The sequence below is a fragment of the Sodalis sp. RH19 genome, assembly GCF_047324215.1.
GTDB lineage: Bacteria > Pseudomonadota > Gammaproteobacteria > Enterobacterales > Enterobacteriaceae > Acerihabitans.
Genome location: NZ_CP178734.1, coordinates 2,531,128 through 3,453,873, shown reverse-complemented (window position 1 = coordinate 3,453,873; position 922,746 = coordinate 2,531,128). Strand labels below are relative to the sequence as shown.

Annotated in this window: 812 protein-coding genes, 22 tRNA genes, 3 rRNA genes, 5 other RNA genes, 17 pseudogenes, 2 riboswitches and 1 other annotated feature (2 of these 862 cut by a window edge); of the genes and pseudogenes, 478 read left to right on the top strand and 381 right to left on the bottom strand. The window is 57.3% G+C overall.

Going from position 1 to position 922,746, the window contains the following annotated elements:
• Positions 1–243, bottom strand: the 5' end (the start) of a protein-coding gene (gene thpR, locus ACL2XF_RS15690; protein WP_413722154.1) for an RNA 2',3'-cyclic phosphodiesterase. It extends 285 nt beyond the left edge of the window; 243 of the gene's 528 nt are visible here — the first part of the coding sequence; the start codon lies at positions 241–243; its stop codon lies beyond the left edge, outside the window.
• Positions 244–368: 125 nt separating this feature from the next.
• Here thpR and hrpB point away from each other — a divergent pair, with 125 nt between their 5' ends.
• From hrpB to fhuB, 5 genes and pseudogenes are all read left to right on the top strand, one after another.
• Positions 369–2,834 (top strand): ATP-dependent helicase HrpB, encoded by a 2,466-nt coding sequence (gene hrpB, locus ACL2XF_RS15685; protein WP_413727139.1) that lies wholly within the window; start codon positions 369–371, stop codon positions 2,832–2,834.
• Between the two features lie 83 nt (positions 2,835–2,917).
• A pseudogene (mrcB, locus tag ACL2XF_RS15680) lies at positions 2,918–5,468 on the top strand (bifunctional glycosyl transferase/transpeptidase).
• 186 nt (positions 5,469–5,654) lie between these two features.
• Entirely contained in the window at positions 5,655–6,473 is an 819-nt protein-coding gene (gene fhuC / locus ACL2XF_RS15675) for a Fe3+-hydroxamate ABC transporter ATP-binding protein FhuC (protein WP_413727138.1), read from the top strand.
• Positions 6,473–7,477, top strand: a complete 1,005-nt coding sequence (gene fhuD, locus ACL2XF_RS15670; protein WP_413727137.1) for a Fe(3+)-hydroxamate ABC transporter substrate-binding protein FhuD — start codon at positions 6,473–6,475, stop codon at positions 7,475–7,477. Before fhuC ends, fhuD begins: the two co-directional genes overlap by 1 nt.
• 4 nt (positions 7,478–7,481) lie before the next feature.
• Positions 7,482–9,470, top strand: coding sequence for a Fe(3+)-hydroxamate ABC transporter permease FhuB (gene fhuB, locus ACL2XF_RS15665; protein ID WP_413727136.1), 1,989 nt, complete (start codon positions 7,482–7,484; stop codon positions 9,468–9,470).
• An 11-nt stretch (positions 9,471–9,481) separates the two neighbouring features.
• On the opposite strand, the gene hemL is transcribed toward fhuB, so the two are convergent.
• The gene (hemL, locus tag ACL2XF_RS15660; RefSeq protein WP_413722160.1) at positions 9,482–10,762 is read right to left on the bottom strand and encodes a glutamate-1-semialdehyde 2,1-aminomutase; all 1,281 of its coding nucleotides are present in this window, start codon (positions 10,760–10,762) and stop codon (positions 9,482–9,484) included.
• Between the two features lie 214 nt (positions 10,763–10,976).
• Here hemL and clcA point away from each other — a divergent pair, with 214 nt between their 5' ends.
• Positions 10,977–12,401: a H(+)/Cl(-) exchange transporter ClcA gene (gene clcA, locus ACL2XF_RS15655; protein ID WP_413727135.1), complete on the top strand. Its 1,425-nt coding sequence runs from the start codon at positions 10,977–10,979 to the stop codon at positions 12,399–12,401.
• A gap of 107 nt (positions 12,402–12,508) precedes the next feature.
• A complete protein-coding gene (gene erpA, locus ACL2XF_RS15650; protein WP_162363924.1) occupies positions 12,509–12,853 on the top strand; it encodes an iron-sulfur cluster insertion protein ErpA in 345 nt (114 codons plus the stop codon).
• 89 nt (positions 12,854–12,942) lie between these two features.
• Here erpA and ACL2XF_RS15645 read toward each other — a convergent pair whose 3' ends face one another.
• The 3 genes from ACL2XF_RS15645 to mtnN are packed head-to-tail and all read right to left on the bottom strand — an operon-like array spanning position 12,943 to position 15,247.
• Positions 12,943–13,560 (bottom strand): TRIC cation channel family protein, encoded by a 618-nt coding sequence (locus ACL2XF_RS15645; RefSeq protein ID WP_410016372.1) that lies wholly within the window; start codon positions 13,558–13,560, stop codon positions 12,943–12,945.
• Positions 13,560–14,543, bottom strand: coding sequence for a vitamin B12 ABC transporter substrate-binding protein BtuF (gene btuF / locus ACL2XF_RS15640; RefSeq protein ID WP_413727134.1), 984 nt, complete (start codon positions 14,541–14,543; stop codon positions 13,560–13,562). Before btuF ends, ACL2XF_RS15645 begins: the two co-directional genes overlap by 1 nt.
• Positions 14,543–15,247, bottom strand: a complete 705-nt coding sequence (mtnN, locus tag ACL2XF_RS15635; protein ID WP_410016370.1) for a 5'-methylthioadenosine/S-adenosylhomocysteine nucleosidase — start codon at positions 15,245–15,247, stop codon at positions 14,543–14,545. Before mtnN ends, btuF begins: the two co-directional genes overlap by 1 nt.
• A gap of 173 nt (positions 15,248–15,420) precedes the next feature.
• Here mtnN and dgt point away from each other — a divergent pair, with 173 nt between their 5' ends.
• From dgt to ACL2XF_RS15620, 3 genes are all read left to right on the top strand, one after another.
• Positions 15,421–16,935, top strand: coding sequence for a dGTPase (gene dgt / locus ACL2XF_RS15630; protein ID WP_413723547.1), 1,515 nt, complete (start codon positions 15,421–15,423; stop codon positions 16,933–16,935).
• A 157-nt stretch (positions 16,936–17,092) separates the two neighbouring features.
• Positions 17,093–18,538, top strand: coding sequence for a serine endoprotease DegP (degP, locus tag ACL2XF_RS15625; RefSeq protein WP_413727133.1), 1,446 nt, complete (start codon positions 17,093–17,095; stop codon positions 18,536–18,538).
• A 183-nt stretch (positions 18,539–18,721) separates the two neighbouring features.
• Positions 18,722–19,879: a CdaR family transcriptional regulator gene (locus tag ACL2XF_RS15620; RefSeq protein WP_410016368.1), complete on the top strand. Its 1,158-nt coding sequence runs from the start codon at positions 18,722–18,724 to the stop codon at positions 19,877–19,879.
• 69 nt (positions 19,880–19,948) lie between these two features.
• Here ACL2XF_RS15620 and ACL2XF_RS15615 read toward each other — a convergent pair whose 3' ends face one another.
• Together ACL2XF_RS15615 and ACL2XF_RS15610 are read right to left on the bottom strand one after the other, a co-directional pair.
• Positions 19,949–21,295 carry an enolase C-terminal domain-like protein gene (locus ACL2XF_RS15615; protein WP_413727132.1) on the bottom strand — a complete coding sequence of 449 codons (1,347 nt, stop codon included), beginning with the start codon at positions 21,293–21,295 and terminating at the stop codon, positions 19,949–19,951.
• A 42-nt stretch (positions 21,296–21,337) separates the two neighbouring features.
• Positions 21,338–22,675: an MFS transporter gene (locus tag ACL2XF_RS15610; protein ID WP_413727131.1), complete on the bottom strand. Its 1,338-nt coding sequence runs from the start codon at positions 22,673–22,675 to the stop codon at positions 21,338–21,340.
• Positions 22,676–23,233: 558 nt separating this feature from the next.
• Between ACL2XF_RS15610 and gudD the strand changes: the two genes are divergently transcribed.
• Complete coding sequence (gene gudD, locus ACL2XF_RS15605; protein WP_410016365.1) at positions 23,234–24,559, top strand: glucarate dehydratase; 1,326 nt, start codon at positions 23,234–23,236, stop codon at positions 24,557–24,559.
• A gap of 156 nt (positions 24,560–24,715) precedes the next feature.
• Here the strand turns inward: gudD and garD are convergent, their stop codons facing one another.
• Entirely contained in the window at positions 24,716–26,290 is a 1,575-nt protein-coding gene (gene garD / locus ACL2XF_RS15600; protein ID WP_413727130.1) for a galactarate dehydratase, read from the bottom strand.
• 487 nt (positions 26,291–26,777) lie between these two features.
• Between garD and ACL2XF_RS15595 the strand changes: the two genes are divergently transcribed.
• The 4 genes from ACL2XF_RS15595 (at position 26,778) to ACL2XF_RS15580 (ending at position 31,115) form a co-directional block, all read left to right on the top strand.
• Positions 26,778–28,109, top strand: a complete 1,332-nt coding sequence (locus ACL2XF_RS15595; protein WP_413727129.1) for an MFS transporter — start codon at positions 26,778–26,780, stop codon at positions 28,107–28,109.
• A gap of 60 nt (positions 28,110–28,169) precedes the next feature.
• Positions 28,170–28,940, top strand: coding sequence for a 2-dehydro-3-deoxyglucarate aldolase (gene garL, locus ACL2XF_RS15590; protein WP_410016362.1), 771 nt, complete (start codon positions 28,170–28,172; stop codon positions 28,938–28,940).
• Positions 28,941–28,995: 55 nt separating this feature from the next.
• Entirely contained in the window at positions 28,996–29,889 is an 894-nt protein-coding gene (gene garR, locus ACL2XF_RS15585; protein WP_410016615.1) for a 2-hydroxy-3-oxopropionate reductase, read from the top strand.
• An 83-nt stretch (positions 29,890–29,972) separates the two neighbouring features.
• Entirely contained in the window at positions 29,973–31,115 is a 1,143-nt protein-coding gene (locus ACL2XF_RS15580; protein ID WP_410016361.1) for a glycerate kinase, read from the top strand.
• 91 nt (positions 31,116–31,206) lie between these two features.
• On the opposite strand, the gene barA is transcribed toward ACL2XF_RS15580, so the two are convergent.
• Positions 31,207–33,954 (bottom strand): two-component sensor histidine kinase BarA, encoded by a 2,748-nt coding sequence (barA, locus tag ACL2XF_RS15575; RefSeq protein ID WP_413727128.1) that lies wholly within the window; start codon positions 33,952–33,954, stop codon positions 31,207–31,209.
• 59 nt (positions 33,955–34,013) lie between these two features.
• On the opposite strand from barA, the gene rlmD reads away from it, so the two are divergent.
• From rlmD to eno, 5 genes are all read left to right on the top strand, one after another.
• Positions 34,014–35,348 (top strand): 23S rRNA (uracil(1939)-C(5))-methyltransferase RlmD, encoded by a 1,335-nt coding sequence (gene rlmD, locus ACL2XF_RS15570; protein WP_413727127.1) that lies wholly within the window; start codon positions 34,014–34,016, stop codon positions 35,346–35,348.
• A 9-nt stretch (positions 35,349–35,357) separates the two neighbouring features.
• Entirely contained in the window at positions 35,358–37,592 is a 2,235-nt protein-coding gene (gene relA / locus ACL2XF_RS15565; protein ID WP_410016358.1) for a GTP diphosphokinase, read from the top strand.
• Between the two features lies 1 nt (position 37,593).
• On the top strand, positions 37,594–38,412 hold the full coding sequence (gene mazG, locus ACL2XF_RS15560) for a nucleoside triphosphate pyrophosphohydrolase (protein WP_413727126.1): 819 nt from the start codon (positions 37,594–37,596) through the stop codon (positions 38,410–38,412).
• Positions 38,413–38,633: 221 nt separating this feature from the next.
• Positions 38,634–40,271, top strand: a complete 1,638-nt coding sequence (gene pyrG, locus ACL2XF_RS15555) for a glutamine hydrolyzing CTP synthase (RefSeq protein WP_410016356.1) — start codon at positions 38,634–38,636, stop codon at positions 40,269–40,271.
• 86 nt (positions 40,272–40,357) lie between these two features.
• Entirely contained in the window at positions 40,358–41,659 is a 1,302-nt protein-coding gene (gene eno, locus ACL2XF_RS15550; RefSeq protein WP_410016355.1) for a phosphopyruvate hydratase, read from the top strand.
• Between the two features lie 132 nt (positions 41,660–41,791).
• On the opposite strand, the gene ACL2XF_RS15545 is transcribed toward eno, so the two are convergent.
• The 5 genes from ACL2XF_RS15545 to ACL2XF_RS15525 all read right to left on the bottom strand — a co-directional run bounded on the left by ACL2XF_RS15545 (position 41,792) and on the right by ACL2XF_RS15525 (position 46,654).
• Positions 41,792–42,586: a lytic polysaccharide monooxygenase gene (locus ACL2XF_RS15545; protein ID WP_413727125.1), complete on the bottom strand. Its 795-nt coding sequence runs from the start codon at positions 42,584–42,586 to the stop codon at positions 41,792–41,794.
• A 191-nt stretch (positions 42,587–42,777) separates the two neighbouring features.
• Entirely contained in the window at positions 42,778–43,593 is an 816-nt protein-coding gene (locus ACL2XF_RS15540) for a lytic polysaccharide monooxygenase (protein WP_413727124.1), read from the bottom strand.
• Between the two features lie 205 nt (positions 43,594–43,798).
• Positions 43,799–44,524 (bottom strand): lytic polysaccharide monooxygenase auxiliary activity family 9 protein, encoded by a 726-nt coding sequence (locus ACL2XF_RS15535; protein ID WP_413727123.1) that lies wholly within the window; start codon positions 44,522–44,524, stop codon positions 43,799–43,801.
• A 53-nt stretch (positions 44,525–44,577) separates the two neighbouring features.
• Complete coding sequence (locus ACL2XF_RS15530; RefSeq protein WP_413727122.1) at positions 44,578–45,366, bottom strand: lytic polysaccharide monooxygenase auxiliary activity family 9 protein; 789 nt, start codon at positions 45,364–45,366, stop codon at positions 44,578–44,580.
• A gap of 433 nt (positions 45,367–45,799) precedes the next feature.
• Positions 45,800–46,654 carry a lytic polysaccharide monooxygenase auxiliary activity family 9 protein gene (locus ACL2XF_RS15525; protein WP_410016350.1) on the bottom strand — a complete coding sequence of 285 codons (855 nt, stop codon included), beginning with the start codon at positions 46,652–46,654 and terminating at the stop codon, positions 45,800–45,802.
• 262 nt (positions 46,655–46,916) lie between these two features.
• On the opposite strand from ACL2XF_RS15525, the gene queE reads away from it, so the two are divergent.
• Positions 46,917–47,588 carry a 7-carboxy-7-deazaguanine synthase QueE gene (gene queE, locus ACL2XF_RS15520; protein ID WP_410016349.1) on the top strand — a complete coding sequence of 224 codons (672 nt, stop codon included), beginning with the start codon at positions 46,917–46,919 and terminating at the stop codon, positions 47,586–47,588.
• 100 nt (positions 47,589–47,688) lie between these two features.
• Here the strand turns inward: queE and queD are convergent, their stop codons facing one another.
• Positions 47,689–48,057, bottom strand: coding sequence for a 6-carboxytetrahydropterin synthase QueD (gene queD / locus ACL2XF_RS15515; RefSeq protein ID WP_410016614.1), 369 nt, complete (start codon positions 48,055–48,057; stop codon positions 47,689–47,691).
• A gap of 108 nt (positions 48,058–48,165) precedes the next feature.
• Here queD and ACL2XF_RS15510 point away from each other — a divergent pair, with 108 nt between their 5' ends.
• The 4 genes from ACL2XF_RS15510 (at position 48,166) to ACL2XF_RS15495 (ending at position 53,474) form a co-directional block, all read left to right on the top strand.
• Positions 48,166–49,062: a hypothetical protein gene (locus ACL2XF_RS15510; protein WP_413727121.1), complete on the top strand. Its 897-nt coding sequence runs from the start codon at positions 48,166–48,168 to the stop codon at positions 49,060–49,062.
• A gap of 156 nt (positions 49,063–49,218) precedes the next feature.
• Positions 49,219–51,024, top strand: coding sequence for an NADPH-dependent assimilatory sulfite reductase flavoprotein subunit (cysJ, locus tag ACL2XF_RS15505; RefSeq protein WP_413727120.1), 1,806 nt, complete (start codon positions 49,219–49,221; stop codon positions 51,022–51,024).
• The gene (gene cysI / locus ACL2XF_RS15500; protein ID WP_410016346.1) at positions 51,024–52,724 is read left to right on the top strand and encodes an assimilatory sulfite reductase (NADPH) hemoprotein subunit; all 1,701 of its coding nucleotides are present in this window, start codon (positions 51,024–51,026) and stop codon (positions 52,722–52,724) included. The genes cysJ and cysI overlap by 1 nt, the downstream gene beginning before the upstream one ends.
• Positions 52,725–52,739: 15 nt before the next feature.
• A complete protein-coding gene (locus tag ACL2XF_RS15495) occupies positions 52,740–53,474 on the top strand; it encodes a phosphoadenylyl-sulfate reductase (protein ID WP_410016345.1) in 735 nt (244 codons plus the stop codon).
• Between the two features lie 60 nt (positions 53,475–53,534).
• Here ACL2XF_RS15495 and agaR read toward each other — a convergent pair whose 3' ends face one another.
• On the bottom strand, positions 53,535–54,332 hold the full coding sequence (gene agaR / locus ACL2XF_RS15490) for a transcriptional repressor AgaR (protein ID WP_410016344.1): 798 nt from the start codon (positions 54,330–54,332) through the stop codon (positions 53,535–53,537).
• A 383-nt stretch (positions 54,333–54,715) separates the two neighbouring features.
• Between agaR and kbaZ the strand changes: the two genes are divergently transcribed.
• From kbaZ to ACL2XF_RS15465, 5 genes are all read left to right on the top strand, one after another.
• The gene (gene kbaZ / locus ACL2XF_RS15485) at positions 54,716–56,002 is read left to right on the top strand and encodes a tagatose-bisphosphate aldolase subunit KbaZ (RefSeq protein WP_413727119.1); all 1,287 of its coding nucleotides are present in this window, start codon (positions 54,716–54,718) and stop codon (positions 56,000–56,002) included.
• Between the two features lie 16 nt (positions 56,003–56,018).
• Positions 56,019–57,176, top strand: coding sequence for an SIS domain-containing protein (locus tag ACL2XF_RS15480; RefSeq protein ID WP_410016342.1), 1,158 nt, complete (start codon positions 56,019–56,021; stop codon positions 57,174–57,176).
• Positions 57,177–57,247: 71 nt separating this feature from the next.
• Positions 57,248–58,120, top strand: a complete 873-nt coding sequence (locus ACL2XF_RS15475; protein ID WP_410016341.1) for a tagatose bisphosphate family class II aldolase — start codon at positions 57,248–57,250, stop codon at positions 58,118–58,120.
• Complete coding sequence (locus ACL2XF_RS15470) at positions 58,117–59,085, top strand: N-acetylglucosamine kinase (RefSeq protein ID WP_410016340.1); 969 nt, start codon at positions 58,117–58,119, stop codon at positions 59,083–59,085. The genes ACL2XF_RS15475 and ACL2XF_RS15470 overlap by 4 nt, the downstream gene beginning before the upstream one ends.
• A 1-nt stretch (position 59,086) precedes the next feature.
• Positions 59,087–59,992, top strand: coding sequence for a DMT family transporter (locus tag ACL2XF_RS15465; RefSeq protein WP_410016339.1), 906 nt, complete (start codon positions 59,087–59,089; stop codon positions 59,990–59,992).
• Positions 59,993–60,298: 306 nt separating this feature from the next.
• On the opposite strand, the gene ACL2XF_RS15460 is transcribed toward ACL2XF_RS15465, so the two are convergent.
• Positions 60,299–61,324: an aminopeptidase gene (locus ACL2XF_RS15460; protein WP_410016338.1), complete on the bottom strand. Its 1,026-nt coding sequence runs from the start codon at positions 61,322–61,324 to the stop codon at positions 60,299–60,301.
• 271 nt (positions 61,325–61,595) lie between these two features.
• Between ACL2XF_RS15460 and cysG the strand changes: the two genes are divergently transcribed.
• From cysG to rpoS, 13 genes are all read left to right on the top strand, one after another.
• Positions 61,596–63,011 carry a siroheme synthase CysG gene (gene cysG / locus ACL2XF_RS15455; protein WP_413727118.1) on the top strand — a complete coding sequence of 472 codons (1,416 nt, stop codon included), beginning with the start codon at positions 61,596–61,598 and terminating at the stop codon, positions 63,009–63,011.
• A gap of 10 nt (positions 63,012–63,021) precedes the next feature.
• Positions 63,022–63,930 (top strand): sulfate adenylyltransferase subunit CysD, encoded by a 909-nt coding sequence (cysD, locus tag ACL2XF_RS15450; protein WP_410016336.1) that lies wholly within the window; start codon positions 63,022–63,024, stop codon positions 63,928–63,930.
• Positions 63,931–63,942: 12 nt separating this feature from the next.
• Positions 63,943–65,370 carry a sulfate adenylyltransferase subunit CysN gene (gene cysN, locus ACL2XF_RS15445; protein WP_413727117.1) on the top strand — a complete coding sequence of 476 codons (1,428 nt, stop codon included), beginning with the start codon at positions 63,943–63,945 and terminating at the stop codon, positions 65,368–65,370.
• A 2-nt stretch (positions 65,371–65,372) separates the two neighbouring features.
• Positions 65,373–66,002 (top strand): adenylyl-sulfate kinase, encoded by a 630-nt coding sequence (cysC, locus tag ACL2XF_RS15440; protein WP_410016334.1) that lies wholly within the window; start codon positions 65,373–65,375, stop codon positions 66,000–66,002.
• Positions 66,003–66,093: 91 nt separating this feature from the next.
• On the top strand, positions 66,094–66,411 hold the full coding sequence (locus tag ACL2XF_RS15435) for a DUF3561 family protein (protein WP_413728820.1): 318 nt from the start codon (positions 66,094–66,096) through the stop codon (positions 66,409–66,411).
• Between the two features lie 159 nt (positions 66,412–66,570).
• Positions 66,571–66,888, top strand: a complete 318-nt coding sequence (gene ftsB, locus ACL2XF_RS15430; protein ID WP_331122399.1) for a cell division protein FtsB — start codon at positions 66,571–66,573, stop codon at positions 66,886–66,888.
• The gene (gene ispD, locus ACL2XF_RS15425; protein WP_410016333.1) at positions 66,888–67,613 is read left to right on the top strand and encodes a 2-C-methyl-D-erythritol 4-phosphate cytidylyltransferase; all 726 of its coding nucleotides are present in this window, start codon (positions 66,888–66,890) and stop codon (positions 67,611–67,613) included. The genes ftsB and ispD overlap by 1 nt, the downstream gene beginning before the upstream one ends.
• 30 nt (positions 67,614–67,643) lie before the next feature.
• Positions 67,644–68,120: a 2-C-methyl-D-erythritol 2,4-cyclodiphosphate synthase gene (gene ispF / locus ACL2XF_RS15420; protein ID WP_410016612.1), complete on the top strand. Its 477-nt coding sequence runs from the start codon at positions 67,644–67,646 to the stop codon at positions 68,118–68,120.
• Complete coding sequence (gene truD / locus ACL2XF_RS15415; protein ID WP_413727116.1) at positions 68,117–69,166, top strand: tRNA pseudouridine(13) synthase TruD; 1,050 nt, start codon at positions 68,117–68,119, stop codon at positions 69,164–69,166. The genes ispF and truD overlap by 4 nt, the downstream gene beginning before the upstream one ends.
• 205 nt (positions 69,167–69,371) lie before the next feature.
• Positions 69,372–70,142, top strand: a complete 771-nt coding sequence (gene surE / locus ACL2XF_RS15410) for a 5'/3'-nucleotidase SurE (protein WP_410016331.1) — start codon at positions 69,372–69,374, stop codon at positions 70,140–70,142.
• Positions 70,136–70,762, top strand: a complete 627-nt coding sequence (locus ACL2XF_RS15405; RefSeq protein ID WP_410016330.1) for a protein-L-isoaspartate(D-aspartate) O-methyltransferase — start codon at positions 70,136–70,138, stop codon at positions 70,760–70,762. The genes surE and ACL2XF_RS15405 overlap by 7 nt, the downstream gene beginning before the upstream one ends.
• A 165-nt stretch (positions 70,763–70,927) precedes the next feature.
• On the top strand, positions 70,928–72,190 hold the full coding sequence (gene nlpD, locus ACL2XF_RS15400) for a murein hydrolase activator NlpD (RefSeq protein WP_413727115.1): 1,263 nt from the start codon (positions 70,928–70,930) through the stop codon (positions 72,188–72,190).
• A gap of 54 nt (positions 72,191–72,244) precedes the next feature.
• Complete coding sequence (rpoS, locus tag ACL2XF_RS15395) at positions 72,245–73,234, top strand: RNA polymerase sigma factor RpoS (protein WP_410016329.1); 990 nt, start codon at positions 72,245–72,247, stop codon at positions 73,232–73,234.
• A gap of 83 nt (positions 73,235–73,317) precedes the next feature.
• Here the strand turns inward: rpoS and mutS are convergent, their stop codons facing one another.
• Together mutS and ACL2XF_RS15385 are read right to left on the bottom strand one after the other, a co-directional pair.
• Complete coding sequence (mutS, locus tag ACL2XF_RS15390) at positions 73,318–75,882, bottom strand: DNA mismatch repair protein MutS (protein ID WP_413727114.1); 2,565 nt, start codon at positions 75,880–75,882, stop codon at positions 73,318–73,320.
• 360 nt (positions 75,883–76,242) lie between these two features.
• Entirely contained in the window at positions 76,243–76,695 is a 453-nt protein-coding gene (locus ACL2XF_RS15385) for a MarR family winged helix-turn-helix transcriptional regulator (protein ID WP_413727113.1), read from the bottom strand.
• A 183-nt stretch (positions 76,696–76,878) separates the two neighbouring features.
• On the opposite strand from ACL2XF_RS15385, the gene ACL2XF_RS15380 reads away from it, so the two are divergent.
• The 4 genes from ACL2XF_RS15380 (at position 76,879) to ACL2XF_RS15365 (ending at position 81,969) form a co-directional block, all read left to right on the top strand.
• Positions 76,879–77,637 carry an alpha/beta hydrolase gene (locus ACL2XF_RS15380; protein WP_410016326.1) on the top strand — a complete coding sequence of 253 codons (759 nt, stop codon included), beginning with the start codon at positions 76,879–76,881 and terminating at the stop codon, positions 77,635–77,637.
• A 230-nt stretch (positions 77,638–77,867) separates the two neighbouring features.
• On the top strand, positions 77,868–78,209 hold the full coding sequence (locus ACL2XF_RS15375; RefSeq protein ID WP_410016325.1) for a zinc ribbon domain-containing protein YjdM: 342 nt from the start codon (positions 77,868–77,870) through the stop codon (positions 78,207–78,209).
• Between the two features lie 550 nt (positions 78,210–78,759).
• Complete coding sequence (locus ACL2XF_RS15370) at positions 78,760–80,136, top strand: hypothetical protein (protein WP_410016324.1); 1,377 nt, start codon at positions 78,760–78,762, stop codon at positions 80,134–80,136.
• An 819-nt stretch (positions 80,137–80,955) separates the two neighbouring features.
• Complete coding sequence (locus ACL2XF_RS15365) at positions 80,956–81,969, top strand: hypothetical protein (protein ID WP_410016323.1); 1,014 nt, start codon at positions 80,956–80,958, stop codon at positions 81,967–81,969.
• A 70-nt stretch (positions 81,970–82,039) separates the two neighbouring features.
• Here ACL2XF_RS15365 and ACL2XF_RS15360 read toward each other — a convergent pair whose 3' ends face one another.
• On the bottom strand, positions 82,040–82,699 hold the full coding sequence (locus ACL2XF_RS15360) for an amino acid ABC transporter permease (protein WP_410016322.1): 660 nt from the start codon (positions 82,697–82,699) through the stop codon (positions 82,040–82,042).
• 26 nt (positions 82,700–82,725) lie between these two features.
• Positions 82,726–83,496, bottom strand: a complete 771-nt coding sequence (locus tag ACL2XF_RS15355; protein ID WP_410016321.1) for an amino acid ABC transporter substrate-binding protein — start codon at positions 83,494–83,496, stop codon at positions 82,726–82,728.
• A 288-nt stretch (positions 83,497–83,784) separates the two neighbouring features.
• Between ACL2XF_RS15355 and pncC the strand changes: the two genes are divergently transcribed.
• From pncC to luxS, 12 genes are all read left to right on the top strand, one after another.
• Positions 83,785–84,273, top strand: a complete 489-nt coding sequence (pncC, locus tag ACL2XF_RS15350; RefSeq protein WP_413727112.1) for a nicotinamide-nucleotide amidase — start codon at positions 83,785–83,787, stop codon at positions 84,271–84,273.
• Positions 84,274–84,382: 109 nt separating this feature from the next.
• A complete protein-coding gene (gene recA / locus ACL2XF_RS15345; protein ID WP_410016319.1) occupies positions 84,383–85,453 on the top strand; it encodes a recombinase RecA in 1,071 nt (356 codons plus the stop codon).
• Positions 85,454–85,504: 51 nt separating this feature from the next.
• Complete coding sequence (locus ACL2XF_RS15340; protein WP_410016318.1) at positions 85,505–85,996, top strand: regulatory protein RecX; 492 nt, start codon at positions 85,505–85,507, stop codon at positions 85,994–85,996.
• 142 nt (positions 85,997–86,138) lie between these two features.
• Positions 86,139–88,766, top strand: a complete 2,628-nt coding sequence (gene alaS, locus ACL2XF_RS15335; protein ID WP_413727111.1) for an alanine--tRNA ligase — start codon at positions 86,139–86,141, stop codon at positions 88,764–88,766.
• A gap of 250 nt (positions 88,767–89,016) precedes the next feature.
• The gene (csrA, locus tag ACL2XF_RS15330) at positions 89,017–89,202 is read left to right on the top strand and encodes a carbon storage regulator CsrA (protein WP_132926210.1); all 186 of its coding nucleotides are present in this window, start codon (positions 89,017–89,019) and stop codon (positions 89,200–89,202) included.
• Between the two features lie 275 nt (positions 89,203–89,477).
• Positions 89,478–89,570, top strand: a tRNA-Ser gene (locus ACL2XF_RS15325).
• A gap of 12 nt (positions 89,571–89,582) precedes the next feature.
• Positions 89,583–89,659 (top strand) — tRNA-Arg (locus tag ACL2XF_RS15320).
• A 49-nt stretch (positions 89,660–89,708) separates the two neighbouring features.
• Positions 89,709–89,785: transfer RNA gene (locus ACL2XF_RS15315), tRNA-Arg, on the top strand.
• Between the two features lie 42 nt (positions 89,786–89,827).
• Positions 89,828–89,904: transfer RNA gene (locus tag ACL2XF_RS15310), tRNA-Arg, on the top strand.
• A gap of 248 nt (positions 89,905–90,152) precedes the next feature.
• On the top strand, positions 90,153–90,719 hold the full coding sequence (gene yqaB, locus ACL2XF_RS15305) for a fructose-1-phosphate/6-phosphogluconate phosphatase (RefSeq protein ID WP_410016316.1): 567 nt from the start codon (positions 90,153–90,155) through the stop codon (positions 90,717–90,719).
• 299 nt (positions 90,720–91,018) lie between these two features.
• A complete protein-coding gene (gene gshA / locus ACL2XF_RS15300) occupies positions 91,019–92,581 on the top strand; it encodes a glutamate--cysteine ligase (RefSeq protein ID WP_410016315.1) in 1,563 nt (520 codons plus the stop codon).
• A 159-nt stretch (positions 92,582–92,740) separates the two neighbouring features.
• Positions 92,741–93,256, top strand: coding sequence for an S-ribosylhomocysteine lyase (gene luxS / locus ACL2XF_RS15295; RefSeq protein WP_410016314.1), 516 nt, complete (start codon positions 92,741–92,743; stop codon positions 93,254–93,256).
• A 94-nt stretch (positions 93,257–93,350) separates the two neighbouring features.
• Here luxS and ACL2XF_RS15290 read toward each other — a convergent pair whose 3' ends face one another.
• Positions 93,351–94,640: an HlyC/CorC family transporter gene (locus tag ACL2XF_RS15290; RefSeq protein ID WP_410016313.1), complete on the bottom strand. Its 1,290-nt coding sequence runs from the start codon at positions 94,638–94,640 to the stop codon at positions 93,351–93,353.
• Positions 94,641–94,711: 71 nt separating this feature from the next.
• Positions 94,712–95,503, bottom strand: a complete 792-nt coding sequence (locus ACL2XF_RS15285; RefSeq protein ID WP_410016312.1) for an inner membrane protein YpjD — start codon at positions 95,501–95,503, stop codon at positions 94,712–94,714.
• A gap of 166 nt (positions 95,504–95,669) precedes the next feature.
• Here ACL2XF_RS15285 and ffh point away from each other — a divergent pair, with 166 nt between their 5' ends.
• From ffh to tyrA, 7 genes are all read left to right on the top strand, one after another.
• Complete coding sequence (gene ffh, locus ACL2XF_RS15280) at positions 95,670–97,031, top strand: signal recognition particle protein (protein WP_410016311.1); 1,362 nt, start codon at positions 95,670–95,672, stop codon at positions 97,029–97,031.
• 124 nt (positions 97,032–97,155) lie between these two features.
• Positions 97,156–97,404, top strand: coding sequence for a 30S ribosomal protein S16 (gene rpsP, locus ACL2XF_RS15275; protein WP_162363866.1), 249 nt, complete (start codon positions 97,156–97,158; stop codon positions 97,402–97,404).
• An 18-nt stretch (positions 97,405–97,422) separates the two neighbouring features.
• A complete protein-coding gene (rimM, locus tag ACL2XF_RS15270) occupies positions 97,423–97,971 on the top strand; it encodes a ribosome maturation factor RimM (RefSeq protein WP_410016310.1) in 549 nt (182 codons plus the stop codon).
• A 40-nt stretch (positions 97,972–98,011) separates the two neighbouring features.
• Positions 98,012–98,764 carry a tRNA (guanosine(37)-N1)-methyltransferase TrmD gene (gene trmD / locus ACL2XF_RS15265; protein WP_410016309.1) on the top strand — a complete coding sequence of 251 codons (753 nt, stop codon included), beginning with the start codon at positions 98,012–98,014 and terminating at the stop codon, positions 98,762–98,764.
• A 66-nt stretch (positions 98,765–98,830) separates the two neighbouring features.
• The gene (rplS, locus tag ACL2XF_RS15260) at positions 98,831–99,181 is read left to right on the top strand and encodes a 50S ribosomal protein L19 (RefSeq protein WP_331123114.1); all 351 of its coding nucleotides are present in this window, start codon (positions 98,831–98,833) and stop codon (positions 99,179–99,181) included.
• A gap of 690 nt (positions 99,182–99,871) precedes the next feature.
• A complete protein-coding gene (locus tag ACL2XF_RS15255) occupies positions 99,872–100,948 on the top strand; it encodes a 3-deoxy-7-phosphoheptulonate synthase (protein WP_410016308.1) in 1,077 nt (358 codons plus the stop codon).
• Positions 100,949–100,954: 6 nt separating this feature from the next.
• Positions 100,955–102,076, top strand: a complete 1,122-nt coding sequence (gene tyrA, locus ACL2XF_RS15250; RefSeq protein ID WP_410016307.1) for a bifunctional chorismate mutase/prephenate dehydrogenase — start codon at positions 100,955–100,957, stop codon at positions 102,074–102,076.
• Between the two features lie 67 nt (positions 102,077–102,143).
• Here tyrA and pheA read toward each other — a convergent pair whose 3' ends face one another.
• The 4 genes from pheA to bamD form a co-directional block, all read right to left on the bottom strand.
• Complete coding sequence (gene pheA / locus ACL2XF_RS15245; protein WP_413722188.1) at positions 102,144–103,301, bottom strand: bifunctional chorismate mutase/prephenate dehydratase; 1,158 nt, start codon at positions 103,299–103,301, stop codon at positions 102,144–102,146.
• Positions 103,302–103,326: 25 nt separating this feature from the next.
• Positions 103,327–103,452, bottom strand: a sequence feature (Phe leader region).
• Positions 103,404–103,451 carry a hypothetical protein gene (locus tag ACL2XF_RS15240; protein ID WP_218586196.1) on the bottom strand — a complete coding sequence of 16 codons (48 nt, stop codon included), beginning with the start codon at positions 103,449–103,451 and terminating at the stop codon, positions 103,404–103,406. (Overlaps the previous feature by 48 nt.)
• 154 nt (positions 103,453–103,606) lie before the next feature.
• On the bottom strand, positions 103,607–103,942 hold the full coding sequence (gene raiA / locus ACL2XF_RS15235; protein ID WP_410016305.1) for a ribosome-associated translation inhibitor RaiA: 336 nt from the start codon (positions 103,940–103,942) through the stop codon (positions 103,607–103,609).
• Positions 103,943–104,255: 313 nt separating this feature from the next.
• Positions 104,256–104,987 (bottom strand): outer membrane protein assembly factor BamD, encoded by a 732-nt coding sequence (bamD, locus tag ACL2XF_RS15230; RefSeq protein ID WP_413727110.1) that lies wholly within the window; start codon positions 104,985–104,987, stop codon positions 104,256–104,258.
• A 130-nt stretch (positions 104,988–105,117) separates the two neighbouring features.
• On the opposite strand from bamD, the gene rluD reads away from it, so the two are divergent.
• The 9 genes from rluD (at position 105,118) to ACL2XF_RS15185 (ending at position 117,197) form a co-directional block, all read left to right on the top strand.
• Entirely contained in the window at positions 105,118–106,092 is a 975-nt protein-coding gene (rluD, locus tag ACL2XF_RS15225) for a 23S rRNA pseudouridine(1911/1915/1917) synthase RluD (RefSeq protein WP_410016303.1), read from the top strand.
• Between the two features lie 2 nt (positions 106,093–106,094).
• On the top strand, positions 106,095–106,826 hold the full coding sequence (yfiH, locus tag ACL2XF_RS15220; protein WP_413722189.1) for a purine nucleoside phosphorylase YfiH: 732 nt from the start codon (positions 106,095–106,097) through the stop codon (positions 106,824–106,826).
• A gap of 129 nt (positions 106,827–106,955) precedes the next feature.
• Positions 106,956–109,529, top strand: a complete 2,574-nt coding sequence (gene clpB / locus ACL2XF_RS15215; protein WP_410016301.1) for an ATP-dependent chaperone ClpB — start codon at positions 106,956–106,958, stop codon at positions 109,527–109,529.
• Between the two features lie 554 nt (positions 109,530–110,083).
• Positions 110,084–111,626 (top strand): 16S ribosomal RNA (locus ACL2XF_RS15210).
• A gap of 177 nt (positions 111,627–111,803) precedes the next feature.
• Positions 111,804–111,879 (top strand) — tRNA-Glu (locus ACL2XF_RS15205).
• Between the two features lie 399 nt (positions 111,880–112,278).
• A 23S ribosomal RNA gene (locus tag ACL2XF_RS15200) occupies positions 112,279–115,192 on the top strand.
• Positions 115,193–115,318: 126 nt separating this feature from the next.
• Positions 115,319–115,434: ribosomal RNA gene (gene rrf / locus ACL2XF_RS15195) — 5S ribosomal RNA — on the top strand.
• The 16S, 23S and 5S rRNA genes sit together here with 2 tRNA genes alongside, the layout of an rRNA operon.
• A gap of 435 nt (positions 115,435–115,869) precedes the next feature.
• Positions 115,870–115,946, top strand: a tRNA-Asp gene (locus ACL2XF_RS15190).
• Between the two features lie 405 nt (positions 115,947–116,351).
• Positions 116,352–117,197 carry an endonuclease/exonuclease/phosphatase family protein gene (locus ACL2XF_RS15185; RefSeq protein WP_410016300.1) on the top strand — a complete coding sequence of 282 codons (846 nt, stop codon included), beginning with the start codon at positions 116,352–116,354 and terminating at the stop codon, positions 117,195–117,197.
• Positions 117,198–117,268: 71 nt separating this feature from the next.
• On the opposite strand, the gene mltD is transcribed toward ACL2XF_RS15185, so the two are convergent.
• Complete coding sequence (mltD, locus tag ACL2XF_RS15180) at positions 117,269–118,672, bottom strand: murein transglycosylase D (protein ID WP_410016299.1); 1,404 nt, start codon at positions 118,670–118,672, stop codon at positions 117,269–117,271.
• 71 nt (positions 118,673–118,743) lie between these two features.
• Positions 118,744–119,496, bottom strand: coding sequence for a hydroxyacylglutathione hydrolase (gene gloB, locus ACL2XF_RS15175; RefSeq protein WP_413722191.1), 753 nt, complete (start codon positions 119,494–119,496; stop codon positions 118,744–118,746).
• Between the two features lie 49 nt (positions 119,497–119,545).
• On the opposite strand from gloB, the gene ACL2XF_RS15170 reads away from it, so the two are divergent.
• Positions 119,546–120,256, top strand: coding sequence for a class I SAM-dependent methyltransferase (locus tag ACL2XF_RS15170; RefSeq protein ID WP_413727109.1), 711 nt, complete (start codon positions 119,546–119,548; stop codon positions 120,254–120,256).
• Between the two features lie 8 nt (positions 120,257–120,264).
• Here the strand turns inward: ACL2XF_RS15170 and rnhA are convergent.
• A pseudogene (gene rnhA, locus ACL2XF_RS15165) lies at positions 120,265–120,833 on the bottom strand (ribonuclease HI).
• On the opposite strand from rnhA, the gene dnaQ reads away from it, so the two are divergent.
• Together dnaQ and ACL2XF_RS15155 are read left to right on the top strand one after the other, a co-directional pair.
• Entirely contained in the window at positions 120,778–121,545 is a 768-nt protein-coding gene (gene dnaQ, locus ACL2XF_RS15160; RefSeq protein ID WP_413727108.1) for a DNA polymerase III subunit epsilon, read from the top strand. The pseudogene rnhA and the gene dnaQ overlap by 56 nt on opposite strands.
• 135 nt (positions 121,546–121,680) lie before the next feature.
• A tRNA-Asp gene (locus tag ACL2XF_RS15155) sits at positions 121,681–121,757 on the top strand.
• A gap of 155 nt (positions 121,758–121,912) precedes the next feature.
• Here ACL2XF_RS15155 and ACL2XF_RS15150 read toward each other — a convergent pair.
• On the bottom strand, positions 121,913–122,296 hold the full coding sequence (locus tag ACL2XF_RS15150) for a tautomerase family protein (RefSeq protein ID WP_410016295.1): 384 nt from the start codon (positions 122,294–122,296) through the stop codon (positions 121,913–121,915).
• A gap of 238 nt (positions 122,297–122,534) precedes the next feature.
• Between ACL2XF_RS15150 and puuE the strand changes: the two genes are divergently transcribed.
• Positions 122,535–123,521, top strand: a complete 987-nt coding sequence (gene puuE, locus ACL2XF_RS15145) for an allantoinase PuuE (RefSeq protein WP_413727107.1) — start codon at positions 122,535–122,537, stop codon at positions 123,519–123,521.
• A gap of 48 nt (positions 123,522–123,569) precedes the next feature.
• Here the strand turns inward: puuE and hpxZ are convergent, their stop codons facing one another.
• Positions 123,570–123,953: an oxalurate catabolism protein HpxZ gene (gene hpxZ / locus ACL2XF_RS15140; RefSeq protein ID WP_413727106.1), complete on the bottom strand. Its 384-nt coding sequence runs from the start codon at positions 123,951–123,953 to the stop codon at positions 123,570–123,572.
• Between the two features lie 593 nt (positions 123,954–124,546).
• Here hpxZ and uraD point away from each other — a divergent pair.
• Together uraD and uraH are read left to right on the top strand one after the other, a co-directional pair.
• Positions 124,547–125,047, top strand: a complete 501-nt coding sequence (gene uraD / locus ACL2XF_RS15135) for a 2-oxo-4-hydroxy-4-carboxy-5-ureidoimidazoline decarboxylase (protein WP_413727105.1) — start codon at positions 124,547–124,549, stop codon at positions 125,045–125,047.
• A complete protein-coding gene (gene uraH, locus ACL2XF_RS15130; RefSeq protein WP_413722194.1) occupies positions 125,047–125,388 on the top strand; it encodes a hydroxyisourate hydrolase in 342 nt (113 codons plus the stop codon). The genes uraD and uraH overlap by 1 nt, the downstream gene beginning before the upstream one ends.
• On the opposite strand, the gene ACL2XF_RS15125 is transcribed toward uraH, so the two are convergent.
• Together ACL2XF_RS15125 and ACL2XF_RS15120 are read right to left on the bottom strand one after the other, a co-directional pair.
• Positions 125,385–126,185, bottom strand: coding sequence for an amidohydrolase (locus tag ACL2XF_RS15125; protein WP_413727104.1), 801 nt, complete (start codon positions 126,183–126,185; stop codon positions 125,385–125,387). The two genes, uraH and ACL2XF_RS15125, sit on opposite strands and share 4 nt — an antisense overlap.
• On the bottom strand, positions 126,173–127,330 hold the full coding sequence (locus ACL2XF_RS15120) for a pyridoxal phosphate-dependent aminotransferase (RefSeq protein ID WP_413727103.1): 1,158 nt from the start codon (positions 127,328–127,330) through the stop codon (positions 126,173–126,175). Before ACL2XF_RS15120 ends, ACL2XF_RS15125 begins: the two co-directional genes overlap by 13 nt.
• Before the next feature lie 294 nt (positions 127,331–127,624).
• Here ACL2XF_RS15120 and ACL2XF_RS15115 point away from each other — a divergent pair, with 294 nt between their 5' ends.
• The 3 genes from ACL2XF_RS15115 to ACL2XF_RS15105 all read left to right on the top strand — a co-directional run bounded on the left by ACL2XF_RS15115 (position 127,625) and on the right by ACL2XF_RS15105 (position 129,825).
• Positions 127,625–128,209 (top strand): YceI family protein, encoded by a 585-nt coding sequence (locus tag ACL2XF_RS15115; protein WP_410016288.1) that lies wholly within the window; start codon positions 127,625–127,627, stop codon positions 128,207–128,209.
• 226 nt (positions 128,210–128,435) lie between these two features.
• The gene (gene lpcA / locus ACL2XF_RS15110) at positions 128,436–129,020 is read left to right on the top strand and encodes a D-sedoheptulose 7-phosphate isomerase (protein WP_413722197.1); all 585 of its coding nucleotides are present in this window, start codon (positions 128,436–128,438) and stop codon (positions 129,018–129,020) included.
• A 37-nt stretch (positions 129,021–129,057) separates the two neighbouring features.
• Positions 129,058–129,825 carry a class II glutamine amidotransferase gene (locus tag ACL2XF_RS15105; RefSeq protein ID WP_410016286.1) on the top strand — a complete coding sequence of 256 codons (768 nt, stop codon included), beginning with the start codon at positions 129,058–129,060 and terminating at the stop codon, positions 129,823–129,825.
• Here ACL2XF_RS15105 and dpaA read toward each other — a convergent pair.
• Positions 129,796–130,533: a peptidoglycan meso-diaminopimelic acid protein amidase gene (dpaA, locus tag ACL2XF_RS15100; RefSeq protein ID WP_410016285.1), complete on the bottom strand. Its 738-nt coding sequence runs from the start codon at positions 130,531–130,533 to the stop codon at positions 129,796–129,798. The genes ACL2XF_RS15105 and dpaA overlap by 30 nt on opposite strands.
• A 185-nt stretch (positions 130,534–130,718) precedes the next feature.
• On the opposite strand from dpaA, the gene dinB reads away from it, so the two are divergent.
• A complete protein-coding gene (gene dinB, locus ACL2XF_RS15095) occupies positions 130,719–131,804 on the top strand; it encodes a DNA polymerase IV (protein WP_413722198.1) in 1,086 nt (361 codons plus the stop codon).
• Positions 131,805–131,823: 19 nt separating this feature from the next.
• On the opposite strand, the gene pepD is transcribed toward dinB, so the two are convergent.
• A complete protein-coding gene (gene pepD, locus ACL2XF_RS15090; RefSeq protein WP_410016283.1) occupies positions 131,824–133,284 on the bottom strand; it encodes a beta-Ala-His dipeptidase in 1,461 nt (486 codons plus the stop codon).
• A 233-nt stretch (positions 133,285–133,517) separates the two neighbouring features.
• Here pepD and gpt point away from each other — a divergent pair, with 233 nt between their 5' ends.
• The 5 genes from gpt to proA all read left to right on the top strand — a co-directional run bounded on the left by gpt (position 133,518) and on the right by proA (position 138,363).
• Positions 133,518–133,976 (top strand): xanthine phosphoribosyltransferase, encoded by a 459-nt coding sequence (gpt, locus tag ACL2XF_RS15085; RefSeq protein ID WP_162367625.1) that lies wholly within the window; start codon positions 133,518–133,520, stop codon positions 133,974–133,976.
• Positions 133,977–134,158: 182 nt separating this feature from the next.
• Complete coding sequence (gene frsA, locus ACL2XF_RS15080) at positions 134,159–135,406, top strand: esterase FrsA (protein ID WP_413722199.1); 1,248 nt, start codon at positions 134,159–134,161, stop codon at positions 135,404–135,406.
• 75 nt (positions 135,407–135,481) lie between these two features.
• A complete protein-coding gene (gene crl / locus ACL2XF_RS15075; protein ID WP_410016281.1) occupies positions 135,482–135,883 on the top strand; it encodes a sigma factor-binding protein Crl in 402 nt (133 codons plus the stop codon).
• A gap of 113 nt (positions 135,884–135,996) precedes the next feature.
• Positions 135,997–137,100: a glutamate 5-kinase gene (gene proB / locus ACL2XF_RS15070; RefSeq protein WP_410016280.1), complete on the top strand. Its 1,104-nt coding sequence runs from the start codon at positions 135,997–135,999 to the stop codon at positions 137,098–137,100.
• A gap of 9 nt (positions 137,101–137,109) precedes the next feature.
• On the top strand, positions 137,110–138,363 hold the full coding sequence (proA, locus tag ACL2XF_RS15065) for a glutamate-5-semialdehyde dehydrogenase (RefSeq protein WP_413727102.1): 1,254 nt from the start codon (positions 137,110–137,112) through the stop codon (positions 138,361–138,363).
• Positions 138,364–138,613: 250 nt separating this feature from the next.
• On the opposite strand, the gene ACL2XF_RS15060 is transcribed toward proA, so the two are convergent.
• A complete protein-coding gene (locus ACL2XF_RS15060) occupies positions 138,614–139,036 on the bottom strand; it encodes a VOC family protein (protein WP_413727101.1) in 423 nt (140 codons plus the stop codon).
• A gap of 255 nt (positions 139,037–139,291) precedes the next feature.
• Between ACL2XF_RS15060 and ACL2XF_RS15055 the strand changes: the two genes are divergently transcribed.
• Both ACL2XF_RS15055 and ACL2XF_RS15050 read left to right on the top strand, forming a co-directional pair.
• A tRNA-Thr gene (locus ACL2XF_RS15055) sits at positions 139,292–139,367 on the top strand.
• A gap of 654 nt (positions 139,368–140,021) precedes the next feature.
• Entirely contained in the window at positions 140,022–141,683 is a 1,662-nt protein-coding gene (locus ACL2XF_RS15050; RefSeq protein WP_413727100.1) for a methyl-accepting chemotaxis protein, read from the top strand.
• 123 nt (positions 141,684–141,806) lie between these two features.
• Here the strand turns inward: ACL2XF_RS15050 and ACL2XF_RS15045 are convergent, their stop codons facing one another.
• Together ACL2XF_RS15045 and ACL2XF_RS15040 are read right to left on the bottom strand one after the other, a co-directional pair.
• Positions 141,807–143,252, bottom strand: a complete 1,446-nt coding sequence (locus ACL2XF_RS15045) for a DASS family sodium-coupled anion symporter (protein WP_413722204.1) — start codon at positions 143,250–143,252, stop codon at positions 141,807–141,809.
• A 119-nt stretch (positions 143,253–143,371) separates the two neighbouring features.
• Complete coding sequence (locus ACL2XF_RS15040) at positions 143,372–144,316, bottom strand: 2-hydroxyacid dehydrogenase (RefSeq protein ID WP_410016274.1); 945 nt, start codon at positions 144,314–144,316, stop codon at positions 143,372–143,374.
• A 1,093-nt stretch (positions 144,317–145,409) separates the two neighbouring features.
• Here ACL2XF_RS15040 and ACL2XF_RS15035 point away from each other — a divergent pair.
• From ACL2XF_RS15035 to ACL2XF_RS15025, 3 genes are all read left to right on the top strand, one after another.
• Positions 145,410–145,883, top strand: coding sequence for a YhcH/YjgK/YiaL family protein (locus tag ACL2XF_RS15035; protein WP_413727099.1), 474 nt, complete (start codon positions 145,410–145,412; stop codon positions 145,881–145,883).
• Between the two features lie 30 nt (positions 145,884–145,913).
• Positions 145,914–146,690, top strand: coding sequence for an SDR family oxidoreductase (locus ACL2XF_RS15030; RefSeq protein ID WP_410016272.1), 777 nt, complete (start codon positions 145,914–145,916; stop codon positions 146,688–146,690).
• Positions 146,691–147,065: 375 nt separating this feature from the next.
• Positions 147,066–148,187, top strand: coding sequence for a JmjC domain-containing protein (locus ACL2XF_RS15025; RefSeq protein ID WP_413727098.1), 1,122 nt, complete (start codon positions 147,066–147,068; stop codon positions 148,185–148,187).
• Between the two features lie 199 nt (positions 148,188–148,386).
• Here ACL2XF_RS15025 and ACL2XF_RS15020 read toward each other — a convergent pair whose 3' ends face one another.
• On the bottom strand, positions 148,387–148,680 hold the full coding sequence (locus tag ACL2XF_RS15020) for a CsbD family protein (protein ID WP_410016270.1): 294 nt from the start codon (positions 148,678–148,680) through the stop codon (positions 148,387–148,389).
• Between the two features lie 900 nt (positions 148,681–149,580).
• Between ACL2XF_RS15020 and ACL2XF_RS15015 the strand changes: the two genes are divergently transcribed.
• Together ACL2XF_RS15015 and ACL2XF_RS15010 are read left to right on the top strand one after the other, a co-directional pair.
• On the top strand, positions 149,581–153,408 hold the full coding sequence (locus tag ACL2XF_RS15015; protein WP_413727097.1) for an NAD(P)-binding protein: 3,828 nt from the start codon (positions 149,581–149,583) through the stop codon (positions 153,406–153,408).
• A 118-nt stretch (positions 153,409–153,526) separates the two neighbouring features.
• Positions 153,527–154,159 (top strand): aspartate/glutamate racemase family protein, encoded by a 633-nt coding sequence (locus tag ACL2XF_RS15010; protein WP_413727096.1) that lies wholly within the window; start codon positions 153,527–153,529, stop codon positions 154,157–154,159.
• Between the two features lie 124 nt (positions 154,160–154,283).
• Here the strand turns inward: ACL2XF_RS15010 and ACL2XF_RS15005 are convergent, their stop codons facing one another.
• The 5 genes from ACL2XF_RS15005 to ACL2XF_RS14985 all read right to left on the bottom strand — a co-directional run bounded on the left by ACL2XF_RS15005 (position 154,284) and on the right by ACL2XF_RS14985 (position 160,190).
• Positions 154,284–155,300 carry an ABC transporter permease gene (locus ACL2XF_RS15005; protein WP_413727095.1) on the bottom strand — a complete coding sequence of 339 codons (1,017 nt, stop codon included), beginning with the start codon at positions 155,298–155,300 and terminating at the stop codon, positions 154,284–154,286.
• On the bottom strand, positions 155,293–156,849 hold the full coding sequence (locus ACL2XF_RS15000) for a sugar ABC transporter ATP-binding protein (RefSeq protein ID WP_413722212.1): 1,557 nt from the start codon (positions 156,847–156,849) through the stop codon (positions 155,293–155,295). The genes ACL2XF_RS15005 and ACL2XF_RS15000 overlap by 8 nt, the downstream gene beginning before the upstream one ends.
• 182 nt (positions 156,850–157,031) lie before the next feature.
• On the bottom strand, positions 157,032–157,994 hold the full coding sequence (locus ACL2XF_RS14995; RefSeq protein WP_410016265.1) for a sugar ABC transporter substrate-binding protein: 963 nt from the start codon (positions 157,992–157,994) through the stop codon (positions 157,032–157,034).
• 153 nt (positions 157,995–158,147) lie between these two features.
• Complete coding sequence (locus ACL2XF_RS14990) at positions 158,148–159,353, bottom strand: PfkB family carbohydrate kinase (protein WP_413722214.1); 1,206 nt, start codon at positions 159,351–159,353, stop codon at positions 158,148–158,150.
• A gap of 360 nt (positions 159,354–159,713) precedes the next feature.
• Positions 159,714–160,190 carry a carboxymuconolactone decarboxylase family protein gene (locus ACL2XF_RS14985; RefSeq protein WP_410016263.1) on the bottom strand — a complete coding sequence of 159 codons (477 nt, stop codon included), beginning with the start codon at positions 160,188–160,190 and terminating at the stop codon, positions 159,714–159,716.
• Positions 160,191–160,324: 134 nt separating this feature from the next.
• Between ACL2XF_RS14985 and ACL2XF_RS14980 the strand changes: the two genes are divergently transcribed.
• A complete protein-coding gene (locus ACL2XF_RS14980; protein ID WP_413727094.1) occupies positions 160,325–161,224 on the top strand; it encodes a LysR family transcriptional regulator in 900 nt (299 codons plus the stop codon).
• 42 nt (positions 161,225–161,266) lie between these two features.
• Here ACL2XF_RS14980 and ACL2XF_RS14975 read toward each other — a convergent pair whose 3' ends face one another.
• Complete coding sequence (locus tag ACL2XF_RS14975) at positions 161,267–161,755, bottom strand: RrF2 family transcriptional regulator (protein WP_410016261.1); 489 nt, start codon at positions 161,753–161,755, stop codon at positions 161,267–161,269.
• Positions 161,756–161,908: 153 nt separating this feature from the next.
• On the opposite strand from ACL2XF_RS14975, the gene ACL2XF_RS14970 reads away from it, so the two are divergent.
• Entirely contained in the window at positions 161,909–162,406 is a 498-nt protein-coding gene (locus tag ACL2XF_RS14970; protein ID WP_410016260.1) for a cupin domain-containing protein, read from the top strand.
• A gap of 129 nt (positions 162,407–162,535) precedes the next feature.
• Here ACL2XF_RS14970 and ACL2XF_RS14965 read toward each other — a convergent pair whose 3' ends face one another.
• Positions 162,536–163,504 carry an alpha/beta hydrolase gene (locus ACL2XF_RS14965; RefSeq protein ID WP_413727093.1) on the bottom strand — a complete coding sequence of 323 codons (969 nt, stop codon included), beginning with the start codon at positions 163,502–163,504 and terminating at the stop codon, positions 162,536–162,538.
• An 87-nt stretch (positions 163,505–163,591) separates the two neighbouring features.
• Positions 163,592–163,750: pseudogene (locus tag ACL2XF_RS14960) on the bottom strand (GMC oxidoreductase); the annotation flags it as partial.
• Positions 163,751–164,101: 351 nt separating this feature from the next.
• On the opposite strand from ACL2XF_RS14960, the gene ACL2XF_RS14955 reads away from it, so the two are divergent.
• The 8 genes from ACL2XF_RS14955 (at position 164,102) to ACL2XF_RS14920 (ending at position 173,807) form a co-directional block, all read left to right on the top strand.
• The gene (locus ACL2XF_RS14955; protein ID WP_413722218.1) at positions 164,102–165,235 is read left to right on the top strand and encodes a transporter substrate-binding protein; all 1,134 of its coding nucleotides are present in this window, start codon (positions 164,102–164,104) and stop codon (positions 165,233–165,235) included.
• Positions 165,232–165,825, top strand: coding sequence for an ANTAR domain-containing response regulator (locus ACL2XF_RS14950; protein WP_413727092.1), 594 nt, complete (start codon positions 165,232–165,234; stop codon positions 165,823–165,825). The genes ACL2XF_RS14955 and ACL2XF_RS14950 overlap by 4 nt, the downstream gene beginning before the upstream one ends.
• Positions 165,826–165,827: 2 nt before the next feature.
• Positions 165,828–166,670, top strand: coding sequence for an ABC transporter permease (locus tag ACL2XF_RS14945; RefSeq protein ID WP_413727091.1), 843 nt, complete (start codon positions 165,828–165,830; stop codon positions 166,668–166,670).
• Positions 166,670–167,605, top strand: a complete 936-nt coding sequence (locus ACL2XF_RS14940) for an ABC transporter permease (protein ID WP_413727090.1) — start codon at positions 166,670–166,672, stop codon at positions 167,603–167,605. Before ACL2XF_RS14945 ends, ACL2XF_RS14940 begins: the two co-directional genes overlap by 1 nt.
• Positions 167,602–169,209, top strand: coding sequence for an ABC transporter substrate-binding protein (locus tag ACL2XF_RS14935; RefSeq protein WP_413722222.1), 1,608 nt, complete (start codon positions 167,602–167,604; stop codon positions 169,207–169,209). The genes ACL2XF_RS14940 and ACL2XF_RS14935 overlap by 4 nt, the downstream gene beginning before the upstream one ends.
• Before the next feature lie 53 nt (positions 169,210–169,262).
• A complete protein-coding gene (locus ACL2XF_RS14930; RefSeq protein WP_413727089.1) occupies positions 169,263–170,210 on the top strand; it encodes an acetamidase/formamidase family protein in 948 nt (315 codons plus the stop codon).
• A gap of 10 nt (positions 170,211–170,220) precedes the next feature.
• Entirely contained in the window at positions 170,221–171,939 is a 1,719-nt protein-coding gene (locus ACL2XF_RS14925; RefSeq protein ID WP_413727088.1) for an ABC transporter ATP-binding protein, read from the top strand.
• Between the two features lie 146 nt (positions 171,940–172,085).
• Positions 172,086–173,807: a lysophospholipid acyltransferase family protein gene (locus tag ACL2XF_RS14920; RefSeq protein WP_413727087.1), complete on the top strand. Its 1,722-nt coding sequence runs from the start codon at positions 172,086–172,088 to the stop codon at positions 173,805–173,807.
• Here ACL2XF_RS14920 and ACL2XF_RS14915 read toward each other — a convergent pair.
• Complete coding sequence (locus ACL2XF_RS14915; protein ID WP_413727086.1) at positions 173,804–174,886, bottom strand: MBL fold metallo-hydrolase; 1,083 nt, start codon at positions 174,884–174,886, stop codon at positions 173,804–173,806. The two genes, ACL2XF_RS14920 and ACL2XF_RS14915, sit on opposite strands and share 4 nt — an antisense overlap.
• Before the next feature lie 220 nt (positions 174,887–175,106).
• Here ACL2XF_RS14915 and ACL2XF_RS14910 point away from each other — a divergent pair, with 220 nt between their 5' ends.
• Together ACL2XF_RS14910 and ACL2XF_RS14905 are read left to right on the top strand one after the other, a co-directional pair.
• Complete coding sequence (locus tag ACL2XF_RS14910) at positions 175,107–175,682, top strand: TetR/AcrR family transcriptional regulator (RefSeq protein WP_413722227.1); 576 nt, start codon at positions 175,107–175,109, stop codon at positions 175,680–175,682.
• 635 nt (positions 175,683–176,317) lie between these two features.
• On the top strand, positions 176,318–177,082 hold the full coding sequence (locus ACL2XF_RS14905; RefSeq protein WP_413727085.1) for an SDR family NAD(P)-dependent oxidoreductase: 765 nt from the start codon (positions 176,318–176,320) through the stop codon (positions 177,080–177,082).
• 96 nt (positions 177,083–177,178) lie between these two features.
• Here the strand turns inward: ACL2XF_RS14905 and ACL2XF_RS14900 are convergent, their stop codons facing one another.
• Positions 177,179–177,835, bottom strand: coding sequence for a LexA family protein (locus ACL2XF_RS14900; protein ID WP_410016252.1), 657 nt, complete (start codon positions 177,833–177,835; stop codon positions 177,179–177,181).
• A 212-nt stretch (positions 177,836–178,047) separates the two neighbouring features.
• Here ACL2XF_RS14900 and ACL2XF_RS14895 point away from each other — a divergent pair, with 212 nt between their 5' ends.
• Together ACL2XF_RS14895 and ACL2XF_RS14890 are read left to right on the top strand one after the other, a co-directional pair.
• Entirely contained in the window at positions 178,048–178,272 is a 225-nt protein-coding gene (locus tag ACL2XF_RS14895; RefSeq protein ID WP_410016251.1) for a PerC family transcriptional regulator, read from the top strand.
• 63 nt (positions 178,273–178,335) lie between these two features.
• Positions 178,336–178,566, top strand: coding sequence for a phage holin (locus tag ACL2XF_RS14890; protein ID WP_410016250.1), 231 nt, complete (start codon positions 178,336–178,338; stop codon positions 178,564–178,566).
• Positions 178,567–178,723: 157 nt separating this feature from the next.
• Here the strand turns inward: ACL2XF_RS14890 and ACL2XF_RS14885 are convergent, their stop codons facing one another.
• Entirely contained in the window at positions 178,724–178,966 is a 243-nt protein-coding gene (locus tag ACL2XF_RS14885) for a DinI-like family protein (RefSeq protein WP_413727084.1), read from the bottom strand.
• A 251-nt stretch (positions 178,967–179,217) separates the two neighbouring features.
• On the opposite strand from ACL2XF_RS14885, the gene ACL2XF_RS14880 reads away from it, so the two are divergent.
• A complete protein-coding gene (locus ACL2XF_RS14880) occupies positions 179,218–180,069 on the top strand; it encodes a hypothetical protein (protein WP_413727083.1) in 852 nt (283 codons plus the stop codon).
• A gap of 217 nt (positions 180,070–180,286) precedes the next feature.
• Positions 180,287–181,108 (top strand): alpha/beta fold hydrolase, encoded by an 822-nt coding sequence (locus ACL2XF_RS14875; RefSeq protein WP_410016247.1) that lies wholly within the window; start codon positions 180,287–180,289, stop codon positions 181,106–181,108.
• A gap of 63 nt (positions 181,109–181,171) precedes the next feature.
• On the opposite strand, the gene azuC is transcribed toward ACL2XF_RS14875, so the two are convergent.
• From azuC to ACL2XF_RS14840, 7 genes are all read right to left on the bottom strand, one after another.
• Complete coding sequence (gene azuC, locus ACL2XF_RS14870; RefSeq protein WP_162367771.1) at positions 181,172–181,255, bottom strand: stress response protein AzuC; 84 nt, start codon at positions 181,253–181,255, stop codon at positions 181,172–181,174.
• 173 nt (positions 181,256–181,428) lie between these two features.
• Entirely contained in the window at positions 181,429–181,830 is a 402-nt protein-coding gene (locus ACL2XF_RS14865) for an acyl-CoA thioesterase (protein WP_410016246.1), read from the bottom strand.
• A gap of 100 nt (positions 181,831–181,930) precedes the next feature.
• Positions 181,931–182,725, bottom strand: coding sequence for an SDR family NAD(P)-dependent oxidoreductase (locus tag ACL2XF_RS14860; RefSeq protein WP_410016245.1), 795 nt, complete (start codon positions 182,723–182,725; stop codon positions 181,931–181,933).
• A gap of 244 nt (positions 182,726–182,969) precedes the next feature.
• The gene (locus ACL2XF_RS14855; RefSeq protein ID WP_410016244.1) at positions 182,970–183,857 is read right to left on the bottom strand and encodes a LysR family transcriptional regulator; all 888 of its coding nucleotides are present in this window, start codon (positions 183,855–183,857) and stop codon (positions 182,970–182,972) included.
• Between the two features lie 126 nt (positions 183,858–183,983).
• The gene (locus ACL2XF_RS14850; RefSeq protein WP_410016243.1) at positions 183,984–184,466 is read right to left on the bottom strand and encodes a hypothetical protein; all 483 of its coding nucleotides are present in this window, start codon (positions 184,464–184,466) and stop codon (positions 183,984–183,986) included.
• 21 nt (positions 184,467–184,487) lie between these two features.
• Positions 184,488–185,321 (bottom strand): hypothetical protein, encoded by an 834-nt coding sequence (locus ACL2XF_RS14845; RefSeq protein ID WP_413722232.1) that lies wholly within the window; start codon positions 185,319–185,321, stop codon positions 184,488–184,490.
• Between the two features lie 179 nt (positions 185,322–185,500).
• Complete coding sequence (locus ACL2XF_RS14840; RefSeq protein WP_413727082.1) at positions 185,501–186,421, bottom strand: hypothetical protein; 921 nt, start codon at positions 186,419–186,421, stop codon at positions 185,501–185,503.
• A gap of 358 nt (positions 186,422–186,779) precedes the next feature.
• Here ACL2XF_RS14840 and ACL2XF_RS14835 point away from each other — a divergent pair, with 358 nt between their 5' ends.
• The 3 genes from ACL2XF_RS14835 to fusA all read left to right on the top strand — a co-directional run bounded on the left by ACL2XF_RS14835 (position 186,780) and on the right by fusA (position 191,468).
• Positions 186,780–187,853, top strand: coding sequence for a fatty acid desaturase (locus ACL2XF_RS14835; protein WP_413727081.1), 1,074 nt, complete (start codon positions 186,780–186,782; stop codon positions 187,851–187,853).
• A 554-nt stretch (positions 187,854–188,407) separates the two neighbouring features.
• Positions 188,408–189,106 carry an extensin family protein gene (locus tag ACL2XF_RS14830; RefSeq protein ID WP_410016239.1) on the top strand — a complete coding sequence of 233 codons (699 nt, stop codon included), beginning with the start codon at positions 188,408–188,410 and terminating at the stop codon, positions 189,104–189,106.
• 262 nt (positions 189,107–189,368) lie between these two features.
• Positions 189,369–191,468, top strand: coding sequence for an elongation factor G (fusA, locus tag ACL2XF_RS14825; RefSeq protein WP_410016238.1), 2,100 nt, complete (start codon positions 189,369–189,371; stop codon positions 191,466–191,468).
• A gap of 800 nt (positions 191,469–192,268) precedes the next feature.
• Here the strand turns inward: fusA and ACL2XF_RS14820 are convergent.
• A complete protein-coding gene (locus tag ACL2XF_RS14820; RefSeq protein ID WP_413727079.1) occupies positions 192,269–194,167 on the bottom strand; it encodes an autotransporter outer membrane beta-barrel domain-containing protein in 1,899 nt (632 codons plus the stop codon).
• Positions 194,168–194,465: 298 nt separating this feature from the next.
• Between ACL2XF_RS14820 and ACL2XF_RS14815 the strand changes: the two genes are divergently transcribed.
• Entirely contained in the window at positions 194,466–194,867 is a 402-nt protein-coding gene (locus ACL2XF_RS14815) for a hypothetical protein (protein WP_413722236.1), read from the top strand.
• A gap of 536 nt (positions 194,868–195,403) precedes the next feature.
• On the opposite strand, the gene ACL2XF_RS14810 is transcribed toward ACL2XF_RS14815, so the two are convergent.
• Positions 195,404–196,228: a DUF2076 domain-containing protein gene (locus tag ACL2XF_RS14810; protein ID WP_410016235.1), complete on the bottom strand. Its 825-nt coding sequence runs from the start codon at positions 196,226–196,228 to the stop codon at positions 195,404–195,406.
• A 303-nt stretch (positions 196,229–196,531) separates the two neighbouring features.
• On the opposite strand from ACL2XF_RS14810, the gene ACL2XF_RS14805 reads away from it, so the two are divergent.
• The 7 genes from ACL2XF_RS14805 (at position 196,532) to ppnP (ending at position 202,377) form a co-directional block, all read left to right on the top strand.
• Positions 196,532–197,209 carry an epoxyqueuosine reductase QueH gene (locus ACL2XF_RS14805; protein ID WP_413722237.1) on the top strand — a complete coding sequence of 226 codons (678 nt, stop codon included), beginning with the start codon at positions 196,532–196,534 and terminating at the stop codon, positions 197,207–197,209.
• A 352-nt stretch (positions 197,210–197,561) separates the two neighbouring features.
• On the top strand, positions 197,562–198,770 hold the full coding sequence (locus ACL2XF_RS14800) for an OFA family MFS transporter (RefSeq protein ID WP_410016233.1): 1,209 nt from the start codon (positions 197,562–197,564) through the stop codon (positions 198,768–198,770).
• Between the two features lie 222 nt (positions 198,771–198,992).
• Positions 198,993–199,130, top strand: coding sequence for a hypothetical protein (locus tag ACL2XF_RS14795; protein ID WP_413727078.1), 138 nt, complete (start codon positions 198,993–198,995; stop codon positions 199,128–199,130).
• 123 nt (positions 199,131–199,253) lie between these two features.
• A complete protein-coding gene (locus ACL2XF_RS14790; protein WP_410016231.1) occupies positions 199,254–200,795 on the top strand; it encodes an FAD-dependent oxidoreductase in 1,542 nt (513 codons plus the stop codon).
• 287 nt (positions 200,796–201,082) lie between these two features.
• On the top strand, positions 201,083–201,607 hold the full coding sequence (aroL, locus tag ACL2XF_RS14785) for a shikimate kinase AroL (RefSeq protein WP_410016230.1): 525 nt from the start codon (positions 201,083–201,085) through the stop codon (positions 201,605–201,607).
• Between the two features lie 71 nt (positions 201,608–201,678).
• Positions 201,679–201,870 carry a hypothetical protein gene (locus ACL2XF_RS14780; protein WP_413722238.1) on the top strand — a complete coding sequence of 64 codons (192 nt, stop codon included), beginning with the start codon at positions 201,679–201,681 and terminating at the stop codon, positions 201,868–201,870.
• Between the two features lie 216 nt (positions 201,871–202,086).
• Positions 202,087–202,377 carry a pyrimidine/purine nucleoside phosphorylase gene (gene ppnP, locus ACL2XF_RS14775; RefSeq protein WP_410016228.1) on the top strand — a complete coding sequence of 97 codons (291 nt, stop codon included), beginning with the start codon at positions 202,087–202,089 and terminating at the stop codon, positions 202,375–202,377.
• 280 nt (positions 202,378–202,657) lie between these two features.
• Here ppnP and rdgC read toward each other — a convergent pair whose 3' ends face one another.
• Positions 202,658–203,569 (bottom strand): recombination-associated protein RdgC, encoded by a 912-nt coding sequence (rdgC, locus tag ACL2XF_RS14770; protein ID WP_413722239.1) that lies wholly within the window; start codon positions 203,567–203,569, stop codon positions 202,658–202,660.
• A 113-nt stretch (positions 203,570–203,682) separates the two neighbouring features.
• Positions 203,683–204,573: a LysR substrate-binding domain-containing protein gene (locus tag ACL2XF_RS14765; RefSeq protein ID WP_413727077.1), complete on the bottom strand. Its 891-nt coding sequence runs from the start codon at positions 204,571–204,573 to the stop codon at positions 203,683–203,685.
• A 111-nt stretch (positions 204,574–204,684) separates the two neighbouring features.
• Between ACL2XF_RS14765 and ACL2XF_RS14760 the strand changes: the two genes are divergently transcribed.
• Complete coding sequence (locus ACL2XF_RS14760; RefSeq protein ID WP_413727076.1) at positions 204,685–205,767, top strand: SDR family oxidoreductase; 1,083 nt, start codon at positions 204,685–204,687, stop codon at positions 205,765–205,767.
• Here ACL2XF_RS14760 and ACL2XF_RS14755 read toward each other — a convergent pair.
• Both ACL2XF_RS14755 and sbcD read right to left on the bottom strand, forming a co-directional pair.
• Entirely contained in the window at positions 205,727–209,401 is a 3,675-nt protein-coding gene (locus ACL2XF_RS14755) for an AAA family ATPase (protein ID WP_410016224.1), read from the bottom strand. The genes ACL2XF_RS14760 and ACL2XF_RS14755 overlap by 41 nt on opposite strands.
• Positions 209,398–210,711 carry an exonuclease subunit SbcD gene (gene sbcD / locus ACL2XF_RS14750; protein ID WP_410016223.1) on the bottom strand — a complete coding sequence of 438 codons (1,314 nt, stop codon included), beginning with the start codon at positions 210,709–210,711 and terminating at the stop codon, positions 209,398–209,400. Before sbcD ends, ACL2XF_RS14755 begins: the two co-directional genes overlap by 4 nt.
• Before the next feature lie 211 nt (positions 210,712–210,922).
• Here sbcD and phoB point away from each other — a divergent pair, with 211 nt between their 5' ends.
• The 6 genes from phoB (at position 210,923) to proY (ending at position 218,465) form a co-directional block, all read left to right on the top strand.
• Positions 210,923–211,612, top strand: a complete 690-nt coding sequence (phoB, locus tag ACL2XF_RS14745) for a phosphate response regulator transcription factor PhoB (RefSeq protein WP_162367673.1) — start codon at positions 210,923–210,925, stop codon at positions 211,610–211,612.
• A gap of 24 nt (positions 211,613–211,636) precedes the next feature.
• Entirely contained in the window at positions 211,637–212,974 is a 1,338-nt protein-coding gene (gene phoR, locus ACL2XF_RS14740; protein ID WP_410016222.1) for a phosphate regulon sensor histidine kinase PhoR, read from the top strand.
• Entirely contained in the window at positions 212,971–213,909 is a 939-nt protein-coding gene (locus ACL2XF_RS14735) for a PstS family phosphate ABC transporter substrate-binding protein (protein WP_413722244.1), read from the top strand. Before phoR ends, ACL2XF_RS14735 begins: the two co-directional genes overlap by 4 nt.
• Before the next feature lie 250 nt (positions 213,910–214,159).
• Positions 214,160–215,263, top strand: coding sequence for a cobalamin-independent methionine synthase II family protein (locus ACL2XF_RS14730; RefSeq protein ID WP_413727075.1), 1,104 nt, complete (start codon positions 214,160–214,162; stop codon positions 215,261–215,263).
• Positions 215,264–215,694: 431 nt separating this feature from the next.
• Entirely contained in the window at positions 215,695–217,014 is a 1,320-nt protein-coding gene (gene brnQ, locus ACL2XF_RS14725; RefSeq protein WP_410016219.1) for a branched-chain amino acid transport system II carrier protein, read from the top strand.
• Between the two features lie 71 nt (positions 217,015–217,085).
• Positions 217,086–218,465: a proline-specific permease ProY gene (proY, locus tag ACL2XF_RS14720; RefSeq protein ID WP_410016218.1), complete on the top strand. Its 1,380-nt coding sequence runs from the start codon at positions 217,086–217,088 to the stop codon at positions 218,463–218,465.
• A 1,117-nt stretch (positions 218,466–219,582) separates the two neighbouring features.
• Here the strand turns inward: proY and ACL2XF_RS14715 are convergent.
• Both ACL2XF_RS14715 and ACL2XF_RS14710 read right to left on the bottom strand, forming a co-directional pair.
• Entirely contained in the window at positions 219,583–220,185 is a 603-nt protein-coding gene (locus tag ACL2XF_RS14715; RefSeq protein ID WP_331122721.1) for a peroxiredoxin C, read from the bottom strand.
• A 213-nt stretch (positions 220,186–220,398) separates the two neighbouring features.
• Positions 220,399–220,986, bottom strand: a complete 588-nt coding sequence (locus ACL2XF_RS14710) for an ACP phosphodiesterase (protein ID WP_410016217.1) — start codon at positions 220,984–220,986, stop codon at positions 220,399–220,401.
• Positions 220,987–221,090: 104 nt separating this feature from the next.
• On the opposite strand from ACL2XF_RS14710, the gene queA reads away from it, so the two are divergent.
• The 5 genes from queA to secF all read left to right on the top strand — a co-directional run bounded on the left by queA (position 221,091) and on the right by secF (position 226,596).
• Positions 221,091–222,164 carry a tRNA preQ1(34) S-adenosylmethionine ribosyltransferase-isomerase QueA gene (queA, locus tag ACL2XF_RS14705; protein WP_410016216.1) on the top strand — a complete coding sequence of 358 codons (1,074 nt, stop codon included), beginning with the start codon at positions 221,091–221,093 and terminating at the stop codon, positions 222,162–222,164.
• A gap of 97 nt (positions 222,165–222,261) precedes the next feature.
• Positions 222,262–223,410: a tRNA guanosine(34) transglycosylase Tgt gene (gene tgt, locus ACL2XF_RS14700; RefSeq protein WP_410016215.1), complete on the top strand. Its 1,149-nt coding sequence runs from the start codon at positions 222,262–222,264 to the stop codon at positions 223,408–223,410.
• Positions 223,411–223,743 carry a preprotein translocase subunit YajC gene (yajC, locus tag ACL2XF_RS14695; RefSeq protein WP_162367683.1) on the top strand — a complete coding sequence of 111 codons (333 nt, stop codon included), beginning with the start codon at positions 223,411–223,413 and terminating at the stop codon, positions 223,741–223,743. It begins immediately after the preceding gene.
• 27 nt (positions 223,744–223,770) lie between these two features.
• A complete protein-coding gene (gene secD, locus ACL2XF_RS14690; protein ID WP_410016214.1) occupies positions 223,771–225,618 on the top strand; it encodes a protein translocase subunit SecD in 1,848 nt (615 codons plus the stop codon).
• 9 nt (positions 225,619–225,627) lie between these two features.
• On the top strand, positions 225,628–226,596 hold the full coding sequence (gene secF, locus ACL2XF_RS14685) for a protein translocase subunit SecF (protein ID WP_410016213.1): 969 nt from the start codon (positions 225,628–225,630) through the stop codon (positions 226,594–226,596).
• Between the two features lie 79 nt (positions 226,597–226,675).
• Here secF and ACL2XF_RS14680 read toward each other — a convergent pair whose 3' ends face one another.
• On the bottom strand, positions 226,676–227,266 hold the full coding sequence (locus tag ACL2XF_RS14680) for a DUF3251 domain-containing protein (RefSeq protein WP_410016212.1): 591 nt from the start codon (positions 227,264–227,266) through the stop codon (positions 226,676–226,678).
• A gap of 176 nt (positions 227,267–227,442) precedes the next feature.
• Between ACL2XF_RS14680 and nrdR the strand changes: the two genes are divergently transcribed.
• The 6 genes from nrdR to pgpA all read left to right on the top strand — a co-directional run bounded on the left by nrdR (position 227,443) and on the right by pgpA (position 231,585).
• Positions 227,443–227,892, top strand: a complete 450-nt coding sequence (gene nrdR / locus ACL2XF_RS14675) for a transcriptional regulator NrdR (RefSeq protein WP_410016211.1) — start codon at positions 227,443–227,445, stop codon at positions 227,890–227,892.
• Positions 227,893–227,902: 10 nt separating this feature from the next.
• The gene (gene ribD, locus ACL2XF_RS14670; RefSeq protein WP_410016210.1) at positions 227,903–229,036 is read left to right on the top strand and encodes a bifunctional diaminohydroxyphosphoribosylaminopyrimidine deaminase/5-amino-6-(5-phosphoribosylamino)uracil reductase RibD; all 1,134 of its coding nucleotides are present in this window, start codon (positions 227,903–227,905) and stop codon (positions 229,034–229,036) included.
• Positions 229,037–229,120: 84 nt separating this feature from the next.
• A complete protein-coding gene (gene ribE / locus ACL2XF_RS14665; RefSeq protein WP_410016209.1) occupies positions 229,121–229,591 on the top strand; it encodes a 6,7-dimethyl-8-ribityllumazine synthase in 471 nt (156 codons plus the stop codon).
• 15 nt (positions 229,592–229,606) lie between these two features.
• Complete coding sequence (gene nusB / locus ACL2XF_RS14660; protein WP_162367690.1) at positions 229,607–230,026, top strand: transcription antitermination factor NusB; 420 nt, start codon at positions 229,607–229,609, stop codon at positions 230,024–230,026.
• 71 nt (positions 230,027–230,097) lie between these two features.
• Positions 230,098–231,075 (top strand): thiamine-phosphate kinase, encoded by a 978-nt coding sequence (gene thiL, locus ACL2XF_RS14655; protein ID WP_413727074.1) that lies wholly within the window; start codon positions 230,098–230,100, stop codon positions 231,073–231,075.
• Positions 231,076–231,090: 15 nt separating this feature from the next.
• Positions 231,091–231,585: a phosphatidylglycerophosphatase A gene (gene pgpA / locus ACL2XF_RS14650; protein WP_410016608.1), complete on the top strand. Its 495-nt coding sequence runs from the start codon at positions 231,091–231,093 to the stop codon at positions 231,583–231,585.
• Positions 231,586–231,730: 145 nt separating this feature from the next.
• Here pgpA and ACL2XF_RS14645 read toward each other — a convergent pair whose 3' ends face one another.
• Entirely contained in the window at positions 231,731–232,705 is a 975-nt protein-coding gene (locus ACL2XF_RS14645) for an aldo/keto reductase (protein WP_410016207.1), read from the bottom strand.
• A gap of 216 nt (positions 232,706–232,921) precedes the next feature.
• On the opposite strand from ACL2XF_RS14645, the gene ACL2XF_RS14640 reads away from it, so the two are divergent.
• Entirely contained in the window at positions 232,922–234,178 is a 1,257-nt protein-coding gene (locus tag ACL2XF_RS14640; RefSeq protein WP_413722251.1) for a dicarboxylate/amino acid:cation symporter, read from the top strand.
• A gap of 1,011 nt (positions 234,179–235,189) precedes the next feature.
• Here the strand turns inward: ACL2XF_RS14640 and dxs are convergent.
• From dxs to xseB, 3 genes are read right to left on the bottom strand one after another with little or no spacing between them, the layout of a single operon-like run.
• Positions 235,190–237,052, bottom strand: coding sequence for a 1-deoxy-D-xylulose-5-phosphate synthase (gene dxs / locus ACL2XF_RS14635; RefSeq protein WP_410016205.1), 1,863 nt, complete (start codon positions 237,050–237,052; stop codon positions 235,190–235,192).
• 38 nt (positions 237,053–237,090) lie between these two features.
• Complete coding sequence (ispA, locus tag ACL2XF_RS14630; RefSeq protein ID WP_410016204.1) at positions 237,091–237,987, bottom strand: (2E,6E)-farnesyl diphosphate synthase; 897 nt, start codon at positions 237,985–237,987, stop codon at positions 237,091–237,093.
• Between the two features lie 3 nt (positions 237,988–237,990).
• Positions 237,991–238,233: an exodeoxyribonuclease VII small subunit gene (xseB, locus tag ACL2XF_RS14625; RefSeq protein WP_410016203.1), complete on the bottom strand. Its 243-nt coding sequence runs from the start codon at positions 238,231–238,233 to the stop codon at positions 237,991–237,993.
• 229 nt (positions 238,234–238,462) lie between these two features.
• On the opposite strand from xseB, the gene thiI reads away from it, so the two are divergent.
• Positions 238,463–239,911 (top strand): tRNA uracil 4-sulfurtransferase ThiI, encoded by a 1,449-nt coding sequence (gene thiI / locus ACL2XF_RS14620; RefSeq protein WP_410016202.1) that lies wholly within the window; start codon positions 238,463–238,465, stop codon positions 239,909–239,911.
• A gap of 85 nt (positions 239,912–239,996) precedes the next feature.
• Here the strand turns inward: thiI and yajL are convergent, their stop codons facing one another.
• Positions 239,997–240,590, bottom strand: a complete 594-nt coding sequence (yajL, locus tag ACL2XF_RS14615; protein ID WP_410016201.1) for a protein deglycase YajL — start codon at positions 240,588–240,590, stop codon at positions 239,997–239,999.
• Positions 240,550–241,467: a 2-dehydropantoate 2-reductase gene (panE, locus tag ACL2XF_RS14610; protein WP_410016200.1), complete on the bottom strand. Its 918-nt coding sequence runs from the start codon at positions 241,465–241,467 to the stop codon at positions 240,550–240,552. The genes yajL and panE overlap by 41 nt, the downstream gene beginning before the upstream one ends.
• Positions 241,468–241,663: 196 nt before the next feature.
• Between panE and ACL2XF_RS14605 the strand changes: the two genes are divergently transcribed.
• Together ACL2XF_RS14605 and ACL2XF_RS14600 are read left to right on the top strand one after the other, a co-directional pair.
• Positions 241,664–242,155 carry a YajQ family cyclic di-GMP-binding protein gene (locus ACL2XF_RS14605; RefSeq protein WP_331122703.1) on the top strand — a complete coding sequence of 164 codons (492 nt, stop codon included), beginning with the start codon at positions 241,664–241,666 and terminating at the stop codon, positions 242,153–242,155.
• Between the two features lie 598 nt (positions 242,156–242,753).
• Positions 242,754–247,799, top strand: a complete 5,046-nt coding sequence (locus ACL2XF_RS14600; protein WP_410016199.1) for an RHS repeat-associated core domain-containing protein — start codon at positions 242,754–242,756, stop codon at positions 247,797–247,799.
• 86 nt (positions 247,800–247,885) lie between these two features.
• Here the strand turns inward: ACL2XF_RS14600 and ACL2XF_RS14595 are convergent, their stop codons facing one another.
• The 8 genes from ACL2XF_RS14595 to ACL2XF_RS14560 form a co-directional block, all read right to left on the bottom strand.
• Complete coding sequence (locus tag ACL2XF_RS14595) at positions 247,886–249,250, bottom strand: MFS transporter (RefSeq protein ID WP_410016198.1); 1,365 nt, start codon at positions 249,248–249,250, stop codon at positions 247,886–247,888.
• Positions 249,251–249,412: 162 nt separating this feature from the next.
• On the bottom strand, positions 249,413–250,303 hold the full coding sequence (cyoE, locus tag ACL2XF_RS14590; RefSeq protein ID WP_410016197.1) for a heme o synthase: 891 nt from the start codon (positions 250,301–250,303) through the stop codon (positions 249,413–249,415).
• A gap of 15 nt (positions 250,304–250,318) precedes the next feature.
• The gene (locus ACL2XF_RS14585; RefSeq protein WP_413727073.1) at positions 250,319–250,654 is read right to left on the bottom strand and encodes a cytochrome o ubiquinol oxidase subunit IV; all 336 of its coding nucleotides are present in this window, start codon (positions 250,652–250,654) and stop codon (positions 250,319–250,321) included.
• Entirely contained in the window at positions 250,654–251,274 is a 621-nt protein-coding gene (locus ACL2XF_RS14580; protein ID WP_410016195.1) for a cytochrome o ubiquinol oxidase subunit III, read from the bottom strand. The genes ACL2XF_RS14585 and ACL2XF_RS14580 overlap by 1 nt, the downstream gene beginning before the upstream one ends.
• Positions 251,264–253,258 carry a cytochrome o ubiquinol oxidase subunit I gene (gene cyoB, locus ACL2XF_RS14575; RefSeq protein ID WP_410016194.1) on the bottom strand — a complete coding sequence of 665 codons (1,995 nt, stop codon included), beginning with the start codon at positions 253,256–253,258 and terminating at the stop codon, positions 251,264–251,266. Before cyoB ends, ACL2XF_RS14580 begins: the two co-directional genes overlap by 11 nt.
• A 5-nt stretch (positions 253,259–253,263) precedes the next feature.
• Positions 253,264–254,196 (bottom strand): cytochrome o ubiquinol oxidase subunit II, encoded by a 933-nt coding sequence (gene cyoA / locus ACL2XF_RS14570; protein WP_410016192.1) that lies wholly within the window; start codon positions 254,194–254,196, stop codon positions 253,264–253,266.
• A gap of 449 nt (positions 254,197–254,645) precedes the next feature.
• Positions 254,646–256,133 carry a muropeptide MFS transporter AmpG gene (ampG, locus tag ACL2XF_RS14565; protein WP_410016191.1) on the bottom strand — a complete coding sequence of 496 codons (1,488 nt, stop codon included), beginning with the start codon at positions 256,131–256,133 and terminating at the stop codon, positions 254,646–254,648.
• Positions 256,134–256,210: 77 nt separating this feature from the next.
• Positions 256,211–256,789 (bottom strand): lipoprotein, encoded by a 579-nt coding sequence (locus ACL2XF_RS14560; protein WP_410016190.1) that lies wholly within the window; start codon positions 256,787–256,789, stop codon positions 256,211–256,213.
• A gap of 309 nt (positions 256,790–257,098) precedes the next feature.
• On the opposite strand from ACL2XF_RS14560, the gene bolA reads away from it, so the two are divergent.
• The 9 genes from bolA to ACL2XF_RS14515 all read left to right on the top strand — a co-directional run bounded on the left by bolA (position 257,099) and on the right by ACL2XF_RS14515 (position 268,538).
• Positions 257,099–257,413: a transcriptional regulator BolA gene (gene bolA, locus ACL2XF_RS14555; RefSeq protein WP_413727072.1), complete on the top strand. Its 315-nt coding sequence runs from the start codon at positions 257,099–257,101 to the stop codon at positions 257,411–257,413.
• Positions 257,414–258,316: 903 nt separating this feature from the next.
• Positions 258,317–259,621, top strand: a complete 1,305-nt coding sequence (gene tig, locus ACL2XF_RS14550) for a trigger factor (RefSeq protein ID WP_410016188.1) — start codon at positions 258,317–258,319, stop codon at positions 259,619–259,621.
• A gap of 412 nt (positions 259,622–260,033) precedes the next feature.
• Positions 260,034–260,666, top strand: a complete 633-nt coding sequence (clpP, locus tag ACL2XF_RS14545; RefSeq protein ID WP_410016187.1) for an ATP-dependent Clp endopeptidase proteolytic subunit ClpP — start codon at positions 260,034–260,036, stop codon at positions 260,664–260,666.
• A gap of 141 nt (positions 260,667–260,807) precedes the next feature.
• Positions 260,808–262,082 (top strand): ATP-dependent protease ATP-binding subunit ClpX, encoded by a 1,275-nt coding sequence (gene clpX, locus ACL2XF_RS14540; protein WP_410016186.1) that lies wholly within the window; start codon positions 260,808–260,810, stop codon positions 262,080–262,082.
• A gap of 198 nt (positions 262,083–262,280) precedes the next feature.
• Complete coding sequence (lon, locus tag ACL2XF_RS14535; protein WP_410016185.1) at positions 262,281–264,641, top strand: endopeptidase La; 2,361 nt, start codon at positions 262,281–262,283, stop codon at positions 264,639–264,641.
• A 212-nt stretch (positions 264,642–264,853) separates the two neighbouring features.
• Positions 264,854–265,126 carry a nucleoid-associated protein HU-beta gene (gene hupB / locus ACL2XF_RS14530; protein WP_162367713.1) on the top strand — a complete coding sequence of 91 codons (273 nt, stop codon included), beginning with the start codon at positions 264,854–264,856 and terminating at the stop codon, positions 265,124–265,126.
• Positions 265,127–265,369: 243 nt separating this feature from the next.
• Positions 265,370–267,250, top strand: a complete 1,881-nt coding sequence (gene ppiD / locus ACL2XF_RS14525; RefSeq protein WP_410016184.1) for a peptidylprolyl isomerase — start codon at positions 265,370–265,372, stop codon at positions 267,248–267,250.
• A 196-nt stretch (positions 267,251–267,446) separates the two neighbouring features.
• Positions 267,447–268,037 carry a ComEA family DNA-binding protein gene (locus tag ACL2XF_RS14520; protein WP_410016183.1) on the top strand — a complete coding sequence of 197 codons (591 nt, stop codon included), beginning with the start codon at positions 267,447–267,449 and terminating at the stop codon, positions 268,035–268,037.
• Positions 268,038–268,208: 171 nt separating this feature from the next.
• Entirely contained in the window at positions 268,209–268,538 is a 330-nt protein-coding gene (locus tag ACL2XF_RS14515) for an Arc family DNA-binding protein (RefSeq protein WP_410016182.1), read from the top strand.
• Between the two features lie 194 nt (positions 268,539–268,732).
• On the opposite strand, the gene queC is transcribed toward ACL2XF_RS14515, so the two are convergent.
• On the bottom strand, positions 268,733–269,434 hold the full coding sequence (gene queC, locus ACL2XF_RS14510; protein ID WP_410016181.1) for a 7-cyano-7-deazaguanine synthase QueC: 702 nt from the start codon (positions 269,432–269,434) through the stop codon (positions 268,733–268,735).
• A gap of 72 nt (positions 269,435–269,506) precedes the next feature.
• Positions 269,507–270,547: a PLP-dependent cysteine synthase family protein gene (locus tag ACL2XF_RS14505; RefSeq protein ID WP_410016180.1), complete on the bottom strand. Its 1,041-nt coding sequence runs from the start codon at positions 270,545–270,547 to the stop codon at positions 269,507–269,509.
• 118 nt (positions 270,548–270,665) lie between these two features.
• Here ACL2XF_RS14505 and ACL2XF_RS14500 point away from each other — a divergent pair, with 118 nt between their 5' ends.
• From ACL2XF_RS14500 to amtB, 5 genes are all read left to right on the top strand, one after another.
• A complete protein-coding gene (locus ACL2XF_RS14500; protein ID WP_410016179.1) occupies positions 270,666–271,121 on the top strand; it encodes an Lrp/AsnC family transcriptional regulator in 456 nt (151 codons plus the stop codon).
• Positions 271,122–271,172: 51 nt separating this feature from the next.
• The gene (locus tag ACL2XF_RS14495) at positions 271,173–272,942 is read left to right on the top strand and encodes a SmdA family multidrug ABC transporter permease/ATP-binding protein (RefSeq protein WP_413722262.1); all 1,770 of its coding nucleotides are present in this window, start codon (positions 271,173–271,175) and stop codon (positions 272,940–272,942) included.
• Positions 272,935–274,716 (top strand): SmdB family multidrug efflux ABC transporter permease/ATP-binding protein, encoded by a 1,782-nt coding sequence (locus ACL2XF_RS14490; protein ID WP_413727071.1) that lies wholly within the window; start codon positions 272,935–272,937, stop codon positions 274,714–274,716. The genes ACL2XF_RS14495 and ACL2XF_RS14490 overlap by 8 nt, the downstream gene beginning before the upstream one ends.
• A gap of 320 nt (positions 274,717–275,036) precedes the next feature.
• Positions 275,037–275,375, top strand: coding sequence for a P-II family nitrogen regulator (gene glnK, locus ACL2XF_RS14485; RefSeq protein WP_009639071.1), 339 nt, complete (start codon positions 275,037–275,039; stop codon positions 275,373–275,375).
• A gap of 41 nt (positions 275,376–275,416) precedes the next feature.
• Positions 275,417–276,703, top strand: coding sequence for an ammonium transporter AmtB (amtB, locus tag ACL2XF_RS14480; RefSeq protein WP_410016176.1), 1,287 nt, complete (start codon positions 275,417–275,419; stop codon positions 276,701–276,703).
• Positions 276,704–276,809: 106 nt separating this feature from the next.
• On the opposite strand, the gene tesB is transcribed toward amtB, so the two are convergent.
• Positions 276,810–277,673 (bottom strand): acyl-CoA thioesterase II, encoded by an 864-nt coding sequence (gene tesB, locus ACL2XF_RS14475; protein WP_410016175.1) that lies wholly within the window; start codon positions 277,671–277,673, stop codon positions 276,810–276,812.
• A 267-nt stretch (positions 277,674–277,940) separates the two neighbouring features.
• On the opposite strand from tesB, the gene ACL2XF_RS14470 reads away from it, so the two are divergent.
• Positions 277,941–278,501 carry a YbaY family lipoprotein gene (locus ACL2XF_RS14470; RefSeq protein WP_410016174.1) on the top strand — a complete coding sequence of 187 codons (561 nt, stop codon included), beginning with the start codon at positions 277,941–277,943 and terminating at the stop codon, positions 278,499–278,501.
• A 268-nt stretch (positions 278,502–278,769) separates the two neighbouring features.
• On the opposite strand, the gene ACL2XF_RS14465 is transcribed toward ACL2XF_RS14470, so the two are convergent.
• Positions 278,770–279,084, bottom strand: a complete 315-nt coding sequence (locus tag ACL2XF_RS14465) for an MGMT family protein (protein WP_410016173.1) — start codon at positions 279,082–279,084, stop codon at positions 278,770–278,772.
• A gap of 203 nt (positions 279,085–279,287) precedes the next feature.
• On the opposite strand from ACL2XF_RS14465, the gene ffs reads away from it, so the two are divergent.
• An RNA gene (ffs, locus tag ACL2XF_RS14460) (signal recognition particle sRNA small type) lies at positions 279,288–279,384 on the top strand.
• A gap of 468 nt (positions 279,385–279,852) precedes the next feature.
• Here the strand turns inward: ffs and ACL2XF_RS14455 are convergent.
• Complete coding sequence (locus ACL2XF_RS14455) at positions 279,853–280,056, bottom strand: HHA domain-containing protein (RefSeq protein ID WP_162367725.1); 204 nt, start codon at positions 280,054–280,056, stop codon at positions 279,853–279,855.
• 46 nt (positions 280,057–280,102) lie between these two features.
• Positions 280,103–280,462 (bottom strand): Hha toxicity modulator TomB, encoded by a 360-nt coding sequence (gene tomB / locus ACL2XF_RS14450; protein WP_162367726.1) that lies wholly within the window; start codon positions 280,460–280,462, stop codon positions 280,103–280,105.
• A gap of 619 nt (positions 280,463–281,081) precedes the next feature.
• Between tomB and ACL2XF_RS14445 the strand changes: the two genes are divergently transcribed.
• Positions 281,082–281,798, top strand: coding sequence for a metal ABC transporter ATP-binding protein (locus ACL2XF_RS14445; RefSeq protein ID WP_413727070.1), 717 nt, complete (start codon positions 281,082–281,084; stop codon positions 281,796–281,798).
• Positions 281,792–282,679, top strand: a complete 888-nt coding sequence (locus tag ACL2XF_RS14440) for a metal ABC transporter permease (protein WP_413728819.1) — start codon at positions 281,792–281,794, stop codon at positions 282,677–282,679. The genes ACL2XF_RS14445 and ACL2XF_RS14440 overlap by 7 nt, the downstream gene beginning before the upstream one ends.
• An 86-nt stretch (positions 282,680–282,765) precedes the next feature.
• Here the strand turns inward: ACL2XF_RS14440 and ykgO are convergent, their stop codons facing one another.
• The 4 genes from ykgO to ACL2XF_RS14420 all read right to left on the bottom strand — a co-directional run bounded on the left by ykgO (position 282,766) and on the right by ACL2XF_RS14420 (position 287,731).
• Positions 282,766–282,906 carry a type B 50S ribosomal protein L36 gene (gene ykgO, locus ACL2XF_RS14435; protein WP_410016171.1) on the bottom strand — a complete coding sequence of 47 codons (141 nt, stop codon included), beginning with the start codon at positions 282,904–282,906 and terminating at the stop codon, positions 282,766–282,768.
• 26 nt (positions 282,907–282,932) lie between these two features.
• Positions 282,933–283,184, bottom strand: coding sequence for a type B 50S ribosomal protein L31 (locus tag ACL2XF_RS14430; protein ID WP_410016170.1), 252 nt, complete (start codon positions 283,182–283,184; stop codon positions 282,933–282,935).
• A gap of 170 nt (positions 283,185–283,354) precedes the next feature.
• Positions 283,355–286,525, bottom strand: coding sequence for an efflux RND transporter permease subunit (locus tag ACL2XF_RS14425; RefSeq protein ID WP_410016169.1), 3,171 nt, complete (start codon positions 286,523–286,525; stop codon positions 283,355–283,357).
• Positions 286,526–286,543: 18 nt separating this feature from the next.
• Positions 286,544–287,731 carry an efflux RND transporter periplasmic adaptor subunit gene (locus ACL2XF_RS14420; protein ID WP_410016168.1) on the bottom strand — a complete coding sequence of 396 codons (1,188 nt, stop codon included), beginning with the start codon at positions 287,729–287,731 and terminating at the stop codon, positions 286,544–286,546.
• Between the two features lie 144 nt (positions 287,732–287,875).
• On the opposite strand from ACL2XF_RS14420, the gene acrR reads away from it, so the two are divergent.
• A complete protein-coding gene (acrR, locus tag ACL2XF_RS14415) occupies positions 287,876–288,529 on the top strand; it encodes a multidrug efflux transporter transcriptional repressor AcrR (protein WP_410016167.1) in 654 nt (217 codons plus the stop codon).
• Between the two features lie 19 nt (positions 288,530–288,548).
• Here acrR and ACL2XF_RS14410 read toward each other — a convergent pair whose 3' ends face one another.
• Together ACL2XF_RS14410 and priC are read right to left on the bottom strand one after the other, a co-directional pair.
• Positions 288,549–288,701 carry a DUF2496 domain-containing protein gene (locus ACL2XF_RS14410; protein WP_410016166.1) on the bottom strand — a complete coding sequence of 51 codons (153 nt, stop codon included), beginning with the start codon at positions 288,699–288,701 and terminating at the stop codon, positions 288,549–288,551.
• Between the two features lie 106 nt (positions 288,702–288,807).
• Complete coding sequence (gene priC / locus ACL2XF_RS14405) at positions 288,808–289,350, bottom strand: primosomal replication protein PriC (protein WP_410016165.1); 543 nt, start codon at positions 289,348–289,350, stop codon at positions 288,808–288,810.
• A 380-nt stretch (positions 289,351–289,730) separates the two neighbouring features.
• Between priC and apt the strand changes: the two genes are divergently transcribed.
• The 7 genes from apt (at position 289,731) to hemH (ending at position 298,675) form a co-directional block, all read left to right on the top strand.
• The gene (gene apt / locus ACL2XF_RS14400) at positions 289,731–290,282 is read left to right on the top strand and encodes an adenine phosphoribosyltransferase (protein WP_410016164.1); all 552 of its coding nucleotides are present in this window, start codon (positions 289,731–289,733) and stop codon (positions 290,280–290,282) included.
• A gap of 74 nt (positions 290,283–290,356) precedes the next feature.
• Complete coding sequence (gene dnaX, locus ACL2XF_RS14395; protein WP_413727069.1) at positions 290,357–292,762, top strand: DNA polymerase III subunit gamma/tau; 2,406 nt, start codon at positions 290,357–290,359, stop codon at positions 292,760–292,762.
• Positions 292,763–292,823: 61 nt separating this feature from the next.
• The gene (locus tag ACL2XF_RS14390; protein ID WP_410016162.1) at positions 292,824–293,153 is read left to right on the top strand and encodes a YbaB/EbfC family nucleoid-associated protein; all 330 of its coding nucleotides are present in this window, start codon (positions 292,824–292,826) and stop codon (positions 293,151–293,153) included.
• Positions 293,153–293,758: a recombination mediator RecR gene (gene recR / locus ACL2XF_RS14385; RefSeq protein WP_410016161.1), complete on the top strand. Its 606-nt coding sequence runs from the start codon at positions 293,153–293,155 to the stop codon at positions 293,756–293,758. Before ACL2XF_RS14390 ends, recR begins: the two co-directional genes overlap by 1 nt.
• Before the next feature lie 144 nt (positions 293,759–293,902).
• Positions 293,903–295,831 (top strand): molecular chaperone HtpG, encoded by a 1,929-nt coding sequence (gene htpG, locus ACL2XF_RS14380; protein WP_413727068.1) that lies wholly within the window; start codon positions 293,903–293,905, stop codon positions 295,829–295,831.
• A 993-nt stretch (positions 295,832–296,824) separates the two neighbouring features.
• Entirely contained in the window at positions 296,825–297,469 is a 645-nt protein-coding gene (gene adk / locus ACL2XF_RS14375) for an adenylate kinase (RefSeq protein WP_410016159.1), read from the top strand.
• Between the two features lie 240 nt (positions 297,470–297,709).
• Positions 297,710–298,675: a ferrochelatase gene (gene hemH / locus ACL2XF_RS14370; protein ID WP_410016158.1), complete on the top strand. Its 966-nt coding sequence runs from the start codon at positions 297,710–297,712 to the stop codon at positions 298,673–298,675.
• 3 nt (positions 298,676–298,678) lie between these two features.
• On the opposite strand, the gene ybaL is transcribed toward hemH, so the two are convergent.
• From ybaL to copA, 5 genes and pseudogenes are all read right to left on the bottom strand, one after another.
• Positions 298,679–300,349 (bottom strand): YbaL family putative K(+) efflux transporter, encoded by a 1,671-nt coding sequence (gene ybaL, locus ACL2XF_RS14365; protein WP_413722268.1) that lies wholly within the window; start codon positions 300,347–300,349, stop codon positions 298,679–298,681.
• Between the two features lie 224 nt (positions 300,350–300,573).
• Positions 300,574–301,719 (bottom strand): annotated as a pseudogene (locus ACL2XF_RS14360) (MFS transporter); the annotation flags it as partial.
• A 53-nt stretch (positions 301,720–301,772) separates the two neighbouring features.
• Positions 301,773–302,279 carry a Cys-tRNA(Pro)/Cys-tRNA(Cys) deacylase YbaK gene (ybaK, locus tag ACL2XF_RS14355; protein WP_410016156.1) on the bottom strand — a complete coding sequence of 169 codons (507 nt, stop codon included), beginning with the start codon at positions 302,277–302,279 and terminating at the stop codon, positions 301,773–301,775.
• A gap of 97 nt (positions 302,280–302,376) precedes the next feature.
• Complete coding sequence (locus ACL2XF_RS14350; protein WP_410016155.1) at positions 302,377–303,177, bottom strand: TraB/GumN family protein; 801 nt, start codon at positions 303,175–303,177, stop codon at positions 302,377–302,379.
• 61 nt (positions 303,178–303,238) lie between these two features.
• Entirely contained in the window at positions 303,239–305,959 is a 2,721-nt protein-coding gene (gene copA / locus ACL2XF_RS14345) for a copper-exporting P-type ATPase CopA (protein WP_410016154.1), read from the bottom strand.
• Between the two features lie 135 nt (positions 305,960–306,094).
• Here copA and cueR point away from each other — a divergent pair, with 135 nt between their 5' ends.
• The gene (cueR, locus tag ACL2XF_RS14340) at positions 306,095–306,508 is read left to right on the top strand and encodes a Cu(I)-responsive transcriptional regulator (protein WP_410016153.1); all 414 of its coding nucleotides are present in this window, start codon (positions 306,095–306,097) and stop codon (positions 306,506–306,508) included.
• Positions 306,509–306,545: 37 nt separating this feature from the next.
• On the opposite strand, the gene ACL2XF_RS14335 is transcribed toward cueR, so the two are convergent.
• The 5 genes from ACL2XF_RS14335 to tesA all read right to left on the bottom strand — a co-directional run bounded on the left by ACL2XF_RS14335 (position 306,546) and on the right by tesA (position 310,518).
• Positions 306,546–307,004, bottom strand: coding sequence for an NfeD family protein (locus ACL2XF_RS14335; protein WP_410016152.1), 459 nt, complete (start codon positions 307,002–307,004; stop codon positions 306,546–306,548).
• A 2-nt stretch (positions 307,005–307,006) separates the two neighbouring features.
• A complete protein-coding gene (locus tag ACL2XF_RS14330; protein ID WP_413728818.1) occupies positions 307,007–307,921 on the bottom strand; it encodes an SPFH domain-containing protein in 915 nt (304 codons plus the stop codon).
• Between the two features lie 246 nt (positions 307,922–308,167).
• On the bottom strand, positions 308,168–309,025 hold the full coding sequence (locus ACL2XF_RS14325) for a tetratricopeptide repeat protein (RefSeq protein ID WP_410016151.1): 858 nt from the start codon (positions 309,023–309,025) through the stop codon (positions 308,168–308,170).
• 49 nt (positions 309,026–309,074) lie between these two features.
• On the bottom strand, positions 309,075–309,851 hold the full coding sequence (locus ACL2XF_RS14320; protein WP_410016605.1) for an SDR family oxidoreductase: 777 nt from the start codon (positions 309,849–309,851) through the stop codon (positions 309,075–309,077).
• Between the two features lie 4 nt (positions 309,852–309,855).
• Positions 309,856–310,518 (bottom strand): multifunctional acyl-CoA thioesterase I/protease I/lysophospholipase L1, encoded by a 663-nt coding sequence (gene tesA, locus ACL2XF_RS14315; protein ID WP_410016150.1) that lies wholly within the window; start codon positions 310,516–310,518, stop codon positions 309,856–309,858.
• On the opposite strand from tesA, the gene ybbA reads away from it, so the two are divergent.
• The 3 genes from ybbA (at position 310,486) to ACL2XF_RS14300 (ending at position 316,101) form a co-directional block, all read left to right on the top strand.
• Positions 310,486–311,172, top strand: coding sequence for a putative ABC transporter ATP-binding protein YbbA (ybbA, locus tag ACL2XF_RS14310; protein WP_410016149.1), 687 nt, complete (start codon positions 310,486–310,488; stop codon positions 311,170–311,172). The genes tesA and ybbA overlap by 33 nt on opposite strands.
• Positions 311,169–313,601 (top strand): putative ABC transporter permease subunit YbbP, encoded by a 2,433-nt coding sequence (gene ybbP / locus ACL2XF_RS14305; protein ID WP_410016148.1) that lies wholly within the window; start codon positions 311,169–311,171, stop codon positions 313,599–313,601. The genes ybbA and ybbP overlap by 4 nt, the downstream gene beginning before the upstream one ends.
• Before the next feature lie 268 nt (positions 313,602–313,869).
• On the top strand, positions 313,870–316,101 hold the full coding sequence (locus ACL2XF_RS14300; RefSeq protein ID WP_410016147.1) for an NADP-dependent isocitrate dehydrogenase: 2,232 nt from the start codon (positions 313,870–313,872) through the stop codon (positions 316,099–316,101).
• 203 nt (positions 316,102–316,304) lie between these two features.
• Here ACL2XF_RS14300 and purK read toward each other — a convergent pair whose 3' ends face one another.
• The 4 genes from purK to ppiB form a co-directional block, all read right to left on the bottom strand.
• The gene (gene purK / locus ACL2XF_RS14295; RefSeq protein WP_410016146.1) at positions 316,305–317,381 is read right to left on the bottom strand and encodes a 5-(carboxyamino)imidazole ribonucleotide synthase; all 1,077 of its coding nucleotides are present in this window, start codon (positions 317,379–317,381) and stop codon (positions 316,305–316,307) included.
• On the bottom strand, positions 317,378–317,887 hold the full coding sequence (gene purE, locus ACL2XF_RS14290) for a 5-(carboxyamino)imidazole ribonucleotide mutase (protein WP_410016145.1): 510 nt from the start codon (positions 317,885–317,887) through the stop codon (positions 317,378–317,380). The genes purK and purE overlap by 4 nt, the downstream gene beginning before the upstream one ends.
• A gap of 158 nt (positions 317,888–318,045) precedes the next feature.
• Positions 318,046–318,771 carry a UDP-2,3-diacylglucosamine diphosphatase gene (locus tag ACL2XF_RS14285; RefSeq protein ID WP_413727067.1) on the bottom strand — a complete coding sequence of 242 codons (726 nt, stop codon included), beginning with the start codon at positions 318,769–318,771 and terminating at the stop codon, positions 318,046–318,048.
• A gap of 9 nt (positions 318,772–318,780) precedes the next feature.
• Positions 318,781–319,275: a peptidylprolyl isomerase B gene (ppiB, locus tag ACL2XF_RS14280; protein ID WP_410016143.1), complete on the bottom strand. Its 495-nt coding sequence runs from the start codon at positions 319,273–319,275 to the stop codon at positions 318,781–318,783.
• Between the two features lie 290 nt (positions 319,276–319,565).
• On the opposite strand from ppiB, the gene cysS reads away from it, so the two are divergent.
• Complete coding sequence (cysS, locus tag ACL2XF_RS14275; RefSeq protein WP_413727066.1) at positions 319,566–320,951, top strand: cysteine--tRNA ligase; 1,386 nt, start codon at positions 319,566–319,568, stop codon at positions 320,949–320,951.
• Positions 320,952–321,125: 174 nt separating this feature from the next.
• On the opposite strand, the gene ybcJ is transcribed toward cysS, so the two are convergent.
• Both ybcJ and folD read right to left on the bottom strand, forming a co-directional pair.
• Positions 321,126–321,338 carry a ribosome-associated protein YbcJ gene (gene ybcJ / locus ACL2XF_RS14270; protein WP_410016141.1) on the bottom strand — a complete coding sequence of 71 codons (213 nt, stop codon included), beginning with the start codon at positions 321,336–321,338 and terminating at the stop codon, positions 321,126–321,128.
• Between the two features lie 12 nt (positions 321,339–321,350).
• Complete coding sequence (folD, locus tag ACL2XF_RS14265) at positions 321,351–322,214, bottom strand: bifunctional methylenetetrahydrofolate dehydrogenase/methenyltetrahydrofolate cyclohydrolase FolD (RefSeq protein WP_410016140.1); 864 nt, start codon at positions 322,212–322,214, stop codon at positions 321,351–321,353.
• A gap of 185 nt (positions 322,215–322,399) precedes the next feature.
• Between folD and ACL2XF_RS14260 the strand changes: the two genes are divergently transcribed.
• The 3 genes from ACL2XF_RS14260 to ACL2XF_RS14250 all read left to right on the top strand — a co-directional run bounded on the left by ACL2XF_RS14260 (position 322,400) and on the right by ACL2XF_RS14250 (position 324,955).
• A tRNA-Arg gene (locus ACL2XF_RS14260) sits at positions 322,400–322,476 on the top strand.
• Positions 322,477–323,106: 630 nt separating this feature from the next.
• A complete protein-coding gene (locus tag ACL2XF_RS14255; protein WP_413722275.1) occupies positions 323,107–323,628 on the top strand; it encodes a hypothetical protein in 522 nt (173 codons plus the stop codon).
• Positions 323,629–324,376: 748 nt separating this feature from the next.
• Complete coding sequence (locus tag ACL2XF_RS14250; RefSeq protein ID WP_413722276.1) at positions 324,377–324,955, top strand: hypothetical protein; 579 nt, start codon at positions 324,377–324,379, stop codon at positions 324,953–324,955.
• A gap of 23 nt (positions 324,956–324,978) precedes the next feature.
• Here ACL2XF_RS14250 and ACL2XF_RS14245 read toward each other — a convergent pair whose 3' ends face one another.
• From ACL2XF_RS14245 to ACL2XF_RS14230, 4 genes are all read right to left on the bottom strand, one after another.
• Positions 324,979–328,071 (bottom strand): efflux RND transporter permease subunit, encoded by a 3,093-nt coding sequence (locus tag ACL2XF_RS14245; RefSeq protein WP_413727065.1) that lies wholly within the window; start codon positions 328,069–328,071, stop codon positions 324,979–324,981.
• Positions 328,072–328,081: 10 nt separating this feature from the next.
• The gene (locus tag ACL2XF_RS14240) at positions 328,082–329,158 is read right to left on the bottom strand and encodes an efflux RND transporter periplasmic adaptor subunit (protein ID WP_413723406.1); all 1,077 of its coding nucleotides are present in this window, start codon (positions 329,156–329,158) and stop codon (positions 328,082–328,084) included.
• A 261-nt stretch (positions 329,159–329,419) separates the two neighbouring features.
• Positions 329,420–330,853: an alpha/beta hydrolase gene (locus tag ACL2XF_RS14235; RefSeq protein WP_413728817.1), complete on the bottom strand. Its 1,434-nt coding sequence runs from the start codon at positions 330,851–330,853 to the stop codon at positions 329,420–329,422.
• A gap of 80 nt (positions 330,854–330,933) precedes the next feature.
• Positions 330,934–331,401, bottom strand: a complete 468-nt coding sequence (locus ACL2XF_RS14230) for a glycine zipper 2TM domain-containing protein (protein ID WP_413727064.1) — start codon at positions 331,399–331,401, stop codon at positions 330,934–330,936.
• A gap of 495 nt (positions 331,402–331,896) precedes the next feature.
• Here ACL2XF_RS14230 and ACL2XF_RS14225 point away from each other — a divergent pair, with 495 nt between their 5' ends.
• A complete protein-coding gene (locus tag ACL2XF_RS14225; RefSeq protein WP_413727063.1) occupies positions 331,897–332,526 on the top strand; it encodes a TetR/AcrR family transcriptional regulator in 630 nt (209 codons plus the stop codon).
• Positions 332,527–333,307: 781 nt separating this feature from the next.
• Here the strand turns inward: ACL2XF_RS14225 and ACL2XF_RS14220 are convergent.
• Positions 333,308–334,057: an SDR family oxidoreductase gene (locus ACL2XF_RS14220; RefSeq protein ID WP_413722279.1), complete on the bottom strand. Its 750-nt coding sequence runs from the start codon at positions 334,055–334,057 to the stop codon at positions 333,308–333,310.
• Positions 334,058–334,339: 282 nt separating this feature from the next.
• Positions 334,340–334,924: a trypsin-like peptidase domain-containing protein gene (locus ACL2XF_RS14215; protein WP_413722280.1), complete on the bottom strand. Its 585-nt coding sequence runs from the start codon at positions 334,922–334,924 to the stop codon at positions 334,340–334,342.
• 736 nt (positions 334,925–335,660) lie between these two features.
• On the opposite strand from ACL2XF_RS14215, the gene ACL2XF_RS14210 reads away from it, so the two are divergent.
• From ACL2XF_RS14210 to ACL2XF_RS14195, 4 genes are all read left to right on the top strand, one after another.
• The gene (locus ACL2XF_RS14210) at positions 335,661–336,455 is read left to right on the top strand and encodes an N-acetylmuramoyl-L-alanine amidase (RefSeq protein ID WP_413728816.1); all 795 of its coding nucleotides are present in this window, start codon (positions 335,661–335,663) and stop codon (positions 336,453–336,455) included.
• 228 nt (positions 336,456–336,683) lie between these two features.
• On the top strand, positions 336,684–336,983 hold the full coding sequence (locus ACL2XF_RS14205) for a hypothetical protein (RefSeq protein ID WP_410016119.1): 300 nt from the start codon (positions 336,684–336,686) through the stop codon (positions 336,981–336,983).
• 497 nt (positions 336,984–337,480) lie between these two features.
• Positions 337,481–337,693, top strand: a complete 213-nt coding sequence (gene cspA / locus ACL2XF_RS14200) for an RNA chaperone/antiterminator CspA (protein WP_131864725.1) — start codon at positions 337,481–337,483, stop codon at positions 337,691–337,693.
• Positions 337,694–337,866: 173 nt separating this feature from the next.
• A complete protein-coding gene (locus tag ACL2XF_RS14195) occupies positions 337,867–338,355 on the top strand; it encodes a hypothetical protein (protein WP_410016118.1) in 489 nt (162 codons plus the stop codon).
• A 166-nt stretch (positions 338,356–338,521) separates the two neighbouring features.
• Here the strand turns inward: ACL2XF_RS14195 and ACL2XF_RS14190 are convergent, their stop codons facing one another.
• Positions 338,522–339,427 carry an NADP-dependent oxidoreductase gene (locus tag ACL2XF_RS14190; RefSeq protein WP_413727062.1) on the bottom strand — a complete coding sequence of 302 codons (906 nt, stop codon included), beginning with the start codon at positions 339,425–339,427 and terminating at the stop codon, positions 338,522–338,524.
• A gap of 412 nt (positions 339,428–339,839) precedes the next feature.
• On the opposite strand from ACL2XF_RS14190, the gene hpxO reads away from it, so the two are divergent.
• Positions 339,840–340,994: an FAD-dependent urate hydroxylase HpxO gene (gene hpxO, locus ACL2XF_RS14185; protein WP_413722282.1), complete on the top strand. Its 1,155-nt coding sequence runs from the start codon at positions 339,840–339,842 to the stop codon at positions 340,992–340,994.
• A 436-nt stretch (positions 340,995–341,430) separates the two neighbouring features.
• The gene (gene lpxP, locus ACL2XF_RS14180) at positions 341,431–342,354 is read left to right on the top strand and encodes a kdo(2)-lipid IV(A) palmitoleoyltransferase (RefSeq protein WP_410016115.1); all 924 of its coding nucleotides are present in this window, start codon (positions 341,431–341,433) and stop codon (positions 342,352–342,354) included.
• Positions 342,355–342,605: 251 nt separating this feature from the next.
• Here the strand turns inward: lpxP and ACL2XF_RS14175 are convergent, their stop codons facing one another.
• Positions 342,606–342,734 carry a hypothetical protein gene (locus ACL2XF_RS14175; protein ID WP_413727061.1) on the bottom strand — a complete coding sequence of 43 codons (129 nt, stop codon included), beginning with the start codon at positions 342,732–342,734 and terminating at the stop codon, positions 342,606–342,608.
• A 253-nt stretch (positions 342,735–342,987) separates the two neighbouring features.
• Here ACL2XF_RS14175 and ACL2XF_RS14170 point away from each other — a divergent pair, with 253 nt between their 5' ends.
• Positions 342,988–343,755 (top strand): YdiY family protein, encoded by a 768-nt coding sequence (locus tag ACL2XF_RS14170; RefSeq protein ID WP_410016114.1) that lies wholly within the window; start codon positions 342,988–342,990, stop codon positions 343,753–343,755.
• A 141-nt stretch (positions 343,756–343,896) separates the two neighbouring features.
• Positions 343,897–344,106 carry a transcription antiterminator/RNA stability regulator CspE gene (gene cspE / locus ACL2XF_RS14165; protein ID WP_331118480.1) on the top strand — a complete coding sequence of 70 codons (210 nt, stop codon included), beginning with the start codon at positions 343,897–343,899 and terminating at the stop codon, positions 344,104–344,106.
• A 702-nt stretch (positions 344,107–344,808) separates the two neighbouring features.
• Here cspE and crcB read toward each other — a convergent pair.
• Together crcB and ACL2XF_RS14155 are read right to left on the bottom strand one after the other, a co-directional pair.
• Entirely contained in the window at positions 344,809–345,201 is a 393-nt protein-coding gene (gene crcB / locus ACL2XF_RS14160) for a fluoride efflux transporter CrcB (protein WP_410016113.1), read from the bottom strand.
• A gap of 78 nt (positions 345,202–345,279) precedes the next feature.
• Positions 345,280–345,343: riboswitch (Fluoride riboswitch) on the bottom strand.
• Between the two features lie 16 nt (positions 345,344–345,359).
• The gene (locus tag ACL2XF_RS14155; protein WP_413727060.1) at positions 345,360–346,712 is read right to left on the bottom strand and encodes an aminotransferase class I/II-fold pyridoxal phosphate-dependent enzyme; all 1,353 of its coding nucleotides are present in this window, start codon (positions 346,710–346,712) and stop codon (positions 345,360–345,362) included.
• A gap of 143 nt (positions 346,713–346,855) precedes the next feature.
• Here ACL2XF_RS14155 and ACL2XF_RS14150 point away from each other — a divergent pair, with 143 nt between their 5' ends.
• The 6 genes from ACL2XF_RS14150 (at position 346,856) to tatE (ending at position 351,632) form a co-directional block, all read left to right on the top strand.
• Complete coding sequence (locus ACL2XF_RS14150) at positions 346,856–347,812, top strand: nitrate ABC transporter substrate-binding protein (protein WP_413727059.1); 957 nt, start codon at positions 346,856–346,858, stop codon at positions 347,810–347,812.
• 18 nt (positions 347,813–347,830) lie between these two features.
• Entirely contained in the window at positions 347,831–348,625 is a 795-nt protein-coding gene (locus tag ACL2XF_RS14145) for a deaminated glutathione amidase (protein WP_410016110.1), read from the top strand.
• 57 nt (positions 348,626–348,682) lie between these two features.
• On the top strand, positions 348,683–349,570 hold the full coding sequence (locus ACL2XF_RS14140; protein WP_410016601.1) for an ABC transporter substrate-binding protein: 888 nt from the start codon (positions 348,683–348,685) through the stop codon (positions 349,568–349,570).
• Positions 349,567–350,505 (top strand): amino acid ABC transporter permease, encoded by a 939-nt coding sequence (locus ACL2XF_RS14135; protein ID WP_410016109.1) that lies wholly within the window; start codon positions 349,567–349,569, stop codon positions 350,503–350,505. Before ACL2XF_RS14140 ends, ACL2XF_RS14135 begins: the two co-directional genes overlap by 4 nt.
• Entirely contained in the window at positions 350,505–351,281 is a 777-nt protein-coding gene (locus ACL2XF_RS14130) for an amino acid ABC transporter ATP-binding protein (RefSeq protein ID WP_410016108.1), read from the top strand. The genes ACL2XF_RS14135 and ACL2XF_RS14130 overlap by 1 nt, the downstream gene beginning before the upstream one ends.
• A gap of 144 nt (positions 351,282–351,425) precedes the next feature.
• The gene (gene tatE, locus ACL2XF_RS14125; RefSeq protein ID WP_410016107.1) at positions 351,426–351,632 is read left to right on the top strand and encodes a twin-arginine translocase subunit TatE; all 207 of its coding nucleotides are present in this window, start codon (positions 351,426–351,428) and stop codon (positions 351,630–351,632) included.
• Between the two features lie 80 nt (positions 351,633–351,712).
• Here the strand turns inward: tatE and lipA are convergent, their stop codons facing one another.
• The 13 genes from lipA to leuS all read right to left on the bottom strand — a co-directional run bounded on the left by lipA (position 351,713) and on the right by leuS (position 365,585).
• Positions 351,713–352,678 (bottom strand): lipoyl synthase, encoded by a 966-nt coding sequence (lipA, locus tag ACL2XF_RS14120; protein WP_410016106.1) that lies wholly within the window; start codon positions 352,676–352,678, stop codon positions 351,713–351,715.
• A gap of 136 nt (positions 352,679–352,814) precedes the next feature.
• Positions 352,815–353,498, bottom strand: coding sequence for a lipoyl(octanoyl) transferase LipB (lipB, locus tag ACL2XF_RS14115; RefSeq protein ID WP_410016105.1), 684 nt, complete (start codon positions 353,496–353,498; stop codon positions 352,815–352,817).
• A gap of 14 nt (positions 353,499–353,512) precedes the next feature.
• Positions 353,513–353,776 carry a DUF493 family protein YbeD gene (gene ybeD / locus ACL2XF_RS14110; protein WP_410016104.1) on the bottom strand — a complete coding sequence of 88 codons (264 nt, stop codon included), beginning with the start codon at positions 353,774–353,776 and terminating at the stop codon, positions 353,513–353,515.
• Between the two features lie 227 nt (positions 353,777–354,003).
• Positions 354,004–355,215: a D-alanyl-D-alanine carboxypeptidase DacA gene (dacA, locus tag ACL2XF_RS14105; RefSeq protein WP_410016103.1), complete on the bottom strand. Its 1,212-nt coding sequence runs from the start codon at positions 355,213–355,215 to the stop codon at positions 354,004–354,006.
• 136 nt (positions 355,216–355,351) lie between these two features.
• Positions 355,352–356,569 carry an endolytic peptidoglycan transglycosylase RlpA gene (gene rlpA, locus ACL2XF_RS14100; RefSeq protein WP_410016102.1) on the bottom strand — a complete coding sequence of 406 codons (1,218 nt, stop codon included), beginning with the start codon at positions 356,567–356,569 and terminating at the stop codon, positions 355,352–355,354.
• A 9-nt stretch (positions 356,570–356,578) separates the two neighbouring features.
• Positions 356,579–357,691 (bottom strand): peptidoglycan glycosyltransferase MrdB, encoded by a 1,113-nt coding sequence (gene mrdB / locus ACL2XF_RS14095; RefSeq protein WP_410016101.1) that lies wholly within the window; start codon positions 357,689–357,691, stop codon positions 356,579–356,581.
• Positions 357,692–357,693: 2 nt separating this feature from the next.
• The gene (gene mrdA, locus ACL2XF_RS14090) at positions 357,694–359,598 is read right to left on the bottom strand and encodes a peptidoglycan DD-transpeptidase MrdA (protein ID WP_410016100.1); all 1,905 of its coding nucleotides are present in this window, start codon (positions 359,596–359,598) and stop codon (positions 357,694–357,696) included.
• 37 nt (positions 359,599–359,635) lie between these two features.
• Positions 359,636–360,106 (bottom strand): 23S rRNA (pseudouridine(1915)-N(3))-methyltransferase RlmH, encoded by a 471-nt coding sequence (gene rlmH / locus ACL2XF_RS14085; RefSeq protein ID WP_410016099.1) that lies wholly within the window; start codon positions 360,104–360,106, stop codon positions 359,636–359,638.
• A 3-nt stretch (positions 360,107–360,109) separates the two neighbouring features.
• Positions 360,110–360,427 carry a ribosome silencing factor gene (rsfS, locus tag ACL2XF_RS14080; RefSeq protein WP_410016098.1) on the bottom strand — a complete coding sequence of 106 codons (318 nt, stop codon included), beginning with the start codon at positions 360,425–360,427 and terminating at the stop codon, positions 360,110–360,112.
• A 197-nt stretch (positions 360,428–360,624) separates the two neighbouring features.
• Positions 360,625–361,314, bottom strand: a complete 690-nt coding sequence (gene nadD / locus ACL2XF_RS14075) for a nicotinate-nucleotide adenylyltransferase (RefSeq protein WP_410016097.1) — start codon at positions 361,312–361,314, stop codon at positions 360,625–360,627.
• Positions 361,307–362,338, bottom strand: coding sequence for a DNA polymerase III subunit delta (gene holA / locus ACL2XF_RS14070; RefSeq protein ID WP_410016096.1), 1,032 nt, complete (start codon positions 362,336–362,338; stop codon positions 361,307–361,309). Before holA ends, nadD begins: the two co-directional genes overlap by 8 nt.
• Complete coding sequence (lptE, locus tag ACL2XF_RS14065) at positions 362,335–362,988, bottom strand: LPS assembly lipoprotein LptE (protein ID WP_413722292.1); 654 nt, start codon at positions 362,986–362,988, stop codon at positions 362,335–362,337. The genes holA and lptE overlap by 4 nt, the downstream gene beginning before the upstream one ends.
• 14 nt (positions 362,989–363,002) lie before the next feature.
• Positions 363,003–365,585, bottom strand: coding sequence for a leucine--tRNA ligase (gene leuS / locus ACL2XF_RS14060; RefSeq protein WP_410016094.1), 2,583 nt, complete (start codon positions 365,583–365,585; stop codon positions 363,003–363,005).
• Positions 365,586–365,876: 291 nt separating this feature from the next.
• Here leuS and ACL2XF_RS14055 point away from each other — a divergent pair, with 291 nt between their 5' ends.
• The gene (locus tag ACL2XF_RS14055; RefSeq protein WP_413727058.1) at positions 365,877–366,356 is read left to right on the top strand and encodes a zinc ribbon-containing protein; all 480 of its coding nucleotides are present in this window, start codon (positions 365,877–365,879) and stop codon (positions 366,354–366,356) included.
• Between the two features lie 44 nt (positions 366,357–366,400).
• Here the strand turns inward: ACL2XF_RS14055 and ACL2XF_RS14050 are convergent, their stop codons facing one another.
• From ACL2XF_RS14050 to miaB, 10 genes are all read right to left on the bottom strand, one after another.
• Positions 366,401–367,126, bottom strand: coding sequence for an amino acid ABC transporter ATP-binding protein (locus ACL2XF_RS14050; RefSeq protein WP_410016092.1), 726 nt, complete (start codon positions 367,124–367,126; stop codon positions 366,401–366,403).
• Complete coding sequence (gene gltK / locus ACL2XF_RS14045; protein ID WP_410016600.1) at positions 367,126–367,800, bottom strand: glutamate/aspartate ABC transporter permease GltK; 675 nt, start codon at positions 367,798–367,800, stop codon at positions 367,126–367,128. The genes ACL2XF_RS14050 and gltK overlap by 1 nt, the downstream gene beginning before the upstream one ends.
• The gene (locus ACL2XF_RS14040; protein ID WP_410016091.1) at positions 367,800–368,540 is read right to left on the bottom strand and encodes an amino acid ABC transporter permease; all 741 of its coding nucleotides are present in this window, start codon (positions 368,538–368,540) and stop codon (positions 367,800–367,802) included. The genes gltK and ACL2XF_RS14040 overlap by 1 nt, the downstream gene beginning before the upstream one ends.
• A 151-nt stretch (positions 368,541–368,691) precedes the next feature.
• The gene (locus tag ACL2XF_RS14035; RefSeq protein ID WP_410016090.1) at positions 368,692–369,588 is read right to left on the bottom strand and encodes an amino acid ABC transporter substrate-binding protein; all 897 of its coding nucleotides are present in this window, start codon (positions 369,586–369,588) and stop codon (positions 368,692–368,694) included.
• A gap of 354 nt (positions 369,589–369,942) precedes the next feature.
• Complete coding sequence (locus tag ACL2XF_RS14030) at positions 369,943–370,533, bottom strand: MSMEG_1061 family FMN-dependent PPOX-type flavoprotein (RefSeq protein ID WP_410016089.1); 591 nt, start codon at positions 370,531–370,533, stop codon at positions 369,943–369,945.
• Between the two features lie 1,474 nt (positions 370,534–372,007).
• Positions 372,008–373,537, bottom strand: coding sequence for an apolipoprotein N-acyltransferase (lnt, locus tag ACL2XF_RS14025; protein ID WP_410016088.1), 1,530 nt, complete (start codon positions 373,535–373,537; stop codon positions 372,008–372,010).
• A gap of 7 nt (positions 373,538–373,544) precedes the next feature.
• Positions 373,545–374,423: a CNNM family magnesium/cobalt transport protein CorC gene (gene corC / locus ACL2XF_RS14020; protein WP_410016087.1), complete on the bottom strand. Its 879-nt coding sequence runs from the start codon at positions 374,421–374,423 to the stop codon at positions 373,545–373,547.
• A 76-nt stretch (positions 374,424–374,499) separates the two neighbouring features.
• Positions 374,500–374,970: an rRNA maturation RNase YbeY gene (ybeY, locus tag ACL2XF_RS14015; RefSeq protein WP_410016086.1), complete on the bottom strand. Its 471-nt coding sequence runs from the start codon at positions 374,968–374,970 to the stop codon at positions 374,500–374,502.
• Positions 374,967–376,055: a PhoH family protein gene (locus tag ACL2XF_RS14010; RefSeq protein ID WP_413727057.1), complete on the bottom strand. Its 1,089-nt coding sequence runs from the start codon at positions 376,053–376,055 to the stop codon at positions 374,967–374,969. The genes ybeY and ACL2XF_RS14010 overlap by 4 nt, the downstream gene beginning before the upstream one ends.
• A 199-nt stretch (positions 376,056–376,254) precedes the next feature.
• On the bottom strand, positions 376,255–377,679 hold the full coding sequence (miaB, locus tag ACL2XF_RS14005; protein ID WP_410016084.1) for a tRNA (N6-isopentenyl adenosine(37)-C2)-methylthiotransferase MiaB: 1,425 nt from the start codon (positions 377,677–377,679) through the stop codon (positions 376,255–376,257).
• A gap of 182 nt (positions 377,680–377,861) precedes the next feature.
• Here miaB and ubiF point away from each other — a divergent pair, with 182 nt between their 5' ends.
• From ubiF to ACL2XF_RS13990, 3 genes are all read left to right on the top strand, one after another.
• Complete coding sequence (gene ubiF / locus ACL2XF_RS14000) at positions 377,862–379,043, top strand: 3-demethoxyubiquinol 3-hydroxylase (protein ID WP_410016083.1); 1,182 nt, start codon at positions 377,862–377,864, stop codon at positions 379,041–379,043.
• Between the two features lie 145 nt (positions 379,044–379,188).
• Positions 379,189–379,416 carry a hypothetical protein gene (locus ACL2XF_RS13995; protein ID WP_410016082.1) on the top strand — a complete coding sequence of 76 codons (228 nt, stop codon included), beginning with the start codon at positions 379,189–379,191 and terminating at the stop codon, positions 379,414–379,416.
• Positions 379,417–379,456: 40 nt separating this feature from the next.
• On the top strand, positions 379,457–379,777 hold the full coding sequence (locus tag ACL2XF_RS13990; protein WP_410016081.1) for a hypothetical protein: 321 nt from the start codon (positions 379,457–379,459) through the stop codon (positions 379,775–379,777).
• Positions 379,778–380,001: 224 nt separating this feature from the next.
• On the opposite strand, the gene ACL2XF_RS13985 is transcribed toward ACL2XF_RS13990, so the two are convergent.
• The 11 genes from ACL2XF_RS13985 to nagB form a co-directional block, all read right to left on the bottom strand.
• Positions 380,002–380,565: a PH domain-containing protein gene (locus ACL2XF_RS13985; RefSeq protein ID WP_410016080.1), complete on the bottom strand. Its 564-nt coding sequence runs from the start codon at positions 380,563–380,565 to the stop codon at positions 380,002–380,004.
• Between the two features lie 400 nt (positions 380,566–380,965).
• Positions 380,966–381,039: transfer RNA gene (locus tag ACL2XF_RS13980), tRNA-Gln, on the bottom strand.
• Positions 381,040–381,045: 6 nt separating this feature from the next.
• A tRNA-Met gene (locus ACL2XF_RS13975) sits at positions 381,046–381,122 on the bottom strand.
• A gap of 60 nt (positions 381,123–381,182) precedes the next feature.
• A tRNA-Gln gene (locus tag ACL2XF_RS13970) sits at positions 381,183–381,257 on the bottom strand.
• A gap of 57 nt (positions 381,258–381,314) precedes the next feature.
• Positions 381,315–381,389 (bottom strand) — tRNA-Gln (locus ACL2XF_RS13965).
• A gap of 21 nt (positions 381,390–381,410) precedes the next feature.
• Positions 381,411–381,495 (bottom strand) — tRNA-Leu (locus ACL2XF_RS13960).
• Between the two features lie 6 nt (positions 381,496–381,501).
• Positions 381,502–381,578 (bottom strand) — tRNA-Met (locus ACL2XF_RS13955).
• A gap of 962 nt (positions 381,579–382,540) precedes the next feature.
• Positions 382,541–384,202 (bottom strand): asparagine synthase B, encoded by a 1,662-nt coding sequence (gene asnB, locus ACL2XF_RS13950; RefSeq protein ID WP_410016079.1) that lies wholly within the window; start codon positions 384,200–384,202, stop codon positions 382,541–382,543.
• 220 nt (positions 384,203–384,422) lie between these two features.
• Complete coding sequence (gene nagC, locus ACL2XF_RS13945) at positions 384,423–385,646, bottom strand: DNA-binding transcriptional regulator NagC (protein ID WP_410016078.1); 1,224 nt, start codon at positions 385,644–385,646, stop codon at positions 384,423–384,425.
• 18 nt (positions 385,647–385,664) lie between these two features.
• The gene (gene nagA, locus ACL2XF_RS13940; RefSeq protein ID WP_413722298.1) at positions 385,665–386,813 is read right to left on the bottom strand and encodes an N-acetylglucosamine-6-phosphate deacetylase; all 1,149 of its coding nucleotides are present in this window, start codon (positions 386,811–386,813) and stop codon (positions 385,665–385,667) included.
• Positions 386,814–386,833: 20 nt separating this feature from the next.
• Entirely contained in the window at positions 386,834–387,643 is an 810-nt protein-coding gene (gene nagB / locus ACL2XF_RS13935; RefSeq protein WP_413722299.1) for a glucosamine-6-phosphate deaminase, read from the bottom strand.
• Between the two features lie 344 nt (positions 387,644–387,987).
• Here nagB and nagE point away from each other — a divergent pair, with 344 nt between their 5' ends.
• Together nagE and glnS are read left to right on the top strand one after the other, a co-directional pair.
• Positions 387,988–390,030, top strand: coding sequence for an N-acetylglucosamine-specific PTS transporter subunit IIBC (gene nagE / locus ACL2XF_RS13930; protein WP_413727056.1), 2,043 nt, complete (start codon positions 387,988–387,990; stop codon positions 390,028–390,030).
• Positions 390,031–390,313: 283 nt separating this feature from the next.
• Positions 390,314–391,981, top strand: a complete 1,668-nt coding sequence (gene glnS / locus ACL2XF_RS13925; protein ID WP_410016074.1) for a glutamine--tRNA ligase — start codon at positions 390,314–390,316, stop codon at positions 391,979–391,981.
• A 51-nt stretch (positions 391,982–392,032) separates the two neighbouring features.
• Here glnS and alsK read toward each other — a convergent pair.
• From alsK to ACL2XF_RS13875, 10 genes and pseudogenes are all read right to left on the bottom strand, one after another.
• Positions 392,033–392,957: pseudogene (gene alsK / locus ACL2XF_RS13920) on the bottom strand (allose kinase).
• 1 nt (position 392,958) lies between these two features.
• Positions 392,959–393,636, bottom strand: a complete 678-nt coding sequence (gene alsE / locus ACL2XF_RS13915) for a D-allulose 6-phosphate 3-epimerase (RefSeq protein ID WP_410016072.1) — start codon at positions 393,634–393,636, stop codon at positions 392,959–392,961.
• 9 nt (positions 393,637–393,645) lie between these two features.
• Positions 393,646–394,593: a D-allose ABC transporter permease gene (gene alsC, locus ACL2XF_RS13910; RefSeq protein ID WP_410016071.1), complete on the bottom strand. Its 948-nt coding sequence runs from the start codon at positions 394,591–394,593 to the stop codon at positions 393,646–393,648.
• Between the two features lie 11 nt (positions 394,594–394,604).
• Positions 394,605–396,143 carry a D-allose ABC transporter ATP-binding protein AlsA gene (gene alsA, locus ACL2XF_RS13905; protein WP_413727055.1) on the bottom strand — a complete coding sequence of 513 codons (1,539 nt, stop codon included), beginning with the start codon at positions 396,141–396,143 and terminating at the stop codon, positions 394,605–394,607.
• 57 nt (positions 396,144–396,200) lie between these two features.
• Complete coding sequence (gene alsB / locus ACL2XF_RS13900) at positions 396,201–397,136, bottom strand: D-allose transporter substrate-binding protein (protein WP_410016069.1); 936 nt, start codon at positions 397,134–397,136, stop codon at positions 396,201–396,203.
• Between the two features lie 21 nt (positions 397,137–397,157).
• Positions 397,158–398,045, bottom strand: a complete 888-nt coding sequence (gene alsR / locus ACL2XF_RS13895; RefSeq protein ID WP_410016068.1) for a transcriptional repressor AlsR — start codon at positions 398,043–398,045, stop codon at positions 397,158–397,160.
• Positions 398,046–398,607: 562 nt separating this feature from the next.
• The gene (gene fur / locus ACL2XF_RS13890) at positions 398,608–399,078 is read right to left on the bottom strand and encodes a ferric iron uptake transcriptional regulator (RefSeq protein WP_410016067.1); all 471 of its coding nucleotides are present in this window, start codon (positions 399,076–399,078) and stop codon (positions 398,608–398,610) included.
• 355 nt (positions 399,079–399,433) lie between these two features.
• Entirely contained in the window at positions 399,434–399,949 is a 516-nt protein-coding gene (fldA, locus tag ACL2XF_RS13885; protein ID WP_410016066.1) for a flavodoxin FldA, read from the bottom strand.
• Between the two features lie 178 nt (positions 399,950–400,127).
• Positions 400,128–400,427, bottom strand: a complete 300-nt coding sequence (gene ybfE, locus ACL2XF_RS13880; protein ID WP_410016065.1) for a LexA regulated protein — start codon at positions 400,425–400,427, stop codon at positions 400,128–400,130.
• A 207-nt stretch (positions 400,428–400,634) separates the two neighbouring features.
• Complete coding sequence (locus ACL2XF_RS13875) at positions 400,635–401,399, bottom strand: alpha/beta fold hydrolase (RefSeq protein ID WP_413727054.1); 765 nt, start codon at positions 401,397–401,399, stop codon at positions 400,635–400,637.
• 203 nt (positions 401,400–401,602) lie between these two features.
• Here ACL2XF_RS13875 and seqA point away from each other — a divergent pair, with 203 nt between their 5' ends.
• The 4 genes from seqA to ACL2XF_RS13855 all read left to right on the top strand — a co-directional run bounded on the left by seqA (position 401,603) and on the right by ACL2XF_RS13855 (position 404,929).
• Complete coding sequence (seqA, locus tag ACL2XF_RS13870; RefSeq protein WP_413727053.1) at positions 401,603–402,136, top strand: replication initiation negative regulator SeqA; 534 nt, start codon at positions 401,603–401,605, stop codon at positions 402,134–402,136.
• 27 nt (positions 402,137–402,163) lie between these two features.
• On the top strand, positions 402,164–403,807 hold the full coding sequence (gene pgm / locus ACL2XF_RS13865) for a phosphoglucomutase (alpha-D-glucose-1,6-bisphosphate-dependent) (RefSeq protein ID WP_410016062.1): 1,644 nt from the start codon (positions 402,164–402,166) through the stop codon (positions 403,805–403,807).
• A gap of 230 nt (positions 403,808–404,037) precedes the next feature.
• On the top strand, positions 404,038–404,637 hold the full coding sequence (locus ACL2XF_RS13860) for a PadR family transcriptional regulator (RefSeq protein ID WP_410016061.1): 600 nt from the start codon (positions 404,038–404,040) through the stop codon (positions 404,635–404,637).
• The gene (locus ACL2XF_RS13855; RefSeq protein WP_413727052.1) at positions 404,624–404,929 is read left to right on the top strand and encodes a DUF3861 domain-containing protein; all 306 of its coding nucleotides are present in this window, start codon (positions 404,624–404,626) and stop codon (positions 404,927–404,929) included. The genes ACL2XF_RS13860 and ACL2XF_RS13855 overlap by 14 nt, the downstream gene beginning before the upstream one ends.
• 20 nt (positions 404,930–404,949) lie before the next feature.
• On the opposite strand, the gene kdpE is transcribed toward ACL2XF_RS13855, so the two are convergent.
• Positions 404,950–405,630, bottom strand: coding sequence for a two-component system response regulator KdpE (gene kdpE / locus ACL2XF_RS13850; protein WP_410016599.1), 681 nt, complete (start codon positions 405,628–405,630; stop codon positions 404,950–404,952).
• A 361-nt stretch (positions 405,631–405,991) separates the two neighbouring features.
• On the opposite strand from kdpE, the gene ACL2XF_RS13845 reads away from it, so the two are divergent.
• The 9 genes from ACL2XF_RS13845 to pcp all read left to right on the top strand — a co-directional run bounded on the left by ACL2XF_RS13845 (position 405,992) and on the right by pcp (position 414,374).
• The gene (locus ACL2XF_RS13845; protein WP_410016059.1) at positions 405,992–406,945 is read left to right on the top strand and encodes a YbgA family protein; all 954 of its coding nucleotides are present in this window, start codon (positions 405,992–405,994) and stop codon (positions 406,943–406,945) included.
• A gap of 30 nt (positions 406,946–406,975) precedes the next feature.
• A complete protein-coding gene (gene phrB, locus ACL2XF_RS13840; protein ID WP_413727051.1) occupies positions 406,976–408,421 on the top strand; it encodes a deoxyribodipyrimidine photo-lyase in 1,446 nt (481 codons plus the stop codon).
• 35 nt (positions 408,422–408,456) lie between these two features.
• Positions 408,457–409,200: a type 2 GTP cyclohydrolase I gene (locus ACL2XF_RS13835; protein ID WP_410016057.1), complete on the top strand. Its 744-nt coding sequence runs from the start codon at positions 408,457–408,459 to the stop codon at positions 409,198–409,200.
• 137 nt (positions 409,201–409,337) lie between these two features.
• Complete coding sequence (gene pxpB / locus ACL2XF_RS13830; RefSeq protein WP_413727050.1) at positions 409,338–409,994, top strand: 5-oxoprolinase subunit PxpB; 657 nt, start codon at positions 409,338–409,340, stop codon at positions 409,992–409,994.
• Positions 409,988–410,971 (top strand): 5-oxoprolinase subunit PxpC, encoded by a 984-nt coding sequence (gene pxpC, locus ACL2XF_RS13825; protein ID WP_413727049.1) that lies wholly within the window; start codon positions 409,988–409,990, stop codon positions 410,969–410,971. The genes pxpB and pxpC overlap by 7 nt, the downstream gene beginning before the upstream one ends.
• The gene (gene pxpA / locus ACL2XF_RS13820; RefSeq protein ID WP_410016054.1) at positions 410,971–411,702 is read left to right on the top strand and encodes a 5-oxoprolinase subunit PxpA; all 732 of its coding nucleotides are present in this window, start codon (positions 410,971–410,973) and stop codon (positions 411,700–411,702) included. Before pxpC ends, pxpA begins: the two co-directional genes overlap by 1 nt.
• A 174-nt stretch (positions 411,703–411,876) precedes the next feature.
• Entirely contained in the window at positions 411,877–412,608 is a 732-nt protein-coding gene (locus ACL2XF_RS13815; RefSeq protein ID WP_413727048.1) for a DUF969 domain-containing protein, read from the top strand.
• Entirely contained in the window at positions 412,605–413,618 is a 1,014-nt protein-coding gene (locus ACL2XF_RS13810; RefSeq protein WP_413727047.1) for a DUF979 domain-containing protein, read from the top strand. Before ACL2XF_RS13815 ends, ACL2XF_RS13810 begins: the two co-directional genes overlap by 4 nt.
• Positions 413,619–413,726: 108 nt before the next feature.
• Complete coding sequence (gene pcp, locus ACL2XF_RS13805) at positions 413,727–414,374, top strand: pyroglutamyl-peptidase I (protein WP_413727046.1); 648 nt, start codon at positions 413,727–413,729, stop codon at positions 414,372–414,374.
• 684 nt (positions 414,375–415,058) lie between these two features.
• On the opposite strand, the gene ACL2XF_RS13800 is transcribed toward pcp, so the two are convergent.
• Positions 415,059–416,339 (bottom strand): citrate synthase, encoded by a 1,281-nt coding sequence (locus ACL2XF_RS13800; protein WP_410016050.1) that lies wholly within the window; start codon positions 416,337–416,339, stop codon positions 415,059–415,061.
• 636 nt (positions 416,340–416,975) lie between these two features.
• On the opposite strand from ACL2XF_RS13800, the gene sdhC reads away from it, so the two are divergent.
• From sdhC to nadA, 27 genes and pseudogenes are all read left to right on the top strand, one after another.
• Positions 416,976–417,365, top strand: coding sequence for a succinate dehydrogenase cytochrome b556 subunit (sdhC, locus tag ACL2XF_RS13795; RefSeq protein WP_413722312.1), 390 nt, complete (start codon positions 416,976–416,978; stop codon positions 417,363–417,365).
• The gene (gene sdhD, locus ACL2XF_RS13790) at positions 417,359–417,706 is read left to right on the top strand and encodes a succinate dehydrogenase membrane anchor subunit (RefSeq protein ID WP_410016048.1); all 348 of its coding nucleotides are present in this window, start codon (positions 417,359–417,361) and stop codon (positions 417,704–417,706) included. Before sdhC ends, sdhD begins: the two co-directional genes overlap by 7 nt.
• Positions 417,707–419,473: a succinate dehydrogenase flavoprotein subunit gene (gene sdhA, locus ACL2XF_RS13785; RefSeq protein ID WP_413722313.1), complete on the top strand. Its 1,767-nt coding sequence runs from the start codon at positions 417,707–417,709 to the stop codon at positions 419,471–419,473. It begins immediately after the preceding gene.
• An 18-nt stretch (positions 419,474–419,491) separates the two neighbouring features.
• Complete coding sequence (locus ACL2XF_RS13780; protein ID WP_410016046.1) at positions 419,492–420,208, top strand: succinate dehydrogenase iron-sulfur subunit; 717 nt, start codon at positions 419,492–419,494, stop codon at positions 420,206–420,208.
• 68 nt (positions 420,209–420,276) lie between these two features.
• Positions 420,277–423,084 (top strand): 2-oxoglutarate dehydrogenase E1 component, encoded by a 2,808-nt coding sequence (sucA, locus tag ACL2XF_RS13775; RefSeq protein ID WP_410016045.1) that lies wholly within the window; start codon positions 420,277–420,279, stop codon positions 423,082–423,084.
• Positions 423,085–423,099: 15 nt separating this feature from the next.
• A complete protein-coding gene (odhB, locus tag ACL2XF_RS13770) occupies positions 423,100–424,335 on the top strand; it encodes a 2-oxoglutarate dehydrogenase complex dihydrolipoyllysine-residue succinyltransferase (protein WP_413722314.1) in 1,236 nt (411 codons plus the stop codon).
• 150 nt (positions 424,336–424,485) lie between these two features.
• Entirely contained in the window at positions 424,486–425,652 is a 1,167-nt protein-coding gene (gene sucC / locus ACL2XF_RS13765) for an ADP-forming succinate--CoA ligase subunit beta (protein ID WP_410016043.1), read from the top strand.
• Entirely contained in the window at positions 425,652–426,521 is an 870-nt protein-coding gene (sucD, locus tag ACL2XF_RS13760; RefSeq protein ID WP_410016042.1) for a succinate--CoA ligase subunit alpha, read from the top strand. Before sucC ends, sucD begins: the two co-directional genes overlap by 1 nt.
• A gap of 1,059 nt (positions 426,522–427,580) precedes the next feature.
• Positions 427,581–428,150, top strand: a complete 570-nt coding sequence (locus ACL2XF_RS13755; protein WP_413727045.1) for a TetR/AcrR family transcriptional regulator — start codon at positions 427,581–427,583, stop codon at positions 428,148–428,150.
• Positions 428,151–428,895: 745 nt separating this feature from the next.
• The gene (cydA, locus tag ACL2XF_RS13750; RefSeq protein ID WP_413727044.1) at positions 428,896–430,464 is read left to right on the top strand and encodes a cytochrome ubiquinol oxidase subunit I; all 1,569 of its coding nucleotides are present in this window, start codon (positions 428,896–428,898) and stop codon (positions 430,462–430,464) included.
• 14 nt (positions 430,465–430,478) lie between these two features.
• Positions 430,479–431,618 (top strand): cytochrome d ubiquinol oxidase subunit II, encoded by a 1,140-nt coding sequence (gene cydB / locus ACL2XF_RS13745; protein ID WP_413722318.1) that lies wholly within the window; start codon positions 430,479–430,481, stop codon positions 431,616–431,618.
• Between the two features lie 15 nt (positions 431,619–431,633).
• A pseudogene (cydX, locus tag ACL2XF_RS13740) lies at positions 431,634–431,732 on the top strand (cytochrome bd-I oxidase subunit CydX); the annotation flags it as partial.
• A 44-nt stretch (positions 431,733–431,776) separates the two neighbouring features.
• Positions 431,777–432,070, top strand: a complete 294-nt coding sequence (gene ybgE / locus ACL2XF_RS13735) for a cyd operon protein YbgE (protein ID WP_410016598.1) — start codon at positions 431,777–431,779, stop codon at positions 432,068–432,070.
• A 306-nt stretch (positions 432,071–432,376) separates the two neighbouring features.
• Complete coding sequence (gene ybgC, locus ACL2XF_RS13730) at positions 432,377–432,781, top strand: tol-pal system-associated acyl-CoA thioesterase (protein WP_410016038.1); 405 nt, start codon at positions 432,377–432,379, stop codon at positions 432,779–432,781.
• The gene (tolQ, locus tag ACL2XF_RS13725; RefSeq protein ID WP_331121173.1) at positions 432,778–433,467 is read left to right on the top strand and encodes a Tol-Pal system protein TolQ; all 690 of its coding nucleotides are present in this window, start codon (positions 432,778–432,780) and stop codon (positions 433,465–433,467) included. The genes ybgC and tolQ overlap by 4 nt, the downstream gene beginning before the upstream one ends.
• Before the next feature lie 14 nt (positions 433,468–433,481).
• A complete protein-coding gene (tolR, locus tag ACL2XF_RS13720; RefSeq protein WP_410016037.1) occupies positions 433,482–433,904 on the top strand; it encodes a colicin uptake protein TolR in 423 nt (140 codons plus the stop codon).
• 54 nt (positions 433,905–433,958) lie between these two features.
• Positions 433,959–435,305, top strand: a complete 1,347-nt coding sequence (gene tolA, locus ACL2XF_RS13715) for a cell envelope integrity protein TolA (protein WP_410016036.1) — start codon at positions 433,959–433,961, stop codon at positions 435,303–435,305.
• A 141-nt stretch (positions 435,306–435,446) separates the two neighbouring features.
• Complete coding sequence (tolB, locus tag ACL2XF_RS13710; RefSeq protein WP_413727043.1) at positions 435,447–436,739, top strand: Tol-Pal system beta propeller repeat protein TolB; 1,293 nt, start codon at positions 435,447–435,449, stop codon at positions 436,737–436,739.
• 43 nt (positions 436,740–436,782) lie between these two features.
• On the top strand, positions 436,783–437,298 hold the full coding sequence (gene pal, locus ACL2XF_RS13705) for a peptidoglycan-associated lipoprotein Pal (protein WP_410016034.1): 516 nt from the start codon (positions 436,783–436,785) through the stop codon (positions 437,296–437,298).
• A gap of 9 nt (positions 437,299–437,307) precedes the next feature.
• Complete coding sequence (gene cpoB / locus ACL2XF_RS13700; protein WP_413722320.1) at positions 437,308–438,120, top strand: cell division protein CpoB; 813 nt, start codon at positions 437,308–437,310, stop codon at positions 438,118–438,120.
• 178 nt (positions 438,121–438,298) lie between these two features.
• A tRNA-Lys gene (locus tag ACL2XF_RS13695) sits at positions 438,299–438,374 on the top strand.
• A 44-nt stretch (positions 438,375–438,418) separates the two neighbouring features.
• Positions 438,419–438,551, top strand: a non-coding RNA gene (locus tag ACL2XF_RS13690) — RtT sRNA.
• A gap of 33 nt (positions 438,552–438,584) precedes the next feature.
• Positions 438,585–438,660, top strand: a tRNA-Lys gene (locus tag ACL2XF_RS13685).
• A 43-nt stretch (positions 438,661–438,703) separates the two neighbouring features.
• Positions 438,704–438,830: non-coding RNA, RtT sRNA (locus tag ACL2XF_RS13680), on the top strand.
• Between the two features lie 44 nt (positions 438,831–438,874).
• Positions 438,875–439,001: non-coding RNA, RtT sRNA (locus ACL2XF_RS13675), on the top strand.
• Positions 439,002–439,045: 44 nt separating this feature from the next.
• A non-coding RNA gene (locus ACL2XF_RS13670) (RtT sRNA) lies at positions 439,046–439,172 on the top strand.
• A gap of 378 nt (positions 439,173–439,550) precedes the next feature.
• Positions 439,551–440,612, top strand: a complete 1,062-nt coding sequence (gene nadA / locus ACL2XF_RS13665; protein WP_413727042.1) for a quinolinate synthase NadA — start codon at positions 439,551–439,553, stop codon at positions 440,610–440,612.
• Here the strand turns inward: nadA and zitB are convergent.
• Complete coding sequence (gene zitB / locus ACL2XF_RS13660) at positions 440,609–441,568, bottom strand: CDF family zinc transporter ZitB (protein WP_413722322.1); 960 nt, start codon at positions 441,566–441,568, stop codon at positions 440,609–440,611. The genes nadA and zitB overlap by 4 nt on opposite strands.
• Before the next feature lie 286 nt (positions 441,569–441,854).
• Positions 441,855–442,232, bottom strand: a complete 378-nt coding sequence (locus ACL2XF_RS13655) for a protein YbgS (protein ID WP_410016030.1) — start codon at positions 442,230–442,232, stop codon at positions 441,855–441,857.
• 324 nt (positions 442,233–442,556) lie between these two features.
• On the opposite strand from ACL2XF_RS13655, the gene aroG reads away from it, so the two are divergent.
• On the top strand, positions 442,557–443,639 hold the full coding sequence (gene aroG / locus ACL2XF_RS13650) for a 3-deoxy-7-phosphoheptulonate synthase AroG (protein WP_413722323.1): 1,083 nt from the start codon (positions 442,557–442,559) through the stop codon (positions 443,637–443,639).
• A 90-nt stretch (positions 443,640–443,729) separates the two neighbouring features.
• On the opposite strand, the gene gpmA is transcribed toward aroG, so the two are convergent.
• The 7 genes from gpmA to modE all read right to left on the bottom strand — a co-directional run bounded on the left by gpmA (position 443,730) and on the right by modE (position 451,480).
• Entirely contained in the window at positions 443,730–444,482 is a 753-nt protein-coding gene (gene gpmA / locus ACL2XF_RS13645; RefSeq protein WP_413727041.1) for a 2,3-diphosphoglycerate-dependent phosphoglycerate mutase, read from the bottom strand.
• Between the two features lie 121 nt (positions 444,483–444,603).
• A complete protein-coding gene (gene galM, locus ACL2XF_RS13640; RefSeq protein WP_410016027.1) occupies positions 444,604–445,650 on the bottom strand; it encodes a galactose-1-epimerase in 1,047 nt (348 codons plus the stop codon).
• Positions 445,644–446,792, bottom strand: a complete 1,149-nt coding sequence (galK, locus tag ACL2XF_RS13635) for a galactokinase (RefSeq protein ID WP_410016026.1) — start codon at positions 446,790–446,792, stop codon at positions 445,644–445,646. The genes galM and galK overlap by 7 nt, the downstream gene beginning before the upstream one ends.
• The gene (galT, locus tag ACL2XF_RS13630) at positions 446,789–447,841 is read right to left on the bottom strand and encodes a galactose-1-phosphate uridylyltransferase (RefSeq protein WP_410016025.1); all 1,053 of its coding nucleotides are present in this window, start codon (positions 447,839–447,841) and stop codon (positions 446,789–446,791) included. The genes galK and galT overlap by 4 nt, the downstream gene beginning before the upstream one ends.
• Before the next feature lie 15 nt (positions 447,842–447,856).
• Positions 447,857–448,873 carry a UDP-glucose 4-epimerase GalE gene (galE, locus tag ACL2XF_RS13625; protein ID WP_413722324.1) on the bottom strand — a complete coding sequence of 339 codons (1,017 nt, stop codon included), beginning with the start codon at positions 448,871–448,873 and terminating at the stop codon, positions 447,857–447,859.
• Between the two features lie 266 nt (positions 448,874–449,139).
• A complete protein-coding gene (gene modF / locus ACL2XF_RS13620; RefSeq protein WP_413727040.1) occupies positions 449,140–450,612 on the bottom strand; it encodes a molybdate ABC transporter ATP-binding protein ModF in 1,473 nt (490 codons plus the stop codon).
• 76 nt (positions 450,613–450,688) lie between these two features.
• The gene (gene modE, locus ACL2XF_RS13615) at positions 450,689–451,480 is read right to left on the bottom strand and encodes a molybdenum-dependent transcriptional regulator (protein WP_410016022.1); all 792 of its coding nucleotides are present in this window, start codon (positions 451,478–451,480) and stop codon (positions 450,689–450,691) included.
• 221 nt (positions 451,481–451,701) lie between these two features.
• Here modE and ACL2XF_RS13610 point away from each other — a divergent pair, with 221 nt between their 5' ends.
• Positions 451,702–451,881: an AcrZ family multidrug efflux pump-associated protein gene (locus tag ACL2XF_RS13610; protein ID WP_410016021.1), complete on the top strand. Its 180-nt coding sequence runs from the start codon at positions 451,702–451,704 to the stop codon at positions 451,879–451,881.
• Between the two features lie 31 nt (positions 451,882–451,912).
• Here the strand turns inward: ACL2XF_RS13610 and ACL2XF_RS13605 are convergent, their stop codons facing one another.
• Positions 451,913–452,263, bottom strand: a complete 351-nt coding sequence (locus tag ACL2XF_RS13605) for a hypothetical protein (RefSeq protein WP_413727039.1) — start codon at positions 452,261–452,263, stop codon at positions 451,913–451,915.
• 301 nt (positions 452,264–452,564) lie between these two features.
• Here ACL2XF_RS13605 and ACL2XF_RS13600 point away from each other — a divergent pair, with 301 nt between their 5' ends.
• The 5 genes from ACL2XF_RS13600 to modC all read left to right on the top strand — a co-directional run bounded on the left by ACL2XF_RS13600 (position 452,565) and on the right by modC (position 456,946).
• Positions 452,565–452,906: a hypothetical protein gene (locus ACL2XF_RS13600; protein ID WP_413727038.1), complete on the top strand. Its 342-nt coding sequence runs from the start codon at positions 452,565–452,567 to the stop codon at positions 452,904–452,906.
• A 241-nt stretch (positions 452,907–453,147) separates the two neighbouring features.
• The gene (ddlA, locus tag ACL2XF_RS13595) at positions 453,148–454,257 is read left to right on the top strand and encodes a D-alanine--D-alanine ligase (RefSeq protein WP_413727037.1); all 1,110 of its coding nucleotides are present in this window, start codon (positions 453,148–453,150) and stop codon (positions 454,255–454,257) included.
• A gap of 147 nt (positions 454,258–454,404) precedes the next feature.
• A complete protein-coding gene (modA, locus tag ACL2XF_RS13590) occupies positions 454,405–455,199 on the top strand; it encodes a molybdate ABC transporter substrate-binding protein (protein ID WP_413727036.1) in 795 nt (264 codons plus the stop codon).
• Positions 455,199–455,888: a molybdate ABC transporter permease subunit gene (gene modB / locus ACL2XF_RS13585; protein ID WP_413727035.1), complete on the top strand. Its 690-nt coding sequence runs from the start codon at positions 455,199–455,201 to the stop codon at positions 455,886–455,888. The genes modA and modB overlap by 1 nt, the downstream gene beginning before the upstream one ends.
• On the top strand, positions 455,888–456,946 hold the full coding sequence (gene modC / locus ACL2XF_RS13580) for a molybdenum ABC transporter ATP-binding protein ModC (protein WP_410016015.1): 1,059 nt from the start codon (positions 455,888–455,890) through the stop codon (positions 456,944–456,946). The genes modB and modC overlap by 1 nt, the downstream gene beginning before the upstream one ends.
• A 96-nt stretch (positions 456,947–457,042) precedes the next feature.
• Here modC and ACL2XF_RS13575 read toward each other — a convergent pair whose 3' ends face one another.
• Positions 457,043–457,864, bottom strand: coding sequence for a pyridoxal phosphatase (locus tag ACL2XF_RS13575; RefSeq protein WP_413722330.1), 822 nt, complete (start codon positions 457,862–457,864; stop codon positions 457,043–457,045).
• Between the two features lie 177 nt (positions 457,865–458,041).
• On the opposite strand from ACL2XF_RS13575, the gene pgl reads away from it, so the two are divergent.
• Positions 458,042–459,037, top strand: coding sequence for a 6-phosphogluconolactonase (pgl, locus tag ACL2XF_RS13570; protein ID WP_410016013.1), 996 nt, complete (start codon positions 458,042–458,044; stop codon positions 459,035–459,037).
• Positions 459,038–459,233: 196 nt separating this feature from the next.
• Here pgl and ACL2XF_RS13565 read toward each other — a convergent pair whose 3' ends face one another.
• From ACL2XF_RS13565 to bioA, 4 genes are all read right to left on the bottom strand, one after another.
• Entirely contained in the window at positions 459,234–459,716 is a 483-nt protein-coding gene (locus tag ACL2XF_RS13565) for a kinase inhibitor (protein WP_410016012.1), read from the bottom strand.
• Between the two features lie 12 nt (positions 459,717–459,728).
• The gene (locus ACL2XF_RS13560; protein ID WP_410016011.1) at positions 459,729–460,409 is read right to left on the bottom strand and encodes a type 1 glutamine amidotransferase domain-containing protein; all 681 of its coding nucleotides are present in this window, start codon (positions 460,407–460,409) and stop codon (positions 459,729–459,731) included.
• A 55-nt stretch (positions 460,410–460,464) separates the two neighbouring features.
• Positions 460,465–461,508 (bottom strand): NADP-dependent oxidoreductase, encoded by a 1,044-nt coding sequence (locus tag ACL2XF_RS13555; RefSeq protein ID WP_410016010.1) that lies wholly within the window; start codon positions 461,506–461,508, stop codon positions 460,465–460,467.
• A 102-nt stretch (positions 461,509–461,610) separates the two neighbouring features.
• Positions 461,611–462,897: an adenosylmethionine--8-amino-7-oxononanoate transaminase gene (bioA, locus tag ACL2XF_RS13550; protein ID WP_410016009.1), complete on the bottom strand. Its 1,287-nt coding sequence runs from the start codon at positions 462,895–462,897 to the stop codon at positions 461,611–461,613.
• Between the two features lie 103 nt (positions 462,898–463,000).
• On the opposite strand from bioA, the gene bioB reads away from it, so the two are divergent.
• From bioB to bioD, 4 genes are read left to right on the top strand one after another with little or no spacing between them, the layout of a single operon-like run.
• Entirely contained in the window at positions 463,001–464,038 is a 1,038-nt protein-coding gene (bioB, locus tag ACL2XF_RS13545) for a biotin synthase BioB (RefSeq protein WP_410016008.1), read from the top strand.
• On the top strand, positions 464,038–465,195 hold the full coding sequence (bioF, locus tag ACL2XF_RS13540; RefSeq protein ID WP_410016007.1) for an 8-amino-7-oxononanoate synthase: 1,158 nt from the start codon (positions 464,038–464,040) through the stop codon (positions 465,193–465,195). Before bioB ends, bioF begins: the two co-directional genes overlap by 1 nt.
• The gene (bioC, locus tag ACL2XF_RS13535; RefSeq protein WP_410016006.1) at positions 465,176–465,934 is read left to right on the top strand and encodes a malonyl-ACP O-methyltransferase BioC; all 759 of its coding nucleotides are present in this window, start codon (positions 465,176–465,178) and stop codon (positions 465,932–465,934) included. Before bioF ends, bioC begins: the two co-directional genes overlap by 20 nt.
• A 5-nt stretch (positions 465,935–465,939) precedes the next feature.
• On the top strand, positions 465,940–466,677 hold the full coding sequence (gene bioD, locus ACL2XF_RS13530) for a dethiobiotin synthase (RefSeq protein WP_410016005.1): 738 nt from the start codon (positions 465,940–465,942) through the stop codon (positions 466,675–466,677).
• Between the two features lie 114 nt (positions 466,678–466,791).
• On the opposite strand, the gene ACL2XF_RS13525 is transcribed toward bioD, so the two are convergent.
• Positions 466,792–467,502 (bottom strand): ATP-binding cassette domain-containing protein, encoded by a 711-nt coding sequence (locus tag ACL2XF_RS13525; RefSeq protein ID WP_410016004.1) that lies wholly within the window; start codon positions 467,500–467,502, stop codon positions 466,792–466,794.
• An 894-nt stretch (positions 467,503–468,396) separates the two neighbouring features.
• On the opposite strand from ACL2XF_RS13525, the gene uvrB reads away from it, so the two are divergent.
• Positions 468,397–470,406: an excinuclease ABC subunit UvrB gene (gene uvrB / locus ACL2XF_RS13520; protein WP_410016003.1), complete on the top strand. Its 2,010-nt coding sequence runs from the start codon at positions 468,397–468,399 to the stop codon at positions 470,404–470,406.
• A 14-nt stretch (positions 470,407–470,420) separates the two neighbouring features.
• Here the strand turns inward: uvrB and yvcK are convergent, their stop codons facing one another.
• Positions 470,421–471,332 carry a uridine diphosphate-N-acetylglucosamine-binding protein YvcK gene (gene yvcK, locus ACL2XF_RS13515; protein ID WP_413727034.1) on the bottom strand — a complete coding sequence of 304 codons (912 nt, stop codon included), beginning with the start codon at positions 471,330–471,332 and terminating at the stop codon, positions 470,421–470,423.
• A gap of 331 nt (positions 471,333–471,663) precedes the next feature.
• Positions 471,664–471,804, top strand: a riboswitch (molybdenum cofactor riboswitch).
• Here yvcK and moaA point away from each other — a divergent pair.
• The 16 genes from moaA (at position 471,796) to ACL2XF_RS13435 (ending at position 488,559) form a co-directional block, all read left to right on the top strand.
• Positions 471,796–472,782, top strand: a complete 987-nt coding sequence (moaA, locus tag ACL2XF_RS13510; protein WP_413727033.1) for a GTP 3',8-cyclase MoaA — start codon at positions 471,796–471,798, stop codon at positions 472,780–472,782. (Overlaps the previous riboswitch by 9 nt.)
• A gap of 8 nt (positions 472,783–472,790) precedes the next feature.
• A complete protein-coding gene (moaC, locus tag ACL2XF_RS13505; protein ID WP_410016000.1) occupies positions 472,791–473,273 on the top strand; it encodes a cyclic pyranopterin monophosphate synthase MoaC in 483 nt (160 codons plus the stop codon).
• Positions 473,270–473,515, top strand: a complete 246-nt coding sequence (moaD, locus tag ACL2XF_RS13500; RefSeq protein ID WP_410015999.1) for a molybdopterin synthase sulfur carrier subunit — start codon at positions 473,270–473,272, stop codon at positions 473,513–473,515. Before moaC ends, moaD begins: the two co-directional genes overlap by 4 nt.
• Positions 473,516–473,530: 15 nt before the next feature.
• The gene (moaE, locus tag ACL2XF_RS13495) at positions 473,531–473,992 is read left to right on the top strand and encodes a molybdopterin synthase catalytic subunit MoaE (RefSeq protein ID WP_410016597.1); all 462 of its coding nucleotides are present in this window, start codon (positions 473,531–473,533) and stop codon (positions 473,990–473,992) included.
• 125 nt (positions 473,993–474,117) lie between these two features.
• A complete protein-coding gene (locus ACL2XF_RS13490; RefSeq protein WP_413727032.1) occupies positions 474,118–474,828 on the top strand; it encodes a Bax inhibitor-1 family protein in 711 nt (236 codons plus the stop codon).
• A gap of 353 nt (positions 474,829–475,181) precedes the next feature.
• Positions 475,182–476,171, top strand: coding sequence for a D-cysteine desulfhydrase (locus tag ACL2XF_RS13485; RefSeq protein WP_413727031.1), 990 nt, complete (start codon positions 475,182–475,184; stop codon positions 476,169–476,171).
• Positions 476,172–476,301: 130 nt separating this feature from the next.
• Positions 476,302–477,057, top strand: coding sequence for an L-cystine ABC transporter ATP-binding protein TcyN (gene tcyN / locus ACL2XF_RS13480; protein WP_410015996.1), 756 nt, complete (start codon positions 476,302–476,304; stop codon positions 477,055–477,057).
• A 237-nt stretch (positions 477,058–477,294) separates the two neighbouring features.
• Positions 477,295–478,719, top strand: coding sequence for an ATP-dependent RNA helicase RhlE (gene rhlE / locus ACL2XF_RS13475; protein WP_413722339.1), 1,425 nt, complete (start codon positions 477,295–477,297; stop codon positions 478,717–478,719).
• Positions 478,720–478,978: 259 nt separating this feature from the next.
• Positions 478,979–479,935 (top strand): tRNA dihydrouridine(16) synthase DusC, encoded by a 957-nt coding sequence (gene dusC, locus ACL2XF_RS13470; protein ID WP_413722340.1) that lies wholly within the window; start codon positions 478,979–478,981, stop codon positions 479,933–479,935.
• A 230-nt stretch (positions 479,936–480,165) separates the two neighbouring features.
• Positions 480,166–482,592 (top strand): membrane-bound PQQ-dependent dehydrogenase, glucose/quinate/shikimate family, encoded by a 2,427-nt coding sequence (locus tag ACL2XF_RS13465; RefSeq protein WP_413727030.1) that lies wholly within the window; start codon positions 480,166–480,168, stop codon positions 482,590–482,592.
• A gap of 235 nt (positions 482,593–482,827) precedes the next feature.
• A complete protein-coding gene (locus ACL2XF_RS13460) occupies positions 482,828–483,493 on the top strand; it encodes a DUF1345 domain-containing protein (protein WP_413722342.1) in 666 nt (221 codons plus the stop codon).
• A 160-nt stretch (positions 483,494–483,653) separates the two neighbouring features.
• The gene (locus tag ACL2XF_RS13455; protein ID WP_413722343.1) at positions 483,654–484,526 is read left to right on the top strand and encodes a carbohydrate ABC transporter permease; all 873 of its coding nucleotides are present in this window, start codon (positions 483,654–483,656) and stop codon (positions 484,524–484,526) included.
• Positions 484,516–485,346 carry a carbohydrate ABC transporter permease gene (locus tag ACL2XF_RS13450; RefSeq protein WP_410015991.1) on the top strand — a complete coding sequence of 277 codons (831 nt, stop codon included), beginning with the start codon at positions 484,516–484,518 and terminating at the stop codon, positions 485,344–485,346. The genes ACL2XF_RS13455 and ACL2XF_RS13450 overlap by 11 nt, the downstream gene beginning before the upstream one ends.
• Positions 485,347–485,356: 10 nt before the next feature.
• Positions 485,357–486,181, top strand: coding sequence for a phosphodiesterase (locus ACL2XF_RS13445; protein ID WP_413727029.1), 825 nt, complete (start codon positions 485,357–485,359; stop codon positions 486,179–486,181).
• The gene (locus ACL2XF_RS13440) at positions 486,181–487,248 is read left to right on the top strand and encodes an ABC transporter ATP-binding protein (protein ID WP_413727028.1); all 1,068 of its coding nucleotides are present in this window, start codon (positions 486,181–486,183) and stop codon (positions 487,246–487,248) included. The genes ACL2XF_RS13445 and ACL2XF_RS13440 overlap by 1 nt, the downstream gene beginning before the upstream one ends.
• Positions 487,249–488,559 (top strand): ABC transporter substrate-binding protein, encoded by a 1,311-nt coding sequence (locus ACL2XF_RS13435; RefSeq protein WP_410015988.1) that lies wholly within the window; start codon positions 487,249–487,251, stop codon positions 488,557–488,559.
• A gap of 26 nt (positions 488,560–488,585) precedes the next feature.
• On the opposite strand, the gene ACL2XF_RS13430 is transcribed toward ACL2XF_RS13435, so the two are convergent.
• Complete coding sequence (locus ACL2XF_RS13430; RefSeq protein ID WP_410015987.1) at positions 488,586–489,209, bottom strand: glutathione S-transferase family protein; 624 nt, start codon at positions 489,207–489,209, stop codon at positions 488,586–488,588.
• A gap of 167 nt (positions 489,210–489,376) precedes the next feature.
• Here ACL2XF_RS13430 and ACL2XF_RS13425 point away from each other — a divergent pair, with 167 nt between their 5' ends.
• Both ACL2XF_RS13425 and ACL2XF_RS13420 read left to right on the top strand, forming a co-directional pair.
• The gene (locus ACL2XF_RS13425) at positions 489,377–489,934 is read left to right on the top strand and encodes an isochorismatase family protein (protein WP_413727027.1); all 558 of its coding nucleotides are present in this window, start codon (positions 489,377–489,379) and stop codon (positions 489,932–489,934) included.
• Positions 489,935–489,994: 60 nt separating this feature from the next.
• Positions 489,995–490,696, top strand: coding sequence for a DJ-1/PfpI family protein (locus tag ACL2XF_RS13420; RefSeq protein ID WP_410016596.1), 702 nt, complete (start codon positions 489,995–489,997; stop codon positions 490,694–490,696).
• 67 nt (positions 490,697–490,763) lie between these two features.
• On the opposite strand, the gene ACL2XF_RS13415 is transcribed toward ACL2XF_RS13420, so the two are convergent.
• From ACL2XF_RS13415 to ACL2XF_RS13390, 6 genes are all read right to left on the bottom strand, one after another.
• Positions 490,764–491,339 carry a TetR/AcrR family transcriptional regulator gene (locus ACL2XF_RS13415; RefSeq protein ID WP_410015985.1) on the bottom strand — a complete coding sequence of 192 codons (576 nt, stop codon included), beginning with the start codon at positions 491,337–491,339 and terminating at the stop codon, positions 490,764–490,766.
• The gene (locus tag ACL2XF_RS13410; protein WP_413727026.1) at positions 491,340–491,801 is read right to left on the bottom strand and encodes a DUF1348 family protein; all 462 of its coding nucleotides are present in this window, start codon (positions 491,799–491,801) and stop codon (positions 491,340–491,342) included.
• A 132-nt stretch (positions 491,802–491,933) separates the two neighbouring features.
• Positions 491,934–492,221 carry a YjcB family protein gene (locus tag ACL2XF_RS13405; RefSeq protein WP_413727025.1) on the bottom strand — a complete coding sequence of 96 codons (288 nt, stop codon included), beginning with the start codon at positions 492,219–492,221 and terminating at the stop codon, positions 491,934–491,936.
• 110 nt (positions 492,222–492,331) lie between these two features.
• Positions 492,332–493,933, bottom strand: coding sequence for an efflux transporter outer membrane subunit (locus ACL2XF_RS13400; protein WP_413727024.1), 1,602 nt, complete (start codon positions 493,931–493,933; stop codon positions 492,332–492,334).
• 1 nt (position 493,934) lies between these two features.
• Positions 493,935–495,503: a DHA2 family efflux MFS transporter permease subunit gene (locus tag ACL2XF_RS13395; RefSeq protein ID WP_413727023.1), complete on the bottom strand. Its 1,569-nt coding sequence runs from the start codon at positions 495,501–495,503 to the stop codon at positions 493,935–493,937.
• Positions 495,500–496,786 carry an HlyD family secretion protein gene (locus ACL2XF_RS13390; RefSeq protein ID WP_413727022.1) on the bottom strand — a complete coding sequence of 429 codons (1,287 nt, stop codon included), beginning with the start codon at positions 496,784–496,786 and terminating at the stop codon, positions 495,500–495,502. Before ACL2XF_RS13390 ends, ACL2XF_RS13395 begins: the two co-directional genes overlap by 4 nt.
• Before the next feature lie 791 nt (positions 496,787–497,577).
• On the opposite strand from ACL2XF_RS13390, the gene ACL2XF_RS13385 reads away from it, so the two are divergent.
• The 7 genes and pseudogenes from ACL2XF_RS13385 to pbpG all read left to right on the top strand — a co-directional run.
• Complete coding sequence (locus ACL2XF_RS13385) at positions 497,578–498,729, top strand: helix-turn-helix domain-containing protein (RefSeq protein WP_413727021.1); 1,152 nt, start codon at positions 497,578–497,580, stop codon at positions 498,727–498,729.
• Between the two features lie 307 nt (positions 498,730–499,036).
• Positions 499,037–499,546: a spore coat U domain-containing protein gene (locus ACL2XF_RS13380; protein ID WP_410015978.1), complete on the top strand. Its 510-nt coding sequence runs from the start codon at positions 499,037–499,039 to the stop codon at positions 499,544–499,546.
• Between the two features lie 16 nt (positions 499,547–499,562).
• Complete coding sequence (locus ACL2XF_RS13375; protein ID WP_410015977.1) at positions 499,563–500,288, top strand: molecular chaperone; 726 nt, start codon at positions 499,563–499,565, stop codon at positions 500,286–500,288.
• On the top strand, positions 500,261–502,639 hold the full coding sequence (locus tag ACL2XF_RS13370; RefSeq protein WP_413727020.1) for a fimbria/pilus outer membrane usher protein: 2,379 nt from the start codon (positions 500,261–500,263) through the stop codon (positions 502,637–502,639). The genes ACL2XF_RS13375 and ACL2XF_RS13370 overlap by 28 nt, the downstream gene beginning before the upstream one ends.
• A gap of 2 nt (positions 502,640–502,641) precedes the next feature.
• On the top strand, positions 502,642–503,109 hold the full coding sequence (locus ACL2XF_RS13365; RefSeq protein ID WP_410015975.1) for a spore coat protein U domain-containing protein: 468 nt from the start codon (positions 502,642–502,644) through the stop codon (positions 503,107–503,109).
• Between the two features lie 71 nt (positions 503,110–503,180).
• On the top strand, positions 503,181–504,380 hold the full coding sequence (locus tag ACL2XF_RS13360) for a multidrug effflux MFS transporter (protein ID WP_410015974.1): 1,200 nt from the start codon (positions 503,181–503,183) through the stop codon (positions 504,378–504,380).
• A gap of 390 nt (positions 504,381–504,770) precedes the next feature.
• Positions 504,771–505,583 (top strand): annotated as a pseudogene (pbpG, locus tag ACL2XF_RS13355) (D-alanyl-D-alanine endopeptidase); the annotation flags it as partial.
• 371 nt (positions 505,584–505,954) lie between these two features.
• On the opposite strand, the gene ACL2XF_RS13350 reads toward pbpG, so the two are convergent.
• The 4 genes from ACL2XF_RS13350 to dld all read right to left on the bottom strand — a co-directional run bounded on the left by ACL2XF_RS13350 (position 505,955) and on the right by dld (position 510,153).
• Positions 505,955–506,644, bottom strand: a complete 690-nt coding sequence (locus tag ACL2XF_RS13350) for a glutathione S-transferase family protein (protein ID WP_413727019.1) — start codon at positions 506,642–506,644, stop codon at positions 505,955–505,957.
• Between the two features lie 76 nt (positions 506,645–506,720).
• Entirely contained in the window at positions 506,721–507,197 is a 477-nt protein-coding gene (locus tag ACL2XF_RS13345; protein ID WP_413722351.1) for a GNAT family N-acetyltransferase, read from the bottom strand.
• Positions 507,197–508,183, bottom strand: coding sequence for a Gfo/Idh/MocA family protein (locus tag ACL2XF_RS13340; protein ID WP_410015971.1), 987 nt, complete (start codon positions 508,181–508,183; stop codon positions 507,197–507,199). Before ACL2XF_RS13340 ends, ACL2XF_RS13345 begins: the two co-directional genes overlap by 1 nt.
• Before the next feature lie 236 nt (positions 508,184–508,419).
• Entirely contained in the window at positions 508,420–510,153 is a 1,734-nt protein-coding gene (dld, locus tag ACL2XF_RS13335) for a D-lactate dehydrogenase (RefSeq protein ID WP_413727018.1), read from the bottom strand.
• A gap of 361 nt (positions 510,154–510,514) precedes the next feature.
• Between dld and bglX the strand changes: the two genes are divergently transcribed.
• The 6 genes from bglX to ACL2XF_RS13305 all read left to right on the top strand — a co-directional run bounded on the left by bglX (position 510,515) and on the right by ACL2XF_RS13305 (position 517,460).
• The gene (gene bglX / locus ACL2XF_RS13330; protein WP_413727017.1) at positions 510,515–512,806 is read left to right on the top strand and encodes a beta-glucosidase BglX; all 2,292 of its coding nucleotides are present in this window, start codon (positions 510,515–510,517) and stop codon (positions 512,804–512,806) included.
• 152 nt (positions 512,807–512,958) lie between these two features.
• Positions 512,959–513,501, top strand: coding sequence for an isopentenyl-diphosphate Delta-isomerase (idi, locus tag ACL2XF_RS13325; protein WP_413727016.1), 543 nt, complete (start codon positions 512,959–512,961; stop codon positions 513,499–513,501).
• Positions 513,502–513,677: 176 nt separating this feature from the next.
• The gene (locus ACL2XF_RS13320) at positions 513,678–514,610 is read left to right on the top strand and encodes an ABC transporter substrate-binding protein (protein ID WP_410015967.1); all 933 of its coding nucleotides are present in this window, start codon (positions 513,678–513,680) and stop codon (positions 514,608–514,610) included.
• Between the two features lie 30 nt (positions 514,611–514,640).
• The gene (locus tag ACL2XF_RS13315) at positions 514,641–515,792 is read left to right on the top strand and encodes an ABC transporter permease (RefSeq protein ID WP_410015966.1); all 1,152 of its coding nucleotides are present in this window, start codon (positions 514,641–514,643) and stop codon (positions 515,790–515,792) included.
• The gene (locus tag ACL2XF_RS13310; protein ID WP_410015965.1) at positions 515,789–516,727 is read left to right on the top strand and encodes an ABC transporter ATP-binding protein; all 939 of its coding nucleotides are present in this window, start codon (positions 515,789–515,791) and stop codon (positions 516,725–516,727) included. Before ACL2XF_RS13315 ends, ACL2XF_RS13310 begins: the two co-directional genes overlap by 4 nt.
• Before the next feature lies 1 nt (position 516,728).
• Positions 516,729–517,460 (top strand): ABC transporter permease, encoded by a 732-nt coding sequence (locus ACL2XF_RS13305; protein WP_410015964.1) that lies wholly within the window; start codon positions 516,729–516,731, stop codon positions 517,458–517,460.
• A gap of 17 nt (positions 517,461–517,477) precedes the next feature.
• On the opposite strand, the gene ACL2XF_RS13300 is transcribed toward ACL2XF_RS13305, so the two are convergent.
• Entirely contained in the window at positions 517,478–517,582 is a 105-nt protein-coding gene (locus tag ACL2XF_RS13300) for a hypothetical protein (protein WP_410015963.1), read from the bottom strand.
• A gap of 248 nt (positions 517,583–517,830) precedes the next feature.
• On the opposite strand from ACL2XF_RS13300, the pseudogene dinG reads away from it, so the two are divergent.
• Positions 517,831–519,927 (top strand): annotated as a pseudogene (gene dinG / locus ACL2XF_RS13295) (ATP-dependent DNA helicase DinG); the annotation flags it as partial.
• Positions 519,928–520,004: 77 nt separating this feature from the next.
• On the opposite strand, the gene ACL2XF_RS13290 reads toward dinG, so the two are convergent.
• Entirely contained in the window at positions 520,005–520,442 is a 438-nt protein-coding gene (locus ACL2XF_RS13290) for a hypothetical protein (protein ID WP_413727015.1), read from the bottom strand.
• Positions 520,443–521,293: 851 nt separating this feature from the next.
• Between ACL2XF_RS13290 and ybiB the strand changes: the two genes are divergently transcribed.
• Together ybiB and ACL2XF_RS13280 are read left to right on the top strand one after the other, a co-directional pair.
• A complete protein-coding gene (gene ybiB / locus ACL2XF_RS13285) occupies positions 521,294–522,274 on the top strand; it encodes a DNA-binding protein YbiB (RefSeq protein WP_413727014.1) in 981 nt (326 codons plus the stop codon).
• Between the two features lie 85 nt (positions 522,275–522,359).
• Entirely contained in the window at positions 522,360–524,213 is a 1,854-nt protein-coding gene (locus ACL2XF_RS13280; RefSeq protein ID WP_410015960.1) for a M3 family metallopeptidase, read from the top strand.
• Positions 524,214–524,234: 21 nt separating this feature from the next.
• On the opposite strand, the gene ACL2XF_RS13275 is transcribed toward ACL2XF_RS13280, so the two are convergent.
• The 4 genes from ACL2XF_RS13275 to dps form a co-directional block, all read right to left on the bottom strand.
• On the bottom strand, positions 524,235–524,456 hold the full coding sequence (locus ACL2XF_RS13275; protein ID WP_410015959.1) for a hypothetical protein: 222 nt from the start codon (positions 524,454–524,456) through the stop codon (positions 524,235–524,237).
• Positions 524,457–524,607: 151 nt separating this feature from the next.
• Entirely contained in the window at positions 524,608–525,249 is a 642-nt protein-coding gene (locus ACL2XF_RS13270) for a flavin reductase family protein (RefSeq protein ID WP_410015958.1), read from the bottom strand.
• Positions 525,250–525,408: 159 nt separating this feature from the next.
• Complete coding sequence (locus ACL2XF_RS13265) at positions 525,409–525,675, bottom strand: DksA/TraR family C4-type zinc finger protein (RefSeq protein WP_410015957.1); 267 nt, start codon at positions 525,673–525,675, stop codon at positions 525,409–525,411.
• 130 nt (positions 525,676–525,805) lie between these two features.
• Complete coding sequence (gene dps / locus ACL2XF_RS13260) at positions 525,806–526,312, bottom strand: DNA starvation/stationary phase protection protein Dps (protein WP_410016595.1); 507 nt, start codon at positions 526,310–526,312, stop codon at positions 525,806–525,808.
• A 685-nt stretch (positions 526,313–526,997) separates the two neighbouring features.
• Between dps and ompX the strand changes: the two genes are divergently transcribed.
• Positions 526,998–527,516, top strand: a complete 519-nt coding sequence (gene ompX, locus ACL2XF_RS13255; RefSeq protein WP_410015956.1) for an outer membrane protein OmpX — start codon at positions 526,998–527,000, stop codon at positions 527,514–527,516.
• Positions 527,517–528,232: 716 nt separating this feature from the next.
• Positions 528,233–529,828: an ABC-F family ATPase gene (locus tag ACL2XF_RS13250; RefSeq protein ID WP_410015955.1), complete on the top strand. Its 1,596-nt coding sequence runs from the start codon at positions 528,233–528,235 to the stop codon at positions 529,826–529,828.
• A 123-nt stretch (positions 529,829–529,951) separates the two neighbouring features.
• On the opposite strand, the gene moeB is transcribed toward ACL2XF_RS13250, so the two are convergent.
• On the bottom strand, positions 529,952–530,716 hold the full coding sequence (moeB, locus tag ACL2XF_RS13245) for a molybdopterin-synthase adenylyltransferase MoeB (protein WP_410015954.1): 765 nt from the start codon (positions 530,714–530,716) through the stop codon (positions 529,952–529,954).
• A 9-nt stretch (positions 530,717–530,725) separates the two neighbouring features.
• A complete protein-coding gene (moeA, locus tag ACL2XF_RS13240) occupies positions 530,726–531,961 on the bottom strand; it encodes a molybdopterin molybdotransferase MoeA (protein ID WP_413727013.1) in 1,236 nt (411 codons plus the stop codon).
• Between the two features lie 366 nt (positions 531,962–532,327).
• Between moeA and ACL2XF_RS13235 the strand changes: the two genes are divergently transcribed.
• The 5 genes from ACL2XF_RS13235 to gsiD are packed head-to-tail and all read left to right on the top strand — an operon-like array spanning position 532,328 to position 538,645.
• Positions 532,328–533,281: an isoaspartyl peptidase/L-asparaginase family protein gene (locus ACL2XF_RS13235; RefSeq protein WP_413727012.1), complete on the top strand. Its 954-nt coding sequence runs from the start codon at positions 532,328–532,330 to the stop codon at positions 533,279–533,281.
• Positions 533,282–533,292: 11 nt separating this feature from the next.
• The gene (locus tag ACL2XF_RS13230; protein ID WP_413727011.1) at positions 533,293–535,230 is read left to right on the top strand and encodes a dipeptide ABC transporter ATP-binding protein; all 1,938 of its coding nucleotides are present in this window, start codon (positions 533,293–533,295) and stop codon (positions 535,228–535,230) included.
• A gap of 28 nt (positions 535,231–535,258) precedes the next feature.
• Entirely contained in the window at positions 535,259–536,800 is a 1,542-nt protein-coding gene (gsiB, locus tag ACL2XF_RS13225) for a glutathione ABC transporter substrate-binding protein GsiB (protein ID WP_413727010.1), read from the top strand.
• A gap of 9 nt (positions 536,801–536,809) precedes the next feature.
• On the top strand, positions 536,810–537,730 hold the full coding sequence (gene gsiC, locus ACL2XF_RS13220) for a glutathione ABC transporter permease GsiC (protein WP_410015949.1): 921 nt from the start codon (positions 536,810–536,812) through the stop codon (positions 537,728–537,730).
• Between the two features lie 9 nt (positions 537,731–537,739).
• Positions 537,740–538,645, top strand: a complete 906-nt coding sequence (gene gsiD, locus ACL2XF_RS13215; RefSeq protein ID WP_410015948.1) for a glutathione ABC transporter permease GsiD — start codon at positions 537,740–537,742, stop codon at positions 538,643–538,645.
• Positions 538,646–539,415: 770 nt separating this feature from the next.
• Here the strand turns inward: gsiD and ACL2XF_RS13210 are convergent.
• On the bottom strand, positions 539,416–540,243 hold the full coding sequence (locus ACL2XF_RS13210) for a 5'-nucleotidase, lipoprotein e(P4) family (RefSeq protein ID WP_413727009.1): 828 nt from the start codon (positions 540,241–540,243) through the stop codon (positions 539,416–539,418).
• Positions 540,244–540,529: 286 nt separating this feature from the next.
• On the opposite strand from ACL2XF_RS13210, the gene ACL2XF_RS13205 reads away from it, so the two are divergent.
• Positions 540,530–541,639 carry a PQQ-dependent sugar dehydrogenase gene (locus tag ACL2XF_RS13205; protein WP_413727008.1) on the top strand — a complete coding sequence of 370 codons (1,110 nt, stop codon included), beginning with the start codon at positions 540,530–540,532 and terminating at the stop codon, positions 541,637–541,639.
• Between the two features lie 133 nt (positions 541,640–541,772).
• Here the strand turns inward: ACL2XF_RS13205 and ACL2XF_RS13200 are convergent, their stop codons facing one another.
• The gene (locus ACL2XF_RS13200) at positions 541,773–542,399 is read right to left on the bottom strand and encodes a glutathione S-transferase family protein (RefSeq protein ID WP_413727007.1); all 627 of its coding nucleotides are present in this window, start codon (positions 542,397–542,399) and stop codon (positions 541,773–541,775) included.
• A gap of 368 nt (positions 542,400–542,767) precedes the next feature.
• Here ACL2XF_RS13200 and ACL2XF_RS13195 point away from each other — a divergent pair, with 368 nt between their 5' ends.
• From ACL2XF_RS13195 to ACL2XF_RS13180, 4 genes are all read left to right on the top strand, one after another.
• The gene (locus tag ACL2XF_RS13195) at positions 542,768–543,610 is read left to right on the top strand and encodes a MetQ/NlpA family ABC transporter substrate-binding protein (RefSeq protein WP_410015944.1); all 843 of its coding nucleotides are present in this window, start codon (positions 542,768–542,770) and stop codon (positions 543,608–543,610) included.
• Between the two features lie 72 nt (positions 543,611–543,682).
• Entirely contained in the window at positions 543,683–544,699 is a 1,017-nt protein-coding gene (locus ACL2XF_RS13190; protein ID WP_410015943.1) for a methionine ABC transporter ATP-binding protein, read from the top strand.
• Positions 544,692–545,351 carry a methionine ABC transporter permease gene (locus ACL2XF_RS13185; RefSeq protein ID WP_410015942.1) on the top strand — a complete coding sequence of 220 codons (660 nt, stop codon included), beginning with the start codon at positions 544,692–544,694 and terminating at the stop codon, positions 545,349–545,351. Before ACL2XF_RS13190 ends, ACL2XF_RS13185 begins: the two co-directional genes overlap by 8 nt.
• 280 nt (positions 545,352–545,631) lie before the next feature.
• On the top strand, positions 545,632–546,831 hold the full coding sequence (locus ACL2XF_RS13180; protein ID WP_410015941.1) for a serine hydrolase: 1,200 nt from the start codon (positions 545,632–545,634) through the stop codon (positions 546,829–546,831).
• A gap of 54 nt (positions 546,832–546,885) precedes the next feature.
• Here the strand turns inward: ACL2XF_RS13180 and ACL2XF_RS13175 are convergent, their stop codons facing one another.
• Together ACL2XF_RS13175 and ACL2XF_RS13170 are read right to left on the bottom strand one after the other, a co-directional pair.
• The gene (locus tag ACL2XF_RS13175; RefSeq protein ID WP_410015940.1) at positions 546,886–548,178 is read right to left on the bottom strand and encodes a serine/threonine transporter; all 1,293 of its coding nucleotides are present in this window, start codon (positions 548,176–548,178) and stop codon (positions 546,886–546,888) included.
• Positions 548,179–549,407: 1,229 nt separating this feature from the next.
• Complete coding sequence (locus ACL2XF_RS13170) at positions 549,408–549,629, bottom strand: hypothetical protein (protein WP_413727006.1); 222 nt, start codon at positions 549,627–549,629, stop codon at positions 549,408–549,410.
• Between the two features lie 61 nt (positions 549,630–549,690).
• Between ACL2XF_RS13170 and ybjM the strand changes: the two genes are divergently transcribed.
• On the top strand, positions 549,691–550,059 hold the full coding sequence (gene ybjM / locus ACL2XF_RS13165; protein ID WP_410015938.1) for an inner membrane protein YbjM: 369 nt from the start codon (positions 549,691–549,693) through the stop codon (positions 550,057–550,059).
• A 72-nt stretch (positions 550,060–550,131) separates the two neighbouring features.
• Here the strand turns inward: ybjM and ACL2XF_RS13160 are convergent, their stop codons facing one another.
• Positions 550,132–550,398 carry a GrxA family glutaredoxin gene (locus ACL2XF_RS13160; protein WP_410015937.1) on the bottom strand — a complete coding sequence of 89 codons (267 nt, stop codon included), beginning with the start codon at positions 550,396–550,398 and terminating at the stop codon, positions 550,132–550,134.
• 244 nt (positions 550,399–550,642) lie between these two features.
• Here ACL2XF_RS13160 and rimK point away from each other — a divergent pair, with 244 nt between their 5' ends.
• From rimK to rlmC, 8 genes are all read left to right on the top strand, one after another.
• Positions 550,643–551,545, top strand: a complete 903-nt coding sequence (gene rimK, locus ACL2XF_RS13155; RefSeq protein ID WP_410015936.1) for a 30S ribosomal protein S6--L-glutamate ligase — start codon at positions 550,643–550,645, stop codon at positions 551,543–551,545.
• A 269-nt stretch (positions 551,546–551,814) separates the two neighbouring features.
• The gene (locus ACL2XF_RS13150; RefSeq protein ID WP_410015935.1) at positions 551,815–552,294 is read left to right on the top strand and encodes a YbjN domain-containing protein; all 480 of its coding nucleotides are present in this window, start codon (positions 551,815–551,817) and stop codon (positions 552,292–552,294) included.
• Between the two features lie 376 nt (positions 552,295–552,670).
• Positions 552,671–553,783, top strand: coding sequence for a spermidine/putrescine ABC transporter substrate-binding protein PotF (gene potF, locus ACL2XF_RS13145; protein WP_410015934.1), 1,113 nt, complete (start codon positions 552,671–552,673; stop codon positions 553,781–553,783).
• Between the two features lie 124 nt (positions 553,784–553,907).
• On the top strand, positions 553,908–555,041 hold the full coding sequence (gene potG, locus ACL2XF_RS13140; RefSeq protein ID WP_410016594.1) for a putrescine ABC transporter ATP-binding subunit PotG: 1,134 nt from the start codon (positions 553,908–553,910) through the stop codon (positions 555,039–555,041).
• A 14-nt stretch (positions 555,042–555,055) separates the two neighbouring features.
• Entirely contained in the window at positions 555,056–556,018 is a 963-nt protein-coding gene (gene potH, locus ACL2XF_RS13135; RefSeq protein ID WP_413727005.1) for a putrescine ABC transporter permease PotH, read from the top strand.
• The gene (potI, locus tag ACL2XF_RS13130) at positions 556,015–556,860 is read left to right on the top strand and encodes a putrescine ABC transporter permease PotI (RefSeq protein WP_410015932.1); all 846 of its coding nucleotides are present in this window, start codon (positions 556,015–556,017) and stop codon (positions 556,858–556,860) included. The genes potH and potI overlap by 4 nt, the downstream gene beginning before the upstream one ends.
• A gap of 71 nt (positions 556,861–556,931) precedes the next feature.
• Entirely contained in the window at positions 556,932–557,456 is a 525-nt protein-coding gene (locus tag ACL2XF_RS13125; protein WP_413722372.1) for a YbjO family protein, read from the top strand.
• A 55-nt stretch (positions 557,457–557,511) separates the two neighbouring features.
• The gene (gene rlmC / locus ACL2XF_RS13120) at positions 557,512–558,663 is read left to right on the top strand and encodes a 23S rRNA (uracil(747)-C(5))-methyltransferase RlmC (RefSeq protein WP_413727004.1); all 1,152 of its coding nucleotides are present in this window, start codon (positions 557,512–557,514) and stop codon (positions 558,661–558,663) included.
• Here rlmC and artM read toward each other — a convergent pair.
• The 5 genes and pseudogenes from artM to ACL2XF_RS13095 all read right to left on the bottom strand — a co-directional run bounded on the left by artM (position 558,640) and on the right by ACL2XF_RS13095 (position 562,286).
• A complete protein-coding gene (gene artM, locus ACL2XF_RS13115; protein WP_410015929.1) occupies positions 558,640–559,308 on the bottom strand; it encodes an arginine ABC transporter permease ArtM in 669 nt (222 codons plus the stop codon). The genes rlmC and artM overlap by 24 nt on opposite strands.
• Positions 559,308–560,024 (bottom strand): arginine ABC transporter permease ArtQ, encoded by a 717-nt coding sequence (gene artQ, locus ACL2XF_RS13110; RefSeq protein WP_410015928.1) that lies wholly within the window; start codon positions 560,022–560,024, stop codon positions 559,308–559,310. The genes artM and artQ overlap by 1 nt, the downstream gene beginning before the upstream one ends.
• Before the next feature lie 9 nt (positions 560,025–560,033).
• The gene (artJ, locus tag ACL2XF_RS13105; RefSeq protein WP_410015927.1) at positions 560,034–560,765 is read right to left on the bottom strand and encodes an arginine ABC transporter substrate-binding protein; all 732 of its coding nucleotides are present in this window, start codon (positions 560,763–560,765) and stop codon (positions 560,034–560,036) included.
• A gap of 16 nt (positions 560,766–560,781) precedes the next feature.
• Positions 560,782–561,509 (bottom strand): annotated as a pseudogene (gene artP / locus ACL2XF_RS13100) (arginine ABC transporter ATP-binding protein ArtP).
• Between the two features lie 228 nt (positions 561,510–561,737).
• Positions 561,738–562,286, bottom strand: coding sequence for a lipoprotein (locus ACL2XF_RS13095; protein ID WP_410015925.1), 549 nt, complete (start codon positions 562,284–562,286; stop codon positions 561,738–561,740).
• A gap of 666 nt (positions 562,287–562,952) precedes the next feature.
• Here ACL2XF_RS13095 and ACL2XF_RS13090 point away from each other — a divergent pair.
• Complete coding sequence (locus ACL2XF_RS13090) at positions 562,953–563,795, top strand: N-acetylmuramoyl-L-alanine amidase (RefSeq protein ID WP_413728815.1); 843 nt, start codon at positions 562,953–562,955, stop codon at positions 563,793–563,795.
• Here the strand turns inward: ACL2XF_RS13090 and ltaE are convergent.
• The 5 genes from ltaE to cspD form a co-directional block, all read right to left on the bottom strand.
• A complete protein-coding gene (ltaE, locus tag ACL2XF_RS13085; protein WP_410015924.1) occupies positions 563,757–564,809 on the bottom strand; it encodes a low-specificity L-threonine aldolase in 1,053 nt (350 codons plus the stop codon). The genes ACL2XF_RS13090 and ltaE overlap by 39 nt on opposite strands.
• A 101-nt stretch (positions 564,810–564,910) precedes the next feature.
• The gene (poxB, locus tag ACL2XF_RS13080) at positions 564,911–566,632 is read right to left on the bottom strand and encodes a ubiquinone-dependent pyruvate dehydrogenase (RefSeq protein ID WP_410015923.1); all 1,722 of its coding nucleotides are present in this window, start codon (positions 566,630–566,632) and stop codon (positions 564,911–564,913) included.
• A 97-nt stretch (positions 566,633–566,729) separates the two neighbouring features.
• Positions 566,730–567,629 carry a lysine exporter LysO family protein gene (locus tag ACL2XF_RS13075; RefSeq protein WP_410015922.1) on the bottom strand — a complete coding sequence of 300 codons (900 nt, stop codon included), beginning with the start codon at positions 567,627–567,629 and terminating at the stop codon, positions 566,730–566,732.
• Between the two features lie 153 nt (positions 567,630–567,782).
• Complete coding sequence (locus ACL2XF_RS13070; RefSeq protein WP_413727003.1) at positions 567,783–568,733, bottom strand: VirK/YbjX family protein; 951 nt, start codon at positions 568,731–568,733, stop codon at positions 567,783–567,785.
• A 353-nt stretch (positions 568,734–569,086) separates the two neighbouring features.
• A complete protein-coding gene (cspD, locus tag ACL2XF_RS13065) occupies positions 569,087–569,308 on the bottom strand; it encodes a cold shock-like protein CspD (RefSeq protein WP_132922666.1) in 222 nt (73 codons plus the stop codon).
• Positions 569,309–569,675: 367 nt separating this feature from the next.
• Here cspD and clpS point away from each other — a divergent pair, with 367 nt between their 5' ends.
• Together clpS and clpA are read left to right on the top strand one after the other, a co-directional pair.
• Positions 569,676–569,996 carry an ATP-dependent Clp protease adapter ClpS gene (gene clpS, locus ACL2XF_RS13060; RefSeq protein ID WP_331122169.1) on the top strand — a complete coding sequence of 107 codons (321 nt, stop codon included), beginning with the start codon at positions 569,676–569,678 and terminating at the stop codon, positions 569,994–569,996.
• Between the two features lie 27 nt (positions 569,997–570,023).
• Positions 570,024–572,297 carry an ATP-dependent Clp protease ATP-binding subunit ClpA gene (gene clpA, locus ACL2XF_RS13055; RefSeq protein WP_410015920.1) on the top strand — a complete coding sequence of 758 codons (2,274 nt, stop codon included), beginning with the start codon at positions 570,024–570,026 and terminating at the stop codon, positions 572,295–572,297.
• A 205-nt stretch (positions 572,298–572,502) separates the two neighbouring features.
• Here the strand turns inward: clpA and infA are convergent, their stop codons facing one another.
• From infA to trxB, 5 genes are all read right to left on the bottom strand, one after another.
• Entirely contained in the window at positions 572,503–572,721 is a 219-nt protein-coding gene (gene infA / locus ACL2XF_RS13050; protein ID WP_002211347.1) for a translation initiation factor IF-1, read from the bottom strand.
• A 92-nt stretch (positions 572,722–572,813) separates the two neighbouring features.
• Positions 572,814–573,542, bottom strand: coding sequence for a leucyl/phenylalanyl-tRNA--protein transferase (gene aat / locus ACL2XF_RS13045; RefSeq protein ID WP_410015919.1), 729 nt, complete (start codon positions 573,540–573,542; stop codon positions 572,814–572,816).
• Between the two features lie 44 nt (positions 573,543–573,586).
• Complete coding sequence (cydC, locus tag ACL2XF_RS13040; RefSeq protein WP_413722378.1) at positions 573,587–575,314, bottom strand: heme ABC transporter ATP-binding protein/permease CydC; 1,728 nt, start codon at positions 575,312–575,314, stop codon at positions 573,587–573,589.
• A gap of 2 nt (positions 575,315–575,316) precedes the next feature.
• On the bottom strand, positions 575,317–577,080 hold the full coding sequence (gene cydD, locus ACL2XF_RS13035) for a heme ABC transporter permease/ATP-binding protein CydD (protein ID WP_413727002.1): 1,764 nt from the start codon (positions 577,078–577,080) through the stop codon (positions 575,317–575,319).
• Positions 577,081–577,611: 531 nt separating this feature from the next.
• Positions 577,612–578,580, bottom strand: coding sequence for a thioredoxin-disulfide reductase (gene trxB, locus ACL2XF_RS13030; protein WP_413727001.1), 969 nt, complete (start codon positions 578,578–578,580; stop codon positions 577,612–577,614).
• Positions 578,581–579,012: 432 nt separating this feature from the next.
• On the opposite strand from trxB, the gene lrp reads away from it, so the two are divergent.
• From lrp to ACL2XF_RS13000, 6 genes are all read left to right on the top strand, one after another.
• Complete coding sequence (gene lrp / locus ACL2XF_RS13025) at positions 579,013–579,507, top strand: leucine-responsive transcriptional regulator Lrp (protein ID WP_005287608.1); 495 nt, start codon at positions 579,013–579,015, stop codon at positions 579,505–579,507.
• A 144-nt stretch (positions 579,508–579,651) separates the two neighbouring features.
• Positions 579,652–583,122 (top strand): DNA translocase FtsK 4TM domain-containing protein, encoded by a 3,471-nt coding sequence (locus tag ACL2XF_RS13020; RefSeq protein ID WP_413727000.1) that lies wholly within the window; start codon positions 579,652–579,654, stop codon positions 583,120–583,122.
• Between the two features lie 210 nt (positions 583,123–583,332).
• Positions 583,333–583,944, top strand: coding sequence for an outer membrane lipoprotein chaperone LolA (gene lolA / locus ACL2XF_RS13015; RefSeq protein ID WP_410015914.1), 612 nt, complete (start codon positions 583,333–583,335; stop codon positions 583,942–583,944).
• A 7-nt stretch (positions 583,945–583,951) separates the two neighbouring features.
• Positions 583,952–585,295 carry a replication-associated recombination protein A gene (locus ACL2XF_RS13010; RefSeq protein WP_413728745.1) on the top strand — a complete coding sequence of 448 codons (1,344 nt, stop codon included), beginning with the start codon at positions 583,952–583,954 and terminating at the stop codon, positions 585,293–585,295.
• A gap of 109 nt (positions 585,296–585,404) precedes the next feature.
• On the top strand, positions 585,405–586,697 hold the full coding sequence (serS, locus tag ACL2XF_RS13005; protein ID WP_410015912.1) for a serine--tRNA ligase: 1,293 nt from the start codon (positions 585,405–585,407) through the stop codon (positions 586,695–586,697).
• A gap of 431 nt (positions 586,698–587,128) precedes the next feature.
• On the top strand, positions 587,129–588,274 hold the full coding sequence (locus ACL2XF_RS13000; RefSeq protein WP_410015911.1) for an MFS transporter: 1,146 nt from the start codon (positions 587,129–587,131) through the stop codon (positions 588,272–588,274).
• A 1,337-nt stretch (positions 588,275–589,611) separates the two neighbouring features.
• Here ACL2XF_RS13000 and ACL2XF_RS12995 read toward each other — a convergent pair.
• From ACL2XF_RS12995 to ycaO, 7 genes are all read right to left on the bottom strand, one after another.
• On the bottom strand, positions 589,612–591,357 hold the full coding sequence (locus ACL2XF_RS12995) for an ABC transporter ATP-binding protein/permease (protein ID WP_413722382.1): 1,746 nt from the start codon (positions 591,355–591,357) through the stop codon (positions 589,612–589,614).
• A 314-nt stretch (positions 591,358–591,671) separates the two neighbouring features.
• Entirely contained in the window at positions 591,672–592,469 is a 798-nt protein-coding gene (pflA, locus tag ACL2XF_RS12990) for a pyruvate formate lyase 1-activating protein (protein WP_413728744.1), read from the bottom strand.
• A gap of 690 nt (positions 592,470–593,159) precedes the next feature.
• A complete protein-coding gene (locus tag ACL2XF_RS12985; RefSeq protein WP_413728743.1) occupies positions 593,160–593,435 on the bottom strand; it encodes a bacteriocin immunity protein in 276 nt (91 codons plus the stop codon).
• A 1-nt stretch (position 593,436) separates the two neighbouring features.
• Positions 593,437–595,629, bottom strand: a complete 2,193-nt coding sequence (locus ACL2XF_RS12980; RefSeq protein ID WP_413728742.1) for an S-type pyocin domain-containing protein — start codon at positions 595,627–595,629, stop codon at positions 593,437–593,439.
• Between the two features lie 1,126 nt (positions 595,630–596,755).
• A complete protein-coding gene (pflB, locus tag ACL2XF_RS12975) occupies positions 596,756–599,038 on the bottom strand; it encodes a formate C-acetyltransferase (RefSeq protein ID WP_413722383.1) in 2,283 nt (760 codons plus the stop codon).
• A gap of 62 nt (positions 599,039–599,100) precedes the next feature.
• On the bottom strand, positions 599,101–599,958 hold the full coding sequence (gene focA, locus ACL2XF_RS12970; protein ID WP_410015906.1) for a formate transporter FocA: 858 nt from the start codon (positions 599,956–599,958) through the stop codon (positions 599,101–599,103).
• A gap of 528 nt (positions 599,959–600,486) precedes the next feature.
• Complete coding sequence (ycaO, locus tag ACL2XF_RS12965; protein ID WP_413728741.1) at positions 600,487–602,250, bottom strand: 30S ribosomal protein S12 methylthiotransferase accessory factor YcaO; 1,764 nt, start codon at positions 602,248–602,250, stop codon at positions 600,487–600,489.
• 247 nt (positions 602,251–602,497) lie between these two features.
• Between ycaO and serC the strand changes: the two genes are divergently transcribed.
• From serC to ACL2XF_RS12910, 11 genes are all read left to right on the top strand, one after another.
• Complete coding sequence (serC, locus tag ACL2XF_RS12960; protein WP_413728740.1) at positions 602,498–603,583, top strand: 3-phosphoserine/phosphohydroxythreonine transaminase; 1,086 nt, start codon at positions 602,498–602,500, stop codon at positions 603,581–603,583.
• A gap of 243 nt (positions 603,584–603,826) precedes the next feature.
• Positions 603,827–605,116, top strand: a complete 1,290-nt coding sequence (gene aroA, locus ACL2XF_RS12955) for a 3-phosphoshikimate 1-carboxyvinyltransferase (RefSeq protein ID WP_413728739.1) — start codon at positions 603,827–603,829, stop codon at positions 605,114–605,116.
• 182 nt (positions 605,117–605,298) lie between these two features.
• The gene (cmk, locus tag ACL2XF_RS12950) at positions 605,299–605,982 is read left to right on the top strand and encodes a (d)CMP kinase (RefSeq protein WP_410015902.1); all 684 of its coding nucleotides are present in this window, start codon (positions 605,299–605,301) and stop codon (positions 605,980–605,982) included.
• Positions 605,983–606,093: 111 nt separating this feature from the next.
• Complete coding sequence (gene rpsA / locus ACL2XF_RS12945) at positions 606,094–607,776, top strand: 30S ribosomal protein S1 (protein ID WP_410015901.1); 1,683 nt, start codon at positions 606,094–606,096, stop codon at positions 607,774–607,776.
• Between the two features lie 93 nt (positions 607,777–607,869).
• Complete coding sequence (gene ihfB / locus ACL2XF_RS12940; protein ID WP_331120830.1) at positions 607,870–608,157, top strand: integration host factor subunit beta; 288 nt, start codon at positions 607,870–607,872, stop codon at positions 608,155–608,157.
• A 297-nt stretch (positions 608,158–608,454) separates the two neighbouring features.
• A complete protein-coding gene (locus ACL2XF_RS12935) occupies positions 608,455–610,728 on the top strand; it encodes a ComEC family protein (RefSeq protein ID WP_413728814.1) in 2,274 nt (757 codons plus the stop codon).
• Positions 610,729–610,765: 37 nt separating this feature from the next.
• Positions 610,766–612,517, top strand: a complete 1,752-nt coding sequence (gene msbA / locus ACL2XF_RS12930; RefSeq protein WP_410015900.1) for a lipid A ABC transporter ATP-binding protein/permease MsbA — start codon at positions 610,766–610,768, stop codon at positions 612,515–612,517.
• Positions 612,510–613,505: a tetraacyldisaccharide 4'-kinase gene (lpxK, locus tag ACL2XF_RS12925; protein WP_413728738.1), complete on the top strand. Its 996-nt coding sequence runs from the start codon at positions 612,510–612,512 to the stop codon at positions 613,503–613,505. The genes msbA and lpxK overlap by 8 nt, the downstream gene beginning before the upstream one ends.
• Positions 613,506–613,893: 388 nt before the next feature.
• Positions 613,894–614,076, top strand: a complete 183-nt coding sequence (locus ACL2XF_RS12920; RefSeq protein WP_162365646.1) for a Trm112 family protein — start codon at positions 613,894–613,896, stop codon at positions 614,074–614,076.
• Positions 614,073–614,828, top strand: a complete 756-nt coding sequence (gene kdsB / locus ACL2XF_RS12915) for a 3-deoxy-manno-octulosonate cytidylyltransferase (RefSeq protein WP_410015898.1) — start codon at positions 614,073–614,075, stop codon at positions 614,826–614,828. Before ACL2XF_RS12920 ends, kdsB begins: the two co-directional genes overlap by 4 nt.
• A gap of 109 nt (positions 614,829–614,937) precedes the next feature.
• Positions 614,938–615,831 (top strand): YcbJ family phosphotransferase, encoded by an 894-nt coding sequence (locus ACL2XF_RS12910; protein WP_413728737.1) that lies wholly within the window; start codon positions 614,938–614,940, stop codon positions 615,829–615,831.
• A 65-nt stretch (positions 615,832–615,896) separates the two neighbouring features.
• Here ACL2XF_RS12910 and elyC read toward each other — a convergent pair whose 3' ends face one another.
• Entirely contained in the window at positions 615,897–616,676 is a 780-nt protein-coding gene (gene elyC / locus ACL2XF_RS12905; protein WP_410015896.1) for an envelope biogenesis factor ElyC, read from the bottom strand.
• Positions 616,677–616,829: 153 nt separating this feature from the next.
• On the opposite strand from elyC, the gene cmoM reads away from it, so the two are divergent.
• From cmoM to ACL2XF_RS12870, 7 genes are all read left to right on the top strand, one after another.
• Positions 616,830–617,615, top strand: a complete 786-nt coding sequence (gene cmoM / locus ACL2XF_RS12900) for a tRNA uridine 5-oxyacetic acid(34) methyltransferase CmoM (protein WP_410015895.1) — start codon at positions 616,830–616,832, stop codon at positions 617,613–617,615.
• The gene (gene mukF / locus ACL2XF_RS12895; protein WP_413728736.1) at positions 617,612–618,934 is read left to right on the top strand and encodes a chromosome partition protein MukF; all 1,323 of its coding nucleotides are present in this window, start codon (positions 617,612–617,614) and stop codon (positions 618,932–618,934) included. The genes cmoM and mukF overlap by 4 nt, the downstream gene beginning before the upstream one ends.
• Positions 618,915–619,646 (top strand): chromosome partition protein MukE, encoded by a 732-nt coding sequence (mukE, locus tag ACL2XF_RS12890; protein ID WP_410015893.1) that lies wholly within the window; start codon positions 618,915–618,917, stop codon positions 619,644–619,646. The genes mukF and mukE overlap by 20 nt, the downstream gene beginning before the upstream one ends.
• Positions 619,643–624,097 (top strand): chromosome partition protein MukB, encoded by a 4,455-nt coding sequence (gene mukB / locus ACL2XF_RS12885; protein ID WP_413728734.1) that lies wholly within the window; start codon positions 619,643–619,645, stop codon positions 624,095–624,097. The genes mukE and mukB overlap by 4 nt, the downstream gene beginning before the upstream one ends.
• A 422-nt stretch (positions 624,098–624,519) precedes the next feature.
• Positions 624,520–626,316: a L,D-transpeptidase gene (gene ldtD, locus ACL2XF_RS12880; protein WP_413728733.1), complete on the top strand. Its 1,797-nt coding sequence runs from the start codon at positions 624,520–624,522 to the stop codon at positions 626,314–626,316.
• Positions 626,317–626,498: 182 nt separating this feature from the next.
• The gene (locus ACL2XF_RS12875; RefSeq protein WP_410015890.1) at positions 626,499–627,047 is read left to right on the top strand and encodes a DUF882 domain-containing protein; all 549 of its coding nucleotides are present in this window, start codon (positions 626,499–626,501) and stop codon (positions 627,045–627,047) included.
• Positions 627,048–627,108: 61 nt separating this feature from the next.
• Positions 627,109–627,738, top strand: coding sequence for an MBL fold metallo-hydrolase (locus ACL2XF_RS12870; protein WP_413728813.1), 630 nt, complete (start codon positions 627,109–627,111; stop codon positions 627,736–627,738).
• A gap of 229 nt (positions 627,739–627,967) precedes the next feature.
• On the opposite strand, the gene ACL2XF_RS12865 is transcribed toward ACL2XF_RS12870, so the two are convergent.
• Positions 627,968–629,158, bottom strand: coding sequence for an amino acid aminotransferase (locus ACL2XF_RS12865; protein WP_413728732.1), 1,191 nt, complete (start codon positions 629,156–629,158; stop codon positions 627,968–627,970).
• A 39-nt stretch (positions 629,159–629,197) separates the two neighbouring features.
• Between ACL2XF_RS12865 and ACL2XF_RS12860 the strand changes: the two genes are divergently transcribed.
• Positions 629,198–629,368: a hypothetical protein gene (locus ACL2XF_RS12860; protein ID WP_413728731.1), complete on the top strand. Its 171-nt coding sequence runs from the start codon at positions 629,198–629,200 to the stop codon at positions 629,366–629,368.
• Between the two features lie 26 nt (positions 629,369–629,394).
• Here the strand turns inward: ACL2XF_RS12860 and ompF are convergent, their stop codons facing one another.
• The 3 genes from ompF to pncB all read right to left on the bottom strand — a co-directional run bounded on the left by ompF (position 629,395) and on the right by pncB (position 633,628).
• Positions 629,395–630,510: a porin OmpF gene (gene ompF, locus ACL2XF_RS12855; protein ID WP_413722395.1), complete on the bottom strand. Its 1,116-nt coding sequence runs from the start codon at positions 630,508–630,510 to the stop codon at positions 629,395–629,397.
• A gap of 300 nt (positions 630,511–630,810) precedes the next feature.
• Complete coding sequence (gene asnS / locus ACL2XF_RS12850; RefSeq protein ID WP_413722396.1) at positions 630,811–632,211, bottom strand: asparagine--tRNA ligase; 1,401 nt, start codon at positions 632,209–632,211, stop codon at positions 630,811–630,813.
• Positions 632,212–632,422: 211 nt separating this feature from the next.
• Complete coding sequence (gene pncB, locus ACL2XF_RS12845; RefSeq protein WP_413728730.1) at positions 632,423–633,628, bottom strand: nicotinate phosphoribosyltransferase; 1,206 nt, start codon at positions 633,626–633,628, stop codon at positions 632,423–632,425.
• Between the two features lie 304 nt (positions 633,629–633,932).
• Between pncB and pepN the strand changes: the two genes are divergently transcribed.
• The 3 genes from pepN to ACL2XF_RS12830 all read left to right on the top strand — a co-directional run bounded on the left by pepN (position 633,933) and on the right by ACL2XF_RS12830 (position 638,439).
• Positions 633,933–636,545, top strand: coding sequence for an aminopeptidase N (gene pepN / locus ACL2XF_RS12840; protein WP_410015884.1), 2,613 nt, complete (start codon positions 633,933–633,935; stop codon positions 636,543–636,545).
• A gap of 171 nt (positions 636,546–636,716) precedes the next feature.
• Positions 636,717–637,727, top strand: a complete 1,011-nt coding sequence (gene pyrD / locus ACL2XF_RS12835; protein ID WP_410015883.1) for a quinone-dependent dihydroorotate dehydrogenase — start codon at positions 636,717–636,719, stop codon at positions 637,725–637,727.
• A gap of 163 nt (positions 637,728–637,890) precedes the next feature.
• Positions 637,891–638,439: a cell division protein ZapC gene (locus ACL2XF_RS12830; RefSeq protein ID WP_413728729.1), complete on the top strand. Its 549-nt coding sequence runs from the start codon at positions 637,891–637,893 to the stop codon at positions 638,437–638,439.
• 41 nt (positions 638,440–638,480) lie between these two features.
• Here ACL2XF_RS12830 and ACL2XF_RS12825 read toward each other — a convergent pair whose 3' ends face one another.
• Entirely contained in the window at positions 638,481–639,584 is a 1,104-nt protein-coding gene (locus ACL2XF_RS12825; RefSeq protein WP_413728728.1) for a YcbX family protein, read from the bottom strand.
• Positions 639,585–639,686: 102 nt separating this feature from the next.
• Between ACL2XF_RS12825 and rlmKL the strand changes: the two genes are divergently transcribed.
• The 6 genes from rlmKL (at position 639,687) to rmf (ending at position 647,704) form a co-directional block, all read left to right on the top strand.
• Positions 639,687–641,804 carry a bifunctional 23S rRNA (guanine(2069)-N(7))-methyltransferase RlmK/23S rRNA (guanine(2445)-N(2))-methyltransferase RlmL gene (gene rlmKL / locus ACL2XF_RS12820; RefSeq protein WP_413728812.1) on the top strand — a complete coding sequence of 706 codons (2,118 nt, stop codon included), beginning with the start codon at positions 639,687–639,689 and terminating at the stop codon, positions 641,802–641,804.
• Between the two features lie 5 nt (positions 641,805–641,809).
• A complete protein-coding gene (locus ACL2XF_RS12815) occupies positions 641,810–643,729 on the top strand; it encodes an ABC transporter ATP-binding protein (RefSeq protein WP_413728727.1) in 1,920 nt (639 codons plus the stop codon).
• A 73-nt stretch (positions 643,730–643,802) separates the two neighbouring features.
• Entirely contained in the window at positions 643,803–645,074 is a 1,272-nt protein-coding gene (gene pqiA / locus ACL2XF_RS12810; protein ID WP_410015879.1) for a membrane integrity-associated transporter subunit PqiA, read from the top strand.
• A complete protein-coding gene (gene pqiB, locus ACL2XF_RS12805) occupies positions 645,061–646,701 on the top strand; it encodes an intermembrane transport protein PqiB (RefSeq protein WP_413728726.1) in 1,641 nt (546 codons plus the stop codon). Before pqiA ends, pqiB begins: the two co-directional genes overlap by 14 nt.
• Positions 646,701–647,270, top strand: coding sequence for a membrane integrity-associated transporter subunit PqiC (pqiC, locus tag ACL2XF_RS12800; RefSeq protein ID WP_410016589.1), 570 nt, complete (start codon positions 646,701–646,703; stop codon positions 647,268–647,270). The genes pqiB and pqiC overlap by 1 nt, the downstream gene beginning before the upstream one ends.
• 266 nt (positions 647,271–647,536) lie before the next feature.
• Positions 647,537–647,704: a ribosome modulation factor gene (rmf, locus tag ACL2XF_RS12795; protein WP_162364658.1), complete on the top strand. Its 168-nt coding sequence runs from the start codon at positions 647,537–647,539 to the stop codon at positions 647,702–647,704.
• A gap of 58 nt (positions 647,705–647,762) precedes the next feature.
• Here the strand turns inward: rmf and fabA are convergent, their stop codons facing one another.
• Together fabA and ACL2XF_RS12785 are read right to left on the bottom strand one after the other, a co-directional pair.
• Positions 647,763–648,281: a bifunctional 3-hydroxydecanoyl-ACP dehydratase/trans-2-decenoyl-ACP isomerase gene (gene fabA / locus ACL2XF_RS12790; RefSeq protein ID WP_410015877.1), complete on the bottom strand. Its 519-nt coding sequence runs from the start codon at positions 648,279–648,281 to the stop codon at positions 647,763–647,765.
• 64 nt (positions 648,282–648,345) lie between these two features.
• A complete protein-coding gene (locus tag ACL2XF_RS12785) occupies positions 648,346–650,097 on the bottom strand; it encodes an AAA family ATPase (RefSeq protein ID WP_413722402.1) in 1,752 nt (583 codons plus the stop codon).
• Positions 650,098–650,306: 209 nt separating this feature from the next.
• On the opposite strand from ACL2XF_RS12785, the gene matP reads away from it, so the two are divergent.
• Positions 650,307–650,762, top strand: coding sequence for a macrodomain Ter protein MatP (gene matP / locus ACL2XF_RS12780; RefSeq protein ID WP_410015875.1), 456 nt, complete (start codon positions 650,307–650,309; stop codon positions 650,760–650,762).
• A gap of 70 nt (positions 650,763–650,832) precedes the next feature.
• Here matP and ompA read toward each other — a convergent pair whose 3' ends face one another.
• Positions 650,833–651,915: a porin OmpA gene (ompA, locus tag ACL2XF_RS12775; protein ID WP_410016588.1), complete on the bottom strand. Its 1,083-nt coding sequence runs from the start codon at positions 651,913–651,915 to the stop codon at positions 650,833–650,835.
• Between the two features lie 351 nt (positions 651,916–652,266).
• Positions 652,267–652,773, bottom strand: coding sequence for an SOS-induced cell division inhibitor SulA (gene sulA / locus ACL2XF_RS12770; RefSeq protein ID WP_410015874.1), 507 nt, complete (start codon positions 652,771–652,773; stop codon positions 652,267–652,269).
• Positions 652,774–652,982: 209 nt separating this feature from the next.
• Between sulA and ACL2XF_RS12765 the strand changes: the two genes are divergently transcribed.
• Positions 652,983–653,588 carry a TfoX/Sxy family DNA transformation protein gene (locus tag ACL2XF_RS12765; protein WP_410015873.1) on the top strand — a complete coding sequence of 202 codons (606 nt, stop codon included), beginning with the start codon at positions 652,983–652,985 and terminating at the stop codon, positions 653,586–653,588.
• A gap of 43 nt (positions 653,589–653,631) precedes the next feature.
• Here the strand turns inward: ACL2XF_RS12765 and yccS are convergent, their stop codons facing one another.
• Positions 653,632–655,749, bottom strand: coding sequence for a YccS family putative transporter (gene yccS / locus ACL2XF_RS12760; protein WP_410015872.1), 2,118 nt, complete (start codon positions 655,747–655,749; stop codon positions 653,632–653,634).
• A gap of 32 nt (positions 655,750–655,781) precedes the next feature.
• Positions 655,782–656,228 carry a YccF domain-containing protein gene (locus ACL2XF_RS12755; protein ID WP_410015871.1) on the bottom strand — a complete coding sequence of 149 codons (447 nt, stop codon included), beginning with the start codon at positions 656,226–656,228 and terminating at the stop codon, positions 655,782–655,784.
• Between the two features lie 157 nt (positions 656,229–656,385).
• Between ACL2XF_RS12755 and helD the strand changes: the two genes are divergently transcribed.
• A complete protein-coding gene (gene helD / locus ACL2XF_RS12750) occupies positions 656,386–658,440 on the top strand; it encodes a DNA helicase IV (RefSeq protein ID WP_413728725.1) in 2,055 nt (684 codons plus the stop codon).
• Positions 658,441–658,487: 47 nt separating this feature from the next.
• On the opposite strand, the gene ACL2XF_RS12745 is transcribed toward helD, so the two are convergent.
• Both ACL2XF_RS12745 and ACL2XF_RS12740 read right to left on the bottom strand, forming a co-directional pair.
• The gene (locus ACL2XF_RS12745; protein WP_410015869.1) at positions 658,488–658,946 is read right to left on the bottom strand and encodes a methylglyoxal synthase; all 459 of its coding nucleotides are present in this window, start codon (positions 658,944–658,946) and stop codon (positions 658,488–658,490) included.
• Between the two features lie 179 nt (positions 658,947–659,125).
• The gene (locus ACL2XF_RS12740; RefSeq protein ID WP_413728724.1) at positions 659,126–659,608 is read right to left on the bottom strand and encodes a DUF2057 family protein; all 483 of its coding nucleotides are present in this window, start codon (positions 659,606–659,608) and stop codon (positions 659,126–659,128) included.
• Between the two features lie 177 nt (positions 659,609–659,785).
• Here ACL2XF_RS12740 and ACL2XF_RS12735 point away from each other — a divergent pair, with 177 nt between their 5' ends.
• The gene (locus ACL2XF_RS12735; RefSeq protein WP_410015867.1) at positions 659,786–660,199 is read left to right on the top strand and encodes a CoA-binding protein; all 414 of its coding nucleotides are present in this window, start codon (positions 659,786–659,788) and stop codon (positions 660,197–660,199) included.
• 111 nt (positions 660,200–660,310) lie between these two features.
• Here ACL2XF_RS12735 and hspQ read toward each other — a convergent pair whose 3' ends face one another.
• Together hspQ and rlmI are read right to left on the bottom strand one after the other, a co-directional pair.
• Positions 660,311–660,628, bottom strand: a complete 318-nt coding sequence (hspQ, locus tag ACL2XF_RS12730; RefSeq protein WP_413728723.1) for a heat shock protein HspQ — start codon at positions 660,626–660,628, stop codon at positions 660,311–660,313.
• 160 nt (positions 660,629–660,788) lie between these two features.
• Complete coding sequence (gene rlmI / locus ACL2XF_RS12725; RefSeq protein ID WP_413728811.1) at positions 660,789–661,979, bottom strand: 23S rRNA (cytosine(1962)-C(5))-methyltransferase RlmI; 1,191 nt, start codon at positions 661,977–661,979, stop codon at positions 660,789–660,791.
• A gap of 89 nt (positions 661,980–662,068) precedes the next feature.
• On the opposite strand from rlmI, the gene yccX reads away from it, so the two are divergent.
• On the top strand, positions 662,069–662,347 hold the full coding sequence (gene yccX / locus ACL2XF_RS12720) for an acylphosphatase (protein ID WP_410016586.1): 279 nt from the start codon (positions 662,069–662,071) through the stop codon (positions 662,345–662,347).
• Between the two features lies 1 nt (position 662,348).
• On the opposite strand, the gene ACL2XF_RS12715 is transcribed toward yccX, so the two are convergent.
• Together ACL2XF_RS12715 and yccA are read right to left on the bottom strand one after the other, a co-directional pair.
• Positions 662,349–662,675, bottom strand: coding sequence for a TusE/DsrC/DsvC family sulfur relay protein (locus tag ACL2XF_RS12715; protein WP_410015866.1), 327 nt, complete (start codon positions 662,673–662,675; stop codon positions 662,349–662,351).
• A 111-nt stretch (positions 662,676–662,786) separates the two neighbouring features.
• On the bottom strand, positions 662,787–663,446 hold the full coding sequence (gene yccA, locus ACL2XF_RS12710) for an FtsH protease modulator YccA (protein ID WP_410015865.1): 660 nt from the start codon (positions 663,444–663,446) through the stop codon (positions 662,787–662,789).
• A gap of 242 nt (positions 663,447–663,688) precedes the next feature.
• On the opposite strand from yccA, the gene ACL2XF_RS12705 reads away from it, so the two are divergent.
• The 4 genes from ACL2XF_RS12705 to ACL2XF_RS12690 all read left to right on the top strand — a co-directional run bounded on the left by ACL2XF_RS12705 (position 663,689) and on the right by ACL2XF_RS12690 (position 666,165).
• Positions 663,689–663,776, top strand: a tRNA-Ser gene (locus ACL2XF_RS12705).
• Positions 663,777–664,143: 367 nt separating this feature from the next.
• Positions 664,144–665,067, top strand: a complete 924-nt coding sequence (nac, locus tag ACL2XF_RS12700; protein WP_410015864.1) for a nitrogen assimilation transcriptional regulator NAC — start codon at positions 664,144–664,146, stop codon at positions 665,065–665,067.
• Between the two features lie 224 nt (positions 665,068–665,291).
• Positions 665,292–665,558 (top strand): sigma-S stabilization anti-adapter protein IraP, encoded by a 267-nt coding sequence (locus ACL2XF_RS12695; protein WP_410015863.1) that lies wholly within the window; start codon positions 665,292–665,294, stop codon positions 665,556–665,558.
• Positions 665,559–665,871: 313 nt separating this feature from the next.
• The gene (locus ACL2XF_RS12690) at positions 665,872–666,165 is read left to right on the top strand and encodes a hypothetical protein (RefSeq protein WP_410015862.1); all 294 of its coding nucleotides are present in this window, start codon (positions 665,872–665,874) and stop codon (positions 666,163–666,165) included.
• A gap of 225 nt (positions 666,166–666,390) precedes the next feature.
• On the opposite strand, the gene ACL2XF_RS12685 is transcribed toward ACL2XF_RS12690, so the two are convergent.
• The 3 genes from ACL2XF_RS12685 to wrbA form a co-directional block, all read right to left on the bottom strand.
• On the bottom strand, positions 666,391–666,594 hold the full coding sequence (locus tag ACL2XF_RS12685; protein ID WP_410015861.1) for an HHA domain-containing protein: 204 nt from the start codon (positions 666,592–666,594) through the stop codon (positions 666,391–666,393).
• Positions 666,595–667,281: 687 nt separating this feature from the next.
• Positions 667,282–667,491 carry a YccJ family protein gene (locus tag ACL2XF_RS12680; protein WP_410015860.1) on the bottom strand — a complete coding sequence of 70 codons (210 nt, stop codon included), beginning with the start codon at positions 667,489–667,491 and terminating at the stop codon, positions 667,282–667,284.
• 176 nt (positions 667,492–667,667) lie between these two features.
• On the bottom strand, positions 667,668–668,267 hold the full coding sequence (gene wrbA, locus ACL2XF_RS12675) for an NAD(P)H:quinone oxidoreductase (RefSeq protein ID WP_410015859.1): 600 nt from the start codon (positions 668,265–668,267) through the stop codon (positions 667,668–667,670).
• Positions 668,268–668,769: 502 nt separating this feature from the next.
• Here wrbA and ACL2XF_RS12670 point away from each other — a divergent pair.
• Complete coding sequence (locus ACL2XF_RS12670; protein ID WP_410015858.1) at positions 668,770–668,943, top strand: general stress protein; 174 nt, start codon at positions 668,770–668,772, stop codon at positions 668,941–668,943.
• Between the two features lie 155 nt (positions 668,944–669,098).
• Here ACL2XF_RS12670 and ACL2XF_RS12665 read toward each other — a convergent pair whose 3' ends face one another.
• Positions 669,099–669,356, bottom strand: a complete 258-nt coding sequence (locus ACL2XF_RS12665; protein WP_410016585.1) for a DUF1883 domain-containing protein — start codon at positions 669,354–669,356, stop codon at positions 669,099–669,101.
• Between the two features lie 672 nt (positions 669,357–670,028).
• Here ACL2XF_RS12665 and ACL2XF_RS12660 point away from each other — a divergent pair.
• Positions 670,029–670,748, top strand: a complete 720-nt coding sequence (locus ACL2XF_RS12660) for a helix-turn-helix transcriptional regulator (protein WP_410015857.1) — start codon at positions 670,029–670,031, stop codon at positions 670,746–670,748.
• A 167-nt stretch (positions 670,749–670,915) separates the two neighbouring features.
• Positions 670,916–670,991, top strand: a tRNA-Lys gene (locus ACL2XF_RS12655).
• Positions 670,992–671,608: 617 nt separating this feature from the next.
• On the opposite strand, the gene ACL2XF_RS12650 is transcribed toward ACL2XF_RS12655, so the two are convergent.
• Both ACL2XF_RS12650 and ACL2XF_RS12645 read right to left on the bottom strand, forming a co-directional pair.
• Entirely contained in the window at positions 671,609–671,779 is a 171-nt protein-coding gene (locus ACL2XF_RS12650; protein WP_410015856.1) for a KGG domain-containing protein, read from the bottom strand.
• Positions 671,780–672,383: 604 nt separating this feature from the next.
• Complete coding sequence (locus tag ACL2XF_RS12645; RefSeq protein WP_410015855.1) at positions 672,384–672,566, bottom strand: hypothetical protein; 183 nt, start codon at positions 672,564–672,566, stop codon at positions 672,384–672,386.
• 447 nt (positions 672,567–673,013) lie between these two features.
• Here ACL2XF_RS12645 and ACL2XF_RS12640 point away from each other — a divergent pair, with 447 nt between their 5' ends.
• On the top strand, positions 673,014–674,045 hold the full coding sequence (locus ACL2XF_RS12640) for a helix-turn-helix domain-containing protein (RefSeq protein ID WP_410015854.1): 1,032 nt from the start codon (positions 673,014–673,016) through the stop codon (positions 674,043–674,045).
• Between the two features lie 340 nt (positions 674,046–674,385).
• Here ACL2XF_RS12640 and ACL2XF_RS12635 read toward each other — a convergent pair whose 3' ends face one another.
• A complete protein-coding gene (locus tag ACL2XF_RS12635) occupies positions 674,386–674,730 on the bottom strand; it encodes a GlpM family protein (RefSeq protein ID WP_410015853.1) in 345 nt (114 codons plus the stop codon).
• Between the two features lie 127 nt (positions 674,731–674,857).
• Positions 674,858–675,082, bottom strand: coding sequence for a DUF2594 family protein (locus ACL2XF_RS12630; RefSeq protein ID WP_410015852.1), 225 nt, complete (start codon positions 675,080–675,082; stop codon positions 674,858–674,860).
• Positions 675,083–675,734: 652 nt separating this feature from the next.
• Between ACL2XF_RS12630 and uvrY the strand changes: the two genes are divergently transcribed.
• From uvrY to umuC, 8 genes are all read left to right on the top strand, one after another.
• Positions 675,735–676,391, top strand: a complete 657-nt coding sequence (gene uvrY / locus ACL2XF_RS12625) for a UvrY/SirA/GacA family response regulator transcription factor (protein ID WP_410015851.1) — start codon at positions 675,735–675,737, stop codon at positions 676,389–676,391.
• Positions 676,384–678,216, top strand: a complete 1,833-nt coding sequence (uvrC, locus tag ACL2XF_RS12620; RefSeq protein WP_410015850.1) for an excinuclease ABC subunit UvrC — start codon at positions 676,384–676,386, stop codon at positions 678,214–678,216. Before uvrY ends, uvrC begins: the two co-directional genes overlap by 8 nt.
• Before the next feature lie 57 nt (positions 678,217–678,273).
• Positions 678,274–678,822 carry a CDP-diacylglycerol--glycerol-3-phosphate 3-phosphatidyltransferase gene (pgsA, locus tag ACL2XF_RS12615; RefSeq protein WP_410015849.1) on the top strand — a complete coding sequence of 183 codons (549 nt, stop codon included), beginning with the start codon at positions 678,274–678,276 and terminating at the stop codon, positions 678,820–678,822.
• A 158-nt stretch (positions 678,823–678,980) separates the two neighbouring features.
• A tRNA-Gly gene (locus tag ACL2XF_RS12610) sits at positions 678,981–679,055 on the top strand.
• 34 nt (positions 679,056–679,089) lie between these two features.
• Positions 679,090–679,163: transfer RNA gene (locus tag ACL2XF_RS12605), tRNA-Cys, on the top strand.
• 17 nt (positions 679,164–679,180) lie between these two features.
• Positions 679,181–679,267 (top strand) — tRNA-Leu (locus ACL2XF_RS12600).
• A 653-nt stretch (positions 679,268–679,920) separates the two neighbouring features.
• A complete protein-coding gene (gene umuD, locus ACL2XF_RS12595; RefSeq protein WP_413728722.1) occupies positions 679,921–680,340 on the top strand; it encodes a translesion error-prone DNA polymerase V autoproteolytic subunit in 420 nt (139 codons plus the stop codon).
• Between the two features lie 2 nt (positions 680,341–680,342).
• Positions 680,343–681,611: a translesion error-prone DNA polymerase V subunit UmuC gene (gene umuC, locus ACL2XF_RS12590; protein ID WP_413728721.1), complete on the top strand. Its 1,269-nt coding sequence runs from the start codon at positions 680,343–680,345 to the stop codon at positions 681,609–681,611.
• A 16-nt stretch (positions 681,612–681,627) separates the two neighbouring features.
• Here umuC and ACL2XF_RS12585 read toward each other — a convergent pair whose 3' ends face one another.
• The 9 genes from ACL2XF_RS12585 to ACL2XF_RS12545 all read right to left on the bottom strand — a co-directional run bounded on the left by ACL2XF_RS12585 (position 681,628) and on the right by ACL2XF_RS12545 (position 689,021).
• Complete coding sequence (locus tag ACL2XF_RS12585) at positions 681,628–682,335, bottom strand: SOS response-associated peptidase family protein (RefSeq protein WP_413728720.1); 708 nt, start codon at positions 682,333–682,335, stop codon at positions 681,628–681,630.
• Between the two features lie 91 nt (positions 682,336–682,426).
• Entirely contained in the window at positions 682,427–682,645 is a 219-nt protein-coding gene (locus ACL2XF_RS12580; RefSeq protein ID WP_413728719.1) for an ogr/Delta-like zinc finger family protein, read from the bottom strand.
• Between the two features lie 70 nt (positions 682,646–682,715).
• Positions 682,716–683,882 (bottom strand): phage late control D family protein, encoded by a 1,167-nt coding sequence (locus ACL2XF_RS12575; RefSeq protein WP_413728718.1) that lies wholly within the window; start codon positions 683,880–683,882, stop codon positions 682,716–682,718.
• Positions 683,879–684,361, bottom strand: coding sequence for a phage tail protein (locus tag ACL2XF_RS12570; RefSeq protein WP_413728717.1), 483 nt, complete (start codon positions 684,359–684,361; stop codon positions 683,879–683,881). The genes ACL2XF_RS12575 and ACL2XF_RS12570 overlap by 4 nt, the downstream gene beginning before the upstream one ends.
• A gap of 14 nt (positions 684,362–684,375) precedes the next feature.
• Entirely contained in the window at positions 684,376–686,850 is a 2,475-nt protein-coding gene (locus ACL2XF_RS12565) for a phage tail tape measure protein (protein WP_413728716.1), read from the bottom strand.
• The gene (locus ACL2XF_RS12560) at positions 686,843–686,962 is read right to left on the bottom strand and encodes a GpE family phage tail protein (protein ID WP_413728715.1); all 120 of its coding nucleotides are present in this window, start codon (positions 686,960–686,962) and stop codon (positions 686,843–686,845) included. The genes ACL2XF_RS12565 and ACL2XF_RS12560 overlap by 8 nt, the downstream gene beginning before the upstream one ends.
• A gap of 14 nt (positions 686,963–686,976) precedes the next feature.
• Positions 686,977–687,264 (bottom strand): phage tail assembly protein, encoded by a 288-nt coding sequence (locus ACL2XF_RS12555; protein WP_413728714.1) that lies wholly within the window; start codon positions 687,262–687,264, stop codon positions 686,977–686,979.
• Positions 687,265–687,326: 62 nt separating this feature from the next.
• Positions 687,327–687,842 (bottom strand): phage major tail tube protein, encoded by a 516-nt coding sequence (locus tag ACL2XF_RS12550; RefSeq protein ID WP_413728713.1) that lies wholly within the window; start codon positions 687,840–687,842, stop codon positions 687,327–687,329.
• A gap of 9 nt (positions 687,843–687,851) precedes the next feature.
• A complete protein-coding gene (locus ACL2XF_RS12545; RefSeq protein ID WP_413728712.1) occupies positions 687,852–689,021 on the bottom strand; it encodes a phage tail sheath protein in 1,170 nt (389 codons plus the stop codon).
• 186 nt (positions 689,022–689,207) lie between these two features.
• On the opposite strand from ACL2XF_RS12545, the gene ACL2XF_RS12540 reads away from it, so the two are divergent.
• On the top strand, positions 689,208–689,939 hold the full coding sequence (locus ACL2XF_RS12540) for a hypothetical protein (protein ID WP_413728711.1): 732 nt from the start codon (positions 689,208–689,210) through the stop codon (positions 689,937–689,939).
• 123 nt (positions 689,940–690,062) lie between these two features.
• Here the strand turns inward: ACL2XF_RS12540 and ACL2XF_RS12535 are convergent, their stop codons facing one another.
• The gene (locus ACL2XF_RS12535) at positions 690,063–690,800 is read right to left on the bottom strand and encodes a DNA-methyltransferase (RefSeq protein ID WP_413728710.1); all 738 of its coding nucleotides are present in this window, start codon (positions 690,798–690,800) and stop codon (positions 690,063–690,065) included.
• Positions 690,801–691,034: 234 nt separating this feature from the next.
• Here ACL2XF_RS12535 and ACL2XF_RS12530 point away from each other — a divergent pair, with 234 nt between their 5' ends.
• Positions 691,035–691,430 carry a S24 family peptidase gene (locus tag ACL2XF_RS12530; RefSeq protein ID WP_413728709.1) on the top strand — a complete coding sequence of 132 codons (396 nt, stop codon included), beginning with the start codon at positions 691,035–691,037 and terminating at the stop codon, positions 691,428–691,430.
• Between the two features lie 52 nt (positions 691,431–691,482).
• Here the strand turns inward: ACL2XF_RS12530 and ACL2XF_RS12525 are convergent, their stop codons facing one another.
• The 18 genes and pseudogenes from ACL2XF_RS12525 to ACL2XF_RS12440 all read right to left on the bottom strand — a co-directional run bounded on the left by ACL2XF_RS12525 (position 691,483) and on the right by ACL2XF_RS12440 (position 702,972).
• A complete protein-coding gene (locus ACL2XF_RS12525) occupies positions 691,483–692,172 on the bottom strand; it encodes a tail fiber assembly protein (RefSeq protein ID WP_413728708.1) in 690 nt (229 codons plus the stop codon).
• Positions 692,172–693,314: a phage tail protein gene (locus ACL2XF_RS12520; protein WP_413728707.1), complete on the bottom strand. Its 1,143-nt coding sequence runs from the start codon at positions 693,312–693,314 to the stop codon at positions 692,172–692,174. Before ACL2XF_RS12520 ends, ACL2XF_RS12525 begins: the two co-directional genes overlap by 1 nt.
• A complete protein-coding gene (locus tag ACL2XF_RS12515; RefSeq protein WP_413728706.1) occupies positions 693,311–693,919 on the bottom strand; it encodes a phage tail protein I in 609 nt (202 codons plus the stop codon). Before ACL2XF_RS12515 ends, ACL2XF_RS12520 begins: the two co-directional genes overlap by 4 nt.
• A pseudogene (locus tag ACL2XF_RS12510) lies at positions 693,912–694,821 on the bottom strand (baseplate assembly protein). Before ACL2XF_RS12510 ends, ACL2XF_RS12515 begins: the two are co-directional and overlap by 8 nt.
• Positions 694,822–694,825: 4 nt before the next feature.
• Positions 694,826–695,176 carry a GPW/gp25 family protein gene (locus ACL2XF_RS12505; protein WP_413728705.1) on the bottom strand — a complete coding sequence of 117 codons (351 nt, stop codon included), beginning with the start codon at positions 695,174–695,176 and terminating at the stop codon, positions 694,826–694,828.
• Positions 695,173–695,814: a phage baseplate assembly protein V gene (locus tag ACL2XF_RS12500; protein ID WP_413728704.1), complete on the bottom strand. Its 642-nt coding sequence runs from the start codon at positions 695,812–695,814 to the stop codon at positions 695,173–695,175. The genes ACL2XF_RS12505 and ACL2XF_RS12500 overlap by 4 nt, the downstream gene beginning before the upstream one ends.
• Before the next feature lie 72 nt (positions 695,815–695,886).
• Entirely contained in the window at positions 695,887–697,224 is a 1,338-nt protein-coding gene (locus ACL2XF_RS12495; protein ID WP_413728703.1) for a P-loop NTPase fold protein, read from the bottom strand.
• 85 nt (positions 697,225–697,309) lie between these two features.
• Positions 697,310–697,768 carry a phage virion morphogenesis protein gene (locus ACL2XF_RS12490; RefSeq protein WP_413728702.1) on the bottom strand — a complete coding sequence of 153 codons (459 nt, stop codon included), beginning with the start codon at positions 697,766–697,768 and terminating at the stop codon, positions 697,310–697,312.
• Positions 697,761–698,228, bottom strand: a complete 468-nt coding sequence (locus tag ACL2XF_RS12485) for a phage tail protein (RefSeq protein ID WP_413728701.1) — start codon at positions 698,226–698,228, stop codon at positions 697,761–697,763. Before ACL2XF_RS12485 ends, ACL2XF_RS12490 begins: the two co-directional genes overlap by 8 nt.
• The gene (lysC, locus tag ACL2XF_RS12480; protein ID WP_413728700.1) at positions 698,215–698,481 is read right to left on the bottom strand and encodes an Rz1-like lysis system protein LysC; all 267 of its coding nucleotides are present in this window, start codon (positions 698,479–698,481) and stop codon (positions 698,215–698,217) included. Before lysC ends, ACL2XF_RS12485 begins: the two co-directional genes overlap by 14 nt.
• Positions 698,402–698,740 (bottom strand): annotated as a pseudogene (locus tag ACL2XF_RS12475) (LysB family phage lysis regulatory protein); the annotation flags it as partial. The gene lysC and the pseudogene ACL2XF_RS12475, both read right to left, overlap by 80 nt.
• 11 nt (positions 698,741–698,751) lie before the next feature.
• Entirely contained in the window at positions 698,752–699,267 is a 516-nt protein-coding gene (locus tag ACL2XF_RS12470) for a lysozyme (protein WP_413728699.1), read from the bottom strand.
• Positions 699,248–699,457: an HP1 family phage holin gene (locus ACL2XF_RS12465; protein WP_413728698.1), complete on the bottom strand. Its 210-nt coding sequence runs from the start codon at positions 699,455–699,457 to the stop codon at positions 699,248–699,250. Before ACL2XF_RS12465 ends, ACL2XF_RS12470 begins: the two co-directional genes overlap by 20 nt.
• Positions 699,458–699,459: 2 nt before the next feature.
• Positions 699,460–699,663, bottom strand: a complete 204-nt coding sequence (locus tag ACL2XF_RS12460) for a tail protein X (RefSeq protein ID WP_413728697.1) — start codon at positions 699,661–699,663, stop codon at positions 699,460–699,462.
• On the bottom strand, positions 699,663–700,136 hold the full coding sequence (locus tag ACL2XF_RS12455; protein ID WP_413728810.1) for a head completion/stabilization protein: 474 nt from the start codon (positions 700,134–700,136) through the stop codon (positions 699,663–699,665). Before ACL2XF_RS12455 ends, ACL2XF_RS12460 begins: the two co-directional genes overlap by 1 nt.
• A gap of 120 nt (positions 700,137–700,256) precedes the next feature.
• Positions 700,257–700,925, bottom strand: a complete 669-nt coding sequence (gpM, locus tag ACL2XF_RS12450) for a phage terminase small subunit (protein WP_413728696.1) — start codon at positions 700,923–700,925, stop codon at positions 700,257–700,259.
• A 3-nt stretch (positions 700,926–700,928) separates the two neighbouring features.
• Positions 700,929–702,089, bottom strand: coding sequence for a phage major capsid protein, P2 family (locus tag ACL2XF_RS12445; protein ID WP_413728695.1), 1,161 nt, complete (start codon positions 702,087–702,089; stop codon positions 700,929–700,931).
• Positions 702,090–702,114: 25 nt separating this feature from the next.
• Positions 702,115–702,972: a GPO family capsid scaffolding protein gene (locus ACL2XF_RS12440; RefSeq protein WP_413728694.1), complete on the bottom strand. Its 858-nt coding sequence runs from the start codon at positions 702,970–702,972 to the stop codon at positions 702,115–702,117.
• A gap of 141 nt (positions 702,973–703,113) precedes the next feature.
• Between ACL2XF_RS12440 and ACL2XF_RS12435 the strand changes: the two genes are divergently transcribed.
• Positions 703,114–704,877, top strand: coding sequence for a terminase ATPase subunit family protein (locus ACL2XF_RS12435; protein WP_413728693.1), 1,764 nt, complete (start codon positions 703,114–703,116; stop codon positions 704,875–704,877).
• The gene (locus ACL2XF_RS12430) at positions 704,877–705,923 is read left to right on the top strand and encodes a phage portal protein (RefSeq protein WP_413728692.1); all 1,047 of its coding nucleotides are present in this window, start codon (positions 704,877–704,879) and stop codon (positions 705,921–705,923) included. Before ACL2XF_RS12435 ends, ACL2XF_RS12430 begins: the two co-directional genes overlap by 1 nt.
• A gap of 49 nt (positions 705,924–705,972) precedes the next feature.
• Here the strand turns inward: ACL2XF_RS12430 and ACL2XF_RS12425 are convergent, their stop codons facing one another.
• Complete coding sequence (locus ACL2XF_RS12425; RefSeq protein WP_413728691.1) at positions 705,973–706,779, bottom strand: hypothetical protein; 807 nt, start codon at positions 706,777–706,779, stop codon at positions 705,973–705,975.
• 826 nt (positions 706,780–707,605) lie between these two features.
• On the opposite strand from ACL2XF_RS12425, the gene ACL2XF_RS12420 reads away from it, so the two are divergent.
• Positions 707,606–707,797 carry a hypothetical protein gene (locus tag ACL2XF_RS12420; protein ID WP_413728690.1) on the top strand — a complete coding sequence of 64 codons (192 nt, stop codon included), beginning with the start codon at positions 707,606–707,608 and terminating at the stop codon, positions 707,795–707,797.
• On the opposite strand, the gene ACL2XF_RS12415 is transcribed toward ACL2XF_RS12420, so the two are convergent.
• The 5 genes from ACL2XF_RS12415 to ACL2XF_RS12395 all read right to left on the bottom strand — a co-directional run bounded on the left by ACL2XF_RS12415 (position 707,794) and on the right by ACL2XF_RS12395 (position 711,833).
• A complete protein-coding gene (locus tag ACL2XF_RS12415) occupies positions 707,794–707,985 on the bottom strand; it encodes a hypothetical protein (RefSeq protein WP_413728689.1) in 192 nt (63 codons plus the stop codon). The genes ACL2XF_RS12420 and ACL2XF_RS12415 overlap by 4 nt on opposite strands.
• Before the next feature lie 159 nt (positions 707,986–708,144).
• Positions 708,145–710,190 carry a replication endonuclease gene (locus ACL2XF_RS12410; RefSeq protein ID WP_413728688.1) on the bottom strand — a complete coding sequence of 682 codons (2,046 nt, stop codon included), beginning with the start codon at positions 710,188–710,190 and terminating at the stop codon, positions 708,145–708,147.
• Between the two features lie 564 nt (positions 710,191–710,754).
• Positions 710,755–711,045 carry a DUF5347 family protein gene (locus tag ACL2XF_RS12405; protein ID WP_413728687.1) on the bottom strand — a complete coding sequence of 97 codons (291 nt, stop codon included), beginning with the start codon at positions 711,043–711,045 and terminating at the stop codon, positions 710,755–710,757.
• Positions 711,046–711,127: 82 nt separating this feature from the next.
• Positions 711,128–711,583, bottom strand: a complete 456-nt coding sequence (locus ACL2XF_RS12400; protein ID WP_413728686.1) for a phage regulatory CII family protein — start codon at positions 711,581–711,583, stop codon at positions 711,128–711,130.
• Positions 711,584–711,626: 43 nt separating this feature from the next.
• Positions 711,627–711,833: a DNA-binding protein gene (locus ACL2XF_RS12395; RefSeq protein ID WP_413728685.1), complete on the bottom strand. Its 207-nt coding sequence runs from the start codon at positions 711,831–711,833 to the stop codon at positions 711,627–711,629.
• Between the two features lie 115 nt (positions 711,834–711,948).
• Here ACL2XF_RS12395 and ACL2XF_RS12390 point away from each other — a divergent pair, with 115 nt between their 5' ends.
• The 3 genes from ACL2XF_RS12390 (at position 711,949) to ACL2XF_RS12380 (ending at position 714,985) form a co-directional block, all read left to right on the top strand.
• The gene (locus ACL2XF_RS12390; protein ID WP_413728684.1) at positions 711,949–712,527 is read left to right on the top strand and encodes a phage repressor protein CI; all 579 of its coding nucleotides are present in this window, start codon (positions 711,949–711,951) and stop codon (positions 712,525–712,527) included.
• Between the two features lie 104 nt (positions 712,528–712,631).
• Positions 712,632–713,666, top strand: a complete 1,035-nt coding sequence (locus ACL2XF_RS12385; RefSeq protein ID WP_413728683.1) for a tyrosine-type recombinase/integrase — start codon at positions 712,632–712,634, stop codon at positions 713,664–713,666.
• 8 nt (positions 713,667–713,674) lie between these two features.
• Positions 713,675–714,985: a deoxyguanosinetriphosphate triphosphohydrolase gene (locus ACL2XF_RS12380; RefSeq protein ID WP_413728682.1), complete on the top strand. Its 1,311-nt coding sequence runs from the start codon at positions 713,675–713,677 to the stop codon at positions 714,983–714,985.
• Between the two features lie 541 nt (positions 714,986–715,526).
• Here ACL2XF_RS12380 and ACL2XF_RS12375 read toward each other — a convergent pair.
• From ACL2XF_RS12375 to ACL2XF_RS12355, 5 genes are all read right to left on the bottom strand, one after another.
• Positions 715,527–715,811 carry a HigA family addiction module antitoxin gene (locus ACL2XF_RS12375; RefSeq protein ID WP_413728681.1) on the bottom strand — a complete coding sequence of 95 codons (285 nt, stop codon included), beginning with the start codon at positions 715,809–715,811 and terminating at the stop codon, positions 715,527–715,529.
• Complete coding sequence (locus ACL2XF_RS12370; protein WP_413728680.1) at positions 715,811–716,089, bottom strand: type II toxin-antitoxin system RelE/ParE family toxin; 279 nt, start codon at positions 716,087–716,089, stop codon at positions 715,811–715,813. The genes ACL2XF_RS12375 and ACL2XF_RS12370 overlap by 1 nt, the downstream gene beginning before the upstream one ends.
• Positions 716,090–716,492: 403 nt before the next feature.
• The gene (locus ACL2XF_RS12365; protein WP_413722407.1) at positions 716,493–717,509 is read right to left on the bottom strand and encodes a tyrosine-type recombinase/integrase; all 1,017 of its coding nucleotides are present in this window, start codon (positions 717,507–717,509) and stop codon (positions 716,493–716,495) included.
• Positions 717,509–717,736 (bottom strand): DUF4224 domain-containing protein, encoded by a 228-nt coding sequence (locus ACL2XF_RS12360; protein ID WP_413728679.1) that lies wholly within the window; start codon positions 717,734–717,736, stop codon positions 717,509–717,511. Before ACL2XF_RS12360 ends, ACL2XF_RS12365 begins: the two co-directional genes overlap by 1 nt.
• 322 nt (positions 717,737–718,058) lie before the next feature.
• Entirely contained in the window at positions 718,059–718,517 is a 459-nt protein-coding gene (locus ACL2XF_RS12355; protein ID WP_413722409.1) for a siphovirus Gp157 family protein, read from the bottom strand.
• Positions 718,518–718,566: 49 nt separating this feature from the next.
• Between ACL2XF_RS12355 and ACL2XF_RS12350 the strand changes: the two genes are divergently transcribed.
• The 3 genes and pseudogenes from ACL2XF_RS12350 to ACL2XF_RS12340 all read left to right on the top strand — a co-directional run.
• The gene (locus ACL2XF_RS12350; protein WP_413722410.1) at positions 718,567–718,944 is read left to right on the top strand and encodes a hypothetical protein; all 378 of its coding nucleotides are present in this window, start codon (positions 718,567–718,569) and stop codon (positions 718,942–718,944) included.
• A gap of 9 nt (positions 718,945–718,953) precedes the next feature.
• Positions 718,954–719,064: pseudogene (locus tag ACL2XF_RS12345) on the top strand (DnaB-like helicase C-terminal domain-containing protein); the annotation flags it as partial.
• 80 nt (positions 719,065–719,144) lie between these two features.
• A pseudogene (locus tag ACL2XF_RS12340) lies at positions 719,145–719,531 on the top strand (site-specific DNA-methyltransferase); the annotation flags it as partial.
• Here the strand turns inward: ACL2XF_RS12340 and ACL2XF_RS12335 are convergent.
• Together ACL2XF_RS12335 and ACL2XF_RS12330 are read right to left on the bottom strand one after the other, a co-directional pair.
• Positions 719,528–719,887, bottom strand: a complete 360-nt coding sequence (locus ACL2XF_RS12335; protein WP_413722411.1) for a helix-turn-helix domain-containing protein — start codon at positions 719,885–719,887, stop codon at positions 719,528–719,530. The pseudogene ACL2XF_RS12340 and the gene ACL2XF_RS12335 sit on opposite strands and share 4 nt — an antisense overlap.
• 56 nt (positions 719,888–719,943) lie before the next feature.
• Positions 719,944–720,204, bottom strand: a complete 261-nt coding sequence (locus ACL2XF_RS12330) for a type II toxin-antitoxin system RelE family toxin (protein ID WP_410015826.1) — start codon at positions 720,202–720,204, stop codon at positions 719,944–719,946.
• A gap of 161 nt (positions 720,205–720,365) precedes the next feature.
• Between ACL2XF_RS12330 and ACL2XF_RS12325 the strand changes: the two genes are divergently transcribed.
• The 8 genes and pseudogenes from ACL2XF_RS12325 to ACL2XF_RS12290 all read left to right on the top strand — a co-directional run bounded on the left by ACL2XF_RS12325 (position 720,366) and on the right by ACL2XF_RS12290 (position 724,383).
• On the top strand, positions 720,366–720,764 hold the full coding sequence (locus ACL2XF_RS12325; RefSeq protein ID WP_413722412.1) for a putative holin: 399 nt from the start codon (positions 720,366–720,368) through the stop codon (positions 720,762–720,764).
• Positions 720,757–721,062, top strand: a complete 306-nt coding sequence (locus ACL2XF_RS12320) for a phage holin family protein (RefSeq protein ID WP_413722413.1) — start codon at positions 720,757–720,759, stop codon at positions 721,060–721,062. Before ACL2XF_RS12325 ends, ACL2XF_RS12320 begins: the two co-directional genes overlap by 8 nt.
• Positions 721,063–721,064: 2 nt before the next feature.
• Positions 721,065–721,680, top strand: a pseudogene (locus ACL2XF_RS12315) (glycoside hydrolase family 19 protein).
• Positions 721,677–722,237: a hypothetical protein gene (locus ACL2XF_RS12310; protein WP_413728678.1), complete on the top strand. Its 561-nt coding sequence runs from the start codon at positions 721,677–721,679 to the stop codon at positions 722,235–722,237. The pseudogene ACL2XF_RS12315 and the gene ACL2XF_RS12310 overlap by 4 nt, the downstream one beginning before the upstream one ends.
• A gap of 115 nt (positions 722,238–722,352) precedes the next feature.
• Complete coding sequence (locus ACL2XF_RS12305; RefSeq protein ID WP_413722415.1) at positions 722,353–722,667, top strand: baseplate J/gp47 family protein; 315 nt, start codon at positions 722,353–722,355, stop codon at positions 722,665–722,667.
• The gene (locus ACL2XF_RS12300) at positions 722,664–723,260 is read left to right on the top strand and encodes a YmfQ family protein (RefSeq protein ID WP_413728677.1); all 597 of its coding nucleotides are present in this window, start codon (positions 722,664–722,666) and stop codon (positions 723,258–723,260) included. Before ACL2XF_RS12305 ends, ACL2XF_RS12300 begins: the two co-directional genes overlap by 4 nt.
• Positions 723,261–723,309: 49 nt before the next feature.
• Positions 723,310–723,516, top strand: a pseudogene (locus ACL2XF_RS12295) (hypothetical protein); the annotation flags it as partial.
• Positions 723,517–724,167: 651 nt separating this feature from the next.
• On the top strand, positions 724,168–724,383 hold the full coding sequence (locus tag ACL2XF_RS12290) for a hypothetical protein (RefSeq protein ID WP_413722417.1): 216 nt from the start codon (positions 724,168–724,170) through the stop codon (positions 724,381–724,383).
• 28 nt (positions 724,384–724,411) lie between these two features.
• Here ACL2XF_RS12290 and ACL2XF_RS12285 read toward each other — a convergent pair whose 3' ends face one another.
• The 7 genes from ACL2XF_RS12285 to ACL2XF_RS12255 all read right to left on the bottom strand — a co-directional run bounded on the left by ACL2XF_RS12285 (position 724,412) and on the right by ACL2XF_RS12255 (position 728,824).
• Complete coding sequence (locus tag ACL2XF_RS12285; protein ID WP_413722418.1) at positions 724,412–725,479, bottom strand: acyltransferase family protein; 1,068 nt, start codon at positions 725,477–725,479, stop codon at positions 724,412–724,414.
• A gap of 621 nt (positions 725,480–726,100) precedes the next feature.
• Positions 726,101–726,385, bottom strand: coding sequence for a HigA family addiction module antitoxin (locus tag ACL2XF_RS12280; RefSeq protein WP_162364622.1), 285 nt, complete (start codon positions 726,383–726,385; stop codon positions 726,101–726,103).
• Positions 726,385–726,663: a type II toxin-antitoxin system RelE/ParE family toxin gene (locus ACL2XF_RS12275; RefSeq protein ID WP_410015796.1), complete on the bottom strand. Its 279-nt coding sequence runs from the start codon at positions 726,661–726,663 to the stop codon at positions 726,385–726,387. The genes ACL2XF_RS12280 and ACL2XF_RS12275 overlap by 1 nt, the downstream gene beginning before the upstream one ends.
• A gap of 496 nt (positions 726,664–727,159) precedes the next feature.
• A complete protein-coding gene (locus ACL2XF_RS12270; protein WP_410015795.1) occupies positions 727,160–727,573 on the bottom strand; it encodes a DUF2442 domain-containing protein in 414 nt (137 codons plus the stop codon).
• Positions 727,563–727,766 (bottom strand): DUF4160 domain-containing protein, encoded by a 204-nt coding sequence (locus ACL2XF_RS12265; RefSeq protein WP_410015794.1) that lies wholly within the window; start codon positions 727,764–727,766, stop codon positions 727,563–727,565. Before ACL2XF_RS12265 ends, ACL2XF_RS12270 begins: the two co-directional genes overlap by 11 nt.
• 546 nt (positions 727,767–728,312) lie before the next feature.
• Positions 728,313–728,444: a hypothetical protein gene (locus ACL2XF_RS12260; RefSeq protein WP_410015786.1), complete on the bottom strand. Its 132-nt coding sequence runs from the start codon at positions 728,442–728,444 to the stop codon at positions 728,313–728,315.
• 80 nt (positions 728,445–728,524) lie between these two features.
• A complete protein-coding gene (locus tag ACL2XF_RS12255; RefSeq protein WP_413728676.1) occupies positions 728,525–728,824 on the bottom strand; it encodes an I78 family peptidase inhibitor in 300 nt (99 codons plus the stop codon).
• Between the two features lie 212 nt (positions 728,825–729,036).
• On the opposite strand from ACL2XF_RS12255, the gene ACL2XF_RS12250 reads away from it, so the two are divergent.
• On the top strand, positions 729,037–729,243 hold the full coding sequence (locus ACL2XF_RS12250) for a YgdI/YgdR family lipoprotein (RefSeq protein WP_413728809.1): 207 nt from the start codon (positions 729,037–729,039) through the stop codon (positions 729,241–729,243).
• A 1,542-nt stretch (positions 729,244–730,785) separates the two neighbouring features.
• Positions 730,786–730,938: a hypothetical protein gene (locus tag ACL2XF_RS12245; protein WP_413728675.1), complete on the top strand. Its 153-nt coding sequence runs from the start codon at positions 730,786–730,788 to the stop codon at positions 730,936–730,938.
• Positions 730,939–731,512: 574 nt separating this feature from the next.
• On the opposite strand, the gene ACL2XF_RS12240 is transcribed toward ACL2XF_RS12245, so the two are convergent.
• Together ACL2XF_RS12240 and ACL2XF_RS12235 are read right to left on the bottom strand one after the other, a co-directional pair.
• On the bottom strand, positions 731,513–732,253 hold the full coding sequence (locus ACL2XF_RS12240) for a carbonic anhydrase (protein WP_410015783.1): 741 nt from the start codon (positions 732,251–732,253) through the stop codon (positions 731,513–731,515).
• Between the two features lie 663 nt (positions 732,254–732,916).
• On the bottom strand, positions 732,917–734,083 hold the full coding sequence (locus ACL2XF_RS12235; protein ID WP_410015782.1) for a L,D-transpeptidase family protein: 1,167 nt from the start codon (positions 734,081–734,083) through the stop codon (positions 732,917–732,919).
• Between the two features lie 232 nt (positions 734,084–734,315).
• Here ACL2XF_RS12235 and ACL2XF_RS12230 point away from each other — a divergent pair, with 232 nt between their 5' ends.
• Together ACL2XF_RS12230 and ACL2XF_RS12225 are read left to right on the top strand one after the other, a co-directional pair.
• Positions 734,316–734,642: a hypothetical protein gene (locus ACL2XF_RS12230; RefSeq protein ID WP_410015781.1), complete on the top strand. Its 327-nt coding sequence runs from the start codon at positions 734,316–734,318 to the stop codon at positions 734,640–734,642.
• Positions 734,643–734,912: 270 nt separating this feature from the next.
• On the top strand, positions 734,913–735,608 hold the full coding sequence (locus ACL2XF_RS12225) for a phosphohydrolase (RefSeq protein WP_410015780.1): 696 nt from the start codon (positions 734,913–734,915) through the stop codon (positions 735,606–735,608).
• Between the two features lie 59 nt (positions 735,609–735,667).
• On the opposite strand, the gene ACL2XF_RS12220 is transcribed toward ACL2XF_RS12225, so the two are convergent.
• Positions 735,668–736,126 carry a tail fiber assembly protein gene (locus ACL2XF_RS12220; RefSeq protein ID WP_410015779.1) on the bottom strand — a complete coding sequence of 153 codons (459 nt, stop codon included), beginning with the start codon at positions 736,124–736,126 and terminating at the stop codon, positions 735,668–735,670.
• Positions 736,127–736,495: 369 nt separating this feature from the next.
• On the opposite strand from ACL2XF_RS12220, the gene ACL2XF_RS12215 reads away from it, so the two are divergent.
• From ACL2XF_RS12215 to ACL2XF_RS12205, 3 genes are all read left to right on the top strand, one after another.
• Positions 736,496–736,678, top strand: coding sequence for a DUF2158 domain-containing protein (locus ACL2XF_RS12215; RefSeq protein WP_410015778.1), 183 nt, complete (start codon positions 736,496–736,498; stop codon positions 736,676–736,678).
• Positions 736,679–736,850: 172 nt separating this feature from the next.
• On the top strand, positions 736,851–736,991 hold the full coding sequence (locus ACL2XF_RS12210) for a hypothetical protein (protein WP_410015777.1): 141 nt from the start codon (positions 736,851–736,853) through the stop codon (positions 736,989–736,991).
• Positions 736,992–737,020: 29 nt separating this feature from the next.
• On the top strand, positions 737,021–737,203 hold the full coding sequence (locus tag ACL2XF_RS12205; RefSeq protein WP_410015776.1) for a hypothetical protein: 183 nt from the start codon (positions 737,021–737,023) through the stop codon (positions 737,201–737,203).
• Between the two features lie 93 nt (positions 737,204–737,296).
• On the opposite strand, the gene ACL2XF_RS12200 is transcribed toward ACL2XF_RS12205, so the two are convergent.
• A complete protein-coding gene (locus ACL2XF_RS12200; protein WP_410015775.1) occupies positions 737,297–738,487 on the bottom strand; it encodes a beta-glucosidase in 1,191 nt (396 codons plus the stop codon).
• A gap of 253 nt (positions 738,488–738,740) precedes the next feature.
• Between ACL2XF_RS12200 and ACL2XF_RS12195 the strand changes: the two genes are divergently transcribed.
• From ACL2XF_RS12195 to ACL2XF_RS12175, 5 genes are all read left to right on the top strand, one after another.
• Positions 738,741–740,177: a phospholipase D family protein gene (locus tag ACL2XF_RS12195; protein ID WP_410015774.1), complete on the top strand. Its 1,437-nt coding sequence runs from the start codon at positions 738,741–738,743 to the stop codon at positions 740,175–740,177.
• 424 nt (positions 740,178–740,601) lie between these two features.
• Complete coding sequence (locus ACL2XF_RS12190) at positions 740,602–742,170, top strand: glucan biosynthesis protein G (RefSeq protein WP_410015773.1); 1,569 nt, start codon at positions 740,602–740,604, stop codon at positions 742,168–742,170.
• Positions 742,163–744,682, top strand: a complete 2,520-nt coding sequence (gene mdoH, locus ACL2XF_RS12185; RefSeq protein ID WP_410015772.1) for a glucans biosynthesis glucosyltransferase MdoH — start codon at positions 742,163–742,165, stop codon at positions 744,680–744,682. The genes ACL2XF_RS12190 and mdoH overlap by 8 nt, the downstream gene beginning before the upstream one ends.
• A 189-nt stretch (positions 744,683–744,871) precedes the next feature.
• Positions 744,872–745,504, top strand: coding sequence for a hypothetical protein (locus ACL2XF_RS12180; protein WP_410015771.1), 633 nt, complete (start codon positions 744,872–744,874; stop codon positions 745,502–745,504).
• A gap of 43 nt (positions 745,505–745,547) precedes the next feature.
• Entirely contained in the window at positions 745,548–745,778 is a 231-nt protein-coding gene (locus tag ACL2XF_RS12175; protein ID WP_410015770.1) for a YceK/YidQ family lipoprotein, read from the top strand.
• A gap of 45 nt (positions 745,779–745,823) precedes the next feature.
• Here ACL2XF_RS12175 and ACL2XF_RS12170 read toward each other — a convergent pair whose 3' ends face one another.
• Positions 745,824–746,204 (bottom strand): MysB family protein, encoded by a 381-nt coding sequence (locus ACL2XF_RS12170; protein WP_410015769.1) that lies wholly within the window; start codon positions 746,202–746,204, stop codon positions 745,824–745,826.
• Positions 746,205–746,512: 308 nt separating this feature from the next.
• On the opposite strand from ACL2XF_RS12170, the gene ACL2XF_RS12165 reads away from it, so the two are divergent.
• A complete protein-coding gene (locus ACL2XF_RS12165; RefSeq protein WP_413728674.1) occupies positions 746,513–746,920 on the top strand; it encodes a hypothetical protein in 408 nt (135 codons plus the stop codon).
• A 9-nt stretch (positions 746,921–746,929) separates the two neighbouring features.
• Here the strand turns inward: ACL2XF_RS12165 and mdtG are convergent, their stop codons facing one another.
• The 3 genes from mdtG to ACL2XF_RS12150 form a co-directional block, all read right to left on the bottom strand.
• Entirely contained in the window at positions 746,930–748,156 is a 1,227-nt protein-coding gene (mdtG, locus tag ACL2XF_RS12160) for a multidrug efflux MFS transporter MdtG (RefSeq protein ID WP_410015767.1), read from the bottom strand.
• A gap of 230 nt (positions 748,157–748,386) precedes the next feature.
• Entirely contained in the window at positions 748,387–749,307 is a 921-nt protein-coding gene (locus ACL2XF_RS12155) for a Kdo(2)-lipid IV(A) acyltransferase (RefSeq protein ID WP_410015766.1), read from the bottom strand.
• Between the two features lie 179 nt (positions 749,308–749,486).
• The gene (locus ACL2XF_RS12150) at positions 749,487–750,584 is read right to left on the bottom strand and encodes an NADH:flavin oxidoreductase/NADH oxidase (protein WP_413728673.1); all 1,098 of its coding nucleotides are present in this window, start codon (positions 750,582–750,584) and stop codon (positions 749,487–749,489) included.
• Between the two features lie 163 nt (positions 750,585–750,747).
• Between ACL2XF_RS12150 and ACL2XF_RS12145 the strand changes: the two genes are divergently transcribed.
• The gene (locus ACL2XF_RS12145) at positions 750,748–751,812 is read left to right on the top strand and encodes a rhodanese-related sulfurtransferase (RefSeq protein ID WP_410015764.1); all 1,065 of its coding nucleotides are present in this window, start codon (positions 750,748–750,750) and stop codon (positions 751,810–751,812) included.
• Between the two features lie 49 nt (positions 751,813–751,861).
• Here ACL2XF_RS12145 and solA read toward each other — a convergent pair whose 3' ends face one another.
• The 6 genes from solA to rne all read right to left on the bottom strand — a co-directional run bounded on the left by solA (position 751,862) and on the right by rne (position 759,309).
• The gene (solA, locus tag ACL2XF_RS12140; protein WP_410016582.1) at positions 751,862–752,980 is read right to left on the bottom strand and encodes an N-methyl-L-tryptophan oxidase; all 1,119 of its coding nucleotides are present in this window, start codon (positions 752,978–752,980) and stop codon (positions 751,862–751,864) included.
• A gap of 160 nt (positions 752,981–753,140) precedes the next feature.
• Positions 753,141–753,395, bottom strand: a complete 255-nt coding sequence (bssS, locus tag ACL2XF_RS12135) for a biofilm formation regulator BssS (RefSeq protein WP_410015763.1) — start codon at positions 753,393–753,395, stop codon at positions 753,141–753,143.
• 223 nt (positions 753,396–753,618) lie between these two features.
• A complete protein-coding gene (locus ACL2XF_RS12130) occupies positions 753,619–753,888 on the bottom strand; it encodes a hypothetical protein (RefSeq protein WP_410015762.1) in 270 nt (89 codons plus the stop codon).
• 179 nt (positions 753,889–754,067) lie between these two features.
• The gene (gene dinI, locus ACL2XF_RS12125; protein ID WP_410016581.1) at positions 754,068–754,307 is read right to left on the bottom strand and encodes a DNA damage-inducible protein I; all 240 of its coding nucleotides are present in this window, start codon (positions 754,305–754,307) and stop codon (positions 754,068–754,070) included.
• 123 nt (positions 754,308–754,430) lie between these two features.
• Positions 754,431–755,477: a dihydroorotase gene (gene pyrC / locus ACL2XF_RS12120; protein WP_413728672.1), complete on the bottom strand. Its 1,047-nt coding sequence runs from the start codon at positions 755,475–755,477 to the stop codon at positions 754,431–754,433.
• A 130-nt stretch (positions 755,478–755,607) separates the two neighbouring features.
• A complete protein-coding gene (gene rne / locus ACL2XF_RS12115) occupies positions 755,608–759,309 on the bottom strand; it encodes a ribonuclease E (protein WP_413728671.1) in 3,702 nt (1,233 codons plus the stop codon).
• A gap of 563 nt (positions 759,310–759,872) precedes the next feature.
• Between rne and rluC the strand changes: the two genes are divergently transcribed.
• Positions 759,873–760,829, top strand: coding sequence for a 23S rRNA pseudouridine(955/2504/2580) synthase RluC (rluC, locus tag ACL2XF_RS12110; protein WP_410015759.1), 957 nt, complete (start codon positions 759,873–759,875; stop codon positions 760,827–760,829).
• A 55-nt stretch (positions 760,830–760,884) separates the two neighbouring features.
• Here the strand turns inward: rluC and ACL2XF_RS12105 are convergent, their stop codons facing one another.
• On the bottom strand, positions 760,885–761,490 hold the full coding sequence (locus tag ACL2XF_RS12105; RefSeq protein WP_413728670.1) for a Maf family protein: 606 nt from the start codon (positions 761,488–761,490) through the stop codon (positions 760,885–760,887).
• Positions 761,491–761,629: 139 nt separating this feature from the next.
• Between ACL2XF_RS12105 and yceD the strand changes: the two genes are divergently transcribed.
• The 22 genes from yceD to ACL2XF_RS11995 all read left to right on the top strand — a co-directional run bounded on the left by yceD (position 761,630) and on the right by ACL2XF_RS11995 (position 780,472).
• Positions 761,630–762,151 (top strand): 23S rRNA accumulation protein YceD, encoded by a 522-nt coding sequence (gene yceD / locus ACL2XF_RS12100; RefSeq protein WP_331122489.1) that lies wholly within the window; start codon positions 761,630–761,632, stop codon positions 762,149–762,151.
• Between the two features lie 17 nt (positions 762,152–762,168).
• Entirely contained in the window at positions 762,169–762,339 is a 171-nt protein-coding gene (gene rpmF, locus ACL2XF_RS12095; RefSeq protein ID WP_162364591.1) for a 50S ribosomal protein L32, read from the top strand.
• Between the two features lie 15 nt (positions 762,340–762,354).
• Positions 762,355–763,389 (top strand): phosphate acyltransferase PlsX, encoded by a 1,035-nt coding sequence (gene plsX, locus ACL2XF_RS12090; RefSeq protein WP_410015757.1) that lies wholly within the window; start codon positions 762,355–762,357, stop codon positions 763,387–763,389.
• A 6-nt stretch (positions 763,390–763,395) separates the two neighbouring features.
• On the top strand, positions 763,396–764,349 hold the full coding sequence (locus ACL2XF_RS12085; protein ID WP_410015756.1) for a beta-ketoacyl-ACP synthase III: 954 nt from the start codon (positions 763,396–763,398) through the stop codon (positions 764,347–764,349).
• Between the two features lie 21 nt (positions 764,350–764,370).
• Complete coding sequence (gene fabD / locus ACL2XF_RS12080) at positions 764,371–765,300, top strand: ACP S-malonyltransferase (protein ID WP_410015755.1); 930 nt, start codon at positions 764,371–764,373, stop codon at positions 765,298–765,300.
• A gap of 14 nt (positions 765,301–765,314) precedes the next feature.
• On the top strand, positions 765,315–766,049 hold the full coding sequence (fabG, locus tag ACL2XF_RS12075; RefSeq protein WP_413728669.1) for a 3-oxoacyl-ACP reductase FabG: 735 nt from the start codon (positions 765,315–765,317) through the stop codon (positions 766,047–766,049).
• Positions 766,050–766,203: 154 nt separating this feature from the next.
• Positions 766,204–766,440, top strand: coding sequence for an acyl carrier protein (gene acpP, locus ACL2XF_RS12070; protein WP_011410921.1), 237 nt, complete (start codon positions 766,204–766,206; stop codon positions 766,438–766,440).
• A gap of 81 nt (positions 766,441–766,521) precedes the next feature.
• On the top strand, positions 766,522–767,763 hold the full coding sequence (fabF, locus tag ACL2XF_RS12065) for a beta-ketoacyl-ACP synthase II (RefSeq protein ID WP_410015753.1): 1,242 nt from the start codon (positions 766,522–766,524) through the stop codon (positions 767,761–767,763).
• A gap of 81 nt (positions 767,764–767,844) precedes the next feature.
• The gene (pabC, locus tag ACL2XF_RS12060) at positions 767,845–768,645 is read left to right on the top strand and encodes an aminodeoxychorismate lyase (protein WP_413728668.1); all 801 of its coding nucleotides are present in this window, start codon (positions 767,845–767,847) and stop codon (positions 768,643–768,645) included.
• A gap of 12 nt (positions 768,646–768,657) precedes the next feature.
• Positions 768,658–769,674, top strand: coding sequence for an endolytic transglycosylase MltG (mltG, locus tag ACL2XF_RS12055; RefSeq protein WP_413728667.1), 1,017 nt, complete (start codon positions 768,658–768,660; stop codon positions 769,672–769,674).
• A complete protein-coding gene (gene tmk / locus ACL2XF_RS12050; protein ID WP_410015750.1) occupies positions 769,664–770,305 on the top strand; it encodes a dTMP kinase in 642 nt (213 codons plus the stop codon). Before mltG ends, tmk begins: the two co-directional genes overlap by 11 nt.
• Positions 770,302–771,306: a DNA polymerase III subunit delta' gene (gene holB, locus ACL2XF_RS12045; protein ID WP_410015749.1), complete on the top strand. Its 1,005-nt coding sequence runs from the start codon at positions 770,302–770,304 to the stop codon at positions 771,304–771,306. The genes tmk and holB overlap by 4 nt, the downstream gene beginning before the upstream one ends.
• 12 nt (positions 771,307–771,318) lie before the next feature.
• A complete protein-coding gene (locus ACL2XF_RS12040) occupies positions 771,319–772,116 on the top strand; it encodes a metal-dependent hydrolase (RefSeq protein ID WP_413722432.1) in 798 nt (265 codons plus the stop codon).
• Positions 772,117–772,400: 284 nt separating this feature from the next.
• Entirely contained in the window at positions 772,401–773,840 is a 1,440-nt protein-coding gene (ptsG, locus tag ACL2XF_RS12035; protein ID WP_410015747.1) for a PTS glucose transporter subunit IIBC, read from the top strand.
• A 208-nt stretch (positions 773,841–774,048) separates the two neighbouring features.
• Positions 774,049–774,399, top strand: a complete 351-nt coding sequence (gene hinT, locus ACL2XF_RS12030; RefSeq protein WP_410015746.1) for a purine nucleoside phosphoramidase — start codon at positions 774,049–774,051, stop codon at positions 774,397–774,399.
• Between the two features lie 43 nt (positions 774,400–774,442).
• Entirely contained in the window at positions 774,443–774,820 is a 378-nt protein-coding gene (locus ACL2XF_RS12025) for a YcfL family protein (protein WP_410015745.1), read from the top strand.
• Between the two features lie 21 nt (positions 774,821–774,841).
• On the top strand, positions 774,842–775,429 hold the full coding sequence (gene lpoB, locus ACL2XF_RS12020) for a penicillin-binding protein activator LpoB (RefSeq protein ID WP_410016580.1): 588 nt from the start codon (positions 774,842–774,844) through the stop codon (positions 775,427–775,429).
• The gene (locus ACL2XF_RS12015) at positions 775,416–776,279 is read left to right on the top strand and encodes a phosphotransferase (RefSeq protein WP_413722433.1); all 864 of its coding nucleotides are present in this window, start codon (positions 775,416–775,418) and stop codon (positions 776,277–776,279) included. Before lpoB ends, ACL2XF_RS12015 begins: the two co-directional genes overlap by 14 nt.
• A gap of 11 nt (positions 776,280–776,290) precedes the next feature.
• Positions 776,291–777,334 (top strand): beta-N-acetylhexosaminidase, encoded by a 1,044-nt coding sequence (gene nagZ, locus ACL2XF_RS12010; protein WP_410015743.1) that lies wholly within the window; start codon positions 776,291–776,293, stop codon positions 777,332–777,334.
• Positions 777,335–777,372: 38 nt separating this feature from the next.
• On the top strand, positions 777,373–777,915 hold the full coding sequence (gene ycfP / locus ACL2XF_RS12005; RefSeq protein WP_410015742.1) for an alpha/beta hydrolase YcfP: 543 nt from the start codon (positions 777,373–777,375) through the stop codon (positions 777,913–777,915).
• A 225-nt stretch (positions 777,916–778,140) separates the two neighbouring features.
• Positions 778,141–779,448: an NAD(P)/FAD-dependent oxidoreductase gene (locus ACL2XF_RS12000; protein ID WP_410015741.1), complete on the top strand. Its 1,308-nt coding sequence runs from the start codon at positions 778,141–778,143 to the stop codon at positions 779,446–779,448.
• 484 nt (positions 779,449–779,932) lie between these two features.
• Entirely contained in the window at positions 779,933–780,472 is a 540-nt protein-coding gene (locus ACL2XF_RS11995; RefSeq protein ID WP_410015740.1) for a glycine zipper 2TM domain-containing protein, read from the top strand.
• A gap of 88 nt (positions 780,473–780,560) precedes the next feature.
• Here the strand turns inward: ACL2XF_RS11995 and mfd are convergent, their stop codons facing one another.
• Positions 780,561–784,010, bottom strand: a complete 3,450-nt coding sequence (gene mfd, locus ACL2XF_RS11990) for a transcription-repair coupling factor (protein ID WP_413728666.1) — start codon at positions 784,008–784,010, stop codon at positions 780,561–780,563.
• Between the two features lie 210 nt (positions 784,011–784,220).
• Here mfd and lolC point away from each other — a divergent pair, with 210 nt between their 5' ends.
• From lolC to pepT, 6 genes are all read left to right on the top strand, one after another.
• Positions 784,221–785,423 (top strand): lipoprotein-releasing ABC transporter permease subunit LolC, encoded by a 1,203-nt coding sequence (gene lolC, locus ACL2XF_RS11985; protein WP_410015738.1) that lies wholly within the window; start codon positions 784,221–784,223, stop codon positions 785,421–785,423.
• Positions 785,416–786,123 carry a lipoprotein-releasing ABC transporter ATP-binding protein LolD gene (gene lolD / locus ACL2XF_RS11980; RefSeq protein WP_410015737.1) on the top strand — a complete coding sequence of 236 codons (708 nt, stop codon included), beginning with the start codon at positions 785,416–785,418 and terminating at the stop codon, positions 786,121–786,123. The genes lolC and lolD overlap by 8 nt, the downstream gene beginning before the upstream one ends.
• Positions 786,120–787,367 (top strand): lipoprotein-releasing ABC transporter permease subunit LolE, encoded by a 1,248-nt coding sequence (gene lolE / locus ACL2XF_RS11975; protein WP_410015736.1) that lies wholly within the window; start codon positions 786,120–786,122, stop codon positions 787,365–787,367. Before lolD ends, lolE begins: the two co-directional genes overlap by 4 nt.
• 44 nt (positions 787,368–787,411) lie before the next feature.
• Positions 787,412–788,242, top strand: a complete 831-nt coding sequence (gene cobB, locus ACL2XF_RS11970; RefSeq protein ID WP_410015735.1) for a Sir2 family NAD+-dependent deacetylase — start codon at positions 787,412–787,414, stop codon at positions 788,240–788,242.
• Between the two features lie 607 nt (positions 788,243–788,849).
• On the top strand, positions 788,850–789,275 hold the full coding sequence (locus ACL2XF_RS11965; RefSeq protein ID WP_410015734.1) for a hypothetical protein: 426 nt from the start codon (positions 788,850–788,852) through the stop codon (positions 789,273–789,275).
• 1,015 nt (positions 789,276–790,290) lie between these two features.
• A complete protein-coding gene (pepT, locus tag ACL2XF_RS11960) occupies positions 790,291–791,538 on the top strand; it encodes a peptidase T (RefSeq protein WP_410015733.1) in 1,248 nt (415 codons plus the stop codon).
• A gap of 93 nt (positions 791,539–791,631) precedes the next feature.
• Here the strand turns inward: pepT and ACL2XF_RS11955 are convergent, their stop codons facing one another.
• From ACL2XF_RS11955 to ACL2XF_RS11915, 9 genes are all read right to left on the bottom strand, one after another.
• Complete coding sequence (locus ACL2XF_RS11955; RefSeq protein ID WP_410015732.1) at positions 791,632–792,753, bottom strand: JmjC domain-containing protein; 1,122 nt, start codon at positions 792,751–792,753, stop codon at positions 791,632–791,634.
• 147 nt (positions 792,754–792,900) lie between these two features.
• Positions 792,901–794,367 (bottom strand): two-component system sensor histidine kinase PhoQ, encoded by a 1,467-nt coding sequence (phoQ, locus tag ACL2XF_RS11950; protein WP_410015731.1) that lies wholly within the window; start codon positions 794,365–794,367, stop codon positions 792,901–792,903.
• 5 nt (positions 794,368–794,372) lie between these two features.
• The gene (gene phoP, locus ACL2XF_RS11945; RefSeq protein WP_162364562.1) at positions 794,373–795,044 is read right to left on the bottom strand and encodes a two-component system response regulator PhoP; all 672 of its coding nucleotides are present in this window, start codon (positions 795,042–795,044) and stop codon (positions 794,373–794,375) included.
• Between the two features lie 178 nt (positions 795,045–795,222).
• A complete protein-coding gene (gene purB, locus ACL2XF_RS11940; protein WP_413722438.1) occupies positions 795,223–796,593 on the bottom strand; it encodes an adenylosuccinate lyase in 1,371 nt (456 codons plus the stop codon).
• A 25-nt stretch (positions 796,594–796,618) separates the two neighbouring features.
• A complete protein-coding gene (gene hflD / locus ACL2XF_RS11935) occupies positions 796,619–797,245 on the bottom strand; it encodes a high frequency lysogenization protein HflD (protein ID WP_410015729.1) in 627 nt (208 codons plus the stop codon).
• A gap of 152 nt (positions 797,246–797,397) precedes the next feature.
• Positions 797,398–798,507, bottom strand: a complete 1,110-nt coding sequence (gene mnmA, locus ACL2XF_RS11930) for a tRNA 2-thiouridine(34) synthase MnmA (protein WP_410015728.1) — start codon at positions 798,505–798,507, stop codon at positions 797,398–797,400.
• 121 nt (positions 798,508–798,628) lie between these two features.
• A complete protein-coding gene (locus ACL2XF_RS11925) occupies positions 798,629–799,081 on the bottom strand; it encodes an NUDIX domain-containing protein (protein WP_410015727.1) in 453 nt (150 codons plus the stop codon).
• 65 nt (positions 799,082–799,146) lie between these two features.
• Positions 799,147–799,749 carry a 23S rRNA pseudouridine(2457) synthase RluE gene (gene rluE / locus ACL2XF_RS11920; protein ID WP_410016579.1) on the bottom strand — a complete coding sequence of 201 codons (603 nt, stop codon included), beginning with the start codon at positions 799,747–799,749 and terminating at the stop codon, positions 799,147–799,149.
• 84 nt (positions 799,750–799,833) lie between these two features.
• Positions 799,834–800,493 (bottom strand): MgtC/SapB family protein, encoded by a 660-nt coding sequence (locus ACL2XF_RS11915; protein WP_410015726.1) that lies wholly within the window; start codon positions 800,491–800,493, stop codon positions 799,834–799,836.
• Between the two features lie 581 nt (positions 800,494–801,074).
• Here ACL2XF_RS11915 and ACL2XF_RS11910 point away from each other — a divergent pair.
• Positions 801,075–801,344: a DUF1471 domain-containing protein gene (locus tag ACL2XF_RS11910; protein ID WP_410015725.1), complete on the top strand. Its 270-nt coding sequence runs from the start codon at positions 801,075–801,077 to the stop codon at positions 801,342–801,344.
• Positions 801,345–801,478: 134 nt separating this feature from the next.
• Here ACL2XF_RS11910 and ACL2XF_RS11905 read toward each other — a convergent pair whose 3' ends face one another.
• Together ACL2XF_RS11905 and ACL2XF_RS11900 are read right to left on the bottom strand one after the other, a co-directional pair.
• Positions 801,479–802,600, bottom strand: coding sequence for a mechanosensitive ion channel family protein (locus tag ACL2XF_RS11905; RefSeq protein WP_410015724.1), 1,122 nt, complete (start codon positions 802,598–802,600; stop codon positions 801,479–801,481).
• Between the two features lie 109 nt (positions 802,601–802,709).
• A complete protein-coding gene (locus ACL2XF_RS11900; RefSeq protein WP_410015723.1) occupies positions 802,710–803,159 on the bottom strand; it encodes a DUF4385 domain-containing protein in 450 nt (149 codons plus the stop codon).
• 183 nt (positions 803,160–803,342) lie between these two features.
• Between ACL2XF_RS11900 and ACL2XF_RS11895 the strand changes: the two genes are divergently transcribed.
• From ACL2XF_RS11895 to ACL2XF_RS11885, 3 genes are all read left to right on the top strand, one after another.
• Positions 803,343–804,134: an SDR family oxidoreductase gene (locus ACL2XF_RS11895; RefSeq protein WP_413728665.1), complete on the top strand. Its 792-nt coding sequence runs from the start codon at positions 803,343–803,345 to the stop codon at positions 804,132–804,134.
• Between the two features lie 139 nt (positions 804,135–804,273).
• Entirely contained in the window at positions 804,274–805,239 is a 966-nt protein-coding gene (locus ACL2XF_RS11890; RefSeq protein WP_413728664.1) for a 2-hydroxyacid dehydrogenase, read from the top strand.
• A gap of 51 nt (positions 805,240–805,290) precedes the next feature.
• Positions 805,291–805,836 carry a GNAT family N-acetyltransferase gene (locus ACL2XF_RS11885; protein ID WP_410015720.1) on the top strand — a complete coding sequence of 182 codons (546 nt, stop codon included), beginning with the start codon at positions 805,291–805,293 and terminating at the stop codon, positions 805,834–805,836.
• 9 nt (positions 805,837–805,845) lie between these two features.
• Here the strand turns inward: ACL2XF_RS11885 and ACL2XF_RS11880 are convergent, their stop codons facing one another.
• The 6 genes from ACL2XF_RS11880 to ACL2XF_RS11855 form a co-directional block, all read right to left on the bottom strand.
• The gene (locus tag ACL2XF_RS11880) at positions 805,846–807,150 is read right to left on the bottom strand and encodes an alpha/beta fold hydrolase (protein WP_413728663.1); all 1,305 of its coding nucleotides are present in this window, start codon (positions 807,148–807,150) and stop codon (positions 805,846–805,848) included.
• Between the two features lie 48 nt (positions 807,151–807,198).
• Entirely contained in the window at positions 807,199–808,479 is a 1,281-nt protein-coding gene (locus ACL2XF_RS11875) for an FAD-dependent oxidoreductase (protein WP_413728662.1), read from the bottom strand.
• Positions 808,480–808,580: 101 nt separating this feature from the next.
• Positions 808,581–809,663, bottom strand: coding sequence for a toxin glutamine deamidase domain-containing protein (locus ACL2XF_RS11870; protein WP_413728661.1), 1,083 nt, complete (start codon positions 809,661–809,663; stop codon positions 808,581–808,583).
• A 230-nt stretch (positions 809,664–809,893) separates the two neighbouring features.
• The gene (argG, locus tag ACL2XF_RS11865) at positions 809,894–811,231 is read right to left on the bottom strand and encodes an argininosuccinate synthase (protein WP_410015716.1); all 1,338 of its coding nucleotides are present in this window, start codon (positions 811,229–811,231) and stop codon (positions 809,894–809,896) included.
• 689 nt (positions 811,232–811,920) lie between these two features.
• Positions 811,921–813,702: a sensor histidine kinase gene (locus ACL2XF_RS11860; RefSeq protein WP_413728660.1), complete on the bottom strand. Its 1,782-nt coding sequence runs from the start codon at positions 813,700–813,702 to the stop codon at positions 811,921–811,923.
• On the bottom strand, positions 813,702–814,352 hold the full coding sequence (locus ACL2XF_RS11855) for a response regulator (RefSeq protein WP_410015714.1): 651 nt from the start codon (positions 814,350–814,352) through the stop codon (positions 813,702–813,704). Before ACL2XF_RS11855 ends, ACL2XF_RS11860 begins: the two co-directional genes overlap by 1 nt.
• Before the next feature lie 669 nt (positions 814,353–815,021).
• Between ACL2XF_RS11855 and ACL2XF_RS11850 the strand changes: the two genes are divergently transcribed.
• The 8 genes from ACL2XF_RS11850 (at position 815,022) to ACL2XF_RS11815 (ending at position 820,700) form a co-directional block, all read left to right on the top strand.
• Positions 815,022–815,570, top strand: coding sequence for a PTS glucitol/sorbitol transporter subunit IIC (locus tag ACL2XF_RS11850; RefSeq protein ID WP_410015713.1), 549 nt, complete (start codon positions 815,022–815,024; stop codon positions 815,568–815,570).
• Positions 815,571–815,585: 15 nt separating this feature from the next.
• A complete protein-coding gene (locus ACL2XF_RS11845; RefSeq protein ID WP_413722448.1) occupies positions 815,586–816,611 on the top strand; it encodes a PTS glucitol/sorbitol transporter subunit IIB in 1,026 nt (341 codons plus the stop codon).
• A gap of 23 nt (positions 816,612–816,634) precedes the next feature.
• A complete protein-coding gene (gene srlB / locus ACL2XF_RS11840; protein ID WP_410015711.1) occupies positions 816,635–816,997 on the top strand; it encodes a PTS glucitol/sorbitol transporter subunit IIA in 363 nt (120 codons plus the stop codon).
• Between the two features lie 25 nt (positions 816,998–817,022).
• Complete coding sequence (srlD, locus tag ACL2XF_RS11835; protein WP_413728659.1) at positions 817,023–817,802, top strand: sorbitol-6-phosphate dehydrogenase; 780 nt, start codon at positions 817,023–817,025, stop codon at positions 817,800–817,802.
• A gap of 60 nt (positions 817,803–817,862) precedes the next feature.
• A complete protein-coding gene (gutM, locus tag ACL2XF_RS11830) occupies positions 817,863–818,222 on the top strand; it encodes a transcriptional regulator GutM (RefSeq protein WP_410015709.1) in 360 nt (119 codons plus the stop codon).
• Between the two features lie 99 nt (positions 818,223–818,321).
• On the top strand, positions 818,322–819,095 hold the full coding sequence (gene srlR, locus ACL2XF_RS11825) for a glucitol operon DNA-binding transcriptional repressor SrlR (RefSeq protein ID WP_410015708.1): 774 nt from the start codon (positions 818,322–818,324) through the stop codon (positions 819,093–819,095).
• Positions 819,088–820,053 carry an arabinose-5-phosphate isomerase GutQ gene (gutQ, locus tag ACL2XF_RS11820; RefSeq protein WP_413722452.1) on the top strand — a complete coding sequence of 322 codons (966 nt, stop codon included), beginning with the start codon at positions 819,088–819,090 and terminating at the stop codon, positions 820,051–820,053. The genes srlR and gutQ overlap by 8 nt, the downstream gene beginning before the upstream one ends.
• A gap of 224 nt (positions 820,054–820,277) precedes the next feature.
• On the top strand, positions 820,278–820,700 hold the full coding sequence (locus ACL2XF_RS11815) for a DoxX family protein (protein ID WP_413722453.1): 423 nt from the start codon (positions 820,278–820,280) through the stop codon (positions 820,698–820,700).
• A 43-nt stretch (positions 820,701–820,743) separates the two neighbouring features.
• On the opposite strand, the gene ACL2XF_RS11810 is transcribed toward ACL2XF_RS11815, so the two are convergent.
• The 8 genes from ACL2XF_RS11810 to ACL2XF_RS11775 form a co-directional block, all read right to left on the bottom strand.
• Positions 820,744–822,033: an arsenic transporter gene (locus tag ACL2XF_RS11810; RefSeq protein WP_410015706.1), complete on the bottom strand. Its 1,290-nt coding sequence runs from the start codon at positions 822,031–822,033 to the stop codon at positions 820,744–820,746.
• Between the two features lie 134 nt (positions 822,034–822,167).
• Positions 822,168–823,394 carry an MFS transporter gene (locus tag ACL2XF_RS11805; protein WP_410015705.1) on the bottom strand — a complete coding sequence of 409 codons (1,227 nt, stop codon included), beginning with the start codon at positions 823,392–823,394 and terminating at the stop codon, positions 822,168–822,170.
• A 59-nt stretch (positions 823,395–823,453) separates the two neighbouring features.
• Positions 823,454–824,431, bottom strand: a complete 978-nt coding sequence (locus ACL2XF_RS11800; protein ID WP_410015704.1) for an ABC transporter ATP-binding protein — start codon at positions 824,429–824,431, stop codon at positions 823,454–823,456.
• A complete protein-coding gene (locus tag ACL2XF_RS11795) occupies positions 824,428–825,465 on the bottom strand; it encodes an ABC transporter ATP-binding protein (RefSeq protein WP_413728658.1) in 1,038 nt (345 codons plus the stop codon). Before ACL2XF_RS11795 ends, ACL2XF_RS11800 begins: the two co-directional genes overlap by 4 nt.
• Positions 825,466–825,469: 4 nt before the next feature.
• On the bottom strand, positions 825,470–826,324 hold the full coding sequence (locus tag ACL2XF_RS11790) for an ABC transporter permease (RefSeq protein WP_410015702.1): 855 nt from the start codon (positions 826,322–826,324) through the stop codon (positions 825,470–825,472).
• A 66-nt stretch (positions 826,325–826,390) separates the two neighbouring features.
• A complete protein-coding gene (locus ACL2XF_RS11785) occupies positions 826,391–827,338 on the bottom strand; it encodes an ABC transporter permease (RefSeq protein ID WP_413728657.1) in 948 nt (315 codons plus the stop codon).
• 65 nt (positions 827,339–827,403) lie between these two features.
• Positions 827,404–828,969: an ABC transporter substrate-binding protein gene (locus ACL2XF_RS11780; RefSeq protein WP_410015700.1), complete on the bottom strand. Its 1,566-nt coding sequence runs from the start codon at positions 828,967–828,969 to the stop codon at positions 827,404–827,406.
• Positions 828,966–830,156 (bottom strand): M20 family metallopeptidase, encoded by a 1,191-nt coding sequence (locus ACL2XF_RS11775; RefSeq protein WP_413728656.1) that lies wholly within the window; start codon positions 830,154–830,156, stop codon positions 828,966–828,968. The genes ACL2XF_RS11780 and ACL2XF_RS11775 overlap by 4 nt, the downstream gene beginning before the upstream one ends.
• A 528-nt stretch (positions 830,157–830,684) precedes the next feature.
• Here ACL2XF_RS11775 and ACL2XF_RS11770 point away from each other — a divergent pair.
• The 3 genes from ACL2XF_RS11770 to ACL2XF_RS11760 are packed head-to-tail and all read left to right on the top strand — an operon-like array spanning position 830,685 to position 833,211.
• Entirely contained in the window at positions 830,685–831,653 is a 969-nt protein-coding gene (locus tag ACL2XF_RS11770; protein WP_413728808.1) for a glycine betaine ABC transporter substrate-binding protein, read from the top strand.
• An 8-nt stretch (positions 831,654–831,661) separates the two neighbouring features.
• A complete protein-coding gene (locus ACL2XF_RS11765) occupies positions 831,662–832,435 on the top strand; it encodes an ABC transporter permease (protein WP_410015698.1) in 774 nt (257 codons plus the stop codon).
• Positions 832,432–833,211 carry an ABC transporter ATP-binding protein gene (locus ACL2XF_RS11760; RefSeq protein WP_413728655.1) on the top strand — a complete coding sequence of 260 codons (780 nt, stop codon included), beginning with the start codon at positions 832,432–832,434 and terminating at the stop codon, positions 833,209–833,211. Before ACL2XF_RS11765 ends, ACL2XF_RS11760 begins: the two co-directional genes overlap by 4 nt.
• Positions 833,212–833,297: 86 nt before the next feature.
• Here the strand turns inward: ACL2XF_RS11760 and ACL2XF_RS11755 are convergent, their stop codons facing one another.
• The 6 genes from ACL2XF_RS11755 to ACL2XF_RS11730 form a co-directional block, all read right to left on the bottom strand.
• The gene (locus ACL2XF_RS11755) at positions 833,298–833,987 is read right to left on the bottom strand and encodes an amino acid ABC transporter permease (protein WP_410015696.1); all 690 of its coding nucleotides are present in this window, start codon (positions 833,985–833,987) and stop codon (positions 833,298–833,300) included.
• Positions 833,977–834,786 (bottom strand): amino acid ABC transporter permease, encoded by an 810-nt coding sequence (locus ACL2XF_RS11750; RefSeq protein ID WP_413722460.1) that lies wholly within the window; start codon positions 834,784–834,786, stop codon positions 833,977–833,979. Before ACL2XF_RS11750 ends, ACL2XF_RS11755 begins: the two co-directional genes overlap by 11 nt.
• Positions 834,786–835,616 (bottom strand): amino acid ABC transporter ATP-binding protein, encoded by an 831-nt coding sequence (locus ACL2XF_RS11745; protein ID WP_413722461.1) that lies wholly within the window; start codon positions 835,614–835,616, stop codon positions 834,786–834,788. Before ACL2XF_RS11745 ends, ACL2XF_RS11750 begins: the two co-directional genes overlap by 1 nt.
• A gap of 13 nt (positions 835,617–835,629) precedes the next feature.
• On the bottom strand, positions 835,630–836,460 hold the full coding sequence (locus ACL2XF_RS11740) for an ABC transporter substrate-binding protein (protein ID WP_413728654.1): 831 nt from the start codon (positions 836,458–836,460) through the stop codon (positions 835,630–835,632).
• A gap of 428 nt (positions 836,461–836,888) precedes the next feature.
• On the bottom strand, positions 836,889–838,766 hold the full coding sequence (opgB, locus tag ACL2XF_RS11735) for a phosphatidylglycerol--membrane-oligosaccharide glycerophosphotransferase (RefSeq protein ID WP_413722463.1): 1,878 nt from the start codon (positions 838,764–838,766) through the stop codon (positions 836,889–836,891).
• A gap of 377 nt (positions 838,767–839,143) precedes the next feature.
• Positions 839,144–839,581, bottom strand: coding sequence for a nuclear transport factor 2 family protein (locus ACL2XF_RS11730; protein ID WP_413722464.1), 438 nt, complete (start codon positions 839,579–839,581; stop codon positions 839,144–839,146).
• Positions 839,582–840,106: 525 nt separating this feature from the next.
• Between ACL2XF_RS11730 and ACL2XF_RS11725 the strand changes: the two are divergent.
• A pseudogene (locus tag ACL2XF_RS11725) lies at positions 840,107–840,352 on the top strand (helix-turn-helix transcriptional regulator); the annotation flags it as partial.
• A gap of 310 nt (positions 840,353–840,662) precedes the next feature.
• Positions 840,663–842,807 carry a TonB-dependent siderophore receptor gene (locus ACL2XF_RS11720; RefSeq protein WP_413728653.1) on the top strand — a complete coding sequence of 715 codons (2,145 nt, stop codon included), beginning with the start codon at positions 840,663–840,665 and terminating at the stop codon, positions 842,805–842,807.
• A 121-nt stretch (positions 842,808–842,928) separates the two neighbouring features.
• Here the strand turns inward: ACL2XF_RS11720 and ACL2XF_RS11715 are convergent, their stop codons facing one another.
• Both ACL2XF_RS11715 and ACL2XF_RS11710 read right to left on the bottom strand, forming a co-directional pair.
• A complete protein-coding gene (locus ACL2XF_RS11715; RefSeq protein WP_410015689.1) occupies positions 842,929–844,263 on the bottom strand; it encodes an MFS transporter in 1,335 nt (444 codons plus the stop codon).
• Positions 844,264–844,970: 707 nt separating this feature from the next.
• On the bottom strand, positions 844,971–846,377 hold the full coding sequence (locus ACL2XF_RS11710; protein WP_410015688.1) for an NAD-dependent succinate-semialdehyde dehydrogenase: 1,407 nt from the start codon (positions 846,375–846,377) through the stop codon (positions 844,971–844,973).
• A 277-nt stretch (positions 846,378–846,654) separates the two neighbouring features.
• On the opposite strand from ACL2XF_RS11710, the gene ACL2XF_RS11705 reads away from it, so the two are divergent.
• The 6 genes from ACL2XF_RS11705 (at position 846,655) to ACL2XF_RS11680 (ending at position 855,358) form a co-directional block, all read left to right on the top strand.
• Positions 846,655–846,930, top strand: coding sequence for a metal/formaldehyde-sensitive transcriptional repressor (locus ACL2XF_RS11705; RefSeq protein ID WP_410015687.1), 276 nt, complete (start codon positions 846,655–846,657; stop codon positions 846,928–846,930).
• Positions 846,931–846,985: 55 nt separating this feature from the next.
• Positions 846,986–848,095, top strand: coding sequence for an S-(hydroxymethyl)glutathione dehydrogenase/class III alcohol dehydrogenase (locus ACL2XF_RS11700; RefSeq protein WP_413728652.1), 1,110 nt, complete (start codon positions 846,986–846,988; stop codon positions 848,093–848,095).
• A 1,819-nt stretch (positions 848,096–849,914) separates the two neighbouring features.
• Positions 849,915–852,059, top strand: coding sequence for a methylmalonyl-CoA mutase (gene scpA, locus ACL2XF_RS11695; RefSeq protein WP_410015685.1), 2,145 nt, complete (start codon positions 849,915–849,917; stop codon positions 852,057–852,059).
• A complete protein-coding gene (meaB, locus tag ACL2XF_RS11690; protein ID WP_410016577.1) occupies positions 852,052–853,047 on the top strand; it encodes a methylmalonyl Co-A mutase-associated GTPase MeaB in 996 nt (331 codons plus the stop codon). The genes scpA and meaB overlap by 8 nt, the downstream gene beginning before the upstream one ends.
• Positions 853,048–853,059: 12 nt before the next feature.
• Positions 853,060–853,845: a methylmalonyl-CoA decarboxylase gene (gene scpB, locus ACL2XF_RS11685; protein ID WP_410015684.1), complete on the top strand. Its 786-nt coding sequence runs from the start codon at positions 853,060–853,062 to the stop codon at positions 853,843–853,845.
• 34 nt (positions 853,846–853,879) lie between these two features.
• Positions 853,880–855,358: a succinate CoA transferase gene (locus ACL2XF_RS11680; protein WP_413728651.1), complete on the top strand. Its 1,479-nt coding sequence runs from the start codon at positions 853,880–853,882 to the stop codon at positions 855,356–855,358.
• Here ACL2XF_RS11680 and srsR read toward each other — a convergent pair.
• Positions 855,350–856,270 carry a LysR family transcriptional regulator SrsR gene (srsR, locus tag ACL2XF_RS11675; protein ID WP_413722469.1) on the bottom strand — a complete coding sequence of 307 codons (921 nt, stop codon included), beginning with the start codon at positions 856,268–856,270 and terminating at the stop codon, positions 855,350–855,352. The genes ACL2XF_RS11680 and srsR overlap by 9 nt on opposite strands.
• A gap of 208 nt (positions 856,271–856,478) precedes the next feature.
• A complete protein-coding gene (locus ACL2XF_RS11670; RefSeq protein WP_410015681.1) occupies positions 856,479–857,663 on the bottom strand; it encodes a sugar transporter in 1,185 nt (394 codons plus the stop codon).
• A gap of 259 nt (positions 857,664–857,922) precedes the next feature.
• Between ACL2XF_RS11670 and ACL2XF_RS11665 the strand changes: the two genes are divergently transcribed.
• The 5 genes from ACL2XF_RS11665 to ACL2XF_RS11645 all read left to right on the top strand — a co-directional run bounded on the left by ACL2XF_RS11665 (position 857,923) and on the right by ACL2XF_RS11645 (position 862,095).
• A complete protein-coding gene (locus ACL2XF_RS11665; RefSeq protein WP_410015680.1) occupies positions 857,923–858,780 on the top strand; it encodes a transporter substrate-binding domain-containing protein in 858 nt (285 codons plus the stop codon).
• A 13-nt stretch (positions 858,781–858,793) separates the two neighbouring features.
• The gene (locus ACL2XF_RS11660; RefSeq protein WP_413728650.1) at positions 858,794–859,462 is read left to right on the top strand and encodes an amino acid ABC transporter permease; all 669 of its coding nucleotides are present in this window, start codon (positions 858,794–858,796) and stop codon (positions 859,460–859,462) included.
• The gene (locus ACL2XF_RS11655; protein WP_413728649.1) at positions 859,459–860,127 is read left to right on the top strand and encodes an amino acid ABC transporter permease; all 669 of its coding nucleotides are present in this window, start codon (positions 859,459–859,461) and stop codon (positions 860,125–860,127) included. Before ACL2XF_RS11660 ends, ACL2XF_RS11655 begins: the two co-directional genes overlap by 4 nt.
• Positions 860,105–860,932: an amino acid ABC transporter ATP-binding protein gene (locus tag ACL2XF_RS11650; protein WP_410015677.1), complete on the top strand. Its 828-nt coding sequence runs from the start codon at positions 860,105–860,107 to the stop codon at positions 860,930–860,932. The genes ACL2XF_RS11655 and ACL2XF_RS11650 overlap by 23 nt, the downstream gene beginning before the upstream one ends.
• Positions 860,933–861,084: 152 nt before the next feature.
• On the top strand, positions 861,085–862,095 hold the full coding sequence (locus ACL2XF_RS11645) for an ROK family protein (RefSeq protein ID WP_413722473.1): 1,011 nt from the start codon (positions 861,085–861,087) through the stop codon (positions 862,093–862,095).
• Here ACL2XF_RS11645 and ACL2XF_RS11640 read toward each other — a convergent pair.
• From ACL2XF_RS11640 to ACL2XF_RS11610, 7 genes are all read right to left on the bottom strand, one after another.
• Entirely contained in the window at positions 862,062–862,910 is an 849-nt protein-coding gene (locus ACL2XF_RS11640; RefSeq protein WP_413728648.1) for a glycosyltransferase family 8 protein, read from the bottom strand. The two genes, ACL2XF_RS11645 and ACL2XF_RS11640, sit on opposite strands and share 34 nt — an antisense overlap.
• Positions 862,911–862,937: 27 nt before the next feature.
• Entirely contained in the window at positions 862,938–864,326 is a 1,389-nt protein-coding gene (locus ACL2XF_RS11635; RefSeq protein WP_413728647.1) for a D-arabinono-1,4-lactone oxidase, read from the bottom strand.
• Between the two features lie 75 nt (positions 864,327–864,401).
• Positions 864,402–866,582 (bottom strand): ATP-dependent helicase, encoded by a 2,181-nt coding sequence (locus tag ACL2XF_RS11630; protein WP_413728646.1) that lies wholly within the window; start codon positions 866,580–866,582, stop codon positions 864,402–864,404.
• Positions 866,566–867,843, bottom strand: a complete 1,278-nt coding sequence (locus ACL2XF_RS11625) for a citrate synthase (RefSeq protein ID WP_410015672.1) — start codon at positions 867,841–867,843, stop codon at positions 866,566–866,568. The genes ACL2XF_RS11630 and ACL2XF_RS11625 overlap by 17 nt, the downstream gene beginning before the upstream one ends.
• Before the next feature lie 227 nt (positions 867,844–868,070).
• Complete coding sequence (locus ACL2XF_RS11620) at positions 868,071–869,612, bottom strand: YfcC family protein (protein WP_413728645.1); 1,542 nt, start codon at positions 869,610–869,612, stop codon at positions 868,071–868,073.
• A gap of 106 nt (positions 869,613–869,718) precedes the next feature.
• Complete coding sequence (locus ACL2XF_RS11615; protein WP_413728644.1) at positions 869,719–870,618, bottom strand: N-acetylglucosamine kinase; 900 nt, start codon at positions 870,616–870,618, stop codon at positions 869,719–869,721.
• The gene (locus ACL2XF_RS11610) at positions 870,615–871,661 is read right to left on the bottom strand and encodes an SIS domain-containing protein (RefSeq protein WP_413728643.1); all 1,047 of its coding nucleotides are present in this window, start codon (positions 871,659–871,661) and stop codon (positions 870,615–870,617) included. The genes ACL2XF_RS11615 and ACL2XF_RS11610 overlap by 4 nt, the downstream gene beginning before the upstream one ends.
• A 292-nt stretch (positions 871,662–871,953) precedes the next feature.
• Here ACL2XF_RS11610 and ACL2XF_RS11605 point away from each other — a divergent pair, with 292 nt between their 5' ends.
• A complete protein-coding gene (locus tag ACL2XF_RS11605) occupies positions 871,954–873,726 on the top strand; it encodes an ROK family protein (RefSeq protein ID WP_413728807.1) in 1,773 nt (590 codons plus the stop codon).
• A 103-nt stretch (positions 873,727–873,829) separates the two neighbouring features.
• On the opposite strand, the gene ACL2XF_RS11600 is transcribed toward ACL2XF_RS11605, so the two are convergent.
• From ACL2XF_RS11600 to fdnG, 5 genes are all read right to left on the bottom strand, one after another.
• A complete protein-coding gene (locus ACL2XF_RS11600) occupies positions 873,830–875,878 on the bottom strand; it encodes an NAD(+) synthase (RefSeq protein ID WP_413728642.1) in 2,049 nt (682 codons plus the stop codon).
• Between the two features lie 199 nt (positions 875,879–876,077).
• Positions 876,078–876,992, bottom strand: a complete 915-nt coding sequence (fdhE, locus tag ACL2XF_RS11595) for a formate dehydrogenase accessory protein FdhE (RefSeq protein WP_413728641.1) — start codon at positions 876,990–876,992, stop codon at positions 876,078–876,080.
• Complete coding sequence (fdoI, locus tag ACL2XF_RS11590) at positions 876,992–877,645, bottom strand: formate dehydrogenase cytochrome b556 subunit (protein WP_413722478.1); 654 nt, start codon at positions 877,643–877,645, stop codon at positions 876,992–876,994. The genes fdhE and fdoI overlap by 1 nt, the downstream gene beginning before the upstream one ends.
• A complete protein-coding gene (gene fdxH / locus ACL2XF_RS11585; protein ID WP_410015668.1) occupies positions 877,642–878,553 on the bottom strand; it encodes a formate dehydrogenase subunit beta in 912 nt (303 codons plus the stop codon). Before fdxH ends, fdoI begins: the two co-directional genes overlap by 4 nt.
• 10 nt (positions 878,554–878,563) lie before the next feature.
• A complete protein-coding gene (gene fdnG / locus ACL2XF_RS11580) occupies positions 878,564–881,611 on the bottom strand; it encodes a formate dehydrogenase-N subunit alpha (protein ID WP_413728640.1) in 3,048 nt (1,015 codons plus the stop codon).
• A 327-nt stretch (positions 881,612–881,938) separates the two neighbouring features.
• On the opposite strand from fdnG, the gene ACL2XF_RS11575 reads away from it, so the two are divergent.
• Positions 881,939–882,817 (top strand): NAD(P)-dependent oxidoreductase, encoded by an 879-nt coding sequence (locus ACL2XF_RS11575; protein WP_413728639.1) that lies wholly within the window; start codon positions 881,939–881,941, stop codon positions 882,815–882,817.
• A gap of 62 nt (positions 882,818–882,879) precedes the next feature.
• Here ACL2XF_RS11575 and ACL2XF_RS11570 read toward each other — a convergent pair whose 3' ends face one another.
• Positions 882,880–884,124 carry an MFS transporter gene (locus ACL2XF_RS11570; RefSeq protein WP_413728638.1) on the bottom strand — a complete coding sequence of 415 codons (1,245 nt, stop codon included), beginning with the start codon at positions 884,122–884,124 and terminating at the stop codon, positions 882,880–882,882.
• A gap of 160 nt (positions 884,125–884,284) precedes the next feature.
• On the opposite strand from ACL2XF_RS11570, the gene ACL2XF_RS11565 reads away from it, so the two are divergent.
• The 9 genes from ACL2XF_RS11565 (at position 884,285) to ACL2XF_RS11525 (ending at position 894,322) form a co-directional block, all read left to right on the top strand.
• Positions 884,285–884,857 (top strand): TetR/AcrR family transcriptional regulator, encoded by a 573-nt coding sequence (locus ACL2XF_RS11565; RefSeq protein ID WP_410015664.1) that lies wholly within the window; start codon positions 884,285–884,287, stop codon positions 884,855–884,857.
• Between the two features lie 169 nt (positions 884,858–885,026).
• Positions 885,027–887,177, top strand: a complete 2,151-nt coding sequence (locus tag ACL2XF_RS11560) for a carbon starvation CstA family protein (protein WP_410015663.1) — start codon at positions 885,027–885,029, stop codon at positions 887,175–887,177.
• A 68-nt stretch (positions 887,178–887,245) separates the two neighbouring features.
• Positions 887,246–887,449 carry a YbdD/YjiX family protein gene (locus ACL2XF_RS11555; protein WP_331120216.1) on the top strand — a complete coding sequence of 68 codons (204 nt, stop codon included), beginning with the start codon at positions 887,246–887,248 and terminating at the stop codon, positions 887,447–887,449.
• 17 nt (positions 887,450–887,466) lie between these two features.
• The gene (yjiA, locus tag ACL2XF_RS11550; protein WP_410015662.1) at positions 887,467–888,426 is read left to right on the top strand and encodes a GTPase; all 960 of its coding nucleotides are present in this window, start codon (positions 887,467–887,469) and stop codon (positions 888,424–888,426) included.
• A 329-nt stretch (positions 888,427–888,755) separates the two neighbouring features.
• A complete protein-coding gene (gene otnK / locus ACL2XF_RS11545; RefSeq protein ID WP_413728637.1) occupies positions 888,756–890,015 on the top strand; it encodes a 3-oxo-tetronate kinase in 1,260 nt (419 codons plus the stop codon).
• The gene (locus ACL2XF_RS11540) at positions 890,012–890,650 is read left to right on the top strand and encodes an aldolase (RefSeq protein WP_410015660.1); all 639 of its coding nucleotides are present in this window, start codon (positions 890,012–890,014) and stop codon (positions 890,648–890,650) included. The genes otnK and ACL2XF_RS11540 overlap by 4 nt, the downstream gene beginning before the upstream one ends.
• Positions 890,651–890,664: 14 nt before the next feature.
• Complete coding sequence (locus tag ACL2XF_RS11535) at positions 890,665–891,435, top strand: DeoR/GlpR family DNA-binding transcription regulator (RefSeq protein WP_410015659.1); 771 nt, start codon at positions 890,665–890,667, stop codon at positions 891,433–891,435.
• A 128-nt stretch (positions 891,436–891,563) separates the two neighbouring features.
• Positions 891,564–892,919, top strand: coding sequence for a gluconate:H+ symporter (locus tag ACL2XF_RS11530; protein ID WP_413722485.1), 1,356 nt, complete (start codon positions 891,564–891,566; stop codon positions 892,917–892,919).
• A gap of 32 nt (positions 892,920–892,951) precedes the next feature.
• Positions 892,952–894,322: a hypothetical protein gene (locus ACL2XF_RS11525; protein ID WP_413722486.1), complete on the top strand. Its 1,371-nt coding sequence runs from the start codon at positions 892,952–892,954 to the stop codon at positions 894,320–894,322.
• A 79-nt stretch (positions 894,323–894,401) separates the two neighbouring features.
• On the opposite strand, the gene ACL2XF_RS11520 is transcribed toward ACL2XF_RS11525, so the two are convergent.
• Complete coding sequence (locus tag ACL2XF_RS11520) at positions 894,402–894,968, bottom strand: flavin reductase family protein (RefSeq protein WP_413728636.1); 567 nt, start codon at positions 894,966–894,968, stop codon at positions 894,402–894,404.
• Between the two features lie 161 nt (positions 894,969–895,129).
• Here ACL2XF_RS11520 and ACL2XF_RS11515 point away from each other — a divergent pair, with 161 nt between their 5' ends.
• The 5 genes from ACL2XF_RS11515 to ACL2XF_RS11495 all read left to right on the top strand — a co-directional run bounded on the left by ACL2XF_RS11515 (position 895,130) and on the right by ACL2XF_RS11495 (position 901,660).
• Positions 895,130–895,561, top strand: a complete 432-nt coding sequence (locus tag ACL2XF_RS11515) for an Rrf2 family transcriptional regulator (protein WP_410015655.1) — start codon at positions 895,130–895,132, stop codon at positions 895,559–895,561.
• 195 nt (positions 895,562–895,756) lie between these two features.
• Positions 895,757–897,409, top strand: coding sequence for a hydroxylamine reductase (hcp, locus tag ACL2XF_RS11510; protein WP_413728635.1), 1,653 nt, complete (start codon positions 895,757–895,759; stop codon positions 897,407–897,409).
• 23 nt (positions 897,410–897,432) lie between these two features.
• Complete coding sequence (gene hcr, locus ACL2XF_RS11505) at positions 897,433–898,422, top strand: NADH oxidoreductase (RefSeq protein ID WP_413728634.1); 990 nt, start codon at positions 897,433–897,435, stop codon at positions 898,420–898,422.
• Between the two features lie 1,684 nt (positions 898,423–900,106).
• Positions 900,107–900,973: a carbohydrate kinase family protein gene (locus ACL2XF_RS11500; RefSeq protein WP_410015652.1), complete on the top strand. Its 867-nt coding sequence runs from the start codon at positions 900,107–900,109 to the stop codon at positions 900,971–900,973.
• Between the two features lie 150 nt (positions 900,974–901,123).
• Positions 901,124–901,660, top strand: coding sequence for a macro domain-containing protein (locus ACL2XF_RS11495; protein ID WP_410015651.1), 537 nt, complete (start codon positions 901,124–901,126; stop codon positions 901,658–901,660).
• Positions 901,661–901,777: 117 nt separating this feature from the next.
• Here the strand turns inward: ACL2XF_RS11495 and yiaK are convergent, their stop codons facing one another.
• Positions 901,778–902,794, bottom strand: a complete 1,017-nt coding sequence (gene yiaK / locus ACL2XF_RS11490; protein WP_413722491.1) for a 3-dehydro-L-gulonate 2-dehydrogenase — start codon at positions 902,792–902,794, stop codon at positions 901,778–901,780.
• A gap of 310 nt (positions 902,795–903,104) precedes the next feature.
• The gene (locus tag ACL2XF_RS11485) at positions 903,105–904,205 is read right to left on the bottom strand and encodes an NAD(P)/FAD-dependent oxidoreductase (protein ID WP_413728633.1); all 1,101 of its coding nucleotides are present in this window, start codon (positions 904,203–904,205) and stop codon (positions 903,105–903,107) included.
• A 337-nt stretch (positions 904,206–904,542) separates the two neighbouring features.
• Here ACL2XF_RS11485 and rpiB point away from each other — a divergent pair, with 337 nt between their 5' ends.
• Both rpiB and ACL2XF_RS11475 read left to right on the top strand, forming a co-directional pair.
• Positions 904,543–905,016: a ribose 5-phosphate isomerase B gene (gene rpiB / locus ACL2XF_RS11480; RefSeq protein WP_410015648.1), complete on the top strand. Its 474-nt coding sequence runs from the start codon at positions 904,543–904,545 to the stop codon at positions 905,014–905,016.
• 83 nt (positions 905,017–905,099) lie between these two features.
• Entirely contained in the window at positions 905,100–906,896 is a 1,797-nt protein-coding gene (locus ACL2XF_RS11475; protein ID WP_413728806.1) for a thiamine pyrophosphate-requiring protein, read from the top strand.
• 60 nt (positions 906,897–906,956) lie between these two features.
• Here the strand turns inward: ACL2XF_RS11475 and ACL2XF_RS11470 are convergent, their stop codons facing one another.
• Positions 906,957–907,448 (bottom strand): DUF1456 family protein, encoded by a 492-nt coding sequence (locus tag ACL2XF_RS11470; RefSeq protein ID WP_410015647.1) that lies wholly within the window; start codon positions 907,446–907,448, stop codon positions 906,957–906,959.
• A 186-nt stretch (positions 907,449–907,634) separates the two neighbouring features.
• Complete coding sequence (locus tag ACL2XF_RS11465; RefSeq protein WP_410015646.1) at positions 907,635–909,098, bottom strand: AMP nucleosidase; 1,464 nt, start codon at positions 909,096–909,098, stop codon at positions 907,635–907,637.
• 211 nt (positions 909,099–909,309) lie between these two features.
• Between ACL2XF_RS11465 and mltB the strand changes: the two genes are divergently transcribed.
• Positions 909,310–910,416 carry a lytic murein transglycosylase B gene (gene mltB, locus ACL2XF_RS11460; RefSeq protein ID WP_413722493.1) on the top strand — a complete coding sequence of 369 codons (1,107 nt, stop codon included), beginning with the start codon at positions 909,310–909,312 and terminating at the stop codon, positions 910,414–910,416.
• A 24-nt stretch (positions 910,417–910,440) separates the two neighbouring features.
• Here mltB and ACL2XF_RS11455 read toward each other — a convergent pair whose 3' ends face one another.
• The gene (locus tag ACL2XF_RS11455; protein WP_413728632.1) at positions 910,441–911,274 is read right to left on the bottom strand and encodes an oxidoreductase; all 834 of its coding nucleotides are present in this window, start codon (positions 911,272–911,274) and stop codon (positions 910,441–910,443) included.
• A gap of 216 nt (positions 911,275–911,490) precedes the next feature.
• Between ACL2XF_RS11455 and ACL2XF_RS11450 the strand changes: the two genes are divergently transcribed.
• Positions 911,491–912,447: an AraC family transcriptional regulator gene (locus ACL2XF_RS11450; protein WP_413728631.1), complete on the top strand. Its 957-nt coding sequence runs from the start codon at positions 911,491–911,493 to the stop codon at positions 912,445–912,447.
• A gap of 49 nt (positions 912,448–912,496) precedes the next feature.
• Here the strand turns inward: ACL2XF_RS11450 and ACL2XF_RS11445 are convergent, their stop codons facing one another.
• The 9 genes from ACL2XF_RS11445 to ACL2XF_RS11405 all read right to left on the bottom strand — a co-directional run bounded on the left by ACL2XF_RS11445 (position 912,497) and on the right by ACL2XF_RS11405 (position 921,913).
• Entirely contained in the window at positions 912,497–914,230 is a 1,734-nt protein-coding gene (locus ACL2XF_RS11445) for a nitrilase-related carbon-nitrogen hydrolase (protein WP_413728630.1), read from the bottom strand.
• Between the two features lie 45 nt (positions 914,231–914,275).
• On the bottom strand, positions 914,276–914,911 hold the full coding sequence (locus tag ACL2XF_RS11440; RefSeq protein ID WP_410015641.1) for an ANTAR domain-containing response regulator: 636 nt from the start codon (positions 914,909–914,911) through the stop codon (positions 914,276–914,278).
• Entirely contained in the window at positions 914,901–916,067 is a 1,167-nt protein-coding gene (locus tag ACL2XF_RS11435) for a transporter substrate-binding domain-containing protein (RefSeq protein ID WP_410015640.1), read from the bottom strand. The genes ACL2XF_RS11440 and ACL2XF_RS11435 overlap by 11 nt, the downstream gene beginning before the upstream one ends.
• Before the next feature lie 88 nt (positions 916,068–916,155).
• Positions 916,156–917,142: an acetamidase/formamidase family protein gene (locus ACL2XF_RS11430; RefSeq protein WP_410015639.1), complete on the bottom strand. Its 987-nt coding sequence runs from the start codon at positions 917,140–917,142 to the stop codon at positions 916,156–916,158.
• A 49-nt stretch (positions 917,143–917,191) separates the two neighbouring features.
• Entirely contained in the window at positions 917,192–917,911 is a 720-nt protein-coding gene (locus ACL2XF_RS11425) for an ABC transporter ATP-binding protein (protein ID WP_410015638.1), read from the bottom strand.
• On the bottom strand, positions 917,908–918,657 hold the full coding sequence (locus ACL2XF_RS11420; protein ID WP_410016575.1) for an ABC transporter ATP-binding protein: 750 nt from the start codon (positions 918,655–918,657) through the stop codon (positions 917,908–917,910). Before ACL2XF_RS11420 ends, ACL2XF_RS11425 begins: the two co-directional genes overlap by 4 nt.
• A complete protein-coding gene (locus ACL2XF_RS11415) occupies positions 918,647–919,642 on the bottom strand; it encodes an ABC transporter permease subunit (RefSeq protein ID WP_410016574.1) in 996 nt (331 codons plus the stop codon). The genes ACL2XF_RS11420 and ACL2XF_RS11415 overlap by 11 nt, the downstream gene beginning before the upstream one ends.
• A gap of 78 nt (positions 919,643–919,720) precedes the next feature.
• On the bottom strand, positions 919,721–920,590 hold the full coding sequence (locus tag ACL2XF_RS11410; protein ID WP_410015637.1) for an ABC transporter permease subunit: 870 nt from the start codon (positions 920,588–920,590) through the stop codon (positions 919,721–919,723).
• A 78-nt stretch (positions 920,591–920,668) separates the two neighbouring features.
• Positions 920,669–921,913 (bottom strand): urea ABC transporter substrate-binding protein, encoded by a 1,245-nt coding sequence (locus ACL2XF_RS11405; protein ID WP_410015636.1) that lies wholly within the window; start codon positions 921,911–921,913, stop codon positions 920,669–920,671.
• A gap of 575 nt (positions 921,914–922,488) precedes the next feature.
• On the opposite strand from ACL2XF_RS11405, the pseudogene pqqU reads away from it, so the two are divergent.
• A pseudogene (pqqU, locus tag ACL2XF_RS11400) lies at positions 922,489–922,746 on the top strand (TonB-dependent receptor PqqU); it runs 1,888 nt beyond the window's last position.

The window sequence follows — 922,746 nt, the reverse complement described above, 5'->3', positions numbered from 1 at the left end:
ATGTCCGCAATCGTCCAGGGTCAGGGTAAAGGGCTTTTGTTGCAATCTCATGGCGGCGGCGCGCAGGGCCTGTTCTTTGCCGGCGCCCACGTCGCCCAGGAACGCCAGGGTGATATGCAGGTTGGCCGCCGCCACCGGCCTGCCGGCCTCATAGGGAAAACGGGCGGCGCGCCAGTCGATAACCGCCTGGCGGACGCTATCGGGCAGGGCAATGGCAAAAAACAGGCGACGGGTGGAGGTCATGGCGGTCCCGGCTGGTGTCGTGGATGATTGACCGTTTCCCCTGGCCGGCCTCGGTCGCCGATACCAGGGAAACGCGGCGAAGATTCTGTTCTTCAATCAAGCGATGCTACAATGCCCGGCCCAGAATGTTAATCTTTAACGGAGATGTCGTGACGTTATTACCGGTCGCCGCCGTAGTCGATGAGTTGCTGCAAGCGTTGCAAGGCGCCGCGCAGGTTCTGCTGCACGCGCCCACCGGCGCCGGCAAATCCACCTGGCTGCCGCTGGAAATCCTGCGGCGCGCCGGCCTGCCGGGGCGTATCCTGATGCTGGAGCCCCGGCGGCTGGCCGCCAAAAACGTGGCGCTGCGCCTGGCCGAACAACTGGGCGAAACGCCCGGCCAGACCGTCGGCTACCGCATGCGCGCCGAAAGCCGCGTGGGGCCGCATACCCGGCTGGAGGTGGTGACCGAAGGCATCCTGACGCGCATGTTGCAGCAGGATCCGGAGCTGTCCGGCGTCGCCCTGGTTATCCTGGATGAATTCCATGAACGCAGCCTGCAGGCCGATCTGGCGCTGGCGCTGCTGCTGGATGTGCAGCAGGGACTGCGCGCCGATCTGCGGCTGCTTATCATGTCCGCCACCCTGGATGACCGGCGCCTGCTGGCGCTTCTGCCCGCCGCGCCGGTTATCCGTTCCGTCGGCCGCAGTTTTCCGGTGGAGCGGGTTTTTCATCCGCTGCCCTCACAGTCCATCCCCGTCCAGGCGATTGCCGCGGCGGTCAGCGAGATGCTGTCATCCCATACCGGCTCGCTGCTGTTGTTTTTACCCGGCGTGGGGGAGATCAACCGCGTGCAGGCTTTGCTGTCTCCCCGGATCGGGGCGGAGGTCGATCTTTGCCCGCTGTATGGCGCCCTGACCCTGGACGAACAGCAGCGGGCCATCCGGCCGGCCCCGGCGGGGCGGCGCAAGGTGGTGCTGGCCACCAATATCGCCGAGACCAGCCTGACGATCGAGGGCATTCGCCTGGTGGTGGACAGCGGGCTGGAGCGGGTAAGCGAATTCGATGCCAGGAACGGGCTCAGCCGCCTGGTCACCCAGCGCGTCAGCCAGGCGTCCATGGTGCAGCGCGCCGGCCGTGCCGGCCGCCTGTCCCCCGGCGTGTGCTGGCACCTCTTTAGTCAATCGCAGGCGGAACGCGCGCCGGAACACGGCCGGCCGGAAATCCTGCAAAGCGATCTCAGCGGTTTTTATCTCGAATTACTGCAATGGGGCTGTACCGACCTGCTGACGCTCTGCTGGCTCGACCTGCCGCCGGAACCCAGCCTGGCCGCGGCCCGCCGCACCCTGCGCCAGCTGGATGCCGTCGATGGGGCGGAACGCCTGACGTCCCTGGGGCGCAAAATGGCGCAAGCAGGCTGCGAACCGCGCCTGGCGGCCATGCTGTGCCATGCGCGCGACGATGACGATAGCCTGGCGACGGCCGCGCTGCTGGCGGCCATTATCGAGGAACCGCCGCGCGCGGGGTCGCCCGATATGCGCGATGCGCTCGCGCGCCCGCAGTCCCACTGGCTGCGACGCGCCAGGCAACTGGCCAAACGGCTGTCGCCCCGCTGGGGCCGGCCGGACGCGGCGCTGGCGCCCGCGCTGCTGGCCTGGGGATTTCGCGATCGCATCGCCCGCCGGCGCGACGCCACCGGCCGGTATCAACTGGCCAACGGCCTGGGGGCGGCGCTGGCTCCCGACGAGGCGCTGTCGGCGATTGAATGGCTGATCGTGCCGGGGCTGATGCAACTGGGGCAAAATGCCGACGCGGCCATCCGGCTGGCGCTGCCGGTGGATATCGCCGCGCTGGTGGCCGCCCGTCCCGACTGGCTGACGGTCACCACCGCCATGCGCTGGGATGAGGAAAAGGGCAGCCTGCGCGTGCTCAGGCGTGAACAGCTCGGACAATTGATGTTACGCGAGCAGCCGCAGGCCAGGCCTTCCGGCGAGGTGATGCAGCAGGCGCTGCTCAACTGGATTGGCGAGCAGGGCCTGTCGGTGCTCAACTGGGACGGCCCGGCGCAGCAGCTGCGCCAGCGCCTGCTGTGCGCCCGCGACTGGTTGCCGGAGGCGGACTGGCCTGTGGTGGACGACGACGCGCTGCTGGCGGCCCTGCCGCTATGGCTGCAGCCGTCCCTGCAGGGCGTGCATGACGTGCGCGCCCTGCGCCAGGTGAATCTCGGCGAGGCGTTATTGCGCCTGCTGGACTGGCGATTGCGTCAACGACTGGATACTGCGCTGCCCAGCCACTACACTGTGCCCACCGGCAGCCGGCTGCCGGTGCGTTACCAGCACGGCGAGCCGCCGGTGCTGGCCGTAAGGATGCAGGAAATGTTCGGCGAGCAGGCCAGTCCGCTGCTGGCCGAAGGCCGCGTGGCGCTGGTGCTGGAGTTGTTATCGCCCGCCGGGCATCCGTTGCAGATTACCCGCGATCTGGCGGCGTTCTGGCAGGGGGCCTACCGCGAGGTGCAAAAAGAAATGAAGGGGCGTTACCCCAAGCATGTCTGGCCGGATAATCCGGCCATTGCGGTACCCACCCGGCGCACCAAAAAGTATCAGCAGGGTTGATTTCAGAGGTTTCCTCTTCCGGATAAGATGGTGGAGGAACAGAGTAGGCGGGGAATCCGTCGGAAGTATGGAGAATCATAACGATGTCTGGGGATGATCGCGAACCTATTGGACGTCATGGAAGACCGTCCGGCCGTAAAGTGACAAATAAACCGCCAGTGCGACGTCACCGGGACGACGACTACGAAGAAAATGACGATGCTCAGGACGACTATGACGATCAAGAGGAATACGTAATGCCGCCGCGCAAGCCGCCGGCGAAAGGCAAAGCGCGCCCGCCGCGCAAAAGCGGCAAGCGGCGCCTGCTGGGATTGCTTATCAAGATTTTCCTGGTGGTGGTGATTTTACTGGTGATCTACGGCGTCTACCTGGATGCGCAGATCCGCAGCCGCATCGACGGCAAGGTCTGGCAACTGCCGGCGGCGGTCTATGGCCGCATGGTGAACCTGGAGCCGGGCATGCCCTACAGCAAAAGCGAGATGGTCAACCTGCTGGAAGGGATGCAGTACCGCCAGGTGACCCGCATAACCCGCCCGGGCGAATTCAGCGTGCGCGCCAACAGCATCGATATGCTGCGCCGTCCCTTTGATTTCCCCGACAGCAAGGAAGGGCAGATCCATGCGGTGCTGACGTTTGATCGCGATCATCTGCTGCAAATTCAAAACCAGGATACGCAGCGGAACTTCGGCTTTTTCCGCCTCGATCCGCGCCTGATCACCATGCTGCAATCGCCCAACGGCGAGCAGCGGTTGTTTGTGCCCCGCGCCGGATTCCCCGATCTGCTGGTGGATACCCTGATAGCCACCGAAGATCGTCATTTTTACCAGCATGACGGCATCAGCATCAGCTCCATCGGCCGCGCCTTCCTGGCGAATATTACCGCCGGGCGCGCGGTGCAGGGGGGCAGTACGCTGACCCAGCAGTTGGTCAAGAATTTGTTCCTGACCAATGAGCGTTCCCTGTGGCGCAAGATCAACGAAGCCTATATGGCCGTGATCCTCGATTACCGCTATAGCAAGGATCGCATCCTTGAGCTGTATCTGAACGAAGTCTACCTCGGCCAGAGCGGCAGCGAACAGATCCGCGGATTCCCGTTGGCAAGCCTCTATTATTTCGGCCGGCCGGTGGATGAACTCAGCCTGGATCAGCAGGCCATGCTGGTGGGCATGGTCAAGGGCGCATCGCTGTACAATCCCTGGCGTAATCCGCAAATGGCGCTGGAGCGGCGTAACCTGGTGCTGAAGCTGTTGCAAAACCAGCAGGTTATCGACGAGGATTTGTATAATATGCTGAGCGCGCGTCCGCTGGGGGTGCAGCCGCGCGGCGGGGTGATTACGCCGCAGCCGGCCTTTATGCAAATGGTGCGTCAGGAGTCTGCAGGCGAAGCTGGGCGACAAGATTAACGATTTGTCCGGCGTGAAAATATTCACCACCCTGGATCCGATTTCGCAGGACGCGGCGGAAAGAGCTGTGGAGGCCGGTGTGCCGGCCCTGCGCGCCGGGCGCGGCGTCAGCGACCTTGAGAGCGCTATGGTGGTGGTGGACCGCTTTAGCGGCGAAGTGCGCGCCATGGTCGGCGGTTCCCAGCCGCAATTCGCCGGATTTAACCGCGCCATGCAGGCACGGCGTCCGGTAGGGTCGCTGGCAAAACCGGCCACCTACCTGACCGCGCTGAGCCAGCCGGATAAGTACCGCCTGAACACCTGGATCGCCGATGAGCCCATTTCACTCAAGCAGCCGAACGGGCAGCTGTGGGCGCCGAAAAACTACGATCGCCAGTTTCGCGGCAAGGTGATGCTGGTCGATGCGCTGGCCAATTCGCTTAACGTGCCGACGGTCAACCTGGGGCTGGCGGTGGGCCTGCCGGATATCGTCGCCACCCTGCAAAAACTGGGCATCCCGAAAGAGGTGATTAACCCGGTGCCGGCCATGCTGCTGGGGGCCATCAGCCTCACGCCGATGGAAGTGGCGCAGGAATACCAGACCATTGCCAGCGGCGGCAATCGTGCGCCGCTGTCGGCGGTGCGCTCGGTGATAAGCGAGGACGGCAAGGTGCTTTACCAGAGCTTCCCGCAGGCGGAGCGCGTGGTGCCGGCCCAGGCGGCGTATCTGACGTTATACGGTATGCAGCAGGTGGTGGCGCGCGGCACGTCGCGTTCGCTGGCGGTGAAATTCCCCAATTTCCATCTGGCCGGTAAAACCGGTACCACCAATGATTTGCGCGATAGCTGGTTTGCCGGCGTGGACGGTAAAGAGGTGACCATCAGCTGGGTAGGGCGCGACAACAACGGCCCGGCCAAGCTGACCGGCGCCAACGGCGCGCTGACGATTTACCGCCGTTACCTGGAAAACCAGCCGCCGCTGACGCTTAACGTGATACCGCCCGAGGAGATCAACCAGATGTCCATCGACTATGCCGGCAATTTCGTCTGCAACAGCGACAGCAGCATGCGCGTGATCCCGGTCTGGACCGACAGTCCGCAGGCGCTGTGCCAGGCCAGCCAGGCGGTGGCCCAGCAGCCGGCGCAAACGCCGCCTGACCAGCAGCAGTCGGGCCAGCAGCCGCCGCAACAGGAGCAGCAGGAGGGCAGCGACGGCGTCGCCGGCTGGATCAAGGATATGTTCGGCAAATAGCTCGCCACCCCGGCTTGCCGGGGTGGGTTTGTTGACCAGGCGAAGGAACGCCGGCGATAGGCATTCTGTCGCCGCGCGATGCCTGGCGGCGACCTGCGAGGAAAAATCAGTTGCGATACTGCTAATTATTGAAGGAAACTGCTATTATTGCTTCTTTGAATAATTATCATTTGCTTTATTGGGCTTATGCAAGATATCGCCACACCTCTAGCCAACGCTTCCGTCGCCAGGAACGCCACTTTTGCCCTGGATCAGGTGAGTTTCTCGGTACCCGGACGGGTATTACTCCAGCCGCTGTCCTTCACTTTTCCCCAGGGCAAGGTCTGTGGCCTGATAGGTCATAACGGCTCCGGAAAATCCACCCTGCTGAAGATCCTGGGCCGTCATCATGAGGCCAGCGGCGGCGTGGCGCGCCTGAATGATAAACCGCTGGCGGACTGGGAAAGCAAGGCTTTCGCCCGGCAGGTGGCGTATCTGCCGCAGCAACTGCCGGCGGCGGAAGGCATGACGGTGCGCGAGCTGGTGGCCCTGGGGCGTTATCCCTGGCACGGCGCGCTCGGCCGCTTCGGCAGCGCCGATCGCCGGCATGTGGAGGACGCCATCGAGGTGGTCGGCCTGCCCTCGCTCGCCCACCGTCTGGTGGACAGCCTTTCCGGCGGCGAGCGTCAGCGCGCCTGGCTGGCGATGACCCTGGCGCAGGATAGCCGCTGCCTGCTGCTGGATGAGCCCACCTCGGCCCTGGATATCGCCCATCAGGTGGACGTGCTGGCCTTGATTAAGCGCATGAGCCAGGAGCGCGGCCTGACGGTTATCGCGGTATTGCATGATATCAATATGGCGGCGCGCTACTGCGATTACCTGACGGCGCTGCGCGGCGGCGCAATGATTGCCCAGGGATCGCCGCTGGAGCTGATGCGCGGCGACGTGCTGGAAACCATTTACGGTATTCCTATGGGCATCCTGCCGCATCCGGGCGGCGGCGCGCCGGTGAGTTTCGTGTTTTAATGCGCCGGCGTGATCAGACCCTGGGACGTCTGCGCCCCCAGCGCGCGACCGGCGCCCTTGCGACGGTTGAGAGTCCGGGTATTGACGGCGGCCGCCGACGGCTGCTGGCCGCCCTGCTGCTGTCGCCCTTGTGCTGCGGTCTCGCGTCCTGGGGGACCGCGGCCCGGGGGGCGACCGATCGGACGGCAACGGGCGGATCCGTCCCGTCGCTGCCCTATCAGCGCATTATCGCCCTTGAATGGCTGCCGGTGGAGCTGCTGTTCGCCCTCGGCGTTACGCCGCTGGCCGTCGCCGGCACCCGGGATTACCGCTTATGGGTACAGGAGCCGGTGCTTCCGGCCTCGATTGTCGATGTCGGCCAGCGCACCGAACCTAATTTCGAACTGATCACCGCCCTCAAGCCGGACTTGATCCTGTATTCCCAGGGCTACGGGCCGCGCCCGGAACAATTGCGCGCCATTGCCCCCGCCATGGGGTTTAGTTTCACCGACGGGCAGGGGCGGCCGCTGACCACCGCGCGCGCCGGGCTGCTGGCCCTGGCGCAGCGCCTGGACAGGATGCCCGCCGCCCTGGCCCATCTGGCGTCTTTCGACCGCGAACTGGCCGAAACCTGGCCGCAGCTGGCGTCATATCGCCGCCAGCCCCTGCTGATATTTTCCCTGATGGACGATCGTCACGCCCTGATCATCGGCGGCACCAGTTTATTCGGCCAGGTCATGGACCAACTGGCGCTAGCCAACGTCTGGCAGGGAGAAAATAATTTCTGGGGCACGGCGGTGGTGGGAATTGAACAACTGGCGACGCTGCCCCTGGCGCGGGCCATATGCCTGGATCACGGCGACGCCGCGCTGACGGCGCGCGTGGCCGCCACGCCGCTGTGGCAGGCCATGCCGTTTGTGCGCCGGAATATGTTGCGCACCGTGCCGGCCATCTGGATTTATGGCGCCACTCTTGCGGCCCTGCGTTTTTGCCGCATGCTGCAGCATATGGAAAAACAATGGTGAGGCCATGAACCGTCGTAGCGCGCTTTTCCCGTTTAGTCTGCTGACGCTGCTGGCCCTGGGCGCGCTGGCGCTCAGCGCCTATAACGCCCAGCAGGTGCTGCCGGGCCAGCTATGGGCCGGGGCGCTGTGGCGGCCCGATATGCTGGATATCCGCCAGGTTATCTTCCACTACAGCACCTTGCCGCGCCTGGCGGTAGCGCCGCTGGTGGGCGCCGGCCTGGCGCTGGCCGGCGTGCTGTTCCAGCAGGTGCTGCGCAATCCGCTGGCCGAACCCTCGACCCTGGGCGTCGCCAGCGGCGCGCAATTGGGGGTCACCGTCACCACGCTGTGGCTGCTGCCCGGCGGAGCGCTGACCCAGCAGTTGGCGGCCCTGCTGGGCGCGCTGGTCATCGGCGCGTTGGTCTTCGGCGTGGCCTGGGGAAAACGCATGTCGCCGGTGACCCTGATCCTGGCGGGCCTGGTGCTGAGCCTGTACTGCAGCGCCGTTAACAGCCTGCTGGCCATCTTCCATTACCAGCAGTTGGAAAACCTGTTTTTATGGAGCAGCGGGGCGCTTAACCAGCAGGACTGGGGCCAGGTAAGGTTCCTGCTGCCGCGTCTAGGGCTGGGGCTGCTGCTGGCCCTGCTGCTGATTCGCCCCATGACCTTGCTGGGCGTGGACGACGCCGTGGCGCGCAATCTCGGCCTGGGGCTGTCAACCGCCCGGCTGGCGGCGCTGGTACTGGCTATCGTGCTCAGCGCGTTGTTGGTGAACGCGGTGGGCGTGGTGGGGTTTATCGGCCTGTTCGCGCCGCTGCTGGCGAAGCTGCTCGGCGGCCGGCGCCTGCTGCCGCGCCTGCTGCTGGCGCCGCTTATCGGCGCGCTGCTGCTGTGGTTTACCGATCAGGTCATGGTCTGGCTGGCGCGCGCGTGGCGTGACGTGCCCACCGGCGCGGCCACCGCGCTGATTGGCGCGCCGATCCTGCTCTGGCTGCTGCCCCGGCTGCGCCATGCCGTGGCGCCGGCGCAGCCGGGGCATGACGACGCGCCCCGCCCGGAGCGCGCCAATCCCGCGCTGTGGGCCGCGGGCGGATTGGCGTTGTTGCTGGCGCTGTTGTGCGTGGCGCTGATGCTGGGCCGTAACAGCCTGGGATGGAACTGGGCCGGCGGCGACGAGCTGCTGCGCCTGCTGCCCTGGCGCTGGCCGCGTACGCTGGCGGCATTAAGCGCCGGTGTGATGCTGGCCGCCGCCGGCACCCTGATCCAGAAACTGACCGCCAATCCCATGGGCAGCCCGGAAGTACTGGGTATCAGCGCCGGCGCCGCGTCGGCGGTGGTGTTGATGATGTTTTGGCTGCCCGGCGATGTCTTTATTTGGTTATTGCCTGCGGGTAGCCTGGGCGCCGCGCTGACGTTGGCGGCCATTTTGCTGGTGGCGGGACGGCGGCATTTTTCCACCCAGCGCATGCTGCTGGCGGGCATAGCCCTGGGCACCGCGTTCACCACGCTGGTGACCCTGCTGCTGGCCAGCGGCGATCCCCGCCTCGGCGGCCTGCTGACCTGGATTTCCGGATCGACCTATGGCGTGCAGGCGCCGCAGGCGGTAACCAGCGCAGTGACGGCGCTGGTACTGTTGCTGCTGGCGCCCTGCTGCCGCCGCTGGCTTAACGTGCTGCCGCTGGGCAGCGCAACCGCCCGGGCCCTGGGCCTGCCGCTGGCGCGCGCCAGGCTGGCTATCCTGTTGCTGGCGGCGGTGCTGACCGCCGGCGCCACGCTGACCGTCGGTCCCTTGAGTTTTATCGGTTTGATGGCGCCGCATATGGCGCGGATGCTCGGCTTTCGCCGGGCGATGCCGCAGCTGGTTATGGCCGCGCTGCTGGGCGCGATGCTGATGCTGCTGGCCGACTGGGCCGGGCGCATGGCGATGTTTCCCGACCAGATCCCGGCGGGCCTGCTGGCGACCTTTATCGGCGCGCCGTATTTTATCTTTCTGCTGCGCCGCCAGGATCGCTGATGGGAGGGGGCTTACAGCCGGGCAAAACTGCGGCGGGCGGCGCCGATGGTCTGCGTCAGATCCTCGTCGCTGTGCGCCAGCGACATAAAACCGGCTTCAAACGCCGACGGCGCCAGGTAAACCCCTTCCTCCAGCATCATATGGAAAAAGCGTTTAAACCGTTCCACATCGCAGGCCATGACATCCTGATAGCCGGTCACCGCGGGCGCGTCGGTAAAGAAGATACCGAACATGCCGCCGACGTGGTTTACCACCAGGGGAATGTTTTCCGCCCGCGCCGCCTCCAGCAATCCCCGCGCCAGGCGATCGGTCAGATCGGTCAGCGCCGGATAAATGCCGGGGCGTGAAATCTCGGTCAGGCAGGCATAGCCCGCGGCCATGGCAATCGGATTGCCCGACAGCGTGCCGGCCTGGTAAACCGGGCCGGTGGGCGCCAGCGCCTGCATCACCTCGCGCCGGCCGCCAAACGCCCCCACCGGCATGCCGCCGCCGATGATTTTACCCAGGCAGGTCAGGTCCGGCACCACGCCGTAATAGGACTGCGCGCCCGCCAGGGCCACCCGAAAACCGGTCATGACCTCGTCGATAATCAGCAGCGCGCCGAATTCATCGCACAGGGCGCGCAGGCCGGGCAGGAACGCCGGCAGCGGCGGTACGCAGTTCATATTGCCGGCCACCGGCTCGACGATAATGCAGGCGATCTCGCGCGGATAGAGTTCAAATACCTGCCGCACCGAATCCAGATCGTTAAAGGCGCAGGTGAGGGTGTGTTTGGCGAAATCCGCCGGCACGCCGGGAGAACTGGGCTGGCCGAGGGTCAGCGCGCCGGAGCCGGCCTTGACCAGCAGGCCGTCGGCATGGCCGTGATAACAGCCTTCGAATTTGATGATTTTATCGCGGCCGGTATAGCCGCGCGCCAGGCGAATGGCGCTCATGGTGGCCTCGGTGCCGGAGTTCACCATGCGCACCATATCCATGGACGGCACCAGTTCGGTCACCAGGGCGGCCATTTTGACCTCGATTTCGGTGGGCGCGCCGAAGCTCAGGCCGCGCCCGGCCGCCTCGATAACCGCCTCGCGTATCGCCGGATGGTTATGGCCCAATACCATCGGCCCCCAGGAACCGACATAATCGATATAATCCTTTCCGTCCACATCATACAGCCTGGCGCCATCCGCCCGCGCGATGAACAGCGGCGTGCCGCCGACGCCGTTAAACGCGCGCACCGGTGAATTAACCCCGCCGGGGATAAGCTTTTGCGCCTGGGCGTACAGATTTTCGGAATGGCTCATGAAACGGCTCCTGAAGAAAGAATAAAACGTTAACCCCGATAGTGTAATAAACTGGCAGGCAATAAGACATCTTTGTTGGGTGCAAAAACGCAAAACCGCCAGCGGCCTTGTCAGCACGGATTGACAAGCATTTTTGTAATACAATTATGCCTGACAGACAGTGTGATAGCGTAAAGTCCGTCGAATACTATGCCAAATAAGGTAGATTGCTCCGATGCCAGAACCCTTTCCTGCCGCGACCTCAGTGCCGGCCGGACGCCTTGCCCGCGTCCAGATGTTCAGCCGGCTCCTGTATCAAGATAAAACCCCGGTAACCGTACTCGCCATGGCCGCTCTCGTCGGTACCCTGGTGGGCGGGGTGGGCGTGGCATTTGAAAAAACGGTTGACTGGATGCTCGCCTGCCGTATCGCCGCCCTGGCCGACTTACCGCAGCGCTGGCTGGTGCTGGTGCCGGCTGCGTTTTTTGCCTCAGGGGCGTTGGCCATGATCGGCTATTACCTGGTGCGTAAATATGCGCCCGAGGCGGGAGGCTCAGGTATTCCGGAAATTGAAGGCGCGCTGGAGGAACTGCGTCCGGTGCGGTGGTGGCGGGTGATCCCGGTTAAGTTTTTCGGCGGCATGGGTACGCTCGGCGCGGGCATGGTGCTGGGGCGCGAGGGACCGACGGTCCAATTGGGGGGAAATATCGGTCGCATGGTGCTGGATATGGTTGGCATGCGCAGCGCCGAGGCCCGGCATTCCCTGCTGGCAGCCGGCGCGGCGGCGGGATTAACGGCGGCGTTTAACGCGCCCCTGGCGGGGATCCTGTTTATCCTGGAAGAGATGCGGCCGCAGTTTCGCTATAACCTGATTTCAGTCAAGGCGGTATTTATCGGCGTTATCATGTCGAGCATCGTATTTCGCCTGTGCAACGGCGATCGTTCGGTCATCGACGTCGGCAGGCTGGCCGGCGCGCCGGTCGGTACTCTCTGGCTTTACCTGGTGCTGGGAATGCTGTTCGGCGTGGTGGGCGTGGTATTCAATACATTGATATTCCGCGCGCAAGATATGTTTTTACGCTTGCATGGCGGCAAATGCGCCAGATTTGTGATCATCGGCGGCATACTCGGCGGCCTGTGCGGTATTTTGGGTCTGATGCATCCCGAGGCCGCCGGCGGTGGTTTTGCCCTGATTCCCCTGGCAGCGGCGGGGCATTTTACCGCCCGCACCTTGTTGTTTATCTTTCTGGCCCGTATGTTGACGACCCTGCTGTGTTTCGGTTCCGGTGCGCCGGGCGGCATTTTTGCGCCCATGCTGGCGCTGGGAACCTTATTGGGCACGGCTTTCGGCATGATCGGCTGCCAATTATTTCCTGAGTATGCCTTGCAGCCCGGCACTTTTGCGATTGCGGGCATGGGAGCCTTATTTGCCGCCTCGGTGCGCGCGCCCTTGACCGGGATCGTGCTGGTGCTGGAAATGACCGACAATTATCAATTAATATTGCCGATGATTATCACCTGTCTGGGCGCAACGCTGCTGGCTCAGTTTTTAGGCGGCAAACCGCTCTATTCAGCAATCCTTGCCCGTACCTTGCAACGACAAACGCCCCCGCTGCCGGCGGATGCGCGATCGCACGCAGCGATAAACAAAATATCCTGAATGCGCAATACTTGAACGTAATTGACAGGTAGCGGATAATGAACATCCACATCGGGTTGTTATGCCTTCAGCCTGATGATTCTGGTTGGCGCGTTGGGAGTAGAGTAATGAGTGAAACTGCGGTACTGCCTTTACAATTTACCGATTCAGCGGCGAAAAAAGTGAAGCATCTGATAGCGGATGAAGAGAACCCGAACCTGAAATTGCGGGTTTATATCACCGGCGGTGGCTGTAGCGGCTTCCAGTATGGTTTTACTTTTGACGATAAAATCAACGAAGACGATTTGACCATTGAAAAACAAGGCGTTGCGCTGGTGGTAGACCCCATGAGCCTGCAATACCTGATCGGCGGTTCGGTGGATTATACCGAAGGGCTGGAAGGATCACGTTTTATCGTGACCAACCCGAACGCCAAGACCACCTGCGGCTGCGGATCGTCGTTCAGTATCTAAACCCCCGTCGGCACGCGTTCGATGATACCGGTACGGCGCGCCGCACCGGTTTTTTTATGTCCGCGTTTCGAGCGCGCGGGTCGGGCCGTTTATTTCCGGTCCTCAAGCGCAAAGGTCGGCAGCTTCAGATGCCAGCGGATCGCCGCCAGCCGGATGCCGAGCGTTATCGCCATGCCCAATACCGACGCGTGCTGGGCGCTGAGGTGGAAAACATGGAAAGCGGTGGTGTGGGCGATGCCGCCGATAATGCAGGCGGTGGCGTAAACCTCGGTACGCAGTATCATCGGGATTTCCCGCGCCAGCACATCCCGGATAATGCCGCCGCCCACGCCGGTGATAACGCCCATGCATACCGCGATCAGCGGGCCGGTGCCGCTGGCGAACGCCTTGTTGACGCCGATGCCGACAAATACCGCCAGGCCGATGGCGTCCAGCACCGGCAGGATCCATGTCGGCAGTTGGCGGGGTTGCCTTATCACCAGTATGGCGACAAAACAGGTAACCATCGCCACCACCAGATCGGTGGGATCCCGCACCCAGAACACCGGGCCGTTATTCAGCGCCATATCCCGGATGGTGCCGCCGCCCACCGCGGTGACCACCCCCAGCACCAGCACCCCGAACGGGTCCATGCGCAGTTTGCCGGCCAGCAGCACCCCGGACACGGCGAATACCGCCGTGCCGAGCACATCAAGAAAACCGAGCATCAGCGCGCTCCCGTGGCGGCGGCATCCGCCAGTTGCCGGCACAGCGCCTGCGCCGCCAGCAAAATGCGCGGCCCGCTGCGGTTAAACCAATCCTCGTTCAGCGCTATCACCGGCACGTCCAGCTGCGGCTGCCAAAAGTTCCTGATGGCGGTGACGCGCTCCTCGCCGCCGGCGACGACAATCACTTGCGGTTTACGGCTCAAGACCTGTTCGCGGCCCACCTGCGGCCAGGGAACCGGGCTGTCGGCAAAGATATTGCGCGCGCCGCACAGCGCCAGGATCTGGCTTTGCAGCGTCTGCTTGCCGGCGGTAAACAACGGCTGGGTGCCGAACTGCATGAACACCCGCGCCGGCGGATTGCCGGCGTAGCGGCGTTTCAGGTCCGCCGCCTGCTGGCGCACGGCGCGGGCGGCCTGGTGAGCCTGTTCGGGATGGGGGCTGTAGCGCGCCAGGCCATCAAGCGCGCGCGCCATATCTTCCACGCTCAGCGGATCGAGATAGACAATCGGGATACCGAAGGCGGCCAATTGATCCAGTTCACGCTGCGGATTGCCGCCGCGCCAGGCCAGGATAAGATCCGGCTTTAGCGCCAGCACCCGCTCCACGTTGATGCCCTGCCAGGAGGCGACCTGCTCGAGCTTTTGCGCGGCGGGAGGATAATCGGACCAACTGCTTACCGCCACCAGGACTTCTCCCATGCCGGCGGCATACGCCATTTCGGTGGCGTGGGGCGCCAGGCTGACGACCCGATGCGCCGCCCAGGCCGGCGGGGCGGCCAACAGCGCCAGCAGCAACGCGGCCAGGCCGCGCGCGCGGCTATCGCGCCGGGCCCGCGATCCCAGGGCCGATGCGTGCTTACGGATAGCAAACCAGGCCGGCAGCAGCATGGCCAGCGCATGCCTGCGGATAATAAACCAAGTCGGCGCCGGCATGGTCAGCGCGCGCGTAGGGATAGCCGGGCGCGTCACCCGGATGGGCGACATTACTGCCGCTGTCCGGCCAGGGTCTGCAGCATGGCCGCCACCAGGCGGCTGGACTGTTTGGCCGCCACCGCCAGGAATTCGTCAAAGCTAAGGTGAGACGCCTTGTCCGCCACATCGGAAATGGCGCGCACCACCACGAACGGCACCGCGAACTGGTGGCATACGTGGGCAATGGCCGTGGCTTCCATTTCCACCGCGATAGCCTGGGGAAAGGTGGCGCGGATACGGCTCAGAGGGTCGGCGCCGTTGATAAACGCGTCGCCGCTGACCACCAGGCCGCGCACGGCGTGCTGATCCAGCCGGGCGATGCAGCTCTCCGCCAGCGCGATCAGCGACGCGTCCGCGGCGAAGGCCGCCGGGCATTGCGCCATTTGCCCCGGTGCGTAACCAAAGGCGGTGACATCCACATCGTGATAACGCACCTCGTCGGACACGACGATGTCCCCGACATTCAGGGATGCGTCCAGACCGCCGGCGGAACCGGTGTTGATAACATAATCCGGCTGGAAATGATCCAGCAGCAGCGTGGTGCCGAGCGCGGCCGAGACCTTGCCGATACCGGATTTCACCAAGGCCACGTCGACGCCATGGAGCCGGCCGCTGTAAATATCGCATCCCGCCTGCTGCCAGGTGGTGCGGCCTTCTATCTGGTCGCGCAGCAGGGCCACTTCCTGTTCCATCGCGCCGATAATGCCTACTCTCATCTGGTTGTCCTTCTGGTTAAGAAACAGTGGATAATAAATAGTGAATAGTAACGTAGCCGTTTAATCGGCGCCGCCATTCTATCACGGCCGCGGCCGGGAAATAATTGTCGCCGCTGTTGCATTTAGCGGCGGGTATGGGTATCACGGTATAAGAAATCATCCCGGGGAACATGATGTCCGCAATCGACTTTAGCAAGAAACTCAGTTTTCAGCGCCCGTTCAGCCATCCCATCGTCGCCGAGGATGAATATAGCGTCATCCGCCAGTTTGAAAGCGATCGGGGGCGGATTATCAATTCCGCCGCCATTCGCCGCCTGCAGCAGAAAACCCAGGTCTTTCCCCTGGAACGCAACGCGGCGGTGCGCTCCCGGCTGACCCATTCCATGGAGGTGCAACAGGTCGGACGGCATATCGTCAAAGAAATCTTCCACCAGCTCAAACGCGAGCGGCGCATCGCGCCGCTGGGGCTGGAGCAGTTGGAGGCGCCGTTTGAAAGCATCGTGGAAATGGCGTGCCTGATGCATGATATCGGCAATCCCCCGTTCGGTCATTTCGGCGAGGCGGCCATCAACGACTGGTTCAGCCAGCGCCTGGACATCGCCGGCCTGGGCAACGAGGCCCAGGGTAACGATCGTTGCCGGGTCGAGGTATTGCGCCTGCGCGCCGGCGAGGATGACGACAACGCGCTGCGCAGCCGTATCCGGCTCGATTTGTGTCATTTCGAAGGCAATGCCCAGGCCATCCGCATGGTGCACAGCCTGCTGAAGCTGAACCTGACCTATGCCCAGGTGGGCTGTATTTTAAAATATACCCGTCCGGCCTATTGGCGCGGCGCGATACCGGCCGAATTCAGCTATCTGATGAAAAAACCGGGCTACTATCTTGCCGAGGAAGAGTATGTCAAAGCGTTGCGCGAACAGCTGGGGCTGGGGGAATTTCATCGCTTCCCGCTGACGTATATCATGGAAGCCGCCGACGATATTTCTTATTGCATCGCCGATCTCGAAGATGCGGTGGAAAAAAAGATCTTTACCGTCGAACAGCTTTATAACTACCTGCAACAAGAATGGGGCGGCGTGGAGAAAGGCGATTTATTTGAAAAGGTGGTCGGCCAGGCATTCGATAAGATAATGCGCAACCAGGGGCTGCGCAGCGGCGATCAGTTTTTTATGTATTTGCGGGTAAATACCGTGGCACGGCTGGTGCCCCATGCGGCAAAACGGTTTCTCGATAATCTGTCGCCGATATTCGACGGATGCTTTAACCAGGCGCTGCTGGAAGATTCCAGTCCGGCTTACCGCTTATTGAAAATATTCAAAGGCGTGGCCTTCAAACATGTGTTCAACCATCCGGAAGTAGAACAGCTGGAATTACAGGGCTACCGGGTTATCAGCGGCCTGCTGGAAATCTACAACCCCCTGCTGGATATGCCGCTGGCGGCGTTTCGCGAGCTGGCGGCGCAGGATGACCACCGGGACTACATGATCCCCACCCGCCTGTTTCATAAATTATCCACCAAACATCGTCTGGCTTATGGTGAAGCGGTAGCCGGGTTAAATCGCTACCCGTCGCGCCAGCAGCCCATGATGGAATTTTATTATCGGGCGCGTTTAATTCAGGACTATATTAGCGGCATGACCGATCTTTATGCCTGGGATGAATACCGCCGCTTAATGGCCGCGGAGTAAGTCAGGGTTAGCGCAGTATTTGTAAATACGCCCAATACTTTTTTACCATTATGGTTTTTTTGCTACTGAACTTCGGGTTATTTGATTAATCTCACAGATACGACCACAGCAATGGGTCCGCATCATTACCTGATACTTACAGTTGAGACAATGTTAAATGAAAAAAACTTCTTTGGTCCTGAGTGCGCTGGCATTGTGTCTGGGTGTGGCGCTGGCGCCTGTTTCATTGTATGCGGCGGAAACCGCCTCGACCAATCAGCAGCTCCCAAGCCTGGCGCCGATGCTGGAAAAAGTCATGCCATCGGTGGTCAGCATCAGCGTCGAAGGCAGCACCGCCGTCAGTTCGGCGCGCGTGCCCGAGCAGTTCCAGCAGTTCTTTGGCCAAGATTCCCCGCTGTGCCAGGAAGGGTCGCCTTTCCAGGCGTCGCCCCTGTGCCAGGGCGGCGATGAGGACGGCGGCGACGACGGCGAGGGCAATACCCCGCCGGCCAAGGAAAAATTCATGGCGCTGGGCGCGGGTGTGATTATCGATGCCCAGAAAGGCTACGTGGTGACCAACAATCATGTGGTCAACGACGCCACTAAAATCCAGGTGCAGCTGTATGACGGCCGCCGGTTCGACGCCAAGATCATCGGCCGCGATCCCCGTTCCGATCTGGCGCTGGTGCAGCTGATCGACTTTAAAAACCTCACCGCCATCAAGATGGCCGATTCGGACCAACTGCGGGTCGGCGATTATACCGTGGCCATCGGCAACCCTTACGGCCTGGGGGAAACCGCCACCTCGGGTATTGTGTCCGCGCTGGGGCGCAGCGGGCTGAATATTGAAAACTATGAAAACTTTATCCAGACCGATGCCGCCATCAACCGGGGCAACTCGGGCGGGGCGCTGGTTAACCTCAACGGTGAGCTTATCGGCATCAATACCGCCATACTGGCGCCGGACGGCGGCAATATCGGTATCGGCTTCGCCATTCCCAGCAACATGGTGAAAAACCTGACGGCGCAGCTGGTGGCCTATGGCCAGGTCAGGCGCGGCGAAATCGGCATTCTCGGCACCGAGCTCAATCCGGAGCTGGCCAAGGCGATGAAAGTCGACGCCCAGCGCGGCGCGTTTGTCAGCCAGGTGATGCCTAAATCCGCCGCCGAAAAGGCCGGGGTGAAAGCCGGCGATGTCATCGTCACCATGAACGGCCGGCCCATCAACAGCTTTGCCGCGTTCCGGGCGGATGTCAGCTCGCAGCCGGTCGGCACCAAGGTCCAGCTCGGCCTGCTGCGCGACGGCAAGCCGGTAACCGTCGATGTGATCCTGGAGCAGAGCACCCAGCCGCAGCTTGATTCGGGCAATGTCTTTACCGGCATCGAAGGCGCGGAATTGAGCAACATGGATACCGGCGATCAGCAGGGCGTCAAGGTGGACAATGTCAAGGCGGGCAGCACCGCGGCGAAAGTCGGCCTGAAGAAGGGCGATATCATCCTGGGCGTCAACCAGCAGCCGGTGCAGAATATCGGCGAACTGCGTAAAATCCTGGATGCCAAGCCGCCGATACTGGCGTTAAACGTCAAACGCGGCGATACCACGCTTTACCTGCTGGCGCAGTAATCCCCCGCGTCCGGCTCTCGCCACCAAGACGGCGTCATCACGACGCCGTCTTTTTTTGCCCGAAAGAATGTGATATCCCGCACAAAATAAGCGAGCAAGATCACGCTTTGTGCTTCTGCACAATGTATGAGCGCCAACACCCGGGTATAATAGGGCAAAGGGCTTAACAGAACCGAGGCGGGGATGGCAACGTATCATCTTGATGCGAAATTGGCGCAAGAAATTGTGGCAAGAACGATGCAGATTATCGACAGCAATATCAACGTGATGGATGCGCGCGGCCGCATTATCGGCAGCGGCGATGAAGAGCGGGTCGGTGAACTGCACGAAGGCGCGTTATTGGCCCTGTCGCAGGCCCGGGTCGTGGATATCGACGACGGCGTGGCCCGGCATTTGCACGGGGTACGGCCCGGTATCAACCTCCCGCTGAAAATCGACGGCAATATCGTCGGCGTTATCGGCCTGACCGGCAATCCCAGTCAACTGCGGCAGTATGGCGAGCTGGTCTGCATGACGGCGGAAATGATGCTGGAGCAGGCGCGCTTGCTGCATATGCTGGCGCAGGACAGCCGGCTGCGCGAGGAACTGGTGCTGAATTTAATCCGCGCCGAGGAAGTCACGCCGGCGCTGATCGAATGGGCCCAGCGGCTGGGAATTGATATCAACCAGCCCAGGGTGGCGGCGGTGGTGGAGGTGGACAGCGGGCAGTTCGGCGTCGACAGCGCCATGGCGGAGCTGCAGCAGTTGCAAACGCTGCTCACCACGCCGGAGCGCGATAATTTGATCGCCATCGTATCGCTGACGGAAATGGTGGTGCTGAAACCCGCGCTGAACAGCCACGGGCGCTGGGATGCCGAAGAGCATCGCCGGCGGGTGGATACGCTGTTTTCGCGCATGACCGAAAGCAGCCGCCTGCGGGTACGTATCGCCCTGGGCAATTTTTTCCCCGGCGCCGGCGGTATTGCGCGCTCCTGGCGTACCGCGCGCACCACCATGTCGGTGGGCAAGCAGCGGCTGCCCGAGCAGCGCCGTTATTTTTATCCCGACCTGATGCTGCCGGTATTGCTCGACAGCCTGCGCGGCGGCTGGCAGGCCAGCGAACTGGTGCGCCCGCTGGCAAAACTCAAGGCCATGGATAACAATGGCCTGCTGCGCCGCACGCTGATTGCCTGGTTTCGCCATAACGTTCAGCCCACGCCTACCTCCAAGGCGCTGTTTATCCACCGCAACACCCTGGAGTACCGCCTCAACCGTATTTCGGAAATGACCGGCCTGGATCTCGCCAACTTTGACGATCGGCTGCTGCTCTACGTGGCGCTGCAACTGGATGACGAAGCCTGATCCCATCGTCCGCGGCCCAACCCATGTCGCCGGTAAACTCAGGGTACGGCGGGCCGTACCCTGGATGGGTTAACGCAGCATCGCCGGCCGTTTCCGGTCAAAGGTCCAGCCGGGAATCAGATACTGCATCGCCTGCGCGTCATTGCGCGCGCCGGACGGCATGCGCTTGTAAAGCTCATGCTGCCGTTCGATTTGCGCCATATCGATTTCCACGCCGAGCCCCGGTTTACCGTTGAGTGTGATCGCGCCGTCGACGATTTGCAGCGGTTCTTTGGTCAGATGCTCGCCTTCCTGCCAAATCCAGTGGGTATCCAGCGCGGTGGGCTTACCGGGCGCGGCCGCGCCGACATGGATAAACATCGCCAGCGAAATATCAAAATGGTTATTGGAATGACAGCCCCAGGTCAGGCCCCATTCATCGCACAGCTGCGCCACGCGTATCGCGCCCTGCAGGGTCCAGAAATGCGGGTCGGCCAGCGGAATATCAATGGCGTTAAGCTGTACCGCGTGGTTTAGCTCGCGCCAGTTGGTGGCAATCATATTGGTCGCCACCGGCAGCCCGGTGGCCCGTTTGAATTCCGCCATCACCTCGCGCCCGGAAAAGCCCTGCTCGGCGCCGCAGGGGTCCTCGGCATAGGCCAGCACGCCGCGCATATCCTGGCACAAATCGATGGCTTCCCTAAGCGACCAGGCGCCGTTGGGGTCGATGGTAATACGCGCGTCCGGAAACCGCCTGGCCAGCGCCGTCACGGTCTCTATTTCGCTGGCGCCGGCCAGCACGCCGCCCTTGAGTTTGAAATCCTTGAAGCCATAACGATCCTGCGCGGCTTCCGCCTGGCGCACCAGGGCGTCGGTGGTCATGGCCGTCTCGCGGCGCAGCCGGTACCAGTCATGGGACGGCCGGCTGGGCCCGGCCTGATAGGGCAGGTCGGTCAGGCTCCTGTCGCCGACATAAAACAAATAGCCCAGCACAGGCACGCTGTCGCGCTGCTTACCAGGACCGAGCAGCTCCGCCACCGGCACGCCGAGATGTTGGCCCATCAGATCCAGCAGCGCGGCCTCGAGAGAGGCCACCGCGTTTACCCGCAGTTCAAAGGTCCAGGCGCCCTGGGCGAAAGAATCAAAATCGTTGCTGACATGCCCCTGGTGCACGTCGTGCACGATGCGGTTAAGCGTCGCCAGCGGCTGGCCCACCACCCGTTGCCGGGCGGCCAGCAGCGTGTTTAAAATCACCTCGCCGCCCGGGGCCTCGCCGACGCCGGTATGCCCGGCATTGTCGGTAAGGATGACAATATTGCGGGTAAAATAGGCGCCGTGGGCGCCGCCGATATTCATCAGCATGCTGTCATGGCCCGCGACCGGGATAACCTGCATGGCGGTCACCGTCGGCGCACCGTTAAAATCGCTGTGATCCATTCCCTACTCCTGCGGTTGCAAACTGCTATGTCAAAAAAAACCTTACGCCGTCAGCGGCTTAAGCACCAGGCGTTGAATCTTGCCCACGATAAACAGATAACTCAAAATCACCACCAGGCCGTTGGCGGCGACATAAATCAGGGCGCCGTCAAAGGATCCGGTTTTATTCAGGATATAACCGATGACAATCGGCGTGGTGATGGCGCCGATTTGCGTCACCAGGTTCAGTACGCCGCCGCTCAGGCCGACGATTTCTTTCGGCGCGGTGTCCGCGTTGACCGTCCAGCCCAGCGCGCCGATGCCTTTGCCGAAGAACGCCAGCGACATGGCCGCCACCACCACCACGTCGGAAGTGGTGTAGTTGCAAATCACCATACTGGTGCACATCAGCATGCCGATAATGATCGGCGTCTTGCGCGCCACCGACAGCGAAAATCCTTTGTTAAGCAGATAATCGGAGAAAATACCGCCGAGCACGCCGCCGATACAGCCGCAGATCGCCGGCAGCGCGGCGACAAAACCGGCCTGCAGGATGGACATGCCGCGTCCCTTCACCAGATAGATGGGGAACCAGGACAAGAAGAACCAGGTGATGGCGTTAACGCAATAGTTGGCCAGGTAAATACCCAGCAGCATCCGGCTGGAAAGCAACTGCTTGATATACCCCATCTGCGGTCCGGCCTCGGTTTTCTGGTGGGCCGCCGCGTTATCCATATCCACCAGGCCGCCGCCGGCGCGGATATACTCCAGCTCCTGCTTGCTGACCTTCGGGTGGTCGAGCGGGCTGTACACGGTCTTGAACCAGACCAGGGATAGCACCACGCCCACCACGCCCATGACGATAAATACGTATTCCCAGCTTACTTCCTGGGTAATCCATCCCAACAGAGGATTGAAGATCACCAGCGCGGCATACTGGGAAATATTAAATATCGCCGAGGCGGTGCCGCGTTCCCTGACCGGGAACCAGGCGGAGACGATGCGGCTGTTGGCCGGCATCACCGGCGCCTCGGCGAACCCGACCATAAAGCGCAGGATAAACAGCATCATCGCCGCGGAGGCGAAGAAGTGCACAAACCCCTGCATAAAGGTAAATATCGACCAGATCAGAATGGCGGCGCCATAGATGATTTTTGAACCAAACCGATCCAGCAGCCAGCCGCCCGGCAGCTGCGCCAGGGTATAAGCCCAGCCGAACGCCGAGAAGATATAGCCCATTTGCAGCGGGTCGAGCCCCAGGTCGGCGGCGACGTGTGGACCGGCAATGGACAGGGTGGAACGGTCGGCGTAATTAACCGTACTGATGATAAACAGGATTGCCAGGATCCAAAACCTGGAGCGGGTTTTGTGGGTGGCGACGGAAATTGAGTTTTCGGCCATGATTCCTCTTCCCGGTAGGGGAATGTGATCGGGATATCGGGTACGTAGGTAGGGCGTCCCGCGTTGCTTTATAGCTATTATCGTCTTATGGTAGCGCTGACATTTTTGTGGCCGATGACTTCCGGCACGGGTAAGCAAGAGCTGAGTATAAGGGGAAGGGGTTGGCCGTACATTGTGCTGATGACTGAATGAAAAGTGGCAAAACAAGGGGTTTTAAGGCGAACGAACAGGGCGGTGTGACCTGGGTCGAAGATCCAGGGAAACTTGTGATCGGTATAACATATCAGTGCAATCGACTGTCGGTCCTTTTTTAAAATGGTGTTTCATTTCAAGAAGTTATTATTTTTGCCGTTTCAGGATCGGGGTCACATAAAATAATCCCGATTCGGGAGATGGCTCACGGCAGGTCATTAAAACGGCAATTTCAGTCCAGATTCTTCGTCAAGGCTTATGCATCTGCATAATGTCAGGGGCTTGCCATGACGTTATAGTCATGCCAGCGTTTCCGTTTGCGACGGTTCTCCGTCTCCGTATTGTGCCCTTTGCCAAGGAAAAAATATGACTCCTGTTATCACCACGATGCAAGTCATCCCGGTTGCCGGCCATGACAGCATGTTGCTTAACCTCAGCGGCGCCCATGGCCCGTTTTTCACCCGCAATATCGTTATTCTTACCGACAACGCCGGGCATACCGGCGTGGGGGAAATCCCAGGCGGAGAAAAAATACGCCAGACCCTGGAGGACGCCGCCGCGCTGGTGGTCGGCCAGCCCCTGGGCGAATATAAAAATGTCATGAGCGCCGTGCGCCGGCAATACGCCGATCGGGATGTCGCCGGCCGGGGCCTGCAGACGTTCGATTTGCGCATTACCATTCATGTCGTCACCGGCATCGAGGCGGCGATGCTTGACCTGCTGGGCCAGTTCCTGGAAGTGCCGGTGGCGGCGCTGCTGGGCGAGGGGCAACAGCGCGACGAGGTGGAAATGCTCGGCTACCTGTTTTATATCGGCGATCGCCTGCGTACCGATTTACCTTACCGCAGCCAGGCGGATGAGACCTGCGATTGGTATCGGCTGCGGCATGAACAGGCGCTGACGCCGGCGGCGGTGGTGCGCCTGGCCGAATCCGCCTATGAAAAATACGGTTTTAATGATTTCAAGCTCAAGGGCGGGGTGCTGGCCGGGCAGGAGGAAGCCGCGGCGGTTACCGCCCTTGCGGCGCGTTTTCCCCAGGCGCGCATCACCCTGGACCCCAACGGCGCCTGGTCGCTCGCCGAGGCCATCGCCCTGGGCAAACAACTGCGCGGGGTGCTGGCCTATGCCGAGGATCCCTGCGGCGCCGAGCAGGGCTTTTCCGGCCGCGAGGTGATGGCGGAGTTCAAGCGCGCCACCGGCCTGCCCACCGCCACCAATATGATCGCCACCGACTGGCGGCAAATGGGGCATACCCTGGCGCTGCAATCGGTGGACATTCCCTTAGCCGATCCGCACTTCTGGACAATGCAGGGGTCGGTACGGGTGGCGCAGCTGTGCCACGAATGGGGCCTGACCTGGGGCTCTCATTCCAACAATCATTTCGATATTTCGCTGGCGATGTTCACCCACGTGGCCGCCGCCGCGCCGGGAAACATCACCGCCATCGATACCCACTGGATCTGGCAGGAAGGGGACCAGCGCCTGACCAGGGAGCCGCTGCAAATCGTCGGCGGTAAAGTCAAGGTGCCGGAAAAACCGGGGCTCGGTATTGAACTGGATAGGGATCAACTGATGAAGGGCAATGCGCTCTATCAGCAACATGGCCTTGGCGCGCGTGACGACGGCATCGCCATGCAATACCTGATCCCCAATTGGCGCTTCGATAATAAACGTCCGGCGCTGGTGCGCTAGCGCTGGGCGGCGCCCCGGTCCGCCTTGGGCGTGGGCGCCGTGGCGACAGCCGCAGGCTAATCCTGGGGTAAAAAAAAAGGCCGGGAGCGATTCCCGGCCAACCTATCAAAGTTCATTCACACATAGCAAAGGGTGGTTCAGTGGTGGTAAGGGTAATCAGGTCACCGGCGCCGGGTTGAATACCGACAGGGCGTTATGAATGCCCCATTGATCGGACCAGGTTTTTTTGCGGCCGCTGGCGATATCCAGGATCAGTTCAAACAATTGCCAGCCCACGTCTTCAATGGTTGCCCTGCCGGTGGCGATGGAACCGGCGCTGATATCCATCAAATCAAACCAGCGGTCGGCCAGCGCGTCGCGCGTCGCCATCTTGATCACCGGCACGGCCACCAAACCATAGGGTGTGCCGCGCCCGGTGGTAAATACCTGTATGGTGATGCCGGAGGCAAGCTGCTGGGTACCGCAAATAAAATCACTGGCGGGGGTGGCGGCGAAAATCAGCCCCTTTTTCGTCGGACGCTGGCCGGGGGAGAGCACCTCCACAATGGCGCTGGTGCCTGATTTGGCGATGGAACCGAGCGATTTCTCAACAATATTGGCCAAACCGCCTTTTTTATTGCCCGGGGTGGTATTGGCGCTGCGATCGCTTTTACCATCGTCAAGGTAATTATCATACCAGGCCATTTCCTCCAGCAACCGGCGTCCCACCTGTTCGTCAGCCGCCCGCGGCGTCAGCAGGTGGATGGCGTCGCGCACTTCGGTCACTTCCGAAAACATCACCGTCGCGCCGCAGCGCACCAGCAGATCGGAGGCAAAGCCCACCGCTGGATTGGCGGTTACGCCGGAGAACGCATCGCTGCCGCCGCACTGCGTGCCCACCACCAGATCGGATACCGGGCAGGTTTGGCGCTGGCGGGTGTTCAGACGCCGCAGATGATCTTCCGCTACCTGCAGAATATCATCCACCATGGACTTGAAGCCCACGTGTTTTTCGTCCTGGAGACGGGTGATGCTCACCCCCGGGCGTTCCACCGCGATGGGAATTTGATCCTCGGTGCCGGCCAGCAGGCGTTCGGGCGGCAATTTTTCGCAGCCCAGGCCAATCACCATGATTTCGCCGCCGAAATTCGGGTTGAGGGAGATATTATGGATGGTGCGAATCGGCACCACCGCGGCGGGCGCATTAATGGCCACGCCGCAGCCGTACAGATGGCTTAGCCCGACCACGCCGTCGACGTTGGGGTATTTTGGCAATAGATCGCGTTCAATCAGTTTCACCACGTATTCAACCACGCCGGCCACGCATTGTACGCTGGTGGTAATGCCCAGCAGGTTTTTAGTGCCGACGCTGCCGTCGGCATTCCGGTATCCTTCGAAGGTATAGCCCTCCAGCGGCGGCAACGTCGGCGGGACCTTGGTGGCCAGCGGCAGGGTTTCCAGCGCCGGGGCCTTGGGCATCTCGACCAGCGATTCATCAATCCAGCTGCCCTGTTTGATTTCACGCAAGGCATAGCCAATCACTTCGCCATAACGGACGATATCGCCGCCGATAGCGATATCGCGCAGGGCGACTTTATGCCCTTGCGGAACATGCTCGATTAATTTCAAGCCGTCCGCGAATTGAGTGCCGGCCGGCAAACCATTATTGTTCACGATAATCGCGACGTTATCGTCGACGTGAACTTTGATATACAATGCCTTTTCCGCATTGGTCATTATTGTTGATGACATAAACGTCTCCGCAAATACTAATCTGTTGTTATAACCCGAACCAGCGTTCAGCCAGGATAACAATACGGGTGATGAGGATATTATATGCGGAATAGGGGCACTTCTCATTGTGCAAATGCACGATTTTATAGCGGCTATACCCGGGATTTATTTGTCATATGTTCAGTATAATGTGATAAAGGTCACCCTTCATTCGCGGCAGAATCCACGCCAAAAAATAACGTGACGACCGTCGTGCTTTCACGTGCTCATGTCCAAAAAATCGGTTATTTTAGGCTTAATTGTTGTGCTTATGCATAGTGCCATTTTTCACGATGGTTTTTATACTATGCAGGTCAGTTAAATAAGACACCAACCGGCCTACCGGTGAAATAAAAAGACTCTTACGAGAAAATATTAACTCACGATAAAAAAGCGCAACGCAAAAAATAGTGTGGTAATGATTTTTTGTGTTCCCGAAGTTTATCGCCTGATTAGAGCGTATTCAATGAGCACGACACCTCTGGTTTCAAGTAGAACAAAAACACATGTCCGTTATGTGATTTTATTAATTATCTTCCTGGTCACCGCGGTTAACTACGCCGATCGGGCAACCCTGTCCATTGCCGGTTCCGATGTCGCCAAGACGCTGGGGCTGGACGCCGGGCAAATGGGGCAGATATTCGCCGCGTTTGGCTGGGCTTACCTTATTATGCAAATTCCCGGCGGCTGGCTGCTGGACCGTTTCGGGTCCAAACGCGTTTATACCTACAGCCTGTTTTTCTGGTCGCTGTTTACGCTGCTGCAGGGATTCGTCGGCTTTTTCCCGGTGGCTTACGCGGCGATGACGCTGTTTATCCTGCGCTTTATGCTGGGTTTCTCCGAGGCGCCGTCTTTCCCGGCCAATGCGCGCATCGTCGCCGCCTGGTTCCCCACCATTGAACGCGGCACCGCGTCGGCGATTTTTAACTCGGCGCAGTATTTCGCCCTGGCGATATTTTCTCCCATCCTGGGCTGGCTGACCTATTCCTGGGGATGGGAACATGTCTTCACCGTCATGGGCGTGCTGGGTTTCATCATGACGATGGTGTGGATCAAATATATTCAAAACCCGAATAAACACCCCCGCGTTTCGCAGCAGGAGCTGGATTACATCGCCGCCGGCGGCGCCATGGTCGATATGGACACGCCAAAAGACGGCAAAAAAGACGGCCCGCGCTGGGATTATGTCAAACAGATGCTGACCAACCGCATGATGCTCGGCGTATTTTTCGGCCAGTATTTCATCAACAGTATTACCTGGTTCTTCCTGACCTGGTTTCCGATTTACCTGGTGCAGGATAAGGGCATGTCCATCCTGAAAGTGGGCCTGATTGCCTCGATCCCGGCGCTGTTCGGTTTTGCCGGCGGCGTCCTGGGCGGCGTGGTTTCCGATATTCTGATCAAGCGCGGCCACTCGCTGACCGTGTCGCGTAAGATACCGATCGTCGTGGGCATGCTGCTGGCCACCAGCATTATCTTGTGCAACTACACCAACAATACGGTCATCGTGGTGGCGCTGATGGCGCTGGCGTTCTTCGGCAAAGGCTTCGGCGCCCTGGGCTGGCCGGTGATTTCCGATACCGCGCCGAAAGAAGTGATCGGCCTGTGCGGCGGCATATTCAATGTGTTCGGCAACGTGGCTTCCATCGTTACGCCGCTGGCTATCGGTTATATGGTCAAGGAATTGCATTCATTCAACGCCGCGCTGATCTTTGTCGGCTGTTCCGCCCTGGCGGCCATGCTGTGCTACCTGGTGGTGGTCGGCGAAATCAAGCGACTGGTGCTGGTTAAATCCTGATATCGCGGGCCCGGCGTTTTGGGGCCCGCTACTTTCTGTTTCATTGCATAGAGGTAAATTATGAACACTCCACTACTGCCTAACCGTTTTCGCCAGGGGTTACTTCAGGGGGAAACCCAGATTGGGTGCTGGTGCGCGCTGGCAAATCCCATTACCACGGAAGTATTGGGCCTGGCGGGATTCGACTGGCTGGTACTGGACGGTGAGCACGCACCTAATGACGTCGGCACGTTTGTTCCGCAGCTGATGGCGCTTAAGGGCAGCCACAGCGCGCCGGTGGTGCGTCCGCCAACCAATGAGCCGGTGATTATCAAACGCCTGCTGGATATTGGTTTTTATAATTTCCTGATCCCGTTTGTCGAAACCGAAGAGCAGGCCCTGCGCGCGGTATCCTCCACCCGGTATCCACCCGCCGGCATCCGCGGCGTGTCGGTTTCCCATCGTTCCAATATGTTTGGCACCGTGCCGGACTATAACGCCACCATCAATGACAATATCACCGTGCTGGTGCAGATCGAAAGCCAGGAAGGCGTGGACAATATCGACGCCATCGCCGCTGTGGATGGCGTCGACGGTATCTTTGTCGGCCCGGGCGATTTGTCCGCGGCGCTGGGTTACCTGGGACAGCCGGGCCATGAAGCGGTGCAAAGCGTCATCCGCCATATTTTTGCCCGCGCCAAGGCCCATGGCAAGCCGAGCGGCATCCTGGCGCCGGTGGAAGCCGACGCCCGCCGTTATCTGGAGTGGGGCGCCACCTTCGTTGCCGTCGGCAGCGATCTCGGCGTATTCCGCGGCGGCACCCAGGCGCTGGCCGACAAATTTAAAAAATAACTGACATGGCGCGTCTGACGCGCCCTACACTTTTTATAGCAAGCGTTAAGAGGTAATAGTAATGAAAATTGGATTTATTGGCTTGGGCATCATGGGAAAACCAATGAGCAAAAACCTGCTGAAAGCGGGTTACTCATTAGTGGTACTGGATCGCAATACCGAAGCGGTAGCGGAAGTGGTTGCGGCCGGAGCCACCTCAGCCGACACGGCGAAGGCCGTGGCCGAACAAACCGATATCATTATCACCATGCTGCCGAACTCTCCGCATGTTAAAGAAGTGGTGCTGGGTGAAAACGGCGTGGTAGAAGGCGCCAAAGCCGGTACCCTGGTCATTGATATGAGCTCCATCGCGCCGTTGGCCAGCCGCGAAATCGCCGCCGCCCTGGCGGAAAAAGGCATCGACATGCTTGATGCCCCGGTCAGCGGCGGCGAGCCCAAAGCCATCGAAGGCACCCTGTCCGTGATGGTCGGCGGTGATAAGGCTTTATTCGACAAGAGCTTTGAACTGCTGAAGGCCATGGCGGCTTCCGTGGTGCATACCGGTGATATCGGCGCCGGTAACGTCACCAAACTGGCCAACCAGGTGATCGTGGCGCTGAATATCGCCGCCATGTCGGAAGCGCTGGTGCTGGCAACCAAGGCCGGCGTCGACCCGGAAAAAGTATTCCAGGCCATTCGCGGCGGACTGGCGGGCAGCACGGTGCTGGAAGCCAAGGCGCCGATGGTATTGGATCGCAACTTCAAGCCGGGTTTCCGCATTGACTTGCATATCAAGGATCTGGCCAATGCCCTGGATACGTCGCATGGCGTCGGCGCGCAACTGCCGTTAACCGCGGTGGTAATGGAAATGATGCAGGCCCTGAAGCAAGACGATTTGGGCAATGCGGATCACAGCGCCCTGGCTTGTTATTATGAAAAATTGGCCAAGATTGAAGTTAAGCGGCAATAAATTGGTCGGGCGCCGGACCGGCGCCCTGCGAGGCGGCAAAATAGCTATTTTGCCGGCTTCAGCTCAACAGGCGCAGGTAGTCTATGAAGATAGTAATCGCACCGGATTCTTACAAAGAAAGTTTGTCTGCCTTGGAGGTCGCAACGCAGATCGAACAGGGATTTCGTGACGTGTTTCCCGATGCCCATTACGTCAAATTGCCGGTGGCGGATGGCGGTGAGGGCACCGTGGAGGCCATGGTGGCGGCCACCGGGGGAGAAATCGTCAAGGTCAGGGTCACCGGCCCCCTTGGCGACCAGGTGGACGGCTTTTTCGGCCTGTCCGGCGATAAACAAACCGCGTTTATCGAAATGGCCGCCGCCAGCGGGCTGGAATTGGTGCGCGCCTGCGACCGCAATCCGCTGTTAACCACCTCTTTCGGCACCGGCGAGCTGATCCGCTGCGCACTGGATCACGGCGTTAAACATTGCATTATCGGCATCGGCGGCAGCGCCACCAACGACGGCGGCGCCGGCATGGTGCAGGCGCTGGGCGGCGGGCTGCTCGACGCGCAGGGTCAACAGATCGGTTACGGCGGCGGCGAGCTGGATAAGCTGGCGCGTATCGATATTACCCATCTGGATCCGCGCATCAGGGAATGCCGTTTCGAGGTAGCCTGCGACGTCACCAATCCCCTGACCGGCGATGAGGGCGCCACGGCGATATTCGGCCCGCAGAAAGGCGCGACGCCTGCCATGATCCGGCAACTTGACGCCTCGCTTGGGCATTATGCCGCCATTATCAAACGCGATTTGGATAAAGATGTCGAACATATCCCCGGCGCGGGCGCGGCCGGCGGCATGGGCGCCGGTTTACAGGCGTTTTGCGGCGCGGAGCTGCGCAAAGGTATCGAAATCGTTACCGAGGCGCTGGGACTGGATGCCCTGGTCAGGGACGCTACCCTGGTGATCACCGGGGAAGGGCGCATCGACAGCCAGACCATCCACGGTAAAGTGCCGATTGGGGTGGCGCTGGTCGCCAAACGCTATAACAAGCCGGTGATCGGCATCGCCGGCAGCCTGACCGCCGACGTGGGGGTGGTGCATCAGCACGGCCTGGACGCGGTGTTCAGCGTGTTATATGAAATCTGCACGCTGGAGGACGCGCTGGAAAACGCCGCCGCCAATGTGCGCATGACCGCGCGCAATATCGCGGCTACCATCAAGCTGGCCCGCGAGATGGCCTGATTTACAAGACGCCGGCTAAACGCCGGGGTAAAGGGTGGCGCAGCTTCACGGCGGCCACTCTTTTTTTTTTGCGCGGCCTGGCCGGCGGTGCCTAAGCCGTAAGAAAAGGCGCGGACGCCAGGGTGACATTTTCAATTTCATCCAGCATTTCCAGCCACTCCGGCTCCAGCGCCGCCAGCGGCGCGCCCGCGCGCAGTTGGCGTTCGATATCGGCGCAGAGCCGCCTGAGCCTGGGCACGCCGCTGTAGCTGCAACTGCCGTGCAGTTTGTGCACCAGCTCACCGATATGCGGGTCCTCGACGCCGTTTACCACGGCGGTCACCCGTTGTTTTACCTCGATTAAAAAGCTGACCAGCATCCCCAGCAGGTCTTGGGCCAAATCCGGTTTGTCGGCGGCCTGGCGCAGCGCCAACTGCCAATCCAGGGTGGCGTCCTGATTGTCCTGCTCCGCGGTCGCGTCCGCCGTCTGCGCGTGCGGCGAGCGGCGTACCTCTTCGGCGCCATAACGCGCCAGCAGCCGCTGCAATCTGTTTTCGTCGATGGGTTTGGCCAGGTAATCATCCATGCCGGCCTCAAGCAGTTTTTCCCGCTCATTGCCCAGCGTATGGGCGGTAACCGCCACGATGGGCGTTTGCGCGTGGCGCGGCAACTGCCGCATCAGCTCGGCCGCGCGCAGGCCGTCAATTTCCGGCATCTGGATATCCATCAGGATCAGATCCAGCGGATGCCCGTCGGCGTAGGCCAGCGCTTCGCGGGCGTTTTGGCATAAAATGGTGTGTTCCACCTGCTCTTGCAGCAGCGCGCCGATAAGCTTCAGGTTGGCCGGATTGTCATCCACCGCCATGACGGTCAGCGGCAGGCGCGCGGCGCGGGGCGGCGTGACTTGGCTTACCACGGGCCGCGGCCGCGCGCGCAGCAAGGGTAAAAACCGGTTGGCGGAGACCGGCTTCGCCAGGCAGGCACAGGCGCCCATGCGTTTGATCTGCTCAGCCTCCACCATGGCGGGGCTGGGCAAGGCCAGGATCACGCAGCCGGCAATCCCGGCGGCTTCAGCCAGCTCGCGCTTGATATCGATTAACGAGAGGCGCTGCGTCACCGGTTTGCCGATAAGCAAAATATCATAGTGCCCCGCCGGCAGTTGCGTAAGCGTCGGACTGAAACTGACCGTCAGCGGCGTGGCGCGCAGCATATCCAGCGTCGCCTGGGCGGCGGCGGGGTTGGCTTCGACAAACGCCAGGCTTTTATCGCGCAGATGGGCATAATCCGGCGCGCCGTCGGCCCCGCTCAACTGCAGGGGGATATGAAACCAAAAGGACGAGCCGCGGTCGACCTGGCTGTGGAAATTGATATCGCCGCCCATTTCCTTGATCAGTTTCTGGGTAATCACCAGCCCCAGGCCGGTGCCGCCGTGGCGGCGGGTAATGCTGGCGTCCGCCTGGCGAAACGCCTGGAACAGCTGCGACTGCTGACGTTCGGCGATGCCGATCCCGGTATCGTGGATCTGCACCTCCAGCTCCATTTGATGGTTCCCGGTGCCGTGTTTTTCGATGCGGATATCGATATTGCCCTGTTCGGTAAACTTGATGGCGTTACCCAACAGGTTGGTAATGACCTGCTGCAGACGCAGGGGATCGCCCACCACGCCGTCCGGCACATCCTGCTGCACGTTCAGGGTAATCTCCAGTCCCTTCTCGTGGGCGGTCTGCGCCAGCAGGACAATCACCTCATCCAGGGTGGCGCGCAGCGCGAACGGAATGGCCTCCAGCAGCAGCTTGCCGGCTTCCAGTTTGGAAAAATCCAGCACATCGTTAATAATGCTAAGCAGGTTATTGCCCGAACGTTCTATGGTCTGCAGGTAATCCCGCTGCGTCGGCGACAGCGGCGTTTTTAACGTCTGCCGGGTAAAACCGATGACGCCGTTAAGCGGGGTGCGCAGTTCGTGGGACATATTGGCCAGGAATTCCGATTTGATGCGCACCGCCTCCTGGGCGCGTTTTTTAGCCAGATCCAGCTCGACGTTCTGGATCTCCATCTGCTCCAGGGTTTCGCGCAGGTCCGAGGTGGCCTGATCGATATTCTGCTGCATTTCCTCATGATATGCCGTCAGCGACATGGCCATTGAGTTGATGCCGTTTTTCAGCATATCCAGCTCACCGAGCATATACCCCTCCACCCGGCTGTCGAGCTGGCCGCGCCGGATGCGATCGACCGTGCTGACCATATTGCGGATGGGGCCGGTAACATCGCGCATCAGGCGATAGGCGAACAGCATGGCGATACACAGACACAGCAGCAGCAGCAGCGTCGAGACAAAGGCTTCTTTATATTGCTGCAACCGTACCGAATCCAGGTCCAGCTCAATGGTAATATAGCCCAGCGGCGCGATGCGGGCGTCGGCCTGGTTTGCCGGGTCGGGCAAATCATCCTCCGACCAGATGGGCGCGCGCATGATAAGCGTACCGCCCAGGCGCGCCAGGGTCAGTTCGCCGGGCGGCGGACTGCCCGGCGGCAACTGCTGTTGGTTGATATTCTGGTGGTAGTTGGAGGTGGCGAAAAGTTTATTATTGGCATCGAACACGCTTATCGAGCGTACAATATCGGAGTGATGGCGATGCAGCAGGTTGACGAGATGGCGCACCGAGTCGCGGTCATGAAGGGTCATGCCGTAGACGGTTGATACCGCCAGCGGTTCGATAATGCTCGTGCCGGCAGCCACAAGCTGATTCTGCAATTCGTTATAACGATGAACGACAAAAAATGCGCTTAGCAGCAAACCGATCAATAACGTCGGCGCCAGAATCAGTATCATCATCCGCGCGCGCAAGCTGTATTTGGTCATAGCGTTCCAATATGGGAGAATGATAACCCGGCTATTCAGGAAACCTGTAACAAGCAATTATGGCGCAATTCTACTCTGCAAACCGTCGCGTGGCGACACAGCAAACCCTGACCGTGACCTGTCACGATCTGGATGGTTTCGGCCAGGGTGTGGCGCGCCACCAGGGGAAAACGATTTTTATCCCCGGTCTGTTGCCGGGTGAGCAGGCCGAGGTGCGCATCACCGAGGACAAACGCCAGTTTAGCCGGGGCCGGGTGACCAAAAGGTTAAACGACAGCCCGGAGCGGGTCGCGCCGCGCTGCCCGCATTTCGGCGTTTGCGGCGGATGCCAGCAGCAGCACATCAGCCAGGCGTTGCAACAGCAAAGCAAGGCCGCCACGCTGCGCACGCTGCTGACGCGGGAAATCGGCGCGATTCCGGGCGCTATCATTCGCGTGGGCGCGGACGCCTACGGCTACCGGCGGCGCGCGCGCCTGGGGCTGGAATACCGCCAAAAGTCCCGCTCCCTGGCCATGGGCTATCGCCAGGCGAAGTCCAGCGATGTGGTGGACATTACCCATTGCCCCATCCTGATCCCGGGCCTGGAGCAACTGCTGGCGCCGTTGAAAGCGGCGCTGGCGCAGCTAAAGGCGGCCAAGCGCCTGGGGCATGTGGAACTGGTGATGGCGGACAACGGGCCGCTGGTGGTGCTGCGCCATCTTGATGTGCTTGACGACGGCGACCGGCGGCGGCTGCTGGACTTCGCCGCGCGCCATCAGGTGATGATGTGGCTGGCCGCGGACAGCGAGTCGCTGGAATGCCTGCATGGCGAGCCGCCGATATACCACATTGACGATTTGCGTCTACAGTTCAGCCCAAGGGATTTCATTCAGGTCAACGCCGAGGTTAACCGCCGCATGGTGGCGCTGGCGCTGGAATGGCTGGCGCCCGGGGCGGATGAGCGGGTGCTGGATTTGTTCTGCGGCATGGGCAACTTTACCCTGCCGCTGGCCAAACGCTGCGCCGAGGTTATCGGCGTGGAAGGGGTTGCGGCGCTAGTGGCGAATGGGCAATATAATGCACAACAGAATTTATTGAATAACGTCACCTTCTTTCATGACAATCTGGAAGAGGACGTGACCACACGGCCCTGGGCCAACCGGGGATTTGATAAAATATTGCTCGACCCGGCACGTGCCGGCGCCCTGGGCGTCATGTCCCATATTGCCGCCTGGGCGCCCCGGCGTATCGTCTATGTGTCTTGTAACCCCACAACACTTGCGCGGGATAGCACTGTGTTGATGGCGTCGGGGTATGTCCCGGCGCGCGTGGCTATGCTGGATATGTTTCCGCATAGCGGACATCTTGAATCGATGACGTTGTTTGTAAAAGATGCCGGCGTCTGTGCAAAGTAGGGAGTGGATATGGTTGCGGTAAGAAGTGCGCATTTGAATACAGCGGGCGAGTTTGTCCCCGAAGACTGGGTTGCCAGTCTGGGTCTTTCCAACCCGCAGTCAAGTGAGCGGCTGGCCGAAACCTGGCGTTATTGCGAGCAGCAATGTAAAGAGCACCCCGAGGCGGCGCTGATCCTCTGGCGCGGCATCGAGATGGTGGAGATCCTGTCCATGCTCAGCATGGACAGCGACAGCCTGTGCGCGGCGCTGCTGTTCCCCCTTGCCGACAGCGAGGTGGTCGAAGAATCGGTGCTCGAGACGCAGTTCGGCAAGAAAATCGTCGATCTGGTGCACGGCGTGCGCGATATGGACGCCATCCGCCAGTTAAAAGCCACCACTAACGACTCCATGGCCCCGGAACAGGTGGATAACGTCCGGCGCATGCTGCTGGCCATCGTCGAAGATTTCCGCTGCGTGGTCATCAAGCTTGCCGAGCGTATCGCCCATTTGCGCGAACTGAAGGACGCCCCTGAGGATGAGCGGGTACTGGCGGCGAAAGAAAGTTCCAATATCTACGCGCCGCTGGCAAACCGGCTGGGGATCGGCCAGCTCAAGTGGGAACTGGAGGATTTCTGCTTCCGGTACCTGCATCCGGACGAGTACAAGCGCATTGCGCAACTGTTGCATGAGCGGCGTATCGATCGTGAGCAGTATATCGATGATTTTGTCGCCTCGCTGCGCGATGCGATGAAAGAGGAAGGGCTGAAAGCGGATATCTACGGGCGGCCCAAGCATATCTACAGCATCTGGCGCAAGATGCAGAAAAAATCGCTGGAGTTCGACGAGCTGTTTGACGTGCGCGCCGTGCGGGTGGTGGTGGAGCGGCTGCAGGATTGTTATGCCGCGCTCGGCATCGTCCATACGCATTTTCGCCATTTGCCCGATGAGTTCGACGATTACGTCGCCAACCCCAAACCCAACGGCTACCAGTCCATTCACACCGTGGTGCTGGGGCCGCGCGGCAAAACGCTGGAAATCCAGATCCGTACCCGCCAGATGCATGAGGACGCCGAACTGGGCGTGGCGGCGCACTGGAAGTACAAGGAAGGCGCCACCGCCACCGGCGGCGTGCGCTCCGGTTACGAAGAACGCATCGCCTGGCTGCGCAAGCTGCTGGCCTGGCAGGAAGAAATGGCGGATTCGGGGGAAATCCTCGACGAAGTGCGCAGCCAGGTGTTCGACGATCGGGTCTATGTCTTTACCCCGAAAGGCGACGTGATCGATTTGCCCGCCGGCTCCACGCCGCTGGATTTCGCCTACCATATCCACAGCGATGTCGGACACCGCTGCATCGGCGCCAAGATAAGCGGGCGCATCGTGCCCTTTACCTACCAGCTGCGCATGGGCGACCAGGTGGAGATCATCACCCAGAAGCAGCCGAACCCCAGCCGCGACTGGCTGAATCCCAACCTGGGATATGTCACCACCAGCCGCGGGCGCTCGAAGATCCATAACTGGTTCCGTAAACAGGACCGGGACAAGAATATCCTGGCCGGCCGCCAGCTGCTGGACGATGAACTGGAGCATTTGGGCCTGAGCATCAAGGAAGCCGAAAAGCTGCTGCTGCCGCGCTATAACGTCAATACCCTCGACGAGCTGCTGGCGTCCATCGGCGGCGGCGACGTGCGCATCAACCAGATGATTAACTTCCTGCAGGGCAAGCTGAACAAGCCCAGCCCGGAAGAGCAGGATCGCGCGGCGCTCAAGCAACTGACGCAAAAGCCGTCCGCGGTGCCGCGCTCGAAGGATAACGGCCGGGTGGTGGTGGAAGGGGTCGGCAACCTGATGCACCATATCGCCCGCTGCTGCCAGCCGATCCCCGGCGATGAGATTACCGGTTTCATTACCCGCGGCCGCGGCATCTCCATTCACCGCGCGGACTGCGAGCAATTGGCGGATTTACAGGCCAACGCCCCCGAACGCATTGTCGACGCCGTCTGGGGCGAGAGTTATTCCAGCGGCTACTCGCTGGTGGTGCGGGTCGTGGCCAACGATCGCAGCGGCCTGCTGCGCGATATCACCACTATCCTGGCCAATGAAAAGGTCAACGTGCTGGGCGTGGCCAGCCGCAGCGACATCAAACAGCAGCTGGCGACCATCGATATGGATATTGAAATCTATAACCTGCAGGTACTTGGCCGGGTATTGTCCAAACTTAATCAACTGCCGGACGTGATCGACGCGCGCCGGCTGCACGGAGAATAATATGACCGCGAACGCCATCGATGCCTCGGCCGCCGCCCAGGCCAGGCTGCTGGCCATCATGACCCGCCTGCGCGACCCGCGCACGGGCTGTCCGTGGGACAAGCGCCAGACGTTCGACACCATCGTCCCCTACACCCTGGAGGAGACCTACGAGGTGCTGGACGCCATTGCCCGGCGCGATTATGACGATTTGCGCGACGAATTGGGCGATTTGCTGTTCCAGGTGGTGTTTTACGCTGAAATGGCGCGCGAGCAGGGACTGTTCGATTTTGCCGGCGTGTGCGACGCCATCAGCGATAAACTCGAGCGCCGCCATCCGCATATTTTTGCCCGGCAGCCCGGCGAGGACGGCGCGGCGCCTCCCGGCCAGTGGGAACAGCTCAAGGCGCGGGAACGGGCGGAAAAAGAACGCCTGTCGCCGCTCGACGATATTCCCGACGCCCTGCCGGCGTTGATGAAGGCGCAGAAAATCCAGCAGCGCTGCGCCACGGTGGGTTTTGACTGGACCACGCTCGGCCCGGTGGTGGACAAGGTCTACGAAGAAATCAATGAGGTGATGCACGAAGCCCGCCAGGCGGTGGTGGATGAAGATAAGCTTGAGGAAGAACTGGGCGATCTGCTGTTCGCCACCGTCAACCTGACCCGCCATTTGGGCAAGAAAGCGGAAACCGCTTTGCAAAAAGCCAACCGTAAATTCGAGCGCCGGTTTCGCCAGGTGGAAGAGATTATCCAGGCCCAGGGGCAAACCCTGCCCCAGGCCAGTCTCGAGCAGATGGAAGCCGCCTGGCGGCAAATAAAAAAACGGGAAATCGCCGGGTAAACTCATCATTGCCGCTATGTTAACGATAACGCCGTTTTCGTAGCTAATATACTATAAAATAAGGTATTTATGGCAAGCGGTCATCGACTGGGCCCGCTGATGCGGCCGTTATGCCGCCTGCGCGATTTGCAAAACGAACGTTTGTGGCCGATTCGCGCTTCAGGTATACTGTTTTCCCGTCTTGGTTATTCCGTCTTTACACCTAAATTCTCAGGTTCAGCATGACAACAAATTATATTTTTGTAACCGGCGGGGTCGTTTCCTCATTGGGTAAAGGCATTGCCGCGGCCTCCCTGGCGGCTATTCTCGAAGCCCGGGGACTCAACGTTACCATCATGAAGCTGGACCCCTACATCAATGTGGATCCGGGTACCATGAGCCCTATCCAGCACGGCGAAGTGTTTGTCACCGAGGACGGAGCGGAAACCGATCTGGATCTGGGTCACTACGAGCGCTTTATCCGCACCAAAATGTCGCGTCGTAATAATTTCACCACCGGCCGCATATACTCCGACGTGCTGCGCAAAGAGCGCCGCGGCGATTATCTCGGCGCCACCATCCAGGTCATTCCGCATATCACCAACAACATCAAGGAACGCATCCTTGAAGGCGGCGAAGGCCACGACGTGGTGCTGGTGGAAATCGGCGGCACCGTGGGCGATATCGAATCCCTGCCGTTCCTCGAGGCCATCCGCCAGATGGCGGTGGACGTGGGCCGCGAACACACCATCTACATGCACCTCACCCTGGTGCCCTATATGGCCGCGTCGGGCGAGGTGAAAACCAAGCCGACCCAGCATTCGGTCAAGGAACTGCTTTCCATCGGCATCCAGCCGGACGTGCTGATTTGCCGCTCCGATCGCTCGGTGCCCAACAACGAGCGGGCTAAAATCGCTTTATTCTGCAATGTGCCGGAAAAAGCGGTAATTTCCCTGAAAGATGTTGATTCCATTTATAAAATCCCGGCTCTCTTGAAATCCCAAGGCCTGGACGATTATATTTGTAAACGATTCAGCCTGAACTGTCCCGAGGCTAACCTGTCTGAATGGGAACAGGTGGTGTACGAGGAAGCCAATCCGGGCGGCGAAGTCACCATCGGCATGGTCGGTAAATATGTCGAACTGCCGGACGCGTATAAATCGGTTATCGAGGCGCTGAAGCACGCCGGGCTGAAAAACCGCCTGACGGTGAATATCAAGCTTATCGATTCGCAGGATGTGGAAACCCGCGGCGTGGAGATCCTGAAAAACCTCGATGCCATCCTGATTCCCGGCGGTTTCGGTTATCGCGGCGTCGAAGGCAAGATCCTGACCGCGCAGTACGCGCGTGAAAAGAAAATTCCCTACCTGGGCATCTGCCTGGGGTTGCAGGTGGCGTTAATCGAATTTGCCCGGCACGTGGCGGGCATGGAAAACGCAAACTCCACCGAATTTGTGCCAGACTGTAAGTATCCGGTGGTCGCGTTGATTACCGAGTGGCGCGACGAAAACGGCGTCGTGGAAACGCGCACCGAGCAAAGCGATCTGGGCGGCACCATGCGCCTGGGCAGCCAGGCTTGCCAGTTAACCGACGGCAGCCTGGTGCGCAGCATGTACGGCGAGCAGACCATCGTCGAGCGTCACCGCCACCGCTATGAAGTCAACAATATGCTGTTAAAGCCGATCGAAGCCGCCGGCCTGCGCGTTGCGGGGCTGTCGGGGGATAACCGCCTGGTGGAGATTATTGAATACCCGGATCATCCGTGGTTCGTGGCGTGCCAGTTCCATCCCGAGTTTACCTCGACGCCCCGTGACGGCCATCCGTTGTTCACCGGCTTCGTCAAGGCGGCCGGCGAGTACCAGAAGCGTCAGCTGAAATAAATTTGAACAGGCGGGCGGCGCGCGGTCAGGGTATCGCGGGCGGGTCGTCAGGAATTTTGTTTTAACTTGTACTGAGGAAATACTAAATGTCCAAAATTGTTAAAGTCATCGGCCGTGAAATCATCGATTCACGCGGCAATCCGACTGTAGAAGCAGAAGTGCATCTGGAAGGTGGTTTTGTAGGTTTGGCCGCTGCGCCGTCAGGTGCTTCCACCGGTTCGCGCGAAGCGCTTGAACTGCGTGACGGCGACAAATCGCGTTTTCTGGGTAAAGGCGTGACCAAGGCGGTTGCCGCGGTTAACGGTCCCATCGCTGAAGCGGTGCTGGGCAAAGACGCGAAAGACCAGGCCAATATCGACAAGATCATGATCGATCTGGACGGCACGGAAAACAAATCCAAATTTGGCGCCAACGCCATCCTGGCAGTTTCCCTGGCTGCGGCCAAGGCCGCCGCCGCGTCCAAAGGCATGCCTTTGTACGAACACATCGCTGAACTGAACGGCACCGCCGGCAAGTTCTCCATGCCGTTGCCGATGATGAACATCATCAACGGCGGCGAACATGCCGACAACAACGTCGACATCCAGGAATTCATGATCCAGCCGGTTGGCGCTAAAACCGTCAAGGAAGCGATTCGCATGGGTTCTGAAGTGTTCCATAACCTGGCGAAAGTGCTGAAGGCCAAGGGCCTGAATACCGCCGTTGGCGACGAAGGCGGCTACGCGCCGAACCTGGAATCCAACTCCGCCGCCCTGGCCGCCATCAAGGAAGCCGTGGAAAAAGCCGGTTATGTGCTGGGTAAAGATATCACCCTGGCCATGGACTGCGCCGCGTCTGAATTCTACAGCAAGGAAACCGGTAAATACGAACTGAAAGGCGAAGGCAAATCCTTCACCTCCGAAGAGTTCACCCACTACCTGGAAGGCCTGACCAAGACCTACCCGATCGTCTCCATCGAAGATGGCCTGGACGAATCGGATTGGGACGGCTTTGCCTACCAGACCAAAGTGCTGGGCGACAAAATCCAGCTGGTCGGTGATGACCTGTTCGTGACCAATACCAAGATCCTGAAAGAAGGTATCGATAAAGGCATCGCCAACTCCATCCTGATCAAGTTCAACCAGATCGGTTCGTTGACCGAAACCCTGGCGGCGATCAAAATGGCGAAAGATGCCGGTTACACCACCATCATCTCTCACCGTTCCGGCGAAACCGAAGACGCCACCATTGCCGATCTGGCCGTGGGCACCGCCGCGGGTCAAATCAAGACCGGTTCCATGAGCCGTTCCGACCGCGTTGCCAAGTACAACCAGCTGATTCGCATCGAAGAAGCCCTGGGCGCACGCGCACCGTTCAACGGTCTGAAAGAAGTGAAAGGCCAGGCATAATTGCCCATTCCCGACTCAGTGCGTCGTTTGCCGGCATGCTGACAGGAAATGCGGATGATGTTTTTATCACTTTTCGCATCTTCAAAAGCCCCATCGTAAAGATGGGGCTTTTTCTTGTCGTTTAATAGGGATTCAGCCGAAATCCACATCTAGCGCCTGATAGACGGCATAGTATGTGTCAGTAGTTAGCCATAATAAAAGAATGACATGGTAACCGCTTTTATTCCATGGCAGTGGAATAAGCATGTTATCTCTTGGTTTTAATGCCGCCGCGTGCTGCCAGTAGGGGGTTTGCGGGTTCAGCATTTCCCAGAACGGCACCGGTTCAAACTGGTCGCGAGAATAAGGCCATCGTTGCGACCAATCATCCTTGGTGATAAACGCCCGATAGCCCCTGGTGGCGCGCAGGACGTAATATAACCATTCTACATATAATTCCTGACCGCGGTTTACCCTGATCCTGGGCCAGGTAAAGGGAATGCCTAAATAGAAAGTCATATCCTGGTCGTCCAAAGACACCAGGCCCCGCCTATCCTGGTGACCACCGCTAAGGATGTAAAAGTCAGAGGGTGGCGTTGAGCTTTCTACATCATCCTGAAATGGTTGGCGAACAGGCCCCGGGAACCGGTCGGGAAAATTTTTGCCCCCGGTTATGGCTTCGGCAAACCAGACTTCAAGATATCCCTGATTGGCAAGAAACTGGGCGCGTGAGGGTGGGACCGTCAAGCGGCCAAGGCGGGCCCCATAATCAACGTTTGATTCGCCGGAACATAGCGGGCACTCGGCGCGCTGGATTTTATCTCGCTGACAATGGGCATCGGGTGGGTTAAAGAGACGATGGCCATTACCGATATGATTCACCCTATAAAAACATTTAATATTTGAATTTTTTTTAGGTGGGTCAACTGTTTTTGCTTTATGGTACATAAGTGTCTCCAGATTTACTCGCAACGGAAAATCTTATTATTAGTGTACGCGTCAGCGAAATGAATGATCTTTTACATTAAGTTGAAAAATCTGATAGCAAAAATTTCTATGGTTATCTGTATAAGTAATTTACTTTTATATGTATGATGAAACCCGGTAATTGTTTTTAAATTGCAGGTCTTATTTCCATGTTAATATGCAGTGTTTGAATCAATATCAATATCGAAAGCCTGATAAACGGCATCTTCAAAATCAGCTATAAGCCATAATAAGACGATGACATGATGCCCTGTTTTATTGAAGGGAATGGGAATTGAATGATGCGTTCTTGGTTGTAACTGCGCCGGGAACTGCCAAAAGGGGAACTCTTGGTTAATATTCTCCCAAAACGGACGCAGCTCCAACTGAGCTCGCGTAATACGGGCATTGGGATTCCAGTCGTCGCGGGTAATAAACGCCCGATAGCCTCTGGTGAGCCGTCGCCTATCGTAAAGCCATTCTATGTTTAATATCTGACCGGCGCTCAACCGTATCCTGGGCCATTGACGAATAGCGAACAAGGTGAAGATGGCGATTTGATTATCGGTAAAATTTACTGCACTAATCTCCCCACTTTGGCCGCCACTGAGAATAAAGCCATCCTCGGGCGGAGTTGCACTCCAGACATCATCCTGGAAAGGCCAAAAAACAGCTCCGCCATTGAGATCTGGGAAATTTTTTCCGCCGGTTGCTGTATTGACTTGCAGGGGGCTAAGCCTGCCTAAATCGACCAGGGTTTGCGCACGCGAAGCCGGAGTAACGATAGGCAAGGGTGGCACTGGCGTATCGTCGACTGTCGAGTTTATACAACAGCCTCTGTTGTTATAGCGAATATTATTGGACTGATCCCAGTAAGGTGATAAAGAATAACCATCGCGCCAGTTACAACTGTTGCGATAGTCCCTTGAGTAATTGTCGTTAGGATTAACTTTCGATAAATGATCTTTAAGGGTATAATTTTTATTCATGATTTACTCCTGATAAAGCGGAATCGGTATAAATATATGTTGTTTTGATATTTAAGAATTTTGCTGCCAGTTTAAATATCATCGAATAGACAGTGAACAAGATCTTTTAAAAATATGGGATATAATAGGGTAAATGAGCAATAGTTCCGGCCCAGCTATAGGCAGATATTTCCGCAGCTGGACCTTTGTTCCAGTAATGGATAACCTAACCGAAATCGACGTCAAACGCCTGATAGATAGCAATAGGCTGATTGGCTACCAGCCAGAGTAAAATAATGACATGATGACCCCTTTTGTTAAAGGGGAGCACTAAAGGCAACGTTATTCGAGGTTGTAAATCGCCTAGGTGCTCCTGCCAGGGAACTCCCTGATTGAGCGTATTGAAGAACGGAATGGGCTCCAGCTGATTACGCGCAATGCGAACTCTGGAATCCCAATTATCACGTGTGATAAACGCACGATACCCCCTGGTGACTCTGGGTATGGTGTTCACCCACTGAATGGTCAAGGATTGCGCCGGGTTAACCCGTAATCTGGGCCATTGGTTGAAATTGCCGCCAGTCAGGACACGTAATTCCTCATCTGTGGCATTGACGATATCGCGTGCGTCCCCATTACCGCCGCTGACGATCCGTCCATCAGGCGGGGGATTTGAACTTTCTATATCTGTGTGGAAAGGGAAAAGTACCGGGCCGGCAAATAAGTCAGGGAAATTTTTACCCCCGGTCATTTCATCAACCAGGAACGGTGGTAAATACCCATTATTGAGCATAATCACCGCGCGCGAAGCCGGTGATACCACGCGACCGCTTTGCGGATCGATTGGCTCGTAAAAAGGGTAGGGAGGAGGATAGCCATAATTCTGCCGGTAATCTCCACCCTGACAGTGATCAGGCCGGTAGGGAAGTTGATTATTGTCTATATAACTCATGATGGGTTCCTTGTTATCAGGTAATTGGGAAAAAATGTAATAAGCCGGTTACATTAGCCAAAATCAACATCAAATGCCTGATAAAAGGCAAAGGGTTGATCGGCAACGAGCCAAAGCAATAGGATGACGTGATGGCCTCGTTTGTTAAAAGGTAACGACATATCAAATGTTAAACGTGGCGGTAGACTACCCTGATGAGCAAACCAGGGGCTCGCCTGATTTATTTCATCAAAGAATGGGGCGGGTTCAATCTGCGCTCGCGTTAAGCGAACATTTTGCACCCAGTTATCTCTGGTAATAAAAGCACGGTAACCACGAGTAATTCGAGGGGCATCTATCAGCCATTGGATGCGCAATACCTCAGCGGGATTTACACGCAGTCTTGGCCATTCCGTAAACTGAGGGCGAAAATTAGAAAATTCCGCATCGGTGAAATTAATTCTACCGCGCTGATCAAGATGACCGCCACTAAGTATAAAATTATCCGGGGGAGGCGTTGCGCTTTCAACATCCTCCTGAAACGGAAAGGGTACTTGCCCACCAAATAAGTTGGGAAAATTTTTGCCACCGGTGGTTTGATTTACCGTAAAGAATTCCAAGCCGTTCACATTCAGAAGAATTTGGGCGCGTGAAGCCGGCGACACTACGCGACCGGTTAGCGGGTCGAGCGGCTGGTAAAAAGGGTAGGGCTCCGGATAAATACCGCCACAGGGTGGTTTGACGGGATAAGGATGAGGCGGCTGTTGCGGACAGTCAGGGCGGTAATTTTCAACCGAATTGTGATCGGCGTTGCGATAGGCATCAGGGCGATTGGGATCTTGATTATAATCTATATGGCTCATAGTTAACTCCTGAAATGAAAAGTAATATATTTAGAAATAGTAGGGCCGTACCATTTTCCAAATTATTACACGGTCATTGTGATTGACGGTTCATGCTTAATATGTGATTGCAATCATGAATGTTTTTTGTTGCCAAATGCCTTTTATGCTTGATAACCCTCTCGGCTCAACATTGGAATGAGCGTAAATAACGTTAATCCCGCGCCCGGTTGATATAGACGGCGGCAGGACATAATTTCGTTGCGCATTTAATTTGATTAATATCCACATCAAAGGCCTGATAAAAGCCATTATCAATATCCATACGCGGTCGGTTTGGGATTATAGCCTGTATAATTAATTGCAGAGTTGCTGCGATCCTGGTGCTGATCTGATTGGTAATATTAATATGCCGCCGCAGCGCCATCGGCCAGCGGCGGAGTGTTTATTTGGCTTAACCTATATCCACATCAAAACCCTGATAGAATCCGTTCGGCGAATCGGCAGTTACCCACACCATGACAATAATGTGATGACCTCTTTTGTTAAACGGTATCGGGGCGCTATGAAAAACCCGCGGGATCAACTGGTCACGAAAATTATTGAAGGGAACCAGCGGACTGATATCCTCATAGAAGGGTCTTGATTCGAGCTGCTCGCGGGTAATACGCTGATTGGGGTTCCAGCCGTCACGGGTGATAAACCAGCGATAGCCCCGGGTGACATGCGCCTGTTGATAAAACCATTCCACATTAAATCGCTGGCCCGGCGCTACCCGTAGCCTGGGCCAGCCGGCAAACCGGGGCGCCAGTTGGTTTAGCTCGGCATCGGTAAAATTGACCCTATTACGGTTACCGGTCCTGCCGCCGCTGATGATAAAGCCATCAGGCGGCGGCGCGGCGCCCCAGGCATCGGTTTGAAACGGTGGGGGAGGTGTTCCGCCTGTGGTGGCGGGAAAGTTTTTGCCCCCTTCCATTTCATTGGCTTCCCAGGCCGCCAACAAACCCTCATTGACCAGAAACTGGGCGCGTGATGGCGGGTTTATCACGCGTCCGTGGCGCGCCTCGACTTCCCGGTAATAGTTTTTATCAATGTAGCTGTAACAGTTATCGCGCGGGAAATCCTGCTGGCAAAGCGGAGGCGGATAGTCATGACAGCCGCTTCCTCCCCGGTGAGGGACGTGGCCGCCGTGCCCATAATGATGGGGATCCCGGTAACCGTCCTCATTCCGAGGGTAATTGGCGTAGTCATTCTCATGCTCGCGTTGATCAGGATAATTATCTGGTCTTTCGTTATCATAAGTGCCCATATCTGGCTCCTGTTAGGTCTCAAAAAGAAAAGCGGAATGGCATCCGCGGACTTACCTCTGATACAGGGCAGTATCGTTGAACGCGCGCGAGCGGGGTGTGATGACGCCGGGGAATGGTTTTTATTGCCAGTTGCCTTTTGTGGGGGTAACGCGGCAGTGAGGAAACATTAGGTATTGTGCCGCCGGCAAGAGAAATTTGGTCTGCTTCAGCTAAAATGTAATAATCACCGCCCTTATAGCTAGGCAATTAATCGAGAACATCATGCAGTACCCGCTTAACGAGATTTTCCAGACGCTTCAGGGCGAAGGCTATTTTACCGGCGTGCCGGCGATATTTATCCGCCTGCAGGGTTGCCCTGTGGGCTGCAGCTGGTGCGATACCAAACATACCTGGGAAATGGACCCGCTTCGGGAGGCCCCTCTGGGGGACATTACGTTAAAAACCGCCGACAGCGACCGCTGGGCCACGGTTACGCCGGAGGAACTGCTGGCGATGATTGAACAACAGGGCTATACCGCGCGGCATGTGGTGATTACCGGCGGCGAGCCGTGCATCCACGACCTGTATACGCTGACGCAGGTGCTGGAACAGCAGGGGTTCAGCTGCCAGATTGAAACCAGCGGTACCCACGAGGTGCGTTGCACCAGCCAGACCTGGGTAACGGTGTCGCCTAAAGTGGGCATGCGCGGCGGTATGGCGATTCTGCCCCAGGCGCTGGAACGCGCCGATGAGATTAAACATCCGGTGGCGCGGGAGCGGGATATCGAACAGCTTGATGCGCTGCTGGCCACACTTGAAGACGATAAACCGCGTATTATCGCCCTGCAGCCCGTCAGCCGGCAGGACGCCGCCACGAAATTGTGCATCGCCACCTGCATCGCCCGCAACTGGCGCCTGTCCATGCAAACCCACAAATACCTGAATATCGCCTGATCCGGTGAAACGACAGGCCCGGGCCGGCACCGCCGGGGGCTAAGCCGTTATCCGGCGCGCCGCCGATAGCGCGACTTTGCCAGGCGGATGCCGGAGCCTGTTATTGATCGCCGCGATAGATGCAGCCGGCGGTACAGGTTTCTTTCACCATGATGCCGCTCAGCAGGGGCAGGCGGGGTTTAAGCTGTTGCCAAATCCAGTGGGCCAGTACTTCGCTGGTGGGGTTTTCCAGGCCGGGGATATCATTAAGATAATAATGGTCAAGCTGGTCGAGGATCGGCCGAAACAGCGCCTTGAGCTCGGCGAAGTCGATCACCCAGCCAGTGAACGGATCCACTTCACCGGTGATTTCCACGCGCACCATAAACGAATGGCCGTGCAAACGCCCGCATTTATGACCGTCGGGCACATGCGGCAAACGGTGCGCCGCCTCAAAAGTAAATTCTTTAAATAACGTGGTTACCACTATAGGGCCTCTTGTCAAAACAAACGCTGCATGGTACCGAAATGCGGCTTATGATTCTATGTTATGTGCCGCCAACCCGTAATAAGTTGGCTAAGGGGCCATCAAAACACCATGAACGCGGTCGAATCCTTGCTTTTATTCCTCTCGCCGCGGCGAACCGCCGGGCTGTGGCTGTTATGCGCCCTGACGGCGTGCGCGTGCCGCGTCAGCGCCGCCGGGGGAGAAACGCTCGCCATACCCACGGCCGACGGCGCGATGAGGGTCTATCTCTATCGTCCGATGGCCGATGCGCGCGATATGCCGGTGGTCATGGTGCTGCACGGGGTCAAACGCGACGGCGCCCAGGCGCGGGATCAATGGATCGCCGCGGCCAATCATTACCATTTCCTGATTATAGCGCCCGAATTCCCCGGCACGCGTTATCCCGGCGCGCGGGGCTATATGTTGGGCAATACCGCGGCGGGTCCTGCGGTCCTCCCGGCAGCGCAATGGTCCTATTCCCGTATTGGCGATGTTTTCAACGCGCTGCGGCGCGAGGGCATTACGCGCCGCAGCGACTATCTGTTGTACGGCCATAGCGCCGGCTGCCAGTTTGTCCACCGGATGCTGATGGCGCTGCCGGATATGCCGGCCAGGGCGGTGGTCTGCGCCTCGGCCGGCTGGTGGACGCCGCCGGATCCGCGCCGGTCCTGGCCCTACGGGCTGGCGCGCGCGCCTTTTACCCTGGATGCCGCCCAGGAAGCCCGCTTCTTTGCCCGGCCGACGCTTATCATGGTCGGAGAGCAGGATAGGCGCACCCGGCGCACCGCGATGCGTAACACCCCGCAGGCCCAGGCGCAGGGAAAGAACCGGCTTGAACGCGCCGGCTGGTATTTCCGGCGTGCGCAATCCCTGGCGGAACAGCAGAAGATGCCGTTTCACTGGCAATTTATCAGCGTATCCGGCGCCGGGCATCAAAGTCCGTTGCTGGTGGATGAGGCGGCCCGCTTTCTTAACCAGTTTAAGTAATAAGTTTTACCGAAATAACTCTTTAGGCTATTTAGTTATTTATTATTGCCATCGCATCCTTTATTGATTGCGTCGCACTGAGTAACCTTACAAACTCTGGTGATCCCTTAATACACGCCCGGCCCTACTGGTACGCACAAGGAAATTCGAACAGCAATGACGACTCAGGCCCCACCAACTTCTTTGCTCCCGCTGAATCCGGAACAACTCGCCCGCCTGCAGGCTGCAACCGGTGATTTTTCGCCGCTGCAGATGGCCTGGGTATCCGGTTATTTTTGGGGGCAGGTCAACCAGACGCCCGTCGCCGGTACCCCTCCTGCGCCCGCGCCGACGCAGGCGCACGCCATTACGCTGCTGTCCGCGTCGCAAACCGGCAACGCCCGGCGTGTGGCGGAACAGCTGCGCGACGATTTGATCGCCGCCAAACTGGATGTCACCCTGGTAAACGCCGGCGATTATAAATTTAAACACATCGCCCAGGAAAAGCTGCTGGTGATCGTCGCCTCCACCCAGGGCGAGGGCGATCCGCCGGAAGAGGCGGTGGCGCTGTATAAATACTTGTTTTCGAAAAAAGCCCCCCGGCTTGCCGATACGCGCTTTGCGGTATTGGGCCTCGGCGATACGTCCTATGAGCACTTTGCCAAGATAGGCAAGGATTTTGACGCGCGTCTGGCCGAGCTCGGCGCCCAGCGCCTGCTGGACAGGGTTGACGCCGATGTTGAATATCAGCCGGTGGCGCAAGCCTGGCGCCGGGATATCGTGGCGCTGCTGAAAGCGCGGGTGCCGCAGGAAAGCGCGGCCCGGCACGAGATAACCCTCAGCGGCGCGGTAGATGAAGTCGATTCCACGCCTTATACCAAAGAACAGCCGCTGGTGGCCGCCATTGCGGCGTCGCAAAAAATTACCAGCCGCAGCTCGCTGAAAGACGTGCGCCATATCGAAATCGATCTCGGCGACTCCGGCCTGCGTTACCAGCCGGGAGACGCCCTGGGCGTCTGGTATGAAAACGACCCGGCGCTGGTGGACGAACTCTTGACGCTGCTATGGCTGGACGGCGGACAAACGGTGACGGTGGAAGGGCAAACCTTATCCCTTGCCGATGCGCTGCGCGTTCATTATGAACTGACCCAGAACACCACCCTTATCGTCGGGGAGTATGCCGCCATGGCCCGCGACGAGGCGCTGCTGGCGCTGACGGCGGACAAGGAACGCCTGCAGCGGTACGCCCAATCGACGCCGATCGTGGATATGGTGCGCCAGGCGCCGGTGGAACTGGGCGCGGATCAGCTGCTGGCGCTGTTGCGTCCGCTAACGCCGCGGCTGTATTCCATCGCCTCGTCGCAGGCGGAGGTCAGCGACGAGGTGCATATCACGGTGGGCGTGGTGCGTTATGAGGTGGATGGCAGGCCGCGCACCGGCGGCGCCACCGGCTATCTGGCCGACCGGCTGGCCGAGGACGATCGGGTACGCATTTTTATCGAGCACAATAACAATTTCCGCCTGCCGGCCGATACCGACGCGCCGGTCATCATGATTGGACCCGGCACCGGCATCGCGCCGTTCCGCGCGTTTATGCAACAGCGGGAAGCGGATGGCGCCGCCGGCAAGAACTGGCTGTTTTTCGGCAATCCGCATTTTACCGACGATTTTCTCTACCAGGTGGAATGGCAGCGCTACAAAAAAGAGGGCCTGCTGACCGCGATTGATTTAGCCTGGTCGCGGGATCAGCCGGAGAAAATCTATGTACAGGACCGGCTGCGGCAAAAAGGCGCTGAAGTCTGGCGCTGGATCGAGCAGGGGGCGCATATTTATGTTTGCGGCGATGCCAACCATATGGCCAAAGACGTAGAGCAGGCATTACTGGACGTGGTAGCCGAGCACGGTGGCATGGACACCGAGCAGGCCGATGAATTTTTAAGCGAGCTGCGCATCGAGCGCCGCTATCAGCGGGACGTCTACTGATGAGTGAAAAACAACCTACTCCCCCCTTATCCGATAATGAACGTCTGAAAGGGGCAAGCAATTTTCTGCGCGGCACCATCGCCGAAGATTTGCACGACGGGCTGACCGGCGGCTTTAACGGCGATAATTTCCAGCTGATCCGTTTTCACGGCATGTATCAGCAAGACGATCGCGATTTGCGCGCCGAACGCACGGAACAAAAGCTGGAGCCGCTGATTAATATGATGCTGCGCTGCCGCCTGCCGGGGGGGATCATAACGCCGCGGCAGTGGCTGGGCATCGAGGCGTTTGCCGCCGAGCATACCCTGTACGGCAGCGTGCGCCTGACCACCCGCCAGACTTTTCAGTTCCACGGCGTGCTCAAACCCGACCTGAAGCAAATGCATCAACTGCTGCACAGCCTGGGGCTGGACTCCATCGCCACGGCGGGGGATGTCAATCGTAACGTGCTGTGCAGCGCCAATCCGGTGGAATCGGTGTTGCATCAGCAGGCCTATGAGTGGGCGAAAAAAATCTCCGAACATTTGCTTCCCAAGACCCGCGCCTACGCCGAGATCTGGCTGGACGGCGAGAAAAGCGAAACCACCGACCAGGAGCCGATCCTGGGGCCTACCTATCTGCCGCGTAAGTTCAAGACCACGGTTGTGGTGCCGCCGCTAAACGACGTCGATGTGCATGCCAACGATCTGAACTTCGTCGCCGTCAGCGACAACGGACAGCTGGTCGGGTTTAACGTGCTGGTGGGCGGCGGCCTGGCGATGACTCACGGTGATAATACCACCTATCCGCGCAAGGCCAGCGAATTTGGTTATATCGCGCTTGAACATACCCTGACCATCGCCGAGGCGGTGGTGGGCACCCAGCGCGACTGGGGTAATCGTTCCAACCGTAAAAACGCCAAGACCAAATACACCCTGGAGCGGGTCGGGGTCGACACCTTCAAAGCGGAGGTGGAACGGCGCGCCGGCATATCCTTCGCGCCGATCCGGCCTTATCACTTTACCGAGCGAGGCGATCGTTTCGGCTGGGTGAAAGGCGTGGAAAACCTCTGGCATTTAACCCTGTTTATCGAAAACGGCCGTATCCTGGATTATCCGGATCGGCTGCTTAAAACCGGCATGGCGGAGATTGCCCGCATCCATAAAGGGGATTTCCGGCTCACCGCCAACCAGAACCTGATCGTGGCCGGCGTGCCCGCGCGGGACAAGGCCAAAATCGAAGCCCTGGCGCGCAAGTACGGCCTGATTAACGACAGCGTCACCCCGCAGCGTAAAGCGTCCATGGCCTGCGTGGCGTTTCCCACCTGCCCGCTGGCGATGGCCGAGGCTGAGCGCTTCCTACCGCAGTTTGTCACCAAGGTGGAGGATATCATGTCCGCCCACGGCCTGGGCAACGACGAAATCATCCTGCGGGTGACCGGTTGTCCAAACGGCTGCGGCCGCGCGATGCTGGCAGAAATCGGCCTGGTCGGCAAAGCCATCGGCCGCTACAACCTGTATCTGGGCGGCGATCGCGCCGGTGAGCGTATTCCGCGCATGTACCGGGAAAACATCACCGAAGACGAGATCCTGGCCATTATCGACCAGACTGCCGGACGCTGGGCGGCCGAACGCCATCCGCAGGAAGCCTATGGTGATTTTGTTATCCGCGCCGGTATCGTCAAGCCGGTGGTTAACTCAGCCCAGGATTTTTATGACTAACCCGAGGGGCCACCTATGAGCAGCCTGAACCTGACCGAACTGAACCTGTTGCCGAAAGAAGAACAAACGGCGGCGCTCGCTGATACGAACCGTCAGCTTGAAACCCTGACGGCGCAAGAGCGGGTGGGCTGGGCGCTGGCAAACCTGCCCGGCGAAACGGTATTGTCATCAAGCTTCGGCATCCAGGCCGCGTTATGCCTGCATCTGGTGACCCGCCAGCGGCCGGATATCCCGGTGATCCTGACCGATACCGGCTATCTGTTCCCGGAAACCTATCAGTTTATTGATGAGCTGACCGACAAGCTGGGCCTCAATCTGCGGGTATTCCGCGCGGAACTTTCCCCCGCCTGGCAGGAGGCCCGTTACGGCAAACTGTGGGAGCAAGGGGTGGAGGGGATCGAAAAATACAACCAGATCAATAAAGTCGAACCGATGAACCGCGCTTTAAGCACGCTGAAAGCGCAAAGCTGGCTGGCGGGGCTGCGCCGCGAGCAGTCCGGCAGCCGCGCCCATCTGCCGGTGCTGGCCATCCAGCGCGGGGTATTTAAACTGCTGCCGATCATCGATTGGGACAATAAGCAGGTGTACCAGTATCTCAAAGCCCACGATCTTGGCTACCATCCCTTGTGGGAGCAGGGCTACCTGTCGGTGGGCGACACCCACACCACCCGCAAATGGGAACCGGGCATGAGCGAGGAAGAAACGCGCTTTTTCGGCCTCAAGCGCGAGTGCGGGCTGCACGAAGGTTAACAGCGGCTTCGCCGATAACCAACAACGCCGCCGGAGGCTTAACGTTTCCGGCGGCGTTGGCTATTCGGCATCGACGAGGAGGACGTCAATACCTTTATCGGCGAAAAAATCCAGCAGGGAGGACGGAATGTTATTGTCGGTGATGATTTTATCCACCCGTTCGATACTGATAATCTTATGCAGGCTAATGCGATGGAATTTCGAAGAGTCGGTAACGACGATGATTTTTTTCGAGGCATCGCACATACAGCGGTTCAGCCTGGCTTCATCTTCATTATGCGTTGTCACTCCCATCAGGGGGTCCAGCCCATCCACGCCTAAAAACAGCATATCGAAATGATAGTTTTGCAACGCGATTTCGGCCTGGCCGCCAAAAAATGATAAGGAGTGCCGCCTGAGCCGCCCGCCGGTCACTAATAAATCCACCCCGGGGGCATCAATCAACGCTTCCGCCACATTCATGCCGTTGGTCATCACGATGACCTCCTCATGATTATGCAGTTGCCGCGCAATTTCATACGTGGTGGTGCCGGAGTCCAGGATAATGGTGCTTCCCGGCGTGATGAGCGACGCGGCCAGTTTGCCGATGCGCTCCTTGATGGTGGCATTTTCCGAACGCTTGGCTTCGATTGACCGCTCCGCTTCCGCCGGGGACGCGGGAGACAGCATCGCCCCGCCATAAGCGCGGGTGGCGACGCCCTGTTTTTCGAGAAAGGACAGATCGTTACGGATGGTCACCGTCGACACATTAAAATCCGCCGCCAACACATTCACCTGCACGCTTCCCTGCGCCTTAAGTTGACTGACAATCCGCTCGCGCCGCGCGCTGGTCGTCATCGTTCTATTGCCAGGGCTCATCACATCGCATCCCTCATCACCACCTCCACTGCCGAAATTTGCCCCGTTGCGCTATAGAACCGCAAAGGAATCCGCCTAATTTCATCACCGCCAAACCTTTCATTCCCTTATGTCTTTCTTATTAACGCTATTGTAGCCACCCCCCAAGATGATGTCGACTGTTTAACCTTTCTTCATCCCCGCGGTGAAACGACGGAATCCAGACCCGACGCCGGCCTTATCCATCCGGCGGCACGTTACCTCAAGGAAAGGGAGGGTAAAGCTATCCATTTCGTTTTCTTATTCTTTGATCTTTATCACAGAGATTGATCTTTCATTTTCTTTCTTTATGGTCATGATGTAATCTTTTTACAACACAACGAAAGATATAAAAGGCAATACTCATGGAAACACAAAGCGCGGCGCTGCAAACGCTGCTGGCCCGGCATAAAGCAGGCCATCCGGTCGGGATCTATGCGGTTTGTTCGGCGCATCCCCTGGTGATTGAAGCCGCCCTGCGGCATGCGCAGGCGGAAAATACGCTGCTGCTGGTGGAAGCGACGTCCAACCAGGTCGACCAATATGGCGGTTATACCGGCATGACGCCGGCCGATTTTTATCACGCCATCATGGACCAGGCCGCGGCGATAGGTTTTGACGCCGGCCGGCTGATTCTGGGCGGCGATCATCTGGGACCCAACCGTTGGCAGGGACTGCCGGCCGCGGAGGCCATGAGCAAAGCGGAAGTGCTGATCGCCGCCTATGTGGCGGCGGGATTTAAAAAAATCCATCTCGATTGCAGCATGGCCTGTCAGGATGACGCCGTACCCCTGAGCGATGAGATTGTCGCAACGCGTTCGGCGCAATTAGCGCAAGTGGCTGAAATCACCTGCCATGATACCTTCGGCTGCCAGGATATTGTCTACATTATCGGCACGGAAGTGCCGATTCCGGGCGGCGCCCAGGAGAATCTGCGGCAGCTGGACGTCACTGCGCCGCAGGCCGCGGCGCGCACAATTACCGCCCATCGCGACGCCTTTGCGCGGCAGGGTCTGGCGGACATCTGGCCCCGGGTCATAGGGCTGGTGGTGCAGCCCGGCGTGGAATTTGATCATACCCAGGTGATCGATTACCAACCCGGGCCTGCCGCCGCGTTAAGCCGGATGATTGATGACTATCCCTATCTGGTCTATGAAGCCCATTCCACCGATTACCAACGGCCCCAGGCTTACCGGCAACTGGTGCGGGATCATTTCGCCATACTTAAGGTGGGCCCCGCGCTAACCTTCGCTTTGCGCGAAGCGTTGTTTGCCCTGGAGTGCATCGAGGAAGAAATTATCAGCCAGGACCGCTCTGAATTACGCGCCACCCTTGAACAGGTGATGCAAGAGCAGCCCGGGTATTGGCAGCAACATTATCACGGCGATGAAGAGGCTAAGCGATTATCGCGCCGGTATAGTTATTCGGATCGCATCAGGTACTACTGGCCGCATGACAGGGTGCAGCGCAGTTGCCAAAAGCTCATGCAAAACCTGGGGAATCAGGTCATTCCGCTGCCGTTGTTAAATCAGTATTTGCCGGAACAATACGCCAAAGTAAGGGATGGGAAATTAGTTCTCAATCCGAAAGATATTATTATCGATAAAATTATCGATGTGATTAAAGCATATTCATCAGCCTGTCATGAATAATCAAAGGCACGAAAAAATGACTGATTCTGTAAAAGCACCTTATCACCCGGAGCACGCCACGGCGCAGGAAATTATGCAGCAGCCGGCGACCTGGCGCAAAACCCTATTACTGATTGAACAGCAACGGGACCGCATCAATACCTTTTTAACGCCCTTATTGGCCCGTACAGATCTGCGGATTATCCTCACCGGCGCCGGAACTTCGGCTTTTATCGGTAAAATCCTGGTACCGGCGCTGCTGCCAAAATTAAACCTGCGCGTAGAGGCCATCGCCACCACCGACCTGGTCAGTAATCCCCGTGAATACCTGTCCGCTAACTGCCCCACGCTGCTGGTCTCCTTCGGGCGCTCGGGCAACAGCCCGGAAAGCGTGGCGGCAATAGAGCTTGCTAACCAGATGCTGGGGCAATGTTTCCATCTCATCATCACCTGTAATGAACGCGGCCGGTTACACCAGAATTTTGCTCAAAGCGCTAATACCTTGTCATTACTGACGCCGCCCGAAACGCACGATCGCGGCTTTGCCATGACCAGCAGCGTCAGTAACATGATGCTGGCCTGCCTGGCGGTATTTGCGCCCAGGCAGTATAACCTTGCCAGCTTTTTGCCCATTATCGAAAATAGCCAAAATATTATTGAGCAATATCTGCAACGGCCGACCTCATTATTTGGCCAAGATGAATATCATCGCGTGGTATACCTCGGCAGCGGTGGATTGCAAGGTATCGCGCAGGAATCGGCGCTCAAGATTCTTGAGCTTACCGCCGGAAAGATCAGCACCTTTTTTGATAGTCCCACCGGTTTCCGCCATGGACCGAAATCTATCGTGGACGGAAATACCCTGGTCGTGGTGTTTATTTCTAACTCGCCCTACACCAGAAAATACGATCTGGATCTGTTAGCCGAATTAAGGAATGACAACGTGGCGCGCCGGGTGGTTGCCATCGCCGACAGTCCTGTCCCGGGAATAGGCAAGGGCGAATATCTGTATTTGCCAAAGACCACTCATGCCGATGACGCCCATATTGGGTTTTGTTATTTACTCTATGCGCAAATATATGCCTATTTGACATCGCTGCAATCAGGCGCCTCGCCGGATAATCCTTCTCCCAGCGGCGTGGTAAACAGAGTCGTCGAAGGTGTGGTTATTCATAGGCTGGAAATAGAGAAATAAGCTAACCCGCTGCCGCGGTGACCGAATAATACAGCACATGACAGATAATGTCGTTAATCAGGGTATAAATCATGCGTATGGTATCCACAAAATATTTATTGGCACGGGCAAAAACTGAGAATTTTGCCGTGCCCGCGTTTAATATCCATAATGCCGAAACGATACAGGCGGTGCTCGAGGCCTGTCACGAACGTCAATCGCCGGTGATCCTGGCTGGCACGCCCAGTACCTTCAGACATATCTCTTTTAAGGATTTGCACGCCCTTTGCCAATCCTTTGCCGGTACCTTTGATATCCCCATCGCGCTGCATCTGGATCATCATGAGGCCCTTAGCGATATCCGCGATAAAGTTTTTGCCGGCGCCCGCAGCGCAATGATTGACGCCAGTCATTTGAATTTTGCCGACAATGTCGCCTTGGTGCAGGAGGTGACGACGTTTTGCCATAAATATGACTGTAGCGTGGAAGCGGAGCTGGGCAGGCTGGGCGGCATTGAAGATGATAAAAATGTCAGCGCCGGCGCGAGCTTTCTTACCGACCCGGATGAGGCGGTGGACTTTGTTAATCTTACCGGCATCGACAGCCTGGCCATCGCTATCGGCACGGCGCACGGTCTGTATAAAGACACGCCGAAAATAGATTTTGAGCGGCTGGCTATCATCAACGGCAGGATTGACATCCCGCTGGTATTACACGGCGGCAGCGATGTGCCCGATGACTATATTATCCGCGCCGTCAAGCTGGGTATCTGCAAAGTGAATGTCGGGACTGAATTGAAAATTGCCTTTGCCGGCGCGGTAAAAAAATACTTCGCCGCGAATCCGCAGGCGAACGATCCCCGCTTTTACATGCGGGAAGGCATGGATGCCATGAAAGAGGTGGTTTACAGTAAAATCCGCATTTGCGGTTCTGCCGGAAAATTGGCTATCGGGAGTGAATCATGATCTTTCTCGGGGTTGATGGGGGAGGCACCAAAACAGCCTTCGTGCTGATAAACTCGGATGGCGAGATATTGGCGCAGCATGAAGCTTCCACTTGCTACTATTTAAACGTCGGCCGCGAAAACAGCAAAACCATTATCGTCAACGGTATCGCGGAAGTCTGCCGGCGCGCCGAGATCGCGCCGGACATGATTGATTATTCTTTTTTCGGCCTGCCGGCCTACGGCGAAGTCTCGGCGGATGTGCCTTTTCTGGATCAGATTCCCGCCGTGTTGCTTAGCCCGGAAAAATATCGCTGCGATAACGATATGGTTTGCGGCTGGGCGGCAAGCCTTGGCTGCCGGGACGGCATCAATATCGTTTCCGGCACGGGCTCGATCGCCTATGGCGAGCATAATGGAAAAACCTCCCGCTGCGGCGGTTGGGGGGAGCTGTTCAGCGATGAGGGCAGCGCCTATTGGATCGGCTGTAATGCCCTCAATTTGTTTTCAAAAATGTCCGATCATCGGCTGAAAATGGATATTCTCTATGATCTGATTAAAAGCAAATACCACATTGATGTTGATCTTGATATCAATGATCTGGTGTTTAATAAATGGCAAGGAGACCGGACAAAAATCGCGTCGGTTGCCAGGGTCGCCTATGAAGCGGCGGTCGAGGGCGATAAAGAAAGCTATAAACTTTTTTGTACCGCAGCCCGTGAACTCGCCATGATGGTGGATTCGGTGCGCAAAGATCTGGCGTACTCACCTGATGAGACCACCCTGGTTTCGTTTACCGGCGGTGTTTTTAACTGCGGGGATATCATCCTTGATCCTTTTATGCATGAGCTGGCAAATCTCAGCGGTAGCTATTTAGTATGCCAACCAAAATATAATCCCTCTATGGGGGCCGCTATTTATGCCGCAAAGATAAGCGGTAATCCCTTGGCGAACGCTGTTCTCAATAAGCTTAAAATTGGAGAATAAAATGAAAAGCAACTCGTGGATAATCTATACCTTGATGGTGGTATTAACCTGGGGTGTGTGGGGCGGCGTGAGCGCATATCCGACCCAAAAATACAGTTTTCCTGATCAATGGGTTTATATCATATGGTCAATTACCATGCTTATCCCCTGCTACTTTACGCTAAAAGGAAAAAAGATTGATTTTTCCCCGCAGGCGGTACTTTATGGGCTGGCGATCGGGTTTACCGGTGCGGGCGGGCAGTTATTGCTGTTTAAAACCCTCGGCATGGGTGCTCCGGCTTATCTGGTATTCCCCATTATCTCGATTTCGCCCGCAATCACGGTGATAATGTCGCTGGTGCTGTTGAAAGAAAGAATTAATTTTCTCGGTACTATCGGTATTATCCTGGCGCTATTGTCGATACTCGCCTTCAGCATAAGCCAGGGCGACGGTACGACAGTAAGCGGCTCATTGTGGCTGGTGTTTTCAGTTATTATTTGCCTGGCGTGGGGGTTGCAAGCGTTTTTTATGAAAAGGGCGTCCAACAATCACATTGAGGATAGCGCTATCTTCTTTTATATGACGCTAACGGGCCTGATCCTGGCGCCCATCGCCTATGCCATGATTCCTGATAAAAGCGGCAGTTATCCGGCGGCCGCCTATCTTATTACCGCCGCCACCCAGGTATTGAATGCCGTCGGCGCCTTATTCCTGGTGATGGCATTGTCCAGGGGGAAGGCTATCATCGTGGCGCCTTGCACCAATGCGCTGGCCCCGGTCCTTACGGCGGTAATATCATTATTATTGTACCAAACCCTGCCAACCGCTTACGCATTGATAGGCATTATTCTAGCCATTACAGGTTCCACTATTATGGTTTATTCTGAGGAGAAAAGCAGTACCGCGACAATACAGCCCACGCTTTAATAAAAAGCATGGTTTCATTTTATTATTAATTTGCGGACAGTATTGATACCGATTATCTCCGTTGCCACTCAGATCTGATATATGCAAAGGGTAACTGTTTAAAATCAGCCGTTTTACTTTATTATTATGCGCTTTAGGGTAATTGAAACTATTCTTATGGTTGGTTACTGTCATTAATTATAATTTGCTTTCGCTGTAATTTCCGCGATAGAACCGGATTGAATTATGGCGGCCCGGGTATGGGCCTCACCTCGCTGTGATACCGGCATGCGGTTTTCTTACCGCATGCTCCTTATTTCCATCGGGCTAGGATTTAGCCCCCTGCGTCAGCCCTTGCAACAGCGGCCACAACAGTTTCATGCTGTCGCGCGCGCGTTTACCGATTTGTCCGGTCAGGTGGGTATCAAGATACTGGATATTATCGCGCTGGCTCTGGTAACGCGCCATGCCCTGGGGAAAGTTACGACTGGGCTTGCGCTGCAGGCAACTGTCGCCGTTTGTGCCCGAGCCCACATCCAGCACCGCGAATCCCGCCTTGGCAAACGGCAGCGCGTCGCTGGCGCAAGCGGCCGAGGTCCTGATGCCGGGGCTTAAGATCAGCGGGATACCCGCCTGGCGCGCCTGGGCGCCCAGGTTTTTAACCAGTTCCTGCAGGCGGGCGTCGCCGCTGTCCGGGCTGTAATTGACCCGCAGTTTTTCGCCGGCCACCAGGCTGTCGAGGTTGATCACCAGCAGCGTATTGCGTTTTTCCTGCGCGGACATGCGTTGCAGATAATCATCCACGCCCAGGGTTTCCGGCTCCCCGGCGCTGAGCGCCACAAAACGCACGCCCACCGCCAACGTGCCGCGCCCCAACTGCTGCGCCAGACCCAGCATCACGCCGAGGCCGGACGCGTTATCGTCTACCCCCTGTAGCGTCAGGCCGCCCAAATTGTCATTCAGGTCCTTATCGCTGCGCGGCATAAAGGTATCGGCGTGGGCCACTATCAGCACTTCGCCGGGCGCCGCGCCGGCACGGGCGGCGATAACCGAGGTGGCGGTAATTCTGCGCCAGTCGGCTTTGCCGGCGCTGCCGTGGAACAGATAACGGGTATTGAAGGCGCGCAGATCGCTGTGGAAGCCCAGCTCGGTGAACCGACGCTGAAGATAATCCGCCGCCATCAGTTCCGCCGGGCTGCCCGCCATGCGGCCGGGAAAATAGGTAGCGATATAACGAATCTGCTCTTGCGCGTATTGGCTTGGAGTGAAGGCGGCGGCGGGGGCGGAAAACGCCAGCAGGGCGCCGAGGCAGAGCGTTAAACGGGCGCGCTTGCTGCGACCGGGGTGAAACATAAAACAGTATCCTTAATAGACGGGAACGGCATCGGTTTTCGCCGCTCAACCCAGCGCTATAGTATGGTACCGCCCCGCGGGCAATACAATTTGTACCCGTGGCCGCGACCGGCTGATCGCACGATTCGTTGCCCGCAATCCTCTTGGCGCGCGCGCAGGAAAGGCGCCGTTATTCCATTAAAGCAATTGTAATTCCAATTAACTATTTCATAGAACCTAATCGCAAGACGTATAGTCACATTATTGCTAAGCCAAATCATAAAAGGTAGCTGTGGATTATTTACCTCTTTTTGCCGATCTCAGGCAGCGTCCGGTACTGGTGGTCGGCGGGGGCGAGGTTGCCGCACGCAAGATCCTGCTACTGCAGCGCGCCGGCGCACAGGTCAGGGTGGTTGCGCGCCGGCTTTCCCCCGATCTCGGTCGTCAGGCGCAAGCGGGCCATCTCCAATGGCTCGGGGAGAGTTTTGCCGCCGACATGCTGGACGGCGTGTTCCTGGTGATCGCCGCCACCAACGATCGGGCGCTGAACGCCGAGGTTTATGCCGCCGCCGACCAGCGGCATATCCTGGTCAATGTGGTGGACGATCAGCCCCAGTGTTCGTTTATCTTCCCCTCCATCGTTGATCGTTCGCCCATCATGGTGGCGATTTCCTCCGGGGGAAAGGCGCCGGTGCTGGCGCGCATACTGCGCGAAAAACTGGAATCCCTGCTGCCGGCCTTTCTTGGCCCGATGGCGGAGATGGCCGGCGCTTTTCGCGAGCGGGTAAAACAGCATTTTCCGGCCATGGACGCGCGGCGGCGTTTTTGGGAGCGGGCGTTTAACGGGCGTTTCGCCGGCCTGGCGGCGCAGGGGCGGCATGACGACGCTCAGGCGGCGCTGGAGCGGGAGCTTGACGCGCCGGCCGGACAGGCCGGCGACGTGGCACTGGTGGGCGCCGGCCCGGGCGACGCGGGCCTGTTGACGCTGCGCGCCCTGCAACTGATGCAGCAGGCGGACGTGGTGCTCCACGATTACCTGGTCAGCGCCGAGGTGCTGGAACTGGTGCGGCGGGATGCCGAGTTGATTTGCGTCGGTAAACGCGCCGGCGACTTTTGCATGCCGCAGGAAGAGATTAACCGGCAACTGGTCGAACACGCGCGGCAGGGCAAACGCGTGGTACGCCTGAAAGGCGGGGATCCGTTTATCTTCGGGCGCGGCGGCGAAGAGCTACAGGCGGTGGCCGCCGCCGGCATCCCTTTCCAGGTGGTGCCGGGGGTCACTGCCGCCGCGGGCGCCACCGCCTACGCCGGCATTCCTCTCACCCACCGCGACCATGCGCAAAGCGTGACCTTTATTACCGGCCACGCGCGCCGCGGCGGCGGCGATCTCGATTGGCCGGCGCTGGCGGCGGGCCGCCAGACCCTGGCTATCTATATGGGATTGATGAAAGCAGGGGACATCAGCCGGCAGCTTATCCTGCACGGCCGTTCGCCCTTGACGCCGGTGGCGGTGATAAGCCACGGCACCCTGGCCTCCCAGCAGGTGCTGACCGGTACCCTGGGACAACTCGACACCCTGGCGCAACAGGCGTCCACCCCGGCTTTGCTGGTCATCGGCGAAGTTGTCACCCTTCATGATGAAATCGCCTGGTTTGGCGTCCAACAATCGGCGGCGCAACAGCGCGCGACGTTGGTTAACCTGGCTTAAGGATGTAAAAATGGATCAACAACGACATACTCATTTGCGGCAACTGGAGGCGGAAAGCATCCATATTATCCGCGAGGTGGCGGCCGAATTCGCCAATCCGGTCATGATGTACTCCATCGGCAAGGATTCCTCGGTGATGCTGCATCTGGCCCGCAAGGCGTTTTTCCCGGGCACGCTGCCGTTTCCGCTGCTGCATGTGGATACCGGCTGGAAATTCCGCGAAATGTATGAATTTCGCGATCGCACCGCCAAGGCCTATGGCTTCGAGCTGCTGGTGCACCGTAATCCGGACGGGGTGGCGATGGGCATTAATCCCTTTATCCACGGCAGCGCCAAACATACCGATATCATGAAAACCGAAGGCCTTAAGCAGGCGCTGAATAAATACGGTTTCGACGCCGCGTTCGGCGGCGCCCGGCGCGACGAGGAAAAGTCCCGCGCCAAGGAGCGCATCTACTCCTTTCGCGATCGGTTGCACCGCTGGGACCCGAAAAACCAGCGGCCGGAGCTGTGGCATAACTATAACGGCCAGATCAACAAAGGCGAAAGCATCCGCGTCTTCCCGTTGTCCAACTGGACCGAGCTGGATATCTGGCAATATATCTACTTGGAAAACATAGAAATTGTGCCGCTTTACCTCGCCAAGCCGCGCCCGGTGCTGGAGCGCGACGGCATGCTGCTGATGGTGGATGACGACCGTATCGATCTGCAGCCGGGAGAAGTGATCAGCCAGCGCATGGTGCGGTTTCGCACCCTTGGCTGCTGGCCGCTTACCGGCGCGGTGGATTCCACGGCGCAGACCCTGCCCGAGATTATCGAGGAAATGCTGGTGTCCACCACCAGCGAAAGGCAGGGCCGGGTTATCGACCGCGATCAGTCCGGATCGATGGAACTGAAAAAGCGTCAGGGTTATTTTTAAGGAGCGATCGACATGAACACGACCATAGCTAAACAGATCGCCGAACAGGGCGGCGTGGAAGCCTACCTGCATGCGCAACAGTATAAAAGCCTGCTGCGCTTTCTCACCTGCGGCAGCGTGGACGACGGCAAAAGCACCCTGATTGGCCGCCTGCTGCACGATACCCGTCAAATTTATGAAGATCAGCTGACCACCCTGCACTCCGACAGCAAGCGCCTGGGCACCCAGGGCGAGAAGCTGGACCTCGCGCTGCTGGTGGACGGCCTGCAGGCGGAGCGGGAGCAGGGCATCACCATTGACGTGGCTTACCGCTATTTCTCCACGGAAAAGCGTAAATTCATCATTGCCGATACGCCGGGGCATGAACAGTACACGCGCAACATGGCTACCGGCGCATCCACCTGCGATCTGGCGATCCTGTTAATCGACGCGCGCAAAGGCGTGCTGGACCAGACCCGCCGCCATAGTTTTATCAGTACGCTGCTGGGCATTCGTCATCTGGTGGTGGCGGTCAACAAGATGGATTTGGTGGACTACCGGCAGACTGTCTTTGAACAGTTCAAGCAGGATTACCTGCACTTCGCCGAGGAACTGCCGGTGGATCTGAGCATTACGTTTGTGCCGATTTCCGCCCTTGACGGCGATAACGTCGTCACGCCCAGCGTCGCCATGCCCTGGTATAACGGCCCGACGCTGCTGCAGGTGCTGGAAACGGTCGAAGTCATCAATCTTAATGAACAGCAGCCGATGCGTTTTCCCGTGCAGTACGTTAACCGGCCAAACCTGGATTTCCGTGGTTACGCCGGTACCGTGGCGGCGGGCGTGCTGCGGGTGGGACAGCAGATAAAAGTGCTGCCTTCGGGCGTCACGTCCTCCATCGCCCGTATCGTGACCTTCGACGGCGACGTGGCCGAAGCCTGGGCAGGCGAGGCGGTGACGCTGGTCCTGGCGGATGAAATCGATATCAGCCGGGGCGATCTGGTGGTGGATGGCGCTGAAACGCTGCGCCCGGTGCGCAACGCCCTGGTGGATGTGGTCTGGATGACCGACAACCCGCTGGTGGCCGGCCAAAGCTTCGACATTAAAATCGGCGGTAAAAAGACCCGCGCCCGGATAGAAAATATCCAGTATCAGGTGGAGATCAACAGCCTGACCCAGCGCGTGGTCGACAGCCTGCCGCTCAATGGCATCGGTCTGGTGGAGCTGGCGTTCGACGAGCCGATGGCGGTGGATAAATACCCGCATAACGCCGTGACCGGCGGCATGATTTTTATCGACCGCCTGAGCAACGTGACCGTCGGCGCGGGCATGGTGCGCGAACCCTTGGCGGAGGTCTTTACCGAGCCCCAGCGCCACAGCGAATTCGAGCTGGAATTAAACGCGCTGGTGCGCCGTCACTTCCCGCACTGGGGCGCGCGTGATTTGCTGGGTGGTAAATAACCATGGCCGATCGGCATACCCCATCCCCCGCGGCGCCCGACAGCAATATTGTCTGGCACGAACACCCGATAACCCGGGAGGATCGCGAACAGTTGCACCGGCATCAGGGAACGGTGGTCTGGTTTACCGGCCTTTCCGGCTCGGGCAAATCCACCCTGGCGGGCGCCCTTGAACAGGCTCTGCATCCGCTGGGCATCAGCACCTACCTGCTGGACGGCGATAACGTGCGCCATGGTTTATGCAGCGATTTGGGGTTCAGCGAAACGGATCGCCGGGAAAATATCCGCCGGGTGGGTGAAGTCGCCCGCCTGATGGTGGATGCCGGACTGGTGGTGCTGACCGCCTTTATTTCCCCGCATCGCGCAGAGCGCCGGATGGTGCGCGATCTGCTGCCCGCCGGACGCTTTATCGAAGTGTATGTGGACACGCCGCTGGACATTTGTGAAGCCCGCGATCCCAAAGGCCTGTATAAAAAAGCCCGCGCGGGGCGGTTGCCTAATTTTACCGGCATCGACGCGGTTTACGAGGCTCCCGAGCAGGCGGAAATTCATCTTGACGGCCAACAATTGGTAACACATTTGACCGGGCAATTGTTAGACCTGCTGCGTGGCCGCGTTATCATCAGTTCCTGAGAAGCCGCATCGGTATACCGGCCGTCCGGCCGCGTTACCACCAGCCCAGGAAGTGAGAGGTATGCTGAACGTCACCCAGACCAAGCGCGTCATGCCGGCCAAGGTTATCCCCGCCCCGGTAGCCGAACGCGCCGCCGAAGAGCCCGCTTATGGCTTTTGGGGGGCGATGGCGGGGTTTATCTTCTACTGGCTGGCCTTTGCCATTCCCATTCTTACCTATGGCGCCAATGCGCTATTCTTCCTGCTCTATACCTGGCCTTTTTTCCTGGCGTTAATCCCGGTATCGGTGCTGATCGGCCTGGTGTTCAGCGTTCTGCTGACCGGCCGGCTGATCCTGATGATCACCTGCACCGGCCTGGCGGTTTTTTGCCTGTTCTGGCTGGTGTTCGCCGCGCTCACCGGCTGGTAAAGCGTAAGAATGGGGTTACGACGGGTAACAAACCGTAAAAAAGCATTGGAAATGCGCGTAAAAAAGCAGCTTCAGCGTCTTTTCCCCGTCATTTTGGCGCCCGGTGTGGAGTCCTGGCCCAAGTTATGGGATGATTGGGCTGTCTTTTAGGGGGCGGGGATGGGAAAACTTACGCTGTTATTACTGGTATTGCTTGGCTGGCTGCAATATTCCTTGTGGCTGGGTAAAAATGGCGTGCACGATTTAGTCCGGGTCGAGGACGACGTGTCGGTCCAACAGGCCGGTAATGCAAAGCTTAAAGCGCGCAACGATCAATTATTCGCGGAAATCGATGATCTCAACGATGGACAAGAAGCCATCGAGGAACGATCACGCAATGAACTCGGCATGATTAAGCCGGGAGAGAGTTTCTATCGCCTGGTGCCGGATCAGTCTAAACGTCGGACGGCGGCGCCTGCTTCACAAGACAATCAATAATGACCACGTCGGCCGGGGCATTCCCCGCAACCATTGCTATTCTGCCGGCCGCCGGCATCGGCAGCCGCATGGGCACGGATTGTCCCAAGCAATACCTCGCCATTGGTGGTAAAACCCTGCTGGAGCATGCCATCGACGCGCTGCTGCGCCAGTCCTGCGTGCGCCATGTTATTGTCGCCATCAGTGCGGATGACCCTTATTTCACCTCCCTGCCCATCGGCCGCGACGCGCGCGTCAGTCATGTTATCGGCGGGCGGGAGCGCGCCGATTCAGTGATGGCGGGCCTGCGCGCGGCACGCGGGCGGGCGGGCGACGAAAAATGGGTACTGGTGCATGACGCCGCGCGTCCCTGCCTGCATCAGGACGACCTGGCCCGCCTGCTGGCGATCACCGCCCATACCGCCATCGGCGGCATCCTGGCGACGCCGGTGCGCGATACCATGAAGCGGGCCGGCGGCGATGCCATCGACCATACGGTGGATCGCAACCATCTCTGGCATGCCATGACCCCCCAACTTTTCCCCCTGGCCCTGCTGGAATCCTGCCTGGCCCGGGCGCTGGCGGACGGCGCGCGCGTTACCGACGAAGCCTCGGCGCTGGAGCACTGCGGCTACCGGCCGCTGCTGGTGGCGGGCCGCGCGGATAATATTAAAGTCACCTGCCCGGAGGATTTAGCCCTGGCAGCATTCTATTTGACCCAATTGCAAAACAGCGCCATTGCATAAGCATAATAATAAGGAGAGCCGGTGAAACGTATCCGTATCGGTCATGGTTTTGATGTCCACAAATTCGGCGGCGAAGGCCCGTTGATTATCGGCGGCGTGCGTATTCCCTACACCCAGGGACTGCTCGCCCACTCCGACGGCGACGTGGCGCTGCATGCGGTGACCGACGCGCTGCTCGGCGCCGCCGCGCTCGGCGATATCGGCAAGCTGTTTCCGGATACCGATGCGGCTTACAAGGGCGCGGACAGCCGCGCGCTGCTGCGCGAAGCCTGGCGGCGCATACGGGAAAAAGGCTACCTCTTGGGCAATATCGATATCACCATTATCGCCCAGGCGCCGAAGATGGCCCCGCATATTCCGCAAATGCGGATTCATCTGGCGGAAGATCTGGCGTGCCATATGGATGATGTCAACGTCAAGGCCACCACCACCGAACAGTTGGGTTTTACCGGGCGCGGCGAAGGCATCGCCTGCGAGGCGGTGGCGTTGCTGCTAAAAGACGCATGATAGCCGACCTCAACCCCCTGAATTTATTCTGGCTGCACGGCAAGCCCGAAGCCACCGGTATCATCAAGGCGCAGCCCGCGGATTTCCAGGTGCTGGAAGATCTCGGGTTCGAGCCTGACGGCGCGGGCGAGCACGTGCTGGTACGGTTGCGTAAAAGCGGCGCCAATACGGTATTCGTCGCCGAAGAGCTGGCCAAATTCGCCGCCATCCCCGCCCGGTCGGTAAGTTATGCCGGGCTCAAGGATCGCCATGCGGTGACCGAACAGTGGTTCTGCCTCCATCTGCCGGGCAAGGAAACCCCGGATTTCTCCGCCTTCAGTCTTGAGGGGTGTGAGGTGGTGCGCAGTACGCGCCATGGCCGCAAGCTGCGCATCGGCACATTGAAAGGTAATGCTTTTGACTTGGTATTGCGTGAGATAAATGATCGGGACGCCGTGGAAGATCGCCTGAATATCATTGCCCGCGAAGGCGTGCCCAACTATTTCGGCAGCCAGCGTTTCGGCCATCAGGGCAACAATCTCGATCGGGCGCTGCGCTGGGCGCGTGGCGAAATCAAGGTCAAGGAACGCGGCAAACGCAGTTTCTACCTCTCAAGCGCCCGCAGCGCGCTGTTCAATCTGGTGGCCAGCCAGCGTCTCGAGCGTCTTGGCCGCCGGCAGGTGCTGGCCGGCGACGCCCTGCAGCTTACCGGCCGGGGCAGTTGGTTTGTCGCCACCGATGAGGATATGCCGGACGCCCCCGCGCGCGTGGCCAGCGGCGAACTGAGCCTGACCGCGCCGCTGCCCGGGGACGGTTTGCCGGGCAGCGAGCGCGAGGCGCTGGCGTTTGAACAGCAGTGCCTGTCCGGCCAGCCGGAATTACTCGGATTATTGGCCCGGGAACGGCTGGAACCGGCGCGCCGCGCCCTGATGCTCAGGCCCGCCGATATGCGTTGGCACTGGCGCGACGACGCCACGCTTGCGTTGTCGTTCGCCCTGCCGGCGGGCAGCTTCGCCACCAGCGTTATCCGCGAACTGCTCGACGCGCCGGCGGACGTTGTCCTGTAAGCCCCCGTTGCCCGGGGCCATCCCGGCCACGGGTATTTTGCGGACCGGCCGGCACGGCAGGCTTCACCGCCGTAGCGTTTCATGCCATTATTACGGTTATTCCCGGCCTGCATCGCTGCCGTTCGTTTTGATGCGCAGGCCGATTTTGCCCAATGGGTGGGCGGCGCGTTAAAAACAATCAATAATTAATAAAGCTAATAATGATATGCGCATACTATTAAGTAATGATGATGGCATTCATGCGCCCGGCATCCAAGCGCTGGCGGCCGCTCTGCGCCAGTCTGCCGATGTGGACAGCGTGCAAATCGTGGCGCCCGATCGCAACCGCAGCGGAGCGTCGAACTCGCTGACCCTCGACCGGCCGCTGCGGGCGCTGAAAGAGGGCAACGGTGATATCGCGGTGCAATCCGGCACGCCCACCGACTGCGTCTATCTCGGCGTCACCGCCCTGATGCGCCCCGGTCCCGATATCGTGGTGTCCGGCATTAACACCGGTCCCAACCTGGGGGACGACGTTATTTATTCCGGCACGGTGGCCGCGGCCATGGAAGGACGGCACCTCGGCTTCCCGGCGCTGGCTATTTCACTGAACGGCGATACCTTTTATGATACCGCCGCGGTCATTGCCTGCAGGCTTATCCGGGCGTTGACCCTTGAGCCGCTGCGTACCGGCAGGATCCTGAACGTCAATGTCCCCGACCTGCCAATGTCTGCCATCAAGGGTATCAAGGTCACCCGTTGCGGCAGCCGGCATCCCGCCGCCCATGCCATCCGGCAGCTGGACCCGCGCGGCCGTGAAATATTCTGGATCGGCCCGCCCGGTGAAACGTTCGACAAAGGGCCCGATACTGATTTTGCCGCCATTGAGCAGGGGTATGTTTCCATTACGCCATTGCAGGTGGATTTAACCGCCTATTCCGCTCAATCGGTACTCACGTCGTGGTTGGCCAATGCGGAGGTCAGTTGGACATGGTAAACCGTCGCACCCAGGCCCTGCTCGAACAGCTTCGCCAGCAGGGAATAAGAGATGAACGGCTGTTGCAAGCCATCGAATCGGTACCGCGCGAGCGATTTATCGACGAAGCTTTCGAACATAAGGCATACGACAATACCGCCTTGCCCATCGGCTCGGGCCAGACCATTTCCCAACCCTATATCGTGGCGCGCATGACGGAGCTGCTCAGGCTCCAGCCGACATCGCGCGTGCTGGAAATCGGCACCGGCTCCGGCTACCAGACGGCGATTCTCGCGCACCTGGTGCAGCATGTCTGTTCGGTCGAGCGCATCAAGAAACTGCAGTGGCAGGCCAAACGCCGCCTGAAGCAGCTGGATTTGCATAATGTGTCCACCCGCCATGGCGACGGTTGGCTGGGCTGGCCGTCGCGCGGTCCTTTCGATGCCATTATCGTCACCGCCGCGCCGCCGGAGATACCCTCGGCACTGATGGCCCAATTGGATGAAGGCGGCATTATGGTATTGCCGGTCGGCGAGGATACGCAGGATTTGACCACCGTCACGCGTCAGGATGGCGAGTTTAGGGTGGAAACCGTCGAAGCGGTGCGTTTTGTACCCCTGATCAGGGGAGAACTGGCATAATCGGCAGCATGTTTTTTACCCCTTCATCACTCCCATACGCCCGCGCGATGCCACCTGATATTTCTATACAACTGTTTTATGGCGCCTTCCCCCGGATGTTGCTAGCATTAACAGCATAAAATTAACTTTTCGGAAATAGCTGAAAATACTCTCATTCATGAAGTAATGAGAGAAAATAGGATGTATAACGATAATGTCTGGCATGTTTGGAACGATGATTGGCTTTGCTGCCATAGGGGAGAGATGAGCATGGGAAGCCCGAAATGCTATTGGCGCCGCGTTGCGGTATGTTCAATGGCAAGTTTATGGTTGGCGGGTTGCGCCAGTGATGAGACAGCGGCACCAATCAGTAGCGTGGGCGGCGATAATAACAGCGGTATGACGACATCCGCCCCCGTCCAGAGACCACGGCCGCAACAGCAGCAATCGCAACCGCTGCCTACGCGGCAGCTGCAACCGGTACAGCCGGTACAGCCAGCCCAGCCGAACGTGGTTGGAAGCGTAAGTGCCGTTAACCAATCGTCTGAAGGTAATATTGTTTATAACCGCAGCTACACCTCTATTCCAAAAGGTTCCTATGGCGGTACTACCTATCAGGTCAAGCGCGGTGATACATTGTTTTATATCGCCTGGATTACCGGGAATGACTATCGTGATTTGGCAAAAAGGAATAATATTCCGGAACCTTATGGATTGAATGTAGGTCAAACCTTACAAGTGGGTAACGGAACGGCACCCCTAACCGGGAGCGGAACCGTGGCAGGTGGCGAAGTAAGCGGCGGAGGCATGCTGGCAAATCATAGCAGCGCTACCGTGGCTTCAGGCGCCACTGTCGCTCCAAATGCCGCTACGAATACGAAAATGATGAGCTCGGGTATTGATTCTCAAGCAAACAATGAGTATTCTGAAAATTCAGGTAAACAGAATGTAGGGAAAATGTTGCCATCTAACGGCGGCAAAATGTTACCCACATCGGGAGCAGTAGTTGCAACAACCGCCCCTGTTACCGCACCCGCTTCAACGTCCGGCACTATGATGTCGGGCGGCAGTACGGCGATAACCGGTTGGCGTTGGCCGACGGACGGAAAGATTATTGATAACTTCTCCGCTGCGGAAGGCGGCAATAAGGGTATCGATATTTCCGGTTCACGCGGACAATCCATCCTGGCCACCTCCGGCGGACGAGTCGTCTATGCCGGTAACGCTTTGCGAGGGTACGGTAATCTGATAATCATCAAACATAATGATGATTACCTGAGCGCCTATGCCCATAACGACACGATGCTGGTACGGGAACAACAAGAAGTGAGCGCCGGGCAGAAAATCGCTACCATGGGTAGCACGGGTACCAGCTCGGTTAGATTGCATTTTGAAATTCGTTACAAGGGGAAATCCGTAAACCCGCTGCGTTATCTCCCGCAGCGATAAATTGGTCGGAATATCCAGATATTCTGTCCTGGGATCACGGGTAGGAGCCATAGAATGAGCGAAAACACGCTGAAAGTAACCGAGTTACATGAAGAAGCCGAATTCGACGAGAACGGAGCCGAAACATTTGACGAGAAAGCGTTAATCGATGAGCCCGCTGATAATGATTTGGCGGAAGAAGAGTTGCTGTCTCAGGCGGCCAGCCAACGTGTGCTGGATGCCACGCAACTCTATTTGGGTGAGATCGGATACTCCCCATTGCTTACAGCTGAAGAAGAAGTGTATTTTGCCCGGCGTGCGCTTCGGGGTGATGTTGCCTCACGACGCCGTATGATTGAAAGCAACCTGCGGCTGGTGGTTAAAATCGCCCGCCGTTATGGCAACCGCGGACTGGCGCTGCTGGATTTGATCGAGGAAGGTAACCTGGGTCTTATCCGCGCGGTAGAGAAATTTGACCCGGAAAGAGGGTTCCGTTTCTCCACATACGCTACCTGGTGGATCCGCCAGACCATTGAACGGGCGATCATGAATCAAACCCGTACCATACGTCTGCCGATCCATATCGTAAAAGAATTGAATGTCTATTTACGCACCGCCAGGGAGTTGTCTCACAAGCTCGACCATGAGCCAAGCGCGGAGGAAATTGCCGAGCAGCTTGATAAACCGGTCGATGACGTCAGCCGTATGCTGCGCCTTAACGAGCGTATTACTTCAGTGGATACTCCGCTCGGCGGGGATTCTGAAAAAGCCCTGTTGGACATTTTGTCCGATGACAAAGACAGCGGGCCGGAAGATACCACGCAAGACGATGATATGAAGCAAAGTATCGTTAAGTGGTTATTTGAACTGAACGCCAAGCAGCGTGAAGTGCTGGCCCGGCGTTTTGGCTTGTTAGGGTATGAAGCCGCCACGCTTGAGGATGTAGGCCGTGAGATCGGATTGACGCGTGAACGCGTCCGCCAGATCCAGGTTGAAGGTCTGCGCCGCCTGCGTGAAATCCTGCAAGGGCAGGGGCTGAACCTTGAGGCTCTGTTCCGGGAATAACCGCCCGGAAATAAAAAACGGTGAAGGGTAAACCTTCACCGTTTTTTTTTGTTTTATGGTAACCCCTGCGGACCGCGGTGGACCTAAAGCATTCCCTTCAGGCGATAAATCCACTCCAGCGCCGCCCTGGGCGTCAGCGTATCCGGATCAATCCCCTCAAGCGCGGCAACCGCCGGCGGCGTTTCTTCCTCCACCGGCGCCAGCAGCGACAGCTGCGAACCGTCCACCTTGCTGGCCGTGGCGCTGGTGGACAGGTTTTCCAGCTCCTTCAGTTTTTGCCGCGCCCGTTTAATCACCTCGCGCGGCACTCCGGCCAGCGCCGCCACCGACAGTCCATAGCTCTTGCTGGCGGCGCCATCCTGCACGGTATGCATAAAAGCAATGGTCTCGCCTTGTTCAAGCGCGTCCAGGTGGACATTCACCACCCCCTCCATCTTTTCCGGCAGGGTGGTCAGTTCAAAATAGTGGGTGGCGAACAAGGTCATGGCCTTAATCCGCCCGGCCAGGCTCTCAGCGCAGGCCCAGGCCAGCGATAAACCGTCATAGGTGGAGGTGCCGCGGCCGATTTCGTCCATCAGCACCAGGCTTTGCGGCGTGGCGTTGTGCAGGATATTGGCCGTCTCGGTCATCTCCACCATAAAAGTGGATCGTCCGGAGGCCAGATCGTCCGCCGCCCCCACCCGGGTAAAAATACGATCCACCGGTCCTATTACCGCCTGTGCGGCGGGGACAAAGCTGCCGATATAAGCCATCAGCACGATCAGCGCATTTTGCCGCATATAGGTGCTTTTGCCGCCCATGTTCGGGCCGGTAATGATCAGCATGCGCCGCTGGGCGGACAGCGCGAGCGGATTGGCGATAAACGGCTCGCTTAACACCCGCTCCACCACTGGGTGGCGTCCCGCCGAAATCCGGATCCCCGGCTGGTCGGTGAGCGTCGGACACACATAATTCAGCGTTTCGGCCCGTTCGGCCAGGTTGCTGAGCACGTCCAGCTCGGACAGCGCCGCCGCGCATTGCTGCAAGGGGCCGAGATGGGGCAATAGCAGATCAAATAACTGATCATAGAGCGCCTTTTCCAACGCCAGCGCTTTACCTTTGGAGGTCAGCACCTTGTCCTCGTACTCTTTGAGTTCCGGAATAATATAGCGTTCGGCGTTTTTCAGCGTCTGGCGGCGGACATAGTGCATCGGCGCCTGATGGCTTTGTCCCCGGCTGAGCTGGATATAATAGCCGTGCACAGCGTTAAAGCCGACTTTCAGGGTCTCAAGGCCGGTTTTTTCGCGCTCGCGGATTTCCAGGCGGTCGAGATAATCGGTGGCGCCGTCGGCCAGCGCCCGCCATTCATCCAGTTCCTCATGATAACCCGGCGCAATCACGCCGCCGTCGCGCACCAGCACCGGCGGCGCATCGACTACCGCCCGCTCGAGCAAGGTCCTTAATTCGTCAAACAGCCCCACCTGCGCGAGCAGATGGCGAATGTGCTCCGTCGGCTGCGGCGCCAGCAACGCATGGATAGCCGGAAACTGCTGGAAGGCATGGCGCATGCGCGCCAGATCGCGCGGGCGTGCCGAGCGCAGCGCCAGGCGCGCCAGGATACGCTCCAGGTCCCCAACCTGACGCAGCAGCGGCTGCAGCTCGGCGCAGGTCTCCTGCAGGCTGCTGATGGCCTGCTGGCGATGGGTCAGTACGGCGGTATCGCGGGTAGGCATATGCAGCCAGCGTTTCAGCATCCGGCTGCCCATCGCCGTCACGGTATGATCCAGTATTTCCGCCAGGGTATTGTCAAACCCGCCGCTAAGGTTTTGCGTTAACTCCAGATTGCGGCGCGTGGCGGCGTCCATCACGATGCCGTCCTGCTGGCGTTCAAGCGTGATGGCGCGGATATGGGGCAGCGAGGTGCGCTGGGTGTCCTTGACATACTGCAGCAGGCAGCCGGCGGCGCGCAGCGCGGCGCTGGCGCGCTCGATGCCGAAGCCATGCAAATCCCGGGTGCCGAACTGCAGATTAAGCTGCTGGCGGGCGGTATCGAGCTCAAACTCCCAGATCGGCCGGCGGCGCAGTCCACGGCGATGCTCAATCAGCCCCATTTCCTGCAATGTTTCGGGAAACAGCAGTTCAGCGGGGTTGGTGCGCTGCAATTCAGCGGCCATGGCCTCGCGATCGGCCGGTTCGCACACCAGAAAACGCCCGGAGCTAAGATCAAGGGTGGCATAACCGAACCCGGACGCCTCCTGCCACATGGCCGCCAGCAGATTATCCTGGCGTTCGTTTAACAGCGCTTCATCGCTCAGGGTTCCCGGCGTGACGATGCGCACCACCCTCCGCTCCACGGGGCCTTTGGTGGTGGCCGGATCGCCGATTTGCTCGCAAATGGCCACCGACTCGCCCAGCTGTACCAGCTTGGCCAGGTAGGTCTCCACCGCATGGTAAGGCACCCCGGCCATGGGGATCGGTTCGCCGGCGGATTGTCCGCGCCGGGTCAGCGAAATATCCATCAGCTGCGATGCGCGCCGGGCGTCGTCAAAGAACAGCTCGTAGAAATCGCCCATCCGATAAAACAGCAAGATGTCAGGATGCTGCGCCTTGAGGCGCAGGTACTGCTGCATCATGGGGGTATGGCTGTCTAAAATATCTGGTGTGCTCATGGAGTTATGATATCCATTTCTTTGAATTCAATAGGGTTAGTGATGATGGTTGTTCTCATGAATTATCACTATATCGCAAGGAAAATCGCTACATCTTACCTTCGGGTGCAGCGCCCATGATAACGGAGTCTCCATGGCAGGGAAACCAGCGGGAATGCCCTATCGTCAAAACCGGCAACGTCCCGCACGTCACCCGACCGTGGTGTGCATCCAACCTGGTGAGTTGCGGCAGCGTCGCCGGCAGGGGCGCTGTGCCGCCGCCGGGCTGAAACCGAAAAATAGCCCAGGTAAAAAAACCGTGCTTTAAGCGACGGCGTCCCAGGGAGGCGATGGCACCCCCTACGCCGGATAGCGCGCCGTTCAGGCCGGTTTTTTCGCGCCTTGCCGGCTGACGATATTTTCCCGCAGCCTATTAATTTCCTGATTGAGCCTCTGCAACTGGGCAAGCTCCATATCGGCGTTGCAAAACAGCGCCTCGGACAGGCACGATGACGGCTCTTCCAGCCGTTGTCCTTTATCGGTGATGGAGATCATGACCTGCCGCTCGTCCTCGGGATTGCGCACGCGTTCGATAAATCCCTCCGTTTCCAGCCGTTTAAGCAGCGGCGTCAGCGTACTGGTTTCCAGCCCCAGCGCGTCGCCGATGCTGCCGATCGGTTGTTTGCCCTGTTCCCACAAGACATTCAGCACCAGATACTGCGGATAGGTCACGCCCATGGCGTCAAGCATCGGTTTATAAAGCCGCTTGATGGCGATGGAGGTGGAGTAAATGGCATAGCAAAGCTGCTCCGCCAGACGGGGACGATGTACCACGGCATGCTCCTTAAGCACCAGTCTGAACGGTATCATACCACCGTTAATCGCTTATTAGCTATCGCGATAACAAATAGCTTGACATCAAAGGGTGCGCTGCTATTGTTAATAGCATATTACTTATCGCGATAAATGTTATTGAGATAATTAATATTCACACCAACTATTAACGAGGAAAACTTTATGCTGAAGAAAACGCTGACACGTCTGGCCGCCGTCATGGCATTGTCTTTCGCCACCCTGGGCACCGCGCTGGCAAGTCCCGTTAAAAATATTGTCCTGGTCCATGGCGCTTTTGCCGATGGTTCCGGTTGGCAAGAGGTGACCCGCATCTTGGACAAGGCCGGCTATCATGTTGCGATTGTGCAGGAGCCGCAAACGTCTTTGGCCGACGACGTCGCGGCCACCCGCCGGATTCTCGGCCAGCAACAGGGCAAATCGCTGCTGGTCGGGCACAGCTATGGCGGCTTTATTATCAGCGAAGCCGGCCAGGATCCTTCCGTTGCCGGCCTGGTGTACATTGCCGCTTTACAGCCTGAAAAAGGGGAAACGCTCGCCGGTCTGTCAGGCAAAATCCCTCCGGCCACGAAAGGCATCGCCGAAACCGCCGACCATTTCCTCTACCTGAAACCCGAACTTTATCACGCCGATTTCGCAGCCGATCTGCCGGTGGGCCAGGCCAGCTTTATGGCACGCTCCCAGGTCATGCCCGCCGCCGCTATTTTCACCACGCCTGCGGCGGAACCGGCCTGGAAAACCAAACCCAGCTGGGCGTTGGTCGCGACGCAGGACCGGGCCATTAATCCGGATCTGGAGCGGTTCATGGCCAAACGCGCGCAAAGCCATGTCGTTGAAGTCAAGGCCAGCCATGCGGTCTTCGCCTCACAGCCGCGGCAGGTCGCGGCGCTGATTGAGAAGGCCGCGCAAAGCCTGTCCGAGTAACGCCGGCCGATAACGTCACCGCAAATCCAAGCCATTATCCCGGCGGTAAACGGGAAATGGCTTCAACCCCACTGAGTGAAATGCCAAGGCAACACGGATAACCACCGTCGCCATCCGCCAGGCCATGCTGTTCTCCGGCCCGGTAAACAAGGTAGAATCCCCGCGTGCCGTCATGGTGACGGCTCATCAGCAAGAGTTTGTCTCGTTATTGTTCTTATTAAGGAGTTAAAGTGAATCAATTACCCCATTGCCCCCAATGCGGATCCGCCTTCACCTGGCAGGACGCGGAGCACTACAACTGTCCGGAATGCGGGCATGAATGGTCGGCAACGGCGGATGCGACTGCCGCCGGGGAAGGGTTGATCGTTAAGGATGCCAACGGCAACCTGCTGGCGGACGGCGACACGGTTACGGTTATAAAAGATTTAAAGGTGAAAGGCAGCGCCTCGTCGCTGAAAATCGGCACAAAAGTAAAAGGCATTCGACTGGTTGAAGGCGATCATAATATTGATTGCAAAATCGACGGCTTCGGTGCGATGAAGCTGAAATCGGAATTTGTCAAAAAAAGCTGAATGGCCACCGTCGGTTATCCCTGGTTTGCGCCAGTATCAGGGATGGACGGGACCTTGATGGTAAACGAGACGATACCTGGGCGGCGGCTCGGGTGGTTGCCCGTGCCCCCACATCGCGGGTAAAGATTGCCTGCACGTACCCTGTGCAGTGCATGCTCTATCTTAAGATTAATTATTATTTATTTTAAATTACATTCATACCAACTGAAATATATATCTCTGTTCAGGTACATAAGTTATTTCAAGGCAAAAAAGTTTAATTGCATGACAAAAATTAAATCCCACGCCATGATACGCATCGCCCAGACGGGCATGGCCGATATATAATTTCAGGATCTGCCTTTTGCGGACATGATATGTGGAATAAAATAGTATGTTACCTTGCTATCAGATAAATACAGCAGGTTATGGCGCACTGCCTATAAAAGAAGACACGGATGAGGATAAGGTTGATAGCCGGTTTCAGGACAATTCCCATGCGTCACATGCGCTAGAACAATCCCTAAAGTTACAGCAAGACCTCGCCGGTATAGAGGTTGCCACCGAACCATTGATAAAACATGCAACCAGTATTTGCCGCCAGCTGGATGCATTGGCGGGCGATTTATTAGCGACGCTGAAGGCCGATGAATTACCGGACGCGGAACGTATGCTGGATAGCGTAACGACTCTGCTTGAAAAGGGAGGAGACATTACGTTATCCACCTGCCCGGGCACGGCGGAGCATCAACTGGCGCTGCATCTTCGCCATGAGCTGCGTCAGCATCCCGGGGCGACGTTTTATGACCGCGGGCGTGTAATGATTGATTTTATCGGCGCCGTCATGAGCAATGATTATACCATTGTGACCGGTACCGGTGCGCGCCGCATCGCTAATGTTATTACCGTGGCGACGCGCACCGGCACTATTGTTGCTTTTACTACCCTGCTGCGGCAAATGGTCGGTTTTGCTGTGGAAAAGAATTTCCTCTTGCTGGGCGCGACAGCCTCGTTACCGCCACGCCTGGTCGCGGGCATTGTCTCGATGTTGTTGGGACCCGCGCTTAACCTGGCCGGCGCGGTGCGTGATGAAAGGAACGGCACCGCCACCATCGTCTCGCGCGCCTCCCGTATTGCCATGGGATTATTAAGCTCCGGCGCGCTGATGCTGGTGGCAAGCCACCGGCCAGGTTTTACTCTTGGAACGCTGATGGGATCCGTGGGGGCGCAGACGCTGACCTATACCTTGATGCGGGATCTGCTTCAACTGTTTTTTCCCTTGCACGATAATGGCGGTCTGAATGCCGGCGGCCTTATCTGTTCCAGCCTGTTTTACGGCCTGGCGCAGGGGGTGCTGGGCGTCGCCATGACGGGGCTCGCGCCGCATTCGGGCGCCGGCTATGTCATGGATGAAGCCGAACGGATCACCAAACAGATGATGGATTGGGCTTCCGCCGCCAGTGCGGCCGCGGTGGTTATACAGCCGAATATTGTCCATGACCTCCTGCGCGGCGCGTTGAATGCCCTAACCGAGGTATTTGACGATCTGCAGCGCCCGGCGCTGATGCGCTGGTTCGCCGCTACGCCGGCAACGCCACTGCTTCGTCGTCGCACCGGCCATTCTTGCGCCCCCAATACACCGACGTCGCGCCGGGAAGGGGTACGCATCGGGCTAAGCCGGCCGCGCATCGGCAACGGCCACTGGCCGACCGCCGGGCAGGCCGCAGAACAATTTCTCACCACCAATGCCATGCGTACCTCCTTCTTTACCGCAGTGACCAGCATCGCCCTGACGGCGGCCTCGGTATTGGGTACCACCCGTTTGACCAATACCGATCAGCTTTTGGTGGTCAATACGCTTATCGCCGCCGTGGTGATGGTGGGCTATCCGGCTTTTATCGCGGCCCATGATAAGCCAGAGGCAACACCTGTCGCCGCGAAGGTGTGAGCAATGCTAATGTGTTCTTTTGAAAGACGTCGATGTTTGCCCATCCGCTGGCACAGGCCAATCGGCTTTCTCCCGCTGTTGCGACGCGCTGGCTTTCAGCGACGATAGCGCTAATGGTTAAAAAAAAAGCATAAATCTTAACAGTTATAACGTCTCTGCCGGTACAGGACGGGCTGCTATGGTAAATGAACAGCCCGTTCCCCTTCGACCTGGCGCCGCTTGGCTAAAATACTATAATTTTTCAATAAACTGATATTAAAAGACTTAATGTAAGTTACTTGCATAGCCATTTGATTAAATTTATTCATCATTTTTTTGATGGAAAAGTTTGAATGGTCCGTTTATGGTTATCTGATAACCTCCGGAAAATAATGACCGGCCCTATTTTTTGATATTCACTGTCCGCTGGAGAATGCCATGGGGTAATATTAATACAGATACAGGCATCCAGCTTGATGCGGCGCGCTGATTAGCCACAAAAGCAAGTTGCATTAATTGATACACCAAAATATGTCGCAGCAGCGTAAGAGGCAATCATCCCTGGATTTTTTTGCCGGTCACACCTGCGCCATCGGATAATATCGATCGCGGAAATGTGATGTGGGCTTAAGTTTTTCCGCCCGTGGGAGCCGATATGTCCATGGCGAAAGTAGTGGGCGTGAAAAATTAATGCGCCCTTTGTTATATATTCTCTGATTTGGCAAAATACGCATTTGACAGGCACGCGAAGACTATAATACAACCTATAAATATTGTTGATTTATCATCAGAAAGGGATGATCGGTCATGGCTATTTATTAACTGTTACTGGGGTGGGGCATGGACGGATCATTGATTTTCTGTAAAGATGCTATTTTGAGATTTCGTTCGGATTATGATGATTTGACGGCTATCCCATTGTTGTCTTTACAGTCGTGCCTGGAAGAAAATGATCCCTTTTTCTTGCTAAAATTTTTTCGTCATCCGGTTATCATTGAGCAAGATACCACCTTATCCCATATGTTGCTGGCTATTGAGCCTTGGGCAATAATGTTAGGCATCTATCTTGATATAGACGTTATGGCCTATATTGATGAAGTGAGAAAACCCTCCCAGGCGCAATCGATATTTGACTGGATCGGCCTGCAAAAAGTGACATCGATTCATCGCGCTTATCAGCACCAGGACAGTAAGCCCGGTGACGTTTTTCCAACCTATTCAAACCGCGAACGCATTCCAACCAAGCGGTTTGATATTGAAGTCAACTACAGCGCCAATGGTTATAAAAATAATGATAAAGAGCATTATAGTATCAGCGGCGATATCCATACCATCAAAAACGTACCTGTGGTGGTAAGCGACAGACAAGTCTTGGCCAGCTATGGTTATGAAAATGATAATCTCATGAATCGGGAATATGCAGGAGTGTCGGTTAATAATAAAATAAGATATATCCAGGGAGAAATGAATTTTTGTTTTTATGAGGTGATGGAAGCATTATTCAGTGATGGACTATTCTATTCATCCCCGCAGGCCGCAAATGCTAATCTGGCGATGATAAAAAAAATGGCGGAAATGCTGGACAGTAACGAACCCGATGGCCTGGAAGAACATGCCGATGAGAATTCAGATAATACTGACAACGTCTATACCGATAAAAAAATAGCCATCTCTATTGCGGAAGGCGTGCTGGATCCGCTGATCGACCATATCGAAGCAGAAAAAATGTATTGGCGCTACATAAAATCATTGTGTGATTCCAATAGCGAGCGGCCGGTAAGAATCGGCCGTATTGAGGAAGCCAGATTGCCGGAATATCGCTTTTCCAACTTTATCATGGAGGATGTCGATTGAGGCTATCGCGGCGTTGCGTATTCCGGCTTAAAAATATTGACGCCAGTGACGGCGTCAATACACAACAACTTTATTCGTAACGTCGGAAATAGACTTCCAGCCTGGCCTGTAGTTTGCTGAGCACGGTGCTGAACATGAGGTAAATAAATGCTGCCTCAATATACAGTATCAGGGGTTCATAAGTGACGGACACGATACGCTGCGCCGCCAGGAACATTTCCGGCACGGTGATCACCGCCGCCAATGAAGTATCCTTGATCAGCGAAATAAAGGAGTTGGCCAGCGGCGGCAGCGACACAAATACCGACTGCGGCAAGATTACGCGGCGCATGGCCTGGTTGCTGCTCATGCCGATGGCGTAGGCCGCTTCCCATTGTACCTTGGGGACCGACAGTATGGCGCCGCGGATAATTTCCGAGCTATAGGCGCCGACGCTGAGGATAAACCCTATCAGCGCAGCCGGAAAAGCGTCCAGGGTGATGCCGGCGCTGGGCAAACCATAAAAAATCAGGAATAACTGCACCAACAGCGGCGTACCGCGTATCACCCAGACATAAAAGTCCATTATCCCTTTTAGCGGCTGCGGACCGTACAGGCGGATCAGCGCCACCACGAAACCCACCGCCAGCCCGCCGATAAAGGAAAGTATCGCCAGCGGCAAGGTAAACATGACTCCAGCGGCGAACAATCGCCAGAAGGAGTCCAACATCAGTTGTAGCCACGGCGGCATCTGCTAGAACTCCTGCTGCAAAAACATTATTGAGAAATGTCCTGACCGAAGTAACGAATGGCGATGGTTTTATAGGTGCCGTCCGCTTTGACTTCATCCAGCGCGGTATTCAGCGCTTTCACCAGATCGGGCTGATTTTTGCGGATCAGGATGCCTGAAGGGGCGTTGGCGTCCTGGGTGGCGACGATTTTCAGCGGCGCGTCCGGTTTGTGTTTTTTGAAGTCCAGGAAGGACAGGTTATCGTTAAGCGTTGCGGTCGCGCGGCGGCTCAATACCAAATCCAGCGACTGGTTAAAACCGTCGGTGGGCACCAGCTCGGCACCGTACTTGGTGGCCACTTGGGAATAATTACTGGTCAGGCTTTGGGCGGCTTTCTGGCCTTTGAGGTCGTCGAAACTCTTGATGGTCGTATTGTCGTCACGCACGATCAGCACGACTTTCGAATCGATATAGGGCTTGGAAAAATCATATTTCGCCTGGCGTTCAGGCGTAATGCCCACCTGGTTTATCACGGCGTCATAACGCTTGGCGTCCAGGCCGGCGATCAGGCCGTCCCAGCGTCCTTCGATAAACTTCGCCTTAACGCCGAGTTTCGCGGCGACCGCCCGGCCGAGATCAACGTCAAATCCCACCAGCTTATCGCTGCTATCATGGTAGGTATAAGGCGCATAGGTACCTTCGGTGCCGAAGGTGATGGTGCCGGCGGCTTTAATCGCCGCGAGGCCGTCTTCCGCCTGCGCCTGTACTGCGGTAACAAGCAGCGAACCGGCTAAAAGTGCTAATGTCGTTTTTTTCATCGTTATTCCTGAAGTGACAAGGTAAAGGGCGCGCAACGCGCGCATGCCTGAAGATGTCGGGAATGCTAATCCACTTTGGATCTTCCAATAAATGTTATTAAGTAATTAGAAAGTACATAAAATTATAACAGATAGTTTAATAAGAACTTTAGTGCATCAATACAGTGGTTACAAGCGAAAAATGCGGCCTCCGTAACCCGGCCGGTTCAGGTTATACTCAATGGCAACGATAGCCGCGACAGGGGACCTTTTCCCGTTTGACACCCCTGTTATCAGGATGGGAGTATCATGAACGACAGCGATCTTTTAATGCTCAGCACCCGGATTGGGGCGGCGCTGAAACAGACCGGCAGTGTTATCACCTGTGCCGAGTCCTGCACCGGCGGGTGGGTGGCCAAGGTCCTCACCGACGTCGCCGGCAGTTCAGGCTGGTTCGAGCGCGGGTTTGTCACTTACAGTAACCAGGCCAAATCCGAGATGCTGGGCGTCAAGGCCAGTACCCTCGAACAGCATGGCGCGGTCAGCGATCCGGTGGTATTGGAAATGGCCCGTGGCGCGCTGGCGGCGGCGGGGGCGGATTACGCCGTAGCCATTAGCGGTATCGCGGGGCCGGACGGCGGAACGCTGGAGAAGCCGGTCGGCACCGTGTGGTTTGGTTTTGCCGGCCGGCACCGGACGGTGTTCTCGCAGTTGATGCATTTTGACGGTGATCGGGATGCGGTGCGGCGTCAGGCGGTACATTTCGCGTTAAAAACCGTCATAGACACATTTCTCTGAAAATGTACTTGATACTGTATGATTGTACAGTATAATTAGCATCAGTATCGGCATAGATGTTTGGCGAAAAGAGGGTAGCGATGTCGCTCCCTGCTTGATAGGAGTTGAAATGGCTATTGATGAGAATAAACAAAAGGCGTTAGCAGCAGCGTTAAGCCAGATTGAAAAACAGTTTGGCAAGGGCTCTATCATGCGCCTGGGTGAAGATCGTTCAATGGATGTTGAAACAATCTCCACTGGTTCTCTTTCCCTTGATATTGCACTGGGCGCCGGCGGCTTGCCCATGGGACGCATCGTTGAAATCTATGGGCCGGAATCGTCGGGTAAAACCACCCTGACCCTGCAGGTGATTGCCTCCGCGCAGCGTGAAGGTAAAACCTGCGCGTTTATCGATGCCGAGCACGCCCTTGATCCTATCTACGCAAAAAAACTTGGCGTGGATATCGACAACCTGCTGTGTTCGCAGCCCGACACCGGCGAACAGGCCCTGGAAATCTGCGACGCCCTGACCCGTTCCGGCGCGGTTGACGTTATCATCGTCGACTCCGTGGCGGCGCTGACCCCGAAAGCTGAAATCGAAGGCGAAATCGGCGACTCGCACATGGGGCTGGCGGCACGTATGATGAGCCAGGCCATGCGTAAACTGGCGGGTAACCTGAAAAACGCCAATACGCTGTTGATATTTATCAACCAGATTCGCATGAAGATCGGCGTCATGTTCGGTAACCCGGAAACCACCACCGGCGGTAACGCGCTGAAATTCTACGCTTCGGTACGTCTAGACATACGCCGCATCGGCTCCGTCAAAGAAGGCGAAGTGGTGGTGGGCAGCGAAACACGCGTTAAAGTGGTGAAGAACAAAGTCGCCGCGCCGTTTAAGCAGGCTGAATTCCAAATCCTCTATGGCGAGGGTATCAATATCCGCGGTGAACTGGTGGACTTGGGCGTTAAGCACAAACTCATCGAAAAAGCCGGGGCATGGTATAGCTACAACGGTGAAAAAATCGGTCAGGGCAAGGCCAATGCCTGCGTGTTCCTGAAGGAGCGCCCGGAAATTGCGGCGGAGCTGGATAAAAAACTGCGTGATATGCTGTTAAACAGCCCTGAAACGACCAGTTTTGCCGGCGAAAGCGACGATATTGATGAAAGCGCGGCCCGTGAGAGCAGTGAAGAGGCATAATACCGCCCGGGCAGGGGACCGGGGGCGGTTTGTCCCCTGGGTCGCCGGCCTATGAGCACATTGCTCGATCGCGCCTTACGTTTGCTCACGCTGCGCGATCACAGCGAAGCGGAGCTGCGTCGTAAACTGGCGACGCAGCCGGCCGCCAGGCAGAGATTCAAAGCAAGAGCGGTCGTTAAGGCGGCGGATGCGCTGGAGATCACAGAAGACGATATTCAGGAAGTTATTGACTATTGCCTGCAAAATGACTGGCTGGACGATGCCCGTTTCGCCCTGCGTTATGTGAACAGTCGCAGCAAAAGAGGCTATGGCGAACAAAAGATCCGCATGGAACTGTTGCAAAAGGGAATAGACAGGGAAATCATAGATAACGCCTTTACCGAAGCACAAATCGATCGGTCGGCGCAGGCGCAGGATGTTGCCTGGAAAAAATTCGGCCAACCGCTTCCCCCCGATCGGGAGGCCCGGGCCAAAGTGCAGCGTTACCTTCTTTCCCGCGGTTTTTCCTACGATGAGATTCGATCAATTTATATAAATTTTTAATTTGATGGCCTGTGGGATTTTACTTCCCCTCCAAGAAAATTTATCTTATTCCCACTTTTGAGTTCGTGAACGCTACTGTAGCGCCCCAATACTGCGCTATTCTGTTTCCGATCCGTTCGTTTAGCTTGATTCCAGGACAACTATGAGCAAGAGCACCGCTGAGATCCGTCAAGCGTTTCTCGATTTTTTCCATAGCAAAGGCCACCAGGTAGTTGCAAGTAGCTCCCTGGTGCCAGATAACGATCCGACATTGCTTTTTACCAATGCCGGCATGAACCAATTCAAGGATGTTTTCCTCGGGCTGGATAAACGCCAATACCGGCGTGCCACCACATCCCAGCGCTGCGTGCGCGCGGGCGGTAAACATAACGACCTGGAAAATGTCGGGTATACCGCGCGCCACCATACCTTTTTTGAGATGCTGGGTAATTTCAGCTTCGGCGACTACTTCAAGCAGGACGCCATCAACTTTGCGTGGGAACTCCTTACCGGCGCCGCCTGGTTCAACCTGCCGAAGGAAAAGCTCTGGGTGACCGTCTATGCCACCGACGACGAGGCCTATAACATTTGGGCGCGGGACGTCGGCGTGCCAGAAGAACGCATTATCCGCATTGGCGACAATAAAGGCGGCGCCTATGCGTCGGATAACTTCTGGCAGATGGGCGATACCGGTCCCTGCGGCCCGTGCTCGGAAATTTTCTACGATCATGGCGATCATATCTGGGGCGGTCCTCCGGGAAGCCCGGAGGAAGACGGCGATCGGTACATTGAAATCTGGAATTTAGTGTTTATGCAGTTTAACCGTCAATCAGACGGTACCATGCTGCCGCTGCCCAAGCCCTCGGTGGATACCGGCATGGGACTGGAGCGCATATCCGCGGTGCTGCAACACGTTAACTCGAATTATGACATCGACCTGTTCCGTACGCTTATCGAGGCGGTGGCGCAGGTGACCGGTTGCGCCGACCTGGGCAGCAAATCGTTACGCGTGATCGCCGACCATATCCGCTCCTGCGCCTTCCTGATTGCTGACGGCGTGGTGCCGTCCAACGAAGGCCGCGGCTATGTCCTGCGGCGCATCATCCGCCGCGCCGTACGGCATGGCAACATGCTGGGCGCCGGGGATGCCTTCTTCCATCGGCTGGTTGCGCCGCTGATTGACGTGATGGGTCCGGCCGCCGCGGAGTTGAAACAGCAGCAGGCAAGGGTTGAGCAGGTGCTGCAAACCGAGGAAGAACAATTCGCCCGTACGCTGGAGCGCGGCCTGGCCTTGCTGGACGAGGAACTGGGCAAGCTTAAGGGCGATACCCTGGACGGTGAAACCGCCTTTCGCCTGTATGATACCTATGGTTTCCCGCTGGACCTGACCGCCGATGTCTGTCGTGAGCGGCAACTGAAGGTGGACGAAGAGGGTTTTGAGCGGGCCATGGATGCGCAGCGCCGCCGCGCCCGCGAGTCCAGCGGTTTCGGCGCCGACTACAACAGCATGCTGCGCGTGGATAAAGCCACCCGGTTCTTCGGTTATGACGAAGCGCAGCATACCGGCACCGTGGTCGCGTTGTTTCGCAACGGTGAGCCGGTGCAGTCCATACGCCAGGGTGACGACGCCGTTGTGGTCCTGGACGAAACGCCGTTTTATGGCGAATCCGGCGGCCAGGTGGGCGACAAGGGCGAGCTGAAGGCCACGCAGGGGCTGTTTACGGTCGACGATACGCAAAAGTACGGCCAGGCGTTCGGGCACGTCGGCCGGCTGGCCATGGGCGAACTCAAGGTCGGGGATGCGGTGAGCGCCAGCGTGGACGAAGCGCGCCGCTCCCGTATTCGCCTTAACCATTCCGCCACCCACTTGTTGCACGCGGCGCTACGGCAGGTGCTGGGCTCCCATGTGGCGCAAAAAGGCTCTCTGGTCAACGATCAATACCTGCGTTTCGATTTCTCCCACTTTGAAGCGATGAAACCCCAGCAGATCCGTGCCGTGGAGGATATCGTCAACCAGCAAATCCGCCGGAACCTGCCCATCGAGACCGAGATCATGGATCTGGAGGCCGCGCGCGGCACCGGGGCCATGGCGCTTTTCGGCGAGAAGTACGACGCCAAGGTACGGGTGCTGCGCATGGGTGATTTCTCCACCGAACTGTGCGGCGGTATCCATGCCAGCCGCACCGGGGATATCGGCCTGTTCCGCATCATCTCCGAATCCGGCACCGCGGCCGGCATCCGCCGCATTGAAGCCGTGACCGGCGAAGGGGCTTTAGCCAGCCTGCATCAGCAAAGCGATTTGATTCATGGCATCGCCCAGTTGGTCAAAGGGGATAACCAAAGTCTGGCGGATAAGGTAAAAGCCCTGATCGAGCGCTCCCGGCAGTTGGAGAAAGAGATCCAGCAGCTCAAAAGCCAGCAGGCGGCGCAGGAAAGTTCGGCGCTGTCCGGCAATGTTAAGCTGGTTAACGGCGTGAAGCTGCTGGTCAGCAAACTGGATAACGTTGAACCCAAGATGCTGCGCACCATGGTGGATGATCTGAAAAACCAGCTGGGGTCGGCGGTGATTGTGCTGGCGACCGTCGCCGATGATAAAGTCAGCCTGATCGCGGGCGTCACCAAAGATTTAACCGACCGCGTTAAGGCCGGCGACCTTATCGGCCAGCTGGCCCAGCAGGTGGGCGGCAAAGGCGGCGGCCGGCCTGATATGGCCCAGGCCGGCGGTACCGACGTCAAGGCGCTGCCCGCGGCATTGGCCGGCGTAGAGGCCTGGCTGGCGACTAAAATCTAAAGCGGATAAGAATACGTTATGATAAACGCCATAGCTTTCTGTTAAGTTATGGCGTTTGGATTCGTATTATCCGCTGAGTCAAAAGTTAGGCGCGAAGCTGGTCATATCGACTAAACTTATACCAGATGTTGAAAGTCGTCAGCCTGCTGGCATTTTATGTCGCTTACATGACTTACGTTTTCACGGTATATGATGGATAATGGCGGGAAACTGAGAGACCCGACTCTTTTAATCTTTCAAGGAGCAAAGAATGCTTATTCTGACTCGTCGAGTTGGTGAAACCCTCATGATTGGCGATGAGGTAACGGTTACGGTTTTAGGAGTCAAGGGCAACCAGGTACGTATCGGTGTCAATGCGCCTAAAGAAGTCTCTGTTCACCGTGAAGAAATATACCAGCGTATCCAGGCTGAAAAATCACAACAGAATCCCTTCTGATCTTTTCAGGCGCCTTGCTTGCGCGGGGCGCTAATCTCTCCTTTCCTGCTGTAAAATCATTTAATTTTTACTGATTATTTCTACATAAAATCTTTACCAACAGCTTGCATTTTCCCGGATAAGGGCGGTGCCGGGCGTTATTGTGCTGTCAATCTGGTCAAGTTGCATGGCTTTTGCGCAAACGCTCGCCAGACGGGAAAAATTGTTTGACTTATCAGGCCGGGAAAGTAATATGTGCGCCACGCAGTGCCGATGAGCTTTAACATCGGCGCGTAGGTGAGGTGGCCGAGAGGCTGAAGGCGCTCCCCTGCTAAGGGAGTATACGGTCAAAAGCTGTATCGAGGGTTCGAATCCCTCCCTCACCGCCATTATTTAAGAATGCATCCATAGCTCAGCTGGATAGAGTACTCGGCTACGAACCGAGCGGTCGGAGGTTCGAATCCTCCTGGATGCACCATTAATTGACCTGTTGCACGGTCAGGAAAAAGCAGTTCTATTACTACAATGCATCCATAGCTCAGCTGGATAGAGTACTCGGCTACGAACCGAGCGGTCGGAGGTTCGAATCCTCCTGGATGCACCATTTTTTATATTTAGACCCTCTGCTTTACGGCTTATCTTATTTGCATCCATAGCTCAGCTGGATAGAGTACTCGGCTACGAACCGAGCGGTCGGAGGTTCGAATCCTCCTGGATGCACCATGTCGGTGCTTCTGTTGTTCCCAGCGCTGCTCGCGCATTGTCTACGGCCTCGACGTTTCCCCCCTCTCTATGTTATTTGCCTGGCCTGCTTTCCCTGCGGCGTACCGGTGATATTCCTAATTTAACGCGTGCCACTCTTTCCCCCTACGGCATTCGCCCCCGGTCCGGCTCGCCGCAATACAGAAAAAGCGACAATTTTATGACTTTGCGTTACAGTAAAGGCTTATTTTTAGCATCAGGAAACGACGATGTACGATCGGTACGCAGGGTTGATCTTCGATATGGACGGCACGTTGCTTGATACTGAGCCGACCCATCATAAAGCCTGGCACCAGGTGCTTGGCAAACACGATATGCATTATGATGGTGCAGCCATGGCCGGCTTAAATGGATCGCCAACCTGGCGTATTGCCAAAACCATTATCGACAACCATGGATCCAGTATGGATCCTTACCTGCTGGCGCTTGAAAAAACCGCGGCGGTGGAATTGATGCTGCTGGACAATGTCCGGCCGTTGCCGTTAATCGAGGTGGTGAAAGCCTACCATGGCAAGCGTCCCATGGCGGTGGGCACGGGCAGCGAGCATCGCATGGCCGTGTCGCTGCTGGAACACCTCGGGCTATTACACTATTTCGACGCCATCGTCGGCGCCGATGATGTGACCCGGCATAAACCCTTTCCTGATACATTTTTGCGTTGCGCCGAGCTGATGGGCGTGGCGCCAGGAAAATGCGTCGTCTTCGAAGACGCCGATTTTGGCATTCAGGCTGCCCGCGCGGCCGGCATGGCATTTGTCGATGTGCGGATGCCATAAAAAAACCTTGACGCCATGGTGGCCGGCTTGCCATTGTCATCGCCTGGCGTGCGGCGCCGGCATAAACCATGCTGCTGCCTTCTTATCGCCGCCGCCGTGGCGGCCTGGCGTCCGGTTAAGCGCAAAGCCCGTAATGATCTCTTTATAGTTGGGAAAAGCATTACATTAGGACCTATCAATCCGGTTAACATTTCCGGGACTCACCTGATGATGAATGCGTAAATGATAACGATAGATAGCGATAAACGAGCAGATTCAATTATGCTTACCCAATACAAAATTAACTGCGGGAGGTCAATTTGATCCCGGACGTATCTGAAGCACTTTCATGGCTGGAAGCCAATCCTCATGCGTTGGAGGGGATTCGCCGGGGTGTGGAGCGCGAAACCTTGCGCATCACCGCCAATGGCCGTTTGGCGCAAACCCCGCATCCGGAATCACTGGGCGCGGCGTTGACGCATAAATGGATTACGACGGATTTTGCCGAAGCATTGCTCGAATTTATCACGCCGGTGGACGAAGATATCGATCACCTGCTGGCCTTCTTGCGCGACATCCATCGTCATGTGGCGCGCAATCTTGGCGAAGAACGCATGTGGCCGATGAGCATGCCGTGTTTTATCGATCATAGCCAGCCGATCGAACTGGCTCAATACGGCTCGTCCAATATCGGGTGTTTCAAGACCCTGTACCGCGAAGGCCTGAAGAACCGTTATGGCGCGCTGATGCAGATCATCTCCGGGGTACATTATAATTTTTCGCTACCCCTGGCGTTCTGGCAGGCACGGCTGGGCGTCACGGATGAGCTCAGCGGCAAAGCGGCGATTTCCGACGGGTATCTGCGCCTAATCCGCAACTATTATCGCTTCGGCTGGATAATACCCTATCTGTTCGGGGCGTCGCCGGCGGTCTGTTCTTCATTCCTTGACGGCCGCGAAACCGATTTGCCGTTTGAACGCTCGACATCCGGCATGATTTACCTGCCGTTCGCAACGTCGCTGCGACTGAGCGATCTGGGTTATACCAATAAGTCCCAAAGCCAGCTGGGGATTACCTTCAACCGGATTGACGAGTATATCGCCGCCCTGAAGCGGGCCATCAAGACGCCCTCGGCCGATTACCAGCGTATCGGGTTGGAAAAGAACGGCAAGCGGCTGCAAATCAACACCAACGTACTGCAGATCGAAAACGAACTCTATGCGCCGGTACGCCCCAAGCGTGTGACACAAAAAGGCGAATCACCTTCCGACGCGTTAGAGCGCGGAGGCATCGAATATATCGAAGTGCGGTCGCTTGATATCAATCCCTTCTCGCCGATCGGCATTGACGAACAACAGGCGCGCTTTCTGGATCTTTTCCTGATTTGGTGTACGCTGGCTGAGGCCCCGGAAATGAGCGCGGAGGAGGTGCTGTGCACCCGCACCAACTGGAATAAAGTCATTCTGGAAGGACGCAAACCCGGCCTGACCCTGGGGGTAGACTGCGGTTCACAGCAGGAGCCGCTGGCCGAGATCGGCAAGGCGCTGTTCCGTGATTTGCGCCGTGTGGCGGTCATTCTTGATGGCAATAACCATAATTATCACTACCGCCAGGCCTGCGATAACCTGGTGGCCGGCTTTGACGATCCGGCCCTGACCTTCTCGGCGCGCATTCTTGCGGCGATGAAGGAACATGGCATTGGCGGCCTGGGCTTGATTCTGGCGAATAATTATCGTCAGACCCTGTGCGATGAGCCGTTGGAAATACTGAATGAAGAGCTGTTGGCAAAGGAGCAGGCGCGTTCCTGGCAACGGCAGCGCGAGATTGAAGCGGGTGATAGCGTAAGTTTTGAGCAGTTTGTTGCGCAGCATAACGCCGGCTGAAAAAGAAAAGGCCACAGAGGACTGTGGCCAAATAAACATCTCTGAATACAGGGATGATGATAACAAATGCGCGTCTTTCACTAATTCAGACTCGCGCCAAGGAAAAAAGTTTCCTTACAATGGTAAAAAAAATTAATTTTTTCTAAGAGGAGGTGACGTATGCCACTACTGGATAGCTTTACCGTAGACCACACCCGCATGGCAGCCCCAGCGGTTCGTGTTGCGAAGACCATGAAAACTCCCCATGGCGATACCATCACCGTCTTTGATTTGCGTTTTTGCCGGCCTAACCTGGAAGTGATGCCTGAGCGCGGCATTCACACCCTGGAACATTTATTCGCCGGTTTTATGCGTAATCACCTGAATGGCGACGGTGTGGAAATCGTCGATATTTCCCCCATGGGCTGCCGTACCGGCTTTTATATGAGCCTTATCGGCGCGCCGGATGAAGTGCGTGTCGCCAACGCGTGGAAAGCCGCCATGGCCGATGTGCTGAAAGTCACCGACCAGAACAAAATCCCCGAGTTGAATGAATATCAATGCGGCACCTATCATATGCATTCCCTACCGGAAGCGCAGGAGATTGCCCAGCATATTCTGGACAACGATATCCGGGTGAACCATAACGAGGAACTGGCGCTGCCGAAAGAAAAGCTGGCAGAGCTGCATATCTAAACCCGAGCAGTGCCCGCGGGTGTGATGGGCAAGACAGCTACGCTTCACCCTCCTTGCCCATGATACCCGCCCCCGGCCTGTGGGCCGGTTTAAGCTAGGCTTCGTCCACGCCCTTTTTAAAGGCCTTCAGCGGCGTAATGCGCACCTGCTTGATCATATTGTCCTGCACCGCCATGATTTCAATCTTGTAGCTATCTATCTGGGTATGCGTGCCCACCGGCGGGATATCCTGCAGCGCTTCGAGCAGCATGCCGTTAACCGTGCGCGCCTCGGCTTCCGGCAGCGTCCAGTTAAAGGCTTTATTCAGTTCGCGGATATTGGCGCCGCCGTCGATCAAGACCGACCCGTCGCTTTGCGGTATCACTTCCTCCGCCAGGGTGGGGGACATGGACGTGGTAAAGTCGCCGACAATCTCCTCCAGTATGTCCTCGACCGTCACCAGTCCCTGGATATCCCCGTATTCATCGACGATAAGACCGACCTTTTCCTTGTTCCGCTGGAATTTCACCAACTGGATATTCAACGGCGTGCCCTCGGGAATGTAGTAGATCTCATCGGCGGCGCGCAGCAGGTTTTCCTTGGTGAATTCCTGCTTCTCCGTCATCAGGCGGTAGGCTTCGCGCACCCGCAGCATGCCGATGGCATCGTCGAGATTATCGCGGTACAGCACGATGCGTCCGTGGGGCGAGTGGGTCAGCTGGCGGATGATATTGCGCCATTCATCGTTGACGTTGATACCGACAATTTCATTGCGCGGCACCATAATGTCGCCGACGCTCACCTTTTCCAAATCCAGTACCGAGAGCAGCATGTCCTGGTTGCGCCGCGAAATCAGCGAGCGGGACTCATTGAAGATGGATCGCAGTTCATCCTTGCTCAGGGCGTCGTTCAGATTAGACGGGACTTTAATGCCCATGATGCGCATCAGGAGGCGGGTAATGATATTCAGCAGCCAGACCAGCGGCATCATGATTTTTTGCAGCGGCGCCAGCAGCAGGCTGCTGGGCAGGGCAATATGCTCTGGGTACAGCGCCGCCACCGTTTTTGGCAGCACTTCGGCGAACAGCAGGATGACAAAAGTCAGGATGCCGGTGGCGATCGCCACGCCGATATCGCCGTACAGGCGCATGCCGACGATGGTGGCCAGCGCCGAGGCCAGGATATTCACCAGGTTATTGCCAATCAATACCAGGCTCAACAGTCGGTCGGTACGGCGCAGTAACTTCTCGACGCGCCGGGCGGCGCGGTTGCCCTGTTTGGCCAGGTGTCGCAGGCGGTAACGGTTGAGCGTCATCATGCCGGTTTCAGAGGCCGAAAAATAGGCGGACACCAGTACCATAATCACCAGGATAATTATCAGCGTACTGGTTGAAACATGTTCCAACGTGGGCATTCCTTGTAGGGGTGAATAAAGCGGTTAACGACCAGCCGTAACGGGTGGTCGTTGACTTCTCGCTAGCCGGCCAGAATATTCTGCCAAATGCGGCTGCCGAAATAGGCCAGGGTCAGCAACAGCACGCCGACCAAACTCAGCCATACCACGCGGCGCCCGCGCCAGCCTTTACGATAATGGCCCCACAATAAAACAATATAGACCAACCAGGCGACGAAGGAGAGCACTGCTTTATGCAGATTCTCACCGCTGAACATATTTTGCATATACAGCAGGCCGGTGCTCAGGGTCAGCGTAAGCAGCACCACCCCGACCTGGGTAATATGGAACATCTTGCGCTCAATGCCCATCAGCGGCGGCATATCGGCGCTGAATGTCAGCCGTTTTGTCTTGAGCAGATGATCCAGCCAGGCCAGCTGGAAGGCGTATAAAGCGGCGATGATCAGCACCGCATAAGAAAACAGCGCCAGGCCGATATGGATCAGCAGCCCCGGGGTGGCCTCGAGATGGGTGATAAATTCGCCGGGCATCAGGGTGGAGGCGGCCAAATGAATCATGGCGAAAATATACACCACCGGCAGCAGAAACCAGCCGCGGTTACGCGCGGCGACGATGGTCATGACAATGGCTATCAGCAGGCTCACCAGGGAGCCGATATTCAGCAGGCTCAGGTTCTGGCCGGCATGAACGCCGAATATACGCAAATACAACGTGCAGGCGTGGCAAATCAGCGCCACCGCGGCGGACAGCAGCGCCAGGCGGCGATAGGCGTCGTTCCTGCGCAAAACGGTGGGCAGGATCAGGCCGAGACTTACGGCGTAGGCAACAAAAGCCAGTAGGGCAATCCAGGACATATCGCAAATAGGCTTTGGCAAGGAATAAAGAGGCGACCAGTATAGCCTCAGCGGCGTCCCGCACCAAACGTTCTCGTCGCGGGGCAGCGATCTGCCGCTGCTTCGTGTTATACTCGCCGGCAATAATGTCGCACAAGCGGCCGGACTCCAGGTTGAGTAAAGAACGATGTTTGAAAATTTATCCGACAGATTATCGCGCTCGTTGCGCAATATCAGCGGCCGGGGCCGCCTGACAGAAGAGAACATTAAAGATACCCTGCGCGAGGTGCGCCTGGCGCTGCTCGAAGCCGACGTGGCTCTGCCCGTGGTGCGTGATTTTATCAATCGGGTAAAAGAGCGCGCGGTCGGCCAGGAAGTCAATAAAAGCCTGACGCCGGGCCAGGAATTCGTCAAAATCGTACGTACCGAGCTGGTCAGCGCGATGGGCGAGGAAAACAGCGAGCTCAACCTGGCGGCTCAACCGCCGGCGGTGGTGCTGATGGCGGGCCTGCAAGGGGCCGGTAAAACCACAAGCGTCGCCAAGCTTGGCAAATACCTGCGCGAAAAGCATAAGAAAAAAGTGCTGGTGGTGTCCGCCGACGTTTATCGGCCGGCGGCCATCAAACAGCTGGAAACCCTGGCTGAGACGGTGGGCGTGGATTTTTTCCCGTCCGATGCCGGCCAACGGCCCATTGATATCGTCAAGCAGGCGTTGCAGCAGGCAAAGCTGAAATTCTACGACGTGTTGCTGGTGGATACCGCCGGCCGTTTGCACGTCGATGAAGCCATGATGGACGAGATCAAGCAGATCCACGCGGCCGTGGTGCCGGTGGAGACGCTGTTCGTCGTCGACGCCATGACCGGCCAGGACGCCGCCAATACCGCCAAGGCGTTTAACGAGGCGCTGCCCCTCACCGGCGTGATTCTGACCAAGGTCGACGGCGACGCGCGCGGCGGGGCGGCGTTGTCCATTCGCCATATCACCGGCAAACCGATTAAATTCATGGGCGTGGGGGAAAAAACCGACGCCCTGGAGCCATTCTACCCGGAACGCATCGCCGGACGGATCCTGGGCATGGGCGACGTACTGTCGTTAATCGAGGATATCGAAAGCAAGGTCGACCGCGTCCAGGCTGAAAAGCTGGCTAATAAGCTGAAAAAGGGCGATGGTTTCGATTTAACCGATTTTCTCGACCAGCTTAAGCAAATGCGCAGTATGGGCGGCATGGCCAGCATGATGAGCAAGCTGCCCGGCGCCGGCCAACTGCCGGCCAATGTTAAATCGCAAATGGACGACAGCGTCCTGGTGCGCATGGAGGCTATCATCAATTCCATGACGTTCAAGGAGCGCGCGCAGCCTGAGATTATCAAAGGGTCGCGTAAACGCCGTATCGCCACCGGCTGTGGTTTGCAGGTGCAGGACGTAAACCGCATGCTCAAGCAGTTCGACGATATGCAGCGTATGATGAAAAAGATGAAGAAGGGCGGAATGGCGAAAATGCTGCGCGGCATGAAAGGCATGATGCCGCCGGGATTCACCGGGCGTTAACTATCGATTGCTTTTTGCCCCAAAACGCGTAGAATTTCGGAGCTTTTTATACTACTGCTTTAAATGGCAACTGGGCCCCGTTCCTCGATGGGGCCCGGTTGTTTTATTAACTAAAGAGGATGTTATGGTAACAATTCGTTTGGCACGTGGCGGCGCAAAAAAACGCCCGTTTTATCAAATCGTCGTGACTGACAGCCGCAATGCGCGTGATGGTCGCTTTATTGAACGTATTGGCTTCTACAACCCGATCGCTTCCGGTCAGGCTGAAGGCCTGCGTTTAGACCTGGATCGCATCGAGCATTGGGTCGGCCAGGGCGCCACCGTTTCAGAACGCGTTTCTGGTCTTATCAAAGACGCGAAGAAAGCGGCTTAAAGGATCTCGGTGGCGGCTATGAGCAAACAAATCCGTACCGCAATTCCCACCAACCCCATTATCGTGGGCAAAATGGGATCGACGTATGGCATTCGCGGTTGGCTCAGAGTGTTTTCTTCCACTGAAGAATCCGAAAGCATTTTTGATTACCAGCCCTGGTTTATCAAACGGGCGGGTGAGTGGCAGTGTATCGAGCTGGAAGGCTGGAAGCGCCACAGTCAGGATTTGATCATCAAGGTCAAAGGCATGGAAGACCGGGAAGCGGCGTCTCTGCTGACGAACTGTGAAATCGTCGTGGATTCAACGCAGCTGCCGGCTCTGGACGCGGGTGATTATTACTGGAAAGACCTTACGGGTTGCCGGGTAGTAACCACTGCGGGCTACGAGCTGGGCGGCGTCATTGATATGATGGAAACCGGCTCTAACGATGTCATGGTGGTAAAAGCCAACCTGAAAGATGCCTTCGGTATCCAGGAGCGGTTGATTCCGTTCCTCGACGGACAGGTTATCAAAAAGGTGGATCTCGGCGCTCATGTGATTGAGGTCGATTGGGATCCAAGTTTTTGAGCCCCGGTGGTAAAACAGTGATAATGGGTGGAACGGCGTTATGTGGATTGGTGTTATCAGCCTGTTTCCCGAAATGTTTCGCGCCATCACTGATTACGGGGTAACTGGCCGGGCAGTGAAAAACGGCCTGCTGAGTATGCAGTGCTGGAGTCCGCGTGATTTCACGCACGACAGGCATCGTACCGTGGACGAACGCCCGTATGGCGGCGGACCGGGCATGCTGATGATGGTGCAGCCCTTGCGGGACGCGATTCACGAGGCAAAAAAACAAGCAGGCGCCGGGGCGAAGGTTATTTATCTTTCCCCGCAGGGACGTAAGCTCGATCAGCAAGGTGTGAGCGAGCTGGCCGCCAACCCGAAGATGATTCTGGTGTGCGGCCGTTATGAAGGTATAGACGAGCGGCTGATAGCCACCGAAATTGATGAAGAATGGTCAATCGGTGATTATGTGCTCAGCGGCGGTGAATTGGCGGCCATGGCGCTGATTGATTCCGTCTCCCGGTTTATTCCGGGGGTATTGGGTCATGAGGCCTCGGCGGCGGAGGACTCCTTCGCCGAGGGCTTGCTGGACTGTCCGCACTATACCCGTCCCGAAGAGTTGGCAGGCATGGAGGTTCCGCCGGTGTTACTGTCGGGCAACCATGCGCAGATACGCCGCTGGCGTTTGAAACAGTCACTGGGCCGTACCTGGCTTAGAAGACCTGAACTTCTGGAAAGCCTAGCTCTGACTGACGAGCAAGCAAAGTTGCTGGCTGAGTTCCAACGGGAATATCAGCCCGAGCGACAAAACTAATAGGGGTATGCCAGCCTTGTTGCTGACAGCCCGAACACTCAGTTTACCTAGGGTAAGAGACCTATTATGAGCAACATTATTAAACAGATTGAAGAAGAACAGATGAAGCAGGACGTACCTGCATTCCGTCCGGGTGATTCCGTGGAAGTGAAGGTATGGGTTGTTGAAGGCAGCAAAAAACGTCTGCAGGCATTCGAGGGCGTGGTTATCGCTATTCGTAACCGCGGTCTGCATTCTGCATTCACTGTTCGCAAAATTTCCAATGGCGAAGGTGTTGAGCGTGTGTTCCAGACTCATTCACCGGTTATCGACAGCATCACGGTTAAACGCCGTGGCGCCGTGCGTCAGGCCAAACTGTATTACCTGCGTGAACGTACTGGTAAGTCTGCGCGTATCAAAGAACGTCTTAACGCCTAGTACGCTTTCGCAACATCCGAAAGCATTTAGTTATCAAAGGCCGGCCGGTAGGCCGGCCTTTTTTCTCTTTTTTACCTTACCCTGCAAAAAATTTCTGTATTGGTTCATTACGTGATCCAGCGACCTGTAATCCTCGTCTGCGCTGTTTTCACTGTCCCGCGCTAAGGCCTCTCAGGCAATCGACAGGGTCGATTTGCGCGCTGCCGGACCCTCACCCCGCCATATCGTTAGCGCACGATAGACATTCCTTCGGCGCTATCGGGAATACTCCTGTTTTGCAGCGGATGGCGAAAGCTGATTAAAGGGAGTGGCCGAAGGTGATCACCGGTTCCGATCTGACTTTGCGGCGTGCGCGGCGGCACGTTGTTCAATGGGTTTATCGTAAATATATATTTACATTAAAATGATTTTAGCCTGAAGTTTACGTCCACATACAGGATGGGTAAAATCACCCTATGCGGTAAATTTGTTATAATATATTGTAAATAAAGGATTTTTGTTTGATGGGGTAGGGCGGTGTTCGCGCGGTATCGCCCCGTTTACGCGGATGCTAAAAAGGAATACGATTGGTACCATAATATTTACACATATGGATTGAAAACTTTACGGAGCATGGTATGGTATAGCCCATACGCAGCGGGAATACGCTTTTGCGACCCGCGGCAATAACCTCTGGTCAGGACTTCTCTCATGCAAAAAGACGCGCTCAATAATGTTCATATCCTTGATGAACAAGTGATGATAACGCCGGAAGAACTAAAACGGCAGTTCCCTTTAACCGATGCCGAGCAGCAGGCTATCGCCGCGGCGCGGCAAACCATTGCCGATATTATCCACGGCCGCGATCCCCGGCTGCTGGTGGTATGCGGCCCCTGTTCCATCCATGACCTGGATTCGGCGCTGGACTATGCCCGGCGGCTGACGGAACTGTCGGCGGAGCTGAGCGATCAGCTGTATATCGTTATGCGCGTCTATTTTGAAAAACCCCGCACCACCGTGGGCTGGAAGGGCCTGATTAACGACCCGTACATGGACAACTCCTTCGACGTGGAGGCCGGCCTGAAAATTGCCCGCGGCCTGCTGCTGGATTTGGTGCGCATGGGCCTGCCGCTGGCCACCGAGGCGCTGGATCCGAACAGCCCGCAGTATCTTGGCGATCTGTTCAGCTGGTCCGCCATCGGCGCGCGCACCACCGAGTCCCAGACCCATCGTGAAATGGCCTCCGGCCTGTCGATGCCGGTCGGTTTTAAAAACGGCACCGACGGCAGCCTGGCGACCGCCATCAATGCCATGCGCGCCGCCGCCATGCCGCACCGCTTTGTGGGCATCAACCAGGCGGGGCAGGTAGCGCTACTGCAAACCCGCGGTAATCCTGACGGGCACGTCATTTTGCGCGGCGGCAAGCAGCCCAATTACCATGCCGCCGACATTGCCGACTGTGAACAGCAGATGGCCAAGGCCGGTCTTAACGCGGCGCTGATGATTGATTGCAGCCATGGCAATTCCAATAAAGATTATCGTCGCCAGGGCGAGGTGGCGCAATCGGCGCTGGCGCAAATCAAGGCGGGAAACCGTTCCATTATCGGCCTGATGCTGGAAAGCCATATACACGAAGGCAACCAGTCCTCCGAGCAGCCCCGAGCCGCTATGCGCTATGGCGTATCGGTAACGGACGCCTGTATCAATTGGCAAAGTACCGATACACTGTTACGACAACTGCACAATGAACTGCGCGGCGTCCTGGCGGGACGGCTGGCGGGAGAATAAGAGCGTATGGTAGCGGAGCTTAACGCGTTACGGGATCAGATTGATGAAGTGGATAAGTCCTTATTAGCTTTGCTGGCCCGGCGGCTGCAGCTGGTGGCCGAGGTGGGCGAGGTGAAAAGCCGTTACGGTCTGCCGATTTATGCCCCCGATCGCGAGGCGGCCATGCTGGCGTCGCGCCGGCAAGAGGCGGCGGCGCAGGGTGTGCCGCCTGATTTGATCGAGGATGTGCTAAGACGCGTGATGCGCGAATCCTATTCCAGCGAAAACGATAAGGGTTTCAAATCGCTTTGTCCGCAGCTGCGACCGGTGGTGATTGTCGGCGGCGGCGGCCAGATGGGCGGGCTGTTTAAAAAAATGCTGCAGCTCTCCGGTTACCAGGTCAGGATCCTGGAACAGGATGACTGGGCGCGGGCATCGGAACTGTTGGCGGACGCGGGCATGGTGATCGTCAGTGTGCCAATCCACCTGACGGTCGAGGTCATTGAGCGCCTGCCGCCGTTGCCGGAGGACTGTATCCTGCTGGATCTGGCGTCGATAAAAAACGCACCGCTACAAGCGATGCTGGCCGCCCATAACGGGCCGGTTTTGGGACTGCATCCGATGTTCGGTCCCGACAGCGGCAGCCTGGCCAAGCAGGTGGTAGTCTATTGCGATGGCCGGCAGCCTGAGGCCTATCAATGGCTGCTGGAACAAATCCAGGTATGGGGCGCCCGGCTGCACCGCACCAGCGCCGTGGAGCACGACCAGAATATGGCGTTTATCCAGGCGCTGCGCCATTTCGCCACCTTTGCTTATGGCATGCACCTGGCGGAAGAGAATGTCGAGCTGGAACAGCTGCTGGCCTTGTCGTCGCCGATATACCGCCTGGAGCTTGCGATGATTGGACGCTTATTTGCCCAGGATCCGCAATTGTATGCGGACATTATTATGTCCTCGGAAAGTAACCTGGCGCTGATTAAGCGTTATTACCAGCGCTTCGGCGAGGCCATTTCCTTGCTGGAGCAAGGGGATAAACAGGCGTTTATCGCCCGCTTTAAAAAGATAGAGCATTGGTTCGGCCGCTACGCCCAAAGCTTTCTGGAGGAAAGTCGCTTGCTGCTGCGCCAGGCCAATGATATCCGCAAATAGCCGGGTTCAACCAACGCAGGGCCATGTGATATGGCCCGTTTCATGCCAGCGCCAGTGAGCGCGCGATTTATTGTGGATCGACCGGCACCACGTTTTCCGACGGGTAGCAACCCAGCACTTTCAGCGACCGGGTGATGGCCTGTAGCCCGATCAACGCCTTTTGCATCGCCGCGCCGCGTAAATTAGCCTGTACGTCGATATAAAACATCTCTTCGCGCGGATTGCCGTGAATGGGCCGCGACTCCAGCCGCGTCATCACAATACCCTGATCGCGCAGCACCAGCAGCGCCTCCACCAGCGCGCCGGACTGCTGGCCGGTGGCCATAATCAGGGTGGTCTTGGCCGGTACCTGCTCGGACACGTCAATCGCCTTGCGCGCCAGCACAATAAAGCGGGTGAAATTTTGCTGTTGATTGGCCAGATTGTGTTCCAGCACCTGCAGGCCGTACAACGCGCCGCCAGGGCCGCTGCCGAGCGCCGCCGCATGCGGGGAGCGCAGCGCCGCCACTTTTTCCATGGCGGCGGCGGTGCTTTCGCAATACTCAATCTTCCACTGCGGATAGCGGCTGATAAACTGGCTGCACTGCTGGAACGGCTGCGGATGGCTATACACCACCTCTATTTGGTCGAGACTGCTCTCGCCGGTGACCAGCATACAGTGATCGATGGGATTGGTCAGTTCCCCCACCAAGGAGAGATGGGTATGTTGCAGCAGGTCGTAGACGTCGTTAATGGATCCTGAGCTGCTGTTTTCAATGGGCAGCACGCCATAATCGGCCTGGCCGGTCTCCACCATCTGGATGATGTCGGGAAACTTCTGGCAACCGCATTCCACCACCTGATCAAAATAGCGTGCGCCGTATTGCCGCGCGGCCAGATGTGAATAAGAGCCTTTCGGCCCCAAAAAAGCGATGCGTGCCGAGCGCTCCAGGGTTTGGTTCAGGTTGGATTGCAACAGTGCCTGCTGGGTCAGCACGGAATCTTCGATAATCAGCTGAAACAGCCGCGTAATATAAAATCCGTCGAGATTGAGTTTTTTGCCTTCCGTGACCAGGTGTTCCAGCAGCATCCGTTCACGTTCCTTATCGCGGATGGGACGGTGGGTGGTTAATTTGCTGCGCGCCACGTCGAGCGCCAGCCCGCGTCTTTCCGCCAGCAGTGATAACAGCTTTAAATCCAGCGCGCTGATGCGTTCGCGCAGTGCCAATAATGGGTTGTCGCTCATGTTGTTAGCTACCTTTCAATCGGTCATAAAAAAAGCCTCCTGTTTTCAGGAGGCTTTTTTGTTCGTCTTCGTATTCTTTCTCATAGGACGACGGCCTCCCGTTCAGGGGAAGATAAAAAAGAAGGCGAAGAAAAACGGTGTGGTATGCATGGTATCGACTTTGTAGTTATCCGGAGGCTTACAGTAACCGCTGGCTTTTCATTCTGTCAATATAAAACGCGCCATTAAGGCGCGTTATGATCGTTGTATCGGCTATCCATGCCTGCCCGCTGCCGGGATGGGATCATCGCCCGGCCGGCATGCGGTTATTCTTCGACAATGTTTGTCGCGGCGGTCTTGACGCATTCCGCGGCGCGGCGGGCTTCGCCCTTATGCTGTACCTTATTGAGCTGGCGTTCCAGCTTGGTAATCAGTTCGTTGATGGCAGCATACATGTCCTGGTTGCTGGCGCTGGCGACTAATTGCCCGTTAGGCGTATTGAGGGTGGCATCGGCCACAAATCCCTGAGGTTGCTTGGAGAGGATTATATGAGGATTTATCAGTTGGGTCTGCCATTTAGCCAGTTTAGCCAGGCGTTCTTCCGCATGTTGACGAATGGCCGGAGTAATATCCATTTGCTTACTGGTAATATTGATAATCATATCACTACCTCTCTACCTATTTCCGTCTACGTAATTTAAGCATACCCCCAGAATGACGGGAAAGTGTGATTTATGTCACTTATTTTTCGGGGTTGAGCGGGCGATCACAGGTTTTGTGACACCCTCGCGCTAAAGCGGGCGCGAGGCTTGAGTGTTGCGGATGAATGGGGCATTATCGAATGGATAAGTCAGGTGGCGTCCTGTCGATTTATCCCGCCCAAGCCCTCCCCAATTTCCTTTTTAATGCCCCGTCCTGACCAAAAAAAACGGTAGCCGAAGCTACCGGGATTTCGTTGTCGGCGCGCGCCGGTAATCAGGCTGGATTGGCGCTGATGACTTTTGCCACTTTGTCGGCCTGTCCCTGAAGCTGCAACTGCCGGTAAGCATTTTGCATCAAAGGCAGCGCGTCGCGTGTGGCCTGGGCGTCGGGGACATCACGCAGCATCTGCTCGACCCGGTTGACCACCGCGACATAGGCGCCGCGTTTGGTGTAAAACTGTACGACGGCCAGCTCATACTTGGCCAGGCGATCCTTCAGATAAACCAGACGTTTGCCGGCATCCGTGGCATACTGACTGTTCGGATAGCCGCGAACCAGTTGCGTAAAATCACGATAGGCCGCGCGGGCATGCTCCGGGTCGCGGTCGGAACGATCCACGCCGAAGAACCCTTGCAATGCGCTGTCGTCCAGCGCCATATCTGTCAGGCCACGCATGTAGAGGACATAGTCGACGTTTGGATGCGTCGGATTCAGGCGCAGAAAGCGATCGATCGAGGCTTGGGCTAAAGTGAGATCCGCCGATTTATAATAGGCATAAATCAAGTCAAGCTGAACCTGCTGCGCATAGGGACCGAACGGATAGCGGTTATCCAGTGCTTCCAGTTCCCTGATGGCTCCCTTATAGTTGCCGTCCTGCAATTTGAGCTGTGCGGAAGCATAAATCTCGGCGGGCGGATTATCCGGAACGGGATCCTTGGAACTGGAGCAACCGACCAGCATCAGGCTCAATGTGGCTGCTGCCACCAGATATTTCATACGCATCATGACGTTTTGCTTATCCTCGAGTGTTATTCCGGGAGACTGTCCGTTAAGCTCCCGAATGAGACCAGCTACAATAGCATATTATTCTAAACGGCATTGCCGTGAAAACCCTTTGATAACGAAGAAGCTGCATATGGCACAACAACTACTACTCACCGGTGTGGTGAATGAATCACAACTCGGGCAACGATTAGATCAGGCTTTGGCCGAAATGTTCCCTGATTATTCCCGATCGCGCATAAAAGTCTGGATTCTGGATGGACTGGTCCAGGTTAACGGGATCGTGCTCCCAACGCCGAAAGAAAAGGTGCTGGGAGGAGAAAACATTGAAATCAATGCGGTTCTTGAAGAGGACACGCGCTGGGCGGCCCAGGATATCGCCCTGAATATCGTCTATGAAGACGACGATATCATGGTGCTGAATAAACCCCGCGATTTGGTGGTGCATCCCGGCGCCGGCAATGCCGACGGCACTATCCTGAACGCGTTGCTGCATTATTTTCCGCCGATTGCCGAAGTTCCCCGGGCCGGCATCGTCCATCGCCTGGATAAGGATACCACCGGGCTGATGGTGGTCGCCAAGACGGTTCCGGCGCAGACCCGGCTGGTGGAATCCCTGCAGGCGCGGGAAATTACCCGTGAATATGAAGCGGTGGCCATCGGCAATATGACCGCCGGCGGCACGGTAGAGCAGCCGATTTCCCGCCATCCCAGCAAGCGTACCCATATGGCGGTGAGCCCGATGGGCAAACCCGCGGTCACCCATTATCGCATCATGGAGCATTTCCGTGTGCATACCCGTCTGCGGCTGCGGCTGGAAACCGGCCGCACCCATCAGATCCGGGTGCATATGGCGCATATCAACCATCCTCTGGTGGGCGACCCTTTATACGGCGGCCGGCCGCGTCCGCCCAAAGGCGCCTCCGACGCCTTTGTCGCACTGCTGCGCGGCTTCGATCGCCAGGCGCTCCATGCCACCATGTTGCGCCTGTATCATCCCATCACCTCCATTGAAATGGAATGGCATGCGCCGCTGCCGCAGGATATGGTGGATTTGATCGCCGCGATGCAGGCGGACGTCGCGATGGCCAACGAGCAGATGGAATAACCATGAGCCGGCCGATCGTCCCCGACTGGCCCGCGCCCGCCAACGTGCGCGCCTGTTCCACCACCCGCCGTGGCGGGGTAAGCCATCCGCCCTACGACTCGCTTAACCTGGGCGATCATGTCGGCGACGATGCGGACGCGGTGGCGGAAAACCGGCAACGGCTGATTGCGCTGGCGGGACTGCCCGCCGCGCCGCGCTGGCTGCAACAGGTCCATGGCACCGACGTCGCTACGCTGACCGGGGACGCGCCGGCGCTTAACCAGGCCGATGCGGCCTATACCCGCGAGATCGGGCAGGTCTGCGCGATCATGACCGCTGATTGTCTGCCGGTGCTGTTCTGCGATCGCGCCGGCACGGAGGTGGCCGCCGCCCATGCGGGCTGGCGGGGCTTATGCGCCGGCATCCTGGAAAATACGCTGGCGGGATTCCATGCCGACGCCGGTTCGATCATGGCCTGGCTTGGACCGGCCATCGGCCCGGCCTCGTTTGAGGTCGGCGCTGAGGTTAAGGCGGCGTTTGTTGACCGGGATCCGCAGGCCGCGGACGCTTTTCTTCCCCATGGCGATAAATATCTCGCCGATATCTATCACCTGGCCCGATTGCGGCTGCGCGCCGCCGGCGTTGGCCAGATCTATGGCGGGGATCGCTGTACTGTGACCCAGGCAGCATCATATTTCTCCTATCGGCGCGATGGTGTCACTGGACGTATGGCAACTTTGGTCTGGCTGATATAATCTCTTTCACCAAGACGGTCCATGGCGGATAAGCGGTATCTCCCACTTATTTGGCGAAATATCCTTGAATTTTAAATAAACGACCTTATTTAATCTCCAGTAGCAATTTTGACCAATATGGGAGGAGTTATGCGCTTGGATCGTCTTACCAATAAATTCCAGCTTGCCCTCGCCGACGCTCAATCACTAGCGCTTGGGCGCGACAATCAATTTATCGAACCGCTTCACGTCATGCAGGCCTTGCTTAACCAGGAGGGCGGCACGGTGCGTCCGTTGCTGCAATCCGCGGGCATCAACCCCGGGCCGTTGCGCACCGAGATTGAAAAAGCCATCGAGCGCCTGCCCCAGGTGGAAGGCACCGGCGGCGACGTGCAGCCTTCCCAGGATCTGGTGCGGGTACTGAACCTGTGCGACAAACTGGCGCAAAAACGCGCCGATAGTTTTATTTCGTCCGAACTGTTCGTGCTGGCGGCGCTCGATTCGCGCGGGACCCTGGCGGATTTGCTCAAATCAGCCGGCGCGAGCACGGAAAAAATCACCCAGGCTATCGAGCAAATGCGGGGCGGGGACAACGTGAACGATCAAGGTGCCGAAGATCAACGGCAGGCATTAAAAAAATATACCATCGATCTGACCGAGCGGGCGGAGCTCGGCAAACTGGACCCGGTTATCGGCCGTGACGAGGAAATCCGGCGCACGATCCAGGTCCTGCAGCGCCGCACCAAGAATAATCCGGTGTTAATCGGCGAGCCGGGGGTGGGTAAAACCGCCATCGTCGAAGGACTGGCGCAGCGTATCATTAACGGCGAAGTACCCGAAGGCATGAAAAACAGCCGGGTGCTGTCATTGGATATGGGCTCGCTGGTGGCCGGGGCAAAATATCGCGGGGAGTTCGAGGAACGCCTGAAAGGGGTGCTGAGCGATCTGTCGAAACAGGAAGGCCACATTATCCTGTTTATCGATGAGCTGCATACCATGGTCGGCGCCGGTAAAGCCGACGGGGCGATGGATGCCGGCAATATGCTTAAACCCGCGCTGGCGCGCGGCGAGCTGCATTGCGTCGGCGCCACTACGCTCAATGAGTACCGGCAGTATATCGAGAAGGACGCCGCGCTGGAGCGCCGGTTCCAGAAAGTATTTGTCGCCGAACCGAGCGTGGAGGATACCATCGCCATCCTGCGCGGCCTGAAAGAACGCTATGAGCTGCATCACCATGTGCAGATCACCGACCCGGCCATCGTGGCCGCGGCGACGCTGTCCCATCGCTATATTTCCGATCGGCAACTGCCGGATAAGGCTATCGACCTGATAGACGAAGCGGCCTCCAGCATCCGTATTCAAATGGATTCCAAACCGGAGGCGCTGGACCGTCTTGAACGGCGTATTATCCAGCTTAAGCTTGAGCAACAGGCGCTGAAGAAGGAATCCGACGACGCCAGCATCAAACGGCTGGAGATGCTGGAAGCCGAACTGTCGCAGAAGGAACGGGAGTATTCCGAACTGGAAGAAGAGTGGAAAGCCGAAAAAGCCTCGCTTTCCGGTACCCAGTCCCTGAAAGCGGAGCTGGAGCAGGCGAAGCTTTCCATTGAGCAGGCCAGGCGGGTAGGGGATTTGGCGCGCATGTCCGAATTACAGTACGGTAAGATACCCGAACTGGAAAAACAGTTGGCGGCGGCGGCCCAGGCGGAAGGCAAAACCATGCGCCTGCTGCGCAACCGGGTCACCGATGTCGAGATTGCCGAAGTCCTGGCGCGCTGGACCGGTATTCCGGTCTCGCGCATGCTGGAAAGCGAACGTGACAAACTGGTGCGCATGGAACAGGAACTGCACCATCGGGTCATCGGCCAGAACGAGGCGGTGGAGGCCGTGTCCAACGCCATCAGGCGCAGCCGCGCCGGATTGGCGGACCCCAACCGGCCCATCGGTTCGTTTATGTTCCTCGGTCCGACCGGGGTGGGTAAAACCGAGCTGTGCAAAGCGTTGGCGACCTTCTTGTTTAGCAGCGACGATGCCATGGTACGTATCGACATGTCGGAATTTATGGAGAAGCACTCTGTTTCGCGGCTGGTGGGCGCGCCTCCGGGATATGTCGGTTATGAGGAAGGCGGTTATCTGACGGAAGCCGTTCGCCGCCGCCCTTATTCGGTTATCCTGCTCGATGAAATCGAAAAGGCGCATCCCGATGTGTTCAATATCCTGCTGCAGGTGCTGGACGACGGGCGCTTAACCGACGGTCAGGGGCGTACGGTGGATTTCCGCAATACGGTGGTGATCATGACCTCCAACCTGGGGTCCGATATTATCCAGGAGCGGTTTGGCCAGATGAACTATCAGGAAATGAAAGATATGGTGCTGGGTGTGGTCAGCCATCATTTCCGTCCGGAATTCATTAACCGGGTCGATGAAGTGGTGGTCTTCCATCCCCTGGGTCGCGAGCATATCGCTGAAATCGCGCAAATCCAGCTGCAGCGTCTGTACAAACGGCTGGAGGATCGCGGCTACAGCATGACGCTGAGCGCCGAGGCGCTGGCGCTGCTCAGCGAGGAGGGGTTCGATCCGGTATACGGCGCGCGGCCGCTGAAACGCGCTATCCAGCAGGAAATAGAAAACCCGCTGTCGCAGCAGATGTTGTCAGGTACGCTTATCCCGGGCGTCCCCATCCGGCTGGAAGTGGAAAACGGCCATATCGTGGCCAGGCAATAACCGCATATCACAATAACCTGGCAAAAAAGCCCCGCCGTGTTCACGGCGGGGCTTTTTTACTATGTCCGGCCTGCTGTTTGGTCGCACCGGGCATTCATATCCGTATCGATCGCCACCGTCCCCGTGATGCTTGGCTTGGCCCCGGCCGCTTGACCGCGCCTTCTGCGGGCTGGATAAAACGCCGTTTACCCACGTTTTGCGCTAATAATGAGCACTTGAAATTTTTTTTCGAAATAGCCCTTGTCACCTGCGAGAAAGTCCCTATAATGCGCCTCCACTGACCGGGAACAAACGCTAACGCGATGCCGGGTCGGGAAGGGAAAAGCGCCCGGTACGGGCAAATAAAAGCTTGACTCTTCAGCGGGAAAACGTAATATACGCAACCCGCGCCAGGTGAGATTAATGCACGCTGGCCATGCTCTTTAACAATTTATCAGACAATCTGTGTGGGCACTCACAAGACCGTATCGAAACACAAAAATACCAAGTCTTGAAGAGTGACATACGGTAATTCATAAGATTAACAGTATGACAATCTTTGAGCATCAAGCTTTTAATTGAAGAGTTTGATCATGGCTCAGATTGAACGCTGGCGGCAGGCCTAACACATGCAAGTCGAGCGGCAGCGGGAAGTAGCTTGCTACTTTGCCGGCGAGCGGCGGACGGGTGAGTAATGTCTGGGGATCTGCCTGATGGTGGGGGATAACTACTGGAAACGGTAGCTAATACCGCATAACGTCGCAAGACCAAAGTGGGGGACCTTCGGGCCTCACGCCATCGGATGAACCCAGATGGGATTAGCTAGTAGGTGAGGTAATGGCTCACCTAGGCGACGATCCCTAGCTGGTCTGAGAGGATGACCAGCCACACTGGAACTGAGACACGGTCCAGACTCCTACGGGAGGCAGCAGTGGGGAATATTGCACAATGGGCGCAAGCCTGATGCAGCCATGCCGCGTGTGTGAAGAAGGCCTTCGGGTTGTAAAGCACTTTCAGCGGGGAGGAAGGCGATAAGGTTAATAACCTTGTCGATTGACGTTACCCGCAGAAGAAGCACCGGCTAACTCCGTGCCAGCAGCCGCGGTAATACGGAGGGTGCGAGCGTTAATCGGAATTACTGGGCGTAAAGCGTACGCAGGCGGTCTGTTAAGTCAGATGTGAAATCCCCGGGCTTAACCCGGGAACTGCATTTGAAACTGGCAGGCTAGAGTCTCGTAGAGGGGGGTAGAATTCCAGGTGTAGCGGTGAAATGCGTAGAGATCTGGAGGAATACCGGTGGCGAAGGCGGCCCCCTGGACGAAGACTGACGCTCAGGTACGAAAGCGTGGGGAGCAAACAGGATTAGATACCCTGGTAGTCCACGCTGTAAACGATGTCGATTTGAAGGTTGTGGCCTTGAGCCGTGGCTTTCGGAGCTAACGCGTTAAATCGACCGCCTGGGGAGTACGGCCGCAAGGTTAAAACTCAAATGAATTGACGGGGGCCCGCACAAGCGGTGGAGCATGTGGTTTAATTCGATGCAACGCGAAGAACCTTACCTACTCTTGACATCCAGAGAAGACTTCAGAGATGAGGTTGTGCCTTCGGGAACTCTGAGACAGGTGCTGCATGGCTGTCGTCAGCTCGTGTTGTGAAATGTTGGGTTAAGTCCCGCAACGAGCGCAACCCTTATCCTTTGTTGCCAGCGAGTAATGTCGGGAACTCAAAGGAGACTGCCGGTGACAAACCGGAGGAAGGTGGGGATGACGTCAAGTCATCATGGCCCTTACGAGTAGGGCTACACACGTGCTACAATGGCGCATACAAAGAGAAGCGAACTCGCGAGAGTAAGCGGACCTCACAAAGTGCGTCGTAGTCCGGATTGGAGTCTGCAACTCGACTCCATGAAGTCGGAATCGCTAGTAATCGTGGATCAGAATGCCACGGTGAATACGTTCCCGGGCCTTGTACACACCGCCCGTCACACCATGGGAGTGGGTTGCAAAAGAAGTAGGTAGCTTAACCTTCGGGAGGGCGCTTACCACTTTGTGATTCATGACTGGGGTGAAGTCGTAACAAGGTAACCGTAGGGGAACCTGCGGTTGGATCACCTCCTTACCGAAAGATACGTAATGTGAAGTGTCCACACAGATTGTCTGATAACTGTAATGAGCAAACAGCTCGTATGGTTTTTTGTCATGCCCTCTTCCTGAATGTTAAGGCAGGGTTGATAAAAAACGGTGGCATAAGAATTCGTTGCCTATTGACGACAACTTATCTCACAAACGCACTCCTGTCCCCTTCGTCTAGTGGCCTAGGACACTGCCCTTTCACGGCGGTAACAGGGGTTCGAACCCCCTAGGGGACGCCAAACTCTTTTTCATACGACCTGTTAACCAAACCAGACCCGCCTTTATTGTCTGATGATTTCAGAGCACATTGTTACGCAACCGCGTATCAGTATGCTGCGAAATACATGCTCTTTAACAATCCGGAACAAGCTGAAAATTTGAAAAAAACATGCTGAGCAAAATCAGTATGCGATTCTCTCAAAGCAAGCAAACCTAATGATTGCCGTGTCGATGGCAATCTCTGTAGCCCAGGCGAGGGTTTACTCTCACCAGGGTGAGACTGTGCGAACAGTGTCAGGGCAAGGCGCACGGCGCGCAGCCAGCGGAGTGGACTGTATGTCCATGAGCATGGCGAGCACCGCGCAACGATGCCATGGCAGTGTGCAGCCAGTCGCAACACAGACACTTTAGGGTTGTGAGGTTAAGTGAATAAGCGTACACGGTGGATGCCTAGGCAGTCAGAGGCGATGAAGGACGTGCTAATCCGCGAAATGCGCCGGTGAGCTGATATGAAGCGCTATCAGCCGGCGATGTCCGAATGGGGAAACCCAGTGCAATTCGTTGCACTATCATTACGTGAATCCATAGCGTATTGAGGCGAACCGGGGGAACTGAAACATCTCAGTACCCCGAGGAAAAGAAATCAACCGAGATTCCCCTAGTAGCGGCGAGCGAACGGGGAACAGCCCAGAGTCACCATCAGCATTTGCATCAGGAGAACGGTCTGGAAAGTCCGGCAACACAGGGTGATAGCCCCGTATCCGAAGGTGCAAGTGCTGTGAGCTCGATGAGTAGGGCGGGACACGTGATATCCTGTCTGAAGATGGGGGGACCATCCTCCAAGGCTAAATACTCCTGACTGACCGATAGTGAACCAGTACCGTGAGGGAAAGGCGAAAAGAACCCCGGCGAGGGGAGTGAAATAGAACCTGAAACCGTGTACGTACAAGCAGTGGGAGCCTTGATTTATCAGGGTGACTGCGTACCTTTTGTATAATGGGTCAGCGACTTATATTCTGTAGCAAGGTTAACCGAATAGGGGAGCCGTAGGGAAACCGAGTCTTAACTGGGCGTTAAGTTGCAGGGTATAGACCCGAAACCCGGTGATCTAGCCATGGGCAGGTTGAAGGTTGGGTAACACTAACTGGAGGACCGAACCGACTAATGTTGAAAAATTAGCGGATGACTTGTGGCTGGGGGTGAAAGGCCAATCAAACCGGGAGATAGCTGGTTCTCCCCGAAAGCTATTTAGGTAGCGCCTCGTGAATTCATCTTCGGGGGTAGAGCACTGTTTCGGCTAGGGGTCCACCCCGGATTACCAACCCGATGCAAACTGCGAATACCGAAGAATGTTACCACGGGAGACACACGGCGGGTGCTAACGTCCGTCGTGAAGAGGGAAACAACCCAGACCGCCAGCTAAGGTCCCAAAGTCATGGTTAAGTGGGAAACGATGTGGGAAGGCACAGACAGCCAGGATGTTGGCTTAGAAGCAGCCATCATTTAAAGAAAGCGTAATAGCTCACTGGTCGAGTCGGCCTGCGCGGAAGATGTAACGGGGCTAAACCATGCACCGAAGCTGCGGCAGCGATACCTTCGGGTATTGTTGGGTAGGGGAGCGTTCTGTAAGCCTGCGAAGGTGGCCTGTGAGGGCTGCTGGAGGTATCAGAAGTGCGAATGCTGACATAAGTAACGATAAAGCGGGTGAAAAGCCCGCTCGCCGGAAGACCAAGGGTTCCTGTCCAACGTTAATCGGGGCAGGGTGAGTCGACCCCTAAGGCGAGGCCGAAAGGCGTAGTCGATGGGAAACAGGTTAATATTCCTGTACTGGGTGTGACTGCGAAGGGGGGACGGAGAAAGCTAGGTTCGCCGGGCGACGGTTGTCCCGGTTTAAGCGTGAAGGTGGAAAGAGCAGGTAAATCCGCTTTTTCATTCAACACTGAGGCGTGATAACGAGCCACTACGGTGGTGAAGGAATTGATGCTACGCTTCCAGGAAAAGCCTCTAAGCTCCAGGTCACATCGAATCGTACCCCAAACCGACACAGGTGGTCAGGTAGAGAATACCAAGGCGCTTGAGAGAACTCGGGTGAAGGAACTAGGCAAAATGGTGCCGTAACTTCGGGAGAAGGCACGCTGGCATTAGGTGGAGGGACTTGCTCCCCGAGCTGAAGCCAGTCGCAGATACCAGCTGGCTGCAACTGTTTATTAAAAACACAGCACTGTGCAAACACGAAAGTGGACGTATACGGTGTGACGCCTGCCCGGTGCCGGAAGGTTAATTGATGGGGTTATCCGCAAGGAGAAGCTCTTGATCGAAGCCCCGGTAAACGGCGGCCGTAACTATAACGGTCCTAAGGTAGCGAAATTCCTTGTCGGGTAAGTTCCGACCTGCACGAATGGCGTAATGATGGCCAGGCTGTCTCCACCCGAGACTCAGTGAAATTGAACTCGCTGTGAAGATGCAGTGTACCCGCGGCAAGACGGAAAGACCCCGTGAACCTTTACTATAGCTTGACACTGAACATTGAGCCTTGATGTGTAGGATAGGTGGGAGGCTTTGAAGTGTGGACGCCAGTCTGCATGGAGCCAACCTTGAAATACCACCCTTTAATGTTTGATGTTCTAACTCCGGCCCGTAATCCGGGTCGAGGACAGTGTCTGGTGGGTAGTTTGACTGGGGCGGTCTCCTCCTAAAGAGTAACGGAGGAGCACGAAGGTTAGCTAATCACGGTCGGACATCGTGAGGTTAGTGCAAAGGCATAAGCTAGCTTGACTGCGAGAGTGACGGCTCGAGCAGGTGCGAAAGCAGGTCTTAGTGATCCGGTGGTTCTGAATGGAAGGGCCATCGCTCAACGGATAAAAGGTACTCCGGGGATAACAGGCTGATACCGCCCAAGAGTTCATATCGACGGCGGTGTTTGGCACCTCGATGTCGGCTCATCACATCCTGGGGCTGAAGTAGGTCCCAAGGGTATGGCTGTTCGCCATTTAAAGTGGTACGCGAGCTGGGTTTAGAACGTCGTGAGACAGTTCGGTCCCTATCTGCCGTGGGCGTTGGAAGATTGAGAGGGGCTGCTCCTAGTACGAGAGGACCGGAGTGGACGCACCACTGGTGTTCGGGTTGTCATGCCAATGGCATTGCCCGGTAGCTACGTGCGGAAGAGATAACCGCTGAAAGCATCTAAGCGGGAAACTTGCCTCGAGATGAGTCTTCCCTGTGGCTTTAAGCCACCTGAAGGGACGTTAAAGACGATGACGTTGATAGGTCGGGTGTGTAAGCGCAGCGATGCGTTGAGCTAACCGATACTAATGACCCGTGAGGCTTAACCTTACAACACCTAAAGTGTTTGACGCGAAGAGAGCGCCGCCCCGAGGGGCGGCGAGAGAATTTTCAGCGAAGTTCCGGATAAAGGCCGATGGTCATCAGTAGCAGGATGACGGTTGGTAAACGAATTTGCCTGGCGGCACTAGCGCGGTGGTCCCACCTGACCCCATGCCGAACTCAGCAGTGAAACGCCGTAGCGCCGATGGTAGTGTGGGGTCTCCCCATGCGAGAGTAGGGAACTGCCAGGCATCCATTAAGACCAATACCTTGAGCGAAGCGAGAGGCGTTGTGAAGTAACCCTGGCAGTTCGCTACTCGAGTAAGAGAGTAGGACAACAGGCGGAGCCTGTTGAACGCCGCTTGCGGCGGCCCGAAGGGGGCCTGACGCAGTCAGGCATCAACTGCCAGGCATCCATTAAGACCAATACCTTGAGCGAAGCGAAAGGCGTTGTGAAGTAACCCTGGCAGTTCGCTACTCGAGTCAGAGAGCAGGACAACAGGCGGAGCCTGTTGAACGCCGCTTGCGGCGGCCCGAAGGGGGCCTGACGCAGTCAGGCATCAACTGCCAGGCATCCATTAAGACCAATACCTTGAGCGAAGCGAAAGGCGTTGGTCAAGCACCGCAAACGGTTTTAACAGGCGTTGACCCCGCAAATGTTATGTTTGGGTGTAGTACCGAATCGTGGTGCGGTAGTTCAGTCGGTTAGAATACCGGCCTGTCACGCCGGGGGTCGCGGGTTCGAGTCCCGTCCGCACCGCCACCCTAAATAAGGCCCTGAACATATGTTCAGGGTTTTTTTTATGCCTGATGTTACCCCTGCTATCTCACGACAAATATTTTCCCTTCCTCACGCACCATCCCCGCTGGGCAAACTCCAGGGTAAAATCATTATTTATCATAGATCTTTGACTAATTAATGCGGCCCATTAATAACAGGCAAATCGTTAGGCGGCGGGGCAAACAGGCGCATGGCCCCGGTTAAAACAAATTTTATGGTACAATGAGTGAAACCGATGCCGTATTGTGCTTCGGCGTTGAATTTAAAAATTAAACATTCTATAAAAGATCATGATCGTAACAATGTCTGTGGATAAAAAATAGCTGTCCAAATGAATCCATTAATCATGACACAGACGCAAAAGAAACAGTTAAATAGGCGGTAACCGTGGCAAAAAAAACATATTCAGTCAGGTATGTTGCGGGACAGCCGGTTGAGCGTATTTTCCCCCCACTTGCCTTCAGTCGCCTTGGTCAAGCGTTGCCTCCCGGCGAGCCGTTGCCGGGATCCAAGCTATTGCGGGTAATGGTCTGGAACATCTACAAACAGCAGCGTGCTGATTGGCTCTCCGTGCTGCAAGGGTTCGGCAAGGATGCCCAACTGGTATTATTGCAGGAGGCACAAACCACGCCGGAGCTGGTGAGGTTTGCTACATCAAATTATCTGGCGACCGACCAGGTGCCGGCACTGATATTTCCGCAGCATCCGTCGGGTGTCATGACATTGTCCGCGGCACATCCGGTTTATTGTTGCCCGCTGCGCGAGCGGGAACCGCTGCTGCGTTTGGCGAAATCCGCCCTGGTCACCGTTTATCCCCTGTATGACGGGCAACTGATGATGGTGGTCAATATCCATGCGGTTAACTTCAGCCTGGGCGTGGACGTCTACAGCAAGCAGCTGGGGCCGATTGGCGAGCAAATCCTGAATCATCAGGGACCGGTGATCATGGCAGGTGATTTTAATGCCTGGAGCCGGCAGCGGATTACAGCTTTATATCGTTTTGCCGATCGGATGACGTTGCGCGAAGTGAAGTTTATCGACGATCAGCGCCGCCGCGCTTTTGGCCGTCCGCTGGATTTTGTGTTTTACCGGGGGCTGAAAGTCACCGAGGCATCGGTACTGGTCACGCAGGCCTCGGATCATAATCCGCTGCTGGTTGAGTTTGAACCCCATAAGCGCACCGATAAATCGGTGCCGGAAACCAAAATCGTCGGAATACCGAATGCCGGTTAGGTGAGCGGGGCATGATCCAGGCATAAAAAAACAAGCACCGCGGTGCTTGTTTTTTTATGTGCCGTAACCCGTCAGGAGTCGGTGGCTTTGCCGTTGACAAACAACGTCAGCTTCAGGCCTGGCTGCAAGGTGCCGGCATTATCCAGCGCGCCGTTCCAGCGCTTGACGTCCTGTATATCGACACCGTGCCGTTTGGCAATGCTGGACAAGGAATCACCCTTACGTACCCGGTAGGTGATGCTGCCGCCGTTATTGGCCACCGGCAGCGCCTGTCCGGCTTTGCCGCCGAGGCTATTGTCCGCCACCTGCAATGTTTGCCCGACTTTCAGGCTGCTGCTGGTACGCAGGTTGTTCCATTTCAACAAGTCGCTCGCCTTCACATTCAGACGTTTGGCAATGCCCGACAAGGTATCTCCGGAACGTACCTGGTATTTCGCGCCGCTGACTGCCGTATCCGCCAACTGGGTGGATTGCTGCACCGCTGCGATGTCGCCTACCGCCAGCGAATCCCTCAGCTGTGTGGCGTGGGCTTTGGGCAACATAATGTAATGCGGGCCGTTTGGCGCGGTTACGTTACGCTTGTAGCCGGTATTGAAGCTTTTCAGCTTCGTTAACGACAAACCCGACATTTCCGCCGCCTGGCTCAAACCTATTTGCTGACCCACTTCCACGCGCGCTAAAGCGCGGTCGTCATTGCTTTTCGGCAGGGCGACGCCGTATTGTTTGCTATTCTTAATAATATTACTAAGCGCAAGCATTTTCGGCACATAGATAGTGGTCTCGCGCGGCAATGACAGTGCCCAAAAATCGGTGGGTTTCCCCTTCGCTTTATTGGATTTCATCGCCTGAATGACCCGTCCTTCACCGCTGTTATAAGCAGCAATCGTCAACAACCAATCGCCGTCGAACATGCGATTGAGACGTTGCATCATATCGAGTGCAGCGGTGGTGGACGCGACGACATCGCGACGACCGTCATACCATTGGTTTTGCTTTAGGCCATAATTCCTGCCAGTTGTGGGCACAATCTGCCAAAGGCCAGCCGCGTTTGAGGCGGATGTTGCCTTAGGGTCAAAAGCGCTCTCCACTATGGGTAGCAGTACCAGTTCCATCGGCATTTTTCGTTGCTTAATCTGCTCGACAATCCAGTACATGTACGGCTCTGCCCGTAATGTTACATCGTGGAGATAGCTCTTATTACTTAAATAACGCTTTTTTTGCTCGCGGATCCGGGCGTTTTCCGGTATCTGCATCTTCAGCTCGTCGCTAATGAAGTTCCACAAATCAGGCTGCGCGAGGCTTGAATCTCCAAGCCATCGCGCCGAGATCGCTCGGCCGTCTGTGTACTTTCCTGCTTCACCTTGACCTGCCGAAGAAACACTCTGTGCATGCTGTTCGGGAGGTGAGTCGGCCGACCTGGACGACTGACAACCCACGAGCAAGACCGAGGCGATTAAGATCGCATGAGTCTTCATTCTGTATGTCAATAGTTGCTTAAAAGACAAGCAATAATACTTTGAACATTCCGACATTACAACCTAAACCTTCAGAAATGATCCTTCTTCTCCCGTAATAAGGCAAAAATACGCCATTCCTCGTGCAGTGCATGATGTGGGTCTAACTTTCTTTGTAAATCAATGTCATGGCAACGTAAGAATAGGTTAATTTTACCCTCTAAATGTAGTTTTGAGGGCAGGCTGGCTTGGTTTTTTGCCCGTAACTGCTTAATTTCACGCTCATAAGCGGCGATCGTTGTATCTTCGGGTAATATCGACCGCGCAAAGGCGAGATTGGCTAAAGTATACTCATGCGCGGCGCAGAGCAATGTCTCGGGTGGTAGTTGTTTAACTTTTTGAAAAGACTCATACATTTGCTTTGGCGTGCCTTCGAATAAACGCCCGCAGCCGGCGGAAAATACCGTGTCGCCACAAAATAAATAGGGCGCGCTATAAAATCCGATATGTCCTAATGTGTGGCCGGGCAAGGCCAGCACGGAAAAGGATATATTAAGCGCTTCCACCCGATCGTTTTCCCCGACAATATGGTCGGCGCCCTTGGCGGCGGTCTCCTGCGGTCCATAGACCGGGACACCGAAATGCCGGCGCAGCTCCGGCACGCCGCCCACATGATCCTGGTGGTGATGGGTTAAAAAGATAGCTTTCAGCGTCAGGCGCCTGGCGGTCAGTTCAGCGATGACCTGCGCCGACTCGCCGGGGTCGACGATAATGCATTCCTGGGCGTCGTTATGCAAAAGCCAAATGTAATTATCCGCAAACGCGGGAATACTGATAAGATTCATTGATCACCTCTGTTCATTTTTTTTTATGGCACTTAGAAGATAGTCAAACATGAAACCAGCGCAAATTACGCAGCCTATCATCGCGCCAACCTCATGGGATGACCTCCCATACGGAGCTAACTACCGTCGGGCGCTGGAGACCAGCCTGTTGCCCTGGTGGCCCAAATTATTCGGTTTTCATCTCATTAAAATAGGCGCGCTCAGCGGGGACATCGATACCAGTGAATGCGCTATTTCACATCAGGTCAATGTCGGCATCAAAGGTGATAACCTGGACGTCATCGCCGATCCCTTTCAATTGCCGTTCGCCAACAAATCCACCGACGCCTGCCTGCTGGCCCACACGCTGTCCTACACCTCGGATCCGCACCGTCTGCTGCGGGAAATCGACCGGGTGTTGATTGATGACGGCTGGCTGATTATTACCACGTTCAACCCGGTGAGTCTGCTGGGCATCGGCAAACTCTGCCCAATCGTGCAGTGCCGGCAGCCCTATCGCAGCCGGATGTATACCCAGATGCGGTTACTGGACTGGCTTAGCGTGCTGAATTTTGAAGTGATGCACCGTTCGCGTTTCCAGGTGCTGCCGTGGCGTCGCCGGGGCGGGCGTCTGTTGAGCGAGCATCTGCCCGCTATTGGATGCCTGAGCATGATTGTCGCGCGCAAACGTACCTTCCCGCTCACGCTCAATCCCCTGAAAAGCAAAACCCTCAAGGCGTCGCTCCGGCGCACGGTAGGCGCCGCCAGCCGGAGCAACTGATGCGCCCGCTATTTTTCCGGCTGGTAACCGATATCGTCGAACGCCGGATTGCACGCCGCGCTGCGGGCAAGCTCGTCGCAGCGTTCGTTTTCCGGATGGCCGGCATGGCCCTTTACCCAATCCCAGCGCAGGACATGGGTTTGGATAGCTAAATCCAGCCGCTGCCACAGATCAACATTTTTGACCGGTTTCTTTTCGGCAGTTTTCCAGCCGCGCTTTTTCCAGTTATGAATCCATTGGGTAATGCCCTGGCGTACATACTGGCTATCGGTGCTGATAACCACTTCGCAGGGGTCTTTAAGCGCCTCCAGCGCGACAATGGCCGCCATGAGTTCCATGCGGTTGTTGGTGGTAAGCCGGTAACCGGCGCTGAATATTTTTTCATGCTGCTTATAGCGCAGTATGGCACCGTATCCGCCCGGGCCGGGATTGCCCAGACAAGATCCATCGGTGAAAATTTCTACCTGTTTCTGCATCTCTGGTAGACTACCTTCATGTTAAAAAAACCAAGTCTGACATAAATGAACGCAACGGGCACTGGAATTACGCGCCAGATTGTTCTGGATACTGAAACCACCGGTATGAACAAACTGGGGGTTCATTACGAAGGTCATAAGATCATCGAGATCGGCGCGGTCGAGGTCATCAACCGTCGGCTTACCGGCAGGCACTTCCATGTTTACCTGAAGCCGGATCGGCTGGTCGACCCGGAAGCCTATAATATCCATGGCATCAGCGATGAATTCCTGGCGGATAAACCCACGTTTGCGCAGGTGGCGGACGAATTTATCGAGTTTATCCGCGGCGGCGAGCTGGTCATCCATAACGCGCCCTTCGATATCGGCTTTATGGATTACGAGTTCGGCAAGCTTAACCGCGGCATTGGCAAAACCGATACCTTCTGTAAAGTCACCGATAGCCTGTTCCTGGCGCGTAAACTCTTCCCGGGCAAACGCAACAGCCTGGATGCGCTTTGCGATCGTTATTTGATCGATAATACCAAGCGTACCCTGCACGGCGCCTTGCTTGACGCCGAAATCCTGGCGGAAGTGTACCTGGCCATGACCGGTGGGCAGACGTCGATGCGTTTTTCCATGGAAGGGGAGAGCGGGCGACGCAACGCTGACGGCGGCGAGAATATTCAGCGGGTGGTGCGCGCGCAGTCGCAGCTAAAGGTTATTTATGCCAGCGAGGAAGAAATGGCAGCCCATGAATCACGGCTCGACCTGGTGAAGAAAAAGGGCGGCAGCTGTTTGTGGCGACCGGAAAGCGAAGAGCAAACACACTGATATCCCCTATTCCGGCTGAATAAACAACGTTATGTCCAAATAATCGCCAAACAACATATTGCCGGGTGAAAAGCATTGACGGCGACCGGCGCTGACCGTACTATTCGCCTCGCTTTCCCGACAAAGCACATGTGCGGTGTGGTAGTTCAGTCGGTTAGAATACCGGCCTGTCACGCCGGGGGTCGCGGGTTCGAGTCCCGTCCACACCGCCAACTAATTCCCAATGGGCTGCTGCGTTTACGCTGCGGCCCATGTTGTTTTTTAACACCCTTGGCGAGCGCGCGGCGTGTTTCTGGTTAACCTCTTTTGCGATAGCGCGGCGTGTTTCAGGCGCCGCGCGATGTCACGATAATAGTCCAGGCGCCCGTCAGCCTGCGTATTGGGCAATGCCGTTGCCAAACGACCAATTCTCTTTCTTTACTTCGATAAGATTAATAAACACATCCTCGGGCGATACGCCCAGCGCCTCGCGCAGTCCACCGGCAATGGTTTTGTAGAGCGATTTTTTCTGCTCGATGCTGCGGCCCTCATTCAGGGTAATCTGGATGATGACCAGCTTATCCGTACGGTTAATGCCGAGGTAACCGGCATCATAAATAAAATGATCGCCGTCGTGCTCGCCGAGAATCTGGAAATTATCATGTTCGGGCACATTGATGGCGCTTTTCATCGCCTGATAAACGACTTTACCCACCCGGCCAATATAGGTCGGGTCGGGATTTTTCTTGATATCGATACGAACCAGCGGCATAACGTTCACTCCACGGCAAAATTGAAGAATATCCGGCCATCCGACTATCCATGGCCGCGAATGCAGCAATAGTAGGGTATGACCCCACGCCATGCAAGAGCACGTTCCCCGGAGGGTATACCGGCAGTGCCGTAGCGGATGGCGGGTGGGCAGGCGGCGGTATTTCTGCGGGTGAGAGAACTATCCGCGCCTTTTTGCAGACTAAACTTAGACACCGGATCTTTAAAAGGAACTGATCATGAGTGAAGCGACCGACAAAAAAAGTTTTTCGTTTAATAAAAACTATCCGCGCGACCTGATCGGTTATGCCGGCAAGCCTCCTCACGCCGCCTGGCCGGAACAGGCCCGCATAGCAGTGCAGTTCGTGCTGAATTACGAAGAAGGTTCCGAAAATAGCGTATTGCACGGCGATACGGGATCCGAGCAGTTTCTGTCGGATATTATCGGCGCGGCAAGCTACCCCGAGCGCCATATGTCCATGGAATCTTTATATGAGTATGGATCCCGCGCCGGTTTCTGGCGCATCCAGCAGGAGTTTGAACGGCGCGGGTTGCCGCTGACCGTGTTCGGCGTGGCCATGGCGTTGGCGCGTCATCCCCCGGTGGTCGAGGCCATCAAAGGCGCGGGTTACGATGTGGTCAGCCATGGCTGGCGCTGGCTGCATTATCAGGGGATGGACGCCAAAACCGAGCGCCAGCATATGCAGCAGGCGATAGACACGTTAACCGAACTGTTCGGCAAGACGCCGCTGGGCTGGTATACCGGCCGCGATAGCCCCAATACCCGCAGGCTGGTGGTGGAACATGGCGGCATTCTCTACGACAGCGATTATTATGGCGACGACTTGCCCTTTTGGACTCAGGTGGCCTGTACGGACGGCTCGGTAAAGCCGCATCTGATCATCCCTTATACCCTCGAGGCGAACGATATGCGGTTTAGCACGCCGCAGGGATTTAACAGCGGCGAGCAATTTTTCACTTATCTTAAAGACAGCTTTGACGTGTTGTACGCGGAAGGGGAAACGTCGCCGAAAATGATGTCGGTGGGGATGCATTGCCGGATACTCGGGCGGCCAGGACGTTTCCGTGCCCTGCAGCGTTTCCTGGATTATGTGCAGCAGCATGAGCGGGTCTGGATTTGCCGCCGGCAGGACATCGCCGATCACTGGATAACCCATCATCCTTTCGCGGCCGGGCATGCCGCGCCGGAAGATAAACCGGTCTGAAATCCCTCCCGCGCGCCCCCGGCCGGCTAAGCGCGGGGGAGGGCCGTTTCAGCTCATCTGGCTGATATGCGCGGCGACAATGCGCCAGCCGCAGGCTAGTTTGACCCAGGTCTGGGTTTGACGACCGATCTTATCGCTGCCAGAGCGGGTAAATTCGGTGCAGGCCACCGCTAAATCATCGCCAAAGGTAGTGATGGCCGTATTTTGCAACACCCGTTCCAGGCCCGCCGGCGACCGCGCCGCCCGGAAAGCCTGGATGGCCTCGATACCGTACAGGTTTTCACCGGCGCCGTACCTGACGGTGCGGGGATCGTGCCAGAACAGCTCGTCGAGCGTGGCGACATCATTCGTGATCAGCGCTTGTTCATATTGGTAAAAGGCGGCGTTAACTTCCGCCAGGATGGCCGGACGATCGATATATTCACTTTTCATGCTGCGTTTACTCTTGCTATGGTCACGTTGACAATGCCGCGCTGCTCCGGTGCCCAGGGGTAGCGGCTAGAGTAACATTGCCGGGGTCCGCCGGTATCATTATCTTTACTCAATGCTGGATTAAGCAAGAGACGTTCCAATATAACCGCGGGGCACGGCCCGGGCGGGCGCAGACGCACGCCAATGGTGCGCCGGCGAATGAGGTTTTTTGGTGCGCGGGTGAGTGATGTTGCACTGTAATGGTGCGTTGCCTGTCGGAGATTATGCCGTTGCGTCGCCACCCCTTTATATTTCGCGCATCTTGCCCGGCGCATTATGCAGGCTATGGCGCGCAAATGCCGGCAATCCACCGTGGCCGCACCATGGCACGGCAGTTGCACAGGGCAGTTGCATAAGGCAGTTGCAGTAGTTATCGCCATCCAGGCAAGCGTTACGGTTCAGGCGCATTCTTTATGCCGCTCATCCGCCCCGGCGCGGTGCGCCGGCCTGCGAAGCGGCGGGCTGTGCCGGACGGCGAGCATCTCTTTATTGTTCCGCGTCGATACAGGGTCGCGGCCCAGCGTGGGACTGACAACCGGCAGAGGAGACGGCCTATGACGCTCGATGAATTTAATCAGGCCCCGCAGTCGGCGGTGGCGGAGCTCCTGCTCGCCTGCGCGGCTATCCCCGCCTGGGCCGGGAACATCGTGGCGGCCAGGCCGTTTACCCGCGTGGATCAGTTGCTGGCGTTTGCCGGTGAGCTGGCGCTGGCCTGGCGCGCGGAACAGGTGGACCTTGCCCTGGCGCATCATCCCCGCATCGGTGAACGCCCCGGCGGCGATAGTGCCGGCGCCGGACATTCCCTGCGCGAGCAGGCGGGGGTCGATCCTGCCGACGCGCGTCTGGCCGCCGATTTGCGGGAGGGCAACCGGCGCTACGAACAACGCTTCGGGCAGGTGTTCCTGATCCGCGCCGCCGGGCGCAGCGGTCATGAAATCCTGGCGAACCTGCGCCGCCGCCTGGATAATAGCCCCGAAGAGGAAACGCGCGAAACCGCGCTGCAGTTAAGGGAAATCGCCCTGCTACGTTTACGCAAGGAGCTGGAGGAATGTTGATGACCGGTTGCAAGATTACCACCCATATCCTGGATACCTCACGGGGCACGCCGGCGGTACAGGTGAAGGTGAAGCTGGAAAGGGAAAAGTATTTCACATGGGAGGCGATCGCGCGGGGATTAACCGACAGCGACGGCCGGCTCACCACGCTAACGCCCGACGGCATACCGCCGGGACATTACCGGCTTAGCGCGGCATTCGGCGCCTGGTTTGCCCAACAGGGCATCAGCGCCTTATACGGCTCGGCAATAATCGATTTTTTTGTGCGCGAAGAGCAGGACCATCTGCATTTACCCCTGCTGATCAATCCCTACGGCTGGTCCACCTACCAGGGCAGTTAAGCCAGGCCGGCGGCACCGGGCGCGGGCGCATCAAGCGTAAAGCTATCGGCGTCGAGCCAGGCGGGAAACGCCGCGCGATACTCGCGCAGGCTGGCGAGGGATAGAGTGGCATCCAGGCGCTCGGCCCGCCCCGGCCCGCCCTGGGCCAGCACGTTACCCGCCGGGTCAATAATCATGCTGTCGCCGCTGTACTGATGACCGTTGCCGTCGGTGCCGACGCGGTTGCAGCCCGCGACATAGGCCTGGTTCTCGATGGCGCGGGCCGCCAGCAGGGTTTGCCAGTGAGACGCGCGCGGCGCCGGCCAGTTGGCGACATACAGCGCCAGATCGTAATCCTGGCGGTTGCGCGACCATGCCGGAAAGCGCAGGTCATAACAAACCTGCGGCAGGATGCGCCAGCCGCGCCAGTCCACCACCACCCGCTTTTGCCCGGCCTGGTAGTGATGATGCTCATCCGCCATGCGAAACAGATGGCGTTTATCATAAAGATGAACCCGACCCTGCGGTGCCACCAGCAAAAAGCGGTTCACCGCGCCCTCCGGCGTGCCGATGGCCGCGCTGCCGCCGATCATGGCGCCGATGGCGTCGGCCCATTGTTGCAGCCACGCCACCACCCGGCCCTGCGGCAGCGCGCGGCCGGCCGCTTCCATGGCGAAGCCGGTGGTGAACATTTCCGGCAGGATAATCAGATCGCGTCCCTGGGCGTCGGCCAGCAGGCCGTCGAAATGAGCCAGGTTAGCCTCGCCGTCCATCCAGGCCAGAGGCTGTTGCAACAGGCTGATATTCAAAGTTGACATAAACGCTCCGCGGCGGCATCAAGGGTGGCATCCTGTTTGGCAAAACACAGCCGGATCAGTTTGTGGGCAAAGGGATCGGCGCAGAACACCGACAAGGGAATGGCGGCAACGCCGACGTTCACGGTGAGCCACCGGCAGAACGCCACATCATCCATATCCGAGACCGCGCTATAGTCGGCCAGCAGGAAATAGGTGCCCTCGCAGGGCAACAACTCCAGCCGGCTCGGCGCCAGCGCCTGCACCAGGTGATCGCGCCGGTCGCGGTAAAACGCGGGCAACTGTCGCCAATGTTGCGGCTCGTCGCGCAGCATATCGGCCAGCGCCAGCTGCGCCGGGGTATTGACGGCAAAGGTCAGGTACTGATGAATCTTACGTACTTCGGCGCTGAGCGCCGCCGGAGCCACGCAATAACCCACCTTCCAGCCGGTCATATGGTAGGTTTTACCGAATGACGAGACGGCAATGGCGCGCTGGCGCAGCTCGGGGTGCGTCAGCACGCTGGCATGGCCGCCGGCGGCAAAACAGATATGTTCATACACCTCGTCGCTGAGCACATAGATTTCCCGCCCGGCGATGGCCTGCCAAAGCGCGGCGAAATCGTCGTCCCGCCATACAGTGGCGGAGGGATTATGCGGCGTGTTCAGGATCACCAGGCGGGTGCGATCGTTAAGCTGCGCGCCAAACGCCGCCCAGTCGACGCGAAACGACGGCGGCGTCAGCGCAATGTGCCGGGTCACGCCGCCGGCCAGGGTGACCGCCGGGGCGTAGCTGTCATAGCTGGGATCAAAGCAGATCACTTCATCACCGGCGCGCACCAGGGCGCTGATGGCGGCGAACAGGGCTTCCGTGGCCCCGGCAGTGACCGTAACCTCCTGATCCTGGTCTGGCCGCCAGCCGTACAGTTGTTCGGTTTTATCGGCAATCGCCGCACGCAGCGCAGGTACGCCGGTCATCGGCGCATATTGATTAGACCCTTGGGCCACATGGTACGCCAGCCGCGCCTTAAGATGTTCCGGGCCGTCAAAATCCGGAAACCCCTGCGAGAGGTTGATGGCCTGGTGCTGCTGCGCCAGCGCGCTCATCTGGGTGAAAATAGTGGTGCCCAAGGCGGGGAGTTTGCTTTGCGGAACGTAGATGCTGCTCATGGCTAATTACCACTCTTAAAAGCCGGTTTTTACCTCAATATAACACGCTCAGCATAATTAACAATCGAGACGTTTAGATGGTTAAACGGCTAAATCCGCCGTTGGGCGAGTTTTATATCGCAGCACCTAAACGGCGCAAAAGCGATAACATACTCTCACTCTTCTGTTTTAGGGCCGATGACATTTCAGTCGGTCAAAACGACTGAATTAATAGGACAAATTTTTTCGGCAGCATGCGGTGCTTAAAAAGGCCACTATAATTGCTTCTTTGAACCGCAACGGAATGAGAGACAGATGATTAACGCAAAAAGAATCGCAGCACCCCTGGTTATCGGCTTTGGGCTGCTTTCCGGTTTTGCCCAGGCGGCGACCCAGACCTATGCCATGGATCCCGCGCACACCTCAGTGGTGTTCTCCTGGAACCATTTTGGCTTTTCCAATCCGACCGCTGATTTTTCAAACGTTACCGGTAATATTCATCTGGATGATGCCGACATCGCCCGTTCGACGGTGGATGTATCTATTCCGGTTGCCACGGTGGATACCCACGTCAAGGCGCTGACGGACGATTTCAAGGGTAAGGACTATTTCGATCTGGCCGCTTACCCCCTGGCCACGTTCCGCAGCACAAAAATCGTCAGCGAGGGCGGCAATAAATATAAAGTTTACGGTGAACTGAAAATTAAAAATATCACCAAACCGGTGATCCTGGACGCGGTGCTGAACAAAAAAGGCGAGCATCCGATGGCGAAAAAACAGGCGGTCGGGTTTAATGCCACCACCACCATCAAGCGCTCTGATTTTGCCATGGACAAATATGTGCCTATGGTCAGCGACGCCGTGGCTATCAGCATTTCCACCGAGGCCCTGGTGAAGTAACGGTCATGGCGTGAATGCAACCCCACCGGCCGGCGCCAGGCCCGCCGGTCGGCGTCTCCGCCGCCGTTGCTTTTTGCGGCATCACCATTCCATCCTGGCTCTAAACTGCAAATTCCATGTGGTAACGCAAGGGCACGGGATTAACTTCGCTTCTCGTGGTTTAGCCGATCCGGTAAACTGATGGCTGGGATAACGATTAAATTAGCCAGCCTATACCGAGGGAACCATGTATCAGGACTTGATTCGTAGTGAACTTAACGAAGCGGCGGCAACGCTTGCCAAATTTCTCAGCGACGATCGCCATCTGCAGTCGATAGAAGACGCCGCCATTATGATTGCCGATTCTTTTAAAGCCGGCGGCAAGGTGCTCTCCTGCGGCAACGGCGGTTCCCATTGCGACGCCATGCATTTCGCCGAGGAACTGACCGGCCGTTATCGCGATAACCGCCCGGCGTATCCGGCCATCGCCATTTCCGATCCCAGCCACCTGTCCTGCGTCAGCAATGATTTTGGCTACGACTTTGTCTTTTCACGTTACGTGGAAGCGCTGGGTAATAAAGGCGACGTCCTGCTGGGCATCTCCACGTCCGGCAATTCGGCCAATATCATCCGCGCCGTGGCGGCGGCCCGCGCCAAAGGCATGAAAGTCATCGTGCTCACCGGCAAGGACGGCGGCAAGATGGCCGGCACCGCCGACGTGGAAATCCGTGTGCCGCATTTCGGTTATGCCGATCGTATTCAGGAAATCCATATCAAGGCGATCCATATCCTGATCCAACTGATTGAAAAAGAGATGGCGGCGGGCGCGTAATTACGGCGTTCAGACGCCCTGGCATAGGAGACGGGTCATGTGCGAACTGCTCGGGATGAGTGCCAATGTACCGACGGACATTTGCTTCAGCTTTACCGGGTTAGTACAACGCGGCGGCCGTACGGGGCCGCACAAGGATGGCTGGGGTATCACCTTTTACGAGGGCATGGGCTGCCGGACCTTCAAGGATCCGTTGCCGAGTTTCAATTCGCCTATCGCCCGGCTGGTGCAGGATTATCCGATTAAATCCTGCGCGGTGGTGTCGCATATCCGCCAGGCCAACCGCGGCAAGGTGTCGTTGGAAAATACCCATCCGTTTACCCGCGAGCTGTGGGGACGCAACTGGACCTTCGCCCATAACGGCCAGCTGCGGGGGTTTCGCCAGTTGGATACCGGCTGTTATCGCCCGGTGGGGAAAACCGACAGCGAATATGCCTTTTGCTGGCTGCTGGCCCGGCTGGCGGCGCGCTATCCGCGCACCCCGGCTAACTGGCCGGCGGTATTTCGCTATATTGCGGTGCTTGCCGGCGAGCTGCGGCAAAAGGGCATCTTCAATATGTTGCTGTCGGACGGCCGTTTTGTGATGGGGTATTGTTCCACGAATCTGTATTGGATCACCCGGCGGGCGCCGTTTGGCAAGGCGACATTGCTTGACCAGGATGTGGAGATCGATTTCCAGCAGCAGACCACGCCAAACGACGTGGTCACCGTTATCGCCACGCAGCCGCTGACGGGGAATGAAACCTGGCACAAGATTGCGCCAGGGGAGAGCGTATTATTTCGTTTCGGAGAGCGCGAACTGTGAAATTACCGGGGTGCCGCTGTTTAACTGCAGCGGCGCGTTGATGGTGTATTGACCGTTGACGACCGCCACCGCCGGCGGCTGGTGGTAGCGGGCAAAATAGGCATAACCCGGTTCAAGTGAACGCCAGAAAGGATAATACGTCGAAAAACGGTGGCGCTGCAGGTTTGCCTCGGTCATCCGGAACGGGAAAATATGGATATTGACCTGGGCCTGTCCGTTTTGCAACGCGGCTTCCACATAATGATAAATTTCGGCGATATATCCATCGGTCATGGCATAACAGCCAATAGAACGGCAGTCGCCATGGATCATTAGCATCGCGCCGGAATAGCCTTGCGATTGATCGTAGGCGTTGGGAAAACCGATATTTATCGCCCGATAATAATGACTGTTCGGATTTAGGTTACGGTTGGTAATTGAATAAAACCCTTCCGGGCTTTTAAAATCCCCTTCCCGGCGTTTCGGACCCAGGCCGCCGGAGAAATTACAAATGCGGTAGCTGCCCAGCATGCGGTATTCATTACCCATTTTGGCATACAGTTCAAGCGTTCGTTCTTCTTTAAAGATCTGAATAAAAACCGGTGAGCCTAATAGTTGTGCCTTTAATTCTTTCGATACCTGCGTCTGCGCCTGCTCACTGGCATAACTGACGGACGTCATGGCCGGTATACAAAACAATATCGCAAACAACAGCGCGATTTTGCCCATTATCATTCCTGCGTAGTCAAAATAATAAAGATGCCGGGCAACGGGGCGTTGTCGGCGGACCCTTTAAAAAACGGCAAGTAAAACAACTAAAACAGCGACAAGATATCACTGCCTGTATATTTATCAAGATACGTTTTGTATAAATTCGTCGTCTTACTGTATACTTGTACAGTTAAGGGGGATAAATGCGTAAAATCATACATGTCGATATGGATTGCTTCTTCGCGGCGGTGGAAATGCGCGACGATCCGACTTTACGCGATATCCCCATCGCCATCGGCGGCCGGGCGGACCGGCGCGGGGTCATCAGCACCGCTAATTATCCGGCCCGGGTATTCGGCGTGCATAGCGCCATGTCGACCGCCATGGCGCTGAAACTCTGCCCGCATTTAAAACTGCTGCCCGGGCGCATGGCGGCCTACAAAGAAGCCTCGGAACATATCCGGCATATATTCAGCCAATATACGCCGCTGATTGAACCGCTGTCGCTGGACGAAGCTTTCCTGGATGTGACGGACAGCCATCATCACAGCGGGTCGGCTACGCTGATGGCCCAGGCCATCCGCCGCCAGATTGCCGACGAGCTGAACCTTACCGCCTCGGCGGGCGTGGCGCCGGTAAAATTCTTAGCCAAGATTGCTTCGGACCTGAATAAGCCCAACGGACAGTATGTGATTACTCCCGGGGACGTGCCGGCTTTTCTGGCGCAGTTGCCGTTAGGCAAAATACCCGGCGTGGGTAAAGTCACCGCCAAAAAACTCGCCGACATGGGCTTAACGACCTGCCTGGATGTACAACGCTGTGATCTGGCGACGCTGCTGCGGCAGTTTGGTAAATTCGGCCGGGTGATCTGGGAGCGTTCACAGGGTATCGACGAACGGGAGGTCTCGTCCGATCGCCTGCGCAAATCCGTCGGCGTCGAGCGCACGCTGGCGGAAGATATCGTCGCCTGGGTAGAGTGCGAGGCCATTATCGAACAGCTTTACCCGGAACTGGAGCGACGTCTTGGCCGGGTCAGGCCGGATCTGCATATCGCCCGGCAGGGCATTAAGCTGAAGTTCGCCGATTTCCAGCAGACCACCCAGGAGCATGTCTGGCCGAAGTTGAACAAAGAGGATTTGCTGCATATTGCGCGGCAGGCCTGGGAGCAGCGGCGCGGCGATCGCGGCGTGCGGCTGGTGGGGCTGCATGTAACGTTATTGGATCCGCAAATCGAGCGTCAGCTCATGCTTAATTGGGAAGACGATTTGCGCCACCGGCCTCTTCCCTGAGGCGCGGGGGCGTTACGCTTTAGTGCTTTTCAGGAATGGCTTTCAGCAGCGCGGTAAGCAATATCCAGTATTGGCCGACGCTTTTAATATGCACCTGTTCATCCGGGGAGTGCGGTCCTGTAATGGTCGGCCCGATGGACACCATATCCATGCGCGGATAGGGTTTTTTAAACAGACCGCATTCAAGACCGGCGTGGATCACCTGGATATTGGGGGTTTTGTTAAACAGCTTCTGGTAGGTCTCGCGCACCAGATGCATCACCGGCGAATTGGCGTCCGGTTTCCAGCCCGGGTAGCTGCCCTTGGCGGCTGTTTCGGCGCCGGCCAACTGGCCCAGGGCGGTGAGCGTGCCCACCACCTCTTCCTTGCCGCTGTCGATAAGCGAGCGGATCAGGCAGCGAATCATCGCTTGATCCGTCGCCATCGAGACCACGCCGACGTTCAGCGAGGTTTCCACCACGCCTTTGACGTCGTCGCTCATGCGGATCACGCCGTTGGGCGTGGCGTTAAGCAGGGCGATAAACCGATCGCCGCAGGCTTTGGTCAGCGCCTGCGCGTCCGATGTCGCCGGCTCAATCTCAATCGCCAGTTTCTTTTCCACCGCCGCCAGTTCGGCCTTGATCACCGCCAGGTATTCCTGCGCCAGGGCGTTCAGGCTCTCGGCGTTTTCCTGCGGCAGGGCGAGGGTGGCAAAGGCCTCGCGCGGAATGGCGTTACGCAGCGTGCCGCCGTTAAGATCCAGCAGGCGGATATCCAGCTTTTGCGCGTGCCGGGACAGGAAACGGGCCAGCAGTTTATTGGCGTTGCCCAGTCCCAGGTGGATATCGCCGCCGGAATGGCCGCCTTTCAGTCCTTTAACGGTCAGCTTGAGGATCTGGTAGCCGGCCGGCACCGCCTCGCGCTCAAGGGGCAGGACGGTTTTAAAATCAACCCCGCCGGCGCAGCCCATATAGATTTCGCCTTCTTCCTCGGAATCGGTATTGATCAGGATCTCGGCCTGCAGCCAGCCCGGCTGTAAACCAAAGGCGCCCGCCATGCCGGTTTCCTCGGTCATGGTCAGCAACACTTCCAGCGGGCCGTGCTGCACACTGTCGTCGGCCAGCACCGCCAGCGCGGAGGCCATGCCGATACCGTTATCGGCGCCGAGCGTGGTGCCGCGTGCCTTGACCCAGTCGCCGTCGACATAAGGCTGGATGGGATCGGTGGTAAAATCATGGATGGTATCGCTGTTTTTCTGCGGCACCATATCCAGATGCGCCTGCAGCACCACCGGCTGGCGTTTCTCATACCCCGGCGTGGCGGGCTTGCGCAGCAGGACATTGCCGACCGCGTCGCGCTCCCCATGCAAGCCTTTTTCCTGCGCCCAGCGCAGGATATGGGTAGCCAGCGCTTCTTCATGATAAGAGGGATGGGGAATGGAGCAGATCTTGGCGAATATCTGCCATAACGGCTGAGGTGAAAGTTGAGTCAGTTCAGACACGATAAAAACTCCTGTTACAACGTAAGACCCGGTCTGGTCATTAATAAACAGCCCGCAGACGGTCGGATGGTTACCAAAGAGAAATAAAGAATACCACTTTACTTTGCCCGGGTGGGAAACCGCGGTTAAAAAGGGAGGTAGCGCTGGTATTTCGGCGGTGGCGTCTTTATAATCTCGCGCAACCTTTTTTCCCTGTACTTTTAAGCCGACCCAATCCGGCTGGGACAGCATTTATGAGCGAAAAATACGTCGTAACCTGGGACATGTTGCAAATTCAGGCGCGGAAACTGGCCCAACGGCTACTCCCCGCAGAACAGTGGAAGGGCATTATCGCGGTCAGCCGCGGCGGCCTGGTCCCGGGATCGCTGCTGGCGCGCGAGCTGAATATCCGCCACGTGGACACCGTTTGCATCTCCAGCTATGACCATAACAACCAGCGCGAACTCAAGGTGCTTAAACGCGCCGAGGGCGACGGCGAAGGCTTTATCGTCATTGACGACCTGGTGGATACCGGCGGCACCGCCAAAGCCATCCGCGATATGTACCCCAAAGCCCATTTCGTGACGATTTTCGCTAAGCCCGCCGGCCGGCCGCTGGTGGATGACTATATGGTCGATATTCCTCAGGACACCTGGATCGAACAGCCATGGGATATGGGCGTGGTGTTTATTCCCCCGTTAGTCGGTAAATAAACAGCGGGGAAATAGTCCGTCGCACCCTCGCCCCGGGTTGGCTTCACGGCCGTTAATCCGGGGATGATTCCCGACCGCACGCCCGGCACCATGCCGGGCGTTGGTTTATTTGTCGCGCAATGAGCAATCTTGCTAATATAACCCCTCATTCATAGATTTTGGCTGATGGAGGCAATAGCTCAATGAGCGGCACCAATCTGAGCGAAGTACTGTTTAAACCCACGTTCAAGCAACAGGAAACCTCGACACTGGTCACCCGGCCGCGCCATATCGGCAGGCAAGCCGCCATCCTCGCCGCCCTCGAGGGCACCAACCCCGGTAATTGGTATCGCATGATCAACCGCCTGCTGTGGATTTGGCGCGGTATCGATCCCTGGGAGATTGAAGAGGTGCTGGCCCGTATCGCCGCCAGCAAAAGCGAAAGGACCGACGATCGCCTGCTGGATACCGTGATCGGCTACCGGCCCGGCAACTGGATTTATGAGTGGTCCCATCAGGGCATGGCGTGGCAACAGCGCGGCATGGATGAGCCGGATGCCGCGCTTGCCGGGCGGCATTGGCTGCAGGCGGCCAATTTCTACAGCGTGGCCGCGTATCCCCATTTGTGCGGCGACCTGTTGGCGGAACAGGCGCAAACCCTGGCCAACCGCGCCTGGGAGGAAGCCGCCTCCCGGCTCAGCTATGAGCTGAAAGCGCTGACCTTCCCCGTTGCCGGCGGCGGCAGCGTGACGGGATTTTTGCATTTGCCGGCGCAGGGAAAAGGCCCGTTTCCCACCGTACTGGTGTGCGGTGGCCTGGATATGCTGCAAAACGACACCTACCGCCTGTTCCATGACTATTTTGCCCCGGCGGGCCTGGCAATGTTGACCATTGATATGCCGTCCATCGGTTTTTCGTCGAAATGGACCCTGAACCAGGATTCCAGCTTTCTCCACCAGCAGGTGTTAAAAGGCCTGGCGGATATTCCGTGGGTCGACCCCAGGCGCGTCATGGCTTTCGGGTTTCGTTTCGGCGCCAATATCGCCGTCCGGCTGGCGTATCTGGAGTCCCGGCGCCTGCGCGGCGTCGCCTGCCTCGGACCGGTGGTGCACGCGCTGCTTACCGATCCGGCGCGCCAGGATCAGGCGCCGGATATGTATATGGACGTGCTGGCCAGCCGCATGGGCATGGCCAACGCCTCGGATGCGGCGCTGAAAATCGAGCTGAGCCGTTATTCGCTCAAGATCCAGGGACTGCTGGGCAGGCGCTGCCCAACGCCGATGCTGTCCGGCTTTTGGGATAACGATCCCTTTAGCCCGAAGGAAGAGGCCGCGCTTATCGCGTCGTCATCGTTGTCCGGCACCTTATTTCGCATAAAATCGGCGCCGGTGTATCAGAATTTTCATCGGGCGCTGCTCGAAATCCGCGACTGGCTGGCAAAATGTGACTAAGTAAGTTTGCTTAATCCTATAGATTTGCTACATAAAGAAGTCAGTATTCATTTTGAGGCATTTGAGGTTATCAGCATGGCGTTAGTAAGTGGACATCCGAAAAGCAGGTTGATGAAAGGATTTACCGCGCTCGGCCCCTATATCCGCGAAGGGCAGTGCAGCGACAATCATTTTTTCTTTGATTGCCTGGCGGTATGCATCAATATGCAGCCCTCGCCGGAAAAACGTGAATTCTGGGGATGGTGGATCGATCTGGAAGCTGAAGAGAACCGTTATACCTATGCCTATCATCTGGGCATGTTCGATAAAGCGGGTCGCTGGAATGAGGAAAAAATCAGCGATCCGGCGGTAATCGATAAGCTGGAAAGTTCGCTGCGCGCTTTTCATACCCGCCTGCGCGCTTATATCCTGTCGCTTGAGATGACGCTGGAACCGGCGGATAACTTCAAAGAAGAGCCCTTTGTCCTGAAAGACTAACGCCATCACGCACCTGCTTTTTATCTTATTTCGCGTTATGCTGGCGGGCATAACGCTTTTTCTTTTTATAAAGACCAGGCACGCCTTTTTAACTTTATTACGGTAGATATGTTATGGATGGCAGCCAGACATTGGTTGTGAAGTTGGGCACCAGCGTTTTGACCGGCGGATCGCGCCGGCTTAACCGCGCCCATATCGTCGAGCTGGTGCGCCAGTGCGCGCAGTTGCACGCCGCCGGCCACAGGATTGTGATTGTCACTTCCGGCGCCATTGCCGCCGGTCGCGAGCACCTGGGCTATCCGGAATTGCCCGCGACCATTGCGTCAAAACAGCTGTTGGCCGCCGTCGGCCAAAGCAGCCTGATCCAGCTCTGGGAACAGCTGTTTTCCATTTACGGTATCCATATCGGCCAGATGCTGCTCACCCGCGCGGATATGGAAGATCGCGAGCGTTTCCTCAACGCCCGCGACACGCTGCGCGCGCTGCTGGATAACCGCATCGTGCCGGTTATCAATGAAAACGACGCGGTGGCCACCGCTGAAATAAAAGTGGGCGATAACGATAATCTCTCGGCGCTGGTGGCCATCCTGGCCGACGCCGATAAACTGCTGCTGCTGACCGACCAGGCCGGGCTGTATACCGCCGACCCGCGCACCAACCCCGACGCTACGCTTATCACCGAGGTCACGGCCATTAACGACGCCCTGCGCGCCATTGCCGGCGACAGCGTCTCGGGCCTGGGCACCGGCGGCATGGCGACCAAAATCCAGGCGGCGGACGTCGCCAGCCGGGCCGGCGTCGATGTGGTCATCGCCGCCGGCAGCAAGCCGGGCGTGATTGGCGATATGATGGCGGATCGGCCGGTGGGCACCCGTTTCCATGCGCAGCAAATGCCGCTGGAAACGCGCAAGCGCTGGCTGTTCGGGCCGCCGCCGGCAGGGGATATCACCGTCGATAACGGCGCGCTGGCGGCGATTCGCGAGCGGGGCAGCTCATTATTGCCCAAGGGTATCCGTTCGGTGGACGGCGATTTCTCGCGCGGCGTGGTGGTGCGTATCCGCGGCCTTGACGGCCAGGATCTGGCCCATGGCGTCAGCCGTTATAACAGCGACGCGCTGCGCATGATCGCCGGCCGCCATTCGCAGGACATCAGCGCCATCCTCGGCTACGAGTATGGGCCGGTCGCCATCCATCGCGACGATATGATTATTTATTAAGGAGTAGCTATGCTTGAGCAAATGGGCAAAGACGCCAAAGCGGCATCCTGGCAACTGGCCGTGCTGAGCAGCGCCGACAAAGACCGGGCCCTGCTGGCCATCGCCGATCGCCTGGAAGCGCAAAGCGGGGATATCCTGGCGGCCAATGCGCTGGATATGGCCGACGCGCGGCAAAACGGCCTGAGCGATGCCTTGCTGGACCGTCTGCTGCTTACCCCGGCGCGTTTATCCGCCATCGCCGCCGACGTGCGCCAGGTTTGCCTCCTGACGGATCCGGTCGGCCAGGTGATCGACGGCCGCCAACTGGACAACGGCCTGAAGCTGGAACGACGCCGCGTACCTTTGGGCGTGGTGGCTGTGATTTATGAAGCGCGCCCCAACGTCACGGTGGACGTGGCGGCTTTATGCCTGAAAACCGGCAACGCGGTGATCCTGCGCGGCGGCAAAGAGACCCACCGCACCAATGCCGCCACCGTCAAGGCTATTCAGCAGGCGCTGGTGGACTGCCAGTTGCCGCCTGGCGCGGTACAGGCCATCGATAATCCCGATCGCGCCCTGGTGAACGAACTGCTGAGGCTTGATCGCTACGTGGATATGCTGATCCCGCGCGGCGGGGCGGGGCTGCATAAGTTATGTCGCGAAAATTCCACGATCCCGGTGATTACCGGCGGTATCGGCGTATGTCATATCTATGCCGATGAGACCGTCGATATTGAGCCGGCGCTCAAGGTTATCGAGAACGCCAAAATCCAGCGTCCCAGCGCCTGCAACTCCCTGGAGACTCTGCTGGTGCACGAGGCTGTCGCGCCGGCCTTCCTGAGCCGTTTAAGCAGGCATATGCACAGCCTAGGCGTGACGCTGCATGCCGACCACGGCGCGCGGCCGTTTCTGGCCGACGGTCCGGCGGCCTGCGTGCCGGTGGAGGAGGCCAATTATCAGGATGAATGGCTGTCTCTGGATTTGAACGTCAAGGTGGTGAAAGGCTTTGACGAGGCGGTCGATCATATCCGCAGATACGGCACCCAGCATTCGGATGCCATTCTCACCCAGTCGCTGGCTAACGCGGAACGCTTTGTGCGCGAGGTGGATTCGTCGGCGGTATATGTCAATGCGAGCACTCGCTTCACCGACGGCGGCCAGTTCGGCCTGGGCGCGGAAGTGGCGGTAAGCACCCAAAAGCTCCATGCGCGCGGCCCGATGGGTTTGGAAGCGCTAACCACCTATAAATGGATTGGGTATGGGGATAATCTCAGCAGGGCGTGACAGCGCTCAGGTGTGGATGACCTCAGCGCCCGCCGGGACCGGACGGGCGACGGTTACGGCAATCGCTCCTGTGGTGCGGATACCTGTCAGGCCCCTAGTGCGTTAAGACGCTTATCGTGATAGCAGGCGCTTACTTCTATTATTACCGCCAGGCGCCGCGGCTATTCCCGGTGGCGCCTGGCGATGCTCAGGCGGCCTAAAACGCATCCGGCCGGGCCTGTTGTTTGGCAACGCCATCGCGGGCGTTCTTTTATTCCAACCCATCATTATACTTGCTGAATATTCCCCGGCCCCGTTCTATAAACTCCAGGGTATTGCCCTCCGGATCATCCAGGAAAAGCGTGCCGATACCGTTATCCAGCGGGCCGGTGCCGTCGGTTATCAAACACACTTCCATGGTGACGGACATCTGGTATGGCTGGAGTCCTTGTGCAAGCAGAAAGCCGGCGCAGCGGTTAAGGTCACCCACCTGGAAGGCGATATGCCGAGACGGATCGCGTGGCGCCAGCGTGCCGTTCGACGGCATCAGGTGCAGGCAAAAGCCCCGGCCGGCGTTAAGCCAGTTACGTTTAATGGGGTGAGGCCGCATGCCGAGCGCGTCGCGATAATATGCCAGCATAAGATCCATATCGCTCACCGCCAGTGCGGCATGATGGATGCCTTGCAGTTGCATTGATTCCTCCGGGCAGCGCTGACAGAGTCCATCAGACTTATGGGAAAATAATAGTTAGTACTTACTATAGAGCATCCTGTCAGCGATGGCGCGGCGCGGTATGGCAGGATAAGTGGCGATAATGTAGGCGCGGGTTGATCTTAAACGGCTATTTGATGTTTTTATCGGCATACGCGCGCCCGCCTATTGACTCTTTCACCGCTTTTGCATAACGTGTCCCACCGAGATTCATCCCGCATGACACAGCTTCATCATGCCGATATAGCTCAGTTGGTAGAGCAGCGCATTCGTAATGCGAAGGTCGTAGGTTCGACTCCTATTATCGGCACCATTTCAAACTCTTCCCAAGTCTACCGAAATAAATTAACAGCCCGTATACTACGCAGTGTAGCCCGTTTCTTATCTTCCATTATCTACCAGACTGATCTTCCCCGCAGTAATCAGGACCAGGCTAAACGGGAATTTTCTGTCCCCCTTTTCTTTAAAAAAAACAATCCAGACATGAAAAAGATCCGCTGTACCGAAGAGCACATTGCTTTTGCCCTGAAGCAGGCTGAAACCGGCCCTCGCGCGGGCTATTTCATGCCTGTCATCCAGCCGTCACCTTCCTCACCTATTCTCACCCTGTCATTATTTAATTGCCCCATTTCGTTTTCGCCCGCCATCTGGTGGGCTTTTTTATGCGGGCAATGTCAAATGTCAAAGCCTACGCTCAATGCTATCTATGACGCTGACAGTCCAGGGGCCGTATCTGGCTGGATTGATTAGAATGTCTGTGCCCGTCTTCAATCATTACCTCTTCTTCGGGGAGGGTTTAGCCTGCCGGAATTCTGCTTTTAACGGGAGAAAAAATCGGTCTTGGGTCAATCTCGGGATAATGGCAAGTTTAATTAACTATTTTCTGTCTGACGCCGATAGTTAAGGGCTGCTGAATGGTTTACGACATGCAGCCCTTCTATCCGGCACATCTCAGGTGAAAATAAATATGACAATTACACAGCGTCTGTTCCTGGTCTTTTCTCTGCTGTCAGCCTCACTTATTGCCCTGGTGATTGTGGCCGTTCTGGTAGTAACAGGATTTCAGGCACGTTTTCAGTATGTCCAGAGCAATACTGTTCCTTCCATTATCGACTTAAGCAAAATGGTGGATGGCGGCAACCAGCTGATTATCTGGATGTACCGGCATCAGAGCGTAACCGACCCGGCCAGACAAGCCAAAGTTGAGAAAAAACTCAGCGAGCTGGTAAGTAATCTGAAATCTCTCAATCAATTCTATCTGGATCACGATATTTCCAACGACAGCGACCGGCAGATGACGGAGGCAGGCCTGGCCAGCATACAAGATATCCAGAACAAACTGCCCGCCTTCCTGAAAGGCTCCCGTGAACAGAATAACGCGGTCTCCCTCGGTGAGCTCCAGGGCGACGCTGGTGTGGGTGAAGCCACCCGCGGCCTCATCGCCGGCTACATGAAGCAGTTGCAGTTGAACGTAGACGTCGGTGAAGCGCTTAACAATCAGAATATCCATATTTATCAGTTGACGTTACGGGGCATGATTGGCGGGTCGGCGCTGGTGATCCTTATCCTCGGCTTATTCAGTGTGAAGACGATAACCGGTATCCGCAGAAACCTTAACGCCATGCGTTCCACCATGGAGAATGCCAGTTCCCGCTTGGACCTGACCCTGCGGGCGGATGATTCACGTAAAGACGAAATTGGCCTGACGGCAAAAGCATTCAATGTCCTGGTGGAAAATGTTGCCGCCTCGCTGTTGTCCGTGAGCGCGTCCTCCCAATCCGTCACTACGGCCTCGACGCAGATATCGGCAGGCAACGAGAACCTTTCGTCCCGCACCGAAGAGCAGGCTGCCTCCCTGGAGCAGACGGCGGCCAGCATGTCAGAGTTGAGTGAAACGGTACGGCAGACTGCCGAAAATACCGGTATGGCAAGCCAGCTTTCACAGAATGCCCGCCGGCTCTCGGAAGACAGCACAGCTAAGGTCAGCACCATGCTGGGCACAATGTCCGATATCAGGAGCAGTTCTGCAAAAATTACCGATATCATCTCGCTTATTGAAGGTATTGCTTTCCAGACCAATATTCTGGCGCTGAATGCCGCAGTTGAAGCGGCGCGGGCCGGGGAGCAGGGGCGCGGATTTGCAGTCGTTGCCGGTGAAGTCCGTAGTCTGGCACAGCGCTCATCGTCTTCAGCCCGTGAGATCAAAGTGCTGATTGAGTCTTCCATGAGTTTCGTGGAGAAAGGGGCGGGTCAGGCGGAAGAAGTCGGGCAGAATATGGCCGGTATGAAGGACGCAATCAGTCAGGTCGCAGACCTGGTGAATGAAATCGCGGCCGCCGCTAAAGAGCAGATGCTGGGTATTGGCCAGGTCCACCAGGCGGTTAACCAGATGGACGACGTGACGCAGCAGAATGCGGCACTCGTACAGGAAGCCTCGGCCGCCTCGCACTCGCTAATGGAGCAGGCCACCGTCCTCAATCAGCTGGTAGCCACGTTTGTTATCGAATCACCGTCAACGGGAAAATCCCCCTCCGCGCTAAGCCCGACAGGAGTGGCGAAATCGTCACCTTATGGACTGACAACGAAGAAAAAGACAGCGGAGATGGAAGAAGGCTGGCAAAGTTTCTGACCCGTGTAAAAAAGTCAAGATGAGGCGGCGGGATTCAGAACCCTGCCTCATGCAACTCCGTGGATGATCACCGATAAAAAAAGCCCAGCATGACGGCTGGGCCTGATGCTCAATATTGCCATGTTACCAAAGTCCGATGATCTTCCACCAGAAAGCGCCCAGTATTGACCATACCAACACATTAAATAAGGTCACGATAAAACCTAACTTCCACCACTCCCTTTGTCCTATATATCCTCCAGCAAAAAATATTGCCGCCGGGCCAGACGAATAATGCGTAATGGCCTGATATAAAGAAGAGCAAAAGGCTAATAATAAGCATACCAGCATCGGCGGTGCGCCCACAGCAATGCCTACGGTTATAAATGCTGGATACATGACGAGAATATGCGGGATCCCCCCCGCAAAGAAATACGCAGAAAAAACATAGATGCTGACCAGTATGATCAATACGGGCAGAACCGGCATACCCGATAAGCTGACCTGTACCCAATCCGCAAATACCTTAAAGAAACCTGATTTTGATAAATTTTCCGCCAAGCCGTACATACCGCCCAACCACACCAGCGTGTCCCAAGCGCCACTTTCATTGATCACGTCCTTCCAGTCGATGACTTCCGCCAGCAACATAAGACAGACGCCGGCCAGGGCAATAACGGTCGCGGAGATTTTAGTCATTCCGCTGGTGCCCCAACCGATAATGGTCAATACCAGGATTATGCAAAGTAAAATTTCTTTAAAAGACATTTTGCCCATGGCCTGAAGCGACGATTTGGCAATCTGTTTGGTTTCCGGAGTCTGGTTCGATTCAGGTGGGTAAATCTTGTGCAGCAAATACGGCATGATCAACAGACAAAACAGCGCCGGCACAAACGCCGCCATTGCCCATATGCTCCAGGAAATTTCTATGCCCGCGATTTTGGAAGCAAACGCCACCATTAACAGATTGCCGGCTTGCCCCGTTAGGGTCAGGCAGGCGGCAACGCTATCGACTTGTACCACCGTCTGCACGAGGTACGCCCCCAGTTTCCTGGCGGAGCTGCCGGGTTTAGAGCCGCTGACCTCCGCTACGCTTCGGACAATGGGAAACATGATGCCCCCACAGCGCGCGGTCGCCGAGGGAACACAAAAGCTTATCAGGACATCGCTGAATGCCAGGGTATAGCCAAGCTTAAGGGAACTGCTGCCAAAGCGCTGCAACAAGGCATAAGCAATCCGGTTGCCCAGGCCGGTTTTAATCAAGCCGCGTGAAAAGAGAAACGCAGCGACGATAAGCCACACCACATCGGCACTGTAGCCGACCAGCACCCCTTTGACATCCAAAACGCCAAACATCGCCGCGACAACCAGGGATGCAATGGTAATAACCCCCAACGTCAGGGGCTGCAGCATAAAACCGAAAGCGGTGGAAAAAAATATTGCAAATAAATGCCAATTTTGAGGCGTAAACCCAATCGGGATGGGAATATTCCAAATGATGGCGCCAAACAAAACGCAAATGCCGATCCTGGCCCATTTTTTCTTAAGGGCAGAATGGTCAGGCATTTTTTCAAGCATGACAGCGCTCATAGAGAGTTCCTTGTAAGTATATCTATGTGCAAAAATATCCCTTCATAAAAAATGAATAATATAAAAGCAAATAGACATAAGAAGCTTTAGGCGAAAATAACGGTCACCATGGAGATGAATTATTTTACCGGCGTAATAGCCTGCCCTTCTTCGAAATAGCTTCTGATATTACGCACCGCTAAGTTTGCCATATCAGTACGGGTCTCAACGGTGTTGCTTGCCAGGTGGGGGGTAAGGACAACGTTGTCAAATTGGAACAGCTCACGCGGGATAACGGGCTCGTCTTCAAATACGTCTAGCCCCGCACCCAAGATGTCCTTATTATTTAATGCCTCGATCAATGCCGCAGTGTCGACAACAGTGCCGCGGGCGATATTTACCAAGATCCCGGATTTACCCAAGGCTTGTAATACCTCTTTGTTTATCGCATGGAAAGTTTCAGCACCACCCGGTAGGGTCAATACTAAAAAATCACAGGATTCCGCCAGCGCCACCAGGGTATCGAAACGTTTAAAGTTTTGTTCTTTGGAATAGGGGTCATAAAAATGTATTGGCATGCCAAAACCCTGCGCCCTGGTCGCTACCGCCTGCCCGACATTGCCCAGGCCGGCAATACCGCATATTTTGCCGTGCATCCGCGAGGCGGAAGGAAATTGTCCATTCAACCAGGCTTTAGAACGGGAAAACCGATCGGCCTCGCAAATACGGCGAGAGACGCTTAACATCAGCGCCAAACCGGTATCCGCCACACATTCACTGAGTACCTTCGGTGTATTCGTCACCACCAAGTTACGCGCACGCGCCGCATCCAGATCGACGGCATCCAGGCCAACGCCAAAAATCGACACCATCTCCAGCTGAGGCAAGGCATTGATAATTCTTCTATTTATTCCAAGATGGGATCGGGTCACCACCCCGCGTATCCGCGTGGCGGTTTGGCTTAATAATTCTTCTTTGTCTTCCGTCAACCAATAATTATGTATGGTAAATGTCTCTGCCAGTTCGTCCAGCATAACCGGGGGAAGAGGCGAAATAACCATTACTTCTATTTTTTTAGTGTCCATGACATATCCCGTTTAAAGTTTAAAGCGACATAACGTGACGGCTAATCCGGCGCAGCGAATTATCCTAATCCCATGATGATATAAATTAACATTTGCAGGCAATGTGACTAATAACACCCCAAGCAATTAACATACGGATGGGTAACATCGACATTTTGATACCAGAAACAGCCGTTGTTTATAATCGATCAGCATCCATATTATCTTTTCATTATTTAATTGCAGTCACTATGCAAAGATATGTAAACAACAGCATTGGGCAAAAGCTCAAAGATAAATTATAAAATTGGTACATAAGCCAAGATAATTTGATGCAAATCCCAAATTTGAACAATAAATTTGAATTTACGTTATATTGGAAAAATATGCGTAATATGTCGCATCATTTTTAAAATAAATGATATTTTGAAAATTTATATCAATTATATGATAGTCATCACATATAAATGTTAATTGATTTATGGTTTACTTGTGTCCATGTGTTTACCGTCTCATTTTGTTATAACCGTATCGCGTTACCCTGGTTAAAAAGAAATAGTGCTGATGCGCTTGCTCAAGCGCGATGATAAAGGCTGCACGGGGCCAATGAGGGTACCTGCGCGAGGTTTACGGATTTTAACAGTCAACCCGCGGCGGGCTGTTTCGCTCAGAGTGTAATAGAGAGTCGCAATGGGTTTGTTTTCGTGATATCGGTCACTGATAAGCGGTCAATTGCCTAGATTGTCGCGCTGATCAATTTTTAAAAATGTGCATTTGCATAACCGTTGGGCCAGCAATTTGATTTATACTTAATATACTTCAGCATTATCGCAGTAACATTGGCAAAAAAAAGTGCACGGTAAATACCCGGCAGAGGGAATAATCTCCTGCGGAGCTTGTTTCTGACGATCTTCCGTTTTAGGTGCGATTTATATGGGATGCCGCGGCAAAAAACGTCTTAGTGTAAATGTAATGTTGCATTTGCTTGGCAGTGGTTTAACGCCATGGCACAAACGAGGGTTGTGGGTGTAATAACATCTGTTATGTCTTACGGATTGTTTATACTTACTGCCGGTTGATGACGACGTCATGATTCATTCTGAAGGGATACGCAATGATATTCAGTAAACTGGCCGACTGGAATAAAGAACAAAGCGCATTTCATCCGGTGTTCAATACAATAATAGATTATATACGCAACAATGATTTAGCCGGTCTTATGGTGGGTAAACACATCATAATTCCTGATAAGCTCTTCTTTTTTATGCAATCGTACGACACCATTGACCTGAGTGAATGCAAACCGGAATCCCATGTGGAATATGTTGACTTTCAGTATTTGTTGTCTGGGGAGGAAAAGATTGGCTTTTCTCGCGTGGATGATGGCGTAAAGATAACAGAAGACAAAACGCCAGGTAGCGATATGATTTATTACGATCTCAACACTCGGCAAGATGTTTTAACCATGGGGCCGGGGGAGTTTGGTATTTTTTTTCCTGATGATATCCATCGGACTCGAGGCCGTAGCGGTAATGATACATCCATACTAAAAGTGGTTTTCAAAATCCACTTGAGCATGTTGGTATAATTCAGGTAATACAATTTACAGGAGATAGGTATGTCCGAGTCAATACAGCAAGTAGAAAACGCCAGGATAGCGCTCGTCACGGGCGCCGGTAGCGGTATAGGCCGAGCCGTTGCTTTGGGATTGCTCCAGGACGGATTTACTGTTGTTCTCACCGGGCGGCGCATTGAGCCCCTGCTTGAAGTCCAGGATGCGGCAAAGGCGGCGGGACAGCAGGCGATTGCCATAACCGCAGATGTTCGCGACCCTGAAAGCGTGGAAGCGTTATTTGCCCAAATCGCGACACGGTATGGCCGCCTTGATGTGTTGTTTAATAACGCGGGCGTCAATGCGCCCGCCGTTCCAATGGATGAATTGCCCTTGGACAAATGGCTCAATGCCATTAATACCAATGTCACCGGTGTATTTCTTTGCGCCCGCGCGGCCTTCGGTTTAATGAGGAAACAAACGCCCCAGGGCGGACGTATCATCAACAACGGTTCGATCTCCGCACATACTCCCCGGCCCTTCACCGCGCCCTATACTGCCAGTAAACATGCCGTCTCGGGTTTGACGAAAAGCATTGCTCTGGACGGGCGCGCGTTTAATATCGTTTGCGGCCAGATTGATATCGGCAACGCGTTGACCACGTTGTCGGAACGGATGACCAGAGGCGTTTTGCAAGCGGATGGACGCACGGCGGCGGAACCGATGGTCGACGTTAAATATATTGCTGACGCGGTGCGGCACATGGCGGCGTTACCTTTATCAGCAAATATTCTCACTATGACGGTAATGGCCAGCAATATGCCCTTTGTCGGGCGCGGATAAACCGGCGCTCAGTCTTAATCATTATTGCCTGGGACCCCGGCGCTATCAGGGACGATGAGGCTGTACCATAGCGCGCTTATCAACGGGGTTCTCAATCACTGCACCTATTGTCGCAGGCCCGGCATCCTCCTCCGGGCCTGCAAGCGTCAGTCGTTCAGCGTTACCTCACTGATGTCTTGAATAAAAATGGTAAAATATCAGTCAATTACTCCAGATGGCGTCACGCATTACTAGCGTGGGAAAACGCGCAGGGCATCTTTTTGCCGGCAGCGGTTATTTTGCTGAGCTGAACGCCCAGGTTGACCCATGACAAGGCGGCATCCGCGTGCGGCCCTTTATAATCAGGCCCGTTTGTTTTCTTATTGGCGTGCAAGCATGGCTTATCAACTTAATCTCAATTGGCCCGAGTTTTTAGAGAAATATTGGCAAAAACAACCCGTTATATTAAAAAACGCCTTCCCGGATTTTGTCGATCCCATTACGCCGGACGAACTGGCCGGCCTGGCGATGGAGGCAGAGGTTGACAGCCGGCTGGTCAGCCATGCAAATGGCCAGTGGCAGGCCAGCAATGGGCCGTTCGAGCATTTTGATAATCTGGGTGAAACCGGCTGGTCGCTTTTGGCCCAAGCCGTTAACCACTGGCATGCCCCGTCTGCCGAGCTGGTGCGTCCGTTTCGCGTGTTGCCGGACTGGCGTTTAGACGACCTGATGATTTCTTTTTCCGTGCCGGGCGGCGGCGTCGGACCGCATATCGATCAGTACGATGTCTTTATCATCCAGGGGATGGGACGCCGCCGCTGGCGTGTCGGCGCTAAACTGCCCCTGAAGCAGTTTTGCCCGCATCCGGCGCTGCTGCACGTCGAGCCGTTTACGCCCATCATTGATGAAGACCTTGCGCCCGGCGATATTTTATACATTCCGCCCGGTTTTCCGCACGACGGTTTCACTCACGAAACCGCCCTTAACTATTCCGTAGGCTTTCGCGGACCAAACGGCAGGGATTTAATCAGCAGCTTCGCCGACTATGCGCTGGAAAACGATCTGGGCGGCGAGCACTACAGCGATCCTGATTTAACGTGCCGGGAACATCCGGGCCGTGTCGAAGATGCTGAATTGGACCGTCTGCGCGCGATGATGATCGAGATGATCAATCAGCCGGAAGATTTTGCCCAGTGGTTTGGCCGCTTCGCGACGACTCCGCGCCACGAGCTGGATATCGCGCCCGCACAGCCGCTCTACAAGGAAGAGGAGATTGTCGGCGCCCTGATGGCGGGCAAGGCTCTGACGCGCCTGGGCGGTTTGCGGGTCCTGCAGGTCGGCGAGAGCTTTTTCGTCAACAGCGAACGGCTGGAAACGGCCGATCCCGCAGGCGCCGACGCCCTGTGCCGCCACACCCTTATCGGTAGGGAAGCGCTGGGCAAGGCGCTGGACAACCCGGCTTTCGTTACGGCGTTAACCGGGCTGGTTAATCAGGGTTATTGGTTCCTTGACGAATAGACTACAGGCGCCGTGAATGGCATTTTCAGGGATGTCCGCGCACCAACGCATCGACGCGACAGGGTGGGGGCTCGGCATCGCCGGCGGAGAAACAGTGGTAATGATTACCAAGGCTGCGCGGAACGGGCCCGGTAACGATCGTCATGGGCAGTGTGGGTGAATACAGGGAAGAAAGGGGCGCTGGACACGCCCCATGATCTTATTTGCTGCGGCCCAGGATAAAGCCGAGCAGCAGTCCGATGGTGCCGATGGCGGCAAGTCCCACCAGCGGGTTTTCACGGACATGTTCCCTAACACCGGCAGCCGCATCGTTTAATGCTTCGGAGACTTTCGCCGTGGCCTGCCTGGCGGCGCCTTTAGCTTCTTGTTCGGGGGAATCTACGGCCTCGCCGAATTTTTTCTGGGCAGCCCCAGCGAATTGTTCTGCTTTGTTCTTTGCCTTGTCGGCAACATCACCGATGGTGTCATTATTGGTTTTTGTGATCTCAGACATAACTTTCCCTCCTTTAATTATCGACAAGAATAAGCGTAGTTAAGTTTTGCTAATAGACATAATCGCAGGCCAGCTTTCGGACTATTGGAATATTGCAAAGCCCATCCCGGGTCGGCGGCATGGCCGCTACGCTGAAAAGGCCTTGTCCAGGCGAGCATACCGGCAGTCAGAACCGCGGCTGGAAACGGGCAAAAGAAATGTGGGCGATAGCCCAGGCTTGTCCCTGGCCGGATGGCGGGTTCTGCTGACGATTCCACGGTGGCGTAACTGGCGTTACTAAGGCAATAACCGGCCACCGCTTTGCGCCTGCGCAGCGTCAGGCGACTGGGGTCATCGCCAGGGGGATCTGCGAAAACGCTGATCATGGCGGTATTCAGCGGATAATGCCTTATCCTTAACGGCATCGATAAGCTGCTGTAAAAATTAATATAATCCACCGCGGTGCATCTATAATGCAATGTCGCGAAAAATACCCTGGTACTGTTTAACGCCACTTAAGATAAATAGTTATCTATTCTAAGGTGTTAAACGTATTTAAGCGCAGCGGTAATATTTAATTTTTATCAAAAACAGATAGCTAGATAATAATTGTAAAAAATAATACATGACGGGTTAGCGAAATTTTCGCCATGTTCTATAGTATGGTAAAAGAAAGGTAAGTTTTATTTAAGTCTCTCCCGCCATTTTGCCGCGAGACGCGTTATTCATGGATATGCTTTGTTAGCGACAGGCATTCGGCGTCTGTATTTCTGTTTTAAATAAAAAATATCAATTATTTGAATTTTGTTATCCGGCAAGTCAGCGGGGTCTTCATGCCCCATGCCTGAATATTAGTTAGAACGCATAATTCTTACGGCCGATTAACAAAGAGATAAAATTTTAATATCTAGAGGCGGCGGCATGACTATTTTCAGCAGTTTTTGGCAGGCGGGATTTGAAGCTGCGGATCATCGCAACCGGTTGGGTGAAATACTTGCATTAAACGAGGCAACCGGGCACATAGAACGCGTTCTGCAGGATTATAACGCGTTAAAAGCATTTAATATTACAACGGTTCGAGAAAGTGTCGGTTGGCGCCTGGTTGAAGGTAAGGAGGGTTATGATTTTTCTTCCCTGGCGGTCCGGATGGCGGCGGCAAATAAATCAGGCATGCAACTATGCTGGACGATATGCCATTACGGTTGGCCGGAAGATATTGATGTGTTTTCGCCAGACTTTGTTTCCCGCTTCGCCCGTTTATGCGGCGCCGTGGCCGCGTTTTTACGGCCTTATTATTCCCATGCCCCCGTCTATTCGCCGATAAATGAAATCTCTTTTACCAGTTGGGGTATTTCGGTGGGGTTATTTCCATGTTCCGCGCCGCCCGGCGTGGAGATAGGAAAATCAAGTAAACGCCAATTGGTTCGGGCAAGTCTTGCCGCATGTGATGCTATTTGGGCAGCTGATCCCCGGGCGCGGATTCTACATTGTGACCCGATTATTTTTACCGTGGCTTCGGATAGCCGCCCTGAGGGGATGCGGCAGGCCGCTGATTGGCAAGCCGCCCAGTTTGAATCCTGGGACATGCTGTCAGGCGTTAGCGCGCCTGAACTGGGCGGCGCGCCGCGCTATCTGGATATCATTGGAGCCAATTATTATCATGATAACCAATGGGAAAGCGAAAATAACCAACGGCTCTTCTGGCATTTGGGCGACCCGCGGCGCCGTCCCCTGCACGATATGTTACAAGAGCTCTACCATCGCTACAAACGACCCCTACTCCTGGCGGAAACCAGTCACGTGGGCAGCGGACGCGGAGCCTGGATAGGCCAGATTGCCGCCGATATCGCCCAGGCGCAAATAGCGGGAGTCGAGCTGCTGGGCATTTGTCTTTATCCCATTATCGACCGACCTGACTGGGAAAATAAGAACGTCTGGCACCATAGCGGATTATGGGACCTCGACCGTGAGGGGCCGGACCCGCTGGCTCGGATACTGGATGCTGTTTATGCCTCTGCTCTCCTGCGAGCCCAGCATATGCTGGCGCTTTTCCAAAGACAATTAGGCGTATTAGCAAGCGCCGGAGAAAATACTTATATTATGAAAAATATATACGTTTTTAGCCATCTGCGCTGGGATTTCGTTTTTCAACGCCCTCAGCATCTCATGACGCGCCTGGCGCAACATTATAGAATCTTTTTTATAGAAGAACCTATTTTCTCTCTGCTGGAACCAGGCCTGAATATAACGACCCCGGCGCCGAATATCACTGTTATCCAGCCGCATACGCCTATACAGGCTGCAGGTTTCCATGATAGCCAGATTCCCTATATTCAACAGCTTCTTGCTGAGTTAATGCCAGAAAACGAGATGCCCATCGTCTGGTTTTATACGCCTATGGCGTTGCCGTTACTGGCTGTCTTTACTCCTGCGCTGGTTATTTATGATTGCATGGATGAGCTGTCCGCATTTGAAAAAGCGCCCAGACAACTTATGCAACGCGAATCCGCCTTGCTGGCGCGTGCCGATATCGTTTTTACCGGCGGTCCCAGTTTATATGCCGCCAAGGCGGGGCGACACCCTAATGTGCACTGTTTTGCCAGCAGTGTGGATACCATTCATTTTGAACAAGCCCGGGACAGGACAAATCATCATCCGCTCCAGGATCAACTGCCCCATCCGCGGCTGGGGTATTTCGGCGTGATTGATGAACGCATGGATCTGGCTTTGCTTGCGGCCCTGGCGGATGCGCATCCGCAATGGCAGTTGATAATGGTTGGGCCGGTAGTCAAAATAGATCCTGCTTTCCTTCCCCAGCGGCCTAATATTCATTACTTTGGCATGCAGCCTTATCAGGCATTGCCCCAGTTTCTTGCCGGGTGGGATGTCTGCTTAATGCCTTTTGCCCTGAACGCATCAACGCGTTTTATCAGCCCGACCAAGGTGCTTGAATATATGGCGGCGTTATTGCCGGTGGTGAGCAGCGCCATTACCGATGTTGAGGAACCTTACGGTCATGTCGTCGCTATCGGACAGGATCACGCAGGCTTTATTCGCGCTTGTGAAGACGCGCTGGTTATACCGCCGGCATCCCGGGCAATGCAACAGCAGCAAATGAAAGCCATTGTTGATGCGACCTCCTGGGACAAAACAGCGCAGGCGATGCATGAGTTAATAGAAAATGAGCTGACCGTTTCGCCATCTCGTCCTACAGCGGACACGCCTGTCGCGCAGGCGGAGCAAGGATTGCCGGTAACGCCGGCTTTACGGCTGACGCCGCCCCACCCGGCAAGCGCATCGCCCGTCCGCTGTCTTATCCTCGGCGCGGGGCCGACGGGGCTGAGCGCTGCATATCATTATGGTTCGGGGGCCCTGCTGCTTGAACGCAACAAGACGGTAGGCGGATGGTGCCGCTCCGTCGAAGATCGCGGCTTCACCTTTGATTATGCAGGGCATATCATGTTTTCCAATGATCCCTATGTCCTCGCCATGTATGACATGCTGTTGGGCGATAATATCCATTGGCAAGAGCGTGAGGCATGGATTTACACCGACGGTATTTACACCCGTTATCCTTTTCAGGGCGCGTTGCATGGACTGCCGGCCGCTATCATAAAGGAATGTATCCTTGGGGCGATAGCGGCGCGTTATGAACCGCCCGTCGCCGCCGGCGCGCCGATGCTAACAGAACGCTGCGTTACCCATGGCGTGGAGGAGCATGGCACGCATACGGACTGCTGCGCCGATGGCGCGGTACCGGATTTTGTTCTTGGCCGCGCCGCCGACCGGCATGGACGGAAAGAAGATTTTGAGCAGTTTATCTACCGGACCTGGGGTGCCGGCATCGCCAGGCATTTCGCCATTCCTTACAATAAGAAATTATGGACGGTTCCGCTCGCGGATATGGAAACCTCCTGGCTGGGCGGGCGTGTGCCGCTGCCTGACCTGGCGCAAATCATTGAAGGCGCCCTGGGGTCGACAGCCAAGCCCATGGGACCTAATGCGCGCTTCGGGTATCCGCTGCGTGGCGGCTTTCAGGCGTTGATGTCGGGTTTCCTGCCGCATATCGGCGGTACGGTTGAAACCGGCGCCGAGGTGAAGCAAATCCTGGCGCACCAGCATATCGCCGTCCTGGCCGACGGCAGGCAATACAGTTATGAGCAGTTGATCAGCACCATGCCGCTGCCGGAATTGATACGCATCATCGGAGACGAGGTTCCTGTAGACGTCAGGGCGGCGGCGGCCGGGTTACGCCATGTGTCGGTCCGCTGCGTTAACCTGGGTATCGGTCGCGCAAATTTGACCGATAAACATTGGATTTATTTTGCCGGCAATACCGTTTTTCATCGGATTTTCGTCCAGGGCAACGCCAGTCCCTTATGCAACCCTCCCGGCGGGTGCGGATTGACCTGCGAAATAAGCTATTCACCGCTCAAACCGCTCCCCGCAGAAGGAAAACAGCTTATCGACAGGTGCATCGCCGAGTGTATTGCCGTGGGGATGTTTAGCGCGGAGGATACTGTTATCACGGCTAACCAAATTGACATTCCTTATGCCTACGTGATTTACGATCATGCCCGTGAGCAGAATATTGCCACGGTGCGTCAGTGGCTATTGCTTCACGATATCGTGCTGTCAGGGCGCTACAGTGAATGGGAGTATTATAATTCCGACCATGCTTTCATCGCCGGGAAAACAGCGGCTGAAAAGGTGAAAAGCCGTGCCTATCGGCAGGGCGCGGGATCCTAGGAACGGATGATGCTAAGGTTAAACAGATCACTGCCGGCCGGCGTTATCGTTTACGGGCGCTACCCTGTATGCTGACGTTCTGGCCGCGGGCTATTGTGATGTTTAACAGGAGTTTTTTATGCTGGGCATTATCAGAGTCTTAACCCATGACGATCGGGCCTTTGTGGAAGAGCATGGCCGTCTGATCCAACAGCAGTATGGGACGATCTCCCTGAGTCGTTGCATCCCCGACCAGCGCCAAGGTATTTATGACGATGCCAGCCAGTCCCTGGCAATACCGAAAATTATCGCGCTGGGACAGGCGCTGCAAGCGGAAGGCTGTAATGCATTATTCCTGAGCTGTGCGGCCGATCCGGGACTGGCGGAACTGCGCCGGGCAGTGACCGTTCCCGTCATCGGGGCCGGCAGCGCGTCCGCAAGCGTGGCCGCCATGCTTAAACGTCCTGTGGCGGTGATGGGGATAGGGGCCGGCGCGCCGGCGCCGTTTAAACAACTGCTTGGCGAAGCGGTGGTTTATGCGCGGCCGGAAGGGGTCTTCAACACGACGGATCTTTTAAGCGCTCAGGGGCGGGAAAGCGCGCTGGCTTGCGCCGATACGCTTTATCGCCAGGGCGCGGAAGTCATTGCTTTTTCCTGTACGGGGTTTTCCACCATCGCCCTGGCCGACAGCATCCGCCGTCATTTAGGCAAGATAGCCATTGATGCGGTCAGCGCGGCGGGGTTGTTTATCAGCCAGCTGGCGCCGCGCTAACATAATGTGTCGCCGGCTCCTGGCGATCGGTTAAGGGGGGCGGCGCTATTTTCATCAGGGCATAGCTCAACAGAGCCGATGTCTATGCCATCGGATGCGCTGTGCGCGGCACCGGGCCGGGGCGTTATTTTTTTTGCCGCTGGCTGCGGTAGGTGTCCAGCACCACGGCCACAATGATAACCGCGCCGGTAATGACCCGTTTCGTCGGTTCGCTTGCGCCTATTTGCGCCAGTCCCGCCGCCAGCACTGAAATAATCAAAGCGCCCAGGAAGGTGCAAATGACGGAACCGCGTCCGCCCATCAGGCTGGTGCCGCCGATGACGACGGCGGCAATCACCTGCAGTTCCATACCCACGCCGCCGTTGGGATCCGCCGCTTCGAGACGGGCGACCTGGAACAGCGATGCCAGGCCGGATAATCCCCCCATCAGGGCAAATACCGCGATTTTATAGGGACCGGGATTGATTCCCGCCAGGCGTACGGCTTCCTCATTGGTGCCGATGCCAATAAGATGGCGGCCGAAAATGGTACGGGTTAATGCCAGGTGCCCTAATAAAATCACCAGGGCGGCGATCACAAACGATGGCGAGATCCCAAGGACAATCGGATCGGCCAGATAATCAAAAATTGAACCGATATAGGCCGTCCGGGAATCGGTTAATTGATAGGCCGCTCCCCGCGCCATTTCCAGCATGCCCAACGACACGATAAACGAAGGGATACGCCAGAAGACCGTGATAAATCCGGTAAGCGAGCCCACGAGCGTCGCCAGCGCCACGCCCGACAGCGCGGCAAGCCAGGGATTCCAGTGCAGATTGAGGTAGGTGACGCTGACAACGGCGGCGGCTAATGCCAGCAGCGAGCCCACGGAAAGATCGATGCCCGCGATGATCAACACAAAGGTCATCCCTACCGACATCACCATTAAATCCGGAATCTGATTGGCAATGGTGCTGAAGGTATTCATGCTTAAAAAATGATCGCTGAGAAAGGAAAACAGCACGATCATCGCCAGCAGCGCGCCGATCAGTCCCAGATAACTGCTCAGGCCCCGCCAGGTAGAGGGCGATAACCTTTTTTCCGCCTGTAGTGATTCCCTATTCAGCGGCCCGGTGTGATGAGATAATGGTGTTTTACGCATCGAGTGGTTTCCCTGGGCCGGCCTGGGTGGCGGCAACCTTTTCTGTTTGTTGATAGCCGGAAAATGCCGCGGCCAGAATACCGTCCTGCGTCCAGGCGCCGCGTGTAAACAGGCCTGCTAATTTCCCGGCGGAAAGGACGGCGATACGGTCGCAAATCAGCATTAATTCGCGCAGGTCGCTGGACACGACGATCAGGCCTTTGCCGTCCTGGGTTAGCTCATTCATGAGTAAATAGATATCCCGTTTGGCCCCCACGTCTATCCCGCGCGTTGGTTCGTCAAATAAAATGACGTCGCAGTTGCGCTCCAGCCAGCGGCTGATCAGCACCTTCTGCTGGTTGCCTCCGGACAAGCTTTCGACCGGCTGGCCGCTGCCCGTGGCGCGAATGCCCAGGTTGTCGATGTGTTTTTGCGCCAAACGCTGTTCATGGCGCGCGTTGACCACGGAGAAGCGGCTTATTTTATCGCGGTTTCCCAGGGAGATATTGGCGGCGATAGACTGCGGCAATAGCAACCCCTCGCCTTTGCGATCTTCGGTAACCAGCGCAATCCGGTGGCGGATCGCGTCGGCTGGGGAGCGAAGGGTGACCGGCAGCAGCGGATCGCCCACGGATAATTGCCCGTGCTCCACCGGGTCCGCACCAAATATGGCGCGCAATAATTCGGTCCGTCCCGCGCCAACCAATCCACCGATCCCCAGGACTTCGCCACGATGCAGGGTCAATGAAACGTCCTGGATAATATGACCCCGCCTGAAGTGCTCTACTTTTAAAATGGGCGCGCCCTGCCGGCGCGCGCTGATATCCAGGGTACTTTCCAGATCGCGACCCACCATTAACGACACCAGTTGGTCGCTGCTGTAGCGTCTGATATCGTCTGTGCACACGACATGGCCATCCCGTAAGACGGTAACATCGTCGGCAATCATCGCCAGTTCATCCAGACGATGGGAAATATAGATAAGCGAGACGCCGCGCTGCTTAAAGCGCTTAATTTGGCTGAACAATAATTCGACTTCGCGACTGGTTAGCATCGCTGTCGGTTCGTCTAAAATAAGGATGCGGCTTTCACCGATTAAGTTACGGGCAATCTCAATCATTTGCTGATGGCCCAGGCCAAGTTCACCGACCAGCGTATCCGGGTCAATCATTTGCAGGCCCACCAACGCCATTACCGGCCGGGCCATGTCGCGCAGGCGTTTGCGATTGATCCAGCCCGCGCGGTGAGGTAATTGATCGATAAATAAGTTTTCCGCCACCGAAAGGGTTGGCAGCAGGTTGAGCTCTTGCATCACCATGCGGATACCTCTTTTTTCCGCGTCTTTTCTGCTCGCCGGCGTATAAGGCTGGCCCTGGTACAGCATAGTGCCCGTGGTGGGTATGACCAGGCCGCCGATTATTTTGGATAACGTGCTTTTACCCGCGCCGTTTTCACCCGTCAGCGCCAGGACTTTTCCCGGGTATAATTTCAGGTTCACATCCGTCAGCACCGGCTCGCTATAGGTTTTGCCGATACCCTTTATTGCTAGAATTTCATGCCGGTCTGTCATATTCAGGGTTATCCGGTGATGGCAGCATAACTGCGTTAACGGGCGGGTCAAAATACCGGGAACAGGTGCGCTTTGTTTGGCGCTAACCCTTGGCGTTTAACGCTGCCGCGGCGTGAGCGGCAACGTTAAACCACAGGGATATTCCGGTCCCAGGCATCAGCACCGCTCAGCGGCCCGGGTGTTTATTGCTTGACGATCAGTTTGACCGGCGTTTCTACGCTGCTGGCCAGTTCGCTTTGCTTTTTCCCGTTTTCCAGGGCGGTTAACGCGGCATTGATACCAAAAACCGCCTGCTGAGAGGCAAACTGATCGGCGGTCGCCAATACCCGCCCATCGGCCAGCATCGGTTTGATCGCCGCGATATTGTCATAGCCCACCACCTGGACCTGGCCCTTTTTCCCGGCTGCGCGAACCGCGGAAACCGCGCCCAGCGCCATATTATCGTTATCCGCCAATAACGCCTTGATATTGGGGTATTCGCTTAACATCGCCGCGGCAATGGCATTGGCATTATTAATCTCCCACTGTCCGGACTGTACCGACACGACTTTTATGCCTGCCTGCGCCATGGCATCCTGGTAGCCCTGCGTGCGCTGCTGGGAATTGGTCGAGGTAGGGATGCCTTCAATAATGCCCACCTGATCGCCGGCCTTAAGATGTTTTGCTAAATAATCCCCGATGCTTTTAGCGCCTTTACGGTTATCCGGGCCGACAAAGGGCACATTTAAGCCTTTGTCCTTCAGAACGGCGGCATCAAACTGATTATCGATATTGATAACAATAATGCCGGCATCAATCGCTTTTTTAACCACGGGTACCAGGGCTTTGGAGTCCGACGGGGCAATAATAATGGCGTCCGCCTTTGACACAATCATCTGTTCCACAATTTGAATCTGATTAGCTGTGTCGGTTTCATTTTTAATGCCGTTGGAAATAAGATCGAATTTATCGGCATGTTGTTTCTGGTAATCTTTCGCACCCGTTTCCATCGTCAGGAAAAATTCATTTGCCAGTGATTTCATGACCAGCGCGATCTTGGGTTTGTGATGCTGCGTGTCAGCGGCGGAAACCGGCAACGCAGCGGCGGCGGAAAACGCCAGTACCGCAACGGCACCTATAACTTTAAGAAATGGTACATTTTTCATGAAATTATCCTTTCTAGAGAGACACTATAAAGACAACAGCGTTGCGGTTGCCACAGCCCTGTTGTGCGTATACCCCGTTCCGCCGGCAACGGTACGCAAAACGTGGGTATAAATGAAAAGACCTCCTTTATCGGTGAAACAGCCAATAAGAATCTATTGTTGCATTCGATGATAAACCAGCGAGCTGTTCGGCATATTTGATGCCCCTTTACGCTCGACTTTCAGGGAGGCGAACGCGCAGGCATATCGCACGGCATCGGTTAATTTTTTACCATTGGCTATGCATCCGGCCAATGCGCCGGTAAAAGCATCTCCCGCGCCGCTGGTATCCATTACCGCTGATTTATAGGCGGGAACATAGGTAAAAATATCGCCGTCAAATAATAAACAACCCCGCTCGCCGAGCGTGATAATGACACATTTAGCCCCTTGGTTATGGATGCTTTTCGCCGCGGTTTTTGCTGAATGAATATCGGTGATTGCGATGCCGGACAGCGCTTCCGCCTCGATTTTATTCGGCGTGATAATATCAATTAAATGCAATATCTCCTTCACTTCCGAGACATAGGGCGCAGGGTTCACTACTATTACGCACTGAAATGATTTAGCTTGCATAATGGCAAAACGGGTGATGGGGAAATTATTCTCCAGCTGGGTTAAAAATACTTTACAGCTCTGGATGATATTTAAATCGAATAAAATATCTTCTTGTGTAAAGGTTTCGTTGGCGCCAAGGTCGATGCTGATCATGTTATCGCCAGTGGTATTGGAAACCCAGACAATGGCGATCCCCGTGGCAGCTATTTCATTTTCAAAAATAGTGAACGAGGAAATTTCAGTATTGGTAATGTATTTTCTCGCTTTCTCTGAAAATTCATCCATTCCCAATTTTATTGCCAGATGAACGTTATTATTTATTTTCGCTGCCGCCACCGCCTGATTGGTTCCTTTGCCGCCGGCATAAAAATGAGTGGACGATGACCGGATGGTTTGACCTATTTGCGGCAACATCATTGTTTCCGATACTATATCGACATTGAACGAGCCGAGAATATAGATGCCGTCGTCGAGAAGCTTTTCTTGTTGATCGGATTCCGTATAAGAATCCATGCTGCTGTCACCCAGGCCTTTGAGAATGGTATTGATGACGGATTTCTCAAAGAGTGATTCATCAGCGACCTCAGCTAACTTAGCGCCGCCGTGAAATAGCATGCAGTTGGCATGTGAACTCAATTCTTTCAGATCATTGCGAATGGTGCGTGTAGTGACGCTTAACTCTTTCGCCAGCTCTGCGACATAGACATTTTTATCCCTCACCAGCTTAACTCGAATCGCTTTTTGTCTTTCGCTTTTGTTCATCAAGTCTTACCCCGGAACCCATAATATGAAATGAGGAACGGTGTTTATCACGCAAAGCTCATAAAAAAGCCTAAAAAAGGGAAAATTTTTTTCCGATTACCGTTTAAACGGCAAGATCAGGAGATGCGTCACATAATAGCATTGGCGCAAGGAGCGACTGGGTTTGGAATAACCCGGGCGCAATACTGGCGTGTCATTGGGACGAGGGCAAACCGTTTTTATTGTGCCCGGGAAAGGGTGACGCAGGGAGCGCCGATCTGGCCGGTACCGCCATTGATAACGATTTTCATCATTGCCTACCTCGCGCCCCGGCCACGGGGCGCTTTGTCGTGATAGGACGAAAGCCGCGAATCGGCCGCCTTAACGCAAACCCGCCTTGTCGAGACCGAATACCTTGTCGGCCGAACCCGGTACGGCCCGGAAAGCCACGCCGGCGCGATTCCAGGCGTTAATCGCCATGACGGCGAAAGTCAGATCGGAAATTTCCTTTTCGGAAAATTGGCCGCGCACGTGTTCATAGAGCTCATCCGGCACATCGCCCGACAGTTTGGTGAGGGATTCGGCCCACGCCAACGCCGCGCGCTCGCGCGGTTGGAATAGGGGGGATTCGCGCCAGATTGCCACGTGATGCAGGCGCAGCGCGGACTCTCCGCGGATGGTCGCCTGTTTGATATGCATATCGAGGCAGAAACCGCAGCCGTTAAGCTGGGAGGCGCGCACCTCGATCAAATCGATAATTCCCTCCTCGATGACGCCGTTTCGCACGGCGGCCGAGAACGCGATCAATTGCTGATACTGCTCGGGGGACAACTGGGCATAATTGAGACGTTGGGTCATTTGTCATTTCTCCGGGTTATTAAGGATATTTGTTATCCTTATGGATATATAGTATCCTTAATTAAGCGCCTGTAAAGCTGCGCCGCAGCGAGACGGCGGCATAGGGGCTATAACCAAAAGTATGGAGCGACCTTATGGACATAGTATCCGCCTTGCGCAGCTTTCTGCGCGTCGCCGAAACCGGCTCGTTTTCCGCCGCCGCCGCCGATCTGGGCGTCACCCAGCCAGCCGTTTCCCGGCAGGTTTCGGCGCTTGAAAGCCATTTAACGATCCGGCTGCTGCACCGGACCACGAGCGGTCTGGCGCTGACGGCCGAGGGGGAACGGGCTATTCCTTTTGCGCTAAGGGTACTGGCGGCCGTCGACGAACTGGGCGACGCGGCCGGCCTGGGCTGCGCCGCCGCCTCGGGCAAGGTGCGCCTGAGCGTGCCGGGGCCGCTGGGGATGTATCTGGGCGGGCTGCTGGCGCCGTTTCTGGCGGCCTATCCCGGTTTGTCCGTTGAACTGGTGCTGCGGGAAAACCCGTCTGACCTGCTGGAAGAGGGGATTGATCTCGAGGTCCGGCTGGGGCCGGTGTTGGCGAATGGGCTGATCTGCCGGCATATCGGGTGGACTACGGCGTTTCTTGTGGCGGCGCCATCCTATCTGTCCCGGAGCGCCGCGCCAAGCGCGCCGGCGGAGTTACAACACCATGAGTGTCTTTACTACAACCGCGGCGGGGAGGGCATGACCTGGTATTTCTCCGACGGTTCGGCGGAGACGGCCGTGCGGGTGGCGCCAAGGCTGATTTCCAATAATGCGCTTGCGGTGTACCGCGCGGCGCTCTCGGGTGCGGGGCTGGCGATCCTGTCCCATCTCGTTGCCGGCCCCGATATCGCGACGGGCCGGCTTATCGCCGTGATGCCAGGCTTTCCGCCGTCCCGGTTGCCTATGCATGTGGTCTATCTCTCGCGCCGCAATATCCCGCTGCGCGTCAAGGCGGTGCTGGATTTCCTGATGACGGCGGTAGGGGCCGATCCGGCGATGTCCCGGTAGCATGGTGAAAGGACAGCGGCGCGGGATATGGCGTACGCGGTGTCAGCCGGAGTGTTCCAGCAGCCAGTCCATGGTGCGTTTGAGCAGGTCGTCCGGGACATCCTCGGCCAGGGTCAACGCGAGGGAAGCCAGGCTTACGCCCGCGAGGGAATGGCGCCAGGCCGCATCGGCATCCCACATGATGCGCGCTATCGGACAGGGTTTGCTGTCGCAGGTTCCCTTTGCCCGGCAGGGGTTGTTGCCCCGTATTTCATTGCAAATAAACGTCTGGCGTTTACCCTCGACGGCTTCGACGATATCCAGGAAGGTGATCTCAGACGGCGCCCTGGCCAGCCGGTAGCCGCCGCCCGGGCCGAGCGTGGTCGCGACCAGGCCGGCTTGGGAGAGACTTTGCAGCGCTTTCGACAGATATTCCTTCGGCAGGCCGTGAAATTCCGCCAGGGTTTTCGTGGACAAATAGCGTTCCGCCGGCATACCGGCGAGCAGGGCGCAGCAATGGAGGGCCCACTCGACCTGACTCTTGAGGATCATGATTTTATCCGTTACAACACAACGACGGTTACGGATATATAATATCCGTAACTGAGACGTTTTGTAAATATGCCGCCCAAGTAAACCTATTCTGAGCTATTTTTTTGAATAATGGCTTCTAACGATACAATCAGCGTAAGGGAGGATCACAATATGCGTCCGGAATTTATCAGGCATTGGCGTGAGCTGGAGGGTGACGACGTGGCGGCCTATGAAGATAGCGGCGAGCGCATGTCGATTGGCGCGCCGTTGGGCCGAATGCTTGGCCTTAGCCGGATTGGTATTCATCATGAACGGCTGCCGCCGGGGCGCCGGACCACCTATCCTCATGCTGAAAGCGCGGAGGAGGAGTTTATCTATGTGCTGGAAGGGCATCCGCATGTCTGGATAAACGGCGTTATGCATCAGCTCTCGCCGGGTGAAGCGGTGGGATTCCCAGCCGGCACAGGCATCTGCCATACCTTTATCAATAACAGCGAACGAGAAGTCCGGCTATTGGTGGTCGGCGAGGCGTCCAAACCCGATAACAGGATCCATTACCCAAAAAACCAGCAATATGAATTGACGCGCAAAGACCGCTGGGTGTCACCGCCAGAGCAGGAATTTGGCGCACATGAGGGCATGCCGGACCGGCCGGAGGGCCAGTCGTAATCAAGATACGATTTGAGTCAGCCGGGGGCCGGATTCAGATAAGCGATGCCGGGCCATTCCCTCTGGTCAAAAAAGGGGCTCCAGGGCAAGAGCGGTCGCATGGGCATGCGTTTGGGATTGCCTGTATCATTAGGCCCCCGGTTGTGCCGGGTTAAAGCGGCTTAAAGAAAGCTGCCGGTCTTTGCGGGCGCGGCGGGCGATATCCGCGTTGGGATCGCCGTTAAAACCATGGAACCCGCCGGGGTAAACGTTCAGCGCTACCGGCACGCCCGCGCGGATTAACCTGCGGGCATACTCCAGATTTTCGTCGAGAAACAAATCCAGCGTGCCCACCCCAATCCAGGCTGGCGGCAAACCGCCCAGGTGATTCGCTCTCGCCGCCGCCGCATACATGCAAATATCCTCGCCGCCCGGCTCGGCGCCCAAATACGACTGCCAGCCGAAACGGTTGCTTTCCCGCGTCCAGATAAATTCGCCGGTTACCGGATTAGGATCGGTCTCCACCACCGTGCGATCATCAAGCATCGGGTACATCAGGTTCTGAAAAGCCAGCGCCGGTGCGCCACGGTCCCTGGCGAGCAGCGCCAGCCCGGCGGCCAGTCCCGCGCCGGCGCTGTCGCCCATCACGCCGATGTGCCGGGGATCAACGCCCAATTCACCAGCGTATTGCGCCATCCAGGCCAGCGCGGTAAAACAATCTTCCAGCGGACCGGGGAAGCGCGTCTCGGGCGACAGCCGGTAATCAACCGAGACAACGACGCAATCCTGCCGGCTTGCGGTGAGGCGGGTAAGCGGCAGCGATTGTTCCGGGCTACCCATCAGAAATCCGCCGCCGTGGATATGGAGGATGCCCATCCGGCCTTTTTTCACCGCGAGCGGAGCGATAACCATCACCCGCACCGGCGGCGCGCCGTCCTGCCCGGGGATTGAATGTTCGGTCATGGACAGCGCCAGCCCATCGTCGCGCGCGGCGTTGTCCAGCGCGGCCGCCTGCCGTTGGGCGCGCATCGCCGGCAGGACCTGGGCATCAAGCGTGGGATGTTCCAGTTGTGATAATAATGGCTGCAGTTCGGGATCGACTAAATGGTAAGTACTCATCCGTGAAGGTCCTTCGGGCGGGTTTACGCTAAAAAATAACACCGCGGCTCGCCGGGAAGCAAGCCGCGGCAGAATTTAACGCTTAACTTATACCTTTACCACCTTCAGCAGATGATCCGCCAAACGCAGGCTTAATGCCGCGCCGGTAAGCGTGGGGTTCATGCAGGAGGTGGAGGGCATCACGCTGGTGCCGGCAATAAACAGATTAGGGTGATCGTGAGAGTGGCAAGGACTGTTTACGACGGAGTGATTGATTATGTTCACGCTGGAAAAAGACAGCTTCGGGCAAACGCCCAAACCTAAGGCCTTCGGTATCCGATAACCTTGGCGATAAGAGGGGGTATTGCGCCTCACGCGGCCGGCGCTGAATGTTCTATTATGGTGTATCACTGCCCCGTTATGGGGCATCGTCCGCCGGTACATTTGATTAACGCCTTGTTATTGCTATTTATTGCAAATTGGCACGTTTCTTTCATATTCCTTCGTGTCAAGCCGGGGCACGGTCCCATAAGTCTTGTGAAATTCAACCTTTACAGGTAATGAAGCCTGATCCCCTTTGCGGGTGGTCAGGCTTTTTTTTTGCGAGGAAGGCAGCAGATGCGCGCAGTGATTGAGGTCGGTATCTTACTTTCCACCGAAGGCACCTACCGCCATATGGCGGAAAGCGCGCTGGCCGGGATGCGTCACGCATTGGCGGAAACCAATGCCGATCCCTGTTTCCCGTATATCCTGAACGCCACCCATATCAACCCGGCGGGTAATCTTAGCGCCTATAGCGCGGGGGTCGAACGGCTGATAAGCGCCGGCGCGCGGCATATCTTCGGCACTATCACGTCCGCCAGCCGTAAAGAAATCATTCCCGATCTGGAGCAACATAATGCCCTGCTGTGGTACGGCTGTCCGTATGAAGGATATGAGAGCAGCGAGCAGGTTATCTATCTGGGCGGCTGTCCCAACCAGACATTATTGCCGCTATTGCGCCTGGCGCTGGGGGAATTCGGCAAACGCGCCTGGCTGACGGGATCAAACTATGTCTGGGGCTGGGAAAGCAACCGCATCGCCCGGGAAGCGATCGAGATTGCCGGCGGCGAGGTGCTGGCGGAGAAATACCTGCATCTCGGTCATACCGCGGTGGAGGAACTGGCGGAGCAGACCCTGCGGGCCGCGCCGGATTTTGTACTCAATAACCTGGTTGGCGAGTCTTCTTATGCCTTTTTACGCCGGCTGGATCGGCTCTGCGCCCAGGCCGGCCGGATGTTGCCGGTATTAAGCTGCAACCTGACCGAAGCGGAAACCAGCCAGTTGGGGGAAATACGCGCGCTGCGGCTGCTCTCCTGCGGTCCGTTTTTTGCCGCCACCAATACCGCCTTCTGTCATCGGCAACAATTGCTGCATGGCTGGACCCGTTTTTCCCACTATTACACCGGGGCCTGGCTGGCGGTAAAACTGTTCGCCAACGCCCTGCAACAGTCCATGGACAGCGATCCGGACGCCATCCGCCGGGCGCTGTATCTTAACGGGCAACAAACTGCCCTCGGCGCCCTGTCTGTCTCGTCACGCAATAACCACACGTTTTTGCCCTGCCATATCGCGGAACTGCGCCACGGCGCGTTTCACCTGCTGTACAGCGAGTCGCACCCGGTCGCGCCCGACCCGTATTTAACGGCGACGGATCTCCAGGCTGCTTTTGCCCCGGCATCGACGCGGCCCGTATTGAGGATCGTAAAATGAAGACACTCTCCCCTCCGGATTTTGACACGCGGCCGCTGTTATTAGTGGATTGCGACCCCCGCACGCTGGCGACGTTGGAAAAATGCCTGCCGCGCATGGGCGGGCGCTGGGTTACGCTTTGCGCCGACGGCCCGCTGCCGCCTGGCCCTGTTTGCGCCGCGCTGGTGGAGCTGGAATATTTCGCCAGTCCCAGGACCCTGGAGATGCTGCGACAGCGCGCGGTGCCCATCGTGGTGCTGACGTCCCATGAGGCTTTATCGCAAATCCAACGGGCGCTGGTGCTCGGCGCGACCGCGCTACTGCCGAAACCGATTAATCAACGCGCCATCTATACCACCCTGATGATGGCTATCGGCCTGCGCCACCAGCTTACGACGCAGGAGGAACAACTGATGCAGCTACGCCTGCGCGTCAGCGCCATGCCCGTGGTGAGCCGGGCCGTCGCGGCGCTGATGGTGGACGGTAACTGCGATGAACAGCAGGCATGGGCCGGGCTGCGCGGCGAAGCCATGCGCCACAACCTGCGTATGGAAGAGGCGGCGGAAAAATACCTCGCTTTCCGGCAACAACAACGGTTGGGAGAAGGTTAACCATGTTATTGCGTTTATACCGCCGTCCGATGCTGTTGCTGTCCGTGCTGTTTATTGTGCTGGTGATACTGGCGGCGCTGTTCGCCCCCTGGCTGGCCCCGTTCGACCCGTATGAGCAGTTTGTCGAGGGCCTGAGCCTGGACGGTGCGCCGCTGCCGCCGGATCGCGGCTTCTGGCTCGGCACTGATTTGCTGGGCCGAGATCTGCTCTCAAGGCTTATCTGGGGGGCGCGCACCTCCCTGCTGGTGGGCGTGGTCGCCAATGGCATGGCGGTGCTGATTGGCGTGGTGGTCGGTCTATGCGCCGGCTATATCCAGGGGCGCATCGGCAATCTGCTGATGCGTATCACCGATTTGATGATGGCGTTTCCGGCGCTGCTGCTGGCTATCGCCCTCGCCGCGATTTTCCAGCCCAGCGTGTGGATCGTCGCGTTGGTCATCGCCATGGTGAACTGGGTCCAGATTGCGCGGGTGATCTATGCCGAAACCGTCGCACTCAGCGCGCGTGATTTTGTCGCCGTGGAGCGCACCATAGGCGCCGGACCGTGGCGAATCCTCATCGTGCATCTGATTCCCCACCTGGTGCCCACCATTCTGGTCTGGGCCACCCTCGGCATCTCCACCACCGTATTGCTGGAAGCCACGCTCTCCTTCCTGGGGGTCGGGGTACAACCGCCGATGGCGAGCTGGGGCAATATCATTTTTGAAAGCCAGACCTATTTTACGTCGGCGCCCTGGCTGGTATTCCTGCCTGGCGCGGCAATCGTATTGCTGTCGCTGGCGTTTAATATCGTCGGCGACGCCCTGCGCGATGCGCTGGATCCCACCCTGAAACGAGGTCTGTGATGCCGTTTATAAGCCGTCGTTTGCTGCACGCCGCCCTGATTTTATTAGGTGTGACCTTTATCAGCTATATGCTGCTGTTTTTACTGCCCGCGGACCCGGTGCGCCAGATTGCCGGGCGCAGCGCCACCCCGGAAGTGATCGCCAGCATCCGCCATCAACTGGAGCTGGACCTGCCGTTCTGGCAGCAATATACCCACTATCTGCTGCGGTTGCTGCATGGCGATCTCGGCCGTTCATTTATCCAGCGCAGCGAGGTGAGCGCGCTGATTTCCGCGCGCATCGGCCCGTCCCTGGAACTGATGGCGGCGGGGATCCTGTGCGAACTTTTACTTGGCATTACCCTCGGCACCCTGGCGGCGGTCAAACGCAATACCCTGCTCGACAAACTGCTGATGGCCTTCTCGTTTATTGGCGTTTCCGCACCGCAATTTATCGCCGCGATGCTGTTTCTGTATCTGTTTTCGGCGGTGCTTGACTGGTTTCCGATGGGTGGCTACGGCGGTTTTAGTCACCTGGCGCTACCGGCGCTGACGCTTGGCGTGCTGGGCAGCGGCTGGTATTCGCGCATGCTGCGCTCAATGATGATTGACGTCCTCCATGAGGATTTTGTCCGTACCGCCCGGGCCAAAGGATTAAGCCGGGCGCGGGTGCTGTTCCGTCATGTGCTGCCCAACGCCGTATTGCCGCTGATCCCGATGATTGGCATTGATATCGGCATCTTCCTGGGCGGGCTGGTGGTGGTGGAGTCGGTGTTTGGCTGGCCGGGGATCGGGCAATTGGCCTGGCAGGCGATCCAGCAGGTCGATATTCCGGTAATTGTCGGCGTTACCACGGTATCTGCGGTGGCGATTGTCGGCGGCAACCTTATTGCGGATCTGCTGCTGCCATGGGTGGATCCGCGCATTGATATCAAGAACTCGAGGGGAAGACCATGAAAAAGCGCTTAGTGATGATGGCGGTGGCGGCGGCATGTTTCGCCGGGGCGGCCCATGCGGAGGAGGCGAGGCAGGGCGGCAATGCGGTGGTCACGTATCAGAATGACGTGGCGACGCTTGATCCGGCGATTGGTTATGACTGGCAGAACTGGTCGATGATCAAAAGCCTGTTTGACGGCCTGATGGATTATAAACCGGGCACCACCGACCTGGTCAACGACCTGGCGGAAAATTACACCGTCTCTGATGACGGGCTGGTCTATACGTTTACGCTGCGCAAAGGCGTGAAGTTCCATAACGGCCGCGAGATGAAGGCTGCCGACGTGAAATACTCGCTGGAGCGCACCGTTAATCCGAAAACCCAAAGCCCGGGGGCCGGGTTCTTCAGCTCCATTGCCGGCTACGATGATATGGCGTCCGGTAAAGCGGAACACCTTGCCGGTATTGAAACGCCGGACGATTATACCGTCAAGATCACCCTCAAGGCGCCGAATGCCACCTTCCTGCATGTGATGGCGCTGAATTTCGCTTCTGTCGTTCCCCATGAAGCGGTGGAACAATGGGGCGCGGATTTCGGCAAACATCCGGTTGGCACCGGGGCTTTTGAGTTGAGCACATGGAAGCTTGGCCAGGAATTGGTGTTCAAGAAGAATCCCAACTACTTCCGCAGTGGTCTGCCGCACCTTGATACCATCACCTTTGAAGTGGGGCAGGATCCCTCGGTGGCCCTGCTGCGCCTTGAGCGCGGGGAAGTGGATATCGCCGGTGACGGCGTGCCGCCGGCCCGGTTCCTGCAATTTAAGCAAGACCCCAAATATAAGGGGCTGCTGGTGACCGGCGATCAGCTCCAGACCGGTTACCTGACCATGAAAACCACCCTAAAGCCGTTCGATAACCTGAAGGTGCGTCAGGCGGTCAATATGGCCATCAACAAAGATCGTATCGTGCGCATTATCAACGGCCGCGCCGTTGCGGCCAACCAGCCGCTACCCCCGGCGATGCCCGGCTATGACACCGCCTATAAAGGGCTGGGTTATGACGTGGCGAAGGCCAAACAGCTGCTTGGCGAGGCAGGGTTTGCCAATGGTTTCAGCACCGAACTGTATGTGATGAATACCGATCCGCAGCCGCGCATCGCCCAGTCTATCCAGCAGGATCTGGCCAAGGTGGGTATTCGCGCCAGCATTAAATCTCTGGCCCAGGCCAACGTCATTGCCGCAGGCGGTTCAGCCGATCAGGCGCCGATGGTCTGGTCCGGCGGCATGGCGTGGATTGCCGACTTCCCGGATCCATCCAACTTCTGGGGACCGATCCTCGGCTGCGGCGGCGCGGTGGATGGCGGCTGGAACTGGGCGCGCTACTGTAATAAAACCCTGGACGCCGAAGCCGAAAAAGCCGACAGCATGGCCAAACCCGATCAGCAGGACGCGCGTATCGCCGCCTGGCGCAAAATTTTCATCAGCGCCATGGATGATGCGCCCTGGGTGCCCATTTTTAACGAAAAACGTTTCACGGTACGTTCCGCCAATATGGGCGGGGAGGACGCGCTGTACGTCGACCCGGTGCATGTTCCGGTCAACTATGACTATATCTGGAAAAAATAATCCGCCTGGCGGGCCGGCCGGCACCGGTTCGCCGCTATTGAAGGAGAGATGGCATGTGTCAAAACTGCCTGGTTAAAACCATTCATCACGCGCAGCACCATTTCGGCTGGGATAACAGCCTTGTCCCCGAGGCCCGCGTCGCGTCCGGCACCACGCTTGAGTTTCACTGTCTTGACTCGTCCAACGGTTTTTTCACGCCGCAATCCACCGCCGCCGATGTCGGCGCCATGCCGTTTGACAAAATCAATCCGGTTAACGGTCCTGTATACGTGGAAGGCGCCTTGCCTGGTGATGTGCTGAAAGTGACTATCGACGCCTTCCGCCCCTCCGGTTTCGGCTGGACGGCCAATATCCCCGGCTTCGGGCTGCTGGCGGATCAGTTCACCACGCCGGCGCTGGCCTTATGGCATTACGATAAAACCACGCTGGCGCCCTGCGCGTTTGGCCGCCATGGACGGGTGCCGCTGAAGCCTTTTGCCGGCACCATCGGCGTGGCGCCGGCCGAGGCGGGCCTGCATTCCATCGTGCCGCCCAGGCGGGTGGGCGGCAACCTGGATATTCGCGATCTCAACGCGGGTTGTACCCTTTACCTGCCGGTGGAAGTGGAGGGCGCGCTGTTTTCGATCGGCGATACCCATGCCGCGCAGGGCGACGGCGAGGTGTGCGGCACGGCGATTGAAAGCGCCATGGACGCGGTGGTGAAACTGGAGGTGGTAAAAAACATGCCGTTGGCCACGCCGCGTTTTTCCACCCCAGGGCCGGTGACCGATCATCTCGACAAGGCGGGATACGAGGTATTTACCGGCGTAGGTCCGGATCTGATGACCGCCGCCCGTGACGCGCTGCGCTACTGTATCGACGCCCTGTGCCGGGAGCAGCATATGAGCCCGGAGGATGCCTATATGCTGTGCTCGGTCTGCGGCGATCTCCGCATCAGTGAAATTGTCGACATGCCGAACTGGGTGGTGTCGTTCTACTTTCCGAAACTGGTTTTACAGTGAGGTACTTGCGATGCAGCCAGCCCTGATTTCAGTGGAGCGTCTGTCAATTGAATTCGGCTCCCGCCGGGTGGTGGATGATGTCAGCTTTGCATTATTGCCGGGCAAAACGTTGTGCATCGCCGGGGAATCGGGCAGCGGCAAATCCCTGGCGTCCCTGGCCATTATGGGGCTGCTGCCCAATGAGGCGAGCGTGCCCGGCGGGGCCATTGTATTTGACGGCCGCGATCTGCTGAGCCTGTCGGATCCTGAGATGCAGCCGCTGCGCGGCAAGCAGATCGGCATGATTTTCCAGGAGCCGATGACCTCCCTTAACCCGCTGATGACCGTCGGGCAACAACTGGAGGAAACGCTGCAACGCCATGAACCCTTCGATCGCCGTGCCCGGCGTATGCGGGTCGTGGAGATGCTGGACGCGGTAAAATTCACCCAGGTGGAAAAGCGTCTTAAACAGTACCCGCACGAACTGTCCGGCGGGATGCGCCAGCGGGTGATGATTGCCATGGCGATGCTGTGCAAACCTCGTGTACTGATTGCCGATGAGCCGACCACCGCGCTGGATGTCACCATCCAGGCGCAAATCCTGCAGTTAATGCGCGAGCTGCAGCGGGAGTTCAATACCAGCGTATTGATGATCACCCATGATATGGGGGTGGTAGCGGAAATGGCGGATGACGTGGTGGTCATGAACCAGGGACGCATTGAGGAGCGCGCCCCGGCGGCGCAGCTGTTCCACACGCCGCGGGCAGCCTATACCCGCAAGCTGCTGGCGGCGGTGCCGGTGCTGGGCAGCGCGCCGCCGATTGCCCCGGTGGAGCATGCCGAGCCGCTGCTGTCGGTAAACCGCCTGACGGTACGTTTCCCGGTGCGCCGGGAGGGCTTTAGCCCGCGCCGCCAGGTCTTTGCGGTGGATAACGTCACGTTTGATCTCTGGCCGGGAGAGACCTTAGGCATTGTGGGCGAAAGCGGTTGCGGTAAGTCCAGCCTCGGCAAGGCGCTGATGAATATGGTGCCGTTCGAGGGCAGCGCGCGGCTGGCCGGGCAGGAACTTAACGGCCTGCGAGGGGACGCGCTCAACGCTGTGCGCCAGGAGATCCAGATGGTGTTCCAGGACCCGTACGCCGCGCTTAATCCACGCCAATCGGTTTTTGAACTGGTGGGGGAGCCGATGCTTATCCATCAGCGCATGCGCGGGGAGGAAAGACGCGCGCGCGTGGGCCAGCTGCTGGAACAGGTCGGGTTGCCGGCCGGTGTCATGGATCGCTATCCGCACCAGTTCTCCGGCGGCCAGCGGCAGCGTATTTGCATTGCCCGGGCGCTGGCGCTGAACCCCCGGCTTATCATCGCCGATGAATCGGTATCGGCGCTGGACGTGTCGGTGCAGGCGCAGGTGCTGGCGTTGCTGGAGGCGTTGCGCGGGGAGTACCGGCTCAGCTATGTCTTTATTTCCCATGACATGGCGGTGGTGGAGCGCATTTGCCATCGGGTCGCGGTCCTGTTCGCCGGCCGGATTGTCGAGATTGGCCCACGGGATCAGGTATTGCATCATCCGCGTCATCCCTACACCCGCCGGCTGCTGAGCGCGGTGCCCATGCCGGACGTCAGCCAAAAACGGGATTTCCACAGTCTGCTGACCGATATGGCCCGCCCGGACCCCATCAAGCCGCTTGGCTGGCAAAGTCCGCCGCAGCAGTTTACCGACTACGGCAACGGACACCTGGCTGCCTGTTAAGCATGACATGGCCGCGAGCGGCTGTGTCGTTTGCGAAGCAGCGGTCCTGAGCCGCAGATGAGGGATTACCCAATCTGTCATCTGCCCGCCATGTCGTTGTCATCGATGCTGTTTATGGTCGGAGGAACGCATTTGGAGGTGTTCCTATGTTTAGCATGGAAACGGTGCTTCAGGATCTGAACCCACGGCATAAAACCGCGCCCTGGCAACTCAGGCTGCTGAAATGGCTATTTCGCGAAAAAGAGTTTCATCAGTTAGCCGATAATTACCGGCATCTGAAGGGACTGGACATGGTGGAGCAGATCCTTGAATTTTTAAATATCCAGTGCGAACTGACCGAGCGCGATCTTGAGCAAATCCCCAGCTACGGTCCGGTCGTGGTGGTGGCCAACCATCCGATCGGCACCATCGACGGGCTGGTGTTGCTGCGCGCGGTCGCGTCGGTGCGCAGCGATGTCAAGGTGGTGGCGAACCGGCTGCTGTCGCGCGTGGAATCGTTAAGCAGCCTGATGATCCCGGTGGATAATATGGGCAACCGGACGCGCCGTACGCAGGTGGCGCTGATGCAGGAACACCTCGATAACCAGGGCGTGCTGATCGTGTTCCCGGCGGGAGAAGTCTCGCGTCTTGGCAGCAAAGGCGTACGTGACGGCCGCTGGCGCACCGGTTTTATCCGTCTGGCCGCCAAAAGCCGTGCGCCCGTCGTGCCGGTGCATATCGGCGGCGGCAACAGCGCGTGGTTTTATCTGTGTTCGCTGCTTTACCGCCCGCTGTCCTCGCTGTTATTGGTGCGGGAGATGTTCCGCCAGCGCGGCAACCGCCTTAAATTACATATCGGCGCGCGCATACCCTACGCCAACTGGCATGATGGCCATACCGACGTCAATGTCCTGGCCGGACGCTTTCGCCGTCATGTTTACCGCATCGGGCTGGGTAAAGACGGTTTGTTCGCCACCGAGTCGGCCATTGCCCGCGCCGAAGATCGCGCCGTCCTGAAGCGCGCGCTGTCCGCCAGCGAAACGCTGGGCCGGACGCCTGATGGCAAAATCATCTATTTATACCGGCGCGCCGGCGAAGAGTACGTGCCGATATTGCGCGAATTGGGCCGTCTGCGGGAAATCGCCTTTCGCGCCGTCGGGGAAGGCAGCGGCCGCCGCCGCGATCTCGATAGCTATGACGACGATTATTATCACCTGGTGCTCTGGGATCCGCAGGAGCTGGAGATCATCGGCGCCTACCGCTTTATTCCCACCGCCGGGCACATTAAGCAAAAAGGCATTGCGGGTCTCTACAGCCAGAGCCTGTTCCATTATGGCCATGAAATGGATCCCATTCTCGATCAGGGTATCGAGCTGGGGCGGAGTTTTATCCAGCCCCGGTATTGGGGCAAGCGCGGCCTGGATTACCTGTGGCTGGGGATTGGCGCGTATCTGGCTACCTATCCGCAATACCGCTATCTGTTCGGCCCGGTGTCGATTTCCGGCGGCCTGCCGCTGGCGGCGCGGGATATACTGGTCGCGTTTTACCGACTCTATTTTGCCCCGGCGCTGCCGCTGGCGACATCGCGGCGGCCCTATCCGGCGTCGCTGCCCGAGGTGCTGGCGCAATTTACCGGGGATGATTATCAGGCGGATTTGCAAAAGCTAAAGCAGCTGTTAAGTCATTTTGGCTGCAGTATCCCGCCGCTGTACAAGCAGTATTCTGAACTGTGCGCCACCGGCGGCGTGCAATTTATCGACTTCGGCAGCGACCCCGCGTTCAACAACTGTATAGACGGACTGGTGCTGGTTGACCTGACCCAACTCAAACCCGCGCGTTATGCCCGCTATATTGGCTTCCATAACGCCGCGCTTAAGCAGCCCGCTTAACCGTCAGTCTTTTCCCACCACCGGGTGAATGCCTGCCCCGGGCGGTCCAGCAATACGGCTTCGCCAATCACCGGCGTCAAGAGTCTGTAGGTTTTATCCCGGCTGGCGGCGGACAGGCGGATGTACGGATCGTCCCAGGCATGGTTGGACATGCAAAACCGCCCGGAGTGACCGGCTAACAGCGCGCCGGCGCGCACGTCCGTCGCCGCCAGGGCAACTTGCTCAGGCATCATATGAATGTACTTCCAGCTCTTGTCGTATTGCCCATTCTCCATAATGGCCAGGTCGACCGCGCCAAAGCGGTCGCCTATAGCGGCAAAATGCGGCCCGTAGCCGCTGTCGCCGCTGTAAAAAACCCTGCGGGCCGGTGTTTCCAACATAAAGCTGGCCCACAACGTTTTGTTGCGGGCCAGGCCACGGCCGGAAAAATGACGGGCCGGCAGGACATGGACGGTAAAATCGGCGGCAAAAACCCATTCCTGGTCCCAATCCGATTCATGGATAATCTCCGGTGAGAACCCCCAATATTCCAAATGCGCGCCGACGCCCAGCGGGCAAAGGATGGTTTTTATTTTTGTCCTCAGGGCGGTCAGGGTGGGATAATCCAGATGATCCCAATGATCGTGGGAAATAATCAGGTAATCGATCTCGGGCATATCCGCGGCGGAATACGGATAGTCGCCCTTAAAAGCCCGGTTAAAAACAGAAAAGGGCGCGGCGTAGGCGCTGAATACCGGGTCTATCAGGATCCTGTGGCCGCCAAGCTGCATAAAATAAGACGAATGCCCCAGCCATAGCACTGTATCCTGGCCGGCATCAAGCGCTTTCAGGTCTGTTTTCACCATCGGCAGGGCACCCGCGGGTTTCACCCGTTGACGGCTACCGAAAATAAATTCCCATAACAGCGCCACATATCCGGCGCCTTCTGTCAGCTGGGGCGTGGGCAGTGGGTTACGAAACTCGCCGCCGGTGAAGTTAACGGAGGCGCTGATACGCTCCAAACGCTTTCCCGCGGGCAATTTACCGAATGCCGGCAGAGAAAAAAAAGAGGAAAAACCGCTGGATCTGTCTGATAACATGGTGATCACGACCGTTGGGCTAACGTTCTATTGGCGGAGTATGCCTTGGCGCTACGGGCGGGCATGGTAAAATGGCTTGAATATGAGTGATTACATACTCATTATAGGGGGAACGGATTTACCGTCAATATGATCTTGCCCGTTGCGGCAAAAACCGTTGATTGCCGGACGATAAGGCGGCAGGGGTCTATCTTTTGATGACGAAAAAGGAGGGTGCCGCGTGGCTCGCCCGAAAAGTGAAGAGAAAAGGCTTGCCCTGCTCGAGGCCGCGACGGTGACTGTCGCGGAGTTTGGGTTGGGCGCGTCCACCGCGCGCATAGCCGTAAGGGCGGGTGTCGCCGAAGGCACGCTGTTCCGGTATTTCGCCACCAAAGACGACTTGCTGAATGCGCTCTACCTGCACCTCAAGCAAAACCTGTGCGGAGCGATGATGCTGGATTATAACCGCGCCGGGCCGATTAAGGAGCGCGCGCGCGCTGTATGGAACAGTTATATCGAGTGGGGCTTGGTTAACCCAGCCGCTAATAAGGCGATGCGCCAGCTGGCCGTTTCTGAAAAGATAAGTCCCGCCACTCTCGCCAGCGTGGCCGAACTGTTTCCGGATTTAAAGGCGCTGTCCGATGCCTGTTTTTTCAATCATGTTTTTATAACAGGGCAGTCGGCTTTTGCCGAGGCGATATTTATGGCGCTGGCGCAAACCACGATGGAATTTGCAGCGCGCGGAACGGATGAAATCGCGGCCTACAAGGCGGCAGGATTCGATGCCATGTGGCGGGCTTGCGCCAACGAGCAATGAACCACGCCGCGCGCCAGGCAAAGAGATTCATCAGGGTGGATAAGCCCCGGCACGGCGTCGGGGCGTGTATTCATCCAACGCTTTGCCAATAGGATATTGATATTATGTTAGCACGCTGGTATAGCTTTATAGGATGCGAACGGCGGCAATAACACGTCGTGCAGCGGCCGTCGTGCGCATGTCCCGGTTTTTAGGGCCGTGGAAAGGCGGTGGTCAAGGCGATGGTATGGGCATGTTTTATTAGCGAGGAAAAATATGACCGAAAATAAATGCGAATTAACTTACTCCCAGGTAACAACGCTGTGCTTTATGGCTTTTTTTATCCTGGCCGCGGGCATCTGCTGGATTCACGTCTGGCCATAAGCTGATCGCGTATCAGCGTCGCCTGTTCGGTTAGCCCGGCGGTGGCCTTGTCTCAGGATGCTGCATCCGCCCGGATGTAGCCAATGCCTTGCGTCCTTAATTTGTCGTCATTCCCCCTCTTTGTTCACCGCGCAAAAATAACGCCGGCCGTCGTTGACATAATAGATGTCGATCAACATATAATCGAAATTAGATGTCAGTCATCATCTAAATAACGTGGCAACGCATTATCCGCTCCGCTAAATCATAACAACAGAGACAGGGGAACAACCATGGGTTTACTGCAAGGTAAGGTGGCATTGGTTACCGGCGGCACGTCGGGCATCGGCAGGGCCAGCGCTATCCTGTTCGCCCGCGAAGGCGCGCGGGTGGTGTTAACCGGGCGGCAGGAAGACGCCGGGCGCGCCGTGGTGGCCGAGATTGTCAAGGCGGGCGGCAGCGCATTATTTATTGCGGCGGACCTGACGCGCACAGAGACTATCGCCGCGGTCATTGAGCAGGCGGCGGCGCATTACGGCAGGCTGGACTGCGCGTTCAATAATGCCGGCGTGTCCGGCGGCGGTCCGATGGATTCTCTCGACGAAGCGCTGTGGGATCGCGTTCTTGACACCAACCTGAAAGCGGCGTTCTTTTGCCTGCAGGCGGAAGTCGCTCAGATGAAGCGTCAGGGAGGCGGCGGCGCGATTGTCTTTAACGGTTCGGTACTGGCGAACATCGCCCAGCCCGGGACGACGGTTTACAGCGCCAGCAAAGGCGGCATAGTCTCGCTCGCCCGCGCGGCGGCCGTGGAGTTTGGGCCGGCCGGTATCCGGGTGAATTCCATTAATCCGTCCATCACCCGCACGCCGATGACGCAGGGCCGTATTACCACCGATGAACAAGGCAACGCCTCGCATCCCTATGCCGTGGGCATCCCGCTGGGACGCATGGCGGAACCGGAAGAAATGGCGCAGGTCGCGTTGTTCCTGCTATCGGATCGCGCCTCCTATGTGACGGGACAGGCGCTGGTGGTGGATGGCGGCCAAAGCGCGATGTAACAAAAGGGAAGAAGGCCGGCGCGATGTCGCAAAACTGACGCCGGCAGATAAAGCCGTTCAGGTTTGAAAACCGACCTGCCGGTGATACGGCAAGGCTTACAAATCCATAATGATTTGTTTGACGACGCCGATGATCCGGCAGTTGCCGTTTACTTCGAGCATTTTATAGTTGGGATTGAGCGGTACCAGATATTTAAACGGGCCGTCGGTGGTGAATTTTTTCAGGGTGGCTTCGTTGCTGCCTTCCAGTTGGGCGACCACGATCTTACCGTTGGCTTCATCACTGCCGCCAAAATCGGGATCGACCACGACCACCGAACCGTCGGGGATACTGGGCGCGCCATGGGGATTGGTCATGGAATCCCCCCTGACCTTAAGGGCAAAAGCGAACTCCGACACCGAGGCCGTGGTATAAATCCAATCCCTGGCATCATCGAGGGTGACGGGTTTTTCCGATTCGGTCCAAATACCGGCCTGCACCCAGGATAACAACGGGATTTCCTTAATGCCGAAACGTGCGGTTGGCGGCAGGGGCGGATGCCCGGCGCCGGCTTCCCCTTTACCGTCCACAAGCCAGGCGGGGCGACACTGCAAAGCTGCGGCCAGCGCCTGGAGATTGGCGCCGCCGGGCTGGTAATCTCCCGACTCCCATCCCGTCACCGTGACGCGGCTGACCCCCACCAGGTTGGCCAGGACCTGCTGGGTGATGTTTAACTCTTTGCGCCTGGCACGAATGCGATTGCTCATTTCCATGTCGGTTATCCTACCATTATCTGATGTAAGTTTTATTGACTTTTTTATGTCAGATATCCTACTATTTAAAGGTCAGTATATCTGACATCAAGGTCTTTATGAAGCAAAAAGACAACATATCCTACGCATGATGTCGGGGGTGCGGCCTCCGGACATAAAAAAGCACCCCGGCAACCTCGCCCGGCGCGGTGCTGGAGAAGGAGGTACCCACGATGACGGAACTAATAACAGCAATCACCCTGGCCAAGCGGCTGGAGAGCCGCCGGTTATGGCGGCGCGCCGCGCGCCAGTGGCTGGCGGTAATCGATATTACGCCGGATACGCATGAACGCCTGCGCGAAGGATTTATCGCCCGTAGGGAAAAATGCATTACGAACGGCAACTGTTTTTGCGGCGATTACGGCGGCATCAGCGAGGCAAGGATCATTGAGCAATGAACGTCCGCCGGGGATTGTCCCTGAACGGGGGGCAAGCTCTGCGCGACAGGTGGAGAACAGCGTATGCCCGGGAAATTGACTACCGCAGGAGCCTATTCTATGTCCGGTTTTCTTATCGCTATCGGCAACATCGGTACCTGGCTATGCCATCTGGACTGGGACAAAATCGCCATCATCCTGGGGGTGGTGATTGGCATAGCCACTTATTTCACCAATTTGTATTTTCAGCGGCGGCAGACCAAAGCCATTGAGCGGGCCGCGCAGAAAGGCAATACCCTTATTCCGCCGTCGTAACGCCGAGGCGCCGGGCGATGCCGGCACCCAGGCTTGATTAACCGGGGGAGGGCGCGGGACTACCCGCATTGTCCGGGCTGGACCTATGGGATTTCATCGGAGAGGGGACATGATAACGTAGCCCCGGCGGGCGCCGGGGCATGCGGTTGACTCCCTGTTATTCTGCGAGGGTAAGCCATTCCGCCGAGTCATCGAACATTTCCTCAACGATGCGGGCCAGGATGGCTTTATCGCTTTTGCTGGCATCCGTATCCAGGCCGTTGCGCTGCATCGGCTTGATGTTGACCTCGGCGGCAGGGAAAACCTGCTGTACGCGTTTGGTCAACTCGGCCAGGATAAGACCGCCGGCGTCGGGCAAGGCGGTAAAATTTCTTTTGTCGTAAATCAGTTCAACGTGCATGATCTATCCTTTTATTTATACTGGGTAAATATACAGTTTTTTCCGGAGCGAATGCAAGTTGCTTTGACGGTTTTTCGCGGTAAAAACGGCGCCGCGTCGATCGGGGCGGCATTGAGCCGCCGTGTTCGGGCGTAATCATGGCGCCGGCCTGCCTGGCGGGGTATACTTTTACGGTGCGCTAAATCCTGTTCGCCGCTGTAATTACCTGATTTTTGATGGTAACCGAATCGCAGGTATGCCTGGGAAAACATATGATTAATCCAATTTACCGATTGCCGGTGTTGATCCTGCTGGCCGGCCTGGCCGTCAATGCGGCCGCGGCTGAAAAAGAATGCCCCGCGGCAAAAAAAAATATCAATGACAGTAATAACCTCATCATGCTGAGCGGCACCGCCAAAGGCGACATCCGGCTGGTGGTGGCGGGGATGGTGGGAAAAGATCTGGATGAACAGGCCCGCTCAAGCATCAGTTTCGACACCTGCGGCGCCCTTATCGAGGAAGCGTACGATTACCACAAAACGGAGGGCCGCATGACCCTGCGCATGTCCAATCACACGGTAAAATCCGCTGATGGCTGGGAGAGCGAGTACGATATCGCCATCATTATCGATCGAGACGGCAAGCCAACGCTGGTTAACCATAAGCAGGGCAAAAGCCGTTTTTTTACCGGTAAAAACGGCGTGATCACCTCCTCGACCGATGCCTTTACCCTTAACGAGCGGCCCGGATTTACCACCGGGACCTATGACTACGATAATCATTTGCGTCTGGTCAAAAGCACGGCGCGGGGCACCGACGCGTTCAGCAACGATGAATATATTTACGCCTATGATAAAAAAGGTTATTTCATCTCGATGCGTTCGAACCATGGTCAAACCCGTTATCAGTATGATGCCGACGGCAGGGAGGCGGGTTCTTTCTCGGTGTCACGGACGCCGGTAAGCCAGCTCACCAAAGTGGAGCAGTGCCAGCGCAACGACGACGTGGGCAACTGTATCCTGAGCTATGGCAGCGACACGGAAATTTTACCGCAGTCGATTATCAGACGACACCGCAGCACGGCCACGCAATACCAGTATTGGGACAGCGCGGAATCACATTGATTTTCCTGTGACCTTAGGCCTGCATATTCTTTTTGCCGGCATCAAGCCGCCATTATCTTTTGGCGGCGGATGGCGGCTTACTCTTTTCGTTCCTAATCTTGATAGGTTGACCCGGTAATTGATGGCGCCCGCCAGGCGTTCTCATGCCCCGTATGCAATGCCGACGATAGCGTCGGCGGCTCTTATCCCCACTCACCCGAAAAAAGGATCAGACAACATGAGCACTATCACAACCGATGACGGGACGCAGATATTCTATAAGGACTGGGGCACCGGCCAGCCGGTGGTTTTTTCCCACGGCTGGCCGCTGACCGCCGATGCCTGGGACAGCCAGATGATGTTCCTTGCCGACAAGGGCTATCGGGTTATCGCCCATGACCGGCGCAGCCATGGCCGGTCGGCCCAGACGTGGGACGGGAATGATATGGATACCTATGCCGATGATCTCGCGGCCCTTATCGCCAGCCTGGATCTGCAGGACGCCATCCTTATCGGCCATTCCACCGGCGGCGGGGAAGTGGCGCGCTATATCGGTCGCCATGGTACCGGACGCGTGGCCAAAGCGGTGCTGATAAGCGCGGTGCCGCCGCTGATGCTACAAACGGCGGCGAATCCCGAGGGCGTGCCGATAACGGTTTTCGACGGTATCCGGGCCGGCGTGTCGGCGGATCGATCGCAATTTTATCAAGATCTCGCGGTCTCGTTTTATGGTTATAACCGCGACGGCGCCAAACTCTCCCAGGGGGTGATAGATGCTTTCTGGCTGCAGGGGATGGCGGGCGGCATCGCCGGGCAATATGCCTGCATCAAGCAGTTCTCGCAGACGGATTTCACCGAGGATCTGAAAAAATTCGACGTGCCGACCCTGGTGCTGCAGGGCGATGACGATCAAATCGTGCCGCTAGAGGTTTCGGGCCGTAAATCAGCCAAGATCATTCCCGACGCCACGTTAAAAGTATTGGCCGGCGCGTCCCACGGTATGTGTACCGTGGATGCCGATAAGGTGAACGCCGCGCTGCTTGAATTTCTCCAGGCCTGATTTCATCAGCGTTTTTTTGCCAAAAAAAAAGCTGCCGCGGCAGCTTTTTTGACGTCATGGAAATTAATACATGGCACCGGGCGGTACGTCTTTCACGGTATTAACGTATGACAGCAGAATTTTTTTCAGGAATTTACGGAATTTCATATGCTTTCCCTCACCAGGTTTGTTCGCCTGTAACGTGTTTGCGTTTGATGAGGTAATAATATGACCTCCGTCACATAAATGCAAATATTTGTGATGCGCATCACATAAAAAAGAGCATTTTTTTACAATCCCGGCGACGTGTTTTAACACATCGCGTCAATCCGGGGCGGGGATTATAACAGCGGGGTCGCTTTGTCATTTTCATCCACCGCGACAAAATTAAACTGCCCCCGCACCACTTCCTCCCGGCCCGCCGCGTACATATCTTCAAGGAAAATGGCGACATCCACGGTGATGCTGGTCCTGCCCACCCGGCTTACCCTGCCCACCAGCTCGATAATGGTGCCGGAAGGAATGGGCCGGCTGAAGGTGATTTTTTCCGTGGATACCGTTACCAGCCGTTTGCGGCAGAAGCGGGTGGCGGTGATAAAGGAAACCTCATCCATCCATGCCAGGGCGGTGCCGCCGAACAGGGTCGAATGATGGTTTATGGTGGTGGGAAACACCACCTTGGCGACGGTGGTGGTGGATTGCAGGATTTTTTGCTTTATTTCTGCGCTTAACTCATCGTGCATAGCAATACCTTCACATCTTTTTAACAAGTTAGTGAAGTGATTATGCCTGATATCGCGCGCGCATCCCAGAGGTGCGGCAGGGCCGGAGTTCAGGTCGCCGCTAGACGATACTGTTGATAACCCCGCCGTCCACCCGCAGCGCCGCGCCGGTGGTGGCCGATGCTTGCCGGGAGCAGGTATATACCACCAGGTTGGCCACTTCCTCGGGGGTCGCCAGCCGTTGGATAATAGAGGTTGACCGGTGGGTGCGCACAAAATCGGTTCCCGCCTGTTCAATACTCACGCCCGCATCCCGGGCGGAATCCTTCAGCATCTCGCGCACGCCTTCGGACAGCGTTGGGCCGGGCAGTACCGAGTTTACCGTGACCCCGGTGCCGGCGGCGAGTTTGGCCAGCCCGCCCGCGACGGCCAGCTGCGCCGTTTTGGTCACCCCGTAATGGATCATTTCCGGCGGGATATTAAGCGCCGACTCCGATGAAATAAACACGATGCGCCCCCAGTCGCGTTCCAGCATGCCTTGCAGGTAAAAACGCGCCAGTCGTATGCCGGACATAACGTTGGTCTGGAAATAACGCTCCCACTCATCGTCATCCACGTCGAAAAAAGGCTTAGGGCCGTAAATGCCGGCGTTATTGACGATAATATCGGCGGCGGGTACGGCGCCGGTAAGCGTAGCCACGCCCGCCGCATCGGACAAATCAGCCGCCACGCCTTCAACCGCCGCCTGCGGCACCGTGTGTCGCAACTGGCCCAGCGCCTTGTCTACCGTGGTCTGGCTGCGGCCGTTAATCACCACTGACGCGCCGGCGCGCGCCAGCCCAGTGGCGATGGCAAAACCGATGCCGCCGGTGGAGGCGGTGACGATGGCGCGTTTTCCCGATAAATCAATATGCATAATAATCTCCAGAAAAAAATGCGAGGACATAGAGCGGGACAACCTGTTCACCAGCTTATCTCCGCCGGCCGTAAGACGCGACAATAAGTTCGCTTCTGATGATGCTGAAGGCGTGCGTCTGAATGAATGATAGGTCATGATGGTTGCGGCGTTAAGCGGGGCAAGGCGAACCCGTGCGTCTTTGTGACGCGGTCCTCACGCGGCGCCGGCGATATCGGGCAGGCAAACTGCCGTTGGCCTGCGGTTATGCCAGGTTTTCAGCCAGGAAGTGCAGTAGCCGTTTGATGCGGGGCGGCTGGAATTTATTCCGGTTATACAAGGCGAAAAGGGGCGCCGGTTCGATAAAATACTGATCCAATACCGTCACCAGCCGGCCCGCGGCCAGGTCTTCACTGATATCCAGGATCGACTTATAAGCGAATCCGTATCCCATGACGGCCCATTTGCGGCTGATGTCGTCGTCATTGGTGGTGTAGGCGGGGGTCATGGTCAGCTGCCGCGGCATTTTTGCTTCATCGCGATAAACCCATTGCTCCTGATTGCCCAAGGTATTAATCAGGGCAATGGACGGCAATGCCTGCAAATGGGGGGGCGCCAGCGGTGGATCCAATTGCGCCAGCAGCGCCGGAGCAACGCATACCACCCGATGACTGTCGGCCAGTTTATAGGCCGTCATGCCGGCGTCGTCGTGCTGTCCATAGCGGATGGCGATGTCAATGTCGTCGCCGATCGGGGCGGTCGTGGCGTCGGCCAGAGAGAGAATAAAGTGAATGGCGGGAAAGTCTTGGCGAAAGCGCTCCAATAAGCCGATCAGACGATTGCGGCCAACGTCGGAGGGGGCGGTAATGCGTATCGCGCCTTTGATGTCATCCTTGCCCGAACGCAACAGCTCGGTGACGTCATTAAGCTGTTCCACGGCGCGCTGGCTATAGCTTAGGAACAGCTTGCCCTCGTCGGTCAGCCTGAGCTGGCGGGTGGTCCGTTCAAACAGGCGCACCTTGAGACCGGTCTCCAGACGCACGATGCAGGCGCTCGCCGCCGCCGGAGAACAACCGAGCTTACGTCCCGCCGCCGAAAAACTGCCCAACATCGCCGCTTCGATAAAAAGTCGCAAATCACTTAAACGTTCCACTCATTATCCTTAATCTCATCTCTTTTACATTAGCATCCTTTATTATGCTGGATGACGGCGGAATTCGCCTCATTCTGCCGTTGCGTTAATTCCCCATGCCAACATAAAGTATTGACAACGGCTAATTTAAGGTATATGGCCAGCGTCTTGACCCGCGCGCGCCGCCGCCAGCCGCGCCCTGAAATCATTCAGCGCGCTAATCTCTCGCCGCAGCGCGTTTGCCCGCGCCGTCTGCCCGCGCCGGACCGGGCTTATGTCGGTACCGGGAATCAGCCTGGCCAACGCCGCCAGCAGCTCAGGCAGGGGCTGGTTTTTGTTCTGCCTGACAAAATGGCTAAGCGCGACATAAGTCAGCGGAATATAAGCTGATTCATTATGCACAATCATCCGTGGATGACGGCGGTAGAAGCCCAACAGCTGGATTTTCGCATCCGCGACAATCTCATTTTCCCGGCAAGTGCCTTCACGGGCCGGCGCCTGCGCCGGCCTGAAACGACGGTCCTTCGCCCGAACTCCCGCGGCCGGCGGCAGGCCGCTTAGCCGCCCGGCGCCGATATCCGCGAAAACGCCCAGGGCGGCACTGACAAAAGAAATATCTGACCATCGCATATCAACTTCCTCTGAAATGAGTCACAGTGGTTGGTTCTGGGTTATCCGCTGATGCAGCAGGTCATCGACGATAAGCAGGTCCTGCCGCCAAAGCGCGCATGCCTGGTCCAGGTCATCATTAATGCCGGTTAACCTTTGTTCGCGCCTTGTTATCGCCCGGCCGACAAAATAATCCAGTGAATCCAGCAGGGCGGCGGCGGCGCGGGCGCGGGCGGCGGCGAGCCCCCCGGGATAGCACGCGATCAAATCATCCAACTGCCGTCGTACTTCCCCGCTCAGCGCGTTGTTTCTGTCGCCGTCCATAAGATGATCCTCCAGGGACAGCGTAATAAGGCGGGGAGGATGGGGCAGCAGCGGCGCCAGGCTGTTTTCCAATGCGCAACGGGTTGTCTCGCGCGGTTTCCCCTCCTCGTCATGCAGTATCATTATCAGCCGTCGCCCGAGATCGGGAAAACGGTTCTGCAAGGCGGCCAGAAAACGGATTTCCGGCTGAGCCAGCCCCGGCTGGCCCGCGCCGTGGACATACAGGATCCAGTCCGCGCCGATAGCGCCGGCCAGCGCGCCGGCGGGGGAGTCGTTGATATCGTCGATAAAGAGACAGCGGCGGGAGGGGTGATCAACGCCGCTTTTTTCTGGCGAATGGCGGTCGCTCAGGGCCGTGCGCGCATTACCGCTGATGGCGGCAGGCAATACCTTCTCCAGGACGCGTTTGCCCGTACCGCGTAAACCGCACAGCGCGATACGGTGTTCGGATAACGGACGAGCATGATTTGTCCGAAATTCCCGATAAAAAATGGCAAATTCAGGATCTTCTTTGCATAAGTAGTGCAAATTATCGCGCTCAGTCCTGTTCATTCTTCATGATTTCCCATGACATACTTAAGTCCCGCTAAGGTTATCGGCAGACCTTGCCTGATGTTTAACCTTCTGTTGCCCGGGTATGGCAGGAATGGTTCGATAATGCCGGGTCGAAAGCCCGCCGACCCTCATGAGCCATGAGGTTTTTGCTTATCAATACGGCGAGATATAAAACTTCAGGCAAGAAATAATTTTACTGAGCGGCTAATAAGGTTGATGTCTTCTCCCATTTGTATTATGGCACTGATATTATTAGTTTCTCTTGGCGTTGACATGTGCTCATTGCGTGCCTGTAGCAATCTTTCATGCAAGTATTGCCCAAGCGCTGTTTCAGCTGGGAGATCCGTAATAAATGTCTCTTCCGACAGGCTATGGGCCAGGGCCAGATATTTACTCATAAAAGGCACGACGAGATATTTTAGCAGATGGTTGCCTGGACTAAATACGTTGGCAAACATTTTGTCTAGACATTCCCGCAGACGTTCGGAGATGCTCTCCAGTTTATCCTGCAGGCGGCCGGTTTTCCCGGTGTTAAAATGCGAACGTTGATCATAGATGTCCGTTGCTAAGATAACACCCATTTCTTTCATGATACTAAAATAAATAGGCGCGGTTATTATGGTTTTTTCAGGGTTGTTCTTAATGTAATCTTGCACCAGGTAATGTAATTCAGCATAACTTTTAATAAAATATAAATAATTTTTATCCCTTCGGTTATGGTATTTGTTTTTAACCTTGTGCGCCGACTTTCCCGCCAGGGCAAAAAAAAGGGCTAGACTGCGCTGCGAATATTCCTGCTCGAAACTGTCTGTTCCCATTCCCTTGGCGGCAAGGAGGGCGCGGACATCGCCTTGCGGCGCGTTTGTTCCGCGGTCACCCGGTGTATCAACGGCGGCGACTGGTGCGGCGCCGCTATCAGCGCGCGATTCATCGCCGGCCATAGTGACGTGGCGGGTAAAAAGGGGAACAGGAGCGGGTCTTGCCAGGACCAACGCGTTCCGATAGTTATTCTGCCGTGGCTGTGTTTCCCTGCCGCACAGGTTGGCGGCATAAGAAAACGTGCAGGCAATACTCGTTTGCGAAATAATGTTACCCATTATGCTCCGATGGCGTTTAAGCGAACCACTATCAATAAAATAATATGATTGTAGTTTAAAAATAACCGTAATTGTATTTTGCCATGCCTGTTGTCAGGTCCTGCATGGGATATTAACAGAGGGAAATAACTTCGTAAACGCCGGTAATGACAAGAATATTGCGCGGACGATCATCCTACGTAATAAATATAGATGATTATTATATTTTTTATAAAATCAGGATGGTATTTTTTTAATGCCTCCAGCGCCGGCGGTACACCTATAACCTGATCTTTCGTCGTGGTGCTTGCTGAGGCCCCTTATCTCATTTCCCGCCATTCTATTGCCGTTTTAATTCGTTGGTTGCGCCGCCGGGGTGATGAATACTGACAAAAAAACCATCGGGGTAGACGCCATGTCAGAGCCAGGAAGAAAAACCGCGCACTATTTGCATGACGGCCAGCGCGATCGCATCAGGCAACTGGCGTCCACCCGATTGTGGCGCTGGGAACTGCCGACCTGGGGCCTGATCGCGCTTATTTATGCCGGGTGGTTCGGCACGGTGCATTACTGGATGGCGCTGGGGCCGTGGGTCGGCACGCCGCTGCTTATCTGGTTCACCACCTGGTATCTGTCGCTGCAACATGAGCTGATTCACGGTCATCCTACGCGCCTGCCGTGGCTGAACCAACTGTTTGGCCTGCTGCCGCTGGCGGTATGGTATCCCTATGGCCTGTACCGCGATTCACATTTGCGCCATCACCGCGACGATCATTTGACCGATCCGGTGGAGGATCCCGAGGGCTATTATTTCAGCGGCGAGAGCTGGCAGGGATTTTCCGCGCTCCGGCGGCGTCTGGTCCGGGTACGTAACACCTTGGCCGGACGTGTGCTTATCGGGCCGGCGCTGGATATCTACCGCGCGCTGCGCGGCATGGTGGCGGCCGTGGCCGGCGGCAATCGCCGCGCTGTCGGGATGTGGCTTATGCATGGCCTGCTGCTGCTGGCCCTGCTGCACTGGGTGGCGTCATCGGGTTTGCCGGTAGGGTATTTTCTGCTGGCCATAAGCTATCCGGCCCTGGCCATCACCAAAATCCGCTCGTTTATGGAGCATCGCGCCGCCCGCGATCCCCAGGCCCGCTCTGTTATCAACGAGGCGGCGTGGCCCTGGCGGTTGCTATTTCTTAACCTGAACTATCATTTAGTCCATCATGATTTACCCGCCGTGCCCTGGTATGCGCTGCGCCGGGTCTATCTGGCCGATCGGGCCGCCTATCAACGGCGCAACGGCGGCTTTGTCGTGCAGGGTTATGCCGAATGGCTGGGCGAGTACGCCTTCAGGCCGGCCGAGGTCGAAGTACATCCGTCATCGTTGGGCGACACCAGGCTTTCCGGGATGCCGGAACCTGTACAGGACGCTTTTATTGCCGGAGCGGGATATCCACCGCAATGATGCCGGGATGGTCTGCAGCGCGTTGATTTACCATTGGATAAAGTATGCTGTGGCGAGGAGTAAGCCGGGAAAAGGGTTGGGAAAAACAGGAGGATGAAGCGGGTAGGATGCCCCGAACCGAAGTTCGAGGCGTAAAGTCTAGCTCATTGCTACATGAAACCGACGCAAGTATGGACCTAAATACCGGATCCGTAAATACGCATAGCGACAATTTTCGCATCCCGGCGGGTGATTGCTCAGCAACTGTTCAATACAGGCGGTAATGACGGACATGAAGAGCGGGCCTGGCCGCCGGCGGGCGTAAAAAAAGCCCGCACAGAGGGGCGGGCAAAGACTTCACAGCAAATCAAACAGCTTAGTTGATGGATGAGTTCGATGGCGTAAAGCTGGGTATCGCCTTCATTTTAATCATAGCCAGTACAAATAAACATCAGTACAACCACTTTCAAAATTACTAATTGAATCATGTGGCAATAACTTAATTACTTCTACGTCTATACTGATTAACAACGTCGGCGATGGGCCGGTTTTAACGGTATAGGGGTGAAGTAAAGGTGCGACTGCTGACCTGCCTGTTGGTTCTGGTGGTGTTGTTAACGGCATTAGCCCCCCGTATCCGGCCCCTGCTGCCGCCCGGCTATGACCCTTTTTTGCCTTTGTCGGTCAGCGATCCGCCGACGTTTATCACCCGCTACAAACTTAAACGGCTGGCTGCCGATCCTCCGGCCTGCCTGGCGGCGCTTGAAAGGGCAAGCGCCGCCGGACGCCTTTCTTTCAGCAAGGTCGCCGATACCACCGGACCTTGCCCGCTATTGTCGCCCGTGAGGGTGCGCGGGTTCGGCCCGGTCGGGCTTAGCTCCAGTTTTCTCGCCAGCTGTCCGCTGGCGCTGAGCAGCGCCATGTTTGTCGGCCAGGCGGCGGCGCCCCTGGCTGCGGCAGGTCTTGCGTCTCCTTTAGCTCGGATTGATCATCTTGGCAGCTATGCGTGTCGTAACATCTATCACCGCAGCGAGGGGCGGCTTAGCGAACATGCAGGCGCGCAGGCGCTGGATGTGTCGGGCTTTATCCTCGCCGACGGACGGCGCATTACGGTGTCGCAACAGTGGCGGCGCCAGGATCCGGCCGGTGATTATTTACGTGACGTGTTTATGCAAAGCTGCGCTTTTTTCGGCAATTCGCTCGGTCCCGATTACAACGCCGCCCACGCCAATCATTTCCATTTCGGCATGCGCGGTTTTGGCGTCTGCCGCTAGACGCGGCATTTTGATTAACGGCCGTCCGGCAGCCCGCGCGCAGAGCGGGCGGCGACGGTAATGGCAATAAAGCCGTGGCTGACATTGAAGACAGGGCGCAAAAGGAGCATTCTGGCAAAGCGCGCCGGCATTTTTTAACCCTATTGCCGGAAAGCCTGGGATTGCGTTAATAAGACTTTTTATTACATATGCCCCGTCGCCATAGGCCGGCGGGGACGGTTAAACAGCAGGTTTTGTCCTGTAGGGCATTTAAGGTAATTGTATGGTCCGTAAAACTCCCATAGAGCGATATCGCAACATCGGCATCAGTGCGCATATAGATGCCGGCAAGACCACCACCACCGAGCGTATTTTGTTTTACACGGGCGTCAGCCATAAAATCGGTGAAGTGCATGATGGCGCCGCGACGATGGATTGGATGGAGCAGGAACAGGAGCGCGGCATTACCATTACCTCAGCTGCCACGACAACCTTCTGGAAAGGGATGGCCGGTAATTATCCGGAACATCACATTAATATCATCGATACTCCCGGGCATGTGGATTTTACCATCGAAGTGGAACGTTCGATGCGGGTGCTCGACGGCGCCGTGATGGTCTACGACTCGGTGGGCGGGGTGCAGCCGCAATCGGAAACCGTGTGGCGCCAGGCCAATAAATATAAAGTGCCGCGCATCGCGTTCGTCAACAAAATGGATCGCACCGGAGCGGATTTCTTCCGGGTCCAGACCCAGATTGCCAAACGCCTGAAAGGCGTGGCGGTGCCGATCCAGATTCCCGTGGGCGCGGAAGAGGGTTTCCAGGGCGTGGTCGATCTGGTCAAAATGAAAATCATTGTCTGGGACGATACTACCCAGGGGGTTAAGTTTACCTATCAGGATATTCCTGAAGATCTGCTGGCCCCGGCCCAGGAATGGCGCAACCATATGATGGAAGCGGCGGCGGAAGCCAGCGAGGAACTGCTGAATAAATACCTCAATGGCGAAACGCTTACCGAAGACGAAATCAAGGGCGCCATTCGTAAACGGACCATCGCCAATGAAATTGTGCCGATGCTGTGCGGCAGTGCGTTCAAAAATAAAGGCGTTCAGGCGCTGCTGGATGCGGTGGTTGATTATCTGCCGTCGCCCATTGATGTGCCGGCAATAAGCGGGCATGACGAGGACGATAAGGAGGCGGAACGTCATTCCAGCGATACCGAACCGTTCTCCGCGCTGGCGTTTAAGATCATGACCGACCCCTTTGTCGGCCAGCTGATTTTTTTCCGGGTTTATTCCGGCGTGATTGCCACCGGCGACTCGGTTTACAATCCGGTCAAGGGAAAGAAAGAGCGTTTGGGCCGGCTGCTGCAAATGCATGCCAATGAACGTAAAGACATTAAGGAAGTGCATGCCGGCGATATCGCCGCCACCGTGGGCATGAAGGATGTGACCACCGGCGATACCCTGTGCGATCCGGATCATCCGATTATCCTTGAACGTATGGTTTTTCCCGATCCGGTCATTTCACAGGCCATCGAGCCTAAAACCAAGGTCGATCAGGAAAAAATGGGTATTGCCCTGGGGCGTTTGATGCAGGAAGACCCGTCGTTTCGCGTCAAGACCGACGAGGAGTCCGGCCAGACCATTATCTCCGGCATGGGCGAGCTGCATCTGGAAATCCTGATGGAGCGTATGCGGCGTGAGTTCGGCGTGGCGGTGACGGTGGGTAAACCGCAGGTGGCCTATCGTGAAACCATCAAAAAGACCGTGGAAGAAGTGGAAGGCAAGTACGTTAAGCAGACCGGCGGCCGTGGGCAGTATGGGCATGTGGTGTTGAAAATCGAACCGCAGCCGGCGGGGAAAGGGTATGAATTCGTCGATGCCATCAAGGGTGGGGTGGTGCCGCGCGAGTATATTTCCTCTATCGATAAGGGTATTCAGGATACCTTGACCTCCGGCGTTTTGGGCGGTTATCCGGTGGTGGATGTGAAAGCTACGCTGTTTTTCGGTTCCTATCATGAGGTCGATTCCAACGAAAATGCGTTTCGTATGGCGGCGTCGATGGCGTTTAAGGATGGGATGCGCCAGGCGCAGCCAATTCTGCTGGAGCCAATGATGGCGGTGGAAGTGGAAACGCCGGAAGATTTCATGGGCAACGTGATGGGTGATTTGTCGTCACGGCGCGGTATGGTGCAGGGGATGGAAGATATTCTCGGCAGCAAGCTTATTCGTGCCGAAGTGCCGTTGGCGGAAATGTTCGGTTATTCCACCACGCTGCGGTCTATGTCGCAGGGGCGCGCCACTTATACCATGGAGTTTAAGCACTATTCGGAAGCGCCGAAAGCGGTGGCCGAGGCAGTGATCAAAACCCGCGGTAAGTAACGCTATATATGCCCGGTGATGGCGGGCATACCGTGCCATGGGGCGCCCGGTCGGGCGGGAAAAGCACGCCCGATTCGACCGCATCGGCACGCTCTCCCTTTGACACGCCTGCATTGAGATCGATGTTGGCGGGCCTACCGTGCCATGGGGTCTCGGTCGGGTGGGAAAAGCACGCCCGATTCGACCCCATTGGCACGCTCTCCCTTTGACACGCCTGCATTGAGATCGATGTTGGCGGGCATACCGTGCCATGGAGCCTCGGTCGGGCGGGAAAAGCACGCCCGATTCGGCCCCATTGGCACGCTCTCCCTTTGACACGCTCGTTGCAGGATTTGTGTTAGCGGGCCTACCGCGCCATGGGGCCTCGGTCGGGCGGGAAAAGCACGCCCGATTCGACCCCATTGGCACGGTCTCCCTTTGACACGACTGCGTTGAGATCGATGTTGGCGGGCATACCGTGCCATGGGGCCTCGGTCGGGCGGGAAAAGCACGCCCGATTCGACCGCATCGGCACGCTCTCCCTTTGACACGCTCGTTGCAGGATTTGTGTTAGCGGGCTTATCGTGCCATGGGGCCTCGGTCGGGCGGGAAAAGCACGCCCGATTCGGCCCCATTGGCACGCTCTCCCTTTGACACGCTCGTTGCAGGATTTGTGTTAGCGGGCCTACCGCGCCATGGGGCCTCGGTCGGGCGTGAACACTACGCCCGATTCAACCCCATTGGCACGTTCTCCCTTGAACACGCTGCATTGAGATTGGTGTTGGCGGGCATATCGTGCTTATCTTGAGCCGGGTTTCGTGTCAGAATCGGTATTTCACGCCCACTATGCCGGTGGTGTCGCTGTAGCCTTTATTGCCGACCTGTTGTGCGACATTGCCCCAAAGATTAACATTGCGGTTAATTTGTCCTTCCACCCCGAGCTTAAGTTCTGCGATATTGGCCGCGCCGTCTTGGCTGACCGTTATCCCATCCATGCTGACGCCAAAATCATCCGAATTGTGGATCCAGTTAGCCTCGACATAGGGCTGAAAGGCCCGATCCTTGTCGTTGTCCCGCTCACTGTAAGTGTGCATATAGGCTTTAACGCCCAAACGGGTCTGGATATTGCCGTCACCTTCTCCCGATACCCTGGTGCCGTTGGCTTCGGTATGATCGTCGGCTTTGACGCCCATCCAGATGGCCTGGACCTGGGGCTGGACATAATAGGTGGTGTTTTTAGCGGCGTTTTCGCCGAACTTAACGGCATAACCGCTTTCAAGCGAGGCGCTGGCTCCTTTGGACTTATACTCTTCCTCGTTTAAATCCTGGCCCGACACCCTATTGTTAAACCAGCCATATTGTGTCCAGCCGTCGATATATAAACCCGTTTTGTCCATCGCATTGGCATACCAGGTCGCGTAGATACCCAGGCTATACCCGTCGACAGCACTGTTTGCACTGTAGCCGGATACGCGTGACCCGGTATTACTTTTAGCATTGCCGTAGCCGGCCATAACACCTAATCGAATACTATCGAGGCTGCTGCTGCTCCACTGGCCGATATCGCCGCCCAGTTGTAGTACATAACGATTGCTCTGGGTCCTGAGCTGGCCGCCGTCATCACGGGAACGGTTATGACCGCCTTCATTGATTAGCCACAGACTGGTGGACTTGTCCTCGCCCGTCAGCGCGTCGGTATAGTGAGCCATGCCCTGACGATTATCCAAACGGTTGGCGAATAGGGTATTGGCGGCGGCCAGATTGGCGGTATAGCTCCCTGCCTCCGGACGTTCAACCCGTCCCGGTTCTGGGGTGGGGACGGGTTCTGGCGATGGGCCGGGCCCCGGATTCGGATCCTCGACCGAGCTATGCAAATACCAGTTCGCGGCATCAGTTCCGGCGCCGCGCGTCAGGGTATAATCATAGGCGCCCGCCACAATACGGCCTGATTGCAAGAATTCACCGTCCGAGACGCCGTTGACCGAGATCAGTTCAATACCGTCCACGGTGGCGCCGCCGCCGCCGCCGGCATTATTGACGCTGACCAGGGTCGTGCCGGACGTATTACCGCCGATAATCAGTCTTTCAGTCTTTGTCGCATCATCAGATAACCGGGCATTAAAATTAAGACGACCGTTATTGCCGGCATAATCACCCGTCACGTTAAGTACGGTTCCGCCATCACCGTTAAGGTTAATGGTACCCGCATTGTTCATGCTGGCGATAGTTTGATTAAAACCCTGTAAATTCATCGTCCCGGCCGGGGCGACGGTATAGGCCGACCGGCTGCTGAAGGCATTAGCGCCTCCGGCGACTAACGTTGCGCCGTGAATAACGGTATCGCCGGTGTAGGTGTTTTCGCCGGTGAGAGTCAATATGCCGTTATTAACATTGACTATTAACGGCGCCGCAGACCCGGTGTTTTTAATATTGCCCGTTAACCGCCACTCCCCATCGCCATTTTTGGTCAGGGTTTGAAAATCGGTGATATCGCCCGACAGCAGATCCGCGGCGGGCGGCGATCCGGCCACGCTATTGAGCACCAGGGCATTGGCGCCTTCGCCGCCGCTGATATTACCTGTAAGCGTCGATCCTCCTTCAAGGGTTAAACGGTCATTACCGGGACCGAAGGCGATATTGCCGATAATTACCCCGCCGGTATGGTTGGTCAAGGACACCGCGGTGCCGGAGCTGCCGATAACCGTATTTGCCGGGTCCATGGCTCTGAGGGTACCGTAGTTGTCAATAACATTGCTGCCGATGTCGGGATCGGCGGATGCAAACCAGATTGCCGACCTGCCCGCGCCTTGAATTAAACCGCGGTTGGTAATGCTATTTCCGCTGCCCATGACAGTAATTGCGTCATTTGTGGGTGACGTCCCGAGGCCCAAGACCTGGGCGCCGGTTTCTACGTTTAAGTTGTTATTATTATTAAACTCAATGGTATTGTGACCCAGCCCCCACGCACCGGCGCCGGATAGGCCATCCGTGTCGTTTTGCACCGTCGCGCGTGCCTGAATGGCAATCGTGGCGCCCGTGTCAAACGTGATGGCGGTGACTGTACCGGTTTCAATCCTGGCGGCAGGCAGCACCAGAAGATTCACATCATTCATCCCCGGGCCGTTGCCGACGGTGTCGGTTTGTACCGACAAGTTGGTACAGGTGGTGGTTTTGCCATTCGTCGGCGGGGGGGTACACGCCGCCCAGGTGTTGCCCGGAGCGGTAAAAAAAAACCATATAGCGGCCATCATTATTATATTAAATTTATTTATTATTTTTAATTCAAATTGTCTTGTTATAGTAATAAATAAAGCTAAAGCATCACGGGTAAATCGCATCGCTACAGTTGTTTTGCGCATCATTACCGGTCCTTTCAGAGATAGGGTAAAGAGGGTTCGTGCGCCAGGCGAAAATATTTGACCCTGTGTTCTGGCTTAATTCACGTCCCGTCCGGCTGCCGGTGCGCTCGACCAAATAACATCTAATGCGCGCGTAAATATCCGGCATTATATATTTAAATAAATAAAATCCACTTATGATTGCTATCCCTGCGATAAAGTAAAATTACTGACACGAGACAGGCCGAAAGAAATAGAATAGCCAAAGAGTATGGTTTCAATAATTAGAATTATTTTTCAGGGGTTAAATATAAATAGATAAAATTAGTGTAGGCGCTGGAGGTTTTTTTTCCAAGAATTTATATGGCGGAATAATTTGCCGTGGCATGAACATAAATAACCGGCGTGAGTGTTGATTACCAGCGCGGTACGATGCCATGTCGGTCTTGATTGCGCGTTGTCAATAAAGAAGCCCACGCTAAGCGTGGGCCCAGACTGCTGACAACGATGCGCATACCCTGAACGCGGGTATGCCGGGCAGGGAACGTAACGCGGCGACCCGGCCACCCTGCTTATCGGCCAGACTACAGCCGGCCTCTTCCCCGCGGTCGGCGGCGATCAGACAAAATCATCGTCGTCGCTGAAGCCATCGTCCACGCCGAAGCTGTCATCCGTGCCAAAACCGTCATCTGTACCGAAGCCGTTGTCCGCGCCGAAACCGTTATCGGCATTGGTATCGTTGCCATAATCATTATTGGCGAACGTATCATCAGTGCCGCTGGCGCCAGGGAAAGGGTTGCCAGAGACATCATTGAAGGTATCGAGATTGTCGCTGGAGAAATCCTGGTTGGTCAGGGGATCGGTGGCGGCATCCAGGGGCTGATCGATAACATTGACTATCTCCTGCGGCTGGCTGTTATGGAACATGCCGGTAAGCATGTTGCCCAGCACCACACCGCCGGCGACCCCGGCGGCGGTTTGCAGCGCGCCGGCCAGAAAGCCCCCTCCGCGCGGCGCCGCCTGCGGCTGGTTATATCCCTGAGCATAACCGTTGTATCCGGGCGGCGGCGCGGCCTGGCCGCCATAGCCGGGAGCCGGTGGCTGCTGCTGGTTATTCCAGGCGGGGGCGGGCTGCTGCGCACGGGCGTTCCGGGCCGCTCCGCCGCCAAACAGGTTGCTGAGAAATCCTCCCTGGCTTGGCTGCGGCGCGTTTTTCAAGGCGGTAAGCTCGGATTCCAGCTGCTGTACCTGCTGGTGCAGGCGCTTAAGCGCGGCTTCCTGGATCAATATCGACTGCGCCATATAATAAGGGGCTGCGGGCTGCTGGCGGATAAATTCCTGGATTTGCCGATCCGCTTCGGCGTCGCGGGGGCCGGCTTTCTGCTCCGCCTGTTTCAGACGCTGAAAAAGACCCTCGATAATACGTTGCTCTTCTGATTGCATGGTAATGACCCTATAACCTTGTTCACATGCGCAACGGGCTGCGCTTTCTTTAAATCTAGTCTCATATTGGCGAATCATAAAGGCGCCATGCGTAAAGGTTTTTAGAAATGTGTTACCAGTCCACACACCGGGCGGGGGGATGCCGGGAAAGTGTGCCGGGCCGGCCGCGTTTTTTTTGTGGTTGACAGACCGGCGGTTAATAACTATTTGATACTCCTTGTTAAACCCCGCGCCGCCAACCCGCCCGGGATATGTGCTATATTGGCCAGCCAGACTCTTTATCTGACCTTAGAGAAAGCGCCCATGGCCGACTTCATCCGACCGCTACTGAAACTGCCGCAGGGCGCCGACAAACTGCTGCTGCATTCCTGCTGCGCGCCCTGCTCGGGGGAAGTGATGGAAGCGCTTAGCGCTTCCGGTATCGACTACACCCTCTTTTTTTACAATCCCAATATCCATCCCCAGCGTGAATACCTGATCCGCAAGGAAGAAAATATCCGCTTTGCCGACCAGCACCAGGTGCCCTTCATCGATGCCGATTATGATACCGACAACTGGTTCGCCCGGGCGAAGGGTATGGAGCGGGAACCGGAGCGCGGGATCCGCTGCACCATGTGTTTTGATATGCGTTTTGAACGCACCGCGCTGTATGCCTATGAACAGGGTTTTAGCGTCATCTCCAGTTCGCTGGGCATTTCCCGCTGGAAGAATATGCAGCAGATCAATAACTGCGGCCAGCGCGCCGCCAGCCACTACCCCGGCATGCGCTATTGGGATTACAACTGGCGCAAGCAGGGCGGGGCGGCGCGCATGATCGATATCAGCAAGCGCGAGCAGTTTTACCAGCAGGAGTACTGCGGGTGCATTTATTCGCTGCGCGACAGTAACCGGCACCGCAAATCGCAGGGGCGCGATATTATCCGTATTGGCGTCAACTATTATCATTACCAAACGCCTGAGAGCGAATCAGGGGAGGAATAGCCGCCCGCCATACCGCCGGCGCGCGCCGGCGAATAATATTATTATTTTTTTTGGTTGCCGTTCCAGGGTTAAATTTACCATAGAGTAAAATGTGTTAATTAAAGGATCGTTATTGCCCATGGCGTTTAATAATTGCCTATTTTTCGCAACCGATAAACAGCAATATTGCCCTGCTTGCCACCGCCGTAACATGTAATTATGCCGTTCATACCCCAAGGCATGCATTTCATTCCTTATTAACGGTATCTCATGCCGCATTTAGACCGTCTCGTTAACCGCGCCTTTATAGTAAAGCCAGTTAACCCGTTTTACGGGCATCGATTCTAAAAGAATTGTTAATGCGAGGCAGAATATGAATACGCAATATGCGACCCACCTGCGGTGGCTTACATTGTTCGGGACCATTATGACCCAGTTCGCCCTGGGGTCGGTTTATACCTGGAGCCTGTTCAACGGTCCGTTGGCCGATAAGCTGCATCAGCCTGTCAGCCAGGTGGCGTTTGCGTTCGGACTGCTCAGCCTGGCGCTGGCGCTGGCGTCGTCGGTGGCCGGCAGGTTTCAGGACCGCTTTGGCGTGCGTAACGTTACGCTGGGCGCTGGTGTTTTGCTGGGCGCGGGGTTTTGCCTGACCGCGTATGCCGGCAACCTGACGATGTTGTGGCTTTCCGCCGGTCTGCTGGTGGGGTTTGCCGACGGCATCGGTTATCTGATGACGTTATCCAATTGCGTAAAATGGTTTCCGGAGCGCAAAGGGGTGATTTCCGCCTGCGCCATCGGCGCTTATGGTTTGGGCAGCCTGGGATTTAAATATATCAACAGCCGCCTGCTGGCCCAATACAGCCTGGAAACCACCTTTATGCTTTGGGGACTGATTGCCATGTTGCTGGTCATCGCCGGCGCCTTATTAATGAAGGATGCGCCGCAACAAAGCGTGAACAAGACCCGGGCAACACGCGATTTTTCCCTGGCGCAGTGCGTACGCATCCCGCAATACTGGTTATTGGCCCTGATGTTTTTAACCGCCTGCATGAGCGGGCTGTATGTGATCGGCGTGGCGAAAGATATTGGCGAGAATCTGGTGCATTTAACCCCGGCGGTTGCGGCCAATGCCGTGACGATTATCGCAGCGGCCAACCTGGGCGGACGCCTGGTGCTCGGCGTGCTGTCGGACCGGATGTCGCGTATGCGGGTCGTCTCGCTGGCGCAGGGAATTTCACTGCTCGGCATGGCGCTGTTATTGTTTGTGCATCTCAGCCCGGTCTTGTTTTTTATGGCGATTGCCTGCGTGGCCTTCAGCTTCGGCGGCACCATTACGGTATACCCGTCGCTGGTCAGTGATTTCTTCGGCCTGAACAATCTGACCAAAAACTATGGCGTGATTTACCTGGGCTTCGGCATCGGCAGTATTATCGGCTCAATCGTGGCCTCGCTGTTCGGGGGATTTATCGTCACCTTCCAACTGATCCTGGTGCTGCTGGTTATTTCGCTTATCATCTCCTTAACCTTGCATCAGCCCGGTGAAAAAATACGCTTACGGCTGAATGAAGTAACGGGTAAATAACTATATCCGGAATAATTATCTATTATCTGTAAGCCGACAGTCCGCCTGGCACGGTCTGTCGGCTTTTTTTGAAAGTATTCTTAATCAAATTACGTTTTAATCCTTTTTCATTATTACCGGCGCGTGAACAAATAATAAGAATGATTATCCTCAACCGCCTTGCTGGAAATAAAGGTTACAGGATAATTCCCATTCCCTTTATAGGCAAAGGAAGGATTAACCATGATGAAAGAACCCGCCGCCGGTGGAGGCATCTTGGCCGGCATGGCGCGGCAAAACGGTGGCGGTGATATCGGCGCCCTGGGCCGGGCGCTGAAAAAAATCATTGCCTGGCTGCGCGATCTCTTCAATAGCGACTAGCCGGCGGCGCTGCGCTTACCCGCTTCATCATCTCCCTTCGCCGGACTTCACAGCCGGCGTTTAGCTGCTAGGCTTAATCATAGCACTCCAGACTGTATGGTCTTTAACAAGAAGGAGCCTATCGTGGCCTATCAAGAAGTGATGTCGTTAACCGCATTGCCGGAATTGGCACCCAAAAAAATCAGCCTGGGCGATACCGATATTCTGTTGATAAAAAAAGGAGATCGGGTTTTCGCCCTCGAAGCCACCTGTCCCCATTCCGGCGCTCCGCTGGAAAAAGGCGCGCTTTGCGAAGGCAAGATTATATGCCCCTGGCATAAGTCGGTATTCACCATTGAGGAAGGCGCGCTGTGCGAACCTCCCTCCCTGCGCGATTTAAAGCGTTATCCGGTCAAGATTGAACAGGGCAAGCTCTGGGTCGACCCGCAGGCGGAACCGGGCGCGGGGCCGCTGGATAAGGTGACGACCCAGGATGCGCTGGTGGTCCTGGGCGTCGGCGCCGGCGGTAGCGCCGCCATTAAGGCGCTGCGCGAAAAGGGTTATCACGGTCGCCTGGTGGTTATCGAACGTGAAAAACAGGCGCCTTACGATCGCACCACCTTGTCCAAATTTGTTCCGCAGGGAGATATGGATATCGACGAGGTGCCGTCGCTCCTGGACGATGATTTTTATCAACAGCAAAAAATCGAGCGTATTAACGGCAACGTCGAAAAACTGAGCGCCGCCAAGCATCAGCTGCGGCTGGAAGACGGCACGATGATTCCTTATCGCCAGCTGTTGCTGGCCACCGGCGGCATCCCGCAGCGCCCCGATTTGCCCGGCAAGGCGCTGTTCGGCATCCAGGTCCTGCGAAGCTGGGAGCAGGCCGCCGTGCTGGTAGACACCGTCGAGAAGGAAAAACGCCTGGTGATTATCGGCAACAGCTTTATCGGCATGGAAGTCGCCGCGGCGTTCCGTAAGCAGGATGTGGATGTGACGGTGATAGCCGAGCATCCGCTGCCGTTCGAGAAACAGTTCGGCAAAGAGCTGGCGAGTTTCTTCCGGCGGCGTCACGAGCAGAAAGGCGTGAAATTTGTCGAAGGCCTGCCCGCGGAGTTTACCGGCGAGCGTCAGGTGGAGGCGGTAGTGTTGAAAGACGGTACGCGCATCGAGGCCGATTTGGTGCTACTGGCCACCGGTGTGGCGCCGGCGACCGGGTTTATTGACGATCTGCCGCTGAATAAAGACGGTAGCCTTAATGTGGACGCCTCCATGTCGGCGGGCCAGGATATTTTTGCCATCGGCGATATCGCCACGTTTCCGCTTAACGGCAAACCCACGCGCATTGAACATTGGCGTGTGGCCCAGCAGCATGGCCGCGTGGCCGCAAGCGTGATGGCGGGTCAGGATGAGATCTATGATTCCGTACCGTTTTTCTGGACCCAGCATTATGGCGTGCGCTATGAGTATCTTGGCCATGCCGGGAAATGGGATACCATCGACATGACCGGCTCGCCCGATAACGATGATTTTGTGGCGCTGTATGCCCTCAACGATGAACTGGTGGCGGTGGTCGGCACCGGTCGTATGCGCACCACGGGTACCTTGCTTATCAAAATGAGGGAGAAACTGACGCTGCAGCAGGCGAAACGCATCGTGGCGGAAGTGGTGGAGCCGGAAAGCTAACCGAGGCCGCCGGCCCGGGCGTGCCCGTCTGGGAGGGCCTTCCTGAAAAACTGTCCGTTGCGCGGGCGCGATCGCCGGTCTTTTTTTGCCGGTTCCGGCCGACGTAAGGGACAATCCTGTAATTAATATGGTATGTAATAAGCTGGCATGCGGCGGCCGTGGGGCGTCGCATGCCCGGCCCGCGACTTTTCGCCCAAAGGCCGTTCGCCGGTTAGTGCGCGTGCGAAGTCAATGCTATGATGCGCAGCTGGACTGAAAAAGTCGTTGGATAAAAGGATATGCGGTTAATGACACAGCCCATTTATTTGGTTGGCGCTAGGGGATGCGGTAAAACCACGGTTGGCCTCGCGCTGGCCGGGGTGTTGGGATTTGAGTTTATGGATACCGACCAGCTGTTGCTGAGCACCACCGGCCGCAGCGTGGCGCAGATCGTCAAAAGCGAGGGCTGGGCGGGATTCAGGGCAAGGGAAAGCGCTATCCTGCGCGCGATTGCCGGCGGGCGCAAAGTGATCGCCACCGGCGGCGGCATTGTGCTGGCGGAGGCCAATCGCCGGTTTATGCGGGCGAACGGCACGGTCATTTACCTCCATGCCCGGCCTGAGGTCCTGGCGCGGCGCCTGGAGGCGTTTCCCGAGGAAGACCAGCGGCCAAGCCTGACCGGGCGGCCGATTGCCGAGGAGATCGCTGAAATCCTGCTGGCCCGGGAAGCGTTATACCAGGATGCGGCCCACCATGTGCTGGATGCGTCCTCTTCCCCGGAAGCCGTGGTGTCGGCGATATTGCAGCAGCTCCACCCCTGCGCCGCCGGATAACGCGGCGCCATGCGCAACCCCGGGGATTGACCTATACTTACCCGACCAAATCATAAAATAAGGAAGTGATTATGGCGAGTAAACCCCCTTATCCCCGCGAAGCCCATATCGTTAAAAAAGAGAAGGGGCCGCCGGGTAAAACCAAGACGGTGTTTGAGCTGCGGGCCGATCATCCCAAGCCCGACACGCTTATCAGCGAGCATGATTCCGAACACGAGGCGCTGGACGCGAAAGAGCGCTACCAGGGCGAAGACAAGACCTGAATTCCCTGCCAGCCGGATCGGATCAATTTTCTCGGTCCGGCTAATTATCTTCCCCTAAGACGGTTATTTTCTTTTTTCTCGCCGGTGAATCCGCCGCGCTTATCCGCGGGTATTTTTTTGCACGCCGGCCGGCATTTCCCGGTAATAAGGCGTGACAAATCAACGATCGTGCTTTTACTATGAAGTACTGAAAATATTATCGAAAGGAATGGATCTATGCTGAATGTAAATGAGTATTTTGCCGGGAAGGTAAAGTCCATTGGTTTTGATTCCGCCAGCATCGGCCGCGCCAGCGTGGGGGTGATGGAAACCGGCGAATACACATTCACCACGGCACAGCCCGAGGAAATGACCGTCATTAACGGCGCGTTGCGGGCATTGTTACCGGGCTCCCACGATTGGCAGGTCTTTATGCCCGGCGAAAAATTCTTTGTTCCGGCGCAAAGTGAATTTATTGTCCAGGTGGCGGAAGCCAGCGCGTATTTATGTAAATATATGAGCAAATAATGGGGCAAAACCGCGGGCAGGCTATGGTTTGCCCCGCAATGCCGGCAAACCGGCGCATAAGTCGCCGGGCAGGGAGAGCGGAAAGCATAACGCGTCATGGACTCATCCGCCGGTAGCGTAGTGGTCCTGGTCCAAGGCCACAGGCGTTGGACCGCACAATGGCGCGCACGGATGGGCGCCATCGCTGCGCGTCCGGGCGCGGCCCCGCTAAAAACGGCACGGCTTCACGGTGTTGTTACCCGTCTGATCCTGGCCTCGTCACTCCCGCCAGCAACCTTTTTCAGCGCTGGGCTTCGCCGCCCAGGGCAACGGTCAATTCTTCAATAAGCGTCGCCAGTTCGCCGGTCATCAGGATAAAATCCGCGTCAAAACGCTGGGCGAAATCCTCGCGATCGATATCATCGTTCTGTTCGCGTAAGGTATCGGAAAACTTAAGGCGCTTGATTGTGGCGTCGTCGGCCAGGATAAACTGCACCCGTTCCCGCCAGTCCAGCGCCAGCTTGGTCACCACCTTGCCGGCCTCGATATGGGCGGCAATTTCGTCGCTGGCCAAATCCTGCTTTTTACAGCGAATGATGCCGCCGTCCTCCAGCAGCGCCTTGAGTTCGGCCTCGTCCTGCACCAGGAATCCGGCCGGCGGTTCACCGCCGCGCACCCACTGCGTCAGGGTCAGCTCAATGGGGTTTTCCAGGGTCAGGGGCACCACCGGCAGCGAGCCGAGGGATTTACGCAACAGCGCCAGGGCATCCTCGGCTTTCTTGGCGCTGGCGGCGTCGACAATCACCAGGCCTTTGACGGTGTCCAGCCAGATGAACGTCTGGCTAAAGCGGCTGAACGCGCGCGGCATCAGGCTGAATAACACCTCATCCTTTAGCGCGTCTTTTTCCGTTTTGCGCAGCTTACGGCTTTGCTCGGTTTCCAGCTTATCGATCTTGCCGTTCAGCTCTTGCTTGACCACGGAAGACGGCAGGATTTTTTCTTCTTTGCGCACGCAAATCAATATCTGGTCATTAACGGCATGGGTTAACGCGTCGCTTTTGTCGCCCAGCGGAGATACCCAACCCGACTTGGCCATATCCTGGCTGCCGCAGGGGGTAAATGATGAGGCCGCCAACTGTTTTTCCATCTCTTGCGCCGACAGCGTAATATCGCGGTTCAGGCGGTAAATCATGATATTTTTAAACCAAAACATAAAGTGAGATCCCTGATCCGGCACGTCGGTAAGCGTGCGGGTTAATCAAACGCAGCGCGCATGATAGCGCATCCCGGCGCTAAAATCGGCAAAAATCAACCTGGCCGCGGCGTCTACAGAATGTCCGCCAGGGCGGCGGCAAGATACTCCACCCAGGCCCGGACCTTGCCGGGAATAAAGCGCGCGGCGGGATACACCGCATGTACCGCCATCGGCGGAAAATAATAGTCGGGCAATACGCGTACGAGGGTTTTGGCGGTTAACTGCCGGCGGATCAGCGGTAACTGGACGCCGCCTATCCCGAGTCCCGCTTCTATGGCCTGGATAAGCGTAAAGGTATTATTGGCCAGGAACACCGGCCGGACGGTCAACATCTCCGCGCCCCTGGGGCCCAGCAGGGTGAGTCCGGCGCCGTCGCCACGGCCGCTGTAGCGAATGTAAGGACGATCGGCTAATTCCGCCAGGGTTTGCGGCGCGCCCTGCCTGGCAAGATAGCCGGGCGCCGCGGCCAGGACGCGCTGCAGGGTGCCGAGCCTGCGCGCCACCGTGCCGGCGGTGCGCAGTTCCCCGAGACGTAGCGCGACATCAATTCCCTCGCTGATCACATCCGCCACCCGATCGTCCAGCAGCAGTTCGATAACGATATCCGGATGGCGCTGCTGAAAATCAAGCGCCAGCCGGGCGATATACTGCTGGCCGAGGCCCGTCGGCGCATGGATGCGCAAATGACCCTCCAGCCTCTGGTTCAGCCCCCGCAGCGTCTCTTCCGTTTCATTTACCGCCGCCAGGATCTGCCTGGCCTGCAGATAATAACGGCTGCCGCTTTCCGTCAGGGTGACGGAGCGGGTAGTGCGATAGAGCAATAATGTGCCCAGCAGTTTTTCCAGGGCGGCCACCTGCTGGCTTACGGCGGGCTGCGTCAGGCCCAGATCGCGCGCTGCCGCGGACAGGCTGCCCAGCTCGGCCACGCGCGCGAAGGTATGCATCGCGGTGAGTTTATCCATGGTGTTCCGTTTATTAGTTTTACTTATAACTGATAGTGGTTGTGGTCCTATTATCACTTTTTTGCTTATCAATTATAGTGACGCATCGTCTTTTTTCAGCGGAGAAAACACATGCAAAATAATCGGATTGCCCTGGTGGTGGGCGCCAACGGCGTTATCGGCGGCCGGCTCGTCGCGGAACTGGAATCCCGGCGGTGGCAGGTTATCGGCCTGTCGCGCCGCGGCGGCCGCGACCGGCCCGGCGTCAGCTACCTGGCGGTGGATTTGCTGGACGCGCAGGCGACAGGCCGGGCGCTGCGCCCGCTGACCGGCATTACCCATATTTTCTACGCCGCCTACCAGGATGCGTCCGACTGGGCGGGACTGGTTGTTCCCAATATGATGATGCTGAAAAACGTCGTTGAGGCAATCGAGCCGGTTGCCGGGAAACTGGAGCATGTCAGCCTGATGCAGGGCTATAAAGTCTATGGCGCGCACCTGGGGCCGTTTAAGACACCGGCGCGGGAAACCGATGCGGGACATATGCCGCCGGAATTCAACGTGGCGCAACAAACCTGGCTGGAGCAACGCCAGCGCAATAAACGCTGGACCTGGTCCGCCATCCGGCCGGGGGTGGTGGGCGGTTTTTCCCTGGGCAATCCGATGAACCTGGCCATGAGCATTGCCGTCTATGCCTCCATCTGCAAGGCGCTGGGGTTGCCGCTGCGTTTTCCCGGCAAACCGGGCGCTTACCACGCGCTGATGGAAATGACCGATGCGGGGCTGCTGGCGAGGGCCACGCTCTGGGCCGCCACCGAGCCCCGGGCGGGCAACCAGGCGTTTAACATCAATAACGGCGATCTGTTCCGCTGGAGTGAGCTGTGGCCGAAAATTGCCGGCTATTTTGAATTGGATCTGGCGCCGCCATTGCCCATGCCGCTAAAGGAAGTCATGGCGGATAAAACGGAACTCTGGCGGGAATTAACCCGCCGGCACCGTTTATCCGCACCGGATTATCAGGCGGTGTCGGGCTGGCCGTTCGCCGATTTCGTGTTCTCCTGGGATTACGATATGTTTGCCGACGGCAGTAAGGCGCGCCGCTTCGGTTTTCATGATTTTGTCGACACCGAAGCGATGTTCTACGCCTTGTTCGATGAATTCCGCCGGCGCCGCGTTATTCCGGGCGCACCGCATAACGCGCCTCCAGCCTGCTGATGCCCAGGCCGTTGATCTTTTTCACTTTGATTTGCACCGGGATGCGTTCCTTCATGGCATCCACATGGCTGATGACGCCTATCATCTTGCCGGTGGCGTTAAGCGAATCGAGCGCGTCCAGGGCAATATCCAGCGTTTGGGCGTCCAGCGTGCCGAAGCCCTCGTCGAGAAACAGCGAATCAATCTGGGTTTTGTGGCTGACCAGGTCCGACAGGGCCAGCGCCAGCGCCAGGCTCACCAGAAAGCTTTCGCCGCCGGAAAGGGTGCGGGTGTCGCGCACCGCATCCGCCTGCCAGGTGTCCACCACTTCAAGCTCCAGCTCCGCCTCGGTTTTGCGCTGCAGCTGATAGCGGCCGTGCAGGCGGGACAACTGCTGGTTCGCCAGATAAATCAGGTGCTCAAGCGTCAGACCCTGGGCGAACTTACGGAACTTGTCGCCCTCTTTGGAGCCAATCAGCTCGTTGAGATAGCTCCAGTCAGCGTAGCGGCCTTCGCCCGCGCTGATTTCCGCCATCAGGCTCTGCTGATCGCGCTGGCGCTGGCGGTGGCTTGCCAGTTGCTGCTGTAGCTGGCCTTGCCGCCGCGCCAGCTCCCATAATAATGCCTTAATATCGGCCAACGTTCGCTCCACGGCGGCAGAGTCGGCAGCCTCGTCCAGGGTGGCGGGACGATCGTCATGGTGTTGCCGCAGCGCCAGCTCCGCCTGCTGCCACATCACCTCCGCGCGCTGCCGCTCTTCCTTGATTTTCTCGCGCAGCTCACGCAGCCGATCCCGCTCCTGCCCGGGCAACAGGGCCGCCTGCAGCTCGGCCAGCCCGGCGTACGGGCTGTTTGCCAGCGCCTGCCGCAGCGCCGTCGCCGCCTGCTGCGCTTGTTGTGTCAGTTCCTCAAGCCGCCGCCGCTGCGAGCGGATTTCACCGGCCAGCAGATGCAGCTTTTCCTGCGCCTGCTGTACACTCAGTTCGGACTGCCGCCGGTCCCGCTCCACTTCCCCGGCCCGTGCGCTCAGTTGGGCGTTGAGCTGCGCCACGCTGTCATCGCCGGCCAGTTTGCGGCGTTCTTCACGCGCCAGGCGCAGCGCGTTGCCGGTTGTCTGCTGCCGCTGCGCGAGGTCGGCCAACTGTTGCGCCAGTTCGGCCAGGGCTTCCCGGTGGCCGCGCAGTTCGCCTTCCAGCGCGATAAGGTCGTTTTTCAGCGTCTGTTCCCGCTCTTGCTGGTACTGCCACTGCCGCCACTCCTCCTGGCGTTCGGCCAGCCAGGCGTCAACCGCGGATTCCGCCGGCAGGGTCAGTCCCAGTTGGGCGAGAGCCTCGCTGCTTTGCGCCGCCAGTTCGTCCATCCGTTGCTGTTGTTCCTGACGGCGCTGCTGCGTTTGCCGCAGACGTTGGGTCACCGCATCCTTCTCCTGGGCATTCAGCGCCAGACGGGCGTCGAGCCGTTGCCATTCGCCATCGGCCTGGGCAAGGGCGTCGCGGGCCGCCTGCAGCCCCTGGTTGTCCTGTTCACGCGCCTCCAACTGCCGGGCCAATGCCTGCTCATGCGCGTCCTGCTCAGCCAGCCAGGCGGCGGCGTGTTCGCCGGGCGCCAGATCCAGCCCGGCGGCGGCCTGTCGCCAGGCGTCGTCCAGCAACGCCAGTTCCTCTTGCAGGCGTACCTGTTGCGCCGTCGCCTGGCGCTGCTCCTGCTGCAGCATCTCGAGACGGGTAAACGCCGCCACCACTTCGGCCTTAAGCCGCTCCACCTCCGGCAGCAGTTCCTGCCGCCGCCGATCGGTGTGTTGCGGCTGCAGGTCCTGGTATAGGGCGATGCCGGGATGCTCGGTGGCGCCGCATAGGGGGCAGGGATCCCCCGGTCGCAACGCTCCGCGCAGTTCTCCGAGCGAGACGATATGCATTTCCAGGCGATGGCGCGCGGTCATCTCGTCCAGCAGGGCGGACTTATCCGCCTCGGCGCGCCGCAGCGCCGCCAGCGCGGCGGTAATAACGTCGCAGTCGCGCCGCAGTTGATCTTCCCGCGTGCGGTTGGCCGCCAGATCGCGGCTTACACGCTCCATTTGCGGCAGCAGGGACGACATCAGGGCGCGCCGGCCGCGCTGCTGCTGGCTGTGCTGCCAGTCGGCGCGCAGCGCGGCCAACGGGAACCGGGATTCCTGCTCATCGTGCAGGCCCTGACGTTCCGCCAGCTGCGCCGTGAAGGTCATTACCCGCTGCCGGCAGGCCTGCGACGCGCTGAGTTCCTTCTGGCGCGCAATATCGAGTTGTTCAAGTTCCCGCATGATTTGCGCGTCTTGCCGGGCCAGTTCGTCGATGTCGCGCTGTTCGCGCCGGCGGCGGGCAAACAGCTCGCGCCAGAGGGGGAGCTGCCCGCCCCATTGCCGGCAGACGGCATGCTCAAGCAGATAGCGGGCGACAAGCTGCGCCTGTTGCCCGGCCTCCTGATGTTGTTGTTGTTTCAGCGCCTGCAGCGCCTGTCGTTTCCGCTGCTGTTCCGTTTGGGCTAACCGCTGTTCCTCCTGTTGCGCGGCCTGTTGTTCCAGCCCGGCGATTTTCTGGTCCAGCGGCACGAGATGGTCGTTTATCAACTGCTGTTGCGCCAACTGATGCCGGGCGTGCTGCTCCCAGCGCGAGCGGGCGGCATCCGCCTGCTCGCGCAGCGGTTGCAGCGCCTGCTGGCTTTGCAGCTCCACCGCGCAGGCGCGGGCGAGCTCCTGCTCAGCCCGTTCCAGGTCCACGGCGCTGCGTTGCCGATCGTCGAGCAGGGGGCGCAGGGATTCCGCCGGTTCGCCGCGCGCCAGTCGCGCCAGCGGCGCCTGTGCTTCCTGCGCCGCCGCCTGCGCGGCCTGGCGCTGGGCCTGTGCCTGCGCCAGGGCGCCGGTCAACTGGCGCTGCCGCTCCAGCCAGGCGTGATGCCGTTGCGACTGCGATTGTTCGGCGTTCAGCCGGGCCTGCTCCAGGCGCAGGCTATCCAGCTCGGCGTCAAGTTCCCGCAGTTGGGGTTCGCTCAATAGTTCGATGGCGGCGGCGCGCGTACGCAGTGCCTCCAGTTCCCCGCGCACCGTTTTATGGCGTTCGAAAATTTCAGCGGAAATGCGGCCGTAGATATCGGTGCCGGTCAGTTCCTCCAGCAGTTCGGCGCGATTTTTCGCATCGGCGTTTAAAAATGCGGCGAAATCCCCCTGCGCCAGCAGCACCGATTTGGTAAAACGCGCGAAATCCAGGCCGGTCAGTTCGGTGGTCAGGCGCAGCTTATCGCTGATTTTATCCGCCAGGATGGCGCCGTCGGCCAAACGCGCCAGTTCAACCCTGGCGTTTTGCAGTTTGCCCTGCGGGCTGTTTTTCGCCCGGCGCTGGCTCCAGAAGGCGCGATAGCCCACGCCCTTGACCGAAAACTCGACTTCCGCCAGCGATTCGGCGGTAAGCCGGGTCATCAATTCCTGGCCGGGCAAGGCGTCCAGGCGGGGCGTGCGGTGATACAGCGCCAGGCAGATGGCGTCAAGAATAGTGGTCTTGCCGGCGCCGGTGGGACCGGTAATGGCAAACAGGCTGGCGCGGTCGAAGGGGTCGGCGGTAAAATCAATTTTCCACTCGCCCCTGAGCGCATTGATGTTTTTCAGCCGCAGCGTCAGGATTTTCACCGGGCGTCTCCTTTGGTTGCGGCATCCGGCGCCGGCGGGTTTTCCGCCGCGGCGCCTTGCTGTATGTCCGCCGTTACCTGGCGATAGAGCAAGCGTATGGCGTCCAGGTTCTCCGGCGCGGGGGAGGGGATCAGCGCCAGGCGCCGCTCAAACACGTCCCCGGCGCTCAGTTCGACCAGCGTTTCCCGTTGCCGGCGCGCCAGTGCCGACAGCCGCTGCTCGCGGTTACGGCGCAACAGCACGATTTCCACCGGCAAATCGGCCGCCAACTGCTGGATACGCTGCTGGATATCATTCAGCCAGGCGTCTGTCACCACCTCGATATCCAGCCAGACGGGCGAGGGCCCCGGGTAATCGCTAAACGAGCGCAACTGCGCCTCGATGTCCGCCAGGTCGCCTTTTATCAGGCGCAGGGCCTGGGTCTCCGGGATCAAAACCGGGGAAATGTCCGCCACGCCCCCGGCGTCGAAACTGACTATATTGATCTGCTTGGGCTGCCCGGTTTCATCAAAACTCAAGGCGATGGGCGAACCGCAATAGCGGATATGCTGCTGTCCGCCCACGCACTGCGGGCGGTGGATATGGCCGAGGGCGATATAATCCGCCGGCGGAAACAGCTGGGCGGGAAACGCGTCCAGGCTGCCGATATAAATATCGCGTACCGAATCGGTGGTGGCGGCGCCCACCGTGGTCAGGTGTCCGGTGGCGATAATCGGCAACCGGCCGGGCAACTTGGCGCGCAGGGCCAGCGCCCGGTCATATAGCGCCTGGTAATGTGCGGCGATGGCGTCCATCAGCGCCCGCTGTTTATCATCCCCCGATTCTCCGGCGCGGCTGGTCAGCACATCCCGCGGGCGTAAAAAGGGGATGGCGCACAGTATCGCCCCCGGCTTTCCACTACGATCGTTAAGTACAAAAACCGGTTGCCCGCCGCTGTCTTCGCGGTCGCCGTCGGCGTTGTCGTCATCGTCCCGGGCGCCGAACCCGCCGCCGGCGATAACCCGGGTATGCATGCAGGCCAGCAGCGCCCGGGATTCGTTCAATGTCGCCACCGCGTCATGATTGCCCGCCAGTATGATCAGCTGGCAACCGGTCGGCTGCAACGCCACCACGAAACGGTTGAACAGTTCGCGGGCATAGCTGGGCGGGGTGCCGGTATCAAAGATATCGCCGGCCACGATCACCGCGTCGATATCCCGTTCTGCCACCTGCGCCACCAGCCATTGCAGGAAGGCGCGGTGCTCCCGGGCGCGGTTTTTGGTGAAAAACGACTGACCCAGATGCCAGTCAGAAGTGTGAATGATCCGCATGACGCTCCAGCCAGAGTGTAAAAGTCAGGGCGAGAGTATAAACCTTACCCCGGGCGATGCCGACGTAAAGCTGTTAATTTGGCAACCCGGGACGAAAAAAAACCGCCATCCGCTATGCTTCTGGCACGATGGGCTGATTTTAATAAATCTGTCATAAAAGTGACGCATAATGCCCGGGCACGTTAACCGCAGAGATTAATGGCAGGAAAAAATGGCAAAACGCATATTAGTCGTGGAAGACGAAGCGCCGATTCGTGAAATGGTGTGCTTCGTACTTGAACAGAATGGCTTCCAGCCCATCGAAGCCGAAGACTACGGCACGGCGGTCAGCCGTATGGCGGAGCCTTATCCGGATCTGGTATTGCTCGACTGGATGTTGCCAGGCGGTTCGGGAATTCAATTTATCAAACATATGAAACGCGAGGTATTGACCCGCGATATTCCGGTCATGATGCTGACCGCGCGCGGCGAGGAGGAAGACCGGGTGCGGGGGCTGGAAGTGGGCGCCGATGATTATATCACCAAACCGTTCTCGCCCAAGGAGCTGCTGGCCAGGATCAAGGCGGTGATGCGCCGTATTTCGCCGATGGCGGTGGAAGATAAGATTGAGCTGCAGGGCTTAAGCCTGGATCCGTCGTCGCACCGGGTAACCTCCAACGAACTGGCCCTGGAGATGGGACCGACCGAATTTAAACTGCTGCACTTTTTCATGACCCATCCCGAGCGGGTATATAGCCGGGAACAGTTGTTAAATCATGTCTGGGGCACTAATGTGTATGTTGAGGACCGGACGGTTGATGTGCATATTCGCCGCCTGCGCAAAGCGCTGGAAACCGGCGGTCACGATCGGATGGTGCAGACGGTCCGCGGCACCGGCTATCGTTTTTCCGCGCGCTATTAGCGCGGTATAAGGGGAGCTCTGCCGGTGCTGGAACGTTTATCCTGGCGTAAGATTTTGCTGGAACTGGGGCTGTTTTGCCTGCCGGCCCTGCTGTTGTCGCTTTTTGTCGGCCACCTGGCCTGGCTGTTGGTGGCGGCGCTGCTGGCCGCGCTGGTGCGCAACTATTATTACCAACTGCGGCTGTCCCGCTGGTTATGGGTCGATCTCCGGCATACGCCGCCGGAAGGGCGGGGAAGCTGGGAACCGCTGTTCTATGGCCTGCATCAGATGCAGTTGCGCCACCGGCGGCGGCGGCGTGAACTGGCGACATTGTTCAAACGCTTTCGCAGCGGCGCGGAAACCTTGCCTGATGCGCTGGTGATGTTGACCGACGACGGCCATATTTTCTGGTGCAACGGCCTGGCGCAGCAGCTGCTCGGGTTTCGCTGGCCGGAAGACAACGGCCAGCATATCCTTAACCTGCTGCGCTATCCCGAATTCAACAGCTATATCCAGGGCCAGTCGTTCGAGCGCCCCTTGACCCTGCTGCTCAATAAGCAACGTTACGTTGAATTCCGCGTGATGCCCTATACCGACGACCAGCTGTTAATGGTGGCCCGCGACGTGACCCAGATGCGCCAGCTGGAAGGCGCCAGGCGCAACTTTTTCGCCAATGCCAGCCATGAACTGCGTACGCCGCTGACGGTGTTGCAGGGATATCTGGAAATGATGAACGACCAGGATATGGATGAAGCCATGCGCGCCAAGGCCATCCACACTATGCAGGATCAGACGCAGCGCATGGAGCGCCTGGTCAAGCAGTTGCTGGTGTTATCCCGTATCGAGGCCGCGCCCCAGGGCGAGGTCAATGAACGCGTCGATATTCCGGCCATTCTCAAGCGCCTGCAGCAAAGCGCCGGGGCGCTCAGCCAGGAACGGCATGAGATCGTGTTCCGGGTTAATGAACAGTTGCTGGTGCGCGGCAATGAGGATCAGCTGCGCAGCGCGATGTCGAACCTGATATACAATGCGGTCATCCATACGCCGCCGGGCACCCGCATCGAGGTGTGCTGGCAGCGTACCGCTGAGGGCGCGCAGTTTCAGGTCAGCGATAACGGGCCGGGCATCGCCCCAGAGCATTTACCGCGCCTGACCGAGCGTTTTTACCGGGTTGACAAAGCCCGTTCGCGCCAGACCGGCGGCAGCGGCCTTGGGCTTGCCATCGTTAAGCACGCGCTCGGCAATCATGACGCCCATCTTGATGTTATCAGCGAGCCGGGCGCGGGTACCCGCTTCTTTTTTACCTTGCCCAACCGGTTGATTGTCCTCCCCGTCCTGGCCGAAAATAACCCCACTTCTCCTTCACGTGTCAAATCCCGATGATAAAAGCAGTAAAAACCCTGGGCTGGCTGCTCTGCCTGCTGTTGACCCTGCCGGCGGCGGCGCGGCCGCTGTCGGTGCTGTCGGGTAGCCTCACCAGCAGCGGTTCCGATACGCTGGCGAATATGATGGCCCTGTGGGCGGCGGATTTCAGGCATGACTATCCGGATGTCGGCGTGCAGATCCAGGCGGGCGGATCGGCGACGGCGGCGACGGCGCTGGCCGCGGGAACGGCGCAAATCGGGCCGATGAGCCGCATGATGAACGCGACTGAAATCGCCGCGTTCCAGCGCCATTACGGCTACCCGCCCCTGGCGGTGCCGGTGGCCTTGGATGCGCTGGTGATTATAGTCAACCAGGATAACCCCCTGCCCAGGTTGCGCCTGCGCCAGTTGGACGCCATTTTTTCCATCACCCGCAGCTGCGGCGACGCCCCTGCCGTCACCCGCTGGGGGGAGCTCGGCCTAACCGGGCGGTGGGCCGATATGGCCCTGCTGCGCTATGGCCGCAATTCCGCCTCCGGTACCTATGGCTTTTTCCGCCAGCGCGTGCTGTGCGGCGGTGACCTGCTGGCATCGGTCAATGAACTGCCCGGGTCGGCTTCGGTGGCGCAGGCGGTAAGCGCGTCGCGCAACGCCATTGGTTACGCCGGCATGGGGTTTCATACCGCCGGCGTGCGGATCCTGCCGTTAACCGACGAGGCCGGCCGCCAGGTGACGCCGGACGAGTCGGCCTTGCTTAACGGCGACTATCCGCTGGTGCGCTATCTCTATATTTATCTGAATAAGCCCCCTGATACCCCATTGGCGCCGGTCACCGCCGCCTTTATGGACCGTATTTTGTCGCCCCAGGGCCAAAGCCTCGCCCGCCAGGGCGGCTACCAGCCCTTGCCTGAACCCATAAGGCTACAGGCGCGCCGGGATATCGGGCTGCAATGAGGTGTGTCGGCAGGGTGGGCCGTCGCCCGCGGGTGATCATGAATAATGTTCAACACGGGTGAATTTTCTTCGCCATGGCGATGCGCCGCCGCGTGCTAGTATGGATGCGGGCATTATAGACGTCCGGATGTCTATATGTCACCGACGGAAACTATTGCCCACCGGGAATGTTTACATCCTGAACTATTCACTAAATCTTATTATCTTGCGGGCCTTGTCCAGGCCGGCAAAATAACGCCGGAGTTCAAACATGCAAAGAAATACGCCTCCCTTTCGCGCTGATGTGGTGGGCAGCTTATTACGCCCCGAGGCGATTAAGCAGGCCCGCAAGCAGTTGCAGCAAGGGGCCATTACTCCCGCGCAGCTGCGTGCCGTCGAGGATACCGAGATCCGCCGGGTGGTGGAACTGCAGCGCGGTCTGGGGCTGCAGGTGGTCACCGACGGCGAGTTTCGCCGCGCCTGGTGGCATTTCGATTTTTTTGAGGGGCTGGACGGGGTGGAAGGCTACGACGTCGACCAGGGTATCCAGTTTTCCGGGGTGCAGACCAAGGCGCGCAGCATTAAGGTCACCGGCAAGGTGGCGTTCCGCCAGCATCCGATGCTGGCGGATTTCCGCTATCTGCGCAGCGTGGCCGGCGATGCGGTGGCTAAAATGACCATACCCAGCCCGAGCGTGATGCATTTTCGCGGCGGGCGCGGTGCCATCGACGCCGGCGTCTACCCTGATCTGGCGGCGTATTTCGCCGATCTTGCCCAGGCCTGGCATGACGCTATCCGCGCCTTTTACGATGCCGGCTGCCGTTACCTGCAGCTTGACGATACCGTGTGGGCTTATCTGTGCTCGACGGACCAGCAGCGCCAGATCCGCGAGCGCGGCGAGGATCCGCGGCAATTGGCGCGCATTTATGCGGATGTGCTCAATCAAGCGCTGGCGGGCAAACCGGACGATCTGGTGGTTAGCCTGCATGTTTGCCGCGGCAATTTCCGCTCCACCTGGATTTCCGAGGGCGGTTATGAGCCGGTGGCGCCTATCCTGTTCGGCGAGGTCAAGGTCGACGCCTTTTTCCTGGAATATGACACCGAGCGCGCCGGCGGTTTTGAACCGCTGCGGTTTATCAAACCCGGCCGCCAGCAGGCGGTGCTGGGCCTTATCACCTCCAAAACCGGTGAATTGGAAGATCCTGAGGCGGTGCTGGCGCGCTTGCGCGAGGCCACCCGTTATATCAGCCTGGACCAGCTGTGCCTGAGCCCGCAGTGCGGCTTCGCCTCGACGGAAGAAGGCAATAGCCTGACCGAAGCCCAGCAATGGGACAAACTGCGGCTAGTGCTGGATGTTGCGGGCCGCGCCTGGTAACGCCAGCGCCCGGCTATCCCGCCCGCGGCAAAATACCGCGGGCGGGCATGGTCGCCGCGGGTTAAGGGGCGGCCCGGGGGTGCCACCGGTATCCATGCCTTTCTGTTATAGTTAAAAGCGCGTCCCTTCAACTATCTTGTAGCAGAAATTACCCAGGCTATGAAAGTATTCACTGCTTTTAGGGTATTTTTTTGGCTTATCATTCTGCTTTTATCTTCAACTATTGCCTTACCGCGCTTTAAACGTTTAAATTGCGCCGGTTATTGCATGCTTCACGCCGTTTTGCACCCTTTTAGCGCTCCGGTCCCGGCAAACAGGCCATTACGCCATGGCCCGCGAGATATCCCGCTGCTGTTGGTGATGTCATAACCGGCATGAGTCGTCATAGGTTTTACTTATTTTTCGCATCCAGACAGGCATTACATTATTCCATGAGCCAGCGTTTAAGCATCAGAGATATCCTCGCCCTGGGTTTTATGACCTTCGCCTTGTTTGTCGGCGCGGGCAATATCATTTTCCCGCCGATGGTGGGATTGCAGTCGGGCCCTTATGTCTGGTGGGCCGCGGCGGGGTTCCTGATTAGCGCGGTTGGGCTGCCGGTACTGACGGTGATTGCCCTGGCCCGGGTGGGGGGCGGCATTGACGCCCTCAGTTCCCCCATCGGCAGAAAAGCGGGACTGCTGCTGGCCGTGGTATGTTATCTGGCGGTGGGGCCGCTGTTCGCCACGCCGCGCACCGCGACGGTATCCTTCGCCGTGGGGCTGGCGCCGTTTACCGGCCAGGGGGATCTGCCGCTGTTTCTTTACAGCCTGGTCTATTTTGCGCTGGTCATCGCCATCTCGCTCTATCCCGGCCGCTTATTGGATACGGTCGGGCACATCCTGGCGCCGCTGAAAATGATTGCCCTGGCGGTCCTGGGCATCGCCGCGCTGCTGTGGCCGGCGGGCAATCCCATTCCGGCGACCGACGCTTATGCCCATATGCCGTTCTCCAACGGTTTTGTCAACGGCTACCTGACCATGGATACCCTGGGCGCCATGGTATTCGGCATCGTGATTGTCAATGCGGCCCGCTCGCGCGGCGTGAACGACGCCGCGCTGCTGACCCGCTACACCATACTGGCCGGGCTGATAGCCGGCGTCGGGCTGACGGCGGTCTATATCACGCTGTTTAAACTGGGTTCGGGCAGCAGCGTGCTGCTGCCGTCGGCGCAAAACGGCGCCGAAATCCTGCACGCCTACGTCCAGTATACCTTTGGCAATGCGGGCAGCGGCTTTCTCGCCATCCTGATTTTCGTCGCCTGCATGGTGACGGCGGTGGGGCTGACCTGCGCCTGCGCCGAGTTTTTCAGCGAACATCTGCCGCTCTCCTACCGCACGCTGGTGTTTATACTCGGTCTGTTTTCCATGCTGGTGTCCAACCTTGGGCTGAGCCATCTGATCCAATTCTCCATTCCGGTGCTGACCGCGATTTATCCGCCGTGCATCGTGCTTATCCTGCTCAGCTTCACGCTGCGCTGGTGGCGCAGCAGCACCCGGATTATCGCGCCGGCGATGCTGATAAGCCTGGTCTTCGGCTGCGTCGATGCCGTCAAGCTCTCGTCATTCCAGGTCTGGCTGCCCGCGTGGATACAGCACCTGCCGCTGTCGGCCCAAGGCCTGGCCTGGTTGCCGCCCACGCTTACCATCGGTATCCTGGTCGCGTTCTATGATAAATACGCCGCGCATCATAAGGCCACCATCCGGTTATAACCTTTGCGCGCATTATTCACCGCGGGTCGTCCCGCGGCTATTTTTGACTGAAAAAACAGGGTAAATGGGTCATGCAACAACAACCCTCCGCATTAAAACGGGGTCTTACCACCCGCCATATCCGATTTATGGCCTTAGGTTCCGCCATCGGCACCGGGCTGTTTTACGGCTCCGCCGACGCCATTAAAATGGCCGGCCCCAGCGTGCTGCTGGCGTATATGATTGGCGGCGTGGTGGCGTATATCATCATGCGCGCACTTGGCGAAATGTCGGTACACAGTCCCCATGCCGGGTCCTTCTCCCGTTACGCCCAGGATAACCTTGGCGGGCTTGCCGGCTATATTACCGGCTGGACCTACTGCTTTGAAATCCTCATCGTCGCCATCGCCGACGTCACCGCCTTCGGCATCTATATGGGCGTCTGGTTTCCGTCGGTGCCGCACTGGGTCTGGGTGCTGAGCGTGGTACTGATAATCGGCGCCATCAACCTGCTCAATGTCAAGGCCTTCGGCGAAATGGAATTCTGGTTCTCGTTCTTCAAGGTGGCCACCATCATCCTGATGATCGTGGCCGGGTTCGCCATCATTATCTGGGGGCTGGGCAACGGCGGACAGCCCACCGGTATCCACAATCTCTGGTCCAACGGCGGTTTTTTCAGCCATGGGATAATGGGCATGATCCTGTCGCTGCAAATGGTGATGTTCGCTTATGGCGGCATTGAAATTATCGGCATCACGGCGGGCGAAGCCAATGAACCGGAAAAATCGATCCCGAAGGCAATCAACTCCGTGCCCTGGCGCATCCTGGTCTTTTATGTCGGCACGCTGTTCGTCATCATGTCCATCTATCCCTGGGATCAGGTGGGCACCGAAGGCAGCCCCTTTGTGCTCACTTTCCAGAAGCTGGGGATCCATACCGCCGCCGGCATTCTGAATTTTGTGGTGCTGACCGCCTCGCTGTCGGCCATTAACAGCGACGTATTCGGCGTCGGGCGCATGCTGCACGGCATGGCCGGCCAGGGACACGCGCCCAAGATGTTCGCCCGCGTATCGCGTAACGGCATCCCCTGGGTCACGGTGCTGGTGATGATGTTCGCGCTGCTGCTGGCGGTTTACCTGAATTACATCATGCCGGAAAATATTTTCCTGGTGATCGCGTCGCTGGCCACCTTTGCCACCGTCTGGGTGTGGATCATGATCCTGTGCTCGCAAATCGGCTTTCGGCGCAGACTCGGCGCACAGCAGGCCAAGGCGCTGGCATTCCCCCTGCCGGGCGGCGCGCTGACCTCGGCGGCGGGTGTATTGTTCCTGCTGTTTATCATCGGCTTGATCGGCTATTTCCCGGTGACGCGTATTTCGTTATATGTCGGCGGGATTTGGATTGTGCTGCTGCTTGCCAGCTACGCCCTGATGCAACGCCATAAAAACCGCCGCCTGGCAACCGCCCGCTAGGCCCGCCCACACCGATCTCAACGCAGACGTGTTAAGGGAGACCGTGCCAATGGGGTCGAATCGGGCGTGGTGTTCCCGCCCGACCGAGCGCCCCATGGCACGGTATGCCCGCCCGAACGAGCGCCCCATGGCACGGTATGCCCGCCAACACCGAGCTTAAAGCAGGCGTGTTCAAGGGAGACCGTGCCGATGGGGTCGAATCGGGCGTGGTGTTCCCGCCCGACCGAGCGCCCCATGGCACGGTATGCCCGCCAACACCGAGCTTAAAGCAGTCGTGTTCAAGGGAGAGCGTGCCAATGGGGTCGAATCGGGCGTGGTGTTCCCGCCCGACCGAGCGCCCCATGGCACGGTATGCCCGCCAACACCGCGCTCAAAGCAGACGTGTTAAGGGAGACCGTGCCAATGGGGTCGAATCGGGCGTGGTATTCCCGCCCGACCGAGCGCCCCATGGCATGGTATGCCCGCCAACACCGCGCTCAACGCAGACGTGTTCAAGGGAGACCGTGCCAATGGGGTCGAATCGGGCGTGGTATTCCCGCCCGACCGAGCGCCCCATGGCATGGTATGCCCGCCAACACCGAGCTCAACGCAGACGTGTTCAAGGGAGACCGTGCCAATGGGGTCGAATCGGGCGTGGTGTTCCCGCCCGACCGAGCGCCCCATGGCACGGTATGCCCGCCAACACCGCGCTCAAAGCAGACGTGTTAAGGGAGACCGTGCCAATGGGGTCGAATCGGGCGTGGTATTCCCGCCCGACCGAGCACCCCATGGCATGGTATGCCCGCCAACACCGAGCTCAACGCAGACGTGTTCAAGGGAGACCGTGCCAATGGGGTCGAATCGGGCGTGGTGTTCCCGCCCGACCGAGCGCCCCATGGCGCGGTATGCCCGCCAACACCGCGCTCAACGCAGACGTGTTAAGGGAGACCGTGCCAATGGGGTCGAATCGGGCGTGGTGTTCCCGCCCGACCGAGCGCCCCATGGCGCGGTATGCCCGCCAACACCGAACCCAAAGCAGAGCGTGCCGATACATCAATTGTATTCAGGCATAAAAAAACCGCCGGTTATCCGACGGTATTTATCGCGCGCGCTTTAAGCGGGCAAAATCAACAGACTATTACAAACGGCTGGCATTTTCCGACAGATACTTCGCCACGCCTTCCGGTGACGCGCCCATCCCTTCCTGGCCTTTTTCCCATTGGGCCGGGCACACTTCACCATGTTCCTCATGGAACTGCAACGCGTCAACCATACGCATCATTTCATCAATGTTACGGCCAAGCGGCAAATCGTTGACCACCTGATGACGCACCACGCCCTCTTTATCGATCAGGAACGAACCGCGCAACGCAACGCCGGCTTCCGGATGTTCGATACCATAGGCCCGGATGATTTCATGCTTAACGTCGGCCACCATCGGATACTGCACTTCGCCGATGCCGCCTTCGTTCACCGGGGTTTTACGCCAGGCGTTATGAACGAACTCGGAGTCAAAGGACACGCCGATGATTTCCACGCCGCGTTTCTGGAATTCAGCATAACGCTTGTCAAAAGCGATCAGCTCGGACGGACACACGAACGTAAAATCCATCGGCCAAAAGAAGATAACGGCGGGTTTGCCTTTGATATGGCTTTTCAGATTGAAATTTTCAACGATTTCACCGCTGCCCAATACAGCTGCGGCGGTAAAGTCTGGGGCTTGACGGGTTACCAGTACCATGAGTACTCCTGTAAAAAGCGGTTAAGTGAGTTGCTAACAAAAGAAACAAAACGAGGGCCAGTATAAGGTCTCGCGCCCGGGTGTAAAAGGCCATGGCGCCAATCGGTGAGATAGCTTTGACCAATTGAAGCGCTTATAATTCAACATTTATAATACAAAATAACCCCTTCCGGTGAAAGGGCAAAATCGCTAACGATGAAGCGCAAACGAAACTTACAAACTCCCGGCTCCCCGGCCCGCCATTTGCATTAAATCCGGATATAAACGCCAGAAGCAGGCTTCCAGCGCCGTGTAATGCAGTTCGATTTCCGGAAAGATGCCGCTTAGCGCCACAAGCCTGGGGCGGCGGCTGGCCATACCGTTAAAGACCGGCGCCAGAAAACCCAGCTCGGCATAACGCTCCAGCCAGCGCTCGCGCCACAAATAGTCATTCAGCGCTTGAAAGGACTCCGGCGTCCCCGGCAGGGCGGGCTTTATTTCGCCTTCAACCCGCTGCACGAAACGCCGCAGCGACACTTCAGGCTCGACCCGCCGCCAATGACGCGCCAGGAAATGATCCCACACCACATCCAGCGCAATCGGCGCCACCCGCCGGTAATCGGGGCTGAACAACGCCTTGGCGGCCTTCACTTCGGGATGGCTATCGGTAATGACATCAATCCTGCGATGCATACGAATGCCAGCCGCCACAGGCTCCGGAAACTGGCCGTCGGGATTGCCGCGGACAAAGTCCGCCATCAGGTTGCCCAGTAATGAGCTTTGCGCCAGGGAGGCGAGATGAAGATGGGCAAGAAAATTCATGCCATGAGTATAGGTTAAAAAAGGTTGGCATCCGCTTATTTCTTGCAGGCGCCGCCGCATAGCCCTAGACTAAGCCGCCTGTTTTTTGCGTAAAGTGAACCGAAATGCGAGTGGCCGATTTCTCATTTGATCTTCCTGAAAACCTGATTGCCCATTATCCCCAGCCGGAGCGCAGCGCCTGCCGCCTGCTCTCCCTCGACGGACCGACGGGCGGGATAAGCCATGGCGTATTTACCGATCTGCTGGATAAGTTGCGCCCCGGCGATTTGCTGGTATTCAACAATACGCGGGTGATTCCGGCGCGGCTGTTCGGCCGCAAGGCCAGCGGCGGCAAGATCGAAGTGCTGGTGGAACGGGTGCTGGACGAACACCGCGTACTGGCCCATGTGCGCGCCTCCAAGGCGCCCAAGCCCGGAAGCGCGCTGCTGCTGGGCGACGATGAGAGCATCAGCGCCACCATGGTGGCCCGCCACGATACCCTGTTCGAGCTGCGTTTCAACGAAGAACGGGACGTCTTGACGCTGTTGAACGATGCCGGGCATATCCCCCTGCCGCCCTACATCGACCGCCCGGACGAAGCCGCCGATCGCGAGCTGTACCAGACGGTCTACAGCGCACGTCCCGGCGCGGTGGCGGCGCCCACCGCCGGCCTGCATTTCGATGCGCCCCTGCTGGACGCGCTGCGCGGCAAAGGCGTCGAAATGGCATTTGTCACGCTCCATATCGGTGCCGGCACCTTCCAGCCGGTGCGCGTCGCCCAGCTTGAAGAACACGTCATGCACACTGAATACGCCGAAGTGCCGCAGCAGGTGGTGGACGCGGTACTGGCCTGCAAAGCGCGCGGCAACCGGGTGGTGGCGGTGGGCACCACCTCGGTGCGATCGCTGGAAAGCGCCGCCAGGGCCGCCGGCGATGGACCCCTGGCGCCATTTTTCGGCGACACCGATATCTTTATTTACCCCGGTTACCGCTTTCGCGTTATCGACGTGCTGGTAACCAATTTTCATTTACCTGAGTCAACCCTGATTATGTTGGTATCCGCTTTCGCCGGTTACCGGCATACTATGGCGGCTTACCAGGCGGCGGTTAACGAACGCTACCGTTTCTTCAGCTATGGCGACGCCATGTTCATCACCGCCAATCCCCGGGCGGCGCAGGAAAGCATCGGGGAAGCATAACCGGCCGGGCGGGGCTATCCGCCGGGCTTTTTTTTGTCGGGACAATAGGGTGCCGGCAATGACCGCATCGGACTGTTTATCCGGTGCCGGAGGACGAGTGAAGTATCAATTAATCAACACTGACGGCCTGGCGCGCCGCGGGCGCCTGACATTCGAGCGCGGCACGGTGGAAACCCCGGCGTTCATGCCCGTGGGCACCTACGGCACGGTAAAAGGCATGACGCCTGAGGAAGTGGCCGAAACCGGCGCGCAGATCCTGCTGGGCAATACCTTTCATCTCTGGCTGCGGCCGGGGCAGGAAATTATGAAACTGCACGGCGACCTGCATGATTTTATGCAGTGGCACGGCCCGATCCTAACCGATTCCGGCGGCTTCCAGGTCTTCAGCCTGGGGGATATCCGCAAGATCACCGAAGAGGGCGTGCATTTTCGCAATCCGATTAACGGCGACGCGATTTTCCTGAGTCCGGAAAAATCGATGGAGATCCAATACGATCTCGGCTCCGATATCGTCATGATCTTCGATGAATGCACGCCTTTCCCGGCCGAGCACGACTACGCGAAAAAATCGATGGAAATGTCGCTGCGCTGGGCGGCCCGCTCGCGCGAGCGTTTTGATCAACTGCAAAACAAAAATGCGCTGTTCGGCATAATCCAGGGCGGTATTTACGAAGATTTACGAGATGTATCGGTAAAAAGACTGGTAGAGATAGGCTTTGATGGTTACGCTGTGGGCGGCCTGGCTGTGGGCGAGCCGAAAGCGGACATGCATCGCATCCTGGAGCACGTCTGCCCGCAGCTCCCGGCGGATAAACCGCGTTACCTGATGGGCGTGGGCAAACCGGAGGATCTGGTGGAAGGGGTGCGGCGCGGTATCGACATGTTCGATTGCGTCATGCCTACCCGCAACGCGCGCAACGGCCACTTATTCGTCACCGGCGGCGTGGTGAAGATCCGCAACGCCAGCCATAAAAGCGATACATCGGTCCTGGATGAGCATTGTGATTGCTACACCTGTCGCAATTATAGCCGCGCGTACTTGCATCATCTCGACCGTTGCAACGAAATACTGGGTGCCCGTCTGAACACCATCCACAACCTGCGGTATTATCAGCGTCTGATGGCAGGTTTACGCCAGGCCATCGATGAGAGTAAATTAGGGCGTTTCGTGGAAGAATTTTATGGTCGGAGGGGGTTACCCGTTCCGCCGTTAGCCGTTGAGTTATATAACAATGAGGGAATTTAAATGAGCTTTTTCAGTTCTGACGCCGCCGGCGCAGCCACCGGCCCGTCCCAGGGAAGTCCTTACTCTCTGGTGATCATGCTGGTGGTGTTTGGTTTGATTTTCTATTTTATGATCCTGCGTCCGCAGCAAAAACGCGCCAAAGATCATAAAAAGCTGATGGATTCCATCGGCAAGGGTGATGAAGTGCTGACCACCGGCGGCCTGGTCGGACGCGTGACCAAAGTCGCGGATACGGGCTATATCGCCATCGCGCTCAACGATACCAACGAAGTGGTCATCAAACGTGATTTCGTGGCCGCCGTTCTGCCGAAAGGTACGATGAAAGCGCTGTAATTAACGATTTTCCCGAAGGGAACTGCCGTGTTAAACCGTTATCCTTTATGGAAGTACATCATGCTGATCCTGGCGCTGGTCGTCGGGCTGCTGTATGCGCTTCCAAACCTATATGGTGAGGATCCGGCCGTACAAATCACTGGCGCGCGCGGTGCCGCCGCCAGTGAGACGACGCTGGTCCAGATCCAGAATGTGTTAAAAGAACAAAATATCACCAGCAAGTCTATTGCGTTGGAAAATGGCGCCATCCTGGCGCGCTTCAGCAATCCGGACGTGCAGTTGCGCGCCCGCGAGGCGTTGTTAAACGCGCTTGGCGAAAATTATATCGTTGCGCTTAACCTGGCCCCGGCCACCCCGCCGTGGTTATCGGTGCTGGGCGCCGAACCGATGAAACTGGGCCTGGATCTGCGTGGCGGCGTCCATTTCCTGATGGAAGTGGATATGGATACTGCCCTGGGCAAACTCCAGGAGCAGACCATGGATACCCTGCGCACCGATTTGCGTGAAAAAGGGATCCCCTACGCCACCGTGCGTAAAACCGACAACAATGGCACCGAAGTGGGCTTTCGCGACGCAGCGGCCCGCGACCAGGCGGTTTCCTACCTGACCCCGCGCCATCGCGATCTGGTGTTCAGCAGCGTCGGCGACACCGGCCTGCGCGCCGTCATGGCGGATACCCGCCTGCGCGAGGCGCGGGAATACGCGGTACAGCAGAACATCACCATCCTGCGTAACCGCGTCAACCAGCTCGGCGTGGCCGAACCGCTGGTGCAGCGCCAGGGCGCCGACCGTATCGTGGTTGAACTGCCGGGCATCCAGGACACCGCGCGCGCCAAGGAAATCCTCGGCGCCACCGCCACCCTGGAGTTCCGCCTGGTCAATAGCACGGTAGACCGCACCGCGGCCGCCAGCGGCCGGGTACCGGGGGATTCCGAAGTGAAATCCACCCGTGACGGCCAGCCGGTAGTCCTCTACAAACGCGTTATCCTCACCGGCGATCATATTACCGACTCCACCTCCAGCGCCGATGAATATAACCGCCCGCAGGTCAATATCTCGCTGGACAGCACCGGCGGCACCAATATGTCCAACTTCACCAAGGACAATATCGGCAAGCCGATGGCGACGCTGTTCGTGGAATATAAGGACAGTGGTAAAAAAGACGCCAACGGCCGCTCGATCCTGGTGAAACAGGAAGAGGTTATCAACGTCGCGACCATCCAGTCGCGCCTGGGCAACAGCTTCCGCATTACCGGCATCGACAATCCGAATGAAGCACGCCAGCTGTCGCTGCTGCTGCGCGCCGGGGCTTTGATTGCGCCGATCCAGATTGTCGAGGAGCGTACCATCGGTCCGACCCTCGGCATGCAGAATATTACCCAGGGGCTGCAAGCCTGCCTGTGGGGACTGGTGGCGTCCATTGTCTTTATGGTGGTGTGGTATCGTAAATTCGGCTTGATTGCCACCACCGCGCTGGTTGCCAACCTGGTGATGATCGTGGGCATTATGTCCCTGCTGCCGGGGGCGACGCTGACCATGCCGGGTATCGCCGGGATCGTGCTGACGCTTGCGGTGGCGGTGGATGCCAACGTGCTGATCAACGAGCGCATCAAGGAAGAGCTGAAAAACGGACGATCGGTCCAGCAGGCAATCCATGAAGGCTATCGCGGCGCATTCTCCAGCATCGTTGACGCCAACGTCACCACGCTGATTACCGCCATTATCCTGTATGCGGTCGGCACCGGCTCTATCAAGGGCTTTGCCATTACCACAGCGATTGGGGTTGCCACCTCGATGTTTACGGCGATTGTCGGCACGCGTGCCATCGTTAACCTGCTTTACGGCGGTAAACGCATCAACAAGCTGTCAATTTAGGAGTGGACTGTGGCTCAGCAACATAGTGTTGAAGATTTGAATTACGGCCGTAGAGTCTATGACTTTATGCGCTGGGATTATGTGGCGTTCAGTATCTCGATTACGCTGCTGGTCATCTCGATCGCCATCATGTCGGTCAGGGGGTTTAACTGGGGCCTGGATTTCACCGGCGGTACGGTGATTGAACTGAACCTGGAGAAAACCGTCGATCTGGACGCCATGCGCGACGCGCTGGAGAAAGCCGGTTTCAAGGAGCCGCTGATCCAAAACTTCGGCAGCAGCCGCGATGTGATGGTGCGCATGCCGCCGGTGCAGGATGGCGCGGGTCAGGAACTGGGCAATAAAGTGCTCGGCGTGATCAACCAGACCTTCGAGCAGAACGCCGTGGTCAAACGCATCGAATTCGTCGGGCCGAGCGTGGGCAACGATCTGGCGCAGGCCGGCGGCATGGCGCTGCTGGTGGCGCTGATCTCCATCCTGATTTACGTCGGCATCCGCTTCGAATGGCGCCTGGCGCTGGGGGCGGTGCTGGCGCTGGCCCATGACGTGGTGATCACCATGGGGGTGCTGTCGCTGTTCCACGTGGAAATCGACCTGACCATTATCGCCTCGCTGATGTCGGTCATCGGTTATTCGCTTAACGACAGCATCGTGGTCTCGGATCGTATTCGTGAAAACTTCCGCAAGATCCGCCGCGGCAGTTCTTATGAAATCATCAACGTGTCCCTGACCCAGACCTTAAGCCGGACCATCATGACGTCGGCCACCACGCTGATGGTGGTGCTGATGCTGTTTATCTTTGGCGGTCCGATATTGGAAGGCTTCTCGCTGACCATGCTTATCGGCGTTTCCATCGGTACGGTTTCCTCCATCTATGTGGCTTCCGCCCTGGCGCTGAAGCTGGGAATGAAGCGCGAACACATGATGCAGCAGAAAGTCGAGAAAGAGGGCGCCGATCAGCCTTCGCTGCTGCCATAAAAGGCGCTGCCGGCATGACATTCAGGAACCCCGCAGCAGCGGGGTTTTTTTATGGCCGTTTACCGGCGGGCGGGCGCGGCTACTGCCGCGACAGTGGTTTTACCGCATCGGGGGCGGGCGGTGTCTCGGGGGCGTTGCGGATGATATCGCGCAGGCGGACAAAGCCCACCTGTTCCGGCGTCAGGCCGCTGAGCCGCAGCTCAAGCGTGGCTTCCGGTTTCGGCAGCAGGGAAGCCGGCACCACGATCGGCTGGCTAAGCGTATCGGCGGTCAGCGGCTTGCCGGAGGCGGGATCCACCTGGCCCCAATCGACCACCGCATGGAACGGGGGCAGCGCCGAGCCGTCCGCGGTGCGGATGCTCAGCAGCGCCCGCGACCCGTTGGCCTCGGTTTCCACCGCGCCCAGGCTGACCTGCAGCCTGCCGATAGCGCTGTCCACCTGCGCCGCGGCCTGCGCCGCCGGATAGAGATAAACGCCGCTGGTGGACTGCTCATTGAGCGCGTTTTGCTGCATCAGCGCCGAGGCCTGATCGTTGAGGTATTGCAGGCGCTGGTTAAGCTGGCCGATTTCCTTTTTCAATTCGGGGATTTTAGGGTTCGGTTGTTGCGCGCAACCCGCAAGGGACAGCAGGGCGAGGGTGGCGTAAAGCGAACGATAACTGATTGTCATAGCAACAGTTTCCTTTTTCTGTCAGTTAAATACAGCTTAGCCCGGAACACGCGGAAAGTCATGAAATGTTAGCGGGCGGGGATACCGAATCCCGCGGTTACCGGCGGCGGCCCTCTTTGTTGTCGGCGCGGTTCGCGCTAAACTACCTTATCCGTTTCAGCCGCGCAGGACGCCTTATGCATTGTCCCTTTTGTTCCGCAGTCGATACCAAGGTCATTGATTCCCGCCTGGTGGGTGAAGGCTCCCAGGTCCGGCGCCGGCGCCAGTGCCTGGTCTGCAATGAGCGCTTTACCACCTTTGAGGTGGCGGAGCTGGTCCTGCCCCGGGTTATCAAGAGTAATGAGATCCGCGAGCCCTTTAATGAAGACAAGCTGCGCGGCGGATTCCTGAAAGCGTTGGAAAAGAGGCCGGTAAATTCCGACGACGTCGAAATGGCCATCAACCATATCAAATCCCAGCTGCGCGCGACCGGGGAACGGGAAGTCCCGAGTAAAATGGTCGGCAACCTGGTGATGGACGCCCTGAAAAAACTCGACAAAGTGGCGTATATCCGTTTTGCCTCGGTATACCGCAGTTTTGAGGATGTACGCGAATTTGGCGAAGAAATCGCCCGCCTCCAGGATTAAGGACCACGCTATGCCGCTTGATGAACTCTACATGGCGCGCGCGCTGGAGCTGGCGCGGCGCGGCCGCTTTACCACCGCGCCCAATCCCAACGTCGGCTGCGTCATTGCGCGCGACGGCCATATTGTCGGCGAGGGCTACCATCTGCGCGCCGGCGAGCCCCATGCCGAAGTCCATGCCCTGCGCATGGCGGGCGGCGCGGCGCGCGGCGCCACCGCCTACGTTACCCTTGAGCCCTGCAGCCACCACGGCCGCACTCCGCCTTGCGCCGACGCGCTGGTGGCGGCCGGGGTGGCGCGGGTGGTGGTGGCGATGCAGGATCCCAATCCCCAGGTTGCCGGGCGCGGCATGTATCTCCTGCGCCAGGCCGGCGTATCGGTTGAGCACGGTCTGATGATGAATGATGCCGAGGCGCTGAATCCGGGGTTTCTCAAACGCATGCGCACCGGTTTTCCCTATGTGCAGCTCAAGCTTGCCGCCTCCCTTGACGGCCGTACCGCCATGGCCTCGGGTGAAAGCCAGTGGATAACCTCGCCCCAGGCCCGCCGGGATGTGCAGGTTTTCCGCGCCCAGGCCGGCGCCATTTTATCCAGCGCCGCCACGGTATTGGCCGACGATCCCGCCCTCACGGTGCGTTGGGACTCACTGCCGCCGAGCATTCGCGAGATGTATCCCCAGGCATCGCTGCGCCAGCCGTTACGGGTGGTTATCGATAGCCGGAATCGGGTTACGCCCCGGCATCGTCTGGTGGCCCAGGCCGGACAGACCGTGCTCGCCCGTCTGCGGCCCGATTCGCAGCCATGGCCACAGGACGTCGAACAGCTGACGGTGCCCGCCGCCGCAGGCGCGCCGGGCGGAACGGCGCATATCGATATCGTGGCGCTGCTGATGTTGCTGGCCCGGCGCCAGGTAAACAGCCTGTGGGTCGAGGCCGGCGCTTCGCTTGCCGGCGCCTTGCTTGACGCCGGGGTGGTGGATGAACTGATCGTCTACCTGGCGCCCAGGCTGCTCGGCGCCGGCGCGCGCGGGTTATGCGACCTGCCGGGACTGGAGACATTGGCGCAGGCGCCGGCGTTTGACTTTACCGACCTGTGCCAGGTCGGGCCGGATATCCGCCTGCGGCTTAAACCGCGCCACGAGCAGTAATTGGCCCGAGCAGCGGGCAAAAGAATATGTTAGAATCCGCCCCCTTGTGGGCAATTACCGCCATTTGTCAATTGAAGGAAAGCCATGAACGTTATTGAAGGTGTTGTCGCCACTCCGGATGCCCGCATAGCGATTGCGATTGCGCGCTTTAACCACTTCATCAATGACAGCCTGCTGGAAGGCGCTATTGATGCCCTCAAGCGTATCGGCCAGGTGAAAGACGACAATATCACCGTAGTCTGGGTACCGGGCGCCTACGAGCTGCCGCTGGCAACCCGCGCATTGGCCAATAGTAAAAAATTTGACGCCGTGGTGGCGCTTGGCACGGTAATTCGTGGCGGCACCGCGCATTTTGAATATGTCGCGGGCGAATGCAGCTCCGGTTTATCGGACGTCGCCATCAGCAGTGGGCTGCCCGTGGCCTTCGGCGTGCTGACGACGGAAAGCATTGAACAGGCAATAGAACGGGCCGGCACCAAAGCCGGCAACAAAGGTGCGGAAGCAGCGTTGACCGCACTGGAAATGATTAACGTACTGAAAGCTATCAAAGCGTAAGTAAAGGGGAAATTCGTGAAACCTGCTGCTCGTCGCCGTGCCCGTGAATGTGTCGTTCAGGCGCTTTACTCATGGCAGTTATCTCATAACGATATCGCGGATATTGAAGTCCAGTTCCTCGCGGAGCAGGATGTCAAGGATGTGGATATCGCTTATTTTCGCGAGCTGTATACCGGTACGGCGACGCATGCAGCGGAGCTGGATCAGCTTATGGCACCCTACCTTTCACGTCAGCTTGACGAGTTGGGCCATGTGGAGCGCGCCATTTTGCGCCTGGCGCTGTATGAATTAAGCAAGCGCCTGGACGTGCCGTATAAAGTGGCCATCAATGAGGCGATTGAGCTGGCCAAGACCTTCGGCGCGGAAGAAAGCCATAAGTTTGTCAACGGCGTGCTGGACAAAGCGGCCCCGCATATCCGTCCCAACAGGAAGTAACGTTTTTCCGGCCGGTTCTCCGGCCGCGGCCCTTTTCCGCAATAACATAGACAACACTATTTGGATAGGTTATGGCCTGTGGCGAATTTGACCTTATTGCCCGCTATTTCAATCGCGTAAGAAGCGTTCGGCGCGATGTGGTACTGGGCATCGGCGATGATTGTGCACTGCTGTCGGTTGATGAAAAACGACTGATTGCGGTCAGCACCGATACCCTGGTGGCGGGTATTCACTTTTTGCCGGATATCTCTCCCGCCGACCTAGGTTATAAATCCCTGGCGGTAAATCTCAGCGACCTGGCCGCCATGGGCGCCGATCCCGCCTGGCTGTCGCTCGCCCTCACCTTGCCCGACGTTGATGAATCCTGGCTGGCCGCCTATAGCGACAGCCTGTATGAACAGCTGGATTATTACGGCATGCAGCTGATCGGCGGCGATACCACGCGCGGTCCGCTCAGCCTGACGCTGACCATCCATGGGCTGATCCCCGCGGGGCGCGCCATCACCCGTTCGGGTGCGCGCATCGGCGATTGGATCTACGTCACCGGCACCCTGGGCGACAGCGCCGCCGGCCTGGCTATCCTGCAAAACCGGCTTGATGTCGATTCGCCGCGGGACCGTCAATACCTGCTGAGGCGCCACCTGCGTCCCCAGCCGCGCATCCTGCAAGGGCAGGCGCTGCGCGATCTGGCCAGTTCGGCGATCGATATCTCCGACGGCGTCGTCTCCGACCTGCGGCATATCCTCGACAGGAGCGAATGCGGCGCGCGCATCCATTTGGACGATCTGCCTTATTCCACCGCCCTGCGACGCCACGCCACGCCGGAGCAGGCGTTGCGCTGGGCCCTGGGCGGCGGCGAAGATTACGAACTCTGCTTTACCGTGCCCGAAATAAACCGCGGCGCGCTCGATGTCGCCTTAGGCCATACCGGCGCCGATTTTACCTGCATCGGCCAGATTGGGCCGCGTAGCGAAGGCCTGCAATTATTGCGCGATAATCAGCCGGTCACTTTCGATTGGCAAGGTTTTGACCATTTTAATCAGGAGTAAGCCATGACCATGGAAATGGCCCTTGCCAAAGGGCGGGTAAGGCTGCGCAATCCCTGGCACCTGCTGGCCACCGGATTCGGCAGCGGATTGTTTCCCTGGATGCCCGGCACCGCCGGCTCCCTGGCGGCAATCCCCTTATGGTGCCTGATAATCCAGCTTCCCTGGCAGCTCTACTCCCTGGTGGTCATGTTAAGCATCTGCCTGGGCGTTTATGCCTGTCACCAGACCGCCAGGGATATGCGCGTGCACGATCACGGCTGCCTGGTCTGGGATGAATTCGTCGGCATGTGGATTACGCTGATGGCCTTGCCGGTCAACGACTGGCGTTGGGTAGCGGCGGCCTTTGTGCTGTTTCGCGTGCTGGACATCTGGAAACCCTGGCCGATCCGCTGGTTCGATCGGGAGGTGCATGGCGGCATGGGGATCATGATTGATGACATCGTGGCCGGTATTATCGGCGCCGGCATAATTTTCGCCGTGGGCCATTACTGGCCGCTGTTCCTGACCTGATGTATCGGTACGCCTGGCGCCGGCCTGAACCCGATACGCCGGTGGAGGCTACCGGCATGGGGCGGCGAATCCGCCGGGCGGCATCAGGACGGTACCCCGCCCATGGCGGGCGGGGTTGGCCGCCGGTTTGCCCACCGGCGGCGGATCATTGAAAACCGACCGGATAATGCGGGGCGTAGGCGGTTTCCAGCTCGGCAATGTCCTGCTCATCCAGGATAACGTCCAGGGCGCCGACCAGGTCGTCAAGCTGTTCGGCGCGTGACGCGCCGACGATCGGCGCGGTAACCGCCGGTTTGCTCAGCACCCACGCCAGCGCCACCTGCGCCCGCGACACGCCCTTGCTGTCGGCGATGGCCGCCACGCGTTCGGCTATGCGGGCGTCGGCGTCGGCGCTGTTATCATAGAGCGCCTTGCTGACCAGGTCCGACGCTTCCCGCGCGGTGGTTTCGCCCCAGGGGCGGGTCAGCCTGCCGCGCGCCAGGGGGCTCCAGGGCAGCACGGCGATCCCCTCGGCCTGGCACAGGGGGTGCATTTCACGCTCCTCCTCGCGCTGGATCAGGTTGTATTGATCCTGCATGCTGACAAAACGGGTCCAGCCATGCAAATCGGCGGTATACAAGGCGCGGGCAAACTGCCAGGCGTACATCGACGACGCGCCGATAAACCGCGCCTTGCCGGATTGCACCACGTCGTGCAGCGCCTCCAGCGTCTCCTCCAGCGGCGTGTCGTAGTCCCAACGGTGGATCTGCAGCAGATCGACATAGTCGGTGCCGAGGCGGGAGAGACTGTCGTCGATGGATTGCAGGATATTGGCGCGCGACAGGCCGCCCGACAGATTGCTCATGGGGAAAAAGACCTTGGTGGCGAGAACGATGTCCTCGCGCCGCGCGAAATCGTTTAACGCCCGCCCGACGATTTCCTCGCTGCTGCCGTCCGAATAGCTGTTGGCGGTATCGAAGAAATTAATACCCAGCTCCAGCGCCTGCTTTATCAACAGCCGTGAGCTTTCCTCGGGCAGGGTCCAGGCATGCTTGCCCCTTGTGGGTTCGCCAAAGGTCATACAACCCAGGCACAGGCGGGATACGCGAAGATCGGTCTTGCCAAGCGTGGTAAACTGCATGTTTTTCTCCTGAGGGTGATGTTAATCATTACATTATAGTCAGATTGTTATGGGCGGCGGGGTGATTGCCATCCAGCCCCCGGGCCGGCAAACCCATTAATGCGGTTTTCCTTGACCCATTGCATGGAATCTTACCTCTTCATTAAGGATGATTGTGCGACTTACTCTCAACCCCTCGTCACTATAAACGCGTAGTACATTGAACACCGGGAAATTATGTCTAAATCTAATAAGTTAACCACCTTTATCCTGGCCTTTATGCTGCTGGGCATCGTCATGGGCGCCCTGGTGCACCAGTTTGCCAGCGCGGAGAATGCGCACGCCTATGCGGACAATATTGCATTATTAACCGACATCTTTCTGCGCCTGATTAAGATGGTCATTGCGCCGCTGGTATTTACCACGCTGACGGTAGGCATCATGAATATGGGCGATACCTCGGCCATCGGCGCCCTGGGCGGCAAAGCCTTTCTCTGGTTTATCTCGTCCTCCGTGGTGTCCATTTTGCTCGGGCTGACGGTGGTCACCCTCATGCAGCCCGGCGCCGGCCTTAACCTGCAAATCCCCGCCCAGGCGGTGGATACCGGCCTTGCCGCCAGCGGCATGTCGTTCAAGACCTTTATTGCCCATACCTTCCCCACCAGCATCGTTGACGCCATGGGGCATAACGAAATCCTGCAAATCGTGGTGTTTTCGTTATTCTTCGGCATCGCCGGGGCGTCGCTGGGGGAGAAATTCAATAAACCGCTGGCGGACGGACTGAACGTGGTCTCCCATATCATGCTGAAGGTGACGGGCTATGTGATGTATATGGCGCCGCTCGCCATCTTTGCCGCCGTGTCGTCGGTTATCGCCAACGAAGGGTTGGGCATCCTGAAAAGCTACGCGTCGTTTATCGGCGGCTATTACCTGGCCATCGCGCTGTGCTGCGTGCTGATGATAGGGTTCTGTTACCTGGTGTTGAAATCCGCCACGTTTCGCCTGCTGAGCATGCTGAAAGAGCCGGTGATCCTGGCGTTCACCACCAGCAGCTCCGAGGCCGCCTATCCCAAGACCCTCGAGCAGCTGCGGCGTTTCGGCTGCCCGAACAATATCGCCTCGTTTGTGCTGCCGCTGGGGTATTCGTTTAATCTGGTGGGGTCGATGATCTACTGCTCGTTTGCCGCCATGTTTATCGCCCAAGCCTATAACATCCGGCTCACCGGCGCGGAAATCACCATGCTGATGCTGACCCTGATGCTGGCGTCCAAAGGCATTGCCGGCGTGCCGCGCTCGGCGCTGGTGGTGCTGGCGGCCACCATTCCAAGTTTTAATATCCCGGTGGCGGGTATCCTGCTGTTGATGGGTATCGACCATGTGCTGGATATGGGGCGGTCAGGTATTAACGTACTGGGCAACGGTATCGCCACCGCCATGCTGTCGCGTCCGGAAACGGAGCCTGAAGCATCGGGCGAATGGCAGGAAAATCACTGAAAAATAGCCCGCCACCACCGCGCTTAAAGCAGACGTGTTCAAGGGAGAGCGTGCCAATGGGGTCGAATCGGGCGTGATTTTCCCGCCAGACCGACCGCCCCATGGCGCGGTATGCCCGCCACCACCGCGCTTAAAGCAGACGTGTTCAAGGGAGAGCGTGCCAATGGGGTCGAATCGGGCGTGATTTTCCCGCCCGACCGAGCGCCCCATGGCGCGGTATGCCCGCCACCACCGCGCTTAAAGCAGACGTGTTCAAGGGAGAGCATGCCGATGGGGTCGAATCGGGCGTGGTTTTTTCGCCCGACCGAGCGCCCCATGGCGCGGTATGCCCGCCACCACCGCGCTTAAAGCAGACGTGTTCAAGGGAGAGCGTGCCGATGGGGTCGAATCGGGCGTGGTTTTTTCGCCCGACCGAGCGCCCCATGGCGCGGTATGCCCGCCACCACCGCGCTTAAAGCAGACGTGTTCAAGGGAGAGCGTGCCGATGGGGTCGAATCGGGCGTGGTTTTTTCGCCCGACCGAGCGCCCCATGGCGCGGTATGCCCGCCACCACCGCGCTTAAAGCAGACGTGTTCAAGGGAGAGCGTGCCGATGGGGTCGAATCGGGCGTGGTCTTTTCGCCCGACCGAGCGCCCCATGGCACGGTAGGCCCGCCGGCACCGCGCTTAAAGCAGACGTGTTCAAGGGAGAGCGTGCCAATGGGGTCGAATCGGGCGTGATTTTCCCGCCCGACCGAGCGCCCCATGGCGCGGTATGCCCGCCACCACCGCGCTTAAAGCAGACGTGTTCAAGGGAGAGCGTGCCGATGGGGTCGAATCGGGCGTGGTTTTTTCGCCCGACCGAGCGCCCCATGGCACGGTAGGCCCGCCACCACCGCGCTTAAAGCAGACGTGTTCAAGGGAGAGTATGCCGATGGGGTCGAATCGGGCGTGATTTTTTCGCCCGACCGAGCGCCCCATGGCACGGTAGGCCCGCCGGCACCGGGCTTACCTAAGGCGCCGCGCCAAACCCTCAGGCCAGCCAGCGCTCAATCCGGGCTTGGATCCCGGCGCTGTCCAGCCCGAGCGCGGCGCGCATTTCCTCCTGGCTGCCCTGCGGGATAAACCGATCGGGCAGGCCGATATTCAAGACCGGCACCAGCAGCCGCTGGTGCATCAGGAATTCATTCACGCCGCTGCCGGCGCCGCCCATGACGGCGTTCTCCTCCAGCGTCACCAGCGCTTCGTGGCTGGCGGCCAGTTCCTCGATAAGACTTTCATCCAGCGGTTTAACAAAACGCATGTCCACCAGGGTGGCGTTTAGCGCGTCGGCGACGACGCGCGCGTCGGCCAGCAGGGTGCCGAAGTTAAGGATGGCGATCTTTTCGCCCTGGCGGCGGATGATCCCCTTGCCGATGGCCAGCGGCGCCAGTGGCGCCAGCGCCGCGCCGGTACCGCTGCCGCGTGGATAACGCACCGCCGACGGCCCGTCCTGATAGTGATAACCGGTATGCAGCATCAGCCGGCATTCGTTTTCATCGCTCGGCGTCATGATAACCATGTGGGGCACGCAGCGCAGGAAGGATAAATCAAACGCGCCCTGGTGGGTCGGCCCGTCGGCGCCGACGATGCCGCAGCGATCGATGGCGAACAACACCGGCAAACGCTGGATGGCCACGTCATGGATCAGCTGATCGTAGGCGCGCTGCAAAAAGGTGGAGTAAATGGCCACTACCGGTTTATAACCGCCGATGGCCAGGCCCGCGGCGAAGGTCACGGCATGTTGTTCCGCAATGGCCACGTCGAAATACTGGCCGGGGTACTGCCGCGAAAAGCGCACCATGCCCGAGCCTTCGCGCATGGCGGGGGTGATTGCCATCAGTTTATCGTCAGTCGCCGCCGTCTCGCACAGCCAGTTGCCGAAAATCGCCGAATAGGTGGGCAGCCCGCCGGCGCTTTTGGGCAGGGTACCGGTCTCGGGATCAAATTTCGGCACCGCATGCCAGCTGATGGGATCTTTCTCCGCCGGGGCGTACCCCTTGCCTTTTTTGGTCATGATATGCAGGAACTGGGGGCCTTTCATGGCGCGCATGTTTTTCAGCGTATGCACCAGTCCCAGTACATCGTGCCCGTCCACCGGGCCGATATAGTTGAATCCCAGTTCCTCGAACAGCGTACCGGGCACCACCATGCCCTTGATATGTTCCTCGGTGCGCTTGACCAGCTCCTTAATGGGCGGAATGCCGGACAGCACCCGCTTGCCTCCCTCGCGCAGGGTAGAGTACAGCTTGCCGGAAAGAATCTGCGCCAGATGGTTGTTCAGCGCGCCGACGTTTTCGGAGATCGACATTTCGTTATCATTGAGGATCACCAGCAGGTCCGACTTGATATCCCCCGCATGGTTCATCGCCTCGAACGCCATGCCGGCGGTAATGGCGCCGTCGCCGATGACGCACACGGTACGGCGCCCTTTGCCTTCATGTCCGGCGGCCACCGCCATGCCGAGCCCGGCGCTGATGGAGGTGGAGGAGTGGCCGACCGACAGCACGTCATAGTCGCTTTCGCCGCGCCAGGGAAAAGGATGCAGGCCGTCTTTCTGGCGAATGGTGCCGATCTGGTCGCGGCGTCCGGTCAGGATTTTGTGCGGATAGGCCTGGTGGCCGACGTCCCACACCACATGATCAAACGGGGTGTTATAGACATAATGCAGCGCAACGGTAAGTTCCACGGTACCCAGACCCGAGGCGAAATGGCCGCTTGAGCGGCTGACGCTGTCCAGCAGGAACCGCCTCAGCTCGTCGCAGAGCCTCACTAAACTCTCTTTCGGCAGCAGCCGCAGCTCGGCGGGTACTTCGGCTAAGGCCAACGTCGGGTACTTCGTCAGATCAATACTCATCGGATACTCATATCTGGGATGGAAAAAGACGCTTTTTTTTACTTATCGCGTTCAATGACAAACCGTGCCAGCGCGTTCAGGGCCGACGTATCATAACCCAGGCTTTCGACATGCGTTAAAGCCGCCAATGACTCCTGGATCAGATCATGTGCCTTGGCGCGCGCGTTATCAAGCCCCAGCAGCGCCGGGTAGGTGCTTTTGCCCAGCTGTTGATCCGCGCCCTGGCGTTTACCAAGCGTCGCGGTATCGCCCACCACGTCGAGAATATCGTCCTGGACCTGGAAGGCCAGGCCGATGGCGGCGGCATAACGATCGAGGAAGGGCAGGGCCGCACGGCCCGGTTCCCCGGCCGCCAGCGCGCCCATGGTTACCGCCGAGCGGATCAGCGCGCCGGTCTTATAACGGTGAATGGTCTCGAGATCCGCCAGGTTGACCGGCGTCACTTCCGCCGCCAAATCCTGCGCCTGGCCGAGGCACATGCCGGCCGCGCCGCTGGCCTGGGCCAGCGCCGAGATCATCGCCAGGCGATCCCGCGTCGCCACCGACGGCATCGGCGCGTCGGCCAGAATGGAAAACGCCAGGGCTTGCAGCGCGTCCCCGGCCAGGATGGCGGTGGTTTCACCAAATTTAATATGGCAGGTCGGTTGACCGCGCCGCAGGTCGTCGTCGTCCATTGCCGGCAGGTCGTCATGGATGAGGGAATACGCGTGGATGCATTCCACCGCCGCCGCCGGCGCGTCCAGGTCCGCCAAAGGCAGGCCGAACAGCTGGCCGGTACGGTAAACCAGGAACGGCCGCAGGCGCTTGCCGCCCAGTAACGCGCCGTGGCGCATGGCCTGGGTCAGCGGTTCCCGGGGATCCAGGGAAGCGAAAAACCGGTCCAGCGCCCCGTCGACCCGCAGATGGCAGGCCTTTAGCTGCAGCGCGAACTCCATGGTTTATTCCGCGTCCGGGGTAAACGGCGTCAGCGGCGCAGTGTTCTCGTCGCTAAGCAATATCTGCACCCGCTGCTCCGCCTGCTGCAAGGTCTGCTGGCCGTGGCGCGCCAGCTGCACGCCCTGTTCAAATGCGTTCAGCGCCTCTTCCAGCGGAAGCTCGCCCGATTCCAGGCGGGTGACAATCTGTTCCAATTCTTTTAGTGCAGTTTCAAAACTGGCGGGCTGTTCGGTTTTTTTCGGCATAACGATTTTTTCACCAACGTAAAGGGCATGGCATATGAAAACAGACAACGTTAGCCCAGAGTGCGATGATAAGCAAATTGGGCTCAATGCCGCGGCGTAAAGTGATATACTGCGCGCCTCGGATGCTAAGGGTAATATCCAGGCGTACTGCGCCGGATTATCCCTATCTTATTATATGACGTGTTCCGCTACGTTACCTTTTTCTTCTGATCACATAACGACTATCGCCATGAAGTTTATCATCAAACTGTTTCCGGAAATTACGATAAAAAGCCAGTCGGTACGGTTGCGCTTTATTAAAATTCTCGCCAGCAATATCCGCAACGTCATGAAACATTATGACGAGTCCCTGACGGTGGTGCGTCATTGGGATCATATCATCGTACGCGCCAGGGACGAGAGCAAGCGCCCGGTTATCTGCGAGGCGCTGACCCGTATTCCCGGCATCCATCATATCCTGGCGGTGGAAGAACACACCTATACGGATATGCACGACATTTATGTGCAGACGCTGGCGCAGTACCACGACCGGCTGGTGGATAAAACATTTTGCGTGCGCGTAAAACGCCGCGGCACCCATGAATTTACTTCGCAGGATGTGGAACGCTACGTCGGCGGCGGCCTGAACCAGAACGTGTCTGGCACCCGCGTGCGGCTCAACCATCCCGAAGAAACCATCCACCTGGAAATCGAAGACGATCGCCTGCTGCTTATCACCGCGCGCTATGAAGGCATTGGCGGATTCCCTATCGGTACCCAGGAAGATGTGCTGTCGCTGATTTCCGGCGGTTTTGATTCCGGCGTTTCCAGCTATATGCTGATGCGCCGCGGCTGCCGGGTGCATTACTGCTTCTTTAACCTGGGCGGCGCGGCGCATGAAATCGGCGTGCGCCAGGTGGCGCATCATCTCTGGAACCGCTACGGCAGTTCCCACCGGGTGCGGTTTATCGCCATTGATTTTGCCGCCGTTGTGGGTGAAATCCTGGAAAAAGTCGATGACGGCCAAATGGGCGTGGTGCTCAAGCGCATGATGATCCGCGCGGCATCGGAAATGGCGGAACGCTTCGGCATCCAGGCGCTGGTGACCGGTGAAGCCCTGGGGCAGGTCTCCAGCCAGACCCTCACCAACCTGCGCCTGATCGATAACGTCTCCGATACGCTGGTGCTGCGGCCGCTGATTTCCCATGATAAAGAGCAGATCATCAATACGGCGCGCGCCATCGGCACTGAGGAATTCGCCAAAACCATGCCGGAATATTGCGGCGTGATTTCTAAAAGTCCCACGGTCAGGGCCGTAAAGCATCGTATCGAGCAGGAAGAAGCGCATTTTGACTTCAGCGTGCTCGAACGGGCGGTGGCGGACGCCAGCAGCATCGATATCCGCGAAATCATCGAGCAGACCCGCCAGGATGTGGTGGAAGTGGAAACCGCGGCCGACGTCGGCGGCAATGATATCGTGCTGGATATCCGCCCGGTGGACGAGCAGGAAAGCCAGCCGCTGCTGATGGACAACATCGTGGTCCAGGCGCTGCCGTTCTATAAGCTCGGCACCCAGTTCGGCACCCTTGACCAGAGCAAGTCCTATCTCCTGTACTGCGAGCGGGGCGTCATGAGCCGGCTGCAGGCGCTGTACCTGCGTGAGCAGGGCTTTCACAACGTCAAGGTATACCGCCCTTAAAGGCCGCGTCCCGGCCGCTTGCCGTACGCTAAATACGGCAAACGGCAAGCGTGTTCGCCATCGCCGGCCGGGATCCCGGAGTGAGTTACCCGGCGAAATCCCGTATGCCCGCAGGCAGCACCAGCTGCGCCGCCACTTCCGCCGCTTTGCTTCCGCCCAGTAGCAGCCCGATAATATGCAAGGCAAACTCCATCGCCGTACCCGGACCCTGGCTGGTCAGCAGGTTCGCCGTTTTATCGTAAACGACCCGCTCGTCCCGCCATTGCGACGCCGGGATCCGGTCTTTCAACGCCGGGAACCCCGTTAACGCGGCATCAGGAAACAGGCGATGATGTACCAGCACCAACGCCGGCGCCGCGCAGATGGCGGCAATCAGTCTGCCGGCGCGACTTGCCAGACGCAGGCAATCAATCAGCGCCGCGCTGTCGCGCAGGGCCTCGGCGCCCTTGACGCCGCCCGGCAGGACGATAACGTCGAACGCCCGGCCGGCCACCGTCGCCAGCGGGGCATCGGCCAGCAGCCGTACTCCGCGCGAGCAGACAATCCCATGGCTCGCGTTGCCCACGCCCACGCCCGTCACCGTCACCTCAATGCCGGCCCTGACCAGCAGATCGATCACGGTCACCGCTTCGGTTTCTTCACTCCCAGTCGCCAGACATACCATCGCCGAGACGCCCATAGTGGTCCTCCTTCTGTTTGATCAGCTCATACAACCGCTGGTTTTCCGGTACGCTCAGGCCATGTACCCGCGCCCGCCGCACCAGGTAACCATTAATATAGTCAATCTCGGTATGACGCTGGGCGCGAATATCCTGCAGCATCGACGACGTATTGCCCGCGGTGCTTTTAATGGTTTGCCCAACGTAAAACAGCAGGCTTTCATAAGAAGTATGGTATCCCTCGCGATCCATGACCATCGCCACTTCGCGGCACAGCGCTTCGATCTGATCGATATACTGTTCTATCTCGCCGTTACGGCACTCATAGGCCGCCGTCAGCGGGTTGATGACACAGTTGGCGGCCAGTTTAAGCCAGCAGGAAGCGGCGATATTGTTATGCCAGGCCACATCCGGCAACGCCTCGTGCAGCTTTTCCGCCAGGTGGCTGATGGACTGCGCGTTTTCCGTCAGCGGGCCGATACGGGTGGTACCGTTATAGACATGGATAATGCTGCCGCTCTCGCTGCGATAAGCCGCGTGGGTGGTGATGCCCTGCAACAACGGCTGGGTAAGCGCAGGCAGCTCTTCGCGGGTGCCCAGGCCGTTATGCAGCAATAAAATGGCGCAGTCCGCCCTGAGCTGCGGCAACAGCGTGCGGATGGCGCCGGAAACCTGCCAGGCTTTCAGCGTCACCAGCAAGAGATCACTCCCGGACAAAAGCGCGGCGTTGTTGGCGGGCAACTGATGCCGCACGTTCTCCCCCAGGGGCGTCACCACATCCACCGTACAAGACGACTGCGGCACGCGCAGCCATCCCTGGACGTTGTGCCCCTGGCTCACCAGTCCGGCCAGCCACAACTGGCCGATGGCGCCACACCCGAGAACGGTAATATTCATGTTTTAACCTTTGCTATGCATTAAGCCAACCAGCGCCTGCCTGCGCGTAGATTGCTCTGATTATAGACATATTCGCTGCCTATCAAGGGCCGTTTTAGGCCTATTCATTTTTTTGCCGACGCCGCGGACAGTATTTTGTATCTGGCAAACCAAGCGGGTATGATGCTAACCAAAGAATGGCAGCCGGAGACACATTATGCCCTCATTTGACATCGTTTCAGAAATAGATATGCAGGAAGTTCGCAACGCGGTGGAGAATGCCAGCCGCGAGCTCACCACCCGCTGGGATTTTCGCAACGTACCGGCAAGTTTTGAGCTCAATGAAAAAAACCAAAGCATCACCGCCACCAGCGAATCCGATTTCCAGGTGCAGCAACTGGTCGAGATCCTGCGGGAAAAATTGGCCAAACGCGGTATTGAGGGCGGGGCGATAGAGCTGCCGGACGAGATGGCGCGCAGCGGCAAAACCTATAGCGTCGAGGCCAAGCTCAAGCAAGGCATCGAATCCACCCTGGCCAAGAAGCTGGTGAAACTGATCAAAGACAGCAAGCTGAAGGTACAGGTGCAAATCCAGGGCGAGCAGGTACGGGTTACCGGCAAATCCCGCGATGATTTGCAGGGCGCCATGGCGCTGGTCAAAGGCGGAGAGCTGGGCCAGCCGTTTCAGTTTACTAATTTTCGCGATTAAGTGCTGGGCTGACGGCAGGGCGACTTGCCCATTTTAATCTATATAACTTAATAAGATAGGCGTCTGTTATTAAATAGAGCGGGCGCGGTTTTTAGTTTTAGCGTATCAAAAAATGCCGCCTGAATACCCTTTTTTGCATAATCAATGCATGCCTATTGAAATGAATCCCTCTGTTTGCTATCACTATGGGGAATAGATATCTTTGTAGAGGAACGAGTAATATTAATTAAAAAGTCACTCTATGTAAAATTTATAACATATCTGTTTATATAACATAAATGTATGCATTGATTTTACAGTGATCTTCTTTAGCGTTTTTAACTTAACAGAAAATTATTTAAACGATTGGTGGCATTAATGTGTGAAGTCTAACGCCAAGGCTTAATGTCGTTTTGGCGTGGGCATCATAATGCTTTCCCCAAGAGTTAGCGAGTCGACAGTATTTATATGCTTTAAGCCTTATTTCTTAATTTCTATAAATTTTTTCACGCGGGAATAAATGATTATACCTTTCTCACATTACGCGAAAAGTACTTATACCGTTTGTTACTCACTGTGAAAAATTTGTCATAATAGCAACAGTAGGTGAGGTGTCATCATGAGTAGACAATTTTCATCCCAGGCATTTAATTATAGCGATGCCAATCAAACCACGGTCAATCCGCGTACCGGCATGTTTAATGTTTATTTGCCCTTAGTGAACTTGGTGGGCAATGCGGGATTAGGGCCCGTTTTCCAGGTCGCGCTCAGCTATAATGGGTTTGGTAGCTTTAATTATGGTTTTGGCTTAGGATTTCATCTTGGCTATTCTTATTATGATACTGCCTATGGGATTTTAGTACTGAGTTCAGGTGAACAATATAGTGTCATCGAAACCCCACAAGGCATTGAGGTGATACAAAAAAAACTGACTAACTTCCATTTTGTTAGAACAGAAAACGGTTATCGGATTATATGGAAAAATGGCATAGTGGAAGAATTAGGCAGCCCGCAAAAGATGGACACGTTCAAAGTTGTCCTGAGGATTTACAACCCCTTTGGTTTAATGTTGATGTTTCAATGGGATATTGTCGACTCCAATACGATGCCTAAGTTGACTTCCATAGTCGACAATGATTTTGGGACCTTAAGAATTGATTATTTCAATCAAAGTGGTCTCCCCGAAGATCGGCTTACTTTAATAACTGCCTGGCCGGGCACCCAAGAATCTATTTCGTTCGCATTACGATTTGATGACCATAATAGTCTTAGCGAAGTGTTGACCTTAAGCGAAAACGAAATATTGGCGAGTTCCGAATTTGAATATACTAATTTTCTTCATTACCGCTTACTTACAAAAATGCATGCCGATCCTGATATTACGTATGAAATAACCTATGAAGATAGCGCAACGGTCTTCCCTACTAGCGCGTATTTACCGGCATTACCGAGAGTATCGAAAAAGGTAACAAGCATCGGCGGTAAAACTCCCCTCATCACCAGCAACTACACCTACTCTTTATCCAATTTTCTTGGCGGTCACTCCCCTGAACAATTTTGGGTACACTATCGTGACTATCTGCTTGAGCATAGTCAGTATCTTTTTGATTATCAATACTATCAACATGAAGAATATACAAACGGTGCTGATACCATTAGTATTCGATATGTATTTGATGTATTGCATAATGATATAGAAGTGATAAAAACGGTAACGCGTGACTCAAAAAGCTATGTCACTAAAAAAGAAACTGTGTTTAATTCTAATTTGACAGAGCCTTTTGATGCCCAGCCCAGTCAATATCAGCTGGCGTCCACTCAAAAAATAACCTACATATCTCCGGATAAAATCACCAGGGTGGAAACTACCGAAACGCGCTACGACGAAGGCGGCAACCTAGTTTGGCAGCAAAATCCCGATGGTATGATTATCGAAAATGAATATTATCAGAATAATAAGGAGCATCCAGAGACATTAGATCCCTGGGGGTTTGTACGCTATTTATATAAACAAACCATCAAACCTTCTAGTCGGGAATTTATTACTGAATATACAGTGACAGTACATGAATATGAAAGTTTTCCCTCAATAGATAATGCACCGGCCGCCTGGTCCATTGTTCCGAAAAAAAGCCACTTTTATGCCCATGAATCGGTGAAATCAGAAGAGGTACTTATCACCAGCGAGGAACTATTCTATATAAGCAGCCCTCTTAACAACAACCCAATGCATGGCAGGCTAGAACGGAGGGTCAAAACGTTTATCGATGGCGATCACAGCTATCCCGCCACCACACAATTTACCTATTTCTTGTCGGGTGTTATTTTAGTCATATCCAGGGATGACACCGGCTATGATGGCCTAGCCTATGCCACCGCCAGCAGAACCTCTTCTTGCACCGGACGCGTGCTGTCAGAAGTCGATGCGCAAAACAGTCAACACAATTATGACTATGATTTGTTGGGCCGTTTAATCCGGCACACGCAAAATCCCGGCACCGCCTATCAACGTATAAGCACACTAGATTACTACATAGAGAGAAACTGTGACGGTAATTTTGGGGTGACAACCACCACCGATGCTTCCGGCAATAAGATACGCAGCTGGTTTGATGGTCTAGGAAGGCCAGTTAAAAAGGCATCCAATAATATTGATCGCGCCGAAAGCGATGAATGGTTTGAGATCGAAAGTAAGGAATATAATGCTATTAGCCAGGTTTTATCTAATACCCTGACTGACCACTTTGTTCCCACACCTGATGAAATAGAAGAAAGCGTAAGTATTACAGCTACCATGGAATATGAACCTTGGGGAAATGTCAGCGTGATAAGACGCAGTGACGGAACCCATGAGGAAATACAGTTTGATCCGATTAAACTTCAGGCAACCTTGAAAAAATACAGTTCCACCGATCCTAATAAAAAACTTGGCGATATCAGGATCGATTTTAATATAGGGATGCAACCGCTAAAAAAATCATGTATTAGTCTTGATGGCAGCGTTTATTCTGAAACTAGCTCAAGATATGATGGCTACGGCTTGCTGCGTGAGTACAAAGACGAAAAAGGCTATGTCACCCATTACGAATATGATGCGTTTCATAGGCAAGTTATGGTAGGTTTGCCTGATAAAAATGCAACTTTACGAAAGTATGCCGTCCATACTGATAAACCCTGCGTAACCGAAGTTAGTGTACAAGATATACAGGAAAACGTGACGATATTAGGCACTCAGGCATTCGATAGTTTGGGACGTTTGAAGGAGTCCGTTTCTGGCGGGCGCAGATATACTTATGAATATATTGGTGCTAATCCTAAACCTAGCGTAGTAACCACCCCGGCGGGACAATCACTTGAATATCAATATATTCCAGAATTGGGCAATGTGGTCAGTTTAGTAGCCGATCGAAGTCTATACAAAGTATATTCCTGGAATACCCTGGCCGGGAAAATACAAGCTTCGACAAGTGAAAATGTTGACTATCCGGTAGGCCGGGGGCGGATTATGCAACGCTGGTTTTATTCACCTTCTGGGCAACTTGGGCAAGAAGATTTTTCTTCTGACATCAACGCTAGTATTAGATTCGATTGGACATTGTTGGGCGCTGAAAAAAAAGGTAGTCTGTCAGGGGATAATCCATCATCCACTTATGAACGTTCTTTTTGGTACTCTAAACAAACAGGTCAACAAATATTAGGTCAAAATATTAATTCTTACACTAAAACGGATTACGATGATTTTGGCCGCGTGGCCGAGTTAAACCATACCGATGGTTATGTTGATTTTTACGTTAATACCAAATTTTCCTATGATGAGTTCAGTCGTGAGTATAAACGTGAAATTGTTATGGGAGCGGATTTTCAAACCAATTTCAAGGAAACGAAACTAACAATAGAATATTTTTATGAACGAAATGGGAATATTCTTGATAAAAAGATCACTTTGGATGAAAAACTTGTAAACCATGAATTATACGAATATGACGAGTGTAACCGGCTTATTCATATGAAAAGTGAAAGCCATGAGTTTGCTACGGATGCTTATGGTCAACAATTTGATGAACAGAATTTTTCCTACGATGCGTTGAATAATATGACCCGCTGTCACACGCATTTTTTTTATGGAGATGATTATGCGGAGTTTCATTATGACAATCCGGATGATCCTACTCAATTGACCTCGGTCTCACACAGTGCTCCAGTCTATCCCCCGTTAATTTCACTCCACTATGATGCTAATGGGAGAATGGATGTGGACGAGGCGGGGCGTACATTGCAGTACGATATTCTCGGGCGGCTAATAAAAGCCCATTCACCTGAGCATTCAGGTAATTATGATTATGATGGCATGGATCGCCTGGCAAAAGAAGAAATTGATCATCAGCCGGTGAGTAACATTATATACGAGCATAATACACCACAGTTGAAACGTGATGCTGATGCCAATGATACTGCCTGGGTTGCTAAATGGTTAAAGATATCAAGAGCCAACGGTTTTTTTGAAGACATGGCAGAAATGGCGAGAGATAGATTGCTAAATGTAGTTTTAACCGGCCGCGTAAGTTTTGACGTTACTGCCACCTTTAATACCGAACTCCATTTGTACACCCCATGGGGTTACCGTCAAACGGAGGATCCAGCCTTGCCGGGATTTAAGGGTGAGCTGCGCGATGCTATTACCGGCGCTTACCCATTGGGCAATGGCTACCGTTCATACAACCCGATTTTAATGCGCTTTAACAGCCCCGACAGCCTCAGCCCATTTGGTGCGGGGGGCATAAACCCCTACGTCTATTGCAACAATGATCCAATAAACGGCATTGATTTGGATGGTCACTTAAGCAGAAGATTAGCATTTACCGTTTTATTTAGTGTGATAGGGTTAGTGTTAGCCATACCTACCTTCGGCTACTCATTGGCGGCAGCCACCGCGGGCGTGATGGCCTTATATGGGGTGGCAGGTTTACTTGAGCTCACCTCCGCCGCGACCGGAATTGCTTCGGCTGCTTTAGAAGGATCGAATCCGCGTACATCAGCTATTCTCGGTTGGGTTTCATTAGGGACAGGCCTCGGTGGATTAGGAGCCTTGGGTGCGGCGGCGGCGGGTGCGAAGTTGTCGGTACTCGCTGCTAATAGGGCTGCATTGGCTGCGGGTGGGGAAATGTTAGGCGAAGATTTTATTATATTCAGAGGCTCGCAATATTCCGATCGATTAATCATTGACGCCCATGGGGCTCAACCATTTTTTAGTGGTGAACGTATTGAGGTTTCTGATGGCACCGCTGTCCGTTTTTTTGGGCGCGAAGGGCGATTTCTTAATGATCCTGGGTTGGTTGGCATTATGGATAGTAGCTATCAATCAAGGAATATTGTTCTTCCTGGGGCTTATGTAATTAATTATAATCTTATGCAATATCCAATTGAAGACAGCTTGGAAATCGAAGAACAAGCATATGAGACGCTATTCCATCTATCTCAACGGTATAATGTGGACGTCGTGTTCCCCGCCAGAGGCGTAATTGATTATAAATTTGCCAACTTAAATAGCCTTTTCAGTGAGCTAGGTAAGGCGGGTCTTCGTTATCAATATATTGATGGCGTCTTTTGCCGATTGAATCCATGGCGTTATTTTTGGGCTGCCGCAGATGATGCTATACACTTTTGAACCCTATACTCATATGCTTTCATTATCGGACAGCGCCTGGGATTTATTCAATCCAAGACCTAAGTAGAGACCCTAATAAATTTGGTTTATACCAAGCTTATCAACCGTTCGAGTTCTAATCGGCTGGTTTGCTTGGTATCAATTTTGATATAGGCGCTCCGTTCTTCCGCCACCACCACCACCTCGGTAACCCCAGGCTGCGCTTTCAGTCTTTCCGCCAGCGCGCCATCCTTAACCGCCAGTTCCGACAAGGTAATGCGCAGGCTGCTGACATAAGGCGGTTCCTTAAGCGAAATGCTGATAACCCACCACATCGCCGCCAGCGCCGCGCCAAAGGTAAATACCAGCCACGCCCCCTGCCATTGATACAATAATCCCCCCAGGCTACCGCCGGCCGCCACGCCGAGAAACTGGCTGGTGGAATAGACGCCCATGGCGGTGCCTTTATACCCGGCCGGTGCTTCTTTACTGATAAGCGAGGGCAGAATGGCTTCCATGACATTGAACGCCAGGAAAAAAATCTGGATGCCGGCAAATATCGTCCACAAATGCTGCCCCGCGGCCAGCAGCACGATTTCCGCCAGCAGCAACAGGGTAATGCAGATCATAAATACCCGCTTCATCCGCCGCTTAACCTCGGCGTAGATGATAAATGGCACTACCGCTGCAAAGGATACCAGCATGGTAATAAGATAGACTTTCCAATGATCGGCGGGCGCCAGGCCGGCCTTGGCCATCATCGGCGGCAGGGCGACGAAACTCGACATCAGCAGCGCATGCAGGCAAAAAATGCCGATATTGAGCTTAACCAGCTGGCCGTTGGCCAGCACCTTGCTAAAGCTTCCTCTGACGATGCCGGACTCGCGGTTAAGCATATGGCTATCCGCCGCCGGTACGATGGCCAGGGTGATGATGATGCCCGCCAGCGCCAGCAGGGCGATACCCCAAAACAGCGCATGCAGGCCCAGGGCATGGGTTATTATCGGCCCCAGCACCATGGCGATGGCAAAGGTGACGCCGAAGCTGACGCCGATAAATGCCATGGCTTTGGTGCGGTTCTGCTCGCGGGTTAAATCGGACAGCAGCGCCATAACGGCGGCGGCGATGGCCCCCGATCCCTGCAGCGCACGCCCTAAAATGACGCCCCAGATCGAATCGGTGAGGGCGGCGATAACGCTGCCCAGGGCAAACACCAGCAGCCCGCCGATAATCAGCGGCTTGCGGCCGACCCGGTCGGAGATCAGGCCGAAAGGTACCTGGAATAGCGCCTGCGCCAGGCCATAGATGCCGATGGCCAGCCCAATCAGGGCTTCGCTGGCGCCTTGTAATGCCATACCGTAAGTGGTCAGTACCGGCAGCACCATAAACATGCCCAGCATGCGTAACGAGAACACCGTACCCAAGCCCCAGGTGGCGCGCAGTTCGCTGCCGGTCATTTTAGTATCGTTCATTACTACCTCAAGAGAGCTACCCACATCATTTTAATGCGCCGTGCGAACCGGGTAAACGGAACGTCTTTTAACAGATGTAACAGATGGCGGCGAAAGGGTGTCGATGGCGGGGCAGGGGGCTGGCAAAACCGGGGCTTTGCCAGCCATAGGTCAATGCGGATTTTACCAGACGTACGATAACAGGCTGTTGCTGGCCGGGACCATAAAGTCCACGGACATCATCACGCTCAATGAGGTGATCGCCACGATGGAGAAAATAAACAGCTTGCGCGCCCAGACCTTGTCGTCGTTGGCCGATTTATAGCCCTGCAACGCCATGCCCAGCCACCAGACGCTGACCGCGGCCGCGACGATAAAATATTTATAGCCGGCGTAACCGCCCAGGGTCAGCATCAGCGTCGCCACCATAAACCCGATAATATACAGGGTAATATGGTTTTTGGTCACCGATATGCCGCGTTTTACCGGCAGCACCGGGATTGACGCCGCCTGGTAGTCCTTGAAACGGTAAATGGCGATGGCGTAGGAATGCGGCATTTGCCAGAGACTGAAAATCAGCAGCAGAATCAACGCGCCCATATCGAACCGGCCGCTGACGGCGCAGTAGCCGATAACCGGCGGCGCCGCGCCGGACAAACTGCCGATAAGGGTGCCATAAACTGACTTGCGCTTCATATACAGGCTATAAACGCCCACATAGACAATAAAGCCCGCCACCGCCAGCCACATGGCCAGCGGGTTGGCCGCCACGTACAGCAGCACAAAACCGGCGATACCCAACACAGTCGCGTAAACCAGGGTCACTTGCGGGGAGATAAGTCCTTTCACCAGGACCCGGTTCTTGGTCCTTTCCATTTTTTTATCAATGTCCCGGTCGATAAAGTTGTTGAAAACACAACCCGAGGCGACCACCAGTGAGACACCGATTAAGGTGGCGAAAAATAAGGCATGGTCAATTTGGCCTTTGGAGGCCAGCAAAAATCCGCCGATGACAGAAATTAAATTACCGAAAATAATTCCTGGTTTTGTTACTTGCAGGTATTGCTTAATCATCAGGATTACGCTCGGTTAATGGCTCATCAGGTTGTAGTTCAGATGCAGCATGACCCACAGGGAACCGACAACCAGAATGGCGATGATGAGTACGGCGAAGACCAGCGCCACCACGTTCCACCGCTGCTCGGAGGAGCGATCCAAATGCAGGAAATACACCAGGTGGACCATGATCTGCACCACGGCGCACAGCGCCAGGACGGCAATCAGCGTGGTTTTGGTCGCCGAGCCGTTCATCACCATGACAAAAGGAATGACGGTCAGGATGATCGACAGGACAAAACCGATGAGATACGTTTTCAGGCTGCCGTGGCTGGCGCCGCCGTGCCCGGTTGTTGCATGACTACTCATTACATGGCCCCCATCAAATACACCACGGTAAAGACGCATATCCAGATCACGTCAAGGAAATGCCAGAACAGGCTCAGGCACATCAACCGGGTCTGGTTGGTGGCGGTGAGGCCGCGTTTCGCCACCTGTACCATCATTACCGCCATCCAGATCAGTCCCGAGGTCACGTGCAGACCGTGCGTCGCCACCAGGGTAAAGAACCCCGAGAGGAAGCCGCTGCGGTCCGGGCCGTTGCCTTCGGCAATCAGGTGATGGAATTCATACAGCTCCATGCCGATAAACGCCAGTCCGAACAGGAACGTCAGGCCCAGCCAGGCGTTAACCCGGCTTTTATTGCCCTGGTTCATGGCAAGTATCGCCATGCCGTAGGTAATGCTGCTGAACAGCAGGCAGAAGGTTTCCACCAGCACAAACGGCAGTTCAAAGATTTCCTTACCCGACGGACCGCCCGCGGTGCTGTTAACCAGTACGGCATAGGTGGCGAACAGCGTGGCGAATAAAATACAGTCGCTCATCAGGTAAATCCAGAAGCCGAAGACCTTAATCGCCCCGGCGTCGTGGTGCCCATGGCCGGCATGGGCGTCTACATGATCGTGATTATGTAAGATCTCAGTTGACATTATTCAGGCCCGCTTCGCTGATTTGTTCAAAATGACGGTTTTCGATGCGTTCCACTTCCGCGACGGGCACGTAGTAGTCCACGTCTTCCTTGAAGCTGTGCACAATCCAGGTAACGATCATGCCGGCGAAGCCGATAATCGCCAGCCACCAGATATGCCAGATCATGGCAAACCCGAAGAACAGGCTGAACGCCGCGATCACCACGCCCGCGCCGGTGTTTTTCGGCATGTGGATTGGCTCGTAGGACGCCGGTTTTTGGTAAGCGGTGCCGTCTTCCTTCATCTGCCAGAAGGCATCGCGGTGATCCTGGACATCCGGCACCACGGCAAAGTTATAGAACGGCGGCGGCGAGGAGGTGGACCATTCCAGGGTGCGTCCGCCCCACGGGTCGCCGGTCAAATCGCGGTTCTGATCGCGCTGGATAACGCTCAGCACAATCTGGATGACCTGGCACAGGATACCGAGCGCGATTAACGCCGCCCCGCCGGCGGCAACCAGCAGCAAGGCATGGAACTGCGGGTCAATCTGCTGGCTCAGGCGACGGGTCATGCCCATGAAGCCCAGGGCGTACAGCGGCATAAAGGCGACATAGAAGCCGACGATCCAAAACCAGAACGCGCGTTTACCCCATTTTTCATTCAGGGTGTAGCCGAAGGCCTTCGGCCACCAGTAGGTCATGCCGGCAAAGCAGCCGAACACCACGCCGCCGATGATGACGTTATGAAAGTGGGCAATCAGGAACAGGCTGTTGTGCAGCACGAAGTCGGCGCCCGGCACCGCCAGCAGCACCCCGGTCATGCCGCCGATGGAGAAGGTGATGATAAAGCCGACGGTCCAGAGCATGGCCGAGTTAAAGACGATGCGGCCCTGGTACATGGTAAACAGCCAGTTGAAGATCTTAACCCCGGTCGGAATGGCGATAATCATCGTCATGATGCCGAAGAAGGCGTTGACATTGGCCCCGGAGCCCATGGTGAAGAAGTGATGCAGCCACACGCAAAACGACAGGATGGTAATGGCGATGGTGGCCCATACCAGGGACGTATACCCGAACAGCCGCTTCTTGGAGAAGGTGGCCACCACTTCCGAGAACACGCCGAACACCGGCAGCACCAGGATATACACTTCCGGATGGCCCCAGGCCCAGAACAGGTTGACATACATCATCATGTTGCCACCCATGTCGTTGGTAAAGAAATGGGTGCCGAGGTAGCGGTCCAGGGTCAGCAGCACGATGGTCACGGTCAGGATCGGGAAGGCGGCGATGATCAGCACGTTGGTGCACAACGAGGCCCAGGTAAAGACCGGCATTTTCATCATCGGCATGTTCGGCGCGCGCATCCGCATGATGGTGGCGAAGAAGTTAACGCCGGTGAGGGTGGTGCCGATACCGGCTATCTGGATACTCCAGATCCAGTAGTCGACCCCGACGCCGGGACTGTACTCCTTGCCGGCCAGCGGCGGATAGGCGACCCAGCCGGTCTGGGCGAATTCGCCGATGCCCAGCGAGACGTTAATCAAGATCACGCCCACCACGAAGAACCAGAAGCTCAGTGAGTTCAGGAACGGGAAGGCCACGTCGCGCGCGCCGATTTGCAGCGGCACCGCCAGGTTCATCAGCCCGACCACGAACGGGGTGGCCATGAAGATGATCATGATGACGCCGTGGGCGGTCACCACCTGGTCGTAATGGTGCGGCGGCAGGAAGCCGGCCTCGCCGGCCGAGGCCAGCGCCTGCTGCGAACGCATCATGATGGCGTCGGCGAAGCCGCGCAGCAGCATGACGAACGCCACGATCATATACATGACGCCGATTTTTTTATGATCGACGGTGGTGAACCACTCTTTCCAGAGATATTCCCATTTACCGAAATACGTAATGCCTGCCACCAGCGCCGCGCCGATGACGATAATGGCGGCGACGGTGATCATAATGATCGGTTCGTGGTACGGAACCGAATCCAGCGTTAATTTTCCCAACATCGTAGTTATTCCTCGGTTCCCGCGTGAGAGTGCTCACTCATGCTCATGTCCATGTCCTTGTCCTGGGTCATGTCCATGCTCTTGCCCTTGCCCATGAATTTATCAATCACCGCATGGTACAAGTCAGGCTTAACGCTGGAGAAATACTCAACCGGATTGAATTCGCTGGGCGCGGCCAACTGTTCGTAGGCATCCATGGTGGTGAGCGTTTCCGGCGAGGCTTTAACTTTGGCCACCCAATCATCAAACCCTTGCTGGTCCGGCGTGGCAATGGCCTTGAATTTCATGCCGGAGAACCCCCTGCCGCTGAAGTTCGACGAGATGCCGTCATAGGAGCCGGATTCGTTGGCAATCAGATGCAGCGTGGCGTTCATGCCCGCCATGGCGTAGATCTGGCCGCCCAGGCGCGGGATAAAGAACGAATTCATCACCGAGTTGGAGGTGATTTCGAACCTGACCGGCACGTTGGTGGGGAAGGCTATCTGGTTGACGGTGGCGATGCCCTGCTCAGGATAAATGAACAGCCACTTCCAGTCCATGGCGACCACCTGGATGGTGATGGGCTTGGCGTCGGAGGCAATCGGCTTGCTGGGGTCCAGCGCATGGGTTGATTTCCAGGTAAGGAGCGCCAGGAAAATAATGATCAGGATCGGGACAGTCCACACCACCAGTTCCACTTTGCTGGAGTGGGACCAGTTGGGGCTGTACGTCGCCTGGGTATTGGACGCGCGATATTTGATGGCAAAAACCACTGCCATGACGATTGCAGGTACAACCACTAATAACATCAGCCCAAGGGCGGTGAGTATGAGTGAACGTTGCTCCAGTCCAATCTGTCCTTTGGGATTCATTAACGCCATATCGCAACCGCTCAGCAGGGCGGAGGCGCAAAACAATGACAGAATCCCTAAACTTTTATTGTATTTCCTGAGTCTCATCTAACGACCTCAATAAAAAAAGGGCTTTAATGTCGTTTCTTGTGTGTGGGCATTTTACGGGAAGGTTGCAGTACTGTAAACACGCTTAAGCTTTTGTCAGAAACATGTTTCCGCTTTTTGCAAATGAAATCTTTGGCAACCGAAATTATAACAAAACATGAATATCCACAAAGGCTTAGAGAGAAATAAACCAAACCGCCGCTTTATCCGCCTTAGAAAGAATAACACCGCAGTTTTAGTATCATTGCATTAACAATGCAGTAGCATTTTTAGACAAATAAACTACAAGCCGGCAAATATGACCGCTTGAAAATAGTAGATTGACTAAATTGTCACATTACTGGCATAAAAAAATATCGTATTCCGATACAAAAAATATGTCCCCGCTATCCGGGCTATTTTTTCGCCAGTTATTGCGTCGGCAACACAACGCTTATTTTTTAATCGACTCAAACGGCGTTTTTGGCGCGCCGCATTGATATAAAATCGCACCAGCACCCGCTTAGTATACCCAAAGCCAGCAACATCGCCCCTGATTCCCACAAAAAACCTGTAATGGACCCGGACGCCAGCCATCCCAGGGCCTGCAGCGCCAGCAGCAGCAGGCTTATGGCCAGCAGCGCCGCGCCCAGCATCAGCAGCCGCAGCGCCCAGCGATAGGGACCGATAAAACCGTCGCGCCGCAGGAAACTGTCGGTTTCCTGGGTAAACCGCAGGGTTTCACGGCATAACAGCAGCAGGAGCAGGCCGGGAAACGCGGCGATGATGGAAAAGACATAGAACCAGGCCCAGCCATGGAGCTCCACGAACCAGCCGGCGATGGGGCCGACATAGACCCGGCCCACCGCCGACAGCGCGGACAGCAGGGCAAACTGCGTGGCGGAAAAGGACTTGTTGCATAAAGTCATCAACAACGCCACGAAGGCTGCGGTTCCCATGCCGCCGCAAAGATTCTCGACAAAAATGGCCGCGCCCATGGTCAGGATATGCCGATCCGTAACCGCCAGCAGCCAGTAACCGGCGTTGGAGACCGCCTGCAGCAGGCCGAACAGCATCAGGGCGCGAAACAGCGACAGGCGCTGCATCAGCAGGCCGCCTGCCAGGGTGCCCACCACGGTGGCCAGCAGGCCGAGGGTTTTGTTGACCACCCCCACTTCCCCGGCGGCAAAACCGACGCCGCGAATAAGGAACGTGGTGCTAAGGCTGCCGGCAAAGGCGTCGCCAAGCTTATAAAAGACAATCAGCATCAGGATAAGCCACGCGTTATTGCGGCCGAAAAAATCCTTCAGCGGCGCCACCACCGCTTGTTCAAGGGTCGGCGGCGCGGGAACCGCGTCGTCCGGCTCCGGCGCCAGCAGGGCGACGATCACGCCGATCAGCATCAGTCCTGCCATCAGCCAGTAGGTGGCCTGCCAGCCCAGCAGCCGATCCGCCAGCCACAGGGCCAGCCCGCCGGATACCAGCATGCCGACGCGATAGCCCAGCACCGACACCGCCGCGCCGGTGCCGCGATCCTGCGGCGCCAGGAGATCGGTTTTATAGGCATCGAACACGATATCCTGCGAGGCGGAGCAAAACGCCACCCATACCGCCAGCAGGGCCATCAGCATGAGATCGCGCGACGGATCCCGGGTGCCCATGGCGATAAGCCCGGCCATCAGCAACAGTTGGGTTATCACCAGCCAGCCGCGCCGCCGGCCCAGCAGCGGCGGCTGGTATCTGTCCATCAGCGGCGACCAGAGAAACTTAAACACGTACGCCTGCCCCACCAGCGAAAAGAATCCGATGGTCTTTAAATCGACATCGGCCACCGTCATCCAGGCCTGGAGCGTGCCTGATGTGAGCGCGAGCGGCAGCCCCGAGGCGAAGCCCAGGCACAATAACATGAGGGATCGCGGCTGGGCGAGGGTGGCGAGGCTGAGCTGGTGATTAGGCATGGGCGGCTTTCTGCTGTCTCATTGGCGTTGCGGGACCGGCGGCTGCCCGCCTGAACGCGGGCAGGATAAGGCAAAAATTACTGGGCGTTTTGTTTAATAAAGTTGGTGATACTGGTGTCCTGCGCCATATCGCTGATGACATCCCCCAGCACGCTGTTCACCGCATTGGTGATTTTTTGATTGCTGGCGACAAACGCGCCCTGGACATTGTAGGTGGACTGGTAATGTTTTATCTGTTTATTGCCGTTTTTCGCCTGGGCAATTATCGAGATATCCGCGCTGGTGGTGATGTTATAGCGCACATTGCCTTGGGATACATCCGCATACAGTTTGTTGACGATAATTTGCAGGTCGACGCCGCCGTTCGGTCCAACCATATAGCCGCGGGCGGTCATCTGTTTTTCCAGCACTTCCTGCAGCAGGAAGCGCAGGTCGCGCGACGGGGTGAGGACGACCAGTTCGCCGTCGCGGTTCACCTTGGCTAGCGCCTGGTCGGTGCGCTGATCGGCGCCGTTGACGCTGACGGTGGCGCCGCGAATCATCGGATCCTGTTGCGGCAACTCGATTTTAGGCGTGATGTCGAGGGTGTTGCTCTTGCCGGCGCAGCCGGCGAGCAACAGCGCGGCCAATAAGGGGAAAAACAATTTTTTAAGCATAATCGCCTTCTCAATCATTAAGATGCATTAGGGGTGAGAGATATTGCTCTCATCATATCATCGCCGCTGGCCGGGGGAAGATCTGAATCACGCTAAATTGCGTCATGGTCAGATCTTCCCGCTGTGGCGGGGGCTCGGCAAAAAAATGTCTTTTTAACCGTTTCGTCACTCCATATACTGTTAAACCAGGCTGAAGTTTCGGCTTTTTAAGACAAAAATTTATGATAATAGTGCTATGAGTTAATAAAAAGTCAGCTAAAGTTTAATTGACAGTGCAGGGCACGCGGCCTACGCAGTAAGGAGAATGAAATGTTTCGCGAGCAGATTGAAGCAAAAATAAGGGCGGCGTTTGATCCGATCTTCCTGGAAGTCGTGGACGAGAGCTACCGGCATAATGTGCCGGCGGGTGCGGAAAGCCATTTTAAAGTGATCGTGGTGAGCGAAAACTTCACGGGCGAGCGCATTTTAACGCGCCATCGTTCCCTGTACGCCGTGTTGGCGGAAGAACTGGCCGGTCCGGTTCACGCGCTTGCGCTGCATGCCTATACCCTGAAAGAGTGGACCAGCCTGCAGAACGCGGTTCCCGCATCGCCGCCGTGCCGCGGCGCCCGGCTTATCGCCTGAACTGATTACCTTTTATTTGCGTCTGCCGTTGGCGGGCATCCTCTCCCTCAAACACGCCGTGATTCGCTGCGGTGTCGGCGGGCCTGGCATGCCGTGGGGCGCTCGGTCGGGCGGGATAACACGCCCGATTCGACCCCATTGGCACGGTCTCCCTTGAACACGTCTGCTTTAGGAACGGTGTTGGCGGGCATACCGCGCCATGGGGCGCTCGGTCGGGCGGGAACACCACGCCCGATTCGACCCCATCGGCATGCTCTCCCTCAAACACGCCGTGATTCGCTGCGGTGTTGGCGGGCCTGGCATGCCGTGGGGCGCTCGGTCGGGCGGGATAACACGCCCGATTCGACCCCATTGGCACGGTCTCCCTTAACACGTCTGCTTTGAGCGCGGTGTTGGCGGGCATACCGCGCCATGGGGCGCTCGGTCGGGCGGGAACACCACGCCCGATTCGACCCCATTGGCACGGTCTCCCTTGAACACGTCTGCTTTAGGAACGGTGTTGGCGGGCATACCGCGCCATGGGGCGCTCGGTCGGGCGGGAACACCACGCCCGATTCGACCCCATCGGCATGCTCTCCCTTAAACACGCCGTGATTCGCTGCGGTGTCGGCGGGCCTGGCATACCGCGGCGTCCGGTTTTTTTGAATTCTGTGCGCCATGGCGCTCTGTATGCGGCAATTTTCGCACTGTTCTCGACTCATAAACTCTATGCCGCTATAATGCCGCGTCTTATATTTCCGGAATGTATTCGGGATGCTTCTGACGACGACGGGGAACAGGTATCTGTTCACTCAGACCTCCCGGTTCTCAGAGGCCATTTTCACGTCAGTGGACCTGGATGACCGCTTCTTTGAAAACGGCTTCTGGCGTTGACCGAGCACTGTGATTTTTTGAGGTAACAAGATGCAAGTTTCTGTTGAGACCACTGAAGGCCTGGGGCGTCGTGTAACAATTACCGTTGCCGCCGACAGCATAGAGCAAGCGGTAAAAAGCGAATTGGTGAATGTCGCCAAGAAAGTTCGCATCGACGGCTTCCGTAAAGGTAAAGTCCCCATGAACATCGTTGCGCAGCGTTACGGCATGTCGGTACGTCAGGACGTACTCGGCGATGTTATGCAGCGCAACTTCGTCGATGCCATTATCCAGGAAAAGATCAATCCGGTTGGCGCGCCCAGCTATATACCCGGCGAGTACAAGGCCGGCGAAGATTTCACCTTCAGCGTAGAGTTTGAAGTCTATCCGGAAGTGGAGCTGAAAGGCCTGGACGCCATTGAAGTCGAAAAGCCGATCGTGGAAGTTAACGACGCCGACGTCGACCAGATGCTGGAAACCCTGCGCAAGCAGCAGGCGGACTGGAAAGAAAGCGATGCCGCCGCAACAGCGGAAGATCGCGTCACCGTTGATTTCTCCGGTACCATCGACGGTGAAGAATTCGACGGCGGCAAGGCCAGCGATTTTGTCCTGGCAATGGGACAGGGCCGCATGATTCCCGGCTTTGAAGAGGGCGTTGTCGGCCATAAAGCCGGCGAGTCTTTTGATATCGACGTCAATTTCCCGGAAGATTACCACGCGGAAAATCTGAAAGGCAAAGCGGCCAAATTCTCGATAGTGTTGAAAAAAGTCGAAGTGCGCGAGCTGCCTGAACTGACCGAAGAATTTATTAAACGTTTCGGCGTAGCCGACGGTTCCATCGAAGGCCTGCGCGCGGAAGTGCGTAAGAACATGGAACGCGAACTGAAAAACGCCGTGCGCAACCGCGTGAAGAACCAGGTGATCGACGGCCTGATCAACGCTAACGAAATCGATGTGCCGGCCAAGCTTATCGACGGCGAAATCGACGTGCTGCGCCGCCAGGCGGCACAGCGCTTCGGCGGTAATGAAAAGCAGGCGCTGGAGCTGCCGCGCGAATTGTTTGAAGAACAGGCGAAACGCCGCGTGCGCGTAGGCTTGCTGTTGGGCGAGGTTATCCAGACCAATGAGCTGAAGGCGGACGATTCACGGGTGAAAACCCTGATAGAGGAAATGGCCTCCGCTTATGAAGACCCGCGCGAAGTGATTGAGTTTTACGCAAAAAATCAGGAAATGATGAATAATATGCGTAACGTCGCTTTGGAAGAACAGGCGGTTGAAGCCCTGCTGGCCAAGGCCAAAGTGGTTGAAAAACCCACCACGTTCACCGAACTGATGAATCAGCCGACCGCGGCCTGATAAACGACCGGCCCAACGTATTCCCGGCCGGTCGATGTGTTTGTCATTAAAAGCCCGCCATCAACCGATGGCGGGCTTTTTGTTGGTTTGTGCTTCACGATGATAACTTTCAGTAATTAACGCTATATTAAAAGAGGATGCGATGCTAAAACTGGATTGGCGCCGCGCCGCGCCGGCAAGACAATAACGAAAACCGTTAAAGAAAATGCGGCGGGCGCTTGAAAAGGGACGTTTCATACCCCAATTAGCTATATAGATGGGATTATAAAGCCCAGACAATGATACGTCCCTGGCTGATTACATCCGTCCGACACCAAGGCGGCCCGACGGCTTGAGCATGGCGATCGCGCTTCATCTCAAGTAGAATCGGAAAATATAAAGACGCCGAGCGAATTTTATCTAGGAGACGATAATGTCATACAGTGGCGAAACAGAACAACAAGCACCCCATATGGCCCTGGTGCCGATGGTGGTTGAGCAGACTTCACGCGGTGAACGTTCATACGATATCTTTTCCCGCCTGCTGAAAGAACGCATCATTTTCATGACCGGCCAGGTTGAAGATCATATGGCCAATCTGATCGTGGCGCAGATGCTGTTCCTGGAAGCGGAAAACCCGGAAAAAGACATTTATCTGTATATCAATTCACCGGGCGGCGTGATTACCGCCGGCATGTCGATTTACGATACCATGCAGTTTATCAAACCGGACGTCAGCACGTTCTGTATGGGACAGGCCGCGTCCATGGGCGCGTTTTTGCTGACCGCGGGCGCCAAGGGCAAACGTTTCTGCATGCCGAACTCGCGGGTGATGATCCATCAGCCGTTGGGCGGTTTCCAGGGCCAGGCCACGGATATCGAGATTCATGCCCGGGAGATCCTCAAGGTCAAGGCGCGCATGAACGAACTGATGGCCAAACATACCGGCCGCTCTCTTGAGTCGATAGAAAAAGATACGGAACGCGATCGTTTCCTCTCCGCCGAAGAGGCGGTAGACTACGGTTTGGTTGATTCCATATTAAGCAAACGCGATTTGACGGCGTAATTCTGAATACCGATAGACTATAGTTACAGTATTGAGTCATTCGAGTAGACTAACACCACTCAAACGCCGGTTTTACGTTAAGCAGTCGCGTTGCCGCCGTGGTTGGCCTGCGGGACAAAGACTAGAGAAAGAGGTTTACTGATGACAGATAAGCGCAAAGACGGTTCAGGAAAGCTGCTGTATTGCTCTTTCTGCGGTAAAAGCCAGCATGAGGTGCGTAAGCTGATCGCAGGGCCGTCAGTGTATATCTGCGACGAATGTGTCGATTTATGCAATGACATTATTCGCGAAGAGATCAAAGAGGTGGCTCCGCATCGCGAACGCAGCGCTCTGCCGACGCCCCATGAAATTCGCCATCACCTGGACGATTACGTTATCGGCCAGGAAAAAGCCAAAAAAGTGTTGGCGGTGGCGGTGTACAACCACTACAAACGCCTGCGTAACGGTGATACCACTAATGGCATTGAGCTCGGCAAGAGCAATATCCTGCTGATTGGCCCCACCGGCAGCGGTAAAACGCTGCTGGCGGAGACGCTGGCGCGCTTCCTGGATGTGCCCTTTACCATGGCGGATGCCACCACCCTGACCGAAGCGGGTTATGTCGGCGAGGACGTGGAAAACATCATCCAGAAACTGCTGCAAAAATGCGATTACGATGTGCAGAAGGCGCAGCGCGGTATCGTCTATATTGATGAAATCGATAAGATCTCACGCAAATCGGACAATCCGTCGATTACGCGCGATGTGTCCGGCGAGGGCGTGCAACAGGCGCTGCTGAAACTGATCGAAGGCACCATCGCCGCCGTTCCGCCCCAGGGCGGACGCAAGCATCCGCAGCAGGAATTCCTGCAGGTGGACACGTCCAAGATCCTGTTTATCTGCGGCGGCGCGTTCGCCGGCCTGGACAAGGTGATTGAGCAGCGTGTGGATACCGGGCGCGGCATTGGTTTTAGCGCCACGGTTAAAGGCAGCGCCCAGAAGGCGTCCGAAGGCCAGTTGTTGACGAAGGTCGAGCCGGAAGATCTGATTAAATTCGGTTTGATTCCTGAATTTATCGGCCGTCTGCCGGTGCTGGCCACGCTGAATGAACTGAGCGAGGACGCGCTGATTCAAATCCTGAAAGAGCCGAAGAACGCGCTGACCAAGCAATACCAGGCGTTGTTCAATCTGGAAGGCGTGGAGCTGGAATTCCGCGACGAAGCCCTAACGGCTATCGCCAGGAAAGCCATGGCGCGCAAAACCGGCGCCCGCGGCCTGCGTTCCATCGTGGAAGGCGCGCTGCTTGAAACGATGTATGAACTGCCTTCGCAGGACAGCGTCGAGAAAGTGGTGATCGACGAAGCGGTAATTGAAGGCCAGTCGGAACCCTTGCTGATTTATGGTAAACATGAAACCCAGCAGGCGTCCGGTGAATAATCCATCAGTTGCATGATGATATTCGGCAAAAAGTAAAAAAGTGGGGGATTCCGTCCCCCATTTGTTTTTCCGTTATCCCGGCTGTTGAATGTAAAAGATTCGCCCCCATATACTCAATTACCTATTTGTTGAAACTGGCAACGGCCGAGTTTTGCGAATCCCCTAAACCTGGCGGAAGCTAAACTAAGAGAGAGCTCTATGAATGCTGAGCGTTCCGAACGCATAGAAATCCCCGTATTGCCTCTGCGCGATGTGGTGGTCTATCCGCATATGGTCATCCCGTTGTTTGTCGGGCGGGAGAAATCGATTCGGTGCCTTGAAGCAGCCATGGATAGCGACAAAAAAATCATGCTGGTGGCGCAGAAGGAAGCCTCTACGGATGAACCGGGTATCAACGATCTCTTTTCAGTCGGGACCGTCTCTTCGATTCTCCAGATGCTGAAGCTACCCGACGGTACGGTTAAAGTACTGGTCGAGGGGTTGCAGCGCGCCCGCATAACCACTTTGTCCGATAGCGGCGAGCATTTTGCCGCCCAGGCTGAATATTTTGCCACGCCCGAAATCGATGAGCGCGAACAGGAAGTCCTGGTGCGCACCGCGATTAATCAGTTTGAAGGCTATATCAAGCTGAATAAAAAAATTCCGCCCGAGGTGCTGACGTCATTGAACAGCATCGACGACGCCGCGCGCTTGGCCGATACCATCGCCGCCCATATGCCGCTCAAATTAAGCGACAAGCAGTCGGTGCTGGAAATGGCGGACGTTACCGAGCGGCTGGAATACCTGATGGCGATGATGGAATCGGAAATCGATCTCCTGCAGGTCGAAAAACGTATCCGCAATCGCGTCAAGAAACAGATGGAAAAAAGCCAGCGCGAGTACTATCTGAATGAGCAAATGAAAGCCATCCAGAAAGAGCTGGGCGAAATGGACGACGCGCCGGATGAAAACGAAGCGCTGAAACGCAAGATTGAAGCGGCAAAAATGCCGAAAGAGGCGCGGGAAAAAACCGAAGCCGAGCTGCAAAAATTGAAAATGATGTCGCCGATGTCCGCCGAGGCCACGGTGGTGCGCGGTTATATCGACTGGATGCTGTCGGTGCCCTGGCATACCCGCACCAAGGTCAAGAAAGATCTGGTCAAGGCACAAGAAGTGCTGGATAAGGATCATTATGGCCTTGAACGGGTCAAGGACCGCATTCTCGAATATTTGGCGGTGCAAAGCCGGGTCAGCAAGATAAAAGGGCCGATCCTGTGCCTGGTGGGACCGCCGGGGGTGGGTAAGACCTCGCTCGGACAGTCGATTGCCAAGGCCACAGGGCGCGAGTACGTGCGCATGGCATTGGGCGGCGTGCGCGATGAAGCGGAAATTCGCGGTCACCGTCGCACCTATATCGGCTCCATGCCGGGTAAGCTTATCCAGAAAATGTCCAAGGTCGGCGTAAAAAATCCGCTGTTCCTGCTCGACGAAATCGACAAGATGTCGTCGGATATGCGCGGCGATCCGGCTTCCGCCCTGCTGGAGGTGCTGGATCCCGAGCAAAACGTGGCGTTCAACGATCACTATCTGGAAGTGGATTACGATCTCTCCGATGTGATGTTCGTCGCGACGTCCAACTCGATGAATATCCCGGCGCCGCTGCTCGATCGTATGGAAGTGATCCGGCTGTCCGGCTATACCGAGGATGAAAAGCTGAATATCGCCCGCGAACACCTGCTGCAAAAACAGCTCGATCGCAACGCGTTGAAGGCAGGCGAATTAACCATCGACGACAGCGCCCTGGTGGGCATTATCCGTTATTACACCCGTGAAGCGGGCGTGCGTAACCTGGAACGTGAAATCTCCAAGTTATGCCGTAAAGCGGTTAAGACGCTGTTAATGGATAAAAGCGTCAAGCATATCCATATCGACGGCGACAACCTTAAGGATTACCTGGGCGTCCAACGCTTCGACTACGGCCGCGCCGAGGGCGAGAATCGGGTGGGACAGGTTACCGGCCTGGCCTGGACCGAAGTGGGCGGCGAACTGCTGACCATAGAAACCGCGTGCGTGCCGGGAAAGGGGAAATTAACCTATACCGGATCGCTTGGCGAAGTGATGCAGGAGTCCATCCAGGCGGCGCTGACCGTGGTGCGCTCAAGGGCGGATAAGCTGGGCATTAATAACGATTTCTACGAGAAACGCGATATTCATGTCCATGTGCCGGAAGGCGCAACGCCGAAAGACGGCCCCAGCGCCGGTATCGCCATGTGTACCGCCCTGGTGTCCTGCCTGACCGGCAATCCGGTGAAAGCCAATGTGGCCATGACCGGCGAAATCACCCTGCGCGGGCTGGTATTGCCGATCGGCGGATTGAAGGAAAAACTGCTGGCGGCGCATCGCGGCGGCATCAAGACCGTGTTAATCCCTTACGAGAATAAACGCGATCTGGAAGATATGCCGGCAAATGTGATCAACGATATGGATATCCACCCCGTGCAGCGGATTGACGAGGTCTTGACCCTGGCCTTGCAGAATGCGCCTTTTGGCATGGAAATCGCCACCGCGGCGGCAAAATAAGCGCGTAAAGTAACATATACCGCTAAAAAACGGGCTGGCAGGTGAAATCCCACTTGCCAGCCTTTTTTTGTACCGTTAAGTTAGGTAGCTGGCGGCTCTGGTCGGTATCCGGCTTTGGCTTGCCATGCTATAACAGGCTTGATATAACAGCTGCGCTGTCGCGTTTAAGGAAAATTCCGCCGCGACGAGAGAATTCAAGAGGGGATGAAAGAGTGAATAAGTCACAACTGATCGACAAGATTGCCGCAGGTGCTGATATTTCCAAAGCGGCTGCCGGACGTGCATTGGATGCCATTATTGGTTCCGTTACCGAAACGCTGCAACAGGGAGATGACGTTGCGCTGGTGGGTTTCGGCACCTTTACGGTGCGAGCGCGTGCCGCCCGTACCGGCCGTAATCCTCAAACCGGTAAAGAAATAAGTATCCCGGCTGCCAAAGTACCCGGTTTCCGTGCCGGCAAAGGATTGAAAGACGCTGTCAACTGATTGTTGCACCGCTGTTTTTCGCGTCAAACTATTACCTGACGCAGGGGAACGGGTAGGGTAGAATACAAGGCGCATCTTTTTTGATGTGCCTTTTTTGTTTTTATTTTTCCCTGACAGTTGCGCATTTCGGTTGTCAGAGGAATAGCTTTAGCGCGCAGCAAGCTCTCGGAGCTACGGCATGAAGGCGGATCTTACTGCCGGCGCAAAGGTTTCATTCATATTACAGCGGAGTGTTGTCACACTATGATGGACAATTTACGCGCGGCCGCCAATCACGTCGTGCTCAAAATTATTCTGGCCATTGTCGCCATTTCATTCGTGCTGACCGGGGTAGGCAACTATCTGATTGGCGGCGGCGGGGATTACGCCGCGAAGGTGAACGGCCAGCAAATCAGCCGTGCCCAGCTGGAACAGGCGGTGCAAAACGAGCGCAACCGCCAGCAGGAGTCGCTGGGGGACAGTTTCTCGGCCCTGGCCGCCAACGAAGGCTACATGCTCCAGATGCGCCGCCAGGTGCTGTCGCAGCTGATTGATGAGACCCTGCTGGACCAATATGCGCAAACCCTGGGGCTTGCCGTTAGCGATCAACAGGTCAAGGAGGCGATTTTCGCCATCCCGGCGTTTCGCACCAACAACAATTTCGACAATGAAAAATACCGCTCAATCATCGCCAGCATGGGATTGACGCCGGATCAGTATGCGCAGCTGATGCGCAAGCAGCTATTGACGCAGCAGCTGATCCAGGGGCTCGGCGGCACCGGTTTCCTGCTGCCGGAAGAGACCAACCGGCTGATGGCGCTGGCCATCCAGGAGCGTCAGGCGCGCCTGGCGACGCTCGATATCAACGCGCTGCTCGCCGGGCAAACCGCTTCCCCGGAAGAGATCCAGAACCACTATAACCTGAATAAAAACACCTATGTCCAGCCCGAGTCGTTCAAAGTGTCCTATATCGCCCTGGATGCCGCCTCGATGCAGGCGAAAACCACGGTGAGCGAACCGGAAATCCAGGCCTACTACGACCAGCATAAAGACCAGTTCTCACAGCCGGCGCGTAAACGTTACGCCATAATCCAGAGCAAAACCGATGCTGACGCCCAGGCTATCCTGGCGCAACTGCAAAAAGGCGCCGATTTCGCCGCCCTGGCCAAACAACGCTCCACCGACATTATTTCCGCGAAAAACGGCGGTGATATCGGCTGGATGGACGCTGACGCCACGGTGGACGAGCTCAAACAGGCCAACCTGACCGATAAGGGCCAATTGTCCGGCGTGATCACCTCCTCGGTGGGCTTCCTGGTGGCGAAACTGACCGATATCCAGCCGGAGCAGGTGAAGCCGCTGGCCGAGGTGCACGACGGCGTGGCGGCGAAAGTGAAACAGGAAAAAGCCATCGACGCGTATTACGCCTTGCAGCAAAAGGTCAGCGACGCGGCCAGCAACGATAACGAATCACTGGCGTCGGCCGAAACGGCCGCGGGCGTCAAGGCGGTGCAGACCGACTGGTTTACCCGCGACAGCGTACCGGAAGCGTTGAACGCCGATGCCGTGAAACAGGTGCTTTTCGGCGGTTCGCTGCTGGGCGTCAACGGCGCTCCCGGCAACAATTCCGATGTGATCACCGTCGACGGCGACCGGGCTTTCGTCCTGCGCCTGGCCGAGCATAAACCGGAAAGCACCAAGCCTCTGGACGCGGTGCGCGCCCAGGTGGAAAACCAGGTGAAACGCCAAAAGGCGCTGCAACAGGCCCGCATCGACGCCGAAAAAATTCTGGCGGCGCTCAAGCAGGGTAAGGGCGCCGAGGCGATGAAAGCCGCCGGCCTGAGCTTCGGCGAGGTGAAAACCTTTGACTCGACGCGGCAGAACGATCGTTTGACCCAGGCTATCTTCACGTTGCCGCATCCGCAGCCGAACGCCTCCTCCTACGGCATGTCGGAGGATGAACAGGGCAATATCGTCCTGGTGGCGCTCGATAAGGTCGCGCCGCGCCAGCTTGATGAGCAGCAGCGCGGCCAGGTGGTCAGCCAGCTTAGCCAGGGCATGACCGGCGTGACGTTCGACGCGCTGCTCAATAACCTGCGTACCGAAGCCAAGATCAAGATGGGCACCGGCGCGCAAATGCAATAACGCTCATAAAAATACTGAACATAGTGTAATGACCAAAGGCCGCTTTCGCGGCCTTTTGCATGGTTCAATTTCCCTGGTTGCCGTGGTAATACCCTTAAGGCAACCTGCCTGCCGTGCCGGTATCTCACGGCATAACGTGTGGTTATCCACGACCCAAGGCAAGCAATCACAAGGACGTCATGTTATGAAAACTCCAATGAAACGTACTCTGAGCCTGGTGTTACTGACCAGCCTGTTCGCCCTTTCGGGCATCGCCTGGTGTTCGGTGGCGGACGGGGATAAATCCGGCGATGTCGTTGTCGTCAGCCATGACGGCGCAGGGGAAAAAGCCGCTAAGGTTCCGGCGGACGGCGGCGGTGCTAGCGACGGCATCATCAAGGTCATCGGCGCCACGGAGCACGGCGACACCAGCGACAGCGGCAGTGAGGGCGACAGCGCGGCCACCACCCTGTCCGCAGCGGCGACCACGCCGCCCGTATCCGGCGAAGCGGCCAAAGAAGACGCCGCCGAACCGGCCGCAGGCCAGGACGCGACGCAAACGGCGTCGGATACCGAAGATAAAAGCACCCAAACGGATGACTTCGGCGATGAAAAAATCAATATCAATACCGCGTCGGCTGAGGACATGGTGAGCGCGCTGAAAGGCATCGGGCCTAAAAAGGCGCAGGCCATTATCGACTACCGCGAGGCTAAGGGACCCTTTACCCATACCGACCAGTTGAAAGAAGTCAAAGGCATCGGCCCATCCACGTTCTCGCAAATCAAAGAGTTAATCATCGTGGAATAAAACAGGGGATCAATACTGACATGCCGGCCGGGTTTCAGCGCCAGGGGAAAATGTTTTCCAGCGCCGACCCCCGGCCACAGGCGATGCGCCAATATTAAATTTTTATGACAGTGTGGACATCGGGCCGTATCTTTCCTAAGTTAGTGACTCTTCTATCAATAGGAAAGCACTATGAGTGAGACAGCTAATTTAACGATTAAATTGCCTCTCGAGCTAAAGGAAAAATTGAAGTCCTTGGCCGCGAGTAAAAGCGTTTCCATGAGTGCGGAAATCAGCGCAAGGCTAGAGCGCAGCCTGGACGGCACGATTGAGGATGACGTTGAAGGCGGGGTCGAGGCAAAGCGCCACGCTAAAAACGCGGTACACAAAGAGCATGTCGCCGCCGATGTCGATAATCAACATACCGAAGAACTTATCGAGCAGCCTTTTACCACCGGTGAAGTAAAAAAGCTGCGCGCGTTACTGAATGCCAACACTAAAAAAAAATCAAAGAAAAAATAGCCAGAGGCCATTTGACCGGGCCGTCGAGTTAACTGCGGTCATAACATAACGTTATTTGTGAATCAGAGGGGAAGATATACCCTCTGATACCAACGCCTGTCTTCAATCCATCAGTCTGCCCACCTCACCTTGTTCCCGCACCATGGCGCCACAGCCGCTAACGACGGCAAAGACTGGGCGCGCGGGTAGCATGATTATGGCAGCGACGTTTTGGCTTTCATCGCCGCCATGACCCTTTCCCGATGCTGCTGATAGTCGGCCAGGCCCTTGGCGCGCAGATGGCACGCCGCGCAGGTGCCGCAACCATCCCCTTTGATGCCGTTATAGCAGGTCAGCGTTTCCTGACGCACCAAATCCAATTGCCGGTAATAATCGGCCAGCGCCCAGGTTTCGGCTTTATTCAGCCACATCAGCGGGGTGGCGAAGCGGATGTCGCGGGCCATGCCCAGGATGACGGCATTGTTCAGCGCCTTGACGAACTCATCGCGGCAGTCGGGATAACCGGAAAAATCCGTTTCACACACGCCGGTAATGACCGTTTGCGCCCCCACCTGATAGGCATAAATGGCCGCCAGGGTGAGGAACAGAATATTACGGCCCGGTACAAAGGTACTGGGCAAAGCGTCGCCGCCGGCGCCAGGGTCAAACGCGGGCACCGGAATATTCTCCCGGGTCAGGCTGCTGACCGCCAGATCATTTAACAAACCGGCGTCGATGACTTTGTGCGCGCGGGCGCCCAGCTTGAGCGCCAGGGCGCGCGCTATGTCGATTTCAGCCCGGTGCCGCTGGCCGTAATCAAACGTAACGCAGTGCACCTCGTCATAGTGCGTTAAGGCCTGGATCAGGCAGGTGGTTGAATCCTGCCCGCCGCTAAAAACCACCACCGCTTGTGTCATTGTATTACTCAATTTAAGGAGCCACGGCCCTTATGGTAACGCCTCCGTGGCCATTTGGCATCTTTCCCGCACTTAGAGGGCCGTCAATGTATCCTGCCAGGGACTCAGGTCGCCGATATGTTCACGTACCCACTCCATCTGATAATAGGTGTCATGGTAGCGTTCCCCGCCGTCGCACAATATCGTAACGATGGCGCCTTGCCTTCCTTCGGCGCGCATCCTGACGGCCAGTTGCAGCGCGCCCCACATATTGGTACCGGTGGACGCCCCCACCCGGCGGCCGAGGATAGGCTCGAGCCAGTAAAGGGTGGCGATGGTGGCGGCGTCGGGTACCTGGATCATTTCATCAATCACATCGGCAATAAACGACGGCTCCACGCGCGGCCGGCCGATGCCTTCGATCCGGCTGGCTATGCTTGCGGTGAGCGCGGCGTCCCGGTGATGAAAATATTCAGCAAAGACGGAATTCTCCGGATCGACCACCACCAGCCTGGTGTTATGACCCTGGTAGCGAATATAGCGCCCGAGGGTGGCCGACGTGCCGCCGGTGCCGGCGCTCATAACAATATAATCGGGTTCCGGGCAGGGCTCCTGCGCCATCTGGCGAAAAATGCTTTCCGCTATATTATTGTTGCCGCGCCAGTCGGTGGCGCGCTCCGCGTAGGTAAACTGATCCATATAATGGCCGTTTAACTCATGGGCCAGGGCTTTGGCTTCGTCATAGATCATGGCGCTATGCCCGACAAAATGGCAGCGGCCGCCGTAAAAAGTAATCTGTTCAATTTTACGTTTAGCCGTGCATTCCGGCATGACGGCAATAAAAGGCAAGCCGAGCAGCCGGGCGAAATAGGCCTCCGAAACCGCCGTGCTGCCTGACGATGCCTCGATAATGGTGGTGCCCTGCTTTATCCAGCCGTTGCACAAGCCGTATAAAAACAGCGAGCGGGCCAGCCGATGTTTTAGGCTGCCCGAGGGATGGGTGCTTTCATCTTTCAGATAGAAAAAAATGCCCGGAAACGCCGGCAGCTGAAACCGTATTAAATGCGTATCGGCGGAGCGCTGGAAATCAGACTGGATTTCGCTGATGGCCTGTTTCACCCAGGGCGCGGTCATAATAATTATCCTTAATGAGGAAGGGGGTTCACAGCATAGCGGGGATGAAGAAAAAATAAGTTGCCTTTTTCACTCGATTAACGTGTGATAAGAGAAATATTTTCTCCAAAAGATACTTATGCTAGATAAAACTGACCGTACATTACTCTCATTGCTGCAGCAAGACTGTACGCTTTCGCTCCAGACGCTGGCGGATGCGGTCAACCTGACCTCCACGCCATGCTGGAAACGTCTTAAACGTCTTGAGGAAACCGGTATCGTGCGCGCTAAGGTGGCGCTGCTGGATAATGAAAAGCTGGGGTTGGCATTGACCGCCTTTGTGCTGATTAAAACACAGCAGCATAATAGCGACTGGTATCGGGCCTTTGTGGCGCAGGTCAAAGGAATGCCGGAAGTGCTGGCCTTTTATCGCATGGCCGGCGAGTATGATTACCTGATGCAGGTGGTGGCGAGCGATATGAAGAGCTACGACAACTTTTATAAGCGGCTGGTGAACGGCGTGCCTGGCCTCATCGATGTGACCTCGAGTTTTGCCATGGAACAAATCAAAAATACCACCGTATTGCCGTTATAATTTATCTTTCGCTGCGGCGGGTCACTTTCAATAGGTCTGGAATAAAACTGCGTGAGATTATTTGCACAATTAGGTTGGTATTTTCGCCGCGAATGGCGACGTTATCTGGGGTCGGTCTTACTGTTGATCATTATCGCCATACTGCAACTGATCCCGCCCAGACTGGTCGGGGTTATCGTGGACGGCGTGACGGAGCATCGGGCCTCCACGCGGATGATCATGATGTGGCTGGGCGTCATGGCGTTTACCGCCGTGCTGGTATACCTGCTGCGCTACGTATGGCGAGTGCTGCTGTTCGGCGCCTCTTATAAGCTGGCGGTGGAGCTGCGCGCCCGGTTTTATCATTTGCTCAGCCATCAACTGCCGGGTTTTTATCTGCGCCACCGCACCGGCGATCTGATGGCGCGCGCCACCAACGACGTGGACCGGGTGGTATTCGCCGCCGGGGAAGGGGTGCTGACCCTGGTGGACTCGCTGGTGATGGGCCTGTCGGTGCTGGTGGTGATGAGCGTGCAGATAAGCTGGCAGCTTACCCTGCTGTCGCTGCTGCCGATGCCGGTCATGGCGCTGCTGATTAAACACAACGGCGATGAGCTGCACCGGCGGTTTAAAACCGCCCAGGCGGCGTTTTCGTCACTCAATAACCAAACGCAGGAAAGCCTTACCGGCATCCGCATGATCAAGGCCTTCGGTCTGGAGGGATACCAGTCGGAGCGGTTTGTGCAGGTGGCCGCCGACGCCGGCGCAAAAAATATGCGCGTGGCGCGCATTGACGCGCGTTTCGATCCCACCATTTACCTGACCGTCGGCTTTTCTAACCTGCTGGCCATTGGGGGCGGCAGTTGGATGGTGATGAACGATCTGCTGACGCTTGGGCAGTTAACCAGCTTTATTATGTATCTGGGCCTGATGATTTGGCCGATGCTGGCATTAGCCTGGATGTTTAATATTGTCGAGCGGGGCAGCGCCGCCTATAGCCGAATCCGCCAAACGCTGGACGAGGCTCCTCAGGTCAGGGACGGTAAGGAAATGCTTCCCCCCGGACGCGGCGTCCTTGAGGTTGACGTCGACAGCTTCAGCTATCCGCACACGCCGCAGCCGACATTGAATAATATCCATTTGCGGCTGGCGCCGGGACGGGTGCTGGGTATCTGCGGCCCGACCGGCGCCGGTAAAAGCACGCTGTTATCGCTGCTGCAGCGGCATTTTGACGTGACCCGGGGCGAGATCCGTTTCCACGGTATGTCCCTTGCCGATGTCTCCCTTGATCAGTGGCATAGCCGCCTGGCGGTGGTCAGCCAGACGCCGTTTTTATTTTCCGATAGCGTGGCGCGTAATATCGCCCTCGGCCGGCCGGACGCCACCCGGGAGCAAATCGAGCGGGCGGCGACCCTTGCCTGCGTGCATGAGGATATCCTGCGGCTGCCGCAGGGCTATGAAACCGAAGTGGGCGAGCGGGGCGTGATGCTGTCCGGCGGGCAAAAACAGCGTCTGTCCATTGCCCGCGCCCTGCTGCTGGAGGCGGAAATCCTGATATTCGACGACGCGCTCTCCGCCGTGGACGGGCGTACCGAACATACCATCTTGCGCAATCTCAGGCAGTGGGGCGAGGGACGTACCCTGATCATTACCGCCCACCGGCTGTCGGCGCTGAATGCGGCCGATGAAATCGTCGTGCTGCGCCACGGCACCCTTGCCCAGCGGGGCGAACATCAGCATCTGCTGCAGGAAGAGGGCTGGTATCGGGATATGTTCCGCTACCAGCAGTTGGAAGCAGCGCTCAGCGCCGATCCGGACGGGCAGGAGGCGGCCGATGCGTAAATGGCAAACCCTGTGGCCGACGCTGAAACGGCTGCTGGCCTACAGCCGGCCTTACCGCAAACCGCTGACGCTGGCGGTGGTCATGCTGTGGCTGGCGGCCGGCGCGGAAGTCGCCGGCCCGGTGGTGATCAGCTTTTTTATCGACCGGGTCGTACCGCTGAAAACCTTTCCGCCGCTGCTGGTGACCGGGCTGGCGCTGGGTTATATCGCCCTGCAGATGGTGTCCGCGTCCCTGCGCTACTACCAGGCGCTGCTGTTTAACCAAACGGCGCTCGACGTGGTGCAGCAACTGCGCACCGAGGTAATGGATGCCGCGCTGCGCCAGCCGCTGAGCGCCTTTGATACCCAGCCGGTGGGCCAGCTTATCTCGCGGGTGACCAATGATACCGAGGTGGTCAAGGATCTTTACGTCACGGTGATGGCGACGGTGCTGCGCTGTATCGCCCTGGTGGGCGCCATGCTTATTGCGATGTTTATGCTGGACTGGCGCATGGCCGCCATTTCGATGGTGATCTTCCCCGTGGTGGCGCTGGTAATGACGGTGTATCAGCATTTCAGCACCCCGATCGTGCGTCGCCTGCGCGCCTATCTGGCGGATATCAACAATGGCTTTAATGAAGCGATAAGCGGCATGAGCGTCATCCAGCAGTTTCGCCAGCAGGGGCGTTTCGGCCAACGGCTGGCGCAAGCCAGCCACGCCCATTACCTGGCGCGGATGCAGACCCTGAGGCTTGAGGGCTTTTTGCTGCGCCCGCTCCTGAGCCTGCTGTCGGCGTTGGTATTATGCGGGCTGCTGATGCTGTTTAGCTTCAGCCCGGCGGGCACCGTCGGGGTCGGGGTACTGTATGCCTTTATCAATTATCTCGGCCGCTTAAATGAGCCGCTGATTGAACTGACCACCCAGCAATCGATGCTGCAGCAGGCCGTGGTGGCGGGCGAGCGCATCTTTGAACTGATGGACGGCGACCGGCAGCAGTACGGCGACGACGACCGGCCCTTGATCAGCGGACGTATTGATATTCGCGACCTCAGCTTTTCCTACCGCAATGCCACGCCGGTATTGCGGCATATTTCCCTGTCGGTGCCATCCCGGCGCTTTATCGCGCTGGTGGGGCATACCGGCAGCGGTAAAAGCACCCTGGCCAATTTAATGATGGGCTATTATCCCATCAGCGAGGGCGCGCTGTTGCTCGACGGCCGGCCCATCGCCAGCCTGTCGCACCGGGTGCTCAGGCAAGGCGTCGCCATCGTCCAGCAGGACCCGGTGGTCATGGCGGACACTGTATTCACCAATATTACCCTGGGGCGTGATATCAGCGAATCCAGGGCCTGGCATGCCCTGGAACAGGTGCAACTGGCGGAACTGGTCAGATCCATGCCGGGCGGCATCCACGCCGGCCTCGGCGAGCAGGGCAATACCCTGTCGGTCGGGCAAAAACAGCTGCTGGCCATGGCCAGGGTTCTGGTCCTCACTCCGCAAATCCTGATCCTCGACGAGGCCACCGCCAATATCGACTCCGGCACCGAGCAGGCGATCCAGCGGGCGTTGGCGGCTATCCGCCACCAGACCACCCTGGTGGTTATCGCGCACCGCTTATCCACCATTGTCGAGGCTGACGAAATTCTGGTGCTCCACCGTGGCGAAGCGGTGGAGCGGGGCTCCCACGAGGCGTTGTTAACGCAGCGGGGCCGCTATTTCCAGATGTATCAACTGCAGCAGGCCGGCAGGGCGCTCGCCGCCGACGTCAGGGTGGCCGGCGCGGGGCACGGCTGACGATGTGCGACGGATGTGCCGCCCGTGGGTAGCCGCGGATAAGCATGCTGGGCGCTTAAGCGCAGCGCGCACCGGGATTGAGCATCCCGGCGCCGATATTCCCCCTTCTGCACCGTAATCTGGCGTAGCGCACTAATACAGTGCGCCTCGCTGGTGTATTTTTGCGCGTCGTCGGAGCCAATGCTGCGCCTGAGGCGGGTTTTGCTGTATCGGCGGGCGTCCAACGGTAAATTTCTATTTCAAAACATTTGTGGCACATGCTTTGCTTTACTCAGGCGTAGCGATCGCGAGTTCAGATCCAAATTCTTGAGGGGGAACATATGAAGCTGGTAACCGTGGTGATTAAACCATTTAAATTAGAAGACGTGCGAGAAGCGCTTTCTGCTGTGGGCATTCAAGGGCTGACGGTCACCGAGGTCAAAGGCTTTGGACGGCAAAAGGGCCATGCAGAGCTGTATCGCGGGGCCGAATACAGCGTTAATTTCCTGCCCAAGGTAAAAATTGATATCGCCATTGCCGACGATCAGCTAGATGAAGTTATCGATGTCATCAGTAAAGCGGCGTATACCGGAAAGATCGGCGACGGCAAGATTTTTGTTGCTGAGCTACAACGGGTCATCCGGATTCGTACCGGAGAGACCGACGAAGCAGCACTTTAACGACACACACGCGCGAATTTTGTGGATAGGGATGAATGAAAATGAAGAAACTTGTCTCATTGACCAGCCTCGGCGCAGTAGCATTGTTGCCGACATGGGCCATGGCCGCAGCGCCTGTTGCTGACAAGGCCGATAACGCTTTTATGATGATAAGCACCGCTTTGGTGCTGTTTATGACTTTACCGGGGATTGCCTTGTTTTACGGCGGCCTGCTGCGCGCCAAAAACGTGCTGTCGATGTTGACCCAGGTTGCGGTCACCTTCGCCATGGTCTGCGTGCTGTGGCTGATTTACGGTTACTCCCTGGCCTTTAGCGAGGGCAATCCGTTTTTCGGCGGGTTCGGTTGGACCATGTTGAAGAATATTGAGCTGACGGCGCTGACCGGTACGTTCTATCAACTGATCCACGTCGCGTTTCAATGTTCGTTTGCCTGTATTACCGTCGGTCTGATTGTTGGCGCCCTGGCGGAACGTATTCGTTTCTCCGCGGTGCTGATTTTTGTGCTGGTATGGCTGACCTTTTCCTACCTGCCGATGGCGCATATGGTTTGGGCAGGCGGTTATCTGGCGGCGCAGGGCGCGCTGGACTTCGCCGGGGGTACTGTCGTTCATATCAATGCGGCGAGTGCCGGTTTGGTGGGTGCCTATATGCTGGGCAAACGCTCAGGTTTCGGCAAGGAAGCGTTTAAGCCGCATAACCTGCCGATGGTCTTTACCGGTACCGCGATCCTGTATGTCGGCTGGTTCGGCTTCAACGCCGGTTCCGCCAGCGCTGCCAACGAAATTGCCGCACTGGCTTTCCTCAATACCGTCATGGCTACCGCCGGCGCCATCCTGTCCTGGGTGTTTGTTGAGTGGATGCTGCGCGGCAAGCCTTCCTTGCTGGGCGCCTGCTCCGGTTGTATCGCCGGTCTGGTCGCCATCACTCCTGCCGCCGGCACCGTCGGCGTCGGTGGCGCACTGGTCATTGGCCTGGTGGGCGGCGTAGCCGGGCTTTGGGGTGTGGTTGCCCTGAAAAAATGGCTGCGGGTGGATGATGTCTGCGACGTATTCGGCGTGCACGGCGTGTGCGGTATCGTAGGCTGCCTGCTGACCGGCGTATTCACTTCCGCCTCGCTCGGCGGCGTGGGTTACGCCCAGGGTGTTACCATGGGGCACCAGCTCTGGGTTCAGCTGTTCAGCGTGATCGTCTGTCTGGTCTGGTCCGGCGTCGTGGCCTTTATCGGCTTCAAGATTGCCGATATGGTGGTGGGGCTGCGTGTGTCCGAAGAACAGGAACGCGAAGGCCTGGACGTCAACAGCCATGGCGAAAATGCCTATAACGAATAATTTTCTATGCAGCGCCGGGGCACGATAACCGGCCATGGAAAATCAGCAGGGGCGATTTATCGCCCCTGTTTTCATTTGCGCAAAGCGCCGGGCGGTCCGGGTGGGTTCACACCCCATGGTGCCGCATCACGCCTTCCTGCGCCGTCGAGGCTACCAGCACCCCGTCGCGGCGGAAAATCTGTCCGCGCACAAATCCCCGCGCGCCGGACGCCGAAGGGCTTTCTATCGCATATAACAGCCAATCGTCAAAACGAAAAGGGCGATGGAACCACATCGAATGATCAATGGTGGCGATTTGCACCCCGGGCTCAAGAAACCCCACGCCATGCGGCTGGAGCGCTGTGGGCAGGAAGTTAAAATCGGACGCGTAGCCCAGCAGGAATTGATGGCATTCACGGTCATCCGGCAGTGTGCCCGCAGCCCGCAGCCAAACATAACGCACGGGTTTTTCCACGGCGCCTTTAAACGGGTTATGGAAAACAACCGGACGCATTTCTATCGGCTTTTCACCGGTCAGTTTTCGCCGCAGCGGCTCGGGCAGACCGGCGGCCAGCGGCAGCGCGATATCCCGCTCCGAGGGCAACCCCTCGGGGGCGGGCACCTGGGGCATCGGGCTTTGGTGCTCAAAGCCCGTTTCTTCCGCCTGAAACGAGGCCGTCAGGTAAAATATCGGCAGGCCCTGCTGAATGGCGCTGACATGACGGGCGCTGAAACTGTTGCCATCGCGCAGCTCGGCCACCTGATAGACAATGGGCAAGCTGACGTCGCCGGGGCGTAAAAAATAGCTGTGAAAGGAATGGACATGCCGCGCCGGGGGGACCGTCTGCCGCGCGGCGTACAAAGCCTGGGCCACCACCTGCCCGCCGAAGACCCGCGGCAGGCCCAAATCCTCGCTTTGACCGCGAAAAAGACCTTCCTCCAGCTTTTCCAGGGTGATCAGATTCAATAGATGATCGATTTTACGGGTCATAACTACGCTCCAGTAACCAGGGTCTTCACTGCGGGTAAACGCATGACGGGTGCCGGCATAGCGTCGGGGCGCCGAACCTCCCAGGCCGGCCATGACAGCCCGCTTTAATGAGCATAACCGCAAACGTGTCCGGTGCGAATGCAACCGACAGGAAAATATCAGGATTCTGTGCCATGATTAAATCATTAGGTGGTTCAGCCACCAAGACTTCACCGCCGCTTGGTATCGGTGAAATGATGAGCTAATAATAAGAAGGAGAGATAAATCATGAAACTCTGGCAAGTAGTAGGTGGCGCTGCGCTAGCGGTCACCTTGGCGGGATGCGCTGATAAAGGCCATCAGGTGGCTACCCCGGCGTTCAAAACCCCGGGCACCGCTGAACAAGCCGAAGCGTTAAGGCAACCCAGCGTTTCCGGCACCGTTTGGATCAGGCAACGGATCGCATTGCCTCCCGACGCGGTATTGACCGTAACGCTGTCCGATGCCTCGATAAGCGATACGCCGTCTACCGTCATTGCGCAACGTGTGGTACGCACGGAAGGTAAGCAGGCGCCGTTCAGCTTTGTGTTGCCGTTTAATCCGGCGCAAATACAGCCCAATGCGCGCATCCTGCTAAGCGCGGCGATTACCGTCGATGGCCGGTTAATGTTTATTACCGAGCAGGTGAAGACGGTTATCAACAACGGCGGCACCAAACAGGATCTGACGCTGGTGCCGGTGGAAGCCGTGGCCATGCCGACACGCGCCGCGGCGGCATCTACCGTGCCGCTGACCTCTCCCACCCAGGTGGCGCCGGCCAGCAGTGTTCCCGCGCCTAACCAGTTGTAAGGTCTCTTGGGATGGTGCTAAACGCCGCGGTGTTGGCGGCGTTTATGCCGGCTAAAGCGTCGCGTGCGTGGGCACAACGGCTGGAGACGTTACTGAACAACACTGAACAACGCCTCTGGTGGCGATAGGTTGAGTGTCTCACAGGGAGGTGAGACGCGCTCACGCCCTAGCGCCATGGCGACAAATCATCATCCCCGCCCGGACTAAGGTATTTAACGTGTCGCGGCCTCTCCTCTCCCTGGCCCGCTGTTCCAGCCTGGCCGGCGTTTTACAAGACCCAGCGATAGCGGGACAAGTCGATATTACCGCCGCGCCCGAATTCCACGCCCTCCGCTTCCAGGGCGGTTCTCTGCCGTTCATAATCTTCGCCCGCCAGTGAAATGCCGCCGTGCCGGTTGACCACCCGATGCCATGGCAGGCGGCTACCCGCGGGCAACCGGCTCAGTATGCCCCCGACCTGCCTGGCGGCGCGCGGAGATCCCGCCAGCCGGGCCACATCGCCATAGGTGGCAATGTGGCCGGAAGGAATGGCGGCGACAATCTGGAATACCCGCTGGCGAAACGTATCAATTGGTTCATTCATCGTATTGCACAGAATTCATTAAGCCCAAGGCAGCATATTGGCATAACCCGGCAGGGTCAAAAAGGATTTAAAATAGGACAGGGCCACGGCGCGGATGGCGATTGCCCAAGAAAACAGCGCTTGGCGCGTATCGGCTTGCAATTGCGCGGGGCATCATTGATAATGCCCCGCGCTCGGGAAAAACGAGCCGTCAATGGAGGCCCCGTTGGTGCTCCCGCAACACTAACTTGTGAACTCGGTCAGGTCCGGAAGGAAGCAGCCGTAGCAGGCGACGTGTGTGCCGGGATGTTGCTGGCGGGGCCTCCACCCAATCAAACGCCCCACCATTATTCTCCCATTTTTCATCAATGCTTCTTTATGGATGCCAGGTCCGCTGTTTTTTCAACCAGCCGCCGTTATTAATTAGTCGATAGCCCGGGCCAATAGGATGTTCTATGGCGCTTGTCGATGAAATAACGTCCGTTGATATATTGCCGGGAAAAATTAAAGGATGGAATACCTTGCATAATAGCGTCTATTAAAATAAAGCACTGGCTATCCGGCATTACGCCGTGATAGCTGCTATGGCATATTTATTCGTGTTTTTATTACCAATCCAGGGCATACCCGGGGCGCGTCAACACGCATAAGAGCGCACGTTTACACTTGGGGAGCGCGATAATCTGCGTCACAACACGGAATAGCCGGTGATAAAAAAGGAGTGATAAATACACCTATATGAACATAAATTTTTATTAATGTTGATATTAAGTATCACTTAATGGCTGTTTAACGAACATACTTCCAGACCGACACCGGAACTTTATCATAGAGTTTGTCCATGGTCAGTTCCGCGAGACGATGGTCGGCCGCAGAGTTGAATATCTCCAGTTCGTCGTCGGACAGTTCATATTTGTTTTTCTCTATCACCCGCTCCAGCGTCTCCAGGGTTCTGCATTTGCGTAACCGCATTAAATAATCGATCTTGTTCATATTGGCCTTTTGGGTTCTCTCATATGTTAAAATATCATTTACTATTTCAGGAAATACAGAGTTCAGTCTCTGAGAAAGTTCCGAATAGCCGTGAACGGCTTTTGCGCCACCGTTGCACATCCAGATTATTGATACCGTAGCTGCTAAATAAGGTAAAAGTATCGTCTAGGAAGGTTTCTACATGATCGACCAAATCGCTTTCATTATGATGTTTAAGCTTAAAAATGACCACATAAGATGCAATATGGTCGATTAATTCATTCATCTGTAAATTAATCGCCGATGCCGGGTCATTAACCCACCCATGGTAGCTATCGCCCAAACTGGCAATGCCCTCATCATACAGATTGCCGCAGAGGTATTTAAGCTGTGCTATATCATGTCGTTTGGGTGAATACTCATCCATATCAGCCCTCCTAACGCTAAACAAATTACCGTCATCTTTAAGATGGGATTGAGGCACGCCCACGTATCATCGGCGTTCCCGCGCCCTATTTAAAGATAGAAGATTTTATGCAGTTTGGCACTATCAGCTTACATTATCTTACCGTCATATCCTATTGCAATTTCATTAACACTAATTGCACAAACGGTGAAAGCCTGTGGGCGACGATGGTTACCAGCAGTCAACGTGGTGGTGATAAAGCAGCTATTTGCACACAGCAGGCAACGGGTAAACACTCATTTCTGCCACTATGGTATTTATTATATTTATTTTTACCATTTCTTGTCGCAATACTCATCCCTTATTGCCATAAAATTATGACAATACGTTGCTAAACCGTTCAAACCCGGCGGTTCCTTAACAGTTAAACGCCGAAGGGATGTTGGCAAGCCTCCCAGCACGTGATATGTTATAGTATAACATTTTATGAAAGGCATGTTTTCATGCGATCCTCTATCCGCAAAACCACCGACCCCACGCCTGACAATCTGATGTGCGCCTCCGGGTTACGGCGCATAGGATTTGGCCTGGCCCTGCTGTGTGTCCTCTGGCTGGGTATCTTTTGGGCATCCTTATTGCCATGATGACATTTGAACAGTTATGTATCGGCTACCACGGGCACGCTATTATCGACGCCCTGGACGGCAAATTCGAGGCCGGCAGCCTGACCGCGGTTATCGGCGCCAACGGCACCGGTAAATCGACCCTGTTGAAAACCATTGCCGGACTCTTGCCGGCTATCGGCGGCAGCCTTTCGTTCTCGGCAGGGCAAACACCCCGTATCGCCTATTTACCACAGCAGTCAGAGCTGGACCGTCAGTTTCCGTTGCGGGTGTTTGAAGTGGTCGCTATGGGCTGTTGGCCGGCCATCGGATTGCTGCGGCGTGTTAACAAGACGGCCATGGCGCGCATCCATGACGCCCTGGATCGCGTCGGTCTGGGATCAATGGCGACGAGCCCGATTGAAATACTATCAGGTGGCCAGTTCCAGCGTATGCTGTTCGCCCGCCTTCTGGTGCAGCAGGCGCCGCTGATATTGCTGGATGAGCCTTTCAGCGGGATTGACAGTCCAACCTGCGCATTATTGATGGATGTCATCGACCAGCTTCATAAGGCCGGCCACACCATTATCGTGGTACTGCACGACGACGCCCTGGTGATCCGTCGTTTTCCACAAACCCTGCTGCTGTCCGGCCGGCACACGCGCTGGGGGGCGACAGACGCGATCCTCGCGAACGCGTTTTCTCCCCGGGCCGCCTGGTCCGCCGATCGTTGCTTCCATCAGGCCGCATCATGATCCTTCACCTCTTATTAGACCCCTTTCTCTCGCTTGGATTTATGCGGCGTGCGCTGGTGGCCTGTTTTGCCCTTTCGCTCAGTTCCACTCCGCTGGGGGTTTTCCTGTCGCTACGCAGGATGAGCCTGGTGGGGGATGCCTTATCACACGCGATATTGCCCGGCGTCGCCATCGGTTATCTGCTGTCGGGCATGTCGCTGATGGCCATGGGCATCGGCGGATTTATCGCCGGATTACTGGTCGCGGTGCTGTCCGGCTGGGTGACCTCGCTCACCGTCCTGAAGGAAGACGCCAGCTTTGCCGGTTTTTATCTGGGATCGCTGGCCCTGGGCGTGACCTTGGTATCCCTGCGCGGGTCCAGCGTCGATTTGCTTCATCTGTTATTTGGCACCGTACTGGCGGTCGATAGCCAGGCCATTCTGTTTGTCGGCCTGATTGCCACCGTTACGCTGCTTTGCCTGGCGCTGATGTATCGCGCGCTGATTATTGAGGCCTTCGACGCGGCGTTCCTGCGCATAAACGTTCGCGGTTATCCCCGCCTGATCCATGCCTTATTCCTGGCGCTGGTGGTGCTTAACCTGGTGGCGGGTTTTCAAATTCTCGGCACCCTGATGTCGGTGGGACTCATGATGCTGCCGGCGGTGGCCGCCCGCTGTTGGTCCGGGCATCTGCCGGGCACGCTGCTGATAGCGTTGTTGATTGGCCTGCTTAGCGCCTGGGTAGGGCTGCTGTGGTCGTTCTACGCCTCGATTCCGGCGGGCCCGGCCATTGTGCTTACCGCCAGCCTGATCTTTTTTATTTCGGTACTGTTAGGACCGCGCGGCAGTTTCACCATGATTTTGCGCCGGCATTATTTCACTGCCGGCAAGGCAAAAAAATAACCTGCGTGCCGCCATCGCCGGCCGCGCCGGCGGCAAACAAAAGGCCTCCAGCGGAGGCCTTTGACCGGCTGAGTAACCGGCGCCGGTTATTTTTTCTTTTTCCCGCCCTGGACCGCCTTGAAGCGGGGATTGGATTTGCAGATGACGTAAATGCGGCCGCGTCGGCGAACGACTTTACAATCCGGATGACGCGTCTTGGCGGAACGCAACGAGCTTAATACCTGCATGATAACCACGCCTCTTCTAATAATGATTACTTGGTGAAAAAACGGCCGAAGCGTTGGTTAAAGCGCGCGGTGCTGCCTTCTTTATCCACGATCCGCTGCTTGCCGGTGTAATAGGGATGGGATTCGGATGACACCTCCACCGTGATGTAGGGGAATGTTTTCCCGTCCAGCTCCACGGTACGGTCGGTCTTGATGGTCGAACCCACTTTAAAATACGCATCCGCGCTGGTGTCGTGAAACACCACGGTACGGTAGTCGGGATGGATGCCAGGTTTCATATCTCACCTCATTTCGTTATGTTATATCATAACTATTATCCTCTTTTTCGCCATCGGGTCAAGCCCCCTCAAGCCGTCGGCCTAAGCCAGGCATAAAAAAAGCCGCTTGCGCGGCTCGGGACTTGACTGAACCATCAGGCCGCGTCAACGGCCCGATGGTTAAACGGTGCTTAACGGTGCGGATTATCCAACTGAGGATTATTCACCGGGCGATCCTGTTCCCGCTGTTCGTCGCTTTTGTTACCGAAGCGGCGGCGAACCACGACAAAAAACACAGGTACGAAAAATATTGCCAGCAAGGTGGCGGTGATCATACCGCCGATTACCCCGGTGCCGACGGCGTTTTGCGAGCCCGACCCCGCGCCGGTGCTGATGGCCAGCGGCAATACGCCGAGGATAAAGGCCAGCGATGTCATCAGGATGGGACGCAAACGCATGCGCACCGCCTCTAATGTCGCCTCAACCAATCCCTTGCCTTCCTTGTCCATCAAGTCCTTGGCGAACTCGACGATAAGAATGGCGTTTTTCGCCGACAGCCCGATGGTGGTCAGCAGCCCCACCACAAAATAGACGTCGTTATTCATACCGCGGAAAGTGGCGGCCAGCAGCGCCCCGACCACGCCCAACGGCACCACCAGCATCACCGCGAAGGGGATGGACCAGCTTTCATACAACGCCGCCAGGCACAGGAACACCACGATCAGCGAGATGGCGTACAGCGCCGGGGCCTGGTTGCCGGATAGCCGTTCCTGATAGGACATCCCCGTCCAATCGTAGCCTACGCCGGCGGGCAGCTTAGCCACCAGTTCCTCCATCAGCGCCATGGCTTCACCGGTACTCTTGCCCGGCGCCGCCTCACCCTGGATTTCCATCGAGGGCAAGCCGTTATAACGCTCCAGGCGCGGCGAGCCATACTGCCAGTGCGAGGTGGACACCGCCGATAACGGCACCATCTGTCCATTGGTGCCGCGCACAAACCAGTTGCCTATGTCCTGCGGCAGCATACGGTACTGCGCGTCGCCCTGCACATAGACCTTTTTGGTTCGGCCGCGATCGGTAAAGTCATTGATATAGTTACCGCCCAGGGCCGCGCCCAGAGTGGTGTTGATATCATCCAGCGAGACGCCCAACGCCGAAGCCTTCTCCTGATCCACATCCAGCTTGAACTGCGGCGTATCCTCCAGGCCATTTGGCCGCACGCCCACTAAGGTATCGGGATGCTGCGCAATCATACCGAACAGCTGGTTACGCGCCTCGGTAAGCTTGGCATGCCCCAGGTTGTTCTCATCGATTAACTCGAAGTCGAAGCCGGTAGCATTACCCAGCTCAACGATGGCCGGCAGGTTAAACGCCAGGGCGATACCGTCCTTTATCTGAGAGAATTCCCCATTGGCCCGGGCAATGATCGCCGGGACCTTATTTTCCGCCCCTTTGCGCTCATCCCAGCTTTTCAGGCTGACGAACGCGATGCCGGAGTTCTGGCCGCGCCCGGCAAAACCGAAGCCGTTAACGGTAAAGACCGAGTTGACGTTATCCTTTTCTTTCGTCAGGTAATACTGGGTCATCTGGTCCAGTACTTTCTGGGTGCGCTCCTGGGTGGCCCCGGCCGGCAACTGCGCCATATTCAGGAAAACCCCCTGATCCTCCGACGGCAGGAAGGAGGAGGGCAGGCGAATAAACAGCAGCGCCATGCCGACCACAATCAGCAGATAGATGATCAGGTAGCGTCCGGTGCTGTTAAGGATATGGCCGATACTGTCGGTATAATGATTGGTGCTTTGATCGAACTTTTTATTAAACCAGCCGAAGAAGCCTTTGGTGGTGCCGTGATCGCCTTTTTTGACCGGTTTTAATATGGTGGCGCACAGCGCCGGGGTCAGGATCATGGCCACCAGCACCGACAGTACCATCGCCGAGACGATGGTAATGGAGAACTGGCGGTAGATGGCGCCGGTCGACCCGCCGAAGAAGGCCATCGGCACAAATACCGCCGACAAGACCAGCGCGATGCCCACCAGGGCGCCCTGGATCTGGCCCATGGATTTGCGCGTCGCCTCCTTGGGACTAAGGCCTTCCTCGCCCATGACGCGTTCGACGTTTTCCACCACCACGATGGCGTCATCCACCAGGAGCCCTATCGCCAGCACCATGGCGAACATGGTCAGGGTATTAATGGTATAGCCGAACGCGCTCAGTATGGCGAAGGTGCCCAGCAAGACGACCGGCACCGCAATGGTCGGGATAAGCGTAGCGCGGAAGTTCTGCAGGAACAGATACATGACCAGGAACACCAGGATGATCGCTTCCACCAGGGTCTTCACCACTTCCTGGATGGAGATTTTCACAAACGGGGTGGTGTCGTACGGATAAACGACTTTTAATCCCGTCGGGAAATCCGCCTGCAGCCGGGCCAGCTCCGCTTTAACCGCGTCGGCGGTATCAAGGGCGTTGGCGCCGGTGGCCAGTTTAACCCCGAGCCCGGCGGCCGGTTGGCCGTTGAAGCGCGCGATAACGTCGTAGTTTTCCCCGGCCAGTTCAACCTTGGCCACGTCCTTCAGGCGTACCTGCGAGCCGTCGGCGTTGACCTTGAGCAGGATTTTGCCGAACTCCTCGGCGTTGGTCAGGCGGCTTTGCACAATGATCGAGGCGTTCAACTGCTGGCCTTTAATCGCCGGCGCTCCGCCTAGCTGTCCGGCGGCAATCTGGTTGTTCTGAACCGTCAATGCGCTGACCACATCCACCGGGGTAAGCTGGAAGTTGTTCAGTTTATTGGGGTCCATCCAAACACGCATGGCATATTGGGCGCCGAATAGCTGCACTTCGCCCACGCCCTGCGTACGGCTTATCGGATCCTTGATTTTGGAGCCGACATAATCGCCGATATCCTGCTGGGTGGCATTTTTATCGTCGCTGATAAACCCGGCCACCATCAGGAAGCTGGCGCTGGACTTCTGTACCTGCACCCCCTGGCTCTGCACGGCCTGGGGCAGCAGCGGCATGGCCAATTGCAGTTTGTTCTGCACCTGCACCTGGGCGATATCCGGATTGGCGCTGGAATCGAATGTCAGCGATATGGTGGCGGTACCGGATGAATCGCTGCTGGACGACATATACAGCAGATGATCGATACCGTTCATATTCTGTTCGATAATCTGAGTTACGCTGTCCTGCAGGGTCGTCGCGTCGGCGCCCGGATAGGTAGCGGTGACCCGGATGGTCGGCGGCGCGATGGCCGGATACTGCTCGATGGGCAGCTGCAAGATAGACAGCAGGCCCGCGAGCATAATAATGATGGCAATCACCCATGCAAAAATGGGGCGATCGATAAAAAACTTAGCCATATCGTTTACCCGTTCCTATTAAGACTTTTTGGCGGCGTCAGGCTGCGGTTGTGCCGGTTCATCAGTCGCTTCCTTGGCCGTGACCTGCACACCCGGCTTGACTTTCTGCAGGCCGCTGACAATCACGCGGTCGCCTTCCTGTAAGCCGGCGGTGACCAGCCATTTATCGCCGATCGCCTGTTGGGCGGTGATTTGGCGTACGGCAACCTTATTGTCAGGACCCACCACCATTGCGGTCGCTTCGCCTCGGGGATTGCGGGTTATGCCCTGCTGCGGCACCAGTAACGCATTGTCGTTGGTCCCTTCTTCCAGACGGGCGCGGACAAACATACCGGGCAGCAGGCTATGCTGCGGGTTGGGGAAAATGGCGCGCAGGGTGATGGAGCCGGTGGTTTCATCCACGCTGACATCGGAGAATTCCAGGGTGCCGGGCTGCGGGTATTCGCTGCCGTCTTCCATCAGCAGCCGCACGGCCGCTTTTCCGTCCTTCTGTTTGAGGGCGCCGCTGTCGAGTTCCTGTTTTAAGCGCAGGAAATCGTTGCTGGACTGGGTTACGTCCACATAGAGCGGATCCAACTGCTGAACGGTGGCCATGGCGGTGGTCTGGCCATTGGTGACCAGGGCGCCTTCGGTATAGGCGGATTTACCGATGCGGCCGCTGATAGGCGAGGTGACCTTGGTGTAAGCCAGGTTGATGCGCGCGCTTTCCAGCGACGCTTTGGCGGCAAGCACCGCGGCGTCGTTCTGCTGCATGGTGGCGACCGCCGTATCGTAGTCCTGACGGCTGACAAAGTTGGTGGCGATCAGTTTTTTGTAACGATTGACGGTGACACGGGCGATATTGGCATTGGCCTGCGCCTGGGCTAAGTCGCCGTTGGCGCTGTCATACGCCGCTTTATAGGTTGCCGGATCAATTTGATAGAGGGAGACGCCGGCCTGCACGTCGCTGCCTTCGACAAAATTGCGTTTTAAGATAATGCCATTAACCTGGGGCCGGACTTCGGCAACACGGAAAGCGGCGGTACGACCAGGCAGATCAGTTGTGACATTCAATGATTGTTTTTTTACCGTCACCACACTAACTTCCGGGGCCTGTTGCTGATTTCCTGCCTGTTTAGCGTCTTTATTGTCACATCCAATGAGAATAAAGCTGCCTGAAAGCATCAGAACGGCTGCCAGAGGCAAAATCCCTCTGTTTTTGTTCATAGATAAACCTCAAGAGTCCGATTTGAAAAAATTGATCAATTGATCACAAGCCTACAAACCCATTGCTGCGTAACAATTAGCCTTATGCTATGGTACATACATTCGCGAATGTATGTAAATCTAAAGACAACCAAAAAAAGCGCTATGGCACGAAAAACCAAACAGCAGGCCCAGGAAACGCGCCAGCATATTCTGGATGCCGCAGTCCAGGAATTCTCAATGCGCGGGGTTTCCGCAACGTCGCTCACCGATATCGCAACGGTGGCAGGGGTAACCCGTGGTGCTATTTATTGGCATTTCAAGAATAAAGTCGAGTTATTTAATGAGATCTGGCATGCCGCTGAAGCTAGGATATTGGCATTAGAGCTAGAGTATCAGGCAAAATTTCCCGACGATCCACTACATGTCTTAACCGAGACATTGATTTACATTCTGCAGTCCACCGTATCCAATACCGAATGGCGCGCCTTAATGGAAATTGTTTTTCATAAATGTGAATTTGTCGGAGAAATGGAACTGTTCCAGGAAGTCCGCAAAGGATTATACGCCGAATGTTATGAACGCATTGAAGAGACGCTCAACCGGTGCATAGAATGCGGTCAACTGCCGGCCGGTCTGCACTGCCGCCGCGCCGCCATCCTGCTGCGCGCCTATATGACCGGGTTGATGGAAAACTGGCTGTTCGTGCCCGGCACCTTTGATCTGGCCGGCGGCTCCCGCATCCTGATCGCCGCCTTTATGGATATGCTGCGGCTAAGCCCTAACCTGCGTCACGACCCGGCGGCGCTGCCGCAGTAGCCGCCCGGCTGGGGCAGGGTTATTCTTCCCCGCGGCGCGCCTTGATGACATAATCGTTTTTCACAATTTCCAGGGCCGCCAACACCAGCTCCGGCTCCATATCGTTACTCTCCAGCAGCATAATCAAATCGACCGCCAGTTTAATCTCGGGGGATTCATCTTCCAGCGCCACAGGTCTCTCCTGAATGCGTTGTCGAGTAGACGAAAACTACCAGTATAGATGAAAACATGAAGCAATTTATAATGAGCGAATAAACAAAATGTGACAGCACGTGCTATCAACCCTTTTCCAGTCCATTCTCCCTGCGCTCGATCAGACGCTCAATGCGCGCCAACGCCTGCCGGCAACGGGCCAGCCGGCCTTCAAGGGCGGCGATTTCCTGTTGCAACTGCTGGGTACGGGCATAATCGCCCGTGCTTTGCCGCAGGCTGTCCCGGTCGCGGATCATGGACAGCAGCCGGCGCTCATAGTCCTGATGTTCATTCAGCCGGGCGTAATAATCCACCGGCGCGGCCTTGGCAGGCTGGCCGCGCCGCAAGTCCTGTGTGGCCAGTTCCCGCGCCAGGGCGGTCATTTGATCGATAAGCCGCTGCGCCAGCCAGGCCACCCGCTCGGTGTAACCCTGCTCGACGGTCAGCGTCAGGCGCTGCAATGTCTGGCGGCTTTCGGCCAGATAGTCGTCAAGGCGGGTTCCCCGGCTCTGGAACAGCTGGTGGTCAAAGCGGGACTGGGACACCGTCTCCTGTCCGGCCGCCTCGATCCGCCCGGCCAGCGTGTTGAACTGGTCGCTTAACGTGACGAGGAGCTTGGATGAATGCACGCCCTTCTCCTGAGTAAAAACCGCGAAAAAAAAGATATTAACCTGTCGCCGCCATGATACCGCGTTCGCGCCTGTCCTGAACAGCGCGCCGGCGGGCAAAGAAAGATGAAAATATTCCGGGGCCGCGGTATGTTAACAGGGATGCAAAACCGGTACGGAATAGGCCGGAAATCACGCCGTGCGCCCACGGTTGACTTTACGCAACAAAAGGCTAAATGAGTCGCCCTCGGTGGTTGCATTTTTCCGCCAGTTTGCATAGATTTGAGCGCTTTCGTGCGCGGTCGGTCCTGTCAGTCCATGTTAAAACGCGATGTACCGTGGATGTTCAGGATAACGCGTCCGCGCGGATTATGATTTCTTTCGTTTCAGGCGCATACATTATGACCGCGATGGCCGAACAGCTAGCATTGATCAAAAACAGTATCAAAACGATTCCCGATTACCCCAAACCGGGTATTTTTTTCCGGGATATCACCAGCCTGCTGGAAAATCCCCAGGCCTATGCCGCCAGTATCGAACTGCTGGTGAATCACTATCGCGGCCACGGCTTGACCAAGGTGGTGGGCACCGAAGCGCGCGGTTTCCTGTTCGGCGCGCCGGTGGCGCTGGCGCTGGGGCTGGGATTCGTGCCGGTGCGCAAGCCTGGCAAGCTGCCGCGCGCGGTGCTGAGCGAAAGCTACGAGCTGGAATACGGCGTCGATAAGCTGGAAATCCATCAGGACGCCATCGCGCCAGGGGATCGGGTACTGGTGGTCGACGACCTGCTTGCCACCGGCGGTACTATCGAGGCTACGATAAAATTAATCCGCCGGCTGGGCGGCGAGGTCAAGGACGCGGCGTTTATTATCAACCTGGCCGATCTCGGCGGCGAAGCGCGCCTGCAGCGCCTGGCCGTCAATAGTTACAGCCTGGTGGGTTTCGCCGGGCACTGATCATATCAGCCTCGCGCTCCGGTGCGAGGCTGTGTTAGCATGACCTCCCTGTCCACCGACATATTTCGCGACCCATGAGCTATCAGGTTCTTGCCCGTAAATGGCGTCCGCAGACGTTTTCAGATGTAGTAGGTCAGGAACATGTTCTGACGGCGCTGACCAATGGCCTTTCACTGGGCAGGGTCCATCACGCCTACTTGTTTTCTGGTACCCGCGGCGTCGGCAAGACCACTATCGCCCGCCTGCTGGCCAAGGGGCTTAATTGCGAAACCGGCATCACCGCCAGCCCTTGCGGTCAATGCGCCAACTGTCGTGAAATCGAGCAGGGCAGGTTTGTCGATCTGATTGAAATCGACGCCGCCTCGCGCACCAAGGTGGAGGACACCCGGGATCTGCTGGACAATGTGCAATATGCGCCGGCGCGCGGCCGCTTCAAGGTCTATTTGATCGATGAAGTGCACATGCTCTCCCGGCATAGCTTCAACGCGTTGCTGAAAACGCTGGAAGAACCGCCGTCCCATGTGAAATTCCTGCTGGCGACCACCGACCCGCAAAAGCTGCCGGTAACCATCCTGTCCCGCTGCCTGCAGTTTCATCTCAAGGCGCTGGATATCGGCCAGATTCGCGCGCAGTTAGAGCATATCCTGCGTGAAGAGAATATCGACAGCGAGCCGCGCGCCCTCCAGCTACTGGCCCGCGCCGCCGACGGCAGCCTGCGCGACGCCCTGAGCCTGACCGATCAGGCAATCGCCATGGGTATGGGGCAGGTCACCACCCAGACCGTGGGCGACATGCTGGGTACTCTTAACACTGAACAACCCCTGGCGCTGATAGAGGCTCTGGCGGCGGCGGACGGCAACGCCATGATGGCGCAGCTGGCCCAGTGCGCCTCCCGCGGCGTGGACTGGGAAACCCTGCTGGTGGATATGCTTCAGCTGCTGCACCATATCGCCATGGGTCAACTGGTTGCGGATGCCCTGGATGACGAGGATGACGCCGCCATCGCGCCCCGGCTGCGTGAGCTGGCGCGGATCGTTCCCCCGGCGGATTTGCAGCTTTATTACCAAACGCTGCTGGTGGGACGCAAAGAGCTGCCGTTCGCCCCCGATCGCCGCATGGGGGTCGAAATGACCCTGCTGCGCGCGCTGGCGTTCCACCCGCGCATCATTGATCTCACCCCGCAGGCGGGGGAGAACACGGAAAAAAAAACGGCTGAATCCGTCGCTCTAGCTCCGGAACGTACAAATAACCGGCAGCCGGCGCCCGATAACGCGGTTCCCGCGCCTGGTCGTGGCCGGCAAATGACGCCGCATAACGACGCGCCGCCGTCGGATCAGGTCAGGCCGACCCCTGAGGTACACACCGCGCCGCCGTCGGATCACGCCAGGCCGACCCCTCAGGTCAACGCCGCGCCGCCGTCGGATCACGCCAGACCGACCCCTCAGGTAAACGCCGCGCCACCGTCGGATCAGGCCAGGCCGCCGCGCCTGGAACATGGCGCGCCGTCGCCGGGCCATGCCGGGCAGGCGGTTTCCATCCCCGCGTCACAAATGCGGGACGATGCCGGCGCCGATATGCCGGATGACTGGGCCAGCGCCGCCGAGCAGTACGCGAATATGGCCGGCGACCCGGCATCCGACTATGCCAGCGATGATATGTACGCTTATCAGGCGGATGACGCGGCCGGGCATGTTCCCGCGCCCGCTAGCGCCGGCCGGCCGGCCGCCGCGGATCGGCCTGCGGCGCCGGCGTCGCTGCCGGACAGTACCGCGCAATTGCTATTGGCGCGCACCGCGTTATTACAACGCCACGGCAACCAAAACGTAAAAAAGAACGATACATCGCCGGCCAGGCCACGGCCCGCGAACAGCGCCCTGGAGCGTCTGGCCACGGTCAGCGAACAGGCCCAGCAGCGGCAGGCCGCCGGCGGCAAGGAGCCAGGGACCGCCAAAGCCGTCAAACCGGAGGCCTATCGCTGGAAGGCCAGTATTCAGACCACGCAGGACAGCGATCCGGTGGCGACGCCCAAGGCCCTGCGCACGGCGCTGGAGCATGAAAAAACGCCTGAGCTGGCGGCCCGCCTGGCCGAGGAATCCATCGTGCGCGATCCTTGGGCGGCGCTGGTGGACAGGCTAAAGATCCCCAAGCTGGTACAGCAACTGGCGTTAAACGCCTTCCGGGAAGATCTGGCGCCGGGCAAGGTCTGCCTGCACCTGCGTTCCGCGCAGCAGCACCTTAATTCCCCCATTTCCCAGGGAACGCTGGCCGAGGCCCTAAGCACAGAACTCGGCGCTCCGGTTGAATTAACCGTGGTGACAGATGATAATCCGGCGATACGTACCCCGCTGGAATGGCGACAGGCCATATATGAAGAAAAATTGATGCAGGCGCGCCAGGCGATTATCGCGGATAATAATATCCAGACGCTTCAGCGTTTTTTTGATGCCGAATTGGATGAAGATAGCATCCGTCCTGTTTAACTGCCGCACGGCGCGTAGAGAGATGCCGCCTGCGGTTCGACGCTACGAGAGAGGGAAATGTATGTTTGGTAAAGGCGGAATGGGCAATCTGATGAAGCAGGCCCAGCAGATGCAGGAAAAAATGCAGCAGATGCAGGAAGAGATCGCCCAACTGGAAGTTACCGGCGAATCTGGGGCAGGCCTGGTCAAGGTTACCATCAACGGCGCGCATAACTGCCGTCGTGTTGAAGTCGATCCCAGCCTGCTGGACGACGACAAGGATATGCTCGAGGATCTGATCGCGGCGGCTTTTAACGACGCGGCGCGCCGTATTGCCGAAACCCAGAAGGAAAAGATGGCTACCGTCTCCAGCGGCATGCAGCTTCCTCCTGGTTTTAAAATGCCGTTCTGATGCAAACCAGTCCATTGCTAGAGGCGTTAACCGAAGCCTTGCGCTGCTTGCCCGGCGTCGGGCCGAAATCGGCCCAGCGCATGGTCTTCCAGCTTTTGCAGCGGGATCGCAGCGGCGGTATGCGTCTGGCGCAGGCGCTCACCCGCGCCATGTCTGAGATCGGCCACTGCGCCGATTGCCGGACGTTTACCGAGCAGGACATCTGCACCATCTGCGCCAATCCCAGGCGCAGGCAAACCCGGCAGATCTGCGTAGTGGAAAGCCCGGCGGATATTCATGCCATCGAGCAGACCGGGCAATTCGCCGGCCGCTACTTTGTGCTGATGGGGCATCTGTCCCCGCTGGACGGCATCGGTCCGGACGATATCGGCCTGGATCGCCTGCAGGAGCGCCTGGAAAGCGAGGATATCGCCGAGGTGATCCTGGCCACTAATCCCACGGTGGAAGGCGACGCCACCGCCAATTACATTGCCGAGATGTGCGCCCATTTTGAGGTCCTGGCTACCCGTATCGCCCACGGCGTGCCGGTGGGCGGTGAGCTGGAAATGGTCGACGGTACCACGCTGTCCCATTCGCTGGCGGGACGCCACCCGATTAAATTTTAAATCGGCGGCGCGTCCGCGCCGTCTTTTCCGCCCCTTTTTTTACCTTTTGTGCTTGAATTCCTGCGCCGCAATCCCCATCTGTTCATCATTGCAGTATCTACACCCGCCTGATTGATAGCTATTTGGATTGAGGTAAGTATAAATATGAAAGGACAAGAAACCCGCGGATTCCAATCTGAAGTTAAACAATTGCTTCAGCTGATGATCCACTCACTTTATTCCAATAAAGAAATTTTTATACGCGAACTGATCTCCAACGCTTCGGATGCGGCGGATAAACTGCGTTTTCGCGCTTTATCCCAGCCGGAGCTCTATGAGGGGGACGGCGAGCTACGGGTACGCCTGTCAAGCAACAAAGAAGCACGCACCCTGACTCTGAGCGACAACGGCATCGGCATGACGCGCGAAGAGGTTATCGACAATCTGGGTACGATCGCCAAATCCGGCACCAAGGCTTTCCTTGAGTCCATGGGTTCGGATCAGGTCAAGGACAGCCAGCTGATCGGCCAGTTCGGCGTCGGGTTCTATTCCGCTTTTATCGTGGCCGATAAAGTCACGGTGCGCACCCGCGCCGCCGGCGCTTCCGCCGATGAAGGGGTTTTCTGGGAATCAGCCGGTGAAGGCGATTACACCATTGCCGATATCACCAAACCCGAACGCGGCACCGAAATCACCCTGCATCTGCGCGAAGGCGAAGACGAATTCCTCGATGACTGGCGTTTACGCAGCATCATCAGCAAATATTCGGATCATATCGCCCTGCCTGTCGAGATCGAAACCCGCGCCCAGGCGGAGGCCGTGGACGATGAAGCCGCTGATGCCGATGCCGATGCCGCTAAAGAAGATAAAGAAGCCACCGTCACCTGGGAAAAGATTAATAAAGCCCAGGCGCTGTGGACGCGCAGCAAGGGCGAAATCAGCGACGAGGAATACAAAGAATTCTACAAACACCTCTCCCACGACTTCAGCGATCCCCTGATCTGGAGCCATAATCGCGTCGAAGGCAAGCAGGAATATACCAGCCTGCTGTATATACCGGGCCAGGCGCCGTGGGATATGTGGAACCGCGATCATAAACATGGCCTGAAGCTCTATGTCCAGCGCGTCTTTATCATGGACGACGCCGAGCAGTTTATGCCTAACTACCTGCGCTTCGTCAAAGGCCTGATCGACTCCAACGATCTGCCGCTGAACGTCTCCCGTGAAATCCTTCAGGATAACCGCGTTACCCAGAACCTGAAAAGCGCGCTGACCAAGCGCGTGCTGCAGATGCTGGATAAGCTGTCCAAGGACGATGCCGAAAGCTACCAGAAATTCTGGCAGCAGTTCGGCCTGGTGCTGAAAGAAGGCCCGGGCGAGGATACCGCCAACGCCGAAAGCATCGCCAAGCTGCTGCGCTTTGCGTCCACCCATACCGACAGCTCGGCGCAAACCGTATCGCTGCAGGATTATCTGGGACGTATGGTGGAAGGCCAGGAAAAGATCTATTACATCACCGCCGACAGTTACGCGGCCGCCAAGAGCAGCCCGCATCTGGAACTGCTGCGCAAAAAGGGCATCGAAGTCCTGCTGCTTTCCGACCGCATTGACGAGTGGATGATGAGCTACCTGACCGAGTTTGAAGGTAAACCATTCCAGTCGGTAAGCAAAACCGACGCCACGCTCGACAAGCTGGCCGACGAAGAGACCGCCGAGGAACAAAAAGACGCGGAAAAAGCGCTTGAGCCGTTTGTCACGCGCGTCAAGACTTTCCTGGGCGATCGCGTCAAGGACGTGCGTCTCACGCACCGCCTGACCGATACCCCGGCCATCGTCACCACCGCGGCCGACGATATGACCACTCAAATGGCGAAGCTGTTTGCCGCCGCTGGCCAGGCCGCGCCCGAGATCAAATACATATTTGAACTCAATCCGGATCATGCGCTGGTCAAACGCGCCGCCGACATTAACGAAGAGAGCCACTTCAACGAATGGATTGAGCTGCTGTTCGATCAGGCGCTGCTGGCGGAACGCGGCACCCTGGACGATCCTAACCAGTTTATCCGCCGCATGAACCAACTGCTGAGCGCATAACGCCGCGCGGGTATATTTACCAGCACACTAAGGGCCAGGTTAACCTGGCCCTTATACTATGGAAAAACATGCGCCAAACCTAACTCAACGCAGACCTGTTCAAGGGAGAGCGTGCCAATGGGGTCGAATCGGGCGTGGTGTTCCCGCCCGAGCGAGGCCCCATGGCGCGGTATGCCCGCCAACACCGGGCTTAAAGCAGACGTGTTTAAGGGAGAGCGTGCCGATGGGGTCGAATCGGGCGTGGTGTTCCCGCCCGACCGAGGCCCCATGGCGCGGTATGCCCGCCAACACCGGGCTTAAAGCAGACGTGTTCAAGGGAGAGCGTGCCGATGGGGTCGAATCGGGCGTGGTGTTCCCGCCCGACCGAGCGCCCCATGGCATGGTAGGCCCGCCAACACCGGGCTCAAAGCAGACGTGTTCAAGGGAGACCGTACCAATGGGGTCGAATCGGGCGTGGTGTTACCGCCCGACCGAGCGCCCCATGGCGCGGTATGCCCGCCAACACCGGGCTTAAAGCAGACGTGTTTAAGGGAGAGCGTGCCAATGGGGTCGAATCGGGCGTGGTGTTCCCGCCCGACCGAGGCCCCATGGCGCGGTATGCCCGCCAACACCGGGCTCAAAGCAGACGTGTTGAAGGGAGAGCGTGCCAATGGGGTCGAATCGGGCGTGGTGTTCCCGCCCGACCGAGCGCCCCATGGCGCGGTATGCCCGCCAACACCGGGCTCAAAGCAGACGTGTTCAAGGGAGAGCGTGCCGATGGGGTCGAATCGGGCGTGGTGTTCCCGCCCGACCGAGCGCCCCATGGCGCGGTATGCCCGCCAACACCGGGCTTAAAGCAGACGGGTTCAAGGGAGAACGTGCCGATGGGGTGGATTCTGAAAGCGCCGTTAAACCGTCTCTCCCTGCGCCCTTTCCTTGAGGAAACATACCCAGTAGTGGTAAGGTTTAGCGTTTTCTTATTTTTTTACATTTGTTAGCAAGGGGATTTACGCAATGCGTATCATTCTGCTGGGCGCTCCGGGCGCTGGTAAGGGCACTCAAGCACAATTCATTATGGAAAAGTACGGCATACCGCAGATTTCCACCGGCGACATGCTGCGCGCCGCGGTAAAAGCGCAATCCGAACTGGGTAAAAAAGCCAAAGCTATCATGGACGCCGGCAAACTGGTCACCGACGAACTGGTGATTGCGCTGGTCAAAGAACGCATCAAGCAGGACGACTGCCGCAACGGCTTCCTGCTCGACGGTTTTCCGCGCACCATTCCGCAGGCGGACGCCATGAAGGACGCCGGCATCAACGTCGACTATGTCCTGGAATTCGCCGTGCCGGATGAACTGATTATCGATCGCATCGTCGGCCGCCGTGTCCATGCGCCGTCGGGGCGCGTCTATCACGTCAAATTCAATCCGCCAAAACACGAAGGCAAGGATGACGTCACCGGCGAGCCGCTCACCACCCGCAAAGACGATCAGGAAGAAACCGTGCGCAAACGCCTGGTGGAATACCATCAGCAAACCGCGCCGCTGATTGGCTATTACCAGAAAGAAGCTGAAGCCGGCCACACCCAGTACCGTAAAATCGACGGTACCCAACCGGTCGCCGCCGTCAGCAAAGAACTGGCCGCGATCCTGGGCTGATTACCGCGCATTATACGCCAGGCGGTATCTACGCCTGGCGCCTCTTGTCCGCCGCGCCTCCGCCAATGCCCCTCTCCCCACGATCATCGCCCTGCCGCCTATCGTAATGATTTGCATCCCCGGCGCCGATAACAATTTCCGGCCGCCACTTTTGCGCTACAATAACTTGGCGATAACCGCCGGTTAATCCCTTTTAAATACAGGGAATTGGCTTATTGACCATATAAGGAAGGGCAGGGAATGAAACAGGAAAAATATGGCGTGCTGATGGTAAACCTGGGCACGCCGGAGGCGCCGACACCCCAGGCCGTAAGGCGTTACCTGGCCGAATTTCTCAGCGACCGGCGCGTGGTGGATACCCCGCGTATCCTGTGGTGGCCGTTGCTGCGCGGCGTCATACTGCCGCTGCGCTCACCCCGGGTAGCCAAATTGTATAAAAGCATCTGGATGGAACAAGGATCGCCGCTGATGGTATTTTGCCGGCGCCAGCAGGCGGCACTGGCCGCCGTATTGCCGGACGCGCAGGTGGAGCTGGCGATGAGTTATGGCAGTCCGTCGCTGCCGGCGGCGCTCGAACGCCTGCTGGGGGCCGGTATCACCAAACTGGTGATCCTGCCGCTTTACCCGCAGTACTCCAGTTCCACCAGTGCGTCCATCTGGGATGCAGTGGCGCGCATCCTTGGCCGCTACCGGTCCCTGCCGTCCATCAGCTTTATCCGCGACTACGCCGAGCATCCGGCCTATATCGCCGCGCTGGCGCAAAGCGTCCGCCGGTCTTTCGCCGAACACGGCGAACCGGATCGCCTGGTGATCTCGTTTCACGGCATCCCGCAACGCTACGCCCGCGAAGGGGACGACTACCCGCTGCGCTGCGAGGACACCCGTCGCGCGCTGGTGGCCGCGCTCGATTTTCCGCCGGAAAAGGTGATGATGACCTTCCAATCGCGCTTTGGCCGCGATCCCTGGCTGACGCCGGCGACCGATTTGACACTCAAAGACCTGCCGGCGCAGGGCATCCGGCATATCCAGGTGATATGCCCGGGATTCTCCTCCGACTGCCTTGAGACGCTGGAAGAAATTAAGGAACAGAATCGTGAAATTTTCACCCACGCCGGCGGCGACGCCTTCCACTATATCCCGGCGCTGAATGACGACCCCGCCCACATCGACATGATGCGCCAACTGGTCAGCGAGCAGTTGCGCTAAGGATCAGTAGGGGATTTTGGCGGCGTCCAACTGGAGCAGGGCAATCATGCTGGATGCGATTTCCCGCTCGCCCATCACCACCCGGGTGGCGCCGCGTTCGGTAATATACGCCACCTCGTCGTCATAATGCGCGCGCACGATAATGCGCAGATCAGGGCGTTTTTCCCGCGCCAGGGCGACGATTTCCCCGGCCTCGAACCCATTTGGGATGGTCAGCAACAGCCAGCTGGCGCAGTCCAGGCGCGCGAGGGACAGGATTTCCGGCTTGGCGGCATTGCCCAGCACGACATTGATTCCCTGGCCGCGCAGCGTATCCACACGCGCCCGGTTATGTTCAATCACCACCATCGGCATGCCCGCCTCGGCCAGTTTCGCCCCGATCAGGCTGCCGACCCGGCCGTAACCGACCAGCAGCGCGTGATGACACACTTCCATCGGCTGCTGGATCTCCTCCCCGGCCTGCCTTTCGGCGGTTTTTTCGTCCTCGCTATCATGCCGTGCCAGATAGCGCTCAAGCAGGGCAAACATCAGCGGGTTGATCATAATCGACAAAATCGCCCCGGCCAGCACCAGGTTCTGCCCCTGCGGCGATAACATGCCAAGTGAAATGCCGAGTCCCGCCAGAATAAAAGCGAACTCGCCTATTTGCGCCAGGCTGACTGAAATGGTCATGGCGGTACGACTGGAGTGACCAAAGATTTTTACCAGCGCAAACGCCGCCGCCGATTTCCCAACCAGGATAATGGCCAGGGTGGCCAGCACCGCCAGCGGCTCGTGGATAACGATCAGCGGGTCGAACAGCATACCCACCGAGACAAAAAACAACACGGCAAACGCGTCCCGCAGCGGCAATGTGTCATGGGCGGCGCGATGGCTTAGCTCCGATTCATTCAACACCACGCCGGCGAAAAACGCGCCCAGCGCAAACGAGACGCCGAACAATTCCACCGCGCCGAAGGCGATGCCCAGCGCCATGGCCAGCACCGACAGCGTGAACAGCTCACGGGAGCCGGTACTGGCGCTTTTCGCCAGTACCCACGGCACAATCCGCCGCCCCACCACGATCATCAAAGTAATAAAGGCTGCCACTTTGCCAAGCGTCAGCGCGAGATCCAGCCACACCTGCCGCATCGTTTCGCTTTCGCCGCCGAGCAGCTTGCCATAGGCCGGCAGCAAGACTAGCGTCAGCACCATGACCAGATCTTCGACAATCAGCCAGCCGATGGCGATTTGGCCACGCCGGCTATCGATAAGCTGCCGCTCCTCCAGCGCGCGCAGCAGCACCACGGTGCTGGCGGTGGACAGGCATAGCCCGAACACCAGCCCATTGGCCAGGGTCCAGTCCATGACCAGGGAAAAGGTCATGCCCAGGAGCGTCGCCACCGCAATTTGGGCGATGGCGCCGGGAATGGCGATGGATTTCACCGCCATCAGGTCTTTCAGCGAAAAATGCAGCCCCACGCCGAACATCAGCAAAATCACGCCCAGCTCGGCCAGTTCGGGGGCCAGCGACGTATCGGCGACGAAACCGGGGGTATGCGGACCGACCAGCACGCCGGCCGCCAGGTAGCCTACCAGGGGTGAAATGCGAAAGCGGTTAGCCAGGATGCCCAGCAGGAAAGCCAGGACCAGTCCTCCCACGATGGTATTAATGAGCGGTGTGGCATGATGCATCCCAACTCCTTCATTAAGGGGGGTTAGAAACAAAGTTTTACATATTGAGTTTATGGTATTCGATGGGGCTTTGTGTAGGAATTTATAGCAAAGAGGCGAAAAAAAGCTTTTGCGACGAAAAAAGGGTCAAGACGAAATTTTCATCACTTTTTTACGCTATTACCGTGCGGGACAAGGCCTGTGGTTTCCCAGCGAAACAGTTTCGTGGGAAACAAAAAACACTTTTAGCTATTATCAGGCAGAAAAGCGGTCAGAATGCCTAATAAAGGCAAATACGAGCAGATTTGGTAGACATATTCAATGCTGGTGCTATCGGCGATATGGCCAAGCACCGCAGCGCCAAGCCCGCCCATGCCGAAGGCGAAGCCGAAAAACAGCCCCGATACCATGCCGATCCTTCCCGGCAGCAGTTCCTGGGCATACACCAGTATGGCGGAAAAGGCCGAGGCGATGATGACGCCGATAAACAGGGTCAGCACGCCGGTTACCGCCAGGGAGGCATAAGGCAGCATCAGGGTAAACGGCGTGACGCCGAGGATCGAACCCCAAATCACGTATTTCCGGCCGATGCGATCGCCCACCGGCCCGCCGATAACGGTGCCGACCGCCACCGCAAACAGAAACGCGAACAGATGCATCTGCGCCGCCTGTACCGACAGGCCGAACTTATGGATCAGGTAGAAAGTGTAATAACTGCTGATGCTGGTGAGATAAAAATATTTGGAGAAGATCAGCACCAGCAGCACGGCAATGGCGCAGGCTACCCGCCGGGACGGCAGCGGCGATGCGCTGGCCGCCTGGGCGCGTTGCGGCGCGGGCGTCCTGATGGCGCCGCGGTACCATTTGCCCACCTGCAGCAAGATGATGGTGCCCAACAGCGACGCCAGCGCAAACCAGGCCAGATGCCCCTTACCATAAGGCGCTATAAATACCGCCGCCAGCAGCGGACCGAGCGAGGCGCCGAAATTGCCGCCGACCTGGAACAGCGACTGGGCCAGGCCATGGCGCCCACCGGACGCCATGCGCGCCACCCGGGACGATTCCGGATGAAAAACCGACGAGCCGGTGCCGACCAGGGCCGAGGCGACCAGCACCATTGGAAAGCTGGTCGCCGCCGCCATCATCAGGATGCCGCATAAGCTAAAACCCATGCCGATGGGCAGCGAGTAGGGCTGCGGATATTTATCGGTAAAGCCGCCGATAAGCGGCTGCAGCAGCGAGGCGGTAATCTGGTAGGTGAGGGTAATCATACCGACCTGGGTAAAACTGAGCGCAAACGACGCCTGCAGCAGCGGGTAAATCGCCAGGATCAGCGATTGCACCATATCGTTGAGCAGATGGGCGACGCTGATGGCAGCCAGGACCGGGAACAGCGTGCGCCGTCCCCCCGTATGCGCAGACAGCGAATCGGTGGCGCGTAACGTCATGCGAGTGGCGCACCCTTATCCTGGCCGTCGCGTTTAGCGATATCGGCAAATGTCGCCGACAGCAGCTGGCGCAAATCAGCCGGGCTGAGTTCAATATCCAGGCCGCGTTTGCCGCCTGAGACGAATATCGTGGCAAATGCCTGCGCCGGCGCGTCAATGACCGTCGGCAGGCGTTTCTTCTGTCCCAGCGGGCTGATGCCGCCGACCAGATAGCCGGTGGTCTTTTGCGCCAGCAGGGGGTCGGCCATTTCGGCTTTTTTCGCGCCCAGCGCCTTGGCGACTTTTTTCAAATCCAGCTGCAGCGCCACCGGCGTCACCGCCACCGCCAACTGCCTGGCCTCGCCGTTCAGGGCCACCAACAGGGTTTTATAAACCTGGGCCGCGTCAAGTCCCAGCTTGCTGACCGCTTCCGCGCCAAAATGGGTTTCATCGCTATCATGCTGGTAAGGATGGAGCGTGAAAGCAATATGGTTTTTTTCCAGTATATTAACCGCAGGCGTCATAACATCGTCCCGAATACCAAGAAGATACTTAATGAATAAATAATAATTCAGGTTAACGTAGTCGCGGCAAGGGGTAAATGCCCCGCCGGACAAAAACTCAACGCCGCAGCAGCGAGGGCAGGCTTTGGGCGCCGTACAAATGCAGGGCGCCCACCGCCACCACATAGCCGCCGGGGGGAAGGTCCTGCAACTGCTGTTTCCAGCGCAGGTTGCGTTCGGTCATCAGATAATGATACAGATCCGCGCTGAAGGTGGCGGGAAAGGCTTTATCCAGGTTGACCGGCCTGCTGTCGAGCCACCAGCCGATCATGGTCTGCAGCAGGCGCGCATTGGTATGCCAATGGCGCAGGGTATCCTCCAGCAGGGCGTTCCCCTGATCCGGAAGCTGCAGCAGCAGGTCCAGCTGTTCCTGCGGCCCTTCCAGTTCAATGACCGGCTTGCCCATGTCCCTGGCCGCCTGGATCAGCTGATAATCGATGCCGTAGTCCGCGCGCAGCCCCAGCCGCTCGGCCTGGCGCGCCTGCAGCATCAGGGCGATCTGCCAGGCGGGCAACGCCGACAGCGCCTCCCCGTCCAGCTGATATTCGGCGCACAGGTCGCTGAAAATGCGATAGTGGTCTGCGGACAGACGATCCCTGAGCGGGGTAGCCACCGGCGGCACCGACGTCAACGGCGAGCCGGCGGTGATATCCGCTTCCACCACCAGCGCCGTGGCCTGGCGCAGTAGGGATAGCAGGCGCGCGGGCAGCGGCGCCATATCACGGGTGCCCATATGGATGCTGCCCACCATATGCAGCCGGCGGTGATCGGACAGGCTGACGTCCATGCCGGGCCAGGCGTACTGCTCCGCGGGCAAAAAACCCAGCAGGGTCGCCATGCGCCGTAATAAGCTCCTCATTGCATACCACTCCCGTTGCGTGACAAGTCCTTAACGTTAACATCATCGCCCGTGTAAGGCGTTACGCTTTGGGCTTAAAGCGTATCAGGCGGTTGGCGTTGCTGACCACGGTAATGGACGATAAGGCCATGGCCGCGCCGGCCACCACCGGGCTGAGCAACGTGCCGGTAAAGGGATAGAGGACGCCGGCGGCGATGGGAATACCCAGGGCATTATAGATAAATGCGCCAAGCAGGTTTTGCTTCATATTGCGCAGCGTGGCGTTGGCTATCGCCAGCGCATCGGCTACCCCGTGCAGGCTATGGCGCATCAGGGTAATGGCAGCGGTTTCAATCGCCACGTCGCTGCCGCCGCCCATGGCGATGCCGACTTCCGCCTGAGCCAGCGCCGGGGCGTCATTGATGCCGTCGCCAATCATGGCCACCCGGTGTCCGTGGCGTTGCAGCGTTTTAATCGCCTCCGCCTTGCCGTCCGGCAGGACGCCGGCGATCACCCGGTCGATGCCGGCTTCCCTGGCCACCGCGCCGGCGGTAGCCGGGTTATCGCCGGTCAGCATCACCAGGGAATAACCCAGGCCATGCAGCCGGCGCAGCGCGGCCACGCTGTCGTCGCGCAGCGGATCGCGGATGGCGAACAGCGCCGCCGCCTTGCCGTCCAGCGCCAGCAATACCGGCGTGGCGCCCTGCTCAGACCAAAAGGCGACCCGCGCGGCAAGGCCGGCGATATCGACCTGCTGTTGTTGCAGCAGCGCGCTGTTGCCAAGCAACGCCCGCTTCCCCGCGACGTCGCCGCTGACGCCCAGGCCGCGCAGGGTGCGGAAATCACCAACCCCGGCCAGCGCCCGCGCGCCGGCATAGGCCACCAGGGCGTGCGCCAGGGGATGGCTGGAGCCTTGCTCCAGCGCGGCGGCGATCGCCACAACATCCTCCAGGACAAAACCGGCCGCCGGTTCGGCCGCCACCACCCGCGGCCGCCCCTCCGTCAGCGTGCCGGTTTTATCGAATACCAGGGTATCAAGGGTGGTGGCATGCTGCAGCGCGTCGGCGTCGCGCACCAGCACGCCGAACTCCGCCGCGCGACCGATCCCCGCGATAATAGACATGGGCGTGGCCAGCCCCAGGGCGCAGGGACAGGCGATAATCAGCACCGTGGTGGCGATCACCAGGGTGTAGACCATCTGCGGCTGCGGGCCCACCAGATACCAAATGGCCGCGCTGATCACGGCTATCGCCACCACGGCGGGAACAAAGATGGCCGAAATGCGATCCGCCAATTGGCCGATGGCCGGTTTGCTGCTCTGCGCCTGGCGTACTAAACGGATAATCCGCGCCAGCGTCGTCTGGCTGCCGATGGCGTCGGCCCGGAACAGCACGCTGCCGTCCTGCGCCACGGTACCGGCATGGATCTTTTCGCCGGCGGATTTATGCCGTGCCGCCGGCTCGCCGGTCAGCATGGACTCATCCAGCCAGATCTCGCCCTGGGTAATCTCGCCGTCCACCGGCACCCGGTCGCCGGTGGTCAGGCGCAGGATCATGCCAAGGCGCACCTCGGCCAGCGGCAGGGCGCGTTCGCCGTCGGCCTCGACCACCCGGGCCATGGGCGGCGTCAGATCCAGCAGGCGTTCCAGCGCCTGGGACGAGCGCTGGCGCGCGCGCTGCTCCAGGGCGTGGCCCAGGTTAATCAGCCCGATGATCATCGCGCTGGCCTCGAAATAGAGGTGCCGCGCCATCATCGGAAACACGTCCGGCCACAGCGCGACGCTGATGGAATAAAGCCAGGCGGCGCCGGTGCCCAACGCCACCAGGGTATCCATGGTGGCGCTGCCGGTTCGCAGGCTCTTCCAGGCGCTGCGGTAAAAATGGCCGCCGGCGATCGCCATCACCACAAGCGTAGCAACGCCGATGACCAGCCACAGCGGACGGCTTTCCGGCGTCAGCGTCATACTGCCGCCGAACAGTCCCCACGCCATCAGCGGCACGCCCAGCGCCAGGGCCAGCGCCGATTGCCAGCGGAAACGACGCGTCGCCTGGAGCGCCGTCTGCTGCTGGCGCTCCCGCCGCAGGGCGTCATCCTGGATAATTTCCGCGCCGTAGCCGGCGCGCGCCACGGCGGCAATCAACGCGTCGCCGTCGGGCGCTCCCAGCACCAGGGCGCTACGCTCCGCCAGGTTGACCCGCGCCTGCCCAACGCCAGGCACCTGCTGTAAGGCCCGTTCAACGCGCAGGACGCAGCTGGCGCAGCTCATGCCGCTGATAAGCAGATGCAGGCTGTCATCGGTATCGGTACTTGCCGGAGCCGTTGCCGGAGGTAATGTCGCCGCTGCCAGAATATCCGGCGCTGAAGTGTTGCCTGTCAGCGGCTCAGTTTTTGGGTGGGCGATATTCCCCGCAAGGATAGCCTGATAGCCAGCCTGCTCCACCGCCCGGATAAGCGCCGCCGGATCGGCCGCGCCATAAACGCCGGCGTGATCCAACGTGACCTCGGCGGCGTTGACGCCCGGCACGGCGGCCAGCGCTTTACGGGTAGTAGCTACACAATGGCCGCAGCTCAGGCCGGAAAGCTGGAGTTCGGTATCGGGCCGGCCCGCGGGCGCGGCCTCGTAGCCGGCTTGTTTGACGCTGGCGATAAGCTCCGCCGCCGTCGCGGCGCCGGTGACCGTGGCATAATCCAGCGCCACCTGGGCGCTTTCCACGTCATCGCGTGATTCCAGGGCTTCCCGGACCCGTTTGATACAATGTTCGCAGGAGAGTCCCTGCAGGGCGAGCACAATGGTCTGTGACATTGAAAACTCCTTGGTGGAAAAGGCGGCGGGTCGTTACCGGCGGTAATAAGGGTGCCGAACTGATTGACTGCGCCGTGGAAAAGTCGTTGTAATAGAGCTTAAACCTTGCCGCAAGGGGAAGGTCAAGGGGGAACCATGAATATCAGCGATGTGGCGAAAAAAACCGGTTTAACCCGTAAAGCGATCCGTTTTTATGAGGATAAGGCGCTGGTAACGCCGCCGGTGCGCCGGGATAACGGTTATCGCAGCTATAACGCGCGCCATGTGGAGGAGCTAACGCTGCTGCGTCAGGCGCGGCTGGTGGGATTTAACCTGGATGAGTGCCGCGAGCTGGTGGCGTTGTTTAACGACCCGCTGCGCCACAGCGCCGATGTCAAGGAACGCACCCTGCGTAAGGTCAAAGACATCGAGCACCACATTGAGGAACTGGAGGCCATGCGCCGTCATTTATTGATCCTGGCGGAAAGTTGTCCCGGCGACGATAGCGCCGAATGCCCGATTATCAATAACCTGTCGGGTTGCTGCGCCGCCGGCGCCCGCCGGGAATAACGACCCTGCTACCTGCCGCGGGCCACGGCGGGCGGCCTCATGCGTGTTCATGATAAGGGCGCACCCGCAGGGTAATGCCTTCCACCGCGATCACCTCGACCGTGGCGCCCATGGCCAGATCCGTATCGCAGCGCGCGCGCCAGGTGCTGTCGCCAATGCGTACCCGGCCCACCCCGTTCACCAGGGGTTCCGCAAGGGTGGTCTTGACGCCGACCAGCTGTTCTCCGCGCCGGTTCAGCAGCGATGCCGGATACGCTTTGGTGCGCGAGCGCAGCCAGTACCACCATCCCAGCGCCGCGCAGATAGTCAGCAATGCGAAGGCCACGCCCTGCCACTCCCAGCCTAGCGGCACGGCCCATACCACCAGCCCCACCAGTACGGCGGCGACGCCGCTCCACAATAAATATCCGCTGGCGCCCAACATTTCCGCGGCCAGCAGCAGACCGCCGAGCGAAATCCAAAACCAGTGCGGATGGACGACCAGCGCGGCAAGCATGGTTATTTACCCCGGCCGGTTTTGCTCTCGCCAAGCAGTTCGGCGATGCCGCCGATGGCGCCCATCAGATTGCTGGCCTCAAGCGGCATCATGATAACCTTGCTGTTGTTGGCGGAGCCGATATGCTTTAGGGCATCGGTGTATTTCTGCGCCACAAAGTAGTTAATGGCCTGGATATTGCCCGCTGCGATGGTCTCGGACACCATTTTAGTGGCCCTGGCTTCCGCCTCGGCGGCGCGTTCTCGGGCTTCCGCCTGCAAAAATGCCGCCTGCCGTTCGCCTTCTGCGTTGAGGATCTGGGACTGTTTTTCACCCTCGGCGCGTAAAATGGCCGCCTGGCGCACGCCTTCCGCTTCCAGGATATTGGCGCGTTTGGTTCGCTCGGCCCTCATCTGGGCGTTCATCGCGGCGATCATCTCGACGGGCGGGCGCACATCGCGGATTTCGATACGGGTGACCTTAATCCCCCAGGGACTGGTGGCTTCATCGACAATATGCAGCAGACGGGTATTGATGCCGTCGCGCTGCGACAGCATTTCGTCCAGTTCCATGGAACCGAGCACCGTACGGATGTTGGTCATGGTCAGGTTAAGGATGGCCTGCTCGAGGTTGCTGACTTCATAGGCCGCGCGCGCCGGATCGACCACCTGGATAAAACACACGGCGTCGATGGTCACGTTGGCGTTATCCTTGGAGATGATTTCCTGCGAGGGAATATCCAGCACCTGTTCCATCATATTAATCTTGCGGCCTACCCGGTCCATAAACGGCACCACCAGGTTCAGCCCGGGTTTTAAGGTAAGGGTATAGCGGCCGAAACGCTCAACCGTCCATTGGTATCCCTGAGGGACAATTTTTATCCCCGCCCAGACGATGATCAGGGCCAGGACAATAATGATTGGGATTACCGTCAGCATGGGTGAAATCTCCATGGTGAAATCTCCATTTCATGAGAGAAAATAATAACGCCATCTAGCGCGGCCGGTGCGACATCTTCTTCACACGTATTTAGCATGACACACTCTTTTCAACACTAATGTAATAGTACGCTTTTGCCGGGGCAAAGACGCGCCAAGCGAGGGGAATCAGTGACACAGGCACGCATTTCATGCGCGCCCGGCGGCATAAGCAGAGTGTAACCGGGCGCCATTGGCCCGGAACCCTTAGTAGAGCAGGGAATAAAGCTGGCGGCGGTATTTGGCGGCTAAGGCATCGCCGGTGCCGAGCGCGGCCAGGATATCCATCAGGGTCTTGCGCGCATCGCCGTTGGCGGCGGCAAGATCTTTACGCAAATGGCCGATGAGCAGTTCCAGCGCTTCTTCATTGCGGCCGACCTGGTGTAATTGCAGCGCCAGTTGCACCGCCAGCCCCGCGTCCGCCGGGGCGTTTTGCACCTGCTGTTGCAGCAACTGTATTTCCGGCGTATCCGCCGCCTGCTTCATCAGTTCGATTTGCGCCATCAGGCCCTGGTAGCGCGTGTCCTTATCCTGCAGCGGAAAAACCGCCAACACGGCTTCGGCATCCTCGGTGCGCTTGAGCTGAATATAGGTTTCCGCCAACAGCAGGCCCGCCTCGCTGGATTTGTCACTCAGTTGCCAGGCTTCCTTGAGCAGGGGCAGCGCTTCGGCATACTGTCCTTGCTGCATCAGGTCGCTGGCCTCGGTCATTTTCAGCTGCGCCGGATCGGGCAGGGCGCGCAGCAGCAGTTCGCGAATCGCCTCTTCGGGCTGCGGTCCCTGAAAACCATCCAGCGGCTGCCCGTCTTTGAACAGATAGAGCGTCGGGATGGCGCGCAAGCCGAACTGGGCGGCGAGCGCCTGCTGGGCGTCGCAATCCACTTTGGCCAGGACGAACTGCCCGGCGAATTCCTGCGCCAGTTTATCGATAACCGGGGTCATCTGCTGGCAATGCGGGCTGCGTTCCGACCAGAAATAGAACAGCACCGGCTGCGACATGGACAGTTCGAGCGTCTGCTGTAGGTTTGCTTCGTTAATATCAATAATGGTGGCTTGAGCTAACATGAAATTCTCTCTCCCGTTTTAGCACTATATTGGGGCATCTTTCCCCGCCTCAATGGCTGGCGCGTAAAATCATATCCAGGCAACGGCCCGGCAGCCAACGGCGCAGCAGGGACAAACCGCTGGCGACCAGGGTCACCGGGTAACGCAATCGGGGGCGTGGATGCTCCAAAGCATGACGTAGTTTGGGCAGTATAGCCTCTGGCGGCAATGTAAATCGTGAGGCGATGCCGGGATTGGTCACCGGTTTATCCGCCTGCGACTGGTTTACATTGCGGGTAAAGGCGGTGCTGAGCGGCCCCGGCTCAATCAGGCTCACGCACAGACCGGTGCCGTGCAGTTCCATGCGCAGCGTATCCGACCAGGCTTCCAGGGCAAATTTACTGGCGGCGTAGGCGCCCCGTCCCGGGGTGCTTACCAGCCCCATTACCGAACTGGTCTGGATGATGCGCCCCTCGCCGTGGGGCAGCATGGCCGGCAATAGCCGCTGCGTCAACTGATGGGTGCCGAAAAGATTGCTGGCGAACTGCTGTTCCAACTGGCGGCGGGAAAGGCTTGCCAGCGGTCCGTATACCCCGCATCCGGCATTGTTGAATAAACCGTACAGCCGCTTGCCGCAGAGGTCCAGGATGCGCGCCGACGCGTCGTCGACGCTGCGCTCGTCGTCAAGATCAAGCGCCAGCGTTTCAAACCCGGCGGCGGCCAGGCGGGCGACATCCGCCGGTTTACGGCAGGTCGCCAGCACCCGATAGCCGCGCCGGCGCAGGTCCTGCGCCGCCACCCAGCCGATGCCGCTGGAACAGCCGGTGATAACGACGGTTTTTTGCATAACTTTACCCATTGGCCGCTCCGCCGGAGGCGAAATCATGTTTAAGTAGGGGCAGCAGCCTGGCGGACATCCATTCGGCAATAAAAGGCTGCGCATCCGCGTTGGGATGAATGGCGTCATCCTGCATCCATTGTGGCTTCAGGTACACCTGTTCCATAAAAAAAGGCAATAACGGCACGTTATATTGCTGCGCCAGCGCCGGATAGATGGCGCTGAACGACTCGGTATAGCGCCGGCCGTAATTGGATGGCAGCCGGATTTGCATCAGCAGGGGCTGCGCGCCCGCCGATTTAACCTGTGATATGGCCTTGGCGAGATCGCCGGCGATTGACGGCGGCGGGAAGCCGCGCAGGCCATCGTTACCGCCCAGCTCAATCACGACCCAGCGCGGCTTGTGCAGCGCCAGCAGGCCCGGCAGGCGCGCCAGTCCTTGTGTCGCGGTGTCGCCGCTGATGCTGCCGTTGACGACGCGGATATTGTCCGACTCCTTGCGCCAGCGATCGTTAAGCAGGGACGGCCAGGCCTGTGTCGCCGGCATCCGGTAGCCGGCACTAAGACTATCGCCCAAAATCAATAAGGTGTCTGCGGCGTTTGCACGTACACTCAATAACGCCATCAGGAAAAGGAAGAGAAAATGCCCGCGGAAAACGTTCTTGAAGTTCATCATCTTAATAAACACGTCGGTCAGGGAGAAAACCAGATCTCCATCCTTACCGGAGTTGAGCTGCTTGTCAAACCCGCCCAGACAATTGCCCTGATCGGCGAATCCGGATCCGGCAAGTCGACCTTGCTCGGCATTCTGGCCGGCTTGGACGACGGCAGTGAAGGGGAGGTGCGTTTATTGGGGCAACCACTGGCGTCGCTCGACGAAGAGGCACGCGCCAGGCTACGGGCCAAAAGCATCGGTTTTGTCTTCCAGTCGTTTATGCTGGTGCCCACCCTGACCGCGTTGGAAAATGTGCAACTGCCCGCCCTGCTGCGCGGCGAAAACGAACGTCAAAGCCGGGAGCAAGCGCTGGAACTGTTGGATAAGCTTGGCCTGGCGCGGCGCCTGGGACACCTGCCCGCCCAGCTTTCCGGCGGCGAGCAGCAGCGCGTGGCGCTGGCCCGCGCGTTCAGCGGCCGCCCGCAGGTGCTGTTTGCCGATGAGCCGACGGGCAACCTGGATCGTAAAACCGGCGATCGTATTGCCGATCTGCTGTTCTCGCTTAACCGGGACAACGCCACCACGCTTATCCTGGTCACGCATGATACGCAGCTGGCGGCGCGCTGTGAACGACGCCTGCGCCTGCAGGACGGTCAATTGCTGGAGGTGGCATGATCGGTCGCTGGTTCTGGCGTGAATGGCGTTCACCGTCGCTGCTGATTGTCTGGCTGGCCATGACGTTGTCCGTTGCCTGCGTGCTGGCGCTGGGCAATATCAGCGACCGCATGCAAAAAGGGCTCGGCGAGCAAAGCCGCGAATTCCTGGCCGCCGACCGGGTATTACGCGCGTCGGGTCCGGTGGCCGAGGGCTGGCTGCAGCAGGCCGCGAATGACGGCCTGGCCGTAAGCCGGCAGATCCGCTTTATGACCATGACTTTCGCCGGCGATAATGCGCAACTGGCCGATGTCACGGCCACCGACGCCCTCTATCCGCTGTACGGCACGCTGACGACCCGCCCGGCCGGCCTGCGTTCGCAACCGGGGACCGTCCTGGTGGCGCCGCGGCTGATGGCCCTGCTGGGGCTGAAAATCGGCGATCCGCTCGATGTGGGCGATGCGACGTTGCGCATCGCCGGCGAGCTTATCCAGCAGCCGGACAGCGGTTTTAATCCCTTCCAGACCGCGCCGGCCATCGTCATCAACCTGGCGGATGTGGCCGCCACCGGCGCGGTACAGCCGGGCGGGCGGGTCAGTTGGCGCTATCTGTTTGCCGGCGATCCGCCCGCGCTTGAGCGTTTCGAACGCTACCTGACGCCGAAGCTCGACGCTTCCCAGCGCTGGTACAGCATGGATGATTCCAGCGGCGCGCTGAATTCATCCCTGGAACGATCGCGGTCCTTCCTGGTGCTGTCGGCGCTGCTGACGCTGTTGCTGTCGGTGGCGGCGGTGGCGGTGGCCATGGGGCATTACTGCCGCAGCCGCGGCGATCTGGTGGCGGTGCTGAAAACCCTGGGCGCCGGCAGGCGCGCGCTGATGAAACTGGTGGTCGGCCAATGGCTCTCGCTGCTGGTCTTCGCCGGCGTCAGCGGCAGTGTGATCGGTTTATTATTTGAAGCGGCCCTGATGCGGATGCTGGCGCCGGTCCTGCCTGCCGAACTGCCGCCCGCCGGCGGCTGGCCGTGGTTATGGTCCCTGGGGGCGCTGGTGGTGATTTCTCTGCTGGTGGGGCTGCGTCCTTATCGTCAGTTGCTGGCAACCCGCCCCCTGCGCGTGCTCAGGCGCGACGCTACCCAAACCTTCTGGCCGCTGCGTATCTATCTGCCGGTAATGCTGATTATCGTGCTGGCCCTGCTGCTGCTCACCGTCGGCGCCAACGGCCTGTTATGGTCGCTGGCCGGCGGCATGGGCGTTCTGTCCCTGCTGCTGGCGGCGGTGGGATGGGGCGCGTTATGGCTGTTGCGTCGCCTGGTGGTCCGGCGTTTGGCGCTGCGCCTGGCGCTGAACCGCCTGCTGCGCCAGCCCTGGATAACGCTGACCCAACTGGCGGCGTTCTCGCTGTCGTTTATGCTGCTGGCGCTGCTGCTGGTGATGCGCGGAGATTTGCTCGATCGCTGGCGGCAGCAGTTGCCGCCGGAAAGCCCTAATTACTTTTTGCTGAACATGACCGGCGATCAGGTGCCGCAGGTCAGGGACTTTCTGCAGCGCAACGGGGTAGCGCCAGGCACCTTTTACCCGATCATCCGCGCCCGGCTGACGGAAATTAATCACCAAAAAGCCACCGACCTGATCCATGAGAACGATGCGGGCGGACGGACGGTAAACCGCGAGCTGAACCTGACCTGGCTGGAGCAAAAGCCCGATCACAACCTGCTGGTGGCGGGCGTTTGGCCGCCGGGGCCGGGGGAAGTCTCCATGGAACAGCAGGTAGCCGACCAGCTCAAGCTCAAGCTTGGCGATACGCTCACCTTTACCGGCGATACCCAATCCTTCAGCGCCCGGATCACCAGCCTGCGCAAGGTGGACTGGGAAAGCCTGCGGCCGAATTTTTTCTTTATTTTTCCTCCGGGCGCCCTGGACGGCCAGCCGCAAACCTGGCTGACCAGTTTCCGTTATCAGGGCCCCGCGGCTTTTCCGGCACAGCTAAACCGCCAGTTTCCCACGCTCAGCCTGCTGGATATCGGTGCCATTCTGGGACAGATCGGCCAGGTTCTGCAACAGGTCAGCCGGGCGCTGGAAATCATGGTGATACTGGTATTACTGTGCGGCGGGCTGCTGCTGCTGGCGCAGGTACAGGTCGGCATGCGCCAGCGCCAGCAGGAATTGGTGGTCTATCGCACGCTTGGCGCCGGGAAAACGCTGCTGCGGGCCACGCTGTGGTATGAGTTTGCATTATTGGGACTGGTATCCGGCGTGGTGGCGGCGGCGGGCGCGGAGGTGGCCCTGGGGCTGTTGCAGCGTAAAGTGTTCGATTTTCCCTGGGAGCCGGATTATCGCCTGTGGTGGATGGTTCCGCTGTGCGGCGCGCTCTTGCTTTCCGCCTGCGGCACCGTGCTGGGGCAGCGCCTGCTGGGGAAAAAAGGCGCTCACCGGCAATATCAGGGCTAATTTTTACAATATGTGAACATTAATGAAACAATTGATGTTCAACAGAGTGACAACCCGGTTGACAGTTACCGGCCGTCTACTGCACAGTAACGGCCTGGTACACCATCATTCCGCAGACCCACTCTGCCCAACTGAAGCACCTGGAAGTGTTTCCCGGAAATCGTTTTTTTCCGCCTATGCTCCCGGATGGTGCCGACGGTGAACGCAACGGTCCCGCACTCTTCAAGATAGTTGCAATCGCTATGATATAGAGGAGTTAACGTAATAAATGTCCACAACCTCGAAGATCGTCTATACGCTTACTGATGAAGCCCCGGCCCTGGCCACCTATTCCCTGCTGCCGATCATCAGGGCGTTCACCCAATCCCTGGGCATCGCGGTGGAAACGCGCGATATCTCGCTGGCCGGGCGCATCATCGCCAACTTCCCGGAATACCTTAACGAAAATCAAAAAATCGCCGATCACCTGGCCGAGCTTGGCCAACTGGCCGTCACCCCCGAAGCCAATATTATAAAATTACCCAATATCAGCGCTTCGCTGCCGCAGCTGAAAGCGGCCATCAAGGAACTGCAACAGCAGGGCTACAAGGTGCCGGACTATGTGGATGAACCCGCCACGGACGCCGAAAAAGAAGCCAATGCCCGTTACGATAAAATCAAAGGCAGCGCGGTGAACCCAGTGCTGCGCGAAGGTAACTCCGATCGCCGCGCGCCGCTGTCGGTGAAAAATTATGCCCGCAAGCATCCGCACCGGATGGGCGCCTGGTCTGCCGACTCAAAATCCCACGTTGCCCATATGAGCGACGGCGATTTTTACGGCAGCGAAAAATCCGCACTGATTGCCGATAACGGCAGCGTAAAAATCGAGCTGGTGGGCAAAGACGGCGCGGTACAGGTACTGAAAGCCAAAACCGCCGTGAATGCCGGTGAGATTATCGACGCGTCGGTGATGAGTAAAAAGGCGCTGCGCCGCTTTATCGCCGAACAGCTTGAGGATGCCAAAAAACAGGGCGTGCTGCTGTCGGTGCATCTGAAAGCCACCATGATGAAAGTCTCCGACCCCATCATCTTCGGCCAGTTTGTCGCTGAGTATTACCAGGATGTGCTGGAGCGCTACGCGGACGAACTCAAACCGCTGGGCATTGATGTCAATAACGGCATCGGCGATCTGTACGCCAAGATCAAGGCGCTGCCCGCCGACCGCCAGCAGGAAATCGAACAGGCCATCCAGGCGTTGTACCAGGTGCGGCCGCAGTTGGCCATGGTCAATTCCGACAAAGGCATCACCAATCTGCATGTGCCGAGCGATGTCATTGTCGACGCCTCGATGCCGGCGATGATCCGCGACTCCGGTAAGATGTGGGGCGCCGACGGCAAGCTGCATGATACCAAGGCGGTGATCCCGGATCGCTGCTACGCAGGCGTATACCAGGTGGTGATCGACGATTGCAAACGGCACGGCGCCTTCGATCCGACCACCATGGGCAGCGTGCCCAACGTGGGCCTGATGGCGCAAAAGGCCGAGGAATACGGCTCGCATGATAAAACTTTCCAGATCAAACAGGACGGTGTAGTCAAGGTTACCGACGAGCAGGGCAACGTGCTGCTGGAACAATCCGTCGAGGCCGGCGATATCTGGCGCATGTGCCAGGCCAAGGATCTGCCTATCCAGGATTGGGTGAAACTGGCGGTTAACCGCGCCCGTGAATCCAATACTCCGGCCATCTTCTGGCTTGACCCGGCCCGCGCCCATGACGCGCAAATGATCCGCAAGGTGGAGCGTTACCTGAAGGATCACGATGTCAGCGGGCTGGATATTCGCATTATGTCGCCGGAAGAAGCGACCCAGTTCTCCATCGATCGCATCCGCCAGGGCAAGGACACCATCTCGGTGACCGGCAACGTGCTGCGCGACTACCTGACCGATCTGTTCCCGATCATGGAATTGGGCACCAGCGCCAAGATGCTGTCCATCGTGCCGCTGATGAGCGGCGGCGGCCTGTTTGAAACCGGCGCCGGCGGCTCGGCGCCAAAACATGTCCAGCAGTTCCTGCAGGAAAACCACCTGCGCTGGGATTCCCTGGGCGAGTTCCTGGCGCTGGCGGCGTCCCTGGACCATGTGGGCAGCACCCGCGCCAACGCCAAGGCGAAAATTTTGGCGAAAACGCTCGATCAGGCCAACGGTAAATTCCTTGATACCAATAAATCGCCTTCGCGTAAAACCGGCGAGCTGGACAATCGCGGCAGCCATTTCTACCTGGCGCTGTATTGGGCGCAGGCGCTGGCGGGGCAGGATGAGGATGCCGAGCTGCGCGATCAGTTTGCCCCCTTGGCGAAAACCCTTGCCGAACACGAAGGCCAGATTGTCGCCGAGTTAAACCAGGTGCAGGGCAAGGCGGTTGATATCGGCGGGTATTATCATCCGTCGCCGGAATTGGCCAGCCGGGCCATGTGCCCAAGCGCCACACTTAATGGCGCGCTGAAAGATTTTATGGTCTGATGCGCAAAGCGTGATGTTATTTGGGGGACAATTTTGCCGGCGGTGTGATGCATGCCGCCTGGGCAACTATTTCATGTGCAAGGCTTAGGTGTCTCCCTGTATTGCCTGCGCCGGGCAATACAGGGGGCGCTCGATGCATGGGGCCTGGCATGAACTTCACCGCCCCCGCCTGGGCCTTTTTAAGTGAGTCTCTCCGCGATCTTTCAGCCCAATTCGGCCAGTTTTTGCCGCGCCCATTCCAGCCCGCTGTAATACTCCACTGGTAGCATTGGAGCGAGATGTTCCAACGCCAGGCTCAGCGCGGCGGGATCGCTATGGTTAAGATTCAGGTGGCCGACCTTACGTCCCGGCCTCACCTCTTTTTCATACCAATGCAGATGGACCAGCGGCTCGGCCAGCCATTCGGTGTTGCAGTCGGTGCCGATAAGATTAACCATCACCGACGGTGCCGTGACGGCGGGTTTAGGCATCGGCAGGCCGAGGATGGCGCGCAGGTGCAGCTCGAACTGGCTGATGGACGCGCCGTTTTGCGTCCAGTGCCCACTGTTGTGCACCCGTGGCGCCAGCTCGTTAATCAACAGATCATCGCCGTCGATAAAACATTCCATCGCCATCACGCCGACATATTTTAGTTCATGCATTATTGCCGAGAGCATGCTCTCGGCCCGGCGCTGCAATCTGTCGTCCGGCCGGGCAAAAACCACGCTGGTGCGCAGGATGCCGTCCTGATGCAGGTTATGCGTCAGCGGATAAAACACCCTGTCGCCGTTATGCCCGCGGGCGCCGATCAGCGAAACTTCGCCGGAAAAGGCGATACCGCGCTCAACGATACAACTGCCGTAGCACTCCTGGGGCAGCGCCGCCTCTTCGCCGGGTACGAGACGCCATTGGCCGCGCCCATCATAGCCACCCACGCGCCGCTTGACGATGGCCAGGTCGCCAAAGGAGGCAAACACCTGCGGCCATTGCGCCGCCGCGGTCAGTTCTTCCCAGGGCGCGGTGGCAAGCCTCAGGCTGTCCAGCAGCTGTTTTTGCGTCAGCCGGTCGGCAAGCCGCGGAAAAATATCGCGGTTAACAAAGGCATTATGCTGGGCCAGCTCGCGGGTAAGGGGGGTCTGCGGCCAGCGCTCGATCTCAGCGGTAATCACGCTTTGCGCCACCGGCACCGAGCCGGGATCGGCGTCAAGCCCCACCGGGAAGACCGCAATGCCCAGTGGTTCGCCGGCCTGGCGCAGCATGCGCCCTAGCTGGCCGTTGCCCAGGATACATACCGGTTTCATGCTTCCTCCCGCGGATCGGGATGCGCCAGCACCTCGTCAGTCTGCGTCACACGCCAGGCCGCCAGCCGGGCGGATAATTCCCGATCGTGCAACGCCAGGATCTGCGCCGCCAGCAGTGCGGCGTTGGCCGCGCCGGCCTTGCCGATCGCCAGGGTACCCACCGGCACGCCGCGCGGCATCTGGACAATGGAATAGAGGCTGTCGACGCCGCTTAATGCCGCGCTCTGCACCGGCACGCCAAGTACCGGCACCAGCGTTTTTGCCGCCAGCATGCCGGGCAGATGGGCGGCACCGCCCGCGCCGGCGATAATCACTTCAAACCCGGCGGCGGATGCCTGTTCAGCAAAGCGGAAGAGCTTGTCGGGGGTGCGATGCGCCGAGACGATCTCCACATGACAGGCAAGCTGCAGCGTGGCGAGAATGTCGGCGGCGAATTGCATCGTGGCCCAGTCGCTTTTGGACCCCATGACGATGGCGATTTTTGCCGGGGCAAGATTGGATTGCATGCGCGTGGTGCTCCTGTAAATGTTGCCGACCGCTCTCCCACAGCCTGCGCCGCAATGCGCCCGGCGCAGGCTATCAGAAAGAAGAGGGCGTAGAGCATATCATGTGCGCCTGGAGAGGAAAACGGTTGCGTAGCCGCCGGCGCTATAAATTGCGCCGCTTAATCGAAGGGGAACTCAATCAGCTCGACGCTGGTCCCGGTGACCCGGATCATCGACCCCTGAAGATGCCAGGCGCCCAGTACCGCACGATGGGCGATGCCCGCCGCGGTCTGCACGGCATGGATCGCCGGCCGGTGGGTATGGCCATGGATCATCCAATCGGTCCCATGTCGCGCAAGCGCGGCGGTAACCGCCTCTTGGCTGACGTCCATAATCGTCTGGGATTTCGTCATATTGGCGCGCTGGCTGCTGGCCCGCATCCGTCCGGCAATGCGCAGGCGCCATCTCAGCGGCAGCGCCAGGAACAGGCGCTGCAGCCAACGTTGATTGATCCGCCGGCGGTAGCGTTGATAAGCCTGATCATCGGTACACAGCGTATCGCCGTGCAGAACCAGCACCGACCGGCCGTACAGGGTAAGCAGTTGTTCTTCCGGCAGCAGCGTCATGCCGCTGGCGGCGGCAAAATCCCGGCCCAGCAGGAAATCCCGGTTGCCGTGAATAAAAAAACAGGGTATTCCCCGGCGCGCCAGCGCATTCAGCGCCGCGGCTATCTCGCCGTGCAGCGGGGACGGGTCGTCATCGCCAATCCAGGCTTCGAACAAATCGCCCAGGATATAGAGCGCGTCGGCGTGGACGGCCTGCCGTTGCAAAAAATGCAGAAAACCGGCGGTAATCGCCGGTTCCTGGACGCTAAGATGAATATCCGCAACAAACAGGGTTGCCATGGCAACGATTTATTCGTCTACGGTCACACCGGTTATGATCACATCTTCTTTCGGTACATCCTGATGCGGGCCGCTGTTTCCGGTCGCCACGTTTTTAATCTTATCGACTACATCCATACCGTCGGTCACTTCGGCGAAGACGCAATATCCCCAACCGTCCGGGCGTTCGGAACGGAAGTTCAGGAAGTCGTTATCCACCAGGTTAATAAAGAATTGCGCGGTGGCGGAATGCGGATCGTTGGTGCGGGCCATGGCCAGGGTGCCGCGATTGTTCTTCAGGCCATTGTTGGCTTCGTTTTTCACGGTGGCGCGGGTTTTTTTCTGCGTCATGCCGGGTTCAAAACCGCCGCCCTGGATCATGAAACCATTAATAACGCGATGGAAAATGGTATTATCATAAAAGCCGTCACGGCAATAGGTCAGGAAGTTCTCAACGGTTAACGGCGCTTTGTCGGCGAAGGTCTTAATAACGATATCGCCGTGATTGGTATGAAGAGTGACCATAAATAGTTGTCCTACGAGTCGGTAAAAGAGTTGCTCACACGAAGTGATCAAGCAGACTGGATTTATAACATAAGTCTGCCATGGAGTCAGCATTCACCGCAGCGGATGACCATTTCTGTTATTCTGGCAAGCCAGGCCGTGCTGTTGGCCGGGGATAACCCGCCGTTTGAAAACCAGGGCCCCGTCCTTGCATTACCGACGCCTTCAGGGTTCAATACGCTGTTGGAAAATACCCTGTCTCAACTTGTCGCTATACACACGTACCCGTTAACACCATGGAATGAATGTCGATGCTGAAGATTTATAATACCCTGACACGTCAAAAAGAGGATTTCCAACCCATTCATGCCGGTAAAGTCGGTATGTACGTGTGCGGCATCACCGTTTATGACCTTTGTCATATCGGCCACGGCCGGACGTTTGTCGCCTTCGACGTCGTTACCCGGTACCTGCGTTTTAAAGGTTATGAGGTAAAGTATGTGCGTAACATCACCGATATTGACGACAAGATCATCAAACGGGCCCATGCCAACGATGAAAGCATCGATACGCTTACCGGCCGTATGATCGCTGAAATGCACCGGGACTTCGACAGCCTGAATATTCTGCGTCCGGATGAAGAACCACGCGCGACCTTGCACATGGCCGATATCATCGACATCGTGGCGGTCTTGCTGCAAAAAAACCATGCCTACCAGGCCGCCAACGGCGATGTCATGTTCGCTGTGGACTCCGACCCCACCTATGGCGTGTTATCGCGTCAGGATCTCGAGCAGTTGCAGGCCGGCGCCCGGGTGGATATCGACGATGTCAAACGCAACCCGATGGATTTCGTCTTGTGGAAAATGTCCAAGGAAGGCGAGCCCAGCTGGCCGTCGCCATGGGGACCGGGGCGTCCGGGCTGGCATGTGGAATGCTCGGCCATGAACTGCAAGCATTTGGGCAATCATTTCGATATTCACGGCGGCGGTTCGGACCTTATGTTTCCCCACCACGAAAACGAAATCGCCCAATCGAGCTGCGCCCACGAAGGGCCTTATGTCAATTATTGGATGCATTCCGGCATGGTGATGGTCGATCGGGAAAAAATGTCCAAATCGCTGGATAACTTTTTTACCGTGCGCGACGTGCTGAAATATTACGATGCGGAAACGGTGCGGTATTTCCTGATGTCCGGCCATTACCGCAGCCAGCTGAATTACAGTGAAGATAATCTCAAACAGGCCAGATCCTCCCTTGAGCGGCTTTACATCGCCCTGCGCGGTACTGATGCAGCGGCCGTGCCCGCCGGCGGCGAGTCGTTTGTCGACCAGTTTACCGCCGCCATGGATGATGATTTTAATACGCCGGAAGCGTATTCGGTGTTGTTCGAGATGGCCCGCGAAATCAACCGCCTGAAGGTGGAAAACCCGCCTGCGTCGCTCGGGCTGGCAGCGGCGCTGCGCCGGTTGGCGAATGTCCTGGGCTTGCTGGAACAGGATCCCGAGCAGTTCCTGCAAAACGGCGCCCGGGTGGATATCAGTGAAACCGAACAGATCGAGGCGCTGATCAAGCAACGTAACGATGCGCGCAACAATAAACAGTGGCAACTGGCGGACGAGGCCCGCGCAAAACTGACCGAACTGGGCATCGTATTGGAAGACGGCGCCGGCGGCACCATCTGGCGGCGTGGATAATAGCGCCGCGTTGCCGGGGCTGAAGGCGGGTTTGCGCCGCGGCATGCGCCAGCAATAAGCGTTGTTTCTTACGGCTGCGGATACGGCAAGGGCGCGGTTTTTCCGCGCCCTTGTTGTTTATAGCGCTTCACGCCCCGGCGGCATACGGATATCCTGCGCCGGGCCGATAGCGGTTCATTCGACGACTTTCACCACCTGTCCTAAAAATTCCACCTGCTGCCCGGTGACGATCTTGCATCGCTTGCGGGTTTCCATCGCACCGTTGACCTTGACCTGCTGACCATAAATGGCGGTTTTAGCCGCCGCGCCGCTGTGACACCAACCCTGAATCTTCAGTAAATCGCACAGTTCAATGTACGGATGGCCGTCAAGTGAGAAAGTTTCCATCGTGTTCCGCCGTTAAGATGCTGTATCGTGAAAGTCTTCACATGCCTGCAAAGTGTTTTGAATAAGGGTCGCGACCGTCATAGGACCGACGCCGCCGGGTACCGGCGTAATATAGGATGCGCGCTGCGAAGCCGCCTCGAAGGCCACGTCGCCCGCCACCTTGCCGTTGGCAAGACGGCTGATGCCGACATCCAGCACCACGGCACCGGGTTTAATCCATTCGCCGGGAATAAATCCGGGTTTGCCCACCGCCACCACCAGCAGGTCGGCATATTCGATATGACGCTGGAGGTCCCTGGTAAACCGGTGGGTGACGGTGACGGTGCAGCCGGCCAGCAGCAGTTCCAGGCTCATCGGCCGCCCGACGATGTTGGATGCGCCCACCACCACGGCATTCACCCCGAAGGTCTCGATCTGATAACGTTCCAGCAGGGTGATGATGCCGCGTGGGGTGCAGGGCCGCAGCAATGGCGCCCGCTGGCACAGGCGGCCGACATTATAAGGGTGGAATCCGTCCACATCCTTATCCGGCGCAATGCGCTCCAGCACGTTGATATTATCCATGCCCGGAGGCAGCGGCAGTTGCACCAGGATACCATCAATCGTCTTATCGGCATTAAGCGTATCGATAAGCGCCAGCAGTTCGGCCTCGCTGACCGTGCTCGGCAATTCATAGGAGCGGGAGACAAAACCGACATCCTCGCAGGCTTTGCGCTTATTGGCGACGTAGATCTGCGATGCCGGATTTTCCCCGACCAATACCACCGCCAGTCCCGGCGCGCGTTTCCCGACGCTCAGGCGTTGCCGCACCCGCACGGCCACTTCATCCCTGACCTGCTGAGCAATAGTTTTACCATCAATAAGTTTAGCGACCATCAGAATCGGCAATCCATCAGTTTAATCATGCTGAGATGGGGGGTATTTTGGCAGAAGCGTGGCCCGCTGTCAGGCACTGAATGAAATCCTTTTGTCCAGCGAACCACCCGTTGTCATAAAAGCCATTGACTCGACCGGTCCGCTCCGTATAATCCAATCCGCGTTATCCAGCAACTTCCCGCAGTGCGCCCTTAGCTCAGTCGGATAGAGCAACGGCCTTCTAAGCCGTAGGTCACTGGTTCGAATCCAGTAGGGCGTACCATTTGGATTCAAATTATCCGCTGTGATACTGAACACGCTGCGAATCAATGGACGATACAGGTGCGTAGCCGCCGCCATAAATTTTGCTTTATACCTGGTAGCGGTTGACTCTTATAGGTTTCCGCATCCCCGCGAGTCACCCACGATACTGCCCCGCGGTTCAATGAAATCACAGTGCCAGAACCCGTACCGCTATTTTGCGCCATTGATTCCCCCCATTAATAACGGCAAGACTAAATCCAGCCAATGCCACACCGTGGCAATGTATAAAAATTACAGGCAGTCAGCCCACATCAAACTTTCAGCTTCTTGCATGATATCGGGATTATCCCGTCCTGCCGCTAAAGTAACGCTTATGCTTGAAGCCTGCATTCCGATGGCTTGATTTTTTTGTAAAAAACATCTAAAAACATCATGTTGTAATATGTTATTAAACAAAAAGACATGAGTGTTATCCATTTATAGGTGAGCTTATGGATATAAGCATTTGATATAAATGTATTTTTAGGTCAGCGGTACTGCGTTTAGGGACGGGTTTTCTTCGGCGCAGAAACTAAAAAATGGGGTATCAACGCGGGTTTGTTAGGAACAGTAAAAGCAATATGCCAGTCTCTGGAATAGGGAGGTAAAATTGTCTGGTAAATCCCGGTGGATAAAATTCATATGTTTTATGTGCCTGATGTCTTGCTTTTCACAAGCATTTGCGAACGATTTGGATCTCTATTCATTAGATACCGCCTCCTTTGCGTATCACATTTATGCCCCGAAGGAGGGGGATAACCAGTACTTTAAGAACCAACTGGTTGCCATAGAAAGAAAAGTGCATAAAAATTCGGATTACAGTTTTTTTGCTGGTACTTTTATCAATAGTGAAAGTAATAGATGCGTATTGCTGGGTATGGGAAAAAACTGGGTAAGGCGCAACCAGTGGAGCTTTGAAGGGCTATACGCCTACGCGGGGGAGTTTGTATTTACGCCCTTTGAGCGTTGTGGCGATGATGGGTTCTACCAGGATATTAAACGGGCAACGGGTATAGGCTTCGCTCCCTATATATATCATGGCGTTAAGTATGATGTGAATAGCCATGTCAGTGTAAGGTCGGGGATTCTTCTGCCTGGTATTGTTATCATGAGCCTACAGCTAAGATTTTAATCGTGAGGTTAATCGCGCAGGTCTGGTCGACATCTCCGCGTCATTCAAAATGATGCGGAGGTGTTCATGCGCTGTCCATCGTATCCCAAGATGTTTAATAACCAGGGCTCCCGCCTGAGGTCCGTTTTTTCCGTCGACAACGGCCAAGGCAGGCGGGTTCACCTGCTTTGTCTTGTGCAGGGTGTCCATTCCAGCGACTATTATGACTGGCGGCTACAGCCGCGTTTTTTTATTGGAAAATGTCGATGCGACGGAATAGCCTAATTAAGAAAGGCAAAAGCGTCTCTATGGAAATAACGTAGCGGAAGAGGCTGAATAAGATCCTTTACAATAAATAGGCGACAATGTTAAGCCAAAGAATAAGGCGTTTGCCGTGCTCGAGGCAGACGCTGTCTCCTTTCACCACCCACATAGGTTTTCCTCTTTGCCCATCGGGTTGCCGAGTTCAAAACGCATCCTATACGCAACGGCAACATCACGTTTGCAATAGGTTAACCTTCTACAGAAAACTGCGTTGCCGGTAACGTCAGGCGGCAGATGCACCATCGCGTGCCGCCGGCGAAGACATCGTCTATAATGCCATGGTTTTGATGGTAGGCAGTACAGGATTTTGTGGGTAATATCGTCGGATGTTGCTTGATAACACTGAAAAACCTTTAGGCTTTTAGCCCGTTTGGCGAAACCACTGCGCAGGGCTTTGGCGGCTGTGCTTCACTACCGGCCATAGGTTTTTAACGGCGGTCTGTAAATGATTTTCGGCATGCCAGCCAGCCAGCGGTGCAGCGACAATAAAGATGATTATACTGGTAGCACGACTCTTTTTACTTTGGACACAGCCATGAACAATTATGCACTAATACAAAAGGCCTATGAAGACTATATCATTTCGCGCACACATTATTGGGACCATCTCCATGGCGCTTTACGCGGTTTTGTCCCGGGATTCCTCGACTATTTAGGTATTGAAACAAATCTTTTTTATCTTCCTGATGGGTCTGAAGGAAGTTATATCGCCATCGGCGAGGGGATAAACAAGGAGTTCTTAGTTAAGGACGCCCAAGAATTAAACAAGTCGAAAGAGTTGTCTATCGCTTTTACCATACGCATCGCATTAGAAGACACCAATGATAAAAGCAACAACTCTTATTATTATTTTGCTTGCAAGTTTTTGAAGCGAAATGATAAGTTTTTTTTCTTTTTCACCGATCAAACCATTGGTGAAGTGAATGTGGATGTGAGGGAGGATGAGACCGGGGAGTTTAATCCGGTTTATAAAAAAATAGTAGATAACCTTTTGGATAAGCTACATACAAGCACCTTAGTATAAAGAAGCGCGTGCCGGAGACTGCGTTATCTTTTCACCCACTCGCGCAGCCGTTGGATGTGCCAATAGAGCGCGGGGATGATAATGATGCCGAGGGCGGTGGCCAACAGCATGCCGCTAAAAACCGTTACCCCGATAATGCGCCGGCTCATCGCGCCGGCGCCGGTTGCCAGCACCAGCGGCATGACGCCGAATATAAATGAAATGGCCGTCATCATTACCGCGCGAAAACGTTGGCGGGCGCCGTCCAGGGCCGCGTCGGAAATGCTGGCGCCTTCTTCCCGCCGGGCTTTGGAAAACTCAACGATCAGTATGGCGTTTTTCGCCGCCAGCCCGATCAAAAGCACCAGACCGATCTGGGCGTAGACATCGTTGGCGAAGCCCATGGCAAAAAGCCCCGCCACCGCGCCGGCCATGGCAAACAGCACTGATAACATCACTACCAGCGGAATACTCCAACTTTCATACTGCGCCACCAAGAATAGATAGGCAAAAACCAGTGCGGCGGCGTAGATAAATACCGCCTGCCCGCCGGCATACTGTTCCTGCCAGGACATGCCGCTCCAGGCATAGCCATAACCCGCGGGCAGCGTTTGCCGCACAATCTTTTCCATGACGTTCATCGCCTGGCCCGAGCTTATGCCCTGCGCGGCCGAACCGTTGACCGTCACCGCCGGAAACTGGTTAAAATTGGCGATAAACGGCGCGCCCAGTACCGGACTCAGACGGACCAGATTTGCCAGCCTCACCAAGGCGCCGCTATCGCTGCGCACGCTGATCTGCCCGATTTGTTCCTGCCGCTGGCGAAAATCCATGTCGTTTTGCAATTGTACGTTAAACATACGGCCGTTATGGGGGAAATCGCCTACGTTCACTCCGCCCATCGCGCTTTGCAGCGTGGTGAAAATGCGGCTCACCGGCACTTGCAGCAGGGCGGCCCGCTCGCGGTCAATACTCAGGCCTACCTCAGGCACCGAGGCGCTGAAGGTGGTAAATACCCGGTTTAGCCTGGGATCCTCGTTGGCGGCCAGGATCACGGCGCCGGCCACCTGCGCCAGCGCCTGCGGTGATTGGCCTTCCAGCGCCTGGATGCGCAAATCAAAGCCGGAGGCGCTGCCCAGGCCGCTGATGGCCGGCGGATTAAACGCCATAATCATTGCCGCGGGTAGGGTGGATAACTGGGCCTGGATTGTCGGCAACACCTGGTCGACATGCGCGCGTTCGCCCCAGGGTTTCAGCAAGACGAAGGCGAAAGCGGTATTGGGCGCGCCGCCGCCGCTAAGCAGGCTGTAGCCGGTAATTTTAATGACATCCGCGACGGCGGGATTCGCTCGTATCAATTGATATGCCTGGTCCATGACCCGCTGCGTACGGGACAACGAGGCCCCGTCCGGAAGCTGTACGTTAACAAAGAAAAATCCCTGGTCTTCATCAGGCAGGAAAGCGCTGGGCAAGCGGCTATAGCCGAACCAGGTGAGCGCGCCCACCGTCAGTAATATCACCACGCTGATCGCGGCGTGTCGCCCGGTCATCCGGGCGAGGCGGACATAACCGTCGCGAATGGCGTTCAGGCCGCGATTAAAACCGCCAAATATGCCGGTTACCGGCGGTTCGCGCCGTGATAGCAAGACGGCGCACAGTGCCGGGGTGAGGGTGAGGGCGTTGATGCTCGACAAGATGACTGCAGCGGACAGCGTAATGGCGAATTGCCGGTATAGCTCCCCGGTAATGCCGGGCAGGACGGCGATAGGCACAAATACCGCCAGCAGTACCAACGTGGTGGCGATGATGGGACCGGCGATTTGTATCATTGCCTGGCCGGTTGCCGTCGACGGCGTCAGCGTTTCATCCTGCGACATCAGGCGCTCCACGTTTTCCACCACCACAATAGCGTCATCCACCACTACCGTCAGCGCCAGGATAATGGCGAACAAACTGAGGGTGTTGGCGGAGTAACCGAAGATAAACAGCACGGCAAAAGTGCCCAGCAAGGACACCGGTATCGTCAGCGCCACGATAAAGGTCGCACGCAGGCTTTGCAGGAATAAAAAAACCACCGCCAGCACTACCACCAGCGTCAGTCCTAGCGAGATCACGATTTCATCGAGGGTGGCGGTGACCGTGACGGTGGAGTCATATTTAATTTCATAGACCAGGTCCGGCGGGAAGGTGTGCGCCAGCCGCGCCATTTCCGTCCTGACCGCATTGGCCACATTCAGCGCGTTGGAGCCCGGCGCGGCGTACACGCCCATAAAGGCCGCGTCCGTTGAGTTCAGCGCTGAGTTAACCTGGTAATTCTGCGCGCCCAGGTCCACCCGCGCCACATCGCTAAGCCGCACCATGCCGCCTTGGGAATTGGTGCGGATAATGACCTGGGCAAACTGCGCCGCGCCCAGCAGACGTCCCTGGCCGCTGATGGTCAGGGTACGCTGCTGGCCGGAGCTGATGGGCGGCGAGCCGATTTGACCCGCGGCGGCCTGGATATTCTGATCGCGCAAGGCCTGGATGATATCCTGTACGCTGACGTTAAGCGCCTCCATGCGCTGCGGATCCAGCCAGATGCGCATACTGTAATCGCGAGCGCCGAAGATTTGCACGTCGCCGACGCCGTTGATACGGGCGATGGCATCACGGATACGCAGGCTGGTAAAATTACTGACGAACAGATTGTCATGGCTATGCTTAGGCGAAAATACGTTCACGCCCAGCAAAATATTCGAGGAGCGCTTACGTACCGTCACGCCGTTATTATTCACTTCGGCGGGCAGCTGCGCGCTGACCTGGGCAATGCGGTTTTGCACCTCCACCGCCGCCATGTCGGGATCGGTGCCGGTGGCGAAAGTGATATTGAGCTGGTAGCCGCCGCTATTCGCGCTGTTGGATTCCATATAGAGCATATGGCTGACGCCATTGACCTGGGCCTCGATGGGGGAGGCCACGGCTTCGGCCACATCCCGGGCGCTGGCGCCGGGATAAGTGGCGCTGACCGAGACCACCGGCGGCGCGATAGTGGGAAATTGTTCTACCGGTATGACGGTTAAGGCGGTTAGCCCGACAATTGCGGTCACCACCGCGATAACAATAGCGAACTTCGGTCGCCGGATGAAAAAATGCAGCATGGCGCGTCCCTTACCTTGAGGTATCGATTGATGGGGCGGCAAGGGTGGCGTCGACCTCCATGCCAGGCCGTACGCGCTGCAAGCCGTCGACGATAACCCGTTCACCGGCGGTCAATCCTTCTTTAATCTCATATTCCTGCTCAAACTGGCTGCCGGTAACCACCCTGCGCACTTCCACCCGCTGGCGGCCGTCGACCACCAGGACAAAAAAACCCTCCCGGTCCTGCTGTAGCGCGGCGATAGGCGCCATGACCACCGGCTGCGCGGGGCCGGCCACCAGCGCGACGTTGACCACGCCCCCGGGCAGCAGCAGATGACGGGGATTGGCAAAACGCGCCCGCACGGTGATGGTGCCGGTCTGGCTGTCAATCTGGTTATCCACCGATTCAAAAACCCCGGGTTCCGCATACTCCTGGCCATTGGCCAATTGCAGGCGGGGGGTATAACCGCTGGCGGACAGATCTTCGGCGTCGCCGGTATGCCGGTAGGCAACGGTGATATAGTCACGTTCATTGATGGCCACCGCCACCCGAATGGGGTCAAGCTGGACGATATGCGCCAGCGCACCGCTCGCCGGGTTGATGAGGCTGCCGGTATTGAAATGACTGTGGCCGATGCGCCCGCCGATGGGCGCAAGGATGCGGGTAAAACCGAGCTGCAGTTCCTGCAGGCGCAGGGTAGCCTGCGCCTGTGACAGCGCCGCGTTGGCGGTGTCCCGCTGCGCCACCGCCGCATCAACATCCGCGCGGCTTACGGATCGCTGTTCCCCCAGGCGCTGTATCCGCGTCAGATTGACCTGGGCGTGCCGCGCGCCGGCATTGGCGCTGTCCACTTGGGCCTGGGCCTGCGCGACCGAGGCCTGGTGCAGGGCGGGATCGATCTCGAATAAGACTTCGCCAGCCGTGACCAATTGTCCGTCGGCGAACTCCCTGCGGGCGATAAACCCTTCGGTGCGGGTCAACACATCCACCGCTTGGATGGCCTCGATGCGCCCCAGGTAATAATGGACGCGCTGCGGCGCCCGTTGCTCAATAATCGCGATGGTAACAGCCGGAGGCGGCGCGGCCGATAACGGCAATATCGTCATGGCGGTGGACAGAAACGCAGCGATATTAAACAACACCACATATTGTTTATTTGACATTATTTCCACACTCATTAATTCATAAGTTATATTTTTGGAAATCGAGATGCTATTCACACTTCACTATTTCATTACACTGGTTATAAAGAGAACGTTAAACTTACCGATAAATAAACGCTGGCTTGCGGTTATTACCAATAAAAACTGTTCGCCTGCCGCGGGCGCCGATCAGGTAAAAGGGAATAAGCTTCGCGCTAATCGGTTTTATTGCGCGTCCATAACAATTTTGGCGTTAATCCTTTTCAACATATAGGGATAAAAGGGATTGGACGCGAGCCGCATTAAGGAGTCCAAACCTACTACCAGCACCGCCCTTTCGCCGCGGGCGGCAAACGCGCCCAGACTGATGCCATATTGATCCTTCGGCTGCGGAAAGCGCCCGTAGAGCGAATCGTTCATCGGGAAGGGCAGCGCCACGTGCGAGAGGGAAAAAATATCCGCCGGATACTGAATGCCCAACAGCTCGGTCGACTCTTCCGTCTGGCCGGCGAGCGTAGTGCGTGCCAGCGTATCAAGGCTATCGGAGGAGACATTGGTGACAATGGTGGTGGTATAGCGGCGCGGCGGCGGCGGTAACAGGCGCGACAGCGCCAGGTAGGAGGAGGTGCGCAGCAAGGGACCGAAGCTTTCTGCCTGGTTCAAATCGAACAGCACCACTTCACTGCCGTTCGCCGGCAGATGCTCAAACAGCGCGGTAATCACGGCGCGGGTGCTGACGGTAGAATCCATTACCGACTGGAAAGCCAAGATAGGCGGCAAGGCGTCCAGGCGGTTATTCGCGGCGTCCTGGGTGATCTGCTGCTGTAGCGCGCGTGTCAGCTCAAAGGATTGCCGGCCGCCATTGACCGGAAAAGAGTTATATTTAAACGGGTTGAATTCGGGGACGATACCCAGCCAGGCCGCCTTGGCGAACGCGGGGAACAGGGCCGGCCACCCCGCCACGCCGGCGAAGCGGGCAAAACGGGTTACGCCTATCATGGGCGATAGCAAAATGATCCGTGTTGGTTTCGTCAGGTGCGGATTCTCCAGCGCGTCGAGCGCGTATTTCATGGCCAGCGCTCCGCCGTTGGAAAACCCGACGATATGTAACGGCGCATCGCCGCCTAGCACCCTGGCCTGGCGTACCGCCAGGCGGGTAGCCGCCATCCAGTCTTCCCATCGCACATCGGTCAGCGCGCCGGGCACCGTGCCGTGCGCGGGCATACGGATGCCGATGGCCACAAAACCCTGCCGGCGGTAGCTTTCCGCGATATGGCGCAGGCTATAAGGCGTGTCGGTCAGGCCGTGCAGCAATACCACCGCCCCCTTGGGCGTTCCCTCCGGCATCAATATATAAGAACGGTTCCAGTTAGTGGCAAACCGATCGGGGAAAATCGGGCTGCCGGAAAAATAGCGGTTTAAGGGGGTCTGCTGGCTGATATCGAGTTTATCCGTTACATTTTCCCGCACGGACTGGAAAAGTTTTTTCTCGGCGGCGATATAATCGGCCCAGGTCGCCTTATCAATCTCATCGGCGTGCATATCCTGTGGCACGTACGTGTGCCACAGCTGGAGTTCCGGACCGCGTTCGGTCTCATAGATCCTGATGGCAAACGCAGCGAGACCGAGAATAACCGCAACCATGAGCAAACGGACCATCCATCGGCGGAACATGCGCAAAAGCATAATGATAACTCCCTATAAAACGACATCGCCCCAGCAGCAGGGCAGTGGCCGGGTTAGCGTGGTGAAACCGTGACCCTGCCGCCGCCCGAGGCGATGGCGACACGCTGTCCGACAAAAAACTGGCTGGGGCCCTGTGCCTGGGCGACAATAATCGTCGAACCGTCGTCGCGGCGGATTTCAAGCTCTACGCCCGCGCTGCGATTGGCGGCGCTTTGTATCCCCGAGCCTGCCGCCGCTCCGCCTACGGCACCCGCGGCGGTGGCCAGGCCGCGGCCCGATCCGCCGCCGATGGTGTTGCCTAAAAAGCCGCCGATAACGCCGCCGCCGATGGTGCCGGCAGCGTTTTCGCCATTACCGCCCTGTATCGTGATGGGGCGTACGGAAATTAATGTGCCGTAGGTGACGGTATGGATCTGCCTGGCCTGCGCGGCGGTGAAGGTATCGCCGGATGAGGTGCGGTTGGCGGCGCATCCGCTCAGGACCGCCAGGGAGACGGCAATGATGAGTGATATTCTGGTCATTATGCACCTCTGTTATTTTTGACTTTATACGGCATAGGCGAAATTATGCGTAGGGTTATATTCATATTAAATAGTTTTAATAAAGCACGCGTCGTATAGGTTATCCATAATAGACGTTGGCTTTAGTCATGATGGCCAGGCGCCTGCGGTGCTATTCCTAATATAAAATGTTCCGGCAACGGCGAAAAAAGCCAGCCCCCCGTCCATGACAAAGGATGATAATATGGCTGTGTATGCATCAGATTAATTAATAAATAGGATTATGTAATTATTGTTGTCGGCGAGTAATACTAGCGCTTGCCACTATATAAGCATTATTTATTACACGGTTGTGAGATATTGATCATAATAGCGGGTGAGATGCCGCACTATTTTGCCTCGATCGGCGCCGGGGAGCCGGGCGGCGAATATGCCGCTGTCCGTAGCGTTTAAACGCGGGGCCGGGTGTTATCTGTCGCTTGCCGTGGCGGCGGCGATAATTTAGAATCGATCGTTATGAAAACCTTAAAACCCTCTGCAGGCAAGCCGCGCGGCCGGCCGCGCTCTTTTGATCGCGAGGCGGTATTGGATCGGGCGATGCGTCTGTTTTGGCTGCGCGGATATGAGTCCACTTCCATGGCCGAGCTGCTGAAGGTCATGCAGGTTACCACGCCCAGTGTTTATAGTGCTTTCGGCGATAAAGAGCATCTGTTCCTGGAGGCTATCGCACGTTATATCGATGGTCCGGCCCAGTATCAGGCCGAGGCGTTGAAGGAAAAGACCGCGCGGGCGGCGGTTGAACGCATATTGAGCCAGGCGGTTGAGAGTATTGCCGATACCAGTACGCCGCCGGGATGCATGCTGGCCCTCTCGGTTATCAACTGTTCCGCTGCGTCGGAGCCGGTGCGGAAAATCGTTAACGAGGCCCGGCAGGAGACGGAGCGCGCGCTGTGCCGGCGCATCGCGCAGGGTATCGCCGAGGGCGACGTCCCGGCGCAGACAGATGCCGGCGCATTGGCCGGCTTTTTTGCCACGGTGCTGTATGGTTTGTCCATTAAGGCCAAGGAGGGTATTTCGGCGCATGAAGCTCGCGCCGTGGTGGATACCGCCATGCGGGCATGGCCGGCAAACCCGCGCTCCCTTTAACACGTTTGCATTGCGTTCGGCGTTGGCGGGCCTAGCGCGCCACGGGGCGCTCGGTCGGGCGAAAACCCCACGCCCGATTCGACCCCATCGGCACGCTCTCCCTTTAACACGTTTGCATTGCGTTCGGCGTTGGCGGGCCTAGCGCGCCATGGGGCGCTCGGTCGGGCGAAAACCCCACGCCCGATTCGACCCCATCGGCACGCTCTCCCTTGAACACGTTTGCATTGCGTTCGGCGTTGGCGGGCCTAGCGCGCCATGGGGCGCTCGGTCGGGCGAAAACCCCACGCCCGATTCGACCCCATCGGCACGCTCTCCCTTTAACACGTTTGCATTGCGTTCGGCGTTGGCGGGCCTAGCGCGCCATGGGGCGCTCGGTCGGGCGAAAACCCCGCGCCCGATTCGACCCCATCGGCACGCTCTCCCTTTAACACGTTTGCATTGCGTTCGGCGTTGGCGGGCCTAGCGCGCCATGGGGCGCTCAGTCGGGCGAAAACCCCACGCCCGATTCGACCCCATCGGCACGCTCTCCCTTGAACACGTCTGAGTTGAGTTCGGTGTTGGCGGGCCTAGCGCGCCATGGGGCGCTCGGTCGGGCGAAAACCCCACGCCCGATTCGACCCCATCGGCACGCTCTCCCTTGAACACGTCTGAGTTGAGTTCGGTGTTGGCGGGCCTAGCGCGCCATGGGGCGCTCGGTCGGGCGAAAACCCCACGCCCGATTCGACCCCATCGGCACGCTCTCCCTTTAACACGTTTGCATTGCGTTCGGTGTTGGCGGGTGTCAGATTTGCGCCTGGCCGCCGTCGACGAACAGTTCGGCGCCATTGACGAAACTTGCCGCATCCGAGGCGAGGAATACTGCCGCCTTGCCGATTTCATCCGGGTGTCCCACTCTTCCCAGGGGCACCAGCGCCGCGAAGCTGTCCACCAGTGCCTGCTGCTGATCGGACTCCACCAGGCCCAGCAATCCCGGTGTTTTGACCGGACCGGGACTTAAGACGTTAACGCGGATATCCTGTCCTTCCAGATCCTGTATCCAGCTGCGGGCAAAATTACGGATGGCGGCTTTTGTCGCGCTATAGACGCTAAAGTTTTTCCCACCGATAGCAGAGGTGGTTGAGCCGGTAAGGATCACCGACGCGCCTTTTGCCAGCAGGGGCAACGATTTTTGTACGGTAAATAGCACCCCTTTCACGTTGATATTGAACGTGCGATCGTAGTGTTCTTCGGTAATATCGGCCAGCCCGAGTAGCTCACCGCCGCCGGCGTTAGCGACCACGATATCCAAGTGTCCCTTGTGTTCCTTGATGCGGGCGAAAAGGTTATCAAGCGCGCCGAGGTCGGCGACGTCGGCCTGGATGCCGAAGGCGTTAGAACCCAGTTCGGCCAAGGCGTCATCCAGCTGCGCCTGGCGGCGCGCGGTGATAAAGACAAACGCGCCTTCATTGATAAACTGCCTGGCAATGCCCAGTCCGATTCCGGTGCTGCCGCCCGTGACCAACGCTATCTTACCTTGGAGTGATTGACTCATGCTGTCACCTTGGTTGTAAGTTAAGGGAAAATCCCGGTTGTGGTTCCGTATAAGGAGATACTTTAATTTCGTAATTAACGTTACGAAATTAAAGGGTGGGAATGTGCACGTCAAGGCTTTTCATATCAAATGTTATGAAATTAGTGAGAATGCTTTGTTAAATAATGAGCAACCCTTCCCGGCCATAACGGCGGTAGGCGCTAACGAGGAAAGGGCGTCAGACGGCGGGAGAATGATGGGGCGCCGCCTGTGTCAGTACGGTGGCGCAATCGATGATAGCCGTTAACTTTTGGTTTCCCGGGTGACCCAGCCGGCAATTTCCTGGTAGGGAACGAACATCGTCTGATTCCGCTTGGGATGCGTCGCGGTGAAAACCCCGACTATCGCGCCATCCTGTGCATAAACCGGACCGCCGCTCATTCCCGGCACGCCGCCGGCGTCGCTCAGGCCGACCAGGCAACTGGTGCCGGGTTTATCCCACCAGCCGAATTCCTTTAACACGCCGCTTGAAGAGGTTGGCATCGCGGTATAGGCGTTGTACCCATACAGTCTGAGTTTATCGCCTTTGCCCGCCGTCTCAAGCTTGGGCAAGGCGCGTCCGGTATTATCGTGGTAGATAATGGCCACATCGCACAGAGGGTTGTAAGCCTTTACCTTGACCATCATCATCTTCGCTACATGTCCGGCGGTCAGGCTGTACTTCGCGGTGAGGGGAAAGCTGGAGCCGATGGCCCCCGCCAGGACGGGAATGCCGATAAAATGGAAGTCCGCTTTATTTTCCGCGGTCTGATCAACTTTGTAATGGCCGACACCGGTACATGCCGATAACAACAAAGGAAATAAAGTAAAAAGAATGTTAATTTTCATCGTTGCCGCTTCATCATTGTTCTGGTGATAAAATTGATCGGCGAATTGATCAAGCCTGGCTAATATGTCTTGCCAGTAGGATTAACGGCTTAAGGTGAGAATTCTTTAGCCTGAAAATCGTAATTATTATTTTTTATATTGGCGTCATAAAAAATGATGGCGACAGCGTATAAAGAATAAATAAAAAAAGCTAACTTAAGCCAAATAATCAAATCATAAAGTCCTGTTGCGCCTTCTTATCGCTGCCATAGGAAATTTAATCTATGCCAAAAGTGTAATATTATGATTTAAATGACTTTTAAGTGAAGATGCCAATGATGAAAATCATTCTATGCTGGAATAATAAAGACGTTGCCATCGCGGGTTACGGATAGTGCGAAAAAACATGCCGGGGATAACGTTAATAACATTTCACAGGAAAAGGCGGCAAGGTGAAAATGAATATTCCCGTAGTGGATAGGTTAAATCGGCAGTGGCTAATGCTGAATAAAGTCAAATTTTTTCTCTATCTGCGGGAGTTTATTCCCAATTGGTTATCACAATGATAATCGCTTCACCCTTCTTTTTTATCGGGTGGAGACTTCAGTAACAAGGGGATTGGCAACGGGATTAACCGGCCATATCAAATAGTGTTTAGGCGGAGTTAAGGACGGGAAGGCTAAGATTTTTGTTTTAAGGTGAGACCAAGGTGATAAATAAAAAATCTTTCTCGGGCCGGTCCCTGGCGGTGGCGTTGATGCTCTCCGGCTGCGCCGACAGGGCGGGGATAACCGATCGCGGCCGTTATGGAGTCGATACGTCTATCGCGTCGTCAAGCCAGGATGAGAGAGTGCGCTATCTGGTTATGCATTATACCGCCGTTGATGATGGGGCGTCGCTGGCTTTGCTGACCCGGGGCACGGCAAGCGCGCATTATCTGGTTTCGTCCGCCCCCCCGCTGATCAACGGCAAGGCGGTGGCGCAGCAGCTGGTGCCCGAGGACAAGCGCGCCTGGCATGCAGGGATAAGCGAATGGAACGGGCGTAGCAATCTTAACGATACCTCTATCGGTATCGAAATCGTCAATCCGGGTTTCACCGAATCGGCCGCGGGGAAGCGCTGGTATCCCTACGCCCCCGAACAGGTCGAGCTGGTGGCGCGTTTGGCTGAAGATATTATCCGGCGCTACCAGATACGCCCCGATAACGTGGTGGGGCATAGCGATATCGCACCGCTGAGGAAAACCGATCCCGGCCCGCTGTTCCCCTGGGCCCAACTGGCCGAGCGCGGCATCGGCGCCTGGCCAGATAAACACGTAGTGGATAAATATCTGGCGGGCAGGGCGCCGGAGGCTGACGCGCCGGTGGCTAACATCCAGCGCGCCTTAATTAAATACGGTTACAGCCTGCCGCTCCATGGCAAGGCCGATGAGGAAACCATCCGGGTTATCAGCGCATTCCAGATGCATTTCCGCCCCGCAAATTTTTCCGGTCGGGCGGACGCTGAAACCGAGGCCATTGCCCTGGCCTTACTGGAAAAATACTGTGCATAATTATCCTGCCCCGTCCGTTCGTCCAGCCCGGGCGGGGATACAGCATGCGCAGGCACAGTGCAGGCGACGGGTAAATGCTTTCATCTTGTCCCCTGCAGCGGCGGATCAGCCGCCTTATCGGCATAATTCTGCGCGATACTTACACAATCACTCACACAAACGGTGTGTAATCAGGTAAAATAGAATGTCGTTTCAGGCGAAAAATGAAAATGCGGAGGTATACCTGTCATGAATTCGAGTAATCAGCAACCTATCGAAACCAACACCAAACCCATCACCACAACGTTGTCAGGCGTCATTACCAAGTCCCCGAGCCGTATCAAAGGCAACACCGGCCGCCCTATGGTAAAAGCGACCATCCTGGCGGAAAGCGATAAGCGCAGCTCGTATCCCCTCACCGTGGTCGGCTTCGACATCATGGCGCTGGAACTGATGGCGCATTTGCGTGGGGAACGTCTGACCATTACCGGACGCATGGAGTGGAACGGCGGTTATTCCATCGTCGCGGATCAAATTATCGCCGTCTGATGAACTACCCCTTCGGGGGCACTTCTTCAGGTCTGGTAGTCAGTGCTGTTGTCCCTACTGCGTTTGTTTATCCTGCAGCAACCTTCAGGCTTTCAACTAAAAAAAGTGTTCACTGCCACAGCGAAAGAGGCCGTTTGGCCACGAGCGTTCTGTTATCCCGTGGCGTGCGATAAATTATTTTTAGCTTGCTTATTAATGATTTGCACGGCTTCGTTTCGGTGTATTTAGCATATATATTCATTTATGCAACATTTAGTGGTTGAAAAATTAATAATAGAAAAAGTGCTTGCTATCACCATCGCACTATGTGTAAATAGCGTCATCGGTTTGTAGTACAGACCTATTTATGAATGTCATTTTAGTAAAGTTGTTCCGGTAAAGACGATATTTCAAGATACCGTATCTCCGAGGAATTTCCTTCTCTAGTGCTCCCATAAGTAAATCCTGACAAGCAGACCACAATCGCCTTATGGCGGCCCTATTAAAAGGAAACAACAATGTCTAATAAAATGACCGGTTCAGTAAAATGGTTTGATGCTGGTAAAGGTTTTGGTTTCATCACCCCTGCTGACGGTAGCAAAGATGTGTTCGTTCACTTCTCTGCAATCCAGAGCAATGATTTCAAAACCCTGGACGAAGGCCAACAGGTCGAGTTCAACATCGAACAAGGCCAGAAAGGCCCGTCTGCAACTAACGTCGTTGCGCTGTAATATACAGCTGAGGCTGTGGTAAGGTTCTTGCGATAGCGATGATGGCCCAGGCCGGAGCAGTCAAGTAACCCTAACCCAACCCAAAGATTCCGAACCCCGACTCTGTCGGGGTTTTTTATGTCTTCGCGAATTTTAATGCTAAAATTCCGCTTCGACTTAATAAGGATATGGGTATGACGAAAAATTGTGTCTGGGGTCTGCTGGCATTGACCCTGAGCGGGTGCGCCGGTTATACCGACTATCCCTCTGCGGCCAAAACCGCCGCGCCTGCGGACGTGGCCGGCGTGTGGATGACCACCGGGCCGCAAAAGGAGCTGGCCGATCCGGCCGCCATCGCCACTTTTATCGTGACCCGGTCGGGCGACACCCTTGATTGCCGTCAATGGCAGCGCACCATCGCGCGGCGGGGCAAGCTGACCTGGCGCGGCGACAATCTGTACAACGTCAATGTCAAGAACGAGTACAGCACGGTGACCGTAAACGACGGCGTCATGAAATTCAGCCGCTTAACGCTGCATCGCGTGCAAAAGCCGACCGTCGAATGCCAGGCCTTTGTGGTCTATCACGATGGCGACTATGCCTTTGCCGATGAGGCCGTCGCCAAGCCGCAGCCGGCTAAGACCCATAAGAAGGCCAGCGGCGTGGAAAGACGGCAAAAATAGTCATCGGCGGCTATGGCTTCCCATAGCGCCGATGCGGGCGTTATGGCGCGCTAATGCTGCAGCCGGCGTGCGGGTTCTTAACCCGCATGCCTTAATGCCACTGCTTCAACACCCCGGCGCGCCGCCGGTTCCGGCTCTTTTCGCTTCCCATCTTCATTAAGGTCATTCAACCAAGGGTGATCACCAGCTTGCCCGCGGCATGTCCTGCGGCGCTGCGTTTATATGCCTCTGCGGCTTGTTCAAGCGGGAATGTCTTATCCAGAGGCATGTGGAACACGCCTTCCGTATACAGCCGCGCCGCTTCGGACAAGACCCGTTCAGGATGGTTCTGTGGCGCGAAAGATCCCTGCGCCCCGTGCAGCGGCGCGGTGGCATCAACAATGGACAGAACGCGGGAAGGATCGCCGACCAGCGCGATAAGCGTAGGGAGGATGCCCGGGCCGGCCAGATCGAGTGCGGCATTGACGCCGGCCGGCGCGATGTGGCCGATTCTTTCAACCAGGCCCGGGCCATAGGTTGTCGGGACGGCGCCGAGCCCGCGCAGGTATTCATGCTTCGGGGCGCTCGCGGTGCCAATGACGATGATCCCGCGGTAACGCGCGAATTGGATTACCGCGGAACCAACGCCACCGGCCGCTCCGTTTACCAGCAGCGTTTCGCCGGCCTTCACGCCAATCTGCGCAAGAATGCGCGTCGCGGTTTCGACCACCACCGGGAAACCACCCGCCTGCGCGAACGGCAGGCCGTCGGGCTTGCGGGCCCAATGGGTCAGAACCGCGTATTGCGCCGCCGTGTTAATGCCGTAGCCGAAGACGGCATCGCCAAGGCTAACGTCGGTACTGCCTTCGCCGACTTCATCCACCACGCCCGCGCCCTCGACACCGATGCCCGAAGGCAGCGCAATAGGCCGGCCGCGCCAGCAGCCGGCCCGAAGCTTCATGCCGTCGGAGGGGTTGACGCCGGCGGCCCGGACGGCAATCCGCACCTGGCCGGGACCGGCGTGGGGTTCGTTAATATCCGCCACCTGCAGGACTTCGGGACCGCCGTATGCGCTGAATTGCACTGCTTTCATAAAAAACTCCCCTGGAAAAACGCAAGGCGAGCGGCCTTGGGTATGCGTTGACGGTAAAAAAAACTGGCGGCACCAGACGGATTTGCGCACGCAGGTCTGTGGCGCTTTTGGCAATGTGCGGTCGCCTGGCGTGCGCGCGATTCCCTGGCGGACGCGCGGGTTACACCTCTCTGTCGGTATTTTATATACTCAGTATAAATAAATACTGAGTATATATAAAGGCCTGTGCAAAAATCAGCCCGGCCGGGGTTTCTGGCCAGCAACCGTAAACGGTCTCCCATAGTGCAAACCAGGGCCGTGTCGAGGTGGCTAAAATTTAAATTTGAATAAAATTATTTAAAATCAATAAATTATAATAATGGCATTCAAATTGCTTCCACGAAGGAGGGCTTGCCAATAAAAGGACATTACGATGAAAGCGATTATCATTGGTGCGGGGATGGGGGGCGCCAGCGCGGGCATCGCGCTGCGCAATGTCGGCTATCAAACCGAAATCTATGAAGCGGTCACGGATATCAAGCCGGTGGGGGCGGCCATTTCCATTTGGCCTAATGGTGTTAAATGTCTGAATTTTTTGGGTCTTGGCCCACAGATAAAAGCCCTTGGCGGCGATATGGCCACTATGGCATACGCGGATTATCGTACCGGGCGAATCCTGACCCGTTTTCCCCTGCGCCCGCTGGTGGAGCGCGTCGGTGAGTTCCCGTATCCCACCGCCCGCGCCGAGCTGCAAGCCATGTTATTGGATGAATTCGGCCGCGAGCGCGTCTTTCTCAATAAACGCCTGACGCGCATTGAGGATAATGGCTCCCAGGTAACGGCATGGTTTGCGGACGGCAGCGCCGCTACCGGAGATCTGCTTATCGGTGCTGATGGCACCCACTCTCTGGCGCGGGATTATGTGCTGGGCCACCGGGTGGCGCGGCGCTATGCGGGCTACGTCAACTGGAACGGCCTGGTAGCCGTCGACGAGGACATCGCGCCGGCTAACCAGTGGACCACGTTTGTCGGCCAGGGCAAGCGGGTATCGCTGATGCCGGTGGCGGGCCGGCGCTTTTATTATTTTTTTGACGTGCCGCTGCCAAAAGGGCTGGAACAGGAGCGCGGCCGGGCGCGGGAAGCTTTACGGGAGTATTTTTCCGGCTGGTGCGCGCCGGTGCAGCGGTTGATAACGCAGCTGGATCCCTTGGGCGTCAATCGGGTGGAAATCCATGATATCGAGCCGTTCAGCACCTTTACGCGCGGTCGGGTGGCCCTGCTGGGCGACGCGGCCCATAGCACCACGCCTGACATCGGACAAGGAGGCTGCGCGGCGATGGAAGACGCCGTGGTGCTGGCGCTGGCGCTGCGTACGCATTCTCTGGGAATTGAAGATGCCCTGCTGCGCTACCAGGAAAAGCGGGTGGAACGGGTCAGGTCGCTGGTGCTGAAAGCCCGCAAGCGGTGCGATATTACCCATGGCAAAGATCCCCAGGCCACCCGCCGCTGGTATCAAGATCTGGAAAATGAAACCGGGGAAAATATTCTTACCGGCCTGGCCGATACCATCTTAGGCGGACCGCTGTAGGGGCAGGGGGTTTGCCGTGACGGTCTGAGGCGGAAAACCGTGGCGCCTGAATGTCGGTTTTTCGCCTGTAATCGTTATCAACTATGTCCGGCCAGGCGGGACGGGAAGATAACCTATTGTCATTTTTGGTAAATCCGCCGCCGGCGTATGGTAATATATCTGCAGAATCGCTAGGCTGGGCAGCCTAAGAAAATAAGCGCCTTTATCGTTACCTCCTGTGCGGATGTCTGATGACTGAGAATACCTGTTTTGGTTTGCCCGCGCGCTTGTTGGGATGCTTGAGGTCGCCGTCAATGCCGCTCTTCGCCTCCTTTAGCAATAAACCATGAGATCTTCGCGCTGATAGCATCCGGCGATTATTGGCTTAACGATCAGGACCAGGATTGATGGAGCGCCTTTAACGGGGTTCCCAACAACTTTATGAAGAATCAATGAAATGGCATACCCGCAAAAATTTTCGCTTTCGCTCCTCCACCCACGTTACTGGCTGACCTGGTTCGGCCTGGGAGTGCTTTTCCTGTTGGTGCAACTGCCTTATCCGGTGTTGCATACCCTGGGCGGCTGGCTTGGCCGTTTATCGATGCCATTCCTGAAACGCCGGGCCGCGATTACGCGCCGTAACCTGGAACTCTGTTTTCCCAATATGGATAAGCAGAAGCTCGAGCGGACTATCATCAATAATTTCACCTCCGCCGGCATGGGCTTAATGGAAACCGGCATGGCCTGGTTCTGGTCGGATGCCCGCGTTAAACGCTGGTTTGACGTCTTCGGCCTGCACAATCTGCAGCGGGCGAATGAACATAACCAGGGGGTTATGGTCATCGGTATCCATTTTATGTCCCTTGAGCTGGGTGGACGCGCCATGGGGCTGTGCCAGCCGATGATGGCCATGTACCGTCCCCATAATAATAAAGCCATGGAACTGGTACAAACCTGGGGCAGGATGCGGTCCAACAAGGCGATGCTGGACCGCAAGGATTTACGCGGCATGGTTCATTCGCTCAAGCAGGGCGAAACGGTCTGGTTTGCTCCCGATCAGGATTATGGCCCGCGCGGCAGTATTTTTGCCCCTTTCTTCGCGGTTGACCAGGCGGCTACAACCCGCGGCACCTATACGCTGGCCCGGTTGGCACAGCCCAAGCTGGTGCCGGTGGTGCTGATCCGTAAAAAGAACGGCAAGGGGTACCGTCTGCTGATCCAGCCGCAGCTGGAAAATTATCCGCTGGACGATGAAATGGCCGCAACCTGCTATATGAATAAAATCGTCGAACAGGAAATCATGCGCGCGCCTGACCAATACCTCTGGATGCACCGTCGCTTTAAGACGCGTCCGTTGGGCGAATTGTCCCTCTATATATAAGTGCGGCGTGGCCGGGCACGGCGTCAGTTTTGCCTCCCGGCCGGTGACGCAGGCCGATCGTTTGAAATAACGCCAATTCACCTCTTTTATCCTGCCATCGCGCCCTGCGGATGTTCTTATACTAGCGGCTTTAATATCATGAGTTCATGGATCCGCGAAAATGCATATTACGCACTATAGGGCCTGGGCAATGGTTTTCCTATTCAGCGCGCTATTCTGGATGACAATGATAAGCGCAATTTATTTGTTGCTTAAAAGTTAATTTTTTGTAGAGCAAAAGCGATAATTGTTGCCGAGAAGGCGGTGTTGACGACAATATGCTGCGGCGACAGTGAGATGGCTTCTTTTAGGATTAATCCTAAAATATAGTCCGGATCCATTGTAAGCGCCATGAGTGCGAAATCAGTGCCAAAATACTAAAATTTATTTTATAAGTACGCTGAAAAGACTCGTTTTTTTGTGTTTATCCCGGCTGGGGACCCGTAGGCGGGTGATATGAAAACCGCGGTGTATTAATTTTTGTTACCAATATTACAAAAAATTACCAGTACACCTGCCGTGTCGATTCGTTACACTATCAGCCTTTCGTTACTCGCTGGTTTAAAAACCTCAAAATCATTTGATAGGTAAATTATGTTACGCAATGGCCGCTCTCGGGCAGTATGGCTTCTGACTATCCTGGGAATGTCCCTGGCTAGTTTTTCGACTTTTGCTGATACGGATATCTTTACCGCGCTGGACGATCCTTCCACTGCGAAAAAAAGTTTCGACGGCAATCTTCAAGCCGGCTACAACGCGCAGTCCGGCAACTCCACCAGCTCTTCACTGGCGGCAAGCAGCACCATGACCTGGTTCCAGCCGACCAATGCCTACAGTATCTGGGCCGAAGCGGCAAATAACTCAACCGATGATGAACGCTCTTCGGAAAAGTATCAGGCCGGTGCGCGTGCGCGTCATAATTTGGATGATGATAATTTCCTGTTTACGCAGGGCAGCTGGTTAAGCGATCGTTTCAACGGTTATCGCTCGCGTTCAACCCTGACCGCGGGTTACGGCCGGCAGGTCTTGAACGGACCGGTCAGCCACCTGCGGTTGGAAGCGGGTCCCGGCGTAAGGCACGATGAATTCCAGGGCGGCGGTCGCCAGACCAAGGCATTGGCCTACGGTGCGGCATCTTATGCTTATCAGCTGACCGACAGCACGCAATTTATCCAGGGCGTTTCCATTCTTGGTAACGAGGATATCACGGCGAATTCCGAAACCGGGCTGAGCGTGGCCATCAATAGCCATTTTGCGTTGAAGATGACCTATGATGTCACTTATAACAGCACCACGCCGGATAGCGCGCCGAAACACACCGATACCAAGACGGCGGTTTCCCTGGTCTATAATATGCAATAGCAGGCTGATGCCTGGTTAAAATCTTATTTTACTATTTCTTGTCACGTTTTAGCGATCTTAAGCTGGACAAAGGGCTTGCCACTTGCTGTACTACTACCCGACACAGAGTTTGTGTCTATCATTTATTGAAAGGTAAGTTTGATGTCTAAGATTAAAGGTAGCGTTAAGTGGTTCAATGAATCTAAAGGATTCGGTTTCATTACTCCTGAAGATGGCAGTAAAGATGTGTTTGTTCATTTCTCCGCCATCCAGAGTAATGGTTTCAAAACGCTGGCCGAAGGCCAACGCGTTGAATTTGAAATCACTAACGGCGCCAAAGGCCCATCGGCTGCTGACGTTACAGCTATTTAAGATAGCCAGTATTCTGAAAAACCCGCTTAATGCGGGTTTTTTTTATGCCTGAAATCCCGTAATCGCCGAACTGAGCGACAAGGTGTTAAAGGGAAAGCGACCCATGGCACGGTAGGCCCGCCAACACCGAACGCAATGCAGGCGTGTTCAAGGGAGAGCGTGCCGATGGGGTTGAATCGGGCGTGGGGTTTTCGCCCGACCGAGCGCTCCATGGCACGGTAGGCCCGCCAACACCGAACGCAATGCAGGCGTGTTAAAGGGAGAGCGTGCCGATGGGGCCGAATCGGGCGTGGGGTTTTCGCCCGACCGAGCGCCCCATGGCACGGTAGGCCCGCCAACACCGAACGCAATGCAGGCGTGTTCAAGGGAGCGCGTGCCGATGGGGCCGAATCGGGCGTGGGGTTTTCGCCCGACCGAGCGCCCCATGGCACGGTAGGCCCGCCAACACCGAACGCAATGCAGGCGTGTTCAAGGGAGAGCGTGCCGATGGGGTTGAATCGGGCGTGGGGTTTTCGCCCGACCGAGCGCCCCATGGCACGGTATGCCCGCCAACACCGAGCTCAAAGCAGACGTGTTCAAGGGAGAGCGTGCCGATGGGGTCGAATCGGGCGTGGGGTTTTCGCCCGACCGAGCGCCCCATGGCACGGTATGCCCGCCAACACAAAACGCAATGCAGCCGTGTTCAAGGGAGAGCGTGCCACCTTATAACGGCACCGGCGGGCCGAACAGATTCACCAATCCCACTGCCAACAACGTCATGGCAAGCGAACCGACCAGATTCAGCAGAATATTCACCCCCGCCCAAAGCATCTGCCCGGTCATCATCAGGGTAACCACTTCCGCCGAAAAGGTAGAAAAAGTGGTCAGGCCGCCGCAAAAGCCGGTGGTGATAAACAGTTTCCAGAACGGGTCGATATGAGTGAGACGGAGAAACAACGCCATAAACAGGCCGATGATAAAGGCGCCGACCAGGTTAACCGCCAAGGTGCCGACAGGAATGGCAAAACCGCTGCCGCTGAGCTTCAGGCTGAGCCACCAGCGCAATACGCTGCCGATCCCCCCACCAATAAACACGGCTGATAAAAGGGTAAACATAAGAACCTTTTTAATTAATTTGAGGAATGAAAAACTCAGCAGGGCGAACATAATGACTACGTCCCCCATCCCGAGCAGGTAAACGTAGACATCATCAGCCAAAAACGGCGGTTAAAGGAGGAATGTCATCTCCTGGCGCGATTATACATTACTTTCCTTTACTGAACAGTATTGTCGTCGCCATGGCGGCAGGCTAACTGGATGGCATCGGCCACCAGCTCGACCCGATCGGCTTCCAGCAGGGACGTCGATACCCGGATAAAGCGGCTGGGTCCGATACTATGCCGTTTGCCGGGCATCACCGCGATACCGTGAGCCGCCAGCGTCACCAGGGCATATTGCTCCGACGGCACCGGGATCTGGATGCTCAGCCCGTCCCGATCCGGCAACACCACCCCACGCTGCGCCAGCGCGCGCAACAGCGCCCGGCGGCGCTGGGCATAACAATGCCGGGCGGCGGCAAGTGTCTGCTGGGTAATGCCATCGGTCATCATCCAGGCCACCGCTTCCTGCAATATCCTGCTGGTCCAGCTGGCGCCGAAGTTACGTACCGACTGAATACGCCGGATGATATCACTGGAAGCGGAGATCACCGCCAGCCGCAAATCCGGGCCATAGGCTTTGGAAAATGAACGTACATGCACGGTACGCTGCGGGTAAATATTGCCCAGGCTGTGGACCGGATGCGCGGACAGCTCGCCGATGCCGTCATCCTCAATTATCAGCGTCGCGCAGGCGCGCAGTAAATGCGCCATATCGTCGGCGCGCTGCCGGCTAACCGTATGGCCGGTTGTGGAATGGGTGCGCGGTTGGTAGATAAAAGCTACCGGACTACGCCTGAGCGCCGCCTCAAGCCCCGCGGGGGTAGGGCCTTGCCCATCGCAGGGGACGGCGATAATGTCCGCGCCCACATTATCCAGCATATCCAGCAACCGCGTGGCGGTGGGATCTTCAATCGCCACCGGGGCGCCGGGCATAATCAGGGTTTGCAATGTTTGGTACATGGCGTCAAAACCGCCGTCCGCCGCGAGGTAGGCCTCGGCGGGATAGGGCCAGCGCGGCGCGATGGCCTGTTGCAATACCTGGCTTATCGGTTCGCGCCGGTAGCTGTTGAGGTTTATCGCCCTCCCGCCGCGCAGCAGCGCCTCGCGCAGATCCGGCAAATAGGCCGGATCGGGCGCGGCCAGGGTCAGGTCGGCCATGATATTGTCGCCGAAATTGCCGATGGCCTCGAACCGCACCGGCCGCGGCGTGACGATATTGCCGCACACCCATACGCCGTTGCGCCCGGCGCCGGCGATGACTTTTTGCCGCCGCAGCTGCCCCCAGGCGGCGGATACGGTTGCCGGGCTGACATCCAGCAGGCCGGCAAGTTCGCGCACCGCCGGCAGCTGTACGCCTACGGCAATGGCGCCGCTGCCGATAAGCGCCGCGGTCGCCAGCGCAATACCTTTAATCGTCCGATCCTGGATGCGTTCGGCCAGCCAGCCGGCCTCAAGAGCATTATCCATAAGAATAAACTTTGTACAGTAACAAAGTTAACATTGTACATTGAACAAAGTGGTTTTAGTATCGAAATTAATCAATCGAAACCAAAATGGTCTACAACTGTTAATGTCCGGTAAAAGAAAGCACGCCGGCATGGGGGAACAACGTGGCATACACTATCAGGCTGGCGGTCAGGGATTGGGATTATTTTACTCCCCTGGCATTGGGCGATCTCAGGCCGCAAGGTTTTTCCCTGGAAATCCATCGCGTGGGCACGCTGGTGGACTCCATCGCCACCAGCGCCGACTTTGACGCCGGCGAAGTCTCGTTCAGCCGGTATGCCCAGGCGGTCGCCCGCGGCGATAATTCCCTGCTGGCGCTGCCGCACTTCCTGATGCGCGGGTTCCGGCAACGCTGCATCATCACCACCAAGACCAGCCCGCTGACCACCCTCGGGCAACTGCGCGGCAAACGTATCGGGCTGACCGGCTGGCAGGATTCCGGCAATACCTGGACTCGTACCCTACTGCGTCGGGAAGAGGTGGGTATCGATGACGCCACCTGGTATGTGGGCCGCTTGACAGACGATCATCCGGTGGTCGACCGCCTGGCCGGCTTCGGCCGCACGGGGCGTATCGAGGCCGCGCCCGGGGAGCGGCCGCTGCTGACCTTATTACGAGCGGGGGAACTGGACGCGGTATTCACTCCCTTTATGCCGAACGGATTTTTTTCCCCCGCCTCGGATCTGCGCCAGTTGCAGGAGGATTTTCGCCAGGCGGAACTCGATTATTTTAACGCGGTGGGGTATATCCCGGGAATCCATGTGCTGGGCATCAAGCCGGCGCTGGCGCAAGCCCATCCGGAGCTGCCCCAGGCGCTGAGCGATATCATTACGCAGTCGGCCCGTCTGTGGCACGACAAGCGGGTCAAGTATGCCGATACCACGCCCTGGCTGATGGACGATCTGGCGCGTACCGCACGCGACCTGCCGGCGGACTGGAATCGAAACGGTTTTGACGCCAACCAGCGGATGGTGGCGGACTTTGCCGCTGAGCTTTTTGAGCAGGGACTGACGTCACGTTGCCTTACGCCGACGGAACTCTTTCCTTACCCATTATCATAATCTGCAGGAGGACGGACAATGAAAGTCGCATTAGGACAATTTGCAGTGAGCCGGGAATGGGAAACCAATTTAGCAACCTGCCTCGACCTGATGGACCGCGCTCTGGCGGGCGGCGCGGATTTGCTGGTGCTGCCCGAGGGCATCCTGGCGCGGGATATCGCCGACCCGGATTTAGTGCTTAAGTCGGCCCAGCCGCTGGACGGGCCGTTTGTCAGCACGTTGTGCGCCGCCAGCCGGGGCACCCAGCTTACCACCATGATGAGCGTGCACACGCCCACCGGCGACGGCCATGCGTTTAATGTACTGATCGCTATTCGCCACGGCGAAATTATCGCCCGCTATCGCAAACTGCATCTTTACGATGCGTTTGCCGTGCAGGAATCGAAAAACGTCACGCCCGGCAACGAGGTGCCGCCGCTGGTGGACGTGGCGGGTATGAAAGTGGGGCTGATGACCTGCTATGACGTGCGTTTCCCCGAGCTGGCGCGCCGGCTGGCGCTGGATGGCGCCCAGGTGCTGGTGCTGCCTGCCGCCTGGGTCAAGGGGCCGCTGAAGGAAATGCACTGGGAGGTGCTGGTCACCGCGCGGGCATTGGAGAACACCTGTTATATGGTGGCGGTGGGAGAATGCGGCGAGCGCAATATCGGCAACAGCATGGTTGTCGATCCGCTGGGCGTTGCCATTGCCCATGCCGCCGAAGCGCCGGCGCTGGTGTTCGCCGAGCTGGACGCCGAGCGGGTCGCCCATGCGCGGCGGGTATTGCCGGTGCTGGAAAACCGCTGTTTTGCCGCGCCGCAGCTGCGCGAGCGCTAAGACGCGAGCTGCAATCATCACTAGGTTATCGACATCAGGGGAAATGCAATGAATGTAATGAAAAAACGGCTGGTTGCCCTGTTCTGCCTGGCGCTGTCGGGCGGCGCGCTGGCGGATGACGCGCTGCCGGTGCAGGCCCTGGATACCGCGCTGCACGCTAAGTTACCCCAGGATATCCAGCAGTCGGGCCGGATTATATCCGTTAATAACGGATCGTTCCCTCCTTATGAGATTGCCACCAGCACCCATTCCCTGGACGGCGCCAGCGCCGATTTAGCCCAGGCGCTGGGGCAGCTGCTGGGCGTTAAGATCGAACACGCGTCGGTCAGCGGTCTGTCCGGCGTGTTGAGCGGCATTAATTCCGGCCGCTACCAGATGGCTATCGGCCCGATCGGCGATTTTCCCGACCGGGAACAGAAAAATGATTTTATCGATTTTGTGCAGGAATTCGTGGTGTTCGCCGTGCCTAAGGGCAATCCGGCCGCCATCAACGGCCTGATTGATACCTGCGGCAAGCGCATCGCGGTCATGGCGGCCGGTTCAGCCGAGCAGGTCATCCGCAAACAGTCCGCCACCTGCGTCGCGGCGGGCAAGGCGCCGGTGACCGTCGCCTCCTTTACCGATCAGCCCACGTCGGTGCTGGCGGTGCGTTCCGGCCGGGTCGACGCCTTTTTCTCCTCCCAGGCGCCCCTGACCTATTTTGTGGCGCAAACCAACGGGCAGTTGGAATTAAGCGGACAGGGTAAAGCCAATGGCTTCGGCGATCTGTTCCAGGGGTCGGTAGTGCCGAAGGATTCGCCGTTCGGCGCGGTGGTGCTGGAAGCCTATCAAAAATTGTTTGCCAACGGCACCTATGCCGCCATCATGAAAAAATGGCATCTGCAGGACAATATGCTCAAGGCGCCGGGCCGTAACCTGGCCAGCAATCCAGGTGCGAAACCATGACCGGACGTGCTACCGATGCCACGCCGACGCCCGCGGACACCGAGCGCGACGTGCGTTATGCGCGTCCGCCGGGGCGGCTGGGCCATATAGTGTTATGGGTAGTGGTGTTGTTGATTGCCGCCGATGTGGTCTGGGTGGTCGCCAACAACAAAAACTTTGAATGGCACGTGGTCAGGGCCTGGTTTACCGAGGCGTCGGTGCTGCGCGGTCTGGGCGTGACCCTGGGCCTGACGGTGATCTCCATGGTGCTTGGGGTGCTGCTCGGGTTGCTGCTGGCGGTGGCCCGTCTGTCCGATCACCGGCTGTTGCGCGGGCTGGCGGGCCTGTATATTTGGTTCTTCCGCGGCACGCCGCTGCTGGTGCAACTGATTTTTTGGTACAACATGTCGACGCTGTTCCCGCATGTGACCCTCGGGTTGCCGTTTGTCGGCCCGGTATACGCCAGCTGGAACACCAACGATCTCATTACTCCCCTTACCGCCGCCATTGCCGGCCTGGCGCTCAACGAGGCCGCCTATATGGCGGAGATTATTCGCGCCGGGCTGCTGTCGGTGGATACCGGCCAGGTGGAAACCACCCAGGCGTTCGGCATGAGCCGCAGCCGGGCGTTGCGGCGCATTATTATCCCCCAGGCCATGCGGTCGATTATTCCCCCCACCGGCAACCAGCTGATCAGCATGATTAAAGCCACGTCGCTGGTGAGTGTCATCGCCATGGGCGATTTGCTCTATTCGGTACAGTCAGTCTATAACCGCACCTTTGAAGTGGTGCCGATGCTGATGGTGGCGGTGATCTGGTATCTGATCATTACCTCGGTGCTGAACGTGGCGCAGTCCGCCATCGAGCGTTATTACGCCCGCGGCACCCGCCGCAGCGAGACGGTGACCCGGCGGCGCCAGGCCGCGCCGGCGGATAGCGTGGCAGGAGAAAAATAATGGTTCAGCAAACTTCCGTTCCGCTGGTACGCGCCCGGGACGTGCACAAGAGTTATGGCGATCATGAGGTGCTTAAGGGTATCAGCCTGGACGTGTTGCCGGGCGAGGTGGTGGTGATCCTGGGACCGTCCGGATCGGGGAAATCCACCTTTTTGCGCTGTATTAACCATCTGGAAGATATGAACCAGGGCTCGATTATCGTCGGCGATCACCAGGTGGGCTACGAGCTGCGCAAAGGCGTGCTGCATAAATTGTCCTCGCGGGCCATTGCACGCCAGCGCCAGGAAATCGGTATGGTTTTCCAGCAGTTTAATCTTTATCCCCACATGACGGTGCTGCAAAATATTATCGAAGCGCCGATCGGCGTACATAAACAGAGCCGCCGCGACGCCGTGCGTTACGCGCGCGAGCTGCTGCAAACGGTGGGACTGAGTGAAAAGGCCGACGCCTATCCTCGCCATCTTTCCGGCGGCCAGCAACAGCGGGTGGCTATCGCCCGGGCGCTGGCCATCCGGCCTAAGCTGATGCTGTTTGATGAGCCGACTTCGGCGCTGGATCCGGAGCTGGTGGGCGAGGTGCTGGCCACCATGCGCAGCCTGGCGGATCAGGGATTGACGATGATCGTGGTCACCCATGAGATTGGCTTTGCCCGCGAGGCGGCGGATCGGGTGGTGTTTATGGATCAGGGCGTGGTGGTGGAGGAGGGGCCGCCACAGGATGTGCTGGTCAATCCGCAGCATCCGCGCACCCGCGCTTTTCTCAGCCGGTTCCTGTAACCGGGCGGGGCGTAGCGGGAATAACGCCCCGGTATGTAAAACTGTTACAGATATCTCTTGTAATGCAGGGGCAATAGCGGTAAAAAGCGATTAACATGTATCAATCGCTGGTTTTATCAGCAAGCGTTAAGCAAGAAGGTGAGTATGGAAGGTTTAAGTATTACCAAATTATTAGTCATCGGCGCCTTGATTGTGCTGCTGTTCGGCACCAATAAGCTACGCAGCCTGGGCGGCGACCTGGGCGCGGCTATCAAAGGTTTCAAGAAAGCGATGGGTAGCGATGATGCGGTCGCGCCGAAAACGCAGGCTGATGATTCCGTGGCACCCCAGGTTACAGAACGTAAAGAGTAAACCTGGCGCGGAAAAGGATGGTTATCGCAACCATCCTTTTTTATTGGCCGCAGTCAGAATGTAACCGGATATGTCGGCGGTTATTTTACCTCAATGCCCTTGGCCTGCAGGTCCGCATGGTAGGACGAGCGCACGAACGGACCGCAGGCCGCATGGGTAAAGCCCATGGCCATGGCTTCCGCTTTCATCTCGTCGAATTCCTGCGGACTGACGTAACGCTTCACCGCCAGGTGATGACGGCTGGGCTGCAGATACTGGCCCAGGGTCAACATGGTCACGCCGTGGCGGCGCAGATCGCGCATGACGTCAACGATTTCCGCGTTGGTTTCGCCCAGCCCCACCATCAGTCCGGATTTGGTCGGCAGGTCGGGGTTGGCTTCCTTGAAACGCTCGAGCAGTTTCAGCGACCAGTTATAGTCGGCGCCCGGGCGCACCTGGCGGTATAGCCGGGGCACATTTTCCAGATTGTGGTTAAACACATCCGGCGGCGCCGCGTTGAGGATTTCCAGCGCCCGATCCATCCGGCCGCGGAAATCCGGCACCAGCGTTTCAATCTTGATGGTGGGGTTTTTCGCCCGGATGGCGGTGATGCAATCGGCAAAATGCTGGGCGCCGCCGTCGCGCAGGTCGTCGCGGTCCACCGAGGTGACGACGACGTAGCGCAGCCCCATATCGGCGATGGTCTGGCCCAGTTTTTCCGGCTCATTGGCGTCGGGCTGGGTTGGACGGCCATGGGCGACGTCGCAGAACGGGCAGCGGCGGGTGCAGATGGCGCCGAGGATCATAAAGGTGGCGGTGCCATGGTTAAAACACTCGGACAGGTTGGGGCACGACGCTTCCTCGCAGACGGAGTGCAGGCCGTTTTTGCGCATGGCGGCTTTAATACCCTGGATACGCGTGGAGTCCGACGGCAGTTTAATCTTCATCCATTCCGGTTTGCGCAGCATCTCCTGACGCTCGACCGCCACGGTTTTAATCGGGATTAAGGCCATTTTATCGGCGTCGCGGTATTTAACGCCGCGTTCCATCTGTATCGGTTTACTCATAATCTCGCAGGTCCCGTCCCGAATGTGCCAGCATGCAGGTTATCACACACGCTGTTACGTGATTGTTCAACTAAATTTGATAAAACATCAAAAATTATAACATGGTTAACCGTTCGCTTTCAGCCCAAAAAAGCGATTATTGCTGGATTGCGTCCGCAAGGGGAGGGTAATCCTCCAGATACCAGGGCAGCATGCGGGCCGGCGGATTGCCGAGCCGTTGCAGGAAGACCCCGGTCAGCACCGGCGCCACGTCGTCCACGCGGGTGCCCGGCGCCAGATCGCTTACCTGGGTCATGCGCAGTCCGGCGTAGCCGCAGGGATTGATTCGCAGGAAGGGCGAGAGATCCATGGCGATGTTCAGCGCCAGTCCGTGAAACGAACAGCCTTTGCGGATGCGTAATCCCAGCGAGCAGATTTTATCATCATTCACATAGACGCCCGGCGCGTCCGCGCGCGCGCGCGCCGCGATGGCAAAACGCCCCAGGGTCTCCACCACCGTTTCTTCCAGCAGGGTCACCAACTGGCGCACGCCCAGCCTGCGGCGTTTAAGGTTAAGCAGGACGTAGAGGATTTGCTGGCCGGGGCCGTGAAACGTGACCTGGCCGCCGCGATCGCTCTGGATAACCGGAATGGTGCCCGGCGCCAGGATATGTTCTGCCTTGCCGGCCTGCCCCTGGGTAAATACCTGCGGATGCTGGACCAGCCAGATTTCATCCGGCGTGGATTCGTCGCGGCGATCGGTGAAGACGTGCATGGCCTGCGACACCACGTCATAGGGCTGCAGGCCAAGCTGGCGGATTATGATGGTTTCCTGTGGCACAGGCGACTCCCGGTTTACAGGACCATGCGGACCTGTTCGATATTGCCCAACTCCTCATAGAGCGCTTCGACCTGCTCGATATGGGTGGCGGTAATGGTAATGGACACCGCATGGTAATTGCCTTTGCTGCTCGGCTTGACCTGGGGGGTATAATCGCCCGGCGCGTGGCGCTGTACCACTTCGACCACGCGATCGACCAGTTCCGGACGCGCGGTGCCCATCACTTTATAGGTAAAGGAGCAGGGGAACTCAAGCAGTTCATTCAGTTTGGTTTTCATTGGGACTCCGGTAGCGTGACTGCCACTGCATCTGGCGGATATTTGCGGCGGGTAGGATGGGTAAGAAGAATAACGCGCAGCGCCGGGAAGGGATTTACGGCGTCTTTACGATCCTGCCCATCGTGCCCGTGGGCACGGCCTGGCCATCAAACTCACTCCCGCCGGGGCGGGAGCGCTCTATTACTATTATATGGGGGCTGATTTGCCGCTGACAAGCCGTGGCGGCATTAAGCGAACCAATGATGGAACATCAGCTTGATATAATCCACGATGCGGCTGAAAATATTGCCTTCCTGCACCTGGTTCAGGACCACCAGCGGATGCTGATCGATGGTCTTGCCGTCCAGCTGGAAGTTGATGGTGCCTACCTGCTGGCCTTTGGCAAGCGGTGCATGCAATTCCTTCTGGCTTAGAGTATAGCTGGCTTTCAGATCTTTCATGCGGCCGCGGGGAATGGTCAGGTAAGCATCGCTATCCACGCCCAGCTTGACGCTGTCGGTATCGCCGAACCACACCGGCTCGGCGGCAAATTCCTTGCCCGCCTTCAGCGGCGCCACGGTTTCAAAGAAACGGAAGCCCCAGGTCAGCAGCTTGCGGGTTTCGCTTTCGCGGCCCTTGGGCGAATGGCCGCCCATCACCGCTGAAATCAGCCGCATCGGACCGTCGGTGGCCGAGGCGACCAGGTTAAAACCGGCGGAGTCGGTGTGGCCGGTTTTGATGCCGTCTACGTTCAACCCGGTATCCCACAGCAGGCCGTTACGGTTCATCTGCCTGATATTATTGAAGGTAAATTCTTTTTCTTTATAAGTGGCGTATTCTTCCGGCACATCGCGGATCAGGGCCTTGCCGATCAGCGCCATATCGCGGGCGGAGCTGTACTGGCCCGGGGCATCAAGGCCGTGTACGGTTTCGAACTGGGTATTTTGCAGGCCCAGCGCTTTCACGTAGTTATTCATCAGGCCGACAAACGCGTCCTGGCTGCCGGCGACGTAATCGGCCATGGCCACGCAGGCATCGTTGCCTGACTGGAGGATAATGCCGCGGTTAAGCTGCGATACCGGCACGCGATCGCCGGGTTTAAGGAACATCAGCGACGAACCCTTGAATACCGGATTGCCGGTCGCCCAGGCGTCCTTATTGACGGTGATGATATCGTTAGGGGTGATCTTTCCCGATTTTATCGCCTGGCCGATGACGTAGCTGGTCATCATTTTTGTCAGGCTGGCCGGATCGCGACGGGTGTCGGCATTTTGCTCCGCCAGTACCTTGCCGGAGTTGTAATCGATCAGGATATAGGTTTCGGCATCAATTTGCGGCACGCCGGGAATCATGGTCTTCAGATTCACATCGTCGGCGTAGCTATTGGAAAGAGGGATCAGCGCAATAAGGGTGCTTAAGGCTAAGCGCCTGAATAAAAGATGGCTCATTACTTTATTCATGTCAGGACAACAGCATCCGTGGGAGTAAGTTAAAATCGTGCCACACTATAGCAGAAGTAAAAAAGGCCGGCATCAGGCAATCCGTAACCTGGCGGGGAGAACCTTTTAAGAATGTTTCAGCCGGCCCGCGCCCCGGCTATTCCGTCGCCGTAGTGATAAAGGATTGCTGCTGCGCTTCGCTGACCAGGCGCTGCTGCAACCCGGCGGCCTGCTGCCGGGAGCTGAACGGCCCCAGTTGCACACGGTACAGCGCGCCGTTGGCGGTGACCTTGCCCGGCACGCCGAATTTCTGGCTCAGGCTTTGCTGCCAGCTGATTGCGCGCTGGCGGTCGCCAATAGCGCCGACCTGGATCACGTAGCGGCCGGAAGACGCGGCCGGCGACGCCACCGGCGCGACGACGGCCGTGGTATGCGTCGTAGCGCCCGCTGAAACGGGCGGCGGCTGCGTGACGTACGGCGGGGCGACGACGGCCGTGCTATGCGTCGAGGCGCCCGCGGAATAGGATGACGGCTGCGACGCCACCGGCGCGGCGGCGGTGGGTTCGGGCTGGCTGGATTCAATCACGCCGGGCGGCAGTGCCGACGGGGCGCCGAGAAAACCGTGACCGCCGCCACCGCCGGCGGCTACCGGGGCGCCGGTGGCGTCATCGTCCGCCGGCGCGTTTGCCGGCACCGGATCGGCAACCGGGCGGACCGCGCCGCTATCGGCTTCGGGCGCGGACGATTGCATGACCGGGGTACCCATCGCGCCGGTGCCCAGATCGGGCCGCGGCGGCAGCGCGTAGTTCTGTTTAGCCACCACGGTGCCGACGGTGCCGGGTCCGGACAGCGTGCCGTCCGGCGCAACCTGGATAAAGTCGACGCGTACCTTGCTGTTATTGGAGATGTTCAGGCGATCGCCCGCCGCGCGCGACAAATCGATAATGCGGCCGGGCGTGTAGGGACCCCGATCGTTGACCCGCACCACCAGCTGGCGGCCGTTGCTGATATTGGTCACCCGCACATAGCTTGGGATGGGCAGGGTCGGATGCGCGGCGGTCAGGGCGCCGGCATCGAACTGTTCGCCGGTGGCGGTGACGTTGCTGCCGCTGGATTCCGCGTCATACCAGGCGGCCAGGCCGGTTTCGCTGTAATTCTGCGGGTTTTTGATAATATGGTAAGTCTTGCCGTTGACGTCATAGTCCTGGTTGGTGGCCGGGTTATACGGCTCATAGCGCGGCTCCACGCCGCTTATCTCCACCACCGGCCCGTTGTAGGCCGCGGCGGGCGCCTGCTGCTGCTGCGTCGTCTCTGTCGAGCTACAGGCCGTGAGCAATAACCCCATCACGCCGATCCAGTGCCATTCCTTCCGCATTGCTCACCTCTATAAGTTTTTAGACAACATTTTCCGATGAGTATGTATCGACATGACGATACCAAACCCCGCCATCAGCACGATTAATGCCGAGCCGCCGTAGCTCACCAGCGGCAGCGGAACGCCGACCACCGGTAAGATACCACTTACCATGCCGATATTCACGAATACATAAACGAACAAAATCAGCATCAAACCCCCGGCCATCACCCGGCCGAAGGTGGTCTGCGCCTTGGCGGCGATCACCAGTCCGCGCATGATTACGCACAGGTATAACGCTAAAAGCACCAGAACGCCAATCAGGCCCAGTTCCTCGCCCAATACGGCGAAAATAAAATCGGTATGGCGCTCCGGCAGGAATTCCAGCTGGGACTGCGTGCCGTGCAGCCAGCCCTTGCCGCTCAGCCCGCCGGAGCCAATGGCGATTTTGGACTGGATAATATGGTAACCGGCGCCCAGCGGGTCGGTTTCCGGATCGAGCAGCATCATGACGCGATCGCGCTGGTAGTCATGCATCAGGAAGAACCACAGGATCGGAATAAAGGCCGCCACCAGCAGCGCCGCCACCCCGATCAGCTTCCAGCTCATGCCGGACAGGAACAGCACGAACAGCCCCGAGGCGGCGATAAGGATGGCGGTGCCGAGGTCGGGCTGCGCCGCCACCAGCAGCGTGGGCAGGAATATCAGCACCAGCGCGATGGCGGTATTTTTCAGCGAAGGCGGACAGCTGTCGCGGTTGATAAAGCGCGCCACCATCAGCGGCACCGCGATCTTGGCGATTTCCGAGGGCTGGAAACGCACAAATCCCAAATCCAGCCAGCGCTGGGCGCCTTTACTGATCTGGCCGAAGGCGTCCACCGCCACCAGCAGGATCACGCTGATAATGTAAAGGTATGGCGCCCAGGCCTCATAGACCCGGGGCGGCACCTGCGCCAATACCAGCATCACGAGCAGGCCCATGAAAATCTGGCCGATTTTGCGCTCCATCATGCCGACATCCTGGCCGCTGGCGCTCCACATGACCATGGCGCTGTACGCCAGCAACAGCGTGATCAGGAACAGAAAAGGCACATCGATATGGAGCTTATTCCAGAACGCCCCGTTTTGCTGGTTATCGGTCATGGCTAATCACCTTCAGTGCCGGGCGGAGCAGGCTGCTCGGCCGGTAAATCCGTCGTATTGTCGCCCAGCATGATATGGTCCAGAATCTGGCGGGTAATGGTGCCCACCGCCGGACCGATACCGCCGTTCTCCAGGATCACCACCACCGCCACTGTCGGCTTGTCATAGGGGGCGAACGCGGTCATCAGCTTATGATCGCGCAGATGCTCGGCGATCTTGTGGGCGTTATACACTTCGTTGGCCTTCAGGCCATACACCTGCGCGGTACCCGATTTGGCGGCTATTTTGTACGGCGCGTCGGCAAAGCTTTTACGCGCGGTGCCGTTGGGCCGGTTGGCGACGCCGTACATGCCGTCCTTGGCCACTTCCCAATAACCGGAATGCGGGTCGCCGATCTGGGTATGTTCCGGCTGCTTATAGGGGACCAGCTGGCCGTTTTCCCGGGTACTGTACAGCAAATGCGGGATGCGCACCGCGCCGTCGTTAATCAGCGACATCAGGGCCTTGGACATTTGCACCGGCGTGGCGGTCCAGTACCCCTGGCCGATGCCGACCGGGATGGTATCGCCCAGGTACCAGGGCTTCTTAAAGCGTTTCAGTTTCCATTCACGGGTCGGCATCACGCCGGAGCGCTCTTCGGACAGGTCGATGCCGGTATAGGAGCCGTAGCCGAACTTCGACATCCACTCCGATAGCCGGTCGATGCCCAAATCATAGGCCACCTGGTAGAAAAAGGTATCCGCCGATTCCTCCAGCGCCTTGGTGACATTAAGCCGGCCGTGCCCCCATTTTTTCCAGTCGCGATAGCGTTTATCCGAGCCGGGCAATTGCCACCAGCCCGGATCAAACAGGGAATAGCTGCGGTTAATGGTGCCCAGGGTCAGGGCGGAGACCGCGATATAGGGCTTGACGGTGGAGGCCGGCGGGTAGACCCCCTGGGTGGCGCGGTTGATCAGCGGACGATTTTCATCCTGCAGCAGGTTGCGGTAATCCTTGCTGGTGATGCCGTCGACAAACAGGTTGGGATCGTAGCTGGGATTGGATACCAGCGCGCGGATGCCGCCGTCGCGCGGGTCGGCCACCACGACCGCCGCGCGGCTGCCCGCCAGCAGTTTTTCAATATAGGTTTGCAGGTGCAGGTCCAGGGTCAGGTAGATATCCTTCCCGGCCTGGGGCGGCTGTTCATGCAATTGGCGGATAACCCGGCCGCGGTTGTTGACTTCCACCTCTTCGTAACCGGTCTTGCCGTGCAGGGTATTCTCGTAAAAGCGCTCGATGCCCAGCTTGCCGATATCGTTGGTGGCGGCATAGTTGGCCAGGATGCCGTCCTTGTCCAGCCGTTCCACATCTTTATCATTGATTTTGGAAACATAGCCGATGACATGGGTCAGCGCCGAGCCGTAAGGATAATAGCGCCGCTGGTAGCCTTTGACTTCCACGCCCGGAAAATTAAACTGGTTTACCGCAAAGCGCGCCTGCTGCACCTCGGTCAGGCCGACTTTCAGCGGCAGGGAGGTAAAGCGGTGGGAACGGCTGCGCTCTTTTTTGAAATTGGCGATATCGTCGTCGGTCAGATCGACAATCGGCCTGAGCGCATCAATGGTCCCCTGCAGGTCATCCATTTTTTCCGGCATCAGCTCCAACTGATAAATGGTACGGTTCAGCGCCAGCGGGATGCCGTTGCGATCGTAAATGATGCCGCGGCTGGGGGCGATAGGCACCAGCTTGATGCGGTTTTCATTGGAGCGGGTGCGGTAGTCTTCAAAACGGGTGATTTGCAGGTGATAGAGATTGGCGATCAATATCCCGCTTAACGCCAGGATACCGAGAAATGCCACCAGCGCCCGGCGGACAAACAGTGCCGACTCAGCTGAATAGTCGCGAAAGGGGTTATGATCTATTTTCATTCCGCGGGGTTATTTCACTCTATACATCTTCACCGGTTTATTCCCGGTGATATGGATGGTTGGTGGTAATGCTCCAGGCACGATACAGGCTCTCCGCGACTAACACCCGAACTAACGGATGAGGCAAGGTTAACGGCGATAACGACCAGCTTTGCTCCGCAGCCGCCTTGCACGCCGGCGCCAGCCCCTCGGGACCGCCGATCAGCAGGCTGACGTCACGGCCGTCCTGTTTCCAGCGTTCCAGTTGTTGCGCCAGCAGCGGCGTTTCCCACGGGACGCCCGGGATATCCAGCGTCACGATGCGGTTTCCTTTGCCCACGGCCGCCAGCATCAGTTCGCCTTCTTTTTCCAGGATGCGGCCGATATCCGCATTCTTGCCCCGCTTGCCGGCCGGAATTTCATTCAGCTCGAACGGCATGTCCTTGGGGAAGCGGCGCATGTAATCGGTAAAACCGGTTTGTACCCAATCCGGCATTTTGGTGCCTACCGCGATCAGCTGGAGTCTCACCGGTCAGCTCCAGAGCTTTTCCAGTTCATAAAGACTGCGGCTTTCCGCCTGCATGACATGGACAATCACGTCGCCCAGGTCGACCACGATCCAATCGGCGACCTTTTCGCCTTCGACGCCCAGGGGCATCAGGCCGGCGGTGCGGGACTCCTGTACGACATGATCGGCAATGGACATCACGTGACGGCTGGACGTGCCCGTGCAGATCACCATACAGTCGGTAATACTGGATTTACCGCGTACGTCGATGGAAATAATATCCTGGCCTTTCAAATCATCAATTTTATCAATGACGAAATCTTTGAGCGTGTTACCTTGCAAAGGTTCCCCCTTCGGTGTGCTTTGCATGCGTTGTCGCGATGGACACCGCAAATGTAGAGGTTGGCTGCCTGGCGGATATGCCAGAACTGACTGACCGGGATCTTACGGCCGGGACCGGCACGCCATAGGCGGCGGGCGGGAGAAAGCCTAAGCTTCAGCCGAAGAATTAAGCCGCGCAGTATAGCATGGGCCGCTCACTAGCGATATAAGCCCTGTTCATCAATATAACGTTGCACCGATGGCGAGAGCATATCGTTACAGCGCAATCCGGCGTGGCGGCGTTCGCGAATCAATGAGGCGGAAATCGACAGCTCCGGCGTCGGCGCCAGATAGATAAGCCCGGCGGCCTGCCGGTGCAATCGGCTGATATCCTCGGTTAACCGGGACTCGAGCCAGGCTTGCAATGCCGGTGTCGCCATCTTACCGCCATATCCCGGCCGGGCGCAAACCAGCAGATGACAGGTATCGAGCAGTTCGAGGCCCCGGTGCCATTGCGGCAGGGTCAGCAGGGAATCCTGGCCGATGATAAAACCCAGCGGCGCGTCGGCGCCGCGCTCGCGGCGCAGGGTTTCGAAGGTTTCCACCGTCCAGGACGGATTGTCGCGCCGCAGCTCGCGGTCGTCGATATCAAACAGCGAGCCTGCGGTGTCGGCTATCGCCAACTGCACCATGGTCAGGCGCTGCTGCGCGCTGGCCTCAGGCTGCGGGCGGTGGGGCGGCACGTTATTGGGCAGCAGGGTGATGCGCTCAAGACCCACCAGCCTGGCGAGCGCGATGGCCGGTTTGATATGGCCGTAATGAATCGGGTCAAAAGTGCCGCCGAAAATAGCGGTCAGTCGTCCGGCCTGCGCTGCGGCGCGGGGCGTGGTGTCGGCGATATCAGACATTTATCAGGGTCTCGGGCAGTGATTTGCCGCACAGCAGCAGGGAAAGGGCTTCCAGATCGGTCCAGACCGGATAGCCGTAATCCTGCTTCAGGGCGATTTCCATACTGGCCATCAGGCCGACCGCCTGATGCAGCTGGCGGGATGACAGGCGCTGCAGTGCCTGGGTCAGCAGCGCCCGGCGATTTTGCCAGACTTTATGCTGATCAAACAGGGCGCGCAGCGGCATGCGTTGCATATCGCGATGCAATGCCAGCAGCGTTAATACCTCCCGTTGCAGGCTGCGCAATAGGATTACCGGCTCGCTGGCTTCCTGGCGTAACTGCCGCAGGATGTGCGCCGCCCGTTTGCTCTTGCCGCCCAACAGCGCGTCCACCCAATGGAAGGGGGTAAAATGCGCCGCGTCGTTAACCGCCGTTTCCACCCGCGGCAGGGTAAGGCTGCCGTCGGGATAGACCAGCGATAAACGCTCCAGGGCCTGAGACAGCGCCAGCAGGTTGCCTTCATAGCAGTAGCACAGTAGCTGGCTGGCCGCATCGTCCAGCGTCAGGTTCATGGTTTTGGCGCGCGTCGCCACCCAGCGGGGCAACTGCGCCTGCTCGGGCGTGGCGCACGTGATGAATACCGCATCCTTGCTCAGCGCCTTGAACCAGGCGCTGTTTTCCTGCGCGCGCGTCAGGCGGGCGCCGCGCAGCATCAGTAACAAATCCGGGTGGAGCAGGGTGGAAAGCAGTAATAATTTTTCGCCGATAGGAGCGCTGGCGCCGTTTTCCGGCAGGATTAACAGCAGGGTCTGGCGGCTGGCGAACAGGCTCATCGCCTGGCAAAGACTGAAAATGTCATCCCAGTCGGTGGCGGCGTCGAGCGTAATGCTGAAATGCTCACTGAACTGATGCGATTGCGCCTGGCGGCGAATCGCATCCTGACTTTCCTGCAGCAGCAACGGATCGTTCCCGAACAGCAAATAGCAGGGGCGCAGCGTTTCCTTCAGCTGCGCGCCCAGCTGTTCCGGGTAAAGCCTGATCATTGCTCTTCCGTGGCCGAGGTCGGCGTTTGAATGACTTCAATGCCCGCGGCGCCGTCCGTGTTGGTAGCGGTGGTTCCCTTGGCGCCGGTGACGGCATTGGCCCGCGCCGTTTTTTGCAGCGTGGCGTCCACGGCGTCGTTGGCTTCAACCGCGGCATGGACCGCCAGCAGTTTGCGCACTAACTGCTGCGCCGCCTGTTCACGCAGTTCCTGGCGGATAATGTCGTTTTCATTGTCCTTGGCAAGCGCGGTGAGCGGGTTGTCAAAGAACGAACGGAATACCCGGATGCGGATGGGGAAAATATCCTTACCCGGCGTCAGCACCTGGGCCTCCACCTCAAGCACCAGCTGGTATTCGGCGGCTTTACCATCCTGGAACACCGATACCGTAGAACGGTCTTCCATCGAGCTGGTAAGGCGCAACGACGGCAGGGTTTTGGCCCGCGGATCCTTGTCCTTGACGATGGTGACGTCGCTGAGCCGCAACTGGGCGCGTACGGCCCGGGTCAGCGGTCCGTAGGGATCGTAGCTGCTAAAGGTTAAGGTCTTTAATTCATTTGGCACTTTTGTGGTGCCGCGCAGATGAAAACCGCAGCCCGCGGTAACCAGCACCGCGAGCCCCAGCAACAACGCTATAGTACGATGTCGCACAACGCCTCCTTGTCTTAACCCACAACCAGGTTAAGCAGTTTGCCAGGCACGTAAATCACTTTACGCACCGTGAACCCTTCCAGGTGTTTCGCCACCAGGTGTTCCTGGACGGCGCGCTCACGCACCAGCGCCTCATCGGCGTCGGCGGGAACGGTAATTCTTCCGCGCAGTTTACCATTGACCTGGATAACCACCAGCTTCGCTTCCTCTACCATAGCCGTTTCATCGGCAACCGGCCATGGGGCGCTGTCAATATCGCCTTCGCCGCCAAGCGCCTGCCACAGCGCAAAGCTGGCGTGAGGGGTAAACGGATACAGCATGCGCACCACCGCCAGCAGCGCTTCCTGCAGCAGGGCGCGATCCTGCGCGGTGTCCTGCGGCGCCCGCGCCAGCTTGTTCATCAGTTCCATAATAGCGGCGATGGCGGTATTGAACGTCTGGCGGCGGCCGATATCGTCGTTGACCTTGGCAATGGTTTTATGCAGTTCGCGGCGCAAATATTTCTGCGCCTCGTCAAGGGCGGCCACATCCGGCCGGCCGGCGGCGCCAAGCTGCGTATGATCGTAGACCAGTTTCCACACGCGCTTCAAAAAGCGGTTGGCCCCTTCGACGCCGGACTCTTGCCATTCCAGCGTCATTTCCGCCGGCGAGGCGAACATCATAAACAAACGCACGGTATCGGCGCCGTATTTTTCCACCATGATCTGGGGATCGATGCCGTTGTTTTTCGATTTGGACATCTTGCTCATGCCGGCATAGACCAGCTCGCGGCCATCCTTATCGGTGGCTTTGACGATACGGCCTTTTTCATCGCGTTCCACCTCGACATCCGCCGGCGAGATCCAGATCTGTTCGCCGCCGCTACCCAGGTAATAGAACGCGTCCGCCAGCACCATGCCCTGGCACAGCAGGCGTTTGGCCGGTTCGTCGGAACTCACCAGGCCGGCGTCGCGCAGCAGCTTATGATAAAAGCGGAAATACATCAGATGCATGATGGCATGCTCGATGCCGCCGACATATTGATCCACCGGCAGCCAGTAATTGGCGGCGGCGGGGTCCAGCATGCCGCTGTCGAAGTGCGGGCAGGTATAACGCGCGTAGTACCAGCTCGATTCCATAAAAGTATCGAAGGTATCGGTTTCGCGCAGCGCCGGCCGGCCGTTGACGGTGGTTTTCGCCCATTCGGGGTCGGCTTTTATCGGACTGGATATCCCGTCCATGACCACATCTTCCGGTAGCAGCACCGGCAGCTGATCGTCCGGGGTCGGGATGACGGTGCCGTCTTCCAGGGTGACCATCGGAATAGGCGCGCCCCAGTAGCGCTGGCGCGAAACGCCCCAGTCGCGCAGGCGGTAATTGACTTTACGCTCGCCGACGCCGGCCGCCACCAGCTTATCGGCGACGGCGTTAAAGCCCGCGGTATGGTCGAGACCGTCGAATTCGCCGGAATTGAACAGCACGCCTTTTTCAGTCATGGCCTGCTGGCTTAAATCCGGCTCGGCGCCGCCTGCGTCCAGGATCACCGCTTTAATCGGCAAGTGGTATTTCGTGGCGAATTCCCAGTCGCGCTGATCGTGGCCGGGCACCGCCATGACCGCGCCGGTGCCGTATTCCATCAGGACAAAGTTGGCCACCCATACCGGCACGGATTCGCCGCTTAGCGGATGAATGGCGAACAGGCCGGTCGCCATGCCTTTTTTCTCCATGGTCGCCATGTCGGCTTCGGCCACTTTGGTATTGCGGCATTCGGCGATGAAGTCGGCCAGAGCCGGGTTGGCGGCCGCGGCCGCCAGCGACAGTGGATGCCCGGCGGCGACGGCCAGGTAGGTCACGCCCATAAAGGTATCGGGACGGGTGGTGTAGACCGACAGCGTTTCCTCGCTGTGCGCCACCTGGAAGCGGATTTCCACCCCTTCGGAGCGGCCGATCCAGTTGCGCTGCATGGTTTTCACCTGCTCGGGCCAGCTTTCCAGGTTGTCCAGGCCATACAGCAGCTCATCGGCGTAGGCGGTGATTTTCACGAACCACTGCGGTATTTCCTTACGTTCGACCTTAGTGCCGCAGCGCCAGCAGCCGCCGTCGATCACCTGCTCGTTGGCCAACACCGTCTGGTCATGGGGACACCAGTTGACCGCCGAGGTCTTTTTATAGACCAAGCCCTTTTCGTACAGACGGGCAAAGAACCACTGCTCCCAGCGATAATATTCCGGCCGGCAGGTGGTGACCTCCCGGTCCCAGTCATAACCGAAGCCCAGCAGTTTTAGCTGGGTTTTCATATACGCGATATTGTCGTAGGTCCAGGGCGCCGGCGCCGTATTGTTCTTGACCGCCGCGCCTTCCGCCGGCAGGCCGAAGGCGTCCCAGCCGATGGGCTGCAGCACGTTCTTGCCCTGCATGCGCTGATAACGCGCGATAACATCGCCAATGGTGTAGTTGCGCACATGGCCCATATGCAGGCGGCCGGAGGGATAGGGCAGCATGGAAAGACAGTAATATTTTTCCTTGCCCGTATCCTCGGTAACCTTGAAGGTTTGGTGTTCATGCCAGTGAAGCTGGACGTGGGATTCTATCTCTTCCGGGCGATATTGCTCTTGCATGGCAGCCAGTGGTCCTATAGTGAAAATACAGCTACGCTCGCGTTGTCTACCGAGCGTTGATAACAAAAGATCCGCATAGCATAGCTGATAAGCAACGGCGGCAACAACACCCAGCGCCGCCCGGATGCTTATTTCTGCCACATAAGCCCGGATCCGGCCGAATTATTGCGTTGCGCCATGCTTTATACCGAATGAGTTTACCGTTATAGGCTAAAATTATCAGCATGATACCAATTTAGTCCCGGCCAGAAGGCCATTTCGGGTGATGCTGGCGGAAATCAGGAGAAGACGATGGATAAGGTTGCGCAATATTACCGCGAATTGCTGGCCTCGCTGAGTCAACAGCTTGAGCAGGGCGAAAGGAATATCGATACGCTGGTCGAGGATGCGCGCCTGCGTTTGCAGGCCACCGGCGATTTGACGCCGGCGGAAGTGGAGAACGTTACCCGGGCGGTGCGCCGCGATCTGGAAGAGTTCGCCCGCAGCTATGATGAGAGCCGCGCGCAGGATGACGACAGCGTGTTTACGCGGGTTATCAAGGAGAGCCTGTGGCAGGAACTGGCGGACATCACCGATAAAACCCAGCTGGAGTGGCAGGAAGTGTTTAAAGACGTCAGCCATCACGGCGTCTACAACAGCGGGGAAGTGGTGGGGCTGGGCAACCTGGTGTGCGAACGTTGCCATCATTCGCTGGCGTTTTACACGCCGGAAACGTTGCCGCTTTGCCCGGAATGCGGGTTTGATCAGTTCCACCGCCGTCCGTTCCAATAGCGGCGCGGCCTGCCCGCAGCGTGGCGACAGGCCGCCGCGGGCGGCTAGTGCAGTATTTTCGCCAGGAAGTCGCGGGCGCGATCGGTTTGCGGATGCTGGAAGAACGCTTCTTTGTGCGTATCCTCGACGATTTTACCTTCGTCCATAAAAATCACCCGGTTGGCCACTTTGCGGGCAAAGCCCATTTCATGGGTCACCACCATCATGGTCATGCCTTCCTGCGCCAGCTCCACCATCACGTCCAGCACTTCATTGATCATTTCCGGGTCCAGCGCCGACGTCGGCTCGTCAAACAGCATCGCCACCGGATCCATGCACAGGGCGCGGGCAATGGCCACCCGCTGCTGCTGGCCGCCGGAAAGCTGGCCGGGGAATTTATTGGCCTGCACGGACAATCCCACCCGCTCCAGGAGTTTCAGGCCTTTTTCGCGCGCGGCGTCCTTGTTGCGCTTAAGCACCTTCACCTGCGCCAGGGTAAGATTGTCGATGATCGACAGGTGCGGAAACAGTTCAAAATGCTGGAACACCATGCCCACCTTGGCGCGCAGTTGGGCCAGGTTGGTGCGCTTATCGTTGACGGCGATATCGTTGACCATAATCTGGCCGCGCTGGATTGGCTCCAGCCCGTTGACGGTTTTGATCAGCGTCGATTTACCCGACCCGGACGGACCGCAGACCACGACGACCTCGCCGGTTTGCACTTCGGTTGAGCAATCGTTCAGAACCTGAAAATGACCGTACCATTTAGAAATATTTTTCAGGGAAATCATCAAACCGTCCTTTTCTTCAAATAATTCACCAGCAGGGAAGCGCTGAGGCTGATTACAAAATAAACCGCGCCGGCAAACAGGATCATTTCCACCTGCGTGCCGTCGCGCTCGCCCACCGACGACGCGGTGCGGAAAAAGTCCGCCAGGCTTAGCACATACACCAGCGACGTATCCTGGAACAGGACAATGCCCTGGGTCAGCAGCAGCGGCACCATGGCGCGAAACGCCTGGGGCAGCACCACCAATTGCATGGACTGCCAGGGCGTCATGCCCAGCGCCAGCGCCGCGGAGGCCTGGCCGCGTGAAATACTGATAATGCCGGCGCGGATAATCTCCGAGTAATAGGCGGCTTCAAACAGCGAAAAGGCCACCATGGCTGAAATCAGCCGGATATCGGTTTGCGGCGACAGTCCCAGCACCTTTTGCAAAAAGCTCGGCACAACGAGATAAAACCACAACAGCACCATCAACAGCGGTACCGATCGAAACAGATTAACGTAAAGTTTGGCGAACCAGCTGACCGGCCACAGCGGCGACAGGCGCATGACCGCCAGCACGGTGCCCCAGATAATGCCGAAGAACACGGCGGTAAAGGTGATTTTCAGCGTCAGCGCCATGCCCTGCAGCATATACGGCAGGCTGGGGACAATGGTACTCCAGTCAAATTGGTACATCATTTACCTCCTATATGACCGGGCAGACGTACTTTTTTCTCCACCAGATGCATGGCAAACATGATCACCGCGTTAATAATCAGGTAGCCGAGGGTTATCGCGGTAAAAGACTCGTACGCATGGGCGGAATAATCCAGCAGCTTGCCCGCCTGCGCCGCCATATCCACCAGACCGATGGTGGAGGCCACGGCGGAGTTTTTCACCAGGTTAAGCATTTCCGAGGTCATCGGCGGCACAATCACGCGATAAGCGTTCGGCAGCAGCACGTAACGATAGGTTTGCGGTAGGGTCAGGCCCATCGCCAGCCCGGCGGCCATCTGTCCGGAGGCCAGCGACTGGATGCCGGCGCGTACCTGTTCGCACACGCGGGCGGCGGTAAACAATCCCAGGCACACCATGGAGGAGACAAAAAACTGGACATTCGGGTCCAGGCCCGACTTAAACCACGTGCCGATATTGACCGGCAACAGCTCGGGAACCACCAGATACCAAATGAAGAACTGCACGATCAAAGGAATGTTACGGAATAACTCGACGTAACAGGTTCCTAAAGCGGAAAGAAAACGATTTGGAACGGTACGCAGGATGCCGAACAGCGAACCGACCAGCAACGCGATAATCCAGGCGCAAAACGAGACGGCGATGGTGACTTTAAATCCCGCCCACAGCCAGCCGAGGTAGGTGGTGTTGCCAAAAGGGGCCGCTTCAAAAAAAATGCCCCAGTTCCAATCTATTGACATAAAAAACTCCGGTAAAAAAGGGTAGCACCGCTACCCTGAAGATTGACGAAGACCTTGATATCCGCAGCGCGGGGAACGACCGCGCTGCGTCTGTCTGTCCTGGCCTCCTGCAATCGAGAGGGCGGGGAGTCACCCGCCCTTATTGTCGTTATTAGTTTACGGCTTTATCGTTAGGGGCCTTGAACAGCGCTTTGACGTCATCGGACATATCGAAATTCATATTCAGGTTTTTCGGCGGAATCGGCTGTTTAAACCAGGTGTCATACCATTTTGCCGCTTGGCCGGAGGTCTGGATGGAAACAATAGTGTCGTCCACCAGCTTTTTAAACTGCGGGTCGTCTTTGCGCATCATGCAGCCATAGGCTTCTTTGGACTGCGGGGTACCGACGATATCCCACTGATCCGGGTTCTTGGACTTGGCGCGTTCGCCCGCCAGCAGGGCGTCATCCAGCATAAAGGCTTCCGCGCGCCCGGTTTCCAGGGTACGGAACGAATCGCCGTGATCCTTGGTGGAAATGATGCGCATCTTCATTTGTTTTTCGTCGTTCAGCTTGTTGAGCAGCATTTCGGACGTGGTGCCCGCGGTGACCACCACGGTCTTGCCGGCGAGGTCGGGGAAGTCTTTAATGGCGCTGCCCTTTTTCACCGCGATACGGGTGCCGATCACAAACAGGGTATTGGAGAAATCCACCTGCTTTTGACGTTCCAGGTTATTGGTGGTTGAACCGCATTCGAAATCGTAGGTTCCGTTTTGCAGCAACGGAATACGGTTTTGCGAGGAAATAGGCAGGTACTTCACCTGCAGGGAAGGCGCGTCAATTTTCTTTTTAATCGCGTCCACGATGGCATCGGAATAAGCCTGGGAGTAACCCACCACTTTTTGCTGGTTGTCGTAATAGGAAAAAGGAACGGACGATTCCCGATGGCCGACCACGATCACGCCGTTATCTTTGATTTTCTTCAGGGTGCCCGTCAGGTCTTCCGCATGGGCCATACTGCCGGCCATGCCCAGTACCAGTAATGATAAAGCCAATTTGCGCATTTGCATTTTCCAACTCCTTTGCTGTCACTACGGCGCTCAAGGGGTAAGCGCGCCGCAATCATGAGTATCACGTTAAGCTTTGGAACCAGCCTAAAGCGTAAAATCAAAACGGATTACCGTTAAAAAATAGCCGAATGTAAATGTTTTGAAATGAAAAAGTTTTCGTTTTGTGAGTTCAGACGCACCAAAGCGTGGCGCATGACGCCTCATTGCACAATCTAAGTGCGGTAAACGCACCATTGCAGCGCACGAATGGCGAAAATCACTCATAAAAAAACAGTTTTTAACGACATTCGCAACGTTATACAGCAAAATCCATGCCAGACAAATTATTTGCCCCCGAACGGAGCAGCGGCGGAATCAGGCCGGCTGCGCGCCGGCGGCCGACAGGGCGACATGGGCTTTAAAGATTTCCAGCGCGCCGGGCAGCAGAGCGGGGTCGACATGTTTCGCGTTATCCCACAGTCCGGCGAAGCTGATTGCCCGACCGCAGTGAATAAAGACCTCTTCCACCCTGATAATAATCACGCTTTTCGCCGGCTGGCCGTTGTGGGCAAAACGCAGGCAAAGCGCCGGGTCGACGGAAATCCGCGCGCGGCCGTTGACCCGGAATCCCTCCAGCCAGCCGGGGATGAGAAACAGCATGCCGACAAAGGGATTGTGCAGGATATTGCTAAGGCCATCGAGGCGATTGTTGCCGGAACGATCCGGCAGCAGCAGCGTTTTATCATCCTCTACCTGGACAAACCCCGGTTCGCCTCCTTTCGGCGAGCAGTCAATGCCGCGTGCGCCCTGCGTGCCGAGGATCATGAACGGTGACAGGGCAATCAGCCGGCGGGCGTAGGCATCAAGATGATCGATTTGTTTTTGCACCACCGCTTTGTTGGGTTGGGCATAATGCTCGCGCAGCTGGGCGGGATCGGTTAGCAGATAACGGGAATCGGGATTCATTCAGAGGCTCTTTGGTCAATATGTCACGAGGATGTTACAAGTGGCACGATAACAGCAATGAGTTTGATTAACAATAATTAGCACGCGCATTAGGGCTGCGGCGCCGGACCCAAGGCGGACGCGCTAAAGAGGGCGCGGGCCACATTTTTGATATAGGGCTGCCGCGAATGTAGCACGCCATAACAGAGAGAGATGAACCTTTGCTCCTGAATTTAAATATGAAGCAGCCGGCCTTGGGGGGGCTTGTGTTGCCGTGGTGAGGGCTTTGCTTGCTTGCGGAGAGGCTTATGTTGCCGTGGTGGGGGCTTTGCTTGCTTGCGGGGAGGCTTATGTTGCCACGGTGCGGGTTTCGCTGGGCTTATGTTGTCGCGGTGAAGGTTTCGCTTGCCATGCGTTCGGTGGTTATATGGCGTGTCCGGTGCCGGCAAGCGACAAAGAGGCCGTACCGCGACGGCCTCCTTGACCTCCGCGCGTCCGGCAGATCGTGCGCCGCTGCGCGGTCCCCGGCATCGCCCATCCCGGCTTATGGACCGCACGGGACGCGCTCCCGGCGCGGCCCTTAGCTTTCGCCGCTCCCGGCAGCTCATCCAGCCAAGATGCGCGCTGCCGGCGCACTCTATGCCGGCACAACGTCAACACCATCGCCTGTGAGCAATGTAGCGTTTTGGGGTTCATCGCGGTATGTGATTACCGGGAAAAATATCAGTATTTATTTTGGGCTGAAGTCTGCAGTATAACGGCTGATGGCTGATGGCTGATGGCTGATGGCTGATGGCTGATGGCTGATGGCTGATGGCTGAAAGCGTAATGCGTACTGTTAAAACTTAAAGCGTAAGGTTTAAGTTGCATGAATGATGAACGCCTTATTGCATGACCGCATGACCAACTTTTCGTCGTGCCAGCTGCATCCCATACCTGTTGCATCCCATCACGGTCGATCCTAAGCCGACGCCAGTCCCATCCTAAGCAACAGCGCCGCTATCGCTTCATAACATGCAGTACGAACAGCGACATGTTGACCGGCGTAAAGCGCGCTGACGGCGCCTGTGCCCCCTGCATGAGCCGCCGGGAGCGGCGAAAGGCCCGTTTGCGCAGGGAGGGCATAACGGGCCGGTGCATAACGGGGGCACAGGCGGCGGAAGGTATCGCGCAGCGACGCGCGACCTGCCGGGCGCGCGGAGGTCAAGGAGGCCGTCGCGGTACGGCCTCATTGTCGCTTGCCGGCACCCGGCAAGACATATGAACACCTAACGCACGGCAAGCGAAACCCGCACCGCGGCAACATAAGCCTCTCCGCAAGCGCCAGCGAAACCCGCACCGCGGCAACATAAGCCTCCCCGCAAGCGCCAGCGAAACCCGCACCGCGGCAACATAAGCCTCCCCCGCAAGCGCCAGCGAAACTCTCACCATGGCAACATACGCTTCCCCGAAAACGCCAGCGAAGCCCTCACCATGGCGACCTAAACCGTGGCTACTAACGCGCCCGGCGGCCAAAGACCACGGCGGCAAACCCCAGCAGCAGCGTCAGCACCCACAACGGCCAGTCGCCAAATCGTGCATAAGGCGTCAGTCCGGTTGTCGGCGTTACGCGCGTGCTTAACACGTCGCGGGTAAACTGCGGCAGCATCGCTTCGATGGCGCCATCGGCGCCGATCACCGCGGTAATACCGTTATTGGTACTGCGCAACAATGGCCGCCCCAGTTCCAGCGCGCGCATGCGCGCCATCTGGAAATGCTGCCAGGGGCCGATGGAATGACCGAACCACGCGTCATTGGAAATGGTCAGCAGGAAATCGGTATCCGGCCGGAAGTTATCCCGCACCTGCGAGCCGAGCACGATTTCATAACAAATGGCCGCAGTCAGCTTCATGCCGGCAACGCTCAGCTGCGGCTGGATATAATTGCCGCGGCTGAATGACGACATCGGCAGATTGAACAGCGGCGCCAGGGGGCGCAGCAGGCTTTCCAGCGGCACAAATTCACCGAACGGCACCAGATGATGCTTGGCATAACGATTCGGGCTGGGGTAGCGGTAAGGCGTTTGCTCCCCCAGTACCAGGATACTGTTAAAATAATTATAGCCCGACGCTGTCCTGCGGGTGTCGATAATGCCGGTGACCAGGCTGGTGCGCTCTTCACGCAACAGCGCATCCAACTCGGTCAGGAACGGCCCCTGGGCGGTTTCGTCATCCGGTATGGCCGATTCCGGCCAAATCACCATCTGCGCCTTGCCCAGGAACGGACGGGTATGGCTTAGGTACACGTCAAGCGTCGGCCGTACCTGGTCGGGTTCCCATTTCAGCGATTGGGCAATGTTACCTTGCACCATGGCCACAGTCACCGTCCTGGCATCCTGCGGGGCATACCAGTGCAGTCCGCGCAGCGGCCAGGGCAGCAACAGCACCGCCAGCGCGCAAATGCCGGCCAGGGGGGCGCGCAGCGCCACGGCGGCCACCGCCAGGCCGCTCGCGGCCATCAGGAAAAAGGTCATGGACTCGACGCCGAACAGCGGCGCCAGCCCCTTCAGGGGGCCGTCGATTTGCGTATAGCCGAACTGCAGCCACGGCAGGCCGGTCATCACCCAGCCGCGCAGGAATTCCGTCACCTGCCACAGCACCGGCGCGCCAACCGCCAGCCGCCACAGCGAGGTGCGCGGCCAGATGCGCGCCAGCACGCCGCTAAACAGCATCGGATATAGCGCCAGGTACGCCGCCAGAAGGGCCACCAGGCCGATATTCACCGGGACGGGCAGCCCGCCGAACTGGTCGATACTGACATAAATCCAGCGCATGCCGGTGCCGAACAGCCCAAAGCCCCAGAAAAAACCGAGCCAGGCGGACTGCCGCACCGTGCGGTTAAGGGTCACCGCCAGCAACCCGGCCAGCGAGACTAACGCCGCCGGCCAAAAGTCATAAGGTGAAAACGCCAGGGTACCGCAGGCGCCGGTCAATAACGCCAGCAACGCACGTACCCACTGGCGCTCAAGTCGCAATGCGCTCGCCATGTAAGGTTTATTCTTCCATTATCGGTTGGGGTGAGTCGTCGGGGATTTTAACATGAACCTGGATGATACGCCGACTGTCGGCCATGGCGACCTTAAAAATATAACCATCTATTTCAATGGTTTCACCACGGGCCGGCAGATGGCCGAAGGCTTGCATCACCAGCCCGCCGATGGTGTCCACTTCTTCGTCGCTGAAGTGGGTGCCGAAGGTTTCGTTAAAATCCTCAATCGGCGTCAGCGCGCGGATGGTGAAGGTATGGCGGTTAAGCTGGCGGATATCCCGGTCTTCCTCGTCATCATATTCATCCTCGATTTCGCCGACGATCAGCTCCAGGATGTCTTCAATGGTGACCAGGCCGGAAACGCCGCCGAACTCGTCAATTACAATGGCCATATGGTAGCGCTGGGACCGGAACTCCTTCAGCATGCGATCGACGCGTTTACTTTCCGGCACCACCACGGCGGGGCGCAACACTTTATCCATACTGAACGGCTGCGAATCGCTGAGCATAAACGGCAGCAGATCCTTGGCCATCAGGATCCCCTCGATGTGATCCTTGTCTTCGCTTATCACCGGGAAACGGGAATGCGCGGATTCAATGATCACATCCAGGCACTCTTCCAGCGACTGGTTGTTTTTCAGGGTCACGATTTGGGAACGCGGGATCATGATATCGCGTACGCGCTGCTCGGCGATGTCCATAACGCCTTCGAGCATATCGCGGGTATCGGGATCAATCAGCTCGTTTTGTTCGGAATCACGGATAAGCTCCAGTAAATCATTGCGATTTTTTGGCTCGCCGTGAAACAGCTGATTAAGGATAAGGGTAAAAAAGCCCTTTTTGGGACTGGGGCTGTCGTTGCTTTGCGAATGGTCGTCGCTCATGGCGTTTAGTTAATTTCACTCGTAGTGGATAAATGGATCGTATAAACCGGCCCCGCTCCGGGGCCGGCGTCGTTTATCAGTCGTCTTTTTCGTTCAGATAGGGATCGGGATAACCTAACGCCTGCATGATGTCGGCCTCCAGCGCCTCCATTTCCTCGGCTTCCTCATCCTGGATATGATCATACCCTAGCAGATGCAGACAGCCGTGGACAACCATATGCGCCCAGTGCGCCTCCAGCGGCACGTCCTGTTCGCCGGCTTCCCGTTCCACCACCTGGCGGCAGATGATCAGGTCGCCGAGCAGGGGAAGCTCCACCTGTGGCGGGGCTTCAAAGGGAAACGACAGTACATTGGTCGGCTTGTCCATGCCGCGGTAGGTCAGGTTCAGCTCGTGGCTTTCCGCGTCGTCCACCAGGCGGATGGTGACCTCGGCCTCGTCCTGGAACTGCGGCAGCACGCCTTCCAGCCAGCGCATAAAGGTTGCTTCATCGGGCAAACCGGCCGGATCGGCGCAGGCTACCTGTAAATCAAGGATGACGCCGCTCATTTGGCCGGCTCCTGGTTATCGCCGGCGGCCGGCGGGATATTCCCGTGGTAAGCGGCCTGCGCTTCACGCCGGCGCTGTTCGCCCAACGCGTCTTTACGCTTTTGATCGGCCGCTTCCCAGGCTTCATACGCCACCACGATGCGCGCCACCACGGGATGGCGCACCACGTCCTCGCTATGGAAGAAGTTGAAGCTGATTTCCTCTACGTCGGCCAGCACTTCGATGGCGTGCCGCAGGCCTGATTTCGCATTGCGCGGCAGGTCGATCTGGGTGATATCGCCGGTAATGACCGCTTTGGAATTAAAACCGATGCGCGTCAGGAACATCTTCATCTGCTCGATGGTGGTGTTCTGGCTTTCATCCAGGATGATAAAGGCGTCATTCAGGGTACGACCGCGCATATAGGCCAGCGGAGCGACTTCAATCACGTTGCGTTCAATCAGTTTCTCAACCCGCTCGAAGCCCAGCATTTCGAACAGCGCGTCATACAGCGGACGCAGGTACGGGTCGACCTTCTGGCTGAGATCGCCGGGCAGGAAACCGAGTTTTTCACCGGCCTCCACCGCCGGGCGGGTCAGCATGATGCGGCGTATTTCCTGGCGCTCCAGCGCATCCACCGCCGCGGCCACCGCCAGGTAGGTTTTACCCGTACCGGCCGGACCGACGCCAAAGGTAATATCATGATCGAGTATATGGGCGATATACTGCGCCTGGTTTGGCGTACGGGGTTTGATAACGCCCCGCTTGGTCTGGATATGCACCGCTTTGCCGAAGTCCGGCACGCTTTCGGCGGTTTGCTCCAGCACCCGGCTCTCTTTGATGGCCAGGTGGATTTTTTCCGGCTCGATATCGGCGACAACACCGCGTACCGGAACCGTGTCCACGTACAGCGTCAGCAGGATATTGGCGGCGGCTTCCACGCACAGCGGTTTGCCGACCAGTTTGAAAACGTTGTCGCGACGATTGATTTCAATGCCCAACCGGCGCTCAAGTTGTTTGATATTGTCATCGAACGGCCCGCAGAGGCTCATTAAGCGCTTATTGTCCGCAGGCTCCAGCATGATTTCTTTAGTGTCGACGTTCAAACTTTTCCTCTGGGCCTTTCAGGCCATGTTAGGGAGTAGATTATGGCTGACCATGTTCATAAATGAAGGAAACCGTCACCAGCGTCAAGGACGCGGATCATTAAATTAATATTGGGGCACGATAAGTGAAAAGCAACCGGAGGAGAAAAGGCAGAACCGGGCGGCGGGGGAGGCCGCCCGTTAACGGGCAGGGAGGGTATCACGGCTGGAAGGTCCCGACGCCGAGTTCATTCTCTTTGCGGGTGCGCGCAATCACCGAGGCCGGGCTTTCGCTCACGCGCAGGCCCATTTGATCTTCGGTGCGCACGACCACGCCGCGCAGCGAGTTCGGATTGACATCGACGATCTCGACATCGACAAACTTGCCGATCATGTCCGGCGTGCCTTCAAAGTTCACCACGCGGTTATTTTCAGTACGGCCGGCCAACTCCATCACGCTTTTGCGCGAGGTGCCCTCCACCAGGATGCGCTGGACCGTGCCCATCATCTGGCGACTGAACTGCATCGCCTGCTGAATGATGCGTTGCTGCAGTATATGCAGCCGCTGCTTTTTCTCGTCTTCGCCGACATCGTCCACCATATCCGCCGCCGGCGTGCCGGGACGCGCGGAGTAGATAAAACTGTAGCTGGTATCGAAATTAACGTCGGCGATAAGCTTCATGGTCTGCTCGAAGTCGGCCTGGGTTTCCCCGGGGAAACCGATGATAAAATCGGAACTCACCTGGATGCCGGGACGCGCTTTGTGCAGTTTGCGGATGATGGATTTATATTCCAGCGCCGTATGGGCGCGTTTCATCATGGTCAGGATGCGATCGGAACCGCTTTGCACCGGCAAATGCACAAAGCTGACCAGCTCCGGCGTGTCGCGGTAGACGTCGATGATATCGTCGGTGAATTCAATCGGGTGGCTGGTGGTGAAACGCACGCGATCGATGCCGTCGATGGCCGCCACCAGGCGCAGCAGTTCGGCAAAGGTGCAGATATCGCCCTCGAAGCTGGCGCCGCGGTAGGCGTTGACGTTCTGCCCCAGCAGGTTGACCTCGCGCACGCCCTGGGACGCCAGTTGGGCTATCTCGAACAGGATATCGTCGCAGGGACGGCTGACTTCCTCGCCGCGGGTATAGGGCACCACGCAAAACGAGCAGTACTTGTTGCAGCCTTCCATGATGGAGACAAACGCGGTGGGGCCCTCGGCGCGCGGTTCCGGCAGCCGGTCGAATTTTTCGATTTCGGGGAAGCTGATATCCACCACCGGGCTGCGCGTGCCGCGCACGTGGTTGATCATTTCCGGCAAGCGGTGCAGGGTCTGCGGCCCGAAGATAATATCGACATAATGGGCGCGCTCGCGGATATGCGCGCCTTCCTGGGAGGCCACGCAGCCGCCGACGCCAATGATCAAATCCGGATTGGCTTCTTTCAGCGCCCGCCAGCGGCCCAGTTGATGGAATACCTTCTCCTGCGCCTTTTCACGAATGGAACAGGTGTTGAGCAGCAACACGTCCGCTTCTTCGGCGTTATCCGTCAACTGGTAGCCGTGGGTGCTATCCAGCAAGTCGGCCATCTTCGATGAATCGTACTCGTTCATCTGACAGCCCCAGGTTTTGATATGCAGTTTTTTTGTCATCGGCTTGCCATTACTTGATGCATTATTTTAGGGTGCGAAAAAGCCCTTCGGCTCATGCAGGGCGCGTATTGTAATCCTTTGGCGTGGTTGTGACCAGAGGGCTGAGCCTTCGCTCCTCTTTCATAATGAAAAATTGCGGTACACTAAGCAAATGTTTAATCACAGACACAAGCATAGCCGAGATGAACACAAACGAAATAGCCTATGATGCGGTGGTGGCGGGGGGCGGCATGGTCGGCGCCCTGGCGGCGTTAATGCTGGCGCAGGGCGGTATACGGGTGCTGGTGCTGGACCATGCCCGGCTGGCGGAGCCCCGGCCGGATGCCCCGCCGGATTTGCGCGTTTCGGCTATCAGCTGCGCGTCGGCGGCGTTGTTGCGCCGCGTGGGCGCGTGGGACCGTATCGATTCCCATGTCCGCGTACCCTACCGCCGCCTGGAAACCTGGGAATGGGCGCAGTCCCAGGTCACCTTCGACGCCGCGGCGCTGCATTTGCCGGAACTCGGCTTTATGGTGGAAAACATCCGGCTGCAGCGGGCGCTGTGGCAGGCCTGCGCCGACTGCGGCAATCTGACGCTGCGCGCGCCGGCCGCCCTGGCGAAAATGCGTTATGACGGCGGCAACTGGCGCCTGACGCTTGATAACGGCGAAACGGTTGGCGCCCGGCTCCTGATCGGCGCCGACGGCGCCCGGTCCAACGTACGGCAATGGGCTGGCATCGGCACCGTCGGTTGGCAATATCGCCAGTCGTGTATGCTGATAACCGTCGCATGCCCGTACGGCCAGCAGGACGTCACCTGGCAGGAATTTACCCCCGACGGTCCCCGGGCGTTTTTACCGCTCTACGATAACTGGGCGTCGCTGGTGTGGTATGACAGCGCGGCGCGTATCCGCCAGCTGCAGGCCCTGCCGCCGGCGGCCCTGGAGCGCGAGGTGCTGGCCGCCTTTCCCACCCGCCTGGGCGCGGTGAAGGTGCACGCCGCGGGCGCTTTTGCGCTGGTGCGCAGCCATGCCAGGGACTATGTCCGGCCGGGCCTGGCGCTGATCGGCGATGCGGCGCATACCATAAATCCGCTGGCGGGGCAGGGCGTAAACCTGGGCTTTCGCGACGCTGAAGCGCTGGCCGCGGTGGTGATTGGCGCGCGCGATCATGATGAACCCTGGGACGAGCTGCGCATCTTAAAGCGCTATCAGCATCGCCGTTACGGCGACAACCTGCTGATGCAAAGCGGCATGGATCTCTTCTATAGCGCCTTCAGCAACCGGCTGCCGCCGGTCCGGCTGGCGCGCAACCTCGGCCTGTTCCTGGCCCAGCGCGCCGGCCCGCTGAAAGTCCGGGCGCTGAAATATGCCCTGGGTCTCTGACTGGCGGTAGCGTCGGGCGTTGTCAGCAAAAAAATGAGCAATATATTGCTCATTTTTTTTCATTTAAGATTTTTTTGAGCAAAATAATTGCCATTTTAAAAACGTTAGCGCTAAAAGAGCAAAACATTGCTCATTGAAGGTGTCCATGAAATTGACTATTGAAATTTTTGTCGAAGGAAGAGGGCAGGACGCCGCGTCTATCACATTTTCCGAACCTGACCAAGGACGCGCGAGTTTAACGTTACTCGGTTACGCGTTTGATTATGCGCTGGAATTCATGGAACGGGATGATGAGCATGCCTGTAGTAGCAATTTGCCTGCGGTACTCATGGAAAACTACCGATCAATGCCTGCCGTCAACCCAACAAGATAGCGCTCGGTTGCGGTCAGGCGTTATTGCTCCCGTGGGAAATATGCGCATTAAGGAATCCTTAACCGATTTACCCGCGGTTAAACAAATTAATCAAATTCGGTTTACCGTACAGGATGTGGCCGAGCGGAATACTGATTTTTTAGAATACGCACAACAGATGGGCGCGGCGGGCGGTGGCGCCACTGGCGCTGGTGAGGAGGCGCCAAAACTATTATTACGTTGCTCCGCCAACAACGAAATCTGGATCGATACTTTTCAGGATGACGACCAAAATCCAGATCAATATCAGCCGTCGTACTCTATCCGATATCGAACGAGACCAGGGCAGCCAGTCGTTGTCGATATTAAACCGGGTATTTAAGCCACTTGGCCTTAAGATAGGCTTATTGCCGCGCAGTCAGCATTTGATGCGCGCGCTGCTGCCAGATCGGCCAAAGGACGCTTAGGCGATCTTATCCGGCGGGCTTTTCATGCCGGACGGCACAGAAAACACCGCCTGCGCCTGCGCTTAAGCGATAATAGAGGCGTGGACAATCAGCCGGGATGGCGCTTTCCCCTGCATGTCCCGCTAAGCGCAGGTGGGCGTTACATCGCCAGGATTTTCTCTTTTTGCACGCTGAATTCCTGATCGCTTAAAATGCCGCGTTCTTTCAGCGCCGCCAGTTTTTCCAACTGGGTGATCACGTCATATTGCGCACGGGTGCCCGCCGCCTGCCGCATCTGCGGCTGCTGGCTGAGCGTTTCCCGTGCGATATTCACCATATTGGTAAACGGGGTGACCGCGCCTTTCATCACATTCTCGATGGTATAGTTTTGACCTGTGGTGCTCAGGGTAATGCTGCCGGTCATCATCTTGGTGCGCCCGCTTACGGAAACCACGCTCGCCAGATCGACGAAAACCTGCTTCAGACCGTAAACCATGCCTTTATCCAGGAAAATAATCCGGTAGTTGGTCAGGGTAATCAGCCAGGTATTGCCGCCCATCAGGCCCGTTGCCACCGCCAGCGGTTTTTCATCGTCGGCCAGGATCGCCGGAAGATGGTAAAACTCTTTTTTGGTGCCGAAGGGCATATCGCCCACCAGCTTGGCCAGGCGCTTATATTCTATTTTCAACTCTTCAATACTTGCTGTTTTAAAGTTAATCATCATTGAGTCCCAATGAATAATGGTCAATTTATCATTTGATCGTGCTTGAATTTACCTTATGTAGCGCACCACCAAAGACGAGAACAGCTCCCTGAAACCTGCTTAATTAAACGACTAGCTCGGGCAACGATCTTTTTGTGAAAGGCCACATGCCGTTTCCCGCGCGAAATCGTCGGTGATTGTGCCCTTAACAATATGGCCGATACCATGATCTGGGATTACTTGCGCCGCGTTTAGTTGCAAAATAATTAGGATAATCCTGATTTTTTTGCTAACGCGCGGCGACGGGCTGATACCCTTTGCAAGGATGATATGAAAGGAAGGGCAGAAGACACGCATAAAAAAAGCGGGGCGATGTCTTTCGACAATCGCCCCGCTTTTCGCTGCTTGCGCAGTCTTTGTATGGCTGGGGTACCAGGATTCGAACCTGGGGTGGCGGAATCAGAATCCGCTGCCTTACCGCTTGGCGATACCCCAAAAATGTGGTGGCTACGACGGGAATCGAACCTGTGACCCCAGCATTATGAGTGCTGTGCTCTAACCAGCTGAGCTACGTAGCCGAATTATACTTAAAAATTCGGGACTTACAATACTTTTTAAAAACTTTTTCAACTTTTTTTTGGCTGGGATACCAGGATTCGAACCTGGGGGTGGCGGGATCAAAACCCGCTGCCTTACCGCTTGGCTATATCCCAATCATCCAAACGTTTTTGCAACTTTTCCCGCTTGCAACCTCGCCCGGGCGAGGTTAATGGCTGGGGTACCAGGATTCGAACCTGGGAGTGGCGGGATCAAAACCCGCTGCCTTACCGCTTGGCTATACCCCATCCGCTGCGTAACCGAAATCATGGTGCGGGAGGCGAGACTTGAACTCGCACACCTTGCGGCGCCAGAACCTAAATCTGGTGCGTCTACCAATTTCGCCACTCCCGCAAAGTATGGTGGCTACGACGGGATTCGAACCTGTGACCCCAGCATTATGAGTGCTGTGCTCTAACCAGCTGAGCTACGTAGCCATCTTTCCGCGTGACCTTCATTCGGCGTTGCGGGGCGCATTATGCGTAGTTGCAGAAATCCAGTCAACACCTTTTTTCGGTAATCAGGCTTTGCGCATGCTGTTTGTCTGGCTTATGAGCAACCTGATGATAAAAACCGCATAAGGCCTGATTTTCCTATTCAAACAAATAAAAACCGGGCCGTAAAGGCCCGGTGAGTTTGATAATAACCCTAAGCTCAAAGCAGACATGTTAAAGGGCGCGCGACCCATGGCGCGCCAGGCCCGCCAACGCTGAACTCAACCCGGACGTGTTCAAGGGAGAGCGTGCCAATGGGGTCGAATCGGGCGTGGTGTTCCCGCCCGACCGAGCGCCCCATGGTGCGCTAGGCCCGCCAACGCTGAACTCAACCCAGACGAGTTCAAGGGAGAGCGTGCCAATGGGGTCGAATCGGGCGTGGTTTTCCCGCCCGACCGAGTGCCTCATGGCATGCCAGGTCCGCCAACGCTGAACTCAACCCGGACGTGTTCAAGGGAGAGCGTGCCAATGGGGTCGAATCGGGCGTGGTGTTCCCGCCCGACCGAGTGCCTCATGGCATGCCAGGCCCGCCAACGCTGAACTCAACCCGGACGTGTTCAAGGGAGAGCGTGCCAATGGGGTCGAATCGGGCGTGGTGTTCCCGCCCGACCGAGTGCCTCATGGCATGCCAGGCCCGCCAACGCTGAACTCAACCCGGACGTGTTCAAGGGAGAGCGTGCCAATGGGGTCGAATCGGGCGTGGTTTTCCCGCCCGACCGAGCGCCCCATGGTGCGCTAGGCCCGCCAACGTCGAACTCAACACAAACGTGTTAAGGGAGAGAGAGCATGCCAATGGGATCGAATCGGGCGTAGTTTTCCCGCCCGACCGAGTGCCTCATGGCATGCCAGGCCCGCCAACACCGGACCTAACGCAGACAAGTTAAAGGGAGAGCGTGCCGATAGCTTTAGTACGCGGACTGATGCACACCCACCGCCCGTCCCGACGGATCGTCCATATTTTTAAACGACTCATCCCATTCGATGGCCTTCGCCGAGGAACAGGCCACCGACGGACCTCCCGGCACACACTCCGCCGCGCTTGGCAACGGGAACAGCTCCGCGAAGATTTCCCGGTAAAAATAAGCCTCTTTAGACGTCGGCGTATTGTACGGGAAACGGAAATGCGCGTTAGCCAATTGCTGATCGGTAATCTGCTTGCCGGCCATTTCCTTCAGCGTGTCGATCCAGCTATAGCCCACACCGTCGGAAAACTGCTCTTTCTGCCGCCAGGCAATGCTTTCCGGCAGGTAGGACGCAAAACATTCGCGCAGTACATGCTTTTCAATTTTGCCGTGTCCGCACATTTTATCCTGCGGGTTAATACGCATCGCCACGTCAAGGAAGTTTTTATCCAGGAACGGCACGCGCGCCTCCACGCCCCAGGCGGACATCGCCTTATTGGCGCGCGCGCAGTCATACATATGCAGCGCCTGCAGCTTGCGCACCAGCTCTTCATGAAACTCTTTGGCGTTCGGCGCCTTATGGAAATAGAGATAACCGCCGAAAACCTCGTCGGCTCCCTCGCCAGACAACACCATCTTGATGCCCATCGCCTTAATTTTCCTCGACATCAGGTACATCGGCGTCGAGGCGCGGATGGTGGTGACATCATAGGTCTCGATATGGTAAATCACGTCGCGGATGGCATCCAGGCCTTCCTGCACGGTGAAATGCACTTCATGATGCACGGTACCCAGATGGGTAGCCACTTCCTTGGCGGCGCGCAGATCGGGCGAGCCTTCCAGGCCGACGGCAAAAGAGTGCAGCTGCGGCCACCAGGCCTCGCTGCGCGCGCCGTCTTCCACCCGCCGGGCGGCATACTTCTTGGTGATGGCGGAAATAACCGATGAATCCAGCCCGCCGGATAACAGCACGCCGTAAGGCACATCCGACATCAAATGACTTTTGACCGACTCTTCCAGCGCGTCGCGCAGCGCCGCTTTATCGGTAGTGTTGTCCTTCACGTTGTCATAAGAGAACCAATCGCGGGTGTAATATTCGCGGATTTCTCCGTCCTGGCTCCACAGATAACTTCCCGGGGGAAATTCCTTAATGCTCAGGCATACCGGCACCAGCGCCTTCATTTCCGACGCCACATACAGCGTGCCGTTTTCATCATGCCCCATATATAGCGGGATAATGCCCATATGGTCGCGGCCGATCAGGTAGGCGTCTTTCTCGGTATCATACAAAATGAAGGCGAACATACCGCGCAGATCGTCGAGGAAGGCCGGTCCTTTTTCCTGGTACAGGGCCAGGATCACTTCGCAGTCGGAACCGGTCTGGAACGCATAACGGTCCCCCAGCTCCTGGCGCAGCGCCTGATGGTTATAAATTTCGCCATTCACCGCCAGCACATGGGTATGCGCGGCGTTATATAAGGGTTGCGCGCCGGTATTGACGTCGACGATGGACAGGCGTTCATGGGCCAGGATGGCCTGGTCGCTGGCAAACACTCCCGACCAGTCGGGACCGCGATGACGCATCAGGCGCGACATTTCCAGCGCGGTTTTACGCAGTTCGCTCGGATCCGATTGCAAATCCAGTACACCAAAAATAGAACACATTCTCTTTTCCTTAGGCCGGTCTCGGGGCTAATGCTTTGCTGTTGACATCGATTTAGCACTAAAATGACACCATTATTCAAGATCAATCAATGAAAAAAGCCATGCTGCTGGTGATAATTCATTTTTAAGCGGCTAATTATCAATAATCATCAATAAAAGAAGGAAAAACACCGGCAAATTTGACCGATCGTAAATGCCATAAAACCCGATGACCCGGCAATCAGCTGTTTTCCAGCAGGCGCTGGAGCAATACGCCGTTAAGCATCGCGCGCTTGACCAGCGCAAAGGCGCCGATGGCGGAGCCGTGATCCAGCGCGGAAATCACCACCGGCAGATTTTGGCGAAAACCGTTCAGTACCTGATTATCGATACAGCGCTGCACCGCCGGCAGCAACACCTTATGGGCTTCGGTAATCTCACCGGCCAGCACCACTTTTTGCGGATTGAACAGGTTAATGGCGATGGCCACCGCTTTGCCCAGGTGATGACCCACCTGCTCGATAACCTCGCAGGCCAGCGTATCGCCGCGATTGGCGGCTTTGCAAATGGCGCCGATCTGGCAATTATCCAGCGTCAGCCTGCTGGGGTAGCCCTGGTCGAGCAGGTGGCGCACCCGCTTTTCAATGGCGCCGTTGGCGGCGATGGTTTCCAGGCAGCCGAAATTGCCGCAATGGCAGCGCTCGCCCAGCGGGTCGACCTGGATATGGCCGATTTCCCCCACGTTACCGTTGCTGCCGAGAAAAATCTGGCCGTTGACCAGGATCCCGGCGCCGGTGCCGCGGTGCAAACGAACCAAAATGGAATCCGCGCAGTCCTGTGTTGCACCAAAATAGTGCTCCGCCAGCGCCAGACTGCGAATATCGTGGCCGACAAAAGCGGTAAGATGAAAGCGTTTTTGCAAATTTTCCACCAGCGGCCAGGCGCTCACGCTGATATGCGGCATATAACGCACCACCCCGGAATACGGATCCACCAGGCCCGGCAGGATCACCGAAATGGCGATGAGCTCCCGGGATTTACGCTGGATCTGCTCCAGGAAACGCGCGATGGCGCTGAACAGCGCCGCTTCCAGCGCCTGCTGCGTGGTTTCCGGCAGCGGGGTGAATTCTTCGTACAGTGATTTGCCGGTCAGATCGTAGAGGGTGATGGTGGTGTCATGGCGACCGAGACGCACGCCAATCGCCTGGAAGGCGCGGGTTTCGGCGACGATGGAGATGGCGCGCCGGCCGCCGGTGGAAGCCTGCTGGTCCACCTCGCGGATCAGTCCCCGCTCCAGCAGCTGACGGGTGATTTTGGTGATGCTGGCCGGCGCCAGCTGGCTTTGTTCGGCAATCTGGATGCGCGAAATCGGCCCCGACATATCGATCAGGCGGTACACCGCAGCGCTGTTGAGCTGTTTGACCAGGTCAACGTTTCCTATCGGGGCGTGTCCGCCTGGGGTCATCGGTTTATTACTCGCTCATCAGAGAACTTCGTCGCCATTAACGATAGTCCTGGTTATCCGGTAATCGCGGGTGAACGCCGTCAGGTTAGCCACCTTGCCTGCCTGCAAGGTACCCAACTGCGCCGCCACGCCCAGGGCCTGGGCCGGGTAAAGGGTCGCCATGCGCAATGCTTCATCCAGCGCGATACCGGCGAATTCCACGCTGTTGCGCACCGCTTCAATCATCGTCAGCGCCGAACCGCTCAGGGTGCCGTTTTCATCCAAACACAGGCCGTCTCGGTAGTATATTGTTTTACCGGCAAAAATGAACCGATCAATCTGGTTATCGGCGCCGGCGGGCGCGGTGGCGTCGGTGACCAGCACCAGTTTATCGCCCTTGATGCGTTTGGTGTTGCGAATATTGGCGTAGTTGACGTGCAGTCCGTCGGCGATGATGCCGCAATAGAGCGACGGCGTGTCGTAAATTGCGCCGATAAGCCCGGGCTCGCGTCCGGTAAGGGGCGGCATGGCGTTGAACAGATGGGTGGCGAAGCCGATGCCGGCGGCAAAACCCGCTTTCGCCTCATCATAGGTGGCGTTGGAATGACCGGCCGACACCATGATGCCCGCCTGGCTCAGCCGGCGGATAATCCCGGCGTCGACCTGTTCCGGCGCCAGGGTCAACTGGGCGATGACATCGGCGTTGGCGCACAGGTAATCCACCATTTCCGGCGAGGGCTTGCGCATCAGCGCCGGATCGTGCGTGCCTTTTTTTATCGGATTCAGGTAAGGCCCTTCCAGGTGCAGGCCCAATGCCTGGTGCTTATGCTGCGCCAGGAATGCGCGCATCACCTCGACGGCGCGGCGCATAAACGCATCGGTGCTGGTAATCAGGGTGGGCAAAAAGCTGGTGCAGCCCGATTTGACATTGGCGCGCTGCATGATTTCCAGCGTTTCCACCGTCAGGGCGTCCAGGGAATCATTGAACTGCACGCCGCCGCAGCCGTTAAGCTGCAGGTCGATAAATCCCGGGGCCAGGATGGCGCCGTCGAGATCGCGCCGCTCAATATCCGCCGGCAGCGAATCCAGCGGGCAGACCGCGTCGATTGCCCCGTCATTGATGATTACCGCGTGATGTTCAAGGACTTGGAGACCGGTAAAGATCCGGCCGTTGGTAAATGCGTACATCGTTCGCTCCCGGTTATCAATCAGCTGTTTTTCAGGCTCAGGGTACTGGCGGCTTCCAGTTCGCGGAAATATTTTACCGTCTTCACTTTCAGCTCCATGGTGGAGGGTTCGTCGCACACCATCACCGCTTTAGCATGAAGCTGCAGGCAACTTATTGTCCACATATGATTCACGTTGCCTTCCACCGCCGCCTGCAGCGCCAGCGCTTTGTTGTGGCCGATGACCAGGATCATCACTTCTTCGGCGTCCAGCAGCGTGCCGACGCCGACGGTCAGGGCAAAACGCGGCACCTGCTCGATATCATTGTCAAAGAAACGGGAATTGGCCCGGCGGGTTTCCAGCGTCAGGGTCTTGACGCGGGTGCGCGACGCCAGGGAGGAGGCGGGTTCGTTAAAGGCGATATGCCCGTCATTGCCGACGCCGCCCATAAACAGATGGATCTTGCCGTACGACTTAATTTTTTCTTCATAGCGGCGACATTCCGCGTCGATATCATCGGCGTTGCCGTTGAGCAGATTGATGTTTTCCCGCGGAATATTCACGTGATCGAAGAAATTGCGATGCATAAAGGTGTAATAGCTTTCCGGATGGGCGGCGGGCAGGCCGACGTACTCATCCATGTTAAACGTCACCACGTGCTCGAAGCTGACCTGGCCCGCTTTATGCATCTGAATAAGATATTTGTAGGCTTCCAACGGCGTGCTGCCGGTGGGCAGTCCGAGAATAAAAGGGCGTGCGGCGGTGGGTTTGAAGGCATTGATGCGCTCGACGATATGACGAGCGGCCCATTTGCCGACGTCGGCGGCGGTTTCTAACGGAATAAGTCTCATGACTGACCTCTTTAATAGATAAAAACGGGTGTCCGCAGCGGTGTTAACAGTATAACGTTAGCGCGCAGGCATTACATAGCGGGAGCCAGGGCGCTCTGACCGCACGGCAAAAGTATAAGCTGATTATTCGCGATGCAAAATAAGTTTGACATAATTAGTAGAATAAGTCACAAATCTTACCGGTTCAAGGTGATTCTAATCACATAATACCGGTAATTAATTTGCGTTGAAAATTAAACTTTCTACACTGCGTATGAGCAGCTTCGTCAGGCGCGGTTTTTCGCAGGCAAGGGTTAGACAGCCTACATTGTGGGTTGATCGATAAGGTCAAAAGGGGAATCAAGGTGAATATACTCAGTTATCTTCAAAAAATAGGCCGCGCGCTGATGGTGCCGGTGGCAACGTTGCCCGCCGCCGCCATCCTGATGGGCGTCGGTTACTGGATCGACCCGGTGGGCTGGGGCGGCGGCAGCGCCTGGGCGGCCTTCTTTATCAAGGCCGGATCGGCGATTATAGAAAATATGTCGGTGTTGTTCGCCGTCGGCGTGGCCTACGGCATGTCCAAGGACAAAGACGGCGCGGCGGCCTTATCCGGCCTGGTCGGCTTTCTGGTGGTCACCACGCTGTGCGCGCCGGCTTCCGTGTCGATGATCCAGCATATTCCCCTGGCCGATGTGCCCGCGGCCTTCGGTAAAATCAATAACCAGTTTGTCGGCATCCTGGTGGGGATTATCTCCGCCGAGCTGTACAACCGCTTCAGCCATGTCGAGCTGACCAAGGCGCTGTCGTTCTTCAGCGGACGGCGGCTGGTGCCGATCCTGGTGTCCTTCGTCATGATCCTGGTGGCCTTTATCCTGATGTACGTTTGGCCGCTGGTGTTTAACGCCCTGGTATCGTTCGGCGAGCATATCCAGCAGCTCGGTTCGGTGGGTGCCGGTATCTACGCCTTCTTTAACCGGCTGTTAATCCCGGTGGGATTACACCACGCGCTGAACTCGGTGTTCTGGTTCGACGTGGCCGGCATCAACGACATACCCAAATTTTTCGGCGGCCAGCAGTCCATTGACGCGGGCACCGCCATCGTCGGTATTACCGGGCGTTACCAGGCCGGATTCTTCCCGATCATGATGTTCGGCCTGCCGGGCGCCGCCCTGGCCATTTATCAATGCGCCCGTCCGGAAAACAAAAGCAAGGTGGCCGGGATCATGATTGCCGGCGCGTTTGCCGCCTTTTTTACCGGGATCACCGAACCGCTGGAATTTTCCTTTATGTTCGTGGCGCCGGTACTGTATTTCCTGCATGCCCTGTTAACCGGGCTGTCGGTATTCATCGCCGCGCAAATGCATTGGATGGCGGGGTTCGGTTTCAGCGCCGGCCTGGTGGATATGGTGCTTTCCTCGCGCAATCCGCTGGCGGTCCATTGGTATATGCTGATCCCGCAGGGACTGGTGTTCTTTGTTATTTACTACCTGGTGTTCCGTTTTACCATCAAACGCTTCAACCTGCTGACTCCTGGGCGTGAACTGGCGGTCGCCGGCGACGAAAGCGACGGCTATAACGTCGATGTCGAACCGGCCATGGCCACCACCAAGTCCGGTGAAACCCAGGCGCTGGCCCGCCGTTACATCAGCGCGGTGGGCGGCTCGGAAAACCTGACGGGCATTGACGCCTGTATCACTCGTCTGCGGCTGAACGTGAAGGATTCGTCGCTGGTCAACGATTCCCTGGCAAAAAATCTCGGCGCCCAGGGCGTTATCCGTCTTAATAAGGAAAGCGTGCAGGTGATTGTCGGCACCCGAGCCGAAATTATCGCCGGCGCCATGCGTACCGTGCTGGCCGAAGGGCCGGTCGCGGCGTCGCGCTCCGTTTCCCAACCCGCGGCGGTGCAGCCGGCCGCGGTGGTTCATGAGCCGGTGGCGCGCCCGGTGGTGGTCAGCCTGACGTCGCCGATAACCGGTGATATCGTACCCTTGGATCAGGTGCCGGACGAAGCCTTCGCCAGCAAAGCGGTGGGCGACGGCGTCGCCATCCGCCCGACCGGGAAACTGGTGCTGTCGCCGTCTAACGGCACCCTGGTCAAGGTCTTCGGCACCCATCACGCGTTCTGCCTGGAAACCGACGCCGGCGCCGAAGTGATTGTGCATATCGGCATTGATACCGTCGGACTGCAGGGCCAGGGTTTTACGTCCCTGGTGGAAGAGGGCAGCAAGGTCACCCAGGGGCAGCCGATACTGGAGCTGGATCTGGACTATCTCAATGCCAATGCCCGCTCGATGATAAGCCCGGTGGTGATAAGCAATATGGATGAGTTTGGCGCCATTACCGCTATCGCCAGCGGCGCGGTGGTCGCAGGGGTAACACCGCTGCTGGATGTTACCGCCAAATAAGGCCGCCCTCGTTACCCGGCTCCGGCGCGGTTCGCGCGCCGGAGTCCGTTTCTCCCCGACACGGCGTTATTCCCCCGATTCTGTTCCCGGTTATCCTCCGGCGCAGTTGCGCCTATGCTAATATAGCCTCCCGGTTACCCAGCCTGTCCGTCAGGGCGACAGGACGGCCGCGGCACCGCGCCCGGCGCCATAAGAATTTCTGCAACTAACGGTTGTGTCGGGACGTGGCTTGTTGGAACATAAGCATAATGAATGTCGTGCGTTCGCGTAGAGGAAATGCAATATGAGTGAGGCAGAAGCCCGCCCAACTAATTTTATTCGTCAAATAATTGACGAAGATTTGGCAACCGGTAAGCACCATTCGGTGCATACCCGTTTTCCGCCGGAGCCTAACGGCTATCTGCATATCGGTCATGCCAAGGCCATTTGCCTGAATTTCGGCATCGCCCAGGATTACCAGGGCCAATGCAATCTGCGCTTCGACGATACCAACCCGGTGAAAGAAGATATAGAATTCGTCGATTCAATCAAAGAAGACGTGCAGTGGCTTGGTTTTAAATGGAGCGGCAATATCCATTACTCCTCCGATTATTTCGATCAGCTGCATGCCTATGCCATCGAGCTTATCAATAAAGGGTTGGCTTATGTGGATGAGCTTTCACCCGACGCCATTCGCGAATACCGCGGCAACCTCACCACGCCCGGCCGGAACAGTCCGTTTCGCGATCGCTCGGTCGAGGACAACCTGGCGCTGTTTACCATTATGCGCAACGGCGGTTTCCCCGAGGGCAGCGCCTGCCTGCGGGCTAAAATCGATATGGCCTCGCCGTTTATGGTGATGCGCGATCCGGTGCTGTACCGCATTAAATTTGCCGAACACCACCAGACCGGTTCGAAGTGGTGCATCTATCCGATGTATGACTTCACCCACTGTATTTCCGACGCCCTCGAAGGCATCACCCATTCGCTGTGTACCCTGGAATTCCAGGATAACCGCCGTTTATATGACTGGGTGCTGGACAATATCACTATCGATTGTCATCCCCGTCAGTATGAATTTTCGCGCCTCAATCTTGAATACGCCATTATGTCCAAGCGCAAGCTGACCCAACTGGTGGCGGAGAATATTGTCGAGGGCTGGGACGACCCGCGCATGCCGACCATCTCCGGCCTGCGGCGCCGTGGTTATACCGCCGCGTCCATTCGTGAATTCTGCCGGCGCATCGGCGTCACCAAACAGGAAAACAACGTGGAAATCGCCGCGCTGGAAGCCTGTATCCGTGAAGATCTCAATGAAACCGCGCCGCGCGCCATGGCGGTGATCGATCCGGTAAAACTGGTGATAGAAAACCTGCCGGCCGGGCACGAGGAAACCGTGACCATGCCGACGCATCCCAATAAACCCGAGATGGGCGAGCGCCAGGTGGCTTTTAGCCGAGAGATTTATATCGATCGGGCGGATTTTCGCGAGGAAGCCAACAAACAGTACAAGCGCCTGGTGTTGGGCAAGGAAGTGCGCCTGCGCAACGCCTATGTGATCAAGGCGGAGCGTATCGACAAGGATGAGCAGGGCGAGATCAGCGTCATTTACTGCACCTACGATCCGGAGACGCTGAGCAAGGACCCGGCGGATGGGCGCAAGGTGAAAGGGGTGATTCATTGGGTCTCGGCGACCCACGGCGTCCCCGCCGAGTTTCGTTTATACGATCGCCTGTTCAGCGACCCTAACCCCGCCTCGGCGGATGATTTCCTCGCGACGCTGAACCCGGAGTCGCTGGTCATCAAACAAGGCTTTGTGGAGGCCAGCGCGCTTGAGGCGCTGCCGGGCAAGCCCTACCAGTTTGAACGCGAAGGGTATTTCTGCGCCGACAGCCGCTATTTCAGCGTGGAAAAACCGGTGTTTAACCGCACCGTAGGCCTGCGCGATACCTGGACCAAAACCGCCGTTTGACGCCGCGCCGGCGCCGCGGTATCGACCGCGGCGCTGCGTGCGATGCGTAGCCTAACCGGCGGCGCACGCCGCCTGCGCGACCCGCAGTCCCAGCCTGGCGGCGCCGATGGCGCCGTTAAACGCCGACGAGGACGCTTTGGCAAAAATGATTTCCTCATAGGGCAACGGCTTGCGAATAAAGTCGCCGGCCCTGGCAATCAGCCGATCGTAGGGGAAATCCACCATATCCATCACGCCGCCCCCCAGCAGGATATGATCGGGATCAAACAGGTTTACGCCGGTGGCAATCGCCTTGGCCGCCGTGTCGATAAAGCCGGTAATATAGCTATCGCCATGGGCGCAGGTGAAAATATCGGACAGCGCGTAGTCATGCGCCGCGCCGTGATACCATCGCGCCAGCGCCACGCCTGAACAGGCGGTTTCCAGGCAGCCTGTATTACCGCAGCCCGCAGCGCGCGCCGTCATCGCCCAGGGGAATGTGCCCCAGTTCGCCGGCCACGCCATGCGCGCCGACATAAGGCGCGCCATTGAGCCAAATGGCAAACCCGAACCCGGTGCCAAGATAACATCCCAGCACCAGCTTATCCCCCAGGCGCTGCTCGCTCACGTCATAAAACAGCTGCAGGTTTACGTCACGCTCAAAGGCCACCGGGCATTGCAGGCGCCGCTCCAGTTCTGCCGCCAGATCCACAAATTCGCGGGTGGCGCAGGGCAGGTTGGGCGTGGACATGATGGTTTTCCTGTCCCGGGCTATGGACGCGGGAAAGCCAATCATCACTGCGGCGACCCCGGCGCCGCGCTGGACGAGAAAGCGGCCGATAAAAGCCGACAATCCTTCCGCCAGGCCGCTTTCCACTACCGGCAGAGTGCGCTCTTTCGCCGTGACCAGTACCTGGCCATCGGGCGATAACAAACAGATGCGGATATGGGTGGCGCCCATATCCACGCCGACTATCACCAACCGCCTGTTTTTCATCTTAGCTGGCCTCTTTCCGCGCGTCCTGGATTTGGTCGGTCATCATTTTCCACGCCTGGTGGATATCCGGCGCATTATTAAACAGGCCGGAAGAACCGACGATAAAGACATCCGCGCCCGCCGCGATCAGCGAACGGTAGGTGCGCTGGTTGCATGAACCATCAATTTCAATTTCATACCGCAAACCGTGGCTCTCGCGGTATGCCTTGAGCTGGCCTATTTTTTCCAGCATTTCGGTGATAAACGGCTGGCCGGCAAAACCGGGATCGACGGTCATGACGGTAATTTTGTCCGCCAGATGGATATAATATTTCATCATCTCCACCGACGATTCAGGATTGAGTATCAATCCCACGCCCAATCCCAGGGACCTGATCTTCTCAATAAGCCGAAAGGCCTGGCCGGACAAGGTTTCCGGATGAAGGGTAATCATGCCGGCGCCCGCCTTCGCCAGGCTGTCGATATAATCTTCCGGATGGGTGACCATTAAATGGCAATCCAGGGGCTTACTGGCGAGGCGTTTGACCTGCTCGACAAAAAACGGCGACAGCGTCAGATTGGGCACAAAATGCCCGTCCATGATATCGATATGGATATAATCCGCATGACGATCGATAAATTCAATTTGCTCTTTAAACTTTAATAAATCCATGCACATTAAAGAAGGGGATATCTTCATATCGGTTACCTATTTACTGATAAGTCGATCTAAAGCCACGGCGGCGATAATCAATCCCCCCATGACAACTAATTGGTAATACGTTTGCACCTGAAGAATATTAAGGCCATTGTTAATCGTGCCAATAATTAAACCACCAATTACCACCGAGAATATTCGTCCCTTGCCGCCAAAAAAACTGGTGCCGCCGATAATGGCGCTGGCGATGGCATAGGTCTCAAAGCCAATGCCGGCCAAAGGCTCGGCCGCGCCCAAGCGCGCGGTGGATACCACGCCGGCGAGCCCGGCGCAGATGCCGGAAATAATAAACACTACCAGCATATGGAATTTAACGTCGATACCGGAAAAAAATGCCGAATTTTTGTTGCCGCCCAGGGCGTAAATATTTCTGCCAAGCCGGGTGCGCGCGGTAATAAACCACAGGATAACCGCAATGATCAAAGCAAAAATCACCGGTACCGGAATACCCAGCACGCTGCCGGCAAAGAAGTTAACAAAGCCGAATGAGAAGCCGTACACCGAGTTGGCATCGGAAATGACCAGGGTGATGCCGCGAAAAATAGCGTTGGTGCCGAGGGTAATAATAAAGGGATGCAGGCCGGTCCAGTTAACCAGGCAACCGTTGATGGCGCCCAATAGCCCGCCGACCACCACCCCGCCAATCAGCGCGGCGGAGACCGGGTCAAGACCCGCCAGCATCAGCTTGGCGGTCACCATGCCCGACAAGGCCAGGATAGCCCCCACCGACAGGTCGATGCCCGCCACCAGGATGGCGAAAAACTCGCCCATGCCGATCAAGACCGTTACCGAACTCTGTACCAGGATCTGGGTAATATTGTTGGTTTTCAGAAAATATTCACTGGATATAGAGCCGAATATGGCAACAATAATCGCCAGGATAAAAAACGTGCCGTACTGATCCCAGAATTTCTGGAAGTTAAAGGTGGCCTTCTCCATTTTTATTTCCCTCAGCTTTGTGGCAGAGCCCACGTCATAATATCTTCTTCCCCGATACTCTCATTATTGTCAAGAATATGGGCTAATGTCCCTTCGCAAAATATTGCGATACGGTCGCATACGGTAATGATTTCCGGCAGTTCGGATGACACCATCAATATGGTTTTTCCCGTGGCGGCCAATGTGCGCATCACCTTATAAATTTCCGCCTTGGCCCCGACATCAATGCCGCGGGTAGGTTCGTCAAAAATAATAACCTCCGGCTCGCAGCAGAGCCATTTTGATATCAATACCTTTTGTTGGTTGCCGCCGGATAACTCAGTGATATTTTGGTCCACCGAACTGCATTTCAGCGATAGCAGCCGCCGCTGCGTTTCCGCCAGCTGCCTTTCCTTATCCGCATTAAATAATCCCAGAGCACCTTTATAGCCGCCATCCTTAAGGCTTTTGCTGATGGCGATATTCTGCGCAATGGAAAAATTATCAAAAAAGCCGTTTTCACGCCGACTTTCGGTGATATATCCCATGCCCTTCTTCAGGGCGTCCAGCGGCGAAGAGGGCGTGATATCGACGTTATGCAGCATCACCTTGCCGCTGCTTTTCGGTTCCACGCCGAAGATGCAGTTCATGAATTCGGTGCGTCCCGACCCCACCAGTCCGGCAAAGCCCATGATTTCGCCCTTTTTTACCTGGAAGGAGACGTGCTTGACCCGGCGTTTATCCCGGCTGGTGATATTCTCCACCGCAAAGATGATATCGGCGTCCCCCGTGTCGCCGCCAACCTTCTCCTTAAGGGAGCGAAAGCGGTTTTGCAGCTCGCGCCCGACCATCAGCCGGACAATATCATCGTTGGTCACCTGTCCCATCTGCCCGGAGGCGACGCTGCTGCCGTCCTTTAGCACCGTATAGCGGTTGCAGATGCGGCGTATTTCGTTAAGCTTATGCGATATATAGACAATCGCCGTGCCGTCCTGGCGCAGCTGGTTCATGATCAGGAACAGATAATCCACTTCGTTATAGGTCAGGGAAGAGGTCGGCTCGTCCATGATGATCACCCTGGCGTCCAGCATCAGGGTCTTGGCGATTTCCAGCATTTGCTTTTGGCTGATGGACAGGTTGCCCACCTTTTCGTCAAGCCGTATTTTCAGCCCCACGCGCAGCAGCATAATAGCCGCTTTGGTACGCATGTCGTGCCAGTCCACCACGTTTACGCCGAACACTTTTTTTACCGGCAGACGGCCGATAAATAAATTCTCCAACACGGTTAATTCATCGATAACGCTTAATTCCTGGTAAATTATACCAATGCCCAATCTGGCAGCGACTTTATGATCGAGCTTCGCGTACTCGACATCATTAATTATTATTTTCCCCGCCGTCGGTTCATAAATACCGGAAAGTATTTTCATCAAGGTTGATTTGCCGGCGCCGTTTTCACCTAATAAAGCATGTATCTCATTAGGGTATATTTCCAGGTCAACTGATTGCAACGCCTGGACGGGACCAAAGAATTTGGCGATCCCCTCCATTTTAATATATGGAGTGCTCATATTACTCTCCGGATTAATGACAAGACGGCGGGAATAGGCGGTCTTGCGGCACCTGGACTATTTGGTGACTAATATAGAATCGACGGTTTCAATTTTCGGCTGGGCATCAAGCGCAATCAGCTTGCCCGCTTTCACCGTATTCACCAGGATGGCCAGGCCGTTGGCGCCGATTTCCGCCGGATTCTGGGCCACGGTGGCGGTCATCATGCCCTGGGCGACCATCTTGCGCGCCTCGGGAATACCGTCGGTGCCGACCACCAGGATCTTGCCGGTCTGTCCCGCGTTGGCCACCGCCTGCGCCACGCCCATCGCCATGGTATCGTTGGCGCAGTAGAAGGCCTTCAGCTGGGGATGACGTTGCAGCACATTGGTCGCCACGTCCAGCGCCTTGATGCGATCCCAATCCGCCGGCTGGCTGGCCACCAGCTTGATATGGCTGTTGGCCTTGAACTCCGCGGTCGCGCCGTTGCGCCGCGCCTCGCCCGAGGCGTTGCCGGCCTTGCCTTCGATAATGGCCACTTCGCCGCCCTGGGCGCCCAAGCTATCGATAATAAATTTGGCGCCTTTCGCGCCGACCGCGACATTATCGGTGGTGATAAAGGCTTCGACGTTGCCTTTGGCCTTGGCCAGGCTGGCTAAATCGATTTTTTCGTCGAGGTTAACCAGGTGAATCCCTTTCTGATAAGCCTTGGCGACGGGAATCACCAGATTCACCGCCGATAAAGGCGCAAAGGCGATGCCTTTATAATTCTTATTGGTTAAATCCTCGAATAGTTGTAATTGCGATTGGAAGTCGCCTTCCGACGGTGACGCGAATATATCCACCGTCACGCCGAGATCCTGGGCTTTTTTCTCAATGCCTTGTTTCATCTCTACCCAGAAAGGGTTGGATAATGTTTTAAGAACAACGGCGTAATCGGCTGCCGCGTGGACCACGGTGGACAACATCAGGCCACAGGCGGCGCCACCGGCCAATTTAAGAAATTTATTCATTATTCTATCTCCAAAAGAGAATTATTTATAATCACGCTTCAGGTACTTGGTAATGGAACTCGTTTTTTCCAGGTTTTTATTCGCCAGCTCGATATCCTGCCGCGCTACCGAGACATAAAACGCATCCAGCAGCGTAAGCTGCAAAATACGGGCCGAAGCGTTTCTGCCTAATAACGGCGTTTCCGGCGCCGGTGAACAAATATTAAAATCAGCCAGCTGGGCTATGGGGGAATTGCTGCTATGGGTAATACAAATGATCTTGGCCCCATTATCCTTGGCAATCGACACCACCCGTTTCAGATCGCTGGTGCGGCCCGAATGGGATACCACCAACGCCACATCGCCCGGTTGCAACAGGGAGGCCGACATCATCATCAAATGCGCGTCCAGGTAGGCATTGCAACGCAAGCCGATTTTCAGGAATTTATGCTGCACGTCCGCGCAAATGGAATTAGAGCCGCCGACGCCGTACAGCTCGCGCTGATGGCCGGCAAAAAAGCATTGGGCCGCCTGCTGGATGACGTTGGCGTCGACTATCGCCTGGCCTTCGACAATGGTGCGTACGGTCAGGTTAAACACTTTGTTGACCACATCCTCCGGGCTGTCGGTGGGCGAGAGTTCGGCGGTGATATCATGGTCGGCATGATCGAAGTACTCGACGATGGCGCTGCGCAGCTGGCGAAAGCCGCTGAAACCGAGAATTTTCGACACCTTGACAATCATGGCTTCCGACAGGCCCAGACTCAGGGCCACCTCTTTGATCCCCGAGACGTCGGTGAGGTTGCCGGGAGATAAAAACCACTCCACTATCCGGCTTTCGTTTTCAGTCATGCCTTCTTGTTTAATACGAATATAAGGAGCAATGCCTATGCCGCGCGGCATATCGTTTTGCAGTTCCGCATCATTCATCTGGACTATCTCTGGTGATTAACATTGCCTGTCACTATATCACCATGGCGAAAGTTTAAAATCTGCTGCGAACTTCACGTTTTTTATTAATTTATAAATTTACTTTTTGTGTAAAAATCGAGTCACCGATACGGGTTAATCTCAGGAAGGTATTTTTGGCTATATTAATTCAATAAAATCATATAATTAAAATATATCTTTTGTTGTCGCTTACTGCTGACAGCGAAAAATAGCTTTATCATCAGATTCACAGAATAATTTACCTGGTGAAAAAATCGCAATAAAAACGTTGTATTTTCAATGGATTACGCAGATGAGCCCAAAAAGGCGTCCCAGGGCCTCTATTTATTCTTTATTTATTTTTATTTTCTGTGAAGTTTTCTGAAGTTTGCCGGCGGTGAGCACGGCGGTGATTGGCGGATACGACGCTTGTCGACGCGCTTCGGGAAGGAAACGTTATCAGGGAAGGGGACGGGCGGCGTTTAGCCTCATTGAAAAAATCGTTGCAGGGTGAGAAAGCGGCGCGATAACAGCCGCTTTGGAGAAACGGACCGCGCCGCGGTTATTCTTTTACGCCGTTGAGCATATCGGCGTGATCGTGCAGCGTTTCGTCTTCGCGGCAGTTGCCGATTTCACAATGCCCATACAGATATAAACTATGGTTGGTCAGCTTGATATTGTGCCTTTTGGCAATATCACGCTGGCGCGCTTCGATGAACTCGTCGCGAAATTCGATAACCTTGCCGCAGTCCAGACAGATCAGGTGGTCATGATGATACTGTTGCGTCAGTTCAAAAACGGATTTGCCGCCTTCAAAATTGTGGCGGGTTACGATACCGGCGTCGTCAAATTGGTTTAGCACGCGATATACCGTGGCCAGGCCGATTTCCTCACCCATATCGATCAGTTTTTTGTACAGATCTTCCGCACTGACGTGATGGCATTCCGGATCTTGCAACACTTCCAGAATCTTCAGTCTGGGAAGGGTGACTTTCAGGCCGGCCTTCTTCAATGCAATATTATTGTCAGTCATGCGGGTTTAGTCCTGTTACTTTGATAATCTGATTGTAGGCTAACTTAGCCTATAACATCGGTCGGCCCGAAAAATGTGACGCCGTCTCATTATAAGACTGCCTGTCCAAAATGAAAACCGCGCCTTGTTAACAACTATAGCCCGTTTCAGGGGGCGAATTCTGCAACATTTTGCTAAAAAGGGTGGAACCGCTGCGCTATTGTACCGCGTTGTGGATAAAAGTTAAAAACTTGTATCTATTAATTTGAAAGGATTTAGTTATCAGTGAGGTTGGCGGCGCCGTCCCGACGCCATGACGGCAACCGATTCCCTTGCCGGGCGCCGCGGCGGCGGCACCCTCCCGCACGGCCTTACTTTAGCTGAGCTGCAATTCAGCGCTGATTTGCTTCACCCAGCCGTCCACGCGTTCATTGGTCAGCTCGGGCTGGCGGTCTTCGTCAATGGCCAGGCCGATGAAGTGATTGTCGTCCGCCAGTCCTTTCGACGCTTCGAAATGATAGCCGGCGGTGGGCCAGTGACCGACGATGGTCGCGCCGTTGGGCTCGATAATGTCGCGAATGGTGCCCATGGCGTCACAGAAATATTCGGCGTAATCCTCCTGATCGCCACAGCCGAACAGCGCCACTTTTTTGCCGGAGAAATCTATTTCTTCCAGGGTGGGGAAAAAATCATCCCAGTCACATTGCGCTTCGCCGTAATACCAGGTCGGGATGCCGAGCAGCAGGGTGTCGAACCGCGCCAGGTCTTCTTTACTGCTTTTGGCAATGTCATGAACTTCGGCAACATCCGCACCCAGTTGCTTCTGAATCATTTTGGCAATATTTTCGGTATTGCCGGTGTCACTGCCAAAAAAAATGCCTACAGTTGCCATGAATTTGAAAACCTCTTAAATATTATGGATATGTTCCGTAACAGAATCAGCGATGCTCTGCGGCAATCATAGCAGACCCTTATGCGGGGAGAAACTCGCCGGCCGGGTTTTGTCGCAAATTTGCCCCGTCCGCGGCCTTGGGCCCTGGACGGGATGGCGCTTTACCGGGCCGGCAAGTTTATTCCGGATGCGGATCCGCGCCTTGTTGCCGTTCAAGCTCGGCCAGTAAAATCAATTCGATCAGCTCGCTGCGCGACAGGTTTTGCCGGTAGGCCAGCTCATTTAACGCATCCACCGCCTCGGCGTTGATTTTCAGCTCCACCCGGCGCAGGCCGCGCTTTTTATCCCGGCGCAGCTGGTTACGCTTGTTGATGCGCAACTGCTCATCGCGGGACAGGGGGTTCGTCTTCGGTCTTCCCGGGCGCCGCTCATCGATAAATAAATCCAGGGTGGTGCGGTCCGTTTGTTCTTTTGCCATAGGTCATGAAGGGATTGTGCATCAAGAAGCAGGCGGGCAAACCCCGTCCGGCGGCGTGGCTGGCTACGCCGCCGGACGCGCATCGCCCGTAACGTTATGTTTTATGTACGCCGGGGCTGCCATAAAACACAGCGGGCCATGTTACCCCAGCCCGGTAGCAAACGACAATATTAAACTCGCGGGCGCTAACCCCGGCGGCGGCCCGGCCTATGCTTCCAGGAAACGGGCCAGGGCGCGCATGACCGCCGCGGGTTTCTCCGCATGAACCCAATGACCGGCGCCGGCGACCACATGCGCCCGCGCCCGGGGGAACTGGCGTTGGATCGCCTGGCGGTAACTGTCATCCAGATAAGGCGATTTTTCACCGCGGATAAACAGCGCCGGCCCTAGCCAGGGCGCCGACTCCCGCCAGCCGATAAGCGCCGGATAGTTATCCCACAGCGCCTCGACGTTAAACCGCCACCGGCCCTGGTGAAAGGATTTCAGCAAAAACTGGATGGTTTCCTCATCAAGGGCGTCATGGCGCATGAGCGCCGCCGCCTCCGTGCGCTGTGTGACGCCCGCCGCCTCGACGCGCCTGAGCGCGGCGAAGACGTTGTCATGGTGACGGGTGGGGTAGGCCACCGGCGCCATATCGATAACCGCCAGACGCGCAACGCGGCCGGGCGCCTGGGCGGCGAGGGTCATGGCGACCTTGCCGCCCATGGAATGGCCGATGAGGTGACCGGCGTCGATATGCAACGCATCAAGCAATTCGATCACGTCCCGGCTCATGGCGGCGTAACCGGCATCGTGGTCATGGGGGGACAAGCCGTGATTGCGCAGATCAATCTGCAGGGTGGCGTGGTGTTCCCCAAGCGGCCTGGCCAGCACGCCCAGGTTATCAAGGCTACCGAACAGCCCGTGCAGCAATATCACCGGCAGTGCTTCACCCGGCTGCCGGGCAGGTTGCAGACGATAGTGTAATTTCATCCTGATCCTCATGGCGATAACAGAGCCTGATAGCCTATCATGAGTTATCCGTCCCGCGGCCGTAAAAAAACCGGCGGCGCCAGGAAGGCCCTCGGGGGAAATTCCGACTTTTTACCGAAGCCGGATACTAGCGCTATTCGCGGGGCAGGTTTAGCTTGTATAATCCTTTTGATTGATTTATGAGAAGAAAGCCCCGGATAAAGATGAAAACAATTGAAGTCGACGAAGACCTTTACCGCTATATCGCCAGCCATACGCAGCATATCGGCGAAAGCGCCTCGGATATTTTACGCCGGATGCTGAAATTTAATGCTCAGGCCAGCGCCGCAGCGCGCAGCGCGCCGCCCCCGGAAACCCCCCTCAAGGCGGAGGCCGCGTCGGCGACCCGCGATCGCGTGCGCGCCATGCGTGAGCTCCTCCTTTCCGACAGCTACGCCGAGCAGCGCAAGGCGGTTGATCGTTTTATGCTGGTGCTGTCCACCCTGTATAGCCTGTCGCCCGCCGAATTTACCGAGGCGGCGGATATCCTGCACGGCCGCACCCGTACTTATTTTGCCGCTGATGAGCAGACATTATTGCAAAATGGCAGCCATACTAAACCCAAGCAGGTAGCGCAAACGCCCTACTGGGTTATCACCAACACCAACACCGATCGTAAACGGAGCATGGTGGAACACATTATGCTGGCAATGCAGTTCCCCGTGGAACTGACCGATAAAGTTTGCGGTACCATTTGATCAACAGCAGGCAAGGGAGAAGCACCGATGGCTAATAGCCCCCGCGCCGGGCAGCCCGCCCGGCAAAGCGATTTAATCAATGTCGCGCAGTTAACCTCGCAGTATTATGTGTTGCGTCCGGAGCCGGGCAACACCGCGCATGCGGTAAAATTCGGTACTTCAGGCCATCGCGGCAGCGCGGGGCGCCACAGTTTCAATGAAGCCCATATCCTGGCCATCAGCCAGGCCATTGCCGAAGAGCGCGCCAGGCAGGGCGTTACCGGCCCGTGTTATGTGGGCAAGGACACCCATGCGCTGTCCGAACCGGCGTTTATTTCGGTATTGGAAGTACTCAGCGCCAACGGCGTGGAAATCATCGTCCAGCAGGACAACGGCTTTACCCCGACGCCGGCGGTGTCCAACGCCATCCTGACGCACAATCGCGCCGGCGGCGCCCAGGCCGACGGCATTGTCATCACCCCGTCCCATAATCCGCCGGAAGATGGCGGCATCAAATACAATCCGCCTAACGGCGGACCGGCGGACACGAATCTGACCAAAGTGATCGAAGAGCGCGCCAATGCCCTGCTGGCGGACGATTTGCGCGGCGTTAAGCGCCAGTCGCTGGACGCGGCCTGGAACAGCGGCCATATCCATGCGCAGGATCTGGTGCAGTCCTATGTGGCGGGGCTGGCCGAGGTCGTGGACATGGCGGCCATCAAAAAAGCGGGACTGAAACTGGGCGTCGATCCGCTGGGCGGGTCCGGCATTGCCTATTGGCAGCGCATCGCCGAGCATTACCAACTTGATTTGACGCTGGTGAACGAGCAAATCGACCAGACCTTCCGCTTTATGTATCTCGACCACGACGGCATTATCCGCATGGACTGTTCGTCCCAATGGGCCATGACCGGCCTGCTGTCGCTGCGTGATAAGTTCGACCTGGCCCTGGCCAACGATCCGGATTACGATCGGCACGGCATCGTTACCCCGGCGGGTCTTATGAACCCCAATCATTTCCTGGCGGTGGCGATCAACTACCTGTTCCAGCACCGTCCGCAGTGGGGCGCCGACGTGGCGGTGGGCAAAACCCTGGTCTCCAGTGAAATGATTGACCGGGTGGTGGCCGATCTGGGCCGCCGTCTGGTGGAAGTGCCCGTCGGGTTTAAATGGTTTGTCGACGGCCTGTTCGACGGCACCCTGGGTTTTGGCGGCGAAGAGAGCGCCGGCGCCTCGTTCCTGCGTTTTGACGGCAAGCCCTGGTCCACGGATAAAGACGGTATCATTATGTGCCTGCTGGCGGCGGAAATTACCGCGGTCACCGGTAAAAATCCCCAGCAGCACTATGATGAACTGGCGCAACGTTTCGGCGCGCCCAGCTATAACCGCATCCAGGCGTCGGCCACCCACGCGCAGAAGGCCGTTTTGGCCAAGCTGTCGCCTGAAATGGTCTCTGCCAGCACCCTGGCCGGCGACCCCATCACCGCGCGCTTGACCGAGGCGCCCGGCAACGGCGCGTCCATCGGCGGCCTGAAGGTGATGACCAAAAACGGCTGGTTCGCCGCGCGGCCGTCCGGCACCGAGGAGGCCTACAAAATTTATTGCGAAAGCTTCCTGGGGCCTAAGCACCGGGAACAAATCGAACGCGAGGCGGTGGAAATCGTCGGCGAAGTACTGGCCGGGGCACAATAAGGCCCGCCCGGCGGTTGGCGCATCTCGCGCCGCCGCCATACCCGCCGTTACGGGGGAGCTTTCATTATCCAAGGCGCTGATTTATCAGCGCCTTTTTTTGCGTTTCAGCGCCGCCAGGCAGCCGGTGATACTGGCGCGCAGATAAAAAAATCCTCATTTAGATATATCTTTTATTGCTTTTTTCTTGTTATGCGTTAATTTAGATATATCTAAATAACCGGGAGAGAACCATGCTTTATCATCATCATTATGCCTTGCACGACCGTGGCGGTATGCATGGCGGCAGGGGACACCATGAGCGCCACGGGCACCATGACGGCGAACACAGGACGCAGCGTCTGTTCGGCCATGGCGATCTGCGCATGATCCTGCTGGCGCTGGTGGCCCGCAAACCCAGCTACGGCTATGAGCTGATCAAGGAAATCGAGCTGGCTTCTTCCGGGTTGTACATTCCCAGTCCAGGCGTAATTTACCCGACCCTGAGCCTGCTGGTGGATCAGGACTTCCTGATGTCGGTCACCGCCGAAGGCCAGAGCCGTAAGAACTACCAGATTACCCCGGCGGGCGAGGAAGAGCTGGCCGGGCATCAGGCGGCGATTACCGCCCTGTTCGAACGGCTCGCCCAGGCAGGCAAACGCGGGGAAGGCAGCCTGATCCCGGGCATAACCGACAGCATGCGGCAATTAAAGGGATTGTTACGCGGCAATATGCTGCGCGCCGATCTGACGCCGGCGCAGGTCGAGCGGATAAACACCGCCTTGCTGGAGGCGGTTAATACTATAGCGCAGGTGCTGGCGGCGCCGGCGGAGGAAAATCATGGCGGGATATAAATACAGAATTACCGTGGCGCCCATCGCCGATAAACACGGCCAGCCGCTGGAAATGCCCGCGCTGTCGTTCGAGGTTGAAAACCACGATGAAATCCTGGGCATCGTGACGCGTTTACAGGGGCGGGAGGATCTGGCCTTCGGACCTGAGAAAACCGCGTCTTTCGCCATCGGCCTCAAGCTGTTCTCGGAGGTGATGATGGAATATCGCAAACATCCCTTGTTTGCGCCGCTGCGTGAACCGTTTCGCGATTTTATGCAGTTGTTGAAGAAGGGACCGGGCGCGGCGGGTTAACGCCAGGCTGATACAGCCGCCTAGGGCATAAAACGGTAGCCGATGCCGGTCTCGGTCAGCAGGTGGTTGGGCTGGGCCGGATCCCGCTCCAGCTTTTGCCGCAGATGGCCCATGTAAATGCGCAGGTAATGGCTGTGTTCCACCGCGTTGGGCCCCCAGACCTCTCCCAGCAGATAACGTTGGGTGAGGACCTTGCCCTGATGGGCAATCAGGACGGCCAGCAGGCGGAATTCGATGGGCGTTAAATGCAACAGCTCGCCGTCACGTGTCACCTGGCGGTTGGCCAGATCCACGCTCACCGCCGCAAAATTCACCGTCGCGGGCTTTTCATCGCCGCGCAGCGGACGCCGGAGCGCGACGCGTACGCGCGCCAGCAGTTCCCCGATGCCGAAGGGCTTGGTCAGGTAATCCTCCGCGCCGGCGTCCAGAGCATCGATTTTATCCTGTTCGTCGCTTCTGGCCGACAGCACCACGACGCTGATTGAACTCCACAAGCGTAAATCGCGGATAAAATCCACGCCGTTGCCGTCCGGCAGCCCCAAATCGAGCATGATGAGATCCGGTTTACGGCTGGCCGCCTCGAGCAAGCCGCGCTCCATGGTGGCCGCCTCAAATACCCGGTAGCCTTCGCGTTCCAGCGCCTGGCGGACAAAACGGCGGATGGCGTCCTCATCTTCGATTATCAGGATATTGGCAGTCAGGGTGCTCACGTTTCCTCCTGTGGCGTCATAGCGGGCGGGCGCGTCCAGCGGCAGGGTAACATAAAAAAAGCGCCTGCTCGCCTGGGTATTATCCGCGTATATCCCCGCGCGGTGAATCTTTATCTCTATACGATCCCGCGTCGGCCGGGGAACATTGCCGCAACCGCGCAAAGCGTGCGGCGCGGCGCGTAAAATTACGCTAAACAAGACGCTTTATGGGCTAAAAAAGCGCACTCTTCGTGCTACGCCGGCATCGGCGGCCCGCGCTTTAACCCGCGGGACTTTTGTCGCAAACCCGCCGCGGGTCCGGGGATAATCGTCTACGCTTTGCTTAACGATCGATTATATGTGGGAGTCATGCATGGGCAATAAAATCCCCGTCGGCATCAGCGCCTGCCTGATGGGAGAAAAAGTCCGTTTTGACGGCGGACACCGCCGCTTCGCGTTTGCCATGGACGAACTGGCTCCCTACGTGCGTTTTGCGCCCATCTGCCCCGAAATGGCCATCGGTTTGCCCACCCCCCGGCCGGCGCTGCGTTTGGTCAGGGACGAGCAGGGCCGCATCGCCATGCGCACCGGCAAAAACCAAAACGACGACGATCTGACGCAGCCGATGCAGTCGTTTTCCGAGCAGCAGGTGCAAACGCTGGGCGATCTATGCGGGTACATCGTCTGCGCCAAATCGCCCAGTTGCGGAATGGAACGGGTCAGGGTGTACGATCGCGCCGGCGCGCGCAAAAACGGCGTCGGCCTGTATACCGGGGAACTGATGCGGCAATTGCCGTGGCTGCCGGTGGAGGAAGATGGCCGGCTGCACGACGCGCAACTGCGCGAGAATTTCGTCGCCAGGGTTTATACGCTGTACGAGTTTAATCAACTGCTGCAACAGCCCTTGACGCGCGGCGGGCTCATGGCGTTCCACAGCCGTTATAAATTGCTGCTGCTGGCTCATTCCCAGCCGCAGTACCGGCAGATAGGGCCGTTTGTCGCGGCCATGGATCGCTTTGCTACGCTTGAAAGTTTTGCCCTGGAATACCGTAACCGACTGATGGCGCTGCTGTCGAACAACGCCACACGGCCGAACCATACCAATGTCCTGATGCATGCGCAGGGCTACTTCCATCGTTACCTGACGCAAAAACAGCGCCAGGAGCTGACGTCGCTCATCGACAGCTACCGGCAGGGCATGCAGCCCCTGCTGGCGCCGATTACGCTGCTTAAGCATTATATGGCCGAATATCCTGACGCCTGGCTGGCGCAGCAACGCTATTTTGAACCCTATCCGGAAGCCCTGCGGCTACGTTACGGGCATTGACCGCCCTTCACCGTTATCAAGGAAGAACCCATGAAAACACATCTTGTCTGGCTGCGCGCGGATTTACGCCTCCACGATAACCCGGCGCTCTATGCCGCCTGCCGTGATCCTGACGCCAGGGTGCTGGCGGTTTATATCGCCACGCCGGAGCAATGGCGCCTGCACGGCATGGCGCCGCGCCAGGCGGCTTTCCTGCTGGATAATCTGGCGGCGCTGCGCCATGGCTTGACGGCGCGCGGCATTGCTTTGCATTACCATCAATGTCCCGATTTTAATGCCTCGGTGGCATGGCTCACGGATTTCTGCCGGCGGCAACAGGCTGACGCGCTGTTCTACAACTACCAGTACGAATTTAACGAGCAGCGGCGCGATCGCGCTCTGGAGCAGGCCCTGGACGGCCAGGTGATATGCCAGGGGTTTGATGACGGCACGCTGCTGCCGCCCGGCAGCGTGCGCACCGGCGACAGCGGCATGTATAAAGTGTTTACCCCGTTTCGCAACGCCTTTCTGCGCAAGCTGGCCGAGGCCGATCCGCAATGCCTGCCCGCGCCGTCGCGCCGGATAAACGCGGCGCCTGAGCCGGCGGACGGCCTGGCCCCGTTTGATTATCCCCGGCAGGCGCCGGGGGAGGCGTATCCCGCGGGCGAGGACGTCGCGCTGTCGCGGCTGCGTACCTTTTGCCATCAGCAAATGCAGGACTACCGCAAGATGCGCGATATTCCCTCCCAGGACGCCACCAGCAGGCTGTCCGCCTATCTGGCGCTGGGCGTACTCTCCCCGCGCCAGTGCTATAATCGCCTGCGCAGCGCTTATCCCCAGGTGCTGGAACATGCCGACAGCGGCGCGTTTACCTGGCTCAATGAGCTGATCTGGCGTGATTTTTATCGTCACCTGATCGTGGCATATCCCGCCCTATGCAAGCACCAGCCGTTTATCGGCTGGACCCGCCATGTGGCGTGGCGCCGGGATGACGTCCTGCTTGCCGCCTGGCAGCAGGGCAATACCGGCTACCCCATCGTCGATGCCGCCATGCGCCAGATGAACCAAACCGGATGGATGCATAACCGGCTGCGCATGATTACCGCCAGCTTCTTGGTAAAAGATCTGCTTATCGACTGGCGCGAAGGCGAGCGGTATTTTATCTCCCGGCTGATTGACGGCGACCTTGCCGCCAATAATGGCGGCTGGCAATGGGCCGCCTCCACCGGCACCGACGCCGCGCCGTATTTTCGTATTTTCAATCCCACCACCCAGGGACGCCGCTTCGATGAACAGGGCGTGTTTATCCGCCGCTGGCTGCCGGAGCTGGCGGCGGTGCCGGACAGCTATGTGCATGAACCTCACCGTTGGCCCGGGGCCGGCCACGCCGGACTGGATTATCCCCGGCCGATAGTTGATCATGGCAGCGCACGCCAAACCACCCTGGCGGCGTATCAAGCCGCCAAAAACCTGGGGCTGAGTTCCGGGACGGGGTAAACGTCGGGGTTCTTGCGACAGAAGGTATTCTCAGTATGCGTAACAATGAATTGGAACAACTTATCCATCGGCATCTCAACAGCGTTTCCTTCCAGGACTATGCGCCCAACGGCCTGCAGGTAGAGGGGCGCGCCGAGGTGCAACGTATCGTCACCGGCGTTACCGCCTGCCAGGCGCTGCTGGACGCGGCGGTGGAACATCATGCCGATGCGATTCTGGTGCATCACGGTTATTTCTGGAAGAATGAGCCGCCGGTCGTTACCGGCATGAAACGCCGGCGCCTGAAAACCCTGCTGGCGCACGATATCAATCTGTTTGCCTGGCATCTGCCCCTGGACGCCCATCCTGAGCTGGGCAACAACGCCCAACTGGCCGCCTTGCTGGATATCAGCGTCAAGGGACAGCTGGAGCCGCTGGTGCCGTGGGGTGAGTTGAATCCCGCCGTCAGCGCGCAGGAGCTCCTTCGCCGGTTGGAAATGCGCCTTGAGCGCGAGGTATTGCACTGCGGCGATAACGCGCCGGCGCTGATCGCGCGCCTGGCCTGGTGTACCGGCGGCGGGCAGGGGTTTATCGAACAGGCGGCGCGCGCGGGGATGGATGCGTTTATAACCGGCGAAGTGTCGGAGCAAACCATCCATACCGCCCGGGAAATGGGCCTGCATTTTTTTGCCGCCGGCCATCACGCCACCGAACGGGGCGGCATCAAGGCGCTGGGCGACTGGCTGGCGCGAACGCATGGTTTTGACGTGACGTTTATCGATATTCCCAATCCGGCTTGACCGGCGGCTATTACATTTTGCCCGGAAACGCTTTACAGTACCTGCAAATAAACCATTGGTTAACCGGCTTATAATTTTCTTAAAAAGTACATAGCGAAACCGTAGCCGGCGCCGAAACAGGTCTTCAGGAGGTCTGGTTGCAACGGGCTAGATGTTATTTATTAGGTGAGCGCGCCGTGGTGCTTGAGCTGGAACCCCCGGTTACCCTGGCGAGCCAGCGGCGGATCTGGGGGCTGGCCGCACGTCTGGCGCACCACGACGAGGTGCGCGAGGCCATTCCCGGCATGAATAATCTCACCGTGCTGCTGACCCATCCCCAGCAGTCGGCGCTGGATGCCATCGAGCGTTTGCAAATGTGGTGGGAAGAGAGCGATGCCATCATTCCCGAAGCGCGCGAGGTGGAGATTCCGGTGGTTTACGGTGGCGAAAGCGGCCCGGATTTAGCCTGGGTGGCGGAGCAAACCGGCCTGTCGCCGCGGCAGGTGGTGGAGCGCCATGCGGGCGCGGCGTATATCGTCTATTTTCTGGGTTTCCAGCCGGGATTTCCCTATCTGGGCGAATTGCCGGAGATCCTGGCCGTCCCTCGCCGCGCCGAGCCGCGCTTGTCCGTACCGGCGGGGTCGGTCGGCATCGGTGGTAAACAGACCGGGGTTTATCCGCTGGCCACACCCGGCGGCTGGCAAATTATCGGCCGCACGCCGCTTAAGCTGTTTGACCCGCTGAACACATCGCCGACGCTGCTGCTGCCCGGTGATAATGTGCGCTTCGTGCCGCAAAAGGAGGGCGTATGTTGAAGGTTATACACGCCGGCATGATGACCGCCGTCCAGGACGGGGGGCGCACCGGCTACCGTAACCTTGGCATCAGCCAGGGCGGGGTGCTTGATCTGCCGGCCATGCAAATGGCCAATCTGCTGGTGGGCAATGACGCGCAAGCCGCCGTGCTGGAAATTACCCTTGGCCAATTCAGTGCCGATATTACCGCCTCGGGCTGGGTGGCCCTGACCGGCGCGGATTGCCATGCGCAATTGGATGGCCAACCGGTCTGGACCGGCTGGCGCTTCAAGGTCCAACCTGGCCAGACATTGAAGCTGGGAACGCCGAAACACGGCATGCGCAGCTATCTGGCGGTGTCCGGCGGCTTCGACGTGCCGGTGGTGCTTAACTCACGCAGCACCGATCTGAAAGCGGGATTCGGCGGCCACCAGGGCCGGATGATTGGCGACGGCGATGTACTGCGCGCCGGCCAGCCGCGATATCAGCCGACCCGGCAAATGGGTATCAGGCAACTGCTGTTCGGCAACCGGGTGCGCGCGTTGCCCGGCCCTGAATACCGTGAATTCAGCGCTGACTCCCAGGATGCCTTCTGGCGTTCCAGCTGGCAGCTCAGCCCCCAAAGCAATCGCATGGGGTATCGCCTGCAGGGCCCGACGCTTATCCGCAATACCGATCGCGAGCTGTTTTCGCATGGTTTGCTGCCGGGAGTAGTGCAGGTACCGCACGGCGGCCAGCCTATCGTGCTGATGGCTGACGCCCAGACTACCGGCGGCTACCCCCGTATTGCCTGCGTTATTGCCGCCGATCTGTTCCATCTGGCGCAGATCCGCCTGGGCGAGCCGATCCATTTTATCCAGTGTACGCTGGAAGAGGCCCAGGGGGCCTGGCTCGATCAGCAGCGTTACCTGGAGCAGATCGCCTGGCAGCTTGAACTTACCCGGCAGCAGGAGGTACCGTCTACGCCGCCGGCCGGAACACACGCAAAGGTGAACTAATGGATCTCAACGCCGATTTGGGTGAAGGCGGCGCGCACGATGAAGCGTTGCTGCAGCTGATAAGCTCGGCCAATATCGCCTGTGGATTTCATGCCGGCGATGCGGACACCATGCGCCAGTCGGTAACCTGGGCGCTGCGCTATGGCGTCGCCATCGGCGCCCACCCAAGCTTTGCGGATCGCGAAAACTTCGGCCGCAGCGCGATGGCGCTGCCGGCGGAAACCGTTTATGCCCAGGTGGTGTATCAACTGGGCGCGCTTGCGGCTATCACCCGTGCGCAGGGAGGGCGTATGGTCCATGTCAAACCGCATGGCATGCTCTATAACCAGGCCGCGCGCGATCCGGCCCTGGCGCAGGCCATCGCCCGCGCGGTCAAAGACGTCGACCCATCCCTGCGCCTGGTGGGCCTGGCGGGGAGCGAACTGATCAAGGCCGGCGAGCGCCTGGGGCTTACCGTCAGGCACGAGGTCTTCGCCGATCGCCATTACCGCCGGGATGGCAGCCTGGTGCCTCGCGGCGAGCCGGACGCGCTGATTACCGACCCGGACCAGGCCCTGGCGCGTACGCTGGAGATGGTACGCCAGAACCGGGTCCGCACGCCTGCGGGCGAGTGGATCAGGCTGCGGGCGGATACCGTCTGCCTGCATGGCGACGGCCCCCACGCGCTGGCGTTTGCCCGGCGCATACACGCCTGTTTTCTCGACCAGGGCATCCCCATCGCCGCGTCATGACCGCGCGCTTGCCCCGCTGACCAGGGATGGCCGCCGGATCAGCGGCGCCGCGTTATTACCCTCTTGTCTTCTATAGGTATTCCCTATCTCCCGCGCCGCTGATTTATTGGTAATCTGACGCCCATGGGCCCGTTGTGCCACTCATTCTTTTTATTCGTCTTCGAGGATCTCATCATGCAACAGGCGGTAAACCTTTGGCCTTTATTGGGCATCCTGGCGATTATCATAGGATTTTTGCTGCGCGTGAACGCTGTGCTGGTAGTCATTATCGCCGGCGTCATTACCGGCCTTGCGGCGCATATGCCCATCACCGTCATCCTGGAAAAACTCGGTTCGGGATTTTTAGCCACCCGTAACCTGGCGTTTATTTTATTGATCCCCCTGGCGGTAATCGGTTTGCTGGAGCGTCATGGCTTAAAGGAGCATGCGCAGCACTGGATCGCCAAAATCAAGCGCGCCACCGCCGGGCGGCTGCTGATCGTGTATTTACTGGCGCGCGAACTGACGGCGGCCATGGGCCTGACCAGCCTGGGCGGTCATCCGCAAATGGTGCGCCCGCTGCTGGCGCCGATGGCCGAAGGCGCCTGCGAAAACCGCTATGGCGATTTGCCGCAGGACGTACGCTACCGCCTGCGCGCCATGGCGGCCGCCACCGATAACGTCGGGTTATTTTTTGGCGAGGATATTTTTGTCGCCTTCGGCGCCATTATTTTCATGCACAATTTTATGCTGGAATCGGCTGGCATCCAGACCGAACCCTTGCATATCGCCCTGTATGGCGTGCCCACCGCCATCTTCGCCTTCCTGATCCACGCGTTTCGCCTCAGGCGCATGGACCAGCGCCTGGCGGCACAGCTCACGGCGCTCAACCAGGCCGCATTACAGTCGGCGGGGAGCGAAAAATGACGTTTCAACAAAACTATCTCTATTGGCTGGCGGGCGTAGTGCTGCTGATTGTCGCGGTGATGTCGCTGCGCGACAAAGCCAACCCCCGGCGCTGGCTGACGGGCGTTTTCTGGGGGCTTTACGGGCTGGTGTTCCTGGTTGGCGACTGGAGCTATGCGCTGACGGCGCGGTTTCTTGGGCCGGGAGCCGATGCGCAGCGCGCGCTGCATATCGGCGTCGGCGTGCTGGTGATCCTGATGGCGCTGATTGCCGGTTTCGGCGGGGTACGGCTGGGCGGCTATCATCGGCGCAGCGCGCAAGAGCGTGAAGAAAGCGCCCGCCGTCTGGGCAATCGCCTGTTTATTCCGGCGCTGGTTATCCCGGTAGTGACGGTGGCTGGCGTACTGTTGTTCAATAACCTTCCCGCGCTACAGCACGGGCTGTTCGGCACCGGCAATAACGCCACCCTGGTGACGCTGTTTTCCATGACCTGCGGCTGTATCATCGGCCTGCTTCTTGCCCTGAGGTATACCCACGACCGGCCGCTCCAGTCGGTACAGGAGGCCAGGCGTCTGCTTGATTCCATCGGCTGGGCCTTTATCCTGCCGCAGATCCTCGCCACCCTCGGGCTGCTGTTCACCAGCGCCGGCGTCGGCAGCGCGATTGCGCACCTCACCGAAACCTATCTGGCGGTAAATAACCGTTTTATCGCGGTGGCGGTATTTGCGGTGGGCATGGCGGCGCTGACCATGATCATGGGCAATGCCTTCGCGGCGTTTCCCATCGTGGCCGCCGGCATCGGTATCCCGATCCTGGTGCTTGAGCACGGCGGCAACCCGGCGGTGATGGCGGCGGTCGGCATGTTTTCCGGCTACTGCGGGTCTCTGATGACGCCTATGGCGGCCAATTTCAACCTGGTGCCGGCGGCGCTGCTGGAATTACCCGACCGCTATGCGGTGATCAAAGCGCAAATACCCACCGGCTTAACGCTATTGGCGGTCAATATTTTCCTGCTCTACTTTATGATGTAACGGGCTAAGCGCCGGCCCTGAAAAAATGACAAGATAAACAGCGATAAAAAAATACTCTGTTGAAAAATAGCGGTGCTGATAGTCGTCGACAATACGAGGGAGTGGAGTATGAAAACCGTCCTGCTGACCGGTTTTGAGCCTTTTGGGGGCGAACAGATCAATCCCTCGTGGGAAGTGGTAAAACAATTCCATCAACGTCGCCTTGGCGACGCCACCGTTATCGCCTGTCAACTGCCCTGTGTCTATGGCCGCTCGGTGCACATGCTTAACGACCTGATTGATCGCCACCGGCCCGCGCTTATCCTGGCGGTGGGGCAGGCGGGCGGCAGGGCACGCCTGTCGGTGGAGCGTGTGGCGATTAATATCGACGATGCGCGCATTGCCGATAACCTCGGACAGAAGCCCATCGACGAGCCGATCATTAACGGCGGACCGGCGGCCTATTTCGCCACCGTACCCATCAAAGCCATGGTCCAGGCCATGCGTGATGCGGGCGTCCCGGCCGAGGTATCGCAAAGCGCCGGTACCTATGTTTGCAACCATGTGATGTACGGCCTGCTGCATCGCCTGGCCCAACTGGACTATGGCGCTAGGGGAGGATTTATCCATACTCCCTACCTGCCGCAGCAGGCGGCGGCGCTGGCCGATGCGCCCAGCATGGCGGCGGATATCATAACGATGGGATTGGACATTGCCATCCGCACCGCGCTGCAAACCGAGCAAGATGCGAAGATTAGCAGCGGCGCGCTCAGCTAAACCATAAAAAAACGCCGCGTAAGCGGCGTCTGACATGCCAGGTCCGCTAACGCTGGACTCAATGCAGACGTGTTAAAGGGAGAGCGTGCCAATGGGGTCGAATCGGGCGTGGTATTCCCGCCCGACCGAGCGCCCCATGGCGCGGTATGCCCGCCAACACCGAGCTCAAAGCAGACGTGTTCAAGGGAGAGCGTGCCAATGGGGTCGAATCGGGCGTGGTTTTCCCGCCCGACCGAGCGCCCCATGGCGCGGTAGGCCCGCCAACACCGGGCTCAAAGCAGACGTGTTCAAGGGAGACCGTGCCAATGGGGTCGAATCGGGCGTGGTGTTCCCGCCCGACCGAGCGCCCCATGGCGCGGTAGGCCCGCCAACACCGGGCTTAAAGCAGACGTGTTCAGGAGAGACCGTGCCAGTGGGGCCGAACCGGGCGTAGTGTTCCCGCTCGACCGAGCGCCCCATGGCGCGGTAGGCCCGCCAACACCGGGCTCAAAGCAGACGTGTTCAAGGGAGACCGTGCCAGTGGGACCGAACCGGGCGTAGTGTTCCCGCTCGACCGAGCGCCCCATGGCGCGGTAGGCCCGCCAACACCGGGCTCAAAGCAGACGTGTTCAAGGGAGACCGTGCCAGTGGGACCGAACCGGGCGTAGTGTTCCCGCCCGATCCAGCGCCCATGGCTCGCCAGACTTATTTGATCTGCGATGTAAATTCGCGTTTATCATACCCGGTATACAGCTGACGCGGACGCGCAATCTTAACGCCGTCGTCATGCATTTCCTTCCAATGGGCAATCCAGCCCACGGTACGCGCCATGGCGAAAATCACGGTAAACATGGTCGACGGAATGCCCATGGCCTTCAGGATAATACCCGAATAAAAGTCCACGTTCGGATACAGCTTCTTCTCGATAAAGTACGGATCATGCAGGGCAATATGCTCCAGCTCCATGGCCACCGCCAGCAAATCGTCAGACAGCTTCAGTTCCTTAAGCACTTCATGACAGGTCTCGCGCATCACAGTGGCGCGCGGATCGTAGTTCTTGTAAACCCGGTGACCGAAGCCCATCAGACGGAAAGAGTCGTTTTTATCCTTGGCGCGTTCAATAAACGCCGGAATATGCTCGACGCTTGAGATCTCTTCCAGCATCCGCAGCGTCGCCTCGTTGGCGCCGCCATGAGCCGGGCCCCATAACGACGCGATACCCGCGGCGATACAGGCGAACGGATTGGCGCCCGACGAACCGGCGGTACGCACGGTGGAGGTGGAGGCGTTTTGCTCGTGATCCGCGTGCAGGATCAAAATACGGTCCATCGCGCGTTCCAGGACAGGATTAACCACATACTCCTCGCACGGCGTGGAGAACATCATATGCAGGAAATTACCGGCATAGGAAAGATCGTTACGTGGATACACAAACGGCTGGCCGATGGAATATTTGTAACACATCGCGGCAACCGTGGGCATCTTGGACAATAAACGGAACGCCGCTATTTCGCGGTGGCGCTCGACATTAACGTCCAGCGAATCATGATAAAAAGCCGCCAGCGCGCCGGTCACGCCGCATAATACCGCCATCGGATGCGAGTCGCGGCGAAAGCCGTTGAACAGACGTGTAATCTGCTCATGCACCATGGTGTGGCGGGTGACGATATCGCGGAATTCGTCATACTGCTCCCGGGTCGGCGCTTCGCCGTTCAGCAGGATGTAGCAGACTTCAAGAAAATTGGAGTGTAGTGCCAGTTGATCAATAGGATAGCCACGATGCAATAAAACGCCTTCGTCACCGTCAATATAGGTAATTTTAGATTCACAGGATGCGGTGGAGGTAAAGCCGGGATCAAAGGTAAAATAACCTTTGCCGCCCAGGGTGCGGATATCTATTTCTTTGGCACCCAGGGTTCCGGTCAATACGTCCAGTTCGATTGGCGCTTCACCGGGTAGGTTCAGCGTCGCTTTATTGTCTGCCATTACAATCTCCTTAGCGCTTTTATGATAAATCTCCCACCGTGGAATACCGGCATGCCCGCGGGGCCTTGCGCTTTTATTGTCAGTCCGTCGCTCCGACTTAATGCAATGCAGGGCACAGAGCGTGAGGATGATGCAAGTTATTCCCGTTCAGGATGAAAGAACGGCGGTTCCCGGTTGTTGAAGATTTACTGATATTAATTTTAGCTAGTTTAACGGAAGTCTAAACCGCGAAGTTTAAGACTCGCTTCACACTGTTGCATAATCTTTGTCGCGGCGAAAGCGTCTCGGCCATTACTTGCATCGGTTATAGCATATCCGCCGCGCCATTTGTAATTGAATTGTTGCTTTTTTGTCAATGCGGTTATATAGATTTAAGGTAATTGTAAAATTCGTGACCCAGGTCACTAAACAGCCTAAATGTTACCAAACAAATTGTAGGGTAATTGTAATCATTATGTGAAAGCCATATACTTCACAAAGGTCTCCGGAAGTCCCTGTTGTAGGAGCACCCAGCGTTATTTAACGCGTCATTTAAGCACAAGGGATTTGTTTATTGAGCACATGACGTGTCATGGTTAGCCTTAACGCTGTCTGAATCCACCCAGGACCGGAGGAAGGAAAAATAATAATAGCTGTGTGGGCAAAACCGTGAAAAAACAAAGGCCTGTCAACCTGGATCTGCAAACGATCCAGTTTCCTGTTACTGCGATAGCTTCTATTCTCCACCGTGCCAGTGGCGTCATCACGTTTGTGGCCGTCGGCATTCTGCTCTGGATCCTCGGATTGTCGCTTTCCTCCGCCGAAGGTTTCGCCCAGGCCGCCGCCATCATGGATAGCTTCTTCGTCAAATTCATTATTTGGGGCATTTTAACCGCGCTGGCGTATCACGTCATCGGCGGAATTCGCCACATGCTGATGGATTTCGGCTATCTGGACGAAACATTTGCCATGGGTAAATTAACGGCAAATGTTACATTTGTGATCACAATTGTGCTGTCAATACTGGCGGGAGTACTCGTATGGTAAGCAATGCTTCGGCACTGGGACGTAACGGAGTTCATGAGTGGTTATTGGTTCGCGCTTCCGCCATCGTAATTTGCCTGTACATCATCTACCTGCTTGGGTTCGTCGTTTTCGCCGACAGCCTGACCTACGATGTCTGGCGCGGTTTTTTCGCCTTACCCATGACGAAAGTCTTTACCCTGCTGACCCTGTTCTCCGTCCTGGTGCATACCTGGATCGGCATGTGGCAGGTATTAACGGATTACATCAAAGTATTGGCGCTGCGCCTGTTGCTGCAACTGGCGATTGTGATCGTATTGTTGGTGTATTTACTTTATGGAACCGTCGTGGTGTGGGGTGCGTAAATGAGTTTGCCAGTAAGAGAATTTGACGCTGTAGTCGTCGGGGCCGGCGGAGCCGGCATGCGCGCCGCGCTGCAGATTTCCCAAATGGGCCTCTCCTGCGCCCTGGTTTCCAAAGTATTTCCCACCCGTTCCCATACGGTGTCGGCCCAGGGCGGCATTACCGTCGCCCTCGGCAATACCCATGAGGACGACTGGCAATGGCATATGTATGATACCGTCAAGGGCTCCGACTATATCGGCGACCAGGATGCCATAGAATATATGTGCAAGACCGGCCCGGAAGCGGTGCTGGAACTGGAGCATATGGGGCTGCCGTTTTCCCGTCTGGACGACGGCCGCATCTACCAGCGCCCCTTCGGCGGCCAGTCGCTCAACTATGGCGGCGGGCAAGCGGCGCGTACCGCCGCCGCCGCCGATCGTACCGGCCACGCGCTGCTGCACACCTTGTACCAGCAGAACCTGAAAAACCATACCACCATTTTTTCCGAATGGTATGCGCTCGATCTGGTGAAAAACCAGGACGGCGCCTTCGTCGGCTGCACCGCGCTGTGCATTGAAACCGGCGAAGTGGTCTATTTCAAGGCCAAGGCCACCATTCTGGCCACCGGCGGCGCCGGGCGCATCTATCAATCCACCACCAACGCCCATATCAATACCGGCGACGGTATCGGCATGGCGCTTCGCGCCGGCGTGCCGGTGCAGGATATGGAAATGTGGCAGTTCCATCCTACCGGCATCGCCGGCGCCGGGGTACTGGTCACCGAAGGCTGCCGGGGCGAGGGCGGTTACCTGCTCAACAAGGACGGCGAACGCTTTATGGAACGTTATGCGCCGAACGCCAAGGATTTGGCCGGCCGCGACGTGGTCGCCCGTTCCATTATGATCGAGATCCGCGAGGGACGCGGCTGTGACGGCCCGCTGGGGCCGCACGTCAAGCTCAAGCTCGATCATCTGGGCAAGGAAGTCCTGGAATCGCGCCTGCCGGGTATTCTGGAATTATCCCGTACCTTCGCCCACGTCGATCCTATCAAAGAACCGATCCCGGTTATCCCCACCTGCCACTATATGATGGGCGGCATTCCCACCAAAGTCACCGGACAGGCGGTAACGGTGGACGCCCAGGGCAACGACGTGGTGATCCCCGGCCTGTTCGCGGTGGGTGAAATTGCCTGCGTATCGGTACACGGCGCCAATCGCCTGGGCGGCAATTCCCTGCTGGATCTGGTGGTGTTCGGCCGTTCGGCGGGCATGCATCTGCAGGAATCCCTGGCGGAGCAGGGGGCGTTTCGCGATGCCAGCGACGACGATATCGACGCGTCTCTTGCGCGCTACAACCGCTGGAACAACAATCGCACCGGCGAGAATCCGGTGGATATCCGCAAGGCGCTGCAGGCCTGCATGCAGAATAATTTCTCGGTGTTCCGCGAAGGCGATGCCATGGCCAAGGGCCTGGCCGAGCTGAAAACCATCCGCGAGCGGCTTAATGACGCGCGCCTGGACGATACCTCCACCGAATTCAATACCCAACGCGTGGAATGCCTTGAGCTGGATAACCTGATGGAAACCGCGTATTCCACGGCGGTGGCCGCCAATTACCGCACGGAAAGCCGTGGCGCCCACAGCCGCTTCGATTTCCCGGATCGGGATGACGAGCATTGGCTGTGCCACAGCCTGTATTTGCCGGAAAGCGACACCATGACCCGCCGCGAGGTGAATATGCAGCCGACATTACGCCCGGCGTTCCCGCCGAAAGTGCGTACCTACTAAAGGCAGAGGGCTTACGTAATGAAAGTTGAAATTTCGGTTTATCGCTATAATCCTGATGTCGACGACAAGCCGCGCATGCAGGACTACCAGCTGGATGTGGACGAAGGCCACGACATGATGGTGCTGGATGCGCTCATCCAGCTGAAGGAACAGGATCCGACCCTGGCGTTTCGCCGTTCCTGCCGCGAAGGCGTCTGCGGCTCCGACGGCGTGAACATGAACGGCAAGAACGGCCTGGCCTGCATCACCCCGCTGTCCGCCCTGCGCAAAGGCGATAAAAAAGTGATCATCCGTCCGCTGCCCGGGTTGCCGGTGGTGCGTGATTTGGTGGTGGACATGGGCCAGTTCTATGCCCAGTATGAGAAGATTAAACCTTACCTGTTGAATAACGGCAGGAATCCACCGGCCCGGGAGCATTTACAAACGCCGCAGGAGCGCGAAAAACTGGACGGATTATACGAATGTATTCTTTGTGCCTGTTGCTCGACCTCTTGTCCCTCCTACTGGTGGAACCCGGATAAATTTATCGGTCCGGCCGGCCTGCTGGCGTCCTACCGTTTCCTGATTGACAGTCGCGACACCGAAAGGGCGGCGCGGCTGGATGAATTGAACGATGCTTTCAGCGTATTCCGCTGCCACAGCATCATGAATTGTGTCAGCGTATGTCCCAAAGGACTGAACCCGACCAAAGCCATCGGGCATATCAAGAGCTTGCTGGTACAGCATAGCGCCTGATAGTAAAGGCAAATACGTTACATGTTAACCACGGCGAAAACTGAAGCTAACAAGCTTAAGGGATCATAATGCAGAACGGCGCAATGAAGGCCTGGCTGGATTCCTCCTACCTGGCGGGGGCGAACCAGTCCTACATAGAGCAGCTCTATGAAGATTTTTTAACGGATCCTGACTCCGTGGACGACAGCTGGAGTTCGATTTTTAAACAGCTGCCCACCGCCGGCGTCAGCCCCGATCAGCTTCACTCCAAAACCCGGGATTATTTCCGGCGCCTGGCTAAGGACGCAACCCGTTATGCGTCTTCGGTCAACGACCCGGACAATGACTCCAAACAGGTTAAAGTCCTGCAGCTTATCAATGCGTTCCGTTTCCGCGGCCACCAGCATGCCAACCTTGATCCGCTGGGATTATGGAAGCAGGAAACGGTGCCTGATTTAAATCCGGCTTTCCATAATCTGACGGAAGCCGATTTCCAGGAAACCTTCAACGTCGGTTCCTTTGCCATCGGCAAGGAAACCATGAAGCTGGCCGACCTGTATGACGCGCTGAAACGCACCTATTGCGGTTCCATCGGCGCCGAATATATGCATATTACCAATACCGAGGAGAAACGCTGGATCCAACAGCATATCGAATCGGTGGTGGGGCAGCCGAGTTTCGATCGCGACGAAAAGAAACGGTTCCTGAGCGAGCTGACGGCGGCCGAAGGCATCGAGCGCTATCTGGGCGCCAAATTCCCCGGCGCCAAACGTTTTTCCCTTGAGGGCGGCGACGCGCTGATCCCGATGCTGAAGGAAATGATCCGTTATGCCGGCAAGAACGGCACCCGGGAAGTGGTGCTGGGCATGGCCCATCGCGGCCGGCTGAATGTGCTGATCAACGTGCTCGGCAAAAAACCGCAGGACCTGTTCGACGAATTCGCCGGCAAGCATAAAGAACATTTGGGCACCGGCGACGTTAAGTATCACCAGGGTTTTTCTTCCGACATGGAGACCGAGGGCGGCATCGTCCATCTGGCCCTGGCATTCAACCCGTCGCATCTGGAAATCGTCAGCCCGGTGGTGGGCGGTTCGGTGCGCGCGCGTATCGACCGGCTCGGCGAGCAAAGCAGCAAGATGGTGCTGCCGATAACCCTGCACGGGGATGCGGCCATCAGCGGGCAGGGCGTGGTGCAGGAAACCCTGAACATGTCCAAGGCGCGTGGCTATGACGTTGGCGGCACGGTGCGTATCGTGGTCAACAACCAGGTCGGCTTCACGACGTCCAATCCCCATGATGCCCGTTCCACCCAGTATTGCACCGATATCGCCAAGATGGTCCAGGCGCCGATTTTCCACGTCAACGCCGACGATCCCGAAGCGGTGGCGTTTGTGACCCGCGTGGCGCTGGATTTCCGCAATACCTTTCAGCGCGACGTGATGATTGATCTGGTGTGCTATCGTCGCCACGGCCACAACGAGGCGGACGAGCCCAGCGCCACGCAGCCGCTGATGTACCATAAGATCAAGAAACACCCGACGCCGCGCAAGATTTATGCCGATCGCCTGGAACGCGATCATGTCGCCACCCTGGAAGACGCGACCGAGATGGTGAATCTCTATCGCGACGCGCTCGACCGCGGCGAGTGCGTGGTAAAAGAGTGGCGGCCGATGAATATGCACTCCTTTACCTGGCAGCGCTTCCTCAATCACGACTGGGACGAAGCCTATCCCAGCGAAGTCGAGCCCAAACGCCTGCAGGAGCTGGCCCGCCGAATCAGTGAAGTGCCGGAAGGCGTGGAAATGCAGCCGCGGGTGGCCAAAATCTATAGCGATCGCGCCCTGATGGCCGCCGGCAGCAAGCCTTTCGACTGGGGCGGCGCTGAAACCCTGGCTTACGCCACTTTGGTCGATGAGGGCGTGCCGATCCGCCTGTCCGGCGAGGATACCGCGCGCGGCACCTTCTTCCATCGCCACGCGGTGGTGCATAACCAGAAAAACGGCTCCACCTATACGCCTTTGGCGCATGTGCACAATGGCCAGGGCACCTTCCGGGTATGGGACTCCGTGCTGTCGGAGGAAGCGGTGCTGGCGTTTGAGTACGGTTATGCCACCGCCGAGCCGCGCACCCTGGTGATCTGGGAAGCGCAGTTCGGCGATTTCGCCAACGGCGCCCAGGTGGTGATCGATCAATTCATCAGCTCCGGCGAGCAGAAATGGGGACGGATGTGCGGGCTGGTGATGCTGCTGCCCCATGGCTATGAAGGGCAGGGGCCGGAGCACTCCTCGGCCCGCCTGGAGCGCTATCTGCAGCTGTGCGCCGAACAGAATATGCAGGTCTGCGTCCCCTCCACGCCGGCGCAGATTTATCATATGCTACGGCGCCAGGCCCTGCGTAATATGCGTCGGCCGCTGATTGTGATGTCGCCGAAGTCGCTGCTGCGTCATCCTCTGGCCATCTCCTCGCTGGAGGATATGGCGTACGGCAGCTTCCTGCCCGCCATCGGCGAAATCGACGACCTGGATCCCCAGGGCGTCAAGCGCGTCGTGCTCTGTTCTGGTAAAGTTTATTATGATTTATTGGAGCAACGGCGCAAGAACGGGCAGCAGGATGTGGCCATCGTGCGTATCGAGCAGCTATACCCGTTCCCGCACCAGGCGGTGCGGGATGCGCTGCAACCTTTTGCCCATGTCCAGGACTTTATTTGGTGCCAGGAAGAGCCGCTTAATCAGGGCGCCTGGTATTGCAGCCACCATCATTTCCTTGAGGTGATTACTCCGGGTGCATCGCTACGTTACGCGGGACGCCCGGCTTCCGCCTCGCCGGCGGTTGGGTATTTGTCCGTGCACCAGACACAACAAAAAAATCTGGTCAATGACGCGCTGAACGTTAATTAAATATAAGGATAGATAATGAGTAGCGTAGATATTCTGGTTCCCGATCTTCCTGAATCGGTTGCCGATGCAACCGTCGCCACCTGGCATAAAAAGCCCGGCGATAGCGTCCAGCGTGACGAAGTGCTGGTGGAAATCGAAACCGACAAAGTGGTGCTGGAAGTTCCCGCGCCCGAGGCGGGCGTGCTGGATGCCCTGCTCGAGGATGAAGGCGCTACCGTCACCTCCCGCCAGGTGCTCGGACGCCTGCGTCCCGGCGACAGTTCCGGCCAGGAAACCTCGGAAAAAGCGCAGAGCAAGGAATCCACCCCGGCGCAGCGCTACACCGCCGGCCTGGAGGAAGAAAATAACGAAGCGCTGAGTCCGGCCATTCGCCGCCTGATCGCCGAACATGATTTGAAAGCCGAAGAGATTAAAGGCAGCGGCGTCGGCGGGCGCATCACCCGCGAGGATGTGGACAAACACCTGGTCGCCAAAAAAGCCGAACCGGCTCCCGCCGCGGCGCCGGTTGCCAAGGCGCCGGCACCGGAGCCTGCGGTTGCCGGATTGGGCAACCGCAGCGAAAAACGCGTGCCGATGACCCGTTTGCGCAAACGGGTCGCCGAGCGGCTGCTGGAAGCCAAAAACAGCACCGCCATGTTGACTACCTTTAATGAGGTCAACATGAAGCCGATTATGGATCTGCGCAAGCAGTACGGCGATGGCTTTGAAAAACGCCACGGCATCCGCCTCGGGTTTATGTCCTTCTATATTAAAGCGGTGGTGGAAGCCCTGAAGCGCTTCCCGGAAGTTAACGCGTCTATCGACGGCGAAGACGTGGTCTACCATAACTACTTTGACGTCAGCATCGCGGTATCCACTCCGCGCGGGCTGGTCACGCCGGTATTGCGCGACGTGGACGCGCTGGGCATGGGCGATATTGAAAAAGCCATAAAGGAACTGGCGGTTAAGGGACGCGACGGCAAGCTGAAAGTGGAAGAGCTGACCGGCGGCAACTTTACCATTACCAACGGCGGCGTATTCGGTTCGCTGATGTCTACGCCCATTATCAACCCGCCGCAAAGTGCCATCCTCGGCATGCATGCCATCAAGGATCGGCCGATGGCGGTGGGCGGCCAGGTGGTTATCCTGCCGATGATGTACCTGGCGCTGTCCTACGATCACCGTCTGATCGACGGCAAGGAATCGGTAAGTTTCCTGGTCACGGTCAAAGAGATGCTGGAAGACCCGACGCGCTTATTGCTTGATGTATAGCAATCGTCGGCCGCGGGCCGGGAAATCCCCGGGCCGCGGCCGGCAGGTTGCCTGCGGGACGTAGCGCCATGGCGCCTACGGAAAGCACCACTCGAGGGCGGCTGAAGTGCGCCGCCGCCGACACTCCCAGACGAAGATGGAAACAACATCATGAACTTACATGAATATCAGGCAAAACAGCTGTTTGCTCGGTATGGTCTGCCTGCCCCCACGGGTTTTGCGTGCACCACGCCACGGGAAGCGGAAGAATCCGCCTCCAAGATCGGCGCCGGTCCCTGGGTGGTAAAATGCCAGGTTCACGCCGGCGGCCGCGGCAAGTCCGGCGGCGTCAAGGTCGTTAACAGCAAGGAAGAAATCCGCGCTTTTGCCGAACACTGGCTGGGCAAACGCCTGGTGACCTATCAAACGGACGCCCTGGGCCAGCCGGTCCACCAAATCCTGGTGGAAGCGGCAACCGATATCGATAAGGAACTTTACCTGGGCGCGGTGGTTGATCGCGGTTCCCGGCGCGTGGTCTTTATGGCCTCCACCGAAGGCGGCGTGGAAATTGAAAAAGTCGCGGAAGAGACGCCGCACCTGATTCATAAGGTTTCCCTCGATCCCCTGACCGGCCCCCAGCCGTTCCAGGGCCGCGAGCTGGCGTTTAAGCTGGGCTTGTCGGGCAAGCAGGTCGGGCAGTTCACCAAAATCTTCATGGGCCTGGCCGCGCTGTTCCTGGAGCGGGACCTGGCGCTGGTGGAAATTAATCCGCTGGTTATCACCAAGGAAGGCAATCTGGTCTGCCTGGACGGCAAGCTGAGCGCCGACGGCAATGCCCTGTTCCGCCAGCCGGAGCTGCGGGAAATGCGCGATAAGAGCCAGGAAGACGCCCGCGAGGCCCAGGCGGCGCAGTGGGAACTGAACTACGTGGCGCTCGACGGCAATATCGGCTGTATGGTGAACGGGGCCGGCCTGGCCATGGGCACCATGGATATTGTTAAACTGCACGGCGGTTCGCCGGCCAACTTCCTGGATGTGGGCGGCGGCGCCACCAAGGAACGCGTTACCGAGGCTTTTAAGATCATTTTGTCGGATGAAAACGTCAAAGCGGTGCTGGTGAATATTTTCGGCGGCATCGTGCGCTGCGATCTGATTGCCGAAGGCATTATCGGCGCGGTGGCGGATGTGGGCGTCAACGTGCCGGTGGTGGTGCGTCTGGAAGGCAACAACGCCGAGCTGGGTGCTAAAATCCTGGCCGAGAGCGGCCTGAATATCATTGCCGCCACCAGTCTGACCGATGCGGCACAACAAGCGGTTGCCGCGGTGGAGGGAAAATAATGTCCATTTTAATCGATAAAAATACCAAGGTTATCTGCCAGGGATTTACCGGCAGCCAGGGCACATTTCACTCCGAGCAGGCGCTGGCCTACGGCACCAAGATGGTTGGCGGCGTCACGCCGGGCAAGGGCGGCACGGAGCATTTGGGCCTGCCGGTGTTCAATACCGTGCGTGAGGCCGTGGAAAAAACCGGCGCTACCGCCTCGGTTATCTATGTGCCCGCGCCGTTTTGTAAAGATTCCATTCTCGAGGCGGTGGACGCCGGCATTGAGCTGATTATCTGCATTACCGAGGGTATTCCGACCCTGGATATGCTGGTGGTGAAAGCCAAGCTGGAACAGAGCGGCTCACGGATGATTGGGCCGAACTGCCCGGGCGTTATCACCCCCGGCGCATGCAAGATTGGTATTATGCCCGGCCATATCCATAAACCGGGCCGGGTCGGTATTGTGTCGCGTTCCGGCACCCTGACGTATGAAGCGGTGAAACAGACCACCGATACCGGGCTGGGGCAGTCCAGCTGCGTGGGTATCGGCGGCGATCCGATCCCCGGCTCGAGCTTTATCGATATCCTGAAATTGTTCGAACAGGATCCGCAGACCGAGGCGATTGTGATGATCGGGGAAATCGGCGGCAGCGCGGAAGAAGAAGCCGCCGCCTATATCAAGGATCATGTCACTAAACCGGTGGTGGGGTATATTGCGGGCGTTACCGCGCCCAAAGGCAAGCGTATGGGGCATGCCGGGGCGATTATCGCCGGCGGCAAGGGCACGGCGGACGAGAAATTCGCCGCGCTGGAAGCGGCCGGGGTAAAAACCGTGCGCAGTCTGGCGGAGATTGGCACCGCGCTGAAAACCCTGTTGTCATAAGTGCGCCGCGCCCGTTGACACGTTTGTTTGGGATCGGTGTTGGCGGTCCTAGCATGCCATGGGGCGCTCGGTCGGGCGGAAACACCACGCCCGATTCGACCCCATTGTCACGCTCTCCCTTTAACACGCCGCGTTGAGATCGATGTTGGCGGGCATACCGTGCCATGGGGTGCTCGGTCGGGCGGAAACACCACGCCCGATTCGACCCCATTGTCACGCTCTCCCTTTAACACGCCGCGTTGAGATCGATGTTGGCGGGCATACCGTGCCATGGGGTGCTCGGTCGGGCGGAAACACCACGCCCGATTCGACCCCATTGGCACGCTCTCCCTTTAACACGCCGCGTTGAGATCGATGTTGGCGGGCATACCGTGCCATGGGGCGCTCGGTCGGGCGGAAACACCACGCCCGATTCGACCCCATTGGCACGCTCTCCCTTTAACACGCCGCGTTGAGATCGATGTTGGCGGGCATACCGTGCCATGGGGCACTCGGTCGGGCGGGAAAAGCACGCCCGATTCGACCCCATTGGCACGCTCTCCCTTTAACACGCCGCGTTGAGATCGATGTTGGCGGGCATACCCTGCCATGGGGCGCTCGGTCGGGCGGAAACACCACGCCCGATTCGACCCCATTGGCACGCTCTCCCTTTAACACGCCGCGTTGAGATCGATGTTGGCGGGCATACCGTGCCATGGGGCGCTCGGTCGGGCGGGAAAAGCACGCCCGATTCGACCCCATTGGCACGCTCTCCCTTTAACACGCCGCGTTGAGATCGATGTTGGCGGGCATACCGTGCCATGGGGCGCCCGGTCGGGCGGGAAAAGCACGCCCGATTCGACCCCATTGGCACGTTCTCCCTTTAACATGCCGCGTTGAGATCGGTGTTGGCGGGCATACCGTGCCATGGGGCGCCCGGTCGGGCGGAAACACCACGCCTGATTCGGCCCCATTGCCACGCTCTCCCTTGAACACGTCTGCTTTAGGCGCGGCGTTGGCGGGTCTGGCGCGCTATGGAACTAATTGAACTGGTCGGTTCAGTTAGGCATAATGGGCGCCATGGGCAGACAAAAAAAATTCAGTCGTGAGGGTGTGCTGGAGAAGGTGATCCCCGTCTTCTGGCGGCACGGCTTCGCCGGTACCACCTTGGCGCATCTCGAAAAGGCGAGCGGGGTGAATAAATCCGGCCTTTACGCCGAGTTCAGGGATAAGGACGACCTGTTCCTGGCGTGTCTGCGCCACTATATCGATCGGCGCGCCGTGCATGCGGCCTTAAGCGCCCGCCCCCAGGGCTGGGGCAATATCGAGGCGTTTTTGCGATTGTCCTGCGGCTCCCCGGAGCCTCAGGATAGCGTTTGCCCTCAAGGTTGTCTGGCGGTTAACTCCATGCGTGAATTCGCGCTGTTGCCGGCCGGCGCCATCGACATCATTACGCAACTGCGTGAAACGATACGCCCGCTGCTGGTGGAGAATATCAGGGCGGAGGAGACGCGCACCGACGCGGAGATCCTGGCGGAAATGGTGTCGGTATTTTTTTCGGGTCTGTGCATTGAGCAGAACCTGCAACGGGGGTTTGCCGATACCGACTGTAAAATAAGGCGGTTTATGCAGGCGCTGCGTACATTGTAGGCGGCTTTTATGCCCGATCGCCGGATCGAGGTGCACAACCTCCTCGCCGTTTCCCGCCGCCCGCCGTGCAGCATGATGCATTAGCCGTATCATCGTATTGGCGCCCTCGCCCGAAGCATCTGTCACTTCCTTTTTTTATTCGTCGCCTCATCACATTTATTGCAAATTAAATTCATCATTATCATAGCGCGCTTCTATTGCATGATTAGGCCATCCAATAATGCTAACGTAACAAATAAAAAATATCCCTTGGGTTTTATTTTCTTTTAACTTAATTTCGCGATCTTATTAATTACAGTTTTTTAACATTAACGCTTTTATAGAATAAATAAATAACAATATTTAACATACGTGGTGAAAAATTGCGATAAATCAATGATTTTTGATGGCGTTTTATGTTCAAATCAGGATAACTTGCGCTGGCGCAATTTTACTGCCGATGTCGGGTAAGGCCGGATTTGATCGAGAGGTGATTTCCTAACCTGCATCACGAAAAAAGGTATTTATCCTGAGTAAGTTGAGGGGTACTATATGGTTGGTTTAAATCCGGTTAGTGCGTTTCATTAAAATCCGTCGTCGGTTTACCGCTTAGACGCCTGGGCGTTGTTTTTTGGCCGGCCGAACCGATTGTCGGGAACAATTATAAACTCTTTATTATTCACCGCGGGTTGTTGCGTCGCTTTGTTTCGCCAGGGCGCCAGATTACCGCACGTGGGAACCATCCTGCGAGGAGCAAGGAGTCAACATGTTTGATGTCGTCGAACTGTCACGGTTACAGTTTGCCCTAACGGCGATGTACCATTTCCTGTTTGTCCCACTCACCCTGGGGCTGGCGTTTTTATTAGCCATCATGGAAACGGTGTACGTCCTGTCCGGCAAAAAAATCTATAAAGATATGACTAAATTCTGGGGCAAGTTGTTTGGTATCAACTTTGCCTTGGGGGTAGCCACCGGGCTGACCATGGAGTTCCAGTTCGGAACCAACTGGTCGTATTTTTCCCACTACGTCGGCGACATTTTTGGTGCTCCGCTGGCCATCGAAGGATTAATGGCCTTCTTCCTGGAGTCCACCTTTGTCGGCCTGTTCTTCTTCGGCTGGGATCGCCTGAGCAAAACGCAGCATCTGACGGTTACCTGGATGGTGGCGTTAGGTTCCAACCTGTCCGCACTGTGGATACTGGTGGCCAACGGCTGGATGCAAAACCCTATCGCGTCGGATTTCAACTATGAAACCATGCGTATGGAAATGGTCAGCTTCGCCGATCTGGTGCTCAATCCGGTGGCGCAGGTAAAATTCGTGCATACCGTGGCCGCGGGCTACTGTACCGGCGCCATGTTTGTCCTTGGCATCAGTTCCTATTACCTGCTTAAAGGCCGGGATATCGCCTTCGCCAAACGGTCTTACGCCATCGCGGCGGCGTTCGGCATGGCGGCGGTGTTGTCGGTTATCGTGCTGGGTGATGAATCCGGCTATGAAATGGGCGACGTGCAAAAAACCAAACTGGCGGCCATCGAGGCGGAATGGGAAACACAGCCGGCACCGGCCGCGTTTACCCTGTTTGGCATTCCCGATCAGTCCATCCAGCGCAATAACTTCTCCATCCAGATCCCTTTTGCCCTGGGCATTATCGCGACCCGTTCGACGGATCGCCAGGTGACCGGCATCAAGGATCTGATGGTGCAGCATCAGATCCGTATCCGCAACGGCATGAAAGCCTATGAGCTGTTGCAGCAGCTGCGCGGCGGCCATGCCGATCCGGCGGCGCGCGCCCAGTTCAACGCGATAAAACAGGATCTGGGCTATGGCCTGCTGCTGAAACGCTATACGGATGACATCCCCAACGCGACCGAAGAGCAGATCCAGAGCGCCACCAACGACTCTATCCCGCGCGTGGCGCCGCTGTACTTCTCCTTCCGCATCATGGTGCTGGGCGGCGTGCTGATGCTTCTTATCATCACCATGTCCTTTTGGAGCGTGGTGCGTAACCGTATCGGTCAACGGCCGTGGCTGCACCGCGCCGCGCTGTACGGCATTCCCATTCCCTGGATCGCCATCGAAGCCGGCTGGTTTGTCGCGGAGTACGGCCGCCAGCCCTGGGCCATCGGCGAAATACTGCCGACCGCGGTGGCCAATTCCAGCCTGACCGCCGGCGATATCCTGTTCTCCATGGGGCTTATCTGCGGACTCTATACCCTGTTCCTGGTGGCCGAAATGTATTTGATGTTCAAATATGCGCGCCTGGGGCCTAGCAGCCTGCATACCGGCCGCTATCATTTCGAGCAGCCGACGCTCGCCACGCAGAAAGTCTATTAACAGGAGCCTACGCCATGTTTGACTATGAAGTATTACGCTTAATCTGGTGGGCGCTCATCGGTGTCCTGCTGATAGGCTTTGCCGTAACCGACGGTTTCGATATGGGCGTCGGCATGCTGATGCCCCTCCTTGGCCGAACGGATAACGAACGCCGGGTGATGATCAATACCATCGCCCCGCACTGGGAAGGCAACCAGGTCTGGCTGGTCACCGCCGGGGGGGCGCTGTTCGCCGCCTGGCCGATGGTGTACGCCGCGGCGTTTTCCGGCTTTTATATCGCCATGATCCTGGTGCTGGCTTCGCTGTTTTTCCGCCCGGTGGGTTTTGATTACCGTTCCAAGATAGAAGATCCGCGCTGGCGCGGCATGTGGGACTGGGGCATCTTTATTGGCAGTTTCGTGCCGCCGGTGGTGATCGGCGTCGCCTTCGGCAACCTGCTGCAGGGCGTACCTTTCCACGTGGATGAATACCTGCGCCTGTTTTATACCGGCAATTTCTTTCAATTGCTGAACCCCTTCGGTTTGCTGGCGGGCATTGTCAGCCTGGCGATGTTTATCGGCATGGGGGCGACCTATCTGCAAATGCGCGTCAGCGGCGATCTGCTGGTGCGGGTGCGTACCGTCGCGCAAATCAGCAGCCTGGTATCCATGGTGGCATTCCTGCTGGGCGGCGTGTGGCTGGTTAACGGCATCGACGGTTTTACCATCACTTCGGTCATCGATACCAACGCCGTGTCCAATCCGCTGAATAAAACCGTCGCGCACCAAGCCGGCGCGTGGCTGGCGAATTATCACAGCTTCCCGCTACTCTGGGCGATTCCCGCGCTGGGCGTAGTATTGCCGCTGCTGACCTTGCTGTGTTCCCGGCTCGGCAAAGGCGCATGGGCGTTTATTTTCTCATCGCTGACCGTGGCGTGCATCATCCTGACGGCGGGGGTTACCCTGTTTCCGTTTATCATGCCGTCGAGCACCATGCCGGAAGCCAGCCTGACGGTATGGGACGCCACCTCGAGCCTGCTAACGCTGAAGGTCATGACCATCGTCGCCGTTATCTTTGTGCCGATTGTGCTGCTGTATACTATCTGGTGTTATTACAAGATGTATGGCCGCATTACCAAAGAGCATATCGAACAAAACGCGCATACGCTGTACTGAGGAAGGAGCTGAAAAATGTGGTATTTTGCCTGGATATTAGGAACGCTGCTTGCCTGCGCCTTCGGTATTATTACGGCCCTCGCGCTGGAGCATCATGAAGATAGCCAGCCGGGCGTCGTCGGGTCCGACGGTGAGCGGGTAGAGAACGACCTGAAGTGATCAGGTCCGTTACCGATTTCCTCTACCGCCTGACCGACAGCAGCCCGTTGCGGCTGCTGTCGCTTATCATGGCGCTGGCGCTTGCCGGCTGCGTCTTCTGGATGCCGGCGCGTTTTGCCTCCACCACCAGTTCGCTCACCGCCTGGCATAATTTGCTGATTGTCTGGGCGGTATGCGCAGGCGTTATCCACGGCGTGGGTTTTCGCGCGCGCCGATGGGGATGGCGGCTGGCGTTTTTGCCGCTGGCGGCGATAGTGGTGCTGGCCATCGCGCTGGGTTATTTATTTCTCTAAACAGCCAAGCGAAACAACGCTGTTTTTAGCGTTGTTTCAGCGACCGCATTTCACCGCAAAGCCTTTGCGAATAAAGCCCGTCGCCGCAATAGGTTATTTCACTATTCCCGCATTTCATTAACACAACGGGTATAATGCCGGGTCTTTTTGTCAGCACTTGCGCTATATTCTTTACATTGCCCGTCCCACGCGGCGCCGGTGCCCGCTTTATCCATAATTATTTTCATTCATCCGAGGTAATCCATTCCAAACGGTGTTGCTCTTGCGTATAGTAAGCACCGTTGTTTTGCGTTGCTGGGATGTACAGTGAGTAATACGTTATTCCGATGGCCGGTACGCGTCTATTATGAAGATACGGACGCCGGGGGTGTGGTTTATCACGCACGCTACGTGGTTTTTTACGAAAGGGCCCGTACCGAAATGCTGCGCCAGCATAATTTCCATCAGCATGCCTTCCTCAGCGAGAATATCGCGTTTGTGGTAAGGCGCATCACGGTGGACTATCTCGCCTCAGCGCGTCTGGACGATTTGCTGCAAGTGGAAAGTGAAATCGTCTCAATGCGCGGTGCCTCTCTGACTTTTGCGCAACGCATCCTGAACGCTGAAGGGCAACTTCTCAGCCAGGCGGATGTTTTGATAGCCTGTATTGATCTACACCAAATGAAGCCTGTCGCGCTTCCTAAGTCTATTGTCGCGGAGTTCAAGCAGTGACTGACATGAACATTTTTGATCTGTTCCTGAAAGCAAGCTTTCTGGTTAAACTGATCATGTTGATTTTAATGTGCTTTTCCATTGCATCCTGGGCGATCATCATCCAGCGCACCCGTATTTTAAACACGGCCACCCGCGAGGCGGAAGCCTTTGAGGACAAATTCTGGTCCGGTATTGAATTGTCCCGCTTGTATCAGGAAAGCCAGACCCGCCGCGACGTGCTGACGGGATCCGAGCAGATTTTTTATTCCGGCTTTAAAGAATTCGCCCGTTTGCACCGCGCCAACAGCCATGCGCCTGAAGCGGTGGTGGAAGGCGCCTCGCGCGCCATGCGGATTTCCATGAACCGCGAGCTGGAAGCGCTGGAAACCCATATTCCTTTCCTCGGCACCGTGGGCTCCATCAGCCCGTATATCGGCTTGTTCGGCACCGTCTGGGGCATCATGCATGCCTTTATCGGCCTGGGCGCGGTTAAGCAGGCCACCCTGCAAATGGTTGCTCCCGGTATCGCCGAAGCGCTGATCGCCACGGCCATCGGCCTGTTCGCCGCTATTCCGGCGGTGATGGCCTATAACCGCCTTAGCCAGCGCGTGAACAAGCTGGACCAGAACTACGACAACTTTACCGAAGAGTTCATCGCCATCCTGCATCGCCAGGCCTTCGCCAGCAGCGATAGCGCTAAGTAGAAGGAGGGGAGAACATGGCCCGCAGACGTGGTCGGAATCAAATTAAGTCGGAAATTAACATTGTTCCACTGCTTGACGTGCTGCTGGTGCTGGTGTTGATTTTCATGGCGACGGCGCCCATTATCACCCAGAGCGTCGAGGTGGATTTGCCCGACGCGACGGATTCAAAAGCGGTCAGCAGCGATGATAATCCGCCGGTGATCGTCGAAGTATCGGGCGTTGGCCAGTACAGCCTGGTGGTGGATCACAACCGTATGGAACAGTTGCCGCCGGAGCAGGTGGTGGCCGAGGCGCGCTCGCGCATTACGGCCAATCCCAAAGCGGTATTCCTTATCGGCGGCGCGAAAGACGTGCCTTATGATGAGATTATCAAGGCGCTGAATTTGCTGCATCAGGCCGGCGTGAAGTCGGTGGGCCTGATGACCCAGCCCATTTAACGGCATGCTGATCATGCGCGATTTAACTGGCAAATCTGTTTGTGGGAATCGATTGTGGTAAAGGCAACCGAACAGAACGATAAGCTCAAACGCGCCATTATTATTTCGATTGTTCTGCATATTCTCCTGATCGGGTTACTGGTCTGGAGTTCCTACACGCAGACTCTCGAATCCAGTGGCGGCGGCGGAGGCGGCTCGTCCATCGACGCGGTTATGGTCGATCCCGGTGCCGTGGTGCAGCAGTATAACCGTCAACAGCAGCAGCAGACGGACGCTCAGCGCGCGTCGCAGCTGCGGGAAAAACAGGCGCAACAGCAGGCGGAAGAGCTGCAGCAAAAGCAGGCCGCCGAGCAGCAGCGCCTGAAAGAATTGGAAAAAGATCGGCTGGCGGCGCAGGAAGCGGCGCAGCAGCAGAAAGAACAGCAGGCGGAGCAGCAAAAACAGGCCGCGGAAGCCGCTAAACAGGCGGCGGAACAAAAGCAGCAGGCGGAAGCCGCCACCCAGCAGGCCAAGGAACAGCAGAAACAGGCGGAAGCCGCGGCAGCCCAGGCCAAGGCCGAGGCGGCGCAGCAGGCCAAAGCCGCCGCCGAAGCGAAAAAACAGGCGGAAGCCGAGGCCAGTAAACAGGCCGCGGCGGCTGCTGCGGCGGCGAAAAAGCAGGCTGACGCGGCAGCGCAGGCCAAGGCCGAGCAGGCCGCCAAGGCGAAAGCCGTAGAAGACGCGAAAAAAGAAGCGGCCGCGGAAGCGGCGGCCGCCAAGGCGGAAGCCGCCAAAGCCGCCGCCGCCGAAAAAGCGGCGGCCACCGCCAAGGCCGACGCGGCCAAAGCGGCCGCCGCCAAAGCCGAAGCGGCCAAGGAAAAAGCGGACGCCGCCGCGGCGGCCAAGGCCGAACAGGCCGCCAAGGATAAAGCCGCCGCCGCGGCTGAAGCCAAGGCCGCCGCAGCAGCAGCTAAAAAAGCGGCCGGGGATGCGAAAAAAGCCGCCGCCGCCGCCGCTGCAAAAGAGTCTAATGAAGTCGATGATTTACTGGGTGGTTTGACCGATTCGAAAAACGCGCCCAAAGCCGGCGGCGGGCCAACCGGGGGCAGTAAGCCGAAAGGCACGGGCGCGAGCAAGGAGAGCGGGGCGTCGGGCGCGGAAATAAATAGTTACGCCGGTCAGGTTAAAGCGGCCATCGAAGCGAAGTTTTACAGCGATCCTTCATTCGCCGGCAAGACATGTGTGTTGCGCCTGAAGCTGGCTCCTGATGGCATGGTCATCTCGGTCTCTTCCGAAGGGGGCGACCCGGCCTTATGCCAGGCGGCTGTCTCGGCGGCGAAACTGGCTAAAATACCGAAACCGCCAAGCCAGGCCGTTTATGAAGTATTCAAAAATGCGCCAATTGATTTTAAACCGCAATAATGGGTAAAGAAGTCAAAATATACCGGTGATGGTTTAAGATTTAGACTATGTTGTCTACCTGATGTATATGGTTTTGTTTACGTGGTTTAGTTAAAATTCTGCTAATTTATCGTGGCGTATCGCCTCGGTATGGGAGATGAAATGAAGCAGGCATTTCGAGTAGCGCTAGGTTTAATGATTTTATGGGCATCCGTGCTGCATGCGGAAGTGCGAATTGAGATCACGCAAGGGGTTGACTCGGCGCGGCCGATTGGCGTGATTCCGTTTAAATGGGCGGGACCGGGCGCCGCGCCCGAGGACATCGGCGGCATTGTCGGCGCGGATTTGCGCAACAGCGGTAAATTTAACCCGATCGATGTGGCGCGTATGCCGCAGCAGCCCGCTACGGCCGCCGAAGTCACACCGGCGGCATGGACCGCCCTGGGTATCGACGCGGTTGTCGTGGGGCAGATCCAACCCAGCGCCGACGGTAATTTTGTCATCTCCTACCAACTGGTTGATACCTCCGGCAACCCCGGCGCGGTATTGGAGCAAAACCAGTTTAAAGTGAAAAAATCCGATCTGCGTTACGGTGCCCATGCCGCCAGCGACGGCGTTTTTGAAAAATTGACCGGGATCAAGGGCGCGTTTCGCACCCGTATCGCTTATGTGGTGCAAACCAACGGCGGGCAGTATCCTTATGAGCTGCGCATAGCCGACTATGACGGGTTCAACCAGTTTGTGGTCCACCGGTCTCCCCAGCCGCTGATGTCGCCGGCCTGGTCGCCTGACGGCAGCAAGGTGGCCTATGTGACGTTTGAAAGCGGACGCTCGGCGCTGGTGGTGCAGGATGTCTATAAACAAACGGTAAGGCAGATTGCCAGCTTCCCGCAGCATAACGGCGCGCCGGCCTTTTCGCCGGACGGCTCCAAGCTGGCTTTCGCCCTGTCGAAATCCGGTAGTTTAAATATTTATGTGATGAATTTAGGCTCCGGCCAAATAACGCAAGTGACCGACGGTCGCAGCAACAACACGGAGCCGACCTGGTTCCCGGATAACCAGACCCTGGCGTATACCTCGGACCAGGGCGGCCGTCCGCAAGTGTATAAAGTGGGTATCAACGGCGGTAGCCCGCAGCGCCTGACCTGGGAAGGTTCCCAGAACCAGGACGCCGACGTGAGCGCGGACGGTAAGTTCCTGGTCATGGTCAGCAGCAACGGCGGCGCTCAGCATATCGCTAAACAAGATCTGGCGACGGGAGCCGTGCAAGTTTTAACGGCCACGTTCCTGGATGAAACACCTAGCCTCGCACCCAATGGCACCATGGTTATCTACAGCTCTACACAAGGGATGGGTTCCGTGCTACAGCTGGTTTCGATTGATGGGCGTTTCAAAGCGCGTCTTCCGGCGACTGATGGACAGGTCAAATTTCCTGCCTGGTCTCCGAATCTGTGATGCATGTGTAAATATGTATGGCAAACTATAAAAGGAAAATGAGATGCAACTGAACAAAGTGCTAAAAGGGCTGATGCTGGCCGTGCCTGTACTGGCTATCGCCGCGTGTAGTTCCCACAAAAGCGCTAACAATGGCGCAGATTCTGCCATGGGCGCTGGCACTGGTATGGACAATGCGAGCGGTGCCAATTCTTCTTCCGAAGAACAAGCGCGTCTGCAGATGCAAGAACTGCAACGGAACAATATCGTTTACTTCGATCTTGATAAGTACGATATCCGTTCTGATTTCGCCCAGATGCTGGACGCACATGCTAACTTCCTGCGCAGCAACCCATCCTATAAAGTGACCGTAGAAGGTCATGCGGATGAACGCGGTACGCCGGAATATAACATCGCCCTGGGCGAACGTCGCGCCAATGCCGTGAAGATGTATCTTCAGGGTAAAGGCGTCTCTGTCGACCAGATCTCTATCGTATCTTACGGTAAAGAGAAGCCGGCTGTGCTGGGACATGACGAATCGGCTTATGCCAAAAACCGTCGTGCCGTACTGGTATACTAAGAGAATTGCATGAGCGGTAACTTCAGACATTACCTGTTAAGTCTGTCGTTGCTGGTTGGCGTAGCGGCCCCTTGGGCCGCTACCGCCCAAGCGCCAATCAGTAATGTCGGCTCCGGCTCGGTGGAAGATCGGGTCACTCAACTTGAGCGTATTTCCAACGCTCACGGTCAGCTATTAACTCAACTTCAGCAACAACTCTCCGACACTCAGCGCGATATCGATTCCTTGCGGGGTCAAATCCAGGAAAGCCAGTACCAGCTTTCGCAAGTGGTGGAGCGCCAGAAACAAATCTATCAGCAAATGGACAGCCTGAGCAGCAAAGGCGGCCAGGATGCGGCTGCGGCCACGCCTGACAGCGGTGCGGACAACAGCGGCGCGGCAACCCCGTCCACTGGCGCCAGCGCCGATGCGGCGGCTCCTGCGGCCTCTTCGGCCGGCGGCAGCACCGGTGACGCCAATACCGATTACAACGCGGCGGTGGCTTTGGTACTGGAGAAAAAACAGTACGATCAGGGCATCACGGCATTCCAGAATTTTGTTAAACGTTATCCGGATTCAACCTACCAGCCCAATGCCAACTACTGGTTGGGTCAGTTGAATTACAACAAAGGTAAAAAGGACGATGCGGCGTATTATTTTGCCCTGGTCGTTAAAAATTACCCCAAATCACCCAAAAGCTCCGAAGCCCTGTTTAAAGTTGGGGTAATCATGCAGGAAAAAGGCCAGACCGACAAAGCCAAGGCCGTTTACCAGCAGGTTATCAAACTTTATCCCAACACGGATTCTGCCAAACAAGCGCAAAAACGCCTGTCCAGTCTTTGAACCATTCAGGCCTCTTGCGGGTATTACCCGCCGGATTCAGGCCTGGATGCTCGAAGATCAAGCAGTTGAACGCTATTGTGCAAATTTAGGTTGCGCAGAAAATTTTAGAAAGTAATATATGCCGCCGTTGCCACGGGAAAGCGTGATATCCCGGGCGCCAGCAAAATAACGGATATCAGGGTCGTTAGCTCAGTTGGTAGAGCAGTTGACTTTTAATCAATTGGTCGCAGGTTCGAATCCTGCACGACCCACCAATTTTGCAGATATCAAGCTTTATGAACACCGTCGCTAGTGTGGTATAGCGCAGGAGTTGTGTCAGATTCGAGCCTGCGCAGGTTCGAGCCGAGCGCAGCGAGACAGCGTTGCCGGTACGGCAACGACCCGGAGGGCGAGGCCAAGGCCAAGGCCGAGTCATCCTGCACGACCCACCACTATCCGGTCGCCACACAGTAAATCCCGCCAAGGGGTCGTTAGCTCAGTTGGTAGAGCAGTTGACTTTTAATCAATTGGTCGCAGGTTCGAATCCTGCACGACCCACCATTGTTATAAAATTCCCCAGGTTTGTTCCACTATACGTATTTACATAGCGCACTCGTCGTGCGGATGAGAACCTGCGCAGGTTCGAGCCGAGCGCAGCGAGACAGCGTTGCCGGTACGGCAACGCCCCGCAGGGCGAGGCCAACGGCCGAGTCATCCTGCACGACCCACCATTATTATAAAGTTCCCCAAGCTTGTCGCCATTATCCGTATTTACATAGCGCACTCGTCGTGCGGATGAGAACCTGCGCAGGTTCGAGCCGAGCGCAGCGAGACAGCGTTGCCGGTACGGCAACGACCCGCAGGGCGAGGCCAACGGCCGAGTCATCTTGCACGACCCACCATTATTATAAAGTTCCCCAAGCTTGTCGCCATTATCCGTATTTACATAGCGCACTCGTCGTGCGGATGAGAACCTGCGCAGGTTCGAGCCGAGCGCAGCGAGACAGCGTTGCCGGTACGGCAACGACCCGCAGGGCGAGGCCAACGGCCGAGTCATCCTGCACGACCCGCCATTATTATAAACTCCCCAAGCTTGTCGCCATTATCCGTATTTACATAGCGCACTCGTCGTGCGGATGAGAACCTGCGCAAGTTCGAGCCGAGCGCCGCGAGACAGCGGTATCCACAAGAATTTTGCGACATTGCGCCCTGTATCGCACATATCGACTGGTGCGGCGCCGTAAAATCCATTAATGTTTTGCCTTCAGCGCCTGCCTGCATACCAAAGTCATATTAACTAAACAAAAACACAAAAAAATACAAAATTAACAGGACATTTGGTTAAAAATTGATTATTTTGTTTAGTATATAAAACACACGCGCTGCATAGACTGTGCAAACGCCTTTAACGGCGCCCAGCCCATGCGCGGGAACACAGCAGGATATAAGCAATGAGCGAAGTGTTGGATGTCAATGCGGCCATCTATCCTTTCCCACCCAAACCGCGCGCCCTGAACGCGGATGAAAAAGAATTCTATTACGCCAAGATCGCGCGCTTGCTGAAACAGCGCAACGCCGTTATGGTCGCCCATTATTATACCGACCCGGAAATCCAGGCGCTGGCGGAGGCGACCGGCGGCTGCGTGGCCGATTCGCTTGAAATGGCGCGGTTTGGCAGCACGCATCCCGCCACCACGCTCCTGGTGGCCGGCGTGCGGTTTATGGGGGAAACGGCGAAAATCCTCAGCCCCGAGAAAACGGTGCTGATGCCGACCCTGAAGGCCGAATGTTCGCTGGACCTGGGATGCCCGGTGGATGAGTTCAGCGCGTTTTGCGCCGCCCATCCGGACCGCACCGTGGTGGTCTACGCCAATACCTCGGCGGCGGTTAAAGCGCGCGCCGACTGGGTTGTCACCTCCAGCATCGCCGTTGATCTTATCGAGCATCTTGATAGCCTGGGGGAAAAAATCATCTGGGCGCCGGACCGGCATCTCGGAAGGTATGTACAAAGCCAGACCGGCGCGGATATTTTATGCTGGCAGAGCGCCTGCATCGTCCATGACGAGTTCAAGACCCAGGCATTGCTCAATATGAAACGGCTTTATCCGGACGCGGCGGTGCTGGTACACCCTGAATCGCCCCAGGCCATTGTCGCCATGGCCGATGCGGTCGGGTCGACCAGCCAGCTGATCCAGGCGGCAAAAACCCTGCCGCAGCAGCAAATGATCGTCGCGACCGATCGCGGCATATTTTATAAAATGCAGCAGGCCTGTCCGGATAAAACCCTGCTTGAGGCGCCCACCGCCGGTGATGGCGCCACCTGCCGCAGCTGCGCCCATTGCCCCTGGATGGCCATGAACGGCCTGAAAGCCGTCGCTGACGGCCTTGAACAGGGCGGGGCTGCCCATGAGGTCCATGTGCCGGATGAATTGCGTGTCAAGGCGCTGGTGCCGTTAAACCGCATGCTGGCTTTTGCCGCCGAGCTTAAGGTACGGGTTACCGGCAACGCTTAATGATGATGGTGGGCATGGGCCAGCCCGCCGCCGTCGTTGATACCGCAATCGTCCTCGGGGCAGTTGCGGTATTCCATCTGCACGGTGGCATGGCTGATGTGATAATGGTCCAGCAGAAAATGCTGGATTTGATGCAGCAGCGCATCATGATCATAGGGCGGAATCACCTGCGCATGCAGGGTCATCACCGGTTTTTCGCCCACTTGCCAGATATGGACATGATGGATGTTGCGCACCTCGGGAATATTCAGCGACAGATCCCGTTTCAGTTTCTCGATATCTATGCGGCTGGGCGTGCCCTCGAGCAGCTCATGGAGGCTTTCGCGCATCAGCCGCCAACCGCTGCGCAGCACCAGGCACGAGACCAGGATGGATAAGATCGGATCGATGGGCATCCAGCCGGTCATCAATATCACCACCGCCGCGATAATCGCCCCGACCGATCCCAATAAATCCCCCAGCACATGCAGCGCGGCGGCGCGCAGGTTGATGTTTTTTTCACCTTCTCCCCCATGCAGCAGCACGAAAGACAGCAGGTTGGCCAACAGGCCGGCAACGGCGATAATCATCATGGTCCAGCCGGCCACCGGATGGGGTTGGTAAAAACGCCGTATCGCCTCCCAGACAATCAGCGCGGTAATCAACAGCAGGGCCAGCGCGTTCACGAAGGCCGCCAGGGTGGTCAATCTCAGGTAGCCGAAGGTATGGCTGCTGCTGGGTTTACGTTGGGCGAACCGTACCGCCAGCAAGGCCATCAACAACGCGGCGGCGTCGGTCAGCATATGCCCCGCATCGGCCAGCAGCGCCAGCGATCCCGACAGCAGCCCGCCCGCCACTTCCACGGCCATAAAAACAGCCGTTACGGCAAAGGCCGCCATCAGGCGTTTATTATTGTTGTTCGCCTGCGTCCCATGCTCCTGGGCATGGGATGGCGAAGGGTTATGTGTCGATGCCATGCATTTTCCTGTAAAAGCGCAACCTGTCTACCAAGATAGTAGCCGAGAAACGAAGGGTTGCCGTAGGGATTTCTCAGGTTATTATGGTAACGGCGGCGGTAATAATAAATGCCGCGGGCGGCGGAACGTTGCGCCGGTTTGGCGCCTTGATGCTATTCTTTATAACAAACGCGCTGGATAATGCCGCTCAGCAGCCATAATACATAAAAAAAGAAACCAGGCTGTAACCTGATTTCTCTTGAAAAAGCTGAATAATAAAGCAGGGGGAAGCCTGCCGGTTCAGTTTTTAATTGGTGGTGCCGTCGGTTTTAGTGGCCTCGGTAGTGCCGCTTTGGCCGGTTTCAACTTTGGAATTGGTGTCCGGGCAACGGCCGTCTTTACACATGGTATTTTTGTGTACCTCGGAGGCGTTTAAATCAGAGGTGGCGTCGGTGCTGCCGGTCTTGGAGGTATCGGTGCCGCCGGTATTGATTTTGTCGTTGCTGACGCCATTTGGCGCGGTATTCTCTTTAGAACCGGCACCGCCAGATTGGTTTTGCTGGCCATTATTGGAATTGGTGCTGCCGGCTGCTGTGGAATCTGCAGCCATGGCCGCACCGCTGCCCAGGGTCATTACAGCGGTAATAAACAACATTGCCATTTTCTTCGTGGTAGTGGTTTGCATATTATTTTCCCTCTTTCGTGCCAGGGGTGATTATCAAACCCGCATTTTGACATGTTTAGCGGGCGCAAAACCTCACCGAGGCGCACCCAATGGCCTCGCAAGGAAATGGTAAGCCGAAAGAGCGGGGCTTTTAAGTTCCCGTTATCGTTGGCTTATCACTATTTAAGGATAGCCAAGAATCGGGAGTTATCAAATTTCAAGGCAATTTACTGGCGAAAGGCTTGAAAGCATGTGTACAGTATCAATCCCGCCAGTGAGATTAAACGGCAAAAATTCAAGATGTTATGAATAAGCGCAGCCGCGTGGAGAGAAAACGGACCCCCTATGAATTACCTTAACGACGATCTAAGAATTAAAGATATTAAAGAGTTACTGCCGCCGGTGGCGCTGCTGGAAAAATTCCCCGCCACCGAGCGCGCCGCCAGGACGGTATCAAGCGCCCGCGCCGCAATTCACAAGATCCTCAAGGGCAACGACGACCGCCTGCTGGTGGTTATCGGCCCCTGCTCGATTCATGATACCGCGGCGGCCACAGAATATGCCGCGCGTTTGCTTGCTTTGCGCCAGCAGCTGAGCGGCGATCTGGAAATAGTGATGCGGGTATATTTTGAGAAGCCGCGCACCACCGTAGGCTGGAAAGGGCTTATCAATGACCCGTTAATGGATAACAGCTTCCAGATTAACCAGGGCCTGCGCATTGCCCGTAAACTCCTGCTGGATATTAACGATACCGGCCTGCCGGCGGCCGGCGAGTTCCTGGATATGATCACCCCGCAGTATGTCGCGGACCTGATGAGCTGGGGCGCCATCGGCGCGCGCACCACCGAGTCACAGGTGCATCGCGAGCTGGCCTCAGGCCTCTCCTGTCCGGTGGGTTTTAAAAACGGCACCGACGGCACCATCAAGGTCGCCATTGACGCTATCAATGCCGCCGGCGCCGCCCATTGTTTTTTGTCGGTGACCAAGTGGGGCCATTCCGCCATCGTCAACACCAGCGGCAATAGCGACTGCCATATCATTCTGCGCGGCGGCAGGGAGCCCAATTACAGCGCTCACCATGTTAACGCGGTAAAAGTGGGGCTGGCCAAGGCCAACCTGCCCGCCCAGGTGATGATAGATTGCAGCCACGCTAACAGCAGCAAGCAGTACAAAAAACAAATGGAGGTCGCGCAGGATGTCTGCACGCAGCTGACGGCGGGCGAAAAGGGCATTATCGGCGTCATGGTGGAAAGCCACCTGGTGGAGGGTAACCAGAGCCTTGAGAGCGGTGAACCCCTGGTTTATGGCAAAAGCATTACCGATGCCTGCATAGGCTGGCCGGATACCGAAGCGATGTTAAACCAATTGGCCCAGGCGGTACGGGCACGGCGTCTGGCGGCGGGCCGGGACGTTAACCCTGCTGCCTGAAAGGATATTGCCGGATGATGCTTATCCGGCAAATAACGCGGATTTGCGGCGTTTATTCTCCCGGCGCGGGCGCCGGGAGGATTTACAGGGTTATTTCGCTTTACCCTGGTTGGCTACCGCGGCGGCCTTGGCGGCGATTTCCGCGGCGTTGCCCAGATAGTAATGCTTCACAGGTTTCATGTTTTCGTCGAATTCATACACCAGCGGTACGCCGGTCGGGATATTCAGCTCAAGAATCTCTTCTTCGCTCATATTATCCAGAAATTTCACCAAGGCGCGGATTGAGTTGCCGTGCGCGGCGATAATAACGCGCTCGCCTTTTTTCATGCACGGTAAAATTGTATCGTTCCAGTAGGGGGTGACGCGCTCAATGGTCAGCGCCAGGCTTTCAGTGGTCGGCAGCTCTTCCGCGGTCAGTTTTGCGTAACGGGGATCGTGGCCGGGGAAACGTTCGTCATCGCGGCTCAATTCCGGCGGTGTGACGGCAAAACCACGACGCCATTGCTTTACCTGTTCGTCGCCGTATTTTTCAGCGGTTTCCGATTTGTTCAGACCCTGCAACGCGCCGTAATGGCGTTCATTCAGGCGCCAGGATTTTTCCACCGGCAGCCAGGCCTGATCCAGTTCGTCCAGGATGTTCCACAAAGTATGGATGGCGCGCTTTAAGACGGAAGTATAAGCAAAATCGAAGATAAAACCTTCTTCCTTCAGCTGCTTACCCGCTTGTTTCGCTTCAGTACGGCCTTTGTCGGACAGATCGACGTCCGTCCAGCCGGTGAAACGATTTTCATTGTTCCACTGGCTTTCACCGTGTCGTACCAGAACCAGTTTCGTTACAGCCATCGCTTGACTCCTTAAAGTCTAAAGATTTTTATGAATACTATTAGCATTATATTGCCTGGCCGGGTGGGGCGGCAACCGCATAAGGTCAAACATAGCGAAATAAATGGTTCAGCGATAGCAGTCAGAGCGCGACAAACTGATAACGGGTTGATGAATGATAAGTTTCACCGGGTTTTAGCCAACAATCCGGCTGTGGCCATTCCGGATGGTTAGGGCTGTCCGGCAGGAATTCGCTTTCCAGCGCCACGCCGCTGTAGTTCTGATAATCGCCGCCCTGGCGCGCCGGCGTGCCGGCCAGGAAATTGCCGGTATAAAGCTGTAGCGCCGGCGCGGTGGTATACACTTTCAGCAAGACCTGATTATCCGCCGACCACAACTGGGCGGCCGGCGTCTCGCCGTCAGTGCAGGCGGGGTAGAGCAGATAGGCGTGATCATAGCCTTTCATGCGCTGCTGATCGCGATCGCGCAGGAAATCCCTGGCGATGGTCTTGGGCTGGCGAAAATCCATGCCGGTATTTTCCACATCGGTTAACGGCGCGCAGGGAATGCCTTCGCTGTCCACCGGCAGGTATTGCGTGGCGTAAATCTGCAGTTTTTGCTGGCGCACATCGCTATTGGCGCCGTCCAGATGGAAATAAGCATGGTTGGTCAGGTTTACCGGGCACGCTTTATCCACCGTCGCCCGATAGTCAATGGCCACCTGGCCGTCGTCGTTAACGGTATAGCGCACTTCGGCGACCAGATTACCCGGAAACCCCTGATCGCCGTCGGCGGATTGCAGCCGGAACAGCACTGAGGTCTGGGTATGTTCGACGCATAACCAGCGGCGGGCGTGGAATCCCTGCGGACCGCCGTGCAGCTGATGGGCGCCCTGATTGGCGCTGAGCGGCCAGGTGCCGCCGCTACGGGTCAGGGTAGCATTGGCGATACGGTTGGCATAGCGGCCGACGGTGGCACCCAGGTAGGCCGTCTGGCGGGTATATTCCTCCGGCGACGGACAGCCCAGGAGCACCTCGCGCTTATTGCCGGATTTCAGCGGCAGCTGGCACGAAAGCCAGGTGGCGCCCCAATCCATCAGCGTAATCTGCATCCCCTGTTCGGTTCCCAGGGTGACGCATTGGAATGGCTGGCCGTCAGGGGCGATACCTGATTCATACTCTTTTAGCATATGGCTGTTCCTTCACTCGCGTGACATACATAAAACGCCTCTTTCAGGCCGGTTTTTTGCTGATACTGGCTGGCGACCGCCTGGCGCACCGCGTCCACGCGGTCCGTCGGCATCAGCGCCACCACGCATCCGCCAAAACCACCGCCGGTCATACGCACGCCGCCCCGATCGCCGATTTCCCGCTTCACGATGTCCACCAGGGTATCGATGGGCGGCACGGTAATCTCAAAGTCGTCGCGCATCGAGGCATGGGACTGCGCCATCAGGGTGCCCATCAGGGTCAAATCGCCCGCGGCCAGGGCATCCGCCGCCGCCAGCGTGCGCGCGTTTTCCGTCAGGACATGGCGCACGCGCTTAGCGACAACCGGATCCAATTCATGCTCAACGGCGGCGAACTGGCTTAATTCCACATCGCGCAGCTTATCGGCGGTAAAAAAACGCGCGCCGGTTTCGCATTGTTCGCGGCGGGCATTGTATTCACTGTCCACCAGACCGCGTTTGACGTTGGAATTGATAATCACCACCGCCACGTTATCCGGCATCGGCACCGCGCGCGTGCCCAGAGTGCGGCAATCGATCAGCAGCGCGTGGTTATCCTTGCCCAGCGCGGAGATCAGCTGATCCATAATGCCGCAGTTACAGCCGACAAACTGGTTCTCCGCTTCCTGGCCGTTCAGCGCCAGGGCGACGTTATCCAGCGCCAGGTGATAAAGCGTTTGTATCGCCTTGCCCACCGCCACTTCCAGCGAGGCCGACGAGCTTAAGCCCGCGCCCTGCGGGACGTTGCCGCTCAGCACCAGATCGGCGCCGCCGAAGTGCGGGTCGCGTTGCTGTAAATGTTTGATCACGCCGCGCACATAATTGGACCATTGCTGGGTCGGATGAGACAAAATTGGCTCATCCAGGGAAAAAATGTCTTGCTCGCCGTCACAATCCACGGCAATAACCCGGATTTGACGATCATCACGTTTTGCCGCGCTTACAACCGTGGCGTAGTCAATGGCGCACGGCAGTACAAAACCGTCATTATAGTCGGTGTGTTCGCCAATCAGATTAACGCGCCCGGGAGCCTGTACCGTGAGGGTGGCGTCATAGCCGTAGGTCTGGCGGAAAACAGCTTCGGTGGTGTTTTTTAAGGTCATTGTGCTACTCCGGATTCCCGAAAATGAATATCGCTGACCGCGCGCAGGCGATCGCTGGCTTGTTCAGCGGTCAGGTCACGCTGGGTTTCCGCCAGCATTTCATAACCAACCATAAATTTCCGCACCGTTGCCGAACGTAACAGCGGCGGATAAAAGTGTGCGTGCAGCTGCCAGTGGCTATTGTCCTGCTCAAGATAGGGCGCGCCGTGCCAGCCCATCGAATAAGGAAAGGAGCAGTTGAACAAATTATCGTAACGGCTGGTCAGCTTTTTAATGGCCACGGCCAGATCGGCGCTTTGCGCGGGGTCCAGGTCGTCCAGACGCAACACATGGGCCTTGGGCAGCAGCAGGGTTTCAAACGGCCAGGCCGCCCAGTAGGGCACCACCGCCAGCCAGTGTTCGGTTTCCACCACCGTGCGCGCGCCGTCCGCCAGTTCCAGCTTCAGGTAATCCATCAGCAGCGGGGAATGCTGCTGCAAGAAGTAGTCGCGCTGCAGCCGGTCTTCGCGCTCGGCCTCGTTGGGCAAAAAGCTGTTGGCCCAGATCTGGCCGTGCGGATGGGGGTTGGAGCATCCCATGGCCGCGCCTTTATTTTCAAATACCTGCACCCAGGGATAGCGCTGTCCCAGATCGGCGCTTTGTTCCTGCCAGGTCTTGATCACGGCTTCCAGCGCCGGCAAAGATAACTCCGGCAGGGTTTTGCTGTGATCGGGGGAAAAACAGATAACGCGACTGGTGCCGCGCGCGCTTTCACAGCGCATCAGGGGATTATCGCCGGCCGGGGCGTCCGGGGTATCCGTCATCAGCGCGGCAAAATCATTGGTAAATACGTAGGTGGTGGTGTAGTCGGGGTTTTTATCGCCCGATACGCGGGTATTGCCCGGACAGAGAAAACAGTCGGGGTCGTGCCGGGGCAACGTTTGCACCGACGGCGTTTCCTGCTGGCCCTGCCACGGGCGCTTGGCGCGGTGCGGCGAGACCAGAACCCATTGTCCGCTGAGCGGATTGTACCGCCGATGGGGATGATCGACGGGGTTAAAATGTTGCATACTTTCTCCTGAAACTCAATCCGGATAACCGTTCGGGTGGCGCGACTGCCAGCGCCAGGTATCGGCGGCCATCTCTTCCAGCGAGCGGCTGACCCGCCAGTGCAAATCACGCGCGGCTTTATCCGGCGCGGCCCAATAGGCGGCCAGATCGCCTTCGCGGCGCGGCGCGAAATGATATGGCACCGGTTTGCCGCAGGCGTTGCTAAAGGCTTTCACCACGTCCAGCACGCTGTACCCGACGCCGGCGCCAAGATTATAAATATGGGTGCCGGGTTTATCCCGCAGCGCCTTCAGCGCCGCGACATGGCCGTCCGCCAGATCCATGACATGAATATAGTCGCGTACGCCGGTGCCGTCATGGGTGGGGAAATCATTACCGAAGATGGCCAGTGATGGACGGCGCCCCACCGCAACCTGGGCGATAAACGGCATCAGGTTGTTGGGAATGCCCTGCGGGTCTTCGCCCATATCGCCGGAGGGATGGGCGCCGGCCGGATTGAAATAGCGTAATAATGTCATGCTCCACTCCGGCTGCGCGCGCTGCGCGTCCGCCAGGATCTGCTCGACCATCAGCTTGCTGCGGCCATAGGGGCTGGAAGGCTGGCCGGTGGGAAGGCTTTCGTCATAGGGGACCACGGGCTGATCGCCGTATACGGTGGCCGAAGAGCTGAAGATCAGGTTCCTGACGCCCGCCTCGCGCATGGCGGCCACCAGCGTCAGGGTGCCGCAGACATTGTTATCATAGTAGTCGATGGGTTTTTGCACCGATTCGCCCACCGCTTTCAAACCGGCGAAATGAATCACGGCATCGATGGCATGCTCGGCAAAAATACGTGCCAATAACGCCTTATCTCGGACATCACCGTGGTAAAACGCGGGTGTTATCTTGCCGAGGCGCGCCATTGTTTCAAGCACGCTGCGTTTGCTATTGCTCAGGTTATCCAAAATGACCGGGCTGAAACCGGCAGCGCTCAACTGCAGGCAGGTATGACTACCAATGTAACCGCTACCACCCGTGACTAATATAGACATTTATGACTCCTGTAACCTTTCATCGCGGTAAATTAGCATGGCTAAAACCGAAAAAAGGTGATCGTACCGATAAAAAATGAAATCGATTACACTCAATATTAGCGCATTTTCGCGCGCCATGCCTCAGGCAAAATCAGAGGTTGGCCAGGATAATCACGAAGGAATGAGGAAGGCCGGCCGGAAAAGGGGAGAGCGTTCCCACCGGCCTATCATCCGCATCGCCGCCAGGCAGGGCGGCGATGCGGGGTTAACGTCGCGCCTGAGCGCTAACGGCGCAGGTCATCGATCTGATAGCGATAGGCATCATCCTGGGGGACGAACGTCAGCCGGTGCGTAATACAGTGCGGGGCATCTTCCGCGTGATGGGAAACAAACAGCAGCTGCGTTTCGCCTTCGCCGATCAGCACGTCGATCCAACGGCGCACCAGTTGCCGGTTAAGGGGGTCCAGCCCTTGCAGCGGCTCGTCAAGAATCAGCAGGGCAGGGTGCTTGACCAGGGCGCGAGCGATAAGCGTCAGGCGCTGCTGTCCCCAGGATAAGCCGTGAAACGGCGCATCCGCCGTCGCCTCCAGCCCCAGCAGTCGCAGCCATTGGCCGGTCAGCTGCTGCTGGCGGTCGGACACCGCCTGGTAGACGCCGATGGAATCAAAAAAGCCGGATAAAATCACGCTGCGCGCGCTGGCGCTGACCCGGTAATCCAGATGCAGGCTGCTGCTGACATAGCCGATATGCCGTTTAATATCCCAAATCGTTTCGCCGCTGCCGCGGCGGCGGCCGAACAGCGTCAGGTCATTGCTGTAACCCTGGGGATGATCGCCGGTTACCAGGCTGAGCAGGGTTGATTTGCCGGCGCCGTTCGGCCCGACAATTTGCCAGTGCTGGCCGGGCAATACCTCCCAGTCAAGATGATGCAGGATCGGCCGATCCTGGTAGGAGACCACGCCGTTGCGCAGGGTGATCAGCGGCCGGTCGGCGGGCAGGGCGACGTTTTGCCTGGGCGCTTCGGTTTCCGGCAGGCGCATGCCGGAAAGGGATTCCGCGTGCGCCAGCTGCGCCACCAGCGCCTCGGCCAAAAGCGTGGCGCGATCGCCGGTACAGGTTAAGGCGCAATCCACCAGGATGCCGACGTTATCGATATAGTCGGGGATATCGTCAAACCGGTTAAGCACCAGCACCAGGGTCATGGACCTGTCCGCCAGGACGCGCAGCATATCGCCGAGCTGCGCCCGGGAGGCGACATCCAATCCGTCGAAGGGCTCATCCAGGATCAACAGGTCCGGCCGGGCCATCAGCGCCTGGCACAGCAGGGTTTTACGCGTTTCACCCGTCGACAGGTATTTAAAGCGGCGCGATAGCAAATGCGTTATGCCAAACCGCCCGGCCAGTTCATGGCATAACGCCGCGTCACTGATATCCTGCTGAATGATTTCTGCGGTGGTACGCCCGGTGTCCTCCTCGCCATCGCTCAGCAGATCGGTATTGTTGCGTTGCCATTCCTGCTCGACCAGTTTTTGCAACTGCTCCAGTGAAAGCCGGGAGATGCGTTGATAATCGCTTTGCCTCAGGCCGGACAACACCGCCAAATCACCGGCCAGGGCGCGGGCCAGGGCGGACTTGCCGCTGCCGTTGGCGCCGACAAAGGCCCAGCGCTCTGCGCTGCGCAGCGTCAATTCTCCGATAGTTAACCGGCGTGTATCGCTAAGACGAAACGACCCTTGCGAAATATGCAATGACGACATTGATTGTTCCTTTTTATGCAACTTATGTCGTCAGCATCTTTTTTTTACCGCCTAAAGTCAATGCGCGGGCGCGCTTTCAGCACAGCGTGGCGATGATGACCTGGTCGGCGTTAAAATATGCTGTGATTGGCAGTCCCGCCGACAAATGTTGTTCGGCCGCCGCATTTTTTGGCAAGGTGGCGCAGACGATTTCCCCGCCGGCAAGCTTCAGCAGCGCCTCGTCGTTCTCCTCGCCTTCTTCCAGATGGGCCAGGGTGCCGTGCAGGACATTATCGGCGCCGGGGACGGCGACATGGCCCGCGCGCACCGACACCCAGGGCGCTTTGATAAGCAGCAGCACTTCCTTCCCCGGCGCCAGCTGCAACCGGTCGGCGCTTTGCTGCGTCAGGGCCACCGCCAGCCGTGTGCGCCCATCCGCCAGCAGGATATCGACGTGTTGCTGCACCTGCTGATGGCTGCGCGTGAGCACGGTGCCGAAAAATTGGTTGCGGGCGCTGGTCTGCAGCGAAAAGCGCGAAATGGCCGCCAACAGGCTATCAAGCGGTAACGGGTCGTCCTGCAGCACGTCAAAGGCCTTTTGCTGGATTTGCCCCAATAGGTCGTAAAGCTGCAGCAGCCGCTCCGCATACCGCGTCAGGGTGGCGCCGCCGCCGCCTTTGCCGCCGGTGGCGCGTTCCACCAGGGTCTGCTCCGCCAGTTCGTTCATGGCGCTGATGGCGTCCCAGGCGCTTTTATAGCTGATGCCCGCCAGTTTTGCGCCCTGGCTGATGGAGCCGGTGTGTTTGATCTGCTTGAGCAGGGCGATGCGCCGCGGATCGGCAAAAAGGCGTTGCTGGAGTTTCAGGGTTAAAAGAATTTCGGCCTGCATGCCTGTGCGCCTTGTATGAGATTAAACGTTGCGCTGGGTGACGCGCGTTGATGGCTACGAATTGTCGCCGATCTTACGCCGGCGGGCAAATGACCTGTCGCCGCGCGTGCGCTTTCTGCGGGGTATAACATAAAAAGCCTAAGTTGCCGCGCCATAAACTGGTATAAAGGGGGATAAGCATAGCAACATCGCCGGCGGCAGCGGCATGATACGAGGTGAAGATGTTAGAATTACTGGAAAGTTTGCTAATGGTAGTGCTGATGGTGCCCATCGTGATGGTGATCATTCTTGGATCAATCTATGGCCTGGGCGAGCTGTTTAACATTATCTCGAAAATCGGCCAGCCTAAACAGAAGCGTGATCCCCATGCCGATGATAAGCGCGGTGCCGATGCGCATTAATGGTGACGGGCCTGTGCCGCTTTGGTGGTAATCATTCGCGCGGTGAGCCTGTTTTGCCAATAAAGCCCCGTTTCGGGGCTTTTTCATGCCGGTTTATCAATGAAGTTATTATCGGTAAACCGAAAGCATCTACGTATCTGTTGTTCTTTATGTATTGTGCGGGATTGCCTGGAAGAGAGTTAAGGATATTTTCTTTTAGGTGTATGCCGCCGGTGGCGCCTGTATCAATAAGTAAGTGATGGATGACTTCACCGTTTATATTTAATGTAGTTAATGGCTCACAAATATTACTGAATATGATATTGCTTTTTACAGCATAACACGCAGGCGCAGTTAACATTATTACCATGAGTAAGGATGATCTTAAAGCGGTATTCATCATTTTCTATTCCTAAATGCGTTGCCAGTACTTCAATACTAATGCCCATTTCATTCAGTGTTCGTCGGGACCATGCGCCATTTTTTCTATGCTTTAGTCTAGGCGCTCGGTAGATTTTCTTTTTCGTTAAACATTCATTTAAGATTCAGTGATAGTATCATTTTTGAACGAAGCATGATTTTAGCGTATGCAATAGCGACGTTAACGAAACAGAAATAAAAGATTATTAATCATTAATTGACCAGTTTTGTTAATTGTATGGTGTGAAATTCTTTGATTATCAATATATCTAGGAAACATAATAATGGTTAGCCAGCATTCTTTCGAGGAAATAAAGAACGCGATTTTTTCAATTTCCGGACATATGGGAATCGATCAGACTGAGCTGCTTAATGCCCGGGACGATCAAAATGCCGATGAGATCTTTAATGGACGCCTGACGCGCCTTCTCGCCAGCTATGCCGATGCCAGGCTCGCCGCGCGGCGCAATGATCGCGCGATGCTCAAAACATCGCTATTGCAGGCCAAGCTGCGCACTATGTCGTTAACCACCTTCTTTACCGCCCTGGAAGACGACTGCATCACCCTGTTGTCCTTATGCGATGCCGCCGCTATACCCGCCGGTCAGGATGCCGATGCGGTATAAGGTTACAACCGCCATAAACGCGGCGAAATAAGTTGTTTCCGGCGAGAAATAACACGGTGAGATTCATATTGAACAGACCGGCCATCAGCCATTGACAATGCGGGGTTCCCGCCTAATTCGCGTCGAAAATGGTATCGCGGCACCTGTTTACCCTTCAAGTCCATCCCAGGCTTTACTTGCACACTTTCGGCTAATACTCTGTTGGCGTTGAAGTGATGTTTTAACGATCAAAGAGGATGTGATGGAACAAGCGGAAAAGGGCAAACAACGGCTGGCGGTGCTATTCGGCGGGCAATCCACCGAACACGAAGTCTCGTTACGGTCGTCCATTAACGTGATTAATGCGGTCGACAGGCACAAATTTGATCTGACATTAATCGGTGTCGATAAGCGTGGCCGGTGGACCCTGTGCAATGAAGCCGATTACCTGCTTTATCCCGACGACCCGGCGCGGATAAAACTGGCTCCCTCGGCCCGTTATCTGGCGGTGGTGCCGGGGCAAAACGCCGCGCAGCTGATTGATATCACCAGCGGCGAAGCGCTGCCCGCCATTGATGTGGCTTTTTCCGTGCTGCACGGCGGCGCCGGCGAGGATGGATCCATCCAGGGATTGCTGCGGGTTCTGGGCGTGCCCTTTGTCGGGCCGGATGTTCTGGGTTCCGCGGTCTGCATGGATAAAGACATGACCAAACGCGTGCTGCGCGACGCGGGCCTGCCGGTGACCCCGTCGGTCACGCTCCACCGCACCGATTCCGTCACGGCGGACTTTGATGCTATTGTGGGACAGCTGGGGCTGCCGCTGTTTATCAAGCCGGCCAGCCAGGGATCCTCGGTTGGCGTCAGCAAGGTCGTGGATGCCGCCGGATTCCGGCAAGCGCTGATTATGGCCTTTGCCTTTGATCACAAGGTCCTGGTTGAAACGGCTATCGATGGGCGTGAAATCGAGACGGCGGTATTGGGCAACGACACCCCCGCCGTCAGCCTCTGCGGCGAGATTGTCGCCAATGACGAATTTTATGCCTACGATACTAAATACCTCAAGGGCGGACAGGCGGAACTGGAGATACCGGCGCAGCTGGATAGCGCCGTTAGCGATGAAATACGCCTGATCGCACAGGCCGCCTTCCGGGTGCTGGGCTGCGCGGTCATGGCCCGGGTGGATTTTTTCCTGACGCGGGAGCAGGAGATCATCATCAATGAAGTGAATACCATCCCCGGTTTTACCTCCATCAGCATGTATCCAAAATTATGGGAAGCCAGCGGGCTGAGTTATCCGCAACTGGTGGATAAACTGATTACCCTGGCGCTGGATCGCGCCCGGGACGCGGCCGCTATCAAAACCGACCGATAGTCACTTCTTTCCGCGGTGTTCCGGGCCAGGGCACCGCGGCGCGTTTTTTTCGCCTGCCGTAACCTTTCATTAATCCCTACAATAACTAATGACAAAAGTGATCGTGCGTTATATTATTTTTTGCATAACGATCATTCAAGGTGAGCTATGACTACTTTACGTTTTAAATGGATTGCCGGTGCGGCATTTACCGCGGCGCTGAGTGTGCAGTTGCTGGGCTTTCAGGCGCTGGCCGCGCCGGCGGCGGATAAAGTCACGGTATTTGCCGCCGCCTCGCTGACCAATGCCTTGCAGGATATCGCCAAAAATTATCAACGGGATCATAAAGTCGAGATCGTTTCGTCTTTCGCCTCTTCCTCTACGCTGGCGCGCCAGATAGAGCAGGGCGCGCCGGCCAACATGTTTATCTCCGCCGACCAGCAGTGGATGGACTACGCGCAGGATAAACAACAGATTGTCACCGATACCCGCTATACCCTGCTGGGTAACGAACTGGTGCTGGTGGCGCCGACATCAAGCGCCCTCAAGCCGTTCACCATCGATAAAAAGACCGACTGGACATCGTTGCTGAAGGGACAGAAACTGGCGGTTGGCGATCCGGATCATGTGCCGGCGGGCATTTATGCCAAGGAAGCCTTGCAGAACCTGGGCGCCTGGGATCAGCTGTCGCCGGTGATGGCCCGCGCCAGCGACGTACGCGGCGCATTAGCGCTGGTTGAACGTGGGGAAGCGCCGTTGGGTATCGTCTATGGCTCGGATGCGCTTTCCAGTAAAGGGGTTAAAGTCGTGGCCACGTTCCCGAAAGACAGCCATAAACCGGTGGAATATCCCATGGCGCTGATCAAGGATAACGCCACGCCGGCGGCCAAGGCCTTTTATGACTACCTGAAAACCCCGGCGGCATCGGCGGTGTTTAAACAGAACGGCTTTACCCCGAGATAATGCCGCTGACCGAGTACGAGTGGCAGGCGGTTGCCTTAAGTCTGCAAGTATCGCTCCTGGCGGTTGCCTGCAGCTTGCCTTTTGGCATTCTGATGGCGTGGATACTGGTGCGCTGGCGCTTTCCCGGCAAGGCGTTGCTGGACGGTATTATCCATTTGCCGTTGGTGCTGCCGCCGGTGGTGATCGGTTATCTGCTGCTTATCGCGCTCGGGCGCCGGGGTTTTATCGGCGCATGGCTGTATCAGCTTACGGGTTTCAGTTTTAGTTTCAGCTGGCGCGGCGCGGCCCTGGCCTCGGCGGTGGTGGCGTTCCCTTTGATGGTGCGTGCCATCCGCATGTCGCTCGAGGCCATCGATCTGCGGCTGGAGCAGGCGGCCCGTACCTTGGGCGCCGGCCCTTGGCGGGTGTTTTTCACTATTACGCTGCCGCTATCCTTTCCCGGTATCGTTGTAGGGACGGTACTGGCTTTTGCCCGATCGCTCGGTGAGTTTGGCGCCACCATCACCTTTGTTTCCAATATCCCCGGGGAAACCCGCACCATTCCGCTGGCCATGTATACGTTTATTGAAACGCCCGGCGCGGAAGCGGCGGCGGGGCGCCTGTGCGTATTGGCCATTATTCTGTCGCTGGCGTCGCTGCTTGTCGCCGATTGGCTGGCCAAATGGGGCCGCAGGCGGCTGGGGGGCTGATGCTCGAGATCGATATTAGCCAACGGCTCGGCGAGGCTACCCTCGCGGTCAAGGCCGACGTACCCGCCAGCGGCATTACCGCTGTGTTTGGCGTTTCCGGCGCCGGCAAGACCTCGCTGATCAATGCCGTGGCGGGCCTGACGCGCCCGCAGCGCGGGCATATCATCCTTAACGGACGCACCCTGTTTTCCTCCGAACGGCGCATTGCCCTGCCGCCGGAGAAGCGGCGGATCGGCTATGTTTTCCAGGACGGCCGGCTATTTCCCCACTATCGGGTGCGCGGCAATTTGTTTTACGGCATGGCGGCTTCGATGCGCCCGGAGTTCGACGCCATTATTTCATTGCTGGGCATCGGTCATCTGCTGGGACGTTTTCCCCTCACGCTTTCCGGCGGCGAAAAACAGCGGGTCGCCATCGGCCGCGCGCTGCTGAGCGCGCCGGAAATACTGTTGATGGATGAGCCGCTGGCGTCGCTGGATTTGCCGCGTAAGCGCGAGCTGTTGCCTTACCTGGAGCGTTTGGCCGTCAAGGTGAAAATCCCGATCCTGTATGTGACCCACAGCATGGAGGAAATTTTGCAATTGGCGGAACGCGTGCTGATCCTGGATAACGGCCAGTTGAAAGCCTTCGGCAGCCTGGAGACGGTATGGGCCAGCAGCGCGCTGCGGCCCTGGCTGCCGCGCGAAGAGCAAAGCAGCGTGCTGGAGGTCAGGGTGGATGAACAGCATCCGGACTACGCCATGACCGCCCTGTCGCTCGGCCGGGAGCGGCTGTGGGTGGGCCGGGTGGCGTTGCCGCCAGGCAGCGCGCTGCGCATTCGTGTCGCCGCCACCGATATTTCCCTGGTGATGGCGCCGCCCGCGCGCAGCAGTATCCGCAACATCCTGCCCGCCACCGTGCGCGAATGCCTGACGGTGGGAGACCAAATTGAGGTACGCCTGGAAATCGACGGCCATACGCTTTGGGCGCGGATCAGTCCCTGGGCCAGGGACGAACTGGCGCTGGCCCCGGGCATGGCGCTTTATGCGCAGATCAAAAGCGTATCGATCAACGCGTAAATACGGCCGCGCCCGTTTCCTGCCCGGCCCCTGGCCCCTGGATGGGAATGACCCGGCGTCGCGTGATTACGCTGTCCGGTTTAACCGTCCGCTGCGTTAACCCAGTACCCGCTGGTAGATGAAATCGGCGATGGCCGTGGATTCATTATCGCCGATAGTGACGTCGGCCCGCGCCTTGATGGCGTCATCGCTGTTGCCCATCGCCACGCCCAGGCCCGCGGCTTCCAACATGCTCAGATCGTTATAATTGTCGCCAAACGCAATGACCTGATCCATGCTCCATCCTTGGGATTCCACCCACTGCTGCAACAGCTTGCCTTTGCTATTGCCCGTTTGGGCGATATCCACCTGATCGTGCCAGGACCATTCGCAGGCCAGCCCCATTTCCTGCTCCACCACTCCGGCGAAGGCGCGAAGCTTTACCGTATCCGGATAGGAGGTGGCGAATTTCCAGATGGCGTTTGCCTCTTCAGCCGCCGCGAACAGGCTGTCCACCTGCAGCAGGTTCGGCCGTTGCGCCTCCGGCAGGGTAGCGGCCCAGGCCTGCGAACGGATCACGTGATCGCTGGGTTGTTCGTAGATCATCGCGTCATCCACGTAAATCAAGCCATGGATATCATATTGCTTCAGCAGTTCCAGCACCCGCCGGGCCTGAGCTTTCTCAAGGGGGTTGGCGGTGATGACTTTTTTTTGCTGGTAATCATAGAGATAGGTGCCGTTACAGCATATGGCGGGAGTGCTAATCTTCAGCGCCTGGTAGAAAGGATGGATTGCCACGTGATGGCGGCCGGTCACCACCACCACCTCCATCCCCGCCGCACGGGCATCATTCAGGGCCTTAAGCGATTGCGGCAGAATTCTTTTTTGTCGATCCAACAAGGTACCGTCAAGATCCAGGGCTATTACGCGATAGGTCATAGTTTTCTCATTATGCGGATAAGTAAAGTCATGCCAGATGGTACACCGTAAGCCAGGTGACGAAAACCGTGAAAAATGTCGGTGGATAACAAACAACAACAGTGAGATGCTAACCGGAGAGCCCATTATTCACCTATTATCAATGCTCAAGGCGCTAATGCGAATAAAGGAGAACCCATGAAGCAGATCGTCTATGTTGCCAGTCCCGAAAGTCAGCAGCTGCATGTCTGGCAAATGGATCAGGAGGGCCAGTTGAGCCTGCTGCAGGTGGTTGACACCCCGGGGCAGGGACAGCCGATGGCGATAAACCCGGCTAAAACCCATCTCTACCTCGGCGTGCGTCCTGATTTTGGTGTCGTCAGTTACCACATCGATGAACAGGGCCTGTTGACCGAGGCCGCTATGGCGCCGCTGCCCGGAAGCCCCACCCATCTGAGCACCGATCGCCAGGGGCGTTTTCTGTTCTGCGCCTCCTACAGCAAAAGCTGCGTCAGCGTCAGCCCCATCGATGAAAACGGCATCGCCGGCGCGCCGCTGCAGGTATTGGACGACCTGGTTAATTGCCATTCCGCCAATGTCGATCCGACCAACCGGATTTTATGGGTGCCTTGCCTGAAGGAAGATCGCATCCGCCTGTTTGATATCGCGGCCTCGGGCCAACTGCAGCCGCGCCGGCCCGAGGCGGTGAACACGGTCAGCGGCGCCGGACCGCGCCACATGGTGTTCCATCCCCACCGCCCCTATGCCTACTGCCTCAATGAGCTGAACAGCTCGGTCAACGTCTATGCCCTGGATGATGCGGGAAACACGCCGCGTATTATCCAGACGCTGGATCTGATGCCGCCGGGATTCGCCGATACCCGCTGGGCGGCGGATATCCATATCACCCCGGACGGACGTTACCTGTTCGGCTGCGATCGCACCGCCAGCGTCATCACCCGTTTTGCGGTATCGGAAGACGGCAGCACCCTGGATGTGCTGGGCTACCAGCCCACCGAAACCCAGCCGCGCGGCTTTAATATCGATGCCGCAGGCCGCTTCCTGGTCGCCGCTGGGCAGAAATCGGGGCATATCGGAGTCTATCGCATCGAAGGCGATACCGGCGGGTTAACGCCGCTGGCGCGCTACCCGGTGGGGCAGGGACCGATGTGGGTGTCGATCCTCGAACGCTAATCCCAGCGTGTTGAAGACAGCGTGCCCCATGGCGCGGCAGTCCCGTTAACACCGCACCTAAGGCCGACGTGTTCAAGGGAGAGCGCGCCAATGGGGTGGAATCGGGCGTGGTTTTTCGCCCGACCGAGGCCCCATGGCGCGGCAGGCCCGCCAGCCCTGAACCCAAAGCAGGCCTGTTCAAGGGAGCACGCGCCCGCTAATTATATGTGACGGTCAGCGACGCCTTGCCCAATGAATGGAAATGCACGTTAAACCCCACCACTGCGCCGCTGGCGTGCTCATCCACCTCAATGCTCTCAACGTCCAGCGCGTGTACGCTAAACTGATAACGATGGGTATCGCCCTGCGGCGGCGCCGCGCCGCCATAACCCGCTTTACCGAAATCGGTACGACACTGTACCGCCCCGGCCGGCAGGTTCACCAGCCCGGACCCGGCCCCCTGCGGCAGCGCCCGGGTATCGGCCGGCAGATTGGCCACCAGCCAATGCCACCAGCCGGAGCCGGTAGGCGCATCGGGATCGTAAACGGTAATCACAAAACTCTTGGTTCCCTCGGGCGCGCCGTCCCAGGCCAGATGAGGCGAGATATTCTCGCCGCTATAGCCCATGCCGTTAAACACATGGCGCTCAGGCATCTTTTCGCCATCCCGCAGATCGTTACTGCGTAACGTAAAAGCCATATCCGCTCCTTATCAGCAATTTAGCAATTTTAATACATTCTGCGCAGTGGCCGCCGACGAGCCGGGATTCTGGCCGGTGACCAGATGGCCGTCTATAACCGACAATGACTGCCAATCGTCGACCTTCTGGTAATCGCCGCCCAGCCGTTTAAGCTCATCCTCCACCAGGAACGGCACCACCTTGGTTAACTGCACCGCTTCTTCCTCGCTATTGCTAAAACCGGTTACCCGTTTCCCCGCCACCAGTGGGGTGCCGTCCGGCTTTTTAACATGGCGCAAGACGCCGGGCGCATGGCAGACAGCGCCTACCGGTTTACCGGCGGCAAAGGTATTTTCAATCAGGGCAATCGAATGCCGATCTTCCGCCAGATCCCACAGCGGGCCATGGCCGCCGGGATAAAATACCGCGTCAAAATCCGCCGCGTCCAACGTATCGAGTTTCACCGTATTCGCCAAGGCCTGCTGGGCCGCGCGATCGGTACGGAAACGCTCGGTATCCTGGGTCTGGGCGTCGGCGTCGTCACTTTTGGGATCAAGCGGCGGCTGTCCGCCCTTGGGCGAGGCCAGGGTAATCTCGATACCTGCGTCGTGGAAAATATAATACGGTGCCACCAGCTCTTCGAGCCAGAAACCGGTGGGCTTGCCGGTATCGCCCAATTTATCGTGCGAAGTCAGGACTATTGCAACTTTCATCGATTATCTCCGTCGTTGGGTCATCGTAATAAGAAGGGGCGTTCAAGTAAAAACGCTATGGCCGATCGCTACCCACCCGCACCACCAGCTTGCCGAAGTTCTTGCCCTCCAACAAGCCGATAAAGGCCTGCGGCGCTTGCTCCAGCCCATCGACGATGTCCTCGCGCATCCGCACCTTGCCTTCGCTCACCCAAGGCCCCATCGCCTGGATAAATTCGTCGTAACGGTGGCCGTAGTCCAGGGTAATGATATACCCCTGCATCCGTATGCGTTTGCGCAACAGCAGCGCCTGTAAATAGGGCAGGCGATCCTTGCCGTCGGGCAAGTTTTGCATATTGTAGTTGGCAATCAGCCCGCACAATGGGATACGGGCGGAGGTATTGAGCAGTGGCAGCACCGCATCGAACACCGCGCCGCCGACGTTCTCGAAATAAATATCGATGCCGTCCGGGCAGGCCCGCGCCAGCTGGCCGGCGAAATCCGCGTCGCGGCGATCGAGGCAGACGTCAAATCCCAGCGTCTCCACCGCGTAGCGGCATTTATCCTTGCCGCCGGCGATACCCACCGTGCGGCAGCCCTTCAGCCGCGCCACCTGGCCGACCACCGAGCCTACCGCGCCGCTGGCGGCGGCCACCACCAGTGTTTCGCCGGCTTTAGGCTGGCCGATATCCATCAGGCCCATATAGGCGGTAAAACCGGGCATACCCAGCACGCCCAGCGCCCATGAGGGATGCTCCAGAAGATCGCCCTGAAGCTTTTTTACGTCGCTGCCGTCGGTCAGGGCATAATCCTGCCAGCCGCTGTAGCTCAGCACCCACTCACCGGGCACAAAATCAGGATGGTTGCTGGCCTCGACGCGCGCCACCGTACCGGCGCCCATCACCGCGTCCAGCGCCACCGGCGCCGAGTAGGATTCGGCGTCGTTCATCCGCCCGCGCATATAGGGATCGAGCGACAAATAAACGGTGCGCAGCAGCACCTGACCCGCGCCCGGCTGCGGTACCGCGGCGGTTTCCAGACGGAAATTATCCGGCACCGGCGCGCCCGCCGGACGGGAGGCCAGGACAATGCGCCGGTTGATGTGTTTATTCTGGTTCATCTGATTTCCCTGTTTTCTTGTTTAAAGACATCAGGCCAAGTGTTGATCATAGTGCATGGTCCCTTAGCCTGCTCAGCCGGCCGCCCTTATCATCAGGGGCACTCAGGCGGAAAAATGGGCCGGTTCGTCCAGCGACGCGGCAAGCGCGCTTATCAGCTGGGACAGCTGTCGTTCTGGCATAATATAGGGCGGCATCAGATAAATTAAGCGGCCAAACGGGCGGATCCACACGCCGCGGTCGACAAAAAAGCGCTGCAGCGCCGCCATATTAACCGGCGAACACGTTTCAACCACGCCGATGGCGCCCAGCACCCGCGCATCGATCACCTGCGGATGGTCACGCAACGGCAGCAGCCCCGCCTGCAGTTGCCGTTCAATCGCCGCCACCTGCGCCGGCCAATCGCCTTGTTCCAGCAGCGCCAGGCTGGCGTTGGCGGCGGCGCAGGCCAGCGGATTGGCCATAAAAGTCGGGCCATGCATAAAACAGCCCGCCTCGCCGTTGCTGATGGTATCGGCTACCGCGCGGGTGGCCAGGGTGGCGGACAGGGTCAGGTAACCGCCGGTCAACGCTTTGCCCAGGCACATGATATCCGGCGCGACGCCGGCATGCTCACAGGCGAACAGCTTGCCGGTGCGGCCGAAACCGGTGGCAATCTCATCGGCGATCAGCAGCGTATCGTAGCGATCGCACAGTTCACGCACCCGCCGCAGGTAGGTGGGATGATAAAATCGCATGCCCCCGGCGCCCTGCACTATGGGTTCCAGGATCACCGCCGCCGGCCGTTCCCCGCCGGCCAGCAGGGCGGCAAGCTCATCGGCATCCTCTTCCCGCCACGCTTCGCCAAAACGGCACTGCGGCGCCGCGACAAAAGAATGTTGCGGCAGGTAACCCTGGTATAGCCGGTGCATGGACGTCTGCGGATCGCACACCGACATGGCGCCGAAGGTATCGCCATGATAGCCCCGGCGCAGGGTCACCAGGTGTTTGCGGCGCTCGCCCCGCGCCTGCCAGTATTGCAGCGCCATCTTAATCGCCACCTCCACCGCCACCGAGCCGGAATCCGCCAGGAATACACATTCCAGAGGCGCGGGCGTCATGGCGACCAGGCGACGGCAAAGCGCCACGGCCTGCGGGTGGGTAACGCCGCCGAACATCACGTGGGACATCTCCTGCAGCTGTGCGGCTACCGCCTGGTTGATGGCCGGATGGTTATAGCCATGGATCGCCGCCCACCAGGAGGACATGCCGTCCACCAGCCGGCGGCCGTCGGCAAGCTCCAGCTCGCAGCCCGCGGCGGCGACGACCGGATACACCGGAAGCGGGTGGGTCATGGAGGTATAGGGATGCCAGATATGGCGTTGGTCGAAAATCAGATCGTCGGCAATCATCAATGAGTTGTAAACCGGAATAGAGAATATTTGGTTGACAGTATAACGGCTTGACTTACACTAGCGAAACTATTTTAAGCCGGTAACGCGAGACGATAACCCCATGCAACATAACCCGCGCTGGACATTGCAGCAGGCCCAGGCTTTGTTTGCCAAACCCTTTATGGATCTTATGTTTGAAGCGCAGACCGTTCACCGCCAGCACTTCGATCCCCATCAAATCCAGGTCAGCACGCTGCTGTCGATCAAAACCGGCGCCTGTCCGGAGGATTGCAAATACTGCCCGCAAAGCGCCCGGTATAATACCGGCCTGGCGGCGGAGCAGCTGATGCAGGTGGAACAGGTGCTGACGTCGGCGCAAAAGGCCAAGGCCGCCGGCTCCACCCGGTTTTGCATGGGCGCGGCCTGGAAAAACCCCCGCGATCGCGATATGCCCTATCTGGAGCAAATGGTGCAGGGCGTCAAGGCCATGGGCATGGAAACCTGCATGACCCTGGGCATGCTCAGCGAAACGCAGGCGCAACGGCTGGCGGCCGCCGGCCTGGATTTCTACAATCATAACCTGGATACGTCGCCGGAATTCTACGGTTCGATCATCACCACCCGTACCTACCAGGATCGCTTGGATACCCTGGATAAAGTGCGCGGCGCGGGCATCAAGGTCTGCTCGGGCGGCATCGTCGGCCTGGGTGAAACCATCGCCGATCGCGCCGGCCTGCTGGTGCAGCTGGCCAACCTGCCGGAGCCGCCGGAAAGCGTGCCGATCAATATGCTGGTTAAGGTCAAGGGAACGCCGCTGGCGGAAAATGATGAAGTCGACGCGTTCGATTTTATCCGTACCATCGCGGTGGCGCGGATCATGATGCCCCGCTCCCATGTACGCCTGTCCGCCGGGCGCGAGCAGATGAGCGAGCAGACCCAGGCGCTGTGCTTTATGGCGGGCGCCAATTCCATTTTTTACGGCTGCAAGCTGCTGACCACGCCCAATCCCGGGGAGGATCAGGATCTGGCGCTGTTTCGCAAACTCGGCCTTAATCCGCAGCACCACCACACCGACGCGGGAGATAACCGGCGCCAGCAGCAGCTGGCAGCACAGCTGCTGGCGGCCGATACGCCGCAATTTTACAACGCGGCGCGCTGATGGACTGGGCTGACAAAATCGATCGGGGCCTGCGCGAGCGGCAACAGGCCGATGCCTACCGCAAGCGCCGGGCCGTCGCCGACGGCAATCACCGGCTGCTGGAATACCAGGGGCGCCGCTATCTGAATTTTTCCAGCAACGACTACCTGGGCCTGGCCCGCGATGCGCGCCTGGTCGCCGCCTGGCGCCACGGCGCGGCGCGCCACGGCGTAGGCAGCGGCGGCTCCGGCCATGTCACCGGCCACAGCGCGTGCCACGAGGCGCTGGAGCAACGGCTGGCCGCCTGGCTGGGCTACGAGCGCGCGCTGTTGTTTACCTCCGGCTATGCCGCCAACCAAGGGGCGATCTGCGCGCTGGCGGGCAAGGACGATCAGATCCTGGCGGATAAACTCAGCCATGCCTCCCTGCTGGAAGCCGCGTCGCATGCGCCGGCACAGCTGCGCCGTTTCCAGCATAATGACGCCGGTTCCCTGGCGCGGCTGGCGCAAACCTCGTGCCCGGGCGTGCGGCTGGCCGTCACCGAGGGCGTATTCAGCATGGACGGCGACGGCGCGCCGCTGGCCGCCTTGCACCAGGTTATGGGCGACACCGGCGGCTGGCTGCTGGTTGACGATGCCCATGGCTTCGGCGTCCTCGGCGAGCAGGGCAGGGGCAGCGCCTGGGCGCAGGGGTGCCATCCGGAACTGCTGGTGGTGACCTTCGGTAAAGCCGCCGGCGTGGGCGGCGCGGCGATATTATGCGCGCAGCCGGTGGCGGAATATCTGCTGCAGTTTGCCCGCCATCTTATCTACAGCACCGCCTTGCCCCCGGCCCAGGTGTGCGCTATCGACGCGTCCCTGGACGCCATCATCGCCGGTGATGCGCTTCGCGCCCGCCTGCAACGCAATATCGACCGGTTCCGCCAGGGCGCCGCCGGGCTGGGTTACCCGCTCGGCCGATCGGACACCGCTATCCAGCCGCTGCTGGTGGGGGATAATCAGTTGGCGCTGCGCCTCAGCGCCAGCCTGCGCGAACAAGGCTGCTGGCTTACCGCCATCCGGCCGCCAACGGTGCCGCCGGGCGGCGCCCGGCTGCGCATCACCCTCACCGCCGCGCATCAGGATGCGGATATCGATAAATTACTGGAGGCCCTGGATCATGCACACCGATGCGCATAAAGCGGGCATCGCCCGCGCCTTTAGCCGCGCAGCGGTGGGGTACGAACGCCATGCCGCCCTGCAGCGGGACAGCGGCGAACGTTTGATGGCGCTGCTGGGCGAACAGCCGGGGCGCCGCCTGCTGGATGCCGGCTGCGGCACCGGCTGGTTCAGCCGCCGCTGGCAGGAGGCCGGCAGCCGGGTGGTGGCGCTGGATCTCTCGCCCGCCATGCTCGCCGAGGCGCGGCGTAACCTATCGGCCGCGGCCTACCTGGCCGGCGATATCGAACGTTTGCCGCTGGCCGACGCCTGTGTGGACATCTGCTTTTCCAACCTGGCGGTACAGTGGTGTGACGACCTGCCCCGGGTACTGGCGGAGTTTTATCGGGTCACCCGCCCTGGCGGCCTGATTGCCCTTTCCACGCTGGCCGAGGGATCGCTTGGGGAATTGCAGCAGGCCTGGTCGCAGGTGGACCAGGCGGTCCATATCAACCGCTTCCTGACGGCCGGGGCGATCGAGCGGGCGTTTTCGCCGTACCGCCACCGGCTGAGCGCGGCGCGCCATACCCTGCATTATCCGCATCTGTCGGCGCTGCTGCACGGCCTGAAAGGCGTGGGCGCAGGTTACCTGCGTGACGGACGCACCCCCGGGCTGACCGGGCGGCAGCGTCTTGTACGTCTGGACGCGGCATGGCAACGGCAATCGGCGGGTTTGCCGCTGAGTTATCAGCTGATCTACGGCCTGATCTATCGGGACTGATTATCATGACGAAACGTTTTTTTATTACCGGCACCGATACCGATATCGGTAAAACCCTGGCTACCTGCGCCTTGCTACAGGCGGCGAAACGGGCCGGATGGCGCGCCGCGGGCTATAAGCCGGTAGCCGCCGGCTGCCGGCAGACCGCCGACGGCGCGCGCAACGACGACGCGCTGGCGTTGCTGGCCGACAGCGGCATCAGCCTGCCCTATGCGCAGGTCAATCCGCTGGCCCTGCTGGCGGCGACCTCGCCCCACCTTGCCTGTAGGGATGAGGGCCGCACCCTTGATCCGGCCGTCATGTCGCAGGGATTGGACCGACTGGTGCGCCAGGCGCAGTGGGTGTTTGTCGAGGGCGCGGGGGGATGGTACACCCCGCTTGGCGACACCCTGACCTTTGACCAATGGGTGGCGGCCGAGCGTCTGCCGGTGATCCTGGTGGTCGGGCTGAAGCTCGGATGCATTAACCATGCGCTGTTGACGGCGCTGGCGATACGCCAGTGCGGACTGCCCCTGGCGGGGTGGATCGCCAACGATCTCTCGCCAGCGCCGCACCGGCGGGCCGACTACCTGGCGACGCTGTGCCAGCGGCTCGATGCGCCGCTGTTGGGTGAAATACCCTGGCTGGCGGATCCGGGCACGGCTGCGCTTGCGGACTATATCGATCTTGGGCCATTGCTGGCGCGGCACGGCGCGCAGGGGGACGTTAGCGGTACGGACGGGAATGGGGAAGGCAGGAGATGACAAGCACCGCCGGGACGTTAATGGCGCTGAATGTCCCGGCCGTGGGAAAAAACCGCATGATAGCTTGCTGTGAAATGAGGCATAAACCGGCGTCTTATATTCGTCATTGATCTTTTATACGGCAAGATAGGTCTGGATAAGGCTTTCATCCAGCTGATCCAGCGTACCCTGTGCGACGTTACATCCGCCTTCCAGTAAACAAAACCGATCGCCGATGGCCGGCGTAAAGGGCAACTGCTGTTCCACCACCAGCAGCGTCAGGCCGAAATCGCGCTGCAGCCGCCGGATATTAACGCCTATCTCCTCCACGACCGACGGCTGGAAACCCCCGGTAGGCTCATCCAGGATCAGCAGTTCCGGTTCCAGCACCAGCGCGCGGGCAATGGCCAGCTGCTGTTGCCCGCTTTCCGTTAAATCCCCGGCGCGCTGATGGCGCATATTGTGCAGTCCCGGAAACAATTCGTACACCATCGGGGGAACCTGGCGGGTTTTATTGCGGCCCGCCAAGAGGGCGACGCGCAGGTTCTCATCCACGCTCAGCTGCGAAAAGACCTGGCGGCCCTGGGGCACATAACCGATCCCCAGCGCCGCGCGCCGCTCCACCGGATGCTGAAGTAAGTTCAGTTCCGCCTCTCCGGCCTGTTGCCAGGTTACGGTGCCGCTTGAGACCGGCAGATGACCCATGATACAGTTGATTAAAGTGGTCTTGCCGACGCCGTTGCGTCCCAAGACATAGGTACAGTGGCCGGCGGGCAGTTCCATGCTGATGTCCCGCAAGATCTGCTTTGACCCAAAAAACTGATTCACCGCGTGCAAACGTAACATAAGAATCCTTCCTCCCTCTTTTCACTGTTATTTCACATTCATGATGGACGGTATCCTGTCGCTTGCGACTCACGGCTATCCGCCAGGCTTTAGCTCTTGCCAAATTTAGCAAGCAACTATCAGGCCAATCTTGGCGCAGCCGCGCACGAGAGGGGGAGGGGGGAGCATCGGGGCGGGGCGAGGGTACGCCGGCACAGCGAATCCGGGTAGGGCCCGTTGCAACCACGGCCTTTTGCCCGCTCACGGTGCCGGGAAAGTTTTCCATGGTGCAATTCAATAATCCGCGGCTAAACAAGCACTATACCGGTGCGTTAGCGGCTATTTTTGGCTAAAGACATTGACGCATTTGCTGGCAGGCATTAGTCCTTTTTGGCATAAGAAAAGTCTTATTGCAGATGAAAAATAGCTAAAAAAAGCCTCATTTGTCATTTGCCTGTCATCAATGTCGGCATTGCGGAACTCACGCCGCCAGCGGGGCGGTAAGACTTATCCACTATTCCTGTGGATAACCGTGTGCATTAGGTTTAGAAAAGCCCGGCTAGACGAGAGCGGGCGCGGCCTCGTGGAGATTTGCCTGTATTCTCCACGTTTTTTTTAAATGTTATAAATACAAACGCTTAATTAAAATCAAGCGAATTTATAGGAGGCGCATCACCGATGTGTCAAATTGCATCATTAGGTGCCTCTTTATTAATTTCATAACGATTTGTAATAAAATCACCCCTGGTACGATCCTGTCGGATCGAACCGTACCGGCCGATGGGTCAATACTCTTGCACCCTTGAGCGGATAGCGTATTATAATACTGGTTTTGTATCCAGTGCTATCGCGCTGGTAAAATCGCCGCTCTGTTTCCATACTCAAACATGTTCCTCAGCAGGTAGCCCACGAGATATGAGTAAAGCGTTTAAACTGCAGTCAAGTTTCAAGCCGTCCGGCGATCAGCCGGAGGCGATACGTCGTCTGGAGGAAGGCTTGCTGGACGGCCTGGCCCATCAAACGCTGCTGGGGGTAACCGGTTCAGGCAAAACCTTTACCGTGGCCAATGTGATTGCCGATCTGAACCGGCCCACCATGGTGCTGGCGCCCAACAAGACGCTGGCCGCCCAGCTGTATGGGGAAATGAAGGCGTTTTTCCCGGATAACGCGGTGGAATACTTTGTTTCCTATTACGACTATTACCAGCCGGAAGCCTACGTGCCCAGTTCGGATACCTTTATCGAGAAAGACGCCTCGGTGAACGAGCATATCGAGCAGATGCGCTTATCCGCCACCAAGGCCCTGCTGGAGCGGCGCGATGTGATTGTGGTGGCGTCGGTTTCCGCCATCTACGGCCTCGGCGATCCGGACGCCTATCTCAAGATGATGCTGCATCTGACGCGCGGCATGATTATCGATCAGCGCTCTATCCTGCGCCGTTTGTCGGAACTGCAATACACCCGCAACGATCAGGCGTTTCAGCGCGGCACGTTCCGCGTGCGCGGCGAAGTCATCGATATCTTCCCGGCGGAATCCGATGAAGTAGCGCTGCGGGTGGAGCTGTTTGACGACGAAGTCGAGCGCCTGTCGCTGTTTGATCCGCTGACCGGCCAGGTGGATCAGGTGGTTCCGCGCTACACCATCTATCCGAAGACCCACTATGTCACGCCGCGCGAACGCTTGCTGCAGGCGATGGAAGATATCAAGGTCGAACTGGCGGATCGCCGCAAGAACCTGCTGGAAAATAATAAGCTGCTAGAAGAGCAGCGCCTGTCGCAGCGCACGCAGTTTGATTTGGAAATGATGAACGAGCTGGGTTATTGCTCCGGGATTGAAAACTACTCACGCTTTCTTTCCGGACGCGGGCCGGGCGAGCCGCCGCCCACGCTGTTCGATTACCTGCCCGCCGACGGGCTTTTGATCGTTGATGAATCCCATGTCACGATACCGCAAATCGGCGGCATGTACCGCGGCGACCGCGCCCGTAAGGAAACCCTGGTGGAGTACGGCTTTCGGCTGCCCTCCGCCCTGGATAACCGGCCGATGAAATTTGAGGAATTCGCCGCGCTGGCGCCCCAGACCATTTATGTCTCGGCGACGCCGGGCAAATATGAACTGGAAATGTGCGGGGGCGACGTGGTCGATCAGCTGGTGCGGCCGACCGGCCTGCTCGATCCGCTGATCGAAGTGCGCCCTGTCACCACCCAGGTGGACGATCTGCTCTCCGAGATCCGTAAACGGGTCTTGATCAACGAGAGGGTACTGGTCACCACCCTGACGAAACGCATGGCGGAAGATTTAACCGAATATCTTGAGGAGCACGGCGAGCGCGTGCGTTATCTGCATTCGGATATCGAAACCGTGGAGCGCGTCGAGATTATCCGCGACTTACGCCTGGGCGAATTTGACGTGCTGGTGGGCATCAACCTGCTGCGCGAAGGGCTCGATATGCCGGAAGTCTCCCTGGTGGCCATCCTGGACGCCGACAAAGAGGGATTCCTGCGCTCCGAGCGCTCGCTTATCCAGACCATTGGCCGCGCCGCGCGCAACCTTAACGGCAAAGCGATCCTGTACGGCGATAAAATTACCCCGTCCATGGCCCGCGCCATTGATGAAACCGAGCGCAGGCGCGTCAAGCAGCACGCCTATAACCAGGAACACGGCATTATTCCCCAGGCGCTCAATAAATCGGTGGCGGATATTATGGAGTTGGGCCAGTCGCCGGCCCACGCCAAGCAGAAAAAACGCAAGGCAATGGAAGCGGCGGCCCATTACGGCGACATGACGCCCAAGGCGCTGGACAAAAAAATCACCGAGCTGGAAGCAAAAATGCAGGCGCACGCGCAAAATCTGGAGTTCGAGGAAGCGGCCAGCGTGCGCGACGAAATCCACGCGCTGCGCGAGCATTTTATCGCCATATCCTGATCGGCCGCGCCGGCTCAGCCCAGCGCCTGCAGGGCGTGGTCCAGCGCCGCGCGCAGCAGAAGACGGTCGTGATGATGGGGCACGTCCGCGGCGGCCAGGGGCTGGCGGATCAGGAGACGATCGCGGATGCCGCCGGTATCGGCGGACGGGCCCGTGACCAGGGCGGCGATGATCGGTTGCCGGCCGATGGCCTGCTCCATCATGGCCAGTTTCTGCTGCAGGCTCATGTTCGCCGCGGCCAGGCTCAGTTCCCGTCCCAGATTATCGATAAAGACCATGGGCGCCTGGGTCCGGCGCAGCGCCTGGGCTAAATCGGGCAGCAGCAGCAGCGGCATCAGGCTGGTCAGAAAGCTGCCCGGACCTATCAGGATAAGATCCGCCGCCGCAATAGCCTGCAACGCCTCGCGGGTAGCGCTGACCTGCGGGGTAAGCCGCAGGCTGGCGGGGAGTTCGGCCAGCCTGTCCACCGCCATTTCGCCATGGATGGTTTCCCCCGCGCCGGTGATCGCCAGCAGGTCCACCGCCTGCTCCGACATGGGGATTAGCAGGGCGTCCACCTTGAGCATATTGCGGATCAGGTTGATGGCTTCCAGCGGGCGCACGCTCAGGTTATCCAGCGCTTTCAGCATCAGGTTGCCAAGGTTATGGCCGGCCAGTTCACCCTGGCCGTTAAAACGGTATTCAAACATCGCCGCCGCGATGCTGGGTTCTGAAATCAATTGATTGAGGCAATTGCGGGTGTCGCCCCAGGCGATGCCGCCCTCTGACTGGCGTATCCGCCCGGTGGAACCGCCATTGTCGGTGGTGGTGACAATGCCGGTCAGGCGCGACCCCAGCGGGGAAAGGGCGGACATCACCCTGCCGAGGCCATGTCCGCCGCCCAGTGCCACCACCCGATCGAGATCCGCCAGGGTGCGATTACGCATACCTCTCCTTGCAACCACGTGATAAAACCCCGGCGCCCGCAGGCCAGGTACGCCGCACGCCATGGCCGGTGGTAAGCGCGCTGGCGCCGGGCGGGGTTCTTGTTATGCTAACCATAGCCGATGGCGCGGCAAAAGCGAAATGCCGGCGCCAGATACGGGTTGCAGCTCGCACTATCATGATATTGCCAGGGTCATGACGGGGAGAAAGGCGAATGATTTCAACGCTATATATTTGTTTATATAGCGAAATTTCTCCTTGCGGCCATAGCGTCCAGTAACAATTAGGGCTAGAATAATTTTCAACCAGGTTTTACCGCGCTGATGACGGCGTCGGGAAGGCCAACTCCTAGCCTTTACGCCTAAGTGGCTCCTGCGAGCGATATGGCGTTCAGGCCGTGGCGACAGCCACCAGGGTGCAGGATAGAAATGTCCGCATCTCCCGTATTTGGAAAGGTGTTTAACGGTGCCAGAACTTATCGATGCGTTTGCGCGCAAGTTTTACTATTTGCGCCTGTCCGTCACGGACGTCTGCAACTTTCGTTGTACCTATTGTTTGCCCGACGGCTACCGTCCCAACGGCAATACCAATAAAAGTTTCCTGTCGCTGGATGAAATCCGGCGCGTCACCCAGGCCTTCGCCGAACTGGGCACGGAAAAAGTGCGCCTGACCGGCGGCGAGCCGTCGCTGCGGCGAGATTTCCGCGATATCATCGCCGCCGTGCGTTCCCATCCGCAAATCCATACCCTGGCGGTTACCACCAACGGCTATCGGCTCGAGCGCGATATCGCCGGCTGGCGCGACGCCGGACTGACGGCGCTGAACGTTAGCGTCGACAGCCTGGACCCGCGCCAGTTCAGGCTTATCACCGGCCAGGACAAGTTCCGCCAGGTGATGGCCGGCATCGATGCCGCCTTTGCCGCCGGCTTCAGTAAGGTCAAGGTCAATACCGTGCTGATGCGCAACGTCAACGATATCCATCTTGACAGTTTTCTCGCCTGGATAAAAACCCGGCCCATCCAATTACGGTTTATTGAACTGATGGAAACCGGCGACGGCGGCGAGTTGTTCCGCACCCGCCATGTGTCCGGCGACACAATTCGCCGGCGGCTGGAGCCGATGGGCTGGGAACTTCAGCCGCGCGGACGCAGCGACGGCCCGGCGCTGGTGTTGCGCCATCCGGATTACGAGGGCGAGATCGGCCTTATCATGCCTTATGCCAAGGATTTCTGCGCCAGCTGCAACCGCCTGCGGGTATCCGCCGTCGGCGATCTCCATCTTTGCCTGTTCGGCGAGGACGGCATTCCGCTGCGCGACCTGCTGGGGGACGATCGGGGGCTAGCTATGCTCAAAGATCGTATTTCGGGCGGCCTGCGGCTGAAGAAGCAGACCCATTTCCTGCATGAGGGCAATACCGGCGGTACCCGCAATTTGTCATTTATCGGCGGTTAAGGAAGAGTATGTCATCATTTACCCATATTAACGCCAGCGGCGAAGCCCACATGGTGGATGTCTCCGCCAAGGCCGAGACGCTGCGCGAAGCCCGCGCCGAGGCGTTTGTCACCATGTCCGCGGAAACGCTGGCCATGATCGTCGATGGCCAGCATCATAAAGGCGATGTCTTCGCCACCGCGCGTATCGCCGGCATCCAGGCCGCCAAACGCACCTGGGAACTGATTCCGCTTTGCCATCCGCTGGCGCTCAGCAAGGTCGAGGTCCACCTGACGGCGGAAACCGCCCGCCACCGGGTGCGCATCGAAACCCTCTGTCGCCTGACCGGCAAGACCGGCGTGGAGATGGAAGCATTGACCGCCGCCTCGGTGGCGGCGCTGACTATTTACGATATGTGCAAAGCGGCGCAGAAGGATATGGTTATCGGGCCGGTCAGGCTGCTGGCGAAAAGCGGCGGCAAATCCGGCGTTTTCACGGCGGAGGCATTATGATAACCGTGCTGTTTTTCGCCCAGGTGCGGGAGCGGGTGGGGGTCGACAGCCTGCGGCTTGATGATGACTACGGAAGCGTTGAGGCGCTGCGCCTGTCGCTTATGGCGCGCGGCGACCGTTGGGCGCAGGCCCTGGACGCCGACCAATTGCTGACGGCGGTAAACCAGGCGCTGGTCCCGCGTGAGCATCCGCTGGCCAGTGGCGATGAAGTGGCGTTCTTCCCGCCAGTGACCGGGGGCTGAGCCGCTATGGATGAGATGACAGACACACGTATCAGCGTCGGCCCGCAGTCCTTTGATATGGCGCGGGAGTACGCCTGGCTGGCGGACTGCGCTGACGACGGCGCGGTGGTGACCTTTACCGGCAAGGTACGCAACCGCAACCTGGGCGACGAGGTCAGCACCCTGACCCTCGAACACTACCCCGGTATGACTGAAAAGGCCTTGGCGGAAATCGTGGCGGAGGCCCGGCAACGCTTTGCGCTGCGGCGCGTCACGGTCATCCACCGGGTCGGCGCGCTGGCCACCGGCGAGCAGATCGTGCTGGTCGGCGTCAGCGGCGCCCATCGCGGGGCGGCGTTCGCCGCCGCCGAATTTATCATGGATTACCTGAAAACCCGCGCGCCGTTCTGGAAACGTGAAACCACCGACCAGGGCAGCCGCTGGGTGGATGCGCGCGACAGCGATCGCCAGGCCGCTGACCGGTGGCAGGCCTCCTGAAGAGAACCTCGCACCGGTGATTTTGCGCCGGGCCTTTGATTCGGCCCCCGGTTTTTGTGGTATGCTGTTTTCAGGTGGGTCGCCTTCGCGGCCTGTGTTTTCCGTTTACGTTAAAGGTGACAGTCATGGACCGATTTCCCCGTTCCCAGGGTTCGATAGCTGAACGCGCTGATGCCGGCATCCAGCCTTTTATGGCCCAGGTTTATGGCTGGATGACGTGCGGATTATTATTAACCGCCTTTGTTTCCTGGTACGCCGCCCGCACGCCGGCGGTGCTGAACCTGGTGTTTTCCAGCCAGATCACCTTCTTTGGCCTGATTATCGCCCAGTTGGCGCTGGTGTTCGTGATCTCCGGCATGGTCAACCGCCTCAGCGGCACGGTGGCCACCGGGCTGTTTATGCTCTACTCCGCCCTGACCGGCCTGACGCTGGCGAGTATCTTTATCGTTTATACCGCCTCGTCCATCGCCGGCACCTTTGTGGTGGCGGGGGGCATGTTCGGCGTGATGTCTATCTATGGTTACACCACTAAGCGTGATTTAAGCGGTTTCGGCAGCATGCTGTTTATGGCGCTGATCGGCATCGTGCTGGCGTCGGTGGTCAATATCTGGCTGAAGAGCACCGCGCTGATGTGGGCGGTGACCTATATCGGCGTGCTGGTGTTTGTCGGTTTGACCGCCTACGACACCCAGAAGCTGAAAAACATGGGCGCCCAGCTTTCCATCGACGACAAGGATCAGTACCGTAAATATTCCATTGTCGGCGCGCTGACCCTGTATCTGGATTTCATCAACCTGTTCCTGATGCTGCTGCGTATTTTTGGCAACCGCCGGTAAGACTGGCCGACCGGGCGCCCCATGGCGCGCCAGGCCCGGATCACCGATGCTGCATAAGGCGTGTTAAAGGGAGAACATGCCAATGGGGTTGAATCGGGCGTGGTTTTCCCGCCCGACCGAGGCCCCATGGCATGGTATGCCCGCTATCTCCGATGCCGCATAAAGCGTGTTAAAGGGAGAGCGTGCCAATGGGGTCGAATCGGGCGTGGTTTTCCCGCCCGACCGAGCGCCCCATGGCGCGGTATGCCCGCCAGCACCGCGCTTAAAGCAGACGTGTTAAAGGGAGAGCACCCCATGGCACGGCATGCCCGCCGCCACCGACTTAAAAACGATCCTGTTAAAGGAAGCCGAAAATGGATCTATCCCTGCAGCTTGCCAACTTTCACCGCCTCGATCTCATCGGTCCGCCCACCCCCCTTGAATTCCTCCCGCGCTTATCCGAGCACCTGGGACAGGAAATCTACATCAAGCGCGATGACGTGACGCCCCTGGCCATGGGCGGCAATAAACTGCGCAAGCTGGAATTTCTCGCCGCCGACGCCCTGCGCCAGGGGGCCGATACGCTGTTGACCGCCGGGGCCATTCAATCCAACCACGTACGGCAAACGGCGGCGGTGGCGGCTAAGCTCGGCCTGCACTGCGTCGCGCTGCTGGAGAACCCGATCGGCACCCAGGCGGAAAATTATCTTACCAACGGCAACCGCCTGCTGCTGGATCTGTTCGACGTCGAGGTGATAATGTGCGACGCCCTGGACGAACCGGATCGGCAACTGGCCGATACCGCCGAACGCCTGGAAGCGCAAGGGTTCCGCCCCTATGTGGTACCGGTGGGCGGCTCCAATGTGCTGGGCGCGCTCGGCTATGTCGGCTGCGCGCTGGAAATAGCCCATCAGTGCGCCGGCCAGCTCGCCCCCGGTTATGTCGTCACCGCCTCGGGCAGCGGCGGCACCCATGCCGGACTGGCGCTGGGCCTGCAGGCGCTGATGCCGGAAACCCGGCTTATCGGCGTAACGGTTTCCAGGACCGACGCGCAGCAGCGTCCGAAAGTGGCCGCCTTGCAGCGGCAATTGGCCGACGCGCTGGAATTCACCGCGCCGCTGGCGCCCATCCATTTTTGGGATGACTATTTCGCGCCCGGATACGGGGCGCCGAACGATGAAGGGCTGGCGGCCGTCAAGCTGCTGGCCAGGCTGGAAGGAATGTTGCTCGACCCGGTCTATACCGGCAAAGCCATGGCCGGGCTTATCGACGCCATCGACCAAAAACGCATCGGCCCGGAGCCGGTGATATTTATCCATACCGGCGGCGCGCCGGCGCTGTTTGCCTATCATCCCGGCGTATAAATGCCGTTGCCGCGCCCGCGGCGGCGTTTGCCTGATGCGGCCGGCGCGCGCTCATGATAATCTGCGCCCTGGGTTTTAAACAGTCGCCCCGCGGGGATAGTGACACGCGCTGATACGATCGGGAGTCGTAATGAGTACTATTGAAGTCAAGCAGCTGGTCAAGACCTTTAACGGCCAACGGGTGCTGAACGGCATCGACCTGTCAGTGAATACCGGCGACGTGCTGGCCATTGTCGGCCCCAGCGGCTCCGGCAAGACCACCCTGCTGCGCAGCATCAATTTACTCGAGGAGCCGGACAGCGGCACCATCCAGGTCGGGTCGATCGTCATTGACGGCGCCAGGCCGCTCAGCGCGCAAAAACGGCAAATCCGCGCCTTGCGCCAGCAGGTGGGCTTTGTCTTCCAAAGCTTTAATCTGTTTCCCCACCGTACGGTGCTGGAGAACATTATCGAAGGACCGGTGGTCGTCAAGGGCGAACCGCGCGCCGAGGCTATCGAACGCGCCCGGGAACTGCTGGCCAAGGTGGGTCTGAGCGGCAAGGAAGACGCTTATCCCAAGCGCCTCTCCGGCGGCCAGCAGCAGCGGGTGGCCATTGCGCGCGCGCTGGCCATGCGCCCCGAGGTGATCCTGTTTGACGAACCCACCTCGGCGCTGGATCCCGAACTGGTTGGCGAAGTGCTGAACACCATTCGCGCGCTGGCGGAAGAAAAACGCACCATGATTATCGTTACCCATGAAATGAGCTTTGCCCGCGATGTGGCAGACCGGGCGATATTCATGGACCACGGCGTTATCACCGAACAGGGGCCGGCCAAGGCGATTTTTACCCATCCCGAGCACGAGCGAACCAAACAATTCCTGGATAAGTTTATTAATGCCCATTAATGTTTAGAGCATTTTTCTCTGGTTTTTCAGCAACAAAAGCCATGCGGGACGCCGGCTGGGCGGGGTAGATTACAGTTATTTACCTGATACCCATCCCATTTTGCCGGTAATTTTGCTACAATCCGTTCAATAGTTTTTGTCCGTTCACCATGGTAAGGCTTTGCCTCCCATCTGATTATCCCCCTGAGCGCAGACTGGACAGGCGACGTCGGGGCGGATCTGGAGTTTTTCATTATTATGTCATTTGAATCACTTGGCCTAAGTGCCGAGATTTTGCGTGCGTTATCCGAGAAGGGCTATGACAAGCCGACTCCGGTACAATCCCAGGCTATCCCGTTTGTGCTGCAAGGCCGCGATATCATGGCCAGCGCACAGACCGGCACCGGTAAAACCGCCGCGTTTACCCTGCCTATTCTGCAACTGCTGACCCAGCAGAGCCCGGCGGTGAAAGGTCGCCGTCCGGTACGGGCGTTGATCCTGACCCCGACTCGCGAGCTGGCCGCGCAGATTGGCGAAAATGTCGTGGAATACAGCGCCCATCTTTCCATCCGTTCGCTGGTGGTTTTCGGCGGCGTGAGCATTAACCCGCAGATGATGAAGCTGCGCGGCGGCGTCGATGTGCTGGTCGCCACCCCCGGCCGTCTGCTGGATCTGGCGCAGCAGCGTGCCGTCGATCTGTCCAGCGTGGAAATTCTGGTGCTGGACGAAGCCGACCGTATGCTGGACATGGGCTTTATCCACGATATTCGCCGCGTCATGAAACTGCTGCCGGCGAAAAAACAGAGCCTGATGTTCTCGGCCACTTTCTCCGATGACATCAAGGTGCTGGCCAATACCCTGCTCAGCAATCCGGCCGCGGTTGCCGTCGCACGCGACAATATCACCGCCGACCAGATTGAACAGCGTGTCCACCTGGTGGACAAAAAGCGCAAACACGAGCTGCTGTCTTATATGATTGGCAAGCACGACTGGCGTCAGGTGCTGGTATTTACCAAGACCAAGCATGGCGCCAATAAACTGGCGGAAGCGCTGAATAAAGACGGTATCACTTCGGCGGCGATCCATGGCAATAAAAGCCAGGGCGCACGTACCCGCGCCCTGGCCGATTTCAAAGCCGGCCAGGTGCGCGTGCTGGTGGCCACCGATATCGCCGCGCGCGGCCTGGATATCGATCTGCTGCCCCATGTCGTCAACTATGAGCTGCCGCTGATTGCCGAAGACTATGTGCACCGCATCGGCCGTACCGGCCGCGCCGCCGCCACCGGCGAGGCGCTGTCGCTGGTCTGCGTTGATGAACTCGGCCTGCTGCGCGATATCGAACGCCTGCTGAAAAAACCGATCCAGCGCATCGCGGTGCCCGGCTATGAGCCGGATCCGACCATTAAGGCCGAGCCGCTGCAAACCGGCCGCGGCAGCCGTTCCGGCGGACCGTCCCGTGGCGGCGCTTCCCGCGGTGGCCCGTCGTCCGGTAACGGCGGCGGCGCCCGCGACAGTGGCAACAGCGCGCGCGAAGGCGGAGCCCGCGAGGGTCGTCCGCCCCAGCGCCGCCGTACAGGCGAAGGCGCCTCGCAGCCGGGACGTGGCGCCGCGCCGCGCCGCCCGGCCGGCGGTTCCTCCGCTTACGCGGGTTCAGGCGCACGCGACAGCCGCGGCAAGAAATAAGCCGCGCCCCCTGGCCTGAAGCCCTGGTTTGACCCAGGGTTGCAGGCGGATCCTGGCGCCGCTTACCCGCGTTGGGCATCCGGTCATGCGACCGGCGGTATCCGCCCCGTATTTACCCCTGACACCCGATCAGCAGACCGCCCGCGCAAGCGCGGCGGTTTTTTTATAGGCGCCATTTGCCGCCGGGCAGGGCGGTAAAAGCGTTGATTTTGCCACCCCTCATCACCTACTATGGCGCTTCTTTCCGGCCGGGTACTTTATGCGCGTATTATTGGCACCGATGGAAGGCGTTCTCGATTCGCTGGTGCGGGAACTGCTTTGCGAGGTTAACGATTACGATCTCTGCATCACCGAATTTTTGCGGGTGGTGGACAGCCTGCTGCCGGTCAAATCCTTTTATCGCCTCTGTCCGGAACTGCATCATGCCAGCCGGACGCCCGACGGTACCCCGGTGCGGGTTCAGCTGTTGGGTCAATATCCCGAATGGCTGGCGGAAAACGCCTGGCGCGCGGTGCAGCTCGGCTCGCTGGGCGTGGATCTCAACTGCGGCTGTCCCTCCAAGACCGTAAACGGCAGCGGCGGCGGGGCCTCGCTGCTGAAAGATCCCGAGCTTATCTACCGGGGCGCCAAGGCCATGCGCGCCGCCGTACCGGCCCATCTGCCGGTGACGGTAAAAATCCGCCTGGGGTGGGATACCCCGCACCGCAGCATGGAAATTGCCGACGCGGTCCAGCAGGCGGGCGCCACTGAACTGGTGGTCCACGGCCGGACCAAGGAAGACGGTTACAAAGCGGAATGCATCGACTGGCCGGCGATTGCGGCAATCCGCCGGCGTTTAACCATCCCGGTGATCGCCAACGGTGAAATCCGCGACGGGAAAAGCGCCAGCGACTGCCTGGCGGTAACCGGCTGCGACGCGGTGATGTTGGGGCGCGGCGCGCTAAGCCTGCCGAACCTGAGCCGGGTAATAAAATATCGTGAACCCAGGATGCCGTGGCCGGACGTGGTTGATCTGCTGCAAAAATATGTGCGCCAGGAAAAGCAGGGCGACACCGGCCTGTACCATGTGGCGCGCATCAAGCAATGGCTGGGTTTCCTGCGCCAGGAGTATGACGAGGCCGCCACGCTGTTTGGCGACATCAGGGTTTTAAAAACCTCCGCGGACATCGCCCGGGTGATTGGCCGCCAGACGCAAGCCGGGAGCCGCTGCGCGTAACCATGCCGCCGCCATAGGCATTTTTTCCCTTCAAAAAGCCAACGTTTTGCTATGGTTATACAGGGTGTTAATCGGGGTTAACCCGGCTTTGCCGCCGGCATGGCGCGCGGGTCCGTTTGGCGGCACCAGGCCCACCGCGCAAGACCATAAACCTGATGGCCGTAACCCTCAAGGCCGCTATGGCCCATCGACACACTCTCCCTTTAACCTGTGGTGCATCAGGAGTATCTATGCTGCGTCGTCTGCTGTCCTTTCCCGGTATTACCGGTGTGGTTATCGCTCTTTTCGGCCTGGCGTTTATCGGGCTGGGAACCTGGCTGGCGACGCTTGGCGGCACGTTTTATTATCCGCTGGCTGGTGTGGCGCTCACCGCCTCGGGGATTATGATTGCCCGTCGGCAGGCGGCCGGCTGGTGGCTGTATCTGCTGGCCTTTATCGCCACCCTGGCCTGGGCGGTCTATGAAGTCGGCTTTGACGGCTGGCAATTGCTGCCCCGCCTGCTGGTGCCGGCGCTGCTCGGCTTGTGGTGCAGCATGCCGTTTATCACCCGGCCGGTATTCCCGTTGCGTTCCGACAGACGCCGGGCCACGGCGGCCGGGGTGATCTACCTGGCCGCTATCCTCGGCATTTTTGGGGCCGGCTTCCACGTCACCGAGACCCGGTTTGTCCATAACGCGGCGGTTGCGGCGCCATTGCCGCAAACGGCGACGTTCCCGGATGCGCAGCGTAACCAATGGCTCTATTACGGGCGCAATGCCGCCGGCGAGCGCTTTTCCCCCCTGGCGCAATTGACCCCCGCTAACGTCGGCCAATTGCAGCCCGCCTGGCGTTATGATACCGGCGATCTGCCGCGCGAGGGCGAGGATAAGGACGGCCGGGAATTTAATTTCGAGGTAACGCCGATTAAGATTCGCGATCGTCTGTATCTGTGTACCCCGCATCGTCGCGTTATCGCGCTGAACGCCACCACCGGCAAGCCCATCTGGAGCTATGACCCGCATACGGATACCGCCGCCAACGAATATCTCGCCTGCCGCGGCGTGGCGTATTATGCCGCGCCGACCGATACGGGACAGGCCTGCGCCCGCCGCATAATCACCACCGCCGGCAATGCGCAAATGATGGCGCTGGACGCGGATACCGGCCGCCCTTGTGACGATTTCGGCGATCGCGGATTTGTCAGCCTGACCGACCAGATGGGCGATGTGCCGCCCGGCTTTCATTTTATTACCTCGCAGCCGCTGGTGGTGAAGGACCGGGTGGTGCTGGGAGGGTGGATTTACGACAACCAGGCGCGCGGCGAGCCGTCGGGCGTAGTGCGCGCCTATGATCCGGTAACGGGCAAACTGGCCTGGGCCTGGGATATGGGCCGGCCGGATCCCACCGCGCCGCTCAAGCCGGGCGAGACCTACACGCGCGGCACGCCGAACGGATGGGGCACTTATACCGCCGATACCGATCTCGGGCTGGTGTATATCCCGCTGGGCAACGCCACGCCTGATTACTACGGCGCCGCCCGCCGTCCGTTCGATAATAAATACTCGAGCGCGCTGGTCGCGCTGGATATCGAGACAGGCAAGGAGCGCTGGCATTTCCAGACCGTGCATCACGACGTCTGGGACTTTGATTTGCCCATCGGCCCTTCGCTGGTCGATTTGCCGTCGCCCGACGGCGTCGGCAGCGTGCATGCGCTGGTGCAAACCACCAAAATGGGCCAGCTGTTTTTGCTGGACCGCGCCACCGGCAAACCGCTGGCGCAGGTCATTGAAAAACCGGTGCCGACGCAGCCCTTGCTGCCGGGCGATACGCTGTCCCCCACCCAGCCGGACTCGGTGGGTATGCCGAACCTCTCGCCCGCCGATTTGAAAGAGCAGGATATGTGGGGCGCCACGCCGCTCGATCAGCTGTGGTGCCGCATCCAGTTTAAACGCGCCATCTATCATGGCCAGTACACGCCGCCCACGCTTGGCACCACTATCGCGTATCCCGCCTTTGACGGCGTGATGGACTGGTACGGCGCCTCCATCGACCCGGCGCGGCACCTGCTTATCGCCAATACCAGCTACATCCCCTTTACGGTGGAGACCATGCCCGCCGCCGAGGCGATCAACAAGGGGCTGATGAAACCCTGGGCGGGCTGGGGCAGCAAACAGCCCTATCCCAAACCCAAAGATTTTTCCGTCGGCCCGCAGTACGGCACCCCGTACGCGGCGGTGGTCAAACCCTGGCTGACCCCGCTCGGCGCTCCTTGCAGCGCGCCGCCCTGGGGGAAACTGGTGGCGATTGACCTGCAGACCCGGAAAATCGCCTGGGAGCGACCGGTGGGCACCACGCGGGATATGAATATCTTTAATACCCATACCAATGCGCCGTTGCCGACCGGTATCTTCAGCATCGGCGGCAATATCATCACCGCCGGCGGCCTGGTCTTTATGGGCGCCACGGCCGATAACTATCTGCGCGCCTTTGACGAGGCTTCCGGCAAACAGCTTTGGCAGGCGCGCCTGCCGGCGGGCGGCCAGGCGACGCCGATGACCTACCTGGGCGGGAACGGTCGCCAATATGTAGTGATTGCCGCCGGCGGCCATGGCGGCCTGCGTACCGAGCCGGGAGACGCCATCGTCGCTTATGCCCTGCCCAAGGATGCGGCGCGCTAGGCTATCCCGCGCCGGACCGATTTCTATCCGGACGCGGGACGCTAACGGCATGACGTCGGCCGCACCCTCCTTCGCACGGCCCTATCCGGCGTTAAAGGAACTATATTACCGGCGGTTCCTTGTCTTTTTCACCGGCAGGCTCTATTTTACGCTCATCCCCGCCGTGCCGGGTGCCCGGGGCCCTTGCCGCGGGCCAGCCGGTTATCGCCACGTTTACTAAGGTCCGGCCAGACACATGCGTTTTCTCCATCCCGTTAAGCACTATTTTACCGCGCGGCCCCGGCTGCTGATCGCCATCGCCGCCGGCGTGATCTGCTACTGGTGCCTGCCCGCGCAGTTTTCCACGCTGCTGCGCCTGATGATAAGCTGGAACGCCCTCGCCTGGCTGTATTTAGTATTCCTGTGGTGGGAGATGATGCGCGCCGGGCCGGAGGATATGCACGCCATCGCCTTGCGCCAGGACGAAAGCGCCAGCACGGTGCTGGCGTTGGTGACCTTGACCTGTATGGTCAGCGTACTGGTGATCCTGCTGGAGCTGAGCACGGTGAAACAGCTTTCCGGTTCGGTGAAAGCCTGGCATTTGATCCTGACCGGCGTGACGCTGGTGGTCTCCTGGGCGCTGCTGCCCACGGCGTTTGCCATGCACTATGCCCATCTGTTCTACCGCGATCGGGATGTTGCTGAAGTGCCGTTGCTGTTTCCCAAAGACCCGGAAAAACCGCTGTACTGGGATTTTCTCTATTTCTCGTTCACCATCGCCGTCGCCTCGCAGACCGCGGACATCGCCACCGGCACCACCGAGGCGCGCAAGGCAGCGCTGCTGCAATCGGTCATCTCTTTTATCTTCAACCTCGCCATCCTCGGCCTGTCGATAAACGTCGGCGCCGGCCTGCTGGGATAGCCTTGCGTCCATCTCCTGGCGCCTGCGGCGCCGCCCCGGCATCGTAGCGCGGTAGCTTCCGCGGCCGGGGATCTTGATTCCGTCATCTCATTGTCTTAAAACTGTCAAGCATGGCCCTTAGCATAGGGGCCACTTGCTGAAGCTGTGCAGAAGTCTATTTATGTTAAAACGCCTGTTTCCCTATTTGCTGCTCGCGCCCACCCTGATATTTTTAGCCGGCTTCACCTATTTTCCCCTGTTGCGCTCGCTGGTGGATAGCCTGTATGACTCGCGGCTTGCCACCGATAACCCGCCCTTTGTCGGCCTGGATAATTTTGTCCGCCTGTTCCAGGACCGGGTGTTCTGGCTCTCGGTCGGCAATAATCTGCTCTATATCCTGGTGACGGTGGTGCCCGGCGTGATCCTGGCGCTGTCGCTGGCGGTCTGGCTGGCGCGCAATACCCGGTTCAACCGGCTGCTGCGCGCGGCGTTTTTTTTCCCCACTATTATCCCGCTGGTCAGCGCCGCTACGCTTTGGACCTTTATCTTTATTCCCAACCTGGGCCTGCTGGACTATTACCTGGCTAAGGTTGCCGGCCCCATGGGCATTAATTACCTCGGCATGGGCAATAGCGCGCTGTTTGCCCTGGCGCTGGTCGGCATCTGGAAATTTGCCGGCTATTATATGCTGTTTTTCCTGGCCGCCCTGCAAGGCCTGCCCGCGTCGCCGCGCGAGGCGGCGCTGATGGAAGGGGCGTCGGAACGCCAGATATTCTGGTACATCCAGCTGCCGCTGCTCAGGCCGACGCTTAACTTTGTCATCATTATCGCCCTGGTGTATTCCATTACCCAAATCGATCATGTGGCCATCATGACCCAGGGCGGGCCCAATCACGCCAGCTCGGTGCTGTTGTATTACATCCAGGATCTGGCCAATAACAGCCATGATTTCGGCAAAGCCTCGGCCGCTACCTTTTTTACCGTGGTGGCGCTGTTTGTGATTTCCATCCTGAATCTGCGCACCCTGGAAAAAGGGGTGCACTATGAGCGCTAACCCGTCGTTTCCGCTGCGAACCTTATCCCTGCTGCTGGCGTGCGCCGCTTTCCTGTGGCTGTCGCCCCTGCTGTGGATGTTTTCCGCCGCCATCAGCCCGGACAGTTTTTCATCCGCGATGGCCTCGCTGGTGCCGCGCCGGCCGCTGACGCTGGCCACGCTTGCCGGGGCCTGGGACAGCGCCGACTGGCTGCGGCTGTATGCCAATACGCTGATTTTCGCGCTGGGGACCTTCCTGGTACAGCTGGTCACCATCACCACCGCCGGATATGTGTTCGCCTACCATGAATTCCGCGGTAAAACCCTGCTGTTTTACCTGCTGTTGATCCAGCTGATGATCATGCCGGTGATGCTGATGGTGCCCAATATGATGACCCTGCACCAGCTTGGCCTGCTCAACACCCTGACCGGCGCCATGATGCCGTACTTCGCGTCGGCCTTCGGCGTCTTCCTGATGCGCCAGGCCTTTCTGAATATTCCGCGCGAACTGGAGGATGCGGCCCTGATGGAAGGCAGCCGCTGGTGGCAGGTGGTGCTGTATGTGCTGCTGCCCATGACCCGTCCCGCGCTGATGGCGTTTGCCGCCGTGACCATTACCTATCATTGGAACGAATTTCTCTGGCCGCTGATGGTGCTTAACGATCCCGATAAGCAGGTGCTTACCGTGGGGCTGGCGTCCTTTGCCATGGGGGCGGAATCCGGCGGGCAGTGGGGCATGATCAGCGCCGGTTCGCTGATGGTCTGCCTGCCGCTGATGGTGGCGTTTATCTTATGCCAAAAGCACTTTCTCAGTGGTTTTGGTTTTTCCGGTATTAAATAAGGGGATAGCGATGTATCTCGCCCAATTGTCCGACATGCATTTCCGCAGCCGGGGCGCCCGGCTGTATGATTTTATCGATGTTAACGCCATGAACGCGGAAATCATCAACCGGGTCAACGCCCTCGCGGAACGTCCCGACGCGGTCATCATTACCGGCGATATGGTCAACTGCGGCGAACCCGCTGAATATCGCCTGGCGCGCCATATTCTCGGCCAGCTTGACTATCCGCTGTATCTGATCCCCGGCAACCATGACAATAAGGCCTTGTTTCTGGATGCCTTCAGCGGACTGTGCCCGCGGCTGGGCCACGATCCGGACAATATGGCCTATGAAGTCGATGAGTTCCCGGTGCGTCTGCTGTTTATCGATACATCGGTGGCCGGGGCGTCCTGGGGGCACCTGAGCGATTTTACCCTCGACTGGCTGGAAAAGAGCCTTTCCCGCGACGATAAGGAAAGCTACGTGTTTATGCACCACCCGCCGGTGGCGTTCGGCTCGGCGCAGATGGATCCCATCGCCTGCCGCAACGGCGAGGCGCTGCTGGCCCTGATAGAACGGTTTCCGCAGCTGACCCGGGTATTCTGCGGCCATGTCCACCGGATGATCGCCACCCAATTTCGCCAGGCGCTGATTTGTTCCGCGCCCGCCACCGTGCACCAGGTGCCCTATATGCATACCGACCCGCGTCCGCTTTACAGCCTGGAGCCGGGAGCCATGATGATGCATAACCTGGTGCCGGGCGTCGGCCTGGTGACCAGCTACCATTCCCTGGCCAATTACGCCGGTCCCTGGCTCTACGACTCGCGCATCAGTTGTCCGGGCGAGGGCTGCTGATGTCGGCCATTGTCGTCCAAGGCTTAGGAAAAAAATTTGGCGGGACCGATGTTCTGCGGGATATCGATCTGGAGATCAGGGACGGGGAGTTTCTGGTGCTGGTGGGACCGTCCGGCTGCGGCAAAAGCACGCTGCTGCGCCTGCTGGCCGGGCTGGATAGCGCCACCAGCGGGCAGATTCTGCTCGATGGCGTGGATATCAGCGCGCGTCCGCCCCGGGAGCGTAACTTTTCGCTGATCTTCCAGAATTACGCCCTGTTTCCCCATCTGACCGTCCGGGACAATATTCTGTTCGGCATGAAAATGCGCGGCGAGCCGAAGGCGCAGTTCCCGCAGCGGGTCGAGAAGGTCGCCGGGCTGCTGCAACTGCAGGCGTTGCTGGATCGCAAGCCGGCGCAGCTGTCGGGCGGCCAGCGCCAGCGGGTGGCCATGGCCCGGGCCATCGTGCGCGAGCCGGCGCTGTTCCTGATGGACGAGCCGTTGTCCAATCTTGACGCCAAGCTGCGCGGCGAAGTGCGCGACGGCATCATGGCGCTGCACCATACCCTGAAAACCAGCACCGTCTACGTGACCCACGACCAGATCGAGGCCATGACCATGGCCGACCGGATCGCGGTGCTCAACGACGGGCGACTGCAGCAGACGGGCACGCCCGAGGCGCTCTACCGGCGGCCGGCCAATATGTTCGTGGCCGGATTTATCGGTACGCCGGCGATGAACATCCTGCGCCTTCCTGTGCATGACCAGCAGGTCTGGCTGATGGGGCAATCGATTGCCCGGCTGCCGGACTATGGTGAAGACGCGGTGTTTTTCGGTATCCGGCCGGAGCATTTGACGGAACACCCGCAGGAACCGGGTGCGGCGCTGCGGGGCCGGGTGCTGCGGCGCGAACTGCACGGCGCGGAATACCTTATCACGCTGGATACCCCGGCGGGGCGGGTGCAGTACCGTCGGGAAAACCGCGGCGCGGTTGCCGCCGTAGGCCAGGACCTGAACCTCTCTTTTTCGTCCCGCGACAGTTATCTGTTCGCGGTGTCGAGCCAACGCAATTTATTACAGGAGCAGTAAATGAAAAGATATGGCTGGCTAGTGATGCTGACCGGCATGGCGTTAAGCCATGGAGCGCTGGCGAAAGACACCATTGATTTTATGTTCCCGGCGCCGGTGGACGGCAAGCTGACCACCGAGATGACCCGCGTCATCAGGGAATACAATCAGTCGCAGGATCAGGTGGAGGTACGCGGTATTTTTACCGGCAACTACGACACCACCAAAATGAAGGCCGAATCGGCGGCCAAGGCCGGTTCGCCGCCGGCGCTGGTGATTATGTCGGCCAATTTTACCGTCGATCTGGCGCTGAAAAATGAAATCTTGCCGATGGACGAATTGTTTAAATTTGCGCCGCAAAAGCAGTCGGCCACCGACTTCCTGCAAAAAAACTTCTTCCCGGCGGTACAACAAAACGCCCAGGTGATGGGCCAGACTTACGCCATTCCCTTCCACAACTCCACGCCGATTCTGTATTACAACAAGGACATGTTTGCCAGGGCGGGCATCAGCCATCCGCCGCGCGACTGGGCGGAACTGGTGGCGGATGCCAAAAAGCTGACCGATAAAAATACCGGGCAGTGGGGCATCATGATCCCTTCCACCAACGATGATTACGGCGGCTGGATGCTCTCGGCGCTGACCCACGCCAACGGCGGTAATTTTAATAATGCCGCCTATCCGGGCGAAGTGTATTACAACAGCGCCAGCACGCGCGGGGCGTTGCAGTTCTGGCAGAACCTGGTGTATCGCGATGAGGTGATGCCGGCGGGAGTATTGAATTCCAAACAGATAGGCGCCGCGTTTTTCTCCGGCAAGCTGGGCATGGCGCTGCTCAGCACCGGGGCGCTGGGGTATATGCGGGAAAACAGCCGCGATTTCACCCTGGAGGTCGCGATGCTGCCGGCCAAGGAGCGGCAGGCGGTAATTATCGGCGGTGCCAGCCTGGTCAGTTTCAAAGGTATCAGTGAAGCGCAGAAAGAGGCGGCCTACCGGTTTATGACCTACCTGGTCAGCCCGGAGGTCAACGGCGCCTGGAGCCGTTTTACCGGTTATTTCGCCCCGCGCATGGCGGCCTACGACACGCCGGAAATGAAAGCGTACCTGGCCCAGGACCCGCGCGCGGCGGTGGCGTTGCAGCAGCTGCAATACGCGTATCCCTGGTATGCCACCTATGAGACCGTGGCGGTGCGCCAGGCCATCGAAAACCAGCTGGCATCGCTGGTGACCGACAAATCGCGCAAGGTGGACGACGCGGCGCGCGATGCCCAGCAGGAGGCGGACGGGCTGATGAAACCCTATGTGGATCAAACGGCGCTGAAACTGCCGTAAGCACTTTATATTTCAGCGCGCGCCGCTTACGGCATCCCGTTGCGGCCATGGGCCAGATAGCCCGGACGCTGGCTGAGCCGTTCATAATAAGCGTTGACGGCGGGCAGTTCCGGATGGGTGATGGGGGTGGAGAACCAGCGGTTCACCGACAGGCCGATGGGAATATCCGCCAGCGTAAAGGCGTCTCCCGCCACGTAAGCGCCGGTGGCGGCCAACTGCCGGTCGAGGATGGTCATCGTCCCCGACCAGGCGGCGATCGACCCGGCAATGCGCTGCGCGTCGTTATGCGTGGCGAAGCGTTTTACCAGGGCGGTGAAGGCGTAGCTCCAGGACGGGTTGAGTTCGGCGGCCTGCCAGTCGATCCACTGATCCACCCGCGCCCGGCTTTTCGGCGGCGCCGGATATAACGCCTCGCCCCGGTAGGCCCGGGCCAGATAGCGGATAATGGTATTGGACTCCCACAACACAAAATCCCCGTCCAGGATGACCGGCACCATGGCATTGGGATTTAACGCCAGAAAAGCCGGGTCATGGGGATCTTTAAATCCGCTGCCCCAGTCTTCCCGTTCAAAATCGATACCCAGTTCCACGCAGGTCCATAAGACCTTGCGCACGTTGATGGAAGTTGACTTGCCCAGAATTTTCAGCATAGATGTCCTTCTAGTCGCCACGGTGCCGGTGAGATCGATATGGCATAATGGCATTGTTTTTCGCCAGATTAAATAGCCCGCGCGCGCCATGCCTATCCCGTCGTCCGGCGGGTTGGCGCATTTCCCCGCCGTGCGCGGCGCCTGAACTTGCAGCATAAGAGGGTAATATGACCACGGCATTACTGATTATTGATATGCAAAACCATATTCTCCACGGGCTGGCCGATGCGGCTCGCCAGCCGCTGCTCGATCGACGGTTAGGCGAGGTGGCGCAGCGGCTGGCGGCATTGCAGCTGCGGGCGCGCGCCGCCGGGGCGCCGGTTATCCTGGTGCAGCACGACGGCGACGGCGATCACCGGCTGGCGCGGGGCGGGGAAGGGTGGCGCATCCGTGCGGACCTGGGGCCTGCGCCCGGGGATATCGTGGTGCATAAGCGCAGCTGCGATTCCTTTTATGCCACCGATCTGGCCGATTGTTTGCAGCGCCTGGGCGTCACGCGCCTGGTGGCGGGGGGATGCATGACGCAGTTTTGCGTCGATACCACCGTACGCCGCGCGGTTTCCCTGGGGTATGACGTGGTCCTGGCCGGCGACGGCCATACCACCGCGGACAGCGGCGCCCTCGGCTTTGCACAGATCATCGCCCATCATAATGCCCTGCTGGACGGATTTAACGCCGGGCCGCATAGCGTCAGCGTACGCCCGGCCGGCGAAATTGAGTTTTAAGGCGGTAATCGTCCCGCGCCAGGCCTATTGATAACAGGTTACCGTCATGAGGAAAGAATGATGCAGCAGTCCTTGATTATCGTCATGCCGCTTTACCCCGGCGTTACCCAGCTGGATTTCACCGGCCCGCACCAGTTCTTTTCCCGTCTGCCGGATACCCGGGTGATTGCCGCCTCGACGGCCGGCCGGCCGGTAAGCGCCGACGGCCTGGTATTTTCCGGCCTGGCCGATCTGGCGGCTATCGCGCGGTGCGATATCCTCTGCGTGCCGGGCGGCGCCGGCAGTACCGAGATGATAGCGGACCCGGTGTTTATGGCCGATATCCGCCGGCTGGCCGGCGGCGCCCGCTATATCACCTCGGTGTGTACCGGGTCGCTGATCCTGGGCGCTGCGGGGCTGCTGGTGGGTAAACGCGCCGCCTGCCACTGGGCCTGGCGTGATCTGTTAACGCTGTTCGGCGCCATACCCGACGCGGGCCGCGTGGTGCAGGACGGTAATATCATCACCGGCGGCGGCGTAACCGCGGGCATGGATTTTGCGCTGGCGGTGATTAACCAGGTCTTCGACCAGGCGACCGCCGAGGCTATCCAACTGGGACTGGAATACGCGCCGGCGCCGCCGTTTAACGCCGGCCGGCCGGAAACCGCCCCCGGATCGGTGCGGGAACCGGTGGCGGCGCGCATCGCCGCCACTGTGGCGACGCGTCAACCCGTGGTTGCAGCAGCGGCCCGCGCCATGTTCGCCGCCCGGGACGGAAAATAACCGCCCGCAGGCGGCCATGCCGCGCGGCGGACAGGTCCGATCCGCCGTGCCGGCACGCAAGACGGCATCAAGGATGGTGAAAGGGTATGGCGAGCATAAGCCGAGCCCGCAGCCGCCGCGTGCCGCGGATAAACAGATCGGTGTCATTCATGGCTCGCGCCAGCGTTAACGCGCCCTGGATACCGGCGACGGTGTCCTCGGCCAGTTCGCCCGCCGCCGGAACTGCGACGCCGGCCCGTTGCAACGCCTGTTGCAGCGCGCTGATCCAGTGGTGGAAATACACGCCGATAGCATGGCCAAATCGATCGCGCGTGCCGTCCAGGGCAAAGGCCCCCATCAGGCAGATGCGCTGTCCGGACAGGAAATACGCATCCACCGCCCGCCACATGCCGTCAAGCGCGTCCGGCGCGTTATCCCGCGCCAGCGGCTGGAAAATGTGGCGGTGAAACCACGCCTCGACCTGGGTGAGTACCGCCGCCGCCATGGCGTCTTTGCCGCCGGGAAAAAAGTGGTACAGGCTGCCTTTGCCCAGGCCGGTGCGTTCGGTGATACGGCTCAGGGACGCGCCCTCGAAGCCGCATTCACGGAATACGTCGGCTATTTGCGCTACCAGCGCCGCGCTATCCGCGTTGTGGTCGGTCATCTAGAGGCCAAAGTCGGACAGACCGGGGTGATCATCCGGGCGCCGTCCCAGCGGCCAGTGAAACTTGCGGTCGCCGTCGGCGATGGGCAGATCGTTGATACAGGCAAAACGGCGGGCCATTAACCCCGCGGCATCGAACTCCCAGTTTTCGTTGCCATAGGAGCGAAACCAGTTGCCGCTGTCGTCATGCCATTCATAGGCAAAACGCACCGCAATGCGCGCGCCGGTAAACGCCCACAGTTCCTTGATCAGCCGATAATCCAGTTCCTTAGCCCATTTCCGGGTCAGGAACGCCACTACCTCGTCGCGGCCGGTGACGATTTCCGCGCGATTGCGCCATTGCGTATCAAGGGTATACACCTGCGATACGCGCTGCGGGTCGCGGTTGTTCCAGCCGTCCTCCGCCATACGGACTTTAGCGGCGGCGGTGTCAGGGGTAAAGGGAGGGACCAGGTTTGCCATGATGGATGCCTTGTCAGGAGAACGGGAATCCTGACTGTACCAATCGGTACAGCGCCGGGCAAGCTATTTTTGTGGCGCGGGCAGGGAGCGGTCAGCGCTACTACCCCGCCCGGGGACGGCCGGCGGAGACGGTCAGTTTACCTGCCATTCCGGCGGCGTATGGGAAACCACATACGTGGCGATATCTTTCAGGTTATCCCAGGCTTCGCGCCAGGAGACCATTTCAACCGACAGCGTGATACCCAGCAGTCCGGTGACAAACCAGCAGGCCATGCTGATGCCGACGCCGCTGAAAATAAACGCCAGCGCATTGTGGTTGCTTTTACGGCAAAAGACATTTAACGTGCTGGCGAAAAACATCATCACCGCGCTGAGCAATTCCCAGCGCATCATCACGAAGCCTGCGGCAAGAGTACCCATGACAACCAACCCCCCATTTGTAAGATGGTGTAATTTTCTCCTGTTTGGTTGCATTGCGCTACAAAAATATGTGATCCAAGACACATTTTTAGACCGATTTGTGCTTGCGCCTAAGATTGTGGCGATTTATTAGTCAATTGCACCGGCGCGTTTCCCGACTCCGCCGGACCAAAAACCGGGTAGTCGGGCAGCGTCATATTCTGATACGGCTCCCAGCCGCCGCCGAGCGCTTTATATAACGCCACCAGATCTGTGCCGGTCTGCACCCGCGCGCTGGCCGCCTGCTGCCGGGCCTGCGCCAGCTGCCGCTGGGCGTCCAGCACGTTGATAAAAGTGCTGATGCCCTGGCGATAGCTGGCGCTGGCGAGATCGAAGGCATTCTGCAACGAGGCGGCAGTTTGCTCCAGCCCCTCGACCCGCTGCCGATCGGTGCGGTAGCTGACCAGGGCATTTTCCACATCCTGCAGGGCGGTCAACACTGCCTGGCGATAGGCAAGCGCTTCATTGGCCTGCTGTACGCGCGACAGTTTCACGCTGGCCACCAGCCGGCCGCCCTGGAATATCGGCAGGGAAACCTGGGGACCAAAGCTGTAAAAATGGCTGCTCCAGTGGGTGAGGTAGTCCGCATCGGTATTGCGCATCCCGAACTGCCCGGTCAATGACAGATCGGGAAACAACTGCGCCACCGAAACCCCGATATTGGCGGTGGCCGCATGCAGGTTGGCTTCCGCCTGGCGGATATCCGGCCGCCGACGCGCCAGCGTCGATGGCACGCCCACCGGCACCGCCGCGGGAACCGCAGGCAGGGGTTTGACGGGCGCCAGCTCGTGATCCAGGGTGCCGGGAGGCTGGCCCAGCAGCACCGCCAGGCCGTTCATGGCCTGGCGCTGCTGCGCTTCATACTGGGGCAGTTGCGCCCGCAGCGAACCAAGCTGGGCGTTGGCGTTTTCCACGTCATACTGCGGGGCCAGGCCGTGCTGCTGCTGGCTGCGCGTCAGTTCCGCCGATTGCTGGGCCACCGCAATTTGTGTTTCCAGGGTAGCGGCCACGCTCTGCGCGCCGCGCAACTGCAGGTAAGTCCGCGCCACCTCCGCCTCCAGCGAGACCAGCGCGTCGTTGCGTCCCTCGACCGCGGCCTGGGTTTGGGCGTTCGCCGCCTCCACCGAGCGACGTACCCGGCCCCACAGATCAATTTCCCAGCTGGCGTCGAAACTGCCCTGGTAAAGATTGACCGGCTTGAACAGGCTATCCAGCCCTGAGGCAATCTCCGGGCTGGTATTTTCATCGCTGAGGTTGACGCCGGAGGATTCAAGTTCACCCTTCAGGCCCAGCTGCTGCCGGGTAGCCTTGGCGCTGGCGTTTACCGCGGGCAAACCGGCCGCCCCCGCCTGCACGCTTTGTTCACGCGCGCCGGCGATGCGCAGCACCGCCTGTTGCAGCGAAAGGTTGCCGGCGATGGCGCGCGCGATCAGGCTGTCGAGCTGCGGATCGTTGAAACTGCGCCACCAGGACGGGTCCGGCTGCGACGCCAGCGTGACCGCGGCGCCGGATTTATCGCCGGCCGGCGCAAAGGCGGCGGGGGTGACGGGATGGGGCGGCTGATAGTCCGGTCCTACCGCGCAGGCGGCCAGGACGAACGGCGCCACGCCGAGGCTGAAACGCCCTATCAATGAGCGATGCCGCCGCCGGGCGGCCAGGAAACAAACCGGCATATCAATGTGCTCCCGCATTGCCTTCGCTCTTGACGGGCGAAAGCAACAGACAAAAAGGTATAAGGATAAACGCCACCACCGCGCACAGGGAAAAGACGTCGATATACGCCAGGATCCGTGATTGGGATATCATCTGCTGATACATCTGGCCGGTCGCCAGCTGCATCGGATCGCCTATCTGGTGGGAAAAATCGCGGATTGCCGCCGCGGTGCGGTTCAGCGTCTGTTGAAGCTGTTCGTTAAGCGGCGACATATTATGCACCATGGCGGCGCTATGGGCCTGGGATCGCTCGGTGATGGCCGCGGTGGACAGCGAAATGCCCACCGACCCCGCCACGTTGCGGAACATGGTAAACAGCGCCGAGGCGTCTGCATTCAGCCGCGGCGCCAGCGTGACGAAGGCGACGGTGGTCAACGGCACAAACAGGAAACCCAGCCCGATGGACTGCGCGCTGCGCATCATCACCAGGGTATTGAAGTCTACGTTGGGCACCAGATGGCGCGAATAGATAAACGACAGCGCCAGCAGCAGGAAGCCAAAGGCCACCAGCCAGCGGGTTTGCACGATCGGCATCAGCTTTAATACCAGCGGGATCGACAGGACAATCAGAATAGCCCCCGGCGACAGCACCAGCCCGGACAGGGTGGCGGTATAACCCAGTTCCTGTTGCGCCAGTTGCGGCATCACCACCGAGCTGCCGTAGAGGATCATGGCCATGCCGGCCATCAGCAGGCAGGCCACGGCGAAATTACGATCCTTCAGGCAGCGCAAATCCACCACCGGCTTTTTGGCATACAACAGCCAATAGACGGCGCCGACGATGCCGATGACGGTAAGCAGCGCGAACAGCCGGATAAAACCGGAGGTGAACCAGTCGTCGTCCTCGCCGCGGTCCAGCATTACCTGCAGGCAGCCCAGGCCCAATGCAATCAGGCCGATGCCGGTAAAGTCGATGCTGAGTTTTTTACCTTTCACCTTACGCTCCCAGGGGGGATCCTCCAGCAACTGGTAAATGGCCAGCAGGGTCAGCACGCCCACCGGGATATTGATCAGGAACACCCAACGCCAGCTGTAGTTATCGGTGATCCAGCCGCCGAGCGTCGGACCGACCACCGGCGCCACGATGATGGCGATAGACGACAGGCCGAACGCCTTGCCGCGATCTTCCGGCTTGAAATAATCCAGCAGTACCGATTGCTGGATCGGCTGCAGCCCGCCGCCGAAAAATCCCTGCAATACGCGAAACAGGATCATTTGCCACAGCTCGGTGGCGATACCGCACAGAAACGAGCACAGGGTAAACATGGCAATGCACAACAGGAAATACTGTTTACGGCCGAACACCCGGCTGAGGAACGCCGAAATAGGCAATACGATGCCGTTGGCCACCAGATAGGAGGTCAGCACCCAGGTGGATTCATCGTAACTGGACGACAGCGTGCCGGCGACGTGGGGCAGGGCCACGTTGACAATGGTGGTGTCGAGGATTTCCATAAACACCGCCAGCGTCACCACCATCGCCACCAGCCAGGGATTGCTGGCCGGCTGCCAGTTGCGTTCACCGCTCATTCCAGCAATACCTTCGGCGCCACCGACAGGCCCAGGGGCAGGGGGGTATTGGCGTCCAGTCCGCTGTCGATAACGATTTTCACCGGCACGCGCTGAACGATCTTGACGAAGTTGCCGGTGGCGTTTTCCGCCGGGAACGCCGAGAAGCGGGAGCCGGTGCCCTGCTGCACGCTGTCCACATGGCCCTGCAGCTTCATATCGGGAAAGGCGTCGACGGTAATCTCCACCTTATTGCCGGGGCGCATGCGTTCGAGCTGCGACTCTTTGAAGTTCGCCATTACCCAAATGTCGGGCGAGACCACTGAAAACAAGGCGCTGCCCGCCTGCACCAGCATGCCGGGCTGGACATTACGCCGGGTCACATAGCCGTCGAACGGCGCGCGGACATCGGTATAGGAAAGGTTTAGATCGGCGGTTTCCAACTGGGCCTTCGCCTGGCGTACCTGCTGCTGCCGGGCTTCAACCGTGGCCTCGGCCTGGTTGATCTGCAGGGCGACCTGCGCGGCCACCTCCACCTGGGCGCGGGCGCTGGCGGCATCCGCGCGCGCGGCGCGCACCTGGGCGCTGGCGGTATCGATATTTTGCTGGGTGGTGGCGCGGGGATCCACGCCCCGCTGGCGGCGGAATTCCGCTTCGGCATTTTGCAGATTGGCGTCGGCCCGCGCCTGTTGGGCCTGGGCCTGGGCCAGTTGCGCCGGGTACTGCACCCTGGACAGCGCCAATTGCGCCTCGGCCTGGTGAAGCTGCGCCTCGGCCAGCCCCAACTGGGCCAGGGCCTGATCGTGCTGGGCACGATAATCCCGCGCATCGATTTGCAGCAGCAGGTCGCCTTTATGCACCCGCTGGTTATCCCTGACCGCCAGGTTAACCACGTAACCGCCGACTTTCGGCGCCACGGTCACCGCGTCGCTTTCGGTAAACGCATCATCGGTGGTTTCCTGGTTGCGGGTCGTCAGCCAAAAATAGAGGCCGACCACAATCAGGATCAGCACCACCACCCCAAGGATAATCAACGGTTTTTTCCCCGGGCGCTTGCGCTGCGTTTCTTGCGCGCCGTCGCCGTCATCCCCGTTTGCATCGTTGTCGCCGCCGGCGCTATCCCGTCCCGTGTCGTTATTCCTGCGGGTGTTCGGGTCGGCCCGATCCTGACTTTTTGGCGGCAGGTCGCCGCTGTCTTGTGATTGCCGGCCCGCCTGGCCGGCGTTTCCCTGTTGGTCATCGCCTTGGCCGGCGGCGCGCCTGGGCAATGCGTTATTGGATTCGCTATTGTTATTGCTGTCCATAGGCCTCATCAAAATATCGGCAGCGGAGTGCTGCGCCGGTGTTAAACAAGGGGTTAAGGGGGTAGTGAAACGAATTATAGCAAAGGGAAAAAAAGTCGCGGTTTTCCTGTGCTTGCCGTGGGGGCGTCAACAGGTGATTTATAACCTTATAAAAAACAATTAATTATCCTATTTGGTTTAAAAAGAAAGCCCGCGCGCGGGCAAAAAATGGGAAAAGCGTTAAAATTTATGTCAGGGCGTCAGGGTGCCGCTGGCGAAGAGCTATATGCCGGCCATGACGCGCTGCGATTCTCATGTCGCCGCCGTGGCAAAGGCAGGCGTAAACCGGGGTGTTTTAGGATTTTACTCATCCTGAAAATAAACACGATTAAAAAATATCATTTCTACGACGTTTAGAGTCAATAATGCTTTTCTGGTCTGTTTTATATCATAAATTAATTGCATTCAGAGCCTGAACGGCACATATTAATTTCCGGATTTAAGCCAAATAACCCTGCGTCAGTGCGCCATATAAACGCGGGTTGGCGATGGTTTTATTTTTTTTCTGGCGGCTGTTTTATCCTGAAACGGCGCTGTGCTTTACTTTTATGGCATTAATAAAAGCGCCCAGTCAATCTTTTAAGCTGATTTAAACAGGGTTTGTTACGCTATTTTTTCTGCCATGCTTCCGGGTAACAAGGATTATTTACGTTAACAGGAAGTTCACCGTCCGGGTATTGACGAACTGCTCCGTCTGTCAATTGTTACCGTGGCAAACCGTTAATGACACCCCCTGCGGGATACCGTTAATCATGACCAAGACCGCCATGCCCGCTATTGCCGCCGCCTTCCCCCTGCGTGATGATGACCCCGCGGGCGCGTTGCTGGCCCTGCCCGGCCGCAGCCGGGTGCGCCGGGTGATTATCCTCACCTATCCCGGCTGCTTTCTCGGCGAAATGGTCAAGCTGCTGGAAATGCTGGCGGGCTTAAACGATTTTGCCGTACGGCACGGCGGACAAAAAATACACTTCGTTACGCAGATCTACTCGGCGGTGGGCGGACGTATATCTTCGCCGGCCAGCCGGGTAATCCACGCGGAAACGCTGACGGTGCGCGGGCCGGTTCCGCTCAGCCCCGATCTGCTGATCATCGCCCACGGTACCCGGGCGGCCGCGGCCGCGCCCAATGAATTGTTATCCCGCTGGCTGCAGGCGGCTTGTCCCGGCGCCGGACAGATCGTCGCGCTTGGATCCGGCGTGCTGCGCCTGGCGGCGGCCGGGCTGCTGGACCATCGCCAGGCGACCACCCATTCCGCGCTGGCGCCGTATCTTGCCGAGCATTATCCGCTGGTCAATGTCAATATGCCGGCGGCGCTGCAAATTGACGGCAATATCCTGACCACCAGCGAACATATCAATTTGCGTGAACTGGCGTTGCTGCTGCTGAAAGGGCCGTTGCCGTTGGCTCGTCCCACCCAGGACGGCGAACGAATGCTGCGGCTCGGCGATAATACCCCGGTCACGGCGCAGATATTCACCCGTCATGACACGATAGCCCATCGGGTGACGCTCTGGTGGCTGAAGCATATTGACGAGGATTTAAGCATGGAGCGATCGGCGCGGTTCATGACCATGAGCGAGCGCAGTTTTCGCCGCCATTTCACGCTCGAGGTGGGCTATTCGCCGTATCTTTTTTTGCTGCTGCTCCGGTTGGAATTAGCGCGTCAGGCACTGCTCGACAGCGCTTTGCCCATCGACAAGATCGCCCGGCGCGGCGGATTGCACGATGGCCAGCAACTGGCGCGCATGTTCCGCAAGTTTTTTAACGTCAGCCCGCACCAATACCGCACGCAGCCCGGCACGCTTACGCCCACGCTTGATTACCCCTTGTATGCGGCCCTGTTTGACGGCCGCGCCATTCCCTCCTGGCTGCGGGAATTACAGGAAAACGCCGTTGTTGAGTAACCGCATTGGTTAATACCGGCAAAATCAAAATATAAACTGTAATTCATTCTATATAAGCTAGCGTAAAATAATGGTCAATCCAGCCGCTATTATTCCCATTCGGCCATTATCCCGCGCAATGGTTAATATTTTCCGCAGACAAAATGATTATTAATGGTTTTGGCCGTTAAAGCAGGTGTTCCGTCCGGATTTGCGATGGTTAACATTACCGCGCCTTCTTTTTAACGGTTAAAATAACCGCGAGAAATGGCCGGTTTAACGCGCCAAATCCATTCATATCGCATATCGCTTCTTTCAAGGAAATATCATGTCCAGCCAACGTCTTTTTAAAGTCGGTGCTTTGTCTCTGTTGTGCCTCGGCGCCACCGTGGCTTCTTCCGCTTTCGCGGCCGGTACGGCCACCACCAATATCGCGGTTACCGCCGAGGTGCAGTCAGCCTGTACTATCGCCACTACCGCCATGGCATTCCCGGCCTATACCGGTACCGACGCGGTAGATACCACCGCCACCTTATCGCTGACCTGTTCTAACGCGGCGCCGTATACGGTTGCGCTGGGCGCGGGCACCGGCACCGACGCCACCACCGCGGTGCGCGTCATGACCGGTTCAGTGGCCGGCTCGACGCTGAACTACGGCTTATACCAGAATATCGAACATACCACCAACTGGGGTGAAGCCACCGGCGACGATACCGTCGCGGGCGTCGGCACCGGCGGTGAGCAGAATATTACCGTGTACGGTGAAATCGCCGCCAACCAGCTCACCTCGGCGGTCGGTGACTATACCGATACCGTCGCCGTAACCGTTACCTATTAATACAAGATCAGCCACTATGCCCCGTAACAATCATTTTATCCGGGCGCTTATGCTGGCAAGCCTGTGGGCCATCGTGCCCCAGGTTTCTGCGCAGGCATTGGCTATCGTTCCCATCCGTCAGGATCTGTCGTCCGCGCACCGATCCGCCAGTTTTACCCTGACCAATAATGCCGATACCCCAAGCGTTATCCAGATCCGGGGATACAGCTGGGTGCAAAAGGGTAATAACGACAGCTTCGTCAGCACCAACAAACTGTCGGTAAGCCCGCCGTTCGCCACTATTCCCGCCGGAAAATCACAAACCGTCAGGCTGCTGCTGCGCGAGCCGGCAAGCAAAGGCGAGGAATCCTATCGTATTATTTTTGATCAGATCCCCGATCGCGCCAACGCGAAAGTGCAACTGGCGATACGCTTTACCGTGCCGGTATTTTCCCTGAGCGCGGAGCCGGCGGCGGCGGATGTGCAGTGGCGGATTGAGCGCCAGGGCGACGGCATGATGCTGGTGGCGAATAACCTGGGCCTTAAACACAGTATGCTCTATAACGTGAGCGCCACCACCGTCGGCGGCGAACGCTTGAAACTGACCGGCCCCGGCATGCCCTATATCCTGGCGGGCAATCAACAGCACTGGCTTATCAGCGATCCCAAACATGTCTTGACCACCGGGACCCGGATACATGTGCAAAACCCCGGTCCCCAGGATAAATCGGATCAATGGGTCAATGTCGGCCCGACGCATTGACAGCCGCCGGGCGGCGTCGCCAGCCAGGCCGCATGCTGGCCCTGGCGCTGCTATGGCCGATACTGGCGTGGGGCGCTGAAACGGCGCCCGCGGCAGATGCCGGCCAAAGCCTGTTGCTCAATGTCGTGGTTAACGGACGCATCCACGATAATATCCAGGAAGTCGCCGGCAAGCCGGGCGCCCTGCTGCTGACCCGCGCGCAGATTACCGCCTCCGGGCTGAAACTCACCGGCGCCTATACCGACACCGGCGGCGGCCTGATTGCGCTAAACAGCATCCAGGGCTGGACCTGGCGGCTGGATGAAAACGCCCAGATGCTGTTTTTACAGGTGCCGTCCGGCGACCAGATTGCCCAGCAGTTTTCGTCGGATAGCCTTTCCCCGGACGACAGCGCGCCCCACAGCGATCGGGGCGCGGTGCTGAACTACGACGGGCAGGTGACCGAGTATCATGGCGAAGAGAGCCATAGCCTGCTGGGCGATCTGCGGCTGTTCGGCGATAGCGGCGTGCTGGCCAACAGCGCCATTCAAACCCATAGTCCTTATCTCGACCGCACGGTTCGGCTGGAAAGCACCTACAGCTATTCCGATGTCGCCACCCTGCGTACCTGGAACGCCGGCGATTATATCAGCGGCGGCCTGGACTGGACCCGTCCCGTGCGCATGGGCGGCATGCAGATGACCACCAATTTCGGCCTGCGCCCCGATCTCGTGACGTTCCCCCGTCCGGGCATCAGCGGCGAGGTGGCGGTCCCGTCGTCGGTGGATATCTACGTCAACGGCCTGCATCAGATGACCCGCCAGGTGGATGCCGGGCCGTTTGACATCACCTCGCTGCCGGTAACCACCGGCGGCGGCGACGTCTCCATGGTGGTGAAGGACGCCAACGGCCGGCAGACCACGCAAACCCTGCCTTTTTACGCCAGCAACGCGATGCTGAGACAGGGACTGGAGTCCTTGTCGGTGGAAGCCGGCACGGTGCGGCGTGAGTATGCCAGCCGGTCCGCCGATTATACCGGCGGCGCGGCCTCGGTGAGCTACCGGCGGGGCGTATGGCCGGCGGTGACGCTGGAGACCCATCTGGAAGCCACGCAAAAACTGGTGATGGGCGGCGGCGGCGCCAATTTGCTGATCGGCGATGCGGGGGTATTGTCCGGTTCCCTGGCCGCCAGTCGTTATGGCGAAAAACAGGGGCAGCAGTACGGCATCGGTTTTTCCCATATGATGCACAGCTTCAGCTACGGCTTTAGCGCGCTCAGGGCGAATGCCGGCTTTTATGATATCGCCGCGGCCTATGGCGACAATACCGCCGGCACCACCCTGCGCGCCAGCCTTGGTTTCCCGGTCTATCCCGGCAACGGTTCGTTCGGCCTGGTCTATGCGCGCAAATTAGTTAATTACTACAACAGTTATAATTATGAGTCCCAACGGATAAGCACCTCGACCCTCTCGGCCACGTATTCGGCCCCGCTGCCGGTGTTGGCGGCGTTTGGCTATATCACGCTATTACATGATTTTGATTACGATAAGGGCAATAGCCTGTTTGCCGGCATCTCCATCCCTTTCGGCGCGCGGGCGAATATCAGTACCAGCGTAAGCGTCGGCCAGGGCGACAGCACGCAAACCTTGCAGGCGCAGCAATCAGCGGTACGGCACGGCGATATTGGCTGGAACCTGGCTGAGCAGCACGGCGCGGTGTCGCGGCAAAATGCCGGGCTGGAATATAAAGCCGACTGGGGGCTTATCGGCGCCGACGCCGAGCAGGGCAATGACGGCCACGCGGTCCGGGCTTCCGCCCGCGGCTCCCTGGCGGCCATCGGCGGTCATGTTTTTGCCGCCAATACCATTCAGGACAGCTTCGCGCTGGTGGATACCGACGGCTTACCCGGCATAACCGTCCTGCAGGAAAACCGCCCGGTGGGCAAGACCGACGGCCATGGACTGATGTTTATCGAGGATATCCGCGCCTACGAAAGCAACCGCCTGTCCGTCGACCCCAATGATGTGCCGATGGATGTCGCCCTCACCAATGACGTGCTGATGGTCAGGCCGGGCGATCGCGCCGGCGTGATCGCCCGCTTTCCCATCCGCCGCAGCCGCGGCGCCACCCTGCTGCTGGTGGACACGCAGCGGCATCCCCTGCCGCTCGGCAGCGTGGCGACCCTGGTGGACAGCGGCGCCCAGGCCATGGTCGGCTACGACGGCCAGACGTTTTTCGAGAATCTGGCGGAACACAACCGGCTTAAGGTCGAAACGTCGGGCAGGCCCGATTGTACCCTGAGCTTCGATTATCATCCCCAGGCCAATGTGCTGCCGCAAATCGGCCCCCTGACCTGTAATACGGGAGCCTGAATATGTTTTTAACACGCGTAAGGGGTGCCTGGTTCGTTATGCTTTGCGCCCTGTTTTCCGGTCCGGCGCTGGCCTACGATTGTTCCATCGCCGCCACGCCGCTGAGTTTCGGCGCGCTGGCGGGGGTCGACGGCGCCACGCGGCAGACCACCGCCACCCTGACCGTGGTCTGCCGCACCGGCGCGGCGGCGGCCAACGTCAGTTACCGGATTTTGCTTGACGGGCCGGCGGGGGAGGGGCAACGGCAAATGTCGGCCGGCGGTCATAACGCCGGTTATCAGCTCTATACCTCCGATAATTACCAGCAGGTGTGGGGAAACGGCGGCGGCGGGGCCATTACCGACGGCTACAGCCTGGCGGCCAACGCCACGGTAACCCGTACCTACACCGTTTACGCCAGGATGAGGGCCGGCCGCGACGATCGGCCGGGAAGCTATATCGCCACTACCCTTGTGCAACTGCTATATTAAACGCCAGGGGCGGCACGGTGTCGCCCGCGCCGGGCCAAGGTTGTCCGGCGGGAAAAAGGATATCCGCGTTCATGGCTTTCGCACAACGACAGCTTGGTTATGCCCTGGTGCTGGGCTCGCTGGCCGCGCTCGGCCCCTTATGTACCGATTTTTACCTGCCCGCCCTGCCGCAACTGGCAGGCTCGCTTGCCACTAATACCGCCTCCGCGCAGCTGAGCCTCACCGCCGGCCTGCTGGGCCTGGGGGCCGGGCAGCTTATTTTCGGCCCGCTCAGCGATAAGCTGGGGCGCATGAGACCGCTGCTGTTTTCCCTGCTAATACTGCTGCTGGCCTCCATCGCCTGCGCGCTGGCGCAAAATATAGGCCAGCTGCTGGCCGCCCGGCTGGTACAGGGGCTGGCCGGCGCGGGCGGCGCGGTACTGTCGCGCGCGGTGGCGCGGGATTTGTACAGCGGCATTGCGCTGACCCGGTTTTTTGCCCTGCTGATGCTGGTTAACGGGCTGGCGCCCATCGGCGCTCCGGTTCTGGGCGGCGCGCTGCTGGCCTGGCTGGACTGGCGCGGATTGTTTATCGTGCTGGCGGTGATGGCGTCGGCGCTGCTGGCGCTCAGCGCCTGGCGGCTGGAAGAAACCCTGCCCGCAGCCAGGCGCAGCCAGGCGCCGCTGCTCAGCGTTTTCGGCGGCCTGGGTCGCCTGCTGCGACAGCGGCAGTTTATGGGGCTGTGCCTGACGCAGGGGTTCAGCATGGCGGGCATGTTCGCCTATATCGGCGCCTCGCCCTTTGTCTTGCAGCAGCTCTATGGCCTGAGCCCGCAGGACTTCAGCTTTTGTTTTGCCGTCAACGGCCTGGGTCTGATTGCCGCCTCGCAGATCGCCGCGCGCACCAGCGCCAGGATCGGCGAATACCGGGTGCTGACCTGGGGGCTGGGCGTGGCGGGGACGGCCTCCACCGCTTTACTCTTGTGCGGCCTGTTCGGTTTGCCGCTGTCCTTTATCCTGGCGGCCCTGTTTTTTTCGGTTATGATCAACGGCCTGATCGGAACGCTGGCCTCCTCACTGGCGATGCAAACCCAGGGCCAGAATGCCGGCAGCGCCTCCGCCATGATTGGCGTGGCGATGTTCGCCCTCGGGGCGGTAAGCGTCCCCATTACCGGCATCGGCGGCACGTCGGCGGTGACCATGGGGATAACCATCTGGGGCTGCCATATCATTGCCGGCGCGCTTTTCCTGCTACTGGTCAATAGAAAAGCCCCGCGTCCGCGGCCCGAATAAACATATTGCCTGTAAAAGGTAATTAACTCCGTTTACCGGAAAAAAGCCGGGCAATTGCCGCTATTCCCCGCCGATCGCCCGCTAAGCAAAATTGGCGGGCGATATCGCTGAATATTGCCTGTTTGTTATTCATTAATAGGTCATTAATTGATTAATTATGGTGAAATAATATCTTCTGCGATGTTGCGCAATGCTGAAAGTTGTCAATCAAGGCGCCGCCTTTTTTGGTGACAAAAAAATACAGGCGTTAAGCGATTTTCGTTTGGGGAGAATCGGATATACTATGTCGTCATCAACTGCGGTCCCGCAGTATCTTTCAGGTAATGGCTAATGTTATCTTTTTTTCGTGTCGCTTGTTTTGGCGTGTCTCTTTTAACGCTTACAAATGTGATGATTAACGATGCACAGGCCGCCGTCGACGCACAGGCGGCGCCCCTGGTTTCGCCGCTGGTAATTGCCTCCGGCAGCGCGATTGTTTTTGATATGACGGATAATCACCTGCTTTATTCTTCCAATGCGGATAAAGTGGTGCCTATTGCCTCGCTGTCGAAGCTGATGACCGCCATTGTGGTATTGGACGCGCAGCAGCCCATGGATGAAATAATTTCCGTGGATATCCATGAAACGCCGGAATTAAGGGGGGTGTTTTCAAGGGTGCGCGTAGGCAGCGAAATTAGCCGGCGCAATATGCTGCTGCTGGCGCTGATGTCTTCGGAAAATCGGGCCGCCGCCAGCCTGGCGCATCATTATCCCGGCGGTTATTCGGCGTTTATCGCCGCGATGAATGCCAAGGCGCGCTCATTGGGCATGATGAATACCCATTATGTCGAGCCTACCGGTTTGTCATTCAATAACGTGTCGACGGCGCGCGATTTGTCAAAATTGCTTATCGCCAGCCAGCAATACCCGATGCTTACCGAACTCAGCACGACGCACGAGACCATGGCGACGTTCAGCAATCCGTCCTATACCCTGCCGTTTCGCAATACCAATCATCTCGTTTATCGTCCGGACTGGACCATACAGTTAACCAAAACCGGCTTTACCAATCCGGCGGGGCATTGCCTGGTGATGCGCACCGTGATCAATCATCGCCCGGTGGGACTGGTGGTATTGGACGCCTTCGGTAAATATACCCATTTTGCCGATGCCAGCCGCATCCGCAATTGGCTGGAAACCGGCCAGGCCACGGCGCTGCCGTCGCAGGTCTATCCGAAAGCTCCGGCGCTGCGCTCCACCCGCTCGGCCTATAAACCCGCGGCCCATCGCGCCCTGGCCAATAATAAACAGCCAGGCGATAAAGCGCTGAAACGCCATGCGACGGGGCAAACGGCGAAAAAGGCCGGCAACGCCAACGCTCTCCAGACGGTTGCCGCCCACAAGGCCAGGCGCGGACAAACGGCCGCCGCCGGTAAAGCCAAACCCGGCCAGACGGCGTATAAAAAAACCAAAGCCGCCAAGCCCGGCCAGACGGCATTTAAGAAGTCCAAAACCCATCCGTCCGGACAAACGGCGAAAAATGGCGCCGGCGATCGGGACAAACAGGTCGATTAAGGTGCCAACCGCGGCCGGCGCTACTCCGCCCGGCCGCGCAGATCCGCAATAATCTCTCCCTGGTTCGCCGACTCTTCCTCATGCGAGGCCTCGCGCCACTTCTCGGCCAGCGCATCCTGATACCATTGCGCCAGCGCGGGCAGCGCCAGCATGGTGCGGCACCATGCCTGCGCGGCGGCCGACAGCGGCAGGTCGTAGGTCTGCACCCGGAATACCACCGGGGCAAAAAACGCATCCGCGGCGCTAAATTCGCGGCCCGCCAAATACGGCCCGCCGAAACGGGAAAGCCCCTGTTGCCACAACGCGTCCAGGCGCGTCAGATCGGCGCGCAGGGTGTCGGGAATCGCCCGCAAACGCACCCGCACGCCGCAGTTCATCGGGCACAGGCTGCGCAGCGTGCCGAACCCGGCATGCATTTCCGCCGCCGCGCAGCGCGCCCAGGCCCGGGCCTGGCGTTCTTCCGGCCAGATGCCCGCATGGGTATCCGCCAGGTATTCGGCGATGGCCAGCGAGTCCCACACCGCCGTGGCGCCGTCATACAGCACCGGCACCCGTCCGGAGGGCGAAAAATGCGCGAAAAGAGGGTGATTGTCGCCCGACTGGAAAGGATGCAGCGCCTCGTCAAACGGAATATCCAGCGTCTTCATCAAGAGCCAGGGACGCAGCGACCAGGACGAATAATTTTTATTGGCAATATGCAATTGATACACGATGTCACGCTCCGTTGCTGTCGTGGGGTTGGTAAGCCGCTGCCCAATACGCGCATCCCGCCGGCCTGCCGTGCCGCTACCTGGCGGCGGCCCGGCAGGGGGTCAGGGTAATGCGAAAACGCGGCGTTGGCTGACCGGGCAGCAGGCCGGTGTCGACCGTGCCCTCCGCGCGCGCGCCCATGCGCTGGTAAAAGCCGGCGGCAAGGGGATGGCAATCAATGAGCAACCGTTCGGCGCCGGCCCGGTGGGCGGCGTTGATGGACCAGCCGAACAGCATTTTGCCGATGCCGGTATTGGCGTTGTCCGGCGCCACGAACAACCGTTCGAGCAGGGCGATTTCATCCTGGAGCAGCAGCTGGGCGGCGCCAAGCAAGGCATTGCCGGCCTCGGCGACGCAAATCAGCGAGTTTTCCATATCTGCCGGGCGAAAAGTCAGCTTATCGCGGCAGGATTGCCGCAACGCGTCGTCATAGCCCAATAAGGCTGTTGACTGCACGCAGAGCTCGGTGAGTCGGCTCAACTCATCGATACGGGCCGCTCTGAGCCGGAACATCAACGGTTTTCCGTCCGACAGCGGTAAATCCGCAGGATAAGGTCGGTAGCGCGCCGGGCATCTATGCCCGCGGCCAACGGCGTATCGCCCCGCGTAACCGCCCGCTCGAAATCCTCGAGCACCGCTTCGTGGCGGGAGGTGTCGGTCACCGCCGGGTTGCTGGCGCCGTCATCGGGCGCCGGTTCCGCCTGCTCCGCCGGATTGTCGAGGCCGGCGATGTGCCAGGCGCTGATCCGGTCGTTCAGCAGGGTAAAGGTGCCTTTTTCACAGCTGACCTCCAGGCGCGGAGGGTATCCCGGCGGGGCGCAGGTGGAGGCGACGATGGTGCCGATCATGCCGTCGGCATGGCGCAACACCACGGCGCCGTGATCTTCGGCCTCCATCTGGTGCGCGAAGGTGTCCAGCTCTCCCTGCACCCGTTCCGGCATGCCGAAAAACCAGATGTAGTTATCGATATTATGGCTGGCCTGCTGGATAAAGACCCCGCCGCCGTCAACGGCGTAGGTACCGCGGTAGGCCGCGCTGTCGTAATACGCCTGATCGCGCCAGAAGCGGCAGCTCAGGTCGGCGGAATAGATTCGGCCGAACGCCTGCTGCTCAAGCAGGCGTTTAATGGCCCGGTTGTCCGGATTGGTGCGGCGCTGGTAGCTCACGGCCAACACCACCTGGTGCCGCGCGGCAACCCTTATCATATCGTCCATGGCGGCCTGGGTGATATCCAGCGGTTTTTCCACCAGCACATGCTTGCCCAGCTGCGCGGCCTCGATGGCGCTTTGATGATGCAGTGCGTTGGGCGTGGTGACGATAACGGCGTCAAACGGCCGATCGACTTGCGCCAGCGCCGGCCAGCAAGGTAATGCGCCAACGGTAGCGCCCGCCGCTTTGCTGCGGGATATATACCCCACAGCTTCGCTTGCCGGCAATGCGTCCAGCGCCTTGAGATAGGTGCGGCTGATGTTACCTGTACCCACGATGACATATTTCATAACAGAGTCGATGCCTTGTTGAAAAATGAAGAACCGATCGTCCCTGAATATCACGATTGCTGCTGAAGCGCGGCCGGCCTTGCCATCGGGCATCGGACGGCGCCGCATAACGGATTGTCAACGCCTGTATAGACCGATCATGACTTGTAACACTGCCAAGCAGTATTGCAAAGGTCATCGCGCTTGCCAAGCCCCCCGTGAAGGCGGCGCACGCCCGGGGGCGGAAAGCGTCGCCGTCAGGGCTGCTTTTGCTCCGCGCCGGGCTCGCGCCAAAGCTTTAGCCTGGAGGTCTTGCCGATGCCGGGATTAAAGGTATTGGTGGGATCGATCTGCCGGTAGAACGCCGCCAGCTGCGGCTTGGCGTGGTAAAGATGGCCAACGTTGTGTTCGGCCGGATATTCGGCGCCGCGTTGATTAAGCAACGCCAGCATCCGTGCTTTCAACGCATGGCTGTCGACCCCCTTACGCACAATATAATCCTGATGAAAGACGTGGCACATGAAATGACCGTAATAAAGCTTGGCCACCAGTTGCCGGTCAATGTCCGGCGGCAGGGTTTCGAACCACTGGGTTTCATTGCGCGGCAGGGCAATATCCAGCGCCAGGATATCCTCCACCTCATCGCTGTGTACCGCATGATAGCGCACCGCGGCCCCGGCGGCGGCGAAACGGTGCAGGAAAGCCTTGCCGCCCTCGTCGTCGGTGCAGATAAAATAATCCCCCGGCTCCACGGCAAAAAAGTTTTTCAGGTAGGCCTCGGCCTCGTTAATGCCGTCGCCGGACATTTTCAGCAGCAGATGATGCTCATAACGCTCGCGGAACGCCGTCATGCGCGGCGGCAAATGATGCGGCCACAGGCGGCTTGCCAACTGCAGGAAACGATCGCTGAGCTGCGGCGGCAGCCAGGCCTGGGCGTTCAGCGTGGCGTCGATACGGCCTTTTAGCTGGAACAGCCACGGCATCCGGTCGGTGCCGAGCCGGTTAATCATGATAAAGGTGTCTTTGCCGTAGGTGGCGCTGATATCGTAACAATCGCGATGCATATACTCGCCCGCCACCGGCAGGTTGGCGAAGCCGGACAGGACGTCGCGGCGCAGCCGGGCCAGGACCTGCGGGTCGTTGGTGCCGATGTAGAAGACCTGCTGGCGTTCCTCGGCGGGAAACGTATCCAGGCGCACGGCGAACACCGCCACCTTACCGGCGCTGCCCGACGCCTCGAACAGCCGGCGCTGGTCGGCGTTAAATCGCGACGGGGTGGCGGCATCCACCTGGCGCACCCGTTCGGCGTAATCATGATCGGAGCAGGCATGCCCGGCCGGTTGAACGTCCGCCGCCGAATATTGCCGGTTCTCCAGCCGGGTGAGGATCTGCTCCGGCGTGGTGCCTAAATCGATGCCTAAATGGTTGACCAGCCGCAATTGGCCGTCTTCATCTCGCTGCGCGAACAGCGCCATTTCGGTATAGGCCGGGCCGCGCTTGACCAGCGATCCGCCGGAATTATTGCAAATGCCGCCGATGACCGACGCGCCGAGACATGAGGAGCCGATAACCGAATGCGGTTCCCGCTTCAGGGGCTTCAACGCCTTTTCCAGCGTATAAAGCGTACTGCCCGCCAGGGCCACTGCCTGCCGGCCCTCGTCGATCAGCTGTACGCCATCCAGGCGCCGGGTGCTGACCACCACCACCTCGCGATCGTAATCGGAGCCGTTGGGCGTGGAGCCTTCGGTCAGGCCGGTATTGGCCGCCTGCATGATAATCACTTTGTCGGCGGCCACGCAGGCTTCCAGCACCCGCCACAGCGAGAGCAGCGAGTCGGGCAGCACCACCGCCAGGGCCGGGCCGCTGCCGGAGCGGAATCCCTTGCAATAACGCTGGGTCTGGCGGCTATCGGTCAGGACATGACGCTTACCGACGATGGCGGTAAGCTGTTCTAAAAACGCATGCGATAGATAAGGCGAAGTGTGCGGCATAACGATATCCTTTTCTCTGCGAAGCAAACTGATTTTATACCCACGGACGGGATACGGACTCATGTAAACTGGCGCATATGGATAATGAATATACGCCCGGAGCGGCGTCAATGTGAACATAATGAGAAAGGCGCTTTGCCGGCAGCCGGTCCGGCCGCCGCGGCGTCGCCGGACGCATCCCGGGCGCGCGGCCGATTAACGATATTCTTATCCAGAAACAAACGCTTTCAATAATTTAACCTTACCCACTCGCGTTCGTGATGGTCTACACTGAGCACTGCGATGCCTTATGGCATATTAACCAGAATATCCGTAGCGGGCGCCGGGCCCGGTACGCTTTCGCGAGTATGAGAACAACGATATGAAATGGCTGTGTTCACTGAGCCTGCTTGCAGCATTATCGCTTCACCCCGCCCTGGCGGACGATACCCAGCTTCCTTCTCCCGATTTGCCCCGCGACGCTTATGTTAACGCGCTGCTGCAAAAAATGACCCTGCAGGAAAAAATCGGCCAGCTGCGACTTATCAGCGTCGGGCCGGAAAATCCGAAGGAAGCCATCCGGGAGATGATCAAAAACGGCGAGGTGGGCGCTATTTTTAATACGGTGACCCGCCAGGATATCCGCCAGATGCAGGATCAGGCCATGCAATTGCCCCGGCTGAAAATCCCGCTTTTCTTCGCCTATGATATCGTCCACGGCCAGCGCACTATTTTCCCCATCAGCCTGGGGCTCGCCTCCAGCTGGAACCTTGATGCGGTAGCCACCAGCGGACGCATCGCCGCCTATGAGGGCAGCGAAGACGGACTTAACATGACCTGGGCGCCCATGGTGGACGTCACGCGCGATCCGCGCTGGGGCCGGGTCTCCGAAGGGTTGGGCGAAGATACGTTCCTGACCGCGGAAATCGGCCGCACCCTGGTGCAGTCCATCCAGGGTAAGAATCCGGGCGATCGCCACGCGCTGATGACGTCGGTAAAACATTTTGCCCTGTATGGCGCGGTGGAGGGGGGACGTGATTACAATACGGTCGATATGAGCCCGCAACGCATGTTCCAGGATTATATGCCGCCTTATAAAGCGGCCCTTGACGCGGGCAGCGGCGGGGTGATGGTGGCGCTGAATACCGTAAACGGCGTTCCGGCCACCGCCGATGCCTGGCTGTTAAAGGATATTCTGCGCAAGCAATGGCATTTTACCGGCATCACCATCAGCGATCACGGCGCCATCAAGGAATTGATCAAACACGGCGTGGCCAGTTCGCCCATCGAGGCGGTAAAAATTGCGCTTAACGCCGGCATCAACATGAGCATGAGCGACGAATATTTTATCCGCTATCTGCCGCAGCTGGTGAAAAGCGGCGGGGTCAGCGAGCAGGAAATTGACGAAGCGGTACGCCACGTGCTCAATGTCAAATACGATATGGGCCTGTTCCGCGACGCTTACAGCCATTTGGGCCCCGTGGGCAGCGATCCGCAGGACACCAACGCCGAAAGCCGCCTGCACCGCGACGCGGCGCGCCAGGTGGCGCGCCAGTGCCTGGTATTGCTGAAAAACCGCCTGCATACCCTGCCGCTGAAAAAACAGGGCGTTATCGCCGTGGTGGGGCCGTTGGCGGACAGCCAGCGGGATATCATGGGCAGTTGGTCCGCCGCCGGGCGGCCCGAGCAATCCGTCACCCTGTTGCGCGGAATACGCAACGCCGTGGGGGACAAGGCCACCGTGGTGTATGCCCGGGGCGCCAATATTACCGATCATAAGGATATGCTCGCTTACCTGAATTCCTACGATCAGGCGGTGAAGAACGACCCGCGCGCGCCGCAGGCGATGATCGACGAAGCGGTCAAGGCCGCCCGCAAAGCGGATGTTGTCATCGCGGCGGTAGGGGAATCCCAGGGCATGGCCCACGAGGCGTCCAGCCGTACCAATATCACCATTCCAGACAGCCAGCGCGCGCTTATCGACGCGCTTAAGGCCACCGGCAAGCCGCTGGTGCTGGTGCTGATGAACGGCCGGCCGCTGGCGCTGGTGCGTGAGAACCAGCAGGCGGACGCCATGCTGGAAACCTGGTTCAGCGGTACCGAGGGCGGCAACGCCATCGCCGATGTGCTGTTTGGCGATTACAACCCGTCCGGTAAACTGCCGATGTCCTTCCCACGTTCGGTGGGACAGATCCCAACCTATTATAATCACCTGCCCACCGGGCGGCCCTATCTGGCGGACAAACCGGATAAATACACCTCGCATTATTATGACGAGGCCAACGGCCCGCTTTATCCGTTCGGTTTCGGCCTGAGCTACACCACCTTCGACGTATCGGCGCCGGCGCTGTCAAGCACTACGCTTGGGCGCGACGGCAGTATCACCGTCAGCGTCACCCTGACCAATACCGGCCATCGCGACGGCGATACCGTGGCCCAGCTCTACGTACACGACATCGCGGCATCGTTAAGCCGTCCGGTGAAGGAATTAAAAGGCTTCCAGAAAGTGTTCCTCAAGGCCGGGGAAGCAAAAACGGTGACGTTCAGGCTGGATGCCGCCGCGCTGAAATTCTATGATCAGCAGATGCGGTTTGCCGCCGAGCCGGGCGAATTCGAGGTGATGGTGGGGCTGGATTCCGCCCGGGTCAAAACCGCGAGGTTTACCCTGCAGTAATCATCCTAACGTGAGTCTCAAGAGCCTGTCGCTGTGGACATGCTTTTTTGCAAAATATGCCGCTGCGTAACGTTTATTCCCCGCCGTTGCGCAGATTTTTACCATCATTGCCGTTAAAATAGACGTTTGCAGGGGCTTAATGAGACACTATCATGGCGTTTACCGAAGTCGTCCTCGTTAATGAGCGCGATCAGTGCGTGGGCAGGATGGAAAAACTCCAGGCGCATCGCGAGGGGCTGCTGCATCGGGCGATCACGGTATATCTCTTTAATCCACGCGGTGAGCTGCTGCTTCAGCAGCGCGCCGCCGGCAAATACCACTGCGGCGGTTTATGGAGCAATACCTGCTGCGGCCATCCCATGCCCCACGAGGATACCCAGACCGCGGCCCGGCGCCGCCTGCATGAGGAAATGGGCCTGCGCTGCGCCCTGACGCCGGTGTTTAAGCTGCAATACCGCCTGCCGCTGGCCAATGGGCTGATAGAACATGAATTCGATCATGTTTTTTTCGGCGTCAGCGCGCAGGCGCCGACGCTTAATCCCGAAGAAGCCATGGCCTGCCGCTACCAGCCATTGCCGGCGGTGCTGGCGGATATCAAGGCGCGTCCGGCGCGGTACACGCCCTGGTTCAAGCTGACGCTGGCCGCCATACCAGGCCATATAACCGAATTTATGCGCTTAAAGCGCGCGGGTTAAGGTTATTCTGCCCGCGATCTCCCCGCGAGCCTTAATGTTGTCTCCATACTTTCGGTTCTATTCTTATGCTTTCTTTTTTAATGAATAAATTCTAATTTGAACTATTCTTTCAAGAACATAATATCCGTTCAACCGCTGCGGATAATTTACCAATACCTCTGAGGGGAATGAAAATCATGGTCAATTTTTTTCATCACGGACGAGCGCTGTGTCTTGCCGCAGCCATGCTGGGTATGACCGCCGGCGCTCAGGCGGCCGATTCGGCGGTACGGGTGGGATCGAAGATCGATACCGAAGGTTCGCTGCTCGGCAATATCATTGTCCAGGTTCTGGAGTCCCACGGCGTCAAGACCATTAATAAATCCCAACTGGGCACCACCCAGGTATTACGCGGGGCCATCACCGCCGGCGAAATAGATATCTACCCCGAATATACCGGCAACGGCGCGTTTTTCTTCAGCGATGAAAAAGATCCCGCCTGGAAAGACGCCAACGCGGGTTACCAGAAAGTCAAAAAACTCGATTATGACAAGAATCATATTGTCTGGCTGGAACCGGCGCCGGCGAATAATACCTGGACCATCGCCATCCGCGAGGACCTGGCCAAAAGTAAAAATATCAATTCACTGGCCGATTTGGGCGGTTATCTGAAAGCCGGCGGCAAATTCAAGCTGGCCGCCTCGGCGGAATTTATCGAACGCCCCGACGCCTTGCCCGCCTTTGAAAAAACCTATGGCTTTAAACTGCAGCAGGATCAGCTGCTGTCGCTGGCCGGCGGCGATACCGCCGTGACGCTGAAGGCCGCCGCCGAACAGACGTCCGGCGTCAACGCCGCCATGGCCTACGGTACCGACGGGCCGGTGGCCGCGCTCGGGTTGCATACCCTGGCCGATCCGCAGGGCGTACAGCCTATTTACGCGCCGGCGCCCATCATCCGCGAGGCGGTGCTCAAACAGCATCCTGATATCGCGGCCTGGCTGAAACCGGTATTCGCCTCGCTGGATACCCAGACGCTGCAAAAGCTCAATGCCGGCATCGCGGTGGAAGGACAGAATGCCAGCAAAGTGGCGGCGGATTATCTTAAACAAAAAGGGTTTGTCAAATCCTAACCCTCCCGGCGCCGGGGAGAGCCGCCCTGCGTGGTTAAAAACCGCGTCCTGCTGACCCTGTCGCTATTGGCGATTGCGGCGGGCGTTTGGCTGCCTTTTGTCAACTATGCGCCGAACCGCCTGATGTCAGGCCAGGGCATCGGGCTGGCCGCCCTGCTGGGCGGTGGGTGGTTACTGCTGCTGGCGCCGGTTGCCGCGCTGGTGGCGCTGTGTTTTGTCGCGCCCTCGCGCCGCGCGCAGCTGGCGGTTATGCTGCTGGCGGAGGTATTGCTGTGGTGCCTGGTGGCGCTGGCCGGCGACACGGCCACGCAACTGGCCGGGCGGGGCGGGCATTTGGCGCGCACCTCGTTCGGCAGCGGTTTCTGGCTGCTGCTCGCGCTGTGCCTGCTGATCGCCGCCGACGCCATCGGCCGCGCGACCGCCAGTCATACGCTGCGCGTCGTGGCCAATGCGCAAATCTGGCTGCCGCCGGTGGCGCTGATCTGGACCGGGCGGCTGGATCAACTGTCGTTATTTATCGAATATGCCAACCGGCGGGAGATTTTCCAGCAGGCGCTGGGCGAACATCTGACCCTGCTGTTCGGCACCCTGGTGCCGGCTATCGTTATCGGCATTCCGCTGGGGCTGCTTTGTCATCGCTCGGCGCGCTGGCGCCCGGCGCTGTTTTCCACCCTCAACATTATCCAGACGATACCGGCCATCGCCCTGTTCGGCCTGCTGATTGCGCCGCTCAGCGGCCTGGCCGCCGCCTGGCCGTGGCTGCGCGACGCGGGGGTAGGCGGTATCGGCCTGGCGCCGGCGCTGATTGCCCTGGTGCTGTACGCGCTACTGCCGCTGGTGCGCAGCGTGAACGCCGGGCTGACGCAGGTACCCGCCGAGGTGATTGAAACCGCGCTGGGCATGGGCATGACCCGCGGGCAGATATTCCGCCGTATTCAGGTGCCGCTGGCGCTGCCGGTGATCCTCTCGGGCATCCGCATTATCGCCGTGCAGACCGTCGGCATGGGCATGATCGCCGCCCTGATCGGCGCCGGCGGTTTCGGCGCGCTCATGTTCCAGGGCCTGCTCAGCAGCGCGCTGGAGCTGGTCTTGCTTGGGGTGATCCCGGCTATCGCGCTGGCGGTGCTGGTGGACACGTTGTTTAAACTGATCATCTCTTTTCTTGAGACGGTACACCAATGATTCAATTTCAACATGTCAGTAAAATTTTTCACGGCAAACCGGCGGTGGAAGACCTGAACCTGAACATTGCCGAAAGCGAGTTTACCGTGCTGATTGGTACTTCCGGCTCAGGTAAGTCCACCACGCTTAAAATGATTAACCGTTTAATTGAACATGACCAGGGCAAGATTTTGTTCGCCGGCGATGAGATCCACAGTTTTAAACCGCAGGAACTGCGCCGGCGCATGGGTTACGCCATCCAGTCCATCGGCCTGTTCCCGCATTGGACGGTGGAGCAGAATATCGCCACCGTGCCGCAGCTGCTGAAGTGGCCGAAGGCTAAAATACGCGATCGCGTCACCGAATTGTTGGAACTGCTGCATCTGGACGCGGCGCAGTTCCGCGGCCGTTATCCCCACCAGCTTTCAGGCGGGCAGCAGCAGCGGGTGGGCGTGGCGCGCGCCCTGGCCGCCGATCCGGAGGTGCTGCTGATGGATGAGCCTTTCGGCGCGCTCGATCCGGTTACCCGCGCCGCGCTGCAGGCGGAAATTGCCCGTATTCACCAATTGTCCGGCCGCACGGTGGTGCTGGTGACGCATGATATCGACGAGGCATTGGCGCTGGCGGACCGCATTGTCTTGCTTGACCAGGGGCAGGTGATCCAGCAGGGTACGCCGCGTCATTTACTCACCCAGCCGGCCAATGTCTTTGTCAGGGATTTTTTCGGCCGCAGCGATATCGGCATTAAATTACTGGCGCTGGGCGCGGCGGGGAGCCATGCGCGCAAAGGCGAGCGCTTGCCCGGCAAACCGATAGCGGCCGCCATGACTCTGCGCGAGGCCCTGTCGGAGTTTGTCTCCCGCCAGACCGAACTGCTGCCGGTGGTGGATGAGCAGGGCGCATCGCTGGGCGTGCTCCATTTCCGCGATTTGGTCAAACCCGGGAAGGAGGAATAGCATGCTGCGCCGGGTAATTACCGATCCGCTGTTATGGTGCGCGCTGCTGCTGCTGGCGCTGATGTTCGGCATGACCAGGCTGGACTGGCTGTTCTCGCAGTTGTTTCCGGCGCTGGATCGTCCGGTCTATCTGCAGGACAGCTTTGCTTCGCTGGCCTGGGCCCATGTCCAACTGGTATTGCTATCAAGCCTTATCGCCGTGGCGATTGGCGTCGGCGCCGGTATCGGCGTGACGCGGGCGGCCGGCCGGGAGTTTCGCTCGCTGGTGGAAACCATCGTGGCGGTCGGCCAGACCTTTCCGCCGGTGGCGGTGCTGGCCGTCGCCGTGCCGGTGATGGGCTTTAGCGAACAACCGGCGATTATCGCGCTGGTGCTCTACGGCCTGTTGCCCATTGTGCAGGGAACCATCACCGGCATTGAAACGGTGCCGGCATCCATTCTGGAAACCGCCACCGGCGCCGGCATGAGCCGCTGGCAAATATTGCGCCGGGTGGAGCTGCCGCTGGCCGCGCCGGTTATCATCACCGGCATCCGCACCTCGGTGATTATTAATATCGGCACCGCCGCCATTGCCTCCACCGTGGGCGCCAAAACGCTCGGTTCGCCGATAATCATCGGCCTGAGCGGCTTTAATACCGCCTATATTCTACAGGGCGCGATGCTGGTGGCCCTGCTGGCGGTCATCAGCGATATGCTGTTCGAACGCTGGCTGCGCTGTTTTCACCCTACCTGATGGCCGCAGGGACGTCCTCAGCTATGGACGATGACGATATAACCGGCCAGCATGACGCCGCCGATGGCGCCGAGGGCGCACAGTGAGATCAGGCCGAACACGCCCGCTTTGATAAGATTCATACCCTTCCTTAAGGTCGCGATTCACTTCATTATAAGTGCTGCGCGCAGCGATACAAGCGCGATGGGGCGGCGCAGGTTACACCCCAGGCGTGGCTTATGCGCCTCAACCCGCCCGCGGCCCCTGGCCGTCTGGGCTGGATCCCGGTTCCAATACCGGTTGATAACTGCAGATATATACAGCATAAGGCTGACGCCGGAGCCGGTCTGTGGGACAATAACCCCATCCCGTATTGAGAAGATAAAGGCTCATGCCGCTGTCCGTCGCTACCAAAGCGCAAATCCATGATTGGTATAAAGCGCTGCAAAAACATATCCCGGATTTTATATCCCGCACGCCGCAGCGCCAGATGATTGCCGAAGTGGCGAAAGCGCTGTCCGGGGATATCGAACGCCATTTAGTGATTGAGGCGCCCACCGGCGTGGGGAAAACGCTGTCTTATCTCATCCCCGGCATCGCCATCAGCCGCGCCGAGGATAAGCCCCTGGTGGTCAGCACCGCCAACGTGGCGCTGCAGGACCAGATTTTCAGTAAAGACCTGCCGCTTTTGAAAAAGCTGATCCCGGATTTGAAATTTACCGCCGCCTTCGGCCGCAGGCGCTATGTCTGTCCGCGCAACCTGGCGGCCATGGCGGCGGACAACGTATTCCAGGGCGACCTGAAGCTGTTTCTCGATGACGGCCTGGTCCCCGCCGACGGTAAAGAGCGCACGTTATGCGGCAAAATGCAGCAGGACTTGGCCCGCTTCGCCTGGGACGGCCTGCGCGATCATTATCCCAAATCGGTGAGCGACGGGCTGTGGGGTAAACTCAGTACCGATAAAGCGAACTGTCTCGGACGTAATTGCCATTATTTCCGCGACTGTCCGTTTTTTATTGCCCGCAAGGAAATTGAAAGCGCCGATGTCGTGGTGGCCAACCATGCGCTGGTGATGGCGGCGCTCGACAGCGAATCGGTACTGCCCAATCCCAAGCATATGCTGCTGGTGCTCGACGAGGGGCATCATTTGCCCGACGTGGCGCGGGACGCGCTGGAAATGAGCGGCGAAATCACCGCCGGATTTATCGCCCATCAGCTGGAGCTGTTTATGCGCCAGACCGAACAGACCCTGGCGCAGTTCAAGCCGGCCAAGCCGCCCCTGCTCAGCGGCGGTGAACGCCTGAAGAACCACTGCGCTGAAATCCAGGAACTGGTGGCGCTGTTCGAACGGCAGGCGGTCTCCGTGCTGCCCAGGGACAGCGTGGCGGGGGAGTTTCGTTTTGCCATGGGGCAACTGCCCATCGCCATGAGCGAGCTGGCCGCGCGGCTGTTCAAGCTTACCGACGCGCTGCGCATGCTGACCGAGTTCCTGCTGAATGATTTGAGCGAGAAAACGGGCAAGCAGGATATTGTGCGCCTGCACCAGGCGCTGCTTCATACCAGCCGCACCCTGGGTTATTGGGAATCGGCCAGCAGGTTATGGAAGCTGGCGGCGCAGGATAAGGCATCCAATGCGCCGATCTCCAAATGGCTGACCCGTGAAATGTCCGATGGAGGCGCGCATATCTTCCTGCACTGCGTCGGCATCCGCGTCAGCGATCAGCTGGAAAAGCTGCTCTGGTCGAAGATACCCCATGCGGTGGTGACCTCCGCCACCCTGCGATCGCTTAATAGTTTTGCCCGGCTGCAGGAGCTTTCGGGGTTGCAGGAACGGGCGGGGGATCGTTTTGTTACCCTCGGGTCGCCGTTTGATCATCGCCATCAGGGCAAACTGGTGATCCCGCAGATGCACAACGAACCGGTGATGGCGCGGGAGGGCGAACATCTGGCCGAAATGGCGGCCTTTTTCCGCGCTGAGCTTGCCGCCGGCGCGCATCGCGGCATGCTGGTCCTGTTTGCCAGCCATCGCGCGATGCAGCTTTTCCTGACCCATGTCGTCGATCTGCGGCTGCAACTGCTGGTACAGGGCGACCAGCCGCGCTATCGCTTAATTGAAGAACACCGCCGGCGCGTGGATCAGGGCAAGACCAGCGTACTGCTTGGCCTGCAGTCCTTTGCCGAGGGGCTCGACCTGAAGGGCGAACTGCTGACCCAGGTGCATATCCACAAAATCGCCTTCCCGCCCATCGACAGCCCTGTGATCCTGACCGAAGGGGAGTGGCTGAAAACCCAGAAACGGCATCCGTTCGAGGTGCAAAGCCTGCCCAGCGCCTCGTTTAACCTTATCCAGCAGGTGGGGAGGCTTATCCGCAGCCATGAATGCACCGGTGAAATCGTTATCTATGACCGGCGTCTTATCACCAAATCCTACGGCGCGCGGCTGCTGGCGGCGCTGCCGGTCTTTCCCATCGAGCAGCCGCCGATGCCGATGCCGGCCGATGCCAAGCCCGGGACTGTCACGGCCAAGGGCTGAGAAACCGGCGGGCGGCTGGATGAGCCGCCTGTTCAGGCACGGCTTTCATTGTCCAGCTTTTGCGCTATGGCATGTTCCGCGGCCAGGGTAACCCGCGCCACCAGCCCCGGACAGTTAAACAGCCTTTCGTACACCCGGTCGGCAACAGGGCGAATAAGGTCAGGGCAATCCATCTGATGGTTATTCATATACAGCCTTACCACCGCGACGGTGGACGTTGCGGAGCCGTTCTCAATGCGGGTGATATGGGCATATTGGCGCCAAATTCCCGTTTTGGTCATGGCCTGCTGGATAATATCCCGGTTAAACGTCGGGGTAAGATTCAACGGCTTATTTTCCTTAAGCCGGGCGTCCATGACCTGATCGATGGTTTTATTTATCTGCGCCGGAAGATAAAGTGCAAATTCATTTGATATCCATTCTAGTTTATCTTTTTGTTCTTTCAATAAACCGGATTCCATTTCTTTCACTATGCCTTCCGCGGTTTGGCTAATAAAGGTTTCGCGATCGACCGGTCGGTCGTGTAATAATTCCAGCGGCAGATGCCTTTTCAACTGAAACTGGTCGTAAGCGGCGTCCCTGTTTTTTTGCGCGGCGCTAAGATCATAACGTTTACTGTTACAACCGACGAAGGCCGGTATAAAAGATTTAACCCCTCGGCCTGGCGAGGAACCGCCGCCGTTCCTTGACTCTGACGCGGCTACGCTATCGTCGTCTTCCGCTAGCGCATTATAGCTTTCCTCGCTATCCATGCTGGATTTAGCTGCAGCCCTTGCCGAATAGCTCCTGATATTAACCAGTTTTTTGATCACGGACGTTAATACGTGGGTCCTGAGTGTAACCTGGCCCTCACTCCATGATGTGATTTTCGTAAAGAAGGAGGAATTCATACCCGTTATATGCATAATGTTTTCCTGATAATAAATAACAAAATAGAAAGGTTAAAAAAGTCATTTTTTTATATCACGCATCAATGTTGCATTCGATGTTTTTACTACCCATTGAGCGTTATCTACAAGTCCGGTTATAAAAGAGAGCCATTTTGGCCTTTTTAATTAAACTTCAGTAAAGAATATTAAATTTTTAGCGGCAAGGCGTGCCGCGCGAGCGACGGGCCCAGACCGGACATAGGACAGTTTATGCGCGGCATGGTCGCGGCGACGCTGAACCCGGTTATCCCTATCCCGGCGCTGTATTTGCTAGGAATAAGTTGAAGCACTTTATTAGCGCGTTAATGAAAGGTATTGTGGATTGAGACATCCGCGTGATCGCGGCGGATGGCAGAGGTTGAACTTTACATGCGTATTGGAAACGGTCGGTTATGGATTATAGCAAGGTCATAAAAGAAGTCGGACGGGGAAAAAATCATGCCCGCGATCTGGAGAGATCCACCGCTGTTGCACTCTATCGCGCCATCCTGGCCGGAGAGGTGCCGGAGCTGGAGCTCGGCGGGCTATTAATTGCCTTTCGTATCAAAGGCGAGGCCGAAGAAGAGATGCTGGGCTTTTATGAGGCGATGCAGGAGCGGGTGATGGCGCTGCAGGCGCCGGCGGATATGCCGCCGCCGGTGGTTATTCCCAGCTATAACGGCGCGCGCAAACAGGCCAACCTGACGCCATTGCTGGCGATGGCGCTCGCGCGCCTCGGCTTTCCGGTCGTGGTGCACGGCGTTACCGACGATCCGGGCCGGGTGACCAGCGCGGAAATTTTCCGCGCCCTGGGCATAGCCTGGCACGATAACTCCCTGGCGGCGCAAAGCGCGCTGGTCATGGCGCGTGCGCCGGTATTTATCCCGGTGGGCCATCTGTGCCCGGCGCTGGACGCCCAGTTAACGCTGCGCTGGCGCATGGGGGTACGCAACAGCGCCCATACGCTGGCCAAACTGGCGACGCCGTTCCATCATCATCTGCACTGGCGTCTGTGCAGCGTATCGCATCCGGAATATATCACCCGTATCGCCGCCTTTTTCAACGCCATCAACAGCAGCGCCCTGCTGATGAACGGCACCGAGGGCGAAACCTACGCCAATCCGCAGCGTCTGGCGAAAATCTATGCCCTGCACCAAGGGCGGCAGCAGGTCATACTGGACCCGCTGGCCCATCCGCTGCCGCCGCTGGAAAATCTGCCGCGCGCGCGCGACGCGCTGACCACCGCGCGCTGGACCGAAGCCTGCCTGCGGGGCGAATTCGCCTTGCCGGAGGCTATCCGGCTGCAGTTGGCCGCCATATTGCTTGCCACCGGGCAAGCTCCCGCGCTTGACCAGGCGCTGGCGACTGTCGATCGCGCGATACCCCACGACTGACGGCGTACCCTGAACCAGAGCGGCATGGGCAAGCGCCTTTTGCCCTGACTGAGAAATGAAGCAATACCTGTTATCAGGAGATGTTATGCAACAGGCAGTAGCGTATTTTAACGCGCTGAACCGCGATTACCTGGCGGTTCATCAGACCAAGGAAGACCTTTTCTGGCAGCATTATATGGCCATCGGCGGCGAGGACGTCGCGGATCGTTTCGCCGCGGCGGAACAAGCGTATAAGCGGTTTATCGCGGCGCCGGCGCGCCCGGCGGAAATTCGCCGTCATATCGCCGCGCTGGAACTGCTGCCGCCAGGCCGGGAACGTGACGACACCCTGCACGGACTGCGCGGCTGGTTGCGTTTTTTTGACTGCAACGTGATTGAGGATGCCCGGGCGCAGACCCTGATGGATGACCTTATCGCTGCGGAAAACGACCTCTACGCCCGGCGCAAAACCCTGGCGCTGACCCATATCAACGATAAGGGCGAACGGGTGGCGGCCTCGTTGGGCGAACTGATGACCAATCAGGCCAATAACGCCGATGAATCAGCGCGCCAGAGCTCGCAGCAGGCGCTGCGCGAGCTGGAGCAATGGCTGTTGCATAACGGTTTTCCGGCGCTGGTGCGCCTGCGTAACCGCTTTGCCCGCCAGATGGGCTATCGCAATTACTTTGACTATAAGGTCAATAAAACCGAGCGGATGACGCCGGAACAACTGTTCGCCATTCTGGATCGGTTTGAACGGGAGACGCGGGAGGGTAATTTACGCAGCCTGCGGCAATTGGCGGCGGTAAAAGGCGAGAACGCGCTGCAACCCTGGAATATCCGCTACCGCACAGCCGGCGACGTGACCCGCCAGCTGGATCCCTACCTGCCGTTTGCCGAGTCCCTGGGCCGCTGGGTGGACAGCTTTAAACGGCTGCATATCGGCTTTAACGGCGCGCGGTTGCAGCTCGATCTGCTGGTGCGCAAGGATAAGTACGAAAACGGTTTTATGCATGCCCCCGTGCCGCCGTTCCGGCGCCAGGGCGAGTGGGTCCCGGCGCGCATCAATTTTACCAGCCTGGCCAAACCGGACCAGATCGGCAGCGGCATCAGCGGTATCAATACGCTGTTTCACGAGGGCGGGCACGCGGCGCATTTTGCCAATATCCGCCAGAACGCCCCGTGTTTTTCCCAGGAGTTTCCGCCCACCTCTATGGCCTACGCTGAAACGCAGTCCATGTTTTGCGACAGCCTGCTGGACGACGCCGACTGGCTGAAACGCTATGCCCTTAACGGCAACGGCGAGCCGCCGCCGGACGCGCTGATCCAGGCCGCCATCGCCGCGCGCCAGCCTATGCGCGCCTTTAACGAGCGCCATATCCTGCTGGTGCCTTATTTTGAATGGGCGCTGTATCAATGGGACGATGACCAGCTGACGCCCGACGCCATTACGCGGCTGGCGCGGGAAACAGAACAACGCATCCTGGGGATTGACGGCAGCCCGCGGCCGACGATGGCGATTCCGCATCTGTTATCGCAAGAGTCCGCCTGTTCTTATCAGGGCTATCTGCTGGCGCTGATGGCCGTGGAGCAAACCCGGCAGTTTTTCCTTAAGCGCGACGGGTATCTCACCGATAACCCGGCCATCGGGCCCGATCTTGCCGCCCATTACTGGCATCCGGGCAATAGCGTCGCCCATGACGATACGCTCAGGAGCCTGACCGGGGAGGGATTTAATCCGCTGTATTTGGCGGCGGCCTGCAACCAGACGGTGGATCAGGCTTGGCGTCAGGCGCAGGAGACCATCGCGCGCGGGATGGCGCGGCCGCAGCCGGCCGCCGATTTTGCCCTGGACGCCGTCATCACCGTTATCGACGGCGAGCGGGTGCTGGCATCCAACGCGCAGGGCGATGAGCAGATGTGCCGGGAGTTTGCCGCGGCGATTCGTCAGGCGTATTGATCCGCGGGTAAGCCGCTGCGATCAGTTTTTATGATAAACCGGGCTGTAGCCTTCGATAGCCTGGTTTTTTTCCGGGGAAAAAACCTGGCGCGGGCAATTGCCGGCGGTACTGGCGGTGGTTTTATTGATGCAGGCGCTGTCCGCGCGCGGGTTGCGCGGCATATCCGGCAGCCGATAGGCGGGCAGGGCGTAAGCCGCAGCGCTGAGCATCACAAGCAGACTGGCAAGGATTGTACGTTTCATAATAATCACGCTGTAAATAATATCATATCGGATGCTTATGATACGCTTGTTACATGGATTTTACAGCCGTGATTATTGATAAATTGCATCAGTAAATTTGATGGACAGTGACCGGCGTGTCTTGACGGACAAAGCGGCCGCCGCCCTGGGGTTAACGCGCGGGGCGATCGTCCGGACGCACTTTATCAAAGCGCTGCTCGTCCGAAATGCCGTAATACGCGCTCGGCCCTCCGGCGCGCAGTATGGGATGCGCGGCGGCGGTTTGGTATACGCCCTGCTCATTAAACAGCTTTTTATCAATATGTACCGCTACGACTTCACCCAATATCAGCCAGCTTTCGATTAATCCGCCCTGGGCGTCCTGCAACTGGATGCATTGGGTTAACTGGCACTCAAAATTGACCGGGCTTTCGGCGACCCGGTGCGCGGCCACCCGCGTTCCCTTGATGGGCGTCAGGCCGGCAAAGCTGAATTCGTCCTGTCCTGCTGGCAGCGAGGCGGAGCTGTTATTCATCGCATCGGCCAGTTCGCGGGTCGCCAAATTCCAGACAAACTCCCCGGTGGCGGTGATATTGGCCACGCTGTCCTTCCAGCCGACGCTGCAAAATCCGATGATCGGCGGATGGTAGTTAAAACCGTTGAAAAAACTATACGGCGCCAGGTTGCGCTGCCCTTGCTTATCGACCGAGGCAATCCAGCCGATAGGCCGCGGACCGATAATAGCGTTAAACGGATCGTGCGGCAGGCCGTGCCCGTGACGCGGTTCATAATAATAACGGGAAGATGAACTCATGGTTTCTCCAACACTATGGACATTTACGCCGGCGACGGGCATCGGCTTCTGTGCCGCCGGTAGCGGGCTTCGCACCGTGGTTAACACGTGGGATCGCGTGGGAAAGGGCGGCAATCCCCGACGTGGCGAGGTTGCAATAATAGTGTACTCAGGGAGCGCTCAGCGCAACTGGCTGTCTTTACTTCCCCGGCGGTTATAGCCACTGTGGGCCAGCTGTTTTTTATCTTGTTCGGACTGGCAATGCACGCACAGCTGCACACCGGGCAACGCCGCGCGCCGCGCCTGCGGAATAGGTTCGCCGCACTCCTGGCAATGATGGGCGCTTTCTCCTTGCAGCAGAGCGCTGCGCGCCCGCTGCACCGCGTCGTTGATGGTGGAATCGATTTGATCTTGTACCGCGCCTTCCGGCGCCCAGCCGCTTGCCATGGGATCGCTCCTCCCGTTAAGCCGGTGTGAAAAGTCAAAAAAGCCGGCAAGGTCATTACGCTGCCGGCTTTTGCTGCATTCAACTGATTAGCCGGCGCTAGTGCATCGCACCCACCGGCGAAGCAAGGTATTATTCGATATTAGACTCGATAAACCACAAGAATTTATCCAGATCGCGCGAAGCGGCGGTCAAGATATCAGCCGTATCTTCGTCGTCTTCTGCTTCGGAAATCGCCTTGCGGGTGTCGTTCGCCACCACGCCATAACGATCCGCCAGCGCTTTCAGATGATCCTGAACGCTGTGGATATTGGTCGGATAGCTGGTCAGCGGGGTCTTGTCATTGGTGACCTGTACGGTACCCAAGGCGACGCCGCCTAGCTGGACCACGCGTTCGGCGATGGTGTCCTGATGATCCTGGATAACGGTACGGAAACCATCAAGCATTTCGTGTACCGCGATAAAATTCGCGCCGCGCATGTTCCAATGGGCTTGCTTGGTGATCAGCGCCAGGTCGACATACTCGATCACCAGACGGTTTAACAGCGCGATACTGGAGACCTTGACCGACTCTTCCAGATCGTTACGCGTATAAATAAGTTCGGAAGATTTCGTTTTAACCAGTTTAGCGGTACTCATCATTAATCATCCTCTTAATTGATCATTATTAATTTCGTTCAGGCATAAAGTATAACAGCGTTTCGCAATCCTGCATCCTATCACTCATATCGCCGATACCTCTCAGTGTCGCCACCGCTGAACGCATTAAACAGCTTAGCAGGATAAAAGACATCAACCATGAGAGTACTCCCGGCATCACAACCGCGTTTTGTTGTTTCGGGCCGGTAATACAAATGGTTTTCATTTAAAATAATGCCTCTAATAATTATTATAGCAAAAAGTCTCTGGTTCAGCACAGCGTGCTGCAGAAACAGGCGCTGAAAATCAGGCAGAACGGCTGTGAAAGGAGATGCATTTTGTGTTCCAAAATGCCGTAATAACATAATTAAATAGTAGTGGCGGTTTTTATGAGCAGAAAATATGAGGGCGGCGACATGAGTTGTGAAAAAAAATCACGCGCATTGCACGATCGTGGTCTATTTTTTAGTCATTCAGTTCGGATTAATCTGGATATGTTGTAAGGATACGTAAAGTCTGATTTGTGACATATAGCACAAAACATAAGTAAAATGAATGGGATAGAAAGCTTTGAAAACTTATGTTACACGATACGTTTACTTGGACAACATTTATTAAGCAGAGTTTCGTGCTACTTTTTGTTATATTTTCATGGTTAGGACGTAAATTCACATTTGAGGTGGTTATGAACAAAATTGCATGTCTTTCAGCGTTAGCTTGTGTATTGGCAGTAGCGGCGGGTTCGGCGACTGCGGGCGAAAGCACCGTTTCCGCGGGTTATGCCCAAGGTGATATGCAGGGCGTCATCAACAAGGCATCGGGTTTTAACCTGAAGTACCGTTATGAAATGGATGATAGCGCGCCTTGGAGCATGATCAGCTCCTTCACCTACCTGGAAAAGAACCAGGCTGAACAAGGCACCTACGAAAAAGGCACTTACTACGGCATCACCGCCGGTCCGGCATACCGCATTAACGATTGGGCCAGCGTATACGGCGTAGTCGGCATGGGCGTGGGCCAATTTACCGACAACGCGCAAGACGGCCGCGATTCACACCGCACCAGCGATGTTGGCGTAGCATACGGCGCAGGCTTGCAGTTCAACCCGATGGAAAATGTCGCGTTTGACGTTTCCTACGAACAAAGCCGCATCCGCAGCGTAGACGTTGGCACCTGGATCGCAGGCGTTGGTTACCGCTTCTAATTTCCCTTCTGCGATCGGGCGGCGCCGGTTTTCCGGTTAACGACCCCGGTGTGGACATGATAAGCATGGCTGAGCATTTCAGCCATGCTTTTTTTTATCCCGGCCGCGCCCTCCCTACTTGGGCAGCGACACTTGTCCCGTATCGCCCATCCACCCTCCGGCCCGTATCAGGGCGCGCATGCTGTTCATAGCGCCGCTGCGTTTTTATATTCTTCCTGCCGCCAGAGCAGTATTTTAAAGAAGGGCAATGGTGAGCCGGGAATAATGGGCTATGGCATGCCACACCGCTATAGTGTCTCTCTTTTATCCTGCCTGACGGGACGCCCTTATTTATCGGTTATGCATTATTAGCGGTCGCCCTGGCGGGATGCTGGCGAAATGACACTGTATTTATCCTGCTCGGCGGGTAAATAAGGTATACCCTTATGATATGACAACCCTGATATTTATTGATGATGTTAATATGACAAAATATTAAATCAAATAATAATGCCTTATATTGGTTAGCGGGCCGAAAGAGGCGCGTAAGTTGCGGCCATCAGGGGCCGTTTTGCCGGCCGCGAACGCGGGCCGCGGTGCGCCAATCGGGCTCGGGGCCGCGTCGGGCACGCCAATTTTAATGCTTATGGCCATGGGTGCACACAGAGAGAGCAATTTTACAGCGGAGTGTGGCATAATGTGGTTAATGTCACGTTTTTAATGAAGAGTACCTCCTTTTGCTAATCTGTAACAACATCACCATGCAATTCGGTAGCAAACCGCTATTCGAAAATATTTCCGTAAAATTTGGCGGCGGCAATCGCTACGGCCTGATTGGCGCCAACGGCTGCGGTAAATCCACCCTGATGAAAATCCTGGGGGACGACCTGGTGCCTAGCGGCGGCCATGTCAGCCTTGACCCGAATGAACGCCTGGGCAAGCTGCGCCAGGATCAGTTTGCCTTTGAACAGTATACCGTGCTTGATACCGTCATCATGGGCCATGCCGAGCTCTGGGCGGTGAAAGAAGAGCGCGACGCCATCTACGCCATGGCCGAGATGAGCGAGCAGCAGGGCTATCGGGTTGCCGATCTCGAAGTTCTGTACGGCGAGATGGATGGTTATACCGCCGAGGCGCGCGCCGGTGAGCTTCTGTTGGGCGTCGGCATTCCTCTTGAGCAGCATTACGGTCCGATGAGCGAAGTGGCGCCTGGCTGGAAACTGCGCGTGCTGCTGGCGCAGGCGCTGTTCGCCAATCCGGATATTCTGCTGCTTGACGAACCTACCAATAACCTGGATATCAATACCATCCGCTGGCTGGAGCAGGTATTGAACGAGCGCAACAGCACCATGGTCATTATTTCCCATGACCGGCACTTCCTGAATATGGTCTGCACCCATATGGCGGATTTGGATTACGGTGAACTGCGCATCTATCCCGGCAATTACGACGATTATATGACCGCGTCCACCCAGGCGCGCGAACAGCTGATGTCCGGCAACGCCAAGAAAAAGGCGCAGATTGCCGAATTGCAGTCCTTTGTCAGCCGCTTTAGCGCCAATGCGTCCAAATCACGCCAGGCAACCTCCCGCGCCCGCCAGATTGAAAAAATCAAGCTGGACGAGGTGAAGGTGTCCAGTCGCCAGAATCCATTTATCCGCTTCGAGCAGGATAAAAAATTGTTCCGCAACGCCCTGGAAGTACAGCAGCTGACCCAGGGTTATGACGGCCAGCCGCCTCTGTTCAGTAAAATAAACCTGATGCTGGAAGTGGGCGAAAAGATGGCGGTGCTCGGTCCCAACGGCATCGGTAAAACCACCCTGCTGAAAAGCCTGGTGGGCGAGCTGCCGCCGGTGGGCGGCACCATCAAGTGGTCCGAGAACGTCAGCATCGGTTATTATGCCCAGGATCATTCCAGCGAGTTCACCGAAAACATTAACGTGTTTGACTGGATGAGCCAATGGAAACAGCCCAGCGACGACGAACAGGCGGTGCGCAGCATCCTTGGCCGGTTGCTGTTCAGCCAGGACGATATCAATAAACCGGTCAGCGTCTTATCCGGCGGCGAAAAGGGCCGCATGATGTTCGGCAAGCTGATGATGGAAAAACCCAATATCCTGCTGATGGACGAACCCACCAACCATTTGGATATGGAATCCATTGAGTCGCTGAACTCGGCGCTGGAACTGTACCAGGGGACGCTGATATTTGTGTCCCATGACCGCGAATTCGTCAGTTCGCTGGCGACGCGCATCCTGGAATTAACGCCGGAAAAAGCGATAGATTTCAGCGGTAACTATGAAGATTACCTGCGCAGCCAGGGTTTAAACTAAGCTGATGACGGTTTAAACGCCGTTTTAAGCGCCGGCCCTGGTTGCGCGGGGCCGTTCCATTTCTCCTATTGCCGCGCAGTGTTCGCCGGAGCAACGCCGCCCGCGCCAAACGCGATTTCCCTCTCAGCCGGGCGACGCCGTCCCACACACGGCGCAATGCGGATCCCGCGGCAGCACCATCTCCCGAAACTGCAGCGTCATGGCGTCATACATGACCAGCCGGCCGGCCGGCGGCTTGCCGAACCCTGTCAGCAGCTTGATAGTCTCCATGGCCTGCAACGAGCCGATAATGCCCACCAACGGCGCCATCACGCCGGATTCCGCGCAGGTGAGGCTGCCTGCGCCGAACAATCGGCTCAGGCAGCGATAGCAGGGTTCGCCGGGCTGGTAGGTAAAGACGCTGATTTGCCCCTCCATACGGATCGCCGCACCGGACACCAGCGGCGTCTGGCGGGTAAAACACAGCCGGTTGAGCTGCTCGCGCGTCGTTACGTTATCGGTGCAATCCACCACGACGTCATGCTGCGCGATAAGCTCGGTCAGCGACTCGTCGTCCAGGGCGGCGTTGCGCGTGGCGATAGTGACATGGGGGTTAACCGACGCCAGGGCAAGGGCGGCGGAATCGACTTTAGCCATGCCGATGCGCCGATCGTCGTGCAGTATCTGGCGTTGCAGATTGGACAGCGCCACAATGTCGAAATCCAGCAGGGTGAGCCGTCCTATGCCCGCGGCAGTGAGATACAGCGCCGCGGCGCAGCCCAGCCCGCCCAGGCCCACCACCAGCGCACCCGCGTTTTTCAGCCGTTCCTGGCCGTCAAAATCAAAGCCGCGCAGCATGATTTGCCGGTTGTAGCGCAGCATTTCCGCATGAGTTAATTCGTCCGCCACGGTCCGGCCCTATGATAACAACAGATGATTAAAGGGTTCGATATCCACCCATTCGCCCACGGCCACGTCATCCTGCTCGGCCGGCAGCACGATAAAACAGTTGGCGGCGCTGAAGGAGCTGAAAACATGGGATCCCTGCGCGCCGGTGCTGGCGACCTCGATATCGCCGCGGGGCGTGGTATGGAACACGCCGCGCTGAAAATCCATCCGGCCGGGCGTTTTTTTAAGCCGCGTCAGCGTTCTGGCGCGCAGCCGGGCGGGTAACCGCCAGTGCGCCCGCCCGGCGAGCCTGGCTATCAGCGGCTGCACCAACTGGTAAAACGTCACCGCCGCCGACACCGGATTGCCCGGCAGGCCGCAGAACCAGGCGTGCTCCAGACGGCCGAAGGCAAAGGGTTTGCCGGGTTTCATCGCCAGTTTCCAGAAGCTGATTTCACCCAGTTCTTCAAGGATGGTTTTGGTATAGTCCGCTTCACCCACCGACACGCCGCCGCTGGTAATCACCAGGTCGGCCCGGCTGTCCGCCTGGCGGAATGCGTCGCGCAGGGCCTGGGCGTCATCGGCGATAATGCCCAGATCGATAACCTCGCAGCCCAGCTGGCGCAGCATCAGGCGTACGGCGAACCTATTGGTGTCGTGGATTTGCCCGGCGGCCAGGGGCGCCCCTATGGGCTGTAATTCGTCGCCGGTGGAAAACAGCGCCACCCGTGGCCGTCGCACCACGCTGATGTCCGCTATGCCCAGCGACGCCAGCAGCGGCAGCTCGCTCACCCCCAATGCGCGACCGGCGGACAGGACCTGGTCACCCAGGCGGATATCGTCGCCGATACGGCGAATATTCTGTCCCGGTTTTACCGGGGCGGTAAAACACACCCCATCGCCGGATAATTCGGCGTGCTCTTGCATTATTACCGCCTCCGTCCCGGGGGGAACGGGCGCGCCGGTCATGATGCGCACCACGCTCCCCGGCGGCCAATCGGCCGCGAAGGGCTTGCCGGCAAACGCTTTACCGGCTACCGGCAGCGGCGCGCCGGCGGCGATATCGGCCAGGCGCACCGCATACCCGTCCATGGCGGAATTATCAAACGGGGGAACGTTTACCGGGGAAATTACCGCGGTGGCGGTGATGCGCCCGGCGGCGTCGGTCAGCGCCAGCGTTTCGCGTCCGGCGAGCGGCCCGACCCGGGAAAGCATTTTTTCCAGCGCCTGTTCAAGCGTAAGCAGGGACGAATTCAAGGATGCCATATCAACTCCTGTAGCGTCGGCCGTTAATCCAGCGGCCGGAAGGGCAAGTATGCCGTGGCTTATTATGCCAGAAAACCTATGCCAAAAAATAAGGCGGGGAAGTAAATGCGCAAGGGATTGGCTTTGCCGCTTTTTCGCTAAGCTTAAGCGGCGATTTTACCTAACGAAAGGCCATTATTGTTGATGCCGTCAATAGTGACATTTCCGCTTTACACTGGCGGGCTGGGTTAATATAGTCAAAAATAATAACTAAATCGTTCTATGTCACATTTATTTAATTAACAACTAAAGATTGTCCGGGGCCTTCGCTGCTTCGCCAGCCGGACGCCCCGTCCCTTGACCACCGATTGCAGGGTACGTTATTTGATGAGCAAAGCAGTCATAGTTATCCATGGCGGCGCCGGCGCCATTGCGCGCCAGGCCATGAGCACCGAGAAAGAACAGCACTATCGCCAGGCGCTGGCCGGTATCGTCGAGCGCGGACAGGCTATCCTGGCGGCGGGCGGCGCCGCCCTCGACGCGGTGACCGAGGCTGTGCGCCTGCTTGAGGAGTGCCCTTTGTTCAACGCCGGCAAGGGCGCGGTGTTTACCCACCAGGGCGGTCATGAGCTCGATGCCAGCATTATGGACGGCCACACGCTTGCCGCCGGCGCCGTATGCGGCGTGACCCATATTCGTAATCCCATCCTCGCCGCCCGCGCGGTGATGGAGCACAGTGCGCATGTGATGTTTACCGGCGATGGCGCGGAAGCCTTTGCGTTTGCCCGCGGCCTGGAGCGGGTGGAACCGGAATTTTATTATACCGCCGAACGCTACGCCCAACTGCAGCGCGCCCTGGCCGATGACGCCGGCGCCATTCTCGATCATGATGCCCCGTCCGGCGGCGATCCCCTGGATCCGGACCGAAAATTCGGCACCGTGGGCGCGGTGGCCTGCGATAGTCTCGGCCATCTGGCGGCGGCCACCTCCACCGGAGGCATGACCAACAAACAGACCGGCCGGGTGGGGGACTCGCCGATTATCGGCGCCGGATGCTATGCCGATAACGCCACCGCCGCCATCTCCTGTACCGGCAGCGGTGAAGTGTTTATGCGCGGCGTGGCCGCTTATGACGTGAGCGCGCGCATGGCCTACGGCGGACTGTCGCTCCAGGAGGCCGCCGGGCGGGTGATTTTCGATAAGATCCTGGCCCTTGGCGGCTCCGGCGGGCTGATTGCGGTGGATGCCGCGGGCAACGTGGCGTTGCCATTCAATAGCGAAGGTATGTACCGCGGCGTCGGTTATGTCGGCGCTACGCCCGATATCGGCATCTACCGCTGATGGCCGATCCTATGGCAACAGGACGCCATCCGGTTCCGTCACCGGCGGCAGCGCCCGGTTTATCGGAGGAACAGGTATTGTCGGTGCGTGACCTGAGCGTGCATTTTTCCCATGAAGGCCAGCGCATCGAGGCGGTGCGGCGTATTTCATTTACCATCAACCGCGGCGAGACCCTGGCGATTGTCGGCGAGTCCGGCTCCGGAAAGTCGGTCACCGCCTTATCGATTATGCGGCTGGTGGAGCTGGGCGGCGGCCGGGTGGACAGCGGCGTCATGCTGTTTCGTCGCCGTGGCGGCGAGGTGCTTGATCTGGCCCGGGCCGGACAATCCACGTTGCGGGGCCTGCGCGGCGCCGATATGGCGATGATTTTCCAGGAGCCGATGACGTCGCTGAATCCGGTGTTTCCGGTGGGCGAGCAGATAGCCGAATCCATCCGCCTGCATCAGGGCAAAGACCATCGCAGCGCCCGGCAGGAGGCGCTGCACATGCTGGATTTGGTGCGCATTCCCAACGCCGCAAGCATGCTCGATCGCTATCCCCATCAACTCTCCGGCGGCATGCGCCAGCGGGTGATGATTGCCATGGCGCTGTCGTGCAAGCCGGCGCTGCTGATTGCCGATGAGCCCACCACCGCCCTGGATGTGACTATCCAGGCGCAAATCCTGCAGTTGATCCGCACCCTGCAGCGTGAAATGCAAATGGGGGTGATGTTTATCACCCATGATATGGGCGTGGTGGCCGAAATGGCCGACCGGGTGCTGGTGATGTATCAGGGCAATGATGTGGAGTCGGCCCCGGTCGACACGCTATTTGCCCACCCCCGTCACCGCTATACCCAGGCTTTGCTGGCGGCGGTGCCGAAGCTGGGTTCGATGGCCGATAGCGATTTCCCGGCGAAATTTCCGCTGCTCAACCCACAGGACGCCGCGCCTGCGGATATCGAGGCCGCGGCCAGGGCGCCGGATTCTCCCGCGCTAAGCGCGGCCAAGGGGCAAGATACCGTGCCGCCGCGCGCCGCGCCGATTTTGCAGGTCAAGGATTTGGTCACCGGTTTTGATATCCGCGGCGGTATTTTCAACCGTGTCCGGCGCCGGGTGCACGCGGTGGAAAAAGTCAGTTTCTCCCTGTATCCCGGCGAAACCCTGGCGCTGGTGGGCGAATCCGGCTGCGGAAAATCCACGACAGGCCGCTCGCTGCTGCGCCTGGTGGAGAGCCAGAGCGGCGATATTATTTTCAACGGCCAGTCGATTACCGCGCTCGCGGGACATGAATTGCAGCATCTGCGCCGCGATATCCAATTTATTTTCCAGGATCCGTACGCCTCGCTCGATCCCAGGCTCACCGTCGGTTATTCGATTATGGAACCGCTGCTGGTGCACGGCGTGGCGCAGGGCCAGGAAGCGCAACGGCGGGTGGAAACGTTATTGACGCGGGTAGGGCTGCTGCCCGAACATGCCCAGCGTTACCCCCACGAGTTTTCCGGCGGCCAGCGCCAGCGTATCTGTATCGCCAGGGCGCTGGCGCTTAATCCTAAGGTGGTGGTGGCCGATGAATCGGTCTCGGCGCTGGATGTCTCGATACAGGCGCAGATCATTAACCTGATGCTCGATTTGCAACGTGAATTCGGCATTGCCTTTTTGTTTATTTCCCACGATATGGCCGTGGTGGAGCGGGTCAGCCATCGGGTGGCGGTCATGTATCTGGGGCAAATCGTCGAGATCGGACCCCGTCGCCAGGTTTTCGCCAACCCGCAGCATCCTTATACCCGCAAATTAATGTCGGCGGTGCCTGTTCCCGATCCCACGCGCCGCCGGCCGGAACATGCTTTACTGGTAGATGAGATTCCCAGCCCCGTCAGGGCGCTGGGAGATGAACCAATCGTTGCGCCGTTGGTTAAGGTCGGGGAGGGGCACTATGTGGCCCGTCATCCGATCGGCGGCGCCTACTGACAGGGATATTCTTGGAGAGTGCAACCTTATGATAAAAAACACGGTTAAGCGTAATATGCTTATCGCCTCGGCGGTGATGGGCGCGTGGGTATCGGTACCGGCCTGGGCGGCCAAGGACGCGGTGATTGCGGTGGGTTCCAACTTTACCAGCCTGGACCCGTATGACGCCAATGATACCCTGTCGCAGGCGGTGGCCAAGTCGTTCTACCAGGGGCTGTTTGGCTTCGATAAGGATATGAAGCAGGTTAACGTATTGGCGGAAAGTTATCAGGCCAGCGCCGACGGCCTCACCTATACCATCAAGCTGCATAAAGGCGTGAAGTTCCAGGACGGCACTGATTTTAATGCCGAAGCGGTCAAGGTGAACCTGGATCGCGCCAGCAATCCGGACAACCATCTCAAGCGCTACAATCTGTTCAAAATGATCGACAAGACCGAGGTGGTCGACCCGTTAACGGTAAAAATCACGCTGAAAACGCCGTTCTCGCCGTTTATCAATAATTTGTCCCATCCGGCGGCGGCGATGATTTCCCCCGCGGCGCTGCAAAAATACGGCAAGGAAATCGGCTTTCATCCGGTGGGCACCGGCCCATACGAATTTGAGGTGTGGAACCAGACCGATTTTGTCAAAGTGAAGCGTTTTGACGGCTACTGGCAAAAAGACGCCGCCAAGCTCGACAGCATCACCTGGCGACCGGTGGTGGACAACAATACCCGCGCGGCGATGCTGCAAACCGGCGAAGCCAATTTTGCCTTCCCGGTCCCTTACGAACAGGCGGCCTTACTGGCAAAAAGCACGAAGCTGGATGTGGTGTCGGCGCCCTCCATCCTGCAGCGCTATATCAGCCTGAATGTAACGCAAAAGCCGTTTGACGACGTCAGGGTGCGCCAGGCCGTGAACTACGCCATTAATAAAGACGCGCTGATCAAAGTCGCCTATGCCGGTTATGCCGTGCCCGCCGAGGGGCCGCTGCCCGCAGGCATTGATTATGCGGTTAAATACAAACCCTGGCCCTACGATCCGGCCAAGGCGCGCGAACTGCTGAAGGAAGCCGGTTATCCGGACGGGTTCACCACCACTCTGTGGTCATCGCACAATACCAGCACCTTCCAGAAGGCGCTGCAGTTTACCCAGCAACAGCTGGCCCAGGTGGGGATTAAAACCACCGTTACCGCCATGGATGCCGGCCAGCGCGCGGCCCAGGTCGAGGCCAAAGGGGTGAACGAAACCGGCGTGCGCATGTTCTATACCGGCTGGTCCGCGTCCACCGGCGAGGCCGACTGGGCCCTGACGCCGCTGTTCGCCAGCACCTCCGCGCCGCCTGCCATCTTCAATACCGCCTTTTACAGTAATCCGCAGGTGGATAAAGATTTGACCGAGGCGCTGAAAACCACCGACCGCGCCGAGAAAACCCGGTTGTATAAAGACGCGCAGGATAAAATCTGGGCTGACGCACCCTGGGTATTCCTGCTGACGGAAAAAATGCTGTACGCGCGCAGCAAGAATCTGACCGGTTTTTATGTCATGCCGGACAGTTCATTTGATTTCACCCACGCTGATATGAAATAACCCGGCAGAATGCTGAATTATTTTATTAAGCGCTTATTGGGGCTGATCCCGACCCTGCTGATCGTCGCGGTGCTGGTGTTCCTGTTTGTCCACCTGCTGCCGGGCGATCCGGCCAGGCTGGCGGCGGGGCCGAACGCCGATGCCTCGGTGGTGGCGCTGGTGCGCCAGGATTTGGGGCTGGACCGGCCCTTGCCGGAGCAGTTTGTCCATTTTATCGCCAATGCCGTACGCGGCAATTTCGGCACCTCGCTGGTGTCGAAACGGCCGGTCAGCGCCGAGATAAGCTCGCGGTTTATGCCCACATTCTGGCTGACCGTCGCCAGTATGGCGTGGGCGGTGATTCTGGGCATGGCGCTGGGCATCGTTTCGGCGGTATGGCGTAACCGCTGGCCGGACCGCATCGGCATGACGCTTGCGGTCTCGGGGATTTCTTTTCCCGCCTTTGCGCTGGGCATGCTGCTGATGCAGGTATTTTCCGTCGGCCTGGGCTGGCTGCCCACCGTGGGCGCGGACACGCCGCGGCATTATATCCTGCCCGCCATTACTCTCGGCGCGGCGGTGGCATCCATCATGGCGCGCTTTACCCGCGCCTCTTTTGTCGAGGTGATGCAGGAAGACTATATGCGCACCGCCCGGGCCAAGGGCGTGGGCGAATTCTGGGTGGTGGTGAAACATGGTCTGCGCAACGCCATGATTCCGGTGGTGACCATGATGGGCCTGCAGTTTGGTTTTCTGCTGGGCGGTTCGATCGTGGTGGAGGCGGTATTTAACTGGCCCGGACTGGGACGTTTGCTGGTGGATTCGGTGGAGATGCGCGATTATCCGGTGATACAGGCCGAGGTACTGCTGTTTTCGCTGGAATTTATCATTATTAATTTACTGGTGGACATGTTATATGCGGCAATCAATCCGTCTATCCGGTATCAGTAAGGACCGGCGATGAAATTCTGGCGACGAAACGCCGCCCTGGCGGCGATGCCGGTGCTTAATCCTCATCGCGTGCGCACGCCGTGGAGCGAGTTCTGGCGGCGCTTTAAACAGCAGCCGCTGGCGCTGGCGGCCGGGATATTTGTGCTGCTGCTGATAATCAGCGCGTTATTGGCGCCCTGGCTGGCGCCGTTTGACGCGGAAAACTTTTTTGATTATGACCGGCTTAACGAAGGGCCGTCGGCCATGCACTGGCTGGGGGTGGATTCCCTGGGGCGCGATATTTTCAGCCGTATCCTGATGGGCACGCGCATTTCGCTGGCGGCGGGCTTTTTTTCCGTCTTGCTCGGCATGGTCATCGGCACGGTGATGGGCCTGGTGGCCGGGTTTTATGAAGGCTGGTGGGACCGGCTGATTATGCGGATCTGCGACGTGCTGTTTGCCTTTCCGGGTATTTTGCTGGCTATCGCCGTGGTGGCGATTATGGGCAGCGGCATGGCGAATGTGATTATCGCCGTGGCGATTTTCAGCATTCCGGCGTTTGCCAGGCTGGTGCGCGGCAATACGCTGGTGCTCAAGCACCAGACCTTTATTGAATCGGCGCGCAGTATCGGCGCGTCGGACCGCACCATCCTGCTGCGCCATATTCTGCCGGGGACGATGTCTTCCATCGTGGTGTATTTTACCATGCGTATCGGCACCTCGATTATCACCGCCGCCAGTTTGTCATTCTTGGGGCTGGGCGCGCAGCCGCCGATGCCTGAATGGGGGGCGATGCTGAATGAGGCGCGGGCGGATATGGTGACGGCGCCGCATATTGCCATTTTCCCGAGCCTGGCGATTTTTTTGACGGTGCTGGCGTTTAATTTGCTGGGGGATGGGTTGAGGGATGCGCTGGATCCGAAGTTAAAGAATTAAGGAGAAGGGTGCCCTGGCGGGGGCCGCGTGCGCTTTTTGGGCTTTTACTGGTGGCGCTGATGGGGTGGGTTTGCGAGGCGGAGGCTTCGTTTGCCGGAGTGGGGTTGTCAACGGGTGAGGTGGGGATTTCGCTTGCCGGAGTGGGATGTCTGCGGGTGAGGTGGGGATTTCGCTTGCCGGAGTGGGATGTCTGCGGGTGAGGTGGGGATTTCGCTTGCCGGCGTGGGGATGTCAACGGGTGAGGTGGGGATTTCGCTTGCCGGCGTGGGATGTCTGTGGGTGAGGTGGGGATTTCGCTTGCCGCGGGCGGCGGTGTTTTATGGTGCCCCGTGCGGACAAGCGACGAGGGGCCGGCAGTCGCCCCGGCCCCCTCGACCCCCGGGCTACCGGCAGATCGCACGCCGCTGCGCGGTGCCTTCCGTCCCGGCTCCCGCCCTGCGGCCCGCACGGCACGCGCTCCCGGCGCGGGCCTAAGCTCTCGCCGCATCCCTGCGGCTCGTCCGGTCGTGAACCGTGCCGTCAGCGTGCTTGATGCCGGTCCAACGTCAACGTCAAAATCAACGACCAAGTCAACGTCAAAATCAACGACCAAGTCAAAATCAAAATCAAAGTGAAGGTGAAGGTGAAGGTGAAGGTCAAAAGCAGGTGGCAATAGAAAATGGCACTATCTATAGCAAGAGCCAGTGCCAAAAATAAATGCCATTGGCAGAAGCGACAGTCAATGATAAAAGCAACTGCCACGGACCATTACCCGCAGTGCCAATCCTTCCCTATTTCCCATCCCAGGCATCGATTCTCTCCTCCCTGATCTTCACCTTGCCCTCATCATTCACCTTAAAGTAATCCTGCGCCATGCCCCCCTCCCAATCGCCATAGCTGGGATTGGGCAGCACAATATATTTGCGCCCGAATTCCTCCTGGTGACGGTTAACAAAATCCCGCCGTTGGGTATTCAGTTTATGATAGGTCTCGCCGCTGAAATCATTCAGGTTATCGCCGACATACACCACGATATCATAGCCCTGTTTTTCCACCGCCGCGAAACGCTCAACCTTATTGGAGCTGCCGCCGGTAGGTTTCAATAATACTGTTTGCGGGCTGACGTCGGCAAAACCCAACGCCTTGAGATTATCCACCGTGGCGGTGTAGTCAGCCTGCGCGCGGTTGGAGACATAAAAAATACGACCGCCGTGCTCCAGCACATAGTGGGAGAACTCCACCGCGCCCGGCAGCGCCTTGGCCTCGCGCGCCTGGTTCCATTTGCTCCAGGTAGCGTCGGTAAAGGGCTGGTGATGCTTGATCTGCCAGCCGGCGTAGGCGCTGTTATCGATCATGGTCTCATCCAGATCCACCACCACCGCCTTCTTCAGGCCGGGGCGGGCCTTGGCTTGGGTAAATGCCGTTTCGGCGGTATTAAAAGCCTGGTAGGACAGGGCGCTGATTTCGCCCGATTGCTGCATCCAGTTAACGGCAAATACCGTTTGTTCCGTGAGCTTTTGCTGTGCCGTCTCAGGCGCGGCGGCTTGCTGATGAGGAGCGCAGCCGCTTAGCAGCAGGCTGAGGGTCAAAGCGGCGAACCCGCATTTTACAGTATGCATTGTTTCTCCTTGTCGTATCCCGAAACTGTCTATAGCTCGACCCATCGAAGCGGGTAATTTCAGTGTTGTCTGGCAGGGGGTATCAATTTTCAAGATAACTTAGTTATTTATAAATTAATAACATGCATTTTATTAATTATGAAACTAAAAACATCGTGCGATTGGACACGGGAACCACGCGAGGGAATAACGGTAATGTCAGTAAGTGTAAATCCGGCGGTGATTTATCGCGCAACCGGCGGGTCATTTCTACGCTTAAGGGGAACGATAAAATGGAGAGAACACCATGCGTTGGATAACACCTCTGCTGCTGTTGGCCGGCCTGGCGTTTTTCAGCGGCCGGGTCATGGCGGCGGAACTTCAGGTCACCCAATTGCTCACGGGTATGGATCACCCCTGGTCCCTGGCATTTTTGCCGCGGGACGGCGGTATGTTGATTACCGAACGACCGGGACGGCTACGCTACTGGCAGCCCGGCCAGCCCCTTTCGGCCCCCATCGCCGGCATGCCAAAGGTCTACGCCCACGGCCAGGGCGGGCTGTTCGATGTGGTCCTGGCCCCGGATTTTGCACAGTCGCGGCGCATTTATCTTAGCTATGCCGAAGCGGGCAAAGACGACGCGGGGACGGCGGTAGGGTATGGCCGTTTATCGGAAAATAATCTGCAACTGACCGATTTTAAAGTGATTTTCCGCCAGCAGCCCAAACTGTCCAGCGGCGAGCATTTTGGCGGACGGCTGGTATTTGACCGGCAAGGATTTCTGTTTATCAGCCTGGGCGAAAATAATCGCCGCCCCACGGCGCAGGATATGACCAAACACCAGGGCAAAATCGTCCGTTTAACCGCCGATGGCGAAATACCGCCGGATAATCCTTTTGTCCACGACGATAATGCCCGTCCGGAAATCTGGTCCCTGGGGCATCGCAATCCGCAGGGAATGGCATTAAATCCCTGGACCGGCGTCATCTGGGAGAATGAACACGGCCCTCAGGGGGGCGATGAAGTGAATATCATCACCAAAGGCGCTAACTTTGGCTGGCCGATCGCCACTTACGGCATTAACTACTCGGGTTTGAAAATCCCCGAAGCGCAGGGCGGTGTGGTCGCGGGTACGGTGCAACCCGCCTGGTATTGGCAAAAATCGCCGGCGATAAGCGGTATGGCGTTCTATAACGCCGATCGATTTCCGCAGTGGAAGAACTCGCTGTTTATCGGCGCATTAAAACAACAGGCGTTAATCAGACTGACGCTAAAGGGAGACGTTGTGAAGTCTGAACAACGCTTGCTGGAAGACCGCCATGAGCGCATCCGCGATGTGCGCGTGGGACCCGACGGCTTCGTCTACGCGCTCACCGACGAGCGGGACGGTAAATTGCTCAGGCTTGGGCTGGAATAACCACCGGCCTGATAGCCGATGGCTGCGGTATTTGAACAGCGTAACGCACGCATGACGGGCAACGGCCGCCACGGGGATCGGGCGCTTCCGCCCGGGCCCGCATCGCGTCATCATGCCGGTCGGCAGGCCCGGGTTAGCTCAGCGGCAGCATGACCCGCGTCTTGAAGGCATGACGGGAAGAAATGGCGTCATACCAGGTTTGCAGATGGGTACGTGGTTTGCGCTCGATATCAAGCGTAAACCAGTTATACGCCAGGCATCCGATGGGAATGTCGCCGATGCCGAATTTTTCCCCGGAAAAATAGGGGTGTTTTTCCAGAGCGGTTTCAGCGATATCCAATAATTCCTCGCATCGTTTAATGCCGTTTTCTATCAATTGTTTATCACGCTTGGCCGGTGGCGTGCGGATAAGATTGATATACACCGGCTGTAACGCCGGCGACAGGCTGGATAACGTCCAGTCCATCCATTTTTCAGAGGCGGCGCGTACCGCCGCATCCGCTAATAGCCACTGGTCCTGGCCGAATTTTGCCGCCATATAGCGTACGATGGTATTGGATTCCCAGAGCACCAAATCGTTATCATCATCCTGCAGGCAGGGCACCAGGCCGTTGGGATTTAACGTCAGGAACAGCGGATCCTTGTTTTTACCGTATTCGCCGCCAGCCGGTATTACGTTGAACGCCAGTTCAAGTTCCGCGGCGCACCACAGTACTTTTTTCACGTTCACTGAATTCTCACGACCCCAGATTGTCAACATTGCGCCTTCTCCGTTATATTTTTCTAAATAGTTGGGCAATCTTCAGCGTGGCCTAACAGGGGGTTATGCCGTAAAAAAACCGGTTTACCTGCTCCGCCTTTTATCGCCGTATTAAGCCTGATTTTAGCGCATAAAAAGAAAATGAGCTTTTCCCGGACATATCTTCATGGTTTAACCGGTCTTCATAAATTATAACCTGTAAACTATTGCGCTAATTGATAATTATCTAAACATGCATCTTTAAACGATATTTTGTTTCAAAAAAAAATAGCGCGGCAAGAATCCGCGATGTCCGCTTGAGAATTATGCTTTAATCATGGGTTTTACGGCCATTGGCCGGGTCCATTCATTTAGGGAAAGGTATCGTTATGACAGTGATAAAAATCGTGCGCGCGGTTTTATCCGTAGGGCTGTTTGCCCTGGGGTTGCAATTGGCCCAGGCGAACAGCGATCCAAAAACCATTGTCTTCGGCGTCGCGCCGGGTCCTTATGGGGATATGGTGAAGCAGGCCATCAAGCCTGAGCTGGTAAATAAAGGCTATACGGTGGAGGTGCGGGAGTTCAGCGACTACGTGCAGCCGAATATGGCATTGGCCAACGGCAGTATTGACGCCAATCTTTTCCAGCATACGCTGTATCTGGAAAAGTTTGCCGCCGACAAAAACCTGAAGGTGAGTAAACTTATCACCGTGCCCACCGCCAGCATGGGTTTCTATTCGCATAAAATCACCGCTATCCGCGAGCTCAAGAAGGGCGATATCATCACGCTATCAAATGATCCCACCAACCTGGCGCGCGGCCTGCGTTTTCTGGAAAAACTGGGTCTGATTAAAATCAAGGCGGATATCGACCCCACTAAAGCCTCCGAACGCGATATCGCCCTGAATCCGCGCGGCCTGGTATTCAAGCCGCTGGAGGCCGCCCAGTTGCCGCGCACCCTTGACAGCGCCAGCGGCGCGCTGGTCAACGGCAACTTTGCCATTGCCGCGGGCCTGAAGATGTCATCGGCCCTGGCGCTGGAAACGCTGGATGAAAATCTGAAAAATGTCATTGCGGTACGCACCGACGATTTGGATAAACCTTTTGTCAAAGACATCAAGGCCGCGGTGGAATCGCCGGCGTATGCTGCGGTGATTAACCAACCCGGCTCGATGTTCAGCCAATTCCAGAAACCCGAATGGATGCAGGCCGCCCCCCAGGTTAAACCCTGACCAAGCCCCTGCCGGCACTCTTGTCCGGCAGGCGGTTTTCCGCTTTGGATGTGATTTTGGAGTATGCGGATAATGATTCAGTTAGACCATATCAGCGTGGATTTCCCACAGGGAAAGCAACCGGGCGCCCGTGCGGTGGACGACGTCAGCCTGCGGATTAAACGCGGTGAAATCTACGGTATCGTCGGCGCCAGCGGGGCGGGCAAAAGCACGCTGCTGCGCACCATCAACCTGCTCCAGCGACCAAGCGCCGGCGAGGTTATCGTTAACGACGTCCGGGTCAGCGCGCTTTCCGGCGGCGCGTTGCGCCGGCAACGGCAAAAAATCGGCATGATTTTCCAGCATTTTAACCTGATGCATACGCGCACGGTGGCGGCGAACGTCGCCTTCAGCCTGCGGGCGGCCGGCAAATCCTCCGGTGATATCGCCCGGCGGGTACCGGAAATCCTGGCGCTGGTGGGCCTGGCCGATAAGGCGGCGGCCTTCCCGGCACAGCTTAGCGGCGGGCAAAAACAGCGGGTCGGCATCGCGCGCGCCATCGCTAACCAGCCTGAGGTGTTGCTGTGTGACGAGCCGACCTCGGCGCTGGATCTGGAAACATCGGCATCAATACTGACGCTGCTTAAGGAAATCAATGTCCGCCTCGGCATTACCATTGTATTGATTTCCCATGAAATGACGGTCATCAAGACCATCTGCGACCGCGTGGCGGTGATGACCGGGGGGAAAGTGGTGGAGGAAGGGGCGGTTTTTGACATTTTCGCCACGCCCCGGCACGAATTTACCCGGCAACTGGTTTCGCATACCTTTAATCTTGAGCTGCCGCCCCGCTTAATGCAGGATTTACGCGGTACCCTGTTGAAAATATTGTTTGTCGGCGCCTCCGCCGAGCAGCCGGTGCTGTCGGATGTCGCCACGCGTTTCGGCGTGTCGGTGAATATCCTGCACGGAAAAATTGAGTATATCGGCTACCGCGCGTTGGGCGTGCTGGTGGCGCTGTTAACCCATCCCACCAGGTCGGAACAGGTTGCCCTGGCGGTCGCCTATATCCAGGAAAATACCGCGCGCGTGGAGGTGCTGCATGGCTGATTTATGGCTCGATCTTTTTGCCGCGTTTGGCGAAACCTTCCAGATGGTAGGGATCGCCACGCTGTTTGCCATTATCGGCGGCCTGCCGCTGGGCTTTCTCATCTATGTCACCGACCGCCATCTGTTCTGGCAAAACCGCGCCCTCTATCTTAGCGGCACGGTGCTGGTAAATATCATCCGTTCGATACCCTTTGTCATCCTGCTGGTGCTGCTGCTGCCGTTAACGCAATTGTTGCTGGGCAACACCATCGGGCCCATCGCCGCGGCCGTGCCGTTATCCGTGGCGGCCATCGCGTTTTATGCCCGTCTGGTGGATGGCGCGCTGCGCGAAGTGGATCCCGGCATTGTCGAGGCTGCCGAAGCCTTTGGCGCCAGCCCGATGCGCATCATCTGCACGGTGTTATTACCGGAGGCGCTGGCGGGTCTATTACGAGGGTTGACCATCACCCTGGTCAGCCTTATCGGCTATTCCGCCATGGCGGGGATTGTCGGCGGCGGCGGGGTGGGCGATCTGGCCATCCGTTTTGGTTATTACCGCTACGAAACCAACGTCATGATAATTACCGTGGTGGCGCTGGTTATTTTAGTCCAGATAGTCCAGGTGTTGGGCGACGCCCTGGCACAACGCGCCGACCGGCGCAGTAAACGCTAAACCGCCGCCCGCCGTCAGGCGGCGGTAAGATAAAAAAATGTAAAAAGAGCTGAAAATTGATCGCCGTTGCGGCAAAGTTGAACTGTTTCGCATAGACTTGATGTGTTTGCACGGCTGACAAACCAGCACACAAATTTAAAACGGGTATGATGATCAGGAACATCGCTGTGTTTATGGTTTTGCCCATCATCCCAAGGTATGGCTTTGTCATCAAACTCTGTTGGGATCTCTACCGTGAGTAACGCGGTTACCATTGTTGAAGGGATACTCTGGCCACGCCATGAAGAATGACATTTTTCCACAAAAAAAAACCACCCTGACCCTGGGCGCACTGCTGGTGCTGGCCCTCATCCCCGCAGCCCGGGCCGATACGCCGCCCGCCGCGCCGGAAGTAAACGCCAAGGCGTTTATCCTGATGGATTATCAAAGCGGCAAAGTGCTGGCGGAGTCAAATGCCGATCTGCGTCTCGACCCCGCCAGCCTGACAAAAATCATGTCCAGCTATGTGATTGGGCAGTCCCTGAAGGCCAAAAAAATCACGGAGCAGGATAAAGTCACCATCGGCAAGGATGCCTGGGCCACGGGTAACCCGGTACTGCGCGGATCGTCGCTGATGTTCCTGAAGCCCGGAGAGCAGGTCTCCGTGGCGGATCTGAACAACGGGGTGGTGATCCAGTCGGGCAACGATGCCAGTATCGCCCTCGCGGATTATGTCGCCGGCAGTCAGGATGCGTTTGTCAGCCTGATGAACAAATATGTCGACGTCATGGGATTGAAAAATACCCATTTCCTCACCGTGCATGGCCTGGATGCCGAAGGGCAATACAGCACCGCGCGGGATATGGCGATCATCAGCCAGGCGCTGATTCGGGATGTCCCGGACGAATATGCCCTGCATAAACAAAAAGAATTCACCTATAACAAGATTAAACAACTCAACCGCAACCGGCTGTTATGGAACAGCAATCTCACCGTGGACGGCATCAAGACCGGTTATACCGATGGCGCGGGCCATAACCTGGTGGCGTCGGCTATCACCCCTGGCGGCATGCGGCTGATTTCGGTGGTGCTGGGCGCGCCCACCGACGGGGTGCGTTTTCGCGAGAGCGAAAAAATCCTCACCTGGGGCTTCAATTTTTATGAAACGCTGACGCTGATTCCCGCCGGCAAACCCTTTACCCGCCAGCGGGTCTGGTTCGGCGATCGCAGTGAGGTGGACTTGGGCGTGGCGCAGGATGCGTCTGTTACCTTGCCTAAAGGCCAGATGAAAAACCTGAAGGCGTCATTTACCCTGGCGTCTCCTCATCTTGAGGCGCCGCTGGCTCGCCACCAGGTGGTAGGAACCATTGATTTTCAACTGGACGGCAAGGTTGTCGAACAACGCCCGCTTGTGGTGCTCGATGAAGTGCAGAAAGGCGGCTTTTTCCGCAACATCTGGGATTGGATCCTACAGACCATACACGGCTGGTTTGGCAAATAGGCCGTCTCGTCTTCCGTTATTATGATGCCTCCCAGCGGGAGGCATTATCCCACCTTATTCCAGCAGCTTATACAGAATCGCCGACAGCGCGATAAAGCCTATGGCCCAAACAAAATAATTGCTGGCCGCGCCGCGATAGCGGGCCATGGCCGGCACCTTGGCTATGGCATACATGGGCAGCAGAAAAAGCAGCATGGCGATAATCGGGCCGCCCAGCATTTCAATAATACCCAGGATGCTGGGGTTGATGGTCGCCACCAGCCAGGTCGACGCCAGCATAAACAGCCCCGTCAGCCGGTGCAGTGTAACCTCATGGACGGTTCTGCCCGGCTTGCGCAGCGCCTTATCCAGCAGGCTGATAAAGCCCTCGCTGGCGCCGAGGTAATGGCCGAGGAAGGATTTGGTTATCGCGACAAACGCCACGACCGGCGCCAAAAAACCGATAAAGGGATTGTTGAAGTGATTGGCCAGGAAGGACAGGATGGAGATATTTTGCGTTTTGGCGTGCGCCAGGTCCTGGGGCGAGAGGCTAAGGACGCAGCTGAAAACGAAAAACATCACCGTCAGCACCATCAGGATGTTGCTGTATAATAAAATGCGCGAGCATTTTTGCTCGGCGTTATCGCCGTATTCCTTTTTTTTCGACATGGCGAAGGCGGAAATGATGGGTGAATGGTTAAACGAGAATACCAGCACCGGCACCGCCAGCCACAGGGTATGCCATAACCCGCCGTTTCCTGTGCCGCGAAGCGGCAGGGCGGTATGGAAAATGTCGGTGCTCCAGTGGGGCATCAGGAACGCGCCCAGGAACAATAGCACCGCGACAAAGGGAAATACCAGCATACTCATGACCTTGACGATAATCTCTTTACCCAGGCGGATGACGGTCATCAGGCCCATGATCAAGATCAACGACAGCAGCGCGCGCGGCGGCGCGGTAAGGTGCAATTGATGGGTAATAAAACTGTCGACGGTATTGGTGATGGCGACGCCGTAGACCAGCAGAATGGGGTAAATGGCAAAAAAATAAAGCAGGGTAATCACCTGGCCCGCCCGGGCGCCGAAGTGTTGCTCAATCACGTCGGTAATATCCCGGCACGCGCCGTCGCCCGACAACACCAGGCGGCATAAAGCGCGATGGGCGAAAAAGGTCATGGGGAACGCAATCAGCGCCATGATGATCAGCGGCACCAGGCCCCCGATACCCGCATTGATGGGCAAAAACAGCACCCCGGCGCCGATAGCCGTGCCATAAAGCCCCATCATCCAGACAGCATCCGTTTTGCTCCAGGATGCCGACGCGGTCCGATGGGCCAGTGTTTCCGTGGTGGCTTGAGTTGTATCCATTATATCTCCAAAAAACAAAGCGGAACGAATAATATATAAACTGCAAAGGCTTATTACGTAGCCGCTTTTATTGCAATAGCAGTTACGAAAAACAGTAAGAGCGAGTCATCAGGTAAATAATATTGGGCGGTGAGATCAGATGGACATAATATAGAATTTGTTCGGGATATTCATGCGCTATGTTGATTTTTTTGATCTAAGTCGATTATTTAATGGTGCAGTACGGGTTAGGTTAATGCGTAATAATAATAACTCCTGCTATAATATTTGTAATGGTTCATTAACGTTAAAGTTAACTAACGCTTTAATATAATGATATTTTTTGACATCGGCGGCATTTTTTTCGACCTGCCGCCGTCATGAGATTAATGCCTGCCCAATAGCCTGCACCCCTATAACGCTATTATGCGGCCAAGCACCTAATGTCGGCATTTATTATTGCTGTTATTATGAATTATCTTTTAATTAATTTACTGTAATTGAATTAGTCATTTTTCGTGGAATAATAGGGGATAATACGGCCCCGGCCCAACGACCAGACTAAAAAATCGCTGTCCGGCCTGCAGGTGGCGGCGTCAGCGCAGGGGCGCAGGTTTTAGCGGGGAAACCGCCGCTCGATGCGCCAGGCAACCGTTATGAGCGGGGGAATGGCGGACAATAAAAAACCCGAAAGTCTTGAACCTAATAGGCGGGACGATCGGGCTCCTCAATTTGGGGACATCAAAGAAAAGCAGTGGCACATATTCAGACTGCGGCCATAAGCGAAAGTTCTGCGTTAGATCAAAAAAATCTCATTTCCGACCGGCGCCATGAGCGCCGGGCTTATGCGTCGGCGCCCGCGCCGTACGGCAGCAGCCGGCAACGCGTACGGCCGGCGCGGCGCGACACGTGCGGCCGGTGGCTGCTTTTTATGTAAAAAAATTAATGTAAGAGGGCGACGTGTCATCATAAGAAAAAACTGAAATTTTCATTTTATTGCGACGCCGCCATGGTTAGAAAGGGTCTGATGGTGGCAAAAAGCGTTTCAGCGCCGCGCCCTGGGCAAAAAAAGAAATTATTTTATTTACCGTAAAAAAGTCAGTCTAATGACAAGGTTGGAAGCGTATCATCGGTATTATATGTCCATCGGGGTGTGATTGTTCTCTCACAATGAATAACAAAATTTCATTCTTGCGTAACAAATCGGCCACTTTAATAAGCATGGACCATAACTTTATTGTTACCAGCAACTATTTGATAATTATGAGATTATCAAGTATATTCATTAGAATAAAATCTGAGAATACACCATTATTGCCGCCAAGGAAGCGTCCCGGGATTTGACGGTTACCGGACGTTTGCCTTTGGCGTTGTTTTTCCCTCGTCGCCGGGAAAATATACGCCATTTTATCGCGGTAAACATTTTTCTGCCGATGACCGGCGGCCGGGATGAATTGGGCGGCATTCATCATCGGGAAACCGCGTTTTTTTTCTATGGCGTTTTGATCACAGCGTGAATTATGGGAGGCAAAAATGGCGCTCTACCGGCATTGGGCTGGAACCATAAGCAGTGCTGTACTGTTCGGCGTAATCTTTGCCAGCCAGGTCAGCGGCTTCGAAGTGATGAAGACCGGGGATCACGGCGCGGCATTTGGCCTGCTGCTGTTTTTACTGCCCGGCATCGTCGGCAGCCTGCTGTTGCATGAGAATAAAATCATCAATCCGATCGTGGGCGCCCTGATCGCTTCGCCTTTTTGCCTGCTGCTGTTTTACCTCGGACATGGTTTATCCATCAGCCTGTGGTATCAGCTTGCCTACATGTTAAGCGCGGTATTCTGGTGCGCCTGCGGCGCGCTGGGGTGTTACTTTGCCGGCGTGATATACAAAGGGGCGGCGCATTGACGGCGGCGTAAAAGAATAAAGCCAGCCCGGGCTGGCTTCCATCGCAGTGATGCAGTAATAAAGCAGTGCGGATTATTGCTGGTAAAGGCTGAGGTTTTCTTTCGCGTAAGCTTCAAAATCAGTGCAGCCGCCGATATGAACCTGATCGACGAAGATTTGCGGCACGGTTTCCACGGGTTTGCCGACGGTTTTCGACAGGTCGGCCTTGGATATGCCTTCCGCATGGATATCGACATAACGGAAAGAGAAGTCATCCCGTTCAGCGGTCAGTTTTTCAGCCAGCTCTTTAGCGCGCACACAATAAGGACAGCCCGGACGTCCAAAAATGACAGCAAACATATACACTCCTTAACGCATAAAAGAAAAAACGAAACGAATCTTTGCACTCGGTTATGCTTTTCGCTGTCAGCTACTATGCCTGTGACCTGCGTCAAAAAAAAGCAGAAAATACCTTTTAGTCCAATGCATCCCGCCTATCTGTTTCATACGCGTGCAAACCGTCTTGGGACGCTAAACTTTTCTCGACCCGCGCCCGCGGGCGGATTATTATGAGCCGGTCCACTATGATCAATCTGGGTAAACCGTGAAAATAGCCATTTTATCCCGGGACGGCACCCTGTTTTCCTGCAGGCGACTGCGGGAAGCGGCCGAATTCCGACGTCATAGCGTGGATATCATCGATCCGCTCTCCTGCTATATGAACATCAATTGCGACGCGCCTGCCATTCATTACCGCGGCAATCGCCTGGCGCATTACGATGCGGTTATCCCGCGTATCGGCACCGCCATCACCTTTTACGGCACCGCGGTCTTGCGCCAGTTTGAAATGCTGGGCAGCTATGCGCTGAACGGTTCTTCGGCCATTACCCGCGCCAGGGATAAACTGCATTCCCTTCAACTGCTGGCAAAAGAGGGCATCGATCTGCCGGTGACGGGCTTTGCCGATTCCCCGGACGATACCGGCGATCTGATTGCCATGGTGGGCGGGGCGCCCCTGGTGGTGAAGCTGGTGGAAGGCACTCAGGGCATCGGCGTGGTGCTGGCTGAAACATCCCAGGCCGCCAAGAGTGTTATCGACGCCTTTCGCGGCTTGAAGGCTCAGTTTCTGGTGCAGGAATATATTCAGGAGGCGAAAGGCTGCGATATCCGGTGCCTGGTGGTGGGCAACCGGGTGGTGGCGGCTATCGAACGCCAGGCCGAAGCGGGAGATTTCCGCTCCAATCTTCATCGGGGCGGTTCGGCCCGCAAAATTGTCATTACCCCCCGGGAGAGGGCGGTGGCCATCAAGGCGGTTAGCACTTTGGGGCTTGATGTGGCCGGCGTCGATATCCTGCGGGCGCGGCGCGGGCCCTTGGTGATGGAGGTCAATGCCTCGCCGGGCCTGGAAGGGGTGGAAACCGCCACCGGCACCGATATTGCCGGAATGATGATTGAATACATCGAACAGCACGGCCAGAAAATGTTAAAACCGGGCAATACCTTGTAAATCCACCGTACCCGCGGCAAAAAGGGCATTTTCAGATTTTGTCCCGGGGGGCGGACATTGGTCTGACCTATGGTGATTAATGAGAAAGCTATCTATTAAAAATCAATATGATGTTGTTTGCCGCGCAATAGCGCGCCGCGCGCCGCTACGCCCGGATAACCGGCCGGGCCGACTGTTAAAATAATTTCCTGCGTTTGTCCATGGCACCTTTGACGATTATTCCGTAAGCTATGCCCCGTTTCGCATTTTTCATTTAGAGGTTGGCCTTCATGGATTCACTTGTTGTCCCGGATCTGGACATCCTTAGACGCTGGCTGGAAAAGCTCAGCCTGACGTTTTTCGAGTGTGACTCCTGCCAGGCGTTGCATCTGCCGCATATGCAAAATTTTGACGGCATCTTCGATGCCAAAGTTGATTTGGTCGATAACGTCATTTTATTTTCCGCCCTGGCGGAGGTGCGTCCCACCGCGCTGATAGCGCTGGTGGGGGATTTAAGTCAGATAAATGCCAGTTCGCTGACGGTGAAGGCCTTTATCGATATTCAGGACGATAACTTGCCCAAGCTGGTGGCGTGCCAGGCGTTAAGCATTGAGGTGGGCGTGACCTTTGGTCAGTTTAAACATTTTATGCAGCAGTCCGAAGAACAGATTTCCATGCTGATTCTGGAAGCGCGTGCCAATGATTTGCTGTTTATTGACGGCGAAGAACAGCCCGCCGACGCCAAAAATACCCTTCCGGTTATCCATTGATCTGCCGCCTGCCGCAGGCGGCGTGCCCTCCCGGTACCTTCCCATCATTTATGCTGTCGTTGCGCCCGCGCGAGCGCAGATACTTTGTCATTTATGCGTCCAATACCAGATTTGTTCACTAATTAGTGAATAATTAATCGATTAAAGCCATTTTTTTTGCGGATCGCTGGCGTCGCAGTGGCGCTGCGGTTATGCTTGCGATGCTGCGCGTGATCCGTCGGACAACCGTTTTCATAACGTTATCTCCCCGCGCGCGTCCGCGGGGGATCGGCTATTCACGGTGCCGCCAACAGCCGCTGCGCTTATTTAAGCACTGTATACCGGCGACGTTATACAGAAATATCTTTTATTGACCGGGATTTGGAGGAAGCAACGGATGTTCACCCAACGTAAAAAATGGTTGTCGGGTATAGTTGCCGGCCTGCTGATGGCTGCGTCCGTCACCGCATCAGGTGCGGAACAAAAAACGCTGCATGTCTATAATTGGTCGGATTATATTGCGCCGAACACCGTGCCGGATTTTGAAAAACAAACCGGCATAAAAGTCATCTATGATGTTTTCGACTCCAATGAAGTATTGGAGGGTAAACTGATGGCCGGCAGTACCGGCTTTGACGTGGTGGTGCCTTCCGCCAGTTTCCTGGAGCGACAGTTAACCGCCGGGGTATTCCAGCCTTTGGATAAAAGTAAACTGCCGAATTATAAAAATCTGGATCCGGAATTATTGAAACTTATCAGCCAGCACGATCCTGATAACAAATATGCCATTCCCTATATGTGGGCTACCACCGGCATTGCCTATAACGTCGATAAGGTCAAAGCCATTCTGGGCGCGGACGCGCCGGTAAACAGCTGGGATCTGGTGTTAAAACCGGAAAACCTGGCGAAGCTGAAAAGCTGCGGCGTTTCATTCCTTGATGCGCCCTCGGAGATATTCGCCACCGTCCTCAATTACCTGGGCAAGGATCCGAACAGCGCCAACGCCGCGGATTATACCGGGCCGGCCACCGATCTGCTGTTAAAGCTGCGCCCCAGCATCCGTTATTTCCATTCCTCGCAATATATCAACGATTTGGCAAATGGGGACATTTGCGTTGCCATCGGCTGGGCCGGCGACGTGATGCAGGCGGCAAATCGCGCGAAGGAAGCGAAGAACGGCGTTCATATCGCCTATAGTATTCCTAAGGAAGGCGCGCTGGCGTTTTTTGACGTGCTGGCGATTCCGGCCGACGCCAAAAATACCGACGAGGCCTATCAGTTCCTTAATTTTCTGATGGACCCCCAGGTTATTGCCCAGGTCAGCAATCAGATATTCTATGCCAACGGCAATAAAGCGGCCACGCCGCTGGTCAATGAAGAGGTGCGCAATAATCCCGGCATTTATCCGCCGCCCGAGGTGCGCGCTAAATTATTTAGCCTTAAAGTTCAGCCGCCGCAAATAGACCGGGTTATCACCCGTGCCTGGACCAAGGTAAAAAGCGGCAAGTAATCTGCCCGCCGCAGGGTTGACATTATGCTAACCAACAGGCGGTTTCATACCGCCTGTTATGCTATTTCAGAGACGGTAGACGATTAACGATTATCCGTTTCTTCTGTTCCGGAGAGTCATGTCAGTGAACGATGCCATACCCCGCCCACAGCCCAAAACCCAGAAAATGGTAACGCCATTGCTGGAGATTCGCAATTTGACCAAAACCTTCGACGGCCAGTCGGCGGTCGATGATGTCAGTTTAACGATCTATAAAGGGGAAATGTTTGCTTTATTGGGCGCGTCAGGCTGTGGTAAATCCACGCTGCTGCGGATGCTGGCGGGCTTTGAACAACCCACCCATGGCCAGATTGTGCTCGACGGCCAGGACCTGTCCCATATGCCGCCGTATCAACGGCCCATTAATATGATGTTCCAGTCCTATGCGCTGTTTCCGCATATGACGGTGGAACAGAATATTGCCTTCGGCTTGAAGCAGGATAAACTGCCGCGCGCCGAGATTAAGCAACGCGTGGCGGAGATGCTGGCGATGGTGCATATGCAGGAATTCGCCGCCCGCAAGCCCCATCAGCTTTCCGGCGGCCAGCGCCAGCGCGTGGCGCTGGCGCGCAGCCTGGCTAAACGGCCAAAGCTATTGCTGCTTGACGAACCGATGGGCGCGCTGGATAAAAAATTACGCGACCGCATGCAGCTGGAAGTGGTGGATATCCTGGAACGCGTCGGGGTGACCTGCGTGATGGTCACGCACGATCAGGAAGAGGCCATGACCATGGCCGGACGCATCGCCATTATGAACCGGGGCAAGTTTGTGCAAATCGGCGAGCCGGAAGAGATTTATGAGCATCCCAACAGCCGCTTCAGCGCCGAATTTATCGGTTCGGTCAATATGTTCGACGGCCTGCTGGTTGAGCGTCACGACGATGCGCTCATTATCCAAAGTCCCGGCCTGGTGCATCCGCTGCAGGTGAATTCCGATGTGTCGGTGGTTGACGGCGTGCCGGTGCATGTGGCGCTGCGGCCGGAAAAAATCATGCTGTGCGAGGAGGTGCCCGCGGACGGCTTTAACTTTGCCGTCGGCGAAGTGGTCAATATCGCCTATCTCGGCGATCTCTCCATTTACCATGTGCTGCTGCAAAGCGGCCAGACCATCAGCGCGCAGCTGCAAAATGCGCACCGTTACCGAAAAGGCACGCCGACCTGGGGGGATGAAGTGCGTCTCTGTTGGGATGCGGACAGCTGTGTTGTGCTGACGGTATAGGACAGGGGAACATCATGTCTGCATCTGACGAAAAATTACTGCCCCCGCTGGCCGTCGAGCGGGTCAACACCCCCCGCATCTTGACAAGGCTGCAGATGCGCCATGGGCGCAAGGCGGTGATTTTTCTGCCGTACCTGTGGCTGTTGCTGCTGTTTATGCTGCCGTTCCTGATTGTTTTCAAAATCAGCATGGCGGAGATGGCCCGGGCGATCCCGCCCTACACCGACCTGGTCAGCTGGCTCGACGGTAAGCTGGATATCTCGCTGAACCTGGCCAATTACCTGCAACTGCTGGACGATCCACTGTATATCGAGGCGTATCTGCAATCACTGCAGGTCGCGGCCGTTTCCACCTTTTTCTGCCTGCTGATAGGCTACCCGATGGCCTGGGCGGTGGCCCACAGTAAACCCTCGACGCGCAATATCCTGCTGTTGCTGGTTATCCTGCCGTCGTGGACGTCATTTTTAATCCGGGTCTACGCCTGGATGGGGATCCTGAAAAACAACGGTATTCTCAATAACGTCCTGCTGTGGCTCGGCGTTATCGATCAGCCGCTGGTGATCCTGCATACCAATCTGGCGGTATATATCGGAGTGGTCTATGCCTATCTACCGTTTATGATCCTGCCCATTTATACCGCGCTGACACGGCTGGATTATTCCCTGGTGGAGGCATCGCTCGATCTCGGCGCCCGGCCGATGAAAACCTTTTTCCAGGTGATTGTTCCCCTGACCAAAGGCGGCATTATCGCCGGCTCGATGCTGGTGTTTATTCCGGCGGTGGGCGAATACGTAATTCCAGAGCTGCTCGGAGGCCCCGACAGCATCATGATCGGGCGCATTTTATGGCAGGAATTTTTCAATAACCGCGATTGGCCGGTGGCGTCCGCGGTAGCGGTTATCATGCTGCTGCTGCTGATCGTGCCGATTATGTGGTTCCATAAACATCAGAATAAAACCCTGGGAGATCGGGCATGAATACGCTACCTGTCGTGCGTTCGCCCTGGCGCATCGTGATTTTAATCACCGGGTTTACCTTTTTGTACGCCCCGATGCTGATGCTGGTCATCTACTCGTTCAACAGCTCGAAACTGGTCACGGTATGGGCCGGATGGTCGACGCAGTGGTATGGCGTCCTGGTCAATGACCAGGCGATGCTCAGCGCCGTGTCGCTCAGCCTGACGCTGGCGGCCGCCACCGCCACCATGGCGGTGATCCTGGGTACCCTGGCGGCGGTGGTGATCGTGCGTTTCGGCCGCTTTCGCGGCGCCAACGGGTTCGCCTTTATGCTGACCGCGCCGCTGGTGATGCCGGATGTGATAACCGGCCTGTCGCTGCTGCTGCTGTTCGTGGCGCTGGGGCACGCCATCGGCTGGCCGGCGGAGCGCGGCATGTTCACCATCTGGCTGGCGCACGTGACGTTTTGTACCGCCTACGTGGCGGTGGTGGTCAATTCCAGGCTGCGCGAGCTGGATGCCTCCATCGAGGAAGCCGCGCTGGATCTGGGCGCCACGCCCATCAAGGTGTTTTTTATTATAACGCTGCCGATGATTGCCCCGGCCATAGTATCCGGCTGGCTGCTGGCCTTTACCCTGTCGCTCGATGATCTGGTCATCGCCAGTTTTGTCGCCGGTCCGGGGGCCACCACGTTGCCGATGCTGGTGTTCTCAAGCGTCAGGATGGGGGTAAATCCGGAAATCAATGCCCTGGCCACCATCATCCTGGGCGTGGTCGGCATTATCGGCCTGATCGCCTGGTGGCTGATGTCCCGCGCTGAAAAGCAACGCCTGCGGGATCGCCAGCGGGCGGCCCGTGGCTGATTGCGCAGATTACTGCTAGTCTTTATCCGTGTGCCGCTGTTTAATACGGCGTAATAACAAGGAGAAAGGCCATGTCGGACATCCTGAGGGATGGCAATACGGGCCCGCTGCATTGGCGTATGCTAAAGCGCGCCGCGGCGGAACGGACGCGCTGGCGCGGTAATGTGCCGGTGGCGGTATTGGTCGCCGGCAGCGCCATCGTCGCCACCCGCTGCCTGGGCATGCTGATGTTGACCAGCAACCTGGGTGTGGAGGGGGTGCGCAGTTTTATCGAGACCAGCAGCCGCTCGTGGGATTTGACGCTGCTGTTTCTGGCAAGCCTCACGGTGCTGTTCGTCGAGTTGCGCTGCGGATTTGCGGTGATGCGCGGTCATTCCTGGGCGCGCTGGTATTTTGCCGGGTGCCAGGGCCTGAGCGCCGGCTATTTGTTCCTGGCCACCTGGAATGGTTTTTATCCTGAAATGTTCGCGCTGCCGGGCGCCAGCGCCGCGGAGATCTCCGGCGAACTGCTGATGCATAAACTGCCGGATATGGTGATCGTGTTGCTGTTATTCGCGCCGATCTCCAGCCGGCGGTTTTTTAAACGCGGCCGGTGATTTTTACCTAAAACCGGTGGTACAATGCGCGCCTGTTTAACCGGCCAGAAAACCTATGCATTGCGAACTTTTCAGCGCGGATCGTTGCCATTCCTGCCAGTGGCTGGATAAACCCTATGCGCAGCAGTTGGCGGATAAACAGGCCGCCCTGGCCGGGTTATTGTCGGCCATGCCCGTGGCGCAGTGGCTGGCGCCGTTGGCTTCGCCGCCCGCGGCGTTTCGCAATAAAGCGAAAATGGTGGTAAGCGGCAGCGTAGAACGCCCGGTGCTGGGCATCATGGCGCGGGACGGAGAGCCGCTGGACCTCTGCGCCTGCCCGCTTTACCCCCCCACCTTCGCGCCGGTATTCGGCGTGCTTAAACACTTTATCGCCCGCGCCGGCCTGACGCCTTATCACGTGGCGCGCCGGCGCGGCGAGTTAAAATTCCTGCTGTTGACCGAAAGCCGGCATGACGGCGGCATGATGCTGCGTTTCGTGCTGCGCTCGCAGGCCAAGCTGGACGCGCTGCGCGCCCAATTGCCCTGGCTGCGGGAGCGTGTGCCCCAGCTTCAGGTGATATCGGTGAATCTCCAGCCGGTGCATATGGCCATTCTTGAAGGTGAAACTGAAATCATCCTGACCGAGGATACCGCGCTGGCGGAACGGCTCAATGATGTGCCGCTGTTTATCCGCCCGCGCGGTTTTTTCCAGACCAACCCGTCGGTCGCCGCGTGCCTGTACGCCGCCGCCCGGCAGTGGGTCGGCGAGCTGGAAATCAGCAGCCTGTGGGATTTGTTTTGTGGGGTGGGGGGTTTTGGTTTGCACTGCGCGCGCCCGGATATGCGCCTGACCGGCATTGAAATCAGCGCCGAGGCGATAGCCAGCGCGCGCCAGTCGGCGCAGCTGATGGGGCTGACCCAGGTGATGTTCCAGGCGCTGGATTCCACCCAGTTCGCGCGCTCAAGGGCGGAGGTGCCGGATCTGGTGCTGGTCAACCCACCCCGGCGCGGCATTGGCGCGGATTTATGCCGCTATCTGGAGAGCATGGCGCCCCCGTATATTCTTTACTCCAGCTGCCAGGCGGAAAGCCTGGCCCGGGATCTGCAGGCCCTGCCGGCATACCGTATCGTCAAGGCGCAGTTATTTGATATGTTTGCGCATACCGCCCATTACGAGACGCTGGTTCTGCTGCAACGCATTCCCTCAGTTACGTCGTTCAAACCGTAACGCCCGATGCTCGATCAAACGCATCAGCAGGGTCAGCACGCCGTTAACGCACAGATAGATAATGCCTGCGGCGCCGAACACCATGACGTCGTAGGTGCGACCATACATTAACTGCCCATGGCCCATGATATCCATCAGGGTAATGGTGTAGGCCAGCGAGGTACTTTTAAACACCAGCACCACTTCATTGGAGTAGGACGATAGCGCCCGCTTGATGGCGAACGGCATCAATAAGCGCAGGGATTGCAGGCGCGACATGCCCAGCGCCGCGCATGACTGCCATTGTCCGGCGGGAATGGCGCGCATAGCGCCGGTAAAGAGCTGGGTGCTGTAGGCGGCGCTGTTAAGCGCCAGCGCCACCATGGCGCACAGCCATGGCTGCGAGACCAGCGCCCATAACCAGGGAATGGCGCGCAGGGCGGCGAATTGCCCGGGACCGTAATAAATCAAAAATATCTGCACCAGCAGCGGCGTGCCGGTGAACAGGGTAATGTAGATTTTGATTAAAGGCGTCAGCACCGGCGTCTTCAGGCTGATAACCAGGGTAAACAGCAGCGCCAGCAGCAAGGCTATGATGATGGCGCACAGCGTCAGCGTCAGGCTGGTGGGCAGCCCCTTCAGCAGTTCGGGCAGGTAGGCCAGCATCAGGAATCCCTCGTCTCGAAACGGGTGGAACGGCGCTCGAACGCCCGCAGGATGATCTGGCTGAACAGGGTGATGACCAGATACACCGCCGCCGCGACCAGGTACCAGGTAAACGGCTGCTGGGTGAAACTGACGATACTTTTGGTTTGCAGCATCAGGTCATTAACGCTTATCAACGACACCAGCGCGGTATCTTTCAACAGCACCAGCCATTGATTGCCCAGACCGGGCAGCGCATGGCGCCACATCTGCGGCATCACCAGGCGGAAAAAAACCGTGCTTTTTTTCATGCCCAGCGCCTGGCCCGACTCCCACTGTCCCTGCGGGATGGCTTTCAGCGCGCCGCGCAGCGTTTGCGAGGCATAGGCGGCATACAGCAACGCCAGGGCAATCACGCCGCAGACAAAGGGACTGACGTTAAAGTTATCAATCGGCAGGCGCACCGGAATACGCGCCGCAATCAGGTTGAGGCTAAAGCCGTCGGCAAGTATCACCAGCAGCTGCGAGGCGCCGAAATAAATAAACAGCACCACCAGAATTTCCGGCAGGCCGCGCAACAGCGTCACCACGGCGGTGCCGATAAGCCCCAGCCATCTCCAGCGGACGGATTCCCAGGCGGCAAAACACATCGCCAGAAACAGCCCGGCCACCAGCGCGCACAGCGCCAGGCCGACGGTGGTCCCGGCGGCGCTGGCTATGGGTTGAAGTTCATTCATGAAAGGCGATTACTGCTTAAACCATTTCTGGTAGATAGTCTGGTAGGTACCGTCTTGCTTGACTTTATCCAGCGCCGTATTGAACTGGTCGCGCAGCTCATTATTGTTCAGGCGCATGGCAATGCCCAGGCCGGTGCCGAAATAGGCTTTATCGGTGATTTTATCGCCGACGGTGGCCAGGTCGGCGTCTTTCTTCAGCCATTCATTGACCACGGCGGTATCGCCGAAGACGGCGTCCAAACGGCCGTTTTTCAAGTCCAGGATGGCGTTCTGATAGCTGTCGTAAGGCACGGCGGTGATTTCAGGATGTTTATCCAGCAGGAATTTCTGATGGGTGGAGCCGTTCTGCATGCCGACACGCTTATCTTTCAACGCGGCCAGATCGGCGAATTTGCCTTTTTGCGCCACGAAAATGGCGGAGTTTTCATAATAAGGCTGGCTGAACGTCACCTGCTGCAAACGGTCCGGCGTGATATCCATGCCTGAGATCACCGCGTCGAAACGACGGAATTTAAGGCTTGGGATCAGGCTGTCGAAAGCCTGGTTGGTAAAGGTGCATTCGGCTTGAAGCTGTTTGCAGAGCGCATTGGCCAAATCGATATCAAACCCCTGGATTTTGTTATTGGCATCAACAAATTCAAACGGAGGATAAGAGGCTTCCGTGGCGAAACGAATGGTCTGCGCCGCGGCGGCGGAAAACGTCATTCCGGCCAGCACTGCGGCAATAATCAATTTTTTCATTTTTTTATTCCAACAATTAATGCGACAAATAGTGAGCAAACGCCTCGGTGTGGGGGGTGGCGAAATGCGTGGCATCGCCTTGTTCCACAATGTGGCCGTTTTCCATATACACGATGCGACTGGCAGTCTTACGCGCTACCTCTACTTCATGCGTCACAATCACCTGCGTGATGCCGGTTTGGGCCAGTTCACGAATGATGCTGACGATTTGTGCGGTAATTTCCGGGTCCAGCGCCGCGGTCGGCTCATCAAACAGCAGCACCTGCGGTTCCATCATCAGCGCCCTGGCTATCGCGACCCGTTGCTGCTGGCCGCCGGATAAATGCAGGGGAAAACGATCGGCGAAATCGGTTAAACGCAGGCGATCGAGCAGCTTGTCCGCCCGTTCGTTGGCCACGGCGCGCGACAGGGCGAGCACCCGGCAGGGCGCCTCGATCAAATTCTGCCGCACGGTTAAATGCGGCCAGAGGTTGTATTGCTGGAATACCATGCCGACGTTTTGACGCAGTTCGCGAATGGCTTTCTCGCCGGGCGCCTGGATAAAATCGAAATGGTTGCCGGCGATCGACAACTGACCGGCGCGGGGCATCTCCAACAGGTTGAGTACCCGCAGTAAAGAACTTTTACCCGCCCCGCTGGGGCCGAGCAGCACCAGCGTTTCTCCCGCCGGGCAGTCAAGGGTGATATCAAACAGCGCCAGGTGGCGCCGTAAAAACAGTCAATGCGGTTTAGTTGAATACTCATGCGAAGAAACTGAATAGCCATTAAGGCGGCAGATGTTAACGTCGACGGCCTGTCGATGCAATCCGCCGCGATTAAAATTTACATTTAGGGGCGTAATAATATCACGAACAGCACAAAACGTCATTCCTCCCCGCCGCATTGCCGCGATGTGCTGCATTTTATCCCAGCGGGCAGTGGACGCAGCGCCCGCTGGCGCCCGCGGCAGCAAGAACCGCTGGCTACATGCGATTAACGTTCTTCCAGCGTTTGGCGCAGGGTGCCGGCGGGATGGGGAGATAGCGTGCCAAGGTAGCGTACGTCGTCCAGCACCCAGCAGTTGCCTTCGCGGATCATCAGCACTTCATCCTGCCAGCGCACCGATTGGCCGTTGCTGCCCTGGCTGCGGGACAGGTCTACGCGCAGGGGGATATTTTTCGCATCGGTATTGAGGATACGCGAGGCGCTGTGAACCTCGGCCGTGGCGGGTCCGTCGGCCTGGCTGCTGAAGATATCCCCGGGCGGCAAGGCGGTAAGCTTGGCCTGCGCTTTACGATCCGTGGTCAGTACGTGGAACAACCGTTCGCTGAGGTAGGGGCGGTACTGCCCCAGCTGCGAGGCGCTGGGTTTGCCCTGCGGCTGCGCGATGCGCAGATTGTAGAACGCCTGCGCCACCGTATCCGGCCCGCCGTCGACGCAGGGCGCGCTGCGCGTGCCGATATCCTTAAACGCCGGATCGACCTGGGTGCATGCGGCAAGAATCAATGCCAGCGGCAAGAGGGCATAAAGCTTATTGTTCATTATTAACCTTCACGATAGAGGATGGCGATAGATCAGTACCATCGAGTATAATTAAAAATCAGATGGTTGTGTGAGGATCGGCACGTTTGGCTAAAGACGGGGACGCGCCAGGCCCGGTTAAGATGGCGCCTGGCGTTATTCTGGCGGGCAATGGGGTGGGATAGCGGTCTTAAAATCATTTTATCCCAAGGTATTGTGCGGGTGAATATCTTTATCATCCTTGGAGAATGCGCTTGCATTAAACTTCAAGTGGATGTTATTGCTCAATTTTTCCTGATATTTTTTTAATCTGCATTAATTCAGGGCAATCGGCGGGTATTTCATCATTTTTGCCGTCTTGCGGTGGCGCCTGTAAATCATCAATTTCTTTATTGATTAACGCGCCTGTAGCGGTTTTTAATCCTTGGTCTTGTCAAGACCGGAAAATCCCGAGCGCTGCTTTCGCGCCGAGGGGAAAGGATATTTATCAGCCGCGGCATGCGTTGCTGGCGACAGCGTTGAAAATAATTAAATCGTAAACAGGATAGCCGGCCCGATACCTGGCGTATATCATTTACAGCGCGTCACCGTCGGGTGATATGACTCAACAGGATTAGGTGCTTGATGGATATTGGCATGATGAGCAGCGGCGCGCCGGGCTGTCCGGCCGGCGGGCCGAAACCAACGATGCCATGGTGGGCCATGACCCTGTTAATCCTGTGCATCGCCGGCTGCCAGCAGGCAATAACACCGCCGGCCCATGAGGCGGCTTACCGGGTGGACGATTCACGGCGCGCGCATGGCGCGGATGAGCGGGTGCAGTTTTTAGTCATCCATTATACCGCCGAGGATTTTGCCGCGTCGCTGAGCACCCTGACCGCCGAGCAGGTCAGCGCCCACTATCTTATCCCGGCGGTGCCCGGCGGGGCGCCGGGCGTACCCACCGCGCTACGGCTGGTGGATGAGTCCCGTCGCGCCTGGCACGCGGGCGAAAGCTATTGGCGCGGACGCACGCATCTTAACGATACGTCGATTGGCATTGAAATCGAAAACCACGGGTACCGGCGTACCCTGACGGGCGCGCGCGCGACCCCCTATCCCCCGGCGCAAATCGCACTGGTCATTGCCCTGAGCCGCGATATCATCCACCGGTATCATATCCTGCCAGGCAATGTCGTGGGGCACAGCGATATCGCCTGGCGGCGCAAACAGGATCCCGGCCCGTTATTCCCCTGGCGGCAATTGGCGGCGGCGGGCGTTGGCGTCTGGCCGGATACGCGGCGGGTAGGGCATTACCTGGCGGGGCGCGACCCCAACTCGCCGGCGGCGATGGCGGGCATAATGACCCGGATGGCGCAATACGGTTACGATGTAGCGCCGCAACTGCCGGCGGCGCTGCAGCAAAAAGCGCTGGCGGCGTTCCAGATGCATTTTCGCCCGCGGGATTTCCGCGGCCTGGCGGACGCGGAAACCGAGGCGATCCTGGATGCGTTACTGGAAATACACGCCGGTGAGCGGGGCGCCGGATAGCTGTGCCTGATGGCGCAGGAATTCCTCCCAGCAGCCCACCACCTTTTCCAGATCGGCGCGGCTGATATTTAAATGGGTGACCAGGCGGGTAACCGTGCCGGCGGCCACCACAATATCATGCTGTTTCATCCAGGGGCCGAGTTTGGCGGCCAATTCCGCCGGCTGGCGGATAAACAGCATATTGGTTTGCGCGCCCGGGGCCACGATCTCAACGCCCAGTGCCGATAGCCGCTGTTCCAGCCAGCGGGCGTTATCATGATCCTCGCGCAGCCGCTGCACATTATGCTCAAGGGCGTAACGGCCCGCCGCCGCCAGGATCCCCGACTGACGCATCCCTCCGCCCACCATCTTGCGCCAGCGCCGGGCCTGGTGGATATAATCCGCGCCGCCGCACAGCAGCGAGCCCACCGGCGCACCCAGTCCTTTTGATAAGCAGATAGTCAGCGTATCGCAATATTGCGTGATTTCGCTGAGCGGGATCTGCAGCGCCGCCACGGCATTGAAAATGCGCGCCCCATCAATATGCAGCGCCAGACGGTGGTCGCGGGTAAACTGCCAGGCCTGCCGCAGGTATTCCTGCGGCAGCACTTTACCGTTATGGGTATTTTCCAGGCTTAACAGGCGCGTGCGGGCGAAATGAAAATCATCGGGTTTGATGGCCGCCGCCACCTTATCCAGCGGCAGGGTGCCGTCGGCGTCGGCGTCCAGCGGCTGTGGCTGGATACTGCCCAACACCGCCGCGCCGCCGGCTTCGAAGCGGTAATTATGCGCCTGCTGGCCGACGATGTACTCTTCCCCGCGCTGGCAATGCGTCAGCAAGGCCACCAGGTTGGCCTGGGTGCCGCTGGGGAAAAACAGCGCCGCGTCTTTGGCGCTGAGCCGGGCCCCGTCGGCTTCGAGCGACGCCACGGTGGGATCGTCGCCATAAACATCATCGCCAACCTCGGCTTCCGCCATCAGCCGGCGCATGGCGGCGCTTGGCAAGGTGACGGTATCACTGCGTAGATCAATCATGCTCACTCCGTTACGTTCTTGATACGGGCGTTAACACCTGTGCCCTAATGATGCCGCCGCCCGGCAAAGGGACCCTGATGCCGGGCGTATCATACCGGGCCCTAGCGCAGCCAGTTGGTTTTGGCCAATTCTACCACTTCATCGCCGCGGCCGTTAATGATGGCCCGCAGCATATACAGGCTGAAACCTTTTGCCTGTTCGAATTTAATCTGCGGCGGCATGGCCAGTTCTTCCTTGGCGGTAATCACATCCACCACCACGGGTCCGTCGGTGGCAAACGCCTCTTCCAGCGCGGCGTCAAGATCAGCGGATTTTTCCACCCGGATGCCCTTGATCCCGGCGGCGCGGGCGATGGCGGCAAAATCAGGGTTCTGCAGGTCGGTGCCGTCGGTCAGATAGCCGCCCGCCTTCATTTCCATGGCGACAAAGCCCAGCACGCTGTTGTTGAAAATCACGATCTTAACCGGCAGCTTCATCTGCGCCATGGATAAAAAATCGCCCATCAGCATGGTGAAGCCGCCGTCGCCGCACAGGGCGACCACCTGGCGCTTGGGATAGGCCGCCTGAGCGCCCAGGGCCTGCGGCATGGCATTAGCCATGGAGCCATGGTTAAAAGAGCCGATAAGCCGGCGCTGCCCGTTCATTTCCAGATAGCGTGCCGCCCATACGGTCGGCGTACCCACATCGCAGGTGAAGATGGCATCGCGGGCGGCCAGGCGGCTGACCTGCTGCGCCACGTACTGCGGATGAATAGGTTTATTGCCGTTGGGTTTGGCCAGGGCATCGAGATCCCCCCTGGTGGCGTGATAATGCTCCAGCGCCTGATCAAGATGATGGCGCCCGGTTTTCTCCGTCAAGCGCGGCAACAGTACCGCCAGCGTGGATTTGACATCGCCGACCAGCGCCATATTCACCGCGCAATGGGCGCCCAGGCTGCCCGGATCGATATCAATCTGGATGATATTGGCGTTGGTGGGATAAAAGGCGCGATAGGGGAAACGGGTCCCCAGCAGGACCAGCGTGTCGGCGTTCATCATGGCATGATAACCGGATGAGAAGCCAATCAGGCCGGTCATGCCGACATCATAGGGATTATCCCACTCCAAATGCTCCTTGCCGCGCAGCGCATGGACGATCGGCGCCTTGAGCAGTCCGGCCAGCCTGACCACTTCATCATGGGCGCCGGCGCAGCCGCAGCCGCACATCAGCGTGATATTTTCCGCCTGGTTCAGCACCGCGGCCAGTTTTTCCAATTCGCCCACCGGCGGGACACTCAGGGACGGCTGCGGGGTATACCATGACGGCTGATAGTCTTCCGGCGCCGGTTTCAGCGCCACGTCCCCCGGCAGCACGATCACCGAGACGCCGCGGTTGAGAATGGCCTTGCGCATGGCGATGCCCAGCACCTGGGGCAGTTGTTCCGGATTGGAAATCAATTCGCAGTAATGGCTGCATTCGCGGAACAGTTCTTCCGGGTGGGTCTCCTGGAAGTAGCCGCTGCCGATTTCGCTGGAGGGAATATGGGCGGCAATCGCCAGCACCGGCACCTGGTTGCGGTGGCAGTCATACAACCCGTTGATCAAATGCAGGTTGCCCGGCCCGCAAGAGCCGGCGCACACCGCCAGCTGACCGGTGACATGGGCTTCCGCCCCGGCGGCGAAGGCCGCCACCTCTTCATGACGGGTGCCCATCCATTGAATGGTGCCCATGCGATTAAGGCTGTCGCTCAGGCCGTTAAGCGAATCGCCGGTGACGCCCCAGATACGTTTGACGCCGGCTTGCTCGAGGGTTTTGGCAATGGCTGCCGCAACGGTTTGTTTCATGGCTTTCCCCTTTAAAATGAGTCGGGACTAAGACAAAAAAAATCCCATGCCGGTAAAGCTTAGTCCTTTTAAACGGGGAAGTGCAGTGCCTGGCCGGTCAGGCGGAGAATAGCGCGATAAGAACCGGCGCCAGCAGGCTCAATAAAAAGCCGTGCACAATGGCCGCCGGCACCACTTCCAGGCCGCCGCTGCGTTGCAGCACCGGCAACGTGAAATCCATCGACGTGGCGCCGCACAGGCCCAGGGCGACGCTGCGGCTGCGGCGCATCAGTCCGGGAATCAGCATGATGGCCAGCAGCTCGCGTATCAGATCGTTAAAAAATGCGGCGCTGCCCACCACCGGGCCAAAGGCATCGGTCATTAAAATGCCGGAAAGGGAATACCAGCCGAAAGCAGAGGCCATGGCCAGTCCGGTAAGCAGGGGCAACCCAAGGATCATTGCCGCGCCGGCGCCGCCGAGCATCGCGCTGGCAGCCACCACCAGGGCGATATTGGCGCCGCGCCGGTTCAGCAGTATCTGCCGTAGCGTCATGCCGCTGTTGCGCAACTGCATCCCCACCAGCAGCAGCAGCAGGATCAGGGCGAATTCGCTGGCGCGCGAGGCGACGCTGAGCCAGCGCCATTGGGTCAGGCCGATGGCAAATCCCGCCGCCACCACCAGGCAGAGCTTGAGCGAATCCATGGCCATGCGCAGCCGGGAGGGAGGCGTGTCCTGATGGGTGGGCGCCGGCCAGGGCGCGCGCTTCTCCAGCCACCACAGCGCGGCGCCGTTAACCGTCAGGATGCACAGGGCGCTGATGCCGGCATACCAGGCAATCAGCAACAGGTTGCTGGCCAGGTTATCTAAAAATGCCAGGCTGATGCCCATGAAGAACAGAATGATATAGACCATCGCGCTCAACAGGCGGTTGACGGCCCGCAGCACCCCTTGGCGCAGGCGTGGCAACAGGTAGCCGAGGAGTAAAGGAATGAGAATAATCAACAGGCCGGAATACATAGTGGGGTCACATCCTTTTGTGCGGCGGGGAAAGCTGCCTTAAACTAACCAAAACCGGGATAACTGTAAAGGCGGCGTGGGGCGATGGTGTCTTGCGCGGATGAACGTGATAAGTACGCACGGCGCTGCCGCCTGGGACCAGGCGGCAGCCGGCTAGTCCCTGGCGAAATGCGCGTTGATTTGTCGGGCAAGCTGGTCCAGCAGCTCATATCGGCGTCGGTATTCGGCGCGTTTTTTGCTGGGCACTGTTTCCAGAGGCTTGCGCGGGATGCTTAATGGCAGATGGAAATAACCCTGTTCGTCGCGTTGACCATTGAGGGATAACCAGAAATTGTCGTAGTCAGCGTGCAGGAACCGCCTTTTTTTAGAAGAGTAACGCCGCGCCCGGTACATATGGCTATTATTGCCCACGGCGAGAATGCGCTGGATATCCAGGTTGGCCGCCAGCAGCATTACCGTCTCGAGCGCCAGCCGCTTGGGAAACAGGCCGTGGCAGGATTTTGTGGCGGCATGTATCGCCTCGTGGGCCACCTGCCGCCCCGCCCCCTGCAGGCCGCCGATAAAGAGCGTGGCGCCCTGGCCGGGGGTAATGGCAAAGGTTATCTCGGCCAGCATGACATGGTGTTCATCGGTAAGCAGCACGGTGGCCTCGCCTTCGCGGTTTAAATGGTCCAGCGAGTCGAGGCGCAGGTAAAAACGCCGCCCGTCCCTGGCCGCAAGCTCCGCCAGGATGATGCCTGCGCCCGTCAGGTGTCCGTTGAGCAGGGCCGGGGGGAGATGCGCCTGGGTATAGGTGTAGTGAAACAGCAGGGCGTCCAGCCGTTGTTTACGGCGCATGTTCGCGGCGAGATAGGGGCGGTGCAGCTTACAGGGCAGCCCCGGCTGTGAGGCGAGCATCTGCGGCAACAGCGGGGATTGCGCCAGGTATGCCAGCCAGGGCGCGGAATACGCGAACGTGCAGAGATAGCGGAGCATGAACTTGCAGCGATAAACCGGGCGGGTCCAAGCCGCGCCCGGCATCAGCTTGCCGAAAAACAGGGCCAGCGCCAATTGCCAACCGGTTAATGAATCCGGTTTTTCCAGACTGGATACAAGCTGTGACATATCTGTATGACCTGGTTTAAAACAAAAACCTATTTCAACAAGGCCTTGTTAAACGGTTGGTCAATATGGCGGGGGGATGAAGAAGAGATAATAACTTGTTTACCATATGTTTATGGTGCAGGGTTTTGACAGCAGGATATCGCGTCAGCCGGGGGTGAAATGGCGGGAGGAAGGAATCAGCGCGCGCGGGGGAAACTTAAGGCGATTTAGTGATTGCTACTGATATAATTATGCTTGCGTCTTAAAAGAAAAATGTTATACCTTGAGTATGCAGGGACCAGCTTGCGAAAAAAATGCCAGCGATTCACTGGCATTTCACTAGCATCCTTAGGCATTAATCGCGAGGCGCGTCATCAGGCAACAGTCTCGGTTTCAACAGGCACAATCAGACTCGCATGGTTCCCCTTGGGACCCTGATGAACGTCGAATCTGACCACTTGCCCGGCTTTGAGCGTGCGATAACCGTCCATTTGGATTGTTGAGTAATGCGCAAATATATCCTCGCCGCCGCTTTCAGGACAGATAAACCCAAAACCTTTGGCGTTATTGAACCATTTTACTTTACCCGTCTCCATGCTTCTACATCCCTCGCAACCGAATCTTATATGTGATGAGGATTGTTGACGTCGTAAGCCTGATTGGTCAAAACAGCAGCGGCTTACGCAAGTACACTCTAGAGGATAGGAAGCACAGGTCAAGAGGATGCTGGAGGAGTTGGCTGATGACATTACTAAACTTTGAAGCAGGTAACGATATTGACGCTTTTTTGACAAAATCTCAAGGCGCCGGTCGCGATCAAAATCCTATTATTGTTATAGGTTTTAGCAGGCGGCGGTTTTGAACATCTAATGGTAGACTGTTAACCATGATGGGGCTGCGCTCCGGGGTAGCCGGCGGTTGCAGCGGTATATCAAGAAAGAGCAACGTATTGACGGAAAGACGATGGGTAACACAAGCGAAAGGCCAGGCGAACAGAATTTTGCCGAAGACCTATTGAAAGATGCGGTAAAACCCCCATCAATGTATAAAGTGATACTTATCAATGACGATTACACTCCGATGGAATTTGTCATTGACGTACTGCAAAAGTTCTTTTCTTATGATGTTGAACGTGCAACGCAACTGATGCTTACGGTTCATTATCACGGCAAGGCTATCTGCGGAGTCTACACCGCCGAAGTCGCCGAAACCAAAGCCGCTCATGTTAATCGTTATGCCCGGGAAAATGAGCATCCGTTGCTTTGTACGCTGGAAAAGGCCTGAACAGGCAATCAATTTGGGGAGGTGCCAATGCTCAATCAAGAACTGGAACTCAGTTTAAATATGGCTTTCGCCAGAGCGCGCGAGCACCGGCATGAGTTTATGACCGTGGAACATCTGCTGCTGGCATTGCTCAGCAACCCTTCTGCGCGGGAAGCGCTCGAGGCGTGCACGGTTGACCTGGTGGCGTTACGCCAGGAGCTCGAAGCATTCATCGAACAGACCACACCGACCTTACCGACCAGTGACGAAGAGCGCGATACGCAGCCTACGCTCAGCTTCCAGCGCGTATTGCAGCGCGCGGTGTTCCATGTCCAGTCATCAGGACGCAGTGAAGTCTCCGGCGCCAATGTCCTGGTTGCTATTTTTAGCGAACAGGAGTCCCAGGCGGCCTATCTGCTGCGTAAGCATGATGTCAGCCGGCTCGACATAGTGAATTTCATCTCCCACGGCACCCGTAAAGATGAAACGCAGGCACCCGGCCCTGAAAATCCGGTTAACGAAGAGCAGGCAGGCGGGGAGGAGCGTATGGAAAATTTCACTACCAATCTTAACCAACTCGCCCGGGTGGGCGGGATCGATCCCCTGATTGGCCGTGAGCGGGAACTGGAACGTACCGTACAGGTATTATGCCGTCGCCGTAAAAACAACCCGCTGCTGGTGGGCGAATCCGGCGTCGGTAAAACGGCGATTGCGGAAGGCCTGGCCTGGCGCATCGTCCAGGGCGACGTGCCCGAGGTTATCGCCGACTGCACGATTTATTCACTCGATATCGGCTCGTTGCTGGCCGGCACGAAATACCGCGGCGACTTCGAGAAGCGCTTCAAGGCCCTGCTCAAGCAGCTGGAATCGGATAAAAACAGCATCCTGTTTATCGATGAGATCCACACCATCATCGGCGCCGGCGCCGCTTCGGGCGGTCAGGTCGATGCGGCTAACCTTATCAAACCGCTGCTTTCCAGCGGCAAGATCCGGGTCATGGGGTCCACTACCTACCAGGAATTCAGTAATATTTTCGAAAAGGATCGGGCGCTGGCGCGTCGCTTCCAGAAAATTGATATCACCGAACCGTCGGTGGAAGAGACCGTGCAGATCCTGACCGGGCTTAAGCCAAAATATGAGGCCCATCATGATGTGCGTTATACCGCCAAGGCGGTGCGCGCGGCGGTTGAGCTGGCGGTGAAATACATCAACGATCGCCATCTGCCCGACAAGGCCATCGATGTTATCGATGAGGCGGGCGCCCGCAGCCGGCTGATGCCGGTGAGCAAACGTAAAAAGACCGTTAACGTGGCGGATATCGAATCGGTGGTGGCGCGTATCGCGCGGATTCCGGAAAAAACCGTCTCCTCCAGCGATCGCGATGTGCTCAAGCACCTGAACGAACGCCTGAAGATGCTGGTGTTCGGACAGGATAAGGCCATCGAGGCGCTGACCGAAGCGATCAAGATGAGCCGCGCCGGGCTGGGCCAGGATCATAAGCCGGTAGGTTCCTTCCTGTTCGCGGGTCCGACCGGCGTGGGTAAAACCGAAGTCACGGTGCAACTGGCGAAAGCGCTTGATATCGAGCTGCTGCGCTTTGATATGTCCGAATATATGGAGCGTCATACGGTCAGCCGGCTGATCGGCGCGCCTCCGGGATATGTGGGCTACGACCAGGGCGGCCTGTTGACCGATGCGGTCCTCAAGCATCCGCACGCCGTGCTGCTGCTTGATGAAATCGAGAAAGCGCATCCGGACGTGTTCAATCTGCTGCTGCAGGTGATGGACAACGGTACGCTGACCGATAACAATGGCCGTAAGGCGGACTTCCGCAACGTTATAGTGGTGATGACCACCAATGCCGGGGTGCAGGAAACCACGCGCCAGTCTATCGGTATGATCCAGCAGGATAACAGTACGGATGCCATGGGCGAGATCAAGAAGATCTTTACCCCTGAATTCCGCAACCGCCTGGATAACGTGATTTGGTTTAATCACTTGTCGCCGGAAATCATCCAATTGGTGGTGGACAAGTTTATCGTGGAACTGCAGGCGCAGCTGGATGCCAAGGGCGTGTCGCTGGAAGTCAGCGATGAAGCCCGCGACTGGCTGTCCACCAAGGGCTATGACAAGTCCATGGGCGCGCGGCCGATGGCCAGGGTGATGCAGGAGAACCTGAAGAAGCCTCTGGCCAACGAACTGCTGTTCGGGTCGCTGGTCGATGGCGGTTCAGTCACCGTAGAGCTGAACAAGGACAAGAAAGAGCTGACCTACCATTTCCTCAGCGCGCAAAAACGCAAAGCGGAAGGCGTGGTCCACTAAACCCCGATCAGCGGGTAACGGGCAAGATAAAAAGGCGATGCGCTGCATCGCCTTTTTTTATTCCCCCAGCGGAGCGGCGGCGGACGAGGTCCGGCTGCGCGACAGGGAGCCGGGCCGTGTTCCGGCACCGGCAGGTATCATTATGGAGTATCAGGTCGGCGCGGATAAACGCCCGCACGGCGCATATCGGCGGTAAGGAAGCCTATCAGCGGCTACGGAAGACAATGCGGCCTTTGCTCAGGTCGTACGGGGTCAGCTCAACAGTGACTTTGTCGCCCGTCAGGATGCGGATATAGTTTTTGCGCATTTTACCGGAGATATGAGCGGTTACCACATGCCCGTTTTCCAATTCCACACGGAACATGGTGTTAGGCAATGTATCCAGTACCGTGCCTTGCATTTCAATATTGTCTTCTTTGGCCATCGAATCCTCTAGGTTTAAATACCATAGTTTTTAACCGGCAAGATAATGCCGAAAAACCCTCATTATGTAAAGAAGTGATGAAGAACGCCGCATTATTCACAACGATCGGGGTCGCTGTCTACGCTGCCGGCAGAGAGGGTTTGTGGTTGCCAGCAATGGGGTGCCAGCGTTAAAGGGTGTAACTGACTCAGCAGGGTCAGATAGTCGCGTCGCGGTATTTCCCGTGCGCCTAACGAGGCCGTGTGTGAGTTCAATACCTGACAGTCTATCAGTTTTCCCCCTTGTTGCCTAAAGAAACGGCAAAAAGTCAGCAACGCCGTCTTGGACGCGTTGTCCCGGCGGCTGAACATGGATTCGCCGCAGAACAGGGCGCCCTGCGCCACGCCGTACATACCGCCCACCAGTTCATCGCCCTGCCAGACTTCCACCGAGTGAGCCTGTCCAAGGGCATGCAGGCGGCGATAGGCCAAAACCACCTCGGGGCCAATCCAGGTGCCTTCTATGCCCCGTTCGGCGCAGGCGGCGATCACCTCGGCAAACGCCTGGTTGAGCGTAACGCGAAACGGGCTGTGCCTGAGAAAACGTTTCAGGCTGCGGCTGATATGGAATTCCTCCGGGAAGAGCACCGCGCGGGGATCCGGTGACCACCACAAGATGGCATCCCCCGGCGAGTACCAGGGAAAAATGCCCAGTTGATAGGCGGCCAGCAGGCGCTCGGGGGAAAGATCCCCGCCGAAGGCCAACAGCCCGTTGGGTTCATGCAGCGCGGATGTCGGCGCGGGAAATCGTATTGAATCCGGAGAAAGCCGGTACAGTCGCATAGCGCTTATTTTTTATTCTCCTCAACCGTCCGCTTTAGCGATAATTATACGCCACCCGGAGAGTGATAACGAAAATACCGCCCCTTTTCCGCCATCAGCGTCGCATGGGAGCCTTGTTCAGCGATCCCGCCCCGATCCATGACATAAATTCTATCCATCATATCCAGGCCCTGCAGCCGATGGGTGATAATCACCAGGGTCTTGGCCCGGCCCAACTGATGCAACGCGTCCAATACACGCCGTTCGGTGGCGGCGTCCAGCCCTTCGGTCGGTTCGTCGAGCAGCAGCAGCGGCGCGTCGTGGAGCAGGGCGCGGGCGATGCCGAGCCGCCGCTGTTCACCACCGGATAACTGCCGTCCGCCTTCGCCCAGCCAGGCGTCGAGGCCTTGGTTTTCCAGGAGCTTGTCCAGCCCCAGAAGCGAAAGGATATGGGCCAGCCGCGCGTCGTCCGCCTGGGCCGCGCCCAACAGCAGATTGTCGCGCAGCGTGGCGTTGAAAATATGCACCCGCTGGGGCACCACGCTCATCATGGCGCGCAGCGCCGGTTCACTCCAGCGCGCCAGGGATTGACCGTTTAACAGAATTTGCCCGCGGTCCACGTCCCAGGCGCGGGTCAGCAATTGCAGCAGGGTGGATTTGCCGCTGCCGGTGTGGCCCAGGATGGCGATATGTTCTCCCGCGTTTATCCGCAACGACACCCCGGCAACCGCCGGCAGCGGCTGATCGGGATAACGGAAACCGACGGCGTCGAGGACCAGCGCGGCATCGCCGCCGGCCGCCGGTCCGTCGGCCGGGAAAACCACCGCCGGGTCGCGGCCGATGACGTCGGCGATACGTCCGGCCGAGGCGATAACCTGGCCGAGATGCTGAAAGGCGCCGGCTACCGGGCCAAGCGCTTCGAACGCCGCCAGCGTGGTAAACACGAACAACGCAATCAGCGCGCCGGGATGACTGTCGCCGCCGATGCCGGCGGCGGCAAGCCACAAAATCAAGGTGACCGCCATGCCGGTTATCAGCGTCAGCATCCCCTGCGCCAGGGCGGCCAGGTTGGCCTGCTGCCGCTGACGTTGCTGCCAGCGCCGTTCAGTCTCGTCCAATTGCCCGCGGTAGCGCGCGGCGGCGCCGTAAACCGTTAGTTCGGCATTGCCCTGCAGCCAGGTGGCCAGGTGCTGCCGGTAATCGGCGCGCAGCCGGGTCAGCGCTTCCCCCACCGGCTTCCCGGCCCGATAGAACAGCGGAGGGACGATCAGCAGCACCGCCAGCATGATTGCGCCCAATGTCAGGGCCAGGGAGGCGTCGAGCCAGCTTAGCCCCACGGTGACCACCAGAATCACCACAAAAGCGCTCAGCAGGGGCGAGAGGACGCGTAAATAGAGGTGATCCAGGGTATCGACATCCGCCACCAGGCGGTTAAGCAGCTCCGCCTGGCGAAAACCGGCCAGCGCGCCGGGGGAAAGCGGCAGGATTTTTTGAAAGGTGTAGATGCGCAAATGCTGCAAGACGCGGAAAGTGGCGTCATGGCTGACCACCCGTTCCGCCCAGCGGCCGGCGGTGCGGGTTATGGCTGCGCCGCGCACCCCGGCGGCCGGCAGCATATAGTTAAAGCTGTATAAGCCCGCCATGCCCGCCAGCGCCGAGCCGGCCAGGAACCAGCCGGACAGGCTGAGCAGGCCGATGCTGGCCAGCAGCGTGACGATGGCCAGGAGCATGCCCAGGGCAATCTGGCCGGCATGGCGGCGATACAGGGCCAGGAAGGGGAATAATACGCGCATAGTCAGAGTCCTCCGCGACGATAGGCCAGCAGGTCGGCAAAGGGGCCGGGTAAAGAGGCCAACTGCGCATAGCGTCCCTGCTGCACGATTTGGCCGTTGCCCATGACCCAGATATCATCGAAATCGCGGATATCCGCCAGTTGATGGGTGACCAGTATCGTGGTGTGCCGCCGGGATGCCCGGTCCAGCGCCGCCGTGACCAGCTTTTCGCTGTGGGCGTCCAGGCTGGCGGTCGGTTCGTCGAGCAGCATCAGCGCCGGGGATTGCAGCAGGGCGCGTCCCAGGGCGACACGCTGCGCCTGGCCGACGGACAGGCGCGCGGCATTGTCGCCAAGCACGGTATCCAGTCCCTGCGGCAGCAGCGGTAAAAATTCGCTGATATAGGCCTGCTCCACCGCCTGTTTTAGAACGGCGGCATCCGCGTCGGGCCGCCCGAGCAGGATATTATCCTTCAGCGTCGGCGCGGGCAGGAACGGGTCTTGGCTGATCCAGCTCAGTTGGCTGCGCCAATGCGACGGCGACAGGTCGCGCAGCTCATGGCCGTTAACGCGCAATGAACCCTGGTAGGGCAGGAATCCCAACAGCACATGTAACAGCGAACTTTTGCCGGCCCCGCTTTGCCCGACGATGGCCAATCGCCGGCCGGGTTCCAGCGTGAAATTCAGCGGGCCGGCCAGCGCCGTGCCGTCCGGCGCCATGATGACCAGCTGTTCGGCGCGCAGGCCGATGGGGCCCAGGACGGGCGCGGCGAGACCCGCGCCCTGCGACTGCACGTCGGTCTCGAGAAAGGCAACCAGCGATTCCGCCGCGCCCACCGCCTGGGCCTTGGCGTGGTAAAAAGCGCCTAAATCCCGCAGCGGCTGAAAAAACTCAGGCGCCAGTATCAAGACCAGGAAACCGGCGAACAAGGTGACGCCGGTGCCGTAGCTGCCGAAGTGAAGCTCGCCGAGATACGAAAAGCCAAAATACACCGCCACCACCGCAATGGAAATCGAGGCAAAAAATTCCAGCACGCCGGAGGAAAGAAACGCCAGCCGCAGGACTTCCATGGTACGTAAACGGAAATCGTTGGTGGCGCGGCTGATATGCTCGGTTTCCGCCTGCGCGCGATCAAACAGTCTTAGCGTGTCCAGGCCGCGCAGGCGATCGAGGAAATAGCCCGACAGCCGGGCCAGCGCCAGGAAGTTGCGGCGGTTGGCGTCGGCGGCGCCCATCCCCACCAGCGCCATAAACAAGGGAATCAGCGGCGCGGTGCAAAATAATATCAGCCCGGCCATCCAGTTCACCGGGAACACCGCCAGTAAAATCAGCAGCGGCACCAGGCCCGCCAGATACATCTGCGGCAGATAGCGCGCATAATAATCCTGCATGTCCTCAATCTGCTCAAGCAGAAGGCTGCTCCAACTGCCGGCGGGTTTGCCCTGGATCCAGGCGGGGCCCAGCAGTTCCAGCCGATCCAGCACGTGGCGGCGTATTTCCCGTCTCAGCACCTGTCCGGCGATAAAACCGACCCGCTCGCGCAGCCAGCCTGCCAACGCGCGCAGCGCAAACAGCGCCGCCATGGCGATAAACCAGCCCGTAAGCGCCTCGCGCGGCTGCTGCCCGACAATCAGCGCCTGCAGCAGATAAGCCAATACCCAGGCCTGGGCGATGATAACCAGGCCGCTCAGCAGGCCCAGCAGTAAAGAGAAACGAAGCCAGCGCTTTACCAGCGCGCTTTGCGACTTGAGCCAGCGGACAAGCACTTGCTGTCGGTTTTTATTCATTGAAGACAATTTCAGCCGGTGTGATGTGTATGTAAGTCGAAAATCCCATGTGGGGAAGCGAAAAGCCGGAAAAGGGCAGGCGTTCTCCAGCGTGCCGACATATTACCCTGTTGCGGCGGAGGTGAAAATAATAATGACATTTATCAGGGGACCTTTGCCTGCGGGCGCAACGGCATTTCAGCCGACTGGACGGCGCCGTGGGGATATGAAATTCTGCCGCTTTTTCGCATGCCATAAGTTGGGCGTTTTCATGGTATGCCGGGCGCCGGCATGCGACAAGGGGATGGCAGTAGCGCCATCCCCTCCCGGTATCAAATATCACATAAAACAAAAAGAAAGCGTTAACGTTGCAAACAGTGGTTTTGACGTTGTAACGGCATAGCGTGCGCTGGCGGCACAAAGCCCGGCTGGATGAGCCGCCGGGAGCGGCTCAAGCTCAGGGTCGCGCCGGGAGCGCGTCCCGGGCGGTCCAAAAAACGGGCTGGTTGTGGCGACAGGAACCGCGCATCAACGCCGCGCCTCGAAACGCCCTTACCGATCGTTTACCGGCACCAACCCGTCCAGATAACGTTCAGCGTCCAGCGCCGCCATGCAGCCGGTGCCGGCCGAGGTAATCGCCTGGCGGTAGATATGGTCCATCACGTCGCCCGCGGCAAATACGCCCGGAATGCTGGTCTGGGTGGCGTTGCCCGCAATACCGGACTGTACGCGGATATAGCCGTTCTCCAGCTCCAGTTGGTTGCCGAAAATCGCCGTATTGGGATGATGACCGATGGCGATAAATACGCCGGCGACCGCCAGCGTGTCGACGGCGCCGCTGACGACGTTCTTCAGCCGCACGCCGGTCACGCCCATTTCATCGCCTACCACTTCTTCCAGGGTGCGGCCGGTATGCAGCACGATATTGCCGCTGGCGACCTTATCCATCAGGCGATCGATGAGGATTTTCTCCGCGCGGAAGATATCGCGCCGGTGGATCAGATGCACCTCGGTGGCGATATTGGACAGATACAGCGCTTCTTCCACGGCCGTATTGCCGCCGCCGACCACCGCGACTTTTTGCTGGCGGTAGAAGAAACCGTCGCAGGTGGCGCAGGCGGATACGCCTTTGCCCTTATAGGCTTCCTCCGACGGCAGGCCGATATAGCGCGCGGATGCGCCGGTGGCGATAATCAGGGCGTCACAGGTAAATTCACCGGTATCGCCGGTCAGCCGGAAAGGGCGGTTTTGTAAATCGACCTGGTTAATATGATCGAAAATGATTTCGGTGTTGAATTTTACGGCGTGGGCGTACATGCGCTCCATCAGCGAAGGCCCGGTCAGCCCTTCCGGATCGCCCGGCCAGTTCTCGACCTCGGTGGTGGTGGTCAGCTGGCCGCCTTGTTCCATACCGGTTATCAGCACCGGATGCAGGTTGGCGCGGGCGGCATAAACCGCGGCGGTATATCCCGCCGGTCCCGACCCCAGGATAATTAATTTACTGTGTTTCGCCGTAGACATATTTTCCTCGTTTAACTCACCGCTTAGATCCCAACTCGTCGATGATAAGAAAGTTACCAGACAATGAAAAGGATGCAAAAAGTTGTTGGCGATTTTTATCATCGTTATGGACTATCGATAGGCGGATTTTACCATCAATTAGGACATTATCGGGCTAAAAAGAGCCCTTAAGCCCCGGACAACGTGTTTCCGCAGGATTTAATCGGCATGTTGTTCTGATTTTTATCGTTTTACTTTGACAATACGCTGCGCTTTTGCGAAAACATCAGGGTAAGGAAAATGATGCGTTGGTTTCGGACAGGCAGTTAGCAAGGCAGTTGAAACAGTTGGCCCTAAAATAAAACAGACAACGGGTCTTAAAGCAAACCCTGATACATTGAAGTCGGCAGGGGTGTGGCAAGCACAGGGAAGGTACTAAGAGAGACAATAATAATGGTAGACAATAAAAAGCGCCCGGGAAAGGATCTCGATCGTATTGACCGTAACATCCTCAATGAGTTGCAAAAGGATGGCCGGATATCAAACGTCGAACTTTCTAAACGGGTTGGATTATCCCCAACACCTTGCCTGGAACGCGTGCGCCGTCTTGAGCGCCAGGGTTTCATCCAAGGGTATACCGCTTTACTTAATCCACATTATCTTGATGCGTCTTTACTGGTGTTTGTGGAGATTACCCTTAACCGGGGTGCGCCCGATGTGTTTGAGCAATTCAATACCGCCGTACAAAAGCTGGAAGAAATTCAGGAATGCCATTTGGTTTCGGGTGATTTCGACTATCTGCTGAAAACGCGGGTGCCTGATATGTCGGCCTATCGTAAACTGCTGGGCGAGACGCTGTTGCGCCTGCCGGGGGTCAACGATACGCGTACCTACGTGGTGATGGAAGAAGTGAAGCAGAGCAACCGGCTGGTCATTAAGACACGCTAAGTCATAACACAGGTGCAAATTTCACGTTTTATGGTTACACTCCTGTGCATTCATACAGTTTCAGCGCCGGCGGCATGACGGCCGGCGCTGTTATTAAGCTATTATATCGGTTATATCGGCATAGATAACCCTGGAGAGCCTTTCTTGAGCCAGGAATATACAGAAGATAAAGAAGTTGAATTGAAAACGCTCAGCAGCAGTCGCCGGTTACTCGAGGCTGTTCTGATTGTCATGGCGATTTTTGCCCTCTATTTGATGATTTCCCTGGTCAGTTTCAACCCTTCCGACCCCAGTTGGTCGCAAACTGCCTGGCATGGTCCTATCCATAACCTGGGGGGCGGCATCGGCGCCTGGTTTGCCGATACGCTGTTCTTCACCTTCGGCGTGCTGGCCTATGCCCTTCCGCCGCTGATGCTGATTTTCTGCTGGACGTCGTTTCGCCAGCGGGAAGAGCAGGACTATGTGGACTATTTTGCCCTATCGCTGCGGCTGATTGGGACGCTGGCGCTGATCCTGACCTCATGCGGCCTGGCCGCGCTCAATGTCGACGATCTCTATTACTTTGCCTCGGGCGGCGTGATCGGCAGCCTGCTCAGCAACGCCATGCTGCCGTGGTTTAACGGCATCGGCGCCACCCTGACCCTGCTCTGCGTATGGGCGTCCGGCCTGACCCTGTTTACCGGCTGGTCCTGGCTCACCATTGCCGAAAAAATCGGCGGCGTGGTCATGGGTTGCCTGACATTTATGTCGAACCGCTCCCGCCGCGACGAGCGGGACTACGACGACGAGTACGATGACGAAGACCTGGAGGCCGCAGGGGACGACGCGGTCCGCGCCGAAGCGTTGGACGCGCTTGACCCGCTGCTGGCGACCTCCGGCCCTGATGCCGCCGGGACCAAGCCTGATGCCGCTCCCGCGGCTATCGGCACGGTGGCGGGGCCTTCCGCCACGTCCAGCCATCCGGAGCTCGCCGAGCAGACCGGCGACCCGCTGGCCGTCACGCCGCCGGGCGCGGTGTCGCCGCCGGTGGCGGCCCCTGCGGCCGGCCCCGCGCCTGCCGCCGTCTACTCCCAGCAGCCCGCCGCGCCGGCCCCCCAGTCGGCGTCCGCGCAGGCTATCCCGCAATATCGTTTTGAGTTGCCGGACGCACCGTCCGTTCCTCCTTCCCAGGGCGGCTTTCCCGATGAAGACGATGATGGTCCGCAGATGGGCGACTGGCAGCACGACGGTGACGAATCGCACACGCCATACGATTTCAACGTGGCGCAGCGCAGCAGCGGGCAGGTCACTGCTTCCACGCCGCCTTATGACGCCGCCGCGCTGACCTTTATGCCGGCGTTCAGCGCCACCAGCGACGAAAATCCGCAGGTCAAGCAGGGCATCGGTCCTGAATTGCCGCGTCCTAACCGGGTACGCATCCCCACGCGCCGGGAGCTTGCCTCGTTTGGCATCAAGCTGCCGTCGCAGCGCAACGCGACGGCGACGGCGCAGCAACGCCCGCAGGAAGAAGACGCGCTGTCGCAGGCGCCGCAGTCCGAGGAAGAACAAGCCGCCGCCCAGCAGTCGGCGCTGCACCAGGAATTTCTGCAGCAGCAGGAACAACGCTATGGCGCGGCCGGGAACGAGGGCGACGACGAGGAAGAAGACGCCTGGCAGCAACAGCAGCTGGCCGCCGAATTTCAACGCCGGCAGGAGATGCGTTACGTGGCGGACGCCGACGAACGGGCCATGCCGACATCGCCGGTTTCGCCGCCGGCCGGCATTGATGCGCCTGCGGCGTTCGCTCCGCCGCCGCGGGCCGATCGGGTGGATGATACTCTCGCAGCCCGGTTTACGCCCTCCACGCAGCCTGGTCACGAGTTCGGTTCCGGCGCGTCGACCGCGGCCGGGCATGTTCCCGGCGGTTATGACGAGCAGGCTCATTCCCGCGCAGAGGATTATCCGGCCGACGATGAGGACGCGCTGTCGGACGGGCATGTCCAGCCTTCGGCACGGCTAGGGGCAGGCGCCGCGCCGGCGCCATTGCCGTCGCCGGTGGGAGGGCGCGCGGTGGTTCAGCCGGCGGCGCCCGCCATGGACAGCCTGATCCATCCCTTCCTGATGCGTAATGAACAACCGTTGCACAAGCCCACCACGCCGCTGCCGACGCTGGACCTGTTAACGTCGCCGCCGGTGGAGGACGAACCGGTGGATATGTTCGCGCTGGAGCAAACCGCGCGGCTGGTTGAAGCGCGGCTGGCGGACTACCGCGTGAAGGCCGAGGTGGTCGGTATTTCTCCCGGTCCGGTTATTACTCGCTTCGAGCTGGACCTGGCGCCGGGCGTGAAAGCGGCGCGCATTTCCAATCTGTCGCGGGATTTGGCGCGCTCCCTGTCGGCGGTGGCGGTGCGGGTGGTGGAAGTGATCCCCGGCAAACCTTACGTCGGCTTGGAATTGCCGAACAAGCGCCGCCAGACGGTATACCTGCGCGAAGTGCTGGATTGCGATAAATTCCGCGAGACCGTCTCGCCGCTGGCTATCGTGCTGGGCAAGGACATTGCCGGCCAGCCGGTGATTGCCGATCTGGCCAAAATGCCCCATCTGCTGGTGGCCGGTACCACCGGGTCAGGTAAATCGGTGGGGGTCAACGCCATGATCCTCAGCATGCTGTATAAAGCGACGCCGGAAGAGGTGCGCTTTATCATGATTGACCCGAAAATGCTGGAACTGTCGGTGTACGAAGGCATTCCCCACCTGCTGACCGAAGTGGTCACCGACATGAAAGACGCCGCCAATGCCCTGCGCTGGTGCGTGGGCGAGATGGAGCGCCGCTATAAACTGATGTCGGCCCTGGGGGTGCGTAACCTGGCCGGCTATAACGAACGTATTGAACAGGCTATCGCCATGGGCCGGCCGGTGCCGGATCCTTTCTGGAAACCGGGCGACGGCATGGCCGATTCGCCGCCGATGCTGGAAAAACTGCCATATATCGTGGTGTTGGTGGACGAGTTCGCCGACCTGATGATGGCGGTGGGCAAAAAGGTGGAAGAGCTGATTGCGCGTTTGGCCCAGAAAGCCCGCGCCGCCGGCATCCATCTGGTGCTGGCGACCCAGCGGCCGTCGGTTGACGTGATAACCGGCCTGATTAAGGCCAATATCCCGACCCGTATCGCCTTTACCGTGTCCAGTAAAATCGACTCCCGTACCATTCTCGATCAGTCGGGGGCGGAATCATTGCTCGGCATGGGCGATATGCTGTACCTGGCGCCCAACTCTTCCATACCGGTGCGTGTGCACGGCGCCTTTGTGCGCGACCAGGAGGTGCACGCGGTCGTCAGCGACTGGAAGGCCCGTGGCCGGCCGCAGTATATTGACAGCATCACCAGCGCGGGCGAAGAGGGTGAGGCCGGTCCCGGCGGCATGGACAGCGACGAGGAACTGGATCCGTTATTCGATCAGGCGGTGCAGTTCGTGGTCGACAAGCGCCGCGCCTCGATTTCCGGGGTGCAGCGCCAGTTCCGCATCGGCTATAACCGCGCCGCCCGCATCATCGAGCAAATGGAGATCCAGGGCATCGTCAGTTCGCAGGGCCATAACGGCAACCGTGAAGTACTGGCCCCGCCATCGCCGGATTAACGCGCTGGTGCCCATGACAGGCCTGCTTTGGCCGCCAGGGGGGTAACCCCCTGTGCAAAGATGCGTAAAGCGGCAGGTTTTCAGAGGATTGGCCTATGCCTTCCCGTCATTGTTCCGATAAAGTTAAGCCTATCAGGGTGTCGCCTGCCGGCCGGTCTATTTCTTGCCGGCCCGGATGTTGCGCCTTTCATTTTTCAAGGAATGCTTATAATGAATAAAAGGTTATTAGTCGCTTGCCTGCTTAGCGCCGTGGTTGCCGCGCCGGCGCTGGCCGATGATGCCGGCGCGCTGCAAAGCCGCCTGAACCGAGTCAACAGTTTCCATGCCGCATTCACCCAGAAAGTGACCAGCGCGGACGGCGGCGCGGTGCAGGAAGGAGAAGGCGAACTGTGGGTAAAACGGCCGAATCTGTTTAACTGGCATATGACCGCGCCGGATGAGAGCCTGCTGATTTCAGACGGTAAAACGCTGTGGTTTTATAATCCCTTTGTCGAACAGGCCACCGCCACTTGGCTGAAAAACGCCACCGGCAATACGCCGTTTATGCTGATTACCCGCAATAGCCCGGACGACTGGCGGCAATACAACGTCAAGCAAACCAACGATCGGTTTGAGCTGACGCCCAAGACCGCCAGCGGCAACCTGAAGCAATTTACCATCGACGTCAGCGCCAGCGGCACCATCAACAGCTTTACCGCCGTCGAGCAGGACGGGCAGCGCAGCGCCTACCAGCTGAAAAGCCAGAATAACGGCCAGGTGGATGACGCCAAATTCCGTTTTACCCCTCCCAAGGGCGTGACGCTGGACGATCAGCGTCAGTGAGGTAAAAATGAGCAATCTGTCGCTTGATTTTTCCCATAACGAATTCCAGCCGCTGGCCGCGCGCATGCGCCCCAGAACGCTGGAAGAATATGTCGGGCAGCAGCATCTGCTGGCGCCGGGCAAGCCGCTGCCGCGCGCCATCCAGAACGGGCAACTGCACTCCATGATCCTGTGGGGGCCGCCTGGTACCGGAAAAACCACGCTGGCGGAGCTGATTGCGCGTTACGGCAACGCCGATGTGGAGCGTATTTCGGCGGTGACCTCGGGCATCAAGGAAATCCGCGAGGCGATCGAGCGCGCGCGCCACAATCGTGATGCCGGCCGCCGCACCATCTTGTTCGTCGACGAAGTGCATCGCTTTAATAAAAGCCAGCAGGACGCCTTCCTGCCGCATGTGGAAGAGGGCACCATTACCCTGATTGGCGCCACTACGGAAAACCCTTCGTTCGAGCTTAACTCCGCGCTGCTCTCCCGCGCCAAAGTTTACCTGCTGAAGGCGCTTACCGCCGGGGATATCGAACAGGTGCTGGCCCAGGCCATGACCGATACGGAGCGGGGCTATGGCGGCCAGAATATCGTGCTGCCGGACGAGACGCGCCGGGTGCTGGCGGAGTGGGTGAACGGCGATGCACGCCGCGCGCTCAACAGCCTGGAAATGATGGCGGATATGGCGCAAACCGATGCCCAGGGCAACCGGGTGCTTACGCCGCTGCTGCTGAAGGAAATTTCCGGCGAGCGCAACGCCCGTTTTGATAATAAGGGCGATCGTTATTATGATTTGATTTCGGCGCTGCATAAATCGGTGCGCGGTTCCGCGCCGGACGCGGCGCTATATTGGTATGCGCGCATCATCACCGCCGGCGGCGATCCGCTTTACGTGGCGCGCCGCCTGCTGGCCATCGCCTCGGAGGATGTGGGCAATGCCGATCCGCGCGGCATGCAGGTTGCCCTGGCGGCCTGGGATTGTTTTACCCGCGTCGGTCCGGCGGAAGGGGAACGGGCGATTGCCCAGGCGATTGTCTATCTGGCCTGCGCGCCAAAAAGCAACGCGGTTTACACCGCTTTTAAAGCCGCGATGCATGATGCCCGCGAAAACGCCGATTATGATGTGCCAGAGCATCTGCGCAACGCCCCCACCAAGCTGATGAAGGAAATGGGGCTGGGCGCCGAATACCGCTATGCCCATGATGAACCGAACGCCTATGCCGCCGGCGAAGACTATTTTCCCGAGCAGATGGCGCACACCCGCTACTACTATCCAAGCCCGCGTGGACTGGAAGGAAAAATTGGCGAAAAGCTTGCCTGGCTTAGCGCGCAGGATCAAAATAGCCCAACAAAACGCTACCGATAACCAGGCCGTTGCGGTAAGGTTAGCGATAGAAAATCCGTTGCCGCGATAGTCTCTGACGGCGTCGCGAAGTCATATACATCAATCTGATAACAATAAGCACAGGACTAGCATGCTCGATCCCAATCTGCTGCGCAATGAGCTAGACGCAGTTGCCGAGAAACTGGCTCGCAGAAATTTTACCCTGGATGTCGATACGCTGCGTAAACACGAAGAGCGGCGTAAGGTACTGCAGGTCGAAACCGAAACATTGCAGGCCGAGCGTAATTCCCGCTCCAAACTGATCGGCGCGGCGAAAGCCCGTGGCGAGGATATCGAGCCATTGCGCCAGGAAGTCAACGGATTGAGCGATCGCCTCGAGGCGGCCAAATCCGAACTGGATATTTTGCAAGCCGCCATCCGCGACGTGGCGCTGTCGCTGCCTAATATTCCGGACGACCGCGTTCCCTCTGGTAAGGATGAAACCGAAAACGAAGAAATCAGCCGCTGGGGCGAACCGCGCCGCTATGATTTCGACGTGCGCGACCATGTTTCCCTGGGGGAAATGGCCGGCGGGCTGGATTTCGCCGCGGCCGTCAAGTTGACCGGCGCGCGTTTTGTGGTGATGAAAGGGCAGATTGCCCGCCTGCATCGCGCGCTGACGCAATTTATGCTCGATTTGCATACCGAGCAGCACGGCTATCAGGAAAATTATGTTCCTTATCTGGTAAACCACGCATCGCTGTTCGGTACCGGCCAATTGCCGAAATTCGCCGGGGATTTATTCCATACCCAGCCCCTGAGCGAAGAAGCCGACACCAGCGCCTATGCCCTGATCCCCACGGCGGAAGTCCCGCTGACCAACCTGGTGCGCGACGAAATCCTGGAAGAAGACCAACTGCCGCTGAAGATGACGGCCCATACCCCGTGCTTTCGTTCCGAGGCCGGTTCCTACGGCCGCGATACGCGCGGGTTGATCCGTATGCACCAGTTTGACAAAGTCGAGCTGGTCCAGGTGGTGAAACCGGAAGATTCCATGCGCGCGCTGGAGGAACTGACCGGCCATGCGGAGAAGGTGCTGCAACTGCTGAACCTGCCTTACCGCAAGATCCTGCTGTGCACCGGCGACATGGGCTTTGGCTCGAGCAAGACCTACGATCTGGAAGTCTGGCTGCCGGCGCAGAATACCTACCGGGAAATTTCCTCCTGCTCGAATATGGGCGATTTCCAGGCGCGGCGCATGCAGGCGCGCTACCGCGCCAAAGAAGATAAAAAACCACGCCTGGTGCATACCCTGAATGGCTCCGGCCTGGCGGTGGGGCGCACCCTGGTGGCGGTAATGGAAAACTACCAGTTGGCCGACGGGCGCATTGAAATCCCGGCGGCGCTGGCGCCGTATATGAACGGCCTGACCCATATCGGCTAATCACCACTGGCGTTCTCCCTTTAACACGTCAAGTGCAGGTGCGGCGTCAGCGGGCTTACCGCGCCATGGGGCCTCGGTCGGGCGAAAATACCACGCCCGATTCAACCCCATTGGCACGCTCTCCCTTTAACACATCAAGCGCAGGTGCGGCGTCAGCGGGCTTACCGCGTCATGGGGACTCGGTCGGGCGAAAATACCACGCCCGATTCAACCCCATTGGCACGCTCTCCCTTTAACAGGGCAACCCTACGTTCGGTACCCTGATTTTTATCCCGGATGAAGTATGCGATGTTGGCGTCAGCTGCGTCATGGGGCCGCTAATTGCCTGAACACTATCAAAAAATGCTGGCGCTTATTTCGCCTGATTGACTTTTTTTACCGTAGTGGCATGATGCGCCCAATTCCTGCGCGTTGAGTCCGGTTTATTCATCATGTCCGTCTATTCCCGCCCGGTGGTAATGCTACTCACCGGGTTGCTGTCGTTGACCATTTCCATCGCGGTATTAAATACCCTGGTGCCGCTGTGGCTGTCCCACGAAGCCATGCCCACCTGGCAAATCGGGCTGGTCGGCTCCTCCTATTTTAGCGGTAACCTCGTGGGTACCCTGCTGGCGGGAGCATTGATTAAAGCGGTGGGTTTCAACCGCAGTTATCAGTATTCATGCCTGCTGTTTGCCGTCGCGACACTGGGGCTGGGCCTTTCCATCGGTTTTGGCACCTGGGTGCTGTTCCGGTTCGTGGCCGGCATCGCCTGCGCGCTGATCTGGGTGGTGGTGGAAAGTGCCCTGATGCGCAGCGGCACCCCCCATACCCGCGGGCAACTGCTGGCAGCGTATATGATGGTGTATTATATGGGCACGGTGATCGGCCAACTGCTGCTCAGCGGCGTCTCCACCGCATTGATATCGGTATTGCCCTGGGCGACCACGTTGATGATTGCGGCGGTGTTGCCGTTATTGTTCAACCGCATCGAGGGGCAGGGCATGGATGCCCCCCGGATCGCCATCTGGCCGATGCTGCGGCGTCGCAACGCCCGCTTGGGGATCAACGGTTGCATCATCTCGGGCGTGGTGCTGGGGTCGCTGTATGGCCTGCTGCCGCTTTATCTTTCCCATCAGGGGCTCAGCGACGGCAGCGTGGGATACTGGATGGCGCTGCTGGTCAGCGCGGGTATTCTCGGCCAGTGGCCTATCGGCCGGCTGGCGGATCGCTACGGCCGCCTGATGATTTTGCGGGTACAGGTGTTTATGGTCATTATCGGCAGCCTGTCGATGCTCAGCCACGCGGCCATGGCGCCGGCGCTGTTCCTGCTGGGCTGTTCGGGTTTTACCCTTTATCCGGTGGCGATGTCCTGGGCCTGTGAAAAGGTCAGCCCGGATGAGCTGGTGGCGATGAACCAGGCGCTGCTGCTGAGCTATACGGTCGGCAGCCTGCTGGGGCCGAGCGCCACGGCATTACTGATGCAACGCTACTCCGACCGCGTGCTGTTCGTTATGATTGCGCTGGTGGCGCTGGTTTATCTGGCAATGCTGTTGCGCAAACCGGATCATCATCAAACCCCGGTGGCGACGGCCTGAATAAAACAGGGCCCCGGTTGGGGTCTTGCGGTTGCGGTCAACCGGTGCGTTTTGGTCGTGGTAGGCGGTTTGCCGCGGCGGCGGCTGGCGGGGAGGCGTATGTTGCCGCGGAGTGGGTTTCGCTGGGGACTTGCGGGGTGGTGTATGTTATCGCGGCGTGGGTTTCGCTGGGGGCTTGCGGGGCGGTGTAAGTTATCGCGGCGTGGGTTTCGTTTGGGGCTTGTGGGGCGGCGTATGATACGCCGGAGTGGGTTTCGCTTGCCGTGCGTTAGGTGGTTATATGTAGCGCCGGGCGCCGGCAAGCGACAAAGAGGCCGTACCGCGACGGCCTCCTTGACCTCCGCGCGCCCGGCAGGTCGCGCGTCGCTGCGCGATGCCTTCCGCCGCCAATGCCCCCGTAATGCACCGGCCCGGTTAGCGCTCCCGGCGCAACCGGGCCTTTCGCCGCTCCCGGCGGCTCATGCCGGGGTCACAGGCGCCGTCAGCGCGCTTTATGCCGGTCCACATGTCGCTGTTGGCCATGCGTTTTATGAAGTGGCTGCGGCGCTGTTGCTTGGGACAGGATCGGCGTCGGGATAGGATTGACCATTATGGGATGCAATGGGTGTGGCATGCCGCTGGCGCTGCGAAAAGCAGGTCGTACAGAGGTACACTTATCGGTCAGGCAGGCATACATTAAGGCAGCAACGTGTTTATCATTCAATATTAAGCTTTAAGTTTTAACAGTAAGCATTACACTTTCAGTCACCAGTCACCAGTCACCAGCCACCAGCCACCAGCCACCAGCCGCCAGCCTTCACTCAAAAGCCGGTAGTCTCCGACCTAAAATAAATGTGATGTTTTTCCCGGTAAGCGCATAGCGCTAAGTACCCTAACACGTTGTTTTACTTACAGACGATGGTGTTGACGTTGTGCCGGCATAGAGTGCGCCGGCGGCGAGCATCGCGGCGGGATGAGCCGCCGGGAGCGGCGAAAGCTAAGGGCCGCGCCGGGAGCGCGTCCCGTGCGGTCCCAAAGCCGGGATGGGCGCTGTCGGGAACCGCGCAGCGGCGCACGATCTGCCGGACGCCAGGGAGTCCAGAGGGACCGTGCGTACGGTCCCTCTGGTCGCTTGCCGGCGCCAGGCAATACATAGCCCCCTCAAACTAAAGCAAGCGAAAACCTCACCCCTGTGACAAACACCACCTCACCCCCGTGACACACACCACCCCGCCGCCGCGACATCCCCTCACCAGCCCAGCGTTAAACAACCCAACATACCCAATCCCCGAGCGTAGCGCCCCATCAAGGCGGCCGGTGCGCCAACCGACGCAAGGCCCCGGTTTGGGCCCGGTCAATTAGCTGCTCCGCGGCAGCGGACTCAGGTTAAGCACCGCGCTGTCCATATCCTCGCCGCGCTCGAACCGCCAGCACCGGGTATGATAACGGGCAACGCTGTTACGGTGGGCGACGCTTATCAGGGTGATCCCCGGAAGCCGCTCCGTCAGCAGGCGGTACATCAACTGTTCGTTTTCATCATCCAGCGCGCTGGTCGCCTCATCCAGAAACAGGATATCCGGTTTGATCAGCAGCGCGCGGGCAAACGCCAGACGCTGCTGCTCGCCCGGCGATAGCCAGTGGCTCCAGTTGGCCTGCTGGTGCAGCATGGGTTGCAAATGACCCAGACGACACAGGTCCAGCATCGCGCGCATATGATCTTCTGTAAAGTGATCCGGCGCTTCCGGATAACACAGCGCTTCGAGCAGGTTACCGATAGGGATATAGCTGCGCTGCGGTAAAAACAGCACTTTTTTGCCCGCCTGCAGGCTGATATTCCCGGCGCCATACGGCCAGATGCCGGCAATAGCCCGCAGCAGGGTGGACTTGCCGCAGCCGGAGGGGCCGGCGATCAGCACCCGTTCGCCCGGGGCGATGGCTTGCGTGGCGTCGTGGAACAGGACACGACCCGAGGGGATGGTTAAACTCAGCCCGGTCAGCGCCAGGGCGGTATCCGTCGCGTCGTCGCGCGTAATGGCCGTCTTCTGGCTGCTGTGACGCTCCACCGCAGCGTTAAACCCCGCCAACCGGTTAATACAGGCTTTCCAGTTGGCCAACTGATTAAACGCGTCGATAAACCATGACAGCGCGCCCTGTATTTCACCAAACGCCGATGAAATCTGCATCAGCGTGCCAAGCTGGATGGCACCGGAAAAATAACGCGGCGCCGCCACCAGGATCGGGAAAATAATGGCAAACTGACCATAGAAATTGCTGGCCACATTCAGCCGCCGGCTAACGCGCATAATGGACCACCAGTTGGCGCGGATGGCTTCGAACTTGTTGTCCAGCAGGTTCGCTTCCCGGGGTTCGCCCTGGTAAAGGGCAATGGCATCATTATTTTCGCGAATACGAATCAGGCCAAACCGGAAATTAGCCTCAAATTTTTCCTGTTGGAAACCCAAACGCACCAGCGGTCTGCCTACATACCAAATCAGCAGCGATCCCAGCCCGGCATATAATATGGCGAACCACACCATATACCCCGGCACGGTAAACAGATGCCCGCTCAGGGTAAACGACAGCGGTCCGCTCACCGACCATAAAATGGAAATAAAAGAAACAAAAGTCACCACGCTTGAGAGCAAACCCAGGGCCAGCGACAGGGTGCCGCTGGTCAGCGCGTTCAGGTCTTCGGCGATACGCTGATCCGGGTTATCGACCGTCTGCTGTTGCTCGGTATGGTAATAGGCATGATGATGCAGCCATTTCGCCATATATTGCCGCGTCATCCAGCGCCGCCAATACATTTGCAGGCCCTGGGTGAGGTAAATTTTATAGATGGAGATCAGGATAAATAACAATGCCAGCCAAGTGAACCTGATCAGCTGGCTTTTGAACACCGCAAAATTTTTATTTTGCAACGCGTCATAAAATACCCGGTTCCATTCATTGAACAGTACGCTGATATACACCGTGGACAATGAGAGGATAATAATCACCGCCAGCATACCCCAGGCGCGCCATTTTTCCTCGGAACGCCAAAACGGCTTAATCAACTGCCAGATTTCCCGCCAGCCCGCAGCTTTAATGGGTGAAGCTTTCATAGTTAACGTATCGTTTTCAATTGTTCAAAAAGGCAATAATACGGCATAGGCTCCCAGTTCTCTAAAAATAATGAGCCTGTTTAGCACCTAAAGGTGTAACAACTCCTGTCGTGAAAAAAGAAGACCTTACACAGCCCGGTTATACCAGGCGTCTTATGCGGGATATCACCGGCGCCGCGAAACGGCGTGGCCCGGAGCGATACCGGAACAAGAGGGGCGGGGGCGGGACTTGGGCTGAATGACCGGGTATCATCCCGGCCGGCCGTGAATGCGTGGTCGATCATATCCCCCGGGGGCAATGGGGGACATCATGGTCAGTACATCACTTTATGGCCATAGCCGGCCAGGATATTCTTCACGCGTTCCATGATTTCCGTAGAGGGCGGCTTAACGCCGTCGAGCTTGTACTCTTCACCCATGGCAATCCATTTATGCTTACCCAGCTCATGGTAGGGCAGCAGCTCGATTTTTTCGATATTGGCCATGTCCTTGGTGAACTCGCCCAGCATATGCACGGATTTATCGTCGTCCGACCATCCCGGCACCACCACATAACGGAGCCAGGTACGCTTGTTGATTTTTTGCAGGTAGCGCGCAAAATCCAGCGTGCGGTGGTTGGACACCCCAACCAGGTTTTGATGTATATCGTCGTTCATTTCCTTGATATCCAGCATGACCAGGTCGGTGACGTCCAGCAGTTCGTCAATGACCGGATCGTAGCGCCGGACATAGCCATTGGTATCCAGGCAGGTGGTAATGCCTTCGGCATGGCAGGCGCGAAACCAGTCGCGCACAAATTCCGCCTGCAGTATGGCTTCACCGCCGGACGCGGTAACGCCGCCGCCGGACGCGTTCATGAAATGACGGTAGGTCACCGTTTCCTTCATGATTTCTTCAACCGTGATTTCCTTGCCGCCATGGGTATCCCAGGTGTCGCGGTTATGACAGTAGAGACAGCGCATCAGGCAGCCCTGGAAAAAAATGATGAAACGGATGCCGGGGCCGTCGACGGTACCACAGGATTCAAACGAATGGATGCGTCCTATACGTGGTGTAACTGTCTCGGCCACGGCGGAGGAATCAGTTTTAAAACAGGTTGTTACATTATTCATAGAGTGCCAACTAGTGCTAAAGGATGCTGATTGGTGGACATGATATGAACACTCCATTAAGCAGGGTGAGTAACTCCGCAGCGGGTAAGCAGCCAGGCGCAAATTCCCTTAGGCCCTCGGTTGCCGTGCCGTGGAAAGTCCCAAAATAAATATCAGTAGAATTATATTACCTCTATTCATTATACAATGCGTGGCTGATGTGTGCCAAATACCTGCAACGTCAGGTCGTTCGTTGCATCAGGCTTCGTTGTGGGGAATGTTAACCAATCATCGTCAGGCCGAAAACAGAGCCTGATTGTTCCTGTTGGCGCTAGGGGGCACTCATAGCGAAACGGGGGAGTAGGGCGTTTTTCATCCGCTATTGATATGGGCATCAATTGGGCAATCAAAAGCCGCATGACGTGAGCTTGTCCTTAAGGGTTTTATGAGCAATTGAGGGTGACATTATCCGTGGATGATTTGGCTTGCTGGATCGCTGTGTCAGTCTGCGGATAGTGGTTTTCCACTGCGTCGCGCTGCTGATTTTAAACACAGGGAAACGACCTTGCCCGCTGGCTTGCCCTTAAACACGCGAATCGGCGTTTTCTCAGCCATTTTACGGGCATTACATGCTTACGTCATCTGATAACGATTATCTCGATAGTAACCGGGACTTGATTATTAAGGTCGACAGGTATTAAACTTAACATGCTATGCTTGTTTGAAACCTGGCTTACCGTTTTTAGCCCGCCATTCTTTCACTTCCTGGAGAACACCTCGCGGGCTGTCTTCCCTACCGGCATCCGGATAATAGATTACATCTGAGCCATAGGGGTGTTCGGTGATTTTTTTAAAATGTAAAATCATCCGATCATTTAGAGCAGAATACTCATCGCCTTCAAGTCCCGATGTATTATTAAAAAATTGCCCCAGGAACTCTAAAAATTCTTGTTCGGTATAATCTTCATAATTTTCTTTGAGTAACATTTTATTTTGAGCCTTTATTTGAATGAGCTTCGATATGTTGCTTGGGTGATAATACACGCAAATTATCAATGTCATAAACTGCCCCGTCATGTTGGATGGGCTGCATATGATGAATTTCGAATTTTCGACGTTGACCGACCCATTCAGCTTCTCGAGTCACCGGAGCTGAGCCTTTTCGCAAATTTTCACTGGCAGCTTCGCCAAATTGATTCGATAATTCTGGGCTGCTACTCAATTCAAGCCAGAATGCTTTGCGAAAAGCTTTAAAAGAGCTGAATTGCCTTCCACGCAATTTATCCGCTATCTGTGCCGGTATCGGAGCACCATTTTCAGTCGCCGCATCCCTAAGCCAATTATCACCCACCTCCTGGCCCCTTCCTGTAACCACTCCCGGCAGGTCCCGAGGCCCTTGCAGCATAACATAAACCGGCCGATACCCACTATCACTCGGGGGCACCACTATCAGGTCGTTAAAATCACATTCATCGTTAGCGGGGAAGGGCAACACCGTCGGCAGCGTGACCGGCTTTGCCTCATTACCCGTATGGGATAGTGATTTTGGCGCGTCGCTTGGTGTCACCAGTGCACCCAGGCCCTGGGCGCCCGGCGCTTTTTCGGGGGTGACGAAAATGGTTCGCCCGGGTAAGCCGCCTGCCGGTGGTATTGAGCAGCGGAAAACGCCATTGCCCGTAGGCTCGCCTTTAAACACGCGAATCGGCGTCTTCTCAGCCGTTTTCACCAGCTCAAGCTGAACCCTTTGGCCATCAATGCGTAGACGACCCCGAAATTCGGACTCGATGGTGGTGTGGTTATTCGCTGCGATGGCGAGTACTTTAGCCGCAGGCAAATTTAGCGCATCAGCCGGAAGTGTTTGCCTGTAGTGTTTTGCGCCTGGAAGCGAACTGCCTTCACCCGCTTTTAGTGGATGTAGACCAACGGCAACGGTCGTGACCTTAGCGCCAATGGGGCTTGCGGCAGCGGAGGCTTTTAACGCCTTTACCCCTTCTTTGGTCGCCATCGAGACGTTTTGCCAATTTAATGGCGATACCAGGGTGGCGGCGTTCGGTGAGGCTGGAGTTTGTGCAAACGCCTGCGCTCGGGTGTCACTAGCTTGAGTGGCTCTCCTCGGCGCCAGGTGAGGTTTTCCGCTAGAAACCGGCACGTTTAATGCCGCGTTTGCTGCCCTAACCGGCACGGCATTTAACTGCGCCCTCCTCACCAAATTATCATTTGTCGCCGGTAGTGCGGTGCGCTCCGGTCTGCGTGTACCATCACGCATCCCGCACTGCTCGCGCGTGCCTTCGCAGATTTCACCGCCTACTGCAAATCCGTTGCCGCCGTTTAACACCGCCTCGCGGCCATAGCCCGCTGCCACGGTCCCTGCTGCGTTTATCGCCGCAGCAGCAGTGGCGAGTTGCGATACATCGCGTCCCGGCACCTTATCGCTGCCTTCACCCGCCTTACCGCTATAGGCTAACAACCCCATGCCTAGGGGAAGTCTGGCCATCCCCAGCGCGGCCGCCTTGAGTTCGCTTATCGCGGAGTGTATTCCAACGCTCTGAACCCTGCTGCCGACAGCGGATGCCAGACCACCTTCAGCAACGACAGTGGCCAGAGTCGCCACCCCGCTTGAGCCCACGGCTGGCGCTATGTCTCGCCGTGCGTTAACCTCCGCCAGGGACGGTGGGACGGATGCGGAATTGGCGCAAACGCCTGCTGGGGGTTTGCCGTTTGCACTGATATCCGCTGCCGGACAATGCTGGGCGCTGTCGCAGTGCGCCGGTAACCCGCTTTGCCGCACATGCGGTGTGGCGCAATTTTTAGCATCCAGCTCAGCTTGACGCTGCAGTGCCTGTTTTTCACGTTCACAGGCTGCGCGTTCGGCTTGCAGACGCGACCACAGTCTAAAACGGTCCCGGGCCTGCTGTTGCGCTAGCCGTTGGGCCTCGGCTTTATTTTTTTCCCTGGCGTCCTGCTGGCTGACCCTTTTTTCATTCAGGTGGTGGCCGAAAGTACGGCCGGCGGTTTCAATCTCGCCATGGTTGCCCTCTCCTACAGGCGTCCCGGTAGATGAAAGGTCAACGGGGTAACTAAATACGCAGCTATTGCCGTGATGATTGGTTTTCACCACATAGATATTTTTAGCCACGCCTTTGCCAGACTCGACAGGTGAAAAATTAGTGACGCTATGCACAGTATTTCCGGCTACCCAGGTACAGTCCCTGGAAAATGAGATTTTGCCGGTTGGGGAGCAACCATTATTAAAAATGTTGTGAAAATTGCCGCAGCCGCCGGCCAATGTAATACTGGATTGATGCACGGCTATGGCTCTGTCCATACATATAGCGGGAGGGCATCGATCCGCAGTAGTCCCGTAATCACCATAGCTTCCATCTCCCCGGCCGCCGCCCCCCCTATCGGCTGGACAACTTCGATTGGGGCCACAGCTGCCGGCGCTCGGGCCACAGCTGCCACGCGAGCCACCGCCGCCATTAGACGGCCCGCAGGTACCTCCCACCCCTACGCCCCCACCGCCTGAACATCCGCCAGGTCCACCACCTTCACGTCCCATATGTCCTCCTTGATATATCCGTGATACTGCAAGCTGCAGGTGCGTTGGCTACGTGCGCTCACCCGAACCACTTACCTGAGTGGGTTCATCGGGTTCCTTACTTGCCGCCTTCCTGCAATTTGAATTATTTTGGGTATAAATTATTTAATAAACTGACGCGCTATTCTTTTTATTTAATCAAGGCGATATTTATAATGCTGGATTAATACGAAATAAAAATTAATCACAAATAATATATTCAATGGCCGCTTCAATGATTTAACTTAAAGTATTCCGCTTGAGGCGGTCCATGCCAATGACCGAATACGGTAGCGGCATATCGATTTTTATGTGCAACAGTTATCTATAAATACCACTGAGCGGTTTTCTGCTAACAGAGTGCGCTGCCTTTGGTCATCAACTACATGGTAAGCTCATCTCGTTAACGCTATTCTGCCGTGATAAACGCACTTTACCTTGGGATTAATGGAGAGTGTATGCATTGTAGCTAAACGAATTATTTATTTCGGGGTTGTGATGTGCATTGGCGTGTTTTAGAAAAAGAATAATAATTAGATAAGAGTGGGATTTCTTACGTTTTATCAAAAAAGCCTAAATTAACCTAAAATTAACCAAAATAGCAAATGAGGATCTCATGCGCGACCTTTGTCCATCAAGAGTTAGGATTGATTACTATTTTAACGGAGAAATAAAAAGGCCCCACTTTCGTGGAGCCTTTATTTTACGCCTTTTCAGACGGTGAGGGAAATTACATTGACGCGGTGAAGGTACGGGTAATGACGTCCTTCTGCTGTTCTTTGGTCAATGAATTGAAGCGTACCGCATAGCCGGACACACGGATGGTCAGGTTAGGGTAGTCTTCCGGATGTTCCATGGCTTGCACCAGCATTTCACGGTTCATCACATTCACGTTCAGATGCTGACCGCCTTCAACGCCGGCTTCATGATGGAAATAACCGTCCATCAGGCCCGCCAGGTTGGCCCTGCGCACATCTTCATCTTTACCCAATGCTTTAGGCACGATGGAGAAGGTGTAGGAAATACCGTCTTTCGCATAGGCAAACGGCAGTTTGGCAACCGAGGTCAACGAGGCGACGGCGCCTTTCTGGTCACGGCCGTGCATCGGGTTGGCGCCCGGTCCGAACGGCGCGCCTGAACGACGTCCATCAGGGGTATTACCGGTCTTCTTACCATAAACCACGTTCGAGGTGATGGTCAGGATGGACTGGGTCGGTACCGCGTTACGGTAGGTCGGCAGTTTCTGAATTTTCTTCATGAAACGTTCTACCAGGTCGCAGGCGATATCATCGACGCGTGAGTCATTGTTACCGAACTGCGGATATTCGCCTTCGATATCAAAGTCAACGGCCATGCCTTCGGCATCACGGATAGGCTTAACCTTGGCGTACTTGATGGCGGACAGTGAGTCGGCGGCAACGGACAAGCCGGCGATACCACAGGCCATGGTACGGTATACGTCGCGGTCATGCAGCGCCATCAGCGCGGCTTCGTAGCTGTACTTGTCATGCATATAGTGAATGACGTTCAGCGCGGTGACGTACTGTTTAGCCAGCCAGTCCATGAAGTGGTCCATGCTGCTCAGCACGGTATCATAGTCCAGTACGGCATCCATGATTGGCGCGGTTTTAGGGCCGACCTGGATTTTGGCTTTTTCGTCCATGCCGCCGTTGATTGCGTACAGCACCATTTTGGCCAGGTTGGCGCGGGCGCCGAAGAACTGCATTTGTTTACCGACAACCATCGGGCTGACGCAACAGGCGATAGCGTAATCGTCGTTGTTGAAATCGGGACGCATCAGGTCATCGTTTTCATACTGTACGGAAGACGTATCGATAGACACCTTGGCGGTGAATTTCTTCCAGCTGATCGGCAGTTTTTCCGACCACAGGATGGTCATGTTCGGTTCAGGAGCCGGTCCCATGGTGTACAGGGTATTCAGGAAACGGAAGCTGGTCTTGGAAACCAGGGTACGGCCGTCAACGCCCATGCCGCCCAGGGATTCGGTGGCCCAAATCGGGTCGCCGGAGAACAGTTCGTCATATTCCGGGGTACGCAGGAAACGGACCATACGCAGTTTCATGACCAGGTGGTCAATCAGTTCCTGTGCTTGTTCTTCAGTGATTTTGCCGGCTTTCAGGTCGCGTTCGATAAAGATATCAAGGAACGTCGAGGTACGGCCGAAGGACATGGCGGCGCCGTTCTGGGATTTCACCGCGGCCAGATAGCCGAAGTAGGTCCACTGCACGGCTTCCTGCGCGGTGGTTGCCGGAACGGAGATGTCGCAACCGTATTTGGCGGCCATTTCCTTGATTTGCGCCAGGGCGCGATGTTGTTCGGCGATTTCTTCACGCAGACGGATAGTCGCTTCCAGATCTTCGCCGTTTTCCATTTTGCTTTGCAAAGAGGTGAACTGGGCGAATTTATCTTTCATCAGGAAGTCGATGCCGTACAGGGCGATACGACGGTAGTCGCCGATGATGCGGCCACGGCCGTAGGCATCGGGCAGACCCGTCAGGGCCCCGGTTTTACGGCATTTCAGGATGTCCGGAGTATAGACATCGAACACACCCTGGTTATGGGTCTTGCGGTATTCGGTAAAGATTTTCTTGATTTCCGGATCCAGCTCGCGGTCATACGCTTTGCAGGAGCTTTCAACCATCTTGATGCCGCCGAACGGAATCAGGCCGCGTTTCAACGGCGCGTCGGTTTGCAGGCCGACGATTTTTTCCAGGCCCTTGGCGATATAACCGGCGTCATGGGAGGTAATGGTAGAGGCAACATCCGTATCAAAATCAACCGGCGCATGGGTGCGGTTTTCGGTTTTGATGCCTTCCATAACCTTGCCCCACAGTTCCGTGGTGGCGGGAGTAGCACCTGCCAGGAAGGCTTCGTTGCCTTCATAGGGGGTATAGTTTTTCTGGATAAAGTCACGAACATTGACTTCATTCTGCCAGTCGCCTTTGCTAAAACCTTCCCAAGCAGTGGCTAGTTTTGTGTTCAGATCGGTCATTGTATACCTACCTTCTAATGTGGATTTCTTGAAACCCGGCTTTACGATGCGAGACAAACAGGTTAATGCTTGTTCCCACCGCGCAGATAAATCATCCAGTACGTCAACCCTACCAGTAACCCCCCGCCGATAATGTTGCCGATGGTAACCGGTATCAGATTATCGATGATAAAGTTGCTAATGGTCAGGTGTGAAAACTGTTCTGGTGCCATCCCAACGGCCTGCCAGAATTCCGGCGCTGCGAAATTCTTGATAACGATGCCCAGCGGGATCATAAACATATTGGCGATGCTATGCTCAAAACCGCTGGCAACGAACATCGCGACCGGGAAAATCATGGCGAACATTTTATCCGTCAGGCTGCGGCCGGAATAACTCATCCACACCGCCAGGCAGACCATCAGATTAGCCAGGATCCCCAGACATACCGCTTCGATAAAAGTATGGTGCATTTTATGATCGGCGGTTTGCAAAACGTTAAGGCCCCACGCGCCGTTTGCCACCATATGCTCACCGGAGAACCAAATCAGGGCGACGAAAAACAACGCGCCGAACAGGTTGCCGATGTAGACGTTGATCCAGTTGCGAACCAGCTGTCCCCAGGTGATGCGTCCGCTGGCTTTCGCCACCATGATGAGCACCGTGGAGGTGAACAGGTCGGCGCCGCAAACCACCACCAACATTAATCCCAACGAAAAGCATATACCGCCGATAAGCTTGGAGATGCCGTAAGGCATGGTGCCGGCACCGGTGGTAGCTGTAATATAGAACGCGAAGGCTATGGAAATAAAAACGCCGGCGGTAATGGCCAGAAAAAACGTTTTTGACGGTTGCTTGGTTGCTTTATAGACGCCCGCCTCTTCAGCAACTTTCGCCATGGCATCGGGTAATTTCAGGTCAAAAGGGTTGTCAGACTTCACACAAACTCTCTCGTTGGATTAATTAACGACCTAATTCTAACAAACGAGTATAGAGCAAAAATTGATATAGATCATAATGGCCCAAACTTAATCCCCCTTGACAGGCAAGATAAGACGTCTCATTTATTTCAAATATTTGATAAATAAAGAAAAAATAAATTTTAATTATTACATAAAGATTTGAAGACCACATTTTTTGTACATTTTGACGCGTTATGGAATAGCCATTAATGTGGGTAATTTGTTTCATCCGGACCTATTATTTTGCCGGATTTTACTTTCCTGAAACAATGACGCTAAAAAGGAAACGTCAATAACCGCGCTGTTATCTTCACCTCGGCTTCCTATTTATGGCTCTACTATACGCGCAAGGCACAAAAAATGCAGGGTTATCTTGTGGCCCACGGGCACGGCGGGCCGTCGTCATGGCCGCCGGGCGCGATGCCCGACGGTCGTGCATGTGATGCCGGGATGTTCACCGTCCCGGCGCGGCGGATCGGCGGTTTGCAGCGGCGCGCCGGCGTAACCTTATGCCAGGCGCCAATAGCGGCGTTTGGCCACCTGCAGCTTTTCATAGGCGGCAAGCAGGGCGCGGTGGGTGGGCAGGGCGTGCAGGTCGCTGTCGATATCGAATAAGCCGTAAAAACAGTTTTCGCCCTTAAGCGCCGCCTGCGCGCGCTCAAGCGTGGCCTGGCCGTACATGCGCGCAAAGGCGGCAACATACTGCCCCAGCTCGCGGTCCGGTTCCTGGGTCAGCAACAGCAGGCTATGCAGGCAGCGGTAAAAATTTTCGCGTTCCGGCGTAAAAACCGATGCATTGAAGTCCCTGGTCCATTCGGTCCACATCAGCGCCTGCTCCAGGTCGCCGCCCGCCAGCGCCAGCATCACCTTCAGTTCGCCCACGCGCAGGGTAAACCAGCCGTTATCCCTGCCGGTCGCCAGCCCCAGCAGTTCCCGGACGCGGGTGAAATCGTCCAGCCCTTCGTCGTCCAGCTGCTCTATCAGCGCCAGGTAGCGCTGCTTCGGCCAGCGGCTGCCGGGCAGGCTGGTCAGGGTGGCGCGCAGATGGGCGGCCATGGTGTTATTGGCCAACAGCAAGTCTTCAACCGGATAGATATCCGACATCCCGGGCACCAGGATGCGGCAGGCATACACATCCAAATGCTCGTAATCGGCGATATAGACTTCGGCGTGCAGGCGCTGGAAAATGGCCATCAGGGTGGTGAATTCGTCGCCGGTGCTGCCGCTGAAGTCCCAGTCGGCAAAGTCGTAATCAGCATCCTGCTTAAACAGATCCCAGGAAATCAGGCCGCTGGAGTCGATAAAATGGGTTTCCAGATTGGTCTGCTCCGCCACTTCCTCGTCGTCAAAGGTCGGCGGCGTGAACACATCCAGGTCTTTCAGGCTGCGGCCCTGCAACAATTCGGTTACCGTGCGTTCCAGCGCCACTCCGAAGTCCGGATGCGCGCCAAACGAGGCAAAGCAGGTGCCGTTGGCGGGATTAAACAATACCACGCACATCACCGGATACAGCCCGCCCAGCGACGCGTCATAGGCGAAAATCGGGAAGCCCTCCTCTTCCAGGCGGGCGATGGCCTCGATCACGCCGGGATAGCGGGCCATTACCGCCGGCGGGATAGCCGGCAGGCTTATGGACTCGGCGATAATCCGGTTCTTTATATGGCGCTCGAACACTTCCGACAATGCCTGCACCCGGGCTTCATTGGCGGTATTGCCCGCCGACATGCCGTTGGAGACATACAGGTTGCCGATGATGTTCACCGGGATATACACCGTCTGCCGGTCAGACTGACGCTCAAACGGCAGGGCGCAGATGCCGCGCGCGGCATTGCCTGATTGCAGGTCGACCAGCGCGGGCGCGGTCAGTTCCTGCTGCGGATCGTAAAATGCCCGCAGGCCATCGTCGAGGATGCCCGACGGCAAACGGCCATCGGCGGGCAGCGCGAACCATTTCTCGTTGGGATAATGCACGAACCCGTCATTGGCGATACTGGCGCCAAGATAAAAATCGGCAAAAAAATAGTTGGTGGACAACCGCTCGAAATACTCGCCCAGCGCCGACGCCAGGGCGGCTTTTTTACTGGCGCCCTTACCGTTGGTAAAACACAGCGGACAGTCGCGATCGCGGATATGCACCGACCACACGTGCGGCACGGGATTGAGCCAGGAAGCCTCTTCGATATTAAATCCCAGCGCGCCGAGCTGCTGGTAAAAGCGGGCGATGGAGTCTTCTAGGGCGGCGTCTTTACCGGGAATAAATGTTTGTGACATGCAGGTTCTCTTTTTATTGTCTTGAAAGGCGCATAATACGGTGTTTTCTGCCGTGCCTCCATGTATTCCCCCGATCGTGAGCGCGGCAGCGGCCGGTTTTATCCGCCCTGGCGCCGTTAAGACCGGGTGCGGGTGGCGGCGCTGAAATTACGCGCGATAAGCAATAACCGTTGCGACGCCCCGATGCGAGTGATAAAAACGATAGAATGAGTATTAACGAATTTTTTGGCCAACGTGGTGGATGGAAATGAATCAGGTGTTTAATTTTAGCGCCGGTCCGGCAATGATACCGGTGGAAGTCTTGCGGCGCGCGGAGCAGGAACTGTGCAACTGGCACGGTCTGGGTACGTCGGTGATGGAGATCAGCCATCGCAGTAAGGAATTTATCGAGGTGGCCCGGGAGTCCGAACAGGATCTGCGCGAGCTGCTGAGTATTCCGGACCATTATAGGGTGCTGTTCTGCCACGGCGGCGCGCGGGCGCAGTTTGCCGCGGTGCCGCTCAATCTGTTGGGCGACAGCGCCAGCGCCGACTATATCGACGGCGGCTACTGGGCGCACAGCGCTATAAGCGAAGCGCAAAAATATTGTGACCCGAAGGTTATCGACGTCAAAACACGGATTGACGGCCTGCGCGCGATCAAGCCCATGCGCGAATGGAACTTATCCGCCGACGGCGCCTACGTGCATTACTGTCCGAACGAAACCATCGACGGCCTGGCGATTGATGAATTGCCTGATTTCGGCGATAAAGTGGTCGTCGCCGATTATTCCTCCACTATTTTGTCCCGTCCCCTGGATGTCAGCCGTTTTGGCGTGATCTATGCCGGCGCGCAGAAGAATATCGGCCCGGCGGGCCTGACGCTGGTGATTGTGCGTGACGACCTGCTGGGCAAGGCGCGGCGCGAGCTGCCGTCGGTGCTGGATTATAAGGTGCTGGCGGAGAATGACTCCATGTTCAATACGCCGCCCACCTTTGCCTGGTACCTGTCCGGCCTGGTATTTAAATGGCTGAAGGCGCAGGGCGGACTGGTGGAAATGGACAAACGCAACCAGGCCAAGGCGGATACATTGTATCATTACATCGACCAAAGCGATTTCTACCGCAACGATGTCGCCCCGGCCAACCGTTCGCGCATGAACGTGCCCTTTTTACTGGCGGATGCGGCGCTGGATAAACTGTTCCTGGATGAATCCGTCGCGGCGGGGCTGCACGCGCTGAAAGGCCATCGCGTCGTGGGCGGGATGCGCGCTTCCCTGTATAATGCCATGCCCCTGGCGGGCGTCGAGGCGCTGGTGTCCTTTATGGATGGATTCGCCCGGCGCCATGGCTAACTCCGTACTGACGGGCAGGATGGGCCGGGTCGTTAAGCCGCGGTAAATACCGCCTTGGAAACTCCGGCGCGCCGTTGCGGCTCTCATCCGTGAGAGCCGCCCTGCGGGTCAACGCCTGTGCGTTATTTTAAGGCGTTCCCGGCGCGCCGCGCTTTGCCCTCCTTGCCTATTACCCCCGCTTCACGCTGTTGTGCGGGTTTATAATCGCCTGAGTTTTTGTTTTTGCTGGAGAACGCGCTTCACATGCTGGAATCCCTGACCCTACAACCGGTGGCACTTGTCGATGGCACCATTAATCTTCCCGGCTCGAAAAGCGTTTCGAACCGGGCGCTGTTGCTGGCGGCGCTGGCCGACGGCACCACCCGCCTGACCAATCTGCTCGACAGCGACGATGTGCGCCATATGCTCGATGCCCTGGCCGCGCTCGGGGTCGTCTGCCGGTTAAGCGACGATCGCAGGACATGCGAGATCGATGGCCGGGGGCAGGCCCTGACCGCGCCGGCGCCGCTGTCGCTGTTTCTCGGCAACGCCGGCACCGCCATGCGGCCCCTGGCAGCAGTGCTGTGCCTGGGCCGGCATGACATTACCCTGACCGGCGAGCCGCGCATGAAAGAGCGTCCCATCGGTCATCTGGTGGATGCCCTGCGCCAGGGCGGCGCGGAGGTGGATTACCTGGAGCAGGAAAATTACCCGCCGTTGCGTTTGCGCGGCGGTTTTCGCGGCGGCGATATTACCGTCGACGGCAGCGTGTCCAGCCAGTTTCTCACCGCCCTGCTGATGACGGCGCCGCTGGCCGCCGGGGATACCACCATCCGCATCAAAGGCGAGCTGGTTTCCAAGCCGTATATTGATATCACCCTGGCGTTGATGAAAACCTTTGGCATACAGGCGCGCCATGACGACTACCGGGTGTTTTACCTGCAAGGCGGCCAGAGGTATAGCTCGCCGGGCGAGTATCTGGTGGAGGGCGATGCCTCGTCCGCGTCGTATTTCCTGGCGGCGGCGGCCATCCGCGGCGGCACGGTGCGGGTTACCGGTATCGGCAAAAACAGCGTGCAGGGCGATATCCGCTTCGCCGATGTGCTGGAGCGCATGGGCGCCACCATCCGCTGGGGCGATGATTTTATCGAATGCCGCCGGGGCGGGCTGCACGCCATCGATATGGACATGAACCATATTCCCGACGCCGCCATGACCATCGCCACCACCGCCCTGTTCGCCGACGGCGGCACCACCACCCTGCGCAATATCTACAACTGGCGCGTCAAGGAAACCGACCGGCTGGCGGCCATGGCCACCGAGCTGCGCAAAGTGGGCGCCGGCGTGGTGGAGGGCGAGGACTATATCGCCATCACGCCGCCGGCCAGGCTGATATCCGCCGCGATCGACACCTATAACGATCACCGTATGGCGATGTGCTTCTCCTTGGTGGCGTTGTCCGATACCCCGGTGACTATCCGCGATCCGAAGTGCACCAATAAAACCTTCCCCGATTATTTCCGCCAGCTGGCCGCCATCAGCACCCTGGCGTAACCCGCTTTTCCCGTTTATTCACCGGCCGTGCGGCGCGCCGGTGAATGAAAACGCGCGCGCGGTGTCTTAATTTCACGATCCTGACGCCGAAGGGTAACCGTTATTCCTTATGATGCGTATAATGCATCATAGTAAATTCATTATTTATGGAACCAGAATCAAACCGCTGAGAGGAGAAAACAATGACAGCAGTAGTCCCGGTGATCACCATCGACGGACCGAGCGGTGCAGGGAAAGGCACTCTGTGTAAAGCATTGGCGGAAGCATTAGGGTGGCATCTGCTGGATTCGGGGGCCATTTACCGCGTCCTGGCCCTGGCGGCGTTGCACCACCAGGTCGATATCAACGCGGAGGAAGCGCTGGTGCCGCTGGCGGCGCATCTCGACGTACGCTTCAAGGTACAGGCGGGCGAGCTGGAAATCATCCTCGAGGGCGAGGATGTCAGCGGTGAAATCCGTAACGAGGAGGTGGGCAATACCGCCTCCAAGATTGCCGCGTTTCCCCGGGTGCGCGAGGCCCTGCTGCGTCGGCAGCGGGCATTCCGCGAGGCGCCGGGCCTGATTGCCGACGGCCGGGATATGGGCACCGTGGTGTTTGCCGAGGCGCCGGTGAAGATTTTTCTCGACGCGTCCTCGGAAGAAAGAGCGCACCGCCGCATGCGGCAGTTGCAGGAAAAGGGCTTTAGTGTTAACTTTGAACGCCTTTTATCCGAGATAAAGGAAAGGGACGAACGCGACAGGAACCGCCCGGTGGCGCCGCTGGTTCCGGCATCAGATGCTCTGGTACTGGATTCCACCCGCATGACTATCGATGAAGTGATAGCTCAGGCATTGGCGCATTCACGGCGTATACTGGCGTTGTCGTAGCCTTGGAAACAACTACCCCGTTGCAGGGACTGGCAATAGGGCGTGTAAAACAACCCCATCGAGCAGGATGCCGGATGGACGTTAATCAAAAACACCTGAAGATTATCAAATATGACAGAATCTTTTGCTCAACTCTTTGAAGAATCCCTGAAAGAAATCGAAACCCGTCCTGGTTCCATCGTGCGCGGTACCGTTGTTTCCATCGATAAAGATGTCGTACTGGTTGACGCCGGTCTGAAATCCGAATCCGCTATTCCTATCGAGCAGTTTAAAAATGCTCAGGGCGAGCTGGAAATCAAGGTTGGCGATCAGGTCGACGTCGCGCTTGACGCGGTGGAAGACGGTTTCGGTGAGACCCTGCTGTCTCGCGAAAAAGCCAAGCGCCATGAAGCCTGGCTGATGCTGGAAAAAGCCTACGAAGAAGCCGCGACCGTTACCGGCATCATCAACGGCAAAGTGAAGGGCGGTTTCACCGTCGAACTGAACGGCATCCGTGCGTTCCTGCCGGGTTCGTTGGTTGACGTGCGTCCGGTACGCGATACCCTGCATCTGGAAGGCAAAGAGCTTGAGTTTAAAGTTATCAAGCTGGACCAGAAACGTAACAACGTGGTGGTTTCCCGTCGCGCGGTGATCGAGTCCGAAAACAGTGCGGAACGCGATCAGCTGCTGGAAAACCTGCAGGAAGGCATGGAAGTTAAGGGTATCGTCAAGAACCTTACCGACTATGGCGCGTTTGTCGATCTGGGCGGCGTCGATGGCTTGCTGCATATTACCGATATGGCCTGGAAGCGTGTTAAGCATCCGAGCGAAATCGTCAATGTCGGCGATGAAATCACCGTTAAGGTCCTGAAATTCGACCGTGAACGTACCCGTGTTTCCCTGGGCCTGAAACAGCTCGGCGAAGATCCGTGGGTGGCTATCGCCAAACGTTACCCGGAAGGCACTCGCCTCACCGGCCGCGTGACCAACCTGACCGATTACGGCTGCTTCGTTGAAATCGAAGAAGGCGTCGAAGGCCTGGTTCACGTTTCCGAAATGGATTGGACCAACAAAAACATCCATCCGTCCAAGGTTGTTAACGTGGGCGACGTGGTTGAAGTCATGGTTCTGGATATCGACGAAGAACGTCGCCGTATCTCCCTGGGCCTCAAGCAGTGCAAAGCCAACCCATGGCAGCAGTTCGCCGAAACCCATAATAAGGGTGACCGCGTCGAAGGCAAGATCAAGTCAATCACTGACTTTGGTATCTTCATCGGCCTGGACGGCGGCATCGACGGCCTGGTTCATCTGTCCGACATCTCCTGGAATGTTGCCGGCGAAGAAGCCGTGCGCGAATACAAGAAAGGCGACGAAATCGCGGCCGTGGTCCTGCAGGTTGACGCAGAACGCGAACGTATTTCACTGGGCGTGAAGCAACTGGCTGAAGATCCGTTTAATAACTACCTGTCTTTGAACAAGAAAGGTACCATTGTTACCGGTAAAGTCACTGCAGTTGACGCTAAAGGTGCTACAGTTGAATTAGCTGGCGGCGTTGAAGGTTACCTGCGTGCTTCCGAAGCATCGCGTGACCGCATTGAAGACGCTACCCTGGTCCTGAACGTGGGCGACGACGTTGAAGCTAAATTCACCGGCGTTGATCGTAAAAACCGCGTTGTCAGCCTGTCCGTTCGTGCTAAGGATGAAGCTGATGAGAAAGATGCTATCGCCACTGTGAACAGCACCAACAAGCAGGAAGATACCAGCAATTTCTCCAGTGCAATGGCTGAAGCGTTCAAGGCAGCTAAAGGCGAATAATAATGGGGGAGCGGCGAGACGGCCGCTCCTGGACGGTAGCTAAGTTGGGTCGTGTTCCTGCTTTATCCGCTGGAATGCGCACTTGGAGGAACTATGACCAAGTCTGAACTTATTGAAAGACTTGCTGGACAGCACGCTCATATCCCGGCAAAAATCGTCGAGGATGCTGTGAAAGAGATGCTCGAACATATGGCGACCACCCTCGCCGGCGGTGAGCGCATTGAAATCCGTGGTTTCGGCAGTTTTTCACTTCACTACCGTGCACCGCGTGTCGGACGCAACCCTAAAACCGGGGATAAGGTTGAACTGGAAGGCAAATATGTCCCCCATTTCAAGCCCGGCAAAGAGCTGCGCGACCGCGCCAATATTTATGGCTCATAATGCCTCCGGGCGTTGACCCACCGGCGTTGTAAGCCAGCCGCAAACAAGACACCTTCGGGTGTCTTTTTTTATGCCTGGACGTCAGCGGCGGTGAAAAAAGCGCCGCCGGTTGCGCCAGGGCAAATGCGCGCTTGCGCGCAGCCTGGCGCGCCCGGCTGTTAAGGCTATCTTATTGTCCTGAAGCGGCATCGCCTTATCGCATACCCCTGATGGCGGCGACCGATGGCATGGACAATACTCGGCGTCACTGTCATGTCGCCAGGATGGCACGCCGATGATTGCCGGACCCTATTACTGATGCCGTTATCCGTTAACCATATGGCGTTTTGCGCCATAGCCGGCATAGTGCCCTTGGGCTTTTTACCCGTATTGCCGGCCCCCACCGCGCTGCATGGCGTTGCGCTGGCCGCCTGGGCCTTGCTCTTATTTCCCGCTCCAGGGTGCCGTTTAGCGGCGGTATTTCTGGCCGCGTTCGCCTGGAGCGGTTTTTGCGCCATACAATTACTGGAGCAGACGGCGCTATTATCCCAACCCAGGGCTATCGTGCGCGCCCATATCGTCAGTATCCATCATGGGCATAACCCGCGCGCGGGCGCGGTGATTAAAATAACCCAGGCCGGGGGCAAACGGGTGTTTCCTCCGGTCCATGCCGCCATCAGCTGGGCGTCGCTGCCGGAGCGCTGGTGCGCCGGGCAGCAGTGGAAAATGATGCTGAAGCTGCGCCCCCAGCATAGCCGGCTCAATCAGGGCGGTTTTGACAGCCAGCGCTGGGCCGTCGCCAATCATCAACCGCTGGTGGGCCGGGTCGTCAAAGCCAAAGTGGAAGACGCCCGCTGCGGCTTGCGGCAAAGGCTTATCGACAACGCCGCCGCCCGGTTCGCCGATCTGCGCTGGCCGTCCATTTTACTGGCGCTGGGGTTTGGCGAAAGCCGGGGCATGCCGGAGGATCTACGCCTGCTGTTACAGCAAACCGGCACCGCACATCTGATGGCCATATCCGGCCTGCATATTTCACTGGCGGCCCTGTTTGGCTGGCTGCTGGCGCGCGGCGGCCAGTTTGTCCTGCCCGGGCGCTGGGTCGGCCCGGTGATGCCGCTGGCGATCGGCTGGCTGGCCGCGGCGGGGTATGTATGGATTTCCGGCGTGAATTTTCCGGCCATCCGCGCGCTGCTGGCGCTGACGCTATGGCTCCTGCTGCGTATGCGCGGCGTGTGCTGCGGGGCCTGGCAGGTTTGGCTGTGGTGCGTGGCGCTGATAGTGGTTACCGACCCGCTTAGCGTGCTGTCAAGCAGCCTGTGGCTGTCATGCCTGGCGGTGGCGGCGCTGATTTTCTGGTTTCAGTGGGCGCCGCTGCCGGCGCGTTTCCAGTCCGGGCTGCGCTGGGCCTGGCTGCGCTGGATACATTTGCAGGCCGGCATGACCCTGTTGCTGCTGCCGCTGCAATGGGGATTATTCCACGGCGTTAATCCGCTGTCGCTGCCTGCCAACCTGTGGGCGGTGCCGCTGGTGTCGTTTATCACCACGCCCCTGATCCTGGCGGCAATCTGCCTGGGCATGCTGCCGCCGCTGAGCCGTCTGCTGTGGTATCTGGCCGACCAATCGCTGACGCTGGTCTTTATGCCGCTGGCGCCGCTACAGCGTGGGTGGCGGGATTTGCCGGAAACCGGCATCCTGTGGAGCATCGGCGGCTGGCTGGCGGTGATTATCTGGCGTTTCGGCTGGTGGCGCACCTATCGACTCAATATGCTGGTGCTCGGCGCGCTGCTGCTGGCGCCGCGCGACAGGGCGGATCGGCCTCGCTGGCGGTTGGATATGCTGGACGTCGGCCACGGGCTGGCGGTGGTGGTGGAGCGCCATGGTAAAGCGCTGATATATGATACCGGCGCCGGCTGGCGCGGCGGCGATATCGGCAAAGCGGAAATCCTGCCTTATCTGGCCTGGCGCGGCCTGTCGCCGGAAGGTATTTACCTCAGCCACAGCCATCAGGATCATATCGGCGGGCTCGGCACCCTCAAACGGGCGTTCCCGGGGGTGCCGGTCGCCAGCTCTTACCGCGGCAATGGCCATCTTCCCTGCGTCGTGGGACAGCGCTGGCAATGGCAGGGACTGACGTTCAGCGTCCTGTGGCCGCCGGCGCAGGTTAAAAAAGCCGGCAATGATGATTCCTGCGTGATCAAAATAGAGGACGGCGCGTTCAGCGTGCTGTTAACCGGCGATATCGAGGCGCCGGCCGAGCGGGCCTTGCTCAGGACCGCCCGCGGCCGGCTGCGCGCCGATATTCTCCAGATCCCCCACCACGGCAGCAAAACCTCGTCCACCCGGGCCTTTTTACGCGCGGTGCGTCCAGCGGCGGCGCTGGCGTCGGCGGCGCGCTTTAATCCCTGGCGCCTGCCCGCGCCGCTCATCAGGGAGCGTTACCGGCAGGAAGGCATCGCCTGGCATGATACCGCCCGCTCAGGTCAGGTCAGTATTCATTTTTATGACAATAATTGGGTGATAAAAGGATATCGGGAGCAAATTATGCCACGTTGGTATCACCAGTGGTTTGGCGTCCACGCCGATAATGAGTAGAATGGTCGGCTATTTAGACTCAGCGCTGGTTAAATGCATGCTTAATGATAAAGATCTCTCCACCTGGCAGACGTTCCGTCGCCTATGGCCGATGATCTCCCCTTTTAAGGCGGGCCTGATAGTCTCTGCCATCGCCCTGATACTGAATGCCGCCAGCGATACCCTGATGCTGTCATTACTCAAGCCGTTGCTGGACGACGGGTTCGGCAAAAGCGACAACAGCATCCTGGTGTGGATGCCGCTGGCCGTTATCGGCCTGATGGTGGTGCGCGGTTCAACCGGTTTTGTTTCCAGTTATTGTGTATCCTGGGTATCCGGCAAAGTCGTGATGCAAATGCGCCGCCGGCTGTTCAGCCATATGATGGGCATGCCCGTGTCCTTTTTCGATCAGCAATCCACCGGTACCCTGCTGTCGCGCATTACCTATGATTCGGAACAGGTGGCCTCCTCGTCATCCAGCGCGCTGATTACCGTTATCCGCGAAACCGCCTCGATTATCGGCCTGTTTATCATGATGTTCTATTACAGCTGGCAACTTTCGCTGATCCTGGTGGTTATCGCCCCCATTGTTTCCATTGCCATCCGCCAGGTGTCGAAACGCTTTCGCAATATCAGCAAAAATATGCAGAACACCATGGGGCAGGTCACCACCAGCGCCGAGCAGATGCTGAAAGGCCATAAGGAAGTATTGATTTTCGGCGGCCAAAAGGTCGAGAACGAACGTTTCAACCATGTCAGCAACCGCATGCGCCAGCAGGGCATGAAAATGGTTTCCGCCTCGTCGGTCTCCGACCCGGTGATCCAGTTTATCGCCTCACTGGCACTGGCGTTTGTCCTGTATGCCGCCAGTTTCCCGAGCGTGATGCAAAACCTGACCGCCGGCACCATTACCGTGGTGTTCTCATCCATGATTGCGCTGATGCGCCCGCTGAAATCGCTCACTAACGTTAATTCCCAGTTCCAACGGGGCATGGCCGCTTGCCAGACCCTGTTTGCCATCCTGGATATGGAGCAGGAGAAGGATGAGGGTACGCTGGAGATCGAGCGCGCCGAAGGCCATGTTGAATTCCGCGACGTCACTTTTTATTACCCCGGCAAGGAAACACCCTCCCTTGAACATATCAGCCTGACCATCCCTGCGGGCAAAACGGTGGCGCTGGTCGGGCGTTCCGGATCCGGCAAATCCACCATCGCCAACCTCCTGACGCGGTTTTACGATGTCCAGGAGGGCGCGGTGTTGCTGGACGGACATGACCTGCGGGAATACAAGCTGTCATCGCTGCGCGATCAGGTGGCGCTGGTCTCGCAAAATGTGCATTTATTTAACGATACCATCGCCAATAATATTGCCTATGCCCGCAAGGACCGGTTTTCGCGCGAGGAAATCGAGAATGCGGCCCGCATGGCGTACGCCATGGATTTTATCGCCAAAATGGATAAGGGCCTGGATACGGTCATCGGTGAAAACGGCGTGCTGCTGTCCGGCGGACAGCGGCAGCGCATCGCCATTGCCCGCGCGTTGCTGCGTGATTGCCCGATCCTGATCCTTGACGAGGCCACCTCGGCGCTGGACACCGAATCGGAGCGCGCTATCCAGAAGGCGCTGGACGCGCTGCAAAAAAATCGCACCTCGCTGGTGATTGCCCATCGGCTGTCGACCATCGAAAAAGCCGATGAGATCCTGGTGGTGGAAAACGGCCGTATCGTGGAGCGCGGTTCGCATCAGGACCTGCTGGCGCAGAAGGGCGCGTATGCCCAACTGCACCGGATGCAGTTCGGCAATGATTGATCGCATCTGGTTCGGCGGGTCGAAACTGTATTGGCTGCTGCTGCCGTTATCCTGGCTATACGGCCTGGTCAGCGCGCTGATAAAGCTGGGCTATCGCCTGGGATGGCGTAAAACCTACCGCTTCCCGGTGCCGGTGGTGGTGGTGGGCAACCTGACCGCCGGCGGCAACGGCAAAACACCCGTGGTGTTGTGGCTGGTGGAGCATTTGCAGCGGCGCGGCTGGAGGGTCGGCGTGGTATCCCGCGGCTACGGCGGGCGGGCCGACAGCTATCCGCTGCTGCTGGACGACAATACCACCAGCCGACAGGCGGGGGATGAGCCGGTGTTGATTTTCCAGCGCACCGGCGCCGCGGTGGCGGTGGCGCCTAAGCGCGCGGACGCGGTGGCGGCCTTGTTGGCCGGACGGCCGCTGGATGTGATTATCACCGATGACGGCCTGCAGCATTATGCGCTGGCGCGGGACATCGAATGGGTCGTGGTGGATGGCGTCAGGCGTTTTGGCAACGGCTGGTGGCTGCCGGCGGGCCCCATGCGCGAGCGGGCCGGCCGGTTGAAACGCGTCGACGCCGTGATTGTCAACGGGGGCGAGGCGTTGCCGGGTGAGATTCCCATGCGCCTGGTGCCGGGCGACGCGGTCAATTTGGCCAGCGGTGAAACCCGGCCTGCCGGGCAACTGCGCTCGGTCGTGGCGATGGCGGGCATCGGGCATCCGCCGCGGTTTTTCGCCACCCTGCGCGCCCTTGGCGTGGTCACCGAAGGTGAAATTGCCTTCGGCGATCATCAGGCTTATCGCCTGGAGCAATTGGCGCCGCTGGCCTTGCCGCACCAGACGCTGTTGATGACGGAAAAAGACGCGGTGAAATGCCGCGCTTTCGCCCAGGCCAACTGGTGGTATCTGCCGGTAAGCGCCCAGTTGCCGGAGCGGGACGCGCAGGCGCTGCTGGCGCCTATCGAGCGGGCGATTATCGCCTCGCGGCAAAAGCGCTAACGTCAATCACGCCGGAACCGGGCGGGCTGATAAGGGGGCGTTTTTTTGGCGGCGAAAAAACAATCGGCCCGGTCATCAGGGATGATCGGGCCGAGAGAGCGATGTTATTTTTTGCTTAGCGGCTAAAATTAGCAAACAAAGCAATTATTTTATTTAATTTTTTCATGGCAGGTTTGTCTCTTAAATGTCTAAAGTGTGATGTAGCTCACAAAAAATATTACGCCGTTCCTGTGCATGGATCAACCCTATTTTGCAAAAATGTTAATAGCCTGCGTCAATCGTTGTGACGTCAATTGCAGCTAATCGCCGTAACCATTCCCGCCCGCCGCCGCATTATGCTATTCTCTGGGCCATCGACGCATCGCAGGGTGTGTATGCTGGAGGAAACATGGATCACCGTTTATTGGAAATCGTGGCGTGCCCGGTATGTAACGGCAAGCTGTATTTTAATAAAGAAAAACAGGAACTCATCTGTAAATCGGATGCCCTGGCCTATCCGGTCCGGGACGGTATACCGGTATTATTGGAGAGCGAGGCCCGCGCCCTGACATTGGACGAGACAAATCAATGAGTTTCGTGGCTATCATTCCCGCGCGGTTCGCCTCCAGCCGCCTGCCGGGCAAACCCCTGGCGGATATTAACGGCAAGCCGATGGTGGTGCATGTCATGGAGCGCGCGCAGGAATCCGGCGCGGACCGGGTTATCGTGGCGACCGATCACGCCGGCGTGGTGGATGCCGTCCGCCAGGCCGGCGGCGAGGTTTGCATGACCCGCCCCGATCATCACTCCGGTACCGAACGCCTGGCGGAAGTAATCGACCGCTATCAATTTCCCGATGACCAGATCGTCGTCAATGTGCAAGGCGACGAGCCGCTCATCCCGCCGGTCATTATCCGCCAGGTGGCTGATAATCTGGCCCATTGCCAGGCGGGCATGGCCACGCTTGCGGTGCCCATCACCACCGCCGAGGAAGCCTTTAATCCGAACGCGGTCAAAGTGGTGATGGATGCCCAGGGTTTCGCGCTGTATTTTTCCCGCGCCGCCATCCCCTGGGAACGTGAACGTTTCACCGTTTCCCGGGCGACCATCGGCGACACCTTTTTGCGCCATATCGGCATCTATGGCTATCGCGCCGGTTTTATCCGCCGTTATGTGGGCTGGCAACCAAGCCAGCTGGAGCAGATTGAGATGCTCGAGCAATTGCGGGTACTGTGGTATGGCGAAAAGATTCATGTCGCTGTGGCGAAAGAGGTGCCGGGCATCGGCGTCGATACGCCGGAAGAGCTGCTGCGCGTGCGCGAACTGATGCGCCATAACCGCTGATATTCCGCTAAATCTTGATCTGAAACGAAGAAGTTTGCCGGTGAAGCCAGCATGATGGCCCGTGTTTGTTATTCACACGTTTGTCCATTATATAAAGGTTGAGTCTGTCATGGAACAGTTGAACGCTGAGCTAAGCGCAGTATTGGGAGAATCCCTGAGCCGTCTGGAGCGGATCAGCGAACAGCCTTATGCGCATCTTTATGCTATGTATGATAAGGAAGGACATCCGCTTTCATTGCTGGCAAAAAGCTATATCTGCCAAGGCATCGCACAGCAGGAGGCGTACAAGCTTTCCATGCTGGCCCGCGAGGGCGAAGTGCGGTTGCCCACGGTCTACGGGCTGGTGGTAACCCAGCAGGCGCCGTATAAGGAACTGCTGCTGATGGAACGCCTGCGCGGGGTCTCGGCGGAAGCCCCAACCCGTACGCCGCAGCGCTGGGAGCTGCTGAAAGATCAGATTGTCGAAAGCATGCTGGCCTGGCACCGTATCGACAGCCATGGCTACGTCGGCACGGTGGACAGCACGCAGGAAAATACCTGGCCCAACTGGTATGCGCAACGTATCGAAGTGATTTGGTCGACGCTGCTGAAAGTCTCCGCGCCTCTGCTGACCTATGAAGACCGCAACCTGTTGTTCCGCACCCGCCAGAGCCGTGAAAAACTGTTTGCCGATTATCAGGAAAACAGCGTGCTGGTGCACGGCAACCTCACGCTGCGCAGCATGCTCAAGGACCAGCGCACCGATCAACTGCTCGCCATGCTCAATCCCGGCACCATGCTGTGGGCGCCGCGCGAGTACGATTTGTTCCGCCTGTGCGAGGACGGCATGGCGAACGAGCTGCTCTACCATTACCTGAGCAAGGCGCCGGTGTCGGAGGCGTTCCTCTACCGGCGCTGGCTATACGGTATCTGGGAAGCGGCGGCGCGCTATATCCACACCGGGTTGCTCGACCGCGCGGTATTCGACCTGGCCGGTCGCGAACTCGTCCCCTGGCTTGATTAAACGGACGTGCGCCGGCGATAGCGCCCGCCTTGCGCGGCGCTATCGCCCCGGTACGGCGGCATCAATCAGGATGCCGGCGCGTCGCTGTCGCCGGTTATTTTTTGCCAGGCGCGTCCCAGGGTTTCATACCAGGCGCGGTCGGCATGCCCCAGCCATAGCGGCGACGGCAGCACCTTTTCCCACGGGTTTAACGGACTGTCGATCGCCAGCTGGTTGGCCGGGGCAGGGATGGGGGTCAGCCCCCGGGCCCGGAAAAACCCCATGGCGCGCGGCATATGGTTGGCAGACGTGACCAGCAAAAACGGCGCCTTGCCCACCAGGGCGGCTACGCTTGCCGCTTCCTGGCGGGTGTCGCGCGGCGCCTCCAGCACGATAATATCTCCCGCCGGCACCCCAAGGCTTTGCGCCACCCTTGCCGCCGTTTCGGCGCTGCTGACGGGATTGCCCGGCGCCGCCGCGCCGGTAAATACCATTTTGGCGCCGGGATGGTCATGATAAAGACGAATTCCTTCGGCCACCCGCGGCAGGCTGTTGTTAATCAGGTTGGAACTGGGCGCCCATAAGGGATTAAAGGTGTATCCGCCCCCCAGCACCACCACGTAGGCGATACCCGGCTGGCGCCCGTGATAGGTGGGGTATGTCGCCTCCAGCGGCGCCAGCAGGCTGTCGGCCACCGGTTGCAGGCTCAGCAGCAATAAAACCGACCAGCCCAGGGTCACCAGACCCTTACCGGTCCGCTGCCAGCGCGTGAACCACAGCAGTAATAGCCCGGCGCCCATGAGCAAAATCAGCAGCGGCAGCGGCAACAATAACCCGCCGACGATTTTTTTAAGGTCAAAAAGCATCGGAAAACGCTCCAATTGGATGAAATGTAGTCAACCAGGCGCAATCCGGCGCCATAAAGATTCATTCTAAGTCAGCCTGTGACAAAATAGTCAATTCACGGCGGGTTTATGGTAAAAACGCCTTTCCCGTCCGTCGTGCCCGGAGCATTGATTATGCAGGACCGCAATTTTGACGATATTGCTGAAAAATTTGCGCGCAATATTTACGGCACCACCAAAGGGCATATCCGCCAGGCGGTGGTCTGGCAGGATTTAGAAGGATTGCTGACGCGGCTGCCCGCCCGCCCGCTGTATATCCTCGATGCCGGCGGCGGCGAGGGCCGTATGGCCTGCCAGCTGGCGGCCCTGGGGCACCGGGTGCTGCTGTGCGATCTGTCGTCCGGCATGATTGAGCGGGCGCGGCAAGCGGCGCAGGAGCGGTCTGTGATGGATCACATGCAATTTGTGCAAAGCGCCGCGCAGGATATCGCGCCCCATTTGGAAAGGCCGGCCGATCTGATATTGTTGCATGCGGTATTGGAATGGGTAAGCGAGCCGCGCGCGTTATTGCAAGGACTGTATGATTGCCTGGCGCCGGGTGGCGCTCTGTCATTAATGTTTTACAATAAGCACGGTCTGGTCATGCGTAATATGATCCTGGGCAATATTGAATTTGTCGCCGCCGGGATGCCGAAACGAAAAAAACGCTCCCTGATGCCGGACCATCCCTGCGATCCTGAACAGGTGTTCGGCTGGCTGACCGCCATGGGTATGACGCTCAGCGGCAAAAGCGGTGTGCGGGTGTTTCATGACTATCTGCAAAACAAGCAGCAGCAACAGGATGATTTTCCGGCCTTATTGGCGATGGAACAACGGTATTGCCGGCAGGAACCCTTTATCAGCATGGGGCGCTACATCCACGTCATGGCGCATAAACCCTCCCTGAAGGATGAATTATGAGTGAATTTTCCCAGACTGTACCGGAACTGGTCGCCTGGGCCCGGAAAAATGACTTCTCGCTCTCGCTGCCCATTGAGCGGCTGGCGTTTGTGCTGGCCATCGCTACGCTTAACAGCGAACGCATGGACGGTGAAATGAGCGAAGTCGATCTGGTGGACGCCTTTCGTCACGTCAGCCAGGGGTTTGCGCAGACCAACGAAACGGTGGCGGTGCGCGCCAACAACGCCATCAACGATTTGGTGCGCCAACGCCTGCTCAACCGCTTTGTCAGCGAGCTGGCGGACGGCAACGCCATCTATCGCCTCACGCCGCTGGGTATCGGCATCAGCGACTACTATATTCGCCAGCGTGAATTTTCCACGCTGCGGTTATCGGTGCAGCTCTCCATTGTCGCCCAGGAATTGCAGCGTGCGGCCGAGGCGGCGGAAGAGGGCGGCGATGAGTTCCACTGGCACCGCAACGTATTTGCCCCGCTGAAGTATTCGGTGGCGGAAATTTTCGACAGCATCGACATGACCCAGCGCATCATGGACGAACAGCAGCAGTCGGTGAAGGACGACATCGCGGCGCTGCTCAACCAGGACTGGCGCGCCGCCATCGCCAGCTGCGAGCAGCTGCTGTCGGAAACCTCCGGTACCCTGCGGGAACTCCAGGATACCCTTGAGGCGGCGGGGGATAAGCTACAGGCCAACCTGCTGCGCATCCAGGACACGATCCTCGGCCATCAGCATCTGGCCTTTCTCGACAAGCTGGTCTTTGATCTGCAAAACAAGCTGGACCGGATTACCAGTTGGGGACAGCAGGCGATAGATCTGTGGATCGGCTACGATCGCCACGTGCACCGTTTTATCCGCACCGCCATCGATATGGATAAAAACCGGGTCTTCGCCCAGCGGCTGCGCCAGTCGGTACAGAACTATTTCGACCATCCCTGGGCGCTGACCTATGCCAACGCCGACCGTCTGCTGGACATGCGCGACGAGGAACTGGCGCTGCGCAGCGAAGAGGTGACCGGCGAACTGCCGCCGGACATGGAATATGAAGAATTCAACGAGATCCGCGAGCAGCTGACCGCCATGATCGACCAGGCGCTGGCGCAGTACCCGCAGCAGCATCTGCCGCTGGATCTCGGCCAGGTTATGCGTGATTACCTGGCCCGTTTCCCGCGCGCGCGCCATTTCGACGTCGCGCGTATTTTAGTTGATCAGGCAGTACGTCTGGGTGTCGCCGGATCAGACTTTTCCGGATTACCGCCGCAGTGGCAGGCAATCAACGATTACGGTGCTAAGGTACAGGCCCATGTCATCGATAAGTATTGAAGAAACCATGCCGGTCAAGCTGGCAAAAGCCCTGTCGAATCCCCTGTTTCCGGCTCTCGACAGCCTGTTGCGCTCCGGCCGCCATATCGGCGTCGAGGAGTTGGACAACCACGCGTTCCTGATGGATTTCCAGGAGGAGCTCGAGAGCTTTTACCGCCGCTACAATGTGGAACTGGTGCGCGCGCCGGAAGGCTTTTTTTACCTGCGCCCGCGTTCCACCACGCTGATTCCGCGCTCGGTTCTGTCCGAGCTGGATATGATGGTGGGTAAAATCCTGTGTTATCTCTATCTCAGCCCCGAGCGCCTGGCCCATGAAGGGATTTTTACCCAGCAGGAGCTTTACGACGAACTGCTTGGCCTGGCGGACGAAAACAAACTGCTTAAGCTTGTCAACCAGCGTTCCACCGGCTCCGATCTCGACCGGCAGAAGCTGCAGGAAAAGGTGCGCACGTCGCTTAACCGCCTGCGCCGTCTGGGCATGGTGTGGTTTATGGGCAACGACGCCTCGAAATTTCGCATTACCGAGTCGGTGTTTCGCTTCGGCGCCGATGTACGCAGCGGCGATGACGCGCGCGAGGCGCAGCTGCGCATGATCCGCGACGGGGAGGCGATGCCCATTGAACAGGCCTTATCGCTAAATGACGAGCAGGACGACGACAATGGCAATCTTAATGACGGATCGTCGGAAAGCGCCGAGGATGAACTGGCATGATTGAACGTGGTAAATTTCGCTCACTGACATTGGTTAACTGGAACGGTTTTTTCGCCCGTACCTTTGATTTGGACGGGTTGGTGACCACCCTGTCCGGCGGCAACGGCGCGGGCAAGTCCACCACCATGGCGGCTTTTATCACCGCCCTGATCCCGGACCTGACGCTGCTCCATTTCCGTAATACCACCGAAGCCGGCGCCACGAGCGGTTCCCGCGACAAGGGGCTGCACGGCAAGCTGCGCGCCGGCGTCTGCTACGCCGCGCTGGATGTGATTAACTCCCGCCATCAGCGGGTGCTGGTGGGCGTACGGTTGCAGCAAATCGCCGGGCGCGATCGCAAAGTCGATATCAAACCCTTTATGATCCAGGGGCTGCCGGTCGCGGTTATGCCTACGGAAATCCTGACCCAGGCGGTAGGGGATCGCCAGGCGCGGGTCTTGAGCCTGCAGGAACTCAAGGAGCGGGTGGAGGAAACCGAAGGCGTACAGTTCAAGGTGTTCAATTCCATTACCGACTATCACGCCCAAATGTTTGATTTAGGCGTTATTCCGCGCCGTCTGCGCTCGGCCGCCGATCGCAGCAAATATTACCGCCTGATTGAAGCCTCGCTGTACGGCGGTATCTCCAGCGCCATCACCCGCTCGCTGCGCGACTATCTGTTGCCGGAGAACGGCGGGGTGCGCAAAGCGTTCCAGGATATGGAAGCGGCGCTGCGCGAAAACCGCATGACGCTTGAAGCGATACGCGTTACCCAGTCCGATCGCGACCTGTTTAAGCACCTGATTTCGCAAGCCACATCCTACGTGGCGGCCGACTACATGCGCCATGCCAACGAGCGGCGCATCCATCTTGACCAGGCGCTGAGCCTGCGGCGCGATCTGCTCGGCAGCCGCAAATCGCTGGCGGTGGAACAATACCGCCATGTGGACATGGCGCGCGAACTGGAAGAAACCACCGGCAGCGAATCGGATCTGGAAACCGACTACCAGGCGGCCAGCGACCATTTAAACCTGGTGCAGACCGCCATGCGCCAGCAGGATAAAATCAGCCGCTATCGTGATGATATCGACGAGCTGACCTTCCGGCTGGAAGAGCAAAACGAGGTGGTGGCCGAGGCCCAGGACCTGCATCAGGACCATGAGGCGCGCGCTGAGGCCGCCGAACTGGAAGTCGATGAGCTGAAAAGCCAGCTGGCGGATTACCAGCAGGCGCTGGACGTGCAGCAAACGCGCGCCATCCAGTATCAACAGGCGTTGCAGGCGCTGGACCGCGCCCGCGAACTTTGCGGCCTGCCCGGACTTAGCGCCGTGGACGCCGAGCGGGAGCTTGACGTCTTCCAGGCGCGGGAGCAGGAAGCCACCGACGTTCTGCTCGGGCTGGAACAAAAACTGAGCGTGGCCCAGGCGGCGCACGGCCAGTTCGAACATGCCTTTAAACTGGTGACGCAAATCGCCGGGCAGGTGGCGAGGAGCGAAGCCTGGCAAACCGCCCGCGAGCTGCTGCGCGATGCGGCGTCGCTCACGCATCAGGCCGAGCGGCTGCAGCCGTTGCGCAGCCAGCTTGATGAACTGGAGCAGCGTCTGCGCGAGCAGCAGGAAGCCCAGCGCCTGCTGACGGAATTCGGTAAACGTATCGGCGCCGATTACCAGCCGGACGAGCTGGAAGCGGCGCAGCAGGAGCTGGAAGCGCGGGTGGAAACCCTGTCGCTCAGCGTATCCGAGGCGGGGGAGCGGCGTATGGCATTACGCCAGGAGCTCGATCAGATCCTGCAGCGGCTGCAGTTGCTGACGCAACGCGCGCCGGCCTGGCTGGCGGCGCAGGATGCGTTGACCGCGCTTGAGGAACAAAGCGGCGAGCGGCTTGAGAACGGCTCGCACGTCACCGAATATATGCAGCAACTGCTGGAGCGCGAGCGCGAAACCACCGTGGAGCGCGACGAGGTGGCGGGGCGCAAACGCGCGCTTGAAGACCAGATCGAGCGGCTAAGCCATCCGGGGGGCGGCGAGGATCCGCGTCTGGCCACCCTGGCGGAACGTTTTGGCGGCGTGCTGTTATCGGAAATCTATGATGATGTCACCTTTGACGACGCGCCTTATTTCTCCGCGCTGTATGGACCCTCGCGCCACGCTATCGTGGTTCCCGACCTGTCGCGCATCCGCGATCAGCTTGACGGCCTGGACGAATGTCCCGACGATCTCTACCTGATCGAGGGTGACCCGCAGTCGTTCGACGATAGCGTATTCGGTATCGAGGAGCTGGAAAGGGCGGTCCTGGTGAAGGTGGCCGATCGCCAGTGGCGGTATTCCCGTTTTCCGGCGGTGCCGCTGTTCGGCCGGGCGGCGCGCGAGAAACGCCTGGAAATCCTTAACGAAGAGCGCGACGCGCTGGCGGAACGGTACGCCACCCTGTCGTTTGACGTGCAGAAAATCCAGCGTTTGCACCAGGCGTTCGGTCGTTTTGTCGGCACCCATCTGGCGGTGGCGTTTGAAGACGATCCCGAGGCCGAGATCCGCCGCCTGGGTGGCCGGCGCGGCGAGCTGGAACGCCTGCTCAGCGATCATGAGGGCCAGAACCAGCAGCAGCGCCAGCAATATGAACAGGCGCGCGAGGGGCTTGGCCTGTTGAACCGACTGATCCCGCGCATCAGCCTGCTGGGCGACGAGACGCTGGCCGATCGTCTCGACACCGTGCGCGAAGAGTGGGAAGACGCCCAGGACGCGGTGCGTTATTTGCAGCGCCACCGCGATGCGCTGGATCAGCTGGAGCCGCTGCTTGCGGTATTGCAAAGCGACCCCGAGCAGCACGAGCAGCTGCAGGCGGATTACCAGCAGGCGCAGCAGGCGCAGCGCCAGGCTAAGCAGCAGGCGTTCGCCCTGACCGAAGTGGTGCAGCGCCGCGCCCATTTCAGCTATTCCGATTCCGCCGGCATGCTGACGGAAAACTCGGATCTGAACGACAAGCTGCGCCAGCGCCTGGAGCAGGCGGAGGCCGAGCGCAGCCGGGCGCGCGACGCCTTGCGCCAGCATCAGGCGCAGTTGACCCAGCTAAACCAGGTGCTGGCCTCGCTGAAAAGCGCCTACGACGCCAAACGGGATATGTTTGCCGAGCTGACGCAGGAACTGCAGGATATCGGCGTACAGGCCGATGCCAGCGCCGAAGCCCGCGCCAAGGAGCGCCGCGATCAATTGCACGCCGCCCTGAGCCAGAACCGCAGCCGGCGCAACCAGCTGGAGAAACAGCTGACCTTCTGTGAAACGGAGATGGACGCCCTGCGCAAAAAACTGACCAAGCTGGAGCGCGATTATCATCAGATGCGCGAGCAGGTGGTGACCGCCAAGGCCGGTTGGTGCGCGGTTATGCGCCTGGTGCGGGATAATGGCGTTGAACGCCGGCTGCACCGGCGCGAACTGGCCTACCTGGAGGCGGAAGAACTGCGCTCCATGTCCGACAAGGCGTTGGGCGCCCTGCGCCTGGCGGTGGCGGATAACGAGCATCTGCGCGATGTGCTGCGGCTGTCGGAAGATCCCAAACGGCCGGAGCGGAAAATCCAGTTCTTTATCGCGGTTTACCAGCATCTGCGCGAACGTATCCGCCAGGATATCATCCGTACCGACGATCCGGTCGACGCCATTGAACAAATGGAAATTGAACTGAGCCGGTTGACCGAGGAATTGACGGCCCGCGAACAGAAACTGGCCATCAGTTCCAAGAGCGTATCGAACATTATTCGCAAAACCATCCAGCGCGAGCAGAACCGCATCCGCATGCTCAACCAGGGATTGCAGGCGGTCAGCTTCGGCCAGGTGAAGAGCGTGCGGCTGAATGTGAACGTGCGCGAAGCCCACGCCACGCTGCTTGATGTGCTGAGCGAGCAGCAGGAGCAGCATCAGGATTTGTTCAGCAGCAACCGGCTGACTTTTTCCGAGGCGCTGGCGAAGTTGTATCAGCGTTTGAATCCGCATATCGATATGGGACAGCGCACGCCGCAGACCATCGGCGAGGAATTGCTGGACTACCGCAACTATCTGGAAATGGAAGTGGAGGTCAACCGCGGCGCCGACGGCTGGCTGCGCGCGGAGAGCGGGGCGCTGTCCACCGGCGAGGCCATTGGTACCGGTATGTCGATCCTGGTGATGGTGGTGCAGAGTTGGGAAGAAGAGTCCAGCCGCCTGCGCGGTAAGGATATTTCCCCCTGCCGCCTGTTATTCCTTGATGAGGCGGCGCGTCTTGACGCCAAATCCATCGCCACGCTGTTTGAGCTGTGCGACCGGTTGCAGATGCAGCTGATTATCGCCGCGCCGGAAAATATCAGCCCGGAAAAAGGCACCACGTATAAACTGGTACGTAAGGTATTCAATAATCAGGAACATGTGCATGTGGTGGGCTTGCGTGGGTTTGGCGGGGATATTCCGCCGGTGCCGGCGGTCGTTGCGGCGCAGGAAACCTCCTGAGGTGCTGGCCAGCTCTCCCTGTAACACGCCTGCTTTAAGTTCAGCGTTAGCGGGCCTACCGTGCCATGGGGCGCTCGGTCGGGCGGGAAAAGCACGCCCGATTCGACCCCATTGGCACGCTCTCCCTGTAACACGCCTGCTTTAAGTTCAGCGTTAGCGGGCCTGGCCTGCCATGGTGCGCTCGGTCGGGCGGGAAAAGCACGCCCGATTCGACCCCAACGGCATGCCCTCCCGTGACCATGCCGGGTTTAGCTCGGTTTTTTTATGCCGCGCCGGGGTAAACAGGCGCACCGGAGAAACGATTACACATTAAGCCGCATACAGACAGCGCAGAGTTGGCTTTCTGCTTATATACTAAGGTAAAGTTGAGTGTAAATAATAAGACGATAATAATTAACAATTCTGCATACAGGGGACATGGGATGTTACTCACCAATTATGTGTTATGGCGACGTGGGCTTCTCGCTTGCCTGCTGGCATCAAGCCTGATCCCGCTGGCCGTCCGCGCTCAGGTGGCCACCGCCCCCATCATGCCGGATACCAAGACGTTGGGCCACAGTCCGTCCGCATTGGCGGCGGTGCTGCCCGCCGGCGTCAAGCCCTATTATTCCGCTGAGCTTAACGCGCTTTATGCCGCCCGGCATAACCAGCCCATGTGGCAGGATCGCGATGCCATCCAGCAATTCCAGCAGCAACTGGCCGAACTGGCGCTATCCGGCGTCCAGCCGCAATTTATCTCCTGGGCGCAATGGCTGACCAATCCCGATATCAGTCCTATGGCGCGCGACGTCATCTTGTCCGACGCCATGCTCGGCTACCTGCAATTTGTCACCGGGGTGGAGCAAAACGGCGAGGTCTGGCTTTACAACAACAAGCCGTATCGCCTGGCGCCGCCGCCGGTACTGGCGGTCGAGCACTGGCAGCACGCGATTAAAGACGGCGGCATCACGCGCTTTATAGCCGGCCTGGCGCCGCAGCACCCGCAATATCCCAAGATGCACCAAGCGTTGAAAACCATGCTGACGGATAATCATCCCTGGCCCCAGCTCAATGGCAATGAAAGCCTGCGCCCCGGGCAGCTAAGCGATGATATCCCGGCGCTGCGCGAAATCCTGCACCGTAGCGGCATGATATTGCCGGCGTCGGCCACCCCGCTGCCCACCGCCGATAATATGCCGGCGGATGTGCGCACCACCCCTCCGGTGACGGATGGGCAGCAGTCGGTGGTGGTCAGCCCGGCGGCCGATTCCCTGGCGCCGTCCGCTTCGACGTCCGATCCGGCCGTGGTGGCGACGGTCGACCCGCAGGATAAGGCCTATACTCCCGATCTGGTGGAGGCGGTAAAACGCTTCCAGAGCTGGCAAGGGCTGACGGCCGACGGCGTTATCGGCCGCCAGACACGGGATTGGCTGAACGTGTCGCCGCAAACGCGGGTGACGCTGCTGGCATTGAACATACAGCGCCTGCGGCTGTTGAATAACCGTATCAATACCGGTATCCAGGTTAATATCCCCAATTTTTCGCTGGTGTATTATCAGCAGGGCGCCCAGGTGCTTTCATCGCGGGTGATTGTCGGCCGGCCAAGCCGCAAAACCCCGCTGATGCGCAGCGCGCTCAGCAGCGTGGTGCTGAACCCGCCCTGGAATGTCCCCACCTCGCTGGTGCGGCAAGATATCGTCCCCAAGGCGATGCGCGATCCCGGTTACCTGCAGCGCAACGGTTTTACCGTTCTGTCGGGCTGGAGCAGCGACGCCGAGGCCATCGATCCCGGCACCCTGGACTGGGGCATGATTTCCCCTGCCCATTTCCCGTTCCGGCTGCGCCAGAATCCGGGCGCCAACAACGCGCTGGGGCGGTATAAGTTTAATATGCCCAGTTCGGACGCCATCTATCTGCACGATACGCCCAACCATAATCTGTTCCTTAGCGATATGCGCGCGCTCAGCTCGGGCTGCGTGCGGGTCAACAAGGCGTCCGACCTGGCCAATATGCTGCTGCAGGACGCCGGCTGGGGCGATACGCGGGTCAGCGCCACGCTCAAGGAAGGCAATACCACCTATGTGCCGATACGCCACCAAATTCCAGTGAATCTGTTTTATCTTACCGCCTGGGTGGCTGATGACGGCAAACCACAATTTCGTACAGATATTTACAATTATGATTCCGCGATAAAAGTAGGGGCCAAAAGCCTGGCCAATGCGCAGCGGCTGCTGCAATAACCTGCTGAACGAATGAGAATTATTTACGGCCGGAGCGATAACGCGCCGGCCGCCTATTCTGTGAACCTTTGCAAACCTTGACAAAGCGTTGGTTGACTGCACCAATAACTGCGGTTATGGTTCCCGACGGTGCGCTTATGTGCAATACGTTCGTTTCCTTATGCCGATTGGTTATTTCGCTCATGGATCATATAAATCATCACCGCCGCAAACTCTTGACGTTAAGCTGTGCCGCAATGGGTGTCGCCTTGCTGCCCAGTACCTCCTTTGCCATGCTTTCTACGCCCAGGCCCCGTATTCTCTCGCTGAATAACCTGAACACCGGAGAAACATTAAAAACCGAATTCTTTAACGGTAAAGGGTATAATGCCTCGGAATTGTCGCGCCTTAATCATTTTTTCCGTGATTACCGCGCCAATAAAGTGACGAGTATCGATCCGCGCTTGTTTGATCATATCTACCGCCTGCAAATGATGCTCGATACCAACAAACCGGTACAATTGATTTCAGGTTACCGTTCGGTGGACACCAACAACGAACTGCGCGCGCACAGTTCCGGGGTGGCCAAGCACAGCTACCATACGCTGGGGAAAGCGATGGATTTCCATATCCAGGGCGTGCAGCTGAGCAACATCCGCAAGGCGGCCATGAAAATGCGCATGGGCGGGGTAGGCTATTATCCCAGCAGTAACTTCGTCCATATCGATACCGGTCCGGTTAGAGCCTGGTGAGCCTGTTATCGCCGGGCCCCGGGTAGCGGCGGCAGGCGAAAACAGAGAGTAATGAAGTATGATGAAATACCATATTGTCCCGGTTACCGCCTTCAGCCAGAATTGTTCGCTGATATGGTGTGACAAAACCGGCGAAGCGGCGCTGGTCGATCCCGGCGGCGACGCGGCCAGGCTTATCGCGGCGGTGGCGGAAAAACCGGTTGCGATAAAACAAATTCTGCTGACCCATGGGCATCTGGACCATGTCGGCGCCGCCGCCGAGCTTGCGGCCCATTATGGCGTGCCCATTGTCGGCCCGCAGCGCGAAGATCTTTTTTTACTGGCGGGGCTGCCGGAGCAAAGCCGCATGTTCGGCCTGGATGACTGCCGGCCTCTGACGCCGGATCGCTGGCTGGAAGAGGGCGACGAGGTCCTGGTCGGCGAAGAGCGTTTCGCCATCCTGCACTGCCCGGGCCACACTCCCGGACATATCGTATTTTATAACGCCGCCGCGCATTTTATCCTGATGGGCGATGTGCTGTTTTACGGCGGGGTTGGCCGCAGCGATTTTCCGCGCGGCAATCATCAGGATTTAATCAATTCTATTCGCACCAAACTCCTGCCCCTGGGCGACGATATCGATTTTCTGCCCGGCCATGGACCTATGTCCACCCTTGGCCATGAACGCCTGACCAATCCTTTCCTGCGATAAAAAAAACCGCCGGTTAAGGCGGTTCTGACTGTTGACGGACCCGCCTCCTGCTTATTCTTAATCAATGAGCAGGAGGCCGGTGCTTTCGCTGCCACCGGGACAATCCGGCGCCCGGGCGACGCGACATCCGCCACCCCCGCCGCCAAAACCGCGCCCGGTCAACAGACATCACCCCGCCGGCAAACCTTGCCGATGCCCGTAAACGCGCACGTTATGCGATTGCACGCCGTTAAAGCACCGCCACGATGGCTTCGCACAATTGCGCCATATTCCCGGTGGTCATGCCCGCCACATTTACCCGGCCAGAGTTCACCGCATACACGCCGAACTCGCTGCGCAGCCGCAATACCTGATCTTTGGTCAGGCCGCTGAACGAGAACATGCCGTTTTGCGCATTGATAAATTCGAAATCCTGCTGCGCGCCTTTTTCCCGCAGGGTATTGACGAACAGCTGGCGCATGCGCCGTATACGCTGGCGCATTTCGGTCAGTTCCTGCTCCCACAGCGCCTTCAGCGCCTCGTTGCCTAGAATGGTGGCGACAATCGCGGCGCCGTGGGCCGGCGGATTGGAATAATTGGCGCGAATACAGGATTTTAGCTGGCTGAAGATCTTGTCGGCGGTGTCGGCATCGGCGCCGACCAGGGTGCAGGCGCCAACGCGCTCATTATACAGACCGAAATTTTTGGAATACGAACTGGCGATAATCATTTCCGCATGGTTCTCGGCAAAGATACGCAGGCCCTGCGCATCTTCTTCCAGCCCATGGGCAAACCCCTGATAGGCGAAATCAAATAACGGCAGCCAGCCTTTGCTCCGCGACAGCTCGGCCAGGGTACGCCATTGCGCCTCTGTCGGGTCGATACCGGTGGGGTTATGGCAGCAGCCGTGGAATAACACGACGTCGCCGGCCTGGGCCTGCTCAAGGCTTGCCAGCATGCCGGCGAAGTTAAGCTGGTGGCTGACGGCGTCGTAATAATCGTAGTCGGCGGTTTCAATACCGGCGGCGGCGAAGATATTTTTATGGTTCGGCCAGGTGGGGGTGCTGATCCAGACGCGCCGGGTCGTGGTATTACTGGCCAGGAAATCCGCGGCGACGCGAAGCCCGCCGGTGCCGCCGGGCGTTTGCGCCGTGCGGGCGCGGTTGGCGCTGATAATCGCGCTGCCGGTGCCGAACAGCAGCGTTTGGGTACAGCGGGCGAACGCCGGTAAGCCGTCGATGCCGAGATAATTTTTGGTGACTTCGTTTTCCAGCAGCAATTGTTCGGCTTTTTTGACGCTGGTGAGCACCGGTGTCTGGCCGGTTTCATCTTTATACACGCCGATGCCCAGGTTGATTTTATTGGGCCGATCGTCGGCACGGAAAACGTCCAGCAAACCAAGGATAGGATCGGCGGCGGCCAGGGGGATAGTTTCAAACATTATGAAGGGTTCCAGAAGGTAACTAAAGGTGAGCGTAGAGTGTTATCAGGTTACCGCCAGAAACGTGCTTTGCCAACAGGCTGGGGAAAAAAACGCTGTGACGGCGCAAGGGAATTTACCGGAAAAGGGCAAAGGGACGGCATTGGCGGAAAAAAACAAAAAAAAAGCGGGGCAGCCACCCCGCTTCTTTATCTTGACCTGCAGTTATGATGCGCTGCAAGGACGTCCGTGTCGGCTTAGAACTGGTAAACCAGGCCCAGTGCGACGGTGTCGTCGGTACCCATGCCCAGCTTGTTGTTGTCATCAACTTTATTGATGATGTAGTCAACATAGGTGGACATGTTTTTGTTGAAGTAGTAGGTAGCGCCAACTTCGTAGTATTTCAGGATATCAGTGTCGCCGATGCCTTCAACGTCTTTCGCTTTGGACTGGCCGTAAGCGATGGACGGACGCAGACCGAAGTCAAACTGATACTGGGCAACCAGCAGGATGTCCTGGGTTTTATTGGCAAAGCCATCAACACCGGTGGTCACGCCGCCAGTGGTAACCGGCGCGGTGATACGGGTTGCGTTGCGGGTTTCGCCGTAGGTGGCGGCCAGGTAAATATTGTTAGCGTCATATTTAACCGACGTTGCCCATTGTTCGGCACGGTCGCCCTGGCCAATCGGCGAGGCATTCTGCGTTTCGGTACGATCGGAGGAAGCATAAGCGCCTACGATGCCCAAGCCGATAGGAGAAACGTATGATACGGAACCGCCGTAGCCGTCGCCGTTAGCGCGGCCGAAATCAGAGCCGGTACGGTCGTTTTTGCCCTGGTACTGCAAGGCAAAATCCAGGCCGTCGGCCAGGCCGAAGAAATTGGTGTTGCGGTAAGTGGCAACGCCGGTGGTACGGCCAACAAAGAAGTTATCGGAGTAGGCGGTATCACCGCCGAACTCCGGCAGCATATCGGTCCAGCCCAGGGCATCGTACACTACGCCGTAGTTACGGCCGTAATCGAATGAACCGTAGTCACCGAATTTCAAGCCGGCAAAGCCCAGACGGGTTTTATTGCCGTCTTGCGCGTCGGAGCCGCCTTCAGTGTGGTTGGCGTTAAACTGGTATTCCCACTGGCCGTAACCGGTCAGTTGGTCGTTAATCTGGGTTTCGCCTTTAAAGCCGAGACGCGCATAGGTCTGATCGCCGTCGCCCGCAAAGCTATTGTCGTTGGAATTAGAGAAGTAATGCAGGCCGACAGCTTTACCGTACAAATCCAGTTTGTTACCGTCTTTATTATAAACTTCGGCCGCATTAGCCGCGCCAGCAGCCAACAAGGCCGGAATTACCACTGCAAGAAGATTGCGCTTCATCATTATTACTACCCTCATTGGTGTTATTCGGACACCTGCCACTGCCGCTAACATTTCTAGATGAAACATTATTGAGAGTTTGGTGTCTTCCTGTGTCTGCACGCAGTGTTCCATTCGTGGACCTGTTAATCCACATGGAAAATGCTACAAAGGTCGCAATGATGTTTCAGCGGGAAACCGTGTGTTACAAGATGTAAATTTCACGGAACTTTGTGAGAGAACTCAAACTTTGAAAAGATAAAGGCCAGTATCGCTGGCCTCCAGAAGTTATATATATGTTTTTCTTATATTTTAAGAAGAAAATTAGAAGTTCGCATTGCGCGGACTGCGTGGGAAGGGGATTACGTCACGAATATTTTGCATTCCTGTGACATAAACGATCAAACGTTCAAACCCGAGTCCGAAACCCGAATGCGGCACGGTGCCGTAACGACGCAGATCGCGGTACCACCAATAATCTTCTTTATTCAGCCCCATTTCCGCCAAACGATCGTCAAGCCGGTCCAGACGTTCTTCACGCTGTGAACCGCCGATGATTTCGCCGATTCCCGGCGCCAGCACATCCATGGCGGCCACCGTTTTGCCGTCGTCGTTCTGACGCATATAAAACGCCTTGATGTCTTTGGGATAATTTTTTACCACCACCGGCGCTTTAAAATGTTTCTCCGCCAGGTAGCGTTCATGCTCGGAGGACAAATCGACGCCCCAGGAGACCGGGTTTTCGAAGGGCTGGCCGGAGGCGATTAAAATCTCCACCGCCTCGGTATAATCAACCTGGGCAAAATCGGATGCCACAAAATGTTCCAGGCGGGTAATGGCGTCCTTATCCACGCGTTCGGCAAAAAATTTCATATCGTCGGCGCGCTCGGTGAGCACCGCCTGGAAGACATATTTCAGCAGCGCTTCCGCCAGGCCGGCGATATCATCCAGATTGGCGAAAGCGACTTCCGGCTCCATCATCCAGAACTCGGCCAGATGGCGGGTGGTATTGGAGTTCTCGGCGCGGAACGTCGGGCCGAAGGTATAGACCTTGGATAGCGCGCAGGCATAGGTTTCGGCATTCAGCTGGCCGGAAACGGTCAGGAACGCTTCCTTGCCGAAAAAGTCTTCATCAAAGTTAACCTTGCCCTGGGCGGTGCGCGGCAGGTTTTCAAAATCCAGCGTGGAGACGCGGAACATCTCACCGGCGCCCTCGGCGTCGGATGCGGTGATAAGCGGCGTGGAGACCCAGAAGAAGCCGCGCTCATCCATAAAGCGGTGGATGGCCTGCGCCAGGGTATGGCGCACCCGGGCGACGGCGCCGATCATATTCGTGCGCGGGCGCAGGTGCGCCACCTCGCGCAGATATTCCACGCTGTGCCGTTTCGCCGCCATCGGATACGTGTCGGGATCGTCCACCCAGCCCAGCACGTCCACTTTGTCCGCCTGGATCTCGAAGCGCTGGCCGCCGCCCAGCGATTCGGTCACCCGGCCGGTGATCGCCACCGAACAGCCGGTGGTCAGGCGCAGGATGTCCGACTTGTAATTCGGCAGATTATTATTTATGACGGCCTGTAAAGGATCAAAGCAGGAACCGTCATAGACGGCGAGAAAGGAGATACCGGCTTTAGAATCTCTCCGGGTACGCACCCAACCATATACAGTGACTTCACTGTCAGCAGGTATGCGCCCTTGCAGTACATCGACTACAGGCACTACGCTCATAAATGACTCTCTTAACTCATTGTGATGGGGGATTAAACATTATCGCCGCGGCGAAAGCTGTAATATGTTACTTGGCGGGCAGAAGGACACAAGCGAAAATCATCATTTAATGACAGATTTTGCCTGCGGGCGCAAACAATCGCCGGGTAAGGGGAACAATGGGGCGCGATGCGCGCGCCGGAAGAGGAGCCGGCGCGGGGTAGGGCAAGCATCAGCTGGCTTTTTTCACCAGCGGTAAATCAAAGGCCTTGCGCAGCGCGCGGACGAACTCTTTATCCTGGCACATGCTTTTACCGGGGCTGTCGGACAGTTTCGCCACCGGTTTGCCGTTGCACTCCACAAGCTTTATCACGATATTCAGCGGCTTAACCGCCGGGATATCGCACGTTAGCCGGGTGCCGATACCGAACACCAGGTTAATCCGCTGCCAGAAGTGGCGATACAGCGCCAGCGCCTTGTCGAAGTCAAGGCTGTCGGAAAAGACCAGGGTCTTGGTCAGCGGGTCGATCCCCAGCTTCTGGTAATGGGCAATCGCCTTCTCTCCCCATTCCACCGGGTCGCCGGAATCATGGCGCAATCCCTGGTAGCGCGTGGCAAAGCCGGCGCCGAAATCACGCAGGAACGCATCCATGGTAATGCAATCGGTCAGGGCGATGCCCAACTGATCGGGATATTCGTCCAACCAGGCCTGAAGCGCGGCGCGCTGGCTATTGGCCAGTACCGGACTTATCTGCTGGTGGGCCTGAAACCATTCATGGGCCTGGGTGCCCACCGGCGTTAACGACAGCCGCCGGGCCAGATCGTAGTTGCTGGTGCCGATGAGATAAGGGAAGTCCCGCTGCAGTTCGCGGACCACATCGTATTGGACCTGGCGCGAAAACCGCCTGCGGGTGCCGAAATCCATCAGTTTGAAACGGGAGATATCGATATCGCGGCTGCGGTCGCGGAAATGCTGCAGTTTTTGCCGCAGCTGCGTCAGCGCCATGTCGCGCACATCGAAAGGCGTGCGCCGGCGATGGACCACTTCGCTGATGACCGCCAGCAATGGCACTTCCCACAGGATCACCTCACGCCACGGGCCGGTAATGCGGATATCGAGCTTGCCGTTATGATCGCGCACCCGCACCTGGCGCGGGTCGAACCGGAACGCGCGCAGCCACGCCAGATAATCCTGGTGGAAAAAAGGCAGCGCCGAGAGAAAGGCGAATTCCTCGTCGCTCAGCGCCAGGTTACGCATCAGCTCGATTTGCGCGCCGATTTCGGCGGCGTATTCGCCCAGCATATCGTCGCCGCGGCAGCGGAACTCGGCGGTACCCGTAACATCATGGTAACGATGATAAACCGCCTGCTGCATATGCAACTTGTAGGCATCAGTGTCAAGTATCGACGTTAAAATCGGCTCAATGGCTAAAGTCATGGCGCGCTACAGCATCCTCTTGCGACACATAAATACAGTCGGATAAATGGCAAATCGACTGAAGTGTACCCGGCTTGTTCTGTAAGTGTAGTCACATCAAATCATAAATGGCGCTGCAACGTCGAGGCTTAAACGTGCCGTCCGGGCTGAAACGACATGATAAAACCCGTGGTGCAGCGTCACGATCTTTTTCAACCCCCTGCGCGGGCATTTTAACGGGCCATGCCGCTTAACAATGGCAACATGGTCTTAACAGGAATAGACTTATCACAGAGAAATCAATGACGATGCCAAAAGGTTAATTATGACTCAACAGCCGCTAGCAAAATACCGCCATGATTATCGTGCGCCGGATTATACCATCACCGATATCAGCCTGGAGTTTGATCTTAACGCCGAAACCACTACGGTAACGGCGGTCAGTAACGTTGTCAGGAAAGGACCGGCGGGAGCGCCGCTGGTATTAAACGGCGAGGACCTGCAGCTGCTTAACGTCAGCATCGATGGGCAGCCTTGGGCGCACTACCGTCAGGAAGGGCCGCTGCTGGTGATTGAACAGCTGCCCGGGGCGTTTACCCTTACCATCGTGAATGTGATTCATCCGGCGCAGAACTCGGCGCTGGAAGGGCTGTACCTGTCCGGCGACGCCCTGTGCACGCAATGCGAGGCGGAGGGTTTCCGCCATATTACTTATTATCTGGACCGCCCGGACGTGCTGGCGCGCTTTACCACCCGCATTATCGCCGACAAAACACGCTATCCCTTCCTGCTGTCCAACGGCAACCGCATTGACGGCGGCGAAATGGCCGACGGCCGCCATTGGGTGGTCTGGCAGGACCCGTTCCCTAAACCCTGCTATCTCTTTGCCCTGGTGGCCGGCGATTTCGACGTGCTGCGCGATAGTTTCACCACCCGTTCCGGACGCGAGGTGGCGCTGGAGCTGTTTGTCGATCGCGGCAACCTGGATCGCGCCGATTGGGCGATGACCTCGCTTAAGCAGGCGATGCGCTGGGATGAAGCCCGCTTCGGCCTGGAATACGATCTCGACATCTTTATGATTGTCGCCGTGGATTTCTTTAATATGGGCGCCATGGAAAACAAGGGATTGAATGTGTTCAATTCCAAATATGTGCTGGCGCGCGCTGAGACCGCCACCGATAGTGATTATCTGAATATCGAGCGGGTTATCGGCCATGAGTATTTCCATAACTGGACCGGCAACCGTATCACCTGCCGGGACTGGTTCCAACTGAGCCTGAAGGAAGGGTTGACGGTCTTTCGCGATCAGGAATTCAGCGCCGATCTCGGCTCGCGCCCGGTGAACCGCATCGGCAACGTGCGCGTGATGCGCGGCTCGCAGTTTGCCGAGGACGCCAGCCCGATGGCCCACCCGATTCGTCCCGAGAAGGTTATCGAGATGAATAACTTCTATACCGTGACGGTCTATGAAAAGGGCGCGGAAGTGATCCGCATGCTGCATACGCTTTTGGGCGAAGAAAAGTTCCAGGCCGGGATGCGGCTGTATGTTGAGCGCCACGACGGATCCGCCGCCACCTGCGATGATTTTGTCAACGCCATGGAACAGGCTTCCGGTATCGACCTGACCCAGTTCCGCCGGTGGTATAGCCAGTCCGGTACGCCGGTATTGTCGGTGCGCGATGACTATAACCCCGAGTTGCGGCAATATCAGCTGCACGTCAGCCAGATGACCCCGCCGACCGCCGATCAGGCAGAGAAACTGCCGTTGCATATTCCGCTGGATATCGAGCTTTATGATATCCAGGGCCAGGTGATTCCTTTGCGGCGCGACGGCCGGCCGGTGAACAATGTGCTGAATATCACCGACGCGGTGCAGACGTTTATTTTTGACGATGTGCCGTCGTTGCCGGTGCCGTCGCTGCTGCGCGGATTCTCCGCGCCGGTGAAGCTCGATTACCCCTATAGCGATCAGCAGCTTACCTTGCTGATGCGTTTTGCCACCGACGAGTTTTCCCGTTGGGACGCCGCGCAGAGCCTGCTGTCGATTTATATTCGCCTGAGCGTGGCGCGCGTGAGCCAGGGCCTGCCGCTGAGCCTGCCGCTGCATGTGGCCGATGCCTTCCGGGGCGTGTTGCTCGACCCCTCCCTCGACCCGGCGCTGGCGGCGCAGATCCTGACGCTGCCCAGCGAAAACGAGATGGCGGAATTATTCAGCGTTATCGATCCGGCGGCCATCCATGAAGTGCATGAGGCGCTGATCCGCTGTCTGGCGACGGAGCTGGCCGATGAGCTGCTGGCGGTTTACCAGGCCAACAAGACGCCGGTATACCGGGTCGTGCACGCGGATATCGGCAAGCGCGCTTTGCGCAATATTTGCCTGTATTACCTGGCGTTCGGCGAACACGATCGGGCGGTCAGGCTCACCACCGCGCAGTATCACGCGGCGGACAATATGACCGATGCGCTGGCGGCGATGTCCGCCGCCGTGGCGGCGCAGCTGCCGTGCCAGGCGACGCTGCTGGCCGAGTTCGACGAGCGCTGGCATCATGACGGCCTGGTGATGGATAAATGGTTTACCCTGCAGGCCACCAGCCCGGCCGACGATGTGCTCGCCCAGGTTAAATCCCTGCTGACCCATCGCTCCTTCAGCCTGAACAACCCTAACCGTATCCGGTCGCTCATCGGCGCGTTCAGCGCGGGCAATCCCTCGGCGTTCCATGCCGCCGACGGCAGCGGCTACCGCTTCCTGGCCGAAATCCTGGTCGAGCTGAATACGCGTAATCCGCAGGTGGCCTCAAGGCTTATCGAGCCGCTGATCCGGCTGCGGCGTTACGATGAGTCGCGCCAGGCATTGATGCGCGAGGCGCTGGCGACGTTGCAGGCGCTGCCGAACCTGTCCGGGGATTTGTATGAAAAAATCACCAAGGCGTTAGGTTAGACCGGCGTCGGCGGGGTTATGGCGCCCCGCCGACGCGCCATAACCCCGCCGCAAGGGGGCTTTTTTGATCTGGCGCGAGCGATCGCGCTTTTTTTACGCCGTTTGATTTCTTTTCCGCGCCCGATACTTGATAATACCGCCCCGGTTGCCACCGGGATATCAGGAGACGATATGTTTTATCCCCTCATCAGACAGGCTTTATTCCAGCTCGATCCAGAACGTGCCCATGAATTAACCTTCCAGCAGTTGCGCCGAATTAGCGGCACGCCATTCGAGTTTCTGGTGCGCCAGTCGGTGCCGACCAAGACGGTCAATTGCATGGGGATAGCGTTTAAGAATCCGCTGGGACTCGCCGCCGGCCTGGATAAAGATGGTGATTGCATCGACGCGCTCGGCGCCATGGGTTTTGGCTTTATCGAGGTCGGCACGGTAACGCCGCGTCCGCAGCCCGGTAATGATAAACCACGCCTGTTCCGGCTTGTCGAGGCGGAAGGGCTGATCAACCGGATGGGATTTAACAATAAAGGCGTGGATTATCTGGTTGAAAACGTTAAAAAATCCCATTTTGGCGGCGTGTTGGGAATCAATATCGGCAAAAACAAGGCGACGCCGGTGGAGCAGGGCAAGGAGGATTATCTGCTGTGCATGGATAAGATATATCCTTACGCCGGCTATATAGCGATAAACATTTCCTCCCCCAATACCCCGGGACTGCGCACGCTGCAATTCGGCGAAGCGCTGGACGATTTATTGTTGGCGATTAAGAATAAGCAGTCCGAACTGCAAAAGTATCACCACAAATATGTTCCGGTTGCGGTCAAAATAGCCCCCGACCTGACGGACGAAGAGCTGGTCCAGGTTGCCGACAGCCTGGTCCGTCATAATATCGACGGCGTCATCGCCACCAACACCACCACCGACCGGCACCTGGTGCAGGGCCTGAACCATTGCAACCAGACCGGCGGGTTAAGCGGCCGTCCCTTACAAGCGCGCAGTACGGAAGTGATTCGCCGACTGTTCCGTGAATTAAACGGCAAATTGCCCATCATCGGGGTAGGGGGAATTGATTCCCTGATCGCCGCGAGGGAAAAAATGGACGCCGGCGCCGCGCTTATTCAAATATATTCCGGCTTTATTTTTCACGGTCCCCGTCTGATTAAAGACATTGTTACCCATATTTGATCATTTTTTTCTCATTAAACGGCTTGGGGGGTTTATTTATTCCCCAGGCTCGTTTATCTTTTATCCGTTTGCTGTTAATTTATCCGTAGAATTATTTTCTAAACGCTAAAATTCTTTGCAGGATATTTCATAATCGATTGCGACGTGATGAAAGGATTTAAAGATGAAATTCACTCCCGGCGATAATTGGCGTTGGTTTTATGATGCCGAGCATGATCGGATGATGCTGGATCTCGCTGACGGTATGATATTCCGTTCACGCTTTTGTGCTAAGACACTGACGCCCGATGCGTTTAGCGAAACGGTATTCTGCGTAGACGACGCCGCGCTCTATTTTACCTTAGCCGAAAAGTGTCGGGCGCTGCCGTTAAAGGAAGAACAGCAGGCGGAGCTTATCCTCAATGCCCTGGTGGCATTGCGCTTCCTGAAACCGCTGATGCCGAAGAGCTGGCATTTCCGGCCGCAGCCCACGCCGTTGAACTGGCATCCCGTGATGGGCGACGACGTGCTGGTGCGCCTCAATGACAATGGCGAATATGCGCGGCTGCTGGTGGCGGAAGCGGGCGATAACGCCAGCCTGTGCGTGCTGGCGCAGGCGCAGCTTACCCTGGCCGCGCGTAAAATCGTGCTGGGCGACGCCATCAAAATTATGCACGACCGGTTATTACCTTACCCGCGCCAGGACGATATCCAGTACGCCGCCGCGGTGTAGCCGCACTTCGGCGTATGCGGGGCGCGTATGACGCCCGGAAGTTAGCCAAGACGCAAATCGCTTTTGGGTATGCAACTGCAGGACAGCACCTGGCCGGGTTCTTCGACCGCGCTGGCTTTCAGCGGCGCGACCTCGCCTGCAAGCAACCTTACCTTGCAGGTGCCGCAGATGCCTGCCCGGCATGAATAAGGAATGCGAATCCCCTGTTGCTCAAGCTGCTCCAGCAATACCTGCTGGTTATTGCCGCGAAAGCGCCGTCCCTGGTAATCAATCATCACCTGCCGCTCGCCGTCCACCGGCGCCGCCAGGGTTGCGCTTACCGCGCCGCCTCCGTAACGCCTGGGCTCCTGTTCCGCCAGTATTTCAATCATGTCGCCGGCGCGGATGATGCCGCTGGAGCGCGCGATCAGATTTTGGCCGAAATCCACATCGCCGTTATCGGCGGTGCGGTAGCCCTGCAAGGTGCGTAAAGGCTCCGTCGCCGGGTGTTTACGGCCCAGTTCCACGCTCACGGTGGTGAGCACGCAGCGGCTGCAGGGCTTGACCGCCTCGAACTCGACGTCGCCGATGCGAATGCGCCGCCAGCCGTCCTCGGCAAAAGGCGCCGCGCCCGCCGCCACCAAATTCGGCCGGAACTGGGTAATATTGATGCCGGCGGGACAGCGCCCCTGCAAATCCCTGAACGAGGACTCGCCGATCAGCAAAAAGGGATAACCGTCGGCAAACGACAGCGGTATGCCGGGATAGCGTTTGACCCGCCGGTGGCTTTGCTCCCCGGTCCAGCGTAGCTGCACCGCGCGACCTAAATAGCCGCTTAACCAGTTATTGATGGCCTCGGGTGCCACATACGCGGTAAAATGGTTGCCCCAGACTTCGGTGGGGCGGCCGTCAGGCGTGAAATCGGCAAAGCGCGCCAATATGCTTTGTCCGTCCGGCGCGCCAAGGTGCAGGCCGTTTTGTACCATCACCGGCGTAAACAGCACCATTTGCGGATATTGGCGGGCGGTAATAAAAGTACCGTCCGGGTCGGTAACCATAAATATCCGGTCAAAGGCCAGACCTTCGGCGCCCGCCAGCGCATGGGATACCTGCAAACCGCGCATTGATTTCACCGGATGAATATATAACCGCGATAAACTGACCACTTTGCCTCCCTGCCGGAACACTCTGTTGGGCCAACTTTATGACAATGGGTCGGGATTAGCTATAATGCCCAACGATTTTTCTTTTTGATGATAAGTGACATGATGAACGCACTCTTTGCCAGTACGGCACAAGGTTTAGAAGAACTGTTAAAAAGCGAGCTGGAAGCACTGGGTGCGCTCGACTGTAAAATAGCCCTGGGCGGGGTGCACTTTCACGGCGACGATCGGCTGCTGTACCAAAGCCTGCTCTGGAGCCGCCTGGCTTCGCGCATCCTGCTGCCGCTGACCGATTTTGACGTTTTCAGCGATGATGACCTCTATCAAGGGGTGCGGGGTATCGACTGGCCGGCGATTTTTTCGGTGGATAAGTCCTTTGTCGTGCATTTCAGCGGCACCAATGAGGCTATCCGCAACAGCCAGTACGGCACTCTGCGGGTAAAAGACGCCATCGTCGACAGTTTCGCCGATGCCCTGGACCAGCGTCCGGACGTGGCCAAACAGCAGCCGGATATCCGCGTGCAGGTGTTTTTGCACCGCGACCATGCCATGGTATCGCTGGATCTGAGCGGCGGCGGGCTACACCAGCGCGGCTACCGCGACGGCGCGGGTCAGGCGCCGCTCAAGGAAAACCTGGCGGCCGCCATCGTGCTGCGCTCCGGCTGGCAGGCGGGCACGCCGCTGCTGGACCCAATGTGCGGCTCCGGCACCCTGCTGATCGAAGCGGCGCTGATGGCGGCGGATCGTGCGCCCGGCCTGCTGCGTCAGCAATGGGGCTTTTACGGCTGGCGCGGCCATAACGAATTCCTGTGGCAGGAAGTGCTGGACGCGGCGCGCGCGCGCGCCGCGGCGGGGGCCGGCGCCGTTTCACGCTTTTTTGGCTCCGACAACGATGCGCGCGTGCTGGAAAAAGCGCGCGCCAATGCCCGTCACGCAGGCATCGCCGATCTGATCACCTTCTCGGTTAATGATGTGGCTAATCTGGCCAACCCGCAGCCTGACGGCCCGACCGGCACGGTGATCAGCAATCCGCCCTATGGCGAGCGGCTGGAAAGCGAGCCGGCGCTGATCGCGTTGTATAATCTGCTCGGGCGCATCATGAAAAGCCGGTTCGGCGGCTGGCGGCTGTCGCTGTTCAGCGCGTCGCCGGTATTGTTAAGCGCGCTGCAATTACGCGCGGAGCGTTCGTTTAAAGCAAAAAACGGCCCGCTGGACTGCGAGCAGAAAAACTACCTGCTGGCCGAGACGCCGAACGTGGCGGTAGCCCGCGACATCGCGCCCGATTTCGCCAACCGGCTGCGTAAAAATATCCGCGGCCTGGAAAAATGGGCCGCCAAGCAGCATCTGGATTGTTATCGTCTTTATGACGCCGATTTGCCCGAATATAACGTCGCCATCGATCGCTACAGTTCATGGGTGGTGATCCAGGAGTATGTGGCGCCAAAAACCATTGAGCCGGAAAAAGCGCGCCAGCGACTCTACGACGCCATCTCGGCGACCCTGTCGGTGCTGGATATCCCCGCCAGCCAACTGGTGGTGAAGGCCCGCGAGCGGCAGAAAGGCAAAAGCCAGTACGAGAAGCTGGCGCAGAAGGGCGAATTTCTGCTGGTGGACGAATATGACGCCAAACTCTGGGTCAACCTGACCGATTATCTGGATACCGGTCTGTTCCTCGATCATCGCATCGCGCGTAAAATGCTGGGCGAGATGAGCCGCGGCAAGGATTTCCTCAACTTGTTCGCTTATACCGGCAGCGCCAGCGTGCATGCGGGCATCGGCGGCGCGCGCAGCACCACCTCGGTGGATATGTCGCGCACTTATCTGGAATGGGCGGAAAAAAACCTGCGCAGCAATGGGCTGGTCGGCAAGCAGCATCGCCTGATCCAGGCTGATTGCCTGTCCTGGCTTGAACTGTCGCAGGAAACCTTCGATCTGATTTTTATCGATCCCCCCACGTTCTCCAATTCAAAACGCATGTCTGAAAGCTTCGACGTGCAACGGGATCACCTGATGCTGATGAAAGATCTGAAAAGATTGTTACGCCCGGGCGGCACCATGATGTTCTCCAATAATAAACGCGGTTTCCAATTGGATGCCGAAGGATTACAGGCCCTCGGCCTGAAGGCGCGGTCCATCACCGAGCAAACACGCTCCCAGGACTTCGCCCGTAATCGCCATATTCACAACAGCTGGCTGATAAGCCATGCCGATCAGGATCAATAAACGCCATGTCATTAATCAGCCTTTCCGGCGCCTGGCTATCGTTCAGCGATGCGCCGTTGCTGGATAATACCGAGCTTCATATAGAACGTAACGAACGCGTCTGCCTGGTCGGGCGCAACGGGGCGGGCAAATCTACCCTGATGAAAATCCTCAGCAAAGAAGTGCCGCTGGACGACGGGCAACTGATTTTCGAGCAGGATACCATCGTTGCCCGCCTGCAGCAGGATCCCCCGCGCAACGTGAGCGGCAGCGTGTATGATTTCGTCGCCGAGGGCGTGCAGGAACAGGCGCAAACGCTGAAGGCCTACCATGCCGTTTCCCATCTGGTGGAACAGGATCCCAGCGATAAAAACCTGATGGAAATGGGCCGTCTGCAGGAGATCCTTGACCACCAGAATTTATGGCATCTGGAAAAACGCATCAACGAAGTGCTGGACCAGCTGGGCCTGACCGCCGATACCGAGCTGTCGGCCCTCTCGGGCGGCTGGCTGCGTAAAGCGGCGCTCGGCCGCGCCCTGGTCTGCGAGCCCCAGGTCTTGCTGCTGGATGAACCGACCAACCATCTGGATATTGAAACCATCGACTGGCTGGAAACCTTCCTGAAAAGTTTCCCCGGCAGCATTATTTTCATTTCCCATGACCGTTCGTTTATCCGCAATATGGCGACGCGCATTGTCGATCTGGATCGCGGCAAGCTGGTGTCCTGGCCAGGCAATTACGACAAATACCTTGAAGGCAAGGAAGAAGAGCTGCGGGTACAGGAACTGCAAAACGCCGAGTTTGACAAGAAACTGGCGCAGGAAGAAGTGTGGATCCGCCAGGGCATCAAGGCCAGGCGCACCCGTAACGAGGGCCGCGTGCGCGCGTTAAAGGCGCTGCGCAATGAAAGAAGCGAACGGCGCGAGGTTATCGGCAGCGCCAAGATGCAGGTGGAGGAAGCCACCCGCTCGGGTAAAATCGTCTTTGAAATGGAAGATGTCAGCTATCGCCTGGCGGATAAAGTCTTGGTCAGCGGCTTCAGCGCCCAGGTACAGCGTGGCGATAAAATCGCCCTGATCGGCCCTAACGGCTGCGGCAAGACCACGCTGTTAAAACTGATGCTCGGCCAACTGCAGCCGGACAGCGGACGCATCCACTGCGGCACCAAGCTGGAAGTGGCTTATTTTGACCAGCATCGCGCCGAACTGGATCCCGAACGCACGGTCATGGACAACCTGGCCGAAGGTAAACAGGAAGTGATGGTCAACGGCCGTTCGCGCCATGTGCTGGGTTACCTGCAGGATTTCCTGTTTCACCCCAAGCGCGCCATGACGCCGGTAAAAGCCTTGTCCGGCGGCGAGCGCAACCGGCTGCTGCTGGCCAAATTGTTCCTCAATCCCAGTAACCTGCTGATTCTGGATGAACCGACCAATGACCTGGACGTCGAGACGCTGGAACTGCTGGAAGAGATGATCGACGGCTACCAGGGCACGGTGCTGCTGGTCAGCCATGACCGTCAGTTCGTGGACAACTCGGTGACCGAATGCTGGATTTTTGAAGGGGAAGGTCAAATCAGCAGCTTTGTCGGCGGCTATTTCGACGCCCAGAACCAGCGTCGCAATATGCGCTCGCTGCGCGCCGCGCCCGCCCATGCCGAAAAAAATCGCGTCGCCGAGGCGCCAAAGCCGCTTAATGCGAAGCGCGTCCCCGCCAAATTGAGTTATAACCTACAGCGTGAGCTGGACATGTTGCCGCAGGAGATTGAACGCCTGGAGCAGGAAATCAATGCCCTCCAGGCCGAAATGGCGGACGCGGATTTTTTCAGCCAGCCGCACGAAAAAACTCAGGCGGTGATTGCGCGCATGGCCGGCGCCGAACAGGCGCTGGAAACGGCCTTTGCCCGCTGGGAAGAGCTTGAAGCGTTAAAGAACGGACCAAAAGAGTGACATGAACCCGATCGGGAACGATGGGAATCCCGATCGGGCCGCCAAACGGCATCGGTGCTATGAGGAGAAATGCATGTGTTCTGCCGTCCATCACCCTAAGTACGTGCTTTGTCCGCATTGCGATCTCCTGGTGGCTCTGCCGGAATTGACCGACGGCCAGAAAGGCGTCTGTCCCCGCTGCGGCAATACCCTGATAAGCCGCTGGTCCAACCCGCGCCTCCAGCCGGTGATGTTTGCCATCAGCGCGCTGATAATGCTGGTGCTGGCCAATTTATTTCCTTTCGTCAATATGAAGGTGTCGGGCATCGGACGCCAGATTACCCTGCCGCAAATCCCCGGGATCATGGTGGCTGATCATTTCGCCAGCCTGGCCAGCCTGTTCCTGTTGTTTGTCCAGCTCATCCCCGCGGTATGCATGGTCGCCATCATCCTCCTGTGCCTTGGATTTCCCCTGTCGTTTCGTCTGAAGGCTTTCCTGGCCAAGTCGCTGTTCGCCCTGCGCGCCTGGGGCATGGCGGAAATTTTTCTGGCGGGCGTGCTGGTCAGTTTTGTCAAGCTGATGGCCTACGGCGATATCGGCGTAGGCATCAGCTTTCTGCCGTTTTGCCTGTTCTGCCTGCTGCAGCAGCGGGCATTCCAATGCATCGATCAGCGCTGGCTATGGGATAACATCATGCCGGCGGTGTCGCCGGTGACCAGGGTGCGCCCGGGGGTCGGCGGCCTGGCTCAGGGGATCCGCGCGTGCAGTTGCTGCACCCTGATCCTGCCCGCCGGACAGCGTACCTGCCCGCGCTGCCGTACCCGTGAGCACGCCAGGCGGCATAACAGCCTGCAGTGGACCATGGCGCTGCTGGTGACCTCCATCATGCTGTATATCCCGGCCAATATCCTGCCGATCATGATAACCGAAGGCTTGGGCAGCAAACTTAACTCGACGATTATCGCCGGGGTGATCATCTTGTGGGATGACGGTTCCTATCCGGTGGCGATGGTGATTTTTATCGCCAGTATCATGGTGCCGACCCTGAAAATGATCGCCCTGGCCTGGCTGTGCTGGGATGCGCGCGCGGACAGAGGCCGGCGCGACAGCGAGCGGATGCATTTTCTCTATGAAATCGTCGAATTTGTCGGCCGCTGGTCGATGATTGATGTCTTTGTGATCGCGGTGCTGTCCGGGCTGGTGAGGATGGGGCAGTTAATGAGTATTACACCGGGCATCGGCGCGGTGTTATTTGCCATGGTGGTGATGATAACCATGTTTGCCGCGCAGATGTTCGACCCGCGTCTTATCTGGGATCGGACCGAAAGTAAAAACCAAAAGGAGTCTTCCGTTGACGGACAATAAGTACGACGTCGCCCAGGTGGAGAAAATCAAGCGCTGGTCGCCGGTATGGATCATTCCGATCGTGACGGTGTTGATAGGCGCGTGGATCCTCTATTACCACTTCAGTCACCAGGGTAAGGTCATTACCCTGACCACTACCAGCGCGGAAGGTATCGAGGCCGGCAAAACCGCCATTAAAAGCCGCAGCGTCGACGTCGGCATGGTGGAAAGCGTGGTGCTAAGCGATAACCTGCAGCAGGTGGAAATCAAAGCCCGCATCAATAACGGCATGGAAAAGCTGTTGCGCCGCGATTCCGCGTTCTGGGTCGTCAAGCCACAGATTGGCCGCGAGGGCATCTCCGGCCTGGGAACCCTGTTGTCCGGGGCCTATATCCAGCTGCAGCCCGGCGCCAACGCCGAGGACGCCGACACCTTTAATCTGCTTGACTCGCCGCCGCTGGCCTCGCCGGATGCCAAGGGTATTCGCGTCGAGCTCGACAGCGACCAGTCCGGGCAGCTCAATGCCGGCGATCCGGTGCTGTTCCGCGGCTTCAGGGTTGGCACGGTACAAACCAGCTACTTCGATCCGCAACAGCGCAAAATGCGCTACCAGCTGTTTATCAGCGCGCCCTACGACAGCCTGGTAACCACCAACGTGCGTTTCTGGAAAGACAGCGGCGTGGCTTTTGATATGTCCGCCCAGGGAATGCGGGTGGAGATGGGGTCGCTGACCACCCTGTTCAGCGGCGGCGTGAGTTTTGACGTACCCACCGGCTGGGATCTGGGCGATCGCGCGACTGAACACCAGTCCTTCCAGCTGTTTGATAATAAGAACAGCATCTCGGATTCGCTGTATACGGTGCATAAGGATTATCTGCTGTTCTTCAATGATTCCGTCCGCGGCCTGCAGCCTGGCGCGCCGGTCGAGTTTCGCGGCATCCGCCTGGGCACCGTCGCCCAGGTGCCGTTCCTTGAGACGGCGATCAAGCAGGCTATCGATGATAATTACCAGATACCGGTGCTGATCCGCATTGAACCAGACCGCCTGGCCGGCAAACTGGGCGACAAATTTGATATTAATTCCCGCATCAAGGAAGCCGGCGAGCACGGGCTGCGCGCCTCGTTAAAAAGCGCCAGCCTGCTGACCGGCTCGCTGTTCGTCGATCTTGATTTTTATCCGCAGGCCAAGCCCTGGGACGGCGAAAAAGTCGTTAACGGTTATCCGGTGCTGCCGACCACCAGCGGCGGCCTGGCGCAAATCCAGCAGAAGCTGATGCTGACTCTTGATAAGATCAATAGCCTGCCGCTCAACCCGATGATTAATGAAGCCACCAGTACCCTGGCGCAAAGCCAGAGTACCCTGCGCGAGCTGCAAAAGACGCTGAAATCGGTGAACCAGATTACCGGGAGCCAGTCGATGCAGCAATTGCCGCAGGATATGCAGCGTACCTTGCGCGAACTGAACAGCAGCATGAGAGGGTTCCAGCCCGGTTCCCCGGCCTACAATAAAATGGTGGATAATATGCAACGACTCGATCAGGTTCTGCGGGAACTGCAGCCGGTATTGCGCACGCTGAACAACAAGAGCAACGCGCTGGTGTTCGAGGCCGATAGCGGCAAAGATCCGAAGCCGAAGAGGGCGAAATGATGAGAAAAGGGATTCTGCTGGCGCTGGCGTTATTGCTGGCCGCCTGCGGCGGCAACAGCGACAAGCATTATTACCAACTGCCGGTCGCGGCCCAGGACAACGCCGGGCAGGGACTGCCGTCCGCCGGCGTCACGCGGCATATATGGCTCTCCCGGGTTAACGTGTCGGATTATCTGGCCGGCAGCGGCGTAGTCTACCAGCAAAGCGACGTGCGTTACGTCACCGCCAGCAATAACCTGTGGGCCAGTCCGTTGGAGCAGCAATTGCAGCAAACCATGATCGCCCATTTAAGCAATCGGCTTCCCGGCGTGCTGGTGTCCGCAAGCCAGGGGCAGGGAGATCAGGATACGCTGGAATTCAACGTCACCGGTTTTCACGGCCGTTACGACGGGCGGGCGGTTATTCAGGGCGAGTGGGTATTGACGCATAATAGCCAGGTGACCCGCCACCCGTTCATCCTGACGCTGAAACAGGACCAGGACGGCTATGACGCCCTGGTCAGGACCTTGGCGCAGGGCTGGCAGCAAATCGGCCAGGAAGCGGCCGCACAAATTTCCCGGCTGCCTTAATAACAAAACGTTCTAAAACCAAAACGCGCCTCGGCAGGTTAAGATTCCTTAACTCTCCAGGCGCGCAGTTCAGCCGGTTTTCAGTAGCTTAAGCTGCCTGTAACCGCCAACTTTGCAGGCAAAATGTGCCCATTATGCATTTTTGGTATGACGCTTTTGTGAAATGCTGCGTTGATTTCTTACTCTTTTATCGCTAAAGATAAAGGGTAATTGCAGAAATGTGATTACCGTTTTCTTTCCACCAAACAAGATGAGGGAAACACGGCATGAAGAGACAAAAACGAGATCGCCTTGAACGCGCACATTCACGTGGTTATCAAGCGGGATTATCCGGACGCTCAAGTGAGATATGTCCTTTTCAGTCCCTGGATGCACGGTCTCACTGGTTGGGAGGTTGGCGAAAAGCCATGGAGGACAGGTCGGTGACGTTGTAAGCCACTTGTCAGCAAAGGAATTGACCTCCGCTTTCGCGGAGGTTTCATATCCAGGCGCTTAGAATGCGCCGGTATCTTTAAACAGACCGACTTTCAAATCGCTTGCGGTGTATATAACCTGACCATCGCACAGCAGTTCGCCATCCGCAAGACCCATCACCAGGCGACGGTTCACTACCCGACGGAAATGAATACGATAAGTGACCCGCTTAGCGCTGGGCAGCACCTGGCCGGTAAATTTCACTTCGCCCACGCCTAAGGCGCGGCCTTTGCCTTCACCGCCCAGCCAGCCGAGGTAAAATCCCACCAACTGCCACATGGCGTCGAGCCCCAGGCAGCCGGGCATCACCGGGTCGCCGATAAAATGGCAACCGAAGAACCACATATCGGGATGGATATCCAATTCTGCTTCGACGTAACCTTTATTATGGCTGCCGCCGTCTTCGGTCATTTTAACCACGCGGTCCATCATCAGCATGTTTCCCGCGGGAAGCGGCGGGCCTTCTTTACCGAATAATTCCCCGCGGCTACAGGCAAGCAGGTCTTCTTTTGTATATGAGTCGCGTTTATCTACCATGTTATCCAAACCTTTATTAATGAATCACGCACATTAACCAACATCCTTACCCGGGACAAGTCCATCAGCTCTGATTGAACCAGTTAAGCCAGCGGAATCCCCAGGGTAAACGCAGGCGTTCGTGCTGATTAATATAAGCGATGCGCTCGCGTATTGAAGCAATCAGATTGGGCTTCTGCTCGTGATCGTAGGGGATCCCGGTCAGCAACTCCAACGCCTCATCAATGGTCTCCACCGGCCAGATATGGAATTGCTCATTCCGCACCGCTTCGACCAATTCTTCGTGCAGACACAGATGGCGCACATTGGCGGCGGGAATAATCACGCCGTGCGAACCATCAAGCCCGCGGCTCTCGCACAGGGCAAAGAAACCTTCGATTTTTTCATTCACGCCGCCGATGGGCTGGACGCGGCCAAACTGATCCACGGATCCGGTAACGGCAATCTGCTGCACTATCGGTTTGCCGGACAGGGCGCTTATCAGGGCGCTCAATTCCGCCAGCGACGCGCTGTCGCCGTCCACTTCACCGTAGGATTGCTCAAACACCAGCGACGCGGAGAAGGGCAACTGCTGGTCCAGTTCCAGGGACGCCATCAGGAAGGCCTGCATGATCATCATGCCTTTGGCATGAAGATTGCCGCCGAGCTCGGCCTTACGTTCAACATCGTTGATTTCGCCGTCGCCGAGATGGACTACGCAGCTGATGCGCGAGGGCTCGCCAAACGGCAGGGGATGGCCCGGGAAATCCAGCACCGACAGCGCATTGACCTGGCCGACCATGGCGCCCTCGGTTTCAACCATGATCTGTCCTTCCGATATCTCATCCTGCATGCGCTCGGTAAGATAACTTTCACGCCAGATCCGGGTCCGGTTGCTGTTATACAGGGCCTCGGCGGTGATGGCTCCCTGCTCGCTATACAGCACCGCTTCCCTGAAACGCCGGGTCAGCCAATGCGGGCAAAGCGGCAGTTGGTACTGATCGCCGCTGTAGCGCACCGCCTGCCTGACCATTTCCGGCCAGGCGTCAGGGGTCAGCTGCGGCAGCGCCAGGGTGCGCAGCAGGCTGTTGACGTAGGCGCACCAGTTTTGCATATCCTCGGCCGCCAGGATCTTTACGTCGGACTCAAATTCGGCATACAACGCCAGTTTGGTCAGATCGGGTTCCAGATCGTTCAGGTCGGCCAGCGACTCGCGATCGCCAATGATCACCAGGCGCAGATCGAGCGGCATCGACGGTATGGACACCGGCAGCGGACGGGTTTCGTCCAATGCCAGCCAGTCGAAACGCTGCTGCAATATCATCTGCTTGAGACGCAGCCACATTAACGGCTGGCTGGCCAGGGCCTTGGCGCCCAGCACCAGCACCCCGCCATTGGCTTCATGCATCTTGCCCGGCTGCAGATCAAGTACGTCGCGGTAGCACCTGACGCAGCCGAATAACTGCTCATGTTCAATCCAGGGCTGGTACAGCCCCCTGGCGCGCCCGGCAAAATTATCGTCGCGCCGGGTGGCGGGCTGCACTGTCACGCCATTACCCGTAATGACATACCGGCTGCCGATAACGCTTTCGCCCTGGGGCAGCAGCTGTTTAACCGTCTCGGTGATTAACTGGAAATATTCCTCATCTTCCTGCGCGGTAAGCAGCAGAAAACGGCTCGGCGAGCGGGAGTGGCAAAATTGCGTCAGGCCGTCCATCAAACGAGGCTGCAGCACATCCATGGGTGCTGGCAGTGGCTGGGAGGGTTGGGCAAACACCGCTTCGAAAGGCGAAAGCTCGGGAATTAAATATTTCCATTCTAATTGTTTAATGGTCAAGGTAATCGGTAACGTCGCTAAACAGGGAAACGGGGATTATACAAGAATTCCCCTCTCCGAGTCTCACGCATCTTGCATTCATCGGCGATTCAGGGAAACTTGTCGCCGTGTATGATTAAAAAATAGGCGGAATGAAACGAATGTTAGAAATTTTACGCGCGGAACTGCTATTATCGGTCTAACGTTACACGGTCACGGGTGGGCGATATATGAAATACCAGCAGCTTGAAAATCTGGAAACCGGATGGAAATGGACCTATCTGGTAAAAAAACATCGTGAAGGTGAACGAATCACCCGGCATGAAGAAAATAGCGCGGCGGAGGAAGCGGTCGCCACCTTGATGCTTTATGAGCATCAACCGGACAACATCGTTCTCTGGATCCGGGAGAATATGAATCCTGCGCTCGACAACCGGATGAAGCAGACGATACGGGCAAGACGCAAACGTCATTTCAACGCCGAGCATCAGCACACGCGCAAAAAATCCATCGACCTGGAATACCTGGTATGGCAACGGTTGGCGGCCCTGGCGCAGCGGCGGGGTAAAACCCTCTCGGAAACCATTGTTAACCTGCTGGAAGATGCCGAGCGTAAAGAGAAATACGCCACGCAGATGTCTTCCCTGAAAGAAGATTTGAAAGCCATCCTGGGTGAAGAGGGCTAGCGGGGAAATAGGGTGGGACGGACAATAAAAAACCCCGCCAGGCGGGGTTTTTTTATGAAGCTGACAACACTTAAGCCTGCGGCTGTGTTACCACTTCTTTGATACCTTTCACTTCGATTTCTACGCGACGATCCGGTGCCAGGCAGTTGATCAACGCTGCACGCGGTTTCACGTTATCGCAAGTATTGCCGGTGACGGGGTTAGATTCGCCCATGCCACGTGCGGAAATCTTGTCGGAAGGGATACCCTTGGATACCAGGTAGGTCACTACGCTTTGCGCACGAGCCTGAGACAGTTTCTGGTTGTATTGTTCAGAACCGATACGGTCGGTATAGCCCAGAACGACAACAGAACCGTCTTTAGGATCCATCGAGCTCAGCTGGGAATACAGCTGATCCAGAGCCTGCTGGCCTTCAGGTTTCAACTGAGATTTGTTGAAGCCGAACAGCACGTCGGAACGCAGGGTAAAGTGTTTGGTCTGGACAACAGGAGCCGGTGCAGCGGCAGGAGCCGGTGCAGGAGCGGCAACTTCATCTTGACCGAAACGGTAGGAAACACCTACGCTCACGAGAGCATTGTCAGGACGGGCGCCAACGGTACCGGCATCACCGATATTGTTGGTCCACTGGTATTCCAGACGGGTTGCCCAGTTTTTGGTTACTGCGTATTCAAGACCTGCAGCCGCCAACGGAGAAACGCCAGTGTCGTTGTCGCTCAGACGACCACCGGCTCCATTAGCATAGTTAGCTTTGGAGTCAGCACGCCATACCATACCACCCAGACGGGTATAGATATCCAGGTCATCGTTAAGCGGGTAGCTCAGTTTAGTGGTCAACTGAATGCCCTGGGCTTTAAATGCACCGTTATCAACGCTGCCTTTATAGGCCATACGACCCAGCCAGTCATAACCCAGTTCAAACCCTAAGTAAGGGTTAGCCTGGTAACCAACAAAAGCACCTGCGCCGATTTGATCGTTGCGGGTTGGGCCATTGCCGATGCGGCTGTCATAACCGTTACCGTAGAACCCGGTATCGTGATACTGGGACCAGCCCAGTTTACCACCGGTGTACCAGGTGTTGTCTTTCGGAGCGGCTTGCGCTACGGTCGCGAAACCCGCCAGTGCCACTGCAAGTGCGATAGCTGTCTTTTTCATTTTTTGCGCCTCGTTATCATCCAAATAGGCAATGAGCTCTTAAAGCTAATTTAAATATTCCATTGCCAGTGTCCATGCTCTGGGTTTGTACATCGCCCTTAAAAGGCGTTATAGAGCAGCCCTGGCGAATTAAAGTCTACAACGAAGTAGGAAACTTACAAGTAAGATGTAGTAAGCCGCTAATAAAAAACAGCGTTTCATATAGGCTTTATTGATGATAGGGACGAAAAAAGTGATATCGCTTTAGGCGCCGTTGCGGGCGGGGAACCGCGTATATACTGGATTGTTCTGAGTTACAGGGGCGGAAATCACAAGATGCGACGCCCCTAATGAGATTAATCTTAAATTTACTTAATGATACAAAGTAGAATGAATCTTTAAGCCTGAAAACTGTCCAGATTTCCGGCAAACCTCATTTTGCGGGTACATGATGAACCCATAAGTGCCGCCATGCTGCGCTGCGTCACGCAGGCGAATTTTCTCATCCGCCGTCAATTCCGTCGGAAACCAGCCCAAAATGACGCTGTAATTTCCCGTCCAGAGTGCTTTCTCCATGGCGGCGACGGTATCGAACGCGGTGCGATGGCGCAACTGCACCATTTTTTCCAGGGGCAGGCCCGACTGTTCAAGCCAGGGGCGGCTCAATCTGCGAGACGACGTAAGCCAGAGCAGCCAGCGCGACTGCGTGCCCAGCAGACGCAGCAACGGCAACAGAATATTCCCCACAACCGGCTGATCCTCGAAATAAACCACTTCGCTGATAAAACCCTGCTCCGGACGGGCCGTCGTGCTGTCGATCGGCTGTTCACCCTGGCTTGGCTGCGTCCGAGAAGAATTGGCATGGTATTGAGTCTGCATTTTGTGTCCGCCCCTGTGTCACTGTATAAAAACACAGTATAGTGGTTTGGCGCGAAAATCAATCAAAAATTTAATGACCTTCGCAGAATTGCCACTTAATGATCGTCGCGCTGAGATTAAGTTGAAAACCGCTGGGAAAATACCGTATTTTTATGGGCTGTTGCGAATTTTGAGTAAGGAATCTCGCGGTCCACAACAAGGAGAAGTTCATGGAAGTACTACATAAATGCCGCATTGCACAGGCTAAAAACTGCTTTTCTCCCTTGGGGGATATTTCCACCCGTTCACAGTTCGGCGGGTACAGCATCGCCGCCGATAAAATCATGTTCGGCCTGATTCTGGACGGCGAACTGTACCTGCGCGGCACCCGGCAAAGCGAGCATATCTACCTCGGGCAGGGAATGAGCCGGCTGATTTATACCAAACGGGGCCTGCCGGTGGCGCTTAACTATTATCACGTCGATGAACGCCTGTGGGAAGACGTACACACGCTGCTGGACCTGGCGCGCCGCGCCATCGACGAGGCCAGGCAGGAAACGCGCATCAAGGCGGCCAGCTTGCGGTTAAAGGATTTGCCCAATATCGGGCAGGGTATAGAGCGCCTGTTATGGAAGGCCGGTATCAGGGATATCGATGCCTTGCGCTATTACGGCGCCAAAAGCAGCTATTTGAAACTGCGTAAAATCAAGCGGAACCTGGGCGTCACCGTGCTGCTCGCGCTGGAAGGGGCATTGTCCGGGCGCCACTATGCCGCGTTGCCCCAGGTCCAGCGCAGCGAGCTTCTGGACTGGTTTTCACGGCTCCCCTGCCGCTAGCAGCCGGTTAATGCATGCCGCCCGGCGGCGGCATGCGGCGCTATCACTGTTTTTCTATGTGCTGTTTACGCTCAATCAGTTCCGGCAGCAAATCAAGCAACAGGCTGATTTGCTGCAAAACCAGCTGTTCCCTGGCTTCCGGGTCCGGCAACAGCCGCTGGATGCGCGCGATAAGCCGTTCCCGTTCCTGTTCCACCCGCTGCGCGAAATGCTCCTGGCATTGCAGCGCATCGTCCACATAACAGACGGCATCGTCCAGCACCGCCATCAGCGCCGGGTCAACAATGCGCTCCCGGTGCGCGCCAAGCGTCGAGATGTAGCTCAGCAGGGTGTGATTCAGGCACAACAGGCGAAACGCCGACTCCAGCAGCTCGCTGCGGGTTCTCGGCTCCGCCGCCATATTGGATACCACCGAGGCCAGCTCCGCGTCGCGGTTATGGGCATCCCGCCGCGCTACGCGGTATTCCAGGCGGTTATCCCTGCCCTGATGATACTGCACCAGAATGGCGTCAAGGTAGCGGCAGTTGGCCGCGAGGCTGTTGTTCACCACCACCGGCAGGCGGCGAAAACGCCAGTCCGGCCAGATAAAGCTGACCGCGGCCCAGGCGATGGCGCAGCCGACAAAGGTGTCGAACACCCGCGGCACCGCCACATCGAATCCCTCGCCCAGCAGGTTAAAACACAGCATCACCAGCAGGGTGATAAACATGGTCGCCTGGGCATATTGCACGTTGCGAAAGGCAAAAAACAGCGTACCGCTGACCACGATCAGGATCAGTTGACCTTCGATGGACGGGACAAAATAGAGGATCGGCAGGCCGATAAGGATACCCGCCAGCGTGCCGATTATCCTTAACGCCAGCCGGCGACGCGTCGCCTGGTAGTTGGGTTGGCAGACGAACAGGCTGGTCAGCAGGATCCAATAGCCGTAACGCATCCCGCTGAGCTGGATAAAGGCATAACCGACGCACAGCACCAGCGACATGCGCACGGCATGGCGAAACAGCGCCGAGTCCGGGCTCAGGTTGCGGCTGATGCGCATGCGGATATCGCTCCAGCCGGTCAGCTTATCGTCGGCCAGATTGTTCTCTTCCGGGCTGTTGCGGGCAACCGCCTGTTCCGACTCAATGGTGGACAACTGCGCGTCGATAGCGCGCAGGTTGTTCAGCAGATGTTTCAGCGCTTTTATCTGGCTGGGCGCCACGACACGGCCGATGGCGGCATCCAGATGACTGAAGGCGCGTTCGAAACGGCTGTCGTGCTGGTAGGTCTGGTGCAGCAGGATCGATTGTGATAGGGCTTCGCAGGCGCGCGCCTGCATCGCCAGCAGCCGCTGGAAGCGGAATAGCACGTCGCTGTAACGCAGCTGTTCGCGCAATTGCCGGTATTGCACATGGGACGAACTGGCCCGTTCATGAATATCCTGGGCCACAAAATAATAATGCAGCGTACGGCGGGTGCCGCGCTGGCCGCGATCGCCGCGCAGCCGGGTCAGTAGCGACGCTTTGGTTTGATTCAGCGCCTGCACCAGATTGCCGTTCGCCATCGCCACCTCGATAAGCGCGTCGTCGTCGTCTTCGGTATCCGGGTCGAACAGGTTGGCCTTGGCATCAAGATAGTGCGCCAGGTGGCTATAACAACGGGCCAGGTTATCCTGCAATGGCCGGATGGGAAACAGCAGATGGCCGAACAAGGTCAGCAGGTTGTACCAGATGGCGCCCGTCAGCAGTAACGCCGGCTGCAGATACCAAGTCTGGTACATGGCGGCCCCCAGCATGGTATACACGGCGATCAAGAGCGCGCCGAACGCGATGGTGGCGTAACGCTGTCCTAGTGCGCCCAAAAGAATAAAACCGCAGGTGGAGCCGGCCAGGCCGATACCGAATAGCCAGGGATAAGGAAACAACAGTTCAATCGATACCGCGGCGATGAAAAAACTCACCAGGGTGATAAGCAGATTGCGCAGCCGGCCGCTTAGGCGATCGTCGAGATCCGCCAGCGCCGCGGCAACCACGCCAAGGGTAAGGGGAATGGTGAGCGTGGCCATATCCAGCCACCACGGCAGCGCCGCCGCGCCGCTCAACGCAATAAAAATCCGCAGGTTGTAGCGCCAGCGGCTGCTGAAGGCAAAACGCCGCAAGCCCGGTGCAAATGTCAGCACACTGTATCCCACACTCTATCCTTATGATGGCTTCAACGGTAGAAACGGCGGTCCGGATGCGCGCGCAACTGCTCCGCAAGCTCGACGGGAACCACACGGCGTCCCACCGGCCATAGGGCGATAACGGCCAGCTTAAAATTGGCGATGCCCGGGGGAATGCCGATAATCGTCAGGCATTGCGCAATGCCGGTAAGAATATGCGACAGGCACAACCACCAGCCGAACAGGACAAACCACACCACGTTAAGCAGCGTGCCGCCCGATGACAGTACCGCGCTGCGGTTTTCCGGATAAAGTTCATCCACATGCACGGCGGTATTGCCGAAAGGCAGCAGGGAGAGTTTGGTTATCTCCCAGCAGGAGCGGGTAAAAGGCAAGCTGAAGATCAGCACCACGCTGAGCACGGTGGCCAGAAGCCACGCCAGCGTGGTAAAAAAACCACCTAAAACAAAGTTCAGAATATTAAGTAAAGTACGCATAGTCCCCAAAGTGTCAATTCACAATTCTGTTATTAAAACCGTTTATCCCGACAGGATAACGGTTATTCTACCCTGATTTCCAGGCTGGAGCAGAACAAGTTAAAATGGGTACACTACGTCCCGACGCATAAACGATACGGAACCCGGGCATACCTTTATGGAACTGAAATCCACCTCGTTCGGCAAGCACCTCGCCCAGCATCCCTACAACCGGGTGCGGCTGCTCCATGCCGGCGTCGAGGTCAGCGGCGATAAGCATCAATACCTGATTCCTTTCAACCAAATCGTCGCCATCCATTGCAAGCGGGGTATCGTCTGGGGAGAACTGGAGTTTGTGCTGCCGCAGGACAAGGTGGTGCGCCTGCATGGCACCGAATGGCAGGAGACGCAGCGCTTTCACCATTATCTGCAGAAGGCCTGGCAGGAATGGAGCCGCGAGATGAGCGGCATCTGCGCCACCGTCCTGCATCAGCAGATCACCGCCATCGAGCAGGCGACCTCCCGGGACAGCTGGTTTGCGCTGCATCAACTGGCGGCTTTGCAGGAAAGTATTCGTGAAGCCTTCGCCGCGTTGCCGCTGCCGGTAACGCGCCTGGATGAGTTCGAACCCTGCCGCGCGTCTTATCACCGCTGTCTGGCGTGGCTGGAGCAGGGGCCGGCAATGGTGGCGCAGCGCAACCAGCAGTGGAGCGAAAAAATGCTGATAGCGCATCAGGATTTTTTCAATACCGTGGAAAGCTCGCCGCTGAACCTTGCCCAAAGCCGCGCCGTCATCAATGGCGAAAACGCGTTATTGGTATTGGCAGGGGCGGGCAGCGGCAAAACCTCGGTGCTGGTGGCGCGCGCCGGTTGGCTGTTGCGGCGTCAAGAAGCGTTGCCGGAACAGATCCTGATGCTGGCATTCGGCCGGCAGGTGGCGCGGGAAATGGACGAGCGCATCCGGTCGCGATTGCAGGTTGACGGGGTCAAGGCCTGGACTTTCCATGCCCTGGCGTTGTTTATCATCCGCCAGGGCAGTAAAAAGGCCCCGGTGGTAAGCGCATTGGAAACCGATACCCTGGCGCGGCGCAAATTACTGGTCGCCCATTGGCGTGAACAGTGCGCGCAGAAAAAGGCGCAGGCGAAAGGATGGCGGCAATGGATCGCCGATGAACTCGGTTGGGAAATTCCCGCGGACGATTTTTGGCACGATGAGCGCCTGGCCCAGCGCCTGGCGGTGCGGATAGAGCGCTGGATAGGCTTGTTGCGCATGCACGGCGGCAGCCAGGCGCAAATGATTGAACAGGCGCCGGAAGAGATCCGCGATCTGTTTACCAAACGTGTCCGGCTGCTGGCGCCGCTGTTAAAGGCCTGGAAGCAGGCGCTCAAGGACGAGGGCGCGGTTGATTTTTCCGGCCTGATACACCAGGCGGTGGATATTTTGCAAAAAGGCCGCTTTATCAGTCCCTGGAAACATATCCTGGTGGATGAGTACCAGGATATCTCGCCCCAGCGCGCGCGACTGCTGGACGCGCTGTATCAGCAAAACCGCAGGACGTCCCTGTTTGCCGTCGGCGACGACTGGCAGTCCATCTATCGGTTCAGTGGCGCCGAGCTTGCCCTGACCACGTCCTTTGGCGAGCGCTTTGGCGCAGGCGCGCTGTGCGCGCTGGATACGACCTACCGTTTTAACCAACGTATCGGCGAAGTGGCCAATGCGTTTGTGCTGCAAAATCCCCATCAGTTGAAAAAACCGCTTAACAGCCTTGCCAAGGGGACCAAAAAATCGGTGATGATTCTGCCGGGCGACGCCCTGGATGCGCTGCTGGACAAGCTCAGCGGCTACGCGCGCCCCGATGAGCGGATCCTGGTGCTGGCCCGTTACCACTATCTGCGCCCGGCGCAGCTGGATAAAGCCGCCACCCGCTGGCCGACGCTGAATCTTGATTTCATGACCATCCACGGCAGCAAAGGGCAGCAGGCGCAGTATGTGATTATCCTGGGATTGGCGCAAGGTAAGGACGGCTTCCCCGCGCCGGCGCGGGAATCTGTGATTGAACAGGCGCTGTTGCCGCTGCCGGAAGATTTTCCCGACGCCGAGGAACGCCGCCTGTTATATGTCGCCCTGACCCGGGCAAAAGAGCAAGTATGGCTGCTGGCGGATAATGAACATCCGTCGCCCTTTATCGATGAGCTGGCGCGCCTGGGCGTGCCGAAGGCCAAAAAACCCTAACCGTGGGACCAGGGGCGCCCGGCTGGGGGATGGCCCTGGCCCGTGCCTTATTGTAAACGTTCCGTCAGGTAACGCTGGTAATCCGGGATCTCAATAGTGATTTCCCCGCTGAAGAGTGCCGAGCTGATAAGCAGGTCGGCGGTGGAGCGGTTGGTGGCGACCGGGATATTCCACACCGTGGCCAGGCGCAGCAGCGCTTTAACGTCCGGGTCGTGGGGCACGGCGTTCAGCGGGTCCCAGAAAAAGATCAGCACATCGATTTTCCCTTCCGAAATCAGCGCGCCCACTTGCTGGTCGCCCCCCATTGGGCCGCTGAGCATACTGTGCACCGGCAGGCCGGTGTTGCGCTGCACCAGGTTGCCGGTGGTCCCCGTAGCGTAAAGAATATGCTGCGCCAGCAGATCCTTATTGATTTCCACCCAGTTCAGCAGCGACTGTTTACAGTGATCGTGCGCCACCAACGCAATATGCTTACGTACGGCGATGGTGCGGTTAATTGACTCCATTTCCTGTCCCTTCAATAGAATAGTCTGTCTATAGACTACTGAAACTCCGTTTCACTGCAAAGCGGTAAACCGGCATTACGATAAAATAAACCCTGGCCCGGATATATCGTGCCGGACCGGCCTTGGGCGCGCCCGGGGCCAGGGGAAGACAACCTTATCCGCGGTTAGCGCCAATGGCGCTACGGGGACGCGTCCGGCTGTGGCTCCCGGTTAAGATTGTAACCACGCAGGGCGTCCAGCAACGCCTCCCGATCGGCGATAAGCCGGCTGAACGTGGCATCAATGGCGTCACCGTTCTGATCAATCAGCCGCATTAGCGGCTGGCGGCTGAAACGGTCGCGTTGCTCGGGTGTGGCCAGGGGCGGCAGTTGGAAGGTTAATTGCCGGGCATTGCGGGTGTGGAACTGGACAACAATATAAGGTGAGGTATAGGCATGCCGGCTTGCCGTGGCCGCAGACCCCCGGTCGCTGACGGTGAGCACCAGTTGATGGCGGCCCCGCGCCAGCTCCAGGCTGTCGGCGCCCCGCAGCAGCGTGCTGCCAATGGGCGAGCCGTCGACAATCAATAACTCAATCTCCGCGGGCAAACGCAGCGTCGTCGCCAGGACCGGGAAAACGGCAAACAGGCCGATCCCGAGAACGAGGGCGATCAAGAAACGCATTCTCTCTCCTTACTACAGCGCTGGCTTCATGAAGCGGAACTGATTAGCGGATAATAATGTTTTTGTATCATTTAGTCACAAATAATTTTATTTTGAAATCATTATACCGGTTCGTTTTATCTAAATTTTTGTGCCTTGGTATACACTTAACTCAATAAATGCAACCGGAGAAGCCTCATGACCGATAGTGATATTGCCGATATTCTGACTTCTGTAAAGACTATTGCCTTGGTGGGCGCCAGTGATAATCCCGCCCGGGCCAGCCACGGCGTCATGGCGTATTTACTCCAGCAGGGATATCAGGTGTTCCCGGTTAACCCGGCGCTTGCCGGCGGGGAAATCCTGGGCCAAAAGGTCTTCGGCAGCCTGGCGGAGATTCCGGTCAAGGTGGATATGGTGGATGTGTTCCGGCGTTCGGAAGCGGTCTATGATCTGACCCAGGAAGCCATCGCCATTGACGCCAAGGTACTCTGGATGCAATTGGGCGTGATTAACGAGCAGGCGGCGGTGCTGGCGAAGAATGTCGGCATGAAGGTGGTGATGGATCGCTGCCCGAAAATTGAAATCCCGCGCCTGGGATTGGCAAAATAGACACCGGTTTTTTCAGCGCCATGGAATGTGCGGCTGCTTGCAGCGCAGCACCGCCTGTAAGCGGCTGACTGCGGCAACGGCGGGCGGGGCGGCCCGCCGCAAGCCGCTGGGTCAGTTTCTCAGCCGGGGCGCCTGGAGCTGTTGGCGGATAGATTCCGCCAGTTCGTCCAGGGTGGGCTGTTCGGGATGTACCGGCGTCGCCTCGTACCCCAACTGGATTTCAGCCAGGTAGGTATGGACCGGCTTTCCTTCCTCGTCCTCCATAACCACATGGTACCAGGGCGCGGAACGCAGCTTATCGTCAGCCGCAATTTCATCCAGAGAAGGTTTTTCCAATGAGTATTCAGGATCGACATCAATGACAACGCCTAAATATCCCAATAACTTATGACGAACCTGTTGTCCGATTCCAAATTTGCTGGCTATCATATCAATCCCCCGCGATGTAGTACCTGCGCGGCATAGTGTAGCGTTCTCAACAATGCCGCGAAATGCGCCCGGTATGGCGTCATGGTAAGTGCCTAAATACCGCCTTATCTTAAATATGGGGGATAAGTGGGCGATTTCAAGGGGGGACGCGCTAACGCCATCAAATGACGCGACAGGCAAATCCTTTCAAATAGAGTCCTTCAGGGTAGGGCGCCATGACCGGATGGTCGGCCGCCTGGCGAAACTGCTCGATAAACTGCATATCCCGGTGGGCATCCAGCGCGGCGTCGGCGATGATTTTCTGGAACAGATCGGTGGTCATCAGGCCGGAACAGGAAAAGGTTAATAAAATGCCTTCCGGCGCCAGTAATTGCATAGCCAGCATATTAATATCTTTATAACCGCGACAGGCGCTGGCCAGCTGGTTTTTATTTTCAACGAATTTGGGCGGGTCCATGATGATCATATCGAATTGCCGTCCCTCCTCGCGATATTTACGCAGCAACTGAAACACATCTTCACGGACAAATTCGGCTTTATCCACGTCAAGATGGTTGAGTTCAATATTGCTTTTAGCGATATCCAGCACGTGTTGGGACGTATCGACGCTGGTGACCTGCAGGCAGTCCCCCAGCAGTACCGACACCGAAAAGGCCCCGGTATAGGAAAAACAATTCAATACCCGCCGGCCGGCGGCATATTTACGTGCGGCCAGACGGCTATCACGCTGATCAAGATAAAAACCGGTTTTATGTCCCTGCGTGATATCCACCAGGATCGCCATATCATGCTCGCTAATGGCCAACAGTTCCGGCGGTGTCTCGCCGACAATCACCCCGCTGGCTAATTCGAGGCCCTCTTTTTTCCGTACCGAGACATCGGAACGATCGTAAATAGCGCAATCGGGGTAACAACGTTGCAGCGCCAGCGTCAGCGTCGGCCGGTGATACTCCGCGCCGGCCGACAGCAGCTGCAAGACAAAAAAACGGCCGTAGCGATCGATAGTAATGCCCGGCAGGCCGTCGGATTCGCCGGCTATCAGCCGATAAGCATCCAGCCCATCCCTGGCGGCCAGCCTGGTGCGAAAATCCTGGGCAACATTCAGGCGGCGGACAAAAAACTCGACATCGATTTCTTCGTCGGCGACAAACGTCCAGACGCGGGCGCGGATTTGCGAGGATGGCGAGTACGCCGCCCGGGCCAGCCAGTTGCCCTTATCATCACAGATATCGATGGTTTCGCCAGACTGGGGTTTGCCTTCCAGGCGGTGGACGGCGCCGGAGAAAATCCAGGGGTGGCGGCGGAGCAGTGATTTTTCACGGCCTTTGGCCAGGAAAAGACGTTTTGTCATCATAAGGTATACTAAACCTGAGAAATGGAGCGCCATTTTGCGAATAAGCGCAGTCAATTGCAAACATTAGCCGACGCGAGGGGGAAATGATGGACAAGGTATGTACCGCCGTTTACGTCTATGGTGTAGTGCAGGGCGTAGGGTTTCGCTACTCAACCCAGCATCAGGCAAGACAACTGGGTCTCTCGGGTTATGCCCGCAATCAGGACGACGGCGGCGTCGAAGTCATGGTCTGCGGTGAACCGGCGCAGGTGGAAAAACTGCTGGCGTGGTTAAAACAGGGAGGGCCGCGCGGCGCGCAGATCGAGCGTATCCTGACCGAGCCGAAAAACGCCGTCGATTTTAACGGATTCCAAATCCGTCATTGATTCAGATGCAGTTGACCGGTTTAGGCAATCCGGCGATTTTGGTTGCCTGCTTGGCCGGCCCCTGCGGAAATAACCGGTACAGGTAGCGGCTATTGCCTTTCTCTTCGCCGTATTTCTGCCCCATGGCTTTGACCAGCATCCGGATGGCGGGGGAGGTATTATATTGCAAGTAGAAGTCGCGCACGAAATGAATCACCTGCCAATGGGCTTCCGTCATCTCGATGTGTTCCCGCAAGGCAATCTCCCTCGCCAGCGCCTCATGCCAATCCGCGCTGTTTTTCAAATAACCCTGCGTATCGGTCGCTATTTCCACGCCATTAAACTGCATCACATCTTCCCGTTATCAATAAACGATTGCGCATCCATAATAACAAATTTTGTTCTGTTGAAAAACAAAACCCCGCCGAAGCGGGGTATCGGGAAGGGGCCGTGCCAGCGGTCAATTATTGCGCATAACGCCAAGAATGCTCAGCAAGCTGACGAAAATATTGTACAGCGAGACATACAGGCCCACCGTCGCACGGATATAGTTGGTTTCGCCGCCGTGGATGATATTGCTGGTTTCCCATAAAATGGCACCCGACGAAAACAGGATAAACAGCACGCTTATCGCCAGGGACAACGCCGGAATTTGCAGGAACAGATTGGCGATTACCGCCACCAATAGCACCACGAATCCCGCCATCATCATGCCCGACAGGAACGACATATCCTTGCGGGTGGTCAGGACATAAGCGGAACAGGCAAAAAAGACCAGCGCGGTGCCGCCCAGCGCCACCATGATCACGTCGCCGGCGCCCGAGCTAAGAAGCATGCTCAGCAAGGGACCCAGCGCATAACCCAGGAAACCGGTAAACGCGAAAGCCGCCACGATTCCCGCCGGGCTGTTAGCCAAGCGGTAGGTCAGGAACATCAGGCCATAAAACCCGACCATCATCAGGATAAGGCCCGGCGCGGGTAATTGCAGCAATGTGCTGGCGGTGGCCGTCAATGCCGAAAAGCCCAACGTCAACGACAGCAGGAAATAAGTATTACGCAGCACTTTGTGTGTGCTTAATAGCGAATGCTCACGCGAGTTTGTCGCGACCAAACGATCCATGGGATAGCCTCTTAGGGTGTATTGACAGGTATTCGATTGTCAGATTAATAGGTTGCCGGCGCCCGGCAAAATCGTTTTACCCTTCTTTACGCTGCGGACGCGGGCGGCGGCGGCTTACCGCCCGGCGATGCGTCAAAAGACTATAAAATACTCTCCCGCATCATTATGGATGAAATTTCAAGCGATTGGATCAAAACGCGCTTTACAACAGAAACGACTCTGTTTATAGTTCGCCTCGTTGCGGAGGAGTGGCCGAGTGGTTGAAGGCACCGGTCTTGAAAACCGGCGACGCGCAAGCGTTCTAGAGTTCGAATCTCTACTCCTCCGCCATCTTTCCCTGTATTTTCCGCCCCATCCCAAACACTATCCCAATACAATACCAGGCAGTCCGGCCTCCTGCGGCGCAATACTTATTTTCCGGACTTACCATGCGTCCTTGTCCGGCGCTAGGCGTTGTTATGGTAATCAAGGGGGATGCCATGCGTCTTTATGGTGCACAGGCACGATGCAAACGGGCTGCAACCCTGCCGTCCCGTCCGGAGAAGCGCGCTAAAAGAAGACAGTGTTCGCCATAACTTATTCTTATTTAACTGTAAACTTTGCTTAATGGTTAAATTTAAGTAAAACGATATTTTTTGGTCTGCTTCTTGCATTAATTCTCTTCGTTAGTTATGGCAAAGCTGCGACGGAGGCAGAAATGAATTTAAGACGACTAAAATACTTTGTGAAAATCGTCGATATCGGTAGCCTGACACAGGCGGCGGAAGTCCTGCATATTGCACAACCCGCGCTAAGTCAACAAGTTGCCACGCTGGAAAGTGAACTCGACCAGAAATTGCTGGTGAGGACCAAACGGGGGGTAACGCCCACCGAAGCCGGCAAAATTCTTTATTCGCATGCCCGGGCTATTTTACAACAATGCGAGCTTGCGCAAAAAGCCGTCTGCAACGTTGACCAAACCTTGAATGGGCAAGTTTCCATCGGCCTGGCGCCGGGTACGTCATCTTGTCCGCTTATCATGCCTTTGTTGCAATCCGTCAGAGACCAATATCCGCAGTTAACGGTCTATCTGCATGAAAATAGCTCTACGGTGCTGAATGAAAAGGTGAGTAGCGGGCATCTGGATTTAGCTGTTCATTATGACCCGGCCATTTATTCAGGCATTAATAGCCTGCCGTTGCTAAAGGAAGATCTGTATTTGGTGGGCACCCAGGACAATCCTGGCAAAAGTATCGAATTGCACGATGTCGCCAGCCGGCAATTGTTCCTGCCATGTGATTTTTCGGCTATCCGCAAACGCGTGGATGAGGCTTTCTCCTTAAGGCGCCTGAGTGCGAAAATCATCGGTGAAATAGATTCCATCGCCACATTGACCGCAGCGGTGGCCAGCGGCATGGGCGCGGCGGTACTGCCAGAATCCACCGCCTCGGCCGTAGTGCGTTCGGCGAACGCCTGGATGTCGCGGATCGTCAGCCCTGGTTTGCCTTTACCCCTCACCTTGAACATGTCGTCGCGCTTGCCCCTTTCCCCTTCGGCTACTGTGGTCAAGAATCTGCTGACGTCCCTGGCGACTTCCGCAAAACCCGCCCAGGAAAAACAGGCATTGCTGCTGGCCAGCTAGCCTGAGTTGACCTAGGCAGCCACAACGAAACGGTCACCCGGGTATCAACGGGTGCCGTTTTTTTTTACCGGTTATCCACATCACGCGTGTCCTGGACGCTATGCTGTCCACTATCAATATTTGCTTGATATAAATTAATCTAATCAATTAATATGCTAAAAAATGCGAGCCGCTTTAAACGTTATTAAAGCGCGCTCGCACCCGATTTCATTAAAGGAACCCTAATGAACAGCTTATTGTCCCAATTGCTGATCACGCTTGCCCAAAAAGAAGCGGCGGAAAAAGAACTGCACGCCACGGTTGAATCGCTGGAAATATTAGTCGCCGCGCTGATTTCAGCCCTGGCGCCGGCTCAAAAAAAGGATGTTATCACCACGGTGGAAACAGCCCTTGACGAGATGCGGCAACGAACGGATATTGCCTACAAATCCGATCTTGATCTGCTCGGCAGCAATATCGAGCGCATCACGGCCGTGGCAAAACGTCGTTGACAGCGCACGGTTTTCAGAACCAACCGGCATTCACTTTGTGTCTGGCGTTATATTTTTTTATATATAGCGCTATGGGGGCCCTCGCCCATCAGCCCGCTTGTGTTGCCGCCAGAAGCCGATAAAACGAGGGTTTTCTTCAGGGAAGAAATATTTTTCACTATTTAAAGTACTATTTTTAGAGAGATATTATAAATTGTTTTTTTGAGCGAGCATTCCTGGCCCTGACGAATATACTATTTTTAAGATTGAGATAATTATTGGGTCTTGCGAATAGGCCGCTCAGCTGTAGTTTTTCATTAGTAGGTTGATAATTATGAAGACACTAGGGTTAATCCTCGAAAATGCACTGGAAGAAATCTGCGCGGGTAAAAAATTGTTTCTCCCCGAAGCCGGTACTCAGGAAGCAATGGACGCCTTTCAGTCGATAGCCAAAGCTATCAGTTATGCGGACAGTGAAGGATTGGTGGAACATTGCCAGTTTGGCATTGCCGATTTTACGGAGCGATTAACCTTTTCCAAGGTGCTGGTGGCAGGCGGTATAACAGAGCTGGGCTATGAGTTTTTGCGCAAGCGTTACGACAGCGACCGCCAGCAGAAAGTGAGTTAATGCCGTTGCTGGTTAGGTTACCCGTTTGCAAAACCACCAGGGCCAGCTGGTGCTTGGCAGCAAAGCCAGTTGCGTAAATTGTCATGTCTGATCGTGGGCAGCTCAGCGAGAGGTGACTCTCAGGGCGCCACTGATATCGGGATGGCGGCGTTGTTGGCACCGCTACAATGAACCCTATAGCACCTGACGTATTAAAACGGCACTGTTAAGCGGGTGTTCTGACGCTTATCTCACGTATTGCCATACGGTGGGGGGGACCTTGTCATACAGTTTTCCCATCGTCAGCTCCGCAAGGCGGTGATCCGCCGCACCGTAGAATTCGACCAGTTCCGCTTCCGGCAGTCTATCCTTCATATGTTCGACGACTTTTTCCAGCGTTTCAACCGTATTGCAGCGCCTCAGCCTCATTAAAAAATCAACTTTACCCATAAAATTGCATTTATCCGTTAAAAAGAGATGATAATCTCAGAAAATGAATTGGTTATGATTGCCGGGATATTATCAGCATCAAAATACCCGCGCGGCGAATCGGAATAAAATACGCAGCCCGTTTACCTTCTTCCGGGCGTTAATCATCAGCGTCTGGTAAACATGCATCTTGGATCTATGTAATATAGAAACTAACCATTCATTACCGGCATAGCCGTCCCAAAGAGGGCTAGCATAACAGCTTCTTGGCAGCTTGGATAATGATCGCTATAAAAATATCCATTTTGCGAGGAATATTAAGTTTTTAAGCGGGCATCTATTATAAGTTACATTAGATGATGCAACGGAAAAACGATATAAACCCTATAGTTAGCATGGGGATAGGGTTGAAATGTTATAAAAACCTTTCGCGGTTAATTTATTTTAATAACAGCGAGCCCACGGCTCGAGGTAAAAATAAAATAAGGTTTTAATATTTAATGTCACTTTTTTTGATTTTCTTTCAATGGCCTTTTACTAAATTAATTACTCTGTTTACCGGCGACTAACACCGGGCCAGCGTTTTCGTTATGAAGGCTAATGATGCCAAGGCCATCTGCACTCTATCGCGCCGGCATGGCAGTGCCCGGTGTGGCATCGTCTGTTTGCTCCTGTCACCGGGCAGATGTTTGCGAGGGTTATAGACCTCTAAACGTTTTTACGTTCAACCCTTTCCTCACCCCAAAAAAGCGTGTCTTTCGAGGTTTTGGCGAAAGCGATTTCCAGCGCTTCATCACTGCCATCTTCCCAGATTTTCTGCGCCAGGGCCTCATCGTTATCAGCGACCTGGAAGATAGCTTCGGCAATTTCAAGGGACGTTTCCCGAATCTCAGCCCATGCTTGTATGTTATCCGCCATGGTTTCTCCTTAATGCGTTTTATAAGGTGGGTGGGTGCGAGGCATATACCTATTAATGATACAACCTGAACTATAGTGCAATTACGGGCAGACCGCCTTCCAGCCCGCATGGCCTGACAAGCGGCGCCGTGTTGGGGAACGGCGCTCGCGGCTGGCGCAACAAGGCGGGTCAGGGATCAGCTTTTCATTTTTAACGTAATACCGGCGACATATTCGCCCTGGTAACGGGCAATATCCAATTCCGGGGCCGAAGGCTGGCGCGATCCGTCTCCTCCCGCAAGCGTCGACGCGCCATAGGGCGTCCCTCCCCGCACCTGCGAGATATCAAACAGCTGTTTAGCGCCGTAGCCGATAGGCACCAGAATAAAGCCGTGATGGGCAAGCGTCGTCCAGGTAGAGGTAATGGTATGTTCTTGTCCGCCGCCGGTGCCGGTGGAGGTAAATACGCTGCCTATCTTGCCGTAAAGCGCTCCGGCGGCCCATAAAGCGCCGGTTTGGTCGAGAAAAGTACGCATTTGTCCGCTCATATTGCCAAAGCGGGTAGGAGTGCCAAAAATGATGGCGTCATAATCGGCCAGCTCCTGCGGCCTGGCTTCAGGGACATCTGGGCTGGATTTTCCTCCCGCCTGCGCAAACAGGTCCGGCGGCATGGTTTCAGGCACCCGTTTTACGGTGACCTCGGCGCCGCTTACCTTGCGCGCACCTTCGGCAACCGCCTGGGCCATGGTGGCGATGTGACCGTACATAGAATAATAAAGTACCAGAATCTTAGCCATATAAGTGCTTCCTTATCGGTGAGAAGATAGGGCATCAGCCTGCTGATGCCTTGATCGCTGGGATGATAGGGTATCGCCTGATCCTGCCTGGTGAATCCGCCTGATTGTCTTTAACCATAATAGTTTAGCCACACTATGCAAATGAATTATAATGGATTGGTTTTGCGGTGGCTGGCCTTACGATGAACAGGGTATTCATAAAGCCGATAAATGATAATAAATATTTCTGATTCCCAGGGGCAATAGTAATACCTTTCGACAAAATTTATTTAGGTTCAATGCATTACATTAGCCCGTTGAAATAATAAAGTTTTTTCATCGGTGTTTTGTTTCATATTATTAATATTTTGCCTGTCGGCTGCAGGATTAGCTATACTGTTTATCAAGGCGTTGGTAATACGCTGTTTGATTTTGTGAACCAGCGTCTTAATGAAGATAATGCTTCAAGATGATTATCTTCATTATGCCCTATGATTCTCTTAACTTAACTCGGAGGTTAACAATGACCGAACATCGTGGCGGTTCAGGTAACTTTGCGGAAGATCGTGAAAGAGCATCAGAAGCAGGCAGGAAAGGAGGTCAGCACAGCGGGGGAAATTTCAAAAATGACCCGCAGCGTGCGTCCAGAGCCGGTGAAAAAGGCGGCCGCAGCAGTAATAGCGGACGCCAGTCTTAAACCGCAATGGACATGACCACCGGCCGCCGGGGAAACCCGGCGGTTTTTTTATGCGTCAAAATTTTTTTGCGAGCAGCGGGTGCTGGTTATTATTGGGAAGCAGGCCAATTCAGGTTCGACCCCACGGTTTTTCACAGGCGAACCGGTCGCGCGTATTATGCCGGCAGATAACTGACGGAATGCTCCGGGCTTTCGCTTTTCGCATCAATCACTACACTCCATAACCCGCTGTATGGCACGCCCAGATAGGCTGTCGCCCGGTTGCTGACCCCGGGGATATCGCTGAATCCCAGGGCGGATGGCTCGGTAGGCTGCTGATTTTCACAGAGCAAATGAATATTGCATTTCTGGGAACAATGGACAACAACCGTGTCGCCACCAAATAGTTTCAGCCGCGTGCGAATAATGGACATGGAAAAACTCCCGATCTCAATGATGAATTTTAGATAATGCAGCATTTGCGTGAAGCGCATCACTGACATAACCAACAAACCACTGACCTTATAAAATCATTGAGTGGGCATAAATTTAATGACTTTAATCAAATTTTGTTGAGTTTAAAAAAAATAGTTGAATAAAAGCGCCCGCACTTGCGACAAGAGCGCGTCGTGACGTACAAAACCTGTCAATGGAGTCGCATATGGCCTGGCACGATCCTGTCCTTTGCCCATCATAAGGCCTTATGTACCCTGAAAGGTAACTGTCATCATGTCCTGAATTTTTCTCTGGTGCCAACGCCCGGCACCGGGCCGGCCCTTTCCGCCAACCCGGGATGTTGACCGGCGCTTATTGCCTGGCGCCGGCGTTGTGTGCAGGAACATCTATGCCTGCATCTTATGCCGGCGGGCAGATCCCGTCGTTTATGTTTACCTGCGCTTTGCACATTACCCTCTTTGTCGTAAGCAAAAAACGGTGGGGCGTCAGGCCAGCTAACCGGTGTGTGCCAGCGTAATGGCCAGTCATCGCGTAACAGGTCAGAACTCACCGACCAATAACGGCTTTATTATGCTTAGGTTGAACTCTGGTCAGGTAGATATAGACGTCAAAAATAGCACGCTGCGAGATAGTGAGGACTTAAAAATTTAATGGACGTTATGCATTTTATTCTTTTCAAAAAAAACGGTTCGTTACGTGTTGAAGGGGAATGCCATATTATTAAAAAAAATTATATTGTCGTGGCGGACCAGAGAATTATCACCGGTAAACAAGATAATGACGATGCAGTCTTTATCCGCTGTTACCCGGCAGACTTATTACACTTACGTCAGGACATTATTTTCGAGGAAAATTCTCTAACAGATTCTAGGTATGCAAATAAAATCTTGTATCGGTCATTCCCTATTGATAGTTTGATTATCGAAAGTACAGAAAAACTCATGCGTATGGCAAACAGTTTACCGAGCTGCTTTTTGTACCTCTATTGCCTTGGCATTGACAAATGTTATTTTTCGCACCTGTTGCGTCAATTTGTCGGCGTCAATATGAATAATACGTTACTGGACTTTTTTGAACAAAATTACCTGAAACAGTGGGCCGTGGCCAGATATGCCAGGGAGCTGGGCATTTCCCCCCCCAAATTGAACGTTGTCTTTTATCAACAATACGGGATGCCGATCAAACAGTGGTTAATGGAAAAACGGCTCAAGAAAAGCGGTGAGCTGCTTCTCACCACCACGCTGCGCGTGGCGGATATTGCTCTGGAGTGTGGTTTTAGCAGCCATGCACATTTTTCCGCCTTATTCCGCAGGCGTTTCCAGATTTGTCCGTCGCTATTTCGTACCATGGCAAAAAAAACCGCAAAATGATCTGTCATCAACATGGCTAATATGTAATCGCCTTTGTTAACAAGTGGTTAAGTGTGGCCATAATTCCACCAAATATAAGCTGCCAAACGCGTGTTTGCGCATTTTTGTTATAAAACACCACGAAGCGTTTGACAGGAGGGCTCAACTAGAGAATAATGCACGGCGTTGGGTCGTTAGCTCAGTTGGTAGAGCAGTTGACTCTTAATCAATTGGTCGCAGGTTCGAACCCTGCACGACCCACCAACAACCCCCTCCCTGTTGTGATCTGTATTACAATTTTAGACTCACCAAAACCCCAATATCGCCTCACGGCAATCCTGTATCCGCGAATAAAAATACCGCGCATTATTAGTTCGGCTTATTATTTAAGCAGGCATAACATAATGTATGCGAATATCCTAAAAGTGTCGATATCGCTATCACGCCAACTTTTTTAAATCCATTATGGGTTTCTGGGAGAAGTTTTTTGTCGATTTCCCAGGCTGTCGTCGTGTGAATGAATGCATGCTGATTAAAAACTAATCAAAAAGTCAATGTTTACCTGATGACTGCTTCAGCTGATGGCGAGTTTCAGCATGCGGTGTGAATAAGTGAGTATGGCCATATCACAAAGGCGTTGAATCCGGCGCTATACATGATCTGAAGGTAAAGTTTTCGTGGGTGCCAGGCTGTTAAAGGCGTGGGAGTTGCAAAATTTAATGCCCTTTCGCAGAGCGAAAGGGCATCAGTGATTGCTCTATTTTAATTTTACAGGCATGGATAAGTCCTTAAACATTTATTAAAATAGAGAATAAATCCGGGTTATAAGAATCTTGGGCAGGAGATTGCCATAACCCGCGGTGGGCAGAGATGAGCGGCCATTATTTATGGCTGCTGGAACCGCCTTTTTTACCAGCTTCAGATGCCTTTTCAGGATTGTTTTTGAAGCCACCGCCGCCGCTGCCGCTCTTCTGGCCGCCTTTTTTACCCGCTTCCGACGCTTTTTGTTTATCATCAGAGAAGTTACCGTTACTACCACGATGTTCTGCCATAATACTCACCTAAATTTATTAAAAACGATTAATAAGATTCATCTGAAGAATGGCAATAAAAATAGCGCCAAACCGAGATGATGAGTTGGTGGTATAAGTAATCCTTATCACCAGTAAATAAAGGTTAGAAGAGCTGGCGGAAAAGCGCAAATTTACATTTTGTTTGCGAATAATCTTACCATTTTTATATGGTATTGATTCCTTGTAGAAAATTTAAGTTTTGATCAATACCGCTAATAACGTTACTCCGTTGAATTTACATAGCAATATGAATTATTTTTATTGGCAAGTATTTGGCATTATGTTTTAATTCAATAATATCAATGCGTTAACTTTAATATAATTTTAAGTAATTATCTAAATGGAAAATTGTTATTTATAATAAGTACTAGGTTTAATGACATTTTCACTTAGGAAAAATACTGTCAAGCGCACGCAGGGCTGGCGCAGCGCCGGGTCAGGAATGTGCTGGATAGCATCAGAAAACTGGCAACGAGGAAAAATATCAAATTGCGGCCAATGGGCCACTAGCTGGACATAAAACCGGATGGCGGAAATAAGCGGCATCCGGTATAACGTTTAACACATACCTACAAAAAATGAATTATTTATGTTTATTTTCGTGGGATTTTTTGTTTTGTTCTCTGTCATGACCCTGCTTGGTTTGTGCGGGTTGCGCGTTGCCTGCTTCGTTGCCGGCAGACCGGTTTTCGTTCTTGCCGTTCTTTAGCTCAGCAGTGGACGCATTGTTTTTTTTGCTTGAATTTTCAACAGGTTTCTTGGACATGCTTATTCCTTAACCATAGATAACGACATTTGCCACTCTAAATGGGTTGGCCTACGAATACTGCGCCCTTCAGCGGCCGTTATTATGGATGTAGATCAATTTTTTTGTTATTGACGGGATTTCTTAGCAATGCCGACGATGTGTTTTATGCTGTGACTCTCTGGTTCTCGTGGCGGTGGGAAGCAAACCCCAGGCAATTACAGGCTTATGTTATGAATAGTGATGCGATACCGGTCGTTACTGTCAGGCGTTCACGCTGGCCCATCCTAAAAAAGATCTCTTGCAAAATAAAAAGCTAAAGATTATAGTGTATAATAATTATACTTGTTATTATTTTATGGTTGATTTCGCATCATGTCATGCCTGTTTATGATATTAGACATATAGTATGGTTGCGTCGTAGTTTGTTTTCCGGCGCAGGGTCTTTTACTCGACATAAGCATTCAGATGACTAACCACAGCAGTCGTATTATCCTCGATAAATCCCTTGCGACAGAAGGCATTACATCTAAAGTCGATCGTTGGCGCTCGGGTGTTAACGCCGCCTTGCTTGAATCCAATTTTTCGCATAGCCAGGCTGAACAGCTTACCTGGAGTGTCGAGGCTCATCATTTTGATGTGTTTATTTGCGGGCGACTGCGGTCTACTGGCCAAAGTCTCATTAATTTACCGCACAAATATGATAATTTAAATGACCATTTTATTTTGATGGTCGTGGTAGAGGGGGGTATTGAAGGCAAAGCGGGGTATGTTGATATTGAGCTTTCCCCTGGGGATATTATTTTACTCGACGTATTGCAGCCGATTAAAATGCAGATGAAAGAAGGGCGCAAGTCGAATTATGTCGATGTCCTTTACGTGGCTATCCCGCGCGCGCTGCTCTCGGAAATTGATGATTGCTGTCAACTACACGGAAAAATAATTCCCCAAAAAGATTTCCTGAGCCGCCTTATCGCCACTAATATTGCCGCCTTGATGAGCCACAGTGCTAATTTCAGCGACAGTGAGGTAAACCAGGTTGCAAGGCCTGTGATCGACTTTGTTATTTCAGCCATACGCTCTACTCACGCAATCATTCAGCCCATCATGATGGACACGAAAATACATATCATCACGCGGATTTGCGACTTTATTCAAGAGCATCTCCGTTTGCCGGCGCTCGGCGCGGAATTGATCTGTCAAAAATTCGGTTTGTCGCGCTCCTCGCTTTACCGGTTGTTTGAACCTTTTGGCGGCATTGTCGCCCATATCCGCAAAAAGAGAATCGTCGCCGCAACGCGAATGTTACTTAAACCGCAATATCGACAGTGGAAGGTGGCCGAAATCGCCTATTACTGGCAGTTTGAACCGGCCGCGTTTAACCGTCTGTTTTTCTCCGCTTATGGCCTGACGCCCAACCAGGCGCGCAAAGAGCATCACGAATTGTGGGCGCTGGAAAATATGAACGAATCGCAAGTAGTCTGGCTACGCTCACTTTGAAGGCCAAGGTTCGGCTCACTATCATCCAAGCCCTGGCGTTCGCGTTATCGCAGATTCATATCAGGGTTTGGTACTCGAACCGCAAGAACAGGTTACCAGGCTGCTGCAAGTACAATTTCCGACATTTTGCGGGCTGCCTTGTGGCACCGGATCGGAAGAGGCCCGGGGTTCAACGCAGCCAGTAAGAATCGATCCCGCCAGCGCAATCATCGCTAAAAACAATGCCTTTTTCATCGTTTACTCCTGCCATTTTTTTTGATTATAGCCTGCTTTTAATTAAATCCAGTATGGATTTCGCCATGAAATCAATACGAAAATAAGATTGATAGCGGTAAGGCGGTCAACCCGCGGCATAATAGCGTTGCCAAACGATGATCACCAGCAAGGCGGCGGCCGTCCAGCATAAGACCGCACCAAATAAGGCATAGGGCAGCCGCCAGGAACCGATAAGAAAATACAGGGAGATAAGATAGATCAGGTAGGGGATCACCGCCCAAATGCCGAACAGGATGGTGGTGCGCAGCGCATCGATGCCGCGCTCGCCGCCGACAATATAATGCGCGATAAGCGCAAAGGTGGGAAAGAGGGGAAGCAGTCCGGCAAGATAATAGTTGCGCGTTTTTGACAGCACCCCGATTAATACGACAATTGCGGCGCCCAACAAGGCTTTCAGTAATAAATTCATGGAATCACTAACGTACTTGAAGTCAGGATTGGCATTTTAGCATGGTTTACTTCAGGTCCGCTGTGGCCTATGGCGCTTACCCTGGCATCGGTTAAGAGGCACCCTGCCAGGGTATGCGCCTGAACGACTACTGCTTATAGGCGTACTTGATCTGTTTTATCGTATTGCTGAAGACATCCGCCTGCGCCGGGTCTTCCAGCTCGGTGATATATTTTTCCATCTTGATAATGACTTTGCCCGCGTCGGCTTGTCCCATGGCTTTGAGTATCAATGTCACCATGGCCTTCATGCAATTGAGCTCCTGCGCCAGAACGGCGTTATCATTGTCGGTGGAAAATTCAACATTGCCCATTGGGTCTCCTGGAATTTAATGTGGTCTCGGTCGATCCGGTTGCAGTGGCAAGGCCGTATCAACACCATTTCAGTGCCAATTATAACAGATTTGTTTTGGATATTTAACGAAACACCGGAGTATCTTCAGTGAAGAGGTTAAAAAATTTGCTCCCGCCAGGGATATAATTTACCGCGGGCAAAGCGGCATGGGCCGGCGAGGCATTCATCCGCAAGCGGCAATATGCGCTCGATAGCGTAAAATGTAAGTTCGAAAGTAATAACTAATTAATATTTTAATGAATATCTTTTCAAAAAGTATGATTTATTGATATGTAATTTTATAATTATTTTTTTTAATTCATTGTTTTTAATGTCTTTTCACTATTTTGTGCGACGGTCAACTTTTAAGCGATATAAACTGTGGACTGAATACCAATACGGAGGGCGAGGGTAGCGCCATCAAAGGATTGTGAAACAGTCAAGCGAATGTTGTTAAATTCTCTTGCCGTAGCTTAACCGATCTGTCTAAAATGAGTATCAACAGGTGGCACTGCTGAATTTTTATAGTATAAGCGGATATCTATATTCATTATTTACTTAAAAAGCAGTAATATTAAGTCATAAATATTTGATTCGCTTTACATCACTCCCTTTTTTTGGAGATTTTATCTTTGATAAGCGTTTTTCTTGTTGATGACCACGAATTGGTGCGTGCAGGGATACGCCGTATTCTTGATGATATCAAAGGTTTTAAAGTGGTTGGCGAGGCGCAGTGCGGTGAAGATGCGGTAAAATGGTGTCGCAGCAACTGTGTAAATGTCGTGCTGATGGATATGAACATGCCGGGTATTGGCGGTCTGGAGGCTACCCGTAAGATCATACGCTTCTCACCTGATATTAAAGTTATCATGCTCACCATTCACACTGAGAATCCATTACCTGCTAAAGTAATGCAGGCGGGAGCCGCAGGTTATCTAAGCAAAGCGGCGGCGCCTCAGGAAGTGATTTGTGCCATCCGCTCCGTCAATGCAGGCAAACGCTATATCGCTTCTGATATCGCACAGCAAATGGCCTTGAGCCAGCTCGAGCCACAGACTGAGACCCCGTTTGAATGTTTGTCCCAACGCGAGCTGCAGATCATGCTGATGATCACGAAGGGGCAAAAAGTGAATGAAATTTCAGAACAACTCAACCTGAGTCCTAAAACGGTTAATAGCTATCGTTATAGAATGTTTAGTAAACTTAACATCGGTGGAGACGTTGAGTTAACACATCTGGCCATTCGGCACGGGTTGTTTAATGCGGAGAGTTTATTAAGCAGTGACTGACAGCTTCAATCCTAAAGAATTTCTTAAAACCGTCACCAGTCAGCCCGGCGTCTACAGAATGTACGACGCTACGGACACTGTCATTTATGTCGGCAAGGCAAAGGACCTGAAAAAACGTCTGGCGAGTTACTTCCGTCTGCAGGTTTCCAGTCGCAAAACCGAAGCCTTGGTCAAGCTCATCGCCCAAATCGACGTCACCATCACCCATACCGAGACCGAGGCGCTGTTACTGGAACATAATTATATCAAGTTGTTCCAACCGCGTTATAACGTCTTGCTCAGGGATGATAAATCCTACCCGTTGATTTTCCTTAGCAGCGATACGCATCCGCGCCTGAGCTTTCACCGCGGCGCCAAGCATGCCAAGGGCGAGTATTTCGGTCCTTTTCCCAACGGCTACGCCGTGCGGGAAACGCTTGCGCTGTTGCAAAAACTGTTTCCCATCCGGCAATGCGAGGACAGCGTTTACCGCAACCGTTCCCGCCCCTGCCTGCAATACCAGATCGGGCGCTGTCTGGGGCCGTGCGTTAAAGGACTGGTGAGCGATGAGGAGTACCAACATCAGGTTGATTATGTCCGCTTGTTTTTATCCGGCAAGGATCAGCAGGTCCTGAATCAGCTGGTCGAGCGCATGGAGCTGGCGAGCCGGGCGTTGAATTTTGAAGAGGCCGCCCGGGCGCGCGATCAGATACAGGCGGTAAGACGGGTCACCGAAAAACAGTTTGTTACGGGGGATCATGAGGACCTCGACGTTATCGGCGTGGCGTTCGATGCCGGAATGGCGTGCGTGCACGTGTTATTCATCCGGCAGGGCAAGGTCTTGGGCAGCCGCAGTTATTTTCCTAAAGTGCCGATAGGAACCGACCTTTCCGAAGTGGTGCAGACGTTTGTCGGTCAGTTCTACCTGCAAGGCAGCCAGATGCGGACATTGCCCGGGGAAATTCTGCTTGATTTTTCCCTGCCGGAAAAAGATTTGTTATCGGAATCGTTAAGCGAACTGGCCGGTCGTAAAGTCCACATCCAGTCCCACCCCCGCGGCGATCGCGCGCGTTATCTGAAATTAGCGCGTACCAATGCCGCAACGGCGCTGGTGACAAAGTTAGCGCAGCAGTCCACGATTCATCAGCGTCTGGCGGCGTTGGCGGAATTGCTGGGCCTGGATGCCATCAAGCGGATGGAATGTTTTGACATCAGTCATACCATGGGGGAACAAACCATTGCTTCCTGCGTCGTGTTCGACGCCAATGGACCCGTGCGGGCCGAGTACCGCCGCTTCAATATAGAGGGCATTACCCCTGGGGACGATTACGCGGCCATGACCCAGGTATTGCGCCGCCGCTATGGCAAGGCGCTGGAGGAAAGCAAGATTCCCGATGTGGTGATTATCGACGGCGGCAAGGGACAATTGGGGATGGCGATTGATGTGTTTGCCCAGCTGGATGTGCCCTGGGATAAATCACGTGTTATTTTGTTGGGGGTGGCCAAAGGCACCGACCGTAAGGCCGGGTTGGAAACGCTGTTTTTCAAAGCCCACGGCGAAGGCATATCGCTGCCGCCTGATTCGCCAGCCCTGCACGTCATCCAGCATATCAGGGATGATTCGCATAACCATGCGATTACCGGGCACCGCAACAAACGCGCAAAGGTCAAAAATACCAGCGCGTTGGAATTAATTGAGGGTGTGGGCCCTAAACGTCGACAAACCCTGTTAAAATACATGGGCGGTTTGCAGCCTTTACGGAACGCAAGTCTTGAGGAAATTGCTCAGGTGCCCGGTATTTCGAACGCATTGGCAGAAAAAATTTTTAATGCATTGAAACACTAACGGCGATGTAGCAACATACTCGTTATCTCCGTCCAGCCAGATAGTTAACGTGGCATTATGCAATTGAATATACCGACTTGGCTTACATTGTTGCGTGTCGTAATGATACCTTTTTTCGTCCTGGCTTTTTACCTGCCTTTCTACTGGGCGCCCCTGGCCTGCGCGTTGATCTTTATCCTGGCGGCGGTCACTGACTGGTTTGATGGCTTCCTGGCACGTCGCTGGAAGCAAACGACGCGTTTCGGCGCGTTCCTGGATCCGGTGGCGGATAAAGTCATGGTGGCCATCGCCTTGGTCTTGGTGGCGGAACATTTTCATTCCTGGTGGATAACGCTGCCCGCGGCGACGATGATCGCTCGTGAGATCATTATTTCGGCGCTGCGCGAGTGGATGGCTGAGATTGGCAAACGCAGCAGCGTCGCCGTTTCCTGGATCGGCAAGGTGAAAACCACCGCCCAGATGCTGGCGCTGGTTGCATTGCTCTGGCGCCCCGAGCAGATCGTCACCGGTATCGGCATCGCCGCGCTTTATGTTGCCGCGGTACTGACATTCTGGTCGATGTTTCAGTATTTGAACGCCGCCCGTCATGATTTGTTCGAACACTGATCGAAGCGCCGTAAAAATCAACAAACAGGCGCCTGGGCGCGATAATTCTATTGACTCGCTACGTCAGGTCAGTAGAATGCAACGCATCGAAAGCAACGACCGATTGCCAGACGATAACAGTAAAAATTAGTAAGTTAAAACAAGTAGCTTTCATCGATGCGGGAATAGCTCAGTGGTAGAGCACAACCTTGCCAAGGTTGGGGTCGCGAGTTCGAGCCTCGTTTCCCGCTCCAGATGTACAACGAAGCCTTTTTAAGAGGCAGCAAAGGCGCGTTGGCAGAGTGGCCATGCAGCGGATTGCAAATCCGCCCACCTCGGTTCGACTCCGGGACGCGCCTCCAATATGTTATTCCCCGACGCCCGGGTGGTGGAATCGGTAGACACAAGGGATTTAAAATCCCTCGGCTTTATGGCTGTACGGGTTCAAGTCCCGTCCCGGGTACCACACCAGAATTCGTAATAAAAACAAAGTAGTATGAACAAATTGATACCGCCGATAGGCGGTTTTTTTATGCCTGCAATTTGCTGCCAAAACCCGAAAATGACTACAAAATGACTACATTTTGTCTACGCTCATTTTTTGCACAGCTCTTTTGGTCGAAAACCAGGCGAAAAATACCTATCTGCGATTCGGAATTCTTTCAAAGAAAATTATTTTTTCAGGTCGTTTTTTTGATAACTAACGACGACTTATGCTAATAAATTCAATAAAAACCGCGCTACCTATCAGGTAACCTGATAATGGCGAGATCCGGCAACTTTAAACACTAACAGCTACGGAAATATATCATTAACCGATTTAGAGTCAGGACGGTTCAAAAAACGGTTGCATGACATGGCCGACATACAACGTATCTGAAGGCTGGCCTAGCACGACGTAAATCAGTTATTCATTTCTGTTCGTTATGAATTCAGGTAGCGATAATTTAGGTATAAGGGCTGTGCCTAAGTTCTTTCAAATATATGATAGACCGCATAACTAAATTTTCCCTGCCTTCAAGAGCCTATACTAATCTGCCGCTTCGCTACTTCCCAAGCTCAGTAATCTACGCCTATACTGTACAAAACAACAGTGTCGTAATCTTTGAGTAACTTGATATGATTTTTGTACGCGCAGCTGAGCTTGCCGAAGTAATTCCACTACCGTTATTTGCGGAAAGAGTGCAGGCCGGTTTTCCCAGCCCAGCGCAAGACTATATAGAAAATCGCATTGATTTAAATCAGTTATGTGTAAATCATCCCGCAGCCACCTATTTCGTGCGGGTGACCGGTGAATCAATGATTGAGGGCTTCATTAACGAAGGAGACATGCTGGTAGTTGATAGCGCCCTGACAGCGAAACATGGCCAGATAGTGATTGCCGCAATTGACGGCGAGTTTACCGTTAAGCAACTGCAACTCACTCCCACACCGCGGTTGATTCCCATGAATGCCGCATACCAATCCATTCCTATTCGTGTCGATGACAATGTTGAGATCTTTGGTGTCGTGACATTTATCATTCACTCGGCACCCTGATCATGTTTGCCCTGGCGGATGTGAATTCATTCTATGCATCCTGCGAAACGGTTTTTCGCCCCGATTTGAAAGGGAAGCCAATCATTGTGTTAAGCAACAATGATGGGTGCGTGATAGCGCGGTCTGCCGAGGCGAAAAAAATTGGCTTCAAAACCGGAAATCCCTTTTTCGAGATCAGGGATATTGTCAGGAAACATCGCGTTTCTGTTTTTTCCAGCAACTATGCACTCTATGCGGACATGTCCAATCGTGTTATGACGACGTTGGAAGAAATGGCCCCATCGGTTGAAATATATTCCATTGATGAGGCATTTATGGATGTGTCCGGCGTCAGTAATTGCATGTCGCTGGAACAGTTCGGTCGTGATGTCAGGGAGCGTGTTAAGCAGCGTACTAAACTCACCGTAGGCGTTGGTATCGCCCCGACTAAGACGCTGGCAAAGCTTGCTAACCACGCCGCCAAACAGTGGAGCAAAACCGGCGGCGTGGTGGATCTTTCTTCGCCGCTGCGTCAGCGTAAACTTATGGCGCTTATGCCGGTGGAGGAGGTATGGGGAGTGGGCAGGCGGATAGCGAAGAAACTTAACACGATGGGTATTTTTACTGTTTTGCAGTTGGCTGATAGCCATCCGCCGTTTATTCGGAAACATTTTAGCGTGGTCCTGGAACGCACGGTCCGGGAGTTGTGTGGCGAATCATGTATGGCACTGGAAGAGTTTGCCCCAACGAAACAAGAGATCATCAGCTCACGATCCTTTGGTGAGCGTGCTACTACTTATCAAAGTGTTAGGGAAGCGGTTTGTGCATATGCTGAACGCGCCGCTGAAAAATTGCGGGGAGAGCACCAGTATTGCAAAAAAATATCGGTGTTTATTAAAACCAGTCCTTTTGCGATAGATGAGCCATATTATGGGAATCTGGCGACCGGTAGTTTGACAATCCCAAGTAACGATACCCGCGACATTATCCGGGTGGCCATGGATTGCCTTGACCGGATATTTATGCCGGGGATGCGCTACCAGAAAGCGGGCGTGATGCTCGGGGATTTTTTTAGCGTTGGCGTCGCGCAACTGGCGCTATTTGATGACTTTAAGCCTGCGGCTAATAGCGAAGCGCTAATGCGGGTTCTGGATGGCATAAACCATTCAGGGAAAGGAAAGGTATGGTTTGCGGGGCAGGGCATACAGCAGGCATGGCAGATGAAAAGGGCGCTGCTATCCCCGCGCTACACCACATGTTATAAAGATTTGCCGGTCGTAATCGCTAAGTGAAGGTTAACTAAACGGCCTAAACGGCAGGATTATCGATGCGCTCAATGATCCCCGCGTTGTCATTGTGAATGTTCCCTACCGCCTTGCCGACCGGGTGGAAAGTAAACTCATCGGCTGGTATCACAAAATCCTTTGCCAATTCTTCAGCGCGTTCTGGGGTTGTATCAGGCGATAGCCATTCCAGCGAGGCTTCCCTGGTCATAACTAATGGCCTGCGATCGTGAATATCAACCAGCCCTTTGTCACTGGCAGCTGTAACGATAACAAAACCGTCGTCTTCCGGCGCGTCCAGGGCATCAGGATGAAAGCGGCTTATGGCGGCGAAAAATATTGGTTCCTTATTTTCGTGATAAATAAAATAGGGCTGTTTGATCTTTGCGTTATCTGGGTCTTTTTTCCACTCATACCAGCCATCGGCCATAACAAGGGCGCGCCCCGAAGTCCACAACGGCTTAAACATACGTCCACTGGCGGCAGTCTCGACGCGAGCGTTAATCAGGGGAGGACGGCCCGCTTCCTTAGCCCAGGCAGGCTGATATCCCCACAAAACGGGATCGAGGTGTAGTTTATCTTCACGCTGGTTCAGCAGCAAAACACGGGTACCCGGAGAGACGTTGTACCGCCCGACCGGCTCGCCATCCAGCCCGCCGACAAATTCGACATCCGGCCTCAAAGATTCGAGATATTTTTCTCTGGTATCAATCTGCGCAAATCTGCCGCACATAGGAGTTAACTTTTCAAAGAGAAGATGAATTAAGTATAGAAAGCGGATGGATTTCCCCCAATAAAAAACCTGCTTTCGCAGGCTGTGATTATCATAGGGCCAATTGGGTTTGCTGCTTTTCTGTAGGATGAGGAATGGCGGGATCTGTCATGCCAGGAGTCATAATTGAACGGGTAAAGGACTCCATGGTGACAAAGGTATGACTGCAATTGATATTGGTGCATTGATGATAACGCTCCTTGGTACTCTCGCTGAGGTAGCGGCTCGAACGGGTGTGAGCAGCCTTACGGCATAAAGGGCAGTGCATCATAAATACCTCCTGGAGAGTGGCTTCGGTTCTAAATAATTTTAACATTAAGTTCAAAAATGTGAATTATATTTCAACTATGCTTATCGTTTTGCTTTATCACTGATTGCATACCTGATAAAAATATCTCCATATTTACCAACGTTGTGAAACCGCTATTGCTAAGTTGATGGGTCACTTTATTGATAATCCATGGCTGAGCATCAATCACCGCCTTAAACCCTTTTACCCGCGCCGGTGTTTCCGGGCATAGGTCGGCGCGGCCCAAGGCCAGGCAAAGAGTAAATTCCGCAATGCCACGTTGCAGCTTATTCCACATTGCCTGGGCGGCACGCATGGCTGCAGCTTTGTTTGCATAAACAGTGTGAATAACATACACATTATCATTGCTACCGAGCAGGTATTCCCCTGTTTTGGACTCCAGCGTTTTCGTCCGGCTCGGTTTGTTTGATTTAGTTTTCGGGTGTTGCAGGGCGCGCAGATGCGGTTGTTTTTTTAACCGCGTCACCTTTACTTTTTGAGGTTTCGGATCTTTGGTATGTAACCAACCTGCGGTTACACCGGTATAGGCCTCCCGGTCGGCGATGGCGAAACTGTGCCGATCGCCGTCCCGTCGTTCGATGGTTATTTGAGGAATGGATTTGCCGGACGCTGTCCTGCCATAACCAGGAATAATTAGCATAAGTCGTCCTGCTTTTATTGCCGCAACCGCGCCATTTCTTTCAGCTAAGCGGGTGATAAACGCCGCGTCGGTTTCCTGCGTCTGGTCTATATGGGGGATGGCGATAGTCGCCAGCGTATCTGAAACGACGGGCACCAGTTTATGGCGGTTCGCGATTTGGTTGATAATGTCGCCCAGGGTGGTTTCATGATATGAGACTTCACGGCGTGAGTTCAGCGAGCCACGAAAATCCGCGCTGCGGGCGCGGATGGTCAGAATATCGGGCGTGCCCCGGTGCTCTATTTCATCCACGGTAAAATCGCCTTTACCGATCAGTGCTTCACCCTGCCAGCCTAGGAATACCTTTATAACTGCGCCACGCCCCGGCAGCTGTATCTGGCCGTCGGCGTCGTCCAGTTCGATATCCAGCTGATCCGCCTCAAGTCCGCGATTATCATTTAGTGTCAGCGACAGGAGCCGGGGCCGCACATTGGCGGTTATATCTTTTTCATTTATGGTCAGCCGAAAATCGGGTGCCAGGGTATGCCCGGCGGAATAATTCGGTGCGCTGCTTATCAAAAGAATCCTCCTGCGGCGGTGTTGATATTACCAGCCAGCGTTCCGGCCCGGTTAATGAGCGTGGCGGCCTGTTCTTGGAGATCGCCGAGAAGTGCCGTCAAGCTTTCATCCACGCGCATCAGGTTCAGCGTAAATTCAATGCGCCGTGCCGCGCCGTCGGCAAAAAACAGCGTGCGGGTTTGGTTAAACCCGGTAACCACGTACATACCGTATATCGTGCCGGTACCCTCGATCAGCGGCCATGCCTTACCCTGTGCCGCCATGGTCTCCAGCGCCAGGAGCGATAGCCGCCCGCCGGTGAGCTCAGGTAATAGCACGCCGGAAAGGGTAATCTGGTCATTGCCTGGGCCGAGAAATTGCGCCGCCGGGGGCAGGCCGACACGGCTGTTGGTCGGCCAGCGATATTCCACCGACCGGCTTAGGTTTTGATAGGGAACGGTGCTCAGGGCAAACACAAACAACCCCAGGGTCATCATCATAATGTGCCTCGGTATTAATAGGTCATGCTGCTGCGTTGTCGCGCGCGCTGCTGGCGCTGGCGTTTATCCAGCTCATCAACGGCAGCGCGCCCGGCGATGCGTCCAATTTCATCGGGCGTCAGGTGTTCGTTATCCCTGGCGGTATAAGGCACGGTGATATGCACGGCGGTGGCGGTGGCGTGGGGTACCTGGATAGGTTTGTCGGCCTGCTTTATCTGGTCAAGGATAGGATGAGTACCGTATATCATGGCCCCCGTTGGCGCATAACCATAGGCCGTGGCCGGCTCAGTAGCGAGCTGCTGGTCCGCACCCGTTAGAGTTTCCGAGGCATTATTAATCAGGCCGAGTTTATCCAATATCCAATCGATACCGTCGCGCAGGGTATTGAGCGCGGTCATGGGAAAGGTCAGCGCCATCGCCAGCCCTTCACCGAAAATACGCCCGGCCCGGGTGGCGCTATTGAGTGTATCGCCGGTGGCCTTGACCGGTGCCATCAAGGTGTTAAAACCCGTCCACAGCGCTTTTAACTTTTCGGACAACCATAGGAACACCGGTTTAATCGGGCCAAATATCTCGACCAAGGGGCCGACTATGGCGGCAAATCCCTCTGCCACGCCACCGATAAAGGCCTTAATCGGTTGCCAATATTTGCGGATCAGCAACGCCCCGGCGACGATGGCCGCCACCGCCAGGGTAACCGGCCATGCCAGGGTGGCAAACGTGGCGCCGATGGCGCCACCGGCAATGGCAATGCCGGTACTCAGGATCCCGGCTCCGGCCAGCATCAGGTTAAAACCGGTGATAACCGGCCATGCCGCCAACCCCAGAACCGCCAGCCCGCCCAGCAACAGGGTGATGGCGCCCGCCAGCCGGGTTAACCGGTTGGTCAGCTCGGGATTCTTTTTGGTCCATTCACCGACTTTGCCGATCCAGGCAGTGGCGGATTGAGTCAGGCGGCGCAGCCCCTCATCCTGGCCTGCAAACAGCTGGATGCGGATATCTTCCAGGGCGGAGGTGAGGTTTTTGAGGTCGCCTATCAGATTATCGGTCTGTACCCTGGCCACCCGTTCGGTGATGCCGTGGGAATGGGTTAACTCGTGGCGGCGGTTATCGAGATTACCGTTATCCGCCGCTTCAACCAGGTTTTGTGCCGACTTAAGGGCCTCTTCGCCAAAAATCACCTTCAGGTATTCGGTTTGCTGCGCGGTGCCAAGCCGGTGTTTTTTCATTGAGGCGGCGATGCTTTTCAACACGCCCACCATCGGCAGGAAATTACCTTTTTTATCGCGGGTCTTTACCTGCAATTCGTCCAGGGCGTCGGCGGCTTCGCCAACCGGCGCCTGGAGCCGGGTAAACATCGCGCTGATCCCGGTCCCGGCCATACTGCCCTTGATACCGTTTTCCGCCAGTACGCCGAGCATGGCGGTGGCGTCCTCAATACTAGCTCCGGCGGCGCGCGCCAGGGGCGCGGCATATTTCATCGCCTCGCTGAAGGCCTGCAAGTTGCTGTTGGCGCTGGTAAAGCCTTTCGTCATCACGTCCGCCACCCGGCTGATTTCAGCGACGGGAATATGGAAAGCGGATTGCATATTGGTAATGATGTCCGCCGCCTCGGCGATATCCACTTCCCCGGCCAGGGATAGGTTAACCGTGGTGCCGGTGGTGGCCAATATGGCCTCCGCATCCAGGCCCGAGCGCGCCAGCGTGGTTTGGGTACGAGCCACATCGGTGGGCGAGAATGCGGTGGTCGCGCCGATATCACGGGCCTGCTGGCGCATGGCCTGGAGTTTCGGGTCCTGTTTATCCAAATCCAGGATAGCTCTCGTGCTGGACATCTGGCGGTCGAAGTTCATCCCCGGCGCTAACCAACGTCCCTCGGCATACAGCGCGCCGGTGGCGGTGGCAAGCGCCGCGCTGCTTTTCCCGGCAATGCCGCCCGCCAAGGCTTTACCCGCCTGATAACGTTGGCTGATGTGGCTAAGCCGTTGCTGCTGTTGGCTCAGGCGGACCAGCGCATCCTGCTGCCGATTGAGTGTGCGGGTGACGGTATCGGCATTCTCCTGCAGGCGTTTCTGCTCCGAAGAAAGTCGGCGGGTGCTGATGCCCGCTGCGCTTAACTCAAGGCGTTGTGTTTTAACCGACCGGCGCAGGCCGCGATATTTTTCTTCAAGGGCGATAACGCCGCGCCGGGCCTTATCCATCTCGCGAATGTGTTTGCCGGTCGGGTTATCCAGGGCGCTAAAGGCTTTTTCCAGCCGGGCCGTCTCCTGCCTGGCCTGGCGCAGCGCGGCGCCTGTGGCGGTCAGCTGTGCTTTAACCTTGCGGAACATCTCTATTTTCCCGACCTGCTGATCAAGCGCGCGCAGGGTTTTATCTGTGGCGCGGATATCTCCGGCCAACTGGCGGCTGGCATTTTGCACGGCACGAAAAGGGCGGGAGGCGCGGTCCACCGCTTTCAGTAACACCTGCAGCTGAAGCTTATTATTCATTGGATTGTCCACTGCGTTTCAGGGCCAGGGCGCGCCAGCCGATCAGCTCGGCCAGGCACATCGGATACAGGGCCGACGGCGGCCAGTGGAAAATCACTGCGATATCCGCCATTAGCGAATCCACCGTCAAATCGGGAGGGATGCCGTTTCGTCCGATATCGGCGACAAAAAACCGATCACCTTACCGGCCAGGGCGACCATATCCGGCAAATCCAGCAGGGCGCATTCATGGCGTGTCAGCTGTGGGCAGGTGATGCGCGGCAATACGGTGAGCAGGGCGTCGATGTCGGAATTAGCCAGATCCGCCAGACGCACGCCGCGCAGCGTACCGGCGTTAGGTTTGATCAGGGTAATTTCACTGATTTGCGTGTCGCCGCGTTGCACCGGCGATGCCAGTGTGAAAGTGTTATCCATAAATTTTATTTCCTATTTGAAGTGAGGGTTTAATTGAGTTTATTGTCATACAGCGCTGGCAATTACAGGCCAATGGCCCGCCGGTGTTCAGCCAAACGGTCGACGCCGCTAACGATTTCCATCAGGTTAACTGTGTCGATTTCAATCAATACGCTGCCGCCGACGGTCAGCTTGTAATAGGTGCACCGGGTGGATACCTTGGTCTCGGTATCCTCGCCCTGTTTGTACTCGCCGGAGTCAATTTCTTTATGCCGTCCGCGCAACGCCACCTCGACGGCGGTAATATCCCCCGTGTCGTCGCGCTGGAATGAGCCGACAAAACGCAACGGCACGGCGTTAATGTCCGCCGCGCCCCATTGGGTCAATACCCGCTCATCGATGCCGCCCATCGACCACTCGACGGACAAGGCGTCATCATCGAGACCTAAATCGACCGGCGCGCTGCCGTTCATCCCGCCGCCGCGATAATGCTCGAGCTTGCGGGTCAGCTTGGGCAGGGTCATCGAGGAGACCACGCCCTGGTAGCTGAACCCGTCGTTAAAAAGATTCAGCATTTTTAATTTGCGAGGTAAAGCCATAAAGATCCTTTAAGTGTTCACGTTAGAGGAAAAACTCATGAGATAGCGGTCGGTGATGCGCTGGCGAAAGGTCAAATCTTCAAGCGGCGGGACTGGGGTATAGTCATAATCGATAAAAAGCTTTCCGGCTTTCAGGGTGTTTTTGTCATTGGCGGCATCGTCATACCAGCATGTGCCGTCAATAAGGTATCCGGCGGATTTCAGCGCGCGGAATTTAGCATTAACGCCTTCCATCAAATCGCGGACCAGCGTCGGCGTCATGGGTTTATCCATCGCCCACAGATGCGCCTCGGCCAGGGTATCGGCCAGAACCTGCGCGGTGCGGGTATAGTTTTCAAAAGCAAACAGCGGATCGCTGCTACAGGTGCGTGAACCCCAGAATTTAAATCCCTCCTTGCGGATAAGCGTGGTTATGCAGGCTTCATTCAGCAGATCGGCATCGGTGCCGGGCGTTTGCAGATCCCAATAGACATGTCGGGTAATACCTAACACGCCGTTAACGTCCACATTGGATAACGTCTTATGCCAGCCGGTCTCGTTATCGATTTTGGCGCGCAGCCCCAGGGCGTAAGCGGTAGCAAATGCTGTTTGGCAGGCAATGGTTTGGGCGTTCCAGGACAGGAAGTCCGGCCATAGCAACATCAGCTCGCGCTGGCCGAAATTGGCGCGGTATCTGATAGCCTCGGCCACCGTTTTGCAGTTCCATGCGCTGATATAACCGAAGGCGCGCAGCTGCTGGCAAATGGATGCCAGGGCGGTGGCGACTTCCAGATTATCCAGTCCAGGAACGCCGATAATACGCGGCTTGACGCCGGTTTCGGATTGCGCAGCCAGAAGGGCATGCAGACCGGTATAGCGCCCCTCGGCATCCATGCCGCCGATAATATTGGCGGTGGTCGCCGCTTCATCTTTTCCTTCGGCCACGCGTACCACGACGGAAACCGGCTGGCACTGAGCGGCGATGGCCATCAGTGATGTGGGCAGTGTGCCGGAGGTGCCTGCTTTGCTTATGGCGGCCCGGATGTTTGTGATAAGCACCGGCGTATTGAGGGGGAAAGTTGCGGCATCGGCATCGTCGGCAGTGCAGACAATACCGACGATTGCTGTAGACGCGGTGGAAATAGTGCGGGCGCCGTCGTTGATTTCGAGGACACGGATGCCGTGGTGAAAATGAGTCATCTTTAAGCTCTTAGCGTTGTACTTTTTCGTTATGATGAAGACTATTATCAGATTCGGCTTGGTTTCAATGTTTTATGAAATCCGATACAACAAGTAAAAAATGCTATCGCAATACTACCCTCCAATATCAAGTTTACCGATTTATGGACGATAAAAGGTATACACATTAAATGAGGAGATTGCGTAGTGTTAAATGTTGGGGTCGACCAATTTATTATAAAAGAAGTGGCTGAAATAGAACCTTATTCAGGGTGGAGTAATGACGGAAAAATATATGAATTTTTTAAATATTCATCAACTATCACGATGGTGTTAGGTGCGTTGCTTTTAGCGCTAACAATCTTACTTGCAATTTATCATTATGGTCACGTCAATTTTTTAGGGTTTATTATTTTTGTTTTTACATATATCAATTGGTTGTTTTATATAATATTCTTCTTTGGCTCAATGATGACCTTTGCTCTTATTCTTTCGATGATTAATTATGCGGATCAAACCATTGGTAAGGGTAAGCGGAATTTTGAAATTGAACATAATTATAAACAGATTGTGAAGCAAAGTTCGAAGAGTTATATCCAGCTCGATGTAATGAAATTATTGATAAGTGTTAATCTCAATAAGGTAAATTATGAAGTTATTAATTTTATACAAATGGCTGCTGTCCTCGCGTTTATAATTACCACATGGCCAAAATTTGCCGGTATCCCTGAATTAAAATCATTGTTAGATCCTAATCAGATGTCTTATTATTTATTTTCTTTATTAATTGTTGTGATTGCTTCAAATTTGGGGTTGTTTCGTGTTTTCAAAATGGCTCAAAGGAAAAATTCGTATGCAATGAGTATAATTGAAGCTGCGATAAAATATAAAAAAATACACGGAAAAATTGTATATAGAGTGCGGTCCTCAAAAGACTAATAATCGACTTCAAGAAGCATTCCTAGAAAATTTATAGTGAGATATACTCAATATAGATTTATATCAATAGCCCCGGCCACTCACGGTCGGTGCTTATCGATAAAAATTATGTTGGCATAAAATTTAAAATGTAAGATATATCTTTTCTAAGCGCTGGCAAGATATATCAAAATACTCCTGACTCATTTCTATCCCGATAAAACGATAACCCTGGCGCAACGCCGCCACTCCCGTTGACGCGCTGCCCATAAACGGATCAAGTACAATCCCGCCCGGGATTACCGGTTTGATTAACTGCTCCATCAGTTCTACCGGCTTCCCTGTCATATGCAGTTTTTCCGAGGGGATGACCCGCTTTTGCATCAGTCCCGGCCAGGGGCCGCCGTGTCGGCACTTGATTAAGGTGCCGACGCTGCCCCACACCACATATTCACATTGATGGCGGAAATAGCCGGTATGCGGCGCCCGGCTGGAGGCGGTCTTATCCCATGGCACCACACCGCGCCAGATAAATCCCCCGGCCTGTAAAACATCCGTCAGGGTAGGGAGCTGTCGCCAATCGGAAAATACCATGGCATAACCCCCCAGTTTGACCAGCCTACGGGTTTGGCTTAACCACTGCGTCATCCAGAATGCCCAGGAGCGTGCGTCCCGATTGTCGCCAAAAAAATCATGGTACTTTGAATTTTTGATGTATTTCACCCCCGGTGATTGGGTACGGGTTCCGTGATTCATGCCGCCGCTGCTGTAAGGCGGATCGGTTATCAGGGCATCAACCGGTTCATTCAGCTCTCGCAAAATCTCCAGACTGTCGCCGCAATAGAGTGTTGCCGGGCCAATGGTTTGTTGTTGAAAAGCCATGCTAACCTCATGTTTTTAAATTACTGACAGCATATACATCGGGCGTTTATCTGTCGTAATGAAAGCGACCTGTCAAATTCAGTACGACATCACCGCACCAAAAAATTACAAAATTATTTTCTCAATAAAACCAGCCGGTTTAGCCGGTTCGCTTTTACGCGGGCTAGAACTCGCTTCACAAACTACGCCTTATGCCATAACCTGTAATTATGTACAGCATTCGAGGTGACAGATATGACCTTCCCATCCCCAGTGCAGGATTGTGTAGCAAAACGCGTGAGCTTGGACGATGCGTGTATTCACCACCCGACGACGACCTTTTTTATGCGCGCTTCGGAAGGTTCATCGCGGGCCGGTATTTTTCAGGATTCGCTTTTGGTCGTGGATAAATCGTTACTGCCCGTGGACGGTAGCATCATCGTGGCAGAAATCGGCGGGGAGATCTCCTTGCGGCGGGTGCGTTTGTATCCGGTGCGTTGCCTGGAAAAATTAGATGAACCCAATGAGATTATCCTCTGCGAGGAGGGCGATGATTTGATGGATGAAGCGCCTATTTGCTGGGGAGTGGTAACCTACGTTGTGAATGATATGCGTACCGGGGAATTTGACGATACGCCATGTCTGTTCTGATCAAGAAAATGAATCAGCCTGCCCGTTGTGAGCAGGCTAGCTCCCAGCGGTATTATCCCGACTTAGTCGGGTCTAAAAAAGTGTGCGGGGATGCATCTAAAACCGCTCGCTCCTGGCTAGATCCAGTTGCCGGCACGGTCGGCCAGGTAACAGAAGGTGCATTCTCGATATCAACGCGCCGCAGTAAAACACTATAGGCTTCCCATGATGTAAGCTGCTTTTTTTCTTCCTGGGTGGCGATACCTAATTTCACTGCGCGCTCAAGGGTAGCGATGTGTTCGAAGGCTTTGGCGGTGAGCTGCGCCTTATGATTTTCTGCCCGCTGTACCGCCGCCGCTTTTTGCGCCTTGATATCGGTATTCCATTGCTTGCCGTCCCAAATATCAAAGTCAGTCCCAGGTGGGAGCAGGGTAAGGAATGCGGGCAATTCTCCCGGCTCAGTGATTAAAGTAGCCTGCCGGGTTGCCGTATCATAGGCCGTTTGGCCGCGGTGATCCGGCAGGGTTTGCCAATGGCTGCCGTCCTTGGTTCGAACGATGGCCGCGTTATCCTGCGACAGTTCCGGAGCATCGGTATAACTGTATTCCGGTAAGCCGACGCCCTGGGGCAAATATTCCATGGAGGCATGGATATACTCGCGTGACAGGGGATGCGCATGGTATACCGTCATCCATCCCGCCTCTTTTGCCAGGCCATGTTGATTTAATTCTGCTTTATCAATCTTTATCGAGTATTGGGCCATCAGGCTGCTCTCACAATATAGTTATAGGCGATATTACGCGGGCGATTTTCGTCGGCAGTCGGTACGACTCGCGATGCATCGAAATAGATTTTTTCTCCCGTTGAACGTCCAACAATACTGTTGCCGACACCTGGTGCATCGTTAATAGGGCTTCCGTCATCATAAATCCCTTCATTGGCATTTTTCCCGGTATGAAAAAATGCGCCGGTTGAGGCGCCGTTGTAGGCAACCACCAGGCATTGCGTGCCGGTGATGTTACGTATCGCGTCGGGCTGAAATGATAATGGCGAGCGCTTGTCGTCTATGCCACGCCCATCATCCCAGCCGCGAATAAACTCGCCTCTGAGGTCCGGTAGTTTTCCGGAAGGATAGATTGATGCCAGCACGGGGTATTCTTTCTTATTAAATTTCGCGCCGTTGCATTTTAGCCATCCCGATGGCGCGGTGCGACTGGGCCAGGGCAGCGGAATGCCGACAAGCTCATCAAGACTTATTGCGCCGATATCCTGCGGTGTTAACCGGTCTCTTTCTGCCAGTGCGCCAAGTTGCAAATTGCGACGGGCCCGTGCTTTATCAGGGATATCCGACAGATTAGCAGCGGCATGCAGCATTTTATCCTGGAGCGAGGTGGCCTGTTCGCGCAGTTTTTTTACCAGAAAGCTGCCGGTATGATCAATCTGCGCCCGGACATAATCTTTTGTAGCCAGAATAACCGACGGGTCTATTTTGAGCGTGACTGCCTGGGCATGGCTAACGATCAAAATCATACGCACAACCTGAGTTCGCCCGCTGCCTTCCTGGAGCTGGGGTTTATACGTCTCGGGGCAATTGGCCACTGCAATCAAATCGTCGTCGGCGTCATATAACCCCATTTCCCGTATCCAGAAACCGCCCACATTTTCCGGGATAACCTGCTCGGCGATAATCTGGTTAGTATTTGCCGCATCGATACTCAACGAATTCAGGGGGGCGCGCCGTTTCTGGTTTATCAATTTGGTTTGTGCCGGGTCGGGGATCGGACGGGTGCCGCCGCCGTCGCCGACCGCCAGATGGGTAATCTCTAGTCGTGCTCCCAGCGCGGTGGCATTGGCGAGTTTTGCCGTCCCCTGATGTGTTAGTAACGCATAAAATTTAATGGTCATGACGATACTCGTAACGTGTCGATAATATGCACCGCGCCGCCGGTAAAATGCTGGCCGGCCACGGTAATGGTTTCAGGAAAATAGGGATACACGGTCAGTTCGTCACCGTCATAGCTTGCCGCGCTGGCATAAGCGGTGCCGGTCACATCCAGGTTGATGGACAGGCCGACCAGGTGGCGGCTCAGCGGCTTGGCGTCGTCTATCAGACGCTCCAGCTCGTTATACATTTCATCGGTGATACCGGTCTCCAGCACCCCGACATCCAGGCGAAAGGTGCCGGGCGTCTCGTTATGCGTCCACCACTCGACGATTTTAATCAGGTAGCCGAGCGGCTCCACCACGCGCCGCAGCGCGCCAATGGTGCCTTTGTGCTTATGGACATAAAACGAGGCGCGCACCACGGCGCGTTTGGCTTCCTCGCTCCAGCCTTCGTCCCAGCGGTCAACCGAATAGGCCCAGGCCAGATACGGCAATAGCGGTAGCGGGCAGGTGTCCGGGTTCCATAGCTCGCGCACCGGCACGGACAGCTCGCCCAGCTTGGCGCAGGCCTCGGCGGCGGCCACTTCCAGCGCGCTGGAGCCGACCGGCAACAGGCGGCTACTCATCGGAGCCGCCGACCGTGAGCCGGTAGCCGGTGCAAAACGCGGCCTGGGTTTTATTCAGCACCACATCCAGGGCCGGGGCGGCCAGTTCAACGCGCTGCACGCCTTCCACATGCAGCGCGGCATACAGCGCCGACAGGCGGATATCACGGCCTAACCGGCGCTGTTCAGTGATAAACGCGGTTAACCGCGCCTCGGCCGCCGCGCGCACCGGCTCCCGCCTCCGGGCCGGGGTACAGGTATAGCGTGGCGTTGATGTTATAGGGCACGATGGCGGCGGACTGCACCGTCACCCGGTCGGCCACCGGGCGCACGTTCTCATCGTTGAGCGCCGATTCCACCACCGCCAGCAGGTCGCCCGGTGCCGCGCCGTTGCCCTCGCGTGACAGCACGGTAATGGTGACGCACGCCGGTGACGGACTGAGCGCCGACGCATCCGCCACCCGGCCGTCGGCGCTAAGGGCGTGATATTCATAGGCGCCGGTCGGCCCGGCCACGCTTAACCCCTCAAAAGCTTGCGGCGTGCGCAGGCGCAAATCGATATCCGCCTCATAGACGGCGGCCAGGGCCGGCACCACGGTTTCGTCGGCCGCCTGCACCGTCAGGCGTGAGACGTTAAAATTGGCCGCGATTTGGTCAAGGTCGGCCCCGTTGGCATAAGCCAGCATCACCGCCTGCGCCGCTTCATTGATGCGCTGGCGCAAAATCAGCTCGCGATAGGCGTTCTCTTCCAGCAGCTTAACGATAGGCTCGGACTCCAGGGTCAGGGTGCGGGCCACGGCCGCCTGTTCTTCTTCCGGGTAGAGCGAAACCAGTGTGGCTTTGCGCTCAGTCAGCAGAGCTTCGTAGTCCAGCGTTTCCACCACATCCGGCGCGGGTAACTGGCTAAGGTCAATGGTTGCCATGGGATCAACTCACAGGAATGGTTAGGGAAATATCGGCGGCCTGGCTGACCGTTTTACCGGTCAGCTCGACCACCATTTTGCCGTCGTAGGTGGATTGAAAAGTGATGCCGGACAGGCTGATACGCGGCTCCCACTGGAGAATGGCGCTATAGCACGCCGCCATAATCTGCAACCGCAGCGCGGCATTCTGTGGCTGGTCTAACAGCTCAGACAGCAGCGAACCATAGGCCCGGCGCATCGGGCGCGAACCGATCGGCGTTATCAAAATATCGGCCACGCTTTGCTGGATATGCGCCAGGTCGGCCAGGGCGCGCCCGTTGTCGCGGTTCATGCCGATATAGGATGCATTGGTCATGCCGGGCCATCCGTCAGGCCGCCGCCAGTCTGCACGCCTTTATGCTTATGGGTATGCACCACCACGCCGTTGGAGTAGAGGTTGCCGCCGCTGTGCGTCAGGTTGCCGGTCATCGTGCCGCCTTGCTGAATGTCGATAGTCTGAGTAGTCAGCTTATGAGTGCAGATTACCTCCGGCGTATCCAGGGTAATGCGGGTTGAGGCGGTGCAGGTGATCAGCGGCGAGGTCACCGCCACGCTATCGGCGGCTTTGACCGTGGCGGTTTTGATACCGGTCGCCAGCAGTGCGCCGGTCAGCGGTTCATACTCGATCACAGCCCCATCTGGGAACGCGATATGCACCGCATCGGCGGAGGCCGACGGCGCGGGAAAATCATCGGAAAATACGCCGGGGAGAACAAAGGCGGTATCCAGCTCGCCGCCGAGCGCCAGCAGGATCACTTGCTCGCCAACGGACGGCGCCCACCAGGTGCGGGTGCGTCCGGCGCGGGCGGTCAGCCAGTGCAGCCAGTGGGTGGTGTTGTCGCCGGTGTCAACGCGGCATAAGCCGTTATCCAAATCAACAAAGGCGACGGTGCCGTTGCGGATAAGGTTGCAAGTTAGGTGCGAAAGTTCAGGATTTTTATTATATATATTCATAAAATGAAGCTTCATACATATGCAATGAAGCTTCAATTAAATTTAGTTTAGTGATCTATTACACAAAATTTTTTAATTATTTTCAATTGATAATAATTCAAGGCATTTACTTACCGATTTGAAAAAATCGCTCCGGTTGCCGTTAAAGAAGTACTTTTCAGAGATTTCACTTTTATCTATTTGTTGCAAAAATTCTTCTTTGGACATTAATTCGACTTCTAAGGTTTTCATAAGAATTAATAAATGCTTGGACGATTGATTAGGTATATTTAATTTCAAAAGTACATCTTTGTAGAGAATGTTTCTTTGTGAAATATTCTTCAATAATACTGGATTGGTAACTTTCAGGAAGGCAGCACAAACAAGCGCATCTTCATATTCTCTAAAATAACTCACATTGGAATTGATGGGCTTATTTTTAAATAAGTATGAAATTAACGAAAAACATCTTTCGGCCTCTCTTAAAGTACAGTTGTTAAGTGATAATAATATAGATAATGTTTTTATTGATTCCCTAGTTAACTGATTGAAAGAATTTTTTTTCCCAAGGTATTCAATGTAACTCAATGTTGTGACATCCTCATTTTCATAATTAAATTTCCTTGGCAATTCAAACCAAAAGTGTATGAATTTATTCAAATATAATCGTGAATCAATATTGCCGTAACGAAATTTTATGCTTTCTTCAAACTGTTCACGGTTCATCACTAGTAGAAAAACCACACCTTTTACCGAAAATAAATGCTTTATTTTTTCGATTAAATCTAGAGAAAAATCTGGTCTAGCACGATCTAGTTCGTCAATTATAAATATTATTTTTTTATTTTTTTGTTCAGAAATTTTAAGTAAAGATTCTCTAAATTTTACAATTGTGTTTTTTTCTTGCTCTGAACTTTTAAGCTTGCTGTCAATGTATATATCTAAACTTGTATTGAGGGAATCTTTAAACATGTTAACTGTTTGGTCTAAAATAGGCCCGTTGACAATGCCAGCTGTTACAAAATTCAATCCAGATTTAACGCTTTGCTTTAAGAATGTTTTTGCAAGCCCTTTAGATGCTTCTAAAAAATCATTTTTAATTTCATCCCAGTCAACATTTTGTTTATCCAATAAACCGTAAATTTGTGAAGCTAAGGCTAAAAAAGGATCATTTTGATAATCATTTTCATAAGCGTCAAAATATATTGTCTCAAAATTCGAGTCTTTATCTATTTCATTTTCATGTTGAAACATTTTTATAAAGCTAGTTTTACCACTACCCCATTTATCTGCCAAAGAAAGGACAAGGCTTTCGTCACTTGATGATTTTATTAAGCCGGTTATTATATTATATAATTGCCGACGATTAAATAAATCATTTTCTTCTGTAAATCCGGCATCAAATGTTAGTTCTTCTGTTGTAACCTTCATTAATGTATCCAAATCATGGGATTAAATTAATAATGTATAACAAAAACATAATCTTGTAAATGTAAAAAAAGAAGTTTTCCCTGCTTTATCTAATTGTAAATGATGAAAATTCTTCAAATACGTTGACAGCAATGATGAGATCTCTATCCTTAAATCCTAATAAAATTCGTTCATCATAAATATATAGATGTCCTTTTAGTGATAACCTATCCTTTAACCCATAATGATGAACCTGAGCCATCCGCTGCACCTGGTTGGTAAACTCCACAACCGCGCCATTACTATCGCCTTTCGCCTTCATATAACGATTAGTCCGCAGCTTGCTAAACATCTCCTGTTTAACCCGCCCTTTCTTTTTACGCAGTGGCTGCGGCTTACGCGGCGCATAAGGCGTGCCATCCGGCGCTTGCTGGCGTTTGATGCGCTGTTGCTGGCTGGCGCGCAGCTTTTTGGCAATAGTCACCGCCATGGTCTTACGAGCCTTTGGGCTAAGCGCCGCGATCAGTCCTTCCAGGCGTTGGTCAAACTGCTCTAAATCATTCATGCCAGCGACTGACCAATTCGTTATGAACATAGAGCGCTATCGGACGGGTAATGTCTTCCGGCATCGGTGGTTCAGGCACATGGTCAACATGCAGCGCGCTATTTTCCTCTTTCACAATCACCCGTTCGGTCAGTTGCAAATCAATGCTGATATCGCTCAGCGTGTCGCTCAGCACATCTACCTTGAATATAAACCCGGTCTGCCGTTTATGCTCCGTCGCCATGATGTCGGGTTGATGTTGCCGCAGCCAGGCCAGGACCGGTACCATGATTAAATCGGCGTCGCCGGCGTAATCGGTGATCACCACGTTCAACTGATACTGGTATTCAAACGACAGCGACGGGGCCAGGGTAGAGACAATGCGGCCGTTATCAATAAACAGGTGCAGGTTATCGGGGTTGTTTTGCAGTAGCGGCACGCTATTGGTTAATGCCTGGCGCAGCTGTTTAGGTTTCAGCATCCTGTTGTTCCTGGTAAAGTCTGATGGCTTCCACCTGTAATCCGCAGCCGAGTAGCGCGGCTTCCAGGCGACGAATGTCGGCGCTTAAATCACCGTGCGTTTGCGGCTGGCTCCCCGGTATGGGGCAACTCGTTACCTTCGGACATCCAGCGGAGATAATCGTTGGCGCTGGCAAAGGCGGGGCGGGAGTGCAACCGGCTGACAGCATCAGGCAAAGCACTGTTGGCCCAATCGCGTAAAGATTGATTTTCACTGAGTAATTCCTGGATACGTTGCTCACGGCGTTGCTGTTTTTGACCGGCCTGGATTAATGATTGGCGCAGCGCCAATTCGGCGCGTTTTAACGTTTCCCTTTCCACCTGCAGGTGGGTAATCACCCGATCGCGGCTTTCCATGTCCGCCGCCAGGGTGCCGATCATGGTTTGTTGTTGGCGCAGCGCATCATTGAGCCGCCCGCCGGACAGATATTGCGCCACAATAATCCCGGCTGCCGCCAACAGCAGCCCCAACATCAAGCGCATGATTAACCGGCCCCGCTCAGGCATAAAGCCATTTCAGCCTGCCGACGGCGCGCCAGTCCCAGGGAGGGTGTCCCCTTTACATATATCCAGCGCGGTAGCTGATGGCAGGCATCCCGCCATTGCGCCTGGTGAATAAAAAACGCCAGGGTTGAACGGCAGGCGGCGCGGATCCCGACGTTAAAGGCAAAAGCCACCACCGCGTCATACACCGCCTGTGGCATCTGACCGACCGGCATGCAGAGGGCAATACCCTGCTCGATACGCCGTACATCATTTACAAGATTTACCGCCGCCTGACGTTCGTTGATGATGCAACCCGGTATAACGCCCTCAGTGTGTCCGATACCGTCGGTCCATACCCCGGCGGCACAGCGGTAGGGAGAAAGATAACACCCTTCAAACTGAGCGATTAAGCGCAGCCCGGCGGGGGAGGTCTTCAGTGGCTGGATGGGTAGCAGCAGTGCGGCCAGCGCCAGGACGGTTGCCGCCGTGCAGCGTTTAACGATGGTGTTCTTCATATGCACCCCGGCACAGACCATGGCGGGCCAGCAACACATAGCTTTTGCGCCGGTAGTACCAGTTCACCAAAAATGTGCCAACGCCGATAGCTGCCCCCACTAACAGGGCTTTATACTCCGGCGTCAGTCCACCGAACCAGGCCAACAGCGCGGCAAAAAAGTAGGATAGTGCCGTAGTCACTCTTTCCATGTTTAATCCCATAATTGATAAGTTTCACGGACCGCCGCAGGCGCGAGGTCCGGCAGTTCCACCGCTATACCCATGGGCAAAATGCTCCCCAGGCCGGCCAGTCCGGGATTGGCGGCAAAAACTTGCTCGACCACTGCTTGCGTGCGCCCATAGTGTCGCCAGCACAGGGCGTCGACCGTATCGCCTTGCCGCGCTCTGACTTTCATCACAACAGCCCGATGATGCAGTGGGGTTTCCCGGCCACATGGCTGATATTAAAGCGCGCATCGCGCCATAACTCATCGATGCGGCTCTCCACTTCGGTTGCTTTTTTGCCGCCGCTGGCGCTGGCGTCATAACCGCGATAGCCCTCGGCCAGGGCGGCGGCGGTCAGGGCTGTGATGGCGCGCAGGTAGCAGGCCACTTTGACGCTTTCACCGTCGATACGGTCGGCGGGCACCTCGGACAGGGTGGTAAAACCGGCGGCAATCTGTTCCCGGCGATAGTCCCATAGCTCGCCGTTCACCTCGGCTATGGCGTTTTTTATTGCATGGCGCAGGCGCAGCGGCGTAACGGTGCCTTCATAACGCAGGATGGCGCGCAGCATTAAGGGATCCACCGCGGGCCAGAAAAACGTATTGTCGATAAGCGGCTCGGCCTCGCTGTCCGGGCGCGGCGCGGGTATCACCAGTGACGACATCATTACCTCCAAATAGGGGGCGGTGGACGACCGGCTTTGTACAGTCCCAAAGGGCAAGTCATTGCTCCTTTGGGCGAGTCGTTCGCCGCCGGTCGTGCCGCCCGGCGCGGGGCGCGTTCGTCAGGGCGACCGGTTGGCGGCGTCAACACGTAGTTGCCGCTCCAGTCGCTCAATATCTTTAATCACGCCGCAACGGCTGTGCAGTTGCAGCGCGCGTTTTAAATGCGCCAGTGCTGGATCGGCCAGTCCCATGGCATGTAGCGCATAACCGGTGATTTTATGCAGCTTGGCGCGCACCTGGTCCGGCATATCCTCCGTCGCGGTCAGCGCCAGGGTGTCCAGCAAAAGGTCCGCATTCACCGGCTCCTTTGCCATATAAGCGCGGCTGGCGGCTTCGGCCACGTCTTCCGCCAGCAGGTAAGGTGTGGGGCGGGTAAAACTGTCCGGCGTGGCAAGCTTGTGGTGCAACGCATAGCGGGCGATATCCAGCGCTCCGGCAATATCCCCCGCATCCAGCCGCCAGATCATTACGGTCATCAGGATGGCATCCTGCGCGCCGCGCCCCTCGGCCAGGACACCGGCCACCCAGGGCGCATAATCAGGCAACAGCTGGCGTTTCAGTTCGGCTTTGCGCTCCTGGGAGCGCACCTGCTTGAGCCTGCGTTTGTCCTCATTGAGTTTTAGCAGCATCAGATCGTAACCGCTGGCATGGCGCAGCGGGTTGCCGTCCCGCTGTGCGGCGTCAATCGCGGACTGGCGCAACATATGGCGTCGGGCTGGGCTTAACATGGTTTACTCCCGGGCCTGAAGCGAGGCCGTGCGCGCGGCCATCACCGCTTCCACCGCCGCCGAGGCCAGGGCTTGATAATCCACGGGTTGCGGTACGGCGGATTGGGTGTCCTCGTCTTTTTTTGCCGACGGCTCCAGCATGACAATATTTTCTATCAGCCCGCCGCAGCCGTAATCCTCAATCACAAAGTCCTCGTTAATGGATTCGTAGTTTTCTATGCGGTCGCGCTTGGCGACCTCGTCAATCAGGCGGCGATGGGTGCCTTCCTGCCAATAGATGGACAGGTTATCCAGGCGGGTGATCATCAGCGCATTGGGCGGAAAGTAGGGTACCCGCACGGCGGGCAGGTTGCCGATGCGCTTCTGGCTGATAATCAAATCGGCGGCCAGGGTTTCGGTATTGGGTTGCGTCTGATTGACCAGGGGAAAGTATTTGTCGGCCAACAGTTGGCGGCCGCAAATCACCACCAGTTCCGGATCTTCCTGATGCCAGGGCGCAATCAGATGGGTCGTCGCGTCCATCACCAGGGCATCGATATTGGCATAATGCCCGCCTTCGCCGACCGGGATATGGTCACAAATCACCGTGCCGTCTTCGGCGGTGATATTTTTCATCACGCGCGCGGAGGCGTTATCGCGGTATTTTTGCAACCATCCGACGGCGATATCCTGCAACAGCGGATTGGCGAGTCGGTCTGATGTGCTGGCGCGCTTCACACCATTAAACCCCACCATGATACGGTCCAACGCCTGACGTTTGATAATGCCGTCGCGCAGCCGGACCTGAAAATCCTGGTAACGCGCCCACAGGTCGAGGGTGTTATAGCGGATATGAAAGTCGTAGTTAACCTGTTGGCAAAAATAGCCTTCGCTGTCCAGGACGGAAAAATCCGCCGTTTCACGTTCGCCACCGCTGGCCGTGTCGGTAGTGCTGGCAATGGAGCCGGAAATGCCGATACCGATTTTTTCGCCTTTCATCTCGGCCACCGGCAAGATATTAATCCGGCTCAAAAATGCCGAGGATTCCTGGGTGCGGCTCATAAGCGTTTGGGTGACCGACGGCTCGACGCTGAATTTTTTATTCAGATCGGCGCTGCCGATGCCGTTCAGCGCGGCAAGGCGCGTCAGGAACGCATTAAATTCAAAACGGGTCTGGGTACGCATTAAACTCCCTATAGGTCATATCGGATTAGCAGTCGGTCATGATCCTGGCCGGTGCGCCGCTGCCGCCGGTTGCCAGGGGCCGCCGTTGTTGATAGCAATTATCGGTTTCCTCCAATTGCGCACAAAGGGCATCAAACGCGTGACGATCTGCGGCCACGGTTTGCTCAAGGCGGTTCAGCCTGTCGGATAGTGCCGCGTCCAGGGCATCTCTTTGCCGGTCCTGATCATCAGTCGTTTGCTGGATATGTCCGGCGATAGCGCCGACCGCGTCGTGGATATCGGCCAGGTGCGCATCGTCTGGGGCTTGTTTGCCGGTCAGCAGGGATTTAACCCGGTTAAACAGTGAAGCGCCGGGATCGGCAATCTCTTCGAACTCCAACGCCACCTCAACCGCCGCAGAAAACAGATTACCCGGCACGGATTTGCGCGCGGCCAGGGGGTTATGTTGCGCGCTGGCGCTAAAGGCCAGCATTTCAGTCCCAAGGCTGGCCGGGTCGTCGGTAATAGCCAGCCCCACCAGATAGGCCTTGCCGCTATTGGCAAAATTGGGCTGCACCTCCATCGAGGTGTAAATCTTCTGGCGGGTTTTATTAAGCTGCACCAGGTCATCGGTGGGGGATATTTTGGCAAACAGCGCCCATTTGCCATTCAGCACGGAATCATCGGCTATCTGCTCCGCTTTCAGCGCCATCACATCGCCGTACCGGCGAAAGGCGCCATCGGGCAGTATGCCTTTCAGGTGTTCCAGATTGACGCGACAGCCGTAGACACGGGTATCAAAACTGGCGGCCATATGCTGGATATCATCGGCGTTGATGCGACGACCGTCGCAAGTATCGCCCTCGACGCCGATACGGAAAAACTTGGAGACTTTTTTGCTCATGGGAAACCGCTCTTACGGGGAATCAGGTCGGGAAAGAGTTTCCTCAGTATCGTAAAAAGTGGCAATATATCAGGGATGTAGCGCGGACGGCACAACAAGCAAGGCAGGCGCGAATGCCATCCCATCGCGTAGCCTTATGCGATGAATCCCATACCCAATACCCTAATCACCGATCCGCGCCGGCAGGCGGCGTTGCTTTACTGGCAAGGCTTTTCTGTGCGTCAGATTGCCGAAACCCTGGGCCGGAAAATGCCGACGGTGCAAAGCTGGAAACAGCGAGACAAATGGGCCGACGTCGCGCCGATTTCACGCATCGAAAGCAGTCTGGAAGCCCGGCTTATCCAGCTGATTATGAAAACCCCAAAGGAGGGCGGTGATTACAAAGAAATTGACCTGCTAGGTCGTCAAATAGAGCGTTTGGCGCGGGTAAACCGCTACAGCCAGACCGGCAACGAGGCCGATCTGAATCCCAACGTGCGCAACCGCAACAAAGGCGAGCGCAGGCCAGCGGCGAAAAATGTGTTCAGCGATGAGGCGGTGGAAAAGCTGGAAAACGAATTCCACAAAACCGCGTTTGGCTATCAAAAAGAGTGGTACCGGGCCGGGCTGCAACACCGCATCCGTAATATCCTCAAATCGCGCCAGATAGGGGCAACATTTTATTTTGCCCGCGAAGCGCTGCTCGATGCGCTGGTCACCGGGCGCAATCAAATCTTTCTCTCGGCCAGTAAAGCCCAGGCCCACGTGTTTAAAAACTACATTATCGATTTTGCCCGTTTGGTGGAGGTGGACCTGAAGGGCGATCCGATAGTGTTTGGCAACGGCGCGCGGCTGTTTTTTCTCGGCACTAATGTGCGCACCGCGCAAAGCTATACCGGCAATCTGTACCTGGATGAATATTTCTGGATCCCCAAATTCCAGGAGCTTCGCAAAGTCGCCTCCGGCATGTCGCTGCATAAAAAATGGCGCACCACCTATTTTTCCACCCCGTCCAGTCTGGCGCACAGCGCCTATCCGTTCTGGTCGGGCGAACTTTTTAACAAGGGACGCGCCAGCAAGGCCGACCATATCCATCTGGATCTGAGCCATAACTATCTGGCCCGGGGCGCGCTGTGCGCCGACGGCCAGTGGCGACAGATTGTCACGGTGGAGGATGCGCTTACCGGCGGCTGCAACCTGTTCGACCTGGAACAACTGCGCCGTGAGTACAGCCCGGCGGAATACGAAAACCTGTTGATGTGCGGGTTTGTCGACGATCAGGCGTCGGTGTTCCCCTTTGCCGAGCTGCAAGGCTGCATGGTGGACAGCCTGGAGGAATGGCAGGATTTCAACCCTTATGCCATGCGGCCTTTTGCCTATTGTCCGGTCTGGATTGGTTACGACCCATCACACACCGGCGACAGCGCGGGATGCGCAGTACTTGCGCCGCCTCTGGTGCCCGGCGGCAAGTTCCGCGTCCTGGAGCGGCATCAATGGAAAGGCATGGATTTTGCCGCCCAGGCCAAATCCATTAAGATGCTGACCGAGCGCTACCACGTGGAATACATCGGTATCGATGCCACGGCCATAGGGCAGGGGGTATTCCAGCTTGTGCAACAGTTCTTCCCGGCGGCGCGGGAGATCCGCTACACGCCGGAAATCAAAACCGCCATGGTGCTGAAAGCCAAGGACACGATCACCAGTGGGCGCCTGGAGTACGACGCCGGGCATATCGACATTACCCAATCCTTTATGGCCATCCGCAAGACCATGACCGCCAGCGGCCACCGCGCCACCTATGAAGCCAGTCGCAGCGAGGAGGCCAGTCATGCGGATGTGGCCTGGGCCATAATGCACGCGCTGCTAAATGAACCGCTCACCGCCGCCAACGGCGGCCACAGCCCCAATATCCTGGAATTTTTCTGATGAAAAAACGCAAAGCGCGCAACCCCGCCATTCATCCTGACACGCACAAAATAATCGCCGAACAAGCGGCCATCTCTCCGGCGCAAATATTTTCTTTTGGTGAACCTGTGCCCGTGCTGGACCGTCGGGAAATGCTGGATTACATCGAATGCACCGGCAATGGCAAATGGTACGAGCCGCCGATAAGCTTTGACGGCCTGGCAAGAAGCCTGCGCGCGGCGGTGCATCACAGCTCGCCGATATACGTAAAACGCAATATCCTGGCTTCAACATTCATTCCGCATCCGCTGCTTAGCCAGCAGGTTTTCAGCCGTTTTGCACTGGATTACTTGGTGTTCGGCAATGCGTTCCTGGAACTGCGAAAAAATCAGCTCGGCCAGCCGCTGCGCCTGGAATGTTCTCCGGCCAAATACACACGCCGTGGCGTCGAGACCGATACCTACTGGTTTGTGCAGCCAGGCAAGGAACCGCATCGGTTTGAACCTGGAAGCATTTTTCACTTACTGGAGCCGGATATTAATCAAGAGCTGTATGGCTTACCTGAATACTTAAGCGCGCTGAATTCCGCATGGCTCAACGAATCCGCCACCCTATTTCGCCGCAAGTACTACCAGAACGGCGCGCACGCCGGGTATATCCTGTATATGACCGATGCGGCGCAAAACAGCAGTGATATCGAGCAGATGCGCAAGGCGATGAGGGACACCAAGGGGCTGGGGAATTTTCGCAATCTGTTTATGTATGCGCCGAATGGCAAAAAGGACGGCATACAGATTTTGCCGCTCAGCGAGGTGGCAACGCGGGACGATTTTTTTAACATTAAACGCTCCAGCCGGGATGATCTGTTGAGCGCTCACCGGGTGCCGCCGCAGATGATGGGGATTATACCGGATAATGTTGGGGGATTTGGCGATGTTGCTAAGGCTGCAGAGGTGTTTGTGAGGAATGAATTGTCATCCCTTCAATCACATATGAAAATAATCAATAATTGGATGGGGGAACTAATAATACATTTTGCAGACTATTCACTTGAAAATAAGTGCTGATTTACCAAGCCGTTTAACGGCTTGGGCTGCGAATTTATGTGGGTTATCGCTAGTTATTAGGCTGTTTGAGTGAATAACTTTCCGGAATAACCTGGTAGGACGGCGGTATCGGTAAAGTGGGTTTTTGATTGCCATCAATAAGATACAAAACATCGCCGGTGGTAGGGCCAGGTTTAATCACTGAACTGCTTCTCTTATCATTAGACATAAAATACCTCATCTCGGTTACGATATCCTGCCCGAACTGTTTGATTGCATTGGCTAAGTTCTGATCTTTCACTAAAGTATCCTTTCTTGGGGAGGAAACGTCAAGATCCGTCACAGCGAAAATAGCTGAAGTTATAATAAATAAAAACCCTGAAAACCAAATCCAACTCATTGATTTTCTGACCGAAATCATCCTTATCTTATTCAGCTCATTATTTTTATCACTGCATACACCCAATATATTAAAAACGTTCGTTTTTAAATTAGAATTGATATCAGGTATTTGTATTTTTTCCTTATTATTAAAATTGAAATAATTTGCATTATCGCGAAATTTGATTAATTCATTTCTGTATTTTGCCATCTCATGGTGGGGGGTAAAATAGAGATAATCATACTTACCTGAAATGCTTTTGTATGTAAAATAAATAGAAATAGCTATAAATAGTAAGCAAAGTAAAAGCATAAAGAAAAAAATAATCAAAGATAACAATGAATTATCATAATCAATCATTCGAAGCATATAAAATAAGACTGCAAACATACTTACATAAATAGTAAAATTTAATTGCACTCGACCAATGATTTTCTCCCTGTCCGCGAGACTCTTGAAGTAAATTTTTTCATAAATATCGTACAAGCCGTGCATTGTAATTCCTTAATCAATGCTAAACCAAACCCATTAATAACGACAGAACTGCAGATAATGCGGAATGGATTGAGTGATAAGTTAGGTTATAAATATCAAACCAGATCATAGTAATAATGACCAATATATTATATGAAGTAATTAAACAGATTTATCTCTCCTTTCGCGCAATGCTACCCCCGCCACGCCTGACCTGCTGACAGCTTTATTATCATGCACTGGCATAGATCCACTTACCCGGCTACACGAAGGGCTTAACTATAGAAACTCAATGTTGTTAATGCCATGCGATTGAATGCATAAAAATGCAATGTAATGTTGAACCAAAAAATAATTGATGTATAAATGCATTTATTTAAAAAAGTTTATTCTTTAATTTCTGAATGCCATCAATAAATCCTTATGCAATAATGACAGGCCAATAAAAACCAGCTATTATAGTTTTTGTTAAAACTAAAATGAAAATGATGGATGAGGTTTTTTATTGCCAAAAAGAAATGCAATAGTATATATTAAGCCCGCACCTAGCAATAGGTGTAGGGAGTCTCACCCCCTTAAGCCATAGCTGCAACCTAATATAGTTTCTGTATTGGGTTGCAGTCTTAGTTCATCAATTGAATTCCTTCAATGGTGGCTCAGACGGGGCAGCACTTCGGTGCTGACCGGTTAGCTATGGCCGGTGGTGAGACCCCTGTTTGGGCTACCGCCATTGTAGTGGCGGCTCTGAAGATACCGAGGCTGCTATCATGTTTTTATCATTATATGACTATACCCAATCCCCTAGAATTAGTTCTAACTCCTGTGTTAATATAGATGGAGTGAATATATGATTAATATCGCTAAACCCCGCAAAGTATGCCGAGAAGATATCGAATGCCAATGTATGGCTTTGGCCCATGCGGCGCATATCATCGAAGATGTTGATATCCGCGAATTGCTTCTGTTCACTTTAACAGAGAAACATTATCAATTAGCTATTGGAGACTACATTATGGACACTGCTGAAGTGCCTATTTAATTTGTATCAAAATAGCTGCTCATGGTCTTTTCACAGCATTTGTTTTTTTGACTATAAGAGTCAGCAATTTCAGATATTAACGTTAATGCTAATTTCAGCTCTGATTGTTGGCACTTAGCGATTAGAGCTAAATCTGCTATGAACTGCACCCTATTTAATACCTGCTCTAAATGTTCTACCGCATGCATCAATTACCTCCTTGTTAATGGACCTGGAATTATAAACAGCTATTTTTAAAAATAAAGCCGATTATCAAAATTATTTCCACAATTTTACTTGTTTAGTTAATTAGTGATTTTTTCATAAATAAAAACAATAAATTATATAACAAAATCAAAGCAAATAAGTTAGTACCATCTGTGTTTATTTTTTATTTCTATACATTGTCCATCTGCAATTTTCAGCAGGGATGAATCTCTAAATATAATATTACTTCCCCGCATTAAAATATCGACCTCATAATTAGAACCATTTAGACCTCTCCTTTTTAATAGTATAGATAACTTTACCCTAAACCTTTCCGTACAGTTATTGACAGAACTCCAAGAGGCCGCAGGGCGGCCAGAAACTCCATCCTCCCGTTGGTCGGCTAAAGATACTCGGGATACGATTTTCCATTTGGTTATCCTGGTGCAGACGATGGAGCTTTGACCGACCTTCGGTGACATCACGCCATTGATGCGTTTTACCTCTTCACCGTATATGTTTGGCGGTGCTTGAAGAGCATAATCAAGACGAACGGCCAGATCCTTCCGCGCTACCAGTGGGCCACCTTGTTCTGCGGTATATGCTGCCCAATCACCTATATCGGCCGCCGCCAGGACGGCATCCATCTTTTGGTCAGGAAGTTCCCTTTCACGCAATCGGCGCAATTCACGCCAAACAGTAACCGGCGCGCCACCTATCTGCTGAAATTGGCGAATGCGCCACCTGCTGGCCCAGGCAGTCACGCCTTTCGCCATGGTTTTGAGATCTTCACCGCTTTCTTCATCCGTTTCCCCATCAAGAGCGTAGCCATCGATATTTTTGGAGATATATTTGGCGATATAGCCGGTGGCACTGCCTTTCTCCTGATCTATTTCTGTTACCGTTAAACGATGCTGGGACGCTCCCGGTTCAGAACCATCTATTTTAAGAGCGTAATTACGAATGATTTGGCGTACTTGGTTTCGATGTTCGGGTAGCATAAACAAAAGAAGATGCCAGTGAGGCATGCCGTCATGATGAGGTTCGGCCACTCGAAAACCAAAAATCTGGATGCTTTCGCGTTTAAGTTTTGCGCGGATACAAGACCAGACATTGCAAAGATATTTTTGGCATTCTTGCGGATCAGTTCCTATCCAAGAGCTTACAAACCCGCCGCTACTATGGGCTGAATGAAACTTTGAGGGGGCAGTAAGCGTGTAAAAATCCCCGACGCAGCCCAGTTCATTCGCGAGGTCTTCAAAGCCGCGCATCCGCACCATTAATTCGCAGCGTCGAATGGCAGGATTTGCATTGGATTTATCCACGATATCAACCAAGGGAATGCGCTCTCCTGTGTCCTGATCCTCCAGGCTCATTCTTTTCAATAACTCACGATTTCTCCGTTTTTGTTCCTTCCATTCAGCCAAGCAAGATTGGCTAACATAAGGACTAGCGGACTTTTGAACTTGCCCAACAGCGATAGCCAAGTGCTCGCGCTGCATATCCCGACGACGCTGAAGTTTGTTTTTCCACCATTCCTGACTAGTCATACGAGCAATAGCAGATACAGCTTTGTTCTCACTAAGTGAATTTTTAATAAAGCTATGCCAATATGGGGCCTGTATTCGAAGATTTCTGATCAAACCAGCTAGGTAGCGATAAGAGATCAGTGTTAGCGAAATAAATGATGATGTGCTTATGGCATTGAATTGTTCGGTAAATTTAATGAAACATTGATGTATATAGCCAGCTATACGGGAACTGAGTTTTTTGATATCACTTCGGCCTAAATTAGGAAAACGAGACGACAAAAAATCTTTATGAAAATACTGTTTCAATTCGCTTTCGTCTTTAATTGCATAACGTGCGTTAACCATTTTCAAGCGAGGTAGAACGCTCTTCCCCACTGATACCCTCAAAAATGAATTGGCACTATAACGTCCTTTGCTTATAAATTTTTTGATGTAATTATCTGCGAAATAACGAGCCAGATAATCTGGCATAGGAGATAAGTATTGACATCTCCATGCATGGTCGTCTGCATTTATAGCCCAAAGACGTTGTTCATGGATGCCTAACCCTTTCGGCATCTTACGTATAACTGGCGGAGAAAGATATTCACCGCCAACCGGTTCTGAGAAACATATAAATTCACCAGTGATGGAATCTGTTACTTTACGGGGACTATGGTTCTCTAAAATACTCATGAAAAATTATCACCTGATAAAAATGTTATTTAATTCTTTTTGTTTCTGACATTTAATACATAAAAAAACTCCTGGTACTGCCCGTCGTCGCTCTTTCGGAATGACTAAAAAACAAGCCGAGCAAATATACGCCGAAGGAGGCGTATATTTAAGCCTGTATTTATCTATTTGACGTGATAGCAAAAAATCAATGCATTTTTGTGAAATGTCGACGATATCTGGCATGGTGTTAACTCTTCGGTAGATTTAAAATATAAACCATTTCATCTAATAGCAGCTCCTCTATATAACTGCACTCCATTCCAGAAAGATATATTTTTTGACGAAGAGTTTTTAACCGATCAACCAGTTTTAAACTATACAGGAATTGTTCAAGACTAATAATGTCCTCGATTTCCTCGATTAATCCTGTGAAATTAATTCTGTCCAGTAATATTTTGTGTTGTTGCGTTGTTAGTTTAAACATAATGCTCCGTGCAATTTATCAAATTGACTTAGATATAAAGTGTCTATGAACATTGTTGCTAAAAAGTGAATTTGGCGCATAAGTTATTTAAGAAATAATTATTCTATAATGCTGTCAGTTAGCAACATACGTTGGGGTAAATTAGTGCCCAGTGCTTGAATTTCATTCATTGCTCTGATAACTGCTTTACGCTCATTAACTAGAAGTTCCTCGAATTTCATCGGGATATGTCTTTGTTGTAAACCTGCATGAAAACAAATTATCTTTTTGAGTCTTGGCATCAACCCATTATAAGCTTGTTGTGTTAAGTTGCGTGTTTGAGGGAATAGTCGTTTTAATTCGCCGATGCGGTAAAGCGCAGCTGCGTTTGAACCTTTATTACAATACATGTTTTCTCCAATGGATATGATAACTATATAAATAAACAGAAATAATTATTTGAAAATTTACTCATAATTATAAATGTTAATATTAATCTGAATCATCATCGAATATATTATTAAACCACATAAGATTGGCAATGGAATTTTGTATTCGCCAATTAATATTGTTTTTGCGTTGACTATCAAATTTTTCACCAGCTATAAGATAAATAGCTTCAGATGCTATATGGCCAGTATCAGCTACTAGTTTAAGCATCCGCAACGTTGTTTGCCTGTATCCGCTTTTGGGAGGGATAGCAAGCGAAGGCAAAAGGTCCATTTGTTTAATTAGACCATCAATTAAGGTCGTGTCACCTGTCAATTTGGTAAGTACTATCAAGTCTGTGACGGTCAGCCCGTGGGGTTGCTCGGACTCAAGTTTATTTCTAAGCTGTGCTGTCGACGCACCAAAATTTTTAGCGATACTTTCAAGTTTATGGTTCTGAGCGAAGCTTTTGCACGCAGATTTCCAGTGGATATTTGCTAAATTGTCTTCTTTAGTCATGTTATAATCCTCATAATGGGTGATTAAATAGTCAAATTTGTACTTAATTGCGTGATTGAATGTCAGCTTCTTTGATGAGGGCTATCATGTTGACCATCACTTTCTCCATTTTTCTGACTTTATGTCTGATGGGTAGCCGGCCATCCTTCACCATCAAACGGCAGGTTTCGTAAGGAATTCCGGCAGCTTTTGAGAATTCAGGAAGAGAAAGATAAGGTGATATAAGGCTAATAGTAAGTGGGCTTATCATGCTAGCTCCTTCTTTTTTAGGGTAAATTCAGGTTTTTACATAGGTAAGTTCAATAAATGGGAATTTACATTTCATATTTGAACAAGTCAACAGTGACTAGTAGGAAAAATTAGATATGTCATTTGAAGGCGGTCAAAAAGTAGTAGATAGGCTATTGAAAGCATATGGTTTTTCTACTCAAAGAGAGTTGGTGGAAAAGATCGGTGTTGGGCATGGGACTGTAAGCACTTGGATCCGTCGCGATTATTTTCCTGGCGAGGCGGTTGTCCAGTGCGCGCTCGATACAGGAATCTCTTTAGAATGGCTTGCAACTGGCAAAGGGGATCCTGGTGTAGGCAGTAAAACAGGAGTTAATGCTAAAGATGCTGCCCTAATCAATATGCCATGTAAAACGCTTCATAGCGGGCGTCTGACTGAAATTGATAGCGTTCTAGTGGCCGGGGAAATCATGCCTGGGCCTGTGTTGGAACCAGAGATGATCATAGCTCAAGGTGACAAACATTCGTTTATCATAGAAAGGTCTTTCTCAGCCTCTACGGATGGGGATTGGTTGATCGAAAAAGCCGGCGTGATATCCGTGGAAAGCATAAAACGCATGCCAGGCGACAACTGGCGTATAGAAACGGTTGACTGGCCTGCAAAAGAAGTACAATTATTAGGGAAAGTTGTTTGCATCATTATCAGCAAGGTATAGATTAAAATCATAGATGAATCAGCTCATTGATGGACACATGATCATAAGTTGACTACTGACTGGATGAACAGTAAATAGTCCCTTTTTTATTTTAGGGACGAAGCATGGCCGTGCGTAAAGCTGTTAATGGAAAGTGGATCTGTGATTTTTATCCTGGTGGACGTGAAGGCAAACGGGTAAGAAAAACGTTTGTAACCCGTGGCGAGGCGCTACGCTACGAACGAGAGCAACTTGCCAAGATAGCGAGCGATCTTGTCGATACTACTCGAGCGGAAGCAGCTGCTAGACCATTAAGCTCTCTGGTTAAAGATTGGTACGATCTCCATGGTCGATCTCTTAGCGATGGTGAGGCGAGGCAACGAAAATTGGAAACGTTGTGTCAAAATCTCGGCGACCCTGACGCGCTGTCTTTCAATCAGGAAATGTTTGCAACCTATCGGCAGAAAAGATTGGCCGGTGAGTTTTCACCAAAACCAAAACGCGGATCACAAAAACTGCCAAAAGAAGCGACGGTTAATCGTGAACACGCCTATCTACGTGCTGTCTTCAATGAGTTGAAAAGATTGGGTCATTGGAAAACAGCAAATCCTTTGGATGGGGTGCGTTTGTTTCGGGAAAGCGAAAACGAGCTAACTTTTCTATACGAGGAAGATATCAAGCTTCTGCTACGTGAGTGCGACAGTTCCGGTAATAAAGACCTCGGGGTGATAGTGCGCATTTGCCTGGCAACCGGCGCCCGCTGGAGCGAGGCGGAGCAGTTAAAACAAGCGCAGGTGATGCCCTACAAAATCACCTACATTAATACCAAAAGCAAAAAAAACCGCACCGTGCCGATTTCAAAAGAATTACATGGGTTAATTCCCAAGAGAAAAGGGCGGCTGTTTACCAATGCCTATGACGCTTTTGGCCAAGCTATTGAAAGAACGAAATTGGTCTTGCCCACCGGTCAGTTAACCCATGTTTTGCGACATTCCTTTGCCAGCCACTTTATGATGAATGGTGGCAATATTTTAGTTTTGCAGCAGATACTCGGGCATTCAACTATACAAATGACTATGCGGTATAGTCATTTTGCGCCAGATCATTTGGATGCTGCGGTAAATTTAAATCCTTTTGATAGAATTTTCTTAATAAACTAGGAATAATTATGGAATGGGAAAAACTATTATCCGATAAACGTGAAGGTGTAGATACTCCTGAACTACCAAATAATATAAGGAGTGAATTTTACCGCGATTATGACAGGATCGTGTTCTGTGCACCATTCAGAAGAATGGCAAGGAAAACACAGGTGCACCCCTTATCATTTAATGACCATATTCATAATCGTCTTACTCATTCTATAGAGGTTGGAAGTGTCGGACGAAGCTTGGGTTTTGCTATAGGTGATGCAATAAAAGATTTTTTGCCTGACGGTGTTACTCCATCAACAATATCTTCTATTGTTCAAGCAGCATGCATGGCGCATGACATAGGAAATCCGCCTTTCGGGCATGCAGGTGAATATGCAATGAGGCAATGGTTTACGGAGAATATACAACTATTAAATTTATTTTTGACAAAGCGTCAAATGTCTGATTTTTTTTATTTCGAAGGAAATGCGCAAGGTTTAAGGGTTGTATCACGCACGGAAAATCATGTTAATAATGGAGGACTAAGGTTAACCAATGCAACGCTAGGTGCTTTAGTTAAATACCCTTGGGGTTCAATTCATCCAAATACAAAAATAAAAGAGAAATTTAATGTATTTGATTCAGAGCAAATTATTTATGATAATTTATGTGATGATTTGGGTTTGATAAAAAAAGATGAAGAAGGCATGTTTTCTAGACATCCGCTATCTTATTTAATGGAGGTTGCGGATGATATATGTTACAAAATAATAGACATTGAGGATGCTTTGGAATTAGGAGTGTTGAGATTTAATGATGTTGAGGATATATTTAAACTTATGTCTGGGGATAATAAAATAGTTGACTATGGGAACAGTTCTACCATCAGGCAGAGAATTATACCTTACCGTTCAGCTTCTATTGATAATTTAATTCAATGTTCAGTAAAAGTCTTTATGGATAACTACGAAGATATTTTAAACGGGGTTTTCGAAGGTGATTTAATGGAAAAAATAGACGGTGATGCTAAAATTGGGTTGAGAAAAGCTAAAGAAATTACACAGGAAAATATTTTTTCAACAAGGAGAAAAATAGAATTAGAAGTTGGTTCTTATGCAACTATTGAAGTATTGCTTGATTCTTTTATTGAAGCGATTAATCATAAAATTGAATTCAAGGAAAAAATACCTTTTAAATCAAAAAGAATACTAGATCTTATTGGTCACCCAATAAGTGACGACATAAGTTATTATGATGGTTACTTAATGGTTACAGACTTTATCTCGGGCATGACAGATAATTATGCAACATTTATTGCTAAACAAATATCTGGTAATGCGAAATAAATGTAAAAAAATAGTTGAGTGGAAGACTATTAGAAGTCACTTATTTAACCAATCCTTTAGCAATATTATTATCAACAATGATTGTTAATATCGACCTGGCGTGTTAAAAATTATGAATTGAGACGAATTTAATGATAGCTATCGATTAACTACAACAATCACATAAGCCCAAATAAACCCGCCATCATGATTTGCAACCGCCTGATTTTACGCAATTCTATGATTTATTTATCCTGCTGAGGTTTTTTTAAAATCCCTCGGCTTTATGGCTGTACGGGTTCAAGTCCCGTCTCGGGTACCACACCAGAATTCGTAATAAAAACAAAGTAGTATGAACAAATTGATACCGCCGATAGGCGGTTTTTTTATGGCTGTGGTTTGGCTGTTCGTAATAGCATTTCAAAATAAAAATACTAAAGCTCTTCTCTTTGTCCCAATGATCTGCGACCTGCAATAATAGCTGTCGAGTTGATAAATAAGCGCGGTTTAACCGGGCTACTCAAGCATCTTTACCCCAAGCTATGGGCGAGTAGCGCAGTCATCAGGCTGCAACCAACCGGTGTAGCTGTGAGGTATCAACTTCTTTCTGGGCTACCCAAAGGCTGTAATTGTCTTGGAGATTGAGCCAGAATTTCGCCGAACTGCCAAGTACCGCTGAGAGCTTGATGGCCATTTCCGGGGAAACCGCAGAATGACCGCTGACCAGCCGTTGTGCGGTGGAAGGGGCGACATGCAGTGCGCGGGAGAACTCACGAATGCCGATATTAAGATCGTCCAGGGTTTCTGCAATGATTTCACCTGGGTGCGGCGGATTAAACATAGTCATTAGTGATAATCCTCATAATTAATGACATAGGCGTTGCCATCCATAAATTCAAATGTAATGCGCCAGTTGCCCGTAACGGTTATAGACCATTGGCCTTTCCTGTCCCCGGTAAGCGCGTGAAGGCAATATCCCGGCCGGTCAATATCTTTGATATCTTCCGCCGCATCGATAACCGCTAGACGTAGGCGGAGTTTACCAGACTGCTGCGCGTCGATACCTGCGGTTGACCCTTTCTCAAAAAACAGGCGCAATCCTTTGTGCTTAAAGCTTTTAATCATGAAGTGGCTCTGGGTGTTGCGTACTAAGGAACAATATAACACTGTTCCTCAGCACGCAACACTTTTTTGATTGTATGCTAGCGGGGGAGTGGCGGGATTGAGTATCTTCATTCAAATAGTGACTACACAATCCGCATCAGCCCAAATTAACCCGCCATCATGATTTGCAACCGGCTGATTATACGTAACTCTATGATTTCAAAATCATACTGAGGGTTTTTAAAATCCCTCGGCTTTATGGCTGTACGGGTTCAAGTCCCGTCCCGGGTACCACACCAGAATTCGTAATAAAAACAAAGTAGTATGATCAAGTTGATACCGCCGATAGGCGGTTTTTTTATGCCTGATTTCCTGAATTCCTAACATCACTTCCTAACATGATTTTTGTGAGTCGCATAACTATTCATTTTTTTTGACCGCCGACGACGGGGACCACTTCGGTTTTGCGATCGTAGCGCGCCGTCTGCGAGGCGTTTTTATGCCCGGAAATCACCTGTTTTGCTGCCAATGTACCCTCCAGATCCGATATGCCTTTAGCCTTCAAATCATGAAACGTAAAGTCAAAGTCTAGATCGGGAAACGTGGCCGCCGCGGTGAGTTTGGTATTACGCCAGCGGCTGTTAAACCCATCGCGGCTGTAACCGTGGCCGGACGGTTGATGAAGGATATACAGGCTGGTCACGCCAGGGGACTGCGGTAATCCTTCAGCTATAGCGATGGCGCGACGTAGGCGATCGCTCCATGCCTTAATCTGTTTCTTGCCGGTTTTACCCTGAGTGATAAAAATCCCCTCGGCTAATAACTGGCTGCGCTTTAGCGACAATATGTCGGCCTGCCGGGCGCAACACAGGTAAGCCAGCTCCATAGCGGCGCGCACAACGTCCGGCGCGATGGAGTATAAAGCCTGATATCCCGCATCGGAAATATAGCGATCGCGGGAAACCTCCTTGAATTGTCTACCCCCTTTGCAGGGGTTCATTTTCACTTTGCCGCGTTCATAGGCCCAGCGGTAAACGCGCAACAGAAAGGCTTTCTCCCGGTTTGCCTGCGTTGGGCTTTTGACCCCACGTTTATCCATATACTTTCTGATATGCTCAGGTTTGATATTATTCGGTTCCATTTCACCAAACACTTTCAGCAACCTTGTGGCGTATTTACGGTAATCCTTCTGCGTTTCGATGGCCAGTTCGCCAAAATCCGCTGAGTGGAAAAACTCTTCGCTTAATCCGGTAAAATCACTGATAACCCGCTTTTTGCTATTCACCCGCTCGAAATGGCTCCACATCTCGGATAGCGGGGCGTCAAGAGAACATAATGATATTGAACCACCCAGCGCCGGGTGGAATTCATATTTGGTTTTTCCCCGATAGACGCGGGATGGTAGCGCGCGGTCGGCCGGATTCTTACGTTTCCCTGACATCAATCCATCGCCTCGAAGTTAGGTTCCTGGCTTTCTATTTTTTCGACGAAGCGTCGCGCGCCGCCGGGGTTCATAAAGTGGCCCCACGTGGTGCAGGGATGCCCATCGGCTTTTTTGATAAAGAAGATGCCGGCATTTTTAAGCAACTCGCATTGCTTGGACTTATAACGGAATCCGGTTATCTCAATCATTTCTTCTAAGGTGATGGTGTCGTGATCGTCTTTCATGGCCTTGCCTCGTTATTTCTCTCAATCGTTCTATCGCCTGGTCTGCCGCTTCGCAGGCGGCGATATCCTGCTGAATCATTTGCTGTTTACGGGCAGTAAAAAATAATCGTCCGATTTTCATATCTAATGCTGAAAGCAGGCAAATGCCCGGTTGCCATGGTTGTATGATGGTCTCCTTGTGGGATTCCACCATGCTAGCCATGCGGTCGCACATCGCCGCGCGCCAAATAGGTTTGCAACATGTTATTTCCCGCCTGTTATGTCTTGTGGAATTGATAATCCGTTGCGCTTAGTGGGCGCCATACATATTTATAAGTATCTTTCATCGAACGCGCAGCGAGCGGGGGCTTGTTTCAATATGCGCGCCAGGCACTATGACGCCAGTATCAATGGCGTCCTTGATGGCTTTTTTATCCGGTGCCGTTATCACGCTGATATCGACAAACTCATCGGGCAATTGGCTTTCATTGTCGATAATCACCCTGGCCGAACCTTTAGCGGCGGTAAATGTATCGGAGGTAGTATTCAAACTGTCCTGAGTCGCGGCAAGTAAGCAGTTTAAAATATAGTTCTTAAGATTTTTCGCCTGCGTTTCGAAGCTTTTTTTGCGGGCAGAAAGCCGCGCCGCCTCTTCATCACAGTTTTTTGCCAGCCCATCAAGATTACGAACCAGGGAATAGGTCGCGTCAAACTTGTCGGCTATCGGCGGGCTGCTGAAAAGCGGCGCCTCACCCGACGCCCTGGATGTTCTGGCCACGTTGCCGGATGAGGCATTTAACATCGGGTTTTACCGCACGGCGTATTGAGAAATCAAAAAACACGCCCTGAGTTTGGGCGTTATCGACGGACTGCTGTTAAGCGAGGCCCTGGGCGGCGACAGCCTTTCCGAGTTCACTGAGGCCATGCGGCAGCCGACGGTGGAATCCAACCTAAAAGGCTATGCCAAGCTGACCGGCAAAAGCTGGTTTACCCGCAAAGCGATTGCCCTGTTTCAGGGAATGGCCGACTCTATCCGAGAGGCGCGTAATCAGCAACAGCGTGACCAGGTGATTGAAGGCGCGTTGGCTAACCTGGTCGAGCTAACCACCGACAGCGGCGATATCATTCCGGTGCATATCCAAGATCTTCTGCCGTCCTACATGGACTTGATTGATAAGCGCATGAGCAGCGATGCCAGCATCACCAACCTGATGACCGGTATTCCCTAGCTGGACGCCATGCTGGGCGGCATCAACCGCCAGGATTTGGTGCTACTGGCCGGACGGCCGGGTATGGGCAAAACCGAGATTTTGTTGTCCATGGTGGAGGGCGCAACGCGCAACGGCGGCGGGATGCTGATATTCAGCATGGGAATGGCCGCCATGCAGGTGGAGCGCTCGATTGCCGGCGCGGGCAACCTACCGTACGTTTGTCGGCGCAATATCAGATGTTGCAACAAACCTACGCCGGCCTTGCCATTGAATATGCATCGTTACGCCGGGAGTACCAGCAGATGCGCCGGCCGTTCGCTGTCACCAAGGATGTGCTTTATACCGACGTTTGGACATTTCCGCCCGTTCAGTCATACCCAGGCAAGCATCCCTGCGAAAAGCCGGCCGACATGATGCGGCATATCATTCAGGCCAGCAGCCGGCCCGGCGATGTGGTAGCGGATTTTTTTATGGGTTCCGGCGCCACGATAAAAGCGGCGCAGGCGCTCGGTCGCCGCGCTATCGGCGTGGAGTTGGAGGAAGAACGTTTTCTGCAGACCGTCAAAGAGGTCGAGCAAATAGCCCCTACTGGGGCCACGTTTTAAAGCGTTAGCTGTTCCGGTCGGCAGCCATACAGCGCCGCCAACTTTTCACGGGTTTTTTTCTGTGGTTTTGAGTCCACGGATTCCCACTGCGACACGGCGGACTGAGTGGTGCCGAGTTTTTCGGCAACATCGTATTGTGACAATCCTGAATGGATACGCCACGCGGCCGGCAGACTGACATCTTGATCAACCATGATGGCAACCACTTCACCAGGAACGGTTTCATCGTCGTGTTTGTCGGCGTGGTAAGGAATATCTTCCCAGCCGTCATTGATCAGGCTTTCATATTCCGCTATCGGTAACACCACGAACTGCGGCCGACCTGAAACGTCATTGATGTACTGTATTTTAGACATATTCGGGTTTCTCTGTTTTCGCGTTATGTCGTGTGAGGAATAGCGGGTTTCCCCGCCTAATAGGTTGTTGATGTTCTACGCTTCACTGCCTGAATGGTGCAAATTACCGGTTCACCGTCGTCAATCTCGAAAATAATTCTGTAATCGCCCACCCGCAATCGGTACTGGTTATCAACGGCTTTCATCTTCTTGATATCAAGCTGAACGCTGGGGAACGATGCCAAACTATTTACTTTTTCTACGATGGTTTTCCGGTACCTGCTGTCGATTGCGCCCATTTGCTTAAGCGCTTTCCTCGACCATCGGACGTTAACCATATTCCCTCGTTTATAAGAACATATCCGCTTGGGATGATTAGATAATAAGATAAATATCTAATCAAGGCAAGTAAAATCTAATTATTTTTCTAATGACTCTGCGGCTGCTTGCGGGTGGCCTTGTTATACCCTCAATGAGGACAAACAACGAGGGAATCATCATGTCCGAGCCGGTCTCTGCAACTGCCGTCGTGACAACGGGGGCCGGTGTCGCCACCCTGGGTTGGTTTAGTGGTTTGGACCCGGCAGTGGTTATCGGTTCCTTCGCCGGCGCGGTTTTTTTCGTCACATCGGCTGCCGATCTCACCGTCCCTAAGCGGTTGGGATTTTTTATCGTCAGCCTGGTATTCGGCGTACTAGCTTGCCGCCCAGCCTCGGAAATTATCACCACCGTTTTGTTGTTACATACCCGATTGCCTGACTCTATCGGCGCGCTGGTGGCGGGGGCAATGGCCATCAAAATTCTGATGGCGAGCAGTATCGGTGGCGGGACGGCAAAATTGCTGGGCAGCCTCGGGGCGTTTTTATCCTCTTCAGGGAAGGGAGGTAAGGATGGCTGACAAGATAGTACTGATTATCCCAAACGGGGGTGAAACGCTGCTAATCTTGAATACGATCATCTGCGGCATGATTGCGCTGCGCCTGATGTTGTTTAAACGCAACGGGGCCACCCATCGGCCATGGGGACGTTGGCTGGCTTATATCCTGATTGTGTTTTACGGTTCTTATCCGATCCGCACGCTATTGGGTGAATACGTGCTGGTGGACTGGATGCAGATATTTATTAACGCCGTGATCTGCGGGGCCGTTATCAAAACCGGCGGCAATATCGTCCAAATTTTCAAAGTATCGAGATAACCATGAATCTTAACCAATTTCAGCGCACGGCTAACCTCAGCGCGGGGCTTGCTGCGCGTTGGTTTTCGCCTTTGACCGATACCATGGTCGAGTTTGAAATCAATACCCCCAAACGCCAAGCCGCCTTTATTGCACAAATAGGCTGTGAATCGGCGGGCTTCACAACGTTGGCCGAATCGTTTAATTATTCTATCCAGGGCCTAAAAGACACCTGCGCTGGCCGGCTAAGCGCGTATCAATGCGAAATGCTTGGGCGAAGCGGTGACAGGCCGGCACAACAGACCGCCATTGCCAATTTGGTCTACCAGGGCCGCTACGGCAATAAAGCCCCAGGCGATGGCTGGAAATTTCGGGGCGGGGTTAAAGCAGGTGACTTTCCTGGATAACTACCGGCAATGCGGAAACGCTCTCGGCATTGATCTGGTGGCAAATCCTGACCTGCTGCTGGTGTACAAATACGCTGCCCGGTCAGCCGGTTGGTTCTGGCAATGGCATAATCTCAATCAATATGCCGATAACGGTGACTTTAACCAAATGACCAAGGTTATTAACGGCGGCACTAATGGCCTGAGTGACCGACGCAGCAGGTTGAAAATTGCCGAGGGCGCGCTGTTATGAATCTGTTCATCGTAATAAAAGAGTATTGGCGATTGATTACCAGCTTGATTGCCTACCTGAAAACCAGCCGGATAGCGCCCTATGCCAACCCTGAAACCTGCCTAACCCAAAGGGAAGAGCCGAAGCCGGTTCAACCGCTCGTTGTTGCCACTCATACCATCATTGCCAAGGATATCACCATGTCATTCTCTTTAAGCTCCATTGCTACCGCCATTTCATCCAGTTTGTCCGTTGTTGCCGGCGCTGAAAAGCTGTACGCGCTGGCAAGCGATCTGATTGAAAAAGTCGAAGCCGCTTATGCCACTTCCGCCGGGACCGGCCAGACAAAAAAGAATACCGTGCTGGCTGTATTGTCCGTTGCCGCTGATGGCGTCAATACGGATTGGGAAACGGTGAAAAATGACCTATCCCTTTTTATCGACTCGGGTGTCGCTACATACAATAGCGTGAAGAAATTGATGCCTGCGGTTGATAGCAGCGTTGTTAATCCATCCTTATCTACCGCACCGGAAATACAGGCAACTGTCACCGATACCACTTCCCTTGTATCACCGTGATTAGAAAAATCCAGACGTAAACAACGATCATTCCCTGGCCGCCCCGGTAGGCACCGACGGCATTTCCCAGCTTGATGTCTGGGGCGCGGTTAAGGCCGATGGCGACCAAGGGCGAGTGGCCGATCATATTTTTCCGTTACAGCCGACCACGGCGCTGGTGTATGTGTGTTCGCCGATCAAAACGCCGGTGGATTTCACTATCGGCGGGCTGTCGGGCGCATCAAGCGATACCACGACCGCGATAAGCACGGCGATCGATAATGTGTTTTTCGAGTATGGCGCACCGGGGGGCACCATCTATTTATCGGACCTTCTGGCGGCGATCGGTGACGTGACCGGCACCAAGGGGTTTATCCTCACCGCACCGACCGACAATATCACTATGGACACCGGCGGGTTGCCGGTATTGGGCAAGGTCACTTACTTATGAGCCAGTTTTCAGCCGATGATTATACGGCGGCGTTGCAGGGACTGCTGCCGCCAGGGCAAGCATGGCCGCGTGAAAACGGCACGGTACAAAACGCGGTGCTTCGCGCGCTGGGGAATAGCTATCAACGCAGCGACGATGCCGCCATGGCGCTGCTGGCCGGCGCCTTCCCGCGCACCGCCACGATATTGCTCAAGGAATGGGAAAACACCCTGGGGTTGCCGGATGACTGCGCCATAGGTGAAACCGACAGCATGGTGCTGCGCCAAAAAGCAGTCGTCGCGAAACTGTTTAGTTCCGGCGGCCAGTCGAACGCTTATTTTATTAGCGTTGCCGCAGCGCTGGGCTACTCCATTACCATCACGCAATATCGCCAGGCGCGGGCCGGCATGTCGCGCTGCGGTGATGCGTTAAACGGAGAAAACTGGCCTTTCGTCTGGCTGGTGACCGCACCGCTTACCACCGTCATTTATGCTCAGGCGGGATTAAGCTATTGCGGCGACCCGCTTCGGTCGTGGGGAAACAAACGGCTTGAATGTCGGATATCAGCCCTGGCTCCATCCCATACCATCGTTAAATTCGGTTACGCCAACTAACCCTCTTAATTATCCTTTTTAAAGCGCTTTATCTAGCGAGAGATCTGCTATGCAAAAAATAGGCAATATTACTAACACCGCTGATATCAACGGAGAATGGACCAATGGCAACGTTGCCGGTGGCGTTTCTCCTACTATTTTGGATGCGGCCTGGCTTAATACCATACAGCGTGAGCTGGCAAATGTTGTACAGGGGGGAGGGTTGGCTCTCGATCCTACCAACGACGCTCAATTACTGGCGGCACTGCGATCGATTGTTAATGGGCGCCTGCAAAAGTTTACCAGCAGCGGAACGTTTACGGTACCACAGGGGGTTTATACCATTTACCTTTCTGGATGTGCGGCTGGTGGCGGCGATGGCGGCGGCGCCGGCCGTGCTTCTGCTTCCTATGCAGCATCAGGCGGTGGGGGCGGTGGTGCCGGCCAATGCGTGGTGAAATATTCTATTCCAGTGCTGCCCGGTGATGTTATCAGCATTACGATCGGATCGGCTGGTTCCTCTGGTGCTGCCGGTTCTGGTGGCGCGGCGTCCGCCGGAGGAAATGGCGGTAATTCTTCGTTTGGTGCGTTACTTACCTTGGCCGGAGGTAAGGGGGGTGGCGCAGGGCAATATTCAGCAAGTATCGCTAATGGAGGAATCGGCGGAGACGGTTACCCACAAGGCGGCAACTCGGTTTCGTGTTCTGCAACGACATACGGAATTGCCGGTCAAGGGGGAAGTACGCAATATGGCGGAGGGGGGGCTGGCGGTGCCAGCGCAGGAGCGAGTACCAGCGCGGGTAAAAGTGGTTATGGATATGGTTGTGGCGGCGGTGGCGGCGGTGCAAACAATATAGATACACCGACTTCATCCGGTAAACCCGGTGGCGAAGGCATGCCTGGTATAATCATTGTGGAGTGGTAAGCGATGTCAGTAGAAAATTATGCACAGATTAAAAGTGGTAGCAACTTGATTATCAATATCATCGTGGCGGAAACATCATTTACTTTGTCGGGTTTTTCGTTAGTGAAAATTAAAGAGGGCATTTTCTGTCAACCTGCGATGTATTATAATGAGTCAGATGGCGGGTTTTATGATGATGATAAATTCACGACAATTAACGGTAAGCTGGTAAATGCGTAAATGATTAGCCCCCAATTGGGGGCTTAATTTACGGTCTTATTTTATCTCTTATTTTAGAAATTGGCCTGTCTATCAGTAATATCGATATGTATCCAAATAGCAAAGAAAAGGAGTATCCAATAAAAAATATATACCAACCTCTTGTGTTTTCGGGTTCGCCAAGAATACTCCAAGCAACAAGGCCGAAGAAAAACTGACATAAAAATATGGGATATGACATGTCACCAAAAAACTTGCCGGAATTCTTAAAACGATCAGGAAGCTTAGTTGCATGTAAGGAAATAACTGCAAATAAAGCAATGACATTATTGAAGTAATAATAGAACGACGCTAAGGTTTTCCCTTCGAGCCATCCGATAAGCCAGTTTATAAGAAAAGCAGCAATAAATATTAATAAATAAGCAATTTGATGTCTAAATTCTTTACCTATGTTTGGTCTTATTTTTTCGATAAAAGCTGAAATAAAATACCCTAAGGAACCAATGCTAAAGGGTAACATAGCAGCAAGAAAAGGGGAGTAAGTAGCGATAGTACTTTCATTATGATGAAGTGAATACCAATGATACATAGAACTCACTATTATTATTAAACAGGCTCTTTTAGGTCCTTTTGCCACAAATAGCCAAAGGAAAAAATAACACACAATCTCTACGGCAACCGACCAAGAGGAAGTTACGGCTCTAAACATATAACCGTTAAAGTTTAAAAATTCTGGAGTTGTAAATGTTTGGAATGGAGATATAATAATATCATCTGAAACAAAGGCCCACGGTATCATAAAAATATTACTGATGATTTCTTTAAATGAAAAATGAAGCCCATACGAAGGATGAAAGGTGGTAGGGTTATTCGCGAAATAAATAATAACAATGCTGGTGATAGACGCAAACCAGTATGTAGGAAATAAACGAAGGAATCTATTTAACGCAAATGGAGCAAATTCAAATTTATAGGTTCTATTAAGAATTAACGTGATTAAATAGCCACTAATGACATAAAAACAGTTTACGGCATACAAACCCAGATCTGGAAATTTTGCACTTAAGTGAAATAGGATGACGGAACTCGCGAGAAAAAATCTGATTATCCCTAACATTATGTCAGGACTCCACTAATGATCATGCTAATTATTTAGTTATACTACCACTAGCATCTCATTGCTGCCATACGTTATCTAAGTCTTCTTTAATGGATTACATTTAATAAACTATATAGTAACAGGCTGGTAACTATCTTAATGTACGCCCGGTAATGAAGTGTTCACTAATTAATCAAATTAAATTTCATTTCACCAAAATAGGGTATTTATGCGCCTAAGATAATGCGCACGGTGTGGTTAACCCCTTGATTTGAATTGATCGTTAAAACCGGCATGTTAGGAAAAAATGCATTAACTCCTTGTTTACTCACTTAAAGATGCAGAATTTAAAATCCCTCGGCTTTATGGCTGTACGGGTTCAAGTCCCGTCCCGGGTACCACACCAGAATTCGTAATAAAAACAAAGTAGTATGATCAAGTTGATACCGCCGATAGGCGGTTTTTTTATGGCTGTGGTTTGACTGTCGTAATAGCATTTCAAAATAAAAATACTAAAGCTCCTCTCATTTCCCAATGATCTGCGACCTGCAATAATAGCTGTCGAGTTGATAAATAAGCGCGGTTTAACCGGGCTACTCAAGCATCTTTACCCCAAGCTATGGGCGAGTAGCGCAGTTATCAGGCTGCAACCAACCGGTGTAGCTGTGAGGTATCAACTTCTTTCTGGGCTACCCAAAGGCTGTAATTGTCTTGGAGATTGAGCCAGAATTTCGCCGAACTGCCAAGTACCGCTGAAAGTTTCAGGGCCATTTCTGGAGAAACCGCAGAATGACCGCTCACCAGCCGTTGTGCGGTGGAAGGGGCGACATGCAGTGCGCGGGATAACTCACGAATGCCGATATTAAGATCGTCCAGGGTTTCTGCAATGATTTCACCTGGGTGCGGCGGATTAAACATAGTCATCAGTGATAATCCTCATAATTAATGACATAGGCGTTGCCATCCATAAATTCAAATGTAATGCGCCAGTTGCCCGTAACGGTTATAGACCATTGGCCTTTCCTGTCCCCAGTAAGCGCGTGAAGGCAATATCCCGGCCGGTCAATATCTTTGATATCTTCCGCCGCATCGATAACCGCTAGACGTAGGCGGAGTTTGCCAGACTGCTGCGCGTTGATACCTGCGGTTGACCCTTTCTCAAAAAACAGGCGCAATCCTTTGTGCTTAAAGCTTTTAATCATGAAGTGGCTCTGGGTGTTGCGTACTAAGGAACAATATAACACTGTTCCTCAGCACGCAACACTTTTTTGATTGTATGCTAGCGGGGGAGTGGCGGGAATGAGTATCTTCATTCAAATAGTGACTACACAATCCGCATCAGCCCAAATTAACCCGCCATCATGATTTGCAACCGGCTGATTATACGTAACTCTATGATTTCAATATCATACTGAGGGTTTTTAAATCCCTCGGCTTTATGGCTGTACGGGTTCAAATCCCGTCCCGGGTACCACGCCTGAATTCGTAATAAAAACAAAGTAGTATGAACAAATTGATACCGCGGATAGGCGGTTTTTTTATGCCTGGGATTTGCCGCCAAAACCAGAATATGACTACATCCTGACAATGCTGATTTATTGTGACGATGATATCGCCTGAAATATTAGATGAATACACTGATTTTGCAAAGATTGAACGCCACGGAGGCCATGCGGTGACGCCATGATCCGCTGGTATTCAAGCCACGTTTACTTTTTTTGGCCGACCGCCAAGCTTGCCATTCGCCTTTGAGGCAGCGCGTTTCTTCTCGGAGGTCGCGGAACCTCCTTTGCGGCCAAGTTCGCGTGCCATCCATTTGCTGGTTCCTGTATAGCCATCCATTATCGCCGGGATAAACACATCGGCGTCAATAGCCGGGAAGTAAAGTCCGTTCCCCAGAGGCGTAATCTCTATGTCTGTCAGTTCCGCAGCGCTAGCAGTGCTTAATCCCTGAACAATCGCCGGCGGTATGGCCAATTCGATACCAGATACTAATGTTACGATGACGCGTTGCGATTTGGCATCATAGCGGGCCGCAATGGCACGTAACGGGCTATTCATCGTTTCCTGGCCGCGCTGCACGGCTGCATCGATTTGTGTTTTAGTTGCCATGGATTTGCTCCCATGCTGACTGTAGTTGTGGCAGTTGTTTAAGAAGCTCCTTCTCGATCTCCGCGAGTTCCTTAGGTTTTACGCCAATCATTTCTCTCAGCTCAATGTTGTCTTTTAGCAAAACAAAAACAACCTGGCCATTGGTTCCTATAACATGTACATGCGGAGGTAAATGATCCATGGTGTAAATCATCACCCGCCATCCTTTAAACCTGAAAATTGTTGGCATGGGCAACCTAAACCTAAAGGTTTGGGTTATTTTAGATGGCATTTTGTAAGAATGCAATATGCGGGATGCGCTAGTGAGAATGGCAGTTTAGCGCTGAATAATGACTACCGCCGCCGCAATCACCCAGATAAACCCATATGATGGTTTATAAGGTGCTGTATTTATTCAACGCCTTGATTTATATAAAGCTATGAAGGTTTTTAAAATCCATCGGCTTTATGGCTGTACGGGTTCAAGTCCCGTCCCGGGTACTACCCGGAATTCGTAATAAAAACAAAGTAGAAAAGCAGGTTGATACCGCCGATAGGCGGTTTTTTATGCCTGGGGTTTGGCTTTCATAATATCATTTCAAAATAAAAATACTAAGGCTACTCACTTTGTCCCAATGATCTGCGACCTGCAAAAATAGCTGTCGAGTTGATAAATAAGCGCGGTTTAACCGGGTTACTCATGCATCTTTACTCGCGAGACACACAAGTGCAGGGAAGCTATGGGAGAGTACCGCAGTCATCAGGCTGCAACCAATCGGTGCAGCTGTGAGGTATCGACTTCTTTTTGTGCTACCCAAAGGCTGTAATTATCTTGAGGATTGAGCCAAAACTTCGCCGAGCTGCCAAGCACCGCCGAAAGTTTCAGGGTCATTTCCGGCGATACCGCGGAATGTCCGCTGTCCAACCGTTGCGCGGTGGCGGGGCGGCATGCAGCGCCCGCGAGAACTGATATCAAGAGCAATGGACGCTGGTGATGATGCCTTCCTTGTTGGACATAAAGTTCAGCCGTTTCGGATCAAAGTCCATAGTGACGGCTTGGCCGGGCTTGATAAGGCGCATGGGCATTGAAAAACGCATACCGTCCAGGACGCTTTCGGGTTTGCCGATCAGGTTCCTGAAATTGTTAGCCATGCAGGTGTCATCAGCGGTAAGCGGTTTGACCGCGCTTTGCGTGGCGGCTGATTTTTCCGCACCGCTGCAGGCGGCAAGCGAAAAGGCGGTAAGCAACGCGGCAAAAATTGTGGTGTGCATGCAAAGTCCGGTACGCCGTTTCATGTTTAATCACTCCTTATTGGTTTTTTTCATCGTGGCGTAAGTTTGCAAGCCCGCGTGCGGCACGATGATGCTATTTTCGGTTAATCAGTGCCATGATTAGCACCAGGGCGGGCATCAATACTGCGTCAGGTTTTCTATGCTAACTCAATAATTAAACAAATAAAGAAGCGTATTATGTATAAGGCTTTATTTATTTTATTCAGCATGGTGCTCGCAACCATGCTGGGGGCTGTTCAAGTAGCTACGCACGCAGCACTAACGACGGGCATATGATGGTAACCGAGTGTAAACCCGACATTGATAATGATACGGGCATGATCCGTTATACTGATGCCCATGGTAATGAACAGCAGAGCAATAAAAATGATGTTAAGCAGATGCTGAAGATTAATTGACCCTCCAGCCCCGGGGGAGTAGCTGACATGGACGCCGTCCCGTGGGCGCGGATGTTGTCAGAGGATAAGTGGCCGTCGTCTCCAGTATTGCCCGCACACCGCCGGACATCGTGTCCTTCTGACGGCGGTGGATACATTCTCCCGCCGCCGGCTCGATGTGCAGGCTACGGCAGCCGCCGTCATCTCAGCCTACCGCCAGGGCGATAAGAACACATAGCGTGAATAAGCCGAGCAAAAACATATGCCAATCGAATTTGACTTGCATAGTCGTTACCTCCCTTCGCGTCAGTCGCTTTATCATGGCTGATTAACGCGCTACGTGCTGTGACTTATTTACCAGAATCAAGGCGGCGTCATGGCAGGCTATAACCAGGGGTGCGCCGTCGGCATGCCGTCAGCGGGTCGGGAGAGGCGACCTGGAGGCTAAAGCAGGACAGAGTGCTGTTTTAACTCGGGCCAGCGGATGGCGCTTCGGGCGATGCGATTGCCGGACGACGGTGAAAATGGGTGTTATCTGCCGCCGCTATTTCAGCCTGATGGTCATATCCCATGACATGTCGGCTACCTTTATCCTTTTCCAGCTGTATAACAATGTCGTCCAGAAGGTGATGCGGCGATGCCGTACTGAGGTTTTAAGGCAAAACGTATGGCTGATAAAATACCCATGCTTGCTTAAGATCCGGCTCAGGCTTTTAACCCGCCTTTCGTTAAGCAAATGCGTACAAAAACTGACCTGCGCGTAATTGTTGGTATGCAAATAATCTAATGTCCTGATAAATGATCTTATCAGCCTTATGGCGTGCTTCGGATCGGTCGGGATAGACGACGGCTTCATATGCAGAGTGACATGATTGGTCCGTTTGTCGATAAACTCATAGGATTCAAAGTGACCAGTCATGGATTTTATTCTGTAAATCAAAAAGATGATGACTGTTAGACCGATTCCTGACCCAATAAGCACAAACGCCGCATATGCCATCTTGATGACCTTGAGTGAATGAATTCTCTGTTATATCGGCACCGTATTGTGAAGATTGAAAACATACATAAAAAAATAGCAAGAAACCGGATCATATCGCCAATGCATGGCAATGGCTCGGTGGATCCATCACGCCCGAACGGATGCTAACCCGCGCGAGCCTTCCCCTGCAGCTGCCGCTTCCCTCGGAATACAGCGCAAACAGGATCATGCCTTACATAATAATGACGGGCAGGCTTGATCATGGTTAATGCTAAGGATTACATTGATTGGTAAAGACGTTGTGGCCATGAGGACAAACGTCGGTATCCGCAGGAATGATTCTGAACAAGGAGCCCGCAGCCCCACTACAGCCCGTTAACAGTAGCAGGCTTAATGCAATGGGGAGGATGAGTAATTTCATCGTAAATCCTGGCAAGTGGCAATGATCAAATCATAGCACTTATACCGAACAGATTGCGGGTCGTTTGTCAGTGTCACCTTATCCGGTGCGGAAAGGCCGGGCAAGGCGGGTATTGCTTTCAACGCTACGGCCGCACGATTTGTCCTGAGAGGATGCAATCGTGACGATATATCAACTTAACATCCCAGAGGCTGAAAAGGGACGGCATAATAGATCACTAAAAATTCTTTTTATTAACAAACTACCAAAACATTTTAAACAAGATGCCGCCAAAGATAATACCGCCAAGTACAAACAGCCAGCAGATGCGTAATAATACGTCATCGGTTTTTTGGGTTATGTCCATCATTTTTCCTTAGCTCAATTGTGATATCTGTCACTATTTTATGAGTAACTTTTGCTAAAAATAGTGACGTGCATCACATATACTTAATTTGTCATACAATTCTTGAGGAGAGTTATCCCGTTTGAAGCTGCTGAATCCTGTGCTTGGGTTTCGGGGCGGACAGGATGACCCAGCAACAGCCGGTGACAGGATAAAAAAACGGGCATAAATGCCCGTACGCCAAAGGAATCAGTAGGAAACCAAAATAAAACAAAGGAATGCGGTAAGACAATCGCATAAAATGATTAAATATTTATTAAACATAATTAAATTGGCTATATTTTAATGATTATTGAATAAAAGTAGCGCCGGGATGGCAACCAGACCGGCAATAGAAACATGAGAAGAATATTAACGATATATATGCTATTGCAATTAGCGTATTAATGATGAGTAATTGTAATTAGGGGCCGCTTACGCGCTGATGAATGAGCGTATTCTTTTACCGCGCGAATAACGAAAAATGCTAACAGCCCGGCGCTGGCTGGGCTGTAGCGACAGGTTAGGCGAAAAACTCTACCTTTCCGCCGTTCAGGTGATACATGGAACCAATGATTTTTATAGTGCCCTCGGACTCAAGTTTATGAAGAATATCGCTTTTCCTGATTTCCTCAATAGTGAGTTTTACGTTGGTCGCCGCTACCGCATCGACAAATTCATCATTACTGCTCACCCTCTCCTTGGTATATTCTGTTTTATCAATGGCTGGTTTGATTTTATCCAGCAGACCCGTCAGGTTACCCAACTCAACATTATCGATAGCGCCTTTCACCGCGCCGCAGGCAGTATGCCCCATGACCACAATAACTTTGGCCCCGGCCGCAGCACAGGCGAACTCGAGGCTGCCGAGAATATCGGCATTGGAAATATTGCCCGCGATCCTGCTGTTAAACGCTTCTCCAATGCCCGTATCCAGGATGATTTCCGCTGGCGCGCGGGAGTCGATACAGCTGAGAATCACCGCCGACGGATACTGTCCAGCCGCGCTGGCGCGTTTTTGCGCCAGGTAGTCATGTTGATGCGCTTTCCCCGTTTGAAAGCGGATATTGCCTTGCTTGAGACCCTCGATGATTTGATCCGGGGTCATCTTATCGCGCTCTGCTTTACTCAATGCGGCTGCATAGGATAGTGAGGGCAAGCCCATGCCTACAACGCCCGCTATCCCTAAAACGGAAAGACCCGCGGCGCGTTTTAATACGGTGCGCCGAGCTGGTTCGGCTGAATGCGGTATATCGGTTTGCATTATAAACTCCTGTAGCCAGGATAATCCCAACGGCTGAGTGAGGTGATATGAAAGTGGTTTTACCCGGGCAGGGTGACACTGCGTTTTGAATACGGACGCAAATGAACCTTACCGAATAAGTTATTATCATAACGTCATAACCGCATTTATTTCATGAAGATTTCATTTTTAAACAACGCATTGTGTTGTTTTTTTATTAATTGGAATGTATGTCACGAATATTGTCTATATAAGGTAATTTATTTAAATGCTGCATTTATATTATTGTTGGATTTTATTTTCTAATGTTTAATTTTTTTTATTCTGAATTTCAATGAATGAAATCAATATATTTATACCCTAAGTTATAACAACGTTCACCTTTAGCCATTGGTAAAGGATGCTATCGGCGAGCCGCCGTGCCGATACAGGCATGAAGGGGCGATTCACCGCGGGGTTGTGCGCCGGCGTGGCTATGGGCCGCGCGCCTGGCTTGCGGTTAATCTCTCTCCCACTAATCCATAAATTAAATTTACCGGCAATGTTCACCCGCAGTGATGACATCGCGATTATCCAGCGCAGGTTTTATTAACATCGGCAAAGCGACGTGGTTAACGAGGGGTTTTCGGGGGGCAAGCAAAAGCGCGCAACCCGGCGTCCATGCCAGGGTTGCCGCGGGGCGGTTTAGTTAATCGTACCGGTCTGCTGGGTTTGGCCTGCTGGCGCGGTCGTGGCCGCAGAGGCTGAGTCGGGCGCGACGGCCTGGGTGTTGGTGTCAGGCGCGGTGATGGGCGCCGGCGCCGCCTCCGGGGCTGGCGTCGTAGCGCCGGACGCCGATGCGCCGGAGCCTTGGGCGGAATCCGGTGCCGCCGCCGGGGTATTTTCCGCCGGTGCGGCAACTGGCATCACCACCGGCGGGGTGGCTGTGGCGGCAGATACGTTTACCGGGATGCCGGCGCGATTTTGCAGGGCGGCATTAACCAAATCCTGATTGACGACCTGGTCGACCAGCACTTTGCTCACGCTTACCGGCAGGGTAATGGGCACCGGCTCGTTAGAATTGAACTGCTCTTCTGTGGAAGACAGGGGATTATGCACTTCGAGATAACGGGTGCCGTCAGGTTCAACGGTCGCTTTAACCGGTTCGTCGATAAATTGCACCCGGGTGCCGACCGGGACATGATCGAAGAGATATTTGATATCGTCGGCACGCAAACGTACGCAGCCGTGGCTCACGCGCAGGCCGATGCCGAAATTGGCATTGGTGCCGTGGATGGCATACAGGCGGCCGACATAAAGCGCATACAAACCCATCGGATTATCCGGGCCGGCCGGGAAGACTTCGGGCAACGTTTCGCCGCGCGCCGCGTATTCCGCATGCATCGCCTTGGTCGGCGTCCAGGTTGGGCCATTTTTCTTGCGCTGTACGCTGGTCACCCAGTTAACCGGCGTATCTTTGCCCAGTTCGCCGATGCCGATGGGCAATACAACTACCGTATTGGTGCCTTTGGGGTAGTAATAAAGACGCATTTCCGCGCTGTTTACCACGATGCCCTCATGCGGCGTATCGGGCAAAATCAATTGATGGGGAATAATCAGCTTGCTGCCCGGCAACGGCAGGAAGGGGTCGACTCCCGGATTGGCCTCGATCATATTGCTCAGGCCCATCTGGAACTGCGCGGCAAAATGCTCCAGCGGTAACTTGCTGTCCTGGGGGATGGCTATTTCCAGATTTTCCCCTACCAGGCGGCTGGTGCCGGCCGGAAGAGGGTATACCACGGCAAAGGCTGAGTGACTGAAGGCAGCCATTGCCAGAATTACCGTAAAGATTGCACGCATATTCATTTTCATAGTTAGTCAGATGTTATCGCCACACTGGCAGTAATTGGAAAGTTTATTCCGGCTCGCGGATGACCGGATGGGCATTATATGTTCACAACGGCCAAAGAGGGAAATAATATGTGTAACCTTGGGTACAGCAGTCTGCTGGCGGCAAGCGGCGCGGCGCTGGGACATGGCCCCGCGCGCCTTGGATATTGTTATTTTCTTACAGCGGGTTACAGAGAAAATAAGAGCATTATCCATGAGCCAACATGTGGTAATCATGCTGCACGGCATGGGAAGTCAAGGCGACGGTATGGCGCCGTTGGGCGGCATCTGGCGGCCAAATCTGCCGGAAACGGCGTTTGCGGCGCCGGACGCGCCTTTTTCTTTTGAACAGGGACCGGGCCGCCAATGGTTCAGCATTACCGGCGTCACGGAACAAAATCGCCCGGAACGGGTAGCGGCGGCCAGGCCCGCATTCGATGCCACCCTGAGCCGGCTGATGACGGAACATGGCCTGGCGGGACGGGCGGACTGGGCGTGGACGTCACCTCCCATATTCCGCCCGGGCTGGGCCATAGCCTGAACGCGGACAGCGTGGCGATGGCGGGACGTTTTATCGCCCGGATACTGGCGGTTGGGCAATGACATCCGGTTATTGCGCGCCGGCGCTCCTTCAGTTTAATGCTTGAAGCGCGGCGCCGGATGTGGCTTATTACTATTAACCCCCCGATTAAACAGGATGTGGGTCGACGGCACAGGGCCTCCCGGCAGCGGGCGGGCCTGGAGCGGGAAATCATCGGGAGAGGCATCAGCACGGGATATAATAAGCTTCTAATAGCTGGCAGGAGGAAATATGGCACTGCACGAATGGGAACGCCGGTTTAAAGAGTATTTGGAGAAACACTTTCCGCAAGACGATAAAGCGCACGATCTCGCTCATTTCAGCCGCGTATGGCATACCGCCCAGAAGATAATGCATCTCTCGGCCGCCGATGAATTAACCGTTCTAACGGCGTGTTATTTTCATGATGTGGTCAACCTGCCGAAAAACCATCCGGATCGTCATCTGGCGTCCAGGCGAGCCGCCCGGGAAACAATAAGGATCCTGGCTCAGCATTTTCCGGATTTTCCGGCCGGCGCTTATCCGGGCGTAGCCCATGCCATCGAGGCCCATAGCTTCAGCGCGGGCATCACGCCCGAGACCCTGGAGGCGAAAATCGTCCAGGACGCCGACCGGCTTGAATCGTTGGGCGCCATCGGCCTGGCGCGCGTATTTCATGTGGCGGGGCAATTGGGCCGCGGCCTGTTCCATGCGGAGGACCCGCTGGCCCTGCATCGCCCGCTTGACGATGCCAGTTATACCTTTGATCATTTCCAAACCAAATTGCTGACCCTGGCCGATAGCATGCAAACGGAGATGGGGCGCACAATGGCGGCCTACAACATTGATTATCTGGTCACGTTTATGAGTAAGCTGTGCGCGGAGCTGAAAGGGGAGTACTACCAGTTGGATGAAGAGACCCTGGCGCGTTTTCGTGTGCGGTCATAGTCCCCGGGGCCGCCGGTTCTCCGGCGCGGTTCGCCATGAGCCGGACGCCGGGGGAAACGCTATTTCAGCAGTAACGGAGGACGACTGACGATCTTGGGCAGGTGCGGCATTAGCAGGCTGGAATCGATCCATTTATCGCCATCCCAGCGATCGGTGCTATTTAACGGCGCCAGCAGCGTCATTGACGGCGGCAGCGCGGTCAGGAAATCAATGCGGATCGTCACTCCGTCGCTAATGCGATAAGCGGTCTGGCCGCGTAAATCGGCCACCGCCTCCCAACGCTTACCGTCCAGCGATCTGACCAGCGCCATATTGGCTGCGGGCAATACCGGTTTGTCCTGATAGCTAAAGGCGGGCAGTCGCGCTCCGGCGCAGAGATGTTCCACGGTGGCGCAAAGATATTCCCGCGTCACCGGATGGGCGCAGTACGCGACAATCCAGCCGGAATGCAGCGCCATGCCCTGTTTATCAAGCTTGGCATTGGCAAAATCGGTTGAGTATTTATTTTTCTGGATCATGGCGTCGTCAGAGTCAGTTATCGCTGCGTTATGCGGTAGGCTACTGGCCCGCCGCATCACCGGATAATAGTGAATAGGCGTTAAGTATCGGGCTAATTTATCAACTTGTCATCAAAAATTCACGGCAAAAAAAATTCATTTTAAAAAGTACTATAGCGTGCCATTCCCAATATAAGGCATGTGTAAGGCGCAACAGCGGTTTTAACCCATATGGGCAAGGCGTTCGCGTTGAGCTTGTGTCTCTTCAATTTCTTTTACCCTTTGGGCCTTTGACGTATGCCATCATGGCTTGTACGCTGGAAGGACAGGCAGCCGGCCTGGCCCATCCCCGGCCCGGCCGATAACCGCCCACGGGCGAGGAGGAGTGATATGGCTTTTGAAACCGGCGATGTGGTCCAGCCGATTAAAGGCGGACCGGCAATGAGCGTGGTTAAGGTAGAAAACGGCATCGTATTCTGCGGCATGATGGATTCCGGCGTGGAGAACGCGAAACAGTTCAAACCGGAAGAGCTATCGTTGTATAAGGAAGACGGCGACTTCGGGGTTTGCTGACATCAGCCTGTCCGCGGCGCCGCAACCCGGCGCGGCCCCGCGGATAATTCACGCGGCGCTGCGGACGTTGTCCCTTGCATCGCATCAATGATTCGCTTATTTTATAAGCAGTTTGCCGCCAGGTTACCCCGGCAGGTCTTCTTGTTAATATTCTGTAGAATAAAAAACCCGTGTGAAAAAGAGCCGTTTTGTTCAGCGCGACAGGGCGTATCGGGAAACGCTGGGTGACGCTCAGTTCGCGATTGCGGTACTGGCCATAGCAGCGGGTACGCTTATCAGCTTTGTCATGGTAGTGACGCTGTGGATTATCTGAGTCCGCAGCGGCAAATGGAGGGAACAGACATGGAAAACAGCAGTCTGGATGATACCAAACTGATCGCCATTATCGGGTTGTTAATATCGGTCTTAATCGTGGTGTCGGTATTATTCGGCATCGCCTATTTTTATGACGTAAGGCATAACCCCCCCGCGGTGGATGCCGGCGCCTGTTATAACGCTAACGCACGGGCGGAATCTTCGCTTTAATCCGCCCCTTGCCGGCGGGAAGGGGCGGCCGGCAAGGGCGCCCAGCCGGTTATCCGACCACGCGCCGTGCCGGCATGCGTGTTCGCCCCTGCATCAGGCCGGCATGGCCCGCTCATCAGGCAGGCTATCTTCAAGCAGGCCTTTCAGGCGTATCTGCTGGCTGCGAATTTCCAGCGCCAGGGGTTCATAGAGCGAACGGCAGCCGTTGACATCCTGCATGCCCAGCAACCCGAACGGCTGATGCTTCTCGCCGCTCCAGCTACGGTAGTCCGCCACCGGATAAATACAAATCCCTTCCACCGCCACGTCGTTTTTCATGGCCAGGACGGTTTGCTCGAAGATATAGCGCATCCAGGGTACGCGCATATCGCTTTGCGCGCCTGTTTCGGCGATAAGCAGCGGCCGCTGATAGCGCTGGGAGATTTCCCGCAGGATGGTGGCGAAAGGCCGGTAGTGGCTGTCTTCGAAATCGATGGCCCCGCCCTGGTGGAACCATTGGTTACCGGGGCGGTAATTAACGCCCAGAATATCCAGGTAGCCAGGGCCGCCGCCAAGCTCCGGCCGCAGTTTGCCGCTGAGCATATCCCAGACGTCAAACTGGGCCAGCCGCAGCGTTTCCGCATCCAATTCCTGCTCGGGCATGCCCTCGGGCGCGTTGATATGCACCACAGGCTCAGGCTGGAGGAAGCGCGCCGATGGGTCCACCGCGCGAATGGCGTCAATGGCGGCCAGGGTTGCCTTGACCAACTGTATTTTCAACGCCTTGCCTTTATTAGCGGCCATGGGCTGAATATGCGCCATGTCGCCGCCGGCCCAGGCGAGGAAAGAAATGGCGTTTATCGGCGTATAACAGGGCGCCGCGATGCCTTCGTCGCGCACCCGCGCGGCCACCGCGCCGGCAAAACGCGCAAAGCGCTCGATAAAGTCGGGTTGCCATACATCGACATGGTCCGGCCAGCCGAAATGGCACAGATCCCAAATCACCTGGACATGGTTCACCTGCGCGGCATGCAGCATCGGCAAAAAGCTCGACCAGTCGTATTGGCCGGGAACCGCTTCGATCAAATGCCAGCGCAGGCCGTCGCGCACGGTGGTGAGGTTCTGTTCCGCCAGCTGCGCGTAGTCCTTCGCGGCCAGCATCTCATGGCCACTGGAGAGAATCAGGTCCAGGCGGCGCCCGTCACCGCGCACCTCGGTCGAGCAGTCAAAGCCCCCCTGCAGGAAGCTTTGGAACAGCGACGGTTTATACATGGGTGGTATTTCATGCGTGATTTGATCTTGCATCGGACTTCCCCCCTTTCCATGACAGCCTTTACCTACCGAGGCCGTACGACATATCATTTAAAGTAGACAGGTTACGATCAATAAGGTTCTGGCTATCGCCTACTTTGCGATCCTCATTACAAACTTAGCGGGCGCACAACCGCCATCATTATCATCCGGGCAGGCAATTGTCCGGGGCGCGGCTATGATGAAATGTCTTCCTTTATACTGACATGGAGTATTATGGCCTCTTCTTTTTCTTCGGGCTTTTTTTATGCAGCGACTTAACGCGCGTATCGGCCAAGCCATTTCGCGTCTGACGCACGTCCACCCCGAACAATCCGGCATCTATCCGCTGTCGGACGGCCTGGATGCTTTTGCCGCGCGCATGAAGCTTGCCGATTTGGCCGAGCAGACCCTGGATCTGCAATATTATATCTGGAACAAGGACATGTCTGGCATGCTGATGTATAGCGTGGTGCAGCGCGCGGCGGATCGCGGCGTCAAGGTACGGTTGCTGCTTGACGATAACAATACCCGCGGCCTGGACCAGATTTTGCTGGCCCTCGACCAGCATCCGAATATCGAGGTCCGTCTGTTCAACGCCTTCCAGACCCGCACGGTGCGGGCGTTTTCCTACCTGACCGATTTTTCGCGCCTGAACCGGCGCATGCATAATAAAAGTTTTACCGTTGATAACCAGGCCACGATCATCGGCGGCCGCAACGTGGGCGATGCCTATTTCAGCGCCGGCGGCGAACAATTGTTTACCGATCTCGACGTGCTGGCGATAGGGCCGGTGGTGGAGCAGGTGGGACGCGATTTCCAGCGCTATTGGGATTGCCCTTCGGTTTGCCCTGTGGCGCGCGCGGTACGCTCTTCCCGCCTGGGCGGCAAGAACAGCATCAGCAGTATGATGGGACAGATCAGTTTAAATCCCCACGCCGAACGTTATGTCAAACGACTGGAGAGGGCGGATTTTTTTGTCCAGCTGCAGGCCGGCAGTCTGCCTTTTATCTGGGCCAGGACGCGGCTGCTCAGCGACGACCCGGCCAAAGCCCTGGGGCAGGTTGCCGATCATGGCCTGCTCACCAGCCGGATAAAAAGCGTTATTGATGAACCGGAACAACGCCTGGATATTATTTCACCCTATTTTGTGCCCACCAGGGCCGGGGTGGAGCAGTTGGCCGCACTCGCCGCCAAAGGGGTGAAAATTGCGGTTCTGACCAATTCCCTTAACGCCAATGACGTGGCGATTGTGCATGCCGGTTATGCCAAATGGCGCAGGGTGTTGCTGACCCATGGCATCGAGCTGTATGAACTGAAACGCAACAGTTCGGAACAGCACCAGCCGCGGGACCGCGGCCTGACCGGTAAATCCGGCTCCAGCCTGCATGCCAAGACGTTTAGCGTCGACAGCCGGGAGGTTTTTGTCGGTTCATTTAATTTTGATCCCCGCTCCGCCATGCTCAATACCGAAATGGGCTTTGTTATCGGCAGCGAAGAGCTGGCCGAAACCATACACCGCTTGTTTATCGGCACCCTGCGCCAGAATGCGTACCAGGTTTGCCTGGATGAACAGGGAAAAATGTATTGGCGCGAATATCAAGGGGAGCGCGAGGTGATTCACCGGCGGGAACCGGCCACCAATATAGTGGAGCGCTGGCTTATTCGCGCGCTTTATCATTTGCCGGTCGATTGGCTATTATAATCGGCAGCCGGAAAGCGGCCAATATGGCTAATACAATGTAATAAGATTTTTCCTATAAAACCGGTGAAATAAAATAATTTGCCGCCAGGGCGCGGTCGGTGGGAAAGGCCGCCCGCGCCTTTTCCCCGGTTAAGGGGCATTCAGCGGCTTTAAGGTCCTCTTTTTTTAATAACTTTGCGTTTATGTCAAAAATGATTAACCCCCCGCTGGTGGGTCAGGTAAAATCAGCGGGCGGTACCGATTGTTGGAATGTGCTGTTTTAGACTATCTTTTACCGGTAGATGAGCTTGCTTTATAGCCTATTGATCAAACGCTGACCCGGTAAGGGAAAGGTGAGGAACGATCGCTGTACCGTGCTGTCCGAGAAGTGATTTATCAATTAAAATTGCTTTGAATGATTAAGAGCACACGCATAGGGGGGGATGTGCCAAATAATAAATTTTTCGTCAAGTTACCCAAAGCGAGTCTCCGTTTGCTGGGAGCAACGGTGTTGTTGTCGTTATACGCTTTGCCTTCATGGGCATTTACTATTGACGATGTGGCTAAACAAGCGCAGGAACTGGCTGGTAAAGGTTATGAGGCGCCTAAAAGCAATTTGCCTTCTCAATTCCGTGAAATGAAATTTGCTGATTACCAGCAGATTCAATTCAACCATGAAAAGTCATACTGGCACGATCAGCAGACCCCGTTCAAACTGGAGTTTTACCATCAGGGGATGTATTTCGACACGCCGGTAAAAATCAACGAAGTGACGTCCTCCGCAGTCACCGAGATTAAATATACTCCGGACCTGTTTACCTTTGGTTCGGTGAATCATGATCCCGAACTGGTGAAGAACCTGGGTTTCGCCGGGTTTAAGATCCTCTACCCGGTCAATAAGGCCGACAAGAGCGATGAAATCGCCAGCATGCTGGGCGCCAGCTATTTCCGCGTTATCGGCAAAGGGCAGGTCTATGGGTTATCCGCCCGCGGCCTGGCCATTGATACCGCGTTGCCTTCGGGCGAGGAGTTCCCGCGTTTCCGTGAGTTCTGGATTGAACGGCCGCAGGCGAACGATAAACACCTGGTGCTTTACGCCCTGCTGGATTCACCGCGCGCCACCGGCGCTTACCGGTTTGTCATCTATCCGGGACGCGATACCAGCGTCGATGTGCAGGCCAGGGTTTTCCTGCGTGATAAAGTGGGCAAGCTGGGCCTGGCGCCGCTGACCAGCATGTTTTTATTTGGACCTAACCAGCCTTCGCCGACCATGAACTATCGCCCGGCGCTGCACGATTCCAACGGGTTGTCCATCCATGCCGGTAACGGCGAGTGGATCTGGCGCCCGCTGAATAATCCCAAGCATTTGTCCGTTAGCACTTTCCAGGTGGAAAACCCACGTGGTTTCGGTTTATTGCAGCGCGGCCGTTCCTTCTCCGAATATGAGGATCTGGACGATCGGTATGATCTGCGTCCCAGCGGCTGGATTGAACCGCACGGTGACTGGGGCAAAGGGCACGTTGAACTGGTGGAGATTCCCACCGCCGATGAAACCAACGACAATATCGTGGCATTCTGGACCCCGGAAAAATTGCCGGAAGTCGGCAAACCCTTTGATATCGCCTACCGGATGCACTTTTCCCGCGATGAGGATAAAATCCACACTCCCGAGTTCGCCTATGTGAAACAAACCCTGCGTTCCGCCGGGGATGTCAAGCAGTCCAACCTGATTCGCCAGCCGGACGGCACCACCGCGTTCCAGGTGGATTTTGTCGGGCAGCCATTGCGGGATCTGCCAGACAATACCCCGGTGGCCTCGCAAATCAGCGTGGGCGATAATGCCGAAGTGGTCGAAAACAATGTCCGCTATAATTCAGTGACGCACGGCTGGCGTCTGACACTGCGCCTGCGCGTGAAAGATGAAAAACAACCCACCGAGATGCGCGCCGCATTGGTGAACGGCGATAAGACATTGACCGAAACCTGGAGCTACTTGCTACCTGCCAATGAATAATTTAACTGAACCCGGCCTCGATTATATCGAGGCTTTGCCCCTTTCTGCCGAGCAAAAAGGCACTTTGCGCGCACAGGTGCCGCCGGATGGCAGTCATTCCCTCGCATCCCTGCATGTTGATCTCGGGGGTTCCGCCCCCGGTATCGACCTTCCCGCAGATGAAGACAACGCGGCGCTGTACTCGGTAAAGTCCAGGCTGAAAATGGCCTGGCCGGACGCCGCCAGCCGCGACGATGTAGTGGTGGAGGATAGCCAGGGGCGCACCGCCATCAAGGCCATGCCCACCATTACCCGCACGCCGATGTTTCCCGAACCCTGGCTGACCAACCCCATCGTGCGCTATTGGGACGCGATGCGCGGCCACACCCGTGCGCCGCGCCACAAGCAGGAAGCGGCCCGCGAAGAAGGCAACTGGCGCCGGGTAGGGACGATACGCCGTTATATCCTGCTGGCGCTGACGCTGTTCCAGACCGCCATCGCCACATGGTATATGAAGACTATTCTTCCTTATCAGGGCTGGGCGCTGATCGATCCGATGGATATGCTGAACCAGGACTGGCTGCGATCGCTGTTGCAACTGCTGCCGTATATCCTGCAAAGCGGCATCCTGATCTTGTTCGCGATATTATTCTGCTGGGTTTCGGCCGGTTTCTGGACCGCCCTTATGGGGTTTCTGCAGTTGCTGATCGGCCATGACAAATACAGTATTTCCGCCAGCACCACCGGCGACGAACCGCTCAATCCCAAGCACCGTACCGCGCTTATCATGCCCATCTGTAACGAGGACGTGGAGCGTGTGTTCGCCGGTCTGCGCGCCACCTACGAATCCGTGGAAGCGACCGGACAGATTGAGCATTTCGACGTTTATATCCTGAGCGATAGCTATAACGCCGACATTTGCATCGCCGAGCAAAAAGCATGGATGGAACTCTGCCAGGAAACCGGCGGATTCGGCCGCATATTCTACCGCCGCCGCCGCCGCCGGGTAAAACGTAAAAGCGGCAACATTGACGACTTCTGCCGCCGCTGGGGCAAGCAATACAGCTATATGGTGATCCTGGATGCCGATAGCGTTATGAGCGGCGGTTGCCTGACCAACCTGGTGCGGCTGATGGAAGCCAATCCGAACGCCGGCATTATCCAAAGCGCGCCGAAGGCGTCCGGCATGGACACGCTGTACGCGCGCTGCCAGCAGTTCGCCACCCGGGTCTACGGTCCGCTGTTTACCGCCGGGCTGCATTACTGGCAATTGGGCGAGTCCCATTATTGGGGGCATAACGCCATTATCCGCGTCGAGCCTTTTATCAAGCATTGCGCCCTGGCGCCGCTGCCGGGTGAAGGCTCCTTTGCCGGCTCGATACTGTCGCACGACTTTGTCGAGGCAGCGCTGATGCGGCGTGCCGGCTGGGGGGTCTGGATAGCTTATGATCTGCCCGGCAGCTACGAGGAACTGCCGCCCAATCTGCTGGATGAACTTAAGCGGGATCGGCGCTGGTGCCAGGGGAACCTGATGAATTTCCGGTTGTTCCTGGTGAAGGGCATGCATCCGGTTCACCGGGCGGTATTCCTGACCGGCGTCATGTCCTATTTATCGGCGCCGCTGTGGTTTATGTTCCTGGCGCTGTCCACCGCGCTGCAGGTGGTGCATACCCTGATGGAGCCGCAGTATTTTCTCCAGCCGCGCCAGCTGTTCCCGGTGTGGCCGCAATGGCGGCCTGAACTGGCGGTGGCGTTGTTCTCCACCACCATGGTGCTGTTGTTTTTGCCCAAGCTGCTCAGCGTTATTTTAATCATCGCCAAGGGCGCCAAGGAGTATGGCGGGGCGGCTATCCTGTTTTGCTCGATGCTGCTGGAAATGCTGTTCTCCGTGCTGCTGGCCCCGGTGCGCATGCTGTTCCATACCGTATTCGTGGTCAGCGCCTTCCTGGGCTGGTCGGTACAGTGGAACTCCCCGCAGCGTGACGATGACGCCACGCCCTGGAGCGAATCCTTTGTACGCCACGGTCCTCAGATGTTGTTAGGGCTGGTATGGGCCAGCGGCATGGCCTGGCTGGATTTGCGTTTTCTCTGGTGGCTGTCGCCCATCGTGTTTTCGCTGATCCTGTCGCCCTGGGTGTCGGTATTCTCCAGCCGGGCCAATCTCGGCCTGGCCTCACAGCGCGTCAGCCTGTTCCTGATCCCCGAGGAATACTCGCCGCCGAAGGAACTGGTCGATACCGAAACCTATTTGCGGCGCAACCAGGCGCGGGCGCTGGCCGACGGTTTCCGCCATGCGGTGGTCGATCCGGCTTACAATGCCCTGGCGGTGGGAATGGCCACTGCGCGGCACGGTATCAGCCAGGCTATCGAGCGCGTGCGTGACGAGCATGTGCAACTGGCCCTGCAAAGCGGTCCCGACGCCATGAGTGGTCCGCAGCGCCTGGCCGTGATAAGCGATCCGGTGGTCCTGTCGCGTCTGCATTTGCGCGTATGGTCGCGGCCGGAAACCTGGCTGGCCTGGAAGAAAAGCTAACGTCTTCCCGTCCTATACTTAAGCCGCCCTGATGGGCGGTTTTTTTTTGTCCTGATAACGGCGATGACGCCTGTTACGGTAACCGGCGGTTTCATCGGGCAAAAATAAGACGGCGTTAGCATTATTTGCTACTCGGAAGGCGCCGCTCGCCGCTAAAATTTTGGCCTTTGCGGAATAACGGGGCGCCTGATGCAATACGACATGTTGTTTATACTCAAAAAAATGGGCTCCTTTGTCTTATATGCGGCGGTGGTAGCGGCGTTTACGTCATTTTTGTTTATCGATCTCCACTTCCTGCATGATATCGTCAAGGAGTCCTCCCTGACCGAAGTCGCCCAGGAATTGGTGCTGGCGGCCATCGTCGCCCTGCACCTGTGGCTGATGCGCAACCCGGCGTTACGCGCCAGCAGCCTGCTGGTGGCGGGGTTCTTTGCCTGTATGCTGGTGCGTGAAATGGATTTCGCCTTTGATGCCATCCGCCACGGTTCGTGGTTTTGGGTGGCCACGGCGATTGCGCTGGTTTGCCTGGCCTTTGCCGCCGCGGATGCTAAACGCGCGCTGCGCGGACTGGCGGGATATTTCGGACATCCCAGTTATGGCCTGGTTTGCGCCGGCCTGCTGAATGTGCTGGTATTCTCGCGCCTGATGGGCATCGGCGAGCTTTGGCGCTCGTTGCTGGATGAGAATTACCTGCGTGCGATAAAAAATGCCGTGGAGGAGGGCAGCGAACTGTTCGGCTACTGCCTGTGCCTGCTGGCGACCCTATCCTATACGGTGGATAAACAGCGATCCGGCCGTGCCGAGCCTCACCGGCCGGTATAACACCCGCCGCCCGCTAACGGCTCTACAGGGATGACACTTCGCTATGGGTAGGATTTTGCTGTTAACGCTAGTCCTGTTCCTGCTGACCGGTTGCGGCAGCATCATCAGCCGCACGTTTCCGGGGCAAGGCCACGGCCATCAATATTACCCCGGCGTGCAGTGGGATTTGCGCGATACGCCCTGGAAATATATCACCATCATCGATTTGCCGCTGTCGATGGTGGTGGACACGATATTGCTGCCGGTGGATATGCGGCACGGCCCCTATCGCTAGACGCCGCGCCGCCGATGGATTTTCCCCACGGGCTTGGCCGTGGGTTTAACGTTCCTCCCACTCGTCCGCGGCGGTTTGTCCCTCCTCGGTGTCCAATGACGGCTCATACTGATACTCACCTTCGTCCCATTCGTGCAGCGTGTTTTCTTCCTGCCATTCGGCGCGCAGCTCCGCTTCGTCGAAATCACCGTCGAAAATCGCCTGGGCGGCTTCACCGATGCGAAACGGCAGGGCCTCGGCGGCCTCGTTTTCATCGGCCATAAATTCAGCTTCCCACATAATCTCGCCGTCCCGCATGATATATTTTTGCAGGCTGAACTGATGTACCGCAGGGTCTTCATCGTCATTGCTGTTTTCACGGGAAGACTCGATAAACTCTTCCCGCGCCATATCGATGGCTTCTTCCAGAGTTGCGTACATGCTCATTATGGCTCTCCTGTGATCGTCGGTGTGGTCTGACTGTCGCCTCGCCCTGTTCGGGCCTAACAGTAATTGTTGTCGCAGTCTGGAAACTTTCAAGTCGGAATGGATATCAATCTTTGTTAGCGGGTCAACGACGGGGAAAACGCTACGGCGACACGCAACGGTTCGCGTAATGGAGGCGTTACGGGGTGTAAGACACTGCATGAAATGTGAAGGTTAGGTAAAGGTTTGGCAAAAACGGGCGGGAAAGGCTTTGCGGCGAACCGGCACGCGCTACAGTAAAGGCTGGATCATCCAAAGGAGTAAAAAGCATGTCTGCTAGCCGTAAATCATTGTTAAGCGCCGCGCTGCCCGCTCTGGCCTGCACTGTCGCCGCGCTGAGTTTTTCCGTCCTGGCCGCGCCCGCGGCGCCGGACCAGGGGCCTGCCGCCGCCATGCACCAGGAAGGACCGGGCGCGGGTTATCCGGTGCCGATGCTATTCCAGCCCCCGGGCCGGCTGCCGCCGCATGAGCCGGGCTTCTGCCGCGGCGGGGAACTGTTCTGCGCGGCGGTGCAAACCGATAACCCGGCCGACACCCTGCAAAAGCTTAACGGCATTTTACCGGCGGCCAATGGCGGCCATTATCGGGTGCGGGTTTCGGTGGAGCGCGTACCCGAACATCCGATGGACAAGGGGCCTCATCCGGCCACGGATACGCCGCCGGCGTCAGCCGGCTAAGCGCCGGCGTTATTCACCGGGTATGCGTATGCGGGACGGGCCGTATTGCAAACTCCACCATGAATAGGCCACGTTAAACAACACCACCAGCGCGGTTACGCAAAATACCGCGCGGTAGCCGTAGCTGGCGGAGACGACGGCGCCGATCAGCGGGCCGCTGACGTTGCCCACATCGCGGAAAGATTGGTTATAGCTGAATATCCGGCCGGCGACCTGATTGGTGCAGTTATAGATAAGCAGGGTCTGTACCGCGGGCAGTAGGGCGCCGTCGGTGGCGCCGAGCAAAAAACGCAGTATTCCCAATTGCAGGGGAGACTGCACGAATGCCATCGGGATCAGCAGTACGATGGAAAGCCCCAGCATGGCGATCAATATCCGCTCCGGACCGATTTTATCACCCAAGCGTCCCAGTCTCGGCGCGCTGATAAGGGCCGCCACGCCAGGTACCGCCGCAATCAGTCCGCTGATAAACGCCAGGTTCTGGATATTGCCCGCCAGTTCGCGGACATACAGCGTCAGGATGGGCGCGATGGAGCCGGTGGCCACCTGGATAATCATGGTAGTGACAAACAGGCTCAGCACCAGGCGGGGTTTTTTCAGCGAAGCAAACACCTGCCGGGCGGTAAGCATGTCCTTTTTCAGCACCGGCGTGAAGCGCTCCTGCACATAGATAAGCGTGGTGATAAAGCAGATAAACAAGACCAGCGCAGTGATAAAAAATATCAGCCGCAGGCCGTAATGGTCCGCCAGCAGGCCGCCTATCAGCGGGCCAATCAGCGCGCCGCTGACGGCGCCGGTGGAGAGCGTGCCCAGCGCCCACCCGCTTTTATTGCGCGGCACCTGGGTGGCGATAAGAGCGTTGGCGTTGGGCACAAATCCCCCCAACAGGCCCAGCAGCGCCCGCAGGATCAAAAATTGCCACACATTCTGCGCCATGCCCATCAGCACCATCACGATCGACATGCCCAGCGCCGAACGCAGCAACATCAGCTTACGTCCCCTCCGGTCCGCCAGCGCGCCCCAGAACGGGGACGCGATGGCCGAAAACAGAAAAGTAATGCTGAATACCGCCCCCGACCAGATATTGAGTTCCCGGGCATCGGTTACGCCGAGCATTTCAACATAGAGCGGTAAAAAAGGCATGATCAGGCTAAAGGCGGCGCCGGTGAGAAAACAGCCGAGCCAGGCAATATACAGATTACGTTTCCAGTTGATGGGTTCCGGTACCGGCGTCATAACATCCTAATAACAAAGATAACGGCGGTCAGTTACGTTGACAGGGCACGAAGGCGTTCTCGCCGGGAATTGAGCAGTAGCGTGAAAGTATGCGCTCAAACGGGGCATGGGGCAATTTGCGGGGCATGTTTTGCACCATCCGGCGGGGGCAAAACGCCGCGCTCGGCGTCCTTGGCAGCCGCAACGCCCGCGGGTAAAACGGGTGTCCGGACAGCGCCGCCGCTTCGCCGTCAGTATAGCGACGGCTGGCCCGGCGGCCGGGTCTTGAAGCGGCGGTGGAGCCACATATACTGCTCGGGCGCCAGCAGGATGGCCTGCTCCAGCACCTTATTCATGTGGGTCGCCGTGGCCACGTCGCTGTCAACGGGCAGGGCGTCCTCATCAGGCAGGATAAGCAGCTCATAGCCCCGGCCGTTCGGTAAACGCCGCGGCACAAAAGGGATAACCGCCGGTTTGGCGAGTTTGACCAGCACATGGGTGCCCGACGTGGTCGCCGCTTGCTCAATGGCAAACAGCGGCGCGAAGACGCTGCTTTTCGGGCCGTAGTCATGATCCGGCGCGTACCAGATAATTTCGCCGTTTTTCAGGGCGCGGATCATGCCCTTGACATCCGAGCGGTCCAGCATTGATTTATTGGAGCGCATGCGCCCCCAGGTTTGCAGCCAATCAATCAGCTTGTTGTTGTTGGGGCGATAGACGCCGATGCCGGGATTGTAAATGCCGAAGATGCGCGCGCCCAGCTCCAGGGACAAAAAATGCAGGCCGATTAGCAGTACCCCTTTGTTATGCTGGCGGGCCAGATCGATATTTTCCAACCCGGACACGTGAAATAAGCGCTTGACGCGCCAGTCGGGCCAAAACCACCCCATGCCGGTTTCAATCAGGCCCATCCCGACGGATTCAAAATTTTTGATGAGCAGCGCTTCTCTTTCCGTACCTGAAAGATGGGGGAAGCAGAGCTCGAGGTTGCGTCTGGCGATATGGACGCGGCGCTTGAGAAAATGCATCGACAGGCGCCCCAGGCTGGTGCCGAGACGATAAAGCAGCGGATAGGGCAACAATACCACCAGGTATAACAGGCCGATGCCAACCCAGGTTATCCAATAACGGGGATGCAGCAAAGAACGGTTAAAAGTTGGAATATGTGTCATGGGATCTCGGCATCTTAGGTGTAAAAAGCGGAATTACCGGCCAAAGACGATATTTCCGCCATACTACATTTTATTCTGGCATCTTTTTCAAAAAGGGGAAATAAACAGCCCGGCAAACAAAGTTAAATTTTCTCAAGTGAGCACATGTTGCGCCGGGCATACGGCGCTGTGCCGCCGGGTTATTCCTTGAGAAATAAATCCTTCACATAATGCGGCTCGCTGCGCCAGTACTGTTTGGGGCCGTGGACCTTGGCGCCGAGTTTCGCCGCCGCATGCCAGGGCCAGCGGGGATCGTAAAGTACGGCGCGCGCCAGGGCAATCATATCCGCCTCGCCGGTGGCGACAATGGCTTCCGCCTGCTCGGGTTCGGTGATAAGCCCGACCGCGATAGTATTCATGCCGGTGGCTTCTTTAATCTGCCGGGCAAAGGGAATCTGGTAGCCGGGACCGACCGGGATTTTCTGCTGCGGCGACAATCCGCCGCTTGAGACGTGGATGTAGTCGCAGCCCAGGTCTTGCAGCGCCCTGGCCAACGCAATGGATTGCTGGATATCCCATCCGCCTTCCACCCAGTCGGAGCCGGAAATACGCACGCCCACCGGGATATCGGCGGCTACCGCCGCGCGTACCGCCTGGAAGACTTCCAGCGTCAGGCGCAGCCGGTTCTCCAGGCTGCCGCCGTATTGATCGGTACGCCGGTTGGCGAGCGGCGAGAGAAATTGATGCAACAGGTAGCCATGGGCCGCATGTAGCTCAATCAGGTCAAAGCCGATGCGCTGCGCGCGCAGGGCCGCCGCGACAAAATCGGCTTTCAGCGCCTCGATGTCATCGCCGGTCATGGCCCGCGGTGGAAAGTCGGACGCGGCGAACGAAAGGGCGGATGGCGCCAAGGTTTGCCAGCCACCCGCGTCGGGATGGATATTGTCCCCGCCTTCCCAGGGGACCCGGGTCGACGCCTTACGCCCGGCATGAGCCAGTTGTATCCCCAGCGCGATGGACGAATGCTGCCTGACGGTTTTTACCACGTCCGCCAGCGCCTGTTCGGTACCGTCGTCCCAGAGGCCGAGATCCCGCGGTGATATGCGCCCCGCGGGCGCGACGGCGGTGGCTTCCACGATCAGCAGGGACGCGCCGGACAGCGCCAGGTGCCCCAGGTGAATCTGATGCCAGGAGGTTGCCTTGCCTTCATCGGCGGAATATTGACACATCGGCGCAATAACGATGCGGTTGGCCAGGGTAAGCCGGCCGATGTCATAGCGGGAGAAAAGCTGGCTCATTACATTGCCTCTATATAGTAACCCTAATAAACATTTGATTAACAATGTTCGCTATAATGGCGATTTGTTATGTCATAACCATGGTATTATGTAACGTTAGCAAGTTAATGTGCTTTTAAACCAACGATAAATGCTTTTTTCCCCAGCGACAGGAAAGTACACCATGCCAGTGTTACATAACCGCGTATCGAACGACGAGCTCAGGGCGCTGATGCTGGCCGAAACCGAGCCGCGCGTTACTCTCTCTTTTTACAAATATTTTCGTATTGCCGACCCGCGGGCCTTCCGTGATGATTTGTATCAAGTCATGACGGGGTTGCGCGTGTTTGGCCGCGTCTATATCGCCGCTGAAGGGATAAATGCCCAGGTCAGCGTGCCGCAAAATCGCTTTTCCGCCTTTAAAACCGCCCTGTATGCCGCCGATGCGTCCCTGGACGGGCTGCGGCTGAATATTGCCCTGGATGATGACGGCAAATCCTTCTGGGTGCTGCGCATGAAGGTTCGGGAACGCATCGTTGCCGACGGCATCAGCGATCCGACCTTTGACCCATCCAATGTCGGCCATTACCTGAATGCCGAGCAGGTCAACGCCATGGCCGGCGATCCCGAAACGGTATTTGTCGATATGCGCAACCACTATGAATATGAGGTCGGCCATTTCCAGGACGCCATCGAGATCCCCTCGGATACTTTCCGTGAGCAGTTGCCGAGGGCGGTAGAGATGCTGGCAAAGGACAAAGACAAAAATATCGTCATGTATTGCACCGGCGGCATTCGTTGCGAAAAAGCCAGCGCCTATATGCGGCATCATGGTTTTGCCAATGTCTATCATGTGGAGGGCGGCATCATCGAGTACGCCCGGCGGGCCAGGGAGCAGGGCTTGCCGCTGAAATTCACCGGCAAGAATTTTGTCTTCGACGAGCGCCTTGGCGAGCGTATTACGCCTGATGTCATCGCCCATTGCCACCAGTGCGGGGCGCCCTGCGATACCCATGTTAACTGCAGGAACCAGGGGTGCCATCTGTTGTTTATCCAATGCCCGGACTGCGCGCAACGCTATCAAGGCTGCTGCAGCCCCATCTGCCGCGACGAACTGGCGCTGCCGCCGGAAGAACAGCGGGCGCGGCGTGCGGGCCGCGAGAACGGGATGAAAATCTTTAATAAATCGCGGCAGCGTTTATCGTTGACCCGCCCCGAGGATCGGCCTGAGGAAAACGGCGGCCGTTAAAGCCGCACGCGGCGCAAGGCACGGGCTGCCCGCCAGCGGCGGGTAAGCCTTATCCGAAGCGCCGCAGCCGGAAGGGTGAAAGGTCAAAGCCGCTCTCGCGTCCGGCGGCAAACCCGGCGGCGATTTCGCCCAGCACGCTGGCGAATTTAAAGCCGTGGCCGCTCAGGCCGCTGATGATCAGCAGGTCGTCGTTGCCGGGCAGGGTATCGATAATAAAATCCTCATCCGGCGAGAGATCGTAGGTACAGGCTTCGCCGCTCAGGCAAACGCCGACCCCCGGCAAGAAATAGCGCAGAAAACCAAAGGTTTCATTGCCGTCCGCCGCATGGCTGCCGAAAGGCGTGCGCTGTCCCGGCTCGTCGATCATCTGCCCGCCGTCGTGTTTACCCACCTTGAGTTCGTTTTTGATGGCCGGGAAGCCATAATATTGACTGCCGTCCGGCGTCAGGGCGGTAAACGCCGGGAAATGATTGTCCTCGCTGAAGCGCCCGTCGGCCTGATGCCAGGAAAACACCTTACGCACCGGTTGCACCGGCAGCGACGGCAGCAGGGTTTTCACCCACGTGCCGGCCGAGACCAGCAGCTTATGCGCCTGGTAGTGGCTGCCTTCCACCGTGGTGATGTCGAAGGTCATGGCGCCATGGCTGATATCGGTAACGCCGCAGTTAAACAGCTGGGCGCAGCCAGCCTGCTCGGCCAGGCGGATATAAGTGGCCACAGCCAGCTCCGACTTGAGATAACCCGCCTGGGGTTCAAAGACCCCAAGATAATCATCCGGCAGGCTGAACGCCGGCCAGCGGGCGACAACCTGGCCGGCATTGAGTATTTCGCACGGCAGTTTATAGGCGTGGGCGCTGTCGATGGCCCGTTTGATAAACTCCGCCTGGCGCGGTCCCAGATTAAGTACGCCGCTGCGGTGAAACACCGGCGTGCCGCCCCGCGCCGAGAGCTCTTCCCAGAGCGTTTGCGCCCGCAGCGCCAGGGGAACGTATTTTTTCCCTTCGCCATAGGCATGGCGGATAATGCGTGTATCGCCATGATGGCTGCCGCCACGGTGGGGGGGGAACGCGGCGTCAATCATCAACACATTGAGGCCGGCTTCGGTAGCGTAAAACCCTGCCGCGGAACCCACGGAACCGCTGCCGATAATAATCAGATCGTATACCATGCTCATTTTTCCTGCTGGGCCCCGCTCAAACCCTCAAGTCGAGGATACGGGGAAAAATCTGGAATTAGGAGGGCATTGTCATCTGGCGGAAACATGGCCCCAGCATAATAAAAAAACACCCGGTGCAAAGCAGCGGGTGCCTGAGGGGTAGTGGTCGAGATTAATGTTTTCGGTGATCAATATCGTGATATTCCGTTGCTTCAATTTTGGCGATGCCCGCTTCAAGGATCGAAATCAATTGCTTCGCGACATCTGTGGTCAGCCATAGGGTTCTGTCCACTTCCGCATCTTCGGTGGCCTGGCTGGGGGAATTGATGTAATGCAGGCGGATCATCATGGCATTGTAGGCGTCTACGGTGCTGATGTCCCAGCCGACCAATGGATGGGTATGGATTATCTCGTTTTTTCTGTCCATAAATACCCCTTTTTCTGACTCGTTTAATAAAACAAAGAGTGTCTTTGAGGCTCAGTGCGGCTCCATTTTAGCGAGCAATTTAAGTATACCCTTGTTTGTCACTTTTTTTGCTAATTGAACGATTTTTTTTAACTTTTGTACTATTTCGTTAAACGCGTCATCAGAAATAGCGCGAGGCCACGACGTATTGGCTACCGTGGGCGGGGTGGGCGTGTGGATGGAATTAGACGGCGGCGGGCGGAATTACCGGGCCGATGCGTTTGGCCAGCTCTTCGGCCAGCTGGGCGAAATATTTTTGCATGATCGCATCGCGGTTTTGGTTTTGGGATTCCAGCATCAGGTTGTGGATGAGTAACTGATTGGCTTTTTCATCCAGGCTGAATGACAGGTAAGAAAACGCGATCTCCAGTACATTAAGCCTGCGCTGCTGCTCGCCAATTAATGCCAGCAGTTCGCCGAACGTCATTGCTTCTTCAGGTTTATTGGCAATCATATAGGCATTCTCCCCGGGACGGTTTGTGCACAATGCGCTGCTTGGGGTGATTACAGCCCAGAAAAACGCATTTGCCAATAGGGGAAGCGCAAAAATTCGCTAAAAGCGTCGTTTAACAGAATTTTTGGCATAAAAAAGCCGGGAATGAATCCCGGCGAAGCGACAGTACAAACTTCTTATTATTGAGAGTCAAACCAATCGTCGGCGCTTTCCCACGTTTCTTGCAGGATATCGGTGATCAGCGCCTTGTCTTCTTTACTGCCTCCCATAACGCTAATGCCGTTGGCGCCCGCATAGCGCACCTGGACATGGGAATCAGTAAACTGTTTATCAATCCGGGCCGTAAATTCCTTGGTCAATGCCTCAAGCGCGCCTGCGGGAAGCGGTGTCGCTTTAGCAAGAGTAATTTCGATACGCATATTTTTTCTCATAGTATCAACGCCTGTTTATTTATACAGTGTCGCCGTCGCCAGTGCAAGCGCCAACAGGCTTTTATTTTACGGCGGATACTGATAAAGCCCATCGGCATCGACTTGCGTCCATCAGGCTTCCACCCACCAGTGCAGCGCCTGTCCGGCCAGAAACGGCACCAGGACGTCGTCGCCCAGCGGAATACTGTCCGGCTGCAGATGGGTATGCCGACGCAGGGTAATGAAATCATCGTTCGGCGGCAGCCCATAAAAGCGTGGGCCGTTCAGCGAACAGAACGCTTCAAAGTGCGCCAAGGCGCCGATTTCCTCAAATACCGTGGCATAAGCGGCGAGAACGTTAGGCGCATTAAACACGCCGGCGCAGCCGCAGTCGCACTCTTTGCGGTCGCGGCTGTGCGGAGCCGAATCGGTGCCCAGGAACAGTCGATCGCAGCCCCCGGCAACGGCGGCGCGCAGCGCTTCCTGATGCGTATTGCGTTTCAGGATCGGCAGGCAGTAGAGATGCGGCCGTACTCCGCCCACCAACATATGATTGCGGTTGAACATCAGGTGCTGCGGGGTGATGGTGGCGGCCAGATGGCTGTCCGCGGCCAGTACATACTGCGCCGCTTCGCGGGTAGTGATATGTTCCAGGACAATTTTCAGCGCCGGAAAGCGCCGGCGTACCGGTTCCAGGATCCGATCGATAAAACACGCCTCGCGATCGAAGATATCAATCTCAGGCGCCGTGACCTCGCCGTGGATCAGCAACGGCATGCCGATTTCTTCCATGGCGCCGAGCAGGGGGTAAATGCCGGGGACACTGGTCACGCCGTGGCTGGAATTGGTGGTGGCGTTGGCCGGATATAATTTCGCGGCGCTGAAAACGCCTTGCTGGAATCCCGTCACTAACTGCGTTTTATCCAGCGTATCGGTAAGGTAGCAGGTCATCAGAGGCTGGAAACGGTGGCCGGCGGGCAATGCCGCCAGTATCCGCCCGTGATACGCAACGGCCTGCTCTATGGACGTAATCGGCGGCGTCAGGTTCGGCATCACGATAGCCCGGCCAAAGACGCGGCTGGTATAAGGCAATACGGTACGCAGCATATTGTCGTCGCGTAAATGCAGATGCCAGTCGTCGGGACGGCGGATATGGAGTTCTGTCGGCTGTGCGGTCATGAATAAGGCTCCGGCTATTGAGTACGGACAAACGGGTCAATATCAGATTAACGGCGGGGTATTAGAATAAGCATATCGGGCGGAAGTTGCATTATAAAAAAACCCGCCGCAGCGGGTTTGGATGGCAATATCAGTCGTCGTCCTTCGGCGTTGGCCGGGTCGCCGGGGCGGCGGCCTGATTTGCGGCCGCGTGGCCGCCCGCCGAACCGCGTCCCTCGAACCGGTACTCCGGACGCTGCCACTGCTTCACAGGCTCGGGGGCCGGGCTGTAAACGGGCGCAGGGGCCTTGGTCATGGGGGCGCTGACATGCTGTTTAAGAATGGGCTGCGCCTTGTCGTCTTCTGGCTGGCCTTCCTGCTGTCCGTTCGGGATAGCGGGGGCCGGTTGCGGTTGCCCGTCGGCAACCGGCGTCGGCGCTGCGTGGGCCGATTGCGCCCCGGCGGCGTCCGCCGCCGGGGATGCCAGGGCCGGTTGCGTATCGGCGACGGTAGCGTGCGGTGCCACCGGGGCGCTGACCAGCGGCGCGGCTTCCGCTACTTGGCGTGGCGGCGACAGACGCGATACCTGCAAGGCGGCAATGATATCATCGGAAAGCAGGACAACGGCCGGTTGGCTCGCGACAGCCGACGGCGTTACGCTTGCCGGCTGTTCCTGTTCCGTCAGATCCGGGGCCAGCGTGGCAAACGACGCGGCGTCGGTATCCGCCACGGACGCGGCCGGTTGGGCTGCGGCCAGGGTGTCCTGCGCCACGCCGCGATCTTGCGCCTGGATGACATCGGGTACCTCATCGGCCGCCGCCAGTTGGGCCGGGGTCGGCTCAAGCGGAACCAGGGTCGCCGCGGGCAATTCCTGCGGCGCCAGGGCGTCGGTGGTGGCGACGCCTGCCGGCCCGGCGACGGTGCTGCTGTCGACAATGCTGTCGAGGGCGCTGGCCACGTCGCGGTCACGGGTGTGCTCGTTGCCGCCGCCCTGGCTGCCGGTAGCATCGGCGACCTGTGGCGGCGCGGTGTTTTCCGCCCCCGCCGTGGTCGGTTCAGGCAGCGGCATGACGTTTACCGCGGTCGTCGCGACAGGTTCCGGCAGTTCCGTCACCGTCGACGGGTTTTGTTCAAAACGTTCGACAGGCGTGATGGGATAGCTGATCCAGACCTTGCCGGACGCCATCTCGGGAGAGGCCACCGCGCCGCTGAGCGGCATCGGCGATTGCCCAAGATAACGCTCGTCACGATAACGGCGGCGACGCTGGCCGCTGACCCGCAAATGGCGCGGGGAGCGACGCGAACGGCGGGGCAGGCCCGCTTCGTTGCCGTTGCGGCCTTCCTGCGCGCTGTTGTCCAGCCCTTCGGGCGCCGGAGCGTCCTCGGTTTGGAACATGATGTCAGGGGTCGGCGCGCTGCCGGCCTGGAACCTGATATCCGGCTGCGAGCCGGTGTCTTCGCGGACGCTTTCGCCTGCGGCGGCGACCTGCGTAACGTCGGCCGCGTCATCGGTGACCCGCACTTTCTGGGACAGATTGCGACGCTGGCGGCGCGGAACGATTGGCGTCGGTTTATCGTCATCGTTCACCGGTTCGGCCAGGGCTACGGCTTCGGGCTCGATCATCTCGGGCTCGGCCTCAACCTCAACCTCAACCGGCAGGGGTTTGGCTTCCTGCGGCTGGCGCTTGTCTTCCTGGCGACGGCGCGGACGATCGGCGCGCGGTTCGCGGCGTTGCGTCTGCTCCTCCTCGGTCTGCGGCTTCTCGGCTATCACGGCGTCAAGCATCTCGGTCTCGACCGGCGCGTTCTGGCGTTTGCCTTTACTACGCGCATCGTCACGGGGTTCGCGGCGTTCGCGCGGTTCACGGGGCTCACGCGCTTCACGCGGCTGGCGTCCTTCCTGCGGCGCGCGCTGCTCACGCTCGCCGCCACGCTCGCCGTTACGATCGCGGCGGACATTCTGGCGGCGCTGGCCGCGGCGATCCTGCTGCTGGCGACGCGGCGCCTCGGCGGGTTCGGCTACGGCAGGGGTCTCTTCCTTCGGCAGGACCGGTTCGGCGGTTTTTACCGAGGTATCTTCCTCAGGATCGCTAAACCAGCTTTTCAGGCGGTTTACCGCGCGGCTGAATAACCCGGCGGAAGCCGGCTCAGCGGATTTTTCGGGCTTGGCGACGGCCTTGACGCTGGTTTCCCGGGCTACCGGCGCGGGTTCCTCAATCACCGGCTCAGGCGACATCGGCGGCGAATCCGGCATAACGAAAGCAGCCAGCGCGGGTTGTTCAGGCAGCTTACGCTCGGCCGCCGGTTCTTCGGACGGCTGGGCCATTTCCGCTTCGTGCAGTTGCGGCAACAGATAGCTCAGGGTTGGCGCTTCTTCGCCCTTGCGCACGCGCAGCACCGCGTAATGCGGGGTTTGCATTTGATCGTGCGGCACGATAATCGCCCGCACGCCGCCCTGGCGGCGCTCGATGGCGTTGACCGAATCACGCTTTTCATTGAGCAGATACGAGGCAATCTGCACCGGCACGATGGCATGCACCTCGTGGGTATTCTCTTTCAGCGCCTCTTCTTCGATAAGGCGCAGGATGGACAGCGACAGCGACTCGTTATCACGAATGGTGCCGGTACCGCCGCAACGCGGGCAGACATGGTGGCTGGATTCACCCAACGACGGGCTCAGGCGCTGGCGCGAGAGTTCCAGCAAACCAAAACGCGAGATGCGGCCGATCTGGATGCGCGCGCGATCCTGGCGCACTGATTCACGCAGGCAATTTTCCACCTCGCGCTGGTGACGCACGGGGGTCATATCGATAAAGTCGATAACGATAAGGCCGCCCAGGTCGCGCAGGCGTAATTGACGGGCTATTTCGTCGGCGGCTTCCAGGTTGGTGTTAAAGGCGGTTTCCTCGATATCGCCCCCGCGGGTGGAGCGGGCGGAGTTGATATCGATGGCGGTCAGCGCTTCGGTGGTGTCGATAACGATGGAACCGCCGGACGGCAGGCGCACTTCGCGCTGGAAGGCGGATTCGATTTGCGATTCAATCTGGTAATGGCTGAACAGCGGAATTTCGCCGCTGTACAATTTAATTTTGCTGCTGAAGTCGGGGCGGCCGAGGGAGGCGATATGTTCTTTCGCTTTTTCGAGCACCTTGGGATTGTCGATCAGGATTTCGCCGATATCCGGACGCAGATAGTCGCGGAAGGCGCGCACGATGACGTTGCTTTCCTGATGAATCAGGAAGGGAGCGGGACGTCCTTCGGCGGCTTTTTTAATCGCTTCCCAATGCTTGATGCGAAACGCCAGATCCCACTGCAGCGCATCGGCGGATTTACCCACGCCGGCGGTACGGACGATAAGGCCCATGCCGTCGGGGAGTTCCAGCGACGACAGCGCTTCCTTCAGCTCAGTGCGATCGTCACCCTCGATACGACGGGAGATGCCGCCGGCGCGGGGATTGTTCGGCATCAGCACCAGATAACTGCCGGCCAGGCTGATAAAGGTGGTAAGCGCGGCGCCTTTATTGCCGCGTTCTTCCTTATCAACCTGGACAATGACTTCCTGCCCTTCACGCAGCACGTCCTTGATATTGGGGCGGCCGTGGGAGGCGTATTGCGCGGGAAAATACTCGCGGGCAATTTCTTTCAGGGGAAGAAATCCGTGTCGCTCGGCGCCGTAATCGACAAACGCCGCTTCAAGACTTGGCTCAATACGGGTGATTTTACCCTTGTAAATATTAGCTTTTTTCTGTTCATGACCCGGGCTTTCAATATCCAGATCATACAGCTTTTGGCCATCTACCAGAGCAACGCGCAACTCCTCTTGCTGAGTCGCGTTAATTAACATTCTCTTCATCTTAACTTACTCTTTTTTATGCATTGGCATCAGAGCTGCGGGCAAAAAAACGCATGACCGGGCGATAACCGACGGCCCCGTGACTTGTCGCGAGCCGTCAACCTCACGGTTGTCGCTCGCAGAGGGGCGCATTGTTTCGGTAGCCTGTTTTCAGAGAGAAAGACAGCGCATTTACAGCGGGAATAGCGTCTGATAACGGTCGCCAGAACGAATTCCTTTTGCCGGCCAAGCTGCAATCCGCAGCCCGCTAACTGCCTGATTAATCACTACGTCTTACGCCATTGCTGCGTGTATGGTTGATCAGGCAAATTTAAAAATTCCACGATTTCTCGCCTTTAACGGGCGCAGAGTGGAAAGTTTATGCATTATTCCACCGCTGACACCTATATAGCAAGGCGACTTTACCTCTTGGCAACAAGATTCCGACTTATGGTTACATTTCTGCCTGGCCTGCCTGCTGCGTAGCCGAAATCCACCCGAAAAACTTTTTTACCAATTAAAGCACAGTTAAGCACAGAAAAAGGAGTGGCGCTATGCTGGCGGTATATTTAGAATCGCGTCCCATGAATGAAAATAATGCAGGCGTACAGTTTATAACCGTTTCCGCGGATGAAGCAGGCCAGCGGATCGACAACTTTTTGCGTACCCGATTAAAAGGCGTACCGAAGAGCATGATTTATCGTATCGTGCGAAAAGGGGAAGTGCGGGTCAATAAAAAACGGGTCAAGCCCGAATACAAGCTGCTGGACGGCGATGAGCTCAGGATTCCGCCGGTGCGTCAGTCCGCGCCGGATGAAAACACCGTTTCGCCGCTGCTGGACAAAGTGGCGGCGCTGGCGGAAGCGGTTCTGTATGAAGACGATCACCTGCTGATTTTAAACAAGCCTTCCGGTACGGCGGTGCACGGCGGCAGCGGCTTAAGTTTCGGCGTCATTGAAGGGCTGCGCGCGCTGCGCCCCGATGCCCGGTTCCTGGAACTGGTTCACCGCCTGGATCGGGATACGTCGGGTGTGCTGCTGGTGGCCAAAAAACGATCGGCCCTGCGTTTACTGCACGAGCAGCTGCGCATGAAAGGCATGCAGAAGGACTATCTGGCGCTGGTCGCCGGAGAGTGGCCGTCGCAGACCAAGACGGTCAGCGCGCCGTTGTTGAAAAATATCCTCGCCAGCGGCGAGCGCATCGTGCGGGTGGGCAGCGACGGCAAACCCTCGGAAACGCGCTTCAAGGTAGAAGAACGTTTTGTGCACGCCACCCTGGTAAAAGCCAGCCCGGTGACCGGCCGCACGCACCAGATACGCGTCCATGCCCAATATGCCGGCCACCCGATTGCCTTTGACGATCGTTACGGCGACGCGCAATTTGATCAACAGCTCAAGGGATCGGGCCTGCACCGGCTGTTTTTACATGCCGCGGCCCTGCGTTTCGATCATCCCGCCACCGGCGAGACCATGCGCATAGAGGCGCCGCTGGATAAAGGCTTGCGCCATTGCCTGGTTTACCTGCGCGCCAACGATAAATAAAGCGGCGCGCAGGAAATGGGGCATCGCCATCCCGCCGGCGGTTGCTGCGGCCCTGCTAGCGCAAGCGCGCCTGCGCGTCCGTGAGCAGGGGATTGATGCCCTCGTTGCGCAGCATCCCGCCCAGCGCAATCAGCGGCAGGCCGATCAACGCATTGGGATCGCGCCCTTCCAGCGCGTCGAACAGGCTGATGCCCAGCCCCTCGCTTTTGAAGCTGCCCGCGCTGTGCAGCGGCTGGTCCAGCGCCACATAACCCGCGATTTCCGCCTCGCTCAGGGTGCGAAAAGTGACATGAAAGGGTTCTACCGTACGCTGGATCCTGCCCGTCAGGCTGTTAAGCAGCGCCAGGCCGGTATAAAACGTCACGCGCCGGCCGCTGGCTTGCCGTAGCTGGCCGACGGCGTTTTCGTGCGTATGGGGTTTGCCGGTAATGCGGCCCTCAAGCACGCAGCACTGATCGGAGCCGATAATCAGATGAGCGGGGTATCGGCCGGCCAGCGCGCGGGCTTTGCCCTCGGCCAGGCGCAGCACCATGTGGTCTGCGGATTCGTCCGCAAGCCTGGTTTCGTCGATGTCCGGCGCGACGGCGATAAACGGCAGGGTTAATTTTTCCATTAGCGCCCGGCGAAACGGCGACGATGAAGCCAAGACAATTTTGCACATATTTTTTCATCCAACGATGGCGTATTTCCGTGCGTCATTTTAAACTGTTCGCCGCTTCGGAAGCGAATATTGATAAAGGCAGGTAAATATGGCCTTTTTCTTTGACTCTATGCCGTTACAAAGTTAATATGCGCGCCCTATGCAAAAAGTAAAATTACCCCTGACTATCGATGCGGCCCGTACTGCACAGAAACGCCTGGACTATGCTGGTGTCTATGCGCCTGAGCAGGTAAAGCGTATTGCCGAATCCGTGGTAAGTGTGGATAGTGATGTTCAGGCGTCGTTGTCATTTAATATTGATAATCAGCGCCTGGCGGTGATCGATGGCAGTGCGGACGTAGCGGTGACGCTGCTGTGCCAGCGCTGCAACCAGCCGTTCGCGCATCAGGTGCACACGACATTTTGTTTCAGCCCGGTTGTCACCGACGAACAGGCTGAGGCATTGCCGGAAGCGTATGAGGCGGTTTATGTCGATGGTTTTGGCGAGATAGACCTGCTGGCAATGATTGAAGATGAAGTTATTCTTTCGCTGCCGATCGCACCGGTTCATGATACTGAACACTGTGAAGTGTCCGACGCGGAGCAGGTGTTCGGCAAGCTGCCGTCCGAGGTTGAAAAACCTAACCCGTTTTCCGTATTAGCCAGTTTAAAGCGAAAGTAATTTAAGGAGTAAGGTCCATGGCCGTACAACAGAATAAACCCACCCGTTCTACCCGTGGCATGCGCCGTTCACACGACGCGCTGACCACCTCTACCGTATCAGTGGACAAAGTCTCCGGTGAAACCCACCTGCGTCACCACATCACCGCCGACGGTTTCTACCGCGGTCGCAAAGTTATCGCCAAGTAATTCCAAGGCGATACATTGATACGTCTAACCCTGGCGTTAGATGCTATGGGCGGCGACTTCGGTCCCGCCGTGACAGTGCCTGCTGCATTGCAGGCACTGGCTTCTCATCCGCAATTAGCATTGCTGCTTGTCGGCAGTCCCGCTGCGATAAATCCTTTACTGGCAAAAACTGATTCCGTTCTACTTGAGCGATTGACGGTTGTTCCCGCCGAATCTGTTATTGCCGGTGACGCCAAACCATCCCAGGCCATCAGGGCCAGCCGCGGCACCTCAATGCGCATCATGCTTGAGCTGATCAAGGATGGAAAGGCCCAGGCCTGTGTCAGCGCCGGCAACACCGGGGCGTTGATGGGGTTGGCGATAATGTTGCTTAAACCGCTGGACGGCATCGAGCGTCCGGCGTTGATGACCGTGCTGCCGCACCAGCAGCGGGGCAATACGGTCGTGCTGGACCTCGGCGCCAATGTGGCATGCGGTGGCGAGATGCTGGCCCAGTTCGCCATTATGGGCGCGGTGATGGCGGAGGATATCGTGGGCGTGGCTAACCCGCGGGTGGCGCTGCTTAATATCGGCGAGGAGGAGACCAAGGGTCTCGATAATATCCACCAGGCCGCGGCGATACTGAGAAGTATTCCGTCAATCAACTATATAGGTTATCTTGAAGCCAACGAGTTGCTGACAGGGAAGACCGATGTGCTGGTCTGTGATGGGTTTGTCGGCAACGTCACATTAAAGACCATGGAAGGGGTGATAAGACTTTTTCTGTCTTTGCTTAAATCCTCAGGGGACGGCGGCAGGCAGGGTTGGCTGATGAAACTTGTCAAACGCTGGGTGAAAAAACGCCTCGCGCGCCAATTCGGCCATCTTAATCCTGACCAATATAATGGCGCTTGCCTGTTAGGTTTGCGTGGCACGGTGATCAAAAGCCACGGGGCGGCGAATCAGCGCGCGTTCGCTGTCGCTATCGATCAGGCAATGCAAGCGGTGGAGCGGCGGATTCCCGAGCGGATTGCCGCTCGCCTAGATGCGGTATTACCCAAGAGTGATTAAGCGTACATGTATACAAAGATTCTCGGTACCGGCAGTTATCTGCCGGCACAAATAAGGTCGAATGCGGACCTGGAAAAAATGGTCGATACCTCCGACGAATGGATCGTAACGCGTACCGGTATTCGTGAACGCCGTATCGCCGGGGTGGATGAAACCGTTTCCACCATGGGTTTCATCGCCGCGCAGCGCGCGCTGGAAATGGCGGACGTCGAGGTGGGCAAGATCGGTTTGATCATCGTCGCCACCACCTCGTCGAGCAATGCCTTCCCCAGCTCGGCGTGCGAAATCCAGCATCATCTAGGCCTTCGGGACGCCATCTCTTTCGATATGGCCGCGGCCTGCGCCGGTTTTGCCTACGCCCTGAGCGTGGCGGATCAATATGTTAAACACGGCGCGGTGGATTATGCGCTGGTGATCGGCTCCGATACTCTGAGCCGCACCCTCGATCCCAGCGATCGCGGTACGCTGATCCTGTTTGGCGACGGCGCGGGCGCGGTGCTGCTCGGCCGCTCCGAACAGCCTGGCATTTTATCGACCCATTTACACGCGGACGGGCGCTATGGCGATCTATTGACCCTGCCGTACCACAGCCGCATCGATCCGACGGCCCCTGCGTTCCTGACCATGTCGGGCAATGAAGTGTTCAAGGTGGCGGTGACCGAACTGGCGCATATCGTCGATGAAACCCTGAACGCCAATCAACTGGACCACTCGGCGCTGGACTGGCTGGTGCCGCACCAGGCCAACCTGCGTATCATCACCGCCACGGCAAAACGCCTGAGCATGAGCATGGATAAGGTGGTGGTGACCCTGGATCGGCACGGCAATACCTCCGCCGCCTCCGTACCGCTGGCGTTGGACGAGGCGGTGCGCGACGGCCGTATTAAGCGCGGGCAGCTGGTGATGCTGGAGGCGTTCGGCGGCGGCTTTACCTGGGGCTCGGCATTGATTCGGTTTTGAATTAACAGGAATTAAAAAAAAATGACAATATTGGCAATGGTATTCCCGGGCCAGGGATCCCAGACCGTCGGTATGCTGGCGGAACTGGCGGCACAATTTCCGCTGGTTGAGGCCACCTTCGCAGAAGCGTCCGCCGCTTTAGGTTATGATCTCTGGCAGATGACCCAGCAAGGCCCGGCGGAAGAGCTGAATAAAACCTGGCAGACACAGCCGGCGCTACTGGCGGCCTCGGTGGCCATCTGGCGCGTCTGGCAGCAGCAGGGCGGACAACAGCCGTCATGGCTGGCCGGCCATAGCCTGGGCGAATACTCGGCGCTGGTCTGCGCGGAGGTGCTTGATTTCGCCCAGGCGGTGCGGCTGGTGGAACTGCGCGGCAAACTGATGCAGGAAGCCGTGCCCGCGGGTATCGGCGCCATGTCGGCCATTATCGGCCTCGACAATGCCGCCATTGAGCAGGCCTGCCGCGAGTCGGCGCAGGGACAGGTGGTGTCGCCGGTGAATTTCAATTCTCCCGGACAGGTGGTTATCGCCGGCCATAAAGAGGCGGTCGAGCGCGCGAACGCGGCCTGCAAGGCGGCCGGCGCGAAGCGTGCGCTGCCGCTGCCGGTCAGCGTGCCTTCGCATTGCGCGTTAATGAAACCCGCGGCGGATAAGCTGGCGCTGGCATTGGCGGACATCGCCTTTTCCGCGCCTAGGGTGCCGGTGGTGAATAATGTCGACGTGGTGGCGCAGACGGATCCGGACGCGATACGCCTGGCCCTGGTGCGCCAGCTGTATAATCCGGTACGCTGGACTGAAACGGTGCAATACCTTGCCGCGCAAGGGGTCGACCAGGTGCTGGAAGCGGGGCCGGGCAAAGTGCTCACCGGCTTGACCAAACGCATCGCCGACACCCTTTCCGGCGCGGCGGTAAACGATCCGGCGTCGCTGGCAGCGGCGCTTGGGCAATAATCATGGGGAATGCAATGAGCTTTGAAGGTAAAATCGCCCTGGTCACCGGCGCCAGCCGCGGAATCGGTCGCGCTATCGCTGAATTGCTGGCCGAACGCGGCGCAACAGTCGTAGGCACGGCCACCAGCGAGCAGGGCGCCGACGCCATCAGCGCCTATCTGGGCAACCGGGGCAAAGGGCTGCAACTTAATGTCTCTGACATCGCATCCATTGATTCTCTTTTAGAGAAAATGCGCGCAGAATTTGGCGAAGCTGATATTTTAGTGAATAATGCCGGAATCACGCGTGATAATCTTCTGATGCGCATGAAAGAAGACGAATGGCAGTCTATCCTTGATACAAACCTGACATCCGTTTTCCGCATGTCCAAGGCGGTAATGCGCGCGATGATGAAAAAGCGTTACGGCAGAATCATTACTATCGGTTCTGTTGTAGGCTCTATGGGTAACGCCGGGCAAGCGAATTATGCCGCCGCCAAAGCCGGATTGATCGGCTTTAGCAAATCGTTGGCCCGTGAAGTCGCCTCGCGCGGCATTACGGTAAACGTGGTGGCGCCCGGTTTTATTGCGACTGATATGACAGATGCGTTGACAGATGACCACCGTGCGGACATTTTGTCCCGGATTCCGGCAAATCGTCTTGGCGATCCGAAAGAAATTGCCAGTGCTGTTGCTTTTTTCGCCTCTGACGAGGCGGCATACATTACCGGTGAAACGATACATGTCAACGGCGGCATGTATATGCTGTAAAAAGCACGAAAATCATTTGCGTTATTTGTGGTAAACACCGCAAAATAGCATAAAATCGTGGTTTGACCAGCCGGGATTTAGTTGCATCTTTTTCAACATTTTATACACTACGAAAACCATCGCGAAAGCGAGTTTTGATAGGAAATTTAAGAGTATGAGCACTATCGAAGAAAGCGTTAAGGCAATCATCGCTGAGCAACTGGGTGTTAAGAAAGAAGAAGTCGTAAACAATGCTTCTTTTGTCGATGACCTCGGCGCTGATTCTCTCGACACCGTTGAGCTGGTAATGGCGCTGGAAGAAGAATTTGATACAGAAATTCCGGACGAAGAAGCTGAAAAAATCACTACTGTCCAGGCAGCTATTGATTTTATTCAGGCAAGCCAGCAGTAAGCGAACATCCCTAGGCGGTCATTCGACCGCCTAAGTTTTTTGTCCCACACAGTGTCTTTTTTCCCTCCTTGGAGGACAAGCGTGTCTAAGCGTCGAGTAGTTGTGACCGGACTTGGCATGTTGTCTCCTGTCGGCAATACCGTAGAATCTACGTGGAGCGCGCTCCTAGCCGGACAGAGTGGCATCGGCCCGATCGACCATTTTGATACTACTGCCTATGCAACACGTTTTGCTGGCTTAGTGAAAAATTTTAATTGTGAAGATTATCTGTCGCGCAAAGATGCGCGCAAGATGGATATTTTCATACAGTACGGCATTGCGGCCGGCATCCAGGCCATGCAGGATTCCGGCTTGGTGGTCACCGAGGAAAACGCGCCGCGTATCGGTGCGGCAATCGGCTCGGGCATCGGCGGGTTGGGATTGATTGAAGAAAATCATACCGCCCTGGTGAATGGCGGACCGCGCAAAATCAGTCCTTTTTTTGTGCCTTCCACCATCGTCAACATGATAGCCGGGCACCTGACCATCATGTGCGGACTGCGCGGACCAAGTATCTGCGTGGCGACGGCCTGTACCACGGGTGTGCACAATATCGGCCATGCCGCCAGGATAATCGCCTATAACGATGCGGATGTCATGTTGGCCGGTGGCGCTGAAAAAGGCAGCACGCCCTTGGGCGTCGGCGGTTTCGGCGCCGCGCGCGCGCTGTCTACCCGTAATGATAACCCGCAGGCGGCCAGCCGCCCCTGGGATCGTGACCGTGACGGCTTTGTGCTGGGCGACGGCGCCGGCGTCATGGTGCTGGAAGAGTACGAGCATGCTAAAAAGCGCGGTGCGAAAATTTACGCCGAAGTGGTGGGTTTTGGTATGAGCAGCGATGCCTATCATATGACCTCGCCGCCGGAAGACGGCGCGGGGGCGGCGCTGGCCATGGTCAACGCCCTGCGTGACGCGGGCATCACCCCGTCGCAGGTCGGCTATATCAACGCGCACGGCACGTCCACGCCGGTGGGTGATAAAGCTGAAACCTACGCGGTGAAATCCGTGTTCGCCCAGGATGCGTACAAGGTCATGATCAGCTCCACGAAATCGATGACCGGGCATTTGCTGGGCGCCGCCGGGGCGATAGAGTCTATTTTCAGCATACTGGCGCTGCGCGATCGGGCTATTCCGCCCACCATTAATCTGGACAACCCTGACGCCGAGTGCGATTTGGATTTTGTGCCCCATGAAGCTCGTCAGGTGCCTGGAATGGAATATGCGTTATGCAACTCATTCGGTTTCGGCGGCACCAACGGGTCACTGGTATTCCGCAGGATATAATCGTAGAGTGATGCCTAATGGCCCGTTTATCGGGCCATTTTTTTATCATTGCCGCATCGGCGACCGCTTACCAGGTGAACTATGTATTGGATCAACGGAAAACCCCGGCGCCAATTGCCCGTAAACGATCGCGCCACCCAATTCGGCGACGGTTTTTTTACCACCGCGCGCATACGCGCGGGTGCGATCGATTTACTGCCCTACCATCTGGACCGGCTGGCCGAGGCCGGCGAGCGGTTGTTGTTTGCGCCGCTGGACCGCGGGTTATTAACCAGCGAAATGCGCCGGGTGGCGGAACTCCGACAGCAAGGCGTGCTCAAAGTACTCATCAGCCGCGGCAGCGGCGGCCGGGGGTATAGCGCGGCCGGTTGCGATGCGCCGTTACGTATTATGTCCCATACGGCCGCGCCGGCGCATTATGTCGCCTGGCGCGAAAGCGGCGTCAGCCTTGCCCTGAGTCCAGTCAGATTGGCCCGCGGTCCGCTATTGGCCGGCATAAAGCACCTTAACCGCCTGGAGCAGGTGTTAATCCGCGCTCACCTGGACCGGGATGCCGTCGCCGAGGAGGCGCTGGTGCTTGATACGCAGGGTTTTATCGTTGAATGCTGCGCGGCGAATATTTTCTGGCGCACCGGGGATCGGGTTTATACACCGGCGCTGACCCATGCCGGCGTGGCGGGGGTTATGCGGCGTCATATCATGCACCTGCTTGCGGCCTCGCCGTTCAGCCTGCAACAGGTCGAGGCGCCGGCCGCCGCGCTCGATGACGCCGAGGAAGTGATCATTTGCAATGCGCTGATGCCGGTATTGCCGGTCAACCGTATCGCGCAGCGCCGCTATCCCGCCAGGGCCCTGTTCGACTTCGTCAGCCCGCACTGTTAACTGAGTTATTGCATGAAAAAAACGTTTTTTATCGCCATTATCCTCCTGCTGGCCGCCGGCATCGCGTTTTGCCTGTACCAGGTCAAGCATTTCGCCGCGTCGCCGCTGGTCATTAAACAAGAGACTATTTTTACCTTGCCCGCCGGCACCGGGCGCGAGGGGCTGAAAACCGCGCTGCGCCAGCAGCATATCGTCAAGCGTACCCGCTGGCTGCCAGCGCTGTGGCAACTGGAGCCGGAGCTGGCCAGCTTCAAGGCGGGCACTTACCGGTTTATACCCGGCATGACGGTGCGCCAGATGCTGGCGTTATTAGCCAGCGGCCGGGAAGCCCAGTTTTCCATCCGTTTTGTCGAGGGGTCCACGTTTAAGGAGTGGCTGGCCATCATCGCCAAGGCGCCTTACCTGAAACATACCCTGGACGGGGTGGCGGCGGATCAGGTAGCCAGCCTGCTGGGCCGGGAGCCATCGTCCACGCTGGAAGGGCGCTTTTATCCCGATACCTATCTGTATACCGCGCAAACCCCCGATATCGCTTTGTTAAAGCGCGCGGGACAGCGGATGGATAAAACGCTGGATGAAGTCTGGCGGGACAGGGCGCCGGGACTGCCGTACAAGACGCCGCTGGATTTGCTGACCATGGCCTCGATTGTGGAAAAAGAGACCGGTGTGGCGGACGAACGCCCCAAGGTGGCCTCGGTATTCATCAACCGCCTGCGCCTGAGCATGCGCCTGCAAACCGATCCCACGGTGATCTACGGCATGGGCGAGAGCTATAAAGGTATCATCAGCAAGCAAGACCTGGCGACGCCAACGCCGTATAATACCTATTTGATTACCGGACTGCCCCCCGCGCCGATCGCCATGCCGGGACAGGCGTCGCTTGAGGCCGCCGCGCATCCTGCCAAGACGTCGTATCTTTATTTTGTCGCCGACGGCAAGGGCGGTCATATTTTCAGCACCAACCTGGCAAGCCATAATCAAGCCGTACAGCAATATCGTGAAAGCGTAAAGGAAAACCATGGACAGTAAATTCATCGTGATCGAAGGGCTTGAGGGCGCGGGGAAAACCAGCGCCATCGCCGTGCTGGTGGAGACGCTCAGGGCCCGTGGCATCACTGATGTGGTTTTTACCCGCGAGCCGGGCGGAACCCCGCTGGCGGAAGCGTTGCGCCGCTTAATCAAGGACGGTATCGACAACGAGCCGGTAACCGATAAAGCGGAACTGCTGATGCTGTACGCCGCGCGCGTCCAGTTGGTGGAGAATGTGATCAAACCCGCGCTGGCGCGTGGCGCGTGGGTTATCGGCGATCGCCACGATCTCTCATCCCAGGCTTACCAGGGCGGCGGCCGCGGCGTGGATCCGCAGCTGCTGACGGCGCTGCGCGACCTGGTGCTGGGGGATTTCCGCCCCGATTTAACCCTGTACCTGGATCTCCCCCCGGCCATTGGCCTTCAGCGCGCGCGGGCGCGCGGCGAGCTTGATCGCATCGAGCAGGAGTCGCTGGCCTTTTTTGACCGCATCCGGGCGCGTTACCAGGCCCTGGCCGCGGCGGACGCGCGCATCGTTACCATTGACGCCAGCCGTTCGCTGGCGCAGGTTAGCGACGCGCTGCGCGCCAGCCTGAACCGCTGGCTGGACGCGCCGGAGTCCCGGCCGTGAAATGGTATCCGTGGCTGAATACGCCCTACCGGCAGATTCTCGCCCGCTATCAGGAGGGCAAGGGCCATCACGCTTTGCTTATCCATGCGCTCAAGGGCAGCGGCGTGTCATCGCTGTTCTATGCCCTGAGCCGCTGGCTCATTTGCCAGCGGCCGGACGGCATCAAAAGCTGCGGCCATTGCCACAGTTGCCGCCTGATGCTGGCCGGCACCCACCCCGATTTTTATCAGCCCGAACCGGAGAAAGGGCGTTTGAGCCTGGGGGTGGATAATATCCGCCAGATTATCGACCCGCTCTACCATCATGCGCAGCAGGGCGGGGCCAAGGTGGTCTGGTTGCCCCACAGTGAAATACTGACCGAGCCGGCGGCCAACGCATTGCTCAAGACCCTGGAAGAACCGCCTGACCGCACCTTTTTCCTGCTCGGCTGCCGCGAACCGTCGCACCTGTTGCCCACCCTGCGCAGCCGCTGTCTGTACTGGCACCTGCCGTCGCCGGAAGAGCCGGCCGGCCTGCGGTGGCTCCAGCAGCAGGGCATCACGGCGCAAGAGCAGGCGCGCACGGCGCTGCGGCTTACCAGCGGTGCGCCGGTCGGCGCCCTGGAGCTTCTGCAGCCGGGCCGCTGGGCGGAACGTGCGGCGCTGTGCGACGGGCTGGGCCGCGCGCTTGCCGACGGCGATTTTCTGAGGCTATTGCCGCTGTTAAACAAGGACAAGGATGACGAACCGGTATACTGGCTGCTCAGCCTGCTCACGGACGCCCTGAAATGGCAACAGGGCGCCGCCGGGTTTATGCTCAACCAGGATCAGCTGGCGCTGGTGGGCGAGCTGGCCGCGCGATTCCAGCCCGGCGCCCTGCATCATCAATTGCAGCAGTGGCTCCAGTGCCGGCGGCAGTGGCGGGAGATTGCCGGTGTTAACCGCGAATTGTTGCTGACCAATCAATTGCTTAACTGGGAAAACGGCGCGCCGGACGGGCGCACCCATCCCTGGACTCTATAAAAAGGTAATGTCATGTTTTTAGTCGATTCCCACTGCCATCTTGACGGGTTGAATTACGAGACCCTGCATCGCGATGTTGCCGACGTGGTGGCCAAGGCCAAGGCGCGCGATGTTCATCTGATGCTGGCTGTGGCCACCACCCTGGCGGGTTTTAGCAAGATGAGCGAACTGATCGGCCAGCGCGACGAGGTGCTGATGTCGTGCGGCGTCCATCCGCTGAATCTGGATGAGCCCTATGATTTTGCCGAACTCAGGCGCCTGGCCGCGGGCGACAACGTGGTGGCCCTGGGCGAGACCGGGCTGGATTATTTTTACCAGCAGGATAATAAGGCCGAACAGCAGGCGGCGCTGCGCGAGCATATCCGCATCGGCCGGGCCGTGAACAAGCCGGTAATCGTGCATACCCGTTCGGCGCGGGAAGACACGCTGGCTATCCTGCATGAAGAACGGGCGGGGGAGTGCGGCGGCGTGCTGCATTGCTTTACCGAAGATATCGCCACCGCCAAGACCCTGCTGGACCTGGGTTTTTATATTTCGTTTTCCGGCATCGTCACCTTTCGCAACGCCGAGGCGCTGCGCGAGGCGGCGCGCTATGTTCCGCTCGACCGGCTGCTGGTGGAGACCGATTCGCCTTATCTGGCGCCGGTGCCGTATCGCGGCAAGGAAAACCAGCCGGCCTATGTGCGGGACGTGGCCGATTTTATGGCCGGCCTGAAAGGCGTGACGGTGGAACAACTGGCGCAGGCCACCACCGCGAATTTCGGCCGGTTGTTTCATGTTGATCCCGCGCGCCTCGCCGCGCATAGTTGAGTCCGGCGGTATTTCCAGCGCGTAATGGGGTGAAATAAACGCGCGCCGGGGCGGGTTGCGGATGTTTTAATCACCTCGCGCGTCATGGCCATGGGCGCCGGTGTCATGGCGCGTTTGGCCGGCGTCAGTGAAACGTGATTATCATCAAACACCCGGCCGGCGATTTATTTTACACTGCGTAATAAATACAACCCCAGCGGTTCATAAGACAAAAAGCCAGCGCAATTTGAGCTCGCGCCCTGGCGCGGGCGGATCCGGCATTATTACTAGGAGCATTCATCATTATGTTTAAGAACGCATTCGCCAACCTGCAAAAAGTAGGTAAATCGCTAATGCTACCGGTATCCGTATTACCGATTGCCGGCATCCTGCTCGGCGTCGGTTCCGCTGAATTCAGCTGGATACCCGCCGTTGTTTCCCATGTCATGGCGGAGGCCGGCGGTTCGGTTTTTGCCAATATGCCGTTGATTTTCGCCATCGGCGTGGCGCTGGGGTTCACCAATAATGACGGCGTTTCCGCCCTGGCGGCGGTAGTGGCCTACGGCATCATGGTGAAAACCATGGCGGTAGTGGCGCCACTGGTTCTCGGCCTGCCGGCGCAGGAAATCGCCGCTAAGCATCTGGCCGACACCGGCGTATTGGGCGGCATTATTTCGGGTGCCATCGCCGCTTATATGTTCAATCGGTTTTACCGCATCAAGCTGCCGGAATACCTGGGCTTTTTTGCCGGTAAACGTTTCGTGCCGATTATTTCCGGCCTGATCGCCATCCTGCTCGGCGTCGTTTTATCCTTTATCTGGCCCCCGATCGGGTCGGCCATCCAGGACTTCTCCCAATGGGCGGCATACCAGAACCCGGTGGTGGCCTTCGGCATCTACGGCCTGGTGGAACGCGCGCTGGTGCCTTTCGGCCTGCATCATATCTGGAACGTGCCGTTCCAGATGCAGGTGGGCGAGTTCACCAACGCCGCGGGCCAGGTGTTCCATGGCGATATACCGCGTTATATGGCGGGCGACCCCACCGCAGGCAAGCTGTCCGGCGGCTTCCTGTTCAAGATGTACGGACTGCCGGCCGCCGCGATTGCCATCTGGCATTCGGCTAAACCGGAAAACCGCGCCAAAGTGGGCGGCATCATGATTTCCGGCGCGCTGACCGCATTCCTGACCGGCATTACCGAACCGATTGAATTCGCTTTTATCTTTGTGGCCCCCATTCTTTACGTGATCCACGCCATCCTGGCGGGCCTGGCGTTTCCTATATGTATCCTGCTCGGCATGCGTGACGGCACCAGCTTTTCCCACGGCCTGATCGACTTTGTGGTGCTGAGCGGCAACAGCAGCCGCATTTGGCTGTTCCCGGTGGTGGGTATCCTCTACGGCCTGGTTTACTACACCCTTTTCCGGGTATTGATTGTCAAACTGGATTTGAAAACGCCCGGCCGTGAAGCGACAGGCAGCCAGCAGATCGCCCAGGGCGGCACGGAAATGGCGGGAGCGCTGGTCAAGGCGTTCGGCGGCCGGGACAATATCACCAACCTGGATGCCTGCATTACCCGTTTACGCATCAGCGTGGCGGATATTTCCAAGGTGGACCAGCCAGGGCTGAAATTGCTCGGCGCGGCCGGCGTGGTCGTGGCCGGCTCCGGGGTACAGGCGATATTCGGCACCAAGTCGGATAACCTGAAAACCGATATGGATGAATATATGCGCCATAGCGTGTCATGATGGCGCTATAACGCGTGCGGCAGTACCACAGGGGGGCGAAGGCCTCCCTTATAGTCTGCCGATAACATGTGCACGCCATTGATGCTTTTGCCCACCGTACCCGCGCGTACCGTCCCTCGCTGTAATAAAACCATCCCAAGGTTGAAATAATGGGGGTAAGTCGCTCATACTCCATGCACTAACCTGTTTTGATACAAGGAAAGATGTCATGGCTGAAGAAACTATTTTCAGTAAAATTATTCGCCGGGAAATACCCTCGGAAATCGTTTACCAAGACGAACTGGTTACTGCCTTTCGTGATATTACCCCCAAGGCGCCAAGCCATATCCTGATCGTACCCAATATCCTGATCCCAACCGTAAACGACGTTACCGCCGAACACGAGGCGGCGCTGGGCCGCATGTTTACCGCCGCCGCCAAAATTGCCCGGCAGGAAGGCATCGCCGAAGACGGCTTTCGCCTGATAGTCAATTGCAACCGCCACGGCGGCCAGGAAGTCTATCATCTGCATATGCATCTTCTCGGCGGCAGGGCGCTCGGTCCGCTGGTGAATTTTTGAGCGGCCGCAGGGCGATGGGACACACAAGCAATCGGGGAGGCCTATGCGTTTTACGCCGCCGTTTTTAGCCATGCTGCTGCTTATCACGGGTTGTACCGCCAGTCATAACAAGACGCTGATGATTAACGATCGGCAGACGCTGATTATGGATCCGTCGGTAATGACGGCCGGGATTACCGCCGAAGCGCCCACCATCGGCGACGACCAGGGCCGCCGCCGTGCGCACGCCACGATCGGCAACGGACAGGATCATGCCGTTACCGTCAATTACCGGTTTTATTGGTACGACCCGCAGGGTCTGGACGTACTGCCTTTCCCCGCTACCCGTACACTGGTGATCCCGCCGGGCGCCGATGTCACCGTTGAATCCATCACCGGTAATCTCGAGGCCAGGCGCGTTCGCCTCTATCTGTTTTTGTAACCTATGTTTGAGTGATGGATGATGAAAAAGTATCTCTTTGTCGCATTAGCCGCGCTGGTGCTGACCGGATGTCCGACGCGCGCGCCGGAACCGGAGCAGCCGCCCGCCACTATTGAACCGGCCCAGCCGGTGCCGGCGCCTGAGCCGGTTCCGTCGCAGCCACAGCCGCAGCCGGTACCGCAGCCGCCTAAGCTCAGGACTCTGGATTGGCCGGCAAGCGTCGCGCCGCTGGTCAAGCAAATGCTTGGCGCCCAGGGGATCGCGCCTGGCAGCGTACTGTTGATCAATAGCATGAAAAACAATACCAATGGCAGCATACAGACCGGCAAAGCTACCGCCGCAATCTACAGCGCCCTGGCGGCGGATAAGACCTTTACCATCATCAGCCAGGACCAGATGGCGTCGGCCAAGCAGACCCTGGGACTGTCGGTGGACGATAGTCTGGAGTCGCGCAGCAAGGCGGTAGGGTTGGCGCGCTATCTCAATGCGCAATATGTGCTTTACAGCGACGCCAATGGCGATGCAAAACTGCCCGACATCGAGATGCAGTTAATGCTGGTGCAATCCGGCGAGATTGTCTGGTCGGGTAAAGGGCTTGCGCAAGAGTAGCGTCTCCCTTGATGTTCTGTTGACGCAGGTGCCGGCGATGAATGTCGCCGGCCGGAGGGTGGCGCCGGTGCATGGCCTGACCGGCGCCAGCTGGCGGGTCAGCGCCGCGGGTGGGGATCTCATCGCGCGGGAAGCGACGCCGTCTGAACGGCTGCTGGGCGTGGACCGGCGGCGGGAATATCGCCTGCTGCGGCGCTTGCCCGCCGGCACCCCGGCGCCAAAGCCGCTGGCCGGTACGGCGCAATGGCTGCTGTTGGAGTGGCTTGCCGGGGAATGCCTGACGCCGGCCGGGTGGCAGGCGGCGGTTGCCGGAGGCCAGCTTGCCGCCGTGCTGGCGCAATTGCATCGCGGGCCGCGCCACGGTTATCCTATTGCCCTGCGGGCCCGGTACGCCGCCTACTGGCAGGCCAGCGATCCGGCGCGCCGCTGTCCGGCCTGGCTGCGGCTGCAGCAGCGGTTTATGCGCGCCAAAATGCCCGCGCCGCTGTGCTGCGCGCCGTTGCATATGGATATCCACCCCGGCAATGTGCTGCGCGCGCCTGACGGCGGGCTGCGGCTGATTGACTGGGAATACGCCGGCGACGGCGATATCGCCCTGGAACTGGCGGCGCTGTTTCGCGGCAACGGGCTGGACGAAGGTCTGCAGGCGGATTTCCTGCGCGCCTACCAGGCCGGCTCAAGCTCCCCTGGCTATGCCACGGCCGTTCTCCGGCGGCGCATTGCCGCCTGGGCGCCGTGGGTCGATTACCTGATGTTGATGTGGTACGAAGTCCGCTGGCGGCAAACGCGCCAACGGCATTTTTTGCGGCATGCGGCGCCGCTGCGCCGCCATTTGGGTTTACCGTTTTGAACGAGGTTGTCGTGGGTCCATTGATGTTAGATGTCGCCAGCTATGAGTTGGATAACGAAGAGCGTGAAATATTGCAGCACCCGATGGTGGGCGGCGTGATTATTTTTACCCGCAACTATCACGATCCCGATCAGCTGGCAGCGCTGGTAGCGCAAATTCGCCGCGCGTCGCGCCAGCGGCTGGTGGTGGCGGTGGACCAGGAAGGGGGCCGGGTACAGCGTTTTCGTGAAGGATTTACCCTCCTGCCCGCCGCCCAGGCGTATGCGGCGCTGCGCCCCATGGCGCAGGCGACGGCCCTGGCCCGCGACGCCGGCTGGCTGATGGCGGCGGAAATGACCGCCATGGATATCGATATCAGTTTTGCGCCGGTACTGGATATCGGGCATGGCAGCCTGGCTATCGGCGAACGCGCCTTTCACCATCAGGCGGAGCCGGCCATCGAGCTGGCGGAAAATTTTATCGCCGGCATGCATCAGGCCGGCATGAAGGCCACGGGCAAGCATTTCCCCGGCCACGGGGCGGTGACCGCCGACTCGCATAAGGAAACGCCCGTCGACGGCCGTCCCCTGGACGAGATTCGCGCCCATGATATGCACGTCTTTACCACGCTTGTCGCGCGCGGCGCGCTGGACGCCATTATGCCCGCCCATGTGGTTTATACCGAGGCGGACCCCCTGCCGGCCAGCGCTTCCGCTTTTTGGCTGAAGACGGTTCTGCGCCGCGAGCTGGGTTTTGCCGGTATTATTTTTTCCGATGATCTCTCCATGGAAGGCGCGGCGGTGATGGGGGGCTATGCCGAGCGGGCGCAGGCTTCGCTGGATGCCGGCTGCGATATGATTTTGGTGTGCAATAACCGCGCCGGGGCCATCAAGGTGCTGGATAATCTGTCACCGATCAAAGTCGACGTTCTCGAGACGTTATACCATCGGGGAGTGATTTCCCGTAAGGAACTGCTCGGCTCCACGCGCTGGCGGCAGGTGCATCAACAGCTTACGCTGCTGGGAGCGCAGTGGGCCGAGGAAAAACAGCGGCGGATAGAATTCCCGGACCACTGACGTTCAGCGTCCGGACTTATTGAGCGACGAGGATAGTGATGATTATCTATTTGCATGGTTTTGATTCCAACAGTCCCGGTAATCATGAAAAAGTGCTGCAGCTTCAGTTTATCGACCCCGATGTGCGGCTGATAAGCTACAGCACCCGTCATCCACGCCACGATATGCAGCATCTGTTAAAAGAAGTGGACAAGATGCAGCAACTGACCGATGACGAGCGTCCGCTGATTTGCGGCGTCGGACTGGGCGGGTTCTGGGCGGAGCGCATCGGGTTCCTGTGCGACATGCGCCAGGTGATCGTTAATCCGAATTTATTTCCGGATGAGAATATGCCGGGCAAAATCGATCGTCCGGAAGAGTACGTGGATATCGCCACCAAATGCGTGGAGAACTTCCGCGAGAAAAACCGCGACCGCTGCCTGGTGTTGCTTTCGCGCAATGATGAAGCCCTGGACAGTCGCCGCAGCGCGGCGCTGCTGGCGCCGTTTTACGAGATTATCTGGGATGAGGAGCAAAGCCATAAATTCAAAAATATCGCCCCCCATGTGCTGAGGATCCAGAGTTTCAAGGCGCTGGGTTAAGCGCCCCGGCCAACCGGCATCAGGGCGCCTGTGCGCGGGTGCCCGGTTGCGTTTTTATTCTCTGCCTTATTAGGCCAAAATTGATTTATATCAATTTTGGTATGACCAAATGACCCTTCATGGTAATCTTGCAGCAACAACAGTTTATTTGAAGGTAACCACGTGTTTTATAAGGGTATTTATTTTTACTCTTAGTTAACGATTGGTTTACATTTGGAGGTTATTTTGTCATTACCCCTGAAGCAGATTGTTATCGTTGGCGGCGGCGCCGGCGGCCTGGAACTCGCCACCCGTTTGGGATCCGCCTTGGGCCGCAGTAAAAAGGCGGACATCACCCTGGTGGATCGCAATCACAGCCATTTATGGAAACCTTTGCTGCACGAGGTGGCCACCGGTTCGTTGGATGAAGGCGTAGATGCCATCAGCTACCTGGCCCATGCCCGCAATCATCACTTTTTTTTCCAGATGGGCAGCCTGAGCAATATTAACCGCGACGATAAAACGCTGCAGCTGGATGAAATCCGCGATGCCCACGGCGATCTGCTGGTGCCGGTGCGCCAGCTGCCTTATGACATCCTGGTGATGGCGCTCGGCAGCGTATCCAACGACTTCGGCACCGCCGGGGTGAAGGAAAATTGTATTTTCCTCGACAATCCCGCGCAGGCCCAGCGGTTCCATAATGAAATGCTCAATCTGTTCCTGAAGTTTTCCACCCAGCCGCACGGCCCGGATGAGCGCGTGAATATCGCCATCGTCGGCGGCGGCGCCACCGGCGTGGAACTGTCGGCCGAACTGCATAACGCGGTTCAGGAATTGCACAGCTACGGGTTTAAAGGCCTCGATAACCAGGCGCTGAACGTAACGCTGGTCGAGGCGGGCGAGCGTATCCTGCCGGCGTTGCCCGCGCGTATTTCCGCCTCGGCTCACCATGAGCTGGGAAAAATGGGCGTCCGGGTCCTGACCAAGACGCTGGTGACCAGTGCCGGGCCAGGCGGGCTGACCACCAAGGACGGCGAGTTTATCCCGGCGGAACTGATGGTGTGGGCGGCCGGCATCAAAGCGCCGGATTTCCTGAAGGATATCGCCGGGCTGGAAACCAATCGCACCAATCAGCTGGTGGTGACGCCCACCCTGCAAACCACCCGCGATCCCGCGATTTTCGCCATCGGCGACTGCGCGTCCTGTCCGCAACCCGCCGGCGGGTTTGTGCCGCCGCGCGCCCAGGCCGCGCACCAAATGGCGAGCCGGGCGTACGCTAATATCCTGGCGCTGTTAAAAGACCGGGAACTGAAACCCTATGTCTATAAGGATCACGGCTCCCTGGTATCGCTATCCCGGTTCAGCACCGTGGGCAGCCTGATGGGCAATCTGATGCGCGGCTCCATGATGATAGAGGGCCGTATCGCCCGCGCGGTGTATATTTCTCTGTACCGCATGCATCAAGTGGCCCTGCACGGCCTGTTCAAAACCGGGCTTATCGTGCTGGTGGGGCGGATTAACCGTGTGATCCGGCCGCATTTAAAACTGCATTAATTGCAGGCAGGCATTCCCTCTGATACGGCTGCGCCAGGTTCGGCGCCAGCCTGCCGCCGGGCAGGAAAATCTGCCCGGCTAATGCCTCTGCGCCCCCTTTCCCTGCAATATGCCCAAGCTGACGCGGCAATCACACGGTTTGCGGCGCTAACATATTGTATTAGCAATGCTTACCCTTAGCATAAAACGCCGATAATGGCGCTTAAACCCCTAGGAATTATCCCAAACTGGCTTTGGCGCATGCATAAATGCCCTATTTTGGCTATTAGTCTTATTGCCGCTGTCGCCTGCTTTGTGCAGACTTCGGTTCATCCGGTGGGCGAATCACGCACGCCGTGCCGGAGGAGTCCATGAGTTCCGTTTTGCGCTAGCGTCCGGAGAGGGCCGGCAGTCATTAACCCAGGCGTAGTTAGCGTAATCGACTGCCTCTGGGATCCGGTTGCTGCCAGTGAATGCGTGGGTTATTACTTCAGGAGGATTTCCCATGAATAAATCAATGTTGGCCGGTGTCGGTATCGGGATTGCCGCGGCGTCAGGGATTGCGGCGGTTGCCGGACTGGATGTGTTCTCCTCTGGTCCGCGATATGCGCAGGTAGTCACGGCAACGCCAATCAATGAAACCATTAAAACCCCCCGCCAGGAATGCCGGAATGTCGCCGTTACCCATCGCCGTCCGGTGCAGGACGAAAATAAAATCGCCGGTTCTTTGCTCGGCGCGGTGGCGGGCGGCGTCTTAGGGCATCAGTTCGGCGGCGGGCGCGGCAAGGACGTGGCCACGGTGGCGGGGGCGCTGGCGGGCGGATACACCGGCAACCAGGTACAGGGCAATCTGCAAAATCGCGACACCTATACCACCACCCAGCAGCGCTGCCAGACGGTTTATGATAAATCGCAGAAGCTATTGGGTTACGATGTTACCTACAAGATCGGCGATGAACAGGGGAAAATCCGCATGGATCATGATCCAGGCACGCAGATTCCCCTGGATGGCAAAGGCCGTCTGGATTTGAACAAACAGGTCTAGTACCGCAATCGCAACAGCGCCGGTGGCCGTCATCCGCATCGAGCCGCTGCGTGACTGCCCGGGACAAGCCGTCCGGGCAGTCACGGACTCAGGCGGGAACCTGATGTTGATCCAGTCCCGCCAGCAGTTGATCCACATACTGCAGTCGTTCCAGCCGTTCCGGCAGTGGCTTGATGAATTTCAGCCGCGTCGGGCCGTCGAGACGGAAGGTCTTGGGATCGCGCTGCAGCAGGCCGATAAGATAGACCGGATCCACGGTGTTTTTCTCGCTAAATTCAATAAACCCGCCTTTTTCATTGCCCTCGATGCGTTTGATACCCAGTTTGCGCGCCCGTTGCCGCAGGCCGGCGATATCCAGCAGATGACGCGCCGGATCGGGCAACAGCCCAAAGCGGTCGATCAATTCCACCTTCAGCTCTTCAATTTCCCGGGTATCGGGCGCGCTGGCGATGCGTTTATAGAAAGATAAACGTGTATTGACGTCGGGAATATAGTCTTCCGGCAACAGGGCGGGCATGCGCAGCTCCACATCCGTGAGCTGGCTGGTTAAATCCTCCAGCGAGGGTTCGCGCCCGGCCTTGAGCGCGTCCACCGCGCTCTCCAGCAGTTCCATATATAATGAAAACCCAATGGTTTGCAACTGGCCGCTCTGGTCTTCTCCCAGCAGTTCGCCGGCGCCGCGAATTTCCAGATCGTGGGTGGCCAGGGCGAAACCCGCGCCCAGATCCTCCAGCGACGCAATGGCCTCCAGGCGTTTTAACGCATCCTGGCTCAGGGCCTTGGGCGGCGGGGTCAGCAGGTAGGCGTAGGCCTGGTGATGGGAGCGCCCCACACGGCCGCGCAGCTGGTGCAATTGCGCCAGCCCGAAATGGTCGGCGCGCTCGATGATAATGGTATTGGCATTGGCGATATCAATACCGGTCTCAATAATGGTGGTGCAGACCAGGACATTGAAACGCTGGTGATGGAAATCGTTCATCACCCGCTCCAGATCCCGTTCCCGCATCTGGCCGTGGCCGATGGCGATACGTGCTTCCGGCACCAGTTCCTGCAGGCGATGGGTGGCTTTTTCAATATTTTCCACATCGTTGTACAGATAATAAACCTGCCCGCCGCGCAGCACTTCGCGCAGGATAGCCTCGCGCACCACCAGGCTGTCGTATTCGCGCACAAAGGTTTTTACCGCCAGCCGGCGGGCGGGCGGCGTGGCGATGATGGACAGATCGCGCATACCGCTCATGGCCATATTCAGGGTACGCGGGATGGGCGTGGCGGTCAGGGTCAGGATATCCACATCGGCGCGCATCGCCTTGATGCGTTCTTTATGGCGCACCCCGAAGCGATGTTCCTCGTCGACAATCAGCAGGCCCAGATCGCGCCATTTAATCTCGTTTTGCAGCAGCTTGTGGGTCCCTATCAGGATATCCACCTTGCCGTCGGCGGTCTGCTCCAGGACCTGGGCCTGATCCCTGGCGCTGCGAAACCGGGAAATCATCTCGATGCGTACCGGCCAGTTGGCGAAACGATCGCGGAAATTATCGAAATGCTGCTGGGCGAGCAGGGTGGTCGGCACCAGCACGGCCACCTGCTTATGATTCTCAATGGCCAGGAACGCGGCGCGCATCGCCACTTCGGTTTTGCCGAACCCCACATCGCCGCACACCAGGCGGTCCATGGCCAGAGGCTGGCACATATCGCTTAACACCGCGTTAATCGCCTGTGCCTGGTCGGGCGTGGGCTCAAAGGGGAAACCCTCGCAAAACAGCTGGTAATTCTCGCGGTTTTGTCGGAAAGCAAAGCCCACCTTCGCCGCCCGTTGCGCATAGATATCCAGTAGTTCGGCCGCCACGTCGCGCACCCGTTCCGCCGCTTTCTGCCGCGCGCGCGACCAGACGTCGCCGCCGAGCTTATGCAGGGGCGCGTTCTCCTGGGCGCCGCCGGAATAGCGGCTGATCAGATGCAGCGAGGAAACCGGCACATACAGCTTATCGTGGCCGGCATAGGTCAGGATCAGGTACTCGGCCTTGATGCCGCCGGCTTCCAGGGTGGTCATGCCGCCGTAGCGGCCGACGCCGTGTTCCAGGTGCACCACCGGCTGGCCCGGATGCAATTCCGCCAGGTTGCGGATCAGGGTATCGGCATTAATGGCGCGGCGGTTATCCTGACGCCGCCTGCTTACCCTTTCCCCCAGCAGGTCCCCTTCGCATATCAGGGCGCGCCCGCGGAACTGATCGATGAAACCGCGTTCGCTGGCGCCGATAATCAGGTAGTTGCCGGGGCCTTGGGCATCATCGAGCCGGGCGATTAATTTGGGGTTGATCTTGATGCGCGCCAGCAGTTCCTGCAGCGTTTCGCGCCGTCCCTCGCTTTCCACCGAAAAAATCACGCAGCCGTCGAACTGCTCGCAGAACCGGCGTAATTTATCCATCGGCGCTTTGTTTTGCGCCTCCACCGCCAGGTCCGGCAGCGGCTGATATTCCATATTGATATTGGCGGCTTTCGCGTCCAGCCGCTCGCCGATCAACTGTACCCGCGGCCAGTTTTTCAGCTCGCTGAACAGCCCGTCGACCCGTAGCCACAGCATTTCGGGCGCCACCAACGGCCGCATCGGGTCCACCCGGCGGTTTTCATAACGCGCCACGGCATCCGCCCAGAACCGCCCGGCCCCGGCTTCCAGATCGCCGGTATTGACCAGCAGGGTATTGGCGGGCAGGTAGCTGAACAATGCCGGCAGCGGTTCGCTGAAAAACAGGGGTTGCCAATATTCGATGCCCGGAGGCAAGGTGCCCTTGCTCACCTGCTGGTAGATATGCTCGGCGTCGCGCCGGACCTCGAACTGTTCGCGCCATTGGCTGCGGAACAGCTCAATGGCCGTTTTGTCGGTGGGAAACTCATGGGCCGGCAACAGGTTTATCTGATCCACTTCGTGCAGGGTGCGCTGGCTGTCGACATCAAAAATGCGCAGGCTGTCGATTTCATCATCGAAAAAATCGATCCGGTACGGTTCTTCGCTGCCCATGGGATAAAGATCGAGCAGGGCGCCGCGCGTGGCGTACTCTCCGTGCTCCATGACCTGATCCACGCTGCGGTAGCCGGCCTGCTCCAGCTGCGCGCGCAGCTTGTCCCTGGAGAGGCGCTGGCCTTTTTTCATCACCAGCGCGTGGCCGTGCAGGAATGAATGGGGGCATATCCGTTGCATAAGGGTATTGATCGGCAGGATAATGACCCCGCGATCCATGGCCGGCAGTTGATATAATGTCGACAATCGATCGGATATGATTTCCTGGTGCGGGGAAAAATTGTCGTAAGGCAGGGTTTCCCAGTCGGGCAGGGTGATCACCGGATGGCGCGTAAACTGCCGGATTTCGTCGTGCAGGCGCAGGGCGTTTTGCATATCCGGCGCCACCAGCATCACGGGACCGGGGTAGCGATCGACAATGGCGGCGCATTCGACGGCGCAGGCGGCGCCGGTGAGTTGACCCAATAAACGTTGTTCACCGGGTTTAGTGGGTAAGGTATAACGATATTGTTCGGACATAAACAGTGGTCAGATCTCTTCTCTTGCGCCGGGGCCAATACGATATGGACTATGGCGAAACGTGCGTGCATTGAGCATGATGGCTTATGTTAGGCAGCCTAACAAGAATAAAAGCCGGCGGTAGCGGCGGTTAGTAGTTCCATAATAGGGTACGACCCTTTATTATCCTTGATCACTTTGCTTTGGCAACCGGCATCCAAACGGAATTCAATGTATCAACCTGTCGCATTATATATTGGCCTGCGCTACATGCGCGGGCGGGCATCAGACCGCTTCGGGCGCTTTGTCTCCTGGCTATCCACCATCGGCATTACCCTCGGCGTCATGGCGCTGGTCACCGTATTATCGGTGATGAACGGCTTCGAGCGCGAGCTGGAAGGTAACATTCTCGGCGTCATGCCCCAGGCATTGATTACCACCCCCGGCGGCTCGCTTGATCCTAAACGCATTCCGCCCTCGGCGCTAGGTGCGCTTAAGGGCGTCAGCCGTATCGTGCCGCTGACCACCGGCGACGTGGTGCTGCAAAGCGCGCGCAGCGTAGCCGTCGGGGTCATGCTGGGCGTCAATCCGCAGGATCCCGAACCGCTGGCCCGCTACCTGGTTAACATCCATATGGATGCGCTCCAGCCCGGGAGTTACCAGGTTATCCTCGGCGAACAGCTGGCGGGACAACTCGGCGTGAAACGCGGCGATCAGCTGCGGTTAATGGTGCCAGGCTCAAGCCAGTTTACGCCGATGGGCCGCATTCCCAGCCAACGCCTGTTTACCGTGGCCGGCACCTTTGCCGCCAACAGCGAGGTGGACCAATACCAGCTGTTGACCAACCAGCAGGACGCCTCGCGCCTGATGCGCTACCCGGCCGGCAATATCACCGGCTGGCGCCTGTGGCTGCAAAAGCCCCTGGACGTCGAGGCGGTCAGCCGCCAGCGGCTTCCCGAAGGCACCCAATGGAAGGACTGGCGCGAGCGCAAAGGCGAGCTGTTCCAGGCGGTGCGCATGGAAAAGAACATGATGGGCCTGCTGCTGAGCCTGATAGTGGCGGTGGCGGCGTTCAACATTATCACCTCGCTCGGCCTGCTGGTGATGGAAAAACAGGGTGAGGTGGCCATTCTGCAGACCCTCGGCCTGACCCGGCGCCAGGTGATGCTGGTGTTTATGGTGCAGGGCGCCGGCGCCGGCATTATCGGCGCCCTTCTGGGCACCGGCCTGGGCGTGCTGCTGGCCAGCCAACTGAATAATTTAATGCCGGTGATCGGCGCTTTCCTCGATGGCGCGGAGCTGCCGGTCGATATCGACTCACTGCAGGTTGCCACCATCGCCGTGCTGGCGATGGTCGTGGCGCTACTGTCCACGCTTTATCCTTCCTGGCGCGCGGCCGCCGTTCATCCCGCTGAGGCTTTACGTTATGAATAATGCTCCTTTGTTGCAGTGTAACAATTTGAGTAAGCGTTACCAGGAAGGCAAGTTGTTTACCGATGTACTGCGCGACGTGTCCTTTTCGATGCTGCCGGGCGAGATGATGGCCATCGTCGGCAGTTCGGGCTCGGGTAAAAGTACCCTGCTGCATTTGCTCGGCGGCCTGGACGAGCCGACCTCCGGGGAGGTGATTTTTGAAGGCCAGCAGCTGACGGCCTTATCCTCCCAGGCGCGCGCGGAGATCCGTAACCGCCGGCTGGGGTTTATCTATCAGTTCCATCATTTGCTGCCGGATTTCACCGCGCTGGAAAATGTCGCCATGCCGCTGCTTATCGGCGGCACCACGCCGCAGCAGGCAAAGGCTACCGCGCGGGAAATGCTGGCGTCGGTCGGGCTGGATAAACGCGGCCATCACCGTCCTGCCGAGTTATCCGGCGGCGAGCGGCAGCGGGTGGCGATAGCGCGCGCCCTGGTCAACCATCCGGCGCTGGTGCTGGCCGACGAGCCTACCGGCAACCTGGATCAGCGCACCGCCGACAGTATTTTTGAACTGCTGGGCGAACTGAATATGCGCCAGGGCACCGCGTTTTTAGTCGTCACCCACGATCTTCACCTGGCGCGGCGCCTGAACCGTCAGTTGGAAATGCGCGACGGCCAGCTGCGGCGGGACGGCGACCTGCTGGGGGCGCAGGAATGAGGGGATTTCCGCTTTCGTTGCAAATTGCGCTGCGTTTTAGCCGCGGCCGGCGTCGCGGCGGCATGGTGTCGCTGATTTCGATTATCTCCACCGTCGGCATCGCGCTCGGCGTGGCGGTACTGATTATCGGCCTGAGCGCCATGAACGGCTTTGAGCGTGAATTGAATAACCGTATTTTAGCGGTAGTGCCGCATGGCGAAATCGAGCCGGTTAACCCGCCTTTTACCGACTGGCCGGCGATATTAACCCGGATTGAAAAAGTGCCGGGCATCGCCGCGGCGGCGCCCTACATCACTTTCACCGGCCTGGTGGAGCGGGGTGTTAAGCTCAAGGCCATCCAGATCAAAGGCGTCGACCCGCGGCAAGAGTCCAACCTGAGCGCGCTGCCGCGCTATGTCCAGGATAATGCCTGGCAGGCGTTCAGCGCCGGTAAGCAGCAGATCATTATCGGACAGGGGGTGGCGCAAGCCCTGGATGTCAAGCAGGGCGACTGGCTGACCGTGATGATCCCCAACAGCGATCCGCAGATGAAATTGCTGGAGCCAAAGCGTATCCGCCTGCAGGTGAGCGGTATCCTGGCGCTCAGCGGCCAGCTGGATCACAGCTTTGCCATGGTGCCGCTGGCGGATGCCCAGCAGTACCTGGATAAAGGCCAGGACGTCAGCGGCATCGCCATTAAGGTGAATAATCCCTTCATCGCCAATAAGCTGGTGCGGGACGCGGGCGAGGTGACGAAAACGTATGTGTATATCCGCAGCTGGATGGGCACCTACGGTTATATGTACCGGGATATCCAGATGATCCGCGCCATCATGTACCTGGCCATGGTGCTGGTGATTGGCGTGGCGTGCTTTAACATTGTTTCCACGCTGGTGATGGCGGTTAAGGATAAAAGCACCGATATTGCGATATTGCGTACCCTGGGCGCCAAAGACCGCTTAACCCGTGCTATTTTTATTTGGTATGGCCTGCTTGCCGGCCTTACGGGCAGCCTGAGCGGCGTGGTGGCCGGCGTGCTGGTGGCGCTTAACCTCACGGATGTGATTAAAGGGATCGAACGTTTGCTGGGGCATAATTTATTATCCGGTGATATTTATTATATCGATTTCCTGCCAACCGAACTGCATTGGCTTGACGTGGCGATCGTGCTGGGCACGGCGCTGCTGCTTAGCCTGCTGGCCAGTTGGTATCCGGCGCGGCGGGCCAGCCGTATCGACCCGGCAAGAGTGCTCAGCGGTTTATAAACGCCTTGCGGCCTATCCGTGCCATGCATTAAGGAATCAGCAGCATGCGTATTCATCGCCGGTTAATCCGGTTTCGTAAAAGTAAACGGCTCAGGCAGCAGCGATTGCGCTCACGTATTTTTCACCGTGACACCATGGCGGTAACCAAGATGAAAAAACCTTTTGTAGTGGTGCTTACCGGCGCCGGGATCTCGGCTGAATCGGGTATTCGTACTTTTCGCGCCGCCGATGGCCTGTGGGAAGAGCATCGGGTCGAGGATGTCGCCACTCCTGAGGGCTTCCAGCGTAACCCGCAGCTGGTGCAGGCGTTTTATAACGCCCGCCGCCGCCAGCTGCAGCAGCCGGAAATCAAGCCCAACGCCGCCCACGTGGCGCTGGCGGAGCTGGAGCAGATGCTGGGCGATAATTTTCTTTTGGTCACGCAGAATATCGATAACCTGCACGAACGGGCCGGCAGCCGGCGCGTGATCCATATGCATGGCGAATTGCTCAAGGTGCGCTGCGTCAGCAGCGGCCAGATTATCGAGTGGACCGACGATATTACGGAAACCGACCGTTGTCATTGCTGCCAGTTCCCGGCGGTGCTGCGTCCGCACGTGGTCTGGTTTGGCGAAATGCCGCTGGGCATGGATGCCATATACGACGCCCTTGGCAAAGCGGATTATTTCCTGGCGATCGGCACCTCCGGCCATGTTTATCCGGCGGCGGGGTTTGTCCATGAGGCGCGAATAAGCGGGGCCAGGACGGTGGAGCTCAACCTCGAGCCCAGCCAGGTGGAGAGCCAGTTCGAGGAGCGGATTTACGGTCCGGCGAGCGAATGTGTGCCGGCATATGTGGCGCGGTTTATTGAGGGCTTTGTGGAGCAGCGGGGATAAATCGGGACGCTGTAGCGCGTTGAGGAGAATTGCCGCTGCCAGGGATTGGGACGCGCGGCGAGGGTAAGGTTTGCTTTGGGCTTGGTCGGGATCTGGTCGTTCGGCGAGGGTTTCGCTTGCCATGACTGCGCCAAGGGCAAAACCTGTCCCGCGTCACAATGCTTATTGAAGCGCCCGGTCTGAGGTTTTATTCGTGTCGGTCTTCTCGATGGCGCCAGGATTAAACGCCATTTCATTACAAAAAAGCGATATATTACGACGGCAATATTACTGTCGCCTACGGCGAAAAATTATAAAAAGCCTATTAATTAAAATATAATGCTTAATTAAAATGGTCCCAGAAGACTCTCCCTACATCAATAACTGCGAGCCGCACCATTGCCTGTCCTGCGCATTATCTCATCCAGCCTGCGCAATCAATTATTGACATTCCTCACATTTTCTTTACAAACCCAGAATGTTTTATTGCTTAGATATCAATAGGTAAAGCATTATTTTTTAAATTGTGAAGATAAATTGTTGGATATTAATTAATTTCATGTTACAAAAATTTATGATTCGTTTGGCTCGTTTGTTTTTTTTACTATAGGAATATCTGGAGATAAAAATGAAAAAGGCTGCTTTTGGCTTGATGGTGGTACTCGCGCTTACAGCTTGCTCGGGTGGAATGATGGGAGGGGAAGATAAGTTCAGCACATCTTACGTTGAGTCTCATATTATCAAGGGTAAAACCACGCAACAGCAAGTTCAAAGTTTGTATGGCGTACCGGATTCAAATGAGAAATCATCCAATGGCGTCACCTGGGTTTATCATAAAAACGGCGCGCTAAGCGATGCATCCAGTTTAACCGGTTTTATTCCTGGTACCGGCGCGATTTCCAGTGCCCTAGGATTGGCTGGTACAGCCAGCTCAGCCTCTTCTCAAGCTAACAAGGTATCTGGGAAAATGAGCGGCAATACTGAAATCCACGGCAATCGTTTCTATGTCACCTTTGATAATAATAATATTGTGGACTACTGGAGTCTAAATTAACTGTTATATCAGTGGGGAAATACGTGCAGGCGGTGCGAAAGTCTGGTCCTGCAAGACAGTATTTCCACAGACTTGCCTAAGGTCATCAATCTGATTTTATTTTTGATGTTGATGTTGATGTTGAGGTTGACCTTGACCTTGACCTTGACCTTGACCTTGACCCGGCATCAAGCGCGCTGACGGCAGGGCGGACGACCGGACGAGCCGCAGGGAGGCGGCGAGAGCACGGTTCGCGCCGGGAGCGCGTACCGTGCGGTCCCAGGGGCGGCAGCCGGGACGGAAGGCACCGCGCAGCGGCGCGCGATCTGCCGGAAGCCCGGGATTCGAAAGGGCCGGGGCGACTGCCGGCCCTTCGTCGATTGCCCGCACGGGCCGACATACTCCGCCCCGCTGACGGCAAGCGAAACCTCCCCCAGCCCACATATGCCGCCCGCTGACGGCAAGCGAAACCTCCCCCAGCCCACATACGCCGCCCGCTGACGGCAAGCGAAACCTCCCCCAGCCAACACACGCCACCCCGCTGACGGCAAGCGAAACCTCCCCCAGCCAACACACGCCACCCCGCTGACGGCAAGCAAAACCTCCCCCAGCCAACACACGCCACCCCGCTGACGGCAAGCAAAACCTCCCCCAGCCAACACACGCCGCCCCGCTGACGGCAAGCAAAACCTCCCCCAGCCAACACACGCCACCCCGCTGACGGCAAGCGCAACATCCCCCAGCCAACATACGCCGCCCCGCTGACGGCAAGCGCAACCGCCGATCCCAGCCTACACACTATATGCCCCCCGCAGGCTGCCAATGGCATTCTCCGGCAACACCCCTTTCCCGCCAGGATATAAAATCATGCTTCAGGTCAAACCCCGCCGGTTTAGGTTCTGCCGGCAAACGGAATACGCTATGCTTAGGCAATTATGCTTTTTTGCAGGTCAAAACCATGAAAACTGACCTGACACAATATTTGCAAAATCATCGCTACCCATAATAGGTGCCAGTGATGCGACAGGCGGAAAAAATGGACAAATTACTCGATCGTTTTCTACATTACGTTTCCATCGATACCCAATCAAAACCGGGGGTTAAACAAGTCCCCAGCACCGAAGGGCAATGGAAACTGGCTCATGTGCTGCAGGAAGAGCTGTCCGCCCTGGGATTTGAACAGGTGACATTAAGCGATCATGGCTGCCTGATGGCGACGTTGCCTGCCAATGTCGCCTGGCCGGTGCCGGTTATCGGCTTTATTTCCCATATGGACACCGCCCCGGATTTTACCGGCAAACATGTCAATCCGCAGATCGTCGAGAATTATCGCGGCGGTGATATCGCCTTGGGCAACGGTGATGAAATACTCTCGCCGGTAATGTTTCCTGTTTTGCATCAGCTGATGGGCCATACCCTGATCACTACCGACGGCAAAACGTTGCTTGGGGCCGACGATAAGGCCGGCATAGCGGAAATCATTACCGCTATGGTGCGCATCAAGGAGAAACAGCTGCCCCATGGCGATATCCGTATCGGCTTTACCCCCGATGAGGAAGTCGGCAAAGGCGCGCAGTTTTTTGATGTCGAGCGTTTTGGCGCCCAGTGGGCCTACACCATGGACGGCGGCGGCATCGGTGAGCTGGAATATGAAAACTTCAACGCCGCGTCGGTGCTGGTAAAAATTGTCGGTAACAACGTGCATCCCGGCACCGCCAAAGGGGTAATGGTGAATGCCTTGACGCTGGCCACGCGCTTTCACCAGCGCATGCCCGCCGACGAAACGCCCGAGGCTACTGAAGGCTACGCAGGTTTTTATCACCTGAACAGTATGAAAGGCAGCGTCGATCGGGCGGAAATGCATTATATCGTGCGTGATTTCGACCGTCAGCGTTTTGAAGACCGCAAGCAGTTTATGATCACCACCGCCGAAGAACTGGGGAAGGGGCTACACCCGGATTGCTATATCGAACTGACTATTGAAGACAGTTATTACAATATGCATGAGCAGGTGGCGCAGCATCCGCATATCATCGAGCTGGCGCAGCAGGCCCTGCGCGATTGCGGTCTGGAACCGATAATGAAACCGATCCGCGGCGGCACCGACGGCGCTCAGCTGTCGTTTCGCGGGCTGCCGTGTCCGAATTTATTTACCGGCGGGTATAACTACCATGGCAAACATGAATTTGCCTCGCAGGACGGCATGGAAAAAGCGGTGCGGGTGATTATGCGCATCGCCGAGCTGACCGCGTTGCGCGCGAAAGGCCTGCCGCATAAGGCATAACGAAAAAGCCCGGTGGAAACCGGGCCTGGTGTACGTCGGCTTGCAGCGGGTTTGACAGCAGCAACCCCCGCTACGGCGCTTCAATCCCTCGTTTTAGTTCTTGAAATACCAATAGCCGCTATTGATCAGCGCCGTCAGCAATGCCAGGAACGAAGGATCGTCCAGCGCCGCGCCAAACTGCGCGCCGCTAATGACATAAGCGCCGGCCAATACGGCCAGCGCCTGTTTATGCTGGGTGACAATCTGTTCGCCGTTGACATAACACTCTTCGCCAACTTTTAATACGCGCAGGCCGCCGAGACGGTGCAATTGGTCGCCCTGTTGCAGCAGATCGTATATTTCGCCGGCCTGGTAAGGCGGTTCCGGCGGGGCGATATCCAGCTCATGGCGCGACTGGGAAATAAACTCGCCAAACCAATGATTAAATCTGTCCGGCTGCTGAACCAGATCCATCATCATGGCGCGCAGCGCATCGATCTCCTCCGGCAGAACGGCGGACGGGTCGGCGCGCGGTGTCAGGGTGGGATCGCTATAGCGTTGGCTGCCCAGTTCCTGCGCCAGGACATAATCGGCAAAACCGCTGACCAGCTCACGGCCGCTGGGGGCGCGAAAGCCTACCGAATAGTTAAGCGCATTTTCCAGCGAATACCCTTCGTGCGGATAACCGGGCGGAATATACAGCATGTCTCCCGGCTCCATTTCTTCATCAATAATGGCGTCGAAAGGTTCTACCTGCAGCAGATCCGGATGTGGGCTGTGCTGTTTCAGCGCCTTTTTATCGCCAACCCGCCAGTGACGACGGCCCTGTCCCTGGATAATAAACACGTCGTACTGATCAAAATGAGGGCCGACGCCGCCACCGGGCACGGCGAAAGAGATCATCAGATCATCGATCCGCCAATCGGGCAATTGGCGGAAAGGGCGCATCAGCGCGGCGGAAGGTTCATGCCAATGGTCGACGGCCTGGACCAGCAGGGACCAGTTGGTCTCGCTCAGTTTATCAAAACTCTCAAAAGGCCCATGGCTGACCTGCCAGCGCCCGTCCTCATGGCTGACCAGGCGGCTGTCGACCTCGGTTTCCATTGCCAGGCCCGCCAGTTCATCCGGCGTTAAGGGATCGATAAAATTCTTGAAAGCGCGTTTAATGATGACCGGCCGCTTTTGCCAGTAGCGCTGTAAAAAGTCATTCCAGTCAAGATCGAGTTGATAATCCATAGCCTATTCCACCGTGAGGGACCCTGTCTGGATTATAACGGAAGCCGGTAGGCTACGGGGGTTAAATTATCCGACATGCCGCAAAATACCGCTATAAAATAGGCCAAGGACGCGCTTCTTTATCAAAATATAGGCCGCTTGCGTAGATCAGTCGTCGTCCTGGTAACCCTGCTGGCGCTTGAAGATCACTTCCACCAGGGCGCCCCCCAGCGCGCTTTCGCCGACGATGATATCGCCCTCATATTGCTCCAGGATTTCCGCCGCAACCGAGAGACCCAGGCCCTGTCCCGGACGCAGGGTATCGGCGCGCTGACCGCGCTTGAAGATCAGGGTGCGTTTAGAAGCGGGAATGCCAGGTCCGTCGTCTTCGATAAGCAGGTGCAGCTCTTTTTCGTTCGCGCGCGCGCTGATCTCGACAAATTCCAAACAATATTTACAGGCATTGTCGAGGATATTGCCCATCACCTCCATGAAGTCGTTCTTTTCGCCGATAAAGGTCAGTTCAGGGGAGATGTCCAGTGAAATGGAGACCCCCTTGCGCTGATACACTTTGTTGAGCGCCGAGCACAGGCTGTCCAACAGCGCCGGTACGGAATGCAGTTCGCGGCTGAGCACGTTATGATCGGAATGCACGCTGGCACGGTGCAGGTAATAGCCGATTTGCTGCGAGATACGACTGATTTGCTCCAGCATGATCGGTTCCACCAGCTCGATATTGGTTTCCCTCCCGGTGCGCAGGGAGCGCAGCGTCGTCTGCAGCACCGCCAGCGGCGTTTTCAGACTATGGGTGAGATCCGACAGGGTGGAGCGGTATTTTTGGTAACGCTGGCGCTCATTGTTCAGCAGAATATTCAGGTTGCGCACCAGAATGCCCAGTTCGCGCGGCGGATTTTCATCCAGCCGGTCCCGTTCGCCGCCCTCCAGTTCGCGGACCTGCTGCACCAGGTCCTTGATCGGGCGCAGGCTCCAATGCGCTGCCAGCCACAGCAGCGGCACCACCAGCAGCAGGTTGGCCAGCAACACATAGCTGAACCACTCCCAGACCAGGTCGGTGCGCTGCAGTTCATGGGGAATGGTATCCACCACCACGATGGTCAGCGGGGGCAGCCGCCCGGTCGCCGGGTAACGATTCACCGCCACCGAGTGCGTCAGCGCGTTGCTGTCGCTGCTGTCGAAATCTTTCAGTTTGTCCTGCGCGGTGGGATTGTCGCCCAGCACCGCGCTGCTGGTGCGGGTATCGGTATCCAGCTCGAAATAGCCGGTTTTCGCCAGCCACTCGGGTTTCAGCCGTGTTTCCAGGGCCGGCACATAGCGCTGGCGCCAAAGGATTTGGCCTTTATCGTCATAGATGAGCACCAGGGCGGCAAAGTTAATGTCGATGTTGGGGGGAACGGCGATAGTCAGCTGGTTGTCTTTCCACTGCGCCAGGCTGAAGAACAGATTGCTTTCACCGCGCAGAAGGCGAAACGAGGTTTTGTCAAAGCTGACGCTGTAGCCGATGACCGCCACCATGCCGTAGCATAAGGAAAGCGCCAGAACCACGCAGGCGGTAGCCAGCAGGAATCTGACGCGAAGCGAGAAGGGCTTCTTATGTTGATAAGGGAAGTGGGCCATAGATCTTAATTAACATCAAAACGATAACCCTGCCCACGAACCGTTGTGATCACTTCATACGGATAATCGGCCTGCATTTTTTTTCGCAATCGCCCCATCAGGACATCGATAGTGTGACTTTCGCGCAATTCCGCGTCGGGATAAAGCTGCAGCATCAGGGAGTCCTTGCTGACTACTTTGCCGGCGTTGCGGATAAGCGTCTCGATGATGGTGTATTCAAACGCGGTCAATTTGATATGTTCGTTATTGATCATCAGTTCGCGGCGCGACAGATCAATCTGGAACGGCGGCAGGGTAATGACCTGCGAAGCCAGTCCGCTGTTGCGGCGCATCAAGGCCTGCATGCGCGCCACCACTTCTTCCAGATGGAAAGGCTTGGTCACATAATCGTCCGCGCCCGCTTCCAGCACGGTGACTTTATCTTGCCAGCCCTCGCGCGCGGTGAGTACCAGAATGGGGATTTTTACCTGATGGGTGCGCCAGCGGCGTATCAGGCTCAAGCCGTCTTCATCGGGCAGGCCGAGGTCGACAATGGCGATATCAGGTGGGTGTTCATGCAAAAAATAATCCGCCTCTCTGGCATCGGCGGCGGCATCGACCTGATGACCCATTTCACGCATTTGTACTGTCAGGTGATGTCGAAGAAGAGAATTATCTTCTATAACCAGAACTCGCATCGCAACTCCTAAGTTAAAGCACCAGTAACGAGCCTGAATCACCCGTCTCTGCCAATCTGTAAAAACAATCCCCTGGGCTGATGGACGTCTTTTGGGAGAGTATCCCAGAGGATGGCTAAACTTATGTTCAACGGAGCTTTAACCGGAGCGTTTGCTAGGGCATTTCACACGCCGGGCATTATTTCAGCTCATCGACCATGGCAACGGCGCGTCCGATATAGTTGGCCGGCGTCAGCGTCTTCAGCCGGGTCTTTTCCTCTTCCGGCAGCGGCAGGCCGTCGATAAAGGCCTGGATGCCGGCGGCGTCAACGCGTTTGCCCCGCGTTAACTCCTTAAGTTTTTCGTAGGGTTTTTCAATGCCATAGCGGCGCATCACCGTTTGGATCGGCTCCGCCAGCACTTCCCAGTTCTGATCCAGCTCCGCCAGCAAACGATCGCCGTTGACTTCAAGTTTGCCGACGCCCTTGAGCGTGGACTGGTAGGCGATTAAGGCATAACCGATGCCGACGCCCAGGTTACGCAGCACCGTGGAGTCGGTCAGGTCGCGCTGCCAGCGTGAAATCGGCAGTTTGCCCGCCAGATGGCCCATGATGGCGTTAGCCATCCCCAGATTACCTTCGGAGTTCTCAAAATCGATCGGATTCACCTTGTGCGGCATGGTGGAAGAGCCGATCTCACCGGCCACGGTGCGCTGTTTAAAGTGGTTCAGGGCAATATAACCCCAGATATCGCGGTCGAAATCAATCAGGATGGTATTAAACCGCGCCATGCAGTCGAACAGTTCGGCTATATAGTCATGAGGCTCGATCTGGGTGGTATAGGGATTCCAGTGAATACCCAGCGAGGTGACGAATTCCTCGCTGAACCGGTGCCAGTCCACCTGCGGATACGCCACGATATGGGCATTGTAGTTGCCCACGGCGCCGTTGATTTTACCGAGGATTTCCACCTGCGACAGCTGCCGGTACTGACGCTCCATACGATAAGCCACGTTCGCCATTTCCTTGCCGACCGTGGACGGGGTGGCGGGCTGTCCGTGAGTACGCGACAACAACGGAATATCCCGGTACAAATGCGCCAGCGCCTTGATGCCGTCGATGATTTTACGCCAATAGGGCAGGATCACGTCCCGGCGGGCGGTTTGCAGCATCAGCGCATGCGACAGGTTGTTGATGTCTTCCGACGTGCAGGCGAAATGGATAAATTCGCTGACCGCGTGCAACGCCGGTACCGACGCCACCCGTTCCTTGAGGAAATACTCCACCGCCTTCACATCGTGATTCGTGGTGCGTTCGATGGTTTTGATGCGCGCGGCATCCTGTTCGCTGAAGTTGGCGGCCAAATCATCAAGGTAAGCGATTGCGTGGTTGTCAAATGCCGGGACTTCGCTGATATCGGCGCATGCCGCCAGTTTTTGCAGCCAGCGCACTTCCACCTGGACGCGGAATTTCAGCAAGCCATATTCACTGAAAATAGCGCGCAAGGCGTCGACTTTGTCGCCGTAGCGGCCGTCAACGGGGGAAACGGCGGTCAGTGAGGATAATTCCATCGATTGCGACTCCTGGGATAAGATTTCAACATTGTGCAAGGATTTGCCGGGCCTGTTCAAACAGGCGATTGCGGGCGAACATCAGTTGCAAACGGCCGCCGCCCACCTGTTGCCACAGCACGGCGGAACGAATGCCGGCCAGTAACGCTGCGCGCACCTTGGCCTGTACCTGCAGGTTCTGCAGCATGGCCGGGGCGCCGGTCACCTGGATACGTGGACCCAGCGGGCTGATGACGTCGACATAAATTGACGCCATGGCGCTTATCAGGGTCTCTGACATTAATTCGAAATGAGACAGCTGGCGGTCAAGCTGGCCGATGCGCTTCGCCAGTTCGTCCAGGGCGCCTTTATTGGCATGCAGTTTACGCTCCAGCACCATCAGGCTCAGGGTATAACGCGTTATCTCCGCTCCCACGCCTTCGCGCGAGGCGTTAAGCATGCCCGCCATGGCTTCCAGCCCGGGCTTGAGATTCGCCGGCCGGTCGCCGTATACCCTAAGCGTCGTGGGCGGGTTAAGATCAAGCAGGCTGCGCAGCGAGACTTCGAGCGCGTCGTCGTCGCACACGCCCTTATTGGCCAATTGCCGGACTAATAACGCGCTTTGGCAGATCCCGGCCAATGCCAGCGTAATATCATAATAATTCTTAGCCAAGGTTACTCCTGTACACTTCCCTGATGATGCGGCGGCGTTTAATCACGCATGGGGGCATTCAGCCGCCGGCCGGACTTATCCCGGCGATAAAATGGTTGTCGTGTCTTTGCCGCCGATCATGCCACAAATCGCGTGGTAAACCCAGATCAGGATCACTCCTGCAGCGGCAACCGGGCCTCGATAACGCCGCCGCCCAGGCACAGTTCACCCAGATAGAACACCGCCGACTGTCCGGGCGTGACCGCGGCCACCGGCGCGTCGAACAGCACGTTGATCCGCCCGTCCGCCAGCGGCTCGACCAGGCAGGGCACATCCTGCTGGCGGTAGCGGGTTTTCACCACGCAGCGCAGGGGACCGGCCAGGGGCCGCCTGTCCACCCAGTTCAGTTGCCCGGCGACCAGGCCCACCGACATCAGCCGCGGATGCTCATGGCCTTGGGCCACCACCAGGATGTTATCATCCATCAGCTTGTCCACCACATACCAGGGCTCGTCATTGCCGTCACGGGTGCCGCCGATGCCCAGCCCCTTACGCTGGCCCAGGGTGTGGTACATCAGCCCCTGGTGCTCGCCGACCCGCTGTCCGTCCACGGTCAGGATCGGGCCGGGCTGGGCCGGCAGGTAGCGGCCGAGAAATTCGCGGAACCGGCGCTCGCCGATAAAGCAGATGCCGGTGGAATCTTTCTTGGCCGCGGTGATAAGTCCCAGCTCCGCGGCGATGCGCCTGACCTCCGGCTTGGCCAGTTCGCCCACCGGGAACAGGCACTGCGCCAGCTGGCTGTGGCCGAGGGTATATAAAAAATAACTCTGGTCTTTATTGTCGTCGAGACCGCGCAGCAGCTGGCTTTTACCCGCCTCATCCCGGCGGCGCACATAGTGGCCGGTGGCGATGAAATCAGCGCCCAGGTCCTCGGCGGCGAACTCCAGGAAGGCTTTGAACTTAATTTCTTTATTGCACAGCACATCGGGATTGGGCGTGCGCCCGGCCTTATATTCGGCCAGGAACAGTTCAAACACGTTATCCCAGTATTCGGCTGCGAAGTTCACCGTATGCAGGGGAATGGACAATTTATCGCAGACCGCCTGCGCATCGGCCAGATCGCTTGCCGCGGTGCAGTATTCCTCATTGTCGTCCTCCTCCCAGTTTTTCATAAACAGTCCCTCCACCTGATAACCCTGCTGCTGCAACAGGTAGGCGGAAACGGAGGAATCAACACCGCCGGACATACCGACGATCACTTTAAGCTGACTGTTTTCTGACATGGGATTCTCACAAACGGGCGCGCGCGCCTTGATGTCACATTGCGCGCTGATGATACGAGGGGGCGGATTTTACCACGCCAGGCACCCCGCGCGCCACCGCGCCGGGGTGACGGAAAGAGCGTTAGAGTGCGAAGGGCCATTGAAACGCGGCGAGCATCTCCAGCGGATAGCGTTTATCCTGTTGATAGCACAGGATGCTTTGCGCCACCAGCGGCGAGCGCAGCAAATCCGAGGCCAGGATTTCATCCGCCGGCAGCCACAGGCAACGATCGATATCGTCGTCTTGGGGAATGGCGGTCATGCGCTCTGGTAAATCAATGGCGAATAAAAAACGCAGAAACGGTGTCTTATCGGGCGCGATCCATTGATGGATGCGCAGCAGGGCCTGGGGCTGGGCGTGGATGCCCGCTTCCTCGTACAATTCGCGCCGCGCGGCCTGGATGATGGTTTCGTCCGCCTCCAGATGGCCCGCCGGCTGGTTCCAGCGGGGATTGCCATGAATGGTTTCCTCGACGATAAGGAAATGATTTTCCGCCTGGACTACACAGGCAACGGTGACATGCGGCTTGAACATGCGCGCTCCTTAACGCTTGCGGATTGCGGGATGCCCTGGTCGGGCATCCGTGATGGTACTTTTGCTTACAACTGCACTTCACGCCACTCGCCCGGCGCCAGGTCCGCCAGGGTCTGATCCGCCATTTGATAGCGGATAAGCCGCAGGGTAGGGTGGCCGATATGGGCGGTCATGCGCCGGACCTGACGGTTACGGCCTTCATATAAAGTGATTTTAAGCCAGCAGGTAGGGATGGCCTTGCGCTCGCGGATAGGCGGCGTGCGCGCCCAGAGCCAGGCCGGCTCCTTCACGCGCTGCGCGCCGGCGGGCAGCGTGGGGCCATCGCTTAAGGTGACGCCGGTACGCAAGAGTTTTAACGCGGCGTCTTCCGGCTCGCCCTCCACCTGCACGTAATAAATCTTAGCCGTTTTTTCCGCCGGCTGCGTCAGCCGGGTCTTTAATTTGGCGTCGTTGGTCAGGATCATCAGTCCTTCGCTGTCGCGATCCAGGCGCCCGGCGGCGTAGATATCCGGTACCGGGATATAGTGTTTCAGCGTCAGGCGTCCGGCGTCGTCGGTAAACTGCGGCAGGACGTCGTAAGGTTTGTTGAATAAAATGACGCGCCTTGGCCCCCGCATCGGGGCGGGAGGACGGCGCGGACTGAATCGGGAAAGGCTATTATTTTTGATAAAAAGCTCGCCATAAGTGTGCGGTGGAGGGGATTGGCGGCATTATACTGCAAAACGGCCAGAATGCGGTTAGCTTTGGCGGGGCTAGCGAATGTCAATCTTATGCATCCCCTCAACGCCCAGCAACTGGCGATAGACTTCCACCGGTTTATAGCGGGTGCGCATCATGACTTCCAGCGTCATTTTGCAGTCTTTGGCGTCGTTCTCGTTACGTACTACCGACGACCGCACCACACGGATATGCAGTTTTCTCAAGGCCTGCATGGCGAGTTCAATGCTGGCGGGGGACAGCGACAGCATGATCATATAGCGCCGCCCGATAAGCCGGTTGCTTAATTGGCGAATGCCCTCGAGCACCAACAGCGTCATCAGGGTGCCGAAAATGCCGATGGCGTACATGCCGCTGCCGACAATCAGTCCGATGGCGGCGGTGACCCATAGCCCGGCCGCCGTGGTCAGGCCGCGGACGAACTGCTTATTGAGCATAATGGTGCCGGCGCCGAGAAATCCGATGCCGCTCACCACCTGGGCGGAGATCCGGCTAGGGTCGAGGGTGATATTATGGCTGTCCGCCAGAAGGTCGGCAAAACCGTATTTGGAGACAATCATAAACATCGCGCTGCCGATACATACCAGGATATGGGTACGCAACCCCGCCTCCTTGGCCCGAAGCTGGCGTTCCACCCCGATCAATGCGCCTAACCCGCCGGCCAGGGCGATACGCAGCAATAATTCGGTATCCATGTTATCTCCTTAAACATTGATATTGCACACCCGTCAATTTGATGCGGATACAGGCTAAGTATCGGATTTACCGGCGGGTTCATCAATAAAGGAATATGTTGAAATTTGTTACCAAACCGCTTGCGGCGGTCAGGGGCGTTCTCGGCGGGAAATGGGACACGGCCTTGTCATTAATATAATGCCGATTATAAATACCATTGTAATATTCAAACCATCTGTGAGCCAATGTATCTTATTAAGGTAAATATTTGTCAACGCTGTATAATGCTGACATGAACCCTTCTCGGTGAGAATGGGCATAGATTTAAAATATGATGATTTTCAATAGTAAAAAAAGGAGAGGCCCGCTTGGGTGTAAATTAAAGGGGGAAAGGAGACGTATAAACTTTGTTAATATATGGCCACCGTTAAATTAAGTTACATTCACCCGATATCAGTGGATGCCGTCCTGGCCTACTCTTATTTTTACCGCTATACCGTTCTGGTGTAACGCTGTTATTACCAAGCCTCGATGATCGCACCGCGCCGGCACCAGAAAACGGCGCGGGGGCCGATGATCCCGTCTCACTGAGGACCTGATTATGAAACTATTACCCTATCTATTTACCGCCATCGTCGCCGGTATCTCTTTTTCCAGTCAGGCTGCGCAGGAAATCAACCAGCAGCAGGCGGCCGGGCATCAAAGCATCGGCACGGTGTCAGTGTCCGGGCTGGCCGGTTCCACCGACGACGCGGTGCACGCGCTGCGGCAAAAGGCCAGGGAGGAAAATGCCCCTTACTACCGTATTATCGGCGTGGATAACCCGGGTGATTCCAGCACGTGGTCGGGCGATGCCGAATTGTATCGCTGAATATTTCGTGACGACGCGCCCCGCGCCTGCGCGGGGATACGCGCCGGTGATCCCGGCCGGTAGACCCGCGGCAGCGTGGCTGTCCCCGGCCGGCATTATCAACACGCTTCCTGTCTTTTATATCCCGGCGTGATTTACTGCGGCGCCGCCGTCTTTTCCTGCAATCCTGGCTCCAGTACCTTTATCTGCGGGAATTCCCTTTCGGTAAATAAAATATTTTGCGTGGGTATCGCCAGCTTGATATCCATTTTTGCCAGTTCCTCCATCAGGCGAATATTGATTTCCTGCTGGATATCCATGTATTTATTATAATCGGCGCTGGCGACGATATGCACCACTTCATAGGTCAGGCGGAAATTATCGAATGACAGGAAATGCGCGCGGTCAAAACGGGTTTCCTCAATCTCTTCGATAATGCGTTTAATCATCGGCCCCACCAGGCGCAGCTTATCCGGGGGCGTGGAATAGGCCAGGCCGAAGGTGAACACGATGCGGCGTGTCTGCATGCGCTTATAGTTATGGATGGTCTGCTGCAGCAGTATGGCGTTGGCGCAGACAATCTGTTCGCCGCTCAGGCTGCGGATACGGGTGGTTTTCAGCCCGATATGCTCGATGGTGCCGGCGATATCATTGAACACCACGAAGTCGCCAATAACAAAGGGCTTGTCAAAACCGATGGCCAGCGAGGCGAACACATCGCTCAGCACGGTCTGGATCGCCAGCGCAATGGCAATGCCGCCGACGCCGAGGCTTGCCACCAGCGCGGTGATATTGACGCCCACATTGCCGAGGATGGACAGCAGCATCAGCGCCCATATCAACAAACGAATCATTACCCCCAGGATCACCATGGTCACGGTATTGCGCACCGCGCCGGGCTGATTGACCACCTTTTGCGACCAGACATGGGCGGCGCTGTCCAGCCACAGGGCAATCTGGATGGCGAATACCAGGAACCAGCCGTGCGCCAGGGCGCTGTGCCATGTGCCGGGCAGCTCGATAAAACGCATGCTGATCAAAAACGCGGTGCACAGAATCAGCAACCGCTTGGTGTTGTCCAGCATCTCAACCGCAATTTGGTACAAGGCGCTGTGCCGCCCGGTGCTCCACTGCTTCACCCGGCGACCCACCAGTTGGATCGTGCGCGAGATAATCCAGTGGATGATCAGGGTGGCGGCGATAATAATGGCGATGTTCAGCCAAAAATCGCCGGAGGTGATAAGGCGGAAAAAATTCAGGTTCCTCAACATCTCCATTCGGTGTCTCCCAAGTTGACCATCAAAAATACAAACCCATTATAAAAATTATAGTGATGACAAAGTGGCACATCATCAGCGAGGCGGCAAATGGGGGCTGTGCACGCGGTCAGCCGTACAACCGCTGATGATGTTTTTTGCGTTGCTGGTAATCCTCATCCGCGCGCAGCAGATCCCAATAGTGTTTAAATACCGCGGCGGCATCGGCTTTTTGCCTGTCAACGATGTAAGGCAGCACGGTACCGTCGGCGGCGTATTTTTTGCCGCCCTGATGATTGGCGTAACGCCGGGCGCGGGTATAGCCCATCTGGATAAATTTGCGCGCCATATCCATGCCGACAAAATCATCCTGGCGGCGGTATTGCTCGAAAAGAGCATGGATTTTTTCCGCCGATGTTCTGGCGATAGCGGCGTTTTTAAAACGCCAGTGCGGCAGAATCTCGCTTTTATAAGGCTCGACCAGCAGTACGCCCTGCTCGCCGCGGCCTACCTGATACCGTTCGGGATGGCGGCGGAAATCCGTATTGGCAAAATCCTGTTGGTAATTAAAGGGGCACATAACGTAGTACGATTTCTGAGGTTTTTCTAAGGATAGCCAAAGGGTAAAAAAATGTCTCTCCAGCCGCCGCCCAGACGTCCCGCCGCGTTCCGGAAGATTCCGGCTGAAAGGCTATACTTTTGAAACCGACAATTGTCCTGAAACGATAAAGATATTCGCGTCGGTTTATCAGAGGAGAGCACCATGACTCAGTCTGCAAGCAACGTCGCCGTGGTCACGGCATCGGACTCGGGGATCGGCAAAGCCTGTGCCATCGCCTTGGCAAAACAGGGTTTTGATATCGGCATTACCTGGCATTCAGACCAGCGTGGGGCTGAGGATACCGCCGGTGAAGTGTTAAAACTTGGCCGCAAGGCCCAGGTATTGCAGCTGGATCTGACCCAGTTGCCCGCCGCGGCGGAGGTTATTGACCAGTTCAGCCGGTCTTTCGGCCGTCTTGATATGCTGGTAAATAATGCCGGGGCCAGTGCCGGTGCGCCGTTTCTGGATTTGTCCTACGAAGATTGGCGCTCGACGTTCTCCATTGTGCTGGACGGCGCTTTTCTTTGCGCGCAGCGCGCCGCAAGACACATGGTCAAACAAGGGCAGGGCGGGCGGATAGTCAATATCACGTCTGTTCATGAACATACCCCATTGCCCGCGGCCGTCGCCTATACGGCGGCAAAGCACGGGCTTGGCGGCCTGACCAAATCCATGGCGCTGGAATTATCTCCCTACGGCATACTGGTCAACTCGGTGGCGCCCGGCATGATAGCCACGCCAATCAATGATATGCGCGAAGAGGATGCCTGGACCGCCAAAGAGCCCGGCATCCCTTTGGGACGCCCGGGCCATGTCGATGAAATAGCCTCGATGGTTGCCTGGCTGGGGTCCGAGGGCGCCGCCTATACCACCGGACAATCGTTTATTATCGATGGCGGCTTTATGCTGGTGAATCCCCAGTTCAAGGCGCAAAAAGCGCAGGCAGGGAAATAAGCGCCGGTACACCCTAAAGGTGCGTTCAGGAAACGGCATCGGCCTGAAGACGTCAGGCGCTATTTAAGAGCATGGCTACTTTTATGCGTCATCTATTTCATGTATGGTTATAAATATGCTTCGTTTTCTCCTGTGACCTATGCCTATTTCGTTATTGCTGCATGTCGATATCCCCGCCGCGTTCCGTCCCGCCTTCGAGCAGGCCGGTTTCCGCCTGTGTCCCGCGTTGCGCGAGAACGAGCATAGTCCGATCCTGCCGGCTGAGGGCAGCATAGACCCCGCCAGGGTGGAGGCCGTGCTGACTATCGGCTCCATCGGCCTGAGTGCGGCGCATATCGCCGCGTTGCCTAACCTGCGGCTGATTTGCTGTCAGGGGGTGGGATTTGAAAAGATCGATCTGGACGCCGCGCGCGGGCGCGGCATTATGGTCACCAACGGCGCCGGCACCAACGACACCGCCGTCGCCGACCACGCGGTGGCGCTGCTGGCGGCGATAGTGCGCAATATCCCCGACCTCGATCGCGCGGTCCATCGCGGGGAATGGCAGCAGGCGCGGCGAACCCGGCCGCAGTTGACCGGGCGGCGCGTGGGGATCTTGGGTCTGGGCAATATCGGCCTTAAAATCGCCCAACGCTGCGCCATGGGGTTTGATATGGACGTGGCCTACCATAGCCGCACACCGCGCGCCGACAGCGATTACCGCTATTGCGCCAGTCTGGACGCGCTGGCGCGCTGGGCGGATTTCCTGGTGGTATGCACGCCGGGAGGCGCGGCGACCCGGCATTTGATCAATGCCCAGGCGCTTACGGCGCTGGGTGCGGACGGTTTTTTGGTCAATGTGTCCCGCGGCAGCGTGGTGGATACCGGGGCGCTGATCGCGTGCCTGCGCCGCCGCGCCATCGCCGGCGCCGCGCTGGATGTGCTGGAGGGTGAGCCGGAAGTGCCCGCCGCGCTGCTGGCATTGGACAATATTATCCTGACGCCCCATGTGGCCGCGCGCTCGCCGGAGGCGCTGGACGCCATGTTTGAACGGGTGCTGGAGAATTTAACCCGCTTTTTCGCCGGCAGGCCGGTGTTGACGCCGGTGCCGGGCATGGCGATATAATCTTTCAGGCTCAAGACGCTCAACGTCTTTTTGTCATAATAAGGAACCGGCATGTTGGATTACCGTGAACTTATCAGTCCTCCCTCGCTCATGCTCGCGTTACAACAGGAAAGCGACGCGCAGGCCCTTTTTGACCTGGTGCATGCCGAGCGTCAACGGCTGGGCCGCCATTTGTCCTGGCCGCCGCTGATTAATAACGTCGGCGATACCCTGGCCAATATCCGCCATAACCGCGCCGATTTCGCCGCCGGCCGTTCGGCTGTGTATGTGGTGCGCTGGGATGGGGATATCGCCGGCATCCTCTCCTTTAACACTATTAATGATAAACAGGCGGAAATCGGGTATTGGCTGGCCGCGCGCTTTGAAGGCAGGGGCGTGATGTCGCGGGCCGTTAAGGCATTGATGTCCTGGTATGGCGAAACGGGCAAGCTGGACACTTTTATCATCCGCTGCGGGGTGGCAAACCGCCCCAGCAACCGGCTGGCCCAGCGGCTGGGGTTTGAATTCGATTATTGCCAGGTGCGGGCGGAAAAAATCGGCGATCGCTATGTCGATCATAATGTCTATTGCCTGCAGTATCGACCAGGCCAGGACTAGCGGTCCGCTTTAGCGGATGGCCCCGCCGCGCAGGCGGATATCCTCCATGAGCCGGGTTAGCACCGACGCCGACTGGCGCAGGCCGTCGTGCTGGTATTCATTGGTCACCCAGGCCTGCAGGTTGCCGACCCTGGCGGCGGTATCCAGCGATAGCCCGGCATCGACAAACATATCGTCGTGATAGATAGCCGCGGCCACCGGCACCTCGTTGGCCGCCAGCCGCAGCGGGTCGTACAGGGGCGGATAGCCGCCGCGTTCGGCCAGTATCCCGGCCACCTCGCGGAAGGGGCGCAGCGATCGGATCTCTTCGAACATCCAGGGATACATCATTTCACCGGTGAACAGCAGCGGGCGGCGCTGCGGGGAAAATTCGGGAAACGACGCCCGGATGCGCTCCGCGCTCCAGCGGCTGGCCTGTTCGCCTTGGCCGTAGATAATTTCCTGCAGCACGGCGTAGAGCGGGTTACCGTCATAGGAGGTCAGCGCCATGACCGCGGCGAGGAAATGGTCGGATAAGCGCGTTTCCTCCACGTCGCTGAAGGCCTCCTCCACCAGCCAATGAATATTTTCAAACCCCGGCGCCAGGCCGAAATCGTTGCCCAGGGTTTGCAGGCGGCGCACGCTCAGGCGATCGCCGTCCGGCAGGTGGATATCCTGCGCCGCGATAGCGTCCGCCAGCCGGGCGATGCGCGCACCATCATCCGGGTAGCGCCGATAGTACTTCTCATTTTTTGCGGCGACCCGGGGATAGGTGCGGCGATAGACTTCATCCGCATCGGCGTCCAGCCCGGCCAGGCCGCCGGTAATATAGCAGGCCGCCAGGCCTTGCGGCGCCATGGAGAGGTAGCTTAAGGCGATAAAACCGCCATAGCTTTGTCCAAGGATTTCCCAGCGGCCGCCGCCGAATACGCGATCGCGCAGGTATTCGTAGTCGCGCACGATACTGTCGGCGCGAAACAGCCAGAGATAATCCGCGGCGGCGCCGGCATGCGCAAACGCGGCCAGGGTGGCGGTTTCCACCCGCGTGCTGCGGCCGGTGCCGCGCTGGTCGACCAGGATCACGCGGTGGGTTTTCAGCGCCTGCGCAAGCCATACCGGCCCGCCGGCGGACGGGCGCGGCCCTTTGCCGCCGGGGCCGCCCTGGATATAGGCCAGCCTGGGTAAATCAGCGTCGCGCTGCATCGGATCAACCACTTCTCGGGCGAACACCTTGATGGTACGGCCGTCGTCGGGATGCGCCCAGTCCAGCGGCACCGTGACCAGGCGATCGCGGATCAGCATGCCGGGAATAATGAATTCGGACAATATCAACATCGTCTCCTTATGGAATAAATGACCGGATAATGGGCCGGGGCGGGGTGTCTACCGGGATGCGCCGGGTCTCGCCGAAGGCAAGGGCCGGGGAAGCTCGCGGCGAAAACCCAGCCCGATAATGCGCCCGGCGATCGCCGGCACCCAGGGCTGACGCCGCATCCAGCCGCCGATGGCGGATGGTTTGCGCGCGGGATCCCGCGGCCGGCTGTTTTTGCCGGTGAGCATAATTTGCAGCGATTGTAACGCCCAGGTGGGAAAACGCCTGCGCCGCTGCACCTTATTTAACTGACGCAGGGTGACCCGGCCCCGCGACAGCGGAAAGCTGAGAAGGTTGGCCGTCGCCACGGCATCCTGGATGGCCAGATTGACGCCGACGCCGCCGATGGGCGACATGGCATGGGCGGCATCGCCGATGCACAAGACCCCCGGCGCGGCCCAGCGCTGCAGACGATCGATGCGTATCACCAGCAGTTTAAGCTGCGACCAGTCGGCGACGGCGCCGGCCAGGCGGTCATAACCGAACGGCGCGACCTCCGCCACCCGCCGCAGCAGGGCCGCCAGTCCTTCCCCGCGCAGGGTGTCAAAACTGCCTTTGGCGATGCTATAGCCGCACTGCCAGTAGTCGCCGCGATCGAGCATGATAAAATTATTTTTCGGGCCGCCGTGGCCGCTGGCCTGTTGCGTGTCGTCGGCCTGCTTGGGCAGTCGCAGCCATATCACGTCGCGCGGCGCGCCGAATTCACGTACCGGCAGGCCGGCGGCGGCGCGCACCATGGATTGCCGTCCGTCGCCGCCCACCACCAGGGCGGCATGGATACGCAGCGTGATACCGTCCGGCCCGGTCGCCAGCACGCCGCGCACTTGCCCGCCGGCAGTAAGCAGTTCCCGCGCCGTGGTGGCGCGCAGCAGCGTAAAGCACGGCAGGGCTTCGGCGCGCTGCGCCAGGAAATTAAGAAATTCCCACTGCGGCATAAACGCCATAAATTTACACCGGGTCGGCAGGCGGGAAAAGTCCGCCAGGGTCACGGTCTCGCCGTGGAATTCGCCGCGCAGTTTCTCCACCCGCTGGTGCGGCAGCGCCAGGAAGTCCGTCAGCAGACCGAGATGATGCAGTATCTCAAGCGTCGAAGGATGAATGGTGTCGCCGCGGAAATCGCGCAGGAAATCAACATGTTTTTCCAGCACCGTGACGGCGACGCCGGCCCTGGCCAGCAGGTAGCCCAGCATCAGGCCGGCCGGCCCGCCGCCGACGATACAGCAGCCGGTATGGATATCCGGCCGGGGCGAGCCGCCGGTGGACAGGTCGGGACGGGAAGGATTCACAGCCATAATAGGTGCCGCAGCAATAAAAAGATGATAATTGATGATACGTATCAATTATCATCTTGCAAGTGAATCAGCGCCAGAACGGGCCGGCGCCAGGATGCGGCTTACCGTTTTGCGGATAGGGGGAAGCCGATATCGGCCAGGGTAATAGCGCCCTCGTCGGCCGACATCGGGCCGATAAACCGCAGCAGCTTCTGATATTTGGTGCCCTGATCAAGGGTGCCATCGAGGAGGATGTGAATTTTTTTCTGCGCGTCAATCAGATGGAGGGTATCGCCGGCTTTGACAATATTGACGGCGTGCCCGTCCACCGAGCTGAACAGCTTGTACCAGGACGGTCTCCTCAAGGCCACTACCGCATTAATATCGCCGCAATTCTTGAGTTTATCGGCTAACTGCGCGACCGAGTCGTATCGCGTCATGGCGACGTCCTGGCAGGTTTCAAACGTATTGAGGCTACCGCCGCGCATATCGGGTATGGCACCGTGTAATATGCCCGTTTTAAACGTGTCGGCCACCGCGGTGGCGCATGACACGCAATTGGTTTGACCCACGCCATGAAACCCCAGCCAGGAGGCGACGGTGGCCAGCGGCCTTAACCAAAACGGCGGTCTGCCGCGGTGGTTAACCTCCATGAGCAGCGTATCTCGGATATAGGTTTCGAGACGGATGTTATAAATGGCATTTTTCCCCGAAGATTGTCGAAACTCTGGCGGTTGAAGGCCACCCGGCAGCTCGGTATTGCGGCAGAGCGCTTTAACGGGAGACGTGTCGCCCGTGTATGGCGCCGGAACCTCAAAAATGCAAAATTCATCCTCTACGTTGTGCTTGTCAGAGTCGCAGGTGAATTCCGCATTTTGCAACGTATGCTGCACTCTGACCGTTGACCTATCATCGGCGTACGCCGTGTCCGGCTGAGGGTTGCGCGCCGCGCTAAGGCCCGAGAAGGACGAACCCGCTGCAATCTTTTCCTTTGGCTGGGTGCTGCCGGACGCGGTGTTATTAGCCCGCTGGCCGACAGGTCTCTCCGGATTAGCCACAGAATGTGATGTGCTACGATGATCTCCTTTATTCGGTAAAGGGATCCCGGCGTTCTTAATAGTGTTGAATTTTTCAATTAACGGAGTGGCGATAATAGTGCCATTCACTATCAATGGGTGTGTTTTACGGAAATTTTCAATTTGCATGGTAACTATTTCTTCAAAGTAATAAACCATGGCCTTAATACGCTAAAACTAACGCGGAGTAAAATAAATCGGGTTTTATGTAAATTGAATTTACTGTAAATAAATTATCGAGGTAAATAAATACAATATTTGATTAAGGTATCATGCAATGATTTTTTGGCGGCGGCGGGCGATCAAAATGATAACCCACGCTGATAATACAGCGCCGGTTATCAGAAAATATCATACTATTATTTGCCGGTCTTATCCTGCAGCTGCGGCAGGCCGCTGTTGTCGCTGGCGGACAGCAGGCCGGTGCTCATATAGTTGATCAGCTTTTCGCGGGTATCGGCGATATCCAGGTTGCGCATGGTCAACTGGCCGATACGGTCTTCCGGCGAGAAGACGGAATCGCCTTTTTCCATGGTCAGGCGCTCCGGCATATAAGTCAGGTTATCCGATACGGTATTAAGAATGGAATAATCGTTGCCGCGGCGCAGTTCCAGCGTGACTTCGCCGGTGATCTCGCTGGCGATCCAGCGCTGCGACGAGTCGCGCAGCATCAGCGCCTGGGAATCGAACCAGCGGCCCTGGTAAAGCAGGCGGCCGAGCTGGCGTCCGTTGGCGTGATATTGCGCGATGGTATCCTCATTATGGATGCCGGTCACCAGGCGTTCGTAGGCGATATGCAGCAGCGCCATGCCGGGGGCCTCATAGATGCCGCGGCTCTTGGCTTCAATAATGCGGTTTTCAATTTGGTCGCTCATGCCCAGCCCGTGGCGGCCGCCTACCCGATTGGCCTCCAGCATCAGCTCAACCTGATCGCTGAAGACGACGCCGTTAATCGCCACCGGCAGGCCGCGCTCAAAGCGCAGCGTCACTTCTTCCGCCGTGACCCGCACGCTTTCGTCCCAGAATTTGACGCCCATGATCGGATTGACGATTTTTACGCTGGAATTCAGGAACTCCAGTTCCTTGGCTTCATGGGTGGCGCCAAGGATGTTGGAATCGGTGGAGTAGGCTTTTTCCGCCGACATTTTATAATCGAACCCGGCCTGGGCCATAAATTCCGACATTTCATGGCGCCCGCCCAGCTCATCGATAAAGTCGGTGTCCAGCCAGGGTTTATAGATTTTCAGCTCGGCATTGGTCAGTAAACCATAACGATAGAAGCGCTCGATATCGTTGCCTTTGTAGGTGCTGCCGTCGCCCCAGATATTGACCCCGTCTTCCTTCATGGCGGCCACCAGCATGGTGCCGGTGACGGCGCGGCCCAGCGGTGTGGTGTTAAAGTAGGTGACGCCGGCGGTGCTGTTGTGAAAGGCGCCGCACTGCAGCGCGGCGATGCCCTCCGCCACCAGTTGCCGGCGACAATCGATAAGGCGGGCCTTTTCCGCGCCGTAGGCCAGCGCCTTGCGCGGGATGGCGTCGTAATCGTCCTCGTCCGGCTGGCCCAGATTGGCGGTGTAGGCATAAGGGACCGCCCCTTTCTGGCGCATCCACAGCAGCGCGGCGCTGGTATCCAGGCCCCCGGAGAAGGCGATACCTACGCGTTGGTTGACCGGAAGGTGCCTGAGAATCGTTTCCATTAATTAAGCCCTATAAGAAAAGTACAGCAAAATGTGCCATCGCCCGTCATCGCGTCACACCTGGGATCCTCGATGCGAGCCAATCCTTTTTGCCATCAGATGATACCTTCATCTTAAGGAAACTGAAGCGTAAACGCTACCCTGCAATGCATTGCCCGCGCGCCGGCGGCGATGCGCCGGTTTTTATCCCGACGGCCCGCTGCGGGTAGGGGGCGCTTGGCAATAGAACCTTGGGGGAGGAAGCCATGAAAGAATAAGGGGTGGGAAATAATAAAGAAAATATTCCACCCCGTGTCGCCACCGGGTGGAATAGCTTTTGCCTTTGTAAGGATAATCCTATTCTTAATGAAATAGGCGCAACCGTTTTCTGGCTTTGATTTCGGTATATCTGTTGGGTAATCTTGTTTTGCTTTTATTTTTTTGATGCATTAATAATGAAAATACCATTAAAACCATTAACAAGATTAAACCTATTACAGGTAAAATGATTTGCATTTTATCACCTAGTGCAATATTAACGTAATCTAACTATGCTGTGTATCTAATGATATAACCTGCAGTAAACGCAGCATGCCCACAACCTGCCGCGCAATGTGCGGCAACCAGCATCCTACTGATGCAAAGTGTACGTAATCAAGGGTGGGGGCGCATACCCTGTTTACGGTATTCTCCTGATTATAATAAAGACGCTAGCCCAAAAACGGCAGATATAACGCCACTTCGGTACCCCCCGCTCCACCCTGTACCGTCAGGCGCACGCCAAGCTTACTGGCGCGCGCATGCATGCCCGCCAGTCCGCGCGAACCCGGCCGGATAAGATCGGGCAGCATGCCGTGGCCGTCGTCGGCGACCCGCACCATGACCTCATCGCCTATCGGTTTGACCTCGATGCGGATCCGGGAAGGCTGCGCATGTTGCAGCGCGTTATTAATGGCTTCCTGCACAATTCGCAGTATGGACAGCGCCGACGCCGGCGTCAGGTAGTTTAGGGCGGGAATGGGCGCCACATCCCATTCCAGGGCAATGCCCAGCGCCCTCAGGCGCGGCTGCAGCCGAAAGCGCAGGTTGCCCAGCAGCGGCAGCAGATCATGCTCGGCCAGGTCCAGCGAGTCGATAATCAAACGCAGGTCCTGTAACGACTCCTCGATATGGCGGGCCAGTTCCTCCGGGTCGGTGTCGCGGCGGCGCGCCAGGCGCAGCGCGGTTATCAGCTGCGCTCCCATACCGTCGTGCATGTCCTGCAGGATGCGCGCGCGTTCGGCGATAATTGCCGCGCGCTTTTCGATCTGGCTGCCTTCACGATCGATGATAAACCGCTCGGCAAAAAAATAGATCATGACAAAACAAAACGGCAGCGCGCCGACAAAACTCCAGCGAAAACTGTCCCAAGGCAACCATTCCATAATAATCAAATAAGACTGGGCGACGCTGAGCGTCCATATCAGCGCGGTCAGCGACAGGGCGATAAGCTTTACCGAACGGGTTGACCAGCCCCGCGCCAGCAGCAGGGCGATGGGCACCAGGCGCAGCAGTACGTGGGGCCAGGTTATCAGCCAGGCGCGATCTGTCGCCTTGCCCAGCAGCATCAGCGCCATGACGCTGATAACCGTCAGCAGGGTGAGGCCATGCAGCAATGGGGGGAACCAGCGCAGCCGCGCGCCGCAGAGGCGATAACCCGCCACGCACAGCGCCCAATACATAATGGTGGTGATCATCACCCGCAACCCTTCCTGGGCCCCGAGGGGAATAGCCAGGTCGGCGAGATAGGCGAGCAGCGTGGCCAGCGAGGCCAGCAGGGCGAATTGGATGATGAACACGCGCTTTTGCCGCCAGGTGTAGGCCACCAGGAAACACAGGGAACCGGCAATCAGCACCAGAAGTACATAGGGGACGATGACCTGCAAAAGATACCGCTCAAACCACAGGTCACGCAGCGCCTGCGCGGGCCCCAGGCGGATGGCGGAAAGCCCGCTGCGCAGCGCGCTGTCCCCTTCCAGCCTGACGGCCAGCTGATTGTCGCCGCTGCGGAACAACCCGGCCGGCAGCACGATATATAATGGCGATTCCTTCATGGGTTCAACGTGGCGGCCAGCGGCATCGTTGAAACGCACGCCCGGGTTAAGCAGCGAACCGTTAAGCCAGACTTCCCCGGCCACGGAGAGATGCGGCAGGTATAAGGCCAGCGGCTGCGCCGGCGGCGCGTCAAGATGGAAGTCCAGCCGATACCAGGCAATGCCGCTAAACGCCGGGATGCGCTGACGCCAGTTATCCGGTAATGCTACCGTCTCGCCATGCCGTGCGGGCGGCGTGGCATCGCGGCTGTAGATAAACTCCGCGCGATCCAACAGCCGCGTTGCCAGCGCCGCGTCGGCGCCGCCGGCCGGGGAAGAAGACGCACCCGCAGGCGGGGTCAGGCTTAGCAGCAGCGCCAGCCCGGCCCACAGCCCGCGCCGCCGAAGAAACGGGCGCATTAGATCAGGCCCTGGTTCCGCGCCTGGATAATGGCCTCCACGCGATTATGAACGGCCAGTTTGCTATAGATATTCTTGATATGGGTGGCGACCGTATGCGTCGAGATATTCAGCATGCGTGCGGATTCCGCCACGGTAAAACCCTGGGAAATATGCCGCAGGATATCGATTTCCCGCGTCGTCAGGCCGTCCGGGCGCACCGCGGCGCTGGATTTTTCCGCCGGTTCGAACCGTTTAAGCAAATGGCGGGCGATCTGCGGCGATAGCGGGGCGCCGCCGGCGTGCACCAGCTCCACCGCCCGGGCGAATTCATCAATGGCGGTATCTTTGAGCAGATATCCGCGCGCGCCGGCCTCGATGGCGCGGATAACATGGGCCTCGTCGCCGAAGATGGTGGCGACCAGTACCGCGGTGCGCGCCGCCTGCTGCTGCAGCGACTTGATCAATTCAATACCGTCGCCGTCATGCAGGCCCAGATCGATGATGGCGACATCGGGAACGGTATGCCGCAGCAACGCCCATGCCTCGCCCAGGGTGGCGACGCTTCCCGCCAGGGTCAGGCGGGGATGGCTTAACACCATGGACTCGAACTCCATGCGCATGGGTTCGTCGTCTTCAACCAGTAAAACCTTAATGCTGGAAGTATTCATGATTACGCCAAGGGGTAGCATTTAAATTAATAAGCCCAAAGAGGATGGGGAATGGTCTGCTCCTGGAGTGACCCTCCTGACACCAGGCCGGTTTAATTATTTTTGGTGATGAAATCGGCGGATCCAGTTTTACATGGAATGGCGGCATTGTGAAGAACCCGGTAACGGCGGGTTAACATTCTTATCGCTATCTTTACTTCATCAGGCTGGCGGCAACGCGTAGTTGAGGCGCATGGCGAGGGGCATCCGGTTGGCGATGATTTTTGTGCGAAATAATCTGCTAATGCTGATGTTGAACTAAAGAGAATATAGCGTTTTATCACCGGCGCAGGGGCAATGTAAAAGCCGTCGCTTTCAGATTAACCTCAAGTGAAAATGTCCGGATGGCGCCGGTATCGGTTTTGGCACTTAACGCGCGCTGTCTTGTTCCTTCTTCAGCCCGTTCCGCCGGTCCCAACGGGGCCGTGATCCCCGCAATATCATTGTCAGTATTTCATTAAGATTACAAAAACGATCAATAATATTTCATTTCAAAAGAAATAACTTTCAAAACGTGACGTATATCTAACAAACCATAACCTAAGTCGCCTATCTTAAGCAGCGCAGTATATCGACGCCCGTATTGCCAAAGGTGCTTTTCCTTGTTCGTACCCCGAAATGGAGAAAATTATGATTGACGTGATCGCCCACGGCGCCGAGTGGTTTATCGGCCTGTTTCAAAAAGGCGGTTCGGTGTTTGTCGGCATGGTTACCGGCATCCTCCCGCTGCTTATCAGTTTATTGGTCATTATGAATGCCCTGATCGTTTTTGTGGGCCAGAGCAGGATTGAACGTCTGGCGCAGCGCTGCGCGGGTAATCCGTTGTCGCGGTATCTGCTGCTGCCGGTTATCGGCACCTTTGTCTTTTGCAATCCGATGACCTTAAGCCTCGGCCGCTTTATGCCGGAAAAATACAAACCCAGCTATTACGCCGCCGCCTCTTACAGCTGCCACTCCATGAACGGCCTGTTTCCCCATATCAACCCCGGCGAATTGTTTGTCTATCTCGGCATCGCCAACGGGCTGACCACGCTGAACCTGCCGCTGGGGCCGCTGGCGGTCAGCTACCTGCTGGTCGGCATGTTCACCAACTTTTTCCGCGGGTGGATAACCGATCTGACCACGTCGATTTTTGAACGCAAAATGCATATCCAACTTGATCAGCATGTCCGCTTGTAATCCCAGGAGAAGGCGATGAATACATTTATCCGTATTGAAAAAGGCGAAAGCGGCTGGGGCGGGCCCTTGCTGATTGAGGCCGTGCCGGGCAAAAAAGTGGTGTACATCACGGCGGGCACGCGTCCGGCGATTGTCGATCGCCTGAGCCGGCTCACCGGCTGGCCGGCGGTGGACGGATTCAAGGAAGGGGAACCGCCGGCGGATGAGATAGGCGTGGTGGTGATTGACTGCGGCGGCACCCTGCGCTGCGGCATTTACCCCAAGCGGCGCATTCCCACGGTCAATATCCATGCCACCGGCCGCTCCGGTCCGCTGGCACAATTTATCCTGGAGGACATTTATGTCTCCGGCGTGCGTGAGCAGAATATCCAACTGCTGGCGGATGATGATACCCAGGCGGCCAACGCGTCGCCGCAGCCGCAGGCCGCCAACGAGCGCGTCAGGGATACCGGCACGGCGGCCAAGGGCGCCGGCCGTGATTACGACACCAGCAAAAAAATTACCGAGCAAAGCGACGGGCTGCTGGCGAAAGTCGGCATGGGCATGGGATCGGTGGTGGCGGTATTTTTCCAGGCCGGGCGCGAAACCATTGATACCGTGCTGAAAACCATACTGCCCTTTATGGCCTTTGTCTCCGCGCTTATCGGCATCATTATCGCCTCGGGACTGGGTGATTTTATCGCCCACGGCCTGACGCCGCTGGCCAATAGCCCCATCGGCCTGGTGACGCTGGCGTTGATTTGCTCCTTTCCCCTGCTATCGCCGTTTCTCGGCCCGGGGGCGGTGATAGCGCAGGTTATCGGCGTCCTCGTCGGCGTACAGATAGGCCAAGGCCATATTCCCCCCCATCTGGCGCTGCCGGCATTGTTCGCCATCAACGCCCAGGCGGCCTGCGATTTTATCCCGGTCGGCCTGTCGCTGGCCGAAGCCAAGCAGGATACGGTCCGGGTAGGGGTGCCGTCGGTACTGGTCGGTCGTTTCCTGACCGGCGCGCCGACCGTTCTGCTGGCCTGGGCGGTATCCGGTTTTATTTACCAATGAAGTCTTTTGATGAGGGCGTTTGTATGCAGACGATTTACCAGACCACCTTTACCCGCGTCGGCGAAAACGCGCGCGAGTCGCTGGCCGACAATATGCTGATTACCTTCCGCGAGGGCGCGCCGGAAGATATCGAGGCCTACTGTTTTATCCACCGCCACGGCGATATGCAGGGCGAGCTGCGGGCCGGCGAGACGCTGACCCTGGCGAACGAGGCGTTCCCCATCACCGCGGTGGGCGACGTGGCGACCAGTAACCTGCGCGAACTGGGCCATATCACCATCCGTTTTGACGGCGCCGGGCAGGCGGAATATCCCGGCACCGTCCATGTCGCGGGACCGACCCCGGCCGATATCCCCGTCGGCAGCGTATTAGCCATTTTGTCTTGATTTATTATTCTGTAGGAGCACGTGTATGAAGCAGGTTGCGGTAGTCATTGGTGGTGGTCAAACCCTCGGCGCCTTTTTATGCGCAGGGTTGGCGCAGGCCGGGTACCGGGTGGCGGTGGCCGATTTAAATGCGCAGCATGCCTGGCAGGTGGCGGCGGATATCAACGATCGCCTGGGGGAGGGAACGGCATTTGGTTTTGGCGCGGACGCGACGAACGAAGAGAGCGTGACGCGTCTGGCGCAGCAGGTCGACCAGCAGTTCGGCCAGGTCAACCTGCTGGTGTACAGCGCGGGCCTGGCCAAGGCGGCGCCTATCACCCAGTTTGCACTGGTGGATTTTGATCTGTCGTTGCAGGTGAACCTGGTGGGCTATTTCCTGTGCGCGCGCGAATTTACCAAACTCATGATCCGTGACGGCATCGCCGGGCGGATTATCCAAATAAACTCCAAGTCGGGTAAAGTGGGCAGTAAGCATAATTCGGGCTACAGCGCCGCCAAGTTCGGCGGCGTGGGACTGACTCAATCGTTGGCGCTGGATCTGGCGGAGTACGGCATCACCGTTCACTCGCTGATGCTGGGCAACTTGCTTAAATCGCCGATGTTCCAGTCGCTGTTGCCGCAATATGCGAAAAAGCTTGGCCTGCGCGCGGATCAGGTCGAACAGTATTATATCGACAAGGTGCCGTTGAAACGCGGCTGCGAGTATCAGGATGTGCTGAATATGCTGCTGTTTTATGCCAGTGACAAAGCCTCTTACTGCACCGGGCAATCCATTAATATTACCGGCGGGCAGGTGATGTTCTGACCCGCACCCACCCCGCCGGAAGCCTCCGGCGGGGCAATTATTCCTGGAGGAGATGACCGGATGAGTGCAACGGCGCTGCTGGTGTCAATCGCGATCGTGGCCTGGATAGGCCAGATTATCCTGGGCGGATGGCAAATCCGCAGTTTCAACCGCGCTTTCGACGCCTTGTGCCTGCGGGGACACGTGGGCGTGGGCCGTTCCGCCGGCCGCTTTAAGGCCAGGGTGGTACTGGCGCTGGCTTTTGACGGCGAGCAGCGGGTATGCGATGGTTTTATCCTGCGCGGCATCACGGTATTTGCCCGGCCACGGCGGCTGACGGCGTTAATCGGCCTGTCAAAAGCACAGCTCATTCCGTATGTCATATTTCCGCGCGATCCGGCATTGCAAACCGCGCTGTCTTTAGCGATTGAACCGAAATGATGATATTTTCATTTTAAAAGGTGGTATCTTTCATTTGGAATGGTATTCAAGGTATAATCTCCGTCAGTGGCTATTTCGCCAATCGATTCGGAAATTGTTATGAAACCAAAGCAACGCCATGCGGCAATTCTGGAATACCTGCAAACGCACGGTAAAACGGCCGTGGAGGATCTTGCCAGTCGTTTTGCCACCACGGGTACCACTATACGCAAGGATTTAACCCTGCTGGAAGAAGAGGGGGCGGTTATCCGCACCTATGGCGGGGTAGTATTAAGCCGGGAGGAGGGCGATCAGCCCATCGACCGCAAGACCCATATCAATACCGCCAAGAAAAAACAAATCGCCCGCCGGGCCGCCGGCCTGATTAACGACGGCGATTCCCTGATCTTCGATGCCGGCAGTACCGTGCTGCAAATGGTGCCCTATCTGGCGCAGTTTAATAATATCACCGTGATGACCAATAGCCTGACGATTGTCAATGAACTGGTAGAATTGGATAACGATCAGACCATCCTGATGCCGGGGGGGACTTATCGTAAAAACTCGGCATCGTTTCACGGCAGCCTGGCCGAAGCGGCGTTTTCCCATTTCAGTTTCGATAAATTGTTTATCGGCGCGGACGGGGTGGACCTGAACGCGGGCGTGACCACCTTCAACGAAGTCCACACGGTTAGCCAGGCCATGTGCCGCGCGGCGCAGCAGCTCATCCTGCTGGTGGATTCCTCTAAATTCGGTCGTAAAAGCCCCAACGTGGTCTGCGAACTGGACGCCGTCCATCTGCTGATCACCGATCGCGATATTAACCCGGTGTACCTGGCCGCGCTGCGGGAGAGGGGCATTGAAGTGATGCTGGTGGGAGAAGACGATGAGTGACCGGTTGCTGGCGTACGCGCGGGAAACCCTCGATATCGAGATCGCCGAAGCGCGGCGCCTGCGCGACCGCCTGGACGACAGCGTAACGCGCGCCTGCCGGCTGTTGCTCGGCTGCCGGGGAAAGGTGGTGATTTCCGGCATGGGCAAATCGGGGCATATCGGTAAAAAGATCGCCGCGTCGCTGGCCAGTACCGGCACGCCGGCGTTTTTTGTCCACCCCGCCGAGGCGCTGCACGGCGATTTGGGCATGATAGGCAGCCAGGACGTGGTGGTGTTTATCTCCTATTCCGGCCGCGCCCAGGAACTGAGGCTGATTTTGCCGCTGCTGGCCGAAAGCGGTATCCCGGTGGTGGCCATTACCGGCAACCTTGATTCACCGCTGGCGCAGGCCGCCGCCTGCGTGCTGGATATCAGCGTTGAGCGGGAGGCCTGCCCGATGGGGCTGGCGCCCACGTCAAGCGCGGTGAACACGCTGATGATCGGCGACGCGCTGGCGATGGCGCTGATGCGTTACCGCGGATTCGACGCCGAGCAATTCGCCCGATCGCATCCCGGCGGCAGCCTGGGGGCCAGTCTGTTGAACCGGGTGCATCATGTCATGCGCCGCGACGACCGTTTGCCCAGGATCAAGCAGCAGGACAGCGTGCTGGACGCCATGCTGGAACTGAGCCGAACCGGTCTTGGCCTGGTGGCGGTATGCGATAGCGAAAATCGGGTAGCGGGCGTATTTACCGACGGCGATCTGCGCCGCTGGCTGGTGAAAGGACATGGACTGGACGAGTGCGTCGGGCATGCCATGACCCAGCCGGGCTATCGGTTGCCGCAGGAATGGCGGGCCGGGGCGGCGCTGGCGGCGTTGCACCAGCACCATATCACCGCCGCGCCGGTCGTGGATACCGAGGGACGCCTGGTCGGCGCGCTTAATCTGCACGATTTGCATCAGGCGGGGATCGGCTGACCGGGCGCGGCTATAATCCATCGCGGTATTATTACCCACGGCAGGTTGAACTATTTTCCTCATGCTTTTATTTATCAACCGCGACAATATTGCTGTCGGCGTCATCAGATTAAATAACATGATACTTTTTTGACTATCTCTATCAGTTTATTTGATTAGATGCCGGAGAGGATATCGGTTAACGTAGCCCTACATTGTGACGAATATTATTGAAGATAACCCTTATGCTTACTGCTATTAATAACGGATTTGCACGTTTCGTGGATGGCCCCAACGCGGGTAAGCTTCTGTTACGCTTGACCTTCGGCATACTACTGTTATTTCATGGTTACGCCAAAACCCAGCACGGCGTCGGCTGGATCGCTGATTTATTGCAAAGCCACGGGTTGCCCGGTTTTATCGCCTATGGCGCCTTTATCGGCGAAATTATTGCCCCCATCATGATTATTGTCGGGTTTATGACCCGGCCGGCGGCATTTATTATCGCTTTTAATCTGCTGGTGGCTACCCTGCTGGTTGGCATGGGGCATTTTTATAAACTCACGGATGTCGGCGCCTGGGCATTGGAAACGGAAGCGCTCTACTTTTTCGGCGGCCTGGTGATTATGCTGATAGGGCCGGGTAAATATGCTGTAATGAAAAACTGATCTTCCGGCGCGACCGGCGAATAGCCGCTGGCCGCGCCTGGCATTAAAAGGGTAACGACAGGCGCAGGGCCAATGCCGCCAGCGTCACCAGCAGTACCGGCAGCGTCATCACCACTCCCACGCGAAAATAATAACCCCAGGAAATGCTCAGATTCTTTTTTGCCAGCACATGCAGCCACAGCAAGGTGGCCAGGCTGCCGATGGGGGTGATTTTAGGCCCGAGATCGCAGCCGATGACATTGGCGTAAATCATCGCCTGTTTAACCACGCCGGTGGCGGTGCTGCCTTCCACCGACAGCGCGCCGACCAGTACGCTGGGCAGGTTATTCATCACGGAAGATAAGAACGCGGTCAGGAATCCCGTGCCGAGCGTCGCCACCCACAGGCCCTGGCTGGCGAACCGGCTTAACAGGGCGGACAGCGCATGGGTCAGACCGGCGTTGCGCAGGCCATACACCACCAGGTACATCCCCAGGGAAAAAATAACGATTTGCCAGGGCGCGCCGCGCAGCACCCGGCCGGTATTGATGGCGCGGCCCTTTTTCGCCACCACGAACAGGATCAGCGCGCCGGCGGCGGAGATCAGGCTGACCGGAACGCCCAGCGGTTCCAGGCCGAAAAAGCCCCCCAACAGCAGGATCAGCACCACCCATCCGGTACGGAAGGTGGCCGGGTCGCGAATGGCATCCTTCGGCGCAGGCAGGCGCGCGACGTCATAGTTTGCCGGTATTTCACGCCGGAAAAACAGGTGCAGCGTAATAAGGGTGGCGGCCACGGCGGCAATATTGACCGGCACCATGACCGAGGCATAGGCATTAAAACCCAGTTTGAAATAATCGGCCGAGACGATATTCACCAGGTTCGATACCACCAGCGGCAGGCTGGCGGTATCGGCGATAAAACCCGCCGCCATGACAAACGCCAGGGTGGTGCTGCGCTTGAACCCCAGCGCCAGCAGCATGGACATCACGATTGGCGTGAGGATAAGCGCTGCGCCGTCATTGGCGAACAAGGCGGATACGGCGGCGCCCAGCAGAATGGTATAGCTGAACAGCAGCCGGCCACGGCCGTTTCCCCAGCGGCCGACATGGAGCGCCGCCCAGGAAAAAAAACCGCACTCATCGAGCAACAGACTGATAATGATAATAGCGATAAAGGTGGCGGTGGCATTCCATACTATCCGCCACACCACGGCGATATCAGCCACCTCTACCACGCCGCTCGCGAGCGCCAGCCCGGCGCCGAGCATGGCGCTCCAGCCGATGCCTAGTCCCTTGGGCTGCCAGATAACCAATACGATCGTGAAGATAAAAATTGTTACAGCCGCAGCCATGGCGCCCCGCTTAATCCGCTAAATAAACAGCGGCGGACAGAACATGGGTTGCCGTAAGGCCGCTGAACTATCGGTAGAATATAACCGCTGGAGGGCGAAAATCCTTTTTTTTTTAATCCATCATCCGCAAAATTTTATTTGCTGATGACCCTTAACGGCAGTAGCAGCGGCAGCACGCCGATAAGCAACAGCGCCACGATATTCAGCGCGGGAACGATACCAATACGATCGCCGAGCGCGCCGTAGACGATAGGCATCAGGGCGCCGCAGCCAAGGGAGATGGTATAAAAAATGGAAAATGCGCGGGTTTGCTGGCCGGGTTTGGCGAGTTCCGCCACGGTGCCGTACAGGATGGAAGACGTGCCGTTTAGCGCGATGCCTAACGGAATCAGCAACAGATAACTGGCGGTTAACGGGGTAAATAACAGAGCAATAATAAGCGCGGCGGTGAATATTTCACTGACGGCCACGGTGCGTAATACCCCAAGCCTGGGCGCCAGTGCGCCGCAGACTAATTTGCCGCAGGCGCCGCCGATAAAAATGGTGGTCAGCGCAAAGCCGACGCCGGCGGGCGTCGCGCCCTTGGCGGCCAGTAAAAAAGGCAGGAACGTCAGGGTGCCGGCGCGCGTGGCATTATCCAGACTGCCGATAACGCATAAGGAGATAAAGGCTAACCGGCGTCTGGCCTCGGGGACGCGGGGCAGCGGCTGATAGGCGGCGCCTTCCCGTCCCGGCGACGGCGCAACGCCGGCTTGTCCGGCAACGCGTTGGGGCAACAAAAAGCGCAGGCCGACGGCCACCAGGATGCCCGCAACCGCGATGACCCGTACCGACCAGCCCCAGGCGATGAGTAACAATAAACCAGAAATGGCGCTGGGAATCAGGCACTTGCCGACATCGCCGAAAAAGTTATAGGTGCTTAGCGCCAGCCGGGTCTGCCGGACGGTAAAATACTGTGAAATATAGCTTGATGCCAACGGGTGCTGCACGCTGGCGCCCATGCCGCCCACGATAATCAACGCCATCAGCGGCAGGATGCCGCCGGAGAAACCATATAAAAATAACGCCGCGGACAACAGCAGCGTGCCGGCGATTAACAGCCTGCGCTCGCCAAACGCTTTGCCCAGTTCACCCGCTGGAATCTGCCAGACGGCCAGCGAGCCGGAAAACAGCGTCTTGAGCAGCCCGATTTGCATCATCGACAGGCCGAACTGCTGCTGCCACACGGCAAACAGCAGGTAGTGCATGTCGGTCGCGCCATCATGATATAAATGCGCCAGGCTGGCCGCGCCCAGCACTTTGCGGCCGGCGCGGGCGACCGGTAAAGCCTGTTCAGGGTGGTTATCTTTCACAATGGCCATGACAATCCAGATTGGTTAGAAAACATGCCCGCCCGCCCCGGCGTTGCGGCGCGCGCCGATCAGCCGGCAAGATGGCAGGCAACATGATGCCTGTCGCCGACGCGGCGATCAATCGGCAACTGTGTAAAGCAGCGTGGCATCGCGTGCGGGCATTTGCCGCTGAAGACGCAGCCCCGGCCCGTATGCGGCCCCGTATCGGCGCGGAGGGCGGGCGTGGCGGCGACGGTTTTCAAACGCGGATGCGACGGCGGTATCGAGGCCAGCAGATAGCGGGTATAGGGATGCCGGGGGTCGGCAAACAGCGCATCCGCCGGCGCTTCCTCCACCAGGCGTCCCCGGTACATGACGCCGATGCGATCGGCGATATGGTGCACAACGCTGAGATCGTGGGCGATAAATAAGTAGGCAAGACCATTTTCCCGCTGCAGTTCCAGCAGCAGGTTCAGGATCTGCGATTGAATCGAAACATCCAGCGCCGAGACCGGCTCGTCGCAGACGATAAGCCGGGGATTGAGGATCAGCGCCTTGGCGATGCCCACGCGCTGGCGCTGTCCGCCGGAAAATTCGTGCGGATAGCGTTTGGCGTCCGCCGGGCTGAAACCCACCCTGGCGAGCAGTTGCCCGACGCGGGCCTCGCGTTCGGCGCTATTACCGATACCGTGGATAATTAACGGCTCCGCCACGCTGTAACCGATGGTACGCTTGGGATCCAGGGAGGACAGCGGATCCTGGAATATCATCTGTATATCTTTGCGCAGGGCGCGCAGGGGCGCCGCCGACAGGCTGAAAATATCGCGGCCGGCAAAATCGGCGCGCCCCGCGCTGGCGTCGGTGAGCCGCAGCAGCGTCCTGCCGGTCGTGCTTTTGCCGCTGCCGGATTCACCCACCAAGGCGTAGGTTTCCCGCTCATCAACATGAAAACTAACGTCATCCACCGCGGTGATCCAGCGAGTGCGCAGGCCCTGGCGGACTTTGAATTTTTTCGTCAGATGACTAACGCGCAACAGCGGCGGCGGGTAAACGGCAGTTGGGTTCATAATACTGTTTCCCGGTCGAGTTCTTCGGCTTTCCAGCAGCGCACGGCATGACGCGAAGCCTCCGGGCCGGCGGTCGCGCCGCCATCCCTTATCGCCGCCAGCGGCGGATGACGCCGGCATATGGCGCCGGCAAACGGGCAGCGGGGGGCGAAGCCGCAGCCGGCCGGGCTGTCGGTAAGCGGGGGCACGCTGCCCTTGATTTCCGTCAGCCGGGATTGACGCGCGCCGCGCAGCGACGGGATTGCCGCCATCAAACCCCGGGTATAGGGGTGCCGGGGCCGGTCGAATAAGGTCATGACGTCGGCTTCCTCCACCACTTCACCCAGATACATGACGATTACCCGCTGGCACATTTGCGCGACGACCGACAAATCATGGGTAATCAAAATGATGCCCATGCCGTTGGCGGCCTTAAGCGACTCCAGCAACTGCAGGATTTGCGCCTGAATCGTCACATCCAGGGCGGTGGTCGGCTCATCGGCGATAAGCAGCGCCGGATGGCAGGCCACGGCCATGGCAATCATCACCCGCTGGCGCATGCCGCCGGAAATTTCATGGGGATAAGCGGCGCAACAACGCGCCGTATCCGGGATGCCCACCTGTTCCAGCAGCGCCATCACCCGCGCGGCCCGCTGCCGGCGGGACAGGTCGGCGTGCAGTTGGAGGCTCTCGCCGATCTGGCGGCCGACGGTAAAGAGCGGGTTTAAACTCGACAGCGGATCCTGGAAAACCATCGACAGGGTATTGCCCTGGATGGCGCGCCGCTCGCGCTGCGATAGCGCCAGCAAATCGCGGCCGTTAAAGCGTACGCTGCCCTGCGCCTCGGTGATGCGGGGGTCCAGCAGCCCCATAACGGCTTCGGCGGTGACGCTTTTACCACAGCCGGATTCGCCGATAATGCCCAGGGTTTCATGCGCCTTCACGGCGAAAGAAATACCGCGCACCGGCCTGACGACGCCCTGTTCAGTGGCTATTTTGACCACCAGGTCATTCACCGCCAGCAGCGGGGCGCCGGGTATCATACTGTCTGCCATAACGCTAAGGCCTGTCTCTTAACATGCCCAGCACGCGTCGCGGCAAGGGGCGGATGGTGGGATCCAGCAGGTCGCGCAGGCCGTCGCCGAGGATATTAAGGGCTAAGATCAGGATAACGATCGAGATGCCGGGAAAAAAGGTCATCCACCAGGAGGTAAAGATCACTTTTTTACCCTCCAGCAGCAGATTGCCCAGGCTGGGCATCGGCGCCGGCACACCGGAGCCGAGAAAACTTAACGCCGCCTCGGTAAGAATGGCCACGGAAAAAATAAAGGTGATCTGCACGATAAAGGGCGACATCACATTCGGCAGGATATGGCGCCAGATCATGCGCCCGTCGGTGGCGCCCTGGGCCCTCAGGCCCTCGATATAATTCTTTTCCTTAATCACCAGCGCCGCCGAGCGCACCACCCGCGCGATGGAGGGGATATATACCAGCGACAGCGCCAATACCACATTCAGGGTGTTCGGCCCCAGGATGCCGACGATGGCAATGGCCAGCAACAGGGAAGGGAAGGCAAACAGGCCGTCGCAAACGCGCATGGCGATCAGATCCACCGGCCGGTACCAGGCGGACAGCAGGCCGGTTATCAAGCCGAATACCCCGGCGGCCGCGGCGACCGACATGCCCACCAGCAGGGAGATGCGAATGGCGTAGGCCACACGCGTCAACACATCGCGGCCAAAGTTATCGGTGCCGAACCAATGCTGCGCGGTCGGGCTTTTTAACCGGCTGAGCGGATCGAGGGCATAAAGATCGTAGGGGCTGAAATACCCCGCGGCCAGCGACAGCACGACCAGCAGCAGCAGTATCACGCCGCCGGCCAGCATCATTTTATGACGCGACAATACCGTCATGGCGCGGCCCTCCTGGTTGCCATGGCGCGGGCGCCATGCGGTGCGAAAAAGCGGGATGGCGGCGCATCATGCCTTCACCTTAAGGCGCGGATCGATCCACCCAAACGACAGATCGACCAGCAGGTTAATCACTACGTAGCTGGTGGTAATCAGCAGCACCGACCCCTGGATCACGGTAAAATCCCGCCGCTCGATGGAATCGATAATCAATGACCCGACGCCGGGAATGCCGAACACGCTTTCAATCACGATGGCGCCGGTGATAAGCGATCCAAAGGATTCGCCGCAGATATTCAGTACCGGGATCCAGGCGTTTTTAAACGCATGGCGCAGCAATACCCCCCGTTCGGGAACGCCTTTGGCCCGCGCGGTCTTGATGTAGTTCTCATGAAGCACGTCCAGCATGACCGCGCGGATCATGCGCGCCAGCAGGGCGGCGATGCGGATGGCCAGCGCCAGCGCCGGCAGGAACAGGTAATGCAGGTTTTGCCACAGGCTGAGTTGGCCGGATTTATAGCCGATCACCGGAAACCAGCGCAGATGGACGGCAAAAAAGAAAATCAGGAACAGGCCGAGTAAAAAGCCCGGAATCGACAGCCCGAAGGTCGCCAGCGCCATAATCAGGCGATCGGTAAAGCGCCCGCGCCGGTAAGCCGCCGCGATGCCGCCCAGGATACCAAGCAGCATGGCCATGCCCTGCGCCAGCAACGCCAGCGATAGCGTGGGTTTAAGATGCTGCATGAACAGCGTGATCACGCTTTCCCGCATAAACAGGGAGTACCCCAGATCGCCTTGCAGGATGCGGGAAAACCATAGCCAGAACTGTTCAACCAGCGGCCGGTTAAGGCCGAGCCTGGCGCGCATCGCCAGCACGTCTTCCGGCCGGGCGTCATTGCCGAGGACCACCAGCACCGGATCGCCCGGCGCAAGATGCACCAGGCAGAACACCACCACCGCCACCACCAGCAATACCGGGATCAGCGCCAACAGCCGGTGTAACGCATACCATACCATTTGTTTATCCTTGCCCGCCGTAACCGGGCCGGCAGCGGGCCGCTAAAAAACCGACCGGGCAAAGGTTATTTATCCGGGACCTGCACATTCCATAAAATCGGGCCGATCAGGTCCGCGTAGCCCTTGACGCCGTCCTTGACGGCAATGGGTTCAGGCTGGGTATGGCCCAGCACAATCACCGGCAGGTATTGCCAGGTCAGGACGTGCAGTTGGTCCACCAGCGGTTTGGCATCCTGTAGCGAGGGCGCCTGCTTAATGCGATCCAGAACGCTGTCGATGTCCGGGCTGTTGGACCAGCCGGGGAAATTGGCCCGCGAGTCGAGGAAGGGATATTGATGCAGTACCTGGCGCATGGAGAATTCCAGGGCGCAGAGATCGAAATTTTTCGGGTCCTGGCGGCGCTGCAATACCGTCGGCCAGTCATAGACATCCAGCCGGGATTTAACGCCGATTTGTTTCAGCACTTGTTGGGCCACGATCGCCAGGTTGTAGAGTTCGGCATATTCCTTGGTGGCGATAATCACCACCTCCTGCCCCTGGTAGCCGGATTCCTTGACCAGCCTGCGGGCCTCGTCGAGCTTATTGACGTTATAGTAAGGTTTGCCGGCCCCGCTATACCAATCCACCTGCTGCGGAAATCCCAGGGAGGAATCGGCGCTGAAAAAACGCGGGTCGCTATAGCCGGCCAGCAGGACGCTGTTGACATCCAATGCGGTATTAAACGCCTGGCGCAGCTTGACGTCGGCGAAGGGTCCGGTTTTCTTATTGAACAAATAGGTGATAAGCGAACCGCCGGATTCCGGGGCAAATAACTGAATGCCCGGCGCCTGTTTAAGCTGGTCGATATTGTCCTTGGGCAGGTTAAACACCAGATCGTACTCGCCGGTCAGCGCGCCGGCCAGCCGGGTGGATTCATCGGTAACATACCGGAAAAAAATATCTTTCACATAGGCGTTTTTTTTGCCCGCCAGGCCGCTGGCCGGTTCAATGCGGGAAACATAACCGTCAAAGCGGGCGAGATGCAGAAATTCGCCCTGTTTGAACTCCGCCAGCTGGTAGGGACCGGTGCCAATCAGCTCGGTCACCGGGCTTTTCGTCTCGTTGGCCTTATCTATGATGCTTTTTGGCATGATGGCGGCAATATTCTTCACATCGGCCAGAATATTCAGTGTGATAAGCGACGGCGTTTTCAGGGTCAATTGCACCGTCAACGGGTCGATTTTCGTAAAGGCGGCGCCGGGCAGGTTGGCTTTACCCTGGGTGGACAACGCCAGCCAGCGGTTCATGGAGGCGACAACGTCGTCCGCGGTCAGCGGCTGGCCGTTCTGGAACACGATATGGTCGCGCAGGGTAAAGGTATACACCAGCCGATCGTCGCTGAGCTGGTAATGATCGACCAGTTCCGGCACCGGCTCGAACTTATCGTTAATCACGAACAGCTCTTCGAAAATATGACGGTCGACATCCGAGGTGGCGTTATTGGTGGTCAGATAAGGATCCAGGGTGCCGGGCCGGTTGCCGTAGGCGATATTCAGGGCGCCGCCGCCGGTGGCCGGGGCGGTGTACCCGGGCAGGGCCGCGCACAGTAAAAACAGGGCGGCATGGAACCGCATGGTATTGATTAAGCTCATGCTTGCTCCTGCTTGATACGTTCGAGCAGATGCGCGTCGGTCAGCAGCCGGTAGCCGGTTTTAGCCAGCACCCGGGCGCCGGTCACCAGCGCCTGGTAGCCGCGTGGGGAATTGGCGGCTTCGCGAAACGCCACCGTATGGCCTATCAGGTCATCGGGACCTATCTTGATATAGGGATGCGCGGTAGGCACGGCATGGCTGATATCGCCGGCGTCGGTGGACCCCAGACCTTCTTTAGGCGTGAGATCCACCTGTTCGCCATGGGCGGACAGGACATCCAGCAGCAGGGTATTCAAGGTGTGGTTAATGCGAAAATCGCGCGGACCCACCTGGTGTTCTATCTCCACGCGCGTGCCGGTGGCCAGCGCCGCCCCCTCGGCAATGGCGCGGATGCGCGGCTCCAGGGCTATCACTTCCTCGCGGGTATTGGCGCGGATGTAATAATGCGCCGCGGCGAATTCCGGGATCACATTCGGGGCCTGGCCGCCATCGGTAATAATGCCGTGTACCCGAACGTTCGCCGGCAGCTGCTGGCGCAGTACGCTGATGCCGTTATAGAGCAGCACCACCGCGTCCAGGGCGTTGATGCCCAGATGCGGGGAACTGCCCGCATGGGAAGGCTTGCCGTAAAAATTAAAATAAAGATGATTATTGGCAAGCGACGGGCCCGACAGGCGCGTGCGGCCGGCGGGATGGATCATCAGCGCCGCGTCCACTCCCCGCAGGAAGCCATGTTCGACAAAACGGGCTTTGACATTGCCGTTTCGCCCGCCCGGTCCCTTTAACCCGCCTTCCTCCGCCGGGGTGCCCAATACCACGATTTTGCCGCCGGTTTCCGGCAAGGTTTCCGCGAGCGCAATGGCGGCGGCGATGCTGGTCACGCCGATAATATTGTGTCCGCAGGCATGGCCGATGCCGATCAGGGCGTCGTATTCCGCCAGATAGGCCACCGTCGGCCCGGGTTTGCCGCTATCCCTGACGGCGTGAAATGCGGTTTCATGCCCGGCCACGTTGGATGTCACCGTAAATCCCGCCGCGGTCAGCAGGCCGGTAAGGATCTTATTGGCGTAATATTCATTATTGCCGGTTTCCGGATGCGCATGTATATCCTGGCTGACGGCAATATACGTTTCCCGCTGCCGATCTATGGCATCGTCAATCCGTTTGATCAGGGTATCTGTGGTCATGGGTAACCTCATAATGAGATAAATAGTATTAGGACATGCGCAAAACCATACACTATTTCGCAATTGAGCTTAAAATGAAAATAGCGCATAACCTTAGTGAATTTCTGGACGAAGGTTGCCGTGCGGTTATTTTTTAGAAATAAGCGGAATATTACCAAAGCGCCCAATTCGTGGGGTCCTATTATTTGGTTATAATCAAGTCAAAAATATAAAAAGTATAAATTTCAGTCTATTGAAAAGAGATTGATGAAATAATATTCTCTTTTTCTACAGCGTTGACGGAAGAGAAGAAGAATTATTTTTCACGACTGCCTAATTTATGGCCATATCGACGGCGTTGAGCGTATTGGCCGGCATATAGTCAGTTATTCACTTTGAATATTCATATCTTAGCTAAATAAGGCAGAGCCTTTGCCTTTATACTGTGCCCCGTGCTACTGGCCTAACAATAAAATGATTCGCTTTCATTTCACAGGATATTTTATGCATAAAATAATAACGGCGGCGTTTGGCGCGGCCAGCTGGTTAATGTCATTATCCCCGGCCTTTGCCGCTGCGGCGGTGCCGCAGGAAGTGCGGATTGCCTACAGCGGCGGTTCGCAAGTGCTGATGTTGGCGAAGGCGGACGGCAGTCTGGAAAAAGCGCTGGGCACCAAGGTGACGTGGGTGCAGTTCGCCTCGGGCGCCGATGCGCTGAATTATTTCGCCAGCGATGCCATCGATATCGCCAATTTTGGTTCCAGCCCGGCCACCGCCGGCATCGTGCGCAAGCTGCCGGTGGAAATCGTCGGCATTTCCGGCGTCATTGCCACCTATGAGCGCCTGATCGGCAAACCGGGCATCAATAGCCTGCAGGATATCGAGGGCAAACGTGTGGGCTACCCGCCCAACTCCACGTCCCAGTACGCGCTGGAAGCGGCGATAGCAGTGCATAAACTCGATCGCGGCAAGATTACCCTGATCCCGCTGCGCCCGGCGGAACTGGTGGCGGCCTGGAAACGCGGCGATATCGACGCCGGTTATGTCTGGGCGCCTTTTGCCCAGGAGCTGGAAGCGTCCGGCGGCCATCAGGTGTTCGCCACCAAGGATCTGCAAAAGGACGGTTATCTGATTTATAACAACTACGTGGTACGCAAAGCCTTTGCCCGGCAATATCCTGAGATCGTGGCCAACTTCCTGAAGGTACATCAGCAAAAGGTGGATGAATTCCGCCGCGACCCCGATGCCGCCGCCGCCATTGTCGCCCGGGAAGTAGGCGCGCCCGTCACCACCGCCACCAATACCCTGTCCGGCCTGGAATATCCCTCCATCGCCGATCAGGGCACCGCCGCCTGGCTGGGCGACGGCACCAATACCGACGGCAGCGGCATCGGACAGGCGGTGAATAAAACCGCCCATTTCCTGGAGAGCACCGGCGAGGTACGTCAACGGGATATCCCGGCCACCTGGAGCGGGGCGATTAATTCCAGCTATATCCGCCAGGCCGCGGGTAAATAAATACCGTTATGAAAGTTGTTCATCATCTTGCTATCAGCGTCGTCTCGGTGGCGCTGTTTTTCCTGCTCTGGCAAATCGCCGGGGAACGGCGCTGGGTCGACCCGCTATTGCTGCCGCCTTTGTCGGATCTGGCAGAAACCACGGTTGAGCTGTTGCGCGACGGCTACCGCCAGGTGCCGCTTTGGGAGCATATCGCGGTGAGCCTGGCGCGGGCGCTGAGCGCTTTTGCCGTCGCCATCGTGTGCGGCATCCCGCTGGGGCTGTTGATGGGGTTGTCGGCGCCCATCGCCGCCGCGCTCAACCCGTTTGTGCAGTTTCTGCGGCCCTTGCCGAAAATCGCCCTTATTCCGCTGGCGGTGGTCTGGCTGGGTATTGGCGAGTCCTCGAAATTTTTCCTTATTTTTATCGCTACTTTTCTGAGCGTGGTGGTGGGTGCCGCCGCCGCGGTGGAGCGCATCGGCGATGCCCGCATCCGCGTAGCGCAGACGCTGGGCGCCTCGCGCCGGCAGATTTTCTGGCGGGTGGTCTTGCCGGATACCTTGCCCGAGCTATTTACCAGCGTGCGGCTGTCCATCGGCGTCGGCTGGACGTCGCTGATTGCCGCCGAACTGGTGGCGGCTACGTCGGGCCTGGGGTGGATGGTGATCAACGCCAGCGCCTATCTGCGCACCGATATCGTGATGATAGGCATCCTGCTGCTCGGCGCCATCGGTTATATGCTGGATCTGGCGATCGTGGGAGTACAGAAATGGCTGGTGCCCTGGGCGGGGAAGGACGCATGACGGCACATATCGCTGTTGAGCATATTACGCAGGTTTTTACCGGCAGGCAGGCGCCCCTGACGGTGCTGGACGATGTCTCGCTGTCACTGGCCGCCGGGGAGTTTGTGGTATTGCTCGGCCCCTCCGGCTGCGGAAAATCCACCATCCTGAATATGATTGCCGGCTTTACGCCGGTACGGCAAGGGCGGATCCTGTGCGCGGGTCGGCCGGTCAGGGGGCCGCATCCCAGCCGGGGCATGGTGTTCCAGCAGCCCAATTTATTTCCCTGGCTGTCGGTGCTGGCTAACGTCACCTTCGGCGCGCGCATGGCGGGCCGGAAAAAGGCGGCGGCCGACGCCGACGCCAATGCCTGGCTTCAGCGGGTGGGCCTGGCGGGCTTTGAACAGCATGCGCCCTGGCAGCTGTCCGGCGGCATGAAGCAGCGGGTGGCGCTGGCGCGGGCCTGGCTGCCCGACCCCGACATATTGCTGATGGATGAACCCTTCGGCGCGCTGGACGCGCAAACCCGGATGATGATGCAGGAACTGCTGCGCGCCGCCTGGAAGCAAACCGGCACGACGATTTTATTTGTCACCCACGATGTGGAAGAGGCGCTGTTTCTCGCCGACCGTATCCTGGTGATGTCGGCGCGGCCGGGGAAAATCGTTGAAGAAGTGCGGGTGCCGTTCGGCCCGGAGCGGGATATCGAGACCCTGGCGCAGGCTCCCGGCTACAGCGACATTAAACAACAGGTGCTCCACCGGGTGCGGACCGAGGCCCGGCGCCATATGCTGTAATGGTGCCCGGCGCGGGAGCGAATCCGGCGATTGCGCCCGCGCCGGGTAAGGCTGGCGCAGCATCCGCCCACGCGCCGGGCGGGGCGCTACCGGGACAGCGGCTTCGGCGCGCCCAGTCGGGTGGCCAGCAGGGACAGGCCATAACACAGCAGGTAATAAATGACGCCGATAAAGACAAAAATCTCGGTGGGATAGATCTGTTCGCGGTTATTGACCTGGCCCGCCACGGTGGTCAGCTCCGGCACGTTAACGATAAACGCCAGCGAGGTGTCCTTGATCAGGGAGACCATCAGCCCGATATAAGACGGCAGCAGATTGGGCATGGCCTGCGGCAATAAAACCCGGCGCAGGATTTGCCACTCGCCCAGTCCCGAGGCAAGGCCCGCTTCCACCTGTCCCGCAGGCAGGGCGTTCAGGCCGGCGAGCGTGGTATGCATCACCGCCGCCGAGGTAAACCAGGCCAGGGCCAGAATCACCGTCAGCGGACCGGGTATCGAGCCGCCGAACAGGATGGGCAGCAGGAAAAACAGCCAGAAGATAACAAAAATCAGCGGTATGCCGCGAATGATTTCAGCCCAGATAAACAGCGCCCGGCGCGTCCAGCCCGGATAGCGCCAGGCCAGGCACGCCAGCGTGACGCCGAGCGCCAGCGCCAGCGCGCCGGCGCACAGCGCCATCATCAGCGTCAGCAGCACGCCGCCCGGCTGGCCGTCGGCCAGGCGTCCCCATAGCAGGTAGGTCAGGTTAGCGAGGATCACGTCGATATTAAAGGTCATGGCGCGCTCCGCTTATCGGGTTGCCGGCCGGCGGCGCATCGAGGCCGGCCGCCGGCAACAGCGGTTGCCTGCCGTCGCGGCGTTTTGGGCCCACATATATCAGCAGGGATCCCATCGCCACGCCCAAGAGCAGATAAAGCCCGGTGCCCACCGCAAACGCCTCCAGCGCGTGGGCGTTAAAACTCTCCACCCGGCCTATCTGATAGGTCAATTCGGCGAAGCTGATGCCGCTGGCCAGCGACGAAAGCTTCATCAGGTTCAGGTATTGTCCGACCAGGGGCTGCCAGGCATTGAGCAGTCCCTGCGGCAACAGCACATGGCGCAGGATTTGCCACTGGCTGAACCCTTGCGATAGCGCGGCCTCCGTTTGTCCCGGCGGCACGGAGTTCAACCCCGCCTGGATTTCCTCCAGCAAAAACGCCGCGCAGAACAGCGACAATCCCCAGGCGGCGCAAAGGAATTCCGGCGCCAGCCACAGTACGTTGCCCGGCAGAATCGACCAGGGGTGCATATCGCCGATGTACAGGCGCACGCCTTGCGGCAGCGCGCCCCAGGCGGCAAAATACCAGAACAATAATTGCACCAGCAGCGGCGTGTTGCGAAACACCGAGACAAACGCCGCCGCCAGGGCGCGGCCAATCGGCCCCGGCGCCAGGCGCAGCGCCAGCATCAATAGGGTTATCAGCGTCGCCGCCAGGCAACCGAACAAGGTGACGTACAAGGTGGCGGCAAAGCCGGACAGGATCCATTGCCAGGGCTGGCCGGTCAGCACGCCGGCCCAATCCAGGTGCCAGGCCATCAGCTCTCCTCCAGGCGCGCATGCAGCGGATTAAGCACCTTCTGCAAAAAACGCTGCGCGCGCGGATGCACCGGCGCGCTGAAAAAGGTCTCCGGGTCGGCCTGCTCCAGGATGACGCCGCCGTCCATAAACACCACCCGATCGGCTATTTCGCGGGCGAAGCTCATTTCATGGGTGACCACCACCATGGTGATGCCGCTATGGGCCAGTTCCTGCATTACCTGCAGCACTTCGCCGATCATTTCCGGGTCCAGCGCCGAGGTCGGCTCATCAAAAAGAATCAACGTCGGGTCCGTGACCAGGGCGCGGGCAATCGCTACCCGCTGCTGCTGGCCGCCGGACAGTTGGGCCGGCAGAAAAGACGCCTTATCGCCCAATCCCACCCGCTCCAGCAGACTCTGCGCTTTGGCATGCGCTTTCGCTCGCGTCCAGCCGTGCACGGTGATCAGCGCCAGGCTGACATTATCCAGGGCGTTAAGATGGCCGTAGAGATTAAACTGCTGGAACACAAAACCGATATGGGTGCGAAGTTCACGCAGCGCGCGGCCTTTCAACGCCGAGGTGGGATGGCCGTCGATCAGGATTTCACCTCCGCTTACGGTTTCCAACTGGTTGATCAGGCGTATCAGGGTGGATTTCCCCGACCCCGAGGGGCCGCAAATCGCCACCACCTCGCCGCGTCCGACGCTGAAATCCACCTGGCGGATCACGTAGTGGGGGCCGAAAAATTTATCAACCTGGCGGAACTCGACGGCGGGGATGGCATGTGGGGCAGGGGTATCCGCCACCGGGGCGGCGGATGGTTGCAGATTGTCGTACTGGGATTGCATTGATTCAGCCTGATTATTTCGCTGTTATGGTAAACAGACGCGGTTGAGGCGATTTGGTCTGGGGTCCGAACCAATTATTATAGATGGAGGTAGCCTGGCCGTTTTTTTCCAGTTTCAGCAGCTCGTTATTAACGAAGGTGAGCAACGCGGTCTCGTCTTTTTTCACCCCGACGCCGATCTCTTCTTTACTCAGCAGCTCCGGCAGCACTTTATATTTGGCTTTATCCGGCGCGCCGTCGAGCAGGCCGGCGAGGATGGTGCTGTCCTGGGTGATGGCCTGCACGTTGCCGTTGCGCAGCGCCGTCAGCGCCAGCGGAATATCATCATAGGACAAGACGCGCGCATTCGGGAAACGATGATGCAATTCCTGCTCGCCGGTGGTGCCCTTTACCGCGCCGATACGCGCGTTGGCGTAACCGTCCAGTTTATCCGGCGAGTTTACCGGCACCAGGAACTGCTGCCCGGTGACAAAATAGGGAATGGAAAAATCAATGACCTTGGCCCGCTCCGGCGTGATGGTAATGTCGGCCACGATAATATCGGCTTTACCCGACTGCAGCAGAGGAATGCGGTTGGCCGGATTGGTGGGCACCAGCTCCAGCTTCACGCCCAGCGCGTCTGCCAGCGCCTTGGCAAAGTCCACGTCGTAGCCGACGATATTATGGGTTTTGGCATCGACGGAACCAAACGGCGGGTTGGAATCGAAGGTGGCGACACGAATAACGCCGGCCTGCTTGATATTGGCCAACTGGTCGGCATGGGCGGCAACGGAGACGATACTGCCTAACGCTAACACAGTCAGCAGCGATAACGCTGAAGGCCGGCTATTAATGAATAAGGCCATTTGCTTTTCCTTGATATAATTTTAATATAATTTAACCACTTCATGGGGTTATTCCATGGCGCTGGTTTTCTGCTGAGGAATATTACATAGGCAACGATAATTAACCACGTATAAAAAAGCATATGTTTATCACCACTAAGCATAAGAATAACTTATGACCTATCGGGCCTGTGGCCGGCGGGCATTTATGCCAGTGAACACGGGGCGCGGGCGCGGCACCGCGCGCGATTTAAATAAGAATAATAATTATTACTCAAGACAATAAGAAATGAATTGAAGCCGGTGGCGCGGGATATTTTATCAAACCGCAGCATGAGGATGTTTAATAAATAACCATCGCTGCGGCATTTTATCGCCGGGACAGGGGCGGCAGGCTAAACCGGCGGGCGCTATCACCGGCGCTGCAACCCCCGTCCGGTGCCAGGGGGTTAATTTGTCGCGGGAGCGGATAAGTTCAGTCTGCCGACGGTCTGCTCAAACTGCGCCTCATCGCCCTGCGGCAGTTTTTTGAACGACACCTTGCCGCGATACACGTCGGAGTCGATTTTAACGATGTTCGGCTGGGTGCTCAGGTTGCCGACGGCGACACAATAATTGGTTACCTGGCTCAGCGATGGATCCCAAATATCGGCCATTTTATTACAGTCATCAATCCATAAAAATTTATCCCGGGCATTCAATTTCGCCAATTGCTGTTTTAACGGTGCGGATAAATACACGTCGAACATCGGCTCAATATTATTTTTATCAATTTTTAAAATCAACGGTATTTTAAATTGAACGCCGGAAAAGCCGATGGTTTTGGCATTTACATCAATTTTATATTTTTTTATCTTGGTCGGGAAATCCCACTGCCGGATAACATCCGGTATCCATGCGGTTATCTTATCATCGAGATTTAAAAAATAGGTTGATAACGATGTGGAGGATAAACTGCTCCGGCCCAGGCCGATATAGTTATCGCCCCCCAGCACATCCAATACAGTCGCGCCGTTATCCAGCGTGCTGCGCTTAACATTACTGACCTGGGGCTGCTCCTTGTCGCCGCGCAGGATAAAGAACAGATCCTTTCTGTCGTGCTGATTTAAAATATCATAGGCGGTATTGTTCATGGCCAGGTGATCGGAAGACACCACGATCACCGTGTTTTTGAAATAGCCCGATGCGCGGATTTTTTTGATAAGCCCCGCGATATGCTCCTGGCTGCAGGCCACGGCGCTTAGGGAGCTGTTTTCCATATTGTCATACGCATAGGAGCGATTGGTGCAGGATCGCGAAATATATCCGTCCGGATGATGGGTGTCGACGGTCAGCGCAAATAAGGCAAACCGCTGTTTTTGTTGCGACAGCGCAATAAATTTATCATAGACCAGATCCAGCAGGGTATCGTCATACCAGCCCCACTCGTTGCGGTAGTCGGGATCCTTGACCAGTCCCTTAAGCTCCTGGAAACCATAGATATGCTCAAAACCATGGGACTTCAGGAACAGGCCTTTACCGGCAAACGCCATATCGGCCCCCTGGTAAAAATAGGTATCGTAACCGGAAGCCTGCAGTATATCGCCCAGGCAAATATCATGGGGGTAAAAGGTCGATAACGAACTTGAGGCATTGCCGTCAAAGGGGGCGAATAACGGAATGCCGCACTGCGACGCCACCATTCCGGCAATGGTGTAGCCGGTGCCGGGCAATTGGGTAGTATTGCTGAAATCTATAGCATCGTTTTTCTGACTGTTAAGCTCGGTGGTTAAACCGGCAAAGGCGTCCTGATCGAAATAGGTTCTTTCCAGGCTTTCGGCATAGATATAAATAAGGTTGGGGCTGTCTTTCGCCAGTGTTTTGGACGGGGTTCTGTAATAGGTATTAAAGTCCGTATCGCCGCTTGCCAACTGGGATTTAACCAGGCCGGCAATTTCACCGCTGGCCGGCGTGGCAATCACGGCGACCACGGCCAAAACGAGAGCCAGCAGGCCGTAAGCCGTACGGCCGCCGCCGGCTTTTCTGAATAGCAACAGCCATGACATCAGGCTGAACACCAGCAGGGAAGCCAGGATGAAACCGGCAAAGGGCAGGATGTACTTGCCTAATCCGGCGCCGGTTAAACTGCTGGTCAGGGTATACAGCACCGAATCATTGATGCCGGCGCCGGTAAAATAATTACTGGCGACCCTGACTAAATTAAGCAGAATATAAATACCTAAAACAAACAGCACTAATGAAAACAAATATTTATTTTTTTTGGCTTTCGTTGAATAAATAATAACCGCCGCTATAAATAATACTATCGACAGGGTTTCCGCTGACATTGTTCTCCCTCCATCGGGCAGTAAGGGAAATACCTCCGGCTATAGCAGCAGCGTTTCAAGGCGGTCTTCCGGTAAGGGATGGGTGATAGTTATCTGTATAGCAATTAATCCGCTACGGCGCGAGATTTCATTACCGTTTTGTGACAAGCCGCGCCGGCGGGTGGTGCGGGTAAAAAGAATTGAACGGCGAAATACAAGAAATTATTTTTTTAATCAATTGATTTAAAACAGTAAAACTTCACCGCTCGGCTAAAAAGCAGGAGATGAATTCTTTTTGCGTTGACAAAAAGTTACATTTTTTTTACAGCGGAAAGCCCGGTGGGCGCGGGGAAAACGACGCAGCGGCCCTCATATCCGAGAGCCGCGCTGGCAGGGGTTTATTTAGGCAATGAATAGGCCTGGCGCGCCAGGAGCTTCCAGGCGCCCGCCGCATTTTTCTGCCATACCTGCATGACGCCGATTTTCACTTCGCCCGGCTTGCCGCCGTCTGCGGTTTTCGCCTGCAGGATATGCCTGACGATGGCCACGTCGCCGTCGACCTGCACGGTTTGGTCTTTGAGATCCAGCGTCAGGAATTTGGATTGACCGGTGACGATGGCATCGACAAATTCGGCGTTGTTCTGGATTTTACCGCTGGAGTGGCCGTAGCTCAGCGTCGGCGCGCCCACTTTCTCCAGATCGGCTTTCTTGGCGCTGACCATGGCCTGACGCATGGTTTCCACCGCCTTGGTTACCGCCGTGGCATCGGCGCTTTGGGCGAAACAGCTGCTGCTCAACAGCAATGAAAGAAGGGCCGCGCCTGCAATTTTATACATGGTTATTCCTTACCAGTGACATCGTTAAAGAGGGGCAATGCTAACCAATTTCATGAGGTTACCGTTGTGACTGATCTCATGTATTTCAAAAAAAATAGTTTTTATTTATTTTTAATAAAACATTGTTTTGAAATTATCTCAAGCAATTGTCCGCGGAACATTGTGCGGGATGGCGGCAAGCGTTTCAATGTGATTAAACTCACAATTTTTGGCATTAATAAATTATTACTACCACGGCAATCTGTGCCACCGGGTGTAAACCCCTGATTGACATTGCGTGGCGGTCATAGCAATCAGAAAAGATCAAAAAACTCGGAAATTATTAAAAGCACGGGATTTTTGCGGGGCAGGGGAAATTTACTGAGTGGAATGATGGCGTTACACACAGCACAAAATCAGGCCGGCAATTGCCGGCCCTCACCCTGATGTGTGTTCTATTCTTATAAAGTGTTTAGTTATTCTAAACAACTCTGATGTTAAGTGATGCTAAACAGATTATCAAGCTAACTTTACTCATATTTGAAGATGATTCCAAAACGCCTGAAAGAAGCCCGGCACAGGGCCCAGCTGACACAGGAAAAGCTGGCGGTCATGGCTGGCATCGATGAGTCCACCGCCCGTTCCAGAATTAGTCAGTATGAAAATGGGATATATCGTCCCAATTTTGAAACCTGCTGTGCGTTTGCCCGCATCCTGAACGTACCCGAATGCTATTTCTACACGCTGGACGATGAGTTTGCCGCCGCGCTGCTGGCGCTGTATGTCTCGCACGCGGCATCGGCCAATATGCGTCTGGCGTCGAATGAAGGAGAAGAAGAAAAAGAAGAAAAAGAAGAAAAAGACGCTGCCGACTGGCAAAAACGGGGTTAAGCCTACCGCCGCCAGGCCATCTTAGACCTAACCCTTTCCATTGCCGTATCGAGGCGTAGCAACGTCTCGCAGCCGCCATCCCGCCCCGCGTAAGCCTTGCCGTTCCGGCCAATTCCTTAAATGTGTTAAATTATTTCTTGAATCAATAAATAAGAAAGATAATAATTCTCATTTAGTTTCAATTTCATTCACCTGTCAATGGAAAGATATAATGAGAAGGGTCTTGCGCTTAACACGTTCCACTCTGCTGTGTTCACTCGCTTTCGCGGCGCCGTTATTCACCTATGCCGAGGATACCCTGGTGGTTACCGCGGCCCAGACGGCCGACAGCGCCGATGCGCCGACCCGGGGCTACACAGCCAACACCAGCCGCGGAGCGACCAAAACCGATCAGCCGCTGATTACCACCGGCCAGTCGGTGTCGGTGGTGACGCGCCGGCAAATGGACGATCAGGCCGCCCTGACGGTGAACAGCGCGTTGAATTATACGCCGGGGGTATTTACCAACTTCGCCGGCGGCGCGACCCGCTACGAGACCGTTTCCCTGCGCGGATTCCACGGCGGCGATACCAATAATACCTTCCTGGACGGCCTGCGGTTGATGAGCGACGGCGGCAGCTATAACAACCTGCAAATCGATCCCTGGTTCCTGGAGCGCGTCGATGTGATTCGCGGTCCGTCGTCGGCGCTTTACGGCCAGACCATTCCCGGCGGCCTGGTGATGATGACGTCCAGACGCCCCCGTTTTGCCAGCGAAGGGCATATCAAGCTGATGGCCGGCAATAACGCCACCACCGGCGCGGCGTTCGACTATACCGGCGCCGTCAGCGATCAATGGGCGTTCCGCCTGACGGGCATCACGCGCCATAGCGATACCCAGTACGATCACCAGCGCGAGGAACGCTATGCCATCGCGCCGTCGCTGTTATGGCAGCCGGACGGCAACACGTCGCTGCTGTTAAAAGCCTATCTGCAAAAAGATCCGTCGGGCGGTTATCACAGCGCGGTGCCGGCGGACGGCAGCCTGTACGCCAGCAGCGGCGCCAAGCTGGACCGCGGGTTTTTTGACGGCGAAAGCAGCCTGAATACCTTTAAGCGCCGCCAGCAAATCTACGGCTATGAATTCGACCATAGCATCGACGACGTCTGGTCAATCCGCTCCAACGGCAGTTATACCCATGCCAACGTCGACCAGCAGCAGGTTTACCAGATTGGCTGGAACAGCGATCGTACATTGCTTAACCGCTATTATTCCGGCGAATCGTCCTCGCTTGCCGCTTACGCCATGGATAACCAGCTGGTGGCCGATTTCAGCACCGGCGACCTACAGCATAAAGTGGTGCTGGGCGGTGAATACCATGAATATACCAACGACCTGTGGGACGACAGCGCCTACGCCACCCCGCTCAATGCGCTCACCGGCGTCAGCGGCGGCCCGGGGCTGTTCACCGACTACGGCCTGACCGTGCCGGGCGTCACGCGCGTCGATGCCAAACGCCGCTACTCACAAAGCGGGGTCTATCTGCAAGATGAGATGACGCTGGATAAATGGCACCTGGATCTGTCCGGGCGCTACGATCGCATCGTGGCCAAAAATACCACGTTCAATACCGACACCACCTACCGGCGCCAGGACGATCATATCAGCGGCCGCGGGTCGCTGCTGTATGCCTTTGACAGCGGCATTTCGCCTTATGTCAGCTTTAGCCAGGCCGTCACGCCGCAGGCCTTGTCCGGCGCCGACGGCAACCTGTTGAAACCGACCACCAGCGAGCAGTACGAAGCCGGGATAAAATACCAGCCCCCCGGTGCTTCGTCGCTGTATACCCTGGCGGTTTACGACCTGACGCAAAAAGATGTGGCCAACCGTATCGTGCAGGGCAGCTATTATGTCCCGGCGGGCAAGGTACATTCCCAGGGGATTGAACTGGAGGCCCGCACGCAGCTCACCGAGCGTCTGGCCGGCATCGCCGGCTATACCTATAACCGGGTACGCTTCAGGGACGCCGTGGACGGCAACGACGGCAACACGCCTTATGTCACGCCGGATCAGATGGCGTCGCTCTGGGCGCAGTACCAGGCGGATTACGGCATCAACCTGGGCGGCGGGGTGCGTTATATCGGCCAGCAGTGGGCAGATAATGAAAACACGCGGCGCGTGCCGTCGGTGACCCTGCTGGATGTTTCGCTACGCGCCGATCTTGCCGCCTGGAACCCGCAGTGGAAGGGGGCCTATGTGCAGCTTAACGCCAATAACCTCACCGATCGGAAATACGTGGCGGCCTGTTATGGCACCGGCTATTGCTATTGGGGCGCGGAGCGCTCGCTGGTGGCCACCGTGGGCTACGATTTCTGATCAACAGGCAAAAGGCACGGGCCGGGGAAAGGATGTCCAGGCGCGTCAAGGGGGAGGGGAGAGGGAAAATAGGCGGATGAGGGGGGGCGGGCCGGGTTTCCCGCCCGCCCCCTATACAGGATTACGCCGGAACGTTTTTCAGCACCAGCCGCTGGATTTTACCCACCACCAGCAAATAGCACAGCATCGACATAATGGCCGAGCAGCCGACAAAAATCAGCGCGCTGTTAAACGAGTGCAGATTTTTGACCAGAAAACCAATCAGCAACGGGGTGACGATGGAGGCGACATTGCCGAACACGTTGAAGATGGCGCCGCACAGGCCGATCACCTCTTTCGGCGCGGTATCCGCAATCACCGGCCAGCCCAGCGCGCCGAAGCCTTTACCGAAGAATGCCAGCGCCATCAGCGCCACCACCAGCACCGTATTATCGGTGTAGTTGCAAAGGATCATGCTGGATGCGAGCAGCATGCCGAACACGATCGGCGCCTTGCGGGCAAAGGTAAGCGAACAGCCGCGCTTAAGCAGGAAATCCGACACCACGCCGCCCGAAATACCGCCGACAAAACCGCATAACGCCGGAATGGAGGCGATGATGCCTACCTTAAGGATGCTCATCCCTTTTTCCTGCACCAGATAGATGGGGAACCAGGTCAGGAAGAACCAGGTAATGGTGTTGAGGAAATACTGGCCGAAAAAGATGCCCAGCATCATACGGCTGGTGAGCAGTTGCTTAACGTAGTTCCATTTCGGTCCGTTATCCTTCGCCTTTTTGCTGTCCATATTGACCACGCCGCCGCCCTGCTCGATATAATCCAGCTCGGCGCGCGACGCGTAGGGGGATTCAAACGGGTTATGGACAAATTTTATCCACAGAAACGTCAGGATAAAACCGATGACGCCCATGACGGTAAAGACGTGTTTCCAGCTCCACGCATAGACCAGCCAGCCCAGGAAAGGCGAAAAAATCGCCAGGGAAAAATACTGCGCGGCGTTGAAAATCGACGACGCCGTGGCGCGCTCCTTGGCCGGGAACCACGCGGCGACAATACGGGCATTGGCCGGGAAAGCCGGGGCTTCGGCGAAGCCCAGCAGGAACTGCAGCATAAACAGCGAAAAGACCGCCATCGGCACCGACAGCACCCCGACGAATCCTTGCAGCAGGGTGAACAATGACCAGAAAAACAAACTGTAGCTATAGACTTTAATCGACCCGAACCGGTCAAGCAGCCAGCCGCCGGGGATTTGCATCAACAGATAGGCGATGCCGAACGATGAAAAAATCATGCCCAGGTTGACCACATCCAGCCCCAAATCGTGGGACACCGCTGTGCCGGCTATCGACAGGGTAACCCGGTCGGCATAGTTAACCGCCGTAATAATAAATATAAATAACAGCACCACATAACGTACATGGGTCCTGCCTTTTTGGTCCAAAGTGGACTCGATTGCCATACGATGTCTCCGCGTTAACGCTGCGCGCCTAAGGCATTTATTCCCGGCGAATTGTCGCCGCCGCCATAGGCCTCATAATTAAAATACTGTCTGTCGGTAGGGGACTGGGTATACGTTGAATGGGTATCGGCGCGATACGTAAAAAAGAAGAGGTATCAATCGCCATCCGTAATTTGAGCAGGCAGTATAAAAATGGCGCCAGGGTAAGTCATTATGCAAATGACCAATATTAGAGCCGGGATTAGGACTATTTTTGTGGGAACATGGAGTCTGTGCGGTGGATCATAAATATGGGTTTTAGATAATTTTTAATTTTAATATTGCGATGGTGATCACAATTTATAGGTATTTCGCCGCATAATAAATTAAAAAATTATGGAGAGAGATGTTTTTGCCCAACTGCGGCATCCCTTTTTCGGCCGGGTTAGTATTCCACGATTAGTTGATAAATTAAACTAAATTTGTAATGGCGTGGATATTCTCCGTGCGGCAAAGCACGGCATTATTCATATTCATAATAATGAAATGCCGTTTTAATTTAAAAACACCGGTAATTATCACGCTGATATCGGCAATAAGCGCAGGCGCGGTCAACGGTCGGCGCACGGTGAATCCGCGGGGGGAATGAACCGGGCAGCCTGTTTCCCCCGGCGCGTTAGCCGCAGGAAACAGGCGTGATTTACGGGCCATGCCGGCCCCGGGTAGGATCAATAAGGCGCGTCGGGCGTGGTGATGCGGATCAGCTTTTCATTGACGAATTCATGAATCCCCGCCGGGGATTGTTCGCGGCCATAGCCGGAGTTTTTGGTGCCGCCAAACGGCAGCTCCGGGGCAATACCTGTGGTATGGTTGATATAGACCATACCGGAATCGATTTGCCGCGCCACCGCCACGGCCCTGGCGGTATCGGTGCCGAAGACGGTGCCCCCCAGGCCGAAGATGGAGTCGTTGGCCAGCGCAATCGCCTGCGCCTCGTCCTTGACGGCATACACGCACAGCACCGGTCCGAAGATTTCCTCGGCGTAGGCCGCCATGCCGGGTTTGATGCCGGTGAGGATGGTCGGTTCCATATACGCGCCCGGCCGGTCCACGCGGTGGCCGCCGTAGATCAGTTTGGCGCCTTCCCTCACTGCGGTTGCCACCTGCTCAACGATCTCCCCGGCCGCTTTTTCACTGCTGAGCGGGGCGAGCTGCGTGGACGGATCCAGCGGGTCGCCGATCCTGATCTTTTCATAAATGGCCCGCGCCTTGGCGATAAATGCCTCGGCGACGTCTTCCAGCACGATAATACGCTTGGGCGACACACAGACCTGGCCGGCGTTCCATAAACGTCCCATGGCGGCGGTTTTTACCGCCAGATCAAGATCGGCATCCGCCAGCACCACAAAGGCGTCGCTGCCGCCCAGCTCCAGGGTCGATTTCTTAACATGTTTGCCGGCCTCGGCGGCAAAGCTTGATCCCGCCGCCTCGCTGCCGGTCAGAGACACGCCCTTGATGCGCTTATCGCCTATTAATTGCGATACCTTGGCGCCGGGCACGAACAGATTAGTGTAAACGCCCACGGGCGCGCCGGCATCGATAAAGATACGCTCCATCATGGCCGCGCACTGCGGTACGTTGGAGGCGTGTTTCAACACCATGGTATTCCCGGCCATGATATTCGGCGCCGCCGAACGGGTGATCTGGTAGAAAGGGAAATTCCAGGGCTGCACGCTCAGCAGCACGCCGAGGGGGTCATAGCTGAGAAACGCGCTGCCAATCCCGGTTTCCAGGGGCTTGTCGGCCAGGAACCGTTCGCCGTGATCGGCATAATAATCAAATATATCGGCGCACAGTTGCACTTCGCCCACGCCTTCGGCGTGCAGTTTGCCCATTTCAATGGTACACAGCTTGCCCAGCTCATCCTGGCGATCGCGCAAAATGGCGGCCACGTTATGCAGCAGTTTGGCCCGCTCGGCGAACGGGGTTTTTTTCCATTGCTGGAAGGCGGCGTCGGCGGCGGCCAGGATCTGTTCGATCTGCTGGTCGGACATAACGTCGAATTGCTTTTCGATTTTATTGGTGGCGGGATTAACCGTTTTGATCGACGACGGTGCGGCTGTCTGTACGCTCATGATAATGCTGTCCTTATGAAACGACCGGTGATGTGAAGGATCTAACGCGATATCCTGTGCATGCAGTATAGTCCCCCACGGAATTATTTCTCAAGGTATTACCCTATCGAAGCCATCGGCCGATTGACGCCCGGACGCGTGTTTTCATCTCCGATCGTTGTCCGGATCGGGCGGAGGCAACGAGCGCTTATGTTGCGCGCCGCGCGCGAATGGCTTGATCTTTTTTTCTTTATCTATACTATACCCCCCTATACTATATTTTCATACGGGTCGGGAAATGCCTCGTTCAGCTGAAGATAAAAAACGCGTCCTGCTGCGGGTCCGGCGCATCAAAGGGCAGGTGGAGGCGCTGGAGCGCGGCCTGGAAACGGGCGTCGACTGCGGCGCGCTGCTGCAGCAGATCGCCGCCATCCGCGGCGCTTCCCACGGCCTGATGTCTGAAATTATGGAAATTCATATCCGCGACGAACTGGGCGAGGAAGACCTGACGCCGGCGCAGAAGGCGGCCCGGCTTAACGATGTCGCCAGCCTGGTGCGTTCCTATTTGAAGTAATGACGCCGTCGACGGTAAGATGTTGACCGGTGCTGTTTATGATTGGAGAAACCTTATGAAATCTCGTGCAGCCGTTGCCTTCGGGCCGGGCCAGCCTCTCAAAATCGTTGAGATTGACGTTGCGCCGCCGCAAAAGGGCGAGGTGCTGGTGAGGATTACCCACACCGGCGTCTGCCACACCGACGCTTTCACCCTGTCGGGAGACGACCCCGAAGGGCTGTTTCCCGCCGTGCTGGGCCATGAGGGCGGCGGCATTGTAATGGAAGTGGGCGAAGGCGTAACCAGCGTAAAGCCCGGCGATCATGTCATTCCCCTGTATACCGCCGAATGCGGCGTCTGCAAATTCTGCACCTCCGGCAAAACCAACCTGTGCCAGGCGGTACGCGTTACGCAGGGTAAGGGCCTGATGCCGGACGGCACCACCCGTTTTTCCTATAACGGTCAGCCCCTTTATCACTATATGGGCACCAGTACCTTCAGCGAATATACCGTGGTGGCCGAGATTTCCCTGGCGGTGATCAATCCCAAGGCGCCGCTGGAAAAAGTCTGCCTGCTCGGCTGCGGCGTCACCACCGGCATCGGCGCGGTGCATAACACTGCCAAGGTCAAGGCCGGCGACACCGTCGCCATTTTCGGCCTGGGCGGCATAGGCCTTGCAGCGATCCAGGGCGCGGTGCAGGCCAAGGCCGGGCGGATTATCGCCGTCGACACCAATCCGGGTAAATTTGATCTGGCCCGCTCGATGGGCGCCACCGATTGCATCAATCCCAAGGATCATGCGCGGCCGATCCAGGAGGTGATTGTCGAACTCACCGACGGCGGCGTGGATTTCAGTTTTGAATGCATCGGCAACGTCGATGTTATGCGCGCGGCGCTCGAGTGTTGTCACAAGGGCTGGGGCGAAAGCATCATTATCGGCGTAGCCGGCGCCGGCAAGGAGATCCGCACCCGTCCGTTCCAACTGGTTACCGGCCGGGTATGGCGCGGGTCCGCCTTCGGCGGCGTCAAGGGGCGCACGCAGTTGCCGGGCATGGTGGAGCAGGCCATGGCCGGTGAAATCAATCTCGATCCCTTTATCACCCATACCCTGCCGCTGGAGCGGATTAACGACGCGTTCGATTTAATGCATGAAGGTAAATCCATTCGCACCGTAATCCACTTCTGACGCCGTCCCACGCGCCGTCGCTGGATGTAACGCCGGCGGCTCGGGGGAGGCTTATAGCCCCCGCGGCGAGGGTTCGTTTGCCGTGCGTTAGCGGGAGGCAAGGTTTATGCCGCCTCGGCGAGGGTTCGTTTGCCGTGCGTTAGCGGAAGGCAAGGCTTATGCCGCCTCGGCGAGGGTTCGTTTGCCGTGCGTTAGCGGGAGGCAAGGCTTATGCCGCCTCGGCGAGGGTCCGTTTGCCGTGCGTTAGCGGGAAGCAAGGCTTATGCCGCCTCGGCGAGGGTTCGTTTGCCGTGCGTTAGCGGGAGGCAAGGCTTATGCCGCCTCGGCGAGGGTTCGTTTGCCGTGCGTTAGCGGGAGGCAAGGCTTATGCCGCCTCGGCGAAGGTTCGTTTGCCGTGCGTTAGCGGGAGGCAAGGCTTATGCCGCCTCGGCGAGGGTTCGTTTGCCGTGCGTTAGCGGGAGGCAAGGCTTATGCTGCCTCGGCGAAGGTTTCGCTTGCCGTGCGTTCGGTGGTTATATGGCGTGTCCGGTGCCGGCAAGCGACAAAGAGGCCGTACCGCGACGGCCTCCTTGACCTCCGCGCGTCCGGCAGGTCGTGCGCCGCTGCGCGGTTCCCGGCATCACCCATCCCGGCTTTGGGACCGTCCGGGATGCGCTCCCGGCGCAGCCCGGACTTTCGCCGCTCCCGGCGGCTCATCCCGCCATGATGGGCGCTGCCGGCGCACTCTATGCCGGCACCACGTCAACACCATCGTCTGTGAGTAAAACAGCGTTTTTAGGTTTCTTGCGGCATGCACTTACCGGGAAAAATATCAGCATCCATTTGGGATATGAGCTAAGAGATAAAAGCTAAAAGCTAAAAGCTAAAAGCTAAAAGCTAAAAGCTGACGCTTACTGCTAAAACTCAAAACTCAATATGCAAAACAGAATAATGAATGTCTTACTGCCTGACTGCATTTTGCTGTGCCGACGGCATTCCATCGCCATTGCATCCCTAATGGTCAATCCTATGCCGACGCCAGTCCCTATCCTAAGCAGCAGCGCCGCAGTCACTTCATAAAACGCTTGGCCAACAGCGACATGTGGACCGGCATAAAGCGCGCTGACGGCGCCTGTGCCCCCGGCATGAGCCGCCGGGAGCGGCGAAAGGCCCGGTTGCGCCGGGAGCGCTAACCGGGCCGGTGCATAACGGGGGAACTGGCGGCGGAAGGCATCGCGCAGCGACGCGCGACCTGCCGGGCGCGCGGAGGTCAAGGAGGCCGTCGCGCTACGGCCTCCTTGTCGCTTGCCGGCGCCCGGCACTGCATATAAACACCGAACGCACGGCAAGCGAAACCCCCGCCGTGGCAACATAAACCCCCCAGCTCCGGCGATAAAAATCCCCCGCCACGGCGACATTCACCCCAGCGGGCATCCTTATTGCCAGACCGCACCAGCCCCATGGCGCGCTTGCAATCAAAAAATAAGCCCCGCAGGCCCCGCCCGCAACGCAGACGCGTTAAAGAGTGAGCGAACCCGCCAAATCCCGCTATTTCCCATACGGCAAATAATGATTGCTCAGCATGCATTTTTTGAGGCTGTAAAACTCGCCCGGCGGTGCTATTTATAATCCCAGGTATTTCATCGAAAGTTATGCGGGCCATCATGACGAATTAACGCAGGGCGTTTTAATCGCATTGGTTTTAAACCACGAAGATAGCAACGCCTTATTGTATTTAACCTCACAAGGCTGGATGGGGATTATCCGCCAAGGCGGACTATTGCCCGGCACTGGCAGACCGATGAAATAAACATAATTCTATTCCATCCGGAGAAATATAATGTCGCAAACAGAGGCATGGGAAAAACTTGCCAATAAAGAATTGGGACGGCTGGGCAAAAGCGTCGACGATTTAACTACCCTCACCGCGGAAGAAATCAGCATCAAGCCGCTTTACACCGCCGACGACCTGTCCGACCTGGAGGTCACCGGTTCGCTGCCGGGCATGGCGCCCTTTGTGCGCGGTCCCCGCGCAACGATGTACGCCGCCCAGCCCTGGACCATTCGCCAGTATGCCGGGTTTTCCACCGCCACTGAATCCAACGCCTTTTACCGCCGCAACCTGGCGGCCGGCCAAAAGGGGCTCTCCGTCGCCTTCGATTTGCCTACCCATCGCGGTTACGACTCGGATAATGAACGCGTGGCCGGCGACGTCGGCAAAGCCGGCGTGGCTATCGACAGCGTCGAAGACATGAAAATACTGTTCGACCAAATCCCGCTGGATAAAATGTCGGTGTCCATGACCATGAACGGCGCGGTGATCCCCATCATGGCGTTTTATATCGTGGCCGCCGAAGAGCAGGGCGTGCCGCCGGCAGCGCTGACCGGTACCATCCAAAATGATATTTTAAAAGAATACCTTTGCCGCAATACCTATATTTATCCGCCCAAACCCTCGATGCGCATTATTTCCGATATTATTGCCTACTGTTCCGGCAATATGCCCAAATTCAACACCATCAGCATCAGCGGCTACCATATGGGCGAAGCCGGGGCCAACTGCGTACAGCAGGTGGCGTTTACCATCGCCGACGGCATTGAATATATCCAGGCGGCGCTGGCCGCCGGCCTGGATATAGATGACTTCGCGCCGCGCCTGTCGTTTTTCTTCGGCATCGGCATGGACCTGTTTATGAATGTCGCCATGCTGCGCGCCGCCCGTTATTTATGGAGCGAGGCGGTAAGCGGTTTTGGTTCCACCAACCCCAAATCCCAGGCGCTGCGCACCCATTGCCAAACCTCGGGCTGGAGCCTGACGGAACAAGACCCCTACAATAATGTCATCCGCACCACCGTCGAAGCGCTGGCGGCGGTACTGGGCGGCACGCAGTCGCTGCATACCAACGCCTTTGACGAGGCGCTGGGGCTGCCCACCGATTTCTCCGCCCGCATCGCCCGCAACACCCAAATTATCCTGCAGGAAGAATCGGCGGTGTGCCGTACCGTCGATCCCCTTGCCGGTTCGTATTATGTGGAAAATCTCACCGACCAGGTCGTCAAGGCGGCGCGGGAAATTATCCGCCAGATAGGCGAGGTGGGCGGCATGGCCAAAGCCATTGAGGCCGGCCTGCCCAAGCGCATGATTGAAGAAGCCTCCGCCCGCCAGCAGTCGCTTATCGACCAGGGCAAACGGGTGATTGTCGGGGTGAACAAATACAAGCTGGCGCAGGAAGACGCCACCTCGGTGCTGGAAATCGATAACGTCAAGGTGCGCCAGGAACAGGTCGAACGCCTGCGGCAAATCCGCGCCGCCCGCGACGGCGGCGCCGTTGCCGACGCGCTCGGCATGATCAGCCGGGCGGCGCGCGACGGGGGCAACCTGTTGGAAGCGGCGATCCACGCCGCGCGGAGCCGCGCCACGCTCGGCGAAATTTCAACCGCCATCGAGGACGCCTTCGGCCGCTACCTGGTGCAGACCAACTGCGTGACCGGCGTTATCGCCAACAGTTACCACCAGAGCGCGGAAGGCGCGGCGGAATTTGATCAGATCAAGGCCGCCACCGACCGCTTCCTGGCCGAACAGGGGCGCCGCCCGCGCATTCTGGTGGCTAAAATGGGCCAGGACGGCCACGACCGCGGGGCCAAGGTGATTGCCAGCGCCTACTCCGACCTCGGGTTTGACGTCGATCTCAGTCCGATGTTTTCCACGCCGGAGGAAATCGCCAAACTGGCGGTGGAAAATGACGTGCACGTGATCGGCGCCTCTTCGCTTGCCGCCGGCCATAAGACGCTAATTCCGGCGCTGGTGGCTGCGCTGGCCGGCTACGGCCGTCAGGATATCAAGGTGGTGGCGGGCGGGGTGATACCGCCGCAGGATTATGATTTCCTCTACCGCCGGGGCGTGGCCGCCATCTACGGGCCGGGCACGCCGATGCTGGCCAGCGTGCGCGATGTGCTGGATAAAATCGGGCTTTGCCATGCTTAGCGCCGGCCAGTTGGATCAGACTGTCGGGCAATTGCTGGCGGGCGATCGGGTGGCCCTGGCGCAGGGGATGACGCTTATCGAAAGCGTCCACCCCGCGCATCAGGCGCTGGCCACGCAACTGCTCGACCGCATCATGCCCCATACCGGCCGGGCGAAACGGCTGGGTATTACCGGCGTGCCGGGCGCCGGCAAAAGCACGTTTCTCGAGGCCCTGGGCGGTTACGTGCTGACGCTGGGCCTGAAAGTGGCGGTTATCGCCATCGACCCCAGCAGCCCGCTCAGCGGCGGCAGCATCCTCGGCGATAAAACCCGCATGTCGCTGCTTTCCCGCGCGCAGCGGGCGTTTATCCGCCCGGTGCCCACCGGCGGCTACCTGGGGGGGACCAGCCGCCGTACCCGCGAACTGATGCTGCTGTGCGAGGCGGCGGGCTATGACCTGGTGATCGTGGAAACCGTGGGGGTCGGGCAAAGCGAAGTGGATATCGCCCAACTGGTGGACTGTTTTCTCTCGCTGCAGCTGGCCGGCGCCGGCGATGAACTGCAGGGCATCAAAAAAGGCATTATGGAAATGGCCGATATTATCGTTATCAACAAAGATGACGGCGATAACCGCGCCCGGGTGGCGCTCACGGCGCACATGTACCGGGCCTCGCTCGCCATCATGCGGCGCAAATATCCGGCCTGGACGCCGCCGGTGCTGACCTGCAGCGCCCTGGAAGCGCGGGGCATCGCCGAGCTCTGGCGCGCCGTCGGCGATTTTTATGATCGGATGGCGGTGGATAACGGACTGATGGCGCTGCGCAAACGCCAGCAGCTGGATGCCATGCGCAGGCAGATCGAGGAAAACACCCTGGCGGCCCTGTTCGCCCGCGGCGATATCCAGGACCGGTACCGGCAGGCGCTGGAGCAGGTGGAAAACCACCGTATATCGCCGCGCGCCGGCGTGGACAACGTCACCCACTTTATTGTCGAAAAATTAAACCATTAAGGGAAATGAATTATGGCGTACGAATTTGTCAAAGTGCTGATCGAAAACCGGGTGGGTATTATTGAGTTTAACTATGCCAAAAAGCTTAATGCGCTGAGCGCGGTGTTTATCCGCGATATCCTGCAGGCGCTGGAAGATCTGAATAATATCGATATCCGCTGCGTTATCCTGCGCGCGCCGAAAGGCTCCAAGGTTTTCTCCGCCGGCCATGATATCTATGAGTTGCCGAAAACCCGGCGCGACCCGCTGGCCTACGACGACCCGCTGCGCCAGATCACCCGCGCCATCCAGAAATTTCCCAAGCCGATTATCTCCATGGTGGAAGGCAGCGTCTGGGGCGGGGCGTTTGAACTGATCATGAGTTCCGATATCATTATTTCCAGCAACCTGTCCACCTTCTCCATGACCCCGGTCAACCTGGGGGTGCCCTACAACCTGGTGGGCATCCATAACCTGATCCGCGACGCCGGTTTTCATATCGTCAAGGAGCTTATCTTTACCGCCGCGCCGATCTCCGCCGAACGGGCGCTGAACGTCGGCATTCTTAACCATATCGTCGATCCATCCGAGCTGGAGTCCTTCACGATGCGCATGGCCTGCGTGATTGCTGAAAAGGCGCCGCTGGCGGTGGCGGTGATCAAGGAAGAACTCCGGGTACTCGGCGAAGCCCATACCCTCAATTCCGATGAGTTTGAACGTATCCAGGGGCTGCGCAGGGTGGTGTACGACAGCCAGGATTACCAGGAAGGGATGGCGGCCTTTATGGAAAAACGCAAGGCGAATTTTATCGGCCACTAAGCCGCGCGGTGAACCGGCGCAAGGAGTGATCAGGATGAACCAGGATTTTACGGTAATGACGGCGGATGAAGCCGCGCAATTAATCTCCCATGGCGATATGGTGGCCTTTAGCGGCTTTACCCCGGCCGGCGCCCCCAAAGCCCTGCCCGCGGCCATGGCCCGGCGGGCGATAGCGCTGCACCTGCGGGAACAGCCTTATCGCATCAAACTGCTCACCGGGGCGTCCATCGGCGCGCTGGCGGACAACCAGCTCGCGGAAGCCGACGCCGTGGAGTGGCGCGCGCCGTACCAGACCGCGCCTGCGCTGCGCGATAAGATAAACCAGGGCGCGGTGAATTTTGTCGACCTGCATCTTAGCGAAGTGGCGCAAATGGTCAATTACGGCTTTTTCGGCCCGATTGATATCGCGGTTATCGAAGCCTCGGCGGTGACCAGGGAAGGTCGGGTGTACCTGACCAGCGGCATCGGTAACGCGCCGGTCTACCTGCAGCAGGCGCGGCGGGTCATTATTGAGCTTAACGACTATCATTCCCCGCGCATCCGCGAGATGAGCGATATCGTTTCCCTCGGCGCGCCGCCGTTGCGCACCATGGTGCCGATTTTCCATACCCTGGATCGGGTTGGGGAAAATTATGTGCAAATCGACCCGCAAAAAATCATCGCCGTGGTGCCCACCCATCTGGCGGACCAGATTACCGAGTTCGGCAACGAGAATCCGCTGTGCCTGCAAATCGCCCGCAACGTCGAGCAGTTTCTGCTGAAGGAACTGCACGCCAAACGCATTCCCGACGGGTTCCTGCCGTTGCAGAGCGGCGTCGGCAATATCAACAACGCGGTGCTGAAGGTGTTGGGCCGGAACCCGGATATTCCGCCGTTTATGATGTATTCAGAGGTGCTGCAGACCTCGGTCATCGAACTGCTCGAGCAGGAGCGGATTATCGGCGCCAGCGCCTCGAGCCTCACCGTGCCGCCCTCGGTGCTGGAGCGGATTTATCAGAATATGGACTTTTTCAGCGAGCGCATCGTGCTGCGGCCGCAGGAAATTTCCAATAATCCGGAAATCATCCGCCGTCTGGGGGTCATTGCCCTGAATGTCGGCCTGGAGTTCGACATCTACGGCCATGCCAATTCCACCCATGTGGCCGGCGTCAATTTAATGAACGGCATCGGCGGCAGCGGCGATTTCGAGCGCAATGCCTATCTATCCATCTTTATGGCGCCGTCCATTGCCAAGGGCGGCAAGATCTCCACCATCGTGCCGATGTGCTCCCATGTGGATCACAGCGAACACAGCGTGAAAGTGATTATCACCGAACACGGCGTGGCCGACCTGCGCGGGCTGCCGCCCATCCAGCGCGCCGAGGCCATTATCGGCAACTGCGCCCATCCGATGTACCGGGACTATCTGTATACCTACCTGGCGCGGGGTAAAAGCGGCCATATACATCACGATCTGGCCCATGCCTTCGATTTGTACCAGAACCTGGAACAGTACGGCAGCATGCTAGTGTGAGGACGGCGGCTCATCGGCGGTGGTGCCGTTGCGGTCATGCTCAATGGCAGCAACCAGCCGGCCGAGGGTTTTACAGTTGCGCAGCGAATAGAGATATTCCGGCATGTACATCGGCTTATTGGGCGCGTCAAAGTATTTCAGGCTGGCGGGATTGACAAACCGGTAGGCGAAATGGGGCACCACCGTCAGGAATTGCCCGCGGCTGACGGCGCTGATCTTGGCCAGGAAGCTGTAGGGACGATAGATAATGGTGGGGGTAATGCCGGCATAACGGAAGTGCGAGTCGATAAGCGACTCGAAATTGGCCCGGTGCTGGAACCGCATCTGCAGCCAGGGCAGGGTATGCAGCAGCACGCTGGCCTGCACATTGTCATGGATGCGCGATACCAGGAATCCCAGCCGCAGCGGTTCAAGCGGCGTTATCAGCATGCTGGACATTTCGGCGATGCGCGTCGAGGCCTGCTGCGGCGAGATAATCATGTCCACGTCATGGTCCAGCAGGCCGGAAACCAGATCGTTTTCATTAAAATCGAAGGGTTTGGTGGTGAAGCCGTCAAACTTGTCGCCCAGGCTGATAAGCTGATCGAAGATCATCGTCGGGTAAGCGGTGTCGATGCCGATAACGCAGTGTTTCTGATGGTGGCTGGCGGCCAGCATGATATCCGCGTCGATGCTTGCCAGACGCTGGTAGATGGGATAAAGCATCTGGTACAGCTCCTGCCCGGCCTTGTTCAGGCTGATGCTGTTATCGGTGCGCGAGAACAGCTCATAACCGACCATCTCCTCCAGCGCGGCGATGCTTTTACCGAAGGGCGAGGCGGTCATATGCAGTTTTTCGGCGGCTTTGGCGATATTGTTGGTCTGGGCCAACACGATAAAATTCACCAGCTTCTTGGAAACAAAAATACTCATAAGTGCTTTTCACGCCCTGCCGCCGATACGTCTGTCCCGCCGCCGCGCCGCCATGGCCGGAAAAAGCCCACGACAAAACGGCCGCCACGCCATGCCTGGTTTAGAAGTAACAAAATCCCGGCGTGCGAAACGAGAAAGCCATCACACATTGCCGTCCTTGACGATTTTTTGCTATCGGCCATGCCCGCGCCGCCGGCGAACCGAACGGTCAGGCCCGGCGCAGCTCCGCGGCGTAGCGGCGGAAGATAAACAGGCACCATGCCAGGGACACGATAGCCAGCAGGGCGCCGAGATAGCCGATATACGCCAGATCCGCGCGCAGGATAAACTGGTTGCCCAACAGCGCGCCGGCGCCGATGCCCAGATTGAAGATGCCCGAGAACAACGACATGGCCACATCGGTGGCGTCCGGGGCCAGCGCCAGTACCTTCACCTGCATGCTCAGGCCGATGGCCATAAACGCCATGCCCCAAATCACGCTCAGGCCGGCAAAACTGATTTTATACCCGGCGGCGGGCTGCAGAACCAGCAGGCAGACGACCACCAGCACGATAGACGTGACCAGCAGGGCGGTGGGATATTTATTGCTGCATACGCCGAACACCACGCTGCCGATAATGCCCGAACCGCCGAAAATCAACAGCAGTAAGGTGGTGTAATCATCGCCCAGCGCCGCCGCATGGCGGATAAACGGCTCGATATAGCTGTAGACGGTGTAATGCGAGGTGACGATCAGCACCGCCAGCAGGTAAAGCGACATCAGCGCCGGGCGTTTTAGCAGCATGGGCACGCTTTTCAGCGAACCGGAGTGCTCGCTGGGCAGCTTGGGCAGCAGTTTGATAATAAAGACCAGGGTCGCCAGGGCGAAAATGCCAATCACCAGGAAGGTGATGCGCCAGCCCAGCAACTGGCCGACAATGCGGCCCAGCGGCAGTCCCAGCACCATGGCAAGGGCGGTGCCGGTGGACAGCATGCTCAGCGCCTGGGTTTTTTTACCCATCGGCGCGACGCGGATCGCAAGCGATGCCGTAATAGACCAGAATACAGCATGCGCCAGGGCGATGCCGATTCTGGATAGCACCAGTACCGTGAAGTTCCAGGCCACGAACGAGAGGATATGGCTGGCGATAAACAGGGCAAAGATCATCACCAGCAGGCCGCGCCGCTCAATATGGCTGGTCAGCAGCATAAAGGGCAGCGACATCAGCGCCACCACCCAGGCGTAGATGGTCAGCATCAGCCCGACCTGGGCGGTCTCCATCTGAAAACTCTGGGCGATATCGGTCAGCAGGCCGACCGGCACGAACTCGGACGTGTTGAAAATAAAGGCGGCAAACGCGAGGGTAATGACTCTTAGCCAGGCGGTCGAACGGGAAACATCTGGAGTATTCATTGAAATCAGCAGGCTATTTTTTACGATCGATTGGTTAACGTTCAATCAAGGTTAGACGAGGTCCGGCGGTTCTATCTGCAAGACGACGTGCTGGCGCGGTAATGATAATAAAATGAACGGCTGCCAAATGCCTAACGTTAGTTGCCGCCAGGCCGAAAAAGTCTTTTTTACGCTTTCAATTCATTAACCATTCAATTACAGAAAGTTAATCTATCCTCTTCGGCCGCGCCGCGCGCCATTTGTCCTGACGGGAGTGGATATGATCTTGCGAAAATACATCATGACCTTTTGCGCCGCCGCGCTCTGCGTCGCCGGCACGCTGATCCCGCCGGCCATCGGCGCGGATTTGCTGGCGCGCGTTAAAGCGGAAAAAGTCCTGACCGTGGCCACCGAGGCCCGCTACGCGCCTTTTGAAATGGTGCGCGACGGCAACATTATCGGCTTTGACGTGGATCTGATGCATCATATCCTGCAAAAACATTTGCCGGGCGTGCGCGTCAGACAGCTGGATTTGCCTTTTCAGGGCATCCTGCCCGGGCTGGATGCCAAAAAATTCGATTTCATGATCACGGCAATGATGGTGGACCGGCCGCGGATGGCGCGTTTCGCGTTTACCGTGCCGGTGGGCGAATCCACGGTGGCGCTGCTAAAGCGCGAAAACGACGCCGCGCTGACGACGCTTGCGGATCTGAACGGTAAGGTGGTGGGCACCGTGGCCGGCTCGAGCCACCTGCGGGTGCTGCAGGCGGTCGACCAGCGGCTGCGGGAACAGGGCATGACGGGCGTTAAAGAGATCAGGCAATACATCGCCTTTGACGAGGCCTATGCCGACCTGGCCAATCAACGTCTCGACGGCGTGGCGCAATCCCTTGCCAATCTCGGGCCGCTTATCAAGAGCCGCCCCGGCGTGTTCGCCGTCATGCGGCCGATGCTGGGGCCCACCACCTATTTCGCCTGGGCGGGACGCAAGGATGCCGACAGCGCCAGCCTGGTGAAACTGTTTAGCGACGGCATCGCCGAGGCCAACCGCGACGGTACCCTCAAGCACCTGCAGCTGAAATGGTTCGGCGTGGAAACGCCGCTGCCGCACGATAAAATGCCGGTACCCGATGTGTGACAAGGCGCGCGGCATGGACGACTTAACCGAGTTTTGCCACCTGCTCGCCTCCTGGCTGCCGATGCTTGCCGGCGGGGCGGCAACCACTGCCTCCCTCAGCGCTGCCGCCATGCTATGCGGCTTTTTCGCCGGCACCGGCATTTATTGTTTGCAGCGCGCGCGTCGGCCTGCTTGCCGCGGCCTGGCCCGCGCTTATGTCAGCGTGTTTCGCAGTACGCCGGTGCTGGTCCTGGTGCTGCTGTGCTATTACCTGCCCGGCGAACTGGGCGTTGAGGCCGGCGCCTGGGCCGCCGCCGCCGTGGCGCTCACCCTTAACAGCGCGGCCTATCAAGCGCAAATCCTGCGCGGCGGGTTTGCGGCCGTTCCCGCCGGGCAACAGGATGCGGCCCTGGCCTGCGGCCTGGGACCCTGGCAGGCGTTCTGGCATATTCGCCTGCCGCAGGCGCTGCGGCCGACGCTGCCGGCGTTTATTTCGGAGATGATTGATGTGATCAAAGCGTCGGCGGTGGTCTCGGTCATCGCCATCACCGATGTTATGCGGGTCGGGCAGCAACTGGCGTCCGCAAGCTACCGGATGCTGCCGGCCTATCTCGCCGTCGCCCTGGTCTACCTGGTGATGACCAGCCTGCTGGCCCTGGCGGGCCGCCATCTGGAACAGCGCTGGCGCAAGGAGCCTTCGTGAGCGATATCCTGCTGTACCTGCCTGATTTTGCGCAGGCCATGGCCATGACCCTGGCCCTCAGCCTGAGCGCGGCGATGGCCGGCGCCCTGGGCGGTTTTACGCTGCAGGCGCTGTGCAGCCGCTGCCGGCTGCTGTACCCGCCGTGGCGCGTTTATGTGTGGTTGATACGCGGCACGCCCTTTGTGGCCCAGCTATCGGTGATCTATTTTGGCCTGCCGGCGCTGGGGGTGATGCTCGGCGCGCTGCCCGCCGCCATTCTTTCGCTGACGCTCTACAGCGCCGCCTATTTCGGCGAAATTTTCCGTGGCGCCTGGTTAAGCATCGGCCGCGGGCAACTGGACGCCGCCCGGGCCCACGCCATCTCCCCATGGCAAAGTTTCTGGCATATCGAGACCCCGCAGGCGCTGCGTTTCAGCCTGCCGCTGCTGTGCAACCAGGTGATTTTAACCGTGAAGGAAAGCGCGGTGGCATCGATTATCACCCTGCCCGAGCTGACCATGGCCGCCGGACGCATTGCCGCCAGCACCTATAGCTATTTTTTGCCCTATGCCCTGCTTATCGCCGGTTACTGGCTGCTGGCGCAGGGGATAAGCCTGGCCGTCGGCTGGCTTGGCCGCCACTTATTTTCCGGAGGATACCCCTATGACCGGGCAACCCATCCTTGAACTGCGCGGCGTCGGCAAGTCTTTCGGCGCCCGGAGGATACTGAACGATATCACGCTGCAGGTGCACGCCGGTGAGGTGACAACCCTGATCGGGCCGTCGGGATCGGGCAAGACCACCGCGCTGCGCTGCATGAACTTCCTGGAGGCCTATGACCGGGGGGAAATTTTGATCAAAGGCCGCCTGCTGGGCTATCGCGGCCCGGGCCGGGCGGCAGGGGATCGGGACGGCGCCGCGGGTATCGCGCGGGTGCGGCGTCCGTTGGCCATGGTGTTCCAGCAATTCAACCTGTGGCCGCATATGACGGCGCTGGAGAATGTCGCCGCGCCGCTGATCCTGGGAAAAAGGCGGCCGCGCGCCGAGGCGCGCCGCGCTGCCGCCGCCGCGCTGGCGCAGGTAGGCATGGCGGAGCATGCCGGCGCCTGGCCGGCCCGGCTGTCGGGCGGCCAGCAGCAGCGTGTCGGCATTGCCCGCGCGCTGGCGCTGGAACCCGAGCTGCTGCTGCTGGATGAGCCCACCTCCGCCCTGGACCCGGAACGGGTGGAGGAGGTGCTGGAGGTTATCGGCGGGCTGGCGCGCCAGGGCATCACCATGATCATGGCGACCCATGAAATGTCCTTTGCCGCCCAGGTATCCACCCGGGTGGTGTTTATGGCCGAAGGCGCGATCGTGGAAAGCGGCGAGCCGGGGCGGTTGTTCCGCCACCCGGCGACCGGGCGCCTGACATCGTTCCTGGCGCCCTGGCTGCGGCGCCCGCTGCAATTTGGCGGCCCCGACGACGCAGAACCTAGGGCGCCGCGCGGGTGACGCGGTTTTTTTTTACCGCGGCCCGCTTTAGGGCGGATCAAATCACGATAACATAGTGGCGCGGCCTGACGGCGACGCCGGATAAAAGGAGGTTTATGCGCCGCAGGAAGGTATATTGTCACGGTATGCGTGAATGATAGCGACGAGGGCTTATGGATTATCCGCTGACCAGCAACACCCAGCAACTGAAGCTGATTAACGTTGCCCATGTCATTGAAACGATGAAAGCGCTTCGGCGCGGCACCAAAGCGACCGTGGCCCAGGCGACGGGCCTGAGCTTGGCGACCTGCGGGACGATATTGAACAGCTTATGCGCCAGCGGTGAAATATTGCACGAGGCGCTTGAGGCGTCCAGCGGCGGACGACCTGCGCAGCGTTTTATCTATAATGAGCATTTTTTTTATGTGTTCAGCCTCGCGGTGGCGGGGGAGCATGGTCATTACGTCTACGGCTATACGCTGACCACGGCTATCGGCACCCTCGTCGCCGGCGGCCGTGAAACGCTGCCCAGCGCCGATACCGCCAGCGTTATCGCCTTTATCCACGGCAAAACGGCGCAATACAACGTGCGCGCCATAGGTATCGGCCTGCCCGGCGTGATAGTGGACGGGCGGGTGCTGACCTGCGATATCTCCGCCTTCGAGGACGTGGCGCTGCGCGATATCCTGGCGGCCAGGTTCGCCGCCTTTATCCGCATCGGCAACGATATGAATTTTACCGCCTACGGTTTTTATAAAAACCGGCGCCTGAGCAAAGACCAGCCCCTCGCGTACCTGATGTTTCCGGAAAAACACTGCCCCGGCTGCGGCATTATCGTCGGCGGCAAGGCGCTCGAAGGCGCCACGCAGTTTGCCGGCGAAATTGCCCATTTGCCCTGCCTCAACCGCCCCGGCGCCGGGCGGGCACTGGCGCGCACCGTGGCCGATACGGTTATTTCACTGATTTCCATTATTAACCCCGGCACCATCGCCGTGACCGGCGCGGGACTCGGGCCGCAGATGACGGCCGATATTTTTCGCCTGTGCCGGGAAACCATCCCCAGGCAGCATGTGCCGGACATCATCTACCGCGAAAGCATGGATGACGACTATCTCCGGGGCATCGCCGAAATGACCCTGGAAAGCGCCAATTACCAGCGACTGTTCGGCGCAAGCCGGCGATAGGTCATCCACCAACGCTCGATAAGGGGATAATACGGATCGTGCCGGGCGTCAGGCTGATCCGGGGCGTATTGCCAGGGTTTGTCCAAGATAAAATGCAGGTTTTTGACCTGCGGCATCCGCCACATGGCCGCGTGGTGAACCGATAGCGTTTTCAGGGCGTTATAGCCGTACGGCAGCGCCAGCCAGCGGCCCTGGAAATACGCGTTGAGCAAATCCTGCTCGGGAAAGGGATACGCGGCGAGATCGGTAATGGCGGCCACCTGGCCGGCCAGTTCGTCATAGGTTTTTTCCCCAGGCGTCAATACGATAATACCCGAATTAAAATACGGCGTAAAATCAGCGGGCAGCGCGGCGGGGTTGGCGCTGTAGGTATAATAACAGTTTGCGGGCACCCAGCTTTTGGGATAGGTGGCAATATGGTTGGGATTGCAGCGGCAGGCGTGGCAGGCGGCGATCCCGCCCGCCGGCAGGGGGATATCGAACAGCTCGTCCATGTTTTTCAGCGCCAGCATATCGGCGTCGAGCAGCACCAGCCGGCTGAACCCGGTCAGGCGCCAGGCGCACAGCTTGCTCCATACCTCGGCGAAACGGGCGTAGGCGTAGCCGCCGGCCACCCCGTCCCGCGGGCGGAGCGGGGTAACGGCGCGCACATCGCAGCCCTCGGCCGCCAGGTCGTCACGGATCTGTTGGCCAATCCCGGCGGTCACCATGACCACCAGCGGATAACGCGTATGCGTGTCCTGTAATGATTGATGCAGCGTCCTGACCCCGGCCAGGTAAGCGGGATCGGTCAATAAGGTTATCCAGGCTTTCATCGTCGTTCCTCGGGCCATATCACGCGGTCATGACGTGAAGAGATCCGCGATAAGCGCGTTAGTGAATTTCCCGTGCGGATCGAGGGCGGCTTTCACCTGGCGGAACTGTTCCCAGCGCGGATAGCGCTCGCGCCACTGATAAAGGGCGGGATGGTAATATTTTCCCCAATGCGGCCGTCCCCCTTCGTTTGCCAGCAATTTCTCCACTTCATTGAGAAAATGCACGCCGTCCCGCGACAGGGTGCCGTCCTCGGCGTAATACACCACAAAACCAAAAAAGCAGGTGGCTTCGCCATGTGCGGGACTGAGCCATGCGCTCGAGGGACCGGTACAGCGCAGGATCACCGGGTAATGCATATGGGGGTGCGTTTGCCGGTACCAGCGTTTTATCTTCTGGATCACCTCGCCCGCGCGGCGAAACGGGATGCCGATTTCAATATTGATTTGCGGTGTAGCGATACCGCGACAAAACAGCTGGTAGACATCGCCGGTAATGTCGGAAAAATCCTTGAAACGCGCCACGGTTTTAAACGGCGTGCCATCCCGGCCGCGGATTTTGGTATCGGTACGCATATGGCCCAGCGTGCGCTCCACCGTGGCGTTCATCGATTGATCGCCGGCGGAGAGCGACAGGGTGCGGCAGCCGTTTTCCCGGTAGCGTTTTCCCTCGGCGTCATTGGCCTCGCGGGCGGACCAGACGTGGACTTTGTCCTCCTCGGGAAACCACCACGCCTTGCTGAGCGGATAGCCTTCATTCCAATCGTACAGCAGGGATTCAAGCTCGCCGGCGCCGCAGGCGCTTTTGAAACAGGTGAACAGCGTCGCCGGTATCGTGCGCAGCGTGACTTCGGTCACCACGCCCAGGGCGCCAAGCGCCAGTTGCGCGGCGCCGAAATAAGGGTGATCGCGATCAAAGCCGGCGATGCTGCCGTCGGCCAGCACCATGCGGATATGCAGCGCCTCATCGGCGATGGAGCTTTGCCCCAGTCCTTGCCCATGGGTGCCGGTGGCCATGGCGCCGGCCAGGGTTTGCAGGGCAATAACGCCGGGGGAGGAGGGCAGCATGCGGCCCATCGCCGTCAGGGTTTGATAAACCTGCTGCAGCGTGGTGGCCGCGGCGAAAGTGACCGTATCCGCGGTCGAGTGGATAAGCCCCTGCATTTGGCCGGCATCCAGCAGCATATCCTGCGGCCCGTCGGCGCGCAGCAGGCTGCCGGTGGACAGCCGGCTGCCCATGATCCTGATTTTACCGCGCGCATCGGCGACCAGCGTCTGCAGTTCCGCTTCGCTCCCCGGCCGGCGTACGTTCGCGCGCGGGCCTAGCGTGGCGTTTTGCGCCCAGTTCCAGATCTGCCGATCGCTCGCTACCGGTTGGGTGTGTCTTGGGGGAAATTGTTCTTCGGCGTAGTCCAACATTGCACTCCTTTTGCAATAAAAATCTATTTCATTATTCAGTGTAGCCCAGACCCTCTGGCCCGGCTTGCGCCGGCGTTATTCCAGCCGGATCAGCGGCGCGCCGAACTGGATACTGCGCTCGGTGGGCAGTCCGTCGAATTTAATGGAATAGGCGCTTTCATACCCGTCCACCGCGATAACAGTGCCGCAGCCAAAGACGCCATGGGACACCCGATCACCCGCCCGAAAGCGGGACGCGCCGGCGGCGGGCAACGCCGCGTCCGCGGTCATCACATTGTGTCCGCCGCTCATCAGCGCCTGATCCAGCGGAACATCAAACGCCACGTTCTCGCTGCCGGCATCAAAGATAAACCGCGACGGATATTTGAAAATACCGTCATTGGCCACCCCTTCCGAGTCGCTCAGATACAGCCCGTCCATGGCGCGGGTCATGGCGACATAGGCCAGGCGGCGCTCCTCCTCCATCTCTTGCGCGGAGCTTATCTTGCGCCCGGGAAATACCCCTTCGTTCAGGCCGCAGACAAACACATACGGGAATTCCATACCCTTGGCGCCGTGAATGGTCATCAGCTTTACCGTGTCGGTCTTGCTTTCATTATCCAGACTGGTAAACAGCGCAATCCGCGCCAGGAAGTCCTCGAGCGTCGCCTCTTCGTCTTCGCCTGCGGCCTGCACCGCGCGTTTAAGCTCCGCCACGTTATCCAGCCGCTCCTGATCGCCCTGCAGGCGCAGGAAAGCCTCATAGCCGCTCAGATCCAGCAGCGTCTGCAGGATATTGCCCAGCGACCACTCCGCGCGCTGCGCCCGTACCTGTTCGATGGCGGCCACATATTGCCTGACCCCGGTGCCCGTCAACAGCGCCGCGTCCAGGTTTTCCTTCAGCGCCTGGTACAGGGACAGGCTGCGGGCCTCGGCATAGGCGGCCAGCGTTTCCAGTCGTTTTTTACCGAATTTGCGCGCCGGCACGTTTACGGTGCGCAGAAAGGCCACGTCGTCGCCGGCGGTCACCATACGCAGATAACAGATCACATCCTTGATTTCACGCCGGCCATAAAACTCGATACCGCTGAATATTTTGTAGGGCAGGCCGCGGTCGATAAACCGTTCCTCCAGGGCGCGCGTCAGGTAATGGGCGCGGTACAGGACGGCGATATGATTTGGCGGCACGCCGGTATTGCGCAGCCGGGTAATTTCGCCGGCTATCCATTCCGCTTCCAGCTTATCGCTTTTGGCATGAAAATACCGCGGCCGCCAGCCGCCGGGCTTCACCGCGCGCAGCGTCTTGGGAAACCTGACTTCATTCTTTTCAATCAGGCAGTTGGAGGCGGCGAGTATTTCCGGGGTGGAGCGATAATTGGTGCCGAGCGCGATGGTTTCCGCCCCCGGATACGCCTTGTCGAAATCCAGGAACAGGCGCAGATGGGAACCGCGCCAGGAATAGATGGTCTGGTCGGGATCGCCGACGATAAACAGGTTGCCGTGCCTGCCCGCCAGCAGCCTGGCCAGCTTGTACTGCCGTTTACTGACATCCTGGAACTCGTCCACCATGACGTACTGCATCCGGTTTTGCCATTTTTGCCGCACGGCGGGAAATGTCTCCAGGATCCAGGTGGCGAAATTAATCAGATCGTTAAAATCGCAACCAAAGCATTTCTTCTGCTCATACAGGTAGCGCAGGAAGATTTCCTCGTCGCGATCCCGGGCATCGGCAAAGCGCGCCTTCAGCTGTTCGTTGTTGAGCTGATAAATATCGTCGATATAGGTGGTGGCATACAGTTTTTTGGCTTCCAGCACCTCGTCCAGGGTGCGTTTCACGGTGGTGTCGCGCAGCGTCAGTCCCATATCGGCGAAAATCTTCAGCAGGATCTGCTTCAGGTCTTCCATGTCGAGGATAATGAAATTGCGCGGATAGTTGAGCAGATGGATATCTTCTTTCAGCAACTGTACGCAGAAGGCGTGGAAGGTGCAGATAGTGCCGAGATCCCGATCGCCCAGCACGGCGCGCACCCGCCGCTTCATCTCATTGGCCGCCCGGTTGGTGAAGGTCACGCACATGATATTCCTGGGCGCGATGCCAAGCGTCGAGACCAGGTAGCAGTAACGTTCCGTCAGGGTGCGGGTTTTGCCGGTGCCGGCGCCGGCGATGACCCGCAACGCGCCTTCGGTGGTGACCACCGCCTGGCGCTGTTCTGGATTCAGGGTAGCGAGGGCGCCGGCCACGGACGGCGCGTCGCCGGCATCAGAGTTTGGAGACAAAATCACGACGTTCCTCACCGGTATAGACCTGGCGTGGCCGGCAGGTTTTCAGCGGTTGGCTGTGCATTTCATTCCAATGGGCAATCCAGCCGGTGGTGCGTCCTACGGCGGTAATCACCGTAAACATGGACGACGGCAGCCCCATGGCCTTGAGGATCAGGGCGGTGTAGAAATCCGCGCTGGGGTAAAGTTTGTTTTCCAGGAAAAAGGCATCGGTCAGCGCGATGTGCTCCAGCTCCATGGCCACCTGCAGCAGGTTGTCCTCCATGCCCAGCGCGTTGAGCACTTCATGACAGGTTTTGCGCAGGATGGCGGCCCGGGGATCGAAATGGTGATAGATGGAATTGCCGAAGCCCATCAGGCGAAAGGAGTCGTGGCGATCTTTCGCCCGGTTGACAAACGCCGGGATGCGGTCGACGGTGCTTATCTCCTCGAGCATGCGCATACAGGCTTCGTTCGCGCCGCCGTGCAGCGGTCCCCACATGGACGCCAGGGCCGCGGCGATGCAGGCGAAAGGATTGGCGCCGGAGGATCCCGCCGTTCTGACCGTGGTGGTGGACGGGCACTGGCCATGGTCGGCATGCAAAATCAGGATGCGGTTCATGGCCCGCTCAAGCACGGGATTCACCTCGTACTTTTCCGCCGGGATGGCGAACAGCATATGCAGGAAGTTACCGGTGTACGACAGCGCGTTGCGCGGATAGACCGACGGCTGCTCAATGGAATATTTATAACACATGGCCGCCACGGTGGGCATTTTCGACAGCAGCCGCAGCGCCGCCAGTTCCCGGTCCTCGGGCTTGCCCACATCCAGCGCATCGTGATAGAACGCCGCCAGCGCGCCCACCACCGCGCACATCAGCGCCATGGGATGCGAATCGCGGCGAAAGCCGCTCAGCATACGGGTCATCTGCTGATGAATCATGGTATGGCGCGTGATGGACTCGGTAAAGCGGTCATATTCGTCCCTGGACGGCGCCTGGCCGTGCAGCAGGATATAACAGACCTCGGGAAACGTGCAGTGCTCGGCCAACTGGTCGACCGGAAAACCCCGGTGCAGCAGGATGCTGTTGCGCGCATCGATATAGGTGATGGCCGACTCGCAGCCGGCGGTATTCACGAAACCCGGGTCGTAGGTGTAGAGATCTTCCTGGCGAAACGGGCTGATATCCAGGGCCGCGGGGCCATACGAACCGGCATTGAAATCCAGTTCGATGGAACGTTGCGCGTCAAGCGCGAGGGTGGCTTTGTTCTCGGTCATGTTTAAGTCTCCAGCCTGGATCTAATGGAAAAAAATAAATGCGATGCGCGCCCGTATACCAGCAGGGTCTAATGATTTCACATTACTCGCGTGGCGCGGACTTGACCAGAGCGGAGATAAGCGTAGCTGAATTAACGCATGGCGTCGCGTGAAAAAGACAGCCGCAAACCGGCCCGGCGATAGAGGGATGAGGGAATCCGCCCGCGGCCGGCACGGGCGGAAGCGCGTTAGCGCAACGAGGCGGCGAGGGCCAGAAACAGCGCGGCAATGACCACGAACAGGGCCAGCAGGGGCAAGACCCATAGCAGGTATTTGCTATAGCTCACCCGGGCCAGGGCCAGGCCGCTCATCACGATGGCTGATGTTGGCGTAACCAGGGCGACAATGCCCACCGCGCATTGAAACGCCGTTACCACCACTTCGCGGCCGACCCCGGCGAAGTCCGCCATGGGCGCCAGCACCGGCATAGCCAGGGTGGCCAGGCCCGATGAACTGGGCACCAGGAACGAGAGCGGCATGATAACCAGCATCATGACCACCGCGAATACAGACGACGCGGTGCCGCCGATCGCGCTTTCCACTGAATGCAGCACCGTATCGGTGATAAACGCGTTATGCATGATGACAGTAATACCGCGCGCCAGGACAATCACCAGCGCGGCGCCCATGAAATCGGCGATGCCGCCTATCATCGCGGCCACCAGCGTCTCGCCGTACAGTCCGCCGATAAGGCCAATCAGCAGCGCCATCACAAAAAACAAGGCGGTCAGTTCCGGGAAATACCAGTCAAGCTGCCAGGCATAAGACATGGCATTCGGGCCCGCTATCACCTGCGCCCACGGCACCAGGGCAAAAATCATAAACACGAAGGTCACGGCAAAGCAGGTCATCACCGCTTTTTGCGCGCGGGTCATCGGTGTAAGATTTTGCTCGCAGGCCAGCGCCAGCTGCGCGTCGCCGGCGCTGATGCCGACTGCCGACCGGGACGGGTCGCGTTTAACCCGGCGGGCGTAACGCAGTACATAACCGATGGCCACGGCGGTGAATACCATAAACATTACCGCGCGCAGGCCGATGCCCTGGCTGAGCGGGATATCGGCCCCGGCCGAGGCCGCGCCGGTCATAAAGGGATTGACCGTCGAGTTCATATTGCCCACCACCGATCCTATCAGGATCACGCCCACGGCGGTCAAACGGTCGTAACCGAGGCTCAGCAGCAGCGGGATCAAGATGGCATAGAACCCGAGCGTTTCCTCGCCCATACCGAAGGTCGAACCGCCGATGGCGATCAGCAGCATCACCACGATAATCAACATGGCGCCGCGCCGTTTGAAACGGGTCGCCACCCGGCTAATGCCGGCGTCTATCGCGCCGGTGCGCAGGGTGGTATTGACGAAGGCGCCGATAGCCAGGACAAAAAAGAATACGCCGATGGCGCCGAACATGCCGCCGTTTTCATACGGACCGACGTGGCCGCTAGCGGGATTGAGCATACCGTACAGGCCGTTCACCGGCGCCAGGAACAGATCCAGCAGCCTGGCGCCAAAGGAGCTGAGGTTGTCGATATGCTGATAAGAACCGGCGATCGGGCGGCCATCGGCCAGGCGGTATTTGCCGCTGGGAACGACAAATGTCAATGCCCAGACCACAAGGGTGATGGCGAGCAGCACGCTATAGGTGCTGGGAAAACGTACCGCCCTTGACGGCGCGGCCGGTTCTGCCGTCGGCGCAGGTTCCAGCGCCGGCGATGATTTTTTGGATAGAGACATAACCTACCTTCCTAAAAGTGGCGTCAGGTACAAAAAGCCTTGGCGACAAGGCCGGAGAAACCTCGGGTACATCGGGCGCATCCCATGCCCACGGCGGCGGTCCTGCCTACAGTAGCGAGCGGGCCAACAGCCGCGCGCCGTTAACCGGGGCCACCCTGAGCAGTTCCAGGGTGGCCGCCGGCTGACGCCGCTTTAGCGTTGCCGCCAGCGCGTTAAACATCTCCGGCTGGTGTGAAATGACCCCACCCGCCGCAATGACCTGGCAACTGGCGATGCCGCGTTGGCGCAGGCTATCCACCAGCGCTGACAGCGCCTCAACCGCCTGGGCGACCACCGTTGCGGCCAGCGGCGAACCCGCGTGAGCGCAGGCAAAAATAAGAGCGGCGTGCCGGCTCCACTGCGCCACGTCGGTATTCAGCAAACACGCGGGCAAATCGAGCGCGTGGCCGACGCCGAAGGCGTCCAGCAGCGCGCGGGTCAATGGATCGTCCAGATGGCCCCGGTCATAATCCGCCAATAGCGCCCGCACGGCCTCGCGCACCAAGCCGCTGGCGCCGCCCTCATCGCCCAGCAGCCAGCCCCAGCCGCCTGCTGACAGATATTCCCCATCATCATTCATCGCGATGGCGACCGAACCCGTGCCGGCAATGAGGCCGATGGCACTGGGCCGGCCCGCGGCCAGCGCCACCAGGGCGACATCGCTGACCACCCGGCAGCGCGCGGCCGGGAAATAGGGTTGCAACAGCCGCTCCAACTCACGGCACTCCTGCGCCAGATCGCAGCCATGGGCGCCGACGGCCAGGGCGCGCAGTCGATGGTCGCCGTTCAGTCCCGTCAGTGCTTTTTCCACCAACTGGCCGAGGGCCGCGGCCTTGGCGCCGAAGGATTCAGCGCGCCAGCGTCCGGTTGGGCAGGTGTCATCCAGCAGGATGGCGCCGGTGTCGTCTTGGAGCATTAGACGGGTTTTGGTGCCGCCGACGTCAATGCCGGCCAGAAGGGGGGTCATGACGGTTTGTCCTCTGCCAGCGTCCCGTGCTGGTCAAGTTTGGTATCGAGGCGCTTCACCACCCCGGCGTCGATATCGCTGCCCCATACCTCGGCGAGCGCCAGCGCCAACAGTTCCATGACCAGGACCTCCAGCAGAGCGCGCGGACCTGGTGCCATCGGCGGGATAGACACTATTTCCACCCCCGCAATGGCGGTATCTTGCCCATCGGTTATCAGCAGTATGGGCACGCCGAATTCCGTGAGTTGCCGAGCCAGCAGCGTTTCGCGCGCGCCGCCGATAATGACATGCGCGGTATTACCCACCGAGTCGGTCATGCCGTGTAGGTAATTGCGGGTTCCCGCCGCCATGGCGGGGATCTTGGGGCCTTCGCGCAGGAATAGCGCGCCTTGCTCGGCGGCGGTCAGGCTGCTGGCGCGGGCGGTGAAATCCACGCAGCCGACGCCGGCCAGAGGCGCGGCGAAACGCGATACAACCGGCTGGGCGGCGGCGGCCAGGGCGGCCAGCCGCTGCGGCAACCGCTGCCAGTCGGCAAGATGGTCTGCACCGGTAATAGCGTCGCTTAACATACCGAGCGCGACGGCGGTGGCCATCAGCGCCACCGAGGACATGCCCGAATCAACCAGTCCGCCAAGGCAAAAAGGCACGCCGCATTCACGCGCCAGCGGCGAGTCCGGCTGATTGACGATGGCGATGCGCCTGCGCGCATCGGGCTGGTGGCGCAGCGCCCGGACGACTTCCGGGCTGCGACCGCTTTGCGATACGCCGATATACCAGTCGGCCAACACAGGGCAGGCATCGGGAAGGTCGTCGCCATCGCTGCGCAGCGCATAGACGCCTGCGGCGCGCAAAGTGGCAACGGTAGTGGCAAGCACTGCATGGGAGGCGCCGATGCCGATAAACAACAGCCTGCTATTGCGCAACGCCGCGATATCCAGGGTGGCCAGCCACTTGCCAGTCGCGGCACAGGTGATCGCCACGGCATTGGGCTGGGCCTCAATGCCGGTAGCAAAAGGAATAAGTATTTCTGATGGAGTGAGCATGGTTTCGGCTCTTTTGATTAACGTAAAATGATTTTACGATGTAAGAGCCCCAGCAACCAATTGCCTTAAAGTCGCAGTTAAAAGCTTTTAATATCATAGTGTTAAATAATTCCTCTTTGACGTAAAAATTTATTTTAGTCAAAGAAAGACGGTAAAAGGTAATGAAAAAAGTGTTTAACTTGACCATTGGCGCATTATTTTATATAAAAACTGACCAATATAGCTTTATGTTGACCAATAAACCCGCATCTGGCGCCATCGGTCAATTTTCGGGAGATAAAAATTGCCACGCATGCCCTGGCCGGATCTGGTTTATGCCCATGAACATAATGCCGCGGTGATCAGCCGCGCCGCGCAGCGGGGTACGCTTAAACGTCTGGCGCGCGGATTATACAGCGGCGCGGTGGACGAGGATGGGGAGCAGATCGTCCGGCGCTTTATCTGGCAAATTATCGGCCGGACATTTCCGGACAGCGTGGTAGCGGGGGAGTCCGCCCTGCTCGCCGATCCCCTGGCCAGCCGCACGCTGTATATCATCCATTCCCGCCGGCGCGAGCTGGCGCTGCCCGGAATCACCATTATCTCCCGACCGGGAACCGGCTGTCTGGCGAACGATAGCCGGATAGGCTATGACGTCTGGATGAGTTCCCACGAGCGCGTGGTGCTGGATTTTTTTGCCCAGCCGGCCATGAAACGACCGCAGGCATTGTTTGACGATTGGTTTCAACGCCAGCGGCAGCTGATGACGCTGGGGTCAACCAGACAGCTGGCGGGCCGGTTACGCAAAACGGCCGCGCTGCTGGACAGGGAAAAAGCCTTGCCGGAGGCGATGGCCTTTATTACCCAAAACCTGGCGCATCAGCCGGAATGCCCGCCTGAGCGTAGGGTTGGCACACCGGAGCCGGCGCTGGGAGACATCGCTAAAATACTGGGTAGGGCGCTGCTGACCAGGGGACCCGCCACCCGGCCGGAGCTGGCGCAGGCGGCGGGCCTGTCCAAACCCACCGTCTCCGCCGGTATTGATGAACTGCAAAAACTGCAGTTGGTTCGCCCATTGTATATGCAGACGCAGCCCAAAGGCCGGGCAGCTAAGGTTTATGGCATTGCCAAAACCGCGGGGTGGGTATTGGGCGCCGATATCGGCAATTATCAGGCGTTGTTTATCGCCCGCAGCCTGGAGGGAAAGGTCCTGACGCAGCGGCGTATTACCAATACACCGTTTAGCCAGATGATCAGCGCGGCGGCGTCTTTGCTGGCGGTACTGCAGCAGGGACTACGGGAATATGGGCCGCTGTGCGGCGTGACGCTGGCGCTGTCGCAGGCGATACGCCAGGATATCACGCTGTCCGGCCGGGAAGGACCGTCGCAGGCCGGGCTGACGCCCGATGAAATCCTGTCGCGATTACGGCTGGCCGCCCCGGTGCGGCTTGCGCTTGAAAATAACGTCAACTGCGCAGTGGCGGCGGAGGCGGTCAATGGGGTCGCCAAGGGATTGCGCGACGTTATCTTTTTACAGATCGGCACCCATATCGGCGCGGGCATTATCGCCGGAGGCCAATTGATCCGCGGTGTACGCGGCTGCGCCGGCGAAGTGGCCGATATGCCTTTTCCATGGAGCGCCACCGAACATCCGCGGGAGCTGATGCTGGAACGGCATCTTGGCTACCCTGACTACCTTGACCAGCACACGAAGTCTTCACCGCCCGATAATGGCCGCCGGCTGCCCGAACTTCTGGCGCGCGCCGACGCGGGCGAACCCTCCGCCATACAAGGGGTGCGGGACTATGGCCGGCAGGTTGGCTATCTGGCCACCGGACTCGTGGCGACGCTTGATCCGGCGATGCTGATACTGGGCGGACCGGTGGGGGGCCACCGGCTGGTATGCGCCGCGGTGCGCAAAACCGTCCAGCGTCTCTCCGCTCACACCGAGGTGGTGTCCTCCTTGTACGGCGAAAGCGCCACGGCGGAGGGGGCGGTGGCGCTGGCCCAGGACAATGCCCTGTGGCGGCTATTCGGCGGTTCTTTTATCACCAGGCTAAATTTCGCCGCGGGGGCCGATCGCTGAAGTACCGGTACCATTCTGCCGGGCGGCATAAGCCGGATCGCAACGGACAGACGGCTATCGGTCGGCAACGCTCCCTGCAACCCAATCCGCCCTTAGCGCCGGCTCAGCGCTCCGGCACTTGCGCCTCCAGCTCCTCAATCCAAATTCGGGCGTTGCCGTCCGATGGCGCGCGCCAGTCGCCGCGCGGCGACAGGCTGCCCCCGGCGGTGACTTTCGGTCCGTTGGGCGAGGCCGAGCGCTTAAACTGGCTCAGGGTGAAAAAGCGCACCAGGAATACTTTCAGCCAGCGCCGTATTTCCGCCAGCGGATAGGCGCGGCGTTTCTCCTGCGGGAAACCCGGCGGCCAATCGCCGGCGGCGGCATCCCCCCAGGCGTGCAGCGCCAGAAAGGCGATTTTTGACGGCCGGAAGCCGTAGCGCAGGGTATAAAACAGGCTGAAATCCTGCAGATCGTAAGGGCCGATAAGGGATTCAGTGCTTTGCAACCCGCCGGCGTCGTCGGCGGGCACCAGCTCCGGCGAGATTTCCGTCGCCAGAATGGCCTCAAGCGTGGCCATGACCGGCGCCTCGAACTGGCCGGACGCGATCACCCAGCGAATCAGATGCTGGATCAGGGTTTTGGGCACGCCGGCGTTGACATGGTAATGGGACATCTGGTCACCGACGCCGTAGGTGCACCAGCCGAGCGCCATTTCGGACAAGTCGCCGGTGCCCACCACCATGCCGTTTTCGTGATTGGCCAGGCGGAACAGGTAATCGGTGCGCAAACCCGCCTGTACGTTCTCAAATGTCACATCATAGACCTTTTCGCCCCGGGCAAAGGGATGGCCCAGATCCTCAAGCATGCGCTGCGCGGCGGGGCGGATATCGATTTCACGGTGGGTGACGCCGAGCGCGTTGATAAGGCTTGCCGCGTTGTTATGCGTGCCGGCGCTGGTGCCGAAGCCGGGCAGGGCGCAGGCGATGATATTTTCGCGCGGCAGCCCCAGCCGGTCCGCCGCCCTGGCGATCACAATCAGCGCCTGGGTGGAATCCAGGCCGCCGGAGACGCCGATCACCAGCCGTTTAATGCCGGTGGCGGTGATGCGCTGCGCCAGGGCGGCGACCTGGATGTTATAGGCCTCGTAACAGTCTTGGGCCAGCCGTTCCCGATCGGCGGGCACGAAGGGAAAACGCTCCACCCGCCGCTCGAAGCCGATATCGCGGGCGACGGGCGCCAGGTCGAATGAAATCCGCCGGAACGCGCCGACCCGCGCTTCGTGGGTACGGCGGTTATCGTCAAAGGTGCCCATGCGCATTCGTTCCTGGCGCAGCAAATCCAGATCGATATCCGCCACCGCGCTCTGCCCTGCCACGGCGAAGCGTTCGGTTTCCGCCAGCAGGCTGCCGTTTTCATAGATCACGCACTGGCCGTCCCATGCCACTTCGGTGGTGGATTCGCCGGTGCCCGCCGCGGCATACAAATAGGCGGCGAGACAGCGTATGGATTGTGACCGGCACAGCTGGCGGCGGGTATCCGCGCGCCCGATGGTAATCGGGCTGCCGGACAGGTTGGCCAGCACGGTGGCGCCGGCCAGCGCCGCTTCGGCGCTCGGCGGGATCGGCACCCAGAAATCCTCGCAAATCTCCACGTGCAGCACGAAGCCGGGCACATCCCGCGCGCTGAATAGCAGATCGGGACCGAAAGGCACCTCCTGGCCGGCCAATGACAGGGTGCCGCGCGCCATATCCCCCGGCGCGCACTGCCGCCGTTCATAAAATTCCCGGTAGGTGGGCAGGTAGGATTTAGGCACCACCCCCAGCAGGCGGCCGCGGTGCAGCACCAGCGCGGTGTTATAGACGCGCCCGGCGTGGCGCAGCGGCGCGCCCACCACCAGCACCGGCGTCAGGCCGGCGGTAGCCGCGAGCAGTTCCGCCACCGCGCGCTCCACCGCGTCCAGCAGCACATCCTGCAACAGCAGGTCTTCAATGGAATAGCCGCACAGCGATAATTCGGGGAAAATGGCCAGCGCCACGCCCCGGGCGTCAAGCCCATTGGCGGTCTCGGCTATGGCGCGGGCGTTGACCGACGGCTCGGTAAGGGCGCAGGGCAGGGTGCAGGCCGCCACGCGGGCAAAACCATGCTGGTAGAGGGAATGGAAGTTGTTTGACATAAGCGGGTCTTCTCACGTTGGACTGACGGTCATCGCAGAATAAACCCACTATAGCAGAAGGAGACGCCGGTTCGGCAACACCCGGCTGATTGCCCCGGCGCGCCAATTATCGTCGTCATGCGGTATCAAGGCGTCCGTCCCGTAAAGAACAGACACCCCCGCGCGCGGCGCTAAAGCAACACGCGGGACGGGAGGCGTTTTAGCCGGTGGGGAATAAAAACGGATTAATGCCGCTGCGGCTAAAGCCTTTTTCTTCCAGTTTGGCATCCAGGATAACCGAGGCCAGATCGTCGGCCAGGCTTTCGGCGCAGGCCTCCTTATCCTGGCGGATCACTTTCAGGTAGCTGCGGCAATGACCGCAGCTTTCCGCGGTTACCGCCGCCTGGGTAGCGTCCAGCGACCAGTAGGCCAGGTCGTCGGTCTGCTCGCAGCTGCTGCACACCGCCCGCACCAGATGCCATTCGCTTTCGCACAATGCGCAGTGCAGGTAGCGCAGGCCGGGTACGCCGCCTTTGCCGTGGATGACGCTTGCCGCCGGTGCGGTGCCGCAGAGCGGGCAATATTGCCGCCGGCCGCCGTCGGCCACGGCCTGGCCGCCGATCCGCCCGGCCATCTGCGCCCAGTACAGCGACAGGGCCGCCCATACGAATGGCGCGCGGGCGCTGTCCGCCCGGGCAAAATCCCCGCTCAGCAGTGCCTGCGCCTCGGCCTCCAGCATGCTGTCGGGCAGCGACGACAGGGTGTCCAGCGCCTGGCGCACGGCGGGCGCGGCGTCGGGCAGCAGCAGCGCGATGAGCGCCCGCAGCATGTCGCGCCACTGCGGCGTGCGCGCAAACGTCGCCGCATCCAGCGCAAGCGCGCCTTCAGCCGCAGCGGGCGGATTAACCCCGTCCGCCAGCGGCCGGGTCTCGAGCACCCGGCGCTGCGCCCGCGCCACGCCGGCGGCAAAACGCAGGTAATCACCGAACGGGTGATCCGCCGCCAACTGCAGCAGCCGATCGGCGCGCTGTTGATACAGACGCGGCAGGTCGGCCGCCAGCAGCGGCCTGATCGCCGATGTGGCGGCTATCTGGCGGGCGGATAAGCGGTGTTCGGGCACGATATGGATTGCCATCAGCGCCCCTCCTTGCGGCTGGCCGCCGCCAGGGCGTTTTTTTCCTGCAGCTCGCGATACCAGCGCGGATGGTGTTTTTTCGCCCAGGCCGCCGGCACCCAGCCCTCCACCATAGCGGTAATGGTGCCCTTGACCCACAGGGCGGCATAGATATGCACCATAATCACCATAATCAATCCCACCGCCGCCAGCGAATGCACCAGCAGGGCGGCGCGGATAAGCGGGATGGGGAAATACCCGGCAAACCAGGGCCGCCAGATCATCACGCCGCTTACCAGCAACAGCGCCAGGCTGATAATCGCCGCCCAAAACACGCATTTCTGGCCGAAATTATACCGCCCGGTGTCGCCGACTTCCTGGTTAAGGGCGATTTTATGAATGTTCTTTGCCCAGTAGATATCATCGCGATTGATCAGGTTATGCCGCCAGTAACGCAGGAACATCAGCATAAAGGCGCAAAACATCACCACCCCGGCAAACGGATGCAGGATCCTGGCCAACTGCGGCGTGCCGAAGATATTCATCAGCCAATTGAACGAGGGGAAAAAAAAGCCCAGGCCGCTGAGCGAGACCAGGACAAAGCAGAACGCCACGATCCAGTGATTGATCCGCTCCGGCGCGCTGTAGCGCACAATCCGCTGTTGCTGTTTCATTTTCGTGGCTCCTGTTCGTGATCAGGTTCGTCATGCTGATGGTTATCGTCATCTTCGGCGCGGTTCGGCCCCACCCCGACATAATGGAATACCGTGGCGGCGAAAATGGCGGCGAAGCCGACGGCGGCCAGCGGTTTCCATACCCCTTTCCAGAAGGTGACCGCGGGACTGATGGCCGGGTTGTCCGGCAGGCCGTGGTAAAGCTGCGGCCGGTCCGCGTGATGCAGCACATACATGACGTGGGTGCCGCCGACCCCGGCCGGATCATACAGGCCGGCATGATGAAAACCGCGGGTATTCAGCTCGGCCACCCGTTCCGCCGCCAGGGTGGTCATATCCTCTTTGCTGCCGAAATGGATGGCGCCGGTGGGGCAGGTCTTGACGCAGGCCGGCTCCTGGCCCACCGCCACGCGGTCAACGCACAGCGTGCATTTGTAGGCGCGGTTGTCCTGCTGATTGATACGCGGCACGTTGAACGGACAGCCGGCGATACAGTAGCCGCAGCCGATGCAGTGCTCGGACTGGAAATCCACGATGCCGTTGGCGTACTGGATGATAGCCCCTTCCGCCGGGCAGGCCTTCAGGCAGCCCGGGTCGGCGCAGTGCATGCAGCCGTCCTTGCGGATAAGCCATTCCAGCCGGCCGTCCTGTTCCACCTCGGAAAAGCGCATCACCGTCCAGGATTTTGCGCTCAGGTCGAGGGGATTGTCGTAGACGCCGACGTTGATGCCCACCTCGTCGCGCAGATCGTTCCATTCCGAACAGGCCACCTGGCAGGCTTTGCAGCCGATGCAGGTGGTGACGTCGATAAGCTTGGCCACCGGATCCTGGAAATCCCGCGCGCGCGGCGCGGGGGTCAAACCGTTGGTGGCGGATTTACGGATAATATCCTGTGATTGCATTGCCATGTCCTATCCCCTATACCTTTTCCACATTGACCAGAAAGGCCTTATATTCCGGCGTCTGCGAATTGGCTTCGCCGACGTGGGGCGTTAGGGTATTGGCAAGAAATCCCTTTTTGGTGGTGCCCTCATAGCCCCAGTGACAGGGGATGCCGATGGTATCGATTTCCCGGCCGTCCACCAGCAGGGTGCGGATCCGTTTGGTCACCACCGCTTTGGCCTTGATAAAGCCGCGCTTGGAGGTAATCTTGACGCTGTCGCCGGCCTTGATGCCCTTGCTTGCCGCCAGCTTCTCGCCGATTTCGATAAATTGCTCCGGCTGGACGATGGCGTTGAGGCGCGCATGCTTGGTCCAGTGGCGGAACAGCTCGGTAATGGAATAGGTGGTGGCGACATACGGAAAATCGGCGGCCACGCCCAGGCGCAGGCGATCGGCGGCGAACAGGCGCGCCGCCGGGTTCATTATCACCGCGGCGTGCAGCGGATTGGTGCCGATGGGCGATTCCGCCGGTTCATAGTGTTCCGGGAAGGGGCCGTCCACCAGCTTATCGATGGCGTACAGACGGCCCATGCCTTCGGCCTGCATGATAAAAGGACCCACGCCGCTGCCCGGCGCGGCGTTGCCGTAGTCGGGAATATCAATCCCGGTCCAGCGGGCGCCGTCCCAGTGGATCAGTTCCCGTTTCGGATCCCACGGCTTGCCCTGGGCATCGGCCGAGGCGCGGTTATACAAAATGCGGCGATTTTGCGGCCATGCCCAGGCCCAGCCGGGCGTGCAGCCCAGCCCCGACGGATCGCTGTTATCGCGCCGCGCCATCTGGTTGCCCTGCTCGGTCCAGCTGCCGGCGAAAATCCAGCAGAAACTGGCGGTGGATCCGTCATCGCGCAGCTGCGAGAAATCGGCCAGCTGCTGGCCTTTTTTCAGGATAACCGTACCCTGGTCGTCCTTCAGATCCGCCAGCGCGCGGCCGTTGCTTTCGCGGGCCAGTTCCTCCGGCGTCGGGTCAGCGGGATCGTGATAATCCCAGGCCATATTCATCAGCGGCGCCGGATTGGCTCCGCCCTCGCGGGCGTACAGCGCGCGCAGGCGCAGGAAAATCCCCGCCAGGATCACCCCGTCGTTACGGGCTTCTCCCGGCGGCTCGGCGCCTTTGAAATGCCATTGCAGCCAGCGCCCGGAGTTGACGATGGTGCCGTTCTCCTCGGCAAAACAGCTGGAGGGAAGCCGGAACACCTCGGTCTGGATGGCGGCCGGATCGACGTCGTTAAATTCGCCGTGGTGCTGCCAGAAACTGGAGGTTTCCGTCGCCAGGGGATCGATGATGACCAGGTATTTCAGTTTCGACAGCGCGCCGGAGGCTTTATTTTTATCGGCAAACGCCGCCACCGGATTAAAGCCCTGGGCGATATAACCGTTGACCTTGCCCTCGCTCATCATCTGCGTAAAGTTAAGGGCGTCGTAGCTTTGATCCCATTTCGGCAGCCAGTCGAAACCCCAGTCGTTGTCTTTGGTGGCGTTGGCGCCGTAAAAGCTTTTCATCAGGCTGACAAAAAACTTCGGCGTGTTTTTCCAGTAATTCACCTGATCCGGCAGCAGGGCCTTGGGCGTCGCCTGCGCCAGGTAGTCGGCGAGGGTGGTCTGTTTTTCCGAGGGCAGGTCCATATAACCGGGCAGGCGCAGGGACAGCAGGCCGAGATCGGTATACCCCTGGATATTGGAATGGCCGCGCAGCGCGTTGACGCCGCCGCCGGCCATGCCGATATTGCCCAGCAGCAGTTGAATCATGCCGGCGGTGCGGATAATCTGCGCGCCGGTGGTGTGTTGGGTCCAGCCCAGCGCGTACAGGATGGTGGCGGTTTTGTCCGGCGCGCTGGTTTCACCCAGGATGTGGCAAATCTTCAGAAAATCCGCCTGCGGAGTGCCGCAGATGCGCGCTACCATTGCGGGGGTGTAGCGGCTGACGTGCTCTTTAAGCATATTCCAGACGCAACGCGGATCGGTTAAGGTGGCGTCGCGCCGGGCAAAGCCGTTGTCATCCAGCTGGTACTGCCAGGAGGATTTATCATAGCGGTGCTTGTCGGCGTCGTAGCCGCTGAACAGGCCGTCGTCAAAACGGTACGCTTCGCCCACCAGCAGGCTGGCGTTGGTATAGGCTTTCACATACTCCATCTGCACTTTATTATTGCTCAGCAGATAGTTGATTACCCCCAGCAGGAAGGCGATATCGGCGCCGGCGCGGATGGGCGCGTAAAAATCGGCCACCGAGGCGGTGCGGTTAAAGCGCGGATCGACCACAACCACCTGGGCATGGTTCTTGGTTTTGGCTTCCATCACCCATTTAAAGCCGACCGGATGGGCCTCGGCCGGGTTGCCGCCCATCACCAGCACCACGTCGGCGTTTTTAATATCCACCCAGTTATTGGTCATGGCCCCCCGGCCGAAGGTCGGCGACAGGGCGGAGACGGTAGGGGCATGGCATAGCCGGGCCTGGGTATCAATGGCCAGCATGCCGAGCGCGCGGGTGATGCGCTGGTCAAGCATGCCGGTTTCATTGCTGGCGGCGGACGAGCACAGCATGCCGGTGGTCACCCAGCGGTTCACCGTCACCCCGGCGGCGTTTTTCTCGACGAAGTTGGCGTCCCGATCGGCCTTCATCAGGCGGGCGATGCGCTCGTAGGCGTCCTCCCAGCTGATGCGCTGCCAGGTATTCGAACCGGGCGCGCGGTATTCGGGATATTTCAGCCGCTGGTCGCTGTGGATAAAATCCACCAGGCCGGCGCCCTTGGGGCACAGCGATCCCCGGCTCACGGGATGGTCCGGGTCGCCCTCGATATGGAAAATCGCGGCTTTGGCGTTTTTGGCGCCGTCGCCCAGGCTATACATTAATATACCGCAGCCCACGGAACAGTAGGTGCAGTTATTCCGGGTCTCGTGCGCGCGCAATAACTTATATTGACGGGTCTCCGCCAGCGCGATATCCGGCGCAAAACCCAATGCGGCGGCGGTGGTGCCCGCCATTCCGCCCGCGCAGATTTTAAAGAATTGCCGTCTGCTGAATTGCATGAACGCTCCTGAATACGACATGTATCACATTATAATTCCGTGAAACAAAACCCGGATTTACAGTGACGGGCCGGGTTATGCGCTGCGCTTAGAGAGAGTGCTTTACGCCTTATTTTTTGTGTGGGTATTATCATTCAAATTAACGGGGTTGCAAATGCTTTTCACGGTTGTTAAAGGAAATATTAAATTGTTATTGGCGGGAAAATAACCACCGCGCCGGTCCTCCCGCCGGACGTCCCGCCATGACCGTCGCGGCGCCGCCGTTTTTGCCGATAAGCGCTAACCTTGGTAAAGTTATGCTAAATCGCAAACAAAAGGATCGTTAACATGAACACGCTTCCCGTCGTTGCCGTGCTCGGCCTGGGCGCCATGGGCCATGCTTTTGCGGCCAATCTGGTTAAGAAAAACTTTACCGTCCGCGGCTGGAACCGCACCCCCGGGCGCGGCGAGGATCTGGCGGCAGCGGGCATGACGCTGTGCGATTCCGCGCGGGAGGCGGCCGGGAACGCCGACGTGGTTATCGTGATGCTTACGGACGCGGCGGCCACCGAAGCGGTGATCACCGGCGGGGACGGGATACTCGCCGCTCTGAAAGCGGGCGCGGTACTGGCGCAGATGGGCACCATCGGCGTCGAGTCCACCGACCAGCTTTACCGGGCCGTCACCGCGGCGCGTCCGGACGTGGTGTTTATCGACGCGCCGGTATCCGGCACCAAGGCCCCGGCCGAAAACGCGCAGATCACCGTGCTGGCCGGCGGCGATCGCGCGCGCGCCGCCGCCGTCGAGCCGGTATTTGCCGCCATCGCCAGGGGCACGCAATGGCTGGGGGCCGCCGGCGCCGGCGCGCGCATGAAACTGGTGGTCAACGCCTGGCTGATTGCCATGATGCAGGGCGTGGCGGAGAGCGTCGATCTGGCGCAGGCGCTGGGATTTTCACCGGATAATTTCTGGGATGCGCTGGAAGGCGGCCCGCTGGCGGCGCCCTATGTGAAAAACAAACTCGCGATGATCAAGGCCGACGACTATACGCCGCAAATGCAGCTGTCGCTGGCGCTCAAGGACGCCAATCTGGCCCTCGACGCCGCGGGGAACCGCGCCATGCCAGGCCTGCGCACTATCGCCGGCGTATGGCGCCAGGCGGTGGACGCGGGTCTTGGCGCCCAGGATATCGCGGTGGTGTACCGTTATCTGGGCACGAAAAAATAGCCCTTGCCGTCCTGCCGCCGGCAGGCGCCGGGACAAGGGCGCGCCGGTGGACGCGGGCGCAATCAGCTGTTTGCGGGGCACGACGGCCGCGGCATGATCCGGCTGCGCCGCCGGATGGCCAGCGCCAGCGCCATCGCCGCCAGCGATAAGGCGATGATGACCGTCCCGTAAATATTGGCCGTCGCCAGCAGGCCGGCGCGGCGCACCAGGAAGCCGGCGGCAATGGCCGGCAGGCTGTTGGCGAGATAGCATTCCACATAAAACGCGGCCATCAGTCCGGCCCGCTCGGCGGGGGCGGCCTGCGCCATCACCGTGCGCAGCGCGCCGAGAAAACCCGCGCCGAACCCCACGCCGGCGATAACCGATCCGGCCAGCAGCACCGATGCCATGCCATGGTTGGCCCCCAGCAGGATCGCCAGCACGCCCGCCACCAGCATCACGGCGCCCGCCAGCAACGAGGCGAAAGGGGTACGGCCACGGGCCGCCATAATCGCCGCGGCGCCGCTGAGCGTCAGCGCCGCCACCGCCAGTCCGCCCAACCAGACCGACGTAGAGTGGGTAACCTTGGCGATCAGAGACGGCATCAGCGACAGATAAAAACCGCCCAGCATCCAAATGGCGACATTGACCGGCGTTACCGCCAGCAGGGCGCCGCGCGCCTGCGCGGGAATAACCACGCTGGGCCGCAGCGAGGCCCAGGCCCCATGACGGCGCACGGCGGTTTCAGGCGTGCCCCAGGTCAGCGCCGCTTCGGCCGCGAAGACCAGCAGCAGCAGGGCATAGATCAGATGCAGCGGCGCGGGCGCGAACTGCAGCAGCGCGCAGGCGCCCAGCGCCCCCAGGGCCATGCCGGTCATCGGCGCAATGCTATTGGTCAACGCGCCGCGCTCATGATGCAGGTCCAGCAGCGCCGCGCCCAGGGCCGCCGACGCCAGTCCGGTGGCCAATCCCTGCAACGCCCGCGCGACGATAAGCCAGACGGGGCCGGCGGCGCCGAGGAACACCCCCATGGCCGACAGCTCCAGCAGCAGCGCCAGGCTGATGACCGGACGCCGGCCGATATAGTCGGACAGGGCGCCGGCGCTCAGCAGCGACGCCAGCAGGGCCAGGGCATAGGCGCTGTAGATAGTGGTCAGCAGCATCGGCGAGAATGCCCACGAGGCCTGGTAAAGCCGGTAGAGCGGGGTAGGGGCGCTGGACGCGGCGTAAAAGGTTATCAGCGTGGCGGTATGTACCGCCGCGGCTAAATCAGGCTGGAAACGGCCCGGGACGGTGTGGTTTGACGCGGTAACGGTTGATTTGGGCATGGCGGTGCTCGTATAATAAACGCAAATTATTAGCTTTTATACATCCTAGAGGATACCCGGCACTAACGCAAATATTTTGCGTTAGTGCCGGGCGGCAGTACCCTGCGGCGCGCCTGGGACGCCGGCGGTCATCCTCTGGCAGGAACAGGAGTCATCAGCCATGGCTGACAAAAGCGGTGTCCGTCCCGGCGGCCGCAGCGCCCGCATACAGGCGGCGGTGCACCGGGCGGTACGGGAATTACAGCAACAGGAAGGGCCAGGCGAACTGACGGTGCCGGCCATCGCCGCCCGCGCCGGCGTGACGCCGTCCACCCTCTACCGGCGTTGGGGCGATCTGGCGCAATTATTATCCGATGTCGCGCTGGCGCGGGTGCGTCCCGATGGCGAGCCTCGTGATACGGGGTCGTATCGGGGAGATCTGCGCGCGTGGCTGGAACAATACATCGATGAATTGGCCTCCGAGACCGGCCGGGCCATGATGCGCGATATCCTCGGCTGCGCCGCGCCGGGCAACGCCGGGAAATGCGCGGAATTTATCCGCCAGCAGCTCGATGTTATCCGCGACCGCGCCCTGGCGCGCGGCGAGGCGATTGTGGATAGCGATACCTTGATTGACCTGGTGGTGGCGCCGGTGGTTTATCGCCTGCTGTTTTCGCTATCAGCGCCTTCCGTTGAACATGCCCTGGCGCTGCTGGACCATACGCTGGGCGCCGCCCCCAGGCGCGTCGGGTGACTTTTCGCCGGCTCCGGGCGACCGCGCCGGGGGCTAAGCCCGACCGTTCGCCGGGCTATTTAACCGTTCGCCCGCGTATATGACCGCTTAATAATAATTTGCCTCTTTTTTCATCCATTCTGGCCTAGAGTACGCGCACATGTACCCTATAACAGAAGACCGCATCAAGATGAAAAATAATATCCTCAAGCATATCCCCTGGCTTATCATCGGCATTATCGGGGCCTGCTGCCTGGCCGTCGTGGCGTTGCGCCGGGGCGAGCATGTCAGCGCCCTGTGGATCGTGGTGTCGTCCGTGGCCGTTTATCTGGTGGCTTACCGCTACTACAGCCTGTATATCGCCACCCGGGTGATGGGGCTGGATCCCACCCGTTCGACGCCGGCGGTGGTCAATAACGACGGCCTGAACTACGTGCCGACCAACAGGAACGTCCTGTTCGGCCATCATTTCGCCGCCATTGCCGGCGCCGGTCCGCTGGTCGGACCGGTACTGGCCGCCCAGGTGGGCTACCTGCCGGGCACCATGTGGCTGCTGGCCGGGGTGGTTATCGCCGGCGCCGTGCAGGACTTTATGGTGCTGTTTATGTCCTCGCGCCGCAACGGCGTGTCGCTGGGCGAGATGATCAAGGAGGAAATGGGCCCGGTCCCCGGCACCATCGCCCTGTTCGGCTGTTTCCTGATTATGATTATTATCCTGGCGGTGCTGGCCCTGATCGTGGTGAAAGCGCTGGCCGAAAGCCCGTGGGGCGTGTTTACCGTCTGCTCGACGGTGCCCATCGCCCTGTTCATGGGCATTTATATGCGCTTCCTGCGCCCCGGACGGGTGGGCGAAGTGTCGGTTATCGGCGTGGTGGGGCTGCTGCTGGCCATTTGGTTTGGCGGCGTGATTGCCCACGACCCGTACTGGGGACCGGCGCTGACCTTTAAAGACACCACCATTACCTACACTCTGATTGGCTATGCCTTTGTTTCCGCCCTGCTGCCGGTATGGCTTATCCTGGCGCCGCGCGACTACCTGGCCACCTTCCTGAAAATCGGCGTGATTATCGGCCTGGCGGTGGGGATTGTCATCATCAATCCCGACCTGAAGATGCCGGCGATGACCCAGTTTATCGACGGCACCGGCCCGGTATGGAAAGGCGCGCTGTTCCCCTTCCTGTTTATTACCATCGCCTGCGGCGCCGTATCCGGTTTCCATGCCCTGATCGCCTCCGGTACCACGCCCAAGCTGCTGGCCAGCGAAAGCGATACCCGTTTTATCGGCTATGGCGCGATGTTGATGGAATCATTTGTCGCCATCATGGCGCTGGTGGCCGCGTCGATTATCGAACCCGGCCTGTACTTCGCCATGAACACCCCGCCGGCGGCGCTGGGCATCACCATGCCCGACCTGCATCGCCTCGGCACCTCGGACGCGCCGCTGATCCTGTCCTCGCTGCGCGATGTAACCACCCATGCGGCCGCCACCGTCAGCTCCTGGGGTTTTGTTATCTCCCCAGAGCAAATCATGCAAACCGCGCAGGATATCGGCGAGCCTTCGGTGCTTAACCGCGCAGGCGGCGCCCCGACGCTGGCGGTGGGCATTGCCCATGTCTTTAATAAGATCATCCCGGGCGCCGATATGGGCTTCTGGTATCATTTCGGCATTCTGTTCGAGGCCCTGTTTATCCTGACGGCGCTGGATGCCGGCACGCGTTCCGGCCGCTTTATGCTGCAGGACCTGCTGGGCAATTTTGTCCCGTTCCTGAAAAAAACCGACTCGCTGCTGGCCGGCATGGTGGGCACCGCGGGCTGCGTGGGCCTGTGGGGCTATCTGCTGTACCAGGGCGTGGTCGATCCGCTGGGCGGGGTAAAAAGCCTGTGGCCGCTGTTCGGCATCTCCAACCAGATGCTGGCCGCCGTCGCGCTGGTATTGGGCACCGTGGTGCTTATCAAGATGAAACGCACCCGCTATATCTGGGTAACGGTGGTGCCGGCGGTTTGGTTGCTGATCTGCACCACCTGGGCGCTGGGGCTTAAGCTGTTCAGCCAGAATCCGCAGCTCGAAGGGTTCCTGTACCAGGCCAGCCTGTACAAGCGCCGCATCGCCGAGCAGGGCGCCGGGCTAACGGAACAACAGATTAGCAACATGCATCACATAGTCGTCAATAACTACACCAATGCCGGCTTAAGCGTCCTGTTCCTGATTGTTGTCTACAGCATAATCTTCTATGGTATTAAAACGGCGCTGAAAGCCCGCGGCAACGCCGCGCGCACGGATAAGGAAACGGCGTATGTCGCCGTGCCGGAAGGGGGTATCATCACCTCAAGCAGCCACTGATACGGCATCATAAGCCCTGTCCCGCATAACCGGTGGTTATGCGGGCGTTTTTACACTGGAGATACCGCATGTTTGGAAATTTGGGTCAGGCAGGTAAGTATTTGGGACAGGCTGCCCGGATGTTGGTCGGTATTCCGGATTATGATTATTATGTCCAGCATATGAAGACCAATCATCCCGATCAGCCGGTCATGGACTACGAAGCGTTTTTCCGCGATCGTCAGGAAGCGCGCTACGGCGGTAACGGCAAGGGCGGTTTTCGCTGCTGTTGACACACGAGGATTCGAGCATGGACCAGCCGCTGCCGGCCACCATCCTGACCGGCTTTTTCGGCGCGGGGAAAACCACCCTGCTGCGCCATATACTGCATGCCGACCATGGCGAAAAGATCGCCGTGATAGAAAATGAATTCGGCGAAGTCCCCATCGACAATACCCTCCTGGGCGATCGCGCCACCCGCATTACCACCTTAAGCAACGGCTGTATTTGCTGCTCCAGCGCCAACGAGCTGGCGGATGCCCTGCTGGATTTACTGGCGGGCATCGATCGCGGCGAGGTCGATTTTACCCGCCTGGTGATTGAATGTACCGGCATGGCCGACCCGGGACCGGTGATCCAGACCTTTTTTTCCCATCCGGTTATCAGCGAGCGTTTCCTGCTTGACGGCGTGATCGCCCTGGTGGACGCGGTGCATGCCGACGGACAGCTGAACGAGTTCGCCCTGGCGCAGGCCCAGGTGGGATTTGCCGATCGCATCCTGCTCACCAAAACCGATATCGCCGGCGAGAGCGGCAATTTGATTGCGCGCCTGCAGCATATCAACGCCCGCGCGCCCGTGTACCGGGTGGTCAACGGCGAGATAGGGCTGGACCGGCTGTTTAACGTCGAGGGTTTTATCCTGAATGATAACCTGACCGTGGCCCGGCCGCGTTACCGGCCGCTTATCGAGCCGCAAAACGCCATCCGCTCCATCGTGGTGAACCTGGCGCGGCCGCTGGCGCTGCAGACGGTATCGGACATTATGGAAGGCCTGCTGGCGACCTATGCCGATAATCTATTACGCTATAAAGGCATTTTAGCCATCGAAGGCGACTCCCGGCGCCTGCTGTTCCAGGGGGTGCAACGCCTGTATAACGCCGATTGGGACCGGGAATGGCGCGATGACGAGCAGCCGGCCAGCGTGCTGGTGTTTATCGGCGTCGGACTGCCGGAGTCCGAGATCCGGGACGCTTTCGCCGCGTTCAGGTAAGCCGGCGTTTAACGTGCAGGGTAAGAGTATTGCCGCCTGGCCATCGCCTCAGGCCCGCCCGTGAACCGGGCGGGCCTGATTGTTATAAGGGCCAGGCCAGAACAGCCGGAGCGCCCCACGGCAGGGGGATAAAAGGCGCTGTTCAGGCTGATGCGAAGATTCACACATTGTTGTGAAAAGCGGATAAATGATTAAATATACTATTATCAAATAGTTAATTCCAATTAAGCGCTAAAATCCCGTTACGTTTTTGTGATGTCCATCATCTCAATGTGAAGCCAATACGTACAAAATTTCACACATGTTCACAACAACCCGGATGACAGGAAATGACGTTATCGTTAGGCGTTATTGCTGATGATTTTACCGGCGCCACCGACATCGCGAGTTTTATCGCGCTGGCCGGTTGGCGCGTGGTCCAGCTTAACGGTATCCCGCAGCAGCCGCTGCCGCTGGAAGACGTTGACGCGGTGGTGATTTCCCTGAAGACCCGCTCCTGCCCGGCGCCGGAAGCCATAAGCCAGTCGCTGGCGGCGTGCCGGTGGTTGCGGGTACAGGATTGCCGGAAGATCTACTTTAAATATTGCTCCACCTTCGATTCCACGCCGCACGGCAATATCGGCCCGGTTACCGATTCCCTGCTGGCCGAGACCGGGGCTGCGCTTGCCATCCTGTGCCCGGCGCTGCCGGTCAACGGCCGCACCGTGATCCACGGCTATCTGTTTGTCAACGGGCGGCTGCTGAACGAATCTGGCATGCAAAACCATCCCCTCACGCCGATGACCGACGCTAATCTGTTAAGGGTGATGGACGCCCAGGCCGCGGGTAAAACCGGGCTGCTCCCGCTCGCGACGCTGCGCCGGGGGACCCGGGCCGTGCGGGAGCGCCTGGAGGAACTGCGGCGCGAGGGGCGGCGCTATCTCGTTGCCGATGTGCTCGACGACGCTGATTTAACGCTTCTGGCGCAAAGCCTGCCGGACGACCTGCTGCTGACCGGCGGTTCGGGCCTGGCCGGCGCATTGGCCGCGCTTTCGCCCCGCGACGGCGACAGCGCGGCGGCGCAGGCCGTGCCGCCGGCCACGGGTCGCGCCGTGGTGCTGTCGGGCAGTTGCTCGCGCATGACCAATACGCAGGTTGATCACTATCGCCGCCAGGCGCCCGCCCGGGCGATCGACGTCACACGCTGCCTGGAGAACGGCGCGCTGTATGCGCGGGAGCTGGCGCAATGGGTGATGGATCAACCCCCCCGGCCGGCGCCCATGCTGTTCGCCACCCAGGCCGCCGACGTGGTCAGGGCGGTACAGGCCCGCTACGGCGTCGCCGCCACCGGCGCCGCCATCGAACGATTGTTTGCCGATATCGCGCTGTCCCTGTTTCAGCAGGGTTTTGGTAAATTTATCATTGCCGGCGGCGAGACCTCCAGCCTTATCACGCAACGGCTCGGCGTGAGCGGCTTTGCCATTGGCCGGACTATCGCCCCCGGCGTGCCCTGGGTCAGGGATATCGAGCGGCCTTTATGGCTGGCGCTGAAGTCCGGCAATTTTGGCGAGACAGATTTTTTTAACCAGGCACAGGAGCTTTATCAATGACGGAAGCCGAATTACGCGCACAAATGGCGACGCTGGCCCATTCCATGTTTATGCGCGGCTACAGCAGCGGCGGGGCGGGAAATCTCAGCTGCCGCCTGCCCGACGGCGGTTTCCTGGTGACGCCCACCAACTCCAGCTTCGGCGCCCTGGACCCGGCGACGCTCAGCAAACTCAACGCCGCGGGAGAACATATCGCGGGCGCCAGGCCGTCCAAGGAATCGGTAATGCACCTGAATTTCTACCGGCGACGCCCCGATATCGGCGGCGTGGTGCATCTGCATTCGCCCGCGCTGACCGCGCTGTCCTGTATGCCCGGCCTGAACGCCGAGAACTGCCTGCCGCCGATAACGCCCTATTACGTCATGCGCGTCGGCAAGCTGCCGCTGGTGCCGTATTTCCGCCCCGGGCATCCCGGCCTTGCCGAGGCGATTGGCGATCTCGCCCCGACGCATAACGCCATGCTGCTGGCTAACCACGGGCCGGTAATCGGCGGCGCCGGCCTGCTGGAAGCGGTGTTCAACGCGGAAGAACTAGAGGACACGGCGCGTCTGTATATTACACTGCTACCTTATGGCATGGTGACATTAACAGGTGAACAAGTTGCAGAGCTGGAACGGACCTTTAAAAAAGCCTAACGCGGGGCGTCGCGATGTTGCCCGATGAACGCCGTAATTTTATCTACAGCCACCTGCATCAATATGCCAGGGTGACCATCGGCGATCTGGCCAAATTGCTGGATGTGTCCCATATGACCATTCGCCGCGACGTGCAGTTTATGGAGAACGAGGGCAAGGTGACGGTGATAAGCGGCGGGGTTAAACTCAACGAGGCGCTGAAACAGGAACTGCCCTATGTGGAAAAAGCGTTATTGCATCACCGCAGCAAACGCCATATTGGCGCGGTGGCGGAAATACTGGTTGAGTCGGGGCAGGTTATATATCTGGACGCGGGTACCACCACCTTTGAAATTGCCCGCTGTATCGCGGCGAAATTAAAAAAGATAACCATTATTACTAATGATTTCACAATTAGTGATTTTTTAATGAAAATGCCGCACGTCAATTTATTTCATACCGGCGGCCAGGTGGATATGCGCAATCGATCCTGCGTCGGCAATAGCGCCGCGCAGTTTATTCGCGGCCTGAATATCGATATTGCGTTTATCAGCACCAGTTCCTGGGATATTGAACACGGCCTGTCCACGCCCGACGAAGGTAAAGCCCAGGTCAAGCAGGCGGTGCTGGCCTCCGCCAGGCGCAATATCCTGGTGACCGACAGCAGTAAATACGGCAAATATGGCATGTTCCATATATGCCCACTGGCGCAGCTGACCGATATTATTTATGACGATCAGCTGCCCGATGACATTGAAAACCGATTACGGCAGCTGCCGATCCGGTTACATAAAGCCATTAGTTAGGAGCATGCCGGAAAGCCTATGGGAAAACTAATACCTCGTTAAGCCAATAATTTATAACATACCGCGCCAATCATTCTTGGGCGATTAAAAAATAATAATGATCTGTACTCTATCTGTCCGGAGGGGATATGCAATTCGATATTTCGCAATTTTTTGCTTTAATCAGCGCCATTGCCTTGTTAATTGTCCTTATTACCTATTTTAAATTTCATCCTTTTTTAGCCCTGATAATCACCGCCGGATTTTTAGGACTGGCGGCGGGCCTTAGCCCGACGGCCACGATCAAAAGCTTCGAAAAAGGCTTCGGCGGCGTATTGGGATCCACCGGGCTGGTGGTCGGGCTCGGCACCATGCTGGGCGGATTATTGCTGGAATCGGGCGGGGCGGACAAAATCGCCAATACCTTTATCCGCCTGGGGCCGGTGCGCGCCATACCGGCCACTATCTGCGTCGCGGCGTTAATCATCGGCCTGCCTCATCTGTTCGACGTCAGTTTCGTGATGCTGGTGCCGCTGGTGTACGCCATTGCCCGCCGCACCCATAGCCAGCTGCTGCGCATCGGCATTCCCATGGCCGCCGGTTTGTACGTGGCGCACGGTCTGTTGTTGCCGCACCCGGCGCCGACGCTGGCCATGACCACTTATCATGCCGATGCGGGCATGGCGATGTTTTTCGGCCTGATTATCGCGGTGCCCATGGCGGCCTTGTCCGGCCCGGTATTCACCCATTTCGCCATGAAATACTTTCCGGAGCTGGGGCGCCAGAGCTTCGGCGCCGGGGACGCGCAGGAAGAACAGCAGGCCGGCAAAACCACCCGCAGCCCGTCGTTCTGGCTGGCGATGCTGACCATTCTGCTGCCGCCGCTGTTAATGATGACGCGCTCGCTGTGCATCGGCTTTATCAGCAAGGAGAATCCGCTGTATGAAGCGGTTAACGCCATCGGCGACCCGATTGTTTCGCTGTTGATCGCGGTGCTGTTCGCCCTCTACGCCCTGGGGATACGCAGCGGTTTCACCATGGCGCAGTTGCAGAAGATGCTCGGCAAGTGCCTCGGCCCCTGCGCGGTGATTATCCTTATCCTGGGCGCCGGCGGCGGCCTGAAAGAGATGCTGCTGGCCACCCATGTCAGCACCCTGATCGCCGATTGGGCGGTACACTGGAATATTTCGCCGCTGATCCTGGCCTGGCTGGTGGCGGCGCTCATCCGCATCGCCATCGGCTCCGCGACGGTTGCGGTGGTCACCACCGCCGGGATTATCGCGCCGCTGGCCGCCAACAGCGGCGTCAACCTGGAACTGCTGGTCTTGGCCACCAGCACCGGCGGCCTGATGCTGTCGCACGTTAACGACTCCGGTTTCTGGCTGTTCAAAGAATATTTTCATCTCACCGTGGGCGAGACGCTAAAAAGCTGGACGTTGCTGGTTTCCTTCCAATCGGCGCTGGGACTGGCGTTTGTCCTGCTGCTTAACCTGATTGTCGGCTAACGCCGCCCTACATTTAATCCGAGGTAAGCGTAATGAACTACGAACTGTTATTTGACGAACTGAAAGGGCGCCGTATCCGGCTGGCCATTACCGGCGCCTGCGGCGGTTTCGGCCGCTCGCTGCTGGTCCAGTGCCGCAATATTCCGGCCATCGATATCGTGGCGCTGTGCGATATCAATACCCAGGGCACGCGGGATCTGCTCGGCGATCTGCGCTACCGCCATGATAAAAACCGGCTGTGCGGCACGCCGGCTGAAGCCGCGGCGGCCCAGGCCGCCGGGGAAACCGCCATTATCAGCGACTTCGCGCTGCTGGACGCCCTGGATCTGGACATGGTGGTCGAATCCACCGGTAAACCGGATATCAGCGTCAGCATCGCCGTCAGCGCGTTAAAACGCGGCGTCCACGTGGGTATGGTCAGCAAGGAAACCGATTCGGTCGCCGGCCCCTGGCTTAATCAACTGGCGCTTAAACACCACGCGGTCTATACCACGGTGGACGGCGATCAGCCCAGCAACCTGATTGGCCTGGTCACCTGGGCCAGGGTGCTGGGGCTTGAGATTATCGCCGCCGGCAAGTCCAGCGAATATGACTATATCTACCATCCGGCCACCGGCAGGCTGGATTATACCAGCACCCAGGTGGACGCCGCCGCGCTGGCCGATCTGTGGCAGCTGGATGAACAGGATATCAAAGGCACGCTGCGCCGGCGGGCCGAGGCCTTGGCGATGCTGCCGCAAAGCGCCACCCCCGACTATTGCGAAATGAACGTGGTGGCCAATTCCATCGGGTTCGTGCCCGCTACGCCGGCGCTGAATTATCCCCTTTGCCATATCGGCGAGCTGGCCGATATCTTTATCCCCGAGGAAGACGGCGGTATTTTGACCCGGACCGGCGTGGTGGATGTATTCAACTGTCTGCGGCGTGATGACGAGGTCAGCTTTGGCGGCGGGGTGTTTATCATCGTGCGCTGCCAGGACCCGGAGACCTGGCGCATGCTGGCGGATAAAGGTCATGTGGTCAGCAAGAATCTGAAGTACGCCTGTATTTACCTGCCGTACCATATTATGGGGCTGGAGTCGCCGCACAGCCTGTTTTCGGCCGTTCTGCACCGCCGGGCGTCCGGCGGCGTTAACCAGCAGGTCCATGCGGTAATGGCGGGCTTCGCCGAGCGTCCGCTGAAAAAAGGCGAAACCCTGAGCATGGGCGGCCACCATCACTCCATTGAGCATGTCAGCGCCCGCCTGCTGGCCAGGGCGGATGCCAAAGGCGTCGCGCCGTTCTACCTGCTGGCCAATAAAACCCTGACGGCGGATGTGGCCCAGGGGGAGCTTATCCCGCTGTCCGCGCTGCCGGCGGATGATTCGCTGCTATACCAGGCCTGGCAGCAGACCGGCCTGTGATTCCACGGCCGGCTGACAAGAACGCACGCCCGGGAAACCGGGCTTTTTTGGTTATGGCGTACACCCGCCCCGGCGGCCGTCAGGGGTATAACATATCCGGACGGAACAGCCCGCGCCGGCTGATAACCTTGCCGGCCACCATAAACACGCCGTCGCCGGTATAGTGCAAGGTTTCCGGGTGCTTTGGCGTCGCCGCGGCGTGCGCTTTGACTATCTCGAAAATAAAAAAATGATACCGGTCCACCATGGCGCCGTCATGCAGGCGGCATTCAAAATGCGCGTGGCATTCGCGGATAAGCGGCGCCTTCACCCGGCGCGCGGGCGCCGCCGTCAGGCCGAAATGGCTGAATTTATCCATATCCGCCCCGCTGGTATTGCCGATGCCCACGACGGTATCGGTCAGGGCGGTGGTGGGCAGGTTGATCACGCACTCGCCGCTTTGGCGGATCAGGTCAAAGCTATGATTGCCGCCGGAAATCATACAGCCGACCAGCGAGGGGGAGAATTCCAGCACCACGTGCCAGCCCAGGGTCATGATATTGGTTTTGCCCTGCCAGGCGGAGGTAATCAGGACAATGGGCCCTGGTTCCAGATAATATCGCGCCCGGCTGACCGGGAAATCGCTTTTACGGGGAAATGCGGTCATGTCAGCTCCTGTAGCAGTTTTGTTTGCGCCTACTCTAAGGGTAACAGCTGATGGGCGGGAGGAAGAGATACTGTACCGCCGCTCACGGGACAGGGCATAAAAGGAGGCGATCCGGCGTGCCGATGTGATACCCTTTTATCCATTACATCGCAGGTACCGTTATGAAACTCACGCGTTATACCGATTATGCCGTCAGGGTGATTATTTATCTTGGCGCCCATCAGGGCCAATTGTCGTCCATTGCCGAAATTTCGCGCCAATACGCGATTTCGCATAATAACCTGATGAAAGTGGTGCAGGATCTGGCCCGGCTGGGTTATATCGACACCCTGCGCGGGCGCAACGGCGGCATCCGGCTGGGCCGCGCGCCGCAGGATATCAATATCGGCGCGCTGATCCGCCACACGGAGAAAGGCGACGCCCTTATCGACTGCGCCAACTGCGTTGTCGCGCCGGCTTGCGGCCTGCCGGGGGTGCTGGCCCGGGCCACCAATGCCTTTTACGCCGTGCTGGACGGCTATACCCTGGCGGACTTATTAAGCCGGCGGGGGCAAATCGAAGAACTGTTCACCCTGATCGATATCGAAGGCTAAACACGCTGCCATAATCTTATTTACCGTTAAAACAAGCGGTTGCTTCATCCCTGCGCCGTATCGTCTTTTTCCCGCGCCGCCAAATATTGCGTTATATCAAACAAGTGGTGGATAGCGGCAAAAGCCCTGTCATTCCCGTCCCTCCGCGTTTAACCTTAAACATGCATTTAAAATGAATAATATAAGGAAGCGATCATGTTTTGTGTGCAATGTGAACAAACCATCCGTACCCCGGCCGGCAACGGCTGCTCCTATAGCCAGGGTATGTGCGGCAAAACGGCGGAAACCTCGGATCTGCAGGATCTGCTGGTGGCCGCGCTGCAGGGCCTGTCCGCCTGGGCGGTCGCCGCGCGCGGGCTGGGGATTATCGACCATCGCATAGACAGTTTTGCGCCGCGCGCCTTTTTTTCCACGCTGACCAATGTCAATTTCGACTCGCCGCGCATCGTGGCCTATATCCAGCAAACCCTGGCGCTGCGTGATGAGCTGAAAGCCCGCTGCCTGCGGGTTGAACCGACGGTTAACCCCGGGCATCCGCTGGCGGAACTGCAATGCCCCTCGCTGACGCTTGCCGATTTGCAGGCGCAGGCGCAGCGTTTCGCCCTGAATACGGATAAGGACGCGGTAGGCGAGGATATTCACGGCCTGCGTTTGCTGTGCCTCTACGGGCTGAAAGGCGCGGCGGCCTATATGGAACATGCCCATGTGCTGGGCCAGTACGATGAGGATATTTACCGCCAGTATCATGACATCATGGCGTGGCTGGGTACCCGGCCGGCCGATATGGGCGCGCTGCTGGCGCAGTCGATGCAGATCGGCAAAATGAACTTTGCCGTAATGGCCATTCTCGATCGCGGCGAGACGCAGGCCTACGGCAACCCCGTACCCACCCGCGTTAACGTGCGGCCTGTGGCGGGTAAAGCCATCCTGATTTCAGGCCATGATCTGAAGGATTTGCGCCTGCTGCTGGAGCAAACCGCGGGGCAGGGCATCAATATTTACACCCACGGGGAAATGCTGCCCGCCCACGGCTACCCGGAACTGAAAAAGTTCGCCCACCTGGCCGGCAATTACGGCAGCGGGTGGCAAAACCAGCAAACGGAATTCGCCCGTTTCCCGGGGCCGGTGGTGATGACGTCCAATTGTATTATCGATCCGACCGTCGGCCACTATAACGACCGCATCTGGACGCGTAGCATTGTCGGCTGGCCGGGCGTTAAACATCTGGACGGCGAGGATTTCGCCCCGGTGATCGCCCAGGCCCAACAGATGGCCGGCTTTCCCTATGATGAAATCGAACACCTGATTACCGTCGGCTTTGGCCGCCAGACGCTGCTGGATGCGGCCGATACCGTTATCGACCTGGTGGCGCGCAAAAAACTGCGTCATGTGTTCCTGGTCGGCGGATGCGACGGTAGCCGCGATGAGCGCAGCTACTATACCGATTTTGCGCGCGACGTTCCCGATGACTGCCTGATCATGACGCTGGCCTGCGGCAAGTATCGCTTCAATAAACTGGATTTCGGCACCCTTGAGGGCCTGCCGCGTCTGCTGGACGTCGGCCAGTGCAACGACGCCTACGCCGCCATTATGCTGGCGGTAAAACTGGCGGAAAAACTGGGCTGTGGAGTGAACGATCTGCCGCTGAGCCTGGTGCTGTCCTGGTTCGAGCAAAAGGCGATCGTTATCCTGCTGACCCTGCTTTCGCTGGGCGTCAAGAATATCTATACCGGACCGACGGCGCCCGGTTTCCTGACGGAAAACCTGATGGCGGTGCTTAACGAGCAGTTCGGCATGCGCTCGATTACTACCGCGACCCAGGATCTGCACACTATCCTGGCCGCCTGAACCGGACATAAGGAGAGGCTTTCATGACGACGCCGTCATCGCTGTGCCCGTACCGCATGCAGGTACATCATATCATCCAGGAAACGCCCGATGTCTGGACGCTGGCGCTGATAAACCATGATTTTTATCCCTACCAGCCGGGGCAGTACGCCCTGGTCGCCATCAACGATAGCGAGGACGTGCGCGCCTATACGCTGTCCTCCGCGCCCGGCGCCAGCCGGTTTATCACCCTGACCGTGCGCCGGCTGGCGGACGGCGCGGGTTCAGGCTGGCTGACGCAGGACGTCAAGCCCGGCGATAACCTGTGGCTGTCGGCGGCGCAGGGCGATTTCAGCTGCCTGCGGCATGTCGATAACCGCTACCTGTTCCTGGCGGCGGGCTGTGGCGTCACCCCAATCCTATCCATGTGCCGCTGGCTGGCGGCCAATCGCCCGCAAGCGGATGTGCGGGTTATCTACTGCGTCCGTTCGCCGCGGGATATCATCGCCGCGTCCACCTGGACGGCGTTAGGGAAATGGCTGCGGCTGACGGTGTTCGCCGAGCAGGGCGCCGCCGGAGATATCCTGCCCGGCCGGCTGGCGCGCGACGCGCTGCGCGAACTGGCGCCGGATATCGCCGCACGCACGGTAATGGCCTGCGGCCCCGCGCCCTGGATGGCGCAGCAGGAGGCGGACGCGCTGGCGCTGGGCGCAGGCCGCTTCCTGCAGGAGCGTTTTCATACGTCGCCTGCCGACGCCGGCGCGGGCGGTGGAGCCCGGCTGAAGATCACCCATCCCCGCCCCCTGCAAACGGTGGACGCGCCGGTGGGCGTATCGCTGCTGGCGGCGCTGGAGTCCAACGGCATTAGGGTAAACGCCGCCTGCCGCGCCGGGGTGTGCGGCTGCTGCAAAACCCATATCGCGCAGGGTGACTACCGTACCACCAGCACCATGACGCTCAGTGAGCAGGAGATCGCCGCCGGCTATGTCCTGGCGTGCAGCTGTTATCCGCAGGGTGATATCGTTATTGCCTGAGTAACCGTCTTGCCGCACCACGGTTTTGCCCGGTCATGGCCCCATTTTTTTTGTTTTAGGGCTGCGGCGCGGGCAGCATGCCATGGAACAAACGGCCAGGCATTGACTCCCGCATTTACATGTAAAGCGGCAGCCTTGGTGGGGACGCCGGCGGCTTGCGTGGGGCTTATATTGTCGTGGGGATGGTTTCGCTCGCGGCTTGCGGGGAGGCTTATGTTGCCTCGGGGAAGATTTCGCTTGCCGTGCTTTGGCTTTGGCTTGGGATAGGGTTTATGCCGCCTCGGGGAAGGTTTCGCTTGCCATGCGTGAGGTGTTCATAGGTATTGCCGGGCGCCGGCAAGCGACAATGAGGCCGTACCGCGACGGCCTCCTTGACCTCCGCGCGTCCGGCAGATCGTGCGCCGCTGCGCGGTTCCCGCTATCACCCATCCCGGCTTTTGGACCGCACGGGACGCGCTCCCGGCGCGGCCCTTAGCTTTCGCCGCTCCCGGCGGCTCATCCAGCCGCGATGGGCGCCGCCGGCGCACTCTATGCCGGCACCACGTCAACACCATCGCCTGTGAGCAAAACAGCGGTGTAAGGTACTTAGCGGTATGCACTCACCGGGAAAAACAGCGCTATAAATTTGGCCAATTTGGTATAAGTCTCGCAGCCTGCTAGCTATAGCTCACTGCCGCACGTTTATGCCTGACGCCTGTCTACAGGGTGGTATGACTATAATTGCCGGCAGCATGAAATACCGACTTCCTGACTTCCTGACTTCCTGACTTCCTGACTTCCTGACTCAATGACTCAATGACTCAATGACTCAATGACTCAATGACTTAATGACTTAATGACTTAATGACTTAATGACTGCTGGCTGTGCGAATGCCGTCTGCATTACATTACTATATGAATGCTGACGGCATGTAAAATGGTATGTATGACTTGCCTGTCGCTGTGCCTTTTGCATCCCGCGAAGATTAGCCGCTTCTTTGTCTACTATACCTTCGTCACTTTCGTCCTCCACTTAGCCCACAGCGGCGCCGATGCCCTATACATCACATCGCTGACCGCGACCTATGTCCCGGCATAAAGCGCGCTGACGGCGCCTGTGACCTCGGCATGAGCCGCCGGGAGCGGCGAAAGGCCCGGTTGCGCCGGGAGCGCTAACCGGGCCGGTGCATTACGGGGGCATTGGCGGCGGAAGGCATCGCGCAGCGACGCGCGACCTGCCGGGCGCGTGGAGGTCAAGGAGGCCGTCGCGGTACGGCCTCATTGTCGCTTGCCGGCACCCGGCGCCGCATATCACCACCGAACGCACGGCAAGCGAAACCTTCACCGAGGCGACATATGCCCTGGCGCACCCTAACACATGGCACCCTCACGCACGGCAAGCGAAACCTTCCCCAAGGCGACATAAACCCTACCCCAAGCCAAAGCACCGCAAACGACACCCCCGTCGCGGCAATGTCGCCCGCCCCCGGAACCACCATTCCCCTTTACGGCATGGCATCGCGCCATGATGGTTAAAATTACCGGCCCGGATGGGCAGGGGTGCGCCGGCGATCGTAAACGGTTTTGTTGCCATCATGTTGCGGAAAGTTATCAGTTTGCGAGGCACATCGCCTAACCGACCGGCTTCAGCGGCTATGCTTAGGTGAAAATCCGCTATGGATTGACAACCGCAACGGAACAGAACATGAAAATAATCGCCCTGGGAGAATTGCTGTGGGATTGTTTTCCCGGCGGCCGCGAAATCGGCGGCGCCGCGGGAAACTTTGTCTATCACGCCACGCAGGCAGGCGCCGACGCCCGGCTGATTTCCGCCGTGGGGCGGGACAAGGCGGGCGATGCGCTGGTGAGCGAACTGGCGGCGCGCGGCGTTCCCGGCCATATACAGCGCAGCGCCCGTTATCCCACCGGCACGGTGGAGGTGACGCTGGACAGGCGCGGCGTGCCGCACTACGACATTATCGGCCCGGTGGCCTGGGACGATATCCAATCGGACGTCACGCTTTTCAACCATCTGCGCACCGCGGATGTATTGTATTTCGGCAGCCTGGTGCAGCGCTACGGCCCCAACCAGCGGCTGCTGCGCCAGTTGCTGGGGCTGCTGTCGCCACAGGCGAAAATCCTGGTGGACATCAACCTGCGCGCCGGCCATTACCAGCCGCCCACCCTCGGTTTTTGCCTGCGTCACGCCCACCTGCTAAAGCTTAATGACGAGGAACTGCCGGTCATTGCCGCCCTGTTCGGCCTGCCGCGCGACCCCGAGGGGTTCTATCAGCATTTGCGGCGCCATGAACAGCTCGAGATGCTGATATATACCCGCGGCGATAAGGGCAGCCTGCTGCTGCGCGGCGATGACAGCCACCGTCATCCCGGCCTGAAAGTCACGCCGGTGGACACGGTCGGCGCCGGCGATGCCTTTACCGCCGTTGCCGCCGTCATGGCGCTGCGCGGCGCGCCGCTGGCGGACATTAACCAGGCGGCCAACACAGTGGCGGCATATGTCTGCACCAGACCGGGCGCCATGCCGACGATGCCCGCCCATTCCGGCGGGTAGGGCGCGCGCCTGCCGCAGTGTTATGGCGGTTATGCGCATGAAAAGCCGGGATCCCGTCGGAATGAGTTAAAATAGCAGCGTAGTTAAGGACGTGCAGGCTATTGGCTTGGGCGAAATAAGCCGCCGGCGCTATTGTAAGGATTCCAAACCATGATAAATAAAATTCACCTGTTGCAAGGCGATATCACCACAATCCCCGCGGACGCCATTGTTAACGCCGCCAATTCTTCCCTGCTCGGCGGTGGCGGCGTGGATGGCGCCATACACCGCGCCGGCGGGCCCGCGATCCTGGACGAATGCCGCGACATCAGAAACCGGCAGGGCGGTTGTAAGACCGGCTGCGCCGTGATTACCGGCGCGGGTAATCTGCCGGCAACGTATGTGATCCACGCGGTTGGCCCACACTGGAGCGATGGTAAACACCAGGAAGCGGAATTATTGAAACATACCTACCTGAGCTGTTTTGCACTTATCGAACAATACCCGATCAAAACCGTTTCATTCCCCAATATCAGCACCGGCGTCTATCACTTCCCCAAGCGGTTAGCCGCTGAGATTTCGTTAGAGGCTATCGCCGCCTGGTTAGATACTTATCCGGTGATCGAAGCTATTCATCTCGTGTGTTTTGACCCGGAAAATTTCACCCTCTACAGTGATTTACTAAAAAATAAATATACTGATAATTAATCATTTTATAAGCGGCTGGTTGTCCTTGGCGCTGCTCATGTCCAGCCTCTCGTCGACCGCGGACGGTAGCGCAACGCCGGATTTTTTAAGGCGTAATATGACCCGTCATCATGACGGTTACCGTTGCGCCAGTTGCTGCACCTCAGCCCATACGCTGTCATCCGCGGGGATGCCGTTGGCGGTGAAATACGCCCGGTTTTTCATCGACGTTTCCCCTGGAAAGAACACCTCACGCTGATTTTCCGCCGGTTCCGACGTCTTGACGTACTGGGCGACGCTTGCAGCCATATTTTCGCTGAATTCCCTGCCGCCGAAATGGGTGGGATCGAATACCATAAAGACCTGGCTCGCGCCGGTGCAACTCCCTTGCTGAATGTTATCGATCTCATTGGTTGGCGCGCCCGCCGTCAGGAAAGCCGCCATTGTGTCCAGCAGCACCGCCATACCGGAGCCTTTCCAGTAACCGGTGGGCAGAATACGCATTGACTCTTCCACCGGCCCCGGTTCATCGGTGAGATTGCCGTCTTTATCAAATCCCCCCGGAAAAGGCAGTTTTTCCCCTTTCAGGCGTGTCACCTGCAGCTTGCCATAGGAATACTGCGACATCGCCATATCAAGGACCAGGGCGCCTTCTTTCATCGGCACCGCCATGACGAAGGGATTGTTGCCGAGACGTGGTTTTTTCGCCCCCCACGCGGGCATGCAGGATTCGGTATTGGTCCAGCACATTGCCGCATACCCATTCTCAGCGGCTTTCCAGCCATAGGTGCCGCCGCGCATCCAGTGCGTCGTGTTGCGTAGGCCCACAATGCCGGCGCCATGCTCGGCGGCCAGCGCCATCGCTCGCTCAACCGCAAACAGGGCGTTGGTGATGCCGATACCGCGCTGTCCGTCGTAAATTTCGATACTGCCGAGGGATTTGACTTTTTCAGGCGCGGCGTGGATATCAACCCACCCCTTGTTGACATAATCGATAAAACGCGCGACGCGGTTAAGGCCATGCGAAAAAATACCGTCACAGCTGGCTTGCGTATGAACCTGAGCGCAGGTATCCGCCTGTACTTCATTTAAACCGGCATTCAGGAACGCCTGTTTAACGGTGTGTTTCATTTCGTCAAATGTCACCAGTGGCATAGCATCTCCTGTTAACAACGAATCGGTTTCCAAGGCATGCCTGAGGGCTGCCCGTAAAGCTCAAATTACGTGCGCCGGTACTACCATACAAGTATGTGAAAGTAAAAATCAGCATGGCATCACAAAATTAATCGTCTATTGCATGGATTGCAGACGTGACCCTACCGGGGATTGATAGCCTTATTTCTCATAACGTCTGTAGCGAAAACAACAGGACGGCCCATCAGGCAGCAAGCGCCGGCGCTGTCGATAGGCGACAAACATGGCGGCCTGCTTTATCATTTCAGCTCAGCGTGAGGGCCAGCAAGGGCTACGGGGACTGGAATCTGCCGGGCCGGAACGGCGCCAGCATGGGGTGCAATTCACCGGTGGCGATTTCCCGGCCGAGCAGTTCGCCGATAATCAATGCCAGCGTGGCGCCTGAATGGGTAAAGGCGACATAGCACCCCGGGGCTTGCTCAAGCTCGCCGAGTACCGGGAAACCATCGGCGGGAACGGGTTTCCAGCCGGCTTTATAACCGGCAAGCTTAAGCGGTGAACCGGTATTCAGTACGTGATCACCCTCGGCTAACAGCTGTTGCAGGACGGCGTCCGGCACGGTGCAAACCCCGTGCTCATCTTTTTTGATCTCATCGGTACACCAGCCGTGTTCCACCGCCAGCGTATTGCCGGGATTGGGGCGCATGGCCACCCTGGGGGTATTCAGCACCACGGCAGGGCGACTGTCCGCAGGCTGGGTAATGGCAAGCATCGATAACACCGACCCATCCGGCAAAGGGATGCCCATACCGGCCAACACCTGGACGGTGGCGGGGCCGCAGGCCAGCAAGACTTTGTCGCACGCATAGTCGCCTTTGCGCGCTGAGGTGACGCCGTTTGCCACCCCCCGCGCATCGATCAGCGGCACGGTTTTGCCCGCATCCTCGATAATGGCGCCACCACGCTCGGTAAATTCCGCCGCCATATGGGCAATCAGATCGGGCAGGCTGACCCAGCCTTCCCCGGCATTATAAATACCATGGGTTTTGACCGCGCCGGGGACGATGGCGGCATCGAGCCGGTTAAGATCATCAGCCTGAATAAGCACGGAATCATAGCCGCGCCGTTGCTCAATCGCATGCCATGCCAGCACTTCATCTTCATCAGACCAGAATATCCCGCCATCGAATTTTAGCCAGTCCACAGCGGGATTGCTGCGGTACAGGGTGCGGTAGCGATCGATGCCCGCCATCCTGAGCCGGTAATAATGGTCAGGCCAGGGGCCCGCGGCGTTTAACCAGGAAAGTGAACGGCCCGAAGCGCCGGAAGCCAGCTTTTTTTCCGTCAATAAGCTGACCTGCATCCCGGCGCGCGCCAGGTGCAGCGCGCATGACATCCCGATCACTCCGCCACCGATAACGGCTATTTTCATTCTTACCTCCCTCCGGATGAGCCACTATGCATTCCCCTTAACCATAGCCGTAAAAAACTGCGCGCCGGTAATAACCTAAACTTATCCCGGAGGCAACGCTGGGCAAAATGACGGGTTAAATTCACGGAATAGTTTATTTTGAAAAGAATGATAACGGTATCGCCAAGGGAGGTTTTTAAAATGGCTGATTTATATGAATATAATAATTATCTTACTTATTTGACTGTTCTCACAAAATAAAAATATCACATAAATTAAAATTTTTGTAAAGTTTTCCGGCTGTGTCTTCCTCCAGCGCAGCGCGGCTGCGAACATCGTTTTAACCCAGAGGCGAAAAATGAAAATAGCGATTGGCTGTGATCACGTCGGGCTGATTCTCAAGCCGGATATCATTGAATTCCTGCAATCGGCATCGATTGAAGTGATTGATAAAGGAACGCATTCCTCCGATCGCACCGATTACCCCTTATATGCCGAACGGGTCGCCGGCGCCGTGCTGTCAAACGAGGCGGACCTGGGCATCCTGATCTGCGGCACGGGCATCGGCATTTCCATCGCGGCGAATAAAATCGACGGCATCCGCGCGGTGGCATGCAGCGAACCGTATTCCGCCAAACTGTCGCGTGAACATAACAATACCAATATCCTGGCTTTCGGCTCGCGTGTCGTTGGCAGCGAGCTGGCGAAGATGATCGTCGGGCAATGGCTGGCGGCGGAATTTGAGGGCGGGCGCCATCAACGGCGGATTGATTTGATTAAGAGCCTGGAGCGGGGCGCATCGCTGGATAAAAATGACCGCCACGACGGTTAGGAAAAACAGCGGCGCTTAATCACTCACGGCAGGGTCGTCTATCCTTAACAGTTCAGCGGCACATTCTGAACGCGAGGATTATGATGACCCAGTTAACCAGCGATTTTTTTGTCGAACGCCTGCAGGCATGGGGCGTGACGCGTATTTATGGCTACCCTGGCGACGGTATCAACGGTGTGCTCGGCGCATTGCAGCGCGCCGGGAAAAACGGCCGGGGCATCGAATTTATCCAGGTGCGCCATGAGGAGATGGCCGCCTTTATGGCCTGCGCCCATGCCAAGTTTACCGGAGAGCTTGGCGTCTGCCTGTCCACCGGCGGCCCCGGCGCCACCCATCTGCTTACCGGGCTGTACGACGCCAAAATGGATCATATGCCGGTGCTGGCCATTTCCGGCCAGGCGGAAGCCACCGCCCGGGGTGCAAATTATCAGCAGGAGCTGAACCTCGATCGTGTTTTTGCCGATGTGGGCAATTTTGTGCAGGAAGCCGCGACTCCCGCGCAGCTGCGCCACCTGGTCGATCGCGGCGTGCGCATCGCCGTGGCCCAGAACGGTGTTACGGTGCTGATTTTACCGAAAGACGTGCAGGACGAACCCTGGCAGGAGCCGCGGCAGGCGCACGGTTTTACCCGTTCCGGCCCCGGCTACCAGCGCCCGCGCGTCGTGCCTTATCCGGCTGATTTACAGCGCGCGGCCGACGTGCTGAACGCGGGCAAAAAAGTGGCGATCCTGATTGGCGCCGGCGCGCGCGCCGCCGCCGTGGAGGTGGTACAGGTCGCTAATCTCCTGGGCGCCGGGGTGGCGAAAGCCCTGCTCGGCAAGGACGTGCTGCCGGACGATGCGCCCTTTGTCACCGGCGCGATTGGGCTGCTTGGCACCAAACCGTCATGGGATATGATGCAGCAGTGCGATACGCTGCTGATGATAGGCACCGGTTTCCCCTGGGCGGAGTTCCTGCCCGGTGACGGCCAGGCGCGCGCGGTGCAAATTGATATCGACCCGTCCATGCTTGGGCTGCGTTATCCCGTGGAGGTAAACCTGCACGGCGATGCGGTGGAAACGTTGCACGCCCTGCTGCCGCTATTGACGCACAAAGCGGATCGCGGCTGGCAGGAAGATATTGCCCGTAATATCAAACAATGGTGGCAGACCCTGGAAGAACGCGCCATGGCCAAGGCTAACCCCGTCAATCCCCAGCGCGTGGTGTGGGAAATGTCGCCTTTATTACCCGATAACGCCATCGTCACCTCCGACTCGGGCTCCTGCGCCAACTGGTATGCCCGCGATTATCGGGTCAAGCAGGGACAGCGCTCCTCGCTGTCCGGGGGCCTGGCCTGCATGGGCGCCGCGGTGCCTTATGCCATCGCGGCGAAATTCGCCCATCCGGCGCGACCGGTGGTGGCCCTGATCGGGGATGGCGCGATGCAGATGAACAATATGGCCGAGCTGATTACCATCCAGAAATATTGGCAGGGCTGGCAGGATCCCCGGCTGGTGATTTGCGTCTTCAATAATGAGGATTTAAACCAGGTGACCTGGGAACAACGGGTGATGGAGGGCAATCCACGCTATCCGGCCACGCAGTCGGTGCCCAACGTCGGTTATGCGCAGTTCGCCGAGTCGCTGGGACTGAAAGGCCTGTATGTCGACGATCCCGACGCCCTGGCGCCGGCCTGGGCGGCGGCACTGGCCGCCGACCGGCCGGTGGTGCTGGAAGTGAAAACCGACCCCGAGGTGGCGCCGCTGCCGCCGCATATCACCTGGCAGCAGGCCAAGGCCTTTATGTCCTCGCTGGCAAAGGGCGATCGCGGCGCGGGGCAGGTGATTGCCGATACGGCGCATCAAATCTTCGACGGCATCCTGCCGGGTAAAAAAGCCTAGCGCCGGTGGCGCGGCGCTGCGGCAACGCCGCCGTCAAGGGTCCGGCAGGCAGCGTTGCCGCTAGGTGCCGGCGCCCGGCGCGGCCGCTCCGCTTTTACGCAGCCGGGCGGCCAGTCCTTTTAGGAAATAGCGCAGGAACTGGTCGCCGCACAAACGGAAATTTTTATGATCCGGCGCGCGCAGCATGGCGGTCAGCTCCGGTTGGGAAACCTTGAAATCCTGTGACTGCAGGATATCCCGGATATCGTCGGTCTTCAGCGCAAAGGCGACGCGCAGCTTTTTCAGGATAATATTATTATTGATTTTACGTTCAATTTTCGGCGCCGGCCGGCTGTCGTCCTTGCCGCGTTTATGGATAATCAGGCCATGGAGAAAATACCCCATCACCACATCCGGACAGGGCAGGTAGCCCGGTTCGTCTTCTTTTTTCACAAACGCCGCGATTTCCTGCGGCGTAATCACTGTGTCCGCCAGGGCCAGAATGGCCAATAAGTGGTCATTATGCAGGTTCAGCATATAGCGCACGCTGCGCAGCACATCGTTGTTCATCATTACCGGATTTTTCCCGCGCTCCAAGGTGTATGGCCGGCAGTATAAAGGTATCCGCCGGCGAACGCGAAATTGTTGCGTCCGGCATGCCGGACGCCGGAAAAGTGCCCACCGCGGCGTGTGTGACAATGTCACTTAAGCGGCGGGCTAGGCGGGGCGCCCGGCGGGGTGATTGTTACACCGTCACTACTAGCGAAACGGCGGTTCGTTGAAGGTGCGCAGCTTGCGTGAGTGCAGGCGATCGCCCTCGGCGCGCAGCTGTTCGATGGCGCAAATGCCGATTTGCAGATGCTCGGATATGGCGCCCTCATAGAAGCGGTTCGCCTGCCCCGGCAGCTTGATTTCGCCGTGCAGGGGTTTGTCGGACACGCACAGTAAGGTGCCGTAGGGCACCCGGAAGCGATAGCCCTGGGCGGCGATGGTGGCGCTTTCCATATCCACCGCCACCGCCCGGCTGAGATTAAAGCGCAGCGCCGAGGCGGAATAGCGCAGTTCCCAGTTGCGGTCATCGGTAGTCACCACCGTGCCGGTGCGCAAACGCTGCTTCACTTCTTCGCCCGGCATGCCGCTGACCATCTTGGTGGCGTCGTAGAGCGCGCGCTGCACTTCGGCGATGCTGGGGATGGGAATATCGGGGGGCAGCACCGCGTCCAGCACATGATCGTCGCGCAGGTACGCATGGGCCAAGACGTAATCGCCGATGGTCTGACTTTCGCGCAGGCCGCCGCAGTGGCCGATCATCAGCCAGGCATGCGGGCGTAGCACCGCCAGGTGATCGCAGATGGTTTTGGCGTTGGACGGGCCGACGCCGATATTGACAAGCGTAATCCCCCGGCCCTGGCGCGAGATCAGATGATACGCCGGCATTTGATGGTTTTTCCAGGCCAGGTCCGATACCGCCTGCTCGGGGTTGGCCGTATCGGCGGTGACAAAGGTGCCGCCGGCGCAGGACAGCGCCTCGTAGGGGCTGTCCGGATCGGCAATCTGGCTGCAGCCCCAGCGCACGAACTCATCGACATAACGCGTGTAATTGGTAAACAGCACAAAGGGCTGGAAATGCTCCACCGGCGTGCCGGTATAGTGCCGCAGGCGCGCCAGGGAAAAATCGGTGCGCAGCGCGTCGAAGTGGGACAGCGGATAGACATTGCCGGAGGTGAACAGCCCATCGGCGGTTTCATCGCCGATTTGCGCCAGCTCGGTGGTGGGGAAATGCTGCGCTATTCCGGCGCTCATCGAGCGGTCCAGGGCCAGGTCCGATCCGTCGATAACATACGGAAAGGGAATTTCCAGCCGCGACGGCACCACATCGATGGTGGCGGCATATTCCCCCGCCAGCAGCGCCAGTTGCTCCGCCAGATAGCGACGAAACAGCGCGGGACGGGTAATGGTGGTGCTGTAGCAGCCGGGATGGGTAAAGCGGCCGAAGGCCCGGGCCTTAGGATTGCCGGGCGTCACGCCGTCCCAGGTGACGCGCAGTTCGGGATAGCTGAACGCCCCCCCGGCGCGCGCCTGGGCGTCGGGCAATCGGCCCTGGGCGATATAGGCCTTGATGGCCTCGCGCAGCGCCGTCACCGCGCCGTCATACAGTTCATCGAGTTTATCAAGCGCCTGGGAGGCAGTGAGGTTTTTTCCTGCATCGTTATTGTTCACCATGACTCCTTTAGTTTCCAAATGCCCGCTCGGGAGCAATATTGTCCATCATAGCATCGCATGGCATTATTGCAGACCGTCGCGGCAGGAAGAAAAACGTAACGGAAAACGCATTTGCCCCTTTCATACGCCCGGGATTATTTTTCTGTTTGTTCGCGCCAGGCAATGGCTTACCATAGACACCAACTTAATTAGCGTGGTTTATGGATCTCCGATGCGTTACCTGGCGACACTGCTTCCCCTGCTCGCTTTACTTTCCGCCTGTAGCAGCAAGCCGAAGCCGGCGGAAAATCTTCCTATCGGCAGCCCCGCCCAAGGCGGATTCCTGCTGCGGCCGGAGCATACCGGCCCGCTCCTGGCCGGGGATTTTGCGTCTAACCCGGCCACCGAGGCTTTTATCGATAAAATGGTGCGCGAGCACGGCTTCGATCGCCAGCAGTTGCATGATGTCCTGGCTCAGACCCAGCGCCTTGACTGGGTGCTGCGGCTGATGGATCGCCAGGCGCCGGTCGGCCTGCCGCCGTCGGGCCCGAACGGCGCCTGGCTGCGCTACCGCAGTAAGTTCATTACCCCCGACAATGTGCAAAACGGCGTGGCGTTCTGGAACCAGTATAGCGATGCCCTGGAGCGTGCCCGCCAGGTCTACGGCGTGCCGCCGGAAATTATCGTCGGCATCATCGGCGTGGAGACCCGCTGGGGCCGGGTCATGGGCAAGACGCGCATTATCGACGCCCTGGCCACCCTGGCCTTTGCCTATCCGCGCCGCGCCGATTATTTTGCCTCCGAGCTGGAAACGTTTCTGCTGATGTCCCGCAGCGAAGGGGACGACCCGCTGGCGCTGCGCGGGTCCTATGCGGGCGCCATGGGCTACGGGCAGTTTATGCCCTCGTCGTTTAAAAGCTATGCGGTTGATTTTGACGGCGACGGCCATATCAACCTGTGGGATCCCGTGGACGCCATCGGCAGCGTCGCCAACTATTTCAAGGCCCACGGCTGGGTCGAGGGCGGCGCGGTGGCGGTGCCCGCCAGCGGCCAGGCGCCGTTCCTCGACCAGGGTTTCCAGACCCGTTATCCGGTAGCCACCCTGGCGGCCACCGGCCTGAGCCCGCAGGGATCCCTCGGCGGTTATCAGGAAGCCAGCCTGCTGCGCCTGGATTTCGGTACCCAATATCAATACTGGTATGGACTGCCCAATTTTTACACCATTACCCGCTACAACCACAGCACCCATTACGCCATGGCGGTATGGCAACTGGGCGAGGCGGTCGGGCGGGCGCGCCAGGGCGGCGCGGGCCCTCTGGTCACCCTGTCGTCCAGATAACCACCGCGTTGGCCAGGGGATGCGCTAGCCGTCCGTCGACCGCGTCACGTTTTCCCAGTCGTCGATCTGCGCCGCATAATCCTTAAGCTTGGCGCGCACCAGGGCCAGCGCGTCGCTGCCCAGCAGCAGATGCGCCGGCGGCCTGGCGCTGGCGATCAGCGCCAGGATGGCATCGGCCGCTTTCAGCGGGTCCCCCAACTGGCGCCCGCTTTTCTCTTCCCGCGCCTTGCGCATGGGATCGAACAGCCCATCGTAATCGGCAATGCTCCTGGGCGAACGCACCATGGAGCGGCCGGCCCAATCGGTACGGAACGAACCGGGCGCCACGGCGGTGACCGCGATGGAAAACGGCGCCAGTTCTTTGCCGAGCGTCTCTGAAATCCCTTCCAGCGCAAACTTGCTGCCGCAATAGTAGGCAATGCCCGGCATGGTGATAAAACCGCCCATGGAGGTGATATTGATAAGGTGCCCGGCGCGCCGTTTACGCATATACGGCAGCACCGCCTTGATCATGGCGACGGCGCCGAACACGTTTACGTCGAACTGGCGGCGCATTTCCTCCAGCGGCGATTCCTCCAGGATGCCTTCATGGCCGTAACCCGCGTTGTTGACCAGCACGTCGATGGGGCCGACGGCGGATTCAATGTCATCCACCACGCGGTTAACCGCGGCAACATCCGTGACATCCAGGATGCGGCCCACGGCATGCGCCGGATCCCGCGCGATAAATTCCCGCCTGGCCGCTTCGCCGCGCACGGTCCCGACGACGCGATGACCCGCCGCCATGGCCCGCCCGGCCAAGGCATGACCGAAGCCGCTGCTGACGCCGGTAATAAAAATTGTTTTTACATCACTCATAGCCTGCTCCCCTGATTGGATATTCAATCCGGCCGGCGCGGCAAGGATCATCGTCCCGAACCGGGAGAGGTCTTAACCGGCGCCGCCGGTGATTTGCATAGTAATAGGATTGGCAGCGAATGGAGATGCCCTTTAGTCGGCATATGTTGCCTGAAACTATAAATATGCTATTTTCTCAGGCTAGGGTATTCAATCAGCGCAGAGCGGACGGCGCCCATGACAATTGACCATTTTGCCGCGAATGACCGCCAGGATCGCATCGTGGCGTTACTGGCTAAACTTGCGCCCGCGGAGGGCTATACGCAGTCGCCGTTGCCGGATGTGCGCTTCCTGCGTTCCGACCGGCCGCTTAGCCGGGTGCCGGTGCTGTACGATCCGGGTATTGTTATCGTCTGCCAGGGCAGAAAGCGGGGATACCTTGGCGACAGGATCTACTGCTATGACGCCCGGCACTACCTGGCGGTGGCGGTGCCGGTGCCGTTTACCATGGAAACGGACGCCAGCGCGCAGGAGCCGCTGCTGGCCATCTATATGCACCTGAATTTTACCGTCGCCGCCGACCTGATGCTGCAGATTGACCAGCTGAAGACGGACGCCGGACCCCCGGCCAAACCGGAAAGCCTGATGTCGACGCCGATGGACGGCAAACTGCGCGACGCCGTGCTGCGCCTGCTGGAAGCCATGGACGATCGGATGGAGGCGGAAATCCTCGGTCCGGCGCTGATGCGGGAAATCTATTTCCGGGTGTTGAGCGGGCCGCAGGGCGGGGCGCTGCGATCGGCGCTGGCGATGCGCGGACAGTTCGGCAAGATTGCCCGGGCGATCCGCCGCATTCACACCACCTTTAACCGGCAGTTAACGGTTGAGCAGTTGGCGAATGAAGCGGGCATGAGCGTGCCGGGGTTTTTTTCCCACTTCAGGGCGGTGACCCATACCTCGCCGAAGCAATACCAGAAATCCTTGCGCCTCCATCAGGCCCGCCTGCTGATGGTGCGCAACAATATGACCGCGGCGGCGGCATGTGTCGAGGTAGGCTACGAAAGCGCATCGCAGTTCAGCCGGGAATTCAAACGGCTGTTCGGCCTGAGTCCGGTGGACGAGGTCCGGCGCATGAAAACGCATTTTGCCGTGCCGCCGGCGCAGCCCGCCGGACTCTATATCTCGTCCCATTAATAGTAAGGGCTGACATCCTGCCGGCGGCGCAGGATTTTTCCCCACGGCGTTACTTGATCAACCCCAGATAATGGTGGGGTTGGCGCATCGCCACCAGGTCCTTGCGGCGCGTGACGTTGGTGGGATAAGCGCCGCCGGCGGCCGACGCGGTATCAATGGTTTGCGTCGCCGTTCCCTGTTCCCGCCACATCAGGCGCTCCTGCCTGGGAAAGACGAAGGTTTCGGGTTGGAAGACGCCGCTGAAGCCTCCCGCGTCGCCGGCCTCGTTAATGCTGTTGGCAAACGCGAGATAGACATTATTTTCACCGGCGCGGGTACGCAGCAGATGCCAGTGGAGCGGATCGGCGCCGGTGGGGATCGGGTAATTTTGCCGTACCCGGCTGCCGGGATGCGCGCCGGTAAAGCCGTCTTTCAGCGCGGCCGAGCAGGCGAGGATATCACAGCCCATCAGCGCCAGGATCCTGCCCGGCTCCGGCAGCAGCGCATCATTGCCCAACATCAGGCCGATACGGCCCAGGGGGGTGTCGAACGCCCGCCAGTCATCGCCGGCGTTGGCCCATGCGCGGTCCTCGGCGGACAGATGCATCTGGCGATAGCTGCCCACCATGCCCGCGGGACCGAGCAGAAGCTGGGTGTTGTAGCAGCCGTTGTCGTCCCGCTCCGCCATGCCGATCACCAGATGTACCCGCAGGGTCATCGCCAGGCGGATCAGCGCGCCGACCGCCGCATCATCAAGCGGCAGCGCGCCGGCGCCTCCCGCGAGCGGCCCGGTCAGCGCCCGCTGCGGGAAGACCACCAGTTCGCTGCCATGCCGCTCCGCCGCCTCCCGCGCCATGGCGCTGATGCAAGCCAGGTTGTCGGCCACCCGGGCGCCCGGTGAGAACTGGGCCACGCTGATGCGGCTGGTCTTACCGGCAGGCAGGGGACGGTGGCCGTACAGGCCGAAAAAATCCTGCGGATTCCACAGGAAGCTGTCGCTGAGCAATTGATGATAACAATCGGGGCGGCGCTGGCTGAACACCGGCTCGCCCAGCACCCGGCGCTCACGGCTGCGCGCCAGGTCTATTTCCCCCAGCGCGATGCCGTCGCCGTAATCCACCACCGCCGCAATGCGCCCGTCCGGTTCGATAAGGCAGCTGCCGCCGCTGAACTGCACGCCGCGCTCCAGTCCCCAGCGGTTGCTCTCCAGCAGATAGCAGCTGTTTTCCATGGCGCGGCTGATCCAGTAAGGGGCCGGTGCGCGCTCCGCCAGCCAGTTGCTGATATGGCAGATAATATCGGCGCCGTCCAGGGCCAGCAGGCGCGCGGTTTCGGGAAAATGAATATCCATGCACACCAGCATGCCGATGCGGCCAATAGGCGTATCGAAGACCTGATGCCCGCGATCGCCCGCCGCCGCCCACTTGGGTTCGGAAATATAGGGATGGCTTTTACGGTGGGTGCCGACGATCCCGTCCGGGCCGATAAGCACCGCGCTGTTGTAATAAAGCGTGGTTTCCTCATCCTCCTCCGGCATGCCCAGCACGATATAACACCGGTAACGCGCCGCCAGCGCGGCGAACCGCGCCGTCGTGGCGCCTGGTACGGATTCCACCAGCGGCGCTATCTCCCGCCGGTCATACCAGCAGTAGCCGGTAGTGGCCATTTCCGGCGTGGTAATCAGCCGGGCGCCCCGTTGCGCGGCCTCTTCCACCAGTGCGAGCAGGCGTTGGATATTGTCTTCTTTGCACGCAAGCGTCGGCTCAAACTGAACGGCGGCGGCAAGATAAGGGTGTGCAGGCATGGTTATCCTCTTCATCAGTCAGTGTGTCGCCGTCATGACGGCGTGTTATTTCCGGCCGCCGGGCGTGCCGGGCGTCGTCCAGGAAAAGATATCGTTGGCCTGGATCAGGGCGCGGGCCATCTCCTCCACGGTGATGCGTTTATCCATGGCCTGATGGCGCAGGATCTCATACGCCTGCTCCTCGCCGATGCCGTGCATGCGCATCAAAATGGCCTTGGCCTCGCCGACCTGGCGCAGGCCCAGCACTTTTTTCTCCAGGCGCTCGATACGGTCGGACATCTGCCGCCGCCGGTGGGCGTGATGCAGCGCGAACACCATGGCCGAGAGCAGGCCGGTGGCGCGCACCGGCGTGGTGAGCGTGGTGCCGGCGCCCAGCCGCAGCGCGGTATCGATAAACGTGGGGTTTTCGTACTCGATCACTGAAATCAGCGCGTGTTTGCCCAGGTCCAGCCACGGCACTTCCGGCTCCGGCAGATCGGATCGCAGCGCCAGGAAAATCAGATCGGTATCCGCGGGCAGGTGTTCCGGCACCGGCCAGAAGGCGCGCACCTTGAAACCCATGCGGCGCAGGTGATTGGTCAGGGTTTCGCCGTCCTCGTTATCCGGATGCAGCACCGTACAGCGGATGCCGCGGCTTAATAACAAGGCGTCCGCGCTGGTGCGCGACGTATTAAGGCGCATTGGGCGGCTCCATTTTCGTCTGTTTGGTGATCCAGTCGCCCTGGATCTGATGCGTCATATACGGGTCGGGCGCCACCCGGCGACGCGACTCCTGGAGAATGGTGAACTGGCCGGCCGCGTTCGCCTGGCCGATACGCGGGTAAAGGCTGGTGTGCTGGTTGAGCGGATCGATGCGCACGCGTCCCTGGGGGGCGTCGTATTCGCAGCCGCGCAGCGCCGGCATCAGGCGCGACAGCCGATCGCTGCGGCATTCCCTGGCCGCGCGCGCGAAAAGATGGACCTGGCTGTAGGACGCTTCCCAGTTCATATCGGTGGGAATATCCTCTCCGAACTTGGCGTGGAAACGGCGCAGCGCCGCGGTATTCGCCGCGCTCTCCACGCTTTGGAAATAGGTGGCCGAGGTAAAATGGCCGACGCCGAGCGCCGCGCCCATGATGGCGATTTCAGTTTCAGAGGTGTTCAGGCTGCCGATGGGCATGCGTTCGGGGTCGATGCCCGCGGCATGATAAGCCTGGTAAAGAAAAGGCACCGTCTGGCCGACCACGGTACTGAAGATAAAATCCGGCCGCTTGTGTTTTATCTCCGCCATGATGGGCGGAAAGGCGTCGTAACTGGCGTCCATCGGCAGATAGCGCTCGCCCACCACCGCGCCGTCCGGCCGCTGCAATATCAGCTCCTGCATATTGCGGTTGCATTCGTAGGGGTAGACATAACGCGAGCCAATCATATAAACCCGCGCGCCAAAACGGCTGGCCAGGTAGTCCGCCAGCTGCACGCAGTTCTGGTTGGGGGCGGCCCCGCCGTAAATGATATTCTCGGAAAATTCGAACCCCTCATAGAACTGCGGATAGAACAGCAGACGCTGGTATTTCTCCACGACCGGCGACATGGCTTTACGGCTGCTGGATGTGTAGCCGCCGAAAATCACGTTGACGTTGTGTTCGACAATCAGCTGCTCGGCCAACTGGCGGAACCGGCTGTCCTGCGAGTGGGGATCGAGATGGATGGCATTCAGCATCCGGCCGTGGATCCCCCCCTGCTGGTTGACTTCTTCGATGGCAAGCGTGGCGCCGCGCATTTGCGACTGCTCCTGCGCCGCCGTCACCCCGAGGGTGGAGTAGAGTAAGCCAATATTAATCGGTGTTGCTGAACCCATGTGCACCTGCTTGTTGGCCGGGACGGAACCCGGTGGAAAGGGTCGGAAGCCGTATCCCGGCACGCGCCCGCGCCGGGACGTAAAGAAACTACGCCAGCAGATGTTTATCGAGCATGGCGCCCACGGTGTATTTCGGATCCACCATATTGCCCAGGCGGACTTTGCCGCACTGGCTGAGCAGCATATAGGCGTCCCACTGCTCGAAGCCGAAATCTTCCACCAGCCAATAGATAAGGTCGCGATAGGCGATGCGGGTGGCGTCTTCCAGCGGGCGGGCGCTGCCGATGCTCATGATCGAGGTGGCATTTTCCATGCGCGGCCACGCCAGCCGCCAGCCTTTGATAAGATCGACCCGGATGGTGGTTACCGAGGCGTATTCCACCGCGGTGCCGCAGATTTCGCCGTCGCCCTGACAGGCGTGGGCATCGCCGATAAACAGGCGTCCGCCCGGCGAGCGTACCGGCAGATAGGTAATGCTGCCCGGACCGATATCCGGCACATCCATATTGCCGCCATGATTATCCGGCGTCAGCGAGTTGATGGAGTCGATTTCAGGCGAAACGCTCAGCGTGCCGATATGCGGTTTATAGGGCAGGGTGTGGCGTTGGCTCCAGTAGACTTTTTCCCCGTCGAGCTTAATCATGCGCACTTTTTCCGGCAGGGGATCGTTGAGCATGGCGGTAAGATCGGTGCCGGTCAGCCCGCCGAAATGCGGGATCATGGCGCAGATGCCATACGGGTTGGCGCCGCGCGGCAGCATGGATTCGATATGCACCGCCAGCACATCGCCTTTCTCCGCCCCGCTGACCATGATCGGGCCGTTTTGCGGATTCAGAAACGGCATCTTCAGCAGCTGGCTGGGGATATCCTGCTCCGAGCTGATGGCGCCCTCAAAGGCATCGCGCGTATCGACAATCACACGATCGCCCGGTTCTATGGTCAGCACCGGCGTGGAATAAGGTCCGATAGTGTAGTGAAATTCTTTCTGCATCTCTTCCGTCAGATGATGCGTGACGGGCGTGCGGCCGGAACCGACGCCGCGTTGGTACATAATTGAATCGTCAAGCCATTTCATCAGGTCGTCCTCTTCTCAATCATAATGGGCCCGGCGCGGGCCGTCGGGGTTAAAGCGCCAGGTGGCGCCGCATGATCTGGTCATCGCAGAGCTGGGCTTTATCCAGCGTGTCGACCACCCGGCCTTTATCCATCACGCAACAGCGCCGGGCCGCCCGCTGGATCATGGCGATATCCTGTTCCACCAGGATCACCGCCACCCGCAGCTCCTGCGCGATGCGCAGCAGCGTGTCGGCGATGATATGGACAATCGAGGGCTGTACGCCCTCGGAAGGCTCGTCGAGCAGCAGCACTTTCGGCGCGCCGACCAGGGCGCGCGCAATCGCCAACTGCTGCTGCTCGCCGCCGCTCATGGTGCCCGCTTTCTGCCGCAGCCGCTGGCGCAGGATCGGAAAGTAATCCAGCACCTGCTCCAGCAGGCCATCGGCCAGCTCGCGGTGCTCGCGCACGAACTGCATGCCGACGCGCAGATTTTCCGCCACCGTCAGGCCGGCGAAAACCTCGCGCCCCTGCGGCACATAGCCGATGCCCAGCCTGGCCCGACGCTGGGGGGCGGCGGCGGTGATATCCGTTTCCCCCAGGAATATGCTGCCCTGGCTGAGCGGCATCAGCCCTATCAGCGCGCGCATCAGCGTCGTTTTACCCACGCCATTGCGCCCGATAATGCCCAGCACCTCCGCCGGGTAAAGCGATAAACTCGCACCGTTCAACACCAGGCTGCCGCCGTAGCCGCCGCTGACCTGGTTGACTTGCAAAAGGACGTCATTCATCCGGCTTTCCCCAAATAGATATCCGCGACATCGTCGCGCGCCAGCACCGCCGCGGCGTCGCCGTCGGCGAACACCCTGCCGCCGTGCAGCACGGTCACCCGCGAGGCAATCTGGCGCACAAAGGTCATATCATGTTCCACCACCATCAGCGTCAGCCCGTCCCGCTGCATCTGCTTGATCAGTTCGCCGGTAAGATAGGTCTCCTCGATCGAGAGACCGGCCACCGGTTCATCCAGCATCAGCAGGCGCGGTTGCAGCGACACCGCCATGGCGATTTCCAGCCACTGCTTTTTGCCGTGGGAAAGATTACCCGCCGTCTGGCGGACTTCGGCGGTCAGCTTGAACCGCTCCAGCAGTTCGTCAACGCCGGCGGCATTCGGGCGCGCCTCCGGGCGCAGATGGCTTAGCGACAATTGCAGATGCTGCGCCACGGTAAGGTCGGCGAAGATGCCGGGAATCTGGAACTTAATACTCATTCCCATGCGTATGCGCTGGAAGGGGGCCAGCTTATCCAGGCGCCGCCGGAGAAAATGAATCTCGCCGTCGCTTGGGGCGTGCTCGCCGGTCAGCAGTTTAAAAAAGGTGCTTTTACCGGCGCCGTTCGGCCCGATAACACAGCGCACCTCGCCCTGGCGGATTTGCATATCCACGCCGTCGATGACCCGGATGCCGCCGAAGCGTTTGCTTAATCCCCGGCTTTCCAGGATGGGTTCCCGATCCGTTTGGTCCGCCCTATCAAGACTCATCATGCGTCTCCTTATCTCTGCCGGCGGCGCGCGTGATTTTCCCGCCCAGCCAGGGCAGCAGGCCGTTTGGCGCCGCCAGGACCACAAACAGCAGAATGGCGCCCAGCAAAATCATCGCGTATTCGCTGCCGTAGATGGCCAGCCATTGGGACAGCCATACCAACAGGGCGGTTATCACCACGGTGCCGAAAATATTCCTGCGCCCGGCGGTCGCCACCCAGATAACCGGCATGGCGGCCGCGGTCAGACCCATCGAAGAGGGGGTGATATACGACCCCCACAAGGTATAAAGCGCGCCGGACAGCCCCGACAACACGCCGCCCAGCACAAACACCAGCAGCTGATAGCGGCGGATGTCTATCCCCAGCATTTCCGCCCGCCGCGGATTCTCGCGGATCGACGCCAGCGTCAGGCCGAAGTTTGAGCGCAGCAGCCCGCGCACCGCGGCATACACCGCGGCCAGCAACAGGACCACCAGATAATAAAAGGCATTGTCCTCCAGCGGGAACGACGCGCCGTCAAACCACGGCAGCGCCAGCGGCGGCATGCCGGACATGCCGTTGAAGCCGTTGAGCCGCGCGGTGCCGATAGCCCATTGCGGCCCCGCGGTCTGCGACATAAAGGTTTCCATGACCAGCGTAAACGACAGGGTGACGATGCCGATAAAAATGCCGGTCACGCCGCCGTAAAACATCAGGTAGCCCAGCGCCGCCGCGACGGCGGCGGCCACCGCCAGCGCCACCGCCAGCCCCGCCCAGGTGGAGAGGGCGCCGTCGCCGAAATTTAGCGTCATGACGCCGTAGGTATAGCCGGCCAGTCCGAAGAACGCCGTCTGGCCGAAGGAGAGGATGCCCGCGTGGCCCCACATGGCGGCAAGGCCAATGGCGCAGAATGTCCACAGCAGGAAATAGGAAAAGTCACCGACGGTGGCGCCGTCGACCACCAGCGGCAGCGCTAATGCCGCCGCCAGCACCAGCAGGGCCAGGGGTCCGCGCCGGCCGGAAGCCGGTTTTGTCGCGCCGTCGGCCGCGGGGGAGCGGGATAATAAGGTCAAGGTCAGCTCCTATCGGTTGCGGGTAAACAGGCTGCCGACGCCGTTCGGCAGCAGGCGGATAACCAGTACGGCGGTAACCAGCAGGCCGATTTGCCCGGCGAGCTGCCCGTACCATGAATTCAGGCCGGTTTGAATGGCCCCCAGCGCCACCGCTGCAGGAATGGTGCCAACCAGCACATTGGCCCCGCCCACCACCACCGACACGAACGCCTGCACGATAAAACTGCTGCCCATGGTCGGGACGGCGGTCAGCGTCGGCGCGTAAATCGCCCCGGCCAGGCCGGCCAGGCCCGCGCCCAGGGCAAAGGTCAGCGTATAGATGCGGTCGGTTTCCAGTCCCAGGCAGGAGGCCATGCGGGCATTCTGGATCGTGGCCCGGGCGCAGACGCCGTAATTGGTATGGAAGAACAGGGCATAAAGCAACAGCAGCACCGCGATGGCGATCAGCGGCAAAATGGCGCGGTAGGTGGCAAAGGAATAGTCGCCGAGCGTAAAGGAGCCGAGCGGGGTGGACAGCCCCTCGAGGGACGGGCCGGCGATCAGCAGCATGGCCTGCTGCACGATCAGGCTGATGGCCCAGGTCGCCACCACCGAATCATGCAGCCGGCCATAAAGATGGCGCACCACCAGGCGCTCTATCACGCCGCCGGCAAACGCGGCCGCCAGCGTGCCGAGCAGCATCGATACCGGCAGGGGCAGGCCGGCCTTGGTCATCAAGATGGTGACATAGGCCCCGCACATGATGAACTCGCCATGCGCGAGGTTAATCACTCCCATCATGCCGAAAATCACCGCCAGCCCCAGCGCCGCCAGCACCAGATAAGCAAAGTTATCGCCGAACTGATAAATCATTGAATAGATAAACGAGAGCGTGAACATCCGCTGGCCATCCTCATCAATAGGAATAACGTCGGGGAAGGCCGCGTCCCGCGGCGATTTCCCCGTTACAGTCCCGCGTTACGCCTTGGGCGGATTGGACGGGGTGTACTGGCTGGCGTCGGGTTTCACCGGCAGGTTGCAGCCCGCGTCCCCCAGCCAGTAAGGCTTGATATCGTTCCATACCTTCGGGATTTCGATGGAGTGATCGGCCTTCACATGCGCCAGGTAGATGGTATGGCTCAGATGGTGGCTCTTTGGATCGATGCAGACTTTGCCGGAAGGACCGTCGGTACAAATATCGCCGCTTTCCAGCGCCTTGCGCACCGCCGTCATATCGGTGCCGCCGGCTTTTTCCACCGCGGCCTTGTAGAGGTAAACGGCATCGTAAGCGTTGGCGGCCTCCTGATTGATATAAGGCTCGTTCGGGTATTTGGCGTGGAAGCGTTTTTTGAAATCGTTACTGGCGGGGCTGTCGACTTCCTCGATATAGTTGGCGGTGACATACATATCCTTCAGCGCCGGCGCTTTAAACCTCTTGTGTTCGTAAGCCTGGCCGACGTTCACCGAGCTGCCCATCGGCAGGTTGAGTTTGGCCGCCGCCGCCTGCTCGTAATAGGAGGATTGGTTGGCGCCGACCAGCAGCGTCATCACAAAGTCCGGCTTGGCTTTCTGGATGTTCTGGATGGTCTGGCCGAACTGCGATACGCTCAGCGGAATAAACTCTTCGCCCACCATGGTGCCGCCGTTTTCCTTAACGATTTTGCGCACCCATTCGGCGGAGATCTGCCCGAAATTATAGTCCGCCGCGATGGTGTACACTTTTTTGCCGTACTTCTCCATCATCCAGGGGATCAGGGTCGAGAACTGCTGTTCAGGCACCGCGCCGGTGACGAAGACGTTGCTGTCGCATACGCCGCCCTCGTACTGGTTGTTGTACCAGTAGAGCTGTTTTTCGCGGTCCATGATCGGCCTGATGGCTTCACGCGAGGCGCTGGAGAACGCGCCGAAAATCACATCCACCTTGTCGTTTTTAATCAGGCGGCGCGCCATTTGCTGAAAGCGCGTATTGTCCGATTGGGTGTCATATTTCACCAGTTCAACCGGGCGTCCCATGATACCGCCCTTGGCGTTGATTTCTTCCACCGCCAGCTCCGTGGCGTGGATCTTAGGAATAACGGGCAGGGCGAAGTTGCCCGACGCGTCTTCCAGCAAGCCGATTTTAATCGCTTTTTCCGCGGCGCCCGCCACACCCGGGCAGGTTATGGCCAATGCGGCCGCCAAGGCGAGTGAAAGCGTAGCGTAGTGACATTTCATTCTGGACATAGTTACCCCGGGCGTTGAAGGTCTGAAAAAAAAGCAAAAAAAAACCCAGCAACGTCACATGACATTGCAGGGCTCTATTGCCATAACCACAAGCCGACATCGTTGGCGTTCTTGCGGATAAGTCAGGCTCACTATAAGAAGGAAAATATGGCGTTGTCAACGCCGTTTTTTCAATAAAAAACAAGGGGTAAAATTATCTCTCCCTGCACCGCGACAGGGATGGCGCTGCACGGAAACCGCGCATTTTTCTCCCTATGTCCCGGCGCGCCTAACCTACTGGCGCCACAGGTAAAACCCGCCGCCGCCGCCAGGACGGCGCGCCGCGGTCGCCGCGGGCGCGGGCGGGGATGTTAATACCTTGCACCGTTATGGCGATTTTTGCTCCCGGACGCCGGCCCGCCGCCGGCTTAAGCCGGCCACAGGCGGCAAGCATTAACATTTCCTCAACATCTTTACATAGCTTGACACTAAGGCAAAATGGTAAAGTCGCTCTATACTTTTGACCTATAAACTTTTCTTACCGAATCACGCCATTGAACACGAAAACATCCGCGCTGCTCCTGACACCATTGTTTCTGTTACCGCCGGCGGCGGTATGTTTTGCGCAAGCCGCCGGCACCGGGACACCGGCTGGCGCCCCGAACGGCGGCGCGACCGCCGATCCGCCGTCCTCGACGCTGATGGTGGTGAAACCGCGCAGCGGCCTTTCCGAGCTGTATACCCCGGCGGCGGTCAGCGTCGTCGACGGCCAGGATTTGCGCAACGGCAGCCCTCAGGTAAACCTGTCGGAAGGACTGGGCAGCGTGCCCGGCCTGCAAATCCAAAACCGGCAA

Excerpts from the sequence above, each read along its gene's own strand:
- hrpB (WP_413727139.1), top strand. The coding sequence starts at position 369 with ATGTTAATCTTTAACGGAGATGTCGTGACGTTATTACCGGTCGCCGCC.
- fhuC (WP_413727138.1), top strand. The coding sequence starts at position 5,655 with ATGCAAGATATCGCCACACCTCTAGCCAACGCTTCCGTCGCCAGGAAC.
- fhuD (WP_413727137.1), top strand. The coding sequence starts at position 6,473 with ATGCGCCGGCGTGATCAGACCCTGGGACGTCTGCGCCCCCAGCGCGCG.
- fhuB (WP_413727136.1), top strand. The coding sequence starts at position 7,482 with ATGAACCGTCGTAGCGCGCTTTTCCCGTTTAGTCTGCTGACGCTGCTG.
- hemL (WP_413722160.1), bottom strand. The coding sequence starts at position 10,762 with ATGAGCCATTCCGAAAATCTGTACGCCCAGGCGCAAAAGCTTATCCCC.
- clcA (WP_413727135.1), top strand. The coding sequence starts at position 10,977 with ATGCCAGAACCCTTTCCTGCCGCGACCTCAGTGCCGGCCGGACGCCTT.
- erpA (WP_162363924.1), top strand. The coding sequence starts at position 12,509 with ATGAGTGAAACTGCGGTACTGCCTTTACAATTTACCGATTCAGCGGCG.
- ACL2XF_RS15645 (WP_410016372.1), bottom strand. The coding sequence starts at position 13,560 with ATGCTCGGTTTTCTTGATGTGCTCGGCACGGCGGTATTCGCCGTGTCC.
- btuF (WP_413727134.1), bottom strand. The coding sequence starts at position 14,543 with ATGTCGCCCATCCGGGTGACGCGCCCGGCTATCCCTACGCGCGCGCTG.
- mtnN (WP_410016370.1), bottom strand. The coding sequence starts at position 15,247 with ATGAGAGTAGGCATTATCGGCGCGATGGAACAGGAAGTGGCCCTGCTG.
- dgt (WP_413723547.1), top strand. The coding sequence starts at position 15,421 with ATGTCCGCAATCGACTTTAGCAAGAAACTCAGTTTTCAGCGCCCGTTC.
- degP (WP_413727133.1), top strand. The coding sequence starts at position 17,093 with ATGAAAAAAACTTCTTTGGTCCTGAGTGCGCTGGCATTGTGTCTGGGT.
- ACL2XF_RS15620 (WP_410016368.1), top strand. The coding sequence starts at position 18,722 with ATGGCAACGTATCATCTTGATGCGAAATTGGCGCAAGAAATTGTGGCA.
- ACL2XF_RS15615 (WP_413727132.1), bottom strand. The coding sequence starts at position 21,295 with ATGGATCACAGCGATTTTAACGGTGCGCCGACGGTGACCGCCATGCAG.
- ACL2XF_RS15610 (WP_413727131.1), bottom strand. The coding sequence starts at position 22,675 with ATGGCCGAAAACTCAATTTCCGTCGCCACCCACAAAACCCGCTCCAGG.
- gudD (WP_410016365.1), top strand. The coding sequence starts at position 23,234 with ATGACTCCTGTTATCACCACGATGCAAGTCATCCCGGTTGCCGGCCAT.
- garD (WP_413727130.1), bottom strand. The coding sequence starts at position 26,290 with ATGTCATCAACAATAATGACCAATGCGGAAAAGGCATTGTATATCAAA.
- ACL2XF_RS15595 (WP_413727129.1), top strand. The coding sequence starts at position 26,778 with ATGAGCACGACACCTCTGGTTTCAAGTAGAACAAAAACACATGTCCGT.
- garL (WP_410016362.1), top strand. The coding sequence starts at position 28,170 with ATGAACACTCCACTACTGCCTAACCGTTTTCGCCAGGGGTTACTTCAG.
- ACL2XF_RS15580 (WP_410016361.1), top strand. The coding sequence starts at position 29,973 with ATGAAGATAGTAATCGCACCGGATTCTTACAAAGAAAGTTTGTCTGCC.
- barA (WP_413727128.1), bottom strand. The coding sequence starts at position 33,954 with ATGACCAAATACAGCTTGCGCGCGCGGATGATGATACTGATTCTGGCG.
- rlmD (WP_413727127.1), top strand. The coding sequence starts at position 34,014 with ATGGCGCAATTCTACTCTGCAAACCGTCGCGTGGCGACACAGCAAACC.
- relA (WP_410016358.1), top strand. The coding sequence starts at position 35,358 with ATGGTTGCGGTAAGAAGTGCGCATTTGAATACAGCGGGCGAGTTTGTC.
- mazG (WP_413727126.1), top strand. The coding sequence starts at position 37,594 with ATGACCGCGAACGCCATCGATGCCTCGGCCGCCGCCCAGGCCAGGCTG.
- pyrG (WP_410016356.1), top strand. The coding sequence starts at position 38,634 with ATGACAACAAATTATATTTTTGTAACCGGCGGGGTCGTTTCCTCATTG.
- eno (WP_410016355.1), top strand. The coding sequence starts at position 40,358 with ATGTCCAAAATTGTTAAAGTCATCGGCCGTGAAATCATCGATTCACGC.
- ACL2XF_RS15545 (WP_413727125.1), bottom strand. The coding sequence starts at position 42,586 with ATGTACCATAAAGCAAAAACAGTTGACCCACCTAAAAAAAATTCAAAT.
- ACL2XF_RS15540 (WP_413727124.1), bottom strand. The coding sequence starts at position 43,593 with ATGAATAAAAATTATACCCTTAAAGATCATTTATCGAAAGTTAATCCT.
- ACL2XF_RS15535 (WP_413727123.1), bottom strand. The coding sequence starts at position 44,524 with ATGAGTTATATAGACAATAATCAACTTCCCTACCGGCCTGATCACTGT.
- ACL2XF_RS15530 (WP_413727122.1), bottom strand. The coding sequence starts at position 45,366 with ATGAGCCATATAGATTATAATCAAGATCCCAATCGCCCTGATGCCTAT.
- ACL2XF_RS15525 (WP_410016350.1), bottom strand. The coding sequence starts at position 46,654 with ATGGGCACTTATGATAACGAAAGACCAGATAATTATCCTGATCAACGC.
- queE (WP_410016349.1), top strand. The coding sequence starts at position 46,917 with ATGCAGTACCCGCTTAACGAGATTTTCCAGACGCTTCAGGGCGAAGGC.
- ACL2XF_RS15510 (WP_413727121.1), top strand. The coding sequence starts at position 48,166 with ATGAACGCGGTCGAATCCTTGCTTTTATTCCTCTCGCCGCGGCGAACC.
- cysJ (WP_413727120.1), top strand. The coding sequence starts at position 49,219 with ATGACGACTCAGGCCCCACCAACTTCTTTGCTCCCGCTGAATCCGGAA.
- cysI (WP_410016346.1), top strand. The coding sequence starts at position 51,024 with ATGAGTGAAAAACAACCTACTCCCCCCTTATCCGATAATGAACGTCTG.
- ACL2XF_RS15495 (WP_410016345.1), top strand. The coding sequence starts at position 52,740 with ATGAGCAGCCTGAACCTGACCGAACTGAACCTGTTGCCGAAAGAAGAA.
- agaR (WP_410016344.1), bottom strand. The coding sequence starts at position 54,332 with ATGAGCCCTGGCAATAGAACGATGACGACCAGCGCGCGGCGCGAGCGG.
- kbaZ (WP_413727119.1), top strand. The coding sequence starts at position 54,716 with ATGGAAACACAAAGCGCGGCGCTGCAAACGCTGCTGGCCCGGCATAAA.
- ACL2XF_RS15480 (WP_410016342.1), top strand. The coding sequence starts at position 56,019 with ATGACTGATTCTGTAAAAGCACCTTATCACCCGGAGCACGCCACGGCG.
- ACL2XF_RS15475 (WP_410016341.1), top strand. The coding sequence starts at position 57,248 with ATGCGTATGGTATCCACAAAATATTTATTGGCACGGGCAAAAACTGAG.
- ACL2XF_RS15470 (WP_410016340.1), top strand. The coding sequence starts at position 58,117 with ATGATCTTTCTCGGGGTTGATGGGGGAGGCACCAAAACAGCCTTCGTG.
- ACL2XF_RS15465 (WP_410016339.1), top strand. The coding sequence starts at position 59,087 with ATGAAAAGCAACTCGTGGATAATCTATACCTTGATGGTGGTATTAACC.
- ACL2XF_RS15460 (WP_410016338.1), bottom strand. The coding sequence starts at position 61,324 with ATGTTTCACCCCGGTCGCAGCAAGCGCGCCCGTTTAACGCTCTGCCTC.
- cysD (WP_410016336.1), top strand. The coding sequence starts at position 63,022 with ATGGATCAACAACGACATACTCATTTGCGGCAACTGGAGGCGGAAAGC.
- cysN (WP_413727117.1), top strand. The coding sequence starts at position 63,943 with ATGAACACGACCATAGCTAAACAGATCGCCGAACAGGGCGGCGTGGAA.
- cysC (WP_410016334.1), top strand. The coding sequence starts at position 65,373 with ATGGCCGATCGGCATACCCCATCCCCCGCGGCGCCCGACAGCAATATT.
- ACL2XF_RS15435 (WP_413728820.1), top strand. The coding sequence starts at position 66,094 with ATGCCGGCCAAGGTTATCCCCGCCCCGGTAGCCGAACGCGCCGCCGAA.
- ftsB (WP_331122399.1), top strand. The coding sequence starts at position 66,571 with ATGGGAAAACTTACGCTGTTATTACTGGTATTGCTTGGCTGGCTGCAA.
- ispD (WP_410016333.1), top strand. The coding sequence starts at position 66,888 with ATGACCACGTCGGCCGGGGCATTCCCCGCAACCATTGCTATTCTGCCG.
- truD (WP_413727116.1), top strand. The coding sequence starts at position 68,117 with ATGATAGCCGACCTCAACCCCCTGAATTTATTCTGGCTGCACGGCAAG.
- surE (WP_410016331.1), top strand. The coding sequence starts at position 69,372 with ATGCGCATACTATTAAGTAATGATGATGGCATTCATGCGCCCGGCATC.
- ACL2XF_RS15405 (WP_410016330.1), top strand. The coding sequence starts at position 70,136 with ATGGTAAACCGTCGCACCCAGGCCCTGCTCGAACAGCTTCGCCAGCAG.
- nlpD (WP_413727115.1), top strand. The coding sequence starts at position 70,928 with ATGAGAGAAAATAGGATGTATAACGATAATGTCTGGCATGTTTGGAAC.
- rpoS (WP_410016329.1), top strand. The coding sequence starts at position 72,245 with ATGAGCGAAAACACGCTGAAAGTAACCGAGTTACATGAAGAAGCCGAA.
- mutS (WP_413727114.1), bottom strand. The coding sequence starts at position 75,882 with ATGAGCACACCAGATATTTTAGACAGCCATACCCCCATGATGCAGCAG.
- ACL2XF_RS15380 (WP_410016326.1), top strand. The coding sequence starts at position 76,879 with ATGCTGAAGAAAACGCTGACACGTCTGGCCGCCGTCATGGCATTGTCT.
- ACL2XF_RS15365 (WP_410016323.1), top strand. The coding sequence starts at position 80,956 with ATGGACGGATCATTGATTTTCTGTAAAGATGCTATTTTGAGATTTCGT.
- ACL2XF_RS15360 (WP_410016322.1), bottom strand. The coding sequence starts at position 82,699 with ATGCCGCCGTGGCTACAACTGATGTTGGACTCCTTCTGGCGATTGTTC.
- ACL2XF_RS15355 (WP_410016321.1), bottom strand. The coding sequence starts at position 83,496 with ATGAAAAAAACGACATTAGCACTTTTAGCCGGTTCGCTGCTTGTTACC.
- pncC (WP_413727112.1), top strand. The coding sequence starts at position 83,785 with ATGAACGACAGCGATCTTTTAATGCTCAGCACCCGGATTGGGGCGGCG.
- recA (WP_410016319.1), top strand. The coding sequence starts at position 84,383 with ATGGCTATTGATGAGAATAAACAAAAGGCGTTAGCAGCAGCGTTAAGC.
- ACL2XF_RS15340 (WP_410016318.1), top strand. The coding sequence starts at position 85,505 with ATGAGCACATTGCTCGATCGCGCCTTACGTTTGCTCACGCTGCGCGAT.
- alaS (WP_413727111.1), top strand. The coding sequence starts at position 86,139 with ATGAGCAAGAGCACCGCTGAGATCCGTCAAGCGTTTCTCGATTTTTTC.
- csrA (WP_132926210.1), top strand. The coding sequence starts at position 89,017 with ATGCTTATTCTGACTCGTCGAGTTGGTGAAACCCTCATGATTGGCGAT.
- yqaB (WP_410016316.1), top strand. The coding sequence starts at position 90,153 with ATGTACGATCGGTACGCAGGGTTGATCTTCGATATGGACGGCACGTTG.
- luxS (WP_410016314.1), top strand. The coding sequence starts at position 92,741 with ATGCCACTACTGGATAGCTTTACCGTAGACCACACCCGCATGGCAGCC.
- ACL2XF_RS15285 (WP_410016312.1), bottom strand. The coding sequence starts at position 95,503 with ATGTCCTGGATTGCCCTACTGGCTTTTGTTGCCTACGCCGTAAGTCTC.
- ffh (WP_410016311.1), top strand. The coding sequence starts at position 95,670 with ATGTTTGAAAATTTATCCGACAGATTATCGCGCTCGTTGCGCAATATC.
- rpsP (WP_162363866.1), top strand. The coding sequence starts at position 97,156 with ATGGTAACAATTCGTTTGGCACGTGGCGGCGCAAAAAAACGCCCGTTT.
- rimM (WP_410016310.1), top strand. The coding sequence starts at position 97,423 with ATGAGCAAACAAATCCGTACCGCAATTCCCACCAACCCCATTATCGTG.
- trmD (WP_410016309.1), top strand. The coding sequence starts at position 98,012 with ATGTGGATTGGTGTTATCAGCCTGTTTCCCGAAATGTTTCGCGCCATC.
- rplS (WP_331123114.1), top strand. The coding sequence starts at position 98,831 with ATGAGCAACATTATTAAACAGATTGAAGAAGAACAGATGAAGCAGGAC.
- ACL2XF_RS15255 (WP_410016308.1), top strand. The coding sequence starts at position 99,872 with ATGCAAAAAGACGCGCTCAATAATGTTCATATCCTTGATGAACAAGTG.
- tyrA (WP_410016307.1), top strand. The coding sequence starts at position 100,955 with ATGGTAGCGGAGCTTAACGCGTTACGGGATCAGATTGATGAAGTGGAT.
- pheA (WP_413722188.1), bottom strand. The coding sequence starts at position 103,301 with ATGAGCGACAACCCATTATTGGCACTGCGCGAACGCATCAGCGCGCTG.
- raiA (WP_410016305.1), bottom strand. The coding sequence starts at position 103,942 with ATGATTATCAATATTACCAGTAAGCAAATGGATATTACTCCGGCCATT.
- bamD (WP_413727110.1), bottom strand. The coding sequence starts at position 104,987 with ATGATGCGTATGAAATATCTGGTGGCAGCAGCCACATTGAGCCTGATG.
- rluD (WP_410016303.1), top strand. The coding sequence starts at position 105,118 with ATGGCACAACAACTACTACTCACCGGTGTGGTGAATGAATCACAACTC.
- yfiH (WP_413722189.1), top strand. The coding sequence starts at position 106,095 with ATGAGCCGGCCGATCGTCCCCGACTGGCCCGCGCCCGCCAACGTGCGC.
- clpB (WP_410016301.1), top strand. The coding sequence starts at position 106,956 with ATGCGCTTGGATCGTCTTACCAATAAATTCCAGCTTGCCCTCGCCGAC.
- mltD (WP_410016299.1), bottom strand. The coding sequence starts at position 118,672 with ATGAAGACTCATGCGATCTTAATCGCCTCGGTCTTGCTCGTGGGTTGT.
- gloB (WP_413722191.1), bottom strand. The coding sequence starts at position 119,496 with ATGAATCTTATCAGTATTCCCGCGTTTGCGGATAATTACATTTGGCTT.
- ACL2XF_RS15170 (WP_413727109.1), top strand. The coding sequence starts at position 119,546 with ATGAAACCAGCGCAAATTACGCAGCCTATCATCGCGCCAACCTCATGG.
- dnaQ (WP_413727108.1), top strand. The coding sequence starts at position 120,778 with ATGAACGCAACGGGCACTGGAATTACGCGCCAGATTGTTCTGGATACT.
- ACL2XF_RS15150 (WP_410016295.1), bottom strand. The coding sequence starts at position 122,296 with ATGCCGCTGGTTCGTATCGATATCAAGAAAAATCCCGACCCGACCTAT.
- puuE (WP_413727107.1), top strand. The coding sequence starts at position 122,535 with ATGAGTGAAGCGACCGACAAAAAAAGTTTTTCGTTTAATAAAAACTAT.
- hpxZ (WP_413727106.1), bottom strand. The coding sequence starts at position 123,953 with ATGAAAAGTGAATATATCGATCGTCCGGCCATCCTGGCGGAAGTTAAC.
- uraD (WP_413727105.1), top strand. The coding sequence starts at position 124,547 with ATGACGCTCGATGAATTTAATCAGGCCCCGCAGTCGGCGGTGGCGGAG.
- uraH (WP_413722194.1), top strand. The coding sequence starts at position 125,047 with ATGACCGGTTGCAAGATTACCACCCATATCCTGGATACCTCACGGGGC.
- ACL2XF_RS15125 (WP_413727104.1), bottom strand. The coding sequence starts at position 126,185 with ATGTCAACTTTGAATATCAGCCTGTTGCAACAGCCTCTGGCCTGGATG.
- ACL2XF_RS15120 (WP_413727103.1), bottom strand. The coding sequence starts at position 127,330 with ATGAGCAGCATCTACGTTCCGCAAAGCAAACTCCCCGCCTTGGGCACC.
- ACL2XF_RS15115 (WP_410016288.1), top strand. The coding sequence starts at position 127,625 with ATGATTAACGCAAAAAGAATCGCAGCACCCCTGGTTATCGGCTTTGGG.
- lpcA (WP_413722197.1), top strand. The coding sequence starts at position 128,436 with ATGTATCAGGACTTGATTCGTAGTGAACTTAACGAAGCGGCGGCAACG.
- ACL2XF_RS15105 (WP_410016286.1), top strand. The coding sequence starts at position 129,058 with ATGTGCGAACTGCTCGGGATGAGTGCCAATGTACCGACGGACATTTGC.
- dpaA (WP_410016285.1), bottom strand. The coding sequence starts at position 130,533 with ATGGGCAAAATCGCGCTGTTGTTTGCGATATTGTTTTGTATACCGGCC.
- dinB (WP_413722198.1), top strand. The coding sequence starts at position 130,719 with ATGCGTAAAATCATACATGTCGATATGGATTGCTTCTTCGCGGCGGTG.
- gpt (WP_162367625.1), top strand. The coding sequence starts at position 133,518 with ATGAGCGAAAAATACGTCGTAACCTGGGACATGTTGCAAATTCAGGCG.
- frsA (WP_413722199.1), top strand. The coding sequence starts at position 134,159 with ATGAGCGGCACCAATCTGAGCGAAGTACTGTTTAAACCCACGTTCAAG.
- crl (WP_410016281.1), top strand. The coding sequence starts at position 135,482 with ATGGCGTTAGTAAGTGGACATCCGAAAAGCAGGTTGATGAAAGGATTT.
- proB (WP_410016280.1), top strand. The coding sequence starts at position 135,997 with ATGGATGGCAGCCAGACATTGGTTGTGAAGTTGGGCACCAGCGTTTTG.
- proA (WP_413727102.1), top strand. The coding sequence starts at position 137,110 with ATGCTTGAGCAAATGGGCAAAGACGCCAAAGCGGCATCCTGGCAACTG.
- ACL2XF_RS15060 (WP_413727101.1), bottom strand. The coding sequence starts at position 139,036 with ATGCAACTGCAAGGCATCCATCATGCCGCACTGGCGGTGAGCGATATG.
- ACL2XF_RS15050 (WP_413727100.1), top strand. The coding sequence starts at position 140,022 with ATGACAATTACACAGCGTCTGTTCCTGGTCTTTTCTCTGCTGTCAGCC.
- ACL2XF_RS15045 (WP_413722204.1), bottom strand. The coding sequence starts at position 143,252 with ATGAGCGCTGTCATGCTTGAAAAAATGCCTGACCATTCTGCCCTTAAG.
- ACL2XF_RS15040 (WP_410016274.1), bottom strand. The coding sequence starts at position 144,316 with ATGGACACTAAAAAAATAGAAGTAATGGTTATTTCGCCTCTTCCCCCG.
- ACL2XF_RS15035 (WP_413727099.1), top strand. The coding sequence starts at position 145,410 with ATGATATTCAGTAAACTGGCCGACTGGAATAAAGAACAAAGCGCATTT.
- ACL2XF_RS15030 (WP_410016272.1), top strand. The coding sequence starts at position 145,914 with ATGTCCGAGTCAATACAGCAAGTAGAAAACGCCAGGATAGCGCTCGTC.
- ACL2XF_RS15025 (WP_413727098.1), top strand. The coding sequence starts at position 147,066 with ATGGCTTATCAACTTAATCTCAATTGGCCCGAGTTTTTAGAGAAATAT.
- ACL2XF_RS15020 (WP_410016270.1), bottom strand. The coding sequence starts at position 148,680 with ATGTCTGAGATCACAAAAACCAATAATGACACCATCGGTGATGTTGCC.
- ACL2XF_RS15015 (WP_413727097.1), top strand. The coding sequence starts at position 149,581 with ATGACTATTTTCAGCAGTTTTTGGCAGGCGGGATTTGAAGCTGCGGAT.
- ACL2XF_RS15010 (WP_413727096.1), top strand. The coding sequence starts at position 153,527 with ATGCTGGGCATTATCAGAGTCTTAACCCATGACGATCGGGCCTTTGTG.
- ACL2XF_RS15005 (WP_413727095.1), bottom strand. The coding sequence starts at position 155,300 with ATGCGTAAAACACCATTATCTCATCACACCGGGCCGCTGAATAGGGAA.
- ACL2XF_RS15000 (WP_413722212.1), bottom strand. The coding sequence starts at position 156,849 with ATGACAGACCGGCATGAAATTCTAGCAATAAAGGGTATCGGCAAAACC.
- ACL2XF_RS14995 (WP_410016265.1), bottom strand. The coding sequence starts at position 157,994 with ATGAAAAATGTACCATTTCTTAAAGTTATAGGTGCCGTTGCGGTACTG.
- ACL2XF_RS14990 (WP_413722214.1), bottom strand. The coding sequence starts at position 159,353 with ATGAACAAAAGCGAAAGACAAAAAGCGATTCGAGTTAAGCTGGTGAGG.
- ACL2XF_RS14985 (WP_410016263.1), bottom strand. The coding sequence starts at position 160,190 with ATGACCCAACGTCTCAATTATGCCCAGTTGTCCCCCGAGCAGTATCAG.
- ACL2XF_RS14980 (WP_413727094.1), top strand. The coding sequence starts at position 160,325 with ATGGACATAGTATCCGCCTTGCGCAGCTTTCTGCGCGTCGCCGAAACC.
- ACL2XF_RS14975 (WP_410016261.1), bottom strand. The coding sequence starts at position 161,755 with ATGATCCTCAAGAGTCAGGTCGAGTGGGCCCTCCATTGCTGCGCCCTG.
- ACL2XF_RS14970 (WP_410016260.1), top strand. The coding sequence starts at position 161,909 with ATGCGTCCGGAATTTATCAGGCATTGGCGTGAGCTGGAGGGTGACGAC.
- ACL2XF_RS14965 (WP_413727093.1), bottom strand. The coding sequence starts at position 163,504 with ATGAGTACTTACCATTTAGTCGATCCCGAACTGCAGCCATTATTATCA.
- ACL2XF_RS14955 (WP_413722218.1), top strand. The coding sequence starts at position 164,102 with ATGCGCGCAGTGATTGAGGTCGGTATCTTACTTTCCACCGAAGGCACC.
- ACL2XF_RS14950 (WP_413727092.1), top strand. The coding sequence starts at position 165,232 with ATGAAGACACTCTCCCCTCCGGATTTTGACACGCGGCCGCTGTTATTA.
- ACL2XF_RS14945 (WP_413727091.1), top strand. The coding sequence starts at position 165,828 with ATGTTATTGCGTTTATACCGCCGTCCGATGCTGTTGCTGTCCGTGCTG.
- ACL2XF_RS14940 (WP_413727090.1), top strand. The coding sequence starts at position 166,670 with ATGCCGTTTATAAGCCGTCGTTTGCTGCACGCCGCCCTGATTTTATTA.
- ACL2XF_RS14935 (WP_413722222.1), top strand. The coding sequence starts at position 167,602 with ATGAAAAAGCGCTTAGTGATGATGGCGGTGGCGGCGGCATGTTTCGCC.
- ACL2XF_RS14930 (WP_413727089.1), top strand. The coding sequence starts at position 169,263 with ATGTGTCAAAACTGCCTGGTTAAAACCATTCATCACGCGCAGCACCAT.
- ACL2XF_RS14925 (WP_413727088.1), top strand. The coding sequence starts at position 170,221 with ATGCAGCCAGCCCTGATTTCAGTGGAGCGTCTGTCAATTGAATTCGGC.
- ACL2XF_RS14920 (WP_413727087.1), top strand. The coding sequence starts at position 172,086 with ATGTTTAGCATGGAAACGGTGCTTCAGGATCTGAACCCACGGCATAAA.
- ACL2XF_RS14915 (WP_413727086.1), bottom strand. The coding sequence starts at position 174,886 with ATGTTATCAGACAGATCCAGCGGTTTTTCCTCTTTTTTTTCTCTGCCG.
- ACL2XF_RS14905 (WP_413727085.1), top strand. The coding sequence starts at position 176,318 with ATGGGTTTACTGCAAGGTAAGGTGGCATTGGTTACCGGCGGCACGTCG.
- ACL2XF_RS14900 (WP_410016252.1), bottom strand. The coding sequence starts at position 177,835 with ATGGAAATGAGCAATCGCATTCGTGCCAGGCGCAAAGAGTTAAACATC.
- ACL2XF_RS14895 (WP_410016251.1), top strand. The coding sequence starts at position 178,048 with ATGACGGAACTAATAACAGCAATCACCCTGGCCAAGCGGCTGGAGAGC.
- ACL2XF_RS14890 (WP_410016250.1), top strand. The coding sequence starts at position 178,336 with ATGCCCGGGAAATTGACTACCGCAGGAGCCTATTCTATGTCCGGTTTT.
- ACL2XF_RS14885 (WP_413727084.1), bottom strand. The coding sequence starts at position 178,966 with ATGCACGTTGAACTGATTTACGACAAAAGAAATTTTACCGCCTTGCCC.
- ACL2XF_RS14880 (WP_413727083.1), top strand. The coding sequence starts at position 179,218 with ATGATTAATCCAATTTACCGATTGCCGGTGTTGATCCTGCTGGCCGGC.
- ACL2XF_RS14875 (WP_410016247.1), top strand. The coding sequence starts at position 180,287 with ATGAGCACTATCACAACCGATGACGGGACGCAGATATTCTATAAGGAC.
- azuC (WP_162367771.1), bottom strand. The coding sequence starts at position 181,255 with ATGAAATTCCGTAAATTCCTGAAAAAAATTCTGCTGTCATACGTTAAT.
- ACL2XF_RS14865 (WP_410016246.1), bottom strand. The coding sequence starts at position 181,830 with ATGCACGATGAGTTAAGCGCAGAAATAAAGCAAAAAATCCTGCAATCC.
- ACL2XF_RS14860 (WP_410016245.1), bottom strand. The coding sequence starts at position 182,725 with ATGCATATTGATTTATCGGGAAAACGCGCCATCGTCACCGCCTCCACC.
- ACL2XF_RS14850 (WP_410016243.1), bottom strand. The coding sequence starts at position 184,466 with ATGCGATGGTCAGATATTTCTTTTGTCAGTGCCGCCCTGGGCGTTTTC.
- ACL2XF_RS14845 (WP_413722232.1), bottom strand. The coding sequence starts at position 185,321 with ATGAACAGGACTGAGCGCGATAATTTGCACTACTTATGCAAAGAAGAT.
- ACL2XF_RS14840 (WP_413727082.1), bottom strand. The coding sequence starts at position 186,421 with ATGGGTAACATTATTTCGCAAACGAGTATTGCCTGCACGTTTTCTTAT.
- ACL2XF_RS14835 (WP_413727081.1), top strand. The coding sequence starts at position 186,780 with ATGAATACTGACAAAAAAACCATCGGGGTAGACGCCATGTCAGAGCCA.
- fusA (WP_410016238.1), top strand. The coding sequence starts at position 189,369 with ATGGTCCGTAAAACTCCCATAGAGCGATATCGCAACATCGGCATCAGT.
- ACL2XF_RS14820 (WP_413727079.1), bottom strand. The coding sequence starts at position 194,167 with ATGGACCCGGCAAATACGGTTATCGGCAGCTCCGGCACCGCGGTGTCC.
- ACL2XF_RS14815 (WP_413722236.1), top strand. The coding sequence starts at position 194,466 with ATGGCAATCGTGGCGCCCGTGTCAAACGTGATGGCGGTGACTGTACCG.
- ACL2XF_RS14810 (WP_410016235.1), bottom strand. The coding sequence starts at position 196,228 with ATGCAATCAGAAGAGCAACGTATTATCGAGGGTCTTTTTCAGCGTCTG.
- ACL2XF_RS14805 (WP_413722237.1), top strand. The coding sequence starts at position 196,532 with ATGGCCGACTTCATCCGACCGCTACTGAAACTGCCGCAGGGCGCCGAC.
- ACL2XF_RS14800 (WP_410016233.1), top strand. The coding sequence starts at position 197,562 with ATGAATACGCAATATGCGACCCACCTGCGGTGGCTTACATTGTTCGGG.
- ACL2XF_RS14795 (WP_413727078.1), top strand. The coding sequence starts at position 198,993 with ATGATGAAAGAACCCGCCGCCGGTGGAGGCATCTTGGCCGGCATGGCG.
- aroL (WP_410016230.1), top strand. The coding sequence starts at position 201,083 with ATGACACAGCCCATTTATTTGGTTGGCGCTAGGGGATGCGGTAAAACC.
- ACL2XF_RS14780 (WP_413722238.1), top strand. The coding sequence starts at position 201,679 with ATGGCGAGTAAACCCCCTTATCCCCGCGAAGCCCATATCGTTAAAAAA.
- ppnP (WP_410016228.1), top strand. The coding sequence starts at position 202,087 with ATGCTGAATGTAAATGAGTATTTTGCCGGGAAGGTAAAGTCCATTGGT.
- rdgC (WP_413722239.1), bottom strand. The coding sequence starts at position 203,569 with ATGTTTTGGTTTAAAAATATCATGATTTACCGCCTGAACCGCGATATT.
- ACL2XF_RS14765 (WP_413727077.1), bottom strand. The coding sequence starts at position 204,573 with ATGGATAAACTCACCGCGATGCATACCTTCGCGCGCGTGGCCGAGCTG.
- ACL2XF_RS14760 (WP_413727076.1), top strand. The coding sequence starts at position 204,685 with ATGCAAAATAATCGGATTGCCCTGGTGGTGGGCGCCAACGGCGTTATC.
- sbcD (WP_410016223.1), bottom strand. The coding sequence starts at position 210,711 with ATGCGGATCATTCACACTTCTGACTGGCATCTGGGTCAGTCGTTTTTC.
- phoB (WP_162367673.1), top strand. The coding sequence starts at position 210,923 with ATGGCAAAACGCATATTAGTCGTGGAAGACGAAGCGCCGATTCGTGAA.
- ACL2XF_RS14735 (WP_413722244.1), top strand. The coding sequence starts at position 212,971 with ATGATAAAAGCAGTAAAAACCCTGGGCTGGCTGCTCTGCCTGCTGTTG.
- ACL2XF_RS14730 (WP_413727075.1), top strand. The coding sequence starts at position 214,160 with ATGCAAAGAAATACGCCTCCCTTTCGCGCTGATGTGGTGGGCAGCTTA.
- brnQ (WP_410016219.1), top strand. The coding sequence starts at position 215,695 with ATGAGCCAGCGTTTAAGCATCAGAGATATCCTCGCCCTGGGTTTTATG.
- proY (WP_410016218.1), top strand. The coding sequence starts at position 217,086 with ATGCAACAACAACCCTCCGCATTAAAACGGGGTCTTACCACCCGCCAT.
- ACL2XF_RS14715 (WP_331122721.1), bottom strand. The coding sequence starts at position 220,185 with ATGGTACTGGTAACCCGTCAAGCCCCAGACTTTACCGCCGCAGCTGTA.
- ACL2XF_RS14710 (WP_410016217.1), bottom strand. The coding sequence starts at position 220,986 with ATGAATTTTCTTGCCCATCTTCATCTCGCCTCCCTGGCGCAAAGCTCA.
- queA (WP_410016216.1), top strand. The coding sequence starts at position 221,091 with ATGCGAGTGGCCGATTTCTCATTTGATCTTCCTGAAAACCTGATTGCC.
- yajC (WP_162367683.1), top strand. The coding sequence starts at position 223,411 with ATGAGCTTTTTCAGTTCTGACGCCGCCGGCGCAGCCACCGGCCCGTCC.
- ACL2XF_RS14680 (WP_410016212.1), bottom strand. The coding sequence starts at position 227,266 with ATGACAATCAGTTATCGTTCGCTTTACGCCACCCTCGCCCTGCTGTCC.
- nrdR (WP_410016211.1), top strand. The coding sequence starts at position 227,443 with ATGCATTGTCCCTTTTGTTCCGCAGTCGATACCAAGGTCATTGATTCC.
- ribD (WP_410016210.1), top strand. The coding sequence starts at position 227,903 with ATGCCGCTTGATGAACTCTACATGGCGCGCGCGCTGGAGCTGGCGCGG.
- ribE (WP_410016209.1), top strand. The coding sequence starts at position 229,121 with ATGAACGTTATTGAAGGTGTTGTCGCCACTCCGGATGCCCGCATAGCG.
- thiL (WP_413727074.1), top strand. The coding sequence starts at position 230,098 with ATGGCCTGTGGCGAATTTGACCTTATTGCCCGCTATTTCAATCGCGTA.
- pgpA (WP_410016608.1), top strand. The coding sequence starts at position 231,091 with ATGGCCCTTGCCAAAGGGCGGGTAAGGCTGCGCAATCCCTGGCACCTG.
- ACL2XF_RS14645 (WP_410016207.1), bottom strand. The coding sequence starts at position 232,705 with ATGCAGTTTACCACGCTTGGCAAGACCGATCTTCGCGTATCCCGCCTG.
- ACL2XF_RS14640 (WP_413722251.1), top strand. The coding sequence starts at position 232,922 with ATGTCTAAATCTAATAAGTTAACCACCTTTATCCTGGCCTTTATGCTG.
- dxs (WP_410016205.1), bottom strand. The coding sequence starts at position 237,052 with ATGAGTATTGATCTGACGAAGTACCCGACGTTGGCCTTAGCCGAAGTA.
- ispA (WP_410016204.1), bottom strand. The coding sequence starts at position 237,987 with ATGGAGTTCGCGCTGCAGCTAAAGGCCTGCCATCTGCGGGTCGACGGG.
- xseB (WP_410016203.1), bottom strand. The coding sequence starts at position 238,233 with ATGCCGAAAAAAACCGAACAGCCCGCCAGTTTTGAAACTGCACTAAAA.
- thiI (WP_410016202.1), top strand. The coding sequence starts at position 238,463 with ATGAAGTTTATCATCAAACTGTTTCCGGAAATTACGATAAAAAGCCAG.
- yajL (WP_410016201.1), bottom strand. The coding sequence starts at position 240,590 with ATGGGCGTCTCGGCGATGGTATGTCTGGCGACTGGGAGTGAAGAAACC.
- panE (WP_410016200.1), bottom strand. The coding sequence starts at position 241,467 with ATGAATATTACCGTTCTCGGGTGTGGCGCCATCGGCCAGTTGTGGCTG.
- ACL2XF_RS14605 (WP_331122703.1), top strand. The coding sequence starts at position 241,664 with ATGCCCTCATTTGACATCGTTTCAGAAATAGATATGCAGGAAGTTCGC.
- ACL2XF_RS14600 (WP_410016199.1), top strand. The coding sequence starts at position 242,754 with ATGAGTAGACAATTTTCATCCCAGGCATTTAATTATAGCGATGCCAAT.
- ACL2XF_RS14595 (WP_410016198.1), bottom strand. The coding sequence starts at position 249,250 with ATGAACGATACTAAAATGACCGGCAGCGAACTGCGCGCCACCTGGGGC.
- cyoE (WP_410016197.1), bottom strand. The coding sequence starts at position 250,303 with ATGATTAAGCAATACCTGCAAGTAACAAAACCAGGAATTATTTTCGGT.
- ACL2XF_RS14585 (WP_413727073.1), bottom strand. The coding sequence starts at position 250,654 with ATGAGTAGTCATGCAACAACCGGGCACGGCGGCGCCAGCCACGGCAGC.
- ACL2XF_RS14580 (WP_410016195.1), bottom strand. The coding sequence starts at position 251,274 with ATGTCAACTGAGATCTTACATAATCACGATCATGTAGACGCCCATGCC.
- cyoB (WP_410016194.1), bottom strand. The coding sequence starts at position 253,258 with ATGTTGGGAAAATTAACGCTGGATTCGGTTCCGTACCACGAACCGATC.
- cyoA (WP_410016192.1), bottom strand. The coding sequence starts at position 254,196 with ATGAGACTCAGGAAATACAATAAAAGTTTAGGGATTCTGTCATTGTTT.
- ampG (WP_410016191.1), bottom strand. The coding sequence starts at position 256,133 with ATGCCTAATCACCAGCTCAGCCTCGCCACCCTCGCCCAGCCGCGATCC.
- ACL2XF_RS14560 (WP_410016190.1), bottom strand. The coding sequence starts at position 256,789 with ATGCTTAAAAAATTGTTTTTCCCCTTATTGGCCGCGCTGTTGCTCGCC.
- bolA (WP_413727072.1), top strand. The coding sequence starts at position 257,099 with ATGTTTCGCGAGCAGATTGAAGCAAAAATAAGGGCGGCGTTTGATCCG.
- tig (WP_410016188.1), top strand. The coding sequence starts at position 258,317 with ATGCAAGTTTCTGTTGAGACCACTGAAGGCCTGGGGCGTCGTGTAACA.
- clpP (WP_410016187.1), top strand. The coding sequence starts at position 260,034 with ATGTCATACAGTGGCGAAACAGAACAACAAGCACCCCATATGGCCCTG.
- clpX (WP_410016186.1), top strand. The coding sequence starts at position 260,808 with ATGACAGATAAGCGCAAAGACGGTTCAGGAAAGCTGCTGTATTGCTCT.
- lon (WP_410016185.1), top strand. The coding sequence starts at position 262,281 with ATGAATGCTGAGCGTTCCGAACGCATAGAAATCCCCGTATTGCCTCTG.
- ppiD (WP_410016184.1), top strand. The coding sequence starts at position 265,370 with ATGATGGACAATTTACGCGCGGCCGCCAATCACGTCGTGCTCAAAATT.
- ACL2XF_RS14520 (WP_410016183.1), top strand. The coding sequence starts at position 267,447 with ATGAAACGTACTCTGAGCCTGGTGTTACTGACCAGCCTGTTCGCCCTT.
- ACL2XF_RS14515 (WP_410016182.1), top strand. The coding sequence starts at position 268,209 with ATGAGTGAGACAGCTAATTTAACGATTAAATTGCCTCTCGAGCTAAAG.
- queC (WP_410016181.1), bottom strand. The coding sequence starts at position 269,434 with ATGACACAAGCGGTGGTGGTTTTTAGCGGCGGGCAGGATTCAACCACC.
- ACL2XF_RS14505 (WP_410016180.1), bottom strand. The coding sequence starts at position 270,547 with ATGACCGCGCCCTGGGTGAAACAGGCCATCAGCGAAATCCAGTCTGAT.
- ACL2XF_RS14500 (WP_410016179.1), top strand. The coding sequence starts at position 270,666 with ATGCTAGATAAAACTGACCGTACATTACTCTCATTGCTGCAGCAAGAC.
- ACL2XF_RS14490 (WP_413727071.1), top strand. The coding sequence starts at position 272,935 with ATGCGTAAATGGCAAACCCTGTGGCCGACGCTGAAACGGCTGCTGGCC.
- glnK (WP_009639071.1), top strand. The coding sequence starts at position 275,037 with ATGAAGCTGGTAACCGTGGTGATTAAACCATTTAAATTAGAAGACGTG.
- amtB (WP_410016176.1), top strand. The coding sequence starts at position 275,417 with ATGAAGAAACTTGTCTCATTGACCAGCCTCGGCGCAGTAGCATTGTTG.
- tesB (WP_410016175.1), bottom strand. The coding sequence starts at position 277,673 with ATGACCCGTAAAATCGATCATCTATTGAATCTGATCACCCTGGAAAAG.
- ACL2XF_RS14470 (WP_410016174.1), top strand. The coding sequence starts at position 277,941 with ATGAAACTCTGGCAAGTAGTAGGTGGCGCTGCGCTAGCGGTCACCTTG.
- ACL2XF_RS14465 (WP_410016173.1), bottom strand. The coding sequence starts at position 279,084 with ATGAATGAACCAATTGATACGTTTCGCCAGCGGGTATTCCAGATTGTC.
- ACL2XF_RS14455 (WP_162367725.1), bottom strand. The coding sequence starts at position 280,056 with ATGAACAAGATCGATTATTTAATGCGGTTACGCAAATGCAGAACCCTG.
- tomB (WP_162367726.1), bottom strand. The coding sequence starts at position 280,462 with ATGGATGAGTATTCACCCAAACGACATGATATAGCACAGCTTAAATAC.
- ACL2XF_RS14445 (WP_413727070.1), top strand. The coding sequence starts at position 281,082 with ATGATGACATTTGAACAGTTATGTATCGGCTACCACGGGCACGCTATT.
- ykgO (WP_410016171.1), bottom strand. The coding sequence starts at position 282,906 with ATGCAGGTATTAAGCTCGTTGCGTTCCGCCAAGACGCGTCATCCGGAT.
- ACL2XF_RS14430 (WP_410016170.1), bottom strand. The coding sequence starts at position 283,184 with ATGAAACCTGGCATCCATCCCGACTACCGTACCGTGGTGTTTCACGAC.
- ACL2XF_RS14425 (WP_410016169.1), bottom strand. The coding sequence starts at position 286,525 with ATGGCTAAGTTTTTTATCGATCGCCCCATTTTTGCATGGGTGATTGCC.
- ACL2XF_RS14420 (WP_410016168.1), bottom strand. The coding sequence starts at position 287,731 with ATGAACAAAAACAGAGGGATTTTGCCTCTGGCAGCCGTTCTGATGCTT.
- acrR (WP_410016167.1), top strand. The coding sequence starts at position 287,876 with ATGGCACGAAAAACCAAACAGCAGGCCCAGGAAACGCGCCAGCATATT.
- apt (WP_410016164.1), top strand. The coding sequence starts at position 289,731 with ATGACCGCGATGGCCGAACAGCTAGCATTGATCAAAAACAGTATCAAA.
- dnaX (WP_413727069.1), top strand. The coding sequence starts at position 290,357 with ATGAGCTATCAGGTTCTTGCCCGTAAATGGCGTCCGCAGACGTTTTCA.
- ACL2XF_RS14390 (WP_410016162.1), top strand. The coding sequence starts at position 292,824 with ATGTTTGGTAAAGGCGGAATGGGCAATCTGATGAAGCAGGCCCAGCAG.
- recR (WP_410016161.1), top strand. The coding sequence starts at position 293,153 with ATGCAAACCAGTCCATTGCTAGAGGCGTTAACCGAAGCCTTGCGCTGC.
- htpG (WP_413727068.1), top strand. The coding sequence starts at position 293,903 with ATGAAAGGACAAGAAACCCGCGGATTCCAATCTGAAGTTAAACAATTG.
- adk (WP_410016159.1), top strand. The coding sequence starts at position 296,825 with ATGCGTATCATTCTGCTGGGCGCTCCGGGCGCTGGTAAGGGCACTCAA.
- hemH (WP_410016158.1), top strand. The coding sequence starts at position 297,710 with ATGAAACAGGAAAAATATGGCGTGCTGATGGTAAACCTGGGCACGCCG.
- ybaL (WP_413722268.1), bottom strand. The coding sequence starts at position 300,349 with ATGCATCATGCCACACCGCTCATTAATACCATCGTGGGAGGACTGGTC.
- ybaK (WP_410016156.1), bottom strand. The coding sequence starts at position 302,279 with ATGACGCCTGCGGTTAATATACTGGAAAAAAACCATATTGCTTTCACG.
- ACL2XF_RS14350 (WP_410016155.1), bottom strand. The coding sequence starts at position 303,177 with ATGAGGAGCTTATTACGGCGCATGGCGACCCTGCTGGGTTTTTTGCCC.
- copA (WP_410016154.1), bottom strand. The coding sequence starts at position 305,959 with ATGTCACAGACCATTGTGCTCGCCCTGCAGGGACTCTCCTGCGAACAT.
- cueR (WP_410016153.1), top strand. The coding sequence starts at position 306,095 with ATGAATATCAGCGATGTGGCGAAAAAAACCGGTTTAACCCGTAAAGCG.
- ACL2XF_RS14335 (WP_410016152.1), bottom strand. The coding sequence starts at position 307,004 with ATGCTTGCCGCGCTGGTCGTCCATCCGCACTGGTTTTGGATTTCGCTC.
- ACL2XF_RS14330 (WP_413728818.1), bottom strand. The coding sequence starts at position 307,921 with ATGCTGACGGTAATCCCAATCATTATTGTCCTGGCCCTGATCATCGTC.
- ACL2XF_RS14325 (WP_410016151.1), bottom strand. The coding sequence starts at position 309,025 with ATGTTAGCTCAAGCCACCATTATTGATATTAACGAAGCAAACCTACAG.
- ACL2XF_RS14320 (WP_410016605.1), bottom strand. The coding sequence starts at position 309,851 with ATGCAAAAAACCGTCGTTATCACCGGCTGTTCCAGCGGCATCGGCTGG.
- ybbA (WP_410016149.1), top strand. The coding sequence starts at position 310,486 with ATGCCCGCGGAAAACGTTCTTGAAGTTCATCATCTTAATAAACACGTC.
- tesA (WP_410016150.1), bottom strand. The coding sequence starts at position 310,518 with ATGATGAACTTCAAGAACGTTTTCCGCGGGCATTTTCTCTTCCTTTTC.
- ybbP (WP_410016148.1), top strand. The coding sequence starts at position 311,169 with ATGATCGGTCGCTGGTTCTGGCGTGAATGGCGTTCACCGTCGCTGCTG.
- ACL2XF_RS14300 (WP_410016147.1), top strand. The coding sequence starts at position 313,870 with ATGTCCACAACCTCGAAGATCGTCTATACGCTTACTGATGAAGCCCCG.
- purK (WP_410016146.1), bottom strand. The coding sequence starts at position 317,381 with ATGAAACCGGTATGTATCCTGGGCAACGGCCAGCTAGGGCGCATGCTG.
- purE (WP_410016145.1), bottom strand. The coding sequence starts at position 317,887 with ATGCAATCCAATCTTGCCCCGGCAAAAATCGCCATCGTCATGGGGTCC.
- ACL2XF_RS14285 (WP_413727067.1), bottom strand. The coding sequence starts at position 318,771 with ATGGCAACCCTGTTTGTTGCGGATATTCATCTTAGCGTCCAGGAACCG.
- ppiB (WP_410016143.1), bottom strand. The coding sequence starts at position 319,275 with ATGGTCACTCTTCATACCAATCACGGCGATATCGTTATTAAGACCTTC.
- cysS (WP_413727066.1), top strand. The coding sequence starts at position 319,566 with ATGCTGAAGATTTATAATACCCTGACACGTCAAAAAGAGGATTTCCAA.
- ybcJ (WP_410016141.1), bottom strand. The coding sequence starts at position 321,338 with ATGGAAACTTTCTCACTTGACGGCCATCCGTACATTGAACTGTGCGAT.
- folD (WP_410016140.1), bottom strand. The coding sequence starts at position 322,214 with ATGGTCGCTAAACTTATTGATGGTAAAACTATTGCTCAGCAGGTCAGG.
- ACL2XF_RS14250 (WP_413722276.1), top strand. The coding sequence starts at position 324,377 with ATGATTTTCGGCATGCCAGCCAGCCAGCGGTGCAGCGACAATAAAGAT.
- ACL2XF_RS14245 (WP_413727065.1), bottom strand. The coding sequence starts at position 328,071 with ATGCTGCATTTTTTCATCCGGCGACCGAAGTTCGCTATTGTTATCGCG.
- ACL2XF_RS14240 (WP_413723406.1), bottom strand. The coding sequence starts at position 329,158 with ATGACGATATTGCCGTTATCGGCCGCGCCGCCTCCGGCTGTTACCATC.
- ACL2XF_RS14235 (WP_413728817.1), bottom strand. The coding sequence starts at position 330,853 with ATGGTCCGTTTGCTCATGGTTGCGGTTATTCTCGGTCTCGCTGCGTTT.
- ACL2XF_RS14230 (WP_413727064.1), bottom strand. The coding sequence starts at position 331,401 with ATGACCAGAATATCACTCATCATTGCCGTCTCCCTGGCGGTCCTGAGC.
- ACL2XF_RS14225 (WP_413727063.1), top strand. The coding sequence starts at position 331,897 with ATGAAAACCTTAAAACCCTCTGCAGGCAAGCCGCGCGGCCGGCCGCGC.
- ACL2XF_RS14220 (WP_413722279.1), bottom strand. The coding sequence starts at position 334,057 with ATGAGTCAATCACTCCAAGGTAAGATAGCGTTGGTCACGGGCGGCAGC.
- ACL2XF_RS14215 (WP_413722280.1), bottom strand. The coding sequence starts at position 334,924 with ATGAAAATTAACATTCTTTTTACTTTATTTCCTTTGTTGTTATCGGCA.
- ACL2XF_RS14210 (WP_413728816.1), top strand. The coding sequence starts at position 335,661 with ATGCTCTCCGGCTGCGCCGACAGGGCGGGGATAACCGATCGCGGCCGT.
- ACL2XF_RS14205 (WP_410016119.1), top strand. The coding sequence starts at position 336,684 with ATGAATTCGAGTAATCAGCAACCTATCGAAACCAACACCAAACCCATC.
- cspA (WP_131864725.1), top strand. The coding sequence starts at position 337,481 with ATGTCTAATAAAATGACCGGTTCAGTAAAATGGTTTGATGCTGGTAAA.
- ACL2XF_RS14195 (WP_410016118.1), top strand. The coding sequence starts at position 337,867 with ATGACGAAAAATTGTGTCTGGGGTCTGCTGGCATTGACCCTGAGCGGG.
- ACL2XF_RS14190 (WP_413727062.1), bottom strand. The coding sequence starts at position 339,427 with ATGAAAGCAGTGCAATTCAGCGCATACGGCGGTCCCGAAGTCCTGCAG.
- hpxO (WP_413722282.1), top strand. The coding sequence starts at position 339,840 with ATGAAAGCGATTATCATTGGTGCGGGGATGGGGGGCGCCAGCGCGGGC.
- lpxP (WP_410016115.1), top strand. The coding sequence starts at position 341,431 with ATGGCATACCCGCAAAAATTTTCGCTTTCGCTCCTCCACCCACGTTAC.
- ACL2XF_RS14175 (WP_413727061.1), bottom strand. The coding sequence starts at position 342,734 with ATGGATCCGGACTATATTTTAGGATTAATCCTAAAAGAAGCCATCTCA.
- ACL2XF_RS14170 (WP_410016114.1), top strand. The coding sequence starts at position 342,988 with ATGTTACGCAATGGCCGCTCTCGGGCAGTATGGCTTCTGACTATCCTG.
- cspE (WP_331118480.1), top strand. The coding sequence starts at position 343,897 with ATGTCTAAGATTAAAGGTAGCGTTAAGTGGTTCAATGAATCTAAAGGA.
- crcB (WP_410016113.1), bottom strand. The coding sequence starts at position 345,201 with ATGTTTACCCTTTTATCAGCCGTGTTTATTGGTGGGGGGATCGGCAGC.
- ACL2XF_RS14155 (WP_413727060.1), bottom strand. The coding sequence starts at position 346,712 with ATGGATAATGCTCTTGAGGCCGGCTGGCTGGCCGAACGCATCCAGGAT.
- ACL2XF_RS14145 (WP_410016110.1), top strand. The coding sequence starts at position 347,831 with ATGAAAGTCGCATTAGGACAATTTGCAGTGAGCCGGGAATGGGAAACC.
- ACL2XF_RS14140 (WP_410016601.1), top strand. The coding sequence starts at position 348,683 with ATGAAAAAACGGCTGGTTGCCCTGTTCTGCCTGGCGCTGTCGGGCGGC.
- ACL2XF_RS14135 (WP_410016109.1), top strand. The coding sequence starts at position 349,567 with ATGACCGGACGTGCTACCGATGCCACGCCGACGCCCGCGGACACCGAG.
- ACL2XF_RS14130 (WP_410016108.1), top strand. The coding sequence starts at position 350,505 with ATGGTTCAGCAAACTTCCGTTCCGCTGGTACGCGCCCGGGACGTGCAC.
- tatE (WP_410016107.1), top strand. The coding sequence starts at position 351,426 with ATGGAAGGTTTAAGTATTACCAAATTATTAGTCATCGGCGCCTTGATT.
- lipA (WP_410016106.1), bottom strand. The coding sequence starts at position 352,678 with ATGAGTAAACCGATACAGATGGAACGCGGCGTTAAATACCGCGACGCC.
- ybeD (WP_410016104.1), bottom strand. The coding sequence starts at position 353,776 with ATGAAAACCAAACTGAATGAACTGCTTGAGTTCCCCTGCTCCTTTACC.
- dacA (WP_410016103.1), bottom strand. The coding sequence starts at position 355,215 with ATGAATAAAGTAATGAGCCATCTTTTATTCAGGCGCTTAGCCTTAAGC.
- rlpA (WP_410016102.1), bottom strand. The coding sequence starts at position 356,569 with ATGCGGAAGGAATGGCACTGGATCGGCGTGATGGGGTTATTGCTCACG.
- mrdB (WP_410016101.1), bottom strand. The coding sequence starts at position 357,691 with ATGACCGATAACCAGCAAAACGGGGCGTTCTGGAATAAGCTCCATATC.
- mrdA (WP_410016100.1), bottom strand. The coding sequence starts at position 359,598 with ATGAAAATAGATCATAACCCCTTTCGCGACTATTCAGCTGAGTCGGCA.
- nadD (WP_410016097.1), bottom strand. The coding sequence starts at position 361,314 with ATGTCTGATATCGCCGACACCACGCCCCGCGCCGCAGCGCAGGCCGGA.
- holA (WP_410016096.1), bottom strand. The coding sequence starts at position 362,338 with ATGATCAGGCTTTACCCGGAACAGCTGGGCGCGCAGCTGAAGGAAACG.
- leuS (WP_410016094.1), bottom strand. The coding sequence starts at position 365,585 with ATGCAAGAGCAATATCGCCCGGAAGAGATAGAATCCCACGTCCAGCTT.
- ACL2XF_RS14055 (WP_413727058.1), top strand. The coding sequence starts at position 365,877 with ATGGATAAGGTTGCGCAATATTACCGCGAATTGCTGGCCTCGCTGAGT.
- ACL2XF_RS14050 (WP_410016092.1), bottom strand. The coding sequence starts at position 367,126 with ATGATTTCCCTGAAAAATATTTCTAAATGGTACGGTCATTTTCAGGTT.
- gltK (WP_410016600.1), bottom strand. The coding sequence starts at position 367,800 with ATGTACCAATTTGACTGGAGTACCATTGTCCCCAGCCTGCCGTATATG.
- ACL2XF_RS14040 (WP_410016091.1), bottom strand. The coding sequence starts at position 368,540 with ATGTCAATAGATTGGAACTGGGGCATTTTTTTTGAAGCGGCCCCTTTT.
- ACL2XF_RS14035 (WP_410016090.1), bottom strand. The coding sequence starts at position 369,588 with ATGCAAATGCGCAAATTGGCTTTATCATTACTGGTACTGGGCATGGCC.
- ACL2XF_RS14030 (WP_410016089.1), bottom strand. The coding sequence starts at position 370,533 with ATGAATCCCGATTCCCGTTATCTGCTAACCGATCCCGCCCAGCTGCGC.
- lnt (WP_410016088.1), bottom strand. The coding sequence starts at position 373,537 with ATGGCGAGCGCATTGCGACTTGAGCGCCAGTGGGTACGTGCGTTGCTG.
- corC (WP_410016087.1), bottom strand. The coding sequence starts at position 374,423 with ATGAGCGACGACCATTCGCAAAGCAACGACAGCCCCAGTCCCAAAAAG.
- ybeY (WP_410016086.1), bottom strand. The coding sequence starts at position 374,970 with ATGAGCGGCGTCATCCTTGATTTACAGGTAGCCTGCGCCGATCCGGCC.
- miaB (WP_410016084.1), bottom strand. The coding sequence starts at position 377,679 with ATGACAAAAAAACTGCATATCAAAACCTGGGGCTGTCAGATGAACGAG.
- ubiF (WP_410016083.1), top strand. The coding sequence starts at position 377,862 with ATGAACACAAACGAAATAGCCTATGATGCGGTGGTGGCGGGGGGCGGC.
- ACL2XF_RS13995 (WP_410016082.1), top strand. The coding sequence starts at position 379,189 with ATGAAATTGACTATTGAAATTTTTGTCGAAGGAAGAGGGCAGGACGCC.
- ACL2XF_RS13990 (WP_410016081.1), top strand. The coding sequence starts at position 379,457 with ATGCGCATTAAGGAATCCTTAACCGATTTACCCGCGGTTAAACAAATT.
- ACL2XF_RS13985 (WP_410016080.1), bottom strand. The coding sequence starts at position 380,565 with ATGATGATTAACTTTAAAACAGCAAGTATTGAAGAGTTGAAAATAGAA.
- asnB (WP_410016079.1), bottom strand. The coding sequence starts at position 384,202 with ATGTGTTCTATTTTTGGTGTACTGGATTTGCAATCGGATCCGAGCGAA.
- nagC (WP_410016078.1), bottom strand. The coding sequence starts at position 385,646 with ATGACCCCAGGCGGACACGCCCCGATAGGAAACGTTGACCTGGTCAAA.
- nagA (WP_413722298.1), bottom strand. The coding sequence starts at position 386,813 with ATGTACGCATTTACCAACGGCCGGATCTTTACCGGTCTCCAAGTCCTT.
- nagB (WP_413722299.1), bottom strand. The coding sequence starts at position 387,643 with ATGAGACTTATTCCGTTAGAAACCGCCGCCGACGTCGGCAAATGGGCC.
- glnS (WP_410016074.1), top strand. The coding sequence starts at position 390,314 with ATGAGTGAGGCAGAAGCCCGCCCAACTAATTTTATTCGTCAAATAATT.
- alsE (WP_410016072.1), bottom strand. The coding sequence starts at position 393,636 with ATGAAGATATCCCCTTCTTTAATGTGCATGGATTTATTAAAGTTTAAA.
- alsC (WP_410016071.1), bottom strand. The coding sequence starts at position 394,593 with ATGGAGAAGGCCACCTTTAACTTCCAGAAATTCTGGGATCAGTACGGC.
- alsA (WP_413727055.1), bottom strand. The coding sequence starts at position 396,143 with ATGAGCACTCCATATATTAAAATGGAGGGGATCGCCAAATTCTTTGGT.
- alsB (WP_410016069.1), bottom strand. The coding sequence starts at position 397,136 with ATGAATAAATTTCTTAAATTGGCCGGTGGCGCCGCCTGTGGCCTGATG.
- alsR (WP_410016068.1), bottom strand. The coding sequence starts at position 398,045 with ATGAATGATGCGGAACTGCAAAACGATATGCCGCGCGGCATAGGCATT.
- fur (WP_410016067.1), bottom strand. The coding sequence starts at position 399,078 with ATGACTGACAATAATATTGCATTGAAGAAGGCCGGCCTGAAAGTCACC.
- fldA (WP_410016066.1), bottom strand. The coding sequence starts at position 399,949 with ATGGCAACTGTAGGCATTTTTTTTGGCAGTGACACCGGCAATACCGAA.
- ybfE (WP_410016065.1), bottom strand. The coding sequence starts at position 400,427 with ATGGCAAAAGAACAAACGGACCGCACCACCCTGGATTTATTTATCGAT.
- ACL2XF_RS13875 (WP_413727054.1), bottom strand. The coding sequence starts at position 401,399 with ATGAAATTACACTATCGTCTGCAACCTGCCCGGCAGCCGGGTGAAGCA.
- seqA (WP_413727053.1), top strand. The coding sequence starts at position 401,603 with ATGAAAACAATTGAAGTCGACGAAGACCTTTACCGCTATATCGCCAGC.
- pgm (WP_410016062.1), top strand. The coding sequence starts at position 402,164 with ATGGCTAATAGCCCCCGCGCCGGGCAGCCCGCCCGGCAAAGCGATTTA.
- ACL2XF_RS13860 (WP_410016061.1), top strand. The coding sequence starts at position 404,038 with ATGCTTTATCATCATCATTATGCCTTGCACGACCGTGGCGGTATGCAT.
- ACL2XF_RS13855 (WP_413727052.1), top strand. The coding sequence starts at position 404,624 with ATGGCGGGATATAAATACAGAATTACCGTGGCGCCCATCGCCGATAAA.
- ACL2XF_RS13845 (WP_410016059.1), top strand. The coding sequence starts at position 405,992 with ATGGGCAATAAAATCCCCGTCGGCATCAGCGCCTGCCTGATGGGAGAA.
- phrB (WP_413727051.1), top strand. The coding sequence starts at position 406,976 with ATGAAAACACATCTTGTCTGGCTGCGCGCGGATTTACGCCTCCACGAT.
- ACL2XF_RS13835 (WP_410016057.1), top strand. The coding sequence starts at position 408,457 with ATGCGTAACAATGAATTGGAACAACTTATCCATCGGCATCTCAACAGC.
- pxpC (WP_413727049.1), top strand. The coding sequence starts at position 409,988 with ATGTTGAAGGTTATACACGCCGGCATGATGACCGCCGTCCAGGACGGG.
- pxpA (WP_410016054.1), top strand. The coding sequence starts at position 410,971 with ATGGATCTCAACGCCGATTTGGGTGAAGGCGGCGCGCACGATGAAGCG.
- ACL2XF_RS13815 (WP_413727048.1), top strand. The coding sequence starts at position 411,877 with ATGCAACAGGCGGTAAACCTTTGGCCTTTATTGGGCATCCTGGCGATT.
- ACL2XF_RS13810 (WP_413727047.1), top strand. The coding sequence starts at position 412,605 with ATGACGTTTCAACAAAACTATCTCTATTGGCTGGCGGGCGTAGTGCTG.
- pcp (WP_413727046.1), top strand. The coding sequence starts at position 413,727 with ATGAAAACCGTCCTGCTGACCGGTTTTGAGCCTTTTGGGGGCGAACAG.
- ACL2XF_RS13800 (WP_410016050.1), bottom strand. The coding sequence starts at position 416,339 with ATGGCAGACAATAAAGCGACGCTGAACCTACCCGGTGAAGCGCCAATC.
- sdhD (WP_410016048.1), top strand. The coding sequence starts at position 417,359 with ATGGTAAGCAATGCTTCGGCACTGGGACGTAACGGAGTTCATGAGTGG.
- sdhA (WP_413722313.1), top strand. The coding sequence starts at position 417,707 with ATGAGTTTGCCAGTAAGAGAATTTGACGCTGTAGTCGTCGGGGCCGGC.
- ACL2XF_RS13780 (WP_410016046.1), top strand. The coding sequence starts at position 419,492 with ATGAAAGTTGAAATTTCGGTTTATCGCTATAATCCTGATGTCGACGAC.
- sucA (WP_410016045.1), top strand. The coding sequence starts at position 420,277 with ATGCAGAACGGCGCAATGAAGGCCTGGCTGGATTCCTCCTACCTGGCG.
- odhB (WP_413722314.1), top strand. The coding sequence starts at position 423,100 with ATGAGTAGCGTAGATATTCTGGTTCCCGATCTTCCTGAATCGGTTGCC.
- sucC (WP_410016043.1), top strand. The coding sequence starts at position 424,486 with ATGAACTTACATGAATATCAGGCAAAACAGCTGTTTGCTCGGTATGGT.
- sucD (WP_410016042.1), top strand. The coding sequence starts at position 425,652 with ATGTCCATTTTAATCGATAAAAATACCAAGGTTATCTGCCAGGGATTT.
- ACL2XF_RS13755 (WP_413727045.1), top strand. The coding sequence starts at position 427,581 with ATGGGCAGACAAAAAAAATTCAGTCGTGAGGGTGTGCTGGAGAAGGTG.
- cydA (WP_413727044.1), top strand. The coding sequence starts at position 428,896 with ATGTTTGATGTCGTCGAACTGTCACGGTTACAGTTTGCCCTAACGGCG.
- cydB (WP_413722318.1), top strand. The coding sequence starts at position 430,479 with ATGTTTGACTATGAAGTATTACGCTTAATCTGGTGGGCGCTCATCGGT.
- tolR (WP_410016037.1), top strand. The coding sequence starts at position 433,482 with ATGGCCCGCAGACGTGGTCGGAATCAAATTAAGTCGGAAATTAACATT.
- tolB (WP_413727043.1), top strand. The coding sequence starts at position 435,447 with ATGAAGCAGGCATTTCGAGTAGCGCTAGGTTTAATGATTTTATGGGCA.
- pal (WP_410016034.1), top strand. The coding sequence starts at position 436,783 with ATGCAACTGAACAAAGTGCTAAAAGGGCTGATGCTGGCCGTGCCTGTA.
- cpoB (WP_413722320.1), top strand. The coding sequence starts at position 437,308 with ATGAGCGGTAACTTCAGACATTACCTGTTAAGTCTGTCGTTGCTGGTT.
- nadA (WP_413727042.1), top strand. The coding sequence starts at position 439,551 with ATGAGCGAAGTGTTGGATGTCAATGCGGCCATCTATCCTTTCCCACCC.
- zitB (WP_413722322.1), bottom strand. The coding sequence starts at position 441,568 with ATGGCATCGACACATAACCCTTCGCCATCCCATGCCCAGGAGCATGGG.
- ACL2XF_RS13655 (WP_410016030.1), bottom strand. The coding sequence starts at position 442,232 with ATGCAAACCACTACCACGAAGAAAATGGCAATGTTGTTTATTACCGCT.
- aroG (WP_413722323.1), top strand. The coding sequence starts at position 442,557 with ATGAATTACCTTAACGACGATCTAAGAATTAAAGATATTAAAGAGTTA.
- gpmA (WP_413727041.1), bottom strand. The coding sequence starts at position 444,482 with ATGGCTGTAACGAAACTGGTTCTGGTACGACACGGTGAAAGCCAGTGG.
- galM (WP_410016027.1), bottom strand. The coding sequence starts at position 445,650 with ATGCTAAAAGAGTATGAATCAGGTATCGCCCCTGACGGCCAGCCATTC.
- galK (WP_410016026.1), bottom strand. The coding sequence starts at position 446,792 with ATGACCTTAAAAAACACCACCGAAGCTGTTTTCCGCCAGACCTACGGC.
- galT (WP_410016025.1), bottom strand. The coding sequence starts at position 447,841 with ATGCAACATTTTAACCCCGTCGATCATCCCCATCGGCGGTACAATCCG.
- galE (WP_413722324.1), bottom strand. The coding sequence starts at position 448,873 with ATGTCTATATTAGTCACGGGTGGTAGCGGTTACATTGGTAGTCATACC.
- modF (WP_413727040.1), bottom strand. The coding sequence starts at position 450,612 with ATGTCGTCATTGCATATTTCGCAAGGGTCGTTTCGTCTTAGCGATACA.
- modE (WP_410016022.1), bottom strand. The coding sequence starts at position 451,480 with ATGCAGGCCGAAATTCTTTTAACCCTGAAACTCCAGCAACGCCTTTTT.
- ACL2XF_RS13610 (WP_410016021.1), top strand. The coding sequence starts at position 451,702 with ATGTTAGAATTACTGGAAAGTTTGCTAATGGTAGTGCTGATGGTGCCC.
- ACL2XF_RS13605 (WP_413727039.1), bottom strand. The coding sequence starts at position 452,263 with ATGATGAATACCGCTTTAAGATCATCCTTACTCATGGTAATAATGTTA.
- ACL2XF_RS13600 (WP_413727038.1), top strand. The coding sequence starts at position 452,565 with ATGGTTAGCCAGCATTCTTTCGAGGAAATAAAGAACGCGATTTTTTCA.
- ddlA (WP_413727037.1), top strand. The coding sequence starts at position 453,148 with ATGGAACAAGCGGAAAAGGGCAAACAACGGCTGGCGGTGCTATTCGGC.
- modA (WP_413727036.1), top strand. The coding sequence starts at position 454,405 with ATGACTACTTTACGTTTTAAATGGATTGCCGGTGCGGCATTTACCGCG.
- modB (WP_413727035.1), top strand. The coding sequence starts at position 455,199 with ATGCCGCTGACCGAGTACGAGTGGCAGGCGGTTGCCTTAAGTCTGCAA.
- modC (WP_410016015.1), top strand. The coding sequence starts at position 455,888 with ATGCTCGAGATCGATATTAGCCAACGGCTCGGCGAGGCTACCCTCGCG.
- ACL2XF_RS13575 (WP_413722330.1), bottom strand. The coding sequence starts at position 457,864 with ATGACCTATCGCGTAATAGCCCTGGATCTTGACGGTACCTTGTTGGAT.
- pgl (WP_410016013.1), top strand. The coding sequence starts at position 458,042 with ATGAAGCAGATCGTCTATGTTGCCAGTCCCGAAAGTCAGCAGCTGCAT.
- ACL2XF_RS13565 (WP_410016012.1), bottom strand. The coding sequence starts at position 459,716 with ATGGCTTTTACGTTACGCAGTAACGATCTGCGGGATGGCGAAAAGATG.
- ACL2XF_RS13560 (WP_410016011.1), bottom strand. The coding sequence starts at position 460,409 with ATGAAAGTTGCAATAGTCCTGACTTCGCACGATAAATTGGGCGATACC.
- ACL2XF_RS13555 (WP_410016010.1), bottom strand. The coding sequence starts at position 461,508 with ATGAACCAGAATAAACACATCAACCGGCGCATTGTCCTGGCCTCCCGT.
- bioA (WP_410016009.1), bottom strand. The coding sequence starts at position 462,897 with ATGATTGCCGACGATCTGATTTTCGACCAACGCCATATCTGGCATCCC.
- bioB (WP_410016008.1), top strand. The coding sequence starts at position 463,001 with ATGCAACATAACCCGCGCTGGACATTGCAGCAGGCCCAGGCTTTGTTT.
- bioF (WP_410016007.1), top strand. The coding sequence starts at position 464,038 with ATGGACTGGGCTGACAAAATCGATCGGGGCCTGCGCGAGCGGCAACAG.
- bioC (WP_410016006.1), top strand. The coding sequence starts at position 465,176 with ATGCACACCGATGCGCATAAAGCGGGCATCGCCCGCGCCTTTAGCCGC.
- bioD (WP_410016005.1), top strand. The coding sequence starts at position 465,940 with ATGACGAAACGTTTTTTTATTACCGGCACCGATACCGATATCGGTAAA.
- ACL2XF_RS13525 (WP_410016004.1), bottom strand. The coding sequence starts at position 467,502 with ATGTTACGTTTGCACGCGGTGAATCAGTTTTTTGGGTCAAAGCAGATC.
- uvrB (WP_410016003.1), top strand. The coding sequence starts at position 468,397 with ATGAGTAAAGCGTTTAAACTGCAGTCAAGTTTCAAGCCGTCCGGCGAT.
- yvcK (WP_413727034.1), bottom strand. The coding sequence starts at position 471,332 with ATGCGTAATCGCACCCTGGCGGATCTCGATCGGGTGGTGGCACTGGGC.
- moaC (WP_410016000.1), top strand. The coding sequence starts at position 472,791 with ATGTCATCATTTACCCATATTAACGCCAGCGGCGAAGCCCACATGGTG.
- moaD (WP_410015999.1), top strand. The coding sequence starts at position 473,270 with ATGATAACCGTGCTGTTTTTCGCCCAGGTGCGGGAGCGGGTGGGGGTC.
- moaE (WP_410016597.1), top strand. The coding sequence starts at position 473,531 with ATGACAGACACACGTATCAGCGTCGGCCCGCAGTCCTTTGATATGGCG.
- ACL2XF_RS13490 (WP_413727032.1), top strand. The coding sequence starts at position 474,118 with ATGGACCGATTTCCCCGTTCCCAGGGTTCGATAGCTGAACGCGCTGAT.
- ACL2XF_RS13485 (WP_413727031.1), top strand. The coding sequence starts at position 475,182 with ATGGATCTATCCCTGCAGCTTGCCAACTTTCACCGCCTCGATCTCATC.
- tcyN (WP_410015996.1), top strand. The coding sequence starts at position 476,302 with ATGAGTACTATTGAAGTCAAGCAGCTGGTCAAGACCTTTAACGGCCAA.
- rhlE (WP_413722339.1), top strand. The coding sequence starts at position 477,295 with ATGTCATTTGAATCACTTGGCCTAAGTGCCGAGATTTTGCGTGCGTTA.
- dusC (WP_413722340.1), top strand. The coding sequence starts at position 478,979 with ATGCGCGTATTATTGGCACCGATGGAAGGCGTTCTCGATTCGCTGGTG.
- ACL2XF_RS13465 (WP_413727030.1), top strand. The coding sequence starts at position 480,166 with ATGCTGCGTCGTCTGCTGTCCTTTCCCGGTATTACCGGTGTGGTTATC.
- ACL2XF_RS13460 (WP_413722342.1), top strand. The coding sequence starts at position 482,828 with ATGCGTTTTCTCCATCCCGTTAAGCACTATTTTACCGCGCGGCCCCGG.
- ACL2XF_RS13455 (WP_413722343.1), top strand. The coding sequence starts at position 483,654 with ATGTTAAAACGCCTGTTTCCCTATTTGCTGCTCGCGCCCACCCTGATA.
- ACL2XF_RS13450 (WP_410015991.1), top strand. The coding sequence starts at position 484,516 with ATGAGCGCTAACCCGTCGTTTCCGCTGCGAACCTTATCCCTGCTGCTG.
- ACL2XF_RS13445 (WP_413727029.1), top strand. The coding sequence starts at position 485,357 with ATGTATCTCGCCCAATTGTCCGACATGCATTTCCGCAGCCGGGGCGCC.
- ACL2XF_RS13440 (WP_413727028.1), top strand. The coding sequence starts at position 486,181 with ATGTCGGCCATTGTCGTCCAAGGCTTAGGAAAAAAATTTGGCGGGACC.
- ACL2XF_RS13435 (WP_410015988.1), top strand. The coding sequence starts at position 487,249 with ATGAAAAGATATGGCTGGCTAGTGATGCTGACCGGCATGGCGTTAAGC.
- ACL2XF_RS13430 (WP_410015987.1), bottom strand. The coding sequence starts at position 489,209 with ATGCTGAAAATTCTGGGCAAGTCAACTTCCATCAACGTGCGCAAGGTC.
- ACL2XF_RS13425 (WP_413727027.1), top strand. The coding sequence starts at position 489,377 with ATGACCACGGCATTACTGATTATTGATATGCAAAACCATATTCTCCAC.
- ACL2XF_RS13420 (WP_410016596.1), top strand. The coding sequence starts at position 489,995 with ATGCAGCAGTCCTTGATTATCGTCATGCCGCTTTACCCCGGCGTTACC.
- ACL2XF_RS13415 (WP_410015985.1), bottom strand. The coding sequence starts at position 491,339 with ATGACCGACCACAACGCGGATAGCGCGGCGCTGGTAGCGCAAATAGCC.
- ACL2XF_RS13410 (WP_413727026.1), bottom strand. The coding sequence starts at position 491,801 with ATGGCAAACCTGGTCCCTCCCTTTACCCCTGACACCGCCGCCGCTAAA.
- ACL2XF_RS13405 (WP_413727025.1), bottom strand. The coding sequence starts at position 492,221 with ATGGGTACTCTTGCCGCAGGCTTCGTGATGATGCGCTGGGAATTGCTC.
- ACL2XF_RS13400 (WP_413727024.1), bottom strand. The coding sequence starts at position 493,933 with ATGCCGGTTTGTTTCCTGGCCGCCCGGCGGCGGCATCGCTCATTGATA.
- ACL2XF_RS13395 (WP_413727023.1), bottom strand. The coding sequence starts at position 495,503 with ATGAGCGGTGAACGCAACTGGCAGCCGGCCAGCAATCCCTGGCTGGTG.
- ACL2XF_RS13390 (WP_413727022.1), bottom strand. The coding sequence starts at position 496,786 with ATGGACAGCAATAACAATAGCGAATCCAATAACGCATTGCCCAGGCGC.
- ACL2XF_RS13385 (WP_413727021.1), top strand. The coding sequence starts at position 497,578 with ATGACCAAGACCGCCATGCCCGCTATTGCCGCCGCCTTCCCCCTGCGT.
- ACL2XF_RS13380 (WP_410015978.1), top strand. The coding sequence starts at position 499,037 with ATGTCCAGCCAACGTCTTTTTAAAGTCGGTGCTTTGTCTCTGTTGTGC.
- ACL2XF_RS13375 (WP_410015977.1), top strand. The coding sequence starts at position 499,563 with ATGCCCCGTAACAATCATTTTATCCGGGCGCTTATGCTGGCAAGCCTG.
- ACL2XF_RS13370 (WP_413727020.1), top strand. The coding sequence starts at position 500,261 with ATGGGTCAATGTCGGCCCGACGCATTGACAGCCGCCGGGCGGCGTCGC.
- ACL2XF_RS13365 (WP_410015975.1), top strand. The coding sequence starts at position 502,642 with ATGTTTTTAACACGCGTAAGGGGTGCCTGGTTCGTTATGCTTTGCGCC.
- ACL2XF_RS13360 (WP_410015974.1), top strand. The coding sequence starts at position 503,181 with ATGGCTTTCGCACAACGACAGCTTGGTTATGCCCTGGTGCTGGGCTCG.
- ACL2XF_RS13345 (WP_413722351.1), bottom strand. The coding sequence starts at position 507,197 with ATGTTCCGGCTCAGAGCGGCCCGTATCGATGAGTTGAGCCGACTCACC.
- ACL2XF_RS13340 (WP_410015971.1), bottom strand. The coding sequence starts at position 508,183 with ATGAAATATGTCATCGTGGGTACAGGTAACATCAGCCGCACCTATCTC.
- dld (WP_413727018.1), bottom strand. The coding sequence starts at position 510,153 with ATGCCGCACACTTCGCCTTATCTATCGCATGCGTTTTTAGAACAGCTT.
- bglX (WP_413727017.1), top strand. The coding sequence starts at position 510,515 with ATGAAATGGCTGTGTTCACTGAGCCTGCTTGCAGCATTATCGCTTCAC.
- idi (WP_413727016.1), top strand. The coding sequence starts at position 512,959 with ATGGCGTTTACCGAAGTCGTCCTCGTTAATGAGCGCGATCAGTGCGTG.
- ACL2XF_RS13320 (WP_410015967.1), top strand. The coding sequence starts at position 513,678 with ATGGTCAATTTTTTTCATCACGGACGAGCGCTGTGTCTTGCCGCAGCC.
- ACL2XF_RS13310 (WP_410015965.1), top strand. The coding sequence starts at position 515,789 with ATGATTCAATTTCAACATGTCAGTAAAATTTTTCACGGCAAACCGGCG.
- ACL2XF_RS13305 (WP_410015964.1), top strand. The coding sequence starts at position 516,729 with ATGCTGCGCCGGGTAATTACCGATCCGCTGTTATGGTGCGCGCTGCTG.
- ACL2XF_RS13300 (WP_410015963.1), bottom strand. The coding sequence starts at position 517,582 with ATGAATCTTATCAAAGCGGGCGTGTTCGGCCTGATCTCACTGTGCGCC.
- ybiB (WP_413727014.1), top strand. The coding sequence starts at position 521,294 with ATGGATTATAGCAAGGTCATAAAAGAAGTCGGACGGGGAAAAAATCAT.
- ACL2XF_RS13280 (WP_410015960.1), top strand. The coding sequence starts at position 522,360 with ATGCAACAGGCAGTAGCGTATTTTAACGCGCTGAACCGCGATTACCTG.
- ACL2XF_RS13275 (WP_410015959.1), bottom strand. The coding sequence starts at position 524,456 with ATGAAACGTACAATCCTTGCCAGTCTGCTTGTGATGCTCAGCGCTGCG.
- ACL2XF_RS13270 (WP_410015958.1), bottom strand. The coding sequence starts at position 525,249 with ATGAGTTCATCTTCCCGTTATTATTATGAACCGCGTCACGGGCACGGC.
- ACL2XF_RS13265 (WP_410015957.1), bottom strand. The coding sequence starts at position 525,675 with ATGGCAAGCGGCTGGGCGCCGGAAGGCGCGGTACAAGATCAAATCGAT.
- dps (WP_410016595.1), bottom strand. The coding sequence starts at position 526,312 with ATGAGTACCGCTAAACTGGTTAAAACGAAATCTTCCGAACTTATTTAT.
- ompX (WP_410015956.1), top strand. The coding sequence starts at position 526,998 with ATGAACAAAATTGCATGTCTTTCAGCGTTAGCTTGTGTATTGGCAGTA.
- moeA (WP_413727013.1), bottom strand. The coding sequence starts at position 531,961 with ATGGCATCCTTGAATTCGTCCCTGCTTACGCTTGAACAGGCGCTGGAA.
- ACL2XF_RS13235 (WP_413727012.1), top strand. The coding sequence starts at position 532,328 with ATGAGCAAAGCAGTCATAGTTATCCATGGCGGCGCCGGCGCCATTGCG.
- ACL2XF_RS13230 (WP_413727011.1), top strand. The coding sequence starts at position 533,293 with ATGGCAACAGGACGCCATCCGGTTCCGTCACCGGCGGCAGCGCCCGGT.
- gsiB (WP_413727010.1), top strand. The coding sequence starts at position 535,259 with ATGATAAAAAACACGGTTAAGCGTAATATGCTTATCGCCTCGGCGGTG.
- gsiC (WP_410015949.1), top strand. The coding sequence starts at position 536,810 with ATGCTGAATTATTTTATTAAGCGCTTATTGGGGCTGATCCCGACCCTG.
- gsiD (WP_410015948.1), top strand. The coding sequence starts at position 537,740 with ATGAAATTCTGGCGACGAAACGCCGCCCTGGCGGCGATGCCGGTGCTT.
- ACL2XF_RS13210 (WP_413727009.1), bottom strand. The coding sequence starts at position 540,243 with ATGCATACTGTAAAATGCGGGTTCGCCGCTTTGACCCTCAGCCTGCTG.
- ACL2XF_RS13205 (WP_413727008.1), top strand. The coding sequence starts at position 540,530 with ATGCGTTGGATAACACCTCTGCTGCTGTTGGCCGGCCTGGCGTTTTTC.
- ACL2XF_RS13200 (WP_413727007.1), bottom strand. The coding sequence starts at position 542,399 with ATGTTGACAATCTGGGGTCGTGAGAATTCAGTGAACGTGAAAAAAGTA.
- ACL2XF_RS13195 (WP_410015944.1), top strand. The coding sequence starts at position 542,768 with ATGACAGTGATAAAAATCGTGCGCGCGGTTTTATCCGTAGGGCTGTTT.
- ACL2XF_RS13190 (WP_410015943.1), top strand. The coding sequence starts at position 543,683 with ATGATTCAGTTAGACCATATCAGCGTGGATTTCCCACAGGGAAAGCAA.
- ACL2XF_RS13185 (WP_410015942.1), top strand. The coding sequence starts at position 544,692 with ATGGCTGATTTATGGCTCGATCTTTTTGCCGCGTTTGGCGAAACCTTC.
- ACL2XF_RS13180 (WP_410015941.1), top strand. The coding sequence starts at position 545,632 with ATGAAGAATGACATTTTTCCACAAAAAAAAACCACCCTGACCCTGGGC.
- ACL2XF_RS13175 (WP_410015940.1), bottom strand. The coding sequence starts at position 548,178 with ATGGATACAACTCAAGCCACCACGGAAACACTGGCCCATCGGACCGCG.
- ACL2XF_RS13170 (WP_413727006.1), bottom strand. The coding sequence starts at position 549,629 with ATGATGAATGCCGCCCAATTCATCCCGGCCGCCGGTCATCGGCAGAAA.
- ybjM (WP_410015938.1), top strand. The coding sequence starts at position 549,691 with ATGGCGCTCTACCGGCATTGGGCTGGAACCATAAGCAGTGCTGTACTG.
- ACL2XF_RS13160 (WP_410015937.1), bottom strand. The coding sequence starts at position 550,398 with ATGTTTGCTGTCATTTTTGGACGTCCGGGCTGTCCTTATTGTGTGCGC.
- ACL2XF_RS13150 (WP_410015935.1), top strand. The coding sequence starts at position 551,815 with ATGGATTCACTTGTTGTCCCGGATCTGGACATCCTTAGACGCTGGCTG.
- potF (WP_410015934.1), top strand. The coding sequence starts at position 552,671 with ATGTTCACCCAACGTAAAAAATGGTTGTCGGGTATAGTTGCCGGCCTG.
- potH (WP_413727005.1), top strand. The coding sequence starts at position 555,056 with ATGTCTGCATCTGACGAAAAATTACTGCCCCCGCTGGCCGTCGAGCGG.
- potI (WP_410015932.1), top strand. The coding sequence starts at position 556,015 with ATGAATACGCTACCTGTCGTGCGTTCGCCCTGGCGCATCGTGATTTTA.
- ACL2XF_RS13125 (WP_413722372.1), top strand. The coding sequence starts at position 556,932 with ATGTCGGACATCCTGAGGGATGGCAATACGGGCCCGCTGCATTGGCGT.
- rlmC (WP_413727004.1), top strand. The coding sequence starts at position 557,512 with ATGCATTGCGAACTTTTCAGCGCGGATCGTTGCCATTCCTGCCAGTGG.
- artM (WP_410015929.1), bottom strand. The coding sequence starts at position 559,308 with ATGCTGGCCTACCTGCCCGAACTGCTGAAGGGGCTGCCCACCAGCCTG.
- artQ (WP_410015928.1), bottom strand. The coding sequence starts at position 560,024 with ATGAATGAACTTCAACCCATAGCCAGCGCCGCCGGGACCACCGTCGGC.
- artJ (WP_410015927.1), bottom strand. The coding sequence starts at position 560,765 with ATGAAAAAATTGATTATTGCCGCAGTGCTGGCCGGAATGACGTTTTCC.
- ACL2XF_RS13095 (WP_410015925.1), bottom strand. The coding sequence starts at position 562,286 with ATGAACAATAAGCTTTATGCCCTCTTGCCGCTGGCATTGATTCTTGCC.
- ACL2XF_RS13090 (WP_413728815.1), top strand. The coding sequence starts at position 562,953 with ATGCCATGGTGGGCCATGACCCTGTTAATCCTGTGCATCGCCGGCTGC.
- ltaE (WP_410015924.1), bottom strand. The coding sequence starts at position 564,809 with ATGATTGATCTACGCAGTGATACCGTCACCTTGCCAAGCGCCGCCATG.
- poxB (WP_410015923.1), bottom strand. The coding sequence starts at position 566,632 with ATGAAACAAACCGTTGCGGCAGCCATTGCCAAAACCCTCGAGCAAGCC.
- ACL2XF_RS13075 (WP_410015922.1), bottom strand. The coding sequence starts at position 567,629 with ATGTATTCCGGCCTGTTGATTATTCTCATTCCTTTACTCCTCGGCTAC.
- ACL2XF_RS13070 (WP_413727003.1), bottom strand. The coding sequence starts at position 568,733 with ATGTCACAGCTTGTATCCAGTCTGGAAAAACCGGATTCATTAACCGGT.
- cspD (WP_132922666.1), bottom strand. The coding sequence starts at position 569,308 with ATGGAGACGGGTAAAGTAAAATGGTTCAATAACGCCAAAGGTTTTGGG.
- clpS (WP_331122169.1), top strand. The coding sequence starts at position 569,676 with ATGGGTAACACAAGCGAAAGGCCAGGCGAACAGAATTTTGCCGAAGAC.
- clpA (WP_410015920.1), top strand. The coding sequence starts at position 570,024 with ATGCTCAATCAAGAACTGGAACTCAGTTTAAATATGGCTTTCGCCAGA.
- infA (WP_002211347.1), bottom strand. The coding sequence starts at position 572,721 with ATGGCCAAAGAAGACAATATTGAAATGCAAGGCACGGTACTGGATACA.
- aat (WP_410015919.1), bottom strand. The coding sequence starts at position 573,542 with ATGCGACTGTACCGGCTTTCTCCGGATTCAATACGATTTCCCGCGCCG.
- cydC (WP_413722378.1), bottom strand. The coding sequence starts at position 575,314 with ATGCGCGTATTATTCCCCTTCCTGGCCCTGTATCGCCGCCATGCCGGC.
- cydD (WP_413727002.1), bottom strand. The coding sequence starts at position 577,080 with ATGAATAAAAACCGACAGCAAGTGCTTGTCCGCTGGCTCAAGTCGCAA.
- trxB (WP_413727001.1), bottom strand. The coding sequence starts at position 578,580 with ATGTCTACGGCGAAACACAGTAAATTAATTATCCTGGGGTCGGGACCG.
- lrp (WP_005287608.1), top strand. The coding sequence starts at position 579,013 with ATGGTAGACAATAAAAAGCGCCCGGGAAAGGATCTCGATCGTATTGAC.
- lolA (WP_410015914.1), top strand. The coding sequence starts at position 583,333 with ATGAATAAAAGGTTATTAGTCGCTTGCCTGCTTAGCGCCGTGGTTGCC.
- ACL2XF_RS13010 (WP_413728745.1), top strand. The coding sequence starts at position 583,952 with ATGAGCAATCTGTCGCTTGATTTTTCCCATAACGAATTCCAGCCGCTG.
- serS (WP_410015912.1), top strand. The coding sequence starts at position 585,405 with ATGCTCGATCCCAATCTGCTGCGCAATGAGCTAGACGCAGTTGCCGAG.
- ACL2XF_RS13000 (WP_410015911.1), top strand. The coding sequence starts at position 587,129 with ATGTCCGTCTATTCCCGCCCGGTGGTAATGCTACTCACCGGGTTGCTG.
- ACL2XF_RS12995 (WP_413722382.1), bottom strand. The coding sequence starts at position 591,357 with ATGAAAGCTTCACCCATTAAAGCTGCGGGCTGGCGGGAAATCTGGCAG.
- pflA (WP_413728744.1), bottom strand. The coding sequence starts at position 592,469 with ATGAATAATGTAACAACCTGTTTTAAAACTGATTCCTCCGCCGTGGCC.
- ACL2XF_RS12985 (WP_413728743.1), bottom strand. The coding sequence starts at position 593,435 with ATGTTACTCAAAGAAAATTATGAAGATTATACCGAACAAGAATTTTTA.
- pflB (WP_413722383.1), bottom strand. The coding sequence starts at position 599,038 with ATGACCGATCTGAACACAAAACTAGCCACTGCTTGGGAAGGTTTTAGC.
- ycaO (WP_413728741.1), bottom strand. The coding sequence starts at position 602,250 with ATGTCACAAACATTTATTCCCGGTAAAGACGCCGCCCTAGAAGACTCC.
- serC (WP_413728740.1), top strand. The coding sequence starts at position 602,498 with ATGAATCAGGTGTTTAATTTTAGCGCCGGTCCGGCAATGATACCGGTG.
- aroA (WP_413728739.1), top strand. The coding sequence starts at position 603,827 with ATGCTGGAATCCCTGACCCTACAACCGGTGGCACTTGTCGATGGCACC.
- cmk (WP_410015902.1), top strand. The coding sequence starts at position 605,299 with ATGACAGCAGTAGTCCCGGTGATCACCATCGACGGACCGAGCGGTGCA.
- rpsA (WP_410015901.1), top strand. The coding sequence starts at position 606,094 with ATGACAGAATCTTTTGCTCAACTCTTTGAAGAATCCCTGAAAGAAATC.
- ihfB (WP_331120830.1), top strand. The coding sequence starts at position 607,870 with ATGACCAAGTCTGAACTTATTGAAAGACTTGCTGGACAGCACGCTCAT.
- ACL2XF_RS12935 (WP_413728814.1), top strand. The coding sequence starts at position 608,455 with ATGCCGTTATCCGTTAACCATATGGCGTTTTGCGCCATAGCCGGCATA.
- msbA (WP_410015900.1), top strand. The coding sequence starts at position 610,766 with ATGCTTAATGATAAAGATCTCTCCACCTGGCAGACGTTCCGTCGCCTA.
- lpxK (WP_413728738.1), top strand. The coding sequence starts at position 612,510 with ATGATTGATCGCATCTGGTTCGGCGGGTCGAAACTGTATTGGCTGCTG.
- ACL2XF_RS12920 (WP_162365646.1), top strand. The coding sequence starts at position 613,894 with ATGGATCACCGTTTATTGGAAATCGTGGCGTGCCCGGTATGTAACGGC.
- kdsB (WP_410015898.1), top strand. The coding sequence starts at position 614,073 with ATGAGTTTCGTGGCTATCATTCCCGCGCGGTTCGCCTCCAGCCGCCTG.
- ACL2XF_RS12910 (WP_413728737.1), top strand. The coding sequence starts at position 614,938 with ATGGAACAGTTGAACGCTGAGCTAAGCGCAGTATTGGGAGAATCCCTG.
- elyC (WP_410015896.1), bottom strand. The coding sequence starts at position 616,676 with ATGCTTTTTGACCTTAAAAAAATCGTCGGCGGGTTATTGTTGCCGCTG.
- cmoM (WP_410015895.1), top strand. The coding sequence starts at position 616,830 with ATGCAGGACCGCAATTTTGACGATATTGCTGAAAAATTTGCGCGCAAT.
- mukF (WP_413728736.1), top strand. The coding sequence starts at position 617,612 with ATGAGTGAATTTTCCCAGACTGTACCGGAACTGGTCGCCTGGGCCCGG.
- mukE (WP_410015893.1), top strand. The coding sequence starts at position 618,915 with ATGTCATCGATAAGTATTGAAGAAACCATGCCGGTCAAGCTGGCAAAA.
- mukB (WP_413728734.1), top strand. The coding sequence starts at position 619,643 with ATGATTGAACGTGGTAAATTTCGCTCACTGACATTGGTTAACTGGAAC.
- ldtD (WP_413728733.1), top strand. The coding sequence starts at position 624,520 with ATGTTACTCACCAATTATGTGTTATGGCGACGTGGGCTTCTCGCTTGC.
- ACL2XF_RS12875 (WP_410015890.1), top strand. The coding sequence starts at position 626,499 with ATGGATCATATAAATCATCACCGCCGCAAACTCTTGACGTTAAGCTGT.
- ACL2XF_RS12870 (WP_413728813.1), top strand. The coding sequence starts at position 627,109 with ATGAAATACCATATTGTCCCGGTTACCGCCTTCAGCCAGAATTGTTCG.
- ACL2XF_RS12865 (WP_413728732.1), bottom strand. The coding sequence starts at position 629,158 with ATGTTTGAAACTATCCCCCTGGCCGCCGCCGATCCTATCCTTGGTTTG.
- ompF (WP_413722395.1), bottom strand. The coding sequence starts at position 630,510 with ATGATGAAGCGCAATCTTCTTGCAGTGGTAATTCCGGCCTTGTTGGCT.
- asnS (WP_413722396.1), bottom strand. The coding sequence starts at position 632,211 with ATGAGCGTAGTGCCTGTAGTCGATGTACTGCAAGGGCGCATACCTGCT.
- pncB (WP_413728730.1), bottom strand. The coding sequence starts at position 633,628 with ATGACTTTAGCCATTGAGCCGATTTTAACGTCGATACTTGACACTGAT.
- pepN (WP_410015884.1), top strand. The coding sequence starts at position 633,933 with ATGACTCAACAGCCGCTAGCAAAATACCGCCATGATTATCGTGCGCCG.
- pyrD (WP_410015883.1), top strand. The coding sequence starts at position 636,717 with ATGTTTTATCCCCTCATCAGACAGGCTTTATTCCAGCTCGATCCAGAA.
- ACL2XF_RS12830 (WP_413728729.1), top strand. The coding sequence starts at position 637,891 with ATGAAATTCACTCCCGGCGATAATTGGCGTTGGTTTTATGATGCCGAG.
- rlmKL (WP_413728812.1), top strand. The coding sequence starts at position 639,687 with ATGAACGCACTCTTTGCCAGTACGGCACAAGGTTTAGAAGAACTGTTA.
- ACL2XF_RS12815 (WP_413728727.1), top strand. The coding sequence starts at position 641,810 with ATGTCATTAATCAGCCTTTCCGGCGCCTGGCTATCGTTCAGCGATGCG.
- pqiA (WP_410015879.1), top strand. The coding sequence starts at position 643,803 with ATGTGTTCTGCCGTCCATCACCCTAAGTACGTGCTTTGTCCGCATTGC.
- pqiC (WP_410016589.1), top strand. The coding sequence starts at position 646,701 with ATGAGAAAAGGGATTCTGCTGGCGCTGGCGTTATTGCTGGCCGCCTGC.
- rmf (WP_162364658.1), top strand. The coding sequence starts at position 647,537 with ATGAAGAGACAAAAACGAGATCGCCTTGAACGCGCACATTCACGTGGT.
- fabA (WP_410015877.1), bottom strand. The coding sequence starts at position 648,281 with ATGGTAGATAAACGCGACTCATATACAAAAGAAGACCTGCTTGCCTGT.
- matP (WP_410015875.1), top strand. The coding sequence starts at position 650,307 with ATGAAATACCAGCAGCTTGAAAATCTGGAAACCGGATGGAAATGGACC.
- ompA (WP_410016588.1), bottom strand. The coding sequence starts at position 651,915 with ATGAAAAAGACAGCTATCGCACTTGCAGTGGCACTGGCGGGTTTCGCG.
- sulA (WP_410015874.1), bottom strand. The coding sequence starts at position 652,773 with ATGCAGACTCAATACCATGCCAATTCTTCTCGGACGCAGCCAAGCCAG.
- ACL2XF_RS12765 (WP_410015873.1), top strand. The coding sequence starts at position 652,983 with ATGGAAGTACTACATAAATGCCGCATTGCACAGGCTAAAAACTGCTTT.
- ACL2XF_RS12755 (WP_410015871.1), bottom strand. The coding sequence starts at position 656,228 with ATGCGTACTTTACTTAATATTCTGAACTTTGTTTTAGGTGGTTTTTTT.
- helD (WP_413728725.1), top strand. The coding sequence starts at position 656,386 with ATGGAACTGAAATCCACCTCGTTCGGCAAGCACCTCGCCCAGCATCCC.
- ACL2XF_RS12745 (WP_410015869.1), bottom strand. The coding sequence starts at position 658,946 with ATGGAGTCAATTAACCGCACCATCGCCGTACGTAAGCATATTGCGTTG.
- ACL2XF_RS12740 (WP_413728724.1), bottom strand. The coding sequence starts at position 659,608 with ATGCGTTTCTTGATCGCCCTCGTTCTCGGGATCGGCCTGTTTGCCGTT.
- ACL2XF_RS12735 (WP_410015867.1), top strand. The coding sequence starts at position 659,786 with ATGACCGATAGTGATATTGCCGATATTCTGACTTCTGTAAAGACTATT.
- hspQ (WP_413728723.1), bottom strand. The coding sequence starts at position 660,628 with ATGATAGCCAGCAAATTTGGAATCGGACAACAGGTTCGTCATAAGTTA.
- rlmI (WP_413728811.1), bottom strand. The coding sequence starts at position 661,979 with ATGACAAAACGTCTTTTCCTGGCCAAAGGCCGTGAAAAATCACTGCTC.
- yccX (WP_410016586.1), top strand. The coding sequence starts at position 662,069 with ATGGACAAGGTATGTACCGCCGTTTACGTCTATGGTGTAGTGCAGGGC.
- ACL2XF_RS12715 (WP_410015866.1), bottom strand. The coding sequence starts at position 662,675 with ATGCAGTTTAATGGCGTGGAAATAGCGACCGATACGCAGGGTTATTTG.
- yccA (WP_410015865.1), bottom strand. The coding sequence starts at position 663,446 with ATGGATCGTTTGGTCGCGACAAACTCGCGTGAGCATTCGCTATTAAGC.
- nac (WP_410015864.1), top strand. The coding sequence starts at position 664,144 with ATGAATTTAAGACGACTAAAATACTTTGTGAAAATCGTCGATATCGGT.
- ACL2XF_RS12695 (WP_410015863.1), top strand. The coding sequence starts at position 665,292 with ATGAACAGCTTATTGTCCCAATTGCTGATCACGCTTGCCCAAAAAGAA.
- ACL2XF_RS12690 (WP_410015862.1), top strand. The coding sequence starts at position 665,872 with ATGAAGACACTAGGGTTAATCCTCGAAAATGCACTGGAAGAAATCTGC.
- ACL2XF_RS12685 (WP_410015861.1), bottom strand. The coding sequence starts at position 666,594 with ATGGGTAAAGTTGATTTTTTAATGAGGCTGAGGCGCTGCAATACGGTT.
- ACL2XF_RS12680 (WP_410015860.1), bottom strand. The coding sequence starts at position 667,491 with ATGGCGGATAACATACAAGCATGGGCTGAGATTCGGGAAACGTCCCTT.
- wrbA (WP_410015859.1), bottom strand. The coding sequence starts at position 668,267 with ATGGCTAAGATTCTGGTACTTTATTATTCTATGTACGGTCACATCGCC.
- ACL2XF_RS12670 (WP_410015858.1), top strand. The coding sequence starts at position 668,770 with ATGACCGAACATCGTGGCGGTTCAGGTAACTTTGCGGAAGATCGTGAA.
- ACL2XF_RS12665 (WP_410016585.1), bottom strand. The coding sequence starts at position 669,356 with ATGTCCATTATTCGCACGCGGCTGAAACTATTTGGTGGCGACACGGTT.
- ACL2XF_RS12660 (WP_410015857.1), top strand. The coding sequence starts at position 670,029 with ATGGACGTTATGCATTTTATTCTTTTCAAAAAAAACGGTTCGTTACGT.
- ACL2XF_RS12650 (WP_410015856.1), bottom strand. The coding sequence starts at position 671,779 with ATGGCAGAACATCGTGGTAGTAACGGTAACTTCTCTGATGATAAACAA.
- ACL2XF_RS12645 (WP_410015855.1), bottom strand. The coding sequence starts at position 672,566 with ATGTCCAAGAAACCTGTTGAAAATTCAAGCAAAAAAAACAATGCGTCC.
- ACL2XF_RS12640 (WP_410015854.1), top strand. The coding sequence starts at position 673,014 with ATGACTAACCACAGCAGTCGTATTATCCTCGATAAATCCCTTGCGACA.
- ACL2XF_RS12635 (WP_410015853.1), bottom strand. The coding sequence starts at position 674,730 with ATGAATTTATTACTGAAAGCCTTGTTGGGCGCCGCAATTGTCGTATTA.
- ACL2XF_RS12630 (WP_410015852.1), bottom strand. The coding sequence starts at position 675,082 with ATGGGCAATGTTGAATTTTCCACCGACAATGATAACGCCGTTCTGGCG.
- pgsA (WP_410015849.1), top strand. The coding sequence starts at position 678,274 with ATGCAATTGAATATACCGACTTGGCTTACATTGTTGCGTGTCGTAATG.
- umuD (WP_413728722.1), top strand. The coding sequence starts at position 679,921 with ATGATTTTTGTACGCGCAGCTGAGCTTGCCGAAGTAATTCCACTACCG.
- umuC (WP_413728721.1), top strand. The coding sequence starts at position 680,343 with ATGTTTGCCCTGGCGGATGTGAATTCATTCTATGCATCCTGCGAAACG.
- ACL2XF_RS12585 (WP_413728720.1), bottom strand. The coding sequence starts at position 682,335 with ATGTGCGGCAGATTTGCGCAGATTGATACCAGAGAAAAATATCTCGAA.
- ACL2XF_RS12580 (WP_413728719.1), bottom strand. The coding sequence starts at position 682,645 with ATGATGCACTGCCCTTTATGCCGTAAGGCTGCTCACACCCGTTCGAGC.
- ACL2XF_RS12570 (WP_413728717.1), bottom strand. The coding sequence starts at position 684,361 with ATGATGATGACCCTGGGGTTGTTTGTGTTTGCCCTGAGCACCGTTCCC.
- ACL2XF_RS12565 (WP_413728716.1), bottom strand. The coding sequence starts at position 686,850 with ATGAATAATAAGCTTCAGCTGCAGGTGTTACTGAAAGCGGTGGACCGC.
- ACL2XF_RS12560 (WP_413728715.1), bottom strand. The coding sequence starts at position 686,962 with ATGGCGGATATCGCAGTGATTTTCCACTGGCCGCCGTCGGCCCTGTAT.
- ACL2XF_RS12555 (WP_413728714.1), bottom strand. The coding sequence starts at position 687,264 with ATGGATAACACTTTCACACTGGCATCGCCGGTGCAACGCGGCGACACG.
- ACL2XF_RS12550 (WP_413728713.1), bottom strand. The coding sequence starts at position 687,842 with ATGGCTTTACCTCGCAAATTAAAAATGCTGAATCTTTTTAACGACGGG.
- ACL2XF_RS12545 (WP_413728712.1), bottom strand. The coding sequence starts at position 689,021 with ATGACTCATTTTCACCACGGCATCCGTGTCCTCGAAATCAACGACGGC.
- ACL2XF_RS12535 (WP_413728710.1), bottom strand. The coding sequence starts at position 690,800 with ATGGCTTTTCAACAACAAACCATTGGCCCGGCAACACTCTATTGCGGC.
- ACL2XF_RS12530 (WP_413728709.1), top strand. The coding sequence starts at position 691,035 with ATGACCTTCCCATCCCCAGTGCAGGATTGTGTAGCAAAACGCGTGAGC.
- ACL2XF_RS12525 (WP_413728708.1), bottom strand. The coding sequence starts at position 692,172 with ATGGCCCAATACTCGATAAAGATTGATAAAGCAGAATTAAATCAACAT.
- ACL2XF_RS12520 (WP_413728707.1), bottom strand. The coding sequence starts at position 693,314 with ATGACCATTAAATTTTATGCGTTACTAACACATCAGGGGACGGCAAAA.
- ACL2XF_RS12515 (WP_413728706.1), bottom strand. The coding sequence starts at position 693,919 with ATGAGTAGCCGCCTGTTGCCGGTCGGCTCCAGCGCGCTGGAAGTGGCC.
- ACL2XF_RS12505 (WP_413728705.1), bottom strand. The coding sequence starts at position 695,176 with ATGACCAATGCATCCTATATCGGCATGAACCGCGACAACGGGCGCGCC.
- ACL2XF_RS12500 (WP_413728704.1), bottom strand. The coding sequence starts at position 695,814 with ATGAATATATATAATAAAAATCCTGAACTTTCGCACCTAACTTGCAAC.
- ACL2XF_RS12495 (WP_413728703.1), bottom strand. The coding sequence starts at position 697,224 with ATGAAGGTTACAACAGAAGAACTAACATTTGATGCCGGATTTACAGAA.
- ACL2XF_RS12490 (WP_413728702.1), bottom strand. The coding sequence starts at position 697,768 with ATGAATGATTTAGAGCAGTTTGACCAACGCCTGGAAGGACTGATCGCG.
- ACL2XF_RS12485 (WP_413728701.1), bottom strand. The coding sequence starts at position 698,228 with ATGCTGAAACCTAAACAGCTGCGCCAGGCATTAACCAATAGCGTGCCG.
- ACL2XF_RS12470 (WP_413728699.1), bottom strand. The coding sequence starts at position 699,267 with ATGAAGAACACCATCGTTAAACGCTGCACGGCGGCAACCGTCCTGGCG.
- ACL2XF_RS12465 (WP_413728698.1), bottom strand. The coding sequence starts at position 699,457 with ATGGAAAGAGTGACTACGGCACTATCCTACTTTTTTGCCGCGCTGTTG.
- ACL2XF_RS12460 (WP_413728697.1), bottom strand. The coding sequence starts at position 699,663 with ATGAAAGTCAGAGCGCGGCAAGGCGATACGGTCGACGCCCTGTGCTGG.
- ACL2XF_RS12455 (WP_413728810.1), bottom strand. The coding sequence starts at position 700,136 with ATGTCGTCACTGGTGATACCCGCGCCGCGCCCGGACAGCGAGGCCGAG.
- gpM (WP_413728696.1), bottom strand. The coding sequence starts at position 700,925 with ATGTTAAGCCCAGCCCGACGCCATATGTTGCGCCAGTCCGCGATTGAC.
- ACL2XF_RS12445 (WP_413728695.1), bottom strand. The coding sequence starts at position 702,089 with ATGCGTACCCAGACCCGTTTTGAATTTAATGCGTTCCTGACGCGCCTT.
- ACL2XF_RS12440 (WP_413728694.1), bottom strand. The coding sequence starts at position 702,972 with ATGAGCAAAAAAGTCTCCAAGTTTTTCCGTATCGGCGTCGAGGGCGAT.
- ACL2XF_RS12435 (WP_413728693.1), top strand. The coding sequence starts at position 703,114 with ATGAATCCCATACCCAATACCCTAATCACCGATCCGCGCCGGCAGGCG.
- ACL2XF_RS12430 (WP_413728692.1), top strand. The coding sequence starts at position 704,877 with ATGAAAAAACGCAAAGCGCGCAACCCCGCCATTCATCCTGACACGCAC.
- ACL2XF_RS12425 (WP_413728691.1), bottom strand. The coding sequence starts at position 706,779 with ATGCACGGCTTGTACGATATTTATGAAAAAATTTACTTCAAGAGTCTC.
- ACL2XF_RS12420 (WP_413728690.1), top strand. The coding sequence starts at position 707,606 with ATGATTAATATCGCTAAACCCCGCAAAGTATGCCGAGAAGATATCGAA.
- ACL2XF_RS12415 (WP_413728689.1), bottom strand. The coding sequence starts at position 707,985 with ATGCATGCGGTAGAACATTTAGAGCAGGTATTAAATAGGGTGCAGTTC.
- ACL2XF_RS12410 (WP_413728688.1), bottom strand. The coding sequence starts at position 710,190 with ATGAGTATTTTAGAGAACCATAGTCCCCGTAAAGTAACAGATTCCATC.
- ACL2XF_RS12405 (WP_413728687.1), bottom strand. The coding sequence starts at position 711,045 with ATGTATTGTAATAAAGGTTCAAACGCAGCTGCGCTTTACCGCATCGGC.
- ACL2XF_RS12400 (WP_413728686.1), bottom strand. The coding sequence starts at position 711,583 with ATGACTAAAGAAGACAATTTAGCAAATATCCACTGGAAATCTGCGTGC.
- ACL2XF_RS12395 (WP_413728685.1), bottom strand. The coding sequence starts at position 711,833 with ATGATAAGCCCACTTACTATTAGCCTTATATCACCTTATCTTTCTCTT.
- ACL2XF_RS12390 (WP_413728684.1), top strand. The coding sequence starts at position 711,949 with ATGTCATTTGAAGGCGGTCAAAAAGTAGTAGATAGGCTATTGAAAGCA.
- ACL2XF_RS12385 (WP_413728683.1), top strand. The coding sequence starts at position 712,632 with ATGGCCGTGCGTAAAGCTGTTAATGGAAAGTGGATCTGTGATTTTTAT.
- ACL2XF_RS12380 (WP_413728682.1), top strand. The coding sequence starts at position 713,675 with ATGGAATGGGAAAAACTATTATCCGATAAACGTGAAGGTGTAGATACT.
- ACL2XF_RS12375 (WP_413728681.1), bottom strand. The coding sequence starts at position 715,811 with ATGACTATGTTTAATCCGCCGCACCCAGGTGAAATCATTGCAGAAACC.
- ACL2XF_RS12370 (WP_413728680.1), bottom strand. The coding sequence starts at position 716,089 with ATGATTAAAAGCTTTAAGCACAAAGGATTGCGCCTGTTTTTTGAGAAA.
- ACL2XF_RS12365 (WP_413722407.1), bottom strand. The coding sequence starts at position 717,509 with ATGTCAGGGAAACGTAAGAATCCGGCCGACCGCGCGCTACCATCCCGC.
- ACL2XF_RS12360 (WP_413728679.1), bottom strand. The coding sequence starts at position 717,736 with ATGAAAGACGATCACGACACCATCACCTTAGAAGAAATGATTGAGATA.
- ACL2XF_RS12355 (WP_413722409.1), bottom strand. The coding sequence starts at position 718,517 with ATGTTAAATGCCTCATCCGGCAACGTGGCCAGAACATCCAGGGCGTCG.
- ACL2XF_RS12335 (WP_413722411.1), bottom strand. The coding sequence starts at position 719,887 with ATGTCTAAAATACAGTACATCAATGACGTTTCAGGTCGGCCGCAGTTC.
- ACL2XF_RS12330 (WP_410015826.1), bottom strand. The coding sequence starts at position 720,204 with ATGGTTAACGTCCGATGGTCGAGGAAAGCGCTTAAGCAAATGGGCGCA.
- ACL2XF_RS12325 (WP_413722412.1), top strand. The coding sequence starts at position 720,366 with ATGTCCGAGCCGGTCTCTGCAACTGCCGTCGTGACAACGGGGGCCGGT.
- ACL2XF_RS12320 (WP_413722413.1), top strand. The coding sequence starts at position 720,757 with ATGGCTGACAAGATAGTACTGATTATCCCAAACGGGGGTGAAACGCTG.
- ACL2XF_RS12310 (WP_413728678.1), top strand. The coding sequence starts at position 721,677 with ATGAATCTGTTCATCGTAATAAAAGAGTATTGGCGATTGATTACCAGC.
- ACL2XF_RS12300 (WP_413728677.1), top strand. The coding sequence starts at position 722,664 with ATGAGCCAGTTTTCAGCCGATGATTATACGGCGGCGTTGCAGGGACTG.
- ACL2XF_RS12290 (WP_413722417.1), top strand. The coding sequence starts at position 724,168 with ATGTCAGTAGAAAATTATGCACAGATTAAAAGTGGTAGCAACTTGATT.
- ACL2XF_RS12285 (WP_413722418.1), bottom strand. The coding sequence starts at position 725,479 with ATGTTAGGGATAATCAGATTTTTTCTCGCGAGTTCCGTCATCCTATTT.
- ACL2XF_RS12280 (WP_162364622.1), bottom strand. The coding sequence starts at position 726,385 with ATGACTATGTTTAATCCGCCGCACCCAGGTGAAATCATTGCAGAAACC.
- ACL2XF_RS12275 (WP_410015796.1), bottom strand. The coding sequence starts at position 726,663 with ATGATTAAAAGCTTTAAGCACAAAGGATTGCGCCTGTTTTTTGAGAAA.
- ACL2XF_RS12270 (WP_410015795.1), bottom strand. The coding sequence starts at position 727,573 with ATGGCAACTAAAACACAAATCGATGCAGCCGTGCAGCGCGGCCAGGAA.
- ACL2XF_RS12265 (WP_410015794.1), bottom strand. The coding sequence starts at position 727,766 with ATGATTTACACCATGGATCATTTACCTCCGCATGTACATGTTATAGGA.
- ACL2XF_RS12260 (WP_410015786.1), bottom strand. The coding sequence starts at position 728,444 with ATGACCCTGAAACTTTCGGCGGTGCTTGGCAGCTCGGCGAAGTTTTGG.
- ACL2XF_RS12255 (WP_413728676.1), bottom strand. The coding sequence starts at position 728,824 with ATGCACACCACAATTTTTGCCGCGTTGCTTACCGCCTTTTCGCTTGCC.
- ACL2XF_RS12240 (WP_410015783.1), bottom strand. The coding sequence starts at position 732,253 with ATGCAAACCGATATACCGCATTCAGCCGAACCAGCTCGGCGCACCGTA.
- ACL2XF_RS12235 (WP_410015782.1), bottom strand. The coding sequence starts at position 734,083 with ATGAAAATGAATATGCGTGCAATCTTTACGGTAATTCTGGCAATGGCT.
- ACL2XF_RS12230 (WP_410015781.1), top strand. The coding sequence starts at position 734,316 with ATGAGCCAACATGTGGTAATCATGCTGCACGGCATGGGAAGTCAAGGC.
- ACL2XF_RS12225 (WP_410015780.1), top strand. The coding sequence starts at position 734,913 with ATGGCACTGCACGAATGGGAACGCCGGTTTAAAGAGTATTTGGAGAAA.
- ACL2XF_RS12220 (WP_410015779.1), bottom strand. The coding sequence starts at position 736,126 with ATGATCCAGAAAAATAAATACTCAACCGATTTTGCCAATGCCAAGCTT.
- ACL2XF_RS12215 (WP_410015778.1), top strand. The coding sequence starts at position 736,496 with ATGGCTTTTGAAACCGGCGATGTGGTCCAGCCGATTAAAGGCGGACCG.
- ACL2XF_RS12205 (WP_410015776.1), top strand. The coding sequence starts at position 737,021 with ATGGAAAACAGCAGTCTGGATGATACCAAACTGATCGCCATTATCGGG.
- ACL2XF_RS12200 (WP_410015775.1), bottom strand. The coding sequence starts at position 738,487 with ATGCAAGATCAAATCACGCATGAAATACCACCCATGTATAAACCGTCG.
- ACL2XF_RS12195 (WP_410015774.1), top strand. The coding sequence starts at position 738,741 with ATGCAGCGACTTAACGCGCGTATCGGCCAAGCCATTTCGCGTCTGACG.
- mdoH (WP_410015772.1), top strand. The coding sequence starts at position 742,163 with ATGAATAATTTAACTGAACCCGGCCTCGATTATATCGAGGCTTTGCCC.
- ACL2XF_RS12180 (WP_410015771.1), top strand. The coding sequence starts at position 744,872 with ATGCAATACGACATGTTGTTTATACTCAAAAAAATGGGCTCCTTTGTC.
- ACL2XF_RS12175 (WP_410015770.1), top strand. The coding sequence starts at position 745,548 with ATGGGTAGGATTTTGCTGTTAACGCTAGTCCTGTTCCTGCTGACCGGT.
- ACL2XF_RS12170 (WP_410015769.1), bottom strand. The coding sequence starts at position 746,204 with ATGAGCATGTACGCAACTCTGGAAGAAGCCATCGATATGGCGCGGGAA.
- ACL2XF_RS12165 (WP_413728674.1), top strand. The coding sequence starts at position 746,513 with ATGTCTGCTAGCCGTAAATCATTGTTAAGCGCCGCGCTGCCCGCTCTG.
- mdtG (WP_410015767.1), bottom strand. The coding sequence starts at position 748,156 with ATGACGCCGGTACCGGAACCCATCAACTGGAAACGTAATCTGTATATT.
- ACL2XF_RS12155 (WP_410015766.1), bottom strand. The coding sequence starts at position 749,307 with ATGACACATATTCCAACTTTTAACCGTTCTTTGCTGCATCCCCGTTAT.
- ACL2XF_RS12150 (WP_413728673.1), bottom strand. The coding sequence starts at position 750,584 with ATGAGCCAGCTTTTCTCCCGCTATGACATCGGCCGGCTTACCCTGGCC.
- ACL2XF_RS12145 (WP_410015764.1), top strand. The coding sequence starts at position 750,748 with ATGCCAGTGTTACATAACCGCGTATCGAACGACGAGCTCAGGGCGCTG.
- solA (WP_410016582.1), bottom strand. The coding sequence starts at position 752,980 with ATGGTATACGATCTGATTATTATCGGCAGCGGTTCCGTGGGTTCCGCG.
- bssS (WP_410015763.1), bottom strand. The coding sequence starts at position 753,395 with ATGGACAGAAAAAACGAGATAATCCATACCCATCCATTGGTCGGCTGG.
- ACL2XF_RS12130 (WP_410015762.1), bottom strand. The coding sequence starts at position 753,888 with ATGATTGCCAATAAACCTGAAGAAGCAATGACGTTCGGCGAACTGCTG.
- dinI (WP_410016581.1), bottom strand. The coding sequence starts at position 754,307 with ATGCGTATCGAAATTACTCTTGCTAAAGCGACACCGCTTCCCGCAGGC.
- pyrC (WP_413728672.1), bottom strand. The coding sequence starts at position 755,477 with ATGACCGCACAGCCGACAGAACTCCATATCCGCCGTCCCGACGACTGG.
- rne (WP_413728671.1), bottom strand. The coding sequence starts at position 759,309 with ATGAAGAGAATGTTAATTAACGCGACTCAGCAAGAGGAGTTGCGCGTT.
- rluC (WP_410015759.1), top strand. The coding sequence starts at position 759,873 with ATGAATGAAAATAATGCAGGCGTACAGTTTATAACCGTTTCCGCGGAT.
- ACL2XF_RS12105 (WP_413728670.1), bottom strand. The coding sequence starts at position 761,490 with ATGTGCAAAATTGTCTTGGCTTCATCGTCGCCGTTTCGCCGGGCGCTA.
- yceD (WP_331122489.1), top strand. The coding sequence starts at position 761,630 with ATGCAAAAAGTAAAATTACCCCTGACTATCGATGCGGCCCGTACTGCA.
- rpmF (WP_162364591.1), top strand. The coding sequence starts at position 762,169 with ATGGCCGTACAACAGAATAAACCCACCCGTTCTACCCGTGGCATGCGC.
- ACL2XF_RS12085 (WP_410015756.1), top strand. The coding sequence starts at position 763,396 with ATGTATACAAAGATTCTCGGTACCGGCAGTTATCTGCCGGCACAAATA.
- fabD (WP_410015755.1), top strand. The coding sequence starts at position 764,371 with ATGACAATATTGGCAATGGTATTCCCGGGCCAGGGATCCCAGACCGTC.
- fabG (WP_413728669.1), top strand. The coding sequence starts at position 765,315 with ATGAGCTTTGAAGGTAAAATCGCCCTGGTCACCGGCGCCAGCCGCGGA.
- acpP (WP_011410921.1), top strand. The coding sequence starts at position 766,204 with ATGAGCACTATCGAAGAAAGCGTTAAGGCAATCATCGCTGAGCAACTG.
- pabC (WP_413728668.1), top strand. The coding sequence starts at position 767,845 with ATGTATTGGATCAACGGAAAACCCCGGCGCCAATTGCCCGTAAACGAT.
- mltG (WP_413728667.1), top strand. The coding sequence starts at position 768,658 with ATGAAAAAAACGTTTTTTATCGCCATTATCCTCCTGCTGGCCGCCGGC.
- tmk (WP_410015750.1), top strand. The coding sequence starts at position 769,664 with ATGGACAGTAAATTCATCGTGATCGAAGGGCTTGAGGGCGCGGGGAAA.
- ACL2XF_RS12040 (WP_413722432.1), top strand. The coding sequence starts at position 771,319 with ATGTTTTTAGTCGATTCCCACTGCCATCTTGACGGGTTGAATTACGAG.
- ptsG (WP_410015747.1), top strand. The coding sequence starts at position 772,401 with ATGTTTAAGAACGCATTCGCCAACCTGCAAAAAGTAGGTAAATCGCTA.
- hinT (WP_410015746.1), top strand. The coding sequence starts at position 774,049 with ATGGCTGAAGAAACTATTTTCAGTAAAATTATTCGCCGGGAAATACCC.
- ACL2XF_RS12025 (WP_410015745.1), top strand. The coding sequence starts at position 774,443 with ATGCGTTTTACGCCGCCGTTTTTAGCCATGCTGCTGCTTATCACGGGT.
- lpoB (WP_410016580.1), top strand. The coding sequence starts at position 774,842 with ATGAAAAAGTATCTCTTTGTCGCATTAGCCGCGCTGGTGCTGACCGGA.
- ycfP (WP_410015742.1), top strand. The coding sequence starts at position 777,373 with ATGATTATCTATTTGCATGGTTTTGATTCCAACAGTCCCGGTAATCAT.
- ACL2XF_RS11995 (WP_410015740.1), top strand. The coding sequence starts at position 779,933 with ATGAATAAATCAATGTTGGCCGGTGTCGGTATCGGGATTGCCGCGGCG.
- mfd (WP_413728666.1), bottom strand. The coding sequence starts at position 784,010 with ATGTCCGAACAATATCGTTATACCTTACCCACTAAACCCGGTGAACAA.
- lolC (WP_410015738.1), top strand. The coding sequence starts at position 784,221 with ATGTATCAACCTGTCGCATTATATATTGGCCTGCGCTACATGCGCGGG.
- lolD (WP_410015737.1), top strand. The coding sequence starts at position 785,416 with ATGAATAATGCTCCTTTGTTGCAGTGTAACAATTTGAGTAAGCGTTAC.
- lolE (WP_410015736.1), top strand. The coding sequence starts at position 786,120 with ATGAGGGGATTTCCGCTTTCGTTGCAAATTGCGCTGCGTTTTAGCCGC.
- cobB (WP_410015735.1), top strand. The coding sequence starts at position 787,412 with ATGCGTATTCATCGCCGGTTAATCCGGTTTCGTAAAAGTAAACGGCTC.
- ACL2XF_RS11965 (WP_410015734.1), top strand. The coding sequence starts at position 788,850 with ATGAAAAAGGCTGCTTTTGGCTTGATGGTGGTACTCGCGCTTACAGCT.
- pepT (WP_410015733.1), top strand. The coding sequence starts at position 790,291 with ATGGACAAATTACTCGATCGTTTTCTACATTACGTTTCCATCGATACC.
- ACL2XF_RS11955 (WP_410015732.1), bottom strand. The coding sequence starts at position 792,753 with ATGGATTATCAACTCGATCTTGACTGGAATGACTTTTTACAGCGCTAC.
- phoQ (WP_410015731.1), bottom strand. The coding sequence starts at position 794,367 with ATGGCCCACTTCCCTTATCAACATAAGAAGCCCTTCTCGCTTCGCGTC.
- phoP (WP_162364562.1), bottom strand. The coding sequence starts at position 795,044 with ATGCGAGTTCTGGTTATAGAAGATAATTCTCTTCTTCGACATCACCTG.
- purB (WP_413722438.1), bottom strand. The coding sequence starts at position 796,593 with ATGGAATTATCCTCACTGACCGCCGTTTCCCCCGTTGACGGCCGCTAC.
- mnmA (WP_410015728.1), bottom strand. The coding sequence starts at position 798,507 with ATGTCAGAAAACAGTCAGCTTAAAGTGATCGTCGGTATGTCCGGCGGT.
- ACL2XF_RS11925 (WP_410015727.1), bottom strand. The coding sequence starts at position 799,081 with ATGTTCAAGCCGCATGTCACCGTTGCCTGTGTAGTCCAGGCGGAAAAT.
- ACL2XF_RS11915 (WP_410015726.1), bottom strand. The coding sequence starts at position 800,493 with ATGGATACCGAATTATTGCTGCGTATCGCCCTGGCCGGCGGGTTAGGC.
- ACL2XF_RS11910 (WP_410015725.1), top strand. The coding sequence starts at position 801,075 with ATGAAACTATTACCCTATCTATTTACCGCCATCGTCGCCGGTATCTCT.
- ACL2XF_RS11905 (WP_410015724.1), bottom strand. The coding sequence starts at position 802,600 with ATGGAGATGTTGAGGAACCTGAATTTTTTCCGCCTTATCACCTCCGGC.
- ACL2XF_RS11900 (WP_410015723.1), bottom strand. The coding sequence starts at position 803,159 with ATGTGCCCCTTTAATTACCAACAGGATTTTGCCAATACGGATTTCCGC.
- ACL2XF_RS11895 (WP_413728665.1), top strand. The coding sequence starts at position 803,343 with ATGACTCAGTCTGCAAGCAACGTCGCCGTGGTCACGGCATCGGACTCG.
- ACL2XF_RS11890 (WP_413728664.1), top strand. The coding sequence starts at position 804,274 with ATGCCTATTTCGTTATTGCTGCATGTCGATATCCCCGCCGCGTTCCGT.
- ACL2XF_RS11885 (WP_410015720.1), top strand. The coding sequence starts at position 805,291 with ATGTTGGATTACCGTGAACTTATCAGTCCTCCCTCGCTCATGCTCGCG.
- ACL2XF_RS11880 (WP_413728663.1), bottom strand. The coding sequence starts at position 807,150 with ATGTTGATATTGTCCGAATTCATTATTCCCGGCATGCTGATCCGCGAT.
- ACL2XF_RS11875 (WP_413728662.1), bottom strand. The coding sequence starts at position 808,479 with ATGGCTGTGAATCCTTCCCGTCCCGACCTGTCCACCGGCGGCTCGCCC.
- ACL2XF_RS11870 (WP_413728661.1), bottom strand. The coding sequence starts at position 809,663 with ATGCAAATTGAAAATTTCCGTAAAACACACCCATTGATAGTGAATGGC.
- argG (WP_410015716.1), bottom strand. The coding sequence starts at position 811,231 with ATGGAAACGATTCTCAGGCACCTTCCGGTCAACCAACGCGTAGGTATC.
- ACL2XF_RS11860 (WP_413728660.1), bottom strand. The coding sequence starts at position 813,702 with ATGCGCCCGTTTCTTCGGCGGCGCGGGCTGTGGGCCGGGCTGGCGCTG.
- ACL2XF_RS11855 (WP_410015714.1), bottom strand. The coding sequence starts at position 814,352 with ATGAATACTTCCAGCATTAAGGTTTTACTGGTTGAAGACGACGAACCC.
- ACL2XF_RS11850 (WP_410015713.1), top strand. The coding sequence starts at position 815,022 with ATGATTGACGTGATCGCCCACGGCGCCGAGTGGTTTATCGGCCTGTTT.
- ACL2XF_RS11845 (WP_413722448.1), top strand. The coding sequence starts at position 815,586 with ATGAATACATTTATCCGTATTGAAAAAGGCGAAAGCGGCTGGGGCGGG.
- srlB (WP_410015711.1), top strand. The coding sequence starts at position 816,635 with ATGCAGACGATTTACCAGACCACCTTTACCCGCGTCGGCGAAAACGCG.
- srlD (WP_413728659.1), top strand. The coding sequence starts at position 817,023 with ATGAAGCAGGTTGCGGTAGTCATTGGTGGTGGTCAAACCCTCGGCGCC.
- gutM (WP_410015709.1), top strand. The coding sequence starts at position 817,863 with ATGAGTGCAACGGCGCTGCTGGTGTCAATCGCGATCGTGGCCTGGATA.
- srlR (WP_410015708.1), top strand. The coding sequence starts at position 818,322 with ATGAAACCAAAGCAACGCCATGCGGCAATTCTGGAATACCTGCAAACG.
- gutQ (WP_413722452.1), top strand. The coding sequence starts at position 819,088 with ATGAGTGACCGGTTGCTGGCGTACGCGCGGGAAACCCTCGATATCGAG.
- ACL2XF_RS11815 (WP_413722453.1), top strand. The coding sequence starts at position 820,278 with ATGCTTACTGCTATTAATAACGGATTTGCACGTTTCGTGGATGGCCCC.
- ACL2XF_RS11810 (WP_410015706.1), bottom strand. The coding sequence starts at position 822,033 with ATGGCTGCGGCTGTAACAATTTTTATCTTCACGATCGTATTGGTTATC.
- ACL2XF_RS11805 (WP_410015705.1), bottom strand. The coding sequence starts at position 823,394 with ATGGCCATTGTGAAAGATAACCACCCTGAACAGGCTTTACCGGTCGCC.
- ACL2XF_RS11800 (WP_410015704.1), bottom strand. The coding sequence starts at position 824,431 with ATGAACCCAACTGCCGTTTACCCGCCGCCGCTGTTGCGCGTTAGTCAT.
- ACL2XF_RS11795 (WP_413728658.1), bottom strand. The coding sequence starts at position 825,465 with ATGGCAGACAGTATGATACCCGGCGCCCCGCTGCTGGCGGTGAATGAC.
- ACL2XF_RS11790 (WP_410015702.1), bottom strand. The coding sequence starts at position 826,324 with ATGACGGTATTGTCGCGTCATAAAATGATGCTGGCCGGCGGCGTGATA.
- ACL2XF_RS11785 (WP_413728657.1), bottom strand. The coding sequence starts at position 827,338 with ATGGTATGGTATGCGTTACACCGGCTGTTGGCGCTGATCCCGGTATTG.
- ACL2XF_RS11780 (WP_410015700.1), bottom strand. The coding sequence starts at position 828,969 with ATGAGCTTAATCAATACCATGCGGTTCCATGCCGCCCTGTTTTTACTG.
- ACL2XF_RS11775 (WP_413728656.1), bottom strand. The coding sequence starts at position 830,156 with ATGACCACAGATACCCTGATCAAACGGATTGACGATGCCATAGATCGG.
- ACL2XF_RS11770 (WP_413728808.1), top strand. The coding sequence starts at position 830,685 with ATGTCATTATCCCCGGCCTTTGCCGCTGCGGCGGTGCCGCAGGAAGTG.
- ACL2XF_RS11765 (WP_410015698.1), top strand. The coding sequence starts at position 831,662 with ATGAAAGTTGTTCATCATCTTGCTATCAGCGTCGTCTCGGTGGCGCTG.
- ACL2XF_RS11760 (WP_413728655.1), top strand. The coding sequence starts at position 832,432 with ATGACGGCACATATCGCTGTTGAGCATATTACGCAGGTTTTTACCGGC.
- ACL2XF_RS11755 (WP_410015696.1), bottom strand. The coding sequence starts at position 833,987 with ATGACCTTTAATATCGACGTGATCCTCGCTAACCTGACCTACCTGCTA.
- ACL2XF_RS11750 (WP_413722460.1), bottom strand. The coding sequence starts at position 834,786 with ATGGCCTGGCACCTGGATTGGGCCGGCGTGCTGACCGGCCAGCCCTGG.
- ACL2XF_RS11745 (WP_413722461.1), bottom strand. The coding sequence starts at position 835,616 with ATGCAATCCCAGTACGACAATCTGCAACCATCCGCCGCCCCGGTGGCG.
- ACL2XF_RS11740 (WP_413728654.1), bottom strand. The coding sequence starts at position 836,460 with ATGGCCTTATTCATTAATAGCCGGCCTTCAGCGTTATCGCTGCTGACT.
- opgB (WP_413722463.1), bottom strand. The coding sequence starts at position 838,766 with ATGTCAGCGGAAACCCTGTCGATAGTATTATTTATAGCGGCGGTTATT.
- ACL2XF_RS11730 (WP_413722464.1), bottom strand. The coding sequence starts at position 839,581 with ATGTATAAAATTGCAGGCGCGGCCCTTCTTTCATTGCTGTTGAGCAGC.
- ACL2XF_RS11720 (WP_413728653.1), top strand. The coding sequence starts at position 840,663 with ATGAGAAGGGTCTTGCGCTTAACACGTTCCACTCTGCTGTGTTCACTC.
- ACL2XF_RS11715 (WP_410015689.1), bottom strand. The coding sequence starts at position 844,263 with ATGGCAATCGAGTCCACTTTGGACCAAAAAGGCAGGACCCATGTACGT.
- ACL2XF_RS11710 (WP_410015688.1), bottom strand. The coding sequence starts at position 846,377 with ATGAGCGTACAGACAGCCGCACCGTCGTCGATCAAAACGGTTAATCCC.
- ACL2XF_RS11705 (WP_410015687.1), top strand. The coding sequence starts at position 846,655 with ATGCCTCGTTCAGCTGAAGATAAAAAACGCGTCCTGCTGCGGGTCCGG.
- ACL2XF_RS11700 (WP_413728652.1), top strand. The coding sequence starts at position 846,986 with ATGAAATCTCGTGCAGCCGTTGCCTTCGGGCCGGGCCAGCCTCTCAAA.
- scpA (WP_410015685.1), top strand. The coding sequence starts at position 849,915 with ATGTCGCAAACAGAGGCATGGGAAAAACTTGCCAATAAAGAATTGGGA.
- meaB (WP_410016577.1), top strand. The coding sequence starts at position 852,052 with ATGCTTAGCGCCGGCCAGTTGGATCAGACTGTCGGGCAATTGCTGGCG.
- scpB (WP_410015684.1), top strand. The coding sequence starts at position 853,060 with ATGGCGTACGAATTTGTCAAAGTGCTGATCGAAAACCGGGTGGGTATT.
- ACL2XF_RS11680 (WP_413728651.1), top strand. The coding sequence starts at position 853,880 with ATGAACCAGGATTTTACGGTAATGACGGCGGATGAAGCCGCGCAATTA.
- srsR (WP_413722469.1), bottom strand. The coding sequence starts at position 856,270 with ATGAGTATTTTTGTTTCCAAGAAGCTGGTGAATTTTATCGTGTTGGCC.
- ACL2XF_RS11670 (WP_410015681.1), bottom strand. The coding sequence starts at position 857,663 with ATGAATACTCCAGATGTTTCCCGTTCGACCGCCTGGCTAAGAGTCATT.
- ACL2XF_RS11665 (WP_410015680.1), top strand. The coding sequence starts at position 857,923 with ATGATCTTGCGAAAATACATCATGACCTTTTGCGCCGCCGCGCTCTGC.
- ACL2XF_RS11660 (WP_413728650.1), top strand. The coding sequence starts at position 858,794 with ATGGACGACTTAACCGAGTTTTGCCACCTGCTCGCCTCCTGGCTGCCG.
- ACL2XF_RS11650 (WP_410015677.1), top strand. The coding sequence starts at position 860,105 with ATGACCGGGCAACCCATCCTTGAACTGCGCGGCGTCGGCAAGTCTTTC.
- ACL2XF_RS11645 (WP_413722473.1), top strand. The coding sequence starts at position 861,085 with ATGGATTATCCGCTGACCAGCAACACCCAGCAACTGAAGCTGATTAAC.
- ACL2XF_RS11640 (WP_413728648.1), bottom strand. The coding sequence starts at position 862,910 with ATGAAAGCCTGGATAACCTTATTGACCGATCCCGCTTACCTGGCCGGG.
- ACL2XF_RS11635 (WP_413728647.1), bottom strand. The coding sequence starts at position 864,326 with ATGTTGGACTACGCCGAAGAACAATTTCCCCCAAGACACACCCAACCG.
- ACL2XF_RS11625 (WP_410015672.1), bottom strand. The coding sequence starts at position 867,843 with ATGACCGAGAACAAAGCCACCCTCGCGCTTGACGCGCAACGTTCCATC.
- ACL2XF_RS11620 (WP_413728645.1), bottom strand. The coding sequence starts at position 869,612 with ATGTCTCTATCCAAAAAATCATCGCCGGCGCTGGAACCTGCGCCGACG.
- ACL2XF_RS11615 (WP_413728644.1), bottom strand. The coding sequence starts at position 870,618 with ATGACCCCCCTTCTGGCCGGCATTGACGTCGGCGGCACCAAAACCCGT.
- ACL2XF_RS11610 (WP_413728643.1), bottom strand. The coding sequence starts at position 871,661 with ATGCTCACTCCATCAGAAATACTTATTCCTTTTGCTACCGGCATTGAG.
- ACL2XF_RS11605 (WP_413728807.1), top strand. The coding sequence starts at position 871,954 with ATGCCCTGGCCGGATCTGGTTTATGCCCATGAACATAATGCCGCGGTG.
- ACL2XF_RS11600 (WP_413728642.1), bottom strand. The coding sequence starts at position 875,878 with ATGTCAAACAACTTCCATTCCCTCTACCAGCATGGTTTTGCCCGCGTG.
- fdhE (WP_413728641.1), bottom strand. The coding sequence starts at position 876,992 with ATGGCAATCCATATCGTGCCCGAACACCGCTTATCCGCCCGCCAGATA.
- fdoI (WP_413722478.1), bottom strand. The coding sequence starts at position 877,645 with ATGAAACAGCAACAGCGGATTGTGCGCTACAGCGCGCCGGAGCGGATC.
- fdxH (WP_410015668.1), bottom strand. The coding sequence starts at position 878,553 with ATGGCAATGCAATCACAGGATATTATCCGTAAATCCGCCACCAACGGT.
- fdnG (WP_413728640.1), bottom strand. The coding sequence starts at position 881,611 with ATGCAATTCAGCAGACGGCAATTCTTTAAAATCTGCGCGGGCGGAATG.
- ACL2XF_RS11575 (WP_413728639.1), top strand. The coding sequence starts at position 881,939 with ATGAACACGCTTCCCGTCGTTGCCGTGCTCGGCCTGGGCGCCATGGGC.
- ACL2XF_RS11570 (WP_413728638.1), bottom strand. The coding sequence starts at position 884,124 with ATGCCCAAATCAACCGTTACCGCGTCAAACCACACCGTCCCGGGCCGT.
- ACL2XF_RS11565 (WP_410015664.1), top strand. The coding sequence starts at position 884,285 with ATGGCTGACAAAAGCGGTGTCCGTCCCGGCGGCCGCAGCGCCCGCATA.
- ACL2XF_RS11560 (WP_410015663.1), top strand. The coding sequence starts at position 885,027 with ATGAAAAATAATATCCTCAAGCATATCCCCTGGCTTATCATCGGCATT.
- ACL2XF_RS11555 (WP_331120216.1), top strand. The coding sequence starts at position 887,246 with ATGTTTGGAAATTTGGGTCAGGCAGGTAAGTATTTGGGACAGGCTGCC.
- yjiA (WP_410015662.1), top strand. The coding sequence starts at position 887,467 with ATGGACCAGCCGCTGCCGGCCACCATCCTGACCGGCTTTTTCGGCGCG.
- otnK (WP_413728637.1), top strand. The coding sequence starts at position 888,756 with ATGACGTTATCGTTAGGCGTTATTGCTGATGATTTTACCGGCGCCACC.
- ACL2XF_RS11540 (WP_410015660.1), top strand. The coding sequence starts at position 890,012 with ATGACGGAAGCCGAATTACGCGCACAAATGGCGACGCTGGCCCATTCC.
- ACL2XF_RS11535 (WP_410015659.1), top strand. The coding sequence starts at position 890,665 with ATGTTGCCCGATGAACGCCGTAATTTTATCTACAGCCACCTGCATCAA.
- ACL2XF_RS11530 (WP_413722485.1), top strand. The coding sequence starts at position 891,564 with ATGCAATTCGATATTTCGCAATTTTTTGCTTTAATCAGCGCCATTGCC.
- ACL2XF_RS11525 (WP_413722486.1), top strand. The coding sequence starts at position 892,952 with ATGAACTACGAACTGTTATTTGACGAACTGAAAGGGCGCCGTATCCGG.
- ACL2XF_RS11520 (WP_413728636.1), bottom strand. The coding sequence starts at position 894,968 with ATGACCGCATTTCCCCGTAAAAGCGATTTCCCGGTCAGCCGGGCGCGA.
- ACL2XF_RS11515 (WP_410015655.1), top strand. The coding sequence starts at position 895,130 with ATGAAACTCACGCGTTATACCGATTATGCCGTCAGGGTGATTATTTAT.
- hcp (WP_413728635.1), top strand. The coding sequence starts at position 895,757 with ATGTTTTGTGTGCAATGTGAACAAACCATCCGTACCCCGGCCGGCAAC.
- hcr (WP_413728634.1), top strand. The coding sequence starts at position 897,433 with ATGACGACGCCGTCATCGCTGTGCCCGTACCGCATGCAGGTACATCAT.
- ACL2XF_RS11500 (WP_410015652.1), top strand. The coding sequence starts at position 900,107 with ATGAAAATAATCGCCCTGGGAGAATTGCTGTGGGATTGTTTTCCCGGC.
- ACL2XF_RS11495 (WP_410015651.1), top strand. The coding sequence starts at position 901,124 with ATGATAAATAAAATTCACCTGTTGCAAGGCGATATCACCACAATCCCC.
- yiaK (WP_413722491.1), bottom strand. The coding sequence starts at position 902,794 with ATGCCACTGGTGACATTTGACGAAATGAAACACACCGTTAAACAGGCG.
- ACL2XF_RS11485 (WP_413728633.1), bottom strand. The coding sequence starts at position 904,205 with ATGAAAATAGCCGTTATCGGTGGCGGAGTGATCGGGATGTCATGCGCG.
- rpiB (WP_410015648.1), top strand. The coding sequence starts at position 904,543 with ATGAAAATAGCGATTGGCTGTGATCACGTCGGGCTGATTCTCAAGCCG.
- ACL2XF_RS11475 (WP_413728806.1), top strand. The coding sequence starts at position 905,100 with ATGACCCAGTTAACCAGCGATTTTTTTGTCGAACGCCTGCAGGCATGG.
- ACL2XF_RS11470 (WP_410015647.1), bottom strand. The coding sequence starts at position 907,448 with ATGATGAACAACGATGTGCTGCGCAGCGTGCGCTATATGCTGAACCTG.
- ACL2XF_RS11465 (WP_410015646.1), bottom strand. The coding sequence starts at position 909,098 with ATGGTGAACAATAACGATGCAGGAAAAAACCTCACTGCCTCCCAGGCG.
- mltB (WP_413722493.1), top strand. The coding sequence starts at position 909,310 with ATGCGTTACCTGGCGACACTGCTTCCCCTGCTCGCTTTACTTTCCGCC.
- ACL2XF_RS11455 (WP_413728632.1), bottom strand. The coding sequence starts at position 911,274 with ATGAGTGATGTAAAAACAATTTTTATTACCGGCGTCAGCAGCGGCTTC.
- ACL2XF_RS11450 (WP_413728631.1), top strand. The coding sequence starts at position 911,491 with ATGACAATTGACCATTTTGCCGCGAATGACCGCCAGGATCGCATCGTG.
- ACL2XF_RS11445 (WP_413728630.1), bottom strand. The coding sequence starts at position 914,230 with ATGCCTGCACACCCTTATCTTGCCGCCGCCGTTCAGTTTGAGCCGACG.
- ACL2XF_RS11440 (WP_410015641.1), bottom strand. The coding sequence starts at position 914,911 with ATGCGCCTTAATACGTCGCGCACCAGCGCGGACGCCTTGTTATTAAGC.
- ACL2XF_RS11435 (WP_410015640.1), bottom strand. The coding sequence starts at position 916,067 with ATGGGTTCAGCAACACCGATTAATATTGGCTTACTCTACTCCACCCTC.
- ACL2XF_RS11430 (WP_410015639.1), bottom strand. The coding sequence starts at position 917,142 with ATGAAATGGCTTGACGATTCAATTATGTACCAACGCGGCGTCGGTTCC.
- ACL2XF_RS11425 (WP_410015638.1), bottom strand. The coding sequence starts at position 917,911 with ATGAATGACGTCCTTTTGCAAGTCAACCAGGTCAGCGGCGGCTACGGC.
- ACL2XF_RS11420 (WP_410016575.1), bottom strand. The coding sequence starts at position 918,657 with ATGAGTCTTGATAGGGCGGACCAAACGGATCGGGAACCCATCCTGGAA.
- ACL2XF_RS11410 (WP_410015637.1), bottom strand. The coding sequence starts at position 920,590 with ATGTTCACGCTCTCGTTTATCTATTCAATGATTTATCAGTTCGGCGAT.
- ACL2XF_RS11405 (WP_410015636.1), bottom strand. The coding sequence starts at position 921,913 with ATGTCCAGAATGAAATGTCACTACGCTACGCTTTCACTCGCCTTGGCG.